General features: G+C 63.0%; 836 protein-coding genes, 7 tRNA genes, 2 other RNA genes, 18 pseudogenes and 1 riboswitch (1 of these 864 only partly in view). Of the genes and pseudogenes, 386 read left to right on the forward strand and 477 right to left on the reverse strand.

Annotation, left to right across the window (positions count from 1 at the left end; all coding sequences use genetic code 11):
* Positions 1-4 precede the first annotated feature (4 nt).
* From B5525_RS00005 to B5525_RS00030, 6 genes and pseudogenes are all read right to left on the reverse strand, one after another.
* Positions 5-392 (reverse strand): annotated as a pseudogene (locus B5525_RS00005) (efflux RND transporter permease subunit); the annotation flags it as partial.
* A 4-nt stretch (positions 393-396) separates the two neighbouring features.
* Entirely contained in the window at positions 397-1506 is a 1110-nt protein-coding gene (locus B5525_RS00010) for an efflux RND transporter periplasmic adaptor subunit (protein ID WP_079572718.1), read from the reverse strand.
* A 116-nt stretch (positions 1507-1622) separates the two neighbouring features.
* Complete coding sequence (fabI, locus tag B5525_RS00015; protein ID WP_079563808.1) at positions 1623-2420, reverse strand: enoyl-ACP reductase FabI; 798 nt, start codon at positions 2418-2420, stop codon at positions 1623-1625.
* Positions 2417-3631 carry an acetate/propionate family kinase gene (locus B5525_RS00020; protein ID WP_079563810.1) on the reverse strand — a complete coding sequence of 405 codons (1215 nt, stop codon included), beginning with the start codon at positions 3629-3631 and terminating at the stop codon, positions 2417-2419. The genes fabI and B5525_RS00020 overlap by 4 nt, the downstream gene beginning before the upstream one ends.
* 5 nt (positions 3632-3636) lie before the next feature.
* A complete protein-coding gene (locus B5525_RS00025; RefSeq protein WP_079563812.1) occupies positions 3637-4611 on the reverse strand; it encodes a phosphate acetyltransferase in 975 nt (324 codons plus the stop codon).
* A gap of 34 nt (positions 4612-4645) precedes the next feature.
* Complete coding sequence (locus B5525_RS00030) at positions 4646-6850, reverse strand: DUF3141 domain-containing protein (protein ID WP_079563814.1); 2205 nt, start codon at positions 6848-6850, stop codon at positions 4646-4648.
* A gap of 205 nt (positions 6851-7055) precedes the next feature.
* Between B5525_RS00030 and B5525_RS00035 the strand changes: the two genes are divergently transcribed.
* The 3 genes from B5525_RS00035 (at position 7056) to B5525_RS00045 (ending at position 8607) form a co-directional block, all read left to right on the forward strand.
* Complete coding sequence (locus B5525_RS00035; RefSeq protein WP_079563816.1) at positions 7056-7502, forward strand: hypothetical protein; 447 nt, start codon at positions 7056-7058, stop codon at positions 7500-7502.
* A gap of 87 nt (positions 7503-7589) precedes the next feature.
* The gene (gene ppk2, locus B5525_RS00040; protein WP_079563818.1) at positions 7590-8390 is read left to right on the forward strand and encodes a polyphosphate kinase 2; all 801 of its coding nucleotides are present in this window, start codon (positions 7590-7592) and stop codon (positions 8388-8390) included.
* A gap of 34 nt (positions 8391-8424) precedes the next feature.
* Positions 8425-8607: a hypothetical protein gene (locus B5525_RS00045; RefSeq protein ID WP_079563820.1), complete on the forward strand. Its 183-nt coding sequence runs from the start codon at positions 8425-8427 to the stop codon at positions 8605-8607.
* Positions 8608-9310: 703 nt separating this feature from the next.
* Here the strand turns inward: B5525_RS00045 and B5525_RS00055 are convergent.
* The 12 genes from B5525_RS00055 to B5525_RS00110 form a co-directional block, all read right to left on the reverse strand.
* Positions 9311-9592, reverse strand: coding sequence for a hypothetical protein (locus B5525_RS00055; protein WP_154072989.1), 282 nt, complete (start codon positions 9590-9592; stop codon positions 9311-9313).
* 551 nt (positions 9593-10143) lie between these two features.
* A complete protein-coding gene (locus B5525_RS43455; protein WP_154072990.1) occupies positions 10144-10341 on the reverse strand; it encodes a hypothetical protein in 198 nt (65 codons plus the stop codon).
* Positions 10342-10516: 175 nt separating this feature from the next.
* Positions 10517-10592: transfer RNA gene (locus B5525_RS00060), tRNA-Lys, on the reverse strand.
* 170 nt (positions 10593-10762) lie between these two features.
* Positions 10763-11341 (reverse strand): Spy/CpxP family protein refolding chaperone, encoded by a 579-nt coding sequence (locus B5525_RS00065; protein ID WP_079563823.1) that lies wholly within the window; start codon positions 11339-11341, stop codon positions 10763-10765.
* 166 nt (positions 11342-11507) lie between these two features.
* Entirely contained in the window at positions 11508-12791 is a 1284-nt protein-coding gene (locus B5525_RS00070; RefSeq protein WP_079563824.1) for a TRAP transporter large permease, read from the reverse strand.
* Positions 12791-13360: a TRAP transporter small permease gene (locus B5525_RS00075; protein WP_079563826.1), complete on the reverse strand. Its 570-nt coding sequence runs from the start codon at positions 13358-13360 to the stop codon at positions 12791-12793. Before B5525_RS00075 ends, B5525_RS00070 begins: the two co-directional genes overlap by 1 nt.
* A gap of 128 nt (positions 13361-13488) precedes the next feature.
* On the reverse strand, positions 13489-14490 hold the full coding sequence (locus B5525_RS00080; RefSeq protein WP_079563828.1) for a TRAP transporter substrate-binding protein: 1002 nt from the start codon (positions 14488-14490) through the stop codon (positions 13489-13491).
* A gap of 214 nt (positions 14491-14704) precedes the next feature.
* Positions 14705-16264, reverse strand: coding sequence for a 2-isopropylmalate synthase (locus B5525_RS00085; RefSeq protein WP_079563829.1), 1560 nt, complete (start codon positions 16262-16264; stop codon positions 14705-14707).
* Positions 16265-17373: 1109 nt separating this feature from the next.
* Positions 17374-18756: a sensor histidine kinase gene (locus B5525_RS00095; protein WP_079563833.1), complete on the reverse strand. Its 1383-nt coding sequence runs from the start codon at positions 18754-18756 to the stop codon at positions 17374-17376.
* 1 nt (position 18757) lies between these two features.
* Entirely contained in the window at positions 18758-19432 is a 675-nt protein-coding gene (locus B5525_RS00100; RefSeq protein ID WP_079563835.1) for a response regulator transcription factor, read from the reverse strand.
* Between the two features lie 735 nt (positions 19433-20167).
* Positions 20168-20713 carry a hypothetical protein gene (locus tag B5525_RS43460; protein WP_154072991.1) on the reverse strand — a complete coding sequence of 182 codons (546 nt, stop codon included), beginning with the start codon at positions 20711-20713 and terminating at the stop codon, positions 20168-20170.
* A gap of 121 nt (positions 20714-20834) precedes the next feature.
* On the reverse strand, positions 20835-21044 hold the full coding sequence (locus B5525_RS00110; RefSeq protein ID WP_079563839.1) for a hypothetical protein: 210 nt from the start codon (positions 21042-21044) through the stop codon (positions 20835-20837).
* Between the two features lie 596 nt (positions 21045-21640).
* Here B5525_RS00110 and B5525_RS00115 point away from each other — a divergent pair.
* The 3 genes from B5525_RS00115 (at position 21641) to B5525_RS00125 (ending at position 27642) form a co-directional block, all read left to right on the forward strand.
* The gene (locus B5525_RS00115; protein WP_244567779.1) at positions 21641-22699 is read left to right on the forward strand and encodes an efflux RND transporter periplasmic adaptor subunit; all 1059 of its coding nucleotides are present in this window, start codon (positions 21641-21643) and stop codon (positions 22697-22699) included.
* A gap of 39 nt (positions 22700-22738) precedes the next feature.
* Positions 22739-25993 carry an efflux RND transporter permease subunit gene (locus B5525_RS00120; protein WP_079563841.1) on the forward strand — a complete coding sequence of 1085 codons (3255 nt, stop codon included), beginning with the start codon at positions 22739-22741 and terminating at the stop codon, positions 25991-25993.
* Between the two features lie 83 nt (positions 25994-26076).
* Entirely contained in the window at positions 26077-27642 is a 1566-nt protein-coding gene (locus tag B5525_RS00125) for an efflux transporter outer membrane subunit (protein WP_079572724.1), read from the forward strand.
* 205 nt (positions 27643-27847) lie between these two features.
* Here the strand turns inward: B5525_RS00125 and B5525_RS00130 are convergent, their stop codons facing one another.
* The gene (locus B5525_RS00130) at positions 27848-28981 is read right to left on the reverse strand and encodes an alpha/beta hydrolase (protein ID WP_079563842.1); all 1134 of its coding nucleotides are present in this window, start codon (positions 28979-28981) and stop codon (positions 27848-27850) included.
* A 332-nt stretch (positions 28982-29313) separates the two neighbouring features.
* Between B5525_RS00130 and B5525_RS00135 the strand changes: the two genes are divergently transcribed.
* Positions 29314-29946, forward strand: coding sequence for a TetR family transcriptional regulator C-terminal domain-containing protein (locus tag B5525_RS00135; protein ID WP_079563844.1), 633 nt, complete (start codon positions 29314-29316; stop codon positions 29944-29946).
* A gap of 4 nt (positions 29947-29950) precedes the next feature.
* Here the strand turns inward: B5525_RS00135 and B5525_RS00140 are convergent, their stop codons facing one another.
* Positions 29951-31564, reverse strand: coding sequence for an AMP-binding protein (locus B5525_RS00140; RefSeq protein ID WP_079563846.1), 1614 nt, complete (start codon positions 31562-31564; stop codon positions 29951-29953).
* Positions 31565-31756: 192 nt separating this feature from the next.
* Here B5525_RS00140 and B5525_RS00145 point away from each other — a divergent pair, with 192 nt between their 5' ends.
* The 5 genes from B5525_RS00145 (at position 31757) to B5525_RS00160 (ending at position 36121) form a co-directional block, all read left to right on the forward strand.
* Positions 31757-32956, forward strand: coding sequence for an ABC transporter substrate-binding protein (locus B5525_RS00145; protein WP_244567780.1), 1200 nt, complete (start codon positions 31757-31759; stop codon positions 32954-32956).
* A gap of 13 nt (positions 32957-32969) precedes the next feature.
* Positions 32970-34115: an acyl-CoA dehydrogenase family protein gene (locus tag B5525_RS00150; protein ID WP_079563847.1), complete on the forward strand. Its 1146-nt coding sequence runs from the start codon at positions 32970-32972 to the stop codon at positions 34113-34115.
* 63 nt (positions 34116-34178) lie between these two features.
* Positions 34179-34352 carry an enoyl-CoA hydratase/isomerase family protein gene (locus B5525_RS45995; protein ID WP_244567781.1) on the forward strand — a complete coding sequence of 58 codons (174 nt, stop codon included), beginning with the start codon at positions 34179-34181 and terminating at the stop codon, positions 34350-34352.
* Positions 34343-34987, forward strand: coding sequence for an enoyl-CoA hydratase/isomerase family protein (locus B5525_RS00155; RefSeq protein ID WP_244567782.1), 645 nt, complete (start codon positions 34343-34345; stop codon positions 34985-34987). The genes B5525_RS45995 and B5525_RS00155 overlap by 10 nt, the downstream gene beginning before the upstream one ends.
* 33 nt (positions 34988-35020) lie before the next feature.
* Positions 35021-36121 carry an NAD(P)H-dependent flavin oxidoreductase gene (locus tag B5525_RS00160; protein WP_079563849.1) on the forward strand — a complete coding sequence of 367 codons (1101 nt, stop codon included), beginning with the start codon at positions 35021-35023 and terminating at the stop codon, positions 36119-36121.
* A gap of 67 nt (positions 36122-36188) precedes the next feature.
* Here the strand turns inward: B5525_RS00160 and B5525_RS00165 are convergent, their stop codons facing one another.
* The 4 genes from B5525_RS00165 to B5525_RS00185 all read right to left on the reverse strand — a co-directional run bounded on the left by B5525_RS00165 (position 36189) and on the right by B5525_RS00185 (position 40965).
* Positions 36189-37661: a GH1 family beta-glucosidase gene (locus tag B5525_RS00165; protein ID WP_079563851.1), complete on the reverse strand. Its 1473-nt coding sequence runs from the start codon at positions 37659-37661 to the stop codon at positions 36189-36191.
* Positions 37662-37718: 57 nt separating this feature from the next.
* Entirely contained in the window at positions 37719-38693 is a 975-nt protein-coding gene (locus tag B5525_RS00170) for a glycoside hydrolase family 16 protein (protein ID WP_425305249.1), read from the reverse strand.
* A gap of 213 nt (positions 38694-38906) precedes the next feature.
* On the reverse strand, positions 38907-39446 hold the full coding sequence (locus tag B5525_RS00180) for a nucleoside 2-deoxyribosyltransferase (protein ID WP_079563854.1): 540 nt from the start codon (positions 39444-39446) through the stop codon (positions 38907-38909).
* Between the two features lie 25 nt (positions 39447-39471).
* Positions 39472-40965 (reverse strand): serine hydrolase domain-containing protein, encoded by a 1494-nt coding sequence (locus B5525_RS00185; protein WP_244567783.1) that lies wholly within the window; start codon positions 40963-40965, stop codon positions 39472-39474.
* Between B5525_RS00185 and B5525_RS00195 the strand changes: the two genes are divergently transcribed.
* Positions 40880-42100 (forward strand): acyltransferase family protein, encoded by a 1221-nt coding sequence (locus B5525_RS00195; RefSeq protein WP_079563860.1) that lies wholly within the window; start codon positions 40880-40882, stop codon positions 42098-42100. The genes B5525_RS00185 and B5525_RS00195 overlap by 86 nt on opposite strands.
* A gap of 51 nt (positions 42101-42151) precedes the next feature.
* Here B5525_RS00195 and B5525_RS00200 read toward each other — a convergent pair whose 3' ends face one another.
* The 3 genes from B5525_RS00200 to B5525_RS00210 all read right to left on the reverse strand — a co-directional run bounded on the left by B5525_RS00200 (position 42152) and on the right by B5525_RS00210 (position 45001).
* Complete coding sequence (locus tag B5525_RS00200; RefSeq protein ID WP_079563861.1) at positions 42152-42811, reverse strand: HD domain-containing protein; 660 nt, start codon at positions 42809-42811, stop codon at positions 42152-42154.
* A gap of 221 nt (positions 42812-43032) precedes the next feature.
* Positions 43033-43911, reverse strand: coding sequence for a LysR family transcriptional regulator (locus B5525_RS00205; RefSeq protein ID WP_079563863.1), 879 nt, complete (start codon positions 43909-43911; stop codon positions 43033-43035).
* 7 nt (positions 43912-43918) lie between these two features.
* Positions 43919-45001: a YeiH family protein gene (locus B5525_RS00210; RefSeq protein ID WP_079572730.1), complete on the reverse strand. Its 1083-nt coding sequence runs from the start codon at positions 44999-45001 to the stop codon at positions 43919-43921.
* 254 nt (positions 45002-45255) lie between these two features.
* Between B5525_RS00210 and B5525_RS00215 the strand changes: the two genes are divergently transcribed.
* Positions 45256-45522, forward strand: a complete 267-nt coding sequence (locus B5525_RS00215; RefSeq protein WP_079563865.1) for a hypothetical protein — start codon at positions 45256-45258, stop codon at positions 45520-45522.
* Between the two features lie 144 nt (positions 45523-45666).
* Entirely contained in the window at positions 45667-45921 is a 255-nt protein-coding gene (locus tag B5525_RS00220) for a hypothetical protein (RefSeq protein ID WP_244567784.1), read from the forward strand.
* Positions 45922-45975: 54 nt separating this feature from the next.
* Here the strand turns inward: B5525_RS00220 and B5525_RS00225 are convergent, their stop codons facing one another.
* Positions 45976-46731: a transglutaminase-like cysteine peptidase gene (locus B5525_RS00225; RefSeq protein WP_079563867.1), complete on the reverse strand. Its 756-nt coding sequence runs from the start codon at positions 46729-46731 to the stop codon at positions 45976-45978.
* Between the two features lie 462 nt (positions 46732-47193).
* On the opposite strand from B5525_RS00225, the gene B5525_RS00230 reads away from it, so the two are divergent.
* Positions 47194-48675 (forward strand): cytochrome-c peroxidase, encoded by a 1482-nt coding sequence (locus B5525_RS00230; protein ID WP_154072992.1) that lies wholly within the window; start codon positions 47194-47196, stop codon positions 48673-48675.
* Positions 48676-48690: 15 nt separating this feature from the next.
* On the opposite strand, the gene B5525_RS00235 is transcribed toward B5525_RS00230, so the two are convergent.
* From B5525_RS00235 to B5525_RS00250, 4 genes are all read right to left on the reverse strand, one after another.
* Complete coding sequence (locus B5525_RS00235; RefSeq protein ID WP_079563869.1) at positions 48691-49617, reverse strand: hypothetical protein; 927 nt, start codon at positions 49615-49617, stop codon at positions 48691-48693.
* Between the two features lie 257 nt (positions 49618-49874).
* Entirely contained in the window at positions 49875-50837 is a 963-nt protein-coding gene (locus B5525_RS00240; RefSeq protein ID WP_079563871.1) for a polyphosphate kinase 2 family protein, read from the reverse strand.
* A 123-nt stretch (positions 50838-50960) separates the two neighbouring features.
* Positions 50961-51659 carry a hypothetical protein gene (locus tag B5525_RS00245; RefSeq protein WP_079563873.1) on the reverse strand — a complete coding sequence of 233 codons (699 nt, stop codon included), beginning with the start codon at positions 51657-51659 and terminating at the stop codon, positions 50961-50963.
* Between the two features lie 15 nt (positions 51660-51674).
* Positions 51675-52703, reverse strand: coding sequence for an ABC transporter substrate-binding protein (locus tag B5525_RS00250; protein WP_079563875.1), 1029 nt, complete (start codon positions 52701-52703; stop codon positions 51675-51677).
* Positions 52704-52930: 227 nt separating this feature from the next.
* Between B5525_RS00250 and B5525_RS00255 the strand changes: the two genes are divergently transcribed.
* A complete protein-coding gene (locus B5525_RS00255; RefSeq protein ID WP_079563876.1) occupies positions 52931-53383 on the forward strand; it encodes a cupin domain-containing protein in 453 nt (150 codons plus the stop codon).
* Between the two features lie 108 nt (positions 53384-53491).
* On the opposite strand, the gene B5525_RS00260 is transcribed toward B5525_RS00255, so the two are convergent.
* On the reverse strand, positions 53492-54280 hold the full coding sequence (locus tag B5525_RS00260; RefSeq protein WP_079563878.1) for an ABC transporter permease: 789 nt from the start codon (positions 54278-54280) through the stop codon (positions 53492-53494).
* Positions 54277-55128 carry an ABC transporter ATP-binding protein gene (locus B5525_RS00265; protein WP_079563880.1) on the reverse strand — a complete coding sequence of 284 codons (852 nt, stop codon included), beginning with the start codon at positions 55126-55128 and terminating at the stop codon, positions 54277-54279. The genes B5525_RS00260 and B5525_RS00265 overlap by 4 nt, the downstream gene beginning before the upstream one ends.
* 162 nt (positions 55129-55290) lie before the next feature.
* On the opposite strand from B5525_RS00265, the gene B5525_RS00270 reads away from it, so the two are divergent.
* From B5525_RS00270 to B5525_RS00285, 4 genes are read left to right on the forward strand one after another with little or no spacing between them, the layout of a single operon-like run.
* The gene (locus tag B5525_RS00270; protein WP_154072993.1) at positions 55291-55485 is read left to right on the forward strand and encodes a hypothetical protein; all 195 of its coding nucleotides are present in this window, start codon (positions 55291-55293) and stop codon (positions 55483-55485) included.
* A 50-nt stretch (positions 55486-55535) separates the two neighbouring features.
* The gene (locus B5525_RS00275) at positions 55536-56339 is read left to right on the forward strand and encodes an ATP-binding cassette domain-containing protein (RefSeq protein ID WP_079563884.1); all 804 of its coding nucleotides are present in this window, start codon (positions 55536-55538) and stop codon (positions 56337-56339) included.
* Positions 56336-57895 carry an ABC transporter permease/substrate-binding protein gene (locus B5525_RS00280; protein ID WP_079563885.1) on the forward strand — a complete coding sequence of 520 codons (1560 nt, stop codon included), beginning with the start codon at positions 56336-56338 and terminating at the stop codon, positions 57893-57895. The genes B5525_RS00275 and B5525_RS00280 overlap by 4 nt, the downstream gene beginning before the upstream one ends.
* A gap of 59 nt (positions 57896-57954) precedes the next feature.
* Positions 57955-59313 (forward strand): PQQ-dependent sugar dehydrogenase, encoded by a 1359-nt coding sequence (locus B5525_RS00285; protein ID WP_244567785.1) that lies wholly within the window; start codon positions 57955-57957, stop codon positions 59311-59313.
* Here B5525_RS00285 and B5525_RS00290 read toward each other — a convergent pair.
* The 5 genes from B5525_RS00290 to B5525_RS00310 form a co-directional block, all read right to left on the reverse strand.
* Entirely contained in the window at positions 59303-59656 is a 354-nt protein-coding gene (locus tag B5525_RS00290) for a hypothetical protein (protein WP_079563889.1), read from the reverse strand. The two genes, B5525_RS00285 and B5525_RS00290, sit on opposite strands and share 11 nt — an antisense overlap.
* A gap of 961 nt (positions 59657-60617) precedes the next feature.
* Entirely contained in the window at positions 60618-61229 is a 612-nt protein-coding gene (locus tag B5525_RS00295) for an OmpA family protein (RefSeq protein ID WP_079563891.1), read from the reverse strand.
* Positions 61229-61645 (reverse strand): hypothetical protein, encoded by a 417-nt coding sequence (locus B5525_RS00300; RefSeq protein WP_079563892.1) that lies wholly within the window; start codon positions 61643-61645, stop codon positions 61229-61231. Before B5525_RS00300 ends, B5525_RS00295 begins: the two co-directional genes overlap by 1 nt.
* A 178-nt stretch (positions 61646-61823) precedes the next feature.
* On the reverse strand, positions 61824-63533 hold the full coding sequence (locus tag B5525_RS00305; RefSeq protein ID WP_079563894.1) for a sulfatase-like hydrolase/transferase: 1710 nt from the start codon (positions 63531-63533) through the stop codon (positions 61824-61826).
* Positions 63534-63720: 187 nt separating this feature from the next.
* A complete protein-coding gene (locus B5525_RS00310; protein WP_079563896.1) occupies positions 63721-64419 on the reverse strand; it encodes a TetR/AcrR family transcriptional regulator in 699 nt (232 codons plus the stop codon).
* Positions 64420-64530: 111 nt separating this feature from the next.
* Here B5525_RS00310 and B5525_RS00315 point away from each other — a divergent pair, with 111 nt between their 5' ends.
* A complete protein-coding gene (locus tag B5525_RS00315) occupies positions 64531-65154 on the forward strand; it encodes a hypothetical protein (RefSeq protein WP_079563897.1) in 624 nt (207 codons plus the stop codon).
* A gap of 70 nt (positions 65155-65224) precedes the next feature.
* Here the strand turns inward: B5525_RS00315 and B5525_RS00320 are convergent, their stop codons facing one another.
* On the reverse strand, positions 65225-66076 hold the full coding sequence (locus B5525_RS00320) for an SDR family oxidoreductase (RefSeq protein ID WP_079563899.1): 852 nt from the start codon (positions 66074-66076) through the stop codon (positions 65225-65227).
* A gap of 331 nt (positions 66077-66407) precedes the next feature.
* Between B5525_RS00320 and B5525_RS00325 the strand changes: the two genes are divergently transcribed.
* From B5525_RS00325 to B5525_RS00335, 3 genes are all read left to right on the forward strand, one after another.
* Positions 66408-67139, forward strand: a complete 732-nt coding sequence (locus B5525_RS00325) for a sulfite exporter TauE/SafE family protein (RefSeq protein WP_079572736.1) — start codon at positions 66408-66410, stop codon at positions 67137-67139.
* Between the two features lie 136 nt (positions 67140-67275).
* Complete coding sequence (locus B5525_RS00330; RefSeq protein ID WP_079563901.1) at positions 67276-68955, forward strand: M4 family metallopeptidase; 1680 nt, start codon at positions 67276-67278, stop codon at positions 68953-68955.
* A 255-nt stretch (positions 68956-69210) separates the two neighbouring features.
* The gene (locus tag B5525_RS00335) at positions 69211-70302 is read left to right on the forward strand and encodes a DUF2336 domain-containing protein (RefSeq protein ID WP_079563903.1); all 1092 of its coding nucleotides are present in this window, start codon (positions 69211-69213) and stop codon (positions 70300-70302) included.
* Positions 70303-70366: 64 nt separating this feature from the next.
* Here B5525_RS00335 and B5525_RS00340 read toward each other — a convergent pair.
* Together B5525_RS00340 and B5525_RS47440 are read right to left on the reverse strand one after the other, a co-directional pair.
* Positions 70367-71614 (reverse strand): annotated as a pseudogene (locus B5525_RS00340) (sensor histidine kinase); the annotation flags it as partial.
* 135 nt (positions 71615-71749) lie between these two features.
* Positions 71750-72199, reverse strand: a pseudogene (locus tag B5525_RS47440) (CHASE3 domain-containing protein); the annotation flags it as partial.
* A 223-nt stretch (positions 72200-72422) separates the two neighbouring features.
* On the opposite strand from B5525_RS47440, the gene B5525_RS00345 reads away from it, so the two are divergent.
* Positions 72423-73799: an ABC transporter substrate-binding protein gene (locus B5525_RS00345; RefSeq protein WP_079563906.1), complete on the forward strand. Its 1377-nt coding sequence runs from the start codon at positions 72423-72425 to the stop codon at positions 73797-73799.
* Between the two features lie 169 nt (positions 73800-73968).
* On the opposite strand, the gene B5525_RS00350 is transcribed toward B5525_RS00345, so the two are convergent.
* The 9 genes from B5525_RS00350 to miaA all read right to left on the reverse strand — a co-directional run bounded on the left by B5525_RS00350 (position 73969) and on the right by miaA (position 86620).
* On the reverse strand, positions 73969-75081 hold the full coding sequence (locus B5525_RS00350; protein ID WP_079563908.1) for a DUF2336 domain-containing protein: 1113 nt from the start codon (positions 75079-75081) through the stop codon (positions 73969-73971).
* Positions 75081-78083, reverse strand: coding sequence for a bifunctional diguanylate cyclase/phosphodiesterase (locus tag B5525_RS00355; RefSeq protein WP_079563909.1), 3003 nt, complete (start codon positions 78081-78083; stop codon positions 75081-75083). The genes B5525_RS00350 and B5525_RS00355 overlap by 1 nt, the downstream gene beginning before the upstream one ends.
* Positions 78084-78767: 684 nt before the next feature.
* Positions 78768-79787 (reverse strand): ketol-acid reductoisomerase, encoded by a 1020-nt coding sequence (gene ilvC / locus B5525_RS00365; protein WP_079563912.1) that lies wholly within the window; start codon positions 79785-79787, stop codon positions 78768-78770.
* A 206-nt stretch (positions 79788-79993) separates the two neighbouring features.
* Entirely contained in the window at positions 79994-80869 is an 876-nt protein-coding gene (locus tag B5525_RS00370; RefSeq protein ID WP_079563914.1) for an EamA family transporter, read from the reverse strand.
* Positions 80870-80880: 11 nt separating this feature from the next.
* The gene (locus B5525_RS00375; protein WP_079563916.1) at positions 80881-81576 is read right to left on the reverse strand and encodes a class I SAM-dependent methyltransferase; all 696 of its coding nucleotides are present in this window, start codon (positions 81574-81576) and stop codon (positions 80881-80883) included.
* Positions 81577-81579: 3 nt separating this feature from the next.
* Complete coding sequence (gene ilvN / locus B5525_RS00380) at positions 81580-82140, reverse strand: acetolactate synthase small subunit (RefSeq protein WP_079563917.1); 561 nt, start codon at positions 82138-82140, stop codon at positions 81580-81582.
* Positions 82141-82299: 159 nt separating this feature from the next.
* A complete protein-coding gene (locus B5525_RS00385) occupies positions 82300-83283 on the reverse strand; it encodes a threonine dehydratase (protein ID WP_079563919.1) in 984 nt (327 codons plus the stop codon).
* A gap of 195 nt (positions 83284-83478) precedes the next feature.
* Positions 83479-85254, reverse strand: a complete 1776-nt coding sequence (locus B5525_RS00390; RefSeq protein ID WP_079563920.1) for an acetolactate synthase 3 large subunit — start codon at positions 85252-85254, stop codon at positions 83479-83481.
* A 430-nt stretch (positions 85255-85684) separates the two neighbouring features.
* Positions 85685-86620, reverse strand: coding sequence for a tRNA (adenosine(37)-N6)-dimethylallyltransferase MiaA (gene miaA, locus B5525_RS00395; RefSeq protein ID WP_425305250.1), 936 nt, complete (start codon positions 86618-86620; stop codon positions 85685-85687).
* A 4-nt stretch (positions 86621-86624) separates the two neighbouring features.
* On the opposite strand from miaA, the gene serB reads away from it, so the two are divergent.
* The 3 genes from serB (at position 86625) to B5525_RS00410 (ending at position 88339) form a co-directional block, all read left to right on the forward strand.
* Positions 86625-87515 (forward strand): phosphoserine phosphatase SerB, encoded by an 891-nt coding sequence (gene serB / locus B5525_RS00400; protein WP_079563923.1) that lies wholly within the window; start codon positions 86625-86627, stop codon positions 87513-87515.
* Between the two features lie 137 nt (positions 87516-87652).
* Positions 87653-87961 (forward strand): nucleotidyltransferase family protein, encoded by a 309-nt coding sequence (locus tag B5525_RS00405; protein ID WP_244567788.1) that lies wholly within the window; start codon positions 87653-87655, stop codon positions 87959-87961.
* A gap of 120 nt (positions 87962-88081) precedes the next feature.
* Positions 88082-88339, forward strand: coding sequence for a HepT-like ribonuclease domain-containing protein (locus B5525_RS00410; protein ID WP_244567789.1), 258 nt, complete (start codon positions 88082-88084; stop codon positions 88337-88339).
* A 92-nt stretch (positions 88340-88431) separates the two neighbouring features.
* On the opposite strand, the gene B5525_RS00415 is transcribed toward B5525_RS00410, so the two are convergent.
* The 9 genes from B5525_RS00415 to B5525_RS00455 all read right to left on the reverse strand — a co-directional run bounded on the left by B5525_RS00415 (position 88432) and on the right by B5525_RS00455 (position 95806).
* On the reverse strand, positions 88432-89964 hold the full coding sequence (locus tag B5525_RS00415) for a Do family serine endopeptidase (RefSeq protein ID WP_079563925.1): 1533 nt from the start codon (positions 89962-89964) through the stop codon (positions 88432-88434).
* Positions 89965-90160: 196 nt separating this feature from the next.
* Entirely contained in the window at positions 90161-90361 is a 201-nt protein-coding gene (locus B5525_RS00420) for a DUF2065 domain-containing protein (RefSeq protein ID WP_079563927.1), read from the reverse strand.
* 82 nt (positions 90362-90443) lie between these two features.
* The gene (gene hflC / locus B5525_RS00425) at positions 90444-91391 is read right to left on the reverse strand and encodes a protease modulator HflC (RefSeq protein WP_079563929.1); all 948 of its coding nucleotides are present in this window, start codon (positions 91389-91391) and stop codon (positions 90444-90446) included.
* On the reverse strand, positions 91388-92563 hold the full coding sequence (gene hflK, locus B5525_RS00430) for an FtsH protease activity modulator HflK (protein ID WP_079563930.1): 1176 nt from the start codon (positions 92561-92563) through the stop codon (positions 91388-91390). Before hflK ends, hflC begins: the two co-directional genes overlap by 4 nt.
* A 157-nt stretch (positions 92564-92720) precedes the next feature.
* Positions 92721-93233, reverse strand: coding sequence for a dihydrofolate reductase (locus B5525_RS00435; RefSeq protein WP_079563932.1), 513 nt, complete (start codon positions 93231-93233; stop codon positions 92721-92723).
* Complete coding sequence (locus B5525_RS00440; RefSeq protein WP_079563934.1) at positions 93233-93718, reverse strand: GNAT family N-acetyltransferase; 486 nt, start codon at positions 93716-93718, stop codon at positions 93233-93235. Before B5525_RS00440 ends, B5525_RS00435 begins: the two co-directional genes overlap by 1 nt.
* 8 nt (positions 93719-93726) lie before the next feature.
* On the reverse strand, positions 93727-94521 hold the full coding sequence (locus B5525_RS00445) for a thymidylate synthase (protein ID WP_079563935.1): 795 nt from the start codon (positions 94519-94521) through the stop codon (positions 93727-93729).
* A 149-nt stretch (positions 94522-94670) separates the two neighbouring features.
* Positions 94671-95207, reverse strand: a complete 537-nt coding sequence (locus B5525_RS00450) for a chromate transporter (RefSeq protein ID WP_079563937.1) — start codon at positions 95205-95207, stop codon at positions 94671-94673.
* A complete protein-coding gene (locus B5525_RS00455; RefSeq protein ID WP_079563939.1) occupies positions 95204-95806 on the reverse strand; it encodes a chromate transporter in 603 nt (200 codons plus the stop codon). The genes B5525_RS00450 and B5525_RS00455 overlap by 4 nt, the downstream gene beginning before the upstream one ends.
* Positions 95807-95883: 77 nt before the next feature.
* Between B5525_RS00455 and ssrA the strand changes: the two genes are divergently transcribed.
* The 5 genes from ssrA to B5525_RS00480 all read left to right on the forward strand — a co-directional run bounded on the left by ssrA (position 95884) and on the right by B5525_RS00480 (position 99211).
* Positions 95884-96239, forward strand: a transfer-messenger RNA (tmRNA) gene (gene ssrA, locus B5525_RS00460).
* A gap of 171 nt (positions 96240-96410) precedes the next feature.
* Complete coding sequence (locus tag B5525_RS00465) at positions 96411-96920, forward strand: SspB family protein (protein WP_079563940.1); 510 nt, start codon at positions 96411-96413, stop codon at positions 96918-96920.
* A gap of 124 nt (positions 96921-97044) precedes the next feature.
* Positions 97045-98463, forward strand: coding sequence for a class II fumarate hydratase (gene fumC, locus B5525_RS00470; protein WP_154072996.1), 1419 nt, complete (start codon positions 97045-97047; stop codon positions 98461-98463).
* Between the two features lie 311 nt (positions 98464-98774).
* The gene (locus tag B5525_RS00475; protein ID WP_079563943.1) at positions 98775-98963 is read left to right on the forward strand and encodes a DUF4169 family protein; all 189 of its coding nucleotides are present in this window, start codon (positions 98775-98777) and stop codon (positions 98961-98963) included.
* Positions 98960-99211, forward strand: a complete 252-nt coding sequence (locus B5525_RS00480; RefSeq protein ID WP_079563945.1) for a ribbon-helix-helix domain-containing protein — start codon at positions 98960-98962, stop codon at positions 99209-99211. The genes B5525_RS00475 and B5525_RS00480 overlap by 4 nt, the downstream gene beginning before the upstream one ends.
* A 94-nt stretch (positions 99212-99305) precedes the next feature.
* Here the strand turns inward: B5525_RS00480 and B5525_RS00485 are convergent, their stop codons facing one another.
* A complete protein-coding gene (locus tag B5525_RS00485) occupies positions 99306-99911 on the reverse strand; it encodes a tetratricopeptide repeat protein (RefSeq protein WP_079563947.1) in 606 nt (201 codons plus the stop codon).
* A 279-nt stretch (positions 99912-100190) separates the two neighbouring features.
* On the opposite strand from B5525_RS00485, the gene B5525_RS00490 reads away from it, so the two are divergent.
* The 3 genes from B5525_RS00490 to B5525_RS00500 all read left to right on the forward strand — a co-directional run bounded on the left by B5525_RS00490 (position 100191) and on the right by B5525_RS00500 (position 104084).
* Entirely contained in the window at positions 100191-100466 is a 276-nt protein-coding gene (locus B5525_RS00490) for a FeoA family protein (protein WP_079563949.1), read from the forward strand.
* 19 nt (positions 100467-100485) lie between these two features.
* Positions 100486-102357 (forward strand): ferrous iron transporter B, encoded by a 1872-nt coding sequence (gene feoB, locus B5525_RS00495; RefSeq protein ID WP_079563950.1) that lies wholly within the window; start codon positions 100486-100488, stop codon positions 102355-102357.
* Positions 102358-102509: 152 nt separating this feature from the next.
* Positions 102510-104084 carry an ABC-F family ATP-binding cassette domain-containing protein gene (locus tag B5525_RS00500; RefSeq protein ID WP_079563952.1) on the forward strand — a complete coding sequence of 525 codons (1575 nt, stop codon included), beginning with the start codon at positions 102510-102512 and terminating at the stop codon, positions 104082-104084.
* Positions 104085-104117: 33 nt separating this feature from the next.
* Here the strand turns inward: B5525_RS00500 and B5525_RS00505 are convergent, their stop codons facing one another.
* Entirely contained in the window at positions 104118-106760 is a 2643-nt protein-coding gene (locus B5525_RS00505; protein ID WP_079563954.1) for an aminotransferase class I/II-fold pyridoxal phosphate-dependent enzyme, read from the reverse strand.
* Between the two features lie 408 nt (positions 106761-107168).
* Between B5525_RS00505 and urtA the strand changes: the two genes are divergently transcribed.
* The 4 genes from urtA (at position 107169) to B5525_RS00525 (ending at position 112422) form a co-directional block, all read left to right on the forward strand.
* On the forward strand, positions 107169-108455 hold the full coding sequence (gene urtA, locus B5525_RS00510) for an urea ABC transporter substrate-binding protein (protein ID WP_079563956.1): 1287 nt from the start codon (positions 107169-107171) through the stop codon (positions 108453-108455).
* Positions 108456-108657: 202 nt separating this feature from the next.
* Complete coding sequence (locus tag B5525_RS00515; protein WP_244567790.1) at positions 108658-109386, forward strand: gluconate 2-dehydrogenase subunit 3 family protein; 729 nt, start codon at positions 108658-108660, stop codon at positions 109384-109386.
* A gap of 14 nt (positions 109387-109400) precedes the next feature.
* A complete protein-coding gene (locus B5525_RS00520; RefSeq protein WP_079563957.1) occupies positions 109401-111179 on the forward strand; it encodes a GMC family oxidoreductase in 1779 nt (592 codons plus the stop codon).
* Positions 111172-112422, forward strand: coding sequence for a c-type cytochrome (locus B5525_RS00525; RefSeq protein WP_079563959.1), 1251 nt, complete (start codon positions 111172-111174; stop codon positions 112420-112422). Before B5525_RS00520 ends, B5525_RS00525 begins: the two co-directional genes overlap by 8 nt.
* A gap of 30 nt (positions 112423-112452) precedes the next feature.
* Here B5525_RS00525 and B5525_RS00530 read toward each other — a convergent pair whose 3' ends face one another.
* The 3 genes from B5525_RS00530 to B5525_RS00540 all read right to left on the reverse strand — a co-directional run bounded on the left by B5525_RS00530 (position 112453) and on the right by B5525_RS00540 (position 120444).
* Positions 112453-115311, reverse strand: a complete 2859-nt coding sequence (locus B5525_RS00530) for a PAS domain S-box protein (RefSeq protein ID WP_172899793.1) — start codon at positions 115309-115311, stop codon at positions 112453-112455.
* Positions 115312-115387: 76 nt separating this feature from the next.
* Positions 115388-119059, reverse strand: coding sequence for an AsmA-like C-terminal region-containing protein (locus B5525_RS00535; RefSeq protein ID WP_079563961.1), 3672 nt, complete (start codon positions 119057-119059; stop codon positions 115388-115390).
* Between the two features lie 152 nt (positions 119060-119211).
* Positions 119212-120444, reverse strand: coding sequence for a cytochrome P450 (locus B5525_RS00540; protein ID WP_079563962.1), 1233 nt, complete (start codon positions 120442-120444; stop codon positions 119212-119214).
* Between the two features lie 75 nt (positions 120445-120519).
* On the opposite strand from B5525_RS00540, the gene B5525_RS00545 reads away from it, so the two are divergent.
* Positions 120520-121131: a TetR/AcrR family transcriptional regulator gene (locus tag B5525_RS00545; RefSeq protein WP_079563964.1), complete on the forward strand. Its 612-nt coding sequence runs from the start codon at positions 120520-120522 to the stop codon at positions 121129-121131.
* Between the two features lie 37 nt (positions 121132-121168).
* Here B5525_RS00545 and B5525_RS00550 read toward each other — a convergent pair whose 3' ends face one another.
* From B5525_RS00550 to B5525_RS00590, 9 genes are all read right to left on the reverse strand, one after another.
* Positions 121169-122413: an MFS transporter gene (locus tag B5525_RS00550; protein WP_244567986.1), complete on the reverse strand. Its 1245-nt coding sequence runs from the start codon at positions 122411-122413 to the stop codon at positions 121169-121171.
* Positions 122414-122532: 119 nt separating this feature from the next.
* The gene (locus tag B5525_RS00555) at positions 122533-123510 is read right to left on the reverse strand and encodes an NAD(P)-dependent oxidoreductase (RefSeq protein ID WP_079563967.1); all 978 of its coding nucleotides are present in this window, start codon (positions 123508-123510) and stop codon (positions 122533-122535) included.
* A gap of 19 nt (positions 123511-123529) precedes the next feature.
* A complete protein-coding gene (locus B5525_RS00560; RefSeq protein ID WP_079563969.1) occupies positions 123530-125383 on the reverse strand; it encodes a TRAP transporter large permease subunit in 1854 nt (617 codons plus the stop codon).
* Between the two features lie 11 nt (positions 125384-125394).
* Entirely contained in the window at positions 125395-126426 is a 1032-nt protein-coding gene (locus B5525_RS00565) for a TRAP transporter substrate-binding protein (RefSeq protein WP_079563971.1), read from the reverse strand.
* A 112-nt stretch (positions 126427-126538) separates the two neighbouring features.
* Positions 126539-127288 carry an ABC transporter ATP-binding protein gene (locus B5525_RS00570; RefSeq protein WP_154072997.1) on the reverse strand — a complete coding sequence of 250 codons (750 nt, stop codon included), beginning with the start codon at positions 127286-127288 and terminating at the stop codon, positions 126539-126541.
* Positions 127269-129068, reverse strand: coding sequence for an ABC transporter permease subunit (locus B5525_RS00575; RefSeq protein ID WP_079563972.1), 1800 nt, complete (start codon positions 129066-129068; stop codon positions 127269-127271). The genes B5525_RS00570 and B5525_RS00575 overlap by 20 nt, the downstream gene beginning before the upstream one ends.
* On the reverse strand, positions 129068-129925 hold the full coding sequence (locus tag B5525_RS00580; RefSeq protein WP_079563974.1) for a branched-chain amino acid ABC transporter permease: 858 nt from the start codon (positions 129923-129925) through the stop codon (positions 129068-129070). Before B5525_RS00580 ends, B5525_RS00575 begins: the two co-directional genes overlap by 1 nt.
* Before the next feature lie 21 nt (positions 129926-129946).
* Positions 129947-131143 (reverse strand): ABC transporter substrate-binding protein, encoded by a 1197-nt coding sequence (locus tag B5525_RS00585; RefSeq protein ID WP_244567791.1) that lies wholly within the window; start codon positions 131141-131143, stop codon positions 129947-129949.
* A 197-nt stretch (positions 131144-131340) separates the two neighbouring features.
* The gene (locus B5525_RS00590; protein ID WP_079563975.1) at positions 131341-131523 is read right to left on the reverse strand and encodes a hypothetical protein; all 183 of its coding nucleotides are present in this window, start codon (positions 131521-131523) and stop codon (positions 131341-131343) included.
* Between the two features lie 473 nt (positions 131524-131996).
* Here B5525_RS00590 and B5525_RS00595 point away from each other — a divergent pair, with 473 nt between their 5' ends.
* Complete coding sequence (locus B5525_RS00595) at positions 131997-133472, forward strand: cytochrome P450 (RefSeq protein ID WP_079563977.1); 1476 nt, start codon at positions 131997-131999, stop codon at positions 133470-133472.
* Here B5525_RS00595 and B5525_RS00600 read toward each other — a convergent pair.
* Complete coding sequence (locus tag B5525_RS00600; RefSeq protein ID WP_172899794.1) at positions 133467-134045, reverse strand: MSMEG_1061 family FMN-dependent PPOX-type flavoprotein; 579 nt, start codon at positions 134043-134045, stop codon at positions 133467-133469. The two genes, B5525_RS00595 and B5525_RS00600, sit on opposite strands and share 6 nt — an antisense overlap.
* Before the next feature lie 247 nt (positions 134046-134292).
* The gene (locus tag B5525_RS00605) at positions 134293-134976 is read right to left on the reverse strand and encodes an alpha/beta family hydrolase (protein ID WP_079563981.1); all 684 of its coding nucleotides are present in this window, start codon (positions 134974-134976) and stop codon (positions 134293-134295) included.
* 181 nt (positions 134977-135157) lie between these two features.
* Between B5525_RS00605 and B5525_RS00610 the strand changes: the two genes are divergently transcribed.
* The 5 genes from B5525_RS00610 (at position 135158) to B5525_RS00630 (ending at position 140736) form a co-directional block, all read left to right on the forward strand.
* Positions 135158-136030 carry an MBL fold metallo-hydrolase gene (locus tag B5525_RS00610; RefSeq protein WP_079563983.1) on the forward strand — a complete coding sequence of 291 codons (873 nt, stop codon included), beginning with the start codon at positions 135158-135160 and terminating at the stop codon, positions 136028-136030.
* 346 nt (positions 136031-136376) lie between these two features.
* Positions 136377-137336 (forward strand): ABC transporter substrate-binding protein, encoded by a 960-nt coding sequence (locus B5525_RS00615; protein ID WP_079563984.1) that lies wholly within the window; start codon positions 136377-136379, stop codon positions 137334-137336.
* 77 nt (positions 137337-137413) lie between these two features.
* On the forward strand, positions 137414-138190 hold the full coding sequence (locus B5525_RS00620) for an ABC transporter permease (RefSeq protein ID WP_244567988.1): 777 nt from the start codon (positions 137414-137416) through the stop codon (positions 138188-138190).
* The gene (locus B5525_RS00625) at positions 138183-138962 is read left to right on the forward strand and encodes an ABC transporter ATP-binding protein (protein ID WP_079563988.1); all 780 of its coding nucleotides are present in this window, start codon (positions 138183-138185) and stop codon (positions 138960-138962) included. Before B5525_RS00620 ends, B5525_RS00625 begins: the two co-directional genes overlap by 8 nt.
* A 151-nt stretch (positions 138963-139113) precedes the next feature.
* Complete coding sequence (locus B5525_RS00630) at positions 139114-140736, forward strand: ABC-F family ATP-binding cassette domain-containing protein (RefSeq protein ID WP_079563990.1); 1623 nt, start codon at positions 139114-139116, stop codon at positions 140734-140736.
* 241 nt (positions 140737-140977) lie between these two features.
* Here B5525_RS00630 and B5525_RS00635 read toward each other — a convergent pair whose 3' ends face one another.
* Positions 140978-141919, reverse strand: coding sequence for a metallophosphoesterase (locus tag B5525_RS00635; RefSeq protein WP_079563991.1), 942 nt, complete (start codon positions 141917-141919; stop codon positions 140978-140980).
* A 271-nt stretch (positions 141920-142190) separates the two neighbouring features.
* On the opposite strand from B5525_RS00635, the gene B5525_RS00640 reads away from it, so the two are divergent.
* Positions 142191-142385 (forward strand): hypothetical protein, encoded by a 195-nt coding sequence (locus B5525_RS00640; protein ID WP_079563993.1) that lies wholly within the window; start codon positions 142191-142193, stop codon positions 142383-142385.
* Positions 142386-142436: 51 nt separating this feature from the next.
* Here B5525_RS00640 and B5525_RS00645 read toward each other — a convergent pair whose 3' ends face one another.
* Together B5525_RS00645 and B5525_RS00650 are read right to left on the reverse strand one after the other, a co-directional pair.
* Positions 142437-142820 (reverse strand): hypothetical protein, encoded by a 384-nt coding sequence (locus B5525_RS00645; RefSeq protein ID WP_079563995.1) that lies wholly within the window; start codon positions 142818-142820, stop codon positions 142437-142439.
* A gap of 64 nt (positions 142821-142884) precedes the next feature.
* Positions 142885-144303 carry an FAD-binding oxidoreductase gene (locus B5525_RS00650; protein WP_079563996.1) on the reverse strand — a complete coding sequence of 473 codons (1419 nt, stop codon included), beginning with the start codon at positions 144301-144303 and terminating at the stop codon, positions 142885-142887.
* Between the two features lie 87 nt (positions 144304-144390).
* Between B5525_RS00650 and B5525_RS00655 the strand changes: the two genes are divergently transcribed.
* Positions 144391-144903 (forward strand): thioesterase family protein, encoded by a 513-nt coding sequence (locus B5525_RS00655; protein ID WP_079563998.1) that lies wholly within the window; start codon positions 144391-144393, stop codon positions 144901-144903.
* Between the two features lie 71 nt (positions 144904-144974).
* On the opposite strand, the gene B5525_RS46000 is transcribed toward B5525_RS00655, so the two are convergent.
* The 3 genes from B5525_RS46000 to B5525_RS00665 all read right to left on the reverse strand — a co-directional run bounded on the left by B5525_RS46000 (position 144975) and on the right by B5525_RS00665 (position 147843).
* Entirely contained in the window at positions 144975-145178 is a 204-nt protein-coding gene (locus B5525_RS46000; RefSeq protein WP_244567792.1) for a helix-turn-helix transcriptional regulator, read from the reverse strand.
* A gap of 42 nt (positions 145179-145220) precedes the next feature.
* Positions 145221-146105, reverse strand: coding sequence for a LuxR family transcriptional regulator (locus B5525_RS00660; protein ID WP_244567793.1), 885 nt, complete (start codon positions 146103-146105; stop codon positions 145221-145223).
* A gap of 202 nt (positions 146106-146307) precedes the next feature.
* Positions 146308-147843 (reverse strand): helix-turn-helix domain-containing protein, encoded by a 1536-nt coding sequence (locus B5525_RS00665; protein ID WP_079564000.1) that lies wholly within the window; start codon positions 147841-147843, stop codon positions 146308-146310.
* Between the two features lie 152 nt (positions 147844-147995).
* Here B5525_RS00665 and B5525_RS00670 point away from each other — a divergent pair, with 152 nt between their 5' ends.
* The gene (locus tag B5525_RS00670) at positions 147996-148838 is read left to right on the forward strand and encodes a class I SAM-dependent methyltransferase (protein WP_079564001.1); all 843 of its coding nucleotides are present in this window, start codon (positions 147996-147998) and stop codon (positions 148836-148838) included.
* Between the two features lie 115 nt (positions 148839-148953).
* Entirely contained in the window at positions 148954-149784 is an 831-nt protein-coding gene (locus tag B5525_RS00675) for an alpha/beta fold hydrolase (RefSeq protein WP_079564003.1), read from the forward strand.
* 113 nt (positions 149785-149897) lie between these two features.
* On the opposite strand, the gene B5525_RS00680 is transcribed toward B5525_RS00675, so the two are convergent.
* Positions 149898-150071 carry a DUF1328 domain-containing protein gene (locus B5525_RS00680; protein ID WP_079564004.1) on the reverse strand — a complete coding sequence of 58 codons (174 nt, stop codon included), beginning with the start codon at positions 150069-150071 and terminating at the stop codon, positions 149898-149900.
* Positions 150072-150369: 298 nt separating this feature from the next.
* Here B5525_RS00680 and B5525_RS00685 point away from each other — a divergent pair, with 298 nt between their 5' ends.
* From B5525_RS00685 to B5525_RS00710, 6 genes are all read left to right on the forward strand, one after another.
* Positions 150370-153033: an ATP-dependent helicase gene (locus B5525_RS00685; RefSeq protein WP_079564006.1), complete on the forward strand. Its 2664-nt coding sequence runs from the start codon at positions 150370-150372 to the stop codon at positions 153031-153033.
* A gap of 78 nt (positions 153034-153111) precedes the next feature.
* A complete protein-coding gene (locus B5525_RS00690; protein WP_154072999.1) occupies positions 153112-153804 on the forward strand; it encodes a hypothetical protein in 693 nt (230 codons plus the stop codon).
* A 181-nt stretch (positions 153805-153985) separates the two neighbouring features.
* On the forward strand, positions 153986-155107 hold the full coding sequence (locus B5525_RS00695; RefSeq protein ID WP_079564010.1) for a DUF2336 domain-containing protein: 1122 nt from the start codon (positions 153986-153988) through the stop codon (positions 155105-155107).
* 37 nt (positions 155108-155144) lie between these two features.
* On the forward strand, positions 155145-155366 hold the full coding sequence (locus B5525_RS00700; RefSeq protein ID WP_079564011.1) for a hypothetical protein: 222 nt from the start codon (positions 155145-155147) through the stop codon (positions 155364-155366).
* A gap of 203 nt (positions 155367-155569) precedes the next feature.
* Complete coding sequence (locus B5525_RS00705) at positions 155570-156493, forward strand: ABC transporter ATP-binding protein (protein WP_079564013.1); 924 nt, start codon at positions 155570-155572, stop codon at positions 156491-156493.
* Positions 156490-157251, forward strand: coding sequence for an ABC transporter permease (locus B5525_RS00710; protein WP_079564014.1), 762 nt, complete (start codon positions 156490-156492; stop codon positions 157249-157251). The genes B5525_RS00705 and B5525_RS00710 overlap by 4 nt, the downstream gene beginning before the upstream one ends.
* A 62-nt stretch (positions 157252-157313) precedes the next feature.
* Here B5525_RS00710 and B5525_RS00715 read toward each other — a convergent pair whose 3' ends face one another.
* Positions 157314-157652: a hypothetical protein gene (locus B5525_RS00715; RefSeq protein ID WP_079564016.1), complete on the reverse strand. Its 339-nt coding sequence runs from the start codon at positions 157650-157652 to the stop codon at positions 157314-157316.
* 304 nt (positions 157653-157956) lie between these two features.
* On the opposite strand from B5525_RS00715, the gene B5525_RS00720 reads away from it, so the two are divergent.
* On the forward strand, positions 157957-158766 hold the full coding sequence (locus B5525_RS00720) for a L,D-transpeptidase (RefSeq protein WP_079564018.1): 810 nt from the start codon (positions 157957-157959) through the stop codon (positions 158764-158766).
* Between the two features lie 33 nt (positions 158767-158799).
* Here B5525_RS00720 and B5525_RS00725 read toward each other — a convergent pair whose 3' ends face one another.
* The 3 genes from B5525_RS00725 to B5525_RS00735 are packed head-to-tail and all read right to left on the reverse strand — an operon-like array spanning position 158800 to position 163181.
* A complete protein-coding gene (locus B5525_RS00725) occupies positions 158800-159261 on the reverse strand; it encodes a hypothetical protein (protein ID WP_079564019.1) in 462 nt (153 codons plus the stop codon).
* Positions 159262-159272: 11 nt separating this feature from the next.
* On the reverse strand, positions 159273-160871 hold the full coding sequence (locus B5525_RS00730; RefSeq protein WP_079564021.1) for a GMC family oxidoreductase: 1599 nt from the start codon (positions 160869-160871) through the stop codon (positions 159273-159275).
* 24 nt (positions 160872-160895) lie between these two features.
* Complete coding sequence (locus tag B5525_RS00735) at positions 160896-163181, reverse strand: spermidine synthase (protein WP_079564022.1); 2286 nt, start codon at positions 163179-163181, stop codon at positions 160896-160898.
* 309 nt (positions 163182-163490) lie between these two features.
* Between B5525_RS00735 and B5525_RS00740 the strand changes: the two genes are divergently transcribed.
* Positions 163491-165092 carry a phytoene desaturase family protein gene (locus tag B5525_RS00740; RefSeq protein ID WP_079564024.1) on the forward strand — a complete coding sequence of 534 codons (1602 nt, stop codon included), beginning with the start codon at positions 163491-163493 and terminating at the stop codon, positions 165090-165092.
* Positions 165093-165209: 117 nt separating this feature from the next.
* Here B5525_RS00740 and B5525_RS00745 read toward each other — a convergent pair whose 3' ends face one another.
* Positions 165210-165557 carry a GrlR family regulatory protein gene (locus tag B5525_RS00745; RefSeq protein WP_079572748.1) on the reverse strand — a complete coding sequence of 116 codons (348 nt, stop codon included), beginning with the start codon at positions 165555-165557 and terminating at the stop codon, positions 165210-165212.
* 259 nt (positions 165558-165816) lie between these two features.
* Between B5525_RS00745 and B5525_RS00750 the strand changes: the two genes are divergently transcribed.
* Both B5525_RS00750 and B5525_RS00755 read left to right on the forward strand, forming a co-directional pair.
* On the forward strand, positions 165817-166053 hold the full coding sequence (locus B5525_RS00750) for a hypothetical protein (RefSeq protein ID WP_079564025.1): 237 nt from the start codon (positions 165817-165819) through the stop codon (positions 166051-166053).
* A 109-nt stretch (positions 166054-166162) separates the two neighbouring features.
* A complete protein-coding gene (locus B5525_RS00755; protein WP_079564027.1) occupies positions 166163-167059 on the forward strand; it encodes a 50S ribosomal protein L11 methyltransferase in 897 nt (298 codons plus the stop codon).
* 76 nt (positions 167060-167135) lie between these two features.
* Here B5525_RS00755 and B5525_RS00760 read toward each other — a convergent pair whose 3' ends face one another.
* Positions 167136-167330 carry a hypothetical protein gene (locus B5525_RS00760; RefSeq protein ID WP_079564029.1) on the reverse strand — a complete coding sequence of 65 codons (195 nt, stop codon included), beginning with the start codon at positions 167328-167330 and terminating at the stop codon, positions 167136-167138.
* 231 nt (positions 167331-167561) lie between these two features.
* Between B5525_RS00760 and B5525_RS00765 the strand changes: the two genes are divergently transcribed.
* Positions 167562-169391: an aminopeptidase P family protein gene (locus B5525_RS00765; RefSeq protein WP_079564031.1), complete on the forward strand. Its 1830-nt coding sequence runs from the start codon at positions 167562-167564 to the stop codon at positions 169389-169391.
* Between the two features lie 319 nt (positions 169392-169710).
* Positions 169711-170994: a multidrug effflux MFS transporter gene (locus B5525_RS00770; protein WP_079564033.1), complete on the forward strand. Its 1284-nt coding sequence runs from the start codon at positions 169711-169713 to the stop codon at positions 170992-170994.
* An 821-nt stretch (positions 170995-171815) separates the two neighbouring features.
* Here B5525_RS00770 and ligA read toward each other — a convergent pair.
* From ligA to rsmH, 20 genes and pseudogenes are all read right to left on the reverse strand, one after another.
* The gene (ligA, locus tag B5525_RS00775) at positions 171816-173966 is read right to left on the reverse strand and encodes an NAD-dependent DNA ligase LigA (protein WP_079564034.1); all 2151 of its coding nucleotides are present in this window, start codon (positions 173964-173966) and stop codon (positions 171816-171818) included.
* 84 nt (positions 173967-174050) lie between these two features.
* Positions 174051-175736 carry a DNA repair protein RecN gene (gene recN / locus B5525_RS00780; protein WP_079564036.1) on the reverse strand — a complete coding sequence of 562 codons (1686 nt, stop codon included), beginning with the start codon at positions 175734-175736 and terminating at the stop codon, positions 174051-174053.
* Between the two features lie 13 nt (positions 175737-175749).
* A complete protein-coding gene (locus tag B5525_RS00785) occupies positions 175750-176649 on the reverse strand; it encodes an outer membrane protein assembly factor BamD (protein WP_079564037.1) in 900 nt (299 codons plus the stop codon).
* 338 nt (positions 176650-176987) lie between these two features.
* Positions 176988-177947: a UDP-3-O-acyl-N-acetylglucosamine deacetylase gene (gene lpxC, locus B5525_RS00790; RefSeq protein ID WP_079564039.1), complete on the reverse strand. Its 960-nt coding sequence runs from the start codon at positions 177945-177947 to the stop codon at positions 176988-176990.
* A 363-nt stretch (positions 177948-178310) separates the two neighbouring features.
* Entirely contained in the window at positions 178311-180122 is a 1812-nt protein-coding gene (gene ftsZ / locus B5525_RS00795) for a cell division protein FtsZ (protein WP_079564041.1), read from the reverse strand.
* Between the two features lie 90 nt (positions 180123-180212).
* Positions 180213-181535, reverse strand: coding sequence for a cell division protein FtsA (ftsA, locus tag B5525_RS00800; RefSeq protein ID WP_079564043.1), 1323 nt, complete (start codon positions 181533-181535; stop codon positions 180213-180215).
* Entirely contained in the window at positions 181532-182539 is a 1008-nt protein-coding gene (locus B5525_RS00805) for a cell division protein FtsQ/DivIB (protein ID WP_079564045.1), read from the reverse strand. Before B5525_RS00805 ends, ftsA begins: the two co-directional genes overlap by 4 nt.
* Positions 182479-182821, reverse strand: a pseudogene (locus B5525_RS46005) (D-alanine--D-alanine ligase); the annotation flags it as partial. The pseudogene B5525_RS46005 and the gene B5525_RS00805, both read right to left, overlap by 61 nt.
* 46 nt (positions 182822-182867) lie before the next feature.
* Positions 182868-183857: a D-alanine--D-alanine ligase family protein gene (locus B5525_RS00815; RefSeq protein ID WP_079564047.1), complete on the reverse strand. Its 990-nt coding sequence runs from the start codon at positions 183855-183857 to the stop codon at positions 182868-182870.
* Positions 183857-184780, reverse strand: a complete 924-nt coding sequence (gene murB, locus B5525_RS00820) for a UDP-N-acetylmuramate dehydrogenase (protein WP_079564049.1) — start codon at positions 184778-184780, stop codon at positions 183857-183859. Before murB ends, B5525_RS00815 begins: the two co-directional genes overlap by 1 nt.
* 66 nt (positions 184781-184846) lie before the next feature.
* Complete coding sequence (gene murC / locus B5525_RS00825; RefSeq protein WP_079564050.1) at positions 184847-186250, reverse strand: UDP-N-acetylmuramate--L-alanine ligase; 1404 nt, start codon at positions 186248-186250, stop codon at positions 184847-184849.
* 163 nt (positions 186251-186413) lie between these two features.
* Positions 186414-187514 carry an undecaprenyldiphospho-muramoylpentapeptide beta-N-acetylglucosaminyltransferase gene (gene murG, locus B5525_RS00830; protein ID WP_079564052.1) on the reverse strand — a complete coding sequence of 367 codons (1101 nt, stop codon included), beginning with the start codon at positions 187512-187514 and terminating at the stop codon, positions 186414-186416.
* A 132-nt stretch (positions 187515-187646) separates the two neighbouring features.
* The gene (ftsW, locus tag B5525_RS00835) at positions 187647-188798 is read right to left on the reverse strand and encodes a putative lipid II flippase FtsW (RefSeq protein WP_079564053.1); all 1152 of its coding nucleotides are present in this window, start codon (positions 188796-188798) and stop codon (positions 187647-187649) included.
* 219 nt (positions 188799-189017) lie between these two features.
* A complete protein-coding gene (murD, locus tag B5525_RS00840; protein ID WP_079564055.1) occupies positions 189018-190418 on the reverse strand; it encodes a UDP-N-acetylmuramoyl-L-alanine--D-glutamate ligase in 1401 nt (466 codons plus the stop codon).
* Positions 190419-190587: 169 nt separating this feature from the next.
* Positions 190588-191694 carry a phospho-N-acetylmuramoyl-pentapeptide-transferase gene (gene mraY / locus B5525_RS00845; protein WP_079564057.1) on the reverse strand — a complete coding sequence of 369 codons (1107 nt, stop codon included), beginning with the start codon at positions 191692-191694 and terminating at the stop codon, positions 190588-190590.
* A complete protein-coding gene (locus tag B5525_RS00850) occupies positions 191695-193143 on the reverse strand; it encodes a UDP-N-acetylmuramoylalanyl-D-glutamyl-2,6-diaminopimelate--D-alanyl-D-alanine ligase (RefSeq protein WP_079564058.1) in 1449 nt (482 codons plus the stop codon).
* Complete coding sequence (locus tag B5525_RS00855; protein WP_079572750.1) at positions 193140-194600, reverse strand: UDP-N-acetylmuramoyl-L-alanyl-D-glutamate--2,6-diaminopimelate ligase; 1461 nt, start codon at positions 194598-194600, stop codon at positions 193140-193142. Before B5525_RS00855 ends, B5525_RS00850 begins: the two co-directional genes overlap by 4 nt.
* Positions 194601-194639: 39 nt before the next feature.
* Positions 194640-196388 carry a peptidoglycan D,D-transpeptidase FtsI family protein gene (locus B5525_RS00860; RefSeq protein ID WP_079564060.1) on the reverse strand — a complete coding sequence of 583 codons (1749 nt, stop codon included), beginning with the start codon at positions 196386-196388 and terminating at the stop codon, positions 194640-194642.
* A complete protein-coding gene (gene ftsL / locus B5525_RS00865; protein ID WP_079564061.1) occupies positions 196385-196777 on the reverse strand; it encodes a cell division protein FtsL in 393 nt (130 codons plus the stop codon). The genes B5525_RS00860 and ftsL overlap by 4 nt, the downstream gene beginning before the upstream one ends.
* A 3-nt stretch (positions 196778-196780) precedes the next feature.
* Positions 196781-197776 (reverse strand): 16S rRNA (cytosine(1402)-N(4))-methyltransferase RsmH, encoded by a 996-nt coding sequence (rsmH, locus tag B5525_RS00870; protein ID WP_172899795.1) that lies wholly within the window; start codon positions 197774-197776, stop codon positions 196781-196783.
* A 541-nt stretch (positions 197777-198317) separates the two neighbouring features.
* Between rsmH and B5525_RS00875 the strand changes: the two genes are divergently transcribed.
* A complete protein-coding gene (locus B5525_RS00875) occupies positions 198318-199097 on the forward strand; it encodes an N-acetylmuramoyl-L-alanine amidase (RefSeq protein ID WP_079572752.1) in 780 nt (259 codons plus the stop codon).
* 91 nt (positions 199098-199188) lie between these two features.
* Here the strand turns inward: B5525_RS00875 and B5525_RS00880 are convergent, their stop codons facing one another.
* Complete coding sequence (locus B5525_RS00880; RefSeq protein ID WP_079564064.1) at positions 199189-200427, reverse strand: RNA polymerase sigma factor; 1239 nt, start codon at positions 200425-200427, stop codon at positions 199189-199191.
* A gap of 110 nt (positions 200428-200537) precedes the next feature.
* Positions 200538-200888 carry a YciI family protein gene (locus B5525_RS00885; protein ID WP_079564066.1) on the reverse strand — a complete coding sequence of 117 codons (351 nt, stop codon included), beginning with the start codon at positions 200886-200888 and terminating at the stop codon, positions 200538-200540.
* A 149-nt stretch (positions 200889-201037) separates the two neighbouring features.
* Here B5525_RS00885 and rnpB point away from each other — a divergent pair.
* The 6 genes from rnpB to B5525_RS00915 all read left to right on the forward strand — a co-directional run bounded on the left by rnpB (position 201038) and on the right by B5525_RS00915 (position 206442).
* An RNA gene (gene rnpB, locus B5525_RS00890) (RNase P RNA component class A) lies at positions 201038-201471 on the forward strand.
* A gap of 236 nt (positions 201472-201707) precedes the next feature.
* Entirely contained in the window at positions 201708-203762 is a 2055-nt protein-coding gene (locus tag B5525_RS00895; RefSeq protein ID WP_079564068.1) for an adenylate/guanylate cyclase domain-containing protein, read from the forward strand.
* A 191-nt stretch (positions 203763-203953) separates the two neighbouring features.
* Positions 203954-204250 carry a DUF2282 domain-containing protein gene (locus B5525_RS00900; protein ID WP_079564069.1) on the forward strand — a complete coding sequence of 99 codons (297 nt, stop codon included), beginning with the start codon at positions 203954-203956 and terminating at the stop codon, positions 204248-204250.
* A gap of 70 nt (positions 204251-204320) precedes the next feature.
* A complete protein-coding gene (locus B5525_RS00905) occupies positions 204321-205178 on the forward strand; it encodes a DUF692 domain-containing protein (RefSeq protein ID WP_079564071.1) in 858 nt (285 codons plus the stop codon).
* A gap of 8 nt (positions 205179-205186) precedes the next feature.
* Complete coding sequence (locus B5525_RS00910; RefSeq protein ID WP_079564072.1) at positions 205187-205972, forward strand: DNA-binding domain-containing protein; 786 nt, start codon at positions 205187-205189, stop codon at positions 205970-205972.
* Positions 205969-206442, forward strand: a complete 474-nt coding sequence (locus B5525_RS00915) for a DoxX family protein (RefSeq protein WP_079564074.1) — start codon at positions 205969-205971, stop codon at positions 206440-206442. The genes B5525_RS00910 and B5525_RS00915 overlap by 4 nt, the downstream gene beginning before the upstream one ends.
* Positions 206443-206471: 29 nt before the next feature.
* Here B5525_RS00915 and B5525_RS00920 read toward each other — a convergent pair whose 3' ends face one another.
* Positions 206472-207188 (reverse strand): alpha/beta fold hydrolase, encoded by a 717-nt coding sequence (locus tag B5525_RS00920; RefSeq protein WP_079564076.1) that lies wholly within the window; start codon positions 207186-207188, stop codon positions 206472-206474.
* Positions 207189-207369: 181 nt separating this feature from the next.
* Here B5525_RS00920 and B5525_RS00925 point away from each other — a divergent pair, with 181 nt between their 5' ends.
* On the forward strand, positions 207370-208113 hold the full coding sequence (locus B5525_RS00925) for a sulfite exporter TauE/SafE family protein (protein ID WP_079572754.1): 744 nt from the start codon (positions 207370-207372) through the stop codon (positions 208111-208113).
* A gap of 87 nt (positions 208114-208200) precedes the next feature.
* Here the strand turns inward: B5525_RS00925 and B5525_RS47445 are convergent, their stop codons facing one another.
* The 9 genes and pseudogenes from B5525_RS47445 to B5525_RS00970 form a co-directional block, all read right to left on the reverse strand.
* Positions 208201-208893, reverse strand: a complete 693-nt coding sequence (locus tag B5525_RS47445) for a helix-turn-helix transcriptional regulator (RefSeq protein ID WP_338075258.1) — start codon at positions 208891-208893, stop codon at positions 208201-208203.
* A 20-nt stretch (positions 208894-208913) separates the two neighbouring features.
* The gene (locus B5525_RS47450; RefSeq protein ID WP_338075259.1) at positions 208914-209315 is read right to left on the reverse strand and encodes a hypothetical protein; all 402 of its coding nucleotides are present in this window, start codon (positions 209313-209315) and stop codon (positions 208914-208916) included.
* A 217-nt stretch (positions 209316-209532) separates the two neighbouring features.
* Entirely contained in the window at positions 209533-210396 is an 864-nt protein-coding gene (locus B5525_RS43465) for a hypothetical protein (RefSeq protein ID WP_154073000.1), read from the reverse strand.
* A gap of 320 nt (positions 210397-210716) precedes the next feature.
* The gene (locus B5525_RS00945) at positions 210717-211166 is read right to left on the reverse strand and encodes a CopG family transcriptional regulator (protein ID WP_079564080.1); all 450 of its coding nucleotides are present in this window, start codon (positions 211164-211166) and stop codon (positions 210717-210719) included.
* Between the two features lie 9 nt (positions 211167-211175).
* On the reverse strand, positions 211176-213152 hold the full coding sequence (locus tag B5525_RS00950) for a conjugal transfer protein TraG (RefSeq protein ID WP_079564082.1): 1977 nt from the start codon (positions 213150-213152) through the stop codon (positions 211176-211178).
* 89 nt (positions 213153-213241) lie between these two features.
* Entirely contained in the window at positions 213242-214969 is a 1728-nt protein-coding gene (locus B5525_RS00955; protein ID WP_079564083.1) for a relaxase/mobilization nuclease domain-containing protein, read from the reverse strand.
* A 213-nt stretch (positions 214970-215182) separates the two neighbouring features.
* Positions 215183-216208: pseudogene (locus B5525_RS00960) on the reverse strand (methylase); the annotation flags it as partial.
* A gap of 185 nt (positions 216209-216393) precedes the next feature.
* Positions 216394-218511, reverse strand: a complete 2118-nt coding sequence (locus B5525_RS45225; protein WP_079564085.1) for a ParB/RepB/Spo0J family partition protein — start codon at positions 218509-218511, stop codon at positions 216394-216396.
* Positions 218512-218633: 122 nt separating this feature from the next.
* Positions 218634-219596, reverse strand: coding sequence for an ArdC family protein (locus B5525_RS00970; RefSeq protein ID WP_079564087.1), 963 nt, complete (start codon positions 219594-219596; stop codon positions 218634-218636).
* A gap of 682 nt (positions 219597-220278) precedes the next feature.
* On the opposite strand from B5525_RS00970, the gene B5525_RS46010 reads away from it, so the two are divergent.
* The 4 genes from B5525_RS46010 to B5525_RS00990 all read left to right on the forward strand — a co-directional run bounded on the left by B5525_RS46010 (position 220279) and on the right by B5525_RS00990 (position 223501).
* Entirely contained in the window at positions 220279-220593 is a 315-nt protein-coding gene (locus B5525_RS46010; RefSeq protein ID WP_244567795.1) for a hypothetical protein, read from the forward strand.
* 92 nt (positions 220594-220685) lie between these two features.
* The gene (locus B5525_RS00980) at positions 220686-221138 is read left to right on the forward strand and encodes a mobile mystery protein A (protein WP_079564089.1); all 453 of its coding nucleotides are present in this window, start codon (positions 220686-220688) and stop codon (positions 221136-221138) included.
* Positions 221135-221719, forward strand: coding sequence for a mobile mystery protein B (locus B5525_RS00985; protein ID WP_079564091.1), 585 nt, complete (start codon positions 221135-221137; stop codon positions 221717-221719). The genes B5525_RS00980 and B5525_RS00985 overlap by 4 nt, the downstream gene beginning before the upstream one ends.
* A 750-nt stretch (positions 221720-222469) precedes the next feature.
* Complete coding sequence (locus B5525_RS00990) at positions 222470-223501, forward strand: tyrosine-type recombinase/integrase (RefSeq protein ID WP_172899797.1); 1032 nt, start codon at positions 222470-222472, stop codon at positions 223499-223501.
* A 26-nt stretch (positions 223502-223527) separates the two neighbouring features.
* On the opposite strand, the gene B5525_RS00995 is transcribed toward B5525_RS00990, so the two are convergent.
* Positions 223528-223851: a hypothetical protein gene (locus tag B5525_RS00995; RefSeq protein ID WP_079564094.1), complete on the reverse strand. Its 324-nt coding sequence runs from the start codon at positions 223849-223851 to the stop codon at positions 223528-223530.
* A 71-nt stretch (positions 223852-223922) separates the two neighbouring features.
* Positions 223923-223999: transfer RNA gene (locus B5525_RS01000), tRNA-Pro, on the reverse strand.
* A 59-nt stretch (positions 224000-224058) separates the two neighbouring features.
* Here B5525_RS01000 and B5525_RS01005 point away from each other — a divergent pair.
* From B5525_RS01005 to B5525_RS01025, 5 genes are read left to right on the forward strand one after another with little or no spacing between them, the layout of a single operon-like run.
* A complete protein-coding gene (locus tag B5525_RS01005; protein WP_079564096.1) occupies positions 224059-225060 on the forward strand; it encodes an L-threonylcarbamoyladenylate synthase in 1002 nt (333 codons plus the stop codon).
* A gap of 40 nt (positions 225061-225100) precedes the next feature.
* Complete coding sequence (locus tag B5525_RS01010; protein WP_079564097.1) at positions 225101-226528, forward strand: FAD-binding oxidoreductase; 1428 nt, start codon at positions 225101-225103, stop codon at positions 226526-226528.
* A gap of 2 nt (positions 226529-226530) precedes the next feature.
* Positions 226531-226986, forward strand: a complete 456-nt coding sequence (locus B5525_RS01015) for a GNAT family acetyltransferase (protein WP_154073002.1) — start codon at positions 226531-226533, stop codon at positions 226984-226986.
* 21 nt (positions 226987-227007) lie between these two features.
* Positions 227008-227589 (forward strand): NUDIX domain-containing protein, encoded by a 582-nt coding sequence (locus B5525_RS01020; RefSeq protein ID WP_079564099.1) that lies wholly within the window; start codon positions 227008-227010, stop codon positions 227587-227589.
* Positions 227590-227647: 58 nt separating this feature from the next.
* On the forward strand, positions 227648-228286 hold the full coding sequence (locus tag B5525_RS01025) for an aspartate/glutamate racemase family protein (RefSeq protein ID WP_079564101.1): 639 nt from the start codon (positions 227648-227650) through the stop codon (positions 228284-228286).
* A 19-nt stretch (positions 228287-228305) separates the two neighbouring features.
* On the opposite strand, the gene B5525_RS01030 is transcribed toward B5525_RS01025, so the two are convergent.
* Positions 228306-229070: an SOS response-associated peptidase gene (locus tag B5525_RS01030; RefSeq protein WP_079564102.1), complete on the reverse strand. Its 765-nt coding sequence runs from the start codon at positions 229068-229070 to the stop codon at positions 228306-228308.
* A gap of 63 nt (positions 229071-229133) precedes the next feature.
* Here B5525_RS01030 and B5525_RS01035 point away from each other — a divergent pair, with 63 nt between their 5' ends.
* From B5525_RS01035 to B5525_RS01050, 4 genes are all read left to right on the forward strand, one after another.
* Positions 229134-229646 (forward strand): hypothetical protein, encoded by a 513-nt coding sequence (locus tag B5525_RS01035; RefSeq protein ID WP_079564104.1) that lies wholly within the window; start codon positions 229134-229136, stop codon positions 229644-229646.
* A gap of 145 nt (positions 229647-229791) precedes the next feature.
* Positions 229792-230223 (forward strand): NUDIX hydrolase, encoded by a 432-nt coding sequence (locus B5525_RS01040; RefSeq protein ID WP_079564105.1) that lies wholly within the window; start codon positions 229792-229794, stop codon positions 230221-230223.
* Between the two features lie 68 nt (positions 230224-230291).
* Positions 230292-230669 carry a TIGR02301 family protein gene (locus B5525_RS01045; protein WP_079564107.1) on the forward strand — a complete coding sequence of 126 codons (378 nt, stop codon included), beginning with the start codon at positions 230292-230294 and terminating at the stop codon, positions 230667-230669.
* 174 nt (positions 230670-230843) lie between these two features.
* Positions 230844-231107, forward strand: coding sequence for a hypothetical protein (locus B5525_RS01050; RefSeq protein ID WP_079564108.1), 264 nt, complete (start codon positions 230844-230846; stop codon positions 231105-231107).
* Between the two features lie 180 nt (positions 231108-231287).
* Here the strand turns inward: B5525_RS01050 and B5525_RS01055 are convergent, their stop codons facing one another.
* Entirely contained in the window at positions 231288-232622 is a 1335-nt protein-coding gene (locus B5525_RS01055) for a dihydroorotase (RefSeq protein WP_079572758.1), read from the reverse strand.
* 122 nt (positions 232623-232744) lie between these two features.
* Here B5525_RS01055 and B5525_RS01060 point away from each other — a divergent pair, with 122 nt between their 5' ends.
* The 8 genes from B5525_RS01060 to B5525_RS01095 all read left to right on the forward strand — a co-directional run bounded on the left by B5525_RS01060 (position 232745) and on the right by B5525_RS01095 (position 241857).
* Complete coding sequence (locus B5525_RS01060) at positions 232745-233626, forward strand: YgfZ/GcvT domain-containing protein (protein WP_079564110.1); 882 nt, start codon at positions 232745-232747, stop codon at positions 233624-233626.
* Positions 233623-234249: a DNA-3-methyladenine glycosylase I gene (locus B5525_RS01065; protein ID WP_079564112.1), complete on the forward strand. Its 627-nt coding sequence runs from the start codon at positions 233623-233625 to the stop codon at positions 234247-234249. The genes B5525_RS01060 and B5525_RS01065 overlap by 4 nt, the downstream gene beginning before the upstream one ends.
* The gene (locus B5525_RS01070; protein ID WP_079564114.1) at positions 234246-234863 is read left to right on the forward strand and encodes a YfbR-like 5'-deoxynucleotidase; all 618 of its coding nucleotides are present in this window, start codon (positions 234246-234248) and stop codon (positions 234861-234863) included. Before B5525_RS01065 ends, B5525_RS01070 begins: the two co-directional genes overlap by 4 nt.
* A gap of 67 nt (positions 234864-234930) precedes the next feature.
* Positions 234931-235437: a tyrosine phosphatase family protein gene (locus tag B5525_RS01075; RefSeq protein WP_079564115.1), complete on the forward strand. Its 507-nt coding sequence runs from the start codon at positions 234931-234933 to the stop codon at positions 235435-235437.
* A gap of 19 nt (positions 235438-235456) precedes the next feature.
* Positions 235457-236434, forward strand: coding sequence for an NUDIX hydrolase (locus B5525_RS01080; protein WP_079564117.1), 978 nt, complete (start codon positions 235457-235459; stop codon positions 236432-236434).
* 55 nt (positions 236435-236489) lie between these two features.
* Entirely contained in the window at positions 236490-239204 is a 2715-nt protein-coding gene (locus B5525_RS01085) for a DUF2339 domain-containing protein (RefSeq protein ID WP_079564118.1), read from the forward strand.
* Positions 239205-239394: 190 nt separating this feature from the next.
* The gene (locus tag B5525_RS01090; protein ID WP_079564120.1) at positions 239395-239934 is read left to right on the forward strand and encodes a FecR family protein; all 540 of its coding nucleotides are present in this window, start codon (positions 239395-239397) and stop codon (positions 239932-239934) included.
* 42 nt (positions 239935-239976) lie between these two features.
* Positions 239977-241857 (forward strand): CHASE2 domain-containing protein, encoded by a 1881-nt coding sequence (locus B5525_RS01095; RefSeq protein WP_079564121.1) that lies wholly within the window; start codon positions 239977-239979, stop codon positions 241855-241857.
* Between the two features lie 9 nt (positions 241858-241866).
* Here B5525_RS01095 and B5525_RS01100 read toward each other — a convergent pair whose 3' ends face one another.
* From B5525_RS01100 to B5525_RS01125, 6 genes are all read right to left on the reverse strand, one after another.
* A complete protein-coding gene (locus B5525_RS01100) occupies positions 241867-243546 on the reverse strand; it encodes a methyl-accepting chemotaxis protein (protein ID WP_079564123.1) in 1680 nt (559 codons plus the stop codon).
* Positions 243547-243634: 88 nt separating this feature from the next.
* Positions 243635-245638 carry a HAMP domain-containing methyl-accepting chemotaxis protein gene (locus B5525_RS01105; RefSeq protein WP_079564124.1) on the reverse strand — a complete coding sequence of 668 codons (2004 nt, stop codon included), beginning with the start codon at positions 245636-245638 and terminating at the stop codon, positions 243635-243637.
* A 310-nt stretch (positions 245639-245948) separates the two neighbouring features.
* Positions 245949-246182, reverse strand: a complete 234-nt coding sequence (locus tag B5525_RS01110) for a DUF6894 family protein (RefSeq protein WP_079572760.1) — start codon at positions 246180-246182, stop codon at positions 245949-245951.
* Positions 246183-246358: 176 nt separating this feature from the next.
* Positions 246359-246958 (reverse strand): hypothetical protein, encoded by a 600-nt coding sequence (locus B5525_RS01115; RefSeq protein ID WP_079564126.1) that lies wholly within the window; start codon positions 246956-246958, stop codon positions 246359-246361.
* Between the two features lie 117 nt (positions 246959-247075).
* Positions 247076-248062: an MDR family oxidoreductase gene (locus tag B5525_RS01120; protein ID WP_079564128.1), complete on the reverse strand. Its 987-nt coding sequence runs from the start codon at positions 248060-248062 to the stop codon at positions 247076-247078.
* Between the two features lie 50 nt (positions 248063-248112).
* A complete protein-coding gene (locus B5525_RS01125; RefSeq protein ID WP_079564130.1) occupies positions 248113-249363 on the reverse strand; it encodes an MFS transporter in 1251 nt (416 codons plus the stop codon).
* 411 nt (positions 249364-249774) lie between these two features.
* Between B5525_RS01125 and nadA the strand changes: the two genes are divergently transcribed.
* From nadA to nadC, 3 genes are all read left to right on the forward strand, one after another.
* Positions 249775-250887: a quinolinate synthase NadA gene (gene nadA, locus B5525_RS01130; RefSeq protein WP_079564132.1), complete on the forward strand. Its 1113-nt coding sequence runs from the start codon at positions 249775-249777 to the stop codon at positions 250885-250887.
* A gap of 161 nt (positions 250888-251048) precedes the next feature.
* Positions 251049-252653 (forward strand): L-aspartate oxidase, encoded by a 1605-nt coding sequence (locus tag B5525_RS01135; protein ID WP_079564133.1) that lies wholly within the window; start codon positions 251049-251051, stop codon positions 252651-252653.
* Between the two features lie 16 nt (positions 252654-252669).
* Complete coding sequence (nadC, locus tag B5525_RS01140; protein ID WP_154073003.1) at positions 252670-253548, forward strand: carboxylating nicotinate-nucleotide diphosphorylase; 879 nt, start codon at positions 252670-252672, stop codon at positions 253546-253548.
* A gap of 138 nt (positions 253549-253686) precedes the next feature.
* Here nadC and B5525_RS01145 read toward each other — a convergent pair whose 3' ends face one another.
* The 4 genes from B5525_RS01145 to B5525_RS01160 form a co-directional block, all read right to left on the reverse strand.
* Positions 253687-255138 (reverse strand): cell wall hydrolase, encoded by a 1452-nt coding sequence (locus B5525_RS01145; RefSeq protein ID WP_079564137.1) that lies wholly within the window; start codon positions 255136-255138, stop codon positions 253687-253689.
* A 94-nt stretch (positions 255139-255232) separates the two neighbouring features.
* Positions 255233-255415: a hypothetical protein gene (locus B5525_RS01150; protein ID WP_079564139.1), complete on the reverse strand. Its 183-nt coding sequence runs from the start codon at positions 255413-255415 to the stop codon at positions 255233-255235.
* A 169-nt stretch (positions 255416-255584) separates the two neighbouring features.
* On the reverse strand, positions 255585-258458 hold the full coding sequence (gene ppdK, locus B5525_RS01155; RefSeq protein WP_079564140.1) for a pyruvate, phosphate dikinase: 2874 nt from the start codon (positions 258456-258458) through the stop codon (positions 255585-255587).
* Between the two features lie 90 nt (positions 258459-258548).
* On the reverse strand, positions 258549-258704 hold the full coding sequence (locus B5525_RS01160) for a DUF3096 domain-containing protein (RefSeq protein ID WP_079564142.1): 156 nt from the start codon (positions 258702-258704) through the stop codon (positions 258549-258551).
* A gap of 255 nt (positions 258705-258959) precedes the next feature.
* On the opposite strand from B5525_RS01160, the gene B5525_RS01165 reads away from it, so the two are divergent.
* Positions 258960-259340 carry a DUF1236 domain-containing protein gene (locus B5525_RS01165; protein ID WP_079564144.1) on the forward strand — a complete coding sequence of 127 codons (381 nt, stop codon included), beginning with the start codon at positions 258960-258962 and terminating at the stop codon, positions 259338-259340.
* Positions 259341-260182: 842 nt separating this feature from the next.
* Here B5525_RS01165 and B5525_RS43480 read toward each other — a convergent pair.
* The 9 genes from B5525_RS43480 to B5525_RS01215 all read right to left on the reverse strand — a co-directional run bounded on the left by B5525_RS43480 (position 260183) and on the right by B5525_RS01215 (position 269430).
* Complete coding sequence (locus B5525_RS43480; protein WP_154073005.1) at positions 260183-261010, reverse strand: hypothetical protein; 828 nt, start codon at positions 261008-261010, stop codon at positions 260183-260185.
* 198 nt (positions 261011-261208) lie between these two features.
* Positions 261209-262282 (reverse strand): hypothetical protein, encoded by a 1074-nt coding sequence (locus B5525_RS01180; RefSeq protein WP_079572762.1) that lies wholly within the window; start codon positions 262280-262282, stop codon positions 261209-261211.
* A gap of 368 nt (positions 262283-262650) precedes the next feature.
* Positions 262651-265062, reverse strand: coding sequence for a glycine--tRNA ligase subunit beta (glyS, locus tag B5525_RS01185; protein WP_079564150.1), 2412 nt, complete (start codon positions 265060-265062; stop codon positions 262651-262653).
* Entirely contained in the window at positions 265062-265511 is a 450-nt protein-coding gene (locus B5525_RS01190) for an endonuclease domain-containing protein (protein WP_079572764.1), read from the reverse strand. The genes glyS and B5525_RS01190 overlap by 1 nt, the downstream gene beginning before the upstream one ends.
* A gap of 98 nt (positions 265512-265609) precedes the next feature.
* Positions 265610-266557, reverse strand: coding sequence for a glycine--tRNA ligase subunit alpha (locus B5525_RS01195; RefSeq protein WP_079564152.1), 948 nt, complete (start codon positions 266555-266557; stop codon positions 265610-265612).
* A 418-nt stretch (positions 266558-266975) separates the two neighbouring features.
* Entirely contained in the window at positions 266976-267167 is a 192-nt protein-coding gene (locus tag B5525_RS01200; protein ID WP_079572766.1) for a hypothetical protein, read from the reverse strand.
* Positions 267168-267276: 109 nt separating this feature from the next.
* Positions 267277-268188, reverse strand: coding sequence for a S49 family peptidase (locus B5525_RS01205; protein WP_079564153.1), 912 nt, complete (start codon positions 268186-268188; stop codon positions 267277-267279).
* 257 nt (positions 268189-268445) lie between these two features.
* A complete protein-coding gene (locus B5525_RS01210; protein ID WP_079564155.1) occupies positions 268446-269210 on the reverse strand; it encodes a tRNA1(Val) (adenine(37)-N6)-methyltransferase in 765 nt (254 codons plus the stop codon).
* A complete protein-coding gene (locus tag B5525_RS01215; RefSeq protein WP_079564156.1) occupies positions 269203-269430 on the reverse strand; it encodes a DUF2007 domain-containing protein in 228 nt (75 codons plus the stop codon). Before B5525_RS01215 ends, B5525_RS01210 begins: the two co-directional genes overlap by 8 nt.
* 132 nt (positions 269431-269562) lie before the next feature.
* Here B5525_RS01215 and B5525_RS01220 point away from each other — a divergent pair, with 132 nt between their 5' ends.
* Complete coding sequence (locus tag B5525_RS01220) at positions 269563-270573, forward strand: polyprenyl synthetase family protein (RefSeq protein WP_079572768.1); 1011 nt, start codon at positions 269563-269565, stop codon at positions 270571-270573.
* 2 nt (positions 270574-270575) lie between these two features.
* Positions 270576-271214, forward strand: coding sequence for a LysE family translocator (locus B5525_RS01225; RefSeq protein ID WP_079564158.1), 639 nt, complete (start codon positions 270576-270578; stop codon positions 271212-271214).
* Here B5525_RS01225 and B5525_RS01230 read toward each other — a convergent pair.
* From B5525_RS01230 to B5525_RS01240, 3 genes are all read right to left on the reverse strand, one after another.
* On the reverse strand, positions 271211-272095 hold the full coding sequence (locus B5525_RS01230; protein WP_079564160.1) for a 4-(cytidine 5'-diphospho)-2-C-methyl-D-erythritol kinase: 885 nt from the start codon (positions 272093-272095) through the stop codon (positions 271211-271213). The genes B5525_RS01225 and B5525_RS01230 overlap by 4 nt on opposite strands.
* Before the next feature lie 32 nt (positions 272096-272127).
* The gene (locus B5525_RS01235; protein WP_079564161.1) at positions 272128-273909 is read right to left on the reverse strand and encodes a tetratricopeptide repeat protein; all 1782 of its coding nucleotides are present in this window, start codon (positions 273907-273909) and stop codon (positions 272128-272130) included.
* A 369-nt stretch (positions 273910-274278) separates the two neighbouring features.
* The gene (locus B5525_RS01240; protein ID WP_079564163.1) at positions 274279-275937 is read right to left on the reverse strand and encodes an electron transfer flavoprotein-ubiquinone oxidoreductase; all 1659 of its coding nucleotides are present in this window, start codon (positions 275935-275937) and stop codon (positions 274279-274281) included.
* Positions 275938-276090: 153 nt separating this feature from the next.
* Between B5525_RS01240 and B5525_RS01245 the strand changes: the two genes are divergently transcribed.
* Together B5525_RS01245 and B5525_RS01250 are read left to right on the forward strand one after the other, a co-directional pair.
* Positions 276091-276912, forward strand: coding sequence for a uracil-DNA glycosylase (locus B5525_RS01245; RefSeq protein WP_079564165.1), 822 nt, complete (start codon positions 276091-276093; stop codon positions 276910-276912).
* A gap of 172 nt (positions 276913-277084) precedes the next feature.
* A pseudogene (locus B5525_RS01250) lies at positions 277085-278411 on the forward strand (IS1182 family transposase).
* Between the two features lie 107 nt (positions 278412-278518).
* Here B5525_RS01250 and B5525_RS01255 read toward each other — a convergent pair.
* From B5525_RS01255 to B5525_RS01270, 4 genes are all read right to left on the reverse strand, one after another.
* Positions 278519-280027: a glycosyltransferase family 39 protein gene (locus tag B5525_RS01255; protein ID WP_079564166.1), complete on the reverse strand. Its 1509-nt coding sequence runs from the start codon at positions 280025-280027 to the stop codon at positions 278519-278521.
* A gap of 188 nt (positions 280028-280215) precedes the next feature.
* Entirely contained in the window at positions 280216-280998 is a 783-nt protein-coding gene (locus B5525_RS01260) for a ribonuclease HII (protein ID WP_079572770.1), read from the reverse strand.
* 144 nt (positions 280999-281142) lie between these two features.
* A complete protein-coding gene (locus B5525_RS01265; protein ID WP_079572772.1) occupies positions 281143-281598 on the reverse strand; it encodes a VOC family protein in 456 nt (151 codons plus the stop codon).
* A gap of 29 nt (positions 281599-281627) precedes the next feature.
* On the reverse strand, positions 281628-282791 hold the full coding sequence (locus tag B5525_RS01270) for a PA0069 family radical SAM protein (protein ID WP_079564168.1): 1164 nt from the start codon (positions 282789-282791) through the stop codon (positions 281628-281630).
* 255 nt (positions 282792-283046) lie between these two features.
* On the opposite strand from B5525_RS01270, the gene B5525_RS01275 reads away from it, so the two are divergent.
* The 4 genes from B5525_RS01275 to B5525_RS43485 all read left to right on the forward strand — a co-directional run bounded on the left by B5525_RS01275 (position 283047) and on the right by B5525_RS43485 (position 287533).
* The gene (locus B5525_RS01275) at positions 283047-285455 is read left to right on the forward strand and encodes a phosphoketolase family protein (protein ID WP_079564170.1); all 2409 of its coding nucleotides are present in this window, start codon (positions 283047-283049) and stop codon (positions 285453-285455) included.
* A gap of 357 nt (positions 285456-285812) precedes the next feature.
* Positions 285813-286385 carry a glycosyl transferase gene (locus B5525_RS01280; RefSeq protein ID WP_079564171.1) on the forward strand — a complete coding sequence of 191 codons (573 nt, stop codon included), beginning with the start codon at positions 285813-285815 and terminating at the stop codon, positions 286383-286385.
* Positions 286386-286463: 78 nt separating this feature from the next.
* Complete coding sequence (locus tag B5525_RS01285; RefSeq protein ID WP_079564173.1) at positions 286464-287390, forward strand: bifunctional helix-turn-helix transcriptional regulator/GNAT family N-acetyltransferase; 927 nt, start codon at positions 286464-286466, stop codon at positions 287388-287390.
* Positions 287387-287533: a hypothetical protein gene (locus tag B5525_RS43485; protein WP_154073007.1), complete on the forward strand. Its 147-nt coding sequence runs from the start codon at positions 287387-287389 to the stop codon at positions 287531-287533. Before B5525_RS01285 ends, B5525_RS43485 begins: the two co-directional genes overlap by 4 nt.
* A 93-nt stretch (positions 287534-287626) precedes the next feature.
* Here B5525_RS43485 and moaB read toward each other — a convergent pair whose 3' ends face one another.
* Together moaB and ypfJ are read right to left on the reverse strand one after the other, a co-directional pair.
* Positions 287627-288190 carry a molybdenum cofactor biosynthesis protein B gene (gene moaB / locus B5525_RS01290; RefSeq protein WP_079572774.1) on the reverse strand — a complete coding sequence of 188 codons (564 nt, stop codon included), beginning with the start codon at positions 288188-288190 and terminating at the stop codon, positions 287627-287629.
* 151 nt (positions 288191-288341) lie between these two features.
* Entirely contained in the window at positions 288342-289274 is a 933-nt protein-coding gene (gene ypfJ / locus B5525_RS01295) for a KPN_02809 family neutral zinc metallopeptidase (protein ID WP_079564174.1), read from the reverse strand.
* 228 nt (positions 289275-289502) lie between these two features.
* Here ypfJ and B5525_RS01300 point away from each other — a divergent pair, with 228 nt between their 5' ends.
* The 5 genes from B5525_RS01300 (at position 289503) to B5525_RS01310 (ending at position 293635) form a co-directional block, all read left to right on the forward strand.
* Entirely contained in the window at positions 289503-290636 is a 1134-nt protein-coding gene (locus tag B5525_RS01300) for a site-specific DNA-methyltransferase (RefSeq protein ID WP_079564176.1), read from the forward strand.
* Between the two features lie 618 nt (positions 290637-291254).
* Positions 291255-291500 carry a GCG_CRPN prefix-to-repeats domain-containing protein gene (locus tag B5525_RS47695; protein WP_425305283.1) on the forward strand — a complete coding sequence of 82 codons (246 nt, stop codon included), beginning with the start codon at positions 291255-291257 and terminating at the stop codon, positions 291498-291500.
* A 176-nt stretch (positions 291501-291676) separates the two neighbouring features.
* A complete protein-coding gene (locus B5525_RS45230; RefSeq protein ID WP_172899798.1) occupies positions 291677-291853 on the forward strand; it encodes a hypothetical protein in 177 nt (58 codons plus the stop codon).
* A 565-nt stretch (positions 291854-292418) separates the two neighbouring features.
* Positions 292419-292805: a hypothetical protein gene (locus B5525_RS01305; protein ID WP_244567990.1), complete on the forward strand. Its 387-nt coding sequence runs from the start codon at positions 292419-292421 to the stop codon at positions 292803-292805.
* A 143-nt stretch (positions 292806-292948) separates the two neighbouring features.
* Entirely contained in the window at positions 292949-293635 is a 687-nt protein-coding gene (locus tag B5525_RS01310) for a glutathione S-transferase family protein (RefSeq protein ID WP_079564179.1), read from the forward strand.
* Positions 293636-293830: 195 nt separating this feature from the next.
* On the opposite strand, the gene B5525_RS01315 is transcribed toward B5525_RS01310, so the two are convergent.
* A complete protein-coding gene (locus B5525_RS01315) occupies positions 293831-294253 on the reverse strand; it encodes a nuclear transport factor 2 family protein (protein WP_079564181.1) in 423 nt (140 codons plus the stop codon).
* 87 nt (positions 294254-294340) lie between these two features.
* Here B5525_RS01315 and B5525_RS01320 point away from each other — a divergent pair, with 87 nt between their 5' ends.
* Together B5525_RS01320 and hisC are read left to right on the forward strand one after the other, a co-directional pair.
* Entirely contained in the window at positions 294341-295264 is a 924-nt protein-coding gene (locus tag B5525_RS01320; RefSeq protein WP_079564183.1) for a LysR family transcriptional regulator, read from the forward strand.
* A 136-nt stretch (positions 295265-295400) separates the two neighbouring features.
* The gene (gene hisC / locus B5525_RS01325; protein ID WP_079564185.1) at positions 295401-296477 is read left to right on the forward strand and encodes a histidinol-phosphate transaminase; all 1077 of its coding nucleotides are present in this window, start codon (positions 295401-295403) and stop codon (positions 296475-296477) included.
* Positions 296478-296748: 271 nt separating this feature from the next.
* Here the strand turns inward: hisC and B5525_RS01330 are convergent, their stop codons facing one another.
* Entirely contained in the window at positions 296749-297342 is a 594-nt protein-coding gene (locus B5525_RS01330) for a VPLPA-CTERM sorting domain-containing protein (protein WP_079564186.1), read from the reverse strand.
* 532 nt (positions 297343-297874) lie between these two features.
* Between B5525_RS01330 and B5525_RS01340 the strand changes: the two genes are divergently transcribed.
* Positions 297875-298696: an archaeosortase/exosortase family protein gene (locus B5525_RS01340; protein ID WP_079564190.1), complete on the forward strand. Its 822-nt coding sequence runs from the start codon at positions 297875-297877 to the stop codon at positions 298694-298696.
* Between the two features lie 77 nt (positions 298697-298773).
* Here B5525_RS01340 and B5525_RS01345 read toward each other — a convergent pair whose 3' ends face one another.
* The 3 genes from B5525_RS01345 to mutY all read right to left on the reverse strand — a co-directional run bounded on the left by B5525_RS01345 (position 298774) and on the right by mutY (position 301358).
* Entirely contained in the window at positions 298774-299391 is a 618-nt protein-coding gene (locus B5525_RS01345) for a glutathione S-transferase family protein (RefSeq protein WP_079572776.1), read from the reverse strand.
* 263 nt (positions 299392-299654) lie between these two features.
* A complete protein-coding gene (locus tag B5525_RS01350; RefSeq protein WP_079564191.1) occupies positions 299655-300074 on the reverse strand; it encodes a PaaI family thioesterase in 420 nt (139 codons plus the stop codon).
* A 183-nt stretch (positions 300075-300257) separates the two neighbouring features.
* Positions 300258-301358 carry an A/G-specific adenine glycosylase gene (mutY, locus tag B5525_RS01355; RefSeq protein WP_079564193.1) on the reverse strand — a complete coding sequence of 367 codons (1101 nt, stop codon included), beginning with the start codon at positions 301356-301358 and terminating at the stop codon, positions 300258-300260.
* A gap of 79 nt (positions 301359-301437) precedes the next feature.
* On the opposite strand from mutY, the gene B5525_RS01360 reads away from it, so the two are divergent.
* From B5525_RS01360 to B5525_RS01385, 6 genes are all read left to right on the forward strand, one after another.
* A complete protein-coding gene (locus B5525_RS01360; RefSeq protein ID WP_079564195.1) occupies positions 301438-301722 on the forward strand; it encodes a type II toxin-antitoxin system RelE/ParE family toxin in 285 nt (94 codons plus the stop codon).
* Positions 301694-302014: a HigA family addiction module antitoxin gene (locus B5525_RS01365; protein WP_079564196.1), complete on the forward strand. Its 321-nt coding sequence runs from the start codon at positions 301694-301696 to the stop codon at positions 302012-302014. Before B5525_RS01360 ends, B5525_RS01365 begins: the two co-directional genes overlap by 29 nt.
* Positions 302015-302054: 40 nt before the next feature.
* The gene (locus tag B5525_RS01370; protein WP_079564198.1) at positions 302055-302534 is read left to right on the forward strand and encodes a DUF721 domain-containing protein; all 480 of its coding nucleotides are present in this window, start codon (positions 302055-302057) and stop codon (positions 302532-302534) included.
* Between the two features lie 121 nt (positions 302535-302655).
* The gene (locus B5525_RS01375) at positions 302656-303312 is read left to right on the forward strand and encodes a DsbA family protein (protein ID WP_079564200.1); all 657 of its coding nucleotides are present in this window, start codon (positions 302656-302658) and stop codon (positions 303310-303312) included.
* Positions 303313-303647: 335 nt separating this feature from the next.
* Positions 303648-307112 (forward strand): chromosome segregation protein SMC, encoded by a 3465-nt coding sequence (gene smc / locus B5525_RS01380; RefSeq protein WP_079564201.1) that lies wholly within the window; start codon positions 303648-303650, stop codon positions 307110-307112.
* A 176-nt stretch (positions 307113-307288) separates the two neighbouring features.
* Positions 307289-308266 (forward strand): small ribosomal subunit Rsm22 family protein, encoded by a 978-nt coding sequence (locus tag B5525_RS01385; RefSeq protein WP_079564203.1) that lies wholly within the window; start codon positions 307289-307291, stop codon positions 308264-308266.
* Positions 308267-308585: 319 nt separating this feature from the next.
* Here the strand turns inward: B5525_RS01385 and B5525_RS01390 are convergent, their stop codons facing one another.
* Together B5525_RS01390 and B5525_RS01395 are read right to left on the reverse strand one after the other, a co-directional pair.
* Positions 308586-308831 carry a hypothetical protein gene (locus B5525_RS01390; RefSeq protein WP_079564204.1) on the reverse strand — a complete coding sequence of 82 codons (246 nt, stop codon included), beginning with the start codon at positions 308829-308831 and terminating at the stop codon, positions 308586-308588.
* Positions 308832-308871: 40 nt separating this feature from the next.
* Positions 308872-309384 carry a hypothetical protein gene (locus B5525_RS01395; protein ID WP_197687895.1) on the reverse strand — a complete coding sequence of 171 codons (513 nt, stop codon included), beginning with the start codon at positions 309382-309384 and terminating at the stop codon, positions 308872-308874.
* 371 nt (positions 309385-309755) lie between these two features.
* Between B5525_RS01395 and B5525_RS01400 the strand changes: the two genes are divergently transcribed.
* From B5525_RS01400 to B5525_RS01415, 4 genes are all read left to right on the forward strand, one after another.
* The gene (locus tag B5525_RS01400; RefSeq protein ID WP_079564206.1) at positions 309756-310316 is read left to right on the forward strand and encodes a LemA family protein; all 561 of its coding nucleotides are present in this window, start codon (positions 309756-309758) and stop codon (positions 310314-310316) included.
* 162 nt (positions 310317-310478) lie between these two features.
* Positions 310479-311681: a M48 family metallopeptidase gene (locus B5525_RS01405; RefSeq protein ID WP_079564208.1), complete on the forward strand. Its 1203-nt coding sequence runs from the start codon at positions 310479-310481 to the stop codon at positions 311679-311681.
* 275 nt (positions 311682-311956) lie between these two features.
* On the forward strand, positions 311957-312709 hold the full coding sequence (locus tag B5525_RS01410) for a hypothetical protein (RefSeq protein WP_079564210.1): 753 nt from the start codon (positions 311957-311959) through the stop codon (positions 312707-312709).
* A 61-nt stretch (positions 312710-312770) separates the two neighbouring features.
* Positions 312771-313439 carry a hypothetical protein gene (locus B5525_RS01415; protein ID WP_079564211.1) on the forward strand — a complete coding sequence of 223 codons (669 nt, stop codon included), beginning with the start codon at positions 312771-312773 and terminating at the stop codon, positions 313437-313439.
* A 177-nt stretch (positions 313440-313616) separates the two neighbouring features.
* Here B5525_RS01415 and B5525_RS01420 read toward each other — a convergent pair whose 3' ends face one another.
* From B5525_RS01420 to petA, 5 genes are all read right to left on the reverse strand, one after another.
* Positions 313617-314156: an adenine phosphoribosyltransferase gene (locus tag B5525_RS01420; RefSeq protein ID WP_079564213.1), complete on the reverse strand. Its 540-nt coding sequence runs from the start codon at positions 314154-314156 to the stop codon at positions 313617-313619.
* A gap of 138 nt (positions 314157-314294) precedes the next feature.
* Positions 314295-316463 carry an anthranilate synthase component I gene (locus B5525_RS01425; protein ID WP_079564214.1) on the reverse strand — a complete coding sequence of 723 codons (2169 nt, stop codon included), beginning with the start codon at positions 316461-316463 and terminating at the stop codon, positions 314295-314297.
* A gap of 324 nt (positions 316464-316787) precedes the next feature.
* A complete protein-coding gene (locus B5525_RS01430) occupies positions 316788-317462 on the reverse strand; it encodes a dienelactone hydrolase family protein (protein ID WP_079564216.1) in 675 nt (224 codons plus the stop codon).
* 236 nt (positions 317463-317698) lie between these two features.
* On the reverse strand, positions 317699-319768 hold the full coding sequence (locus tag B5525_RS01435; RefSeq protein ID WP_079564217.1) for a cytochrome c1: 2070 nt from the start codon (positions 319766-319768) through the stop codon (positions 317699-317701).
* Positions 319769-319831: 63 nt separating this feature from the next.
* Positions 319832-320362 carry a ubiquinol-cytochrome c reductase iron-sulfur subunit gene (gene petA / locus B5525_RS01440; protein ID WP_079564219.1) on the reverse strand — a complete coding sequence of 177 codons (531 nt, stop codon included), beginning with the start codon at positions 320360-320362 and terminating at the stop codon, positions 319832-319834.
* 282 nt (positions 320363-320644) lie between these two features.
* Here petA and B5525_RS01445 point away from each other — a divergent pair, with 282 nt between their 5' ends.
* From B5525_RS01445 to B5525_RS01475, 7 genes are all read left to right on the forward strand, one after another.
* Positions 320645-321115, forward strand: coding sequence for a tRNA (cytidine(34)-2'-O)-methyltransferase (locus B5525_RS01445; protein WP_079564220.1), 471 nt, complete (start codon positions 320645-320647; stop codon positions 321113-321115).
* Positions 321112-321744 (forward strand): 7-carboxy-7-deazaguanine synthase, encoded by a 633-nt coding sequence (gene queE / locus B5525_RS01450; RefSeq protein WP_079564222.1) that lies wholly within the window; start codon positions 321112-321114, stop codon positions 321742-321744. The genes B5525_RS01445 and queE overlap by 4 nt, the downstream gene beginning before the upstream one ends.
* 16 nt (positions 321745-321760) lie before the next feature.
* The gene (locus tag B5525_RS01455) at positions 321761-322126 is read left to right on the forward strand and encodes a 6-pyruvoyl trahydropterin synthase family protein (protein WP_079564224.1); all 366 of its coding nucleotides are present in this window, start codon (positions 321761-321763) and stop codon (positions 322124-322126) included.
* 124 nt (positions 322127-322250) lie between these two features.
* Positions 322251-323138 (forward strand): oxygen-dependent coproporphyrinogen oxidase, encoded by an 888-nt coding sequence (gene hemF / locus B5525_RS01460; RefSeq protein WP_154073008.1) that lies wholly within the window; start codon positions 322251-322253, stop codon positions 323136-323138.
* Positions 323139-323143: 5 nt separating this feature from the next.
* A complete protein-coding gene (locus B5525_RS01465; protein ID WP_079564225.1) occupies positions 323144-323878 on the forward strand; it encodes an HAD family hydrolase in 735 nt (244 codons plus the stop codon).
* 125 nt (positions 323879-324003) lie between these two features.
* The gene (locus tag B5525_RS01470) at positions 324004-324222 is read left to right on the forward strand and encodes a YodC family protein (protein WP_079564227.1); all 219 of its coding nucleotides are present in this window, start codon (positions 324004-324006) and stop codon (positions 324220-324222) included.
* A 180-nt stretch (positions 324223-324402) separates the two neighbouring features.
* A complete protein-coding gene (locus tag B5525_RS01475) occupies positions 324403-325401 on the forward strand; it encodes a dienelactone hydrolase family protein (RefSeq protein ID WP_172899799.1) in 999 nt (332 codons plus the stop codon).
* Between the two features lie 48 nt (positions 325402-325449).
* Here B5525_RS01475 and B5525_RS01480 read toward each other — a convergent pair whose 3' ends face one another.
* Genes B5525_RS01480 through B5525_RS01500 form a run of 5 tightly spaced genes read right to left on the reverse strand, consistent with a single transcriptional unit; the run spans position 325450 to position 329012 of the window.
* A complete protein-coding gene (locus tag B5525_RS01480; RefSeq protein ID WP_079564230.1) occupies positions 325450-326220 on the reverse strand; it encodes a sulfite exporter TauE/SafE family protein in 771 nt (256 codons plus the stop codon).
* Positions 326217-327473: a CCA tRNA nucleotidyltransferase gene (locus tag B5525_RS01485; RefSeq protein ID WP_079564231.1), complete on the reverse strand. Its 1257-nt coding sequence runs from the start codon at positions 327471-327473 to the stop codon at positions 326217-326219. The genes B5525_RS01480 and B5525_RS01485 overlap by 4 nt, the downstream gene beginning before the upstream one ends.
* Positions 327470-327736 carry a DUF6111 family protein gene (locus B5525_RS01490; protein ID WP_079564233.1) on the reverse strand — a complete coding sequence of 89 codons (267 nt, stop codon included), beginning with the start codon at positions 327734-327736 and terminating at the stop codon, positions 327470-327472. Before B5525_RS01490 ends, B5525_RS01485 begins: the two co-directional genes overlap by 4 nt.
* Positions 327733-328392 (reverse strand): CoA pyrophosphatase, encoded by a 660-nt coding sequence (locus tag B5525_RS01495; protein ID WP_425305251.1) that lies wholly within the window; start codon positions 328390-328392, stop codon positions 327733-327735. The genes B5525_RS01490 and B5525_RS01495 overlap by 4 nt, the downstream gene beginning before the upstream one ends.
* Positions 328393-328400: 8 nt before the next feature.
* Positions 328401-329012: a DUF1285 domain-containing protein gene (locus B5525_RS01500; RefSeq protein ID WP_079564236.1), complete on the reverse strand. Its 612-nt coding sequence runs from the start codon at positions 329010-329012 to the stop codon at positions 328401-328403.
* Positions 329013-329280: 268 nt separating this feature from the next.
* On the opposite strand from B5525_RS01500, the gene B5525_RS01505 reads away from it, so the two are divergent.
* The 8 genes from B5525_RS01505 (at position 329281) to B5525_RS01540 (ending at position 341229) form a co-directional block, all read left to right on the forward strand.
* Positions 329281-330285, forward strand: a complete 1005-nt coding sequence (locus B5525_RS01505) for an AAA family ATPase (protein WP_079572780.1) — start codon at positions 329281-329283, stop codon at positions 330283-330285.
* Positions 330285-331232, forward strand: a complete 948-nt coding sequence (locus B5525_RS01510; protein WP_079564238.1) for a DUF58 domain-containing protein — start codon at positions 330285-330287, stop codon at positions 331230-331232. Before B5525_RS01505 ends, B5525_RS01510 begins: the two co-directional genes overlap by 1 nt.
* A complete protein-coding gene (locus tag B5525_RS01515) occupies positions 331232-334054 on the forward strand; it encodes a DUF4159 domain-containing protein (RefSeq protein ID WP_079572782.1) in 2823 nt (940 codons plus the stop codon). Before B5525_RS01510 ends, B5525_RS01515 begins: the two co-directional genes overlap by 1 nt.
* A 9-nt stretch (positions 334055-334063) precedes the next feature.
* Positions 334064-336130 carry a hypothetical protein gene (locus B5525_RS01520; RefSeq protein ID WP_079564239.1) on the forward strand — a complete coding sequence of 689 codons (2067 nt, stop codon included), beginning with the start codon at positions 334064-334066 and terminating at the stop codon, positions 336128-336130.
* A 153-nt stretch (positions 336131-336283) separates the two neighbouring features.
* Complete coding sequence (locus B5525_RS01525; protein WP_079564241.1) at positions 336284-336703, forward strand: DUF2946 domain-containing protein; 420 nt, start codon at positions 336284-336286, stop codon at positions 336701-336703.
* Positions 336704-337038: 335 nt separating this feature from the next.
* A complete protein-coding gene (locus B5525_RS01530; protein WP_244567796.1) occupies positions 337039-339327 on the forward strand; it encodes a TonB-dependent receptor in 2289 nt (762 codons plus the stop codon).
* Between the two features lie 115 nt (positions 339328-339442).
* The gene (locus B5525_RS01535; protein ID WP_079564244.1) at positions 339443-340090 is read left to right on the forward strand and encodes a DUF1007 family protein; all 648 of its coding nucleotides are present in this window, start codon (positions 339443-339445) and stop codon (positions 340088-340090) included.
* 11 nt (positions 340091-340101) lie between these two features.
* The gene (locus tag B5525_RS01540) at positions 340102-341229 is read left to right on the forward strand and encodes a nickel/cobalt transporter (protein ID WP_079564246.1); all 1128 of its coding nucleotides are present in this window, start codon (positions 340102-340104) and stop codon (positions 341227-341229) included.
* Positions 341230-341294: 65 nt separating this feature from the next.
* Here the strand turns inward: B5525_RS01540 and B5525_RS01545 are convergent, their stop codons facing one another.
* From B5525_RS01545 to B5525_RS01555, 3 genes are all read right to left on the reverse strand, one after another.
* A complete protein-coding gene (locus tag B5525_RS01545; protein WP_079572784.1) occupies positions 341295-341807 on the reverse strand; it encodes a GNAT family N-acetyltransferase in 513 nt (170 codons plus the stop codon).
* A gap of 98 nt (positions 341808-341905) precedes the next feature.
* A complete protein-coding gene (locus tag B5525_RS01550; protein ID WP_244567797.1) occupies positions 341906-342733 on the reverse strand; it encodes a hypothetical protein in 828 nt (275 codons plus the stop codon).
* 378 nt (positions 342734-343111) lie between these two features.
* Complete coding sequence (locus B5525_RS01555) at positions 343112-343597, reverse strand: NUDIX domain-containing protein (RefSeq protein ID WP_079564248.1); 486 nt, start codon at positions 343595-343597, stop codon at positions 343112-343114.
* A gap of 148 nt (positions 343598-343745) precedes the next feature.
* Between B5525_RS01555 and B5525_RS01560 the strand changes: the two genes are divergently transcribed.
* Positions 343746-344636, forward strand: a complete 891-nt coding sequence (locus tag B5525_RS01560; protein ID WP_079564249.1) for a metallophosphoesterase family protein — start codon at positions 343746-343748, stop codon at positions 344634-344636.
* Here B5525_RS01560 and B5525_RS01565 read toward each other — a convergent pair.
* The 3 genes from B5525_RS01565 to B5525_RS01575 all read right to left on the reverse strand — a co-directional run bounded on the left by B5525_RS01565 (position 344633) and on the right by B5525_RS01575 (position 347429).
* On the reverse strand, positions 344633-345190 hold the full coding sequence (locus B5525_RS01565; RefSeq protein WP_079564251.1) for a hypothetical protein: 558 nt from the start codon (positions 345188-345190) through the stop codon (positions 344633-344635). The genes B5525_RS01560 and B5525_RS01565 overlap by 4 nt on opposite strands.
* A 321-nt stretch (positions 345191-345511) precedes the next feature.
* Positions 345512-345718: a DUF4170 domain-containing protein gene (locus tag B5525_RS01570; RefSeq protein WP_079564252.1), complete on the reverse strand. Its 207-nt coding sequence runs from the start codon at positions 345716-345718 to the stop codon at positions 345512-345514.
* A gap of 73 nt (positions 345719-345791) precedes the next feature.
* The gene (locus B5525_RS01575) at positions 345792-347429 is read right to left on the reverse strand and encodes an isocitrate lyase (RefSeq protein WP_079564254.1); all 1638 of its coding nucleotides are present in this window, start codon (positions 347427-347429) and stop codon (positions 345792-345794) included.
* 273 nt (positions 347430-347702) lie between these two features.
* On the opposite strand from B5525_RS01575, the gene B5525_RS01580 reads away from it, so the two are divergent.
* Positions 347703-349148 carry a helix-turn-helix domain-containing protein gene (locus B5525_RS01580; protein WP_079572786.1) on the forward strand — a complete coding sequence of 482 codons (1446 nt, stop codon included), beginning with the start codon at positions 347703-347705 and terminating at the stop codon, positions 349146-349148.
* A gap of 804 nt (positions 349149-349952) precedes the next feature.
* A protein-coding gene (locus tag B5525_RS01585; protein ID WP_425305252.1) for an IS3 family transposase occupies positions 349953-351130 on the forward strand; the annotation gives its coding sequence in 2 pieces (ribosomal slippage) (positions 349953-350244 and positions 350244-351130; 1179 coding nt in all).
* A gap of 232 nt (positions 351131-351362) precedes the next feature.
* Here the strand turns inward: B5525_RS01585 and B5525_RS01590 are convergent.
* Positions 351363-352178, reverse strand: a complete 816-nt coding sequence (locus B5525_RS01590; protein ID WP_079564256.1) for a hypothetical protein — start codon at positions 352176-352178, stop codon at positions 351363-351365.
* A 318-nt stretch (positions 352179-352496) separates the two neighbouring features.
* Between B5525_RS01590 and B5525_RS47095 the strand changes: the two genes are divergently transcribed.
* From B5525_RS47095 to B5525_RS01610, 4 genes are all read left to right on the forward strand, one after another.
* Positions 352497-352823: a 2-dehydropantoate 2-reductase N-terminal domain-containing protein gene (locus B5525_RS47095; protein ID WP_276328833.1), complete on the forward strand. Its 327-nt coding sequence runs from the start codon at positions 352497-352499 to the stop codon at positions 352821-352823.
* Positions 352789-353421 (forward strand): ketopantoate reductase family protein, encoded by a 633-nt coding sequence (locus B5525_RS01600; RefSeq protein WP_276328834.1) that lies wholly within the window; start codon positions 352789-352791, stop codon positions 353419-353421. The genes B5525_RS47095 and B5525_RS01600 overlap by 35 nt, the downstream gene beginning before the upstream one ends.
* A 319-nt stretch (positions 353422-353740) precedes the next feature.
* Complete coding sequence (locus tag B5525_RS01605) at positions 353741-354496, forward strand: FRG domain-containing protein (RefSeq protein WP_172899800.1); 756 nt, start codon at positions 353741-353743, stop codon at positions 354494-354496.
* Between the two features lie 9 nt (positions 354497-354505).
* Positions 354506-355219, forward strand: coding sequence for a hypothetical protein (locus tag B5525_RS01610; protein WP_154073009.1), 714 nt, complete (start codon positions 354506-354508; stop codon positions 355217-355219).
* Between the two features lie 431 nt (positions 355220-355650).
* Here the strand turns inward: B5525_RS01610 and B5525_RS01615 are convergent, their stop codons facing one another.
* Together B5525_RS01615 and B5525_RS01620 are read right to left on the reverse strand one after the other, a co-directional pair.
* Complete coding sequence (locus tag B5525_RS01615; protein ID WP_154073010.1) at positions 355651-356604, reverse strand: hypothetical protein; 954 nt, start codon at positions 356602-356604, stop codon at positions 355651-355653.
* Entirely contained in the window at positions 356601-356921 is a 321-nt protein-coding gene (locus B5525_RS01620; protein WP_079564263.1) for a hypothetical protein, read from the reverse strand. The genes B5525_RS01615 and B5525_RS01620 overlap by 4 nt, the downstream gene beginning before the upstream one ends.
* Positions 356922-357932: 1011 nt before the next feature.
* Between B5525_RS01620 and B5525_RS01630 the strand changes: the two genes are divergently transcribed.
* The 3 genes from B5525_RS01630 (at position 357933) to B5525_RS01640 (ending at position 359753) form a co-directional block, all read left to right on the forward strand.
* Entirely contained in the window at positions 357933-358181 is a 249-nt protein-coding gene (locus tag B5525_RS01630) for a hypothetical protein (RefSeq protein ID WP_079564267.1), read from the forward strand.
* Positions 358182-358811: 630 nt separating this feature from the next.
* A complete protein-coding gene (locus tag B5525_RS01635) occupies positions 358812-359249 on the forward strand; it encodes a hypothetical protein (protein WP_079564268.1) in 438 nt (145 codons plus the stop codon).
* A gap of 204 nt (positions 359250-359453) precedes the next feature.
* On the forward strand, positions 359454-359753 hold the full coding sequence (locus tag B5525_RS01640) for a copper-binding protein (protein ID WP_079572788.1): 300 nt from the start codon (positions 359454-359456) through the stop codon (positions 359751-359753).
* A gap of 23 nt (positions 359754-359776) precedes the next feature.
* Here B5525_RS01640 and B5525_RS01645 read toward each other — a convergent pair whose 3' ends face one another.
* Genes B5525_RS01645 through B5525_RS01655 form a run of 3 tightly spaced genes read right to left on the reverse strand, consistent with a single transcriptional unit; the run spans position 359777 to position 360951 of the window.
* A complete protein-coding gene (locus B5525_RS01645; RefSeq protein WP_079564270.1) occupies positions 359777-360340 on the reverse strand; it encodes a DinB family protein in 564 nt (187 codons plus the stop codon).
* A 60-nt stretch (positions 360341-360400) separates the two neighbouring features.
* On the reverse strand, positions 360401-360670 hold the full coding sequence (locus B5525_RS01650) for a hypothetical protein (protein WP_079564272.1): 270 nt from the start codon (positions 360668-360670) through the stop codon (positions 360401-360403).
* A 38-nt stretch (positions 360671-360708) separates the two neighbouring features.
* The gene (locus B5525_RS01655) at positions 360709-360951 is read right to left on the reverse strand and encodes a hypothetical protein (RefSeq protein ID WP_079564273.1); all 243 of its coding nucleotides are present in this window, start codon (positions 360949-360951) and stop codon (positions 360709-360711) included.
* Between the two features lie 205 nt (positions 360952-361156).
* Here B5525_RS01655 and B5525_RS01660 point away from each other — a divergent pair, with 205 nt between their 5' ends.
* The 7 genes from B5525_RS01660 (at position 361157) to B5525_RS01690 (ending at position 366182) form a co-directional block, all read left to right on the forward strand.
* Positions 361157-361336, forward strand: a complete 180-nt coding sequence (locus B5525_RS01660; RefSeq protein WP_079564275.1) for a hypothetical protein — start codon at positions 361157-361159, stop codon at positions 361334-361336.
* Between the two features lie 157 nt (positions 361337-361493).
* Complete coding sequence (locus tag B5525_RS01665; RefSeq protein ID WP_079564277.1) at positions 361494-362699, forward strand: OpgC domain-containing protein; 1206 nt, start codon at positions 361494-361496, stop codon at positions 362697-362699.
* 123 nt (positions 362700-362822) lie between these two features.
* A complete protein-coding gene (locus B5525_RS01670; protein WP_079564279.1) occupies positions 362823-363158 on the forward strand; it encodes a hypothetical protein in 336 nt (111 codons plus the stop codon).
* 104 nt (positions 363159-363262) lie between these two features.
* Complete coding sequence (locus B5525_RS01675) at positions 363263-363499, forward strand: hypothetical protein (RefSeq protein WP_079564280.1); 237 nt, start codon at positions 363263-363265, stop codon at positions 363497-363499.
* 266 nt (positions 363500-363765) lie between these two features.
* Entirely contained in the window at positions 363766-364065 is a 300-nt protein-coding gene (locus tag B5525_RS01680; RefSeq protein ID WP_079564282.1) for a hypothetical protein, read from the forward strand.
* Between the two features lie 173 nt (positions 364066-364238).
* Complete coding sequence (locus tag B5525_RS01685) at positions 364239-365510, forward strand: lytic murein transglycosylase (RefSeq protein WP_154073774.1); 1272 nt, start codon at positions 364239-364241, stop codon at positions 365508-365510.
* Between the two features lie 171 nt (positions 365511-365681).
* The gene (locus B5525_RS01690; RefSeq protein WP_079564285.1) at positions 365682-366182 is read left to right on the forward strand and encodes a DUF1993 domain-containing protein; all 501 of its coding nucleotides are present in this window, start codon (positions 365682-365684) and stop codon (positions 366180-366182) included.
* A gap of 127 nt (positions 366183-366309) precedes the next feature.
* Here the strand turns inward: B5525_RS01690 and B5525_RS01695 are convergent, their stop codons facing one another.
* The 3 genes from B5525_RS01695 to B5525_RS01700 all read right to left on the reverse strand — a co-directional run bounded on the left by B5525_RS01695 (position 366310) and on the right by B5525_RS01700 (position 368879).
* Positions 366310-367071, reverse strand: a complete 762-nt coding sequence (locus B5525_RS01695; protein ID WP_079564286.1) for a DUF4239 domain-containing protein — start codon at positions 367069-367071, stop codon at positions 366310-366312.
* Between the two features lie 191 nt (positions 367072-367262).
* The gene (locus tag B5525_RS43490; protein WP_154073012.1) at positions 367263-367475 is read right to left on the reverse strand and encodes a hypothetical protein; all 213 of its coding nucleotides are present in this window, start codon (positions 367473-367475) and stop codon (positions 367263-367265) included.
* 78 nt (positions 367476-367553) lie between these two features.
* Positions 367554-368879, reverse strand: a complete 1326-nt coding sequence (locus B5525_RS01700; RefSeq protein WP_079564288.1) for a TAXI family TRAP transporter solute-binding subunit — start codon at positions 368877-368879, stop codon at positions 367554-367556.
* Between the two features lie 254 nt (positions 368880-369133).
* Here B5525_RS01700 and B5525_RS43495 point away from each other — a divergent pair.
* The 3 genes and pseudogenes from B5525_RS43495 to B5525_RS01715 form a co-directional block, all read left to right on the forward strand.
* Positions 369134-369265 (forward strand): annotated as a pseudogene (locus B5525_RS43495) (DUF1993 family protein); the annotation flags it as partial.
* A gap of 465 nt (positions 369266-369730) precedes the next feature.
* On the forward strand, positions 369731-370834 hold the full coding sequence (locus B5525_RS01710) for an alkene reductase (RefSeq protein ID WP_079564289.1): 1104 nt from the start codon (positions 369731-369733) through the stop codon (positions 370832-370834).
* Between the two features lie 232 nt (positions 370835-371066).
* Positions 371067-371894, forward strand: coding sequence for a tetratricopeptide repeat protein (locus B5525_RS01715; RefSeq protein ID WP_079564291.1), 828 nt, complete (start codon positions 371067-371069; stop codon positions 371892-371894).
* Between the two features lie 206 nt (positions 371895-372100).
* Here B5525_RS01715 and B5525_RS01720 read toward each other — a convergent pair whose 3' ends face one another.
* The 23 genes from B5525_RS01720 to B5525_RS01840 all read right to left on the reverse strand — a co-directional run bounded on the left by B5525_RS01720 (position 372101) and on the right by B5525_RS01840 (position 399176).
* Entirely contained in the window at positions 372101-372808 is a 708-nt protein-coding gene (locus tag B5525_RS01720; protein ID WP_079564293.1) for a hypothetical protein, read from the reverse strand.
* A gap of 372 nt (positions 372809-373180) precedes the next feature.
* On the reverse strand, positions 373181-374923 hold the full coding sequence (locus tag B5525_RS01725; protein ID WP_425305284.1) for an ABC transporter substrate-binding protein: 1743 nt from the start codon (positions 374921-374923) through the stop codon (positions 373181-373183).
* A 127-nt stretch (positions 374924-375050) separates the two neighbouring features.
* Positions 375051-375380, reverse strand: coding sequence for a DUF2160 domain-containing protein (locus B5525_RS01730; protein WP_079564296.1), 330 nt, complete (start codon positions 375378-375380; stop codon positions 375051-375053).
* Between the two features lie 202 nt (positions 375381-375582).
* Positions 375583-376389 (reverse strand): carbohydrate ABC transporter permease, encoded by an 807-nt coding sequence (locus B5525_RS01735; RefSeq protein ID WP_079564298.1) that lies wholly within the window; start codon positions 376387-376389, stop codon positions 375583-375585.
* On the reverse strand, positions 376389-377300 hold the full coding sequence (locus B5525_RS01740; protein WP_079564299.1) for a carbohydrate ABC transporter permease: 912 nt from the start codon (positions 377298-377300) through the stop codon (positions 376389-376391). The genes B5525_RS01735 and B5525_RS01740 overlap by 1 nt, the downstream gene beginning before the upstream one ends.
* Positions 377300-378382: an ABC transporter ATP-binding protein gene (locus tag B5525_RS01745; protein WP_079564301.1), complete on the reverse strand. Its 1083-nt coding sequence runs from the start codon at positions 378380-378382 to the stop codon at positions 377300-377302. Before B5525_RS01745 ends, B5525_RS01740 begins: the two co-directional genes overlap by 1 nt.
* Positions 378383-378394: 12 nt before the next feature.
* Complete coding sequence (locus B5525_RS01750; RefSeq protein WP_079564302.1) at positions 378395-379474, reverse strand: ABC transporter ATP-binding protein; 1080 nt, start codon at positions 379472-379474, stop codon at positions 378395-378397.
* Positions 379471-381051 (reverse strand): glycerol-3-phosphate dehydrogenase, encoded by a 1581-nt coding sequence (glpD, locus tag B5525_RS01755; protein WP_079564304.1) that lies wholly within the window; start codon positions 381049-381051, stop codon positions 379471-379473. The genes B5525_RS01750 and glpD overlap by 4 nt, the downstream gene beginning before the upstream one ends.
* A 252-nt stretch (positions 381052-381303) precedes the next feature.
* Positions 381304-382134 (reverse strand): DeoR/GlpR family DNA-binding transcription regulator, encoded by an 831-nt coding sequence (locus B5525_RS01760; RefSeq protein ID WP_079572792.1) that lies wholly within the window; start codon positions 382132-382134, stop codon positions 381304-381306.
* Positions 382135-382526: 392 nt separating this feature from the next.
* The gene (locus B5525_RS01765; protein WP_079564306.1) at positions 382527-382706 is read right to left on the reverse strand and encodes a hypothetical protein; all 180 of its coding nucleotides are present in this window, start codon (positions 382704-382706) and stop codon (positions 382527-382529) included.
* A gap of 798 nt (positions 382707-383504) precedes the next feature.
* A complete protein-coding gene (locus B5525_RS01775; protein ID WP_079564310.1) occupies positions 383505-383750 on the reverse strand; it encodes a hypothetical protein in 246 nt (81 codons plus the stop codon).
* Positions 383751-383948: 198 nt separating this feature from the next.
* Positions 383949-384155 carry a hypothetical protein gene (locus B5525_RS01780; protein WP_079572794.1) on the reverse strand — a complete coding sequence of 69 codons (207 nt, stop codon included), beginning with the start codon at positions 384153-384155 and terminating at the stop codon, positions 383949-383951.
* Between the two features lie 193 nt (positions 384156-384348).
* Positions 384349-384783, reverse strand: a complete 435-nt coding sequence (locus tag B5525_RS01785; RefSeq protein ID WP_079564311.1) for an acyl-CoA thioesterase — start codon at positions 384781-384783, stop codon at positions 384349-384351.
* 32 nt (positions 384784-384815) lie between these two features.
* The gene (locus B5525_RS01790; protein ID WP_079564313.1) at positions 384816-386912 is read right to left on the reverse strand and encodes a 3-hydroxyacyl-CoA dehydrogenase NAD-binding domain-containing protein; all 2097 of its coding nucleotides are present in this window, start codon (positions 386910-386912) and stop codon (positions 384816-384818) included.
* Positions 386913-386914: 2 nt separating this feature from the next.
* Positions 386915-388198, reverse strand: coding sequence for an acetyl-CoA C-acetyltransferase (locus B5525_RS01795; RefSeq protein WP_079564314.1), 1284 nt, complete (start codon positions 388196-388198; stop codon positions 386915-386917).
* Complete coding sequence (locus tag B5525_RS01800; protein ID WP_079564316.1) at positions 388198-390474, reverse strand: acyl-CoA dehydrogenase; 2277 nt, start codon at positions 390472-390474, stop codon at positions 388198-388200. Before B5525_RS01800 ends, B5525_RS01795 begins: the two co-directional genes overlap by 1 nt.
* Positions 390475-390966: 492 nt before the next feature.
* Positions 390967-391599 carry a flavin reductase family protein gene (locus B5525_RS01810; protein WP_244567799.1) on the reverse strand — a complete coding sequence of 211 codons (633 nt, stop codon included), beginning with the start codon at positions 391597-391599 and terminating at the stop codon, positions 390967-390969.
* A 176-nt stretch (positions 391600-391775) separates the two neighbouring features.
* Positions 391776-392390 (reverse strand): TetR/AcrR family transcriptional regulator, encoded by a 615-nt coding sequence (locus B5525_RS01815; RefSeq protein WP_079564321.1) that lies wholly within the window; start codon positions 392388-392390, stop codon positions 391776-391778.
* Positions 392391-392437: 47 nt separating this feature from the next.
* Positions 392438-395578, reverse strand: a complete 3141-nt coding sequence (locus tag B5525_RS01820; RefSeq protein WP_079564323.1) for an efflux RND transporter permease subunit — start codon at positions 395576-395578, stop codon at positions 392438-392440.
* Between the two features lie 25 nt (positions 395579-395603).
* On the reverse strand, positions 395604-396710 hold the full coding sequence (locus B5525_RS01825) for an efflux RND transporter periplasmic adaptor subunit (protein WP_079564325.1): 1107 nt from the start codon (positions 396708-396710) through the stop codon (positions 395604-395606).
* Between the two features lie 272 nt (positions 396711-396982).
* Complete coding sequence (locus B5525_RS01830) at positions 396983-397615, reverse strand: glutathione S-transferase family protein (RefSeq protein WP_079564326.1); 633 nt, start codon at positions 397613-397615, stop codon at positions 396983-396985.
* 23 nt (positions 397616-397638) lie between these two features.
* Positions 397639-398385, reverse strand: a complete 747-nt coding sequence (locus tag B5525_RS01835; RefSeq protein WP_079564328.1) for an SDR family oxidoreductase — start codon at positions 398383-398385, stop codon at positions 397639-397641.
* A 44-nt stretch (positions 398386-398429) separates the two neighbouring features.
* On the reverse strand, positions 398430-399176 hold the full coding sequence (locus tag B5525_RS01840) for an SDR family NAD(P)-dependent oxidoreductase (RefSeq protein WP_079564330.1): 747 nt from the start codon (positions 399174-399176) through the stop codon (positions 398430-398432).
* Between the two features lie 170 nt (positions 399177-399346).
* Between B5525_RS01840 and B5525_RS01845 the strand changes: the two genes are divergently transcribed.
* Positions 399347-400255: a LysR family transcriptional regulator gene (locus B5525_RS01845; protein ID WP_079564331.1), complete on the forward strand. Its 909-nt coding sequence runs from the start codon at positions 399347-399349 to the stop codon at positions 400253-400255.
* 18 nt (positions 400256-400273) lie between these two features.
* Here B5525_RS01845 and B5525_RS01850 read toward each other — a convergent pair whose 3' ends face one another.
* From B5525_RS01850 to B5525_RS01885, 8 genes are all read right to left on the reverse strand, one after another.
* Positions 400274-400423: a hypothetical protein gene (locus tag B5525_RS01850; RefSeq protein ID WP_154073014.1), complete on the reverse strand. Its 150-nt coding sequence runs from the start codon at positions 400421-400423 to the stop codon at positions 400274-400276.
* A gap of 65 nt (positions 400424-400488) precedes the next feature.
* On the reverse strand, positions 400489-401655 hold the full coding sequence (locus B5525_RS01855) for a winged helix-turn-helix domain-containing protein (protein ID WP_079564334.1): 1167 nt from the start codon (positions 401653-401655) through the stop codon (positions 400489-400491).
* A 34-nt stretch (positions 401656-401689) separates the two neighbouring features.
* Positions 401690-402772, reverse strand: coding sequence for a WD40/YVTN/BNR-like repeat-containing protein (locus B5525_RS01860; protein ID WP_154073015.1), 1083 nt, complete (start codon positions 402770-402772; stop codon positions 401690-401692).
* 112 nt (positions 402773-402884) lie between these two features.
* On the reverse strand, positions 402885-403121 hold the full coding sequence (locus B5525_RS01865; RefSeq protein ID WP_079564337.1) for a hypothetical protein: 237 nt from the start codon (positions 403119-403121) through the stop codon (positions 402885-402887).
* A 118-nt stretch (positions 403122-403239) separates the two neighbouring features.
* The gene (locus tag B5525_RS01870; RefSeq protein ID WP_154073775.1) at positions 403240-403470 is read right to left on the reverse strand and encodes a hypothetical protein; all 231 of its coding nucleotides are present in this window, start codon (positions 403468-403470) and stop codon (positions 403240-403242) included.
* A 207-nt stretch (positions 403471-403677) separates the two neighbouring features.
* Positions 403678-404046, reverse strand: a complete 369-nt coding sequence (locus B5525_RS01875) for a type II toxin-antitoxin system VapC family toxin (protein ID WP_244567800.1) — start codon at positions 404044-404046, stop codon at positions 403678-403680.
* Between the two features lie 20 nt (positions 404047-404066).
* Positions 404067-404297: a FitA-like ribbon-helix-helix domain-containing protein gene (locus B5525_RS01880; protein WP_079564342.1), complete on the reverse strand. Its 231-nt coding sequence runs from the start codon at positions 404295-404297 to the stop codon at positions 404067-404069.
* 146 nt (positions 404298-404443) lie between these two features.
* Complete coding sequence (locus B5525_RS01885) at positions 404444-405835, reverse strand: caspase family protein (protein WP_079572796.1); 1392 nt, start codon at positions 405833-405835, stop codon at positions 404444-404446.
* A gap of 289 nt (positions 405836-406124) precedes the next feature.
* On the opposite strand from B5525_RS01885, the gene B5525_RS01890 reads away from it, so the two are divergent.
* The gene (locus B5525_RS01890; RefSeq protein ID WP_079564344.1) at positions 406125-406769 is read left to right on the forward strand and encodes an OmpA family protein; all 645 of its coding nucleotides are present in this window, start codon (positions 406125-406127) and stop codon (positions 406767-406769) included.
* Positions 406770-406960: 191 nt separating this feature from the next.
* Positions 406961-407311 (forward strand): hypothetical protein, encoded by a 351-nt coding sequence (locus B5525_RS01895; protein ID WP_154073016.1) that lies wholly within the window; start codon positions 406961-406963, stop codon positions 407309-407311.
* Positions 407312-407347: 36 nt separating this feature from the next.
* On the opposite strand, the gene B5525_RS01900 is transcribed toward B5525_RS01895, so the two are convergent.
* The 8 genes from B5525_RS01900 to ggt all read right to left on the reverse strand — a co-directional run bounded on the left by B5525_RS01900 (position 407348) and on the right by ggt (position 414862).
* A complete protein-coding gene (locus B5525_RS01900) occupies positions 407348-408643 on the reverse strand; it encodes a phospholipid carrier-dependent glycosyltransferase (RefSeq protein WP_079564347.1) in 1296 nt (431 codons plus the stop codon).
* A gap of 149 nt (positions 408644-408792) precedes the next feature.
* Positions 408793-409281 carry a VOC family protein gene (locus tag B5525_RS01905; protein ID WP_079564348.1) on the reverse strand — a complete coding sequence of 163 codons (489 nt, stop codon included), beginning with the start codon at positions 409279-409281 and terminating at the stop codon, positions 408793-408795.
* A 167-nt stretch (positions 409282-409448) separates the two neighbouring features.
* Positions 409449-410477 carry an alpha/beta hydrolase gene (locus B5525_RS01910; protein ID WP_079564350.1) on the reverse strand — a complete coding sequence of 343 codons (1029 nt, stop codon included), beginning with the start codon at positions 410475-410477 and terminating at the stop codon, positions 409449-409451.
* 55 nt (positions 410478-410532) lie between these two features.
* Entirely contained in the window at positions 410533-411063 is a 531-nt protein-coding gene (locus B5525_RS01915) for a cupin domain-containing protein (protein ID WP_079564352.1), read from the reverse strand.
* Between the two features lie 318 nt (positions 411064-411381).
* Entirely contained in the window at positions 411382-411795 is a 414-nt protein-coding gene (locus B5525_RS01920) for an FKBP-type peptidyl-prolyl cis-trans isomerase (RefSeq protein ID WP_425305285.1), read from the reverse strand.
* A gap of 134 nt (positions 411796-411929) precedes the next feature.
* Positions 411930-412766 carry a transglutaminase-like domain-containing protein gene (locus tag B5525_RS01925; protein WP_079564354.1) on the reverse strand — a complete coding sequence of 279 codons (837 nt, stop codon included), beginning with the start codon at positions 412764-412766 and terminating at the stop codon, positions 411930-411932.
* Between the two features lie 178 nt (positions 412767-412944).
* Positions 412945-413154 carry a DUF6894 family protein gene (locus B5525_RS01930; RefSeq protein ID WP_079564356.1) on the reverse strand — a complete coding sequence of 70 codons (210 nt, stop codon included), beginning with the start codon at positions 413152-413154 and terminating at the stop codon, positions 412945-412947.
* A 121-nt stretch (positions 413155-413275) separates the two neighbouring features.
* On the reverse strand, positions 413276-414862 hold the full coding sequence (gene ggt, locus B5525_RS01935; protein ID WP_079564357.1) for a gamma-glutamyltransferase: 1587 nt from the start codon (positions 414860-414862) through the stop codon (positions 413276-413278).
* Positions 414863-415021: 159 nt separating this feature from the next.
* Here ggt and B5525_RS01940 point away from each other — a divergent pair, with 159 nt between their 5' ends.
* Positions 415022-415774 (forward strand): rhodanese-related sulfurtransferase, encoded by a 753-nt coding sequence (locus B5525_RS01940; protein WP_079564359.1) that lies wholly within the window; start codon positions 415022-415024, stop codon positions 415772-415774.
* On the forward strand, positions 415767-415982 hold the full coding sequence (locus B5525_RS01945; protein ID WP_079564360.1) for a SlyX family protein: 216 nt from the start codon (positions 415767-415769) through the stop codon (positions 415980-415982). Before B5525_RS01940 ends, B5525_RS01945 begins: the two co-directional genes overlap by 8 nt.
* A 26-nt stretch (positions 415983-416008) precedes the next feature.
* On the opposite strand, the gene B5525_RS01950 is transcribed toward B5525_RS01945, so the two are convergent.
* Positions 416009-416224 carry a hypothetical protein gene (locus B5525_RS01950; protein WP_079564362.1) on the reverse strand — a complete coding sequence of 72 codons (216 nt, stop codon included), beginning with the start codon at positions 416222-416224 and terminating at the stop codon, positions 416009-416011.
* Between the two features lie 556 nt (positions 416225-416780).
* Between B5525_RS01950 and hemE the strand changes: the two genes are divergently transcribed.
* Positions 416781-417752: a uroporphyrinogen decarboxylase gene (gene hemE, locus B5525_RS01955; RefSeq protein ID WP_425305286.1), complete on the forward strand. Its 972-nt coding sequence runs from the start codon at positions 416781-416783 to the stop codon at positions 417750-417752.
* A 145-nt stretch (positions 417753-417897) separates the two neighbouring features.
* Here hemE and hemC read toward each other — a convergent pair whose 3' ends face one another.
* Complete coding sequence (gene hemC / locus B5525_RS01960) at positions 417898-418881, reverse strand: hydroxymethylbilane synthase (protein WP_079564365.1); 984 nt, start codon at positions 418879-418881, stop codon at positions 417898-417900.
* A 251-nt stretch (positions 418882-419132) separates the two neighbouring features.
* Between hemC and B5525_RS01965 the strand changes: the two genes are divergently transcribed.
* Positions 419133-419378, forward strand: coding sequence for a hypothetical protein (locus tag B5525_RS01965; RefSeq protein ID WP_079564367.1), 246 nt, complete (start codon positions 419133-419135; stop codon positions 419376-419378).
* 16 nt (positions 419379-419394) lie between these two features.
* On the opposite strand, the gene B5525_RS01970 is transcribed toward B5525_RS01965, so the two are convergent.
* Positions 419395-421029: a GMC family oxidoreductase gene (locus B5525_RS01970; RefSeq protein WP_079564368.1), complete on the reverse strand. Its 1635-nt coding sequence runs from the start codon at positions 421027-421029 to the stop codon at positions 419395-419397.
* Between the two features lie 48 nt (positions 421030-421077).
* The gene (locus B5525_RS01975) at positions 421078-421584 is read right to left on the reverse strand and encodes a DUF1697 domain-containing protein (protein WP_079564370.1); all 507 of its coding nucleotides are present in this window, start codon (positions 421582-421584) and stop codon (positions 421078-421080) included.
* A gap of 630 nt (positions 421585-422214) precedes the next feature.
* Here B5525_RS01975 and B5525_RS01985 point away from each other — a divergent pair.
* From B5525_RS01985 to B5525_RS01995, 3 genes are all read left to right on the forward strand, one after another.
* A complete protein-coding gene (locus B5525_RS01985; protein ID WP_079564373.1) occupies positions 422215-422751 on the forward strand; it encodes a CAP domain-containing protein in 537 nt (178 codons plus the stop codon).
* 236 nt (positions 422752-422987) lie between these two features.
* Entirely contained in the window at positions 422988-425243 is a 2256-nt protein-coding gene (locus B5525_RS01990; protein WP_079564374.1) for an alpha/beta hydrolase domain-containing protein, read from the forward strand.
* 195 nt (positions 425244-425438) lie between these two features.
* On the forward strand, positions 425439-425963 hold the full coding sequence (locus tag B5525_RS01995; RefSeq protein WP_079564376.1) for a c-type cytochrome: 525 nt from the start codon (positions 425439-425441) through the stop codon (positions 425961-425963).
* Here B5525_RS01995 and B5525_RS02000 read toward each other — a convergent pair.
* Genes B5525_RS02000 through mdoH form a run of 3 tightly spaced genes read right to left on the reverse strand, consistent with a single transcriptional unit; the run spans position 425924 to position 429816 of the window.
* Complete coding sequence (locus tag B5525_RS02000) at positions 425924-427276, reverse strand: hypothetical protein (RefSeq protein ID WP_154073018.1); 1353 nt, start codon at positions 427274-427276, stop codon at positions 425924-425926. The two genes, B5525_RS01995 and B5525_RS02000, sit on opposite strands and share 40 nt — an antisense overlap.
* The gene (locus B5525_RS02005; protein WP_244567801.1) at positions 427260-427976 is read right to left on the reverse strand and encodes an FkbM family methyltransferase; all 717 of its coding nucleotides are present in this window, start codon (positions 427974-427976) and stop codon (positions 427260-427262) included. The genes B5525_RS02000 and B5525_RS02005 overlap by 17 nt, the downstream gene beginning before the upstream one ends.
* A 34-nt stretch (positions 427977-428010) precedes the next feature.
* Complete coding sequence (gene mdoH, locus B5525_RS02010; RefSeq protein WP_172899801.1) at positions 428011-429816, reverse strand: glucans biosynthesis glucosyltransferase MdoH; 1806 nt, start codon at positions 429814-429816, stop codon at positions 428011-428013.
* A 95-nt stretch (positions 429817-429911) separates the two neighbouring features.
* Here mdoH and B5525_RS02015 point away from each other — a divergent pair, with 95 nt between their 5' ends.
* The 4 genes from B5525_RS02015 to B5525_RS02030 are packed head-to-tail and all read left to right on the forward strand — an operon-like array spanning position 429912 to position 433162.
* Positions 429912-430901, forward strand: coding sequence for a zinc-dependent alcohol dehydrogenase (locus tag B5525_RS02015; protein WP_197687896.1), 990 nt, complete (start codon positions 429912-429914; stop codon positions 430899-430901).
* A gap of 10 nt (positions 430902-430911) precedes the next feature.
* Positions 430912-431313 (forward strand): 6-pyruvoyl trahydropterin synthase family protein, encoded by a 402-nt coding sequence (locus B5525_RS02020; RefSeq protein ID WP_079564380.1) that lies wholly within the window; start codon positions 430912-430914, stop codon positions 431311-431313.
* Positions 431307-432359 carry a glycosyltransferase family 4 protein gene (locus tag B5525_RS02025; RefSeq protein WP_244567802.1) on the forward strand — a complete coding sequence of 351 codons (1053 nt, stop codon included), beginning with the start codon at positions 431307-431309 and terminating at the stop codon, positions 432357-432359. The genes B5525_RS02020 and B5525_RS02025 overlap by 7 nt, the downstream gene beginning before the upstream one ends.
* Positions 432356-433162 (forward strand): class I SAM-dependent methyltransferase, encoded by an 807-nt coding sequence (locus B5525_RS02030; RefSeq protein ID WP_079564383.1) that lies wholly within the window; start codon positions 432356-432358, stop codon positions 433160-433162. Before B5525_RS02025 ends, B5525_RS02030 begins: the two co-directional genes overlap by 4 nt.
* On the opposite strand, the gene B5525_RS02035 is transcribed toward B5525_RS02030, so the two are convergent.
* The gene (locus B5525_RS02035; RefSeq protein ID WP_079572804.1) at positions 433123-433899 is read right to left on the reverse strand and encodes a RibD family protein; all 777 of its coding nucleotides are present in this window, start codon (positions 433897-433899) and stop codon (positions 433123-433125) included. The genes B5525_RS02030 and B5525_RS02035 overlap by 40 nt on opposite strands.
* Before the next feature lie 174 nt (positions 433900-434073).
* Here B5525_RS02035 and B5525_RS02040 point away from each other — a divergent pair, with 174 nt between their 5' ends.
* Together B5525_RS02040 and B5525_RS02045 are read left to right on the forward strand one after the other, a co-directional pair.
* The gene (locus B5525_RS02040; protein WP_172899802.1) at positions 434074-435204 is read left to right on the forward strand and encodes a GTP cyclohydrolase II; all 1131 of its coding nucleotides are present in this window, start codon (positions 434074-434076) and stop codon (positions 435202-435204) included.
* Positions 435205-435400: 196 nt separating this feature from the next.
* Positions 435401-436843: a hypothetical protein gene (locus tag B5525_RS02045; protein WP_079564386.1), complete on the forward strand. Its 1443-nt coding sequence runs from the start codon at positions 435401-435403 to the stop codon at positions 436841-436843.
* Between the two features lie 265 nt (positions 436844-437108).
* Here B5525_RS02045 and B5525_RS02050 read toward each other — a convergent pair whose 3' ends face one another.
* Both B5525_RS02050 and B5525_RS02055 read right to left on the reverse strand, forming a co-directional pair.
* Entirely contained in the window at positions 437109-438062 is a 954-nt protein-coding gene (locus B5525_RS02050) for a lactate/malate family dehydrogenase (RefSeq protein ID WP_079564388.1), read from the reverse strand.
* A gap of 87 nt (positions 438063-438149) precedes the next feature.
* Positions 438150-439085 carry a helix-turn-helix domain-containing protein gene (locus B5525_RS02055; RefSeq protein WP_244567803.1) on the reverse strand — a complete coding sequence of 312 codons (936 nt, stop codon included), beginning with the start codon at positions 439083-439085 and terminating at the stop codon, positions 438150-438152.
* An 885-nt stretch (positions 439086-439970) separates the two neighbouring features.
* Between B5525_RS02055 and B5525_RS02060 the strand changes: the two genes are divergently transcribed.
* Together B5525_RS02060 and B5525_RS02065 are read left to right on the forward strand one after the other, a co-directional pair.
* Positions 439971-440480: a Dps family protein gene (locus B5525_RS02060; RefSeq protein ID WP_079564389.1), complete on the forward strand. Its 510-nt coding sequence runs from the start codon at positions 439971-439973 to the stop codon at positions 440478-440480.
* Positions 440481-440535: 55 nt separating this feature from the next.
* On the forward strand, positions 440536-441591 hold the full coding sequence (locus tag B5525_RS02065; RefSeq protein ID WP_079564391.1) for a catalase family peroxidase: 1056 nt from the start codon (positions 440536-440538) through the stop codon (positions 441589-441591).
* A 105-nt stretch (positions 441592-441696) separates the two neighbouring features.
* Here the strand turns inward: B5525_RS02065 and B5525_RS02070 are convergent, their stop codons facing one another.
* Positions 441697-442263 (reverse strand): hypothetical protein, encoded by a 567-nt coding sequence (locus B5525_RS02070; protein WP_154073020.1) that lies wholly within the window; start codon positions 442261-442263, stop codon positions 441697-441699.
* 128 nt (positions 442264-442391) lie between these two features.
* Complete coding sequence (locus B5525_RS02075; protein ID WP_079564395.1) at positions 442392-444707, reverse strand: FdhF/YdeP family oxidoreductase; 2316 nt, start codon at positions 444705-444707, stop codon at positions 442392-442394.
* Positions 444708-444975: 268 nt separating this feature from the next.
* Here B5525_RS02075 and B5525_RS02080 point away from each other — a divergent pair, with 268 nt between their 5' ends.
* The gene (locus B5525_RS02080) at positions 444976-446223 is read left to right on the forward strand and encodes an oxalate decarboxylase family bicupin (protein WP_079564396.1); all 1248 of its coding nucleotides are present in this window, start codon (positions 444976-444978) and stop codon (positions 446221-446223) included.
* Positions 446224-446259: 36 nt separating this feature from the next.
* On the opposite strand, the gene B5525_RS02085 is transcribed toward B5525_RS02080, so the two are convergent.
* From B5525_RS02085 to fumC (B5525_RS02135), 11 genes are all read right to left on the reverse strand, one after another.
* A complete protein-coding gene (locus B5525_RS02085; RefSeq protein ID WP_079564397.1) occupies positions 446260-448260 on the reverse strand; it encodes an ATP-binding protein in 2001 nt (666 codons plus the stop codon).
* A gap of 405 nt (positions 448261-448665) precedes the next feature.
* Positions 448666-449055 carry a response regulator transcription factor gene (locus tag B5525_RS02090; RefSeq protein ID WP_079564398.1) on the reverse strand — a complete coding sequence of 130 codons (390 nt, stop codon included), beginning with the start codon at positions 449053-449055 and terminating at the stop codon, positions 448666-448668.
* A gap of 85 nt (positions 449056-449140) precedes the next feature.
* Complete coding sequence (locus B5525_RS02095; protein WP_079572811.1) at positions 449141-449800, reverse strand: response regulator transcription factor; 660 nt, start codon at positions 449798-449800, stop codon at positions 449141-449143.
* Positions 449801-450081: 281 nt separating this feature from the next.
* On the reverse strand, positions 450082-451422 hold the full coding sequence (locus tag B5525_RS02100) for a threonine/serine ThrE exporter family protein (protein WP_244567804.1): 1341 nt from the start codon (positions 451420-451422) through the stop codon (positions 450082-450084).
* 35 nt (positions 451423-451457) lie between these two features.
* On the reverse strand, positions 451458-452486 hold the full coding sequence (locus B5525_RS02105; RefSeq protein ID WP_172899803.1) for an FUSC family protein: 1029 nt from the start codon (positions 452484-452486) through the stop codon (positions 451458-451460).
* Positions 452487-452589: 103 nt separating this feature from the next.
* Entirely contained in the window at positions 452590-453576 is a 987-nt protein-coding gene (gene cydB, locus B5525_RS02110; protein ID WP_079564402.1) for a cytochrome d ubiquinol oxidase subunit II, read from the reverse strand.
* 2 nt (positions 453577-453578) lie between these two features.
* The gene (locus B5525_RS02115) at positions 453579-454991 is read right to left on the reverse strand and encodes a cytochrome ubiquinol oxidase subunit I (RefSeq protein ID WP_079564403.1); all 1413 of its coding nucleotides are present in this window, start codon (positions 454989-454991) and stop codon (positions 453579-453581) included.
* 19 nt (positions 454992-455010) lie between these two features.
* Positions 455011-456747, reverse strand: a complete 1737-nt coding sequence (gene poxB, locus B5525_RS02120) for a ubiquinone-dependent pyruvate dehydrogenase (RefSeq protein WP_079564405.1) — start codon at positions 456745-456747, stop codon at positions 455011-455013.
* Positions 456748-456758: 11 nt separating this feature from the next.
* Positions 456759-458318, reverse strand: coding sequence for a malate dehydrogenase (quinone) (mqo, locus tag B5525_RS02125; RefSeq protein ID WP_079564407.1), 1560 nt, complete (start codon positions 458316-458318; stop codon positions 456759-456761).
* Positions 458319-458372: 54 nt separating this feature from the next.
* Positions 458373-458777: a hypothetical protein gene (locus B5525_RS02130; RefSeq protein ID WP_079564408.1), complete on the reverse strand. Its 405-nt coding sequence runs from the start codon at positions 458775-458777 to the stop codon at positions 458373-458375.
* Between the two features lie 35 nt (positions 458778-458812).
* Positions 458813-460249, reverse strand: coding sequence for a class II fumarate hydratase (gene fumC, locus B5525_RS02135; RefSeq protein WP_079564410.1), 1437 nt, complete (start codon positions 460247-460249; stop codon positions 458813-458815).
* A 243-nt stretch (positions 460250-460492) separates the two neighbouring features.
* Here fumC (B5525_RS02135) and B5525_RS02140 point away from each other — a divergent pair, with 243 nt between their 5' ends.
* Positions 460493-461494, forward strand: a complete 1002-nt coding sequence (locus tag B5525_RS02140) for a sensor histidine kinase (RefSeq protein WP_079564412.1) — start codon at positions 460493-460495, stop codon at positions 461492-461494.
* A gap of 42 nt (positions 461495-461536) precedes the next feature.
* Here the strand turns inward: B5525_RS02140 and fdhD are convergent, their stop codons facing one another.
* The 4 genes from fdhD to B5525_RS02160 form a co-directional block, all read right to left on the reverse strand.
* Complete coding sequence (fdhD, locus tag B5525_RS02145) at positions 461537-462394, reverse strand: formate dehydrogenase accessory sulfurtransferase FdhD (protein ID WP_079564413.1); 858 nt, start codon at positions 462392-462394, stop codon at positions 461537-461539.
* Positions 462395-462403: 9 nt separating this feature from the next.
* Positions 462404-463003 (reverse strand): HdeD family acid-resistance protein, encoded by a 600-nt coding sequence (locus tag B5525_RS02150; RefSeq protein WP_079564415.1) that lies wholly within the window; start codon positions 463001-463003, stop codon positions 462404-462406.
* A gap of 189 nt (positions 463004-463192) precedes the next feature.
* On the reverse strand, positions 463193-463918 hold the full coding sequence (locus B5525_RS02155; RefSeq protein ID WP_244567805.1) for a response regulator transcription factor: 726 nt from the start codon (positions 463916-463918) through the stop codon (positions 463193-463195).
* The gene (locus B5525_RS02160) at positions 463815-469313 is read right to left on the reverse strand and encodes a trifunctional serine/threonine-protein kinase/ATP-binding protein/sensor histidine kinase (protein ID WP_079564418.1); all 5499 of its coding nucleotides are present in this window, start codon (positions 469311-469313) and stop codon (positions 463815-463817) included. The genes B5525_RS02155 and B5525_RS02160 overlap by 104 nt, the downstream gene beginning before the upstream one ends.
* A gap of 347 nt (positions 469314-469660) precedes the next feature.
* On the opposite strand from B5525_RS02160, the gene B5525_RS02165 reads away from it, so the two are divergent.
* The 3 genes from B5525_RS02165 to B5525_RS02175 are packed head-to-tail and all read left to right on the forward strand — an operon-like array spanning position 469661 to position 472762.
* Positions 469661-470983 carry an extracellular solute-binding protein gene (locus tag B5525_RS02165; RefSeq protein WP_079564420.1) on the forward strand — a complete coding sequence of 441 codons (1323 nt, stop codon included), beginning with the start codon at positions 469661-469663 and terminating at the stop codon, positions 470981-470983.
* A 10-nt stretch (positions 470984-470993) separates the two neighbouring features.
* On the forward strand, positions 470994-471929 hold the full coding sequence (locus tag B5525_RS47100; RefSeq protein WP_079564421.1) for a carbohydrate ABC transporter permease: 936 nt from the start codon (positions 470994-470996) through the stop codon (positions 471927-471929).
* Complete coding sequence (locus tag B5525_RS02175) at positions 471926-472762, forward strand: carbohydrate ABC transporter permease (RefSeq protein WP_079564423.1); 837 nt, start codon at positions 471926-471928, stop codon at positions 472760-472762. Before B5525_RS47100 ends, B5525_RS02175 begins: the two co-directional genes overlap by 4 nt.
* A 10-nt stretch (positions 472763-472772) precedes the next feature.
* Here B5525_RS02175 and B5525_RS47455 read toward each other — a convergent pair whose 3' ends face one another.
* From B5525_RS47455 to B5525_RS02195, 5 genes and pseudogenes are all read right to left on the reverse strand, one after another.
* A complete protein-coding gene (locus B5525_RS47455; RefSeq protein ID WP_338075298.1) occupies positions 472773-472859 on the reverse strand; it encodes a hypothetical protein in 87 nt (28 codons plus the stop codon).
* On the reverse strand, positions 472820-473284 hold the full coding sequence (locus B5525_RS02180) for a winged helix-turn-helix domain-containing protein (RefSeq protein ID WP_338075323.1): 465 nt from the start codon (positions 473282-473284) through the stop codon (positions 472820-472822). The genes B5525_RS47455 and B5525_RS02180 overlap by 40 nt, the downstream gene beginning before the upstream one ends.
* Positions 473285-473400: 116 nt before the next feature.
* The gene (locus B5525_RS02185; RefSeq protein WP_244567806.1) at positions 473401-473790 is read right to left on the reverse strand and encodes a response regulator transcription factor; all 390 of its coding nucleotides are present in this window, start codon (positions 473788-473790) and stop codon (positions 473401-473403) included.
* 326 nt (positions 473791-474116) lie between these two features.
* Positions 474117-475372, reverse strand: a pseudogene (locus B5525_RS02190) (extensin family protein).
* A gap of 447 nt (positions 475373-475819) precedes the next feature.
* Entirely contained in the window at positions 475820-476158 is a 339-nt protein-coding gene (locus B5525_RS02195; protein ID WP_079564425.1) for a hypothetical protein, read from the reverse strand.
* A 177-nt stretch (positions 476159-476335) separates the two neighbouring features.
* Between B5525_RS02195 and B5525_RS02200 the strand changes: the two genes are divergently transcribed.
* Positions 476336-477595: a FecR domain-containing protein gene (locus tag B5525_RS02200; RefSeq protein WP_244567807.1), complete on the forward strand. Its 1260-nt coding sequence runs from the start codon at positions 476336-476338 to the stop codon at positions 477593-477595.
* A gap of 56 nt (positions 477596-477651) precedes the next feature.
* Here the strand turns inward: B5525_RS02200 and B5525_RS02205 are convergent.
* The 5 genes and pseudogenes from B5525_RS02205 to asd all read right to left on the reverse strand — a co-directional run.
* Positions 477652-478587: pseudogene (locus B5525_RS02205) on the reverse strand (sensor histidine kinase); the annotation flags it as partial.
* Positions 478588-479014: 427 nt separating this feature from the next.
* Positions 479015-479707 (reverse strand): response regulator transcription factor, encoded by a 693-nt coding sequence (locus B5525_RS02210; RefSeq protein WP_079564426.1) that lies wholly within the window; start codon positions 479705-479707, stop codon positions 479015-479017.
* Positions 479708-479949: 242 nt separating this feature from the next.
* Positions 479950-480480 (reverse strand): hypothetical protein, encoded by a 531-nt coding sequence (locus tag B5525_RS45750; protein WP_079564428.1) that lies wholly within the window; start codon positions 480478-480480, stop codon positions 479950-479952.
* 251 nt (positions 480481-480731) lie between these two features.
* Complete coding sequence (locus B5525_RS02220) at positions 480732-481523, reverse strand: NUDIX hydrolase (RefSeq protein WP_079564430.1); 792 nt, start codon at positions 481521-481523, stop codon at positions 480732-480734.
* Between the two features lie 116 nt (positions 481524-481639).
* Positions 481640-482506 (reverse strand): archaetidylserine decarboxylase, encoded by an 867-nt coding sequence (gene asd, locus B5525_RS02225; protein WP_079564431.1) that lies wholly within the window; start codon positions 482504-482506, stop codon positions 481640-481642.
* A gap of 35 nt (positions 482507-482541) precedes the next feature.
* On the opposite strand from asd, the gene B5525_RS02230 reads away from it, so the two are divergent.
* On the forward strand, positions 482542-484203 hold the full coding sequence (locus tag B5525_RS02230; protein ID WP_079564433.1) for an aminotransferase class III-fold pyridoxal phosphate-dependent enzyme: 1662 nt from the start codon (positions 482542-482544) through the stop codon (positions 484201-484203).
* 208 nt (positions 484204-484411) lie between these two features.
* On the opposite strand, the gene B5525_RS02235 is transcribed toward B5525_RS02230, so the two are convergent.
* The 4 genes from B5525_RS02235 to B5525_RS02250 form a co-directional block, all read right to left on the reverse strand.
* Entirely contained in the window at positions 484412-485041 is a 630-nt protein-coding gene (locus B5525_RS02235; protein WP_079564434.1) for a hypothetical protein, read from the reverse strand.
* A 92-nt stretch (positions 485042-485133) separates the two neighbouring features.
* Positions 485134-485817, reverse strand: coding sequence for a class I SAM-dependent methyltransferase (locus B5525_RS02240; RefSeq protein WP_079564436.1), 684 nt, complete (start codon positions 485815-485817; stop codon positions 485134-485136).
* Between the two features lie 63 nt (positions 485818-485880).
* A complete protein-coding gene (locus B5525_RS02245) occupies positions 485881-486936 on the reverse strand; it encodes a glycosyltransferase family 4 protein (protein ID WP_079564438.1) in 1056 nt (351 codons plus the stop codon).
* Between the two features lie 168 nt (positions 486937-487104).
* Positions 487105-487371 (reverse strand): hypothetical protein, encoded by a 267-nt coding sequence (locus B5525_RS02250; RefSeq protein ID WP_154073022.1) that lies wholly within the window; start codon positions 487369-487371, stop codon positions 487105-487107.
* Between the two features lie 235 nt (positions 487372-487606).
* Between B5525_RS02250 and B5525_RS02255 the strand changes: the two genes are divergently transcribed.
* Positions 487607-488299, forward strand: coding sequence for a L,D-transpeptidase (locus B5525_RS02255; protein ID WP_079564441.1), 693 nt, complete (start codon positions 487607-487609; stop codon positions 488297-488299).
* Positions 488300-488485: 186 nt separating this feature from the next.
* Positions 488486-490054 (forward strand): DUF4403 family protein, encoded by a 1569-nt coding sequence (locus B5525_RS02260; RefSeq protein ID WP_079564442.1) that lies wholly within the window; start codon positions 488486-488488, stop codon positions 490052-490054.
* Positions 490055-490163: 109 nt separating this feature from the next.
* On the opposite strand, the pseudogene B5525_RS02265 reads toward B5525_RS02260, so the two are convergent.
* Positions 490164-490340: pseudogene (locus B5525_RS02265) on the reverse strand (IS5/IS1182 family transposase); the annotation flags it as partial.
* A 271-nt stretch (positions 490341-490611) separates the two neighbouring features.
* Positions 490612-491658 (reverse strand): alpha/beta hydrolase, encoded by a 1047-nt coding sequence (locus tag B5525_RS02270; protein ID WP_154073023.1) that lies wholly within the window; start codon positions 491656-491658, stop codon positions 490612-490614.
* Between the two features lie 518 nt (positions 491659-492176).
* Between B5525_RS02270 and B5525_RS02275 the strand changes: the two genes are divergently transcribed.
* Entirely contained in the window at positions 492177-492827 is a 651-nt protein-coding gene (locus B5525_RS02275; RefSeq protein WP_172899805.1) for a helix-turn-helix domain-containing protein, read from the forward strand.
* A gap of 106 nt (positions 492828-492933) precedes the next feature.
* Here B5525_RS02275 and B5525_RS02280 read toward each other — a convergent pair whose 3' ends face one another.
* Positions 492934-493848: an AraC family transcriptional regulator gene (locus tag B5525_RS02280; protein WP_079564445.1), complete on the reverse strand. Its 915-nt coding sequence runs from the start codon at positions 493846-493848 to the stop codon at positions 492934-492936.
* Positions 493849-494396: 548 nt separating this feature from the next.
* On the opposite strand from B5525_RS02280, the gene B5525_RS02285 reads away from it, so the two are divergent.
* Positions 494397-495608 (forward strand): ABC transporter substrate-binding protein, encoded by a 1212-nt coding sequence (locus B5525_RS02285; protein WP_079564447.1) that lies wholly within the window; start codon positions 494397-494399, stop codon positions 495606-495608.
* 261 nt (positions 495609-495869) lie between these two features.
* Here the strand turns inward: B5525_RS02285 and B5525_RS02290 are convergent, their stop codons facing one another.
* The 5 genes from B5525_RS02290 to B5525_RS43510 form a co-directional block, all read right to left on the reverse strand.
* The gene (locus tag B5525_RS02290) at positions 495870-496082 is read right to left on the reverse strand and encodes a dodecin family protein (RefSeq protein ID WP_079564449.1); all 213 of its coding nucleotides are present in this window, start codon (positions 496080-496082) and stop codon (positions 495870-495872) included.
* A 152-nt stretch (positions 496083-496234) separates the two neighbouring features.
* Positions 496235-496780, reverse strand: a complete 546-nt coding sequence (locus B5525_RS02295; protein WP_079564450.1) for a PRC-barrel domain-containing protein — start codon at positions 496778-496780, stop codon at positions 496235-496237.
* A gap of 178 nt (positions 496781-496958) precedes the next feature.
* Entirely contained in the window at positions 496959-497333 is a 375-nt protein-coding gene (locus B5525_RS02300; RefSeq protein ID WP_244567809.1) for a PRC-barrel domain-containing protein, read from the reverse strand.
* A gap of 73 nt (positions 497334-497406) precedes the next feature.
* Positions 497407-497604, reverse strand: a complete 198-nt coding sequence (locus B5525_RS02305; RefSeq protein ID WP_079564453.1) for a hypothetical protein — start codon at positions 497602-497604, stop codon at positions 497407-497409.
* Positions 497605-497741: 137 nt separating this feature from the next.
* Positions 497742-498284 carry a hypothetical protein gene (locus B5525_RS43510; RefSeq protein ID WP_154073024.1) on the reverse strand — a complete coding sequence of 181 codons (543 nt, stop codon included), beginning with the start codon at positions 498282-498284 and terminating at the stop codon, positions 497742-497744.
* A 23-nt stretch (positions 498285-498307) separates the two neighbouring features.
* Here B5525_RS43510 and B5525_RS02315 point away from each other — a divergent pair, with 23 nt between their 5' ends.
* The 6 genes from B5525_RS02315 to thiC all read left to right on the forward strand — a co-directional run bounded on the left by B5525_RS02315 (position 498308) and on the right by thiC (position 503952).
* On the forward strand, positions 498308-498859 hold the full coding sequence (locus B5525_RS02315; RefSeq protein ID WP_079572823.1) for a lytic transglycosylase domain-containing protein: 552 nt from the start codon (positions 498308-498310) through the stop codon (positions 498857-498859).
* Positions 498860-498885: 26 nt separating this feature from the next.
* Positions 498886-499022, forward strand: a riboswitch (TPP riboswitch).
* Positions 499010-500026, forward strand: coding sequence for an FAD-dependent oxidoreductase (locus B5525_RS02320; protein ID WP_079564455.1), 1017 nt, complete (start codon positions 499010-499012; stop codon positions 500024-500026). Its footprint overlaps the riboswitch before it by 13 nt.
* Complete coding sequence (gene thiS / locus B5525_RS02325) at positions 500017-500214, forward strand: sulfur carrier protein ThiS (RefSeq protein WP_079564456.1); 198 nt, start codon at positions 500017-500019, stop codon at positions 500212-500214. Before B5525_RS02320 ends, thiS begins: the two co-directional genes overlap by 10 nt.
* 308 nt (positions 500215-500522) lie before the next feature.
* Entirely contained in the window at positions 500523-501305 is a 783-nt protein-coding gene (locus tag B5525_RS02330) for a thiazole synthase (protein WP_079564457.1), read from the forward strand.
* Positions 501292-501909: a thiamine phosphate synthase gene (thiE, locus tag B5525_RS02335; RefSeq protein ID WP_079564459.1), complete on the forward strand. Its 618-nt coding sequence runs from the start codon at positions 501292-501294 to the stop codon at positions 501907-501909. The genes B5525_RS02330 and thiE overlap by 14 nt, the downstream gene beginning before the upstream one ends.
* Positions 501910-502053: 144 nt before the next feature.
* On the forward strand, positions 502054-503952 hold the full coding sequence (gene thiC, locus B5525_RS02340; RefSeq protein ID WP_079564461.1) for a phosphomethylpyrimidine synthase ThiC: 1899 nt from the start codon (positions 502054-502056) through the stop codon (positions 503950-503952).
* A 360-nt stretch (positions 503953-504312) separates the two neighbouring features.
* Here thiC and B5525_RS02345 read toward each other — a convergent pair whose 3' ends face one another.
* Positions 504313-504537, reverse strand: a complete 225-nt coding sequence (locus tag B5525_RS02345; protein WP_079564462.1) for a DUF6429 family protein — start codon at positions 504535-504537, stop codon at positions 504313-504315.
* Positions 504538-504779: 242 nt separating this feature from the next.
* On the opposite strand from B5525_RS02345, the gene B5525_RS02350 reads away from it, so the two are divergent.
* Positions 504780-505034: a hypothetical protein gene (locus tag B5525_RS02350; RefSeq protein WP_079564464.1), complete on the forward strand. Its 255-nt coding sequence runs from the start codon at positions 504780-504782 to the stop codon at positions 505032-505034.
* Positions 505035-505124: 90 nt separating this feature from the next.
* Here B5525_RS02350 and B5525_RS02355 read toward each other — a convergent pair whose 3' ends face one another.
* Positions 505125-505961, reverse strand: coding sequence for a zinc/iron-chelating domain-containing protein (locus tag B5525_RS02355; protein ID WP_079572825.1), 837 nt, complete (start codon positions 505959-505961; stop codon positions 505125-505127).
* A gap of 1117 nt (positions 505962-507078) precedes the next feature.
* Between B5525_RS02355 and B5525_RS02360 the strand changes: the two genes are divergently transcribed.
* A complete protein-coding gene (locus B5525_RS02360) occupies positions 507079-507336 on the forward strand; it encodes a hypothetical protein (RefSeq protein ID WP_079572827.1) in 258 nt (85 codons plus the stop codon).
* Between the two features lie 158 nt (positions 507337-507494).
* Here the strand turns inward: B5525_RS02360 and B5525_RS02365 are convergent, their stop codons facing one another.
* The gene (locus B5525_RS02365) at positions 507495-507935 is read right to left on the reverse strand and encodes a hypothetical protein (RefSeq protein ID WP_079564465.1); all 441 of its coding nucleotides are present in this window, start codon (positions 507933-507935) and stop codon (positions 507495-507497) included.
* Positions 507936-508130: 195 nt separating this feature from the next.
* Here B5525_RS02365 and B5525_RS02370 point away from each other — a divergent pair, with 195 nt between their 5' ends.
* From B5525_RS02370 to B5525_RS02380, 3 genes are all read left to right on the forward strand, one after another.
* Positions 508131-508829: a glutathione S-transferase family protein gene (locus tag B5525_RS02370; protein WP_079564467.1), complete on the forward strand. Its 699-nt coding sequence runs from the start codon at positions 508131-508133 to the stop codon at positions 508827-508829.
* 433 nt (positions 508830-509262) lie between these two features.
* Positions 509263-509901 carry a hypothetical protein gene (locus tag B5525_RS02375; RefSeq protein WP_079572829.1) on the forward strand — a complete coding sequence of 213 codons (639 nt, stop codon included), beginning with the start codon at positions 509263-509265 and terminating at the stop codon, positions 509899-509901.
* Positions 509902-509935: 34 nt separating this feature from the next.
* Positions 509936-510277, forward strand: coding sequence for an enhanced serine sensitivity protein SseB C-terminal domain-containing protein (locus B5525_RS02380; RefSeq protein WP_079564468.1), 342 nt, complete (start codon positions 509936-509938; stop codon positions 510275-510277).
* Between the two features lie 45 nt (positions 510278-510322).
* Here B5525_RS02380 and B5525_RS02385 read toward each other — a convergent pair whose 3' ends face one another.
* Positions 510323-510667, reverse strand: a complete 345-nt coding sequence (locus B5525_RS02385) for a hypothetical protein (protein WP_079564470.1) — start codon at positions 510665-510667, stop codon at positions 510323-510325.
* Between the two features lie 149 nt (positions 510668-510816).
* Entirely contained in the window at positions 510817-511341 is a 525-nt protein-coding gene (locus tag B5525_RS02390; RefSeq protein ID WP_244567810.1) for a hypothetical protein, read from the reverse strand.
* 51 nt (positions 511342-511392) lie between these two features.
* Between B5525_RS02390 and B5525_RS02395 the strand changes: the two genes are divergently transcribed.
* From B5525_RS02395 to B5525_RS02405, 3 genes and pseudogenes are all read left to right on the forward strand, one after another.
* On the forward strand, positions 511393-512160 hold the full coding sequence (locus B5525_RS02395; RefSeq protein WP_079564471.1) for an SDR family NAD(P)-dependent oxidoreductase: 768 nt from the start codon (positions 511393-511395) through the stop codon (positions 512158-512160).
* A 187-nt stretch (positions 512161-512347) separates the two neighbouring features.
* Positions 512348-512599, forward strand: coding sequence for a helix-turn-helix domain-containing protein (locus tag B5525_RS02400; RefSeq protein WP_079564473.1), 252 nt, complete (start codon positions 512348-512350; stop codon positions 512597-512599).
* 126 nt (positions 512600-512725) lie between these two features.
* A pseudogene (locus B5525_RS02405) lies at positions 512726-513889 on the forward strand (cytochrome P450); the annotation flags it as partial.
* Positions 513890-514276: 387 nt separating this feature from the next.
* Here the strand turns inward: B5525_RS02405 and B5525_RS47460 are convergent.
* Both B5525_RS47460 and B5525_RS02420 read right to left on the reverse strand, forming a co-directional pair.
* Positions 514277-514717, reverse strand: coding sequence for a hypothetical protein (locus B5525_RS47460; RefSeq protein ID WP_338075260.1), 441 nt, complete (start codon positions 514715-514717; stop codon positions 514277-514279).
* A gap of 77 nt (positions 514718-514794) precedes the next feature.
* Positions 514795-515061, reverse strand: a complete 267-nt coding sequence (locus B5525_RS02420) for a DUF2277 domain-containing protein (RefSeq protein WP_079564475.1) — start codon at positions 515059-515061, stop codon at positions 514795-514797.
* Between the two features lie 121 nt (positions 515062-515182).
* Here B5525_RS02420 and B5525_RS02425 point away from each other — a divergent pair, with 121 nt between their 5' ends.
* The 4 genes and pseudogenes from B5525_RS02425 (at position 515183) to B5525_RS02440 (ending at position 516924) form a co-directional block, all read left to right on the forward strand.
* Positions 515183-515428 (forward strand): DUF2188 domain-containing protein, encoded by a 246-nt coding sequence (locus B5525_RS02425; protein WP_079564476.1) that lies wholly within the window; start codon positions 515183-515185, stop codon positions 515426-515428.
* A 10-nt stretch (positions 515429-515438) separates the two neighbouring features.
* Positions 515439-515742, forward strand: a pseudogene (locus B5525_RS02430) (alpha/beta fold hydrolase); the annotation flags it as partial.
* A gap of 167 nt (positions 515743-515909) precedes the next feature.
* Complete coding sequence (locus B5525_RS02435) at positions 515910-516263, forward strand: hypothetical protein (RefSeq protein ID WP_079564478.1); 354 nt, start codon at positions 515910-515912, stop codon at positions 516261-516263.
* A 55-nt stretch (positions 516264-516318) separates the two neighbouring features.
* Positions 516319-516924, forward strand: a complete 606-nt coding sequence (locus tag B5525_RS02440) for a pyridoxamine 5'-phosphate oxidase family protein (protein WP_079564480.1) — start codon at positions 516319-516321, stop codon at positions 516922-516924.
* Positions 516925-517131: 207 nt separating this feature from the next.
* On the opposite strand, the gene bfr is transcribed toward B5525_RS02440, so the two are convergent.
* The 3 genes from bfr to B5525_RS02455 form a co-directional block, all read right to left on the reverse strand.
* Entirely contained in the window at positions 517132-517617 is a 486-nt protein-coding gene (bfr, locus tag B5525_RS02445; protein WP_079564482.1) for a bacterioferritin, read from the reverse strand.
* Between the two features lie 103 nt (positions 517618-517720).
* Positions 517721-517996: a (2Fe-2S)-binding protein gene (locus tag B5525_RS02450; RefSeq protein WP_079564484.1), complete on the reverse strand. Its 276-nt coding sequence runs from the start codon at positions 517994-517996 to the stop codon at positions 517721-517723.
* Between the two features lie 179 nt (positions 517997-518175).
* Positions 518176-518439: a hypothetical protein gene (locus B5525_RS02455; protein ID WP_079564486.1), complete on the reverse strand. Its 264-nt coding sequence runs from the start codon at positions 518437-518439 to the stop codon at positions 518176-518178.
* Positions 518440-518606: 167 nt separating this feature from the next.
* Here B5525_RS02455 and B5525_RS02460 point away from each other — a divergent pair, with 167 nt between their 5' ends.
* Together B5525_RS02460 and B5525_RS02465 are read left to right on the forward strand one after the other, a co-directional pair.
* Positions 518607-518924 carry a hypothetical protein gene (locus B5525_RS02460; RefSeq protein WP_079572835.1) on the forward strand — a complete coding sequence of 106 codons (318 nt, stop codon included), beginning with the start codon at positions 518607-518609 and terminating at the stop codon, positions 518922-518924.
* Between the two features lie 239 nt (positions 518925-519163).
* Positions 519164-519448, forward strand: coding sequence for a hypothetical protein (locus tag B5525_RS02465; RefSeq protein WP_079564487.1), 285 nt, complete (start codon positions 519164-519166; stop codon positions 519446-519448).
* 258 nt (positions 519449-519706) lie between these two features.
* Here the strand turns inward: B5525_RS02465 and B5525_RS02470 are convergent, their stop codons facing one another.
* From B5525_RS02470 to ettA, 3 genes are all read right to left on the reverse strand, one after another.
* On the reverse strand, positions 519707-520906 hold the full coding sequence (locus tag B5525_RS02470; RefSeq protein ID WP_244567811.1) for a lytic murein transglycosylase: 1200 nt from the start codon (positions 520904-520906) through the stop codon (positions 519707-519709).
* Between the two features lie 47 nt (positions 520907-520953).
* Positions 520954-521154, reverse strand: coding sequence for a hypothetical protein (locus B5525_RS02475; protein ID WP_079564488.1), 201 nt, complete (start codon positions 521152-521154; stop codon positions 520954-520956).
* 72 nt (positions 521155-521226) lie between these two features.
* Entirely contained in the window at positions 521227-522879 is a 1653-nt protein-coding gene (gene ettA / locus B5525_RS02480; protein ID WP_079564490.1) for an energy-dependent translational throttle protein EttA, read from the reverse strand.
* A gap of 251 nt (positions 522880-523130) precedes the next feature.
* On the opposite strand from ettA, the gene B5525_RS02485 reads away from it, so the two are divergent.
* Together B5525_RS02485 and B5525_RS02490 are read left to right on the forward strand one after the other, a co-directional pair.
* Complete coding sequence (locus B5525_RS02485; RefSeq protein ID WP_079564491.1) at positions 523131-523373, forward strand: hypothetical protein; 243 nt, start codon at positions 523131-523133, stop codon at positions 523371-523373.
* Positions 523374-523591: 218 nt separating this feature from the next.
* Positions 523592-524551 carry a D-2-hydroxyacid dehydrogenase family protein gene (locus tag B5525_RS02490; protein ID WP_079564493.1) on the forward strand — a complete coding sequence of 320 codons (960 nt, stop codon included), beginning with the start codon at positions 523592-523594 and terminating at the stop codon, positions 524549-524551.
* Positions 524552-524579: 28 nt separating this feature from the next.
* On the opposite strand, the gene B5525_RS02495 is transcribed toward B5525_RS02490, so the two are convergent.
* Positions 524580-525548 (reverse strand): NAD-dependent epimerase/dehydratase family protein, encoded by a 969-nt coding sequence (locus B5525_RS02495; protein WP_079572839.1) that lies wholly within the window; start codon positions 525546-525548, stop codon positions 524580-524582.
* A gap of 450 nt (positions 525549-525998) precedes the next feature.
* Complete coding sequence (locus B5525_RS02500) at positions 525999-527312, reverse strand: L,D-transpeptidase family protein (protein ID WP_154073025.1); 1314 nt, start codon at positions 527310-527312, stop codon at positions 525999-526001.
* A 358-nt stretch (positions 527313-527670) separates the two neighbouring features.
* Here B5525_RS02500 and B5525_RS02505 point away from each other — a divergent pair, with 358 nt between their 5' ends.
* Positions 527671-528552, forward strand: coding sequence for a hypothetical protein (locus B5525_RS02505; protein ID WP_079564496.1), 882 nt, complete (start codon positions 527671-527673; stop codon positions 528550-528552).
* 3 nt (positions 528553-528555) lie between these two features.
* Here the strand turns inward: B5525_RS02505 and sseA are convergent, their stop codons facing one another.
* The 3 genes from sseA to B5525_RS02520 all read right to left on the reverse strand — a co-directional run bounded on the left by sseA (position 528556) and on the right by B5525_RS02520 (position 531292).
* Entirely contained in the window at positions 528556-529419 is an 864-nt protein-coding gene (gene sseA / locus B5525_RS02510) for a 3-mercaptopyruvate sulfurtransferase (RefSeq protein ID WP_079564497.1), read from the reverse strand.
* Between the two features lie 128 nt (positions 529420-529547).
* Positions 529548-529961: a rhodanese-like domain-containing protein gene (locus B5525_RS02515; RefSeq protein WP_079564499.1), complete on the reverse strand. Its 414-nt coding sequence runs from the start codon at positions 529959-529961 to the stop codon at positions 529548-529550.
* A 155-nt stretch (positions 529962-530116) separates the two neighbouring features.
* Positions 530117-531292 carry a vWA domain-containing protein gene (locus B5525_RS02520; RefSeq protein WP_079564500.1) on the reverse strand — a complete coding sequence of 392 codons (1176 nt, stop codon included), beginning with the start codon at positions 531290-531292 and terminating at the stop codon, positions 530117-530119.
* 110 nt (positions 531293-531402) lie between these two features.
* On the opposite strand from B5525_RS02520, the gene B5525_RS02525 reads away from it, so the two are divergent.
* Together B5525_RS02525 and B5525_RS02530 are read left to right on the forward strand one after the other, a co-directional pair.
* Positions 531403-531648 carry a GlsB/YeaQ/YmgE family stress response membrane protein gene (locus B5525_RS02525; RefSeq protein WP_079564502.1) on the forward strand — a complete coding sequence of 82 codons (246 nt, stop codon included), beginning with the start codon at positions 531403-531405 and terminating at the stop codon, positions 531646-531648.
* Between the two features lie 119 nt (positions 531649-531767).
* Positions 531768-532610 carry an AAA family ATPase gene (locus B5525_RS02530; RefSeq protein ID WP_079564503.1) on the forward strand — a complete coding sequence of 281 codons (843 nt, stop codon included), beginning with the start codon at positions 531768-531770 and terminating at the stop codon, positions 532608-532610.
* Between the two features lie 866 nt (positions 532611-533476).
* On the opposite strand, the gene B5525_RS02535 is transcribed toward B5525_RS02530, so the two are convergent.
* The gene (locus B5525_RS02535; RefSeq protein ID WP_079564505.1) at positions 533477-533860 is read right to left on the reverse strand and encodes a DUF4345 domain-containing protein; all 384 of its coding nucleotides are present in this window, start codon (positions 533858-533860) and stop codon (positions 533477-533479) included.
* 326 nt (positions 533861-534186) lie between these two features.
* Positions 534187-535035, reverse strand: coding sequence for a metallophosphoesterase family protein (locus B5525_RS02540; RefSeq protein WP_079564507.1), 849 nt, complete (start codon positions 535033-535035; stop codon positions 534187-534189).
* A 431-nt stretch (positions 535036-535466) separates the two neighbouring features.
* Between B5525_RS02540 and B5525_RS02545 the strand changes: the two genes are divergently transcribed.
* From B5525_RS02545 to B5525_RS02560, 4 genes are all read left to right on the forward strand, one after another.
* Positions 535467-536249: a transcriptional initiation protein Tat gene (locus B5525_RS02545; protein WP_079564509.1), complete on the forward strand. Its 783-nt coding sequence runs from the start codon at positions 535467-535469 to the stop codon at positions 536247-536249.
* Between the two features lie 11 nt (positions 536250-536260).
* Complete coding sequence (locus B5525_RS02550) at positions 536261-537244, forward strand: molybdate ABC transporter substrate-binding protein (protein ID WP_079564511.1); 984 nt, start codon at positions 536261-536263, stop codon at positions 537242-537244.
* Positions 537245-537271: 27 nt separating this feature from the next.
* Positions 537272-538381, forward strand: coding sequence for a TQO small subunit DoxD (locus B5525_RS02555; protein WP_079564512.1), 1110 nt, complete (start codon positions 537272-537274; stop codon positions 538379-538381).
* Positions 538382-538617: 236 nt separating this feature from the next.
* Entirely contained in the window at positions 538618-539031 is a 414-nt protein-coding gene (locus tag B5525_RS02560; RefSeq protein WP_079564513.1) for a nuclear transport factor 2 family protein, read from the forward strand.
* Positions 539032-539969: 938 nt separating this feature from the next.
* Here the strand turns inward: B5525_RS02560 and B5525_RS02575 are convergent.
* Together B5525_RS02575 and B5525_RS02580 are read right to left on the reverse strand one after the other, a co-directional pair.
* Positions 539970-540545 (reverse strand): tetratricopeptide repeat protein, encoded by a 576-nt coding sequence (locus B5525_RS02575; protein WP_079564516.1) that lies wholly within the window; start codon positions 540543-540545, stop codon positions 539970-539972.
* A gap of 53 nt (positions 540546-540598) precedes the next feature.
* The gene (locus tag B5525_RS02580) at positions 540599-542200 is read right to left on the reverse strand and encodes a hypothetical protein (protein WP_079564517.1); all 1602 of its coding nucleotides are present in this window, start codon (positions 542198-542200) and stop codon (positions 540599-540601) included.
* Between the two features lie 1517 nt (positions 542201-543717).
* Here B5525_RS02580 and B5525_RS02585 point away from each other — a divergent pair.
* Entirely contained in the window at positions 543718-545199 is a 1482-nt protein-coding gene (locus B5525_RS02585; RefSeq protein WP_172899807.1) for a tannase/feruloyl esterase family alpha/beta hydrolase, read from the forward strand.
* A gap of 115 nt (positions 545200-545314) precedes the next feature.
* Here B5525_RS02585 and B5525_RS02590 read toward each other — a convergent pair whose 3' ends face one another.
* A complete protein-coding gene (locus tag B5525_RS02590) occupies positions 545315-546550 on the reverse strand; it encodes an MFS transporter (protein WP_244567812.1) in 1236 nt (411 codons plus the stop codon).
* A gap of 122 nt (positions 546551-546672) precedes the next feature.
* Here B5525_RS02590 and B5525_RS02595 point away from each other — a divergent pair, with 122 nt between their 5' ends.
* The gene (locus B5525_RS02595) at positions 546673-547386 is read left to right on the forward strand and encodes a TetR/AcrR family transcriptional regulator (protein WP_079564520.1); all 714 of its coding nucleotides are present in this window, start codon (positions 546673-546675) and stop codon (positions 547384-547386) included.
* A gap of 25 nt (positions 547387-547411) precedes the next feature.
* Here B5525_RS02595 and B5525_RS02600 read toward each other — a convergent pair whose 3' ends face one another.
* The 5 genes from B5525_RS02600 to B5525_RS02620 form a co-directional block, all read right to left on the reverse strand.
* The gene (locus B5525_RS02600; protein ID WP_079564521.1) at positions 547412-549034 is read right to left on the reverse strand and encodes a GMC family oxidoreductase; all 1623 of its coding nucleotides are present in this window, start codon (positions 549032-549034) and stop codon (positions 547412-547414) included.
* Between the two features lie 59 nt (positions 549035-549093).
* On the reverse strand, positions 549094-549690 hold the full coding sequence (locus B5525_RS02605; protein WP_079564522.1) for a GNAT family N-acetyltransferase: 597 nt from the start codon (positions 549688-549690) through the stop codon (positions 549094-549096).
* A gap of 132 nt (positions 549691-549822) precedes the next feature.
* Positions 549823-550752, reverse strand: a complete 930-nt coding sequence (locus B5525_RS02610; protein ID WP_079564523.1) for an SMP-30/gluconolactonase/LRE family protein — start codon at positions 550750-550752, stop codon at positions 549823-549825.
* 153 nt (positions 550753-550905) lie between these two features.
* On the reverse strand, positions 550906-551739 hold the full coding sequence (locus tag B5525_RS02615) for an AraC family transcriptional regulator (RefSeq protein ID WP_079564524.1): 834 nt from the start codon (positions 551737-551739) through the stop codon (positions 550906-550908).
* Between the two features lie 218 nt (positions 551740-551957).
* On the reverse strand, positions 551958-552338 hold the full coding sequence (locus tag B5525_RS02620; protein ID WP_079564525.1) for a hypothetical protein: 381 nt from the start codon (positions 552336-552338) through the stop codon (positions 551958-551960).
* Positions 552339-552530: 192 nt separating this feature from the next.
* Here B5525_RS02620 and B5525_RS02625 point away from each other — a divergent pair, with 192 nt between their 5' ends.
* The gene (locus B5525_RS02625; RefSeq protein ID WP_079564526.1) at positions 552531-552755 is read left to right on the forward strand and encodes a hypothetical protein; all 225 of its coding nucleotides are present in this window, start codon (positions 552531-552533) and stop codon (positions 552753-552755) included.
* 306 nt (positions 552756-553061) lie between these two features.
* Here B5525_RS02625 and B5525_RS02630 read toward each other — a convergent pair whose 3' ends face one another.
* The 3 genes from B5525_RS02630 to B5525_RS02640 all read right to left on the reverse strand — a co-directional run bounded on the left by B5525_RS02630 (position 553062) and on the right by B5525_RS02640 (position 555693).
* On the reverse strand, positions 553062-553445 hold the full coding sequence (locus B5525_RS02630; RefSeq protein WP_079564527.1) for a cupin domain-containing protein: 384 nt from the start codon (positions 553443-553445) through the stop codon (positions 553062-553064).
* On the reverse strand, positions 553438-554580 hold the full coding sequence (locus tag B5525_RS02635) for a hypothetical protein (RefSeq protein ID WP_079572841.1): 1143 nt from the start codon (positions 554578-554580) through the stop codon (positions 553438-553440). The genes B5525_RS02630 and B5525_RS02635 overlap by 8 nt, the downstream gene beginning before the upstream one ends.
* 459 nt (positions 554581-555039) lie before the next feature.
* Complete coding sequence (locus B5525_RS02640) at positions 555040-555693, reverse strand: glutathione S-transferase family protein (RefSeq protein WP_079564528.1); 654 nt, start codon at positions 555691-555693, stop codon at positions 555040-555042.
* A gap of 173 nt (positions 555694-555866) precedes the next feature.
* Here B5525_RS02640 and B5525_RS02645 point away from each other — a divergent pair, with 173 nt between their 5' ends.
* On the forward strand, positions 555867-557090 hold the full coding sequence (locus B5525_RS02645) for a polyhydroxyalkanoate depolymerase (protein WP_154073027.1): 1224 nt from the start codon (positions 555867-555869) through the stop codon (positions 557088-557090).
* A 165-nt stretch (positions 557091-557255) separates the two neighbouring features.
* Here B5525_RS02645 and B5525_RS02650 read toward each other — a convergent pair whose 3' ends face one another.
* Positions 557256-558056, reverse strand: coding sequence for a transporter substrate-binding domain-containing protein (locus B5525_RS02650; protein ID WP_079564529.1), 801 nt, complete (start codon positions 558054-558056; stop codon positions 557256-557258).
* A 345-nt stretch (positions 558057-558401) separates the two neighbouring features.
* Here B5525_RS02650 and B5525_RS02655 point away from each other — a divergent pair, with 345 nt between their 5' ends.
* The 4 genes from B5525_RS02655 (at position 558402) to B5525_RS02670 (ending at position 563523) form a co-directional block, all read left to right on the forward strand.
* Positions 558402-559949 (forward strand): ABC transporter substrate-binding protein, encoded by a 1548-nt coding sequence (locus tag B5525_RS02655; RefSeq protein WP_079564530.1) that lies wholly within the window; start codon positions 558402-558404, stop codon positions 559947-559949.
* 141 nt (positions 559950-560090) lie between these two features.
* A complete protein-coding gene (locus B5525_RS02660) occupies positions 560091-561062 on the forward strand; it encodes an ABC transporter permease (protein WP_079564531.1) in 972 nt (323 codons plus the stop codon).
* Positions 561059-561898: an ABC transporter permease gene (locus B5525_RS02665; RefSeq protein WP_079564532.1), complete on the forward strand. Its 840-nt coding sequence runs from the start codon at positions 561059-561061 to the stop codon at positions 561896-561898. The genes B5525_RS02660 and B5525_RS02665 overlap by 4 nt, the downstream gene beginning before the upstream one ends.
* A gap of 2 nt (positions 561899-561900) precedes the next feature.
* The gene (locus tag B5525_RS02670; RefSeq protein WP_079564533.1) at positions 561901-563523 is read left to right on the forward strand and encodes an ABC transporter ATP-binding protein; all 1623 of its coding nucleotides are present in this window, start codon (positions 561901-561903) and stop codon (positions 563521-563523) included.
* A 3-nt stretch (positions 563524-563526) separates the two neighbouring features.
* Here the strand turns inward: B5525_RS02670 and B5525_RS02675 are convergent, their stop codons facing one another.
* The 5 genes and pseudogenes from B5525_RS02675 to B5525_RS02685 form a co-directional block, all read right to left on the reverse strand.
* Positions 563527-565500: a potassium transporter Kup gene (locus B5525_RS02675; protein WP_079564534.1), complete on the reverse strand. Its 1974-nt coding sequence runs from the start codon at positions 565498-565500 to the stop codon at positions 563527-563529.
* Between the two features lie 115 nt (positions 565501-565615).
* Positions 565616-566050, reverse strand: a complete 435-nt coding sequence (locus B5525_RS46020; RefSeq protein WP_244567813.1) for a helix-turn-helix transcriptional regulator — start codon at positions 566048-566050, stop codon at positions 565616-565618.
* Positions 566051-566073: 23 nt separating this feature from the next.
* Positions 566074-566211: pseudogene (locus B5525_RS47465) on the reverse strand (AraC family transcriptional regulator); the annotation flags it as partial.
* Between the two features lie 26 nt (positions 566212-566237).
* A complete protein-coding gene (locus tag B5525_RS46025; RefSeq protein ID WP_338075261.1) occupies positions 566238-566606 on the reverse strand; it encodes a hypothetical protein in 369 nt (122 codons plus the stop codon).
* Between the two features lie 260 nt (positions 566607-566866).
* Entirely contained in the window at positions 566867-568045 is a 1179-nt protein-coding gene (locus B5525_RS02685) for an MFS transporter (RefSeq protein WP_079564535.1), read from the reverse strand.
* A gap of 111 nt (positions 568046-568156) precedes the next feature.
* On the opposite strand from B5525_RS02685, the gene B5525_RS02690 reads away from it, so the two are divergent.
* From B5525_RS02690 to B5525_RS02705, 3 genes are all read left to right on the forward strand, one after another.
* A complete protein-coding gene (locus tag B5525_RS02690; protein ID WP_079572845.1) occupies positions 568157-568957 on the forward strand; it encodes an AraC family transcriptional regulator in 801 nt (266 codons plus the stop codon).
* 124 nt (positions 568958-569081) lie between these two features.
* On the forward strand, positions 569082-570437 hold the full coding sequence (locus B5525_RS02695; RefSeq protein WP_079564536.1) for a malonyl-CoA decarboxylase: 1356 nt from the start codon (positions 569082-569084) through the stop codon (positions 570435-570437).
* A 952-nt stretch (positions 570438-571389) separates the two neighbouring features.
* The gene (locus tag B5525_RS02705; protein ID WP_079564538.1) at positions 571390-571938 is read left to right on the forward strand and encodes a hypothetical protein; all 549 of its coding nucleotides are present in this window, start codon (positions 571390-571392) and stop codon (positions 571936-571938) included.
* 288 nt (positions 571939-572226) lie between these two features.
* On the opposite strand, the gene B5525_RS43515 is transcribed toward B5525_RS02705, so the two are convergent.
* The 6 genes from B5525_RS43515 to B5525_RS02730 all read right to left on the reverse strand — a co-directional run bounded on the left by B5525_RS43515 (position 572227) and on the right by B5525_RS02730 (position 576613).
* Positions 572227-572454 (reverse strand): hypothetical protein, encoded by a 228-nt coding sequence (locus tag B5525_RS43515; protein WP_154073030.1) that lies wholly within the window; start codon positions 572452-572454, stop codon positions 572227-572229.
* Positions 572455-572709: 255 nt separating this feature from the next.
* Entirely contained in the window at positions 572710-573879 is a 1170-nt protein-coding gene (locus tag B5525_RS02710) for a mandelate racemase/muconate lactonizing enzyme family protein (protein WP_079564539.1), read from the reverse strand.
* A gap of 155 nt (positions 573880-574034) precedes the next feature.
* Entirely contained in the window at positions 574035-574304 is a 270-nt protein-coding gene (locus B5525_RS02715; protein WP_244567814.1) for a DUF3297 family protein, read from the reverse strand.
* Positions 574301-574777, reverse strand: a complete 477-nt coding sequence (locus B5525_RS02720; protein WP_079564541.1) for a glutathione peroxidase — start codon at positions 574775-574777, stop codon at positions 574301-574303. Before B5525_RS02720 ends, B5525_RS02715 begins: the two co-directional genes overlap by 4 nt.
* A 24-nt stretch (positions 574778-574801) precedes the next feature.
* Entirely contained in the window at positions 574802-576199 is a 1398-nt protein-coding gene (locus tag B5525_RS02725; RefSeq protein ID WP_079564542.1) for an amidase family protein, read from the reverse strand.
* Positions 576200-576355: 156 nt separating this feature from the next.
* On the reverse strand, positions 576356-576613 hold the full coding sequence (locus B5525_RS02730) for a DUF6894 family protein (protein ID WP_079564543.1): 258 nt from the start codon (positions 576611-576613) through the stop codon (positions 576356-576358).
* A 299-nt stretch (positions 576614-576912) separates the two neighbouring features.
* Between B5525_RS02730 and pqqA the strand changes: the two genes are divergently transcribed.
* From pqqA to B5525_RS02780, 10 genes are all read left to right on the forward strand, one after another.
* The gene (gene pqqA, locus B5525_RS02735) at positions 576913-576993 is read left to right on the forward strand and encodes a pyrroloquinoline quinone precursor peptide PqqA (protein WP_009031067.1); all 81 of its coding nucleotides are present in this window, start codon (positions 576913-576915) and stop codon (positions 576991-576993) included.
* 155 nt (positions 576994-577148) lie between these two features.
* Positions 577149-578078: a pyrroloquinoline quinone biosynthesis protein PqqB gene (pqqB, locus tag B5525_RS02740; RefSeq protein WP_079564544.1), complete on the forward strand. Its 930-nt coding sequence runs from the start codon at positions 577149-577151 to the stop codon at positions 578076-578078.
* Between the two features lie 47 nt (positions 578079-578125).
* Positions 578126-578881 carry a pyrroloquinoline-quinone synthase PqqC gene (gene pqqC / locus B5525_RS02745; RefSeq protein ID WP_079572847.1) on the forward strand — a complete coding sequence of 252 codons (756 nt, stop codon included), beginning with the start codon at positions 578126-578128 and terminating at the stop codon, positions 578879-578881.
* A 30-nt stretch (positions 578882-578911) separates the two neighbouring features.
* On the forward strand, positions 578912-579220 hold the full coding sequence (gene pqqD, locus B5525_RS02750; protein WP_079564545.1) for a pyrroloquinoline quinone biosynthesis peptide chaperone PqqD: 309 nt from the start codon (positions 578912-578914) through the stop codon (positions 579218-579220).
* The gene (gene pqqE / locus B5525_RS02755) at positions 579217-580440 is read left to right on the forward strand and encodes a pyrroloquinoline quinone biosynthesis protein PqqE (RefSeq protein ID WP_079564546.1); all 1224 of its coding nucleotides are present in this window, start codon (positions 579217-579219) and stop codon (positions 580438-580440) included. Before pqqD ends, pqqE begins: the two co-directional genes overlap by 4 nt.
* Entirely contained in the window at positions 580430-581419 is a 990-nt protein-coding gene (gene pip / locus B5525_RS02760) for a prolyl aminopeptidase (protein ID WP_079564547.1), read from the forward strand. Before pqqE ends, pip begins: the two co-directional genes overlap by 11 nt.
* 13 nt (positions 581420-581432) lie before the next feature.
* On the forward strand, positions 581433-582095 hold the full coding sequence (locus B5525_RS02765; RefSeq protein ID WP_079564548.1) for a DUF4286 family protein: 663 nt from the start codon (positions 581433-581435) through the stop codon (positions 582093-582095).
* Positions 582096-582349: 254 nt separating this feature from the next.
* Positions 582350-584149: an FAD-dependent oxidoreductase gene (locus tag B5525_RS02770; protein WP_079572849.1), complete on the forward strand. Its 1800-nt coding sequence runs from the start codon at positions 582350-582352 to the stop codon at positions 584147-584149.
* On the forward strand, positions 584119-585966 hold the full coding sequence (locus tag B5525_RS02775) for a 2-oxoacid:acceptor oxidoreductase subunit alpha (RefSeq protein ID WP_079564549.1): 1848 nt from the start codon (positions 584119-584121) through the stop codon (positions 585964-585966). Before B5525_RS02770 ends, B5525_RS02775 begins: the two co-directional genes overlap by 31 nt.
* Entirely contained in the window at positions 585963-587018 is a 1056-nt protein-coding gene (locus B5525_RS02780) for a 2-oxoacid:ferredoxin oxidoreductase subunit beta (protein WP_079564550.1), read from the forward strand. Before B5525_RS02775 ends, B5525_RS02780 begins: the two co-directional genes overlap by 4 nt.
* Before the next feature lie 68 nt (positions 587019-587086).
* Here the strand turns inward: B5525_RS02780 and B5525_RS02785 are convergent, their stop codons facing one another.
* Positions 587087-588100 carry a carbon-nitrogen hydrolase family protein gene (locus B5525_RS02785; protein WP_079572851.1) on the reverse strand — a complete coding sequence of 338 codons (1014 nt, stop codon included), beginning with the start codon at positions 588098-588100 and terminating at the stop codon, positions 587087-587089.
* 295 nt (positions 588101-588395) lie between these two features.
* Here B5525_RS02785 and B5525_RS02790 point away from each other — a divergent pair, with 295 nt between their 5' ends.
* The 7 genes from B5525_RS02790 to B5525_RS02820 all read left to right on the forward strand — a co-directional run bounded on the left by B5525_RS02790 (position 588396) and on the right by B5525_RS02820 (position 597202).
* Positions 588396-589352, forward strand: coding sequence for a helix-turn-helix domain-containing protein (locus B5525_RS02790; RefSeq protein WP_079564551.1), 957 nt, complete (start codon positions 588396-588398; stop codon positions 589350-589352).
* Between the two features lie 226 nt (positions 589353-589578).
* A complete protein-coding gene (locus tag B5525_RS02795) occupies positions 589579-592425 on the forward strand; it encodes a bifunctional transaldolase/phosoglucose isomerase (protein WP_079572853.1) in 2847 nt (948 codons plus the stop codon).
* 90 nt (positions 592426-592515) lie between these two features.
* Positions 592516-593553: a phosphogluconate dehydrogenase (NAD(+)-dependent, decarboxylating) gene (gnd, locus tag B5525_RS02800; protein ID WP_079564552.1), complete on the forward strand. Its 1038-nt coding sequence runs from the start codon at positions 592516-592518 to the stop codon at positions 593551-593553.
* Positions 593550-595079, forward strand: a complete 1530-nt coding sequence (gene zwf / locus B5525_RS02805) for a glucose-6-phosphate dehydrogenase (RefSeq protein WP_244567815.1) — start codon at positions 593550-593552, stop codon at positions 595077-595079. Before gnd ends, zwf begins: the two co-directional genes overlap by 4 nt.
* Before the next feature lie 5 nt (positions 595080-595084).
* Positions 595085-595831: a 6-phosphogluconolactonase gene (pgl, locus tag B5525_RS02810; protein ID WP_079564553.1), complete on the forward strand. Its 747-nt coding sequence runs from the start codon at positions 595085-595087 to the stop codon at positions 595829-595831.
* Positions 595832-595862: 31 nt separating this feature from the next.
* Positions 595863-596381: a gluconokinase gene (locus tag B5525_RS02815; protein ID WP_079572857.1), complete on the forward strand. Its 519-nt coding sequence runs from the start codon at positions 595863-595865 to the stop codon at positions 596379-596381.
* The gene (locus B5525_RS02820; RefSeq protein WP_079564554.1) at positions 596378-597202 is read left to right on the forward strand and encodes a Cof-type HAD-IIB family hydrolase; all 825 of its coding nucleotides are present in this window, start codon (positions 596378-596380) and stop codon (positions 597200-597202) included. Before B5525_RS02815 ends, B5525_RS02820 begins: the two co-directional genes overlap by 4 nt.
* A gap of 160 nt (positions 597203-597362) precedes the next feature.
* On the opposite strand, the gene B5525_RS02825 is transcribed toward B5525_RS02820, so the two are convergent.
* From B5525_RS02825 to malQ, 3 genes are all read right to left on the reverse strand, one after another.
* Complete coding sequence (locus B5525_RS02825; protein WP_079564555.1) at positions 597363-598364, reverse strand: L,D-transpeptidase family protein; 1002 nt, start codon at positions 598362-598364, stop codon at positions 597363-597365.
* A 106-nt stretch (positions 598365-598470) separates the two neighbouring features.
* Positions 598471-600273: a glycoside hydrolase family 15 protein gene (locus B5525_RS02830; protein WP_079564556.1), complete on the reverse strand. Its 1803-nt coding sequence runs from the start codon at positions 600271-600273 to the stop codon at positions 598471-598473.
* Positions 600274-600303: 30 nt separating this feature from the next.
* The gene (malQ, locus tag B5525_RS02835) at positions 600304-602256 is read right to left on the reverse strand and encodes a 4-alpha-glucanotransferase (protein WP_079564557.1); all 1953 of its coding nucleotides are present in this window, start codon (positions 602254-602256) and stop codon (positions 600304-600306) included.
* A gap of 200 nt (positions 602257-602456) precedes the next feature.
* On the opposite strand from malQ, the gene B5525_RS02840 reads away from it, so the two are divergent.
* The 6 genes from B5525_RS02840 to treY are packed head-to-tail and all read left to right on the forward strand — an operon-like array spanning position 602457 to position 616511.
* Positions 602457-604412 (forward strand): alpha-1,4-glucan--maltose-1-phosphate maltosyltransferase, encoded by a 1956-nt coding sequence (locus tag B5525_RS02840; protein ID WP_079564558.1) that lies wholly within the window; start codon positions 602457-602459, stop codon positions 604410-604412.
* Between the two features lie 9 nt (positions 604413-604421).
* Positions 604422-607724: a maltose alpha-D-glucosyltransferase gene (treS, locus tag B5525_RS02845; RefSeq protein WP_079564559.1), complete on the forward strand. Its 3303-nt coding sequence runs from the start codon at positions 604422-604424 to the stop codon at positions 607722-607724.
* Complete coding sequence (gene glgB, locus B5525_RS02850) at positions 607721-609868, forward strand: 1,4-alpha-glucan branching protein GlgB (protein WP_079564560.1); 2148 nt, start codon at positions 607721-607723, stop codon at positions 609866-609868. Before treS ends, glgB begins: the two co-directional genes overlap by 4 nt.
* Positions 609869-609871: 3 nt before the next feature.
* A complete protein-coding gene (glgX, locus tag B5525_RS02855) occupies positions 609872-611947 on the forward strand; it encodes a glycogen debranching protein GlgX (protein ID WP_079564561.1) in 2076 nt (691 codons plus the stop codon).
* Positions 611944-613707 (forward strand): malto-oligosyltrehalose trehalohydrolase, encoded by a 1764-nt coding sequence (treZ, locus tag B5525_RS02860; RefSeq protein WP_079564562.1) that lies wholly within the window; start codon positions 611944-611946, stop codon positions 613705-613707. Before glgX ends, treZ begins: the two co-directional genes overlap by 4 nt.
* Positions 613707-616511 (forward strand): malto-oligosyltrehalose synthase, encoded by a 2805-nt coding sequence (gene treY / locus B5525_RS02865; RefSeq protein ID WP_079572859.1) that lies wholly within the window; start codon positions 613707-613709, stop codon positions 616509-616511. The genes treZ and treY overlap by 1 nt, the downstream gene beginning before the upstream one ends.
* Before the next feature lie 290 nt (positions 616512-616801).
* Here treY and B5525_RS02870 read toward each other — a convergent pair whose 3' ends face one another.
* On the reverse strand, positions 616802-617113 hold the full coding sequence (locus B5525_RS02870; RefSeq protein ID WP_079572861.1) for a polyhydroxyalkanoic acid system family protein: 312 nt from the start codon (positions 617111-617113) through the stop codon (positions 616802-616804).
* Positions 617114-617276: 163 nt separating this feature from the next.
* On the opposite strand from B5525_RS02870, the gene B5525_RS02875 reads away from it, so the two are divergent.
* The gene (locus tag B5525_RS02875) at positions 617277-617441 is read left to right on the forward strand and encodes a DUF3309 family protein (protein ID WP_079564563.1); all 165 of its coding nucleotides are present in this window, start codon (positions 617277-617279) and stop codon (positions 617439-617441) included.
* Positions 617442-617751: 310 nt separating this feature from the next.
* Here B5525_RS02875 and B5525_RS02880 read toward each other — a convergent pair whose 3' ends face one another.
* Together B5525_RS02880 and ligD are read right to left on the reverse strand one after the other, a co-directional pair.
* Positions 617752-618942: an acetate/propionate family kinase gene (locus B5525_RS02880; RefSeq protein ID WP_079564564.1), complete on the reverse strand. Its 1191-nt coding sequence runs from the start codon at positions 618940-618942 to the stop codon at positions 617752-617754.
* A 67-nt stretch (positions 618943-619009) separates the two neighbouring features.
* Positions 619010-621658 carry a DNA ligase D gene (gene ligD, locus B5525_RS02885; protein WP_079564565.1) on the reverse strand — a complete coding sequence of 883 codons (2649 nt, stop codon included), beginning with the start codon at positions 621656-621658 and terminating at the stop codon, positions 619010-619012.
* Positions 621659-621779: 121 nt separating this feature from the next.
* On the opposite strand from ligD, the pseudogene B5525_RS43525 reads away from it, so the two are divergent.
* Positions 621780-621917 (forward strand): annotated as a pseudogene (locus B5525_RS43525) (Ku protein); the annotation flags it as partial.
* A 76-nt stretch (positions 621918-621993) separates the two neighbouring features.
* On the opposite strand, the pseudogene B5525_RS02895 reads toward B5525_RS43525, so the two are convergent.
* From B5525_RS02895 to B5525_RS02930, 8 genes and pseudogenes are all read right to left on the reverse strand, one after another.
* Positions 621994-622194, reverse strand: a pseudogene (locus tag B5525_RS02895) (DUF6496 domain-containing protein); the annotation flags it as partial.
* A gap of 72 nt (positions 622195-622266) precedes the next feature.
* Positions 622267-622707 carry a PTS sugar transporter subunit IIA gene (locus tag B5525_RS02900; protein WP_079564568.1) on the reverse strand — a complete coding sequence of 147 codons (441 nt, stop codon included), beginning with the start codon at positions 622705-622707 and terminating at the stop codon, positions 622267-622269.
* Between the two features lie 69 nt (positions 622708-622776).
* Entirely contained in the window at positions 622777-623466 is a 690-nt protein-coding gene (locus B5525_RS02905) for a response regulator (protein WP_079564569.1), read from the reverse strand.
* Positions 623463-626186, reverse strand: a complete 2724-nt coding sequence (locus B5525_RS02910; RefSeq protein WP_079564570.1) for a sensor histidine kinase — start codon at positions 626184-626186, stop codon at positions 623463-623465. Before B5525_RS02910 ends, B5525_RS02905 begins: the two co-directional genes overlap by 4 nt.
* Positions 626187-626228: 42 nt before the next feature.
* Positions 626229-626834 (reverse strand): K(+)-transporting ATPase subunit C, encoded by a 606-nt coding sequence (locus B5525_RS02915; protein WP_079564571.1) that lies wholly within the window; start codon positions 626832-626834, stop codon positions 626229-626231.
* Positions 626835-626941: 107 nt separating this feature from the next.
* The gene (gene kdpB, locus B5525_RS02920; protein WP_079564572.1) at positions 626942-629047 is read right to left on the reverse strand and encodes a potassium-transporting ATPase subunit KdpB; all 2106 of its coding nucleotides are present in this window, start codon (positions 629045-629047) and stop codon (positions 626942-626944) included.
* 25 nt (positions 629048-629072) lie between these two features.
* The gene (gene kdpA, locus B5525_RS02925) at positions 629073-630776 is read right to left on the reverse strand and encodes a potassium-transporting ATPase subunit KdpA (protein ID WP_079564573.1); all 1704 of its coding nucleotides are present in this window, start codon (positions 630774-630776) and stop codon (positions 629073-629075) included.
* A gap of 48 nt (positions 630777-630824) precedes the next feature.
* Positions 630825-630914 (reverse strand): K(+)-transporting ATPase subunit F, encoded by a 90-nt coding sequence (locus B5525_RS02930; protein WP_016846764.1) that lies wholly within the window; start codon positions 630912-630914, stop codon positions 630825-630827.
* A gap of 468 nt (positions 630915-631382) precedes the next feature.
* Between B5525_RS02930 and B5525_RS02940 the strand changes: the two genes are divergently transcribed.
* The 6 genes from B5525_RS02940 to B5525_RS02965 all read left to right on the forward strand — a co-directional run bounded on the left by B5525_RS02940 (position 631383) and on the right by B5525_RS02965 (position 634488).
* A complete protein-coding gene (locus B5525_RS02940; protein ID WP_079572863.1) occupies positions 631383-631850 on the forward strand; it encodes a hypothetical protein in 468 nt (155 codons plus the stop codon).
* A 33-nt stretch (positions 631851-631883) separates the two neighbouring features.
* Positions 631884-632168, forward strand: coding sequence for a hypothetical protein (locus B5525_RS02945; RefSeq protein ID WP_079564575.1), 285 nt, complete (start codon positions 631884-631886; stop codon positions 632166-632168).
* Between the two features lie 209 nt (positions 632169-632377).
* Positions 632378-632638, forward strand: a complete 261-nt coding sequence (locus B5525_RS02950; RefSeq protein WP_079564576.1) for a hypothetical protein — start codon at positions 632378-632380, stop codon at positions 632636-632638.
* Between the two features lie 32 nt (positions 632639-632670).
* Positions 632671-633108 carry a hypothetical protein gene (locus tag B5525_RS02955; RefSeq protein ID WP_079564577.1) on the forward strand — a complete coding sequence of 146 codons (438 nt, stop codon included), beginning with the start codon at positions 632671-632673 and terminating at the stop codon, positions 633106-633108.
* Between the two features lie 6 nt (positions 633109-633114).
* On the forward strand, positions 633115-634092 hold the full coding sequence (gene dapA / locus B5525_RS02960) for a 4-hydroxy-tetrahydrodipicolinate synthase (RefSeq protein WP_079564578.1): 978 nt from the start codon (positions 633115-633117) through the stop codon (positions 634090-634092).
* Positions 634093-634146: 54 nt separating this feature from the next.
* Entirely contained in the window at positions 634147-634488 is a 342-nt protein-coding gene (locus B5525_RS02965; RefSeq protein ID WP_079564579.1) for a hypothetical protein, read from the forward strand.
* Positions 634489-634529: 41 nt separating this feature from the next.
* Here B5525_RS02965 and B5525_RS43530 read toward each other — a convergent pair whose 3' ends face one another.
* Positions 634530-634718, reverse strand: coding sequence for a hypothetical protein (locus tag B5525_RS43530; RefSeq protein WP_154073033.1), 189 nt, complete (start codon positions 634716-634718; stop codon positions 634530-634532).
* A gap of 65 nt (positions 634719-634783) precedes the next feature.
* Entirely contained in the window at positions 634784-635092 is a 309-nt protein-coding gene (locus B5525_RS02970) for a hypothetical protein (protein ID WP_079564580.1), read from the reverse strand.
* A 247-nt stretch (positions 635093-635339) separates the two neighbouring features.
* Here B5525_RS02970 and B5525_RS02975 point away from each other — a divergent pair, with 247 nt between their 5' ends.
* The 4 genes from B5525_RS02975 (at position 635340) to B5525_RS02985 (ending at position 637248) form a co-directional block, all read left to right on the forward strand.
* Positions 635340-635534 (forward strand): hypothetical protein, encoded by a 195-nt coding sequence (locus tag B5525_RS02975; protein ID WP_079564581.1) that lies wholly within the window; start codon positions 635340-635342, stop codon positions 635532-635534.
* Positions 635531-635977, forward strand: coding sequence for a hypothetical protein (locus B5525_RS02980; protein ID WP_079564582.1), 447 nt, complete (start codon positions 635531-635533; stop codon positions 635975-635977). The genes B5525_RS02975 and B5525_RS02980 overlap by 4 nt, the downstream gene beginning before the upstream one ends.
* A 62-nt stretch (positions 635978-636039) precedes the next feature.
* The gene (locus B5525_RS43535; RefSeq protein WP_154073034.1) at positions 636040-636183 is read left to right on the forward strand and encodes a hypothetical protein; all 144 of its coding nucleotides are present in this window, start codon (positions 636040-636042) and stop codon (positions 636181-636183) included.
* 270 nt (positions 636184-636453) lie between these two features.
* The gene (locus B5525_RS02985) at positions 636454-637248 is read left to right on the forward strand and encodes a Crp/Fnr family transcriptional regulator (protein ID WP_244567816.1); all 795 of its coding nucleotides are present in this window, start codon (positions 636454-636456) and stop codon (positions 637246-637248) included.
* A gap of 33 nt (positions 637249-637281) precedes the next feature.
* On the opposite strand, the gene fdhF is transcribed toward B5525_RS02985, so the two are convergent.
* From fdhF to mobB, 10 genes and pseudogenes are all read right to left on the reverse strand, one after another.
* Positions 637282-640047 carry a formate dehydrogenase subunit alpha gene (gene fdhF, locus B5525_RS02990; RefSeq protein WP_079564583.1) on the reverse strand — a complete coding sequence of 922 codons (2766 nt, stop codon included), beginning with the start codon at positions 640045-640047 and terminating at the stop codon, positions 637282-637284.
* A complete protein-coding gene (locus tag B5525_RS02995) occupies positions 640044-641753 on the reverse strand; it encodes an NADH-ubiquinone oxidoreductase-F iron-sulfur binding region domain-containing protein (RefSeq protein ID WP_079564584.1) in 1710 nt (569 codons plus the stop codon). The genes fdhF and B5525_RS02995 overlap by 4 nt, the downstream gene beginning before the upstream one ends.
* Positions 641754-641907: 154 nt before the next feature.
* Positions 641908-642183 carry a hypothetical protein gene (locus B5525_RS03000; protein WP_079564585.1) on the reverse strand — a complete coding sequence of 92 codons (276 nt, stop codon included), beginning with the start codon at positions 642181-642183 and terminating at the stop codon, positions 641908-641910.
* Between the two features lie 89 nt (positions 642184-642272).
* Positions 642273-643928: an OFA family MFS transporter gene (locus B5525_RS03005; RefSeq protein ID WP_079564586.1), complete on the reverse strand. Its 1656-nt coding sequence runs from the start codon at positions 643926-643928 to the stop codon at positions 642273-642275.
* A 387-nt stretch (positions 643929-644315) separates the two neighbouring features.
* A complete protein-coding gene (locus tag B5525_RS03010) occupies positions 644316-644567 on the reverse strand; it encodes a sulfurtransferase TusA family protein (protein WP_079572865.1) in 252 nt (83 codons plus the stop codon).
* An 81-nt stretch (positions 644568-644648) separates the two neighbouring features.
* Positions 644649-645065, reverse strand: coding sequence for a universal stress protein (locus B5525_RS03015; protein ID WP_079564587.1), 417 nt, complete (start codon positions 645063-645065; stop codon positions 644649-644651).
* A 34-nt stretch (positions 645066-645099) separates the two neighbouring features.
* Positions 645100-645303, reverse strand: a pseudogene (locus B5525_RS03020) (cation:proton antiporter); the annotation flags it as partial.
* The gene (locus tag B5525_RS03025) at positions 645297-645743 is read right to left on the reverse strand and encodes a hypothetical protein (RefSeq protein ID WP_154073035.1); all 447 of its coding nucleotides are present in this window, start codon (positions 645741-645743) and stop codon (positions 645297-645299) included. The pseudogene B5525_RS03020 and the gene B5525_RS03025, both read right to left, overlap by 7 nt.
* 805 nt (positions 645744-646548) lie before the next feature.
* On the reverse strand, positions 646549-647805 hold the full coding sequence (gene glp / locus B5525_RS03035) for a gephyrin-like molybdotransferase Glp (protein WP_079564590.1): 1257 nt from the start codon (positions 647803-647805) through the stop codon (positions 646549-646551).
* Positions 647806-647812: 7 nt separating this feature from the next.
* Positions 647813-648340: a molybdopterin-guanine dinucleotide biosynthesis protein B gene (gene mobB / locus B5525_RS03040; RefSeq protein ID WP_079564591.1), complete on the reverse strand. Its 528-nt coding sequence runs from the start codon at positions 648338-648340 to the stop codon at positions 647813-647815.
* Positions 648341-648447: 107 nt separating this feature from the next.
* Here mobB and B5525_RS03045 point away from each other — a divergent pair, with 107 nt between their 5' ends.
* Both B5525_RS03045 and mobA read left to right on the forward strand, forming a co-directional pair.
* On the forward strand, positions 648448-649338 hold the full coding sequence (locus B5525_RS03045) for a formate dehydrogenase accessory sulfurtransferase FdhD (protein ID WP_079564592.1): 891 nt from the start codon (positions 648448-648450) through the stop codon (positions 649336-649338).
* 91 nt (positions 649339-649429) lie between these two features.
* On the forward strand, positions 649430-649999 hold the full coding sequence (gene mobA, locus B5525_RS03050; RefSeq protein ID WP_244567993.1) for a molybdenum cofactor guanylyltransferase MobA: 570 nt from the start codon (positions 649430-649432) through the stop codon (positions 649997-649999).
* A gap of 3 nt (positions 650000-650002) precedes the next feature.
* Here the strand turns inward: mobA and B5525_RS03055 are convergent, their stop codons facing one another.
* From B5525_RS03055 to B5525_RS03075, 5 genes are all read right to left on the reverse strand, one after another.
* Positions 650003-651952 (reverse strand): molybdopterin biosynthesis protein, encoded by a 1950-nt coding sequence (locus tag B5525_RS03055; protein WP_079564594.1) that lies wholly within the window; start codon positions 651950-651952, stop codon positions 650003-650005.
* A gap of 14 nt (positions 651953-651966) precedes the next feature.
* Positions 651967-653088: a molybdopterin-binding protein gene (locus tag B5525_RS03060; protein WP_079564595.1), complete on the reverse strand. Its 1122-nt coding sequence runs from the start codon at positions 653086-653088 to the stop codon at positions 651967-651969.
* A 219-nt stretch (positions 653089-653307) separates the two neighbouring features.
* Positions 653308-654141, reverse strand: a complete 834-nt coding sequence (locus B5525_RS03065) for an extracellular solute-binding protein (RefSeq protein WP_079572867.1) — start codon at positions 654139-654141, stop codon at positions 653308-653310.
* A gap of 19 nt (positions 654142-654160) precedes the next feature.
* On the reverse strand, positions 654161-654883 hold the full coding sequence (locus B5525_RS03070) for an ABC transporter ATP-binding protein (RefSeq protein ID WP_079564596.1): 723 nt from the start codon (positions 654881-654883) through the stop codon (positions 654161-654163).
* 2 nt (positions 654884-654885) lie between these two features.
* Positions 654886-655578, reverse strand: a complete 693-nt coding sequence (locus B5525_RS03075; protein ID WP_079564597.1) for an ABC transporter permease — start codon at positions 655576-655578, stop codon at positions 654886-654888.
* 86 nt (positions 655579-655664) lie between these two features.
* Here B5525_RS03075 and B5525_RS03080 point away from each other — a divergent pair, with 86 nt between their 5' ends.
* Both B5525_RS03080 and B5525_RS03085 read left to right on the forward strand, forming a co-directional pair.
* A complete protein-coding gene (locus B5525_RS03080) occupies positions 655665-656558 on the forward strand; it encodes a helix-turn-helix transcriptional regulator (protein ID WP_079564598.1) in 894 nt (297 codons plus the stop codon).
* Positions 656559-656753: 195 nt separating this feature from the next.
* Positions 656754-657944, forward strand: a complete 1191-nt coding sequence (locus tag B5525_RS03085; RefSeq protein ID WP_154073036.1) for an ABC transporter substrate-binding protein — start codon at positions 656754-656756, stop codon at positions 657942-657944.
* 82 nt (positions 657945-658026) lie between these two features.
* Here the strand turns inward: B5525_RS03085 and B5525_RS03090 are convergent, their stop codons facing one another.
* Positions 658027-658992 (reverse strand): TAXI family TRAP transporter solute-binding subunit, encoded by a 966-nt coding sequence (locus B5525_RS03090; protein WP_079564599.1) that lies wholly within the window; start codon positions 658990-658992, stop codon positions 658027-658029.
* Positions 658993-659141: 149 nt separating this feature from the next.
* On the opposite strand from B5525_RS03090, the gene B5525_RS03095 reads away from it, so the two are divergent.
* The 3 genes from B5525_RS03095 (at position 659142) to B5525_RS03105 (ending at position 661309) form a co-directional block, all read left to right on the forward strand.
* Entirely contained in the window at positions 659142-660119 is a 978-nt protein-coding gene (locus B5525_RS03095) for a Bug family tripartite tricarboxylate transporter substrate binding protein (RefSeq protein ID WP_079564600.1), read from the forward strand.
* Positions 660120-660170: 51 nt separating this feature from the next.
* Positions 660171-661151: a Bug family tripartite tricarboxylate transporter substrate binding protein gene (locus tag B5525_RS03100; RefSeq protein WP_079564601.1), complete on the forward strand. Its 981-nt coding sequence runs from the start codon at positions 660171-660173 to the stop codon at positions 661149-661151.
* Positions 661152-661233: 82 nt separating this feature from the next.
* A tRNA-Ile gene (locus B5525_RS03105) sits at positions 661234-661309 on the forward strand.
* 198 nt (positions 661310-661507) lie between these two features.
* Here the strand turns inward: B5525_RS03105 and B5525_RS46030 are convergent.
* Positions 661508-661667 (reverse strand): annotated as a pseudogene (locus B5525_RS46030) (Lrp/AsnC family transcriptional regulator); the annotation flags it as partial.
* A 215-nt stretch (positions 661668-661882) separates the two neighbouring features.
* On the opposite strand from B5525_RS46030, the gene B5525_RS03115 reads away from it, so the two are divergent.
* Both B5525_RS03115 and B5525_RS03120 read left to right on the forward strand, forming a co-directional pair.
* Positions 661883-662338, forward strand: coding sequence for a nuclear transport factor 2 family protein (locus B5525_RS03115; protein ID WP_079564602.1), 456 nt, complete (start codon positions 661883-661885; stop codon positions 662336-662338).
* A 247-nt stretch (positions 662339-662585) separates the two neighbouring features.
* Positions 662586-663920 carry an MFS transporter gene (locus B5525_RS03120; RefSeq protein WP_079564603.1) on the forward strand — a complete coding sequence of 445 codons (1335 nt, stop codon included), beginning with the start codon at positions 662586-662588 and terminating at the stop codon, positions 663918-663920.
* 589 nt (positions 663921-664509) lie between these two features.
* On the opposite strand, the gene B5525_RS03125 is transcribed toward B5525_RS03120, so the two are convergent.
* On the reverse strand, positions 664510-664911 hold the full coding sequence (locus B5525_RS03125; RefSeq protein ID WP_079564604.1) for a winged helix-turn-helix transcriptional regulator: 402 nt from the start codon (positions 664909-664911) through the stop codon (positions 664510-664512).
* A 114-nt stretch (positions 664912-665025) separates the two neighbouring features.
* Here B5525_RS03125 and B5525_RS03130 point away from each other — a divergent pair, with 114 nt between their 5' ends.
* A complete protein-coding gene (locus B5525_RS03130; protein ID WP_244567817.1) occupies positions 665026-665319 on the forward strand; it encodes a nuclear transport factor 2 family protein in 294 nt (97 codons plus the stop codon).
* On the forward strand, positions 665316-666098 hold the full coding sequence (locus B5525_RS03135) for an SDR family oxidoreductase (protein ID WP_079564607.1): 783 nt from the start codon (positions 665316-665318) through the stop codon (positions 666096-666098). Before B5525_RS03130 ends, B5525_RS03135 begins: the two co-directional genes overlap by 4 nt.
* Positions 666099-666352: 254 nt before the next feature.
* Here B5525_RS03135 and B5525_RS03140 read toward each other — a convergent pair whose 3' ends face one another.
* Positions 666353-667393, reverse strand: a complete 1041-nt coding sequence (locus B5525_RS03140; protein WP_079564609.1) for an NAD-dependent epimerase/dehydratase family protein — start codon at positions 667391-667393, stop codon at positions 666353-666355.
* Positions 667394-667534: 141 nt separating this feature from the next.
* Here B5525_RS03140 and B5525_RS03145 point away from each other — a divergent pair, with 141 nt between their 5' ends.
* Positions 667535-668386 (forward strand): LysR family transcriptional regulator, encoded by an 852-nt coding sequence (locus B5525_RS03145; protein WP_425305253.1) that lies wholly within the window; start codon positions 667535-667537, stop codon positions 668384-668386.
* Between the two features lie 153 nt (positions 668387-668539).
* Here B5525_RS03145 and B5525_RS03150 read toward each other — a convergent pair whose 3' ends face one another.
* Together B5525_RS03150 and B5525_RS03155 are read right to left on the reverse strand one after the other, a co-directional pair.
* A complete protein-coding gene (locus B5525_RS03150; RefSeq protein WP_079564611.1) occupies positions 668540-668863 on the reverse strand; it encodes a GrlR family regulatory protein in 324 nt (107 codons plus the stop codon).
* Positions 668864-669067: 204 nt separating this feature from the next.
* Positions 669068-670093 (reverse strand): histone deacetylase family protein, encoded by a 1026-nt coding sequence (locus B5525_RS03155; protein WP_079572871.1) that lies wholly within the window; start codon positions 670091-670093, stop codon positions 669068-669070.
* Between the two features lie 270 nt (positions 670094-670363).
* Between B5525_RS03155 and B5525_RS03160 the strand changes: the two genes are divergently transcribed.
* From B5525_RS03160 to B5525_RS03180, 5 genes are all read left to right on the forward strand, one after another.
* Positions 670364-670795 (forward strand): hypothetical protein, encoded by a 432-nt coding sequence (locus B5525_RS03160; protein WP_079564612.1) that lies wholly within the window; start codon positions 670364-670366, stop codon positions 670793-670795.
* A gap of 31 nt (positions 670796-670826) precedes the next feature.
* Positions 670827-671507 (forward strand): winged helix-turn-helix transcriptional regulator, encoded by a 681-nt coding sequence (locus tag B5525_RS03165; protein ID WP_079564613.1) that lies wholly within the window; start codon positions 670827-670829, stop codon positions 671505-671507.
* 67 nt (positions 671508-671574) lie between these two features.
* The gene (locus tag B5525_RS03170) at positions 671575-671865 is read left to right on the forward strand and encodes a hypothetical protein (RefSeq protein ID WP_154073037.1); all 291 of its coding nucleotides are present in this window, start codon (positions 671575-671577) and stop codon (positions 671863-671865) included.
* A gap of 141 nt (positions 671866-672006) precedes the next feature.
* Positions 672007-673599 carry a gamma-glutamyltransferase family protein gene (locus B5525_RS03175; protein ID WP_079572873.1) on the forward strand — a complete coding sequence of 531 codons (1593 nt, stop codon included), beginning with the start codon at positions 672007-672009 and terminating at the stop codon, positions 673597-673599.
* 97 nt (positions 673600-673696) lie between these two features.
* Entirely contained in the window at positions 673697-674104 is a 408-nt protein-coding gene (locus B5525_RS03180) for a DUF4864 domain-containing protein (RefSeq protein ID WP_079564616.1), read from the forward strand.
* 6 nt (positions 674105-674110) lie between these two features.
* Here B5525_RS03180 and B5525_RS03185 read toward each other — a convergent pair whose 3' ends face one another.
* The gene (locus tag B5525_RS03185) at positions 674111-675343 is read right to left on the reverse strand and encodes an MFS transporter (RefSeq protein WP_244567818.1); all 1233 of its coding nucleotides are present in this window, start codon (positions 675341-675343) and stop codon (positions 674111-674113) included.
* Between the two features lie 283 nt (positions 675344-675626).
* Here B5525_RS03185 and flhA point away from each other — a divergent pair, with 283 nt between their 5' ends.
* On the forward strand, positions 675627-677861 hold the full coding sequence (gene flhA, locus B5525_RS03190; RefSeq protein WP_154073038.1) for a flagellar biosynthesis protein FlhA: 2235 nt from the start codon (positions 675627-675629) through the stop codon (positions 677859-677861).
* Between the two features lie 19 nt (positions 677862-677880).
* On the opposite strand, the gene B5525_RS03195 is transcribed toward flhA, so the two are convergent.
* Entirely contained in the window at positions 677881-678276 is a 396-nt protein-coding gene (locus B5525_RS03195) for a nuclear transport factor 2 family protein (RefSeq protein ID WP_079564620.1), read from the reverse strand.
* A gap of 130 nt (positions 678277-678406) precedes the next feature.
* Here B5525_RS03195 and B5525_RS03200 point away from each other — a divergent pair, with 130 nt between their 5' ends.
* The 3 genes from B5525_RS03200 (at position 678407) to B5525_RS03210 (ending at position 679818) form a co-directional block, all read left to right on the forward strand.
* Complete coding sequence (locus B5525_RS03200) at positions 678407-678907, forward strand: Lrp/AsnC family transcriptional regulator (RefSeq protein ID WP_079564621.1); 501 nt, start codon at positions 678407-678409, stop codon at positions 678905-678907.
* Positions 678908-678947: 40 nt separating this feature from the next.
* On the forward strand, positions 678948-679265 hold the full coding sequence (locus tag B5525_RS03205) for a hypothetical protein (protein WP_154073039.1): 318 nt from the start codon (positions 678948-678950) through the stop codon (positions 679263-679265).
* A gap of 355 nt (positions 679266-679620) precedes the next feature.
* Positions 679621-679818: a hypothetical protein gene (locus B5525_RS03210; RefSeq protein WP_079564623.1), complete on the forward strand. Its 198-nt coding sequence runs from the start codon at positions 679621-679623 to the stop codon at positions 679816-679818.
* 298 nt (positions 679819-680116) lie between these two features.
* Here the strand turns inward: B5525_RS03210 and B5525_RS03215 are convergent, their stop codons facing one another.
* The 4 genes from B5525_RS03215 to fliI form a co-directional block, all read right to left on the reverse strand.
* Positions 680117-681016, reverse strand: coding sequence for an anti-sigma factor (locus tag B5525_RS03215; protein WP_079572875.1), 900 nt, complete (start codon positions 681014-681016; stop codon positions 680117-680119).
* Positions 681017-681089: 73 nt separating this feature from the next.
* On the reverse strand, positions 681090-681635 hold the full coding sequence (locus tag B5525_RS03220; RefSeq protein ID WP_079564624.1) for a sigma-70 family RNA polymerase sigma factor: 546 nt from the start codon (positions 681633-681635) through the stop codon (positions 681090-681092).
* 217 nt (positions 681636-681852) lie between these two features.
* Positions 681853-682275 carry a flagellar export protein FliJ gene (gene fliJ / locus B5525_RS03225; RefSeq protein WP_079564626.1) on the reverse strand — a complete coding sequence of 141 codons (423 nt, stop codon included), beginning with the start codon at positions 682273-682275 and terminating at the stop codon, positions 681853-681855.
* 109 nt (positions 682276-682384) lie between these two features.
* Positions 682385-683710 carry a flagellar protein export ATPase FliI gene (gene fliI, locus B5525_RS03230; RefSeq protein WP_079564627.1) on the reverse strand — a complete coding sequence of 442 codons (1326 nt, stop codon included), beginning with the start codon at positions 683708-683710 and terminating at the stop codon, positions 682385-682387.
* A 367-nt stretch (positions 683711-684077) separates the two neighbouring features.
* Here fliI and ctrA point away from each other — a divergent pair, with 367 nt between their 5' ends.
* On the forward strand, positions 684078-684779 hold the full coding sequence (gene ctrA / locus B5525_RS03235; RefSeq protein ID WP_029587227.1) for a response regulator transcription factor CtrA: 702 nt from the start codon (positions 684078-684080) through the stop codon (positions 684777-684779).
* A gap of 107 nt (positions 684780-684886) precedes the next feature.
* On the opposite strand, the gene B5525_RS03240 is transcribed toward ctrA, so the two are convergent.
* Complete coding sequence (locus tag B5525_RS03240; RefSeq protein WP_079564628.1) at positions 684887-687055, reverse strand: phospholipase D-like domain-containing protein; 2169 nt, start codon at positions 687053-687055, stop codon at positions 684887-684889.
* A gap of 138 nt (positions 687056-687193) precedes the next feature.
* Between B5525_RS03240 and B5525_RS03245 the strand changes: the two genes are divergently transcribed.
* Both B5525_RS03245 and B5525_RS03250 read left to right on the forward strand, forming a co-directional pair.
* Positions 687194-687598: a DUF350 domain-containing protein gene (locus B5525_RS03245; RefSeq protein WP_079564629.1), complete on the forward strand. Its 405-nt coding sequence runs from the start codon at positions 687194-687196 to the stop codon at positions 687596-687598.
* The gene (locus B5525_RS03250; protein WP_425305254.1) at positions 687598-687990 is read left to right on the forward strand and encodes a hypothetical protein; all 393 of its coding nucleotides are present in this window, start codon (positions 687598-687600) and stop codon (positions 687988-687990) included. The genes B5525_RS03245 and B5525_RS03250 overlap by 1 nt, the downstream gene beginning before the upstream one ends.
* A 27-nt stretch (positions 687991-688017) precedes the next feature.
* Here B5525_RS03250 and B5525_RS03255 read toward each other — a convergent pair whose 3' ends face one another.
* Positions 688018-688218 (reverse strand): hypothetical protein, encoded by a 201-nt coding sequence (locus B5525_RS03255; protein ID WP_079564631.1) that lies wholly within the window; start codon positions 688216-688218, stop codon positions 688018-688020.
* A gap of 229 nt (positions 688219-688447) precedes the next feature.
* On the opposite strand from B5525_RS03255, the gene B5525_RS03260 reads away from it, so the two are divergent.
* From B5525_RS03260 to B5525_RS03270, 3 genes are all read left to right on the forward strand, one after another.
* Positions 688448-689665, forward strand: a complete 1218-nt coding sequence (locus tag B5525_RS03260) for a virginiamycin B lyase family protein (protein WP_154073040.1) — start codon at positions 688448-688450, stop codon at positions 689663-689665.
* A gap of 131 nt (positions 689666-689796) precedes the next feature.
* Positions 689797-690042 (forward strand): hypothetical protein, encoded by a 246-nt coding sequence (locus B5525_RS03265; RefSeq protein ID WP_079564633.1) that lies wholly within the window; start codon positions 689797-689799, stop codon positions 690040-690042.
* A gap of 9 nt (positions 690043-690051) precedes the next feature.
* Positions 690052-691209, forward strand: a complete 1158-nt coding sequence (locus tag B5525_RS03270; protein ID WP_079564635.1) for a glutathionylspermidine synthase family protein — start codon at positions 690052-690054, stop codon at positions 691207-691209.
* A gap of 33 nt (positions 691210-691242) precedes the next feature.
* Here the strand turns inward: B5525_RS03270 and B5525_RS03275 are convergent, their stop codons facing one another.
* From B5525_RS03275 to B5525_RS43540, 7 genes are all read right to left on the reverse strand, one after another.
* The gene (locus B5525_RS03275) at positions 691243-692115 is read right to left on the reverse strand and encodes a CheR family methyltransferase (RefSeq protein ID WP_079564636.1); all 873 of its coding nucleotides are present in this window, start codon (positions 692113-692115) and stop codon (positions 691243-691245) included.
* Positions 692112-693269: a protein-glutamate methylesterase/protein-glutamine glutaminase gene (locus B5525_RS03280; protein WP_079564637.1), complete on the reverse strand. Its 1158-nt coding sequence runs from the start codon at positions 693267-693269 to the stop codon at positions 692112-692114. Before B5525_RS03280 ends, B5525_RS03275 begins: the two co-directional genes overlap by 4 nt.
* An 81-nt stretch (positions 693270-693350) precedes the next feature.
* The gene (locus B5525_RS03285) at positions 693351-693716 is read right to left on the reverse strand and encodes a response regulator (protein ID WP_079564640.1); all 366 of its coding nucleotides are present in this window, start codon (positions 693714-693716) and stop codon (positions 693351-693353) included.
* Between the two features lie 74 nt (positions 693717-693790).
* Complete coding sequence (locus tag B5525_RS03290) at positions 693791-694261, reverse strand: chemotaxis protein CheW (protein ID WP_079564641.1); 471 nt, start codon at positions 694259-694261, stop codon at positions 693791-693793.
* Positions 694262-694335: 74 nt separating this feature from the next.
* A complete protein-coding gene (locus tag B5525_RS03295) occupies positions 694336-697143 on the reverse strand; it encodes a hybrid sensor histidine kinase/response regulator (protein WP_079564642.1) in 2808 nt (935 codons plus the stop codon).
* A gap of 179 nt (positions 697144-697322) precedes the next feature.
* On the reverse strand, positions 697323-697970 hold the full coding sequence (gene chpT / locus B5525_RS03300) for a histidine phosphotransferase ChpT (RefSeq protein ID WP_079564644.1): 648 nt from the start codon (positions 697968-697970) through the stop codon (positions 697323-697325).
* Positions 697963-698112, reverse strand: a complete 150-nt coding sequence (locus B5525_RS43540) for a hypothetical protein (protein WP_154073041.1) — start codon at positions 698110-698112, stop codon at positions 697963-697965. Before B5525_RS43540 ends, chpT begins: the two co-directional genes overlap by 8 nt.
* On the opposite strand from B5525_RS43540, the gene cysQ reads away from it, so the two are divergent.
* A complete protein-coding gene (gene cysQ, locus B5525_RS03305) occupies positions 698111-698938 on the forward strand; it encodes a 3'(2'),5'-bisphosphate nucleotidase CysQ (protein WP_079564645.1) in 828 nt (275 codons plus the stop codon). The two genes, B5525_RS43540 and cysQ, sit on opposite strands and share 2 nt — an antisense overlap.
* A 113-nt stretch (positions 698939-699051) precedes the next feature.
* Here cysQ and B5525_RS03310 read toward each other — a convergent pair whose 3' ends face one another.
* From B5525_RS03310 to B5525_RS03320, 3 genes are all read right to left on the reverse strand, one after another.
* Entirely contained in the window at positions 699052-699570 is a 519-nt protein-coding gene (locus B5525_RS03310; protein ID WP_079564647.1) for an RES family NAD+ phosphorylase, read from the reverse strand.
* Complete coding sequence (locus tag B5525_RS03315; RefSeq protein WP_244567819.1) at positions 699567-699917, reverse strand: MbcA/ParS/Xre antitoxin family protein; 351 nt, start codon at positions 699915-699917, stop codon at positions 699567-699569. The genes B5525_RS03310 and B5525_RS03315 overlap by 4 nt, the downstream gene beginning before the upstream one ends.
* A gap of 779 nt (positions 699918-700696) precedes the next feature.
* Positions 700697-701236, reverse strand: coding sequence for a YHS domain-containing (seleno)protein (locus tag B5525_RS03320; protein WP_079564649.1), 540 nt, complete (start codon positions 701234-701236; stop codon positions 700697-700699).
* A gap of 109 nt (positions 701237-701345) precedes the next feature.
* Here B5525_RS03320 and B5525_RS03325 point away from each other — a divergent pair, with 109 nt between their 5' ends.
* The 5 genes from B5525_RS03325 to B5525_RS03345 all read left to right on the forward strand — a co-directional run bounded on the left by B5525_RS03325 (position 701346) and on the right by B5525_RS03345 (position 705689).
* Positions 701346-702050 (forward strand): DUF1134 domain-containing protein, encoded by a 705-nt coding sequence (locus B5525_RS03325; RefSeq protein ID WP_079564650.1) that lies wholly within the window; start codon positions 701346-701348, stop codon positions 702048-702050.
* Positions 702051-702187: 137 nt separating this feature from the next.
* Positions 702188-703483, forward strand: coding sequence for a hypothetical protein (locus B5525_RS03330; RefSeq protein WP_079564651.1), 1296 nt, complete (start codon positions 702188-702190; stop codon positions 703481-703483).
* Positions 703484-703624: 141 nt separating this feature from the next.
* Positions 703625-703699, forward strand: a tRNA-Val gene (locus B5525_RS03335).
* Between the two features lie 76 nt (positions 703700-703775).
* Entirely contained in the window at positions 703776-704006 is a 231-nt protein-coding gene (locus B5525_RS03340; protein ID WP_079564652.1) for a hypothetical protein, read from the forward strand.
* A 150-nt stretch (positions 704007-704156) separates the two neighbouring features.
* Positions 704157-705689 carry a peroxidase family protein gene (locus B5525_RS03345; RefSeq protein ID WP_079564654.1) on the forward strand — a complete coding sequence of 511 codons (1533 nt, stop codon included), beginning with the start codon at positions 704157-704159 and terminating at the stop codon, positions 705687-705689.
* 162 nt (positions 705690-705851) lie between these two features.
* Here the strand turns inward: B5525_RS03345 and B5525_RS47105 are convergent, their stop codons facing one another.
* On the reverse strand, positions 705852-705980 hold the full coding sequence (locus B5525_RS47105; protein WP_276328835.1) for a hypothetical protein: 129 nt from the start codon (positions 705978-705980) through the stop codon (positions 705852-705854).
* A 113-nt stretch (positions 705981-706093) separates the two neighbouring features.
* Positions 706094-706279 carry a hypothetical protein gene (locus tag B5525_RS03355; RefSeq protein ID WP_079564656.1) on the reverse strand — a complete coding sequence of 62 codons (186 nt, stop codon included), beginning with the start codon at positions 706277-706279 and terminating at the stop codon, positions 706094-706096.
* A 272-nt stretch (positions 706280-706551) separates the two neighbouring features.
* Here B5525_RS03355 and B5525_RS03360 point away from each other — a divergent pair, with 272 nt between their 5' ends.
* Positions 706552-708612 carry an alkaline phosphatase family protein gene (locus B5525_RS03360; protein WP_079564658.1) on the forward strand — a complete coding sequence of 687 codons (2061 nt, stop codon included), beginning with the start codon at positions 706552-706554 and terminating at the stop codon, positions 708610-708612.
* Between the two features lie 97 nt (positions 708613-708709).
* Positions 708710-710272, forward strand: a complete 1563-nt coding sequence (locus B5525_RS03365; RefSeq protein WP_172899808.1) for a tetratricopeptide repeat-containing sulfotransferase family protein — start codon at positions 708710-708712, stop codon at positions 710270-710272.
* Between the two features lie 28 nt (positions 710273-710300).
* Here B5525_RS03365 and B5525_RS03370 read toward each other — a convergent pair whose 3' ends face one another.
* Together B5525_RS03370 and B5525_RS03375 are read right to left on the reverse strand one after the other, a co-directional pair.
* Positions 710301-710813: a hypothetical protein gene (locus B5525_RS03370; protein ID WP_079564661.1), complete on the reverse strand. Its 513-nt coding sequence runs from the start codon at positions 710811-710813 to the stop codon at positions 710301-710303.
* A gap of 227 nt (positions 710814-711040) precedes the next feature.
* Entirely contained in the window at positions 711041-712585 is a 1545-nt protein-coding gene (locus tag B5525_RS03375) for an acetolactate synthase large subunit (protein WP_079572879.1), read from the reverse strand.
* Positions 712586-712811: 226 nt separating this feature from the next.
* Here B5525_RS03375 and B5525_RS03380 point away from each other — a divergent pair, with 226 nt between their 5' ends.
* The 3 genes from B5525_RS03380 to B5525_RS03390 all read left to right on the forward strand — a co-directional run bounded on the left by B5525_RS03380 (position 712812) and on the right by B5525_RS03390 (position 715883).
* Positions 712812-713387 (forward strand): L,D-transpeptidase, encoded by a 576-nt coding sequence (locus tag B5525_RS03380; protein WP_079572881.1) that lies wholly within the window; start codon positions 712812-712814, stop codon positions 713385-713387.
* A gap of 163 nt (positions 713388-713550) precedes the next feature.
* Positions 713551-714354: a DUF2927 domain-containing protein gene (locus B5525_RS03385; RefSeq protein ID WP_079564662.1), complete on the forward strand. Its 804-nt coding sequence runs from the start codon at positions 713551-713553 to the stop codon at positions 714352-714354.
* A 236-nt stretch (positions 714355-714590) separates the two neighbouring features.
* A complete protein-coding gene (locus B5525_RS03390) occupies positions 714591-715883 on the forward strand; it encodes an IS4 family transposase (RefSeq protein WP_079564663.1) in 1293 nt (430 codons plus the stop codon).
* 1153 nt (positions 715884-717036) lie between these two features.
* Here the strand turns inward: B5525_RS03390 and B5525_RS03395 are convergent.
* Positions 717037-718002 (reverse strand): SH3 domain-containing protein, encoded by a 966-nt coding sequence (locus B5525_RS03395; protein ID WP_079564664.1) that lies wholly within the window; start codon positions 718000-718002, stop codon positions 717037-717039.
* Between the two features lie 331 nt (positions 718003-718333).
* On the opposite strand from B5525_RS03395, the gene B5525_RS43545 reads away from it, so the two are divergent.
* Both B5525_RS43545 and B5525_RS43550 read left to right on the forward strand, forming a co-directional pair.
* A complete protein-coding gene (locus tag B5525_RS43545; protein ID WP_154073043.1) occupies positions 718334-718504 on the forward strand; it encodes a hypothetical protein in 171 nt (56 codons plus the stop codon).
* 88 nt (positions 718505-718592) lie between these two features.
* On the forward strand, positions 718593-719048 hold the full coding sequence (locus B5525_RS43550; protein ID WP_154073044.1) for a hypothetical protein: 456 nt from the start codon (positions 718593-718595) through the stop codon (positions 719046-719048).
* Between the two features lie 289 nt (positions 719049-719337).
* Here the strand turns inward: B5525_RS43550 and B5525_RS03405 are convergent, their stop codons facing one another.
* The gene (locus B5525_RS03405) at positions 719338-720663 is read right to left on the reverse strand and encodes an MFS transporter (protein WP_197687897.1); all 1326 of its coding nucleotides are present in this window, start codon (positions 720661-720663) and stop codon (positions 719338-719340) included.
* Between the two features lie 362 nt (positions 720664-721025).
* On the opposite strand from B5525_RS03405, the gene B5525_RS03410 reads away from it, so the two are divergent.
* From B5525_RS03410 to B5525_RS03420, 3 genes are all read left to right on the forward strand, one after another.
* The gene (locus B5525_RS03410) at positions 721026-721457 is read left to right on the forward strand and encodes a DUF1772 domain-containing protein (RefSeq protein WP_079572883.1); all 432 of its coding nucleotides are present in this window, start codon (positions 721026-721028) and stop codon (positions 721455-721457) included.
* Between the two features lie 377 nt (positions 721458-721834).
* A complete protein-coding gene (locus B5525_RS03415) occupies positions 721835-722392 on the forward strand; it encodes a carboxymuconolactone decarboxylase family protein (protein ID WP_079564668.1) in 558 nt (185 codons plus the stop codon).
* Positions 722393-722568: 176 nt separating this feature from the next.
* Positions 722569-723393, forward strand: a complete 825-nt coding sequence (locus B5525_RS03420) for a helix-turn-helix domain-containing protein (protein WP_079564670.1) — start codon at positions 722569-722571, stop codon at positions 723391-723393.
* Positions 723394-723918: 525 nt separating this feature from the next.
* Here B5525_RS03420 and B5525_RS03425 read toward each other — a convergent pair.
* The 4 genes from B5525_RS03425 to B5525_RS03440 form a co-directional block, all read right to left on the reverse strand.
* Positions 723919-725022 carry an SAM-dependent methyltransferase gene (locus tag B5525_RS03425; protein ID WP_079564671.1) on the reverse strand — a complete coding sequence of 368 codons (1104 nt, stop codon included), beginning with the start codon at positions 725020-725022 and terminating at the stop codon, positions 723919-723921.
* A gap of 298 nt (positions 725023-725320) precedes the next feature.
* Positions 725321-726406: a M48 family metallopeptidase gene (locus B5525_RS03430; protein WP_079564672.1), complete on the reverse strand. Its 1086-nt coding sequence runs from the start codon at positions 726404-726406 to the stop codon at positions 725321-725323.
* Between the two features lie 31 nt (positions 726407-726437).
* Positions 726438-727655 carry a DUF898 family protein gene (locus tag B5525_RS03435; protein ID WP_079564673.1) on the reverse strand — a complete coding sequence of 406 codons (1218 nt, stop codon included), beginning with the start codon at positions 727653-727655 and terminating at the stop codon, positions 726438-726440.
* Between the two features lie 80 nt (positions 727656-727735).
* The gene (locus B5525_RS03440; RefSeq protein WP_079564675.1) at positions 727736-728908 is read right to left on the reverse strand and encodes an isovaleryl-CoA dehydrogenase; all 1173 of its coding nucleotides are present in this window, start codon (positions 728906-728908) and stop codon (positions 727736-727738) included.
* A gap of 224 nt (positions 728909-729132) precedes the next feature.
* On the opposite strand from B5525_RS03440, the gene B5525_RS03445 reads away from it, so the two are divergent.
* The 4 genes from B5525_RS03445 (at position 729133) to B5525_RS03460 (ending at position 733069) form a co-directional block, all read left to right on the forward strand.
* Positions 729133-730404, forward strand: a complete 1272-nt coding sequence (locus B5525_RS03445; RefSeq protein ID WP_079564676.1) for a cytochrome P450 — start codon at positions 729133-729135, stop codon at positions 730402-730404.
* 38 nt (positions 730405-730442) lie between these two features.
* Complete coding sequence (locus B5525_RS03450; RefSeq protein WP_079564677.1) at positions 730443-731717, forward strand: cytochrome P450; 1275 nt, start codon at positions 730443-730445, stop codon at positions 731715-731717.
* 207 nt (positions 731718-731924) lie between these two features.
* Positions 731925-732479 carry a thiamine pyrophosphate-binding protein gene (locus B5525_RS03455; protein ID WP_079564679.1) on the forward strand — a complete coding sequence of 185 codons (555 nt, stop codon included), beginning with the start codon at positions 731925-731927 and terminating at the stop codon, positions 732477-732479.
* Positions 732479-733069, forward strand: a complete 591-nt coding sequence (locus tag B5525_RS03460) for a thiamine pyrophosphate-dependent enzyme (protein WP_244567821.1) — start codon at positions 732479-732481, stop codon at positions 733067-733069. Before B5525_RS03455 ends, B5525_RS03460 begins: the two co-directional genes overlap by 1 nt.
* Before the next feature lie 12 nt (positions 733070-733081).
* On the opposite strand, the gene B5525_RS03465 is transcribed toward B5525_RS03460, so the two are convergent.
* Positions 733082-734005 (reverse strand): LysR family transcriptional regulator, encoded by a 924-nt coding sequence (locus B5525_RS03465; RefSeq protein ID WP_079564681.1) that lies wholly within the window; start codon positions 734003-734005, stop codon positions 733082-733084.
* 119 nt (positions 734006-734124) lie between these two features.
* On the opposite strand from B5525_RS03465, the gene B5525_RS03470 reads away from it, so the two are divergent.
* The 4 genes from B5525_RS03470 to mdlC all read left to right on the forward strand — a co-directional run bounded on the left by B5525_RS03470 (position 734125) and on the right by mdlC (position 739036).
* Positions 734125-735294: an acyl-CoA dehydrogenase family protein gene (locus B5525_RS03470; protein WP_079564682.1), complete on the forward strand. Its 1170-nt coding sequence runs from the start codon at positions 734125-734127 to the stop codon at positions 735292-735294.
* A 9-nt stretch (positions 735295-735303) separates the two neighbouring features.
* On the forward strand, positions 735304-736434 hold the full coding sequence (locus B5525_RS03475; protein ID WP_079564683.1) for a CaiB/BaiF CoA transferase family protein: 1131 nt from the start codon (positions 735304-735306) through the stop codon (positions 736432-736434).
* Positions 736431-737285, forward strand: a complete 855-nt coding sequence (locus B5525_RS03480; protein ID WP_079564685.1) for an FAS1-like dehydratase domain-containing protein — start codon at positions 736431-736433, stop codon at positions 737283-737285. The genes B5525_RS03475 and B5525_RS03480 overlap by 4 nt, the downstream gene beginning before the upstream one ends.
* A gap of 125 nt (positions 737286-737410) precedes the next feature.
* Positions 737411-739036 carry a benzoylformate decarboxylase gene (gene mdlC, locus B5525_RS03485; protein WP_079564686.1) on the forward strand — a complete coding sequence of 542 codons (1626 nt, stop codon included), beginning with the start codon at positions 737411-737413 and terminating at the stop codon, positions 739034-739036.
* Between the two features lie 7 nt (positions 739037-739043).
* Here the strand turns inward: mdlC and B5525_RS03490 are convergent, their stop codons facing one another.
* Positions 739044-739841, reverse strand: a complete 798-nt coding sequence (locus B5525_RS03490) for an SDR family NAD(P)-dependent oxidoreductase (RefSeq protein ID WP_079564687.1) — start codon at positions 739839-739841, stop codon at positions 739044-739046.
* A gap of 69 nt (positions 739842-739910) precedes the next feature.
* Here B5525_RS03490 and B5525_RS03495 point away from each other — a divergent pair, with 69 nt between their 5' ends.
* Positions 739911-740381 (forward strand): MarR family winged helix-turn-helix transcriptional regulator, encoded by a 471-nt coding sequence (locus B5525_RS03495; protein WP_079564689.1) that lies wholly within the window; start codon positions 739911-739913, stop codon positions 740379-740381.
* Between the two features lie 156 nt (positions 740382-740537).
* Here B5525_RS03495 and B5525_RS03500 read toward each other — a convergent pair whose 3' ends face one another.
* Positions 740538-741332 carry an SDR family oxidoreductase gene (locus B5525_RS03500; protein ID WP_079564690.1) on the reverse strand — a complete coding sequence of 265 codons (795 nt, stop codon included), beginning with the start codon at positions 741330-741332 and terminating at the stop codon, positions 740538-740540.
* 26 nt (positions 741333-741358) lie between these two features.
* Positions 741359-742054: a PAQR family membrane homeostasis protein TrhA gene (trhA, locus tag B5525_RS03505; RefSeq protein ID WP_079572885.1), complete on the reverse strand. Its 696-nt coding sequence runs from the start codon at positions 742052-742054 to the stop codon at positions 741359-741361.
* A 181-nt stretch (positions 742055-742235) separates the two neighbouring features.
* Between trhA and B5525_RS03510 the strand changes: the two genes are divergently transcribed.
* Together B5525_RS03510 and B5525_RS03515 are read left to right on the forward strand one after the other, a co-directional pair.
* Positions 742236-743705 carry a YcjX family protein gene (locus B5525_RS03510; RefSeq protein ID WP_079564691.1) on the forward strand — a complete coding sequence of 490 codons (1470 nt, stop codon included), beginning with the start codon at positions 742236-742238 and terminating at the stop codon, positions 743703-743705.
* Complete coding sequence (locus B5525_RS03515; RefSeq protein ID WP_079564692.1) at positions 743702-744727, forward strand: YcjF family protein; 1026 nt, start codon at positions 743702-743704, stop codon at positions 744725-744727. The genes B5525_RS03510 and B5525_RS03515 overlap by 4 nt, the downstream gene beginning before the upstream one ends.
* A gap of 93 nt (positions 744728-744820) precedes the next feature.
* Here B5525_RS03515 and B5525_RS03520 read toward each other — a convergent pair whose 3' ends face one another.
* Together B5525_RS03520 and B5525_RS03525 are read right to left on the reverse strand one after the other, a co-directional pair.
* Positions 744821-745114: a hypothetical protein gene (locus B5525_RS03520; RefSeq protein ID WP_079564693.1), complete on the reverse strand. Its 294-nt coding sequence runs from the start codon at positions 745112-745114 to the stop codon at positions 744821-744823.
* A gap of 105 nt (positions 745115-745219) precedes the next feature.
* The gene (locus B5525_RS03525; RefSeq protein WP_079572887.1) at positions 745220-746788 is read right to left on the reverse strand and encodes a glycosyltransferase family 39 protein; all 1569 of its coding nucleotides are present in this window, start codon (positions 746786-746788) and stop codon (positions 745220-745222) included.
* A 355-nt stretch (positions 746789-747143) separates the two neighbouring features.
* Here B5525_RS03525 and B5525_RS03530 point away from each other — a divergent pair, with 355 nt between their 5' ends.
* The 4 genes from B5525_RS03530 (at position 747144) to B5525_RS03545 (ending at position 751302) form a co-directional block, all read left to right on the forward strand.
* Positions 747144-748892 carry an adenylate/guanylate cyclase domain-containing protein gene (locus B5525_RS03530; RefSeq protein WP_079572889.1) on the forward strand — a complete coding sequence of 583 codons (1749 nt, stop codon included), beginning with the start codon at positions 747144-747146 and terminating at the stop codon, positions 748890-748892.
* 140 nt (positions 748893-749032) lie between these two features.
* On the forward strand, positions 749033-749290 hold the full coding sequence (locus B5525_RS03535) for a hypothetical protein (protein WP_079564695.1): 258 nt from the start codon (positions 749033-749035) through the stop codon (positions 749288-749290).
* Positions 749291-749663: 373 nt separating this feature from the next.
* Positions 749664-750824 (forward strand): OpgC domain-containing protein, encoded by a 1161-nt coding sequence (locus B5525_RS03540; RefSeq protein ID WP_079564696.1) that lies wholly within the window; start codon positions 749664-749666, stop codon positions 750822-750824.
* Between the two features lie 277 nt (positions 750825-751101).
* On the forward strand, positions 751102-751302 hold the full coding sequence (locus B5525_RS03545; RefSeq protein WP_079564698.1) for a cold-shock protein: 201 nt from the start codon (positions 751102-751104) through the stop codon (positions 751300-751302).
* A 107-nt stretch (positions 751303-751409) separates the two neighbouring features.
* On the opposite strand, the gene B5525_RS03550 is transcribed toward B5525_RS03545, so the two are convergent.
* Complete coding sequence (locus B5525_RS03550; RefSeq protein ID WP_244567822.1) at positions 751410-752081, reverse strand: hypothetical protein; 672 nt, start codon at positions 752079-752081, stop codon at positions 751410-751412.
* 106 nt (positions 752082-752187) lie between these two features.
* On the opposite strand from B5525_RS03550, the gene putA reads away from it, so the two are divergent.
* Positions 752188-755271, forward strand: coding sequence for a bifunctional proline dehydrogenase/L-glutamate gamma-semialdehyde dehydrogenase PutA (gene putA, locus B5525_RS03555; protein ID WP_079564699.1), 3084 nt, complete (start codon positions 752188-752190; stop codon positions 755269-755271).
* 512 nt (positions 755272-755783) lie between these two features.
* Positions 755784-756989, forward strand: coding sequence for a CaiB/BaiF CoA transferase family protein (locus B5525_RS03560; protein ID WP_079572893.1), 1206 nt, complete (start codon positions 755784-755786; stop codon positions 756987-756989).
* A 3-nt stretch (positions 756990-756992) separates the two neighbouring features.
* Here B5525_RS03560 and B5525_RS45240 read toward each other — a convergent pair whose 3' ends face one another.
* The 5 genes from B5525_RS45240 to B5525_RS03580 form a co-directional block, all read right to left on the reverse strand.
* The gene (locus B5525_RS45240; RefSeq protein ID WP_172899809.1) at positions 756993-757157 is read right to left on the reverse strand and encodes a hypothetical protein; all 165 of its coding nucleotides are present in this window, start codon (positions 757155-757157) and stop codon (positions 756993-756995) included.
* Between the two features lie 45 nt (positions 757158-757202).
* Complete coding sequence (locus tag B5525_RS03565) at positions 757203-758606, reverse strand: MFS transporter (protein WP_079564700.1); 1404 nt, start codon at positions 758604-758606, stop codon at positions 757203-757205.
* Positions 758607-758736: 130 nt separating this feature from the next.
* Positions 758737-759975 carry a flavin-dependent oxidoreductase gene (locus tag B5525_RS03570; protein WP_079564701.1) on the reverse strand — a complete coding sequence of 413 codons (1239 nt, stop codon included), beginning with the start codon at positions 759973-759975 and terminating at the stop codon, positions 758737-758739.
* Between the two features lie 123 nt (positions 759976-760098).
* The gene (locus tag B5525_RS03575; protein WP_172899810.1) at positions 760099-761655 is read right to left on the reverse strand and encodes a hypothetical protein; all 1557 of its coding nucleotides are present in this window, start codon (positions 761653-761655) and stop codon (positions 760099-760101) included.
* A 208-nt stretch (positions 761656-761863) separates the two neighbouring features.
* Positions 761864-762847: a hypothetical protein gene (locus B5525_RS03580; RefSeq protein WP_154073045.1), complete on the reverse strand. Its 984-nt coding sequence runs from the start codon at positions 762845-762847 to the stop codon at positions 761864-761866.
* 241 nt (positions 762848-763088) lie between these two features.
* Here B5525_RS03580 and B5525_RS03585 point away from each other — a divergent pair, with 241 nt between their 5' ends.
* Positions 763089-763460: a Crp/Fnr family transcriptional regulator gene (locus B5525_RS03585; RefSeq protein WP_079564706.1), complete on the forward strand. Its 372-nt coding sequence runs from the start codon at positions 763089-763091 to the stop codon at positions 763458-763460.
* The gene (locus B5525_RS03590) at positions 763457-764269 is read left to right on the forward strand and encodes an MBL fold metallo-hydrolase (protein WP_079564707.1); all 813 of its coding nucleotides are present in this window, start codon (positions 763457-763459) and stop codon (positions 764267-764269) included. Before B5525_RS03585 ends, B5525_RS03590 begins: the two co-directional genes overlap by 4 nt.
* A gap of 190 nt (positions 764270-764459) precedes the next feature.
* Here B5525_RS03590 and B5525_RS03595 read toward each other — a convergent pair whose 3' ends face one another.
* The 6 genes from B5525_RS03595 to B5525_RS03620 all read right to left on the reverse strand — a co-directional run bounded on the left by B5525_RS03595 (position 764460) and on the right by B5525_RS03620 (position 771424).
* Positions 764460-764957, reverse strand: a complete 498-nt coding sequence (locus tag B5525_RS03595) for a TPM domain-containing protein (RefSeq protein ID WP_079564708.1) — start codon at positions 764955-764957, stop codon at positions 764460-764462.
* Positions 764958-764972: 15 nt separating this feature from the next.
* The gene (locus tag B5525_RS03600; protein ID WP_079564710.1) at positions 764973-765881 is read right to left on the reverse strand and encodes a TPM domain-containing protein; all 909 of its coding nucleotides are present in this window, start codon (positions 765879-765881) and stop codon (positions 764973-764975) included.
* A 94-nt stretch (positions 765882-765975) separates the two neighbouring features.
* Positions 765976-766590 carry a LemA family protein gene (locus tag B5525_RS03605; protein WP_079564711.1) on the reverse strand — a complete coding sequence of 205 codons (615 nt, stop codon included), beginning with the start codon at positions 766588-766590 and terminating at the stop codon, positions 765976-765978.
* A 303-nt stretch (positions 766591-766893) separates the two neighbouring features.
* A complete protein-coding gene (locus B5525_RS03610; protein WP_079564713.1) occupies positions 766894-769221 on the reverse strand; it encodes a xanthine dehydrogenase family protein molybdopterin-binding subunit in 2328 nt (775 codons plus the stop codon).
* Between the two features lie 156 nt (positions 769222-769377).
* A complete protein-coding gene (locus tag B5525_RS03615; RefSeq protein WP_079564714.1) occupies positions 769378-770325 on the reverse strand; it encodes a cytochrome c in 948 nt (315 codons plus the stop codon).
* Between the two features lie 223 nt (positions 770326-770548).
* The gene (locus B5525_RS03620; RefSeq protein ID WP_079564715.1) at positions 770549-771424 is read right to left on the reverse strand and encodes a dihydrodipicolinate synthase family protein; all 876 of its coding nucleotides are present in this window, start codon (positions 771422-771424) and stop codon (positions 770549-770551) included.
* Between the two features lie 437 nt (positions 771425-771861).
* Between B5525_RS03620 and B5525_RS03625 the strand changes: the two genes are divergently transcribed.
* Together B5525_RS03625 and B5525_RS03630 are read left to right on the forward strand one after the other, a co-directional pair.
* Positions 771862-772806: a DnaJ domain-containing protein gene (locus tag B5525_RS03625; protein ID WP_079564717.1), complete on the forward strand. Its 945-nt coding sequence runs from the start codon at positions 771862-771864 to the stop codon at positions 772804-772806.
* Positions 772807-773267: 461 nt separating this feature from the next.
* Positions 773268-774818 (forward strand): ATP-binding protein, encoded by a 1551-nt coding sequence (locus B5525_RS03630; protein ID WP_154073046.1) that lies wholly within the window; start codon positions 773268-773270, stop codon positions 774816-774818.
* 84 nt (positions 774819-774902) lie between these two features.
* Here B5525_RS03630 and dhaK read toward each other — a convergent pair whose 3' ends face one another.
* The 19 genes from dhaK to B5525_RS03725 all read right to left on the reverse strand — a co-directional run bounded on the left by dhaK (position 774903) and on the right by B5525_RS03725 (position 792113).
* Entirely contained in the window at positions 774903-775892 is a 990-nt protein-coding gene (dhaK, locus tag B5525_RS03635) for a dihydroxyacetone kinase subunit DhaK (RefSeq protein WP_079564718.1), read from the reverse strand.
* 145 nt (positions 775893-776037) lie between these two features.
* The gene (locus tag B5525_RS03640; protein ID WP_079564719.1) at positions 776038-776466 is read right to left on the reverse strand and encodes a hypothetical protein; all 429 of its coding nucleotides are present in this window, start codon (positions 776464-776466) and stop codon (positions 776038-776040) included.
* Positions 776466-778064 (reverse strand): phosphoenolpyruvate--protein phosphotransferase, encoded by a 1599-nt coding sequence (gene ptsP, locus B5525_RS03645; RefSeq protein WP_079572895.1) that lies wholly within the window; start codon positions 778062-778064, stop codon positions 776466-776468. The genes B5525_RS03640 and ptsP overlap by 1 nt, the downstream gene beginning before the upstream one ends.
* A 4-nt stretch (positions 778065-778068) precedes the next feature.
* Complete coding sequence (locus B5525_RS03650) at positions 778069-778383, reverse strand: HPr family phosphocarrier protein (protein ID WP_079564721.1); 315 nt, start codon at positions 778381-778383, stop codon at positions 778069-778071.
* The gene (dhaM, locus tag B5525_RS03655) at positions 778376-778777 is read right to left on the reverse strand and encodes a dihydroxyacetone kinase phosphoryl donor subunit DhaM (RefSeq protein WP_079564722.1); all 402 of its coding nucleotides are present in this window, start codon (positions 778775-778777) and stop codon (positions 778376-778378) included. The genes B5525_RS03650 and dhaM overlap by 8 nt, the downstream gene beginning before the upstream one ends.
* Positions 778774-779388 carry a dihydroxyacetone kinase subunit DhaL gene (gene dhaL, locus B5525_RS03660; RefSeq protein ID WP_079564723.1) on the reverse strand — a complete coding sequence of 205 codons (615 nt, stop codon included), beginning with the start codon at positions 779386-779388 and terminating at the stop codon, positions 778774-778776. Before dhaL ends, dhaM begins: the two co-directional genes overlap by 4 nt.
* Complete coding sequence (locus B5525_RS03665; RefSeq protein WP_079564725.1) at positions 779385-780392, reverse strand: ABC transporter ATP-binding protein; 1008 nt, start codon at positions 780390-780392, stop codon at positions 779385-779387. The genes dhaL and B5525_RS03665 overlap by 4 nt, the downstream gene beginning before the upstream one ends.
* Positions 780385-781482: an ABC transporter ATP-binding protein gene (locus B5525_RS03670; protein ID WP_079564726.1), complete on the reverse strand. Its 1098-nt coding sequence runs from the start codon at positions 781480-781482 to the stop codon at positions 780385-780387. Before B5525_RS03670 ends, B5525_RS03665 begins: the two co-directional genes overlap by 8 nt.
* Before the next feature lie 6 nt (positions 781483-781488).
* On the reverse strand, positions 781489-781701 hold the full coding sequence (locus B5525_RS03675) for a hypothetical protein (protein ID WP_079564727.1): 213 nt from the start codon (positions 781699-781701) through the stop codon (positions 781489-781491).
* Entirely contained in the window at positions 781698-782651 is a 954-nt protein-coding gene (locus B5525_RS03680) for a carbohydrate ABC transporter permease (protein ID WP_079564729.1), read from the reverse strand. The genes B5525_RS03675 and B5525_RS03680 overlap by 4 nt, the downstream gene beginning before the upstream one ends.
* Positions 782648-783607 carry a carbohydrate ABC transporter permease gene (locus B5525_RS03685; protein WP_079564730.1) on the reverse strand — a complete coding sequence of 320 codons (960 nt, stop codon included), beginning with the start codon at positions 783605-783607 and terminating at the stop codon, positions 782648-782650. The genes B5525_RS03680 and B5525_RS03685 overlap by 4 nt, the downstream gene beginning before the upstream one ends.
* A 108-nt stretch (positions 783608-783715) precedes the next feature.
* Positions 783716-785056: an ABC transporter substrate-binding protein gene (locus B5525_RS03690; RefSeq protein WP_079564731.1), complete on the reverse strand. Its 1341-nt coding sequence runs from the start codon at positions 785054-785056 to the stop codon at positions 783716-783718.
* A gap of 253 nt (positions 785057-785309) precedes the next feature.
* Complete coding sequence (locus B5525_RS03695; protein WP_079564732.1) at positions 785310-786611, reverse strand: amidohydrolase family protein; 1302 nt, start codon at positions 786609-786611, stop codon at positions 785310-785312.
* A gap of 70 nt (positions 786612-786681) precedes the next feature.
* Positions 786682-787113, reverse strand: coding sequence for a hypothetical protein (locus B5525_RS03700; protein WP_079564733.1), 432 nt, complete (start codon positions 787111-787113; stop codon positions 786682-786684).
* Between the two features lie 61 nt (positions 787114-787174).
* Positions 787175-787909, reverse strand: coding sequence for an aspartate/glutamate racemase family protein (locus B5525_RS03705; RefSeq protein WP_079564735.1), 735 nt, complete (start codon positions 787907-787909; stop codon positions 787175-787177).
* Positions 787910-787920: 11 nt separating this feature from the next.
* Positions 787921-788799, reverse strand: a complete 879-nt coding sequence (locus B5525_RS03710) for an ABC transporter permease (protein ID WP_079564736.1) — start codon at positions 788797-788799, stop codon at positions 787921-787923.
* 1 nt (position 788800) lies between these two features.
* A complete protein-coding gene (locus tag B5525_RS03715) occupies positions 788801-789682 on the reverse strand; it encodes an ABC transporter permease (protein ID WP_079572897.1) in 882 nt (293 codons plus the stop codon).
* Between the two features lie 85 nt (positions 789683-789767).
* Positions 789768-791060, reverse strand: coding sequence for an ABC transporter substrate-binding protein (locus tag B5525_RS03720; protein ID WP_079564738.1), 1293 nt, complete (start codon positions 791058-791060; stop codon positions 789768-789770).
* Positions 791061-791078: 18 nt separating this feature from the next.
* Positions 791079-792113, reverse strand: coding sequence for an ABC transporter ATP-binding protein (locus B5525_RS03725; RefSeq protein ID WP_079572899.1), 1035 nt, complete (start codon positions 792111-792113; stop codon positions 791079-791081).
* Between the two features lie 398 nt (positions 792114-792511).
* Between B5525_RS03725 and B5525_RS03730 the strand changes: the two genes are divergently transcribed.
* Positions 792512-793642 carry a ring-opening amidohydrolase gene (locus B5525_RS03730; RefSeq protein WP_079564739.1) on the forward strand — a complete coding sequence of 377 codons (1131 nt, stop codon included), beginning with the start codon at positions 792512-792514 and terminating at the stop codon, positions 793640-793642.
* 29 nt (positions 793643-793671) lie between these two features.
* On the opposite strand, the gene B5525_RS03735 is transcribed toward B5525_RS03730, so the two are convergent.
* The 9 genes from B5525_RS03735 to B5525_RS03775 all read right to left on the reverse strand — a co-directional run bounded on the left by B5525_RS03735 (position 793672) and on the right by B5525_RS03775 (position 803145).
* The gene (locus B5525_RS03735; RefSeq protein ID WP_079564740.1) at positions 793672-794631 is read right to left on the reverse strand and encodes a carbohydrate kinase family protein; all 960 of its coding nucleotides are present in this window, start codon (positions 794629-794631) and stop codon (positions 793672-793674) included.
* Positions 794632-794663: 32 nt separating this feature from the next.
* Entirely contained in the window at positions 794664-796301 is a 1638-nt protein-coding gene (locus tag B5525_RS03740; RefSeq protein ID WP_079564741.1) for an FGGY-family carbohydrate kinase, read from the reverse strand.
* Positions 796302-796343: 42 nt separating this feature from the next.
* Entirely contained in the window at positions 796344-797117 is a 774-nt protein-coding gene (locus tag B5525_RS03745) for an SDR family NAD(P)-dependent oxidoreductase (RefSeq protein ID WP_079564743.1), read from the reverse strand.
* A 37-nt stretch (positions 797118-797154) separates the two neighbouring features.
* Positions 797155-798159: an ABC transporter ATP-binding protein gene (locus B5525_RS03750; RefSeq protein ID WP_079564744.1), complete on the reverse strand. Its 1005-nt coding sequence runs from the start codon at positions 798157-798159 to the stop codon at positions 797155-797157.
* Between the two features lie 22 nt (positions 798160-798181).
* Entirely contained in the window at positions 798182-799012 is an 831-nt protein-coding gene (locus B5525_RS03755) for a carbohydrate ABC transporter permease (RefSeq protein ID WP_079564746.1), read from the reverse strand.
* Between the two features lie 3 nt (positions 799013-799015).
* Positions 799016-799888, reverse strand: coding sequence for a carbohydrate ABC transporter permease (locus B5525_RS03760; protein WP_079572901.1), 873 nt, complete (start codon positions 799886-799888; stop codon positions 799016-799018).
* 132 nt (positions 799889-800020) lie between these two features.
* Entirely contained in the window at positions 800021-801334 is a 1314-nt protein-coding gene (locus B5525_RS03765) for an ABC transporter substrate-binding protein (RefSeq protein WP_079564747.1), read from the reverse strand.
* 194 nt (positions 801335-801528) lie between these two features.
* Positions 801529-802482: a sugar-binding transcriptional regulator gene (locus B5525_RS03770; protein WP_079564748.1), complete on the reverse strand. Its 954-nt coding sequence runs from the start codon at positions 802480-802482 to the stop codon at positions 801529-801531.
* Positions 802483-802488: 6 nt separating this feature from the next.
* Positions 802489-803145 (reverse strand): HAD family hydrolase, encoded by a 657-nt coding sequence (locus tag B5525_RS03775; RefSeq protein ID WP_079564750.1) that lies wholly within the window; start codon positions 803143-803145, stop codon positions 802489-802491.
* 723 nt (positions 803146-803868) lie between these two features.
* On the opposite strand from B5525_RS03775, the gene B5525_RS03780 reads away from it, so the two are divergent.
* The 5 genes from B5525_RS03780 (at position 803869) to B5525_RS03795 (ending at position 807735) form a co-directional block, all read left to right on the forward strand.
* Entirely contained in the window at positions 803869-805956 is a 2088-nt protein-coding gene (locus B5525_RS03780) for an FUSC family protein (protein ID WP_079564751.1), read from the forward strand.
* Positions 805953-806150, forward strand: a complete 198-nt coding sequence (locus B5525_RS03785) for a DUF1656 domain-containing protein (protein ID WP_079564752.1) — start codon at positions 805953-805955, stop codon at positions 806148-806150. Before B5525_RS03780 ends, B5525_RS03785 begins: the two co-directional genes overlap by 4 nt.
* A gap of 16 nt (positions 806151-806166) precedes the next feature.
* A complete protein-coding gene (locus B5525_RS03790; RefSeq protein ID WP_079564754.1) occupies positions 806167-807066 on the forward strand; it encodes an efflux RND transporter periplasmic adaptor subunit in 900 nt (299 codons plus the stop codon).
* A 51-nt stretch (positions 807067-807117) separates the two neighbouring features.
* Positions 807118-807249 carry a hypothetical protein gene (locus B5525_RS47110; RefSeq protein WP_276328836.1) on the forward strand — a complete coding sequence of 44 codons (132 nt, stop codon included), beginning with the start codon at positions 807118-807120 and terminating at the stop codon, positions 807247-807249.
* Positions 807250-807333: 84 nt separating this feature from the next.
* Complete coding sequence (locus B5525_RS03795; protein ID WP_079572903.1) at positions 807334-807735, forward strand: hypothetical protein; 402 nt, start codon at positions 807334-807336, stop codon at positions 807733-807735.
* A gap of 168 nt (positions 807736-807903) precedes the next feature.
* On the opposite strand, the gene B5525_RS03800 is transcribed toward B5525_RS03795, so the two are convergent.
* Entirely contained in the window at positions 807904-808560 is a 657-nt protein-coding gene (locus B5525_RS03800; protein ID WP_079572905.1) for a glutathione S-transferase, read from the reverse strand.
* 121 nt (positions 808561-808681) lie between these two features.
* On the opposite strand from B5525_RS03800, the gene B5525_RS03805 reads away from it, so the two are divergent.
* Entirely contained in the window at positions 808682-809245 is a 564-nt protein-coding gene (locus tag B5525_RS03805; protein ID WP_079564755.1) for a TetR/AcrR family transcriptional regulator, read from the forward strand.
* Between the two features lie 260 nt (positions 809246-809505).
* Here B5525_RS03805 and B5525_RS03810 read toward each other — a convergent pair whose 3' ends face one another.
* The 7 genes from B5525_RS03810 to B5525_RS03835 form a co-directional block, all read right to left on the reverse strand.
* Entirely contained in the window at positions 809506-810465 is a 960-nt protein-coding gene (locus tag B5525_RS03810) for a LysR family transcriptional regulator (RefSeq protein WP_079564756.1), read from the reverse strand.
* A gap of 415 nt (positions 810466-810880) precedes the next feature.
* Positions 810881-811132: a hypothetical protein gene (locus B5525_RS45755; RefSeq protein WP_197687898.1), complete on the reverse strand. Its 252-nt coding sequence runs from the start codon at positions 811130-811132 to the stop codon at positions 810881-810883.
* Complete coding sequence (locus B5525_RS03815) at positions 811129-811734, reverse strand: pirin family protein (RefSeq protein ID WP_197687899.1); 606 nt, start codon at positions 811732-811734, stop codon at positions 811129-811131. Before B5525_RS03815 ends, B5525_RS45755 begins: the two co-directional genes overlap by 4 nt.
* A gap of 41 nt (positions 811735-811775) precedes the next feature.
* Entirely contained in the window at positions 811776-812174 is a 399-nt protein-coding gene (locus B5525_RS03820; RefSeq protein WP_079564758.1) for a DoxX family protein, read from the reverse strand.
* Positions 812175-812653: 479 nt separating this feature from the next.
* A complete protein-coding gene (locus B5525_RS03825) occupies positions 812654-813727 on the reverse strand; it encodes an alkene reductase (RefSeq protein ID WP_079564759.1) in 1074 nt (357 codons plus the stop codon).
* Positions 813728-814490: 763 nt separating this feature from the next.
* Positions 814491-817226 carry a UPF0182 family protein gene (locus B5525_RS03830; RefSeq protein WP_079564761.1) on the reverse strand — a complete coding sequence of 912 codons (2736 nt, stop codon included), beginning with the start codon at positions 817224-817226 and terminating at the stop codon, positions 814491-814493.
* Between the two features lie 316 nt (positions 817227-817542).
* Positions 817543-817836 carry an antibiotic biosynthesis monooxygenase gene (locus B5525_RS03835; protein ID WP_079572907.1) on the reverse strand — a complete coding sequence of 98 codons (294 nt, stop codon included), beginning with the start codon at positions 817834-817836 and terminating at the stop codon, positions 817543-817545.
* 639 nt (positions 817837-818475) lie between these two features.
* On the opposite strand from B5525_RS03835, the gene B5525_RS03840 reads away from it, so the two are divergent.
* The 7 genes from B5525_RS03840 (at position 818476) to B5525_RS43555 (ending at position 823126) form a co-directional block, all read left to right on the forward strand.
* The gene (locus tag B5525_RS03840; RefSeq protein ID WP_079564762.1) at positions 818476-818946 is read left to right on the forward strand and encodes an aminoacyl-tRNA deacylase; all 471 of its coding nucleotides are present in this window, start codon (positions 818476-818478) and stop codon (positions 818944-818946) included.
* Positions 818947-819178: 232 nt separating this feature from the next.
* Positions 819179-819598 (forward strand): CBS domain-containing protein, encoded by a 420-nt coding sequence (locus B5525_RS03845; protein WP_079564763.1) that lies wholly within the window; start codon positions 819179-819181, stop codon positions 819596-819598.
* Positions 819599-820207: 609 nt separating this feature from the next.
* Complete coding sequence (locus tag B5525_RS03850; protein WP_244567824.1) at positions 820208-820816, forward strand: hypothetical protein; 609 nt, start codon at positions 820208-820210, stop codon at positions 820814-820816.
* The gene (locus B5525_RS03855; RefSeq protein WP_079564764.1) at positions 820813-821079 is read left to right on the forward strand and encodes an HGGxSTG domain-containing protein; all 267 of its coding nucleotides are present in this window, start codon (positions 820813-820815) and stop codon (positions 821077-821079) included. The genes B5525_RS03850 and B5525_RS03855 overlap by 4 nt, the downstream gene beginning before the upstream one ends.
* 186 nt (positions 821080-821265) lie before the next feature.
* Positions 821266-822057: a TIGR04255 family protein gene (locus B5525_RS03860; RefSeq protein ID WP_172899811.1), complete on the forward strand. Its 792-nt coding sequence runs from the start codon at positions 821266-821268 to the stop codon at positions 822055-822057.
* Between the two features lie 3 nt (positions 822058-822060).
* Positions 822061-822657, forward strand: coding sequence for a helix-turn-helix domain-containing protein (locus B5525_RS03865; protein ID WP_154073049.1), 597 nt, complete (start codon positions 822061-822063; stop codon positions 822655-822657).
* 7 nt (positions 822658-822664) lie between these two features.
* Positions 822665-823126, forward strand: a complete 462-nt coding sequence (locus B5525_RS43555) for a hypothetical protein (RefSeq protein ID WP_154073050.1) — start codon at positions 822665-822667, stop codon at positions 823124-823126.
* Here the strand turns inward: B5525_RS43555 and B5525_RS03875 are convergent.
* The 3 genes from B5525_RS03875 to B5525_RS03885 form a co-directional block, all read right to left on the reverse strand.
* The gene (locus B5525_RS03875; protein ID WP_154073051.1) at positions 823055-823987 is read right to left on the reverse strand and encodes a hypothetical protein; all 933 of its coding nucleotides are present in this window, start codon (positions 823985-823987) and stop codon (positions 823055-823057) included. The two genes, B5525_RS43555 and B5525_RS03875, sit on opposite strands and share 72 nt — an antisense overlap.
* 289 nt (positions 823988-824276) lie before the next feature.
* Positions 824277-824351 (reverse strand) — tRNA-Glu (locus B5525_RS03880).
* A gap of 111 nt (positions 824352-824462) precedes the next feature.
* Entirely contained in the window at positions 824463-824801 is a 339-nt protein-coding gene (locus tag B5525_RS03885) for a hypothetical protein (RefSeq protein ID WP_079564770.1), read from the reverse strand.
* A gap of 16 nt (positions 824802-824817) precedes the next feature.
* On the opposite strand from B5525_RS03885, the gene B5525_RS03890 reads away from it, so the two are divergent.
* Both B5525_RS03890 and rpoH read left to right on the forward strand, forming a co-directional pair.
* Positions 824818-825840: an RluA family pseudouridine synthase gene (locus B5525_RS03890; protein WP_154073052.1), complete on the forward strand. Its 1023-nt coding sequence runs from the start codon at positions 824818-824820 to the stop codon at positions 825838-825840.
* A 215-nt stretch (positions 825841-826055) separates the two neighbouring features.
* On the forward strand, positions 826056-826955 hold the full coding sequence (rpoH, locus tag B5525_RS03895) for an RNA polymerase sigma factor RpoH (protein WP_079564771.1): 900 nt from the start codon (positions 826056-826058) through the stop codon (positions 826953-826955).
* A 103-nt stretch (positions 826956-827058) separates the two neighbouring features.
* Here rpoH and B5525_RS03900 read toward each other — a convergent pair whose 3' ends face one another.
* Positions 827059-827562, reverse strand: coding sequence for a hypothetical protein (locus B5525_RS03900; RefSeq protein ID WP_244567825.1), 504 nt, complete (start codon positions 827560-827562; stop codon positions 827059-827061).
* 119 nt (positions 827563-827681) lie between these two features.
* Between B5525_RS03900 and B5525_RS03905 the strand changes: the two genes are divergently transcribed.
* Complete coding sequence (locus tag B5525_RS03905) at positions 827682-828044, forward strand: hypothetical protein (RefSeq protein ID WP_079564773.1); 363 nt, start codon at positions 827682-827684, stop codon at positions 828042-828044.
* Between the two features lie 52 nt (positions 828045-828096).
* Here B5525_RS03905 and B5525_RS03910 read toward each other — a convergent pair whose 3' ends face one another.
* The 3 genes from B5525_RS03910 to B5525_RS03920 form a co-directional block, all read right to left on the reverse strand.
* A complete protein-coding gene (locus tag B5525_RS03910; protein ID WP_079564774.1) occupies positions 828097-828720 on the reverse strand; it encodes a peptidoglycan recognition protein family protein in 624 nt (207 codons plus the stop codon).
* Between the two features lie 18 nt (positions 828721-828738).
* Positions 828739-829953, reverse strand: a complete 1215-nt coding sequence (locus B5525_RS03915) for a GGDEF domain-containing protein (protein ID WP_079564775.1) — start codon at positions 829951-829953, stop codon at positions 828739-828741.
* 656 nt (positions 829954-830609) lie between these two features.
* Positions 830610-831221 (reverse strand): LysE family translocator, encoded by a 612-nt coding sequence (locus B5525_RS03920; protein WP_079564777.1) that lies wholly within the window; start codon positions 831219-831221, stop codon positions 830610-830612.
* Between the two features lie 164 nt (positions 831222-831385).
* Between B5525_RS03920 and B5525_RS03925 the strand changes: the two are divergent.
* A pseudogene (locus tag B5525_RS03925) lies at positions 831386-832227 on the forward strand (SDR family NAD(P)-dependent oxidoreductase).
* A gap of 1079 nt (positions 832228-833306) precedes the next feature.
* On the opposite strand, the gene B5525_RS03930 reads toward B5525_RS03925, so the two are convergent.
* Positions 833307-834113, reverse strand: coding sequence for a lytic murein transglycosylase (locus tag B5525_RS03930; RefSeq protein WP_079564778.1), 807 nt, complete (start codon positions 834111-834113; stop codon positions 833307-833309).
* A 287-nt stretch (positions 834114-834400) separates the two neighbouring features.
* Between B5525_RS03930 and B5525_RS03935 the strand changes: the two genes are divergently transcribed.
* A complete protein-coding gene (locus B5525_RS03935) occupies positions 834401-835978 on the forward strand; it encodes a hypothetical protein (RefSeq protein ID WP_154073053.1) in 1578 nt (525 codons plus the stop codon).
* On the forward strand, positions 835971-836318 hold the full coding sequence (locus B5525_RS03940) for a hypothetical protein (RefSeq protein WP_079564781.1): 348 nt from the start codon (positions 835971-835973) through the stop codon (positions 836316-836318). The genes B5525_RS03935 and B5525_RS03940 overlap by 8 nt, the downstream gene beginning before the upstream one ends.
* A gap of 96 nt (positions 836319-836414) precedes the next feature.
* On the opposite strand, the gene B5525_RS03945 is transcribed toward B5525_RS03940, so the two are convergent.
* From B5525_RS03945 to B5525_RS03975, 7 genes are all read right to left on the reverse strand, one after another.
* Positions 836415-837215, reverse strand: a complete 801-nt coding sequence (locus B5525_RS03945) for a lytic murein transglycosylase (RefSeq protein ID WP_079564782.1) — start codon at positions 837213-837215, stop codon at positions 836415-836417.
* A gap of 25 nt (positions 837216-837240) precedes the next feature.
* Positions 837241-839343, reverse strand: a complete 2103-nt coding sequence (locus tag B5525_RS03950; protein ID WP_079564784.1) for a P-loop NTPase fold protein — start codon at positions 839341-839343, stop codon at positions 837241-837243.
* Between the two features lie 9 nt (positions 839344-839352).
* Positions 839353-841488 (reverse strand): RNA polymerase sigma factor RpoD, encoded by a 2136-nt coding sequence (gene rpoD, locus B5525_RS03955; protein ID WP_079564785.1) that lies wholly within the window; start codon positions 841486-841488, stop codon positions 839353-839355.
* A gap of 244 nt (positions 841489-841732) precedes the next feature.
* The gene (gene dnaG / locus B5525_RS03960) at positions 841733-843730 is read right to left on the reverse strand and encodes a DNA primase (protein ID WP_079564786.1); all 1998 of its coding nucleotides are present in this window, start codon (positions 843728-843730) and stop codon (positions 841733-841735) included.
* 268 nt (positions 843731-843998) lie between these two features.
* Positions 843999-844397, reverse strand: coding sequence for a gamma-glutamylcyclotransferase family protein (locus B5525_RS03965; protein ID WP_079572915.1), 399 nt, complete (start codon positions 844395-844397; stop codon positions 843999-844001).
* 145 nt (positions 844398-844542) lie between these two features.
* Positions 844543-845355, reverse strand: coding sequence for a transglutaminase-like domain-containing protein (locus B5525_RS03970; protein ID WP_079564788.1), 813 nt, complete (start codon positions 845353-845355; stop codon positions 844543-844545).
* A gap of 2 nt (positions 845356-845357) precedes the next feature.
* Entirely contained in the window at positions 845358-846248 is an 891-nt protein-coding gene (locus tag B5525_RS03975; RefSeq protein WP_079564789.1) for a transglutaminase family protein, read from the reverse strand.
* A 107-nt stretch (positions 846249-846355) separates the two neighbouring features.
* On the opposite strand from B5525_RS03975, the gene B5525_RS03980 reads away from it, so the two are divergent.
* Complete coding sequence (locus B5525_RS03980; RefSeq protein WP_079564791.1) at positions 846356-847159, forward strand: N-formylglutamate amidohydrolase; 804 nt, start codon at positions 846356-846358, stop codon at positions 847157-847159.
* 15 nt (positions 847160-847174) lie between these two features.
* Here B5525_RS03980 and B5525_RS03985 read toward each other — a convergent pair whose 3' ends face one another.
* From B5525_RS03985 to B5525_RS03995, 3 genes are all read right to left on the reverse strand, one after another.
* On the reverse strand, positions 847175-847792 hold the full coding sequence (locus B5525_RS03985) for a LysE family translocator (protein WP_079564792.1): 618 nt from the start codon (positions 847790-847792) through the stop codon (positions 847175-847177).
* A gap of 238 nt (positions 847793-848030) precedes the next feature.
* Positions 848031-848582 (reverse strand): hypothetical protein, encoded by a 552-nt coding sequence (locus B5525_RS03990; protein WP_079564793.1) that lies wholly within the window; start codon positions 848580-848582, stop codon positions 848031-848033.
* 12 nt (positions 848583-848594) lie between these two features.
* Positions 848595-850040, reverse strand: a complete 1446-nt coding sequence (locus B5525_RS03995) for an LVIVD repeat-containing protein (protein WP_079564795.1) — start codon at positions 850038-850040, stop codon at positions 848595-848597.
* A 124-nt stretch (positions 850041-850164) separates the two neighbouring features.
* Here B5525_RS03995 and B5525_RS04000 point away from each other — a divergent pair, with 124 nt between their 5' ends.
* Genes B5525_RS04000 through B5525_RS04015 form a run of 4 tightly spaced genes read left to right on the forward strand, consistent with a single transcriptional unit; the run spans position 850165 to position 851908 of the window.
* Positions 850165-850479: an ArsR/SmtB family transcription factor gene (locus tag B5525_RS04000; protein WP_079564796.1), complete on the forward strand. Its 315-nt coding sequence runs from the start codon at positions 850165-850167 to the stop codon at positions 850477-850479.
* Positions 850472-850939 (forward strand): SRPBCC family protein, encoded by a 468-nt coding sequence (locus B5525_RS04005; RefSeq protein ID WP_079564798.1) that lies wholly within the window; start codon positions 850472-850474, stop codon positions 850937-850939. The genes B5525_RS04000 and B5525_RS04005 overlap by 8 nt, the downstream gene beginning before the upstream one ends.
* Positions 850932-851399 carry an SRPBCC family protein gene (locus B5525_RS04010; RefSeq protein ID WP_079564799.1) on the forward strand — a complete coding sequence of 156 codons (468 nt, stop codon included), beginning with the start codon at positions 850932-850934 and terminating at the stop codon, positions 851397-851399. Before B5525_RS04005 ends, B5525_RS04010 begins: the two co-directional genes overlap by 8 nt.
* Complete coding sequence (locus B5525_RS04015) at positions 851396-851908, forward strand: SRPBCC family protein (RefSeq protein ID WP_079564801.1); 513 nt, start codon at positions 851396-851398, stop codon at positions 851906-851908. The genes B5525_RS04010 and B5525_RS04015 overlap by 4 nt, the downstream gene beginning before the upstream one ends.
* A 50-nt stretch (positions 851909-851958) precedes the next feature.
* On the opposite strand, the gene B5525_RS04020 is transcribed toward B5525_RS04015, so the two are convergent.
* Genes B5525_RS04020 through B5525_RS04030 form a run of 3 tightly spaced genes read right to left on the reverse strand, consistent with a single transcriptional unit; the run spans position 851959 to position 855629 of the window.
* Complete coding sequence (locus B5525_RS04020) at positions 851959-853569, reverse strand: acyl-CoA synthetase (protein ID WP_079564802.1); 1611 nt, start codon at positions 853567-853569, stop codon at positions 851959-851961.
* Positions 853570-853626: 57 nt separating this feature from the next.
* Positions 853627-855150: an FAD-dependent oxidoreductase gene (locus B5525_RS04025; protein ID WP_079564803.1), complete on the reverse strand. Its 1524-nt coding sequence runs from the start codon at positions 855148-855150 to the stop codon at positions 853627-853629.
* Between the two features lie 23 nt (positions 855151-855173).
* Positions 855174-855629, reverse strand: a complete 456-nt coding sequence (locus B5525_RS04030; RefSeq protein WP_079564805.1) for a GatB/YqeY domain-containing protein — start codon at positions 855627-855629, stop codon at positions 855174-855176.
* A 263-nt stretch (positions 855630-855892) separates the two neighbouring features.
* On the opposite strand from B5525_RS04030, the gene carA reads away from it, so the two are divergent.
* The 3 genes from carA (at position 855893) to B5525_RS04045 (ending at position 858373) form a co-directional block, all read left to right on the forward strand.
* Positions 855893-857083, forward strand: coding sequence for a glutamine-hydrolyzing carbamoyl-phosphate synthase small subunit (gene carA / locus B5525_RS04035; RefSeq protein WP_079564806.1), 1191 nt, complete (start codon positions 855893-855895; stop codon positions 857081-857083).
* Between the two features lie 201 nt (positions 857084-857284).
* Positions 857285-857791, forward strand: a complete 507-nt coding sequence (locus B5525_RS04040; RefSeq protein ID WP_079564808.1) for a PaaI family thioesterase — start codon at positions 857285-857287, stop codon at positions 857789-857791.
* Positions 857792-857842: 51 nt separating this feature from the next.
* Positions 857843-858373: a hypothetical protein gene (locus B5525_RS04045; protein WP_079564809.1), complete on the forward strand. Its 531-nt coding sequence runs from the start codon at positions 857843-857845 to the stop codon at positions 858371-858373.
* Between the two features lie 42 nt (positions 858374-858415).
* Here the strand turns inward: B5525_RS04045 and B5525_RS04050 are convergent, their stop codons facing one another.
* Positions 858416-861562 carry an efflux RND transporter permease subunit gene (locus tag B5525_RS04050; RefSeq protein WP_079564811.1) on the reverse strand — a complete coding sequence of 1049 codons (3147 nt, stop codon included), beginning with the start codon at positions 861560-861562 and terminating at the stop codon, positions 858416-858418.
* 490 nt (positions 861563-862052) lie between these two features.
* On the reverse strand, positions 862053-862592 hold the full coding sequence (locus B5525_RS04060) for a Dps family protein (protein ID WP_079564814.1): 540 nt from the start codon (positions 862590-862592) through the stop codon (positions 862053-862055).
* Positions 862593-862715: 123 nt separating this feature from the next.
* On the opposite strand from B5525_RS04060, the gene B5525_RS04065 reads away from it, so the two are divergent.
* From B5525_RS04065 to B5525_RS04085, 6 genes are all read left to right on the forward strand, one after another.
* Positions 862716-863429 (forward strand): class I SAM-dependent methyltransferase, encoded by a 714-nt coding sequence (locus tag B5525_RS04065; protein ID WP_079564816.1) that lies wholly within the window; start codon positions 862716-862718, stop codon positions 863427-863429.
* Between the two features lie 54 nt (positions 863430-863483).
* Positions 863484-863560 (forward strand) — tRNA-Ala (locus B5525_RS43560).
* A 335-nt stretch (positions 863561-863895) separates the two neighbouring features.
* The gene (gene carB / locus B5525_RS04070; RefSeq protein WP_079564818.1) at positions 863896-867228 is read left to right on the forward strand and encodes a carbamoyl-phosphate synthase large subunit; all 3333 of its coding nucleotides are present in this window, start codon (positions 863896-863898) and stop codon (positions 867226-867228) included.
* Between the two features lie 169 nt (positions 867229-867397).
* Positions 867398-867874 carry a transcription elongation factor GreA gene (gene greA / locus B5525_RS04075; RefSeq protein ID WP_079564819.1) on the forward strand — a complete coding sequence of 159 codons (477 nt, stop codon included), beginning with the start codon at positions 867398-867400 and terminating at the stop codon, positions 867872-867874.
* A gap of 223 nt (positions 867875-868097) precedes the next feature.
* Positions 868098-868493, forward strand: a complete 396-nt coding sequence (locus tag B5525_RS04080; protein WP_079564821.1) for a DoxX family protein — start codon at positions 868098-868100, stop codon at positions 868491-868493.
* Positions 868494-868504: 11 nt separating this feature from the next.
* On the forward strand, positions 868505-868906 hold the full coding sequence (locus B5525_RS04085) for a DoxX family protein (protein ID WP_079564823.1): 402 nt from the start codon (positions 868505-868507) through the stop codon (positions 868904-868906).
* 147 nt (positions 868907-869053) lie between these two features.
* Here the strand turns inward: B5525_RS04085 and B5525_RS04090 are convergent, their stop codons facing one another.
* On the reverse strand, positions 869054-869533 hold the full coding sequence (locus tag B5525_RS04090) for an Lrp/AsnC family transcriptional regulator (RefSeq protein WP_079564825.1): 480 nt from the start codon (positions 869531-869533) through the stop codon (positions 869054-869056).
* Between the two features lie 270 nt (positions 869534-869803).
* Between B5525_RS04090 and trxB the strand changes: the two genes are divergently transcribed.
* The 3 genes from trxB (at position 869804) to dapA (B5525_RS04105) (ending at position 873155) form a co-directional block, all read left to right on the forward strand.
* Positions 869804-870769 (forward strand): thioredoxin-disulfide reductase, encoded by a 966-nt coding sequence (gene trxB / locus B5525_RS04095; protein WP_079564827.1) that lies wholly within the window; start codon positions 869804-869806, stop codon positions 870767-870769.
* Positions 870770-870771: 2 nt separating this feature from the next.
* The gene (locus tag B5525_RS04100; RefSeq protein ID WP_079564828.1) at positions 870772-871695 is read left to right on the forward strand and encodes a LysR family transcriptional regulator; all 924 of its coding nucleotides are present in this window, start codon (positions 870772-870774) and stop codon (positions 871693-871695) included.
* Positions 871696-872195: 500 nt separating this feature from the next.
* Complete coding sequence (gene dapA / locus B5525_RS04105; RefSeq protein ID WP_079564830.1) at positions 872196-873155, forward strand: 4-hydroxy-tetrahydrodipicolinate synthase; 960 nt, start codon at positions 872196-872198, stop codon at positions 873153-873155.
* 70 nt (positions 873156-873225) lie between these two features.
* On the opposite strand, the gene B5525_RS04110 is transcribed toward dapA (B5525_RS04105), so the two are convergent.
* Positions 873226-875631 (reverse strand): heavy metal translocating P-type ATPase, encoded by a 2406-nt coding sequence (locus tag B5525_RS04110; protein WP_079564831.1) that lies wholly within the window; start codon positions 875629-875631, stop codon positions 873226-873228.
* A gap of 53 nt (positions 875632-875684) precedes the next feature.
* Between B5525_RS04110 and B5525_RS04115 the strand changes: the two genes are divergently transcribed.
* The 3 genes from B5525_RS04115 to B5525_RS45250 all read left to right on the forward strand — a co-directional run bounded on the left by B5525_RS04115 (position 875685) and on the right by B5525_RS45250 (position 876558).
* Complete coding sequence (locus B5525_RS04115; protein ID WP_079572917.1) at positions 875685-875960, forward strand: metal-sensitive transcriptional regulator; 276 nt, start codon at positions 875685-875687, stop codon at positions 875958-875960.
* A gap of 172 nt (positions 875961-876132) precedes the next feature.
* Entirely contained in the window at positions 876133-876285 is a 153-nt protein-coding gene (locus B5525_RS45245; protein ID WP_172899812.1) for a hypothetical protein, read from the forward strand.
* Positions 876286-876420: 135 nt separating this feature from the next.
* Positions 876421-876558, forward strand: coding sequence for a hypothetical protein (locus B5525_RS45250; protein WP_172899813.1), 138 nt, complete (start codon positions 876421-876423; stop codon positions 876556-876558).
* Positions 876559-876727: 169 nt separating this feature from the next.
* Here B5525_RS45250 and B5525_RS04125 read toward each other — a convergent pair whose 3' ends face one another.
* Positions 876728-877408, reverse strand: a complete 681-nt coding sequence (locus tag B5525_RS04125) for a ParA family protein (protein WP_079564834.1) — start codon at positions 877406-877408, stop codon at positions 876728-876730.
* A gap of 642 nt (positions 877409-878050) precedes the next feature.
* On the reverse strand, positions 878051-878386 hold the full coding sequence (locus tag B5525_RS04130; protein WP_154073054.1) for a hypothetical protein: 336 nt from the start codon (positions 878384-878386) through the stop codon (positions 878051-878053).
* A gap of 509 nt (positions 878387-878895) precedes the next feature.
* Between B5525_RS04130 and B5525_RS04135 the strand changes: the two genes are divergently transcribed.
* Positions 878896-880263, forward strand: a complete 1368-nt coding sequence (locus B5525_RS04135) for a site-specific integrase (protein ID WP_079564836.1) — start codon at positions 878896-878898, stop codon at positions 880261-880263.
* Between the two features lie 175 nt (positions 880264-880438).
* Positions 880439-880861, forward strand: a complete 423-nt coding sequence (locus B5525_RS04140) for a hypothetical protein (RefSeq protein WP_154073055.1) — start codon at positions 880439-880441, stop codon at positions 880859-880861.
* Here B5525_RS04140 and B5525_RS04145 read toward each other — a convergent pair.
* The 6 genes from B5525_RS04145 to B5525_RS04170 are packed head-to-tail and all read right to left on the reverse strand — an operon-like array spanning position 880855 to position 891137.
* A complete protein-coding gene (locus B5525_RS04145) occupies positions 880855-882675 on the reverse strand; it encodes a S1C family serine protease (protein WP_079564840.1) in 1821 nt (606 codons plus the stop codon). The genes B5525_RS04140 and B5525_RS04145 overlap by 7 nt on opposite strands.
* A 22-nt stretch (positions 882676-882697) precedes the next feature.
* Positions 882698-883867 carry an abortive infection family protein gene (locus B5525_RS04150; protein ID WP_079564841.1) on the reverse strand — a complete coding sequence of 390 codons (1170 nt, stop codon included), beginning with the start codon at positions 883865-883867 and terminating at the stop codon, positions 882698-882700.
* A 43-nt stretch (positions 883868-883910) separates the two neighbouring features.
* Positions 883911-885761: an AIPR family protein gene (locus B5525_RS04155; RefSeq protein ID WP_079564843.1), complete on the reverse strand. Its 1851-nt coding sequence runs from the start codon at positions 885759-885761 to the stop codon at positions 883911-883913.
* Complete coding sequence (locus B5525_RS04160; RefSeq protein WP_079564844.1) at positions 885758-886771, reverse strand: PD-(D/E)XK motif protein; 1014 nt, start codon at positions 886769-886771, stop codon at positions 885758-885760. The genes B5525_RS04155 and B5525_RS04160 overlap by 4 nt, the downstream gene beginning before the upstream one ends.
* Positions 886768-889530: a Z1 domain-containing protein gene (locus B5525_RS04165; RefSeq protein WP_079564845.1), complete on the reverse strand. Its 2763-nt coding sequence runs from the start codon at positions 889528-889530 to the stop codon at positions 886768-886770. The genes B5525_RS04160 and B5525_RS04165 overlap by 4 nt, the downstream gene beginning before the upstream one ends.
* Positions 889527-891137: an ATP-binding protein gene (locus tag B5525_RS04170; RefSeq protein WP_244567826.1), complete on the reverse strand. Its 1611-nt coding sequence runs from the start codon at positions 891135-891137 to the stop codon at positions 889527-889529. The genes B5525_RS04165 and B5525_RS04170 overlap by 4 nt, the downstream gene beginning before the upstream one ends.
* Between B5525_RS04170 and B5525_RS04175 the strand changes: the two genes are divergently transcribed.
* Positions 891136-891594: a very short patch repair endonuclease gene (locus tag B5525_RS04175; RefSeq protein ID WP_338075262.1), complete on the forward strand. Its 459-nt coding sequence runs from the start codon at positions 891136-891138 to the stop codon at positions 891592-891594. The two genes, B5525_RS04170 and B5525_RS04175, sit on opposite strands and share 2 nt — an antisense overlap.
* On the opposite strand, the gene B5525_RS04180 is transcribed toward B5525_RS04175, so the two are convergent.
* Positions 891536-892732 carry a restriction endonuclease gene (locus tag B5525_RS04180; protein WP_154073057.1) on the reverse strand — a complete coding sequence of 399 codons (1197 nt, stop codon included), beginning with the start codon at positions 892730-892732 and terminating at the stop codon, positions 891536-891538. The genes B5525_RS04175 and B5525_RS04180 overlap by 59 nt on opposite strands.
* A 100-nt stretch (positions 892733-892832) precedes the next feature.
* Between B5525_RS04180 and B5525_RS04185 the strand changes: the two genes are divergently transcribed.
* From B5525_RS04185 to B5525_RS04235, 11 genes are all read left to right on the forward strand, one after another.
* Positions 892833-894305, forward strand: a complete 1473-nt coding sequence (locus tag B5525_RS04185; protein ID WP_079564848.1) for a DNA cytosine methyltransferase — start codon at positions 892833-892835, stop codon at positions 894303-894305.
* Positions 894306-894738: 433 nt separating this feature from the next.
* Entirely contained in the window at positions 894739-896574 is a 1836-nt protein-coding gene (locus tag B5525_RS04190; RefSeq protein WP_079572923.1) for a HipA domain-containing protein, read from the forward strand.
* Between the two features lie 107 nt (positions 896575-896681).
* On the forward strand, positions 896682-897326 hold the full coding sequence (locus tag B5525_RS04195; RefSeq protein ID WP_079564849.1) for a hypothetical protein: 645 nt from the start codon (positions 896682-896684) through the stop codon (positions 897324-897326).
* A gap of 377 nt (positions 897327-897703) precedes the next feature.
* Positions 897704-897925 (forward strand): helix-turn-helix transcriptional regulator, encoded by a 222-nt coding sequence (locus tag B5525_RS04200; RefSeq protein ID WP_079564851.1) that lies wholly within the window; start codon positions 897704-897706, stop codon positions 897923-897925.
* Positions 897918-898277: a hypothetical protein gene (locus tag B5525_RS04205; RefSeq protein ID WP_154073058.1), complete on the forward strand. Its 360-nt coding sequence runs from the start codon at positions 897918-897920 to the stop codon at positions 898275-898277. Before B5525_RS04200 ends, B5525_RS04205 begins: the two co-directional genes overlap by 8 nt.
* A complete protein-coding gene (locus B5525_RS04210) occupies positions 898274-898570 on the forward strand; it encodes a hypothetical protein (protein ID WP_079564854.1) in 297 nt (98 codons plus the stop codon). Before B5525_RS04205 ends, B5525_RS04210 begins: the two co-directional genes overlap by 4 nt.
* On the forward strand, positions 898567-898878 hold the full coding sequence (locus tag B5525_RS04215) for a hypothetical protein (RefSeq protein ID WP_079564856.1): 312 nt from the start codon (positions 898567-898569) through the stop codon (positions 898876-898878). The genes B5525_RS04210 and B5525_RS04215 overlap by 4 nt, the downstream gene beginning before the upstream one ends.
* Positions 898871-901021, forward strand: coding sequence for a hypothetical protein (locus B5525_RS45760; RefSeq protein WP_197687900.1), 2151 nt, complete (start codon positions 898871-898873; stop codon positions 901019-901021). The genes B5525_RS04215 and B5525_RS45760 overlap by 8 nt, the downstream gene beginning before the upstream one ends.
* Before the next feature lie 112 nt (positions 901022-901133).
* Positions 901134-901574, forward strand: a complete 441-nt coding sequence (locus B5525_RS43565; RefSeq protein ID WP_079565021.1) for a helix-turn-helix domain-containing protein — start codon at positions 901134-901136, stop codon at positions 901572-901574.
* Entirely contained in the window at positions 901571-902191 is a 621-nt protein-coding gene (locus B5525_RS45255) for an IS630 family transposase (RefSeq protein ID WP_244567997.1), read from the forward strand. Before B5525_RS43565 ends, B5525_RS45255 begins: the two co-directional genes overlap by 4 nt.
* Positions 902192-902274: 83 nt before the next feature.
* A complete protein-coding gene (locus B5525_RS04235; RefSeq protein ID WP_079564859.1) occupies positions 902275-902778 on the forward strand; it encodes a hypothetical protein in 504 nt (167 codons plus the stop codon).
* Positions 902779-903681: 903 nt separating this feature from the next.
* Here the strand turns inward: B5525_RS04235 and B5525_RS04240 are convergent.
* From B5525_RS04240 to B5525_RS04250, 3 genes are all read right to left on the reverse strand, one after another.
* Positions 903682-903758, reverse strand: a tRNA-His gene (locus B5525_RS04240).
* A 174-nt stretch (positions 903759-903932) separates the two neighbouring features.
* Positions 903933-904364 (reverse strand): phasin, encoded by a 432-nt coding sequence (locus B5525_RS04245; protein ID WP_079564860.1) that lies wholly within the window; start codon positions 904362-904364, stop codon positions 903933-903935.
* Between the two features lie 273 nt (positions 904365-904637).
* A complete protein-coding gene (locus B5525_RS04250) occupies positions 904638-905015 on the reverse strand; it encodes a phasin (RefSeq protein ID WP_079564862.1) in 378 nt (125 codons plus the stop codon).
* A gap of 385 nt (positions 905016-905400) precedes the next feature.
* Between B5525_RS04250 and B5525_RS04255 the strand changes: the two genes are divergently transcribed.
* Positions 905401-909045 carry a sensor histidine kinase gene (locus tag B5525_RS04255; RefSeq protein ID WP_079564864.1) on the forward strand — a complete coding sequence of 1215 codons (3645 nt, stop codon included), beginning with the start codon at positions 905401-905403 and terminating at the stop codon, positions 909043-909045.
* 290 nt (positions 909046-909335) lie between these two features.
* On the forward strand, positions 909336-910166 hold the full coding sequence (locus B5525_RS04260; protein ID WP_079564865.1) for a metallophosphoesterase family protein: 831 nt from the start codon (positions 909336-909338) through the stop codon (positions 910164-910166).
* On the opposite strand, the gene B5525_RS04265 is transcribed toward B5525_RS04260, so the two are convergent.
* Both B5525_RS04265 and B5525_RS04270 read right to left on the reverse strand, forming a co-directional pair.
* Positions 910105-910590, reverse strand: a complete 486-nt coding sequence (locus B5525_RS04265; RefSeq protein ID WP_079564867.1) for a Crp/Fnr family transcriptional regulator — start codon at positions 910588-910590, stop codon at positions 910105-910107. The two genes, B5525_RS04260 and B5525_RS04265, sit on opposite strands and share 62 nt — an antisense overlap.
* A gap of 192 nt (positions 910591-910782) precedes the next feature.
* Positions 910783-911586, reverse strand: coding sequence for an alpha/beta fold hydrolase (locus tag B5525_RS04270; protein ID WP_079564868.1), 804 nt, complete (start codon positions 911584-911586; stop codon positions 910783-910785).
* A gap of 179 nt (positions 911587-911765) precedes the next feature.
* Here B5525_RS04270 and B5525_RS04275 point away from each other — a divergent pair, with 179 nt between their 5' ends.
* From B5525_RS04275 to B5525_RS04285, 3 genes are all read left to right on the forward strand, one after another.
* Complete coding sequence (locus tag B5525_RS04275; RefSeq protein ID WP_079564870.1) at positions 911766-912407, forward strand: GntR family transcriptional regulator; 642 nt, start codon at positions 911766-911768, stop codon at positions 912405-912407.
* A gap of 33 nt (positions 912408-912440) precedes the next feature.
* Complete coding sequence (locus B5525_RS04280; protein WP_079564871.1) at positions 912441-913970, forward strand: aldehyde dehydrogenase; 1530 nt, start codon at positions 912441-912443, stop codon at positions 913968-913970.
* Between the two features lie 84 nt (positions 913971-914054).
* Positions 914055-915401 carry an MFS transporter gene (locus B5525_RS04285; RefSeq protein ID WP_079564873.1) on the forward strand — a complete coding sequence of 449 codons (1347 nt, stop codon included), beginning with the start codon at positions 914055-914057 and terminating at the stop codon, positions 915399-915401.
* A gap of 247 nt (positions 915402-915648) precedes the next feature.
* Here B5525_RS04285 and B5525_RS04290 read toward each other — a convergent pair whose 3' ends face one another.
* On the reverse strand, positions 915649-916299 hold the full coding sequence (locus B5525_RS04290) for a 3-oxoacid CoA-transferase subunit B (protein WP_079564875.1): 651 nt from the start codon (positions 916297-916299) through the stop codon (positions 915649-915651).
* The gene (locus B5525_RS04295) at positions 916299-917027 is read right to left on the reverse strand and encodes a CoA transferase subunit A (protein WP_079564876.1); all 729 of its coding nucleotides are present in this window, start codon (positions 917025-917027) and stop codon (positions 916299-916301) included. Before B5525_RS04295 ends, B5525_RS04290 begins: the two co-directional genes overlap by 1 nt.
* A 402-nt stretch (positions 917028-917429) precedes the next feature.
* Between B5525_RS04295 and B5525_RS04300 the strand changes: the two genes are divergently transcribed.
* Positions 917430-918441, forward strand: partial view of an AsmA family protein gene (locus B5525_RS04300; RefSeq protein WP_079572927.1) — the 5' portion only. It continues 941 nt past the right edge of the window; the window shows 1012 of its 1953 coding nt (coding positions 1-1012); its start codon is at positions 917430-917432; its stop codon lies off the right edge, out of view.

The following is a 918441-nucleotide window of genomic DNA, read 5'->3' on the forward strand; positions in this document are numbered from 1 at the left end:
TTGACGTTAATCCCCTGACGCTGGACCTCCGGCGGCAACAGCGACAGCGCGGTCTGCACCCGGTTATTGACGTTGACCGTGTTGATGTCCGGATCGGTGCCAAGCTCGAACGACGCGGTAAGCGTGTAGCTGCCGTCGTCACCGCTCGTGCTCTTCATGTAGATCATCTTGTCGACGCCGACGACCTGTGCCTCGATCGGCTGGGCGACGGTGGCGTCCACCACGGCGGAATTGGCGCCGGGATACATCGTCGTGACCGAGACCTGCGGCGGCACGATGTCGGGATACTGGGCCACCGGCATCGCGAGATAGGCCAGGGCGCCCGCGATCGTGGTGACGACGGCAATTACGATCGCCAGACGCGGACGGTCGACGAAAATTGCGGAGAACATCGAATCAGCTCCTGTCAGGCGCTGGCGGCAACGGTGTTGCCCGGACCGCCACGTCCCGGCGCAACCCCTGAATGCCGTCGACAATCACCTGTTCGCCGCCAGTCAGGCCCTGTTCCACAACGACACCGGTCCCGCTCGGACCGGCGGTCTTGACCCTGCGGACCGCCGCCTTTCCGTCGCTCACGATGAAGACGTAAATCCCCTCCTGATCAGAAATCAGTGCTGCCTGCGGAATCACGATCTTCTGCTCCGCAGTTCCGCTTTCCAGCACCACGCTGACTAGTTGGCCATCGATCAGCCCGGCCTCGGGATTCGGAAAACTGGCGCGCGCCAGAACCGTGTCGGTGGCGCGATCGACGGAGACGTCGACGAAGTTAATCTTGCCGGGTTGCTTGTACGCGCTGCCATCGGCAAACCTTAGAGCCACCTTTATTCCAGTGATGTCGACACTCTTGCCAGTAGCCTGGGCGCGCAGGAATTCGCGCTGGCTCACCGGAAACGTCACGTACATCGGGTCCTGGCTGACGATGACAGTGAGAGTTCCGCTCTGCGGGCCTACCACATTGCCTTTCGTTATATTCGTCTTGCCGATCTTGCCGGTGATCGGTGAAGTGATACTGGCATAGCCGAGGTTGATCTTGGCCGTCTGAAGATTGGCTTCGTCGACCAGTATTGCGCCCTGCGCCGACTGATCGGACGCGAGCGCCTGGTCGCGGGCAACCGCAGTACCGGAGTTCTTCGCCAACAGATCCTCCGCACGCTGCAACTGCACTTCAGTCAGTACCTTGGCGGCCTTGCTCTTTGTCAATTCACCCTCGGCCTGTTCGACGGCCGCCTGAAAGAGCCCTTTCTCGATGCCGTAGAGCGGCGCTCCTTCCTTGACGAACTCGCCCTCCTTGAACGCGATATCTTCGAGATACCCGGTGATGCGCGCTTTCACCTCGACCCGCTGAATCGCTTCAACGCGTCCGACGAAGTCCAGTGTCTTGGTAACCGGCTTGCGTTCGGCTATAATCACTCCAACGGGAATAGCCGCCGGCGTCTCGGCCGATTGAGCGTTCGCGGGAGATGAAATCCCCCACAACGCCAACAACATGCAGGCTATCAAGCGCATCACATCCTCCCATTTGCCGGTCATGCGCTGCTAACGGCCTCGCAGCCGGTTAGCATGACGATGCATTTTCGATCCAAGCTACATCGAAAAGCGCAGCCGTCAATCGGCGGCCCTGTTCAATCAATGATGTGGTAGCCACCATCGATGTAAATCGTGTCGCCCGTCATCAGCTTCGCGCCGTCGAGCGCGAGGAAAGCAACCGCCTTCCCGACGTCGTCGATGCTCACCAGGCTTCGTGCGGGCGCCTTGGACTGCGCTTTGGCCATCAGTTCGTCAAACTCGGGAATTCCCGAGGCTGCGCGCGTCGCCAGCGGGCCGGGCGAAATCGCGTGAACCCGAATGCCCTTGGGGCCGACCTCGGCGGCGACATATCGAACGGCGCATTCCAGTGCCGCCTTGGCAACGCCCATGATGTTGTAGTTTTCGACTACCATCTGGCTGCCGTAATAAGTCATCGTGAACATCGTGCCGCCGTTCTTCATCAACGGCTCCGCCAGATGCGCCATGCGGAGGAACGACCAGCATGAGACATCCATGGTCGCCAGGAAGCCGTCACGTTGGACATCGATCACTCGTCCGTGGAGAGCCTCCTTGGGCGAGAACGCGATCGAGTGAACAAGAAAATCCAGTTGCCCCCAGTCCTTTTCAATTCGCTCGAACACGGCCTCGGTCTGTCCGGCAATCCCGACGTCCATGGGCATGAAGATAGACGATTCGAGCGCGCTCGCGAGCGGCTGCACGTGCTTCTTCGCCTTTTCATTCAAGTAGGTGACGGCCAGGTCGGCGCCCAGCGCGCGGAACGCCTTGGCACAGCCCCAGGCGATCGATTGCTCGTTGGCGATGCCGACGATCAGACCCTTGCGGCCTTTGAGGGCTACCTTGGTCTCGGGATAAACGGGTATTGCTGAGCTCATGACACCCTCTCGTATTTTACGGACTTATCTGACTGATGCGACAGCACCGACCATGTGTGCCGGGCAATCATCAGCTCTTCGTCGGTTGGGATGACGTAAAGCGGCAGCTGGCTCTCACGCCCCGAAATCAGCAGCTTGTTTTCGGAATTCGCGGCCGCATCCAGGGAAACGCCGAGCCAAGCGAGCTTGCCCGCGATAGCCGCTCGGATCTGGGGCGAGTTTTCACCAATACCGGCTGTGAAGACGAAGCCGTCAATACCCTGCAGCGCGGCGGCCAGCATTCCCGCATTCAAACCCACGCGGTGCACGAAATAGTCGACTGCAAAGACCGCGCGCGGATCGCTGTTGCCTTGAAGTTCGCGCATATCGTTGCTTATGCCGGAGAGCCCCTTCAGGCCGCATTCGCGATAAAGGAAATTCTGCACTTCGCCCGGCGACATGCCTTTTTCCGAAAGCAGATAAAGCACGACGCCAGGGTCGAGTTGGCCCGGCCGTGTACCCATTGGCAGTCCGTCGAGTGCCGTAAATCCCAGCGTGCTTTCGATGCTGCGCCCCTGGTCGAGCGCGCACATCGAGGCACCGCTCCCGAGATGCGCGACGATCACTCGCTTGCCAGCGATTTCGGGAGCTACTTGCGGAAGAGCGCTCGCGATATATTCGTAAGAAAGCCCGTGGAATCCATAACGTCGCACACCTTCAGCATGCAACGCCAAGGGAATCGCGAAATGATCCGCCAGTGGGCCGTGGCCGCGATGAAACGCCGTATCGAAACAGGCGATCTGCGGCAAGTTCGGGAAGCGAGCGAGGATCGACCGGATCGGCGCAAGATTATAAGGCTGGTGGAGCGGCGCCAGCGAAATGTAGCGTTCCAGGCGCGCCAGCACGTCCTGATCAACAAGGACCGCCCTGTCGTAGTCCGGGCCTCCATGCACCACACGATGTCCGATCGCGATCGGATCGACTTTGAGTTCCTCGCGTAACCATCCGCCCGCTGTCGCCAGCGCGGTCGCCACATCATGCACGGTTTCGCTCTCGTAGGTACGGTCGACCAGCGCGGCGCCATCGACCGCAGTGACGCGCAGTCGCGGGCGGCTTCCGACTCCGTCCATCAGGCCCTTGATCTGGCGCATCAGGCCGCCGTCGGCACTGATCCCGAAAACCTGGAATTTTACACTCGACGAGCCCGCATTGGCGACGAGGATCGTGTCCATGACATTCACGCGGCCGCGACGGCTGAGGCACGACGGCGGGCGTCGGCATAAAGGACCGAAATCGCGCATGAGGCCATGCGGCCCCGGAGCGAATCCGCGCGCGAAGTGAGAATGATGGGAACGCGGGCGCCGAGAACGATGCCGGCCGAGTCGGCTTTTGCCATGAAGGTGAGATTCTTGGCGAGCATATTGCCGGCCTCGAGGTCCGGCACGACCAGGATCTGCGCCTGGCCGGCAACGGCCGATTTGATGCCCTTGATCCTGGCGGCTTCCTTGTCGATGGCGTTGTCAAACGCCAGCGGGCCGTCAAGCAAGGCGCCCGTGATCTGGCCACGATCCGCCATCTTGCAGAGCGCGGCGGCCTCGATGGTCGAGGGAATCTTCGAAGTGACCGTCTCCACGGCCGACAGGATCGCGACCCGCGGTTCGCCAAGGCCGATCCCCGCATAGAGATCGATCGCGTTCTGCACGATGTCGCGCTTGCAATCCAGGTCCGGGAAAATATTGATCGCCGCGTCCGTAATCCACAATGTCTGAGCGTAACCGGGCACATCGATGGCGAAGACGTGGCTGATCCGCCGGTCGGTCCGCAGACCAGTCGCCTTTGCGGTGACGCTGCGCATCAGTTCGTCGGTATGAAGGCTGCCCTTCATCAACAACTCGCCCTTGGCCTCGTGAATCAGCTCGACGGCTCTCGCCGCGGACGCCTCGCTATGAGCCGCATCGACAATCTCGAAGCGCGAGATGTCGAAATTGAACTGCGCTGCTACCCCCTTGATCTTGGCCGCCGGACCTACCAGGACCGGCTTGATGATGCCGGCGGCGGCGGCTTCGCAGACACCGCGCAACGAGGACTCGTCGCAAGGGTGCACGACGATGGTCACGGCCGACGGCACCTGCTTGGCAGCTGCAATCAGGCGTTCGTACTTCACATGGACTTGGGCCTGGCCTTCGCCAGCGTCGATCGGAACTACGCTCATGGCTCGACTCCCAATAGATTCGTTCGTGACCCGGTTACGAGGCCTTGGCTCGCTCCATTCTCGGAAACCCGGCATCATCGGCTTCGAAGAGTGCCGTCACGGTTTTCAGCCGTTCCGCGGCTTCGCCTGAGATTTCACCGGCAGCGCTCAGGACATTGCGAATGGCGGCAAGGCCCTTGCGTCGTTCGGCAACGTCTGCCGGCAGCAGTTTCGGGATCGCCGCCAGCGTGGCTTCCGGATCCAGCAGCAGGAGGAAGAATTGCTCGCGCGCCATCGCCTTGAACTGCGCCAGCGTCAGTCGCGCTCCTTCTTCGGTCAGGCGAATTCGGCGCAATGCCGCAACGCCGCGTTCATCGACGAAACCTCGCGCCATGCCGACATAGACCAAGCCGCGAATGGTGCACTCCTGAAGGCCGCCTTTGGCGATCTGCGATTTCAGTTCTGCGATGCGTTTGGCCCGTAGCTCGGCATGCAGCGGCGATTTTCCGGGCCTTCGAGGCCTGGCAACCGCCGGATCAATGCCGACAGCCGCCTGCAGCACGGGCGATCCGTACACGGCGAGGAAAATCTTCTCGGACAGCTTTTCCTGGCTTTCCCGCCAGCCGTCCAGCGCCTTGACGATCTCGCCGGAAACCTTTTCCTGAGCGGCAACCAAGGGATTATCGCCGGATACGGGCCTTCGTTGCTCGCGGACCTTTTTGGCAGCGTTTGCCAGCCCGGGCATGAACGGATTGGCGTCGGTGAACATTTCGTACGACATCCGAACCGGATGCCAGCGCTTCAGCCACTCCGCCACCTGCGGCGTGACCATGGCCTTGACGATCGGCTGCAGGAAGGCGCGGTAGAGCGACAGATTGATCTCCGAGACCCGCGCGGCGGTCGCGAACCTGCGCTCATCCTCCGGCGTGTTGCCGCCCATGGCGCGGATATCATCCAGCGTCCGCTGCTCGCAGCGCATGACCCACTCTCCCGATGCGAGATCGGGATTGGTGGTCTCGCCGGATTTACGCTCGAATGTCGCTTCGTAAAGCCCAGGAGGCAGCATATCGATCAGGTCGATATTGCTGGAGAACTCATTGTGCTCCTTCTTGGCCACACCGCCCGAAACGAAGATTCCGAGATGGCCGACCGTCTCATGGACGGTATAGACGATGGTCTGGCCGAACGACCTGATCTCATCGACATCGTCATAAAGATCGAGAATCCAGTCCAGCGCCTGCTGTGGCGGGGTGATGTTGTCGCCCTTCGAGCAGAACACCACGATCGGTGAACGAATGGTACGAAGGTCGACGGCAGTGCCGTCCGACATTTCGATGCGACCGGCTGCCAGCTTGTTGCCGACGAACAGCTCATCCACGATGAACTGGATTTCCTCGGCATTAAGATTGACGTGCCCGCCCCACCAGCGTTCGAACTCAAGGTATCGGGGCGCTTCGGTGTCGACCTTGGAATAGACGTTATACTGTTTGCTCCACAGCGTGTTAGCCGGATTCTGGTTCTCAAAATTCTGCACCAGCCAGCCGCCATCGAACTTGCCACCGCCCATGTCGCTGGTAAGCGCCGTCAGCCAGCTGCCGCCGAGCAGGCCGCCGGAATAGCGCATCGGATTTTGTCCGTGCACGCCCGCCCAATACGACAGCGGCGCGCCGGCAACGATGATCGGACCGAACAGCTCAGGCCTGATCGCAGCGAGAAGCATCACGGCCCAGCCGGCCTGGCAGTTGCCGATAACGCACGGCTTTCCGTCCGCCTGGGGATGTAAAGCAATCACCTTCTCAAGGAATGTCGCCTCGGCGCGGGCGATATCTTCAATGGTCTGCCCCGGCATCGGATCGGGCATGAAGCCGACGAAGTAGCAAGCATGCCCTGCTTTCATGGCAACGCCGATTTCGCTGTCCGCCTTGAAGCCCCCGATGCCCGGGCCGTGACCCGCGCGCGGATCCACCACCACGAATGGCCGACGGGTGGGATCGATTTCGACGCCTTCCGGTGGAATGATTCGCACTAGCAGGTAGTTGACCGGTCGCTCCAGCGTCCGGCCGTCCATCACCAGTTCGACTTTATAATCGAGGACGTTGGGGACTTTCTCGGCGAGATGGTCGCGATACTGGTTGCTGCGCTGGCGCATCACATCGCAGAGCAAGACGCCGCGCTGCGTCGCATCTACCATGTATTCGAAAGCGGGACCGAAAAGACCGAAGAGCGTGTTGCCCGATACCTGCTGATTGTCCGTCGACATTTTTCAGCTCCATCTTTTTCTGGCATACTAACTCTGCTCCTATTATTCACTCTCGCAAGACATTTGGTTGATCCACCTCAACAGAAACGCTCCACAAGTGAGTATTTTTTAAGCTGGGGAATTGGTACCCTCGACTGGTACATCGGTATGTCAAGAAGCGACAGAGAGGCTGACGTAGATACGACATCCTTCAGGAGATTCAATCATGTTGAACATCGATGAACTGCTGCCCACCGCAAAGGACATTCGGAAACAGTCCGCGCTCAAGGAAGCCGAGAAGGCTGACGAACACATGCGACTGATGGCCGCGGCCGAAGCCGAAAAGCAGGCTTTGATCGAAGAGCTCACCAAGCCCTCCGGCCTTACGGAAGACGAGAAGGTCAAACGCGCTTCGACCGTGATCCAGCGCGCCGTGAAAAATGGGCTTCACGAGGTCCAGGTCTACAGATTCCCCAATGTTCTCTGTACGGACCGCGGCCGAGCGATCAACCAGATGGAACCCGGCTGGGAAAACACGCTCACCGGAATGCCCAAGGAGATCTTTCACCTGTGGAAGGACTATCTGCAGCCGCGTGGTTACAAGATTGCGTATCAGATCATCGACTTCCCAGGCGGGGTACCGGGCGATATCGGCATCACGCTGAGCTGGTGACGAGGCCCGCTCGCCCCGCCTTTCGCGTGATCGGGCTGGATGACGTCTATTCTTTAGCTAATCGGGCGACCGAGCAGGGCAACGGCGATGGCAACAGACGAGCCGGATTCAAGGATGAAGCGCAAACCCTATGAAAAGGAGCTGCGCAAACTGCAGGTCGAGCTTTGCCATCTCCAACGATGGGTGACCACCAAGGGGCTACGGGCCGTCATAGTGTTCGAAGGACGCGATGCCGCCGGCAAGGGCGGAACAATCAGAGCTCTCACCGAGAAAGTGAGCCCGCGCGTCTTTCGGGTTGTTGCACTGCCCGCTCCTTCCGATCGGGAAAAGAGCCAAATGTTCTTCCAGCGATACATGCAACATTTTCCCGCCGCGGGAGAAATCGTCATCTTCGACCGCAGCTGGTACAACCGCGCCGGCGTCGAATACGTCATGGGCTTCTGCACCAGGCAGGAACACGAGCGTTTCCTTGCGCTTTGCCCGGAAGTTGAAAAATACATCGTGGACGCCGGTATCATCCTGATCAAACTCTGGCTGGAAGCCGGCATGGAGGAGCAGGAGAAGCGTTTCGCGGCCCGGATCGACGATCCGCTGCGCCAATGGAAATTGAGTCCGATGGATCTCGAATCCTATCGGCGCTGGTACGACTATTCAAAAGCGCGCGATATGATGCTCAAGGCAACCAATTCGAAGCATGCGCCGTGGTACGTCGTTCGCTCCGAGGACAAAAAGCGCGCGCGGCTGAACTGCATCTCGCACCTGCTGAAGACGATCCCCTTCAAGCGCCTGCCGCCGGAACAGGTTAAATTGCCGGAGAGATCCGACAAGAACCGGTACAACGATCTGGCGACTTTGCGGCGAATGAAATTCGTGCCTGAGCGGTACTAGGAAATCGATTGTTCAACGCGCAGAGGAGCTTTTAATGTCTGAAATCAACAAACTCTCGGTCGGAAAGCTGCTCGATAAGCTGCGCAGCGACGATGCGTCCAACAGCTCGAGGATTGAGCAGCTCGACGAAAAGATCAAGACGACCGACGAAGAGATACAGCGTTTGAGGGCAGCAAGAGCCCGCCTCAAGCGTGGCCAGCCGGCGAAGCGCGATTGATACATCTATAGAACTTTCATCGACTGAGTTGCGGGATCCGTCGATCTCCCTGGCACTGCGGCGCGCGGGCGGCGGTCCCAGGTCGTGCTGCCAGATCGAAACTTGCCCGCGATGACCATCAGGGCATCTCGTATGTTCAGTTCATCGGAGGCGACACTTCGCGGGATGAAGCCAGAAACAGCGCAGGCGTTAGGGATGCGACAGCAGGCTTGACCCTATCGATTGACCGCATCGGCTATGATTGCGCGATGTGATCACAGCAACGCTTCAAATTGATTCAGGTCAACGCACATTGGAAGGACTGCGCTTAGCAAGGAATTGATCAACCTGAGAAAGGAGATCAATCATGTCACATCGAAGCATTATCTCGATCGCAGCGTCCGCCATCATCGGTATTGCCTGCGTCGCGACTGTCTCCACTGACGCTTTTGCGTTCCGCGGAGGGCGGGCGGTTGTTGGCGTTGGCCGCGCTGGTGTTCATCACGCCGGCGTCTATCGCGCACCGGTGCGCCGCGCAGCGCGGGTGGGGGTCGCCGTGGGCGTTGGTGCAGCTGCCGCCGGTGCTTACGGAGCTTACGCACCACGATGCGGCTACCAACCCTACCCGCCCTGCTACTAGTGCCTAACGGCTCTCACGCGCGGCACCAATAGCCGCGCGCAGGGGCTGGATGAATTTATTGGTCCGCGAACGAGTTGATCCGACCTACCGAAGGCCAAGCAGCGAGCGACGATAGCCGCCGTTGCGGGCTTCCTCCCGACACACGAAGCTGCCCGTACTGTCCTGCGCGTAATGATTCTTCTGGCGTTTGGAGTAATAGATCCCTTTGCGGAAATCGAGCCAGACCACCGTGTCATCGGGGCAATGACGTTGCGCCTGGGCTTCATAGCGGAACGGGGTCAACGGTATGGCGACCGCCTTGGTCGAACCGGCCATGACGGCAAACGCCATTAGCGGGACGACCGCACACATCAGAGAAAGCCGCATAGATAATACCCTCCCTGCCCTCGCACCTAGCCAACGCTCACGTTCAAGCTTCACTGCTTCGGCTGCTTCCGCAAGGTCCCTTGAGCAATTTTTGTATCTTCGTGACAGCCGCCCCATTGCTGGCTCCGACGAACCCCTCCACTGGACGGAAAATAGATGACTGATGAGGGTGAGGCGACTTGCTCCGCCGCCAGGACTGCCATTCAACCGGGTGAATCTGCAGCGGCACTGCCAAATCCACATTGATCCACTCGTCCCCTCGATGTGTCGCCATGGGAATGCACACTCATTGCGCCGTATTTGGTGACGCGGAGTTCAGGATCCTGGTTGTAGGGCGCCGTCGAAGCAGGATGCCAATCGGATAAATGCTGGCGCTCCGATGCAACGTGCGGGGCGCGATCGGTGTCGTGGATGGCCCGAGCAACATTCGAGAGAAGACGCTCTCCGAAATCATCGATCCCAATCTTGCTCAAGACTATCCCATTTTTTGCCGGATGCGCCTGAGATAATCGATCGGGATAAGAACGCGACCTCGTATCAAAGCTTCCTGATCATATGGCGACCTGCCGGGACGTTGAATAAAACGCCCCGCCAATTTCACAAACTAAAAACGGGTTTTTCTGCGTTTCCCTTTCGATTGGGTGGACGCTTCGTTCATGCCACGTCACCGCTAGCGGCAGGATTTCGACCCCACGGCCTTTGCCGACGGTGGCGGTTAAGCTCGCCATGGATGCATAGCCGATTTTCAAGATGCCGCCATCTCTTCGCCGCACGGCCGAAGGGGTTGCCAGCTTTTCGGCGTCTTTTCCGTCCCGAGCGGGCCCGTGGAAAGCGGATAGAGAAGCCACCCGCCCGGGCGGTGCCAAATCAGTGCCTCGCCCAAAAGAGGCTATCTAGAAATTTGTGCTAAGTGCTTGAAAAGCTTGGTGGGCGCACCAGGGCTCGAACCTGGGACCCGATGATTAAGAGTCATCTGCTCTACCAACTGAGCTATGCGCCCGGAACCTGGCCCCGGAAAGCCTTCGCAAGAGGGCGTCGTTTAGCAAAGCGATTCGGCGATGTCCAGCAAACCATTGGGGTTTTCCCGGCCCTGTCGAGGGGGCGAAACGCGAAAAACCGCCGGATCCCGGCGGCTTTTCCTCGGATATTCGGGGATTGGCGGCCGCGCGGCTACAGCCGGCCGGAATCCCGATCGCCGTCGCGGTCCATATGATCCCGGTCGCCGCCGCGGTCCCGATCGCCGCCCATCATGCCATGCTCGAAGCCGCGATGGCGCCAGCCGCCGCCGAACCGGCCTTCCATATGGGTCAGGATGGCAAGTCGGCGCTTCTGGCCGTCGTCGAGCGTCTTGTAGAGCGGGTCGGCCGCATCGGCGATCTTCTTCAGCGCGGTCGCCGTGGTCGCCATGTTGTCGGCGCGTTCGCGCAGGCGCGCGACCGGATCGTCGGGCTTCTGCTGATCCTCATCCGGCTTTGCGTTCATCCGCGCATTGGCGCGATCGATTCGCATCTTGGCGAAATCCCGCACCGCGGTCTCCACCGGCGGCCACAGCTTCTCCTGGTCCGCGTTGAGTTTCAGGCCGGCGTGGACGGCGGCGATCCGCGCGTCGGTAAAGGCCGCCCGATCCTCGGGGCTCATTCGCATGTGCTGTATGTGCTCGTAAAACCACGGACGATGCGTCTGGGCATAGACCGCGGTCGAACCGGCGATGGCGAGCGCCGCGATGCCGGCAATGGCAAACTTCTTCATGTGAACCTCCTTTGAAGGTTACCTCAGAATGGGCGCGCGCGCCCACGCAATCAACTTACAGTTTGGACAGACATTAAAAAACTCTTACAAAGATGTGATCTCTTGTTTATCTGCATTTGCGCGTATTCCGATCGCAAAACCGGTGTCCACTTTTGCGGAATACGCGCTAGATCATTCCCAACAGCCGCGGCAGCCACAGCGAAATCTCGGGGATGTAGGTGATCAGCCCGAGGAACGCCAGCATCGCACACAGCCATGGCAACACTGCGACAGTGATTTCGCTGATGCCCATCTTCGCGATGCTGCTGGCGATATAGAGATTCAGGCCCACCGGCGGATGGCAAAGCCCAACCTCGGTGTTGACGATCATCAGCACACCAAGATGAACCGGATTGACGCCGAGCTTGGTCGCGAGCGGATAGAGGATCGGCGCCATGATCAGGAGGATCGACGAGGGGTCCATCACATTGCCCGCCAGCAGCAGGATCACGTTCACCACCAGCAGGAACATCCAGATCGAGAAATTCTTGTCGATGATCCAGGCCGCCATTTCCTGCGGGATCTGCTCATGCGTCATCAGGAACGAAAACAGCACCGCATTGGTGATGATGTAGAGCAGCATCGAACTCATGCTGGCAGCCTGCAGCAGCACCTTCGGCACGTCGGTGAGCCGCAGTTCCTTGTAGACGAACACGGTAATGAAGAAGGCGTAGACGGCGGCGACCGCGGCGGCTTCCGTCGGCGTGAAGATGCCGCCATAGATGCCGCCGAGCACGATACCGATCAGCAACAGCCCCCAGAGACTTTCGCGGAACGCGGTCCATTGCTGGCCGAGCGTCGCCCTCTGCATGCGCGGATAGCCGTTTCGCCAGGCCACGAACCAGGTCACCGCCGCCAGCATCAGCGCCAGGATGACGCCGGGCACGATGCCGGCCATGAACAGCGCGCCGATCGAGGTGTTGGTGGAAACCCCGTACAGCACCAGGATGATCGAGGGTGGCACCAGGATGCCGAGCGCGCCGGATGTCGAGATCACGCCGACCCCGAAGCGGCGCGGATAGCCGTGTTCGACCATCGCGGGCATCATGATCGAGCCGATCGCCACAACGGTCGCGACACTCGATCCCGAGATCGCCGCGAACATCGCGCAGGCGGCGACGCCGGCCAGGCCGAGGCCACCCGGCAAATGCCCGACCAGCGACGTCGTGAACGCGATCATCCGTCGCGCGACGCCGCCGCGGGTCAGGAAGGTACCCGCCAGAATGAAGAACGGGATCGCCATAATGCCGAAATTGTCGAGACCGGAAAACAATTTCAGTCCGACACTTTCGATCGGCACTTCCGTCATCGTGAACAGGAAGGTCAGCACGGTGAGGCCGAGCGAAATCGAAATCGGCATGCCCGTCAGCATCAGGGCAAACAGCAGCCCGAAAATAATGGCGGCGCTCATCACGCCTCTCCCAGCGCGATCGGCGCCTTTTCACTGACTTCGATGCCCTCGACATGAGTGGCATCATGATGCGGCAGCTCGCCGGTCCTGTAGTAGGTCCAGGCCACCTGCAGAAAGCGGAAACACATCAGATAGGAGCCGAGCGGGATGCAGGCGTAGACCAGCCAGCTCGGCAATTCGAGGTCGGGCGAGACCTGGTCGGTGCTCATCAATTCGATGACGAATTTGCCGCCCATGGTGCCGACGGTGGCCGTGAACAGGGCACCACCCATCAGGCCGAACAGAATGGTCCCCTTCCGCCAGCGGTCGTTGAGCCGGTTGATCAGGACGTCGACGCCGACATGGATGCCGGTTCGCACGCCGTAGGCGGCACCGAACTTCGCCATCCAGATGAACATGTAGATGCACAGCTCCTGCGCCCAGGAGATGTGGATCTGGATCAGGAATGGATAGAGGAACGATATGCCGGTGCCGAACCGGTGCACGACCGAAACGAAGATCAGCAACGTCGCGGCGCCCATCAACGCGCTGATCAGGATTTCCTCGAGGCGATCAAGGATTCGAAGCATCGCACCCCCCGTGCATCCGGTCCGACACCGGGCACATCGTTCTTATTGCGTGAAGGCGGCGCCGGTCGGTCCCCTGAACCCGGCGCCGCGCAATTATAAGCGAGTCCCCTCGAGGGCGCGCTCCTATGTCAGTGGCTGGCCGCCCCGATTTCCTTCAGGAACTCGTCGATCAGCGGCTGACCGACGCGGCTGGCGACGTCCTTGTAGACCGGCTCCATCGCCTTGCGCATCGCAGCGTCCTGCTCCGGCGTCAGCGCGATGATTTCGGTCTTGCCGGACTTCTTGATGGCCTCGAGCGCGTCGTCGTTTTCCTTCGCCGACTGGCCGTTGCCGAAAGCGGTCGCTTCCTTCATCGCCTTGGTCAGTTCGTCGCGAATGTCGGCGGGCAGGCCGTCCCAGAACTTCTTGTTCACGACCACGACGTAGCCGATATAGCCGTGATTGGTGACGGTGGCGTATTTCTGCACCTCATGCATTTTCTGGGTGTAGATGTTCGACCAGGTGTTCTCCTGGCCGTCGACCACGCCGGTCTGCAGCGCCTGGTACACTTCGCCGAACGCCATCACCTGCGGGATCGAACCCAGCGCGCGGAACTGGGCTTCGAGCACCTTCGACGACTGGATGCGGAACTTGACGCCCTTGTAGTCCGCCGGAGTGATCAGCTTCTTGTTGGCGGTCATCTCCTTGAAGCCGTTGTCCCAGTAGGCGAGACCCGTCATGCCCTTTGAATCCAGCAGCTTGAGCAGCCGCGCGCCCAGCGGGCCGTCGGTCACCTTACGCAAGGTGGCGAGATCGGGCAGGATATAGGGCAGATCGAACACCTCGAACTCCTTGACCCCGATCGGGCCGAACTTGGAGTTCGACGGCGCCAGCATCTGCACCGCGCCGAGCTGCAGGGCTTCGAGCTCTTCCTTGTCCTTGTACAGCGTCGAGTTCGGATAGACCTCGACCTTGACCTTCCCGTTGGTATATTTCTCGGCCAGTTCCTTGAACTTGTCGGCCGCCTTGCCCTTCGGCGTGTCGGAGGCCACGACGTGGCTGAACTTGATGATGATCGGCGACTGCGCCGAGGCCGGACCGACCAGCGCCAAAACCGCGACCGATGCAGCGGCCAATATCAACTTACGCATGTTACCTCCGCGTGATTTTTGGGGAACGCGCGCTCCAGCGCCGCTCCCGACCTTGTATGCCAGCGGAACCAATACAGAGAAGCCGGCCGGAACGCCATTGCGCTTTTAGGAGGGTTTTTTGCATTCTTCATAACGGTTAAAAACCCTGCTGCAGTGCAAAACGCGGCGCCGAGGGCGCCGCGTTTTCACATCAAATCTGCATTTTTTGCGGTAATCAGCTCGCCGCCGCCGCCGGCACGTCGCGCTGGCGCTTCATGACAATCTTGTTGAGCGCGCCGAGATAGGCCTTGGCCGAGGCCACCAGCGTGTCCGGATCGGAGGCCCGCGCGGTCATCGAGCGGCCCTCATGGGCGAGCCGCACCGACACCTCGGCCTGCGCGTCGGTGCCTTCCGTGACGGCGTGGACCTGGTAGAGCTCGAGCTTGGCCTCGTGCGGCACCAAAGCCTTGATGCAGTTGAACACCGCATCCACCGGGCCGTTGCCTTCGGCTTCCTCGATTTTGGTCTGGCCGTCGACGTTGAGCTTCATGGTGGCGCGCTGCGGACCGTGGGTGCCCGCGATCACCGTCAGCGAGGCCAGCTTGATGCGGTCATGCGCGTTGGCGATTTCCTGATCGACCAGCGCCTCGATGTCCTCGTCATAGATGTCCTTCTTGCGGTCGGCGAGCGCCTTCATCCGCACGAAAGCGTCTTCCAGCTGGTTGGCGCCGAGCTTGTAGCCCATCTCCTCCAGCTTGTGCACGAAGGCGTGGCGTCCGGAATGCTTGCCGAGCACCAGCGACGACTGCTTCAGCCCGACCATTTCCGGGCGCATGATCTCGTAGGTCGAGGCGTCCTTCAGCACGCCGTCCTGATGGATACCGCTTTCATGCGCAAACGCATTGCGGCCGACGATCGCCTTGTTGTACTGCACCGGGAACGAGGTTGCCGCCGACACCAGCTTCGAGGCCCGCGTCAATTGCGTGGTGTCGATCTTGTTCCACCAGGGAAAGCGGTCGTTGCGGACGTTGATCGCCATCACGACTTCCTCGAGCGCCGCATTGCCTGCCCGCTCGCCGATGCCGTTGACGGTGCATTCGATCTGCCGCGCGCCGCCGGCGATACCCGCCAGCGAATTCGCCACCGCCATGCCGAGATCGTTGTGGCAATGCACGGAGAATACCGCCTTGTCGGAATTCGGCACCCGCTCGATCAGCGTGCGCATGAAGGCGGTGTATTCCTCGGGCACGGTATAGCCAACCGTGTCGGGGATGTTCACGGTGGTGGCGCCGGCCCTGATCACGGCCTCGACGATGCGGCAGAGAAAATCCATCTCGCTGCGGGTGCCGTCTTCAGCCGACCATTCGACATCGTCGATCTGGTTGCGGGCGCGGGTGACGTTGGCGATCGAGGTTTCCATCACCTGCTCGGGCGTCATGTTGAGTTTGACGCGCATGTGCAGCGGCGACGTGGCTATCACCGTGTGGACGCGGCCGCGTTTGGCGAATTTCACGGCTTCGGCGCAGCGGTCGATGTCCTTGGGATGCGCGCGCGAGAGGCCCGCGATCACCGCGTTCTTGGAGCGCCGCGCGATCTCGCTGACCGCCTGGAAGTCGCCTTCCGAGGTGATGGGGAAACCGGCCTCGATGACGTCGACGCCCATGTCGTCGAGCATTTCGGCGACCTCGAGCTTCTCCTCGAAGCTCATGGTGGCGCCGGGACATTGTTCGCCGTCGCGCAAGGTGGTGTCGAAAATGATAACGCGGTCCTTGTCGGACTTTTTGACGGTGGCCATTGAAAAAATTCCTTGTAGCTGGTGCGCTGCTTTGGAGCGCTGAAGGGATCTGGTGATCTCGCGCAACCCCTGAGTGCCCAGGCGCAAACGCCCAGACGGCCCTCAGGGGCAGATAAGAAGCAGAAGCCCGCCAAGAAGCAGGGTGGGCAGGGACGCAGCCGGAATCGCTTCGGGACCAGCCGTGACGGCCGATTTCCCGTGAACTCCATACTTTTCGCTGCGAATCAGCATTGCCAGACCCTTTGGAAGTCCGATCCTCGGCCAAAACCATTGACGGTTGGTTAGCCTGCGAAGCGCTTCCAAGCCTCTTCTAGACGAGAAACGCGACAAGCCGCAACGCCAAAAAAAGGGTCAGGCGGAGGATGGTCAGGAATATTGACCTAATTTGAGCCATCCCTGGTGATAATGAGACCCATCAATCGTCATCGTAAGCGCCAGCTAAGCAGTCCATCGAGCAGCAAGAAAGAATGGATTGCTTCATCGGTAGCGCTCCCTTGCGCGAACGCTTCGCGTTTGTCGCAGGCAATGACGTTGGTCATATACGCCCCTTGATCCAGACAAACGTCCGCGATCTCGCGACGCGATGCGCCCGGGTTTTGCATGAACCTTGACCCTCGAAAACAAGGGCGCAGGGAATGCCGGGCGCCCGATGCGCCCGATAGCCGCGTGTGCAATGAGTGTGGTAAAACGCACACGCGTTAGTCAGGTCACACCGGCATCACCCGGCATTCCCCACGCAATGGTTTTACGGCTTATAACGCGCTCTCCCCGGTGACCGGGCTTTCTTGCCACCGTCATGCCTGAGAAGCTTGTTTCCCAGGAACTTGATGCCAGCGTCGGGGCATCAGGACCACACGCCTTCGCCGTTCGCAAGCCGCATCGCCCGTCAAGCGCGCACCCAGCGTCCACCGCATCCCGCTCCGCGTTTCGTGACGTTGCGCAACGCCCCTCAAAGGAGCGGGACGGCCAGAGTTATAAAGCTGATTTGGGTCTTCGGAAAATCAGAATATTTTTGCAAAAGGGGCTGGACAGAGGGGTCGATGAATTGCGCACGTGATTTGCCCGTCGGGTCGATTACGCCTCCCCTTTTACCGCTTGCGCGGACTGGTTCATTCACCCGAAGCTTTCCCGGTTGCGTCACCGGCAGCAAGGAAGCGGATCGAAAACTGAGCGCCACGCGTAAGCCGGTTTTCCACCGTGATCGTCGCAGAATGCAACTCGACGATACGCTGAACGATGGACAGGCCGAGACCCGTGCTGCCGGCCTTGTTGCGGTCGCGTCGCCAGAAGCGTTGAAAAATGAGCTTGCGTTCATCCTCGGCCACGCCCGGTCCCTGGTCGAAAATGCTCACCGTGCCGTTCTCCTCAACCACAAATTCCACGGTCGTTCCCGGAGCCGTGTGGTTGATTGCGTTGTCCGCGAGGTTCCGGATCGCTCGGCCCAGCATCTCCGGATTGCCCTTGACCCAGACCGGATCGACCTCACCCAGCAAGGCGATATCCTTGCCCTGCGCCAGCGCCAGAGGCGCCACAAACTCTGCGATTTCGGCGGTCACCGCGCGGAGGTCGGCTTTCTCGGCGGGATCGACGACGAAGGCATCCAGTTCCGCGATGTCGAGCAACTGGCTGATGATGTTGGCCATTCCTTCCACGTCCTGGCGCAAGGCCCGGCCCACTTGCTCGTCTTCAAGAATATCGAGGCGCGTTCGCAGGATACTCAAGGGAGTGCGCAGTTCGTGCGCGGCATCCGCCGTGAAGTCGCGCTGAATCCGGAAACCCTCTTCAAGCCGGTCCAGCGCGTGGTTGACGGCAGAGACAAGCGGGCGTACCTCGCGCGGAATCTCTTCGGTCGGCAAACGAAGACCGGTGCGTGTCGGTCCGATCTGGCTGGCAATTTCCGAGGCCTGCCGCAGCGGGCGCAGGGCCCGTCGGAAAATCGCGATGTCTGCGGCCAGCAGCACCAGAAGAATTGGCAGCGTGATCCATCCGACGTTCCTGTAGAAATCGGCGACGATATCGTCGATCAACACATCGCGGTTGGCCAGATCCTCTCCGGCCTGGATCCAGACGGTTTTGTCGCCAACGGTTTTCCTGATACTGGCGCCGGATACCGTGGCGTCGCCGCGCCGGTTCTGCAGGAACTCGACATCGCCGGTCTCAGCGTCCGAGGGAAACAGGGCGACGTGATCGGTGAGCGAAGAAAACAGAACGCGCCCCCGATCGTCGATCACGGCGTAGGAATAGCGCCCGTAGGGCTGCGAATAGAGCCCGAGCAGGTCGAGGGGAAGGTTCAGTTCGAGATTGCCATCAGGCCGCGCGGTCAGATGTTCTGCGACGGCTACGGCCTGCTCCTGCATCGCCTTGTTGTGGATGTTGTCCGTCGCATAGCTTAACAACCACGACAGCGCGAGCGACATGAAAATGGAGGTGATGACGACGGCAACGACGTGCAGGATCACGATCCGTGAAATGATCGACTTGAACCTGAGCACGCTACTTTTCCTCTGCGATGAGGTACCCAACGCCACGAATGGTATGAACCTGGACCTTCGCTCCCCGCTCCGATAGTTGCTTGCGCAGACGATGAACGTACACCTCGATCGCGTTCGACGCGACCTCTCCGTCATGCCCGAAGATGTGATCCTCGACTTGCTTCTTGGAAACCACGCGTCCCTTGCTGCGCATCAATAGTTCGAGCACCGCGGTCTCGCGGGCAGACAACACCTGGGGCTGGTCGTCGATGGACGCCTGCCGGTTTCGCGTATCGAATTCGAGATTGGCGATGCGGAGCGAACTGCCGAGCAGATGGCCGGGGCGCCGCAATTGAGCTTCCAGCCGCGCGATCAGTTCCTCCAGCGCGAATGGCTTCACCAGGTAATCATCGGCGCCGCTGCGCAGGCCGTGGACGCGGTCATTGAGCCCGCCGCGGGCGGTAATGACGATGACGGGAATTGGATTTTCCCGATGCCGTATCTCGCGCAACAACGTCAGGCCATCACCGTCCGGCAATCCCAGGTCGAGGATGAGGGCAGCGTAGAAGGTCGTTCGAAGAACCATGCTCGCTTCTTCAAAGGAAGACAGCACGTCGGCTTCGTAGCCCGCCGCTTGCAGGCCTTGGGTCAATAGCTTCGCAAGCTGCTCGTTGTCCTCGACGACCAATAGTCGCATATTTCGCCACCTAACAGTCTGGTCGCAGTTAGCCATGAGACGATTCAAGGCACTACGCAAGCATCGGTTAGGCGGTCGAAAATGACCTGTAAGGTTGGCGTAAGCAAGTGTGTTGGGAGAACGACAAAGAGCGGCGGCTGACGCGAATCCCCCAAGTCGAAAGGCTCGGGGCAAAAATCTACCGTGACGAGAAGCGCTCCGTCATCCCTTCGGGAGTCGTGCTGCTCTGGCTTCTAAGCTGCCGTAAATCGTCACAATATCGTCTATCTGTATCGACCTATTGTCTGCTCGAACAATTGCAGTGGCACGATCCTCATCGGGCAAGGATTCCATAACAAATCGCACAGCGCTTTCGACGCTCTCGAACTTTCGATCCCGGCCTCGAGATATTGTGGCATGGATCTCGGGCTCGAACATTTCAATTGAATACCAAAATACGGTTGCTGTCTCCGTCATGGGTCTGCTCTGAGGCACCGCGTTGCGCATCGCGGACGCTGTCCCACGGTCAAGCGTCGTGGTCGCCATTCATCGCCCGCAAAAAATATTTCAAGCGATTTAAGACCGGTTCCTTACGCGAACCTTACGAAGCGATCCTTCTATGCGTTCCAAGTTCCCTTATTGCGCATTTCATGGATAAGGCGTCGGGATTAGCGCGGTTCTGATGTGATTTGATCCAGGGCTCGATCAGCTCGGCGATACATGGGGCGTCATCGACCTCAACTCCGAGATATCGGCTCACTCAGTAGGCGCAAAGTTATCCCTAGGGTTGTGGACCGATATTGGAGGCATCGGCTCGCGTCCGCTTTGCCACCACTGGCCGTAGATCAAACAAATCGCATATTCGGTTAACTGACGGTCCAATCGCGGCCAGTCATGAGACGATTCAGGGCGCCGCGCGAGTGTCGGATGGTCCGCCGGGGTGCTCTGTAGGGTTGGTGTAAGCGAGCCAGCTTTGTCACCGAAGAAGGCCGGTGCTGATCTGCGGGCACGACTCGGGAAAAAATATATAAATAGTAGATAGGCGCTACCAAACGACGACGGCGCATAGCAGCGCCAGCGGCAGAATAGCGAGACCGAGATAGAACCAGGTACGGAATGCCTCTGGTCCTTGGGGAGAATGAATACGTGCACCGCGAGCCACAGACATACGGAAAGACCGAGGGCCATTCGAATGAGATCGCCGGGCGTCTCATAGGCCGACCAGAAGCTTTCGTTCTGCGGACTGGCGACACGCGCGGTCACCACAATCAGGATGCCTATAAACAGCGCGCGAAGAAACATGCCCGCCATCCGAACGCGGCGCGATGGCGGGGCCTTCTCTTGAGAAGATCTTTTTGCGTTCAACATGCGTTAGGGCTGCATTTGTCCTGTGTTTCGCCGGCTCAAGGCTATTTTGCCCCCGCTACTTTGATGCCTTGTCGATGACATGCGCAGTAACGGACACCATGGCTGCGATTGCAGCAACGTCGGCCCGTACCGATTGCATCTGCAGATCGGAGCCAAACGCCTCGAGAGTATCGGGAAAGCTCAGGTCGAAGGCAACGCGCAGAGCCAGCCCGCTCGCAGTGAATCCTGCAAAAACCGCAATCCACGAGGCCGCCTTCTTGCTCATGACATGCCCTGCCGCGCGTCGTTTCGCATGCACTCGATCGCGCATAACAGATGAGGCTTACGTCAGCCTTACATCGCGAAAGCCTTAGCTGCCGTCATCGGAAGCGCTGCATCGAAGCGAAAAAAATAAATGCGGCGCGCTTTTCGGTGGATCGCGATCAATTCAACATGCAGCTGCAAAGAACTTGATCATTTCCGGCAAATAACTTGATCACCCTGCATTTGAGCGCAGCATCGGATGTAGAGATCGACGGCATGCCCAATGTCGTTGGCTGTCATCGCGGGCCCGGCCGTCAGGACGCTTTGTAAGGTCTGCGTAAGTGAGGTGGTCTAGATCGGCGGAGAATGCCGAAGACAAATGCGGCCGCGCATCCGTCACCGTCGATGGATGTCCGCAGCCAACGCACCGGGAAGCTCGACGTGAGAATGGCAGGCGACTTTTCAAGGCAGTCCTTATGGAAGGTCACGCTTGCCGTGCTGTCGGTCATTTGCGCCGCGGCGTTTGCCGGAGACCGGTATTTTGCGGGTTCGGAGAGTGTCAAGGCGGCGACCAGGGACCGTACAATCACGTCTCAGGTTGGGCCGGACGGAGAACCTGTGCCACCATTTGTCGATCTGACGGAGAAACAAATCGGCGCCCTGAAGATTGCGCCGGCGGAGCAGCGTAGCTTCGAGACCTTGAAGACCGCCGTCGGCACGATCGACTTTAACGAAAACATGCTGGTGCAGGTGTTTTCGCAATATCCCGGCAAGATATTGCGGGCATGCTTCAATATGGGCGACGAGGTCAGACAGGGCGACATCCTGTTCACGATCGATAGCCCCGATCTGTTGCAGGCGGAATCGGCGCTTTTGGCTAGCGCCGGCGTTCTCGAACTCCAGACGCGCACACTGGCGCGCGCAACACAGCTCCTGAGAGCGGGAGGCAGCGCGCAGAAGGACGTCGACCAGGCCACCTCCGACCATCAGACCGCCGAAGGCAACTTCAAGGCGGCACAGAGCGCGGTGCGTATATTCGGCAAAACGGACACTGAAATCGAGCAAATCGTCGCGCAGCGAAAGGTCGACGCGACGCTGCTGGTGCCGTCGCCGATTTCGGGCAGGATCATCGCGCGTAACGCGGCTCCGGGATTTCTGACACAGCCTGGCAATGCGCCTGCGCCCTACTCGGTCGCTGATCTCTCCACGATGTGGATGATCGCCAACGTCATCGAGGCCGATGCGCCGGCCTACAGGCTCGGCCAGGAGGTCGAGGTCAAGGTGCCGGCCTATCCGGATACAATTTTCCACGGCCACGTCACGACGGTCGGATCGATGATCGATCCCAATAGTCATCGACAGCTGGTCCGCTCGGAGATCGCCGATCCGCAGCACCTGCTGAGGTCGGGCATGTTTGCAAGTTTCGTGATCCGGATGGGCGATCCGGCCCGTTCGCTCGCGGTGCCGGTCGAGGGTGTCGTCAGGGAAGGCGATGGCACGATGACGGTGTGGGTGACCGCCGACCGCCGCCGATTTGTCAAGCGAACCGTAAGGGTCGGCATTCAGCAGCAGAACGGCTGGAGTCAGATCCTGGAGGGTCTGGAACCCGGCGAATTGGTCGTCACCGATGGCGCGGTCTTTCTCAGCAACAAGCTTCTGCTGGGAGCCGACGGTTAAACCCCGTCGCGTACGAATTCGACGATCGCCGGGGGCCTCTTGATAAAGTCCGTACTCGAGTTCGGTCTGACGCGCAGCGCGATCATCGTGCTTGGCCTGGTCGTGTTTTGCGCGGCGGGGCTGATCGCGTTCTCGAAACTGAATATCGAGGCCTACCCGAACCCGGCGCCGGTCATTCTCGAAATCACCGCACAGGCGGCGGGCCTCTCCGCCGAGGAGATGGAGAAGTATTACACGATCCCGATGGAAGTCGGGCTCTATCCGACGCCGGGCGTGGTCAACATCCGCTCGACATCGTTTTATGGCCTGTCGTTCGTCAGGGTCACCTTCCGCTACGGCGTGGATTACTACTTCGCGCTTACCCAAGCGTCGATCAGTCTGCAGCAGAATGTCACTCTGCCGGGCAATCTGGTGCCGACGATCCAGCAATCGAGCCTGGTCGGAGAAATCTACCGTTACCAGCTCGTCGGCCCGCCGCATTTCGGTCTGACCAACCTGCGGACCTTGCAGGATTACGTCGTGACGCGCCGCCTTCTGACCATTCCCGGCGTGGTCCAGATCAACAGCTGGGGCGGTACCACCAAGCAGTTCAGCGTGGATGCGGATACCCAGAAGCTTGAGGCCTACAATATCACCGTCTCGCAGCTCATCACGGCGCTCGCCAATTCGAATATCAATGTCGGCGGCCGCGAGATCACGCTCGGCCAGCAATCGGTCAATATCCGCGGCATCGGACTGGTCGACAGCGGCGGCGCGGACGACGTCACCAGAGGGTACAGGGTCGAGGACATCGAGAACGTGGTCCTGACCCAATCGGGCGGGCTGCCGATTCAGATCAAGAACGTTGCCAAAGTTTCCGTCGGCTATGTTCCCCGGCTCGGCATCGCTGGCAGGGACATGGAAGACGATGTCGCCACCGCCATTGTGGTGATGGGACGGACCCAGCACACCAACGACATCATCTCGCTGGTCCAGGCCGAGGTCGCAAGGCTGAATACGGACGGCAGCCTCCCCCCCGGCGTCAAGGTCGTGCCCTACTACGATCGCAGCTCGCTGGTCGGCGTGACCACGCATACCGTGCTGCACAATCTGGTCTTCGGTTGCCTGCTGGTCTTCCTGATCCAGTGGATTTTCCTCGGCGATCTCAGAAGCGCCATCATCGTCGGCGCCAACATTCCGTTCGCGCTTTTCTTTGCCATCATCATCCTGGTGCTGCGGGGCGAAGACGCCAACCTGCTGTCGCTGGGCGCCGTCGATTTCGGCATCATCGTCGACTCCGCCGTCATCATGATGGAAAACATTTACCGGAATTTCCAGTCGACGCCCGAACATCGCCAATCGCTGCTCAGCCGCCTTGCGGAGGGATATTGGGGTCCCGATCCGACCTCGACGACGAACCACGATCCGCTGGGCCAGCGATGGAGCGAGCGCCTGCGCCTGATCTTCATCAGCGCGCTCCAGGTCGACAAGGCCGTGTTCTTCACGGCCGCCATCACCGTAACGGCGTTCGTGCCGCTGTTTACGATGCAGGGCGTCGAGGGCCAGATCTTCGGGCCGATGGCGCGAACCTATGGCTATGCGCTGGCCGGAGCCTTGCTGGCGACGTTCACCGTGACGCCGGTTCTTGCCGCGCTGGTGCTTCCCCGGGAAATCGAGGAGACCGAGACGCGCATCGTTCGGGCGTTGCGCGCGACCTATACCCCGGTGCTTCGCTGGGCGCTTTCCCGCACCAAGGTCGCGGTTCTCCTGGGTGTCGCATTCCTGGCCTTGAGCGTGGGCGCGGCGTCACGGCTTGGCAGCGAATTCCTCCCGGCGCTGGAAGAGGGCAACTTCTGGATCAGGGCATCGATGCCGCCGACGATCTCGCTCGACGCCGGCACCGCCGCGACAGCCAAAATGCGCCAGATCCTGTTGCGGCACCCCGAGGTCATCACCGTGGTGTCCCAGCACGGCCGCCCCGACAATGGCAGCGACGCCTCGCCGTTCTCCAATGTCGAGTTGTTCGCGCCGCTGAAACCGTTCGACGAATGGCCGGCCAACCTCACCAAGGACAAGCTCACCGAAGACCTGCAAAGGGAATTCGGCGAGGAGCTGCCGGGCATCGGGTTCAATTTCTCGCAATACATCCAGGACAATGTCGAAGAGGCATTGTCGGGCGTCAAGGGCGCCAACTCGGTCAAGATTGTCGGCCCGAACCTGGGGACACTGGAGTCGCTTGCAACCCAGGTGATGGCCGAGATGGCCAAGGTCCAGGGTGTGGCAGACCTCGGCATCTTCCGATTGCTCGGCCAACCGAATCTCAACATCAGGATCGACCGCGAAAAGGCGGCCCGATATGGCCTCAACACCGGTGACGTCAATACCGTGGTGCAGGCGGCCCTCGGCGGAACGATCGCGACCACCGTGCTCGAAGGTGATCGGCAGTTCAGCCTGGCGGTCCGGCTCGATCCAAAATTCCGCGACAGCATCGACGCGGTCCGTACCGTGAAAGTCGCCTATCAAACGCCTTCGGGCATCAATGCCTATATTCCCCTGAGCGAACTTGCCGACATCTCGCTGGATACGGGGGCTTCCTTTATCTACCGCGAACGCAGCCAGCGCTATATTCCGGTCAAATTCAGCGTCCGCGGCCGCGACCTCGGCAGCACCGTCGCCGAGGCGCAGCAGCGCGTGGCGAAGGCAGTGAAGCTGCCGAACGGGTACCGGATTATCTGGGCCGGCGAGTTCGAAGATTTGCAGAATGCCAAGGAGCGGCTGCTGATCGTGGTTCCGATCACGCTGCTGCTGATCCTGGTGCTGCTCTATGGCCTCTTCAACTCGCTGCGCGACAGCCTGTTGGCGGTCGCGGGCATTCCGTTTGCGATCGGCGGCGGCCTGATCGCGCTTTACCTCGCCGGACTTGATTTCAGCGTCTCGGCGGCGATCGGCTTCATCTCGCTGTTCGGCGTTGCCGTGATGGACGGGATTCTCAATATTACCTATTTCCGCGAGCTGCGCGCCACCGGCATGGACATCGGCGAGGCGGTGTTTCGCGGTGCCGAGCAGCGCATGCGCCCGATGCTGATGACGGCCCTGTCGGCCGGGGTCGGATTGTTTCCGGCCGCCATCTCTCACGGCATCGGCAGCCAGGTGCAACGCCCGCTGGCGACCGTGGTCGTCGGCGGCATGTTCATCGGACCGCTGCTGTTGCTGGTCGTCGCGCCGGCGCTACGAAAAATCTTCCTCAGCCGGGAACGCCAGCCTGCACCGGCGGCGGAGCCTCCCCTGGCCGCAGAACACGAGCGGGAAGCATGACGACGCTCGCGATGTTGGCCGTTGATCGCACCAAGCCTCGCCGGCAGATCGCGCATCCGGGGTCGCAAGGCCATTGGGGAGCGATGGGATTCCGCCGCGCCCGCCGCATGTCAGCATGGGCGATGCTGTTGGGCGTGGTCGCCGTGTCGATCTCGGGTTGCGCCGTCGGCCCGAACTTCACCCCGCCGGCGGCGCCCGACGTCACCGGCTACGTCCCGGGCAGGCTGAGCTCGCCGAACCCGGGACCGGGCGCACCCAAAGTTGCCGGACAGCACTTTGTCACCGGCGCCGACGTTTCGGCGCGCTGGTGGTCGGCGTTCCGATCCCAGCCGCTCGACGACCTCGTCAGGCAATCGGTCGACCATAACCCGAACCTGCAGGCGGCCGAGGCGGCGATCAGGGTCGCTCAATACAACGCCCAGGCCCAGCGCGGATTGTTCTTCCCCCAAGTCACCGGCAATTCGACATCCTCAAATCTGCTGCTTTCCAATGCCGGCAGCGTGTTCGGCGCCGATCTCGGTTCGGTCCCGCAGACCCGGTATTCGCTGGTGACCAATCAGCTGACTGTGTCATTCGTACCGGATATCTGGGGCGGCAATTTTCGCGCGGTGGAGAGTCTCGATGCGGTAGCGGAACAGCAACTGTTCCAGCTGGAGGCTGCCTACCTGGCACTGACGAGCAATGTCGCGACGGCCGCCATCCAGGAGGCATCGCTCCGCGGCCAGATCGCGGCCACCCAGCGCATCATCGGCATCGAACGCAACCTTCTCGATATATTAAAACGCCAGTTCAAGTTCGGCCAGGCGGCGCAAGCCGACGTGCTGGCGCAGGACGCCGCTCTTGCGGCGGCTGAGCAACTGCTTCCGCCGCTCGAGAAACAGCTCGCACAGCAGCGCAATCTGCTGACGGCGCTGGCCGGCCAATTATCCGCCGACGAGATCCTGCAGAAGTTCGACCTCGCCCATTTCAACTTGCCGGCGAACCTGCCCGTCAGCCTGCCCAGCAAGCTTGTCGAGCAGCGCCCTGATGTGAGGGCAGCGGAAGCCAACATGCACGCGGCAGGCGCCCAGGTTGGCGTTGCAATCGCTGCCCGGCTGCCGAATTTCGTGCTCTCGGCCAATGGGGGATCGAGCGGCTATAATTTCGCCCAGAGTTTTGCGCCAGGAACCGGGTTTTATACGCTGGCGGCGAGTGCAACCGCGCCGATCTTCGACGGCTTTACACTCTACAACAAGCAGAAGGCGGCCGAGGCCGCTCTCGGTCAGGCCGAAGCCCAGTATCGCGCCGTCGTCATCACCGGATTCCAGAACGTCGCCGACGCCTTGCGTGCCCTGCAATCGGACGCCCGCGCCGTGAAGGCAGCCCGACGCGCGGAGGATACCGCCAAGGCGAGCCTCGATATCGTTGAGAAGCAGTTGAATGCCGGTCAGGTCAATCAACTCGCGGTCCTCAATGCGCAGCAGACCTACCTGACCGCGGCGGTGATTCGCGTGCAAACGGAGGCCAATCGTCTTTCCGACACCGCCGCGCTGTTCATGGCGCTCGGCGGGGGTTGGCCGGCGGCCTGCACAACACCGGTCTGGCGGGAATGCGCGATGGGCGAAACCTCCGCCGAGCAGCCGGCGGATCGAGTTCAAACCGCAAGGTAATCGGGCCTTTGGCCAAGTGATCGACATAGCTCTTCGCGGCCCGGGACAGTCGCGCGGTCGTGCTTTTTCGATGTCACGAACTTGAATGGCGCCTAGCGCAATCGCGCTCATTTTGCTTCAGATCGTCAGCGTTCTTTCCCAACTGATCGAGCGGCGGCGCGGCGACGTGCTTTACTACGTTTCAGAGGATCGATGACGCATCGAGTTACCTGACCAGTCCGCTTACATTTTCGAGTCGAGCGCCCAGATCAGCCCCTCGGTCGGTCATTATCTGACCCGCGCTAAGGCGCTGCCGGATCATACCCATGACGGACGTCACATCGTCAAACGCCCGGTCATGAGCATCATCGCCGGCGGTTGCGAGGTGAGTCAGGTCGAAGACAAGTATCTTGTCGCGCTCGAGTTCGCTTCGATACGGCTCCTGCGTGGGATCGATACTACCAAGGCGGGGGACATCGTCCGCCAAGGTTCTGGACAACCCGAGCGCTGAATCGTCCTGTGACACAAAAAGAGCAATTCGGGGCCGTGCCGCTCCCATCCTTTGAATCTGGGCACGAAACACATCGACGTCCACGTCCGGGGCGACGAGCATGGCATTCCTGAGCTTATCGGCCTTGATCGATGCCGCGGTTTGTCCGCCGCGCATGGATCTTCCGCGTAACGCTTCAAGCGCAACCCAATTGCCCATCGAATGCGCCAGCAGGGTGACTTCGGTGATGGCCGGATAACTTGTCAACATCCCCAGCAAACTTTCGAGCGCATCGCGTGAGTAGTTCGCGCTTTCCCGATCGTAATTATAGCTGCGCAATCGCACCTCGCCGCGTGACGGCCATGTAAACAGCACGGGAATAACGGGAACCTTCGAGTCGTGAACGATCTGCGCAAATCGATAGACAGCATCGTCGAAGCGATTGTTGAAGCCATGGACGAACACCAGCACCTTGGTTCGTCCCGTCTGCTTGGCCATGGCAGCGATCGATGCGGCAAATGCTTGCTTGTCGATATACTCCGCCGAGACGGTCACGAAGTTTGTTCGCGGATCGCCCGGAAGGGTTGCGGGCCATTGGACCTCGCCGATCTTCCGGGCCGCGTCAGGTGGAATCGAAACCGTGATCGCCGCGTAGGATACTTCAGCGGCCCGCTCGCCACTGAACATCTCGCCGGGATCGGTTGTCGAACGCTGCCGGGTGGTCGCGACAAGAATTGGAACGCGAGAAGTCCCTTCGGCGGCTGCCGTCACCGGAACGAGAGCGCCCTGTGATAGGCGGCCGGCGCATGAGCCACAGGCCAGCGCCAAAGCGACCACCAGCGCATGCAAAGAACGTCCGTAGATACTCACAACAAGCCCTCGCGGGACAATCGACACAATAAATGACCGCCGCGATGGTCACCGCCAAGCCGACGCAAGCCGACCCACCAGGCCAGCCGAGCATTTTCCCCGGCAGTGGAAGATTCCCGGTCGCTCGGTTGGCGGTCTCATTTCGCCGCTTTGTTAGATAGTCCCCTGCCTTACTATAGGCCCCAACCCCTAGGGAGTCAGCGGCAAAAGCGCGCTCCGCAACGTCGCGCTCGAAATTCCCATCTCGCGGCAAATTAAATGGACATTCAACAAAAACATGATTAGGCATCGTTCGCCGGATTGCGCCACACCATTCGCAAGGAGGAGACGGCGTGCAAAAGGATGCGAAGCGGCGACGGGGGCGGCCGCTGGGATCCTCTGACCAGGAGGGCAAGCGACAGGAGTTCGTCGCGGCGGTCCGGAGATCGATTGCGGAGAACGGTTACAAGGACGTGACCGTGGCAACGATCTGCGCGGCAGGGGGCTTCTCGCGCGGCCTGATCGGTCATTATTTCCCGGGCAAGGATGCGTTGCTGCTGCATGCCGTGCGCGAGCTGGCGCAGGAATTCGAAAGCGCGACGCGGGCGGCTGTTGAAGGAGCCGGTCAGGATCCCTTTGACCGTCTGCATGCCGTCGTCGCCGCGAGTTTCCGGGAGCCGGTGTTCACGGAGGAAAGGGTTCTGGTCTGGGTTGCGCTCGCCAGCACGGCGCACTGGTCGCCGGAACTCGCCGAGGTCTATCGGAAGCTCTATCGGCCCTACCATCGCGGCCTGGCCCGCCTGATCAAGAAGGCGGGCGACGAGCGCGGCGTAAAGATCAATTCCGAGCGCCTCGCCGTCACGCTGACTCAACTCGTCGAAGGGTTGTGGTCCGGCTGGGCCGCCGATCCAAAAACCGTATCCGTCCGCGAGGCCGAAGCAGCATGTCACGATCTGCTGAATGCGTTTCTTGACGCACGGCCATGATCAGTCACTTGCGCCTCTTCATCGCGCGCAAGTCGATGGCTCCCGGCAAGAGTGTCGGGTCTTGCCCGGGCGCAAAGATCTGGGCTTTGCTGACCTTTTGCGTGGCCGTGAGCGGCATGGAATCGAGAAACAATATCCAGCCCGGCGCCTTGTAATAAGCGAGTTGTTCGTTGCAATAGTCGAAGACGCTTCTGGCCGACCTCGCATCCGCGGGGCAGTCGGGTGACGGCACGATGCAGGCGAGGATTTCCTCGCCGGTCTTTTCATCCGGAACCGGCAGGATGGCGATCTGTCCGACCGCGGGATGCGCACAAAGCACGGTCTCCACCTCCGTGGCGGCAATGTTTTCACCGGCGCGACGGATCATGTTCTTCTTGCGGTCGACGAAGTAGAGCATGCCGCTCTCGTCCTGGCGGACCACGTCGCCACTGTGCCACCAGCCGCCGCGCCAGCCGGCTTCGGTCGCGGCGTCGTCACCGAGATAGCCGGCAAAGAAGCCGCGACGGGGATCTTCCCCGGCTAGCCGGACAACCAGTTCGCCTTCGGTGTTACGGCTGGCTTCGCGGCCATCTTCGTCGAAAACCTTTGCCTCCAGCGGCATCATTGGACGACCGATGCCGCGGGCGCCGACGGGACGCGGCTTACGGTCGTTCGCCGTCCAGCGTCCCACCTCCGTCATGCCCCAGACTTCGACGTGCGGAAATCCAAATCGGGATTCGAATCTCGCATGAACGGCAGGCTCCATTCCGGCGCCGAAGCCGAACCTGACGCCATGGCCGCGCTCTTCCGGTGCTTCCTCCAGCGCGAGCAGCGCCTGCGGTACCACGCCGATATAGTGAACGATCGTCGCGCGGCTTGCGGTCACCTCGCTCCACCAGCGTTTCGCCGAGAAATGTTCAGGCCGGATCAGGCACCCCTGCGTCAACAGCATGGGCATGAACGCGACGACCCCTGCATGAACATGAAATACGGGCAACGGGTTGAAGAGGCGATCGCGTCCAGGCTCGACGGAGAAAATCCCGCCGCCCTTTGCGAGCGTGAGAATCCATTCGCCGGCGGAAAGCCAGTAATCGTTGGTCACCAGGCAGCCCTTGGGGCGGCCGGTCGTGCCGGAGGTGTAGAAAACCGCCGCCTCGGTGGCGCGGCCGAGCGGCCCCGCGATAGCCCTTTGGGATGCCGGCGGCAGGTTCTCCAAGACCTCGTCGACGTCGATAATTTCCGGCGCCTGCTCCAACTCGGCCGCAACAGCCTGAAGGCGCGCGACGTAATGGCTCAGCGCCACCACGAGAACAGCCCCGCAATGGCTCAGCTGGTACTTGAGTTCCGCATGCCGATGGTCCGGATTTACCGGCACGACGCTCACCCCGACCGCGTTGAGCGCAAGCAGGTGCACGAAATATTCGGGCCTGTTTTCAAGCAGCAAGGCCACGCGATGTCCAAGCCCGTATCCGGCCCGCTCATACCGCGCGGCGAGGTCCGCAACACGTCGCAGGACCTCTGCATAGGTCCACTCGAGACCGTCAGGCGCATAGGAACTACCTTTGGGGACACAGATAAGGGCGTTATCCGGCGCGACGGCCGCGCTCTCCTGCAGCGCCCCGAAAATGGTCTCGGCCATTGGCAGCTTTCTCCCTGGCGCTTCTTCATCTGCTGGAGCAGACCGCGCGGCGCGTCATCCTGCAACGCTGTTTGCCACAACCTAGTCCCCCAAAATTCCGGCCGCAACTATTTTTGTTGAACGTTCGACAAATTATGCCATAGTGCTGCACGCTCGGAAAGAAGCGAGACGAGAACAGACAGGGAGGTTGGCGTGTTGAAGTCGATAGCTGCGGCGGGTGCGGCCCTGCTCTTTCTTCCATTGGTCGCGCAGGCGGCTTCGGATACGCCTGTCAAAATCGGTGTCCTGGGGGATCAAAGCGGAGCCTATTCCGCGGCCGGTGGAAAAGGCAGCGTTGAAGCTGCCCGGCTCGCCGCGGAAGACGCTGGCCTCGTGCTCGGCAAGCCCGTCGAAATCGTCTCCGCCGACTTCCTGCTGAAGGTCGATGTCGGCGTGGCCATCGCCCGGAAATGGTACGACGAGGACGATGTCGATACGATCATCGACGTCCCCTTCTCGGGTCTTGCGCTGGCGATCGCGGACATGACCCGCACCAAAAAGAAACTGGCGCTGTTCAATGCCGCATCGAGTTCGGAACTCACCGGGGCCAAATGTTCGCCCTATGTCGCGCAATGGACCTATGACAGCTATTCGCTGGGGCGCGGACCGACCAGCGGACTGATCAGCCGCGGCGATAATTCATGGTTCTTTCTGACCAACGATACCGTGTTCGGCACGAGCCTCGAGAAGGAGGCCTCTGCCGCTGTCCAGGCCGCGGGTGGAACGGTCGTCGGTTCGGTTCGCACGCCGACGGCGTCGTCGGACTTCTCTTCGTACCTGCTGCAGGCGCAAGCTTCACAAGCCAAGGTCATCGGCCTTGTCGAAGCCGGCTCCGACCTCGGCACCGTCATCAAGCAGGGCGAGGAATTCGGCATTCAGGCAAGGGGCCAGCGTTTCGCCGCGCTGATGGCGACGATCGATGCAATTGACGGAATAGGCCTCAAGGCCGCGCAAGGGATTACCGTCGCCGAGGCCTTCTACTGGGACCAGAATGACGAAACCCGCGCGTTCGCGAAACGGTTCTTCGAGCGCATGCAACGCATGCCGACGCAGGTCCAGGCCAGCGCCTACAGCGTCGTCAATCACTATCTGAAAGCGATCAAGGCGGCCGGAACCAAGGACCCGGACGTCGTGATGGCCAAGATGCGTGAATTGCCGATCAACGACTTCATGTCCCACGACGCGAAGCTTCGCGCCGACGGCCGGGTCCTCAGGGATCAGTACCTTTTCGAAATCAAGTCGCCGGCGGAGTCCAAGGGACGCTGGGACTATTACAAGCAGATCGGCGTCATCCCTGCCGGAAAGGCAACCCGTCCGCTGGATGAAGGCGGCTGCCCCCTGGTCGGCAAATAGCAGGATACCGCCCATGCCCGCGAACATCGATCAGGGCGAACTCGACCTGTTTCGCGCGACCGTGCACCGCTTTCTGTCCGAAGAAGTGGCCCCCAACGCCGACGCGTGGCGGGCAAGGGGCTACATCGATCGCGATCTGTGGCGCAAGGCAGGCTCCCTTGGGCTGCTGTGCGCCAGCGTGCCGGAGGAGTACGGCGGCGGCGGCGGCTCCTTCTGGCACGAGGCCGTCATCATCGAGGAACTGGCGCGCATCGCGTTCCCCGATTTCAGCATCCCGCTGCAGAACGTGATCCTGGCGCCGTACTTCGTCCAGTACGCCACCGAGGAGCAAAAGCGCCGATGGTTGCCGCGGATGGTCCGCGGCGACCTCGTGGCCGCGCTCGCCATGAGCGAGCCCGGCGCCGGATCGGACGTGCGGGCCATTCGAACGCATGCGCGCCGCGACGGGGATGAGTACGTCGTCAACGGACAGAAGACGTTCATCACGCATGGTCACACCGCCGACCTGATCTGCCTTGCGGTCAAGACCGACACAAGCGACGACAACGGCGTTCGCGGCTTCAGCCTGCTCGTGATCGAAACCGAGACAACGCCGGGGTTTCGACGCGGCCGCCGATTGGACAAGGTCGGCCTCAAGGCGCAGGACACGGCGGAGCTCTTCTTCGACGACGCGCGCGTGCCGGCAGGCAATTTGCTCGGAGGCGTGGAGGGCCGCGGATTCTATCAGTTGATGGAACAACTCGCGAAGGAACGCATCAACATCGCCATGCAGGCACTTGCCCTGACCGAGGCAGCCCTCACCGAGACGATCGCCTACGTGAAGCAGCGCATGATCTTCGGCAAGCGCCTGATGGATTTCCAGAATACGCGAATGGTTCTGGCGGAGGCGAAGACGGCAGCCTCCGTCACGCGCACCTTTGTCGAAAGCTGCATCGAGAAGCTGGTCACCGGGACGCTCGATCCGGAAACCGCCGCGATGGCGAAATGGTGGGCGACCGACAAGCAGTGCGAGATCATCGACGATTGCGTTCAGCTGCATGGCGGCTACGGCTACATGCTCGAATATCCGGTTGCGCGGATGTGGACGGACGGACGCATCCAGAAGATCTGGGGCGGCTCCAACGAACTCATGAAGGATCTCATCGCCCGCGCGCTCTGAAGGCGGCGGGGCGCGCTCCCTCGCCTCCACTATCCAGATGTTCTCTCACCCGTGGAAACCAAGATGTCCCGTTACGCCAGGTACGAATGCATGAAGATCGAGGTGGCCGACAAGGTCGCAACGGTGACGCTCAACAGGCCGGAAGCGCGCAATGCCATCAATCAGAAATTGATAAGGGAATTGCGTTCGATCTGGGACGATTTGCCGACGATCATGCGGTCAGCGCCGTGGTACTGACCGGGGCCGGCGATTTCTTCAGCGTCGGCGGCGATGTGAAGGCGATGTCCGAGCGACCCGGCGGCGACGTTCTGGAGGAAGGCGAGGTGCATGATCCCATGATCAGCCGCCGCGGCGTCAGCCGGCAGCTCGAACTGGACAAGCCCATCATCGCCGCGATCAATGGCGATGCGATCGGTCTCGCGGCGACGCACGCGCTGCTGTGCGACATCACCGTGATGGCCGAAGACGCACGCATCGGCGACACGCATGTTTCACGCGTCGGCCTGGTGGCCGGCGACGGCGGCACCGTGATCTGGCCGCTGCTTGTCGGCGTCAACAAGGCCAAGGAATTCCTGATCCGCGGCACGCTGCTCAACGGCAGGGAAGCCGAACGAATCGGTCTCGTGAATCACCTGGCGCCGCGATCGGAAGTGCTGGCCAAGGCACGCTCTATCGCACTCGAACTCGCGAACGGCCCGACCTGGGCGATCCGCTGGACCAAGCTGTCGATCAACCAGGTCATCAAGGAGCGCGTCAATCTGCTTCTGGAGGCGAGCATGGCGCTCGAACAGGTGACTTTCGATACCGCCGACCACAAGGAAGCGACGACGTCGTTAAAGGAAAAGCGAAAACCGAAGTTTGGACAGGGCTAGTTCCATATCGCATCTCGAAGCCTGAGAGGTCCCATGCGAAACCGCTTGACGGAAATGTTCGGCATCGACGTCCCGATCTTTGCCTTTACGCATAAACCCGAAGTCGCGATCGAAGTGACCAATGCCGGCGGCATGGGCGCCCTGGCGGCGAGCTATTACCAGCCGGATGAACTCGAACGCATCCTCACCGATATGGACGAAAAGACCCGCGGCCGGCCGTACTGCATCGATGTGCTGTTTGCCAACAAGGTCGGCGACGTCGTGCCGATGTCGGAGCGCCTCAAGGCACTGCCGAAGGGCCATCTCGACTTCGTCGAGAAGATTCTCGATGACGCCGGAATCCCCCCGTTGCCGCCCGAGGTCGAGGCGGAATTGCTGCGCGACAAGCCGCCGGGCCGCGGTCACACCGAAGAAGGCATTCTCGAGGTCCTCGAGGTGGTGGTGAAGCACAAGCAGGCCAGATTTGTCCTGAGTGCGATGGGCGCCCCGCCCGCGCATGTGGTGGAGACGCTGCACAGCCGCGGCATCAAGGTCGGCGCCATGGCGGGCAGCGCCGAGCATGCGCTCAAGCACGTCCAGGCGGGTGTTGACCTGGTGGTGGCGCAGGGCAGCGAGGCCGGCGGCCACACCGGCACCATCTCCTCGATGGTGTTGTGGCCGGAGGTCGTCGACGCCGTCGCCCCCATTCCGGTGCTGGCTGCCGGCGGCGTCGGCAGCGGCCGGCACATTGCGGCGGCCTTCGCGCTCGGTGCGGAGGGTGTGTGGTGCGGAACGATCTGGCTCGGAGCCGTCGAAAGCGAATTGTCTCCCGACATGCGCAAGAAGTTCATCGCCGCCCGATCGCAGGATGCGATCCAGCGCAAATATGACACCGGCAAGCCGCTTCGGGTGCTGCGCAGCAAGTGGACCGACGCGTGGGACGCTCCCGGAGCGCCCGAGCCGCTCCCCCTTCCCGCTCAAAAGCTCCTTGTCATCCCCGCGCTGAAGCGGCTCGAGCTGGCCAATGCGGTGGACTACATGGGCTACATGTCCGGACAGATCGTCGGGCGGATCAAGAAGGAGCAGACCATCCGCGAGATCGTGGAAGACATGAAAGCGGAGTTCCAGCAGGCGATGGACAGGCTCGGACGGTAGCTAGCCAACGCGGACTGCCGCACGAGAACGCGGCCCGATGCGCAAAGGGGAAATGAACGGCGTCGCTTTAAATCCCGATCGCGTTGCGGGCGATGACGTCCCTGTAGAACGATACGCTCAGCTTGGGCACGCGGCCCTGGGTGTCGAAATCCACCCGGTACAGCCCGAAGCGCTTTTCGAATCCGAAAATCCATTCGAAATTGTCCATCAGGCTCCACAGGAAATAGCCGCGAACCGGCACGCCCTCGGCGGTGGCGCGCTGCAGCTGCGTCAGATAGTTGCGCAGGAAACTGATGCGATCGAGGTCGTAGACCTTGCCGTCGGCGGCCAGCTCGTCAGACGAAGACGTGCCGTTCTCGCTGATGTAGATCGTATCGATCTTCCAGACCTTTGCCGCCAGTCGCGGCACCCAGTAGATGGTTTCGGGGCCGATCCTGAGCCACTCGGAATTCATATGTGGAAACGAGGCCGGAAAGGGCAGCACGTCAAAACCCGGCGCGCGGTCGGATGCGACCACGTAGAACTGCGGCGCGTAGATGTTGAGGCCGACGAAGTCGTTCGGCGAGGAGATGATCTTCAGCTCTTCCGCGGTGAATTTGGGGGCGTCCGCGCCGGCATAGGCGAGGAAGGCGTCGGTATATTTTCCCTCCAGGATCACGCCCAGGAAGCCGGCGTTCAACTCGCGGGTCGCGATCTCGGCGGCGCGGATATTTTCGGGCGTGTCGATCGCGGGCACGCAGGCCGCGATGTTCTCGGCCATCCCGACCCTGGTGCCCGCGCGCGCCTTGGCGCGGATCGCCTGCACGGCCAGACCGTGCGCCAGCGCCACGTGGTGGCGGACCTGGTTCACCTCGGCCTGCGGCAATTTGAGGCCGGGGGCGTCGATGTTCCAGCCATAGCCGAAATTCACGAACCTTCCGGGTTCATTGACCGTGAAGAAATTCCTGACGCGATCGCTCAGGCGCTCCGCCACGTAGCCGGCGTAATCCCCGAATGCCTTCGACGTCGCGCTCGACTGCCATCCGCCGACGCGATCCTGCAGCGCCTGGGGCAAATCCCAGTGATACAGCGTCGCATAGGGCTCGATGCCATTGGCCAGCAGTTCATCCACGAGGCGGTTGTAGAAGTCGAGGCCCTTGGGGTTCGGCGCGCCCGCGCCTTGCGGAAACACCCGTGGCCACGCGATTGAAAACCGATATGCCTTGACGCCGAGATCCCGGATCAGGCGGACGTCTTCCTTGTAGCGGTGGTAGTGATCGTTGGCGCGGTCGCCGTTGCTATGATCCGCGATCCGGCCCGGCGTATGGGCAAAGGTGTCCCAGATCGAGCGGCCGCGGCCGTCTTCGTCGACGGCGCCCTCGATCTGATACGCCGATGTGGCCGTGCCCCAGACGAATCCGTCGGGGAAACCGGCGCCGGCGTTTTGGTCCAGCGCCGGCTTGGGCTGGCCGCCGGCCGGTTTGGCGGGCGTCGACGCGAGGCCGAGGGCGGAGAAGCCAGCGAGCTTGGCAAAGCGCCGGCGCGAGAACCTACCGAACATCGATTACTCCCGGCTTTCGTTGCTCGGCATCACCCGGTTGCTAAGGCACAATGACTATCATGGATCGATTTGATAGGCGGAAATCCTGTCGATCTGGAATTCGACCACCTGCGGAGATTCGGCATCGACGAACCCGACGCCTTGAAAATATTTCGCGCCCATCGCGAGATTCACGATCATGTACATCGGATCGTCGAAGCCGACCGGCACCTTGATATCCGATACCGGCCTGCGGTCGATGTAATAGACGAGGCGGTCGTTGGTCCAGAGCACGCCGTAATCGTGGAAATCGTTCGATGCGTCCGGCACCAGGAAGTCGAAGCCGCAGGACTGCACCGATCCGGCAGGCCGGATCCGCCAATGCGTCGTCATCACCATGTCGCCGACCTTCTGCCCGCGTCCTTCCAGCACGTCGATTTCGGGAGGCCAGCCGCCATCGTCCGCGAGCAGCCAGAACGCGGGCCACACGCCGGTGCCGACCGGTATCTTCGAGCGGATCTCGAAATATCCGAACTTCTGCGTGAACTGGCCCTGGGTGGTGAGAATGCCCGAGATATATTCATTGTTGAAAAGCACGGGCTTGAGCGCGGTGGGGGTCCGGGTGGCGATGATCGACAGGATTCCGCCTCGAACCTTGAAAGGATCGAGCCCGAGCGGCGTATTGGCCCGTCCACCGTAGCGCGGATCCACGTAGATCTGCTGCTCGCCGTTCCAGCTGTCCTTTCGCTTGAAGTCGGAGCCGTCTCCTCCCCAATAGCGTGCGTCCGGCCAGGCCGCGCCGCCGGCGTAGTGCGGCACCCACCTTCCCGTCGCCAGCGGATGCGCGTCGAAATCGTCGTGAAAGGTCCGGTGCAGGGACACGGCCGCAAGGGGACTCGGATCCATGGGATCAAAGCGGCGGCAGAGTTCGTCCGGCGGCGTATTCCTGACCGGCAACCAAAGCCGGTTCGGCGCCGTCGTGAGATCGGTTTGCGCGAATGCCGGCGCCAGCATGGCGAAAAGGCCGATGGCTGCAAGGACTCCCGGCTTCAATTTATCGACCCGGTGCGCATCGGGGCGGCGCGGCGGCCATTGATAGGCCGGCGACAGCGCCGAAAGACAGGGAGTTAGCCATCGGGCCTTTTCCTATGCGGTCGCCCCAGTCCATGCCTGCCGGAGCCTCAAGCGCAGTTGCGGGTATCGGAATCCAGATCATGCGGATGTAGGGAGCCAGGTCCCGGCGTTCCAGCCCGGAAGCAATCATGGTCAGTTGGCAAAATATCGTGCCGCCGCCTCGACGCAGGTCTCGAATACGTCGAGCGCATCGAGGCCGCGCGTCTTGTCGTCGGTTGGAAGAAAGACCGGATATCCGCCGCTCTGGACCGCTCCGACGATCATGAGATTGTCCGGCAAATGGAAACCCTCGATGCCGAATTCCGCATGCTCCGCGCCGAACTGTCGGCGCATGCGGGATTCGAAATTTTCGCTGCTGTTCGAATAACCGAAGATCGGCTTGCCTCTTCCGAGGAACCAGCCGACCTCGATCAGCGTGCCCGAATCGGCGGATGCGCCCGCGAACGGCGTGAGGTTGGCGATGATGATGTCGCTTTGCTCCATCATCGCGACGTCCTTTTCGTAAATCGTCCGCCAGGCCTCCTGTTCGGTGGCGACCGTTTCGGCATCTTCGTTGAGCGGCGGCAAACCGTGCAAACCCCATCGCCGGCAGATCTCCACCTTCGTTGCGGCATGCGCGACCGCATTGGGAAGAAACACGTCCGGGCCTGCCAGGTAGGCTATCGTTGTCATGGACCCTCCATTCATGGGCGCCGAATTATTCCCGCACCGCGGCGATGATGACCCCGAGCATGTCGAGTGCCGCCGTGCCCTGGCGCGGATCGGTGTAGAGTCCCGATGTCGAGGTGACCACGAGATCCAGGGTGGGCACGATGAAGATGCGCTGTCCGCCGAGGCCCATTGCCGAGATCCACGGCACCTCCTGCCCGCCCGACAAGGTGCGGCCGAGCCACCAGAACCTGCCATAAAAGAACAGGCCGCCGAAATAGCCGAGGGCTTGAAAGCGCGGTACGACCGATTGCTCTATCCAGTCGGCGGGCACGATACTAGCGCCCTGCCACACTCCCTTGTTCAGCACGAGCTGACCGATCTTCGTTGCATCGCGCGGGCGAAGGCGCAGCCCTGCCGCCGCCGATACCTTGCCGTTCCGATAGGTCTGCCACTCGAAATCGGTAATTCCAAGCGGCGCGAACAGCGCGTCGCGCGCGAAGGCGTCGAGAGATTGCCCGGATTGTCGGGCGAGGATCGTCCCGAGCAAATCCACCCCGCCGCCATTGTAATTCCACCGCGTGCCGGGGGTCGTAACGATGGGCTTCGAGAAAACATAGCGTATCGGATCGGCCTCCGAGCCGAGATAGGGTTCATCGTTTTTCGGATCGGTCCAGGCCCGGTTCTCGTCCCACGATATGCCCGACGACATCGTGAGCAGGTCACCCAGCCTGACTCCGGCCCATCCTTCCCCGGCGGTTGAAGCCATCTCCGGAAAGAATGGAAGCGCCGGGGCATCCACGCCATCGATCAGCCTGCGGTCAATCGCAATTCCCGTCAGCAAGGAAACGATGCTCTTGGAGACCGAGCGCATGTCGTGTTTCATCGTCGCGTCAAATTCGTAGCGCTTGTCGTCATACCCCCAGGGCTCGTCGTAGCCGGCGAAATACCGCTCAAACACCAGCCGGCCGTGGCGCGCGACGACAACGCTGTGCACGTCGTCCGCCTCCCGCAGCCTGTCGGCCAGCCCGCACAATCGCGAACGATCGAATCCCAGCGCCTCGGGCGTGTCGATCGGCCAACCGTCATCGAGGGCAAGGGGAACGCCGCACGAAGGTGACATTTGCGCCTTGGCCTCCGGGGTTGTCAGGGCGGCGACACCAAGTATCGGGATAACCAGAAGGCCCACGGCAAGCGTGCATGCGGTACGGTTCATGAACCACTTCCCAATCAACGACAGAACTTTTCGCGCCGAAAGCTTCCGGCGGCAAGGGCGCTCGGCAAAGAAACCCGCATCGCATGCATGCGGCAGAGCGCCGACACGATCCGGTTCGGGTGAAAGACCGGCTTGTGGCCGACGTGCGGGCAAAAAAAGAACTTGATTTCCGGGCAGCAGCCCCCGAACGTCCGGGCAAGCGCGGGTAGCAATTTGCGCCTCATGGGCATCTGGGGGTGTGATGGCGGAATTTGGCGGCGGCCCTGTCGCACCGGAACGGTTGCATGCTCTCGACGCGGTCAGAGGGTTCGCCTTGCTGCTCGGCATCGTCCTGCACGCGACCCTGTCGTTCGTTCCGACGACCACCCGGTTCTGGATCATCCAGGACAGTCATCCCAGTACGACGCTCGCGGTGCTGTTCTTTGTCATCCACGTGTTTCGGATGACGACCTTCTTCCTGATCGCCGGCTTCTTCGCCCATATGAGTTTTCATCGCCGCGGCGCATGGGGCTTCAGCAGGGACCGTTTGCAGCGCATCGCGGTGCCGTTGCTGGTCGGCTGGCCCATCTTGTTCGCTGCGATGAGTTTTGTCGTGTTCTGGGCCGCCAGCTTCGCCCATGGCGGTGTTCCGCCGGGGCCACGAAACTGGCCGCCGGTGCTGCCGCGATTTCCCCTTACCCATCTCTGGTTTCTCTACGTGCTGCTGGAATTCTACACCGCCGTGCTGCTGCTGCGCCTCGTCACGGTCCGGCTCGACGAGAGCGGCCGCCATCGGGCCGGCGTCGACCGCCTCATCGCCCTGGTGATGCGCAGTCCGCTGGCTCCCGCGATCCTGGCGATACCGATCGGGATCGCATTCGGCGCCGATCCCAAATGGCTGATGTGGTACGGCGTGCGAACACCGGACCAATCCCTGGTCACCAACCTGCAGGCCGTGGTCGGCTTCGGTACGGCCTTCGGCGTCGGCTGGCTGCTGCATCGCCAGATTGATCTGATCCGGATTCTGGAGCGACGCTGGCTATCCAACGTCGTTGCCGCGACCATCTTGATCGCCGCCAGCCTGGCGCTTGCCGGCCTGCCGCCAAAGCCGATCGGCGATATCGTCACCAGGCTCGCGGGCTGCGCCTGCTATGCGCTGGCGATCTGGACCACGACCTTTGCCGTGATCGGTCTGGCGCTTCGCTTCCTGTCCGGCTTCAGCACTACGCGCCGCTATCTGGCCGACTCGTCCTACTGGCTCTATCTGATCCATTTGCCGATCGTGATGGCGCTGCAGGTCGCGGTCTCCCCGCTCGACTGGCCCTGGCCGCTGAAATTCGCGACGATTCTGCTGATCGCCCTTCCGGTCATGCTGGTCAGCTACCAAGTACTGGTACGCTACAGCGTCATCGGCGCGGTGCTGAACGGCCGCCGCACACGAATGCTTCCACAAGCCACCGAGTTAATTCGAAGCCAATCGTGACTTTCACGATTGCTGCGCCAGGCCTCGATCGATACCGCCGGGCTAGCCGGTTCACCCGCCCCAGGCGGATTCCCGGATCACGCTGCAGAAGTTGCCGCGGATAAAGTGAGGGTCCTTGTCGGCGAGCACGTCGGCCTTGACGTTGCCGAAAGTCGTCTCCGGCTTGTGCTTGATGCCGTCGTAGAAGGCCTGGATGATGTCTTCCTTGAAATGCGGGGTGCGCGGATGTTCATGCACCACCGCATCGCGCTCGGCGTCGCTGTATTCGGCATAGCTTAGCCCGAGCACATCCATTTCGACGCCCGCCGTAAGCAGGGCCACGACCGGGTGCATGTGCGAGGGGATGCCGGGCGTCGTGTGCAAGGCGATCGCGGTCCAGACCGTTTCGATATCCTGTTGCCCGATGCCGCGGCTGCGCAGGAAGTCACGGGCGGCATTCGCGCCATCGACTTCAAAGCGCTCTCCGGCGCTGCTGTGCCGAGGGGTCAGGCCCATGTCGTGGAACATCGCGCCCGCATAAAGCAGTTCAGGATCGTATCTCAGTCCGCGACGCTTGCCGGCCAGGGCGCCCCAGTAGTAGACGCGGCTCGAATGGTGAAACAGCAGCGACGTTTCGGTGTCGCGCACCAGCTCCGTTATTTCGCGCGCGAACTTGCTGTCGGGAGTTCTGATTCCCGCAAGATCGACATTGGTTTTGACATCGGTATTCATGCACGTCTCCTGCCGAATGCGTCAAGTCGTGGGTAGGTTCGCAGGCCATTGGCATCGACGCCATTAAATTTTGTGTTAGAGCATGATCCGGAAAAGTGGGTACCGGTTTTCCGAAAATATCATGCTCAAACAAAGCGATGAGATCATGATCCGATTCAATCTAATCGGATCATGATCTGGGGCGCGCTTCCATCGCGGAACCAGGCGGACCGGAAATTCGCCTACAGCCGGAACGCGGCAATCAGGGCTTTTTCCGCCCGGCTGGCGTAGCGTTCCTTGTGTCTCAGCATAAAGAACGGCCGCTTCGGCAGATCGATGTCGACGCGATGCAGCGTTCCCGCCGCCAGCGACTGCGACACCACCAGGTCCGAAATCACCGTGGCGCAGTCGCCGCATTCCACGGCGACGCGCAGCGCTTCGTTCGACGGCAATTCGAGCCGGATATCGAGGTCCGACAATCTGACGCCGAACTTCCTGAGCGCGGCCTCGAACATCGACCTGGTGCCGGAGCCGGGCTCGCGCAGCATCCAGCCCGTCCCGGTCAGCAGCTTCGGCGTGATGCGGGTTTTTCCGCTCCAGGGATGGTTCGGTCCGACCACGACGGCCAGCGTGTCGCCTTCCATTCTCCGAACCGAAAGCGATGGATCGTCCACCTCGCCCTCGACGAAGCCGAGGTCGGCGGCGCCCCGATGGACGAGCTCGGCGACCTCTTCGGTATTTCCCGTCGTGACGTGCAAATCGATGCCGGGATAGGCCTTCCGGAAGGTCTCGATGCGCTGCGGCAACCAGTAATTCGCAACGGTCTGGCTCGCGGCCAGGCTCAACGAGCCGCGCTTAAGGCCGGCCAGATCGTCCAGCACCTGCGCCGCGGCCTTGGCGCGGGCCACGACGGCGCGGGCCTCACCGAGAAAATCCCGCCCCGTCTGGGTCAGCACGATGCCGCGGCCGACGCGGTCGAACAGCTTGATCCCGTAACGGGCTTCGAGCGCCGCGATCGCGGAGCTCGTTGCCGATTGCGTCAGGTTCAGTTCGCCTGCGGCCCGCGTGACATGTTGCTGTTCGGCAACCGCAATGAAGATGCGAAGCTGTTCCAGGGTCATGGCAAACTCATCCCGTCAGTTTGATCAGCGTAAGGCTGAAGGCCGCAATGAACAAGAAGGCGAAGGCGCCGAGCAAAGCCGGCCGAAGGCCGCGCGATGCCAGTTTGCCGATGTCGGTTTCCAGTCCCATCGCGGCCAACGCGACCGACAGCAGAAAGGTCGTCGCAGCGACGATCCATGCCCTGGCGTCGGGCGGAATCGCAACCAGGCTGTTGATCCCGACCATGGCGACAAATCCGAGCACGAACCACGGCAGCGGCGGAAGCGCCGACGGCTTGCCTGCTTCCGGTGTTCGGCGTTTCGTGCCGCGCGCCGCCATGAAGCCGATCGCAATGACCATTGGCGCAAGCAGCATCACGCGCGATAATTTCGCGATCGTTCCAAACTCGCCGGCTTTTTGTCCATCCTGGAATGCCACGGCGACAACCTGCGCGATCTCGTGGATCGATGCGCCGGCCCAGAGCCCGAAGCTCTGGGGGTCGAGATGCACGAGACCGCGGAGAAGCGGATAGCTGAACATCGCCACCGAGCCGAAGACGGTGACGCAGGCGACCGAATAGGCGACGTCTTCGTCGTCGGCATTGGTGACGGTATTGGTGGCAATCACCGCCGACGCGCCGCAGATCGAGGTCCCGGCCGCGATCAGCTGCGCGAGTTTCGGCGCGACGCCGAGCCATTTCCCGGTCCAGATGGTGAAGGCGAAAGTGGCAAGCACCGACGCAGCGATGATCCCGAGGCCCCGGCCGCCGATCTCGATGACCTGGCTTGCCGTCAATTGAAGGCCGAGCAGGATGATGGCGAGACGAAGCAGCCGCCGCAGACCGAAGGTCACGCCCCGCTTGGCCCACGCCGCCGTGCCGACGATGTTGTGGTAGGCGATCCCGATCACCATCGACAGGATCAGCGGGCTGAACGTCGTCATCCCTGGCAGCATTCGAATTGCGAATGACGTTCCCGCCACCAGCGAGGTGAGCAAAAGGCCCGGCAGAATGCTGTGCACGCCGCGGGCCGGCCATCGCTGAGCGGCGGCTGGCGCGCGGGCGGCGTGGTTTAACGGTTCGGCTGCGTTGCTGGCTGAGATCAGGGTCACGAGCTGGCTCCATCTGGCTTCCAACCCACTATCGCGGTGCTCGCTACATCAATCCAACAGATAATAAGCGTCAAATCAATCGATTTTATAGATTTGACGTTCCGGCCTTCGCAGTGGCCGCTCGACGCCATCAATCATCGAAGGCATCGATCATAACGAACGAAATTATCCGTTGGAACGATCGGCGGGCGACGCCCACCTTGAACGGAAGAAACGATCAACCCCGATCGCAAAAGCCGAACAGGAGTTCCGCCATGACCCATACTGCTTCCAGAACCAACGCAATCCATTTCAAAACGATAGCCGGAGCATGTGCGGTCGCCGCCGTGCTGTTGGCCGGTTCGCCGGCGTTCGCGACACAGCTGGCGCGCCATGACGCCCACTGCGCCGCCTGCAGGCAGGACGCGGAGCCCCGCGATCACCGGCCATTCGGCACCAGCCCGTCGCATGAGATCGATGCGCCGCGTTTGAACCGGCACGCCACGCACCATGATTGGCCGGCCAACATGATCCTGGGATAACCCCGGCGGATCGATACAGCGCGCGACCGGAATGCCCCGGACGATCGCCGGTCCACCTCGGATTTCATTCGCTTTTTAGCGAATACAGATACCGGGATTTAAAGCCGCAGAGAGCAGAATCCTCGCTTTCAGTCAGGGGCATTCATGATCGACGAAAAAGTGAAAATCAAATGCACGAAATGCTCGCAGGTCTTCCGGGAACGGGCGCAAAGGATCCGCAACGGATTCCAGACCAATTGCCAGCACTGCAATCGGCTGATTACGTTTGATGTCAGTTCGGAAGATCGAAATATCCGCCGCGCCCTCATGAGCGCCAAGGAGATACGAGCGACGCTGGAAGCGCGGCCCAAGGCCGAAAGCGTGCCGCAAGCCTCGGCCGGCGATCGCAGCCAGTTCTAGATTGCCGCTGCCTTTCGTTTTCTTTGGCCTTGCACGAACGGCTGCCAGGATCGCCTAATGCAGGATCTGGCCGATAGCCCGCTCATTTCCGCGCGCGGCGCCCCCCGAGGCAGATGACGCGCCCGAGTAACGTTCGACACCATCGCGATCGATCAGAAATATCGGGCGGTAATAATCCCGCACCTGCTGGTCCCCGGCCATGGCCATATGCAGATTGTCCAGCATGAGCCAATTGCCATCGAGCCGCGCTGCGACAACGGCGTGGTCCTCGTCCCGGACGTCGTCCCGCAGGATGACGATCCGAAGGTCATCGGCGGAAACCCCTGCTTCCTGGAGCGCGACGAATTTTGCGATCGCGTAATCTTCGCAGTCGCCGGCGCCCCTGGCGAAGGTGGCGAGCGGCGGGCTCCAGACATCCTCGGCACCATAGAGCGCCAAATCGCTCATCGGCTTGACGGTGAGATTGATCGCGCGGTTGATCTCGCCCAGTCGGGCGCGACCCTGCAGGTTTCGCGCGCCGTCGACAATCGCCAGAAATCGAAGCGCTGTCCGCGATCGACAGGACGCACGGTCCTGGTCGCAAAGCCTTAGCACTCGCCGGTCATCGTCAACTTCGTGTTCAACGTCGAGCCACTTCTCCAGCAGCGTGCCCGTGGTCACCCTCGAGGTCGAAAGCCCGAATGGTTGATCGGCCCGGTCGACCGATGAAACCGGCGTTCCGGCCATCAGTTCCGTCGGCGGAAAGATCAGAGACAATCCCCACGCAAACAATACAGCATGCCAGGCGCTGCGAGCTACAACTCTCCACATGCGGTTCCCTGAGCATCTTTCGCCTCGACCAAGTCTTGCGATGACAAGTCTTGCAGTCACAAGCTTGCAGTCACAAGTTTTGCGGTCACCGGCAAGGAACGAAACGACTTCCGGCCGCCATGCGTTCACAACAAGCGTTGATGCCGAACGACACGGAATGGTGAAACGGCCCGAACAATCCACCGCTTGCGCTTCAGTCGACTCTGAAGGCAAGCGCGTCAACGGGGGCCGAATTTCCAGTTAATGACAAATCCAGTTCATCCAACTATTCCTGAGCGAAAATCGGGTTCGCCTGATCAACACCCCGTGTTCGATTCATGATCGCAGCCAACCTGGACGCGCGATCAAGGTCGTCAGCATATCCCAACAGGATAAATCGATGTCGGCGTGCGATTTGATAAGACAAACCCGCGGCAACTGCCGATTTTCGTAGCGGTTCAGCGTTGGCTCGGAGTATCCGGAGTGAAGACACACCGCGCGTTCTTGACGGTCGCGGCGGCCATGTTGACCTCCACGCTCATTGCGCTGGGGCCGAAGGCGGAGGAGGCGCCAAGCTCAAGGCTCTCGCCTCAGGCGTTGCAGGAAATTGCGCAGGTCGAGGCTGAAATCGACCGCATCGAAGCGCAGGCGATCGAACGACTCGCAGCGCCGCCGGACAACCAGGTCCAGCAAATCGAGTTGCTCGGCAAGTTGATGCTGTACGACAAGGAGTTGTCAGTCCATCGCAACGAGGCCTGTGCCTTCTGCCACACGCCCGAGACGGGCTTTACCGGTCCGGTGTCGGAACTGAACCGCACGACCGGCTCCTATCCCGGGTCGGTGCGCACGCGATTCAGCGATCGCAAGCCGCAAACGCACGCCTACGCACCGCTGTCGCCGGTGTTGCATTACAATTCCGGGCAAGGTGATCTTGTCGGCGGCAATTTCTGGGACATGCGGGCGACCGGACGCCGGCTTGGCAACCCGGCCGCCGAACAGGCGCAGGGTCCGCCGACCAACCCGGTGGAAATGGGCCTGCCCGATATCGCCTGCGCGGTCTATCGCGCCTCGCAGCGGCCTTACCGCGCCATGTTCGAAGGCATATGGGGACCGCAGAGCTTCGCGATTGGCTGGCCGGGCGACGTGGAGAACGTCTGCAACCGGCCCGGGCCCCCGAAAGCCGGCGATCCGTCGCCGGTTCATCTGAGTCCGCTCGATCGCGGCCGGGCCGGCACCACCTTCGATCAGATGGCACAGTCAATCGCCGGCTATGAGGCTTCCGCCGAGGTGACGTCGTTCAGCTCGAAGTTCGACGCGGTGCGCGCGAAGAAGGCGCAGTTCACGGCGCAGGAGCAACAGGGATACGACCTGTTCCGCGGCAAGGCGCGATGCAACGAATGCCACCGCGATGGCGGACCCGGCGAGGACCCGCTGTTCACCGATTTCACGGCCAGCAACATCGGAACTCCTGCCAATCCGAGGCTGCCCTACTATGCGGAAAATCAGCCCGACGCTTTGGGCTATGCGGCAAACCCGGACGGGCCGTCATTCGTCGATGGCGGTGTCGGCGGATTTCTCAACCAGAAACACCTGCTGAGCGAGCCCTCCGCGGTGGATGCGCGATGGCTCGGACTGGCGCCGGACAACCAGGCGCGATTTCAGGTGCCTACCTTGCGCAACGTCGACAAGCGGCCGTATCCGGCTTTCGTCAAGGCCTATGGGCATAATGGGTATTTCACGAGCCTCAAGCAGATCGTGCATTTCTACAACACCCGCGATGTGCTGCCGCGATGTCAGCCGCATGACTCGGGCGAAGGCACGACATGCTGGCCCGCGCCGGAGTCGACGCAAAACATGAACAGCAGCAAGGTCGGGCACCTTGGCCTGTCGGAGGCGGAGGAGGATGCGATCGTGAGCTTCATGCAGACGCTGACGGACGGTTTTATGCCGCTTGATCGGCCGTAGGCCGCAACACTCCCTCTAGCGCACGGGCATCGGCGGCCGCGGCACCGCTGCCAACTCCGGATCGCCCAGCGTCTGGGTCGTGGCTTGCGGTAACGGCTCAACCTGTCGCGGCGCGTAAGGTGGCGCCGCTGGCGGCGGCAACGCCGGGTAGGCTGCGGCTTGTGGTGGCGGAGGAAGCGGCGGCATCGGCCTGCGCACCCGTGTGGCGGCCGGCCGTGGCGGAAGCGCTGCCAGCCTCGGCCGCAGGTTCGGCTCGGAAGGTTTGGCTTCAGAAGCTTTGGCTTCGGAAGCTTTGGCAAGCTCGCGGGACATCTGCTGCTGGCCGGCCTTGAGATCCTCGATGCTGGCTTTGAGCTGCTCGATCTGCTGTCCCGCGCTTGCAAGATCGCGCGCCATCGAACGAATCTGCTCCGCCGGGTCGGCCGATGGGGCAGCCGCGGTCGGTGCTGTGGCTTCAGGCGTGGCCGGAGCCGGAGGGGCCGGCTGCGCAGGTGTCGGGTCCGCCGTGGCAGCCTCGACGGCAGGTGGAGTCGGCTGCTCCGCCAGCGCCGGCTTTTCCAGCGACAAAATCAAAGCAAGGACGCGCTGCGGCACCCACGGCGCGATCGTCGATTTGGCCTCTTCGCCGTAAGCCTGCCAGGCGAAGGCGGCGGCCCAGGCGCCAACCGCCAACAGTAACGCCGCCTTGAAGGCGCGGGCCGCTCGCCCGCGGCCCCCGCCATCGCTGACGGCAGAAGGACGAAATGTCGTATCGACCGGTGGAACCGTGGCGCCCGCATGAACGTCGGATCCCGGACGGATCTGTGAATTGGACGGCTGACGCATCGTGCGCGCCAGCCTGGAAAGCTCTTCCTCAGTGGGCACGACCAGGGCCACATCGGGCGCGACCACCAGCACGTCGTGCGGATCGTCGTTTAGTTTCTGATTCTGCGTGGATTGCATTGGCGCTCCGTACTCACTGCAACGTCGCCGCAGCGCGGCGGCCGGGCGGATTTACGCTCGATCAATGACTTCCCCTCCCAACCCTTCACCCGGATTTGACCAAAGCAAGGCGGCACGGTGGAGAGGTTGAGGCCGCTTGCGGCGGTAGCGCTTCGGGAACCCACGCCGCAACAAAGTTCCAGCCCTCGGCCCTAGCCAAGGTCAAATTCCCTTGGGCCCCTCGGTCCAATCCGCTCGGTTGGCGGTGCTGCGACCAGTTACTGCGAAGACTTCTTTGCCTTGGCCTTCTTTTTTGCCTTGGCCTTCTTTCGCCCCTTGCCCTCATTCTCCAGCGCCTCGCGCACCTGCTTGAATTCCTTCAGCGACGCCTTGTCGGCGTGCGGAAAATGCAGATCGAGGTTTTCGAGCGCACTGACGATGGCGGAACCTATCACCACCCGGGCGAACCATTTGTGATCGGCCGGCACGACGTACCACGGCGCCAGCGTCGTCGACGTATGCCGGACGATGTCCTGGTACACGGCCATGTATCTCGGCCACAGCGCGCGCTCGCTGATATCGTTCATCGAGAACTTCCAGTTCTTCGAGGGCTGATCCAGCCGGTCGAGAAAGCGCTGGCGCTGCTCCTGCCCGGAGACGTTGAGGAAGAATTTCAGGATCACCGTACCGTTGCGCAAGAGGTAGCGCTCGATCGCGCAAATGTCCTCGAACCGGTCGCGCCAGATGTTCTTGGTGACCAGTTTGGGCGGGATCTTCTCTTCGGCGAGTAATTCCGGATGCACGCGCGTTACCAGGCATTCCTCGTAATAGGAACGGTTGAAGATGCCGATGCGGCCGCGCCCCGGCAGCGCGATCATGGCGCGCCACATGAAATCGTGGTCCAGTTCGTGCGAGGTCGGCTGCTTGAACGAATGGACCTCGCAGCCCTGCGGATTGACGCCCTCGAAGATGCTCTTGATGGCGCTGTCCTTGCCCGACGCGTCCATGCCTTGCAGGATCACCAGCAGTGACCAGCGATCCTGCGGGTAAAGCTTTTCCTGGAAATCGTTCAGCCGCTGCCGGTTGGCTTCGAGAATTTTTTCGGCCTTGTCCTTGTCGAGGCCGCCCTTCTCGTCGGTCTTGTGCGACCGCAGATGGAACTTGCCGGCTCCGTCGAAGCGGAACGGCGCGACAAGGGGCTTCAGCTCGGCGGCCAGCGACGGCGAAGGCTTCTTGCTCATGACGACGGAGGGCTCCGGTTCCAATACTCAAACGGTATATGGCGTTAACGCTCGGTGCCAGACGGAGTTCGTTATTGCAAGCGGGCGTGGCCCGGATGGAGCCAACGGGGCTACAGGCTGCCGCTATGTTGCGAATTGGTTCTCGAAAAACGCGGTCACGAAACGCGGCATTGCCGCGGTAAGATCACGCGTCGCGCGCACCAGATGGATCGCGGAAAGTTCGGGCCGGTCCTGCCGGGCCAGATTGGCCTCGATCCGGGCGCGTAGCGCTTCGCCGGCAAGATCGATATCCAATATCCGGATCATCGCGAGCGCGCTGCCCGAGACCACGCAGTCCCAATGCGCATGGGGGCGATAGTCCGCCGGCGTAAGACCGGTTTCCTCCTCGATCTCGCGGGCGATGCTGCCGGCGATATCGACCGCGTCGCCCCTGATGTCGTCGGGATCGGGCGTGCCGCCCGGAAAATAGATGCGCCCGGCATTGGCGGTGTGCTGGCCCATTTCGCCGAGCACGAACGCGCCGTCGGAGCAGCGCAGCGCACCCATCCCGAAACCGTTGAAAACGCCGGCGTCGGGAAAGCCCCAGTCGCGCCACGCCAGGAAGCTCGCGAAATCGGTTTCGAAATAGCTGGCGCGCAAGCGCCCGGCGGTGAAGACGGGATCGCGCCCCAGCAGCACGCGGCCGTTCCAGATCGGCCTTTCCTGCTGCTTTATGGCGAAATGCGCCGATATCTCGGCGCGCCGCTCGTCCGCGAACGGCCACGGCCGCGGCACAAATCCCAGATCGAGCGCCGTGACGCGATGAATGACCGACTGCGTCATGCCGCCCGATCGGATTTACTTGGCATTCATCCCCGTCGTCTTCTTGGCCTGCTCGACGAATTTGTTGGTGAAGGTCTTGCTGACGTCGACATTGGCTTTTGCGACCTCGGGCGAACTCTCGCTGAACACCGCGAGCACGGCATCGGCGCCCTTCGGATCCATCTTGCCGGTTTCCGAATACATCGGGATCGTGTTCTTGAGGGCGGCGAGATAGAGCTCCTTGTTCTTGCCGACCATCTCCGGCGGCATCTTCGCCATGATGTCCTCGGGCGAATGCGCGTGAATCCAGGCGAGCGTGTTCAGCATCGCGTCGGTCAGCGCCTGCACCTCCTTGTCGTGGGAAGCGACCCATGCCGCCGTCGAGTAGAGCGCGCCGCCCGGATATTCGCCACCGAACACGCCGAGCGTATCCTTCTGCGTGCGGGTATCGGAGAGGATTTGCAGGTCCGGATGGCTGCCCTGCAGCACGGTGACCGAGGGATCGAGCATCACTGCGGCGTCGATCTGGCCCTGCTCCATCGCCGCGACCGCGGTCGCGCCGAGACCGACGCCGATCACGGAGGTGCCGGCCGGATCGAGGCCGTTTTTCTTCAGCAGATATTTGAGGAAGAAATCAGTCGATGAACCCGGCGCGCTGACGCCGACTTTCTTGCCGGCGAGGTCCTTGATCGATTTGATCTCGCCATTGTGCGAGGGCGCAACGACCAGGACGAGGCCGGGGTAGCGGTCGTAAACCACGAACGCGACCAGCTCCTGCTTCTTGGCGGCAAGATTGACGCAGTGGTCGAAATAGCCGGAAACCACGTCGGCGCTGCCGCCGAGCACGGCCTTGAGCGCGTCCGAGCCGCCCTTGAGATCGACCAGCTCGACGGCGAGGCCCGCATGGTCGAATTCGCCGAGCTGTTGTGCGAGCACAGTCGGCAGATAGCACAGGCAGGCGCCGCCCCCGACCGCCACGGTGATCTTGGTTTGCGCTGCGGCAAACCCCGATGTCAGCGTCAAAGCCAGCAGCGCGCCGGCCAGTCGGCCCACTAGTTTCCGCATGATTTCCTCCGTTGGCTGGCGCCAACATAATGCAGCGCACACGGAATGAGAAGGCGACTTTGGTCGCCGGGGCGCCTGCTCTGAACATCGGGCCGGCTTTTATTCCACCGCTACCGCATGATTTTTTCGGCCGAACGCGCGGGGCTGAATTGTTCGCGCGCTGGCCAAGTACCGATTCGCGACATAGCATCCCGCACGCAAAAAAATGCCAACTGGGAGGACCTTCCATGAATCGCATCGCCACGACTCTGACCATTGCTGCCGCATTCGCCGCCGGCTGTGCCGTGACCCATCTGATGCAGCCCGCCCGCGCCGCCAGCGAAAATATCACGGCGCAGATCATCCACACCCAGGACGTTTCCGGCGATGCGCTCGGCCCGGCAAACGCCGGCGGAATGCATTCCAAGATGTATGTTTCCGCCGACGGCGCCACCGTCTCGATCCAGGACGGCAATGTCGGCAAGCACATGCATCCCAACGCCAACGAGATCCAGTACATCCTCGAAGGCACCGGAACGATCTGGCTCGGCGACAAGGAAGTGCAGGTCAAGCCCGGCGACCTCATCGTCATCCCCCACGGGACCGCGCATGGCGGCACCAAGCCGGATGGACGCCCGCTGAAAGCCATCGCCATCAAGACGCCGCCGCAGACGCCGGATGATGTCAAGATGCTGGACTGAGGGCGACCCTTCACACTGTCATTCCGGGGCGCATCGAAAGATGCGAACCCGGAATCTCGAGATTCCGGGTTCGCGCTTCGCGCGCCCCGGAATGACGAACCATAACCCCTACCCCCGCCCCTCCATCGCGTCCGGCCGCCACACCAGAAGACGGCGCTCGACCGCGGTTACCGCGAGATCGATCAGGATGACGAAGGCGGACAGCACGAACATGCCGGCGAACACGCCGGCGACGTCGAACACGCCCTCGGCCTGCTGGATCAGATAGCCGAGCCCGGCCGCGGATCCCAGATACTCGCCGACCACGGCGCCGACCACGGCAAAACCGACCGAGGTATGCAGCGAGGAGAACATCCACGACAGCGCCGAGGGCCAATAGACGTGACGCATCAGCTGCCGCTCGCTCATGCCGAGCATGCGGCCATTGGCGAGCACGGTGGCGCTGACTTCCTTGACGCCCTGGTAGACGTTGAAGAACACGATGAAGAACACCAGCGTGACGCCGAGCGCGACCTTCGACCAGATGCCCAGGCCCAGCCACAGCGCGAAGATCGGCGCCAGCACGACGCGGGGCAGCGCGTTGGCCATTTTCACATAGGGGTCGAACACCGCGGCGACCCGCGGCTGGCGCGCGAACCAGAAGCCGACCAGCACGCCGCTGAGCGAGCCGATCGCGAAAGCAAGAATCGACTCCCAAAGCGTGATCGCGAGGTGTTTCCAGATCACACCGGTCCGGAACCAGTCGAAAATCTGGCTGCCGACGTCGAGCGGATTGGAAAAGAAGAACGGCGGCAGCAGCAAACGCCCGAACACCGGCACGGTGGCGAACAGCTGCCACAGTACCAGCGCGACGATGGCGACGAGCAATTGCAGCGCCAGCAGTACGGCCCGGCTCATTGCGCCGCCCCCGCCGAGGCTTGCGCCGATTCTTGCGCCGATTGCGCGTAGCCCTTCATCACCTCGTCCTTCAGCACGCTCCAGATTTCCCGGTGCAGCGCATGAAACTCATCGCTGAGCCGGATTTCCGAAATGTCACGCGGACGGGGAAGCTTCACCCGCCAGTCGCCGATGATGCGCGCGGCCGGCCCTGCCGACATGATCACGACACGGTCGGCGAGCCCGATCGCCTCTTCGAGATCGTGGGTGACGAACAGCACCGCCTTGCGGTCGGCGTTCCACAGTTCCAGCAGCAGATTGCCCATGATCTGTCGGGTCTGGGCATCGAGCGGCCCGAACGGCTCGTCCATCAGCAATATCTTGGGATCGCGGATCAACACCTGCGCCAGGCCTACGCGCTTGCGCTGGCCGCCCGACAGCATGTGCGGATAGCGGTTGCCGAACGCTCCGAGGCCGACCGCGGCGAGCCAGCCCTGCGCCCGCTGCAGTGCCATCGCGCGCGGCGCGCCCCGGATTTCCAGGCCGATGGCCACATTGTCGATCGCGGTTTTCCAGGGAAACAGCGCGTCGGCCTGAAACAAATAGCCGGCGTCCCGGTTGAGGCCGACCAGCGGCTGGTCGAAGATCCGCACCGTGCCCGAAGCGGGCTTCAGCAGGCCGGCGGCGACGTTGAGAAGCGTCGATTTCCCGCAGCCGGTCGGCCCGACAATCGCGACGAACTCGCCATGCGCGATGCGCAAACCGGCCTTTTCGACCGCGGTATAGACGCGGTTATCGGCGAGGCGGAACGCCACGGTGGCCTCGTCAAGCGCGACCGCCGTTGGTTTTGCGGTGACATCCGCCTGCACGCGTTTCCCCGATATCAGTTGTTGCGGCGGTGGGATTACCGCGCTGTTCCGGACAATTCAACCGGTTGCGGCCATAGGCAAACGCCGCGTTGGCTTGTAGTCTCCTAAATCGAATTTGGGCCTTTAACCGGAAGCGGACGAGTAAGTAAGATGCCGAGGCCGATGAAAGTCAAAATTTTCATGGATGCGAGCGCAAGCGCGATCGAGGGGCAGATCAACGCTTGGCTGGACAATTTAGGTTCGGCAAGCATCATAAAAATGGAAACAGTCGTTACCGCGGTCGCCGAGAAGCCCAATGATGGGGCCCATCCCCGCATCGTCGTGACCGTATGGTATGAGCCGCCAACGTCAAATTAGGACTTACCCGTCGGCTTGGTTGCGCGCCGGCAGTGTGATAATCGCAGGAAATGACCGCCGCCCCGCCTCGAATCGCCTTCGCGCATGTCGGCAAGCGTTTTGACGGCGGCCGCGGCGCCAAGCCTGTTCTGGCGGTGGATGACGTCTCGCTCGATGTCGCTGAGGGCGAATTCCTCGCCATTGTCGGCGGCTCCGGTTCCGGCAAGACCACGCTGCTGCGGCTGGCGAACCGGCTGATCGACGCCGATTCCGGGAGCATCATGGTCGAAGGCGAGGACGTGCGTGCGGTCGATCCGGTCTCGCTACGCCGCCGCATCGGCTACGTGTTCCAGAGTGGCGGACTGTTTCCGCATATCAGCGTCGCCGGCAATATCGGGATCACGCCAAAACTGTTGGGCAAGCCGGCGGCGGAGATTTCCGAACGAGTAGACGAACTGCTCGACCTGGTGCGGCTCGACCGCGGAGAATATCGCGACCGCTTTCCGCATGAACTGTCGGGCGGCCAGCGCCAGCGCGTCGGCGTCGCCCGGGCGCTGGCGGCACGGCCGAGGATCGTGCTGATGGACGAGCCGTTCGGCGCGCTCGATCCCCTCACCCGCGACGCGCTCGGCGACGATTATCGCGCCCTGCACGAAAAACTCGGCCTGACCACGGTCATGATCACCCACGACATGACCGAGGCTATCCTGCTCGCCGACCGCATCGCCGTGATGCGCGCAGGAAGGCTGCTGGCGCAGGGCACGCCGGCGGAGCTTGCCGAAAGCGGCGACGCTTACGTCGGCGAACTCCTGCGCACGCCGCGGCGGCAGGGCGAGCGGCTGAACAAACTGCTGCCGCGGGGTGGCGCGGCATGAGCCTTTTCTCCGATCCGCGCTGGGGCGAAGCACTGGCACATCTGCCGGATTATCTCGGCAATCATGTCCGCGTGAGCGTCACCGCACTGGCGCTGGGGCTTCTGGTCAGCTTGCCGCTCGCGATCGCCGCGCGCAACGCGCCGGTGATGCGCGGCGCGCTGCTCGGGCTGGCCTCTGTCGTGCAGACGGTGCCGGGCCTGGCGCTGCTGGCGCTGTTCTATCCGCTGCTACTGGCGCTCGCGTCACTGTCCCTGGCCTGGTTCGGAGTTGGTTTTTCCGCGTTCGGATTTTTGCCGGCGGTGCTGGCGCTGGCGCTCTATTCAATGCTGCCGGTGCTGCGCAACACCATCACCGGCCTTGCGGGCGTCGATCCCGCCCTGCTCGAGGCCGCCCAGGGCGTCGGCATGACGCCGCGCCAGTCGCTGTTCACGGTGGAACTGCCGCTGGCGCTGCCGGTGATCATGGCGGGCATCCGCACCGCGGCGGTCTGGGTGATCGGCACCGCGACGCTTTCCACTCCAATTGGCCAGACCAGCCTCGGCAATTACATCTTCGCCGGATTGCAGACCCAGAACTGGGTGTTCGTGCTGTTCGGCTGCCTTGCGGCGGCGGCGCTGGCGATTGCGGTCGATCAATTGCTGGCCCTGATCGACATCGGCATCCGCAACCGCAGCCGGGCGCGCACCATACTCGGCGGCATCGGCATGGCTGCGCTGGTCGCAGTGACGCTGATGCCGGCGCCGGCGCGATCGCCGTCGAGCTATATCGTCGGCGCCAAGACCTTTGCCGAGCAATATGTACTGTCGGCGCTGGTCGCGCAGCGGCTGCAGGCCGCGGGGCTTTCGGCCACGACGCGTGAGGGCCTCGGCTCCAACGTCATCTTCGACGCGCTGCTGACCAACGACATCGACGTCTATATCGATTATTCCGGCACGCTGTGGGCCAACCAGTTTCACCACACTGAGATCAAGCCGCGCGAGGAACTGCTCGCCGAGTTGAAAGCGATCCTGGCGCAGCAGATGGTGACGCTGCTTGGCGAACTCGGTTTTGAAAATGCCTACGCGCTGGTGATGCCGCGCCATCGCGCCGAGATGCTTGGCATCCACTCGATTGCTGACCTCGCCTCGCACGCGTCATCGCTGTCGATGGCGGCTGATTACGAGTTCTTCTCGCGGCCGGAATGGGCCGGACTGCAACAGGCCTATGGCCTGAAGTTTCGCGCGCAGCGGCAGATGCAGCCGGACTTCATGTATGCCGCCGTCGCCTCCGGCGAGGTCGACGTGATCGCGGGCTATACCTCGGACGGGCTGATCGCGAAATACGATCTGGTGGTGCTGGACGATCCCAGGCACGCGATCCCGCCCTATGACGCGATCGTGCTGCTGGCGCCGAAACGCGCCGGCGATCAGGCGTTGCGCAGCGCGCTGGCGCCGCTGCTCGGCAGGATCGATATCGCCGATATGCGCGAGGCGAACCTGCGCGCCGCCGGCGGCGACGGCGCGTCATCCCCCTCGGCGGTAGCGCGCTGGCTGTGGGAAAAGATAGGGAAGCGGTAAGGATTCTCGCTGAGAGTCACGTTTTTTAGGATCGGCGTCAAACGACAGAAGACATGGTTATGAAGAGTATCGGCAAACAAACACGGTCACCCGTTGTTTCCCTTTCGTTGACGGCGATAATCCTTGTCGTCGGCGCGGGTCCTGCACCCGGCCAATCGGGACCGCTGGTAGGGGCCGCCGCATTTGGCGACTGGCGTTCTGACGCGCCGGGCTTGCGCCGGACCATAAGACCTGACGATCTGCCAAAACCCGGGGCGACGCCTTCGGTCGCGGCCTTTCCTCACGTGGTGCCGCGCCCCTCGACTGCCATCCCCCACGCGCCGCCCGGCTTCAAGGTCGAGTTGTTCGCCGGGGGACTGAGCGGACCGCGCGAGATGCGTGTTGCGCCCAATGGCGACATTTTCATCGCGGAAACCCACGCGGGCAGAATCCGTGTGCTGCGCGCGGCCGATGGAGATTCCAAACCTTCCGTCAACGAGATTTTCGCAAGTGGACTTAACCAGCCTTTTGGAATTGCCTTTTTCCCCAGTGGAGAGAAGCCTCAATGGATTTACGTCGCCAATATCGACAGCGTCGTTCGCTTCCCTTACGCGGGGAGCGAGACCAAGGCATCGGGAAAGCCTGACATCATCGTCGCCGGGCTGCCGAGCGGCGGAGCCCACACGACGAGAAACCTGGTCTTCACGACCGACAACAAGCGAATGCTGGTATCGGTCGGTTCCAGAAGCAACGACGCGGAGGGCCTCGCAAGTCTGATAGGAGAATTGCAGTCGTGGACCGGCAAATATCCGCTGGGCGCAAGTTTGGGAACCGAGATGGATCGCGCAGCAGTGTTGGCGTTCGATCCCGATGGAAAACGCCTTGGCGTGTTTGCCACCGGCATCCGAAACTGCGTGGGCCTCGCAATTCATCCTGTTAGCGGTGACGTGTATTGTTCGACCAACGAGCGCGACGGATTGGGCGATAATCTGGTGCCGGACTACATTACCCGGGTGCGCGAAGGTGCATTCTATGGATGGCCCTGGTTTTACATCGGCGACCATGAAGATCCGCGACACGTTGGACAGCGCGCCGACTTAAAGGGCAAGATCACCACTCCCGATGTTCTGATCCAGGCCCATTCTGCCTCGCTGGGCCTGACGTTTTACGACGGCAAAATGTTTCCGCCCGAATTTTCGGGCAATGGATTCGCAGCAGAACATGGATCGTGGAACCGGTCCAAACGAACGGGCTATAAAGTCATCCGAATTCCTCTGAAAGATGGATCTCCTACCGGCGAATACGAGGATTTTCTCACCGGCTTCGTCATCAATGATTCCGACGTGTGGGGAAGACCCGTTGGAGTGACGGTCGCGCATGACGGCGCGCTCCTTGTGTCGGAAGACGCTAACGGCACGATCTGGCGGATTACACACTGAAAACAACCGCGCTTGGCGCGAGTTTCGCCACTTCGGTGATCGGAATTGAACCCATGCCCCCTATTCTGGGCCGCGCTCCCCAAACCTGTTCTTTGCCATCGAATTCCACCATGCGCAGGATGTATTCGACGGTGAAATTGCGCAGTGTTGTTTTGGTTCGGCGTGGCGGAGCAAACAGGGCGACGAGCCGACTGCACTCCCACAGTTCAACTTCGTGTTCATTGTCGAGTTGTTTGGCCGCCTTCATGGCGGCGGCATCGTCTGGGTGGTCGTCCAAAAACTCGACGACCTTCATGAAGCGATGGCCGTCTTTACCCAAGATATAGGCTCGATAGTCGGACATCGTTGCTGCTTCTCCCGTCCGGACGCACCCCTGGATAACTAGATAAGATGTGACCTCGCCAGCCTCGGCTTAATATGCGCTAAATCAGCAGCTTAGCGCAACAATGCTGCAGTCGGTGCGGCAAGCGGCCCCGGTAATACGCGCGGGAGGCGATGCACCGCGCTTGGCTTATGGGCGGCCTCGGCCTTTTTGAGATCTGTGAGCTGGTTCACATAAGCATCGTACAGGCGGTGCTATTGAAGGTCACCGGACCGGTTGACGAGGTCGTGTGGTGGGACGGGAGCATCGAACCCCTTCGCTACATTCCGCGCCTAATAACCGACTAGGCCGGGGGAAGCCTCATGAACAGCCACACGAGAATCATGCCCGTTGACATGCCTGCGGCCGACACTGCCACACCAGGGCGCCGGCTCTTCACCGTCTGTTTTTTGGCCATAACCGCTGTAGCTACGCTCGGCTGGTGGGCCGCACTCAGTTGGGTTGCTATCGCGCTTGTGGGTTGGTCGTTCCTTTGATCAGTTCAGGCATTCGACGAGCCGGCTGGCCTCCAGTGCCGCGCAGGCAATCATGAGCCAGAGCGCAAAGTTTATTTGTAGTGCGAACCCCATCTCAAAACTCCCCCCTCTTGGATTTTCTACGGTTCGTTGACGCGCAGGCGCCAGGAAAGTTCGAGCGAAGATCGAGGCCAATTTAAGGTTGTGCGATGCGTCATCGGCCGTTACACACAGATAACCGGCCACAGCGACATCGCGGCTCCGAGGCATGGAAGCGATCGGTCCGAATAACCTGACTAAGCACCTGCCGTGACCGCGATCAATTCCGGATATCTACGGTAGGTTGTGTCTCTCAAAACAGACCAGCCATGCATCTGGCTTGGGCTGAAACGAGCGGACCACAACCTGGCCAGCCCGGACCATGAGAAGCGCAGGGTGCGCAAACCGGTTTCTTTCCGGATCGTGCGCTAAGGCGCTTTTCCGACGGCAATGAGCTGGACCTGCGCATTGACCGGCGCCGACGGATGCAGGCTGTCCAGCATTTGCTCCTCGCCGAGCCCGATGGCCTGCAGGCGTTTCGGCGAAACCTTGAATGTGCTGATCATGATGTCGCGGATCACGTCGGCCCGCCGCTGGCTCAGCGTCAGATTATAGTCGCGTTTGCCGGTCGAAACGGTGTGGCCCACGATCAGGAATTTGGATCCCAGCAGCGAGGGATGATAGAGCGTGTCGGCGATGCGGCCCAGCATCCGGTAGGACTCGGGCCGCACGACGGCAGCGTCTTCGTCGAATTGAATGTCGGCGGCGACCTGCGGCAGTTTCAGCAAATCCGGCGCGATCACCGCCCGCTTGAGCGGCGCGGCGTCCAGCTTCGCCCGCGCCTTGATCCGCTCGGCCGCCTGTTGGCGGAGCGCGGCGAGATCCAGATCCGGCACGGTTTCCGGGCCGGCCAGCTTGTTGACCCATTCGTCCGCGGAACCAGCCGCGGGGGTCTGAGCCGCGGCCGGGATCGCCGCGCCGCCGATCAGCGCGGCCACGAGCAGCGCGATGCCATGCCGGCGTTTCCTGCCCGGACGCATCAGCGATACCCCGCTTCGGTGAGGGCCTTGTTGCAGTTGATGGTCATGCCGCGCGGTCCCGCCAACAGGCAATCCAGGGTCCCGGCGCGATCGCCCTTGACGCTGCCGCAGTATTTGTTCGCGTCGCGCTCGCACAGTTTGGCGACGGCCGCGCGGGCCGCGACGCGCTTCTGGATCGCATCGAAGGCCCGGCCGTAATCGCTCTTGCACTGGGCCGACATGACATCCTGATTGCGCGACAGGCAGTCCTTCAGGCGCACCGCATCGAGGTTGACGCCGCGGCAATTGTCATCGATGTCCTTGGCGCAACTGGCCCCCAGCAGCGCCGAGGCGTCCTCGAATTTCATCGTCTGCGCCGAGGCGGACGACCAGGCTGCAATCAGAAGCAGAGGAAATAGCGCGCGGACGGGGCTCATGGTTCATCTCATATGGATTAGGCGCCCGCGGTCAAGCCATGGCGGCGAAAACGGCGGCATAGTCCAGCGGCTGTCCCGAACAATCTGTTGCGATGCAGCGTCTTAAGGTCGCGGGTTCGGCAAAACTCAGGCGAAGGCAGTGGCCAGGAACGCGGCGAGGATGCTGCCGGGTTGCAGCCTACAATCCGTGGATCTGGCCGGCGTCGATCAGGAGCCGGTTGAAGCGGCGGGCTTCGGCGCCGTTCTTGCAGGCATAGAACACGCCCCTGCAGCGGAGCATGATGTTCTTCTGCTCCTCGAACGACGGATCGAGCGGAATGCCGGCGGCTTCCTGGATCACCAGCGGCAGATAGGCCCCGTCGATCGTGTCCATGACGGCGGGACTTTCGACCGGTTCGAAATTGATGGCGTCGATCGCGTAATAGGTCGCGTAATAGCGCGGGTCGTAGTCCTCCAGCTTCTTGCCGACACCGGCTTCATCGAGGCCGGGATCGAGAATGTGCGGCGAGAATTCCGGCTGATGATCGCCGTAGCGTACGATCAGGAACGGCTGCCCGGGAAACTTCTTCTTCAGGCCGGCGAGGAAGGCGCGGTAATCCTCGGCACTCATCGACTGCCGGCGCAGATATTCGTCGACCACCGCCTCGTTGCCGGGAGCGCGCCAGGACGGCGTCAGGTCGGGACGAAACCGCGTCTCCCAGGGGAAGTGGTTGGCGGCGAGATAGACGAACATGAACAGCGGCGTCGCCGGGGGCGCCTCGGCCATCAGGCCCAGGGCTTTGTCATAAAAGAAGCTGTCGGGCTCGACATCCCCAGCGCCGAGGTCGTGCGCGTCATGGAAGTGCTGGATGCCGGTGGTGGTCTGGAAACCGCGCGCGCTCATGAACGCGCCGAACGCCGGATATACCGAGATCGTGTCGTAGCCGCAGCGCCGCAGCGCCAGCGGCAGTCCGCGCTCGACGCGGCCCGATGCAATGCGGGTGACGAAATAGGCGAACCGGCCGAACGAACGCGACGACAGTCCGGCGAGCACATTGTATTCGGTAAACCAGGATGGCCCGCCATTGCTCTCCGCCAGGAACTTGCGCTCCTTGCCGTCGAACGACTTGAAATGGCTGCCATAGCCTTTGGGCACCTTGATGCCATCGGCCTGCCGGATGTCGAAGCTGGATTCATCATGGACCATGATGATGTTGGGCCGCACGCCCCTGGGATGGCAGGAATCCAAGAGCGGCACCTTGAGCCGTTCGGTCGTGGCCGGGTCCGATTCCATGAAGCCGGAATGGATGAAATCCGACACCGCGGTGACGCCGGAGCGGGCGAATTTCGACAGATAGCCGTCGTCGTAATAGCCGCGCCAGGCTTCGTCGGGCCACTCGACGGAATAGCCGACCAGCGCAGCAAGGCAGGCGAGCTTGCAGGCGACCGCCGGCAGCCGCCGGATCCGGAACGGGTCGAGCCACCACAGCGCATACATCAGCGGCAGGGTGACGAGGCCGGCACCGATCACCGACCAGCGCAGATTGGGGAAAATCGTAAACAGGAACGCCGCGGTATCGCGGTCGATCACCATCAGGTCGACGAAATTCGCGGTCATCTGCACGATGTCGTGCTTGAGCCGCGACAACAGCACCAGCACCACGACCAGCGTCAGCGACAGCGCGCCCGACAACGCCGGACGCCGCAACAACGCGATCCAGAAGAAGTTCAGGATGCCCCAGGACAACAGAAAGCCGGTGCGCGAGCCGAAATCGGTTTCGGTCTGCAGCATGACGAAGAGCGCCGCCAGCTGCGGCGCCGCCACCGCCGAGAGCCGCCAGAAGCCGATCGAGGCGAGGCTGCCGGTTGCGACGTTGGCGGATGGACCTGGATTTGGCGCGGGCGCCATCGCGACGCAGACTTGAACCCGGCGATGCCCTGGTGCCTTGGCTGGCAAAAACCAGGAGGCGGACGGCGCAGCCGGAGCCTGCGCCGTGTCACAAAACCGTAGTTCAAGTGTCATGATGGCGCAACAGAAGCCGTCATCAGACCTTTCGCCTAGGCGCGTATTCTGCCCGCGAGCTGAACAACGCGTTTCAAACCGGCCCGGGACGCCGGGCGATGCCCTCGATGAAGAGATCGAGGATCGCCTCGGCGCTGCGTTCGACATCCGCTTCGACCACGCCCCAGCGCGGCAGATGGCCGTCGATGTTCATGCGGGCAAAGCCGTAAACCAGGGCGCGGCCGGCAAGCTGGACCTGCTTGAGGTCGGCCACCCGTAATTGCCCCGCTGCGAAGGCCTCCGCCAACAGGCGTCCTGTCAGGCCGATCAGCCCGGCATTGTCGCGCGACAGCGCAGCCGCGCGGTCGTGATTGAAGTACCGGCCGCTCGAGATGATCTCGAAATGAGCCGGATTGCGCATCGCCCAGCGTAAATAAGCGAGCCCCAGCTTGCGAAACCGCGCCAGCGGATCGCCCGGTGGGGCTTCTGCGAGGGCCGCGTCGATCTCGGACCGGAAACGCCGCTGCGCCTCCTCGGCCACCGCCGTCATCAGGGCGTCGCGGCTTTCGAAATGCCGAAACGGCGCCCCCGGCGACACGCCGGCGCGGCGGGCGGCCTCGCGCACGCTCACCCCCTCGGGGCCAGCCTCCTTGACCAGCTCAAGCGCCGCGTCGATCAGGCCGCGCCGGAGGTCGCCATGGTGATAGGGCTTTGGCCGCGCCGATGCGCGGCCGGCGGGCCGGCGCTCGAGATCGGGTTTTGGGGCGGGCTTGGACTTGGCGGACGAAGGCATAGGCCTTCGTTAGCATCACCCGATCGTGAATGTAAGCACCGATTACACCATTGACCAGAACCTCTGCCCCCGATGTAACTGATGATTACATCAATCATCGGGGAGCCCGTCATGCCGCAGCACCGTCAAAACTGGTTCGAAGGCTGGCGGCTGTTAGCCGTGCTGACGCTGGTGCTCGCCGGTCTCAGCGTCTGGATCGCGGGGATGCGGCAATTCGAGGTCGAGGGCGTGCGCATGGTGATCCGCGTCACCGCGCGCAGCTCGCTGATGCTGTTCTGCCTCGCCTTCGGCGCCGGCGCGCTGGCGCGGCTGTGGCCCAACGCCTGGACCCGATGGCAGCGCCGCAACCGGCGTTATCTCGGCGTCAGCTTCGCGGCGTCGCATGGCATTCACGCCATCGCCATTGCCTGCTTCGCGGCGATGGATCCCCTGGACTTCATGGCCGCCACCTCGACCGCCTCCTATGTGTTCGGCGGCATCGGCTATGCCTTCATCATCGCCATGACCGCGACCTCGTTCGATCACACCGCGCTGGCGATCGGCCAGCGCGCCTGGCGTATCCTGCATCTCGTGGGCGGCTATTACCTCTGGTTCCAGTTCATGGTGTCCTTCGGCAAGCGGATCCCCGGCATGCCGCTTTACGGGCTGTTTTTGATTCCGCTGCTGACGGTGATGGCGCTGCGGCTGATCGCCATGGCGTCGGCACGAACGCCGCGGACGGCCCGCGCGGGCTAGCCACGCTGCTACGGATGGTCGATGCCTTCGAACTCGCGGGCGCGACATTCGACCATCTCATGGCGCATGCTCATGCCGGCGGCATCAAGCCGAGTCGCTTGGCGATGATCCTGTCGACCATCCGCTTCGGCAGCAGGCCCGTGACCAGGTGCCGCATCGGATCCGGCGTGAGCTGATAGCGCACCTTGGGGCTGGCTGAAGTCAGGGCGTCGGAGATCGCTTCCGCGATCTTCTCCGGCGGCAGACCGATCTCACTCAGGTGCCGCGTGAATTTGCGGACCTGCGCCAGCGCCGGATAGTATGGCGAATTCTGGTAGGCGGAAATATCGGCCTCCTCGGCCTTGCTCCAGATCGGCGTCTTCACCGCGCCCGGTGCCACGATGATGACGTCGATGCCGAACACCATCATCTCCCGGCGCAGGCTTTCCGACAGCCCCTCGATCGCATGCTTGGAGGCGGAATAGGCCGCCGACAGTGGATTGCCGTTTTTCCCGGCCACCGAGCTGATCATCACGATCCGCCCCTTCGGCCCTTTCAGCGACGAATCGGACCCGAGCAGCGGACCGAATGCCTGCGTGGCAATGATCGGCCCGATCACGTTGACGTCCATCTGACGGCGGAATTCGTCGACCGCAAGCTCGAGCACTGGGCCTGCAACCGCGATGCCGGCATTGTTGACGAGGCCGGTCAACGTTTCGCCATTGAGCGCGGCGCGGACCTCGCGGGCGGCCGCCAGCACCGCGGCCTCATCGGTGACATCGAACAACAGCGGGGTGAAATTGGCGCCGAATTCACCCCTGAGGCGATCGGCGTCGGCCGCCTTGCGTACGCTGCCGAAGACTCGAAACCCGCGACCCAGCAGCAGTTTTGCGCTGGCCCAGCCGATGCCGGTGGACGCCCCGGTAATGACAACAGATTGCATAGCTCAACTCCCAACCACCGTTTGCAGATTGTTCCGCACGCACATCCCCTGATCAATACCGTTTTCGTGAAGTGTTGGGCAGCTCGAATATTGTCTTGCGATTGGCGTGACTTGCCACCACCACCACGACCGAAGCAGGCCAGTGAAACACGCTTCCGTCGTCCGTTCGAAGGACGACAGCTGCACAGCCAGCCTCTACTCCACGAAAATCAAACGCAGCGTCCGCCAATCGCGGCGAGCAGCGAACAATCGTTTCATTTTGCACCTTCGCGATCCCGTTTCCCCCTTTGTCGACCGCGAGGATGCCCTCGTCTTTCACAGGAACCAGATCATGACCGATTTTGCATCGCATTTCCTGCTCAGCGCGGCTGTTTTCGCCGGCGCATTCGTTTCGGGCCTGGCGGGCTTTGCGTTTTCAGCGGTCGCCGGCGCAATCCTGCTGCATGTATTCCAGCCGTTGGAGGCGGTGCCGTTGATGATGGCCTGCAGTGTCGGCGTGCAGGCCGTCAATCTGTGGGCGTTGCGCAAGAGCATCGAGTGGAGAGAAAGTCTGGCTCTGATCATCGGTGGTTTGGTCGGAATACCGATCGCGGTCTATCTCCTGCACAATGCCGATACCCGCACTTTCCGAATCGGTTTCGGGCTGCTGGTAGCGCTTTATGCCGGCTACACCCTCTTCCGTCCGGCCTTGACCTACTTCCGGCAGATGGAGAGCCGCGGCCGGAATATTCTCGTCGGATTTGGCGGCGGCCTGATCGGCGGATTGACCGCCATGCCGGGCGCGCTTCCAACCGTCTGGTGCGACATGCATGGCATGTCGAAAAGCCGGCAGCGCGGCCTCGTTCAGCCGTTCATCGCGGCCATGCAGATCTTCGCACTCTCCCTGATCCTTTCGCGGCACGATCTGTCATTGAAGGTTCTGTTTGATTTCGCGATCAGCCTGCCAGCCCTTGTCGCCGGCACGGCGCTGGGTATTTGGATGTTCCGCAGCGTCAACGAGATGACCTTCCGGCGCATCATCCTCATCATGTTGCTGCTCTCGGGCCTATCGCTCGTGATTTGATTTCCCGCCCCCTGCCGTCGCGCGGGCATTTGTGCGGCGCGGCGCAAGATTGAAATGTGCCCCGTCGGCTCACCCTTTGCGATTCCCGACCGATTGACCTAACCTTCGCTGGTTGAGGACTCGAGGGACTGCAATCATGGCAAAGCAGATGAAGAAGGCCGCGACCAGCAGGGTCCCGGCGCCGGGGACGACAGCGCGTGGCTTTCAGGTCATGGCGATTCACGTCACGGAAAAACGCGGCCGCCGCGCCTTCGAAGCGCTCAGGGCGGATCGCCCGGCTTCCAACACCTTCGCGCTGGCGGAAAGTCTGCCGAAGAATCTCGACCCGGAAAGCGCCGCAAAGCGCATCCTCGCCCACGCCTTTGCAAGCGACGCAATGCCCACGCTGGTCGACGACGAAGCGAGCAGTTTCAGGAGCCTGGGCGTCGAGACCGTGCCGCTGACCGGAACCACAATCGTCAAGTTCCGCCAGCAGATCAGGGGCATTCCGGTTTTCGCTTCCCTGGTCAGCGTCGAACTCGACGACGACAATGAGCTGGTTTCGCTCAATTCCAGCCTGGCGAAGCCGGACCTTGCGTCCTACGTCGCAAGCATCTCGCCGCTCGATGCGCTGAAGCGAATTGCCGACCTGGCCGGCTATGGACGGCAACTTCCCGACGGCGTTCCGACGCTCAATCTGTTTCTCGACCATGGCGGCAAATGGCGTCTCGCCTATATCGTCGAGGATGTCCGCAGCCGTACCAAGGGCAAGGCGTCGCCAGCCCAGCACCAGATCCCGCTGGTGCATGATTACGTGATCGACGCGCGAAGCGGCGCCCTGGTGGCGGAACTGCCGCGCACCCCGGCTCTGCGACACGGCACCGCCAGCGCCCCCGACGACCTCGGCAACATGCAGACCTTCAATATCGAAATGAAGGACGGCAAGCGGGTGATGCGCGATGCCAGGCTGAACATCGAAACCTACGATCTCCGCTACCGCGATCCGCTTGACGGCACGCTGCCCGGCAAGCTCGTCAAGCATCCCTGGTCGCCGGCCGCGGTCAGCGCCCATACCCATGCCGCTGTCGTCACGACCTATCTGCGCAAGGTGCTCAAACGCAACAACATCGATAATATGGGCGGGCGCGTGGTCTCGACGGTCAAGTGCGTCGTCGAGCAGTTCGAGCGGCCGCCCGGCAGCAAGGTCTGGCTGAACGCGCTCTGGGACGGCAAGCAGATGCTGTACGGCCAGGATCTGTTCAACGGCAGATTGCGCTCGATGGCGTCATCGCTCTCCGTGGTCGCGCATGAGCTGTTCCACGGCGTCACCGGGGGCACGGCACGGCTGATCTATCTCGGCGAGAGCGGCGCGCTCAACGAATCCTATTCGGATATTTTCGGCACCCTGATCGCCAACAGCAAGCAGCCGGATATCGGGAAATGGCACTGGCAGGTCGGCTGCGGCATGGCCGTTCGCGACATGCAGAATCCGACCCAGGACAACCAGCCGAAACTGATGAAGGATTTTGTCCAACTTCCGCTGACCCTCAACCACGATCTGGGCGGCGTGCACCTAAACAGCGGCATTCACAACTATGCCGCCTTCAACATCATGACGGCGAATGACGGCCGCAAATTCATCTTCACGCCGAAAGAACTCGCGGCGATGTTCTACATCGCACTGACCCAGCAGCTCTCGCGCCAATCGACCTTCGCCGACAGCCGGCGCGCCGTGGTGCTGGCAACGCGGTCGCTGTTTCGCAACCTGCCGCAGACGCAGATCGATATCCGCGTCGCCGCGGTGAAAGCGGGCTTTGCCGCGGCCGGCATCAGATAGGCGCAACCCCTCCGCCCGCTAAGTACGGGTTCCGTCTCCTGCGCGGCGGTCCACGCTCCCGTCGGCGATGCCGCGGCTGTTTCCCAGCCGGCTGCGCATTCATTGAGCATCTGAATCTGTATTTTTACGGGGTGCATCTTAACCAGAGCGTAGGATTGCAGCGGCATTCTCCTGGTTTGGACTGCCGGCCATTTCAAGACGTTCCAGAACCGGGCGTCACGCCGGAAAGTATCAAAAAAACAATCGGGGCGTGTCTTGCGGAAGCTCGAACATTCCATCATCGCCGAACTCGAGGACGCCGTTAAAAGCGGCTCGTCCGAGCGGCGCGTCGACACCCTTCGCCAGGTGACGAATCTTTTCCTCAATGACGGAGACCGGCTCAGCGAGGACCAGATCAAGGTCTTCGACGACGTGCTGTGTGTCCTGATCAGCCGCGTCGAGAGCCGCGCCCGGGCCGAACTCAGCCACCGCCTGGCGCCGATCGACTACGCGCCGTTCGAGGTGATCCAGCATCTGGCGCGGGACAATGAAATAGAAGTCGCCGGTGCCGTGCTGGCCAACTCCAGCCGGCTGCGGACCAGCGACCTCGTCGAGATCGCCACCACCAGGGGGCAGGATCACCTGCTTGCCATTTCGGGCCGCACCAACCTGCCGGAAGCCGTCACCGACGTCATCGTCGACCGCGGTGAGCGCAAGGTCATTCGCAAGCTTGCCAACAATGCCAGCGCGCACTTCTCCGAGACCGGCTATTCCACCATCGTCGCGCGCGCGGAAGCCGACGACGAACTCGTCGAGATCCTCGGTCTGCGGATCGACCTTCCGATCAAATTCCTGCGCGACCTCTTGCGGCGCGCCACCGACGCCGTGCGCGCCCGGCTGGCGGCCATCGCGCCGCCCGAACTCCAGCAGGAGATCTCGCGGATCCTGAAGACCATCGCCAGCGCGGCGGGAGACGCCGGCTCTCCGCAGCGGAACTTCAGCCGCGCCGAAGCGCTGGCAAAGCTGTTGAAACAGCACAACGAGCTCGACGACGCAGCCATCATCAAGTTTGCCGGCGCCGGGAAAATAGAGGAAGTCGCCGCCTCGCTCGCCGTTCTCAACAACGCCGCGACCGACATGATGATGCGGCTTCTGGAAGGACCGCGATCCGACCTGATCCTGATCCCCTGCAAATCCGCCGGGTTGAACTGGCTGGCGGTGGAAACCATCCTCTCTCACCGTCCGCTGCAGCAGCCGATATCGGAGCAGACGCTGAAGCTCGCCTGGAAGGATTACGGCAAGCTGTCCACGGAAACCGCCCAGCGCACGCTGCGCTTCTGGCAGGTCCATAACAAGATCGAGAAGTAGGCTCGCCCGTCGCGACGGCGCGGGCGGTCGAACCGGTAATCCCGAGCGAGCGCGCCCCGCAACCTCATGCCGCCGGCATTGGGCCGGCATGCTCGGCGGGAAGGGTCTCGTCCCGTTGCAGAGGCAGGGTGAACTGAAAGACGGCGCCACGCGGCTCATTCGCGGACGCGTACAGCTGTCCCTCATGCGCCTCGATGATCGAACGGCAGATCGCCAGTCCCATCCCCATGCCACCGGACTTGGTCGTATAGAACGCGTTGAAGAGGTGCTCAAGGCTCGCCGGATCCAGTCCCGGACCCGAATCCCGCATCGCGACGAGTATGCCGTGCTCGGCTTGCGCGGTGCTGATCAGCAACGCGCGGGGTATCTCGGCGACGCCGCTCATAGCCTCGATAGCGTTGATGATCAGGTTCAGGATCACTTGTTGTAGTTGGACCCGATCGCCATAAATGAGCGGCAGGCCGTCCGCGAAATCGGTCTGCACCGAGACGCCGGCCTTTACCGCTTCGCCCCGAGTTAGGGTAATCACCTCGCGGATCGCCTCGTTGATGTCCAGAAAGCTCCGCCGCGCCGGGACCTTCTGGATCAGTGCCCGGATCCCGGCGACGACATTTCCGGCTCGCGTCGCGTCCGCGACGATGAGGCGAAGGGCCTCGCGAACCTTGTCGAGATTGGACGGTTGCGCACCCAGCCAGTTCAAGGCGGCCTCGGCGTTGAGAACCGCCGCGGCGATCGGCTGGTTGACTTCATGAGCGATCGAGGCTGTCAGCTGCCCCATCGCGTTGAGGCGATTGGCGTGCGCGAGCCCCGCCAGGGTCTCGCGGTAGCGCCGCTCGCTTTCGCGGGCCTCGGCTTCCGCCCGCTTGCGCTCCGTCAAATCGAGCACGAAGGAAACGCCCTGGTTGCCGCTTGCTTCGAACAACGCCCCGCCGCTCAGCACCGGCAAACGGCTGCCGTCCTTCCGGAAATATTCCTTCTCGAATGGTTGGACTGTGCCAATCGTCTTCAGCTCCGCAACGGTGCGCTCGTCGCGGTCGCGCCATTCGGCCGGCGTCAGGTCCCTCCGATCCAGGCGACCCGAGGCAAGATCGTCGCGGTCGTATAGCGTCATGCGGAGAAACGCGTCATTTGCCTCGAGAATGCGACCTTCGATATCCCAGATGATGATACCGATGATGTTGGCGTCGACCAGGCGCCGGATCTTCTTATCGCGCGCTTCGAGATCGCCGTGCAGCTGAACGTTCTCCGCGGTCGTTTTGCGCCGCCGCCTCGCTTCGAGCCGTGCAAGCGCCAACGCGCCGACGGCGAAAACGGTGACAATGACGACGGCCGAAGCAATGAGCCACGTCTTGCGTTGTTCGAGCGCGTCGGCGCCCGTCTCCCAACCCGCAAGCAGGAAGCGCTCGTGATCGACCATCTGGTCGATCTGCGATCGGATCTCGCCCATGGTGCCGATCCTCGCCAGCGCCGGATCGGCCCCGGATGTGTGCGCCGTCTTGACGACGTCGTCGATCTCGCGGAGCTTTGCTGAAACGGTCAGCGCCAGGTGTGCGGCACGAAGGCTCTGCAACGGATCGTCCGCCACGAGATTCTGGAGCGCGTCGCCTTCCCGTCGCAGGCTTTCGTCAGAAACGCCGTAGTGCTTGAGATAGGTTGCATCGAGGGTCAGCAGATATCCGCGCCTTTCGACCTCCAGGTCGGCGATGTTCGCACGCAGCCGATCGAGCGTGTCCAGCACGTGGCGGCTGTGCTCGACCGCGTGGCTTGCCGCCTGCTGTTGGTGCCAATACCGCATGCCGAGGAACCCGCTCGCCGCGAGCAGCATCAAAGGCACCGCGACCCCCAGGATCAGCGGGCCAAACAACCCCGAGGTCCGCAGTGACGCGGGGAGCGGCATTGGTCATCAGTCCTCAGAAGCTGGCGCGACCGGCACGTCTTCTGGTGCGGACGCGAGGGAACTGATAGAATACTAGAACACGTGGATAAGTCCGCATAGGTGAGACCGGATCCCTGACGTTGTCAGGCGGACGGGTTGCGCCAGCCCCGGGATCCTTACAGTTGTCGCGCGAGGGCATCCGGTCTGCCGGGTTGTGATCGACCGCCAAAAAGGGAGCACGCACATGGCACCGGGGGGAAAGCCACTGAACGGTCGACTGCCGGTTAGCCGGCGCACTCTCGTGAAGGGATTTGCCGCGGCCGGAGCAGCCCTGTCGGGCACGGCGATGCCCTTGCGATGGAGTTTCGCGGAGGATACCGCCGCGATGTATGCCAGCGCCGCGGTCGACTGGAAACAATTCGCGGGCCAGTCGATCACGCTCGCGGGCGCGATCCATCCCTGGTCGAACGCGATCGCCCAGCTCCTGCCGCAGTTCACCAAGCTCACCGGTATCGACGTCGTCACCGACTTCCAGCTGGAAACCGCGTTCCTGGGGGCGCTGCCGATCAAGCTCGCCGGAGGCAGCAGGACGCCCGACGTATTCATGTTCCTGACCTATGGCCAGGGCATCTCGGCGGGATGGCTCGAGCCGCTGAACGCCTATTATTCCAACCGGTCGCTGACCGATCCCGACTGGTATAACGAGGGCGACCTCCTCAAGACCGCCCGAGCCTTTCCGGTGTGGTCGGACGGCGAACGCTACGCCTTCCCGATTACCTCCGAGGCGGTGACCATGTTCATCAACAGCGGTGCGCTGGCAGCCAAGCACCTGCCGGTGCCTCAGACTTTCGACGAGTTGCTTGCCACCGCCAAGGCGGTGAAGACCAACGAGATGTCGGGGGTGGCCATGCGGGCCCAGGCCAGCGGCAACTCGTCCCCGGCGGCCATGAGCTTCGTGTTCTCTTATGGCGGAGCCATGGTCAAGGACAACAAGGCCGCTTTCGCGAGCCCCGAGGCGATCGAAGCCGTCGCGATGTACGGACAGCTACTCAGCGAGGCCGGGCCGGTGGGCGTCGGCAACTATGAATGGTACGACGTGTTGAACGATTTCGTTCAGGGCAGGACGGCAATTGCGATCGACGCCAGCGTCCTTGCCACGGACATTTCCAATCCGGCACGGAGCCGCGTCGCGAAGCAGGCTGTCTTTGCCCCCTTCCCCCATGCCGACGGTCGCGCACCCGTTCCCTTCATGTCGCACTGGCAGGCCTGCATCAATGCTAAATCCCGAAACAAGCGCGCAGCTTTCCTGCTCCTGCTGTGGGCGACAAGCAAGGCGACCTCGCTGCAGACCGCGGCAGCGGGACTAGCGACGACACGGCTGTCGGCCTGGTCGAGCGAGGGTTTCAAGAAGACGTTCGGCGAACAAGCCGCAATGGCGGCGCTGACCAACTTGCAAAATGCCGATGTCGACCGCGCCAAGGCGATCCTGTTCCACCCGCAATCGAGGCCTATCCAGGACGCCTTCATGATTGGCGTCAATGAAGTGGTCTCCGGAGCGAAAACGGCGAAGGCTGCAATGACTGCCGCCGCCGAGAAGGCCAATGCGGCGATCCGCGGATAGGGGAGCCATCCAAGCGCTGGAAAAATGGCTGGGAAGCATCCTGAGCCCGGTTTTCAGTTCGATCGAAACGGAAAGGCCCTAGTGCATGATCCGGAAAAGTGGGAACCGGTTTTCCGAAAAGATCATGCTCAAACAAAAAGATAGAGCGGGATGACGATTCGAAGAAAAGTCATCCTGCTCTATAGTGCAGCGGGCTTGGGCTTGCCTGCTCGCGCTGCCGGTACAACTGAAGCGCGGTCCGGGCGGTTTTCGGCTGCAGGCGGAAGAAACCGGCAAGAGATTGGTTGAGCCGGTCGCTCGCCACGCCGCCGCGACCGGCCTGCAGCGCGAGCAACGCCTTCGCGGTGTCCCATGACAGCTCGATGGCCTTGGCCAAGACGATCAGCTGTTCCGGTTCGCTCTGAACCAGCACGCGCTCGACCAGCCCGATCGGAAGATCGCACATCAACGAGAGCGCGACGGCGGTTTTGTCGAAATCCCGTTCGTGCGCATACATTAGCAACCGCGCTTCGTCGAGTTGTCCGAGCGAATGCAGCGTCCGCACCATCGCCAGCGCCTGCGCATGCCGGCTCGAGCCGGCGCGCGCCGTGGTCTGGATCGCGTCGGATGCTTCCGCCACCGCGGCTCGCACCAGCGCGGCCTGTTGCCGATCGGCCACCTCGAGCCTTGTTTTGACGATTTCGGACGCTTGGACGAACAATCTGACCAGATCCTGGCGCGGGATGTCGGGGCGCGCCCAGACGCACAGCGCAAGATCGCCATTGTCCTGCGCCCGCTTGACCAGGATCGACATGCCGGATGTCGAGAACCTGGCGCCGGGGTTGGCGGCGGCGCCGGCGACGACCTGATGGTTGCCCCGCTTGACCAGAATATCCGTCACGGCCTCGGCCAGACGGCTTCGGCCGGAAATCGCCCGCAGGTGGCCCTGGCTCTTGGTCCGCGCATTTTCCGCCAGGGCGGCGTCTTCGAGCCGCCCCGAGAACGCCAGCACCGGCGCGGCCACTTCGATCGCGTCGTCGAATGCCAGCATGCGGATGACATCCGCGGGCGCGTCGGAGACCAACGCGAGCCGGCTGCCGAATTCCGCGCGGGCGGCACGCCCGATAGTTCCGACGAGCCGGCTCATGACGTCGCCGAACAGTTCGATCTGGTCGTCGGTGAACCTGCCGGAACCATCGATGAAGAGATCGGTGACGCGGCGCAGGACGTCGGCGCGCCCCGATGGATCCCTGTTCTCCATCACGTCCTGGAGTTCGCCGATCAGATGTCCCTGCGCGCCCATCAGGCGACGTTCCTTGCCGATACAATCACGGCATCGAGGTCAAGTTCGGAATGCGGAACCGGCCGGCCGAACAGATAACCTTGCGCGTAATCGACGCCGGCGGCGAGCAATGCCTCGTACTGTGTGCTGCTCTCGATTCCCTTGGCCGCCGTCGCGATATCGAGGCCGCGCGTCAAGGCGAGCACCGAAGCCACCAGCGCCGCGCAATCGCGCCGGCTGGCAAAACCCTGCGCCACCGACTTGTCGATCTTGATCTTGTCGAACGGAAAGCTCGTCAGATAGCTCGCCGAGGAGTATCCCGCCCCGCAATTGTCGAGCACGATCGAGACGCCGAGATTCTTCAGCTGCCTGACGGTGGCCAGGTGTTCGGTCTGATCCTTCTGCAGCAGTGAGGTGTCGGCGATTTCCAGTTCGAGCCGCAGCGGCGACAACCCGGAATCCACCAGCGCCCCCAGCACGAGATCGAACAGGTTGCCGCCGCCGAATTGAACGGCAGAGACGTTGACGGCGATCCGGATATGCGGCGGCCAAGCGGCGGCATCCAGACACGCCTGCCGCAGGATCCATTCCCCGAGCGGCAGCATCAGTCCCGTCGATTCCGCGAGCGGGAGAAACCGGTCGGGCGCCAGAAGCCCTCGCGATGGATGGTGCCAGCGAACGAACGCCTCGACGCCGAAGATGCGGCCCGCCCTGGTGTCGACCATCGGCTGATAGTGCAGTTCGAATTCGTTGCGCGCGAGCGCGTCGCGCAGTTCGCCTTCCATCGACCGCTGGATGTCCGCAGCCTCGGTCAATGCGGGCTGGAATACCCGGAAGGCGTTTCGCCCGCCCGATTTCGCCGCGTACAGCGCCAGATCGGCCTTGTGCAGCAGCGCCTCGGCGTCGGTCCCATGCTCCGGCGCGAAAGCAATTCCAATGCTGGTGCCGACGGTGACCTGCTGGCCGCCGAGATCGAACGGCCGCTCGATCCGGCCGATGATCCTGAGCGCGAGCGCGACGGCGCCCTCGACCTGACTCTTTTCGTTTTCCTGGATGATGGCGAATTCGTCGCCACCGAGCCGGGCCAGTACATCGATATCGCGAATCGACGTCCGCAGACGCTGCGCCACTTCGACCAGCAACTGGTCGCCAGCCGCATGTCCCAGCGTATCGTTGACGGACTTGAACTTGTCGAGGTCGAGCATCAGCACGGTGAAGCTGGTGCCATGGCGCTGCAGCCGCTTCACAGCGTCCTCGAGCTTTTCGGAGAACAGCGCGCGGTTGGCAAGGCCCGTGAGCAGATCGTGCTGCGCCATGAACGCGATCCGCTTTTCGTTGCGCGCCCGATCCGTGATGTCCTCGTGCGTGGTGAGCCATCCCCCGTTCGGCATCGCATGGCGGGCGATCGCGACCACCCGTCCATCGGCGAGCTCCTGCACTTCCTGCGCCGCCTTGACGTTTTGCGTCAGATAGGTGTCCGGCGCCACGCCGAAATTGGTGCCCTGCTCGCGACGGTATTCCAGGATCTGACGCAACGACGTCCCGGGCTTGGTCTGATCGCGGCTGAGCTGATAGATTTCGCCGTAGCGCGCATTCGATACCACGACCTTCTGCTCCGCATCGAACATGCAGAGTCCCTGCGACATGTTGTTGAGCGCGGCGTCGAAGCGCAGGTTCGTCGCCTCGAGTTCGGCGGCTTTCTCGGCCAGCATTTGCTCGGCGCGCCGCTGCACCGTGATGTCTTCGTGGGTCGCGACCCAGCCGCCATCCGGCGTCGCCGTGCGCTGAATATCGATCACGCGGCCGTCGGCCCGCTCGCAATTCACTCTTGGTTGTGCCGCTATCAATTCGAGGCCTTGATCGATGGTAATATCTCCGGCTTCGCCCCGATCGGCGTAGTGCTGAAGAATCCGGCGCAACGGCGTCCCCGGCACCACCAGCTCGTACGGCAGGCCATGCATCGTCTGGAACCGGCTGTTCGAAATCACCCGCCGCTTGTCGGCATCGAACAGGCAAAGTCCCTGCGACATGTTGTTGATGGCGACATCGAAGCGCGCATTGGTTCGCGCCAGCGCGTTGGTCCGCCGCACCAGCAGAAACGAGCCTGACAACATGATCGCGAGAAAAACAGCGACGAACAGGCCGGACGTGTAGAGGTTTTGCCACCATGGCGCCAGCACCTCGCTGCGTGCGTAGGTTACGGCCACCGCCAGCGGCAATCCAGGGACGGCTTTGTAGCCGACGATGCGGGCCACGCCGTCGACGACGCTGGTTGCCTCGTACGCACCCGTCTCGGACACCGGGAGATATCTCGCAAGCAACGGAGCGTCCGCAAGAGACTTGCCGACGGCCTCCTTGTCCTCGGGCTGGCGTGCAAGTAACCGGCCCTCCCGGTGCATCAGGAATATCGTGCCGCTTTTGCCGAGATCGATGGAGCGATAGAGCTTGGTGAAATAGGATTGGTCGAGCAGTGCGGTGACGACACCGGCGAAACTGCCGTCGGCGTTGCTCAATCGCCGCGACGCCGCGGTGAACCATTTGCCGTCCGCCACCGATCGAGAGGGAGGCGCGATAAACAGCCGATCGTCGGCGCTGTCGCGCTGGGCGATAAAATGCGGCATATCCGATACGTCGAAACGCGGTGGCGCCTGATCGTAGGAGTGAGCGACCACTTGCCCCGATGCGTCGGCCCATCCCATGGCGATAATGACGGATGAGGTCTTTTGCAGCTGTCGCAGCGCGGCATTGGCCGCCGCGGAATCGAATCTTCCCTCAAGGCTGGCCCTGCGAATCGCCTCCGCCCGGCCCAGCGCCCGATCGACATCGTCGAATATCAGCACTGTGTGTTCGGCAAGGATATTGGCAAAGCTCAGCGCATCGGATTTCGCCGCCGCGATCCTGTCGGCGTAGCGGGCTTCCGCGGCGACAAAAAACAGAACGCCGGTTGCAACCGTAAGCAGGACGCCGAGCGCCGTCAGCGACGAGCCCGGCGAGTGGGCCAGCCTTCGATAAATTTCCCGCATCGCGAATCCGCGCCACCAGTCAGGCGCCCACCGTCGCTCCCCATCGTTAATATTTCGTTCATAATATTGGTGGCGCCATTGATTGCGCCGCCCGGTGGACCTGCCCCCCTATTCTTTACTCGCGCCGGCCACTGTGCGTCGTAATCGCGCGAATGGACCAATTGACCGCGGCCCGAATCCAGACCATGCGCGACCACATGCGGCTCGAATGCAAGAGCGACTGGGACGGGGTAATCGCCACTTTCGTCCACCCGTGCTACAACCGCCGCGCGGTGATGACCGCGCCGAGGCCGGACTTCAGCGGGGCGAGGTCTTCCGCCTTCCACCGTCTGGAGCGGGAGAGTGATCGGCTTCCGTCCTGCCGGACCACGCGCTCAATGGCGTCGCGCAACAATATGCATGAACCGTCAATTCTTCTCGCTGCAGCGCTTGCTACCCGCATGCAGGGGGCGAGGATGAGGATTAAGTAACCGCGCCTTGAGTCTGAAGCTGCAGGATTTTTGGGCTCGAACAAGTCACATGAGGCGCTTCATACCAAGAATGTGATTGAAGCGTCAGTTCTTGGGCCCGGATAAGAAAGGCGAGAACGCGTTTCGCGCCCTCGCCCCTGAATATGCCCATCAACGCTTAATTTTTCGTTCCGGCGAAAGGCGCGCTTCCGCGCACCCCAACCGGAGATCAAGCCTAGTTCTTGGTCTTGTCGACCAGCGCACCCTTCTTGATCCACGGCATCATGTCGCGGAGTTTGGCGCCGACCTCCTCGATCGGGTGCTGGGCGAGCTTGGCACGGGTCGCCTTGAACGAGGTCTGGTTGACCTTGTTCTCCAGCATCCAGTCGCGGGCGAACCGGCCGGACTGGATGTCATCGAGCACACGCTTCATTTCCTTTTTGGTCTCGGCGTTGACGATGCGCGGGCCGGAAACGTATTCGCCGTATTCGGCGGTGTTGGAGATCGAGTAGTTCATGTTGGCGATGCCGCCTTCATAGATCAGGTCGACGATCAGCTTCACCTCGTGCAGGCATTCGAAATAGGCCATCTCCGGCGCGTAGCCGGCTTCCACCAGCGTCTCGAAGCCACCCTTGATCAACTCGACCAGGCCGCCGCACAACACCACCTGCTCGCCGAACAGGTCGGTCTCGCATTCCTCCTTGAACGAGGTCTCGATGATGCCGGCGCGGCCGCCGCCGATCGCCGAGGCGTAGGAGAGGCCGAGGTCGTGGGCATTGCCCGAAACGTCCTTGGCGATCGCGATCAAGCAGGGCACGCCGCCGCCGCGCTGGTATTCCGAGCGCACCGTGTGGCCGGGGCCCTTGGGCGCGATCATCAGCACGTCGAGATCGGCGCGGGGGTCGAGCAGGTTGAAGTGCACGTTGAGGCCGTGGGCGAACACCAAAGCGGCGCCCTTCTTCATGTTGTCGCGAAGGTGCTCGCGGTAGATATCGCCCTGCAATTCGTCGGGGGTCAGCATCATCACGAGGTCGGCCCATTTCGCGGCTTCGGCGACTTCCATCACCTTGAAGCCGGCGGCCTCGGCCTTCTTGGCGGAACCCGATCCCTTGCGCAGCGCGATGGCGACGTCCTTGACGCCGGAATCCTTCAGGTTCAGCGCGTGGGCGTGGCCCTGGCTGCCATAGCCGACGATGACCACCTTCTTGCCCTTGATCAGGTTCAGGTCGGCGTCGCGATCGTAATAAACACGCATGGTCGTTTCCTCATCGGTGGCCAGAATTGGCTGGTTAATCAGGCATTTGAGCTGGGGGGACCGCCGGTCGCCCGCGAATTTCCGGCGTTGTCTAGAGCTTTTTCCCGCCAGGGGAAACCCTCATCTCGCATGGCGCGGTGCGGCATCATCATGCGTCCACGACGACCGGATAGGGTGAGGCCAAAAGCGACGGCGACATCAGCCCCTCACGCGATCTCGGGCAGGACCTGCGGCCGCTTCGACAGCAGCATGACCGCGATCCCACATACCACGATGAGCATTCCGGCCAGCCGCAACGGCCCGAACCGCTCGCCGAACACCAGCGTCGAGGCGGCGGCGCCGACAAACGGAACCAGAAGCGCGAACGGCACCACCTGTGCGGCGGTGTAATCCCGCAGCAGCCGCCCCCATAGCCAATAGGCGATGCTGGTGGAAATCGCGCCCAGCGCCAGCATGCAGGCAAGGCCGGTCAGCGACATATGGATCAGCGAGTCCAGGGTCGGCCGCGGCCCGTCGGCGACCAGCGCCAGCGCCAGCAACGGCAGCGGCGGCACCAGGCAGAGCCAGGCGAACAGATCGAACATCGGCACGTCGCGCGCCCGCCGCAGCAGGAGATTGCCGATCGCAAAGCTGACCGGCGAGATCATCAGGACCGCAAAGGCACCGGCGCTGAAGTCGTAACCGACGGTGCCGCAGATCATCAGAAGGCCGGTTGCGGCGATGCCGATGCCGAGGGTCTGCACCGGCGTCGGCATTTCGCCAAATGCGATCACCGCGAAGGCGATGGTGAACAGCGCCTGGCTCTGCACGATCACGCTGGTGAGGCCGACGGGAACGCCGTGAGCAAGACCGTAGGCTTGTGCCAAAAACTGTCCGAGAAACAGCGTGCCGCTGATCGCGATCAGAAGCGGCCAGGAGACGTCGGGCTTGCGCACGAACAGGCACGGAACCGCGGCGATGGCAAAGCGCAGCGCCGTCATCAGCGCCGGCGAAAATTCGTCGAGCGCCAGCCGGCTCGCCACAAAGGCGAGCCCCCAGATCACCGCCACCATGACGGCCACGCCGACGTCGGAAGGCTTCATCGACGACGTCCCTAGCCCTGTCCGCCGGTTTTCGGTTTCTGCAGAAGGTACGTGCCGTGCAGCGGCGCGTGATAATCGACCGAGACCAGCGTGAAGCCGGCGTCGGTCAGCATCCGCTCGATCACCCAGCCGAAGGTCGAATATTCGTCGCGCATATGGGTCATCACGCTGCCGCGGTTGAAATCGTGGTTCTTGATGCTGAAATCGGCCCATTGTTCGACATCGCGCTCCACGCCGTCGGGCGTAGAGACAAACACGATGTCGCGCAGATAGAAATTCGCGCCGGGCTTCAGCGCGTCATGGATCCGCGACAGCGCCACCGCCTTCCAGAAGTCCGGCAGATGATGCAGCGTGAATTCGCTGACGATCAGGTCATAGGAATTCGGCTTGTAGGCGAAGCTCAGGAGGCCCGCAGGCTGGGTGCGGATCGCCACCTTTCGATCCCTGGCCTGGATGTCAGCCAGCGCCAGCATCGCCGGCGAAATATCGATGGCGTCGACCTCGGCGCCCAACAGCGCCGCCTCGCAGGCGAGCACACCGTTGCCGCAGCCGATATCGGCCAGCCGCCAGCCCGGCTGCACGCCGAGCATGGTCAGCGCCGCGCGGGCGCGGAGGTCGCTGTCGTCATGGCGGTCGTAGATCGAGGCCACCGCGGAATCGAGACCGAGCCGCCGCCGTTCGTTGTAATACCAGTCGCGCGCCAGCATGATTCACATCCCCTCGGCCCCACGCCCGATGGCGGCGACGCCGGTGCGCGACACCTCGATCAGGCCGAGCGGGCGCATCAGGTCGATGAACTGGTTGATCTTGGCGGAGTTGCCGGTGATCTCGAACACGAAGCTCTCGATGGTGGCGTCGATCACCCGGGCGCGGAACGCCTCGGCGAGCCGCAGCGACTCGACCCGGTGCTCGCCGGTGCCGCGCAGTTTCACCATCGCGAGCTCCCGTTCGATCGAGCGGCCGGTCAAGGTCATGTCGACCACGCGGTAGACCGGGACCATGCGGTCGAGCTGGTGCTTGATCTGCTCGATCACCATCGGCGTACCCGTGGTGACGATGGTGATGCGGGAGACGTGCTTCTGGTTCTCGGTCTCGGAGACGGTCAGGCTCTCGATGTTGTAGCCGCGCCCCGAAAACAGCCCGATCACGCGGGCGAGCACGCCCGGCTCGTTCTGCACGAGCACCGAAAGCGTATGCGACTCGGTCGGCTGATGGCGCTCTTCCATGAAATAGGCGGATGCAGGCTGGTTCGCGGATGTGGGCTGGTTCATTGTCGTCGTCCCCTTTGTCGTTCTTTCATCGTCATGCCCGCGCTGGCGGGCATCCAGCAGTCGCAGGTGCCTGTGATGAGTACACCGGCCACGGCGTACTGGATCGTCCGGTCAAGCCGGACGATGATGACAATACGTGTGACGCAGCGATTGCCATTCTCATACCGCCACGCTTTGGGGCACGGCGATGTCCGACCCGACCCATCTGTGAAACAGCTCGAGATCGATATTGCCGCCGCTCAGGATCAGGCCGACCCGCTTGCCCCGGAGCTTTGGCTTTTCCTGCATGGCGGCGGCAAGCGCCGCGGCGCCCGCGCCCTCGCTGAGATTATGCGTATCGGTCCAGTAGGCGCGGATGGCGGCGGCCACTTCATCGTCGCTGACCTGCACGATGCGCGAGGCGCCCTTGCGGATGATGGCAAGGGCGTCCGGGTCGGGGACGCGCGTGGCCATGCCGTCGGCGAGCGTGTTGCTGCTGTTCGTGCTCACGACCATGCCGGCCGCAAACGACAGCGCATAGGATGGTGCTTCCGTCGACTGCACGCCGACGATTTCGGTGGCGAGCCCGAGCAGGTCCCGCGCCAGGATGCAGCCGCAGATCCCCGATCCCTGTCCGATCGGAACATAGAGGACGTCGATATCCCCGAACTTGCGCAGCAGTTCGAGCGCGTAGGTGGCAACCCCCATCACCAGATCGGGATGGAACGACGGCACGAATTCGAGCCCGTCGCGCCGGGCGTGGCGCTCGGCCTCCTCGCGGGCGGCCTGGAAATCCTCGCCGTGCTCGACCAGATCGGCGCCGAACGCGCGCATCGCGCGGTTCTTCTCGGCCGAATTGCCATGCGGCACATAGATCGTCACCGCCACACCGTAGCGGCTCGCCGCAAAAGCCAGGCTCTGGCCGTGATTGCCGCGGGTCGCCGAGATAAGCCCCGCGGTGTCGGACCGTTCGCGCTTGAGGCGATCGACATAGACAAGCCCGCCGCGCACCTTGAAGGCGCCGATCGGCGTGTGGTTCTCGTGCTTGACGATGGCGGTCGCGCCGAGCCGTTCCGACAACAGCGGCCACGCGTAGGCCGGCGTCGGCGGCATCGCCGCGCCGACGATGGCGTGAGCCTGTTCCAATTGCCGGAGATCAAACATCGGCGCGCCTCCTCCAACGCGATGAGATCCCTCTCCCCGCTTGCAGCGCGCTCGTCATCCCCGCGAAAGCGGGGATCCAGTATTCCAGAGATGCCAGAGCACGATCGAGACGCCGCGGCGTACTGGATCGTCCGGTCAAGCCGGACGATGACAGCCGATTTTGCGGCCGGCAGCTTGCGATCACCTCGGTCATCGTCACACCAGCGCCTTGCCGCCGGCGAAGGCCGTGGCGGTGGCTTCGTCGGTGGCTTCCGCCGGCAGCAGCATTTCATTGTGGGCCTTGCCGGACGGAATCATCGGGAAGCAGTTTTCCAGCGCCGCCACCCGGCAATCGAACAGCACCGGACGTTTGACGTTGATCATCTCCTTGATCGCGCCGTCGAGATCGCCGGGCTTGACAGCCCGGATGCCGACGCAGCCGAACGCATCCGCGAGCTTGACGAAATCCGGCAGCGCTTCCGAATAGGAATGCGACAGCCGGTTGCCGTGCAGCAGCTGCTGCCACTGCCGCACCATGCCCATATACTGGTTGTTCAGGATAAAGATCTTGATCGGCAGTTCAAATTGAACGGCGGTCGACATCTCCTGCATCGTCATCTGCACCGAGGCGTCGCCGGCAATGTCGATCACGAGGCTGTCGCGATGGGCAACCTGCACGCCCAGCGCCGCCGGCAGGCCGTAGCCCATGGTGCCGAGCCCTCCCGAGGTCATCCAGCGGTGCGGCTCCTCGAAGCCGAAGAACTGCGCCGCCCACATCTGGTGCTGGCCGACTTCGGTGGTGATGTAGACGTCGCGGCCGCGCGTCGCCGCGAACAGCCGCTCGATCGCGAATTGCGGCAGGATGATATCGTTGTTCTTCTTGTAGGACAGCGAATTGCGCGCGCGCCATTTCGCGATTTCGTGCCACCATGGCTTGATGTCGGGCTTCTTCGTCTCGGCCTTGAACACCTGCAGCAGGTCGCCCAGCACGTTGCCGGCGTCGCCGATGATCGGCACGTCGACGCGGATATTCTTGTTGATCGAAGAGGGATCGATGTCGATGTGGATCTTCTTGGAACCCGGCGAAAACGCATCGACGCGGCCGGTGATGCGGTCGTCGAAGCGCGCGCCGACGCACAGCATGACGTCGCAGCCATGCATCGCCATGTTGGCTTCGTAGGTGCCGTGCATGCCGAGCATGCCCAACCAGTTCTTGCCGGACGCCGGATAGGCGCCCAGCCCCATCAGGGTGGAAGTGATCGGAAAGCCGGTGGCTTCGACCAGTTCGCGCAGCAGCCGCGAGGCTTCGGGTCCGGAATTGATGACGCCGCCACCGCTATAGATCACCGGCCGCTGGGCGGAGGCGAGCAGCGCCACCGCTTTGCGGATCTGCGCGGCGTCGCCCTTGACGCGCGGCGCGTAGGACACGTGCACGTCGGCCTTGCGCGGCGGATGATAGGTGCCGACCGCGAACTGCACGTCCTTGGGCACGTCGACCAGGACCGGGCCGGGACGGCCGGTACTGGCGACATAGAACGCCTCGTGCAGCACCTTGGCCAGATCATTGACGTCGCGCACCAGCCAATTGTGCTTGGTGGAGGGCCGGGTGATGCCGACGGTGTCGCATTCCTGGAACGCGTCGTTGCCGATCAGATGCGTCGGCACCTGCCCGGTGATGCACACCAGCGGGATCGAATCCATCAGCGCATCGGTCAGTGGCGTCACCATGTTGGTGGCGCCGGGGCCCGAGGTCACCAGCACCACGCCCGGCTTGCCGGTGGAGCGCGCATAGCCCTCGGCGGCGTGGCCGGCGCCCTGCTCGTGCCGGACCAGGATGTGCTCGACCTCGCTCTGCTGGAAAATCTCGTCATAGATCGGAAGCACCGCACCGCCGGGATAGCCGAAGAGGTGCTTGACGCCATGATCGATCAGGGCGCGGACGATCATCGCTGCGCCGGTTATCTGGTTGGGATCGTGGCTTTTCTCACTCATGGCTGGCTCCGGATGCGCTGTTCTCACGCGGCTTTTTGGTTTGGAGGTAGAGGTTTCGTAGCTGGGAAAATAAAAAGGGGCCCAAGAGGCCCCATGCACACCGCCCGAATGTGGATGGCCTCAGCCATCCCCGGCGGTGCGCCTGGGTACGACGACGATAAGCAGTTTGGTAATTTTATTACGCATATGGCCGCTCAGACTTCCCAAAGGTTGCGCGAACATAGCGGCGAACCCCAAAAAGTCAAGGGAACGCGTTGCTGGGCGCGACTTGAGGAGGTTAGCCCGGTTCCGGGCGTTCGGCGAGAGCGAATTTGCTGGTTTCAGCCATGCGCGCGGACGCCCCGCGGTCATTCCGGGACACGCGACTGTGCGCGGACCTCAGATGTGCCATTGCACGTCGGGGAATCTTGAGATCCCGGGTTCGCTCGTTTCACGAACGCCCCGGAAGGACGGTCTGAGGCGAGCCCTCCGCCGCCTCCGGCCTCACCCATTCGAATTCCGGCAGCTGGTGCCGGAACCAGGTGAACTGGCGCTTGGCGTAGTGGCGGGTATCGGCGCGGCCGATGATGGCCGCCTCCTCCAGCGTGATCTCGCCGTTCAGATGCCGGATCAGCGCCGGCACGCCATGAGCTTTCATCGCCGGGAGCAAGGGATCGAGGCGCCGCGCCGCCAGGGCCGCGACTTCCTCCAGCGCGCCGGCTTTGAGCATCGCGTCGAACCGCGCATCGATCCGCGCGTAAAGCGCGTCGCGATCGGGCTCGAGAAACAGCGCGCGGAACGTGCCCGGCGGCAACAGCGGCGGCAGGCCGTCGCGATGCCAGTCGGTCAGCGAGCGCCCGGTGGCCTCGACCACCTCCAGCGCGCGGGCGATGCGGGTGCGGTCGCGCGGTTTCAGGCGCTCGGCCGAAACCGGGTCGCGCTGCCCAAGCTGCGCATGCAGCGCCTCGACGCCGTCGCGCTCCAGCCGCGCGCGCACGGCTTCGCGGATCGCCGGCGGGATCGGCGGCACGGCCGACAGCCCGCGCGTCAGCGCCTTGAAATAGAGGCCGGAGCCGCCGACGAAAATCGGCAAGGCTCTTTGCGCGCACGCTTCCGCCAGCATGCGGGCGGCATCGCTCACCCAGCTGCCGGCGGAAAAATTCACCGCCGCGTCGACATGGCCGTAGAGCCGGTGCGGGACCTGCGCCTCCTCTTCCGGCGTCGGGCGCGCCGTGATGATGCGGAGATCGCGGTAGACCTGCATGGAATCGGTATTGATGACGACGCCGCCGTTCTTTTGCGCAAGGGCAAGCGCCAGCGCCGACTTGCCGCTGGCGGTCGGCCCTGCGATAAGCACCGCCTTGCTGCTGTCATCAGGTGAATTCACTCGGATGTCTCTCGTCGCCACGCTGATCTGCAATCCCGCCAACCCCGCGCTCGATAGCACGGTGGTAGACGGCGCGCGCGCCATTTTGCCCTCGGCAGGCCCGGCGCGGTGGCTGTTCGACGAAGTGGCGGTCGATATCCCCTTCGTCGCCGAGGGCGACGTTCACGCCATCGAAGCACGCCTGCGCCAAGCGCGCGGCGACCTGCCGATCGATATTGTCGTGCAGCCCGAGGCGGCGCGGCGCAAGAAGCTTTTTCTCGCCGACATGGATTCCACCATGATCGGCCAGGAATGTATCGACGAACTCGCCGACTTCGCCGGATTGAAGGCGCATGTTTCGGCCATCACCGAGCGCGCGATGCGCGGCGAGATCGCGTTCGAGCCGGCGCTGCGCGAGCGCGTCGCGCTGCTCAAGGATTTGCCGGTCGGCGTGGTCGATGAGGTGCTGGAGAAGCGCATCACGCTGACACCGGGCGGCCGCGAGCTGGTCGCGACCATGCGCGCCAATGGAGCCTGGACCTGCCTGATCTCGGGCGGTTTTACCTTGTTCACCAACACGGTCGCCGCCAGGATCGGCTTTCAGGAGAACCGCGCCAACGAACTCGTGGTGAGCGACGGCAAGTTCACCGGCGAGGTCAGGGAACCGATCCTGGGCCGCGCCGCAAAACTCGCGACCCTGATCGAACTCGCCGAATCCTTCGATCTCGACGAGATCGATACGCTGGTTGTCGGTGACGGCGCCAACGATCTCGGCATGATCCAGCAAGCGGGCTTAGGGGTCGCCTATCACGCCAAGCCCGCGGTATCGGCAGCAGCCGCCGCGCGGATCGATTACGGCGACCTCACGGCGCTGTTGTATGCGCAGGGGTATCGAAGGGACGAGTTTGAGGATTAAGTCGATTAGAGGCCTCGCCGACCTTGCTTTTGCCGGATGCCGGCCTGGGGGTTGAGGCGCGGCGAGGAGCGCCGACGCCCAGCGCGGCAGGGACGTCACCGTCAGCGCGGATCTCCCGCTGACCGGGATTTCGTGATATGTTCTGCCTCATGAACAGCAGCGAAGCCCTCGAAACCTTGCGTCGATCCGAACCCGATCTGCGCGCGCGCGGCGTGCGGCGGGCGGCTGTATTCGGCTCGGTGGCGCGCGGCGACAGCCGTCCTGACAGCGATATCGACATCATGGTCGAAATCGATCCGGAGGCGCATCTCACCGTATTCGACTACGCCGGCCTCAAGGAATACATCGCGGGCCTGTTTGACGGCCCCGTGGACGTCGTGAACCGCGACAGCCTCAAATCCTATGTCCGCCCCGCCGCCACGGCCGACGCGATCTATGCCTTCTAAGCCGGCCGATACCGCGCTTCGCGATATCCTTCATCACATCGAACTCGCCACCAGTTTCTCGGCCGGATTTGACCGCACTACCTTCGGCCACGACCTCAAGACCGTGTATGCCGTGACGCGATGCTGGAAATCATTTCCGAATCTTCGCGCGGCCTGCCGGATGATGTGAAGGCTCGGCATCCAACAATCGGCTGGAAGCAAATGGCAGGGGCTGGAAACATATATCGCCACGACTATGAAGATGTCGCAGCTGAGTTTGTCTGGGAAACGGTGATGCGAGCCTTGCCGCCTTTGCAAGCCGCGATCGAGGTTGAACTCATTCGCGATGCATGTGGCATCAACGCAGTGGACAGGCTTGACCGCCATGCCCGGACTTGATCCGGGCATCTATCAATCTTCATAAGAGTCACGCGAAGCCGATGGATTGCCGGGTCAAGCCCGGCAATAACAAATGAACGTGGCGTACGCGGCTACTGCACGCTCAGCGCCACGAAGCGCAGTTCGCCGTCCGCGTTCGAGACCAGCAGCAGCACCGATTTCTTGCCGTCCTTCTTCAGCTGGTCGACGCGCTTCTTGACGTCGGCGGCGTTGCTCACGGCTTCCTGCGCCACCTCGACGATTACCTCGCCGGCGCTCAGGCGCTTGTCGGCGGCGTCGGAGGCGCTGTCGACATTGGTGATGATCACGCCCTTGACGCTGTCCTTGATCTTGTAGCGGCCACGCAGGTCCTTTGAGAGGGTTGCGAGATCGAGGCCGAGCGCCTTCTGCGTCACCGGCTTTTCCGGGGCGGGCTCATCCTTCTTGACCGCGGCCGGCACCGCCTTGTCGGTATCCTCGAGGCGACCGAGCGTGACCTTCCGGGTTTCTTCCGCGCCCTTGCGGATGATGACGACGTCGACTTCCTTGCCGACGGCGGTGTCGGCTACCACGCGCGACAGGTCCTTCGGCTCCTTGATTTCCTTGCCGTCGAACTTGATGACGACGTCGCCGGGCTCGATCCCCGCGGGCTTGGCCGGGCCCTTGTCCTCGACGCCGGCGATCAGGGCGCCGCGCGCGGGCTTGATGCTGAGGCTCTCGGCGATCTCGTCGGTCACGGTCTGGATGCGGACGCCGAGCCAGCCGCGGCGCAGCTCGCCGAACTGCCGGAGCTGATCGACCACGCCGGCCACCGTCTTCGAGGGCACCGCGAAGCCGATGCCGATCGAGCCGCCGGAGGGCGAGATGATCAGGGTGTTGACGCCGATCACTTCGCCGTCGAGGTTGAACAGCGGGCCGCCAGAGTTGCCGCGGTTGATGGCGGCGTCGGTCTGGATGTAATTGTCGTAGGGGCCCGAGGAAATATCGCGGTTGCGCGCCGAGACGATGCCGGCGGTCACCGTGCCGCCGAGGCTGAACGGGTTGCCGATCGCGATCACCCATTCGCCAAGGCGCAGCTTGTCGGAATCGCCGAACTTCACCGCGATCAAAGGCTTGGTCGGCGTGAATTTCAGCACCGCGAGATCGGTCTTCTTGTCGACGCCGACGAGTTCGGCCTTGAACTTGCTGCCGTCGTTCATGATGATGCTGATCTCGTCGGCATCCGCGATGACGTGATTGTTGGTCACGACGATGCCGGAGGTATCGACGATGAAGCCGGAGCCGAGCGAGTTTGTCTTGCGCGGCTGCAGGTCGCCGCCCTTCTGGCCGCCCGGACCGCCCGGACCGCCACGGCGGTTCTTGAAGAAATCGTCAAAGAATTCCTCGAACGGCGAACCCGGCGGCAGTTGCGGCATCGCGCCCCTGCCCTCAGCCCCACCACCCTTGGCTTCGACGGTCTGCGAGGTCGAGATGTTGACCACCGCATCGATCACCTTCTCGGCCACGTCGGCGATGCCGTCGGGCCCGCGCGCCAGCGCCGGCGCGGGCATCAGGACGCTGGTGGCGCCAAGGCTTGCGACACCAAGGCAGATCGCGGCCAGCACGGGACGCAGGCGATGGCTCAGGGCTGGAATCGCACCGGTCATATCAGCTCTCTCTCCTCGCAAATCGGGGCGGAATTTGACGTCCACAGTGCGCCCGAACAGGGTTTCGGCGCAAGCATTTGAGCCGGACATTCGCTACCCATAGGCACCATTGAATACGGCAAAAAGCGGGACGCCGCCACTCACGAGGGCGTTGATCCCGCTGGATTTTTTGCCAGAGGCCGAAATCGGCGGTCAGCTAGCGCCGGACCACCCAGATCAGGATCAGGCCGACGACCGCCGATCCGATGCCGACGGCGCGCAAGATGTTGTCCGGCGTCGCCAGCGCGCTCTTCATCGCCCGGCGCATCCAGGCGGGGCTTGCCGCGAACATCAGACCTTCAAGCACGAACAGAATGCCCACACCGATGAGGAAGTCGGCGAACGCTATGGACCTCATCGGACTGGAACCTCCCGCTTTTAAGTTGTTTTTGCTTTTAGTGGGGGGCGTGGCTTCCGCCATGCCCCCTTTTGGTCCGGCATTACGGCTTGGCTGCAGCCGGTTGGTCGGGCGCAGCCGCCGGCGCCGATGGTGGCGCGGCAGCGGGCATGCCCGCACTTTTCTTGCCGGAGCCACCGAAATATTTGAAGAAATCGGAATCCGGCCGCAGCAGGAAACGGGTATCGCTGCTCTTTAGCCCGTTTTCATAGGCCGTCATCGAGCGGTAGAAGGCGAAGAAATCCGGGTCCTTGCCGTAGGCTTCGGCGAACAGCCGGTTGCGCTCGCCATCGCCCTCGCCGCGCACCTGTTCGGCGGTCGAATTGGCTTCGGCAACGATGACGGTGGCCTCGCGGTCGGCGTTGGAGCGGATCTCCTGCGCCTTCTGCCCGCCTTGGGCGCGGAACTCGGCGGCTTCGCGCTGCCGCTCGGTCTGCATGCGCTGGTAGACCGCCTGGCTGTTCTGTTCCGGCAGGTCGGCCCGCCTGATCCGCACATCGACCACCTGGATGCCGTAGCCGCCAGCTTCATGGTCGAGCTGGTCGCGGATCCGCGCCATCAGGGCTTCGCGCTCGTCGCGCACCACCTGGATGAAGGTGACTTCGCCGAGCACCCGGCGCAGCGATGCGTTCAACAGCGTCGTGAGCTGGATGTTGGCGGCCTGGATCGAGCCGACGCTCTGGTAGAACCGCAGCGCATCCTTGATGCGGTAGCGGGCGAAGGCGTCGACCACCAGCCGCTTCTGGTCCGAGGCGATCACTTCCTGCGACGGATTTTCCAGATCGAGGATCCGCTTGTCGATCGGGATCACGGTGTCGATGAACGGCGCCTTGAAGTTCAGGCCCGGCTCCGTGACGACGCGGACGGGATCGCCGAGCCGCACCACCAGCGCCTGCTCGGTCATGTCCACGGTGAACACCGAACTGTAGCCGACGATCACAACGACCAGCAGCGCAAACAACGCAACAATACCTGCGACGGGGGACCTCATCGTGTGCTCCCCTGCAGCGTAACGCCACCCGGCTGTTGCGGCTGGCTTGTCGTGCCCGTCGTCGCCGCCGGACGCCGCGGCGTCAGTTCGTTCAGCGGCAGATACGGCACGACGCCGCCCTGCGAGGAGGCCCCGCCGCCGTCATAGATCAGCTTCTCGGAGCCGCCGAGGATGCGCTCCATCGTCTCCAGATAGATGCGTTCCCGGGTCACGTCAGGCGCCTTTTTGTATTCGTCGTAGACCTTGAGGAAGCGCGAGCTCTGGCCCTTGGCCTCGGCGACCGCCTGCTGCTTGTAGCCTTCGGCGATCTGGATGATCTGCGCCGCGCGGCCCTTGGCGTCGGGCACGACGCGGTTGGCATAGGTCTGCGCCTCGTTCTGCAGACGCTCGAGGTCGGCGCGCGCCGCCTGCACGTCGCGGAAGGAATCGATCACCTGCGCCGGCGGATCAACCTTCTGCATCTGCACCTGCTGCACCAGGATGCCCGAACCGTAGCTGTCGAGCGTCTTCTGCATCAATTCCTGGACTTTGGCCTCGGTGGTGGTGCGCGCGCCGGTCAGGATCGGCTGGATGTTAGATTTGCCGACCGCCTCGCGCATCGCGCTTTCGGCGACCGCCTTCACGGTGCCTTCGGGATTCTGGATGTTGAACAGATATTCAGCCGCACCTTTCGGCTTGATGCGCCACAGCACGGTGAAATCCACATCGACGATGTTCTCGTCGCCGGTCAGCATCAGGCTTTCTTCCGGCACGTCGCGCATGGTCCTGCCGCGGCGGGCGGGATCGTCGATCAGCGTCATGCCGATCGAGATGGTGGAGACGCGCAGCGCCTTCGGCAGCAGCACGGTCTCGATCGGGTACGGCAAGTGATAGTTCAGGCCGGGCTGCGCGTCGCGCACATACTTGCCGAAGCGCAGCACGATGCCGAGTTCTTCGGATTGCACGCGATAGAAGCCGGACAAGCCCCAGATCGCGACCGCGACCAGCAGCACCAGCGCGATGCCGATACCGCTGAAATACCCGCCGGGCAGCAATTGCTGCAGCCGGTCCTGGGCGCGGCGCAGAAGGTCTTCCAGATCGGGCGGCCTCGGCCCGACCGGTTGCGGGCCGGAGCCCCATGGTCCCTTCGGACCCGAGCCCCACGGACCTCCGCCTTGATTCTTCCACGGCATCGACTGGTCTCCTTCGCGGGGCCCATGGGCGGATGCCCAGCCTCGCAACACAAGGACGCCTTATAGGGGACCGCCCGGGCCCTTACAACGCAAGCTTATGGCTCGAAGCAGCTATGCCTGAGCCGCAAATTGTCAATGTAAACATTGCCCGACGGGGTTAATGCGACTTTCGTCGGCGGTACGTCACATAGGAGAAGTCGGCGCTGTCGTCTTTACCGGCGGGATGCCGCTCGCGGGCGACTTCCTCCCAGATAGAAGCATCGATTGCGGCAAAACGAGTGTCGCCCTCGGGCCGGGCGTGCACTTCGGTGATCTCCAGACGGTCGGCGCAATTCATCCATTGCGCGTAGATTTCGGCGCCTCCGATCACGGCAATTTCAGTGGCGAAACGTCGCAGCGCGTCGCCTCGCGCGAGCGCGCGGGCATCCGCGAACGAATTCGTGACCACCGCGCCTTTGGCGCGAAAGCCGGCGTCGCGCGTAACGACGATATTGGTACGGCCGGGAAGCGGCCGGCCGATCGATACGAAGGTTTTGCGCCCCATCACCACCGGCCGCGCGATCGTCATCGCCTTCAAGCGCTTCAGGTCGGATTTCAGCCGCCACGGAAGGGCGCCGTGCGCGCCGATCACGCCGTTGTCGGCGACCGCGACGATGAGGACGATTTCCATCAACGCGCTCCCTTCGCCAGCGCCGTCAGCGCTGGACCGCCGATCCGGCAAATCGTCCACTCTTCCATCAGGACCGCGCCGAGCGATTTGTAGAATTCGATCGACGACGTGTTCCAGTCCAGCACCGACCACTGCAACCGCGACCAGCCGTTCTCGACGCACTGCCTGGCCAGATGCGCCAGCAGCGCCTTGCCGATGCCATTGCCGCGCTGCTCGGTGCGGACGAACAGGTCTTCCAGATAGATTCCGGAGCGGCCGCTGAAGGTCGAAAAATTGACGAACCAGACCGCGAAGCCGACGGGCTCGCCGTCCCACTCCGCGATCTCGCAAAACAGCCGCGGATGGCTGCCGAACAGCGCGGCGTCGATATCGGCTTCGGTGGCTTCGACCTCGTGGAGCAGCTTTTCGTATTCGGCGAGTTCGCGCACCAAAGAAAGGACAAGTCCCGCCTCATCGGGACGGGCGCGGCGGATCGTGAGGGCCATTCAATCGCTCACACCGCGACCGCCGCCTTGATATGCGGGTGCGGGTCGTAACCTTCAAGCACGAAGTCTTCGTAGCGGAACGCGAAGATGTCCTTCACATCCGGGTTGATCTTCATCGTCGGCAACGGCCGCGTCGGGCGCGTCAGTTGCAGCCGGGCCTGCTCGATATGGTTGGAATAGAGATGCACGTCGCCGAAGGAGTGCACGAAGTCCCCCGGCTTCAGCCCGGTCACCTGCGCCACCATCATCGTCAACAGCGCATAGGACGCAATGTTGAAGGGAACGCCAAGAAAGACGTCGGCCGAACGCTGGTAGAGCTGGCACGAAAGCCTGCCGCCGGCGACGTAGAACTGAAACAGGCAATGGCAGGGTGGCAGCGCCATCTTGTCGACGTCGGCCGGATTCCACGCGCTGACGATAAGGCGCCGCGAGTCCGGATTGCGCCGGATCATATCGATGACGTCCGAGATCTGGTCGATGTGACGGCCGTCCGGCGCCGGCCAGGATCGCCATTGCGATCCATAGACCGGGCCGAGATCGCCATTGGCGTCGGCCCATTCGTCCCAGATCGAAACGCCGTTATCCCTGAGATATTTGATGTTGGTATCGCCCTTGAGGAACCACATCAGCTCATGCACGATCGCCTTCAGCGGCAGCTTCTTGGTGGTCAGCATCGGAAATCCGGCGGCCAGATTGAAGCGCATCTGGTGGCCGAAGATCGACAGCGTGCCGGTGCCGGTGCGGTCACCCTTTTCCGCGCCGTCTGACAGAATTCGTTCGAGCAGGTCGTGATACTGATTCATGGCGTTGCGTTATGAGCCCCTAGCGAAGGCGAATTCCGGAAGGCAGTTCTAGCGGCCGGACCGGTTCTCCGACAGGAGCGATTCGGCGGAACCGGTCCATTATACCCCGAAAAATGAGCATCCGGTCCCCAAACGGCAAGGTACCCTTCTCATCCAGTGAAGCCGGCAAATCCCAGGACGCCGCCGGCCAGCAGCAGCCAGAGCGGATTGAGCCGGGTGGCAAAGGCCAGCACCGCGACCGCGGCCGTGACCAAGCCGGCCGTCCAGGTCCGGTCGGAGGTCAGCGCCAGGACAAGGCCGCTGGCGCCCATCAGCCCGATCGAAAGCGGCACCAGCGCCGCCTGGATAATGGCAGGCCAGCGCGCATGGCTCGACCGGGTCAGCAGGCGGCTCACCCAATAGGCCAGAACGGCGGTCGGGACGCACATCGACAGCGTCGCGGCGAGCGCGCCGGCGACGCCTGCGACGGCATAGCCGATCAGGGTCACGATCAGCACGTTCGGCCCCGGCGAGAGCTGCGAGATCGCGTAGACGTCGGCGAATTGCTTGTCGGTCAGCCAGTGCTGAACGTCGACCGCGATCCGGTGCATCTCGGGGATTGCCGCATTGGCGCCGCCGACCGCGAACAGCGACATCAGCCCGAAGGTCGAGATCAGCGTCCAGATCGGGCTCTGGTTGAAGTTCATGCCTTGACCCGCCGGCGCATGGCAATGGTGATGGCGATGCTGAGCGGGATCGCCACCAGCAACACCGCGGGCAGCGGCAGCCGCAGCACGCCGATCGCGGTGAACACGGCAGCCATGACCGCGACGCCGACGATGTCGCGCTTCCTGATCAGCGGCATCATCATCCGAAACACCACCGATATCAGCAGGCCGACCGCCGCGCAGGACACGCCGCCCAGGATGCGCCGAAGCGCGTCGATTTCGCCGTAACGCCCATAGAGCCCGGCCAGGATCGTGACGATGACCACGGGAGGACCGACCAGCCCGGCAAAGGCCGCGATGCTGCCGGGAAAGCCGCGAAAGCGCGATCCGAACACCACGCTGAGGTTGACGATATTCGGACCCGGAAGGAAGTGGCAGAGCGCAAAGGTTTCGTTGAACTCCTCGGCCGTCATCCACCGGTGCTGCTCGACGATGCCGCGCCGCGCGAAGGCCAGCACGCCGCCGAAGCCAGACAGCGACATCTTGGCGAACGCTGCGAACAGCGCGAGCAGGCCGGGCGGGGCTGATATGGCAAGTTCCGGCGCCGCCATGGCGGCCGGCGGCGAATCCGGGGGCATGGCGCAAGATGTAGAACGGGCGCCGCGGCAAGGCCAACCCAATTCGGCGTGTTCCACGGCCCAATACCCCCAAACCGGCTCTGTTTTTCTCGACTTTTGGCCCCTATATTGAGCGGGCCGGCTCGCCGGCTATGGAAATAAATTGCCGTCGCAATAAACCATTCGGACCCGGGGGCAGTACCCGGCGCCTCCACCAAAGCCCCTCGCAAAAGGCGGGTTTCGGCGGGGGCGAACCAGGATCGACGAGGGCGTAAAGGGCGTGTTTTTTCCCGGTATGGTTCCGCCGTTATCGGGCTATGCAATAGTTGCAAACGACAACTATGCTCCGGTTGCTCAGGCCGCGTAAGCGGTTTGAAAAACCAAGTCTGAAGTCCTAGTGGGTTAAGCTCCGCTGGGCGGGGTCCGGAGGCACCTGGCAACAGAAGCCTCCACTTCTCATTTGCCTGATGGATTTGCCTCCGGCCGGGTCGTTTGCCGGAATTTCGGCCACCGGAAGCCTGCTGACCTCAGGCCTCCGCCGGGGTAGCATGGGGAAACGGGCGAGTCGGACCACCGGCATCGCCGCCGGCTTTGACCAGCGATATCGAACACGACAGGACCGATAATGGCGACCGATCATATCCGATACGACGTGCTGGCGCGCGACGCGCTGCGCGGGGTGCTGCGGCGGGTACTGGCCGACGCCGCCGAACACGGCCTGCCCGGAGACCACCATTTCTTCATCACTTTTGTCTCCACCGCCGAGGGCGTGAAGCTGTCGCCGCGGCTGCTCGCGCAATATCCGGAAGAGATGACGGTGATCCTGCAGCACCAGTTCTGGGACCTGGTGGTGACCGATGAGCGGTTCGAAGTCGGCCTGTCGTTCGGCGGCATCCCGGAGCGGGTGGTGGTCCCGTTCAACGCCATCAAGAGTTTCTTCGATCCGTCGGTGCAGTTCGGCCTGCAGTTCGAGCCCGCCGACGCCGTCCCCGAAACGCCGGCGACGAACCTTCCGGCGGTCCCTACCCCCGCTGCCCTGCCCGTTGCCGCGCCCGCCGCGGAAAATCAGGACGAGCCCACCAAGCCCGGCGAGGGGGCCGAAGTCGTAAGACTGGACCGCTTCCGCAAAAAATAAAACGCGCGCAGGAAAAGCCGCGCAATCGTGTAGGATGAATGAACCGCCCGAGGCCGGCGTGAGCCGGTTCGTGCGGGATCGACTCGTGCAGCGGACGTCATCTCTCGTCCAACGGACCTTATCTATGGATCGATCGACCCCAACCTTGCGATCCGGTTCCACGCGCACCGAGAGCGACAGCTTCGGTCCGATCGAGGTTCCCGCCGATCGTTACTGGGGCGCGCAGACCGAGCGGTCGCGGCAGAATTTCCGCATCGGCCAAGACCGGATGCCGATGCCGATCGTTCGTGCGCTCGGCATCGTCAAGCTGGCGGCGGCACAGACCAATCTCGAACTCGGCCTCATCGACCAGCGCCGCGCCCGCGCCATCATCCGCGCCGGGCGCGAGGTGATCGACGGCAAGCTCGACGATCATTTCCCGCTCGTGGTCTGGCAGACCGGCTCCGGCACCCAGACCAACATGAACCTCAACGAGGTGATCGCCAATCGCGCCAACGAAATGCTCGGCGGCACGCTCGGCGCCAAAGCCCCGGTTCATCCCAACGATCACGTCAACATGAGTCAGTCGTCGAACGACTCATTCCCGACCGCCATGCACATCGCCGCGGCGATCGGGATCACCGCGGATCTGGTTCCGGCGCTGAACGGACTCCATCACGCACTGCACAAAAAGGAGAAGGCGTTCGCCCATATCGTCAAGATCGGCCGCACCCACACCCAGGACGCGACGCCGCTGACGCTCGGCCAGGAATTTTCCGGTTACGCCGCGCAGGTCGAGAGTGGCATCAAACGACTAAAGCTGGCGGTAAATGATCTGTACCCGCTGGCGCAAGGCGGCACCGCCGTCGGGACCGGGCTCAATTCGAAACCGAAATTCGCTCGCCTGTTCGCAAGATACGCGGCCAGGATCACAGAGCTGCCCTTCACGAGCGCCGCCAACAAATTCGAGGCGCTGGCCTCCAACGACGCTTACGTGTTCGCGCATGGCGCCATCAATTCGGTCGCGACCGGACTGTTCAAGATCGCCAACGATATCCGCCTGCTCGGCTCGGGCCCGCGTTCGGGCCTCGGCGAACTGATCCTGCCGGAGAACGAGCCGGGCTCCTCGATCATGCCGGGCAAGGTCAATCCGACGCAGTGCGAAGCGATGACCATGGTGTGCTGCCAGGTGTTCGGGAACCACACGGCGATGACGGTTGGCGGCAGTCAGGGACATTTCGAACTCAATGTTTATAAGCCTTTATTGGCACATTGCATGATACATTCCATCCAACTGCTGGCCGACGCCGCACGCTCCTTCACGGTGCACTGCATCGAAGGGATCCGTGCTGACGAAAAACGCATCCGGGATTTGATGGAGCGTTCGCTGATGCTGGTGACTGCCTTGGCGCCGAAGATCGGCTACGACAACGCTGCGAAGGTCGCCAAGTCGGCGCACGCTCGTGGAACCACGCTGAAGGAAGAAGCGGTGCGGTTGGGCTTCGTTTCAGAGACGGAATTCGACCGGCTGGTGCAGCCGGTCAAGATGATACACCCGGGCTGATCGCGGGCACGGTGGACCCCGTGAGATTACGGTCCTGGAAAATAGTTATGGACGATAACACCTAAAGAATGAGACCGACTATCTATCGTCTTATCTATCGTCGTCGTGGCGGGTCATCTATCGTCGTGATGGCGGGTGTGTTGAAGCACGAATTATTTCGTTGCCGCAGAGCGGAAGATATTTTTTGAGGTTATGGGGGTCGACGGGAATTTTCGGATGACGATCGAGCAGGCGAACGCAAAGCGCGCACGCTCACGCCTTCGTGAAAATTTCTCATGCCCCAAATTGGTTATTAAATGAGGGAGGCTGGCATGGGGGATTTAGTCAACCTGAAGCGATTTAGGAAACGCGCTGAGAAAGAGCAGTCGGCGAAACAGGCCGACGCCAACCGGAAGCGGTTCGGCCGGACCAAGTCCGAACGCATTCTGGAAGAACGGCGCGGCAAACGCGCCAACGACGTGCTCGATCAGCACCGGATCGATGGCGAGGATGCATCATGAAATCGCCGGTCGTGAAACGTTCGATCGTCGTCGCCGGTCACAAGACCAGCGTCAGCCTCGAAGAGGCGTTCTGGAACGGCATGAAGGAGATATCCGGACTGCGCGATATGACACTCTCGGAGCTGGTGGGAGAAATCGACAGCAATCGCCAGCAGGGCAATCTGTCGTCCGCGATCCGGCTCTTCGTGCTGGATTATTTCCGCGCCCGCGCCTTGGCCGCGTCGCCGGATCCGAAGGCGCAGAGCTAATTGCGGTGCCGCGGGCCGGGAAGCCGCGCGGCGTTGGAACTTCCCGCACGGCCGTCAAGGCGGCCGCACTTGCGGCCGCCCCACGCAAGGAAATTCAGTAGACGAGACCGGTGCCGGGCGGCTTTTCCAGTGCCTCCGCCAACGAGCGATACTCGGCGCAGTCGGTTCCGCAAATCGCGGCGATCCGGGTCAGATGGTATAATGCCTGGTCGCGGTTGCCCTGTTCGATCTGCCACAGACCGTAGTAATTCCAGGTCAGCACGTGGTTCGGATCCGATTTCAGCGCGCGCTCGTACCAGACTTGCGAGAGCTTGTAGTCGCCGAGTTTGCGATAGGAATAGCCGATCAGATTGGCGACATTGGGGTGGTCGTCATGGCCGAGCGCCTTCAGCTGCTCGATCGCGTCCGCATAATCGTTGCGATCGTAGATCGTCGCATAGGCCGCGCGGTAGCCTTTGGCAAAAGCGGGATCCTCGAACAGGGACTGCTTGTCGGGCTTCTTCTTGACCCTGTGGGTGGTACGGGTGGCGTTGCTATTCGGCGGCGGTGTCGTGGTGTAAGCCGAACCATAGGGATCTCCGCCGCCGCCGCCACCGCCCCCTCCGCCGCCTCCGGCGGCCAGCGCTGGAACGATCGGGGCCGAGGTCAGCCCAGCCAGAAACACGGCCAGTGTCGCAAGCCGGATCACAGAGTGGGTCATGCACGCCTCCTGCTTCCCTGTTTTGACGATTCCTCCAGCCACTGCCGTAAACACCGCATCGACGGCGACATTCCCGCCCCGCTTCCGTTGCCGAAAAATAATTGCGCTGGGTACCCGCCTCGCCGGAGCGCTTAAGAATGTTGAGACGAGTTGGGCCGAGTGTGTTCCACAGCCCACATTGGCCGGAAGGTGCGCGCGCTTGTTTATAATCGCTCTAAGGTGCCGGAGCATTTTGATCGCGAGACTTGACCGGCCGGTCCGCGATTGGAAATACACATCATGACCAAACGTAACGGCACTCGCCCGCATCAGCCACTGGGGTTAGCCAGGCGGGGCTATTCAGGCGTCATCCAGCACCTCGCCGCCGGCGACGCCGGCTCGGCGTTGTCCGCCAACGAACTCGAAAGCCGGCTGATCGAATTGGGCTTCGTCGAAGGCGCGCGGGTCGAGGTGCTGCATGAGGGCATTGTCGGCCGCGATCCGATCGCCGTCCGCGTCGAGAACGTCACGATCGCGGTGCGCCGGCGCGAGGCCATGGCCATCATTGTCGCCTGAGGCGAACGGACCCTAAACTATGGAAGCTCCGTTGCTGCATCTGGCTCTGGTCGGCACGCCGAACAGCGGCAAGACCTCGCTGTTCAATGCGCTCACCGGCAGCCGCCAGAAAGTCGCGAACTATCCCGGCGTTACCGTGGAGCGGAAGGAAGGCGGGTTCGTCACGCCCTCCGGTCGGCAGGTGTCGCTGGTCGATCTTCCCGGCACCTACTCGCTGCGCGGCCGCAGCCCCGACGAGGAGATCACCCGCGACATGGTGCTCGGCCGCACCCCCGGCGAGGCGGTGCCCGACCTCGTGCTGTGCGTCGCGGATTCGACCAATCTGCGGCTGACGATCCGCCTCTTGCTCGAGCTCAAGAACACCGGCCGGCCGCTGATGCTGGTGCTCAACATGTTCGATATCGCGACCCGCCGCGGCGTCACCGTGGACGTGCCGCGGCTGTCGGAGGCGCTCGGCGTGCCCGTGGTCACCTCGATCGCGGTGCGCAAGGGCGGCACCGCCGAATTGCTGCGCCGGACCGACGAGATCGCGGCGCAGGCGCAGCCGCACGTGAAAGAAAATCTCTGGGAGCCGCTGACGGTCGCGCAACTGCGCGCCACCCAACGCGAGGCCGACCGCATCATCGCGTCGACCGTGAGCCTGCCGTCGCGGCCGGATTCCTGGACCGCGCGGATCGATGCCGTGGTGCTGCATCCGGTTGCGGGACTCGCGATCCTGGCGCTCATTTTGTTCGTGATGTTTCAGGCGGTGTTCGCCTGGGCGCAGCCCTTGATGGAGTTGCTGTCGGCGGCCTTCAGCGCGCTCGGGCAACTGGTGCACGACACCTTGCCGGCCGGGCTGTTGCAGAGCTTCCTCGAGAACGGCGTGATATCCGGCGTCGGCAGCGTCATCGTGTTCCTGCCGCAGATCATTATCATCTTCCTGTTCATCCTGCTCCTGGAAGATTTCGGGTACATGGCACGCGCGGCGTTCCTGATGGACCGCATCATGGGCGGCGCCGGCCTGCACGGCCGCGCCTTCATTCCGCTGCTGTCGAGCTTCGCCTGTGCCATCCCCGGCATCATGGCAACGCGGGTGATCGACAACCGCCGCGACCGGCTGACCACCATCCTGATCGCGCCGCTGATGACCTGCTCGGCGCGGATCCCGGTCTACACCCTGATCATCTCCGCCTTCATCCCGGACACCCAGGTCTGGGGCTGGGCCAATCTGCGCGGGCTGGTGATGTTCGGCCTCTACGCGGCCGGCATCCTCAGCGCATTGGCCGTCTCGTTCCTGATCAAATTCTTCATGCTGCGCGACTACGCGCCGGCGCCGTTCATGCTGGAACTGCCGGACTACAAGATGCCGCGGCTGAAGAGCATTGCGATCGGAATCTATACGCGGGCCAAGATGTTCCTGCAGCGGGCCGGCACCACGATCTTCTCGATGATGGTGCTGATCTGGTTTCTGGCGTCGTTTCCGACGCCCCCCGCGGGCGCTGCGGGCCCCGCCATCAATTACAGCCTGGCCGCGATGATCGGCAAGGCGCTGGAGCCGCTGCTGGCACCGCTCGGCTTCAACTGGCAGATCGCGGTGGCGCTGATTCCGGGCATGGCCGCACGCGAGGTCGCGGTCGCAGCACTCGGCACCGTCTACGCGATCGAGGGCGGCAAGGAGGCCGCCGACCAGATCGGCCAGGTGCTAGCGACCAAATGGAGTCTCGCGACCGCGCTGTCGCTGCTCGCCTGGTACATCTTCGCCCCGCAATGCGCTTCCACGCTGGCGGTGATCCGCCGAGAGACCGGAAGCTGGAAATGGATGGCGGTCACCTTCGCCTACATGTTCGCGCTGGCCTATGCGGCGAGCTTTGCCACCTACAGCATCGCCCTCGCGCTCGGGGCGGGCTGATCGATCGCCCGGGTCCGGCTGGCCACACTCTTGCGCGGCAGCCGCCAAGTTTCTAAGGATATTCGCTCGGGCCGAAAAACCCCTCATGGAGGCTGAAATGGACATCGCAACGCAGATCGCGCCGCGCTCTTTGTCCATTTCGGAAGCTCTCCATGACCGCGTTTATCACGCTGGACTCCCTCTGCCTCACGACGCCTGACGGCCGGCCTCTGTTTGACGGATTGACGCTCGCCATCGGGTGCGAGCGGACCGGTCTTGTCGGCCGCAACGGCTGCGGCAAATCCACGCTGCTGCGTGCGATTGCCGGCGGGGTCGAACCCGCCGCCGGATCGATTCAGCGCTCGGGCTCGATCGGCACCCTTGCCCAACTGGCGGACGACCGCCTGACGGTGGCGCAGGCGCTGGGCGTTGACAGCGCTCTCGTCCGCCTGCGGCGCCTCGAACGCGGCGAAGGCTCGCTGCAAGATGCCGGCGACGCCGACTGGACCCTGGAAACCCGGCTGGCGTCAGCGCTGATCGAAACCGGCCTGCCCGCTCTGCCGCTGGATCGCCTTCTCGCCTCGCTGAGCGGCGGCGAGCGAACGCGCGTCGCGCTGGCGCGGCTGTTGATCGAGGCGCCGAACGTATTGCTGCTGGACGAGCCCACCAACAATCTCGATGCCGATGGCCGCGCGGCGGTCGCCGAATTGCTCGCACGCTGGCGCGGCGGCGTGGTCGTCGCGAGCCACGACCGTGCGCTGCTGGCGCATGTCGACCGCATCCTCGAGCTTGCCGCGATCGGCGTCACCATCTTCGGCGGTGCGTGGCCGGAATTTGCACATGCGCGCGAGGCCGCGCGGGCCCGTGCCGGGGCCGACCTCACCCGCGCCGCCGACGCGCTCCGCAACGCCGAGCGCGCGGTTCAGCAGGCAAGAGAGAGAAAGGCCCGGCGCGACAAGGCCGGCCGCGCCTGGCGCGCCAAGAGCGTCGAGGACAAGATGTTCATGGACCGCGAAAAGCAGCGCGCCGAGAACAGCGCCGCGCGCGAGGGCCATATTGCCGAGCGGCTGATCGGCGAGCGCGCCGATGCCCTCGAACAGGCCCGCGCCCGGGTCGAGATTCTGACGCCGCTCTCGATCGACCTGCCGAAAGCCGGCCTGGCCCGCGGCCGCGAACTGCTGGCGCTCAGCGACGTGGTGATGGCGTATGGCGCCCGCCGCCTGTTCGGCCCGCTGTCGTTCGAGGTGCGCGGCCCCGAACGCATCGCCATCCACGGCGCCAACGGCTCCGGCAAGACCACGCTGCTCGGCCTGATCACCGGACAGCTTCGGCCAACCGCAGGAAACATCAGCCGCCTGACCGGTCGCGTCGCCATGCTCGACCAGCATGTCGGCCTGCTCGATGCGTCCGTCAGCGTCCTCGACAATCTGCGCCGGCTCAATCCGGATTTGTCCGATAATGAGGCGCGCGCCGCGCTGGCTCGCTTCGCGTTCCGCAACCAGGCGGCGCTGCAGATCGCTGGCACGCTGAGCGGCGGCGAGCGGCTGCGCGCGGGGCTCGCTTGCGTGTTCGCAAGGCCGGAGCCGCCGCTCCTGCTGCTGCTGGACGAGCCGACCAACCACCTTGATTTGTCATCGATCGAAGTGCTGGAAGCCGCGCTGTCAGGCTTCGACGGCGCACTGATCGCGGTGAGCCACGATGAGACCTTCCTGAGGGCGATCGGCGTCGAACGGGAGATCAGGCTGTGACAGGGTTCACCGCACAGCCGCGTCCGGCGCGTCTCAAATGGCGGGATGGGAGCGTGGCGCCTCGACGTAGGGACGGAACGTCGATTTGTCGGTTCCGCAATCGGGGCATCGCCAATGCGCCGGTATGGCAGCGAACGGTGTCCCGGGCGCGACCAGCTGATCGGGGATTCCGGCGAATGGTTCGTAGATGTAATAGCACCCGCCGCACATGAACATCTGGCGGTCCGGCTGCCGCGGAGCGGCGGGGGCCCGCGCCACGCTCCTGGTCGCGGCGTCGGCCGGTGTGAGGACGGAATCGCCGACGCTGACGCGGCCGCCTTCCCTTGCGATCAAATAGATTCCAAGTTCCTTGTGGCCGAAGGCCGCGCGCAGCGAGCCGGGAATGTCGAGGTCGCGGCGGCCGGTTTCGGGGTCGACATTGGTGGCGCCGCAGCGGCCGTTGCGACGGTCGACCCGAAACAGCGCGTCCCCAATCCTGATGTCGCTGCCGACCCAGTCGAATTCCTCCCATGGATTTGCCTCGTCGATGTAGAGGTTGGCGCGGAAACGCAGCGGATCGATCTTGATGCCCCATTGCGCCTCGAGGCTGCGCACCGTCGCCAGATTGATCAGCGAAATGACATTGTCCGGCTTGTCCATGAAATGGCCGTCCCTCGAGCGGACCAGCGTCGGCGCGCTGCGCAGCGCGGGGACGAGCTGCCAGACGATCTCCTCCACCTTGGCGCGCGCGGCTTCGTCGTCGAGGTCGGCCACGATGAGCTGGCGATTGCCTTGCGTGATCGTCAGCTTCCGCGTCTCGACGTCCAGCGTGGTCCTGACCCGCGCCAATGCCTCCTCCAGCATCAGCATCACGAATAGCCCCTTCTTGCCCCATCGCGGCTGACTGACATCGAAGGGGGCCCCGGGCCGCACCAGCGCGAAGATGCGATCGTGCGGGAAAGGCATTTTGGCCTCCAGCTCGACGCTCGGTAGCGGCTGCGCGCTCAATCCCTTGATCGGATAGCGATAGATATTCCTCAAAATCGGCATCGGCGCGCCACCCTGTCGTACGACGATCATGCTTGAAAATGCACGATGGGACGGCGATCTGCGTAGAGCCGGTCGTTGCCGAAGTCGTGGAGCCAGATCGCGCCTGGCGGAAACCGGCACTGCAGGCGGCGCGAACTGATCCGAGAACAGCGCGGCCATGTCGGTCGCGGGATCATCGATCGCGTCGTCGATCGCGTCCGACAGCCGCGCGATGCCCTTTTCGATCTGCTTGGGCGACAACGCGGCATAGCCGAGAATCAGGGCGCGGCCGGTCAGGGCGGTGCGTTGCTGGAAATGGACCCGCGCCGAGGCCAGCGAATAGACACCGACCCGCGCGCGCTGGGCGAGGGCTTCCACCGTCACGGCATCCGGAATTCCCGGCGGCAGGTGCCAGAGCACGTGCAGGCCCCCCGCGTCGCCGTCAACCCGGACGTCGCCGAAATTGCGGTGCAGCGCGGCCACGAGGCAATCGCGGCTATCCCTGTAATGCGAACGGACGCGAAGCAGGTGAGATGCATAGCTGCCGCTGTGCATGAAGTCGGCCAGCGTCGCCTGCTCCAGCCAGGGATTGCCGTTGTTGAGCAGCGATTTCTCAGCACAGACGGCTTCGGCGATATGCTCGGGCACCACCATGTAACCGAGCCGCAATCCGGCGCCGAGCGATTTGGAGAAGGTCCCGATGTAGATCGTACAGTCGGGCGCCAGCGCCGCCAGCGGCGGAAGATGCGATCCTTGGTAGCGGATATCGCAGTCGTAATCGTCCTCGATGATATAGCAGCCATAGCGCCGCGCCCACGCGATCACCTCGGTGCGCCGCTCCGCCGACAACGTCGCGCCGGACGGATATTGATGCGTGGGCGTGGTATAGAGCAGCGATGCCGTGCGCCGCGGCAAATCGTCCGGGATCAATCCGTCGCGATCGACGGCGACGCTGGCAACTTCAGCACCGGCAGCTTCGAACGCCAGCGCCGCACCCTGATAGCAGGGATCCTCGACGACGCCGAGTGCGCCGCGTGCGAGGTACAGCCGCGCCGCTAGCGCAAGGCCCTCCTGGATTCCCGAAACGATGACGATGCGGCTTGGATCGGCGACGATGCCGCGCGCCGCGGCCAGATGATTGGCAATCGCCGTGCGCAGCGCCGGGAGCCCCGCCGGCTCGCCATACTGGGTGAGGCCGGCGCCGCCGCCGTGAGACAGATTGTTCTGCAGCAGGCGGCGCCAGGTCTTCAGCGGAAACATATCCGCGCTCGGGCGTCCCGGAAAGAAATCGTAAAGCAGGCGATTGCCGGTGGACTGGGGCGCGCGGAGCGCGCGGGCGTGACGCAACGGCATCGGCATCCGCGTGCGCGGCGGCGACTCGCGAAATTCGGAGGCTGGATGAAGGTGTGCGGCATCGCGCGGCACCTGTTCGGCGACATAGATCCCGGACGCCGGCCGCGACTCGACGATCCCCTCCATCAGCAAGAGATCGTAGGCGCGCACGACCGTGTTTCGCGATATCGCCAGTTGCTCGGACAGCCGCCGCGACGACGGCAGGCGCGTCCCGGGTCCGATGCGGGCGCAGCGGATGGCTTCACGGATCTGGTCGACCATCTGCGTCGTGAGCGACTCCGGCCGCGATCGATCCAGGAGAACGGAAATCTGCATGTGGGCCGCGCCGGTTCAAGACTTCCCTGATCCAGCGCCGGAGCAAGGGCTGGGCCAGTTGTGGGTCCAGCACATCAATTTTGTCGGGATTCCCGCCAAAGTCAGCTGATTTTTCGCGGTTTTCGAACTGGCTCCCTCGCTTTGCCAGCAACTGGACCCATCGCGGATCGCCGGCGTCCGCGACTGCCCAGGGCCGATGCAGGTTCTGCCCGAAACCTTTCCTTGCCGTCTATCTCCTGAGCAACTTGGGAAATTGGCGCCCATCGCCAAGCCAGCCGATGGAGCCATCGCATTTTTCACCGGCGGCTCTCATGGCCGCCGGCTGCTCCATGCGAGCGTTGGATCACTGACGAACTTAGCGGGAGCAGCAATGCGAAGCTCCCGGTCATCGAACCACAAGGAGAACCCATGAGCACCGCACTGTCCCGCTGGCTGTCCGCCGCGGCTGCCATCCTCGTCATCTTCGGATTAGGCGCAACCAGCGCACACGCCGAAGACACCATCAAGATCGGCGTGCTTCACTCGCTGTCCGGCACCATGGCGATCAGCGAGACCATCCTGAAAGACCTGATCCTGATGGAGGTCGCCGACGTCAACGCCAAGGGCGGACTGCTCGGCAAGAAGATCGAGCCCGTGGTCGTCGACCCCGCGTCGAACTGGCCGCTGTTCGCCGAAAAGGCCCGCGAGCTTCTCACCAAGGACAAGGTGGCCGCCGTATTCGGCTGCTGGACGTCGGTGTCCCGCAAGTCGGTGCTGCCGGTGTTCGAGGAGCTGAACGGCCTGTTGTTCTATCCGCTCGAATATGAAGGAGAAGAGGCCTCGTACAACATCTTCTACGGCAGTTCGGTACCCGACAACAAGGCGGTTCCGGCGGTCGAATACCTCATGAGCAAGGACGGCGGCGAAGCGAAACGCTTCGTGCTCGAAGGCACCGACTATGTCTATCCCCGCACCAGCAACAAGATCATCCGCGCCTTCCTCAAGACCAAGGGGGTCGCGGACGAGGATATCCGGGAGAATTACACGCCGTTCGGCTTCTCCGACTGGCAGACGGAAGTGGCGGCGATCAAGAAGTTCGGCTCTTCCGGCAAGAAGACGGCGGTGATCTCGACCATCAACGGCGACGCCAACGTGCCGTTCTACAAGGAGCTCGGCAATCAGGGCGTGAAAGCCACCGACATCCCGGTGATCGCATTCTCGGTCGGCGAGGAAGAACTCGCGGGCATCGATACCAAGCCGCTGGTCGGCCATCTCGCGGCTTGGAGCTACTTCCAGTCCGTCAACACGCCGGAGAACAAGGCGTTCATCGCCAAATGGCGCGCCTACACCAAGAATCCCAAGCGCGTCACCAACGATCCGATGGAGTCGGCCTACATCCTGTTCCACATGTGGGTGCAGGCGGTGCAGCAGGCCGGCACCACGGATGTCGAGGCGGTTCGCCAGGCGATGATCGGCCAGAAGGTCAAGTCGCCATCGGGCTTCGAGGTCGTGATGGGCAGCAATCACCACATGGCGAAGCCGGTGATGATCGGTGAGGTCCAGGCCGACGGCCAGTTCAGCATCGTCTACAAGAGTAAGGCGTTGCCGCCCAGGGCGTGGAGCCCCTATGTCGAGGCCAACAAGGGCAAGGTCGCCGATTGGTCATGGCCCTGGGTCTGCGGCGGCTGCACCTCGCCGCGGTTCGCAGCGAACTGATCTCCCTCGCTGCTTGCCGATGGTAGGAATCCGGTTACGACGACACTGTCGGCGTAACCGGATTTACTTTTTGTTTTCATCACCTTGTTTGCAAATTTCCATAATCGCACGCTTTCTTAATTGGCACGGCCTTGTCCGGCGCGGGTCTGGAACCCGAGCGCCACATGCGCATTTTCTGGTCGGCTGGCAGGAATGACCGATCATGACCATGAGGCGGCGCGAATTTTTGGCCGGGACGGCGATCCTGGTGCTCAGCACCATCAAGAGCCGGGCCACCATCATTTCCGGCGGCCTGCCCTGGGCGCCGGATGCCGGCAGTCCCCCTATCCCGGTTCGGCCGGGCCCCTGGCATTATTTCACCTCCGAAGAGGGCCGTGCCATCGAGGCACTGGCCGACCGCATCATTCCGCCGGATCCACAAACGCCGGGCGGCAAGGATTCAGGCTGCGCCGTCTTCGTCGACCGACAGCTCGCCGGGCCCTATGGCCGCTCCGAGGGCCATTACAACCAGCCGCCCTTCATGCCCGGCACCAAACAGCAGGGCTCGCAATCCCAGAAGGGGCCGGCAGCGATCTATCGCGAAGCGCTGGCCGCGCTCGATCGCTACTGCCAGTCGACCTATGAGGGCAAACGCTTTGCCGATCTGTCCGATGAACAAAAGGACGAACTTCTCAAGAACCTCGAGGATGAGAAGGCAAAACTCGAAGGCGTCGACGGTAAGTCCTTCTTCGCGCTGCTGATCAAGGACGTGCAGACCGGCTTCTTCGCGGACCCGATCTACGGCGGCAACGTCGACATGGTGGCGTGGAAAATGATCGGCTACCCCGGCGCGCGCTACAATTATCTGGACTGGGTCGATCGCCACAATGAACGCTTTCCGCTGCCGCCCGTGAGCCTCATGGGCCGCGCCGACTGGTCTCCGAAGAACTGAAGGGGCGAACGGCGATGCCGAAGAAATTGCCGAAGAAGGACGTCGTCATCATCGGGCTGGGCTGGACCGGATCGATCCTCGCCAACGAGCTGACCGACGAAGGCCTCGACGTGATTGCGATCGAGCGCGGCCCCTGGCGTGACGCGCCGACCGAATTTCCGCCCAATTTTGTCCAGGACGAGTTGCGCTATCGCATACGTCACGAACTGTTCCTGCGGCCCGAGCAGAACACCTTCACCTTCCGCAACAAGATGAACCAGACCGCGCTGCCGATCCGCGACTGGGGCTCATTCATGCCGCCCAACGGCGTCGGCGGCGGCGGCGTGCACTGGAACGCGGAAACCTTTCGATTTCTGCCGTCGGATTTCGTCGCGAGGACGCATCTGACCGAACGTTACGGCGCGGCCTTCCTGCCCGAGGACATGACGATCCAGGATTTTGGCGTGACCTATGACGACCTCGAGCCGCATTACGATGCGTTCGAATATCTCTGCGGCACCTCGGGCACGGCGGGCAATTTGCGCGGCCAGATCCAGGAGGGCGGCAATCCCTTCGAGGGATCGCGTTCGCGGCCCTACCCGACGCCCGCGCAGAAGCAGCCCTTCAGCCACACGCTGTTCGCCAAGGCCGCGCGCGAACTCGGCTACAAGCCGTTTCCGCAGCCCTCGGGCAATTTGTCCCAGGCCTATACCAATCCGCTGGGCTTGCGGATGGGCCCGTGCACCTATTGCGGGTTCTGCGAATGGTTCGGTTGCGGCAATTATTCCAAGGCGAGCCCGCAGACCACCATCCTGCCGCTGCTGGTCCGCAAATCGAACTTCACCGCGCGCGACAATTCGGAAGTGCTGCACATCAACCTCGACGGCTCGGGCAAGCATGCCACCGGCGTTACCTTCGTCGATACCGGCGGCGTTGAATGGGAGCAGCCCGCCGACCTCGTGATCCTGTCGGCCTACACACTTTTCAATGTGCAAATGCTGCTAAACTCGAAGATCGGAACTCCCTACGATCCCATTGCCAATAAAGGCGTAATCGGCCGCAACTTCACCCACCAGACGATCTCCACCGTCAATGGCTTCTTCGACAACAAGAAATTCAACTTCAATCCGTTCATTGCCTCGGGCTCGATCGGCATGTGCATCGACGAATTCAACGGCGACAATTTCGATCACGGCCCGCACGGCTTCGTCGGCGGCGGCTATATGGGACAGGTGCAGACCAACGGCCGGCCGATCCAGTCGGCGTCGGTGCCGCCGGGTACGCCGAAATGGGGCGCTGCCTGGAAAAGCGCGGCGCGCGACAATTATCTCTCGACCGTCAGGCCGGGCACCGGCGTGCACGGCAGCTTCTACAGCTATCGCGATGTCTATCTCGATCTCGATCCCACCTACAAGGATCGCTTCGGCCGTCCGCTGATGCGGATGACGATCGATTTCCACGACAACGAGTTGAAGCAGAATGCCTTCCTGACCGACAAATTCGCCGAGATCATCCGCGCGATGGGCGCCCATACGCTCGACAAGCAGTACCGCAAGGGTCCGTATGACGCGACCGACTACCAGACCACCCATCTCAACGGCGGCGCAATCATGGGCACCGATCCCGCAACCAGCGCGATCAACCGCTATCTGCAGAGCTGGGACGTGTCGAATTTGTTCGTGACGGGGGCCAGCGCCTTCCCGCAAAACGCCGGCTATAACCCCACCGGCACGGTGGCCGCGCTGGCGTTCTGGGCGGCGGCGGCAATCCGCGGCCAGTATCTGAAAAATCCGGGGCCGCTGGTCCATGCGTAACGCAGCAAAACTTTCGATCGCGATCGGCGCGGCCGCGGCATGGCTCGGCGGCATCGGCTTGAGCGGCGCCGACCCGGACAGCCAGGCATTCGACCAGATCGAGAAGGGCCGCTACCTCGCGACCGTTGCGGACTGCTTTGCCTGCCACACCGTGCCGGAGGTCGGCAAACCCTTTGCCGGGGCGCGTCCGATCGAGACACCGTTCGGCGTGATCACCTCGTCGAACATCACGCCCGACGACGACACCGGCATCGGCGCCTGGACCGACGAGCAGTTCGACAACGCCGTGCGCAAGGGTGTGCGGCCGGATGGCAGCCGGCTCTATCCCGCGATGCCGTTTCCGGACTACACCAAGATGTCGCGCGACGACGTGCTGGCGATCCGCGCCTACCTGAAGACGGTCGAGCCGGTGCATCAACCGGTCAAAGCCAACACGCTGCCGTTTCCGTTCAATATTCGCACCGCGATGCGGGTCTGGGATGGGCTGTATTTCACCGAAGGCGAATTCCAGCCCGACAGCCGCCAATCCGCGGCCTGGAATCGTGGCGCCTATCTGGTGCAGGGCCCCGGCCATTGCACGGCGTGTCATACGCCGAAGACCGTCCTCGGCGGCGACAAGACCACCGACAATCTGCGCGGCTTCAATCTTCAAGGCTGGTTTGCGCCCGATATCACCGGTGATAACAACCAGGGCCTCGGCCAATGGAGCGAGGCGGATATCACGGAATATCTCAAGACCGGGCATAACCGGTTCACCGCCGCGATCGGGCCGATGACGGAGGAGATCGTCAACGCCACCTCGCAATATAGCGACAGCGATCTGGCCGCGATCGCGACCTACCTGAAATCCCAGCCGCAACGGCAGGACAACCCGGCGCCGGTGCCGGCGAACTCGCCGGTGATGATCGCGGGCCAGGCGATCTACAGGGATCAATGCTCCGCCTGTCACGGCATCGACGGTCGCGGCGTGGCGATGCTGTTTCCGTCGCTGGCGCAATCGGCACTGGTCCGTGCCGGCGATTCCACCAGCGCCATTCACCTCGTGCTGCGCGGCGGCCGCAGCGTGGCGACCAAACAAGAGCCGACCGCACCGGGGATGCCGTCATTCGCCTGGCAGCTGAATGACGATCAGGTAGCGGCGGTACTGACCTACATTCGAAATGCCTGGCAAACGGCGGGGCCGGTGGTTTCTCCCGAGGCGGTCGGCAAGGAGCGCAACCAATTGCGCACCCGCTCCGACTAGGCTTCGCGAGCGGTTCGGCGCAATACGACACTACGAATTGGTCGACGACCGTTCCAAAATCGCCCTGCGTAGCGTCCGCGACAAAACTTCGACCGAATAGGGCTTCTGAATCAGTTCGAAGCCCTGATGGGCGTGTTCGGCCAGCACGCTGCTGTAGCCGCTGGTCAACACCACCGGAAGATGGGGATGGCGCTCGCGGATGATCGCAGCCAGTTCCACGCCGTTCATGCCGGGCATGATGACATCGGAAAACACCAGGTCGAAAGCCGATTGATCCGCGGCGATCAGCGCCAGCGCCTGCTTGGCATTGTCGGCCCGACGGGTCGCATAGCCGAGATCCTGCAGCAATTCGGTCGAAAACCGTCCGACATCCTCGTTGTCTTCCACCACGAGGATGCGGTGGCCGCGACCGCCGATGGCTGCTTCGAGAGCGCCCGCATTGATGTCCGCGTAAATCGCGGGCGCCGCCGCCTGCGGCAAATAGATAGTGAATGTCGAGCCTTCCCCCACGCGGCTTCCGACGACGATTTCGCCGCCGGACTGCTTGGCAAATCCGAGCGCCTGGCTGAGGCCGAGGCCCGTACCTTTGCCGACCTCTTTGGTCGTGTAGAACGGCTCGAAGATGGAGGTGAGTTTGTCATACGGGATGCCGGTGCCGGTATCCGTGATCGAGATGGCGATGAATTTTCCGTCGCGTTTCTCGCTGGTGCCCGAAGCCGGGATCGCATTTGCCTTTTCGATGCTGATCGAAATGAGCCCCTCGCCGTCCATGGCATCGCGGCTGTTGACGGCAAGGTTGATCAGGGTGGTCTCGAATTGCGCGATATCGGCCATCGCAAAGCAGTCGGGGTCGCGAACCTCGATACCGATCTGGATTCTGTTTCCGACCAGCGGGCGGATCAGCTGCGCTATCGCTTCGACCTGCAGGCCGACATCGAATACCTGCGGCGCCAGCGGCTGCCTGCGCGCGAACGCCAGAAGCTGTCCGGTCAGTTTGGAAGCCCGGTCCACCGTGTCGGAAATCGCATCGATGTAGCGGCGGCGGCGCTCGTCGGGCAGTTCGCGCCGGCGGAGGAAGTCGGTGGCGGAGCGGATGATCGTCAGCAGATTGTTGAAATCATGTGCGACGCCGCCGGTGAGCTGGCCGACCGCCTCCATCTTCTGCGATTGACGTAGCGCCTCCTCGGCCTGCCGCCGCTCGGTGATGTCGACCGCTTCCGGCAACACGGCGGTAACGCCGCCATACTGATCGAACACCGGGCGCATCGCAAAATCGAAATAGCGGTCGCCGATCGGCAAATGCAGCAGCATCTCGGTCCGCATGCTTTCGCCGCACTTGACCGCCGCAAAGGCATTGGCGACGGCCTCACGGACCGCAGGGGTGGCGGAAAACCAGGGCGTATCCCAGAACGGCTTGCCAACGACGTCGGCCGCACCCGCCATGATTCCGGTTAGCGCCGTCTTGTTGGCGTAGATGACGTTGCCCTTAAGGTCCAGAAGTCCCTGGTACTGGTTGCTGGTTTCGAACATCGCGCGCAGTTGCGCCTCGTTGGATTCAAGCTGCGCGGTCCGTTCCCCGATGCGCTGTTCGAGCGTCTCGTTGAGACGGCGCAGTTCGCCTTCGGCCTCCTTGGCCGCGGTAATGTCGTGAGCCACGCCGATGAAGCCGATATGGTTGCCGGCGGGATCCCAGCGCGGCTGCGATTCCGATCGCATCCACCGCCACGCGCCGTCGGCCCGGCGATATCGCGCTTCCAGCACAAACGGCTTGAGCGAGGCCTCACCCGCGAGACTTTCCTTCACGATCCGCGCCTGATCGTCGGGATGGAGAATCCCGCGCCAGTCGAAGACAATGGCTTCCTGATAGGCAAGGCCAAGGAAATCCAGATAGGCCTGATTGGCGAAGCTGCGCGTGCGATCCAGCTTGCTGACCCACATCGGCACCGGCGCGCTGTTGGCGATTAACCTGAAACGCTCTTCGCTCTCCCTGAGCAGTTCCTTCGCCAGCGTGCGTTCGGTGATGTCGATATGGGCGCCGACCAGCCGCAACGGCTTGCCCGTTTCATCCCGTTCGATCTGCGCCTCGCATGCGATCCACCGGACCTGTCCATCGCTGGGCCTGACGATCCTGTATTCCGACGAATAGCGCAGTTCCGGACCATTGATGGTCGCGATAAAATGCTGAAAGGCCCGCTCGCGGTCCTCGGGATGAAGGCGCTTGATCCAGTCCTCGTGCGTATCGATCGCGTCCGGGGTCAAGCCGTGTATTTCGAGATATTCAGGCGAGCGGGGTCCGCTGTCGAAGCCATTGCGAAGATCGACCGTGACCCCTCCGACGCGGGCGATTTTCTGGACGCGGGCCAGATCGTTCTCGCGATCCCTGAGCAATCCTTCGGTGACGACCCGCTGCGTGGTTTCGACCACGATGGCGATCACGCCCGCCGGCTGGCCCGCCTCGTTCAGAACGGGCGAATAGTCCAGGTTCATCCGGACCTGTTCGGGGCGTCCATGCCGGTAGAGCGTGAGCACCTGATCCTTGTAGGCCAGCGTTCCGCCACCCAGCCCCACCTTCATGACGTTATCGTTGAAATCGGCAACTTCCGGCCATCCCTCGCGCACTTTCGATCCCAACAAATGCGGGTGGCGGCCACCGGCAAAACCCGAATAGGCATCGTTATAGATCATGATGCCGTCTTCGCCCCACAACAGCACGATGGGGACCGGCGAACGCAGCAGGGTCTCGGTGACGGTTTTCAGGCTCTGCGGCCACGTGGCAAGCGGCCCGAGGCCGGCTTTCGCCCAGTCGAATCGTCGGATCAGCGCGGCGAGCTCGCCGGCGGCGGTCGGAAACGCTCTACCAGATCCTGTGGACACTCCTTCGTCAGGCACCTTTTCCCCCTCGGAATGCCCCCAACATCAACTGCGTTGAATGCGCCGGCGCGCCTTTGGTTCCAGCGCGGCTTGGCTAGAACGCTGGCCGCTGCGGATTGGCGGCCGGCGGCGTCAGCACCAGCGGCGGCTTCGGCCTCGGCGGCCGTGCGAGGGGCGGCGGCCCGGGCGGTGGGCGGACCTCGATCGGCGGCGGCAGGGGTGCCAGCTGCTGGCTGACGATGGGCGCGCCGGGATTCGCACTGGAACTTGGCGGCGCCACCGCAGCGGGCGGACGCGGTGCGTTGGCTCTCGGCTTGGGCAGAGGCCGGCGTGGCAGGTCGGAAGTTGGTTGATCCGAGGGCTCCGCGTCCGGGGCTGCGCCGGAAGACGACGGAATCGACGCCGGCACGGTGAGCGATGGCGGCGGTTCGCCGCGCTCGATCGAATCCAGCCTTCTCGTCTCGCGGTCGATCGCGCGCACCGCCAGCCAGGACGACAACGACGCCACGTCGACGGTGCGATTGAGCGCATCGGGCGAACCGGCCGCAAACAACTGGATTTCGGGAGGGCTCGTGGCCAGACCGGTTGCTGTCGACGTCAGCGTGACGCGAATGTCGGCCTGATCGGCGGGAATGTCGTAGCCGCCCGAGACGATGGCGCGTGCGGCGTCGGACTCGAGCGTGGTGGCGCCGACGCGCAGCCGGCCGTCGCCGATGCTGAATGGAATTTGCGCCGACTTCACCGTCAACGCGCCGGCCGAAAGCACGAGATCGACAATCTGCCGCAGCTTGGCATCGTCGGTCGCCTGGCCAATGTCGCTGGCGCGGATCGCGACGTCGAAGGCGCGCGGATCGAGCCCCGCGATGCGGGCGGATTCCAATGTCACGGTGCCGCTGCCGGACAGCGCGCCCGTCATCGCCGAGGCGCTGCGGCCCTGGCTCGTCAGCGTCAGCTGCATCGACATCCGCCCCGCGGGCATCGCGAGATTACGATAGCGCAACGCGGCGCCATCGACGCCCGTAAGCTGGACGCGGGCATTCAGCGCGATCCCGTTCGGACTCGGCCTGGTGTCGATGGTCGCGGCCGTTTCCCCGCCGCCGATCCCGCCCTTGATGCCGTCGAAGGTCTGCGACTGGCCGTCGCTCCTGATCGTTCCACTGACGGGGCGCAACTCGCCGCCGCCCGGCAGCGCGCCGCGCAACGCCTGAAAGGCGATTCGACCGCGCCATCCCCTCGACAGTCCGGCTCCGAGCGGTTCCGCGGCGTCGTGCCCCGCCGCTCCGATGGCGAGCGCGAAGGCCGGCGCGAGATCGATCGTGTCGAGACCGACTTCGCCGTCGACATTCCTTTCGCCATCGAGCGCGACCGCGACGCGCCCGCGCAGCCGCGAGCCCGATATCGTGCTGTCGAGATCGTCGAAAGTCAGTCTGTTGCCGGCCAGCGACACGCGCGAGGACAGGTTGATGTTCTGCGCAAGCCGGTCCGCCGGCTTGAGGTCGAGCAGTGGCGCGAGGCTGGCGCCGCGAATGTTCAAATTGACGCTGGCCTTGGGCTCCTGCGTCCACGGCTCGGCTGTACCCTGCGCTTCCGCATCCAGCCCGGTTCCCGACAATTTTGCTTTCAACCGCAACGGCGCGCGCCAGACGCCCGCCACCGATCCCTCGAATCGCGCCGGGCCGTCACCGGCCGCGATCACGCGATCGAGCCCGAACAACGCCAGCAGGATGCGGCCCTGATCCGACGACAGTTTCGATTCAAGGCTGAATTCGCTGCGCCGGAGCGCATCGAGATCGACCCCAAGCAGCGCCGCCGCATCTGGCGTTGTTGTGAGCACGACCTGTCCCTTGAGCTGCGGCGCGTCGATACCGAGCTCGGCCCTGGCAATCGGACCATCGGCGCGTGCCTTATTCTTGTTGAGATCGAGCACGAGTTTCGTGCGCACGGGGCCCGGAGCTAGTCCCAACGCACTGAGCCGCGCGGCGAGCGACGGTGCAAACGGCGTAATCAGCCCGGTGAGCTGGCCCATCGATGCCGCGGTTGAATCAAGCGCCAGCCTTCCGATCAAGCTGACGCGATCGAAATTGCCACCACCCTCCAGCGTGACGCCATCGGGCTGGCCGATCTTCAACCGGTCGAGCAGGAAAAACTTCGGACCGTAGCCTAATTTCGCCGCGAACGGCCGCAACTCCTGACCGGCCGAAATGGCGCGGCCGATGTCGAGCGACACTTGCGCTTCCTCGGGCCATTCGCCCGGCGGGCCCGCCAGCGAGCGCGCGAAGGCGGCTGCGGCATCGAGATCGAGACGTTCTCCCTTCAGCTCGGCATCGAAGCGGGAACCGCCGCCGGCCGGCAGATTGGACAGCGCCACGCGGCCTTCGACGGCGCCGCCGTCGATCTCCGCCTTCATGGCTTCGATGGTGAATCCGCCCGCGGCCAGGCTGACATTGCCGCGCAGACGCAGCGGCTTCTGGTTGCGATAGCTGACTTCGCTGCGGCCCTGCAGCCACGTCATCAGCGTATCCGGATCGGATGATTCGACGCTGAGCGCGCCTTTGAAATCGGACGGACCGGCTGGGGCATTGGCGCCGGTCAGGGACAGAAGCGTCGCACCGGGCGCGCGAAGATCCAGCCGCTCGATGGCCCAGGATCCGGTGTCGCTGCCGAGGCCGGCGGTCAAATTCTGCACCGGGCGGCCGCCGAGCATGATCTGCTCGGCGCTGAATTCGATCTTTGTCGGGATCGGCGGTTGCGGGATGCCGGCCATCAGCGCCCGCAAGGCGGGCACCACGCGCAGCGGCTCGTAGTCCTTGGTATCCCTCGCGGCAAACCTGCCGGCATCGAGCTGCCGCGCCGAGAGCGCGGCGTGCAGCAGCGGCGAGGCGCCGAAGCTGATATCGCCGAGACCCGAAAATCTCAGCGCGCGCTCTTCGGCGCCGTAGCTGACGTCGAGCTGGTCGAGCTTTGCCGAGGCCGGATCGGCCTTGACCTTGGCCGATATTTTCCAGGGCGTGATCGGCACGTCGTTCTTGGCCTTGAGGCCGGGGGGAACCGCCAGCACCAGCGCGCCATCGAAGCGCGGGGCGCGGGTCTCGAATGACAGCACGCCATCGAGGTCGACGGCGAGCGCGCGGGCCCCGGGATCGATGTTGAGATGGACGCGGGTCGCGCTACCATCGCTGCTCGGACCGGATGAGACCCGAAACGGGTAGCGCAGCCCCGACAGCGTGAAATTGCCGTCGCCCCGCACCGCGCCCGCCAGCGAGCGCACGTCGCCGGAGAAGGCGATATCGTTCAGTTCCAGGGTGCCGCGGCTGGCCGCATCATGCAGGGCGATGCGGCCGGTCAGGTTCAGGCGGCCGATCGAGAGCGATCCCAGATTGAATTTCCCGGTCGACGCCGGCAGTTCGACCCGACCCTGCCGATCAAGGCCGAGATCGACCGACATGCCGTTGATGGTCAGGACGTCCGCGCGCCATTCGCCGCGCATCAGCGAGCCCAGGCTGAAATCGACGTCGAGCTTGTCGGCGCGGATCTTGCCGAGATCGTTGGCGGATCCCACCACCACCGATCGCAGCCGCAACGACGGCGTCGGCAACAGCCGCGCGTCCAGTTCGCCGGCGACGCGCACCGGCGCGCCGATTACCCGCGTCGCCTCGGCCTCGAATTGCGGCCGGAACTGATTCCAGTCGATGAAGTACGGCCCGATCAGCGCGGCCATCAGCGCGAGGATAAAAGCAATCGCCAATCCGAGCAGCGTCGTCTGCACGGTGTCTCCCTCTGAGCGCGCTCCGGCGGGGCGGCGTGACCCAGCCCATCTGCCGGCGCCTCGCGCCCGTCGCCGCCCGAAATCACCCCCGGAACACCGCTATATATAGAGGCAACTGTGGCGAAGTCACAGCGTCTCGCGCGCAGACCTCCTTACCAGCTTGCGGGCAGGTTTTTCAGGCCGCGCAGCACGAAGGTCGGCCGCCATTCCGGATTTTCGGCGTTGTCGAGCCGCAAGCCCGGCAGGCGGCGCAGCAGAGTCGAAATCGCGACCTCGGCCTCGATCCGGGCCAGTTGGGCGCCGAGACAGAGGTGGATGCCGCCGCCAAAGGACTGCGGGCGGATTTTGGGACGCGTGATGTCGAGCCGGTCCGGCCGGTCGGGATAAACCGCCGGATCCCGGTTGGCCGAACCCAATAGGCACAGCACGCTTTCGCCCTTCGGGATTTTCCGGCCGCCGAGTTCTTCGATGTCCTCCAGCGCCACTCGGCCGGTCAATTGCACCGAGGAATCGTAGCGCAGGAACTCCTCGATGGCGTTGCTGATGAGTTGAGGATTGGCCTTGAGCAGTGCGAGTTGGTCGGGATTGCGGTGGAGCGCCAGCAGCCCGTTTCCGATCAGATTGACCGTGGTCTCGTGGCCGGCGCCGAACAACAGGATGATATTGGCGGTCAGTTCCTCATTGGAAAGCTTGCTGCCGTCTTCCTCGGCCTGCACCAGTTGCGTCGTCAGATCGTCGCCGGGGTCCTTGCGGCGCAGCTCGAACAGCTGCTGGAAGTACATCTGCGCCATCAGGTTGCCGGCATTGGCCTGCTCGATTTCGGCTTTCGAGAGCGGCACCGGATCGAGCAGGCGCCCGCCGTCGCGCGAGCTGGCATAAAACACCTCACGATGCTCCTCGGGAATTCCGAGCATGTCGCAGATGATGGTGACCGGCAGCCGGAATGCGAAATCCTCGATCAGGTCCATATGCCCCTGCGGCCCGATGCGATCCAGCGTCTGATCGACGATCTCTTGAATGCGTGGACGCATGTCCTCGACCCGGCGCGCGGTGAACGCTTTCACCACCAGCCCGCGCAGGCGGGTATGGTCGGGCGGGTCCTGCTGCAGCATCCAGTGGCTCATGCTGCGGAACACCGGCTCCTTCATGATATCGGGTCCGTAGCGCCGCTTGGTCCGCTCGACGAAATCCTTGCCGAAGCGCTTGTCGCGCATCACCAGACTGACCTCGGCATGGCGGCTGGCGACGTACGCCCCGTACGCCGTGAGGTGCATCGGGTCGGTGGTGCGCAGCCGCTCGTAATGCGGGTAGGGATCGCGAATGAAGTCGGGCGACAGCGGGTTGAACAGCGGCTCGGGCGCGGTGGTCTGAAGCTGTTCGTTCATGGTGACCTCAATCAGGTGACAGTCCAATATCGATACACTCTTGTATTGAGTTGCATTTTGCCGTAAAATTGCGGGATGTCAAGAGTTCGGACCAGACCGACCCGGGACGATACCCGTGAAAAGCTGTTCGAGGCGGCGGCGCGAATGTTCGAGGAACAGGGCATCGGTGGCGCCAGCATCGAGGCCATCGCGGCCGCGGCCGGCTTTACGCGCGGGGCGTTTTATTCGAACTTTACCGGCAAGGACGAGTTGATCATCGCCATGCTCGAGGATCACGTCGAGCAAACCGTTCAACGCAATCTCGATCTTCTCGCCCGGCACAAGAACATTGCGGACTTCATCGAAGCTCTGCGAACGATGGACCGCAGCCTGCAGGATCCGCTCGGCCGCTCTCCGCTGTTGCATATGGAAATGATCCTGTTCGTGGCGCGCGCCGAAAAGCGCAGACCGGAATTGGCCAAGCGCCTGCGCGCGAGGCGGCAACTGATCACCGATATCGTCGAGACGGCGTTGAAGAACGCGGGCAGGAGCGGTTCGCTGAACCCGGCATGGACGGGCGCGATACTGCTCGCGCTGGAGGACGGTTTCCGTCTGCACCGCCTGATCGATCCGGAGACCACGCCGGCCGACAGCTTCCTGCGAGCGATCGGCGATCTGCAGCGAGCTGTCCGAACCACGCCGGCCTGACGAACGTCACGACGGCGACGCGGTGTTCGCTCCATTCTCAAGCGGTGTGGGCGCCGGCCCGGGCCTTGTGCAATTGTCCCGCGACCGCCCTCACCTTGCGGGGCGACGCCATCCAGATCGCGAAGGCGGACAATGCGCTGACGGCGAAGCCGATGGCGAAGGCGAAGCCGTAACTGCCAGTAAGGTCGTGCAGCGCGCCGGTGACCCAGGGACCGGCGGCGCCACCAGCAAGTGCTGCGAGCATCACGGTGCCGAAGATGCTGCCGAAATGCCTGCCCTGAAATATTTCCAGCACCACCGCCCCCATGATGGAGGTCAGGCCATAACCGAGCGCGCCCTGCGCCAGTACCATGAGGTAGACCAGCGTCAGGACTGGAAAGGATTTCAGCGCGATCAAGGCCGCAAAGCAGATCGCAAAGCCAGAGCACCCGGCGGTCCAGATCCATTCCCGCCCAACCCGGTCGGAGAGATGGCCGAGCCAGATCTGGCCGGGAATGCCGAGCAGGCTGACGGCGCCCAGGGACCACACCGCGACGTTCGGGCTGAAGCCGATGTCGAGCAGATATTTGGTCTGGTGAACCTGCACCGCGTACCAGATGTACAGGCCGCCGAAATAACCGAGCGATATCCACCAGAACCGCGCGGTGCGCACCGCGCGGCCCAGGGTCCAGTCGATGCCGGCCCAGTCGTGATCGACGACATAGGATACCGGCTTGATCGCGGCCGAGGGGGCTGCGTCGCCGTCCGGCCGAAGCCCGATATCCTCGGGGCGCTTGTGCAGCAACAGATTGATCGGCGCCAGCACCACCAGGATCAGGATTCCCATTGCCGTGCAGGCGGTGCGCCATCCCGTCTGCTCGATCATGTGCTGCACCCATGGCAACAGCGTCATCGAGCCGATGCCGACGCCGGCGAACGCCAGACCGATCGCCAGCCCGCGCCTGCGGTTGAACCAGTGGGGCAGAAACAGCGATTGGCCGGAATAGCCGAGGCAGATGCTGCCCGCGCCGACCATGACGCCGATGGTCACATAGAGATGCCAGGGCTGCGTCGTCAGCGGCGCCAGCAGCATGCCGCCCGCCATCAAGGCGACGCCGAGCTCCATCATGGCGCGCGGGCCGGCGCGGTCCATCAGGCGGCCGATCAGCGGGCTGACCGCGGCGGACACCACAAAGCCGAACGAGAAGGCGCCCGCGGTGACCCCGCGCTCCCAGCCGAACTCATCGATGATCGGCGGAAAGAACAGCGAAAAGGCGGTGCGGGCGTTGACCCCGATCGCCATGGTAACGAAAGTCACGCCGACGATGATCCAGCCGTAAAAGAAGGGAAGCCGGGCCGGCGCAACGTCCTTTGCGATTGCCTTTTCCGGACCTGCATGACGCACGTCATCTTCATCAGCGCTCATGAACGGCGTGCCCAATGATCGGCATTGACGGCTCCGTGAGGAACCCTGCCATTGATGATCGCTTCAACCTGGCGAACCGTTTCGGATGACTGGCTTTCGATCGCCGGCTGGGTCAACCCGCCGATATGCGGGGTCGCGATGACATTCTCGAGGTTTGCCAACTCCGGCGTTGGCATCTGATCCCGGGCGCGGCCGACATCCATCGCCGCCCCCGCGATGCGGTTCTCGCGCAACGCGACGCTCAACGCAGCCTCATCGATGAGATTGCCGCGAGACAAATTGATGAAGAACGCGTCGGGTCGCATCCGCGCCAGCGCGGCCGGCCCGATCAGCTTTTCGGTCTGTTCATTCGCGACCGCGAGGCAGACCACGTAATCCGCCTTCCCGAGCAACTCCTCGAGCGAAACATGCTCGCCATCCGCGCGATCGACCGTCAGGAAGGGATCGGCGATCAAGACCGTCATGCCCAGTGATTTCAGAACAGGCGCGAGATAGCGACCGATGCAGCCGTAGCCGATAATGCCAACGGTGCTGCCGGACAGTTGACGGCCCATCGCGACCTCCGGCATCCGTCCGGAATGGTAGTCCGCCGTCGCCCGCGAAATTCCGCGCGACAGATCGACCAGAAAGCCGAGCGCGAGTTCCGCGACGGAAGCCACGAAGCCGGGCCCTGCCCTCGTGACCAGCACGCCGGCCGCGCTTGCGGCCTTGACATCGATGTTGCGGATATCGACCGCGCAGCGAACGAAAGCGCGCAGCTTTGGCAGCCGCGGAAAGATCTCGCCTGGCCCCTCCGTCAACCGGTCGGCCACGATGATGTCGACATCGCGCGCGGCTTCGATCAGCGCAGCGGCGTCAAGCGCGTCGTCGGCTTCGTTCAAGACCACATGCGCGGCCACCTGCAGGCCCTTCAGGCTACGCTCGCCGTAATACTGGCGACGAAACTGGGGCGTATGGGTCAGCAACACTTTCAACCGAGTTCTCCCAAGGGAGTCAGTACCCGAAGGCGCGCGGCAACGCGGTACTGATGGCGGGAACAAAGGCGATCACCAGCAGACACAGTAACAGAAGTCCGAGATAACCGATGATGGGCTTGACCGTCTGTTCGATCGGCACGTTGCCGATCAGGCAGGCCCCGTAGAGGCCTAACCCGAGCGGCGGAGCGAACAGGCCGATTCCCATCGCAATCACCAGCACGACGCCGAAATGCAGGGGGTCGACGCCGAGCCTGACCGCAACTGGCAACAAGAGCGGCCCGAAGATAATGAGCGCCGCGGCGCCCTCAAGCACCGAACCCATCACGATCAGCACGGCGATCGACAGCAGCATGAACATCCAAGTGCCGTGCGTGCCAGACAGCGAGAGCATCGTCTCGCCGACCGCATGCGGCACCTGCTGCAGCGTGAGGATGAAGGCGACCGACTGCGCGGCTGCGACGATGAACAACACCAATCCGGAACGCGTTGCCGCCTGCACGAAGCTGTGCGCCGCCGTCCTCGGACTGAGCTCGCGGAAAACGAGGCTGCCGATGACGATCGCATAGAGCACCGCGAACGCCGAGATCTCGGTGGCGGTGGCGAACCCGCTCTTGAAGCCCGCGAAGATCATGAAGATCAATCCGAACGACGCGATCGCTCCGCTCCACAGACCCGACATCGGAGGCCGCGGTTCGGCCTCGACACGCGACACCCGGCTCTTTCCGAAGATCACCGACACCGCGATCAGGGCCAATGCCATCAGCCCTGCCGGCAGCAGGCCCGCGACGAACAGGCCGCCGATCGACAGGTTGGCGACGAATCCCAGGATGATCAGATTGATGCAGGGCGGAATGGTTTCCGCCATGACCGCGGAGGCCGCGAGCAACGCCACCGCGCTGCCCGGATTCTGCCGTGACCGGCGCGCCGCCGGGATCAGCACCGAGCCGACCGCCGCGACATCGGCCATCTTGGAACCGGAGATGCCCGAAAACAGCACCATCGACGTCACCATCACGACGTTGAGGCCACCGCGCATGTGCCCCACGGCGCGCTGCAGCAGCTCGATGAGGCGAACCGACATGCCGTTCGCTTCCATCAGATAGCCGACCAGAATGAAGAACGGGATCGCAAGCAGCACGAAATTGTCGATGCCGCGCGCCATCTGCTGCGCGAAGATGACGCCGGGCAGCGTGCCCTCGACCCAGATGAAGGTCAGCGCCGCCAGCGCCAGCGCAAAGCCGATCGGCAATCCGCCGAACAGGGTGACGAAGAAGCCCGCCAGCATCAGCGTGCCCGACGACGGTACCGAGGCTGGAGCCAGACCGTCCCACGCCAGATAAGCGCCGACGACGAGGCCCGTCGCAACCGCGCCGGCGAGTGTGTCGCGGAAGGAACGCCTCAGAAGAAGATGGCCCGCAAAGACCGTCATGAACAGCGCGCCGACACCCATCGGATAGAACGTCAGTTCCAGCGGCAATCCGGAGCCCGAGGTTTGCCCGGTCGTCAGCCAGCCGAGCTTGATGGCGTTGAACGCCACATAGCCCGCGATGATGGATGTCAGCAGCGCACCGACGGCATCGACCGTGCGCCGGATGCCAGCCGGCAGCATGTCGACGAAAAATGCCACGCCGAGATTCTCGCTACGCGCCAGCGCGCTGGCGGCGCCGAAGAAGCTCGATCCGACCATGAGGCCGCGGGCCACGTCGTCGGCCCACTCGACCGGGGCGTTGAACAGGAAGCGCAGCAGCACCGAACCGCAGACGACCAGGAGGTCAGCCGCGAGCAGGATCGCCGCCGTTGCGTCGCTCAACAGCAGCAGGGCGGCTATGATCCGGTCGCCGCCGCGTTGTGTAGGCGCGGCGCCTAGCATGGACGGTCCCCTCACGCCTGAGTCGCGCGGATCATGTCCACCACCGGCTTCGCTTCGGGGCGAGCCTTTATGAAATTGTCGGTTTGCACGGCGACGCGTTTGCGGAAGGCTTCCTTGTCGCATTCCACGATCGTAACGCCCTTGTCCGCGAGGTTCTTGAGGGCCTCCTTCTCCATTTCCAGGCCGTGCGCACGGGTATCGGCTGCCGCCTTCTGCGCGGCATCGAGGAAGCCCTCACGCTGTTTGAGATCCATGCGATTGAATGTCGCATCGCTGAAATATGTCGCCAGCGGCGAGAAATTATGCTGCGTCAGCGCATAATGCTTGGCGCTCTCGAAGAATTTGGCGGCGAGGATGGTGGGAGGATCGTGTTCGAGCCCGTCGAGCACGCCCGCCTGCAAGGCGGTATAGATTTCACCGAACGCCAGCGGGGTCGCGGCGGCGCCCATCAGACGCAGACACTCGGTGATGACGGGATTGGGTAGCGTCCTGATCTTGAGGCCGGCGAGATCTTCGGGACCCTTGACCGGCTTCTTCGCCAGCACGCTGCGCGAACCGAAATTATAGGCCCACGAGATGACCCGGATATTCGCTCCCTTGAGCAGCGCGTCCTCGATCGGCTTGGCGGCGCCGGCATCAAAGGCCTTGGTCTGTTGCGGAAAACTCGAAAACAGATAGCCGAGGTCGAAGGTACCGACGAGCGGGACCAGATTGGCCGAGATCGACGAGCCCGACACCATCAGGTCGATCACTCCCAGCTTGACCGAATTGATGACGTCGATTTCCTGGCCGAGCTGGTTGTCCGGAAAGAACGTGACTTCGACCTGCTCCCCGAGCCCGTTGGCCTTCAGATTCTTCACCAGGTTGTCGTAATAGACCCGCCCGTTGGCAAATTTCGCGTCGTTGGGAAGCGAAGACGACAATTTCAATTTGGTCGTGGCAGCCTCGGCACGGCCGATGATGGCGGGCGCCAGGGCGAGCCAGGCGGCGGTGGCCTTCGTCGAGTTCAGGAACGCGCGACGGCTGACGCGGACGGTCTTCATGGTATTTCCTCCCGGGCGTGATTTTTCTTGCGCCGTATTTGCGGCTGCTGCACTTGCCCTTGTCGATAAATGTTGAACCAATCGGAAGTCGCGTGCAAGGGGCGGAATATCTTCACCCGACAGCCGTCAGGTGGCTTTCGTGGCCGAAATAGGCGCGTTCCAACCGCTGCGGCAAGTTTGCTTCGCCGGTGGACGCTTCGAGCACGATATGCCCCTGCACCAGCGCGTAGACGCGGTCGGCGGCAGCCAGCGCCTTTTCCAGGAGCTGCTCGACCAGCAGCACGGCCGTGCCCTGACCGCGCAGCGTGGCGATGACGTTGAGCACGCGATCGACCAGCACCGGCGACAGGCCGGCCGACGGTTCATCGAGCATCAACAGTCGTGGGCGCCGCACCAGTCCCTGCGCGACCGTCAGCATTTGCTGCTGCCCGCCGGAAAGAGCGCCGCCGCGCTCGTGACGCTTCTCGGCGATCTCCGGAAAGAACGACAGGGCTTGGTCGACCCGCGCCGCGCGCTCGCCGCGCGGCAGGTCGTAGGCCGCCAGCAAAAGATTGTCGGTGACGGAAATCTGCGTGAACACGCGATGCCCCTCGATGACGTGCACGAGGCCGGCGCGCGCCGCCTCGCGTGGCGTGGCGTTGGTCATGTCGCGGCCGTCGAAGCGCACATGTCCGGCGTTGACCGGCAGCAATCCCGACAGCGCGCGCAGCATAGTGGTCTTGCCGGCGCCGTTTGGGCCCAACAGCGCCACGACCTCGCCGGCCGCCATCGCAAAATCGATGCCATGCAGCACGCGGATCTTGCCGTAGCCGGACTCCAGCGCGTCGACCGAGAGCAGAGGTTCAGCCGCCGAGGTAAGCACTGACCACCTCCTTGTGGACGCGAATTTCGGCGGGCGTTCCGGCGGCCAGCGTTCGGCCAAGATTGAGCACCGTGACGTGATCGCAAATCTCGAAAATCAGGTCGGCGTGGTGCTCCACCAGCAACACGCCGGTGCCGCGCCGGGCGATCGCCCTGATCAGCGCGGCCAGGCGCTCGATTTCGTCATTGGAGAGCCCGGCGGCAGGCTCGTCGAGCAGCAGGAAATCCGGCTCCAGCATCAGCGCCCGCGCGATTTCGATGAACCGCAATTCGCTGTGCTGCAGGCGATCGGCCCGGACACCAGCCAGCATCTCGAGTCCAACGACGCCAAGCAGCGTGTGGGCTTTGGCCGCGAGCATCCGTTCGTCCCGCCGGTTCCGCGGCAACGCCAGCAGCGCTTCGACGAAGGTCGCCTGTCCATCGATGGTGCCGCCGATCATGACATTCTGCAGCACGGAGGCCTCGCCGATCACGCGCGGGGTCTGGAAAGTGCGGGCAATACCGCTGTTGGCGCGCAGCAGCGGCATGCCCGGCGGCAGCACGTCTTCGCCCAGCTTCATCGTTCCGGCCTTGGCTGCGTAGTAACCCGAGATCACGTTCAAGGTCGTGGTCTTGCCGCTGCCATTGGGGCCGATCAAGCCGTGAGTCTGGCCGGGCTTGACGTCGAGATCGAGGCCGTCGATGGCGCGCACATTGCCGAAACTGAGCGCAACGCCGCGCAGGCAGAGCGACTTGTCGCTCGCGATCTTGCCAAAGACATCGCCGAGCGCCGCGGGGCGCGGCATGATGGCGCGATTGGCGGCGAGCGGACGGCGGTTGCGAAAATCCAGCAGCGCGGCGATGCCGCCTGGCATCGCCAGCACGATCACCAGCAGCAGCACGGCGTAAAGGAACGTCGACCACGCCGCCAGCGGGGCTGCGATCTCCGGCAGGATGGTCAGGATGATGGTGCCGAGCATCGGGCCCAGGATCGAGCCGCGTCCGCCGATCAGGATCGCGATGAAGAACAGGACCGAGAGATCGAAGGTAAAGGCATCCGGCGTGATATAGGTCTGCAGGCTCGCGAACAATCCGCCGGCGATGGCCGCCAGCGCGCCAGCGAACAGGAAGATCGCGATCAGCATGCGCGGTTTGGAAATGCCGGTGGCTTCCGCCGCCACCTCGGCATCGCGGACCGCGATCAGGGCACGGCCGAAGCGGCTGTGAGCCACATTCGCGCTCATCCAGGTCGTGAGGCCCGCAAAAGCGATGCAGAGATAGTAATAGCCCCATGCGGTGTTGAACGGCGGGGGAAACTCCGGGCCGGCAATACCGATGCCGCCGCCGGTGACGCTCTGCCAGGCCAGCGCGATCTGCGTCACGATGGTGGCGAAGCCGAGTGTCGACATCGCGAAATAGAACGTGCGCAACCGCAACGCCGGCAAGCCGACGATGACGCCAAACAACGCGCCGACGCAGCCCGCGATCGGCAATGCCGCGAATACCGGCATCGGTGGCGCCACATTGCCGGCCACCAGCACGCTGGTGGTATAGGCGCCGAGCGTCAACAGTGCGACATAGCCGATGGCCAGATGCCCTGCGAAGCCGACGACGAGGTTGAGGCCGGAGACCAAGACCCAATAGATGGCCGCCCGTGTACCGATCAGCGCCCAGTAGTCGTTGCTGACGAACGGCAGGATCATCGCCACCGCCAGAATGCCCAGAAACGGCGCGAGCTGCGGCAGCAATGCGCGAAAGGCACTGGTCTCGCCGGGCGCGGTGGCCGCGGTCAATGCGGTCATCACACCCTCCGTGCCGTGGCCGAGCCGAAGATGCCTTGTGGCGCCGCCAGCAGAACGACGATGAACAGCGTGAAGACGGCCACCGAGGAAAAGATGCCGCCGACCAGGAAATTCGCAGCCTGCTGGAACAGGCCGAGCGCGAGGCCTCCGATGATGGCGCCGCGGTTGTTGCCGAGACCGCCCAGCGCCACCGGCACGAAGCCGTAGAAATTCAACAGCGCACCATTGGCGAAGAACGCCAGCAGCAACTCGCCGCCGGAAAATCCGGCGATACCGCCGATCACTCCGGCCAGCGCGTAGCTGGCGACGCGCAGATTGCGCTCGGGCAGACCGAGCGCGCGCGCCGCAAAATTATCCTCCGCGATCGCCAGGAACGCGCGCCCCACGAGCGTGCGGCGATAGAGATATTCGAGACCGCCGATGGTCAGCCCACAGGCGACGACCGGCAGCCAGAATTTCTCGTCCAATACGCCGCTGCCCCACCCGATCAGCCGCGGAAACGGCTGCGGCTCGGTGCCCCATTTGATCGCGGCCACCTGCTGGATCATCAGCGCCAGCGCCAGCGTGGAGAGGACGTAGAGATGCTGATCGAGACTCTTGAGTACTGGCCGCACGGCAACGAATTCGGTGATGATGCCGACAACCGCGCATCCGAGCAGCGTCAGCAGAAATCCGGCGATCAGCGGCATGCCCATTTTCAACGTGAACATCGACCCGAACACGCCGCCGAGCATCGCGAGCTGTCCGGCGGTGAAACTCATCACCCGCGAGGTCGAGAACATGGTGTTGTAGGTGACGCCCACGAGCGCGTAAATCGCGCCCGCCGCCAGACCGGATGCGAGGATAGAGCCGAGCATCTCGCGCGCGCTCCGTGACCGCTAGGTGTATCCGGGCGCCAGCGCGAAGGTTCCATTCTTGGCCGTAGAGGCCTCCGACATCACGATCTCGTCGGTCGGATAGCCGTTGTGCTGGGTCGGCGTGAAGGTGTAATCACCGAAATAACCGGGATATTTCGACAGCGTATTCCAGTATTTGACGATGCCTTCGCTTTCGGTGGATCCGCTTTCCGCGACCGCCTTGGCGATCAATTCAACCGCATCGATGCCGCCTGCGATCCACCACATCAGCGTATCGTTCATCGCGATATTGGCTTTGGCGAGCCGGTCGACCAGATCCTGCGTCTTGGCGGGCAGCTTGCCGGCGGCATCATAGCTCACGCTTTTGTAGCCGATGGCGTAGACCTTCTTCCAGTTGTCGGGCTTCTCGACCAGGCCGGCGATTTCGCCCGAGGCAAGCGAGGGATGACCGGCAAAGGAAACATCCCAGTTCATGGCGGCGCGGGTATTGAACATCCGCGCTTCCATGCCCGTGGTGACGCTCCAGACCACGATGACTTCGGCACCGGCATTCCTGGCGCGCAGCATGTCGGGCGTCATATCGGGCTGCGTTGCATCGATTTTGGCCTGATAGACCACGTCGGCGCCATCCTTCTTGAACGCCGCCACCGATGCGCCGACGGCGGTCACGCCATACCCCGTGGTGTCGCCAATCACGGCGATCTTCTTCACCTTCAGGACATTGAGGCAGTAGTTGCGGACGGCGTCGTCCCACTGGCTGTTTGAAGGGGCCATGCGGAACGCATTGGGAAACTTGGTGGTGTCGATCAGGCTTTCGACGACGCACGGATGGATGTCCGGCATCTTGGCGCGCGCCATGATCGGCGTGGTCGCCAGCGCCTCGCCCGAATTGACCGGGCCCCAGATCGCGTGGACCTTGGCCTGGCTGATCAGTTCCTGCGTGGCGTTTACGGCCTTGGTGGGATCGCCCTGGGTATCGCGGGTGGTGATTTCGATCTTGCGACCCTTGACGCCGCCCGCCGAATTGATCGCGTCCGCCGCGAAAAGCACGCCGCGATTGAACCCGATGGTTGGCGCCGAGCTCGGGCCGGTCATCGCGGCAAGCCAGCCGATCTTGATCGGTTCCGACTGGGCAATGGCAGGCTTCGGAAAAGAGAATGTTGCGGCGCCCACGGCGCCAGCGCCAGCCAACAAGACGTCACGACGCGAAATGGCCATGGATTCCTCCCAATATTTACTTTTCCGGCCCCGTCGTTGCCGCGGGCGCTCGTCGCAGCCGAACTTTGGTCGGCCGGTCAAATTTGATCCTGATGCGGACGCCTTGTCCAGAGATTCTGCGCGCACCCGCTATATTGCAGCAACAGGCTCGATCGGCGCGAAATGCCGCGTCGGGAGTTGAATCGACGCCTGGTCCGTCAGGCGTCCGGCGGCTTCGGCCGATTCCCGATCGAGGCGCGGACTCTCGTCAGCACCTTGTCACAATAGGCATCGCGCTCGCGGTTGAAAAGCTGCTGGTGGGCGCGGAATGCCGCCACCCTGCCCTGGATTTCCTCGCGAAGTTCGGACCGGGGCGCCGGCGACGGCCGCGGCGCAGGCACGACCTCTCGTACGATCTCATCTCGATGGGCCGCGTGGCGTTTTCGATCTGGTCCACCGGCGCGAACTCGATCCTGGTTTCGGTCCGAGCCTCAGGCTTCTTGCCGGTTATCGATTGAACGAATGTCATGGTTTGCGCGATTAAAAGATCGCGCTCCCTGGTCCAACTCATCGCACACCTCCGCCCGCGGTCATTCCAGCAAAATGCGCTACCCCGATCAAGCGGCGCTTGGGCCGGGCACATCGGGGGCTGCGCCGGCACGAATTTTTAAGGATTGAAAAAATATCTCGTGAACTTTTTGCGCCTTGTCCATGCCTAACAGAGGCACTGACGTTTGTCAGTACCCTCGCGCGGGGTCAGGGGCGATTTTGGTCGGATACCGTACAGGAACCCGCGCGATACCAAAGGCGTTTGATCGTTGTTTTCGGATGGATTTGGTCTTTAACTAATTGTGCGACAGGCGGGAACGTCCGTATGCTTCGGGCATCAGAACACAGCGACCGGCCAACCCCGGGAAGCGCGTACTGTCCGCCGGCGCCGAAGCCGCAAGCCCGTCCGCTCAAGCCGCTGGCCCTGATCCGCACCCTGAAACGCAATCCGCTCGAATGCTGGGCGGTGGCGCATTTCGAACAGCCCATCGTTTCCGGCGGATTGCCGATCGGCCATGTGCTGCTGGTCCACGAGCCCGGCGCTATCCGTCGCGTTCTCCTGGACAACGCCGCCAACTACCGCAAGGACCGCCTGCAGCGCCGGGTGCTCTCGGCGGGACTGAATGACGGCCTGTTGAGCGCCGAGGGTGAGCAATGGCGCGTGCAACGGCGGGTGCTCGCACCGATGTTTGCGCGCAGGCGGGTGATGGATTTTGCGCCGGCGATGACGGCTGCCGCCGAGACCCTGATCGACAGGTGGTCCTCTCTTGACGAGCGCGCCACCATCGACGTGGCGGCCGAAATGGCCAGGGTGACGCTCGACGTCGTCGAACGCACCATCTTCTCCGACGGCTTTGGGTCCGACGCCGAAGATATCCGCATGGCGATGGCGACCTATTTCAACACGATCGGGAAAATCAGCCCGCTCGACATCCTCGGCGTGCCCGACTTCGTTCCGCGGCTCGGCCGGCTCCGGGTGCGCTCGACGCTCAAATTCTTCGAGGCCGAAGTCGACCGCGTCATCGCCGCCCGCCGCCGGATTCTGGCGGAGCAGCCGGACCGGGCGCCCAATGACCTCCTGACCCATCTTTTGGAAGCGCTCGATACCAGCGGCGGAGACGGTCTCACCGAAGCGGAGGTGCGCTCGAACATCCTGACCTTCATCGCCGCCGGTCACGAAACCACCGCCAACACCCTGAGCTGGGCGGTGTTCCTGCTTTCGCAATCGCGGGAGTGGTGCGAGCGGGTCGAGACCGAGGTGGACCGCGAGCTGACCGAACCGGCGAGCGCCGGCATTGCCGATCACCTGGTCCAGACCCGCGCGGTGATCGAGGAAACCATCCGTCTGTATCCGCCGATATCGGCGATCAGCCGCGTTGCACTCGGCGACGACGCGTTGAATGGCGAGGCGGTCCGGCCGGGATCGCTGATCGTGATCTCGCCCTATGTGCTGCACCGGCATCGCCTGTTGTGGGATCACCCCGACGCGTTCGATCCCGGCCGCTTCCTCGGCAGCGTCGCTTCAGCAGTCGACCGCTTTGCCTATCTTCCGTTCGGGGCCGGGCCGCGCAAATGCATCGGGTCCACCTTCGCACTGCAGGAGGCGACACTGGTGCTTGCCGCCATCGTCAAGCATTTTAATCTCCAGCTTAGACCGGGTCACGCGGTGTGGCCGAGCCTGCGCGTCACCCTGCGGCCGGCCAGCGGGCTGCCGATGCTCATCCGCAAACGGTCCCGGCATCAGCGGTCATCGAACCCTGATCAGCAGGAACGGGCTTGCCGCGGGCTGGCGAATTCATAGAGCAGGCCCGTCGTCAGGCCATTCGCCGGCCTGCTCGCGATGAACTTCATGATCCCAGAGCTTCGAGCGGGTGATGCACTTGCCGCAATGGAAGAAGGCTTTTTCGACGACGACGATCAAGGCGAGTTCGGGAATGCGGCCGCCTTCGATCATGGCGCTCCGGATGTCGTGGTCCCGCACGATCATGGCGCGGCCGGCGACGCGCAGCGTTTCGCGGCTGCCGGGCACGAAGAAGATCAGGCCGACACCCGGGTTCTGCAGCAGATTATGGAACGTATCCACCCGCCCGTTGCCGCGGCGGTCCGGAATGGCAAGCGTCGAAGTGTCGAGGCACCTGACGAATCCGGCGTGGTCTCCCTTGGGCGACAGATCAACCATGCCGAGCGGATCGCTCGAGCCGACCACGACGAAGGGAGATGCTGCGATGAATTGCCGACAACGGCGATCGAGCCTTGTCAGAATCTTCGCGGTGAACCACTTGTTGGCAGGCCCCACGATTTGCCTCAGATCCTGCTCGGTCCGGATCACCTCCTTGAAGCGTTGATCGGCCGCCGCCGGTGTTTTTGCGTCCACGTGCCTGCCTCTGTCGATGGCGGTATCATACGCCGGGCTGATTTGACTACGGCGCTGTTGCGCCGTGGCGGGGAGTACGCCGGCAAGTTGTCTTTCTTTCGATGCCAGGAGGAACGCCGCATCACGTTCAGTCGATGCCGGCGTGTCACGTGATCACGATAGCTTTGAATCGGCGGCGAACGGTGATCAATTTCGACCAGTGCCGCCTAACCTTTTGCGCGGGTGCGGCGTGGCGCGGATGCGCCCTTCAACCCCCCGTCGCGCCGATCCAGGCCGACAATTTATCGACAATTTCACTCATGACCTCGCGGTCGTTCCGCCCAGAGCGCGCCAGCACGTGGAAGGTATGATCAGCCTCGGCGACCTGATGCAGCGATGCCTGCGCCCCGAGCCGCTTCACGACCGGCTCGAGCAGCGCCAGTTCGGCGAGCTTGTCGCGGGTGCCCTGGATGAAGAGCATGGGAACATGCACATCGCCGAGGTGCCTGGCGCGCGTGTCGGAGGGCTTGCCTGCGGGGTGCAACGGGAAGCCGAGAAAAGCAAGTCCGCGGACGCCGGCCAGCGGCGCGATGGCCTGCGCCTGCGACGTCATGCGGCCGCCGAACGATTTACCGCCGGCAAACAGCGCAAGCCCCGGGCAGCTTCGCGCGGCCTCGACCACAGCGGCCCGCACCGCGGCATGCGCGAGCGGCGGCGCATCCGGCCGCTTGCTGCCTTTTTCCATATAGGGAAACTGGTAGCGCAACGTCGCGATGGCGCGATCGCAAAGGCCGGCCGCGACCCGCTCCATGAATTCGTGGGCCATGCCCGCGCCCGCGCCATGGGCAAAGACATAACATGCCCGCGCGCCTGGCGGCCGCAGCAGCAGCGCGGAGACCGCGTCGGAGCCATCGACGTTCAGTTTGAGTTCTTGCGGGGTCACGGCCGTCATTTCGCTATCACCGGTTTAAAAATATACACGAACGATGCTCGTCCTTGCAAAAATCCTCCCGGCCGGCAATTGCGGCCGTCTGCGGAAGCATGGCCGATCGGACCGGCCCTTGCCCTCGCTTGAACAGCGGCAAAGCGCCCGCTACGCTTCGCCGCAACAATCAAAAAGGGGGGAGCCAGGGATGCGGCAGATCAGGATCGGCGACATCACCATCGACGCGGTGATCGAACGCGAAGGCCCGTGGCGGCGTCCGCAGGATTTCTTCCCGGCTTATGACGAGGCTGTCTTCAGACATCACCTGCCCTCGATGGAACCCGAGGTATTCGACGCCTCACGGGGGATGATCGTGATCACCTACCAGACCTTCGTGGTGCGAACGCCGCGCTACACTATCCTGGTCGACACCTGCACCGGCGAGGACAAGGGTCATCCGCCTCCGTTCGACTTTCCCGGCAAGGAGCGCTGGCGCAATGAACTGTTCGCGCTCGGCATCAGTTACGATGAGATCGACTACGTGTTCTGCACGCATCTCCACATCGACCATACCGGCTGGAACACGACGCTGCGGGATGGCCGCTGGGTGCCGACATTCCCGAACGCGAAATACGTCTTTCACAAAAAGGAATATGAGGCGTGGGAAGAGCAGAACGCCAAGGGAGCCAATCCGCCCGGGACGGTTTTTCGGGACAATTGCCTGCCGATCGTGGAAGCAGGGCAGGCGCTGCTGGTCGACGACGATTACGCACTGGACGACACCATCACGCTGACGCCGACGCCGGGGCATTCGCCCTGCCATTGCTGCGTCAACATCTTCTCCCGCGGCCAGCGCGCGGTGGTAACCGGCGATCTCATGCATCACGTGATCCAGTGCCGCGAGCCCGACTGGTCGGCCAAGCCGGACTGGGACGCGAGACAATCGGCGGTCTCGCGCCGGAGGTTTTTCGCCTCCTTTGCCGAGACCGATACGCTGATTCTGCCGATCCATTTTCCGTCCCCGACGGTCGGGCTGATCACGTCCGATGGCGACAGGTTCAACTACCGGTTCAAGCGCTGACGATCTGAACCATTCAGGTTCGTCTGCCCGGCCCCTACGCGGAAATGCCGGGCGCGTCCGCGTCTGCTTCCGCGCGTGGCTGTGACACAAAACCGTGATGGCCCACACACGCCAACCGGCGGCCGAAGCCGCGTAAAACCGGCTGTTTCTTGATCAGTTGACGCCTCCACGCGCCCATTTTTAAAGCAAGGCCCGCGGGAAAATGCGCTTGTGGCGCGCCGTGCCCGAACGCGTCAGGCCAGGACACCTCTACACGCGTCAAGGCGGCTCCGAACCCTCGCGCCTTCCAAACTCCGTCAATCGGCATGTTTGTTGCATTTTTGCCGGTAGCAGAGGGGTTGAGTCGATGACATCCGGGATCCGCCGTCGTGAATTTCTGCTTACAATCGGAGCCGGGCTAATCGCGGCCCCCGCGATCGTACGTGCCGAAGCCCAGCCCATCGTCATTCGTGCCGGCGCGCTGAAACTGATCCATTCCATCGCGCCGTATTTCTATGATCAGTTCGTGCCGGAAGGCTACAAGATCGAAGTGCTGCCGTTCGAAACGCCGACCGAATGCAAGAACGCCGTGGTGACCAAATCGGTCGATTTCGGCGCGTTCGGTATCGCGGCAGCCCTGCTCGGCGCCGCCGCGGGAGAGCCGGTCGTGGTGATTGCATCGACCTGCAATCGCGGCATGGCTATCATCGCGAAGGCCGGCGAAGGCATCACCTCGATCAAGGATCTCAAAGGCAAGCGCGTCGCCGTGTTTCCGGGAACCACCCAGGAAGTGTTTTTCCTGGAGCGGCTGCGCATGGAGGGCATGACGATCAAGGACGTCGAACCGGTTCGCGTCTCCTTCAGCGAAATGCATATCGCGTTGTCGCGCGGCGATATCGACGCCTATGTCGGTGCCGAACCCGGCCCCGGCGTCTCGCTGTCCAGCGGCGTCGGCACGCTGGTTGAATATCCGTATTCGACCGCGATGGGCTCGCTCAACATGGTGTTCGGCACCCATCGCGACGTGATTACTGAGAAGCCGGACCTCGTCCGGGTGATGCTGGGCATCCACCAGCGCGCGACCGATTTCGCCTCGACCCACAAGGACGCCATGGTCGCGATGGCATCCGGCAAGCTCGGGCAGAAAAAGGAAGCGATCGAGGCTTCGGTCCCCAATGTCGAACTGACCTGGCGGCTTGGACCGAAGGAAATCGAGCAATCGAAAATCTACGCCGATCACATGCTGGCGCTGAAACAGATCAAGCGGCTGCCCGATTTTGCAACCTTCATCGACACCAGTTTCGTCGATGCGGTGAAACCGACTTGATCGTGTCGACGCTCGCGTCCGACACCAAGGACGAGGTTTCCTCCGCGCGCGAGACCTCACGGGCGAGCGCATGGTGGCTGCACCTGCGGCCTTTGCTGCTCGCCGTCACGTTTCCCGCGGTCCTTTTGGCGATCTGGCATTTTTCGACGGTGGGCCGGCCGGCGAGCCTGATCCCGCCGCCTTACGACGTCTGGCTGGAGTTGAAGGATTTGGCGGTCGGCGGCGTCAATGACGATGCCTACAGCCAGACCCTGCACATCCATCTGTTCGCTTCCGTGAGCCGGGTCTATGGCGGCTTCGCGCTGGCCCTGATCGTGGCGTTGCCGTTGGGAATGCTGATCGGGCGTATGCCGCTGATCCGCCAGCTGATCGACCCGACCATCCAGATCCTCCGCCCCGTCCCGGTTACGGCCTGGCTGCCGCTGGCGATGATCATTTTCGGACTTGGGCCACGCTCCGCTTTCTTTCTGGTATTTCTCGGCGCGTTCTATCCCATCCTGGTAAACACCATCTTCGGCGTGCGCTCGGTCGAACCGCGACTGTTCGAGGCGGCCGCCATGCTCGGCTGCGTCGGCCCGGCTCAGTTTTTCCGCGTCGTGCTGCCCGCCGCCCTGCCATCGATCTTCACCGGCATGCGGCTCGGACTGGGGTTTGCGTGGGTCGTCATCGTCGTCGGAGAGATGACCGGTGTACAGACGGGGCTGGGCGCTATCATCATGGAAGCGCGGCAGCTCTCGCGCACCGAAATCGTGATTTCCGGGATGATCGTGATCGGCACCGTCGGCTTCCTGTCCGACCAGCTGGTGATGTTGATCGGGCGCCGGCTTTTGGCCTGGAGTCCATCCCATGGCTGAGGCCACGATCCCGATCCTGGAGATGAAGAACGTCGGCAAGACCTATTCGCAGAACGGCAGGGCGATCGAGGCATTGCGCGGCGCCAATCTGCGGGTCAAGAAAGGCGAATTCATCTGCCTGATCGGCGCATCCGGTTGCGGCAAATCCACTCTTCTGCGCATGGCCGCCGGCTTCGAGGCCCCGACGCAGGGCGACACTCTGATGTGGGGCGTCCCGATATCGGGACCGGGCCCGAGCCGCGGCATGGTGTTTCAGGATTACGGACTGTTTTCCTGGCTCAACGTCCGCGACAATATCGGTTTCGGTCCGAAATCGCGCGGGTGTACCAAGGCCGAGATCCGTGAAACCGTCAATCATTTCGTCGATCTCGTTGGGCTGCAAAACTTTGCCGACGTCTACCCGCACCAGCTTTCCGGCGGCATGAAGCAGCGTGTCGCCATCGCGCGCGTGCTCGCCAACGACGCCGAAATCGTGCTGATGGATGAGCCGTTCGGCGCGCTCGATGCGATGACCCGCGAACGGCTGCAGGACGAACTGGTCGAGATCTGGTCGCGAACAGGCCTCACGGTCCTGTTCGTCACCCACGCCATCGAGGAAGCCATTTTCCTCGCCGACCGGGTCGTGGTGATGTCGCCCGGACCCGGCCGAATCGACCGCGAATACACCATCGACCTGCCGAGGCCGCGCGACATCGCAAGCTCCGAATTCAACGAATGGCGGCGCCTGCTGTCATCGCAGCTTCATAGTCATCATGGACGCAAGGCGGGCTGATCTTTGCCCGCAATGCCTGCAACCTTGCCCATCCCCTGATCCCGGTAAAAGCCTAGCCTTGACGCAGATCTGCCGGTCCCGGAACACCCTTTCGCAGGCGCAGCATATGGCTTAAGAGCGGCGCAAACGCTCCCTCAGAACCCGTGTGGATATGATTCGTCTCGACAACGTCAGCAAGCAAATCGGTCACCAGATTCTCTTTATCGAGGCCTCCGCAGCGCTCCAGAAAGGCGAGAAGGTCGGACTCGTCGGTCCCAACGGGGCCGGCAAGACCACGCTGTTCCGGATGATCACCGGCCAGGAACTTCCCGACGAGGGCCAGGTGGCGGTCGATCGCGGCGTCACGACAGGCTATTTCAGCCAGGACGTCGGCGAGATGTCCGGCCGCAGCGCCGTATCCGAGGTGATGGACGGCGCCGGTCCGGTCAGCGCCGTGGCCGGCGAGCTGAAGGAACTGGAAGCCGCGATGGCGGATCCGGCGCGCGCGGACGACATGGACGACATCATCTCGCGCTATGGCGAGGTGCAGGCGCGCTTCGAGGAGCTGGACGGTTATGCGCTGGAAGGCCGGGCGCGCGAAGTGCTCGCCGGCCTCTCCTTCAGCCAGGAGATGATGGACGGCGACGTCGGCGCGCTGTCGGGCGGCTGGAAGATGCGCGTCGCGCTGGCGCGTATTCTGCTGATGCGTCCCGACGCCATGCTGCTGGACGAGCCGAGCAACCATCTCGATCTCGAGAGCCTGATCTGGCTCGAGCAGTTTCTCAGGGGCTATGACGGCGCGCTGCTGATGACCTCGCACGACCGCGAGTTCATGAACCGCATCATCGACAAGGTGGTCGAGATCGACGGCGGCCAGCTGACGACCTATTCGGGCAATTACGAATTCTATGAAGCGCAGCGCGCGCTGATCGAAAAGCAGCAGCAGGCCCAGTTCGAGCGTCAGCAGGCGATGCTCGCCAAGGAAATCAAATTCATCGAGCGCTTCAAGGCGCGCGCGTCGCACGCTGCCCAAGTGCAGAGCCGGGTGAAGAAGCTGGAGAAGATCGAGCGCGTCGAGCCGCCGAAGCGCCGCCAGACCGTGTCGTTCGATTTCCCGCCGGCGCCGCGCTCGGGCGAGGACGTGGTGAGCCTGAAGAAGGTGCAGAAGGCCTACGGCAACCGGAGCATCTATGACGGGCTCGACTTCATGGTGCGGCGGAAGGAACGCTGGTGCGTCATGGGTATCAACGGCGCGGGAAAATCCACGCTGTTGAAGCTGGTGGCGGGCTCGACACCGCCGGACGACGGCACGGTGGCGGTCGGCGGCAGCGTCAAGATGGGTTACTTCGCGCAACACGCCATGGATCTGCTCGACGGCGAGCGCACGGTGTTCCAGTCGCTGGAGGACTCCTTCCCGCAGGCCGGACAGGGTTCGCTGCGCGCGCTGGCCGGCTGCTTCGGGTTTTCCGGCGACGACGTCGAGAAGAAATGCCGGGTGCTGTCGGGCGGCGAGAAGGCGCGGCTGGTGATGGCGAAGATGCTCTACGACCCGCCGAACTTCCTGGTACTGGACGAGCCGACCAACCATCTGGACATGGCGACCAAGGAGATGCTGATCGGAGCGCTATCGCAGTATGAAGGCACGATGCTGTTCGTCTCGCACGACCGGCATTTCCTGGCCGCCCTGTCCAACCGGGTACTGGAGCTGACGCCCGAAGGTATTCACCAATTCGGCGGCGGCTATACCGAATATGTGGCCCGCACCGGCCACGAGGCACCGGGCCTGCGCAGCTAGAGGAGGCCGGCGAAGGAGACCGCAATAGGCCGCGCCAATGCATGTTCTGACAATCCTGCAATTGATGGTGCTGCCTCGACCAGATTCCCGAATCCCTGCTGCCGATTCTGACCTGCCGCGCCGCGCTGTCGTTGACGGGGGTCGACATCGTGCTGGGGTTCGGGGTCCTTTTTTGCCGGCGAACTCGTGCTGTCCCGCCTGCTGTGCCGCGCCCACCTGCGCGATCAACCGTATTAATCCGCTATCCGCCGCGGCGCAGGCAATGCAGGGTGATTTCCGGTGGACAGTTGAGGCGCACCGCAACCACGCTCGACCCCGCCCCCACCGACGTGTAGCCGGTCATATTGTTGTACCGCCATGCCCCCGCCCCCATCCGTCTCGGCAGCGCCGACTCCAGCGTGATCGGAATCGATCCGGGCAGGCAGATCTGGCCGCCGTGGGTATGTCCGCTCAGCATCAGGTTGAAATGCGCGTGCGCCGCCTGGCGGTAGATCTCGGGCGTGTGCGACAGCAGGATGGAGAACGCGCCGTCCGGGATCCGCATCGCGGCTTTCTCGATGTTGTCCATCCGGTAGAAATGCGCATCGTCGACGCCGGCCAGAAAGATGCACTGGTCGTCGCGCGCGATCAATTCGCATTCGTTGAGCAGCATCCGTATGTCCATGGCTTCCAGTGCCGGCACCATTCGAATGGTATCGTGGTTGCCCAGCACGCCATAGATCGGCCCCTTGAGATGGCTTCGGACCCGCGCGACGCCGTCCAAAGCGGCCTCGAACGACCCAAAGGTCTTGCCACGATAATCGCCGGTCAGGACACAGAGGTCGTAACTCAGTTCGCCGACGAGCTCGCAGACCCGCTGCATCGCGGCCTCGCTCATGTCGACGTGCAGATCGCTGAGGTGCAGGATGGTGAAGCCATCGAAACGCGCCGGCAGATCCTTGAAGGCGACGTCGTTGGATCTGACGACAACGCGGCCGGCATTGCGGCGCGCGCGCCAGTAGAGACCGGTCAGCTTCAGCGCAGTTCGAATGAGCGACTGGCCGGGATACCAGTTTTCCAGATGGAAGAAGGTGAGGCCCTGGCCGAAGATCTGGGCTTCGTGGTCGGTCTCGATGCCCAGGCGCTGCCTCGCATGCAACCGTCCGAGGCGCTGCTCCAGGGCGGCCAGAATATCCTCGTCCATTGAACAAATCCCCCGGAACTTCGTTTGCTGTTGTACGCGGTATCCGGCGCGTCGGGAACTGCACCCGGTGCCGCATCGGACACGAGGCGACTGGCTCGGGCAGGAGTTACCCGAAGGTGACCGGGATGTCCCAAATTGGCGACCCGGTTGACATACATCAATGACATTTGCTCCGCACGGCCGTCGCTTGGAACCATTCAGCAATCATTGCTGTTGGATGCAAGAAACGAAAAACGGAGTGAAGACGAACGGAGCACCAGGAGGGATTGTCATGTCGGCGCCCAAGATTGCGACCCTGCTCGCGATAGCAGGCGCGTTTGGCGTGATCATATCGGTCATGCTGGGCACTCTCACGGGAGCGGACTATCTGCTCGACGCAGCCTTTGTCTGCCTCGTGCTCGCAGGTGTCATCATCATGCTGCATGTACTGATCGGGCTTTGGGCCGACTTTACCCGATCGGCGTAGAGCGGCCGAAACGGCCGGACGCACTTCTGCCGAAGCGGCCGTGCTCGTGGATCATTCCCGTAGCACTGGATGCTCGTTGAGCACGTCTTCCCGGATCGACCCGGCACCGATCGCGCGAAACAAAATCCGCGCCCTCTTCAAATCGTTGCCCGTCACACAGAGGTTTACGATCTGGCGCACCGCGGAATCGCGCAGCAGGTCGTCGGAAATCTTGATGGCGATTTCCATCGCGACCTTGGCGGCGCGTTCATAGCGTTCGGTTTCGGATTTTTTCTTGTTGTCGGAGCGGTCGGCGGCGCCGGCTATCTTGGCGGCGCTGTCGGCGGCGGACCGGCAGATTTCACGTATCCGGTGCGCCGCTTCGATATCGCCGATCGGCCATCGGATTTCCTCGTCCCAGATCTCCTTGCGCTCACCCCTACCGAACCACCACATCGCCCATGCCCTGAATATAGCCTGGCCGCCGCTGGCGGGTCGCAATATGTCGCCGCGACAGACCCTAGACCGCCGGCAATATCTTTCCAGGATTGAAGATGTTCTGCGGATCGAGCGCCTGCTTGACCGCGCGCATCGCATCGATCGCCTCGGAGCCGAGTTCGGCCTTGAGATATTTCTGCTTGCCCTGCCCGATGCCGTGCTCGCCGGTGCAGGTGCCGCCCATCGCCTGGGCGCGCTCGACCAGGCGATGCATGAAATCCTCGCCGCGCGCCATCTCGTCGCGGTCCTCGACATCGCATAGCAGCGAGCAGTGGAAATTGCCGTCGCCGACATGGCCGACGATCGGCGACTGCAGCTTCAGCCGCTTCAGATCGGCCTCGGTCTCGGTGACGCAGTCGGCCAGCCGGGAAATCGGCACGCAGACGTCGGTCGCCACCACGCCGGCGCCGGGGCGCAGCGCCTTGACTGCCCAATAGGCGTCGTGCCGCGCCTGCCACAATTTGGTGCGGTCCTCGGGCCGGGTGGTCCAGGTGAATTCGCCGCCGCCGCACTCCTTGGCAATCTCGTGGAAATTCTTCGATTGCTCCGCGACCTCGTTGTCGCTGCCGTGAAATTCGAGCAGCAAGAGCGGAGTCTCGGGCAATGACAGCTTCGAATAGGAATTGCAGGCCTGCACCTGCTCGGCGTTGAGCAGTTCGATCCGCGCCACGGGAATGCCGGTCTGGATCGCCATGATCGTCGCCTGGCAGGCGCCACGCACGGTTTCGAACGAGCAAGCCGCGGCCGCGATGGTTTCGGGAATGCCGCGCAGCTTGATCGTCAGTTCGCAGATGATCCCGAGCGTGCCTTCGGCGCCGACGAAAAGATGGGTCAGGTCGTAGCCGGCCGAGGATTTTTTCGCCCGCGTGCCGGTGGTAATGATCTCGCCGTCGCCGCGCACGACCTTGAGCGCCAGCACGTTGTCGCGCATGGTGCCGTAGCGCACCGCATTGGTGCCGGAGGCCCGGGTCGAGGCCATGCCGCCCAGCGAGGCGTCGGCGCCCGGATCGATCGGGAAAAACACGCCCTGGTCGCGCAGATGCTCGTTGAGCGCCTTGCGGGTGACGCCGGGCTGGATCACGCAGTCGAGGTCGTCGGGGTGGACTTCCAGCACCCTGTCCATGTCGCGCAGGTCGATACAGACGCCGCCGGCCGGTGCGTTGACCTGCCCCTCCAGCGAGGTGCCGGTGCCGAACGCGATCACGGGGACGCCGTGCTTGGCGCAAATCCGCACCACGTCCTGGATATCGGCGGTTTCCTGCGCCATCACCACGGCGTCGGGCGGCTGCGGCGCCAGCCAGGTCGTGGTATGGGCGTGCTGGTCGCGGACCGCCTGCGAGGTGATCAACCGGTTGCCGAACCGGGCGGCGAGCGCTTCCAGCGTGCTCACCAGCGCCTGCGGCTCCGGACGCTTCAAATTGCTGGTAATGGTTATGCCCAAGCTAAATCCTCCCGGCGTGCGGCCGACCCTTGCAAAGGATGGTGCGGGCGGTCAAGAGACCATGGGTGGAACCAAAGGGGATCGACGATGACCAATGCTGCCGCAGGCGACGAGGTGCTGCTCCGGCCCGCGCCATTCCTGTCGTCGGTGATGCAGATCGAGCCACAATGGATCGACTACAACGGCCACCTCAACATGGCCTATTATAATGTGATGTTCGACCGCGCCATCGACGAATTATGGCTCAGGCTCGGGATCGGACCCGGCTACATGAAGGAGCGGCAGGGATCGACCTTCACCGCCGAATGCCATGTGCGCTACCTGCGGGAGATCCATTTGGGCGATCCCGTGCAGGTTTCGATCCTGCTGGTCGGCGCCGACGAGAAACGGCTGCATACGTTCGAGCAATTGCGCCACGCCAGCGAGGGCTGGCTGTCCGCCACCTCCGAAAACATGAGCGTCCACATCGATATGGCCGCGCGCAGGACCGCGCCGTTTCCGCCCGACATTCGCGCCCGGATCGAGGCCGTTGCGAACGCCCACGCAGGCGTTGCGCGCCCCGAGGGCATCGGCCGCAAGATCGCGATGCCCTCGAAATAGCGACGGGGTGCCGGACCATCACAGCCGCGCGGGCCCTTTTTCCCTCGATGAGGGATGCCGTGAGGATACCGTCACCCCGCCAGCGGCGTCGAAAACCCGGCGACAAGCTTGACCAGATCGGCCTGACGGCAGGCACCCGTCTTGTCAAACAGCCGGTTGAGGTGGGTCTTGATCGTGGTCGCAGCGACACCAAGCGCCGCCGCCACCTCCGGCACTCCGCCGATATCGACGATTGCCAACAGCACGCGCAGTTCGGCCGGGGTCAGCTTGTACATCCTGCCAATAACCTCGGGAGACGCGAAGGCCTCCAGTGTCGTCTAGCGGACGAACAAGGCGGCAACCGCATTATAGGCAAGTCCGGTGTGCCGGCGCGCGCCCGAGGTCAGCGGCAACACGTGAGCGAGCCAGCGTTCGCCGTCATGCGCGGTCAGCGGCAACGCGATGCCCTTGACGCCGACGACGGTATCTCCCCCCTCCGCGGCAGCGAGTATTTCGCGAAAGGCCGCGTTGGTCGCCGCATCGCCGGCGACAAGCCTCCCATGGACCGTGTGCAGGAAGTCGGCGGCGCCGAGAATGGCATTACCCGCCGCGTTGGCATGGACGACGTGGCCGATGCCGTCGACAAGGATCAAGCCGGCATTCAGGCCGTCGAGAATATCGGAAAAGCATGCCGCCTCGGCCTGCCCGAGATGGATGGTCTTGCCGATGAGCCAGGCGCGCCGGACATGCGGGATGATGAGCGTCAGGCGCCGGCGCATTTCGTCGTCGACCATGCCGCTCGCCGCATCGCGCGCAACGCTGAGAAACGTGCAACTGGTCGTCGATTTTTCGATCACCACGTTGGCGACGTCGACCCAGCCATGCGGCCGCGCCCACTCCCGGTAAAAGCGACCCCGGCGAAACTCGTCGTAAGGCACGAGATCCGCGACGCTCACCACCTGCGCGACGCCGAAGGAACGCGAGCCCGCCATCGGATCGAGTTTCGGATAGCTTTCCGAATAGGCCCGCAGGCCTTCGGGATCGGCCCCGATATAGCAATAGAGATTTTCGGAACGGCTCAGCGAGCGCTTCGAAAGCAGCCCGCCCGAATGGCCGCCGGTGAAGCTCGCGATCTTCTCGAGCACGTCGGCTCGCTGCGCGGGGTCGAGGGCGGCGTCGTAGATATCGCCAATCAGCACCGCCAACCGCTCGTTATCGTTCATGGCTAATCGCCTCAAAAGCAATGATACGGAAAGGAAAATGATGCGGAAGGAAAATGGCAGCCCGGTTTCGCCGCACAGCCATAACGACTCGATGGCATTTCCAAGGCACCCGGCCGCCCGACCAGATCATCGTGGCGCGAAGTGGCCAGTTCGCCGAAACGACGCCGTTTCGCGTGCTTCACCACAGCTGCGGAAATATTCCCTAAGCCGGAAGCCCGACGTCATGCAGGGCGTCGAAAACGAGATTGCTGTAGGTTTCCGGCAGCGGCGGCAGGCCTCGCCGCACTTCCGACAGCGTGAGCTGCGGGTATTGCTCCCGCAGCGCGGCCAAGCTCCGGCGGGCTTCCGGCTTTGCTCCGGCGAGCACGTAGGCCGGGCACAGGGTTCGATGCACCCAGATCGCCGACGGATGCTCGATCAGCGCGCGCTCCTGCCAGCTTGCCGCCTCGGCATAATGGCCGGCCTTGAAATGCGCGCAGCCGATTCCGACCAGGCTGTTGAAGGCCAGCGAATCGTGCGGCGCGAGGTCGAGCGCGATCTTGAACCGTTCGATCCCGGAGTCGGGATCGCCGTGATAGACGTCGAGCCATCCGCTGCGGCTCCAGGCCCAGGCCGAGCCACCGTCGACAGCCAGCGCCTTGCGTATCACCAGCTGCGCAGTGTCGAGCTCGTCGAGTAATGTCAGGGCGTTGCCGAGCACGGCGAGCACGCTGGCGTCGCCGGAAAGCGCGCGCGCCTTATGCGCCAGCTCGATGCTGCGAGCCCGCTCGGCTTGCGGGTCGGCGGTGAAGTGATAGACCACACGCTGAACATGAGCCCAGGCCGCCAGCGCCGTCGCCAGCGCGTGGGTAGGATCCTGGTCCATGGCGCGCTCGAGCAAATCGAGAGCCCGCGCATTTCCCTCGGCATCGAGCGAAAGCACCCCCGGCATCGCCCGCAGGGCAAGGTCATGAGCGCTGAGATCGTTGCCGGGCTTGCGCAACGCGTGCTCGATTTCGGCTGAGCGCAGGCAGGGCTGAAGTGCCGCTGCAATCCGCGTGGCGAGGAGTTCCTCGCCGGCATCGTCGTCACGCAGCACGCCGTCGGCACGATGGGCCCAGAGCTGGCGACCGGTCTCGTTGTCGATCAGCCGGAAGATCAGGCGCATCTGCGCGCCCTCGCCCCGGATCGCACCGGCCAGACGGTAGCGCGCCGAACCCGGTTGGCTGGCGACGGAAACCCCGGCGCGGGCGAGCGCGGTGGCCAGATCATCGGCGATAGCACCGGCGACCCCGATATGTTCCGCAGCCGCCTCGATCGCGCCAAAGGCGACCGTCGGCCGGTCGCGCGGCGGCACGAAAACCGGAGGCATTGAGGCGAGAGCGGCCGCGAACAGCTCCTGCCGCTTCAACGTTTGCGACGGTGTCTCGCCGTAGCGGCCGCGATACTCGACGGAAAACCGGCCGGGGTGGGGAAATCCGCAACGCATCGCGACGTCCACGACCTTGGTGCCGGCGGACCCCTGCAGCAGCTCGCGCCGCGCCTGGTCGAAGTTGATATCGCGAAGCACGGTGCGCGGCGCCTTGCCGACAAAGGACAGAAATTGCCGCTGCAGCGTCCGGCCGGAAACGCCGGCCACGGCGGCAAGTTCCCTCAGGTTCCAGCCGTGCCCGGCATTGGCATGCATCGCCTCGAGGGTACGCCGAACGCTGCGCGGCAGCGGCGATGACGTCGATCCTGGTTTTTGGCTCGCGATCATTTCAAAAACTCCGAAACCCCCGTTGATGTGTCTCGCCTTGCGCGAAAAAGTTCATCATCCGGATAGTTGTGGCGCGAACTGGATAAGCGTCTGCCGCCCTAAGGGCTAAGCCAGTGGTCGTGCAACCCGACAACCGTAAGGGAACCATCATCATGACCGCCTCCTCCGCCGCCATCAGTCAAAAGCCCGTGCAGCCCGATCTCGGAGCGCTAAAGCTGCGTCAGCACGGCGCCTGGTCCTCCGGCGACTACGCCATTGTCGGCACCACCCTGCAGATCGTCGGCGAACAGCTTTGCGAAGCCCTCGACCTTCGCTCGGGACAAAAGGTACTCGACGTCGCCGCGGGCAACGGCAACGCTACCCTCGCCGCGGCGCGGCGCTGGTGCGACGTCGTCTCCACCGATTATGTGCCGAGCCTGCTGGAGCGCGGCCGGCTCCGCGCCGGCGCCGAAGGCCTGCCGATCGAATTCAAGGAGGCCGACGCGGAAGCATTGGATTTCGCCGACGCCAGTTTCGACGTGGTGGTCTCGACCTTCGGCGTCATGTTTACGCCCGACCAGGACAAAGCGGCGGCCGAGCTGACACGGGTTTGCAAGCCCGGCGGCAAGATCGGGCTCGCCAACTGGACGCCGGAAGGCTTCATCGGCCAGCTCTTCAAGACGCTCGGCAAGTACCTGCCGCCGCCGCCGGGTGCGAAATCGCCGGCGCTGTGGGGCACCGAGGCGCGTCTCAAGGAGATGTTCGGAGCTTCGGCTGCCTCCATCAGGGCCGAGCGGCGCGATTTCAACTTTCGCTATCGTTCGCCGGAGCATTTCCTCGACATCTTCAAAAGCTATTACGGCCCGATGCTCAAGGCTTTCGCGGCGCTCGACGCCGCCAGTCAGCAAGGGTTGCGAAGCGATCTGCTGGCGCTGGTCGGCAAGCTCAACCGCGCCGATGACGGCACCATGGTCGTTCCCAGCGAATATCTCGAAGTGGTGATCACAAAGCGCTGATCTCGCGGCCAACGGGTTCAGTTGGCGCGGCGCCAAGCCATCGATCCTCCATTCGGAGGACGCGGCTTGACGCCGCTCTCGCTAGCCTTGTCCGATCGCAGGGAGCATCGACATCATGATCGAAGATTTGCGCGGGCGCGTGGATTACGACGAGACCGGAGCCGGTTCGACGGTCGTGCTGGTGCCGGGATCGTGCAGCACCGGCGCGGCCTGGCGGCCGATGCTCGCGCATTGGCCGTGTGGCTTCCGCTGCGTGACGACCAGCCTGCTGGGCTATGGTGGCACCGCCGAGCGGCGCACCGCGGGAGATACCGATATTTCCCACGAGGCCGAGGCCATCGAAACGGTGATTCGACGCGCGGCCTGCCCCGTCCACCTGGTCGGCCATTCCTTTGGCGGGTTGACTGCACTCGTGGTCGCGCTGCGACGGCGCGTGCCGCTGCTGAGCCTGACCATTGCGGAAGCGCCCGCGGCCGAGATCTTGCGGCCGATGGGCGAATACCGGCACTATCTCGCCTTCCGGAATATGACCGACAGCTATTTCCAGGCGCATTATGGCGGCGACAAGACCGCGATCGAACAAATGATCGATTTCTATGGCGGCGCGGGCACCTTCGCCGGCTGGCCGCAACGCGTGCGCGATTACGCTGTTGAGACCACGCCGGTCAACCTGCTCGATTGGGCAAGCGGCTACGATTTCGAATTGAAGCCCGCGTTGATTGCGAGCGTCAAAACACCCACGCTCGTTCTATGGGGCGAAGCCAGTCACCCGGCCGTCAAACGCGCCAACGAGCTTCTGGCCCATTGCATCCCGAATGCCGCCATCGCCGAAATCGCCGGAGCGGCCCATTTCATGATTGCGACCCACGCCCGCGAGATCTCCGTCTTGATCGCGCAACACGTGGCGCGCAGCGAACATCCTTCAGCGGCCGAGCTTTGCCAGTGACGCCGCAACCGGTCTCGCGCGACAAAAAGACGGACCCGAGCGACAAACCGGCGGCCCTTTGATTTTTGCGGCCGCCGGGCTCTTAGGTTGCCGGAGACAACCGAGGCTTCCGGCTAGACGCGGGTGCGGCCCCGCGCCAGGCCGACCACGGCCGAGACCAGAAACAGCACGACCGCGATAAAGAAGATGATCTTGGCGATCTCGATCGAGGCACCGGCGACCCCGCCGAAGCCCAGCACGCCCGCGATCAGCGCGATAATCAAAAACGTAACGACCCAGCTCAGCATGACACGCCCTCTTGTCCTCTCGGTTTGAACTCAGCGCGGCGGACGGCGCCGCGCATCGGCTGCTGGAATAATCGGGCTTCGGAACGAATGTTCCCGGGGGTTCCGGCCCTGGAAACCGGGAAAATTTCGTCGCGCAAGGGGAACAAAATCCGGGGTCAAGGCGGCAATCCGGCCCGCAGCCAAGGCGGGATAAAACCTGTCAAAAGCCTCGGCAAAGCCCTATATGCGGTTCAATCCTGCTATGAAGGCTCCCCTTCACGGCCCCACGGTGTCATCGTGGGCGGAAGACGATTCGCATATGACCGAGCCGAACAAGCTGATCCATCACGAGGTCCCCGACCACCAGCCCGCCGCTGGGGGCATCGCCGCGCGTGCGCGGGCGGCGGCGAGCCCGCAATATCTCTCGGGCCTCAATCCCGAGCAGCGCGAGGCGGTCGAGACACTGGACGGGCCCGTCCTGGTGCTGGCCGGCGCCGGCACCGGCAAGACCCGGGTGCTGACCTGCCGCATTGCCCATATCCTCAGCACGGGCCGCGCGCGGCCGGGCGAAATCCTCTCGGTCACCTTCACCAACAAGGCGGCGCGCGAGATGAAGCTGCGGCTCGGCCAGATGCTCGGCCAGGCGGTCGAAGGCATGCCGTGGCTCGGCACGTTCCATTCCATCGGCGGCCGCATCCTGCGCTTTCATGCCGAGCTGGTGCAGCTGAAGTCCAATTTCACCGTGCTCGATGTCGACGACCAGATCCGGCTGTTGAAGCAGCTGCTGCAGGCCGAGAACATCGACGACAAGCGCTGGCCGGCACGGATGCTGGCCGGGCTGATCGACGGCTGGAAGAACCGCGGCTTGACGCCGTCGCAGGTGCCGCCCGGCGAAGCCGCCGTATTCGGCAACGGCAAGGGCGGCAAGCTCTATGCGGCCTATCAGGAGCGGCTGAAGATCCTCAACGCCGCCGATTTCGGCGATCTCCTGCTGGAGAACATCCGGCTGTTCCGCGAGCATCCCGACGTGCTCCGGCAATACCAGAACCGTTTCAAGTTCATCCTGGTCGACGAATATCAGGACACCAACGTCGCACAGTATCTCTGGCTGCGGCTGCTGGCGCAGGCGCCGTCAAAGCCCGGCGTGCCGCTTTCCGCCGTCATTCCGGGGCGTCCCGTCATTCCGGGGCGGGCCGAAGGCCCGAACCACGATGTGCAATCACACATCGGGGAATCTCCTGATGGTGAGCAGCCACTTCGAGATTCCGGGTTCGCACCTGCCGGTGCGCCCCGGAATGACGGCGAGGATGGCGTCGCGCAATCGGCAGCCATACCGCCCTCCAAGAACATCTGCTGCGTCGGCGACGACGACCAGTCGATCTATGGCTGGCGCGGCGCCGAGGTCGACAACATCCTGCGCTTCGACCACGACTTCCCCGGCGCCAAGGTGGTCCGGCTCGAGCGCAATTACCGCTCCACCGGGCACATTCTCGCCGCCGCCTCGCATCTGATCGCGCATAACGAAGGCCGGCTCGGCAAGACGCTGCGCACCGAGGACGTCGACGGCGAGAAGGTCACCGTCACCGGCTCCTGGGACTCCGAAGAGGAAGCCCGCGGCATCGGCGAGGAGATCGAGGAGCTGCAGCGCGCCGGCCACAGGCTCAACGATATCGCCATTCTGGTGCGGGCCTCGTTCCAGATGCGCGAGTTCGAAGACCGCTTTGTCACGCTCGGCCTGCCCTATCGCGTGATCGGCGGTCCGAGGTTCTACGAGCGCGCTGAAATCCGCGACGCGCTGGCCTATCTGCGCGTGATCAATTCGCCGGCCGATGACCTCGCCTTCGAGCGTATCGTCAACGTGCCGAAGCGCGGCCTCGGCGACGCCACCGTGCAGATGCTGCACGATCACGCCCGCAAGCGCCGCATTCCGCTGTTCGAGGCCGCCCGCGCCGTGGTCGAGACCGATGAGCTGAAACCGAAAGCGCGCGGCTCCTTGCGCGACCTCATCGCCAGCTTCGATCGCTGGCGCGTGCAGCGCGAGGTGACATCGCATACGGAAATGGCCGAGATCGTTCTCGACCAGAGCGGATATACCGAGATGTGGCAGAAGGACCGTTCCGCCGATGCCGCCGGCCGGCTCGATAACCTCAAGGAGCTGGTGCGCTCGATGGAGGAATTCGAGAACCTGCAAGGCTTCCTCGAGCACATCTCGCTGGTGATGGACCGCGACGGCGGCGCGGATGACGACGCGGTGTCGGTGATGACCCTGCATTCGGCCAAGGGCCTCGAGTTCGACAATGTGTTCCTGCCGGGCTGGGAGGAAGGCCTGTTTCCGAGCCAGCGTACGCTGGACGAACAGGGCCGCGCCGGACTCGAAGAAGAGCGCCGTCTCGCCCATGTCGGTCTCACGCGCGCGCGCCGCCGCGCCAAGATCTATTTCGCCACCAACCGGCGGATCCACGGCACCTGGTCGACCACGATCCCGTCGCGCTTTCTCGACGAACTGCCGGCGTACAATGTCGAAATCACGGAGTCCAAGGGCGGCTCCGGCTGGGGCGGCTCCGGCGGCTACGGCCCCTCGCGCTTCGATAACGTGGAGTCCTTCGGCTCGAGCTACACGACGCCGGGCTGGCAGCGCGCCCAGGCCAACCGGGCCCGCGGCCAGGGCGGCCGCCAAGGAAACGGCCAAGGCCAGGCCGGCGGCGGCTTTAACGAGAACCAGTCGCCATTTTCGGGTTCGCGCGGCGATACCGCTTCAAGGGGCGGCGACTTCTCCCGCGGCAAGCGCGCCCCCCTGACGATCGAAGGCGAGCTGATCGCCAAATCCACCGGCACTACTTCGGAATTCAGTCTGGACGATCGGGTGTTTCACCAGAAATTCGGCTACGGCCAAGTGGTGAAAATCGACGGCAACAAGCTCACCATCGCCTTCGAGAAGGCCGGCGAGAAGAAGGTGGTCGATAGTTTCGTAGAGCGGGTGTAAGGTCGGCATGAGCCCGTTATTGGGACAGCCGACTTGTTCGAGTGGTTGATTTCAAAGAAGCAATTTTCAAGGAAGCCCGTGGCGACAGCGCCGCTGCGAGGTTTCATCACGCCTGATCTCCTGCTGGAATATCTCACCAAGCGCATTCCAAAATATCTCGACGATACCGATCAGGGCAAACTGATTTATCCGGCCTGCAAGCGCACGCTGTCGGACGGAGGCGGCGACGTGGCCGCGGTCTGGGATGACACAAGGCTGGAGGCGATGCGGTACGTGGTGGCGGTGCCCGGGCGCGAATTCGGGCTGCTCTGCGAAGCTGCCCGCCAGCTTGAAATGATCGACGCCTATCTTTTTCACCGCCCCCACGCGGATACCGTGATCGACTTCACGGGGACCGCGACCGCCGATTTCTCCACCGCCATCGTGGCCGGGCTCAACTGGCTGACCCATTGTGCGCAGCTGGCCGGCGTCGATCCGACCCGGCAATCCGGCACCATCCGCCATTTCAGGAAGCTCGTCACACTGGCACAGCAATGGTGGCTGACGGAAGGCGCCGGCGACCGCTGCGCGCAACTGCTGTCGGGCGAGGAGCAACCGCCCCTGATGCTCTATCTGGTCTGGTCCGAATACACGCGGCTCGCAAAGACGGTCGCCGAGGCCGCCATTTTTGGCGCATCCGTCAACCGTTCGACGAAATTGGTGGTCCTGCCCGCTGACCTGATCCCCCGTTTCGAGGCCGCCAGGGATCCGGGCGATCTCTCCGGTATTTGACCGGATATATCCAGCGCCCGAAGCCCGAAATACCGCACCAGCTAACCAACTCCGTCGCATTTGAACGAATCCTTAGAGGCAATACTTATTCCGCTTCTTTACCGAAAAATCGCCTGTCGGCGGGTAATTTGGAACCTGGATAACGCTTGTGCGTGTGTGCTGCGATTTAAGGTCTACCGAAATGAGTGATGTCAGTTCGTTTCTCCGGGATCTCGATGAGGCGGTCTCGCGAGGTACGCCGGAGAGCCGCAAGCGAGCGCTGTGGCATACCACCGATCTGATGATCGCCGGCCGTTACAGTGACGACGAGATCTGGACCTTTGGCGAAGTGATCGGGCGGCTCGCGGACGAGATCGAGGTCGCGAGCCGGGTGCAGCTTGCCAAGCGGCTCGCCCGCTTCGACCAGGCTCCGGTCAATATCATCCACAAGCTCGCCTTCGACGACGAGATCGAGGTCGCCGGTCCCGTGCTGCGGGAGTCGCAACGGCTCGAGCCCTACGCCCTGGTCGCCAACGTCTGCACCAAGGGCCAGACCCACATGCTGGCGATTTCGGAGCGTAAATCGATCGAGGAGAGCGTCACCGATGTGCTGGTGACGCGCGGCAATCAGGAGGTCGTCAACTCCGTCGTCCGCAACAACGGCGCGCGCCTCTCCGACTTCGGCTTCCTGCACATGATCACGCGGGCCGAAGGCGATTCCATCCTGGCCGAGCAGCTCGGCCTGCGTAGCGATATCCCCAGGCACGTCTTCCAGCAGCTCATCGCCAAGGCGTCGGACGACGTGCGCAAGCGGCTGGAACGCGAACGCCCCAATATGCTTGAGCAGATTCAGTCCTCGGTGACCGATGTCGCGGGCGAGCTGCAGTCAAAGTTCGGTCCGGTGTCGCGAAGCTACTACGTCGCAAAACGGGTGGTGACGACGCAACATCGGCAGGGCAATCTGAACGAAGACAGCATATCGATCTACGCCCGCTCCCATAAGATCGAAGAGGTCACGATCGGACTGTCCCTGCTGTGCTCCTTGCCGGGCGACGTGATCGAGCGCGCGCTGCTGGACAGGAACAGAGAAACGCTGCTGCTGCTGGCCAAGTCGCTGGAATTTTCGTGGGCGACGACCATGGCGTTGCTCTTTCTCGGCGCCAAGGATCACCGCATCACCGCGCAGGAGTTGCGGGACCTGGAACGCGATTATGGCCGGGTCAACATCGAGACATCCCGCAGCGTTCTGAAACTCTATCAGTCGCGCAAGCATCCCGGAACCTCCGATGCCGACACCAAGCGCCGGCCGGCGCTGGCCATGTAGTGAGACGACCGATGAAACAGATGGGAAAATATCGGCCATGAATGCAATTTCGCTCGGCATACGCAACCGCCCTGGCATCGGCTCCGACGAGCAGAAGCCGGAAAACCCGCTGAATGCGGCCTGGATCGTGCTCGAAGCTGCCAACGATCTCGGCGACCATGACACCGTCGAAATCTGCCGGCGCGTGATCGACGCCAGTCTGAACGGAGCGTCCGCCTCCCCCTTCGATATGCACGTCATCACCGAATATTTCAGGTGATTTGATATTTCAGATGATTTCCGCCGGCCCCGCTGAGGGGCGCTGCCGTTCCTTGACCCGGCTATACGGCCGGGGCGCGCCAGCGCTTGCGCGCCGCCTTCGGCGTCCCTATCTCTGGATGCCCGCCCTCAAGAGGGCCGAAGCGCCACGTCATCTCTTTATCCTCCTTTCCCACATTCCTGATTCAGACTTTCAAGCCTGGCATGACTCCCATCATATCCATTGCAAACCTGTCCAAGACCTATAGCACCGGCTTCAGGGCGCTGAACAACATCAATCTCGAGATCCGGCGCGGCGAGATCTTCGCGCTGCTCGGGCCGAACGGCGCCGGCAAGACCACGCTGATCAGCATCATCTGCGGAATCGCCAATCTCAGCGGTGGCAAGGTCACCGTCGACGGCCATGACATCAACGCCGATTATCGCGCCGCGCGCTCGTTGATCGGGCTGGTGCCGCAGGAACTGCACACCGACGCCTTCGAATCGGTATGGGCGACGGTCAGCTTCAGCCGCGGCCTGTTCGGCAAGCCGAAGAACCCCGCCCATATCGAGAAGGTGCTGAAGGATCTGTCGCTGTGGGACAAGAAGGACGCCAAGATCGTCACCCTTTCCGGCGGTATGAAGCGCCGGGTCATGATTGCGAAGGCGCTTTCCCATGAGCCGCAGGTGTTGTTCCTCGACGAGCCGACCGCGGGCGTCGATGTAGAGCTGCGCAAGGGCATGTGGGAAGTGGTGCGGCGGCTTCAGGCCTCCGGCGTCACCATCATCCTCACGACTCATTACATCGAAGAGGCCGAGGAGATGGCCGACCGCATCGGCGTCATCAACAAAGGCGAGATCATCCTGGTCGAGGACAAGGCCGGCCTGATGCAGAAGCTCGGCAAGAAGCACCTGAAGCTGCATCTGCAGAGCAAGATCGAGGCGATCCCGACCGAGCTGGCGCCCTATGAGCTCGAGCTTTCGGAGGGCGGCTGCGAACTCACCTACCATTACGACACCAAGGGCGAACGCACCGGCATTACCAGCCTGCTCAGCGATCTCCGAGGCGCCGGCATCCGCTTCTCCGACCTCGATACCACGCAGAGTTCGCTGGAAGACATCTTCGTCAGCCTGGTGAGGGCGCCATGAATTTCCGGGCGGTCCGCGCGATCTATCTGTTCGAAATGGCGCGCACCTGGCGCACGCTGTTGCAAAGCATCGTTTCGCCTGTCGTGTCGACCTCGCTGTATTTCGTGGTGTTCGGTGCCGCGATCGGCTCGCGCATCACCTCGGTCGAAGGCGTCAGCTACGGCACCTTCATCGTGCCGGGACTGGTGATGCTGTCGGTACTGACCCAGAGCATCGCCAACGCCTCGTTCGGCATCTACTTTCCGAAATTCGTCGGCACCATCTACGAATTGCTGTCGGCGCCGATCTCCTATTTCGAGATCGTGCTCGGCTATGTCGGCGCGGCCGCGACCAAATCGATCATCCTCGGCCTGATCATCCTCTTGACCGCCGGACTGTTCGTTCCGCTGCACATCCATCATCCCGTGTGGATGCTGGCGTTTCTGGTGCTGACCGCGGTGACCTTCAGCCTGTTCGGCTTCATCATCGGCATCTGGGCCGACGGTTTCGAAAAGCTGCAGATGATCCCGATGCTGGTGGTCACGCCGCTGACCTTCCTCGGCGGCAGCTTTTATTCGGTCAACATGCTGCCGTCGGGCTGGCGCACCATCACTTTGCTCAACCCGGTGGTCTATCTGATCTCGGGTTTCCGCTGGAGCTTCTATGAGATCGCCGATGTCAGTGTCGGCCTTAGCATCAGCATGACGCTTTCGTTCCTCGCCCTGTGCATGATCGTGGTGTGGTGGATCTTCAAGACCGGGTACCGGCTGAAGAACTGACGCGCGAAAGCGCGTTATTCCGCGCGCAAGCGCTTGCGCACGGAATGACGGCTGGCGAGAATTTACCGATAGCAGCGGAAATGGCCGTAGCGATTGTAATAGCCGCGGCAGCGGTAGCCATGACGATAATAGCGGTGATTGGGAATGCCGAGCACACCGTTGACGGCACCGACCGCGCCGCCGACGCCGGCACCGACCGCACCGCCGACCACCGCACCCACCGGACCCGCCGCGCGGCCGCCCTCGCGCGCACCTTCCTGCGCGCCGCCGACGATGCCTTGCGCGTGCCCGAGATGGGGGATCGCGAGCAGCGCCAGCGCGACCGCCGCTGCAGCAAAATAAAACCTCAGCCACGAGCCGGCCGGCAACACTGCTGTCTTGACCCTGGTCTTCGTATTCATCGGATTCCTCAATGCTCGGCCGCGATCGCGCCGTCGGGCGGGACTATGTAACGCCGGTGTGACGAAAAGGTTGCTGCGCCATGGTCAACTCGAGACCTCGGCCCAGCCCATCACGAAAAGTTAGTGACGGCACGAAAAGTTAGTGCCGGCCTGCTCCCTGAAATCGCGCTGCCGCCTTGTTTGCGCCCCACCCCACATTAACGATGGCCCCTCAGACCGCTGGAACAAAAGCCGAATTTCTGGCATATAGAAGCTGGGACGGTGAGGGTGGCGCTACAGTCAAAGGCCGGAGGCCAGAGTTAACATGCGTTCCTACCTCGTTGCCCTCGCGGGCCTCATGTTGTTTGCGGCCAGCGGCTCCGCCCAGGCCAAAATCGCCATCACCGTCGACAAGAACAATCAGATGATGACCGTCGCGGTCGACGGCGTCGAGCGCTACCACTGGCCGGTCTCGACCGGCAACCCGTCGCACGAGACGCCGAACGGATCCTTCCGCACTTTCCGGATGGAGCCGGACCATTTCTCCAAGGAATTCGACGATGCGCCGATGCCGCATTCGATCTTCTTCACCAGGGAAGGTCACGCGATTCACGGCACGGGGTCCGAGGGCCAGCTTGGCTCTCCAGTTTCCCATGGCTGCGTGCGGCTGTCGCGCGCCAACGCCTCGACGCTGTATGCGCTGGTGGAACAGGATGGCGTGCTCAACACCACCGTGACGCTCACCGGTTCGTCGCAGATCGCGCTGGCGCGCAATCCGCGGCTCCGCGGCAACACCGCAGTCGCCCGCCGCGACTCCGCCGACCCCTACGCACAGCAATATAATGCGGCCGGCGATCCCGTCGTGCTGACACCGCAGCAGCCGGCGCAGGCCCAGTATCCGCAAGAGCGGCCCGATGACGGCTACATCTATCCGGCCGATGGCAGCCAGGATGTGGCGCGCTATCCGGCGCCGCGCTCCAGCCGGCGACTCTACGACGCGCAGGCCTATCCGCCGCCGCAGCCGCAATCCCAATATTACGACAACCGCGGCTACGCTCCGCAGTATGGCGCCCCGCAGGTCTATGCGCCGCGGCCGAATTACCAGCCGCGCGGGCTATTCACCTATCAGGATTGACGCGCGCAAACGCGCGTCAATCCATCCCTGAAATTAACGAGATTTCGCCTGGTCGGCCAGCCTGTACATCGGCGGCCGTTGGCGGACGGGATCGAGCAACGACCAGTCGCCCTGCTCTACGACGTGGCCTTTGGGGAAAGGCGGGCGCGGCTCCAGGCCGAGCGAGTGCATCACCCGGTCGTCCCGGTAGTAGCAGAGCAGCACCACGCGGACGAGCGCGGCGAGCGGCGCACCGCCGGCCTCGCGAAACGTCGAGGCAACTTCGGAGCGGCGGGCCGGGTCGAGGTGAACGAAGGCGCCGCCGGCCAGCCGGACGAGATGCGCCAGCGCCCGGCAGATATCGTCATGGTCGCGTTCGAGGCTCTTCAGTATGTCGCCGAAGATGCGCTCGTCGTCGGCACCCGGCACACCATAGGTCGTGCTCGGCGGGATGATCGTGCCGGCCAGCGCGCGGAAGTCGCGGACCTGTTCGGCGGTAAGGTCGGGAGTCGGCATCGCGATGGCCCTCAGTCGAACAGATTGGCGAGGCGCTGCTTGATGCTGTCGGCGATGTAGAGCGCCAGCGCCTGGATGGTCGAGGTCGGATTGACGCCGCCCGACGTCACCCAGATGCTGCCGTCGACGATGAACAGGTTTTTCACGTCATGGCAGCGGCCCCATTCGTTCACCACCGAGCGTTCGGGATCGGTGCCCATCCGCGCAGTGCCGAGCAGGTGCCAGCCGCCGTTCAGGATCGGGCTCTCGACGCAGATATTGCCGGCGCCGGCGGCGGTCAGGATTTCCTTCGCCCGTGCGATGCCGTGGTTCATCATCTTGTGGCTGTTGGCGCTGATGGTGTAGTCGAGTTTGGGCGCGGGGATGCCGCTGGAGTCCTTCAGCACCGGATCGAGCGTCACCCGGTTGTGCTCCTCGGGCAGGTCCTCGCAGATCGCCGACAGCCCGATGCGGCGGTTTACCAGCTTCCGGTAGGCCGTGTGATGGTCTTCGCCCCAGGGCAGCCGTCCCGCATTGGCGCTGACGATCGCTTCCAGGATCGCGCCGACACCGCGGCCGAACTGAAAGGTATAGCCACGCACGAAATCGCGGCTGGGGTCGGTCTCGTAGAATTCCTGGCTCCACAGGCACAGCGGCGGGCCGTGATTGCCGTCGAGCGGCTCGTCGACATAGCCGTAAGTCAGCGCATAGGGATGAAACATCAGGTTCTTGCCGACCAGTCCCGAGGAATTGGCGATGCCGTCGGGGAATTTCGCCGACACAGAATTGAGCATCAGGCGGGGCGTGCCGACGCCGTTGCAGGCGAGGATCACGACTTCGGCGGGCTGAAAGTGCTCCTTGCCCTCGGCGTCGTAATAGATCACGCCGGAGGCCATGCCGTGTTCGTCGACGGTGACCTCGCGGACCCGGCAACGGGTGCGGAGTTCGACGCCGGCGCGGATCGCCACCGGCCAATAGGTGATGTCGGTGGAGGCCTTGGCGCCTTGCGCGCAGCCCGGCGTGCAATGGCCGAGATTGATGCAGCGCGCGCGGCCCTCATAATCGGTGGTGGCGATGGTGGTGTCGGACGGCCACCAGTGCCAGCCGAGCTGGTTCATCGCCTTGCCGAAACGATCGCCGGATTTGCCGAGCGGCAATGGCGGCATCGGCGGCTGCTTCGGCGGATAGGCAGGGTCGCCGGCAAGGCCGGAGACGCCCATCATGCGATCGTTCTCGGCGAAGTACGGCTCCAGCGTCGCGTAGTCGATCGGCCAGTCGTCGGCGACGCCGTCGAGCGTGCGCACCTTGAAGTCGGAAGGGTGCAGGCGCGGGAAATGCGCCGTGTACATGATGGTGCTGCCGCCGACGCCGTTGAAGTTCACCACCTTGATCGGCGAATTGGCGTCGTTGATCGGATAATCGGTCGGCCGGGCGCGGCGGTTGGGATTGATGGCGAAATCGCTGAACAGCCGCGCCTCCCAGTCGCGGCCGTTGCTCGGATAATCCGTCGGCTTCACCCAGTCGCCCTGCTCCAGGCAGAGAATCCGCATCCTGGTGTCGGCGAGGCTCCACGCCACCGCGGCGCCCGACGCGCCCGATCCGATAATCAGGACGTCGACTTTATCGTGCATCGAACTCCCCCCAATATCCAAGCGTTATTGCTCCCCGTCGCGCAGCCGGCGGTAGACCGCGCCGAGCACGTTGGAATAATCGTCGGTCCAGACCCGTTGGTTCTCGTCGGCCTCCGTCAGCGCCCACTCGTCCGAGGACGCCAGCTTGCCGACATCGGCTTCCTCGCGCGCGCAGACCACCACCGAGGTCGCGAAAATGTATTCGTTGTCGCGGTTGGAATCCTCGCTGTAGACCCAGCTCTTGAGATCGTTGGCCTCGGCGATGCCGACGATGACGCTGGCCAGTTCCAGATGCCGGTTGGAGACGTGCATCACCACCGCGCCCTGCGGCGAAAGCTTTGCCTTGTAGATCGCCATTGCCTCCTCGGTGGCGAGGTGGATCGGGATCGCGTCCGACGAATAGGCATCGACGATGATCAGGTCATAGACGCCGTCAGGCTCTTTCGTAAAAGTCAGCCGCGCGTCGCCGATCACCGGCTTCAAATCCGGTTCGCAATCCCTGATATAGGTAAAATATTTCGGGTCGCGCGCGGTGTCGACCATGGTCTGGTCGATTTCGAAGAACTTCCAGGTTTCGCCGGGCTGCGAGGCACAAGCCAGCGTTCCCGACCCGAGTCCAATCACCGCGACGCGCAGCGGCGCGCCTTTGCGCTCGCGCACCGCCGTGATCGCCTGCCCGATGCCGCCGTCCTTTTGGTAATAGGTGATCGGCTCGGGCCGGCCGGTGACCGGCGTGCCGTCGTCGTTCTGGAATTTTTGCGCGCCGTGAATGGTCGTGCCGTGCATCAGTACGTGATACTGGCCGTGCGCCGTCACCACGATCTTGTGGACGCCGAAAAAGCTGCGCACCGTTTCCACCCGCCCGTCGTCGGCCGGATAGGCCCGGATCAAGACCAGCGCCACCGCGACCGTGGCAAAGATCTTCCAGCGGTCGGCGTTCAGCCCGAGCGCCAGCAGCGCCGAGAGCAGGCCGACCCCGCCAATCATCCAGACCCTGTTGTCGTCGAGCCAATGCATGATCCTGCCGTCGGACCAGGACGGCGCGATCAGCGCCACCGCCAGCACCGCGAGAAACGGCCAGTACCAGGCACTCCAGCGCGAGAACCGCTCCGCGCCGCCGGGCGGCCGGCACAGTGCCGCCAAAGCCAGCAGGATCGGGTATTCGGCGACCCATGAAAACGCGAATGGCGCGATCAGCCCTGCGAACAAGCCGCCGACCATGCCGCCGAACGACAGCGCGACATAGAAGCCGGTGAGATATTTCGCCGCCGGGCGGGTGCGCGCCAGTTCGCCATGGCAGGCCATCGCAATGACGAAGAAACACAGCTGGTGGCCGCCGAGCGTCAGCAGCAGGTTCTGTTCGCCGCCAACCGCGAGCAGCACGATCACGCCCGTGATCGCCAGCGGCTGGGCCATCAGCATCCATTTGTGCGGCAGCAGCGGGCGCGACTGGAACACCAGCACCCAGGTCAGGAGATAGATCGACAGCGGCAGCACCCACAACAGCGGCGCCGCCGCGACGTCGGTGGAGATATGCGCGGTGACCGCGATCAGGAGTCCCGACGGCACCGCGGCGAGAAAGACCCAGCGCGCGCGCAGCGTCCACGGCGGCGCCGGCGCGTCGGTATCTTCGGCAGCGATATCGGCGATCACCATGACCGGCGAGCGCAGCAGCAGCACGCCGCAGGCGGCGATCAGGACGATCAGGAGGCCGTAGCCGCCGGTCCAGATCAGGTTCTGCGTGCGCAAGGTGTACATCGGCTCCAGCAGCACCGGATAGGACAGCAAAGCCAGGAAGCTGCCGATATTCGAGGAGGCATAGAGGAAATAGGGATCGGGACCGCTGGGATGGCCTGACCGAAAGAACCAGGCCTGCAGCAGCGGATTGTTGGCCGCCAACGCAAAGAACGGCAGCCCGATCGAGACCGCGAACAGGCCGAGCAGCCAGAACGCGTAGCCCGACGTCGGCGGCTCACCCCAGCCGCTCGCGATCGACAGCGGCAGCGACAGCAGCGCGACCACAAGCAGCGCCAGATGGATGACGACAGGCAGCAGGCGATTGCGCAGCAGCGTCAGATAATGCGCATAGGCATAGCCCGCGAGCAGCAGCGACTGAAAGAACACCATCGCCACCGACCACACCGCCGGCGAGCCGCCGAGCCGCGGCAGCACCATCTTGGTGAACAGCGGCTGCACCGAAAACAGCAGCAGCGCGCTGACGAAGATCGCAGCCGTGTAGACGATCAGCACCAGCCGGTTTCGGCTCGCGGAAGGTCGGTCCGTGACGACGGACGGATCAGGGGAATTCATGAAAACTCCGGCATCAACCCGGCAGGCGCCGGGATTCCGGCGAGGCGCGCGCCGGCGCGGGCAATGGAGCATATGGCAGCGCGGCGGGCAATGCGCTCCGCGGAACCGGGATCGTCACTTGGCGCTGGGCTGATGCAATCATCTTCGCTAAGGAAGACTCCGGAAACATTGAAACATCATTCCGGGACCGGCCGAAGGCAGGAACCAGGATTCCCGACGTGTTTTGCGATCTTCACTTTCGAGATTCCGGGTGCATCGCTGCGCGATGCCTCGGAATGACTGACATCATCAAACCTTCTTGAAGCGGACATGACAGAGACGGACGTTGTCATCATCGGCGCCGGGCATAACGGCCTCACCTGCGCCGCTTACCTCGCCATGGCGAGCCTGCGGGTGAAGGTGGTCGAGCGCCGCAAGGTGGTCGGCGGTGCGGCGGTGACCGAGGAATTCCATCCCGGCTTTCGCAATTCGGTCGCTGCCTATACCGTCAGCCTGCTCAACCCGCGGATCATTGCTGATCTAAGGCTGCACGACCATGGCCTGAAAATCGTCGAGCGCCGCGCCCAGAATTTTCTCCCCGCCCCCGATGGCGGCTATCTGCTGACCGGCGAAGGGCGCACCAGACAATCCATCGCAAAACTCAGCGAGCGGGATGCGGACAGGATCGATGCGTTCAACCGCGAGTTGGAAGAGATCGCCGACGTGCTGCGCGCCTTTGTGCTGCGCGCGCCGCCGAACCTGGTCGAGGGTTTTGGCATCGGAGCGATCCGCGAAGCCCTCAACGCCGTCGGCACCGCCGGCATTCTTCGACAACTTTCCCTCGAACAGCAACGCTCGCTGCTCGACCTGTTCACGCGCTCCGCCGGCGAAATACTCGACGACGTCTTCGAGAGCGACCTGGTCAAGGCCCTGTTCGGATTCGATGCCATCGTCGGCAATTATGCTAGCCCTTACGCCGCAGGGTCCGCCTATGTGATGCTGCACCATGCGTTCGGCGAGGTGAACGGCAAGAAGGGCGTCTGGGGACATGCCATCGGCGGCATGGGCGCGATCACACAGGCGATGGCGCGCGCGGCGGGCGGACACGGTGTCGAGATCGAACTCGACGCCGGCGTGCGCGAGGTGATCGTCGAGCGCGGCCGCGCCGCCGGAATCGTTCTGGACAATGGCGAGACCGTTCGGGCGAAATACGTCGTCTCCGGCGTCAATCCGAAACTATTGTACACGCGGCTGGTGCCGGCGGACGCGCTGCCGGGCGAATTCCTCGCGCGCATCAGGAACTGGCGCAACGGCTCCGGCACCTTCCGGATGAACGTGGCGTTGAGCGCCCTGCCCTCCTTCACGGCGCTGCCCGGCGCGGGCGATCATCTCTCCGCCGGCATCATCATCGCTCCCACTCTCGGTTATATGGATCGCGCCTGGCAGGACGCCCGCGCGCATGGCTGGAGCCGTGCGCCGGTTATCGAAGTTCTGATCCCCTCGACGCTCGACGACACGCTCTGTCCTCCAGGCCAGCATGTCGCGAGCCTGTTCTGCCAGCACGTTGCGCCGCAATTGCCCGATGGCAAATCCTGGGACGACCATCGCGAGGAGGTCGCCGATCTCATGATCGCGACCGTGGACCAATACGCGCCGGGTTTTTCGGCCAGCGTGATCGGCCGGCAGATCCTGTCGCCGCTTGATCTGGAGCGGCAGTTCGGCCTGCTCGGCGGCGACATCTTCCATGGCGCGCTGACGCTGAACCAGTTGTTCTCGGCGCGGCCGATGCTCGGTCACGCCGATTATCGCGGTCCGCTGAAGGGCCTCTACCATTGCGGCAGCGGCGCGCATCCCGGCGGCGGCGTCACCGGCGCGCCCGGCCACAACGCCGCGCGGGTGATCCTGCGGGACCATCGCGCACTGTTCAAGTGAGTGGCGAGCGCGGGCGCCCGTCAGCGGAAGTCGCGGCAATGACGGGAAAAATTGGCTGACAGGGCTGTGGAAAAACTGTGGAAAACCTGTTGATGACGGCGTGGAAAATCCGCCGCGTCAGCCGTCCGCGAGCTTCTTCAAGGTCGCCCGAAAACTCAGGCTGCGGGTTCCCACCAGCGTCGTGCCAAACACCTCGGCCTGATCGTCGCCAAAGGTTCCCGAAAACCCGCTGGTGACCTCCTGCCCGCCGAACAGCGGGCGAACGAAGGGGTCGGCAAAGGGCGTGTGCTGGTTGGTCGAGAGCTGCCCTTTCCAGGTGCCGTCCCCGAGCGTGTAGGTCCCGACCGACCAGAAATAGGGGCCACCGCCGAGGAAAACGCCGTCCCGGAGGATGAGAATCCCGCTGTCGCGGCCCCTCACCCCGTCGAGCATATGGATGTGGACCGAATAGAGCCCGTTCTTCATTGGTGACGCCGCCGCCTCGGACCAGAACGATACAACCTGCATACGCGAACGTCGAGCAACGCGGGGGCGTGCGACGTCAGCGCCGGGGCTGTGGATAGCCCCTGTATATTTCCCTGGACAAGGCTGTGAACAACCCTTGCTTGCTGCAGTGTCAAACGCGCGGATGGCGTCCGGGTTCGAGATGCGCGGTGCCCCACCTATCGCCCCCGGCCCCTGCCGCCGCTATAATGCCGGGCAGCAGGCACGCAAAGGAGCGGACATGGCTGCGATCCAGGATGAATTCTACCGAAGCTTTCGGGGCCCCGGCGCGGCCGACGAAGATTGGTGGTCTCTGGTCTTCGATCCCGAAACCAGGCGGTTGCTGGTGCGTCACGAATGGCAGGCTTCCGGGCATGCCGGCTTCGACGATCTGGACGTCAGCGAATTCCTGGAACAGACCGGCGGCGCGCAAACGGCGCTGATCGACCGCCTGTTTCGGGTCCCCGCCGACGCCTGAGCGCGAAAAATCCTGCCGAATGGATTGGCGCCGCCACGACCCCGTGCCGGGTCATTGATGTCGCAAGGGATAAGGTTTATCGGGCTGCTTTGCATTGCCCGGACCCTCGATGACCTCCGCTCTCACCCCGTCTACCCACCGCGCGAGTTTTGCGATCGGTAACGAACACGTCGCCAAGCGCGTGGTCGATCTCCTGAACGAGAGTTTTTTCGAGGGCCAGGCCGCGATCGCCGCGTTCGAGGGGCCCGGCGGGCGCTGGAACATCACCGTGCATTTTGCCGAGGCGCCCGACCAGACCTCGGTCCGCGAGCTGGTCGGCCTCGCCGCCGCTGGCGAAATCGCCGGGGACATCGCCTTCGACATCGTCGAGGCCAGGGACTGGGTCAAGGCGACGCTGGAAGAACTGGTCCCGGTGCGGGCCGGGCGCTTCATCGTGCACGGCCAGCATGACCGCGCCAAAGTGCCGCCCAACAAACTCGGCATCGAGATCGAGGCGGCGCTGGCGTTCGGCACCGGCCACCACGGTACCACGCGCGGCTGCCTGTTGCTGCTCGATCAGGTGCTGAAGGCGTATCGCCCCCGGCGCGTGCTCGATCTCGGCACCGGCACCGGCGTGTTGGCGATATCGGCGGCGAAGGCGCTGCAGATCAAAGTGCTGGCGAGCGACATCGATCCGCTTTCGGTGAAGGTGGCGCGCGACAATGCCCGACTCAACGGCACGGGCGATCTGGTGCAGACCGTCCACGCCACCGGCTTCTCCGCACCGGAGTTCGCGCGACGTGGACCCTTCGATCTGGTGCTGGCGAACATCCTCGCCAATCCGCTGCGGCAAATGGCAACGCCGATGGCGCGGCATCTGGCGTCATCGGCGCTGGTCATTCTGTCGGGCTTGCTGCCGCATCAGGCGCAAAGCGTGATCGCCGCTTACCGCGCGCGCGGGCTAAATCTGGAACGGCGCATTCAGATCGAAGGCTGGAGCAGCCTCTTGCTGCGCAAGACGGGATGAAAATATGGAACTTTCGGGCGAAAGCCCGGCCCGGACTGGATCCGGGCTGGTTACCGGTTTGCGTGAGGAAAACGCGTCAACGAGATCTATTCTTTCGGCCTTTGCCGGCCACGGGCGATGACGCCTTTTCCTCGCGCAACGTCCGCTTCACGCGCGCCTCGACGAACCGGTTCAGGATTTGAACGATAACACCGCGCTGTTTCTTGGCGATCGAAGCAATCGGGCCGCGGCGAACCGGCGGCGAGATCTTCTCAAACGAAAATGCAGGCATCGTGTGTCCCCTCGTCGTTGAGTTGAAACACCCCTGGGTTTTCCCCCTGATATCGTTGGATCGACTGCCTGTGACAGCAATTCATTCCAGCCCGTCTAACGCAGGTGCAATAATCCAAGCATATCTCTGGCAAGATTGAAAGGATTTGTGACGCATTGCGGAATTTTCCACTCAATCCTAGGATTTCTGCCTAGGGTATTTGCGAGGATATTTGCCCAGGATATTTGCCTGATGTTCGAAGCCCTGTTCCAGACGTTCGAAGAACCCGAAAGCGGCGTTGCGCTGGCGGCGCGGCTGTCCGCCTTCCGCGAAGAACTGGCGCGGCGGAACCTGACCGGTTTCGTGATACCCCGCGCCGATCAGCAACAGAACGAATATGTCCCGCCCTCGGAAGAGCGGCTGGCCTGGCTTACCGGCTTCACCGGCTCGGCCGGACAGGCGATCGTGCTGGCCCAAGAGGCCGCGGTGTTCGTCGACGGCCGATATACGCTGCAGGCGGCAAAACAGGTCGACCGCAAGGCCTGGAGCATCGAGCCGCTGGTCGATCCGCCGCCGGAAAACTGGCTGGCCAGCCACCTCAAGGCCGGCGACCGGCTTGGATTTGATCCCTGGCTGCATACCTCGGCGGCGGCCGAACGGCTGGCGGCGGCCTGTGCCAGGGCCGGCGCGGAATTGGTCGCCGTCGACAGCAACCCCTTGGATTCGGTATGGACCGAGCGTCCCCAGCCTCCGCTCGGGCCGGTCGCGGTTCACGGCACGCAATTTTCGGGCGAGGCGGAAACCGAAAAGCTCAAGCGGATACAACTGGAGATCGCGAAACTCGGCGCCGAGGCGCTGGTGTTGTCGGATTCGCACGCGGTGGCGTGGACGTTCAATATCCGCGGCGCCGACGTCTCGCATACGCCGCTGCCTTTGTCCTATGCCCTGGTGCCGAAGGACGGCCGACCCACGGTGTTCATCGACCACCGCAAGCTCTCGAACAGCGCCCGCGACCATCTCGAGCGGTCGGCCGATGTCAGGGAACCGGACGCACTGGCGCCCAGCCTTACCGAACTCGCGCAGCACGGCGCCACGATCGCGCTCGACAGTGCGACCGCCGCCGACGCGCTGAGCCGGCTGATATCGGTCGCCGGCGGCAAGCCCCTGCGCGGCAGCGATCCCGTCAGCCTGCTCAAGGCGGTGAAGAACGTCACCGAGATCGAAGGCACAAGGAATGCGCACCGGCGCGACGCGATCGCGCTGGCGCGGTTCCTGGCCTGGATCGACCGCGAAGCGCCGACCGGCTCGCTGACCGAGATCGACACCGTCGAAGCGCTGGAAACCTTCCGCCGCGAGACCGGCGCGCTGAAGGATGTGTCGTTCCCGACCATCGCCGGCACCGGCCCCAACGGCGCCATCGTGCATTACCGCGTCACCCGCAAGAGCAACCGACGGATCGTGCCGGGCGATCTCCTGCTGATCGATTCCGGCGCGCAATACGAGGACGGCACCACCGACGTCACCCGCACCATCGCGATCGGCACACCGACGCTGGAAATGCAGGACCGCTTCACCCGCGTGCTGCGCGGCCACATCGCGATCGCGCGCGCGGTGTTTCCCGACGGCACCACCGGCGCGCAGATCGACTCGCTGGCGCGGCAATATCTTTGGCAGGCCGGCATCGATTTCGAACACGGCACCGGCCACGGCGTCGGCAGCTATCTCTCGGTGCATGAGGGCCCGGCGCGCATCTCGAAACTCGGCACCACGCCGTTGAAGCGCGGCATGATCCTGTCCAACGAACCCGGCTACTACAAGACCGATGCGTTCGGAATCCGGATCGAGAACCTGGAGCTGGTGATCGGAACCGACATCGCGGGCGCGGAGAAGCCGGTCAACGCCTTCGAGACCCTGACACTGGCGCCGATCGACCGCCGCTTGATCGACCTGAACATGCTGAGCGGGGATGAACTGAGCTGGCTCAACGACTATCACGAACGCGTCCGCCACGCGGTCCGCCCGCATGTCGACGAGGCCACCAAGGTGTGGCTCGACGCCGCGACGGAGCCGTTGTCGCTGTAGGAGCGCTTGCAGCTGTGCGACCAGCGCGCAGCTGTCATGCTCCGCGATTAGCAAACGGCTGTCATACCCGCGAAGGCGGGTATCCAGTACGCCGCGCCCTCTCGGTTTAAAACTCCGCTCGGCGGAATGCTGGATCATCCGCCTTCGCGGATGATGACAGCGGTATGAGCAGCTGCGACCATCCCTCTCTTGCCCTCTCTTGCCCTCTCTTGCTCCGAGGAACCGCCTCCCGGAAACGGAATAGCCGCATTCCGAAACGTCGGTATTCCCGGGGAGCGATACCGCTACAGTCCGGTTCACCAGCTGGAATCGGACCTCGATGCACGGAGTGATGGGCAAGCCGCCCGGCGCGGCAACGGACAATAACGGCGTCGCGGCGTCCCGGATCATGCTGCTGTTGCTGGTTGCGATGACCGGGGTGGCGCCGATTTCGCTCTATATGCTGGTGCCGGCGCTGCCGTTGCTGGCTTCCACGTTCGGCCGCGACATCTCCGTCGCGCAGATGACGGTGTCGCTGTACATGGTCGGCATCGCCTGCTCGCAGATCATCATGGGGCCGCTGTCGGATCGTTTCGGACGCCGCCCGGTGCTGCTCGCAGGCCTCGGCCTGATGGTGCTGGCGAGTGCGGCCTGCATCTTCGCCGAGACCCTGCCGCAACTGATCGCCGCGCGCTTCCTGCAGGCGCTGGGCGGCGCCACCGGCATGGTGGTGAGCCGCGCCATCATTCGCGATCTCTACAGCCGCGAGCGCATCGGTTCGATGATCTCGCTGGTCATCGCGGTGATGATGATCGCGCAGATGCTGAGCCCGCTGACCGGCGGCCTGCTCGAAACCGCGTTCGGCTGGCGCTCGATCTTCTATGTCATTACCGCCGCGTCGCTGATCATCGCCGTGGCGATCGCGCTGACGCTGCCGGAAACGCGCCGCGTCCGCGCCGGGGGCGGCAATTTCCGCGGCGATGTCGGCTATCTCGTCACCAGCCGCCCCTTCATCGGCTACATGCTGTGCCAGGTGCTGGCCTCGCAGATCATCTTCACCTTCGCCGGCGGCGGGCCCTATATCGTGGTGACGCAGATGGGCCGGTCCAGCGCCGAATATGGCGCCTGGTTCGCCGCCACCGGGTTCGCCTATCTGATCGGCAATTTGTTCTGCGTGCGCTTCGCGCCCCGGCATTCCCTGGAGAAACTGATCTGGTTCGGGCTGGCGCTGCAATTGACGGGCGCCTTCCTGAACCTGGTCTGGGGCGTCGCCGGGCTCAATATGATGCCGTCCTGGCTGTTCGGCACCCAGATGCTGGTGATGTTCGCCAACGCCTTCGTGATGTCGAACTCGGCGGCCGGCGCCATCAGCGTTCGCCCCGAAGCCGCCGGCACCGCTTCCGGCGCGATGGGGTTCCTGCAGATGGGCATCGGCTCGCTGTTCTCGCAATTCGGCGCCTGGCTCGGCGGCCATTTTGCAAGCCCGATGCCGCTCAACGCCGCCATCGTCATCCTGTCGATCGCCTGTGCCTCGACCATGATTTTCCTCGTTCCTCGTCGCGACGTCGTGGTGAGCGAGGAACTGATCGAGCAGGCGGAGGAGGAAGAGTCGGGGATGATGTAGCGGCACGCAACACCCTCGATCTCTTTGCCCATGCAAACTTTCGCCAGGACGGCAACTCGCCGGATGCACTCTCTGACGATTCATTCTCGCACTCTTGCATTTCGAACAGCGCATTCTCGCAAGACACGGTTTCGCACCCTCGCCGCAGGGTTTGCGCGAGGTTTTGCCATTTCGTTCGGCCCTCCTCATTTAGAGGGCGCAGGGAATGCCGGGCGTCCGATGCGCCCGATAGCCGCGTGTGCAGGGATAGTGGGTAGTGCGCACACGCGTTAGTCAGGTCACACCGGCAAAACACCCGGCATTCCCCGCGCAATGGTTTACGGCTTACTTCGTGCTCTTCCCGGCGATCGGGCTTTTTTGTCACCGTCACCAGCGAAAACTTGTTTTCGCCGACTTGACACCAGCGTCGAGGCGTCAGAACCACACGACTTCGCCGTCCGCCTCAGGTGCTCTCGTCTTCAGCACCGTCAGCGTCCACCGCATCCCGCTCCAACGTCCGTGACGATCGCGAAACGCCCCTCTGTGTGGGACGGGACGACGGCAATATGAACTGATTTGGCATTTCTGAAAATCAGAATATTTTTTCAAAAGGGGCTGGACAGAGGGGTCGGAAAACAGCCCAGGTGATTTGCCCGTCGGGTGGCGGGAGTTGTTTATGTCGCCTCACAATGATGGTTCATCGCCCCGTTCGACCGGGCGACTCAAGTACGCAACGGCTTCTCGGTCGAATTACGACCGTCTCTGGAATACTGGATCATCCGCATTCGCGGATGATGACACGGGAGTGTGGGCGAGGCATCATGCGTTCTGCGCCCGCCCCCTCACCCCTCGATCATCTTCAGCCACTCGTCCTCGGTGAGCACCTCGACGCCGTGCTTCTTGGCTTCGGCGAGCTTCGAGCCGGCGCCGGGGCCGGCGACCACGTAATCGGTCTTCTTCGACACCGAACCCGCCGCCTTGGCGCCCAGCCGTTCGGCCATCGCCTTGGCTTCGTCGCGCGTCATCTTTTCCAGTGAGCCTGTGAAGACAACGGTCTTGCCGGCGATCTTCGAATTGCTCTTCGGCTTTTCGGCATCGAGAATGGTGACTTCCTTTGTCAGCCGCTCGACGATGCCGCGGTTATGGCTCTCGCCGAAATAGGCCTTGATGCTGGCAATCACGGTGTCGCCGATCTGGTCGAGCGCGTCCATCTCGGCGATCGCCTCCTCGTCGTCCCTGGCCACCTTGAGGCAGGCGTCGTGGAAGGCCTGCCAGGACCCGTAGCCGCGCGCCAGCGCCAGCGCTGTGGTCTCGCCGACATGGCGCATGCCGAGCCCAAAGATAAAACGCTCCAGCGCAATGCGCCGCCGCTCCTCGATAGCCCCGAACAGATTGCGCACCGAGGTCTGGCCGTAGCCCTCGATGTCCTCCAGCTTGAGTTTTGCGTTGCGCTTTTCCAGCGTAAAGATATCGGCGGGTTCCTTCACCCAGCCTTGCTCGAAGAAGTATGCGATCTGCTTCTCGCCGAGGCCCTCGATATCGAAGGCACGGCGCGAGGCGAACAGTTTGAGGTGCTCGATCTTCTGGTAGGGACAGGCGAACTCGCCGGTGCAGCGGGCGCGCGCGCCCTCCTCGCCGGTCGCGGTCTCCTCGCGCACCACGTTTGTATGCAGCGGGCACGGGCACTTCTTCGGAAAATGATAGGGTTTTGCGTTGTCCGGGCGCTTGTCGATCACGACATCGACCACCTGCGGGATGACGTCGCCGGCGCGCTGGATCACGACGGTGTCGCCGATCCGGATATCGCGGCCCTCGCGCAATTGCTCGCCGTCGCCGCCGATGCCCTTGATGTAGTCCTCGTTGTGCAGCGTGACGTTCTGCACGATCACGCCGCCGACGCCGATCGGCTCGAGCTTGCCGACGGGCGTGAACGAGCCGGTGCGGCCGACCTGGATTTCGATATCGCGCAGCACGGTCATGGCGCGCTCGGCAGGGAATTTATGCGCGATCGCCCAGCGCGGGGTGCGTGATACGAAGCCCAGACGCTCCTGCCAGTCAAGGCGGTCGACCTTGTAGACGACGCCGTCGATATCGTAATCGAGCCGGGCGCGCTGTTCCTCGATCTTGCGATGGAACGCGATCAGCTGCTCGACCGAGTGGCATATCTTCGTCAGCGGGTTGGTCTTGAAGCCGCAGCGCTCGAACCAGCCGATCATGCCGGACTGGGTGTCCTCCGGCATCGCGCTCATCTGCCCCCAGGCATAGGCGAAGAACCCGAGCGGGCGCGACGCGGTGATCGAGGGGTCCTTCTGGCGCAGCGAGCCCGCCGCTGAATTGCGCGGATTGGCGAAGATGGTGTCGCCAGCCGCCTTCTGGCGCTCGTTGAGCGCGAGAAAGGCCTTCTTGGTCATGTAGACCTCGCCGCGCACCTCGCAGATGTCGGGCACGTTGCGGCCCTTCAGTTTTTTCGGCACATCTTCGAGCGTGCGGATGTTGGAGGTGACGTCCTCGCCCTCGGCGCCGTCGCCGCGGGTGGCAGCGGTGACGAGTTCGCCTTCCTCGTAGCGCAGCGACATCGAGAGGCCGTCGATCTTCGGCTCGGCGCTGAAGTCGATGCTGTCGTCTTCGCCGAGCTTGAGGAAGCGGCGGATGCGGCCGACGAAATCGAGCACGTCGTCCTCGGCAAACGCGTTGTCGAGCGACAGCATCGGCACCGCGTGGCGGACCTTCTTGAATTTGCCCGACGGCGCCGCGCCGATCTTCTGCGACGGCGAGTCACTGGAGACGAATTCCGGAAACCTCGCCTCGATCGCGTTGAAGCGCCTGCGCAGCCCGTCATATTCGGCGTCCGAAATCTTCGGCGCATCTTCCTGGTAATAGGCCCTGTCATGGCGCTCGATCTCGAGCGTCAGCCGTTTGTGCTCGACCTTGGCCTGGGCCTTGGTGAGGTCGGCGACATCGGGAGGGGATTTCGGTTGTGCTGTCTTGGCCATGGCGCTTGAATACGACGAAGTGCGCCGCGAGAAAAGCCGGCATCAGCGGCGTTCCCCGGGTGCTGCACGCAGGCGGTACGACGCCTAACTCGCCGCCTTCAGCAACCGTTCCGCCGCGGCTCTCGCCTCGGCGGTGATTTCGGCGCCGGCCAGCATGCGGGCGATCTCCTCGCGGCGGTGATCGGCGGCGAGCGCGTTGACGCGGGTGGCGACGCGCTTGCCCTTGTCGAGCGCATCCTTCGAAATCAACAGATGCTGGTTGGCGCGTGCCGCGACCTGCGGCGCGTGCGTTACCGCCATCACCTGCACCTGGCCCGCGAGCCGCGCCAGCCGCGCACCGATCGCGTCCGCCACCGCGCCGCCGACGCCGGTATCGATTTCGTCGAACACCAGAGTGGGCGCCGAGCCGCGATCGGACAGCACCACCTTGAGCGCCAGCAAAAACCGCGACAGCTCGCCGCCGGAAGCGACCTTCATCAGCGGTCCCGCCTTGGTGCCGGGATTGGTCTGCACCCAGAACTCGACGCGATCGAAACCCTGCGGACCCGGCGACTTCGGATCGGAATCGATCTGCGTCATGAACCTGGCGCGTTCGAGCTTCAGCGGCGCCAGTTCGGCGTTGACGGCCTTGTTGAGTTTCTCCGCCGATTTTGTGCGCGCCGCAGAGAGCTTGGTGGCAGCGGCGCTATAGCGGCCGTCCGCTTCCGCCGCGGCCGCCTCCAGCTTCTTCAGGCGGTCGGCGCCGGCATCGATCAGCGCGACGTCGGCGGCGTATTTCTTGGCAAGCTCCGCAAGACCATCGACCGGCGTGGAATATTTGCGCGAGGCGGCGCGCAGCGCGAACAGCCGCTCCTCGATGCGCTCGAGCTCGGCAGGGTCGAAATCCGCCGCGATCAGCGCCGCGTGGAGGTGCTGGTCGGCCTCCTCGAGCGCGTTGATCGCCGCGTCGATCGCCTTCACCGCGGGTTCGACCAGCGCCGGCAGATTTCCGGCGCGGCGTTCCAGCCGGCGCACCGCCGCCGACAGCGCGGACACCGGCGAATGCGGGCCGCCGACCGCGTCCTGCGCCTCGCGCAGGTCGGCGGCGATCTTCTCGCCCTGCATCATCGTGGTGCGGCGTTCGGCGAGCGCGGTCTCCTCGCCGTCTTTGGGTGCAAGTCTTTTCAGTTCGTCGGAGGAATGGCGCAGATAGTCCGCCTCGCGCGCGGCGCGCTCCATGTCGGCGCGATGCGCCTCCAGCACGCCGTTGGCGGCGCGCCTGGCCTCCCACAGCTCTTCCAGTGCCGTGACGTCCTTCTCGAGCCCGGCAAAGGCGTCGAGCAGGCGGCGGTGGGTGGATGCATCGACCAGCGCCCGCTCGTCATGCTGGCCGTGAATCTCGACCAGCGCGGAGCCGACCGCTTTGAGGGTCTGCACGCTGATCGCCTGATCGTTGATGAAGGCGCGGGTGCGGCCGTCGGCCAGCTGGACGCGGCGCAGGATTATCTCGCACGAATCCTCGGAACTCGTGTCGTCGAGCCCGTTGTCGCTGAGGATCTTCGAGGCCGGATGCCCCTTCGGCACGTCGAACACCGCGGTGACCTGGCCCTGCTCCGCGCCGTGCCGCACGAGCCCGGCATCGCCGCGGCCGCCGAGCGCCAGCGCGAAGGCATCGAGGAGAATGGATTTGCCCGCGCCGGTTTCGCCGGTCAGCACCGCGAGCCCACGGGAAAACTCGATATCGAGCCGTTCGATCAGGACGATGTCACGGATCGAAAGACGCGCCAGCATGGAAGGTAAGACCCTAACCGAGACCCAGTTTCTTGAAGGCTTTGGAGATGTAGGAGCTCGTGTTCTCGCTCGGCTCGACTCCGCCCGACTTTACAAGATTATAGGCGTCTTTGTACCAGGGGCTATCAGGAAAATTGTGCCCGAGCACGGCGGCGGCGGTCTGCGCCTCGCCGACGATGCCGATCGCCATATAGGCCTCGGTGAGCCGGGCCAGCGCTTCCTCAACATGCCGCGTGGTCTGATAGCGCGTGACCACGGTCTTGAACCGGTTGATGGCGGCGGTGTAGTCGCGCTTTTCCATGTAGTAACGGCCGACGTCCATCTCCTTGCCGGCGAGTTGGTCGCGCGCGCCCTCGAGCTTGGCCTTGGCGCTGACGGCATATTCCGAGGTCGGATATTTGCGGATCACCTCTTCCAGCGCGGCGATCGCCTTCTCAGTGCGGGCCTGGTCGCGCGAAACATCCGGGATCTGGTCGTAATGCGAGGCCGCGATCAGATATTGCGCGTAGGCCGCATCCGGGCTTCCCGGATGCAGGGTGACGTAACGGGTCGCAGCACCAATGCAGCTGTCATAGTCGCCGGCGTTGTAGAAGGCATAGGCCGACATCAGAAGCGATTTGCGCGCCCAGTCGGAATAGGGATGCTGGCGGTCCACTTCCTCGAATTTCTTCGACGCCGCCTTTGGATCGCTTTTCTGGTTCATCAGGAACAAGCCCTCATTGTAGAGCTTGTCCGCCGGCTCCTCGACGAAGGTATCGTCCTTCGCCATGAACTTGTCCCACAGCGCGCCGGTGCCGCAGCCGCTCAAGGAGGTCGCGAGCGCGATCAGACCCGCGGCCAGGCGCAGCTGCCGGCCGAATCGGGCGCCAGCCGATATCCTGCGCAGTTCGAGCGTCATACGCCGTGCCGACATGAATTTTAGACCTGATGCCTGTGCTACAGTGCCCGCGCGCGCCCCCTGAGCCTGCTCATGGACGCCATGATTGCCGTGCCCGTGGCGCCTGCCATGCAACCGGGGCCATTTAACCGAAAAAAGTTTATTAACCAACCGGATACGCAGGCATTTCGCCCGGATTAAGGCGGCTTGGGGCGATCGCCGCCGAACATGGTTACTTCCGTGAATTGAGCAGGATACGGTGCGCGGCGGCGCTCGGGATGCGTCCCGGCACGAGTTCAGGGCAAGTCGGGACCTTCCGAAGCGGCAGGCCCCCGCGAAGAAGGACAAAAGTCAGGAGATGTCCCAGAGGACACTCAGGAAACGTCGGGGCCGTAGGCCGGGGCGATCATGCCGCCGACCATGCCACTGCCGGCTTCGGCATAGACGCGCGAGCGACGGGCGGTTTCGGCTTCGATCACCCGCCAGGCGCTGCGGTCGGCCAAAAGGGCCGTGAGCACGGCGTGATTGAGCTTGTGACCGCCGCGCACCGAGCGATAGGCACCGAGCAGCGGCAGGCCGGCCAGCGCGAGATCGCCGATCACATCCAGCACCTTGTGGCGGACGCATTCGTCGTTGTAGCGCAGGCCTTCGGCGTTGAGCAGGCGGGTTTCGTCGAACACCACCGTATTCTCGAACGAGGAGCCGAGCGCAAAACCGGCGCTCCAGAGCCGCGCGACATCGTTCATGCAGCCGAAGGTGCGGGCGCGGCAGATCTCGCGGCGGAACCGTTCCGGGGTGAGATCGAGCGAATAGTTCTGGCGGCCGATCACGGGATTGGTGAAGTCGATTTCGATCTCGGCGCGGAAACCGGCCGCATAAGGCCGTAACTCGCCAAAGGAGTCGCCCATGACGACCTGTACCGGCTTCAAGATCTGGAGGAAGCGGCGCGACCCGAACTGGGTCAGTATGCCGGCCTGGTCGATTGCCGCGACGAAGGCAGCCGCGCTACCGTCCATGATCGGAACTTCAGGGCCGTCGATTTCGATCGTGGCGTTATCGACGCCCATCCCGCGCAATGCAGCAAGCACGTGTTCGGCGGTGGAAACCAGCGGACCTTCGCGGTCGCCCAACACGGTCGCGAATTCAGTGGCGATCACCGATTCCGCTGTCGCCTGAACTTCGCGGTCGCGACCTTCCAGGCCACTGCGGACAAAAATAAAACCTGCATCGACGGGAGCAGGTCCGACGGTCAGATTGACGGGAAGACCGGAATGTACCCCGACGCCCGTCACGGTAGCTTGCGACCGAAGCGTTGTCTGCCGGCTAAATTTCATGCGAAAGCTGCCCACTACCGACTTACCAAGAGATCAAAACCACGATCAGAACGCGAGCGGTTCCAAGTGATTCGTCTCTAAGTTTCCCCAAGTCACGCGCAGACAATACCACTGCCCTAAAGAGCACCAACTCACGCTTTTTTACCGATTGTTACCCTATCTCTGCCGTATTCGCGCCAAAGCTTGACCAAATTACGGAACGTTTGGGGACGATTTCGGCCGCGCCATCTCAGCACGAAATGCAAAATTAATCATTTATAATCAGTTGCTTGGCACGCAGGCTCGGCGAGCCGCGCGCCACAAAAATTAAGGTCCCGGCTGGCTGGAGCCGGGACCTTTGGTGTCATCCGAATTGTAACAATCTCAGCTGGACTGCCGGCGCAGGAAGGCGGGGATATCCAAATGATCGTCGCCCTGTGGCGGGGCGGCAACAGGTGCGGGGCGGCCATGGGCGTCCAGGCCCTGCGGCGCTGGCCGGCGAGCGTATTCGGATACCGGATCGTTGGAAGCGATCTGCTGGGCGACCGGGCGTTGCGGCTTGCGCTCCGGCATCGGCGGCATCGGCGTCATGGCCGGACCCGAGGCACGGGCCACGATTGGCGGCTCGGTCTCCTCGTCGCGGCGGCCGAGGCCGACATTGGCGAGGCGCTGCAACAGCGACATCCGGGTCTTCTGCGGGTGCTCTTCCTCCGAATCACCGTGGGCCTGCCGGATTTCGTTCTGGGCGGGCATCGGCAGATCCTCGAATTTCGGCATCCGTGGCGCCCGCGCCGGCGGGCGTTCCGCCGCCTGCGGGATGAAGGTTTCGGGCGTGGCCGCCTCCTGGACCTCGACGCGGGTGACGTCGTGGTCGGGGAACAGGGTCGGCTTCTGCGCGGCGATCGGGCGAACGGTAACATCGCCATAGGAAGCCGAATGCAGCGGCCCGGACGCCGCCGGCTGTTGCCGGGTCTCGGGAGCAACCGCCGCCGCAATGGCTGCGAGCGCAGCGCGTTCGTGGCTGTTCGAGGTGCGCTGCGGCGGCGCCGCAACGGGAGCCGCCTGCACCGGGGCCTGCGCGTCCATCTTCTGGGCCGCACGCTCGGCAAGGCGGGCATTGTCGGCGCGCAGGCGGGCGGTCAGTTCGGCCAGGCGGTTTTCCGGCGAGGCGGCGGGAGCCACCGCTGCGGCCGGGAGCGTCGCACCCGGCGTCGCGTTGTTGCGGATCAGCGCCTGTTCGATGCCGGTGGCAACGACCGAGACGCGGATGATGCCGTCGAGGCTCTCGTCGAAGGTAGCGCCGACGATGATATTGGCGTCCTGATCGACTTCCTCGCGAATGCGGGTGGCGGCTTCGTCGACTTCGAACAGCGTCAGGTCCTTGCCGCCGGTGATCGAAATCAGAAGGCCGCGTGCGCCCTTCATCGAACTGTCGTCGATCAGCGGATTGGCGATCGCGGCCTCGGCCGCGGTCAAAGCGCGCTTGTCGCCGGAGGCTTCGCCGGTGCCCATCATCGCCTTGCCCATCTCGCGCATCACGGCGCGGACGTCGGCAAAGTCGAGATTGATCAGGCCTTCCTTGACCATCAGGTCGGTGATGCAGGCAACGCCCGAATAGAGCACCTGGTCGGCCATCGCGAAGGCGTCGGCAAAGGTGGTCTTTTCGTTGGCGACCCGGAACAGGTTCTGGTTCGGGATGATCAGCAGCGTATCGACCACCTTGTGCAGCTCGGCGATGCCGGCTTCCGCGGTGCGCATGCGGCGTTGGCCCTCGAAGTGGAACGGCTTCGTCACCACGCCGACGGTGAGGATCCCCATGTCGCGGGCGGTCTTGGCGATCACTGGCGCCGCCCCGGTGCCGGTGCCGCCGCCCATGCCGGCGGTGACGAACACCATGTTGGCACCGGAGAGATGGTCGCGGATCTCATCGAAGACTTCCTGGGCCGCCGCCGCGCCGACGTCGGGCTGCGAGCCGGCGCCGAGGCCCTGGGTGACCTGGGTTCCCATCTGGATGATGCGCTGCGCCTTCGACATGGTGAGCGCCTGCGCGTCGGTATTGGCGACGACGAAATCGACCCCCTGCAAACCGGCGGTGATCATGTTGTTGACGGCGTTGCCGCCGGCTCCACCAACGCCAAACACGGTGATACGCGGCTTGAGTTCGCTAATGTCGGGGGGAGTGAGATTGAGTGCCATGGTTGCCTCTCGATTACGACGCGCGCGTTGATTCGCCCCGGCCGGCGGCCGCGGGGGTTGGTGAAAGTCGAAGGATGCGGAACAGATTCATCAGAAGCCCTCGCGAAGCCATCGTCCGACCTTTCCGAAATAGCCGTCAGTCCCTGTCCTGAGCTGCCGCGTATGCCGCGGTTCGACATGTTCGAGATGAGCGTATTGCGGATAGACGAGCAGGCCCGAGGGGACCGCGAACGACGCGCTCTTGGCCTCGCTGGGCAGGCGGCCAAAGCCGAGCGGGCGGCCGATCCGGACCGGCCGGCCGAGAATCCGGGTTGCGAGTTCGGGAAAGCCGGTGAGCTGCGAGGCGCCGCCGCTCAAGACTACTCGCGCCTTTGGCTCTGCGGCGAAGGGGGAATCCGCCAGGCGGTCCCTGACCATTTCAAATATCTCCTCGGCGCGGTGCCGAACGATGTTCGCGATCGTGGCGCGCGACACGATCTGCGGAACATCCTGCTCGCTGTCGCCGGCGGTCGGCACCGACATCAACTCGCGCGTGTCCGACCCGCCGGTCAGCACGGTGCCATATAACGTCTTGATTCGCTCGGCATCCGCAATGCATGCGCTTAAACCGCGAGCAAGATCCATCGTTATGTGTTGCCCGCCGACCGCAAATCCGGAGGCATGCACGAAGCGCCCGCCGGAATAGGTCGCGATCGTGGTGGTTCCGGCCCCCATCTCGACCACGGCGGCGCCCAGATCGGCCTCGTCGTCGGTCAGGACCGACAGGCCTGCGACATAAGGACTCGCCGCCATGGCCTCGACATTGAGATGGCAGCGCTCGACCACCAGCATCAGGTTCTTGGCGACGGTGGCGTCCGAGGTCACCACGTTCATGTCGACGCCGAACTGCCGGGCCACCATGCCGCGGGGGTCGCGGACGCCCTTGACGCCGTCCAGCGCATAGCCGACCGGCAGCGCGTGCAGCACGGTGCGGCCCGGTCCGGTGGCGTGGCGCATGCCGGCGGAGGTAATGCGGGAGACGTCGGCGTCGGTCACCGCGCCGCCCTTGATGTCGGCCGCGGCCTCGACCAGCTGGCCCTGCAGCCTGCCGCCCGAGACCGACAGCAGAACCGACTCGACGCGAACCTTGGCCATGCGTTCGGCCAGTGCCACCGCCTGGCGCACCGATTGTTCGCATTCGGCGAGATCGACCACCGCGCCAGCCTTCATGCCGCGCGACTGGATCTGGCTGTATCCGATCAGCTCGACGGCATGGGTCCGTCCGCGCAGCGCCTCGCTCGGCGGGCAGGGCTTGAGCCGCGCGATCATGCAGGCGATCTTGCTGGTGCCGATATCGAGGCATGCCACCAGCGCGGTGCGCTTCTGCGGCATCGGGCGCGTCTTCGGCGTCTGGCTGCGATCAAGGCCGGTCATGCGTCACCGGCTTTCTTTTTCGGCTGCTGCTTCTTGAACAGATCCTCACGGGCTTTGGCCGCGTCATCGGACAGTTGCACCGTCAGGCGGTCCGGCAGCCGCATGTCGACGGCGACGATATCGCGCGAGAACAGCCGCTCGTCCTTGTCGAGCCTGCTCAGGCTCGTCAGCGCGTTGCCGACGTCGTTTTCCGGCAGCCTGATATCGAGACCGTCCTTGAGCCGCAGGTTCCAGCGCCGCTCGCCGACGAAAATCGCAGCCTTGGTCACCGAGCGCACCTGCGGATAACGCGCCAGCAGCGCCAGGAATTCCTTGGCGTGGGTCTCGGCGCCCTTGCCGACCACCAGCGGCAGCGAGAGGAAGTGGCGCGACAGATAGGGTTCCAGCACCGCGCCGTCATCGGCGATCACCGAAAGCCTTCCGTCCTGCTGCCAGAGCGCGAAGGCCGAGCGCTCGACAATGTCGATCTGGAGCTGGCCGGGATAAAGCTTCAGCACGGTGGCGTCGGCGATCCAGGGATTGGCCTTCAGCTTGTCGCGCACGGCGGCGGCATCAAGGAACAACAGCGAGGAGCGGCCGTTGACGCCGCCGGTCGCGAGCACCTCGTCCTGGGACAATTGCTTGCGGCCGTTGATGGCTACCGTGGTGATGCGAAATCCGGCCGAATTGGCGAGCGCGTTGCGGGTGTCGCTCAGCGCCGAGCTCAGCTCCTCGACATGGCCGCCCTTGACGATGCCGAAGGCGGCGCTGGCCAGCAGCAGCAGTACGGTGGCGGCCACGCCGGCGCGGTTCGGCAGGTACTGCTCGACAGTCGCGATCAGCCGGTGCGGCGGCTCGCGCTCGATCATTGGCTTGGTGGCGGGCTTGGCGACGGGCTTGGCAGCGGCGCGATGGCGGCCGAGATACTCGCGCAACAATATGACCGCGCCGATGGCGGCGGCCTTCAGATCAGTTTGGGGCCTCGGCGATCTCCGCGATCGAGCGAGGCGTCCTGCACCATCCATTGCACGAGCTCGTCAAAGTTAGGCCCGCAAACGCTTGCGAGTTCTGGCACAAGTGACGTCTCGGTCATGCCGGGCTTCCGGGTTTGGGCCAGACGGCAGATGCCACCTGTTCCCTCGATGCGGAAATCCGCAACAGCTCACGCCCCGGCAGCCAAGCGCCACATGCGCCGCCAGCGTTAACCTTCGGACTTCCTGGTAAACAAAGTGTAAATCAGGGGGAGGCACGGCGCGATTTGATCCGCCTTCTGAGTAGTTTGCCGGTAATTCGTAAAGTTTTACCAATCGACGAGGCCGGTGACCCCGGTTTTGCCCGGATAGGGTCAAAATACTACTTATGCATGCGTTTGTTAGCTAATGCGATCTGGTGGTGCAGGAAGTCCGCGAATTCTATTCCCTGCGCCTTGAGCGCCTTCGGATAAAGCGAGGCCTTGGTGAGACCCGGCAAAGTGTTGGTTTCGAGATAGATCGGCCCCTTGTCCGAAACGACAAAATCGGTGCGGGAATAGCCTCCGCACGACAGCGCTTTGTGCGCGCGCAGGGCAAGATCCATGATTCGCGCGTTGACGTCGGCGGCGAACCGGGCGGGACAGATTTCCTGCGTCGCCTTGGCGATATATTTGGCCTCGTAGTCGAACGCGCCCTCGGCGGGGATGATCTCCACCGGGGGAAGCGCGATCAGCGAGCCATCGAGTCGTTCCAGAACGCCGCAGGTCGCCTCCTGCCCTGCGATGAACGGTTCGATGACATATTCTTCGGTCTTGGCGGCGCGGCGCACAGCGACGAGATCCTGCTTTGCGTTGACGAAGATCAGCCCGTAGCTGGAGCCGTCGCGCACCGGCTTTGCGATCAGCCTACCGTACTCGGCAAATGCCGTGTCCAAATCTTCCAGCGCAACCCCGGCGGGCGCCATGATTCCGGCGATCGCGGCAAAGCGCTTGGCGGCGACCTTGTCGAAGGCGAGATGCGATGAGGCCGAGCCGGAGCCGGTGAAGGGAATCCCGCGCAGCTCGCACATCGCCTGCAGCTCGCCATTCTCCGCCGTGCCGCCGTGCAGCCCAAGCACCAGCACGCGGTCCTCGCCCCTTGCTCTGTCGAGCGCCTGTTCGATCTTGCCGAGGCTGGGCGTGCCGGATCTGAACGGATGCTCGAACGGCCGCGAATGCTTCAGCAGCGCCTCCGAGGAAGCTTCATGCACGGTGTCGTCGACATCCCAGAACCACAGATCGGCCTCGGGCAACGCCGCATGCAGCGCCTGGGCCGAGGCCACCGAGACCAGCCGCTCCTTGTTGGTGCCGCCGAAAAGAATGGTGATCCGCATCAGTTTGACTCGATCCCGATCCGCTTGATTTCCCAGTGTAACTCGATTCCAGAATTCTCTTTAACCCGCGAGCGCACAGTTTCGCCCAGCGTTTCAATATCATGCCCGGTCGCGTTACCAATATTGATCAGGAAATTGCAGTGCATTTCCGACACCTGCGCGCCGCCGACGCGCAAACCCCGGCAGCCCGCGGCATCGATCAGCTTCCAGGCGCTCTGGCCGGGCGGATTCTGGAAGGTCGAACCGCCGGTCTTTTCGCGGATCGGCTGCGCGGTCTCGCGGTGGATCTGCACCTCGTTCATCCGCGCGCGGATCTTGTCCAGCACGGCCGTCGTCCCGCGAAAACGCGCGGCGGTGAAGATGATCGAGGGATCGACGCCGCTGTTGCGGTAGACGAATTTCATCTCCGCATTGGTGAAGCTCTGCTCCTTGCCGTCGCGGCTGATGCCTGACGCCTCGATCAGAACATCCTTGGTCTCGGCGCCGTTGGCGCCGGCGTTCATGCGCAGCGCGCCACCGATGGTGCCGGGGATGCCGAAGAAGAATTCCAGCCCGCTGATATTGGCCGCCGCCGCCGTTTCGGCCACGCGCTTGTCGAGTGCGGCGGCGCCGGCGCTGACGATGTCGCCTTGGGCGCTGGTCTCGCCGAAGCCGCGCGGGCTCAGTCTGATCACCACGCCGGGAAGGCCGCCGTCGCGCACGATCACATTGGAGCCGACGCCGACCACATAGACCGGCCATTCGCCCGGCAGACGCTCGAGGAAATAGGCGAGGTCATCTGCATCCGATGGTGTGAACAGCACCTGGGCCGGACCGCCGACCCGGAACCAGGTCAGCTCGGCGAGCGACTGGTTCGCCAGCAGCCGTCCGCGCAGTTGCGGCATCGCGGCTTTGAGATCGGGCGTGATGTCGGCAAAGTTCATGCAAACTCTCAATTCGTCATAGCCGGGCTTGTCTCAGCCATGACGACCCCAAATGAATTTCAACCCTCATCCCAGCGCCTTCAATTCGCCCGGCAGCGCGTAGGCCCATTGCGTGATGTTGCCGGCGCCGAGGCAGACGACGAGATCGCCGCGGCTGGCGATGCCATGAACCACGCCGGCGAGGTCGGCCGAGTTCTGCAGCGGAATGACTTCGCGGTGGCCGTGCGCGCGCAGGCCCAGCACGAAATGATCGCGGTCGATGCCGGGGATCGGGGCTTCGCCGGCCGGATAGACCTCGGCGACGACGACGGTGTCGGCGTCGTTGAAGCAGGTACAAAATTCCTCGAACAGCGATTGCAGGCGCGTGAAGCGATGCGGCTGCACCACGGCGATGATCTTGCCGTTGGTGGATTCCCGCGCCGCCCTCAAGACCGCCGCGATCTCGACGGGGTGATGGCCGTAATCGTCGATGACGGTGACGCCGTTCCACTCGCCTGTCCGGGTGAAGCGCCGCTTGACGCCGCCGAAGCCGGCGATCGCCTTGCGGATGGTGTCGTCGGCCAGCCCCAGTTCACGGGCCACCGCGATCGCGGCGGTGGCGTTGAGCGCGTTGTGCCGGCCCGGCATCGGCAGCTGCAGGTCGGCGATCTCATGCGCCGCATCGGTCTTGCGGTCGCGGAACGCGACCTTGAATTTCGATCCGCCGCCCATTGGGGTGAGATCGACCAGCCGCGCATCGGCCTGCGGATTTTCGCCATAGGTGATGATGCGGCGATCCTCGATCTTGCCGACCAGCGTCTGCACCACCGGATGGTCGATGCACATCACGGCGAAACCGTAGAATGGCACGTTCTCGACGAAATTGCGGAACGCCTCCTGCACGGCCTCGAAGGTCTCGAAATGGTCGAGATGCTCGGGATCGACATTGGTGACGATGGCGACATCGGCCGGCAGTTTTAAGAATGTGCCGTCGCTCTCGTCGGCTTCGACCACCATCCAGTCGCCGGCGCCCAGCCGGGCATTGGTCCCGTAGGCGTTGATGATGCCGCCATTGATCACGGTCGGATCGAGATCGCCGGCGTCGAGCAGCGCTGCGACCATCGAGGTCGTGGTGGTCTTGCCGTGGGTGCCGGCGATCGCGACGCAGCTTTTCAGCCGCATCAGCTCGGCCAGCATTTCGGCGCGGCGCACCACGGGAATGCGCTGGGCGCGCGCCGCCATCAGTTCGGGATTGTCGCGCTTGATCGCGGTCGACACCACGAGCACATCGGCCCCGGCAACGTTCTCGGCCTTGTGGCCGACATTGATCTTGACGCCCTTGTCGCGCAGCCGGACGACATTGGCGCTCTCGGAGGCGTCGGAGCCCTGCACGGTGTAGCCGAGATTGCACAAGACCTCGGCGATGCCGCTCATACCGATGCCGCCGATCCCGACGAAGTGGATGGGTCCGATCTCGCGCGGCAGTCTCATGGTTGCATCCGTTTGTTCTCGTTATGCCCGGCGTAAGCGTTAAAGCGCGTCTTTGCGCCTGGCGTCCCGGGCATCCACGAATCTCCATCACTTCATGCAAGACGCGGATGGCCGGGACAAGCCCGGCCATGACGCAAAATTATCCGAATTCGGGTCGTTTGGCCTAGATTCCGGCCACTTTCATCACCAGATCGGCCATCCGCTGGGCCGCATCCAGCCGGCCGACGGTGCGGGCGCTGGCGGCCAACGCGGCGAGCCGGGCCGGCTCGGCGGCGAGTGCGGAGATTTCGGCCGCCAGCCGGTCGGGAGTGAAATCGGCCTGCGGGATCCGAACCGCGCCGCCCACCTGCGCCAGCACGCCGGCATTGGCGAATTGGTCCTGGTCGATCGAGCCGGGCAGCGGAACCAGGATCGACGGCCGCCCGATTGCGGCGAGTTCGGCTACCGTGCCGGCGCCCGACCGCGAGACGATGAGATGGTTCGATGCCAGCCGCGCCGGAAGATCGGTGAAAAACGGCGCCAGTTCGGCGTTGATCTTGAGCCGGTCATAGACCGCGCCGACCCGCGCCATGTCTTCTTCGCGCACCTGTTGGGTCAGGACCAGCCGGTTCCACAGCGCAGGCTCCAGCCGCTCGATCGCGCCGGGCACGATATCGGCCATCACGCGCGCGCCCTGGCTGCCGCCGACCACCAGCAACCGCAACGGCCCGGTCGGTTCGGGCGCGGCATATTTCACCGCGGCTGCCGCCAGGATGGCGGGACGCATCGGCGTGCCAACGGTCGTCGTCTTGCCCGAAAGCTGCGGATCGCGGTCGAGCACGCCGGGCAGCGAGGTCGCGATCGCGCTGACATGGCGAGAGAGAAAACGGTTGGCGCGGCCGAGCACGGCATTGGCGTCGTGAATGATGCCGGGCACGCCGAACAGCTCTGCCGCCAGCAGCGGCGGCAGCGTCGGATAACCGCCGAAGCCGACCACGGCTGATGGCTTCAGCCGCCGCATCAGATTGAGCGAGACGGCAGTGCCGGCGGCGAGCATCAGTCCGGTGCGGGCCAGCGACCACGGCGTGCGGCTGCGCACGGTCTCGCTCGGCACCACGTCGATGGTGTCCTTGGAGAACAATCCGCTGTAGCGCAGCGCGCGGGAGTCAGTAGCGAGCCGCACACGCAGGCCGCGCCGGATCAGCTCGACGCCGAGCGCCTCGGCCGGAAACAGATGGCCGCCGGTGCCGCCCGCAGCCAGCAGGATAAGGGGGGAAGTGGTCATGACTTCAATTAGCCGACGCCGCGACGCGAGTCATCAGAGCGTTTTCAAGCGAAGTGGATACCGGTTCGCGTCAAGAAACGCGTCAGAATAAGAAGATCGGACCTAGGTTCTGATTCAATCAGAACCTGGGTCCTAGGCGTAACTTTGGACCGCGTTGGCGTCGCTGATCGATTCCATCTCGGTGCGCGGCCGCTGCCGGGTCAGCGCCAGCATCATGCCGATGCCGTAGGCCAGCGAAACCATCGACGAGCCGCCATAGGAGATGAACGGCAGCGTCATGCCTTTGGCGGGGATCAGCTGCAGATTGACCGACATGTTGATCGCTGCCTGGACGCCGAACAGGATCGCAAGGCCTGAGGCCGCGAAGCGGGCGAACATGTCCTCGGTTGCATAGGCGCGCGACAGCGCGCGGATCACGATGAAGGCGAACAGCGCCAGCAGCGCCAGGCAAAGGATGATGCCGAACTCCTCCGCCGCCACCGCGAACACGAAATCGGTGTGGCTGTCCGGCAGGTTGCGCTTGGCGATGCCTTCGCCGGGGCCGAGCCCGAACCAGCCGCCATTGTAGAAGGCTTCCATCGCGGTATCGACCTGGAAGGTGTCGCCCGACGCCGGATTCATGAAGCGCTTGATGCGGCCCGCCACGTGGGGGACCAGAAGATAGGCCGCGAACAGCCCGGCGCTCGCGGCACCCCCGAGCCCCAGCACCCAGATCATCCGCATGCCCGCGATGAAGAACAGCGCGCCCCACACCATCAGGATCAGCATGGTCTGGCCGAAATCGGGTTCCATCACCAATAGCGACACCAGCATCAAGAGCAGCACTATCGCCATCGAGGTCGCCGGCATTTCCGGCTTCCGTGTCGATTCCGCAAACAGCCACGCCGCCAGCACCACGAAGGCCGGCTTGGCGGATTCGGATGCCTGGATATTGACGCCGATCAGCGTGATCCAGCGCCGCGAACCCTTGACCTCCGGCCCGATCAGCAGCGTCGCCACGATCAGCACGATCGAGACCGCGAACACGATCAGCGCGGTGCGGCGGATCTGCCGCGGCGACAGGAACGACACCCCGATCATCACGATAAAGGACGGCAGCAGGAACAGGATGTGGCGGTTGAAGAAATGGAAGGGATCGAGCCCGATCCGCGTCGCTACCGGCGGACTCGCCGCCAGCGACAAAATTATGCCGCCCAGAATCAGCACGATGATCGCCCCAAGCTGCAGGCGGTCCACCGTCCACCACCACTCGCTCAGGGGATTGCGTTCTTCACGGGAGATCATGGGTTTTCCCAAAGGCAGACGGGTTTGCCCATTGGTCGCTGATGGTGGTTTCCGAAAGGTTAACGAATTCGTTATGTTTCGAGGATCATGCGGCACCGAACCAAAAAAAATCGTCATACCCGCGAAAGCGAGTATCCAGTACGCCGCGGCCCGGGCGATTGAACCGCAGCAGCAGTGGAATACTGGGTCACCCGCCTGCGCGGGTGACGACGGCTCAGCTCACACCACCGGCTGCACGCCCGGCAGCGCGGTGACGAGGTCGCGGAAGGCGGCGCCGCGGATTTCGAAATTGCGGTACTGGTCGAACGAGGCGCAGGCCGGCGACAGCAGCACCACCGGATCGGGCAAGCCGGAGGCTTCGGCGTCGCGCGCGGCATTGGCGACTGCGACATCGAGGGTTTCGCTGATCTCATGCGGCACGCTGTCCCCCAGCGTGCCCGAAAATTCCTGCGACGCCTCCCCGATCAGATAGGCCTTGCGGATGCGCGGAAAATATTCGGTCAGGCTGGTGATGCCGCCGAGTTTTGGTTTGCCGCCCGCGATCCAGAAAATATCGGCGAAGGACGACAGCGCATGCGCCGCCGCGTCCGCATTGGTGCCCTTGGAATCGTTGACGAACAGCACGTGGCCGCGGCGGCCGACCTGTTCCATGCGGTGGGCGAGACCGGGAAAGCTGCGCAGGCCGTTCTGCAGGATTTCGGGGTTGACGCCGAGCGCAAGCGCGCAGGCCGCCGCACACGCCGCATTCTGCGCGTTGTGCAGACCGCGAAGCGAGCCGATGCCGCCGATCCGCGCAATCTCGCTGCGGGCGCCGCCGGAGGCGCGCCAGATGATCTCGTGCTCGACATAGAGGCCGTCGGGCAGCGGATTCTTCACCGAAATCCGGACCACGCGCCGACCGGCCTGCTCGATGCGATCGGCGATACTGCGACTGAAGCCGTCGTCGACGCCGACGATCGCGGTGCCCTGTGTCTGCACGCCCGCGATCAGGCGCTCCTTCACCGCGGCGTAATGCTCCAGCGTGCCGTGGCGATCGATGTGGTCCTCGCTGATATTGAGCAGGATGCCGACGCCAGGGTCGAGCGAAGGTGCCAGGTCGATCTGGTAGGACGACATCTCGATGACGTGGACGCGCCCCATGCGCGGTGGTTCCAGCGACAGGATCGCGGTGCCGATATTGCCGCCCATCTGGGCATCGTAGCCGGCAAAGCGCATCAGATGCGCGATCAGCGCCGTGGTGGTCGATTTGCCATTGGTGCCGGTGATGGCGACGAACGGCGCATCCGGGGCATGACGCCGTCGTTCCCTGCAGAACAGTTCGATGTCGCCGATCACCTCGACGCCGGCCTCTCGGGCCGCCAGCACGGTCCAGTGCGGCGCCGGATGGGTGAGCGGCGCGCCGGGTGTCAGCACCAGCGCCGCGAAATTCGCCCATGACACGTTGCGCAAATCCGCCGTGACGAAGCCGGCCTGGGCTGCTTGGGCGAGGTTGCCAACATTGTCGTCGCCGGCGATGACCTGCGCGCCGCCTGCTTTCAGGGCGTGGCAGCTCGCGAGCCCCGAGCCGCCGAGGCCGAACACCGCAACCGTCTTGCCCGCGAAGGAGGTAACGGGGATCATGACTTGACATCGGTCATTCCGGAAACCGCGTAGCGGTTATCCGGAATCTCGAGATTCCCCGATGTGCAATTGCACATCGTGGTTCGTGCGGAGCCTGTCATCGGGCGGCGCAGAGCGCCGACCCGTTGGCACGCCCCGGAATGACTGAAGAGAGACCGATGCAAGGCGATCACCGCAGTTTCAGCGTGGAGAGGCCGGCGAGCGCCAGCATCACCGAGATGATCCAGAACCGGATCACGATCTGCGGTTCGGTCCAGCCCTTCTGCTCGAAATGATGATGCAGCGGCGCCATCCGGAACACGCGCTTGCCGGTGAGCTTGAAGGAAACGACCTGCACGATCACCGAGACCGCTTCCAGCACGAACAATCCGCCGATCACCGCCAGCACGATCTCGTGTTTGACCGCGACCGCGATCGAACCGATCATGCCGCCGAGCGCCAGCGAGCCGGTGTCGCCCATGAAGATCGACGCCGGCGGCGCGTTGAACCACAGGAAGCCGAGTCCCGCGCCGAGCACCGCACCGCACAGCACCGCGAGTTCGCCGGTGCCGGCGACGTAGTTGATCTGCAGATAGTCGGAGAACACCGCGTTGCCGGCGAGATAAGCGATCAGGCCGAAACTCGCCGCCGCGATCATGACCGGCACGATGGCGAGACCGTCGAGACCGTCGGTGAGATTGACCGCGTTGCCGGCGCCGACGATGATGAACGCGCCGAACATCACGAAGAACCAGCCGAGATTGAGCACCACTTCCTTGAAGAACGGGATCACGAGCGCGCTGGAGAGTTGCTCCCGTCCCAGCCGAACCAGCGCGTAGCACGCCGCCAGAGCGATCACCGCTTCGATCGCGAGCCGGAATTTTCCGGAAAATCCGCCGTGGGACTGCTGGGTCACTTTCAGGTAATCGTCGTAGAAGCCGACGAAGCCGAAGCCGAGCGTCACCGCGAGCACAATCCAGACGTAGGGGTTGAGCGGATTAGCCCACAACAAGGTCGAGACCACCAGTCCGGACAGGATCATCAGCCCGCCCATGGTCGGCGTGCCCTTCTTGGTGAGCAGATGCGATTGCGGGCCGTCGGTGCGGATCGGCTGGCCCTTGCCCTGGCGCAGCCGTAAGTGATCGATGATCCAGGGACCGAACAGAAACACGAACAAGGCGCCGGTCACCATCGCGCCGCCGGTGCGAAAGGTGATGTAGCGGAACACGTTCAGGAACGTCCGGAACACGCCCATGCCGGGAACCGTGTTGGAAAGATCAATCAGCCAGTAAAACATTCATCCGCCCTGTACCGCGGCTTCATCGAGCGCGGTCGTTCCGGGAAAGCGCTTTTCGAGCGCATTCACAATCGTTTTCATTTTCGAGCCAAGCGATCCCTTGATCATGATCGCGTCGCCGGCGCGAAGCGCTGCAACCAGCTGTGCTTCGAGGCCGGCCGAGCTGTCGGCATAGCCGCCCCGTTTACCCGCGGAAAGCGCGTCCCACAAGTTGCGCATCAATGGCCCGCAACAATAAACCAGATCGATCCGGTTGGCCTTGACGGCCTCATTGAGGCCACGATGCAGCGCAGGCCCAGTGGGGCCGAGTTCGAGCATGTCGCCGAGCACCGCGATGCGCCGACCCTGAGGGCCGATCACGGCCTGGCCCAGCACGTTCAGCGCCGCCGCCATCGAGGCCGGATTGGCGTTGTAGCTCTCATCGATCAGTGTCGCCTCGCCGTGCGCGAGTTCGAGCACGCGCCGCACGCCACGGCCCTCCGGCGGCTGAAGCTGCGACAGCGCCAGCGCCGCGAGCGCGAGGTCCGCGCCCGCGAGCGAGCTCGCCGCCAGCACCGCCAGCGAGTTCATCGCCATGTGCCGGCCGGGCATGCCGAGTCTGTAGGTGACGTCATGGCCGAGAATATTGGCATGCACCGCCGAACAGGCGGCCTGCAGCGCCACGTCGAGCAGCCGCGCGTCGGATTTTTCGCCCGTGCCGAACGAGACGATGCGGGAAATGCCGAGCTCCCTCGCGCGCGCCTGCAGCCGGGCGAACTGTGAATTGTCGCGGTTCAGCACCACCGCCCCGCCGGGCTCGACGCCTTCGAAAATTTCCGCTTTCGCGTCGGCTATCGCCTCGACGCCGGAAAAGAATTCCAGATGCACCGGTTCCACCGTGGTGACGATGGCGATCTGCGGCCGCACCATCGCAACCAGCGGCCGGACTTCGCCGGCGTGATTCATGCCGATCTCGAAGATCGCAAAGCGCGCATTGGCCGGGCAGCGCGCCAGCGACAGCGGCACGCCCCAGTGATTATTGAACGATGCCGCCGAAGCGTGGGTCTCGCCTTGCGCCGAGAGCACGCAGCGCAGCGCCTCCTTGGTCGAGGTCTTGCCGACCGATCCGGTGACCGCGATCACTTGCGCGGTCAGGCGCGCGCGCGCGGCAACGGCAAGATCGCGCAGACCGGCGAGGACCTCGTCGACCACCAGCAGCGGCGCGTCATCAGGAAATTTATGACGCTGGGCGGCCTCGACCACCGCAACTGCTGCGCCCGCCCTCAAGGCGGGCGCGACAAAATTGTGTCCGTCATGGACGTCGCCCTTGATGGCGAAGTAAGCCTCGCCCGGTGCGATGCTGCGGCTGTCGATGGAAAGGCCCGTGACGGCTTCGGGCAGCGCGCCGCTGGTCGCGGCGCGCATCGCCCGCGCCATCGCCGCTGAAGTCCACAGCGGGGCCGCGCTCATGCGACCCTCGGGGCAAGCGCTGCGGCAACCGCGTCGTGATCGCTGAACGGCAGCGTGCGGTCGCCAACGATCTGTCCGGTCTCGTGGCCCTTGCCGGCGATCAAGAGCGCATCGCCCGGCTGCAGCGCGGCTATCGCCGTCCTGATCGCCTCGGCGCGGTCGCCGATCTCCCGGGCACCCTTCGCGGCGCCAAGAATCGCGGCGCGAATGGTTTCCGGATTTTCGCTGCGCGGATTGTCGTCGGTGACGATGACGCTGTCGGCATTTTCCGACGCGATCGCGCCCATCAGCGGACGCTTGCCGGCATCGCGGTCGCCGCCGGCGCCGAACACCACGACGAGCTTGCGGCTGGCGTAAGGCCTAAGCGCCTGCAGCGCCTTGGCGAGCGCATCCGGCTTGTGCGCATAATCGACGAAGATCGGCGCGCCGTTGCGCTCGGCGACCCGCTCCAGCCGGCCCCTTGCGCCTTCGAGCAGTTCGAGCTCGGCGAACACGGCCTTGGGTTCGCTGCCGGTGCCGATCGCAAGGCCTGCCGAGACCAGCGCGTTCTCGATCTGGAATTGGCCGACCAGCGGCAGCCGGACGGAATATCTTTTGCCGCGATGTTCAAGCGTGAGTTTCTGCGCAAAGCCGTCGACGTCGGCCCCGGCCAGCCGGATGCCCTCGCCTGCGCCATCGCCGTTGCGGCCGACGGCGAGGATGCGCAATTTCTTTGCACGCGCGGCCTCGATCACGGTTGCCGAGCAATCATGATCGGCCGAGATCACCGCCGCACCATTTGCCACGACCAGATCGCGGAACAGCCGCAGCTTGGCGGCCAGGTAATGCGCGATGTCGGGATGATAATCCATGTGATCGCGCGACAGGTTGGTAAAGCCGCCGGCGGCAATGCGCACGCCGTCGAGCCGGTACTGATCGAGCCCATGCGAGGAGGCCTCGAGCGCGAGATGCGTCACACCTTCGCACGCGATCTCGTCGAGCTGCCGGTGCAGCGCGATCGGATCCGGCGTCGTCAGCGAGCCGTAGATGGTGCGCTTCGGCGACACCAGCCCGATGGTGCCGATGCTGGCGGATTCATCATCGAGCCGCTGCCAGATCTGCCGTGTGAAGGCCGCGACCGAAGTCTTGCCGCTGGTGCCGGTGACGGCCGCAATCGTTCCGGGCTGCCTTGGATAAAATTTCGCCGCTGCCAGCGCCAGCGCCCGGCGCGGATTGGGCGTGGCGACGAACGGCACGCGCAATGCGCCTTGCGGCGGATGCTCGCCCGCCACCGCCACCGCGCCGGAGGCAATCGCGGCATCGATGAAGCGCACACCATCGGTTTTGGCGCCGGCGAGCGCGAAGAACACCTCGCCCGGCTTGACCGCGCGGCTATCCACGGCAAGACCCGTGACCTCGGCGGCGTCCGCCCGCGGGTCGATGGTGGCGTCATCGCTGAACAGGTCGCGAAGTCTCATCATCTTCCAGTCCGTCCGGCGCGCGTCCGATGCTACGCCTTACTGGGTTGCCCTCGATGCCGCAAGAATAAGGCGGTCGGACGGCGGCAGATCGAAACGCGGCTCGATGCCCAGAAGCGGCGCGATTCGGGCGATCACATTGCCCCCGGTCGGCACCGCGTTCCAGCCGGAAGTGATGAAACCATAGGTTTCCTTCAGCGACTGGGGCTCGTCCAGCATGACCAGCAGCTGGTATTTGGGATTGTCAGCCGGCAGGATCGCGGTGAAGGCGGTGAGCACACGCTTCTTGGCGTAGCGGCCGTTGATGACCTTTTCGGCGGTACCGGTCTTGCCGCCGATATAATAACCCTTCACATCGGCCTTTCTGGCGGTGCCGATTTCGGCATTCAGCCGCATCAGGTATCGCATCTTCTCGGAGGTCTCCGGCTTGATCACCCGCTTGGCGATGGCCATGGCTTCCTGCTCGGTGCGCTTGAGGAAGGTCGGCGGAATCAGATAGCCGCCGTTCACCAGCGCGTCGATGCCCATTACTGCCTGCAGCGGCGCCACGGCGATACCGTGCCCGAATGCGATCGTCACCGTGTTCAGTTCGCTCCAGTGCCGCGGCAGAATCGGCGAGGCGCTCTCGGGCAGTTCGGTGCGCAGCCGCTCGGTCTGCCCCATCTTGCGCAGGAACGCCTTGTGCGCCTCGACCCCCTGCGACAGCGCGATGCGCGCCGCGCCGACGTTGGACGAGAAGTAGAAAACCTCTTTCATGTTGAGAAAGCGGCCTTTCGGCTCGTCGTCGTGAATCGCAAACTTGCCGTAGTGCAACGGACCCCGCGCATCCCACAGCGAGTTGAGATCGTATTTTCCGGAATCCAGCGCCATCGCCAGGGTGAAGGCCTTGAAGGTCGATCCCAGTTCGTAGACGCCGGTGGTCAGGCGGTTGATGCGATCGGGATCATGCGCCTCTTTCGGGCTGTTGGGATCGAAGTCGGGCACCGACACCATCGCCACGATCTCGCCGGTCCTGACGTTGGAGACGAGGCCGGAAGCCGCCTTGGCGTGGAATTTTTCCTTGGCCTTGAGCAGTTCGTCGCGCAGCGCATGCTCGACGCGCAGGTCGACCGACAACTCCACCGGCCGCTGTAGTCGGTCGGTGGCAAAACCGGCGCGGTGCAGGTCGGCGAGGCCGTTGGTGTCGAGCCATTTCTCCATCCCGGCGATGCCCTGGTTGTCGATATTGACCAGGCCGATCAGATGCGCGACTTCGTTGCCGGTGGGATAGACGCGCTTGTTCTCGCGCAGGAAGCCGATGCCGGGAATGCCGAGCCGGTGAATTTCCAGCTGCTGCTGCGGCGTGATTTCGCGCTTCAGCCAGACGAAGCCCTTCTTGCCGGACAGCCGGTCGCGCACTTCGCCGGTGTCGAGATCGGGCAAGGTCGCGGTGAGAAGCTCGATCGCCTCGTCCTTGTCGATGATGCGGCGCGGCTCGGCGAACAGGCTCGGCGCCTTGACGTCGGTGGCGAGGATTTCGCCGTTGCGGTCGACGATATCCGGCCGCGCGGTCGCGATCGCGTCCTGCGCCGCGGTGCGGCGCGCGCCATGGCTGTCGCCGATGGTGGCGAACATGATCAGCCGTCCGCCGATGATGGCGTAGATCACCGCGAAGGCGACGATCGCAAAGCCGACGCGGACGCGGGCTTTCACCGAGCGGTCGACATTGCGCCCATACAGCAGGCTGCGGATCAGCCGCTGCCGCCAAGGTTCCGCCGGCCTGACCTTTGCGGGCACCGAATCGCTCATTGACGATCCTCCGCCGCCGGCACCAAACCCGTCACCGAGGAAGCGTCCGCGGCGGCATCGATGGTCTGGATCATCGCGCCGATCGGATCGGGGTCACCGGGCCTGACGAGGGTCGGCGGCCGCTCGGGCAGGTTCTTCAGGGAATCATATTGGTTGGCGTTGAGCGGCTTCAGCGGCAGATGACGTTCGGCGAGACCCTGCAGCCGCAGCGGCGCGTCGAGCCTGGCCCATTCCGAGCGCAGCACCGCGATGGCGTCGCGCTGCTCGCGGATTTCGGCATGGAGTCGCAGCACCCGCTCGGTGCGCGCGGTTGAATCCATCTTGATCCGGTAGACGTAAGCGGCGGCGAACACCAAAGCGGCGATGACGAGGACATGGATGATCCGCATCGGTCAGCCTCCCCTCATCACGTCGTCGAGGGTGGGCCATGCCGGCAGGGAAGCGGCTTCATGCGCGCGCGCATCGGTGCGCTCGGCGGCGCGCAGCTTTGCCGAGCGCGCGCGCGGATTGGCCGAAATCTCCGCGTCATCGGCGACGATGGGACGCTTGGTCAGGATGACAAAACTCGGCGCGGCGTGGGCGAGTTCGGGCAGATGCCGCGATCCGCCGCCGGCCTTGCCGCGTTCGACCAGAAAATTCTTGACGATGCGGTCTTCCAGCGAGTGAAAGGACACCACGACCAGCCGGCCGCCGGGCTTCAGCACCCGCTCCGCCGCGGCCAGCGCCAGATGCAGTTCGTCGAGTTCCTGGTTGACGAAGATCCGCAAGCCCTGGAACGTCCGCGTCGCCGGATGAATCTCGCCGGGTTTCGAGCGCACCACTCTCGAAACGATATCCGCCAGCGCGCGGGTGGTCGTGACCGGCGCTTCCTTGCGCGCGGCGACGATGGCGCGGGCCACGGCACGGGAATGACGCTCTTCGCCGAAAATATAGATGATGTTGGCGAGATCGGCCTCGGAGGCTTTCGCGATCACGTCCGCCGCGGTCGGGCCGTCATGACCCATCCGCATGTCGAGCGGCCCGCCCAGGCGAAACGAGAAGCCGCGCTCGGCCTGGTCGAGTTGCATCGAGGACACCCCGACATCCATCACGGCGCCGTCGACCGCGTTGACGCCCTGCCCGGCGCAGACCTCCGCCAGATTTGAGAACCGGTCCTCGACCAGCGTGAGTCGGCCATCTGACTTATCAACAAGATCGAAGCCGCCCGCGATCGCCGACCGGTCGCGGTCGATGCCGATGACCCGGGTTCCCGCGATGTCGAGGATCGCCCGGCTGTAACCGCCGGCCCCGAAAGTGGCGTCGAGGTAGATGCCACCGGCGTGCGGATTGAGCATCTCGACCGCCTGGCGGCCGAGGACGGGAATATGGCGCGAGTCAGCCGGAGTCATGCGCCGGCTCCGGGCGCGGTCCGGGTAAAATTGCGGGAACTGGACGCGAACGGGTCCATTGCGCCTCAAATCTATTGGCTCAGCCCGGTTCTTCGCCCCGAAAAACCGCGCAGGCGCGCGATTGCCGATGCCGTGCGGTCCAGATCGCAAACCCTGATTTCCCGATGGAATGTTAAGGGCTGCCATGGGATTTCGAGCGTCAAATGGGGCCTCGGCCGTCCACCGAACCGGTTCGGCTCTTCACCACTTAGTAACGGCAGTTAGCGTTAAGAAAGCGTTGAGGGGATTGCTAGAATTAACTAGCTCCGGGGATCGTGACCGGGCTTCAAAATGGTGAGGCTTCCCGCACACACCTGGCTAAAATACGATGCGGTAGCTGGCTCGTGCGTTGCGCTCGCTGCATCGTAAAGGAATAGTAAAGGATCACTACACCATTGCCGTTCTCCTGCCCGGTTTGAGCTGTCCTATGTCGCTTGGTTCGTTCGCATCCGATGATTCGAAGCGTCAACGCGCCCTCCCGATTCCACCGGCCAGTGCGAGCATGAAGACATTCACCCCGGATTCGTCGATTGCCTCCGACGTGATCCCGTCGGCGAACTATGGCGACCGCGCCAAGGGCCGCCTGCCCGACATGATCGTGCTGCACTACACCGGCATGCCGGACGTGGAAGGCGCGATCGCGCGGCTGTGCACGGCGGGAACCGACGTTTCCGCCCATTACATCGTGCTGGAGGATGGACGCATCGTGCAGTGCGTCCCGGAAGCCAAGCGCGCCTGGCACGCCGGCGTGGCCTCCTGGGCCGGCGAGGAAGACATCAATTCGTGCTCGATCGGCATCGAGATCGTCAATCGCGGCCATGACTGGGGCTATCCGGACTTTCCGCTGCGCCAGACCGCCGCCGTGATCGCGCTGTGCCGTGGCATCATGCTCCGCCGCAAGATTCCATCGCATCGGGTGCTCGGGCATTCCGACGTCGCCCCGGCGCGCAAGAAGGACCCCGGCGAGAAATTTCCCTGGCACTCGCTGGCCAATTCCGGGGTCGGCCACTGGGTACAGCCGGCGCCGATCGTGCGCGGCGAGCCCCTCAAGCTCGGCATCATCAGCGACGACGTCCGCGACCTGCAGCAGGCGCTGGCGAGATACGGCTACGCCATCCCGATCAACGGCAAATACGACGCCGCCACCATGGAAGTGGTCACCGCCTTCCAGCGCCATTTCCGCCCCGCCCGCGTCGACGGCATCACCGATCATTCGACGCTGACCACCTTGCAGGCCCTGCTCGCGAGCCTTCCGAACGAGACGATGGCGGCGGCGAAGTAATCGGATCTTGTAGGATGGGTAGAGCGAAGCGAAACCCATCGACGGCTGCCGTCAACATCAAGATGATGGGTATCGCTTCGCTCCACCCATCCTACCGCTCCAGCTCCTTCAATCGCCGCGCGTAAAGCCGGCGCAGCGGCTCGAGTTGTGTCGCGGCCGAGGCCGCGAGATAGGCCTCGCGCGCATCATCGCGGCGCCCGAGCCGGCGCAACAGATCGGCGCGGACCGCGGGCATCAATTCGTAGCCTCTAAGTCGGCCGCGGGCCTCCAGCGTATCGATCAGGTCGAGCGCGCGCGCCGGCCCGTCGACCATCGAAATCGCCGCGGCGTGATTGAGCTCGATCACCGGCGACGGGCTGATTCGCAACAGCACCTCATAGAGGCCGGCGATCTGCGGCCAGTCGGTGTCCCCGTAATTCGGCGCCCGCGCGTGAAGAGCGGCGATCGCGGCCTGTACCGCGTAAGCCTCGGGCCGGCCCGGCATCCGCAGCGCCTCTTCCACCAGCCGCAATCCTTCGGCGATCTGGCAACGGTCCCACAGCGCGCGATCCTGCTCCTCCAGCAGCACGATATCGCCGCCCGCGGTCTGGCGGCCGGCGCGGCGCGCATCGTGCAGCAGCATCAAGGCCAGCAATCCCCTGATTTCGCCCCGCCGCGGCATCAGCGCGTCGAGCAGCCGACATAACCTGATCGCTTCGCGCGCCAGATCCGGCCGCATCAGATCCTCGCCGGAGGTTGCGACATAGCCTTCGGTGAAGACGAGATAGATCACCGCGAGCACGCCGCGCAGCCGCGGTTCGAGCGCATCGCGTTCGGGCACTTCATAGGGAATGCCGGCGAGCCGGATTTTCTGCTTGGCACGGACCAGACGCTGCGCCATGGCGTCTTCACCGAGCAGGAAGGCGCGCGCGACCTGGGCGGTGGTCAGCCCGCATACCGTGCGCAGCGTGAGTGCGACCCGAACTTCAGCGGCGAAGGACGGGTGGCAGCAAATGAAGATCAGCCGCAGCATGTCATCGTCGAGCGCGGCGTCATTGGCCTCGTCGGGGACCGGCGCGTGAAGCAGCATCTCATGGGTCAGCTCGCTTTGCTTGCCGCGAAAGGCGATTTGCCGGCGAACCCTGTCGATCGCCTTGTTGCGCCCGACATTGACCAGCCACGCTCGCGGATTGGACGGCGGATCTGCCTCGGGCCAGCGCTGCAGCGCCACGGCGAAGGCATCCTGCATCGCGTCCTCGGCGAGATCGAAATCGCCGACGAGGCGGATCAGCGTGGCCAGCACCCGTCCCGCCTCGTCGCGGAATATTTTTTCGATCTCGAGAGGGGTCATGGGGGGCCTCTGCTCACTCATCGTCGTTCCGGGATGGTCCGGAGGACCAGACCCGGAATCTCGAGATTCCGGGTTCGGCGCTCGCGCGCCGCCCCGGAATGACGACACCATCAATTATAAACCCAGATCGGCCTGACCTCGATCGAGCCGAACCTCGCGCCCGGAATCCGCGCGGCGATGGCCAGCGCGGCATCCAGATCCTTGGCCTCGACCAGATAATAGCCACCGAGCTGTTCGCGGGTTTCCGCGAACGGGCCGTCGGTGGTGAGCGTCTTGCCGTCGCGCACCCGCACGGTGGTCGCGGTCGTGGTCGGCTGCAGGCGGTCGCCGGCCTTGAAATTGCCGCTCTGGATGATGCTCTGCGTGAAGGCACCGTATTCCTCCAGCATCTTCTTGCCCGTCGCGGCGTCGATTTTGCCGTACTCGGCCTCGTTTTGATAGATCATCAGCAGATACTGCATCTTCGTTACTCCCTTTGATCGGCGTCATCGCCGGCATCCAGTCGAACCGCCCGACCGCAAAACGACATCTTCAGGATAATTTATTTTGGGCGGCCGCGTGGGCCGTTATCTCCTTGACGGGGCTGCCGGGAGCCCCCATCACAAGGGCGTCAGTCGGCCGGACGGCCGCTCCGGCAAGCGCCGAAAGGTGGCTGGAGAGGAAAGTCCGGGCTCCATCGACATACGGTGCCGGATAACATCCGGCGGGGGCGACCCCAGGGACAGTGCCACAGAGAACGAACCGCCCGCCTTCGCCCCTTACGGGGCTTCGGAGGGTAAGGGTGAAAAGGTGCGGTAAGAGCGCACCGCGGGTCCGGCAACGGAACCGGCATGGCAAACCACACCGGGAGCAAGACCGAATAGGGACGGCAAGGCGGAATGTTCGCTGCATGGCGATAACGCCGCGGGGCGATGTCAGGCTCGCCGTCCGGGTAGGTTGCTCGAGGCAATGTGCAAACATTGTCCCAGAGGAATGGCCGTCACGTATCGCCTGCCGCAAGCAGGCGGTGCCCTACAAAACCCGGCTTACAGGCTGGCTGATGCTTTCGACCAAAAGCGTTTTCGAAGAAAACGCGTCTTGAAGAGAATGAGGGGTTCGGCGCAACACGCCGGACCCCTCGCCATGTCCGGCGGATATGCACCATCGACTTCCGCTTTTGCTTTCCTGGGGAACGAAATTAGCCCGACCAGGCTGCGCGGCTGGCCTGACCATAGCCGGAGAGCATTTGCTTTGCATCGGCTGCGCATTATCAGTAGAGGCAGCAGGAGGCCTCCCCCATCATGCGAATCGGGATTCGCCTGACTATCACCAGTCTCGTCCTCGCTTCGATTCTGGTGAGCGCGATCGGCGTTCATATCCTGTGGTGGCGGACGGCCGAAGCGAACAGCCATGCGCTGGCGGACACGATCAATCGACAGATCGTCGCTACGGTCGAAAAGGAGCTCACCACCATTACCAGCGAAGCGCGCGCGGCGCATACTGCGATCAGGACGCTATTTGTACAGCATGTCCTAGATACCCGCGAAGCGGACAAGCGCGAGTTCGTTTTTTTATCGCAGTTGCAGTCGCAGCAGGACATCTCGTGGGTCGCCTTCGGCTGGCCGGACGGAAATTTCTTCGCCGCGCACAAGCTCGGCGATCTCGGACTGGAAATGATGGAAATCGCGCCCGTCAACGGCGCGATCAAGCGGCGTGTTGACCAGTATGGCGTGGTGGTCGGGGACATCGAATTCGAAAAACGCCGTTTCGAAGATACCAATTACGTCGTCACCGATCAGGAATGGTACCGGAGCGGAATGCAAGCAGACGAACCGCACTGGTTCAACGTGACGCATCATCCGGTGGGGTTGCGTCCCTCGATCGCTTATGCCGGGCCGGTCGACGTCTATGAGAAGCGTCAAGGCGTCCTCGCCATCATCATCGAATATACGCGCTTCGCCCAGTTTCTCTCCAACCTCTCGGTCGGAAAGTCCGGCGCGGCGTTCATTCTGGGACGCGACGGAAGCGTCATCGCCGCACCGGATCCGGGTGCCGACGAAGTCAAAATGCAGCGGTCGGACCAGGCGCTGTTGCCCGTCGCACAGGGCGCGATGAAACAGGCCGGCAGCTCCTACGACGTCGACAAGAAGGGAGCGAGCCAAATCAGGCTGGTCGCCGCCGGAAATGCCTATTCGGTGAGTTTGACGCCGCTGACATTTCCAGGATGGACGCTCGCAACGGTGATTCCGGAAGCGGAGTTTCTCGGTCCGATCGAGAGGACGATACGACAACTCCTGATCGGGCTGGCGATCCTGATCCTCGCCGCCGGCGTTGTTTCGGCGTGGATTGCCCGGCACGTCATCGCCACGCCGCTGATCCTGGTTGTCGATGAGCTCAAGCACGTGGCTCGCTTCGATCTGGAGCAGGTGCGCAGGCACACCTCTCGGGTGATCGAAATCGAAAATCTGTCGAATGCCATCGCCGACATGGCGGGCGGACTTGCCGCATTTCGAAAATATATACCGTCGGATCTGGTGAAGGCGCTGGTAAGCGAGGGCATTGAACCCAGCCCCGGCGGCTCGATTCGTAACCTGACGGTCCTGTTCGCGGATATTGCCGGCTTCACCGGGCTGTCCGAGCGGCTGGGCGATCAGATCATTCCGCTGCTTTCAAGCTATCTCGACACCATGTCGCGCGAGGTCAACAGTCACGGCGGCACGATCGACAAGTTTATCGGCGACGCGGTGATGGCGTTCTGGGGCGCGCCTGCGGCCAATGCCGACCACGCGCTCGACGCCTGCCGGGCTGCGCTCGCCTGCCAGCGCGCCCTGCGGTCGTCGGGATTGACCGATGATGGCGGCCGGCCGCTGACAGTACGCGTCGGCGTTAATTCCGGCGACATGCTGGTCGGAAATATCGGGTCGGAACTTAGGCTCAACTACACCGTGATCGGCGACGCGGTGAATATCGCGAGCCGGCTTGAAGGCGCCAACAAGGAATATGGCACCGAGATCATCATTGGCGAACAAACGCGACGCCTCGCCGGCGACCGTATTCATGTCCGTGAACTCGACCGGCTGATGGTCTATGGGCGGGCGGGTGGAATTGCCATCTATGAACTACTCGGCGTCGCCGAAGACGGCGCCACGCTCCCACACTGGGCGGTGCTCTATGATGGCGGCCTTGCGGCTTATCGCAGCCGCGATTTTTCAGATGCCGCGAGTTTCTTTCAACAGGTTCTGGATGCCAGGACATCGGACCAGCCCGCGCGCATGATGCTCGAACGATGCCGTCATTATCTTGTTTCGCCACCGGGGGACGATTGGGAAGCGACCAACGCGATGAAGGCAAAGTAGGTCGACGAAAACGATCCACGATCACAGTTTAGTGATAAGCTGTCTGGTAATTCGAATGACGGTCTGCACGTAACACGCATAGCCGGTCTGCCGCGCAGCCTGCCGTCGCCGGATTATCCGGCAAGCCGATGGCGAGCTGTTGTTACGCCATCGGACCCTACGTCTGACACGCCCGGGAAAGGATCATTCCAATGAACTCCAGAAACATCTTCGCCAACGCCACGATCGCGGGCTCCCTCGCCGCGGCCCTCGCCATGATCGCTGCGCCGGCATCTGCCGCGCCGAAACCGCCGCAACCCACCATGGACAAATGCTACGGTATCGCGCTGAAGGGCGATAACGACTGCGCAGCGGGCGCCGGGACAACCTGCGCCGGCACCGCGAGCGCCGACTACCAGGGTAATGCCTGGAAGTATGTGGCGAAGGGGACCTGCGACACCATCAAGACACCCAAGGGCATGGGTTCGCTGGAGCCGATCAAGTCCTGAGCCGGATTGAGGCGCGCGTTCCCCCCGCGCCTCACATTCCACGGGCAACACGCAAGGCCGGAACCTGCCTATGCTCAGAGCCTCTCATCTGCCTGCGCGGACCGGGGTCGGCTTCAAACCCGCGCACTTTTACGACATTCTCGCAGCCCCACAGCCGCTCGGGTTCTTCGAGGTGCACGCGGAGAACTACATGGGCGCCGGCGGACCACCGCACGCGCAACTTGGCGCGCTGCGGGAGCGCTATGCGTTATCGGTGCATGGCGTCGGGCTGTCGATCGGCTCGACGCGGCCGCTCGACAGGGACCATCTCGCGCGGCTCAAGACGCTGTGCGACCGCTATGCTCCGGAAAGTTTCTCGGAGCATCTTGCCTGGTCGTCCCACGACGGCATCTACCTGAACGACCTCCTTCCGTTGCCTTATACACGTCGAACGCTGGCGCGGGTTGCCGAACATGTCGACGAGGTGCAGTCGGCGCTGGGACGCCAAATGCTCCTTGAAAATCCGTCGACCTATGTTCGCTTTTCCGAAAGCAATATCCCGGAGGTGGACTTTATCGCCGAACTGTCGAAGCGAACCGGATGCGGGTTGCTGCTCGACGTCAACAACGTCTTCGTGTCGGCAAGAAATCACGCTACCGAGCCACTGGCATATCTCGACTCGTTCCCCCTGGAGCGGGTGAAGGAAATCCATCTTGGCGGGCATGACGTGGACGTCGACGATGCCGGCGTCCCGCTGCTGATCGACAGCCACGGATCGCCAATCGTGGAAGACGTATGGATGCTCTATGCGCACGTCGTCGCCCGCGCTGGCGCGCTTCCAACCTTGATCGAGTGGGACAACGATGTTCCCGATTGGCCGGGGTTGCTGGCTGAAGCAGTCAGGGCGCAGGGTGTTCTTTCCGATCAAGCCTGCGCGTCGGCAGCATGAGAGGGGCCATGCTCGCACCATTCGAAACATCGTTCGCAGACGCACTGCTGGACGCCAACGCGCCGGTTCCGCACAACATCGCCGCCGATGATGCGGCAGCTCCGAGGCGGCGGTTCGCGGTTTATCGCAACAACGTGGTGACGGGCTTGAGGAAAGCGCTTGCCAGCCGCTTTCCGGTTGTCGAGAAACTCGTAGGCAAAGAGTACTTCGCCGCGATGGCGCTGGCCTTCGTGAGGGAAAAGCCGCCGCACTCGCCTCTGCTGGCAACCTATGGCGATCATTTTCCGTCTTTCATCGCTGCGTTCGAACCAGCGCGCGAACTTCCCTATCTTGCCGACGTAGCGCGGCTCGAGGCCGCGCGAACATACGCCTATCACGCGGCCGACGCTGCATCCATCGGCGCGGACCGCTTTGCGAAGCTCGATAGCACCGCAATTGGCGATATCCGCATCGATGTGCATCCCTCGACCGGGGTAGTTCGCTCGCCATACCCGATCGTGACGGTCTGGGCGATGAACGGCGGCGAGCAGGAGCTTGCACCCATCGGGAACTGGTGCAGCGAGGATGCGCTGGTCTGCCGCCCGCATCTGGAAGTGCAGGTCCGCGCGCTACCACCAGGCGGCGCGGCATTCCTGCTGGCGCTTGGCGCAGGCCAGCCGCTTGGCGCTGCAGCCGAAGCGGCGCTCGCGGACGATCCGGATTTCGACCTCACCGGCAACCTCGCCGGGCTCATCAGCTCGGGCCTCGTGCGGGAGATCGTTCTTCCGGAGCGGAAAGAGTCCAGGCCATCATGACCAACGTATTGCCGGTCGCAGCGCGCCCCGAACCGGCCGTGGTACGTATCGTTCACGCGGGGATCGCTGCGCTGGATTGCATCCCCTATTGGTTCGTGGCGCTGGCGGCTCGCATTTTTCCGGCCGCGGTATTCTGGCAGTCCGGTCAGACTAAGGTGGTGGGCTGGCACCTCAAGCCCAGCGCCGTCTCGCTGTTCGCGAATGAGTATCAACTTCCCCTGATCGATCCCACGATCGCCGCTTACGTATCGGCCTTTTCCGAGCATTGTTTCCCGATCCTGCTGGTGATCGGGCTCGCATCGCGCTTTTCCGCATTGGCGCTGCTGTCCATGACGGCTGTGATCGAGATTTTCGTCTACCCGAGCGCCTGGCCGACCCATGGCGTGTGGGCGACGTGCTTCCTCTTGGTGATCGCGCGCGGGCCCGGCTGGCTATCGCTCGATCATCTGATCGCGCAGAAATACCGGTAACGGGTCCGCTCCGGCATCACGTTGAACCTCTAGCCCCGCTCTGCAACGACCTTCTCCAGCAACGCCATCAGCGCTTCCGGCGCGGTGACGTGCGGCGAATGACTGGCGTCGATCTCAAAGTAGCGCCAGTTCGAATCGCTCCGGGCGCGCGCGGCGAATGGCCCGAAGGCATCGACGGGTGACACCCGCGTGGCGTAGATGTAGCTGCGCGGCAGTGTCAGCTCGCCGCCGTGAAGCTTCAGCGGGCGTTCGAAACATTTGAGGGGCATGTCGACGCGGCGCGGCGCGAGCCACTCGACATCGGCCGGCGGCGTATCCGGCGGCGTCGGGTTCGGCGGCACCCGCCAGCCATCGCCGGATTTGGCAAGCTGCAGCATGCGCTGCCGTTCGAACGCGTTCAGGAAATCCAGCAGGCACTGCCCTTCCTCCGGCACGAACGCGTCGAGATAGATCAGTTGATTGACCTGATCCCGCGCGCGGTCGGCGACGCCGGTCGCGACCATGCCGCCATAGCTGTGGCCGATCAGCACGATGTCGCGCAGGTCCTCATATTTGATGACGTTGAGGATGTCCTGGATATGGGTTTCGAGATCGATCGAGGGGTTCGCCAGATGCGCGCGCTCGCCCAATCCCGTGTAACTCGGCGTCACCAGGCGATGCCCGGCAGCCGTCATCAGCGGATGCATCTTCTTCCACGCCCACCCTGCCGACCACGCGCCGTGGCAGACCAGAAAGGTTGCTCCCATGATGTTTTCCCTTTTGGACCGTGCACCACATGCAATTGGCGATACTACCGGCCCGTTGGGTGATGTAAACGTTGCGCGCCAACTCTGAAGCAGTCATTCCGGGGCGATGCGAAGCATCGAACCAGGAATCTCGGGATTCCGGGTTCGCTCGTTGCACTCGCGCCCCGGAATGACTGCGGAAATGACTGCGACAGCCTATGTGCTTTTGCTTACCGGCGCGCTCGCCGGCGGCTTCGTGTCGGGCCTTGCCGGCTTCGGAACCGCGCTGATGGCGCTGGGGATCTGGCTCTACGCGCTGACGCCCGCGGTCGCGGTGCCGCTGGTGCTGATCTCTTCGATCGTGGCGCAGACTTCGACGCTGCCCTCGATCTGGCGGACGATCGACTTCCGCCTGGCGTGGCCGTTCCTGATCGGCGGGCTCTTCGGCGTGCCGCTGGGCACGCTGATGATCGCGCATGCCGATCCCCGGGTCTTCAAGGTGAGCATCGGCGTGCTGCTGCTGGTGTTTCCGGTGGCGCTGTATTTCAACCGCACCCCGCTGGTGCCGCGTTTGGGCGGCAGGGCGGCCGACGGCATGGTCGGATTTGCCGGCGGGATTCTCGGCGGGCTCGCCGGTCTGTCCGGCCCGCTGCCGATCCTATGGGCCAATCTGCGCGGCTGGGGCAAGGAGGAACGGCGCGGCATTTTCCAGACCTTCAACTGGACCATCCTCACCGCATCGCTGTGCCTGCAGGCGGGCACCGGCTTCGTCGGCATCGAAGTGCTTTGGCTCGCCGCTCTCGCCTTTCCGGCCACGCTGTTCGGCGCCTGGATTGGCGCGCGAACCTATCACGCGTTGAGCGATCAGAATTTCAGCGATGTCGTGCTTGGGCTGCTATTTCTGTCCGGCGTCGGCCTGGTCTGGAGCAGCCTGGGCGTGCACTGAACTCGCAATCCGGTTTTCGCGCGCCCGATTGGATCCTTCGGCTTGAACGTCGGCATCGCGACGAGCGGCACCGCCGATGCGGCTGGCTCAGTGCACCGGTGGGTTCGAAAACCCGGCAGCGATCTTGACGAGATCCGCCTGCCGGCTGGAGCCGGTCTTGGCAAAAACGCGGTGCAGATGGGTCTTCACGGTCGATTCTGCGATACCGAGAGCCGTCGCCGTCTCCGGCACGCCCCCTATCTCGACGACGGCCGACATCACGCGCAACTCGGCCGGCGTCAGGTCGAAGCTGCGCGCGATGATTTCGCTACCCGCAATTTGCATCGCGGCCTTTCGAACGAACAAGGCGGCGACCGACTTGTAGGCCGTGGCGGTCGCGCTGCGGGCCGCCGCGGTGAGCGGCAACAAATGCGCGACATAACGCTCGCCATCGACCCCGATCATCGGCAGGGCGATGCACGCGGCGTCGGTCGCAATCTTGCCATGGCCGGCGAACGCCTTGCGGAAGGTCTGGTTGACCTGCGCATCGCGGGCGACAAGCTGCCCGTTGACCGAGCGCAGAACATCGCCCGCGCCGACGATGTCGTGGCCGGCACTATTGGCATGAACGATCCGGCAGGAAGCATCGATCAGGAATATCGCGGCGCTGAGGCCGTTCAGAATGTCCGCGAAGGTCGCGGCCTGGGACACCGTGGCATCGATCGACTTGTTGACGAGCAGGGCCCGGCGCGCATGCGGCGCCACCGCCGCGATGAGGCGACGCATGTCCGCATCGGCCATGCGAGCACCCGGGAGGAACGTCAGGAGATCGGCGCAATCCGGACCCGATTTGTGCAGCACGACGTTCGCGACGTCGATACAGCGCGCTGCGGGCGCAGCCATTCCTGATAGAACGGGCCGCGACGATATTCGTCGTACTCCAGCAGATCAGGAATGCCCACGACTTGCCCGGAGGGCGGCAGGGTCGTGAGCGGATCGAACCTGGAATAGGATTCGGAATAAAGCCTGATGTAATGCGGATCGACACCGCAGTAATAATGCGTCTCGCCGAACTGGCTCTTCGCATCCTTCGAAATCAGGTCACAGGCCTGGCTGCCGACGAAATCGTTGATCCCGACCACGACGTCATTCCATCGCGCAGGTTCGAGCGCCGCGTCGTAGATCTCCTCGATGAGATCGGGAAGCCTGCTGGTTCGGGCCATGGAACTTGATCTCTGCTATGGGACAAGTCGCGCCGGAAACGATGCGGCCAGCATCCTCCGATCGGAGGATGCCGGCAACGCTATGCCCGCATAGGTGGGTCATCGGGAACCGGCCGAGGTTCAGCGCTTGCGGCGGATATTTCTGCCGGATCCACCGATCCACTTCCCCCTTCGGAGAAATCGCCTCGGCGCCAAAGCCAAGAATTCCGGCGCCGCTTCACGGCGTGAGCGGCACCGGCGAGATCGAGGCATTGATCGTTCGAAACAGAAAAGAGAGATAGTAGCCCGCGGCAAACGGAAGGAAAACAGAGAGGATGAGCCGCCATTTTGACAGCGGCTTCTCGCGAGCAGCCTCCAACTTCGCTGTTAATGGTTCTGGATCGGAATTTGGCGTAACTCGAAGGTTAAGCTCTCCATCCGAAGCAGCTTTGGTCCCATCGGCAGTAGGCTTAGTATGTTGGGCAAAGCTTGGATTGCTGCGTCCCGTCATGGCCGATACAGGCGGCCTCTGCTCGAGGTCAACGCGTTCAGGGACGTCACCCGGATCCTCGGGGGCGAGCTCGAGATTCGGACCCCCGCCTGTTGCCGGTTCGAATTCTTCGCGCTCAGTGGAGCTCAGACGGTCGATGGTCTCCTGTATAAGCGGCCGGCCCTCACGAAGGCGGCGATCCACCTGCTCGGCCAGGACCTTGAAGCGCTCGTCGCCGAGAACAATCGCCTCGCGTTGGCGCGATTCCGGGAGCGGTGGGACAACGGTCAGATGATAACGCGCGTGCAGCGCGACGGTCTCGGCGATTATGCGCATGTCGCGCTCGAGGCGATCGAACCTGGAGTGCATATCGTCTAGCCGCTCGCGCAGGAGAGCTTCGACCGACGGGACGGGGTTCATAAAATGCTCAAGAGCAGCTTCAACGAACATGCTCTTGCCGACGCCCGGTCGGTCCGTTGCGACGTCAAGCCGCCCGCAAACACCTTCACTCAACCGAACCGTCACTTTGCGACGCGCCGAGGCTTTGCGCTTGCGCGAGGGTCTAACGTCAACGCGATCGGCTTGCGCATCCAGTTCGGCGAGCTGTTGCATTTCCTGACATTCCCCCAAGCCGCCATGATCGAGACCGCCGCTTTGCGGTACGACTGATGAGGCGAACAATCTGACGGGAGTTACAGAAAGGTCAGGCCAAGCTTTGCTTCAACAGAGAACAAGCGCCGACAGTGCTCTGTCGTAGAAAAAGAAAGAGGGTGCGGAATCCAGCCGCCAGCTCAGTATCGGCGAAGCGAGGGTCTGTTTGGCGGATGGCCAACTCGACGATCACCACAACTCGAACGGGAGAACCAGATATCTCACAGTAGATGAACGGTCGCCTTCACGAATGAGGCCTTCGGGGCATCCGGATCTCATCCTCACCGAGCGCCGGCCTGACCTTTGTCTTGCTCCGCATTACCAGCCTCAGGCAATTCGACGCTAACTTCTTTGAGAACTGTCGATCCGCTGGACAGGCGCCGGCCAAGCGCTTCGACGAATCGATCATAGCGCTCGGCGCCCTTCGCCCGCGCTGTAGGGCCCGATTGCTCTGGGAGCGCCGGCGTCGACGTCAGCCAGAAACGAATGAATAGCGCTATCGTCTCGAGCGTAACCCCGTCATTGCGTTCAAGCCGCTCGAGCACCCGCACGATGCGATCGAGCCGCTTGGCGATCGCAGCCTCCCGCCGATCGGAATCGTCAGGAGAAAGAAATGACCCAATCGCGGCCTCGGCAACCAGCGACTTGGGCTTGCCCTGACGCTGAGCATGGGCCTCCAGGCTGGCGAATATCTCTGGATCAAGGTAGATGCTGAGCTGGACCTTTTTCATCTCGCCCGCTCATAGGCCCATCTTGTCGTGGGGGTCGAGGCTGACAGCGCGCGCGAGCCCCTGCATCGATCGGTTCAAGCTTGCCGCTTGCACGGCATCGGCATCGCCCTCGTCTGGCGCGGTATCAAATTCGTTGTCGGCTAGTGGTGCGTTGAGAACGACCTCCTCATTTTGCGGCAATTCCGGCTCTCGACGAATGCCGCCATTCTGATCGCGTCTCTTGTTTGTGAGCGCAGCAAGCAGTTTGACAGAAGGACGGATGGGCGCATGCCCGGACCATTCGTCTGGTTGCATGACCAGGTCGATGGGTACAGCACGCGACGGCTTTAATGTCCGGCGCTGGAACTGCGGGTCTTCGTAGTATCGGACTTTACGGGCGCGTACCGGATGAACGCCCGAGATCATCACGATCGCCTCGTTTGGGGAGAGTTGCATCACTTCCCCGGGGGTCAACAGTGGACGCGATGTCTCCTGGCGGCTGACCATGAGATGACCAAGCCATGGTGAGAGGCGATGTCCAGCATAGTTCTTCATGGCGCGCATCTCGGTCGCTGTGCCGAGTGCATCCGACACCCGCTTGGCGGTGCGCTCGTCATTCGTCGAGAAAGCGATGCGGATATGGCAATTGTCGAGGATCGCGTGGTTCGGCCCATAGGCACGTTCGAGCTGGTTCAAGCTTTGCGTGATCAGGAAACTGCGGATGCCGTAGCCTGCCATGAACGCAAGCTGGCTCTCGAAGAAGTCGAGGCGGCCAAGCGCCGCGAACTCATCGAGCATCAGCAGGAGCCTTTGCCGCCGCCGGTCGGTATCCAGGCTCTCGGTCAGCCGCCGTCCAATCTGATTGAGAACGAGGCGCATCAGGGGCTTTGTGCGAGCGATGTCGGATGGCGGGACCACCAAGTACAGAGAAATAGGTTGAGCTCCATCGACCAAGTCACGGATGCGCCAATCGCTCCGGCCCGTGACCTTGGCAACCACGGGGTCCCGATAAAGCCCAAGGAAGCTCATGGTCGTCGACAACACGCCCGAACGCTCATTTTCGCTCTTGTTGAGCAGTTCGCGTGCCGACGAGGCCACCACTGGATGAGGGCGCTCTCCGAGGTGCGGTGTCGCGAGCATCGCGTTCAGCGTCGCTTCGATCGGTCGCGAGGGGTCCGAGAGAAAGTTCGCAACGCCGGCGAGCGTTTTGTCGGCATCTGCGTAAAGGACATGCTGGATGGCGCCGACCAGGAGCGAATGATTTGTCTTTTCCCAATGATTGCGTCGCTCGAGCGCCCCTTCCGGATCAACGAGAATGTCGGCGATATTTTGCGCGTCACGTACCTCGCAGTCGCCTTTGCGGATCTCAAGCAGCGGATTATAGGCCGCGCTCGCGGGATTGGTCGGATCGAATAGGAGCACGGACCCAAACCGCGCACGCCAGCCGGAGGTCAACTGGAAATTTTCGCCCTTGATGTCGTGGACGATCGTGGAATGCGGCCATGTCAGGAGGGTTGGGATGACCAGACCGACGCCCTTCCCGGACCGCGTCGGCGCAAAACATAGGACATGTTCCGGACCATCGTGCCGGAGATAGTTGCCACCAAGACGACCGAGCACGACCCCGTCCGGCCCAAGAAGTCCCGCGCGCCGAACCTCCCTTATGTCGGCCCAGCGCGCCGAGCCATACGTCGTGACGTGTTGGGCTTCTTTCGCGCGCCAGACCGAGAGGATGATGGCAACACCCATGGCTGCGATCCCACCACTTGCGGCGATACCTCCGCCCTGGATAAAAATCTCCTGTGCGTAGGCGTCGAACTTGAACCACCAGATGAAGAAGGCGAGCGGCTGATAGACCGGCCAGTGCCCGATCACGAACCAGGCAGGCCCGAGCTGCGGCTGGAAAGCTAGGCGCCAGGCGGTCCATTCGGTCGCCGCCCAGAGAAACGCGACCACGACCAACGACACGAAGAGCAACTGGCCCCAGAGGATTTTGGTTGCAGACATGCGCAAAGCTGATGCGCGTCCGAAGCAACATTCAACGACAATCCGCTCGCCGTCGTGATGATGCGCACCGTGGCGTAGATATCGGCTGGTTAGAGCGAGAGGTCGCGCTTGCGTCCAAAATTCCATTCAACGCCACCGGGACCGGCAATGCCGTTCACTTGCCTGCCAAGCTCGCGTTCCAGAGAAGGTATCCAGGGCACAAGCTGGAACCCCAAGCCGTTGTCGATCATCGCGAAGCGGCCAGAGGCAAGCGACAGTCTCCGGCGATAAACGCCTGAGACGTGGTCCCCTGTTTCAGCAGGCAGATGCGCCTGCCCGGTTTCCGAGGCGAGACGGCGTCCGACTGCATCGAGCTCCCGGTCACGCAGCGTAGCGATCAGGTTACGCCCAATTGTGACCTTATCTCCGTCACGTCGGGCAAGTCCCAGCTCTGCCAAGGCATCGATCCGCCGGTCGAGGGCGGAGCGAACCTCAGCGCCGAAACCGGCGCGCGAAAGCCCGACAGGTTCTCGCGCGACCAATCGCCAGTCGAGCCAGGTCGCTCCTTCGGCCGTCACCTGCTGGTCGAGGTTGAGATCCGAGCGGACCGCTAGCGCGATCCGCTGACGACCCCTCGCATCCTCAAACCGGCGCAATTCCACAATGCCGCCAATCGGACCGTCGCCGGCCATGTCGATATCGGGAAGCTTGAGGTGGTGCACGCGCCCATCGATCCCGTCAACGACGGCAAATGCCGTGCCCTGCAGCTCATCATCCAGGCCGCGGGTTATGAGACGCCCGATGATTGGTTCGCCATGGGCTTCGCCCTCAAGCGCCCAGGATGATGGCGCGCGAGATGCGCCGTCTTTTGCGAGCGCCTTATGCAGCCGCTTGATGATGTCGCCGCGCTCCCCAAGCGCACGCAAGCGCTGCTCGGTGTCCGGGGCCAGAACCCAGCGCGCGGGACCGGCGGACTCGGCGAGGCCCAGCCGTTCAAGCGTCCGCATCCGTCCAATCCGAATCTCGCGCAATGGGTCACCCGCAGCATCGCGTTCAGGACGAAGATCGATCACCCCTTCCGCCCTTCCCGCTTCCCGGGTCAGCGCCCGATCGAGTCGTGTCCAGCGTTCTGCCGTGACGTCCGCATCAAGCCCGCGTCGAACCTCGATCTCGGATCGCTGACCAAGCTCCTGCGTGACGAGTTCACCGGCGCGGGCGCGCAGCCCGGATCCGATATAGTCGCGGCTGATCACGAGGTCGGTCCCGTCGTCAGTGCGGCCGCGTACAAGGATATGAATATGAGGATGGTCGGTGTTCCAGTGGTCGACGGCGACCCAATCGAGCCGCGTCCCGAGATCACGCGAGGCCTGGTCCATCAGCTCCCGAGTAAAGCCGCGCAAACTCGAAAGCTCACCGGCATCGTCCGGCGAGACGATGAACCGGAAATGATGCCGATCCCCTTCGCTGCGCTCGGCAAAAGCCCGGCCGTCCGCATCGTCTCCGGCGGCATCGAACAGTTTCCCGGGCGATCCATCGCGGGTAACGCCATCGCGCTTAAGATACCCGATATGGGCTCGCAACGCGCCGGGCGAACGCATCTGGCGGACGACGCGCGCCTTGACCATGGCGCCACGGCCGCGCGCTTGCAGCATTCGCGAGGCGGCAAGGCTCGCTGCGCGCCCTCGTCCAAATCTGCTGCTACGACTACTAGAGCCACGTGAGAGACCGCCGGCCTTCTGCGCAGCCTGCAGCGCCTGCGCCAGGAACGGCTTTGTTCGCGGCCCGCGCGTCGAGCGAATTCTGCCTGGGCGGACGCGGAAATCGTCGTTCCCGCTCATCGATCCCTCCGCAGGGTGTCGATAGTTGAGCGCCGATAACCCGTTGTCGAATGGTCCAGGTTGCGAGAGACCTTCGCAATGTGTGGAACAAGTCTAAATTTGGCGCTGTTCCTCACGCAACCGACCGTCCGCACCTTGCGGTTTTGTAGGGCTCAGTCCCAAGCTGCCCCGTCCGGTTCGCCGGACGGGGCTTTCGCTGTAAGCTTTTGTCGCGGTGGCGACGATTGGGCGACGTGGCGGAACGTCCTTGAAGACCCAGCCGAGCAAGGTCGGCAGGTCCGACGCAATGCCGGGCGATGCCGGGAAGGGGGCGCTGTCGTCAGCCGGCACGCGATCGATCACGGTGAGGCGGGTGTCGATGGTGGTGCCGTGCTTGGCATAGACAGCGCCGTCGATCACCGCCGAGAATACGACACGGCCCTGTTCCTGCAGCCGCCTGAAGGCGCCGGTCCACGTGGGATTGTCGGGCGCGACGTTCGCTCCTGTGATGGTGACGAGCCGTCCACCTTCGGGAAGACGCGCCAGCGCGGAGGCAACGTGTCGGAGCGCGGCATCTGCCACCTGGCGATCGACATGAATCGCGGACGAGAACGGTGGGTTCATCAGCACGACACTCGGCACGATGCCGGCATCGAGGTGGTCGTTGATGTGCGCGGCGTCAAACCGGGTCGTGGAGACGGCGGGAAAAAGGTCGCTAAGGATGCCGGCACGGCTCTCGGCAAATTCGTTGAGAACGAGCGAGGCGCCGGCGAGTTCAGCAAGGATGGCAAGAAGGCCGGTGCCAGCCGACGGTTCCAAGACGACGTCGGCAGGTGTGATCGCGGCCGCCACGCTGGCGACAAACGCCAGCCCGATGGGAGTGGAGAACTGCTGGAGGGATTCGCTTTCCTCGGACCGCCGTGTCTGTGTCGGAACGAGGCTCGCAATCCTCAGCAACATCGGCAGCATGGCGGCCGGCGACGCCGCCTTGGCGCGCATGGCAGCGCCATACCGTCGCAGGAACAGGACGGTCGCCGCCTCGCAGGCGTCATAGGCCGTCTTCCAGTTCCATGCGCCGGTGGCATCAGAGGCGCCGAAGGCGGCCTCCATGGCGCTGCGCAGAACAGCGGAATCGATGCGACGGCCGCGTTCGAGATCGCTCAAAAGCTGTCGCGCAGCCTTGATGATGGCGGAGGCGACAACCGCGGTGGCACGGATCGGCAGCGGCATAGCGGCGCCGCCCGCAAGAGATTCGGTCATGGCAAGATTTCTCGGGAGAACTGGGATGGGTCGAACCGCCCGGCGCTCTCCTGACCGCCGCGGCTCAAAACCCTTCCCGGCCGGCCTCTCCCTCTAAGCCGTCCAACAAAAATGGGGAGCGGCGCTGCACGCCGGCCCCCAGCCACCGTCAGCGCGGGACCGCGGAGTTGTCCCGCGATATACTCTCATTCGGCGGCGGCGAGTTGTGGCCGATCATCGTCGGCCCCGCCATCACGGTTCTCATCCTCGGAGAGGAATTCTGGCAGCGCTGCTACTTCACTCTCCTGCTCGGCCGGCACTGAAGCGACGTCGACGAGACGTAGCGGCTCCGGCAGCCAGCCGGAGCCGTCGAGAAGACGCTCGGCCTCTTTGGCCATGTCCGCCTTCTTCAGATGGTCGATCAGCTGAGCCGAGGACTCGCCTTTCGCTTCGAGAACTGCCTCGAGGATGCGGGGTTTTGTGACACGGTCGAGATAGTTGTCGACCGTTGGTCTCCATCCCACTTGGGCCATGTCGAGCCCGACCGCCCGCGCCAGGACATCCGCGTGGTCAAGCCGGGTGCGAACGCCGTGGGCGGAGACACGGCCTTGATTATAGCGGTTAGCCGGCTCGTAAAGTGCGTTCACCGCAAATGATGCGCAGTGAGCGAACAGGGAGGCTTGTGCGCCGCCATCGAGAGCTGTGAGCGCATCCCACAGATCGTTCTCGCTCTTCGGCAGCCGCGTTTTCCAGGACTCGTGCCGCGCCTCAACGGCCTTCGCAGACTCGCTCTCCCTCAGCCCGGGAGCTTGAGTGGGAAACGTCGGTGTCCGAAGCCCGATCTCAAGACAGCTCCCGGACGATGCGAACCGGTAAAAGGCCGTCAGCACAAAGTTGTGCAGCACCGCCTGGAATGTAATCGCCGGATTTTCTGCCAAAGCATCCCGCAACGCAAGTGTGCGATGTGCCGTCAGCTCGATGATGAGTCGATCCGGCAAAGGCTTTGTGACGTCCTCGTCGTCCTCTTCAGCCTCAGTCGGGCTAACCGCGACCGAAATGACCGTGCCAGGCATCGAGGCCGTAACCTCTTGGCCTCCCGTCGATGACGTATCGGCGCCCTGCCCGATTTCTGGAGCGGGTGCAGGCGCCTCGTCCTCCGGTCGGATATAACCCCGATCTACCGAGAGCCGGCCCTCGGAATCGATGCTGACGAAGACGCCGGCACGGAAGACGTCGGCGGGATCGTAGACCACGGATCGGTCTTCGAAGGCCAGCAGCGCCGCTTCAATCTCGCCGAGACGCTGGTCGACGGCGTCTGGCAACTCGTCCGCATCCTGATATTCGGCTTCGAGCCTGTCATGCTCGGCGTTGAGTGCATCGATGGTCGTCTGCTCCTCGATCGTGAGATCGACAGGCCTCCCCTCCAATTCTCGCAAGCCACTGGTGTGACCAAATGGGAAATCGACCGCCACCGAAATCCACTTCCAGCCTTCTGCTGCAATTGTCTCGGCCTCAGCCTTCAGCTTCTCGGTGACGAGACGCTCGAGTAGTGCGACGTCCTGCAGCCAGCCGCCATCGTCATGCTCGAACAGGTCGCGCAAAACGGAGCCTCCGGCCTGCTCGTATGCGTCGATCCCGACATACTGCGCACGCCGATCGGAGCCACGTACCGTGTTCTCGGTGAGCATGCGGCGGATCTGGTATGGCTCGCCATAGCCGGAGCGGCTGGCGTTCTCCCATACTTGCTCCTGGCGGGCGTGATCGGCCGTGACCGAGAACGCCATAAGCTGCTCCAGGGTCATGCCATCTTCGGCATAGATCTCATGCAGCTTCGGCGACACCGACGCTAGCCGCAGCCGCTGCTTCACAATTGCAGGCGTCACGAAGTGACGGGCCGCAATATCCTCCTCACTCATTTCGAGATCGCGGAGCGTCTGGAAGGCGCGGAACTGATCGAGCGGATGCAGCCCGACCCGCTCGTCATTCTCGGCTAGCGAATCATCCTCCGCGATGCCGCCCTCGCGTACGACGCAGGGGACGGGTTGCGTCTTCGCCATGCGCTTCTGCTTCACCAGGAGCTCGAGAGCACGATAACGTCTGCCGCCCGCCGGCACCTCGAACATGCCGGTCTCATTGCCATCTGCATCGACGACAGCCCGGACGCTCAGGCTCTGCAGCAGGGTACGCTGCGCGATGCTTTCGGCTAGCTGCTCGATCGAGACACCAGCTTTCACACGGCGAACGTTCGACTGGCTGAGCACGAGCTTGTTGAAGGGAATGTCCCGGGAAGGCGACAGGGTGATCTTTTGTACGGCTTTCGTCATTTTTTCGTCTCCACAACGGGCAGCCGTGAGACTCTCTCTCGGCTTCCAACCCGTCGCGAACCCCGTCCCCTCCTCTCACTCTCGCGCGGCCGCGGGAGATTAAGCATCACGCCGCTTAAGCATCACGCGGCCTCGCGACCGCCGACAATCAAATTCGGCGAAGCGGGCACAATGGATTCGGGAACGAAGCCGAGCAAATAGTCCGCGGCCTTGCTCGCCTGCGAGGCAGCGCGCACGATGGCGCGATTGTCTTCGCGCAGGACTTCAAGCCAGGAGCCGATGTAATCGGCATGGCGGACGGTCGGCACGATTCCAAGCGAGGCGCAGCTGAACGCGGCACTTAACTCAGCCACAAGTTCTTCAAAGGCGTATTTCTTGGAGCCATAGGTTCCGCCCTGGTCACGATTGAGACGCGAGCGATGCCCGGTCGCATGACCTAGTTCGTGCAGCGCCGTGCGGTGCCAGTTGATCGGCTCAAAATAGGCCTGCGGAGGCGGGACCTGCACATAGTCTTCGGCTGGTGCATAGAATGCGCGACTTCCACCGATGCAAAACGGGATTCCGCTGGCTTTGATCAGGGCTTCGACCGTGGGTTCGATTAACCCCGGCGGCGGTGGCGGCGCAGCGGTGGCGATCACCTCGGGAAGTTCATCGCACTGGTCAGTGTTGAAGACCGTGAAACGTTTCAGGAATGGAACGGCCTGCGCTTCTTCGCCGGTCTCGGCGGCGCGTTGCTTTTCGTCATTCGGCACGAAACGATCCGCGTAGACGACGGGCGTGCCGCGCTCTCCCTTACGAACATGGCCGCCCAGTGAGAGCGCCTGACGGAAGGTGAGCCAACTTTGACCGGAAAATCCGCGTTCGATCACCGCTCCCCAGAGGATGAGGATGTTGACGCCACTGTATTGCCGGTTGGTCAACGCGTTTTTCGGCATCGCCAGCGGCGCTTTTGCCGCAGCCGTACCCCAGGGCTGGACCCAGGGCACCCGGCCAGCCTCAAGTTCGGCGATGATTTTGTCGGTGATTTCGTCATAGAGGGTCGCCCGGTCCTGGCCGGCGCGCGCGCGAGCAGTAGGGTTTGACATCGCGGGTCTCCGCGACGGGCGCCGCGAGCCTCTCTCGCAGCTTGTAACCCGTCACGGCAAAACCCGGCCGGCACTCTTACTCTCAGCTTCTTCCGATGTGCCTAGCGCCGCAGGTCCCGATCAGGCGTGCGCCAGGGGCGCATCGCCTTGGTGAAATGGCACCCGCAGGAGCGTGAGCATAGCGACGCCGAAGGCGGCACGCGGGACCGAGTGCAGCGACGAGACCGGTTAAGAGGGCACCCGGGACAGGGGCAGTGATAGCAACGCCGGCATGTTCAATGACGGCGGAACCCTGTCCCGAGTGCCCCCGGCGAGGAGCTCCGTTGTTCTAGCGCGAGGGATCGAACCCGCATGGCCGAGACGCCGACGCGGCTCGGTTCACGAGAGCCCGGTGCGGCACTTGCCGCACGCGCACGGCTAGGCAGTGTAAGCCTTAAGCGAACACGATGCTGACGTCCTGCGATTTCCAAGGCTCCACCTCTCCAAGATGACGCCAAGGCGCTGCGAAATCGTCGCGCGGCACCCCAAGGATATCCCGCGCCAGCCGGCTGGGCATTCTTCACAGTGTTCTCAGGACAAAGGGGAAAAGGATTGAGTTGTCCTGTTTGCGAATCCCAGCCTTGTGCTAGCAGCCGGAACAAACGAGGGGATACAGAGATTCCTCGTATGAGGAGCTATCTCAATGCTGATGACGAGTGAACGAAGGCCGGCGATACGGACGCTGCGCGGATGGGCGATCCACGTGCTCCAGGAAGCGGGCGCAATTCGCGAGTGCGGGGAACGCGGTTGGATGCAGGACCGCGCCGATTCGCATGCGCGGGAGCGAGCCTTCGATATCGCCCGTCGAGACCCGCCAGCAGGCGTCTCCACTGATGAAGCCGCGGCCGATGCCGTCCGGGCCCAAGGGGCGGTTCGGGACAGCCTATCTAGAACATTGCAAGAACGGACGCAACGAATAAGGAGCGCTGTCAACACTTTCCGCTCGCACCAGCGCTAGCAAAATCAATAAGATATATATTATTTTCATCTACAGTAACTATAAGATATATCTTATTTATCTTGCGACGAAAATAGGCTATACCTTATCCCATGAAGGACGCCATTCGCCATCTCGACAAGCGATTTTCAGGCTTGCGCAAGTTCACGACGCTCCAGCGCCCGCCGAGGGGTTGGCTTCGTGCGATCCGTGATGCCCTCGGCATGACTACAGCCCAATATGGGAAGCGGCTGGGCGTATCGCAGCCGCGCATCGTGGAACTTGAAAAATCCGAACAGAACGGCAGTGTGACTCTCAACACCCTGCAACGCGCGGCCGAGGCCCTCGGCTGTCGGCTGGTCTACGTGCTCGTGCCCGAACGGCCCCTGGCGGAGGTTGTCAACGAGCGAGCGGAGCTGATCGCCGAAAGACAGTCGAAGGCCATCGAGCACACGATGCGGCTGGAGGACCAGGCCGTACGAGACAAGAAGGCCGCACGCGCGCTCCGCGAGCAAGCGATCGAGGATTTGCTGAAGCGCCCCGCGCGCCTCTGGGATGAAGAATGACTGATCTGCACGCCGCCGACGATCATGCAACACCCCTGACGCCGGCGGAAAAGGAAGATCTCATCCCGACCCATATCACGCTGCGCACCGAACTGAACGAGCTCGAGCAGCAGAATATCGCGACTGGAGACCGGTGGGCGTTCGGCCGGCGCCACGTGGTGACCCGCGAGAGCTTCCACAAGAGCTTACATCGTCGCATGTTCGAACGCGTCTGGCGATGGGCAGGAAAGTATCGCACGACCGAACGCAATCTAGGGGTCACCCCCCACTTGATCGAGGTTTCGCTTCGCCAAGTGCTCGATGACGCTCGGTACTGGATCGAGCATAAATCCTATCCGCCTGACGAACTCGCTGTCCGCTTCCACCACCGGCTCGTGTCGGTACATCCCTTTCCAAACGGAAACGGCCGCTGGTCCCGTGTGGCGGCCGACGTTCTGATTACGCAGCTTGGCGGCGAGCGCTTCACGTGGGGTGGCGCCGATCTTCGAACTGCGGGCTCGGCTCGCGATGCCTACATTGCCGCACTCAAGGCCGCCGACAATCACGATCTTGAATCGCTCATAAAGTTCGCGCGATCGTGACCACTGTGAAGAGATTCGCTCAATCACCTTGTGATCGTCGAACCTGAAACGGCGTTATCTCGGACAACAACGTGTCGCGTAGCCGTTTAACCGGAGCGAGCCATGGTGGCCGGTATCAAGATTGGGGTTCGGCTGTCCGAAGCCTACTCCACACTAGCCGATTGTCGTACCCAGCAGAGGTTCCCCTTCCGAAAAGGAAGTCTGGTCGTGATGCTGCAAAGAGGGCCGGGTCAAGCCGAGAAGTTCCTGCCTCGCCAACGTCAATTGGTAATGTATGCCCAGGCGTCACGTCGACAAACTCAGCCGCGCGAAAGCTCGTCCCGATCCGGCGCAGTGGGGCGAGGATGAAGTGATGACGCTCATCGAGGCTGTTGAAGTTTTTTTCCCCGACGGTCCGCTGACGTTGTCGTCGCTGAGGACGGCTGTGGCTGCCGGGACTCTTGAAATCGCCAAAGTTGCGGGCAAAAATCTGACAACGCCTCGAGCAATCCGCAAATTGGTAACGCCATCATGCCTGGCCGCAAAGCCAAGCCGCCACGACTCTGGTTCCGAGAGGACGAAGGATGCTGGGTCATCCTCGATCGGGCGGGCGGAAAGCGACGGCAGATCCGCACAGGCTGCGGCCGCGACGATATTGACGGCGCAGCGAAAGCGCTCGAAAAGTACATCGGGTCACTGCACACAACCACTATCGGGGCGACCGACCCTCGTTCCCTCGCCGTGGCCGACGTCCTCACTTTCTATGAGGAATTGAAGCGGCCGAAATCCAACGATCCTCGCGCGCTGGCGCAACATGACCTGCTGCTCATCCGGCTCCTGGACCTCAATGCGTTTTTCGGCAGCTCGATGGTGGCTGACATCAAGGCGCAGCTCTGCCGCGACTTTGTTGACTGGTCCACCGGCACGCCGAACGAAAACAATAAGAGAAAAGGCATCCCGGCTCGCGCAAGTACCGTGTCCGACCAGACGGCGCGCCGTCGGCTCGAAGATTTGCGTGCCGCCATCAACGCCTATCATGCCGAATATGTCCTGTCGGTCGTACCGAAGATTACGCTGCCGACGAAAAGCGAGGGGCGGCACCGTTGGCTGACTCGTAACGAGGCCGCACGACTGCTTGGCGCGGCACTCGGCTATGTTTGGGACGGGGCCCCTGAACGACGCACCTGGAAGCGGCGCGAGGACGGCACGCTGTTGCGGCGCGAACGCTGGATCATCAGACGGCGACAACCGACGGCGCGCTTCATCCTGATCGGCCTCTACAGCGCCAGGCGCGAGGAAACTATCCGCCGGACGCAATGGGTGGCGACGACCACGCATCCGTGGATGAACCTGGGCGGAATGGTCTATCTCGGCCGCGGCGCCGCGGAGGCGCGCACCAAAAAGCGGCGGCCGCCGGCGAAGATCGCCATGCGGCTGCGGCCGCACCTCCTGCGTTGGCGCGGACTGGACGTGAAGCGCTCGGCTGAACTGCGCAAGACTGGCCTGATGGCGGACGGCGAGCAAATTCGCTTTATCGTCCACCGCACGCATGACGGCCAGCCGCTGGCCGGCAAGATACGCTCGGCGTGGGAAGGCATCCTGGAGGATGCAGGGCTTGACGAGGATGTCGTCCGCCACACCCTGCGTCACACGGCGGCGACCTGGCTAATGCAGCAGGGTACCGACCTGTGGGAGGCCGCGGGCTGGCTCGGCATGACGGTCGAACAACTTGAGGAAAACTACGGCCACCACCACCCCGACTTCCAGAACGAAGCCGCGCAGGCATTTGGCGGCCGGCGCTAATCTGGCGGTGCCTTCGCGGAGTAGCGTCAACCTAAAAGCGTTGATCCCTTGTGCTGAGAGATGGCGAATTCGAGGATGTCCTCGTCGACGCCCTTACACCCCTCGCACCAAAACTTGATCGACAGGCCATCCCGCCTGCTGCTCGGATTGCCGCTCCCGTCCGAGGGAACCGCGTCGATTTTTGCCGAGCCGCCCTCTACCACCGAGCGAATGACCAACTCGGCATCCTCGCCCCGGTCATAGGAGGTTACCCCCTGATGATGAAGAGACTCGCCGCCACAACGCGGACACAGCAAAATCGTCTCGCCGCGATCGGTCGTCAGAATGCGCTTTTCGACGATCAAGGCCACGCGGACTACCCTATTTCGTTGCGTATTTCGTTGCGCGCGAAAAACATCGAAAGTATAAGTATTTGAAATAATGGTCGGAGTGGCAGGATTCGAACCTGCGACCCCTGCGTCCCGAACGCAGTGCTCTACCGGGCTGAGCCACACTCCGACAAGAACGCGGCTTATAGCCTTGGGTTTCGCCCACCGCAAGCAGCCGTATTGAAGGACATGACGCCTGTGAATGTGGGCCTGAAAACGCAGATCTTGCCTGCCGGCGAGGCCGCCGTGGCTGCGGCCGCGCGCATTCTGAGGGCGGGCGGGCTGGTCGCGTTCCCGACCGAGACCGTCTATGGCCTCGGCGCCGACGCCACCAATCCGGCAGCGATCGCCCGGCTCTATCAAGCCAAGGGCCGGCCGGCGTTCAATCCGCTGATCGCCCATGTCGGGGATATCGAGGCCGCCCAGGCGATTGCCCGCTTCGACGCCAGCGCGGCCGCGCTTGCCGCGGCGTTCTGGCCGGGGCCGCTGACGCTGGTGCTGCCGAAAACAAGCGATTGCCCGGTCGCCGATCTCGCCACCGCGGGGCTCGAGACGATCGCGATCCGCATTCCCGCGCACGCGATCGCGCGCGACATCCTGCGCGCGTTCGGCGGGCCGGTGGTGGCGCCTTCGGCCAACCTGTCCGGCCATGTCTCGCCAACCACGGCGGCGCATGTGCAAGCCGATCTTGCAGGGCGGATCGACCTGATCGTCGACGGCGGGCCGGTCGAGGTCGGCGTCGAATCCACCATCGTCGGCTGCTTCGAGCAGCCCATGCTGCTGCGCCCCGGTGGGCTGCCGCGCGCGGACATCGAGCGCTTGCTCGGCCGCGCGCTGGCGCAGCTGCCCGAGGATGCCAAGGGCGACACCAGCCAGCCGCTGGCGCCGGGCATGCTCGCATCGCATTACGCGCCACACACCAGGGTGCGGCTCGATGCCAGGCGAGTTGAGGCCGGAGAGGCGCTGCTGGCGTTTGGCCCGGATGCGTTGCCGGGAGTTGACGCAGGCACGGCGGTGATGAATTTGTCCTTGCGCGGCGATCTCGATGAGGCCGCCGCCAACCTTTTCGGCTATCTTCGCGCCCTCGATGCCAAAGGCGCGCGCACCATCGCCGTCATGGCGGTGCCGCATCACGGGCTCGGCGAGGCCATCAACGACCGGCTGCGCCGCGCCGCGGTGGAGCGGGAATGAGGAAGCGCGAAAGAAGAGCAAGAGAAGACAAGAGAACAAGATGAATATCGTCCAGCCCGCCGCCCCGCCACTCTCGCCCGATTTGATCGTGCGGTTCCGCGCCATCGTCGGCGACAAATATGCGGTGACGGATGCAGCCGATATCGCGCCTTATCTCACCGAGGAGCGCAATTTGTTCCACGGCCGCTCGGCGCTGGTGCTGCGTCCGGGCTCAACCGCGGAAGTTTCCGCGATCTGCAAGCTCGCCAGCCAGCACCGCATCGCGCTGGTGCCGCAGGGCGGCAATACGGGCCTGGTCGGCGGCCAGACCCCGCATAATGGCGAAGTGGTCATCTCGACGCGGCGGATGGACAAGATTCGCGACATCGACACGGCTTCCAACACCATGACCTGCGAGGCCGGGGTGGTCCTGCAGATCGCCCAGCAGCGCGCGGCCGACGTCGACCGGCTGTTTCCGCTGTCGCTCGGGGCGGAGGGCAGCTGCACCATCGGCGGCAACCTCTCCACCAATGCCGGCGGCACTACCGCGCTGGCCTATGGGGTCGCGCGCGAGATGGCGATCGGGCTGGAAGTGGTGCTGGCTGACGGCCGCATTCTCAACGCGCTGTCGAAGCTGAAGAAGGACAATACCGGCTACGATCTGCGCAACCTCTTCATCGGCGCCGAAGGCACGCTCGGCATCATTACCGCTGCGACGCTAAAGTTGTTTCCGAAGCCGCGCGCGGTGGAAACCGCCTATGTCGGCCTCCAATCGCCCGCCGCGGCGCTAAAACTGCTCGCGATCTCGCAGACCGAGGCGGCGGGCACGCTGACCAGTTTTGAATTGCTGTCCGACATCGCCGTGGATTTCAGCGTGCATCACGGCATCGACATCCGCGATCCCCTTGCGGCCAAGCATCCCTGGTACGTACTGATGGAATTGTCGTCGCCGCGCGACGACGCCCGCTCCACGCTGGAGGCGATCCTGGCGCAGGGAATGGAGAAGGAAATCGTCGACGACGCCGTGATCGCGGCGAATTTGAGCCAGCGCTCGGCATTCTGGAAGCTGCGCGACGAGATGTCGGCGGCGCAGAAGCCGGAAGGCGGCTCGATCAAGCACGACATTTCCGTGCCCGTGGTAGCCGTGCCCGATTTCATCGAGCAGGCCAACGCCGCGGTGGTGAAACTCATCCCGGGCGCGCGGGCGGTGCCGTTCGGCCATCTCGGCGACGGCAATATCCATTACAATGTCAGCCAGCCGGTCGGCGGCGACACCGCCGATTTCATGAGCCGCTGGCACGAGGTCAATGCAGTAGTGTTCGAGATCGTGCTGAAAATGGGCGGATCGATCTCCGCCGAGCACGGCATCGGCGTGCTCAAGCGCGACGAACTGCCCGGGGTCAAGGACAAGGTCGCGATCGAGCTGATGCGCGGCATCAAGGCGATGCTCGATCCGCTCGGCATCATGAACCCGGGAAAGGTACTGTAAGCGTGACTTTGACAGCCTCTACTCCGGCGCTCGCCATCGCACCGATCGAAGACAATGACATCCCCGACGTCATCGCGCTCTGGCAGCGCTGCGGGTCGACGCGGCCCTGGAACGATCCCGCCGCCGATATTGCGCTGGCGCGCAAGGAAACCAACTCGACGGTGCTGTTGGGCCGGAACGACGGCGTTCTCGTCGCTTCAGTGCTGGTCGGCCATGACGGCCATCGCGGCTGGGTCTACTACGTGACTGCCGACCCCGAACATCGCTTCAAGGGCTACGGTCGCGCCATCATGAGCGCCGCGGAAGACTGGCTGCGCGCGTGCGGCATCATGAAACTCCAACTCATGGTTCGCAACGACAACACAAAAGTCCACGCCTTCTACCAGTCGATCGGCTACTACAATCAACAAACCGTGACCTTCGCCAAATGGCTCGACGGGCGCGAGCCGACGCCGTAACGGATATCCGCAGGGGACTTCATGACCATTTCCGACCGCATTCGCGTCAAGGACCTCCGCCTGCTCTCCGACAACCATTACATCTTGAAGGCGGCCACCTTCGAATGGCGTCGCGCCAATGGCGAGTGGCAGACCCAGCACCGCGAGAGCTACGACCGCGGCAATGCCGCCACGCTGTTGCCGTACAATCTGGCGCAGCGCACGGTGGTGCTGGTGCGACAGTTTCGCTATCCCGCCTATGTCAACGGTTATGACGATCTGCTGATCGAGGCTGCGGCTGGCTTGCTCGACAATGAAACTCCGGAAGTTCGGATTCGCGCCGAAGTGGAGGAGGAAACCGGCTACCGGCTCGGCGAAATCAGGAAAATATTCGAAGCCTTCATGAGCCCGGGCTCGGTCACCGAAAAACTTCATTTCTTTGTCGGCGAATACGAACCGAAGATGAAGATCGGCAATGGCGGCGGCCTTGCCGACGAGGGCGAGGATATCGAGGTGCTGGAACTGCCGATCGATCAGGCGCTCGCCATGATCGGCGACGGCCGTATCGTCGACGCCAAGACCATCATGCTGTTGCAATACGCCGCGCTGAACATCTTTCGCTGACGCGAGGGTGCGGCTTGAAACATTGACACCCAGCCAGCCCAAAGCGAGATCGCCCAGGATGCGCATCACTCTCATCCACGCCTTGAAACACTCAATTGTTCCGATCGAGGCCTCGTTCGCCCGGCTTTGGCCGGACGCGACCTTGATGAACCTGGTCGACGACAGCCTGTCGGCCGATCTTGCGCGTGACGGCCACCTCACCTCCGGGATGACCGACCGGTTCCTGGCGCTCGGACGTTACGCGGCCTCGACCGGCGCCGACGCCATCCTCTTCACCTGCTCGGCTTTCGGGCCCTGCATCGAGGCGGTGGCGCGCGAGCACGCGCCGATGCCGGTGCTCAAGCCCAGCGAAGCCATGGTCGAGCAGGCCGCCGCGCGCGGCGACAGGATCGGCCTGCTCTCGACGTTTCCACCGACGCTGGTGTCGATGCCGGCGGAATTTCCCCGCGCCGTCACGGTCGTGCCGAAACTGGCCGAAGGCGCGCTTGCCGCCCTCGATCGCGGCGACCGCGCCGAACATGACCGGCTGGTCGCGGCAGCCTCCCGCGATTTGCGCGACTGCGACCTGATCGCGCTCGCGCAATACAGCATGGCGCCAGCGGCCTCGCTGGTTGCGGAGGCCTCCGGCCGGCCAGTGCTGACCACGCCGGACAGCGCCGTGCTAAAACTGAAAGGTTTGCTCGTTGCTCGATCATGAACGACAAACGGGAGAAATCTCAGAACAGCGATCCCTGCCCGTCATCGGGCGCCACCGGCGCAGGTTTGCGCGGGCCCGACTTTTTCGCGAGCCTCGGCTCCTCGGCCTCGCGCTCCTCCGCCGTGATCGGCAGGGTCAGTTGGGCGTCGTCATTGGAGACGCGGTTGACCCGTGTGGAGACCTCATACCAGGCGAATTCGCCCTCGCGCGGCGCCGCCAGCAGCAGCATCACGGTCTCCGCGGTATCGTCGCTGCAATCGAGCCAGCGCTCGAAATCATCCGCGGCGATCGTCACCGGCACCCGGTGATGCAACACGGCGAGATCGGCGCTTGCCGGCGCCGTGACGATCGCCACGGTGTCGAGTTCCTCGCCGTTCGGGCCCATCCAGGTTTCCGTCAGGCCCGCCAGGCCGATCGGGGTTCCGTCGCGGCGCTGAATGAAGTAAGGCCGCTTGCGTGCCCCCTCGGCCCGCCATTCATAATAGCCGTCCGCCGGAATCAGGCAGCGCCGCCGCCGGATCGCGTTCTTGAACGCCGGTTTTTCCCTGATCGTTTCCGCCCGGGCATTAATCAACAACGTAAAATTACGGGGATCCTTGACCCAGGCCGGCAGCAGGCCCCAGCGCATCAGCCGGAAATGCCGGATGCCGTTCTCGATGATCACCACCGGTATCGGTTGGGTCGGCGCAATATTGTGCCTGGGCGGGAAATTGGGCTGCTCGATATAGCCGAAAATCTGCCGCAAAGCCGCCGGTGGCGAAGTGATTACAAAGCGTCCGCACATTCTGTGGCCCAGATAGGTATCTGTTCAGTACCTTTTAACCCCACACCGTCAAGACTGGGACCGATGACATCCACGGCTGCCAACCCCGCCCGATCTGCTGCCCAGCCCCCTCGCCAGAAGGCTCCCATCAACGAGGCGCGGGCCGCGCAGCTGCGCGCCGCCAACATCAATCCCCGCACCGGGCTTGCCACCGACTACCTGAATCATTTCAATGAAGCGGTCATGCTGCTCGAGATGGTTCCTGACATGCCGGAATGCGCGGATGATTTCCTGGACTGGCGCCCGCTGTCCTATGGCGAGCATTTCCACGCCTCCAATTTCAAGGCGCGCGATTTGGCGATCGAGGCCTATGAATCGGCCGATACCGTCATCCGCACCGAATTCGACAATATCACCAGCGCAATGACTTCGATTCTCACCGCTGTCTCGACGGCGATGCGCGAAGCCAAGCAGGACAAGACCCGGGCCCGCCTCGCCGAGCAGGCCATCGTCTGGGTCAAGCCGCTGGTGATGCTGGCCGGCGGCGTCATCAACGGCGGCTCCGAGGCCGATGTCGACTACATCATGACCCACTAACTCCTGATCCTAATCGTCAGCATCAGATCATGATCTCATGTCCTTGTTTGAACGCGATTTCCGAGCACACGCTACGCGTGTGTGGAAGCGAAAACCGGCTTCCACGTCGTGCTAACGCGCCCCTCCAGGTCCGGGCCATGGTCTGATGCCGGCGGCGTCTCCCCTCCAGCCCTCCCACCCGCAGCTCGCCGTCAGCGCGGCGATCTTCCGCGACGACAGGATCCTGCTGGTGCGCCGCGCGCGCTCGCCGGCCAAGGGGTTTTATTCGCTGCCGGGCGGACGGGTCGAATTCGGCGAAACGCTGCACGCCGCGCTGCATCGCGAGGTCGACGAGGAAACCGCGCTCAAAATCGATATCGTGGGCCTCGCCGGCTGGCGCGAGGTGGTGCCGGGAACCGCAGGCGGCGGGCACTATCTGATCATGTCGTTCGCGGCGCGCTGGCGCGCCGGCGAACCGGTCCTGAACGACGAGCTCGACGATTTCAGGTGGCTTGCGCCGGACGCAATTGGCGATCTCAAGGTCACCGGCGGCCTGCAGGAGGTCATCCGGGCGGCCCGGGACCTGCTCCGGGCCTGATAGGGGCACCTCTTCAAAGCCAGCATGCCTTGCTTCCAGCCCATTGAGAAGGCATATCGTTCCGGCTCATGTTCAAGCAATTTCTAGCCGCCCTCATCCTTGTTTCGGCATGCCTTTCCGGACCCGTACGGGCCCAGGACGCGGCCGCGCCGTTCGATAACGACCTGCAGCGGCTGGCCGAAATCCTCGGCACCCTGCATTACCTGCGTGGTATCTGCGGCAGCAATGAAGGCAGCAAGTGGCGCAACCAGATGCAGGCGCTGATCGACGCCGAGACGCCCTCCGGCGACCGCCGCGCCCGCATGATCGCCGGCTTCAACCGCGGCTATAACGGCTTCCAGCAGACCTACCGGACCTGCACGCCGGCTGCGTCGGTCGCAATCCGCCGCTACATCGAGGAAGGCTCGAAGATCTCGCGCGACCTCACCGCCCGCTACGCCAATTGAAGCGGTTCGCGCGCGCGGATGCGCTTCAGGTAGAGCTTCAGTTCCGGAACCTACCGCATTGTTTACGGCCGTTAACCTTTCCTAAAGAACTGGTCTAGGCGGCCCGTTGGCTCATGCTAAACAGTTAGGCATTCGAGCGTTCCGCCCGGGATCGCCTACAGACTGTCGAGTTTCATGAGCCATCCAGCGTCCTTCACCGCCCGCGACCCCCTGCCCGATCACGAACAGAAGCAGGCGGCGCTCAGTTATCTTAACGAGGCCTGGGCGGAAGCGCGGCACGATGGCGTCGACGGCGACTGCCTCGCACAGGCCAGCCTGTTCGCGGCGTTCGCCGAGCTGGTTGCCACTTATGGCGAGGACGCGGTGGCGAAGTTCGTCGAAGGTCTCCCGTCGCGCGTGCGCAACGGCGAGTTTTCGACCCGGCTGGCGAAGCAGTAACTCAGATCGTCGTCACCCGGCAAAAGCGCGGAGCGTATTCGCGCTAGGTGACCGGGCGATCCAGTATTCCAGAGGCGTCAGCGATAGAAGCGAGAAGCCGCGGCGTACTGGATCACCCGCTTTCGCGGGTGACGACGACTTGCAATTGGCGCGGCGTTTCGCCCTGAGCGCGCGAAAAAATCACGCCTTCAGCGTCTCCAGAAACCGCACCGGCTCGCCGCCCGAGGGCGTCACCAGCTCGCCCTGCCACATCACCCGGCGGCCGCGGACGAACGTGCCGACCGGCCAGCCGGTGACGCGCACGCCGTGATAGGGCGTCCAGCCCGCGCGCGAGGCCACCCACTCGTCGGTGATGGTTTCACTGCGCTTGAGATCGACCACGGTCAAATCGGCATCGTAGCCTGCCGCAATGCGTCCCTTGCAGGCGATGTTGAACAGCCGCGCCGGGCCTGCGCTGGTCAGATCGACGAAGCGCGCCAACGACAAGCGCCCGGCGTTGACGTGATCGAGCATCAACGGCACCAGCGTCTGCACCCCGGTCATGCCCGACGGCGAGGCCGGATAGGTTTTGTCCTTCTCCTCCAGCGTATGCGGCGCGTGATCGGAGCCGAGCACGTCGACGATGCCCTGCTCGATGCCGTACCAGATGCCCTCGCGGTGGTCGGCCGAGCGCACCGGCGGATTCATCTGCGCGCGGGTGCCGAGCCGCTCGTAGCATTCGGGCGCGGCCAGCGTGAGGTGGTGCGGCGTCGCTTCGCAGCTGGCGACATCCTTGTGGTCGCGCAGGAACGCGATCTCCTGCTTGGTCGAGATATGCAGGACATGGATGCGTTTTCCGGTTTCATGGGCGAGCTTGACCAGGCGTTGCGTCGCCATCAGCGCCGCGGTCTCGTCGCGCCACACCGGATGCGAGCGTGGATCACCCTCGACGCGCAAATGCTTGCGGTCGTTGAGGCGGTACTCGTCCTCGGCATGAAAGGCGGCGCGGCGCCTGATCACCTGAAAAATCCGCCGCAGGCTTTCGTCGTCCTCGACCAGGAGCGCCCCGGTGGACGAGCCGATGAACACCTTGACGCCGGCGCAGCCGGGCGCGCGTTCGAGCTCCGGCAAGTCGGCGACATTGTCGCGGGTGCCGCCGATGAAGAACGCAAAGTCGCAATGCATGCGGTGACGGCCGGCCTTCAGCTTGGTGGTGAAAGCCTGTTCGGTGACGGTCAGGGGATCGGTGTTCGGCATTTCGAACACCGCGGTGACGCCGCCCATCACCGCACTGCGCGAACCGGTCTCAAGGTCTTCCTTGTGGGTCAGGCCCGGCTCGCGGAAATGCACCTGCGTATCCATCACCCCCGGCAGGATATGCAGGCCCTTGCAATCGATCACCTCCGCGGCGGACGCCTGTCCGAGCGGGCCGATCGCGGCGATCCGCCCGTTGGCGATGGCGACGTCGCGCACGCCCTCACCGTCCTGATTGACCACGGTGCCGGACTTTAGAATCACGTCGTAGCTTTGGCTCATCATTCCTCGTGTTCGGTTGCCTTCTCGTGCCGAGAAGGCCCAGGAGGGCCCGTGCGCCGGGTCTTGTCGTTTATGCCCTGGCGGCTTACGTTCCGGGGCAACGTGTCGCAAGAGATTTTTGCATGAAAGCAGCCTTTCTCCCCGACCGGGGCGTGGTCAAGGTCAGCGGCGAAGGCGCGCGCGACTTCCTCAACGGCCTCCTCACCACGGATATGAAGCTGCTTCGGCCCGGACTCGGCCGTTTCGGAGCGCTGCTGACCCCGCAGGGCAAGATCATTGCCGATTTTCTGATCACCGAAACGCCCGCCGGCCATGGTGGCGGCTTCCTGATCGATTGTCCGCGCGCGCTGGCGCAGGGGCTCGCCGACAAGCTCAGTATCTACAAATTGCGCGCCAAGGTCGCGATCGAGAATCTCACCGACAGTCTCGGCGTGCTGGCAGCCTGGGATGGAGATTTGGCCGTGATGCCCGATCTGGCATTCGCCGATCCCCGCAGTGCCGAGCTCGGCTGGCGGATCCTGGTTCCCGAGGGGCTCAAGCAAAAAGTCGCCGACCTGATCGGCGCGGAACTCACCGACAGCACGTCCTACGAGGCGCATCGGATCGCCGCCGGCGTGCCGCGCGGCGGCCTTGACTTCATCTATGGCGACGCCTTTCCGCACGAAACCAACATGGACCGTCTCCACGGCGTCGATTTCGACAAGGGCTGTTACGTCGGCCAGGAGGTGGTGTCGCGGATGCAGCATCGCGGCACTGCGCGGACGCGGACGGTTCGCGTCGTTCTGGAGGACTTTTCGCCGGAACCGGGCACAACGATTCTTGCCGGCGACAAGGCGGTCGGCACCATGGGAGCCACCGCGGGCAAAATCGGTCTCGCGCTGATCAGGATAGATCGCGTCGCCGACGCGCTTGCGGCCGGATTGCCGCTCACGGCGGGCGGCCTTGCCATTCGCCTTGTCGAGCCGGACGACCTCTTGACCGCGCCGAAAAAGACCGTTGCATGAGCCGCTCGGCGCGCCTGCATTCCGACGGCCTGACGCGGTGCCCGTGGCCGGGCGAAGATCCGTTCTACATGGCCTATCACGACACCGAATGGGGCGTGCCGGAATATGACGACCGCGCGCTGTACGAGAAACTCATTCTCGACGGTTTCCAGGCCGGGCTGTCCTGGATCACGATCCTGCGCAAGCGCGAGAATTTCCGCAAAGCCTTCGACGACTTCCGCCCCGAGAAGATCGCCCGCTACGACGCCAAAAAAACCCACGCGCTGATGAACGATGCCGGCATCGTCCGCAACCGCGCCAAGATCGAAGGTACGGTTGCAAGCGCAAAATCCTATCTGAAGATCATGGAAGACGGTCCGGGCTTTTCGAAATTCCTCTGGGACTTCGTCGACGGCAAGCCGAAGGTCAACAATTTCAAGACCACTGCCAGCGTGCCGGCATCGACGCCGCTTTCGATCAAGATTTCCAAGGAACTGGCTTCGCGCGGATTCAAATTCGTCGGTCCGACCATCGTCTATGCCTTCATGCAGGCCACCGGCATGGTCAACGACCACCTGGTCACCTGCTTCTGCCACGACACCTGCGGCGGCCAGCATCGCGGCCCGCGCCTCAAAGTCAAATGACGGCCAAAAAACCGTCCTTGCCGGAAATCTCCAGCCGCGTCTGGCAGCGGATGCTGTCGGGCCGGCGGCTCGATCTTTTGGATCCGTCACCGCTCGACATCGAAATCGCCGACATCGCCCATGGCCTGGCGCGGGTCGCGCGCTGGAACGGCCAGACCAGCGGCGCGCATATCTTCTCGGTGGCGCAGCACACACTATTGGTCGAAGCGGTGATGCGCGAGCAGTCGCCGCGCATCGATGCCAGAGTGCGGCTGGCGGCGCTGCTGCATGACGCGCCGGAATATGTTATCGGCGACATGATCTCGCCGTTCAAGGCGGTGCTCGGCGGCGACTACAAGGTGGTGGAGAAGCGGCTGCTGGCTGCGATCCACATCCGCTTCGGGTTGCCGCCGGTGCTGGCCGACGAAATCACCCAGCAGATCAAGGCCGCCGACCGCGGCGCCGCCTATCTCGAGGCGACCGAGCTTGCGGGCTTTGCCGAAGCCGAGGCCAAACGCCTGTTTGGGCGCGACCCCGGCCTGCCGGTCCCGGTGCGGCAGGATTATCTGACGCCCTGGACCGCGGCCAGGGCCGAGAAGCGGTTTTTGGCACGGTTCAAGACGGTGTGCTCATAAGTGCAGGTCTCCGAACGACCTTTCACGCCTCCGCGCGCGGGCCTATAATCGACGCAAAAGGAACGCCATGATCCACGTCTGCTCACTTGCCGCCCTGCCCCACACCGTCAAAACCACCGGGGCCAGCCACGTGCTGACGGTGATGGCCAATGTCGATCAGGTGCAGCGGCCGGAATCGGTACTGCCCGCCAACCACCTGAAAGTGCAGATGGACGACATCACCGAACAGATCGACGGCTTTGTCGCGCCCTCGGATTTGCATATCGAGCAGGTGCTGAATTTCGTGCGCGGCTGGGACCGCAGCGCGCCGCTCGTCGTGCACTGCTATGCCGGCATCAGCCGATCGACCGCGAGCGCCTTTGCCGCCGCCTGCCTGCTCAATCCGCACCGCGATGAAATCTCGATCGCCCGGCAAATTCGCGCGGCCTCCGCGATCGCCTCGCCGAACCGGCTGATCGTGGGCCTGGCCGACAAGGCGCTGGGGCGGGAAGGACGGATGCTGCGTGCGCTCGATGAAATGGGTCCGGGCACAATGATGGTCGAGAGCCACCCGTTCCGCATCGATCTCGACTGATGCCCGCACACAGCGCCAGATGAGCGAAAAGCTTCTGACGCCGATCGAGATCGGCCTCACCGCGGCGATCGTCGCGATCGAGGGCAACGAGCCGGTGATCCTCACCGCATCCGCCGGCGGCGGCGGCAAGCTCGCCGGACTTCCGTTCGGGCCCTTCGACGCGGTACGGCACCGCACCTTCGAGATCGGTTTGCGCGCCTGGGTGGAAGAACAGGCGGGGTTGCGGCTGGGCTATGTCGAACAGCTCTACACCTTCGGCGATCGTGGCCGCCACACCCAGCCCGGCGATACCGACGTCCACGTCGCCTCGATCGGCTATCTCGCGCTGACCCGCCCCGCCGACAACACCGCACGCGCGCCGGGCGCGACCTTCGAGCCCTGGTATCGCTTCTTCCCGTGGGAAGACTGGCGGGAGGCGCGGCCCGAAATGATCGAGCGCGACATCCTCGCCGAACTCACGCGCTGGGCCGACGAAAGCGAGCGGCCGGAGACCGCCCGCGCGCTCGGCCGCAAGGATCGCGTCAGGCTTTATTTCGGCACCGAGGGTGCGCACTGGGACGAAGAGCGCGTGCTCGACCGCTACGAGCTGCTCTATGAAGCCGGGTTGATCGAAGAGGCGCAGCGGGACGGCCGCCCTGCGGCATTGGCGCGCAAGTCGATCCCGCGCCTCGGCGTATCCATGCGCTTCGACCACCGGCGGATTCTGGCCACGGCAATGGGGCGACTGCGCGCCAAATTGAAATACCGGCCCGTGGTCTTTGAACTTTTGCCGGGCGAGTTCACACTCACTGAGTTGCAGCGCACCGTGGAGGCGATCTCGGGGCGGCATCTGCACAAGCAGAATTTCCGCCGGTTGGTGGAAGCCGGCGCCCTGGTCGAACCGACCGGCGTGATGTCGACACAGACCGGCGGACGTCCCGCCGCGCTGTTCCGCTTCCGCCGCGAGGTGTTGCAGGAGCGGCCCGCGCCGGGCCTGCGCGTTCGCGGTAGGCGCTGAGGATTTTTCGAAAGCGGTTAAGCCCTCAACGCCGGGCCGATCGCCTGGAGGCTTGATGTTCGACTCGCCGTACGATTTTTTTGCGCTGCTGATAGCGATCGCCGCGTTCATTTTCGCGCGCAAGGCGATCAATCAGGCAGCCATGTTGTGCGCGCGGCTGGATGCGATGGAAGCAGCGTGGGAAGCAAGGCTGGCAAGGCCGCCGCTGACGCCGCTCCAGGAGCCTGAACAGACGCTGGCCGCCCCGTCGCCCGGCATTGCGGCCGAGCCGCCGGCAACGATTGACACAACCGAATCCGCCCCGCCGGTCGCAGATGACAAAACCGCCGCGCCGGACGTCGCTGCCGGCGGGCCACCCGCGATGCCGCCGCCGCTGCCGCCAGCCGAACCCGGCTTCGAAGAACGCATCGGCACCCGCTGGGTGGTCTGGATCGGCGGCCTGACGCTGGCGCTCGGCGGCTTCTTTATGGTCCGCTATTCGATCGAGGCCGGCCTGCTCGGGCCCGGCGCGCGAACCCTGCTCGGCGGTGCGTTTGCGCTGGCGCTGCTGGCCGCCGGCGAATGGACGCGCCGCCAGGAGAGCATTTCGACCATCGAAACGCTGCCGATCGCCAATATCCCGGCGATCCTCACCGCCGCCGGCACCGCAGTCGCCTTCGCAACCGTCTTTGCCGCCTATGCGCTGTACGGATTTCTCGCGCCCGCCACCGCCTTCGTCCTGCTCGGACTGGTGGCGCTCGGCACGCTTGCCGCGGCGCTGCTGCACGGCCCGGCGCTTGCCGGTCTCGGCGTCGCTGCAGCCTTTGTCACGCCGATCCTGGTATCGTCGGAGCAGCCGGACTTCTGGGCGCTGTATATCTACCTCGCCATCGTCACCGCAGCCGCCTTCGCGCTGGCGCGGATCAGGCTGTGGCGCTGGCTCGCGATCACCACCATCGCAGCCTCTCTGCTGTGGACCTTCCCCTGCCTGGAATGCGGGCCGTCAATGGTCGCTCCGCACGGCTTTCACGCCATGTCGGGATTCGTGCTCGCTGCGCTGCTCGTGGTGTGCGGCTTCCTGTTCGGCCCGCCGGCCGACGCGGGGCGGATCGAGCCGATTTCGTCCGGTTCGCTCGCGGCTTACCTGTTGGGCGCGACGTTGATCGTGTTGGCGAGCTTGCATGCCGATACCGCGATCATCGTCTTCGCGGTCCTGGTGGCGGGCACGTTGATCGTCGCATGGCGCGCGCCTTCCGCCACCGGCGCGGTCGCAGCCGCTGCCGCGTTCGTCTTTGTCGTGTTCGCCGAATGGGCGGTCCGCGGCAATCCGGACATGCTGGTGTTGCCGGGCGGCCCGCTGCGCGGCATCGGCCCGGTCGCGACCGATGCCTCCGTCACGCTGCATCTGGTCACCGCGGCGGTCTTCGCAACTATCTTCGGCGCCGCCGGATTTCTGGCGCAGGGCCGCTTCGCCAGCGCCATCATCCCGGTGGTGTGGTCGGCTTCCGCCGTGTTCACGCCCTTGGCGCTGCTGATCGCGCTCTATGCCCGCATCGCCCATCTCGATCGCTCGATCCCGTTTGCGATTCTGGCCGTGCTTCTCGCGGCCGCCTATGGCGCGGCGTCCGAGATTCTCATCCGGCGCGACAACCGCCCGGGCCTGCCAATTTCGATCGCACTGTTCGCCACGGGTACGCTCGGCGCCCTGGCGCTGGCGCTGACCTTTGCGCTGGAAAAGGGCTGGCTCACTATTGCGCTTTCGCTGATGTCGATGGGCACGGCGTGGATTTCGATGCAGCGCCCGATCCCGTTCCTGCGCTCGCTCGCCGCCATTCTCGCCGGGATCGTGGTGCTGCGCATCGGCTACGAGCCGCGCATCGTCGGCGACACGGTCGGGGCCACCCTGGTGTTCAACTGGCTGCTCTGGGGCTACGGCATTCCGGCGCTGTCGTTCTGGGTCGGCGGTTTCTTCCTGCGCCGCCGGGGCGACGATGCGCCGCTGCGCGCGGTCGAAGCGGCCGCGGTGCTGTTCACCGTGCTGCTGGCGTTCATGGAAATCCGCCACGCGGTCAACGGCGGCGATGTCTACAGCGTCAATTCCTCGCTGGTCGAGTTTGGGCTTGAAGTTTGCGTCGCGCTGGCGATGGCGATCGGCCTGGAGCGGTTGCGTATCCGCAGCGCCAGCATCGTTCACAACATCAGCGCAATCCTGCTGACTGCCTTTGCGGGCCTCGCCAGCGTCTTCGGGCTGTTGCTCCTGGAAAATCCCCTGCTGTGGCCGATCAATGTCGGCGGCGTCTTCGTCAACCGCCTTGTGCTGGCTTATGCGATGCCGGCCGTGCTGATGCTGCTGTTGTCCTATGCGGTGGCGGGACGGCGGCCCGCGGCTTATGCCAATGCCATCGCGGCCGGCGCGCTGGTGATGGCGCTGAGCTATGTGACGCTCGAAATCCGCAGGCTCTATCACGGTCCGCTGCTCACCTCCGCGCTCACCAGCGGCGCCGAGCAATACACCTATTCGATCGCCTGGCTCGCCTTCGGCGTAGCACTGCTCGGAATCGGCATATCAGTCAATTCGCGGCGCGCGCGGCTTGCTTCCGCCGTGGTGATCGCGCTCACCATCGTGAAGGCGTTCCTGATCGACATGTCGACACTGACAGGCGTCTACCGCGCATTGTCGTTCATGTGCCTGGGCCTGGTGCTGGTGGCGATCGGCTGGCTGTACCAGCGCATCCTGTTTCGAAAGCAGACGCCGCCGCAAGCCGCGCCCGTGGCCCCGTCGGGAGCATAGGCACACTCCCGGTATTGCCGCGGGCCGGTCTGCGCAACGTTTCTCCAACGTGAATAAAGTTGTAAAACCGTGTTCTTGGGCCTGCATCGGCACAGACATTTTCTGAACACAGTTAGAAATTCAAAACGATGTTGCCGCGACCATATTTCGACTAAAGCATATTGTGATGCGTATAGAGGGAGACACAATTATGAGAGCGCTCGCTCGGATGATGTGCGCGGCTGTTATCTGTGGAAGTCTTGTCTGTGGAGCTCTTGGCGCTGGCGTGGCATCGGCGCAACCAACCGCGATGGGGTGCACTTCAGGGCAACTGCCGAATGCGGCGCAGATTTTGCGTTGCCGCGGCGGCGTGACCATCGTCGCCGAAAGCGGCGCGATATACACCCTGCAGAGCCGCAACAGGAATGGCGAAGTCGATGCCGTCGATCTGAAGGGCAAGGCCTTGCTCGTCGATGCTCCAAAGCATCAAGGCAGAAATCGGTTTGAGGTGACGACACCGCAGGCCATCGCCGCCGTACGCGGCACGAAATGGGCGGTAGACGCCCAGGACACCAGGACGTCGGTTCTGGTTCTCAGAGGCCAGGTCGCGGTGCGAAGGCCCGCCGGCAACGGTCAGGTCGTTTTGGGACCCGGCCAGGGTGTCGACGTCGACCCGGGGGCTGGTCCCCTGATCGTGAAGCGCTGGCCGCAACCGCGCGTCGATGCATTGCTTGCGCGGCTCGGACAGTAACTTGCAGTATTCCTGGGCAATGATTTTGGACAATGATCGTCGGTGACCGGCAGAACCTTCCAGACACTGACTGCGCTGGTGTTGGCGGCGCTTTGGGCGCTGGCGCTGGGAATCGGGCACTGGCGCGGCGACACTCAGTTTCTTGATCGTGCCGAAGGCGCGCTGACCGATCTGCGCCTGCTCGCACGCGGCGAGAGAGCCGCGCCGGATTCGGTCACCATCGTGGCCATCGACGATGACACCGCGGCGAAGAGAGGCGGCTACCCGTTGCCGCGCGCCGATCTCGCCGCCATCGTCGAACAGATCGCGCGCTTCGAACCCCGCGTCATCGCGGTCGACGTGCTGCTGATCGATCGCGGCAGCGACCAGGGCGACGCAGCTTTGGCACGGGCCTTCGACAGGCGCCCGACGGTGATCGCCTCGGCAGCGGTCTTCCCCGAAGCGACCCAGTTGATGGAGGCGGGCGAGAACGAACTCCTCGCGCGCTTGCCGCTGGCTGAGAAGTTCCTGCTTCCGCGCCAGGCCTTCGCCGATCATGCCGCCGTCGGCGTGGTCAACTTGACCACGGACAAGGCCGGCACGCCCAGGGCCGCTCCGATGCTGTTTCGAACCGCCGAACAGGTTGAATTGTCGTTTCCGCTGCGCGTCGCCGCGTTGGCTGATGGCGCCGAGCCGACGCTGGAGGCGGACAGCCTCACCCTGGCGGGACGACGCATCGCCATGGACATCGGCCATGCTTTGCCACTGTCGTTCTATGGCCGCCGTGGCACGGTCCGGACCATCAGCGCGGCTTCGGTATTGAACGGCAACATTGATCAGGAGGCGGTCCGGGATCGGATCGTCGTGATCGGGGCTACCGTCACCGGCGGCGGCGACGTATTCCCGACGCCATTCGACCCGGTGATGCCGGGGGTGGAGGTCATCGCCACGGCCATCGCCCATTTGACGACCGGCGACGGGATCCTGCGTGACCGCTCGACACGCGCCATCGACGCGGTTCTTGCCATCGTGTTGACGCTGCTGCTGACGGGCTTGCTGGCGTGGCGGCGCAGCGCCGTCGGTCTGCTCTCGATCGGGGCCGTGCTCGTGATCTGGATGATCGCCAACTACGTCGCATTTTCACACAATGTCTGGCTGAGTGCCGCGTTGCCGGTCGCGGCGGCCGCTCCGCCGGCAATCCTGTTCGGCGCAATCCAGCTTTGGCTGAACCGCCGGCAGGCGCAGTATTTCGCTGGGAAGAACGAGTTGCTGCAGCAATTCCAGGCACCCGCGCTTCGCAAATGGCTGACGGTGAATCCGCAATTCCTGCTGGTGCCGGTCCATCAGGATGCCGCGATCGTGTTCGTCGACCTGTCCGGCTTTACCTCACTCAGCGAAACCCATGGCATGGACGCGATGCTGGAGGTGCTGAAGGATTTCCACACCCTCGTCGACCGCGAAGTGGTGGCCCATGGCGGGGTCATCACCAATTTTCTGGGCGATGGCGCCATGATCCTGTTCGGCCTGCCGGAGAGCACCGAGGACGACGCCCGCAACGCGGCGCTTTGCTGCGTCGAACTCTGCAAATGCATCGAACGATGGATCGAAACGCTGCCGCCATCGATCGCGTCGCAAATCGGCTTCAAGGTGGGTGCCCATTTCGGACCGATCATCGCATCCCGGCTCGGCGGCGGCAGCTATCAACACATCACCGCGACCGGTGACAGCGTCAACGTGGCCAGCCGCCTGATGGAAGTCGCCGCGAAGCACGGCACGGAGCTGGCGGTGAGCGACGATCTGCTTCGCAAGGCGGGCCCACAATGCGCATTGTTCGAGTTTGGAATCCTCACAGGACCCAGGGAAACGCAAATCCGTGGGCGCTCGGGCGCACTGTCGGTCTGGCTTTGGCGGACCGATTCAGGCGGCACGATGAAAGCGGGTTGATGCGGCCTATCAGGCCGCCCTCACCGTATTGAGGAACCTGTCCACTTCGAGCTTGAGGCGGTTGCTTTCGCGCGACAGCGACTGCGCCGAGGACAGCACCTGCGAGGAGGCCGAGCCGGTCTCGCCGGCGCCGCGCTGCACATCGACGATGTGGGACGAGACCTGCTGGGTGCCGTGCGCGGCCTGCTGCACGTTGCGGGAAATCTCCTGCGTCGCCGCGCCCTGCTCTTCCACCGCAGCCGCAATGGTCGAGGAGATCTCCGACAGTCTTTCGATGGTGCCGCTGATCTCCTTGATCGCGCCGACCGACTCCTGGGTCGCGGCCTGGATCCCCGAGATCTGCTGGCCGATCTCGCCGGTCGCCTTGGCGGTCTGTTCGGCCAAGGCTTTGACTTCCGAGGCGACGACCGCAAAGCCCCGGCCGGCCTCACCGGCTCGCGCGGCCTCGATCGTCGCATTCAACGCCAGCAGATTGGTCTGCCCCGCGATCGTATTGATCAGTTCGACGACGTCGCCGATTCGCGCAGCGGCCTTCGACAATTCGCTGACGCGGTCGTTGGTCTTGCGCGCCTGATCCACCGCCTCGCCTGCCATCCGCGCCGATTCCTGCACCTGGCGGCCGATCTCGTCGACGGAGGACGCCATCTCCTCGGTGGCGGAGGCCACCGACTGCACGTTGGTGGAAGCTTCCTCGGAGGCAGCCGCAACCATGGTGGTGAGTTCCTGCGCCCGCGCCGCGGTCGAAGTCAGCGTGCCTGCAGAGGCCTCCAGTTCGGTCGAGGCCGACGACAGCGAGCCAACCACCTCGCCAATCAGCGATTCGAACTCACGCGTGATGCTGTCCACACGCTGGCCCCGCTGGATCTTGGCGTCTGCATCGAGCGCCACCGCCTCGTCGGAGGTCTTCTTGGCGATCAGCGCATCCTTGAAGACCTGCAGGGCGTTCGCCATGATCCCGATTTCGGTTTTCTCGCCCTGATGCGGGACTTGGGCGGCCAGATCGCCCGCGCCCAGCGCCTGCATCGGGGCAACGATCGACTTGATTCCGGCGGACACGTCGCGAACCAGCAAGATCGCAGCGCCAATTCCGACGATCATTGCCAGTACGAGCGAAGCCAGTACCATCTTGATGGCGGCATCGAAACTTTCCGCTGCCCGCGTGCCGGCCGCATCCGCGCCCTTGCTGTTCAGCAAAACATCCTTCTGCAGCGTCTCGTCGGCCTTGACGCCGGCGAGCGACGCCTTGGCATGGAGCGCCCTGGCCTCGTTGTCCTCGTTCTTGCGGGACAGCACCAGAACCTGCTTAGCGCCGTCGATATATTCGGCCCAGGAGGCGCTAAACTCGTCGTAGAGGGCGCGCTCCTCCGCCGTGGTGATCATCGGTTCGTAGGCCTTGCGGACCTTGTTCAGGATGTCGGTCCACTTTGCCAGAAGCTCTTCCTGCGCCTGCTTTCCCGCCTCGTTGGTGGCCAGCAGATGGGAGCGGACGATCGCTCTGTAGGTAATGGTCGCGGCCCGCACTTCGCCAAGCGTCTGAACGCTCGGCAGCCAGTTGCTGACGATGTCGACGGTGGAGGAGTTGATGACATACATCTGCCTGATGTTCAGCGCTCCCATCGCCGACATGGCAACGAGCATCAGAGCAACGACAGCCGTGATCTTGGCGCGAATGGAGAGCCTTGCAAGCATGACAGAGAAGTCCCCGGTTTTCGAGATTATTGGCCTCGTGTGAGGCGATCGATTGCAGATAAGACGGGCAAGCCGACGCCGACGGGCATCACGCCGCCCTCACCGTATTGAGAAACCTGTCCACTTCGAGCTTGAGGCGGTTGCTTTCGCGCGACAGCGACTGCGCCGAGGACAGCACCTGCGAGGAGGCCGAGCCGGTCTCGCCGGCGCCGCGCTGCACATCGACGATGTGAGACGAGACCTGCTGGGTGCCGTGCGCGGCCTGCTGCACGTTGCGGGAAATTTCCTGCGTCGCCGCGCCCTGCTCTTCCACCGCAGCCGCAATGGTCGAGGAGATCTCCGACAGTCTTTCGATGGTGCCGCTAATCTCCTTGATCGCGCCGACCGACTCCTGGGTCGCGGCCTGGATGCCCGAGATCTGCTGGCCGATCTCGCCGGTCGCCTTGGCGGTCTGTTCGGCCAAGGCTTTGACTTCCGAGGCGACGACCGCAAAGCCCCGGCCGGCCTCACCGGCTCGCGCGGCCTCGATCGTCGCATTCAACGCCAGCAGATTGGTCTGCCCCGCGATCGTATTGATCAGTTCGACGACGTCGCCGATTCGCGCAGCGGCCTTCGACAATTCGCTGACGCGGTCGTTGGTCTTGCGCGCCTGATCGACCGCCTCGCCTGCCATCCGCGCCGATTCCTGCACCTGGCGGCCGATCTCGTTGACGGACGACGCCATCTCCTCGGTCGCCGAGGCCACCGACTGCACGTTGGTGGAAGCTTCCTCGGAGGCAGCCGCAACCATGGTGGTGAGTTCCTGCGCCCGCGCCGCGGTCGAAGTCAGCGTGCCTGCGGAGGCTTCCAGTTCGGTCGAGGCCGACGACACGGTCTCGACGATCTCGCCGACCGCGGATTCGAAGCTGTCGGCGAGCTTGATCATGTCGGCCTTGCGCTGCTTGGCGGCGATCTGGTCCTGCGTGGCCTTGGCTTCGGCTTCCTCGCGGGCCCTCTCTGCGGCCTTGACCTTGAAGGTCTCGACCGCCTGCGCCATGTCGCCGACCTCGTCCTTGCGGTCGAGACCCGGGAGCACAACGCCGAAATTGCCGCCGGCGAGTTCCTTCATGCCGGAGGTCAGGCCAGACAGCGGCTTGATGATTCCGCGCGCGATCAGGAACGCAATCAACAGGCCGAGCAGTACGGCGGCGCCGGCCACGATTTCCTGCATGGTCTCGGTGCTGTTGATGCGTTCTTGGGTTTCGGCGGTGGTTTTCTTGAAGGCGTTTCCGATCGATTCGATGATGCCGTCGAGTTTTCCGATCGCGCTGAGGGTCAAGGGCGAGACGTCCTTGTAGTAAAGACTGTCGCTGAGCAGCAGGCTGGATCCGGTTTGCTCGAATGCCTCGCCATATTTGACGAGGCTCGCCTTGATGTCCCTGATGGGCGTCGCAAGATTCGGCGGTAGTTCCGCGCTCTCGAGCGCCTCGACATGCTCCAGCGCCTTTCCGAGCTTGGTCTTGAAGGTCGCGATGCCGTTGGGATCGCGGGTCGTCAGCATCCGCCAGTTGGCGACCTCGAGCAGCAGCACCTTGGTTTCGAGCGGCGCCGCTTCCTGCGAGAATTCGGTTTTCTCCGCGACCTCGACGAATTTCTGCACGTCGGCCGCGAGCTTGTCGCCGTCGGAAGACAGCCTGGCGCGCCCCGCGACCATTTGTTTGATGGCATCGCCGAGGGCGTTACGTTTGGCCTTCAAATCCTCGATGTCCTTGGCGATTCGCCGGTAGGCGGCGCGGCGCTCTTCTGCGACTGTTGTCTTTATGACCGCTTCGACCATGTCTGCCGATTTGTTCAGCAGCGTCCCGGCTTCCGTATAGGACTCCTCGTCCTGATCGAAGGCGTAGCGCAGGATAGCGCGGCGGACGGCCTCAAGTTCCGTGGCGATTTCGCCGGCCCGGATGGTGTTGTTGGACTGCAGCGTCATGGTGACGACTTGCGCGCGAATTTCTCCCAACTGCCACACCGCGAAACCCGCCAGCCCCGCGCAGAACAGCACGAGTGCACCGAATCCGGCATAGAGCCGGCCGCTAATTCGGAGACTAAGAAGCGACATGAACCAGTCCTTGCACGTGCGATGTGTTGAAGGCGTCGAAACTCGGCCCCGAGTTGGATGTGCGTTTTGCGCACACACACTGCCCCGCAAGCGCTTTCGACTGATAGCGTTGCGGTTGCACGTTACCGTTAACTGACACCGCGTAAAAATACGGTGAATGAACGGAAAATTCGCCGGCGGCGGGACGCCTCGCGTCTGCCCAATGAAGCGGCACGTCTCTCGACGGCGAACCGCGTGAGCGGCCCACCCGTCGGATTGCCGCCAAGGATTGCAGCGACGAACGCCAGATCCGCTGGCGCAATCGAATTGTTCAGCCCAGCGCTTCGGAGACGAGGCGGATTCTGAACACGGGCTGCCTGGACTCGTCCAGGAGCTCCATATGCCATTCGGCATTTGGCTTCAGGCTGCGCGAAATTCCGCCAAGCAGGTCGGCGCAGACCTTGGTCATCTCGGACCATGCTGCCTCGCGGCTTTCGAATTCCGATCCGTGCTCGGAAGCCCCGGAATAGCGACCATGGCTAATTCGGAAAAAATACAGCGACATTTTTGGACCCATGTTTTTGGGCCGCCCCCACAGCCTGTCGATTTTCGGCAAATTGGAACGGAAATCGCTACCAACACATAAAAGTGCCGGACCGTACGACTACGGCGTCGCGACGCGCCACTCGCCGCTGTCAGCGATTGAACTTATGTGTGGGGGATGCGACGCGACGCGCCCGGTCAATCGGTAGAACGGCGCAGTTCCGGAGCGCTTTCTGCTTTCGGAGACTCGGGCTTCGCCTCAGACTTGACCGGTTCGATCCGGGTAGCCTCGACATGCGGGGTCTCGACCCGGACCGTCACTTCGGCACGCGACACGCCCACCGAGCCGGTTCGCTCCTGCGCATGCAGCGAACGCGGGTGGACCACGGCGCGCGCCATCAGCATTTGCGCCGCGCCCTGGTGCTGGAAATCGCAATAGGCGAAGCCCATGCCCGAAACCGATCCGCGGAAGCTGCGGTCGTCCTTCTTCTCGAGATTGAAGCACGGCTCGAACGGAATGCCCTTGATCGAGGCGCAGACAGCCTGGCCGCGAATCTGCAACGTGTTGCCGGGCAGCCGCATGCGACGAATAGGACCGGAGCCGGCGAATTGCACCGCGCCGGCCGCGCCCATATCATCGAGGATCCGGCCTGCGCCGCGGGTACCGTCGAAACAGGTAAATGCGAAAACCTTGCCGCTGACGAACCTGCGGGCCTCATCGGCATTCATCATTCCGGCCATGGCCGGCGCAATTACCGCACTGGCCGTGACGGCCCCCAACACGAAACGCGCAAGCATGCTGTAACTCCGACTGTACTAGAGCGCGGGCAACGCCTGATAGTAGTCTTTACCCGCTGCTTACCATACCAACCGTGGCAACATTGGAGCAGCTTGGTTGGTAAAGTCTGAACGCCGTTATAGAATTTTTACCACGATTCGACCGCGCACCTGCCCGGCAAGGATCCTGGCGCCGGCGTCGATAACTCCGTCTAGACCAATTTCATGAGTGATTTCAGCAAGTTTCGTCCGGTCCAGGTCGCTGGCGAGACGGCTCCAGGCGGTTTTTCGCTGCTCGATCGGGCACATCACGGAATCGATGCCGAGAAGGCACACCCCGCGTAAAATAAACGGGGCCACCGAGGTCGGCAGGTCCATACCGGCGGCCAGGCCGCAGGCGGCGATGGCGCCGCCATATTTCGTCATCGAGAGCAGGTTGGCCAGCGTGGTCGAGCCGACACTGTCGATGCCGCCGGCCCAGCGTTCCCTGGCCAGCGGCTTGGCCGGTCCCGACAGTTCATTGCGGTCGATCACCTCGGCAGCACCAAGCGCCTTCAGATAGGGCGCCTCCGACATCCGGCCGGTGGAGGCGATCACGGAATACCCGAGCTTCGAGAGCACCGCGATCGCAACCGAGCCGACGCCGCCGGCAGCACCGGTGACGACAACGGGACCGTGCTTCGGGGTGAGGCCCTGCTTCTCCAGCGCCAGTACCGAGAGCATCGCGGTGTAGCCGGCGGTGCCGATCGCCATCGCGTCGCGCGGCGACATGCCCTCCGGCAGCCGCACCAGCCAGTCGCCCTTGACGCGCGCCTTCTCGGCGTAGGCGCCGAGATGGGTTTCGCCCATGCCCCAGCCGTCGCAGATCACCATGTCGCCGGGCTTCCATTGCGGATGCGACGACTGCTCCACGGTGCCCGCGAGATCGATGCCCGCGATCATCGGAAAGCGACGTACGACCGGCGCCTTGCCGGTCACGGCAAGCCCGTCCTTGTAGTTCACCGTCGACCATTCGACCCGCACCGTGACGTCGCCCTCCATCAACTCCGCTTCATCGAACTGAGTGAGCGTGGCGACCGTGCCTTTGTCCGCCTTGTCGATCCTGATGGCCTTGAACGTTCCCACCGCAAACTCTCCTGAAATTTCTGATTTGAATTTGCCGGACTTTGAACGGTCTAGGCCGGTTGCGCAACCGGGCGCGCCACCGGCGCCTCGACGATCGGCAGGTTGATCAGCGCCGACAGCACGCCGAACAGCACCGACAGCCACCAGATCGGCGTGTACGATCCGAACTTCTCGAACACCATCCCACCGAGCAGCACACCGAGGAAGCCGCCGACCTGATGGCTGACGAAGGCAAAACCGTACAGCGTCGCAAACCAGCGGGTGCCGAACATGATGGCCACCAGCGCCGAGGTCGGCGGCACCGTCGACAGCCAGGTCAGGCCGGTGATGGCGCCGAACATGATCGCGGAGAAGGTAGTTATCGGGAACGAGACGAAGGCGAGGATCGACAGCGCGCGTGTGAAATAGATCACCGACAGGATGTAACGCTTCGGCAGCCGGTTCTGCAGCCAGCCGACGCTGAGCGAGCCGATGATATTGAACAGCCCGATCGCGGCGATCACCCAGCCGCCGGTTTGCGCCGGGATACCGCGGTCGACCAGATAGGCCGGCAAATGCACGGTGATGAAGGCGAGCTGAAAGCCGCAGGTGAAGAAACCGAGTATCAGCAGCACATAAGACCTGTGGCCGAACGCTTCCGCCAGCGCGGTCTTGAACGACTGCTGGGCCACAGCAGTCACGTGGCCCGAAGTCGCGGGCGGCGTAGCCAGCGCGAGCGACAGCGGCACGATCAACAGCATCAGGCCAGCGAAAACCATCAACGCCGTCTGCCAGCCAAAATTGCCGATCATCGCCACGCCGAAGGGCGCGAACAGGAACTGCCCGAACGATCCGGCAGCGGTGCCGGCGCCAAGCGCCAGGCCCCGCCGCTCGAGCGGCAACAGCTTGCTGAATGCGGACAGCACCAGATTGAACGAGCAGCCGGACAGGCCAAAGCCGATCAGGACGCCGGCGCCGATATTGAGCGACAAAGGCGTCGCGGCGTAGCGCATCATCACAAGGCCGCCGGCGTAGAGCACCGCGCCGACGCACATCACGCGCAACACGCCGAACCGGTCGGCGATCGCGCCGGCGACGGGCTGGCCCAGCCCCCACAATAAATTCTGCACGGCAATCGCAAGGCCGAAGACATCACGACCCCACGAAAATTCCCGGCTCATCGGCTGGACAAAAAAGCCAACGCTCGATCGGGGTCCGAAGCTCAGCAGGGCGATCGCGCAGCCGCAGACGATGATCACCAGCGCCGTGCGCCAGCTCCTCGCCGCGGCAGACAAACGGAGATCGCCCTCGGTGGTGGCCATGCAGATTCCCTTTGCGTTTGGACGGATCCCGGACGAGGGTCGACGGCTGCGCGAAGTGCGAAGCCCGCCGGCAAATCGGCGCTGCGGGGAAGTTAATGCATTCGCATGGAAACCCCAACCGCGATATTGGCCCCGGCTCAATCCGCATTGCAGCGTTGCAAACCTGCGCAGGTAGTGCCGCCGATTTGATCGCCCCTGAGTCTGGCAAACCCCGGGGCTGCATGCTACATCTGATTTGCTCGTTGTGAGTATAAGTAAAGTGGGTGTGATCCGCCAAACTCGCTGCAAAGCCGCGGGTTGGTTGGGATCCAGACCACGCAGCTAAAGGAAACCGCCGGCCATCAGGCCGGATTACTCAAACGCTTAATATGCTCATATTGAGTATATTAAGCGCGCCAAGGGAGGCCTGCCATGCCGATCGCTGCAATCTACGGTCCTGAAGATTTCGGCCAGCCCGCTCCAGGGCATTCCGCCGCTGTGCCGCGCAGCCGCGTCAGCCCAGCCCAGCGCGCCGGTGCGCTGCCGATGCCGTCGCTGGAATGGACGCCCGAGGTCGAGCGCTCGACCGCGCATCTCTATGAGCGGGTCAAGAACGTGATCTCGCCGATCGAGTGGCCGCTGATGGCGCCCACCATCAAGGCCATCAATGAGCTGAAGAAAACCCGCGACGCGGTCATCCTGGCGCATAATTACCAGACCCCGGAGATCTTCCATTGCGTCGCCGATATCAGGGGCGACTCGCTGCAGCTCGCGATCGAAGCGACCAGGGTGAAGTCCGACATCATTGTGCAATGCGGCGTGCACTTCATGGCGGAGACCTCGAAGATCCTGAATCCGCACAAGACGGTGCTGATCCCTGATTCCCGCGCCGGCTGCTCGCTGGCCTCGAGCATCACCGGCGCCGATGTGCGGCTGTTGCGCGAACGTTTTCCGGGCGTGCCCGTGGTGGCCTATGTCAACACCTCGGCCGAGGTGAAGGCGGAGGTCGACATCTGCTGCACCTCGTCCAACGCCGTGCAGGTGGTCGAGAGCCTCAACGCGCCGACGGTGATCTTCCTGCCGGATCAGTACCTGGCGAGATATGTCGCGTCGAAAACCGACGTGAAGATCATCGCCTGGAAGGGCGCCTGCGAGGTGCACGAACGTTTTACGGGCGACGAGCTGCGCGCGTATCGCGAGGCCGATCCGACGGTGCAGATCATCGCGCATCCGGAATGCCCGCCCGACGTGTTGGCGGAGGCCGATTTCACCGGCTCGACCGCGCACATGATCGACTGGGTCCGCAACAGGCGTCCGAAGCGCCTAGTGATGATCACCGAGTGCTCGATGGCCGACAATGTGCGGGCCGAACTGCCCGACATCGAGATGGTGCAGCCGTGCAATCTGTGCCCGCACATGAAGCGCATCACGCTGCCGAAGATTTTGGACAGCCTGCTCACGCTCCGTGAGGAAGTCAGTATCGATCCCCTGATCGCCGAGAAAGCGCGGCGTTCGGTGGAGCGCATGATCAACCTGAAGAATTGAGGGACTGTCGTCCCCGCCAGGCGCGGCGTGAGCCGAGACCATATTCCGCGGCCTTCGTTTTGGGAAAGATCGAATAAACAGCAGCGCATCTGTGACTATGGGTCCCCGCTCCCGTGCGCAATCGCGCACTAGGCGGGGACGACGAAGAGCGAGGATCCGATATGAATAACCAACCTCACGACCTCACCCGCAAAACCGATCACGTCGTCATCGTCGGCGGCGGCCTCGCCGGATTGTTCTGCGCGTTGAAACTCGCGCCGCGCCTGGTCACCGTCATTTCCGCAGCACCTCTGGGCCAGGGCGCCTCGACAGCGTGGGCACAAGGCGGCATCGCCGCCGCGGTCGCCGAGGGCGACAGCGCGGAGGCGCACGCAGCCGACACGGTCGCAGCCGGCGCGGGCCTGGTTGACGAGACGATCGCACTTGGAATCGCCCGCGAAGCCGGCGCCCGTATCCACGACCTCCTGCGCTACGGCGTGCCCTTCGATCGCGACCTCGAAGGCAGGCTCGCGGTCGGACGCGAAGCCGCGCATTCCGCGCGGCGCATCGTCCATGTGCGCGGCGACATGGCGGGCCAGGCGATCATATCGGCGCTGGCGGACGCGGTACGCGGCACGCCCTCGATCCGCGTGATCGAAGGCTACGCCGCCGAAGCGCTGTTGACCGAGGACAACGCGGTCACCGGGCTGCAACTGCGGAAGGTCGGCGACGCCGGCGCAAGACCCGTAATCATCGCATCGCGCACGGTGGTGCTGGCAACCGGCGGCATCGGGCACCTCTATGCCGTGACCACCAATCCGGCCGAGGCCAGTGGATCGGGGCTTGCGATCGCCGCGCGTGCCGGCGCGGTCATCGCCGATCCGGAATTCGTGCAGTTTCATCCGACCGCGATCATGGCCGGCCGCGATCCGGCGCCGCTGGCCACCGAAGCCTTGCGCGGCGAAGGCGCGACGCTGATCAACGACAAGGGCGAACGCTTCATGCTGGCACGGCATGAGTTCGCTGAACTGGCGCCGCGCGATGTCGTGGCGCGCGGCGTGTTCGCCGAAATCGCCGCCGGCCGCAGCGCATTCCTCGACGCGCGCGCAGCGCTGGGCCCGCGCTTTGCCAAAAAATTTCCGACCGTTTATGCGAGCTGCATCGCCGCCGGCATCGATCCGGCCAGACAGCCGATCCCGGTGGCGCCCGCCGCGCATTATCACATGGGCGGCATCGCGGTCGATGCGCATGGCCGCAGCTCGCTCAGGGGATTGTGGGCTGGCGGCGAAGTGTCGTCGACCGGCGCGCATGGCGCCAACCGGCTGGCGTCGAACTCGCTGCTCGAAGCCGTGGTCTATGCCGCGCGCATCGCCGAAGACATCGACGGCAGCAGCATTGCCTCGCTTGGCCGCTTGGCGACGCCGATAGAGCTGCGAAATTGCGCGTTCTCTGCGGCGTCGGAAGCCGGGCTGCGCGCGATGATGACCTCGCATGTCGGCGTGATCCGCGATGGCGAACGTCTCGCCGAAGCCGTGCGGACGTTTGCGGCCATCGAACGGGATGCCGACAATGTCGCGCTGCGCAACATGGCCACGACCGCGCTGCTGGTCGCGGCCTCGGCTTGGGCGCGGCGCGAAAGCCGTGGCGCGCAATACCGCATCGATTATCCGGCCGAGCGGCCGCAGCTCAAGCATCGCACCCGGACCACGCTAACAGCGGCACGCGAGATCGCGGCCTCGCTTTCCGCCCGCGCCGAGCTTCGCGCACCGCAACCGATGACCGCCTGAAATGGAGACTCCCATCGTGACCACACCCGCCTCGCTGTTGCACCCGGATGCGTTTCTGTCGCCGCTCGCCATCGACGAGGCCGTGCAGCGCGCGCTCGAGGAGGATCTGGGCCGCGCCGGAGACATTACGTCGATGGCCACCATTCCCGAGACGGCCCCTGCCCGCGCCGTCCTGGTAGCGCGGCAGGCCGGCGTCATCGCCGGATTGCCGCTGGGGGTCGCGACGTTTCAAAAGCTGTCGCCGCATCTTCATATAGAGGCGCATTACCGCGACGGCGCGACCGTCGCCGCCGGGGTGCAGGTGCTGACGATTTCGGGCCCCGCGCGCGCCGTGCTGGGCGGCGAGCGCACCGCGCTGAATTTCATCGGCCGGCTGTCCGGCGTCGCCACCCTCACGTCGGATTATGTGCGTCACACCGCCGGCACCGGGATGCGCATCTGCTGCACCCGCAAAACCACCCCGGGCCTGCGCGCGCTCGAAAAATACGCGGTGCGCTGCGGCGGCGGCTTCAATCACCGTTTCGGACTAGACGATGCCATTCTGATCAAGGACAACCATATCGCGGTTGCCGGCGGCATCCGCCCGGTACTGGAACGCGCCCGCGCCCATATCGGCCATCTGGTCAAGGTCGAGATCGAGGTCGACACTTTGAAGCAGCTGCGCGAAGTGCTCGACAGCGGCCTCGCCGACGTGGTGCTGCTCGACAATATGGATATCGCCGAATTGACCGAAGCGGTGAAGCTGACGAGAGGGCGCGTGGTGCTGGAGGCTTCCGGCGGCGTCACCCAGGATTCGATCGCCGGGATCGCCGCCACCGGCGTCGATTATGCCTCGGCCGGCGCGCTGACGCATTCGGCGCCAAATTTCGACGTCGCGCTGGACATCGATGCGTGACCTGCTCTTGGATGCGGATCCACAATGGTCGTCATACCCCGCGCGTGCGGGGTATCCAGTACGCCGCGGCTTCACGGCTTCATCACTGACGTCTCTGGAATACTGGATCACCCGCAGGCGGGTGATGACGGCGGTGAGCTACCTTCGCACCGTCGTCTCGGATATTTCCGCCGAGCTCTTCGCCTCTTCCGCGAGCTCTGCGGAAATTGCCGCGGTCTGCTTCGGTGTTCCCCAGCTCGGCGCATCGCTGCCGTCGCCCCAGGCGCGCGGGCGGTAGAAGGTGTGCACGCCGAACTTGTACATCTTCTTCATTTCGCTGACCCAGGACGGGTGCACCCAATAGGCGTGGTAGTGGGTCGATTTCGCCACTTCCGGCAACCAGAGCTGGCCGTCGAGCATCGCCTTGGCGATCTTTTTGGCGCGGTCCCACATGTCGGGTTCGCGCACGACGTCGGCGACGTTGTCGCAGGCGAAGGTGAACTGGCAGGCGTAGTGCCTGTGCTTGTTCTGGTAGACCACGCCGCACACCGTGTTCGGATAGAAGCCGGAGAAGGTGCGGTTCATCACCACCTGGGCCACCGCGATCTGACCGCGCACGGCTTCGCCGCGGGCCTCGAAATAGACGGCTTCGGCGAGGCACTTCTCGGACTTGGCGCGTGATTTCTCGTCCAGCAGGCCGAGACGTTCGGCCGGCGTCTTGGCCTGCTGATTGTCGGAATTGACCTCGCCCTTGGGGGCGACGCTCTCGCCGCTCTCGCCGAGCTTGGCGGCTTCGTCCGCGACGGGCGGCAGCGACGTCATCACCTTCATGTCGGGATCGGGCAGTCTCGTCACGATCGACGGTTCCTCGCCGGGCCGCCAGCGCTCGATGTTTTCTGCCGGAGCGCCGAGCGAGGCGCTTCCGAAGAACAGGCTTGCGGTTTTCACCGAAAAACCGTCGCGCGAGGGTGCCGCTTCCAGCGCAAGCGGCGAGGCATCGGGTGCGGCCTTCAGATCGTCGAGCGGCTGGGACTCCAGCGACATCGAAACATCGTATTGCGCGAGCGGCGGCGCGCTCAGCGCTTCCTGGAGTTCGGGATCGAGCGGCGCCTTTGCGACAGGCGGCGCGGCGTCGGCGGTTTTCGCGCCTCTGACCGAAGCGTTCGAGGTCGCGGGATTCTCCAGCGAGGGTGCGGCATCGGCCGGCGCCGGCGCCTGCAGCGGAGCGATGACCAGGCGATCGCCCTTCAGCGTGCGATCGACCTTGGGGAAATCCGCAGCCTGATAGCGCGGCGGCGTCACCACGATCGGGTTGCGCGTCACTGAGCCGGTGATGTCGATGCCCTGGTTGTTGAGGCTGGCCAGCACAAAGCTCGCCGGATGCGGAATCGAGGTTCCGATCGGACGGCCGAAAGAGTAGGTGGCGAGCTGGATATTGCTGGCGGCGGAGAACACCCGCGTCTGCCAGCGTTCTGCGACGCCCGGCTGGCGAGCCAGCAGCGAGGCTATGTCCTGATATCCAATCTCGTTCGGCAGCAATGCGAAGACGCAGAGGCCGATTCCGAAGGACGCGAACCGCGCGCCCTTCGGCCGGTTACGCAACACTGACATCGATACGCTCACGCAACGCTTACACTGATCGAACTTCAGTACATCCGTGCAATTCGATCTTTTTTGTTGGTATCGAATTTAGGTTGCCGGGGAGTTAACCGGCGTTGCCCGCGCGATACAGGCAAGCGATTGCTGCGATGGGCGCGACCACATCGAAAATGTTGGTAAACAGCGGCTCGATCGAATTGGTAAATATCCGGTCAACGAAAATGGTGAAGGAATTTCTCCGCGCCATGCGGATTCGTTGGTCCGGGTTCCATTTGCCAATGGCCGTCATTGCGAGCCAACGGGTCGCGCGACTGCGCGCCCGATGACAGGCTCCGCGAAGCAATCCATCGCGCGGCAAAAAGAAAGCTGGATTGCTTCGTCGCTGCGCTCCTCGCAATGACGGCTAGTCAGTCATGTCCCGACATGACGCCGTTCCAAATCGCTGCGCTGCGAAGACCTCACGCCTGGCTGGCGACGGTCTTGCCGAGTGCGGCCTGCGCCGCAGCGAGCCGCGCGATCGGCACGCGGTAGGGCGAACAGGAGACGTAATCCAGTCCGATCTCGTGGCAGAACGCGACGGAAGCGGGATCGCCGCCATGCTCGCCGCAGATCCCGACCTTGAGACTGGGACGGGTCTTGCGCCCGCGCGCCACGCCGATCTTCACCAGCTCGCCGACGCCGTCGCGATCGACCGAGATGAACGGGTCGATCTCCAGGATGCCCTTGGCGATGTAGGTGCCGAGGAAGCTCGCCGCGTCGTCGCGGCTGATGCCGTAGGTGGTCTGGGTCAGGTCGTTGGTACCGAACGAGAAGAACTCCGCGGTCTTGGCGATATCGCCGGCTAGCAGGCAGGCGCGCGGCAGCTCGATCATGGTGCCGACCTGGTAGACGAGCTTCTTGCCCGTCTCCTTCATCACCGACTGCGCGGTGGCGTCGATCCGCGCCTTGACCAGATCGAATTCCATCTTGGTCGCGATCAGCGGCACCATGACCTCGAGGCCGACGGCCTTGCCGGTGCGCTTCTCCGCTTCGACCGCGGCCTCGAAGATCGCGCGCGCCTGCATTTCGGCGATCTCCGGATAGGAGATAGCCAGCCGACAGCCGCGGAAGCCGAGCATCGGATTGAATTCGGCGAGATCGCGGGCGCGATCGGCGAGCTTGCGCGGATCGGTGTTCATCGCCCGCGCCACTTCCTCGATCTCGGCCTGGGTGTGCGGCAGGAACTCGTGCAGCGGCGGATCGAGCAGCCGGATCGTCACCGGCAGGCCCTTCATGATTTCGAACAGTTCGACGAAGTCGGCGCGCTGCATCGGCAACAGCTTCGCCAATGCGGCGCGACGGGTCTGCTCGTCCTCGGCGAGGATCATCTCGCGCACGGTGCGGATCCGCGTCTCCTCGAAGAACATGTGCTCGGTGCGGCACAGCCCGATGCCCTCGGCGCCGAACTTGATGGCGGTGCGGGCGTCGTCCGGCGTGTCGGCATTGACGCGAACGCCGAGCTTGCGGACGGAATCGGCCCAGCCCATCAGGGTGCCGAACTCGCCCGACAAGGCCGGCTCGATCATCGGCATCCGCCCGGCCAGCACCTGACCCAGCGATCCGTCGATGGTGATGACGTCGCCGGTCTTGAAGGTGCGCGCGCCGATGCTCATGGTGCCGCGGCCGTAATCGACGCGGATGGTGCCGCAGCCGGAGACGCAGGGCTTGCCCATGCCGCGGGCGACCACCGCGGCGTGCGAGGTCATGCCGCCGCGCGTGGTCAGGATGCCTTCGGCCGCGTGCATGCCGTGGATGTCTTCCGGGCTGGTCTCGATCCGCACCAGGATCACCTTGCGTCCGTCGGCCTGCAGTTTTGCAGCCTCGTCGGAAGAGAATACGATTTCGCCCGAGGCGGCGCCGGGCGAGGCCGGTAGGCCGGTGGCGATCACGTCGCGCTTGGCCGAAGGATCGATGGTCGGGTGCAGCAGCTGATCGAGCGAAGCCGGATCGATCCGCGTCACCGCGTCCTTCTTGGAAATCAGCCCTTCATTGGCGAGCTCGACGGCGATGCGCAGCGCGGCCTTCGCGGTGCGCTTGCCGCCGCGGGTCTGCAGCATCCACAGCTTGCCCTGCTCGACCGTGAACTCCATGTCCTGCATGTCGCGGTAATGCTTCTCGAGCAGGGTGTAGATCCGCGTCAGTTCCTTGAACGCCTCGGGCATCGCGGTTTCCATCGACGCCTTGTCGGAGCCGGATTCCGTCCGCGCATATTCGGTGATGTCCTGCGGCGTGCGAATGCCCGCCACCACGTCCTCGCCCTGCGCGTTGATCAGGAATTCGCCGTACAGCTTGCTCTCGCCGGTCGAGGGATTGCGTGTGAACGCAACGCCGGTCGCCGACGTCTCGCCCATGTTGCCGAACACCATCGCCTGCACGTTGACCGCGGTGCCCCAGGATTCCGGAATGTCGTGCAGCCGCCGGTAGGTCACCGCGCGTGCGTTCATCCAGGATGAGAACACAGCACCGATCGCGCCCCACAACTGGTCGTGCGGATCCTGCGGGAAATCCTTGCCGGTTTCGCGTGCCACCGCGTCCTTGTAGCGGCCGACCAGTTCGATCCAGTCGTCGCCGGTGAGGTCGGTGTCAAGCGTATAGCCCTGGCTGTCCTTGAAGGTGTCGAGGATATCCTCGAAGTGCGAATGTTCGAAGCCGAGCACCACGTCGGAATACATGGTGATGAAGCGGCGGTAGCTGTCATAGGCGAAGCGGCGGTCGCCGGACATTTCCGCCAGTGCTTCGACGGTCGCATCGTTGAGCCCGAGATTGAGCACGGTATCCATCATGCCCGGCATCGAGGCGCGGCCGCCGGAGCGCACCGACACCAGCAGCGGATTTTTGGAGTCGCCGAACGCCTTGCCGGTGATCTTGCCGACGTGATCGAGCGCCTTTTCCACCTGCGCCTTCAATGCCCCAGGATAGGTCTTTTCGTGCGCGTAGAAGTAAGTGCAGACCGAGGTCGGAATGGTGAAGCCGGGAGGCACCGGCAGGCCGAGATTGGCCATCTCGGCGAGATTGGCGCCCTTGCCGCCGAGCAGATCGCGCATCTCCGCTTTGCCCTCGGCCTTGCCGTCACCAAATGTGAACACCCATTTGCCGGCTTTGGGCGCGCCTGCCGCGGGCTTGGCTGCGACAACTTTCCCGGCTGGCTTGCTCGCGGGCTTTGGCGCCGGCTTGGGCGGGCTCTTCTTGAGCGCCGTGCGGGCCGAGGCCGTCGGCGCGGGCTTGGCCCGGACCGCCACGGAGGGCTTTGATTTCACTGCGGTTTTCTTGGTCTTCGTGACGGCTTTGGCCATGACTGCAAATAATCCGCGAGAAGAGGGAAAGTTGCGCGCCTTACACCACTTTGAGGGGTTCCGCGCAAGGCGCGCGGCCGGTTTTAACCGCTACATATGCAGCCATCGGAGCAGCCCGAGGCCGACCAGCCCGACGAAGATCAGGTAGATCGCGACCACGAAATTGAGAAACCGCGGCATGATCAGAATGAGAATGCCTGCGATCAGCGCCACGATGGCCGGAATGTGGGTAGCCGTAATGGTCATAGAACTCTCCGGAACGAGGTTTGCGGGAGGAAATTGGTGGGAAAGCCGAATCGAGGCCGGCATTTTATCCGTCGGCGCGGTTCCCCGATAGGAGACGCGCCCGCCTTTGTCCGGTTCCGGCGCTCACAGAAAATGCCGAAAAATGCCGCGTGTGAGGCCACGCTTTCCGGGGAACGATGCCGCGCGCGATGAATTGGCAGGGCATTGCGTGTCGGGCCAAGGGCCGGCGCGCAGTCAACGTGAAGGAGTTTCAGCATGCGGTACAAATTACTTGCCATCGCGGCGATTGCCGGCGCCACGGCTGCGGCCGGCGGCTTGGCCGCACCGATCGCGGCGCAGGCGCAAGGCGTGGTCACGACCGGCGTCGCGCGCGGCCCGGTGATCGTCACTGACGACGCCGATGGCATCGCCGTCGACCAGCGGCCGGCGTTCCGCGAATACATCGTGCGCGAGCGCGTGCCGAACTACACCATTCCCGATCGCGTGGTCGTCGGCGGCGTGCTGCCGGAGACCGGCGTCACCTATTACGACGTGCCGCAATCGTTCGGCGTCACGCCCTATCGCTACACCGTGGTGAACGGCCGGACCGTGCTGGTCGAACCGCGCTCGCGTCGCATCGTTCAGGTGGTTGAGTAAGTCGCCTGAACGATCTGTCCGAAAAGCCCGCAGCGGCGCTTTTCCGGACATCAGGCCCCGTCCGGTCCCCCCGCCGGGCGGGGCTTTTTTGGTGTTTGCCTTCGAACCCGTGCATGCGAATTTCACAAGAGTATCATCTACAGACACAGCTTCGCGATCTCGCGGCGCCATTTGCCCGAGCTTTGCTACCAAATTTCCTTGCCCTCCCATCCGAGGGCGCAGGGAATGCCGGGCGCCCGATGCGCCCGATAGCCGCGTGTGCAATGGTAGAGAGCAAAGAGCACACGCGTTAGTCAGGACACACCGGCATCACCCGGCATTCCCCGCGCAATGGTTTTAACGGCTTCCTTCGCGCTCTTCCCGGTGACCGGGCTTTCTTGCCACCGTCGCCCCTGAGAAATTTGCACCTCAGGAACTTGACGCCAGCATCGGGGCGTCAGAACCACACGACTTCTCCGTCCGCCAGCCGCATCGCCCGTCAAGCGCGCACCCAGCGTCCACCGCATCCCGCTCCGCGTTTCGTGACGTTGCGCAACGCCCCTCTGAGGAGCGGGACGACAAGCGTTATAAGGGTGATTTGGGTCTTCGGAAAATCAGAATATTTTTGCAAAGAGGGCTGGACAGAGGGTCCGTAAATTGCGCAGGTGATTTGCCCGTCGGGTCGGATCCGCATGAACAAACGCTCGTCATGGCCGAGCCTGACCTAGGCCATGTACCCATAAACTAGAGGCGTGACGCAACGATGCCGTATCCGCTTTGCCTCGTCAGGGCCGAAGTCACGCGGCGGCGCAATCTGTGGCGAAGGGCCAGAACCAGAAATCTGCACACACAAAACCTTCTACTCAGCTTTCCAAGATGTCAGCGCCACGGTCGTAAATCTTTGGATCGACGTGCCCGGCACCATGGGCGATTTCGAGTCTCCAGCCCAACCTCACGCCGAGGTTTTTAGCTAACTCCGTACAGTGTTCGAAATGCCAGAGACCGCGCGCAAGGCGATGAGGCCCCTGAGCCATAGCGTAGTCCATCCGGGGCAGATCGAAGGCGTCAGGGTCTCGGTCGGCGTCGCCAAGTAATATGACAAGGGAGCGCCCTAGGTACCTGCGCAGATGACTTGCGTTGAGATCAATTCCTCCCATACCGATTGGATACTCCGCAGTGAAGTTCGGCAGCATGTAGACTCCGCAGTTGGCGGCAACGGCCAGATCAACGGAAGCGGCCTCGGTGAGCGCAAGATAGCGCAGGACATATTGGGCACCTGCGGAGTTGCCAAATAGGCCGAAAGTGTCCCGGCTGGACCCGATTGCATGTCGAACATAATGAAACAACCGGTCGATGACCCCAAAATTCCACTGATCGCGCGGCAAAACCGTGTTGTCTGGCGGCGGCAGTCGCACTCCGCCAAAATTGTACGCATGGATGCCAGGGAATTGATCCGAATCGAACTCCGGTACCAACACGATTTGCCCATTGCGTTCAGCCTGCGGTGCGAGAAGATCGCGAAACTCTGCAGCAGCGCGATCAAGACCATGCATCGCCAGGATGATGCGTGCATCCCGACTGCTCGATCGGGGGCAAAAAGAGAAGACTCGCATCGTTCGTCGCGAAGGGACGGCACCATCATCGCGAAATACGAATGAGCCAGCGCCTTCATCCAGAGTCAATATGCTCAACCGCGTGCCTCCGCCTTCGTCCAGCTTGCGTCGATCCGGCTATGGCTACGCGTTAACGAGTCCGGCCCTAGCTTGACCCGGCCAGCCGCGTCTCCCTCACAGCAGGCGAAGAAAGACGTGGATGCCCGGCAGTCGCAGGCAAGTTTACGCAGGCTGCCATGGCAGGGCATGATGGATTCTCGCGCACTATCTGGAGCGCTACGCACCCTTGAGCATCGACATGATCCGGCTGGCGGACTGGTAGTTTGCCACCGCGTTGTCGCGAAACGATGGCGTCCAGTTGACCGCCTGACGTTCTTCCGCGCTCATCGACGAATAGGTATTGAGGATGCCGAGGCTGAGCTGGGTTGGATCACCGCTGCTCTGGCTCTGCTTCAACGCGGCAAGAATGCTGGCGCGGTTGCGCGAATCCAGCGCCTGCTTGGCGGCGTAGCTCTCCCGCGCCGAGAACAGATTGTCCTGATTGAGCGATATCGCCGCCAGCGATCGATTGTCGACCGCGCTGAGGTCGGCCTGCTGGCTGGACTTTCCCGCGGCCGCGGCGGCCTTCTCCTGGGCGTCGAGGGCGGCGCGCATATTCTTGGCGACCGTCGAGATATCAGGGGTAGTGGTGCTCGGGGCACTGGCGCTCTGCGCGAGATAGGCCGCGACCGGATCGTTGGCAATGCCGCTCGGCGCGGTGGTGGGGTTCTGCTGAGTGGCCTGAACGCCCTTGGCGACCGCGGCACGCTGTGCCGACCATGTGGCGGTTGCCTTCTCCTCCGGACTCGCGCCATCGAGAAAATCGAGCGCCGCCTTGTAGAGCGAGGAGACGTCGCCCGTCAGCTTCGACGTCGCCGCGGCCGGCGCCAGCGCGGCGCTGAAGCGATTGGCAAGCTCGGCACCGGCGACGTTCTGTTCATCGGGCGTGAACTTGCCGGCATTGTTGGTGACGATCGCAAACAGCGAGCGTCGATCGAACGAAGAAAGATCGATCGTCGCCGTGCCGTCGTCGCCAATCGGTCCCTTGACCTTGGCGGCGGCGTAGAGACCGTCGAGCGCGCTGCGCGCGTCGGCGGTCACGTCGGCAAAACTCTTCGCGGTGGAGGCGTTGGCAAGCTGCGCCTTGGCGGCGTCCGACAGCGTCAGATTGGTTGCCGCATTGCTGTCGGGCGACGTGCCGGAATCGGCAGAGCCGAGGTAACTGGCCAGCGTCGGCGGGGGCGCCGCCGCGCGGGCATAGGCCGAGCCGATCATGGCGTAGGCATTGAGGCCGGTGTTGACCGAGGTCATGTGCGTCCCTGCGAGCTTTTGGGTGACGGTTAAGGAACCGTTACCAAAGCCGACCATTTCAAAGCATGGTTAACGAGGTGTGAAGATTTCCGGATGTTGCTGGATATTTCTGGAGGGGCGTCAGATTAAACCGCAATGACCTCACGGCCTCCCATCGCGGGACGCAGTTCTTGTGCGCCAGTGTGCGGCAAGCGCTACCGACAAATGCTCGTCATGGCCGGGCCTGTCCCGGCGATCACAGACGTGTTCGTCATTGCGAGGAGCGCAGCGACGAAACAATCCATCTTGCTTCACGATGGATTGCTTCGTGGAGCCTGTCATCGGGCGCGCATTCGCGCGACCCGTTGGCTCGCAATGACGGCCGTTAGTCAATCCTGGATCTTGGAAAAATCCGCCACCGCGCGCGTCGCGGCGCGAATTTCGTTCAGGAGCTTCAGACGATTTTCCCGCACCTTCGGGTCGTCGTCGTTGACTTTCACCTTGTCGAAGAACGCATCCACCGCAGGACGCAGTTTTGCCATCGCGCTCATCGCGGCGGCAAAATCTTCCTTGGCGACGGCGGCACTTGCTTCAGCCCTCACCTGATCGATGGCCTTGGCGAGCGTCTTCTCCTCGGGAAGGCTGTAGAGCGCGGCATCGGGCGCGCCATCATAGTCCTTGCCGTCCTTCTTCTCCTCGATGCGCAGGATGTTCGCGGCGCGCTTGGTGCCGGCGAGCAGATTCTTGCCGTCGTCGGTATCGAGGAATTTGCCGAGCGCCTCGACGCGGCGAACCACCATCAGGAGGTCGTCCTGACCTCCTAGCGCGAACACGGCATCGACGAGATCGTGCCGCGCGCCCTGTTCGCGGAGCTGGACTTTTAGGCGGTCGGCGAAGAAGGAAATGAGATCGCCAATCATCGATTCCACCAATGAAGGTGGCATGCCTGCACTGATCGATTTGCTTGGCCTATCGATTGTAATTTCTGGGATCGCAAAAAAGAGAGGGCGATCGGAAAGATCGGATTCAGCCGCCGCAGCGACGGTGCTCTGTCCGCTTGTCACTGCTCCACCATCGGATTTGGCCCACTCTTCAAGGGCGGCTACATAACGCGGGTCGTTACGAATCCGCGGCCCCAAATAATGCTTAATATGAGCAGTGAGAAGAGTGTGCAGCCCAAGTCTCAGCGAATTTTCGAGGATAATTCGAATGACGCCGAGCGCTGCACGGCGCAGGGCATAAGGATCTTTGGAACCCGTTGGCTTCTCGCCAATCCCCCAGAAGCCGACAAGCACATCAACCTTGTCGGCAATCGCGACGCAGATGGAAACGGGCGAGGCGGGAACGCGATCGCCGGGGCCTTGCGGCTTGTAGTGTTCTTCGATTGCGTCTGCGACTGCCGCGTCCTCACCTTGCGCGAGGGCGTAGTATTTGCCTATCCGGCCCTGCAGTTCAGGAAACTCACCGACCATTTCGGTAACAAGGTCAGCCTTGGCCAATTCGGCCGCGCGTCTCACGTCACGGACTAAGTCGCCGAGAAATTTATCACTTGCGTCGACCTCTCGAGGGCCTCGCGCCGCTGTTTCGCTGGATCTGAAATTGACCAGTTGAGTGAGGTCATGCGCAAGCTGTTCGATTCGCCGAACGCGCTCACCCTGCGTGCCAAGTTTCTCGTGAAATAGAATATTTTCCAGTTTCGGCAGCCGGTCTTCGAGTTTAGTCTTGAGATCGGTCTCATAAAAAAACTTCGCATCGCTCAACCGCGCGCGGATCACGCGCTCGTTGCCGGCGACGATCGCCTTGCCACCGTCGGAGGCCTCGATGTTGGCGGTGAGGATGAACTTGTTGGTGAGGACTTCCCCCCTCCCCCCGCTTGCGGCGGGGAGGGGTCGGGCACTATCGTGGGGGGAGGGAGACGCCTGCCTCACCACAAAGCACTTCTGGTTATTGCGGATGGTGGCGCGGATCACTTCGCCCGGAATCGACAGAAACTCCGGGTCGAACGATCCCATCAGCGCGACCGGCCATTCGACCAGGCCCGCGACTTCGTCGAGCAGTCCCTGATCCTCGACCAGCTCGAAGCCCTGCGCGAACGCGAGCTGCCTGGCGTCGGTGACGATACTGTCCTTGCGGCGCTCGGGATCGAGCACGACCTTGGCATCGAGCAGCTTTGCCTCGTAATCCTCGAAGCGGCGCACCTTGATCGGCGCCGGCGCCATGAAGCGGTGGCCGAACGTGGTCTGGCCGGCCTCGATGCCGTCGACGGCGAATTTCACGACATCGGGTTCTTCGGTTTCGAGCCCAAAGGTGGCGACGATGGCATGCAGCGGCCGCACCCATTGCAGCGCGCTTGGCCGCGCCGAGCGTTCACCCCAGCGCATCGATTTCGGCCACGGGAAGGTGCGGATGATCACCGGCAGCATGTCGGCGAGCACGTCGAGCGTGGCGCGGCCGGGTTTTTCGATCAGCGCGACGTAGAAGTCGCCCTTCTTCGGATCGCGCTGGATCGTCGCCTCGTCGATCGAGGCCAGGCCGGTGGCTTTCAGAAAGCCCGCGATCGCCGCATCCGGCCCGCCGACGCGCGGTCCCTTGCGCTCTTCCCTCAGATCGGATTGCCGCGCCGGCACGCCGTGCACCGTCAGCGTCAGCCGCCGCGGCGTCGCGAACGCCTTGGCGCCTTCATAGACCAGACCCTCGGCGACGAGCTTGTCGGTGACCATGCGGCGCAGATCGTCCGCCGCCTTCGCCTGCATGCGCGCGGGAATTTCTTCGGAGAACAGTTCAAAGAGAAGATCGGGCATCAGCACCGCCTTTTGCGAAGACGTCGCGGCGCTCGCTGGCGCGACTCCCCTCCCCCCGCTTGCGGCGGGGAGGGGTCGGGGGTGGGGGGTCTATCGGCGTTCGCCACTGCATCGATGCTTGCGAGAACGCCGGACATGTTTTCGCCGAGCTCGTTGTTCCAGAACCGCAACGCGCGGTAGCCATTGGCCTCGAGATATCGAGTGCGTGCCTCGTCGGAGCTACTGAGCGAATGCTGACCGCCATCGAGTTCGATGACAAGCTTCAGCTGATGGCTGGCGAAGTCCGCAAAGTACGGACCGATGGTCGCCTGGCGCCGAAAGTGATGTGGCTTGAATGGAGGTTGTCGCAAATGTTGCCAAAGCTTCTTTTCAGCTTCGGTCGCGTCGCGACGCAAAGCTCGAGCGCGTGGCACGCGGGGGTCGGCCGGACGCTGTGGTGTCTGTGTCATCCACCCCCCACCCCCGACCCCTCCCCGCCACTCGCTGCGCTCGCGGGGGGAGGGGAGCAGATACGTGCTCGCTGAGATGTTCAATTCCAAAATCGCAATCACGACGGAACGCCCGTAACCGGCCCGCCCGCCTCGGTGTGCACCCAGGCTTCGCCGCAGGCCTTCGCCAGTTCGCGCACGCGCATGATGTAGCTCTGCCGCTCCGTCACCGAGATCACGCCGCGGGCGTCGAGCAGATTGAAGACGTGGCTTGCCTTGATGCACTGGTCATAGGCCGGCAGCGCCATCAGATGCGCCTCGCGCTTGCCGTCTTTCCAGCCCGCGTCCAGATATTTTCGGCAGGCTTCTTCGGCCATCGAAAACTGCTTGAACAGCATGTCGGCGTCGGAGTGTTCAAAGTTGTGCCGCGAATATTCCTGCTCGGCCTGCAGGAACACGTCGCCGTAGGAGACCTTGTCGGCGCCGTCGCGGCCGTTGAAATTGAGGTCGTAGACGCGGTCGACGCCCTGCACATACATCGCGAGCCGCTCGAGCCCGTAGGTGAGCTCGCCCGCCACGGGAGCGCATTCGACGCCGGCAACCTGCTGGAAGTAGGTGAACTGCGAGACTTCCATGCCGTCGCACCAGCATTCCCAGCCCAGGCCCCAGGCGCCCAGTGTCGGGCTTTCCCAGTCGTCCTCGACGAAGCGGATGTCGTGCAGATGCGAATCGATGCCGATCGCGGCGAGCGACTTCAGGTAAAGCTCCTGCAGGTCCGGCGGCGACGGCTTGATGATCACCTGGAACTGGTAATAGTGCTGCAGCCGGTTGGGATTTTCGCCATAGCGGCCATCCTTCGGCCGGCGCGACGGCTGCACATAGGCCGCCTTCCAGGGTTTCGGCCCGAGCGCGCGCAAGGTGGTGGCCGGATGAAACGTGCCGGCGCCCATTTCCATGTCGTAGGGCTGCAGGATCACGCAGCCCTGATCCGCCCAGAACCGCTGCAGGGCCAGAATAAACCCCTGGAACGAGCGTTCCGGGCGCATGTGCGGAGGCAGGGAATCCATCGTCAAATCAGTCTTTGCTGAGGGGAAAGCGCGCGGGACCGTATCGGCGGGGGGACCGGGAATCAAGGCAATGGGGGGCGGGATTTGCCGCCAAACTGCCGCCGGTCGCAACAATTGCCGGGATTGGGGATAGGCGCCGCTGACCAGCCCCGCGCGACGGCGGCCCGCGCCAGGCGGCTCGTTAGCAATTGAGGCCTATCAAGGCGGAACTTCGAGAGGCCGGGATACTCCACTCTTCGTACTTGGCCCCTCGAAGATCGGCTCTCAGGTTCGTGATCTCTCTCGATTGCTTTGTGAGGCACGAAAGCCGGGGCGTCCGATAAGACGAACCAGCTCCAAGCTTGCACGCCGGTTCTCAGGGGTGATGCCCCACCCCGAGGCCGGCGCAGATATTTTCAGCCTGAATTCGCAGACCCGATCAGCCCGGCCGGTAGGCGCCGGTGGTGGGATCCCGCCGCAGCGTCGGAATATCACCCGATCGTGCAGCTTCGGCGACCCGCGCACGGCGCGCCTCTTCCAGTTCTCTGTTTACCCGCACGGCGGTGCGGTAGGCCCAGCGGACCACGGCCAGCCCACCCAGGGCGCCCGCAAATGCGATCAGCGGCGGCATCGGTCGATCCTTGTCGTTCATACGTCACGCCCCACGCCTGCATTGTCGCGCAAGCTGGCCCCGCCTGCAATCGCCCTGCCCGAGACTAAATGGCGCGCTAAATTCGCTGTTAGAATCCGAATTTGGCCCAAATTGCCCGGCTTTCCAGCGCCGAGATCAATTCGTCCGGCAGGCCCGCGATACCTTCCAGCGAAGCGAGCGTGCCCGCGCCGGCGGATCTGCGGCCGAGCAGGCCGGACAGCAAGCCGCCCGAAGGCGCGATCAGTGGCGTCAGCACCTTCTCGCCAAAGCGGGCGCGCAGCGTCGCGCGCAGATCGCCGATCTGATCCGCCAGGCCCAGCGACACCGCGGTTTCTCCCGCCCAATATTCGCCGGTGAAGAGGACATCGTCGGCGCCCTTGAGGCGAGAGCCCCGGCTCTGTTTGACCAGCGCGATGAAGATCGCATGGATCTCGCGTTGAAGCGCCTTGAGGCGCGCGACATCGTCGGGGTTTTCGGGAAGGAACGGATCGAGCATCGCCTTGTGCGCGCCCGCCGTATAGAGCCTGCGTTCGACGCCGATCTTCCCGATCAGCTCCTGGAATCCGAAGGAGCCGCCGACCACGCCGATCGAGCCCAGGATCGACGACGGATCGCAGAAGATTTCATCGCCGGCGCAGGCGATCATGTAGCCGCCAGAGGCCGCGACATCTTCCACGAAAACCAGCACGGGCAATTGCTTTTCCGCCGCAAGCTGCCTGATCCGCAGATAGATCTGGCGCGACTGTACCGGCGAACCGCCGGGGGAATTGATCACCAGCGCCACGGCCTTGGCATGCCTGATGGCAAACGCGCGCTCCAGCGTCCTGGCGACGCCCGCCAGCGACATGCCCGGCCGCAGCGGCGTTACCGCTCCGATCAGGCCGGACAGCCGGACCACGGGCACGACCGTGGTCCCCGGCCGCAGGCGAGCCGGAAGGAAGCCCATCAGCCAGTCGAGCAGGCCAGCCCCTCCTCCGCGGTCGCCACTTTGTTCTGTCATGCGCTCACCTCAAATTTAACCATTTCTTATTCTCATACTGACATTCCATGTGTGCCGGTTAACCGGAATGGAACGCCATTTGCATCGCAGCCGTTGTGCTGCAATGGCGCAGCGGAGAAAGTCATGAAAATCTATCTGCTGGTGATGCTGATCGGTACCCTCTTGGCCGCAATTCACTTCACTTCCGCGCCAAAACAGGACTCCAACAGCCTTCCGCAATAGCCGGTTCCATTGACGGCCTGAGCGATCGGCCGGTTTCAAGGCTTAGCCAGCGGCAATATCCCCTTCCCGGCCAGGATCTCCTGAACCCATTTATTGGGCACAGTTGCCCTCTCATTAAGCATCAACGCAGGGTAGATTTCCGTCGGCGCCCGGCCGCTCTTGATGGCGCGAATCAGCACGCGATTGGCTGGTATCGCCGGGTCACCATGGACCGGCAGAATCTTGAAACTTCCGAAGCCGCGATCGAGTGACGCCAGCACCTCGGCAATGCCGTCGGCGCGCCAGATCAATGTTAGCACGCCGCCGGATTTCAGGATCCGCCGGCTCGCATGAACCCAGCTCGTTAGCGTCGTCGGCCTCGCCACATGCGCCGATACGCGTGCCTTGTCCGGCGAGGCGGGGTGCCGCGCCGGATCATTGAACGGCGGATTCATCAGCACGACATCGGCGCTGTCGGGAGCAAGACCCGCATCCGCAAAGGCGCTCGCCTCCGATGTCACGTCCAGCACGATCACATCGGCGGCAATGGCGTTGGCAGCCGCATTGACTCGCGCGAGCTCTGCGAGACCAACGTCGATCTCGACCAGAGCGAGCCTGATTTCAGAGACCCGTTTGGCGAGCGCGAGACCGGCGGCGCCGACGCCGGCACCGAATTCGACGACGCGGTCGCCGGGACGCACCGCCGTCGCCGCCGCCAGCAGCATCGCATCATGGCCGGCGCGGTGGCCCGATTTCGGTTGCCGCAGACGCAATTGGCCGCCGAGAAATGCATCCTCGGTGAAGCCTGCGGAATCAGTCATCGGCCCGCAATTCGTGGGCTAGGCCCGCATCGCTCAGAAGCTGGCGCGCCTGCCGGTTGTCGTCCTCATGGACCAGGATCCGGCGCGGCAGCACGCCGAGCGAGCCTTCGATGATGCTCATGTTCTGATCCAGCACCAGATGATGGATATTGGCGCCGTCGAGCAGCGCTCCGACCGCCGAAACCAGCACGATATCGTTGGTTCGAACCAATTCCCGCAATTGTGGCACTCCTGTTTCGCACGATCTTGCGGCCGCATGCGGCTTTTCGACCGCACCGTGCCCTTGCCGCGTTCCCCGGCACTTTCTATTGTAGTGCAGGATAGTGCTATTTGGGCAAAAGTGGAGACCAGCGTGGCGGTTATTGTACCCTTCGAGAGCCCGGCAAGCGCTTCGATCGACGAACTGGTCGCGCTTGTCGCTCCCGATATGGCGCGCGTCAACGCCACGATCCTGTCGCGGACCGGCTCGGAAGTCACCATGATCCCCGAGGTCGCCAACCACCTGATCTCCTCAGGGGGAAAGCGGCTGCGCCCGATGCTGACGCTGGCGATGGCCGGTCTCTCCGGTTACAGCGGCGACGGCCATATCAAGCTCGCCGCCTCGGTCGAATTCATGCATACCGCCACGCTTCTGCATGACGACGTGGTCGACGAAAGCGAATTGCGGCGCGGCAAGCTGTCGGCGCGCATGCTGTGGGGCAACGAGGCCAGCGTTCTCGTCGGCGACTTCCTGCTCGGCCAGGCCTTCCGGATGATGGTCGAGGTCGGCTCGCTGCGCGCGCTCGACATTTTATCATCGGCCGCGGCGACGATCGCGGAAGGCGAAGTGATGCAACTCGCCGCGGCCAAGAACACCGCGACCACCGAGGACGAATATCTCGCGGTGATCCGCGGCAAGACCGCCGAGCTGTTTGCCGCGGCCTGCGAGGTCGGCCCCGTGATCGCCAACCGTCCGAAGGCCGAACAGACCGCGTGCCGCTCGGTCGGCATGAATCTCGGCATCGCGTTCCAGCTCGTCGACGACGTGCTGGACTACGGCGGCAAGGCCGCAAAGCTCGGCAAGAACATCGGCGACGATTTCCGCGAGGGCAAGATCACGCTGCCGGTGGTGCTGGCGTTCCGCCGCGGCAACGACAGCGAGCGCGCGTTCTGGGTCAAGGCGCTGGAACGCGGCGAGATCGGCGACGCCGATCTCGATCACGCCATCGGCCTGATGACCAAGCACCGCGCGCTGGAAGACACCATCAACCGCGCCCAGCATTACGGCGCGATGGCGGTCGACGCGCTGGCGCTGTTTCCGGCCTCTGCGATGAAAACCGCGCTCGAGCAGGTGGTGGCGTTCTGCCTGGCGAGGTCGTATTAGCGGTGGGTGACGCGCAACTTTCGCTGTTCCTGCTGGCCGCGCTGGTCATTGCCGTCATCCCCGGTCCCGGCATTTTCTACGTGGCGTCACGTACGCTCTCGGGCGGCAGACAGGCCGGTATTGCATCGACGTTCGGGACGGCGCTGGGCGGGCTTGTGCACGTTGTCGCAGGCAGCCTCGGTGTCTCCGCGATCATCCTGGCAAGCGCGCAGCTATTTACGGCGCTCAAGCTGATCGGCGCCCTTTATCTGGTCTGGCTCGGCATCAAGACCTTTCGCGAAGCAGGCAATCGGTCGCCTGAACCGATCGGCCCGACCGGAGCGGCGCACGCATTTCGGGAAGGCGTGCTGGTCGAGGCGCTGAATCCCAAGACCGCGGCTTTCTTTCTGGCGTTCATTCCGCAATTCCTGAACCCGGCGGCCGGCTACCCCGCGCTCCAGTTCATCGCCTTCGGCCTGACCTCGGTGGCGCTGAACACCTGCGCCGACATCGTCGTGGTGATGTTGGCCGCGAGGGCCCGCGCAACTCTGGTGAGCAGACCACGCTTCATTCAGCGCTTGAGACAGGGCTCGGGGCTTTTCATCGCCGGGCTCGGAATTTCGCTCGCGCTCGCGCGGCGGCCGGTCACCGCCTGGAGCTAGCTCAGCGTTCCCGCGTGCACCCACCAGCCGGGGTGATCGAGCTGGATCTGCTGCGCCGCGCGCTGCGCCTCGGCGGTATTCTCATAGACCGCAAAGCAGGTCGCGCCTGAGCCCGACATCCGCGCCAGCCACGCCCCATTGGTCGCATTGAGCGCGGCGATGACCCCGCCGATCACGGGCTGAATGCGCGTGGCCGGGGCTTCGAGATCGTTGGTGCCGGCGGCGAGCGCCTCGACCCAGTCTTCAAGCGATGCACCGGTTTCCGGCCAGCTGGCCGCATCGATCACGTCGGCAAAGCCGACCAGCAGTTCGCCGCTGCGCAGGCCGAGCGCCTGGAACACGTCCCTGGTCGCGACGGGAATGCGCGGATTGACCATCACGCAAGGCATGATCGGCAGAGCGAGCGGCAGCAGCGTTTCGCCGACGCCGGTCATGACGCAGGCGCGCGATTCCAGGCAAACCGGCACGTCGGCGCCCGTCAGCCGCGCGACCTCGATCAGGCGGGAATCGTCGATGGCGAGATTGTTCGCCCGCGCCAGCAGTCGCAGCGCCGCGGCGGCATCGGCCGAACCGCCGCCAATTCCGGCCGCGACCGGCAGCACCTTGTCGAGTGTGAAACTGCCGACCTTCAGGTTGGCCACCCGCTCGCGGAGCAGCTGCGCGGCCTTGAACACGAGGTTATCGGCGGTTTCGCCGCAGGCCTGCGCCAGCGGCCCCGTGGTCACGAGATGCAGTTCGGATCCAACCGTCAGGCTCAGGCGGTCGGCGCAGTCGGCGAACGCCACCATGCTTTCGAGGTCGTGATAGCCGTCGACCCGCCGTCCAACCACCCGCAGGGTCAGGTTGACTTTGGCACGCGCATGCTCGATCAGCGCCCCCATTGGCGATCAGTCCCTCGATCAGGCCTTCAAGATCAGCCGCCCTTGCCGTCTTCTTTTTTCTTGTCCGCGGAGGTCACCGAGGAAGTGTCGTCGGGGAGGCCGTTCTCGATCTTGGCCTCGATCTTGGGCAGGTCTTCCGGCTCGGGCTTGAGGTCGCGGGCATGGGCCCACTGGAATTTCGCCTCCAGCGTGCGGCCGACGCGCCAATAGGCGTCGCCGAGATGGTCGTTGATGGTCGGGTCCTCGGGCTTGAGATCGATCGCGCGCTCGAGATTCTTCACCGCGTCGTCGTAATTGCCGATGCGGTAATAGGCCCAGCCCAGCGAGTCCACGATGTAGCCGTCATCCGGGCGCTGCTCGACGGCGCGCTTGATCATCTTCATGCCGTCGTCGAGATTGATGCCCTGATCGATCCACGAATAGCCGAGATAGTTCAGCACGTGCGGCTGCTCGGGCTGCAGCTCGAGCGCCTTGCGCATGTCGGCTTCGGCCTTGTTCCACGCCTTGGAGCGCTCCTCGCAGATGCCGCGATAGTAATAATAGACCCAGTTGTTCTTGTCGTTGGGATCGGGCATCGCCGCGATGCCCTGCGAATAGGTCTCGGCGCAATCGGCGAACTTCTTGCGGCCGCGCTCGATGTTGCCGAGCGCCATGATGGCCTCGATATCCTTCTTATCCTCCGCCGTGACGCCCTTGAGGATCTTGATCGCCTCGTCGCTGCGGTCGGCGGCGTCGAGATCGGTCGCGAGCTGGATCTGCGCATTGCGCTTGAGCACCGAACTCGCCGGCATGCGCTCATAGACCTTGATCGCCATCTGCGGCTTCTTCACCGACTCGTAGAGATCGGCCAGCGACAACAGCGCCAGCGGATGGTTGGGCGCGAGGTACAGCGAAAGCTGCAGATAGACCAGCGCGAGATCCTCGCCGCCGCGGCGGGTCAGCGTCGCGCCGATGCCGTACAGCGCTTCGGCAGCGCCGGTCTGCGGCGAATCGACCAGCGGCTGCAGCTTCTTCCCGGCCCTGGTTTCGCGCAGATCTTCCTGCACCAGCGGATGCCGCGGCAGCTTCTTTTCGAAAGCCTCATAGACCGCCGTCGCCGCGGCATTGTCCTTGTTGCGCGTCAGCCAGCGCGCATAGTCGTCGGCCACCCGCAGCATGCCGTCGTCGAGCTTGTAGGCCCGCTCGAGCCGCACGCCGGCGTCCTTGTCCTTGCCCGCGAGTTCGAGAATCATGCCGGAATGCAGGTCCTTGAAGATCGGATACCATTCCGGACCGGTCAGCTTGTCGATATTGGCGACCGCCGTCTTGGCGTCGCCGGCGCCGTAGCTGGCCCAGCCCGACAGCAGCGTCGCGACCAGATCCGTGATCGGCCCGCGGATCGACTGATTGATGTTCGATTGCGCGGAGGCGTATTTCTTCTGCTTCAGGTCGCGCACGCCGACCACCAGGCGAGCAACGCGATTGGTCTTGTCGATGGTCAGGATCCGTTCGGCGAGCTTGACGGCCTCGTCGATGTCGCCGTCCGCCAGCGACGAGATGAAGGCGCGGTCCAAGAGCTCGTTGTTCTTCGGATCGATGCGAAGCGCCGAGCGGTAGAACGCCGCCGCGGCCGCCGAGTCGCGCTCCACACTGGCATGCCGGGCCGCCAGATAGCTGCCGGACATCGTCAGCGATTTCATGTCATGGGAATTGGGAAACTGCGCCGAGTTGTCCGAGGGATGATCGGGCGTCTGGGCCGACAGCGAGCCCGGCACGGCGAGCGCGGTGAAGGCGACAGCGGCAATGGCCCAGCGATTGAAACGAATGGAAATCATCACGGTTCGCCTTAGCTCCAGGGATTTGCGGAAGATGCATTTACGCCAAGATGGATACGGCAAGATCTTGCGATCATTCTCGAATGCGAACCCAACTGGCGGCATCAAGCCCGCTGACAATGCCGTGTTTGGCGTTCCACCGCAAGGATACGGGACGGCGAATTGATCGGCAGGACCACCCCGCCAGTCGCCCTCCGCCTGAAAACGCTTCCAGTGTGGCCGTATCGTGGCCGTCCTTTCCGCCGGGCCGGCGGCTTGAGCCCGTTCCGATTAAATCGGAACGGGCTCAAGTTATTTGTTTTGACGCGTTTTCTTGACGCGAACCGGTGTCCACTTCGCTGGAAAACGCTCTGTCTCACACAATCGTGGTCACATCGCCTCGTAGTTCGGTCCGCCGCCACCCTCCGGCGGAACCCAGGTGATGTTACCGTTGGGGTCCTTCACGTCGCAGGTTTTGCAGTGAACGCAGTTCTGGGCGTTGATCTGGAAGCGCGGGCCGGAAGCCTCCTCGACCCATTCATAGACGCCGGCCGGGCAATAGCGGTTGGACGGGCCGGCAAAGACATCGTGCTCCGAGGTCCTCTGCAAATTGAGGTCGGCGACCCTGAGGTGGACCGGCTGGTCCTCCTCGTGATTGGTGTTGGACAGGAATACCGACGACAGCCGGTCGAAGGTGAGCTTGCCGTCCGGCTTCGGCGAGGCGATCGGCGCATGCGTTTTGGCCGGATCGAGCGTCTTGCGGTCGGGCTTGGCATGGGACTGGGTGCCGAACAGCGAGAAGCCGAGCGTGTTGCACCACATGTCGATACCGCCGAGCATCACGCCGATCACGGTGCCGAACTTCGACCACAGCGGTTTGACGTTGCGGACCGGATAGAGATCCTTGCCGACCTCTGAATCGCGCCAGCCGTTCTCATATTCGACCAGTTCGTCGTTGGCGCGGCCGGCGCCGAGCGCGGCATTGACGTGCTCGGCGGCGAGCATGCCGCTGCCGATGGCGTTGTGCACGCCCTTGATGCGCGGCACGTTGACAAACCCGGCCGCGCAGCCGATCAGCGCGCCGCCGGCGAAGGTCAGCCGCGGCACCGACTGATAGCCGCCCTCGGTGATGGCCCGCGCGCCATAGGCCAGCCGCTTGCCGCCTTCGAACAGCGTGCGGATCGCGGGATGGGTCTTGAAGCGCTGGAATTCGTCAAACGGCGACAGATAGGGGTCATTGTAGTTGAGATGCACGACGAAACCGACCGCCACCATGTTGTCGTCATAGTGGTAGAGGAACGAGCCGCCGCCGGTTGAATTGTTAAGCGGCCAACCGAACGAATGCTGGATCAGCCCCTTCTGGTGTTTCGCGGGATCGATCTGCCAGACTTCCTTGAGACCGATGCCGAATTTCGGCGGTTCGCTCTTCGCATCGAGGGAAAATTTTGCGATCAGCTGCTTGGTCAGGCTGCCCCGCGCGCCTTCGGCGAACAGCGTGTATTTGCCGAGCAATTCCATGCCGCGGGTGAACGAGTCCTTGTGTGTGCCATCCTTGGCGATGCCCATGTCGCCGGTGGCGATGCCGCGCACCGCGCCGTTGTCGTCGTAAAGCACTTCGACGGCCGCGAAGCCCGGGTAGATCTCGACCCCGAGCGCCTCGGCCTTGCGCGAAAGCCAGCGGCAGACATTACCGAGCGAGCCGATATAGCAATGATGATTGTTCATCAGCGGCGGCATTGCGATGCCCGGCAGCGGGATCGCGGTTCCCTCGGTCATCCAGTAGAATTTGTCGGTCTTGACCTGGGTCTTCAGCGGGCAGTCAGCGTCCTCGCGCCAGTCCGGGACGAGCTTGTCAAGCGACACCGGATCAATCACCGCGCCGGACAGGATGTGCGCGCCGACTTCGGAACCCTTCTCAACGACGACAATGCTGAGATCGGCGTTGAGCTGCTTCAGCCGGATCGCGGCGGCAAGGCCGGACGGCCCGGCGCCGACGATGACAACATCGAATTCCATGGATTCGCGCGGCGGCAGTTCTTCAGTGCTCATGATCTGGTCCCGGCCAGGGTGGAAAAGGTTCTGTTCTGCAGGTGGTTTGTTTCCACTTTTTTCGCCTGAGAACAACCATGGAAATGCAAGGCTCGGGCGTTTCGTTGCGACCCGATCCACTCTAGAATGGTGCGATGCCACAGACACTCCGCCATGACGCCTGAGCGCGCGCCCACCGTTTCGCAATTGCTGGCCTTTTACCTGGAGGCCGGGGTTGACTGCGCGCTGGCGGATGCGCCGGTCAACCGGCTGGCCGATCCCGACCTCACACCCGTCGCAAGCGAGGCCGCGCCGCCCAGACCGGTCAGGACTGCTGCCCCGCCTCCCGCCGCGCGCGCCGAACCGGCGCAAGCACCGGAAGCCGCGATCCTGTCGGCGCGCGAAGCGGCGCGGACCGCGCCGACGCTGGAGGCGCTTCGCGCGCTGCTGGAGGATTTCGACGGCTGCGCGCTAAGATCGACCGCCACGCGGCTGGTGTTTTCCGACGGCAACCCGCAGGCGCGCATCATGTTCGTCGGCGAGGCGCCGGGGCGGGAGGAGGACCTCGAGGGTCTGCCCTTCGTCGGCCGCTCCGGAAAATTGCTGGACCGCATGATCGCGGCGATCGGGCTCGACCGCGGCAGCGCCTACATCGCCAATGTCATTCCGTGGCGGCCGCCCGGCAACCGTACGCCGACGCCGCAGGAAACCCAGATCTGCCTGCCGTTCATCCAGCGCCAGATCGAACTGGTGAATCCGGACGTGCTGGTCACGCTCGGCAATCCCTCCACGCAGACCCTGCTGTCGACCCGCGAGGGCATCATGAAAACCCGCGGACGCTGGCTCGACTACGACACCGGCACCCGCGTGATCCGCGCGCTCGCCACCTTCCACCCGGCCTATCTGTTGCGCTCGCCATCCTACAAGCGGCTGGCGTGGCAGGATCTGCGCGCGATCGCCAAGGCGCTCGCGCCGGGAGCTTCATCCTCATCCTGAGGATCAAGCGTTAGCGTGCGTCTCGAAGGATGGGCGGCATCGGGGCTTCTTGGTTCGAGACGGCGCTTACGCGCCTCCTCAGAGGATGTGATTTTTTGCTGCTTGGCAAGCGAGTGTGGCGGATGTCGCATGCATGTGATTCCCTGCGATCGTCGAATCGGGTGAGGCGCTGATGGGCGGTGACGAACTTTTTGGGGAACTGCCAGAGCAGAGGGGGCCGCAGGTAGGCGGGGCGCCGTCGGGAGCGCCGCGGCTGCGTGAGCCCAAACGAGACCAGATCGAGCTGCGTGCAGTGGATATCGAGAGCCTGATTGGGGAAGATCACCCGGTACGAGTGATCTGGTCGTATGTCGAAGGCCTCGACCTGAGCGAGCTTGAGAATCGGATCAAGGCACGGGGCGACAGGCCCGGTCATCCGGCGACCTCGCCGCGGCTTCTGCTGGCGCTGTGGCTCTATGCCACCAGCGAGGGGGTTGGCAGTGCGCGTGCCCTGGAGGGGCTTTGCAACAGCCATGATGTTTATCGCTGGCTGTGTGGCGGCGTGTCGGTGAACTATCACACGCTGGCGGACTTCCGGGTCGGTTGCGCTGATCTGCTCGACCGGCTGCTGGCCGAGCATTTGGCGGCGCTGATCAAGACTGGCCTGGTGGACCTCGACGGGTTGGCACAGGACGGGGTGCGGATACGGGCGAGTGCGGGGGCGTCCTCGTTCCGGCGCGCGGCGACGCTTGACCGGCATCTTTCGGCTGCGCAGGCGGTCGTGGATCAGCTCAAGCGTGAGGTCGATACGCGCTCGGATGCCAGCAACCAGCGGATCAAAGCCGCCAGGGAGCGGGCCGCGCGCGAACGCCTCGAACGGGTCAAGGCGGCCCAGAAAGCGCTCGACGAGATCAAGCGGCAGCGTGACGAACGCGAACAAAAGCGCGGCAACGGCAAGAAGCCGAAGGAGCCGCGCGCCTCGACCACCGACACACAGGCGCGGGTGATGAAGATGGCCGATGGCGGCTTCCGCCCGGCCTATAATGTGCAGGTGGCAAGCGTCGCCGGTGAGCAGATCGTAGTCGCGGTCGACGTCAGTAATAGCGGTTCCGATCGGAGCCTGATGCGGCCGATGCTGGAGCGGCTACGCACGCGGCTGGGACGCTTCCCGGCATGGCATCTTGCCGATGGCGGCTTTTGCAGCGGCGAGGATATCGAGTGGGCGCATGGCAAAGGGATCGAGATCTATTGTCCACCGGTCCAGTCCAAGCATGGCACCGACCCCTATTTGCCGCGGCGCGGCGATGGCCCAGGCGTTGGCTTGGCGGGCACGGATGGGGAGTGAAGCGGGCAAGGCGCAGTACAAGCCCCGCTCGATCTGCGAATGCATCCATGCGCGCTGGCGCAATTGGGATCTGCGGCAATTGACCGTACGTGGCTTCCAAAAGGTCCGAGCCGTGGTCCTCTGCTACGCCCTCACCAACAACATCTTGCAGGGCCATCGCCTCGCCGCCGCATAGGCAGGAGGTGGTCAACCGCAACCCCAGCATGCAGTCTGCCAAACAACGCAATAACTCAAAGAAACTGGCACCTACCGAAAAACTTCACAAGCTCTCACCATGAGGAGCTAAGGCGTTTTCGGCCGCACGATGGCCCAGCCGATCCGCAGCAGCGGTTGCCGCCCGGTGACGAGCCATTCGAACGCCCGCGGCACTTCGGGCACCAGGCCCGGAAACCGCTGCGCAATATCGGGCGGCGGGGTGCCGACGGTATCGGCCGCGCGCCAGACCACGACGCCGCCGGTTTCGTAGAATTTTTTCAGCGAGATCCACGGCGTCCGTTGCGGCGCGGCGTCAAGAAAGAGATGGGGACGCGCCGGGTCGAGCGAGATCAGCGCCGCCAGTTGCGCGTCGCCGGTGACCGCCTGCAGCGGGCGGTTGGTGCGCCGCTCAAAGCTGTCGCCGAAGAAATTCGCGATCGCGCGGGCCGGCAACGACGTCGTCACCTCGCGGCCGCCGGTCCAGGGCAAAAAGATGGTGGTCGCGAGCACCGCCAGCGCGGGCGCAACGATCGCCGTCGCCCAGACCGAGCGCAACAGCCGGTGGCGCCGGAGCTGGACGAGATCGCCGGTCGCGACAATCACGGCCAGTCCCGACATCAATAACGCGACGCCCGCGCCGCCCGCGACCCGGTCGAGATCGAACAGGCCGGAAATCAGGCTCCCGAACAACGCGGGGCCGATGGCCAGGCAATAGACGAAATCGCGCGCCAGCGAAGCGACCTGGGGACGATAGATGATCGGCGCGTCTTCCGGATTGCGGGCGAACCAGCCGGAATTGAGTACCACCAGCAGCACGATGCCGGCTAGCGCCGCCAGCAAGCCCCCGAGCAACGCGGCCCAATGCATTCCTCGCGCGCCCAGATCCGCGGTCCCTGGCAAAGGCGGCAAGACCAGCGCGTCGGCGCGGATCAGCCAGATGAGATAGGGGAGCGCCAGCACAAGAATCACGAGAAGCGCGAACAGCGGATCGAACGACATCAGCATGCGCCGTCCTCGCTCCGTCGCAAGTGCAAATCCTGCAACCAACAACAACAGGAACGGCGCCGCAGAGGTGGTCAGCAGCAACAGCCCGGCTTCGATCGACCATGCGAACCACGCGTTGCGCCGGTTCTGACCGATCAGTTGCCAGGTGTGCAGCAGCAACATCGCCCATAACGGCCGCGCCAGCACCTCGGGACCGAACTCGAGGCCGGGCGAACTGAAGGCCGTCACCGTCATGGTCAGGAGCACCGCGAGCACCGCTTGTTGTCTGCCGACGATGGCGCGCGAGAGCAGGTAAAACGCCCAGAACATCGCGATCGAGCAAAGCTGCGACAGCAAATAGACGCCGATCATGTGGCCGCCGGCGGCGCGAAACGCGATGTCGGCCAGCCAGAACGCCAGCGGCGGGCCGAGGGCGGTGCCGACCTGGTATTCCCGGCCATAGGCCAGCACGGTGGCGAGGTTGCCGGGAGGGCTGCGATATAACAGCAACGCCACGAGGAGCCACAGCGCCGCCTGGCAGAGCACCACCAGCCAGACCACCAGCCGCGGACGGGCGCGGATCAGTTCGATAATCAGGGAGGTGAAACGCATGAACCGTCCGAAATACCCAACCCCAGCGCTGCAACCCCGGCGCTATTCGATCCCCTGGATGTGATAGAGCCCGTCAGCCGCCGAGGCAACCATGACGTTTTCGAGCAAGTGGATTCCGGTTCGCGTGACGAAAATGCGTGAAAGCCAAAACCTTGCCCGGTTCTGATTCGATCAGAACAAGCGCTTCATCAAATCGCCGCGGAAATTTCCCCGCCCGCCTCTGCTTCGGCAAACAGGTCGGGTTCGCGCTTGATGGTCCACGGCTGATGCTTTTCCCGTGCCGCGATGACGGGCGCGTACAGACTGCGATGATGTGCTGACGGTCCGAGCCGATCGAGCGCTTCCAGATGCTCGGGCACGCTGTAGCCCTTGTGGGACTCAAAACCGTAGCCAGGGCAATCCTGCGCCAGGGCGCACATCAGCCGGTCGCGCGTCACCTTGGCGATGATCGAGGCCGCGGCGATCGAGACCACCAGCCCGTCACCGCCGATCACGGCCTCGCAGTCGCAGGCGATGTCGAGCTTGTCGCGGCCGTCGACGAAGACGTGTCTCGGCATTTCCGGCAGTGCGTGCACGGCGCGCGCCAATGCCCACAGCGAGGCGCGCAGGATATTGTCGCGATCGATTCGTGCCGGCGGGCCGAAAGCCACCGCGAAGGAGGCGGTCGCGCAGATTTCCTCGAACAATTCCTCGCGCCGCTCCGGCGTCAGCCGCTTGGAATCGTCGATACCCCTAGGGATTCGCTTGGGGTCCAGCACCACGGCGGCCGCCACCACCGGACCCGCCAGCGGGCCACGGCCGGCCTCGTCGCAGCCGGCCACCGGCCAGATGCCGCGCTTGATCAGCGCGCGCTCGCGGCGAAAACCCGGCGGCGCCACGGCGATCACGCCCTTTGCCAGCCTGGCCGGACCGTCCTTGGATTTTTCCTTCGAATTTTCCTTGGACTTCGCTTTGGATTTTTCCCGAATCATGGCCGGGATCGTGCGCAAGGAGAGCCTGCGGCGCAACCGGGAACTCGGCGCAATTACCGCTATTCAAGGTCGTTATCGCCGGCCATAGCGTTTTCGAGCGAAGTGGATACCGGTTCGCGTGAAGAAAACGCGTCAAAAGGATGTCTAGTCCGGCAGATGAATCCGACGGTCCTCTCCGACCTCGATTCCTGGCGCGACCACGACCTCCCAGGGGTGATTGTCGGGATCGGCAAAATAGCCGGAATAACCGCCGTAATCCGTCTTGTGCGCGGGTTTCAGCAGCGACGCTCCCTTGGAGACCGCGAAATCCAGCACCGTGTCGACCTCTTCCGGGGAGCGGCAGTTCCACGCCAATGTCATCCCGCGAAACGCCTGCGGCCGCGGACGTTCCGGCAGCGTGACATCCTGCGCAAGCTGATTCCACGGAAAAAGTCCGATGGCGGTGCCGCCGGTTTCGAAAAACGCGACGGTCTCGCCGGTGGCCTGGAATTTCCGGACAAAGCCGAGCGCCTCGTAAAAGGCGATGCTGGAACGCATGTTGCTGACACCGAGCGTGATCATGGTCAGCCGCGCGACGGGTGCTGCCGGTTTGTCGCTTATGGAACTCATGCCGGATGTTCTCCGCCGCTCTAAAACAGGCTGAGTTGCTGGCCGCTGCGCTTGGGCCGCGCGAAATGATCCGTGGTCAATTTCGACCGCCGCTTGTTGAGACCGAGTTTTTCGCAGGCGATCTCGAACCGGCGGCCGATCATCCAGGCCATCGGCCCGGTGCCCTTCATCCGCGTTCCCCATTGCGAGTCGTAGTCGCGGCCGCCGCGCATGTCGCGGATCAGCGTGAAGATGTGGCGGTAGCGGTCGGGATAGTTCGCCATCAGCCATTCGCGAAACAGGTCGCGCACTTCCAGCGGCAGCCGCAGCAGCACATAGCTCGCTTCCTTGACGCCGGCATGCGAAGCCGCATCGAGGATGCGCTCGATCTCGCTATCGTTCAGGGCGGGGATGACGGGCGCGACCATCACCGTGGTCGGAATGCCCGCTTCCGACAATTGCCGCAGCGCTTCCAGCCGTTTCGCCGGCGTCGAGGCCCGCGGCTCCATGGTGCGTGCCAGCTTGGCATCGAGCGTCGTCACCGAAATCGCCACCTTGGCGAGATTGCGCTTGGCCATCCGCGCCAGGACATCGATGTCGCGGGTCACCAGTGCCGATTTGGTCACGATGCCGACCGGATGCGAGGCGCGCTCCAGCACCTCGAGAATGCCGCGCATGATCTTCCGCTCGCGCTCGATCGGCTGATAGGGATCGGTGTTGGTGCCGATCGCGATCATGCGCGGTTCGTAGTCCTGCGCCGCTAATTCCTTTTCCAGCAATTGCGGCGCGTCAGGTTTTGCAAACAATTTCGATTCGAAGTCCAGTCCCGGCGACAACCCGAGATAGGCGTGAGTCGGCCTGGCAAAACAGTAGACGCAGCCGTGCTCGCAGCCCCGGTAGGGATTGATCGAGCGGTCGAAGCCGATATCGGGCGAATCGTTGCGGGTGATGACTTTTCGCGCGGTGTCGAGCGCGACGGTGGTCTTGAACGGCGGCAGTTCATCGAGGCTCTGCCAGCCGTCGTCGAAGGCGACCCGCGCCTCGGCCTCAAAACGGCCGCTGGCGTTGGACTGCGCACCGCGGCCACGCCGCCGTTCGCGCTCGATCGCGACTGCAAGTTCCGGAAAAGGGGGTGGTGCACCCGCCGGTTCGGAGGGCGCCGTGACCGGCGGGTGCTTGAGGGCATGAGAGGATGCTCGGCTCATGGCGAGAACATAGCACGCCGATAGAACAAAGCAAGAACATAACTGCAGTCGCCTGGGGATGAGCGAATCCGTCTCATTGCGCCGGATCAACATCGGGCATGGCGGAAGGTGGTGGGATCGTGAGTGCGCCGGCGCCGGCTGACGCCGTCGCTACACATTCCCTCTCTATATTTTGCCTCTCTTTACCTTGTTCGCACCACGAAGGATCGATCGGCTGGCAAGTGTGTTGCTTTAAGCCATCGTTGAGACGTTGCCATGCAGACACCAGGCGCCAACGACACGTCTTCAACAGCCCGTGATCTGGACCTGCTGGACCGCTACTGGCGCGCCGCCAACTACCTCTCGGTCGGCCAAATCTATCTGCTCGCCAACCCCCTGCTTCGCGAACCCTTGCTGCCGGAGCACATCAAGCCGCGGCTATTGGGACATTGGGGCACCACACCGGGACTCAATTTCGTCTACGCCCATCTCAACCGGGTCATTCGCGCATCCGACCTCAACGTCCTCTATGTCTGCGGGCCCGGTCACGGCGGCCCGGGCATGGTCGCCAACACCTATCTCGAAGGCAGCTACAGCGAGATCTATCCGGACATCGGCCGCGACGCCGAGGGCTTGCGCAAATTGTTCCGCCAGTTCTCGTTTCCCGGCGGCATTCCGAGCCACGCGGCGCCGGAAACACCGGGATCGATCCACGAGGGCGGCGAACTCGGCTACGCGCTGCTGCACGCCTATGGCGCGGCACTCGACAATCCCGATCTCATCGTCGCCTGCGTGGTCGGCGACGGCGAAGCCGAGACCGGGCCGCTCGCCGCGTCCTGGCATTCCAACAATTTCCTCAATGCCGCGCATGACGGCGCGGTGCTGCCCATCCTTCATCTCAACGGCTACAAGATCGCCAATCCCACCGTGCTCGGCCGGATGAGCAACGAAGAGATTCGCCATCTCTTCATGGGCTACGGCCATGAGCCGTTATTCGTGGAAGGCAGCGACCCCGCAACGATGCATCGGCTGATGGCCGACACGCTGGAGCGGGCACTGGAAAGCATCCGCAAAATTCAGACGGCCGCGCGCGACGGGCGCACGACAAGCGGGCGTCCGCAATGGCCCATGATCGTGCTGCGCAGTCCCAAGGGCTGGACCGGACCGAAAGAGGTTGACGGCCTGAAGGTCGAGGGCTTTTGGCGCGCGCATCAGGTGCCGATCGCCAATCCGCGTGGAAATCCCGAGCATCTGAAACTGCTCGAGCAATGGATGCGCAGCTATCAGCCGGACAAGCTGTTCGACGAATCCGGCCGGCTGCTCCCTGAATTGCAGGCGCTTGCTCCCGAAGGCGAGCGTCGCATGGGCGCCAATCCGCACGCCAATGGCGGGCTCTTGAAGCGCGAGCTCAAGCTGCCGGACTTTCATGGCTATGCCGTCGACGTCCCCTGCCCCGGCGGCGCCGAGGCCGAAGCCACGCGCGTGCTCGGACAATTCCTGCGCGACGTCGTGCGCGACAACGCCGAGGCGCGGAATTTCCGGATCGTGGGGCCCGACGAGACCGCCTCGAACCGCCTCGATGCGGTGTTCGAGGTGACGGAGCGGGTCTGGATGGAGGGCATCGAGCCGTACGACGTTCATCTGGCGAGGGACGGCCGGGTGATGGAGGTGTTGAGCGAGCACCTCTGCCAGGGCTGGCTGGAAGGCTATCTGCTCACCGGACGGCACGGCTTCTTCTCCTGCTACGAGGCCTTCATCCACATCGTCGATTCCATGTTCAACCAGCACGCCAAATGGCTGAAGGTTTCACGCGCGCTGCCGTGGCGACGGCCGATCGCCTCGCTCAATTATCTCCTGACCTCGCATGTCTGGCGTCAGGACCACAACGGCTTCAGCCATCAGGACCCCGGCTTCGTCGATCTCGTCACCAACAAGAAGGCCGACATCGTCCGGGTGTATTTTCCGCCCGATGCCAACACGCTGCTCTGGATCGCCGACCATTGTCTGCGGACCTATGACCGCATCAACGTGATCGTCGCCGGCAAGCAGCCCGCGCCGCAATGGCTGACCATGCGGGAGGCCGCGACGCATTGCGATGCCGGCATCGGAATCTGGCCATGGGCCGGCACCGAGGCGGCGGGCTCCGAACCCGATGTGGTGATGGCCTGCGCCGGCGACGTCCCGACACTGGAGACGCTGGCCGCGGTCGACTTGCTGCGGAAGGCCCTGCCCGACCTGAAAATCCGGGTCGTCAATGTGGTCGACCTGATGACGCTGCAGCCGAAAGACCAGCATCCGCACGGCGTCAGCGATCGCGATTTCGACGGCATGTTCACGCGCGACAAGCCGGTGATCTTCGCCTATCACGGCTATCCCTATCTGATCCATCGCCTGACCTATAACCGCACCAACCACGCCGGGATGCACGTTCGCGGCTTTGCCGAGGAAGGCACGACGACGACGCCGTTCGACATGGTGGTGTTGAACGAGCTCGACCGCTTTCATCTGGCGATCGAAGTCATCGATCGCGTGCCGGGCCTCAACATCGCCGCGGCCCACATCAAGCAGCAGTTCCGCGATGCCCTGATCGAGCACACGCGCTACGTCCGCGAGCATGGCGAAGACATGCCGCAAATCCGCGACTGGGTTTGGCCATACGGCAATAACGTGGACGCCCGTGACTGATGTCAGCGGTACCGCGGACATGATGGCCACAAGCCGAAACCCGCACGTCGTCAGGCCCGGCAGGGATTGGCCGGCGCCTAGAGTGGGATGACTTTTCTTCGAATAGTCATCCCACTCTAGCTTTCTGTTTGAGCGTGATCTCCGAGCAAACGCTTCGCGTTTGTCGAGGGAAAACCGGTTCCCACTTTTCCGGATCATGCTCTAGCCGCCCCTACCCCGATCCGCTGTGGGATAGCCCCGGCCCCCCGTTCCGTCCGCTCCGCTGCCGCAAAAAGCTGCAGCGAGCGGGCTGCTTTGATTGTGACAAGGTGGTAACTGTGCGACGTTTTTACCGTCTGGGAGAACGAAGCTTCATTCATGCTGAGCGTGATTATCCCCACCGAAGGCGTCGAACAGTCTGCCGTCGCCACCCTCGCCGCCCTGGTGCCGGGAGCCGCAGCCGGCGTGATCAAGGAAGTTCTTCTGGTTGACCGGGCCGGTACCGGGGTGATCGAGCGGGTCGCCGACGTCGCGGGCTGCCGCTTCCTGCCTTGCCAGGGCACGCGGGCGGCGGCGCTGGCGGCTGGCGCGCGCCAGGCCCGTTCGCCCTGGCTGATGTTCCTGCATGCCGGCGCGGTGCTGGACTCGAGCTGGATCGAGGAGACCACGCAATTCATCCAGCGCGTCTCGGACAGCGGACGCCCGCGCGCCGGCATCTTCCGCTACGCCCGCTCGCCCTATGACGACCCAAGCCTGCGCGACGGTTTCAAATTCATCGCCCGCATGATCACCGGGCCGTCGGCGGACCAGGGGCTTTTGATCGCGCGCGACCATTACGAGCGGCTCGGCGGCCACGCGCCGGACGCCCGCCGCTCCGAGGCCCGACTGCTGCGGCAGCTAGGCCGCTCCTCACGGACGCTGTTGCGGAGCCGGATCATCATGGTGGCATGAGGCGCGCCGAGATTCTTGCCCCAAGATACTTGCCAAAGTCAAATAATTGTTTGACAATGGCAACTATCGAGGTGAGCCATGTCGCAACCGGATTCGAATGCCCAGATATCGGCGGTACGCGCCTTCAACCGCTTCTACACCCGCAAGCTCGGCGTGCTCGACCAGCAACTCCTGAAAAGTCCGTTCTCGCTGAGCGAGGCACGGGTGCTGTACGAGTTGGCGCAGCGGGACAATGTGGCGGCGAAAGAGGTCGGGATCGAGCTCGGCCTCGATCCGGGCTACCTCAGCCGCATCGTCCAGAAATTCGACGAGGATGGGCTGATCACCCGCAAGGCGTTGCCTTCCGACCGGCGCCAATTCCAGCTCGGCCTGACCGCCAAGGGCCGCCAGGCTTTTGCAAGACTCGAGCGCAGCTCGCAGGACGACGTCGCCGCCATGCTCACCGCCCTGCCGCCCGGTGGCGTGGCGCGTCTGACCGCGGCGATGGGCGCGATCGAGCGTCTGCTCGGCGCGCCGCACACGCCGCGACCTGCGATCCTGCGCGATCCCCGGCCGGGCGACATGGGATGGGTGGTGCAAAGCCATGGCGAATTGTACGCGCGCGAATACGGTTTTGACTCGTCGTTCGAAGCGCTGGTGGCGGAGATATTGGCAAAATTCCTCGCCTCGTTCGACGCCTCGCGCGAACGCTGCTGGATCGCCGACATCGACGGCGCCCAAGTCGGCTCGGTATTCCTGGTCAGGCAAACCGACGACGTCGCCAAGCTGCGATTGCTGCTGGTCGATCCGGCCGGACGCGGACAGGGATTGGGACGGCGGCTGGTCGGCGAATGCATTTCGTTTGCCAGGGCTTGCGGCTACCGCAAGATCACGCTGTGGACCCAGAGCATTCTGCTGGCCGCGCGGAAAATCTATCAGGAAGCGGGCTTTGTACGGGTCGCCAGCGAGCCGCACCGCGGTTTCGGCCAGAGCCTGATCGGCGAGACCTGGGAGCTCGAGCTGTGACGCCGACGCGTCGCGCTTCGTCGCGGCGCGTCACGCCGGAACTCATGGCCTTCTACAAAAAGCGCGCGCATCGGCTGCGCGAACAAGCCTGGCGCGACATGTGGACGGGATTGTGGGCCGCGCTGAAGAGGATCATCGCCTAGAGCCCCGTTTCGATTCTATCGAAACGGGGCTCTAGATTCTTATTTGACGCGTCTTCTTAACGCGAATTGGTCTCCACTTCGCTTGAAAACGCTCTAGGCCGTCGCGCCCTGCGCTTTCGGGCGGCGCAGATGTTCGTCCAGCCGCGGCATGATCTCGACGAAATTGCACGGCCGGGTGCGGTAGTCGAGCTGGGCCATGAGAATGCCATCCCAGGCGTCGCGGCAGGCGCCGGGCGATCCCGGCAGGCAGAAGATGAAGGTGGCGCCGGCTGTCCCGGCGGTGGCCCGGCTCTGGATCGTCGAGGTACCGATCTTGGCATGGCTCAGCATGTGGAACGCGATCGAAAAACCATCCATCCGCTTCTCGAACAACGGCTCGACCGCCTCCGGCGTCACATCGCGGCCGGTAAAGCCGGTGCCGCCGGTGGTGATGATGACATCGACGCCCGGCTCCGCAATCCATTTCCTGACGATACCGCGGATCGCCTCGACGTCGTCGGTTGTGATCTCGCGCGCCGCGAGGTGATGACCGGCGGCGGTAAGCCGCTCCGCCAGCGTGTTTCCGGATTTGTCATCCGCCAGCGTGCGCGTATCCGAAATCGTCAGCACCGCGATGTTGAGCGGAACGAATTTTTTCGATTCGTCGATGGAAGACATCATGCGTCTCTCCTCGTCATGCCCGGCCTTGTGCCAGGCATCCACGCCTTAAGTTTTTCTCAGCAAGCAAAGACGTGGATGGCCGGGACATCTAGCGCGAAGACGCGCTTCGCGCTTCTGCCCGGCCATGACGATCAATGCATCGCGATCCTCACAAATTGCCCGCGCCGAACGTGTTGCAGGCCTGCACCGTGCCCTGCTGATAGCCGGTCATGAACCATTGCTTGCGCTGCGCGGCGGAGCCGTGGGTGAAGGAATCCGGCACCACCCGCCCGGTCGCCTGCCGCTGCAGCGTATCGTCGCCGATCGCGGACGCCGTCGTCAGCGCCGCGTCGATATCGCCGGCCTCGAGGAAGCCCGGTCGCTTCTTCGACTCGCGATTGACCCAGACGCCGGACAGGCAATCCGCCTGCAGCTCGACCTTGACCTGCAGCGCGTTGCTCTCCGCCTTGCTGCCGGCCTGCTGCTGCAGCCGCGTCACGCGCGGCAGGATGCCGAGCAGGTTCTGGATGTGATGCCCGGCCTCGTGGGCGATGATATAGGCCGCGGTGAATTTGCAGGCATTGCCGGAGCAGCCGTGGAACCTGGTCTCGACCTCGCGGAAAAATCCGGTGTCGAGAAATATCCGGCGCTCCGGCGGACAGTAGAACGGCCCCATCGCCGACTGCGCCATGCCGCAGCGCCCGCCATTGGTGGCGTTGCGGAACAGCACGATTTTCGGGCCCGTGTAGGATTGCCCCGAGGCCTGGAAGATCTCGCTCCAGCGATCGTCGATCTCACCGAGGATGCCGGCGATCATGCTGCCCATCTCGTCGGTCGGCGCGCCGGTCTTGACGGTTCCCGACCTGCGATCGGTCTGATAGCTCGGCGCCTGGCTGCCGCCGCCCAGAATTTCCGCGCCGCCAATCAGGATGCGCGGGTCGATGCCGAACGCATAGCCGATCAGGCCGAGCACGATGATGGTGCCAATGCCGAGTCCGCCGCCGCCCATGGGAAGACCGAGGCCGCCGCCACCCATTCCGCCGCCGCTGTCATCGCGACGGTCCTCGATATCGTCGCTGCGACGGAAGTCATCGTAACGCATGGCGTATTTTCCTCATTTCCAATTCGGCGGCAACGCATCACCGATATCCAACGCGACAGTCACGTAAAAATTCCATCGCGTTAATCAATAACCCGCCCGGCAAAAATTGCCTAGCAAGAAAGAATTACCGGGTTAAGTCGATTTTTACTTTGCCTCGTCAATGTACGGCCAGTCGGTTGTTTAGTCCCGCGTCGCCGACAGCGTCGCCTGAGTCAGAGTATTTGAGTCATGGTTGTGTCGCGTCGCGGGGCGTCTGCAAGGGCGCCCCGCACTAAATTCGAGTCCCAGGAGAATATCCGTATCGTCATAGGCGATTGCGTCGCCGAGATGTCGAAACTGCCGGCCGGTTCGGTCGACCTGGTATTCGCGGACCCACCCTACAATCTGCAGCTCAAGGGCGATCTCAAGCGCCCCGACGAATCCCATGTCGACGCCGTCAACGACGACTGGGACAAGTTTTCATCCTTCGCCGCCTATGACGATTTCACCCGCGCCTGGCTCTTGGCGTGCCGCCGCATCATGAAACCGTCGGCGACGCTGTGGGTGATCGGCTCCTACCACAACATTTTCCGCGTCGGCGCGATCATGCAGGACCTCGGCTTCTGGGTTCTCAACGACATCGTCTGGCGCAAGACCAATCCGATGCCGAATTTCCGCGGCCGCCGTTTTACCAACGCCCACGAGACCATGATCTGGGCCGCGCGCGACGAAAAGGCGAAAGGCTATACCTTCAACTACGAAGCGCTGAAGGCCGCCAACGAGGACGTCCAGGCGCGCTCCGACTGGCTGATCCCTTTGTGTACCGGTGAGGAACGGCTCAAGGGCGAGGATGGCAAGAAGGTCCACCCGACGCAAAAACCAGAAGGCCTGCTGGCGCGCGTGCTGCTGTCGTCGTCGAAACCCGGCGACCTCGTGATCGATCCGTTCAACGGCACCGGCACCACGGGTGCCGTGGCAAAACGTCTCGGCCGCCGCTACATCGGCTTCGAGCGCGACAAGACCTATGCTGTGGCAGCCGAAGCGCGCATCGCCGCGATCGAACCGCTGCCGGAAGCCACCCTGGCGCCGTTCATGACCGCGCGCGACGCGCCGCGCGTCGCCTTCTCCGAACTGATCGAGCGCGGCATGATTTCGCCCGGCACCAGGCTGGTCGATTCCAAGAAGCGCCACGGCGCTTTGGTGCGCGCCGACGGCGCCATCATGCTCGGCGACAAGGTCGGCTCGATCCACCGCATCGGCGCGGTGGCACAAGGCGCCGGCGCCTGCAACGGCTGGACCTTCTGGCACATCGAGACCAACAAGGGCCTCAAGCTGATCGACGAATTGCGCGCCGAGATCCGCTCGGGGATGGCGGCGGGCTGAATTTCAAAGAAATCGGGTGGGCAAAGGCGCTCTTGCGCCGTGCCCACCGTCTAACCTGGCACTCGTCATACCTCGCTAATCGGTGGGCACGCTTCGCTTTGACCACCCTACGGACTGAATGACAGCGCCGCCCCACAAACAACCGTCATACCCCGCGAAGGCGGGGTATCCAGTACGCCGCGGCCTTTCCGCTCAATCACTGACGTCTCTGGAATACTCGATCATCCGCTTTCGCGGATGATGACATCAGGGGTGTGCAACGGCTTCACAATTCAAACAGCCGGAACGTAACTGCGTTGAAACCGTCATTGCGAGCGAAGCGAAGCAATCCATCGGGCCACAAAAAGAAAGCTGGATTGCTTCGCTTCGCTCGCAATGACGACAAAACGCAACTTCGCGATCTCGCCGCATGTTTGCGCGTCGGGCAGGCAAAGCGACCCTGTACGCGGCAGCCCGTAGGCACATAAAGACAAACGATGATATCACTATCACCTTCTCGAGACAGCGCGTCAGAACGCGGTTTGCCGGAAGTGCTCCGCGGCGGAGGACCTGATGCGTATCGCTTCGCCAGCAAACGATATAAATAGCTCAATTGACGGCCATCGGAGGAAATTCAATATGCCAAAGATAGCTGCGATCCTGGCTTGCAGCCTCGTCGCCTCAGTCTTTTCGTTCAGTGCCCAAGCACGGAGCTTTTGCGGACAAGGCTTTCACCGTGACCCTTATGGCGCGTGCGTACGCAACGGTGAGCCGACCCGCTTGGTCGTGACCCCCAATGAAGGACCGGTCTGGCCGAGGGTGTGGTGCCCAAAATACGGTTACTACTACAATGACCGCCACGGCCGGTGCGTACCCGCTCGGTAAGGGTGTCGAGCGGGCGGGAACAGTCCGCGCTGGCACTGATGTTCGGCCGATGTGACTTTCAGCACCACATTACTTCCCGGCTCGCCAAGGCAAATTCCGACACTGCACGGAAAGCTGGGAGATGGTGCGGTTGTTTTGCCAGCAGCGGCGGTGGCATCTTGCTGCGCTGATGCATCTTGCTGCGCTTATGCATCCTAACCCGTGCCGCCAAGGTCCCGACCGGCCCCGACGGGCTGCACGAGATCAAGCATGACGGAAACCGCCTGATCGTGCAGCGCGAGGGCTCACATGCCACCGCCTCCGCCACCCCCGCCGCCACCAGCTTGTCTGGACGCGTCGATATCTCTGTCTAAACCACGAGGTTCAGGCGCGTAACCGAAAGCTCCCCGATAGCCCTTCTTCGAGCCCCTGGCTTGCGTCTCGCGCAGCGGAGCGTAGCCGAAGACGCCCGGGTGATGTTTCCGAGAGACCTTATGCTGCAGAGCCGGTGTTTTGCCTGGTACTCCCTGCGCAAGCACAGCCGGTGCGGCGGCGACGAGAGCGGCGGCAGAAAGTGCGATGATCGTTGTCTTCACTTTTCAGTCCTCCCTCCTTGGAATAAAAAGCCCGCGCAGCGCGCTGAAACTAGACCCGTTCCGTGACCGGGCCACATCACGCTACGGTGAAGGCGTAACAGGCGTGATATGACCCGCCAGCCCTGCAGACGGTTGGGTCTGGAGCACAGGCGAGCCACTGCCGGTCGCTACTTCATCGATCGAAGTGCGCCCCAGAATTGATTTGCGTTTCGCTCAAACGAACTGGCGCTCTTGCGCAAATCCCAGAGGGCGAAGGCGGTTGCATCTGCCAGTAGCCTGTAGGGCGGATCGAGCTAAACGAGCTGACATCTGCCGCCAATACCGCGCTTTCGGCTTGTTCCTTGTGAAGGCAGGGACTAGAATCCGCTGCCAGCCGAGACTTGCTGTCCGGATTGATCGCCCAATGCGAAAACGATCTGAGAGATTGCTGTTACTGCCGCTATTGCCGATCTTTGTTCTCGGCATGTTTCCGATTTTGCTATTTTGTTTCATGGGTTTTGCCGGCCTCGGCATCCTTGGCATTCTCCTGATTTGCGTTGGCCTGGGCGACGGGCTGCACGCCAACAGTGATTTCAATCGACAGGTCATCGTCCACGGTTATGCGCGCCGATCGGAGCGAGCCGTCGATGCATCGAATCTGCGCTGGACCGTTCGTTTCGCGACCGTCATGAACGTCACTGGCGTGGGACTGATCGCCGCGGGACTTTGCGGCCTTTTCTACTTCGGTTGATCGACGCTGAGGGCCTGCGCTCCCCTCACGAACTCGTCGGTTGCGCATCCGCGCAAAATTTGAGCATGGACAGATGTCCATGGCATAGTGGCCACGTCCCGCTTTTTTCTCGGTAACAATTTTTAGGCAAAAGGGAGATCTGAATGCTCAAATTCTACTTCAATGGCGCCCCGAACCCAAACAAGGTCGCGCTGTTTCTCGAGGAGTCCGGCCTGCCCTTCGAGCCGGTGCCGGTCGACACCCGCAAGGGCGACCAGTTCAAGCCGGAATTCCTCAAAGTGAATCCGAACGGCAAGGTGCCGGCGATCGACGATGACGGCGTGTTCGTGTTCGACTCCAACGCGATCCTGCTTTACCTGGCGGAAAAGACCGGCAAGTTCCTGCCGCCCGCCACGCCGAAGAACCGCGCGCAGATGCTGTCATGGCTGATGTTCGTCGCCAGCGGCATCGGGCCGTATTCGGGCCAGGCCGTGCATTTCAAGCACTTCGCGCCAAAGGACCTGGAGTATGCGCACGACCGCTACCAGTTCGAGGCGCATCGCCATTACGGCATCCTCAACGATCATCTCGCGGGCAGCAAATACATGGTCGGCGACACCTATACTATTGTCGACATGGCGTTCTGGGGCTGGGCGCGGATGGTGCCGTTCGTGCTCGGCGACGATGCGCTAACAAAGTATCCGAACGTGAAGCGCCTGCTCGACGAGGTCTCGGCGCGGCCGGCGGCGGCGCGGGCGATCGCACTGAAGGACAAGTTCACCTTCAAGACCGAGATGGACGACGAGGCGCGCAACATCATGTTCCGCCATCTCAAAACCAAGGCGGCGTGATTCCAGCCACAGTCGTCATTCCGGGATAGTACCTTCTCCCCTCCCCCCGCGCGCAGCGCGTGGCGGGGAGGGGTCGGGGGTGGGGGGCGTCTCCGCAGACTCGCAAGCAGCGGAGCGCGTGGAAAAGACCCCCAACCCCTCCCCGCCGCTTCGCGGAGGGAGGGGAGAAGGACGCCGGAATGATGGTAAAGAGTCTCAACCCGCGGCAAGCTTCCGCGCTTCCGGAAACGGCCCCAGCACGCGCTCGACCAGTGCGGAGTCGCAATACTCCTTGATCCTGCCGTTCTCGATCCGCCACACCATGCAATATTGATTGTCGTAGCGCAGGCCCGCTTTGGTGACGTTGTCACCTCTCGCCTCGACGACGACATAGTCGCCTTCCGCGATGAAGTTGAAAGCCACGGTCCGCGGCCGCACCGCAAAGAACGAGCGGAAATGGCCCATCAGGCCGTTCTGGATCGCGTCGCGTCCCCTGAATTCGTGCGACCATGAATACTGGCCGGTGACGATCCAGCTCGCATCATCGGCGAGATTGTCGGCGAAGGTGGTGCCGCTGCGATCAGCGGAATCCGCATAAATCTGTTGCACGAGTTTTTTGTTGGCTGCTGCTGCGCTCATGGCACATCTCCGTTCGAGTGATCAACAAATATCGCCGCGCGGCCATCATTCTTCCAATCGATAGTCTATATGATATATATTCATCTTATGAATTTGGCCGCGCTCGACCTCAATCTGCTGGTGGCGCTCGACGCGCTGCTGCGGGAAGCCAATGTCAGCCGGGCCGCGATGCGGATCGGGCTGTCGCAGCCGGCGGCGAGCCATGCGCTGCAGCGGCTGCGCGAGGTGCTCGGCGACCCGCTGCTGGTTCGCACCGGCGCGCGGATGGAGTTGACGCCGCGGGCTCAGGTGCTGCGCGGACCGCTGGCGCAGGCGCTCGATCAGGTCCGTGGGTTGTTCATTCCCGACGATTTCGATGCCTTGAGCAGCGAGCGGCAGTTTCGCCTGATGATGCCCGATCTCGCGGTGGAGCTTCTGGTGCCGCCGCTGATGGCAAAGATCGCGCGTTTGGCTCCGAACGTGCGGCTAGACGTCGTGCCATGGCGGGGCCCTGCAATCTTCACCGCCGAGTTCGCCCGCACCATCGACCTCGTGATCTCGATCGGCGACGCCTTCAAGGGATTTCATCGCCAGCTTCTCTACACCGACCGCGACGCGCTCGCGGCGCGCCGCGGCCATCCCGCCGGCACAAAACTCGCCCGGCGCGAAGTCTTTCTCAAAGCGCGGCACGTCGCCGTCATCATCCGCGGCCAGAACGAGGATCTGATCGACGGCTGGCTGCGCGCCAAGGGGATCGAGCGGCGCATCGCGCTGGTGGTGCCCGGCTATATCGAAGCGCTACACATCGTTGCGCGCACCGACCTCGTCGCCTTCGTTCCCCGCCGGCTGATCGCGGCATTGGCAAAGCCGTTGTCGCTTGCCGCAATCGCGCCGCCGCTCGACCCCGGCATCGACGAACAGTTCATGTTCCACCCGACGCGGGCCCAGTTCGACCCCGGCTCGATCTGGCTGCGCAACCTGATGCTGCAAACCGGGCGGGAGCTGGACCGGCCGAAGCGCAAGGCCGCTTAGAGCACGGCACCGCCGAACCGCAAAAAAGTCTGTCACGTCTGTCTTTGGATGTTTCTGCAGGGCTTCGCCGGCGGTAAAGAAATCGTCGAACCTGAACCAGGCGCCCGCCGCGGCGCTGCTGCGATGAGGACAGGAAATGAGCCATTTCTGGAGCAGCTTGACGCACGAGCTGCGGCCCTATGTACCGGGTGAACAGCCCCACATGGCCGAGCTGGTCAAGCTCAACACCAATGAAAGTCCGCTTGGTCCTTCCCCGCGCGCGCTGGAGGCGATCCGCGGCGAGGCTACCGAGACGCTGCGTCTCTATCCGGACCCACAGGCCACGGCGCTGCGGGCTGCCTTGGCCACCTATCACCACGTGGGGTCCGAACAGGTGTTCGTCGGCAACGGCTCGGACGAGGTATTGGCGCACACCTTCGCCGCCCTGCTGAAGCACGATGCGCCGTTGCTGTTCCCTGATATCACCTACAGTTTCTACCCGGTCTATTGCCGCCTGTTCGGCATCGCCTACGAGGCCGTGCCGCTCGATCACGCCATGCAGATCCGCGTCACCGACTACCGCCGGCCGGCCGGCGCGCTGATCCTGCCCAATCCGAATGCGCCGACGGGGGTTGCGCTGTCACGGGCCGAGATCGCGACCCTGCTGGAGCAGCATCCCGACGCTCCCGTGGTGATCGACGAGGCCTATGTCGATTTTGGCGCCGAGACCGCTATACCGCTGGTCGCCTCCCACGCGAATCTTCTGGTCGTGCAGACCATGTCGAAGTCCCGGGCCCTGGCCGGACTGCGGGTCGGCTATGCGATCGGCGACGCCGACCTGATCGAGGCTCTCACCCGGGTGAAGGACAGCTTCAACTCCTACCCGCTTGGCCGGCCCGCCCAGGCCGGCGCCATCGCCGCGCTGGAGGATGAAGCCTGGTTCCAGCAGAGCCGGGCCCGTGTGATCGAAGGCCGGGAGCGGCTGAACCGCGGACTGGTCCGGCTCGGCTTCGACGTGCTGCCGTCCTCCGCCAACTTCGTCTTCGCGCGTCATCCGGCGCATGGGGGCGCGGCGCTGGCCGCAGCATTGCGCCAACGCGCGGTGGTCGTCCGCCATTTTCCCGCGCCGCGCATTTCCGACTATCTGCGGATAACCGTGGGCACCGACGGGCAAATCGACCGGCTGTTGTCGGCCCTTTCGGACATCCTGCGCGGCAAGCCTGCACCTGCTTGATCGCTCTATCGTCGGCATGTCTGGTTGGGTTATTCGGGCCCGGGTCGAGCCGGCGGAAGGCCGGACCCCATAGCCGCCGGTGTCAGACGCCTGCTCAAAGATCGGACATGATTGGTACGGCCTGACCGATGTCCGCTGTGCCCCGATAGCGACCAAAATCATCATCACTGCGAAATGACGCGATGTGCCAACATGCGAAATCAGCCAAAGGCAACCTTCAAAAACGAAAAGCCGCCTTTCGGCGGCTTCTCACACCAAGACTACAAACCGATCAGGCGGCGGCCAGAACGCTGCCATTTTGTCTGCGTCGATACCCCATAAAGCCGAGGACACCGAGGCCGAGAAGCATCATTCCCCCTGTCGCAGGCAAGGGGGTGGCAGCAGCAGTGATGGACAAAGTTCCATCGGCGACGCAGTTGGAGCAGATGCCATCGAAACCTAAACTGCCAACGAGATATCCCGCGCCGTTGATAACGGCCGAAAACCAGGCATCCGAAGTCCCCACACCCAAGCTTTGTCCGGTAGGTGCAAAAATGTTGGCGTAGAAGCTGGTGTTGCCGGTGCCCTGAAACAAAATGCCAGCGCTATTATCGATTGGAAACACATTGTCGGAACTCAATCCGGCGGTGTCGGCAGTCGCCTGAAACAGCGTGGCCGGCTGGTTCGATACGGGGCTTATCGAAAAGATGCCGCTCCCGAAAACAAGCGAATTATTGGCGTCATTGGTCGTGAACGTCCCAGACGCGCTAACGCCCTGGTCGTTGGCGCCGCCCGTGAAGGTGAAATCGTAGGTAGCAGCCTTTGCGGGAGCTCCGGACGCGATTATTGCCGCGATGGCCGCCACAGCGCCGATTTTACGTAACATTTGATGAACCTCGATTTAATTACCAGTATTTTATATTACGGGCTCGATTTGATTCGAATCCTGTTCTAATTTTTCCAAATAAATAGCCGTCTGTCAATCACCCTTTTGTCGCACTTTATTCACACTTTTTGACGCGCTTTCCTGCCATTTCGCAGGGGTTTGGTGCGGAAGGATGGAACTTTGGCCATTTTAGAATTAATTAAAGGCAAATCCCGAATATCAGGATTGACCTGCAAATTAATCGGTTGTAGTTTCATCTTCAATCAATGGAGGTTGTTTTGCAGTCATTTATCCGAACACTGTCCCTGAGCATCATCGCGAGCACCACCTCCTTCTCTGCCATGGCCGTTCCGGTTGCGGCACCCGGCCCCGAAATTGGAGACGGAATGGTGGGTGCGATCGTCGCCCTCGTAGCTTTGGCGGCGGTGGTGCTGTTTCCGCGCCTGAAGCGTTCGCAATAACCGGAAGAATGTTGAGACCGCTCACCGGGCGCCACCCGGTGGGTTTTCAATGCTGATTGTCCAGGTGCGTCATGCGGGCGACGAAGCTGCTCCTTGCATCGGGAACGATTATTTTCGCGATTTTCTTCCTAAGTACTTTTTTCGGTCTTGCCGACAGGGTTGATATTGGCGGCCCTGCCGCGCTGCAGACATTCGAGTTATTTGGCGCCGTTGCGTCATTATACCTCCTTTCCAGGAGTCGGACCGGTAGCGTGTCGGCGCTTGACTGGATTGCCTGCGCTTCCGCCATATTGATCGCAAGCTTCGGTTTCGCGGGCTTTTCAATTACCTTGTTCGCTCTGTATTTGGTCTTCAGAGCCGACGACGACCTCGACGTCAAAGCCGCTGGCACAGTGGCCGCGGCCGTAGCAGTCCAGGCGCTTTGGGCGCCAATGATCTTTTCAAAACTTTCGTTCATCTTTTTGGAAGTCGACGCCGGGGTCGTCGGATGGTTGATCAGCCTGATAATCCCCGGCGCATCCTGGAGCGGGACAGTCGTCACCACGCCGAGCGGACACGACGTCGTAATAACGGCAGCATGCGCGTCGTTTCATAATCTCTCGCTTGCGTCACTGTGCTGGGTAACGCTGACGATGCTGCACAGACCGTACTGGGTGAAAACCGATATCTACACCGGCCTGGTCGCGGTGCTTATTCAATTTGGATTCAATATCTGGCGCCTGACATTCGTTTGTTTCAGTGCGCCCATGTACGAATTCTGGCACGAAGGCCTTGGCAAACACATCTTTTCCGCCGTGGCCACAGCGTGTGCGGTTATTTTCGTTCAAGTCTCCCTCGTTCTGCGAGACCGGCGGAATCAGCAAAAGGCAGCGTTGGCCGCAATTTCTGGATAAGGCCGTCACGCGGCGATGCAGACGATCGATGCTTCGAATTTGGCGCGCGCCAATGAGCAAGCGGTGTGGATTTGCGCTCAGCTCTGTTCTTCCACCACCTTGCGCACGGCCGGCCGTTCGGACATGCGCTTGCGGTGATCCGCCACCTTCGGCAGGGTCGAGATGTCGACGCTGTCGCCTTCCAGCCAGCCCGAAAGCGTAAACAGATAGGGATCGCAGACCGTGTAGGTGTCGCCCATCACCCACGGCCCCTTCAGCATGTTGCGCTCGATCAGCGCGAAACAGGCGCCCATCGTTTCCGGCACCTTGCGCTTCATGTCGGCGAACGAATTCTCCTCCGCCGCCCAGCGATAGCCGCGCCCCTTGTGGGCGTGCGCCACATGCACCGTGGAGCACAAATAGCTGTTGAAGGCCTGCACTTGCGCGAAAGCGAAAGCGTCGTCGAGCGGCGCCAGTTTCGCTAACGGAAAACTCTGCGCGATGAAGGCCAGCATCGCCGGCGTCTCGGTCAAAACGCCGCGGTCCGTCACCAGCGAGGGCACGCGGCCCTTCGGATTGATGGCGAGATATTCCGGGCTGTTCTGCTGGTTGGACTTGAAATCCAGCCGCTCGGCGCTGAAGGAGGCGCCAGCCTCCTGCAAGGCGATATGGGACGCCAGCGCACAGCTGCCGGGAGCGTAATAGAGTTTCAGCATGTCGACCCTCATGGGAAAGCCGGAGCTTAACGGCAGCCCCGTCCGCCGTCCATCCCGGCCGGCGATCGGCCTGCCGGCGCCGGGAAAACCTTGCGGCGCGTGTGAAATGACAGTCGTCATCACCCAAAAGCGGATGATCCAGTACTCCGAGGCTTCTCGATTCAATTCGAGGCCGCGGCGTACTGGATGCCCGACGGAGCCTGTCATCGGGCGGCCATTCGGCCGACCCGTTGGCGGGCATGACGACTGAGGTACAAGCGCAACTACCGGATCGCCTTCGCCGTCTCGACCAGTCGCGCACTGGTTGTCGCCGTCGCGAGCACGGTGCCGTCCTCGGCCGTCAGCCGGCCCTCGACGAACGCCACGGTCTTGCCGAGTTGCGTCACCGTCGCCTCGCCGACGATCCGGCCGACCTTCGCAGGCGCCAGGAAATTCACGGTCATGGTGATGGTCGCGGTGTATAGCCGTCCCTCGGTCATGACGAACACGGCTGGACCCATGGTGTCGTCGAGCATGGCGCCGAGAATGCCACCCTGGATGAAGCCGGCCGGATTGCAGAACTCTCGTCTGCCGTCGAAACCGATCCTTATCCAGCCCTGCTCCGGCCGCGCATCGAGCAAATGCCAGCCGAGCAATTTCGACGACGGCGGGGCTTCGAGACGATCGAGGGCGGTGGCGAGCATGGCGGTTCTCCGTTCCGCTCAAGCCCTAGCGCAGCCCTGCTGCCAGCATGATGTCAGCAGGCGGCAGCTCGGATCGAAGATTCTAGAGCTGATCGGTTCTGATTGAATTAGAACCGGGCTCTAGGTTTTTGTTTTGACGCGTTTTCTTCACGCGAACCGGTATCCACTTCGCTCGAAAACGCTCTAAAGACCCAGCCCGTGCGCGATCACCTTGCGCATGAGATTCGGCAGCGCCTCGTCCTGCAAGGTCGCGATCGGCACGAAGCGCATACCCTCCGGTGCGCGGGAACGGGCGGAGACGCTCGAGGTGTAGACGACGAGCTCCAGCGGAAAATGCGTGAACACGTGGGTGACCACGCCCGCCTTGCGGTGCCAGCGGGAGATGCCCTTCAGCTCGGGCGCCGCTTCTAGCGCGGCCTTGTCGTCCTGCGCGGCAAGCCAAAGCGAGGTCGGCACTTCGGTCATGCCGCCGAGCAAGCCTTTTTCGGGGCGGGTACGAACCAAGAGCTGGTCGCCGCGGGTGATGACGAAGGCCGCGCCCCGGCGCAGCGCGCCAGCCTTCTTCGGCGCCTTGCGCGGAAAAATCTCCTGGTCGCCGCGCCCCCGCGCAACACAGTCGTCGTTCAGCGGGCACAGCGCGCAGGCCGGTTTTTTCGGGGTGCAGATCGAGGAGCCCAGATCCATCAGCGCCTGCGCGCTGTCGCCGGCGCGAGAAGCGCCTAACAGGGTTGCCGCCAATTGCTGGATCAGCGGCTTCGCCTGCGGCAGCGGCTCCTCCATGGCGAACAGCCGCGACACCACCCGCTCGATATTGCCGTCGACCGGCATGGTGCGGCGGTCGAAGGCGATCGCCGCGATCGCGGCCGCCGTATAGGGCCCGATCCCCGGCAGCGAGCGCAAGCCTGCTTCGGTGTCCGGAAACACCCCGGCATGGTCGCGCAGCACGGCCACCGCGCAGGCGTGCAGGTTGCGCGCGCGGGAATAATAGCCGAGCCCGGCCCACATCCTCAGCACGTCGTCGAGCGAGGCGCGGCCGAGCGTCCCGACGTCCGGCCAGCGCGCGACGAATTTTTGGAAATACGGCCCCACCGTCTTGACGCCGGTCTGCTGCAGCATGATTTCCGACAGCCAGACCCGGTACGGATCGGCGCGCTCGCCCGGCAGCGGCCGCCACGGCAACGCCCGGCGATGCCGGTCGTACCATTCGAGCAGCAGCGCGGGGCGGCAGGACTCGTCCGCTGTGACGGGCTGCTTCTTTCTCACGATTGCCGAGGATGGGACCACATCTCATTTTATGACCAGATTCGAGGCAAGGCCAGCGGCACGGGATTGCAGACTATGACGCGACGCGTTATGGTTTGGCATGATTCAGGGCTTTGCCGATTCCGAAGCAGAATTGATCTGGTCCGGACGCAGGAGCCGAAAATTACCGCCGGACATCCAGAATATCGCTCTAAGAAAACTGCGCCTGCTGAATCAGGCGCGCGTGCTGGGCGATCTTCGCTTGCCGCCCGGCAATCGGCTTGAGGCGCTGAAGGCAGATCGGCAAGGGCAATATTCGATCCGGATCAACGACCAGTGGCGCATATGCTTTGTTTGGGATGAAGGAGGACCGACCCATGTCGAAATCGTCGACTACCACGGCTAAAGGCGGGCTGCTTCCCAATCCCCACCCCGGCGAAATCCTTCTTGAAGAGTTTCTCAAGCCGATGGAACTCAGCCAGAACGCGCTGGCACGTGCGGTTCATGTAGCTCCGCGCCGCATCAACGAGATCGTGCTGGGCAAGCGAAATATCACCGCCGACACCGACCTGCGGCTCGCCCGCTATTTCGGCCTGTCGGAAGGGTTCTTCCTCGGGCTTCAGATGGACTACGATTTGATGCAACGGCGTCGGGAAATCGACCGCGATCTCAAGACCATCCGCCCGCGCGCGGCATGATCGGGACTGCCGCCGCAGAATGGCGGTGCTATAAGAACCTATGGCAAAGCCCGGCTACATCAGTGCAAAACCGCTTTCCGTCCTGCTCAGCGACGTGTTTTCCGACGCCTATGCCAAGCAGGGATTCGCCGCGCGGGAGTTGGTGACGCGCTGGGCTGATATCGCCGGCCCCGAAGTCGCGGCCCATTCGGAGCCCTTGAAAATCCAGTGGCCGCGGCCGGTGGAGGGGCAGCCGCAGGAACCGGCGACGCTCGTCTTGCGGGTGGAGGGTCCGATGGCGCTGGAAATCCAGCACGCCTCCGACGTCATCCTGCAGCGGGTCAACCGCTTCTTCGGCTGGAGTGCGGTGGGAAAGCTGGCGCTGCGGCAGGCGCCGCTGTCTCGCCGCAACCGGCCGGCTCCCTCCCGCGCGCCGGACCCGAAGGCGGTCGCCAAGGTCGCCGAAACCCTGTCCTCGGTCGAGGACGACGACCTGCGGGCGGCGCTGGCGCGGCTGGGCGCCCTCATCAAGCGAAATTGAGCCGGCCAAAACCGGCTGGAATTGCGGCATGCCATTGCCACACTTGTCGTTTCAAGCTAGCGAACACAACCTCTTCATTTGGGCTCTTTAGGCGTGAACGCGCCAATTTGGGAGTTTAGCTTTGATCATCACGCGCCGCGCCTTCACCGCCGCCCTGTCGCTGACCGGGCTTAGCCTGCTTGCCGGGCTTTCGCCGCTCCGGCTTATCTCGAGCGCGATGGCCCAGAGCGCATCCGATGTGGCAAAACCGGTGTCGCTGCCGGATATGGCGCTCGGGCCCGCCAACGCTTCGGTGACGATCACCGAATTCGCCTCGATGACCTGCCCGCATTGCGCGGCCTTCAACGAAACCGTGTTTCCGAAGATCAAGTCCGAATATATCGACACCGGCAAGATCCGTTATATCTTCCGGGAATTCCCGCTCGACATCAAGGCAGCTGCCGGCTCGATGCTGTCGCGCTGCATCGCCAAGGACGACGCCGCGAAATATTTCGCGGTCACCGACATGCTGTTCCGGCAGCAGAACGACTGGGTGATGAAGGACACCGCCGCATCGCTGAGCCGGATCGGCAAGCAGGCCGGTCTCAGCCAGCAGCAGGTCGACGATTGCCTGAAAGACCAGTCGCTGCTCGACAAGATCGCCGCCGACCAGAAATACGCCTCCGAGGTGCTGAAGGTGGATTCAACCCCGACCTTCTTCATCAATGGCGAGAAGATCAAGGGCGAGACCTCGTTCGACGAGTTCGACAAGAAGATCAAGTCGCTGCTGAAAAGCTGAGCGATTTCATCCGCACGGGCCGTTTTCGCGCGAATCTGGCGAGACGCCGTTCGAGGAATTCGACAAACGGATCAAATTGCGGCCGAAAGGCTGAGGCTTGGCGCGAGCACCGGCCGGGGCTTACCTGCCCCGGATAAGCCCCGCAAAAGCCTTGAGAAAAAGCTTAAGAAAAGCCTTGGGAAAAGCCCCCCGCGGCGGTTGCCCTGAGCCGCCGGCCTCGCCATTGTCGGCCCATGAGAGCCGCGGAACGCGACTCGCCCACAACACCGACATTGCCTTCTATGGTATTGTCACGGCAGGAAGATTCGCGCCCTGCCAAAAGAGAATCGTGATTCATGAAACTCACGCGCCTTCGCCTCCACGGTTTCAAGTCGTTCGTTGAACCCACTGATTTCATGATCGAACCCGGCCTCACCGGCGTGGTCGGCCCGAACGGCTGCGGCAAGTCCAATCTGGTCGAGGCGCTGCGCTGGGCGATGGGCGAGACCTCGCACAAATCGCTGCGCGCCGCCGACATGGACGCGGTGATCTTCGCCGGCTCTGGCAACCGTCCGGCGCGTAACCACGCCGAAGTCGTGATGACGATCGATAACGCCGATCGCACCGCGCCAGCCGCCGTCAACGACCGCGAGATCCTGGAAATCTCGCGTCGGATCGAGCGCGAGGCAGGCTCGGTCTATCGCATCAATGGCCGCGACGTGCGCGCCCGCGACGTGCAGATCCTGTTCGCGGATGCCGCCACCGGCGCCCGTTCGCCGGCTCTGGTTCACCAGGGCAAGATTGGCGAGATCATCCAGGCGAAACCCGAACAACGCCGCCGCGTGCTGGAAGACGCCGCCGGCGTCGCCGGGCTTCACGCCCGCCGCCATGAGGCCGAATTGCGCCTCAAGGCCGCCGAAACTAATTTGACCCGCGTCGAGGACGTGATCGGGCAATTGGCCGGACAGATGGAAGGCCTGAAGAAACAGGCCCGGCAGGCGATCCGCTACCGCGAAGTCGCGGCCAAGGTGCGCAAGGCCGAGGCGCTGCTGTTTCATCTGCGCTGGCTCGATGCCCATGCGGGCGTGGCGGAAACCACCACGGCTCACGACCTCAGCGTCCGCGAGATGGCCGAACGCACCCGCGAACAGGCCGAGGCGGCCCGTATTCAGGCCATCCGTGCTTCCGAACTGCCGGCGCTGCGCGAGGGCGAAGCCCGCGCCGCGGCCGGGCTGCAGCGGCTCACCAGCGCCCGCGAGATGCTCGATCGCGAGGAAGAGCGCGCCAAGGAGCGCGTCGCCGAGCTCGACCGCCGGCTGACGCAGTTTTCCGCCGATATCGGGCGCGAGCAGCAGCAGGCCTCCGACGCCGAGGTGGCGCTGCAGCGGCTCGATGCCGAAGACACCGAATTGAAGGACGAGATCAAGACCCGCGTCGAGAAGCGCAGCGGCGTCGATGAACGCGTCTCCGAAGCGGAGGCGACATTGGCCGCCGCCGAGCGCCTGTTCTCCGAACTGACCACCGCACTCGCCGACCTGACCGCCAAGCGCAACCAGCTCGAGGGCAACGTCCGTACCCATCGCGACCGGCTGGCGCGGCTCGACCAGGAATTCGCCAATGTCGAGCGCGACGAGCAGAAGCTCGCCGAGGAGACCAGCGGTCTCGGCGACCTCGAAGCCCTTGCGGCCGCGATGGAGACGGCGCAGCAGAGTCTTGCGGAATCCGAAAGCGCATCGCAGGAAAACGAAGCCGCTCACGTCGCCGCGCGCGCGAAGCTGGAAGCCGCCCGCTCGCCGCTGGCCGAGGCCGACAAGCGCGTGCAGCGGCTGGAGACCGAAGCGCGCACGATTTCAAAACTCGTCAACGGCGAGACCAAGAATCTGTGGCCGCCGATCATCGACGGCGTCACCGTCGCCAAGGGTTTTGAGAAGGCGCTCGGTGCTGCGCTGGGCGACGATCTCGATGCCCCGGTCGACCCCTCCGCGCCGATGCGCTGGACCAATGCCGGCGTCAGCGAGGGCGACCCCGCGCTGCCGGAAGGCGTGGACGCGCTGGCGTCCCATGTCGATGCCCCGATCGAGCTGGCGCGCCGGCTGGCGCAGATCGGCGTTGTTGCGCGCGACCGCGGCGCGGAGCTGGTGTCGCAGCTCAAGACCGGCCAGCGGCTGGTGTCGCTCGAAGGCGACGTCTGGCGCTGGGACGGATTCGTCGCGGCCGCCCATGCGCCGACCGGCGCGGCGCGGCGGCTCGCCGAGCGCGCGCGCCTCGTCGACATCGAGAACGAACTGGAGCAGGCCCGCATCGACGCCGGCACCAAGCGGCAGGCCCTGGAGACCGCCGAGGCCGCGCTAAAGGCCGCGTCCTCGGCCGAGACCTCGGCGCGCGATGCCTGGCGCGCCGCCCAGCGCGAGGCCGACTCCGCCCGCGAACGCCATGCCGCGACCGAACGCGAGATCAACCGTCACGCGGCACGGAAGTCGGCGCTCACCGAGGCGCACAGCCGAATTGCCGCCGACCGCCTCGAGGTGCAAGGCGCCCATGAGAGCGCCAATGCGGCGCTGGACGAACTGCCGCCGAGCCTCGAGACCGAAACCAGGCTCGCCGACGTGCGCACCGAGATCGACGGCCACCGAAGGCTCGCCGCACAGGTGCGCGCGGAAGCGCAGGCGCTGGCGCGCGAGGCGGAACTCGCCGATCGCCGCCTGCAGGCGATCACCGGCGAACGCAACGAATGGCAGAACCGCAAGCAAAGCGCGGCCTCGCAGATCGAAACCATCGTTGCCCGCGTCACCGAGGTCACGGCCGAGCGCGCCGAACTCGACAATGCCCCGGCCATTTTCGCGGAAAAGCGCCGCGCGCTGATCAGCGAGATAGAATCGGCCGAAACTGCCCGCCGCATCGCCGCCGACGCGTTGGCCGCCGCCGAAAGTTTGATGGCGGAAACCGACCGCGCCGCCAAGATTTCCTTGGAAGCGCTGTCGGCCGCGCGCGAGGCCACCGCGCGCGCCGAGGAACGCATGGAAGGCGCCCGGCGCCGCATCGCCGACGTCGAGCGCGAAATCCACGACATGCTGGAAGTCGAACCGCAGGCCGTGGCGGGCCTGGCCGAAATCGAGCCGGGCGCGGAACTGCCGCCGCTTGCGGAGATCGAGGAAAACCTGGAAAAACTCCGCCGCGACCGCGAGCGGCTGGGCGCCGTCAACCTGCGCGCCGAGGAAGAGCTGCGCGAGGTCGAGGCCCAGCACACCGCGCTCACCACCGAGCGCGACGATCTGGTGGAAGCCATCAAGCGGCTGCGCCAGGGCATCCAGAGCCTCAATCGCGAGGCGCGCGAGCGGCTGTTGACTTCGTTCGAAACCGTCAACGCGCATTTCAAGCGGCTGTTCGTGGAATTGTTCGGCGGCGGCGAGGCTGGGCTGCATCTGATCGAAAGCGACGATCCGCTCGAGGCCGGCCTCGAAATCATTGCAAAACCGCCCGGCAAGAAGCCGCAGACCTTGTCGCTGCTGTCCGGCGGCGAGCAGGCGCTGACCGCACTGGCGCTGATCTTCGCGGTGTTCCTCACCAACCCCTCGCCGATCTGCGTGCTGGACGAAGTCGACGCGCCGCTCGACGACCACAATGTCGAGCGGTTCTGCAACCTGCTGCACGAGATGACCTCGACCACCGATACACGCTTCATCATCATCACGCACAACCCGATCACGATGGCGCGGATGAACCGGCTGTTCGGCGTCACCATGGCCGAGCGCGGCGTCTCGCAACTGGTTTCGGTCGCGCTCGAGGAAGCCGTGAAAATCCTTGATCAGGACGTGGCGTGAGGTTACGCGGTCGTCGCCGCAAGGATTGACGTCATCATCCGCCAACGGGTCGGCGCAGCGGCGCCGCCCGATGACAGGCTCCAGCGGAATGATCCAGTACGCCGCGCCCTTCGTGTGACTCTCCGCCTTCACGGAATACTGGATGCACGGCCGGAGCAGGGCATGACGACAGACAGATGACCGCTCCCGATCTTCCCGCCGAACTCAAGGTCGCGCTCGACGCCCGGCTGCAGGGCTTTTCGCGCAACGAGGCCGCGGATGCCGCCGCGTCGATCTCCCGGACCTATCGCGACGGCGGCGGTTCGACCGCCATCCGCTCCGAGACCGACGCATTGGCCTATGCGCTGGCGCGGATGCCGGCGACCTATGCCGCGGTGACCGCAAGCCTGAACGCACTCCGCGAAATCAATCCCGGTTTCGCGCCGCAAAACCTGCTCGACGTCGGCGCCGGGCCGGGAACGGCGACCTGGGCCGCGGCGGAAACGTTTTCGTCGCTGCAAGGTTTTGCGCTGCTCGACGCCAACAGCGCCTTGCGCGCGCTGGCGCTCGATCTCGCCGGGAACAGCACACGGCTGCGCGAACTCGACTACCGCCGCGGCGAAGCCCGCGCCACGCTCGCCGCCGCCGATCCGGCCGACCTCGTGATCGCGAGCTACATGATCGGCGAGGTTGGCGAGCCCGAGCGCAGCGCGCTGATCGAGCTGATGTGGGCGAAGACCCGCGACACGCTGCTGATCGTCGAACCCGGCACGCCCGCGGGCTATGCCCGGATCATCGCGGCGAGGCAGCAGCTGATCGCAGCCGGCGCGCATGTCGCGGCCCCCTGCCCGCACGACGGCCAATGTCCGCTTTCTACGCCCGACTGGTGCCACTTCACCCAGCGGCTGCCGCGCTCGCGCGCCCACAAGCAGATCAAGGACGCCGAGCTTCCGTTCGAGGACGAGAAATTCAGCTATGTGGCGCTGACCCGTGCCCCGGTCGCTTCACGTCCCACCCGCGTACTGGCGCAGCCAATTGTCGGCAAGGTCGAGGTGACGGCCAAACTCTGCACGCCTGACGGCCTCGTCATGGCAAAAGTACCCCGCCGCGCCAAGGCGGATTACGCCCGCGCCCGGCGCTGGCGGTGGGGCGACGCCGTGATGGCGGAAGACTAGGCCGTCACAAATCGGGCCTGCTGGTACGGCTTTCGCGATGTCCGCCATGCCTCGACGGCGACCTATCGGCCCATGAATTGATATGGATCAACGCCAACGGCATTCGCTGGTTGGGAGCATGCCGGCTAAAGAACTTTGCGACCAGCGGCACCGCGTTTTCACGCAGCCAAGGTCAAAAGTGCCGGCTTGACCCTCTGCCAGCCGCTTTCCGAACAACGGACATCGTCAGGCCAGTCCGATTGGTTCGTTTTTGCATGAAGGGATATAGCGAGGAAATCGCAGCCAAGCTCAGAGCGTAAGAGGCTGCTCATGCCGTTTCTCACGAGGGTTTCCTGAACAGATATACCTCGCGCTGATTGCCTCTGTCGCGTTTACGCTCGATCTTGCCTTCGCGCACCAAGCGGTTAAGTCGGGCGCGGGTCCGGCTCTCCTCGGCGCGGATTAGCCGGGAAGTCTGCGTCACGGTCAGCCACGTGTCGGCCGGCATTTTCTCCATGATGGTAGCCTCGACGCGGCGAGCGTTAACGCCCTGCGGTGCATTGATGGCACGCTCTGACATTTTCATCGAGCCGTTTTTTTCAAGGGCGAATAGGCAGGACCGGCAATTAGGATGCGCTGTCGGACGGCGGCGCGGATTTCACCTTTTTTGGCTTCTGCGCCGTTGTCGGACCCGCAATCTTTTCGATCATTTCGTTGCAGATCTTTCGAACCTCCGCCGTCACCAGCGAACAGTCCTCAATCTCAAGGAAAATGCGCTTGGCTTCCGTTCGGTAGCGCGCCGCGGTTTCCTTCATCTCATCAATCACGGCAAGCGCATCGCGGGTCATATTCTCGCATTGTTTGACGCGCTCGATGAGTTCAAGCCCCATGGTCTCGATTTCTTTCGCAGCAGATTCGTATTCGCGGACCACCGCTTCTGCTGACAGCTTGCCTATCTCCGTGGCCCCCTCCCGGTGCTCGACATAGTCCGGCATCGAAAGGGCCGGCGCACGCACGGCAGGCGGTGCGATATCCGTCGGCTGCGCTTCGCGAACCGGCGGCCGGTTTCGGAATTCTTCTTCGATCTCGCGCTCAAGATTGATCGTGCTAAAAAGGGGGTGTTTGGTTGATTGCGCCATGGCGAATAGTCCTTGCGTTCAATGTGACGTATTGTCGATGAAATCCTTAGAAACGCGCTTTACTACTGGTTATTCGCGCATACTTCGGAGGCAAGGGGATTCGTTGGTTAAGCTTGTTAGTTAAGCTTTATGTCCGCCTGCGGGTTAATTCTGGAACCACAAAAGCTCAGGTGTTCGCGACCGCACTAACCAGCGGAGCTTCAAAAAGCATGGCAAGCATGACCCACTAGCCGAGGTACACCCACCTACCCCATTGAACTTCCTGACCTCCCCTGGCGACCAACCCGGACCGTCCCCATAGCGGGGCCGCAGACGCGCGCTTATCTTTCCTCTAGGCTGCGCCGCCTCGTCTCATCAGGAGTTAAGTGGTCATGTCAACGGGCTGGATCATTCTCGGCATCCTCGTCATTCTCGTTCTCTTCGCGCTCGGCGCCTACAACCGGCTGGTCGCGCTCAGCCAGCGGGTCGGCCAGGCCTTCGCCGACATCGACGTGCAGCTCAAGCAGCGCCACGACCTTATTCCGAACCTGGTCGAGACCGTGAAGGGCTATGCCGCGCACGAGCGCGGCACGCTCGACGAGGTGGTCAAGGCCCGCAACTCCGCGATATCGGCGCAGGGGCCGGCGCAGGTGTCGGCGGCCGAGAACCAGTTGAGCGGCGCGCTCGGCCGGCTGATCGCGCTGTCGGAGGCCTATCCGGACCTCAAGGCCAACGCCAACTTCCAGCAGCTGGCGAGCGAATTGTCCGACCTCGAGAACAAGATCGCCGCCAGCCGCCGCTTCTTCAACAACGCGGTCCAGGAATACAACACCGGCATCCAGCAGATGCCGGCCGCCCTGTTCGCCGGCATATTCGGCTTCACCCACAAGGATTTCTTCGACCTCGGTGCCTCCAGGACCGAAGTCGAGGCGGCGCCGCAGGTGAAGTTCTGAGCCGATGATTTTGTCCTGCCGTCATTCCGGGGCGATGCGAAGCATCGAACCCGGATGTGCAATTGCATATCCGGGAATCTCGCCCGAGCCACAAATCTCTGGATTCCGGGTTCGCGCTGTTAGCGCGCCCCGGAATGACTGCCTCTAGTGGAATAGCCCATCATGGCCGCGTACGGTCTCTACACGCACATCGCATCGAACAAGTTTCGTTCGATGGTGCTGCTCGCCGGCCTGTTCATGCTGTTCTATGTCGTCGTCTATGCCGGTGCGCTGATCGCGGAGGTCGTGCTCGATAGCGACCAGACGGTCAACTATTACCTGATGGCGGCGGCGCGCGACCTGGTCACGGCCTTTCCTTACGCCACGGGCGCCGCCGCGCTGTGGATCGTGATCGCCTATTTCTTCCATCAATCGATCATCGACGCCGTTACCGGCGGCGAGGACGTGACGAGACAGCAGCAGCCGCGGCTGTACAATCTGCTGGAAAACCTGTGCATCTCGCGCGGCATCCCGATGCCGAAGCTCAAGGTCATGGAGAGCGACGCGCTCAATGCGTTTGCGACCGGGCTCAACCAGCGGCAATATGCCGTCACCGTCACCACGGGACTGTTGCGGGCACTGAACGACCAGGAGATCGAGGCGGTGCTCGGCCACGAACTCACCCACATCCGCAACGGCGACGTGCAGATGATGGTGGTCGCGGTGATCATCGCCGGCGTGGTCGGCTTCTTCGGCGAGTTGTTCTTTCGGAGTTTTACCAATTTTGGCTATTACGGCGGCGGCTCGTGGTCGTCTTCATCGTCGTCGTCTTCCTCGTCCTCCTCATCCGATGGCAACCGCAAGAGTTCCGGCGGCGGCGCCGTCGTTGTGATCATCCTCGCGGTCGCGCTGATCGCGCTGGCCTGGCTGTTGTCCCAGCTCGTGAAACTGGCGTTGTCGCGCTCGCGCGAGCTCTTGGCCGACGCCGGATCGGTCGAACTGACCAAGAACCCGGACGCCATGATCTCGGCGCTGCGCAAGATCGAGAACCGCGGCGAACTTCCCGGCGCCACCTCGGCGGTGATGGAATTATGCGTCGACAACCCGCGCGAGGGCTTTTCCGACCTGTTCGCTACCCATCCTTCCGTGGAATCCCGGGTTCAGGCGCTGGTGAAATACGCCGGCGGTCACGATCCCGGACCGCTGGCGCTGCCGTCGGACGTGCCGGATGCGCCAGACGATCAGGACCAGCCGGCGGACGGCAGAACCGCGCCGCCCCTGCCATCCGGCCCGTGGAGCGACGCCGGCGCATCGCAGGACGCCTCCCACGCGCCTTCACATGGTCCTTGGGGCGATCCTCCCCCCGGTCCGTCGGTCCGCCGCTAGGGCTCCGGGAACGTTGGCCGGCTTCGACTATCTCTCCGGCTTAAGAAAATCCGCGGAATAGTCCGCGACGCCTGCCGAATGATTTGAATTCTCCCTTGTTTCTGCCATGTTCGCCCCCAAAGCAGGGACAGAGTCGCACCGATCGGGAACTATCGCGATCGGCCGGGGGATTGAAGCAGCGCGTGATCCACAGCAATGGCCGGTTTTCTCGCAAACAAACGGCCTAGTTTGTTCTAGGATCATGCGTCTGACAAATGGGCGGGTAAGGGAAGTTCATGGCGAAGCCAGTTGTGATTGTGGTGGGTGCTGACAAGGGCGGGGTCGGCAAAACCACCGTCTCGCGTACCCTGCTTGACTATTTCAGCGCCAATAATGTGCCCACCCGCGCCTTCGATACCGAATCCCCGCGCGGCACGCTGATGCGTTTTCACCCCGACATCACCGAGATCGTCGACATGACGACGACGGTGGACCAGATGAAGATCTTCGATACGCTCAGCGCCGGCCCCTCCGTCACCGTGATCGACGTCCGCGCCGGCCTGTTGTCGCCGGCGCTCGCCTCCTTGCGCGACATCGGCTTTCTCGACGCTGCCAAGTCCGGCCAGATCACCTTTGCCGTGTTCCATATCCTGGGCCCCTCGATCGCCTCGCTGGACGAGATCGCCGAGACCGCGAATTTCATGGTCGGCGCGAAATATTTCCTGGTGAAGAATTTCATCAACAACACCAGCTTCTTCGAATGGGACCAGGCGACCTACAATTCCTATTTCCACCGCATCAAGGACGCCACCGAGCTCACCATCCCCAAGCTCAACGAGATGGCCTATGAGCAGGTCGAGGTTGCCTCGGTGCCGTTCCTGAAATTCGTCGCCAACAAGGGCGCCCACGACGAGGCCGCGAACTATTCTTTCGTGCTGCGCGGCTATGTGCGCCACTGGCTGGCCAATGTCTGGAGCGAATTCGACCGCATCAAGCTGACCGACCTGGTCGGCTCCGGCAAACCGCTGGCGCGCAGCGGCGAAAAATAATTTCGCCGGTCCGGCGCTAATTGGCTGGATCGGGCGCCGATTTCGCCTGATATAGCGTGGGATGCAAACCACGCCCGTCTACATCGTCTGTTCACCCCGCCCGCTGGTCGGCAAGACGCTGATCGCGCGGCAGCTGAGCGAGTTTCTAAAGCTCAAGAACGGCGACGTGGCGGCTTTCGACATCAACCTGAAAGAGCCGTCGCTGCTCGAATACCTGCCGGACCTGACCGAGACCGCCGAGGTCGAGGATACCTACGGCAAGATGACGCTGATGGACCGCATCATCGTCAATGACGGGATCGCCAAGGTGATCGATCTCGGCTTTCACGCCTTCGACGAGTTCTTCAAGATGTCCGACGAAATCGGGTTCATGAAGGAGGCGGCGCGGCGCGGCGTCACGCCCGTCATCCTGTTCGTTGCCGATACCGACCGGGTCTCGGCGCGCGGCTATGCCACGCTGGCCGAGCAGATCCCCAGGAACGCGCTGATCGTCGTCGACAACGAATTCGTGGTGCGCGGCGAACTGCCCGAAGCCATGACGCAGGGCCGCATCCTGCGCATCGCCGCTCTGCCGACTTTCCTCAAAACCTATGTCGACCGGCTGACCTTCACGTTCACCGGCTATTTGCGCAGCGAGCGGGATTCATCGACCGAGCTGCATCAATGGATCCGCCGCAATTATCTCAGCTTCCGCGAACTGGAGCTGAGGCTGATCCTGCAGCAGTCATGAGACGATAAACTATTTATCGTCGTCCCGGCCAAAGTGAAGCGCGAACCGGGACCCGTACGCCGCGGCTTCTCGTTAGGCACAGGTCGCAGCCACCTTCATTCAACACCAGAGGCCGGTGGTCATGGGTCCCTGCTTTCGCAAGGACGACGCGCGCATGGGTTCTCGCCTTGAAGAAAACTAATGCCCCTCGAACGACATCAGCGTTCGCACCGGCACGTCCATCGCCCGCAATTTCGCCGCGCCGCCGAGATCCGGCAGGTCGATGATGAAGCAGGCTGCCACCACATTGGCGCCGATCTGGCGCATCAGCTTGACGGCGCCCTCGGCGGTGCCGCCGGTCGCGATCAAATCGTCGACCAGGATCACGCGCTCGCCGGGATGGATGGCGTCGGCGTGCATCTCCATCTCGTCGAGGCCGTATTCCAGCGAATAGGCGATCCGCACCGTGGTGTGCGGCAGCTTGCCCCGTTTGCGGATCGGCACGAAGCCAGCGGAGACCTGATGCGCCACTGCGCCGCCCAGAATAAAACCGCGTGCCTCGATGCCCGCGACCTTGTCGATCTTGTTGCCCGCCCAGGGCTGCACCAGTTCGTCGACCGCGCGGCGGAACGCGCGCGCGTCGCCGAGCAGCGTGGTGATGTCGCGAAACAGGATACCGGGCTTCGGATAGTCCGGAATGGTGCGGACGGCAGCCTTCAAATCATATTCAAACGTCATCGATGTCTCTTTTCTGTCTTTTCGTCATTGCGAGCCAACGTGTCGGCGCGAAGCGCCGCCCGATGATAAACTCTGCGAAGCAAGCGGCAGGCAAGGATGGATTGCTTCGTCGCACGTGCTCCTCGCAATGACGTCGCTTCAATAGTTGACCGGCACACCCAGCCGGAACGCGTTTTCCACGATGCGCAGGCCGACTTCGCCGCCGAGCGACATCAGCGATTCCGGATGAAACTGCACGCCGCCGACCGGCAGGGTCTTGTGTTCGATCGCCATCGCGAGGCCGTCCTCGGTGCTCGCGGTCACGCTGAGCACCTCGGGCATGCTGTCGCACTCGACATAGAGCGAATGATAACGGCCGATCACGATCTCATCGGGCAGGTTCTGCATCAGCCGCCCGCCCCTGACCTCGACCTGGGAGGGGCGGCCATGCGCGGGCTGGCTGAGCTGGCCGAGCTGACCGCCGAAATATTCCCCGATCGCCTGCACGCCGAGACAGACGCCGAAGATCGGCAGCTTCTTCGCAAGCGCCGCATCGATGGTCCTGGAAATCGCAAAATCCTCCGGCCGGCCCGGGCCCGGCGACAGCACCAGCAGATCCCACGGCTTCTGCTTGAGCATGTCGAGCGCATGAACGTGCCGGACCACGGTGACGCTGGCGCCGACCTGCCGGAAATAATCCGCCAGCATGTGCACGAAACTGTCGTCGTGATCGATCAGCAGCACCTGCTTGCCGGAGCCGGTGGCATCCGGCGCGAACGCCGACAGCGGCTTTGGCGGATCGCCGCGCAGCGCCTGAAACAGGGCCGCCGCCTTGACTTGGCATTCCCTGTCTTCGGCGGCGGGATCGGAATCGAACAAACAGGTGGCGCCGACCCGCACCTCGGCAAGGCCGTCCTTCATCCTTATGGTGCGGATGGTCAGCCCGGTATTGATGCTGCCGTCGAAATTCACCGCACCAATCGCGCCGGCATACCAGCGCCGCGACGAGCGCTCGTGGTCCTCGACGAACTGCATCGCCCATAATTTCGGCGCGCCGGTCACCGTGACCGCCCATGCATGGGTGAGGAACGCGTCGAGCGAGTCGAAGCCCGGCCGCAGCATGCCCTCGACGTGATCGACGGTGTGAAACAGCTTTGAGTAGGTCTCGATCTGGCGCCGCGCCAGCACCTTGATCGTGCCGGGCACGCAGACCCGCGCCTTGTCGTTGCGGTCGACGTCGGTGCACATGTTGAGTTCGAATTCGTCTTTTTCGGAATTCAGGAGCTGCCGGATCTGCTCGGCGTCGCCGATCGCATCGACGCCGCGCGCGATGGTGCCGGAGATCGGACAGGTCTCGACCCGCCTGCCGTCGGAGCGCACGAACATCTCGGGCGATGCCGAGACCAGGAACTCGCCCTCGCCGAGATTCATCAGCGCGCCATAGGGCGACGGGTTGATCCGGCACAACCGCTGGAACACTTCGGCCGGCGAGCGCTCGCAAGGCTCGGCGAATAACTGCCCCGGCACCGCCTCGAACAGATCGCCGCGCGCAAAGGCGGCGCGCGCGGTCTCCACCGTCGCCTGATATTCGCCGGGCGCGTGATCGGCAAATCCCTGCCGCCGCGTCTTGGCGTAGACGCTTTCTGCGGTGTCGCGCGGCAGACCTTCGGACGACTTTCCCTTCCAGGAGAACTCGTAGCTCAGCACCACGCCGCGGCCGGTGGCGCGGTCATAGGCCAGAAGGCGATCCGGCACGTAGAGCACGATGTCGCGCTGGTCGCTCTCGCGCGGGCGCTTCTGCACGAGGTCCTCGATCTGGAACACCAGATCGTAGGCGAAGGCGCCGAACAGGCCGAGCATCGGATCGTCATTGGCGCCGAACGCGGCCACGAGATCGCGTACCAGCGACATCACGCTGGCGCGACGGGTGCGCTGGTCCTCATCCACCGGTGCCGCGCCGCGCAGGATATGACCTTTGAGCCGGGACGCATTTTTCTCCGTGATGACGACGCAGGGTTCGCTGATGATTTCGGCGAGGAAGGCGATCAGCACCTCGCCGCGCGCGTTCAGCGCTTCGAGCTCGAAATCGGCCCCCCTGGTGACCAGCCGCAGCGGCGGATCGGAAAAGCCGAGATCGAAGCTCTCGTAGCGGCCCGGTACCGTGGTGCCCGACGACAGCACCACGCCCGGCCGGCGATCAAGCAGGTCGATCAGGTCATCGAGCCGGTTGGCGCCGCCGGAAAACTGCTCCACCGACCGCGTCACCGCGAGCCCGCCGCGGGTGCGATATTCGGACCGGGCCGGCAGGGAAAAGGCTGTCCTGTTCATGTGATCCTCTTACGAAACTTGCCGAGGGAACGCCACACAGGACAAACGAAAAGGCCGTCGCGCTGCGATGACGGCCTCGAACGATCGGGAAAGATGAAATCGCACCGGCCACCTCTTCAGGAGGTGCGCCACCACAGACGGGGGTTGCGGACGACGGTGTTCATGGCCTGCAAAACACCATGGCCGGGCTGCGACGTCAAGGGTACGCCGGTGCCGCCGGGACGGTCAGCCCTCTCCCCCGCTTGCCGGGTGATGCCGGGAACGTTCCCGTGGTGGGATGGGGTGAGCAAGAGCCGAACGCTAACACTCGTCGTCCCGGCGAACTCACCCCAGATGCTTCCTGAAAAACTCCGTCGCCCTGCCCCAGGCGAGTTCGGCGGACTGCCGATCGTGCACCGACAGCCGCTGCTCGTTGCCGAAGCCGTGTTCGGCGTCATAGCGGAACAGCTCGAGCGACTTGCCGGCGGCCTTCATCGCCTTTTCGAAGCCGTCAACCAATTGCGGCGTGCACCAGTCGTCCTTGTTGGCGAAATGCGCCTGCAGCGGAACCTTGACGTCGGCGGGCTTGGCCGCCTGTTCCGGCGGGATGCCATAAAACACCACGCCCGCGGTCAGTTCAGGAATCTTGGTGGCGCCGATGATGGTGACCGCCCCGCCGAGGCAGAAGCCGGTCAGACCGACCTTGGCGCCGTTGCGGCCGAGATATTGCGCGGCGCCGCGCACCGTCTGCGTGGTGGCGTCCATGAAATCCAGCGAGTTCATCTCTTTGCCGGCCGCATCGGTGTCGTGATACGGGACTACCTTGCCCTTGTAGAGATCGGGCGCCAGCGCGTCGAAACCGGCCAGCGCGAAGCGGTCGCACATGCCCTTGATCTGGTCCTGAAGTCCCCACCATTCCTGGATCACGACCACGCCCGGCGCGTTGCCGCGCGCGGCGTTGGCGAGATAGCCGCCGGCGTCCTTGCCGTCCGGGCGCTTGAACGAGATGCTGGTACCCATGGGTTCCTCCGGTAATCTTTTTGCGGGCCGATCGGCCGCTATTTTGGCTGCTGTGCGGCCACAACGCAAATCACAGTCCGTCATTCCGGGGCGATGCGAAAGCATCGAACCTCAGGTGCGCAATTGCGCATCTGAGGTCTGGTGCTGGCGCACCATCCCGGAATGACATCAACCACAGCCCAACAAAAAAGCCCCCGCAGGGGCTTTTTCAAATTCATGTCGTCACAGCCGCATCATCAGTGCGCGTCGGCCCAGACCTTCTTCTTGGTGAAGTAAAGCAGGCCCGTGAGCAGGATCAGGAAAACGAACACCTGCATGCCGATCCGCTTGCGCGCCTCCATGTGCGGCTCGGCGGCCCACATCAGGAAGGTGGTGACGTCCTTGGAGTATTGCGCCACCGTCGCCGGCGAGCCGTCGTCGAAGGTAACCTGGCCGTCGCTGAGCGGCTTCGGCATCTTGATGGAATGGCCGGGGAAATATTTGTTGTAGTAGGAGCCGTCGGGGATGGTCACGCCGGCCGGCGGTTTTTCCTCAAACCCCTGCAGGATGGCGTCGACGTAGTTCGGGCCCTGCTCCTGGAACTGGGTGAAGAAGTCGAAGATGAACCAGGGGAAGCCACGTTCATAGGAACGCGCCTTGGTGATCAGCGACAGATCGGGCGGCAATGCCCCGCCATTGGCCACGCGCGCGGCCTGGTCGTTGGGGAACGGCGACGGGAAGTAGTCGGCCGGCCGGCCCGGCCGCTCGAACATTTCGCCCTGATCGTTGGGGCCGTCCTTGATCTTGTATTCGGACGCGAACGCCGCCACCTGCGCCGTCGTATAGCCGGGACCGCCGGGATCGGCGAGGTTGCGGAACGCGATATAGGACAGCGAGTGACAGGCCGAGCAGACTTCCTTGTAGACCTTCAGGCCCCGCTGCATCGACCCGACATCGAACTTGCCGAACGGACCGGCGAACGACCATTTCTGCGATGGCGGGACTTCCTGCTCCTCGGCGCGGGCGTTTTGCACGCTTCCGGCGAGTAGCCCGCCGGCAACCACGAGCGCGATCACCGTGGAAACCATCGGCGCGGTCTTGCTGCCGGTCTTGGCCAGCACGTCGTCGGCGATCGAATTCGGCACCGGCCGCGGCGTCTCGATCCGGCTGAGCAGCGGCAGCAGGATTAGGAAATAGGCGAAGTAGCAGAAGGTCAGGATGCGGCCGGCGATCACGTAGATGCCTTCCGGCGGCTGCGCGCCGAGATAGCCGAGCAGCACGCAGACGATAACGAAGACCCAGAAGAACTGCTTCGCCAGCGGACGATACTTCGACGACCTGGTCTTGGCGGTATCGAGCCAGGGCAGGAACGCCAGCACGAGGATCGCCGAGAACATCGCGATCACGCCCGCGAGCTTGTTCGGGATCGAGCGCAAGATCGCGTAGAACGGCAGGTAGTACCACTCCGGAACGATGTGCTGCGGCGTCACGCCGGGATTGGCGGGAATGTAGTTGTCGGCGTCGCCGAGATAGTTCGGCATGTAGAAGATGAACCAGGCAAAGAAGATCAGGAAGCAGCAGGTGCCGAACAAATCCTTGATGGTCGCATAGGGCGTGAACGGCAAGGTGTCCTTTTCGGTCTTCGCTTCCACGCCGGCCGGATTGTTCTGCCCCGCGACATGCAGCGCCCAGATGTGCAGCACCACCACGCCGGCGATCACGAACGGCAGCAGATAATGCAGCGAGAAGAAGCGGTTCAGCGTCGGATTGCCGACCGAATAGCCGCCCCACAACAGCGTCACGATGCTCTCGCCGAAATAGGGCACGGCGGAGAACAGATTGGTGATGACGGTGGCGCCCCAGAAGCTCATCTGGCCCCACGGCAGCACGTAGCCCATGAAGCCGGTGGCCATCATCAAGAGGTAGATGATGACGCCGAGGATCCAGAGGATTTCGCGCGGCTCCTTGTACGAACCGTAATAGAGCCCGCGGAACATGTGGATGTAGACCGCGAAGAAGAACATCGATGCGCCGGCCGCGTGCGTGTTGCGCAACAGCCAGCCGTAATTGACGTCGCGCACGATGCCTTCGACCGACTTGAAGGCCATGGTGGCCTCCGGCGTGTAGTGCATCGCCAGGATAACGCCGGTCAGGATCTGCACGCCGAGCATCAGCGAGAGGATGGCGCCGAAGGTCCACCAGTAGTTCAGGTTGCGCGGCGTCGGATAGGCCACGAACGAGGAATGGACGAGACCCATAATCGGCAGGCGCCGCTCAATCCACTTCAAGGCAGGATTGGTCGGCTGGTAGTCGGATGGTCCGCTCATGATGCGATCCTGAGGAAATAAGACGACGCGACGGGCTCAAAGTCTCGGAAGCAGCTCCGAGACTCAGCCGATCTGGATTTTGCCATCGGAAACGAACTGATAGGGCGGCACCGCCAGATTGAGGGGTGCGGGTCCCTGGCGAATGCGACCGGAGGAGTCGTATTGCGAACCGTGACAGGGGCAGAAGAAGCCGTCGTAATTGCCCTCGTGGGCGATCGGGATGCAGCCGAGATGGGTACAGATGCCAATCACGACCAGCCACTGGTCATGGCCTTCCTTGACCCGAGCCTGGTCGGATTGCGGATCGGGCAGGCTCGAGACGGGCACGCTGCGGGCCTCGTCGATCTGCTTCTTGGTGCGGTGGCTGATGTAGATCGGCTTGCCCCGCCAGAACACCTTGATGTCCTGCCCTTCGGCAATCGGCGTCAGATCGACCTCGATCGGCGCACCCGCCGCAATCGTCGAGGCATCCGGATTCATTTGGGAAACCAGCGGCCAGACCGTGGCCGCGGCGCCGACGGCGGCAGCCGCTCCCGTTGCAACAAAGAGGAAATCACGGCGTGTTGGATGATCCGCCGAAGACGCTGTCGTCACGATTCCAAACCCTTTCCCAAGCTGCAGCCGGTGGAACCGCCCCAGGCACGCATCAACGACACCCAAGGGAGGCTGCCGGCGCCCGCGACCCCCGCGGCGGCAGAAAGACCATTTTTCGCCGGCAGTCCGCCAGTGAGAAGCAGTCCAGAATCGTTCTATTGGCACCCTTGCCGGAAGAGCGCAAGCCCGCTATCGGCTGGCCAGCGTGCAATGCACTCATTCCGCGCAGAGCCGCTGTTTATTCAGACATTTCATGGGGAGACCGGAAGGGCCGCCACGACAATGCAGATTGCGCTTTTCCAGCCCGATATTCCCCAGAACGCCGGGACGATTCTGCGTCTCTGCGCCTGCCTCGACGTGGCCGCCCACATTATCGAGCCCGCCGGCTTTCCGGTGTCTGACCGCCATTTCCGCCGGGCCGGCATGGACTATCTCGACCAGGTGACCATCATGCGCCACGATTCCTGGCCAAAATTCGAGCAATGGCGCAAGGACGGGGGATACCGGCTGGTCCTGTTCACGACCAAGGGCGACTGTTCCTATCTTGATTATCGCTACAGCGCGTCCGACATCCTCCTATTCGGACGCGAATCCGCAGGCGTTCCCGACGAGGTCGCTGGCGTCGCCGACGCCCGGCTGGTAATCCCGATCAAGCCCGGCCTGCGCTCGCTGAATATCGCCGTCGCATCGGCGATGGCGTTGGGCGAGGCGCTGCGGCAAACCGGTTCCGCACCCAAGGAGGCGGCGCGGTGAGCTACGCGGTCAAGGAAATATTTCTCACCTTGCAGGGCGAAGGCGCGCATGCCGGCCGCGCGGCGGTGTTTTGCCGGTTCTCGGGCTGCAACCTCTGGAGCGGCCGCGAGCAGGACCGCGCCGGCGCGACCTGCAAATTCTGCGACACGGATTTTGTTGGAACCGACGGCACGCTCGGCGGGCGCTATGCGACGTCGGACGATCTGGCCGACGCCGTCGCCAGCCAATGGGCGGGAGAGCGCCGCTACCGCTACGTGGTTCTGACCGGCGGCGAGCCACTGCTGCAGGTCGACGCCGAGCTGATCGATGCGCTGCGCGCGCGCGGCTTTGCGATCGGCCTCGAAACCAACGGCACGATCGAACTGCCCGACGGCGTCGACTGGGTCTGCGTCAGTCCCAAAGCCGGCGCGGAATTGCGGGTACGGCGGGGCGACGAGCTCAAACTGGTCTATCCACAGGCCGGCGCCATGCCGCCGGCCTTCGCCGATCTCGCCTTCGAGCGCTTCTCGCTGCAGCCGATGGATGGGCCGGACGTCGCCGCCAACACCGAGCGCGCCGTCAATTATTGCATGCGCCATCCGCAATGGCGGCTCAGCGTGCAGACGCACAAGACCCTTGGTATCAGATAAAGGTTGGATTTTTGGAATGTGGGAACTGACGAAATCGTTCCGGTTCGAGGCGGCCCATGCGTTGCCGGGAACGACATTGGGCGCGGCAAGCGAGGAGATCCACGGCCACTCGTTTCGCGCCGAGGTTACCGTGCGCGGCACGCCCGATCCCGCGACGGGGATGGTGCTCGATCTCGGCCTGCTCCAGCGCAACATCGCGGAGGTGCAAAAGATGCTGGACCACAAGCTGCTCAACAAGATCGAGGCGCTCGGGGCCCCGACCCTGGAGAACCTGTCGCGCTTCGTCTGGGAACGGGTCCAGCACGCGGGGCGGATCACGCGGGTCAGCATCCACCGCGACAGCTGCGACGAAAGCTGCACCTATTACGGCCCGCAGGGCTAAGTTGGTACCTGTCGTCATGGCGAGGAGCGTTAGCGACGAAGCAATCCATAGCTGCAACAACGAATGGATCGCTTCGTCGCTTGGGCTCCTCGCCATGACGGAGAATAAACGCTAGGAATTCCCGATGGACATGTCCGTGATCGAGGGCCACAAGGCGCGCGCGCGAAACTGGTTCGAGCGCCTGCGCGACGACATCTGCGCGGCCCTCGAGAGGCTCGAGGACGAGGCGCCGGCATCGCTCTGTCCGGGCGACGCCGGCCGCTTCGTGCGCACGCGCTGGGACCGCACCGACCATACCGGCGCGCCCGGCGGCGGCGGGGTGATGAGCGTGATGCGCGGACGGCTGTTCGAGAAGGTCGGCGTGCACTGCTCGACCGTGTACGGCGAATTCGCCCCGGAATTCCGCGCGCAAATTCCCGGTGCGGCCGAGGATCCGCGCTTCTGGGCCTCGGGCATCTCGCTGATCGCGCATCTGCGCAATCCGAACATCCCGGCGGTGCATATGAACACCCGCTTCGTCGTCACCACCAAGGCCTGGTTCGGCGGCGGCGCCGACCTGACGCCGGTACTCGACCGGCGGCGGACCCAGGACGATCCCGACACGGTCGCCTTCCACGCCGCGATGCAGTCCGCCTGCGACGCGCACCCCGCGGTCGCGAGCTACCCGAAATACAAGAAATGGTGCGACGAATATTTCTATCTGCCGCACCGCAAAGAGCCGCGCGGCATCGGCGGCATCTTCTACGACTGGCACGACTCTGGTGACTGGGACGCCGACCTCGCCTTCACCCAGGACGTCGGCCGTGCCTTTCTCAAGGTCTATCCCGAACTGGTCCTACGCAATTTCGAGGCGCCATGGACGGCGGATGACCGCGAAGAACAATTGATCCGGCGCGGGCGCTATGTCGAATTCAATCTGCTCTACGACCGCGGCACCATTTTTGGCTTAAAGACCGGCGGGAATGTCGAATCGATCCTGTCCTCGATGCCCCCGGAAGTGAAGTGGCCGTAAAGACAATGACGCAACTGCCCCGCGCGATGCTGATCGACATGGACGACACCATCCTGTCGGCCTATGGCCGGCCCAATATCGCCTGGAACAAGGTCGCGGCTGAGTTTGCCGCCGAGTTTGGCTCGATCCCCTCGAAACAGGTCGCCGCGGCGGTCGTGGAATATGCGCGAGGGTTCTGGGCCACGGCAGACGCCGAGTGGCGGCTCAAGCTCGAGGAGGCCCGGCACGTGGTGGTTCGGGGCGGATTTGCCGCCCTTGCCAAACAGGGCCATAAGCCGCTGTCATCGGACCTTGCGGTCCGGCTCGCCGATCGCTTTCACGCCTATCGCGAAGAGGAAATGTTCGTGTTCCCGGGCGCCCATGATGCGATCGATTCCTTGAGGGCGCTTGGGGTGAAACTGGCGCTGGTGACCAATGGCGCCGCCGGCCCGCAACGCGCCAAGGTCGAGCGCTTCGCGCTGACGCATCGCTTCGATCATATCCAGATCGAAGGCGAGCATGGCTTCGGCAAACCGGAACAGCGCGCGTATTTGCACGCCATGCAGGCGCTCGGCGTCAACGCGCCCGAGACCTGGATGGTCGGCGACAATCTGGAGTGGGAGGTCGAGGCGCCGCAGCGCCTCGGCATCTACGCCATCTGGATCGACGTGCACGGCGAAGGCCTGCCGGCGGATTCCAGCATCAAGCCCGATCGCATCATCCGCTCGCTGACAGAATTGCTGCCTCTCGAGCGCGGATAGCGGCCGTCCCCGGAGCTTGCTCCGTCCGCCGAAAATGATCGGCCGTGATCGGCCTGTCATCACAGACTGGTAGCTGTAGAGACTGGTGGCTGTGCGTAGCGTCAATCAACGCGGAGAGAAAAATCATGGACTTGAAACCAGGCGACGTCGTCATCCTGAAATCCGGCGGTCATCCAATGACGGTGGGGGAAGTCAACGGCGATACCATCCTGTGCGTCTGGATGGGCGGCGAAGGCGACCTGTTCCGCGAGACGCTTCCGGTTGCCGTGCTGGAACTGGCGGAGATCGAAGTTTCGGATGAAGAAGAGGAGGAAGAAGGCGAAGAGGAGGAAGACGAAGAGTGAGGACGAAAGCGTCCCTAAGAGCCGCAAGAAGGGCAACGCTGCCTGAGGATGGTCGCAGCCCCTCCCAACTGCTTGGCATGCGACGAACTTCGTCCCCTTCGGCCGGCCTCGCCTTTCCCCATGGTTGCGCCGCAGACGACGCAGGAAAGTCTGACCGATTGGCAAAGCAAGGGATTTCCCATGTACCAGATGTTATGCGTCCTGCTGGCGACGATCGCCTATGGAACAGCGACGGGGCACTGCCAAGATTCTCAGGCCGGCATAACCACGGTCACCTTTCAATCTTCCACCTACAACGACATGCGCCAGCTTTTGACGCATGAGGCTCCGACCGGAACGGTAACGGTCAAGGCCAATCTCGGCTTTCCCGAACAGGCGAGGGATCGCTATCCCGCCGTGATCGTCGTTCACGGTCTCGGCGGCTATCGTGACTCCCACGAAGGCTATGTCGCGGCCGAATTGCGGAAAGTTGGCTTCGCCACATTGACCTATGACAGTTTCGCCGCGCGTGGTACCACGGGCGCGGCCTTGCAGGGTTCATCAGGCTATCTGATGCCTGGCATTGCCGACGCCTACGCCGCGCTGCGGCTGCTTTCGGGCGAGCCCCGGATTGACGCCGACCGCATTGCCATCATCGGCTTCTCCTACGGCGGTGAAGTGGCGCATCTTACAGCATTCGAGCCGCTGCGATCGGCGCTCAATCCCGGATCTGGACGGTTTGCCGCGCACGTCGCGTTCTATCCCGGCGGGAATTTTGGCGTGTTCGCCGACGCGAGCGCCTATACCGGCGCTCCGGTGTTGATGCTGCTTGCCGGGAAAGACGAAAATTTGCCGGTAACGAAGATCGAGAATTATCTGGCCTACGCGCGCGCCGCGGGGGCTCCGGCCCCGATCGAAACCGTGATCTACCCAGGCGCCTACCACGCATGGACAGCTCCCGACCTCCCGAGCGCGCGCTTCTACCCGGACCTTGTCAGCACGAAAAAATGTCCGCTGATCCTGCTCGGGCGGAAGGGGCCGGCCTTGCTCATCGACAGCGAAGCGAAGCCGTTCGACCCGGCTGCCTTCGCTGCCTGCGCCGCCGCAGCGCCCGGCTATTCGATGGGATTTGATGCGGCGGTTCGCGCCCAGTCGATCACTGACACGGTGCGGTTTCTTCAACGAAGCCTGCGACCGTAGGATCGATGGATCAATGTCCTTCTTTCGTGGCCCCCGCGAATGGAATTTCTACCCGAAGAAGGATCGCAGCGCCGACGAAATCATCACCAGGCCGCCCGCGATCACGGCGACATCGAGGATCGCGGTGTGAAAATGCACCGGCATGCGCTCGACAAAGGCCCGCGCCAGAAACGCACCCGGAAGCGCGATGGCGCCGATCAATAGCGCAAAGGCCAGCACCTGCGCGGTGACGACTCCGGCCAGCCCAAACACCGAAATCTTGATGATACTGGTCGCGACCGAGATCACGGCGTCGGTAGCGATCACGGCGGCACCCTCCAGCCCCGCCGCCATCAACAGCGACAGCAGGATGACGCCCGAGCCTGACGTGCCGCCGACCAGGGCGCCGTACCCCACCGCGCCGACACCGAGCCCGGTATCGGCGATCCGGACGTTGCGGCGGCGGGCCAGGCGTCGCAGCGGCACGCTCGCGATCAGCATGGTGCCGATCACCAGCGCCGCGCCGGCATTGCTGAGCCTGGTATAGCCGTATGCGCCGAGCGCGGTCGTCAGTGCGGCAGCCAGGATCACGATCAGCGCGCGGCGGCGGTCGGCGTGGCGCAAATACGCGGCGGCGCGGCTGAGATTGGTGAAGATCGAGGAGATCGCGATGATCGGCACCACCGGTTCGGCGCCGACCAGCGGCACCAGCACCAGCGGCATCAACGCGCCGGTGCCATAGCCGGCCAGCCCCCCGACGATGGACGCAAACAGCGCGACGCCGGCAACCAGCAGAAGCTGCAGCAGCGAGACGTCGGCGAAACCGGAGACGATATTCACAGCCGGTTATCGCGGGTGAAGCGGGTGACGGTCTGGTCGGCGATGGCGTCGAGCGCGGCTTGATCCAGCGGGAAATTCGCCGCGAGCCAGGCGTCTTCGGCCAGCGCCAGCACCTGTCCGAGCGCCGGGCCTTCGGCGATTCCGCGCGCAAGGAAGTCGGCCGCCCGAAGCGGAAATTTCGGCGCGCTCCAGCGCTCCGGCAGGCGCGCAAGCTCTCGCCACGGCGTGTGCCTGGAATTCTCCCCTGCCCGCGCCCAGGCCAGCATCAGCCGGTCGCGGTAGCGATCCGCGCCGAGCCGGTAGAGGCGCCGCCGCGCGGTCGCCTCGTCCATGCCGGCGAGCCGCCACCAGCGATGCCCCATGGAATCCAGCGCCTTGGTTTCCGCGTTGGACAGCCGCAGCCTGGTCGCGATCCGCCTTGCATCCTCGGTGACGGCAACCGCGAGCGCGCCGAGCCTTCGCACCGGATCCGGCTTCAATCCCAGCGCGCGCTCCGCCGCGACCATGGCCGCAAACGGCCCGGTATAGGCGACGCCGCCGAAAATCGGCAGCAGCAGGCCGCCGTCCGACATGGCCGTGATCGCGCCGGCAGCCCCGTCGGCGATCACCAGCTTCACCGTTTCCATCCGCACCCGTTCGGCGGAAAGGCTGGTAAGGCCCGCGCGCCCGCGGATGCAGGCGAGATAGCCGGCGCGATCGGGTTCACCGGCGCCGAAGGCGGCGTGAATGCGGAAGAACCGCAAGATGCGCAGGTAGTCCTCGGAGATACGCTGGTCGGGATCGCCGATGAAGCGCACGCGTTTGGCGGCAATATCGGCTAGTCCCCCGACGTGGTCATGAACGACACCCGAGGCGTCGACCGACAGGCCGTTGATGGTGAAGTCGCGCCGCTGCGCATCGACGATCCAGTCGCGGCCGAACGCGACCTTGGCCTTGCGGCCGAAGGTCTCGGTATCCTCACGCAGCGTGGTGATCTCGAACGGGTGCGAATCGACGACGAGCGTCACGGTGCCGTGGTCGATGCCGGTCGGCACGCTCTTGATGCCGGCCGCCTTGGCGCGGCGGATCACTTCCGTCGGCAGCGCGGTGGTCGCGATATCGATGTCGCCGATCGGGACGTGCAGCAGCGCATTGCGCACCGCGCCGCCGATCACGCGGGCTTCCTCGCCGTGGCCGTTCAACAGCGTGAGCACGCGGGCGGCCGGACCGGATCTGAGCCAGGGCGCGTCGTCTAGCCCCCGCGCATCGGTCATTTTTCAGCTCCGGGAACGAATTTGCCGTTCTCGTCGATATGCGCGGGAATGTAGGTCGAATGCGGCGATGCGCCGGAAAATTGCGCCAGCAGCACGAGACTGACGATCACCAGCAGCAGCGAACCCAGCACCAGCTTGGCGATGATGTGCAGCGGCCACGAGCCCGGCAGCAACAGGCCGGAACGGGTCGCGAGCAGAAACAGCACATACACCGCGAACGGGATCAGGAAGATCAGGATCTCGGTGACGGCCGGACGGATCATGTCAGGCAAATCCGTTCGTACAGCACGCGGAGAATTCCGGCGGTCGCGCCCCAGATATAACGTTCGGCGAACGGCATGGCGTAATAGGAGCGCTCCATGCCGCGAAATTCCTTACTGTGGACCTGGTGGTTGGCCGGGTCCATCAGGAATGCGAGCGGCACCTCGAACGCATCCTCGACCTCGGCCTTGTTGATCTGCAGCGTAAAGCCCGGCCGCACCCGCGCCACCGTCGGCAGGATGCGAAATCCGAAACCGGTTCCGTAGAGATCGAGATAGCCGATCGGATCGACGAAGTCGCGGGATAGCCCGATCTCTTCCTCGGCCTCGCGCAGCGCGGCGTCGAGCGGCGTGGCGTCGGTCGCATCGATCTTGCCGCCCGGAAAGGAAATCTGGCCGGCGTGATCGTTGAGGTGGGCGGCGCGCTGCGTCAACAGCACGGTCGGCTGCGGGTGGTCCACTACCGGGATCAATACCGCGGCCGGCCGAACCGGCTGTTCGCGGGCGACGATCTCCAGCATGCGATCGGTGCCGTGATCGCCGCTCCTGGGGATGATATTGGGGTCGACCAGGCCGGGGGGCACCTCGAAACCGAGGCGCGCACGGCTCCGTTCGAAGAACTCCCTTGAGCTGACGGCAGCCGGACCCGTCTTCAGCATCGGCTCGTTCAAAGCGCGCCCCTCACCACGTCCGCATCCGCCATCGCGAAAAATTCGCCGCCGGATGCCACGCCGAACATCGGATGACCATCGACCACCCGCTCCTCGCCCATGTCAACCAGATCGTAGTAGAGTGCGCGGGTGACTTTGGCCCAAAGGTCGGCACGGACGTGAAGATAGGGCGTCAGGCCGCCGTCGGCGGCCGCCTCGAAGCGCAGCCGGTGGGCGGAATCGCAAGCCACCCAGTCGTCGACATTGGTGCGGAAACGCAATAGCCGTCCCCTTCCGTCGCTCTCCCTGACCATCTCGACCGCGAGAAACGGCGCGTCGTCGACGCGGATGCCGACCTTCTCCACCGGTGTCACGAGAAAGTGCTTGCCGTCCTCGCGCTTGAGGATGGTCGAGAACAGGCGGACCAGCGCCAGTCGCCCGATTGGCGTCCCCATGTAGAACCACGTACCATCACCGGCGATTCGCATGTCGAGATCGCCGCAGAACGGCGGATTCCATAAATGCACGGGCGGCAGGCCTTTTCCCGCTGAGTCGGTGGTCGCAGCGTCTTTTGCAGCAGCCGTCAGCCCTTCAAGACCTTGATTGGTGCTCTGCCCTTGCTTCGCCATTGTTTGACCTGAGTCTGATCGCTTGGATTTGGCACGATTGGTGCAAGCGTGACGACGTGCGCCCTCAACGGGTTCCGCCCGTAAAAGCCCGGATCAGGTCGCCATATCGTGATGCCGTTCATACCCCGAAAACCCGATATTGTGGGGATAGTTTAATTCAACAAATACATGGCCTTCGCATAAGTTTAGCATGGGGTTCATGGCATGACGATGCAAGCGGCGGTCGCGCCAAGGCATCGTTTGCAAGCATCGTTTGAAGGAGAAGCAGATGGCTGGCGCAGACAGTGTCGAGAAACTCGAGGACGTCATCGTCCGTTCGGCCGAGCAGGTCGCCGAACAAATCCGCGCCGCGAAAGATGCGATCTCCACCGTTATTTTCGGCCAGGACCGGGTGATCGAAAATACCCTGGTGACGATCCTGTCCGGCGGTCATGCGCTCTTGATCGGCGTGCCCGGCCTTGCCAAGACCAAGCTGGTCGAAACGCTCGGCACCACACTCGGGCTGGACGCCAAGCGCATCCAGTTCACGCCCGACCTGATGCCTTCGGATATTCTGGGCGCCGAGGTGCTGGACGAGAGCAACACCGGCAAGCGGTCGTTTCGCTTCATCGCGGGTCCAGTGTTCGCGCAACTCCTGATGGCCGACGAAATCAACCGCGCCAGCCCGCGCACCCAGTCGGCGCTGCTGCAGGCCATGCAGGAACAGCACATCACGGTTGCAGGCGCGCGCCACGATCTGCCCAAGCCGTTCCATGTGCTGGCGACGCAAAATCCGCTGGAACAGGAAGGCACCTACCCGCTGCCGGAAGCGCAGCTCGACCGCTTCCTGATGGAGATCGACGTCGATTATCCCGATCGCGACGCCGAGCGGCGCATCCTGTTCGAAACCACCGGCGCCGAAGAGACGCTGGCCAAGGTGTCGATGAACGCCGAGATCCTGATCACCGCGCAACGGCTGGTGCGGCGGCTGCCGGTCGGCGATTCCGTGGTCGAGGCGATCCTGTCGCTGGTGCGCTCGGCGCGTCCGGGTCCCGAGGGCGGCGAGGCCGGCAAGCTGATCGCCTGGGGACCGGGTCCGCGCGCCAGCCAGTCCCTGATGCTCGCGGTCCGCGCCCGCGCATTGCTCGACGGCCGGCTCGCGCCGTCGATCGACGACGTGCTCGATCTCGCCGAGCCCGTGCTCAAGCACCGCATGGCGCTGACATTCTCGGCGCGCGCCGAAGGCCGCACCATTCCCGACGTGATCAAACAATTGAAGACGCGGATTGGTTGATGGCCGCAGAGACCACGCACGCAGCAGATGGGGAGATTCTGGCGATCCGACGTGCCGATGGCGAAAGCCGAACGCTCGCCGCGACGCTGCCGCGCCTGGTGCTTGAAGCCCGCCGCATTGCCGCCAATGTCATTCACGGCCTGCACGGACGGCGCCGCGCCGGCGCCGGCGAAAGTTTCTGGCAATACCGCCGCTTCGTGTCCGGCGAGCCGTCGCAGAATGTCGACTGGCGCCGCTCGGCGCGCGACGACCATCTCTATGTCCGAGAACAGGAATGGGAAGCCGCCCACACCGTGTGGCTGTGGCCGGACCGCTCGCCCTCGATGGCGTTCGCGTCCAGACAGGCGCGCGACAGCAAGCTGGAACGCGCGCTGATCGTGACCTTTGCGCTCGCCGAGCTGCTGGTCGCCGGCGGCGAACGCGTGGGCATCCCGGGCCTGATGAATCCGACCGCGAGCCGCGCCGTGATCGACAAGATGGCGCAGGCGATGCTGCACGACGATGCGGCGCGCCTCAGCCTGCCGCCGTCCTTCGTGCCGTCGGCGCTGGCCGAAATCGTGGTGCTGTCGGACTTCTGGTCGCCGATGCCGGAGATCAGAGCCATGCTGACCGGCCTGTCGGCCTCCGGCGCGCACGGCACGCTGGTGCAGGTTGTGGACCCCGCCGAGGAAAGCTTTCCCTATTCGGGCCGGATCGAATTCGTCGAGCCGGAAGGCGGCGGCGAGATCACCGCGGGCCGCGCTGAAAAATGGGTCGGCGATTACGTCGCCCGCGTCGCGGCCCATCGCGATGAAATCCGCCACGACACCAACAAGCTCGATTGGCTGTTCTCGACCCATACCACCAGCCGCTCGGCGGCCGAGCTCTTATTGTTCCTGCATTCTGGCATGATGGTGAACAAGGGCAGCGTGCGCACCGCAACCGTCAAAGCGGGGCGAACCGCATGATCGCAGGCCTGCCGCTGTCATTTGCCGAACCGTTCCTTTTGCTGGGCCTGCTGAGCCTGCCGATGCTGTGGTGGCTGTTGCGGGTGATGCCGCCGCGGCCGCGCCGCGTCGAGTTCCCGCCGACGCGGTTGTTGTTCGACATCGCGCCGAAGGAGGAAACCCCATCCCGGACGCCGTGGTGGCTGACCGCCTTGCGGCTGCTGGCGGCGGCGCTGGTGATCCTGGCCGCCGCGGGCCCGATCTGGAATCCGCGCAATGGAGCTGCCGCCGGCAGCCGGGCACCGCTTGTGATCCTGCTCGATGACGGCTGGAGTGCTGCCTCGAGCTGGGACGCCAGGATCAAGGCCGCCGACGAACTGATCGCGGACGCCGACAACGACCGCCGCGGCGTGGCGCTGGTGCCATTGTCCGAGCCCGCCCGCGACATCACGATCATGCCCGGCGGCACCGCGCGGGTGGCGCTGCGCCAGCTTGCGCCCAAACCCTATTCGATCGAACGGGTTGAAACTCTCCCGGCCATCGAACGTTTCCTGAAAGCAACCGGCGATTGCGAAATCGCCTGGCTGTCGGATGGTGTAGATACCGGGCGCGGGCCGGAGTTTCTCGAAGGCTTGAGCAAGACCATCGGGGATCGCGCGTTGACGATTTATGAAGGCGGCACGCCAGCGCCGCTGGCTTTGGCCGCCGCCGAGAACGCCGCTGCGAAGATGACCGTGAAGGTGCTGCGCACCCGCGGCGGCGTCGAGGCGGGCCTGGTGCGCGCGCTCGACCAGAAGGGCTCGCCGATCGGCGAGACGCGCTTCACCTTTGCGCCGCAGGATCGCGAGACCGAGGCCGCGTTCGATCTTCCGGTCGAGCTGCGCAATGACATCGCGCGGCTTGAAATCGGCGGCGAACGATCCGCCGGCGCGGTGCAGCTGTTGGACAAGCGCTGGCGCCGGCGCGCCATCGGCGTGGTCAGCGGGTCGTCCAGCGATACCGCGCAGCCGCTATTGGCATCGACGTTCTACCTGACCCGCGCGCTGGGGCCGTTCGCCGATGTCCGGCTCGGCGACAAGGGGGCGCCGCAACAGGTGATCACGCAATTCCTCGACCAGAAGCTGCCGATGATCATCCTAGCCGACGTCGGAACGCTGTCGCCCGAAATCCGCGAGCGCCTTGCGGCGTGGATCGAGCAAGGCGGCGTGCTGGTGCGCTTCGCGGGACCTCGCCTAGCGCAGGCCGATGACGATTTGGTACCGGTCAAACTGCGCCGCGGCGGCCGCAGCCTCGGCGGCAGCCTGACCTGGGAAAAGCCGCAGCATCTCGCCGCCTTCACCGCCGACGAACCGTTCGCAGGTCTCGCGGTGCCGAAGGACGTCACCGTCAACCGGCAGGTGCTCGCCGAACCGGATGCGATCCTGGCGACGAAGAGCTGGGCCTCGCTGGAGGACGGCACTCCGCTGGTGACCGGCGAGCATCGCGGCAAGGGCGTCGTGACCCTATTCCATGTCAGCGCCGACATGCGCTGGTCCGACCTGCCGATGTCCGGCACCTTCGTCGAGATGCTGCGGCGGATCGTCGACATGTCCGGCTATACGTCCAATCCGGGCGCGGGCGTCGCCGGCGAGACCGCCGCCGATACAGTGGCGCCGCTGCACATCCTCGACGGCTTCGGCGCGTTCGGGCCGCCGCCCTCGACCGCCAAGCCACTGTCCGCCGACTACCGCGACCGCGCGACGGTCGAGCACCCGCCGGGCTTCTACGGCCCGGCCGAAGGTCCGCTCGCGGTGAATACGCTGGCGGCCGCCGACCGCATCGCGCCGCTCGACACATCGTCCTTGCGCGCGCGCCACGCCAGCTACACCAACGCCGAACCGCGCGACCTGCGCGGCATGCTGCTGTCGGCGGCGCTGGCGTTGTTCCTGATCGACGCCGTCATCGTCGCCATGCTCGGCGCCGGGATCGCGGCGCTGCTGCGGCGGCGCGCGGCGCCGGCCGCATTGGCGGTTGCGATCATGGGCGCGGCGATGCTGGCCGCGACATTGATCGTTCCCGGGCCGGCGCGCGCCGACTCCAGCGACGATTTCGCCATCAAGGCGACTTCGCAAACCCGGCTCGCTTATGTCGTCACCGGCAATGCCGACGTCGATTCCATCGTCAAGGCCGGCATGGCCGGGCTGACCCTGTTCCTCGCGCAGCGCACGGCGCTGGAAGCCGGCGACCCCGTCGGCATCGATCCCGCGCATGACGAGCTGGCGTTCTTCCCGCTGATCTACTGGCCCATCGTGCCGGGCGCGGCGAAGCCGCCGCAGGACGCCATCAACCGGATCGACGCCTACATGAAGCAGGGCGGCACCGTCTTGTTCGACACCCGCGACGCCGTCGAGGCGCCGCCGGGAGAGAATGGCGCTGCGCAGACGCCGGGCATGCTTGCGCTGCGCAATATCCTCGCCTCGCTCGACGTGCCCGAACTCGAGCCGGTACCGCGCGAACATGTGCTGACCAAGACATTCTATCTGCTGCGCGACTTCCCCGGCCGCTTCAACACCGGCCAGACCTGGGTCGAGGCGTTGCCGCGCGGCGACGACGACGAGGATGCCTCGCGCCCGGCGCGCGGCGGCGACGGCGTGTCGCCGATCATCATCACTTCCAACGATCTGGCCGGCGCCTGGGCGATCCGTCCCGACGGCCAGCCGATGCTGCCGCTGACGCCGGGCGAACCGCGGCAACGTGAATTCGCCTTCCGATCCGGCGTCAACATCGTGATGTACACGCTGACCGGAAACTACAAGGCAGACCAGGTGCACGCGCCCGCGCTGATCGAACGGCTCGGGCAGTAAGGCCGCCATATGCAATACGGTATCGCGTTTACCCCGCTCGTTCCCACGCTGGTGCTTTGGCTGGCGCTCGCGGCCATTGCCGTGATCGCCGCCCTGCTGCTGATCGGGCGGCCGCGCGGTGCTGCGATCCGCGTCGCCGCACTGGCGCTGATCCTGCTGGCGCTGGCCAATCCGTCGTTCACCCGCGAGGACCGGGAACCGCTGTCGTCGGTGGCGGCCGTGGTGATCGACAAGAGCCCCAGCCAGAATTTCGGCAACCGCACCGAGGAAACCGAACAGGCCAAGGTTGCGCTGGTCGACAGCCTCAAGAAGATCAAAGGCCTTGAAGTGCGGGTGGTCGAGGCGGGACAGGCCGACGGCGAAACCGACGGCACCAAACTGTTCGGCGCGCTGTCGTCGGCGCTGTCGGACGTTCCGATCGATCGCGTCGCCGGCGCTTTCCTGATCACCGACGGGCGGGTGCACGACATTCCGCCGAACACCACCGCGCTCGGATTCCAGGCCCCAGTGCATGCGCTGATCACCGGGCGCAAGGACGAACGCGACCGCCGCATCGCGATATCGGCAGCCCCCCGTTTCGGCATCGTCGGACAGCCGCAGACCATCACCTACCGGCTCGACGACCAGGGCGTCACCGGCGATCGCGCCAAGGTGGTGGTGCGCCGCGACGGCGAAGTGATCAACGAACGCACCGTGCTGAGTGGCCAGACCGTCAGCGTCGACGTCGACATCAAGCATGCCGGGCCGAACATCGTCGAGATCGAGGCGTCGCCGCTCGAAAACGAGCTGACGCCGGTCAACAACCGCGCGGTGGTCGCGATCGACGGCGTGCGCGATAAATTGCGGGTGCTTTTGGTCTCTGGTGAACCGCATTCCGGCGAACGCACCTGGCGCAACCTGCTGAAATCCGACGCCAGCGTCGATCTCGTGCATTTCACGATTCTGCGTCCGCCGGAAAAGCAGGACGGTACGCCGATCAACGAATTGTCGCTGATCGCGTTTCCGACCCGCGAATTGTTTCAGCAGAAGATCAACGAATTCCAGCTGATCATCTTCGACCGCTACGCCCGCCAGGGCGTGCTGCCGATCGCCTATTTCGACAATATCGCGCGCTACGTTCGCGCCGGCGGCGCGGTGCTGGTCTCGGCGGGTCCCGACTACGCCTCGACCACCAGCATCTGGCGCACGCCGCTGGATTCGGTGCTGCCGGCGGAGCCGGTCGGCGTCACCGAGAAACCCTATTACGCGCATCTGAGCGACGCCGGAAAGCGCCATCCGGTAACGCGCGGCCTCGAAGGCTCCGCCTCCGAGCCGCCGCACTGGAGCCGCTTCTTCCGCACCGTCGATACCCGCAACGCAACCACAGCGCCGCTGATGACCGGCGCCGACGGCAAACCGTTATTGTTGCTGTCGCGTTATGGCGAAGGCCGTGTCGCCTTGCTGTTGTCGGACCATATCTGGCTATGGGCACGCGGCTATGAAGGCGGCGGCCCGCATCTCGATTTGTTGCGGCGGATGTCGCACTGGCTGATGAAGCAGCCGGATCTCGACGAGGAAGCGCTGCGCCTGCAGGTCCAGGGCCACGATCTGGTGGTGCTGCGCCAGACCATGGCCGACAGCGTCGCGCCGGTGACGGTCACCTCGCCCACCGGAGCCACGCGCCAGATGACGCTGAGCGAAAGCGAGCCGGGAACGTGGCGCTCGACGCTCCCCGCCAACGAACTCGGCCTGTGGCAGGCAACCGACGGTACGCTGAAAGCGCTGATCAATGTCGGGCCGACCAACCCGAAGGAGTTTTCGGAAGTCACTTCCACGACCGACATGCTCAAGCCGCTGGCGCAAGCCACCGGCGGCGACGCCCGGCGCGTCGTCGATGGCTCCAGCATCGATCTTCCGCGCATCGTACCGGTGCGCGCATCCAGCAGCGTGTTCCGCGGCGACGGCTGGATGGGCGTGCGGATGCGCGATGCCAGCGTCGTCAAGGGCGTCGGCGTGCTGCCTCTGTTCGCCGGGCTGATCGGTCTATTGCTGCTGCTCGGCGGTTTTGCGGCCACCTGGCTGCGCGAGGGACGCTGAGCGAACATCTCATCGCGCCTCGCGTTGCATGAATCACACGGAGCCTGCGATTTTTCACGACTACGGTTGACACCCGCCGATCCCTGCGATGTTATATTGTAACGTTGGATCGGCCGAGACGTCTCGGGCTTTCGACGCGGGGTGCCTGCAGGCATGAAGTGGTTCCGATCGAAGATCAAATATGGCTCGCGGCTCGCGCTGTTTGCGCTTGCTGTGCAGTTCGTATTTTCGTTCGGACATTTCCATGGCGTCACCGCGCAGGCCGCAGCCGCGGTCATATCCGTCGCTGCCCAGACCGGCGCTTATGACACTGACGGCCTGCCCGCCGCCGACGCCGTTGATCGGTCCGCCCGGCCGCAGCCGGCGTCCAATCACGACCCGGACCAGCAGCCGAGCGATACCTGCGCGATCTGCGCCGTCATGGCGATGGCGAACAATCTGCTGTTCGCGACGCCGCCGCTGTTGCTGCTGCCGCAGGCGGTCGAATTTCTGTACCAGACCACCGACGCGGAATTTGTCCATCTGAATTCGGTCCGCGTCGCCTTTCAGCCTCGCGCGCCCCCTGTCTCCTGACGTCGTTCGATGAACGCCTGACGATCGCTTCGCCGTGCGCGAGTGATCGACGGGCTCCTTGGAATCGGCCCGTTATATGACGACGGCAGGCACCATCCGAATTCGTCCACTACGACGAATTCGACTGTGGCTTTATCAGGATCGGGACAATGGCGCTCCTTACAAGAAGTACACTCCTCCTCTCCAGTTCAGCGTCACTGCTGCTTGGGCTGGGCAGCCCGGCGCTATCGCAGACGCCCGCTGCTCCGGGAGATAGCAATACTAGGCTTCCCAACATCGTGGTCGAAGCGCCAAAGCAAGTAGCCGGCACACCGAAGCAGAGGCCGAAGCCGCATGTGGCTAGCCGGCGCGCAGCGTCCCGGCCAACAGCGCAGCCGACACCGACACCCGTTTCGCCAGCCGAACAGCTTGCCGCAAAGAGCAGCGTCTTCGATCAGGCGCGCAACAATCTCTATACAACCATCGGCACGACCTCCGACACGATCAGCCACCAGACCATCCAGGATCTCCCCCAAGGCGACAATCAATCAGTCGAGAAAGTGCTGCTGCAGGCTCCCGGCGTCTCGCAGGATTCCGCCGCCAGCGGCTCGCTGCATGTCCGCAACGACCACGCCAACGTCCAGTTCCGCATCAACGGGGTAATGCTGCCCGACGGGCTCAGCGGCTTCGGCAGCATTTTCGACACCAGCTTTGTCGGCACCATGGCCCTGGTCGTCGGCGCCCTGCCTGCCGAATTCGGGCAGCGCACGGTCGGTCTCGTCGACATCACGACTCGCACCGATCTTTTCAACAACAGCGGTACCGTCAGCACGTATGGCGGCAGTCATGGAACCATTACGCCAAGCATCGAGTATGGCGGCACCTTCGGCGGCAACTGTGCCGCGACGCCCGCGACTACGCCGGGCTACGTCAAGGCGCCGGCGGCTGCCGCGGATTGCTTCCCCGGCGTCCAGTACTACTTCACCGGCCGCTATCTGCAGAACACAGTGGGGATCGAAAATCCGACGCCTGCGTACAATGCGATCCACGATTTCTCCCAGCAGGAGCGGGGCTTTGCCTACATGTCCGCGTTCATCGACCCGACCACCCGGGTCAGCCTGATCGCCGGCACCTCGAACAACAACTTTCAGATTCCCAATGTTCCCGGTGCGCCGATTGGACAAAACGGCTTTGTCACCAATGCATTCGGCGTCACCAGTTTCGATTCAGCGCTCCTCAACGAAAACCAATGGGAGCTCACTCACTTCGGCGTATTGTCGGTGCAGAAATCCGTGGATGGCTTCGACGGGCAGTTGTCCTATTTCACGCGCTACAACAATTTGCACTTCTTGCCGGACCCGGTCGGCGATCTGTTGCTGAACGGCATCGCCTCGACCGTGACCCGCACCTCCTACACGAACGGCATTCAGGGCGACGGCTCGTATCAGGTCAATTCGGCCAACACGATCCGCGCCGGCTTCTCGGTCAGCGGCGAGCAGGTATTCGTCGGCAATACGTCGCTGGTCGAGCCCTGCATGATCTGCGACGGCACCGACAATGGGCAGCCGTTCCCGATCACTGACAATGTCTCGAAACTGGGCGTGCTGATGGGGGTCTATGCGCAGGACGAGTGGAAGCTCACCAATCAGTTCACGATCAATGCCGGCTTGCGCTTCGATCAGATGGAGCAGTTTGTCAGTGCCAACCAGCTCAGCCCGCGGTTCAGCGCCACCTACAAGCCCTTCGAGAATACCACGTTCCATGCCGGCTATGCGCGCTACTTCACGCCGCCGGTGCTGGTAGAGGCGGCTCCTGCCAACATCGCCTTGTTCAACAATACGACCGGAGCGGCGTCGGCCGGCGCGACCAACGACCCGGTCCTGCCTGAGCGCTCCAATTATTACGATGTGGGCGTCGATCAAAAGATCCCGCTCGGATGCACCTCTTCGTCGCCGAAGGACTGCTCCAGCCTCGAACTCGGCGTCGATGCCTATTACAAGACCGCAAAGGACCTGATCGACAACGGCCAATTCGGACAGGCCCTGGTGCTAAGTGCTTTCAACTACGAAAAAGGCTGGAACGAAGGCATCGAATTCCATGCCAAATTCAATAGTCCCTACCTCCAGGCCTACGGCAACGTCGCCGTGGCGCAGCAGCGGGCGATCAACCCTGTTTCGAACCAGTTTCTGTTCGACAACACCGTGCCGCTCGACGATCTCGGCGGCTTGACCCGGCTTCAGTATGCCCAGACGCACTTCATCTATACGGATCACAACCAGTTCGTTACCGCCTCGGCGGGTGCCGTTTACCAGTTCTGCGGCCGGCCCGCGACGGTCAGCGAAACGTTCGGCAGTGGCGGGCTATGGTGGTGCGGCACAAAACTCAGCGCCGACATGATCTATGGCAGCGGCCTGCGCAATGGGGACGCCAACATCGGCACTGTGCCGGCCTATACGCAGGTAAATGCCGGCATCAAGCGCGAATTCTTTCTGCCCAACGATCCCATGCCGATGACGGTTCGTTTCGACGTCGTCAACGTGTTTGACAAGATCTACGAGATCAGGGAGGCAGGCGGCATCGGCGTGTTCGCGTCACAGTTCGGCCCGCGCCGCGGCTTCTTCCTCGGCGTCTCGAAGAAGATATGAATACCGAGCGTATCTCTCGCGACCGGGCCGGCCAATTGGCCGAAGTACGAACGTGGCACTTTTTCGAGCGAGATATCTGTGATGATGGATCGCGTCCGAACGCCAAGTTTCCTCCGTGACCCGGTCAGTACGATTTCTGGCGGATGTGTTAGCCGCCGTTGTGGGGCTGGCTATTTGCCTAAGCCCGGCCATTGCCCATCCGCACGTATGGGTCACGGCCGCGAGCGAACTGATCTATGGACCTAACGGCTCGGTGACGGCGATCCGGCACGCCTGGACATTCGATGACATGTTCTCGACCTATGCGCTGCAGGGCATCGTTACCAAAAAGAAGGGAGTCTACACGCGGGAAGAACTGGCGCCGCTGGCGCAGACCAACGTGGACTCCCTGAAGGAATACGGCTTCTTCACGTACGCCAAGGTCGACGGCAAGAAACAACCTTTTTTGCCCCCGACCGATTACTTTCTCGAATACAAGGATGCTGCTCTGGTGCTCCACTTCACCCTCCCGTTCAAGACTCCGATCCAGACCAGGGAGCTTGTCGTGGAGATATTCGACCCGAGCTATTTCGTGGACTTTGCGCTGCAGAAGCAAAACCCGATTCGCCTTGTCGGGGCGCCGGCTGCTTGCACGATGGCGATCGAACTTCCGAACGATGGATCTGCCGGTGCCCAGAAATTGGGTGAGGCCAATTTTCTGAACGGAAACAACAGTAATTACGGCGCAATGTTCGCGAACAAGATTACCATTGATTGTCCTTGAGGATCACGCGCATGAAATCAAGCCGACGGACCGCGTTGAATTGTCTTGCGATCATGGCGATCGCGATCGTCGCCGATGGCGTTCTGCACAGCGCGCTGGCGCAAAATCCGTTCGGCGGTCCCCCTGCGGCGCCCGACGCGCAGGTCGGCGGGATCGTCGGCTGGCTGCTGACGAAACAATCGGAATTCTATCGCGAAATGTCCTCGACCATTCGCGCCGCCAAAGCGGACGGCAGCGCGGTGTGGACCCTGCTCGCGATTTCGTTTGCCTACGGCATCTTCCACGCGGCCGGCCCTGGCCACGGCAAGGCCGTCATCTCGTCCTACCTGGTTGCCAATGAGGAGACGGCGCGGCGGGGCATCGTGCTGTCGTTCGTGTCGGCATTGATGCAATCGCTGATCGCGGTGTTGATCGTCGGGATCGGTGCCTGGCTGCTCAATGTCACCGCGAAAACCATGTGCGGCGCCGAGCGTGTCATCGAGATCGCCAGCTACACGCTGATCGCGGCATTCGGCGTCCGGCTGGTCTGGAGCAAGGGCGGCGGCTTCATCCGGGCGCTGCGCTCAACTTACAGCGGATCCGGACCACTGCTTGCGCCGGCGCTGGCGCACGCGGCAGCGCTTCACCATGGTCATGGACATCACTCGCACGATCATGGTGATCACGGACATCACCATCACGACCATGCCCCGGCACGGGCCATAGGGCATGCGCATGCGGAGCATGACGACCCCGGCCACGTCCACGACGAACATTGCGGACATTCCCATGGTCCGGAGCCCGCGCAGCTTTCCGGTCCTGGCGGCTGGCGGCGGGGTTTCGGCGCGGTTTTAACCGTCGGCATCCGGCCATGTTCCGGCGCCATTCTCGTCCTGGTGTTCGCGCTGGCGCAGGGACTGTTCTGGGCCGGCGTCGCTGCGACCTTCGTGATGGGGCTTGGCACCGCGATCACGGTCGCAACCATTGCCGTGATTGCGGTCTCCGCCAAGGGACTGGCACAGCGGATGACCGCCGGCCGCGACGGCGCCGGCGCATTGGTCATGCGCGGCATCGAGTTCGGAGCCGCCGGGCTGGTGCTGCTGTTTGGTGTGGGATTGCTGCTGGGCTACATCGCCGCCGAGCGAGTGACCTGCTTCTAGAGCGTTTTCAAGCGAAGTGGAAACCGGTTCGCGTCAAGAAAACGCGTCAAATCAATAGGCACGCGCTATCGCGCCAGGCTCCAGTCCGGGCGGATCGCGCCGGACACGCCGGTAAACGCCCCGTCGACCAGTTCCGCCACCAGCAGGCGGCTGTAGTCCACCGGCCCCGGCATGATCGCCCGTCCCTTCGGGACAGACTTGAAACCGACCCGGCTGTAATAGGCTTCGTCACCGACCAGCAGCACCAGGCGATGGCCCTTTGCCTTGGCGTCTTTCAGCGCCCGATCGAGCAGCACGCGGCCGACGCCGCGATCGCGGAACGGCGGCTCGACCGTCAGCGGCCCCAGCAGCAACGCCTTGGTGTCGCCGACGCAGATCGGCCATTGACGGACCGAGCCGACCAGCAGCGTGCCGATCCAGGCGGTGAACGACAGATCGAGCAAATGATCGACGTGCTCGCGCAGCCGGTAGGCGCTCAGCACGAAGCGGCCGGGCCCGAAGGTGCGTTCGTGCAGCCGTTCGATTGCCTGCGCGTCGTTGGCGGTTTCGGCCAGTATCGTCAGAGAGAGGTCGCTCATGGGCGCGGGATAGCATCTGGCAGAGGCGCGGTCCATCGTCCCGGCGCCGCCTGAACCGACCAGTTTCGATTCTTGTTGATGGCGGGATATTCCGGCAATCAGGCCATTGCCGATTGCCGGGAGGTCGACTTGTCCGCCGCCGCCGGCCTACGGAGGTCAAGCGTTGCAAATAACAGGGTCCAGAGCGAGAGCATGTCGATCGGGACGATGTAGTAGGGCGTGAAGATCGGATAGGTCATGAAGAAAATCACGTTCACTGCGAGATTGGCAGCCACCAGGAGGGCAACCTGCCTCGCGCTCCCCCGACCAACACGCCATAGCCACGCGGTCCATGCTGCGGCAACCGCGAGAAGTGTAAACTGCACGTCCACGAAATATTGCCAAATGACACCCGCATCGAACCCGGGCGGTATGGCGCCGTCGGGACCGTAGGTCGTGGCAAAGGGACTGCCCGCATTGATCGCATTGGCCATCAGCGTCGGAGCCACGCCGATGAGGAATGCGACCCCAAACGAGAGACCCTGCAGGAAGCTCTCTCTGTTTCGCGTCAGCAGGAACGTGCCGGCGAGGTAGACGAAATACCCCGCCGACAGGAACAGGTTCGGCAGCCGGAAATTGACGCAGAGGCCGATCAGCAAGCCAAGCAGCATGGTCAGAACGAACCGATGCCGCGGCGCATCTGTAAAGAGCTTGGCGGTCAACAAGCCTGCGAGTGCACAAACCATCATGGTCGGAGCCACAGAATAGCTCGCCTTGGCCGGGTTGATCATCAGATATATCGCCACGATGCCGAACACCGAGGTCACCGCCAGGGCGGCCGGCTCGCGTGCCCGATAAAGCCCAAGCAGCGCAAAGCCGAAGATCGTGACATTCGCCAGCAGGTAAAGCGGTATGACCTGAAATCCCCTGGGGAACAGCGCCAGCACAAACCCGGTCCCGGCGGATATTGAATGGCGTATTTATTCATCTTCGCCTTCCACGGGTGGCAGGGAGTTTTTGTTGCATCATTCCAATCCGGAAAGTGGATCTCCTTCAGCTTGTCGACGAGATAATGGTCGTCGTCGCGCGCGACATCGGTATTGAGCCCGTCCAGACCGAATTTCTGGAACAAATGCGCCTGCCGCAAATAGCAGATGTCGTCATAGACCCCGCGGCTTTCGTTCCAGCGCGATATGGTCCAGACATTGCTGGCCAGTATCAGGACGAAAACGAAACCAGAGGCAGCCTTCAAATATGGCATCACTCTATCCGGACACGTGGTGCTGACACCGGCTTGTCGCCAAATCCGAAGCGGCCCGCAAGGCCTAACGCCAGGTCGCGATCGGCGCGCGGCCTTCGAGCACCTCAGAGATCCGCAGCCGGGTACCCTGGGTTGTCTCGGCCGGCAACGCGGCAACCTCGAAGAAGCCCGTGGCTGCAATCTCGCGGTTCGGCTCGGGCGGCCGGTCCTGCCGGAACTGCCGGATCAGATAGACCGCGACGTGGTCGCGGCGGGAAACGTGGCGGTTGAGGAAGATTCCATGCAGCGCCGGCTCCCCGAGCAGCTCGATTCGGCCCTCTTCCGCAAGCTCGCGGGTGAGCGCATCGCGGAAGGTTTCGCCGACCTCGACGCCGCCGCCCGGCAAATGCCAGCCCGCGACATAGCTGTGCCTGACGAGAAACACGCGGTTCTGACTGTCCAGCACCACGCCGCGGACCCCGAGCGTCATGCCGCGGGCGAAACGCCAATAGAGATGAAAAAACCACCGCAGCACCGGTTCAAAACGCCTTCGCAGGCCCTGCGGGTTCATTGCCACCGTACCATCAGATATTCGTCCACCGTGTTTGATCCTTGCAACGTCCCGGCCCGCTTGTCATTACATTCAGGGAACGCACAGGATATCACGAGATGATCGCGCCGCGGCCTAGTCTCGCAGCTCCCCCGATCGGGCGGATGTGATGGCGGCATTCACGCTAGCCCATCTGTCGGACCCGCATCTGCCGCCGCTGCCGGAGGCGCGGCTGCGCGATCTCCTTGGCAAGCGCGCGCTCGGCTATCTCAACTGGACGCGCAACCGGCACAGGTACCAGCGGCGTGAGGTGCTGGATGCGCTGGTATCGGACATGCAGACGCAGGCGCCCGATCACATCGCCATCACCGGCGATCTCGTCAACCTCGCGCTCGAAGCCGAATTCGCGCCGTCGCGGGCGTGGCTGGAGAGCGTCGGCGGGCCCGAGAGGGTCACGGTAATCCCCGGCAATCACGATGCCTATGTTCGCGTGACAAAACATCGCTTTGCCGAGGCCTGGGGCAGCTATCTCGACGGCGACGCCGCGCCAGGCAGCGGCGTCACATTTCCGTCGCTGCGCCGGCGCGGCCCGCTGGCGCTGATCAGCGTCTCGTCGGCGGTGCCGACGCCGCCGCTGATGGCGACGGGATGGCTCGGACGCGCTCAACGGCAGGAGCTCGCGCGGATGCTGGCGGGGCTTGCCGGCGAAGACGCGTTTCGGGTGCTGCTGATCCATCATCCCCTGCGTTCGGATTCGCGCGTCAAGCGGTTGACCGATTCGGCCGAGCTGCTGGCGCTGTTGAAGCAGCATGGCGTGGACCTGGTGCTGCACGGGCACGATCATTTGCATTCGACGATCCGGGTCGAGGGACCGAACGGCACCATCCCGGTGGTCGGCGTGCCGTCGGCGTCGGCGGTCGCGCATGGGCGATATCCCGCCGCCGCCTACAACCTGTTCTCGATCGAGCGCGACGGCGCGGCGTGGCGGGTCGGGCTGACCGTGCGCGGGACCGACGATGCGCTGCGCATCCGGCAATTGCGGCAGACGCGGCTGATCTAGATATTCCGCAAGGTTTCGAACAATGCCAGCGCGAACAGCGCCAGCCCGCCGGCGATGAAGCCGAGTACGAAGATCCAGAACCCGCCGCGGCGCGGTTTCGGGGTCACGGCCGGCGCCGGCGCGGGCGTTGCGACCAGGGCGTGCTCGCGCTCGATCATGCGGCGCGCCACGTAATCGGTGACGGCCTCGACGATCTTGATGACCTCGTGCGATTCGGCGATCACGGTGCGGCCAAAGCGGGTGTCCTGCACGAAGCGGTAGATGCGCTTGTCGCGTCCCATCATCACGTGGGCTACGACGTCGATCCACAGCCGCGGCGTATCGCCCTGGCTGATGCCGCGATCGAACAGGTCGATCTCGGCCGGGATTTGCGCGAACAGCGGATCGAGCGCCTCGTTGAGAATCTCCAGCCGCGCCACTTCGGCATCGCGCAGGTCGACCACGACGCCGGTGCGGTCGGCGGCCTCGATCCGCGCCTGCCGGAGCGCGTCGCGTAGCCGGATGGGACGGCTCTCGCTGGCAGCATTGCTTCCGATGTTTGCCGCGTCTGACATACGCCTGACCGCCTTGTCCTGATGGGTCTTGAGCCGGCCTTAACCTATCAGCAACCACAACTTCCGCAAAGGCCGTTTATTCCCAATGGCTTACCGATTCACCTCGCCCCGCTTGCGGGGAGAGGTCGACGCGAAGCGTCGGGTGAGGGGGAGCCTCCGCGAGTCGAGCCGTTGAGAGAGCCCCTCACCCCAACCCTCTCCCCGCAAGAACGGGGAGAGGGAGAAGAGAAGTAAGACGCAGTCGGCCCCATCCGGAGAACCGGATGGGGCCGCTTTTTTTGGACGTTTCCCCGAATGTTTTCATGCCGGCCTTTTGGCCGATCAGGCTGCGCGCGAGGGCTCTTCCACGATGGAGAAGCGGACGCCGGCCTTGTGGCGGTTCTCTTCGGAGACGACGCGCCAGGCATCCTCGGCTTCCTTGCGGGTCTTGAACGGACCCTGCACCTGAGCCGAGCCTTCCACGAGCTTGTGGAAGTTCATCGAGCCGAACTCGCCGCCAATCACCCAGAAATTGCTGCCTTTGGTCATCGTAGTCTCCTGTTGTCCGAGTAGCGTGATCAGCTTGGAATCCGACCAGACTCCAGACTGATCAATTCCTGCGTCAGCCGAACTGGTTCATCGTGTTGTGAGCGCCGCCCGCCTTCAGAGCGGCTTCACCGGCGAAATATTCCTTGTGAACGTCGCCGATATCGGAGCCGGCCATGTTCTGATGCTTGACGCAGGCGATACCCTGACGGATCTCCTGGCGCTGAACATTCTTCACATAGCCCAGCATGCCCTGCTCGCCGAAATACTCCCTCGCGAGATTATCAGTCGACAGAGCTGCCGTGTGATAGGTCGGCAACGTGATCAGATGGTGGAAGATGCCGGCACGCTTTGCTGAATCGGCCTGGAAGGTGCGGATGCGCTCGTCGGCTTCAATGGCCAGCGGCGTATCGTCGTATTCCGGCTTCATCAGGTCGGCTCGATTGTACTTGCTGACATCCTTGCCGGCTTCCTTCATCGCGTCGTACACCTGCCAACGGAAGTTGAGCGTCCAGTTGAACGATGGCGAGTTGTTGTAGGCCAGCTTCGCGTTCGGAATCACCTCGCGAATGCGGTCAACCATCCTGGCGATCTGCTCGATATTCGGCTTCTCGGTCTCGATCCACAGCAGGTCGGCACCGTTCTGCAGCGAGGTGATGCAGTCGAGCACGCAGCGATCTTCGCCAGTGCCGGCACGGAACTGATAGAGGTTGCTGGCAAGCCGCTTCGGACGCATCATCTTGCCATTGCGGTTGATGATGACATCGCCATTCCTGGCGTTGGCGGCTGTCACTTCCTCGCAATCCAGGAAGCTGTTGTACTGATCGCCGAGGTCGCCGGGCTTGTGGCTCACAGCGATCTGCTGCGTGAGGCCGGCACCGAGCGAGTCGGTGCGGGTCACGACGATGCCGTCCTCGACACCTAGTTCGAGGAAAGCATGACGGCAGGCCCGGATCTTCGCCAGGAACACCTCGTGCGGCACGGTCACCTTGCCGTCCTGGTGGCCGCACTGCTTTTCGTCGGAGACCTGATTCTCGATCTGCAGGGCACACGCACCTGCCTCGATCATCTTCTTGGCGAGCAGGTAGGTTGCCTCGGCGTTACCAAAACCAGCGTCGATGTCGGCGATGACGGGCACGACATGGGTCTGGAAGTTGTCGATCTTTTCGATCAGCGCCTTTTCCTTCGCCTTGTCGCCTTCCTTGCGGGCCGCGTCGAGCGCGCGGAAGACATCGTTGAGCTCACGGGAATCCGCCTGACGCAGGAAGGTGTAGAGCTCTTCGATCAGGGCCGGCACCGAGGTCTTCTCGTGCATCGACTGATCAGGAAGCGGTCCGAACTCGGAGCGAAGTGCTGCGATCATCCAGCCGGAGAGATACAGATAGCGGCGATCGGTCGTACCGAAATGCTTCTTGACTGAAATCAGCTTCTGCTGCGCGATGAAGCCATGCCAGCAACCGAGCGACTGGGTGTACTTGGTGGGATCGCCATCATAGGCCGCCATGTCGTTGCGCATCAGCGCCGCGGTGTACCGGGCGACGTCCAGGCCGGTCTTGAAGCGGTTCTGCAGACGCATGCGCGCCACGGCTTCGGCGGTGACGCCGTCCCAGGTCGGCTTCGTCTTGAGGAGCGCCTCGGCAGCTCCAATTTCGCTCAGATAGGCAGCCGGTCCCTGGATAGCCGGGTCACTGATCCCGCGTGGCTGGTAGTTCATGTGTTGATCCTTCGCTCTTATCTCTCGACATTCGTGACAGTGCATTGCGAAACGTGATGGGAGCTAAACGCTAAATCTCCCAATTCGGCTAGGCATCTTGTTTTCTAATGATGATGTCATGTAACATATAAACTTGTCATAGAAGTCATATTGTAATAATTGTCACAACTGACTAGTCATTCCGGGGCGTGCGAAGCACGAACCCGGAATCTCGAGGTTCCGGATCGCCGCTCCGCGGCGTCCGGAACGACCACAATGATCAGCGAGGCTGCCATGGCCACCGATTCCGGAAAGAAGCTGTTCGTGGGGCCCCGATTCCGGCGGATCCGCCAGCAACTGGGCCTGTCGCAGACCCAGATCGCCGAGGGGCTCGGCATTTCGCCCTCCTATATCAACCTGATCGAGCGCAACCAGCGGCCGGTGACGGCGCAGATCCTGCTGCGGCTGGCGGAAACCTATGACCTCGATTTGCGCGACCTCGCCACCGCCGACGAGGACCGCTTCTTCGCCGAACTCAACGAGATTTTCTCCGATCCCCTGTTCCGGCAGATCGACCTGCCGAAACAGGAACTGCGCGACCTCGCCGAGCTCTGCCCCGGCGTGACGCACTCGCTGCAGAGATTGTACGCCGCCTATACCGAGGCCCGCCGCGGCGAGACCATGGCGGCCGCGCAATTCGCCGACCGCGAGGAAGGCGCGCGCTTCGAGGCCAACCCGATCGAGCGCGTGCGCGATCTGATCGAGGCCAACCGCAATTATTTCCCCGAGCTCGAACAGGCCGCCGAAAGCCTGCGCGACGAATTGAACGCGCCGGCCGAAGGGCTGTATGCCGCGCTCGCCACGCGGCTGCGCGAAAAACATTCCATCGTCACCCGCATCATGCCGGTCGATGTAATGCGCGAGACGCTGCGCCGCTTCGATCGCCATCGCCGGCAACTTTTAATCTCGGAACTGGTGGACGGCCCCGGCCGGGCGTTCCAGCTCGCCTTCCAGATTGGCCTGGCCGAATGCGGCAGCAGCTTCGAGACCATCATCAACCGCGCCGGCCCGCTCGACGACACCCCGAGGCGGCTCTACCGGATTACGCTCGCCAATTATTTCGCCGCCGCCGCGATGATGTCCTACCAGCAGTTCCACACGGCGGCGGAAAGCCTGAGCTACGATGTCCATGTGCTGGCGCAACGTTTCAATGCCGGCTTCGAGCAGGTCTGCCACCGCCTCACCACGCTGCAGCGGCCGAACGCGCGCGGCGTGCCGTTCTTCCTGCTGCGCGTCGACAATGCCGGCAATGTTTCAAAACGGTTTTCCTCCGGCACGTTTCCGTTTTCGAAATTCGGCGGCACCTGTCCGCTGTGGAACGTGCATTCGACCTTCGACACGCCGGACCGGCTGCTCAAGCAGGTGATCGAACTGCCCGACGGCGTCAGGTTTTTTTCCATCGCGCAGATGGTGCGCCGCCCGGTGGCGCCGCACCCGCAGCCGCAGCCGCGGTTTGCCATCGGGCTCGGTTGCGAAATCCGCCATGCCTCGCGCCTGATCTATGCGTCCGGAATGGATCTGGAGAAAGCCGAGGGCACCCCGATCGGCGTCAACTGCCGGCTCTGCGAACGCGAGAACTGCAGCCAGCGCGCCGAACCGCCGATCACGCGCACGCTGATCCTGGACGAGAACACAAGAAGGGTGAGCTCGTTTTCGTTTTCCAATGCAAGGGAGTTGTGAGCGCGGCGGCGGTCGCAGAGTAGGCGGTTGTGAGGATGCATCATCATCAATGGTCGTCGTACCCCGCGCATGCGGGGTATCCAGTACGCCGCGGCCTCTCGATTCCATCATCGGCGTCTCTGGAATACTGCATCGCCCGCCGGAGCCTGTCGTCCGGCCGGCCAAGGGCCAGACCGGATAGCGGGCGATGACAGCTGAAAGTGTGGCGCGCTCTTCCCGCGGCCTCCAGACGTGCGTTTAACTCTCGCGGCGCGGTGCGCCCGAGGTTTGCATTTGTCTCTCGCCCCAAAGAGGGCGTGGGGAATGCCGGGTGCCAGCGCACCCGCAGCCGCGCGTGTAGTGTAGTAAGCACGCGCGTTAGTCACCACGGTCGCGCCGAGACACCCGGCATTCCCGCACGCAATGGTTTTAACGGCTTCCTTCGTACTCTCCCCGGTGATCGGGCTTTTTTGTCACCGTCACTTCACGGATAACTCCGCAAAGCTTGACGCCGGCGTCGAGGCGTCAGGACCACACGACTTCTCCGTCCGCAAGAAAAGCGCTTTCGTCAGAAGCGCTCCTCGCGTCCACCGCATCCCGTCCCAACGTTCGTGACGATGGCCAACGCCCCTCTCTGAAGGACAGGACGGCGGGAGTTATAAAGGTGATTTGGGTGTTCTGAAAATCAGAATATTTTTGCAAAAGGGGCTGGACAGAGGCTGTCGAAAAACACGAAGTGATTTGCCCGTCGGGCCGCGTCTCTCTCTGAACCTCCTCCGAATTGATGGACACCTGTAGTAGGCTCGTGGAGCTAGGAGGTGTCGGATGGAAGCACGTCAACGCCGGTCGTTTACGGACGACTACAAGCGGCAAGCGGTCGATCTGGTGGCGTCGAGCGGCCGCTCGATCGGATCGGTGGCCAAGGAGCTTGGCCTGCGCGATTCCGTACTCCGGCGCTGGGTGGAGCAGCGTGGGGCCGGGCTGGAGCCGACGGCGGCGGCGCGGCGCCCCACAACGCAGGCGACGCTGCCGTCGGCGGACCACGCGGCGGAGATCGCTCGTTTGCAGCGAGAGAACGAGCGGCTGCGCATGGAGCGCGACATTTTAAAAAAGTCGATCGCGATCTTTGCTGGGACGCGGACATGAGATTCCGCTTCATCGAAGATCGCCGCGCTGACTACCCGGTGACGATCCTGTGCGAGGTACTCGGAGTCTCGCCGGCCGGTTATTATGCCTGGCGCGCGCGCCCGGAGAGCCGGCGATCCATAGCCAATCGTGCGCTCATCGACGACATCGAACGGGTCCACCGCGAGGCGTGCGGACGCTATGGCAGCCCGCGCATCCATGCCGAGCTGAGGGCCCAGGGCCGCGGGGCGAGCCGCGGTCGCATCGAGCGACTGATGCGCCGTCACGGGATCAGGGCCATCATGGCGCGGCCACGGCGGGTGGGCACCACCGACGGCCGTCACGACTTCCCGATCGCCCCGAACCTGCTCGAGCGGAACTTCAGCGCCGCCGCGCTGAACCAGATCTGGCTCGCCGACATCACTTATGTCGAGACTGTTCAGGGCTGGCTCTATCTGGCCACCGTCATGGACCTGTACAGCCGCAAGATCGTCGGCTGGGCGATGGCGGATCATTTGCGCGCCGACCTGCCATTGGCGGCTTTGCGGATGGCAATCTCAGCGCAGCGGCCTAGTGCCGGCCTGATCCACCATTCCGATCGGGGCGTTCAATATGCCTCGGCGGAGTATCGCAAAATGGTGCAGTCCGCCGGCTTCAAGGCTTCGATGAGCCGTAAAGGCGACTGCTATGACAACGCCCCGATGGAGAGCTTCTTTCACACCCTCAAGACCGAGCTCGTCCATCACCGGCAGTATGCAACACGGGAGCAAGCCAGACGTGATATCTTCGCTTACATTGAAGGCTTCTACAATCGAACGCGGCGTCACTCGGCCATCGGATATATCAGCCCGATCGAGATGGAGCTAAAAGCAGCTTAACCTTGTCCATTTTTTCGGGGGAAGATCACTCACCGCTCTTCGCGGCGTCGAGACGAGCGAAGCTCGCTCTGAGAGGGTTGGGGTGAGGGGCTGCCTCCACAAGCTCGACTCGCTGAGAGTCCCCCTCACCCGCCCGGCTTCGCTGCGCTTCGCCGGGCGACCTCTCCCCGCATCCGCCTTCGCCCGAAGGCGGGCTTCGGCGGACAAGAGCGGGGCGAGGTCCAGATCCGCGTCACTTGCCGGTGACGAACTGCAGCCAGGCGGCCTGCTGCGCCTTGTCGAGAGTCTTTCTTTCTTCGGCGAGTTCGCCGACGCGCTTGGCGGCGACGGCGGTTGCATGGTTCGCGATGTTGTAGCGGTCCACGGTGCGCTGAAACTGGAACACGAACTGGCCGTCGACGACCTTGTAGGCGCCGGCCTCCCCGGCTATGACGGCGACCAGGCTTTCGTAGGCGCGATAAAACTCGGCGCGCGCCGCCATCATGTTCGAGAACAAGGCGCTCCTCTCCGCATGCCGCTTGTCGACGATATCCAGAAGCCTGGTCAGCGTCTCTTCCCCCGCGTGCAGGGAGAGCGCGTATTTCTCGATCGCGTCGCGTTCGGTCTTGAGCAGCGCCGTGTAGCGCGGCATGAAGGCTGATGCATTGGCTTCCGCCGTTTTCAAATCGCGGCGAAGCGTCTCGAGATCGGGTCTGTTCAACGCGGCGAGATTGATGCCGGCTGGAATCGGCGGCTGCTCGACTTCACCGGATAATTTGTCGGCCGCCGCATTGGTGTCAGTCGCTGCCCTGCCGGCCATCGCCACCAGCTGCAGGAATTTGTCGGAGGGATGCTGCCGCAGCGCCGCGTCGATTTGGGCGGGCTCGGTGATGCCCTGCAAGGCGACCTGGCTTTCGCGGGCGGCGTTGCGTTCCAAAAGCCGGCCGAGATCGGCGAGGTACCAGGCCCCGAAGGAAAGCGCGACAAAGACCACGAACAAGCACAGGAAGGCTATTCGAACGCGCCATCGTGCTTTCGGATCCGAAGGCACTGGCATCAGCACCAGCATTGCGATACGCCCCTAAGCGGAATGGGCCGGGAGCGAGTATAGATTGGTTCGCTCGGGCGGGAACGGGAAAAATTTGTCGGGAAACGGGTCGCGCGAACGCGCGCCCGATGACAGGCTCCGCGAAGCAATCCATAGTGCGGCGAACCGTGAAAATGGTTGCTTCGTCGCTTCGCTCCCTTGCGCAAACGCTTCGCGTTTGTCGCAGGCAATGACGGCGGGAATCACCCTTTCCTCGGCTTTGACGCTGGAACACCGGGACCAAAATTGCCATGCTGGCTCACGGTCCAGCCCAAAGGCGTTCATCCAGGGAGAAACTTCATGCGTATCGCGGTTATCGGCGCCGGCGGGGTCGGGGGTGGATTTGGCGCGGCGCTGGCGAAGGCGGGCGCCGATGTCACCTTCGTCGCGCGCGGCGCGCATCTCGCCGCCATGAAGGGCGTCGGCCTGAAGGTCACCGGCCCGCTCGGCGACACCCATCTGGTGCCGACGCAGGCGACCGACGATCCCGCAACGATCGGCAAGGTCGATATCGTGCTGTTCTGCGTCAAGCTGTGGGATGTCGAAAGCGCGGGCGAAGCGATCAAGCCGCTGATCGGCCCCCGGCACCGCGGTGATCCCGCTGCAGAACGGCATCGATGCCCATGAGCGGCTGATCCCGATCCTCGGGAAAAGTGCTGTCATGTGCGGCGTGGCGCAGATCTCGGCCTCGATCACGGCACCGGGCGTGATCACGCAGGTCGGTACCTTCATGCGCATGATCTTCGGCGAGCTCGACGGCAAGCGCAGCCAGCGCGCCGAGGATTTTCTGGCGCTGTGCCACAGGGGCGGCTTCCAGGCCACGTTAAGCGAAGCGATCATCACCGAGCTCTGGATGAAGTTCATCCTGCTCGCCACCAATGCCGGCATGACAGCGCTGGCGCGCCAGCCGATGGGCGCGTTGCGCGACGATCCCGATATCCGCCCCTACTTCGTTTCGGCCTGCCAGGAAACCACCAATGTCGGCCGTGCCAAAGGCATCGCGCTGCCGGCCGATGCACTCGAGAAAGTTCTCGAACTGGTCGGGCACATGCCGCCCGACATGAAGGCCTCGATGGCGCTCGACCTCGACCGCGGCAACCGGCTGGAGCTGCCCTGGCTGAGCGGCAAGGTCGCCGAACTCGGCCGCCAGCTCGGCGTGCCGACGCCGACGCACAGCATGATCTACGCGATGCTGAAGCCGTATGCGATGGGGAGGAAGGGGTGAGCGGGGGTGAATATACGGATAGAAGAAGCGAACGTTAGATCAATTTGTAACAGGCAGGCTCGCCCTTGAGTAGTGACGTTCTGGAATCACCGCGATTCCGTTTTGCATAGCTTGGGTCGTCGTCCTTACACCTCTAAGATAGGTCCCGCGCATCGCGAGCGTGAGTGATCTGAGGAGCACCCCATGAGGGCATCATTGCAGGAATTTATCCCGCAGACGCTAACAGGACGTGACAATGCGTAAAGGCGCTCATCCTACTGACAGGCCTCAGCGGACCTCAGTCGTGCGCGTGTCTGATTGGGAGGAGTTCGAGAGAGTAGTGAAAACACTTGAAGACCTAACCAGAAAAGTTTGGGATGAAGTGTGGTTTCGGGGGCAGGCAAACGCGGAATGGCCACTTCACACAACGCTTGAGCGTCGGTCGCCGAATATCCGCTCTGTGAGCAAATATCTGAACTTGATCGGCGAGATTAAGCCGGCCATCGAAATTTTTACCGGCGCGGTATTCAGCATGCCGAAGCCGAACGAAATCGTGGAGATGTGCTATGAGTATGACCGCTTCGAATTTCAATTGAGAAGCTGCGCTGTCTATTTGGCGCACTTACGCCATTGCGGCTTCCCTTCTCCGATGTTGGACTGGTCGCACTCCCCGTACGTAGCAGCGTACTTTGCTTTCGCACACGCCAAGCACGACGGCGACGTCGCCATTTACGCGTATCGGGAGCGGCCGGTAAATTTCAAGATCGGCGACAGCGACTTGCCTCAGATCATAACGTTCGGTCCCAACGTAAGGACGCATAAACGGCATTTCAGGCAGCAATCGCGGTACACCGCATGCGCAAGGTACGTAGACGGCGCGTGGTTATTCGAGTCGCACGAAAGCGTATTCGGGCTAAGCAACAACTTGGACCAGGATCGCCTTTGGAAGGTAATCATTCCTGCGAAAGAACGAATGAAGGTGTTGAGCGACTTGGATAAATTCAATCTCAACGACTTCACGCTGTTCGATAGCGAAGAGTCGTTGCTCGAAATGCTGGCCATGCGCGTGATCGATATGCGAGAGGGACGACCATAAGTAGCAACCATGCGCTCCGTAAAACGCCCGTTAAATTGGCTTTTGCTCTGCATTGCTCTGGCTAGCGTTGCCGCAATCTTGTTGGGCCAAGAGAACCCATTCGTAAGAGAATCGGTTTGTATGCGCGTGCCGTGCCCGGCATTGGCGCACTCGCACGCATGGGAAAAGATTGCGTACGATCTAGGCATCGGAAGCATCGTCAGCCTCTTCTTTTATTGGCTGGTCGTGCGGCTCCCAGAAAATGCAAAGCGCCGACGCATTAGAAAAAGCTTCGCGGAGCATTTCCGAGAGTTTAAAGAAGACGCAATCGCGACCATGTTGATGGTGACCGATGACACTTTCGAGTGGGGCTTTCACCGGGAGTTGGTCAATCAAAAGAAATTTCGAGACTACTTCAAACAGGAGGTTGCGCCGGGCGAAGACCGGTGGGACTCCTTCCACAACAAGATGACGGATTATTATCTCGACGAACTCCTCACCCATTTAGAGATATTGCGTGGCGAAATTCTGTTTGCGATGTCAGCTCTCGAAATCGACGATAAGAGGGTTCTCGAGTTTTTGAAGCGGCTTTCGGCAACGATCATAAGAATGCGGAAGACGACGGGTGACTATGACTCAATGAAAAGCTTCGGAAATTTCATGTGGGAAGTGTTCGCCGGTTGGAGCATGGTGACCGGCTATCAAAAGCGGGATTTTTTCGAGGATATGATCCAGGCGATCTAGGCAGATTGTGCGATGTAATTAATTTAATTGAGAGGGACAGTCGGGGAGGTTGAGTGGTGAAATCTGGGGAGACGAAGAGCATCGGCCTTGTTGTCATTACAGGGTTGATCGTGTCATTTGTCCGGCAGGGGATTCAGCATCACTGGCACGGCTTCGCCTCATGGGAGAGTTTCTTCACTTCGCGGTTCATTCATACTGTCGCGGTGAGTGTCTTTAGCGCGTAGGATGGGTGGAGCGAAGCGATACCCATCAATTTCGTTTCGATCTGATGGGTTTCGCGAAGGGCTCAACCCATCCTACGCGCTATGCGTTCACGCAGTTAGTCTGCCGTCCGATGACGGCCGTATCCTGAGAGGGTTAAGCGGACTTCCCGAGAGCCTTTGACAACTCCCGCATTTGCCCCAAGCGATAATCGCAATGCTTGACTAGAATCACCAACTGAAAGGTCGGAAATAGTCCAGGTCGACTGTGCCTAACTTCAACGTGGTCCCGTCGGTAAGTCGGAGCGTGGCGTCGAACTTAAACGAAGCAGATCGGTTGGACCGAAATCGAACCGCGAACCGATCGGGCGAGTTCGGGGCCACAAACTGGCTTATTGGCAACGTCTCCGTATAGTTCGTTTTACCCGCTTCGAGAAAGAGATTGTAGGAGGCGGTTGAGTCAAAAACACCGGCAACCTGGCCACCATCAAGTTTTGTCAAAGCCGCGAATGGTCTACGCTTTGGCAGACCGTGGGTCGTGTATTCCAAATATCCGAGCACGCATCCGAATTGGTCATGCGCAGTCGGCGGCTTCGACAAATCAAGTCTGAAACTTTTTGGTATGTCTCCACTCGTCAGCTCTACCGTCCAACCTTCGTGCCCGCTTACGAGAGTGTGCTTTTGCGGAATAGCAGTTTTTGTCGGTTTTGGAATTGGGCTGTCACCATCACAAGCCTCTGGAGGCAGAACGGAGTAGGAAGCCTTAATAGCATCTAACTCTGCCCACCCAATATTTCCAAACTGTAACCTGCGATATCCGTAGTCTTGGATGTACGGGATATCCACGTCAACTAATTTGCTTTCACTGACATGAAAGTCGACAGATGTAGCGAATTTTGACATCGCGGTTGTGTTGTTGAGCTTAATATCAAACTCGACGGTATATCCCTCTTCCATATAGACAACATTCATTTGCTTCATCGTCTGACCGCTATCAATGGCCTGAAGATAAGGAATCACGTACGAAACCTTCAGCACCTCACCAAGCTGTTCGCTGCTGTACTTGGCTTGATAGAATTCAATTAGCTTGGCCATGTAGGTGGCCAAATCTGACTTTTGAGCGAAGGCGAATTTTGCCGCTAGGATTAAAGCCAGACAAGCAATGGAGGCCATTGCTCGTTTCATTTTTGATTCCCGAGCGTGATCACTCCACTAAGCGCGCCGCTTGGAGGAGTTACCACCAAGGAAGCCGGATTGTAAAAGAATACAATTGCGAAGACTGCAAAAGCTCCGCCAGCCTTAACAACCTTCGGGATTTCAACGGTGATAAATCCCGTCAATAGCGTTGCGACAGATGCTGTTGCTAGCGCGAGGATGATCCGCATTACGAGGTACTGCATAGCTGTCGGGTTCGGAAACACGAAAACCAAAATCAATATTACGGTGACAAAAAGAACTCCAAATCCAAAAATCGCGAAAACTTTGACCAAGCTATCTGACATTGTCGTTCTCTCAAATGGCAACCTGAAGAGACTAATCGCGATAGCCGCAACGTTCAAGGTGTGAATCGGTTCTCGCTGGTCGATGTCAGGTCGTACGTCGCTCGGCGTGTGCCTCTAAGGCCAGCGCTACCGTCGCCAGCAGAAAGTCATCCGACACACGATAGTCCAACACCATAGTTTGAGGTACGGCGTGGGCTTGAAACAGGGTGTGCCCAAGTTCAACCAATGCAGCTCGTATGGCGGATTAGCGAAGCGTAATCCGCCATTCAGCGGGTGAACAAGAGGTGGGTTACGCTTCGCTAACCCACCCTACGCGCTTGACTCACCCCGGATCCGACTCCGAACCCGCCGCCTGCCCCCGGACATGTACCCATTTTTCGAACGCGACGCTAATCCGGTTCTGATACCGCCAGACCAGCCGGCATCGCGCGATCGTTCGAAATTTGTCGAACGTTACGTAAAAATCGATGGGTAGAGGCCCCAGGCCATCGCAATGGATTCGGGCGCTGGTTTGCGTCACGTCATAAGCCGTACATGTGTGCAGTTCCCGCCCCCCGCGGAAGAACAGCAGCCCGTCCATCGATCGTTTGATCATTGGAGTTTGATCCCCAGTACATTGCCGCGCTGGCTTTGGCACTTCGAGGAACTACATCGCCGATCCCGTGGCGGCGAAGATATCGCGGCGGATGCCGGTGACAATCGCGAACCCGATTTACGATTAACATGGCGGGCCTGTCGCCGAACCGCGGCGCTTTCGGCCGCTCCCGGTATTGCAACGCAATGGACTGGCATCGGTTTTCGCCCTTGCTCAAAACCGGTGGCTGGGATCAAATTCGATGGCTGGAGCATGATCACCGAGCAAACGCTCCGCGTTTGTCGAGGGAAAAGCGGGAACCCCGACAAGCGCGAAGCGTTTGTGCGGGGATCATGCTCAAACAACGAGATGAAATCATGGCCCGGTTCAACCCGATCGGATGATGATTTCAGCGTCCATTCAAAAAGGAGAGAACCATGCTCAGGAAAATCATGCTGGCAGCGCTGGTCGTGACATTCGCCGGCGGCGCCGCCTTCGCGCAGGAGACCTGCGACACCAAGGCGGTCGGCAAGGACGGCAAGCCGCTCGCCGGCGCGGCAAAAACCTCGTTCATGAAGAAATGCATGGCCGACACCTGCGCCACCAAGGCGGTAAGCGCGGACGGCAAGCCGCTTTCGGGCGCCGCGAAGACCAGCTTCATGAAGAAGTGCGAGATGGGGACGTAAGCGGCACCCGGAATGATGAATTTTAGTTAGATCATTCATTCGCGGATTCCGCTCGCCTCTCCCAGAGGTGAGCGGAACGCGCACGGACGGGTTCAATCAGAATTCATCAAGCGCCAGCCACCGCGAAACGTAATCCATCTCCTTGTCGCTGAGCGGCGGATTAGGCTTTGCTAATCCGCGCCACGGACTTTCGGCACCGCGTCCGGCTTCACCGTCACCCACGAACAGCTCGTAGCTCGTAGGGCGGATTAGCGATAGCGTAATCCGCCATTCAGGCATGAAAAGGAGGTGGGTTACGCTTCGCTAACCCACCCTACGCACTTCGGCGCCTCACCCGATTTTCGGCGGACGCCGACAGCGGCGGGCCAACAATGGCGAATATGGCAAATCGTTTCATAATAATCCCCCCAGATCCCTTGGTCGGATTGGACGCCGATTTTGTTCAAGGAAATCGGTGGTTTGCCGGGTTTTGTCGGGATCGAAGGGCGGATCGGGCTGCCCCTCGCGCGCGCCGCGCGGGCTGTTATTGTTACGCCTTAACCAATTGTTAATTATGCATTTGCGGGCCCGAAAGGCCGGGCCTAGCGTTGCTAGCAGTGGGGCTCAGTAACCAACACATTGGTGCGTGCCATGACGAGTAAAATGTATGGGGCGCTGGTCGCGTCTCTCAGTGCAGTAGCGCTCATGCTGGCCGCGAACGAGACGTTCGCCAGGTCGGGAGGAACGCAGCGTGGAGCGTTCGCTTCGCCGCATGGGAATTTCCATTCGCCGGCAAGCCGTTCATTCCGCCATCACAGGCGAAACGACGGCGCGATCTTCTGGCCGGGTGTGGACGGATACGATTACGGGCCAACGGGTGATGAACCCCTGGTAAATGCCGTGCCGCCATCCGGCGATACGCAGCGTTACACCTACACCTATGACGTTCCCTGGGATTGGGCGCATCGCTTTCCGCCGATGGTCGCGCGTTCCGACCGGCCCTATGTGCCGAGCTGCCCCGAGGAGAGCGTCACGGTTCCCGGGCGCGACGGCAAAGACCGAACCGTCAACATCATGCGGTGCTATTAGCGCCTTTTCCGTTTCGATTGCGTCGAACCGGGGCTGCGAATTCCTGATTTGAGGCGTTTGCTTGTCGCGAACCGGCCGCCACGCCGCCTCAAATGCGGGGCAGTCTTTGGCTTGCAAACGCTCTGGCGGGCACCCGCGATGGTGGGCGGGAACAAATCAGGTTGGCGCGGTTTGACCCGGACGCGCCATCTCTCGGAGGCTTCCATGAAAATCGCGAAGATCGTGTTGGCGAGTTGCGCGGCGCTCACGCTGATTGGTTCGGCGGGTTGGGCCCAGCAGGCGACGACGGGAACCGGAACGATCACGGTCATCGACCGGCTCAGCGGGACGATCACCATTCGACCGGCCCAGAACGGCACGGTCGGCGCCAATGCCGCTGGTGCCGCCACCGAGTTCAAGGTCAAGGGCGTCTCGCTCGACGATGTCCACGCCGGCGAGATGGTCAAATATTCCGCCACCGAGACCGACGGCACCAAGACCATCACCAAGCTCGAGAAACAATAGGCCGGCAAAGCGCGCGGGGCGCGTCACTTCCCCCACACGGTTGCCTCGGTCCAGCCAAGCTCGTCGAACTCGCTTCCTCGCAGCGGCGCTTCTTCGGCCGCAAAGAACTCGTCGAGTTGCGGCGGCTTGACTGAGGTCGCGGAGAGCATGGCGTGGGCCTGGCCGCGATGGTGGATCTGGTGCTGGAACAGATGCATCAGCAGGCGGTCGCGCCGTTCGGTCTGCACCCGCGTCTCGCGATGGACCCGCACGATGCCGTCGAGCAGTTCGGGCGTCAGCGCATCGCAGAGCGCGATCAGGCGCCGGTCGATAGCGGCCTGCGCGGGCTTGAGTTCGGCCAGCGATGGGCAGGGGATTTCGTTAGCCCAGGATTTCGGCCCGAGCGATCCGCCCTCCAGCGCGTCGACGTAGAACAGGTCGACGAAATAGATGTGGTTCAACGTCCTCTGCAGGCTGGGGAAGAAGCCGGTCCGCGCGGCTTCGAATTCCTGCTGGCTCAGCTCGGCGCAAGCCGTGAGCAGGCGGTGGTTCGCCCAGGCGTTATTGTGGGCGAAGGCGCGAAACGTCTGAACAAGACCGGCTTGCATGTCCGTTCCGTCTCATGGTTGGGCGGCTCGCCTCGTTTCGCAAGGCCTTTTCGCAAGGCCTTATCGCACCAGCGACTTCCACCGTTCCGCAGCATTGATCGCCGGCGCCCACAGCGCATCCGCGGGCTGGCCGCGATGCAGCGCCTTGCCGATCTCGCAAATCGCCATGAAGGCGCTGGAGCGCGCCTCCTCGACTTCCAGCGGCGCTTCGGCGTGGGCCTGAACGAGGCCGACGAGGCCGTTCAGGATCGGCAACGCGACGGCTGCCGGCTCGTGTTCGGCGGCCTTCAGGGCTTCGACGATGGCGACCGCTTTCTCGGAATCGGTCATATGCCTAGTTTCATGGATATCGTTTCATGGGAGCCGTTTCAATATCTGTCCAGGCCGGGATAAACGCCGCCGGTGGTGCGGAAAATTCCGGTTCGCAGGCAGGCGCGCTTTTCATTCTTGCAACTGGAGAAACACTGGGTCGCGGCGTCTCCGGTGCGGTGGAAACAGGCGTTGTTGCAGCTATCCTCGTGCTCGGAGCAGGAGTCGGCCATCGCCTCCGAGGCGAGCGCCATCCAAACGGCGCCGCCAGCAACCAAAGCCAACGCAAAACCCTTGCGCATATGCACCTCCCCGCCCGCCTTTGGCGATCATCCACGGGCCTTTGCCCCGCCGCAAGGCAAAATCGGGCCAGACTAGCCGCACGCCACATCCTGCCGCGCCAAAACACCGGCGTCGACTTCTTTCCCGCAAACTTCCGCCGTGATCGGCGGACTACATCGCAGCCACCAGCGCCCGAGAATTTGTATCTCGTATTCGGGGGACGACATGAGAAGACCTGCCAGCATTCGCTTGCCCAAGAACGTGTTGTTTCAGGACGACGCGGCGAGGCCGGATCTCGAGGCCCTTCAGACCGCGAAGGACCGGCAGGACGAGTCCCACCAGAAACTGGACGAGTTCATCGCGGCCGCGCTCGCCGAGCTCGGCGGCGGGGATCAGCCCGCCTAGAAGCTCCCCGCACCGCCCCTCCCCCGGCCGGTCCGATAGCGACCCCACCGGTCGATTTCCGCCATTACGCCGGCATTGACTGGCGACCCTCCTTGCGATGTGCTTGCGCCCGAGAAAAACGCGTCGGCGGGGGCTGGCGCGAATTCAGGGGGAGACCATGGTCGCCAACCAGAACGCGGGTTCGCTCTCGCGCGCCATCGAACGGGACCTCAGGCTCGATCTGTTCCGCGGGATCGGGCTGTGCATGATCTTCCTCGATCACATCCCGCATGACGTCGTGGCCTGGCTGACGCTGCGCAACTACGGCTTCAGCGACGCCGCCGAGTTCTTCGTGTTCATTTCGGGCTATCTCGCTGGCTATATCTACGGCCCGATCGTGGGCTCGGGCAATTTTCTCGCGGCCACCAAGCGGCTGGTGATGCGGGCCTGGCAGATGTACGTCGCCCACATCCTGCTGTTCCTGGTGTTCACGGCGCAGATCGCGCGCACGGCCAGGCGATTCGACAACCCGATGTACAAGGACGAACTCAACGTCGCCAATTTTCTCCAGCATCCCGACGTGCTGATCGGACAGGCGCTGACGCTGCGCTACAAGCCGGTCAACCTCGATGTGCTGCCGCTCTATATCGCGCTGGTGCTGGCCTCGCCGCTGATCCTGTGGTGCCTGATGCGCCGTCCGAACCTGACGCTCGCCGCCTCGGTGGTGCTGTATATCGCGGCGCGCTGGTTCGACCTCAATCTCGCCTCGTATCCGCCCGGCACGACCTGGTACTTCAATCCGTTCGCGTGGCAAATGATGTTCGTGTTCGCGGCATGGTGCGGCGTCGGCGGCTTCGCCAAGATCGAGTGGGTGATCAGGTCGCGCCTGGCGCTGATACTGGCGCTGGCGTGGATCGCGTTTGCGTTCGTGATCGTGATGACCTGGCACATTCCGATTTTGGATGCGTCGATCCCGAAATGGATGATCAAGGCGATCTATCCGATCGACAAGACCGATCTCGACATGCTGCGCTTCACGCACTTCCTGGCGCTGGCGGTCGTCGTCGTGCGATATTTGCCGCGCAACTGGGCGGCGCTCCATTCGAGATGGCTGCGTCCGCTGATCCTGTGCGGCCAGCATTCGCTGCCGATCTTCTGCCTCAGCGTCTTCCTGTCGTTCGGGGCGCACTGGATCCTGATGCAATATACGCGCGGCGTCTGGGAGCAGCTCGCCGTCAGCGCCGGCGGCATCCTGATCATGATCGCGGTCGCATGGGGTCTCGACCGGGCCGCGAAGGTCCCGGTTCTGTTCGTCGAGACCGCGGAGGCCGACGGCACCGGCGTGGCGATGGAGCCCGCGAAAGCCGAACCGGCGGTGGCTTGAACGAGGCCGCGAGCCGGACGGCCGGCATCAACAACGCATTCGCCGCCGCGCATTGCAAAGCCCGTGCGGCGATTGCATACTTGATCGCATCGAATATGTGACTTGACTTTAAGGACCTAAGAAATGGCGGAAGCCGATCTGGACGTCGTTATTCGGCAGCTTGCCAAACAACAGCACAAGGGCCTGATGGCCGCCGCGAAAAGCCGGCGCGATCGCTTTGCCGGCCTCGCCGCCAAGGCCAGGGACAAGCAGGCGAAGGATCGCTACAAGCAGATCGCCAGAAATACCATGGAGCAGGCGAGCTTTGCCGCCAAGCGGCTGCAGATTTCCGCCGACAACGCCGCCGACAGCTATGCCAGGTCGATGCGAAACGCCGCGGCCGACCTCGCCGCCAGGCAGGCGAGCGAGAAGGCGGCCGAAAAGCCGGTCAAGAAGGCTGCCAAGAAGAAAAACTCCTGATCGCCTGGCCGACCTGATCGCCTGGCCGAGAGGTCCGCGGCTAACAGGGAACGTTGGGCCGGCTTGCGCATTTGCTCCCTTGCGAAACGAGGGAGTGCGGATCCGTGAAGCGGACCTTCTTGACCGTTCTCGCCTTCATCGGCGTGCTCGCCTTCCTGGTGCTCTTCATCGCGGACCGGGAGATGCAGTCCGGCATCGATAGGCTTTCACGCTACCGGTTCTCGCCGCGCCCCGCGCTCGATGCGGGCGAAGGCCTGCAACTCGTGAGCAGGCCCACTCGGTCTGGCCTGCCGCCGAAGGCGGGCGATGCAGCTCTCGAACAACAGGCTTCGGAACAATAATAAAGGGCCGCCGGGAGTATGTTCCGACGGCCCACCGGGCTCAAAATTGATTGGGAATGGCAACGGCGCTCCAGCCCCGGTCTAGGAGGAAACTAACCGGTAGATGCCGCAATTGTGGAGTCGAAAATGCTGTTCCGCAGTGCGGAACAAGACAGTTGTTGCAGCAACGCCACGAAATGCGTCACAAATCGGTCAGGGAAGCTTCCTCTTATCGCACGTGACGGGCGGATCAAGCTTCAGCTTTCGCGAAACGGTCGGGAGGCCTCATGCGCATCACCTTAGCCCTCGCGTCCCTGCTCGTGCTTGTTGCCACCGCGAGCAGCCAGGCGGAGGACAACAGGGCCTGCATCCTGAAGGCCACCGAAGCGCTGCCCCGCATCGCCGGCCTCGCCGTCACGAAGACCCGGACCCGTCCCGTTCCAGCGGAAATCATGGCGACGTGGCGGGGCCAGACGCGGCCGATCATGGTGGATGTCGATATCGTCGCGGCGGGCGCGGCGGAGACTTATTCCTACATCTGCGTGCTGACCAACAAGACCGCGTTCGTGCGCCGGGTGATGAGCTAGCGGACCCGCCGGCGCGCCTCGGCAGGATTCTTGGCAGGACATGACGCCGGGCGTCGAATGATGCTAGGACAGCCCCGTCTCTGGCGAATTGGCCCATCCCCGGTAACCCCATGCGAAGATTTTCGACGACACGATTGATTCTCGGTGCGGCCCTTCTGGCGCTGCTGGCCCTGATGCTGGTGTGGGGCCCTCGACCGGCACCCGCGCAGCCCATGCCGGCGCCGGCCCGGCCCATCGCCGCCCCCTCGCCCCGCGCCGCGGCCTGCCACAACGGCCTGTCGTTCGACCGCTTCCTCGGCGAGCTCAAACAACAGGCGGCCGCCGCCGGCGTGTCGCAACGCACGCTGGCCGAGGCCTCGCCCTACCTCGTCTACGACCAGGGCATCGTCAACCGCGACCGCGGCCAGCGCGTGTTCGGCCAGGTGTTCACCGAATTCGCCGGCCGTATGGCCGCGACCTACCGGATGCAGCAGGGCCAGGCCAAGATCAAAGCGTACGCGGCAGCGTTCGCGCGCGCCGAGAAGGAGTATGGCGTGCCGCCGGCGGTGATCGCCGCGTTCTGGGGGCTCGAAAGCGATTTCGGTGCCAACATGGGCAATCTGCCGACACTGCGCTCGCTGGTGTCGCTGGCCTATGACTGCCGCCGCTCCGAGCGGTTCGCGGGCGAGACCATCGCCGCGCTCAAAATCATCGACCGCGGCGACCTCACGCCGGACGAGATGGTCGGCTCCTGGGCGGGCGAACTCGGCCAGACGCAATTCCTGCCGACGCATTATTTCACCTACGCCGTCGATTACGACGGCGACGGCCGCCGCGATCTCCTGCGCAGCCCGGCCGACGTGATCGGCTCGACCGCGAACTACATCGCGACCGGATTGAAATGGCGGCGCGGCGAACCCTGGCTGCAGGAAGTGCGCGTGCCCAACGCTCCTAGTTTTCCCTGGGACCAGGCCGATCTCACCATTCAATTGCCGCGGTCGAAATGGGCGCAGCTCGGCGTCACCTTCGCCGACGGCAAGGCGCTGCCGAACGATGAGTTGCCGGCCTCGCTGCTGTTGCCGATGGGCCGCATGGGGCCGGCGTTTCTCGCTTACGCGAATTTCGCCGCCTACACCGAATGGAACAATTCGCTGATCTATTCGACCACCGCAGGCTATCTCGCCACCCGCATCGCGGGTGCTGCGCCGATGCATCGTCCCGCAGCTCCCGTCGCGCAGCTGCCGTTCAACGAGCTGCGCGAGCTGCAGCAATTGTTGGTGCGCGCGGGTTTCAATGTCGGCAAGGTCGATGGTGTGATGGGCCAGCAGAGCCGCAGCGCGGTCAAGGCGATGCAGATCAAATACGGCCTGCCGGCGGATTCCTGGCCCACCGCCGAATTGCTGGCACGCATGCGCGGTCTCCGCGCGCCGGTCCCAGTGGCGGCGGGAGCCGCGGCGGTGCGGTAGATTTTATCCTCCGTCATTGCCTGCGACAAACGCGAAGCGTTTGCGCAAGGGAGCGAAGCGACGAAGCAATCCAGCTTTCTTTCTTGCTGTTCTATGGATTGCTTCGCTTCGGTCGCAATGACGGGTAATGCAGAGCCTGAAACGAAATCTTCCACAAAGAAAGAACCTCCCATGTCCTTCTACGACGCGACCGTGCCGGCCTTCCTGCAAATCCTCGGCAGCCTCACCGGGCTTCTCACCAAGGCCGAGGCGCACTGCAAGGCCAAGAACATCCAGCCCGAGATATTGCTCTCCGCGCGGCTCTATCCGGACATGCTGCCGCTCAGCCGCCAGATCCAGCTCGCCTGCGATTTCGCGGGAAAAAGCTGCGCGCGGCTGACGCACAGCGAAGTGCCGGTCACTGCCGACACCGAAAAGACCTTCGATGAGCTGAAGCAGCGGCTCGCCAAGACCATCGATTATCTCAAGACGTTCAAGCCGGCGCAGTTCGAGGGCGCGGATGCGCGCGACGTGACCTTTCCGGTGGGACCGACCAACATGACGCTGAAGGGCCAGCAATTCGCCAGCGCCGTTGCCTTCCCGAATTTCTACTTCCACGCCGCCATCGCCCACGGCCTCCTGCGCCACAACGGCGTGGAAGTCGGCAAACGGGATTTCCTCGGGCTGAGCTAGGCCGTAAATTCGGACATCTCGGCACAACGCGGGTTTTGATCAAGTCGAAGAACCGCTCCAGGAGGTCGCGACGATCGCAATAGCAGTCGGGGCTTGCTCTGGCCGGCAACCCCGATCATGCAATTGCTCAGGAACCGAGAGGCGCAAGCGCGTTGCGCAGTGGCGCACTGGAGATTTGCATCAGCCCCGCAAACGGCTGACCCAGCTCCAGGATCAGATAAATCGCCCCTGCCGCCGACAGCGCAAAGATGAGCAGAGAGCCGATAACGATTGCGTTGGGTCGGGCAAACAGGCTGAAGCTTGCAAAGATGATGGTGAGCCAGAAAATCAGCACCACCAGGAAGGGCATGGGGATTGAACTATCTGTCTGCGCGAACAGCAGCAGGCGCGTTTGCGCAATGTCGGTACTGACCTGTATCGCTCGGGCTTGCAGGGAGCGTTGGGAATCGTTCTGTGGCGAAAGTTCCTGAAGTTTCGCATAGAATGCTTCACTTGCGTCGCTCGCCTGGAACGGGGCCGCCTTGGCAGCATCGGAACTGTTCTCACGCCACATTCGATCGGCCAAAATAGCGGTGCCACGCCGCAACAGTTTGCGAGTAGCGCCCGTCTCTGGTCCGTACTGCCCCAGGAGATTGTCGAGCAGGACAATATTGGCTGTCATCTGCTTGATTTCAGTGCTCTGCGTGTCGTACGAACTCTTCGCGGATGCGATCAGCAGGCCGAGGACAAGCGCGGCTATCGTCCCGATGAGGCCCGTGCCCAGCCTGACCACATCCTTCGCATCCGTGCTCAGATGATGCTCTGCCAAGGTGTTGCGGAGGAACATACCGAGCAAGACGCCGCCTGAGATGCATATAAACGTGATGCAAGATAACGCGATTGCGCTCATGATTCGTCACTCTTGGGAGGCCACGGGGACTTCACATCGCACTACCTTATTGAAGAGACGGTTTCCCACCCGACGTTCTCCAGTCAGCCGCTATCGCAAAACCGCTGTATACGTTCGACGGAGTGCGGCCGCAGACGCTCTGCCGCGCATTATTGGCGCGGCATGTTTTGAGCTGATGCGTCACGGGATTGTCAGTACACCCGGCGCCGAACAGCCACCCCCCGCGGCGCCCGAACAACACCGACAGCAGGACGGACAACAGGCCGTGCGACGACAGCGGCCCCGCCGGCGGCGACGCAGCCTGCACGAACCACGCCGCGTGCGCAGACGACCGCGCTTGCCTCCATGGTGCTCAAGGCGAGGAAGCTTCCGGCCAACAACACAGGAATCATCAGATGTTTCATGACAGCTCTCCTTGGGTGGTAAAGCGAACATTCCGTCAATCGCGCTTCTGCGTCGTTTGGCGCTCAATGCTGTGTTGCTCAGGCCGCGGAAGCAACGACCGGTTTTTTTGCAAGCGCCGCTCGTCGATCGTGAATCAGGTTCTCCAACCGGTGTGCTGCCACGTTCAATGTAACGGCATCCACCGCGTTCTCGTCGCCGCGGGCAGATTTGGCACGTTCGGCTTTGAGAATGTTATCGATCTCCTCTTCGATCGCCGACAGCTCGGCGTCTGTGCCGACGTTCCGGATCCGGCGCGCCAAGGCATAGAGACTATCCAAAGGGCCTTCCGGAATGGCGGGCCCGCCGATGCCCAGAAACTTCCACGCCGCGGCAAGCATGGTGGCAACGCCACCCAGCACCATCGGCGTCAGATAGATCCAGTTGCCGTATTCATCCATAAAACTCTGCGTGGTGCTGTTGTAAACGGCTGCCGCTCCAGGGTGCAGCGGAAGGTAGGCATCCTGGTCGGTACTGGGCGCGGTGATCTGCGCGAAAATCGGCTGCTCGCGCAGAAGATCCCTGCGCACCCTCATGATCGCCTGCGTGAGGCGGGTCACCAGATCAGTGCCGAGCTTCTTCTGCGCAACCAGGTATAGTGAGGTCCGCAAGGTGGTCAGGTCATCCTCCGGAACCGGCGGCGATCCCCGCAGCGTGCCCTTCGGGACGTCGAAACTTTCAAAGGCACGTTCGGTCTCCGCAATTGCTCCGGCGGACCCGATGGGGATCAGTACCGGCGCCTTTTTGTGGTCCAGCTGAAAAAATCCGCGAACGAGCGATAGATACTTTTCGGCCAGCGGGATCGCGACAAGCAGGGCACTGACCTGTTTTGACTGAATGGCTTGCCGGACATCCGTCAAAGCAAGGTTCTTGAATACAACCTTTGCGTTCGCCAGATCATATTCCGTGGTCAACACATTGACAATTTTGGCGTTCGCTGCTCCGCCGACCACGCCGATCGCATGTCCCTTCAGGCCGTCGATGCTGTCGATGGAGGATCCGGGCGGCGCAATGATCAGCACGACCACATGGCTGACGACAACAACGGCTTGCGCCTGCGACAAGTCGCCGACATCGCCGCGAACCACGGCGAGATCGACTTTACCGGCAGAAAACGCATTAGCGGCCTCAAGAGCCGTCCCGCTGTCGATAACCTTAAGCCTTACAGAAGCGTTCGTCGAAACGAGCTCGCTTGCTATCGCCGACATTGCCTTGGCAGCCTCACCGTCAATGGAGCCGACCGCCACGGTCAGCGTTGCCGGGCGTGTGTAGTACCGATAGGCAAGGAGACCGGCGCCTGCGGCAAAAACGGCCACACCTATAAGCAGGACAAAGCGAAGCCAGAGCGGCAAATTCTGTGAAGCCATGTCCGTCACTCCAAACGCTCGGGGCCGATACCAGATTCGGTCAATGACTCCGAAAGATGGCCGGTGCGTGAGGCCGAGCTTCGTTGGCCGCCTCCGCCGTTCACACGTTACGCTGCCCTCTTGACCTCAGGCTGTCTATGCAATTTCGGCCAATTCGCTCAGATGACGAATACACAGGCCAGCATTGGGATGGAATGGTCACAGTAGGAACGGCCGTTTCCAGCCGCCCCCTTTCCGGTGGGACCGACCAACAGACGCTGAAGGGCCAGCAATTCGCCAGCGCGTTTGCCTTTCCCAACTTCTACTTCCACGCCGCCACCGCCCACGGCATCCAGCGTCACAACGGCGTGGAAGTGGGAAAACGGGATTTTCTCGGGGTGAGCTGAGATCGCCGACCCTCATGGTGAGGAGGCGCGTTAGCGCCGTCTCGAACCATGAGGCCACGGGCCTCACCTCATCCTTCGAGACGCGGCCAACGGGTCCGCGCAAAGCGCGGCCCGATGATAAACTCCGTCGCCGCTCCCCAGGATGAGGAGAGAGACCGAAAGATTTCGAGGAACAGCCGCCGACGGACGCCAACAGTGCCGTTCAGTCGCCAGAACACCGGTCGGAAGGACGCCGATGCTGCAGCGTTCCTGATTTCGAATAAATCTTGCCGCGTCAATACGCGAACACCGCTTATCGACGCTGGTCCCCTGGCCGGGATCGTGCGGGGCTAGACTGCGCTTTTCGAATGGCTGGCGACTTGCCGGGGCCGTTTGCAGTGCACACTTGTTTTATGACTTGTCGTTGCCCCTTCGCTCTGACCTGTCCCGCCTCCTCTGCCGTCCCCAACCCCGAGAGCCAAAAAAATGAGCACGTCGTCCAAACTCTTCGAGCCCTACAAACTTGGCCCGATCACGCTTTCCAACCGAATTGTGATGGCGCCGCTGACGCGCAACCGCGCGGTCGCAGGCCTGGTGCCGAACCCGCTGGCGGTTGACTACTACGGGCAGCGCGCGTCCGCGGGACTTCTGGTCACCGAAGCGAGCCAGATCTCGCAGCAAGGCCAGGGCTATCAGGACACGCCCGGCATCTACTCCAGGGAACAGGTCGCCGGCTGGCGCAAGGTGACGAACCGCGTGCACGAGCGCGGCGGCCGCATCTTCATCCAGCTCTGGCATGTCGGCCGCATCTCCCACACTTCGCTGCAGGCGAAGGGCGGTGCACCGGTGGCGCCATCGGCGATCCCCGCCAAGGGCAAGACCTTCGTCAATGGCACCTTTGCCGATGTATCGGCGCCGCGCGCGCTGACGCTGGAGGAAATTCCGGGGATCATCGAGGGCTTTAGGCGCGGCGCCGCGAACGCGCTGGAAGCGGGTTTCGACGGCGTCGAAATCCATGGCGCCAACGGCTATCTGCTCGACCAGTTCGCCAAGGACGGCGCCAACAAGCGCACCGATGCCTATGGCGGATCGATCGAGAACCGCGCCAAGCTGATGCTGGAAGTCTCCAAGGCGGTGGCCGCCGAAGCCGGCGCCGAGCGCACCGGCATCCGCATCTCGCCGGTGACGCCGGCCAACGACATCTCCGATTCCAATCCGCAGCCGCTGTTCGACTACATCGTCGATCATCTCAGCGCGCTGAAGCTCGTTTATCTCCACGTCATCGAGGGCGCCACCGGCGGCCCGCGCGACATCGCCCTTTTCGACTACGCTTCCTTGCGCAAGCGTTTTGCGGGCGCCTACATGGCCAACAACGGCTATGACCTCGAACTCGCCAACAAGGTGCTGGCGGCCGGTGAAGCCGACCTGATCGCGTTCGGAAAACTGTTCATTTCGAATCCCGATTTGGTCGAACGCCTCAAGCACGGCGCACCGCTGAACGCGCCCGACAAGGCGACGTTCTATGGCGGCGGCGCCAAGGGATATACGGATTATCCGACGCTGAGCGCGGCGCTGGATCCGGCGGAGTAAGGATTCATCCTTAGCCGTCGTTGCAAAGGCCGGGATTGCTCCCGGCCTTTTTTCTTTCGTCATGCCCCGCGGAGGCGGGGCATCCAGTATTCGCCAGCGCCAGAGATAGATGCGAGAAGCCGCGGCGTACTGGATCGTCCGCCGGAGCCTGTCATCGGGCGCGCATTCGCGCGACCCGTTGGCGGACGATGACGCAGGTTGCGGGCCTCCCCGGTTGTTCTAAGGTGCCGGCATGAGCCAGCACACCGCCGAAGAAACCGTTCGCCGCGCTACTGCCGCCTTCAATGCCGGCCAGCGCGACGAGGCGCGCAAGGTCTGCGAACAGGGATTGAGCCGCGCGCCCGGCGATCCCATGCTCAGCCATCTCCTGGCCGCCGTGCTGTTTTCGCAAGGCGAGATCGGTGCCGCGCGCGGCCATGTCGAGACCAGTCTCGCCAACCGACCCGGCAATGCCGCAGCCCATCTGCTCGCCGCGCGGATCGCCCGCGCCACCGGCGATTTTAACGGCGCGCTCGATCATCTCGATCGCGCGATCGCGCTGGCGCCGCAGCGGGAGGCGTTTGTCGAAAAGGCCCGCACGCTGGATCAGGCAAGTCTTCACCAGTCAAGCTTGCGGCCACAGGCGCGCGAGGCATGGCAAGCGATTCTGAAAGTGGTGCCGCGGAATGCCGAGGCCGCGGCGCGATTGGGACGGCTGGCGTGGGAGGATGGCGACCACACCCTCGCGGCATCGCTGCTCGAACGCGCGGTCGCGGGTGATGCTCCCGCGTCGGCATGGTTCGATCTCGGACTGGTCCAGCAGGATTTGCACGACTACAACAGAGCCGCCGCGGCCTACCGCACGGCGCTGGAGAAGAAGCCCGACCATGCCGAGGCTGCGCTCAATCTCGGCACCGTGCTGCAGGAAAAAAGCGATCTCGACGGAGCGATGGCCGCCTATGCGGCGGCCTATCGGCTTCGCCCAGCGATGTTCGGCAGCATCGCGATGGCGCTGACCTCGGCGCCGCACGGCCGGTTGTGGCTGGACGAGGCCGCGCTGCGACGCTCGCTCGGCGGTTAGTCCGGATAATTTGGGCTAAGGCGCAGCGGCGGTTGGCCATGGCTCCCGCTCTTCGCTCTTCGCGGGGTCGAGACGAGCGAAGCTCGCTCTGAGAGGGTTGGGGTGAGGGGCTCTCTCGGCGAACTCGACTCGCGGAGAGTCCCCCTCACCCGCCGCGCAAGAGCGCGGCGACCTCTCCCCGCAAGCGGGGCGAGGTGAACGCACTGTCACGCTCGTCCCCTTCGCGCGCGAAAGCGCTTGCGGTAGACGCCGGGGGTGGCCAGCACTTCGGAAACGGTCTTCGCATAGGCCGCCTGATGCGGCTCATCGAAACTCTCAAACACCAGTTCGGGCGCGGTGCGCGGCACCGCGAAACACTGCGCCACCGGCGTGCCTTTCGGCAGCACGCCGGAAAAATCGGGCTTCGTCCACAGCGCCGGAAAATTGATGCCGCCGTCGTGGAAACGATCGGCGTCTACCAGTCCGGAAATCAGACGAAACGGCAGTTCGTCGCGATTGATCGGATGGGTGGCGAACAGCGACCAGCCGGGCTCGAGCTCGATGGTCCAGAAACTGTTGAACTTGATCGCGGCCTGACCTTCACGCGCGAACGGTGCTTCCGCGAACTGGGCCGGGACATGGAAGCTCAGGGGCGCGCGCGGATGCCCCGGGGTCGCCGGCTCCGGAATGCCCCACTCCCATGAAAACGCGCCGCGCTCGACGATGACGTCGCAGGGCAACGGGATCAAGACGCCATAGGCCATGGCGTCGACAAAGGGCGGGCATTGCTTGACGGTACGGATCTCGCGCCCGTGGAGGTCCGAATGCGCTTTCGCGGGCATCGCCCGCAGCCAGTCCGGCAAGCCCCCGCGCGCCGGCACCGGTCGCGGCAGATGCTCCGACAAGGCCGGATCGCAGCGAAAGATCATGCGCATGGCGAGGCTCCCTGACTCGTCAGGCCCGCGAAAGCGGGCATCCGGTAATCGCCGCCGCCAGCGATGGAATCGAGAAGCCGCGGCGTCCTGGATCGTCCGCCTTCGTGGACGATGACTGCAGTATAATAACTGTCATTGCGAGCGAAGCGAAGCAATCCAGCTTATGGCCTGATCAAAGGAAGCTGGATTGCTTCGTCGCTTTCGCTCCTCGCAATGACGACGGAAAAAAGGCCGGGATCGCTCCCGGCCTTCTTTTTCTCTTTCGTCATGCCCCGCGAGGGCGGGGCATCCGATAACCCGCGCCGTCCGCGACCAAATCGAGAAGGCGCGGCGTACTGGATCGTCCGGTCAAGCCGGACGATGACAGCGGCCTCAGTTCGCCGAGGCGCGCTTCGGGGGCGAGGCCGGCCACGACTTGATCAGGGTATCGTAGTCGATGGTTTCGCCCTTCGGCTTCTCGTTGGCCAGCTTGCGCTGGGGCGCGATGTTGCCGTCCTTGGCGGACTTCGCGAACCAGTACTCGGCGGTTTCCTTCTTGTTGAGCTTCGGTCCGCAGGCGCCCTGGACGCCGGATTTCTCCAGACGTTCCATCACCGAATCCTGGGCGGAGGCGAGCGAGTCCATCGCGGCCTGCGGCGTCTTCGCACCGGACGACGCATCGCCGATGTTCTGCCACCACAATTGCGCGAGCTTCGGATAATCCGGCACGTTGTTGCCGGTCGGGGTCCACTGCACGCGCGCCGGCGAGCGGTAGAACTCGATCAGCCCGCCGAGCTTCGGCGCGCGCTCGGTGAACGACTTGTCCCAGATGTCGGACTCACGCGTGAACGTCAGACCGACATGGCTCTTCTTCAGGGTCACCGTCTTGGAGTTGATGAACTGCAGATAGAGCCAGGCCGCCTTGCGGCGGTCGAGCGGGGTCGACTTCAGAAGCGTGGCCGAACCCACGTCCTGGTAGCCGAGCTTCATGCCTTCCTTCCAGTAGGAGCCGTGCGGCGACGGAGCCATGCGCCACTTCGGCGTACCGTCCGCATTCATCACGGGCAGGCCGGGCTTCACCATGTCGGCGGTGAAGGCGGTGTACCAGAAGATCTGCTGGGCGATATTGCCTTGCGCCGGCACCGGACCGGATTCCGAGAAGGTCATGCCTTGCGCCTGCGGCGGGGCATATTTCTTCATCCAGTCGAGGTACTTGACGATCGAATAGACCGCCGCCGGCCCGTTGACGTCGCCGCCACGTTCGACGCTCGAGCCGACGGGGCGGCAGCCTTCCATGCGGATGCCCCATTCGTCGACCGGGAGTCCGTTCGGAAGACCCTTGTCGCCGTTGCCGGCCATCGACAACCACGCGTCGGTGAAGCGCCAGCCCAGCGAGGGATCCTTCTTGCCGTAGTCCATGTGGCCATAGACACGGGTGCCGTTGATTTCCTTGATGTCGTTGGTGAAGAAGTCGGCGATGTCCTCATAGGCCGACCAGTTCACGGGAACACCGAGGTCGTAGCCGTACTTGGCCTTGAACTTGGCCTTGTAGTCGGGATTGGAGAACCAGTCGTAGCGGAACCAATAGAGGTTCGCGAACTGCTGGTCGGGCAACTGGTAGAGATGCCCGTTCGGCGCCGTGGTGAAGGACTTGCCGATGAAGTCGTTGACGTCGAGCTGGGGATCGGTGACGTCCTTGCCCTCGCCGGCCATCCACTCGGTCAGGTCAACCGCCTGGCCGTAGCGGAAGTGGGTGCCGATGAAGTCGGAATCGTTGATCCAGCCGTCATAGACGTTCTTGCCGGACTGCATCTGGGTCTGGATCTTTTCGACGACGTCACCTTCCTGGATGATGTCGTGCTTGACCTTGATGCCGGTGATTTCCTCGAAGGCCTTTGTGAGCGTCTTCGATTCATACTCGTGCACCGTCAGGGTTTCGGAGACCGCGTTGATCTCCATGCCCTTGAAGGGGGCAGCGGCCTTGATGAACCACTGCATTTCCTTCATCTGGTCGTCCTTCGACAGGGTCGAAGGCTGGAATTCGCTATCGATCCACTTCTTGGCTGCGGCTTCGTCGGCAAACGCAGGTGCGGTGACCGCAGCCGAAGCTGCCATCAGCGCGACAGCGCTTGTCATCATCAGAACGCGGGTCCTGATCACAGGCCCCTTGCTTTTCTCTAAGCGTCGCATGTTGGTTCCTCCGTTGCAGCGACAAACTAACCAGGCCCGGGTTAAACCCCGGATCTGCTCTTTTTCACCTGCGTCAGACGGTGCGGAAAATCGCAACGGCCGAAACAAGCGAAATCACGGTGCCGAGCCACAGGCTCGACAATTCAATACCCGCTTCCCCGACCGGAAGCGTCAAAATCGTGTCGGTGCCGACCAGACCAATCCACACCAGGTGAATGACGGCGGCCATGATCAGCGAGATGAACAGCCGGTCGCCGCGCGTGGTCGGAATGCGCAGGACCCCGACGCGCTCGGCTTCCGGATAGGCAATCGCAAGCCAGGTCATGACCGCGAGCGTGCAGGCCAGCAGCACGAAGAAGATCGCGGTCGGCAGCGTCCAGGCCATCCATGCGATGTTTTCCATGACTTACCTCCAACCACACAACGCAGCAGTGCGCCCCCTCTCCCCGCGTGCGGGGAGAGGGCTGGGGTGAGGGGGGCTCTCCGCAGAGACGGACTCGCGGAGAGCTCCCCTCACCCGCATTGCGCTGGCGCGCAATCCGACCTCTCCCCGCAAGCGGGGCGAGGTGAAGGCTCGCGATGGTTTCGATGATGTCATCATCTGATCACACCCTGCCGAGCGCGAAACCGCGCGCGATGTAATTGCGGACGAACCAGATCACCAGCGCGCCCGGAATGATGGTCAAGACGCCGGCGGCGGCCAGCAGGCCCCAGTCCATGCCAGCGGCCGAAACGGTGCGGGTCATGACGGCGGCGATCGGCTTGGCGTTGACCGAAGTCAGCGTCCGCGCCAGCAGCAGCTCGACCCAGGAGAACATGAAGCAGAAGAACGCCGCGACGCCGATGCCGCTGGCGATCAAGGGCACCAGGATCTTGATGAAGAAGCGCGGGAACGAATAGCCGTCGAGGAACGCCGTCTCGTCGATCTCGCGTGGCACGCCGGACACAAACCCTTCCAGGATCCATACCGCCAGCGGCACGTTGAAGATGCAGTGCGCCAGCGCCACGGCCCACGGCGTATCGAACAAATTGATCGCCGAATAGAGATTGAAGAACGGCAGCGCGTAGACCGCCGCCGGCGCCATCCGGTTCGACAGCAGCCAGAAGAACAGATGCTTGTCGCCGAGGAAGCGGTAGCGCGAGAACGCATAGGCGGCCGGCAAGGCCACCGAAATCGAAATCACCGTGTTGATGACGACATATTTCAGCGAGTTGATGTAGCCGGAATACCAGCTCTCGTCGGTGAAGATCCGCATGTAATTGGCTGTTGTCGGCAGGTGCGGCCACAGCGTCATGGTCGACACGATCTCCTCGTTGGTCTTGAAGCTCATATTGACCAGCCAGTAGATCGGCAGCAGCAGGAAGATCAGAAATAGCCCGAGAATGAAGCGGCGGCCGGGAATCGAATGCATCACGCGACTCCCTTTTTCTTGACGACGACCCGGCGCTCGACGCCGGCGTTGGTCATGACGGTGTAGAACACCCAGCACACGATGATGATGATGAGGTTGTAGACCAGCGACAAGGCCGCGGCCTTGCCGAGGTCGAATTGCCCGAGCGCGATCTTGACGAGCTCGATGGAAATGAACGTGGTCGAGTTGCCCGGCCCGCCGCCGGTGACCACGAACGGTTCGGTGTAGATCATAAAGCTGTCCATGAAGCGCAGCAGCACGGCGATCAGGAGCACGCGATGCATCTTCGGCAGCTGGATCGCGGTGAACACCGCCCAGCGCGAGGCGCCGTCGATCTGGGCTGCCTGATAATAGGCGTCGGGTATCGACTTCAGGCCGGCGTAGCACAACAGCGCAACCAGGCTGGTCCAGTGCCAGACATCCATCACGATGACGGTGGCCCAGGCGTCGAACTCGTTGGATACGTAATTGTAGTTGAAGCCGATATTGTTCAGGACATAGCCGAGCAGGCCGATGTCGGGCCGTCCGAAGATCTGCCAGATGGTGCCGACCACGTTCCACGGAATAAGCAGCGGCAGCGCCAGGATCACGAGGCAGGCCGCGACGCTCCAGCCCTCGCGCGGCATCGACAGCGCGACCACGATGCCGAGCGGGACTTCGATCGCGAGAATCACCGCGGAGAAGAACAGATTGCGCCACAGCGACGCAAAAAACCGTCCACCGAGATCGGTCGAGGGATCGAGCAATTCCTTGAACCAGCCGACGCCGTTCCAGAAGAACTGGTTGTTGCCGAAGGTGTCCTGCATCGAATAGTTCACCACCGTCATCAGCGGCAGCACGGCCGAGAACGCCACTACCAGGAACACCGGCAGCACCAGGAACCAGGCTTTCTGGTTGACCGTCTTGTCCATCAATTCCCCTCGACCAGAAGGCTGTCGGCGTAGACGTGAACGTGCGACGGATCGAACACGAGGCCGGCGGCTTTGTCGGGAACCGAAAATCCCGCCGGCACTCTCGCAGCGAATTTAACGTCGCCGACGCGCACGCGTGCGAAACGGATGCGCCCCAAATCGTCGATCCGCTCGATATTGGCCGCCAGCAGCCCGGAGCCCGGCGGCGCGACGTTGACGAATTCGGGACGCACCCCGATCTCGATTTTGGCGCTCGCCGGCAGGCCGTCATAATTGCGGTTCAGCATGATGGTGTGGCCGTCGATCCGCGCCTCGCGGCCGCGGACTTCGGCGGGCACGATGTTCATGCCGGGCGAGCCGATGAAATAGCCGACAAAGGTGTGGGCGGGCTTGTCGAACAGTTCGGCCGGCGTCCCGCTCTGCACCACCCTTCCGTCATGCATCACCACGACCGTATCGGCGAAGGTCAGCGCCTCAGTCTGGTCGTGGGTGACATAGATCATGGTGAGGTCGAGCGCGCGGTGCAGCGCCTTGAGCTTCGAGCGCAGCTGCCATTTCAACTCGGGATCGATCACCGTCAGCGGCTCGTCGAACAAGACGGCGGCGACATCGGAGCGCACCAGCCCGCGGCCGAGCGAGATCTTCTGCTTGGCGTCGGCGGTCAGCCGCTGCGCCTTGCGGGAAAGATACGGCGTGAGGTCGAGCAGGCCTGCGATCTCCGCGACCCGCGCGTCGATCTCGGTCTTGGGCACGCCGCGATTTTTCAAGGGGAACGCCAGATTCTGCCCCACCGTCATGGTGTCGTAGATCACCGGGAACTGGAACACCTGCGCGATATTGCGCCGCTGGGTTGACAGCGGGGTGATGTCGGTGCCGTCGAACAGGATTTTTCCGCGCGACGGCGTCACGATGCCCGAGATCAGGTTGAGCAGCGTGGTCTTGCCGCAGCCCGACGGACCGAGCAGCGCATAGGCGCCGCCCTGCCGCCAGGTCATCGTCACCGGCTTCAGCGCAAAGGATTCCGGGGCAGCGTCATTGCCGCCGTAGGAGTGTGCGAGATCGACGAGGTCAATGCGGGCCATGCTGCATGCCCCTCACATCGCGCCCGGCGAGGCGACCAGACGGCCGGCCGCGTCGAACACGAACACATTGTCCGGATCGAGTGCTGCATCGAGCACGTGGCCGGGCGGAAACTCGTGCACGCCGTGCAGCACCGCGACCCAGTTGGAGGCGTCACGGCTGAGATGCACGAAGCTTTCGGAACCGGTGATTTCCGTCACCGTCACCGTGGCGTGGAAGGCGTGGCGGCCGGCCGCGCCATGGGCGACCTCCAGCTGGTGGGCGCGGAAGCCGACCCGGTAGGAACCGTCGCCGAGGCCGGCATAAAGTCCCGACGCGGGCGCCTGCACGCCGCCGGCATATTGCACCGAGCCGTTCTTCTTCTGGATCCCGACGATGTTGAGCGGCGGATCGGAAAACACCTGGGCGACCCGCAGCGTGTCGGGATGGCGGTAGACCTTCGAGGTGTCGCCGGCCTGCAGCACCTCGCCTTCCCACATGCAGACGGTGCGGCCGCCAAGCAGCAGCGCCTCGGACGGCTCGGTGGTGGCGTAGACGAAGATCGCGCCGGAGGCCTCGAAGATGCGCGGCAGCTCGGTGCGCAACTCCTCGCGCAGCTTGTAGTCGAGATTGGCGAGCGGCTCGTCGAGCAGCACCAGATCTGCGCCCTTCACCAGCGCGCGCGCAATCGCGGTGCGCTGCTGCTGGCCGCCGGACAATTGCAGCGGCGTACGCTTGAGATACGGCTCCAGTCTCAAGAGACTTGCGGCTTCCTGGACGCGCTTGTCGATCTCGGCGCGCGGCTTGCCCTGCACCCGCAAGGGCGAGGCGATGTTCTCATAGACCGTCAGCGAGGGGTAATTGATGAACTGCTGGTAGACCATCGCCACCGAGCGCTTCCGCACGTCGAAGCCGGTGACGTCCTTGCCGTCGACCAGCACGCGGCCGGAAGTCGGCTTGTCGAGGCCGGCGAGCAGCCGCATGATCGAGGTCTTGCCCGACAGTGTCGGGCCGAGCAGCACACTCAGCGTGCCGCGCTCGAGCGTCAGCGAGACATCGCGAATGGCGGGAATGCCATCGATCGACCGCGTCACATGTTCCAGCGTAACGCTCACGTCCGCGCTCCTGCTTCGCGCAAGGGATTGGCCAGGGAGGCACGATGGGCTGATATCCAGTCGTCGAGGGCCGCGATCTCGGCAGGCGACATCCGCAATCCAAGCTTGGATCGCCGCCATACGATATCCTCGGCGGTCAACGCCCACTCCGACGCCATCAGGTACCTGACTTCGCGCTCCGTCAAGGTGGCGCCGAAGGATTGGCCGAGATCGGCCGGAGATTTTGCCGTGCCGAGCCATTTCGCGGCGCGGGTGCCATAGGCGTGCGCCAGCCGGTTGGCATGGGCGGCGTTGAGGAACGGATAATGGCGCACCAGTTCCGCCGTCAGCGCCGGGATCGCCGAGACGTCGATGTCGCCGCCGGGCAGCGCCGCCTTCGCGGTCCAGCCTTGGCGCGCCTTGAAGTCCTCGCGGGGCGTGAAGTCCTCGCGGGGCGTGGCGCTGCGCAAATAAGGCGAGAGCCGTTCCAGCGCCTCTTCGGCGAGGCGGCGGTAGGTGGTGATCTTGCCGCCATAGATCGACAGCAGCGGCGCGCCGCCGGGCGTGTCGAGCTCGAACACGTAATCGCGGGTGGCGGCCTTGGCTTCGCTGGCGCCGTCGTCATAGAGCGGACGCACGCCGGAATAGGTCCAGACCACGTCCTCGGGTTTGACCGGCTTTGCCAGATATTCGCTGACGGAATCGCAGAGGTATTTGATCTCCTCGTCCGAAGCCTTCACCTTCGAGGGGTCGCCCTCGTAGTCGCGGTCGGTGGTGCCGATGAGCGTAAAGTCGTCCTGATAGGGGATCGCAAACACGATCCGGCCGTCGGAGTTCTGGAACATGTAGGCGCGGTCATGGGCGTAGAGCTTGCGCACCACGATGTGCGAGCCCTGCACCAGCCGCACTTTTGCCCGCGCGTTGACCCCGGCGCCCGACGCCAGCACCTGTTCGACCCAGGGACCGCCGGCATTGACCAGCGCGCGCGCCTGGATGGTCGAACGCTCGCGGCTCAGCATATTTTCGACCGTGACGCGCCAGATGCCGTCGGCCTGGCGAATTTCCACCGCGCGCGAGCGGGTGCGGATGTCGGCGCCGCGGTCGGCCGCGTCCCGCGCGGTGAGGATGACGAGCCGGGCGTCATCGACGAAACAGTCGGAATATTCGAAACCGCGGGTGAAGCGGTTGGGGACCAGCGGCTTTCCGACCTCGTCGCTTGTGAGATCGACCGAGCGGGTCGGCGGCAGCAGCTTGCGGCCGCCGATATGGTCGTAGAGGAAGAGGCCGAGCCGCAGCAGCCAGGCCGGGCGCAGGCCGGCATGGTGCGGCAGCACGAATCGCAGGGGCCGGATGATGTGGGGCGCGATCTGCCAGAGGATTTCGCGCTCGATCAGCGCCTCGCGCACCAAACGAAATTCGTAATATTCGAGATAACGCAGCCCGCCATGCACGAGCTTGGTCGACCAGGACGACGTCCCGCTCGCCAAGTCGTTCATTTCACACAGAAAAACGGAGTTCCCGCGGCCGGCCGCGTCGCGCGCGATACCGCAGCCGTTAACGCCGCCTCCAATGATTGCGAGGTCGAAAATTCGATCCAAAGACGCTTCCCCGGCGTTCGCCTATTCACTTTGGCGATTTGGCTTTCGATTTGGAATAAATCACAACCAAATGCGAAAGCAAGTGAAAAGGGGGAACTGGGGGTTCGATGCTGTCATCGTCCGCCAACGGGTCGGCCGAATGGCCGCCCGATGACAGGCTCAGGCGGACGATCCAGCACTTCGCGGCTTCTCGATTCCATCGCTAGCGGCGGTGATTACTGGATGCCCGTCTTCGCGGGCACGACGAGGACTCTACCGCAGCCGCGTGACCGTCGACGGCAGCTCGGGTCCGGCTTCATCGATGTCCGCTGACGCCTTCGGCATCGCCTCGATCACCTCGATGCCGCGGGTGTGGCAGATATTGGCGAGGCCGGCCGGAAGGGCGGCGTCCGTGACAAAGGTCTGGATCTGGCTGATATGGGCGATGCGGACCGGGGCGCTGCGGCGCAGTTTCGTGCTGTCGGCGACCAGCATCACCTTGCGCGCGTTGGCGATGATGGCCTGCGCCGCCTGCACCTCGCGGTAGTCGAAATCCAGCAGCGCCCCTTCCTCATCGATCGCGGAGGCACCGATGATGGCGTAATCGACCTTGAACTGGCCGATCAGGCTGATGGCGGTCGAGCCGATCACCGCACCGTCGGCCCGGCGCACCGCGCCGCCGGCCACGATCACCTCGATGCGCGGGTGCCGGTACAGCAGCATCGCGACATTGAGGTTGTTGGTGATGACGAGCAGGTCCTCATGCGATGTCAGAGCGCTGGCGACCTCTTCCGTCGTGGTGCCGATGTTGATGAACAGCGAGCAGCCGTTCGGGATCAGCTCCGCCGCGGCCGTCCCGATCGCCTTTTTCTCCTCGGCGGCGACGAAGCGGCGCGCCTCATAGGCGAGGTTCTCGACGCCGGAGGCGATGATGGCGCCGCCATGGATGCGGGTGAGAGAGCGGTGATCGCAGAGGTCGTTGAGATCCTTGCGGATGGTCTGCGCCGAGACCTCGAAACGCTTGGCGAGATCGTCCACCATCACCCGGCCGAAGGCGCGGGCGATGTTGAGGATTTCGGATTGGCGATGGGTCAGTCCGGTCACGGCGGCACCTCGGGCAAGGACGCGTCTATGGTGCGGCGGTTCGGCCATCCGGTCAACGTGCCAGAATCGGCCGCCATGGCGGTGCGGCGTCGAAAGGTGAATCCTGGTTAAATCTGCGCGCTCATCGCGGCGCCGCCGGTGCAGGGAAAGGCCGAGCGGCAGGCCTACGGCCTCTCCCGCCCGCTTGCGTGCCCAGCGCAGCCAAATGTCGTTCGCCCGGTCAAAGGTCAGGACCGGAGGGTCGCCGATCTCGGGATTCCCCGATGCGCAATTGCGCGTCTGAGGTCTGGTGCTGGAGCACCACCCCGGAATGACAGAATCCCGATTACATCGTCTTGCGCATCCACTCCTTGAGCTAAGGCGGACAACTCGCTCCTCGCAAGTGAAGCCGTCTACGCCGCCAGCAGCCTGTCGAAATCAGCCGGCTCCAGGGTCTTTCCCTCACTATCGGTGACGACGACCTGCCATCCTTCGCTTGCCCAGACACGTGCCTTGGCAATCGCGATCAGCACGCTCATCCGTTCGCAGCTAACTTTCTCGTTCTCTCTTATCGCGACGATCTGATAGGCCAACTTGCATACTCCCCGATACGAAACGCTTCCCCGGCAGTTAGGCCTGCCGTTTTGACTGCAATTCGCCGGCAAAGTGACGATTTGGCGGCGTACCCCGGCAAAAGCACGGCGCCGGTCGCGCGTCGCGCTTCATTTATCAGGAACCGGGCGAAATTTTCGGTTAACTGCAAATATCAACACAATTCACAGCGTAGTGGCCGTTCGGTTGCAGACACATCGATCAGCTCTGCGTTAGGTTCCAGTGTGACATGAGATTCTCGACATCGGGTCGTCCCGGATCTCATGCAGTGCAATGGGAATGACATGACACACCCTTCGCTTCTCAATCCCTTCAACGCGCACCAGCACCAGGAGCCCGCGAAAAGCTTCAGCCGCCGGGCGGCGCCGGCCCCGCGCGCCACACCCGTCTGCTCCAGCTGTCAATCGGACGACATCATCGGCCACGCCACCGTGCAGTGGAGCAACGAATCCCAGGAATGGGAATTGGCCAGTACCTTCGCCCAACCGGCACACTGCAATCACTGCAATGGCCGGTGCGAGATCAAGTGGCTCCCGACCAATTAAAGCCGCAGAGTCGATTGCTGGATCCCGGCGACCAGCTATTATTTACATGAAAACAACTCGCAATCGAGGCGATAGCTGCTCGCTCTCGCTCGAGCAAAAGGACTTGCTCTAAGCTGGAGACATTCTAAATTCAAAATTTGTCGGACGATGTCCGCGAGCCGGCAGACGCGCAAAAAAGACTTTGTCTACGGACCCTGACAGCACGCGGACGGGAGGCTCTTTTCGCTTCGGCCTTTACGTTCGCTCTGACGCGGCACCAGTCGCGGCACGCCATGACGAGAAGGCGCATTGCGCCACCAGCTTGAATTCGCCACTGGCGAGACGAATCGCCGCGCGCTCGGCTTCCCGTGCATTGCGAAACAGCTGGCCCTCCAGCCGATTGAACCGATGGGTGGCGGCAAAGAACCGATAGCCGTCCGGATCGCGCACGACGATTCCCGCCGGCTGCGAAGAGACTTCGATGATGTAGGTATCCGACATTTTTTCGAGCGTCCTTGTTCCTCAGTCCGCGCCGATAACGGGGAATGCGGATAAAGGTTCCCGCACGGATGCCGGCCTGTCAGGCCCTCAACATGCGCTCCCGAAATAATCAGAAATAATAAGGCGCCAGGGTTCAACAGCCGCCGCGACGGACGATACCGATTCGCGTGAAGCAGACGCGTCGAAAGAAATCAAACTTTAGAATTCGAAACTGTCATTGCCTGTTCGCGCCAGGACGTGCAGGTCCGCCAACGTGCCGCGGACCGCCTTGCATCGGCCGCATTCGATCTCGGTGTCTTCGGGCGCATTCACGAGGTCCGTGATCTTGATCGACAGGCTGCCGCACTCGCAGCACACCACCTTGAAGCCCGACTGATCTGCGGTGTTTCGCTGCGCGATGTTCATAGTGCCGACGCCCCGTTTGGCTTTCGACAATAAAGGTCAGGCTCTAAAATTCGGACCGCAGCGTCTATCGGAATTGAATGGTCGCGTTAAGGGATCTTAAACCGATCGGGCGACCTGCGTGCGAACGCGGATGGCTGGGACGGAAGCGACGTCGTCCCCCGGACGGCTATGCCCTGCCAAGACGACACGACTTTCAGGTGATGATCAGCGGCTCCTGGCGCTGAACCGCCTGCGGGTGGCCCTGGTCGTCGATCGAGACGTAGGTAAAATTGCCGTCGGTCACCAGGATCGCGCACAATTCCTTGCGGCGAAGCACCCAGGCTTCTAGATGCACGGTGACCGAGGTTCTGCCGACCTTGACCAGATTGGCGTGCACGGAAACGAGATCGCCGACATAGACGGGCTTGCGGAAATTCATGGCTTCGATCGCCACCGTGACGGTGCGTGATTTTGCAATCTTGGACGCGAAGATTCCGCCGCCGATATCCATCTGGCTGAGCAGCCAGCCGCCGAAGATATCGCCGTTCGCATTGGTATCGGCGGGCATCGCCAGCGTGCGGATGCAAAGATCGCCCTGCGGCTCCTCCCCGGTATTGAGCGGAGCGCGAACGGCTTGGGTATCGGTCATATCTGTGGTCCCGGCTGTCGAATCAAAAACGGCTATTTGAAACTATCCCAGCCGGCATCCGGCGTGAACCGGCCGCCGAATTTCACAGCGAGCGCGCGCAGCGCCTCAACCACATTCTCCGCTCCCCGTGTGCGTGCGTAATTCAGGGGGCCACCGCGGAACGGCGCGTAGCCGGTGCCGAAGATCATGGCGCCGTCGACGGTGTCGGCATTGTCGACAATGCCTTCGCGCAAACAGGCGACGCAGACGTTCGACATCGGCAGGATCAGCCGGTCGATCATTTCCGGCGTCGGCCGCACCGCGGAAGGCGAAGCAGCCGCCTTGTCGGCCTTGCCCTCCTTCCAGACATAAAACCCCTTGCCCGTTTTGCGCCCGAGTTCGCCCCTTGCCACCTTCTCGCGCAGCCAGGCCGGCGTCGGCGGGAGAGAGTCGCCGAATTTCGAACGCAGCATGTCGCCGACGTCGAGGCAGATATCGAGGCCGACCTGGTCGGCGAGTTCGATCGGCCCCATCGGCATGCCGAATTGTTCCGCGGCCGCATCGATCTCAAGCTTGTCGATCTTCTCGTCCAGCATCACCATCGCCTCCAGCATATAGGGCGTCAGCGCGCGGTTGACGAGGAAGCCCGGCGAACTCCTGACCGGGAGCGGCAGCCGGTCGATGGCGCCGACAAAGGCCAGCGCTTGCTTCAGCAGGTCGGGATCGCTGCCGTCATGGCTGACGACCTCGACCAGTTGCAGCCGCGACACCGGATTGAAGAAATGCAGCCCGAGCAGCCGCTCCGGCTTTTGCAAGCTGGTGCGCAGATCCTGCAGCGGAATGCTAGAGGTGTTGGTGGCCAGGATCGCGCCCGGCTTCATCTTCGGCTCCAGCGAGCCATAGACCTTTTGCTTCAGCTCGAGCTTTTCCGGGACGGCCTCGATGATGAGATCGGCGTTGCGGACGCCCTCGCCGTCCATATCGGGCACCAGGCGATCCAGCGCGTCGCGCACATCGGTGCGCTTGCGCATGATCTTGCCGAACAAATCCGAAGCCCGCTTCATTGCCCCCGCAATCGGCTCTAGCTTCATGTCGGCCAGCGTCACCCGCATGCCCTGGTTGGCGCACCAGGCCGCGATGTCGCCGCCCATCGCGCCGGCGCCGATGACATGGACATGCCCGACCTTGTTGCCGCTGCCGGCGAGTTTCTTCATCTGCTCGCGCAGGAAAAACACCCGGATCAGGTTCTGCGCCGTCCGCGTGACCATCAGATCGGCGAAGGAGGTCTTTTCGGCAGCCAGCATCGCCGCCTTGTCGCCGCCGTGCTTTTCCCAGAGATCGATCAGGGCAAAAGGTGCGGGATAGTGCTCGTGGGGCGCTGCCTTTTCCGCTTCACGACGCATCCGCGAGGCGAGGAAGCCGCGCACCGGCGTAAAGTTCAGGACCGCGTTGACAAGACCCGGCCGGCTGCGTTTCAAATGGCCGAACAGCGCGTCCTTCACGGCATTGCGGACATGGCGCTCCTGCGCCACGCCGTCGACCAGCCCGAGCGACTTGGCCCGCCGCGCGTCGATGGTCTTGCCGGTCAGCATCAAGGTCATCGCCTGCAGCGGATTGACCAGGCGCGTGAAACGCGCGGTGCCGCCCAGGCCCGGATGCAGGCCGAGCATCACTTCCGGAAAACCAAAGCGGGCGCCATCGACGGCAATCCGCGACTGGCAGGCTAGTGCTACTTCGAGGCCGCCGCCGAGGCAGAAGCCGTGGATCACGGCGACGCTCGGCACCTTTAGACCCTCGAGGCGGTCGATCACCGCGCGAGCGCGGCCGATCGCGGTCTCGACGGCGCGGGGATCGGTCGCGCCGCGGAATTCATTGATGTCGGCGCCGGCGACGAAGCCGGATTTCTTGGCGGAGCGGATGACAAGGCCCGCGGGGCGCTGGCTTTCCAGCGCCGCAAGCACCTGGTCGAGTTCCTCGATGACGTCGGCCGACAGCGTGTTGGCGCTGGCGTTGGCGCGGTCGAACAATAGCCACGCGATGCCGTCGGCGTCGCGCGTCAGCTTGAAATTCCGGTACGGGCCGCCTTCCTCGGGCGTCGGCCCGAGCTCCAGCACGCGGTCGCCGAGAACGTTCATGATGCGTGAGTCCATGGTCACACCGTCTCGATCAGCATCGCGCCGCCCTGCCCGCCGCCGATGCATTCGGTGGCGATGCCGCGCTTGGTACCCAGCCGCTTCATGGCGTTGACCAGATGCAGCACGATGCGGTTACCGCTGCACCCGACGGGATGGCCGAGGCTGATGGCGCCGCCGTCGACATTGAGCTTCGCCGGATCGATCGGCCCGGCAGCCCCGTCGAGGCCCAAAATCTCGCGGCAGAATTTGTCGTCGTTCCAGGCGGCGAGGCATCCCAGCACTTGCGTCGCAAACGCCTCGTTCAATTCCCAGGTCTCGATGTCGCCGACCGACAATTGGTTGCGCTTTAAAAGCTCGGTGGCCGACAGCACCGGACCGAGGCCCATGATGGAGGGATCGAGCGCCGACCACTGGCTGTCGACGATCACGGCTTTCGGCACCAGGCCGTGCTTCTTGACCGCTTCTTCCGACGCCAGGATGGTCCAGCAGGCGCCGTCGGTGATCTGCGAGGAATTGCCGGCGGTGACCTGGCCCCAGGGCCGCTCGAACACCGGCTTCAGCCGTGCCAGCGTCTCCGGCGTCGAGTCCGGCCGCACGCCGTCGTCGTGATCGTAGAAATTGCCGTCGCGGTCGAAGGCGGTTTCGACCTCGCCCTTGAGGAAACCTTGGGCCTGCGCATGGGCGAGCCGCTTGTGGCTTTCGGCCGCATAGGCATCCGACTGTGCACGCGTGATGCCGAAGAGATGACCGACCACCTCGGCGGTCTGGCCCATATTGAGTTCGGTGATGGGATCGGTCAGCCCGCGCTCCAGCCCGATGATGGGCTTGAAGTAGGCCGGCCGCGCCTTCGCCAGTGCAGCCAGCCTGGCGAGGATGCCCTTGGCGCCGGCGAGCCCCGCAAACCAGCGCACACCGGCTTGCGGCCACACCAGGGGCGCGTAGCTCAGGGCCTCGGCGCCGCCGGCCAGGATCAGGTCGGAGACGCCCTCCCGGATGTAGCGGTAGCCGGTGTCGATCGACTGCATGCCGGAGCCGCAATTGATCTGCACGGTGAACGCGACCATTGCTTCGCCCATGCCGAGCCTTAAGGCGGCGACCCGCGCGGGGTTCATCTCGTCGGCGATGACGTTGACGCAGCCGAGGATGACCTGATCGAAGGCGGTGGGCGCGAAAGATTGCCGTGCCAGCAGTGGCCGGCCGCATTGCACGGCAAGATCGACCGGGGTGAACGGGCCCGGACCGGAGCGCGCTTTGAGGAACGGCGTCCGACTGCCGTCGATAATAAAAACCGGTCGCGCCATCAGCTTGCCGCCCTTTGCTCACCGAGCTCCTGAAAGAACTGATGCACATCGGCCGGCTTCGTGTAAATCGGCGACAGTGCTTCCGGCGCGAAGTCGTCAACCTCGATCACTTTCGCAACCGCTTCACGCGCGGCCGCAAGCTGGTCGGCCTCTGCTTGGGTGATGACGCCCTTCTTAACGGCTTCCTTCAAGTCGTGGATGCGGGCGGCGCGCAATCGCTTGGCGATATCCTCGGCGGCGGTGACCAGAAGAAACGCCTTTTCCAGCCGCGCCACGCCGCCATCGTCGTCGACATGCGACAGATCCGGCGTCAGCCGGTCGCGCGCGGCCGACGGCTCCAGCACCAGCTGGGCGCATTGATGGATCACGCGATCGGAAGGCCCGAGGACGCGGGCGCCCAATGGCTGCACCACGAATTTGAGCACAGAAGCGACGAAGCGGTTAGGCAGGTTGGCCAGGATTTCAGCAAAACGGTTCTCGATGGTCTTGAAGCCGCTCGCCATGCACCATTCCAGCGCGGCGAAATCCGCCGGCTGGCGCCCTTCGTCCTCCCAGCGTTTCAGCGCGCCGGACAGCAGATAGAGTTCAGACAAGATATCGCCGAAGCGAGCCGACAACATCTCTTTGCGTTTCAGGGCGCCGCCAAGCGTCAGCAGCGCCATGTCGGCGCACAGCGCAAAGGCCGAAGAGTAGCGCGAGAGCTGTCGGTAGAATCCAGTCGCATCTCCTGCATCGGGCGCCGACGCAAAGGCGCCTCCGGTCCAATTGCGGCCCCAGGCGCGGAACAGCGTGGTGATGCTGTGGCCGATATGTTTCCAGAACACCTTGTCGAATGCGTCCAATCCCTTGGCGCGGTCTTCCTCACCCAATGCGTTCATCTCATCCAAAAGAAAAGGATGCGCGCGGATCGCACCCTGCCCGAATACGATCAGGTTGCGGGTCAGGATATTGGCGCCCTCGACGGTGATGCCGACCGGCACCGAGCGATACAGACTGCCCATGTAGTTCTGCGGACCGTCGATCACAGCCTTGCCGCCATGGACGTCCATGGCGTCGTCGATCGCGATCCGCATCCGCTCGGTCGCCTGCAGCTTCATGATACCGGAAATGACAGCGGGATGGTGGCCCTGGTTGAGCGCCGCACAGGTCAGCCGCCGCGCCGCGTCGAGCAGATAGGCGGTCGCCGCGATCCGGGCCAGCGGCTCCTCGATGCCCTCGAACTTGCCAATCGGCACGTTGAACTGCTCGCGGATCCGGGCGTAGGCGCCGGTGGTGCGCGCGGCAAAGGCCGCACCCGCGGCCGACAGCGACGGCAGCGAGATGCCGCGGCCGGCGGCCAGCGCCGTCATCAGCATCTTCCAGCCCTGGCCGAGGCGCGCCTCACCGCCGATGATGTAATCCATGGGGATGAAGACATCGCGGCCCCAATTCGGGCCGTTCTGGAACACCTGCATCGACGGCAGATGCCTGCGGCCGATCTCGACGCCCGCAAGATGCGTCGGGATGAGCGCCACGGTGATGCCGAGCTCATCTTGTGAACCCACGAGATGATCGGGGTCGTAGGCCTTGAAAGCCAAGCCCAAAAGCGTCGCCACGGGCCCGAGCGTGATGTAGCGCTTGTACCAGTTCAGCCGCAGCCCGAGCATTTCGCGGCCTTCGAAGGTGCCCTTGCAGATGATGCCGCTGTCGATCATCGAGGCGGCGTCGGAGCCTGCTTCCGGGCTGGTCAGGCCAAAACAGGGAATCTCGCGGCCATCGGCGAGCCGCGGCAGCCATTGCTGCTGCTGCTCCCTGGTTCCGAAGCGCATCAGGAGTTCGCCGGGGCCGAGCGAGTTCGGCACCATCACGGTGACGGCGGCGGTCACCGAACGCGTCGAAATCTTGCGCACCACTTCCGAATGCGCATAGGGCGAGAAGCCGAGTCCGCCAAATTCCTTCGGTATGATCATGCCGAAGAATTTCTTGGCCTTGATGAAGGACCACACCTCCGGCGGCAGGTTGCGCCATTCCCAATTGATCTTCCAGTCGTCGAGCATGCCGCAGAGCTCGTCGACCGGACCAGCGAGGAAGGCCTGCTCCTCCGGCGTCAGCGTCGCGGGCGCCGTGGCGAGGAGCTTCGACCAGTCCGGATTGCCCGTAAAGAGATCGGCGTCCCACCAGACGTCGCCGGCCTCCAGCGCCTCGCGCTCGGTGTCCGACATCGCCGGCAGCACGCCATGCGCCCAGGAGAAGATCGGCCTGGTGATGATATCGCGGCGAAAGGAGAAGGAGCTCATGGCGATGTCCTCATGGTCGGGAGTGCGGCGCGCTCGGGCAGCCCGCTTATGCCAAAAGACAGCTCAATCTAGCGGAAAGCGTGGGAATTCGGTGAACACTTCGCACTGCCAATAAAGCGAAATTGATCCAATGCGCGGGCAAGCGTTAACGACAGAATGCCGTTTCAGTTCCGAAAACGCGGCCCCTTACCGGCAGGGGAATCGCATATGGAATTTTTCGATTCTTTTCCCGTCCAAAGAGGCCGAATTGGATTCGAAAATTTCCTAGCGAAGGCCCCTGCGATTCTAAAGTTGCGCAGACTGGGCTTTGGAAAGTCATATGCGATAGCCCTGCCCTTACCGGGGAGAGGTCGGATCGCCCTTGCGATCCGGGCGAGGGGGACTCTCCACGAGTCCAGCTTGCCGAGAGAGCCCCTCACCCCAACCCTCTAAGAGCGAGCTTCGCTCGTCTCGACCCCGCCAAGAGCGGGGCGAGGGAGAAGAGCAGCGCGCTCAATCCGGCCGCACCATCTCGAACATCGCCTCGGGGCGAATTTCAAAGTAGTCGCCGCGTCTGCCGGCGCGCACGATGGGACGGGCCAGCGCGGTCTGGTAGACGCCGTCCTTGATCATGGCCTTGTCGATGTGGACGGCGACGACCTCGCCGAGGGTGAGCCAGGCCTGCGCCTTCTTGCCGTCGGCGCCCTGCAGCTGGATGATCTGGGTCAGCTTGCATTCGAACGAAACCGGGCTTTCGCCGACCCGGGGCACGTTGACGAGTTTGCCCGGCACCGCGGTCAATCCAGCGATCTTGAACTCGCTGACCTCGTGGTCGACGTGTGCGGCGGTCGCGTTCATCTGCTTCGCCAGATCCATGGTCGCGAGATTCCAGACGAATTCGCCGGTCTCCTGGATATTGGCGACGCTGTCCTTCCAGGAGGTCGAGGAAAAGCCGATGATCGGCGGCGTATAGCAAAAGCCGTTGAAGAAACTGTAGGGTGCCAGATTGATATTGCCCCTGGCATCGCGCGACGAAATCCAGCCGATCGGCCTTGGGGCAATGACGGCGTTGAACGGATCGTGCTTGAGGCCGTGGCCGTTCTTCGGCTCGTAGAAATGCAGGTCTTTCGGGGTCGATGCGTCCACGTCGTATTCCTTGTTGCTGTGCAGGTCATTGCGAGGGGCAATCGTAGCCCGGATGGAGCGAAGCGCAATCCGGGACTGTCGCGCAATCGCTCGAGTTATCCCGGATACACGGAGCCTGTCATCGGGCGGCGCTTCGCGCCGACCCGTTGGCTCCATCCGAGCTACGCAGCATCGGATTATTTCCCGGCCGTCTTGCTCCGCGCGGTCAGTCCGGCGAGGACAAAATCGACCATCTGGTCCAGCGACGGGCCTGGCTTGCTGGCGGCTTGCGCGATCATCTGCGGATGGAAAAACCGCATCATCGCGGTGCAGGTGCACATCGCCGCCAGCGGCACATCCGGGGCGTCGAACTCGCCGGAGGCCGCGCCCTCGGCGATGACCTGGGCGATGGTCTCGGTCAGCCGCTGCATGTGGGCGACGCAGACCTCCCAGCTCTCCTCCATCGCGATCTCGACCATCTCATGCAGCTTGGAATCGCCGATATAGCGTTCGCAGTTCATGCGATGGATGGTGGTGATGAGTTCGCGCAGGCGGGCGGCCGCGGGTCCCGGCTTGGCCGCGATCGCCTGGGCGGCGTCCTCGACCCCGCCCATCAGGGTGCGCGCGACACCCTCGTGGATCGCCTTTTTCGAATCGAAAAAGCGATAGACGTTCGCCGGGCTCATCCGCAGCACCTTGGCGATGTCGGCGACGGTGGTCTTCTGATAGCCGATTTCGCGAAACAGGCGTTCCGCCACCACGAGAATCCGCTCCCTCGTGTCGTGTTCGATATGTTCGGAAACCAGCGTCATGTCGGTACTCAGTTCCGTGCGCACGATTGAGTGCGCACAATCTTCAATTATTCCGCTGCCTCGGCAAGCGGAATTGCGGGTTCGGCCCCGGCCTGATGTTGCGGCGCAAGAGCAATGTGTTCGCTCTTGCCGCTTTCTTCAAGACTGTTGCGGAACCAGAGGGCGTAGAGGCCCGGCAGGTACAGCAGGGTCAGGAAGGTTGCAACAAACAAGCCGCCCATGATGGTGATCGCCATCGGGCCCCAGAACGCCGAGCGCGACAGCGGGATCATCGCCAGGATCGCGGCCAGCGCGGTGAGCACCACCGGACGAGCGCGCCGGACGGTGGCTTCCACGATGGCCTCCTTGCGGCTGAGGCCGTGGGAGACGTCGGTTTCGATCTGGTCGACCAAGATCACCGCGTTGCGCATGATCATGCCGGCCAGCGCGATCAGCCCGAGCAGCGCCACGAAGCCGAACGGCTGGTGAGCGACGTTCAGGCCCAGCGACGCCCCGACGATGCCGAGCGGCGCCGTCAGGAATACCAGCAGCAGGCGCGAAAAACTCTGCAGCTGGATCATCAGCAGCGTCAGCATGACGACGACCATCAGCGGAAACAGCACGAAGATCGAGGCGTTGCCCTTGGCGGATTCCTCGAACGCGCCGCCCGCTTCGATCCGGTAGGCCGGCTCGAGGCTGTCGCGGATTTCCTGCAAGCGCGGCCAGATCTGGTTGGTCACGTCGGGCGCCTGCACGCCGTCGACGACGTCGCCGCGCACGGTGATCGCCATGTCGCGGTTGCGCCGCCACATGATCGGCTCCTCGTGGTCATACTCGATCTTGGCGATCTGCAAGAGCGGCACCGCAACGCCGTTGCGCGAGGTGATGGTGAGGTCGCCGACATGGGCGAGATCGAGCCGTTCGGACGGCACCGCGCGCGCGACCACGCCGACCTTCTCGATGCCGTCGCGAATCGTGGTCACCGGCGCGCCCGAGATCAGCATGCTCAGCGCCTGCGAGACGTCCTGCGGGGTGAGGCCGAGCGCGCGGGCACGGTCCTGGTCGACGACGAGCTTGAGATATGGCGACTGCTCGTTCCAGTCGAGTTGCGGATCCTTGACCTTGTCGTTCTGCCGGACCACGTCGCGCACCTTGTAGGCGATGTCGCGGACCACGGCGGGATCGGGGCCGATCACGCGGAACTGGACGGGAAAGCCAACCGGCGGGCCGAAATTGAAGCGGTCTACCCGCACGCGGGCTTCGGTCAGCGCGCCGTCGTCGACGGCCTTCTCGATCCGCGCCTTGATCCGCTCGCGCGCCTCGACGTCCCTGGCGACCACGACGATCTCGGCGAAAGCCTCGTTCGGCAGCTGCGGGCTGAGGCCCAGCCAGAAGCGCGGCGAGCCCTGCCCGACATAGGCCGTGTAGGTCGCGATGTCCTCGTCGCCCTTCAGCAGCTCTTCCGCCTTCTTCACCGACTTTTCGGTGACCCCGAACGCGGTGCCCTCGGGCAGGCGCAGCTGCACGAACAGCTCCGGCCGTTCCGACAGCGGGAAGAACTGCTGCTGGACGTGACCGAAACCCACGATCGAGAGCGCGAACACGCCCACCGTCGCCAGCACCACCTTGACGCGGTGCTCGACGCACCAGGCGATCATGCTGCGGAGAATCCGGTAGACGCGGGTTTCATACACCGCGTGCGGATCGTGATTGTGGTGGACGGTGATGTTCGGCAGCAGCTTGACGCCGATATAGGGCGTGAAGATCACCGCGACGAACCAGGACGCCACCAGCGCGATCGCCACGATCCAGAAGATGCCGCCGGCATATTCGCCGACCGCGGAATTGGCAAAACCGATCGGCAGGAAGCCCGCAGCGGTCACCAGCGTTCCCGTCAGCATGGGGAACGCGGTGGATTCCCAGGCAAAGGACGCAGCGCGGACGCGGTCCCAGCCCTGCTCCATCTTCACCACCATCATCTCGACCGCGATGATGGCGTCGTCGACCAATAGCCCGAGCGCGATGATCAGCGCGCCCAGCGTGATACGATGCAGATCGATCGACATCGCATTCATGATGATGAACACGATCGCCAGCACCAGCGGCACCGACAGCGCCACCACGATCCCGGTGCGCCAGCCCAAGGCGACGAAGGAGACGAACAGCACGATCGCCAGGGCTTCGACGAAGGAATGCACGAACTCGCTGACGGCGCGCTCGACCACGGCAGGCTGATCGGCGATCAGTTCGACATTGATGCCCTGCGGCACCGCCTTCATGAAGTCGGCGGTAGCACCGGCGACGTCCTTGCCGAGTTCCAGGATGTTGGCGCCCTTGGCGGTAACCACGCCAATGCCGAGCGCGGGCTTGCCTTCCTGACGCACCACAAAACTCGGCGGGTCGGCATAGCCGTGGGTGACGGTGGCGATATCGCCCAGGCGGAACACCCGGCCGTTGCTCTCGACCGGAGTTTCGGCGACGGCCTTGACGCCGTCGAGCGCGCCGGTGACGCGCAGCGGCACGCGCTGCGAGGAGGTCTCGACCGTGCCGGCGGGCACGACGTTGTTCTGCTTGGCGAGCGAATCGAACAGCGCCTGCGGGGTGATCCCGAGCGTCGCCAGCTTGGCGTGGGAGAATTCGACGTAGATCTTCTCGTCCTGGGTGCCGTAGAGATCGACCTTAGTCACGCCAGGCACTTTCAACAACCGCTGGCGCATGCCTTCGGCCGCCTTTTTCAGCTGCGCGTAGTCAGCGCCGTCGCTGGTCATCATATAGAGAATGGAATCGACGTCGGAGAATTCGTCGTTGACGACGGGACCGAGCAGATTGGCCGGCAATTGCGGTTGCACGTCGGCGAGCTTCTTGCGCAACAGATAGAACAGGTACGGCACGTCCTTCGGCGGCGTCGAATCCTTGAAGGTGACCTGCATCGCCGTGAACGCCGGCTTCGAATAGGTCTGCACCTTTTCGAAATAGGGAAGTTCCTGCAATTTCTTCTCGATGGGGTCGGCGACCTGCGTCTGCATTTCGGCCGCGGTAGCACCCGGCCAGATCGCCGAGACGTTCACCACCTTGACGGTGAAGAACGGATCTTCGGCGCGGCCGAGCCGCTCATAGGAGAAGAAGCCGGCGGCGCCGAGGGCTATGACGAGAAACAGGATCAGTGCGGGATGGCTGACCGCCCATGCCGAAAGATTGAAATGCTTCATCGCGCCCTCCTCGAATTAACCGGGATTAAAACGACAGTGACGAGACGACCCGGACCTTCTGGGCCGGATCGAGCTTCTGCACGCCGAGCGCCACCACCTTGGCGCTCTCGTCGACGCCGCCGGATATGACGACGTCGTTACTCTCATAGGATTTGACGGTGACGGCTTTAAGCGAGATCTCGCCCTTGTCGTCGACGACATAGAACGAGGGATCGCGGCCTTCGCTGAACAGCGCCGACAGCGGCAGTCGCGCCACCCGCATGGTCGCGGGGTCGGCCAGGGTCAGCGTCGCGGTCATGCCGAGCGAGACGCTGTCGCCGGCATCGGGCAGAGAAAATTTCGCCAGATAGGTGCGGGTCGCAGGATCCGCATTGGGTGCGATTTCGCGCAGTTTTGCCGCGTATTTCTTGTTGGGCTCGGACCACAAGGACACGCTGGCGACGCCCTCCTTGGCGCGATTCAGCAAGGTCTCGGGGATGGCGACGACGGCTTCCTTTTCCGCAAAGCGTGCGACGCGAATGGCGGTCTGCCCCGCCGACACGACCTGGCCGGGGTCGATCAAGGTCGCGGTGACGACACCGCGGCTGTCGGCGGTGATTGTTGCGTAAGACAGCGAGTTGTTGGTGAGTTCGACCGAGCGCTGGGCGCGGTTGAGCCGCGCGCGCGCTTCGTCGGCGGTGGCCCTGGCCTGATCCATCTGCGCGTCGGTGGCCCAACCCTTGGCGCGCAATTCCCTGGCGCGGGTTTCGGCGGCGGACGCCTGCGCCTGCACGCCGGTGGCGGCGCGCAATTCGGCCTCGGCCTGCTCGGCCTGCAGCTTCAGATCGACCTCGTCGAGGGTGGCGAGCGGCTGGCCGACATCGACGGTCTGCCCGACTTCGACCAGGCGCTTTGCGACCTTGCCGGGGACCCGGAAGCCCATGTCGGTCTCGATCCGGGGCTTGATGGTGCCGACGAAACTGCGCTCCGGCGATTCGGCCTCGTAATGCACCGTGGCGACCAAAACCGGGCGCGACGGGGTGGCCTTTTCGGCGACCTTGTCGTTGCAGCCGGCCAGCGACACCGCCAGCAGCGCCAGCGACGCACCCACTAATAGCCTGGAATAGCTCGACAAAATGGAACGGACGATCATGACGGCTTCCCTCGGTGAACGTGTGAGGAAGTGTCGATTGTTTAATGACGAATGTCAATATTCGTCAGTGATCATGATTTCGTGAAACGCTTGGCTGGTTGAGGAGTCGCGAATTTGCCGGGGTAGCGCGCCATGCCTGATCGCTTCGTCCGCCTACCGATGGAGGAAAAGCCGTGCAGCCCCGCCGGTCGCCAGGCCACCATTCGTCCATCAACAAAGGGCGGCGGTTTGCGCCGCCGCCCTTCTGCCCTGTCTGGCCGGATGCCTCGCCCTTATGCCGCCATGCTGGGGCGCGCCGAGACGTCATCGTACCAGCGCCTCAACGCTGTCAGTTCCTCGGGCATTGCAAGCCCAACTGCCCTGGTCGCGAAATCGACTGTGACGATGGCGGTGATATCGGCGACCGAGAATTCATCGCCGGCGATGAAGGAGACCTCGGCGAGCCGGGCATTGAAGTCGGCGTAGAAATTCCCGACGCGCGCCTTGCTGCGTTCGACCAGCGCCGGAATCTGCTCGTAATCATGCGGTCCGGCGATCGCCCGGCCCTTGAGACCGGGAACGGCGTTGCGGACCGCCTCCATCGCCGAGGCAAATCCCTCCTGCTCGACCCGCCGCTCCCACATCGTGACCAGCGCCTTGGCCTTTGCAGTGCTCCCAAGCAGCGGCGGCGCGGGATGGATTTCCTCGAGATAGCGCAGGATGGCCGGCACCTCGCCGATCGCGGTGCCGTCGTCCAGCAGCAGGGTAGGAACCACGCGGCGCGGATTGATCTCGGCATAAGGCTCGGAAAACTGTTCCTTCGCCGCGAGATCGACCGGCACGATCGGCATCGAAATCCCCTTCTCGGCCAGGTAGATTCGCACCCGGCGGGAGTTCGGCGACGAGTTTGCCTGATAGAGTTTCATTGTAAGTCTCCCCTCACCCGCATTCAGATCTTGGAGCCGCCGCCGGCCTGAAGGGTGTCGCCGGTCACCCAGCGCGCCGCGTCGGATGCCAGAAACGCAATGACATCGGCGATATCGTCGGGGTGGCCGATGCGCTGCAGCGCCTGGATCGAGAGCGTGTAGTCGCGGCCCTCATCGGATCGCACGAAGCTCGACATGTCGGTATCGATCACGCCCGGCGCGACCGCGTTGACGCGAATGCCGCGCGGCCCCAACAGCGCGGCGAAATGTTTCACCAGCGTATCGATCGCACCCTTGGTGGCGGCATAGGCCGGCAACAGGCCCACCGACGCGCGCGCCGCCAGCGACGACAGCAGCACGATGCTGGATCCTTCGCCCAGCAGCGGCAGCAATTGCTGCACCAGGAAGAACGGCGCGCGGACGTTGACGGCGAACATGCGGTCGAACTCCGCCACCGTCTGGTCCTCGATGCTGGCTGGTGTCGCGACGCCGGCATTGGCGACGAGGATATCGAGCCGCTCGCCGACGAGTTTTTTGACTTCCGCGGCCAGCTTGTGGGCGCCGTCGGGAGCGCCGAGATCGGCGCCGACCGCATCGGCTTTGCCGCCGGCGGCACGGATTTCGGCAACCAGAGATTCGGCTTCCTTGGCGGCGCTGCCGTAGTGAACGATGACGCGGGCGCCGGCCGCGGCGAGCGCTCGGGCGGCGGCGCGGCCGATGCCGCGCGAGGCGCCGGTAACCAAAGCGGTTCTGCTGATGAGGTCACTCATGGTGGTTCTCCGTAGGGTTTGTTCGAGTTGTCCGATTGGGCTGATTACGCGGCGGTCTTGCCGCCATTGACGTTGATGATCTGGCCGGTGATGAACGAGGCCTTGGCCGAGCTTGCGAACACGATCGCATCCGCAATCTCTTCGGGCTTGCCGGTGCGTTTCAGCGGCACGCCGGCCACGAGCCCGGCCTTCCGTTCCGAACTGCCGGTGAAGCGATCCAGCATCGCGGTCTCGATCGGGCCGGGCGCCACCGCGTTGACGCGCACGCCGAACGCGGCCGCTTCGAGCGCCGCCGACTTTGTCAGTCCTTCGACCGCGTGTTTGCTGGCGGTGTAGAGCGAGGCGCCGGGCGCGCCGCGCTGGCCCATGGTCGACGACAGATTGACGATGCTGCCGCTTCCCTGCGCCTGCATCACCCGCAGTTCGTGCTTCATGCTCAGGAGCACGCCGAGCACGTTGGTATCGAAGGTCGAAGCATAGCTTTCCGCGGTCTGCTCGGTGACCGGGCCGGGCTTGCCTTCGGTGCCGGCATTGTTGACGGCGACATCGAGGCGGCCGAACCGGGCGACGGTCTCGTCGATGAGATGGCGGACGTCGTCCTCGTGGCGGACGTCGGCACGAATGAACTCGGCTTCCGCGCCACGCGCGCGAAGCTCCGCGGCCAGCGCTGCGCCGGCGTCATCGCGGCGGCCGGAAACGACGACCTTGGCGCCTTCCGCTGCGAAGGCGAGCGCGGTGGCGCGGCCGATGCCAGTCAGGGCGCCTGTGATCAGAACGACGGGCTGGCTCATCTGAGTTCTCCTTCAATTCGGCGTGATATGCCTGCTAGGTCTTTTGGCGGACTTGGGCCCAACTCGGCTGCTAGCGCCTTATTGCCCGCCGTTGCCGGTGATGTAGATCGCGCTGGCGTCCGGGAGAAAGACTTTGTAGGGTCAAAGCCATACTTTTGAGGAATAGCTTGATGGAGCTTCGACATCTCCGCTACTTCGTCGCCGTGGCCGAGGAAGGCAGCCTGACAGTGGCCGCGCAAAAGCGGCTGCACACGGCGCAGCCGTCGCTGAGCCGGCAGATCCACGATCTAGAGCTCGAGGTCGGCGTTGCCCTGTTGAACCGCGGACCGCGCGGGGTCGAGCTAACGCCATCGGGAAGGGTGTTTCTCGACCACGCCCGCACGGCGCTGCTGCAGGTCGAGGCGGCAGGCGAGGCAGCGCGCCGCGCCGCGCAGCCGGCGCGAACGTCATTCGCGATCGGCTTTCTGACCGGCTACGAGATGGATTGGCTTCCGGCGGTGATGGACATCCTGCGGTCCGCACTGCCCTCGACCGAGATCGTCATCCACAGCCAGGATTCGCCGGATCTAGCCGCCGGTCTCATGCGCGGGAAAATTGATTTGGCCTTTCTGCGCCCGGAAAAATCGGCGCCGGGGCTGATCTTCAAGCCATTACGAAGGGATCCGCTGATCGTGCTGATGCCGCGAGACCACGCGTTAGCGGCGCGCGGCTCGATTCGGCCGCAGGATATCGCCGAGGAAAAATTCATCGGCGTCTCCGCGACGCGCGCACCGACGCTCAAGGCCGCGATCGACGACTACGCCAAACGTGCCCGCATCCGTCTGAAGCCCGAGCATCAGGCCGAAAATATCGCGATGGCGATTTCGATGGTGGCATCGACGCGCGGCATCGCCCTGATTCCGCTCTACGTGCAAAAACTGCTGCCGAACACGGTCACAAGCCGCCCGATCCAGGGAGCTTCGCCGACCGTCGAGCTCGTCATCGGCTATAACGAGGCGAACAATTCGCCGCTGCTGAAATTCCTGCTGTCCAAAGTGGACGAGCTGAAGTTCCGGGTGATGAAGAACGACGGGCGCTGAACAGGCGCCGCAAGCGCGTCAGCCTTCCATTAAATCGGGAACGCGCCGCTTCGGCCGCGGCGGCTTTTCCGCCTCCATCGCATGCTTCGCAGCCGCTTCCGCAATCCCGACGATTTCCTTCATCCGGGCTGCTACCCTCTCCAGGATCGATTTGTCGGTGGTGCTCATGTCGCCTCCGAACTCCGGTTCGGGAATCAACCCATCCGAAGCCGGCTTGTTCCGGCGTGCGCGCCTCATTCTCCGAGCTGAAACCGCTCGAAACGGTGGAGTTCCTCCTCGATCCGGCGTTTCAGCTCCTTGCGGGCGCCTTTCTTGGCGCCCACGCCGACCCAGCTCCATTTCTGCACCAGCAATTTACGGTCCTTGCGGTCGGTCTTCAGATCGAGGGCCGCGACGATGCTATCGCCGACCAGCACCGGCAGCGCGAAATAGCCGAACACCCGCTTCTCCCGGGGCACATAGGCCTCGAAGCGATGTTCGTAATCGAAGAACAGATGCGTGCGCTTGCGCTGGATGATGAGGGGGTCGAATGGCGACAGGATGTGGACCAGTTCGGAAATCGCGTCGGTGCCGGCCTCCAGCGTCGCAGGCTGCGCCCAATGCTCCTGCTTGCCCGCGCCCTCGAGCGCGACCGGCACCAGTTCGCCGCGGCGGACTCTTGCCTCGATCAGGCGGCGGACCGGGGCTTTGCTCGGTGCGTCCAGATGGCAGATCGAATCGAGACTGACGACGCCCTGCGCGCGCAAGGCGCGGTCGAGCAGATAGGCGGTCGTCTCACGCGCGGACGCCCCCTTCGGCGGCTTGTTCCAGCCAAAGTGCCGCGTCGTCAGCTCATAGGTCTTGAGCATGCCGTTGCGCTCGGAGATCGTCAGCTGGCCCTGGTAGAATGCCAGCTGCAGCGCCCGCTTCGACGGCTTGCGGCTCGCCCACAGATGCTCCTTGTCGACTAGCACGTCGTCGTCGATGTCGCGGATGGTCAGCGCGCCGCCCTGCCGGATCAGCCGCATCACCTTGCGCAGATCAGCGGGCTTGACCGAAGCGAGCCATTTATGACCCTCGCGCCTGTGGCGCTTCATGGCGGGAATGAAGAAGCGGAGGTCTTTTGTGGGGACGTAGGACAGCGCATGGGTCCAGTATTCGAACACGGTTTTGTCGACGCTCTGGGCCTGGCGCAGGTCGGCGCGGCGATAGCCGGGAATCCGGCTCCAGAGGATATGGTGGTGGCTGCGCTCGACGACGTTGATGGTGTCGATCTGCACGTAACCGAGATGTTCGACGGCCGCCCCCGTCGCGGCCGGCCCGTCGCCGAACGGTGCCCGCGTGTCGAGCCGCTGGGCGTGCAGCCAGATCTGGCGGGCCTGGGTTTTGGTAAGGGGGTGGGATTTATCGGAGCGGGACATCGCGCGCCAATCTAGCGGGATTCGCTGAGGTTCGTCAGCGTCCCTTGGCCGGAAGATCGAGCTTGTAGATGTCCTTGCCGATGGCAAACGCAGTGATGCCGCCGTTGGCGCGGGGCACGAACCTGATCTTGTTGACGGAAAGCCCCATGTCTTCTTTCGCCCAGGTCTTGCCGCCATCGCTTGTCGCGTAGCCGCCGGTCGAGCCGCCGACAAAGCCCCGCTCCTCGTCGAGGAAGGCGATGCCGTACGGGATCCAGTCCGAATCATGGCTGACGGTCAGCCGCCGCCAATGTTCGCCGCCATCCTCGGTCTTCACCACATAGCCGCGGGCTTCGGCCTGTGGCGCCTGATAGCTGATGATGGTGGCATAGCCGACCCGGGCACTCGGAAACGCCAGCTTCCAGTTGTTGTCGCCGGCACGGTCGCTGTCGAACACTGCGCGCCAGGATTTTCCGCCGTCGGCGGTCTTGAGGATCCGCGCATGGGCCTTGTCTTCCTCAGCCTCGCTGGCCCCGGCGATGAAGCCGGTATCGGCATCGACAAAATGAATATCGAGAATCATGCCGGTGACGCCGCTCATGTCGCGGGCACGAAAGCTGCGGCCCTCATCGAAGGATTCCAGCATGCCGGCCGGGCCGCCGACCCGTCCGCCGGCGCGCACCGCCAATACCTTGCCGTCGACCTTGAGCACATCGATCGCACAGACGCCGGTAATTTGGCGGCCGGCGACCGGCTTGATCGCGGCCCAGTGCACCCCGCCGTCATGGGAGACGTAGAGCGGCTGCCGGTCGGTTACACCAGGAAAATAGCCGGGACCGATATTGCCGAGGAAGCCGGTCTGGGCGTCGGCGAATTCCAGCGCCCGCACATAGGTGCCCTGCTTGGTCCAGATCCCGGTCCAGGCCTCGCCGCCGTCGTCGGTGCGATAGATACGGCCGGTGCCGTTGCCGTACCAGCCGGTCAGGGCGTCGGCGAAGGCGATCGCGTCCTGCTTGTTGTTCAGCGTGTAGGGTGCGGTCGGCAGTTTTGTCCAGTGCTCGTCGGCGCGGGCCGGGATCGCAACAGCCAGCGTGAGGCCCGTCGCCAGAACCGCCTGCCGCAGGCGGCGCGTCATCATGGAAATTTCGAACTTCAAGTGATCCCCGACCTGGTCAGCCTTAGGTAATATCGGCAATGGCTTACCAGAAAAAGCCGCACCGCCGGAGACGGCGGCGCGGCGGCTTGAGATATTACTTCATCATGCTCATCTTCTGAGCCTTCATGTAATGCATGCAGGCACTGCGCATCCTGCTGTTGCTCATGTGCATGTTGGCCATGGCCATTTCCTTGTTGGCGGCCGTTTGACCCGTGCTCATCATGGCGGCGGATTTTCCCATATTTTCGCCCGTGCAGGCCATCATCGCCGCGGAAGCGGGCGTCAGGGACAGCGCGGAAAACATCGCGGCCGTGATCAAAACCTTATTCATGGGAACCTCGCTCAGAATAAAACCAGCCGGTTGCTGGCTAACGAGGCACGGTTCGGCTCCCCCGGACGTTTCGGCAGCGGAAATGTTTTGCGTGCTGCGATGCAGGAGGGAACTAAGCCTACCGCTTCGGCGGCTGCCCGATGCTCCCTGTCGCGGTCTCGGGCTCGCACGAAGCTTTGCCGCGATCGGCGGCCTGGCACTTGTAGACGCTGCCGGTGAGACGGTCGATCAGCCATACATTGTCGTCGTTCGGCGTGTCCATTCCGATGAACCGGGTGCCGACGGCCGTAATCAGCGTGGACAGCAGGATCGCCGCCGCGATCATGCCAGAGCCGACCAATATCGGTATCGAGCTTCCTGAGCGATCCGGCATGACCGGGCGATACTCGCCATATCTTTTCGGTGACTGAAACAAGGTCCTGCTTCGCTGACTTTTGTTTTTCTGCGCGAGCGGCCGTCCTAATGACGCATCTGGCCGAATTGTTGTTCGCACCCCGGCGCTGGCGCGACGGCTTTGCGACGGGGAGCGTTTTCGAACCGGGCCTATGCCTTGGTTTTACACCAACTCAATGCGCGCATGATGGCCGGGCGAAGCGGCGAGACGCTTGTCGCGGGTGAGTAGCGGAGCGTCGAGCACTTCGGCGAGGGCGACATAGATGGCGTCATAGGCCGTAAAATTGTTCCGCAAATCCCACACGCGCGGCAAAAGAAAATTGTGCGGGTATCGGCGTAACGGAAGGTCCGCGAGGTCGTCGAGGGCCAGACGGCCCCGGTCGGCATCGATTTCACCGTTTGCGGCATACCGGCGAACCACTTGCGCAACTTCGACATCGAGCAAATGGGGGGCGTGCAATGTCTGTGACGGCTCGAACAGCCGCTTTTCTACCGCTCCCGCGGCCGGCGTGCGAAGAAGCGCCTCCAGCAAGGCCGAAGCATCGACGACAATCATTGGCGATCGCGTTCGGCCCGGACCGCCTGTGCCGGCGGCACCGAAGGCGTCACGCCCGGCCGCCGCTCCAGACGGGCGCGCAACTCATCAAGCGTCGGTCGCTCGGCCACCTGACGAATCTCGCTGAGCAGGTAGTCAGATAGCGACATGCCCGCCAGCGCCGCGCGCGACTTGAGCCTGCGGTGCAGCGCGTCCGGCACATTGCGAATTTGAATCATCGCGGTCATGTGGATAACATTAACACATGTGCATCACATGTCAACTGTTTGGAGACGTGTAGTAAACTTCGCGCCGGACCGAAGCCTACTGAACAGAACGAAAGGGGCGGCCCGCGGGGGCCGCCTCCTGCGAATTGGGCGTGCGGAATGGAACTCTACCTCCGGAACAGTCCACCCATCATGCCGCCGAAGAACGCGCCGGGTCCGCCGCCGCGATAGTGGCGGCCGCCTCCGCCGCCGTGACGGCCGGCGTGATGCGACGGCTGGTCGTCGCCGTCATCTGCGGAAGCGACCCTGGTCGCGGTGACCTCGGACTGCAAAGCCTTCAGCTGCAGCGTGTTCAGGTAACCGGTCCTGGGATAGCCGCGCGCGGCCTGCCAGCGGGTGATCACGACGCGGGTGGAGTCGTCGAACTTGCCGCTCGCCCTGGTGTCGAAGCCGAGCGCGGTGAGCCGGCGCTGCACGTCGCGGCGCTGGCCCTTGTCGAGGCCGAGCCCGTCTTCGGCGGTCTGGTCGGCTTCCTGGGTGAAGGTCGCGGGGTCGATACCGGTGGTCAGGTTGCGGGTCGTGGTCGAGGGACCATCCTGCAGCGGGGCAATGCGGGCCAGCGCCAGCGACTTGAACTGGCCGTTCGGATAATTGGTCAGATAGGCGTTGAGCTCTTCCGGCTTGTTGGAGTCCTTGATTGAGCGCCAGAACTCCAGCTCGACTTCGGAAGTCGGGCCGGAAGCAACGGCCGGCGTATTCGGCGCTGCGGCATTTGCATCCGCCGCACCCGCAACCGGATTGAGATACACCGACCCGATCAGGTCGGTGTGGCCCCACGGCAATTGGTTCCTGTTGGTCTCTTCATTGACCTGGGCGCGAACCTTGGTCATCGCCTGCTGGATTTCGACGCCGGGCGCGGCAATGTTGGCCAGCAGCGCGCGGGTGAACGGGCTGTTGGTGCCGGCTTCGCCGTCGAGCGCAGTCTGGCCGGGGCCGGTGGCGAACGCGATCAGCATGCCTTCGCCGGATTTCATATCGGCAAGGCCGGAGGACACCGACAGGCTGCGGGTGGCCTTGGCCGAACGGATTTTGGCCGCGAACGGGTTGTCGCGGCAGGCGTCGAGGAACACCAGCTTGACCTTGGCATCGGCCATGGTCTGCTCCAGCGTGAGATCGACATTGATGGCGGCGCCGAGCTTGACGTCCATCTCGGATTTGAGGTCGGCGTCGATCGGCAACAGGTAATTGGCGCCGTTCACGGCGATGCCGTGGCCGGCATAGAAGAACAGCGCGACATCGGCGCCTTCGGCCCGCTTGCCGAAGTCCAGGAGCTTCTCGGTCATCTTGTCGCGGGTAAGGTTAGTGCCCTCCACCACGTCGAAGCCGACATTGCGCAACAGCGCGGCCATCGACCTGGCGTCGACCGCCGGGTTCGGGAGCGGCGCCACGTTCTTGTAGGCGCCATTGCCGACCACGAAGGCGACGCGCTTGTCGGCAAGCGCGGCGTTGCCGCTGACGAGCAGTGCTGCGACTGAAAGTGCTGCGATCCAGAAGCGCATGTTCATTCTCCCCTGATCCGATCATCCAACTGGCCGGCCCGGATGGGCCGATCCGTTGTGCCCAATGTGATCCGGTTCGGGCAGGCGCACTGTGACCTGGGTCACTTTGGGCGCGAGAGCGATCGAACCCGCCGGCGGCGGGCAGCGACGGGGGGCTCCTGCAGCGCAACGGGCAACTGATGAAACGAGGTCAAATCCGCCATGTGACCCAAATCACATTCACCGCGCCGAACGGATCGTATCGTCTGCGCATCCAACGCCATCAGGCGTGAGCCACGAGGATACGACAATGACCCGCACTCACAGACTTACCGCAACTGCGGCAATTGCGCTGACTGCCGCGCTGTCGATGACGGCGAGCCTTGCGATCGCCGGCGATAACAACGTCTCTGCGAACCAGATCGTCAATGCGCTGCAGCCGAAGCCGCTGACCCGCAGCCTTTCCGGCGCGCCGCAGATCGATCCGGCCGTCAAGGCCAAGGAAATGAGCTTTGTTGCAACGCTGCAGAACCGCAAGACCCGGTCGCTCTCCACCGGCGAGCGCGAGGAAATCGCGGAGATCGCGTCGACCAAGCCGAAGATCGATCTCGATATCCAGTTCGACTACAACTCCGCCGAAATCAGCAAGGCCTCGCTGCCTTCGGTGCAGGAGCTCGGCAAAGCGCTGTCGAACGCAAGTCTCAGGGGTTCGACCTTCGTCCTCGCCGGTCATACCGACGCGGTCGGCGGCGAAGCCTTCAACCAGGATCTTTCCGAGCGCCGCGCCGATACCATCAAGCGCTACCTCACCGACAAGTACGGCATCAACAACGGCACCGATCTGGTCACCGTCGGCTATGGCAAGAGCAAGCCGAAGGATCCGAACGCGCCGATGGACCCGGTCAACCGCCGCGTCGAAGTCGTCAACATGGACACCAAGACGGCGTCGAAGTAATGGCTGCCGGGATTCCCCGGCTGCCGGTCCTGGCAATATGATCGTTATTTCCGGTGCGCAGCGAAAGCATCGAACTACGATGTGCCGCGCATATCGGAGAATCGCGAGACTTCCCGGTGAGCCGTTGCGCTTCGGAGGTCTGGTCCTTCGGACCATCCCGGAATGACGGATCGAGTTTCAGGATGATTTTCATGAAAACGCATTTCGCCGGCTTCGCCTTCGCTGCTCTGCTTGTGATCAGCACCGCTCTCCCAGGCTACGCAGAAGACGCGGCGCCAGCACCATCAGCGCCGGCTGCCGCCCAAACCGAGGCACCGCCGCCGAGCGTGCCGCGTCCTTCGATCGTGCCTAAAACCGCAGAGCCGGCGTCAGCGCCCGTCGCGGCCGAGCCCGCGCCGCGCCTTCGCCGTTACGTCCATCGCCACCGGCGTGGCTACGGCACCTATCGCACCGTGTATTGGGAGCCGTTTCCGGTCTACTGGCCGCACCTTTATCGCAACCGGATCCACTGGAGCCGGATTCCCTGGATTTTTCATTTCTGACGGGCTGCTGCTTTCCGCCCGCAGTCCCTTTCGTGCTTATATCCAGCTCTGAAACAGCATCAGCCGACCGAAGGTCGCCATCGACGTTCCGACAAAGGCGGCCGAGACCGGCAGCATCGCGGCAAAGCCGGCGAATGCGAACGCGACAAAGCCCCATAACAGCCAGCGCGGGCTGTTGCCGCGCCGCAATGCATAGACCACCGCGAGCGAAGCCATCGTCGCGGCCGGCAGATAGTAATAGATGAATCCCAGCGTCCGCGGCAGCATCGCCCAGGCGAGCCAGGTCCCGAAATAAAACGCCAGGATCAGGAATGCATCGCGCCGGCGCGTCACGATCCAGTCGCGCAGGCAGACGCCAAGCGCAGCCAGCGCCGGCCACAGCACGAGCGGATTGCCGAGGAACACCACCGCCGCGATCCGGTCGTCGCCGATCTTGTCAAAGAGATACCAGACCGGCCGAATCAGCAGCGGCCAGCTCGGCCACGAACTCATATAGGTGTGGCCGGCGATCGCGGTCGTGGTGTTGTCGCCGAAGATCCGGCGCTGTGCTTCCCAGATATCGGGAACCGACAATCCATAGAGCGGCACGAAGCTCGCGAGATAGACGACCGCCGGCACGAGCACGAAGCAGGCGGCGAAATGATAGGATTTGAAATCCGGCCACAGGTCCGGCCGGTACCAGTCGAGTGCGTGACCGTCAGCGAACCGCGTGCGCCAGCTTTGCATCAGGCGGATCACGGCGACGATGACGATCGAGACGGCGAGCGCGAATACGCCGCTCCATTTGCACGCGGCCGAGAGGCCAAAGTTCAAGCCTGCGAGCGCGAACATGAGATGCGGGCGCACCTGCCGGAAACCCTGCATGAACGCCGCAATCGCGAACAGGCTGAAGGCCAGGGCGAAAATATCCAGCATCGCAATCCGCGACTGCACGAACAGCATCTGGTTGAAAAAAGCGAGCAAGGCGGCTGCGATGGCCGGCCCTTGCGCCGCGAACAGCGCGAGGCCGCAGAGATACATCGCCACGATCGAAAGCGCGCCGAACAACACCGCTGGATAGCGCCAGCCCAGCGGCTCATCCCCGAGGGCGCGGATCGACAGCGCGATCAGCTGTTTTGCCAGTGGCGGATGCATCGGGTTGAGCATCGGCTGCGGCATCACCGGCTCGAGCATCTGGCGCGCGGCCGGCACGTAGTGCACTTCGTCGAAATAGAATTTTTCCGGCGTGGTGACGCCGATCAGAAGCGCGAAATGCGCGGCGACAAATACGATTATGGCGATTGTGGCATTGCGTGCCGCCGAAATGCTGGAAACAGACGGCGATTCGCGCACGAACTTTCACTGCTGGATGGGCGTTGCAATCAATCGAGTATGGGCGGGTAAAACCCTTATGTCCATGCCTCGAACGCGCAGCCAGTCGGCAACACCATCCATGGCGGCGACGGACTGCGCATCAATTATTAACGCATTCCAGCGAGACGCTACGCCGCCGATTTGCCCTCATAGGCCCGCTTGAGGCCCGCGACATCGAGCTTCACCATCTGCAGCATGGCGGCCATCGCCCGCTGCGCGCCGGCAGGATCAGGGCCGCCGAGATATTGCACAAGCGCGGTCGGCGCAATCTGCCAGGACAGGCCGTAACGATCGCGGAGCCAGCCGCAGCGCGAGGCGTGGCCGCCACCGGCCAGTAGCGCGTCCCACAGCCGGTCCACTTCGGCCTGATCGACACAATCGATCTTGAAGGAGACCGCAGGGGTGTATTCGAACCGCGTACCGCCGTTGAGCGCCATGAAGCGCTGCCCGGCCAGCGTGAATTCCACAACCAGGACCGAACCGGCCTTACCGCCGGGGCTGTCGATACTGTTCCTCTGTACCTTTTCGATCCGCGAATCCGGCAGCAACGAAACATAGAAATTCGCGGCCTGTTCGGCCTCGCCGTCGAACCACAGGCAGGGGGAGATTTTGGACATGGTTGGGTTCCCTATTGATGAGCTCGGGCGAAGGACGAACGGGGCGGCACCGATCCGACAACCGATGCAGATTTTTGTTCGTCATTCCGGGGCGACGCATGAGCGTCGAACCCGGAATCTCGAGATTCCGGGTTCGCGTCTTCGACGCGCCCCGGAATGACGAAGGCTCACATCGCTATCGGGGCGGGCATACTCAGGAACGCGCGCGTCACGTGCCAGAACAATTGCCGGTTGGTCGCCAGCGTGACCGAATGCGCGGTGCCCGGCAGGATCACGAACTGCCGGTCGCCGTTCGGCAAGAGATTGAAGAATTCCTCGAGATCGGCGACGGTGGCGATCCCGTCATATTCGCCGCGCACCAGCAGCACCGGCGACAGCACCTTCTCGGGCTTCACCACCGGCAAATTGGCCGTCATGTCCAGATAAGTGCCGGTCGGCACCTGGTCGCCGAACTGCATCTCCGCATCCGCCAGCGCCTCCACCGCAGCCACCTCACTGGTGCCCGGCTTGTCGCGGGTGGCAATCGAGCGGATCATGTCGCGGTCGCGCTTGCGCATGTTGTGCGAGCGATAATAAGCGAGCTGCTCGGCGCGTTTTGTCAGGGTCGGCGATCCCTCGCCCTTGTAGGTGAAGGCGGCGAACACCAGCCGATCGGCACGGTCGGGCTGCGCCATCGCATAGGCGCCGGCGCGCAGCGCGCCGGAGGACTCGCCGAGGAAATGGAATTTCTGCCGGCCGGTTTCGCGGGTGACGATTTCGGCCGCCGCCTTCAGGTCCTCGACTCCGCTGGCGATGTCGGCATTGCCGCTGGTGCGCCCCGACTTGCCGTAGTTCTCGTGATCCATGGTCCAGCAGTCGAAGCCGTAACGGGCGAACTCGTTCATGACCGAATATTCGCCGTGGCCGGGTACGGCGAGATCGAACACCCGCGAGGAAACCGAGGAGCCGTGCACGAAGAAGATCACCGGCCGCGACGGTTCGCCGGGTTTCGGTGCCCCGAGCCGCTTGCGATACATCCACAGCGGCACGTCGCCCTTGCTGGCCCAGTATTCGCTGCTCCAGATGTCGGCGCCGTCCACGGTAACGGCAGCGGCGGCGTGCGCGGGCAACGCGTTGGAGAGGCCTGCCGCGACAACACCGAGCCCCGCGCTCTTGATGACCGCGCGCCGCGGCAGCGGATGATCGAGACGTTTCATGGTTTCCTCCGAACCGCTTGCGAGGTGCAGAACGTTGCTGCATTCCTCCCGACGACTACTTCGTCTCCGCCGGATCGCGGTGCACGGGATCGATCCACAGCACGGTCTCCGGCCTTTCCACCGGCTCGATGTCGAGATTGATCGCAACCGCCTGGCCGTCGCTGCGCACCAGCACGCATTCCAGCACCTCGTCGCGGCTGGCGTTGATCTCCTGGTGCGGCACGTACGGCGGAACGAAGATGAAATCGCCGGGCCCCGCTTCCGCGGTGAATTGCAGATGCTCGCCCCAGCGCATCCGCGCCTTGCCCTTCACGACATAGATGATGCTTTCGAGGTGGCCGTGATGATGCGCGCCGGTCTTGGCGTCGGGCTTGATGGTCACGGTACCGGCCCACAATTTCTGCGCGCCGGCGCGAGCAAAATTGATCGCGGCCTTGCGGTCCATGCCGGGCGTCGAGGGCACGTTGGGATCGAGCTGGTTGCCGGGAATAACGCGGACGCCATCATGCTTCCAGCGCTCGGCGTCGCCGTGGTCATGACCGGCGTGGGAATGGCCGGCATCGGGGTGATCGTGAGAGCCCGTCATCGTGTCTCGCTTTCGCACAAATGGTTCCGCGAACGGTACCGAAAACCGCGCGCGCAATCCATAGTCAAGAGAACTTCTCGCGCGGCCGTGACTTGCCCTGAAATGCAAAGACCGGCCCTTCGGGCCGGTCTTTTTGTTTGTTTATGAACATCGCCGCACTTGCATCCGCCGTCATGGTCGGGCTCGTCCCGGCCATCCACGTCTCTTTCTCTGATCAAAAGCAAAGAAGTGGACGCCCGGCACCGCAGACGAGTTTATGCAGTCTGCGAAGAAACAGACTGCTATGGCCAGGCATGACGAAATCTGATGGTCAGCGACCTACTTCACCGCCAGCAGTTCGACGTCGAAGATCAGCGTCGCATTCGGCGGGATCGCGCCGCCGGCGCCGCGGGCGCCGTAGCCGAGCGCGGGCGGAATGATCAGAGTGCGCTTGCCGCCGACCTTCATGGTGGCGACGCCCTCGTCCCAGCCCGCGATCACGCGGTGCTGCCCGATCGGGAATTCGAACGGCTCGTTGCGGTCGACCGACGAATCGAACTTCTTGCCCTTCTTGCCGTCCTCGTAAAGCCAGCCGGTGTAATGCATGACGCAGGTCTGGCCGGGTTTTGGCGAGGCGCCGGTGCCGACGGTGGTATCGATAATCTGCAAGCCTGAAGCTGTGGTCATGGTTTTTCCTGCGGTCTGAGCCGCTGCTATGGTCGGTACACAGGCCAATGGCGCGGCCACGACCATCATCGCAATCGCGGCCAGCATTGGGATTCTTGCATGCTTGAAACGTCGCATCTTTGAGCACCTTCCGTTGACGGATCGGAAGCGTGTCTAGCGCAATGAGAGCGGCGATGAAAGCCCGTCGCCGGAATGAGGCGTCACGCCGCCCTGGAGACCTGATCCGCTTCCGAAACCACTTCCCCGGTGATGACGGAAAACTTCACGAGCTGCGCCGGACCGAAATTGGTCGAGATCGCGACGTCAGCCGCATCGCGGCCGCGCGCCATGACGATGCGGCCGATCCGTGGATGGTTGTGGCGTGCATCGAAAGTGAACCAGCGTCCGTCGAGATAGACCTCGAACCAGGCGCTGAAATCCATCGGCGCGGGATCGACAGGCACGCCGATATCGCCGAGATAGCCGGTGCAGTAACGCGCTGGAATATTCATGCAGCGGCACAGCGTGACGGCGAGATGCGCGAAGTCGCGGCACACGCCGATACGCTCCTCGTGGCCCTCGGACGCGGTACGATCGCTGCGCGCGTGATGGTAGCCGAAGCAGATCCGGTCATGGGCATAATCGCAGATCGCCTGTACCCGCTGCCAGCCCGGCGCAATGCCCGCGAACAACGACCAGGCCAGGCTGGACAATTTCTCGGTGTCGCAATAACGGCTTGCCAGCAGATAGATCAGCGCGTCGTCGGGAAGTTCGCCGACATCGAGTTGTCTCGCATCGGGCGCGACCTCATCGGGCAGGCCGCTGTCCCCGATCAGAAAATCATTGCGGATCTCGACCAGGCCGGGCGGCGCGACGATTCGAGTGCAGGTATTGCCGAACATGTCGACATAGTCTCGCGCGGCAAGCTCCGGCGAGAATTCGATCCGGTGCTCGCTCAGGAGATCGCCCAGCCGCGCCGGCTCAATGCTGAGCATCAGGACCATCGGGGTTTCCTGGAAGCACTGGAAGGCGATGTCGTAACCGGCACGGATTTGCACGTGGTATCTCCATGAGAAACTAAATTGCGGCGAAATAAGCCGGAAATGCAGCGTTCGTTCCCGCTAAAAGCCTGATCCTGATGCGGAAATTTCAGGCAATACAGGGCCGCTTCACTTGGTCGTCAGCGAACCCGATTGGTTCAAGCGCTTGCGTCGCGCGCGATGCCGTGACGATCCCTCAGGCCCTCACCGGCGCATGGTAGATTTCCGAACCGGCCTCATCGACCACCACTACCGCGCGAGGCTCGCTGTCACCAGCGAGGTCGATGGCGATCTGTCGGGCGATCAGGTCGGCGGTTCTCCTGGCGTCATGCTCGCTGTCGCAATCCAGTCCGACCGGATCTTCGAGCCGGACTCGGTCGGCAATATCAAAATGAAAAATCGGCATTTTTCTCATCCTCCGAAAGGTCAATGCCCGGAGGGGAAGTGCGTTCCGGAATGAACGCGTTGTTAGAGATGGAAATCGCCGATTGCGCGGCGGTTCCATCGGGCCGCGTGCGCAACCGGGCTCAATAGCCCAGCGCGCAGCCGTCCTTGCGTGGATCGGAGCCGCCGGTGAGCGTGCCCTTGTCCCAGTCGATCCAGATCGCCTGGCCGCCGCCGAGCGGGCCGACCACGTTGGTGGTCTGGTGCCCAAGCTTCTTCAGCCCCTCGACGATCGCGGCGGGCACGCCGTCCTCGAGCTGATAGACGCCCTCGTAATGCAGGCCGCGCGGCATATCGATGGCCTCCTGCACGTCGCAACCATAGTCGAGCATGTTGGTCAGCACATGCACCTGCCCGACCGGCTGATACTGCCCGCCCATCACCCCGAATGGCATTTGCGCGCGACCATTTTTGGTGACGAGGCTCGGAATGATCGTGTGCAAGGGCCGCTTGCCCGGTGCGATGCAATTGGGATGGCCGGGCTGAATACGGAACCCGCCCCCGCGGTTTTGCAGGAGCACCCCGGTCTTGTCGGAGACGATCGCGGAACCGAAGGAATGCGCGATCGAATTGATGAACGAACAGACGTTGCGGTCCTTGTCGACCACGGTGATGTAGATCGTCGAGGGATTCATCGGCGGCGCCACGTTCGGCAGATCGCGCAAGCCGTCCATCCTGATCTTGCCGGCATGTTCCTCGGCGAATTCGGGGGTCAGGATCCTCGCCACGTCGACATTGACGTAAGCGGGATCGCCGATGTGCTGCTCGCGCATCATGTAGGCGGCCCGCGCCGCCTCGGCCTCGAGATGGAACCGCTCGACGCTGAGCGCCGGGAACCTGGTCAGGTCGAAGCGCGACAGGATATTGAGCATCACCAGCATGGTGATGCCCGGGCCGTTCGGCGGGCACTGCCAGACGTCGTGGCCCTTATAGATGGTGCCGATCGGGGAAGTGGTCTCGGTGGTATGGCCTTCGAAATCGTCCAGCGTGTGCAGTCCGCCGATCCCGCGCAGGGTCTCGACCATGTCCTCGGCGATGGCGCCCTTGTAGAATGCGTCGCGGCCATCCCTAGCGATGGCGCGCAGCGTCTTGCCGAGCTCGGGTTGCCGGATCACGTCGCCGGCGACCGCGGGCTTGCCGTGCGGCAGCAGATAGCGCTCGGTGTTGGTGCCCGTCTTCAGTTTTTCGAACTGGTTCTTCCAGTCGAAGGCGATGCGGGGGGCAACGACGTAGCCCTCTTCCGCGGCCTTGATCGCCGGCTGCAACAGGGTGTCGAACCCGAGCTTGCCGTGATCGCGCAGGATGGTCGCCCAGGCGTCGACCGCGCCGGGAATGGAGACCGCGTGTGCCGAGGTCAGGGGGATCGAGTGCATGTTGCGCTCGAGATACCATCCCGCTGTCGCGGCCTTCGGCGCGCGGCCCGAGCCGTTATAGGCAACGATCTTGCCCTCGCCCCTCGGCTGCAGCAGCGCGAAGCAGTCGCCGCCGATCCCGGTGGACTGGGGCTCGATCACGGCCAAGAGCGCGCTGCCCGCCACCGCGGCGTCGGCGGCGGTGCCGCCGGCCCGCATCACCTCGATCGCCGTCAGCGCTGCAAGAGGATGGGACGTCGCCACCATCGCGTTCTGGGCGTGGACCGTCGACCGGCCGGCGAGATGGAAATTCCTCATGCCAAATAGCTCACTTTTCCGTTTTAGCTTTATCGTTCGGGCTCGGATTTACATGGCATATTCATCCGGCCATGAGCAATGGTCCGGACTGCATAACACCCCATTAACGGCTTCGTTTTGCGGGTTTCCCGATCCGGCCCCTCCTGATAAACCGACGCGATGACGTACCGGGTCGCCGCATTCTATCAATTCGCCCCGCTGCCCGATTTTCGGGAGCTGCGCGAGCCGTTGCGTGCGCTTTGCGCCGGCCTGAAGTTGAAGGGCAGCGTGCTGCTGGCGCATGAGGGGATCAACGGCACCCTGGCAGGCGAGGCCGGCGCCATCGGCGAGTTGGCCGGCGAATTGCGCGACGGCGCCCTGTTCGGCGGCCGGCTCGACAATCTCGAACTGAAGTTTTCTCAGGCCCAGGCGATGCCGTTTCAGCGCCTGAAAATCCGCCTGAAAAAGGAGATCGTCACCCTCGGCACAACCGAGGCCGACCCGACCCGGCAGGTCGGCATCTATGTCGATCCCGTCGACTGGAACGAGCTGATCGCAGCTCCCGATACGCTTCTGATCGATACCCGCAACGCCTTCGAGGTCGCGCTGGGGACATTCGCCGGTGCCGTCGATCCCGGCATCAGGAGCTTCGGCCAATTCAAGGAATTCGCCGCACGCCATCTCGATCCCGCAAAGCACCGGCGGATCGCCATGTTCTGCACCGGCGGCATCCGCTGCGAAAAGGCATCGAGCTATCTGCTGTCGCGCGGCTTCACCGAGGTCTACCACCTCAAGGGCGGCATCCTGAAATATCTGGAAGGCGTGCCGGAGGCCGACAGCCGCTGGCGCGGCGAATGTTTTGTGTTCGACGAGCGCGTCTCGCTCGGCCAGGGTCTGCGGGAGCGGCAAGAGGAACAGCAATCCGATGAGTGACGATAAGACGCTCAGCGACCGCATCGATGCGCTCGAGTCCAAGCTGATGTTTCAGGACGAAGCCATCGAGACGCTGAACAAGACCATCACCGAGCAATGGCTAAAGATCGACGCGCTGACGCGCCAGGTATTGTCTTTGAGTGACCGCCTGCAGGAGGCCGAGGCGAACACGCCGGGCGCCGCGAACGAACCGCCGCCGCATTACTGAAGATTGAAGATGGCCCGTTCGCCGGATTATCGAAACACCGAGCGGACCTTGTCCCGCAGTGTGACGTTGTCCCGATCGACCCTTGAGGGCGAGGGTTGCGCCGCGCTGACCGGATCGGACGCCGGAAAGCTGTCGATCAGTCCGGCCTCCAGCCTGGCATGGATATCGTGGTCCGCCGCGGCAGCCTCGCGCGGATCGGCGGCATGCTTGTCGTGCGGCGCAGGATTGAATTTCTCAGCCATGTTGGGCCTCCTCTATCGGGGATAACGCGGCCGCAATCCGGACGTTCCGCGCGACACGCGCGCAAAATGCACGGAAACGGGCACAAGCAAGTCGTCCCCGGGGATTTATGTGTCGTATGACCGCTATTGCACAGACAATCGCCGCGACTTCGGCTCGACTGGGGCCAGCGATGAGATTGCATCCTCATCGCCGAGGTAAACTCGCCGGGCGCTCCGAAGACAAATTCCGACCCCAGCCCGTTTGGAATCTCCGATTTGGAGCGACCGCTGGACCTATACGCCAGGCTGGAGGACTGTGCGTTCGAGGTCCCATTGCTCTGACATCCCCCAAAAAGCACGTTTTGCGCGCGATAAGCATCCAGACGCCCGTGGCCGTGCCCTCGCCGGTCGGCAGCGGATCGTTGGCTTGGCCAAGTCCGCATCGACAGTGTATCAGGAGGCCGTATCCTGCTCCTCGATCACTCCCTGCGGAAGTAAGCGCTTGACCCAAATTCAACCCAGAAAACCGTTCCTCGAAGTGCTTTCCGGCAATCGCCAGCCGGTACCGCCGATCTGGATGATGCGGCAGGCCGGCCGCTATCTGCCGGAATACCGCGAAGTGCGCGCCAAGGCGGGCGGCTTTCTCGACCTTTGCTTCACGCCGGAATTCGCCGCCGAAGTCACGCTGCAGCCGATCCGCCGTTTCAATTTCGACGCCGCGATCATTTTCTCCGACATCCTGGTCATTCCCTACGCGCTCGGCCGTTCGGTGCGCTTCGAGGTCGGCGAAGGCCCCCGGCTCGATCCACTCGACACGCCGGAAAAGGTCGAAACGCTGGCGGCCAAGGCCGACTTCGGCATGCTGGAGCCGGTGTATGAGGCGCTCCGCCGCGTGCGCCGCGAACTCGATCCGAAGATTGCGCTGATCGGCTTCTGCGGCGCGCCCTGGACGGTCGCGACCTATATGGTGGCAGGCCACGGCACGCCGGATCAGGCGCCGGCGCGGATGATGGCCTATTCGCAACCCGCCGCATTTGCGAAAATCATCGACGCGCTGGTCGAGAATTCGGTTCAATACCTGCTCGGGCAACTCGCAGCCGGCGCCGACGTGCTGCAGATCTTCGACACCTGGGCCGGCGTGCTGCCGCCGCGCGAATTTGCGCGCTGGTCGGTCGAGCCGACCAGGCGCATCGTCGCAGGCGTCCGCGCCAAAGTGCCTGACGCAAAGATCGTCGGCTTTCCCCGAGGCGCCGGCGCGCTGCTGCCGGGATATGTGGAGGCGACCGGCGTCGATGCCGTCAGCATCGACTGGGCCGCCGAGCCGTCGCTGATCCGCGAGTGCGTGCAAACCAAAGTCGCGGTGCAGGGCAATCTCGATCCGCTGGTGCTGATCGCGGGAGGCGCTGCGCTCGATGCCGCGGTCGATGACGTGCTGGCGAATTACGCAAAAGGCCGGCTGATCTTCAACCTCGGCCACGGCATCCAGCCGGAAACCCCGATCGCGCATGTCGAGCAGATGCTGACGCGGGTGCGCGCGTTTAAGGAATGAACATCAAGCTAAGAATGTCGTACCCGCGAACCCAAGGTATCCAGTAATCGCCAGCGACGGCGATAGAACCGAAAGGCCGCGGCGTACTGGATCATCCGCCTTCGCGGATGATGACGAGGGTATTTGCTGGGGCACCCTCGAGCCATCACACCGGCCGGCTACGGTCGATGATCCCGGCTGCCCCCCCGGCCAGGAGTTCGAGCCCGACGGCGCGGCCGAGCTCGCGCGGGCGGTCGGCGGGTCCGGAGCGCGAGACCTCGATGAACAGGCCGCCGGCTTCGTCGAGCACCGAGGCGGTCAGCGACATCTGCGTACCGTCGATCGAGGAAAATCCAGCGATCGGCGAATTGCAATGGCCGTTGAGCACCCACAGCACCTCGCGTTCGGCGTCGGCGCTTTGATGCGCGGCGGCATCGTCGATGGCCGACAGGATGCGGCGCGTCTGCCAATCCTGCGCGGCGCATTCGACAGCAACAATGCCCTGGCCAACCGCCGGCAACATTTCCGCAAGCGAAAATTCGTAGGCGATGCGGTTCGCGAAGCCGACGCGCTGCAGCCCCGAGCGCGCCATGATCAGCGCGTCCGCGGGGCCGACCGCACCGCCGCCGGGCAGCCGCTGCATCTCGCAATTATCGAGCTTGCGGACGCGGGAGTCGGCGGCGCCGCGATAATGAATCACCTCGACCTCCGGAAACAGCCGCCGCGCATAGGCCGCGCGCCGTACCGCATTGGTGCCGATCTTGAAGCCCTTGCCGTGCGATCGCCTGAGATCGTCGATCGAAACGCCGGCGCGCAGCACCAGAACGTCGCCGGGCGGATCGCGCGACAATGTCGCGCCGATCACCAGCCCCGGGGTGTCTTCATTGCCCGGCATGTCCTTGAGCGAGTGCATCGCGGCCTGCAACTCGCCGGACACGACCGCCTGGCGGATTTCGGCGACGAACGCGCCGCCCTTGCCGCCGTGCTGCAAGAGCTTGCTGGTCTGATCGGAATCGCCCGTGGTCTCGAACTTGACAATCTCGACCTCGAGGCCGGGAACGGCCGCGGTCAGCCGCCTTGCGATTTCTTCGGTCTGGACCAGCGCCATCACGCTCTTGCGCGTGCCGATCTTGATGCGAATTGCCGCCATTCACTTTCCCTTCGCCACGCACGACCGCGGCACTTTTCCGACCGGTACATAAGGCCAGCCGATGCCCGAATGCAAATGAATGGCGGCCTCCCGCACCGCCGCCTCCCTGCACAACCGCCTCAGCGGCCTCTTCTAAATCCGAATTTAAGTTTCTCAAATCCAATTTAATGGCGGACGAGATACCCGGCCCTTACGCTGTAACTGACGAGAACATCCTGGCACTGGATGCCCCCAAAACAATGAGCCGAACGATGAAGATAAAATGCTTTCTGGCGGCACTGCCGCTCACGTTATCGCTCGCAATGTCAGCCGCGGCCGAGGCGCACACGAGGCCGATCAGCGCTCCGCCCCAGGCCTATGGAATCGTCGGCCGCGAGGTTGCCGCGCCGTCCTGGAGCGCCGCCTGTATGACGGACCACGGCCCCAGCGACTGCGGCGAGCCGATGTGGATCTATGGCAGCCCCGGCGCGATCGCAAGATACCGCAGCGCGTTCTGATCCTGGTTGAATTCGGCTAGGCATCCTGCAGGATCATATCGGCGGCCTTCTCCGCGATCATGATGATGACGGCGTTGGTATTGCCAGACACCAGATCCGGCATGATCGAGCCGTCGACGACGCGCAGGCCCTCCAGCCCACGTACCCGCAAGCGCTGGTCGACGACCGCCAGCGGATCGCTGCCCATCCGGCAGGTCGAGGTCGGATGATAGATCGTGCTGCCGCGCTGACGGCAATAGTTCAGGAGTTCTTCGTCGCTCGAGACCTTGGCGCCGGGGTCAACCTCGTCGACCACGTAGGGCTTGAGCGCCGGCGCGCGCAGGATTTTGCGCAAGATCTTCAGGCCTTCGACATTGGTGGTACGGTCGACTTCGGTTGCGAGATAGTTGATCCGTATTTCCGGCGGCGCCGCGGGATCGGCGCTCCTGATGCGCAGCGAGCCCCGGCTCTCGGGCCGTAGCTGGCAAACGGACGCGGTGAAGCCGGAGAACGAATGCAGCTTCTCGCCCATCTTGTCGGTCGAGAACGGCAGGAAGTGGATCTGGACGTCGGGCGTCGAAAGCCGCGGATTGGTCTTGAAGAACGCGCCCGACGTGCCGGCCGCGATCGACAGCGGCCCGGTGCGGAAGGCCGCATAGCGCAGGCCGGCCATTACCTTGCGGGCCGGCGAGTTGACGATGTCGTTGAGCGTGATGCGCTGCGTGCAACGCATCACCACGCGGACCTGCAAATGATCCTGCAGGTCGTTGCCGACGCCTGCTGCGTCGAGCACGACATCGATGCCGTGACCGCGCAGCAGCTCCGCCGGACCGACGCCGGAGAGTTGCAGCAATTGCGGCGAGTTGTAGGCGCCGCTGCAAACCAGGATTTCCTTGCGCGCCCGCGCGGTCCGCAACGCGCCTTCCTTCCGATATTCGACCGCGACCCCACGGCGCCCTTCGAACAGGATGCGCTGCGCCAGCGCCGCGGTTTCAATATGCAGGTTGGTCCGGCTCTTGGCGGGGCGAAGATAGGCCACCGCGGTACTGGCCCTTCTGCCGTGCCGCGTCGTGGTCTGGAAATATCCGGCGCCTTCCTGTGTCGCGCCGTTAAAATCCGCATTTTTGGGAATGCCGGTCTCGGCGGCCGCTTCGATGAAGGCCGCGGAGAGCGGGTCGGCGTGGCTCAACTCCGATACCGGCAGCGGGCCGCCGACGCCGTGGAATTGGTCGGCGCCGCGCGCCTGATCTTCGGCCTTCTTGAAATAGGGCAGCACGTCGTCGTAGCCCCAACCATGATTGCCGCGCTGGCGCCAGCGATCGTAATCCTCATGCTGGCCGCGGACGTAAAGCAAGCCGTTGATCGAACTCGATCCCCCCAGCACCTTGCCGCGCGGCTGAAACACCGTTCGTCCGTCCAGCCCCGGCTCGGGTTCGGTCTGGTACATCCAGTTGACGGTCTTTTCCTTGAACAGCCGGCCATAGCCGAGCGGCACGTGGATCCAGACATTGGTGTCCTTCGGGCCGGCTTCGAGCAGCAGCACCGAATGCCTGCCGTCGGCGCTCAGGCGGTTGGCCAGCACGCATCCGGCCGAGCCTGCGCCCACAATGATGTAGTCGAATTCCGGGGTCTCGGCGGAGCCGTGAGCCGCGGATGGAGCTTTGTTGTTCATTCTATGGCTGGCCCACGCTACCTGCGAAAACACAGTAGGCGATTGAGCTTATCCAGCCAAACCTGTCAACTTGGCGATGGTGGTCATGTTGCGGGCGGTGCCATCCGCCGCGGCCGGGATTTTGAGCTTCGATTTGCCGATTCCGTCGCGGTAATGGACGTAGATCTCCCGCTTGCCGAGCCGGACTTCTTCGCCGGCTCGCCCGGTGATTTGCGATAGAGCCGCCGCGGGCGGCGCTTTGTTCAAGAAGATCGCCACCGTGAGATTCGGGGCGGCCTTCGGAAACGGGTTCGCCTTGAGGACCGCGGCGAGCTCAGCGGCGGTACGGACCAGAACCCCGATGGGCTTGCCGGCGTAGTCCTTCAGGCTGGCCTCAAGCGCCGCCCTGATCCCGCCTTCGGGTTTTCCGCTCTTGAAGATCACATTGCCGCTGGCGATGAAGGTCCTGACCTCGGCAAAGCCTGCAGCCTCGCACATGGCCTTCAAGTCGTTCATCGGAAGCTTGCCGGTGCCGCCGACATTCACGGCCCGCAGCAACGCAACGAAGGTTTTCAATCCACGTCTCGCTGTCACCCGCGCCTTGCAAGTACGCATCTACTGCTGGGTCGCCGAGGCCGATTGGTCGGCTGGTTTTCCGAAAACCCGGCGACAGCCTTCGCTCAGACTCGCACGCTGCTTGCGCATACAAGCGGTAATACGTTCCACACTCGGAATTTCCGACGCACAAAGCCGAAAAACGTCGCCGGTGCAGAGACGGCGCTGATCGTCTTGGGTAAACGCGCGGCCCGTTGCTGGCAGCATTGTCAAACAAATAGCCAGACCCGTTGCGATCCCCAGATGACGAACTGTGAACAGATCAACTGGCATATAGTGTCCCCTGGATTGACCGACGTTGCGGTCGCCACCAGACGGTTGGCCGTCTTGGAATCATCCACCATGGTATCGATACCAAGGCCGATGCTTCAAGATTCTCAACCACAAGTGCACCGAAATTTTGCAACGGCGCCGGCAACGCAATTGCCGTCCCCTGATTTGGAACCGGCGTCCTTTGTCTCGGCGGTCCCGCGGGGCATTAGAGGGTCAGGCGTTGGGGTTTCCTGGCGATTCCAGCGCCTGCGCTCATTGCGATAGCCGGAGAAAGAATGTTATTCGAGGCGAGCTTGTTGGTCGCGAACACGGTCGTCCATGAAATCACACTTCGCCATTTTGCTTTCCTTGGCTTTGCTTTTCGGCGGTCTGGCTGCCGCGGAGGCCTCACCTGCAGAGATGATTTCCGGCTTTCGCCTGAAGCACGGCGAAGGACGCGTCGCCATCGACGCTACTCTGAATCGGATTGCGCTGGAACAGGCCAAGGCCATGGCCGCAAGAGATAAGCTCGACCACGATGTGCTTGGATCCTTCGGTTCGCGGATCGCACCATCGAAAGCGGGGCGGGCCGCGGAAAACATTGCGTATGGCTATGACAGTTTCGAAAAGACGCTCGATCAATGGATCACCTCATCGGAACATCGAAGAAATCTCCTGCTCTCCAAGGCCTCTCGTGTCGGTGTCGCCAGCGCAACAAGCGCTACTTCTCATCGCACCTATTGGGCCATGGAGATCGCGGGCGACTACGAACCGCCACGGCGGCTGGTCGCCGCCGGCACGAAGACGCCGCCGGCAGCCAAACGGAAGGCGTCTGTTCAATCCTGCCGGGTCAGACTCCTCGGCCTCTGTTTTTGATCGAGATCATCGAGCACAACGCACGAAGTTGAACTCTCTCCAGACTTCAACGAATGCGCTAGCAGCCACGTACGCATTTCTGGCATGTGGCATACAAAGTGCGTTGCAGCATCTTCCCGTCGTCTGTTAGCGTTTCGCTGCTTCAGCGCCTTTCTGAGGCGCTGTTGGCTCAACCGTTCACGACATGGCCAATCTGGCGATGCGTAAAGAACGGACACAACAGGGGAGGCTAAATCATGGTTCGCATTGCGAGCGCGCTATCCTTGCGCGTGCCTGAATCCCACAAACGCAAACTCTCTTACTCTGGAATAGCAAGTCTTCTGGCGACCAGCATCCTGGTCGCAGCGCCCGTTGCAGCAGACGCGCGCACCACGCAGATTCAAATCCAGTCCAGAGGCACTGCCTTCGGCGGCCATTCGTTCGCCGGCGTCGGCCAATACGAATTCATCACGGGGGTAGCGACGGGCGAGGTCAGCCCGACGAATCCGCAAAACGCTCTCATTACCGACATCCAGCTCGCACCGAGAAACACGCGCGGCAATGTCGTCTATCAGCACAATTTTTACATTTTGCAGCCTTTGGACCCCAGCAAGGGCAACCACAAGATGATGTACGAGCCGCCGAACCGCGGCGGCAAGACATATCAAACACTCAACAACACGCCGGATGGCACCAACGACCCGGCCGCACTCACCGATGCGACCGAGCTTGACGACTCGTTCCTGTGGACCCGCGGCTATATCACGGTGTGGTCGGGCTGGGAAAACAACCTCGGACCGCTGTCCCCTCCCTATCCGGCGACCGGTCCCGTGGCGACGGCTTCCTTCCCGATTGCGCACGGTGCGAACAACGCGACTCTCACCGGCCCCGGATATGAGTACATCGTAACCGGCGGCGCCACGTTCACGCTGGCTTATCCCGCCGCTTCAGGAAACCAGGGCGCGCCGGACGCCGTCTTGACCCATCGCGTCCATCTCGACGATCCTGCCGTCGTCGTCCCGACCAGCGGCTGGGCCTATACCGACGCCACCAACACAGCGATCAAATTGACTAGCGGGAATTTCGTCAACAATGACATTTACGAGTTCTCCTATATTGCCAAGCACCCAACGGTAAACGGATTGGGTCTTGCGGCGATCCGCGACTTCAATTCGTTCCTGCGTTCCGCGTCACATGACGATCTCGGCGCGCCCAACCCGATCAAGGGTCACATCGACCGCATCTATACGGAGACCTCCTCGCAGCCGGCCCGGACCCTCAACGACTTCGTCCATCTCGGATTCAATGAGGATGAGAACCACAGGAAGGTTTTCGACGGAATGATGCAATGGATCGGAGCCGGCGATGGTCTCAACATGAACTACCGCTGGTCTCAGACCAAGCGCACCAACCGCAACCGTCAGGAACTCCTCTATCTCGAGGGCCTTTATCCGTTTGCGAACGTACCGACCTACGATCCAATCTCCCGTACCAGCGACTGGCGCTACAAGAAGTGCGAGCAGACCCACACCTGTCCGCTGGCGATGGAATTCTATTCGGCCAATGAGTACTGGGTGAAGGCCGGTTCGCTGATGAGTACCGACCCGACGGGAAAAGTCGACCTGCCGGATCATGAACTCACACGACTGTATTTGCTGTCGAGCAAGCAGCATGGCGGCGCCGGCAACCCCACGACGAAGGGCGTCTGCCAGCAGTTCCTCAATCCGCTCGACTCCGCGCCCGTCCAGCGGGCGCTGTGGACCGATCTGGACGAGTGGTCGACGCGCGGCAGCGAACCGCCGCATTCGCAAGTGCCGAAACTCCGGGACGGCACACTTGTGCCGCCATTACCCCGCGACAGCGTGGGCTTCCCGGAGATTCCCGGCGTCACCTACACAGGCCTGAAAACAACCCGGTATCGGTTCAACCTGGGTCCGAACTTCTATCAGACCTTTGTGCCAACGATAAATCCACCGGTCATCACGCCGCCTTACGAGGATAATCCGGCTAACGGTCCGATCTATCCGAGCTACGTGCCGAAGACCGACAAGGATGGCAACGATATCGCCGGCATTCGGTTGCCGGAGCTGACTGTGCCGCTGGCGACCTACACGGGCTGGGGATTGCGGTCCGGTGTCTGGGCGAACGACGGATGCGAGGCCTCCGGCCAATACATCCCGTTCGCCGCGACGACGGCGGCCCGTACGGCGGCAAACGACCCGCGCCTGTCGGTTCAGGAGCGTTACCCCTCCTTTGGGTTCTACAAGACGCAGGTCGTATTGGCGGTCGACAAGCTGGTGAGGGACCGCTTCCTGATCTGCGACGACACCCAGGAAATCGTGAACCGGCTGCTGCAGGCCGGTCTTGCCGCGGGCGTACCCGCACCAGGCGCAAACGAGAGCACGTCTGCTCCCGATCCGGTTCCCGCGTGCCAGGGACGGATGCCGCCTCGCTATCACTATCATCATGTCTACGAGCGTGATGGGGATGGAAACGATCATGGCTCGCACTAGACCATAAATTTCCGTCTCAATAAGCGCGGGTGGCGAATGGGTTTCGCCACCCGAATTGCAGTTGGGGGCCTCAACCCTTTCCCGGATGCGCGGTCACGATATCGTAAGGCACACAACCCGTTGGCCGCTGTTTTATTTCCTATCCGGTGTATATTTCCCACGCTTGGCTGACAGACGAACGCGTTGGAGGCTCACATGCGGTTCCTTGCGGTGATCGGCGCACTGGCAATCCTGGTCGGCATCGGTGCGACGCTGTTCTTTTTCGGAGGTTTTTACAGTGTCGCGGGCACCGCCGAAGACCCGGCCATTGTCACCTGGGCACTGACCCGAGTGCGCACCGCCTCGATCAACCGCAATGCCAGCGACCAGCCGCCGGCCTCCATCAATATCAGTGATGCCGCCACCGTACAGGCCGGCGCCAAGGCGTTCGCCGCGCGTGGCTGCGCCAATTGCCATGGCGCGCCGGGCGTCAACTGGGCCAAATTCTCCGAAGGCCTGCATCCCGATCCGCCGGACTTGAAGGACGTCGTCGGTGAACTCTCCCCGGCGCAAATGTTCTGGGTGGTGAAGAACGGCATCAACATGACGGGCATGCCGAGCTTCGCACAGGCCGGCGTCAAGGACGATGAGATCTGGTCGATCGTCGCGTTCCTGAAGAAGCTGCCGGTCTCGGAAGCCGACTACAAGGCCTGGACGGTGCAACCGGCCGCGTCGCATTGAGGTGCCGCGGCGACCACGCCACCGGCGATGCCGGCGAGAACCGCCCAATAGGCGTAACGGAAGTCGGACGCGACGCCGACGGCGAGAAAGCTCAGCACGTAGACGGCAGCTGATCCGCATGTACCCAGGGCAAAGGCGCCTTGCGGCGTCGTCCGCCGCCGCCAGGCGAAGCCGCACACGACTATACAAACCAATAGCCACGCGCCGGCCCGGAATAGCGGCGTCGCCTTGAGCCTGTCGTGCAAGGAGACCAGCGCGACGAAGGCCGGACGGTCCGCAAACACATTTTGCGTCGGGCGCTCGACGTCGGCAACCCACATGGTGAGGTTGTCGTTGCCAAGGAAATTCCACATGAACGCGGCGCGATGCCGCAGATACGCCACCGGATGGCGCATGATCGCACGCCCCCAGGCTTCGGTGATGGCCGGCGTTCCGAACAGCTTTTCCTCCCGCTCGATCTTGCGCATCACAAAATCGCAGGGCTCGAGCCGCCAATAGATGTCCCATTCGGTCGGCTGGTAGCAGGTGTTCAAGAGCTGCGTGGTCTCCTGCTCGCTCCAGCTGACCGGAAACTGGTTCTGTTTGGCGAAGTGGCTGATGCCGCCGAGATCGAACATCATGATGGGCTGCAGCGGATGTTGCCGCGTCGCGCCCAGCGCGCCGTAATAGACCACCTGCACCAGCGCAAATAATCCCGCTATGGCCGGAACGAACAGAATTGCGGTACGCCTCAGGGTCATTTGCATCGGCCAGGCAATGTAAGCGGCCAGCACGGGCGCGGCGATCAGCGCGTTTGGACGCAGCAACACGCCGAAGGCGCAAAGTGCAAGCGCCAGTGTCTGTGCCGGCAAGCGAAACCGCGGGCCGCGCCCAGCGGCGACGAAGGCGATCGCGGCCGCCAGCAGCCAGGTGGTCGCGAACAGCACGTCGCGCCAGATCACCCCGACAAAGACGAAGGCTGGCGGCAGCAGCGCCAGCAGCGGCAGCAGCATGGCGAGCCGGGTGGAGCGGCATGCCAGCGCCAATGCCAGCAGTCCAAAGCCGAGCCAATAGGTGGTCGCGATCAGCAAGAACATGCTGGCCGCGCCGGGCGCGACCGGGTCGATCATGCCCCACAGCACGGTCATCACAGGGGATTGCCAATCGCCGAGCACGCCCTTGGCGATATCCTCGTAAACGAATTTGGCGTCGTAGGTCATGATGCCGGGATAGAAGATCGACAGCGTCAGGGCATAGCCCGCGGCGATCACCGCGCAGACGGCCAGGTACAGACGTCGCCGCATCGGCTGCCGGCGGTCAGGTGAGAACGGCATAGATGTCCCCGGAGTTGGCCGCGTGCGGAAGCCCGCTCAGCCAGCTGGCCATCTCTTCGCCGCCGACCCAGTCGGCGCGCACCAACGTCTGGCTCTCGCCGAGCGCAGCATTAAACCGCGCATAACCCAGCGCGATGCAGCGTTCGATGCAGGCGAGCGCGACATCGCGCTGGATGGTCGTGAACTCGAATGACAGCGCCTTGACCGCGCGCGTCAGTCCGGCCAGCGCGTCCGCCTCGAACCCTTCGACGTCGATCTTGATGAAAGAGGGTCTGCCATGCTTGCCGATCAGCGCATCCAGCGTCGTCACCGGCACCTCCACCGACCTGGTCCAGCGCTGGGTTTGCCAGCCCGGCGCATCGCGCGCGGCGCCGATGAAAGCAGGCGACGCCGTCGAAACCGTGGGGTTATCGGCATTGATCATCATGCAGGTCGAGCCCGCCACGCGGCCAACCGCCGCCGCCTCGATCGCGACATCGGCCCTGCGCCCGTACAACAGCTTGAGCATCCAGAGCATGGCGGGCTGCGGCTCGACCGCGACAACGCGCGCGCCGAGCCGACGGAACGAGGCCACGCGGTCGCCGACATGGGCGCCGATATCGAACACCAGATCGCCACGCCGCACGAAGCCGCCATAGAGCCGGTCCATCGCCGCGGCGCGCGACCTGTCGCCATAGTAGATGCGAAGCGACCGTAGCAAACCGGACGCGGTCCTGAGGCCTTCGAACATCGCCTCAGACCGCGCTTGGCTGGCGCGACGGCGCCGCCGCCTCGATCGCGGGCAGCGCCAGGACCATCAGCGCCGCCGGCCTCTCGGTCTCCTCGGGCAGCCGGCCGATGCCGATCCTCGCGGCAAAATTGCCGAGCCAGGGCCACGCGCTCATCACGGCAAACGGGATCGCCAAGGCTGGCCCGCCGGCGAGAAACAACGCATAGGGAATCGCCGCCGGTTGCGTCGTCGCCAGCAGGCCGAGCGCCAAGCATCCGAGCAGGGTGTGCGGCCATAGATTATGCAGCGCCAGCGTGAACGGCACCGCGTGATCGTCACGGGTCTGTCCGATCCAGCCGATTTCCCGGCCGAACAACAGGCCCGCAAGGAAGATCGTATGGCCGAACCACAGGATCGGACATAGCAGGATCGAGTACAGGGTTTCGATGACGAAGTTGACGCTGAACAGTCCGGCGCCGCCAAACCCGCGGCGAAGTTTTGGATGCAGCAGGATGTCGATGGCGCTCGCGATCTTCGGCGCGAACCACATCACGAGAACGCAGACGAACAGCGCCATGCCGGCGTCGGCGCGCATGAAGCTTGCGGGCGTATCGGAGTATGCGACCGCAAGCGTGCCGAGAACGAGCAGCCCGATCCAGGCCGGAGAGCCGATGAACATCAGGATCGCCAACACCAGTTGATAGCGGCTCACCGGCTTGAGGCCGGGAAGCCCGAGAAACTGCCAATACTGCATGTTGCCCTGGCACCAGCGCAGATCACGGCGGATGAATTCCAGCAGGGTCGGCGGATTTTCCTCCCAGCCCAGATCCTCCTGCGGCAAAACGCGCACATCGTAGCCGGCCGCGCGCATCAGCGCCGCTTCGATCTGGTCGTGGCTGAGGATATGGCAGTCTTCCACGCCGTCCCTGGACAGAACCGGCAGCGCGCAATGCGCGATGAACGGCTTCAGCCGCAGCACCGCGTTATGGCCCCAATAGGGCCCGCAATCGCCCTGCCACCAGGCGCTGCCGACGGTGTAGGACCGCATCCCAAGCCGCATGCCGAACTGAAAGACACGCGCGAATGCGCTGGTCGATGGCAGCCCGACGATCAGCCCTTGCAGAATACCGAGCCTGGGATCGGCCTGCATGATGCGAACCAGGCGGAGAACGGCATCCGCGGTCATGAAGCTGTCGGCGTCGAGCGTCACCGCGAATTCATGCTGGCCGCCCCAGCGCTCGCAGAACTCACGGATGTTGCCTGCCTTGTAGGCCGTGTTGACCGTACGGCGCCGATAGATAATCGCGACCCGGCCGCGCCAGCGCGCGGCGAGCGCCGCGAAGCAGGCCTCCTCGCTGGCAGCGATCCGGGCATCGCTGGTATCGCTGAGAGCATAAAGAACAAAGCGCTCGCCGCAGGCGGCCGTGTCGAGGCCCGCGAGCATCGGCTCGAGATTGCGGATCATCCGCTCCGGCAACTCGTTACGGATGCATAACAGTATCGCGGTCGAGACCGTCACCGGCTCGTCGCCGCGGATGCGCGCCGCCGTCGGCATGATCGCAGCGATCGGATCGGCGGCAAACCGCATGATCAGAAACCCGATCACGGCGTTCCAGAATCCCGCCACCATCCAGGGCAGCGTCACCGCGAACAGCGCCAGCAGCGCGATGTCGATCGTGTCAAAGCCACCCGGCGTCAGCGCCAGCGCGGCAAGCGCCAGCGATCCGGCCATGGTGAAGGCGAACAGGACGACAAACAGCACCCGCCGGCGGAAAATATCGGGTCCGGCGGCGTCGGCCTCGATGGCTTGAGATGGGGAACGTTCTAACACAAAGGGTACGGCTTCCACTCGCGCGGGCAGACAATGCTTGCTCGATGATATAACACGACAACCGTCCAGGAATTCCAAGCCAGGGATAAAAGAAATTGGCGATCAGCCGGACCAATGAGGTTGCCCAGGCGCTCTGGTATAGCGCGTGCGGGCAAGCCGAGATCCGCCAGGAAACGCTCGCGCCGCCTGGCGCCGACGAAGTGCGCGTGCGGGCGCTCCACGGCGCGCTCAGCCGCGGCACCGAAGCGCTGGTGTTCGCCGGGCGGGTGCCAGAGAGCGAATTCGAGCGTATGCGCGCGCCCTTCATGGCCGGCCATTTTCCGTTTCCGGTGAAATATGGCTATGCCACCGTCGGCCGGATCGAAGGTGGCACGGAGGGCTTGCGCGGACGCACGGTCTTCACGCTGCACCCGCACCAGGACCTGTTCAACATACCCGCGAGCGCCGCCATCCTGCTGCCGGAGAGCCTGCCGCCGCAACGCGCGGTGCTGGCCGCCAACATGGAGACCGCGCTCAATGCGGTCTGGGATGCGGCGCCGGGTCCGGCCGACCGCATCGCCATCGTCGGCGCCGGCGTGGTCGGATCTCTGGTTGCGTATCTGTGCGGACGGCTTCCCGGCGCGGAGGTGACGCTTGTCGACGTCAACCCCGCACGCGCGGAATTGGCACGGGCCCTCGGGGTTAGCTTTGCGGGACCGGAAACGGCCAAGGGCGACTGCGACCTCGTCGTGCACGCCAGCGGCAACGGGAGCGGACTCGGCACGGCGCTGGCGCTCGCCGGTGAGGAGGCAATCGTGCTCGAAATGAGCTGGTACGGCGACGCGCCGGTGACAGCACCCCTCGGTGGCGCCTTCCACAGCCGCCGGTTGCGACTGGTGTCGAGCCAGGTCGGGCGAATCGCGCCGTCGCACCGGCCGCGCTGGACGCACGCCCGGCGGCTTGCCGCTGCGCTCGCGTTGCTCGCCGATGCCCGGCTTGACGCGCTGCTGGCGCCGGCGATTGCGTTTGTTGATCTGCCGCGGCGGCTGCCCGATATTCTCGACGCTGGAAGCGGCATACTCTGCCAGCCCATTACTTATTCCTGAAGGAGGTCCCTTGTTCGCCGTTGAAGTTCGCGACCACATCATGATCGCCCATTCGTTCCGCGGCGCCGTGTTCGGCCCGGCGCAGGCGCTGCACGGCGCCACCTTCGTCGTCGACGCGGCCTTCATCGCCGAGACGCTCGACAGTAACGGCATCGTCATCGACATCGGCCGGGCGCATGACGCGCTGAAGGCCGTACTGGCGGCGCTGAACTATCGCAACCTCGACGACGTGCCCCAATTCAAGGGCAGCAACACCACCACCGAATTTCTCACCAAGCATATTTACGATGCGCTCGCCAGGGACGCCCGCGCCGGCGAGCTCGGCCGCATCGGACGCGAACTGAAGGCGATCCGCGTCACCATCTCGGAGTCGCATGTCGCGCGCGCCTGGTACGAGGCGGATTTGTGGTAGGGCGTTTTGCGTTCGCCGTTCCCGGTGATCTGGCAACTCCGACCGGGGGGTACGGCTACGACCGGCGCATGATGGCCGAACTCGGCGATCTCGGCTGGCAGATTGATCACCTCGACCTCGGCGAAGGCTTTCCATGGCCCGACGAAGCGACGCGCGCGGAAGCGCAGACGCAACTATCCGCCGTGCCCGCCGGCCGCCCGATCGTCATCGATGGCCTGGCGCTCGGCGTATTGCCGGAAGCCGCCTTGCGGCTCGCCGCCCGCAATCCGCTGCTGGCGCTGGTGCATCATCCGCTGGCGCTGGAATGGGGATTGTCGGCGGCACAGGCCGACGCGTTGCGTCGAAGTGAACGAGCCGCGCTTGCCGCCGTCAAGAGCGTTGTCGTCACCAGCGCTGCCACGGCAAGCCTGGTCGTCTCCGACTACGGTGTGCCGGCCGAGCGCATCTTGGTTGCGAGGCCGGGCAGCGATCCGGTGCCTTTGGCGCAAGGCAGCCATGGCGACATCGTCCGGCTGCTGTCGGTCGGCGCGGTGGTGCCTCGCAAGGGCTTTGACGTGCTGATCGCGGCTTTGGCGACGCTCATCGATCTGCCGTGGCGGCTAGCAATTGCCGGTGACCGCACCCGCGACCGTAATGCGACCGCGCGGCTTGATACCGACATTGCGTGCTACGCGCTCGGAGATCGGATTGCAGCGCTTGGTGCGGTATCGCCGGAGCGCCTCGCGGCGCTCTACACGGAAGCCGATCTATTTGTCCTCGCCTCCCGTTTCGAAGGCTATGGCATGGCCTATGCCGAGGCGATCGCACACGGCCTGCCCGTCATCGGCAGTACTGCAGGTGCGATCCCGGACACCGTCCCGCCGGACGCCGGCCTGCTGGTCGCGCCAGGTGATATCGAGGCATTGGCACAGGCGCTGCGCCGCGTCATCGGCGATGCCGCCCTGCGACGGCGGCTGGCCGAAGCCGCGCGCGCCGCAGCACCGCAGCTTCCGACCTGGCGGCAGTCCGCGAAAATCTTTGCCGGCGCTCTGGAGCGGCTCGCATGAGCAGCTTCTCCGCCGACTGGCTGACGCTGCGCGAGCCCTACGATTTGCGCGCGCGTAATCCAGCCGTACTCGACGATGTCGCGGCCTCGCTCGAGCGGCTTTCCTCGGTGCGGATTGTCGATCTCGCCTCCGGCACCGGCTCGACCGTGCGCGCGCTGAGCCCGCTTCTGCCGGCGCGGCAGAACTGGAAGCTGATCGATAATGATCTCGGCCTGCTGGCGCGCGCCGTGGCTATGCCGCTCGCTAAGCATGCGACCATCACTGCCGTCCCGCTCGACCTCAACCGCGATCTCGAGGCCGCACTCGACGGGCCGCTCGATCTGGTGGCGACCTCGGCCCTGCTCGATCTCGTCTCCGAAAGCTGGCTGGACCGGCTCGCGGTCGAGATCGCCACGCGCGCGATCCCGCTTTACGCGGCGCTGAGCTATGACGGGCGGATCGCGTTCACACCATCGGATCCGCGCGACGCCGACATCGTCGCCGCGGTGAACGCGCATCAGCGCACCGACAAGGGCTTTGGGCCGGCGCTCGGGCCATCGGCCGCCACTTTCGCCATCGCGCGGTTCGAAGCACTCGGCTATTCCGTGGCACACGCCACGTCCGACTGGGCGATGGGACCGCATGACCTCGACATCCAGGCCGAACTGCTGGCCGGCTGGGCCAGCGCCGCGCGCGACACCGGCGCGCTGTCGCCTGCCGATACGATAGCCTGGCTCAAGCGCCGCCACGCCGCGATTGCCGAGGGCGGCTCACTCGTTGTCGGTCATGTCGATTTCTTCGCGACACCAAGCGGCACGCGCTGAGCCGACAGGTCACAGTCGAACAGCACATCGTCGCCGATCTGATGCACACGAAAGGGCATCCGCTGCGCCTGATCGGCGCGCTCGACCGGCGGCACGATCAGACCCGGGCCCCCTGCTCCGAGGACGATCGGCGCGACCATCACGTGCAGGCGGTCGAGACAGCCTGCGGCGAGAAAGCGCGACACCGTGTTGGCGCCGCCTTCGATCAGCACACGGCGCATGCCGCAGCCGGCGAGCGCGGCGAGAATCGCCGATGGGGCGATTTGCCCATCGACCACAGGCAGAGCGACAATTTCCACGCCGGACGGCGGCGCGCAGCAGGTGCCCTGCGCCGTGATCAGCAGGCGGCGGACACCGTTGTCGGCAAACATCCGGGCGGAGCCGCCAAGCCGGCCCTTCGGATCGACGACGACGCGCGCCGGCTGAGGCCCGGCGACGCGCCGCACCGTCAATTGCGGATCATCCGCAATGGCGGTGCCGACGCCGACAACGACGGCGTCCATCAGCGCCCGCAGCCGGTGCAGATGCACCAGTCCCCCCGGTCCGTTGATATATTTCGAATGTCCGGATTCCGTCGCGATCCGGCCGTCGAGCGACTGGCCGATCTGGCCGACGATCACGAGGTCATCCACTGTGCCCTTGCGCAGCGGACCGAACACATCCGCCCAGGCCCGCGGCAAAGGCTGGCGCCCTTCGCGGAATAGATCGCTGAAGTCTTCCCAGCGATCGGAAGACACGGATTTGCCCGATGGGAAATTGCTGGTGTGCACGCAAAAATCAAGAACACTGTGGGGTTGCGATAACAATGCGACTATCTGCCATCATCCCACAAAAATCGTCTATTTGCGACTGGAATGATGCGGGGTGAACGGTGTTCCACGGTCACGACCCAGGAACAGAAAGTATGGGCAATGATTGAGATACCGACCGGCGCGCGCTCGGCCTTATTCGGTGGAAAAGGGCACACCAGCGTCAGCCGCGGCCTCGCCGAATTCCACGCGCGGCGGCCCGTTCTCGTTACCGCAACGGGCGAGGCGATGCTCGCATTGCCGGTGGAGGGCCTCGACCGGCAGCGGCTTTCCGAATTCGCCGCGCTCTGCGCACCGATCATACCACGTCTCATTATCACGGAATGGCGTGCGCTGGCGCTCGGGCTGAAGGCGTCAACGCCGATGGCATTGGCGCTGTCGGCGGGCGACGACGCACACCGCATTCTCGCGCTCGTTGCCGACGCGAGCGCCGATCGCGTGCCGGCGGCAAGGCCGGCGAGCCGGGCGGCCATTGCTGCCGTTCAGCTCATCAAGATATCGCACGGTTTGCCGGCCGTGCTCGCGGCGGATGTCGCCGGCCACGCCGCCGCGTGCGACGAGAACATCATCCGGGTTGAGGCGGATACCGTGGCCCGCTTCGCCGATGACGCCATTGGTTCGCTCATCGTGGCGAGCGAGGCCTCGGTGCCGCTCACCTCGGGCACCTCGACCCGCTTTGTCGTATTCCGCGACGCCATCGGCGGCAGCCCGGTCGCCATCATCGTCGGGAAGCCTGACTTCAGGGCCGCCGTTCCGGTGCGGCTGCATTCCGCCTGCCTGACCGGCGACGTGTTCGGTTCGCGGCGCTGCGACTGCGGCGATCAGCTTCGACTCGCGCTGGTGCGGCTCGAGGAACTCGGGGGTGGTGTCATTCTCTATCTGGCGCAGGAAGGCCGCGGGCTTGGGCTCGCCAACAAGATGCGGACATACCGGTTGCAGGACCACGGCCTCGACACCATCGACGCCAACACAACGCTCGGCTTCGACGACGACGAGCGCGATTACGGCATCGCCGCACGGATGCTGGAGATGCTGAACTGTACGCGGATCGTGTTGCTCACCAACAATCCGGCCAAGCTCGACGGCCTCGCCGGCGCCGGCATCGACATCGCCGGCCGGATGCCGCTGGAAGCGCCGATCAATGCCGACAACCGCCGCTATATGATCGCCAAGGCGGAGCGTTCCGGCCACCGCTTCGATCCCCTGGCGGCCTTGCTGGCCAACCCGTCCTAGGCGACAAGGGGCTCTGCGTGGAATCATGAGGGCGTACACCGCGGCCTCATGGTTCGAGACGCGCGGCGTTGCCGCGCTCCTCACCATGAGGATCTAAGACCTCATCCTGAGGAGGCGCGAAGCGCCGTCTCGAAGGATGAAGCCACCGAACTGGATAATGCTCCAGCCCCACGCGGTTTGAGGAGATTTCGGCAGCATGTCGTGGCCCACTGTCCGTTCCGGCGCCGACATGTTGCGCGCTCTCGTGATCGGAACGGGCCTCGTCTGGTCGGTCGCGTTCGTCGCCGTCGGGCTGGGCTATGGGCTGGAGCTCTACGCCGACGGGGCGATGTTTTCCTACGCCGTCGCGGCGCAGGACGTCTGGGCGTTCCACTGGCACAATATCTCCGGCCGCATGTCGGTGTTTTTCCTCACTTTGCTGCCGGCGGAAGCCTATGTCGGACTGACTGGCAACCCCCGCGCCGGCATCGTCGTCTACGGGCTATTGTTCTATTTCGCGCCGCTCGCGGGACTGATCGGCACGTTCGCGGCCGACCGCTCGCGCGGCCGCATCATCTTCGCCTACGCCTGTTGCTCGACCGCCTTGCTCTGCCCGCTGATCTTCGGCTTCCCGACCGAGATGTGGCTGGCGCACGCCGTGTTCTGGCCGGCGCTCGCCATCAGCCATTACGCGAAGCGGACTACCATCGGAACGGCGCTCGCTTTCGTCATGATGCTGACGCTCGCGTTCACCCATGAGGGCGCGCTGGTGCTGGCAATCACCATCGTCGCGACGCTGGCCCTGCGTGGCTTGCGCGACGCCACCTTTCTGCGCGCGGCGGCAATCCTGATCGTGGTCCTGGCGATGGCAGTCGCCACGAAAATCCTGCTTCGGCCCGACGAATACTATGCCGGCGTGTTCCTGCGGGCTGCCCTGCACTTCTTCGATTTCACCATCTTTCAGGTCGCCATCGTCGTGCTGCTGTTCGCGGTACTCGCCGGATACGGAATTCTCTTCCTGGTGCTCCCGCGATTGGCGGTGGACCGAGCCTGTCTTTATGCCGCCGTCCTCGTGGCGATCGTGCTGGCGACATACTGGCTACGGTTCGATCACGCCATCCATGCGAGCAGCCGCTATTACCTGAGAACGGTGCTGGTGATCGTCACGCCGGCGTTCGGCGCGGTCGCCGCGCTGAGCGCCATGTCCGGAGATGGCCGGCTTGCCTTCCCCTCGTCAAGCCTGACGCGGGCAATGACCACGCTGCGAGACCGGGCGGCGCTCCCGCTTGCGGCCATATTCATGCTCCTGACGCTGGTGCATGTGGTCGAGACCGGAAAATTCGTCGCGGCATGGCGGGACTACCGGGCCGCAGTCACGGCGCTCGCAATCGGCAACGAATCCGATCCGGTACTCGGCGATTCCCGCTTCGTCTCGTCAGACCGGATTGCCACCGATTTGAACCGGCTATCCTGGTTTTCGACCACGCCATATCTGTCGGTGGCGCTTGCGAACTTCGCCCCGAACCGGCTCGTGATCGACCCCGCCGGGAATTATTTCTGGCTGTCCTGCGCCACGGCAACGGCCAATGCGAAAGCCGCCCGTGCCACGCCGGAGGCCGGCCGCGATCTCATCCGCATCTATTCGTGCCTGCATCGCTAGGACGCGCATTCAACTCCAACTTGATTGGGACGGCTTGGTCGACGCCCGCTATGGCCCGCTGGCGCTCGGCGGAAGATTGATGACGCCCCTTGCGCCGTCGATCATCGCGGGCATCCTTGCGGCCGCCGTCGTCCTCGCTCTCGTCATGGACCAGGTAAAGGTATGGCTCTTCGTCCGCTTCAAGATGGCGTGGGGCAGGAATCAACTTGTCTTCAGCATCAGTTCCGCGATCGACAGGTCCGGTCGTGCCGGCCGCAAGAAAATTTCAGGATGGTTGCAGCTCGGATCTTCTTATCTGGCCGAGCGCCGCCTTGAGCGTATCGACGCTGCGCAACAAGCCCCGTCGCTCGTCCATGGACAATTCCGGATCCAATGTCCGAACCACCCCTTCCCGGCCGACGATGCTTGGCAGCGAAAGCGTTACCCCGTATTCGGGGCTGTAACAGCCGATCGGAATCGCGACACGCTCATCGCGCAATATGATTTCCGCAATGCGCGCCGAGACCATACCGATGCCATGCTGGCTGGCGCCAATGCCCTCGATGATGGAGATGTTGGCGTATCGGACCTCGTCCTCGACGTCGCTGCGAAATTTGTCAAAATCGTTGTCGCGCTGCTGTGAAAGCAGCGCCTGGATCGGCACGCCGGCGATATGGGCCGAAGACCATATGAACACCTCGGACGTACCGTGTTCTCCCAATACCTGCGCGCTGACCGAGCTTGCACTGACGCCGAACCGGCGCGCCAGATGAAATCGAAAGCGCAGACTGTCGAGAAATGTCCCGGTGCTCAGCACCCGGCCATGACCCATCAAGCGCGTTGCGTCGGCCAGTGGATCCGGCGGATCGGTAACGACCAGCACCATCGCCTCGGGCTCAACCGCATCGAGCCGCGAAATGACATCCCGGTAAACGCCGACATTGGTATCGAGCAGCCGCAGCCTGCCGGCCGGATCACCTCGATTTGTCGCTCCGCCGGTTTTTTCATTGACGCCCGCGGTGACCATCACCAACGCGGCGCCCTTGAGATCGGCGTAGTCGCCCGCGCGAATCACGACCGATGGCGACAGCGTCGCGCCATATTGGACGTCGGTTACCAGCCCGCGCGCCTTCTCCGAGGTTCGATCAATGACGATGATCTCACTTGCACAGCCGCGCATGACAAGGGCTGTCAGACACGCAGAGCCCACCGCGCCGGCGCCAATGATGGCCACCTTCATGCTTATCTCCTCAAGTGGCCGATGCGCGCCGGCCGCTCAGTGCTCGCAAGCTGCGTCGGCGCCCGTACGCAGGTTTCCCATCGGCCGCTACTTGGCGCGCCGAGCGCTGACGCAGTTGGCGTTACGCCATTGATACGGCGTGTCTCCCACGAATCGCTTGAACACCGTGGTGAAATGGGCCTGCGTCTGGAAGCCGACGGTCAGCGCAATTTCGACCAGCGTCATGGTGGACTGGCGCAGCAATTCCTCGGCACGCTGGATTCGCCGCCTCAGAAGGTACTCGTGCGGACGAAAACCCGTCGCCGCCCGGAATTGGGAAGCGAAGTGCATTCGGCTCAATCCGGCGACCGCCGCCAGATCGAGAAGCGTGATTCGGCCCGAGAGATGGTTGTCGACATATTCGACGACGCGCTTGAGACGCCACTTCTGCAACGCCCGCAGCGGCCGCTCGGCATAGCCTTGGCCGGCCTCGGCGGTCTGCTCTTCGGCCCGCTGCGTCTCCGATTGCAGGCCGAGCATCCGGGTAACGATGGCAAGGCGCAGGGCATCGGCACAAATGCCTGTATGACGGTCGTCCGCGAGCTCGGTGGCCGCAAGCGCGTCGGACAGTCGCCTGATGACGGGATCCTCGGGATTCCCGGCGGCAGGGACGCTCCGCGCGGCATCGAAACTGTCGCTGGCATCCGCAACCCGCAGACAAACGCCATCTTCCTCCTGCGGTGCGGATTCCGCGCGCAGGCACCTGGCGTTCAGCGATGCATTGCCTTCGGCGGAGCCGCCTTCACCGGCCCCTCGCGCGGCAATTGCCAGTACAACGTCGAGGTGCTGAAAGGCGAGCGTCATCCTGTCTTCGACGAACGGATGGCTGCGAGACGCAGATCCCGATTCGCCGATGTCATCCAGATAGGCCGTAACAGAAGCGGGACCGGCCGCATTCGGCCGGGATATCGCCCTCTCATAGACCGTCGCGCGATCCGGCGAAGTACCGTTGTTGTCTCGTGGAATTAGCAACTGCTGCGGCATGGTCCAAGCTCCTTGTCGTTGTACGTCGCTGTACTGACCGGAAGCCGGATGCCTTCAGAAGCAAAGGTGCGAACGAAGCCGGAGATCCGAGGCCCGTCTGGGCCGCTCATTTCCGCAATCGTGATCGCATCTCTTCTCGTCGACCCATTCCGGCTTGTGCGTATGCAGAATACCGAACGCAGCCGGATGCTCCATTCTACGGGCGTTTTGAATAAGTATATCGTTGGCTAGGCACATCATACCTTGGTATCTGCCAGTCGATTCATCCCCATTTGACGTGCGTTCTTGGAATACCAGCGATCTCTCCGCACACTAGCGTTGCTTACGCGACGTATGCACATGCTAGCATCGCGGCCATCGACGGGAGTCAGTTTCTCGGGAGCGCCCGGATTACTTCTGGTCGTCAGCTTCACCGGTTACGCGTCTCTGTTAGCCGGCGCCGGCGGACGTGGTGTGCCCCCCCGCCAGCGCTCAGATCATGGCGCCTGGCGTGCCGCAGCCTCACGGCATAGGCGGAACTTCACCTTTCACCCTGGGGTGAGGCTCGACCGTCCCGCCGGTCGGAGTTCCGCTGGGATCCACTGAAGTCGCGACCCCAGGCCTCAGTCCAGCCGCGCCCTCTACACGACACCGGTGGTCTACCTCTATCTCGACGCCCTTGGCGCATGGCTCGCCCGAACCCACCAGAATCCCGCGAGGAAAGCTGTCGCGCCCGCCGCAGAGTGAGGCGCGAGCCTGCGACAGCTCCGCACCGGGCGCTCACGGGAACGTGTCCGCAGGACACGCTCATGCAAATGCGAAAGACACTCCGCTGGCCGGAAGCCAACCTGCAAGGCTACGGCTACCGGCCTCCCCCGGTTGAAGCCACTTTTCAGGAGCGTAACCATGACCGATACCGCCGAAGCCCGAAAATCCGCCGCCCTGAAAACACCGTCGGATGTCGGCAAGAACGCGACGCGGGACATTCCCGCGGCCCTGCGCGCCCTGCTCGCGGACGCCTTCGCGCTCTACCTCAAGACCAAGAACTTTCACTGGCATATGTCGGGACCGCATTTCCGCGATTACCATCTGCTGCTCGACGAGCAGGGCGAGCAGATCTTCGCGATGACGGACGATATCGCCGAGCGCGCGCGCAAGATCGGCGGGACGAGCTTGCGTTCGATCGGCCACATCAACCGCCTGCAGCGCCTCCTCGATAACGATGCCGAGTTTGTCACGGCCGAAGACATGCTCGCGGAACTACGTGACGACAACAAGCAATTCACCAAATACCTTCGTGAAACCCACGCACTTTGCGACGAATATGAGGATGTCGCGACCGCGAGCCTGATCGAGAACTGGATCGACGAATCCGAGCGCCGCACCTGGTTTCTGTTCGAAGCCACGCGCCGGTGAGGCGCACCCGCGCCATTCAAATCGACGCCATGCGTCCGGCATCCGGGAGCGCTCGATGTCCGATGAAAACAAGGGCCGAGCCGTCCTCGGCATGGTCGCGGGAGATGCGGTGCAGGCAGTCGCCCCGTCCTCGTTGATTTGGCCGGCTGCCGGGCCCGCGCCGAACGGCGAGGCTGCCGAAGGCGCGCGCGAAGTGACCGCTGAGCAGGTCGTGAATGCGCTGGAAGGCGTCTACGGTGTCAATCGAGGCAAGCGGCGAAACCATACCAAGGGGTTCGGCGCGCTCGGCAGTTTTGTCGGCGCGCCCGAGGCCGCGGCATATTCGCGCTCGGCGCTTTTTTCCGGGCATGAGATCGAGGTCGTCGCGCGATTTTCCGTGGCGGGCGGCGACCCCGAGGCATCCGACAGCGAAAGGAGCGCGAGAGGGTTGGGTCTGGAATTCCGGTTGCCGGGCGGCGGGCTGCACCACATCACGATGCTTCACACCCCGATGTTCTTTGCGACGATTCCCAAGACGTTCCTCGACAAATTCCTCGCGCTAAAGCCGGCTCCTGCGACCGGCAAACCCGACCCTGAAAAGATCAAGGCCTTCCTCGACGCCCACCCCGACAACACCTCGCAGTTTCATTTCCTCGAGACCAACAACCCACCGGCAAATTACGCCAACTGCGCGTTCTACGGCATTCACACGTTCAAGTTCGTCAACAAAGACGGCAAGGTCACCATGGTCCGGTGGCGCTTTGCACCCCATGACGGCGAAAGGCCGTTGTCCGACACAGATCTGAAGTCAGCGCCTCGTGACTTCCTTGAACAGGCATTTTTGGCGCGTATCCAGCAGGGCCCGGTGCGCTGGGACATGCTCGTGACCATCGGTCAACCCGGCGACCCAGAGGATGACCCGACGGTTCTATGGCCGAGCGATCGAAAGGAAGTGAAAGCCGGAACTTTGACGCTTTTTTCGGCAATGCCGGATGAAAAGGCCGAAAGCTACGAGATCAGCTTCGATCCGTTGATGATGGCCGACGGGATCGAGCCGACCAACGATCCGGTTCTGCTGTTCCGGTCGCCGGCTTATAGCGTCTCGTACGCCAGGCGATCACGCGATCTGTGATTGGTGAGCCCGCGCGCAATTTTATGCCAGGCAAAAAAAGGCGGCGGACCGTAGGTCCGCCGCCAGTCTTGGCACCCGCAGGGAGGGGGGAGGGACCCGGGTGCCTCAGGGGGTCTGAAAAATCGTATGTGTCGCCAGCCTGGCTGTCGCCGACGGCTGTTCTCGCCTGGCGTTCGGGATGATCGCGTCAGCGAACAGCGGGTGCGGCACGAACAGGAGCGCGACCAGCAGCCGGGTTGCAGAAAGCTCGTTGCCGGCCGTCGGCAGCGCCAGCAATGCGCACTGCCATATCCGCCCGTCCACCACCCAGCTCGCCTGCTCCGCTTCCGGAACCTGAGCCGAAGTGGCCCTGACGCATACGCGCCGCAATTGACCACGGCTCGGCTGCGGAAACGCCGACAGCCGATGGCCGCGATGGTCACCACCACAAACCGTGCTGAGCGCCGCGCCCCATTTCGGAAACACGAAGTCAGCGCCCTGATCGATCACGACGGCTTCGGCGATATTAGCCTCGAAGGCTCCAAATGCAGCCAGATCCCCGCTGTCCGTCGAGCTGGCGGAACCGCACACAAACCGCTCGAACCATTTTGACCCGATCCACATCGAAGCCTCCAGCAGCTCGGACCTTTCGAGCCTTTGCGGGGCGGCCTGACGCTGACTGATCGGACTCATTTCACGGCTCCGTGCGGTTCCATGCGACTGTCTTTCCTGGATCATTCAACAACCATGCGATCAAATTGTATTTCGAATAGGCCCGCCTGCTTTTTCAAAGGAACGGCTCCATGGAGCGGGCGATCACATCATCCTTCGCCGTCGAGATCGCCTTCACCGGGCGAGCCGGAGCGCACGATGCGGATAGGTACGCCTTTGGCGGAAGGCGTGAAGCTCAAGGGATCGTGTGCATAAAGCGGAATCAGCGGATTGGTCTCGGGATAGTAGGCAGCGCAACATCCGTCCGGAAACGAGTAGCCGACCACGCTAAAGTTGCGCACCGCCCTCTCGACTCCGTCGGTCGACAGCGTGACCAGATCGACACGGTCGCCGGCCGCCAGTCCGCGCCGCTTCATTTCCCGCTCATTGAGAAACACCACATCGCGCTGGCCGTAGACGCCGCGATAGCGATCTGACATCGAATAGAGCGTGCTGTTGTATTGGTCGTGGCTGCGCACCGTGGTTAGCCACAGTGCCTCCGGATCATTCTGCTGGGGATCCTCGCCGAGACCGTCGAAGATCAGGAAATTCGCCTTTCCCGACGGTGTCGCCCAGATGCGCTCGCGGGCCGTCGAAGTAAGATGGAATCCGCCGGGAACCCGGATGCGCGCATTGTAGCCCTGGAAGATCGGGAACACATCCTCGATCGCATCGCGGATGCGGTCGTAGTCGGCAACCAGATTGTCCCAGTCGACGACGGAGCGGGCACCGAGCGTCGCACGCGCCACGCCGGCGACGATGGCAGGCTCGCTCAGAAGGTGCGCTGAGGCGGGCGTGTTGCGGCCGGCGGAGGCATGCACCATCGACATTGAATCTTCGACCGTGATCGACTGCGGACCGGTCGCCTGGATGTCGATCTCGGTGCGTCCGAGACACGGCAGGATCACGGCGTCCCGCCCGTGAACGAGGTGACTGCGGTTGAGCTTCGTCGAAACGTGAACCGTCAGGTCGAGACTTCGCAACGCCGCCTGCGTCGTTTGCCAATCCGGTATCGCAGCCGCAAAATTGCCGCCCATGGCGAAGAATACCTTCACCTCGCCGCGGATCATCGCTTCAAGCGCGGTGACGACGTTGTGGCCGTCCGCCGCCGGAGGCTTGAAGCCGAAGCGGTGCTCCAGCCTCCCGAGAAACTCCTCGCCAGGCACTTCGGTAATTCCGACCGTGCGATCGCCCTGCACGTTCGAGTGACCGCGAACCGGACAGAGGCCGGCCCCCTCGCGTCCGATATGGCCGCGCAGCAAAGCAAGATTGGCGAGCTGCTGCACATTGCACGCACCACGCCGATGCTGCGTGATGCCCATGCCGTAGACGATGATCGCGCGCTCCGCCTTCATGTAGACGCGCGCGGCGTGTTCGATTTCCGCGCGGGGTAGTCCGGATTGGCGCTCGATCGCATCCCACTGGGTCGCCCGCAGATCGTCGGCCAGGGCCTCGATCCCGGTCGTATGGCCCCGGATGAAATCCCAGTCCAGGATCTCCGGCTGTTCGCTGGCGCGCGCGGTGTCATCGGCTTCCACCATGACTTTCATCAGCCCCTTCAGCACGGCGATGTCGCCGCCCACGCGCACCTGGTAAAGCCTGGAACTGATCTGCGTCGAGGTCAGCGTCGCCATCTCGATCGGGCTCTGGGGCGCCTGGAACCGTTCAAGAGCCCGCTCGCGGAACGGATTGAAGGAGATGATGGCCGCACCCCGGCGCGAGGCGTTGCGCAGGCTGGTCATCATGCGCGGGCTGTTGGTGCCCGGGTTCTGCCCGAGAATGAAGATACAGTCGGTCTTGTCGAAATCCTCCAACAGGACGGTTCCCTTGCCGACGCCAAGCGACTGCGGCAGGCCGACACTCGTCGCCTCGTGGCACATGTTCGAACAGTCGGGAAAATTATTGGTGCCGTATTCGCGCACAAAGAGCTGGTAGAGAAACGCAGCCTCGTTCGAGGTGCGGCCGGAGGTGTAGAACTCGGCCATGTTCGGATCGGGAAGCGCGTTCAGGTGGCGGCCGACGATCGCAAAGGCCTCGTCCCAGCTGACCGGAAGATAGCGGTCCGACGCAGCATCATAGGCCATCGGGTGGGTGAGACGGCCCACCATCTCGAGTTCGTAGTCGCTCCAGCCGGAAAGCTCGGTGACGCTGTGTGCCGCGAAGAATTCCGGTGTGCAGCGCTTGGCGGTCGCTTCCCACGCGACGGCCTTGCCGCCGTTTTCGCAGAACTCGAACGATGATGTGTGTTTCGGATCCGGCCAGGCGCAGCCGGGGCAGTCGAACCCTTGGGGTTGATTCATGCGGCTCAGGGTCGCCGCGCCCTTTATCGCAACACCCTGTTCGACAAGATGTTCGCTCAAAGCCTTGAGTGCCCCCCATCCGCCGGCCGGTTGATGATAGGGACGAATGGCTTTTCTGTCGGACATCGAAAAACACCTTTGAAAGAGAACGATCGCCGCTCGAGTAGGGAATGCTACCGGCGAAGAGTCTTTCAGGAATGATCCGCATCTTTCCGGATTGCACACCAAGCCGTCCGCTCACCTGCTGCGGCGTGCGGTAGTGCATTCCTGAAAAAGCGTCGTCGTTTGCGGAAGCTAACAGACGAGCGGCTGCCTAGATTGTCGTAATCACGGCGCTGTCGGAGAATCGCGTTTTGGCGACGCCGAACAATTCCATCTATGGGAGTGATAGCCTATGTTCTCGAGACGAGACGTGCTGGCGGGTTCAGCCGCGGCAGCGGCAATGACGGCATCTGCGGCGCGAGGCGCCACCTTCGGCAACCCCGACGAGCCGCCGCAGGGCGCGGTCAATGCCAAGGGTCCGGGAAATCTGGCCGACCCCGGGCCGCAAAATCCCGCGATCGGCAATCAGTTTCCCTCCGCGCAGTTTCCACCGGCAACGGATGTCGGCGGCTTGCCGATGGACTGGGCGTCGTTCAACAACGCGCCCAAGCGCGTTCAGAACGGGGGCTGGGCACGTCAGGTCACGGTGGAAGATTTCGCGATTTCGAAGGAGATATCCGGCGTCGACATGCGCCTGACCGCCGGCGGCATCCGCGAGCTGCACTGGCATCAGGCCGCCGAGTGGGCGATCATGACGTATGGCAATTGCCGCGTGACGGTGCTCGATGCGCAAGGCCGGCCCTATGCTGCCGACGTGAGCGCGGGCGATCTCTGGTATTTTCCCGCCGGTGCGCCGCATTCGCTGCAAGGGCTCGGCCCGGACGGCTGCGAATTCGTCATTTGCTTCGACGACGGCCACGCCAACGAATTCAACACATTGCTGGTATCGGACTGGTTCGCGCATACGCCACCCGAGGTGCTGGCCAAGAATTTCGGCGTGCCCGCGGAGACATTCGCCAAGATTCCGCTGCACAATCTCTGGATCTTCCAGGGCACCGTGCCCGGCGACCTGGCCGCGGATCGGGCCGCCATCAGCAGGAACGCGGCCGCCCCGCCCCATCCGTTTGTTTTTCCGCTGGGATCTTCGCAACCAGTGAGGCAATCCAGCGCCGGGGACATACGCGTCGCCGACAGCAGCAACTTCAACGTCTCCACGACGGTGGCCGCAGCGCTGGTAACGGTTAAACCCGGCGGCGTGCGCGAGATGCATTGGCATCCCAATGCCGATGAATGGCAATATTACCTCAAGGGCAAGGCGCGCATGACGGTTTTCGACACCGGCCCGAACGCGTTGACAATGGACTTCAACGCCGGCGACATCGGCTATGTCAGGCGCAATCTCGGACATTACGTCGAGAATGTCGGCGATACCGACCTGCAGTTTATCGGCGTGTTCCGCGCGCCGCGCTACGAAGAGGTGTCGCTGTCCAACTGGCTGACGCATACGCCGCCGGCACTGGTGGCCCAGCATCTCAACATCGACGTAGCCACCATCGCGAAGTGGCCCGACAATGGCCCAGGCATCATGCCGAAATCGTGAAAGCATTGGGGTACGGACGAAGCGGATGGGTGCGCGTTAGGTATCTTCGTCGCATTGCGGCAACGTGAACTGAAAGGTTGCTCCCTGGCCGGCGTTGCCGGATGCAGACAGTCGCCCGCCATGGGCTTCGATGATCGACCGGCAGATCGATAGCCCCAGACCCAGGCCATTCGACTTGGTCGTGAAGAACGCATCAAACATCCGGTCCGCATTCTCGGCGGAGGAAATGCCGACGCCACGGTCCTCGACCGTGACCAAGACCTGGCTCACGTTGTCCCGCTGCGACCGAATCGTCAGCTCGTGCGGCCGGTCTGACACCGATTGCATCGCTTCGACACCGTTCATCACCAGATTGATGATGACCTGCTGCAACTGGACCCGATCGGCGCAGACCATCAATGCCGCCGGCGCAAGCTCCATCCGCAGCGACACCCGGCTATCGGACAGCTGCCGCTGCACCAGGGCTCGGACCTCGTTTACAACTTCATTGATGTCGAGCCTTGTCTTCTCGCCGCCTTTTTTGGCCGCCAGCGCCCGGACGCGCCCGATCACATCGGCGGCGCGACTGCCGTCGTTGATGATCCATTCCACAGAGCGGCGCGCCGCATCCATGTTGGGGCTATCGCTGCTGAGCCAGCGCAGGCAGGCCTCGGCATTGGCCATGATCGCGGCGAGCGGCTGATTCACCTCATGGGCGATCGAGGCCGCCAACTCGCCGAGCGTGGTCACACGGGTGGCATGCGCCAGGTTGGCCTGCGCCTCTTGCAGGGCGGCCTCCGCCTGCTCTGCGCGAACCGTGGCCGATATGTCGCTCGCGACGCCCCGGTAGCCGAGGAAAACGCCGGCCGAATTGAAAACGGGCCTGCCGCTGGCGGCAAGGTAGACCGGCGAGCCATTCGCCTTCATCGACCTGAACCTGAAGTCGCGAAAGGCGGCATGCGCGTTCAGGATGTCGCGGTGAAGCCGCCACTTCTCCGGTTCTTCCTCAACGTCGCAGGCCGCCTCCCATATCGTCATACCGATACTACCGGAGACGGCGGTGGATTTCCGGGACACACTAACGAGACGATGGTCCGGGCCGGTTTCCCAGAACCAGTCCGAGGCCGTCTCGGCAAAATCGCGGAAGCGCTGCTCGCTCTGCCGCAACTCTTCCTCGGCCTTTTTGGTCGCGGTGACATCCATCACCGCTCCGACAAACCGGACGTTGCCGGATTCGTCTCGCGAGGCGTGAGCCAGGGCACGAATATACTTCACCGCGCCATCCGGCATCAGCAATCTGAATTCATGATCGAAATCCCTGCCGTCGCTGGAGGCAAGATCGATCGTCTGTTGCGCGAGAGTCCTGTCTTCGGGATGAACGCGTTGAATGGCAGACGCGAGATCAGGTTTTGTCGTTCGATCGTACTGGAAGATCCGAAAGGTTTCCTCCGACCACAAGAGCTCGCCGGTGGCGAGGTTCCAGCCGAAACTGCCGGTCTGGCTCAGGCGTTGGGCTTCGGCCAAATACATTTCGCTATGCAGCAGCCTGGCCTCGATCCGCCTTTGGTCTTCGAGCGCCGCCAGCAAATCGTTGCGAGAGCGCCGCAGAGACCTTGTCGCGGTTCTTTGTGACGCACTTAGCCAATTCACGAACAGGGCCACGGCCAGGAACAGCGCCAAGCGTGGCAGCTGCTTTGAATCGACAGTGAACGCATCGATTGGGGGAACCAGATAATAATCGAAAGCCAGCAAGCCGAGCACCGTCGCTAACAATCCCGGGCCAAAACCGCCGAACCAGGCGACGACCATGATCGCGCAAAGGAAGAGGGATACGAACGGTTCAATGTGCAGGAACGTCACCGCGGCTTTCGAGGCGGCCAGTGCGACGGCCATCGCCAAAACCGCAATCGCATAGCGCGAGATCGTGGACGACCAGGGCGCAACGCCTGCGATCGGTTGTCCGGAGAACAATACGGGCCGTGACCAGGTCGCCGCTTCTGGCGGTCCGACAAGCAGGTCCGACGCGCCCGCATCGTTTTCATTCTGGCCCCGGAGCATACCGAAAGCTACCTCCCACGGCACGTTCAAATATTGCGCTCTTAAATTGCCCTGATTGCGAGTGTGACACCAGCATTCGAAGACATCCCTGCTCCAACCGTTCGGACTACCGACAACGGGTCACCGAAGCGGGCACTCATCCTCCCTGCACGTCTTCGTTGTCTTGTGACATTGAAAAATCTCGGTTTTTTGATTGGCGCATTTCACAAAAAATTCAGATGGCGGCTTCATCCCCGTCCATGACGACGATGTCCGCTGACTTAGGGGTCCGCCCCGTCTTTTCCAACTAAATACGCATTTAGTTTCGGGGCAAACGGGCTGGAAGGGCGTGGCGGAGGGTATCGAGGCTTGCAGACGATGGTCCGGGAGGCCCGCAAAGTTTGCTGCCGCGAGGTGGTCGGAAACCTAAGGGTCGGCGGTTCCATCGCCCGGCCGCAGGGCCTGTTCCAGGCACGCAATGAGATGCCCTCTGTCGAAAGGCTTGGTCAGAAATCCCAGCGCTCCGGCGCTGAATGCCCGCGCGCGGATGCGTTCGTCGGGGAAGGCCGTTATGAAGATGAACGGCACGCGCTGATCCCGGCTGCGCAGATGTACCAGAAGTTCGACGCCGCTCATGGCCGGCATATTGACGTCCGCAACCACGCAGGCGGTGGCGTCCATATGATCCGACCGCAGGAACTCTTCTGCCGACTCGAAGGTATGCACGACGTAGCCGAGCGACTGCAGCAGATTGCCGATCGCGGCGCGAATGGAAGCATCGTCGTCGATGATTGATATCAACGGAAGCAATTTCATCCCCACTGGGACAACGGAGAATTTGCGGTGCGGGAAACTGCGCCGCGGGACGGGCTTGTGAAATTATACTTAGGTTTCTACGCGCTCACGGATTCGCCCGGTCGATTCCGATCGCCTCGGCCATCCTGACCAAATCAGCCAGCGACCTCGCGCCCATCTTCTTCATGACGCGCCCACGATGGACCTTCACGGTAATCTCGGCGACCCCAATCTCGGCTGCTATCTGCTTGTTCATAAGCCCGGCGGCGACCATCGCCAGCACTTCGCGCTCGCGTTGGGTCAGGGTTTCGAAATGGGTTTGCAGGCTCGAGATAGTCTTCCCTTGTTCGCGTCTTCTGCGGTCCCGCTCGATCGCCGTCGCCACGGAATCGAGCAAATCCTGGTCGCGAAACGGCTTGGTCAGGAAGTCGATCGCCCCGCCCTTCATCGCCCTGACCGTCATCGGGATATCGCCGTGGCCCGTCACAAAGATAATCGGAATATGGATGTTGGCCTTGGCCAGTTCGTTCTGAAGGTCCAGGCCGCTTAGCCCCGGCAATCTGATGTCCAGCACGAGGCAGCTGGCAATATCCGGAAGCTTACTCTGGAGCAGTTCGGCGGCGGACCCGAACACCTGTACGTTCAAGCCCACCGAGTGAAAGAGATTGGCGAGCGCCCGGCGCACGCCGTCGTCGTCGTCGACAACGAAGACAATCGACTCCGGTGCTCCTACGAGGTCACGAGGTGACGTGGCGTGTGCGGTCAGCTGCCAACTCCGATGCAACGGTTAAATGAACTGAAACATTCTAGCAGCCGTTTGGCCGGAGGCCTTTGGAATCTTGTTCCAAATTCCCCGGTCATCGCTCCCATGCAAGATTAGGATACCTTAGGAAGATCCGCAACTCGATGCCGGTGGCGACGCCTACCGGTTTTGACGGATTCGTGACCCAGGTGCCGCAGCCCGCCCGGTTCCCCCGGCTATCCCGAATGCCCGGCCGATCCGGTGAACGCCACGAGGTCCAATAATCCGGCACGATCGGCGGCGCGCTACCGCCGGCCGCCAGAGCCGGACTTGGCAAGATCGGGATACAAGAACTCGATGCACATTTTCGGAACGATCAGGCCGAAGGCCATAGCCAGCATGACCAGGATCGCCGTCGTTCCATCGGCGATCGTCGTGCGCAGCACGTCAAACGACGCCTTGTTGCCGAGCGAGAGCAGATCGACCAGCCCGCCAGCCATCCGGAACAGGAATCCCCCCGGGATCAGCGAGACGACGGATGCGAAGGCAAACGCCGCGAAAGGCAGCCGCATTCGATCGGCAAGCGGCGTTACGATAATTCCGACCACGAGACAGGCAGCGAGCGCCCCGGTCGCGGCACCCACGCCTGCAAACGATATCATGGCCCAGCGTGACGCGTGCGCGAACATTCCGATCGCGATCGGAATCGGCAGCATCCGCCACGGCATCGCAAAGAACGTTCCGTAGGCCGCGACCGCGACACCCGCCGCGATCACGTCATAGCCGAACGGCACCGGCTGCGACGGCGCCGAGACCGGCAGGCCCACGCCGCCGAGCCACAGGCCGCTCAAAAGGCCTGTGCAGATCATGAGGATGATCAAGCCTGCATAAGCGAGTCGCGAAGCGCCCAACCCGATCCGCGCCCGCGCCAGATCGATCGTGCCATTCAGGAGATGGGGACCGGGCACCAGGATCATGCAGGGACAGACCGCAACGAGACGCAGGCTGGAGCTGAACTGCAACCGGGCGGCGACCGCGCCGATGGTGCCGGCGAGCAGCGCCGCGCAGAGGGGCTGAACAAACGGATTGTGGCCCATTCCCGACAACCACCGACGAAGGCAAGCCCCAGCGCCAGCGCTGACCGCGATCAGCGCCAGGCTCAACAGGTGAGCCGCCCCGAAAATGACGCCGAGTGCCGCCGCGCCGGCCGCCGCCAGCAGCGCAAAGCGCGTCAGCGAGACCGGCGGAAATCGCGCAATCGTATCGAGCGCCGAACGCGCGGTTTCCGCGTCCAGGCGGCCGTCGCAGACCTCATCGATCACGTCGGTCGCGGCGGCTACTTTGCGCATATCCACCCCCAAAGGCGCGCAGCCGACGATTTCGTAGCGCGGGACGCTGGCATCGTCGATGCGGATGGTCAGTTCGCCCCAGTGCGGGAAGACGGTCGCGCGAAATCCCATGGCGTCGGCAAGCCGGCCGCTGGCGGTTACGATTTTCTCAGTGGATTGACCGTTTTCGAGCAGCAGCTTGGCGACGTGCGGTAGCAGGGCCAGCTGTTCCGCCGACGCCACCTGCGCCTGCCGCCCAACGACCACCGAGCCCTGGTCCGGACCACCGCCGTTGTTGGACATCTCTGCGTTGGCCACCGCCGGTTCTCCCATCTGTCAGCCGCCCATCGGCGTCACGCGGCGATCAGGCGCCGCGATCGACGCCGTTCGGAATGGTCGGCGATGCAGCGTTCGAGGTCGTTGAAATTCCGGCGCAACTGCTCGAGCGCGAAGGCGAGCGTAAAAATGCGTTCGACCACATCGACCGGCAAGTCACGTACAGGATTCTGGTGCCGCAGAATGCCCATTTCCGCGGCGTATTCGTCGAAGGCTGCATCGAGGATCGGATCGGACGCCATGCGTTGGCGCCCCACAAGTGCAACGCTGCTGGCGCGCAAATAATCCACCGCGGCATCGCAGATGCGGGTGAGCAGCGGCCCGAGTTGAAGCTGTAATTCTGCCGGCAATTGCACAGAGGCGGCCCGCCCTATCATGACGAAGTCGTGCCGCAATCTCAGCAGCGTCCGCACCAGCGGTGCAAGATCGCGCTCGGCGGTCAAATAAGTCATCCTCTCGTGCGTTCCTTCTGCCGCAATGGCGTCCAGCCCGGCATAGGCCCCGCCTATTTTTTCCTGAATGCGGAGAATGGCCGCCCGATCCAGGCTTCGAGAAAGCCCCTTGAACAGATGGGGCAGTAGGTGTGCCATGAGAGCAAGCATGCGACCGCCCGCGTCGATGGCCAAGTCGTAGGCCCGGGCCGGCAGCACTGCGAACGACACGACGAGACCAACGACGCATCCGACGCCAACCTCAACCACCCGTTCGAATGCGGACGCGATCGGCCCCAGATGGGTAACCGTCGGAGCCAGGACGACGAGGACCGCCGTGAACGGCCCGGCGCTGAAGCGAGGATTTTCCGCGGCGACCAGAGCGACGGGCACAAGGGTAACCGCGAGAACCACACCGAGCCCGATTTCGCCGTCGTGAGGGATCAGCGCGCCGACCACGCCGGCGAACAGCGCGCCGCCCAGCGTCCCCGCCAGATAATCGGCGGTAGCCTTGAGCGATCTGCCGACGCTCATCTGCGTCAGGACGACGGCCGTCAATACCGCCCATAGCGCAAAGCGGAGGTGAAACAGTTGGGAGACCACCAGGGTCAGCACGGCGGATGCGCTGACCCTCAAGCACAGCCTTAGCTCCGTGCGATGGCTCCAGGGCCAGCCCCGAAGCCATCGCCCGAGTGTTGCGACGGAATTCATGCCCGCATCAATAATGGCCGGAGATGGATCCGACCTTGCCGCCGAAAACGCGGTAGCCGATCGCCATGTAAAGCAGCATGAGCGGGAAGACGAAGAGCCCCTCGCCCCAGAACATGAACGCAAGGGTGGAGTGCGGCGCCGCCGCATCGTCGATGGTGATGACGAACGGGATCATGTAAGGCCAGAACGAGAACGCCAGCGTCCCGAACGCCGACACGAAGATGGTCGCAACCATGTAGAACGGCCAATAATCGTTGTGGTGCAGGATGCTGGCCGCGAGCACGATCGCCGCAACCGCGCCGATCGCCGGGAACACAAACAGATACGGCCTGTCGATCCATCGATGCAGGATCGGAAGGTGTATGGCAAGTGCATGGATGAAGACGAGCGCCAGGAACGCCAGCACACCGATCGCAAGCACGGGAATCTGGCGGCGGGCCACGTCACGGACCTCGCCCTCGCATTTCCTGACCAGCCAGCAGGCGCCAAGCAGGGAATAGCCGAGGCAAAGTCCGACGCCGCACAGCACCGAAAACGCCGTGAACCATCCGAACATGCCGCCGGAATATTGACCATTGGTGAATTGCAGCCCCTCCACCAGGGCGCCGACCGTTACCCCCTGCATGAACGTCGCAACCAGCGACCCGCTGGCGAAACTCAGATCCCAGATCCAGCGCAGCCGCTGGGTCTTGTTGCGAAACTCGAACGCCACACCGCGCAGGATCAGCCCCAGCAGCATGACGATCAGCGGAAAATAGAAGGCGGATAGCAGCGTCGCGTAGACGACCGAAAACGCGCCATACAGAATTACACCGCTGACCACCAGCCAGGTTTCGTTGCCGTCCCACACCGGCGCGACCGCGCTCAGCATTTGGTTTCGGTTCGCCGCGTTTTTCGTCAGGCCGAACAGGATGCCGACGCCGAGATCGAAGCCATCAAGCAGCAAGTAGATCAGAATACTGATGGCAAGAAGCGAGACCCAGAACGTGACCATATCTATTCTCCCGCGCCGACGTAGCTTTTCGCGACGAGCGGCTCCTTCTCGGCGAGCGACATCGGCCGATTGGGTAGTGCGTCGTCTGGAAGCTTGATTGCGGGTCTGGCGGGACCGCTACGCAGCAGCCAGTAGATGTAAAACGAGCCGAACGAGAAGATGAAGAGATAGATCGCGCCGAAGAGGATGAGCGTCGTCAACGCGGCAGGCGCCGTCAGGAACGGCGTCACGGCGTCGGCCGTCCGCAATAGGCCATAGACCGCCCAGGGCTGGCGACCGATCTCGGCCGTGTACCAGCCGGTGAGGATGGCGACGAAGGGCAGAGGAAAGCCGAGAAAGATCATCCAAAGCAGCAGGCGGTTTCGTTCGATGCGACGTTCGACACTCAGGTAGGATCCGAACCAGGCCAAGGCCAGCATGACCATTCCGCAACCGACCATGATGCGGAAGGTTAGGAACGGGATCAGTACCGGCGGGCGATCCTGTGGCGGGAAGTCGGTCAATCCGATTTCCTTCGACGTCAGGCTCATGCTCCCGATGATGCTGCCGAGAATCGGAATCTTGATCTCGTACCTGTTTGATTCCGTCGTCGGATCGGGGATCGCGATCAGCACCTCCGAGGCCGGCTGCTCGTCATGCCACCTGCCCTCGATCGCAGCGAACTTGGCTGGCTGATGCTCGTGGACGTAATCGCCTACGAAATGTCCAAACAATAGTTGGGCCGGAACCAGCACGGCCGCGAGGAACAGTCCCATACGAAGCATGACCCGCGCCTCGGCGTGATAAACATTTCGCAGCAGGTACCAGGCGCCGGTCGCCGCAACGCAGAAGGCACCGGTCAGGTAGGCGCCCAGCACCATGTGCGAAAAGCGCACCCACACCACCGAATTGAGAACGATTTTGGTCCAGTCATTGGGGACGAAGTCGCCATTCTGCACGACATAGCCGACCGGCACCTGCATCCAGGTGTTATTGGTCATGATCCAGAACGCCGAAAGCGTTGTTCCCAGCGACACCATCGCGGTCGAGAACAGATAGAACCACGGCGGTACACGGGGCCGGCCGAAAATCAGGATGCCGAAGAAGCCGGCTTCCAGCGTGAAGGCTGTGAATGTTTCGTAAGACAATAGCGGCCCCTGGATCGGTCCGGACATCTTCGACAGCACGCTCCAGTTCGTGCCGAACTGGAAGGCCATCACGACGCCCGACACCACGCCAAGGCCGAACGCGATGCCGAATATCTTGAGCCAGAACTCGAAGAGGACACGGTACACCGGGCGGTCGGTTTTGAGATGCATCGCCTCGAGGACAGTGAGCCAGGCGGCAATCCCGATGGTGAAGGCCGGGAAGATGATATGGAACGAGATGGTGAAACCGAATTGTATCCGTGACAAAAGAAGAGCGGTGGCATCCATTGCAAAGTTCCCTCTCCGCTCAGGCCCAAAGGTTTGACCGGGCGAGATCGACGAGATCGTCGCCGCGGCCGCTGAAGACAGCTTTCACCATGTAAAGCGTGAATCCCTTGGCCATTTCAGTGGTGATGGCGGGTGGAATGGGGAGCACGGTCCGGCTTACCACCGCATCGACCAGCACCGGTCCGTCATGGGCGAGCGCGGCGGCGATGCCCTCGTCGACGTCCGCAGGGTCCTCGAGCCTGATCCCGCGCACGCCCGCCGCTTCGGCCATAGCGGCAAAGTTAGGATTCTTGAAGCTGGTGCCGTAGTCGAGAAAGCCGGAGGATTTCTGCTCGATCTCGATGAAACCGAGCGAGCTGTTGTTGAACACCACGACCTTCACCGGCAGTCCGAGTTGCGCGAGACTCAGAAAATCGCCCATCAACATGGTGAAGCCGCCGTCTCCCGACAGCGAGATCACCTGCCGGCCCGGAAACGCGGTCTGCGCGCCAATCGCATGCGGCATGGCATTGGCCATCGAGCCATGCCAGAATGATCCGATCAGCCGCCGCTTGCCGTTCATGGCCAGGTAGCGCGCGGCCCAGACCGTTGGGAGACCAACATCGCAGGTGAAGACGGCGTCCTGCGACGCCTGATCGCTGATCGCCTTGGCAACCTGCTGCGGGTGGATCGGCTTGCGGCCGGGTTTGCTGACGGCAAGTCCGTCGAGCTCCTTGCGCGCCTTCCGGTAATGTTCCGTCGCCCGGGCGAGATGGGTGCCGTCGCGCTCCCTGTTGATGAGCGGCAGGACACTTTCCAGCGTCGCGCGAACGTCGCCCACCACGCCAAGATCGACCGGCGTGCGGCGGCCGATCTGACCGGGCCGCACATCCACCTGAGCGATGCGCACCCCCGCGCCACGCGGATAGAACTGGCGATACGGAAAATCCGTGCCGAGCATCAGGAGAATGTCGCAATCGAGCATGGCATAATAGCCGGACGAGAAACCGATCAGGCCGGTCATGCCGACATCGAACGGGTTATCCCACTCGACATGCTCCTTGCCCCGGAACGCATGCACGATCGGCGCCTTCAGGCGATCGGCCAGCGCGAGCAGCTGATCGTGCGCGCCCTGGCATCCCGAGCCGCACAACAAGGTCACGCGGCCGTCGCTGTTGAGGAGCGCCGCAAGCCGTTCGACTTCGGTGTGTGCCGGCAGCGCGACGGCCGGGCTGGGCAGCAGGCCGGCTGCCTTCGGCGGCGGCGCGTCCGAGGCGGGCTGAAGCGCGACATCCCCGGGAATGACCACGACCGAGACGCCGCGATTGCCGACCGCCTGCCGGATCGCGATCTCCAGAACGCGCGGCATCTGGTTCGCTCCCGAAATCAGCTCGCAATAATCGCTGCACTCCTTGAACAGCGCTTCCGGATGGGTTTCCTGGAAATATCCGGCGCCAAGTTCCGCCGACGGAATCTGCGCTGCGATGGCCAGCACGGGCACGCGAGAACGCTGGCAATCGAACAGACCGTTAATAAGATGGAGGTTTCCCGGACCGCAACTGCCGGCGCAGACGGCGAGTTCTCCCGTCAGATGCGCCTCGGCACCGGCCGCGAAGGCCGCGACCTCCTCGTGGCGCACATGAATCCACTCGATCTTGCCCTGGCGGCGAATCGAGTCGGTCAGGCCGTTCAGGCTGTCGCCGACGATACCGTAGATCCGCTTGACGCCGGCGGCGGCAAGGGTTTCCGCAAACTGATCGGCAACTGTTTTGGCCATCACGATTCTCGCTATGCCCGGGCTTTGGATTTTGATTTTGCTCGTGTCGCGGACGGACCGCCGGCGATGGCGGATGCGTCGATGTTCTCGATTTTCAGAGCCTGCGCGGTCTCCGCGCGGACGCGCTGGAGTAATTCCGCGTCCTCGATCAGCGAAACCCCGTAAGATGGGATGATCTCCCGCAGCTTCGGCAGCCACGCGCTTTCGGTGAGCTCGCCACCGAAACATTTCTCCAGCACGCTAATCGCGATGAAGGCGGCCGTGGACGCGCCCGGCGACGCTCCCAGGAGCGCGACCAGCGAGTGATCCGCCGCGCCGACGAGTTCAGTTCCAAACTCCAGCAAGCCGCCACGTTTGACGTCCGGCTTGATAGTCTGAACGCGTTGGTCCGCGACTTGCAGCTTCCAGTCTTCAGGCTTGGCGTTGGGGAAATACTCGTCCAACGCAGCCAGCCGGTGACTCTCGGACTGAAGGACTTGTCCAATCAGATATTCCGTGAGGTCGAAATTGTCGCGGGCCACCGACAGCAGCGGCTTTATGTTGGCCGGCCTCAGAGATTCGAATAGATCCAGCAGCGAGCCTTGCTTCAAGAATTTAGTTGAGAAGCCAGCGTAGGGACCGAACAGCAGCGAATGCTGGCCGCCGATGACCCGGGTGTCGAGATGGGGCACCGACATTGGGGGCGAGCCCACCGCCGCCTTGCCATAGACCTTGGCATGATGGCGCTTGTTGATCGCGGGATCGTCGCAGCGCAGCCAAATACCGCTGACGGGAAAGCCAGCATAGCCGTGCCCCTCGGGAATGTCGGATTTCTGCAGCAGGGGCAGCGCGCCGCCGCCTGCGCCGATGAACACGAATTTGGTCTTTACCGATCGTTTTGCGCCGCTTTCGAGGTCGTGTACCTCGACACGCCAGCGACCTCCCTCCTCGCGGGCGAGGCCGGTGACGCGGTTTCGGTAATGCACTTGACCGCCCGGCTGTCCGACGAGATGACCGACCAGATGATGGGTGAGCGACCCATAATCCACATCAGTGCCGGTGACGATCCGGGTCGCCGCAACGGGCTCATTGTTGGTTCGTCCCTCCATCACGAGCGGTGCCCATTCCTCGATCTTCTTCCCGTCCTCGGTGTATTCCATGCCGTAATAGCATTGGTGCGCGCTCATCGCCTTGAACCTCTTTCTGAGGAACGAGACATTACCGCCGTGAACGAAACTCATGTGCGGCACGGGATGGATGAAGGAACGCGGATCGGCGATTGCGCCTTTGCGCACAAGATAGGACCAGAACTGCCGCGACAGATCGAACTCGACGTTGACCTTTAGAGCCTCGGAGATATCGATGCTGCCATCGGGCCGCTCAGGCGTGTAATTCATCTCGCAGTTCGCGGCGTGACCGGTGCCGGCGTTGTTCCAGGCTTGCGAGCTTTCGAGACCGCAATCCTCAAGGGTTTCAAACATCACAATGGTGAGCGAGGGTTCGAGCTCCTTCAGGAAGACCCCTAGCGTGGAACTCATGATGCCCGCGCCAATAAGGACAACGTCGGGCTCGCTCGTCAATTTGTCCTGCATCGGATTTCTCCCTGTCAGATCGGATAATCGGTTCGCTTTGTTTCCGGCCCTCGATCAGGCCGTAATCCGCTGCGACTTTTGAGCGCGGAACGGCACCCGGGCTCCGGGCTGGAGAACCACATACGCGCGACGCCAGGATGAATCGTCGGTCAGCTTCCAGCTGTGTCCCGAGCCGACGGTGTCCTCGGCGAACAGGATGTCGCCGGGGCGGAGAAGAAAATGCTCGCCCTCGCGGGTCTGGAAATCGAGTGTGCCGCTTAGTGTAATGACGAACTGCCGGGCCGGCGCGGTGTGCCACGCAAACGCGCCGCCCGAGGCCGTTTCCTGAAAAGAGATGGTGGCCACGTCAAGTGTGCCGCTCATCAAATCGCCGCGCTGACCCGGCTCCAGGTCGATGACGCCCTCCTCAAAATGAGAACCCTGGTCGTCGCCGGTCCATAAATGTACGCATCTGATCATCTGCTTGCTCCTGTGGTGTTGTGCCGCCCGCCGTCCTAACGCGCCGACGTGCCGGCGCTGGCGAGATCCGCCTCCTTTGCGACGTAGGGCCTGACCATCTTTGCGGGATCGACGATGCGGTCGAATTCCTGCTCGGTGACGAAGCCGAGCTTCAGCGCGGCTGCCTTGAGCGTGAGATCGTTGTCCATGGCGTAGTGGGCAATCCTGGACGCCCTGTCGTAGCCGATCACCGGCGCCAGCGCTGTCACCAGCATCAGCGAGCGGTCGACATATTCCTTGATCTTCTTCTCGTTCGGCCTGGTCCCCTCGACGAGAAACTTGCGGAAATTGGTGCAGCCGTCGGTGAGGATCGTGATCGAATGCGCGATGTTGTAGATCATCAGCGGCTTGTAGACGTTCATTTCGAGATAGCCGCCGGCGCCGCCGAAGCCGACGGCAACGTCGTTGGCCATCACCTGCACGGCGATCATCGTCAACGCCTCGGCCTGGGTCGGATTGACCTTGCCCGGCATGATCGACGAGCCCGGCTCGTTCTCCGGAATCATCAGTTCGGCGAAGCCGGCGCGCGGCCCGCACGACATCAGGCGGATATCATTGCCGATTTTGTAGAGCGAGACCGCGAGCGTGCGCAATGTGCCGGAGAGCTGAACCAGCGCGTCATGGGCGCCCTGCACGGTAAACTTGTTCGGCGCGCTGACGAATGGCTGCTGCGTCAGCCTGGCTATTTCGGCCGCAACCGCCTCGGCAAATCCCGGCGCCGCATTGATCCCGGTGCCGACGGCCGTGCCGCCAAGGGCCAACCGATAAACTCCCGTAAGCGCATGGCCGATCCGGTCCAGATCGTCCGCCAGCATGCCGGCGTAACCCGACCATTCCTGGCCCAGGGTGATGGGTGTCGCGTCCTGCATATGGGTTCGGCCGATCTTGACGACGTCGTCCCACTGGCTCGCCTTGGCGGCGATAGCATCGTGCAAGGCCTTTACCGACGGAATGAGACGTCCCGTCACGTTCAGCACGGCCGCGATGTACATCGCCGAAGGAAAGCTGTCGTTCGACGATTGCGACATGTTGACGTGATCATTGGGATGGACCGGCCTCTTGCTGCCGAGCGGCGTTCCGGCAAGCTGGCAGCACCGGTTGGAGATCACTTCGTTCACATTCATGTTGAACTGCGTGCCGCTGCCGGTCATCCAGACGTGCAGCGGAAACATGTCATGATGCTGGCCGCCGAGTATCTCGTCGCAAACATGAACGATCAGTCTATGGGCCTGACCATCGAGCCGGTGGCCGGCGAAATTCGCATTGGCAGCCGCTTTCTTCAGGACCGCGTAGGAAAGAATCATCTCGCGCGGAATCAGATCCTTGCCGATACTGAAATGCTCGAGGGAACGCTGGGTCTGCGCCCCCCAGAGCTTGTCGGCAGGGACGTCCACTTCGCCGAGGCTGTCCATCTCCTTGCGAATGTCGTTCATTTGGCCTCTCCACACTCGAAGATCCGCCGACTGCATCCGGCAAACCGGATAAGCGACTGTAACCGATGGAGGCGATCCGGGCTTTCTGGAAAGAACGTCCGTTGTAAATTCGCATGGGCGCGGCTGCCTGCTTCGCGGACGAGCATCTCCCAGTGCCTTCACGAAACCATGCGATCATTTTGAGAAGAAGATTCTCCGGCCTTCCCTACGATCCGCAACGCTATCACCGCCAACGGTGGGTCGTTGGTCATCACCGAGGAACCGCACATGCACGGCATATTTGCAGACGAGCATCAGACTTCCCGGCAGGCCAGGTCCGGTTCGATAGTGCGTGCTGAAGCGTTGGGAAAACCGCGCCTGCGCGACGCGAGGAAGCCGCGTGTTACGGCCGAGATCATTCATGCATTCGACCGGCAGGCACCGCAGCGCGACCCCGGCAAATCGCCTAGCGCGGACAGGCCTGCCCCGGTAGCGCCAGCGATCCGTCGCCACGACGACGGGCATTTCTTCGTATATAACGGAACAACCTACGATATCGGCAGCATGATCAACTCAAGCCCCGACGCGGAATCCCAGTTCTTTCGCAACGGAACTGTTCACGACCTCAGAAATCTTCTGCAAATTCTTTCGAGCGGCGTAAGCGTTGCGGAGAGCCGCGTTGAGCAGGGCCGCGCCGACGAAGTTCCGGAAATTCTCGGGAAAATCGGCAGATCTGTGGAGAAAGCGAGCGCACTGCTGCGCCAGATGGTCCGAATCCCCCTCTCGCCCGTGGCGGCGGAATCCGCCGTCGACATCGGCAAGATGCTGGCGACCCTGGACGCGTCGCTGCGCTGGGCGCTCGGTCCATCCAACGAACTGACGATCGCGGTTGCCCCGGACCTGCCGCCGGTTTGCTGCGTTGAGGGTGAGCTGGAAAACGTTGTCCTGAATCTGGTCATCAATGCGCGAGACGCGATGCCGGACGGGGGACGGGCGGTCATCGAAGTCACCCGCGGCGCCAGGTCTGGCACCGGCGGTGGGGTGGTTCTCCGCGTCCACGACACAGGGATTGGAATGGATCCCGGCGTCGCGGCAAACGCCTTCGAGCCTTATTTTACCACGAAGGGCTCGGCCGGCGGAACAGGATTGGGACTGGCGATGGTCGCAGCCTTTGCTCGATCGCTCGGAGGTTCGGCCCGGATCGAGCAGGCCTCGACCAAGGGCACCACCCTCGCGCTTCATCTCCCCACCTTGCGGCAAATCTGAACCTGGACCACGAACCGCCCAGCGTAGGCGACGCGGTCCGCTTTAACCGGCTGGAAAAAGTTCGAACTCGTCAGATGTCTTCGGTCGCGCTTTCCCGGGAAAGACGATCCGGCCGGGATGCGTGAAAACCTCGTATCCGTCGTCGCGGGCGATGCCGACCAACGTGATCCCCGCCGCATCGGCGATCTCGATCGCCAGCGTCGTTGGCGCTGAGACCGCGATCAGCAACGGCACGCCGATCATCGCGGTTTTCTGCACCATTTCGACCGAAACGCGACTGGTCAGAAGAACCGCTCCGTCCGAAAGAGATCCGCCTTCGCGCATCATCGCGCCGGCGAGCTTATCGAGCGCGTTGTGGCGGCCGACATCCTCCCGGACCACGCCGATACCGGCCGAAGCCCGCCAGAACGCCGCCGCATGCACAGCGCGGGTGGCTTGGTTGAGATGCTGCAACGGCGCGAGCGCCCGCATGGCATCGAGCAGGTCGCAAGCGTGAAAAATCGTTTCGCTCGCAACTTGCGGCGCAGTGCGAGCAGCCTGTTCGAGGCTTTCGATGCCGCAAAGCCCGCAGCCAACCGGGCCGACCGTCGCGCGCCGCCGGGCGGCCAGAGATGCGGTCCGATCTCCCTCGAGCCACATCCGGACTTCAACGCCGAGATCGCCAGCGATCAGCTCGATGCTCGCGATTTCGCCCGCCTGCTCGACGATACCCTCGGTGATGCTGAAGCCGATGCCGAAGTCCTCGAGATCGGATGGCGTCGCCATCATGACCGCATAGGTCGATCCGCCATAGCTCAGTGCGACGGCCTTTTCCTCCGCAACCAGCCGGGACGCCGGCCCGGCACGGCCGTCGCGCCATGCGAGTTTCGGTCGTTCTCTGAAGGCCGCGCTCGCGATCATCGCGGCAACTCAGGCCGGGACATGCCTGTCCCTGTGCCGATCGGCGCGCGCCTTGAGGGCTATGCCAAAGGCGACAAACCCCCAACCTTGAAAGATCAGATCGACCACGAGCATGGCACCAAGAAGCCAAAGGCTGATGACCGGCCATGCCGCGATCAGGATGACGCCGACGCAGAACGTCAAGACACCCGCGGCTACGATCCATCGCCAGCCTGCCGCGGGCCGGGAATGAAATCCAGCCCACGCGCGCAGGACACCGGCGACCAGCAGGAGGACACCTGCCAGAAGCGACAGCGTGAGCGAGCCTAGAATAGGATCGTATAGAATGACCGTGCCGGCGGCCCCGTAAACAATCCCGCCGATTAACCAGTACAGGAAGCCCCGGACGCCGCGCGCCGAAAACGCATGCACGATCTGAAAAATCCCTCCCACCAGCATCGCCGCCCCGATGAACAGCACCGACGCCAGGTTGGCCGCGAGCAGGTTCGTGGAAGCGATACCGCCAAGAATGAGCTCGCCGATACCAAGCGCAATAAACCAGCCCCATTTTCGATCGATGGCGCGGATAGTGCTGCCCAATGAAGGTTTGATCTCCACTGCGTCTGCCATTGCTCAGCCTCGGGTCGGGATACCGCGTTACTCCGAAAAGACCAGCTTCCTGCCCGGAAACGGGTCATCGAGTAGAGATATTTGCAGGCGTTCAGGTCATCGTCTTTTCAAATGGATCGTCGGCGTTCCGGTTTTGCACGACCCGCGGGTCGGAATCACACAGGCGGCGCTCGATCGTCGGCCGGAGGTCTACGCTTTCGACGGGGTCAGCTTCAGCCTGTCCACCATCCTGACCAGCTCGGTCAGCGACTGCGTCTTCATCTTTCGCATCACGTGTCCGCGGTGCGCCTTCACCGTCGCGAGGCTTATTCCGATATCTCCGGCGATCTGCTTGTTGAGGCGGCCGGCCAGCACCAGTTCAAGCACCTCGCGTTCGCGCTGCGTCAGCGTGTCGAAGTTGGAGCGAATTTCGGCGACGGCGCGCTCATTATCGCGGTGGGCGCTATCCTTCTTGATCGCCACATGGATGGCGTCCAGCAACTCCTGATCACGAACGGGTTTGGTCAGGAACTCGACGGCCCCGGCCTTCATCGCCCGAACCGACATCGGGACATCCGCATGTCCGCTGATGAAAACAACGGGCAGATGCACATTCGCCTCGATAAGGCTATCGTGAAACTCCAGTCCGCTCCGTCCCGGCAACCTGACGTCGAGGACGAGGCATCCCGGGCCGTCAGGGCGTGGATGGTCGAGAAATTCCTGAACCGAGGCAAACAGCTCGACGCGCAGGCCCACGGACCGCAGCAGGCCCTCGAGAGCTTCGCGGATATCCCGATCGTCATCGATGATGATGACGGTCGGTTGAGCATCGTTACGAGACGTTTTCAAGCGAGTCCCTTGTGGCTGCCGCGGGCAATGCGCATTGGAAAACAGTCCCATGGGGAAGACGCGGCGACGCCCAGAGACGGCCGCCATGGGCTTCCACAATCGAACGTGAGATCGACAAGCCCATACCCAGCCCCTCGCGCTTGGTCGTGAAAAGCGGATCGAAGATCCGATCGGCGCTCGCTGGATCGAGCCCCGTACCGCAATCCTCCACCGCCACCAGAACGCGACCTTCCTCGTCGAGCCGGGTGTTGACCCGCAACACCCGTCGCTGCAGGCCACCCATTGCCTCGATGCCGTTCAGGATAAGGTTCATGATCACCTGCTGCAACTGGACCCGATCCCCCATGATCGTTTCGAGGCCGTGGCGCAAATTTGTCTCGACCGAAACGTCGTGCCGGCTCAGTTCTGCCCGCATCAGTTCCAGAATATTCTCAATCACGCCGTTGATGTCGATTTCCGCCATCTCGGGCGGGGATTTGCGGGCCAGCGCCCGAATGCTCCTGATGACTTCCGCGCCGCGGTGACCGTTTCTGACGATGCGCTCCGCGGCATTTCGCGCCTCGCCGAGGTCGGGCGGGTCCTTTCCGAGCCAGCGCAAGCAGGTCTCCGCATTGGTCACGATCGCCATCAGCGGCTGATTCACCTCATGCGCGATCGAGGCCACCAGCTCGCCCATAGTCGTCAGCCGCGCGACATGCACGAGATCGGCCTGGGCGTCGCGCAATGCATCTTCGTTCCGCCGTTGCTCGCTGACGTCGATGGTGGTCCCGATATATTCGCGGATCTCGCCAGATTCTCTCATGATCGGCCGGCCCGCACCGTGGACATATTTGAGCAGCCCGTCCGGGAGTACGATCCGGAAGTCGCACGCAAACCCCGCGCGGTCGCGAATTGCGATATCGAGAACTTGCTGAACAAACGCGCGGTCTTCCGGGTGAAGTCTCTCCAGAAACAGCTGGAAGTCAGGCGGATTGTCCTTCGCCGGATCGTGGCCGAAGATTCGGGAATGCTCCTCCGACCAGAACAGCTTTCCGGTCGCTAGAACCCAGCTCCAGCTGCCGGTATGGCTTATCTTCTGTCCCTCGCTCAGGAACGCCTCGCTGCGTACCAGATCGGCATAAAGGTAGGCGTTCTCAAGCGAGATCGCCGCCTGCGATGACAGGAATTCCAGCACCGCGATCCGCTGCGGCGTAAACGCATTCGGTGTCAGATTGTTTTCGAGATAGAGGGCGCCGACCAGCTCGGCTTGCTTGATGACAGGCAAGCAAAGAACGGATTTGGGGCGGCGTAACCGCACATAGTGGTCGTCCACAAACAGGTTGCTCGCCGTGGCATCGTCCATGATCAGACTGGCCCGCGTCCGGACGACATAGTCGAGCGCGGATTCCGGAAGGTCCTGGCGCGAGACGATTTTCTCCTGAAGCGCGACCTCCACTCTGCCACGATCGGTGACGGCCTCCGCCGCTATCTGAGGCTCGTTGTTGCGAAAGAGGATGAGAATGCCGCGCTCGGCTCCTGCATGCTCGATGGCTATTCGCATCAAGGTCTCGATCAGGGCGCTCAGCACGATCTCGCCAGACAGCGCCTGGGACGCCTTGAACATCGTGCCTATGTCCAGCTGCTCGACCGACGCATCAAAGGTCGTACTCGGAGCCAGCGGCGTTGCGGGACCGCGAAGGTATGGGTGGCTTCGGTCGAGCTGACGAACCTTGCCGTCGGCGCCCCAGCGGACATAACAGTCCCGTGCATCCCGCAGATAGACGTCGCAGATCTTCTTCAATCCACGCGCCATGTAAAACCGGGCGGCAAGCTCGTTAGCAATCCCCTCGTTCTGGACGAAGCCGTGCAGGCGCGCCGAGCGAATGGCGTCCTCGTACAGCTGTTCGGCATCCAGCTCGCGGCCGTTCAGACGCGCTATCTCGGCTTCCAGAAGCGCTGCGCGGTTCGCAAAATTCTCCGGGCAGTTTTCCGCCCAGGCCGTAATCTTTTCGTGATGCGCGGAAAGCGCCTCCAGGTGCTGCCGCCGCTGGTCGGAGGTCGCGGAGTCGCAGGCCGCCGCCCGCGTGAGCGCGCCATAGAAATGATACTCGGCGAGCTCGAAATCAGTGGCCAGCGCCCAAAGCAAGGGCGTGGCTTTCGATGCCGCCGCCATGGCAGACGAATAGTCGCCTGCGAAGAAAAGCGCCTGCAGCTTGCGTATCCAGTAGCAGCCCATGGGTTTGGCAAGCCGGGGGTCGCTCTCCAGATGCTGTTCGAACACCCTTTCCTCAAATGCCGTGTCGTCGAAAGAGGCGGACTCCGGAGCGGGCCGGCGAAGGCTCCGGACCAGCGCAAGCTGCCCGACGATCACATCGACGACGAGGCCGAACTTCGCCTTCCGCGCAAATTCGAGCGCATTCTCGACCTCTCGCTCGACTTCGCCGAGCGGTTCGCCAACGGCGAGGAAGTTCGTGACCAGGTCGACGCTGCTATAGGCCGCATAAGAGAGTTCGCCCGCCTGCTGTGCCGCATCGAATGCGCGCCGCACATAGGCGCGGCAGCTCGGAAGTGGCTGCATCCAGGGAGCAACGTGATTGCTGAAAGTCTGGTAGACGCGGGCCCGGAGACCGTCGTGCTTCTCCGTCAACGCCAGGCCTAGCTGGCTGAAGCGGTAGCCCGACCGGTAATCGCCAAACAGCCGGCCCAGCACTGTGCCCAAACACACATAGGCATAGGCCGACACATCGCCATTGCCGTATTCCAGACTGAGCGTCGCCATCCGGATCGAAATGATCGCGCCCAGGCCCTCGCTACTGAAGTTGGCCGGAGGCACCAGCGTCGAAAGGACGCTCATCACGGCGCATTGGTTCAGATCAGTCATTGGCGGCAGATCGACAAGCGCCTCGATCTCCCGAGTCCCAAGCCGCTGCAACAATCTCTCATAGTCGCGGCGAACATCCTCCATTGTCGCGGGCGACGGCAGCTGGATGCCAACCCGCCGGAGATATCCCAGGCCGACCTCGACCGCCCGGTCGCTCTGGTCCAGATTGGTATACAGGGTCACGCGCAGGCATGTGACGGAGGCCTCTTCGACCCGGTTCTCCACCCGGCCGGAAAGCTGCACGAGCCGTTTCTCCGAGGACGCCAAATCTCCGGTCAGGTACTCGCATTCAGCTCTAAACAGCTCGAGCGCAAACGCGAGCTGATAAGTCCGCTCCCACTTGTCGTCCTCCAGTAACGCGCTGCCAGCGGCCAGATAGGCCAGGGCCGACGCGTAGGCGGTAGTCGCCCTGGCGCGTTTGCCTGCCAGGAGATTGAGCTCAGCGACATGCTCGCGCTCCTCCCGGGACGCGATCAGCGCGACCCCGCGATCGAATTGATTGACGATCTCGAAGATGTTCTCCTCGAACTCCTCCGGCGCCTTCAATGATGACGAAAGTGCTCTTCCGATCCGCAGGTGCGACGCAGCCCGCTCGTCTTCGGGGGTCACGACGTAAGCGGCCTCCTGGACGCGATCATGGAGAAATGTGTAGCCGCTGTTTTGGCGCAGCACGAGACCCGCCCGAACGGCTTCCCAAAGTGCTGCGTGGATCTGCTCCTCGGATCCTCCATACACCCGGGTCAGGGTAGCGATCGTGCAGTTGTTGCCCAGGCACGCGAGTTGCTGCAGGGCCGCCTGCGCCGCCTTGGGCAGCCGCCGCAGCTTCTCGATCATGAGGTCTACCACGTTGTCGGTGAAACCCTTGGCCCGGATTCGTTCCATGTCCCACCGCCAGGCGAGCGCGCGCGGATCGAACGCGATCAGCCCTTCCTCCGCCAGCGCGGCAAGAAACTGGATCGTGAAGAAGGGATTGCCGGCGGTCTTCTGATGCACCAGTTCGGCCAGCGGTTCGGCAAGCGCCTGACTGCATCGGAGCGCTTCTGCGATAAGCCGGCAGACATCGCCGCGTCCCAGCGGCGCCAGCACAATCTGCGTCGTTCGCGCGCCGGCCTTGCCGACCGAAGCCAACATGCGCATCAGGGGATGGGCGAAGCTGACTTCGTTGTCCCGGTAGGCGCCAATCAGCAGAAGGTGCTTCACCTCGGGATGCGTGACAAGATGCTCGAGCAGATCAAGGCTGGCTGCATCGAGCCATTGCAGGTCATCGAGAAACAGCGCGAGCGGATGCTCCGGCCGGGCGAAAACGGCGAGGAAACGCCGGAATACCATCTGGAAACGATTCTGCCGGTCTTGCGGCGAAAGCTCCGGAACCGCCGGCTGCTCTCCGATGATGAGAGGGAGCTCCGGAATCAGGTTGACCATGATTTGTCCGTTCGGACCGAGCGCCTCCAGCAGCGTCCGTCGCCATTGGCTGACTTCCGCCTCGCTCCTGGCAAGGATTTGCCGGACCAGCGACTGGAAAGCCTGCGCCAGCGTCGCATAGGGGATGTCGCGCTTGTATTGGTCGAACTTGCCGCCGGCAAAGAGACCGCGCGCCGGCGTCAGCGATTTGTGAAGCTCGCTCACTACCGACGACTTGCCGACGCCGGAATAGCCGGAGACCAGCACCAACTCGGTGGTGCCCCTGGCCACCACCTGATCGAACGCCGCGACCAGCGCTGCGATCTCGGCCTCGCGCCCATATAGTTTTTCGGGGATCAGCAGCAGGTCCGAACCGTCATGCGCGCCCAACGAAAACGTGTCGATGGAGCGGCGCGCCTCCCATGCCTTCAGGCAGCGCTGCAAATCGGCCTCGAGACCGGCGGCCGTCTGGTAGCGGTCCTCGGCATTCTTGGCCAGAAGCTTCATGACGATGGAAGAGAGCTGGGCCGGAGCCGTGGCCGATCGATCGCAAGGCGGGATCGCACGACGCGCGATGTGGCAATGGATCCATTCCATGGGATCGGAGGCCGCGAACGGCAAGACCCCGGTGAGCATTTCATACAGGGTGATGCCTAGCGAATAGAGATCGCTGCGGGCGTCGATTGAGCGGTTCATGCGGCCGGTCTGCTCGGGCGCGATGTAGGCAAGTGTCCCGACGATGCCTTCGGGCGGCGCGGGCGCCTGGCGCTCGCGCGGCAGCCGCGACGCAATGCCGAATCCGGTAAGCCGCACATCGTCGGTGGCGTCGACGAGCACATTCGCCGGCTTGATGTCCTTGTGAATGAGACCATGCCGATGGACGTGGCCGACGACGGCCGCGAGGTTGATGGCGATGCGCAGGAATTGAATCAACTCCAGCCGTTGATTGAGAAGGCGGTCGAGCGGCTCGCCGCCATTGTCCTTCAGCACAAGGGTAGCGGATCCCTTGTCGCGGACCAGCGCCAGAGGCAGCGCCGCCCAGCTGGAATCGAGCTCGTCCGCCAACGCGTATTCGTGCTCGAGCCGCTTGATAAGCGTCGGCCGACCCGCGACAAGCGCCAACACTGGCACGGGATTGTTGGGCTGCCGGGCGCGATGCAGCGCAAACTCCCCATCGTCTCGCAGCGTCTCTAGCTTGTAACCGGTGAGGTCCATTTTCATGGTCCCTACCCAGATATCCCAGCATGCGTCCGTTGTCATCCGTCGGCCAGTATCGGCAGACCAATCCGACGAAGGAAATGTGCTGGCGGAATGGGATCCAGCCCACACGCGATCTCAATAGCGCAGGCGCTCTTTAGACAAATGTGACACTCGCAAGAAGTGTGACACTCGCAAAAAGCTCCAGCAGCGCGATAAGTTAGAACCGTTCGAAGTACGGACCGAACCAGCCTTCTTGCTGGCATATAAGCAAAACAGCATACTTCCTGAATTGCAATAGATCGAGGCCCCCCTCCGCGTTTGCTTCATCGGCGATCCGCGGGAGAACGCGGACATCGGGACGAACCGAAATGAAGTTGAAGCCAGGATCGCGACTGTTTGCAATTCTCTTGAGCGGCTTGCTACAGTCGCCCGATGTTGCGCACGCGGGGGATCTGGTTGCGCCCGATCGGATAGGCCGCCTCGATGCACCCAAGAGTTTTTCCTTTCGCGTGCTCACGGTACACTCGAACAACAACGCACAACCGAAATTCGCGGCGCGGATGGCGGCGCTGTACGAGAAATATGCCCACACTCATCCTGACTGGCGCGTCAACATTCAGTTGATGTCTCTTCAGATCCCACAGGAGCACGCGCGGCTGCTGGAACAGGCGAGGAGTGGGACAGCACCGGACTGTTCTGCGGTGGATTCTTTCGAAGTTCCCCTGTTCATCCGCGCCGGCGTTCTCCAGCCGATCGATCAATATTTCACCAAGGAAGAAATTGACGATCTTTTTCCCTTTATCCGGCCGATCGTCTCCGATGCCGAAGGCCACATCTACGCCTGGTGGTGGACGACTGATCTGCGCTTGCTCTACCGCAATATGGCGCTTGTCCCCGACCCGCCCCGCACCTGGCAAGAAACCAAGCAGGCGGCTATGGCGGCCAAGCGAGCGGCGGGCCCCGGCCTCGAAGGATTCCTGTTCAACGGCGGTCGCAACGAAACCACGACGGTCGACTTCCTGCCGCAATTCTGGGCGCAAGGCGGCAAGCTCGTCGACGAAAGGGGAACTCCCGTCTTCGGACAGGAGCCGAACAAAACCTATCTGCTGAACGCGATCGCGTTTTATCGTGACTTGATCCAGTCGGGCGCATCGCCGGCCCGCGTCGCGAGCATCAGCAATTATGACGACCTCACCGCAGCTTCTATCTCCGGCAGCGCGGCCATGATGGTCAATGGCGATTGGGCGATGAGCCAGATGCGGGCGGCGATGAAGCCTGAGACTTTCGCAAAATGGGCGGTCTCGATGCTGCCGGGACCGACCGCCGATCAGCGCTCCACTGCGAGCGGCGGCTGGACTTTCGCGTCCTTTTCGAAGGATCCCGTGAAGGTGAAGGCATGCATGGACCTCGTCCGTGAGGTCTATATGGGTCCGGCCACCGAAGTGCTGGAGCGCCTGCCGACACGCCAAAGCGAGTTCAATTCGCTGCCGATGTTTCGCACCGATTTCTATCTGCAGATCAAGCAATATCTGAAGCTGGGCCAGGCGCGGCCCGGCCTTCCGATCTACACCGAAATCTCGAACCGACTGCAAATCGCCATCAGCGAAGCGCTCGCGGGGACCCGGACACCGGAGGCCGCGGTCGACGAAGCGGTGGATCAAGTCGCGAAAGCCGCCGCACGTTACCAATGAGAGCGCCGGCATGACGTCGGCAGTCAAGCAAGGCCCGAGACACCAACGATCCGGCGGCGGGCGCAGAGGCTGGCGGTTCGACCTCGACCGACATCCCGTCTGGTGGTTGTTTCCGCTCGCGCTCCTGTTAACCGCCTTCTATCTCTATCCGGTCCTCGAAGTCGTTCGAACAAGTTTCACGGACGCGACGCTTCTGAATTCGGCCTATTCTTACACGCTCGCCAGCTACCGATCCGTTCTTGCGGATTCCGCTCTGCCCCAGATCTGGCTGGCGACTGTTATTTTTGTCGCCGGCAGCGTTATCGGCCAGACAACGCTCGGGCTTTTGATCGCCTTGACCCTTGAGGCAGGATTTCGACGCCGTTTGCCCGGGGTCAGGACAGTTCAGGTCGTCGTGCTGGCGACCTGGATCATTCCCGGCGTTGCTTCGGCAATCATCTGGCAGCTGCTCCTGAGCGAGGCTAATTTCGGCTTCTTCAATGCGATGTTGGGACTGTTTTCGTTGTCGCCGGTGCCGTGGTTGTCGGATGCCAAGGTTGCGATCTGGTCTGCGACTTTGGCGAACATCTGGCGCGGCACCGCGCTCAGCATGATCTTGCTTTACGCGGGCCTGAAAACCATTTCCCCAGGTCTGTACGAAGCCGCCGCGGTCGATGGCGCCACCGCTCTTCAAGCTTTCCGCTATATTACGCTGCCAAGATTGAGACCCGCGCTCCTGATCAACGCCGTTATTGTCAGCGTCTTCTCCCTTAACACATTCGAACTCGTCATGCCTTTGACAGGTGGTGGCCCCGGGCGTTCAACGGAGGTTCTCGCATTGGCCGCCTACAATGCGGTCTTTCACGATTTCAATCTGGCGCAGGGCAGCGTCCTTGCGGTTCTGATGCTGCTCCTCAATCTTGCCTTCACGGCCGTCTACTGGCTGACATCGAGGGGGCTGCGTTGAATTCCCGCGCCCGCAATGAAGCAATCCCGATCTATCTCGCGCTTGCCTTGATTCTGTTGTTCTTTGCGCTCCCCCTGTTTTGGCTGTTGTCGTTGTCCATTCGCACGCCGGCCGAAATCCTGATTGCGGAGGTGCGCATCGTTCCGCATTCGCCCACGCTGCAAAATTTTGTGGAAGTGTTGGGAAATCAGCAGTTCCTCGGCTATCTCTGGAACGGCGTCACGCTTTCGGTCGTCGGCGCCGCATGCGCTTGCGTCGCCGCCGCCCCCGCGTCCTACGCGTTTTCCCGCCTCAAATTCCCCGGCAAGACCCAACTGCTGTTCGCGGTGCTCGGGTTCCAGATGATTTCGCCGCTGGTGATCATGTTGCCACTCTACCGCTATATGCATGCGCTGGGCCTCACCGAGTCCCATCTCGGCGCGGCCCTCGTCTATGCCGCGGTCGCTGCGCCGATCGCTACCTGGACTCTTAAAGGGAGTTTCGACGCCATTCCGGAAGAGCTCGAAGAGGCGGCGATGATCGACGGCTGCACCCGCTCGCAGGCATTCCTGCGCATCACATTGCCTATCGGCCTGCCGGGGCTGGCGTCGACCTTCATTCTGACGACGATGCTGGGGTGGTCCCAGTTCATCGTCCCGTTCATCCTGCTCAGTCAACCCGATATGTTGCCGATCTCCGTCGGCATCTTCAACTTCCTGGGCGCCTACACGGGTTCGGCGACGCAACTCGTCGCGGCCGCGAGTGTCTTGTCCCTGCTTCCGGCCGTTGTCATCTTTCTCTTCTTTCAGAAATTCGTCGTAGGTGCCCTGACCGCAGGTGCCTTGAAGGAATGACGTTCGAAATTCAGGTCGGCGCCCGCAAGATGAAGCCGGCACCGCGGACACTATAGATCATCGGGATTTCGTTCGGAGCGTCGACCTTGTGACGCAGTCGGCCCATATGGACGTCGACCAGATTCGTGGTCGGAAAAAACTTGTAATATAATTCCAGACCTCCGCCAGCAGCGTAGCCCGCGTCAGCAACAGGTTGCTCCGGCGCATCATGTATTCCAGCAATCGGAATTCCCGGGGCAACAATTCAAGCGGTCGCTCGCCGCGCCTGGCGCTTCTCTTGATGAGGTCGATTTCCAGGGTCCCTGCCCGCAGCAGGGACTCGCGCGACTCCATCAGCGCTTGCAGTGTCGCCTCTAATCGAGCGACGCGTTCCACGATCGCCGCCCGGTCGACCGAATCCAGCCGGCCGAACAGGGCGGGGTGGATCTTTTCGGCGACTTCGCTCTGCTGCCGGCCGCCGTGCCACGCCCCATCGCCGGTTGCCCGCTGTCTCGACGGCGCGCGTGACGGCGCGGTCGGCACGACACGTCTGTTCGTGAGTTCGTTGTCGGCGTTGCGGGTTTTCCTGTGCATCTTGCGACTTGTCCTTCTCTTGATCTTTCACGCCGTCGATAATTTCTCCGAAGCGAGCAACGAGATCACGAGGATCCCCCCTCGCGCCGCTGCTCCAGCGCGAGCTGAATGCAGTTAAGCAAATCGTCCTTGGTGATGGGTTTTTCGAGAAAGCAGATCGCCCCGGCCCCTAGCGCCTGCGCACGGCGGTGCGGGTCCGAAAATGCCGTGATGAAGATCGTCGGAACCCGCTGACCGGATGCGGTCAGCCGCTGCTGAAGCTGGATTCCCGACATTCCGGGCAGTTTTACGTCGGCGATCAGGCACGACGTCTGATTTAGGCGGCCGGATTGCATAAAATCCTCGGCGGACGAAAACGCCTGGACGGCGAAGCCAAACGCCTTGAGGAACCCCTCGATGGCGTCACGAACGGATTTGTCATCGTCGATGCATGCGATAAACGGATCTTGCGACACGGCAGTTTCCCCGAACCGACACCAGAGATATCGCCAGCTCCCCTGATCGCTCAATTGTCCCGGCGTAGCGGCTACTTGGCTGAAGGTTGGGGAACGACCTAGACTATGGTCTAAGTGGAAACGGCTTAGACAGCCGGATGGGATCGCCGCGACTAGCCGTTCCGGGGGCCGACCGTGTGTGTTGATGATCGCGCTGCACGGCGGTCATCGAGCAGGCGGGAATTTGCCGCGATCTTCCGAAATTCGCCGGCATCGCGCCGAAGGGTCGGCCGGCGATCCTCCTGCGGCGAGACCCGACCCACCGCCCGCCATGGGTCTGCCCCTTATTACTCGTCCTCGAACTCGTCTTCCTCGTCGACCTTGGCCTTGCGATGCGCCGCGACTTTCCGTCCCCCAGCGATCCCGTCACGTTGGGTTCGCGCGAGGCGTAGGGATTGCGGCCCGCGGCGCGCGCGGCGACCTCTTCGCCGGACATCGCAGCCGGCTGGCAGATCAGGCGCCGCGAGGCGCGGCGCATCAAATCGACGTGGATGTGATCGAAGTGATAGACGTTCGAACCCGGCGCCAGCACGGTGGTGAACTGCTGGCAGGCGGTCGCCTGCACGTCGCGCAAAAAGCCCTGCTCTTCCGGCAGCCCCTTCCAGCCGTCCCTCACCGAAATGTGCCGGCCGTCGGCGAGCGTAAAGCCGGCGATATCCAGCGCGTTGCCGAAGGCGTGCTCGGAAATATGGGCGTAGGAATTGCCGTTCATGCCCCGGCAGGAATAGGCGGAGATCTGCTTGATCTCGACCACGCGCGCGCCGAACCAGCGCATGGCTGCAGGCTGCACGGAATCGGCGAGCCAGCGGTCAAGCACCGAGACGATCGGACAAGCCAGGGTCGCCGCCGGTCTTACGGCGACAGCGCCAAAGGCGGCGACGGAATTACCTTGCGGCGGTCCGAGTCGCGGCAACGGCGCCGCCTGCGGATAGCCCGTGCCGACATCGGGACGCGGCGAATAAGGCGCTGTCGCGCGGTCGCGTGACGGGTAGGCGGGCGCCGCCATATAAGGTCCCGGATATTGTCCGTTGGTTGCTGGCGGCGAGTTTGCCCCCGGCGCGCCTTCGGGCGGCAGCTCGATGTCATCCTCCTCGGGCGCGACACCCGGCGGTGCCAATGAAATCGGCTCGCTCGGCGAGGAACCATAGGCCGGCTGGCGCAGCGCGCTGTTGGTGTATGGCGATGGCGTCGGATAAGGCGCCGCCGTTGGCTGCGGCGGCGGTTGCGAGACCGGCCAGTGTGGCTGGTTGCCGATATTGGCGGGCGGTCGCAAACTTTCGTCGGCGAAACCGAAACTTCCGCTGCTTTCGCCGAGTGCTGCGACCTTGAGCGGAAACTCTGCGCCGCAGACGCCGGGGCCCGAAATCGGGTCGATCCGGACCAGTTCCGGGGTCTCCTTGACGGCGCCGGATTTCAGGCACGCGATTTCGGCCTCGGCCCGCCATGGTTCGCGCTCCGCGGACTGAAAAAATCCGCGGCCGCAGCCAGCCAACGAGACAAGGACGAAGGAGCCGACGAGATACAAACGAACTCCGCGCGTCATCCCTGCAGGTTCGACGAATTTATTTAAGGACTCTTCAACGCCATGTTTTCATTATTCTTTAACCACGTTGCGCAGCGCAGCGAGGTGGCGGAGGGACAGCGACGCTGACTTTTCAGTCGGGAACGGATCCTTATCTCAATTGTTACAACGGGCAGCGGACGTAAACCACGGAGCTTCCCAAATGACCTTCACGGGTCCTTTCGTCAGCAAACTGAGCGTTATAGCCGCGTACGTCGCATTCGCCTTTGTCGGCGCCATCGTGTTCGGCGTGTTCTAGCGTTCAGGTTGCCCAGATTTCACAACGCCCGCGGTTCTGGATTTTTCCAGCCGGCGGGCGTTTTCATTTTGATACCGGGATAAGCTCGAAGCGCGTTTTCGCGCTAGCCGGATGTTCTGTGCGTGGATGGCCGGGACCCGCCTCGGCCATGACGGAAGGCGCATCAAGTTTCAAAAATTCGAACAGCTCGATCCGGTGACCCCGCCGATAGTAAAATCCTTGCACATCAGACCGGGATTGTCGGGATCTGGATACATGCCGTCACGCGAGCGGTCGCGGACCGTGTGATTGTGGCGCCAGCCGCGAGCGAGCATGCAGCGCTTGTAGGCCGCAGGCGTCGGCTTGCCGTTCTGCGGGGCGCCCAATGTCTGCGAGCAATAATTGGTGTCGGCCCGCAGTATCTCGTCGCCGCGCGGCTGTTTTGTGATGTTGTCATAGACAACGCTATCGGCATGCGCGCTCAGCGCGCCGCCGAGCAGCAACAGCGTGACCAGGGCCAAACGTTTCATCTTCGATCTCCATCTTTGCGACAGTCGCCTTGGTCATCGGTCGCGCCAGAGCGATGCACCGGTTCAGAGGCGATCGATTACAAATTGGAAATGGGCCCTTCATGCAGGATGGCCATTCAGCCGCCGTTCAGCCGGCTGGGTTATCAATCGCGACTGAAATCGGGGGCATTTTCGATCGTGACGAGGCAGCAGTTTTCGTTCGCGGCATTGTTGATGTGCTGGCTGGTGGCCGGCACGCATCCCGCCAATGCGATGCCATCGCCTTTCGAGACCGATGGTCCTGCGGCTGCATCGGACCCAGCTCCCCGCCTGACCAGGCTGGCGCAGACCCAACCGGCGGCGCAAACGCCTTCCGCGCCGGCGCCGAGCGCGGCGCCACCGCCTGCTACTGCACCCTCGCCCGCGCCCGCCGCCGACGAGCCGATCGGCAATGTCGCGACGCTCACCGGCAGCGCGACCGTCACCCGCAACAGCGCCGCGACGCCGCTGCATCTTCAGGACGACATCTTCCAGGGCGACATCCTGCAGACACAGGCCAATTGCACGCTCGGCGTCACCTTCACCGACGCAACCACCTTCAATCTCACCGCCAACGCCACGATCACGGTCGACAGTTTTGTCTATGAAGACGGCGGCAAAAAAAACGGCGCGCTGTTCGATGTCGCCAAGGGCACCGTGGCGTTCGTCGCCGCTGCCGTCGCGCATACCGGCGACATGCGAATCTCGACGCCGTCGGCGACGCTCGGCATTCGCGGCACCACCGGCCTGATCGAGGTTCCGCAGGGAGCGTCGGCGGCGAACCCCAGCACTGTCGCCATAAAACTTTATCCCGACGCGGATGGCCGGGTCGGACGGATCGAGGTCAACGGCCGCGACGGCTCGCGGCTTGGCTCCCTCACCCAGGGATCGAGCGGTTTTACCATCCGGCCCGGCGCCATGGGCCGCTTTGCGGCGGTGCCGCTCGTGATCACCCCGCAGCAGGCGCTACGCGATCAGGGCATCGTGCGTCAGGTCCACGCCGCGCAGAGCGTCGGCCGCCAGATCGTCACGCAACGGCGCATCCAGCGCCAGCAAAATCCGAACCAGAATCCGGCGCGCGCCAATCCGCTGCGCCAGCCCGGCCCGCAGCGGCAGAACAGCCTGCCGCAACGGCCTGGCCAGCCGCAGCGACCCGGCGCGCCGCAACAACCCGGTTCGCCGCAGCGACTGGGCGCACCGCAACAACCCGGTTCGCCGCGCGAACCCGGTTCGTTACACGAACCTGCATTGCCGAACCGCGCCGGCGAGCCGCAACTGCAGCCGCGCCCGGGCGTGCAACCGGGGCTCAACGCGCCCGGCGTGCAGCGGCCTGAACTACAGAACCGGCCCGCACTACTGCCACGGCGGCCGGCGCCGCCCCTCGCGCCAAAAGGAAAGCCGCGCAGGGAAAAGCGGTAGGAACGGGTGCAACGAAATTCTGCCGCTCGCGCCTGCGCGCGATACGACATTCGCGATTAACCGGTCGGCGCCGAAAACCACAGTCTGAATGTGAGACCCGGCGAGTTGTCGAGCATTTCGATCCGCGCGCCATGAAGGCGGGCAACGGCCGCGACCAGGCTGAGCCCGAGGCCGTTTCCTGGCGTGTAACGACTGTGTTCGAGCCGGTAAAAGCGCTTGAAAACGTGCTCGTATTGGTCGGGGGGAATTCCGCGCCCGTCGTCGGCAATCGAGATCATCGGCTGGCCGTCGATGTTTTCATTCGCGACGACGACTTGCCCTCCGGCGCGACCATGCTTGATCGCATTGTCGACGAGATTGGCGATGGCATCGAAAATCAGATCACGATCGCCGGTCACCAGCACCTCACGATCGCCGACAACAGTGAGACGGGTACCGTCCTGTTCGGCCGCGGCATCGTACAACTCGACGACCTCACCGGCGATTTCAGCCAGATTCACGCTGCGGAACGCTTCCTTTCGCGCCTGGGTCTCGATTTGCGCAATCCGCATAATGGACAACAATATCCGCAACACGGCGTCGAGATCGGCGATGGTGTCGCCGATCAACAATTGATCATTCTCGCCAATGCGCGGACCATGAAAGGCCTTCTCCAGGCGTCCGCGCATTCGCGTCAACGGTGTCCGCAGGTCGTGCGCAACGCTGTCGCTGACCTGCTTGACCTCCCCCATCAAGGTCTCGATGCGGTCGAGCATCAGATTGAGATTCTCCGCGACGCGATCCCATTCGTCATTGGTGCCGCGGAGCGGGATGCGCTTGTCGAGACCGCTGAGCATGATGGCCTGGCTGGTCGCATTGATCGATTCAATCCGCCCCACTGTCCGGCGTGTCACCAGGATGCTCGCGACCCCGGCAAGCACAAATATCAACGCAACGGCCGAGACCACGGCTGTCTTGATCTGATCGGTAAAGCTGTCGAGGTCGCTGATATCCTTGCCCACCAGCAGCCGATCGCCGCTGGGAAATGTTTCGATCATCGCTCGCAGCAGCGGCCGGCGTGGCGCATCAGACGACTCCGGCGCGCGAAACTCCGTCCAGCCTCTGGCTACGGTGACCGTCGATGGCCATGCCCCGAGGTTGCCGCCGAGTACGGCCAGTGACGGCTCGACGAGGAGATACACATTGTCCGCAAAACTTTTGTCAGCGATGCGCTGCTGTATCAGCGCGATCAGCCCGTCGCGCCGATTTCGCTCGTAGGCGGCAAGCAGGCTCGAATATTCGGTCATGATCGCATGATCCGACCGGCTTCGCACATAGGAGGAAGTGGACAGGTAGACATAGCCGAAAATCACCGAGACGATCACGCCGAAGGTCCCGATCGCGATCAGCGCCAGCTTGAAAGTCGATGACGTTAAGGTCTTAGCCAGGAGCACGGAGACGGTACCCGATGCCGCGAACCGTATGGATCAACGGATAGGCTTGCTGGCCGTCGACTTTGCGGCGCACACGCCCGACATAGACGTCAATGATATTCGTCGAGGGATCGAAATGAAGGTCCCAGACGTGCTGCAGCAACATGGCCCGGGATATGACGCGGCCTTCGTTGCGCACTAAATACTCCAGAAGCTGGAATTCCCGCGGCAAGAGACCGATGTCCTTGCCGCGCCGGCTGGCGGTCCGCGACATCATGTCGATTGCGAGATCGCCGACACGCAGGATGGTTTCCTTGGCGACGGTGTCGCTGCGTCGGCCAAGCGCCTCGACGCGCGCCAACAATTCGACGAATGAAAACGGCTTGACCAGATAGTCATCACCGCCGGCGCGCAAGCCGCGCACGCGGTCGTCGACTTCCCCGAGCGCACTGATGATCAGGAAGGGCGCGGCGATGCCGTCGTCGCGCAATTGACGCATGACCGTGATGCCGTCGATGTCCGGAAGCATGCGGTCGATCGTGATCACGGCATAGTCGCTGGCAACGCCGCGGCTTAGTGCCTCGTTGCCGCTGGCGGCCAGATCGACCTTGTAACCGCTGCTCGTGAGCGATTCCACGAGCTGACCGGCGGTTTCCGGGTCATCCTCGACGACCAGAATACGGCGGTGACCTCCCGTCATGGTCTTCCGTCTCCGAACGACTGGCCAAAAGCCTATTTACTTTAGCAAAACCGGAAGTCGCGAAGCGTAAGGAGGCTTGCAAATAAGCGTGATGGCCGCCAGCCGAGCCAGTTTCGGCCTGCTCGATTGACGACCATCCCGATGTCTGGGCCCTTGCCGACGAACCGCGCCGTGGCAGCGGGACTGGCAGAACCGCCAAGGTTCGGTTCTCGCTGCGGCAATTCGCCAGATATTCAGCAGCGCTAGTAGCCGTAGTCGCCGCAGACGTCGACCCACTGCGGTCCATAGGGCGTCCACACTCTGCGCCAGCAGCTATCGTAGGAGGCGTAGAGGAAGGGGCCGCCGACGAAAGCAAAGCGATGGAAGCGGTGATGGAAGAAGCGGCCGTGGCCTCGGAACCCGAAACTTGAAAATCGGGGCGAGAATCCAGCATGCGCAAAGCGAGCACCCGCGAAATGGCCACCGCTAAAATGCGCGCCGCCATTCATGGCACCGAAATGCGCGCCGCCGCCCCAGCCGCCAGCGTGCATGCCGCCGCCCCAGCCGCCGGCGTGCATCCCTCCTCCCATACCCATGCCTCCCATGCCGCCATGGCCTCCTCCCATACCCATTCCTCCATGACCGCCCCCCATGCCGCCGCCTCCCATGCCGCCGCCCCCATGACCTCCGCCACCACCACCACCGCCGCCGCCGCGCGCGAGCGCCGGTGACGCCAGGGCAAGCGCAGCACTGAGCGCACCTGCGACGAGGCACCTAAGGATCTTGCTGTTCATCCCAATTCCTCCGTGGTTGAATTGAAGCGACCAATGTCGTCGCGAGAAGAAGACGATCAGGAGACCCAAACGATCCAATGGTTTCAAATGACAAATGCGACAGTTTCTGACACGCAAGTTAGTTTTCACCGGCGCGCGCAAGGCGCTGCGTCGTTCGAGAACGTCCACCGAGCCCAAGCCTGCCCCGCGCGTGGATGGCGGGGTTCAGGCTGGTTCGGCGATCTCGGCTCAGAACGTTTTCCGGAGCGGGCTCAGGCCGCACGCCGCAACCATTGCCGCACTTTCTGCACCAGGTTGATGCGCCGGACTTCAGTCGTTGCGGCGATTGCGTGGTCGCCGGATTGAGTCTCCTCGACTGGCGACACTATGGTCGCGGCGGAGATTTCGATTTCTTCCGCGGATGGCGCCACAACCTCGGGCGCCATTGTAGCGGCGGAGGTCTCCACCTCGACACCATCGCTGTCGACCAACGGGCGCTGATCCTGCCCGCTCGCCAAAGGCCTCAAATCGGGTTGCGGCGGAGTCGATACCGGTGCCGGCAAGGCAGCCGGAGGCGCAACCACCTGCCGGCGCTGGCGCTTTTCGGCGGCCGGTTGCTTTTTTGCCCTGGCCGGCCGCGAAACCCGGGAGAGCGCGGCCGCTGCAAGCGCGAGCGGTCCGACATGTTCAAGAAACGCCCGCTCGTAACTGCGCGAGAGCCGCTCGACCGCGGCGTCGAGCGGCAGCCAGTCGACAGCCCTCACGTCGTCCATCAGCTCGTAGGCCTGCTCGCCGCTGGTCTCCATGCGCCAATAATGAACGATCTTGGAGCGCCCGCCGGACTCATAGACCAGCGTTCCCAGGAATTCATGCACGCAGACGTCATGCCCGGTCTCTTCCAGCACCTCGCGCTCGGCGGCGTCGCGTGCCGTCTCGCCGTCGTCCAGCCTGCCCTTGGGAAGAACCCATTCGTTGCGCTTGCGCAGGCGAACCACCGCGATCAGCGGCGGCTCCGCCTGCCGCAGCACAATGCCTCCCGCCGCCAGAACAGGCGCTCGTGCCATTTCGCATCCTCGATGCATTTTCGAATCGGGTTTCGATCGCTCAATATCTAGTGAACCGCGCGCGAAAAATCGAGATTGACGAACATGCTTTCCGCGACTTTCGGCTGTCCTGAACTTCAGGCGGGCTTTCGCAGCAGCGGCTCGCCGGCGCGGATCCGCGCCGAGCCTGCGACGTTGTCGCAGAACTCGAAATTCTCCGGCGCCAGCACGATGATGGTCGAACCATGCTCGAACCAGCCGAGTTCGTCACCCTTGCGGACGCCGACGTCGCACGGGAAGCTGACCGGCCCGACGGTATCGGCGTTGAGCAGGCGATCGATGAAATGCAGGCGGATGCTGGCGACGAGGATCGCCGCCACCGGCACCAGCGTCAGCGCCTCGCCGGTGGCGAGGTGGGCCCGGATCACCGCGCGCTCGTTCTTGCAAAACAGCTTTTCGATCCGCTTCAGCGCGATCGGATTGACGTTCCAGGTGTCGCCGCTGATGAAATCGACCTGCTCGATCCGCAGGTCGCCCGGTGCATGGAAGCGGTGATACATGCTCGAGGTCAGCCGCAAGGTGATGAAGCGCCCGTTGCGGTGCGCCTCTACCAGCGCGGGATCGCCGAGCAGGTCGAGCAGCGAATAGGGCGCGCCCTTGACCTGAAACAGCTCGGTATCGGCGATTCTGCCGAACGCGCCGATGATGGCGTCGCACGGGCTGACCACGACTGTCGGGTCGGGGTCGGACGGACGCAGCCCCGGCTTGAGCTCCCGCGTGAAGCAGTCGTGCAGGCTCCTGAAATGGGTCTTGCGCGCCTCGGACAAATCGAGATCCGAGAACAACCGCCAGCAGGCGATCGAGAGGTCGCGGACCAGCGGCTGCTCGATCTTGCTGAACCAGCCCATGAACCGGGTCAGCGCCGCCCGCGGCACGCGGTTGGTCAGGAGGAAGTTAATGTCTTCCTGCTGGGTCAGGATCGAGATCAGGCTTCGCACTGTCATGAATCTGTCAGCTCCGCTGGGTAGCGCTTGGTGCCATGGATTCGCCCCTTCCGATTCTGTCCTTCGCGGGTGCCGCCATTGCCGGCACCGCCGCCGCCGTTCCCAAATTGCGGGCGCGGCTGCAACTGTCGCGCGCCAAACACCGCTCGCTGACCGGCCACGCCAAGATGTCGCGCCTGGTGGCGCGGCTGATCCCGTTCTACGAGTTCGACCTCAACGACTTCTTCAATTCCGACGGCGCGCCGGCGGAGGTGGCCACGCGGCGCCAGGACGGCTTCTTCCGGCTCGCCGGCCTCTACCGCGAGCGGTTCGCCAAGGGCCGGGCGCTGACGCTCGAGGCCTCGGAAAAGATCTCCGACCTGCAATTCACCGAATCCTACCGGGTGCCGTTCCAGTATTCGAGGCTGGTGCGGGAGCATCTCGGCACCAGCGCCTTCGTGCAGTCGTCGGCAGGGGTCACGGTGACCGACCTCGACGGCAATGTCGCCTACGACCTGACCGGTTCCTACGGCGTCAACATCTTCGGCAACGATTTCTACAAGGAATGCATCGCGCGCGCGGAAGGCCGCGCGCATGCGCTCGGCCCGGTGCTCGGCCCCTACCATCCCGTCATCGTCGACAACGTCAAGCGGCTGTGCGCGATTTCGGGGCTCGACGAGGTCTCGTTCCACATGTCCGGCACCGAAGCGGTCATGCAGGCGGTGCGGCTGGCGCGCTATCACACCGGCCGCTCGCATCTGGTGCGCTTTGCCGGCGCCTATCACGGCTGGTGGGGCGACGTGCAGCCCGGCGTCGGCAACCCGATCGCGCCGCACGAGACCTATACGCTCGCCGAGATGTCGGAACGCACGCTGCGGGTCCTGCAGACAAGGCGCGATATCGCCTGCGTGCTGGTCAATCCGCTGCAGGCGCTGCACCCCAACGGCAATGCGCCATCCGATTCGGCGCTGGTCGACTCCGCGCGAAGCGGCGGCTTCGACCGCGAAGCCTACAGCGAGTGGCTGAAGGCGCTGCGCCAGGTCTGCACGATGCGGAACATCGCCCTGATCTTCGACGAGGTGTTCGTCGGCTTCCGGCTCGCCGCCGGCGGCGCCCAGGAATATTTCGGCGTGCGCGCCGACATGGTGACCTATGGCAAGAGCCTCGCCGGCGGCTTGCCGGTCGGCGTGGTCTGCGGGCGCAAGGAACTGATGCGCCGCTTCCGCGACAACCGCCCGGTCGATGTCTGCTTCGCGCGCGGCACCTTCAACTCGCATCCTTACGTGATGGCAGCCATGGACGAGTTCCTCACCCGGCTCGACAGCGCCGCGATTCGCTCCGCCTATGAGGGAATAGACGAGCGCTGGAACGGACGGGCACGGCAATTGAACGCGATGCTGGCCGAACACGATCTGCCGGTCCGCGTCTCCAACCTGTCCTCGATCTGGATGGTCCACTACACCGAGCCTTCCCGCTACAACTGGATGTTTCAGTATTACCTGCGCTCCGAAGAGCTCGGGCTGAGCTGGGTCGGCACCGGCCGGCTGATCTTCAGCCTGAACTATACGGACGCGGATTTTGCCGAAGTGGCAAAGCGCTTCGTCGCGGCGGGGAAGAAGATGAAAGAGGACGGCTGGTGGTGGCGCGACGCTGCCCTCACCAACAAGAAAATCCGCCGCCAGATCCTGAAAGAGATGTTCACGCGACGCGCCCGCTGACACGGGGCTTCTCACTGTCATGCCCGACCGTAGCGGTCCGAAGGTCGGCGTCGCTTTCGCTCGCCTGTGCCCGGGCATCCACGTCTTAACCGCGGCAAAGCAAGTAAAACGTCGATGGCCGGGACATCTGCGCGAAGACGCGCTTCGCGCTTTAGCCCGGCCATGACGAGTCTCAATATATCGACTTGTGACATCGCCTACTCGAAACTCAGGCGTGCTTCTCTTCCATGCCATGCTCGATCAGGTCGAGGCCGGGATCGATCAGTTCGCCCTTGAGCAGATAGATCGGCGCCTTGTAGTAAAGCTTGAGATCGCTGAAGGGGTCGGTGAGGATCTTGGTCATCCACACGAGGCCGGTCTCGACGTCGCGGATGAAGAACAAATGGATGGTGCGGAACAACAGCCCGCCGATCCCGACCGCGAGCCAGACCTTGGCGACCTGGCGCATGAAATCCGCGGGCGAGCTCCAGGGCACGAACAGGCCGAACAGGGTCGGGTCGAGATACAGCACCAGCGGCGACAGCGCCCAGATCGTCATCAGCACGACCTTGCGCTGCAGATTGTAGCCGACCTTGATTTCCTCTTTGTGCTCGTGGGTGGCCTGGTTGAGATGATCGTAACCCTTCGGCTCGAAGAAGAAATGACCGGCCTGCCTCGTGGTCATCGAGACCAGCCAGCCGATCAGCGCGGCCTTGACCGGATCGACGAACATGAAGGCATAGCCGACCAGGAAACTGAACGCGCTGACGAAGTGCAAACTCTGGTTGATACGGCTGTGATGATAGTAGCGATGGTCATCCCACCGTTGCGTTCGCAATGCCGTCATGAATCGCTTCATCGATCTCTCCTGTAATGCCTGCGTCATCTGCGTACAGGGATTCGATGTAAGATATGTGACGACATCATAATGACATGCCGGGTTAACAGTTATTAAGCCGCGGCGGCGACCTCGGTCTTGCGGAAGCGGACCAGCGAGAAGTGGCCGAGCGGCGGCACCAGGCGGCGCTCGACCAGTTCCATGTCGTGCGCGCCCGCCAGCCACTGCGCATAGCGCGACCAGGCGAATTCGGCGGTCCGGAAACCGAGCCGGCGCACCACCGGTTGCAGCCCCTGCTCGATGTAGCGGCGCATCCCGACATCCGCGCTGACCCGGGTCAGGATGATCAGTTCACCGCCCACGCGCAGCACGCGCGCGAACTCGTCCAGCGCCGCTTCCGGATTCGGCACCGCGGTGACGACATATTGCGCCATCACGACGTCGAAGGACTCGTCGGGAAATTCCAGCTTCTCCGCGTCCATCACCGCAAGGCCCTCGACATGCTTCAGGCGGAGCTCGGCGACCCGCCGCTTCGCCTTGCGCAGCATCGCCTCCGATATGTCGGTGCCGAAGATACGCAGATGCGGCGCGTATTGCGGCAACGAAATGCCGGTGCCGACGCCAACCTCGAGCACGCGGCCCCCAATCCTGTTGGTGGCCTGGATGGCGGCCTTGCGGCCCTTGCTGAACACTCCGCCGAACACGAGGTCATAGACCGGGGCCCAGCGGTCATAGGCCTGCTCGACCATGGCGCGGTCGAAGTCCCTGGTACCGTCAAGCTTGATGATTTCTGCCATGATGATTTCTCACTCGCTGTTGTGTGGATCCGGTTAGCCTTGACTCAATCAGTGCCGATTCAATCAACCTTGCACCGCGCTTCGGTTCGCCACGCGGCGCGCCGGCCGCAGCGAACGGCTCGGCTGCAACGCGCTGAGATTGCCGATGAATTGCCGCGCGCTGTTTTCCCAGGAACGCTCCAGCGCGAAATTCCGGCAGGTTTCGCGGGACATGCCGAGCGCGCGGATGCAGGCGCTGCGCAGATCGGTATCCAATGCCCCGACCGGATGGTCCGCGATGACGTCGAGCGGGCCCATCACCGGAAAGGCCGCGACCGGCGTGCCGCAGGCCAGCGCTTCGAGCTGCACGACGCCGAAGGTGTCGGTGAGGCTCGGGAACACAAAGACGTCGGCCGCGGCAAAATGCGCGCTCAACTCCCTGCCCTTCTTTTCCCCGAGAAACCTGACCTTGGGATAACGGCGCTCCAGCAGCGCGCGCTGCGGTCCCTCGCCGATCACCACCTTGGTTCCCGGCAGACTCAGCGCCAGGAACGCCTCGAGGTTCTTTTCGATGGCGACGCGCCCGACGGTCATGAAGATCGGCCGCGGCAAATCCAGCTCCACCGGCTCGTCGGGCCGGAACAGATCAGTATCGACCCCCCGCGTCCAGAAGCCGATCTTCCGAAAGCCGCGCGCGGCAAGTTCCTGCTTGAGCGAGGCGGTCGCGACCATGGTCATGGCGGCGGCCGAGTGAAAATGCCGCAGCACCGCGTAGCTGAACCACTCCGGGATGATGGAGCGCACCGCGATATATTCCGGAAAGCGGGTGGTATAGGAGGTGGTGAACGCCAGCTTGTGGCGTAGGCAATAGGCCCGCACCGCCCATCCGACCGGGCCTTCGGTGGCGATATGAATGGCGTCGGGCGCGGCCGCCTCGACCCGCCGGGCGATCTCGCGCCGGTTCGGCCAGGCCATCCGCAAGCTCGGATAGGTCGGCACAGCCATAGACGGAAACCCGTCCGGGGTCAGGAAGTCGATCTCGGCGCCGAGCTCCGCGGCGCTGTTGGCCAATGAGGTTAACGTACGCACCACGCCATTCACCTGCGGATGCCAAGCGTCGGTCGCGATCAATATCCGCATGAATGGGACGCCCTGAGAGCTATTGATTCTCAATGGCAGACGTTCGGCTATGGATATTTCATGCGTGTGACGTCATCGCCGTGAAATGATCTTTTCGGCAATTTTGAAAGTTTTGTGTCGGGCCGCGGGACCCCGAAACCCTCGAACCGGCCTTGTGGCGAGCCGGCGTCAGGCCTCAGTGACCGGGGCAAACGCGTCGCGGTTGGTGCGCCAGGCACGATTATATTCGAGGATGCGCGCAGTCTCGGCGGCGACGTCCGGACCGAGCATTATCGCCAGCAGATGCAAGGTGGTGTCGATACGCAGCGAAACGCCGCCGCCGGTCACCACCGTGCCGGTATCCACCAGCAGCGCTTGGCGCACGTCGATCCGCGGATAGGTCGCACGCATGACTTCGAGCGGCGACACCTCTGGCGGCGTCACTTCACCAGTCACCCTCTCTTGTCCGATTCCGGCAGGATATCTCATCTTCGCAGCCGTCGCAGCAGTTCCTGAATTTCAGGCGGCGCTGCCTCGACGACACGGTGACGAAACAATTCCTTACCGGGATGAAACCATTTTGCGGCTTCCGCGCAAATGTTCTGAAACGGCCGCCCTGTACTGGTCCTCCCAACGAAGCGCCGAAACGGCGCCAGGGCGCACAAACAGAAGCAAGAAACAGGGGACGGCCATGTTCAATCTGGGCGCGTTGAAGCGCAATTCCCGCCGAGCCACCGCCTTCGGGGCGCTTGCGTTCGGCCTTATCACCTTTGCGGGCGCTGCCACCGCCGCGCCGCTGCCGCTGTTTCCTTTCATCCTGACGCCGCCCGCCGCGCCCTCGGCGCCGCCGCCGGTGCAGGCCGCCCCGTCCGAAGACGAAGACACCGTGGCTGAGCTGCCGGCTCGGCTGAAGCGGCAGGTCGTCACCTACGCCACGCGCGAGGCACCCGGCACCGTCATCATCGATACCCCCCACACTTATCTCTATTATGTGCTCGGCGGCGGTCAGGCGATCCGCTACGGCATCGGCGTCGGCCGCGACGGCTTCACCTGGTCGGGCGTGCAGTCGGTGACCAAGAAGGCCGAGTGGCCGGGTTGGACCCCGCCCCCGGAGATGATCGCGCGCCAGCCTTATCTGCCGCGCTACATGGCCGGCGGCCCCGGCAACCCGCTCGGCGCACGCGCGATGTATCTCGGCGGCACCGTGTATCGCATTCACGGCACCAACGCGCCGGGCACCATCGGCACGCACGTCTCTTCGGGCTGCATCCGCCTCACCAACGCGGACGTCACCGATCTCTATTCACGGGTCAATGTCGGCACCAAGGTCATCGTGCTGCCGATGGACCGCCGCGCCGACAATATCGACGGCAAGCGCGGCTGACGAGACCAACTTCTCCTCAAGGAAAGCGGCGCGGCTTTCCGCGCCATTTTCTGTTTCCAGCCGGAAACGAATCGCTTCGACGCAAGTGTTAAGTTCCGGTAATGCTTCAATTAACCGCGAGCGGCCACTCTGGCGCCGCACAAACCCGCCCTATAGACTCCTCCTTGAATCAAGCCCGGGGGGACGATGCGGCTGGCGGTGAGCCTCAAGACAATGCTGATCGGGATCGCGGTGCTCGCGGTCTCGTTCCTTATCAGCCTGAAGGCGATGGACTGGATCGCCCCGCGCGGCGGGGGCCCCGCGCCGGTGCTCGTCGAACTGCCGCCGCTGTCGCCGGTATCGAAGCGGTCGTTCGTGCTGGCGCCGGTCGCCATCGCGCTGACCGCGATCCGCGACGCCGCCGATCGCGCCGCGCCGCGCAACTTCGCCGGCAAGGCCGACAATCCGGTATCGCAGATCCTGCAGAACGCCGACATCGGCTGGACCGCGGCGCGCGGTCCGATCACGGCCGCTGGCGGCCAGGACGTGCTGTCGCTGGCGACGCCGCTGACCGGAAAACTCAACGTCACGGGCTCGCTGTCGTCGAAGGCGACCGGCGCGGTCGGCGACGCGCTGGCCGGCGTGCTGGGAGGCAATGTCGCCAAGCAGATCGGCAGCGTGAACATCAAGTCACTCAACGCCAGCGCCGAGATCAAGGGCAACGTCACCTTCACCTCGCGGCCGAAGCTCGCCGCCGCCTGGCATCTGGAGCCGAATTTGGCCGGCCAGGTCACGCTCGGCGACAGCAGCCTGGTGGTGGCCGGCGCCCGCGTCAACGTGCCGGCGCAAGTGAAACCCATCATCGACAAGAACGTCGCCGACCAGATCAGCGCGGTGGAGACGCGCCTGCGCAACGACCGCAGTTTCGAACAGGGCGCGCGGGTGCAATGGGCCAAGGCCTGCCGCTCGATTCCGCTGCAGGGCGCCAGCGCCGGCTCGACCTTGCCGCCACTCTGGCTGGAGATGAAGCCGACCCGCGCCATCGCGGCACAGCCCCGCGTCGATGCCACGGCGGTCACGATGACGCTTGGCATCGAGGCAGAGACCCGCATCACCCCGGCGCAGACCAAGCCCGACTGCCCGTTCCCGGCCAAGATCGACATCATTCCGCCGACGCCGGGCGGGGTCAGCATCGCCGTGCCGATCGACGTTCCCTTCACCGAGATCAACAAGATCGTGGAGGCGCAGTTCGCCGGCCGCACGTTTCCCGAGGACGGCTCCGGCCCGGTCGCCGTTACCGTGAAACGCGCATCGGTCAACGCCTCGGGCGACCGGTTGCTGATCTCGCTGCTGGTGAACGCCAAAGAGAAAAAGAGCTTCTTCGGCTTCGGCGGCGAGGCCAATGTGCATATCTGGGGCCGGCCGATGCTCGATCAGGCGCAGCAGACCCTGCGGCTCGGCAACATCGAGATGGCCGTCGAATCGGAGGCCGCATTCGGCCTGCTCGGCGCCGCGGCGCGCGCAGTGATGCCGCATCTGCAGAAGGCGCTGGCGGAGAAGGCGACGATCGACTTGAAACCGTTCGCCACCAATGCGCAAAAGAAACTCGCCGCCGTGATCTCCGACTTCCAGGAGAACGAGGACGGCGTGCGGGTGAGCGCCGACATTACCAGCCTGCGGCTGGCCGACATCGCCTTCGATTCCAAAACGCTGCGCGTGATCGCGGAAGCGCAGGGCGCGATCAATGTTTCGGTGACCCAGCTGCCGGGGCTGTGAGCAGCCTGCGCCTCGTCCGCTTTCTTGCTTCTCCCTCTCCCCGCGCTTCCTTTCTCCTTCCCCTTTCCCCGCAAGCGGCGCGAGGTAAGAACACGCCGCTCGTTTTCCAGGGAGTGGACTCATTAGCGCGTAGCCAAATTCGGATTGATGCGAGTTTAACGAACGCCAGATAGTTGCCTGAAAGTTTGTCATATCGGGTCGCGACACGCCGACATTGCTTGATCAAGAACCGTTCGATCAGGTTGCGTGCGCGATAGAGATAAGGGCTGAAGAAGATCGGGTCTTTCGGCGACTTCAGTGGCTCGACTGAGGTCATCCGAATCGTCGATCGCTTCGCGTTTCAAGGTTTCACCAAAAATTTGAACTGGTGCAACTTTCGACTTTTGCAACAGTATCGGCGGAACAGCGGACATGGCCGGACTTGCCGCCGGGTCGCCGTTGTTTCATGACTTGCCTGTCCGCGCCGACAAGTTGCAATATGTACGGGTCCATTCGCTAAACCACTCCTGCGAAGGACGCAGCGGCAAAATGCGCCGCCGCGTCATAGTCGCATTATTTTAGTGTGTTGCCTGCTCGAGGTGCTGGCGCAGCCCGGCATTGATTTGATCGATAGCTGCTTCAGTTGAGGGCACGTCACGTAGCGCGTTCAACAGAACGAAATCATGAATCGTTCCGTTGTAGCGAACCGCGTCGACCGTGACGCCCGCGTCTTTCATCTTTCGGGCATATGCCTCGCCCTCGTCGCGCAGCGGACAGTTCTCCGCGGTAATGACGAGTGCCGGCGGCAGACCCCTTAGTTCATTTGCGCTGGCGCGAAGCGGTGACACGTAGGGATTGTCACGAGTCTTCGCGTCGGGAGCGTACAGGTCCCAGCCGTATTTCATGAACGCGCGTGTCAGGAAGCGTCCGGTCCCGTACTCGTGATAGGATGGGGTATCAACGCTGGCGTCGGTGGCGGGAATGAGAAGTACCTGGTAGCTGATCTTGGGTCCGTTGCGGTCCTTGGCCATCAGAGCGAGCGCTGCGGTCATGTTGCCGCCGACCGAATTTCCGGCAATTGCGATACGGGTGCCGTCTGCACCAAGCTCCTCGGCGTGCCCTGCAACCCACTTCAAGGCCGCATAGCTTTCCTCGAGCTGGGTCGGAAATCTTGCTTGCGGCAAGGGCGTGTACTCGACGAACACACCGATCTGTCCCGAACCGACGACGAGATCGCGCAGCAGGCGCTGATGGTTCTGGAAATTGCCGACGATCCAGACGCCGCCATGGATGAAGAACAAAACGCCCGGATTGCTGCTCACTTGCACGGGTTTCATGACGTACAGCTTTACCGTGCGGCCATCCTGGCTAATTGTCCGTTCGGTCGTCGTGACGCCAGACATGTCGACGGTCGTTTGGGACTGGAGTTCGGAGAGAATCTCTTGAGGCTTTGGCTGAGGCAGCTCCCAGAAGGGGCTGCTGTCCTTGTTGATCTTGGCGAGAAACGACCTGATCTGGGGATCAATCCGAGGGTCGTTGGCGGCGTCGGCGACCGCGGCGATAGCTGCGTGTGTCATGATGCTGGCTCCAAGAGTGAATGCGGCGATGCTTTGAATGAGTTTCATGCGAATTGGTCCCTATTTGCCCTGTCGCAAGCGGACACTTGCGGCTGCTCGCGACTACACGCCTTGGGTCGTTGCGTGCGAAGGTCTCGTTTTAGGCGTGCCAGCTATTGCCGCTCCTAAAAAAGTTCCATAGTTTGCAAATCGTAAGAATTTCGCTGCCCCGTCGGCTGGCTTGGCCTCTCGACTTGGCATCGAAACGGGATGGTCGGAGCGGTCAGATGGAGCGTCGGCGGTCTGGTCCCGGTGCGGACAGGCTCACCTCATCAACAAGCTCACTCGTTGAGAACATCGTTCAACCGGAGTTGGACTGGCGATCTCCGCCGCCAACCCTGACGCTGATCAGTGGTCAACCCCTGAGGATCGCCATATCGAGATGGCGACTACAGAGCCAGGGGCGAGTCGAGGTTGCGTCGGACACGGACGATGATTGCCACGTCCTCTCAATCGCCCTTCGCAGAACGAGAAAAGAGCTTTTCATCGGTGGAAAATCCGTTTGGCTGGGCGGCGTCCGGGATGAGATGTTGCTGACCGGACCGAAGCGAGGGGCTTGGAGGGCAACTGTTGAGGGAGGCTGCGATTTCCTGCGGGTTTTCCTACCGCAGACGCTGATCGCGGAATGTTATACTGAAGCCTTCGGCGGCGGCCCCTCGGATGCTATTTCGATGTTCGGAGTTCTTCCCGTCACGGATTCGCGCCTCTACCAATTGGGCCAGACCTTTAAAGCGCTCAATGGGTACGACCCGGTTGCGGGTCCTTGTTTTGCCGATTCGCTTGGTCTGGCCCTTGGATTGCGCCTGGTCGAACTCGCCTATGGCGGCACAGAGGAAGGTTCAGGAAATTGTAAACTTGCGCGTCCAAAAATAGCCAGGGTGGTAAGCTATATTGAGGACAATATCGCGAAAGCGCTTTGCCTATCGGAGCTGAGCGAAATGGCGGGTCTGAGCAGAGTGCAATTCGTGAGGCAATTTAAGGAGGCGACCGGTCAGCCGCCTCATGCGTATATACTGCAGCGACGAATTGAACGTGCCAAGGAACTCCTGAAAAATTCCGACTCAACAATTATCGGTGTCGCCCTGGATCTGGGATTCTACAATCAGGGCCACTTTACCAAGGTTTTCAGCAAGTTTGTGGGCATGACGCCTGGCCGTTGGCGAAACTCTCAATCTTAGCCATCTTCCTGATAGGGTGACCCGCCAGTGCGATTGGCCGGCTGTGCGCGTGTCTGCCGCAACATCAAACATCCGAGCACCGGAAGTCGAAGTTTTCGGCTCGAGGCTACCAGCAAATATTACTTCGCCACCGTGATGGAGGCTCGCCAACTATCTTTTTAAATGCGCTGGCGAAATGCGCTTTGTTCTTAAAGCCAACTATTGAAGCGACATCGGCCACGGAAAGGGTCTGATCGCTCAGGAGGGTCTGCGCCCGCTTGATCTTTCGTTGCAGGAGATAGGCGTGGGGAGTTTGACCCGTCGCGGCGCGGAATTGAGCCGCGAAATGCATGCGGCTAAGTCCCGCAAGTTCACTTAGCTCAGAGAGATAGATTGGGTGAAACAGGTTTTCTTCTATGAAGTCCCGAACACGGCGGAGCTTCCATATTGGCAAAGGGCTAACCCTTGGTTTGATACGAGGTGTCCGGAATGAGTAAAGGCGCAGAAGGTGGCTTGTTAAAGCGAGCCCCACACTGTCAACAAAACACGGGCCTAGAAACCCGCCGTTTCGATCGACACCAGCCAGCACCTGCGTCAGACTATCCAGAATTCGATCTTCGACAAAATGCGCCTCGAAGAGAGCCAGGGTCGAAGCGGGCCGTTTTCCAAAAATCGCTTCGAAACATTCGTCGAGTATGTCCTGCGAGAAATACACCCTGAAGAAGTCGAACGACTCGTGGGAGATCGATTGGCGCCGTGCTGAAGTCGGGCCTTGCAACAGAACTCGTCCTGTCTTCACGATGCCGTTGGTGACGGCACGATGGCCGATCGAGAATCGAACGTCCGCTTGCTTAAGTGAATACGTGATGAAATGAGCGTCGGAGGTTTCGTCGGCGCTCATCTCGAATGGAGCACCGGTCACTTCGCGACCCCACCGCGCCAACCCAACACGTGCAACGCGATCGCCCGGCTTGATGGGCTTTGGAGGTGGGGTTTGCCACTTGGTTTCTCGGCTGACCAGCTGCCTCGCTACCGCTTGCATTGTACTCCGTTCCTCAAATCTCTGAGGCAAGCGAGGGCCGGGATCCAGGTGCGACCAATCGTCCTAAGCCTTGGATCTCGTATCCGAAATATTCGCAGCCGGCAATGGCCCACCGCCAAGCGGGTCGGGCTTTCTTGATAAGCTCCTCTCCCATGCTCTCATCGAGCCAGAATCCAAGATGAGGTCGGCATCTAGGCCCGCCCGAGCTGCCGCGGCTACTGCCGATCAAACAGCCAAGCAAGTTCGAACTCGTCATCAACCTCAAGACCGCGCAAGTGCTTAGCTTGAGCATCAGCCGGGATTTTTCTACGCGATCGAATAGACGTTGCCTCCTTCTGGCACATCGCGTCATTTCATTGCGATGCGGAATTTGGCCCGCTATCAGGGCGCAGCGGACTCCGGCCAGCCTTCCGCCCGGCAGATTTATGGGTTCACGGCCTAGTCACCCCCATATTCCCTCGTCGCCTTTGGCTTTGCAGTTTGCTGCAACCCGGATAGAACAGGCCGCTCAACAGAAGCCCTCAACAAGAAGCCTGGGAGAAGAAACCATGAAGTCCACTGCAGCCGCGCTCGCGGCGGGTCTCGCGCTTGCCGTGACCGGCACCGCGGCGAACGCGCAGATTTCCGACGACGTCGTCAAGATCGGCGTGCTCACCGACATGTCCAGTCTGTATGCCGACGCGACGGGCAAGGGATCGCTGGCCGCCGTCCAGATGGCGGTTGCCGACTACGGCGCCAAGGTCAAGGGCAAGCCGGTCGAGGTGATCGCCGCCGACCATCAGAACAAGCCCGACATCGGCGTCAGCATCGCGCGCAACTGGTACGACAACGAGAAAGTCGACGCGATCTTCGACGTGCCAACCTCCTCGGTCGCGCTGCCGGTCTCGGCGCTGACGCGCGAGAAGAACAGGATCAACATCAACTCCGGCGGCGGCAGCTCCGATATCACCGGCGCCGCCTGCTCGCCGAACACGGTGCACTGGACCTACGACACCTACGCGCTTTCCAACGTCGCCGGCAAAGCCATGGTCAAGCGCGGCGAGGACACCTGGTTCTTCGTCACCGCCGACTACGCCTTCGGCATGGCGCTGGAACGCGACGCGGCCAACGTCGTCAAGGAGAGCGGCGGCAAGGTGCTGGGCGACGTCCGCCACCCCCTGAACTCTTCCGACTTCTCCTCCTTCCTGCTGCAGGCGCAGGCCTCCAAGGCCAAGGTCGTGGCGCTCGCCAATGCCGGCGGCGACACCACCAATGCGCTGAAGCAGGCCTCGGAATTCGGCATCACCCAGGGTGGCCAGAAGATGATCGCGCTGCTGCAGGAGATCACCGACACCCACGCGCTCGGCGCCAAGGCGACCCAGGGCCTGATCGTGACCGACGCCTTCTACTGGGACATGAACGACGAGACCCGCGCCTTCTCCAAGCGCTTCATGGAAAAGGTCGGGCACATGCCGACCATGATCCAGGCCGGCCTGTATTCGGCGACGATGCACTACCTGAAGGCGATCGAGGCGATCGGAACCGACGAAGCGCCGAAGGTGATGGAACAGATGCGCGCGACGCCGGTCAACGACTTCTTCGCCAGGAACGGCAAGATCCGCATCGACGGCCGCATGGTGCATGACATGTATCTGTTCGAGGTGAAGAAGCCGGAAGAATCCAAGGGCGAATGGGATCTCTACAAGCTGATCGCCACCGTCCCCGGCGACGAGGCCTTCCGTCCGCTCGACAAGGGCGGCTGCCCGCTGGTGAAGGGCTGAGGACTCTTCTCCCTCGCCCCGTAAGCGTCGCTCTTGCGGGGAGAGACGAGCGAAGCTCGCTCTGAGAGAGTTGGGGTGAGGGGCTGCCTCAACCCATTCGGACGCGCGGAGAGTCCCCCTCACCCGCCCGACTTCGCTGCGCTTCGCCGGGGACCTCTCCGCAAGCGCGGCGAGGTAAGAAGCCGCCGACATCGTTCAATGCAAAAGCGCGTCCGGCATAACCGGGCGCGCTTTTTTCGTGAGGCCCGTTCCGGCGCTTCGTCAATCCTCGAATTTGAACGAGACCTTCAGCTTGGCGCGATAGGCTTCGATCTTGCCCTTGGCATCGAGCTGCAAATCGAGCTCGGCGACTTCGGCGACGCGAAGATCCCGGAGGGATTTGCCCGCCCTTTCGACCGCCGCAGCGGCCGCCTTTTCCCATGAATCCTTGCTGGTACCGATCAGCTCAATGACCTTGTAGACACTCTCAGTCATATCGTCCTCCGTTCGGTATGCGGCAGGACGCAGGTGCTCCCGCCGCCGACAAGCCTAACATCGCGATATCCGCCGTAAAAGCCACAAGTCATCCAAAGCAGAGCGCGCCCGGCAAAACCGGACGCGCTTTTTTTGAGGACCTGCACGCTATCTTACGTCGAATATTTGAACTCAGGCATCGCCTTCAGCTCGTCCTTGGTGGCGTTGAACACGGCATGATCCGGATACCAAGGATTGGGCTTCGATGCCGTCGCCGAACTCGGCCCCACGTTGGTGGTTGCGGAACCCGTGGTGGTCGACGGCGGCGGCCGGGTACCCGGCGCATTCGGCTGGTTCGATGCACCGGTGTAGGCGATGGGCTCATTGACGAATTTGATCTTCTCGAAGGGAACGGCGACCAGGTGCGAGCCGACGCCGAGGAAGCCACCGACGCCGATGACGACCGCCTTGATGCTACCGTTCTTGTCGGTCAGGAGATCGTTGATCGAGCCGATGCTCTCATTGTTGTCGTTGTAGACGCTGAGGCCGACGACCTTCGACGCGCGCCAGTCACCCTGATACGATTCATTGGTCGTCGAGCTCGACGTCGCAGCCGGCGCCATGCGGTCGGTGGTTGTGGTGGTCGGCGATTGCGCAACTGCAACGGTCGCAAGCAACGCGGACCCGGCCAGACCGGCCGTTATATATCTTCCTAACATGCGGTTTCTCCCTGATCTGAATTGATAAGGAGAAAACCCGCCACTGCGCCGGCCGTTCCAACTGCCGCACATATTTTCAGCAGTTATGGCGTGCACGATCAGCGCGTTTGACGCAACGCCGCCGCGTGCGCGCGTCCACTTCCGCTATTTTTCACGTTGCCCGATTTGCAAGGCGCGATCAGAACCCGCCCCAATAGGGCGGGATGCCGTAGTAACGATGCAGTTCGGCTTCCTGCGAGCGATCGCCCCAGTCGAAATCCTTGTCGGCGCGGAACGACGGCGCGCGCCGCAATTCCTCCTCCTCGATGTCGAGTTCGTAGGCTTCGAATTTCGGATTGTATTTCAGGCGCGCCCAGGGCAGCGGCAGCAAATTGGTTCCCATGCCGAGGAACCCGCCGAAACTGAGAATGGCATAGGACACCTGGCCAGTGATCTTGTCGATCATCAGCCGTTCGATATGGCCGAGCCGTTCCCCGCTTGGCTTTCGCACGGCGGTGCCTTCGACGCGATCGCTGGCAATCAGCGGATGTGGTCTTTCGAGGACATCAGTCATCATCACCCTCCTTGGGCCGATGAAGCCGAACCAACGTGCCGCCGTCGCAGGAGTTCCCTTCAGAAAACAGGCTTCAGGCCGCGAGCGGCTCCGACGACTCCAACACGTCGAAGAACGCCACCGCCTCGAAACGGTAGTCGCAAGCCCGGCAGCGCCAGAGATAGGAGATGCGTTTCGGGCCCTGCTCGATCCATTCCGGGGCAGCGATCGGCTTGCCGCATTGAGCACAGGGATTTCCTCGGGGCAGATACCCAACATCGATTCTTGCCATGGCGCGTTCTCCCTATTTTTTTGGTTGGGGGCGAATGGGACAGGATTGCTGCCGGATACCTCCCCTCCGCCGCGCACTCGTTCTGCGAGCGCATTTTGGCTTTTGAGCGGCGAAGGGCCGTCGTTGCGGGAAACGCGTCATAGCGAGCGCCAGCGAAGCAATCCATCTTTGCAAAGCAAGCGTGGATTGCTTCGTCGCTTACGCTCCCTTGCGCAAGCGCTTCGCGTTTGTCGCAGGTAATGACGGCGGAGAGAACTACTTCGCGCTCTTTGCCAGCCGTCGATGTGGTCGAGCAGTTTGGTCGCGGCACTTTGCGTGCGCATCAGCGTGGCTTCGATCCTGTATTGCTCCAGCAGGCGGAACAAATTGTCCGGCTCCACCAGGCCGGAGGCCGCGTTGTGGTCGACGAAGAACTTCTCGCCATGGCGTTCGGTGCGGCCGTCGAACAGCCTGCGCATCGGGCTGGTCTGCTCGGCCGCATGGTTAACGAACAGGGTCATCGGCGTTTCAACGATTTGGCAAGGAATCGAACTGGCGCGATCGAGCCGCGCCGGGGCACAATTCCTGGAAAGCCGGGGCCGCAAATGAGGCCGAAAGCGCGGGAAAGCCGGATTTTGGCCATATCCTCGCCCGGCGAATGCAACAATCGGGTGGCCAAAGCATTCAATGGCCGGTTCCAACCGGCGTCGCAAAGGCATACCCGATGAAGCGTCCCTTATTCCTTGCATGTCTGGCGGCCCTCGCCGCGCTGCAATTCCCGCACGCCGCTTCGGCCCAGCGCGCCGACTACGAGGCACTGGTCGCAAGCCACGCCAGCGCCAATGGCCTGCCGGCAGAGCTGGTGCATCGGGTGATCGTGCGCGAGAGCCGCTATCAGCCGAGACTGGTCGGCCGCGGCGGCACCATCGGCCTGATGCAGATCAAGCTCGCGACCGCGCGCGGCCTCGGCTATGGCGGCGACGCCGAAGGGCTGCGCGACCCCAACACCAATCTCACCTATGGCGTGAAATATCTCGCCGGCGCCTATCGCGCCGCCAATGGCGACCACGCGCGCGCGATGCACTATTACGCCGCCGGCTATTACCTGGCCGCAAAACGCCAACGGCTCGAACGCGTATCGTACGAGGGGTTCGAGAATTCCGGAAATCCGATGCCGGGGCTGGCCGGCGCAAGTCCCGCGGACGCCCGCGCAGAGGCTTCCGCTGCGCACCATCGCCATCACAGATCCAGGGCGGTTCCCGGCGAGATACGTTGACACCCCTGCGCATCGGCCTACATTAGCCGTGTTCCGAGGGGAGCTCCGACGAGGAGCTGAGATACCGCAAGCTTGAGACCTCGCATTGAGGCCTAAAGACCGCGGTGACCCTTTGAACCTGATCCGGGTCATGCCGGCGAAGGGACAGGGATGTACCAGAGTTCAAAAGCCCCGAAGGGGGATTCGCACGTATCCATCATCGGCGCAGGCATTGCCGGCGCCTGGCAGGCGCTGCTGTTCGCGCAGGCCGGCTACCCCGTTACGCTGCACGAGCGCAGCGACGAGGCGATGATGCTTTCCACCAGCCACTGGGCCGGCGGCATGCTGGCGCCGTATTGCGAGAGCGAGGTCGCCGAGCCGGTCATCAGCCGGCTTGGCTTGCACGCGCTCGATTTGTGGCGCCGCGAACTGCCGGATACCCCGTTCAACGGCTCGCTGGTGGTGGCGCATAGCCGCGACCGCAACGATTTCGAACGCTTTGCGCGGCGCACGTCAGACTACCAGCGCCTGGATGCCGAAGGCCTGGCTGAACTCGAGCCCTCGCTCGAAGACCGTTTCCGCGAGGGCCTGTTCTTCGCCGCCGAAGGTCATGTCGAGCCACGACGGGTACTGCCGAAGCTGCACGAACGCATCATCGCCGCCGGCGGCACCATCAAGTTCAACAGCGACGTGTGCTCCGAGGATCTCGACGGCATCGTGATCGACTGCCGCGGCCTTGCCGCGCGCGACATCCAGCCCGAGCTGCGCGGCGTCAAGGGCGAGATGATCCTGATCGAAACCTCTGAGGTCAAGCTGGCGCGTCCGGTGCGGCTGATCCATCCGCGCTGGCCGCTTTACGTGATCCCGCGCGAGGACAATCTGTTCATGCTCGGCGCCACCTCGATCGAGGCCGAGGATTGGGGCGTCAGCGTCCGCTCGGCGCTGGAGCTGCTGGGCGCGGCCTATGCGGTGCATCCCGCCTTCGCCGAGGCGCGTATCGTCGAATTCGGCTCGGGCTTGCGGCCGGCGTTTCCCGACAATCTGCCGCGCATACGCATCGAGAAGAACAACATCGCGGTGAACGGCCTCTATCGCCACGGCTTCCTGATCGCGCCGGCGCTGGCGGAACTGACGCTCGGCTATGTCGAGCGCGGCCGGATCGACAACGAGGTGATGCAATGCGTGTGACCGTCAACGGCGAGCCGCGCGAGATCTCGTCGGCCAGCGTCGACGCGCTGCTGGCCGAGCTCGACTATGAGGGCAGCCATTTCGCGATCGCCGTGAATTACGACGTGCTGCCGAAGAGCCGCTGGGCCGAGACGCAACTGAAGACCGGCGACGAGATCGAAATCATCACGCCGCGGCAGGGAGGGTGAGATGAGCGTTCGCGCAAACTCTCTCCCCACGTCGTCCCGGCGAAAGCCGGGACCCATAACCGCCGGCCGTCGTGGTTGCGAAAGGTCTCTGCCCAAGTGCCCAACCGAAAGGGCACGGCGTATGGGTCCCGGCTTTCGCCGGGACGACGGGTTGAGGCGTGGTCGCTCGGATCACACTCCACTGTCATCGCCCGGCTTGACCGGGCGACCCAGTACGCCGCGGCGTCTCGACTCTATCGCACGGCCTCTGGAATACTGGATCCCCGCTTTCGCGGGGACGACAACCGTGTGTGCGGAAACATAACGCCATGCCAAAATTCTACGATCGCGAATTTTCCTCCCGCCTCTTGATCGGCAGCGCGCTGTATCCGTCGCCGGCGATCATGCAGAACGCGATTCGAGCGTCCGGCGCCGATATCGTCACGGTGTCGCTGCGGCGCGAAGCCGCCGGCGGCAAGACCGGGGACGCGTTCTGGTCGCTGATCCGCGAGCTCGACGTCACGGTGCTGCCGAACACCGCCGGCTGCCGCACCGTGCGCGAGGCGGTGACGACGGCAAAACTGGCGCGCGAATTGTTCGCCACCTCCTGGATCAAGCTCGAGGTGATCGCCGACAACGACACGCTGCAGCCCGATGCGGTCGGCCTGGTCGAGGCCGCCGCGATCCTGATCAAGGACGGTTTTGAGGTATTTCCCTATTGCACCGAAGATCTCAGTGTCGCGATGCGGCTGGTCGATGCCGGCTGCAAGGTGGTGATGCCGTGGGCGGCGCCGATCGGCAGCGCCAGGGGCATCACCAACCGCGACGCGCTGAAGCTTTTGCGCGATCGCCTGCCCGACATTACGCTGGTGGTCGACGCCGGATTGGGCGCGCCGAGCCATGCCGCCGACGCCATGGAGCTTGGCTATGACGCCGTGCTGCTCAACACCGCCATTGCAAAAGCCGCCGATCCCGTCGCGATGGCCAAGGCGTTTCGCATGGGCGTCGAGGCCGGCCGCACGGCTTTCGAAGCGGGCCTGATGGACGCCCGCGATTTCGCCTCCCCTTCAACCCCTGTCGTCGGGACACCGTTCTGGCATGCCGTATCCTGATCGATTCTATCCCGTGGTCGACAGCGTCGCCTGGGTCGCGCGGCTGGCGCTGCTCGGCGTCGGCACGATCCAGTTGCGCGCCAAGGGCCTCAACGATGCCGACGCGCTGCAGACCGTTACCGACGCGCTGGAGATGACAAGAGGCACGGCGGCAAAGCTCGTGGTCAACGACTATTGGCGCGCCGCGATCGTTGCGCGCGCAAAACATCTGCATCTCGGCCAAGAAGATTTAGCTGACCTTGCCGACGCCGACCTCAAGGCGATCCGCGCCGCAGGTCTGACGCTTGGGCTTTCCACCCATGACGACGCAGAGCTGGAGACCGCGCTACAGGCAAAACCCGACTACATCGCGCTGGGGCCGATCTTTCCGACCACGCTGAAATCGATGCGGTTCGCGCCGCAGGGCATTCCGAAAATCACCGAGTGGAAGAAGCGCATCGGCACCATCCCGCTGGTCGCGATCGGCGGCATCAAGCTCGAACATGCGCCGGAGATTTACGCCGCCGGCGCCGATTCCATCGCGGTGGTCAGCGACATCACCCAACATCCCGAGCCCGACGCCCGCGTGCGCGCCTGGCTCGGCCTGCACGCGGAGACCGCGTGATGATGAGAGAGACGATCCACCAGCGTCATTCCGGGGCGATGCGAAGCATCGAACCCGGAATCTCGCGCCGCAATGTCGAGATTCCGGATCGGTCCGCGTTCCGCGGCCCGTCCGGAATGACAACAAGATAAAGGAGGATAGCCCATGAACATCCGTTCCAATCCCGACACCACGCTTCCCGCCGTCACCACCGGCCCGCTGCCGTCGTCGCGCAAGATTTTTGTGACGCCCGACGAAGCGCCGGGTGTGCGGGTGCCGCTGCGCGAGATCATCCTCAGCGGAGGAGCCGGCGAGCCTAACCTTCCCGTCTACGACACTTCCGGCCCCTATACCGACCCGGCCGTCACCATCGACGTCAATGCCGGGCTCGGACGCGCGCGCATCGAATGGGTAAAGGAGCGCGGCGGGGTCGAGGAATATCAGGGCCGCGAGATCAAGCCGGAGGACAACGGCAATGTCGGTGCCTCGCACGCCGCAAAGTCGTTCAACGCCCATCACAAGCCGCTGCGCGGGCTCGACGGCCACATGATCACCCAGCTCGAATTCGCCCGCGCCGGGATCATCACCAAGGAGATGATCTATGTCGCGACCCGCGAGAATCTCGGCCGCAAGGTACAGCTCGAGCGCGCCGAAGCTGCGTTAGCCGACGGCGAAAGCTTTGGCGCCGCGGTGCCGGCCTTCGTCACGCCGGAGTTCGTCCGCTCCGAGATCGCGCGCGGCCGCGCCATCATTCCCTGCAACATCAACCATGGCGAACTCGAGCCGATGATCATCGGCCGCAATTTTCTCACCAAGATCAACGCCAATATCGGCAACTCTGCCGTCACCTCCTCGGTCGAGGAGGAAGTCGACAAGATGGTGTGGGCGATCCGCTGGGGTGCCGACACCGTGATGGACCTCTCGACCGGCCGCAACATCCACACCACGCGCGAATGGATTTTGCGCAACGCGCCGATCCCGATCGGCACCGTCCCCATTTATCAGGCACTGGAGAAGTGCGACGGCGATCCGGTAAAGCTCACCTGGGAGCTCTACAAGGACACGCTGATCGAGCAGTGCGAACAGGGCGTCGATTATTTCACCATCCACGCAGGCGTGCGGCTGCCCTACATCCACCTCACCGCCAACCGCGTCACCGGCATCGTGTCGCGCGGCGGCTCGATCATGGCGAAGTGGTGCCTGGCGCATCACAAGGAGAGTTTCCTCTATACGCATTTTGAGGAAATCTGCGACCTCATGCGCAAATACGACGTGTCGTTCTCGCTCGGTGACGGCTTGCGACCGGGCTCGATCGCGGACGCCAACGACCGCGCGCAATTCGCCGAACTGGAAACGCTCGGCGAGCTGACGCAGATCGCCTGGAAGAAGGGCTGCCAGGTCATGATCGAAGGCCCCGGCCACGTGCCGCTGCACAAGATCAAGATCAACATGGACAAGCAGCTGAAAGAATGCGGCGAGGCGCCGTTCTACACGCTGGGGCCGCTGACCACCGACATCGCACCGGGCTACGACCACATCACCTCAGGCATTGGCGCGGCCATGATCGGCTGGTTCGGCTGCGCCATGCTCTGTTACGTGACGCCGAAGGAGCATTTGGGGCTACCCAACCGCGACGACGTCAAGGTCGGCGTCATCACCTACAAGATCGCCGCCCACGCCGCCGATCTCGGCAAGGGCCATCCGGCCGCGCAACTGCGCGACGATGCATTGAGCCGCGCCCGCTTCGACTTCCGCTGGGAGGACCAGTTCAACCTCGGCCTCGATCCCGAAACCGCCCGCCTCTACCACGACGAGACCCTGCCCAAGGAAGCCCACAAGGTCGCGCATTTCTGCTCGATGTGCGGCCCGAAATTCTGCTCGATGAAGATCACCCAGGACGTGCGGGATTATGCCGCGACGCTGAACGATCCGGCGGCGGTGGGGATGTCGATGAACGGCACCATCGAGGACGGCATGGCGCAGATGTCGGAAAAATTCAAAGCGATGGGCGGGCAGGTGTATCTGGATGCGGAGAAGGTGAAGGAGAGTAACCGGGTGTTGTGAACGCCTTCTCTTTGTCGTGCCCGGGCTTGACCCGGGCATCCATCGGAAAGCGAAGGGCCGGGCGAAAGCCCGGCTTTTTGCACTTCTGAGGGTTGCTATTCTACTACCGCGCAATCTAAACTCGAGGGTACGGAAGCGGGCGGAAAATTCTTAGAGCGCGTTCATTTGGAGCTTAAGTTTAGCCTTGGAAATTTATCAACGGCCACGTCGGAGGTTTCTTCTCAACTCACACGGATTTGCACTTACCAACGAATTGCGCGGCTGGACCCAACTGCGTCAGCTCGTAGGGCGGGTTAGCGAAGCGTAACCCGCCGCTCCGCGACCGAAACAAAGTGGCGGATTACGCTCCGCTAATCCGCCCTACTTCCTGAACATCGTCTCGAACAATTCCTTCGCCCGTTCCAGCCCCTCTGGCGTGAAGACCACCGATTTCACTTTGCCGACGGGATCGTCGATCATGCCCTTGTCGTGCAGACGGCCGAGCACGCCCCAGTCAAAGCCTTTCCAGGCCCTGTCGCCGTCATGCAGGGTCAGATAGAGCAGCGCCAGCGCTGCGTCGTCGATCTTGTCGGTATTGAGGGCCATCGCGAACCTCTTGCCGCCAGCCGGTCTACGCTATCCTATTCAGGATCGCGCCGGGTGCAACCGGTTCGAACGAGACCGAGAATGGCGGGTTTCGCTTTCCGCCTTCGCTCTTCGAGCTTCGGCGGACAAGACGCTCAACCCGTCCTGCGAACTATGGTGAACAGCTCTATCACCGCGCCTTCATATGAGCCGGGCGTCATCAGCATCTCGACAAATCACCCCTCCGCCATTATTCTTCTGTCATGAACATCATCCGCCGGACACTGGATATCGACGCTGACACCGATGCGCGTCTGCGCGCGATGGCTGACGAGCGCGGTCAGGATGTCGCGGCGGTGCTCGCGGAAGCGGTGGCGCTGCTCGATTCCGTGGTCGATATCGCCGGACCCGATATCGGCGAGGACCGCCGGCGGCTCGACGCTTTCAAGCGAACCCGCGCCGCCGTGCCGCTGGATGAAGTGAAGAGCTGGGTGGCAAGCTGGGGTTCAGGTCGGTAGGGTGGGTTAGCGGAGCGTAACCCACCAACTTTTGTTGCCACATCAACGGTGGGTTACGGCTTACGCCTAATCCACCCTACGAACCGCGAGCTACGCTGACTCGGCATCCGACTCAGCATGCGGATGATTCGACAATCGCAGAAGCGCCGGCCGATAGGGCGGGTAAGGGTCGTCGTCATCCGGGATGGCGCAATAGCCGAATTCTTGCTGGATACGCTGAATCTCGGTGATGCGACCATATAAACGGTGCAAATGCTCGGGCGACCTGGCCTTCCAGTAGCGGAACGTTTCGGCGGCGACAGGCAGGAATGCGGTGCCGAACAGCGTGGGCTCGGGGACAATGGTTCGCCCGAGCAGGAGGAACTTGTCAGGACCGGAGACGATGAGGGTGGCATAGCTGCGGTTTCCGTTCATCCGGATGCCGTTGAGCGACCACTCGCACAACTTGCTGAAATACGGCTCCTGCCGCCACCGGTCGGGATAACCGGGATCGACCTGCACGTTGACGGCGTCCTGGCTGAAATGCACCACCATGCGCGCCCGCTCGGGAAACCACTCGTCGGCGAGATGACCTTGCAGCCAGGCGCAGTTGAACGACCGGCACATCTGCGGACGATCGTCGTAGATGGTGCATCCCTTGTCCACGTCGCAATGCTTGCACCACTCATTCACGGATTTCCCGACTTCCGTCACTTCGAGCAGCGTGCAGCAGCGGGAGCACGATCCACATTGCCGGACCTGTGGCGTCGCCAGCATGCCAGGTGCCGTGAAACCCCGGCTATCGCGAAGGAGCAGCTTCTGCTTCTCCAGCGCGTGTAATGCACGTTCGACTTTGAGGCGGGACAACCCGGTTGCGTCGACAATACCCCTGATCGTCGTCGCGCCGCTCTCGACGGCGCGAGCGACGTTCGACATCGCTTGATCCATTTTTTTCTTCTTCTTGTTCTTGTTGTTCTTGGCAGTGTTTGAACGCACTATCCCCAGCTTCGAGAAGCAATCAACGTCGCGTCGAGCCGCCCCCCTCTGCCGCGATTGCATGTTCACCTTCGCGTGATCCGCGCGCTGCAGGTTGCTTCGCCGCGCGCGCAAGGGCGATGTGGACGTGACGCCTGCGACACAACAACCCGACGGGCAAATCACCGAAACGCTGTCCAGCCCCGCCGCAAAAAATATTCCGCTTAACGCGTCGGGCAAATCAGTGCTTTAGCTCCGCGCGTCTCATCCGAATGAGGGGCGGGTCGCGATCGTCACGAACGTTGCGGTGAGATGCGGTGGACGCAAAGCGCGCGCGAGACGAGCGCGCGCGATGCGGACGGCGAAGTCGCGTGGTCCTGACGCCCCGACGCTGGCGTCAAGTTTCGCAGGTGCAGATCTGCGGAGCGACGGTGGCAAGAAAGCCCGGTCACCGGGGAGAGCGCGAAGTAAGCCGTAAACCATCGCGCAGGGAAAGCCGGATGTTTCCGGTTGAACCTGTGGTCCTACCCCCGTGCTTTTTTTGCACGGGACCCACGGGTGCAATCGGCACCCGGCTTTCCCTGCGCCCTCTCTTCACGAGGTGGGCGAAAACAGACACAAAGCTCGGACGCATCGCGCCGCGAGAACGCGGAGGCATGTCCGCAGGCTGTTTGACAATTGAATCGGAAGTTCACGCCGTTGAATCGGAGGGTCTCACCCCCGTCATGGCCTGCGACAAACGCGAAGCGTTTGCGCAAGGGGAGCGACAGCGACGAAGCAATCCATTACTTCAGCGAGCGGAAAAATGGATTGCTTCGCGGAGCCTGTCATCGGGCGCGCATACGCGCGACCCGTTGGCTCGCAATGACGCCGATGGTGATGCGGGAAGTGTGACATCGGCGACACGATGCCGGCCCTATATTCGCTCATGCGGGTGACATGCGCGTGAAAGGTCGCGGCGTCGACTTGCAACCATCGCGCTTTTGCCGCACCACTTGCAGGCTGGTCCATTGCAACGATGGGCACCGCCTCGGCAGAGGACACGCCGGGCGGCGTGGGTAACGTTTTGCAACAGGAGAGGAGATTCGTCATGCGTAGCGCTACCGCCCTCTGTGCCGCCGCCGGCATCGCTGCCTCATGCCTCGCGGTCGCCGCTCCCGCACAGGCCGATTATTATGTGATTCGCTGGGACAACACCGGCATCTGCCAGATCTGGAACGAGGACCTGAGATACAAGCCATTGCAATGGCCCTCGGACTACAAGGTCGTCGGCAAGCCGGTTCCGACCCTCTCTGCCGCGATGGCCGTGCAGGCGACAATGCGGCAGCAGCGCCACTGCACGCTCTAGAAATCGTAAGGCGGGTTAGCCGCACTTGTCCGCCGTAGCTCGAAGAGCGAAGGCGGAAGGCGTAACCCACCGCTTTCGTGCAAGAATGGTGGGTTACGCGGAGTTTATCATCGGGTGCGCATGCGCGCGACCGGTGGCTAACCGAGCCTGCGCAGTCGCTACTTCAACGTGATCGCCAGCCCGCTGAGATCGACGTTCGCCATCAGCCCGACCTGCCGGCCGGACAGTTCCAGCACCGCGCCCTTCTGGTTGCTCAATACGATCGCGCGGGCGCCGCCGCCGACGGCGAGCCCCGCGCCGGCAGCACCATAGACGCCGGCGACGTCGGAGGGACGGTAGATGTTGCTGACGCGGCCGCGCAGCACCGTCTTCGATCCGCCGAACACGAGGCCATAGTCGAGCCCGCCGGCGGACAGCGGGTAGCTTCGTCCGTGGAAGGTCAGCGACCCGCCGCCGCCGGAGCCGCCGATGATCCATCCCGCCTTGTAGATCGTCAGCGCGACAAAGCCTTCGTCGGCATGGGCGGCCGAGGACAGCACGGCACCGGCGAAAGCGGACAGGGCGATGAGCGCAGCACGAATGGCGGATGACATCTTCATTGGTAAAGTTCCCCAGGCGGTTTTGTGAGCAGGCGTCGCGACGCAGAGCGATTCGCGCTGCCGCGAGTGTAGCCGATGGACGGGATCGGCAAAGCGTATTCCGCTTCTCCGCCCGGCTTCGCGATGCGACCCCACCATCGTCTATGCGGACCTCCGGGGTTGAGGTAGCCTTATCCTAATCTCGGGGGTCTCCACATGCTCACGCTCTACTCCTACCCGACGTTGTTCGGCGTCGCCGACAACAACGGCTACGGCCTGAAGGTATTTGCGTTCCTGCGGCTTGCGGGAGTTCCGTTCCGGCACGAACATATTTTCGACGCCTCGAAGGCGCCGCGCGGCCAGCTTCCCTATATCGTCGATGGCGACGACACGGTCGGCGACAGCGATACCATCCTGCATTTTGTCACGCGAAGATACGCGGTGACGATCGACGCCGCGCTTACACCTGCGCAGCGAACCACGAACCTGCTGGTCGCGCGCATGCTCGACGATCTCTATTGGGTGATGTCGTATTCGCGCTGGCAGGACGAGCGCTTCTGGCCGGCGTTCCAGGCTGCGCTCAAGCGCGAGCATCCGAACCTGTCCGAGGACGGCCTCGCCAAGGCCAAGGCGTTCAACCATCAGCGCTACTACTACCAGGGCATCGGCCGCTTCGATCCCGATGCCGCCATGGCGCGCGGGCTTGCCGATCTCGGCGCCCTCGCCGCGCTGATCCCCGCGCAGGGCTATGTCCATGGCGGGAAGCCGACCAGCATCGATGCCGCCATCTACGGCTTCGTCGCCAACATCTATTTCTACGATATCGATACGCCGCTGAAGCAATTCGTCGTCGCCCACAAGAATATCGTCCGGCATTGCGGTGCGATTCATGAAGCGGTCAGCGGGGCGGTATGATGCGGTGGCCCCGCCCGATTTGAACCTCATCAGGGTTCCCGGTACTAACCCATGGCCGGATACTTCCACCGGGCGTCACACCCCGCAGACCGCGCGGAGACGACGTGACATTTTTCCTGCAGGAGCCATCATTTCATGCATCGAATTTTCCAAAAGTCCGTGGGCGCGAAGGTGCCGACTCTGGTCGAGGCGCTCGCCGTCAAGGAGCATCTCCTGCGCAAGCGCGTCTGCGCGTTCTGAACACCGATCGATCGGCGGATCGGGTGGGCACGTGCGCGGTTGCGCCGTGCCCACCGTTTTTTCATCGCGAGGAAAACGCGTCGCGCAAAATTCCGCTGCAATGCCGGGTTACCGCTTTCCGCCTTCGCTTTTCGCTACGGCGGACAAACCGCCCGACTCACCCTGCGCTTTGCTCAACCGACAGGCCGTTCGCATGCGCTCAGCTTTGCCAACACTCGTCGCGATCGGCCTGCTCTGCGATTCGGCCGCGCCGTCATACGCGGAAGTCCCGCAGGCGTCGCTTACGGTGATCTCGCCGGTGTTCGGGCAATTGGTGCGGTTTTCGATGCCGGCGAACTTCATCGCCGTGTCGCAGAGTACCAAGGAGGCGTTCTATATCCGCGAGGCCGTGCTGAAGGGCGAGACGGCCACGCAATGGTCGCAGATGATCACGATCACCGGCGCCAGGGGACAGGCAAGTGCGGCGAATTTCTCGCCGCAGGGACTAGCCGGCGTGATCGCGGGCGGCTTCAAGCGGGCCTGTCCCGACAGTTTTGTCGCCAAGGGACTCGGCGCGACAAGATTCGGCGATCGCGACGCCTATGCGGCGGTGGCAGGCTGCGGCAAGGTCGGCGCCGATGGGCACAGCGAAACCGTGCTGATCATCGCGGTGCAGGGAAGTTCCGATGCCTATACGATCCAGTGGGCCGAGCGCGCGGCGACGGCGTCATCGAATCCCGACATCGATGAGGCAAAATGGCAGGGGAGGCTGCGCGAGCTGATGCCGATCCGGCTTTGCGCGATCGTGCCGGGCGAGGCCGCGCCCTATCCGAGCTGCCTGCAGCAGAAGTGACCCGTAGGGTGGCGCGCAGGACAGGGAGATTTCGATGATCGACGAATTTTCCACGCCCGACATCGCGTTCGTCGGCGAACAGGACGGTCCGGCCGAGCGGCGCCTGAAGGAGGCGCTCGCGGTCGTGCTCGATCTCGACCCAAGCGTGAGCCGGGCCTATCTCGCGCGCGTGCTCTACGACGGGACAATCTCCGGTGTGATGCTGGCGCTATTGACCGACGGCGAACAAGACAGCGAGAAACTGGTGGCGCAGGCCGGCCGGACCTTTGCGGCGCTGTTCAACGCCAAGGCCAGTCTGGAAGTCATTTTTCTCGACGGAAAGAAAGATGTTGAAATCAGGAAAGTGTGCGCGCCGTTTTTTGAGCGGGAGGGATGAGATGGCCGGGACAAGCGCGGCCATGAAAGAAAAGGCCAACACGCCCTACGGCACGTTGAACTGTTTCCTGTTCGAGGCGCCGATCACCTCGATGCCCTTGGTGCCGAGCAGATGCGTGATATCGAGCGCGACGTGATAGGGCGCCGTCTGCGGCAGCCCGATGCCCTGCTGGCAGGCGACCACCTCGATGCCGCAATATTCCGGCCGCGCGATATTGATCAGCGGATGCAGTTCGACCTTCATCGTCAGCCAGGGCTTGGTTCCTGCCACGATCAGGAAAAACGTCTTCGAGACGAAACCCGGCACCACGTCCGCCTTGTCGAAATCGATCAGGCGGCAGGTCGAGGAATGCGGCAAAGCCTCGAACGCCTTCAAATACATTTCTTCCATGACAAACTCTTTTTGCGAAACCCGAAACCGTGACGACTGATGAAGTGTTATCTTAATGCAATCTAAAATTGTTAACAAGCGCTGGGGAGTTGTGCCTTCAGGCGCGCGTTGGCGCGAACCGTCGGCGGAACCACGCCTTGCAAAATAATCTACCTCTTCTTCATCAACGCATCGCGCGCCGCGGAGAGTTCCAGGAATTCGCGCGCGCTGCCGCCGGCATCCGGATGCACGCGCTTGGCGACATGCTTCCACGCCCGGTGGATCTCGGGAACGGACAGGCGACGATCGAGCGGCAATCCGAGCATCTGCCGATAGCGCTCCTCCGCCGTCAGCGACTTCATGCTGCTCTGGCGCCTGCCGAACTGCGGAGTGGTCAGCGTGTGCAGGGCTTCGCGAACAATGCCGAGGCGGCGGCGCGCGGCGTCCTGGATGCTGCGATCGGCAGTTCCAGCCGCGGCGCTGCGCAGAATCGGCAGCGCCTGCGTCGCCGCTTGGCGAAGCATCGGCTGTTCGCTGAATCGCGCGATATCGTCCGCAAGGCAGGCGGCCTCTTGGTAGTCGGGCGCGGCCGCCGACCAGATCCGCTCGATGCCGAGTTTCCATTCCGCGATTCGCCTGTCCATGGCCACGCCATACAACCCACCGGTAAAGCTTTTCGTTTCCGCGTCGGCCATTTTGAATTAGTTTGTATCGAACGATTAAAAACAAAAGCAGAGGAAATCCCGATGGCCCTTCTCCAGAACCATATCGCTGTTGTCACCGGCGCCGGCTCCGGCATTGGGCAAGCGATCGCATCGGGCTATGCGCGCGAGGGCGCGAAAGTGGTGCTGCTCGACGTCAACGCGCAGGCCGCGGCCGAGGCGGCGCGGGAGATCAGCCAAAGTGGCGGCAAGGCGGAGAGCTTTGCGCTCGATGTCACCAGCCGCGAAGACTGCGTCGCGGTGGCAAAGCAGGTCGCCGACAAGGTCGGCCACGTCTCGATCCTGGTCAACAACGCCGGCATCGCCCGCCGCAACGGCATGCTGGGTGCGCTCGAGACCGTGATCGAGGATTGGGAAGACATCATCGCCATCAACCTCACCGGCGTCTTCAATGTCACGCATGCATTTCTCGGCGCCTTGCGCGCCGCCAAGGGGCGCATCGTCAATATCGGTTCGATCCAGTCCTTCGTGCATGTGCGCACGCCGAGTTCGCCCGCCTACACCGCCTCCAAGCACGGCGTGCTCGGCTTCACCAAGGCGCTGGCCGCGGAACTCGGCAAGGACGGCGTGCGCGTCAATGCGATCGGGCCGGGGTTCATCGAAACGCCGCTGAACGAGAAGGTGCGCGCCAGCGATCCTTCGCTCGTCAAGATCTTCCTCGACCATACCCCGCTCGGCCGCGCCGGAAAGCCCGAGGACATCGTGGGGCCCGCGCTGTTCCTGGCGTCCGATCTATCCGGCTACGTCACGGGATCGATCGTGATGGCCGATGGCGGCTACCGGACGATCTGAACCGATGGTTCCACAGTCATATTGCGAGGAGTGTCAGCGACGAAGCCAGCCGGCCGGCCTCGCCCGCGCAGTTCCGCCCTCGTGTTAGGGATTTATTAACCGACTCCCCCCACGGTCCCCATGCTGGGGGTAGTTGGTTCTCGATGTTTCCGCTCCGGGATGGGCGGGCGTTGATCGGGAGGTGTCCATGACCCATGAGTCCGCTGTACCAGCGCCGGAAATGCCGGCTCTTTTGCTGGCCCCAAGTGAAATCGTGCCCCTGCTGATCGGATCGACAATCGGCGAGGTCGAACGGGAGCTGGTGCTGCATACCCTTCGCCGCTGCGACGGCAACCGGACCCGCGCCGCGCGCGTGCTCGGATTATCCGTGCGCACCATGCGCAACAAGATCCGTCAATATTCGGCCGACGGGATCGACGTGCCCGCGCATCACGACTAAGGCGTTTTCAAGCGGGACCGGTTCGCGTCGAACCGAGAATCCGGAGCGCGCCGCGATCGGGGATTTGACAGTCCGGCAGCGCTTGGCCACCCTGTGCGTCAACCGCCGCACCGGACGCCCCACGCCATGTCCAACGCCCCGCATTTCGACATCGACGTCGCGTCGTTCTGGGCCGATCCCTATCCGGATCTGGCGCGAATGCGGCGCGAGGCGCCAATCGCGTTCGTGCCGCAGCTCGGTTCGACCGTCTTCACCCGGCGCGACGACATCTTCCGCCAAGAGAAACGCATCGACGTGTTCTCCTCGCATCAGCCGGCCGGACTGATGAACATCCTGATGGGCCACAACATGATGCGCAAGGACGGCGAGGCGCACATGGCCGAGCGCGCCGCGATGTTCCCCGCGGTGTCGCCGCGCGCGGTGCGCGACACCTGGAGCCGGCAGTTCAATGCCCATGCCGACCGCATCCTCGACGAACTCGCCCCTGCCGGCCATGCCGACCTCTGCAAGGCGTTCGCGTTGCCGCTGTCGGCCGAATGCCTGAAGGACATCACCGGGCTGACCAACATGCACTTTGCCGACATGGACGCCTGGTCGCAGGCCATGATCGACGGCATCGCCAATTACATCGGCAACAAGGAGGTCGAGGCGCGCTGCCACGCCGCCACGTCGGGGATTGATGCGGCGATCGACGACATGATCCCGGTGGTGACGAAACATCCCAACCATTCCATCCTCAGCGTGCTGCTCGCCGCCGGCATGAACATCGACAGCGTGCGCGCCAACGTCAAGCTGGCGATCTCGGGCGGACAGAACGAGCCGCGCGACGCCATCTCCGGCACGATCTGGGCGCTGCTGACGCATCCCGACCAGCTGGCATTGCTGCGCGATGGCAGCGCAAAATGGATCGACGTGTTCGAGGAATATGCGCGCTGGATCGCGCCGATCGGGATGTCGCCGCGGCGGGTGGCGAAACCCTGGTCGTATGGCGGCGTCGATTTCGAGCCGGAGGATCGCGTGTTCTTCATGTTCGGCTCGGCCAACCGCGACGAGGCCTGTTTCGAGAACCCCGATTGCTTCGACATCACCCGCAACACCCAGAAGAGCATCGCCTTCGGCGCCGGCCCGCATTATTGCGCCGGCGCCTTTGCCTCGCGCGCGATGGTCGCCGACGTGGCGCTGCCCGGTATTTTTGCAGCATTGAAGGGCCTGCGGCTCGACGCGCGCGAGCAGGTTAAGATCGGCGGCTGGGCGTTTCGCGGGCTATTGAATCTGCCGGTGGTGTGGGATGGGGGTAAGCCGTTGGTCAAAGTGCGCCGCGCCGCAGCCGGCCTCTCGCCCACGTCCCAAGCAACAGGACCAGCGCGAGAAGCGCAACGATGGCCGTCATCAATTCCATGCTTCGCAACAGGAACGCGAGCTGAACCGCCCACCCCGGCTGCGGTTCCTCGGCGAATGCAATCGGCACGATATCGGGGACGAACAACCGCTCCGCGCCGAGCGCTATACCGAAAACGACGAGCCACAGCCAGAACACTTTCCATCCCGCATTCATCGGTCGCCCCTGTGCCACGCTGGCCGCTGACTTGCTTGATGGCACGAAATCGCCGGCCACGATTGATGTTGATCAATGCCACCTGAAGCTTCGGCGCAATTGATGCCGTCATCGAACGTCTGCTAAGGAAGAGTCTGCAGTTGATCGGGAGTGCGCGCGTGGCGGACGAGATTCGGCAAGGACGGCAGGGGCCGCAAGGCGCACGCGGCGAGCCGGGTCGTTCGGGTCCGCAAGGCCATCCCGGACGGCCCGGACCGGAAGGTCCGCGCGGCAAGCCGGGTCCGCAAGGCAAGGCCGGGGCGCAAGGCCCGCGCGGCGAGCCTGGCGCGCAAGGCAAGCCCGGCCCGCAAGGCCCGGCCGGCCCGCGCGGCGAACCCGGTGCGCGCGGGCCGCTGCCGTCGATCGAGCAGGTGATGCCGTGGCTGCATCTCGTGTTCGATGCCTACGAGGATTACAAGCGATTGCGCGAGCGCGAAGCCGCCGAGCGTGAAGCCGTCGAACGCGCCGTGCTGGAGGCGGGCGAGCACGGCGAAGGGTCCGAAGACGACGACGATGACGAGCACACAAGGACAAGAAAAAGAAACGACACAAGGACAAGAAGAAGTAGTCAAGTGCACTTCGTCCTGTTCCGGCCTTCCTCTCACCCGAACCGCAGCTTCGATCGCTCCCTGGCCTTTTCGGCCTCGATTTCCCGGTCTCGCGCCGGCGCTTGCGTATGCAGCGATGTGAGGAGGCGCCGGGCGGCGGCGGCGACCTCGGCGACCGCGCGATCGAACGCCTCGGCGTTGGCCTGCGACGGCCTGTTGAAGCCCGACAGCTTGCGCACGAACTGCAGCGCCGAGGCCTGTATTTCATCCTCGGTCGCGGGCGGCTCGAAATTGAACAGCGTCTTGATGTTCCGGCACATTGGTTGTCTCCTTAATCCCGCCCGGGCCTGCTCCTAAATACCTGCATCAAATCCCATTTTGGCATAGAATGGCCGTGACGTTCACCCCCGCCGCTCCGGCAAATCCAGCGAGTTCCTAAGCATGTCCCACGTCACCTACAAGATCGTTCAGCACGATGGCGGCTGGGCCTATACCTCCAATGGCGTGTTCTCCGAGCCGTTTGCGACCCACGCCGCGGCCCTTGCCGCCGCCAGGCGCGCCGCCGCCGAGCAGCGCGTGCCCGGGCGGACCGAGGCGATCGAATACGAGACGCCCGATGGCAAATGGCATACCGAGACCGCCGCCGGCATCGACCGCCCCGAGACCGACGTCGAGGACGCGCCGTAATATTCCCGCTGCGCGGCGGATCACCGCCGATGCCAATGACTTCATCTAGCAATGGGAAGCCTCGCACGATTCAATCCTTCTCCCGGGCTCGAGAAGATCGAGGCGACGGTGCTCGCGATCAATGCCGACGACGACGAACGCAATCTGCCGGAGACCGGCGTCACCGACGCCGCGTTGAAGCGCATTAGAAATGCAAAACTCTATCTGATCCCGGCTTCGACCGAGACCCGCGGTCATCTCACCACCGGCAACGCCAGGTTCTACCGGCAGCATTGCAGGAATTGCTGGCGACCGCGCCGCAGCGAACGATGTGACCAGCTGATTTCGCACTGCATCAATCTCGCAGGCGCGAGATGTCAGCATATTTTTTGAGCATGCATCCGCGGCTTGGCTCAGGCTTAATCGCGTTCGATTGCTCAGGAGATTCGTGGCGCGCAAAAGCGGCCCGCCACGATGCGGATGCAACGCTGTGGAGGATCGCATGCGAAGGTTCGCGCAGATCGCGCTGCTGGCGTGCCTGCCCATGCTCGCGGGCGCGGCTTTCGCCTTCGACAACGGGCAATACGAAAACGTCCCTGCTGACATCCGCGCCTGGTTCAAGGGCGTGATGGCGCCGAACGGCGTGCCCTGCTGCGACATTGCCGACGGTCACCGCACCGAATATGATTTCCGGGAGGGCGCCTATTGGGTGCCGATCGAGGGCCAGTGGATGCAGGTTCCGGCGCACGCCATCATTCGCGACCGCGGCAACCCGGTCGGCGAAGCCGTGGTGTGGTACGTGCATCACCGCGGCAGCATCATCATCAGCTGTTTTGTTCCCGCCGACGCGGTGTGAGTGCATTAACGAGCCCTTGCTGATATTATCGCCGAAACCTGACCGGAGAGACCCCTTGACCGAACTCGCCGCATGCGATCTCGAGAAGATCTATCAGAAGCCCACGCCGCGCGTGCTTGCAAAGGCGCGTCCGGAGATCGACGCGCATGCCAGGAAATTCATCGCGATGTCGCCGTTCTGCGTGCTCGCCACCTCGGGCTCCGACGGCAGCGTCGACGCCTCGCCGCGCGGCGGCAATCCCGGTTTTGTCCATGTCGCTGGGCCGAACCGGCTATTGATGCCCGATCGCTCCGGCAACAACCGGATCGACAGTTTTCGCAATATCGTTGAGGGGTCGGGCTTCGTGCAGCTGATCTTCTTCGTGCCCGGCATCGACGAGACGCTGCGCGTGGGCGGCACCGGCACGCTGTCGGCGGAACCGGAACTGCTGGCTTCGATGGAGGAGTTCGGCAAGCCGCCCCGCGCGGTGCTGAGCATCAGCGTGCGGGAGGCCTATTTCCATTGCGGCAAGGCGCTGATGCGCTCGAAACTGTGGTCGGCGGACACGCGCGTCGAACGCGGCGTGATGCCGAGCATCAGCGAAGTCATTCACGACCAGACCGGCCTGGGCGAGCCGGAGAACCAGGCCGTGGTCGAGGCGCGCTACAGGACGCAGCTCTGAGCCGCTTGCATGACGCTGATACAAGGTCGGTTGTCATCATCCGCCACCACCGGGTCTCGCCTTCGACGAGCCCGATGACAGGCTCCGGCGGATGATCGCGTACGCCGCGACCTCTCGGCTCAATCGCTGACGCTGGTGGAATACGCCTCGCCGGCGATGAGGGCTGTGGGTGTCGGTCGCGACGCGGGCTCACCGCGAGCGCGCGTCCTAATGCTCGCTCTCGAGCCCGCCGACGTGCTTCTGGGTATAAAGCTCAAGTCCGATCCGCCCGATCAGATCGAGCTGGGTTTCGAGGAAGTCGATGTGATGCTCCTCGTCCTTCATCAGGCGTTCGAACAGGTCGCGCGAGACGTAGTCCTTGACGCCGTGGCAGTAGGTCGCCGCTTCCTGGTAAAGCGTTCGCGCCGCGACCTCGGTGGCCAGATCGCATTCGATGATTTCCTTGACGTTCTGGCCGATCCGCAAGGGGTCGAGCACCTGCATGTTGGGAAAGCCGTCAAGGAACAGGATGCGGTCGGTGAACTTGTCGGCGTGCTCCATCTCCTCGATGGATTCCTTGCGCCAGGTCTTGGCCATCTCCAGCAGGCCCCAGTTGTTCAGTATCCGGTAATGCAGCCAATACTGGTTGATGGCGGTGAGCTCGCTGCGCAGGCCCTTGTTGAGATAATCGATGACCTTGGGATCGCCCTGCATGATGCTCTCTCGCTGTCGTGACGTGATGGCGAAAGCTAGGTCACATTTCCGGCAAGAGCAACCCTCTGCCGGCGGCGACGCGGAGGCGCATAAGATTGATCACTCAGGATGCAGCGAGCGAGAACTCGGCGTACACGTCGTCGTGCGCATGAGAATGCGCCTCGCCCCTGCTGTGCCGACATCCGGGCTGGCAGGTTTTCGCGCAGTCACCCAGCGCCGTTTCAACGATGCTCTTTACGGTGCTGGCACAGCGACCGCATTCAACACTGCAACCGAGGCAGCCGTAGACCTGCCTCGCATTGCGTGGAAGATCCTGCGCCGAATTCACGGCACTGCGGACATCGTGGTCGCTAAGGACATTGCAGGAACAAACAATCATGAGAACGGAATTACCTTCGCTGATGCTCAACCATCAGATATTTAAGACCGAGGCGCGAAGCAAAAGGAAAAACCCCACTTTCAAGCAATTCCAAACTGCCCGCGAGAACACTTTGGATCGAGTCTAAAAAGGCTGTTGCGGTAGATCAAAATCCCGATGTTTTACGGGGTCCGCGAGCATCAATCGCCGCCGCCGCCTCCTCCCCCGCTATCGGCGCCGCCGAAATCGCTCGGGTTGCCCGAACTATCCGTCGTCGAGTGATCGCCGCCAAACCAGCTGACGACAGCCCAGCCCTCGCCGCCCGAAGTGCTGGCGCCGTCGATCGAGGTGTCGCCGACCGAGCGGCGATTACGCTTGCCCCTGTCGGCGCGCGTCATCAGCGCGTAGCAGATCATCGAAGTGCCAGCGACCGCGACTCCAAACGCCACCATCGCACCGGTCATCGTTTTCCCCTTCTGCCCAAACCCCCATACACCGTACATTGTGCGCCGCAACATGATACCTGCGAGCGGCTATTCGTCGCCAAATGTGGCGGCGCCGTTCATTGATCATTCAAGGGAAATATGGAAGTTTCGTCGCAACGGATGTGCTCGATGAGAAAGGTGAAGTCATGAGGAAGACTTTGATGGCGCTGGCTGCGATGGCCACGCTGGCGGTTTCAGCGGTGGCGTCCCCCGCCAACGCCCAACGCGGTTTCGGCGCTGGTTTGGCTGCTGGCGTGATCGGCGGCGCCATCGTCGGCGGCGCGCTGGCCGGCCCCGGCTACGGCTATTATTACGGCCCCGGCTACTACCCTGGCCCCCGTTACGGCTATTACGCTCCGGGCTATGAAGCCGGCGACTATTATTATGGCGGCTGCGTCTGGCAGCGGCAGCGGTTCTGGGACGGCTATGGCTGGCGGATTCGCCGCGTACGGGTCTGCGGCTGATCGGCGTTCATCTTCGTTAAAACAGCGCCGGTTCCCGGCAAACCGGCCGTTTTCCCGGGCTATCGAAAAAAGTGGCCTGAAAAAGCCTTCTTTTTCAGTCCAGTAGCCAACAGGGACGTTACGTCGCCTTGGGTAGACGGTTGGCCGCTTGCTAGCTAGACGACCAGCTTCCGAACACGGCATTTTGAGTTACCTTAACCCCGGCGCCTGAAGGCGCCACCTGCAGGAGAGCCCACGACATGAAGAAGACAGTTACCGCTCTGCTGGCCGCCGCAACGGTTGCCGGCTCCCTAGTGTCGGTTATACCAGCCGCCAGGGCCGGGGATGGCCAGATCGCCGCGGGCGTTGCCGGCGGTTTGATCGGTGGTGCGCTGCTTGGCGGGGCGATCGCGGCAAGCCGCCCGGCCCCGGTATATGTTGCACCCGCCCCGGTCTATGTCGAAGAGGCCCCCTGCCGCTTGGTCCGCGAGCGCTTCTGGGATGGTTACGGCTGGCGCTTCCGCCGCGTCCAGGTCTGCGATTGATCTGATCGGCGCCGAATTTACAGCGCCTTGATTTCGAAACCCGGCCAATGCTTCGGCCGGGTTTTTCTTGCGAAATGCATTGTGTATCGGTCGCTTGGTCGAAGCCTGGTCTCAATGTTGACGCGAAGGCAGTGCGCTCCGTCTCTCATAGGGAGAGGGTTGGGGGTGGGGGCGTACGGTCTATCGTTAGTGCGCCCCCTCACCCGCTTCGCGTCGATCTCTCCCAATGGGAGAGGTGGAAGAACGACGATTCGGTGTCTACCGCGCCGCACCAAGCGAGCGCAGCGCCGCTTCGCTCGGCCAGCAGTCCACCTTGAGACCGGCCTTTTTCTGGTAGGCGCCGAGCGCCGCGCGCGTCTGCATCCCGGCCTTGCCGTCGACCTTGTCGGCATAGAGACCGATGCGCGTGAGGCCGCGCTGCATGGCTTCGACGTCGGCGGTGCGCAACTGCGTTGAAGCCGACCACGGCGTCGCGAATGGAAGCGGGCTTGTCATGCGGTCGGAGAGGTGGCCGACGAACAGCACGTAGAGGTCCGAAAAATTGTACTCCTTGATCACGAAGTAGTTCTTCGTGGTCAGGAAGGCCGGACCATAGATGCCCTCGGGCTGCAGCAGTGAGGCCGGCTCGGCTTTCTCGGCGCCGCCGAGCTGTTGTCCGCGCACGGGGACAAAACCCCCGCGCAGCCATTCGCCGATCGGCTTCGTCACCTCCGGCACGCCGATGCTGCAATCGACGTTGGCCGGCGCGCGCACCTCATAGGCCCAGCGCACGCCCTTCTGCCAGCCCTTGTTGACGAGCTGCTGCGCAGCGGAGGCGAGCGCGTCCGGCACCGAATGCCAAATGTCCCTGCGGCCATCTCCGTCGAAATCAACGCCGTGCTGATAAAATTCCGATGGCAGGAATTGCGTGAGCCCGGTGGCGCCGGCCCACGACGCGCGCAGATCCTTGCGCGTCACCTCGCCGTCGCTGATCATCTTCAGCGCCAGGATGAACTCGTTGCGATACTGGTCCTTGCGCCGGCCGACATAGGCCTGCGTCGCCAGCACCCGCAAGCCGTCGTAAGGCAGCGTATAGCGGCCGTAATCGGTCTCGCGGCCCCAGATCGCGAGCACGATGGTGGCGGGCACGCCGAAGCGGGCTTCGATCGCTGTCAGCGAAGGACGGTATTTTTGGAGCAGCCGCTGGCCCTCCTCCGCCAGCCGCGCGATGCTCGCCTCCTTGAGGTAATCGGCCGGCACCTGCACGAACTCGGCCTGCGACGGCGCGCCAGCGGCGGGACGTCCGGGCAGGATCAAATCGGGCAATTTGTAATCCGGCTCGAGGCCGCGCGTCTCGGCATCGAAGGTCGCGCGCGACACGCCGGCGGCCTGCGCTTCCGGCCACAGCGAGGCGATGAATTGGGTGAAGCCTGAGTCGGCGGCAAGGGCGGGGCGCGGCGACAGCAGAAATGATAGCAAGAGGCCGAGCGCCAACGATCGGCCAATATCCAACCGACCCAACCCCGTCACGCGTCGGTCAGATCGAGACGACGTTCGATGCGCTCGATGCGGACGTCCATCCGATCAAGCCGGTTGGACATATTGGCGTGCTGGTTCTCAAGATTGCCGACGCGCTGTTTCATTTCGCGGATATCGTCGCGAACGTCATCGATCGCGCCGCGGATGTGGCGCGAATGCTCAAGAACGATGCTTTCCATTTCAGCCATGGTCCAAAATTATCACAATACCAGACCGTTGTGAACCATGATCCCGGGAGCGCTGTTCGCCTCCCGGCCCAATCACCGCGTCAGCTTCTTGTACTTCACCCGATGCGGGATGACTGAATCCTGGCCCAGCCTTCGCATCTTGTCCTTCTCGTAATCCTGGAAATTGCCTTCGAACCATTCGACGTGGCTGTCGCCTTCGAAGGCCAGCATGTGGGTGGCGATGCGGTCGAGGAACCAGCGGTCGTGGCTGATGATCACGGCGCAGCCGGCGAAATCCTCCAGCGCCTCTTCGAGTGCGCGCAAGGTATCGACGTCGAGATCGTTGGTCGGTTCGTCGAGCAGCAGCACGTTGGCGCCGGATTTCAGCATCTTGGCCAGATGTACGCGGTTGCGCTCGCCGCCCGAGAGCGCGCCGACCTTCTTCTGCTGGTCGGCGCCCTTGAAGTTGAACGACGAGCAATAGCCGCGCGAATTGACCTCGCGCTTGCCGAGAAGAATGAGTTCGTTGCCGCCGGAAATCTCTTCCCACACGCTCTTCTTGCCGTCGAGCGAGTCGCGCGACTGGTCGACATAGCCGAGATGGACACTCTCGCCGATCGTGATGATGCCCTTGTCCGGCTTCTCCTGCGCGGTGATCATGCGGAACAGCGTGGTCTTGCCGGCGCCGTTCGCACCGATCACGCCGACGATGCCGCCCGGCGGCAGCTTGAAGGTGAGATTGTCGATCAGGAGCCGGTCACCATATCCCTTGGTCAGCCCCTCGAAATCGATCACGTTCTGACCGAGCCGCTCGGCCACGGGAATGGTGATCTGCGCGGTCTGGGTCTGCTTCTCGCTGGCCAGCTTCAACAGATCCTCGTAGCGCTGGTAGCGCGCCTTGGATTTGGCCTGGCGTGCCTTCGGCGAGGCCGCGATCCACTCCTGCTCGCGCGCCAGCGTTTTCTGGTGCGCGGCGTCCTCGCGGCCTTCCTGTTCGAGCCGCTTCTGCTTCTGCACCAGCCAGGACGAGTAATTGCCCTCGTAGGGAATACCCTTGGCGCGGTCGAGTTCGAGGATCCAGCTCGTGACATTGTCGAGGAAGTAACGGTCATGGGTGACGATCAGGATCGCCCCGGGATAGTTGCGCAAGTGTCCTTCCAGCCATGACACCGACTCGGCGTCGAGATGGTTGGTCGGCTCGTCCAGCAGCAGCAGCTCGGGCTGGTCGAGCAGCAGCTTGCACAAGGCGACGCGGCGGCGCTCGCCGCCGGAGAGTTTTGTCACATCCGCATCGTCGGGCGGGCAGCGCAACGCGTCCATCGCCTGGTCGACCTTGCTGTCGAGATCCCAGAGGCCGGCGGACTCGATCTCGTCCTGCAGCCTGGTCATCTCGTCGGCGGTTTCCTCGGAATAGTTCATCGCCAATTCATTGTAGCGATCGAGGATCGCCTTCTGCTTGGCCACCCCCAGCATGACGTTCTCGCGCACCGACTTGGCGGCATCGAGCTGCGGCTCCTGCTCGAGGTAGCCGACCCGCGCACCCTCGGCGACCCAGGCCTCGCCGGCATATTCCTTGTCGAGCCCGGCCATGATCTTGAGCAGCGTCGACTTGCCGGAGCCGTTGACGCCGAGCACGCCGATCTTGGCGTCCGGGTAAAACGACAGATGGACGTTATCGAGCACCTTGCGGTTGGGCGGGTAGGTCTTGGACAGACCCTGCATGAAATAGACGAACTGGCGCGCCATCGAGGTCCCTGAAATCGAGAGGATTTATGGAAATTTGCTGCCGCTGATGTAGCGGCGCGGACCCCAAAGGGCAACCGCGCGCCCCTGTTTTCCATCCGTTCACCACGGATCATTACGGGATCGATACCATGCTGACGCCGGATCCGGACAATTGAAACCTTCTTTTAACAAATCAGCCCAAAACTGGCTTTCGACGCCTCAAAAGGCGTTCCCCGCGACAGAAGTCGCCGGCGAAAACAGCGGGCCGCGTCATGGCAACCATCACGTCAGACTCCCTTTCCTCCGCTACCCAGCGGGGAAAACGCGAACCCGCAATCCGGGGCTTTTGGCGCCAGTTCTTCCTCAGGGCATTCGACCCCTATCGCCCGGAACTGCACTATATGCGCGGTCCGGGCCCGGCCTGGCGCGCCAAGCACAAGGCACTGTCGCCCGCGGTCCAGTCGATGGTCGTCGAAATCCGGGCCGCCAAGGCGGTCGGGTCGCCGCGCACCTAACGCCTTTCCGTTTCGATAGAATTGGAACGGGCTTCTGGATTCTTCACCTGGACGGGTCTTCTTGACGCGAACCGGTCTCCGCTTCGCTTGAAAACGCTCCCACGCCAAAATCCATTTTTGAGCGGCAGGCGCTTGCGCGCGCGGGTTTTGCGCGCGACGATGGCCGCACTCCTGACGGCACATTCCGCGCCGTCATCCTCGCTGAGACGGACCTTCCCATGACGCGGCTGCGCTGTGCGATTCTCGATGACTACATGGACCTGACGTTGCGGATGGCGGACTGGTCGAAGATCAGCGATCGCGTCGATGTCAAGGTATTCACCGAACCGTTTGCCTCGCCTGAAGCCGCAGCTGCGGCGCTTGCGGATTTCGAGATTGTCTGTGCGATGCGCGAGCGCACGCCGTTTCCGCGCGCGCTGTTCGCGGCCTTGCCCAAGCTGAAGCTCCTGATCACCTCGGGCATGCGCAACGCCTCGTTCGATCTGGAGGCCGCCAAGGACCATCACGTGGTGGTCTGCGGAACCCAATGGGGCCGCGACCCCACCGCGGCCCTGACCATGGGCCTGATCCTGGAGCTGACCCGCAACATTGGCCGCGAGAGCGCGCGCATGCATGCCGGCGAGTTCTGGCAGAAATTCATCGGCATCGAGATCGAAGGCAGGACGCTGGGCGTGGTCGGGCTCGGCAAGCTGGGCGCCAAGGTTTCGGGGCTTGCGAAAGCCTTCGGCATGAACGTGATCGCCTGGAGCCCGAACCTGACGCCGGAGCGGTGCAAGGAAGTCGGCGTCGGTTACGCGACCAAGGAGGAACTGTTCGCGGCCGCCGACATCATCACCATTCACATGGTGCTGAGCCAGCGCTCGCGCGGCCTGGTCGGAACCGCCGATTTCGCGCGCATGAAGCCGACCAGCTACCTCGTCAATACCGCGCGCGGACCGATCGTCGACGAAACCGCGCTGTTGGAAACCCTGAAAGCACGCAAGATCGCCGGCGCCGCGATCGACGTGTTCTCGGTCGAGCCGCTGCCGCTCGATCATCCCTTCCGCAAGCTCGACAACCTCGTGCTGACGCCGCATCTCGGCTACGTCACCGAGGAGAGTTTTGGAGCGCATTACGGCCAGATGGTCGATGGCATCGACGCCTGGTTCATGGGCGAGCCGCTGCGGCGGCTGGCTTGAGCCGCGAGCGGCGCGCCTGACCTGCCGATCACGCGGCCGCCCTGTGCGCCATGGTTTGCCGTGCGATCACCGCGAAGCCTTCGCGCCATGACGGATGAACCGGCTCCCAATCGAGCTCACGTTTGGCCTTGACGTTCGAGCCGGCCCGCACCTGCGTCATCATGGAAACCATGTGTTCACCCGCCACCAGGCGGGCGATCCAGGCCGGCAGATGAAACGGCGGCTTTGCGCCTAACATCTGCGCCAGCGCGGGCAGCCACTCGCTGACCTCGGCGGGTTCGTCGTCCACGATATTGTAGATGTTGCCGGGCTTGCCGCGTTCGACCGCCCTGACGGTAGCGGCAGCGGCGTCGTCGACATGCACGAACGACCACCAGCCGCCGCCGTCGCCGATCAGCGGCACGCGGCGGTGACGGATCTGCTCGATCATGGCATGATCCAGCGTCCCGGTGTCCGGCCCGTAAAACGTGCCGTAGCGCAGCACGATGCCTTCGGGCTGCGACGAGGTGGTGACGTCGTGCTCGAGATGCCGGATCGCCTCCAGGCTCGGGCGGAGCTCTTCCGGCGGATCGGGATCGAGTTCATCGGCTTCGGTTTTGACGGCAACGCCGCTGCGGACATAGGGCCAACCGCAGTAGCTCTGGGCGATGAAGCGCTGGACGCCGGACTCGCGCGCGGCCGCCAGCAGGTAATCGGTGCCCAGCGTCCGCAGCCGGTTGCTGGCGGCGAAGGCGCGATTGAAATGCCTGAGGTCGGTTGCGCCGGTCAGATCGGTCATTTCGTGAATGATGACGTCCGGCTTTGCGGCGGCGACCGCCGCGCGGATCGCCGCCGCGTCGAGGCCGTCGGCGACGACGGGCTCCGCGCCCATCCGTCGGATGAAATCGGCCTTGGAAGCCGTGCGGGTCAACCCTACGACGGAATGGCCTGCCGTGATCAGGGCCGGAACGAGCGGACGGCCGACGGCGCCGGTAGCGCCTGCAACAAAGATTCGCATGGCTGAGTTCCTCTCAATCGTTGCATTGGACGCGATCGCCAAGCCTGCGGGCAATATCAAACGCTGCCGTGCTCGATACGCGACGATCTGCTGGCGAAACGTCAGATGATCGGAACGTCTTCGACGACCGAAGAACACAAGTTCCGCGCCACGGTCGAAGTATTCTTCGCCTTCGTGGAAGAGCAGTCCGACTGAGTCAGAATCCTCCTGATCGCGCCGCAAGGAAATCCCGTCACAGTCAAATTGTCGCGATGCGTCCAGCAGGGCGCGACAGGCGCAATTTCACGGTTCCTGAAATCCTATCTGCCGGATGGCGCAACCAGGCAGCCCGCGGCCGCCGGCGAGTTCCTCAAGCAGGACTGCACGCGCTTGCAATTGCAGAACACAACAAAAAAGGCGCGCTCGGCGCGCGCCTTTTTCCATGATGTCTGTTTGGCTCGATCGAAGCGGCTAGCGCACCGTCACCGGCGCGGGCAGCGGCGGCACCACGGTCGGCTGCGTGCCGCCAACCGGGCCGGCGTTCGGTCCGGGGATCGGCGCGGCTGAGGCGGTGGTGGTCGAAGCCGGCGGGGCGCCGCCGGGCAGCACGACCACGCGGGTGCCGACCTTGACGCGATCGAACAGGTCCGAGACGTCCTCGTTCAGCATCCCGATGCAGCCCGACGAAACGAATTTGCCGATGGTCGAGGGCTGGTTGGTGCCATGGATGCGATAGACCGTATTGCCGAGATACATCGCACGCGCGCCCAGGGGATTGCCGGGGCCGCCGGCCATGAAGCGCGGCAGATAGGGCTGACGATCGATCATCTCCGGCGGCGGATGCCAATCCGGCCACTCGGCCTTGCGGGTGATCTTCTGCACGCCGGTCCAGGTAAAGCCGTCGCGGCCGACGCGGACTCCGTAGCGAATCGCGCGTCCGCCACCCAGCACGTAGTAGAGATAGGTGTTCGGGGTATCGACGATCAGCGTTCCCGCGGGTTCCTTGGTGGCGAAAGTGACTTCCTGCCGGCGCAGCTTCGGCGCGAGTTCGGCCGGACCGGCCTCCGGTTGCTCGTCCGGTGGCAGCGCGGACAGCACCATTGGCTTGCCGTCGGCGCCGATCGGCGCCGGCTGCACCGAGCCTGTGACGCTGTTGGGAGCCGGCGCCGCGATGACCTCGGGCGGACGCAGGCCGCGGTCGTCATTGGGATTTCCGGCTCCAGGAGCGCGGTCCGAATAGATCACCGCCGGCGGACCATTGGGCCGACCGTAACGGGGGTCATCGGGCGACATGACCGGGCCGGTCGGCACCGCGCGGTCGGAATAGACCGGCGGCGCGCCGGCCGGACGGCCGTAACGCGGATCGTCCGGCGACATCACCGGGCCGGTCGGCACCGCGCGGTCGGAATAAACCGGCGGAGCGCCAGTCGGACGACCGTAACGCGGATCGTCGGGCGACATCACCGGGCCGGCCGGCGCGCCACGATCGGTGTAGATCGGCCGGGCGTTTTCGGGATGGGCGTAACGCGGATCATCCGGCGACAGGATCGGGCCGGGCGGCGGCAGCGCGTTCGGCGCCTCGTCATCTTCCAGCGAATCAAAATCCGGCGCACCGGGGCCACGGCGATAATCGGCCGGATAGCCGCCAGGAGGATAAGGCTGCGGCGCCGTCGTATAGACCGGACCCGGCGGGGAGACCGGATACCCTTGCGCCAGCGCGAGCGAGGTTCCCGCCGCACCCGCCATCAGGGCAGCACAAATCGTCAGAATGCGTTTGCTCATCATCGCTGTTGTATAGTCCCCAAGCAGACACCGTACGGTTAATGGGCAGATGGCCGAAGATAGCGGCGCATTCAAGACAAATCCGCTAACTCGCGCCCGTTTCGGCATTTTGTGATCCGCAGCAGCACCGTTGCAGCTAAGCCTCACCGGGTGAGGAAACGACTGTCGGGCCTTCCCGAGGGCTTTATTCCGCCGAATTGTACCAACCGCCACGGCAACCTTGCGGTATCCTTGAACCAGCCTGATTCGCTGCGCGCTGGGTGCCCGATGCGTCGCGAACACGGCCAATTCAGTGGTCACCGCGTTCCCAGATGCTCATAGGCCTTCGCAAATCTCAAGCGAAGGCGGAATTTGCCTGTCCATGCTGCCCGGCTTCCGTTTTTTGTTCGCGGCGACGTTGTTTACGATGTCGATACTGGTCTTCGGGCTTGGCGCAACGGCGCTACTGCGGGCGGCCCATGAGCAGTTCGCCAGCAACCCCTCCTGGCACGCCGCCCCGGAGGCCACGTTCGCGCAACAAGCCGAAGCCCCAAGGGACGCCTCGAGAGACGCCTCAAGAGAAGCGTCTAGGCCTGTGCTCGCGATGCTGCGATTCGAGCCGCCGGCCACGGAGCAAAAGGCATCGGACGGTACACGGGCAATCGATCCTTCCGCGATTCCGCCACCAGTAGAGCCTGACGGCAACGCCGCGCTGGCGCAGGACTCGGCAGCGCCGCCAGCCGCTGCAAAGCCCGACATGCCGGCCGCGGAAAATCCGGCACCAGACCAGGTTGCGGCAGTGCCAAGCGATACGCCCATGGCTGACGCCACGAAGGCGGCATCCCTCAGCGATGCCAAGGTCGCGTCCACCGAGCAGGCCGCAACCGAACCGGTCTCGCAGCCGGCGAACGACGCCATCCCAACTGCAGGCGTAACCGATGCGGCGGCGTCTTCGCAAGCCGCCGCGCCTGGAGCCGACGTCGCCTCGGTGAAAGTCGCCGCGCTCGACAATCCGTCCGCCACCATCGAGCCGAAACCGCCGGCCAAACCCATCGGCGCCATGCCGGACCAAGCCAAGCCCGACCAAAGCGCGATCAAGAAGCGTCTGCGGGCGCGGCGGGCGGCGCAGCGGCGCCGAATGGCGGCGCGCGCGGCGCGGGAGGCATTGCTCCTGGCGCAACGGCAGCAGTCGGTTAACCCTTTCATTCAATCCTTCCCTCAGCCGCAGCCGGCGCCGATAGGCGCAGCGGCGCGCACCCGCTGAGTTTCAGGCCGGACCAGTCGCCACCGGCGGACCGTCGGGCAGGCCCCATTCGGCCCACGAGCCATCGTACAGCGCGGTGCCGCGCACGCCGAGCCGATACAGCGCGAGCGTCAGCACCAGCGCGGAAACGCCGGAGCCGCAGCTCGTCACGATTGGTTTTGCCAAGTCGACGCCGGCGCCGGTGAAGGCCTTGCGCAGTTCCTCGAGCGGCTTCATGGCGCCGGTCGCGGCGTCGAACAATTCGGCATAGGGCACGTTGCGGCTGCCCGGAATGTGGCCGGAGCGGCGGCCCGGCCACGGCTCGGCGACCGTGCCCTCGAACCGCGCCCGCGGCCGCGCATCGACCAGTTGCTCACGCCGGCTGTCGAGATTGCCGAGCAATTGCTGCTGGCTGCGTACGAAGCTGGAATCGAGGGTGGCCTGGAATTTTCCGGGCTTTGTCGGGGTGACCTTTCCGGAATGGGTCGGGCGCCCCTCGCGCAGCCATTTCTTCAGGCCGCCGTCGAGCACCTTCACCTTGGGATGGCCGAACGACAGGAACATCCACCACGCCCGGGGGGCTGCGACCCAGCCGCCGGAATCATAGGCCACCACGGTATCGTCACTGGAAATCCCGAGTGCTGCGACGTCGCGCGCGAACTGCTCGGCACTCGGATACATATGCGGTCTCGGGTCATCGGGGTCGGCGATGGTGTTGACGTTGAAGAACACCGCGCCCGGAATGTGTCCGGACAGATAATCATCCGATGGCAGCGGCAGCACGCCGGGCATCTTGTAGGACGCATCGATGATTTTCACCTTGGGATCGTCGAGACGGGCGGCAAGCCAGTCGGTGGTAACAAGCGGATCGTCGGTGGATGATGTCATTGGATGCAAAATCCTTGTTGTCATTCCGGGGCGCGCCGAAAGGTGCGAACCCGGAATCCAGAAGTCGTTATCTCGATCTCGAGATTCCGGGTTCGCGCTGCGCGCGCCCCGGAATGACGAAGGAAACGTCAGTCCTTCTTCTTCGGCTCCCACTTCTCCACCGGGCCGCCGGCGTCGCGCCAGGCGGCAAAGCCGCCAGCCATATGCGCGACCGGCTTCAGCCCCATGTCCTGCGCGGTCTTCGCCGCCAGCGCCGAGCGCATGCCGCCGGCGCAATGAAAGATGAATTTCTTATCCTCCTGGAAGATCGGCTTGGCATAGGGGCTCGCCGGATCGATCCAGAATTCCAGCATGCCGCGGGTGCAGGAGAACGCGCCCGGTATTTTGCCGTCGCGCTCGATCTCGCGGGGATCGCGGATGTCGACGATCACGACGTCGTCGTTATGCGCGATCCTGATGGCGTCGGTGGCGCTGACGGTTTCGATCTCGGCATTGGCCTCGTCGATCAGCGACTTGATACCGCGGTGAATGGTCTGGGGCATTGCTTGCACCTCCGTTATTTACTCCCGTCATTCCGGGGCGATGCGAAGCATCGAACTATGGTGCGCAATTGCGCACCTGAGAATCTCGATCGAATTCCATCATCTCCAGATTCCGGATCGGTCCTTCGGACCGTCCGGAATGACGACAGGACGTTCTACCGTACCAGTTCCTTCATCGCGCCTTCGAGACCTTCGATGGTGATCGGGAACATGCGCTCCGAAAACAGCCGGCGGATCAGGGTGGTAGATTCCGAATAGTCCCAGTGCCGCTGCGCCACCGGGTTGAGCCAGACCGCGTGCTGATAGGTGCGAATGATACGATCGAGCCAGACCGAGCCCGCCTCTTCATTGACATGCTCGACCGAGCCGCCGGGCACCATGATCTCGTAAGGCGACATCGAGGCATCGCCGACGAACACCACCTTGTAGTCGTGCGGATATTTATGCAGCACGTCCCAGGTCGGCGTGCGATCGGTGAAGCGCCGCTTGTTCTGCTTCCACACGCCCTCGTAGAGGCAGTTGTGGAAGTAGAAATATTCCATGTGCTTGAATTCGCTCTTCGCCGCCGAGAACAGCTCCTCGACCTGCTCGATATGGGAATCCATCGAGCCGCCGATGTCGAAGAATACCAGAACCTTGACCGCGTTGCGCCGTTCGGGGCGCATATGCACGTCGAGATAGCCATGGTTGGCGGTCTCCTTGATCGTGGTGTCGAGGTCGAGTTCGTCCGGCGCCCCGGTGCGGGCGAACTTGCGCAACCGCCGCAGCGCGATCTTGATGTTGCGGATGCCGAGCTCGACATTGCCGTCGAGATCCCTGAACTCGCGCTTGTCCCACACCTTCACCGCGCGGTTGTTGCGGTTCTTCTCCTGGCCGATCCGCACCCCTTCGGGGTTGTAGCCGTGGGCGCCGAACGGCGAGGTGCCGGCGGTGCCGATCCACTTGTTGCCACCCTGGTGGCGACCCTGCTGCTCCTTCAGGCGCTGGCGCAGGGTCTCCATGAGCTTGTCCCAGCCCATCGCCTCGATCTGCTTCTTCTCCTCCTCGGTGAGGTATTTCTCCGCGAGCTTCTTCAGCCATTCGGCCGGAATGTCCGCCTTCTCCATGGCGTCGAGCAGGCTTTCCAGCCCCTTGAACACGGTACCGAACACGCGGTCGAACTTGTCGAGATTACGCTCGTCCTTTACCAGGGTCGCGCGCGACAGATAGTAGAAATTCTCCACCGTCTGCTCGGCGAGGTCGGCGTCGAGCGCCTCCATCAGCGTCAGATATTCGCGCAAGGTGACCGGGACCTGGGCGTCGCGCAGCGATGTGAAGAATTGCAGGAACATGGATCACAGATTGCCCGCCGCACCGTGGACGTCAAGGGCAGAGGGGCCTAGACCTGCCCGGTTTTTCAACTAGAATTGAGGTTACAGGGCTTTTCAGCGGGGCATTTTCGATGGGTATCTTGGCGGCACTCGTGATCGGCGCGATCGCCGGCTGGCTCGCCGGCGTGATCGTGCGCGGCGCCGGTTTCGGGCTGATCGGCAACATCGTGGTCGGCATCATCGGCGCGCTGGTCGCGGGCTGGCTGTTGCCGCAGCTGCATGTCGAACTCGCCTCCGGCACGCTCGGCTCGATCCTCGACGCCACGATCGGCGCGGTCGTCGTGCTCGTGATCCTCTCGCTGATCAAACGCGTTTGACAAATTCCTTTGATCCCCGCATCCAGCGCACAGGCGGCGGTTTCCCGTTCAGGCAACGGCGCGGAGTCTTTGCTCAAGAAAGATCCGCGCTCAAGAACAAGCAACAAGGCAACGACTAGATGAAATTTACCGGCACCAAGAACTACGTCGCCACCGACGACCTCAAGGTCGCCGTCAACGCCTCGATCGTGCTCGAGCGCCCGCTGCTGATCAAGGGTGAGCCCGGCACCGGCAAGACCGTGCTGGCCGAGGAAGTCGCCAAGGCGCTCGGCGCGCCGCTGTTGACCTGGCATATCAAGTCCACCACCAAGGCCCAGCAGGGCCTTTACGAATACGACGCGGTGTCGCGCCTGCGCGACAGCCAGCTCGGCGACTCCCGGGTTTCCGATATTTCGAATTACATCAAGCGCGGCAAATTGTGGGAGGCCTTCACCCACGAGAAGCGCCCGGTGCTCCTGATCGACGAAATCGACAAGGCCGACATCGAGTTTCCCAACGACCTGTTGCTCGAACTCGATCGCATGGAGTTCTTCGTCTACGAGACCGGCGAGAACATCAAGGCGAGCCTGCGCCCGATCGTGATGATCACCTCGAACAACGAGAAAGAATTGCCGGACGCCTTCCTGCGCCGCTGCTTCTTCCACTACATCAAGTTTCCCGACGCCGACACCATGAACAAGATCGTCGACGTGCATTTCCCCGGCATCAAGAAGCGCCTGGTGGAAGAAGCGCTGCGGATCTTCTTCGAGGTGCGCGACGTGCCGGGCCTGAAGAAGAAGCCGTCGACCTCGGAATTGCTGGATTGGCTGAAACTCCTGCTCAACGAAGACATCACGCCGGAGATGCTCAGGGAGCGCGACCCGCGCAAGCTGATCCCGCCGCTGCATGGCGCGCTGTTGAAGAACGAACAGGACGTGCATTTGTTCGAGCGGCTGGCGTTTCTGAGCCGAAGAGAAGTGTGAGCGGGATTTCGTTTTCAAACGGCCTGCCATCGCAGAAGAACGCCTCGCCTCTCCTCTTCTCCCCTCCCACCCGCGAAGCGGCGGGGTCGAGACGAGCGAAGCTCGCTCTTAGGGGTCGGGGGCGGGGGGTGCCTCGGCAAACTCTTTGCCAGAGAAGTAAACTGATAGACCCCCCACCCCCTACCTCGAGAGCGAGCTTTGCTCGCCTCGGACCCCGCCACGCGCAAGGGCGCGTGGTGGGAGGGGAGATCACCGCGCACGGCTTCGCGATCTCGCCGCGCGTTTCGCGCGAGGTTTTACCGGTTCGTTCCGCCCTCCCGCATCAGAGGGCGCAGGGAATGCCGGGCGCCCGATGCGCCCGATAGCCGCGTGTGCAAGGATAGTGGTAGAACGCACACGCGTTAGTCAGGTCACACCGGAATCACCCGGCATTCCCCGCGCAATGGTTTTACGGCTTATAACGCGCTCTCCCCGGTGACCGGGCTTTCTTGCCACCGTCGCCCCTGAGAAATTTGCACCTCAGGAACTTGACGCCAGCGTCGGGGCGTCAGGACCACACGCCTTCGCCGTCCGCCAGCCGCATCGCCCGTCAAGCGCGCACCCAGCGTCCACCGCATCCCGCTCCGCGTTTCGTGACGTTGCGCAACGCCCCTCTGAGGAGCGGGACGGCGAGGGTTATAAAGGTGATTTGCCATTTCTGAAAATCCGAATATTTTCCCGAAAGGGGCTAGACAGCAAATTCGATAAACGGACTGATTTGCCCGTCGGGTCACATTCGCCAACCACTTCCGCTCTATGCCGAGAAGCGGACATCTTCGGTGCCGGTTGGCAGTTCCGAAAAGTGCCCAGAAGCGGACTCACGAAAGTCATCTCGGTAAACGGGCCTGCCACCAGATGAAGAAGGGCGCACCAATGATTTCCAAAACTGTGAACCCAATGAATGGTAGCGGCGGCAGAGCGAGAAAGAGCATCGACGCCAGGCGGCCTATTCCACCCAGAAAAATCATGCCCCACAACACACGAAATAAAAGTGTTTGCTTTTCTATATTTGGAATGAGCAGGTAAAGTGAAAATCCCAGGCCCAACCATACGCCGCCAAAGAAGCGAAGATTGCTATCGAGCACCGCGTTTGCGGGAATTCCAACCGAAGCGTAGAGCGGATCGCTGAGGCCAAACATGCCAATGATCCCGGTAAGAACAGGGATGGCACCTAATAGCGCCATTGCGATCTGTAGCCCACGCTTGTTCATGTCGCTGCTGCCGGCTTTATCAGGCGCGAATAGCTTTCCGCTGTATCTGGCCAACATTGTGACGCGGGGTGCCGACGCGTAGGGGTGTTTCGCCACATCGCTTCACGCAAAAACGACCATGGACCTTCGTAGCGCCACTACAGGGCCTTGCAGCGGCAAGAATGTCCAAGAATCAACTTTCGCGAGATGTTCGGAGCAGCTCGATTTTCGACTTTTGCAACAATATCTGCCAAAACCAGAAGTCAGCATATTACTTCTCGGAGAACCGGCTCCATCGGTTTCGACAGAGCGATGTCTTTTTGCCCGGGAGCGGGTGCGAGCCTACGTCAGCCGGCGTGGGGTGGAGGAGAAGGCGGCATATCGCGCAGGAACTGATAGCGGCCGTGCCCCTTGATTGCGGCCAGGTCGTGCGAGACCAGCTCACGTGGCCGTTCGATTGTGACCTCGACATTGTTTTGAGAGAAGTCGAGTACCGTGACGCCGCAACGGCCATCGCCGCCACGCGCCTGCGCGGCGGCAAAGGCGACGGCAGGTACCCATAGATGCCGCTGGCCGCCGAACGTGCGGTCGCGATGTTGATGCAGGTGACCGCTGACGATCAGACGCACGTCGGACCGATCGAGCCTGTCGAGCAGTCGTGCCCGCGCCGACGGCACCATGCATGAGGGACTCAAGACATCGTCGATTGGACCTTCGAGGAAGACCGGCTTGTGCAGGAACAGCGCGGTGGGCCGCCCGGCGGCGCTCAACTGCTCGTCGAGCCACTGATCCTGTGATTGTTCCCGCGCGAGGCCGGAGCCGAAGAGCTGCGCGTTGACACCGACCAGGCGCCAATCTCCGGCGTCCAGGACCCAGCGATCGGTGGCAAAAGAGCCGTCCCATCGTGCGAGCCGGTCTGCATTGATGATCTGGTCAGGGTCCTGGCCGGGTGGCTCGTCGCCGACGTCGTGGTTGCCAGGCAGGGCCATGACACGCGCGCGCAGGTTCCCCAGCGCGGTGGCTGCGAAGGCGATCTCGGCGTCACTGTCAGGTCCGTTGATCGCCAGGTCGCCATTGACGATCACCGCATCAGCCTTGGCGCCGTCGGCAAACTCGCGCGCCACGCACCAGTTCTCCCAGAAGAAACCGTGTGTCGGCGAAAGGTGGATGTCCGATAGAACGACGATGCGGGCCATGCCGGCTCCCTAACCCTGTGCGGGCAGGCTAGAACACCGAGACAACAGTGATGTGAACGCTTTCGCCGGTGAGGTCGGCCTCGGGTCAAAAGCGCCGTTTTGGCAATCGGTCGACGGCTTCCGTTCTAACCCTATGACCGACAAGCTCCGAGTGCGCGGGGATGCCTCGAGAGCGCCAATACGAGCACACGCCTTCACCAGCGATGGACCCGGCCGCCTCCGCATCGGCTCCGGCGATTGTTAGACCGAGTACCGGCGCGCGCAAATCGCGAGAATCGAAATCCCGCATCGTTTCATCACAAGAACCGATCAGATCGATCCAAAAATTGCGTTGGAACCACTTCCGCAAGTCCTTACCTCACAGGTTGAAGACGGGCTCGCTGGAGAAACGCTCCATTTGTCCGCCGCACACGCAGCTTGAGGAGGCACGAATGACGATCGATAACTCACGGCGCAGCGCTCTTGTCGGCTTTGGAGCGCTGGCGGTCGGCGCCGCGGCACTTGCCGCTGGTCCCTCGCGCGCCGCTACGACCGAGCGCATCATCCCGCCCGGCGCCCGGGAGCTCTCCGATTTGATGGACCGGTTGCGCCGCGCGCCTCGCCGACGCGATTTCAAGACCACGCCGATGATTCTCCAGCATCCTGATTTCTGGGATGACGAAGCGCTCAAGGAGATCATCGCCTATCGCGGCACGCGGAAGCAGGTGTGGAACAACACCGCTCTCGCGAGTCCCTGGCTCAACCTGATGCGCAACTCGATCAATGCGCAGATCTTTTCCTTCGGACACACGGATTTTCTTGCCGTCTCCGCCACACACGGCACGGCTCACCTCGCATTGTTCGACCAGGCGACGTGGGACAAGTACGAACTCGCGGCGCTTGCCGAGGCCAAGTTCAAGACCAACACGCTGGCGGTACCCAAGCCGGCCCCAACTGCTTTCGCGCAAAGCGAGGATCCCGAAAGCGTGTTCGGGCCGGACGGCGACACCATCCCCGCGCTGCAGGACCGCGGCGTCGTCTTCATGGCTTGCCACAACGCGATCTGGGAGGTGACCGCCAAGCTCATCGCCTCCGGCAACAATCCGGATCACGCCTCGCACGAGGCGGTGGCGGCCGAACTGACCAACCATCTCATCGACGGCGTGGTGCTGACCCCCGGAATCGTCGCAACGATTCCGGAACTGCAGCAAGCCGGCTTTCACTACGCGGCGTGAGGGAGGCTCACATGCGCAAGACAGCCTTTTGCACCGCGGTGCTGGCCGCCGCCATCGTTCTGCCGCTCGCCGCACACGCCGCGGAACCGGTCCGGCACGATCCGATCTTTCCACCCTGGCAGCACGGAGAGAACAACGACACGACACAGCGCGGCCTCTCATTTACAGTTCCTGAGGTAGACGACCTTGCCGATTTCCATGGCAACGTGTCTGACCCGAAGCTCGTGCTCTATGTCGGTGGCAATTACTTCTTCGCCATGGCACCGCTGGTTGCGGCCTTCGAGCAACAGCATCCCGAATTCAAGGGAAGGATCTACTGGGAAACCCTTCCGCCCGGCCTGCTCGAGAAGCAGATCGAGGCCGGCGGTACCGTCACCTCGGGCAACATGACCTGGACGGCGAAGCCGGATGCCTATTTGGCAGGCCTCAAGAAGGTTCAGGGCCTGATCGATCAGGGCGTGCTGACCGGTGCGGCCGTCCCTTACGTCACCAATTCCCTGACGATCATGGTGCCGGCGGGCAATCCGGGCCATGTCAAAGGTCTCTCCGACCTGGCGCGGCCCGGCCTTCATGTGGCGATGCCGAATCCCGAGTTCGAAGGTATCGCCCGGCAGATCGAGGCCTCGCTGAAGGAAGCCGGCGGTGACGCGCTAGACACGACCGTTTACAGGACGAAGGTTGCCCACGGCAGCACGGTTCTGACCCGGATCCATCATCGACAAACGCCTCTCTTCCTGATGCAGGGACGCGCACAGGCCGGCGTAACCTGGCAATCAGAGGCGATCTTCCAGGAGCAGATCGGTAATCCGATCACCCATGTCGACATCCCGTCCGCGCAGAACTCAATCGCGATCTATGCCGGCGCGGAGGTGAAGGGTGCGGCGCATGCGGAGGCGGCTCGGCTCTGGTTGTCGTTCGTCCGTTCGCCCACCGCCCTTTCGATCTTCGAACGCTACGGATTCAAGCCCTACACGCGCGCCGCGTCGGCCGATTGATCGCGCGCCACTTCAGGAGATGCACTCATGTCTACTCTTTCTTTTACATCCGCACCCGGTGTGGCGCGATCGACCGACAATGCCCATCGTTTGACCGAAGGCCAGCGCATGTGGCGAACGGCGGCACTTGCCTTGCTTTCGGTCCGCGTCATCCAGGGCTTCATCTACTGGGGCGGCGGCTCCCGGCGCTTCATCTACGCGCCCTCGAAGCTGAACCCGGACGCGCCCACCTGGATGGCGAACAAGTTTCAGACCGCAATGCCCGGTGCGCTGTTCGGCACCGACCACGTTATCAGTTTCATGCTGCACCACTTCTGGCTGCTCTATGCCGGCGTGATCCTGTTCAGTGCCGCCGAACTGATCGTCGGCGCGATGCTGATGGCGGGAGCCCTGACCCGCGTCGCCGCTCTGGTATCGATAGGTTTTTCCGTGCTGCTGATGGCGATGTTCGGCTGGCAGGGCGCGACCTGCATCGATGAATGGACAATGGCCGCCTGCAATCTCGCTATGGGCGCAACGCTGCTGCTTGGCGGCAGCGGCGCTTGCTCGATCGACAACGTCTTGATTCGTCGCAATCCCACGCTGGCAGAAAAACCCTGGTTCCGCTGGATGGCCGGAAGCCTGCCGTTGCCGCTCAAGGATATCGCCTTCCGCAACCTGACGTTCGCGGTGCTCGGCTTCGTATTGGTGTTCGATATCGGGACCTACAGCTACTATCGTGGCTCGGTAGTGACGCCGTTCCATGGCGGACCGGTCAGCCCGACGAAGCATCATCTCACGCTCAGCGACGCCAGATTGCTGCCGGATGGCTCGGTTCGCTTTCACGTCTATCTCGATGCCGGTACGCCCGAAGCGCCGGTGCATGTCGTCGCAGCCGATCTGCGCGACGCCAACAACCAGCCACTCGCGCATTACGACGCCGCCGCGCTCTCCGCGTTGCCAAAGACCGCCTTCATGAACGATTACGCCTACAACAAATTCGCGCCCGGTCCTTTCGGGGTCCGAGCGCCGATGGGAGCTGCCGCCACCGTGACACTGCCCCCGCCTGCCTCCGGTGCCACTCCCCAGGCGAGATTCATTCGGCTCACGGATGTGGACGGCCGGACCTTCGCGACAACGCTGGACGGCAAACCTTAGGCCAAAGGCCGGGCTGGATACCGGACAGCGGCATCCGCCCGGTCGCCGATCGGCCATTGGGTGCGGGCGTTGGCGGTGGGCAAAGTATCCGCATATCGCTGATGAGCACCGGGCCGTCGAAGCGCGGCAAGTCATCGCCCATACACCAAAAAACTGAAACGATGACTTTCAATTATTTCTGTTTCGCTGGTTGAGCCAGCAACCATATCATCGCGCCACAGACAAGGAGTGCTCCGATGAACCAACATGCCAGCAAGGATAGCGTCGCGCCATCGGTGGGCGTAGATGTGAGTGGTATCGAGACGCTGCTCAACCGCAATCTTCCGGAAGTATTCGGTGAAGGTGATCCGGCTCGCCGAAGGAGCGCAATTCAGGAACTTTATACCGAGGACTGTGTGCTGTACGCGCCGCCCGGCACCTTCGTCGGTCACGACGCACTGGACAAGTTCGCCGGCGATCTCCGAGCGACGCATCCACACTATGTTTATACGCCTCATGGCTCGCCGCAGGTTCTGCACAATTCGGGACGCCTGGCATGGGGCTCGGGGCCGAAAGGCGAAACGCCCGCGTACACCGGTGTGGATTTCATTATCGCACACGGCGGCAAGATCGCGGCTCTTTATGTTTACCTCGACTCGCCGCCCACATAATGCGCGAGCAGAACCTTGCATGGGTCTGCTGGTCAATCGCGTCGTTTTGACCGGCTACCAACCACTTTCGCGGTAGGGACGCGAGTTACCTCCCCCTCCCGCACAGATCCGTACGAGCCCAATTCGGGCATACGGCTGCCGCCTCGGCTGTGTAACGGCGCGTCGTGATTCTCACGAGATTCCGTATGCGCTTCAGCGCCTGTGACACGATTCCCCGGTACTGTGCCCGGCCCGTGCTTTGCTGACTCACATTCCCCTCGGCCCCCGCCCTTGGCTCCACCAACTCCGCAGCCGGTTGCCCGGCCTTGTTCGTCGGCTTCACAGCTACTATGGCGGGGTCAGACTTCTCACGATCGTACATCATCGGCTACGGCTCCTCGCCTTCCCGACACGGACCAGTGCTAAACGCATGTGGCGCTGGCCGACCATGAGATCTCCCGGTTCCCGAGCAAAGAGCGTCCGCACATGCCAGTGTCTAAGACCACGCCGGGTCGTCTTGGGCGCTCGCACCATCGCGCCCATCCGTGTTGCCTTCCGTCACCGGAACGACGTCGGCGCGCAGGATGAGGGGTACTATCGCGGCTCAATGGCTGGCCTATGCGCTCCCCTGTCAACGCTTCGCCGATGCCCTCGCGGCTATCTGCGCATGACTCGGGGCCGATGCGGTTCGCTACTCCTTCATCGTGATGGACTTGCACCATCTACTCCTTGCCGGTCTCCCGGCGCACTCCGAAATACCCCGATCAACGGACATTGTGAGACCGGCACGGTTCGTCCGGTTCGTGGTCAAACTCGGACGTCGAGCTGCGCAATCCGGAAGACCGCTTTACCCCCCGTCAACGGACATGCAGCGACTGCTTGGGCAGGTCCGTTAATGAGATCGACCGGCGGCTTCCCCCAGCGGAACACCAGGTGGATTTGGTTTGTAGTGAAAGAGCTCAGCGCGTGGCCAGCCTTCTGTACGCCGCAATGGCTCGCTTGAGGTCGTCGTATTCCTCGCAGGGAATGAGGCAGAGATTTTCCAGCGCCGCCAGCAGTTGCTGCGCTTTGGCCGGCTCCCCAAGCACCAGATAAGCTTCACCGAGATGCTCATGCGCGCTGCGGTGGCGGGGATTTAACATCAACGCCTGCTGATAATGGCTCATGGCCGGACCCATCTGATGCAGCCGCCGATAGGCATAGCCAATGTAGTTCTGAATATCGGCACTAGTTGGGTCGCGCAGCGCGGCGAACTCGAATGCTGCGACTGCAGCGTTCCAATTCTCTGCGCCTAGCGCCTTCTTGCCGGCCTTGAAATCGGGGTCGAGTTGCGCCCAGTCGGCATTCGATACGACCGCCGCCATGGTGGTGCAGATCGGCCATGCTTCGGCCGCGATGGCCGTCTCGCCCCGACGGTCGAGTCCGCCGAACTGCGGTGTAATCCCGTTCCGCCAGCCGGGCGAGGTTATGGTGTAGACGGCCACGCTGGCCACCAGCGCGCCGAGCATTGTAGCCAATGCGATCGCGCGGATCATCGTTGTCTTCTCGAATTGACGGCTGCCGGGCGCTCAGTCCGACAACCGAGGAGTTATTTTCGTACACCACCTATCGTATCATCTCGGCGCGAGTATGCCTTGGCCTCACGGATTTCCTGCCGCTCCGTATCAGCGTTCTTGGCCAAGTCCACCAGCTTGCCGAAGTACTCGGATGCCTTCTGGCGGTCACCCGCGCTGTCGGCAGCGCGGGCGGCTCCCCAGAACGCGCGGAAGCGGTTGGGCGTCTGCTTGAGCGCGGTCTCGAACTCGTTCAGCGCTGCTGCTGGCTGCCCTGTCTCAAGAAGCAATTCCGCCAGTAGTTCGCGGAACGGATAGAGCCGATTCTCCATTGCCACGTGCTTGAGGCTACCGTCTTCGCTGTCAGCTGCTGCTCGCATGAACCGCAGTGCCTGATCGCCCGCACCTTCCTTCAGTGCGACCCAAGCCGAAACGGCAAGCATTTGCTCCTCGGTACGATCGGCCCAGTAGGACTGGTCGGCGCGCTGCAGTGTCGTGCGCAACGCCTTCATCGCTTCGATCTCTTCTTTAGCCCCTGCGAGATCGCCAGTGCGCGCCATGCCGAGACCGCGCGTGAAGCGGATCAACGAATCCGCCATGGGATATTGGGTGGGGGTCATCGGCAACGCCGCAGCGCCGGCCCAGTCCGCCCGTTCCAGGACGTAACGCGCCGGCATTGCGGCCTTCGCGGTGAAATTGACGAAATTGATCGGACGATCGCCGCGGTCGGCCGTGGCGAGCGATTTCTTGATCATGGCATCGGCTTTGGCGTCCTGCGCGAGCTGCAGATGGGCGTAGACCGTAAAATCCGACGCGTGATAGTAGTCGGGCTGGACCTCAAGCGCCGTCGCGTTCGAGGCGATGGATTCTTCCCAAAGTCCGACCATGGAGTAGATGTGCGAAGGCATGTGCCGCGCATGTGGTACGGCCGGCGCAATGCTGGCATAGCGTCGCGCCGACGCAATTCCCTTCTCGGCAAGCGGCGCAAAGTCGTAGGCGTGAATCAGGTAGTGCGTTACACCCGGATGCTGTGGGTTCTGCTCGAAAAGCTTCTCCAGAAGCGTCGCCGATTTGATCTGGTTGGCGTAGGTGAGGTCATTTTTCGGCGCCGAGGCCTGAAGCGTCAGCGCATAAAAGACCTGTATCTCGTAGTCGTTAGGATAACTTTGCGCCATCCGCTCCATCGCGGCATTGTAGGCCGCCAGTCGGGCATCCACGGCGACTTTGTCATAGTCACGGAAATACGCGCTGAGTGCCTCGATCCAGTCGCGCTCGCGCTGCGTCTTCGCCCCGGTCACCCGCGCTTTTTCGAGTGCGTCCCAAGCCGCCTGCGCGTCGGTCCGCGTCGGCGTTGTTGCCAGGGTGTTGCCGAGGAAGTCCATCGCCACACCCCAATGTGCCATCGCGCAGGTGGGATCCTGCTGTAGAATCCCTTCGAACGTCCGGCGAGCCTTTAGGAACCAGTACGAATGCAGCATGGCGACGCCGCGATCGAATTCGGCCTGCACATTGGGATCGCAAGAGGTAGGGAAGACCACCTTGCCGAGCTTTTCGTCTTGCTGGGCGATTGCGCCGCTTGTGAGCGCCGCGGCGATCAGGCCAGCCGCAAATGAGATTCGCCACGATTGCGTGTTCATCGTAAGTCTCCTCTCTGGCTGGCGCGAGCGATGGTCTGTGAGCTTGCTCCATTGGTCGCGTAGGGCTCCGTCTATTCCTCTGGCTCCAGATTTTGACTGTTGCCCGGGTGTCCTGCCAAGGGCTTACGATCCGGACAAACGCATCGGTCCAAGGCGCGCCATTCGCCTGATGTTCGCCTCGCGACGCAGGAGCACAACGCTCTCAGCCACCAAAAACATCAGGGGCGGGCGATGATCGATTCACTGTGCGCTTTCGCACAGTGAATCACTAGTCAAATTAAAACACTGCGGGAGATCAAAAGGGTCAGGCGACCTTGCCCATTTCAGGTAGTGGCCTTCCCCGGAACATGCCGATTTTGTTCGTCGGTCTAGCCAGTGCCTTCAGACCTAGTCCAGGACGGCGCTTCCTATGCCGTAGGGAGTGCGGTAAGAGTCCACGGAAGTCAGCATTGGGTCAGAAGCGCCGTTTTGGCCGTGCACCAATCACTTCCGATCTCCCCCGAGAAACAGACATTTGCCCAGCTGGTCGGCAGGTCTCAAACGTCCCGATATTGTTGCAAAAGTCGAAAATCGAACAGCCCTAAAAATCTCGCGAAAGTCGATCTCTGCTGCTGCGTCGCTTTTCAATGCCACTACGGAGCCCCGTGATCGATTTTGGATGACGCAACGTCGCCGCGCGTAAAACGCATCAGCGGCTCTAAGAATTTTCCTTCGCCACCCCAAAAAGACTTTTGCAACGATATCGGCCAAAGCCGGAAGTCGCTTCCGCCTGACGTTACCTGCTGGTGACATTAGAAACTTCTTTGAAGATGGGGCGGACCACCATTCAGAAACTCGTTTTCGGCGGCGAGCGCTCCGCGGGCGCTCACGGCAGATTGCATTTTACGCGTGAGTCCATCTCAGCTCTTGACGTCGGGCTCGTTTCATGGTCGCATGAACTATAATGCAGAATAAATAGCTGGGGGAGGCTCCTGCGGTCGAAAACCGCGTGCTTTCGAAGGCGGCCGGCTGCGCGAAATCTTCGGACCTTCCCGCAGGCATGCATTTTATTTCCAATCACCTGAATTCACAACGCGTTGCGCCGCCGTGGTGACGACGTTCTCAGCAACAGTGTTGACCAAGGCCGAGGGGATACGCCGCTCTTTGTCGATCCGTTCTGTCGCGCTGTACGGCAGTTATGGCCACGGATCTCTCGTGCGACCACGCTGATTGGTTAGACGCAGCAATGAGTGAAGAAGAGTCAAAAAGGGAGGAAGATCATGGTGAGTGGATTGAGAGTGTTGTCGTGCTCAGCGGTTCTGCTGGGCGCAGTCGTCGCTGTACCAAGCGTTTCAGCCGCAGCGAACTGCGAGAGTTTAGCAAGCTTGGAGATTCCAGATGTTACCTCGATAACAGCCAGGTCTTTCCCTGGAGGTACGTTCCAGCCGCCTGACCCGGTGGGCTTTGTCCCGACGGCTGCGCGCGCCCATGCATCTCCGCCAATACCCAATCTGCCGGCGTTTTGCGAAGTCTCGGTCGTGGTCGAGCCGGCCATCAATATCGAGATTTGGCTTCCGCTTCCCAGTGCATGGACCAATCGGTTCCAGGGGGTTGGCGGCGGCGGCTACGCCGGCACGATTACCTGGACGTCGCTAGCCAGTGCGATCGCGGCAGGATACGTGACGGCTACCACCGATACCGGCCACTCTGCTTTCGCGCCCAACAATGGCCTGGGTGGTGGCGGATTTGGGTTGAAGCAGCCCGCCGATACACTGAATGCCGGCCTCATCCAGGACTTTGCCGAGCGCTCCGAATTGGAGCTCGCTCGAAAAGGCAAAGCGATCACGCGAGCCTTCTATGGAACGGGTCCGCGCTTTAGCTACTGGACCGGATGCTCGACCGGAGGGCGACAGGGCTGGATTATGGCCCAACGCCACCCCGAGGAATATGACGGATACCTCACCGGCTCACCGGCCTTCAACTGGGATCGTTTCATCCCGGCGGAATTATGGGGGCAGGTGGTCATGAACAATGAAGTGGGCGCGCCCATCTCAGCTGCGAAATTGAACGCGGTCACCAACGCGGCGGTCGCTGCCTGTACCGGGAAATCCGGTGATGGCACCCGCGCCAGCGACGCCTTTCTCGCCGATCCGCGGCTATGCACGTACGACCCTGCCCAAATGAGCTGTTCGGCTCAGCCGGCAAATCCAAATTGTTTGACCTCGAAAGAAGTCGGTGCGGTCAGTAAAATCTGGGATGGCCCGCGCGACCCGCATGGCCGCCGGCTGTGGTTCGGACTCGATCGTGGCGCGAGTCTGGCCGGGCTCGACGGATCGTTCCCATTCCCCATCAGCACGGATCATTTTGCCTACTGGTTGCACCAGAATCCGAGCTTTGACTGGCACACCATCACGGAAGCGTCCTTCGTTACGGACTTCCTCAATTCCGAATTCAAGTTCGAGAATGTGATCGGAACAGACAGTACCGATCTGGATAGTTTCATCGAGCACAAAGCCAAGGATATCACCTATCACGGCACTGCGGATCAGCTGATCTTCTCACGTGGTACGACCAACTACTTTGAACGCTTGCGAAAAAGGTACGGAGCGCAAAACGTGGACAAGTTCGCCCGATTGTTCATGGCGCCCGGAATGGGACACTGCCTTGGGGGCGCTGGCGCCAACGCCTTCGGCAATGTTTTCGGACCACCGGTGTCGTCAGATCCGCAGCACGACATCCTCAAAGCGCTTGTCGATTGGGTAGAGGCCGGGATTCCGCCGGATCGAATCACCGCAACCAAGTTCATAAACGACAATCCCGCCAGCGGCGTCGCATTCACGCGCCCGCTATGCGTATTCCCGAAACTCGCGGCGTACAAAGGCTCCGGCGATCCCACCGACGCTGGAAACTGGACTTGCGCGAACGGGATCGTGAATGACACGACCAGGGATGCTGACGCGGTACTTCCTGACCGTGGCAATCGCGAAACCAATGATCGCGAGGGCGACGATCACGACTAGTTCTCTGACATGCGACGGGCGCGGGGCATTGCTTGCGAGCGGCCCCGCGCCCTTCACGTTTTCGCGGCTGGCGCTCCTCAGCCGCCGCGAGGTGTGAGGCAGCGGCGCGAGCGCGTCAGCGCGCCATCCAGAGCGAAGCCATCATGGACATGAGGGCAAGCAAGATGATGGCGGCGCCGTAAAGGTAGGCGGCGGCGGAAAGTCCGATCAGCGGGACCGACAGGCCCGCCGCGACCGCCGGCAGGCTGAAGGCCAGATAGGACTGCACGTAGAACGCGGAAAGCAGCCCGGCCCGCTGGTGCGGCTCCGCCGTCGGCAGCAACGCGCGCAATGTTCCAGAGAAGGTCGACCCAAATCCCGCGCCGGCGATCACGGTCCCGGCCAGCAATGCCGCCACCTGCTGCGCGTGGATTCCGAACATCGACACTGCCACCCCCAGCGACAAGGTGCTCGTGCCGGTCACGATCAGGCGCCGGGCCGGCCAGTGCCTGAATGTCGCCACCGCGATCGCCGCCGTCAGCATCAGCGCCGACACCACGACGCCACCGACCCAGGGCGAAGCAACCCCCATCGCCGTCGCCACCACGGTCGGCATCAGCGACAGGTAAAGCCCGCCGAGCGCCCAGGACGCGATGTTGGCCGGTGTGAGCCTGACGAGGACTGACCTCGATTGACTGGGCACGCTGACATGCGGCCGCAGCGACGCCAGCGCGCCGGCCTTGCGCGAAATACTCTCGGGCATCACCCAGAGCAGCGCGATCATCAGTACCGTAAGCCCGAGCAGGACCTGGTAGACCATGTGCAGCGGGTCCGGCGCGAACGCGATCAGTGCCGCCGCCCCCAGCGAACCCGCCGTCATACCCAGAAACGCAGTGACGCTGTTGAGCAGCGGGCCACGCGCGCGGTCGGTATCGAGGATGGCAGCGCCGAGCGCTGTCGTGCCGGTGCCGACGCAAAGTCCCTGGGTTGCCCGCGCCAGGATCAATTGTCCGACATCCCGCGCCTCGGCAAAAAAGATCATCGCCGCGGCGTTGAGGAGCAGCGCCGCGAAGATCACCGGCCGGCGTCCCACATAGTCGGATAATCCGCCGACCGTCAGCAAGGCGACGAGCAGGCTCGCGACATAGACCGCAAAGACGACCGTGATCCAGAACGGCGTGAGGTGCATGGACTGCTGATAGAGCCGATACAGCGGCGTCGCGGCGCTGCTGCTGGCGGCGACCAGAAGCGCGCCTGCGAAGCTGAACAGCGTCATGGCAGCCGGGGGCAGCAAGCGGGTCGAGGTTTGCGACGGGACGGGGAGCGCTGCGGCGCGAACTTCGCAGGGCGGACTGGCCGGACAGGCTTGCATGGGGGCTCCTAAAGCTAATATATAGCCTTAGTCATATAGGCGACCTGGACCTTAACGCAACTTATTTGCTTTAAGGGAGACCGCCGTTTCGGCATGGCAAGGTTGCAGGAGCTAAGGAAAACGTGGCGGTCAAGGAACGCATCCGCGTCGGGGGGCGCAGCGCCCGGATCCAGAGCGCGGTGCATGAGGCGGTGAAACGCCTCGGCGCCGTGACCGATCGCGAGCAACTGACGGTGCCCCAGATCGCGGCCGAGGCCGGCGTGACACCGTCGACGATCTACCGGCGCTGGGGCGATCTTGGCTCGCTGCTGGCGGACGTCGCTGTCGCGCGGCTAAGGCCGATCGCGGAGCCCGAGGATACCGGCGCAACGGCGTCGGATCTGCGCGCCTTCATCGAACAATTCATGGAAGAGATGTCCTCGCCGGTCGGCCGCGCGCTGATCCGGGATGTGTTTTCCGCGCCGGGGGAGACCTACCCGGTGCAATGCGCGGGTTTCACCCCTGAACATCTGACGACGATCGCTTCGCGCGCGATAGCGCGCGGCGAGACGCCGTTCGATATCGATGAGGTCCTCGATCACGTCGTGGCACCGATCATCTATCACATTCTCTATGGCGATCGGGAGCCAACGCTGGACTACTGCCATGCGCTGCTGGACCGCCTTCAATCGCTGCCGGCGACAGCGGTGCGGTCCGCGCCAAGCGATCCCGCCGTTGCCCGGCGCGCTGCAAAGAAACCGGCTGAACGCGCGTCGGTTCGAGCGCCTCGCGTTGCGCCGCCGAAGCGAGGTGCGGGTCGCAAATCGACGGGCTCGAAGTCGCCGGGCCGCCGTTAGGCTCAAGCCTTCCTGCGGCGCGCGTTCAGCTCGCCGGCGCACTCTTGCCGCGGATAAGATCCGACGCCTTGTCGGCGATCATCATGGTCGAGGCGTTGAGGTTAGCCGAGATCATCCGCGGCATGATCGAGGCGTCGATTACACGCAGGCCCTGCAGGCCATGCACGCGCAGCTGGTCGTCGACCACGGCCCAGCTAGCGTCGGCCGGGCCCATGCGGCAGGTGCAACCGGGATGGAAGGTGGTGGTGCCGCGCTGGGTGGCGGCGCCAAGGAATTCGTCGTCGCTCTCCACACCGGGCCCGGGAAAGTCTTCATAGGCGTAATAGGGCGCCAGCGGCGAGGACTTGAGCAGCCGCCGCGCCAGCTTCATGCCGGCGACGATGACGCGGCGGTCGAGCTCGGCGGTGAGATAATTGGTCTGGATGATCGGCGGCGCAAAAGGATCGGCCGAACGGAGACGGACGTAGCCGCGGCTCTCGGGGCGCTGCTGCCAGGACGCAACCGTCATGCCGGGCTCGTCCTCGAGCTGGCCCTGCACGCCCTCCTTGTAGCTCGCGGGCGTAAAGGTCAGCTGCAGGTCGGAGCTCTCCATGGTCTCGCCGGAGTGCCAGAAGCAATAGACCATGGTCGGCGACAGCGACAGCAGACCGCGCCGCGTCGTCGCCCATTTCAGCGCTTCCCAGGCCAGGCTGAGGCCCTGGCGGCGCTCGTTGATGGTCCTGATGTTCTTGACGCGCGCGACCGTGCGCGGCGCGTAATGGTCCTGCAATCCCTCGCCGACGCCCGGCAGTGCGTGCCGTACCTCGATGCCGTGCGAGGCCAGCAGATCGGGGGACCCTATGCCGGACAATTGCAGCAGTTGCGGCGAGTTGTAGGTGCCGCCGGCCAGGATCACCTCCTTGTTGGCTCGCACCTCGAACGGCGTGCCGCCCTTGCCGCCCTTGACGTAGCGCACGCCGACCGCGCGCTTGCCTTCGAAGATGATGTCGGTGGCGTGTGCGTGGGTGCGCACATGGACGTTCGGCCGTTTCCGCGCAGGATGCAGGAACGCGGTCGCGGCACTGACGCGCAGGCCGTTCTTTATGGTGCGCTGGGCGTAGGATACGCCCTCCTGGATCGCGCCGTTGTAATCGGGGTTTTTCGGGATGCCGAGGCTCATCGCACCCGCCATGAACGCCTCGCACAAAGGATCCTGCCAGTCCATGGTGGTGACGGTGAGATTGCCGTCGCGTCCGCGATAGGCGTCCTCGCCCTCCCCGACGCGGCGCTCCAGCCGCCTGAAATAGGGCAGCACATCCGGATAGCCCCAGCCGCGATTGCCGAGCTGCGCCCAGGTGTCGAAATCCTGGCGCTGGCCGCGGTTGTAGATGTGGCCGTTGATCGAGGACGAGCCGCCGAGCGTCTTGCCGCGCGGCGCGTAGATGCTGCGGCCGCCAGTCCAGGGCCCCGGTTCCTGCTGGTAGGCCCAGTTGATGCTCTTCATGTGAAAGGTTTTGATGAAGCCCGCCGGCAGATGGATGTAGGGATGCCAATCCTTAGGCCCCGCTTCCAGCACGCAGATGCTGTTGCCGGGGTCTTCGCTGAGCCGGTTGGTCAGCACCGAGCCGGCGGAGCCCGCGCCCACGATCACGTAATCGAATGCGTCCATCGTTTTCCGTCCCCGGCGTCTTTATTTTTTTGACGCGTTTTCTTCACGCGAACCGGTACTTACGCACGCGGCTTCTCGTTCAGCTGATAGTTCAGATGTGCCTTCACCGTCGGCCATTCGCTGGCGATGATGCTGTAGACCACGGTGTCGCGCAGCGTCCCGTTGGGCGCGATCTGGTGGCTGCGCAGGATGCCGTCCTGCTTGGCGCCCAGCCGCTCGATGCCGCGGCGGCTCTGATTGTTGAAAAAGTGGGTGCGGAATTCGACCGCGATACAGTCGAGTTTTTCGAACGCATGGCCGAGCAGCAGCAATTTGCACTGGGTATTGAGCCCGCTGCGCTGCACGCGTTTGGCGTACCAGGTCGAGCCGATCTCGACCCGCCGGTTCGGCGTATCGACATTCATGTAGGTCGACATGCCCGCGATCCTGCCGTCGGCATCGAACACCGTGAACGGCAGCATCGCGCCTGCCGCCTGCAGCCCCAACCGGCGGTCGATCTCCTTGCCCATGCCTTCAGGCGTGGGGACGGAGGTATACCAGAGCTTCCACAGCTCGCCGTCCTTCACCGCCTCCGTCAGCCCGTCGACATGATCGTGCGACAGCGGTTTGAGTTGCGCATGGGGACCGCTCAGCGTTACCGGTTCAAGCCAGGGCATTTTGTCTTCCTTCCGTCATCATGCCGATGAACTCCACGTCCGTCATTGCGAGCGAAGCGAAGCAATCCATAAAGGCGCAAACTCGAAGAATGGATTGCTTCGTCGCTTCGCTTCTCGCAATGACGACAGTCGTCACTTGTTCAAAAAATTCAGCGGCAGGCCGGGCCGCGCCCAGTCCATCGCGATCAGTTCGCCCTTGCCGGACAGCGTGATGTAGGCGGTCTTCAGTTCCGGTCCGCCGAAGGCGATGTTGGTGGTGACGCGGTCGCCGGTCGGCACCTGCTCCACCAGCGTGCCGTCGGGCGCGATCACGGAAATGCAGCCCGAGATCAGGGTCGCCACGCAGACGTTGCCATCAGCCTCCACCGCCAGCGAATCGAACATCTGGTAACCGCCGAGCCCCACGATCGGCTTGCCGCGCTCGCCGCGATAGATCACGTCGCGCGGCCTGACTTCACCGGGCGCCGACAGGTCGAACGCCCACAGCCGCGCCGTCGGCGTCTCCGCCACATAGACCGTGTTCTCGTCCGGCGACAGCCCGATGCCGTTGGCCGGCAGCATGCCGAAGCTGCCTTCGACGGTCTCCTTCATGCCGGGCTTGATGTAGTAGAACGCGCCGACATCCATGTCGCGGGGGCGGCGCTTGCCGAGATCGGTGAACCATAGCCCGCCGTGCCTGTCGAACACCAGGTCGTTCGGTCCCTTCAGCGGATGCTCGCCACACTTGTCGGCCACGGTTTCGATCCCGCCGGTCGAAAGGTCGACGCGCTGGATCGAGCCGCCGATATATTCATGGGGCGCCGGCGCGCCCGGCATCATGGTGCCGCGCGAGGCGACCCAGCCGAAGCCGCCATTGTTGCAGACATACATCTTGCCGTCGGGCCCGAGTGCTGCGCCATTGGGGCCGCCGGGAATCTGCGCCACCACTTCCTTGCGCCCGTCGGGCCACACCCGGGTCAGCCGCTGGCCGCGAATTTCGACCAGCACCACCGAGCCGTCCGGCATCACCACCGGCCCTTCCGGAAATTCGAGGTCGGTGGCGAGTACGCGGACATTGGGCATCGGATCCTCCCGGCTTTTTCTTAAAGGCGAGGCGGATTTCAGGCTCATTCCGCACGCGCAACGATTTCGTTGCGCCGTGTTATGGCAAAGTCGATATCGCTTGCCAAGCAATCACGGGGCTTCTGACGGCGCAGGGCAGCCCCGCGCGGGGGATTACTCCCTGACCGGCACCCAGATCTCGAGCCCGCCATTGCCCGTGAGCGGATCGAAATTCTCGTCGTAGCGCTCGAAGCTCGGCGCATCCGCGGCCTTCAGGCCAGAGGCCGGCAGCCAGTGATTCCAGATCGTGTTGACGGTGCGGCGAATGGTCGAGATGTGGTCGGCATGGGTGAAAACCGCATACCGCTGTTCGGGAATCCTCACCTTGGCAAATTCGCGCGGCAGGTCGGAAAAATCACGCACTTCGACGCCGGCGATGTAGTCGAAATTGCCGGCGTCGTCGCCGTTGCAGCAGACGCCGTAAGCCACCTTCCCGATCCGTCCGGGAATGTCGTCCATCGCCTGATGAAAGCGCCGCCACTGGCCGGGAATGCCGGCGCCGCTCTCGTGATTGTAGCGCTCGCCGAGACCGGCGACCAGCAAAGGCGTGCTGGTTTCAAAACGCGGCGGCTGGAGATTATCGGTAAGGGTTGAATCCATCTGGATCGGCTCCTGAAGTTTGAGGTGGTCGAGGTGCGCCGAGGCGCGGACCACTTCGGGCGTGAGCCCAAAATGGTCGCGGAACGCGCGGGTGAATGCTTCGTGAGAGCCATAGTCCGCATCCAGCGCCAGCGTGAGGATATCGGGCGCGCCAGCGGCCAGCGCCCGGGCCGCCTCGCTGAGGCGGCGGGCGCGTACATAGCGCATCACCGACAGCCCGGTTGCGGCGGCAAACGCCCGGACCATGTGAAAGCGCGAGACGCCGGCGACGCCTGCGATCTCGTCCAGCGTCAGCGCACCGGCAAGATGGCTTTCGATGAACCAGAGCGCCTTCTGGGCAGGATTCATGGACGACGAGCCCTCGTTCGAAGCCCTGCAATCATGATCGCCTCGCGCGCACCGCGCTTGACAGTCCTTGCTCTCGTTCGCATCTTGGCGAACCGTTTCGCGTCGTCGCGGAACCGTTCGCATGTTGGCGAGCCGCTCGCATATCTGCAAAAACGTCTCGGCTTTCGAAATGAAACCGCCAGATGCCTTGGCGGCCAGCGACGTTCACTCACGTCGATTTATTTTGTACCATCTTTGGCTGCCGCCGGCGCATCCTTCGCCACGGCCGGCGGTTCGGCTTTTTTCTTCTGCTCCTCGGCCGCCTTCTTCTGCGAAGCCTGCAGATCGTCGACGGTCTTCTGCAAGGAGGCGACGGTAGCCTTCAGCGCCTCGATCTGCGCCTTGGCCGCGTCGAGCTTCTGCTGATGCTCGCCGGCGAGTTTCGTTACCGTCTTCTGCAGGAAATCGACGTTGCTCTGCAGGCAGCTGGTGCGCCGCTCCATGGTCTTTTCGACGGTGCAGATCTCGATGCCGGGAACGTCCTGCGCGCCTACGCGACCGCCGGCAAGCCAGCACGGCGCTACAACCATCGACGCGACGAGAGCGATCCGGCCGATCATCAAAATCCCCGTTCATGGTAATGCGCGCACGGTCAATTTGTTGCGAGCCAGCGGTGAGACGTCCAAGATATCACACCGAAACCTCATTCGCGCGTTGAGCTTTTGCGGTGGGAACCCCAGTTATGGGTGTAAGACGGGGCGCAAGGGGTGGAGCGCAAGAAGGTGCTTGCGCGTCTTACGGAGATTAGCGGCATGGCAACGCGCGAACGACGATTGGCTGAATTCAATGGCGAGGGGCAACCGCCGCCGGATCAGCCGGTCCAGGTGTTATGCGAGGACCATAGCGGCACCTACCAATTGCCGTTTGCTTGCCGCTTTGTCGATGGCGAATGGCGCAACAACGAATCCGGCGGCACCGTCGAGGCGACCGTTGTCGGCTGGCGCCTGCGGCGCGACGCTGATCTCAAGAGGCCTTGATTCAAGAGACCACCTTGATTGAAGAGGTCTGGGATTGAAGTGGTCTGGCCGCCAGGACAGGCCGGAACCGGCGCCGGTTGTGCCAAAATGCAACGGGAACCGGCGAAATTTTAAGGTTCGGAACGCGGCCGGAACGAACCGCGTCCGAATCAGCGGCCGGGCTCCGTACTCGCCTGTTCACGGCTAGATATCGGCACTACCCCGATACGCCGCGCTACATCCAGAACCACCGCGATCGGCCGCAGCCAGCAGCCAACCACAAAGGTTAATTCCTCCGGGGAGGACATTGGTTACTTCCAGGGCGCGTTACTTCCAGGGCGTCACTGGCGGCACGTTGTCGGTGGCCGGCGGCATGTCGACGGTCTTGAAGTCCGCCGGGCTGACGATTTCGAGGTACTCCATGTCGGGGGAGTAATCGAACAGGTAGTGCACGATGCCCGGCCGCTGATGCACGACGTCGCCGGCCTGCACCAGGGTCGGCTTGTCTTCGTACATGAAGCGGGCCCAGCCCTTGGTCATGATCACGATCTGGAAGTCGCATTCATGCTTGTGCCAGCCGGTGCCGTCTTCCGGCGGCATGTCGGGATTGGCCTTGACGAGATGGCAGATCACCTGGCCGCCGGTGGCGCCCGCGATGCCGAGATCGCGATACAAGAAGAAGTCGCGCAGCCCCCTCCCTTGCTCACTCATACAGATACCCGACCGGCTTTCCTTCGGTACGCAGCGGGCGAATGTCTTTCCGCATAATGATCTGACCGGCAAGGCCGTCAATTTCGTCGCGCTGCGTCGGCGTCCAACTGCGCAGGTTCTCCATGCCTTTGAGCAAGCCCAGCCGCAGGACCTGGGTATTTTCGCCTACCCCGATGAGATTGATCGCGTTCTTGCCCGCCGTAACCGTATCGCCGGTCGCAAGTTCAAAATTCTCACCCGCGCTATTCTCGAATTCGGCCGTGCCGCGAATGACGCGATAGATCACAACCTCGCCTTTCTCGAGAAAGCCGGTATCCGCCGCTGCCGATGTGCTCTTCGGCAACAGCGACTGGCCACTGGGGTCGGTTGCGATGATGTGTCCGGTTGTCAGACGACCGCTCGGAATCTCGATTCCCATATCGCGCACATAGACAGGCCCGGCAGCCTTGATGGGTGCACCGGCCGCCAGCGGCTTGTAGAGCGCTTGCAGCTCCAGCGGATCCTGCAGCCAAAAGCCGGCATCCGATGGGCGATCGTGCAGCGGGTGGCTCCAGGCCACTCGCGGCGTTTCCGCCTCGTCGATCTGATCCGGACCGACCACCGTCGGGTTGGGGAAGGTCGTCGGATCGGTAATGAAGGCTTCGAGAAACTTGCCGGAATAGCCCATGGCAATCGGATCCGGCGCCACCGACTGCGGCGTTTTCAAATTCTCTTCGGTTGATAACCCCGACCAGGTGTAGAACAGCTGGCGATGAACGATCGCGCTCTGCAGCATCACCGCGCCAGGGCCGACAGAATAGAACCTTCCATCGTAATCGAAGGTGAACATGCCCGACGTCACCAGCACGAGCTGGTAACCGCCCGGTGGAAGGTGAAGATGGAAATCGGTGGGGCCGGTATCGGCGCGGTAAATCGGCAGATTTGTCGAAACCTCGTGGAGCAGGAAGGTCTCGTTGTTGGCATGAAAGCCTTCGTTGACGCGGTTGTAGAGCGCCTGCGGGCGATAAGTCGCCTCGTATGAAGCATCCCGATCGCGATCGATCGCCACGAAATTCTTGTTATTCAGGCGGAGGGGATCCCCGTTCGGGCGAGTAAGGCCAGGCCATTTGAGATCGACCGCGGCATGCATATTCATGACACCCTCCATCCGAGTACTTCAAACGGGATCCCGAGATCGCGATGCCGGAAAGAAGTCGCGCAGACCCCCTCCCGTGAATTCGGTATCGTCCGGTTTGACCTGTGAAATTTGTCGGCGACAGCGTCCTCATTCATGTGGGCCTCCGCTGGTCTTGATCCTGCTGTTGGCACAATGCCCGACCAATAATTTGGCAGCGCTTGGTCGCCTTGCTGTGAGCTTGGGTGTGCCATGCGAAAATCAAGCCAGCCGCGCTGCAGTGCGGCGAACCAGCCAGCCGCGACTTTAAAAGGCGCCGAAGCTGCTGGCGGCAGAACCGAATTTGGGGTGGGCGAGAAGCGGCGCATCGCCGATGGCTAAGCGGTTCAGGCGCGTGCGGCCGTCCCAGATGGCACCAAGTTAAGCAAACGGTGCCCGCGGCTTGGGCCCTGCAAACAGGCAGCGGGCCGCGCGCGCTGCCTAATATTCGACCTCAAGCTCCTCGATGTCGGCCGGCTCGGCCTTCGCCGCCTCGATCCATTCCTGCATCTCCGGCAGCGCCATGATCATGGCGGCGTAGGTCTTCAGAAGGGGCTCCAGCTTGACGTCGTAGGTCATGAAGCGGGTCACGACCGGCGCATACATGGCGTCGGCCATCGAGCGTTCGCCGAACAGGAACGGCCCGCCCGATTTGGCGAGACACTCGCGCCAGATCGTGCACACCCGGTCGATATCGGCCTGCGCACGCGACCAGATCTTGAAGCCCGGGAAATGTCCCTTGAGGTTGACCGGCAGCGAGGCGCGAAGCGTCGTGAAGCCCGAATGGATTTCCCCGCAGATGGAGCGGCAATGCGCCCGCAATATGCGGTCCGCAGGCAACAAGCCGGCGTCCGGCATGACCTCGTTGAGATATTCTGCGATCGCCAGCGTGTCCCAGACGGTAGCACCCTCGTGCCGCAGGCACGGCACCAGGATCGATGACGACAACAGCAGGATTTCCGCCCGCGCCGAGGCGTCGTCCGGCGCGGTGATGACCTCGTCGAACGGAAGCCCCGAGAATTTGGTCAACAGCCAGCCGCGCAGCGACCAGGAGGAATAGTTCTTGCTGCTGATGGTCAGTGTCGCTTTCGCCATATGGGCTCTTCCCTTTAACGCCAAACGCCCGTCCGGGCCCTCGTAGAGTGCCTATTGTTTATGCTTCAACGCATTTTCACCAGCTTTAACAGCAAGCGACGTGCCAGTTTACGAGGCGTTTGACTCCGCTTTGGCTTCGATATTGCATAGCAACGGGCAGGGGCGGAATCCGGATGATGTCGATGTTATATCAAGCCTATCAGAACCACATGGACCTGACGGCACCGTGGCGGAATGGGGCTTCGCATGCGCTGAAATACCTCAACCTGGTCCCGCAAGGCGTCTCCGACAGACTGGTCGGCCGGCTCGCTGCCGCGCTGGAGCTGATCTCGCGCACCTCGCTCACCTATACGCGGCCGCCTTACGGCATCGACAAGATTCTGGTCGGCAACCAGGAACTGGGGGTGACCGAAGAGGTCGTCTATTCGACGCCATTCGGTTCGCTGCTGCATTTCAAGAAGGAGAATTCGCCGGAGCAGCCGCGGATGCTGCTGGTGGCGCCGATGTCCGGTCATTTCGCCACGCTGTTGCGCGGCACCGTGAAGACGCTGCTGCAGGACCACGACGTCTACATCACCGACTGGCATAACCCGCGCGAGATTCCGCTCGGCGCCGGCCGGTTCGGTCTGGAGGATTACACCGATCATCTGATCGCCTTCCTGAACCAGCTCGGCCCGCGCGCGCACATGGTGGCGATCTGCCAGCCGTCGGTGTCGGCGCTCGCGGCAGCCGCCGTCATGTCGGAGAACGATCATCCGGCCCGGCCGGCGACGCTGACCCTGATGGCGGGCCCGATCGACACCCGAATCCAGCCGACCAAGGTCAACGAATTCGCCAAGAGCAAGCCGATCAAATGGTTCGAGGAGAACCTGATCAATTACGTGCCGTTTCAATGCAAGGGCGCGTTCAGGCAGGTCTATCCCGGCTTCGTGCAGCTCACCGCCTTCGTCTCGATGAATCTGGAGCGCCACATCAAGTCGCATATCGATCTCGCCGATCATCTCGCCAAGGGCGAGACCGAGAAGGCGGAGATCATCAAGACCTTCTACGACGAATATTTCGCGGTGATGGACCTGCCGGCGGATTTTTACATCGAGACCGTGCGCGACGTATTCCAGGAGCATCTGTTGCCGCAGGGCAAGCTGATGCATCGCGGCCGCCCGGTGAACCCCGCCGCGATCAAGCGCATGGGCCTGATGACGGTCGAAGGCGAAAAGGACGACATCTGCTCGATCGGCCAGACACTGGCCGCGCAGGACCTCTGCACCGGCGTACGCGCCTATCGCAAGGTGCACCACATGCAGGCGGGCGTCGGTCATTACGGCGTGTTCTCGGGCCGCCGCTGGAACAACGAGATCTATCCGCTGCTGCGCGACTTCGTGCACGTCAATTCGTGAGCCCTGTCATTCCGGGGCGCGCGCAAAGCGCGCGAACCCGGAATCTCGAAGAAGCAAGCGCACATCATTTCGAGATTCCGGATCGGTCCGCTTCGCGAACCGTCCGGAATGACGCAGAAGCGCGCATGTAATACGAGCGGATCGCCGTTACCGAAACGACCCGCGTCACTTCACCCGGATCGGCGCGTCCTTCAATCCGTTGTCGTCGTAGACTTTGCGCAGCGTGCCGTTCGCAGTGGCCTCCGTCATGAACTTGGTCACGAACGCCAGCGCCAGCGGACGATTGAGCGGCACCGCCACCGCGGTAATGGCCTGCCTGAAGGTTTGGTCCAGCACCCGCGTTCCCGGAATCTTCGTCGCCATGGCGTTGAGCTGGTCGCGCGACAGCGCAAAGGCGTCGATCTCGCCGTTCTTGAGCAACGCGAAAATCTGGTCATAGGTCTGATAGCCGGTGACCCTGGCGTTCTTCAGATGCGCGATCGCGCCGCGCATGGTGGTGGTATTATTGACGGCGGCTACCTTGACGCCGGGCTGATCCAGGGTCGCGAAATTCGTCGCCAATGAGCCAGCCTTGACGATGTAGGTCTCGTCGGACACGTTGTAAACGGGCCCGAACGACATCCGCGCCTCGCGCTCCCTGTCCTTCGGCAGGAAGCTGACGTCCCAGGCTCCCGTCGCCACGGCGTCGGCGATCTGCCCGGAATTCTGGTACGCGACATACTCCACGGGCACGCCGAGTTGCGCCGCCATTTCCCTGCCGAGATCGACCGGCACGCCAGCATAACCGCCGGCCTCATTCCTGGTCGACCAGAACGCGCCGCCGGCTGGGCTGATCGCGATCGCCACGCGCAGCTTTCCGGTCGGCGCGATTTCGTCTTTCAGGGCATCGGCGCTCGCTGGAGCCGGCATCAAGGCCGAGGCAACCAGAACGAGACCGGCGAGGCGCGATAAATGTTGATTGAACATCGGATACTCCCTCTCCCTGGCTCGTTATTTCGATCGAGCCTTTGCCGGCCATTTTGATCGATTATGACAGGCGTCGAAACTCAAATTCCTGTTGGCGCCGGTCTTGCTGCCGGTACGCGCGGCTCGCATATGTGGGCTGCGCATTGTGACTGTCCAAAATTAATTGTCCAAATTTTAGTCGACGTTTGTCGACAGTTTCATCTTGTGGCGAGGATTGGCCTCATGTGAGCTTCGCCCCGACATGGATTTCGATTGCCCAAAGCCCGCACCCCCGTGCCTCGCCATGGCTTGCCGCGCCAGCGTTCGCGGATCGAAACATCGGATCAAGCCATCAGAAGGTAAGCCATGCTGAAGAAAATCGTCCTCGGCCTCGTTTTGATCTGCGCCACCGGCGCCGCGCTCGCGCAGGAGCCGAAATTGGGAGGCGTCATCAACGCCGTGATCCAGCCCGAGCCGCCCAGCCTGATGCTCGCCATGATCCAGAACGGGCCGACCCAGATGGTGTCCGGCAACATCTTCGAAGGTCTGCTGCGCTACAGTCCGAAACTCGAACCCCTGCCCGGCCTCGCCGAGAGCTGGACCGTCAGCGACGATGCCAAGGTCTATACGTTCAAGCTCAAGCCCGGTGTGACCTGGCACGACGGCAAGCCGTTCACCTCAGCCGACGTGCTGTTCTCGATCGAGATGCTGAAAGAGACTCATGCGCGCGCGCGCAACAATTTGCTGCAGGTCGAAAAAGTCGAAGCGCCCGACGATCTGACGGTCGTCTTCACGCTCAAGCAGCCGTTCGGCCCGTTCCTCGGCATTTTCGAGGTTGGTTCGATGCCGATGGTTCCGAAACACCTCTATGCCGGCACCGACTTCAAGACCAATCCCTACAACAATGCCCCGATCGGAACCGGCCCGTTCATGTTCAAGGAATGGCAGAAGGGCTCGTTCATCCATCTCGTCAAGAACCCGAACTACCACGAAAAGGGCAAGCCCTATATCGACGAAATCTACTGGCAGATCATTCCGGACGCCGCGGCCCGCTCGGTGGCGTTCGAAACCGGCAAGGTCGACGTCCTGCCCGGCGGCTCGGTGGAGAATTTCGACGTTCCGCGGCTGACCAAGCTCAAGGACACCTGCGTCACCGGCGCCGGCTGGGAGTTCTTCAGTCCGCTGGCGTGGCTGTGGCTCAACAACCGCTCCGGGCCGACCGCCAACAAGAAGGTGCGCCAGGCGATCATGTACGCCATCGATCGCAACTTCGCCAAGGACGTGATCTGGAATGGGCTCGGCAAGGTGGCCACCGGCCCATCAGCCTCCTCGATCAAGTTCTATACCGACGACGTGCCGAAATACGATTACGACCCGGCCAAGGCCAAGGCGCTGCTGAAGGAAGCCGGCTACAATGGCGAAAAAATCCGCCTGCTGCCGCTTGCCTATGGCGAGACCTGGCAGCGCTGGGGCGAAGCCGTGAAGCAGAACCTGCAGGACGTCGGCATGAACATCGAGACCATCGCCACCGATGTGCCCGGGGGCAACCAGAAGATCGGCGACTGGGATTACGATATCGCCTTCACCTATCTCTACCAGTACGGCGATCCCGCGCTCGGCGTCGGGCGCAACTACGTCTCGAGCGCGATCGCCAAGGGCCAGATCTTCAACAATGTCGAGGGCTACTCCAACCCCGAGATCGATAAACTGTTCGCCGACGGCGCGGTCGCCACGCCGGATTCCAAGCGCCAGGAGATCTACGAGAAGGCGCAGAAGATCCTGGTGGAAGACGTGCCGGTGGCGTGGATGCTCGAACTGCAGTTTCCGACCATTACCCGTTGCAAGATCAAGAATCTGATCACCACAGGCATCGGCGTCAATGACGGCTTCCGGGACGCCTGGATCGACAAGTGAGCGCGTGCGACATTGCGGCGGCGATGCTATGCCTGGCACCGGTTCCCCTTCACCTCTCCCCGCCGGGGAGAGGTAGCACAGCGAACGTCGCAACATGACCGCCCGTATCGACGCACGCTTCGCGGTATTGAAAGCTGTTTGATGCTGTCATTTGTTGCCCAGCGGACGGTCAAGGGCGCGATCGTCCTGCTTGCGATCATCGTCCTCAATTTCTTTCTGATCCGGCTTGCGCCCGGCGATCCGGCCGTCGTCATGGCCGGCGAGGCCGGCGCCAGCGACAAGGTTTTCGTCGCCCAGCTGCGTGAAAAATTCGGTCTCGACAAGCCGCTTCCGGAGCAATTGTTTCTGTACGTCAAGGGCATCCTCTCGCTCGATCTCGGCTTTTCGTTTCGCCAGCAGGCGCCGGTCTCCAGGCTGATCATGGATCGATTGCCGGCGACGTTGCTGCTGACGATGTCGGCGTTCGCGATCTCGCTGGTGTTCGGCATTTTCTTCGGTGTGCTGGCGGCGCGCTGGGCGGGAACCTGGGCGGATACCGCGATCACGGTGGCGGCACTGCTCTTCTATGCCACGCCGATCTTCTGGATCGCGCTGATGGCGATCCTGCTGTTCTCGGTGGAAATGGATTGGCTGCCGAGCTTCGGCTACGAAACGGTCGGCGCCAATTATACCGGCCTTGCGCATGCGCTCGACGTCGGCGCGCATCTGATCATGCCGGCCATGACGATCGGCCTGTTTTTCATGGCGACCTACACGCGGATGACACGGGCCTCGATGCTGGAAGTCAAGCGGCTCGATTTCGTCAAGACCGCCCGCGCCAAGGGGCTCAGCGACGGCGTGATCCAGCGCCGCCACGTGCTGCGCAACGCGCTCTTGCCGGTGGTGACCATGGCCGGCCTGCATTCCGGCACCCTGATCGGCGGCGCGGTGCTGACCGAAACGGTATTCGCCTGGCCCGGGATCGGCCGCCTGATGTACGAGGCGCTGCTTCAGCGCGATTACAATCTGCTGCTCGGGGTGTTCGTGGTGTGCTCGGCGATGGTGCTGATCCTCAATCTCGTTACTGATCTGGTCTACCGCATGGTCGATCCGCGCATCGAATTTTCCGCATGAAGCCGTTCGCCAGACAGATGCTCCGCAATCCCAGCGGGCTGGTCGGCCTGATCATCCTTACGATCGCGGTCGCGGTTGCCGTGCTCGGGCCGCTGATCTTTCCGAATTCACCGTGGCGCATGGTGCAACGGCCGTTTCTGCCGCCGTTCGCGCTATCGAGCGTGCCGCTCGGTACCGATGCGCTGGGGCGCGACGTCTTTGCCGGCATCATCTTCGGCGCGCGGGTCTCGCTGCTGGTCGGCCTCGTCTCCACCCTGGCCGCACTTGCGGTCGGAATCCCGCTTGGCGCCATCGCCGGTTATTTCGGCGGCCGCACCGACGACGCGCTGATGCGTTTCACCGAGTTCTTCCAGACCATTCCGAGCTTCGCGCTGGCCATCGTGCTGGTGGCGATCCTGCAGCCCTCGATCTATTCGATCGTCGCCTCCATCGCCATCGTCAGCTGGCCGCCGGTGGCGCGGCTGGTGCGCGGCGAGGTTCTCTCCCTGCGCAGCCGCGAATACGTGCAGGCCGCCATCGTGACCGGTCAAACCGACGGCTGGATCATCTGGCGCGAAATCCTGCCCAACGCGCTTTCGCCGGTCATCGTGCTGGCCTCGCTGATGGTTGCGACCGCGATCCTGCTGGAGTCCTCGCTGTCGTTCCTCGGTCTCGGCGACCCCAATCTGATCTCGTGGGGCTATATGGTCGGCGCGGGGCGCACCGTGATCCGGCAGGCGTGGTGGATCACGGTGTTTCCTGGTCTCGCCATCCTGCTTTCCGTGCTTGGCCTCAATCTCGTCGGCGAAGGCCTCAACGACGCGCTCAATCCGCGGCTTGCAAGGGATGGGCGCTGAGCATGCCGGCCGATCCCGCAGTCAGGATCAGGGACCTCAAGATTGCGCTGCCGCAAGGCGGCGAGCGCGCGCACGCCGTCGACGGCGTTTCGTTCGATCTTCTGGCGGGTGAAATCGTTTGCGTGGTCGGCGAATCCGGCTCGGGCAAATCGATGTGCGCGCATGCGCTGATGGGACTGCTGCCGGCCAGCGTCACGACCGAGACCGGCGAGATCATCTTCGAAGGCAACAATCTGCTTTCGCTCGACGAAAACGGCTGGCGGGATTTGCGCGGACGCCGGATCGCCATGGTGTTCCAGGAGCCAATGACGGCGCTCAATCCGTTGATGCGGATCGGCGAGCAGATGATGGAGATGTTCGAGGCCCATGGCCTGGGGTCGCTGGGCGAACGCAGGAAGAAGGCCCTGGAGCTCGCGCGCGAAGTCGGCCTGCCGGACCCAGCCGGAATCGTGCGCGCGTATCCGCACCAATTGTCCGGCGGCCAGCGCCAGCGCGCGATGATTGCGATGGCGCTGGCGCTGGAACCCGCGGTGCTGGTCGCGGACGAACCAACCACGGCGCTCGACGTCACCACCCAGGCGCAAATCCTCAAGCTGATCCGCGACCTGCAGCGCCGCCGCAACATGGCGGTGATGTTCATTACCCACGATTTCGGCGTGGTCGCCGACATTGCCGACCGCGTCGTGGTATTGCGGCACGGACAGGTGGTCGAGCAAGGCACCGCGCAGGAGGTGCTGACCACCCCCCGGCAGGCCTATACCAAAGCCCTGCTCGCCGCCGTGCCGTCGATGACGCCGCCGCCGCGCGCGCCGCTGGGTGATCGCCGCAAGGCGGTCGACGTGATCGGGCTCGACAAGACCTATGTCACGTCGGGCGGCTGGTTTCGGCCGGATCGTACGGTGCGCGCCGCGAACGAAGTCAATTTCTCGATTCTCAAGGGCGAGACGCTCGGACTGGTCGGCGAATCCGGATCCGGCAAATCGTCGGTGGCGCGGCTGGTGATGCGGTTGATCGAGGCCGACCGCGGCACGGTGCGGATCGGCGACATCGACCTGACCGAGCTGGAAGGCAAGTCGCTGCGCGATCAGCGCCGCCGCATCCAGATGATCTTTCAGGATCCGTTTGCCTCGCTCAATCCGCGCCGCAAGGTCGGACAAATCATCAGCGACGGCCCGATCGCGCATGGCGCCGACCCGAAGCTGGCGCGTCAGCGCGCCCGCGATCTCCTTGGACTGGTTGGTCTCGACGGTGGCGCCATCGAGCGCTACCCGCACGAATTCTCGGGCGGGCAACGGCAGCGCATCGGTATCGCCCGCGCGCTCGCGCTCGATCCGGAAATCCTGGTCGCCGACGAAGCCGTATCCGCGCTCGACGTCTCGGTGCAGGCCCAGGTCCTCGATCTGCTGGAAGACCTCAAAGCCCGGCTCGGGCTTTCGATGCTGTTCATTACCCACGATCTGCGGGTGGCGGCGCAGATCTGCGACCGCATCGCGGTGATGCAGCGCGGCTCGATCGTCGAGCTGCAGGCGACGGCGGCGTTGTTCGCAGCGCCCGAACATCCCTACACGAGGGAATTGCTCGCGGCCGTGCCCGGCCGGCCGAAGCAGCTTGCCGTGCCGGCTTAAGGATCAGATCTCCACCCGAAATCCCACCTCGATGACGGCGTCGTGGGGGATCTTGAAGAAATCGGGCGCCCGGCTCGCGATCCGGTTGAGGAACGAGAAGATCGCAAAGGAGACCGGGTCCATCGCCGATCCCGCCTCGCGGCGAACGATCGTCTCATGCGCGATATAATAGTTCCGGTGTTCGAGATCGGCGTCAAAGCCGAGCCTGTTGCAGTTGAGCAGGCTGAGCGGAATGTCCGGGGTTTGCATGAATCCCAGCCTGACCTGGATCTGGTAGAAGCCGTGACCGAGCCTTTGAAGCGAATGGCGTTCGTGAAACGGAACGCGCGGCCGGCGGTCGGACACGAACGTCAGCAGCACCACGGTCTGGTGCAACACCCTGTTGTGCCCGATATGGCGCAGCAGCATCGGCGAGGCGCCGTGCTCGACCTTGGTGAGCCATACCCCCAATCCCGGAGCCCGGCCGATCACCGCCTTGTCGGCATAATCGAGAAATTGCTTCAGCGGCATCGACATCTGGTGGAGACGATCCCGGACTTCCGACGAACCTTTGCGCCAGGACAGCATCAGGGTCGCGATCACAGCGCCGACGATGAGCGGAAACCAGCCGCCTTCGACGATCTTGATGGAGTTTGATACCAGGAAGGTGGCGTCGATCGCGCCGAAGACGGCGATGACCGGGATGGCGGCGCCGGGCGGCCATTGCCACCGCGACACCGCCACTCGGTAGAGCAGGATGGTGGTGATCAGCATGGTGCCCGACACCGCAATGCCGTAGGCGGCCGCGAGATTTTCCGACGATCGAAACAGCGCCACCGTCAACAATGTCCCGGTCATCAACAGCCAGTTGGCGGCAGGGACATAGATCTGGCCCGCCTCATCGACCGAAGTCGGAATGATCCGCGCCCGCGGCGACAGTCCCATCTGCATCGCCTGCCGGGTCAGCGAGAAGACGCCGGAGACCAGCGCCTGGGAGGCGATGATGGTGGCGAAGGTCGCCAGCACCAGCATCGGGACCAGCGCCCAGCCAGGTGCCAGTTTGTAGAATGGATTATCGCTGGCGGCGGGATCAGCAAGGATCAACGCGCCCTGTCCGAAATAATTCAGCAATAGCGCCGGCAGCACCAGCCCGAACCACGCCCGGCGGATCGCGGTGGCCCCGACATGGCCCATATCGGCGTACAGCGCTTCGCCTCCGGTCAGCGCCAGGAATACCGCGCCGATCACGACAAACGACACCTTGGGATCGGCGATCAGGAAATGCCCGGCCTCGACCGGATTGACCGCCTTCAGGATCGCGGGCGCCATCCAGATATTGATCGCGCCGAGACCGCCGATGACGACAAACCAGATCACCATGACCGGGCCGAACAGCTTGCCGATGCTCCCCGTCCCGTGTCGTTGGATCATGAACAGTCCGACCAGCACCGCGATCGTCGCCGGCAGGATGAATTTCTCGAATCCCGGCGTGACGAGCTTCAGGCCCTCCATGGCTGAAAGCACCGAGATCGCCGGCGTGATGACGCCGTCGCCGTACAGCAGGGAGGCGCCGATCACCCCAAGCAGAACGAGAACGGGCAGCCTTGCCCCCTTGGCAACCTGATCGGCCGCAACGAGCGAGAGCAGCGCCAGAATGCCGCCTTCGCCGTCATTGTCGGCGCGCAGGATGAACACCACGTATTTCAGCGATACCATCATCACCAGCGCCCAAAGAATGAGCGAGACGACGCCGACAACGTCGGCGGCGACGGGAGGTGAATGACTGAGGCCGGTCAGCGCGACCTGGAAGGCGTAAAGCGGACTGGTCCCGATATCGCCGAATACGACGCCGAGGGCGGCAAGCGCCAAAGACCAGGGACTACCCGCATGATGAAGGTATTTGGCTTGATCGAGGGCGGCCTCGGATGACCGCAAGCCAAGGCCCGTCACGGCGCGATCGACCAGGCCGCCGACCGGGGCACTCGATGGCAAATCCATATGAACCTCGCGACAGGGCCGCGCCGTCCGCGCTCGCGAGTTGGATATTCAAGATTTAGGCCAGCTCTTCTTAGGCCCCGTCGCGAATCTGCCCACGTCAGAGGCCGCGGCGCGCCTATTGGCGCGTTCGCAAAATGGTCTCGGACGGGAGCTCGCCGAAGGCCTCGCGATAGTCTTTCGCGAAACGGCTCGGACTCGCAAAATTGCTCTTGAAGGCCGCCGCCGTCACGCTGACCGAGGGATCGCCGGATGTCAGGATTTCCCTCGCGCGCCTGAGACGGATCGCCTTGGCGAAGGCCATCGGGGAATAACCGCGGCTGCGCTCGAAAGCCCTGAAAATGGCGCGTGCGCTGACCCCCGCCTCGGCCGCCAGCCGATCAATGGTGATCGGTTGCTGCCAGTTGGCTTCGACGAACTCCTCGATGCGCCGCACCACCCAGGGCGCAGCCGTGCTTTCCTGGTTTTGCAGCAGATGGCTGAAACCGTTACGGCCGGCATAGAGCCGGCATAGAGAAAGGCGATCTGGATGGCATGCTCGAGCTCCCGGCAAACGGCCGCGGGCAATTGGGAAGCCGTCGAGTCCAGCTGCTGCGCAAGAAAGCGGATCAGGTGGGAGAGGGTTTGCGCATGAGGCTCGCCGGCCGGGATCGCAGGCTGGAACGTCATTTCCCCCTTCGGCTTGACGCCCAGAAGCGCCGTCAGTCTTTGCACCAGCGCCTGCTCGCTCAAGCGAAGCGTCAGTCGCTCTGCCCGGCCTCGCAAACCCTCCGCGAGCGGCAGCCCGCCGGCGTAATCGCAAACTGCTGATCGCTGATGTCGGTCGTCCTGCCTTCAACCGAGGTGGTTGCGTGGCCCCTGTGCGCGATCTGCAGCCGGATGAAATCGGCCGCAAGATTGTCGATTGCAAGGTCAGCAGTGGTCGCACCGAAAGCGAGGCCCGTCTCCTGCAGCTTGACGAGATTGACGCGGGCCTCGAAGCCGTCGAGGCTCCTCAAGTCGATGCCGGCAGCGCCGAACAATGTCGAACCGAAATGGCGCAGTTCCTCGGGATTGGAAGTACGAAACACCGGAAAACGGTACAAGGGATCGATTACGGCATTGAGCATGGTTGTTCGACTGTCAGTTTCCAGGAACGACTCGGTGTCAGCAATCAGGCGCAATGATAAGCTTTTTCGGCCAATGTCGTCGCGGCTAACAGATCGCTACCTTGATGTGAATCAAGCCATCACCAACAGCCCTACCCAGAATGAGTTATTGTTGGAAACGTCGCAGCACTCGGCCAGGCTGGCTGCGATTCGAGACCGTATTCCTACGGGGCTTTCGGAACGGTTGGTTTCGAATTGCGCCGACCTTCCTTAGCGTCGTATCAACTCACGCCCGCCGCCGGCACCTTGATCTCGGCCGGCAGGATGATCGCCGCGGCGATCACCAATAGACATAGCCCTGAGAAGGCGTGCAGCATGGTGACGAAGCCGCCCTGCTGGTACAGCCACGCCACCAGGCCGACCGAGGCGCCCGCGGCGGTAAAGCCGATGAAATAGCGCACCGCGTAGGCGCGCGAACGCCATTTCTCGCTGGTGTATTTGCCGACCATGGCGTCGTTGACCGTCACCTGGCCGAACGCACCCATCACGATGCCGATCGCGGCGACGATCAGCGGCAGGTTCGACAGCGTGGCCGCCAGGTACAAGAACGGCGCCAGCACGAACGACAACGGCAGCGAGACGGCCTTCAGCGAATAGCGGTCGATCAGCTTTCCGATGGTGTATTGCGTCATGGCGCCGAACACATAGACGCAGGCCGCGATCACCCCGAGCAATGCGGGACTGCTGGTGAGCCCGGCCAGCCGTTCGGCGAACAGTTTGGGCAACGCCACCGTCACCGCGTTGAAGGTGGTGGAGATCGCGAGCACCACGATCAAGAGCGCCACGATGACCCGCCACATGTCTTCCTTTGCCACACGCGCCTGCGCCGCCGCCTGCTTGTGGCCGGAGCGATCCTCGTGGACCACCATCAACGCAAACGCCACGCCGATCAGGATGGTGACGATACCGGGAATGATGAAGGCAAAACGCCAGCCGAGATACTGGCCGACCACGCCGGTGACCAGCGCCGACGACGCCACGCCGAGATTGCCCCAGACGCCGTTCAGCCCCATCTCGCGGCCGAGCCGGTCGGCATAGGACACGATCATCGCGGTACCGACGGGATGATAGATCGACGCGAACAAGCCGATCGACAGCAGCGCCGCGCCAAGCTGCAGCCGCGTCTGCACCAGGCCGACCGCGATCATCGAGGCCCCGATGCCGAGAAAGAAGATCACCATCATATGGCGGCGGCTCCAGCGGTCGCCGAGCCAGCCGGTCAGCAGCGAGCCGGCGCCGAAAGCGACGAACCCCGGGGTGGCGTAAGGCAGCAATTCCGAATAGGCCATGCCGAGCGCCGGCCCCATCACGATGACGGCGGCTGCGAAGATCAGCATCGCATAATGGTCGATGAAATGGGCGGCGTTGACGAGACCGATCACCCGTGCCGGGCTGTTCATGTTCGAAATCCTTGACGATATCCTTGGCGGATTCCTTGGCGGATTCCTTGGTTCGAATCTTCTAAATCCTTGCAATAGGTTATACGGTCTTGTCCTGACGGGATGTGGCCAATGAGTATCGCCGAAACGCCAATCGCTGCCATCCGGGCGGAGCACACCGCGACCGGCGACGGCGTTCATCTGGTGGCGCGCAACTACCGCAAGGGCGTCCGGCTCGACACCCACATGCACCGCGAGGCGCAGCTGGTCTATGCTGCGAGGGGAACGATGCAGGTCACGACCCCGAAGGGACGTTGGCTGGTGCCGCCGGATCGCGCGGTGTGGGTGCCGGCGCGGCTGGAACACGCCATCGACGTGCTCGCCGACATCGAGATGCGCACGCTGTATTTCGATCTGGCCTGGCTCGCGCGCGAGCAACGCAGCGAGAGCCTTCAGTCCGAATTCGTCGTCCGGGTGTCGCGGCTGTTGCAGGAGACGATTCTGGCGCTGTTCGACGGCCGCAATAACTCCGCGCGCACCGAGCTTCTGGTGAGACTGGCTGTGCTCGAGCTGCACCACGCCGAGGATTCGGCGACCTTCGTTCCGCTGCCGCAGGAGCCGCGCTGCCGCCGCGCCGCCGACATCGTGCTCGGCGATCCGACCGGCGCGCATGAGATCGAGACGCTGGCGCGCGCGGTCGGAACCTCGGCGCGGACGCTGTCGCGGCTGTTCTCCTCGGAGACGCAGCTCAGCTTCAAGAGCTGGTGCCAGCGTGCGCGGATCGCGTGCGCGATCGAAAGACTGTCGATGGACGGCAATATCTCGGTCAAGCAGCTCGCTTCCGACCTCGGCTATGCCAGCGTTCCCGCCTTCTCGCATGCGTTCCGGCAGGTCACCGGCAAGACCCCGACGGAATTCTGGGAAATGAAATGAGGGCCATGACGGATGCGCCTGGAAGCATTGGCCTTTTTTTGCGCTTTTTGCCTGCTTGATTGTGATCGGCTTTATCCTAAATTCAATGTAATATTCCGCCGGAAGAGGATTCGACCCGCCCCACATGAGCAGCAACGCCTTTTTCTCGGACCTCCTTTCCTCGATTTCCGAGCGCGGGCGGACATTGCTTCGCCGCGTCGGCTCCTCCGAAGAAAAACCGGACGGAGCCGGACTGATTGCCTTGTGCGGGGCGCTGCTGTCGGGCCGGGGCGAAGCTTCCGGCACCGCGATGGCGCGCGAGGTGCTCGACCGCTATCACCACCTCGACGATGCCGAACGGCTGGCCTTCTTCGAAGCCCTGACCCGCGATTTCGGCCCGGACCGGGAAAAGCTCGCCGAAGCGATCGAGAACTGGCGCGCGCAGCCCAGCGATGAAGACGCCAGTGACCTGCATTTCGCGTCCGAGCCGCGGCGGCAGGAACTGATCCGCCGGCTGAACCGCGCGCCGGGCGGCACCAGCGAGCTGGTGGCGATACGCGCCGATCTGCTTCGTCTCATGAACGGCCACAGGGACCTCGCCGCGCTCGACCGCGACGTCGTCCACCTGCTGTCGTCGTGGTTCAACAGGGGGTTTCTCGTGCTGCGCAGGATAGACTGGTCGACCCCGGCAAATATCCTGGAACAGATCATCCGCTACGAAGCGGTGCATGAAATCCACGACTGGAACGACCTGCGGCGCCGCATCGATCCCGTCGACCGGCGCTGTTACGCGTTCTTCCATCCCGCTTTGGTCGACGAGCCGCTGATCTTCGTCGAGGTGGCGCTGACGGAGCAGATCCCCGGCGCGATCGCGCCCCTGCTCGCCCCCGACCGCCGGCTGGTGCCGATCGAGCGCGCCCGCACCGCGGTGTTTTACTCGATCTCCAACACCCAGCGCGGCCTCGGGGGAATTTCCTTCGGCAGCTTCCTGATCAAGCAGGTGGTCGAGGAATTGCGGCGTGAATTGCCGAAGCTGGACAATTTCGTGACGCTGTCGCCGGTACCGGGCTTCATGCAATGGCTGAAGCAGGCGAGCGACGTTCCGGTCTCCGACGAGGACCGGGCGCTGCTGGAAAATCTGGACAAGCCCGACTGGTTCAAGAACGCCGAGCTGGAGGCGCAACTGCGCCCGGTGCTGGAGCCGCTGGCGGCATATTATTTCCTCAAGGCGCGCACCGCGAAGGGCCGGCTGATCGACTCGGTGGCGCGGTTCCACCTCGGCAACGGCGCGCGGCTGGAGCGGATCAACTGGCTCGGCGACATATCGCCAAAGGGCCTGCGCGAGTCCGCCGGCATCATGGTCAACTATCTCTACCGCCTCGAGGACATCGAGAAGAACCACGAAGCCTACGCCAACCAGGGCGAGGTGATCGCCTCCAGCGCCGTGAAAAAACTGCTAAAGTCCGAAGGCCGGCGGCTGCTGGATATGCGGCTGTCGTAGGTACTTCGACGTCGCCACCGTCCCAATATAGCGGTTTCCTCATCAAGGCCTCCCTCGATTCGGAAGCCTTGAATCACAACTCAGGCCGCGATGGTATCCTTATTGAGTACGGACCCCAGGCCAATGACGGTCTTTAGTCCAGCAGTCCAGCGGGGACGCCATCTACCAAGCTTCCCCAAATTGGATGGCCGGTTATCAGCGACCACAACTTAAGCTGAAGGCGGGATGTAATCGACTTGGCGAGTTGACTGGGGTCCCTAGGGTGATTCCCATGGCCGGAATTCCCCCGCCATCAATTTTTGCGCCTTGGTTTCGGTTGCGCTGAGGGAAGTGGCGAAAACCTTAACCTCCAGCTCCAAGGGATATAGGCCTCTGATCCTCGCTTCGGCTTCCTCACGCGTGGGGCAGCCGACGACATAGGTCTCGCGCCGCGGCGCCCCTCCGCTACCGTGGATATGGACCAGCACCGTAAAGGCTTCATCCACATATTCAGGCATCACACGAATATGCGCCCCGACGGGCGCATTTTCCAGCCCGGAAGCCAGCCATAGTTAAACGGGCCTACCGAAAAGGGAGCGGTTTTGACCGGTTGCGCCTCGGTCAGCTTTCCGGATTTCTGTTTTGACGGGGAATTATTAAAAAAGAGAGCCCGCCATTTGCGACGGGCCCAAGGCTAGGGAGGAGTTTGCAAAGTAAATCGATTCGCGGTTGAGTAGTGTGATGTAATTCACACATCTTGAAGGAAACCGACTGTCAGACCGCTATTGGAGCCGCCCTGTGGTTTGGTGTGACAGCCCGAACAATCGGCCAACTTCTGACTGACTTGCGACCGCCTCCAAGCGCCGTTTGGCTTCGTCACTTCGATCTTATCCACAGGGGCCCGCAACGCCTTAAGCTTGAATAGCACTCCGCCGCGCACTAGCCTTCGCGCTCCAGAAGGAGCCAACAACCGATGGCGAAAGACCACTTCCTACCGAACGATCGTCTTCCTCCTTTTCCTTGCGATGACGCCGACCAGCCTGAGCAGTCGGGGATCGGGAACATTGTTTCGTCGAGAACCCTTAAGACGGTTGTTCTGGTTTTCGCGGCTTTAGCGATCGTTTTCGCAATTGTATCGGTAGGTAGTGGTGGGTCGATGCCCGCCCTACAATCAACCGCCAGCGCGCAGGCTTTGTCGCCGACCGCAAGGGAAGCGCCGGCGGGCGACGAGATGCTTGCCGCTTTCAAGGCTGCCTTTGAGAGTAAGACGGAAGTCGATCAGCCAACAGCCGAAGCCACGTTAAATCAATTCCAAGCTTGGGCGGCTAAGGAAGGTGCGCAGGCACGGGTCCAGCCGCCCCAGCTCGCACAAGATCCCCGAGCACAGGTTGTGCAACAAAAAGCCCGAGCGCAGCCCTTGCCAAAGCCTCGACCAGCCCAAGCCTCGCAAACCGCCCCCGCACAAGACCTGTCATCGGAAAATGCGCAGTGGCCCGTGCGAATCTTCGGTTGGGGCAATTAACCCCGTGGCATGGGCGCGCTGAGGCTTTTAGAGCAAGCCCGTATAGCAAGCCCGTATAGGAAGGCTCGCTTAGCCAAGGTTTTATCGTCGTTGCCGGTCAGTTGTTAATCGCGGCATGTCTCAAACGTGCCAATGGCGGCCAATCGCAAATCAGATGTTATGGATGTCTTCGTTTCACCCTGAGGCGGACATCGGTCATCCGCGGAGCCATGTCAGCTTTGACATCAGATCGAAATGAAAAGAGACCGCCAACCAAGGCGGCCTCTCGCATCGAAGTCCCTGTTTTATTTAGCCGACGTTACGGCGGCGGCGGCGCGCCAACCAATAAGCGCCATAACCTATGCCGGCCGCGAGACCGGGTAGACCGGCGCCGAGGAGCGGTGCAGGAGCCCCCTTCAGATGACCGGGCGCGTTATCGCAATTGCCTCCGCCATTGCAGGCTTCTGCGGGCGGCGAAACAAGCATCAGAGCGGCGGTTAAAGCGATGGCAGGCAAAATACCCAGGGCAACTTTCATATTTCAATTCTCCGAAGTCTATTAACCAATCAAACTAGATGCCCCATTAATTACTATTAGCCAATTTACCGCGCGTCAACTTCTTTTCCCTCGCAATAACAATGCAACCCGGTTTCCAATTTCGATTTACCGGTTCGCTGTTTCGATTTAATTGTGGCATGGGCGCTATTTTTTTCGTCGGGGTTCAGGTTATTTGTCAGAATGCCTATGGCTCGCGTCGACACGTGCGCGCGGCCGCTGACGCAGTCACCCAGCTCACGCCGCCAGTGCCTTCATCTCCGCGTAGAGATCCGACTTCCCCTCAAAACCGATGCCGGGAAGATCGGGCATGGTGATGTGGCCGTTCTCGACACGGACGCCGTCCGGGAAGCCGCCATAGGGCTGGAACAGATCGGGATAGCTCTCGTTGCCGCCAAGCCCGAGGCCGGCGGCGATGTTCAGCGACATCTGATGGCCGCCATGCGGGATGCAGCGGCTCGGCGACCAGCCGAGGACTTTAAGCACTTCCAGCGTGCGCTGGTATTCGCACAGCCCGTAGGACAGCGCGCAATCGAATTGCAGCCAGTCTCTGTCGGGTCGCATGCCGCCATAGCGCAAGAGGTTGCGCGCATCCTGGTGGCTGAACAGGTTTTCGCCGGTCGCCATCGGTCCCGGATAGAACTCGGCGAGCGCCGCCTGCAACTGGAAATCGAGGGGATCGCCAACCTCCTCGTACCAGAACAGCGGATACTCCCGCAGCATTTTTGCGTAGGCGATTCCCGTCTCCAGATCGAACCGGCCGTTGGCGTCGACGGCGAGCTGCGCCTCCTGGCCGATCTCTTCCAGCACGGCCTCGATGCGCATCCGGTCTTCTTCGATCGGCGCGCCGCCGATCTTCATCTTGACGACGTTGTAGCCGCGATCGAGATAGCCGCGCATCTCGCCGCGCAGCATCGACAGGCCCTTGCCGGGGTAATAATAGCCGCCGGCGGCGTAGACGAAGACGCGCGGATTGGCCTTGAGCCCGTGCCGCTCGGCAAGCAGGCGAAACAGGGGCTTGCGCGCGATCTTCGCCACCGCGTCCCACACCGCCATGTCGATGGTGCCGACCGCGACCGATCGCTCGCCATGGCCGCCCGGCTTCTCGTTCGACATCAGCGTCGCCCAGATCTTGTCGGGATCGAGATTGTCGCCGGTCTCATCGAGCAGCGTCTTCGGATCGGCCTCCTTCAGCCGCGGCGCGAAACGCTCGCGGATCAGTCCGCCCTGTCCGTAACGTCCGTTGGAGTTGAAGCCGTAGCCGACCACCGGCTTGCCGTCGCGCACGACGTCGGTGACCACGGCGACCAGGCTCGTCGTCATCTTGCTAAAATCGATATAGGCGTTGCGGATCGGCGAGGAGATCGGCTTTGTCACTTCGCGGACGTCGACGATGCGGACGGACATGGTTTTGGCTTTCGGAGGTTGGTCGACAACTTAGACGGTCATTGCGAGCCACCGGGTCGCGCGAATGCGCGCCCGATGATAAACTCAGCGAAGCAATCCATCTTGCGTTACAGAAAGCTGGATTGCTTCGTCGCTGAGCTCCTCGCAATGACGCGCTACGCCACGCCCTTGTCGCGGAAATACGGTTCTACCGGACCGTGAACCTTGATGGTCAAGGGGTTGCCGTAGCGGTCCTTGGCATTCCCGGCGGTGACGCGCACCCAGCCCTCGCTGACGCAATATTCCTCGACATTGGTCTTCTCCACGCCCTTGAAGCGAATGCCGACGTCGCGCGCCAGCACCGCTTCGTTGTAGTAAGGGCTCTTCGGATCGGTCGAGAGACGATCAGGCAGTTGATCGCCGATGGCGTCGTTGTTCTCGTTCACAGCAGGGCCTCGATTTCTTTTCTCAGGGATTCCGGGGTGGTGGTCGGCGCATGCCTCGCTACCACCTGACCCGAACGATCGATCAGGAATTTGGTGAAATTCCATTTGATCGACGAGCCCAATAACCCGGATTTCTCGCGCTTCAAATAGCGAAACAGCGGATGCGCCTTATCGCCGTTGACCTCGATCTTGGCAAACATCGGAAAGGTGACGGCATAATTGCTGTCGCAGAATTGCTCGATCGCCTTGGCGTCGCCGGGTTCCTGTTTACCGAACTGGTTGCAGGGAAATCCCAGTACCGAAAAGCCGCGCGGGCCAAGTTCCTTTTGCAGCGCCTCGAGCCCCCGGTACTGCGGCGTGAACCCGCAGGCGCTCGCCGTGTTGACGATTAGCAAGACCTGCCCCTCGAACCGCTTCAGCGGCATGTCCTCGCCGGCAAGCGACATCGCCGTAAAATCGTAAATGCCGGACATCGTGCTGCTTTCAAGCCTTCGGTTCTAGCTGACAGGATCGATCGGCGACGGCGGCGTTCCCCCGGCTTCGATCGCCTCGCCCGCCAGCAAACAGAGATCCTCGCGGTAACGGCCGGAGACCACCTGGACGCCGACGGGAACCTTCCCCACCAATCCCGTGGAGACCGTTAGCCCAGGCAGCCCCATGAAGGGAATGGCGATCTGCGTGAGCTGCGCCCGCCAGACCCGCGCGAACGAGGCCTCGTCGCGCATATCGAGGCCATCCGGGAACGGCAACTCGCCCGACACCGGCATCAACAGCACCGCATAGGTCTCGAAGAACTGCAGCCATTCGCGCGTCAGGGTCGCCCGCCGCGTCAGCGCCCTTGAGTAGGCGTCTGCGTCGAATGGAAAAACCTTTGCCCGGTTGCCGCGCAGGCAGGCGAGCGCGCCGGGATCACCTTCGCGTTCGGCCGCGGCAAGTTGCGCCTCGTAACCGTCGCCGAGCCAGAGTTTTGTCTGGAGGTCCGCAGCCTCCCGCAGCGGCGGTGACGCGACCTCCTCGACCGTCCATCCCGCGCGCTGCAGACGCTTGCCGGAATCGGCGACCGCGGCTTTGACTTCCGCCGACGTCTCGAGCCCGTCCGGCTGAAGGCAGAGCGCGGCGCGCTTCGGCATGGCCGGCCCTTCCAGCGGCGCCGGCACCCACCAGGGATCGCGCGCGTCCTTGCCCGACATCGCCGCAAGCGCGATCCTGATATCGCCGATGCTGCGCGCCAGCGGCCCGGAGACCGCCGAGATCTGCGGCCCGATGGTACGTTCGGGCAGCGCCGCATTGAAGGCCGCGATGCGTCCCACCGTCGGCCGCAGGCCGTGCACACCGCAGACATAGGCGGGATAGCGGATCGATCCAGCGATGTCGGTGCCATGCGCGATATGCCCGATGCCGGCGGCGACCGCGGCCCCTGCCCCGCCAGACGAGCCGCCCGGGGTGATGCTCGCGTCGCGCGGATTTTTGGTGTCGCCATGGACCAGATTGGTGGTGAACCAGCGGTATGAAAATGCCGGGCAGTTGGTGCGCCCGAGGATCACCGCGCCCGCCTTGCGCAGATTGTCGATCACGGGACTGTTGCTCTGGGCAATGATGTCGCGCTGCAGCTTGAGGCCGTTGGTGGTGGCGAAGCCGGCCTGATCGATATTGACTTTCACCGTCACCGGCACCCCCACCAGCGGCCCCAACGCTTCGTTGCGCGCGATCGCCGCGTCGATCGCCTCGGCCTGAGCCAGCACTTCGCGAGGCCGATGTTCGATCACCGCGTTGATTTTGGGATTGACCGCGTCGAGCCGCGCCAAGCCTGCGGATGCGGCCTCTTTCGCCGACACCTTTTTCGACCGGATCAGGCCGGCGAGCTCAGCGGCCGACAGACGCCAGATATCCTGCATTGCTCACTCCATTTGCACGCCCGCTTGTAGCGTTACGTGGCAATGCTTGTCGACCGTCAACCCCGTCATTCCCCGATGTGCAATTGCACATCTGAGGGCGCGTCGTGAGACGCGAACCCGGAATGACCGCGGGTGGACGATCGCCGCAGCCCGGCGTCAGTGTCTCGTGGCGGGAATGTCGGAGAAATCCAGGATCGCCTCGGTAAAGGGAAACTCGAGTACGATCTCGCCGGTGTCGTCGGTCACTTCGAGCACCGCATTCAACAGGCCGCCGCCGGTGCCTTCGCTCTTCAGCAACTCCCGGATCATGGCGCGGCCCACTTCCCATGCCCGATCGGGATCGCGCAGTTCCTCGCCTTCGGGATCGGAGATCAATTCTTCCCCGATACGGGTGTTGAAGAAATAGCGCGGCATGGGTCGAATCCACTCTGGGTTAGGGGCTCCCGTTCGGGAGCCGGCGGCTGCTCACAAGTTCTTTATCTGGAATTCGCCCGATGAGGTCGACCGGTATCGCGATCAGGTTGTTGCGGAAGATTATGAACCCGTTGATCCGGCTTTGGTTTGACAGCCCGCCGCACATTCCCGTGAATTCTTTTGCGTCGCAATATGGAAACCTAAGGTTTTGCGGCAAAGATTTCACTGGCGAACTTTTCATTCCCGATTAGTTTATCTCCCGAGGGCGGAATGCGTCCGGTCTAGCATGGAGAGCCAAAATGGCCTGGAAGACCCCGAAGATCGTCGAAGTGCCGGTCGGCATGGAAATCAACATGTATGCGTGCGCCGCCCGCAAGTAAGCGGCAGCGACCTCGCGTTCTAACTCAAGCGGACCTCCAGGCGTGACCCGTTCCCGACCGAGGAACGTCATTCACGCCTGTGTCCGCTTTCAGGGTTTTTCGAGTATCGAAGCTTTGGAATTGCTAGAAGCTTTGGAATTTCCAGGAGACGGATCATGCTTCGCGTCGTCGTCCTGGGCGCCGCGGCAGGTGGTGGCGTTCCACAATGGAACTGCGGATGTGCGGCGTGCCGGATGGCGCGGGGCGAACACCCGGAGCTTCAGAGCACGCAAGCTTCGATCGCGGTCAGCGCCGATGGCGAGCACTGGTTCCTGGTCAACGCCTCTCCTGACCTGCGCCAGCAACTGACCGCAACGCCGCAGCTTCACCCAAAAGCCGGAAAACTTCGGCACAGTCCGGTTGCGGGCGTGATCCTGACCAACGGCGAGATCGACGCAGTCGCGGGCCTGTTGTCGATGCGCGAGGGCTGGCCGTTCACGATCTACGCGCATGAGAAGGTGCTTGCGATCCTGAAGGCGAACAGCATCTTCAACGTGCTGAGCGAGAAGAATGTGCAGCGCCAGGCGATCGGGATCGAGAGGGCTTTCGAGCCGGCCCTCCCGGATGGCGTACCGTCCGGCATCGAGATCGTGCCGTTCGAGGTTCCCGGGAAGAGCGCCTGGTATCTGGAGGGCAAGGCTCACCCCGGCGGCAATAGCGGCGCAGGCGACACGCTCGGGCTTCGGATCAAGGACAAGGCGACGGGCAGGTATTTCTACTTTCTGGCCGCCTGCGCCACGGTCACCGACGATCTCAAGGCCCGGCTTGCCGGCGCGCCCCTCGTCTTCTTCGACGGCACGGTGTGGCGCGACGACGAGATGATATCGGCCGGCCTCGGCAGCAAGACCGGACAAAGCATGGGGCATATCGCGATGTCCGGCGACGACGGCGCAATCGGAAGCCTGGCCGGCCTCGATATCGGCCGGAAGGTATTTCTGCATATCAACAATTCGAATCCGGCGCTGCTGCACGATTCCGCGGAGCGCAGGATGGCCGAGCGCGCGGGATGGCAAATCCCCGCCGATGGAACGGAGATCACGCTGTGAACGCAATAACCCAGCACGCCGCCCAGAACGCGGCAAAGCCCGACGGAATGACGGCGTTTTCGCGCGGCAAGAGCGCGCCCCTGCATAGCGCCGAAGAACTGGAAGCCGCCCTCCGCCACATCGGCGCGGTGCGCTACCACAATCTGCATCCGTTTCACCGGCTCTTGCACGGCGGCAAGCTGAACAAGGGCCAGGTGCAGGCCTGGGCGCTGAACCGCTATTATTACCAGAGCACCATCCCGATCAAGGACGCGGTGGTGATCTCGCGCTTCCGCGACCGCGCCACGAGGCTGGAATGGCGGCACCGCATCGAAGACCATGACGGCGATGTCGGCACCGAAGGCGGCATCGAGCGCTGGCTGAAGCTGACCGAAGGTCTCGGCCTCGACACCGCTTACGTGGAATCGACCGAAGGCATCCTCCCCGCGACACGCTTTGCGGTGGAGGCCTATGTGCACTTCGTCCGCGACAGGAGCCCGCTGGAAGCCATCGCCTCCTCGCTGACGGAGCTTTTCGCGCCGAACCTGCATGAAGAGCGCATCTCGGGAATGCTGGCGCATTATAATTTCGTCAATCCCGACATCATGAGCTATTTCAGCCGGCGCCTGACCCAGGCGCCGCGCGATGCCGGTTTCGCGCTCGCCTACGTCAAGACCCATGCCAAGACGCCTGCCGAACGCGAGGCGGTCTGCAACGCGCTCTTGTTCAAGACCAATGTGCTATGGGTTCAGCTCGACGCGCTGTATCATGCCTATGTCGAGGGCCACATTCCGCCGGGCGCGTTCGTGCCCCAGCAGAATTAGAGCAAAATTAGAGCAAACCAGAGGGAACCCATGGCGGGCCGCAACATCAGTGTCAGCGAGGCGAGCCGGCCGGTGCTGCCGCGCCATGCCAGGCTGAAATTCGATGAGACCCGGCAGGTCTGGGTGATCCTGGCGCCGGAGCGCGTGCTGGCACCTGACGAGATCGCGGTGGAAGTGCTGCAACTCTGCAACGGCGTTCGCAGCGTCGCGCAGATGATCGATCAGCTCGCCGCAAAATACGCCGCCGAGCGCGGCGCAATCGCGACCGACGTCATCGCCATGCTGCAGGACCTTGCCGACAAGGGATTTTTGACCGAAGCCCGCGAGAAGACGTCATGAGCCCGACGCTGACAGATGCCCACGTCATCGATAGCCATACCGCGGCCAGCGATCCCACCGACGGCCTGACGGTGCTGGAAAATCGCGGCTCGAAGGCCGAAACGTTTGGGATTCCGCTCGCGGTGCTGGCCGAACTGACGCATCGCTGCCCGCTGCAATGCCCCTATTGCTCCAACCCGGTCGAACTCGACCGCAGCGGATCTGAGCTGTCGACCGAGGAATGGAAAAAGGTGCTTTCGGAGCTCGCCGAAATCGGCGTGCTGCAGATCCATTTCTCCGGCGGCGAGCCGACCGCGCGCAAGGACCTGGTCGAACTGGTGCAGCACGCCAGCGATGTCGGGCTGTATTCCAATCTGATCACGTCGGCGGTGCTGGTGACGAAGGAAAAGATCGCCGCTCTGGCGGATGCCGGATTATGTCACGTGCAGATCAGCTTTCAGGGCAACGAGCCCGTGGTCGCCGACCGCGTTGCGGGCTTCAAGGGCGCGCACGCCAAGAAGATCGAAGTCGCAAAATGGACGCGCGAACTCGAGCTGCCGCTGACGGTGAACGCGGTGATGCATCGCCAGAACCTGTTCCAGCTGCCCGACATCATCCAGATGGCGGTCGATCTCGACGCCGACCGGCTGGAAGTCGCCAATGTGCAATATTACGGCTGGGCGCTGAAGAACCGCGCGGCGCTGATGCCGACGCTCGCCCAGATCGAGGACACCACCCGCATCGTCGAGGACGCACAGGCGCGGCTGAAAGGTACGCTCGCCATCGACTATGTGGTGCCGGATTATTACGCACTGCGGCCGAAGAAATGCATGGGCGGCTGGGGCCGGCAGTTCTTCAACATTTCGCCCGCGGGCAAGATCCTGCCCTGCCACGCCGCCGAAAGCATCACCGGGCTCGAGTTTGAATCGGTGCGATCAAATCATTCGATCGCCTGGATCTGGCAGAACTCAGAAGCCTTCAACCGCTATCGCGGCACGGGGTGGATGCCGGAGCCGTGCAAGAGCTGCGAGTTCAGGGAAGTCGATTTCGGCGGCTGCCGCTGCCAGGCTTTTGCGCTGACCGGCGATGCCGGCAACACCGACCCGGCCTGCACGCTGTCGCCGATGCATGAACAGATCTTCAAGCTGGCGGTACAGGAAGCTGCCGGCGACCACAACCGTTTCCTCTATCGCAATTTTGCCGGCGGTACGCTGGAGACGGGCGACGGCCATGGCGCCTGACGCCGACGCGGGTAAATCGACCGGCCAACGCTCCGATCCGTTCGCGCCGCTGACCTCGCAATTGCTGCCGGTCGGCGACGGCCACGAAATCTACCTCGAAAGCGTCGGCCGAGCCGACGGTATCCCTGCGGTCTATCTACACGGCGGTCCCGGCAGCGGCTGCCAGCCCGATCACCGGCGATTGTTCGATCCCGAACGGTTCCACGCCATCCTGTTCGATCAGCGCGGCGCCGGCCGCAGCCGCCCCAAGGGCCGCCGCGAAGACAATACGCTGCCGCACCTGATCGCCGACATGGAGAAGATCCGCGAGCAATTCGGCTTCAAGCGCTGGATGGTGGTTGGGGGCTCCTGGGGCGCGACGCTGGCGCTGGCCTATGCGCAGGCGCATCCCGCGCGCGTCAGCGGCATCGTGTTGCGCGCAACCTTTCTCGGCACACGCGAGGAGCTCGAAGGTGCGTTCCTCGATGCACTGCCGCGCTTCTATCCCGATCTCGGCGAGGATTTTCTCGGTGTATTGCCAGGGGAAGAACGCGCGCAGCCGCTTGATGCCTATTACCGCCGCATTCTCGATTCCGATCCGCAAGTGCATGGCCCGGCCGCGCGCGCCTGGCACGACACCGAACGAATTCTTTCCGAGCATGCACCGGGACGGGTTCGGCTCGATCTGGCGTCGCTGAATTCGTCACGCGCCCTGCCCGCGACGCCTTTCATGGAAGCGCATTATTTTTACAACGGCTGCTTCATGAAGCCGGGGCAGCTTCTCGCCGAAGCCGGCAGGCTCGCCGGCATTCCCGGCCTCATCGTGCAGGGCCGCTACGATCTATTGTGCCCGCCGGCGACCTCGCACGCGCTTGCAACGGCGTGGCCCGATGCAGAGGTTCGCCTGGTCGAGGGTGCCGGCCACTCGCTGTATGATCCCAGCGTCAGGGATGCCGTGATGCGGGCGATCGCGGACCTCGCTTCTGAAATCACCCCATAAGGACTGTCGAAACATGCCGCTTGCCGGAAAGGGAATGCTGTTGACCTCGATGGATATCGATCCGGACGACGAGGGCGATTTCAACCGGTGGTACGACCGCGAACATCTGATCGAGCGCGTCGCGATCGACGGCTTCCTGGAAGCAAGGCGCTACATCGCCCATCGGGGCAGCCCGAAATATCTCTGTCTGTATTCGACCGAAACCTTCGAGGTGCTCGACAGCCCGGCCTATCGCAAGGCCCTGACGACCCCCACCGAATGGTCGAAGACGAATCTGGCGCGCTTCAAAAACATGATCCGCACCATCGCGCGCATCACCGTCAGCCACGGACAGGGCCGAGGTGCCGTGCTCGGCATCATCCGCCTTCGCCCCGCCGCCGGAAGTCACGACAGATTGCGCGCATCGCTCCGCGACCAGCTCGATCCCGAACAACGCGACGGCATCATCTCGATGCATCTGATCGAGAGCGATCCCGCACTGTCGAAACCACTCACCAATGATCCGCCGGTTTCCGATCCGGGCGCCGGCGACTGGTTCGTGCTGATCGATGCCACGAATGTGAACGCGGTCTCCGAGGCGATGGCCGCGCTCGCTTTCGAAGGTGGAATAAAGGTATCGTCGGGCAGTTACAATCTGATGTGGGATCTCGCACGATCAGACATTCGGTTGTCTTAAATCAATGCAACAAGCCCGCATGAGGGCATATGCTGCACCGCCACATGAAGCGGAGCCGCATTAAAGCCGGGGGGCCAGACCAATAGCGAATGGCGGTTAAGCAAAAATGGCTTTTCAGTGCCGCGCCGATCATATTGAATGGCCCGATTCATTAAGCCAATGATATGTTTGGCAAACCACAAGAACGCCGCGATGAGCGTTCACAGCACAAGATAAAGGCCGCGCGGTTTCTCGTCGTCGCGGATAAGGTAGGAATGAAACCGACTGATATCGCTGCACCCGATTACTTCCACAAAGTCGTCGATTGCCAGTGGGCCTGTCCCGCGCATACGCCCGTTCCTGAGTACATCCGCTTGATCGCCGAGGGCCGCTACAGCGACGCCTACATGATCAATTGGAAATCGAACGTGTTCCCGGGAATTCTCGGACGCACCTGCGATCGTCCCTGCGAGCCGGCGTGCCGTCGCGGCCGCGTCGAGGAGACGCCGGTCGCGATCTGCCGGCTGAAGCGTGTCGCCGCCGACTTCAAGGACGACGTCAAGGGCCGCATGCCGCGCCCGTCGGCGAAGAACGGCAAGCGCATCGCCATCATCGGCGGCGGCCCCGCCTCGCTCACGGTGGCGCGCGACCTCGCCCCGCTCGGCTATCACTGCACCGTGTTCGATTCCGACCCCAAGGCCGGCGGCATGATGCGGACGCAGATTCCGAAATTCCGCTTGCCGGATTCGGTGATCGACGAGGAAACCGATTACATCCTCAACCTCGGCATCGAGTTCAAGGGCGGCCAACGCATCGACAGCCTGAAGAAGCTACTCGGAGAGAACTACGACGCGGTCTTCGTCGGCTCCGGCGCGCCGCGCGGCCGCGAGCTCGAGATTCCCGGCCGCAAGGAAGCCGCGGGCAATATTCACATCGGCATCGACTGGCTCGCCTCGGTCTCGTTCGAACACATCAGCAAGATCGGCAAGCGCGTGATCGTGCTCGGCGGCGGCAACACCGCGATGGACTGCTGCCGCACCGCGCGCCGGCTCGGCGGCGAGGACGTCAAGGTGATCGTGCGTTCCGGCTTCGAGGAGATGAAGGCCTCTCCCTGGGAGAAGGAGGACGCGCTCCACGAGGACATCCCGATCCTCAATTTCATGGTGCCGGTGGCATTCGTCCACAATAATGGCAAGCTCGCCGGCGTCACCTTCCAGAAGGTGAAGGCCGAATACGATGCCAAGGGCCGTCGCAATCTGGTGCCGACCGGCGACCCCGACCAGACCATTCCCTGCGACGACGTGCTGGTGGCGGTCGGCCAGGAAAACGCCTTCCCGTGGATCGAGCGCGACTGCGGCGTCGAATTCGACAAGTGGAATATGCCCAGGGTCGACGCCAAGACCATGGGCTCGACCAACCCGAAAGTGTTCTTCGGCGGCGACGCCGCGTTCGGGCCGAAGAACATCATCTGGGCGGTGGCGCATGGCCACGACGCCGCACTGTCGATCCACAAGCTCTGCTCCGGCGAGGACATCACCGAGCGTCCGCTGCCCGAGGTGCATGTCTCGTCGCAGAAGATGGGCATCCACGAATGGAGCTACGACAACGACATCTCCGCCGACAAGCGCTACAAGGTGCCGCATCGCGACAAGGTGGTAGCGCTGAAGGACATCCGCGCCGAGGTCGAACTCGGCTATGACGTCAAGCTCGCGCTCGGCGAGGCGCATCGCTGCCTGAATTGCGACGTGCAGACCGTGTTCTCCGCGCCGCTCTGCATCGAGTGCGACGCCTGCGTCGATATCTGCCCGATGGACTGCATCACCTTCACGCCAAACGGCGACGAAGCTGATTTGCGGGCACGGCTGAAAGCGCCCTCGCCGCATCTCGACCAGGACCTCTATGTCGCCGACGGGCTGAAGACCGGGCGGGTGATGGTCAAGGATGAAGACGTCTGCTTGCACTGCGGCCTGTGCGCCGAACGCTGTCCCACTGGGGCCTGGGACATGCAGAAATACCTCATCGATATGACCCACGCAGGTACATCATGCCCGTCCAAAAGCCGATCAGCAGCGTAAACGATTTCGTCGTCCGGTTCGCCAACGTCAACGGTTCGGGCTCGGCGAGCGCCAACGAGCTGTTCGCGCGTTCCATCCTGCGCCACGGCGTACCGGTTTCGCCGCGCAACATCTTCCCCTCCAACATCCAGGGCCTGCCGACCTGGTACGAGGTGCGGGTAACCGAGGAAGGCCATCTCGGCGCCCGCGGCGGGGTCGACATGATGGTGGCGATGAACCCGCAGACCTGGGACAAGGACGTCGCCTCGATCGAGCTCGGCGGCTATCTGTTCTACGATTCGACCAAACCGATGCCGTCGTCGAAATTTCGCAACGACATCACCGTGATCGGCGTGCCGCTGACCGCGATCACCAATTCGACCTACACCGATCCGCGCCAGCGCCAGCTGTTCAAGAACATCATCTATCTCGGCGCCGTGTGCGCGCTGATTGATCTGGACCCGAAACTGGTCGAGCAGCTGATCGGCGAACAGTACAAGGGTAAGGAAAAGCTCCTGTCGTCGAACGTCCACGCGCTGCATCTCGGCCGCGACTGGGCGCTGCAGAACCTCAAATGCCCGATCGGCCTGCGGGTCAAGAAGGCCGACAAGGTCGGCGACCGCATCTTCATCGAGGGCAACAGCGCAGCGGCGCTCGGTGCCGTCTATGGCGGCGCCACCGTCTGCGCCTGGTACCCGATCACGCCGTCATCGTCGCTGGCCGACGCCTTCGGCGCCCATTGCAAGAAGCTGCGGCACGATCCCGAGACCGGCAAGGCCAAATACGCCATCGTGCAGGGCGAGGACGAACTGGCCTCGATCGGCATCGTGATCGGCGCGTCCTGGAACGGCGCGCGCGCCTTCACCGCGACCTCCGGCCCCGGCATCTCGCTGATGCAGGAGTTCATCGGCCTGTCCTACTTCGCCGAAATTCCGGCTGTGATCATGAACGTGCAGCGCGCCGGTCCCTCGACCGGCATGCCGACGCGCACCCAGCAATGCGACATTTTCATCTGCGCCTATGCCTCGCATGGCGATACCAAGCACGTGCTGCTGTTTCCGGAGGATCCGGCCGAGGCGTTCGAATTCGCCGCCACCGCCTTCGATCTCGCCGAACGGCTGCAGACCACGATCTTCCTGATGCTCGATCTCGATATCGGCATGAATCATCGCCTGTGCCGCCCACTGCGCTGGGACGATGCCCGCCAGTATGACCGGGGCAAGGTGATGACGGCGGAGATGCTGGAGGAAGGCCGCGATTTCGGCCGCTATCTCGACATCGACGGCGACGGCATCGCCTACCGCACCTATCCCGGCACCCACCCGACCAAGGGCTCCTACTTCACCCGCGGCACCTCGCGCGACCGCTACGCGCGCTATTCCGAGGAAGGCTCGGTCTATGCCGACAACATGCAGCGGCTGGTGCGCAAGTTCGAGACCGCCCAGGATATGGTGCCGCGGCCGCTGCAGGCCAACGCCGCCAAGCCGACCAAATACGGCGTGATCTATTTCGGCTCGACTTCGCCGGCGATGGACGAGGCGATCGGACTGCTGGAAGCGCGCGGCCACCAGCTCGACCGCCTGCGCATCCGCGCCTTCCCGTTCCATTCCAGCGTGGCGAGTTTTATTGCCGACCACGATTTTGTTTACGTCGTCGAGCAGAACCGCGATGCCCAGCTTCGCTCGCTGATCGTCAACGAGAACGGCATCGATCCCGTTCGCCTCGTGCCGATCCTGCACTATGACGGCACGCCGATCACCGCGCGCTTCATCGCCAATTCCATCGCCGACCACCAGGACCAGCTCCAGGTCACCCCGCTCCGCAAGGTAAAGTCATGACCTATATCGCCAAGCCGAAATTCCAGCATCCGGGGCTTCCGAAGAACGACCTCGGCTATACCCATCGGGATTACGAGGGCAAGGTTTCGACGCTGTGCGCCGGCTGCGGCCATGACTCGATCACGGCCTCGATCATCGAGGCCTGTTTCGAGCTTTCGATCGAGCCGCACCGCGTCGCCAAGATTTCCGGCATCGGCTGCTCCTCGAAGACGCCGGATTATTTCCTCGGCAATTCGCACGGCTTCAATTCGGTGCATGGCCGCATGCCGTCGGTGCTGACCGGCGCCAACCTCGCCAACCGCGACCTGATCTATCTCGGCGTTTCCGGCGACGGCGACTCGGCCTCGATCGGCTTCGGCCAGTTCGCGCATTCGATCCGGCGCGGCGTCAACATGACCTATATCGTCGAAAACAACGGCGTTTACGGCCTCACCAAGGGGCAGTTCTCGGCCACCGCCGATCGCGGCTCGAAGTCCAAGAAGGGCGTGACCAATACCGACAACGCCATTGACCTCGTGGCGATCGCGCTGCAGCTCGGCGCCACCTTCGTGGCGCGCAGCTTCTCCGGCGACAAGTCGCAACTGGTGCCGCTGATCTCCGCCGCCATCGAGCATCGCGGCTCGGCCTTCATCGACGTGATCAGCCCCTGCATCGCCTTCAACAACCATGCGGGCTCGACCAAGAGTTTTGATTATGTCCGCGAACACAATGACGCGGTGAACCGTCTCGACGTGCTCACCGGCCGCGAACCGATCACGGTCGACTATGCGCCGGGCACCGTACAGGTGGTCGAGCAGCACGACGGCTCGCGGCTGGCGCTGCGCAAGATCGACGCCGATTACGATCCGAGCGATCGCGTCGCGGCGATGACCTTCCTGCAGAAGCACGCCGCCAAGGGCCAGATCGTCACCGGCCTGCTCTACATCGATCCCGATGCGGATGATTTGCACACCCATCTCGACACGGTCGAGAAGCCGCTCAACACGCTCGACGCCAAGGCGCTGTGCCCCGGCTCCGCGACGCTGGACAAGATCAACGCCGGCCTGCGCTAGAGCGGTTCAAAGAGCGCACGAGGTTCGTCGCTCGACGGATCTCGTTGGCTCGGCCATGCACGCCGGCATTATTTGGCAGCTGCGACCTCGACGACTGCCTCGGTGTCGATCGGCAGTGAGAAATGCTCCACCCGTCTGGACGGCTTGTTGTTGAACAGGAGCCGCGTGACATCGGGCCTTGAATAGTGCCCGGCGGGATCGGCCGCGTTCTTGGCGACGCCAATCATGCCAAGATCGATGTCAGCGCAGAGCAGGCCCTCCTGATCCTGGGGAAGTTTCTCGGCAAGCGATGAGCCGTCGGGACCGTAAATGACGGCGTGGCCGCCGCCGGCATGAAGGAGCTGGTTCTTGTCGGGCGTGTCGCAGATTTCATCGATCATCGCCTGCGACACGGTTGCGCAAGGGCCCAGGACAAAACAGGAGCCCTCGACCGCATACACCTTGCTGGCGGCATTGTTGACTTCCGCGCCCAGCGCGTGTGCAAACGGGTCGTACAGCGAGAAACTCGGCCAGGCCGCGACATGCACCTGCTCGTCCTGAGCATACATGGCGTATTTCGACAGCGGCTGGAGATGCTCCCAGCAGCAAAGTGCGCCCAGCCGGCCGATATCGGGACGCGCATGAACCGCGAGATCGCTGCCGTCGCCATCCCCGAACACCGTTCGCTCGGCATGGGTCGGACGCAGCTTGCGGCGCTTGGCAATGGTCTCGCCGTCGGGTCCGATCAGCCATTGAGCGAGGTAAAGGCTGCCACCGCTCCGCTCAGACAGGCCGAGAACGGCGGTAATGCCGGCGCTGCGAACCGCATCGCGCAACTTCTCGGCCTGCGCACTGTCGTAGGAAAGCGAATTGTCGAAATAGCGTTGGACGAAGCCGCGCCCGATCGCCCAGGCCGGCGCTCCCATCCAGATGTACCACGGGTATCCCGGGATAAACGCTTCGGGGAAGGCGATTAACTTCGCGCCAGCGTTCGCCGCTTCTTTGATCAGGCCGATGGTTTTGTCGACCGTTGCGTCGAGATCGAGCCACACCGGCGCGGCCTGGACCACCGCCACCTTGTACTTGGGATGTTGAACACCCATGGATTTTGCCCTCCGCTGCATCAGCCAAGCCAGAGCGGTCATCCGCCCGTTGCAATCGTTCAATCTACCGGTGCCGGAAAAGCCTGCTTGATCGAGGCGGAAGAAAGACTTGACCGACAAGGAAGCAAAAGGGCTCGGAACCTTGGGACGCATCTTGTCTGGGGAACGCGTGCGCCCTAAGCTTCCTCTTGTATTTTGCCCGGTGGGCGGCGGACCCACTGGCGCAAATCAGCCGGCTTTTGCTTGCGCGCCGCGACAAGAATGACATCGTTCTGATCGGCAGGAGGATTCTTCCGTGACCGTTCGATACGACACCGCTTCGGAACCGGCGCGTCGCCGCCTCGCGGTGTGGCAGGATATCGTTTGCGATGTCTTCGTTGGGCTTGATTGCAAATCGGACCTCGAGGATTTTCGCGGCTCGGTAGCGCAAACAAATTTCGGCGGATTGTCACTGACACGAGTCGAATCCTCGAGACAGAGAGTTTTCCGAACACCATCGCGAATTGCGCGAGCGAAAGAGGACTACGTGCTGTTCGCCTTTGGGGCCACCGGCGTCGGAGGCGTCATCCAGGATGGTCGCGAAGCGCTGATCAGGCCTGGCGAGTTCGCACTTTACGACACCACGCGGCCTTATGAACTTTCCTTCGATACGGACTTCTCCCAGACCATTCTCCAGGTTCCCCGCAAACTCGCGCTGGAACGCCTGGGACGGGTGGACGATCTGACGGCAGTGACATTCTCCTCCGACCGTCCGCTCCACCGCCTCGCCTCGGATTTCATTGCCGGCCTGTCGCAGATTATCGAAGTAGTCGAAACGCCCGCGGCCGAACGGCTGTCCGGCCAGGCACTCGACCTGGTCGCCATCGCGCTTGGCCAGACGGTGGAGGCGCACCGGTCGTCGACCTACAGGTCAGCCCTGCTCTATCGGCTGAAAGCCTATATTCGTGGCCGTTTGCCGGATCCACGGCTGTGCCTGACCGAAACCGCGGCGGCCATGGGCATTTCGCCGCGATACGTCAATGCCTTGCTCGAATCGGAGAACGAATCGTTCGGCAGGTACGTGTTGGCGCACCGGCTTGAGGCATGCCGAAATCATCTTGCCGATCCCGCGCTCGCCCACCGGCATATCACCGAGATCGCCTTTGCATGGGGATTCAACGATCCGTCGCACTTCAGCAGATCGTTCAAGGACAGGTTCGGCATTTCGCCGCGCGACTATCGCGCCAGCAGTCGCAAGGATACCTTCATCTGACGCCATAAGGGCGGCGCTTCGTCGTTCGTTTGAGAAATTCCTGCCGGGAATCAACACCGAATGGCCGATTCCCGATGGATCGATATGTTGTGAATGGCGTTACCCCCGGGGGACGCGCATATTTCCGTCGTCGGCACCCTCTATAAGGGCTGGTTGACAACGTTCGGCTTCCCGCCGGAAGGTGCGGGAACCCGAAGGGGACCAGCCCGAACAGAACAAGGCCATCATGAATCCCGTCAAAGCGCTCGAAAACCACGGCCAGGCGATCTGGCTGGATTTCCTGGCCCGCGGCTTTATCGCCAAGGGTGATCTGCAAAAATTGATCGATACCGACGGCGTCAAGGGCGTCACCTCGAATCCGTCGATTTTCGAGAAAGCGATCGGCAGTTCCGACGAATATGACGGCGCGATCGGCAGCGCCCTGAAAAAGGGCGACCGCACCGTGGCCGAGCTGTTCGAGCACGTCGCGGTCGAAGACATCCAGCACGCAGCCGACGTGTTGCGCCCGGTCTATGACCACCTCAGGGGTGACGACGGTTTTGTCAGTCTGGAAGTCTCGCCCTATCTGGCGATGGACACCAAAGGCACCATCGCCGAGGCCGAGCGGCTGTGGAAGGAGGTTCACCGCAAGAACCTGATGGTGAAGGTGCCGGCGACGCCGGAAGGCCTGCCCGCGATCGAGCATTTGATCGGCGAAGGCATCAGCATCAACATCACGCTGCTGTTCTCGCAAGATGTCTATATCGCAGTGGCCAAGGCCTATCTCGCCGGCCTGGAAAAATACGTCAAGGGCGGCGGGGATCCGTCCCATGTCGCCAGCGTTGCCAGCTTCTTCGTCAGCCGCATCGACAGCGCGGTCGACAAGCAGCTCGACGAAAAGATCGCGCGCGCCAACGACCCCAGCGAGAAGGAGCGCCTCGCCGCGCTGAAGGGCAAGATCGCGATCGCGAATGCAAAGCTCGCCTATCAGGAATACAAAAAGCTGTTTTCCGGGCCGCGCTGGGAGAAGCTTGCGGCCAAGGGCGCAAAACCGCAGCGGCTGCTGTGGGCTTCGACCGGCACCAAGAACAAGGACTATAGCGATGTGCTCTATGTCGAGGAGCTGATCGGTCCCAATACGGTCAACACCGTGCCGCCAGCAACGCTTGACGCCTTCCGCGACCATGGCACGCCGCGCGATAGCCTCGAGGAGGATATCGAGGACGCCAAACACATCCTCGCCGAGCTCGAAAAGTCCGGCATCTCGCTCGATGCGATCACCGAGGAACTGGTCAGAGACGGCGTCAAGCTATTCGCCGACGCCGCCGACAAGCTCTACGGCGCGGTCGCGCACAAGCGCGCCACCGTGCTCGGCGCCGGCCTCGACCGGCAGGCGCTCGCGCTCGGCGGCGAGATCGACAAGGCGGTCAGGACGGCGACCGAGGAGTGGCGCGCCTCGGCGACCATTCGCCGGCTCTGGCAGCACGACAAGTCAGTCTGGACCGGCACCGACGAGAACAAATGGCTAGGCTGGCTGAACAGCCCTGCGGCAGCCGACATCGCCGACTACGAGGATTACGCGCATCGGGTGAAGGGACAAAACTTCAGCGACGCGGTGGTGCTGGGCATGGGCGGATCGAGCCTCGGACCCGAAGTGCTGGCCGAGACCTATGCCAGGCAGCCGGGCTTTCCGAAACTGCATGTGCTCGACTCCACCGATCCGGCGCAGGTCCGCAGCCTTCAAGCCAAGATCAATCTCGCCAACACCGTCTTCATCGTCTCCAGCAAATCCGGCGGCACCACCGAGCCGAACGTGATGAAGGATTATTTCTTCGCCCGCGTCTCCGAGACGATCGGCGCGGAGAAGGCCGGACATCGCTTCATCGCGGTGACCGATCCCGGCTCCTCGCTGGAGAAGGTCGCGACCAAGCAGGGCTTTGCCCGGATTTTCCACGGCGATCCCACCATCGGCGGACGCTATTCCGTGCTGTCGCCGTTCGGGCTGGTGCCGGCCGCGACCGCCGGCATCGATGTGCGCACCTTGATCAGGCACACGCTTTCGATGGTCCGTTCCTGCGGACCGGACGTGCCGCCGCATGAAAATCCCGGCGTGCAGCTTGGGCTCGCCATCGGGCTCGCCGGCCTCGACGGCCGTGACAAGGTGACCATCCTGTCGTCGAAGAAGATCGCCGATTTCGGCGCCTGGGCCGAACAGCTGATTGCGGAATCCACCGGCAAGGAAGGCAAGGGCCTGATTCCGATCGACGGCGAGCCGCTGGCCGATCCCTCGGTCTATGGCCACGACCGGTTCTTCATCGATATCCGGACCGAAGGCGAGGACGACGCCGCGCATGACGACAGACTGGCCGCGCTGGAAAAAGCCGGTCATCCCGTGGTGCGCATCGTGATGAAATCGGTCGATCATATCGGCCAGGAATTTTTCCGGTTCGAGATGGCGACCGCGGTCGCCGGCGCGGTGCTCGGCATCAACCCATTCAATCAGCCCGATGTCGAGGCCGCCAAGATCAAGACCCGCGAATTGACCGCCGCGTTCGAGAAATCCGGCAAGCTGCCGGCGGAAGAGCCGGTGATGTCCTCAGACGAGGCCGATCTCTATACCGACGCGAAAAATGCCGCCGCCCTGTGGCAGGCCGGCGCCAATGGCGATCTCGGCTCGTGGATCAAGGCGCATCTTTCCCGCTGCGGGACCGACGACTATCTGGCCCTGCTCGCCTATATCGAACGCGATGGCGCGCATATCGACGCGCTCCAGCACATGCGGCTTGCGGTGCGTGACAAGCGCCATGTCGCCACCTGCGCCGAATTCGGCCCGCGCTTCCTGCATTCCACCGGACAAGCCTACAAGGGCGGCCCCGACAGCGGCGTGTTCCTGCAGATCACCGCCGACGAGACAAAAGATCTCGCCGTGCCCGGCCAGAAGGCCAGTTTCGGCGTGATCAAGGCGGCGCAGGCGCGCGGCGATTTCGACGTGCTGACCGAGCGCGGCCGGCGCGCGCTGCGCGTGCATCTGAAGGGCGATCTCGAAGCGGGCTTGAAGATGCTCGATACGGCCATCATGGAAGCGTTGAACTAGAGCATGATCCCGACCCGAAGGGCCGCGTTAGCGCAAAGTGGGAACCGGTTTTCGGATAAGGTCATGCTCACATAAAAGGACGTCACAAAAATGCAGCTCGGCATGATCGGCTTGGGACGGATGGGCGGCAACATCGTCCGCCGGCTGATGAAGCACGGACACACGACCATCGTTTACGACAAGGACGCCAAGGCGGTGGCGGCGATCGCGGCCGACGGCGCGGTCGGCACCGGCGCGCTCGAAGATTTCGTCAAGAAATTGACAAAACCGCGCACCGCCTGGGTGATGCTCCCGGCCGGCAAGATCACCGAAGCGACCATTGATGCGCTGGCCAAGCTGATGGAGCCCGGCGACGTCATCATCGACGGCGGCAACACGTTCTGGCAGGACGACGTCCGCCGCGGCAAGGCGCTGAAGGAGCGCGGCATCCACTACATCGACGTCGGCACCTCGGGCGGCGTCTGGGGTATCGACCGCGGCTATTGCATGATGATCGGCGGCGACAAGGCCGTGGTCGACCGGCTCGATCCGATTTTCGCCGCGCTGGCGCCGGGGATCGGCGATATCCCGCGCACCGCCGGGCGCGATGGACGCGATCCCCGCATCGAGCAGGGTTACATCCACGCCGGCCCGATCGGCGCCGGGCACTTCGTCAAGATGGTTCACAACGGCATCGAATACGGCCTGATGCAGGCCTATGCCGAAGGTTTTGACATTTTGAAGAACGCCGGTATCGCGGCGCTACCCGCCGAGCATCGCTTCGATTTGGATATTGCCGATATCGCCGAGGTGTGGCGGCGCGGCAGCGTGATCCCGTCGTGGCTGCTCGATCTGACGGCGTCCGCACTCGCCAGGAACGACACGCTGGATAATTATTCAGGGTTCGTCGAGGATTCCGGCGAGGGCCGCTGGACCGTCAATGCCGCGATCGACGAGGCGGTGCCGGCCGAGGTCCTGACCGCGGCTCTGTTCGCCCGCTTCCGTTCGCGCAAGGAACATACCTTCGCCGAAAAAATTCTCTCGGCAATGCGCGATGGCTTCGGCGGCCACAAGGAGCCGCAGCAGCATCCCGACCCGGCGCGGCAAAACGCGCCCGAAATCGTCAAACCAAAGGCCGGCCGCTCGTGACAGACGCTCTCCCCCAGACCCACCTGACAAACCAGAAGAAGCCCGATCCCTGCTCCTTCGTGATCTTCGGCGCTACCGGCGACCTGACGCACCGCCTGGTGATGCCGTCGCTCTACAATCTCGAAGCTACCGGGTTATTGCCCGACAAGTTCTGCGTGGTCGGCGTCGCCCGCAAGGGCACGTCGAACGACGATCTGCGCGACAGCCTGATGAAAGGGCTGCGGCAGTACGCCACCCGCCCGGTGGACGACAAGGTCGCCAGGCGACTGCTGGAATGCGTCACCAGCATCGAGGCCGATCCGGCGGATCCGACCTCGTTCGACGCGATGCGGGAGCGGCTGGAAAAACTGGAAACCAATCGCTCAACCGGCGGCAACCGGCTGTTCTATCTGGCGACGCCACCGACCGCGTTCGCCCCGATCAGCCGCCAGCTCGGCCGCACCGGCATGCTGAAAGAGGCCAACGGCGCGTGGCGGCGGCTGGTGGTCGAAAAACCGTTCGGGACTGATCTGGCCTCGGCCAAGGCCTTGAACGACGAATTGCTGCAAATCGTCACCGAGCACCAGATCTACCGGATCGATCACTATCTCGGCAAGGAGACGGTGCAGAACATCCTGGTGCTGCGCTTCGCCAACGGCATGTTCGAGCCGATCTGGAATCGCAATCATATCGACCACGTACAGATCACCGTCGACGAGAAGCTCGGCGTCGGCCACCGCGGCAGCTTCTACGACGCCACCGGCGCCCTGCGCGACATGGTGCCGAACCATCTGTTCCAACTGCTGTCGCTGGTCGCGATGGAGCCGCCGATCCGCTTCGACGCGCATTCGGTACGTTCGGAAAAGGCTGACGTGCTGGCGGCAATCCAGACCCAGAGCGAGACGGAGGCGCTACGTAACTCCGTGCGCGGCCAGTATCTGGGCGGCAGGATCGGCGACACCGAGATCGAGGATTACACCAGAACCGAGGATGTCGGGCCTGACAGCACCACCGAGACCTACGCGGCGCTGAAGCTGACCATCGACAATTGGCGCTGGGCCGGCGTGCCCTTCTACCTGCGTACCGGCAAGGCGCTGGGCATCAAGCGCACCGAAGTGGCGATCAAGTTCAAGCAGGCGCCCTTCGCGATGTTCAACTGCACCTCGGTCGACGCGCTGGCCGAGAATTACATGATGATCGGCGTCGAGCCGACCGAGGGCATCGCGCTGCAGTTCAACACCAAGATTCCGGGACCGACGATCACCCTCAGCGGCGTCGAGATGAAGTTCCGCTACAAGGATTACTTCAAGGCCGAACCCGCTACCGGCTATGAAACGCTGATCTATGACTGCATGATCGGTGACAACATCCTGTTCCAGCGCGCCGACAGCGTGGAAGCCGGCTGGAAAGCGGTGCAGCCGTTCCTTGACGCCTGGAAAAAGGCCGGCGCCAAAGGCCTCGAGAAATACAAGGCCGGCAGCGAAGGTCCCACTGGCGCCGAAGAACTGCTCAAGCGCGACGGCCGTACCTGGCGCAAGCTGAGTTAAATCGGATGGTTGCGAGCGGTCATCGTCAGGTCATCGCGGTTCCCGATTCGGCTGCGCTTGCGAAAGCCGCCGCGGAGCGCCTGCTGGCCAGGATCGCCGGCCATAGCGAGCGAGCGGCGATTTGCCTGACCGGGGGCTCAAGCCCGAAACAACTCTACCAGTTGCTCGCGACCGACCCCTGGCGGACCCAAATCCCCTGGGATCGCGTGCACTGGTTCATCGGCGACGAACGCTTTGTCAGATCGGACGATCCGCTCAACAACATGAGCATGGCGCGGCGGGCGTTTCTGGACGCTTGCGCGCCCGCGGCCAACATTCATCCGATCCCCACCGACACCGTCAATCCGGATGAGGCCGCGCGCCGCTACGAACGCATCCTGCAGTCGTTTTACGGCGCCGATCGCCTCGATCCCAACAGGCCCCTGTTCGATATCGTGCTGATGGGCGTGGGGCCCGACGGCCATACCGCCTCGCTTTTCCCGCTCTACCCGTCCATCGCCGAGACCGAGCGCTGGGTGGTCGGCGTCCCAAAGGCGCATGTCGAACCCTTCGTGCCCCGGGTGACGCTCACCCTGCCGGCGCTTGGCTCCTGCCGGGAAATGCTGTTCGAGGTGGCCGGCTCCGAAAAGCGTGCGATCTTGACGCGAGTGCTCGCAGGCGAGACCCTGCCCGCGAATCAGGCGCGCTCCACGCGCGAGACCATCTGGCTCGTGGACCAGGCCGCGCTTCCGGAGAATTTTAGTGGAGGGTAAAACGGACAAGATCCCCTGCGCGCTGATCGTGATGGGCGTGTCCGGCTCCGGCAAAAGCACGATCGGGGAACGATTAGCCGAACGCCTGGCCTGGAGCTACGAGGACGGCGACAAGTTTCATCCCGCCAGCAACGTCGCCAAGATGAGCGCCGGCCAGCCGCTCACCGACAACGACCGTTGGCCCTGGCTGATGGCGATTGCCGACGAAATCGACCGGATATGCCTGGCGGGCCGGCACGCCGTGATCGCCTGCTCGGCGCTGAAGCGGGCCTATCGCGACGTGCTGGTGCATGGACGACGCGACGTCCGCATCATCTTCCTCGATGGCACGCAGGAATTGATCGCGAACCGCCTTGCGCAGCGCAAAGGCCATTTCATGCCGCCGGGACTGCTGGAAAGCCAGTTCGAGACGCTGGAGCCGCCCGATGCGAGCGAAAATCCCGCGACCGTCTCGATCGACGCTTCCGTCGACGCTGTTGTCGACGACATCATCCGCCAGCTCAAGCTTGGTGCCCTCGACAGCGGCGTGGCCCGCAGGAACCGCGCATGACCCGCATCGCCCTCGTTGTCTCCGATGTCGACGGTACGCTGGTGACAAAGGACAAAACCCTGACCGATCGTGCTCAGGACGCGGTGCGCCGGCTGCACCAGGCCGGCATCGGCTTCACCATCACCTCGAGCCGCCCGACCATCGGCATGCGCTTCCTGATCGAGCCGCTGGCGATCACGCTTCCGGTCGGCGCCTTCAACGGAAGCTCGATCGTTGCGCCCGATCTGACGCCGATCGAGGAACATCTGATCCCGCCTTCGACGGTCGAACGCAGCATCGAAGTGCTCAACGAATTCGGTGTCGATATCTGGCTGTTCACCAACGAGAAGTGGCTCACCCGCAACGGCGACGGCGAATACGTCCCGCATGAAAAGCGCGCGATTCGCGCTGATCCGACCGTGGTTGCGGATTTTTCGCCCTATCTCGCGTCAGCGTGCAAGATCGTCGGCTCCAGCGCCGATCCGGCGCTGCTGCAACGCTGTGAGCTGGCGATGCAGCAAGCCCTCGACGCGCGGGCGACCGCCGTGCGGTCGCAAAGCTATTACCTCGACGTCACCCCGCCGGGCCACGACAAGGGCACCTTCGTGGAGGCGATGGCGAAGCGTCTGGGTATCCCGACCGATCGGGTCGCCACCATCGGCGACATGCAGAACGATCTCGCGATGTTTAGGAAGAGCGGCCTGTCCTTCGCGATGGGCAACGCGACGGATGACGTCAAGCAGCAGGCGACGCATGTCACAGCCTCGAACGAGGACGAGGGGTTTGCGGCGGCGATGGAGATGATTTTGAAGGAGAATGAAGGGAGTGGAGCCGACCGTTGATGGCTCGTATTAGGGCGCAATCATCCCACAGAAAGTCGTCATGCCCGGGCTTGTCCCGGGCATCCACGTTGCGGCGACAAAGACGTGGGTGGCCGGGAAAAGCCCGGCCATGACGAATATTCCCACCTACCATTACGAGGGCCGCACTGCCAGCGTCTGCTCAGCTCTTTTGACCGGCTTGCGCCTGATCAATGAACACCACCGGCGTGCCCTTTTTAACGTTGGTGCCGAGCGCGGTCGCGTCCCAATTTGTCAGCCGGACGCAACCATGGGACTCGGCTTTGCTGACCTTGGACGGATTGGGTGTGCCATGGATGCCAATTCCCTCCGCGCCCAGCCCGATCCAGTATAATCCCACCGGATTATTAGGCCCGGGCTTGATCGTGAACGGCTTTTTGGATTTTACGCCCTTGAACTGGTAGTCCGGATTGTAGCGGTAGTTCGGGTTGGCATCGACGGAAATGACCTTGAAGCTGCCGCTCGGGCTGGGCTTGTCCTCGCTGCCGACGGTCGCCGGAAAGAAGGCGAGCAACGCATCGGATGAATCGAACGCCTTGACGGTCTGGCGCGACTTGTCGACTTCGATCCGCGCGATGGGCAATTTTCTGGCAGGTTTGTTGAGCACGTTGGCGACGAGGATGGTCTGGCCGGCGCGGTCAAATTTCTTGCCGAGGTTCAAGGCGGCCAACAGCCCCTCACTCATGTGAAACTTCTCGGCGATGGCCTCGCGCGGGCTTGTGTAACTAAGCGCCTCGAGGCCCTTCATCGCCTCCATCTTTGCCGGAAGTCTTTTCAAAAAGGGACCCCTCACGTCATTTTCCGAAATCGTGTATTCGGCAATGACGGGGTCATTGCTGGTCCCGGTGAGCGCTGCCCAGATCTCGGGCGTAAGCGGCTTGTCGGATGCCAGCCCTCTGGCTTCGGCAAAGGCTTTCAGGGCCTTTTGCGCGTTTTCGCCCAGCTTGCCGTCGATCTCTCCGGGTGAGAAAACAGCCCGGTCCAGAAGTACCTCGGCCTTTACGATCGCCGCATCGACCTTGTCTTTGCCGGAAGGCTTTGCGGAATATTGCGCGTCGTTGATCTTCGCCGCGTCGATTCCAGCCGCCATCGCTGGAAAGGCTAGCCATGCCAAAAAGATCGTGGAGAACAATCGGCAGATCATCCGCTGACCTCCGATAAAATCTCCCACAACAACAAATTTCGGGCTGGCAAGTTCCTCGCGCGCCAAAGAGAGACGAGGACGATTTCGGTTCGGCCTGGTTGACTTCTTATTTCGACCTTTGCATCGCCGGCTTCTCCGCCGACTTTCTCGCGTCACTCAGGTTGTGCGCGGTGTTGATCAGGGCGATGTGCGTCAGCGCCTGCGGGAAATTTCCAGTTTGACGCGCCAATCCGGAATCATATTCCTCCGCCAATAGCCCGAGATCGTTGGCCACACTCACCACGCGGTCGAACAGCGCCTGCGCCTTGTCGAGCTCGCCGGCCAGCACATAGGCGTCGGCGAGCCAGAGGCTGCAGGCGAGGAACGCACCTTCGATCGGCTGTACCTCGTCGCTGATCTCGCGTGGATCGTGACGCAGCACGAATCCGTCGCGCATCATGTGCTGTTCGATCGCCGCAATGGTGCCAAGCACCCGCGGGTCCGAGGCCGGCAGAAAGCCGACCGCGGGCAGCATGAGGATGCTGGCATCGAGCAGTTGCGAGCCATAGGATTCCACGAACGTGTTCTGCCTGGCGTCAAAACCCTTCTCGCAGACATCGCGGCAGATTTCGTCCCGCAGGACCCGCCAGCGCTCGACCGGCGCATCAAAACCGAATTGTTCGACGCTCTTGATGGCGCGGTCGAATGCGACCCATGTCATCACTTTCGACGAAACATAATGCTTGCCGTCGCCGCGGCGCTCCCAGATGCCGTGATCCGGGTGATTCCAGACTTCCGCCAGGTGCTGCACCACCGCACGTTCGAGATCCCAGGTGCCGTCATCGAGTTTCAGCTTGGCCACGCGCGACTGGTGAAAGGCGTCCATCAGTTCGCCGTAGACATCGAGCTGAAGCTGGGCGTGCGCGGCGTTACCGATCCGGACCGGCTGCGCGCCCTCATAGCCGGGCAGCCAGCCCGCCTCCCATTCCAAAAGCCTCCGCTCGCCCATGATGCCATACATGATCTGCATATTGGCGGGCGAACCCGCAGCGGCGCGCAGCAGCCAATTGTGCCAGGCGGACGCTTCCTCGGTATAGCCGGAGTTCATCAGCGCCAGCAGCGTGAAGGTGGCGTCGCGCAGCCAGCAGAAGCGGTAGTCCCAGTTGCGCTTCCCCCCGAGTTTTTCCGGCAGCGACGTCGTGGGCGCCGCGACGATGCCGCCGGTCGGCCCATAGGTCAGCGCCTTCAGCGTGATCAGCGAACGCATCACGAGGTCGCGGTGCTCGCCTGCATAGGTGCAATGGCTGCACCACTCGGTCCAGAAATCCTCGGTTGCCTGCAGCGCGTCGGCGGGATTGATGGGCTTTGGCACCGGCAGATGCGAGGGGCCGTAAGTGAGCACGAACGGGATGGTTTCACCTTCGCCGACCCAAAAATCAGCCACCGTGGTCAAATCTTCGCCACGGGTCTCGACCGGCGTGCGCAGCACGGTCATGTCCTGCCCACAGATCGCCAGCAGCGCGCCGTCCTCGGTGCGCTTGACCCAGGGGATGTCGATGCCGAATCCGAAACGGATCACGAGCTGCATCATGATCCTGACCCGCCCGCTGACGCCGCGCACCAGCCGGACCACGTCGGAAGCACTGCCGCGTGGCGGCATGAAATCGATCAGCGCGACGGCGCCATTGGCGGTCTCAAACCGCGTCTCCAGGATCAGCGTATCGTCCCAGTAGCGGCGGGAGGTTTTTGTCACCTCTTCCGCCGGCGCCATCAGCCATCGGCCGTTCCGGTGGGTGCCGAGCAGCCCGGCAAAACAGGCGTCGGAATCGAACGCCGGCCAGCACAGCCAGTCGATCGAGCCGTCGCGGCCGACCAAAGCCGCGGTCTCGCAATCGCCGATTAATCCATAGTCTTCGATTCGGCTGGACAAGGTATTGTCACCCGCTGATGTGATGGTGCGTCAGACCGCGGCGTGCATCCGCGCCGCGGTGGCTCGCTCGAGCGCGGCAACGTCGATTGCCGCCGCGATCTCGTCGAGCGCCAGCGGCAACCGCCGCCGCCAGTTCGGATGTTCATTGACGGTGCCGGGAATATTGGGCTGGTCGATCACGCCGAGCAGATCCTCCAGCGAGATCGCCAGCAGGCGGGATTTGGTCCGCGCCAGGAAGCCTGCCACCGCATAGAGATCATGGCCGTCGATGGCGTGGTGACGCAGCGCGTCGCTCAGCATCGTCAGCGCATGCCAGCGCGCCTCGTCGCTTTCGCCGGGATCGATCCCGAGCGAGCGCTTCAGCTTGAGGTCGCTGAACGAGCGCCAGCCGGCATAGGTCGACAGATCATGGGTGTTGAAGGTGACCAGCGCATTGGGCTTGTAATGGTCGATGCCGCGAAACCGGCCATGGTTGTCGCGCTCGAACATCATCACCTGATACGACCAGATGCCCCAGTCGGCCATCTCTTCGCGAAAGCCTTCCGGTACGGTGCCGAGGTCCTCGCCGATCACCACGCAGCGATGCGCCACGCTTTCCTGCGCGGTCGCCGCCAACAGCGCCTCGAACGGCATCCGCACATAGGCGCCGCTGTCGGGCGCAAAACCCTGCGGCACCAGATAGAGCCGCTTCAGGCCGAGCACGTGATCGAGCCGGATCGCACCGGCGTGCCGCATCGAGGCCTGCAGCATCTCCCGGTACGGTTCGAACGACTTGATCTCGAGACCCGCGGCATTGAAGCCGGCGAGCCCCCAGTCCTGGCCGGCGGTGTTGAGCGCATCCGGCGGCGCGCCGACGGCGAGACGGCGGGAGATCGCAGTCTGCTCGTTCCAGGCATCGAAACCGTTGGACTGCACGCCGACCGCGACATCGAGATAGAGGCCGACCTTCATGCCCTGCGATTTCGCCAGCGCCTGGCACGCCGCGAGCTGCCGGTCGGCAATCCACTGCACGAACTCGACGAATTCGATCTCATCTCTGTCGGCGCCCTGACGCAGCCGGGCGCAGCTGGCCTCATCGGGTTGCCGCCACTCCTCCGGCCATTCCCACCAGGGTCTGTTGAATTTGCGCCGGAGCACCTCGAAACAGGCGAAGCGCGACAACAGCGGCGCGCGCTCGGCGCGAAACCTCTCGAAATCCTGCCGGCGCTCACCTTCAGGGTTAACCTTAAAGGAATCGAAAGCGAAGCGCAGCGCGCGCCATTTCTGCTCGGCGACCGCCGCATAGTCGACGGTATCGCTCGCTCGCAGCCGGGCAAGCATGTCCTTGCGCTCGAACGCACGCTGAAACCCCGGCAGCTTTTCGACGTCGATATAAAGTGCGTTCAAGAACAGCCGGCTATTCGGCGAATAGGGGCTGCAATCGGCGGGGCGGTCGTCGAACAGCGCGTGCAGCGGATTGAGGCCGACGCCGTCCGCGCCCAAATGTCGCGCGAGTTCGATCAGCCCTTCGAGGTCGGTAAAGTCGCCGATTCCCCAATTGCGCGCCGATTTGATGCCGTAGAGCTGGACGGCCAGCAGCCAGCAGCGGTCGAAATCGCCGCTGAAGGCTTTTGCCGGCGCGACGATCAGCGGGGCTTCTTCGGTGAAGGAGGAGGCATCGGTCAGCTGCAGCCGGTAATTGCCTTCCGGCAGATCCGGCGGCCAGGCGACGACGGGCTCGTGGGCTTCCCCTTGCGCGATAACCTTAAGATCCGCCTCGATTTTCCAGCGCAGCGGTAATTTGGCAGCCTGTTTGAATTCGCTCCGCGCCGGACGGCCGGACCGGATCACCACCGCCTCGTCCAGAAAGCGGGTCGGCGTTCGAACCGGCAGGGCATCGATAATGATTTTCAGCGCAGTCTCGCTCGTCACGCGGTGGTTACCGAGAGCGTCGATAAAATCGGGCTGAATTCCGAGGTCTTTGGCTTTGGTGAAAAGGTCCATTCGGCACGCGGTTTGCACGCAACAGCGCGAGCCGTCGCGAAATTCTCTAGATGCAGGAATAGGATAGCCGTGTTTAACTGCAAAGTCGCCACGGCGTTCCCCGGGAACCAATGCCCGGCCAGCGGCTTTCTATATAGGTTCGGAGCGTCTCCTTTCCCGCAATCGAAACGGGACGTCGTTTCCATGTCAATGGCATCACCGTGAACAAAACAACTCAAACTGTCGAGAGCGCCGCGACCGGCGGCGCTTTCCATATCGAGGATATTTATCCGCTGATCGACGGCGGCCGCTTTCCGGTGAAGCGGATCGTCGGTGAGCGGGTCGAGGTCTGGGCTGATATCTATCGCGACGGACACGATGTGGTTGCCGCGGCGCTGGCCTGGCGCCGCGAGAGCGATCGTGAATGGCGCCGCGAGCCGATGACTGCTCAAGACAACGACCGCTGGATCGGGTCGTTCGTGCCGGATGCGCCGGGCCGCTACGTCTATGCGATCGAGGCCTGGACCGACGAGTTCGCGACCTGGCGGCACGGCTTCGAGCTGAAGCAGAAGGCCGGCGCCGACCTGACGCTGGATGCGCTCGAGGGTGCGGGCATGCTGACCAAGGCGCAGTCCGGCGGCCACGCCGCGGCCGCCATCATCCTGCGGCAATGCGAGGATTTCCTGCAGAGCGGCGAGGTTGCGCCGCTTTTGACCGAAGAATTAAAGGACGCCATGGCAGCGAGCCAGTTGCGGCCCGATCTGACGCGATCGCCGCTTTATCCGTTTGTCGCGGACCGGCCGCGGGCACGTAATGGCGCCTGGTACGAGATGGTGCCGCGCAGCCAGGGGAAGATTCCCGGCCAGCACGGCACCTTCGGGGACAGCATCGACCGCCTGCCCGATATCGCCGCGATGGGTTTCGACGTGATCTATCTGACGCCGATCCATCCGATCGGCCACACCAACCGCAAGGGCCGCAACAATGCGGTGACCGCGGCCGAGGGCGATCCCGGCAGTCCCTACGCCATCGGCTCGGCCGAAGGCGGCCATGACGCCGTGCATCCGGAACTCGGCACGCTGCAGGACTTCCGCGACTTCGTCGCGGCCTGCAAACAGCACGACATGGAGGTCGCGCTCGACTTCGCCGTGCAATGCTCGCCCGACCATCCCTGGCTCAAGGAGCATCCGCAATGGTTCAGGCGACGGCCGGATGGCTCGATGCGCTACGCGGAAAATCCGCCCAAGAAATATGAGGACATCGTCAACCCGGATTTTTCCTCCCCTGATGCCGGCGCGCTGTGGGATGCGCTGCGCGACGTCGTGCGTTTCTGGATCGACCAGGGCGTGAGGATTTTCCGCGTCGACAATCCCCACACCAAGCCGTTCCGGTTCTGGGAATGGCTGATCCACGACATCCAGCTTCTGCACCCCGACGTGATCTTCCTCGCCGAAGCCTTCACCCGCCCCAAACTGATGAAGGGGCTCGCCAAGCTCGGCTTCACCCAGTCCTACACCTACTTCACCTGGCGCACCCAGAAATGGGAGCTCGAGCAATATCTGATCGAGCTGACGTCCTATCCGGAGCGCGACTACTATCGCCCGAATTTCTTCGTCAATACGCCCGACATCCTGCCCTATCATCTGCAGGGCGGCGAGAGCTGGATGTTCAAATCGCGGGTCGCGCTGGCCGCGACGCTGTCCTCGAGCTACGGCATCTACAACGGCTTCGAACTCCTGGAACACGAACCGATTCCGGGCCGCGAGGAATATCTCGATTCCGAAAAATACGAGATCAAGGTGCGGGACTGGGACAGGCCGGACAATATCAAACCCTATATTCGCGATCTCAACCGCGCCCGCCGCGAGAACACGGCGCTGCTGCAGACCAGCCAATTGCGCTTCATCCCCGTCGACGACGGCAATGTGATCGCCTTCGTCAAGGAATCGATCAACCAGACCAACAGCGTCGTGGTCGCGATCGCGCTGTCGGGCGACGTGCATGAATTCTGGCTTGCGCTCGGCGATATCCAGGTCGGCATGGCCGGCGACCGGCGCCACGTCGGCGCCGTCGAGAATATCATGACCGGCGAACGTCATCCCCTGGACTGGGGCGGCATTCGGCTGCGGATCGATCCGGCGCGCGACCCCGCGCTGCTGTTTCGCTGCCTCGCGTAGGGGGCCGCCATGAACGTCTTGTCATCCATCGACGAAACCGAGCTGCCCGTCACCTCGCTCGACAACGACGAGCTCTGGTACAAGGATGCCATCATCTATCAGCTGCACGTCAAAGCCTTTGCCGACAGCAACAATGACGGCATCGGCGACTTCGCCGGGCTGACCGAGAAGCTCGGCTATCTGCAGGAGCTCGGCGTTACCGCGCTGTGGCTGTTGCCGTTCTATCCCTCGCCCGGCCGCGACGACGGCTACGACATCGCCGACTACGGCGCGATCAATCCCGATTTCGGCACCATGAAGGATTTCAAGCGCTTCATCGTCGAGGCCAAGCGGCGCGGCCTGCGGGTCATCACCGAACTCGTCGTCAATCACACCTCCGACCAGCACGACTGGTTCAAGCGCGCCCGCCGCAGCGATTCCAAATCGAGCGCGCGCAACTGGTACGTCTGGAGCGATACCGACCAGAAATATCTGGGCACCCGGATCATCTTCACCGACACCGAGAAGTCGAACTGGACCTGGGATCCGGAAGCCGGCCAGTTCTACTGGCACCGCTTCTTCTCGCACCAGCCGGACCTCAACTTCGACAATCCGCGCGTGGTCGGCGCGATCACGAAAGTCATGAAGCGCTGGCTCGATACCGGTGTCGACGGCTTCCGTCTCGACGCCATCCCCTATCTGTGTGAACGCGACGGCACCAACAACGAGAACCTGCCCGAGACCCATACCATCATCAGGAAGCTGCGCGCCGAGCTCGATGCCTACGCCAAGGGCAAGGTGCTGCTGGCGGAAGCCAATCAATGGCCGGAGGACGTGCAGGAATATTTCGGCAAGGGCGATGAATGCCAGATGGCCTATCATTTCCCGCTGATGCCGCGGATCTACATGGCGATCGCCCAGGAAGACCGCTTCCCGATCACCGATATCCTGCGCCAGACCCCGGATATCCCGGCCAATTGCCAGTGGGCGTTGTTCCTGCGCAACCACGACGAACTGACGCTGGAAATGGTCACCGACGTCGAACGCGATTATCTGTGGTCGACCTACGCCAACGATCCCCGCGCCCGCATCAATGTCGGCATTCGCCGGCGGCTCGCGCCCTTGATGGACAACGACCGGCGCAAGATCGAGCTGATGAATTCGCTGCTGCTGTCGTTTCCGGGCACGCCGATCATCTATTACGGCGACGAAATCGGCATGGGCGACAACATCTATCTCGGCGACCGCAACGGCGTGCGCACTCCGATGCAATGGACGCCGGACCGCAATGGCGGCTTCTCCCGCGCCGACCCGGCGCGGCTGTACGCGCCGACCATCATGGATCCGGTCTACGGCTACGAGGCGGTCAATGTCGAGGCGCAGTCGCGCAGCCTGTCGTCGCTGTTGAGCGCCACCAAGCGGCTGATTGCGGTGCGCAAATCGACCTTGGCGTTCGGCCGCGGCACCATGACGTTCATCCGCCCGGTCAATCGCTCGGTGCTGGCCTATGTCAGGCAATATCAGGACGAAGTGATCCTCTGCGTCGCCAATCTGTCGCGGTCGGCGCAGGCCACTGAACTCGATCTTTCCGCCTGGAAAGACCGGATCCCGCTGGAAATGCTCGGCCGCACGCTTTTCCCGGCGATCGGCGAATTGCCCTACATGATCACACTGGCGCCGTACGGCTTCTACTGGTTCCAGCTCAAGGAGCGCGACAAGTCCGAGCACATCGCTCCCTCGGTGGTTCCGGAATTCGAGACGCTGGTGGTGCCGTTGGGTGCGACCTGGGTATCGCTCGCCCGCACCCGCAGCGTGTTCGAGAGGGACGTGTTGCCCGGATTCCTGGCGCGAACCCGCTGGTATCCGGAGCGTTCGCCGAAGGCGATTCAACCGGTTCTGACCTCAGCCATTCCATTCTGCGATATCGGCGACAACCGGCCCTGGCTTGCCTTCTTCGAGGCGACCCAGCGCGGCGTGACCCAGCGTTACGTCTTGCCGATGCAGATCGAATGGGTGCGCTTCGACCGCGAGCGCTACAACCCGCGCGCCTTTGCCGCCGTGCGCCAGGGCGCGCGGGAAGGCACGCTGCTGGACGTCGCGACCGACCATATCTTCATCGCGCTGCTGCTGCGCAATCTGCGGGAAAACCTCACCGTCGAGGAAAACGACCTGCGCCTCGAATTCCGGCCGACCAGCCGGCTCTCCGACAACCCGATCAAACCGCCCGAACACGTCCGCGCGGTCGAGACCGAGCAGTCCAATTCGACCGCGCTGGTAGACAGCCAGTATGTCGTCAAGGTCTATCGCAAGCTCGAGGCCGGCATCAATCCGGAGATCGAGATGGGCCGCTTCCTGACCGAGGTGGCAGGCTTTGCCAATACGCCGGCGCTGCTCGGCAGCGTCGAGCTGGTCGAGGGCAACCAGAAAAGCGCCATCGCCATCGTTCATGCCTTTGTCGAGAACCAGGGCGACGGCTGGACCGTGGCCTCCGCCTATCTCGATCGTTTCGTCGACGAACAGCGTCTGCTTGCCTCGAGCGAACATGCAGTCGCGAGCGAGGAGCAGACGCCCTACCTGCGCTACATGTCGCAGACCGGAAGGCGCGTCGCGGAGATGCATCTCGCCCTGGCCGGCAGCGATGAATTTGCCGATTTTGCGCCCGAGCCGACGAACGGCGAGGACGTGCAGCGCTGGATCGAAGATGTGATCGTTCGCGCCGAGCGCGTCTTCGAGGCGCTCAAGCAGCGGCGCGACGCCATCAAGGAGGCCGATCGCCCGCTGGTCGATCGGCTGCTGACGCAGCGCGACACCCTGCGCGACCGCCTGAACGCCCTGCTTCCGCCCGGCATCGACGGCCTGAAGATCCGCCACCATGGCGACTTCCATCTCGGACAGTTGCTGATCGTCAAGGACGATATCTTCATCATCGATTTCGAGGGCGAGCCACGCCGGCCGCACGACGAGCGGCGCCGCAAGGCACCCGCGGCGCGCGATGTCGCCGGCCTGATCCGTTCGATCGATTATTCCGCCACGGCCGCACTGGAGCGCGCGCTGAAGGTCGCGCCCGACGAACAGGGCAAGCTTGGCGCGGCGCTCGGCGAATGGCGCGATCGTGCCACGATGGCGTTCCTCGCCGCCTATGGCGACACCATGACCAATGCACGGCTGTGGCCGGCCGATCCGATCGCCGCGGAGAAGCTGCTGAACTTCTTCCTGCTTGAAAAGGCCTTTTACGAGATCGAATACGAGCTGGCCTACCGGCCGGATTGGCTGCGCGTGCCGCTGACCGGCGCGATCCGAATCCTGTCTGCAAATACCAACGAGGCTGCATGACCAAACTGTCCGCCGAAGCCTATGCGATCGTAGAAGGCCGCCACTCCGATCCTTTTCACTATCTCGGCCTTCATACCGAAGGCGACAGGACCGTGGTACGCGCGTTCCTTCCCGAAGCGTCCAGGGTCGAGGCGATCGGCGAGCACGGCGAATCGGCCGAGCTTGCGCGCATTCACGATGCCGGCCTGTTCGCAGGCGCTATGCCGAACGGCTCCAAGCGCTACCAGTTGCGCGCCCGCTTCGGCGACACTGTGGTCGAACTCGACGACCCCTACCGCTTTCCGCCCATCCTGACGGACTTCGATCTCTATCTGCTCGGCGAAGGCACCCACCAGCGGCTCTACGACAGGCTTGGCGCGCACCCGATGACGCTCGAAGGCGTCGATGGCGTCGCCTTCGTGGTGTTCGCGCCGAATGCGCGGCGGGTCAGCGTGGTCGGCGATTTCAACTACTGGAATCCGCGCCGGCACCCGATGCGGGTGCGTGGCGTCGGCTATTGGGAGCTGTTCGTGCCCCATGCCACCGCGGGGGATCACTACAAGTTCGATATCATCGGTCCGCAGGGCCAGCATCTGCCGCTGAAGTCCGATCCGATGGCATTCGCCGCCGAAATGCGCCCGAGCACGGCTTCCATCGTATTCGACGAGACGAAGCTGCCGCATCCGCAGGCGGCGCCCGAGCGCATCAATGCGCTGGGTTCACCGATGTCGATCTACGAGGTGCATCTGGGTTCGTGGCGGCGCAAGGGCAGCAACCAGTGGCTGACCTACCGCGATCTCGCCGAGCAGCTGCCGCGTTACGCCCGGGATCTCGGCTTCACCCACATCGAATTCCTTCCGATCAATGAGCATCCTTTCGACGGCTCATGGGGCTATCAGCCGACCGGCCTGTACGCGCCGACCAGCCGGTTCGGCACGCCTTCGGACTTTTCGGCTCTGGTCGACGCCTGCCACCGCGAGGGCCTCGGCGTACTGCTGGACTGGGTGCCCGGGCATTTCCCCGACGACCCCCACGGCCTCGGTAATTTCGATGGCACCGCGCTGTACGAGCACGCCAACCCGCTGCAGGGTCGCCATCTCGATTGGGGCACGCTGATCTACAATTACGGCCGCACCGAAGTGGTGAATTTCCTGGTGTCGAACGCGCTGTTCTGGCTGGAGCGCTACGCCATCGACGGCCTGCGCGTCGATGCGGTCGCCTCCATGCTCTATCTCGACTACAGCCGCCCCGCCGGTGGCTGGATCCCGAACAAATATGGCGGCCGCGAAAATCTCGAAGCCATCGACTTCCTGCGTCGCTTCAACACCGAAGTATATGCTCGCTTTCCGCAGGCCACCACGGCAGCGGAAGAATCCACCGCCTGGCCGCAAGTGTCGCGCCCGGTCGAATATGGCGGCCTCGGCTTCGGCTACAAGTGGAATATGGGCTGGATGCACGACACGCTGAACTACATCAGCAAGGATCCGATCTACCGCAAATTCCAGCACGGCGACATCCTGTTCGGCCTGCACTACGCGTTCTCGGAGAATTTCATCCTGCCGCTGTCGCACGACGAGGTCGTCCACGGCAAGCGTTCGATCCTGGGACGGATGCCGGGTGACGACTGGCAGCGTTTTGCGAATTTGCGCGCCTATTACAGCTTCATGTTCGGCCATCCCGGCAAGAAGCTGATGTTCATGGGCTGCGAATTCGCGCAAGAGCGCGAATGGAGCCATGATCGCTCGCTGGACTGGCACCTGCTCGACCAGAGCAAGCACGCCGGTGTCCAATCCCTGATCCGCGACCTCAACCGGCTCTATCGCGCGCTGCCGGCGCTGCATGAACTCGATTGCGATCCAGCGGGCTTCGAATGGGTCGTCACCGACGACGCCAATGGCAATGTATTCGCCTGGATCCGCAAGGGAAACGAGGCGCGCGCGCGATGCCTCGTGGTCGTGAATTTTTCGCCAAATGTATATTATAATTATCGCGTCCGCGTGCCATTCGCCGGAAAGTGGCACGAGGTTCTCAATTCGGACTCCTCGCATTACGGCGGCAGCAATGTCGGGAACGTCGGCGAGGTCCATACGCTGGAGGGCCTGGTGCCCGCACTCAATCTCACCATACCGCCGCTGGCCGCGATTTTCCTCGTGCCGGAAAGCTGACGCATGCGACTGTCTGCCGGAACCTTTTCGCGCCTCGGTGCAAGCTGGGACGGGCGGGGGACCAATTTTGCGCTGTTCTCCGCCAACGCCCACAAGGTCGAGCTTTGCCTGTTCGACGGCCAGGGCCGCCGCGAGCTCGAACGCATCGAATTGCCGGAGCGTAACGAGGATATCTGGCACGGCTATCTAAACGACGTTTCGCCGGGCCAGCTCTATGGCTATCGGGTACACGGGCCCTATGAGCCCGAGCACGGCCACCGCTTCAATCCCAACAAGCTGCTGCTCGACCCCTATGCAAGGCGGCTCGCGGGCCGGCTGGTATGGAGCGACGCGCATTTCGCCTATCGCACCGGCAGCGCGCGCGAGGATCTCTCCTTCGACCGGCGCGACAATGCCCGCGGCATGCCGAAAGCCGTGGTGGTCGACGAAACCTTCAACTGGGGCCGCCGCGAAATGCGCCCCAACATTCCCTGGGAAGACACCGTAATCTACGAGGCCCATGTCAAGGGCCTGACGCAGAAACGCGAGGACGTACCGCCGAACCTGCGCGGCACTTTCGGCGGCCTGTCCTCGCCGGCGATGATCGATCATCTGAAGCGGCTCGGCGTCACCACGGTCGAGCTGCTGCCGATTCAGGGATTCGTCGACGACCGGGTGCTGGTCGAAAAGAAGCTGGTGAACTACTGGGGTTACAACACGCTGTCTTTCTTCGCACCGGAGCCGCGCTATGCGCAGGACAACCCGCTCGATGCCTTTCGCACCACGGTGGCGCGGCTGCACGACGCCGGGATCGAGGTGATGCTCGACGTGGTCTATAATCATACCGCCGAGGGCAACCATATGGGCCCGACGCTGTCGTTCCGCGGCATCGACAACGCCTCCTATTATTGGCTGAAGCCGGAAAACCCGCGCTATTACGACGATTTCACCGGCTGCGGCAGCTCCGTCAATCTTACCCATCCGCGGGTGCTGCAGATGGTCATGGATTCGCTGCGCTACTGGGTCGAAGTCTGTCACGTCGACGGCTTCCGTTTCGACCTCGCCACCACGCTGGCGCGCGGGCCGAACGGGTTCGATCGCAATTCCGCCTTTCTCATCGCGATCCGGCAGGACCCGGTGCTGGCCTCCGCCAAGCTGGTCGCCGAGCCCTGGGATCTCGGGCTTGGCGGTTATCAGGTCGGCGCGTTTCCGTCGCAATGGTCGGAGTGGAATGACCGCTATCGCAGCGCGATGCGGCGCTACTGGGGCGGCGAAGGCAGCCTGATTGGCGAAGTCTCCAGCCGCATGACCGGCTCATCGGACGTCTACAATCACAACGGCCGCAAGCCGCGCGCCGGCATCAATCATATCACTGTGCATGACGGCTTCACGTTGCAGGATCTGTTCAGCTACAACGAGAAGCACAACGAGGCCAACGGCGAAGACAATCGCGACGGCTCCAACGACAACCTCAGCAATAATTGCGGCCATGAAGGCCCGACCGACGATCCGGCCGTCACGGCGCTGCGGCGCCAGTTGCGGAAGAATCAGCTCGCCTGTCTGCTGCTGGCGCAGGGCCTGCCGCTGTTACTCGCCGGCGACGAGGTCGCCAACACCCAGAACGGCAACAACAACGCCTATTGCCAGGACAACGAAATCGGCTGGGTCGGGTGGGAAAATCTCGGCCGCAACGGCGACGACCTCACCGATTTCATCGGCCATATGAGCGGGGTGCGCCGGCACTTCCCGCAAATCCGCTCGCACCGCTGGCTCGACGGAAGGCGCGCGGACGGCTCCTATGGAGTGCTGTGGCTGACACCGGCCGCCGAAGAGATGAAGGAAGAAGACTGGAAATTCCCGGAAGGCCGCTTTCTCGCCTATGTGCTTGGCCCGACCGAACGGAGCGCGGGGCCGATCTTCATCGTGCTGAACGCGGCTCCCGAAGAGATCGCGTTCAGTCTGCCGAAAATGCCGGAATACCGGACCTGGCAGCAACTATTGAACACCGCCGACGTTAAGCAGGAGACCAGGGATTTCCCATCGGGAGGCGAGGTAAAGGCGCCTCCGCGTTCGGTCCTGGCGTTTGCGGGTTCGGCATGAATGAGCGGAAATTTGGCACACGACTGACGGCGGACGGCGCGTCATTCCGGCTTTGGGCGCCGGCGGCGAAGCGCGTCGATCTGCTGTTGGAAAAATCCCACGCCATGAGGCGCGCTGAAGACGGCTGGTTTTCGGCTGACGTCCCCGGCGTCAAGGTCGGCGCGCGCTACAAATTCCGGATCGACGACGACATCGACGTCCCCGATCCGGCGTCCGGCTTTCAGCCCGATGACGTGTCCGGCCCAAGCGAGGTGATCGATCACACGAGCTTTCGCTGGCGCGCTTCCGACTGGCGCGGGCGGCCGTGGCCGGAAACCGTGCTGATCGAAACCCATGTCGGCACCTTCACGCCGGAAGGCAGCTACCGCGCCATGATCGGCAAGCTCGACCATCTGGTGGCCAGCGGCATCACCGCGCTGGAATTGATGCCGCTTGCCGATTTTTCGGGTGCGCGGAACTGGGGCTATGACGGTGTCTTGTGGTACGCACCCGACAGCGCCTATGGCCGCCCCGACGATCTCAAGGCGCTGATCGACGAGGCGCATTTGCGCGGCCTCATGGTGTTTCTCGACGTGGTCTATAACCACTTCGGCCCGGAAGGAAACTACCTCGGCCGCTATGCGCCCAGCTTCTTCACGGACGCGCAAACCCCCTGGGGCAGCGCGATTGACTACCGGGTGCCGGAGGTCCGTGCTTTCGCCATTGAGAACGCGCTGTACTGGCTGCGCGACTATCGTTTCGACGGGCTGCGGCTCGATGCCGTCAATACCATCGTCGAACAAGGCGAAATCCCGATCCTGCACGATCTCAGCGGTGCCGTCGGCGAACTCTCCGCGCAGACCGGCCGGTATATCCATCTGGTGCTCGAAAACGGCGACAACCGCGCGAGCCTGCTCGATCCCGCGCAGGAGCCGCCGCGCGGCAAATACCGCGCACAATGGAACGACGACTATCACCACGTCTGGCATGTCATGCTGACCGGCGAGTCCCAGGGCTACTACGGCGACTACCAGCGTTCGCCGCGCACTGGCCTTGCGCGTTCGCTCAGCTCTGGCTTCGTCTATCAGGGCGAAGCCGCAGCCTTCTGGGGCGGCAAGCTGCGCGGCGAACCCAGCGGCAAGCTTGCTCCGACTGCCTTTGTCAATTTCCTGCAGAACCATGATCAGACCGGCAACCGGCCATTCGGCGACCGGCTCGAAAGCCTCGCCGATCCGAAAGCGCTCGAGGCGGCCCTGGCCGTCACTCTGCTGGCGCCGATGACGCCGATGCTGTTCATGGGCGAGGAGTGGGGCACAAAAGTCCCCTTCCCGTTCTTCTGCGATTTTCATGGCGGCCTGGCCGACGCGGTCCGCAAAGGCAGGCGCAGGGAATACGCCTGGGCCTATGCCAAATACGGCGACGAGGTCCCGGACCCGCTCGATCCCTCGACGTTTCGATCCGCGGTGCTGGATTGGGATTCCCGCAACAAGGCGGAAGGCAAGGAGCGGCTGGCACTGGTGCGCAAACTGCTTACGATCCGCCGGCGCGAGATCGTCCCCCGTCTTGCCGGCGCAGCCTTCGGCGAAGCGCAGGCCGGGGACAGCGGCTTACTGACAGCGCACTGGCGCATGGGCGATGGTACAACGCTGCAGCTTACGGCAAACCTGTCGGATGCTGAAATTGCTTCTCCCGTGGATAAGCCGGGCACCCAAATCTGGGGCGGCGGCACCGGCAGAACCATGCCGCCGTGGTCGGTGCGCTGGCATCTTGGAGCGCGCTGATGCTTCCGGCCATTCCGATCGCCACCTATCGCCTGCAACTGACGGCCGACTTCGATTTCGATGCCGCTGCTGAAGTCGCGCCCTATCTGAAGGCGCTCGGCATCAGCCATGTCTATGCATCGCCGTTCATGAAGGCGCGCAAGGGATCGACCCACGGCTATGACATCGTCGACCATACAAAATTCAATCCGGAGCTTGGCGGCGAGGACGGCTTCGAGCGGCTGAGCCAGGCGTTGAAGGCCCACGACCTCGGCCTGATTCTCGATTTCGTACCCAATCACGTCGGCGTGCATTTCGCCGACAACCCGTGGTGGCTCGACGTGCTGGAATGGGGACCCGCCTCGCCGCATGCCGCCTCGTTCGACATCGACTGGGACGTCTTGCCGTACCGCGCGCGGCCCGGCGTGCTGCTGCCGATCATCGGCTCGTCCTATGGCGAGGCGCTGGAAAAGGGCGAGATCGAGCTGCGCTACGATCCAGGCGAAGGCAGTTTTTCGGCCTGGTATTTCGAGCATCGCCTGCCGATCGCGCCGGAACGCTATAACGAAATCCTGCGCAACATCGTCAAGGAGGCTGATGCGGACGACCGTGAAGCGGGGAAACGCATCGTCGACCTCTCGTCGCGCTACAAGGGCCTGCACCATCCCAACCCCAAGGAAGCGCCCGCCTTCAAGACAGCACTGAAGGGCATCGACGGCAGCGCCGGGATCATCGCGCGCGGGCTCGACGCCTATCGAGCGGGGCCTGATCGGCCCTCGCAGACGCTTGCGTTGCATCATTTGCTGGAGCGTCAGCACTACCGGCTCGGACATTGGCGGCTTGCATCCAGCGACATCAACTATCGGCGGTTTTTCGACATCAATACGCTGGCGGGACTGCGCGTCGAGGATGCCGGCACCTTCGAGGCGATCCATCGGCTGGTCAAGAAGCTGATCGCGGAAGGCAAACTGCAGGGCCTGCGGCTCGATCATATCGACGGCCTGCGCGATCCCGCGCAGTATTTCCAGCGCCTCCACCGCCTGGTCCGCGACGCGCGGGGCGCGGACGCCAGCCCGTTCTATACGGTGATCGAGAAAATCCTCGGCGAGCACGAAAAGCTGCACGCGTTCTCCGGCGTCCACGGCACCACCGGCTACGAATGGCTCAATACGATTACGCAGGTTTTGGTCGACGGCAATGGCCTCGCGCCGCTCGGCGAAGTGTGGCGGCAGATCAGCAACCAGTCCCCGCGATTGGCGCCTGTCCTGAAAGAGGCAAAACGCCGGGTGCTCGAAACCTTGCTGACCAGCGAGTTCACCGTGCTGTCGCGCCTGCTCGCGCGCATCGCCGGCGGCCACTACTCCACCCGCGACTTTTCCGCCGACGGTTTGCGCCAGGCGCTCGAACTCTACATCCTGCATTTTCCGGTGTATCGCACCTATCTCGCGCCGGGAGGTCCGACCGAACACGACCGCGCGCTGATCTCGGATACGATCGAGAAAGCTCGCGCCGACTGGTTCGCCGCGGACGAGGGCATCTTCGACTTCCTGCGCGATGCGCTGACCATGGACCTGATCAAGCCGGACGGGCCCGCGCACAGCGCGCCCCGCGTGCGTCGCTTTGCCCTGAAGGTGCAGCAGTTCACCGGTCCCGTCATGGCGAAGTCGCTGGAGGACACGGCGTTCTATCGGTACCATCGCCTGCTCGCCCTCAACGAGGTCGGCGGCGATCCCGCGGCAACGGCGCTACCGGTCGCTGCTTTCCACGACGCCATGAAGCTGCGCGCCAAGGAATGGCCGCACGGCATGACCGCGACGTCGACGCATGACGCCAAACGCGGCGAGGATGCGCGGGCCCGATTGATCGCGCTCACCGAGATTCCCGGCGAATGGACCAGCGCCGTGGCGCGTTGGAAGGTGCTGAATGCGCCGCACCTCGTCATTGCCGGCGACATGCGCGCCCCGTCCGCGACATCGGAATACATGCTGTATCAGGCGCTGATCGGCGCATGGCCTTCGGACGGGCACAACGCGTCGTTTGCGGAGCGGATGCAGACCTATGCATTAAAGGCGGCGCGGGAGGGCAAGCAGGAAACCAGCTGGCTCAATCCCAACGCAGCCTATGAAGCAGGCTTGCGGAAATTCATCGAACGGATTCTGGATCGGGCGGTCTCGGCCGAGTTCCTCGCTTCGCTGGAGACGCTGGCGCAGCGCCTCGCGCTGCTGGGTGCGCTCAACTCGCTCAGTCAGATCACGTTGAAGGCGACAATGCCGGGCGTGCCCGATTTCTATCAGGGAACGGAATTCTGGGATCTGTCGCTGGTCGATCCCGACAACCGGCGGCCGGTGGATTTTACAGAACGCGCGCGCATGCTGGCATCGATGGCAACGCCCGATTGGGACCGTCTCGCGGAGAGCTGGCCAAATGGCCATGTGAAGCTGGGGTGGACAAAGCATCTGCTGACGTTGCGTACCGAACTTGCGGATGTATTTGCCAACGGCGACTACGAACCGCTGCAGGTGAGCGGATCGCACTGCGACCGTGTCATCGCGTTTGCCCGGCGGCGGGGCCGCGACGCCGTCATCGTGGCGGTGGCAAAATCGTTCGCCGCGTTCTCACAAGGCGGCCGGGCCTGGCCTCGCGCGGAGAGTTATGACGCCGCCGTCCATGTCGGCGGCTATGCCGTGGAAGGTTTTGCGGATGCGGACGCGAGCGAGCTGCGGCTCTCCGATATCTTCCACCATCTGCCGGCGGCGGTGCTGAAGGCAAGGGCCGTAAGCGCCTCGAAGCCGGCGCGAAAGCGCACACACGCCGCGAGCGCCTAGAGCCTTTTCCGTTTCGATTGAATCGAAACGGGGCTCTAGATTCTTGAGTTGACGCGTTTTCTTAGCGCGAACCGGTATCCACTTCGCTTGAAAACGCTCTGACGCGCGAAAGCCGCCCGGGATCGACGGCCGGACGGCTTGGCGGATGTCGTGCCGACTCACGAAGTTCGGTTCCCGTCCCCGCGCAAGTCTCGATCATCGGGAAAACTCGTTACCGGCAAGTTACCCCGACGAGTGTTCGATATCTTTTACAACTTTTGCTGCTGCGCAACAAAAGCGCTGCTGCGCAATCAGCTGCGCTTGGTCAGCAAGAGATTGCCGCGATGCCGGATCGCGGCCTGCGCCACTTCCGCAAAGCGCTGCAACAACCACGGCAGCGTGACTTCGAGGCGAACATGATCGTCGGCGACGTCGATATGACCCGACGCCGCCTGCCCCATCGCGCGGACGCGGAAGATCATGCGATTATCCTCCCATCTCTCCTCGTCCACTTTGAGCACGGGAATACTGGACGCGGCCCGCGTCAGTCCCACTTTAAGGCGGCGCATCGCCTCTTCGCGGCCGAGCTGATGCGGAATCGAAACGACGAGCGGTGCGGACATGGTCGGATCCTGTTCCAGCCTGATGGCATGTAGTTCCGCATCTGCGGAAAAAAAGAGCGCGGCGTCACATTCCGATACGCGGGAACTTTCGAAGTTCCGATCAGTTTTTCCGGCTGAAAGGCAGAGCAACAGGTGCCGACTGCCGGGCTGGAGGAGATATTAAATGTCTATCGGAACGATTATCCTGATCATACTCGTGATCGCCCTGCTTGGCGGCTTCAGCGGCATCGGAGGCGGACCGTTCTATGGCACCGGATATTACGGCGGCGGCGGCCTCGGCCTTGTCGTCGTCATTCTATTGATCCTGCTGTTGCTGGGAAGGCTCTAGGAGCATGATGAGTTTTGGTTGGATCAATTTATTCGCGCGCTCTGCCCACCTCTCCCATCGGGAGAGGTCGGCGCGTAGCGCCGGGTGAGGGGTTACGGTCCCTCGTTAGAGCTGTGCCCCCTCACCCGATTTGCACCGGACGACGCTACGCGCCGCCGAGGCAAATCGACCTCTCCCCGATGGGGAGAGGTGAGCGGAACGCGGACGGATCGATTCGTTCAAAATTCATCCCGCGCTAGAAGAGAGGGGTGGAAAATCGCGGGGCTCGGAAGGCCGAGCCTCGCGCGTGCCGCAAAATGTTCTAAGGCCGTCACACCGCGCCCCCTGTCAGGCTCCAGGTGTGCCGGGCAATCATCAGGTCTTCGTCGGTCGGGATCACCCAGGCGGATGTGCTGCTGTCGGCCGTCGTGATCCGCGGACCGCCGGCGGCGTTTCTTGCTTCGTCGAGTTGCAGTCCGAGCCAGGACGCATCCTTGCATACCCTGCGACGGATTTCGCCGGCGTGCTCGCCGATCCCGGCGGTGAACACGAGCGCATCGAAACCGCCGAGGGCGGCGACCAGCGAGCCGAGCTCCCGGCCGATGCGATAGACGAACAGGCTTACGGCCTCGGCGGCATTGGGGTCATCGCTTGCGAGCAGCGCCTTCATGTCGTCGCTGACGCCGGACACGCCGAGCAGACCGGACGATTGATAGAGCAGCCGGTTGATCGCGTCCGCGCTCATGCCTTTCTGCTGCATCAAATAGAGCACCACCCCAGGATCGAGATCGCCACAGCGTCGGCTCATCGGTAACCCGTCGAGCGTGGTAAATCCCATCGTGGTTGCGACGCTTCTGCCCTCCTTGATCGCGCACATGCTGGCGCCGTTGCCGAGATGGGCCACTACCACGCGTCCACGGGCATCCGCCTCGCCCAGCATTTCGGGCAAAACGCCGGTGATATATTCATAGGAAAGGCCGTGGAAACCGTAGCGCCTGATCCCCTCGTCGGTCAGCTCCCGCGGCAGCGCATATCGGGTGGCGAGCTCCGGCTGCGAGCGGTGGAAGGACGTATCGAAACAGGCGACCTGCGGCAGCGCGGGGTGAAGTTTCGCCAGCGCCGCGATGGCGTTGAGAGGATGCGGCTGATGCAGCGGCGCCAGCGGAACGAGGCGGGTCAATTCCGCGATGACATCCGCATCGATGCGCACGGGACCGGCGTAGCGCGTTCCGCCATGCACGACGCGGTGCCCGGCCGCAGCCAGCTCGCGGTCGGGAAAGCGCGCTTCGAGCCAGCCCAAGAGCGCCGCGACGACGTCCTCATGCGTCGTGGTTTCCGGCAATTGCTCGTCGATCAGCCGGTTAGCGGCGCCGTCCTTCGCGGTGAAATGGACCTGGTGGCCCAATCCTTCATAAGCGCCTTCGCAAACCAGGTCGTGCCTTGCCGGCTGCCGGTCCGCGGGAAACAGCGCGAACTTGATGCTGGAGGAGCCCGCGTTCAGGACCAGGACCGTATCGCTCAAGGCAGTATTTCCTTGGTGTAGCGCGCCATCGGCAGCGCGATCGCGCAGGAACTGAGCCTTGCTATCGTCACTTTCGATCGCCGAGTTTCTTGATCGCCGCCTTGATCGGCGACGCCGCATCGTCATAGCCGTCCCACGCCTTGGTCCTGGCGAGCAGCTCCGGCACGGTGCGAACCGTATAGGGCTTGGGATCGAGATCGCCGCGCACCTGCGCCCAGGTCAGCGGCATCGAGACGGTCGCGCCTTCGCGCGCCCGCGGCGACAGCACCGCGACCGCAGTCGCCATGCGGTCGTTGCGGAGATAATCGAGGAAGATCTTTCCCTTGCGCAGCTTTTTGGACATGTTGAGCAGATAACGCTCGGGATCCTCATCGGCCATCCACTGGCACACACCCTGCGCGAAGGCTTTTGCCTCTTTCCATGTGACCTTGTCTTTTGCGCCGTGCAGCAGCGGAACGACCACATGCAGCCCCTTGCCGCCGGTGGTCTTGCAGAAACTCTCCATGCCGATTTCGGCGAGATGCTGCCGCATATCCTTGGCGGCCTCGACGACATCGGCGAATTCGACCTCCGGCGCGGGATCGAGATCGAACACCAGCCGGCCGGGAATGTCGGGCGCGTCGGGCGCGCAATTCCAGGGATGCAGTTCGAGCCCGCCGATCTGGGCGACGGCCGCGAGCCCCTCGACGCGATCGATCTGCAGATAAGGCTTGCGGTCGCCGGACACTCTTACCAGTTCCAGCAGGTTCGAGGTGCCGGGCATCGCATGGCGCTGAAAGAATTTTTCGCCGCCGATGCCGTCGGGCGCGCGCACCACCGAACACGGGCGTCCCTTGATGTGTCCGATCATCCAATCGCCGACCGCCTCGAAATAGCGGGCGAGATCGAGCTTGGTCACGCCCTCGCCGTCGCCGGCATCGGGCCACAGCTCCTTGTCTGGCTTCGAGATGACGACGCCCATCACCTCGGCGGATCGGTTCGGCGCGGCCTTCGCGGCCACCCGACCCGATTTGGCGGTGGCCGTCTTTGGAGCGGCCTTTTTGGCAGCGGGTTTGGCGATCGTGGTCATGGACGGCTCCTCCGCAACGGTCTCATCGGCCGGCTTGTCCTGGCGCAGCCCCTTGAACGCAGCCTGCCTGATATTGCCGCCATCGGTGAAGCCCGCGAATTCGATTTCGGCAACTAGTTCAGGCCGCAGCCAGTGCACGTCGCGGGTCTTGCGCGGCGCGTCCTTGCCGCCGAACGGACTTTGGTCGGAGCTTGCGGCCTTCAGCGCCGGCATGATCCGTTTCACCGTGTCCTGGCCGAAGCCGGTGCCGACCATGCCGACAAAGGCCAGATGATCGCCGCGATAGACGCCGGCCATCAGCGAGCGGAATTTGCCGCCCGTGGTCTTCCAGCCGCCGAGCACCACCTCCTGCCCGGCGCGGCATTTGGCCTTGGTCCAGCTCTCCGAGCGGCCGGAACGATAGGGCGCGCCAAGTTTCTTGGAGACAATGCCCTCCAGCGACAGCTTGCACGCCGAGTCCAGGATGGCATCGCCGCCGCTTTCGAAATGCTCGACATAGCGAATCGATTTTGCCTTTGACTTGGGGCGCGCCTCCAGCAGTTTTTTCAGGCGCACCTTTCGCTCGCCAAGCGGCAGGCGGCGTAAATCTTCGTTATCGGCGAACAACAGATCGAACGCGTAGAAAATCAGCTCGTCGGTCTTGCCGTCGGAAATCGCGGCCTGCAGCGTCGAGAAATCCGGCGCGCCATCGTGATCGAGCGCGACGATCTCACCGTCGATCAGCACATCCGGAAGCGCGCTCCCCTCTTTCGCAATCGCACGAAACTTCTCCGTCCAGTCCAGTCCTTTGCGCGTCTTGAGCGTGGCCTCGCCATCCTCGACGCGCAGCTGCACGCGATAGCCGTCGAATTTGATCTCGTGGCACCAGCCTTCCCCGCTCGGCGGCCGTTCAACCGATGTGCAGAGTTCGGGTGCGACGAAATCAGGGATCGCGTCGACGGCTTTTCCCTTCAACTCCTTTGCCGGCGGAACATAGGAGATGACGTCGTCGCCGCGGTTCGAATGCCAGACCGCGTCGGCGCGCGCGCGCGTGGTCTTGGCCGTCATGAACGGCTTTGGCGCCTTGCCCTTGCCGCTTGCGATCTGATCCATGCTGCGTCCCGAGGCGACGGATTGGTCCTCCTCCAGGATCTTGTTGGCCTTGCCTTCCCTGGCGTATTCGTCGCGGTGCTTGATCAAGAGCCAGTTGGTGCGCTTGCCTCCTGTGCGGTCGTGGCGCATCCGCACCAGGACCCAGCTGCCATGCAGCTTGTCGCCGTGCAGGGTGAATTTCAGGTCGCCCTTCTTGAAACCTTTCTCGGGATCGTCGGATTCCCAATAGCCGCGGTCCCAGAGCAAAACAGTGCCGCCGCCATATTCGCGCTCGGGAATGGTGCCTTCGAAATCGCCGTAATCCAGCGGGTGATCCTCGACCTCGACCGCCAGGCGCTTGTCGTGCGGATCGAGCGAGGGCCCTTTTGTAACGGCCCAGGACTTGAAGACGCCGTTGAACTCCAGCCTCAAATCGTAGTGCAGCCGGGTCGCGTCGTGCTTCTGGATCACGAACCGGCGCCGCTTCGAGGGCTTGACCGGAATGTCGCCGCTGGGCTCGGCGGTCTTCTCGAAATCCCTTTTTTTCCGGTAGGTCGAGAGTTTTTTCAAGGCCACGATCAAACCCGTACAGATGAGTATCGGCACCTCGCACGGCGAGAGGCGCCCGGAACCGAAACCTGTAACAGCCGTTGAAGTTCCGGAATTCCCTGCCGCAAAGCCAATTTTGGAGATTGTAATGGCCGCCCGCCCCTATTGGAAAGGGTCCTTGAAGCTTTCCCTCGTGTCCTGCCCCGTCCTGCTCTATCCAGCTTCGACCAATGTTGAAAAAACCCGCTTCCACATGATCAACAAGGAAGCCGATGGATTGCTTCGCGGAGCCTGTCATCGGGCGGCGCTTTGCGCCGACCCGTTGGCTCGCAATGACGATTTTAAATAACGCCTGCCCGCTACCTTTTGGCTTTACGCTTCTTCGACGTCTTCTTAGGTACCTTCGCTCCCATGGCCCTCGCCTCGGACAGGCCGATAGCGATGGCCTGCTTGCGGCTCTTGACCTTGCGGCCGGAGCGGCCGCTCTTCAGCGTGCCGGCCTTGCGCTTCTTCATCGCGCGGCCGACCTTGGCGGCGGCCTTCTTGGAATCCTTTCGTGCCATGACATTTCTCCCGATTGCGGGAAAATAATCTTCGCCGACGTTGATGGTTCCCCGTCGGATTCCGCTCGCCTGTCAGGCGATTGCCGAATAGAGCTCCGACATGGTCTTCGCGCCCCGCAACCGGGCGAGCGTCTCCGGCGCTCTCAATGCGCGGGCGACCAAAGCAAGCGCGGCGAGCGCTTCATGCTCCACCGCCGCGGGCAACAGCAGAACAAAGACGATGTCGACCGCCTGTCCGTCGATGGCGTCGAATTCGATCGGCGATTTGAGCCTCGCGAGCAACCCGTGGGGCCGCTGCAATTCCGGCAGCCGGGCATGCGGAATGGCGACGCCCTTGCCGATCCCGGTCGATCCCAATTCTTCCCGCTTGAGCAGATAGGAGGCGACCTGATCGGCAGGCAGGCCGAGACCGGCCGCCGCCTTGGCCGCGAATTCCTGCAGCAGCAGCGGCTTTCCGGAAGTCCGCACGTCGATCATGACGTCGGCCGGCGACAGCAGATCGGATATTTTCATGGTCGCTCCACGAGCACGCATCGCCATAAGCATCGATCGGACCTGGGATGGCAAGATGGATTTGACGAACTAGTCCGGCGCACGCAGCCGATAACCGATGCCGGTCTCCGTCAGCACGAATTGCGGACGCTCCGGGTCGGTTTCGATCTTCTGCCGGAGTTGCCGCACATAGACCCTCAGATACTGCGCATCCGTCAGTTCGTCCCACAATTCCTTCAACAGGAAGCGGTGGGTCAGCACCTTGCCGGCGTGCTGCACCAGCACGCGCAGCAATTCGTATTCCTTGGGCGACAGCTTGACCTCCTTGTCGCCGACCTTGACGATGCGCCGCACCAGGTCGACGGTGAGATCGCCGGTCCGGAACACCGGACGCTCGCCATGGACCTGCAATTGATGCCGCAGCGCCGCGCGCATGCGGGCGAGCAACTCGTCCATTCCGAACGGCTTGGTCAGATAGTCGTCGGCGCCGAGATCGAGCGCCTGGACCTTGCCGGCCTCGTCGCCGCGGCTCGACAGCACCACGATCGGCACGCTGTCGTTGCGGCCGCGGATCATGCGCAGCAATTCGTGGCCCTGGATATCTGGCAGGCCGAGATCGAGAATGATCATCGCGGGGTTCTGCGCCAGCAGTTCCAGCGCCAGCTTGCCGTTGGAGGCTTCGAGGATCTCGTAGCCCTGCGTACTCAAGCCCATCCGCAGCAATTTACGGATCGGCGGCTCGTCGTCGATGACAAGGACTTTTATCGGTGTGGCGGTCATGCGGCGGTATCCAGCGCGTTCGAGGCCGCCGGGATTGGGAGGCGGATGGTCAGCACCGCGCCGCTGCGATCGCCGCGGTTGGCGGCCAAGATCGTGCCACGCATCGCCTCGACGAAGCCGCGGGAAATCGCCAGCCCGAGGCCGGTGCCGGGGCGGACATGGTCGCCCTTTTGGGCGCGATAGAACTTGTCGAAGATACTGTCCAGCTCCCCCGGCGGGATGCCCTCGCCCTCGTCGATGACCTGGAGAACCACCTTGTCCCGCTCGCGCTGGGTTCGGATCGATATCGTAGTGTCGGCGGGGGCGTATTTCGCCGCGTTGTCGAGCAGATTGAAAAGCACTTGCTCGAACAGCACCGCATCAAGCTCCAGCATCGGCAGATCGGCGGCGAGCTCAAGCGAGACGGTGTGTTGTACCAGGATCTTGCTGGCACGCCGCAGCGCGCTGCCGATAATCTCGCCGATATCGTGGGGCGCAGTGTTCGGCACGATGGCGCCGGATTCAAGCTTGGTCATGTCCAGCAGATTGGCGATGAAGCGATTGAGCCGTTCGGATTCGTCGATCACGGTAGCCAGGAGATCGCGCTTCTGGGTGTCGCTGAGGCCGCTTTCGAGATCCCGCATCGTCGAGGCAGCACCGAGCACCGACGCCAGCGGCGTCTTGAGATCGTGCGAGATCGAGGTCAACAGGGCCGAGCGCAGGCGCTCAGATTCCACGGTGCGCTTGACGCGGTCCATGTCCTCGACCAGCAGCACGCGCTCGATCGCGAGCGCGCCCTGGTCGACCAGCGCGTCGAGCAGCCGGCGCTGGTCCGGGGTCAGCAGCGGACCGGTCCTGTCGTCGTCGATGCCGATGACGCCGATCGGCCCGCGCCCGGTGCGCATCGGCAGGAACAGCCGCTTGGCCCCGGGCAGCGTATCCGAGCCGCGCCCGGCCGGCCGGTCGTTGCTCCATGCCCAGTTGGCGGCCGCCAGATCGGCCTTGTCGATTTCATCCTCGGGCGGGTAGCCGGCCTTGACGGTGAGCACGCCTTGCTCGGGCAACAACAGCACCACCCGCACTTTCAGCATCAGCGCGGTCTGGTAAGCGGTCGCCCACAATACATCGTCGAGCGTCGCGGTGCCCGCGAGCTTGCGGCTGAAGGCGTAAAGCGATTCGGTGGTGCGCACCCTGCCGATCGCGGTAACAGCCTGGGTTCGCACGCGCGCCGCGACATTGGAAACCAGGATGGCGATCAGCATGAAGAAGAAGAACGCCGCGATGTTGGTCGGATCGGTGATGGTGAAGGTATAGACCGGCGGCAGGAAGAAGAAATTGTAGCACAACGAAGCCGCGACGCTGGCCAGCACCGACGGCCACAGCCCGTAGCGGACCGCCACGCTCACCACCGCCGTGATGAACACCAGATCGACGTTTTCGACACCGAAATACGGCTTGATCAGTTCGGCGGCACCAAGGCCAACGGCCACGATCAAGAGCGCAAACAGATACGGCTTGGAGTCGAACGGTTCGGGGCGCGCCGCCGTCTGCACCGCGGTCTTGGCGGTGGGCCCGGCAGGCAGTTCGTCGCCGGGAATCACATGCACGCTGATGTTGCCGGCGCGCCGCACCAGGTCATGCACCACCGAGCCACGCATCAGTTCGAACCACCAAGAACGTGTCGACTTGCCGATGACGATCTGGGTGTCGTTATTGGCCTGGGCGAAATTGATGACGTCATCGGCAATGCGCCGTCCGACTCCGGGAATGGTGAGCGCCTCGCCTCCCAGCGCCTCCGCGAGCCGCAGCGTATCGGCCAGCCGGTCACGCTGCTCGTCGGTCAATTGCAGGCTGCGCCGCGTCTCGATGCTGATCGCCGTCCAGGGCGCATGCAGCCGGTCCGCAAGCCGCTTGGTGTAGCGCACGAGCCCCGCCGACCGGGGATCTTCGCTGACGCAGACCAGCACGCGCTCGCCCGCCGCCCAGGGCCCGGCGATGGCGTTGGCCTGCATGTGGGTCAGCAGCTGTTCGTCGACCCGGTCGGCAGTGCGGCGCAACGCCAGCTCGCGCAATGCGGTCAGATTGCCCGGCGAGAAATAATGCTCCAGCGCCCGCTCGGCCTGCTTGGGGACGTAGACCTTGCCTTCCTTGAGCCGCTGGATCAGGTCGTCGGGCGTCAGGTCGATCAGTTCGATGGCGTCCGCGCGGTCGAACACCGAATCCGGCACGGTCTCGCGCACCCGGACATGCGTGATCTGCGCGACCACATCGTTGAGACTCTCGATATGCTGGATGTTGACCGCGGTGTAGACGTCGATGCCGCGCGAAAGCAGCTCCTCGACATCGAGATAGCGCTTGGGATGGCGGCTGCCTGGAGCGTTGGTGTGGGCGAGCTCATCGACCAGTGCGATCTGCGGATGGCGCGCGATCAGCCCGTCGAGGTCCATCTCCTCGAGAATCTGGTCCTTGTATTCCAGCCGCTTGCGCGGCACGACTTCAAGCCCGTGCAGCAGCACCTCGGTTTCCGCCCGGCCGTGGGTTTCGACCACGCCGACCACGACATCGGCGCCGGCCTTCAGTTTGGCGTGCGCGCTTTGCAGCATCTCATAGGTCTTGCCGACGCCGGGGGCGGCACCGACGAAGATCTTGAGCCGGCCCAGGCGGCTGTCCTCGCGCCGGGCTGCTTCCAGCAGAGCTTCCGGCGAGGGTCGTTGTTCGGGATCGCGGCGCTGCTGGACCATATGGCGAATATAGTCCTCAGGGCCGGCGCGGCCTAGCCTCGGTCACTTGGAAGCCGCAGCGTCCAGCGCCAGGTTCAGCGCCAACACGTTGACCCGGGGTTCGCCGAGCAATCCGGCAAGGCGGCCCTGGGTGTTTTCGTTAACCAAGGCGCGGACGCGATCCTCCGGCATATTGCGCGCTTTGGCAACGCGCGGCACCTGGAACAGCGCCGCATCCGGCGAGATATCGGGATCGAGGCCGCTCGCCGAAGTGGTGACGAGATCGATCGGAACGTCCGCCTTGGGATTCTCGGCCTTCAGCTTCTCGACGTCTTCCTTGACCCGGTCGTCCAGCGCCTTGCTGGTCGGGCCGAGGTTGGAGCCGCCCGAATTGGCCGCATTGTAGGGTGCGGGAACGGTCTTGGTGGAATCGGCCGGGTCCGGCGCCGTGGTCGCAGAGGGCCGGCCATGGAAGTATTTGTCGTCCTTGAATTCCTGCCCGATCAGGGCAGAGCCGACCACCTTGCCGTCCCGCTCGATCAGGCTGCCCTGCGCCTGCTTCGGGAAGATCACGCCGGCGATCGCGGTCATCGCGAGCGGATAGGCAAGCCCGGTGATCGCGGTCAACAGCACCAGGATCAGGATGGCGGGGCGAATTTCTTTCAACATGACAGGTCTCCGGTTTTTCCGTCCTTGCGAGCGAAGCGAAGCAATCCATGGCAGCAAGGAAAATGTGGATTGCTTCGTCGCTTCGCTCCTCGCAATGACGATTAAGGTTAGGCCAGGTGCAAGGCGGTGACGACGAGGTCGATCGCCTTGATGCCGATAAAGGGAATGATGATGCCGCCGACGCCGTAGATCATCAGGTTACGCTGCAGCAACGCGCCGGCACCGATGGCGCGATAGGCCACGCCCTTCAGGGCCAGCGGAATCAGCGCGATGATGATCAGCGCGTTGAAGATGATCGCCGACAGGATGGCGCTCTGCGGGCTCGCCAGATGCATGACGTTGAGCACGGCGAGCTGCGGGTAGAACGCCAGGAACATCGCCGGAATGATGGCGAAATACTTGGCGACGTCGTTGGCGATCGAGAACGTGGTCAGCGCGCCGCGGGTCATCAGCAGCTGCTTGCCGATTTCCACCACCTCGATCAGCTTGGTGGGGTTGGAGTCGAGATCGACCATGTTGCCGGCTTCGCGCGCGGCCTGCGTGCCCGTGTTCATGGCGACACCGACGTCGGCCTGCGCGAGCGCCGGCGCGTCGTTGGTGCCGTCGCCGCACATCGCCACCAGCTTGCCCTTGGCCTGCTCGTCGCGGATCAGCTTTAGTTTGTCCTCGGGCGTAGCCTGCGCCAGAAAATCATCCACGCCGGCTTCGGCGGCGATCGCCGCGGCCGTCATCGGATTATCGCCAGTGATCATCACGGTGCGGATGCCCATGCGGCGCAGTTCGGCGAAGCGCTCGCGGATGCCGCCCTTGACGATATCCTTGAGCTGCACGACGCCGAGCAGACGGCCGTCCCTGGCGACCGCCAGCGGTGTGCCGCCGGCCTTGGCGATTTCGTCCGAGATGGCCTGGATCTCGCGGGCGACTTCCGACATCGCCGGGGATTGCAGCCGAACCGTATTGCCCGACGCCACGGCGTGGGTGCCGCCGCCGACGTAGTTGAGGATCGCATCGACCGCGCCCTTGCGGACCGACGACGAACCGGCGTCGACGCCGCTCATGCGGGTTTGCGCGGTGAAGGGAATGAAGGTTGCCGCCAGCTCCGCCATGTCGCGGGCGCGGAGGCCGTATTTTTCCTTGGCCAGCACGACGATCGAGCGCCCTTCCGGGGTCTCGTCGGCAAGCGAGGCCAGCTGCGCCGAATCCGCCAGTTCCTGCTCGGTGACGCCGCGCACGGGCCGAAACGCGGTGGCCTGCCGGTTGCCGAGCGTGATGGTGCCGGTCTTGTCGAGCAACAGCGTATCGACGTCGCCGGCGGCCTCGACCGCGCGGCCGGACATCGCCAGTACGTTGAAACGCACCAGCCGGTCCATGCCGGCGATGCCGATCGCCGACAACAGCGCGCCGATCGTGGTCGGGATCAACGTGACGAACAGCGCCACCAGGATCACCACCGAAATCGAACCGCCGGCATAGGTCGCATAGCTCGGGATCGTCACGGTCGCGAACACGAAGATGATGGTGAGGCCGGCGAGCAGGATGTTGAGCGCGATCTCGTTCGGCGTCTTCTGCCGCTCGGCGCCCTCGACCAGCTTGATCATGCGGTCGATGAAGGTCGAGCCCTGCGCCGCGGTGATACGGACGCGGATCCAGTCGGACAAAACTTGCGTGCCGCCGGTGACCGCCGAGCGGTCGCCGCCGGATTCGCGGATCACGGGCGCGGATTCACCTGTTATCGCGGCTTCGTTCACGGAAGCCACGCCCTCGATCACTTCGCCATCGGAAGGGATGTTGTCGCCGGCTTCGACCAGCACGATATCGCCGACCTTGAGGCTGGTGCCGGGGACCAGACGATAGGTCTTGTCGGAACCGGAGAGCAGCTTGGCCTGGCTCTCGGTGCGGGTCTTGCGCAGCGACTCGGCCTGCGCCTTACCGCGACCTTCGGCGACGGCTTCGGCGAAATTCGCAAACAGCACCGTGAACCACAGCCACAGGATGATCTGGAAGGTGAAGCCGAGATTGGCGCCACCCGTCACCAGGTCGCGGATAAAGATCACCGTGGTCAAAGCGGCCACGACCTCGACCACGAACATCACGGGGCTCTTGATCATCAGCCGCGGATCGAGCTTTGCCACCGCCGAGCCGACCGCGGGCAGCACGATCTTCGGATCGAGCATCGCCGAAACGGTTCGCTTGTTCATTTTGACGACTTCCATGGACGTAACTCCGAAATGAGTTCGATCAGAACAGGGTATTGGAGAGCGACGCGAGGTGCTCGACGATCGGCCCAAGCGCCAGCGCCGGGAAGAAGGTGAGACCGCCGATGATCAGGATCACGCCGACCACGAGGCCCACGAACAGGCCGCCCGTCGTCGGCAAGGTACCGGCGGACGGCGGGATCGACTTCTTGCCGGCCAGCGAGCCGGCCATGGCCATTGCCGGCACGATCATGAAGAAGCGGCCGACGAACATCGCGCTGGCGAGCGTCAGGTTGTAGAAGAAAGTGTTGCCGGTGAGGCCCGCGAAGGCCGAGCCGTTGTTGCCGGTCGACGAGGTGTAGGCATAGAGCACCTCGGTGAAGCCGTGCGGGCCGGCGTTGGCCATCGAGGCGACGGCCGGCGGAAACACCACGGCGACCGCGGTCCAGCCCAGATACATCAGCGGCAGCACCAGGATCGCGAGCATCGCCATCTTGACCTCGCGCGCCTCGATCTTCTTGCCGACATATTCCGGCGTGCGGCCGACCATCAGGCCGGCGACGAAGATCGAGATGACGACGAAAATCAGCATGCCGTAGAGGCCGGCGCCGACGCCGCCGACGATGATCTCGCCGAGCTGCATGTTGATCAGCGGGATCATGCCGCCGAGCGCGGTGAAGCTGTCATGCATGGCGTTGACGGCGCCGCAGGAGGCGGCGGTGGTGATGACGGCGAACAGCGAGGAGGCGACGATGCCGAAGCGGACTTCCTTGCCTTCCATGTTACCGCCGGAAAGCCCGAGCGCATGCATCGCGGTGGTGCCGCCCGCTTCCGCCCAATAGGCGACGGCGACGCCCGCAATGAACAGCACGCCCATCACGCCAAGGATCGCCCAGCCCTGCTTCTGGTTGCCGACCATGCGGCCGAACACATTGGTGAGCGCGGCGCCGATCGCGAAGATCGAGATCATTTGCACGAAGTTAGACAGCGCGGTCGGGTTCTCGAACGGGTGCGCGGCGTTGGCGTTGAAGAAGCCGCCGCCATTGGTGCCGAGCATTTTTATCGCAATCTGCGAGGCCACCGGGCCGACGGCGATGGTCTGCTTGGCACCCTCCAGCGTGGTGGCGTCAACGTAGGCGCCGAGCGTCTGCGGAATGCCCTGCCAGACCAGGAACAGCGTATAGACGACGCAGATCGGCAGCAGCACATAGAGCGTGCAGCGGGTCACGTCGACCCAGAAATTGCCGATAGTGCGCATCGAGGAGCGGGAAAAGCCGCGGATCAGGGCCACCGCGAGTGCGATGCCGGTCGCCGCCGACAGGAAGTTCTGGTGCGTCAAGCCCACCATCTGCACCAAATAGGACAGCGTGCTCTCGCCGCCGTAGTTCTGCCAGTTGGTGTTGGTGATGAAGCTGATTGCGGTGTTGAAGGACAGGTCTTCGGCGACCGCCGATTGCTCCGCCGGATTGAACGGCAGCAAGGCCTGCAGCCGCATAAGGCCATAGATGATGAGGAAGCCGCCGACATGGAACAGCAGCATGGCGACCGTATAGGTCAGCCAATGCTGCTCGCGTCTCTCGTCGACACCGCCGACCCAGTATAGCCCTGCCTCGACCGGCCGCAGGACCGGCGACAGGAAGGTGCGCTCGCCGTTGAAGACGCGCGTCATGTAGAAGCCAAGCGGCTTGGCCAGCGCGACGATGATGGCGCAGAACAGAATGATTTGAATCCAGCCAATGGCGGTCATGGTGGTGTGCCTTTAGGAGTTACGCAGGGTTCGGTTGCGCGGGCGCGGTCAGAACCGCTCGGGCCGCAGCAGGGCGTAGGTCAAATAAAACAGCAGGCCCAACGAGACGAGACCGGCGAGCGAATAATCGAAGATCATGGTATCTCTCCCTAAAGCCGTTCGCAGGCGTAGGCGTAGCCTATGCCCAATACGAAGAGCCCAAAGCCGAGGGCCAGCATGACGACGTCCCACATGACAAAGCTCCTTGTCGCGCTTGTTCGATGCGCAGCCTGTGCGCGTTCTGGGGAAGGCGGCTTGCGATGGATCAATCGGAGGATCGAACGCGCGATCCTGGCCTTACCCGTATCAGTGGGGGTGAAGTGCCACCCGGCGCATAGGTTTTCGAGGCGGACGGGCAACAAATCTTATAGGAATTTCATAAATGCCCGCCGGCGTTAGGTTCGCCGGACGGCGTGGCGCGGCGTCCGGACCGCCCGGCGGGGTGCCTTGACGTCTTTATGATATCTTTATTTCTCGGGCCCTCGCCCCACCTCGTTTTCAAATGGCGCTTTGGCCATCTTGCAAGAGCGGCCGCTGCAAGCCGCCGCATCCCATGCGAGATCGACCATGCGCCTCGTCAGAGAACATCGTGATCCCCTCGTGCTCAGCGACCGGCTGCGCGACGCGCATGCCGTGACGCCCGGGCTGATGTCGGAAATTGTCGCGGCGGCGTGCCGGCATTTTCCGTCGATGGGACAGAGCGAAAAAACCGCGAGAATCGAACGGCTGATCGCCTCCGAAGCCTGGACCGATGCCGCGCTGGCGCTGATCGATCTGGAACTGCCGCTGTGGCAACTTCGCCGCATCGCCTATGACGAGGGCGAATGGTATTGCGCTCTGTCGCGCGAGCGCGAGCTTCCCGACTGGCTCGACCGGTCGATCGAGGTTCGCCACGCCGATCTGGCGCTGGCGATGCTGGGCGCGTTCGTCGAGGCCCAGCGCATCGCCGCACCTTCGAGCCGCCCGAGCGTTCCCGCCGTATCGCGCGACGCCAACCCGCTCCGCGAGCCAGTCTGCTGCGACAATTTCGGCTGACCCGCGAACCATCCGACGCCGGAGTTTTGTGTTGTGGCCCAGCTTCCGAATCTATCGCGCGAACTGCGACCGGCCCAGGTGCTCATCCGCTTCTTCGTGCGAATGAGCATCCTGCTCGCCTTTGCCGCCTTCGCCAGCATCGGCTTCGCCCGGGGCCTTGGCGCGCTCTTGTGGATGTCGATCGTCCTGTGCGCCGTCGTCGGCACCATGAGGCGCGAGCCACCATTCGGCGCCGCGCTCAACCACTGGGATGAAACGGTGGCCTATGCGGCCGTGTTCGCCCTGGTCAGCAGCTTCACTCATTCCGTCCCGGCCTGAGACAGTTTCGCCCGATCTTATACGGCGCTTATGAGATCGCTGCCCTGGCGCCCTCGAATTCATATCCGCAGCCGAAGATATTGGGCGCATGAGTAAGGGCGCCCCCCACCGCGCAAAACCATCCGAACATTCGCACACGAAGACACAGCGACGGATGAATCCGCGGCGCCGGAAAACACGCGCTACTCGCCAATAGAAGGATGACTAACGTGAAGCTCGTCGAACCTCCCTCGTGTAGCTCGCCATCTGCAATCGTCTTCATCGGCAAGAACAGCCGGGGCAACTGGGTCGCCCAGGAACAAAGCGGTCTCTATGGCGGCCTGTTCGTCAACCGCGCCCAGGCCATCAAATATGCGCTGTTCGAGAACGGCCATCGCCCCGAAACCATCGTCGAACTGTCGCGCGAGATCGAACTCGACATGGGCGACAAACTCGCCTCCCCCGCCGCCGGCAACCGGCGCGTCGCGTGATACATCGAGCGTCCGTCATTCAGGAGGGCCAGATGGGTCATTCCGCCTCCAACCGGGAACAGGTCATCGATACCATGATCGGCCTCACCCGCCTTTCCAGCCTGCATCGCGCCATCGTCGCCGGCCATGACAGCATGGAACTCTATCTGGCGCTGCGGCGGCGCGGGTTCGTACGCGTGGCCACCACCGCGACCTGCCGCATCCCCAAGCAGCAACACGCCGTCGGCCTGATCACGGGGCAAAACTCGCTTGCCGCCATTGAAGCAGCCCTGGCGCAGATCTCGCAATTCCTCAGCCGAAGCGCGGCAATCGCCGTCCTGATCGATTCCCGCGAAAGCGGAGTCTGCCTGAAGGTCCGCACCCGGCTGGAACAGATGGGCTTCCGGATCGAAGCCGGCGTGCGGTGCCAGCAGGGCCTCGTGCTCTCGGCCTACCGGCAGGGCTTCACCCAGATGGAAATCGCAGCGTGAACGCCGATGACCCACCCCGCACATCCCGCCCTTTGGCTTTCGGGCTATATCCCCGACCTGCCCACGCCTTTCGATGAAGCGGACAATCTCGATCTGGCGGCATTCGCACGGCTTTGCGAGCGCCAGATCGAAGCCGGCGTCTCGACGATCGTCGTCGGCGAAACCGCCGGCGAAGCCTCCACGCTGACGCCGGCCGAGCACGAGGCCATCGTGCGCGCCGCCGTCGAGATCGCGCGCGGCCGTGTCCGCATCATTGTCGGCGCCGGATCGAATTCAACCAGCCAGGCCATCGAGCTGACGCGGCGCGCCGAGGCCGCCGGCGCCGATGCGGTGCTCTCGGTAGTGCCCTATTACAACAACCCGATGCAAGCCGGCATCTACGCGCATTTCCGGGCGATCGCGGTCTCGACCTCGCTGCCCATCATCCTGCACGACGTTCCCTCCCGGACCATCCGCGAACTCTCCGACGACACGTTGGCGCGGCTGGCCAAATCCGCGCAGTTCATCGGATTGCGGGATGCGAGCGGCGATATCACCCGCCCCTTGCGCCTGAGGCCAAATCTGCCGCCGGGGTTTCGGCTGCTCTCCGGCGAGGACGTAACCGCGCTCGCCTTCATCGCCAATGGCGGGGACGGCTGCATTTCGATGGTATCGAATGTCGCGCCGGATCTGTGCCAGGCGATCCTCTCCAACTGCCGGCAGGGCCGATTGCAGTCGGCGCGATATTTGCAGAGCCGGCTGGAACCGCTGACGGCTGCGCTCGCCAGGGAAAGCCCCGCCGCGCTGAAATACGCGCTGTGCCTGCTCGGCTTCATGTCGCCCGCCACCCGGCTGCCGATCGTCGAACTGGCCGATGCGGATAAGGCCGAGGTCGCAAGCGCGATCGCCGCGATCGGCGACGAGGATATCGCCTGTCCGGTCGAGAACTGGCACGGCCGCCTTCTCACAGAAGCTGCCGCTTCGTCGTATAGGCGTTTTGAATGAGTTCAAGCGTTCCCGGAAACGAATGGCGCGCCAGGACCCCTGCGCGCCTGGCAATTGGCGATACTGCGCTTCGCCGTGACACTGGATAATGCCGACAGATTGGCCATCATGGCTATTGCGAGCGAGATCGACAGGCTTGGTCCCGAGCGCGACGGCAAGCCGGATTTTGGCTTTTTTCGCCGCACCAGTGCGGAGGTTTGCGCCGCCATTCTGCAGCCGAATGAACTTACGGCCACGTTGTTGCACCAATACCTTGCGCGAATTGACGATGGTCGCCTCAAGCGCGCCTTCGCAGGAGCCCTTGAAGCCGACCAAACGAAGACATCTCCGGTCACCGAGCCTTTCAGGCGCGATAGCCGATTGTGGAGAGGGCTTTCCTTGCCGGGTAACCCGTAACTCCAGCGGAACCGAAGCACGTCTGGAATCGCAGCGCGAATTCAGGTGCCGCTGGCGGGCGTGCGATCAAGAAGGTGCTTTTCACGCCATTTCGGTCCGGGGCCGCGCATGTAGTACCGGTGAGGCTGGTAGGCCCTGCGCGGCCCGTCCCAGGACGGACCGAGAAACGTCAGCACGGAGCTGACGATTTTGCGCAAGCTGGAAACCAGGAGGGATGCGGTTCGCGACATATGACGCCTCACGCTGACAGGAAGTGAAACCGAAAGGGCGGGCCGGCCGGCCTGTTCTTTCAGGGTTAGCGCTCGGCGGGGTGGGACTTGCCGGTCACCCAGCTCTCGCTCGATCGGTCGAAGCGGATCCCGCGAAGCTCGAGTTCGCGCTCCATGCGGCGCAGTTTCGAATTGGCGATCGCCTCGATCATAGTCCTGAAATAGCCGGTGACGTGCCGCAAGGCGTTGCGCGCGTGGACGCGCGCGCGCTTTCCCGGCGTCCGGCCGAACCGGTAGCCGTCTGCCGATCGGCTCCGGGCCATCAGATAGTCCCGGTAATCGTCGCCGTAGAGCAGATCCCGGAATTTGTCGTCGTTGGTCGGATAGTGAGACATCTTCGAACTCCACCGTCGGCCCGGATTAGGGGCATTGGGTCACGAAGATGCGGATGGCCGCGTAGGAAATCGAGGCGGCCCGCCGCTCTGTCTCATAGGCGCGGCATAAATGCTCCAAGTGGCGGCAGCGGCGCGACTTTCACTCACCGGCTTTTATATCTCTCCTATGAGAAGCAATGCCGCGCCGTCTCGCATTCCTATGGCCTCGTCGGCACATCATGGCCGTTAGAATCGTCAGGAGGCCGCCATGGCCGCGATCACCTTCAATGCCGCTCATCGGAAAGAGCAAGCCCGCAAACAGCTCGACGCCGCGCTCGCCGCTTACCGCGAGATGCTGGATCGCTTTGTCTCCAACCAGATGCGACAGGCCGCAGCCGAGGCCGAGCTGGCTCGCCCGCGCAAAGCCGCCGACGCGACATCGCCATCGAAAGCCCCGTCATGACCGCCGTGCAGCTGAAATGCCCAGATATGTCGCCACGGCAGGCGTCCGGACGTTCGACCGCCGCGGTCGCACGAGAAGGCGCAACCGTCACCGCGCCGTTTCGGCCGCTCGATCCCGACATCGTCAGCGAGGCGATCCCGGCATTCTTCATCGGCCGCAACAAGGAGGGCTTTTGGGTCGCCCGCGACGTCAATGGGCGGATCGGCGGTATCTTCCTGCGCGAGAGCTCCGCCCTGTCCTTTGCAAGAAAGCATAGCGGGGCCGCTGGCTGCGCAACCGTCTATCTGTCCGAGCGATTCGAACTCGATCTGGAAAACCAGGGCAATCCCCTGGTCGTGAAGCTTGCATCGCTGATCGCCTTTGCGAGGCATCCGCGTGCGCAACTCACCGCCCTCATCGGCAAGATGACGGGAGCGATCAGGCGATCGACGAAGGATTGCTGAATGACGATGCTGACGCACACGCGCGGCCCGTTCGAACGCGCTGCCCATTCATCGGCACGCCCATGTCCGGGCGGCGCGAAGGGCATCTGGCGGCGAACAAGCGCTTTCTTGCCGGCGTCCTGATAATCCTGGCGGCGGGGACCGCTGTCGCCGCCATCATGGCGCTGAAGATCGCGATCTATCTGCCGCGCTTTATCCATCATTGACGCAAGGCGGCTGTTACGCGCGTCTCCACCGGGCCTGGGGGCGGCACCGCCGCCCAGGCTTTGCGTGCATTTTTTATGTCGACTATCAAGCGCGGGCGGCTTCCCAACGGAATTCCGATGGTGACGCGCCCCGGTTGATACCTTTATACTTCGGGGCGACGCGGTGATTTAACGGTTGCGAAGGCTCGCTTTGCCTGCCAAGGAGGCAAGCTGCGCTTGCGTCGCGCGGAGATACTTGGGGGATACGATGAAGCCTGGCGGTGCAGACCTGTGACGACGCTGGATCGGATTCTCGACACGGCGGCGGATAATCTCAGAGTCGCAAAGATTCTGGTCCAAATGGGCCTCGACCCCAACAACATCACATACGACGCGTTGTTTAATCGCCTTCTGGAGATTTTGCTCGCCAATATCACGCTCGCCAACATGTTTGCCCTGGTCGGCGCCGTCTTCTTTGTCGCCACCTTGCTGACACAGACCATGGTGCCGCTGCGCGTCGCGAACATGATCGGTTGCGCATTCTTCGCCGTCTTCGGCGCGCTCACGGGAGCCATCACGACCTTCCTGTTGTATCTGCTGATGGTTCCCATCAATGCGTATCGCCTCCGTCAAATGCTCGTCCTCATCAAGAAGGCGCGCAGCGCAACGCAGGGCGATACGTCGCTGGAATGGCTCAAGCCGTTCATGACCGAGCGCAAATATCGCAAGGGCGATGTTCTGTTCAAAAAGGACGATGCCGCCCACGAGATGCTGCTGACCGTCACCGGAAAATTCCTGGTGAAGGAAATTAGCGTCGAACTTCCACCGGGCCAACTGATGGGCGAATTTGGTTTTCTGACGCCCGATAACCGACGAACCGCGACGATCGAATGCATCGAGGATGGTCATGTGCTGACTATCGCTTACGAAAAGCTGCTCGAAATCTACTTTCAGAACCCGCAATTCGGCTATTACTTCCTGATCCTGACCAGCCAGCGTCTGCTGGAAAATATTGCGCGGCTCGAAGGGATTGTCGCGCAAAACAAGGCCTTGCAGCAGGCCGCGGCTGCGAGCGGCTCGAACTGAGCCTCGGCATACAAGCGCCGGGTACGCGCGAAGCTATTCCGCCGCAGTCCGCATTTCGGCCTTTTCGGCCCTGACCGCGCAGAACTTGAATTCCGGAATCTTGCCGAACGGATCGAGCGCCGGATTGGTCAACAGGTTGGCGGCGGCTTCCGCGTAGCAGAACGGCATGAACACCATGTTCTCCGGCACGTCGCGATCGGAGCGCACCTTGACCTCGACGGCGCCGCGCCGGGTTTCCAGCCGGATCAAATCGCCGGGCCAGACCTTGAGGCGTCGCATGTCCTTGGGCGACATGAACGCCACCGCCTCCGGCTCGATCTGGTCGAGCACGCTGGAGCGCCGCGTCATCGAACCGGTGTGCCAGTGTTCGAGCACGCGGCCGGTGGAGAGCACCATCGGGTATTCGTCGTCGGGCACTTCATCCGGCGGCAGCACGCGCGCCGGCACGATCTTGCCGCGGCCGCTCTCGGTCGGAAACCCCGTGGTGAAGATGATCTCGTTGCCGGGTTTGTCGGGATCGTCGACCGGATAGGTCACCGCGCCCTCGCGCACCAGCCGCTCCCAGGTGATGTTCTTCAAGGACGGCATCACCTCGGTCATCTCGGTGAAGACGTCGGCCGGCCCGCCGTAATTCCAGGGCAGCCCCATCCGCCTGGCGATCTCCTGGATGATCCAGAGATCCTGCTTTGCGTCGCCGGGCGGTTTTATCACTTCGCGCGCCAGCTGCACGCGGCGATCGGTATTCGTGAACGTGCCGGACTTTTCCGCGAACGCCGAGGCCGGCAGGATCACGTCGGCATGGAACGCGGTTTCGGTGACGAACAGGTCCTGCACCACGAGATGCTCGAGTTTCGCCAGCGCCTCGCGGGCGTGCTGCAGATCGGGGTCCGACATCGCGGGATTTTCGCCCTCGATATACATGCCCGTGATGTCGCCGGCATGGATCGCGTTCATGATCTCGACCACGGTCAGGCCGCGCACGGGATCGAGGTCCTGGTGCCAGAGCTTTTCGAAGGGTTCGCGCAGATCGGTGCGCCCGACCGGCTGGTAGTCCGGCAGGAACATCGGAATTAGCCCCGCGTCGGACGCGCCCTGCACGTTGTTCTGGCCGCGCAGCGGATGCAGGCCCGTGCCGGGGCGGCCGACCTGGCCGGTGATGAGCGCGAGCGCGATCAGGCAGCGCGCATTGTCGGTGCCGTGAACATGCTGGCTGATGCCCATGCCCCAGAAGATGATCGAGGATTTGGCGCGCGCATACATCCGCGCCACTTCGCGGATGGTTTCCGCCGGGATGCCGCAGATCGGCTCCATCTTCTCCGGGGTGAAATCCCCGGTGCGCGCCTTGAGATCCTCAAAACCCTCGGTATAGCCGGCGATATATTGCTCGTCGGTGAGGCCCTCGCTGATGATGGTGTTGATCATCGCGTTCAGCATCGCGACGTCGCTGCCGGCCTTGAACGCCAGATGCGTGTAGGCATGGCGCGACAGCGCCTGCCGGCGCGGATCCATCACGATCAGCTTGGCGCCCTTCTTGGCCGCGTTCTTGATGAAGGTCGCGGCGACCGGGTGGTTCACGGTCGGATTGGCGCCGATCACGATGATGACTTCGGCGTCCAGGGCGGCTGAGAACGGCGCCGACACCGCGCCGGAATTGAGGCCTTCCATCAATGCTGCGACTGAGGAGGCATGGCACAGCCGGGTGCAGTGATCGACATTGTTGGAGCCGAAGCCGGTGCGCACCAGCTTCTGGAACAGGTAGGCCTCCTCGTTCGAGCCTTTGGCGGAGCCGAAGCCGGCCAGCGCTTTTACGCCCTTGGTGTCGCGGATTTTCACAAGCCCCTTGGCCGCGATATCGAGCGCCTCTTCCCAAGACGCCTCGCGGAAATGCGTGAACGGATTGGCGGGATCGACCTGGTCGTTGGCGTCCTTCTTCACGTTCGGCAGCCGCACCAGCGGTTTAGTCAGGCGATTGGGGTGATGGATGTAGTCGAAGCCGAAGCGGCCCTTGACGCAGAGCCGGTTGTGATTGGCCGGGCCGTCGCGGCCCTCCGCGTAGATGACTTTCTCGTCCTTGACCTGATAAGTGACCTGGCATCCGACGCCGCAATACGGACACAGCGAGTCGACCTTCCGGTCGGCATACGTGACGCGGGTCTGGTTCTCGTCCAGCATCACCGCCGGCATCAGCGCGCCGGTCGGGCAGGCCTGCACGCATTCGCCACAGGCCACGCAGGTCGATTCCCCCATCGGATCGTCGAAATCGAACACGATCTTGGATTCGTGGCTGCGATAGGCCATGCCGATCACGTCGTTGACCTGAACCTCACGGCAGGCGCGCACGCACAGGCCGCACTGGATGCAGGAATCGAGATTGACCCGCATCGCCGGATGGCTGGCGTCGCCATCCCAGCGCTCGGCGGCCGGGAAACGGCTTTCGGTTACCTCGACCTTTTCGGCCCAGTGCCAGAATTTCGAATCCGGATCGTGCGAGGTCTCGCGCGCCGGCTGATCGGCGACCAGAAGCTCCATCACCATCTTTTGCGCCGCCACCGCGCGCGGGCTCGCGGATTTCACCTTCATGCCGACGTTCGGCGTGCGCTTGCAGGAGGCCGCCAGCACGCGCTCGCCTTCGATCTCGACCATGCAGGCGCGGCAATTGCCGTCGGGCCGGTAATCGGGTTCGGGCAAATAGCACAGATGCGGGATTTCCTGGCCCTGGCGCTTTGCGACTTGCCAGATGGTCTCGCCGTTGACGGCTTCGACCTGCTTGCCGTCGAGTTCGAACTGGATCTTGGTCATTCCGCGGCCTCTTTCGGCAGGAACTCATCCGGGAAATATTTAATCACTGACGTCAGCGGATTTGAGGCCGCCTGGCCGAGGCCGCAGATCGAGGCGTCGCGCATCGCCTGGCTCAATTCCTCGAGCAATTCGCGGTTCCAGACCGGCTTCTGCATCAACAGCGCCGCCTTCTGGGTGCCGACCCGGCAGGGCGTGCATTGGCCGCAGCTCTCGTCCTCGAAGAAACGCATCAGGTTCAATGCGGCGCCCTTCACGCTGTCCTGCTCGGACAGGATGATGACAGCGGCGGAGCCGATGAAGCAGCCATATTTCTCCAGCGTGCCGAAATCGAGCGGGATGTTGTCCATCGATGCCGGCAGGATGCCGCCGGAGGCGCCGCCCGGAAGATAGGCATGGAAGGTGTGGCCTTCAGCCATGCCGCCGCAGAATTCGTCGATCAATTCGCGCACGGTGATACCGGCCGGCGCCAGCTTCACGCCGGGATTCTTCACCCGCCCCGACACCGAATAGCTGCGCAAGCCGTGGCGCTCGTTGCGGCCGTGGCTGTTCCACCAGCCCGCGCCCTTTTCGACGATGTCGCGCACCCACCACAGCGTCTCGATATTGTTGATCAGCGTCGGCAGTCCGAACAACCCGACCTGGAACGGATAGGGCGGCTTGTGCCGCGGCAGTCCGCGCTTGCCCTCGATGCTTTCCAGAAGCGAGGATTCCTCGCCGCAGATATAGGCGCCGGCGCCGCGCCGCATATGCAGCACCGGACCGCCCGGCGGCAGTTTTGCAATTTCACGGTCCAGGATCTCGCGCGAGGCCGGATATTCGTCGCGAATGTAGATGTAGACATCGGACGCCTCCACCACATGCGCGCCAATCAGCGTGCCCTCGAGAAAGCGATGCGGATCGGTTTCGAGATAATAGCGATCCTTGAAGGTGCCGGGCTCGCCTTCGTCACCATTGATCGCCATCAGTCGCGGCCCGGGCTCCCCCAACACCGCGCGCCACTTCCGTCCCGTCGGAAATCCGGCGCCGCCGAGCCCGCGCAGGGACGCGTCGTCGAGCGCTTTCAGCAGATCTTCCTTCTTCAATTCGCCGGAGCGCAGGCGCTTCAAGAGCGTGTAGCCGCCGCCTTTCACATAGGCGTCGTAATCAACATAGTTGGGCAAATGCGCGTGGGTATCGCCGCCCTTCGCCGCGGCCAGCACGCCTGGGACGCTGGCGTGGTCGACGAAGTGATGGCCGACCTCGGCCGCGGGCGCGGTGTCGCAGCGGCCGACGCAGGGCGCGCGCACCACGCGAATGCCGGGGCCGGCACTGTCCTGCAATTCAGTCAACAACTTTTCCGCGCCGAGCATCGCGCAGGTCAGGGAATCGCAGACCCGAATGGTCAGCGGCGGGATATTGGCCTCGCCTTCCTTCACCACGTCGAAATGCGCGTAGAAGGTCGCGGTCTCGAATACTTCCGCAAACGACAGCTTCATCTCGTCGGCGAGGGCGGCGAGATGGGCGGCGGAGATCTGGTGATATTTGTCCTGGATCAGATGCAGATGCTCGATCAGGAGGTCGCGCCGCCGTGGCCGGTCGCCGAGCAGGAACTCGATCTCGTGGGCCGCGGTGGGATCGATCTGGCGTCCCTTGGGAGTCGATTTGGCCCGCTTGCGTCCCTCGCCGGGATGTTCGAACGCGCGGACCTGTTGCACATCATGACTCATTGGGACGTCTCGTTGCTGGCCTTATCCCGGTGACTCTAATCATTGGTATGCCACATGCCAAGGGAGAAAGCTGCTGCAGGAATAATGATTTAAGGGGCACGCAGCCCTCGCTGTCATGCCCCTCGAGCGGCTGCGATATATCGGTCGCAGGGCTTCAGGTCTTGCCCATGCAGTCTTCGATGTAGAACCAGCGGTCGTCGCCCGCGAGCCCCTTCGACTTCACCTCTTTGCGGCAAGCCTTCAGCTTGGGCTTGTTCGCGCTCCATTTGACCTTCATGTCCTTCAGCTTCTCCATCGTCAGCTTCATTTTCGAAGGTTTCGCGGCGGCCGGCGCCGGCGTGGCCGCCGGAGCCGTGGTCTGGGCCGAAGCCGTATGCAGGCTGCCCGCGACAAGCAGCATGGCGGCGAGACAAACACTGGTGCGAAGCATGGGAATCCCCTCAAGACTCATTTGATTAATCGAAAAGGCGTCGGACCGCGGGACGACGGTGGCCGTCCCGCGGGATAATGCGCAGCGGATCAGAAGATCTTGATCGCGCTTTCCAGGGTCTTCCAAACGCCCCAGGCCAGGGGAACGCCGACAAAGGCCCAGAACAGCGCCGCCTTGACGTCGAGCCCGCCCTTGCCAATGCCGAACGAGCCGTGCTGGACCGCCGCCTCGCGCTTGGCACCCGCCGCCTGCAGCCTGGCGACCTCGTCGGCGCTCATGTGCCATTTGTGATCGACCGGCTTGATCAGGAAGTTGCAGATCAGACCGGCGATCAGCATGGCGCACAGGATGTACATCGTGGTGTTGTAGAGCTGGTCGCGCGGCACCCCGGCCTGGAGCTGGAACTCGCGGATGTAGTTCACCACCACAGGACCGATGATGCCGGCGGTCGACCACGCCGTCAGCAACCTTCCGTGAATGGCACCCACGAACTGGGTTCCGAACATGTCGGCCAGATACGCCGGCACGGTGGCGAAACCGCCGCCATACATCGACAGGATGATGCAGAAGGCGCCGACGAACAGCAGCTTCGAGCCCATGGTGGCGAAGGTCGGCGCCAGCGCGTAGAGCGCGATGCCGATCAGGAAGAAGCAGTAATAAGTCGCCTTGCGGCCGATATGATCCGACAGCGACGCCCAGAAGAAACGGCCGCCGATGTTGAACAGCGACAGCAATCCGGCAAAGCCGGCCGCGATACCGGCGATCGCGACCTTCTGGTCAGCCGACAACTGGCCGAAGGTCAGGTTCGGCAATCCGATCAGCTTGCCGGCAAAGATCTCCTGCAGCATCGGCGAGGCCATGCCGATCACGCCGATACCCGCCGACACGTTCAAGCACAGCACCCACCAGATCAGCCAGAACTGCGGCGTCTTGTGCGCGTTGTCGAGATGAACGTGATGCTCCGAAATCATCGACTTTTTCTCGCTCGGCGGCGTCCAGCCGTCGGGCTGCCAGCCGGCCGGAGACACGCGATAGGCGAAGGCGCCGATCGTCATGAACACGAAATAGATCACGCCCATGGTAGCGAAGGTCTGCCAGACGCCGACATCGGTCGACGTCTTGAAGTAGTTGATCAGCAAGTTCGCCAATGGCGCGCCGATCATGGCGCCGCCACCGAAGCCCATGATGGCCATGCCGGTCGCCATGCCGCGACGATCCGGAAACCATTTGACGAGTGTCGACACCGGCGAGATGTAGCCCAGTCCGAGACCAACGCCGCCAATCACGCCGGACCCGAGCCACAGCAGCCAAAGCTGATGGATGTAAATTCCGAGGGCGCCGAGCAGCAGGCCGCCGCCCCAGCAGCACGCGGCGACGACGCCGGCCTTGCGCGGCCCGACGCGCTCGAGCCAACCGCCCCAGATCGCGGCGGAAACGCCGAGCAGCACGAAGAACAGGGTGTACATCCAGCCAAGGCTCGCCACCTTCCAGTCGCAGCTGGTGGTGAACAGCTCCTGCACCAGCGACATGTCCGGGCACGCTTTGCTAGCGGTGATCCCGATCGCGCGCGACAGCGGCAACCAGAACACGGAAAAGCCGTAGGCCATGCCGATGCACAGATGAATGCAAAGTGCCGCCGGGGGCACCAGCCAACGGTTGAAGCCGGCTTTCGCAACCGTATGCTCGCGATCGAGAATCCCCTCGCCGCCACGAGACATCGTGCCGGCGCTATCAAGTGTAGCCATTCAATCCTCCCCTACAGCTGCCCCGCGCAGGGCACGTCTGTCGCGTCCATGATCCACTATCTTAAGTTCCATTACCCCGTGCAAGCTTCTGCCTTGCTGCTCCGCACCATTCCGAAATGCGCCGGTCCCCCAGCGCGCATTCGAAGTTTCCAACACCGTGAGAGACCGGATATGCCGCTCGCCGCTACCCGACCCGGGTTCAACCCAGGATTGCGTGTCATATTACCGGAAAGCACCGCTCTCTCAGGCCCACAGAGAGGCGAGATTGGGCAGAAGCTCCATTCTGTGTCGATATGGCAAATGGTAGCGTGGCTCAGCCTGTCCCCCCAGCCCAGTGCAGCAAGCCAAGGGATCATGTCCAGATTTTGTTCCCGCAACCACGGAAAACTAACCATTTGCCTTTTCAATCAGATCATCTGCTTTTCTTATTAAAAAAACGATCTGCGACTCGCCCCGCTCGATGGCCTCGACCCTGTCGCCGGTTTCCCGAAGCAGATTGGGGATGTCGATCACCGACAGCGGATCGGTGCAGCGAACTTCCAGAAGGTCGCCCGGTTTCAATGCCTTCAGTGCCTTGCGCGTCTTCAGGGCCGGCAGCGGACATTTGAGACCGGTGAGGTCGAGTTTTGTCGTGGTCATATGCACCATAGATGGCGGAGTGGACCGGCATCGTCAACGGAGATGGCCTGGGACCGACCGCACGGCCTGTTCGGATGACGGTTACTTGACAACCAATACCGGACAAGCGGCCAGTTGGACAATGCGATCGGCGCGGCTGCCTATCATGCGCTCATACAATGCGGAATGTCCGGTCGCACCGATAACCAGCAGATCGGCGCCAATCTCGTCAACCAGGTCCACAATCATGCGAACCGGATGGCCGCTCACGAGGTGGACCTGTAGTTTTATGTCGCTTTGCTCGGCACGAAGGCGCGCGCGCTCGACCACTGGACGGAAACGGCGCGCGGCTATTCCCTTGGCTTCTCGCACCTCCTCGATGTACTCCGGCATTTGCGGGATCTCCTCGACGCAAACCAGATGAAGCGCCGCGGCGTTTTGTCTGGCCATTGCAATCGCCAGTTCGAGTGCTTTGACGGCCGGTTCCGACGAAACATGCGGCGAGGACTGTCTTTCCATATTTGGTTCTGTTGAAGCCAAATTCGAGCATTACGGCGTAAACGACCGCCACCGAGGTTGTCGACATGGCAACGCCCGCGAGCCAACTCGGCATCGGCTCCCAGCCCAGCACGAAATAGGCGGCAGCGGCGCATCCCAGAAATGGAAAGAAGAAGCTCGCGAGACCGACCGCTGCGGCCTCCTTCCATTTCAGCTTGAAAACGGCGGGGTCGAGTTCGGCGCCACCCGGTGTCAGCAAGAAGCGGTCAATCCGGGCAGCTTTTTGGATACGAGCTTTCGCAGATCACGCAGCAAATCGTCGCCCAGCTCCGAAAGGCCGTTGATTTCCTTTTGCGCCTCGATTGCGTGTTGTTTGCGCGACTCCGTTGCTTCCTGCTTGGTCGAGGCAAGCGCGTGCAGGTGCCCGGTCAGGCTTCCGGCACATGTGAAGAAATAACTAATCTGTCGCTGAAGCGAAGCGTCGAACAAATCCAATCGATCCGCATTTGATTCGTAAATCGAGAACCTGGGCAAGGCAAACGTGCCGAGTTCGTCAAGATTTTCCTCGGCCCCTGTCGCCATATCTTCAAGCTTCCGAACCTCTTCAAAGCGCTCCATACCATCTATCAAGGCTGCGATCTCTCCGATCAGAGCTAACGCAAGGCCTCGTCTCGAACGCGCACGTCCAAAGAGAAGCATGGTTTCCTCCCGCTTGGGTTCTTTGGTGACCTGAGCGCGCGCGGGAGCGAGCTCAGTGTAACTTAACAGCAGTCTACGCCATCGGCATAGCGGCAGTTGGCGGCGTCGCGTTCGCCGGACGCAAGACTGCGTAAACCATCCTTACATATCAACCACAATGGAGGCTGGGACGAATGTCTGATCCGGGGTCGACGACCCGACGGGCAAATCACCTGGGCGATTTATCGACCCCTCTGTCCAGCCCCTTTTGAAAAAATATTCTGATTTTCAGAAATAGCAAATCAGTCCATATAGTCGCCGTCCCGTTCCTCGGAGGGGCGTTGCGCAACGTCACGAAACGCGGAGCGGGATGCGGTGGCCGCTGGAAGCGCTAAAGACGAGAGCGCTTTCTCGCGGACGGCGAAGTCGTATGGTCCTGACGCCTCGACGCTGGCGTCAAGTTCTTGAGAAGCAAGCTTCTCAGGGATGACGGTGACAAAAAAGCCCGATCGCCGGGGAGAGTACGACATAAGCCGTAAAACCATTGCGCGGGGAATGCCGGGTGTTTCCCGGTGTGACCTGACTAACGCGTGTGCTCTTTGCTTTCTACCATCGCACACGCGGCTATCGGGCGCATCGGGCGCCCGGCATTCCCTGCGCCCTCTCTGATGAGGAGGGCGAATATTTTTTCAAAAACTCGGGTGCTTCGCGCCGCGAGATAGCGGTCCTGTGCGTGTCATTTTATCCGCTGTTTAGGCTTCGTCGCGTTCGTGATTTTGAGCCGGCTTGCGGCCTTGCGATCGAGAAGGCGACCTCCATGCACAATTCACATCAGGCTGGCATAACCGAGGAATCCGACCGTCTGGCCCGGTTCGACTTGCGCAATATCCTCGCCGAGCTCAACCAGCCCGTCGGTGTCGACCAGCGACGACAACAGGCCGGCGCCCTCGCGCGGAAATTTTGTCGCCTCGAGCACACCGTCTGTCGCGCGGCGCAGGCTGGCCCGGACATATTCGCGGCGGGCGATCTTCTTCTTGTAGGCAAAGGCCGCGCGCACCGGCATCGGAACGATCGGCTGTTGCAGGGCTCCCGCCAGCGCCAGCACGGTCGGCCGCACCACATGGACGAAGGTGACAAAACTCGCGACCGGATTTCCGGGCAGCCCGATGAACGGCGTGCCGCCGATGATTCCCATCGCCACCGGACGGCCGGGTTTGATGGCCATGCGCCACAGCACCAGCCGCCCCGCGCCTTCAACGGCGGCCTTGACGTGGTCCTCCTCGCCGGTCGACACGCCGCCGGTGGTCAGGAGCAGATCGTGGCTGTCCGCCACCTGCTTCAGGCCCCGCGCCAGCGACGCGCGATCGTCGCTGATAATGCCGAGATCGCTGATCTCGCAGCCGAGCCGGCCCAACATCGCCATCAACATGAAGCGGTTGGAATCGAACAATTGCGCAGGTCCGCGCTGAGCGCCCGGCGACACCAGTTCGTTGCCGGTCGAAAACACCGCGACCCGGATCCGCCGCGTCACATCGATTTCGGTCAGGCCGAACGCCGCCGCCAGCGCGACATCCTGCGGCCGCAGCCGCCGGCCTCGCGCGAGCGCGGCAGTCCCCATCGGAATGTCCTCGCCGGCGGGACGGACATTGGCACCGGGTTTCAGGCCCGCCGGGAGCACCACCCAGCCCTCGCTGTCGAGCCGCACGTCCTCCTGCATGAACACGGTGTCGGCGCCCTCGGGCATCGGCGCGCCGGTGAAAATCCGCACCGCATGGCCGGGCTGGATCGCCTCGCTTGCCGACGCGCCGGCCTGAATTCGCCCGGCCACGGCAAAGGCCGCCTCCGCCCCCTTCGGCAGATCGAGACTGCGCACCGCATAACCATCGACGGCGGAATTGGTAAACGGCGGCAGCGGCAGCGGGGCCGCAATGTCGCGCGCGAGAATCCGCCCGTCGGCCGCGTTCAGCGCCACCGTCTCGAGCTCCTCAACCCGCGTGACCCGCGCGGCGATGAGCCCGACGGCCTCATCGACCGACATCATTGGGCCGCCGAAGGCAAAGCAATCGTCGGACAATTGCGCCATGATTGTCTCAGCTTTCGCCGGCGCCGCGCGCCAGCAGTTCTTCGAGCGACATCGCCGATCCCAGCATCATGGCGGCGACGGCCGCGATGTCATCGAGATGGGCAACCGGAAGCGCGGTTTCAACCGCGGCATCGGTGGCGATGCCCGCGATCGCGGGATCGCCCGGGAACAGCAGCGGCTTGCCATTGGCAGCGCGATGCACCTCGATCTTGCGATGCGGCTCGGCCTTGAAGCCTTCGACGATGACCAGATCGACCGGCGACATTTTCTTCAGCAATTCCGGCAGACGCGGCTCGGCGGCCCCGCGCAATTCATGCATCAGGGCCCAGCGGTTGGCGGAGGACACCAGCACCTCGGTGGCGCCGGACTGGCGATGCACCCAGGAATCCTTGCCCGGCACGTCGACGTCGAAATGGTGGTGGGCGTGCTTGACGACGGAAAGGCGCAATCCGTTGCCAAGCAACAGCGGGATGACCCGCGACAACAGCGTGGTCTTGCCGGCACCGCTCCACCCGGCGAGGCCTATCACTTTCATCTTGATCTCCAGGCCACTTATTCTCACACCACCGCGGAACCGGGCTAGGTTTTGCCTCTGCGTGCTTTATATCGGCTAACAGATAATGTCATGCTAGCTTGCGAGCGATGATGAAGATCGACAAAACCCCCGTTCCCCTGATTGTCCCGGACCCGCACGACCCCCGGCTGACCGAACGCGTCGCCGGGACCGATCAGACCGGCGCCACTGTCGAGATCAACGTGCCGGTGGAACGGCCGCTGACGCTTTACCTGAACGCGCAGGAGATCGTCACCATGATGACGATCGGCGATTATCCGGAATATCTGGCGCTCGGCTATCTGCTCAATCAGAACATGCTGAAATACAACGACGTCGTCACCGAGGTCGAATATGACGACGACCTGCAGGTGGTGGTAGTGCGCACCGAGCATCACACCAATTTCGAACAAAAACTGAAGAAGCGCACGCAGACCTCGGGCTGCGCGCAGGGCACCGCGTTCGGCGATCTGATGGAGGCGATCGAAAGCGTCGCACTGCCGAACGCCGAGCTGCGCACCTCCTGGCTCTACCAGATGACGCACACCATCAACACCATGCCCTCGCTTTATCTCGAGGCCGGCGCGATCCATGGCTGCGTACTGTGCAAGCAGGGCACGCCGCTCTGCTACACCGAAGACGTCGGCCGCCATAACGCCGTCGACAAGATCGCGGGCTGGATGTTCCGCCATGACGTCGATCCCGCCGACAAGATCCTCTACACCACCGGACGGCTGACCTCGGAGATGGTGATCAAGACGGTGCGGATGGGAATTCCGATCCTGATTTCGCGCTCGGGTTTTACCGCATGGGGCGTTGACCTCGCGCGGCAGGTCGGACTGACCCTGGTCGGGCGCGCGCGGGGAAAACGCTTCATCGCACTGTCGGGCGAGGCACGCATCGTCTACGACCAGGACCTCGCCTATGTCGAGGAAGAATCCGCCCGTCACAAGCGCAAGGGCAACGACCGTGACGAATAGTTTTCCGCCGACATCAAGCGACGCGCCGGCGACGTCAAGGGACGCGCCGGCAACGCCTGGCGTTTTACTGGCCGGCGGGCTGGCGCGGCGGATGGGCGGTGGCGACAAGCCGATGCGCACGATCGGCGGCCGCACCATCCTCGAACGCGTGATCGCGCGGCTGAGGCCGCAATGCGATGGGCTGATTCTCAATGCCAACGGCGATCCGGCGCGCTTTGCCGGTTTTGGTCTGCCCGTGATCCCCGATTCAGTTGAGGATTTTCCGGGACCGCTCGCCGGCATTTTGGCAGGCCTCGACTGGACCGCAGCCAACCGGCCGGAGGTCGCGTGGGTCTTGAGCGCGGCGGCCGATTGTCCGTTCCTGCCGCGCGATCTGGTCGCGCGGCTGCACGAGGCGCGCGCCGGGGAGAATGCGCAGCTCGCGGTGGCGGCGTCCGACGGCCAGTCGCATCCGGTGATCGGATTGTGGAGCGTGGCGCTACGCGAGGAACTCCGCCACGCGCTGGTCGTGGAAGATATCCGCAAGATCGACCGCTGGACCGCGCGCTACCGGCTCGCCACCATGACCTGGCCGACCACGCCGCTCGACCCGTTCTTCAACGCCAATACGATGGACGACATCGCGGAGGCCGAACGGCTGGCGGCGCTGGATGGAGGGTGAACGCTACGCCTTGCGAAACCCCGCCCGCTCCAGTGCCGTGCGGCTTTCTTCCGACGCCAGCGCCCGCAGGAATGCCTGCACCGCGGGGCGATTCTTCCGCGCCGTCACCAGCGCAAAATCGTAGTGCTCTTCCGCGAGCGGAATGAAGCCGAGGCCTGCTTCATGCGCGACCGGCGCGATGGTCATGCCCCAGTCGGCGCGATGCTGCGCGATCGCGGCGGCGACCGCGTTGTGCGACTTCGGCTGATTCCAGTAGCCGTCCGGCCGCGCCTCGCTGACGAGCCGGTCGATCAGGATGCGCGTGCCCGCGCCCTGGTTGCGGTTGACCATGATGCAAGATGGGTCGGCGAGCGCGGCGCGCACCGCTCCCTGCGCGTCCAATCCCGCAAACCGCGCATCGCCCCTGCGAAACACGATGCCCTGCATCCGCCGCCACCCCGGCACCAGTTCAAGGCCCTCACCAAGAAAGGGAACGTTGTAGGTCCCGGTCCTTTCATCGAACAGATGAATCGGCGCGAAATCGCATTCGCCGCGTTTGGCGGCGGCGAGGCCGCCGAGACTGCCCACCGCGATCGACCGCACCATGATTCCCGCATGCGCAAGCCCCGCCGTCACCAGATCGAGCCCAGTGCAGTGGCTGCCGACGATGACGAGATCGGGCACGCGCACATGCGGCGTGAACAGCGTCACCTCGGCCTCGGTGCCGGCCGGCATCTGGTCGGCCAACGCGTCGATCTTCAAAAAACCGTCGGCCTGCGCGAACGAGGTGATCGCGCCGCTTCCCTTGCCGGAGGGATAGGCGATCAGGCCGTCGGTGCCGTCGACCAGCGACACCATCACGAATTCGGTGCGGCCGAGTTCGGAGCCGATCCGCACCGGGACTTTTGCCATGACCTTGGCGTCCGAACGCGGCGGCAGGCCCGCCATCCGCCGCAGCACCGGCACGATCATGTCGTGGAAGGTGAACATCGCGGAAGTCGGAAACCCCGGCAGGATCACCACCGGCTTGCCGTCGCAGACCGCGAGACACAGCGGCTTGCCCGGTTTCAGCGCCACGCCATGGGCGACGATGCCGGGCTTGCCGAGTCGGGCGATGATGCGGTGGGACAGGTCGCCCGCGCCTTTCGAGGTGCCGCCCGACAGAACCAGCATGTCGCAGGTCTCAAGCGCGTTGCGCATCGCGGCTTCGAGTTTTTGCTCATCGTCGGCAACGGCACCGAGAAAGTTCGCCTCGCCGCCATTCTCGTTCACCGCCGCCGCGACGATGGCGCCGTTGGTGTCGTAGATCTCGGCAGGGGCCAGCGGCCGGCCCGGCTGCACCAGTTCGTCGCCGGTGGAGATCACGGCGACGCGCGGCCGGCGCGCGACCACGACTTCCGCGATCCCGCAAGCCGCGCACATGCCGATCTCGCGCGAGCCGATCACGGTGCCGCTGCGCAACAGCGCCTCGCCGCGCGCGATGTCGGAGCCGGCATAGGACACGAATTGGCCAGGCGAGGCGGCGCGGCGGATCTCGATCGCGCGGGCGCCCACGGGCTGGGTATGTTCGACCATGACGACGGCGTCGGCGCCGCGCGGCAGCGGACCACCGGTCGCGATGGACGTCGCCGTTCCCGACAGCACCGGGCGCGTCGGCGCGGTACCGCAGGCGATGACTTCTTCGTTCAGCTTGACGCGGACCGGCCTGGCTTCGCCGGCCGAGACGAGATCGGCGGAGCGCACCGCGAACCCGTCGACATTGGAGCGGTCGAACGGCGGCACGTCGATCGGCGCCACGATATCCTGCGCCAGCGTGCCGCCGAGCGCATCCGCAAGCTTCCGCCGCTCGCCTGGAACCGGCCGCGGAAACAGCGCAGCCTCGAACCGCGCCAGCGCGTCTTCGCGCGACAGGATGGTCAGGAACTGGTCCTGATCCATCGGATCGCGGTCTTTCGGCAACGGCGCATTGGTCATGGCGGGAACCTATATCAGTCCCGCAGCATATAGGCATCGACCGGCGTGCCCGCAGCAAAGCCCTCGGCCCCGCCGGGCACCACCAGCCATGCATCGGCGCGGGCGATCGCATCGAGCGAGAGATCGCCGACCGCCAGCGGCAGCCAGCGGCCTTCGATCTCTTCCACCAGCGCGAGTTCGGCGATGCCCACGGTTGAGGCAATTTTGCGGGCCAGCGGCAGGGTCACGGCCCGTCGCGGCCCACGCCAGGACAAGGCGTCCAGCACCGGCAGCGCGAGCGTCCACCACCCCGCGAGCGCCTGATCCGGCGCGCCCGGCAGCGCGATCACGGGAATGGTTCCAATCCGGCCGACCGCCGCTGTCCGGCCGGGCTGCACGGCGATGCCGTGCACGATGACCTCGCCCCGCCTGCCCAGGGCCGCGATAACCGCATCGCTGCCGCCGACGCCAGTGCCGCCCGTGGTAATCAGCAGATCGCATGCGCCCGCATCGGCGGCGGCAGCGACCGATGTCGCATCGCGCGCCGCGGCTTCGATGCAGACCACATCGGCCCCGGCAGCCCGCGCGCTTTCCGCGATCAGCTGCGCCGTTACCGCTTCGCCCGAGGCAGCCGGAATATTGACGACGCGCAGCCGCGGACGGCGCACGTTCAGTTCGGCAAGACCTGCCGCGCGCGCGATCAAGAGATCGAGCGGGCGAATCCGCCGCCCGGGGGCGATGAGAACGCCTGCTCCGGTGATTTCGCTGCCGGCGCGGCGAACGCCTTGCCCCGGGATCGCCTCCGCCAGCGCCTGAACGATCGGGCCTGTTTGATCCAGGAGGTCGGCATCGATCACGCAGTCGCACCCCGCCGGCATGGCCTCGCCGGCTTCGACCCAGACCGGTGGCGTGGGAAGCGGCAGCGGCGAGTAGGACGAGGCGCCCACGAGATCGCGGGCCCGCAATGCCCAGCCATCGCTGACGGCGGTATCACGCAGCGGATGAGCTTGCAGCGGCGGCATATCCGCCGCGACGCAGCCCAGGGCTTCGGCCAGCGGAAGTGCCACCGGTGCGACCGGTTCAAGCCCATGCCGCAATGCCGCGAGCGCCGCGTCGAGCGGGGTGAGGGAAACCGGCAATCGCTGGGTCGGGATCATCCGGAAATGGTGGACCACGTGTCGTCGCTTTGGCAACTCTGTCCTGCAAATGCCATGTCGTCCCCGCGGACAGCGGGACACCGGCGCAAGCGCAATTGCGCTCGTAGCCCGGTACGCGCCAGGCGCATATCGCGGACCGGGGAGATGGTTTCATGACACTTACGAAATTGCAGAAATAGCAACGAGCCGCACTAAGCGAATCGAACAAGGCGCGGATGCTCAAGCGCCCTTCTTGTCCGCGTCCGGAAAGAACAGCTGCTGGCCGTCGATCCTGTAGCCCGCGATCACCTTTTGGCCTTCCGGCGAGATCAGCCAATCGACAAAGGCCTGGCCCAGCTCCTTCTTTACGCTGGGATATTTTTCGGGGTTCACCAGCATGACGCCATATTGATTGAACAGCCGCTTGTCGCCCTCGACGACGATTTCGAGATCGCCGCGGTTCTTGAAGGAAATCCAGGTGCCGCGGTCGGACAGCGTGTAGCCGTTCATCGCGGCCGCGGTGTTGAGCGCCGCACCCATGCCCTGCCCGATCTCGCGGTACCACGGCCCCTTGCTGGCTGATATATCGATGCCGGCCTGCTTCCAGAGCGCGAGTTCGGCCGAATGGGTGCCGGACCTGTCGCCGCGCGAGACGAACGGCGCGGCCTTGGCCTCAATGGTCTTCAGCGCGGTCTCGATATCGCTGCCCTTGACGCCGGCGGGATCGGACTTCGGCCCGATCAGCACGAAGTCGTTGTACATCACGTCGAAACGCTTCACGCCAAAACCTTCGGCGAGGAATTTTTCTTCCTGCGCCCTGGCGTGGACGAACACCACGTCGGCATCGCCGCGCCGCGCGGTGTCGAGCGCTTGTCCGGTGCCTTGCGCGATCACCTTCACCTCGATGCCGGTCTTGGCCTTGAAGATCGGCAAGAGATAGCCGAACAGCCCGGAATCCTGCGTCGACGTGGTCGAGGCCACCACGATCGAGCGGTCCTCCGCGCTGGCAGGCGCTCGGTAGACGAGGGCCCCAACCAGAACTGCAAGTACGAGCGATAGAACGCGGGATGCCATGACTTCCTCCTTTCGCAACTCAAATCACGAGGTCGCCGCGCAGGAAGGCGGCTGCCTCTGGTGTCGTCGGATGATCGAGAAAATCTGCCGTGCAGGCCCGTTCGCACAGCGCACCACGGACGAGGAAGATGACGTCGCCCGCGAGCCTGCGCACCTGACCGAGATCGTGCGAGGCCATCACGATCTTGATGCCGGATTGCACCGCGCTCAGCACGATCTCTTCGACGCCGCGCGTCGCGGCGGGATCGAGATTGGCGGTCGGCTCGTCGAGCAGTAGGATTTCCGGATCGCGCGCCAGAGCGCGCGCGAGCGCCAGCCGCTGCTGCTCGCCACCCGAAAGCCGCCGCGCCGGCCGTTGCGCCAGGCCGGAAAGCCCGACCCGATCAAGCAACGCGGCGACGCGGTCGGCGCGCTCGTGGCGCGGGCAGCCTGCCTGCGCCAGCGCATAGTCGACGTTGGCGGCGGCAGTTCTTCGCAGCATCACCGGGCGCTGAAACAGGATCGCGCGGCGCGTCATGGCGCGGTCGGCGCGGCCGCCCCAGGTGACGCGGCCCGCCGACGGCGCATCGAGCCCCATGCAGAGCCGCAGCAGGCTGGTCTTGCCCGCGCCGTTCGGTCCGACGATCAGCGTCGGCGCTCCCGGGACGATCGTCAGATTCAAGCAGTCGAGGATCACGGTTGCGCCCGCCTGCAGCGAGACGTCCTCGAGAACCAGGGGAAGATCGCTAGCCGGCGCCCGCATCGTCACCCCGCCTGCCGTTCGGACCAGAGGCGCGTGCCCCAGGCGGCCGCATTGATCGCAAGAACGATCGCGACGAGGACGAGCCCCAGCCCCATCGCCAGCGGCAGGTTGCCCTTGGAGGTCTCCAGCGCCACCGCCGTGGTCATGGTACGGGTAAAGCCGTCGATATTGCCGCCGACGATCATGACCGCCCCGACTTCGGCGGCGGCGCGGCCGAACCCCGCCAGCAGCGCCGTGACCAGGCTGAAACGCGCGTCCCACAACAAGGTGATCATCCGGCGGGCCGGGCCGACATCCATGGCGGTCAGTTCGTCGCGATACTCGGCCCAGAGGTCCTCGACGGTCTGGCGTGTCGGCGCCGCGATGATCGGCACGATCAGGATGGTCTGGGCGATCACCATCGCCGAGGGCGTGAACAGAATACCGAATGCTCCGAGCGGGCCGGAACGCGACAGCAACAGGTAAACCGCAAGCCCGACCACGACCGGCGGCAGCCCCATCAGCGCATTAAGCAGCACCACCAGCACGGAGCGCCCGGGAAAACGGGTGAGCCCGAGCAGCGCGCCGAGCGGCATCCCGACCAAGGCGGCCAGAACGACCGCGGTCAGGCTGACCGCGAGCGACAGCTGCACGATCGCGAACAATGCGGGGTCGCCATTTGCGATTAGCTGCCAGGCGCTGAATTGGTCGGACATCGCGTTCTCCCACTGTCCTGTTCGGCAAGAATTCCACAACTGTCAATTGATTTGAACAGGCGCATAAATATGCATACAAGTGCAGGATGGAATTTTTGACCACCGCCGAGGCTGCCGACTATCTCCGGCTGGGGGAGCGCAAGCTCTACGAATTGGTCACCGCGGGCGCGATTCCTTGCAGCAAAGTGACGGGAAAGTGGCTGTTTCCCCGCCACGAGCTGGACCTCTGGGTGCGCTCGGGGCTGGCCCGGCCCGCCGGCATGCTGGCTGCGGACCCGCCGCCCATCGTCGGCGGCAGCCAGGACGACCTCCTGGAATGGGCGTTACGCGAATCCGGCTCCGGCCTTGCCTCGCTCGCCGAGGGCACTGCACGCGGCGTCGCGCGGCTCGAGCGGGGCGAGGTGATCGCTGCGGCCGTGCATTTCCACAGCCCCGCGATGTCGGAGGGTTCCACCGACGACGCCAATGTCGCCGCGGTGCGCACGGTGCCGGGGCTGCATGATGCGGTGTTGGTCGGCGTGGTCCGCCGCGAACAGGGACTTCTGGTCGCCCCCGGCAATCCGAAACAGCTCAACAGCCTGGCCGATGTGCTGGCCTCCCGGGTGAAAATGGCGGTCAGGCAACCCGGCGCGGGGGCGCAGATGTTGCTCGAGACGCTGCTGGCGCGCGCCGGTGCCGGCCCCAAGGATTTGCGCCGGCTCGAGCCGCCGTGCCTGACCGGTCCCGATCTCGCCGCGGCGGTCCGCGCCGGCAAGGCCGACTGCGGCGTCGCGACCCGCGCCGCAGCAAAAGCGGCGGGGCTCGATTTCGTCCCGCTGCTGTTCGAGAATTTCGATCTGCTGACCCGGCAGCGCAGTTATTTCCGGCCCTCGATGCAAGCGCTGGTCGGTTTCCTGCGCGACACCCGGCTAAAGCAGCGGGCCATTGAGCTCGGCGGTTACGACACCGCGCCCGCCGGCCTCATCCGTTTCGCCGCTTGATCGCATGTCTTTTGTTTGAGCATGATCTTTTCGAAAAACCGGCTGCCACTTTTTCGGATCATGCGCTGCGTTGACGCAGACTGCGAATTAATTGCCAGCCATCGGCCGGCGGCTTAAGCTCCCGGTCAAACAATCAGGGCCAATGCGCCTGACCATAACGGGAGGATATTCGTGATTTCAGCCAGAAGACTGTCCATGCTTGCCGCATTCGCTGCCGCGATCCTGCCGGCGCCGGCAGCGCTGGCGCAGGTCTCCGACGATGTGGTCAAGATCGGCGTTCTCACCGACATGAACGGTCCGGCGTCGACGCCGACCGGTCAGGGCTCGGTGACCGCGGCGCAAATGGCGGTGGACGATTTCGGCGGCACCGTGCTGGGGAAGCCGATCAGCGTGATCGTCGGGGATCACCAGCTCAAGCCGGATATCGGCGCGGGCATCGCGCGCCGCTGGTACGACATCGAGCAGGTCGACCTGATCGTGGACGTGCCGGTGTCGGCGGTGGGGCTGGCGGTCCAGAACATCGCCAATGAAAAGAAGAAGATGTTCATCGCCCACTCGACGGGCGCCGCGGATTTCCACGGCAAACTCTGCTCGCCCTATGCGATCCAGTGGGTGTTCGACACCCACGCGCTCGCGGCCGGCACCGCGCAGGAAGTAGTGAAACGCGGCGGCGACAGCTGGTTCTTCATCACCGACGATTATGCGTTCGGGCACTCGCTGGAAAAAGACGCTTCCGAAGTGATCCTCAAGAACGGCGGCAAGGTGATCGGCTCGGTCCGGCCGCCTTTCGCCACGCCCGACCTGTCCTCGTTCATCCTCCAGGCCCAGGCCTCGAAGGCAAAGATCATCGGCATCGCCGGCGGCCCGCCCAACAACGGCAACGAGATCAAGACCGCCGGCGAATTCGGCGTGCTGAAGGGCGGTCAGCAGATGGCCGCCCTGCTCGCCTTGATCACCGACATCCATTCGCTCGGCCTGCCCGCAGCGCAGGGGCTGTTGCTGACGACCTCGTTCTACTGGGACATGGACGACAAGACCCGCGAATGGTCGAAGCGCTATTTCGCCAAGATGAACCGGATGCCGACGATGTGGCAGGCCGGCGTCTATTCGTCGGTCATGCACTATCTGCAGGCGATCAAGGACACCGGCACCGACGAGCCGCTCAAGGTGGCGGCAAAGATGCGCGAGAAGCCGATCGAGGATTTCTTCGCGCGCAACGGCAGGCTGCGCGACGACAATCTGATGGTGCACGATTTGATGCTGGCGCAGGTCAAGAGCCCGGAAGAATCGAAATATCCGTGGGACTATTACAAGATCCTCGCGAAGATTTCCGGCGAGGATGCGTTTGGGCCGCCGAACCCGGCGTGCCCGCTGGTGAAGAAGTGAAGTAGGCGAGTAGCGAGTGGCGAATAGCGAATGGCAAGTAGTTTCTTATTCGCTATTCGCTATTCGCTATTCGCCATTCGCCCTACTTCACCACCCCGATCTCGCGGAAATATTTCAGCACGCCCGGATGGATCAGTCCGATATCGGGCGCCGCGGCCACCGTGTTCGCGGCCGTGGTCTCGCAGGCCTGCGCCAGTTTCTGGCAGAAGGCGCCTTCGACGCCGTGCAGCGTGCGCGCCAAATGATAGGCGACGTCGTCAGGCAAATTCTCGCGCACGAGAACAAAACTCCATGAGCCCACCGAAGGGATCGGCGCCGTCTGGTTCGGATAGCTGCCGGCCGGCACCGTCAGCGGCTTGAGATAGCTGTGTCTGGCCCTGATCCGCGCGATCTCGTCCGCGTCCGGCGCGATGAAGCGCGCCCCGCCAGGGCTATCGGCCACCGCCTTGAATCCGGGCCAGCCGATGCCGGCGCCCCAGAGGGCGGCGACCCGGCCGTCCAGCACCATCGCAGGACCGTCGCCGGCGCGATCGAGATAGACGGCCTGAAAATCCTCGTCCTGCTTCAGGCCGAGACCGTCGAGCATGTAGCGCGACAGGATCGGCAGACCGGAACCCCGCGCGCCGAATGCGATCGGTTTGCCCTTGAGATCGCTGATGGTCCTGTAGGAGCTGTCCGCGCGCACCACGAACATGCCGGGGCTGGAATAGATCGCGGTCAGGATCTTGATCCGGGTCGCTGGCCGGCCGATACCCATGAAGGCTTCATAGGCGGGTTCGCCGGCGACCAGGCCGATATCGAGTTCGCCCTTTTCCAGCAGCGGAATGTTCTCGTTGCTCCCCTTGGTGTTGCGGGGGGCAATGGAAAGCGCGGGATCGGCCGCGTTCATGACCTCCGCGAAGGCGTTGCCGTAGAGCGGGAAGCCGCCGCCCGGCGTCGCGGTTCCCAGGCTGATCACGATCTTTGGAATGGCCTTGCCTCCCTCTTGCGCCACCGCGCTGCCCGCGAGCAGGAGAACGCCGGCACACACGATACAAACAAGGTTCATTTTTCGGCCCCGGACGCTGATGGCGGATCATCGCGCAGTTGCGGTTGTAGGCAAAGTCCGGATTTTGTGAAAGCATGAATGCAACGGGCGTGAAAAGCCCGATCTGTCGAAGCTTTGTTCGACAGCAACGAGAAGACGTTGGGGAGGCTATGATCGCATTTTCGCGCGCAGGTCTATTCGGCCTGGCTTGTTTCGCAAGCCTGGCCCTGGGCATCACGCCATCCTCCGCCGCCAACTATCCGGACCGCCCGGTGCGCTGGCTCATCGGCTTTCCTCCGGGCGGCCCGGTTGACACCGTGGCGCGCATCATGAGCCAGGCGCTCTCCGAGCATTTCGGTCAGCAGTTCGTGGTGGAGAACCGCGCCGGCTCCGGCGGCAACATCGCGACCGAGGCCGGGATCAACTCGACGCCGGACGGCTACACGCTGATGTTCAGCGGCGCCAACAACGCAATCTCGGCCTCGCTCTACAAGAAACTGCCGTTCGATTTCATGCGCGACACCGTGCCGGTCGCGCTCTTCACGCAGGTGCCCAATCTCCTGGTGGTGTCGAATGCCATGCCGGTCAAGACCGTTCAGGAGCTGATCGACTACTCCAAGGCCAATCCCGGCAAGCTATCCTATGCCTCGTCGGGCAACGGCACCACACTGCACATGTCGGCGGAACTGTTCAAGGCGATGACCAAGTGCGACATGCTGCATGTGCCCTATCGCGGATCGGCGGCCGCCTTTCCCGACGTCATCTCCAACAAGGTGCAGCTGATCTTCGACAATTTGCCGACCGCGATGGCGCAGACGCGCAGTGGCAATTTGCGCGCGCTCGGCGTCACCTCGCCGCAGCGCTGGCCCGGCGTGCCCGACGTTCCCACGATCGCCGAGACCGTGCCGGGATTTGAGGCGTCGGTGTTCTACGGCATGTCCGCGCCCAAGGGCACGCCGCCGGAAATCGTCGAGATCCTCAACAAGGCGGTGAACGAGGTACTGAAGGATCCGAAGCTGATCGCGCGGTTTGCGACCATCGGCGGCGTCCCGAAACCGATGACGCCTGCCGGATACGGCAAGCTGATCGCGGATGAGACCGAAAAATGGCGCAAGGTGGTGGAGTTCGCCGGCGTTTCGGTGGAGTAGAACGTTGTCGATCAATACAACTACGCAACGAACAGAAAAAACGGAAACCCTATGATCGCATTTTTACGCGTCGCCTTTTTCAGCCTGGCCGGTCTTTCAAGTCTCGCAGCCGGTATGGCGCCGTCATCGGCCGCCGACACCTATCCGAACCGCCCGGTGCGCTGGCTGATCGGGTTTGCCGCCGGCGGCCCGGTCGACATCATAGCGCGCATCATGAGCCAGTATCTGTCGGAGCATATGGGCCAGCAATTCGTGGTGGAGAACCGCGCCGGCTCCGGCGGCAACATCGCCGCCGCCGCCGCGATCAATTCGCCGCCCGACGGCTATACGCTGTTGTTCGTCGCGCCCAACAACGCGATCTCGACCTCGCTCTACAAGCATTTGTCCTACGATTTCATCCGCGACACGGTGCCGGTGGCGAGCATCATGCAACTGACCAACATGCTGGTGGTCTCGAACGCCATGCCGGTGAAGACCGTTCAGGAGCTGATCGACTACTGCAGGCAAAATCCCGGTAAGATTTCTTATGCCTCGTCGGGCAACGGGACTTCGGTGCACATGTCGGCGGAGCTGTTCAAGGCGATGACCAAATGCGACATGGTGCATGTGCCCTATCGCGGATCGGCGATCGCGTTTCCCGACATCATCTCCAACAAGGTGCAGCTGATCTTCGACAACCTGCCGTCGGCGCTGGAACAGGCGCGCTCCGGCACCGTGCGCGCGCTCGGCGTCACCTCGCCGCAGCGCTGGCCCGGCGTGCCCGACGTTCCCGCCATCGCCGAGATCGTGCCGGGATTCGAATCGGTCGGCTTCTACGGCATCTCCGCGCCCAAGGGCACGCCGCCGGAAATCGTCGACACCCTGAACAAGGCGGTCGGCGAGGCGCTCAGGGATCCCAAGCTGGTCGAGCGGCTCGCCGCCGTCGGCGGCATCCCCAAGCCAATGACCCCGGCTGAATTCGGCAAATTGATTGCGGACGAGACCGAGAAATGGCGCAAGGTGGTGGAATTCGCCGGGGTTTCGGTGGATTGAACACGGCATTGCCGGAACGCGGCCATCCCTGTAAAGGATGCCGGCACCGTTGCCGGCCGCCTCAAAGGGGCCGCTCGCGGCGGGGCCTGTAGCTCAATGGTTAGAGCCGGCCGCTCATAACGGTCTGGTTGCAGGTTCGAGTCCTGCCGGGCCCACCAGTGAAATCAGCGGGTTATATCAGCTACTGTTTCGGCGCATCGGGATCACCGGACCTGAAATGCCCAATTTTGACGCACGTTTCCAGATTCAACGGCGGGCAAACTATTGCAGCGCTTTCGATCTGACCACGGCCTGACCTTCCCAATCGTAGATTCGGCGGCCTCATCGCGTGAAGAGGCCTGGGCTGGACGTTGGTGCTCGCCGGTAAGGCCGGCGTGGTAGCCCTGGATCACCTTTTCCTCCTCGAGGCGGGTGCGCCGGCGCGAGCACTGCGACGCGGAGAGGCCGGCGGCCCCGGCGACCGTCGTCTTGCAGGACGGCGAGCCTCTTCAGGCCGAAACTGTCAAGTTGGATCATGCGTTTTTGCCAGCTTTGACGCATGAAATGCGCGTTACCCTGTCAATTGAGCGCAACTTTGCATGAACATTGCAGGCACCATGCATCATCATGGGACCGGGTGACGTTGTCTTCACACCGGGACTCAAGCCAGGCGACAAAATCACTGGCGCTTGATGTTCAAGCGATGGACGAGTGAAGAGCGACAACCGTGCGTGTAGCAGAAGGACCGGAAAATGACTCGCGTGATCGCTATAGTAACTCTCGCTCTCGTCTTAACAAGCGGTGGCTCACTGGCCAGGGCACAAGAATCGGCCGCGGAAGCGCAGAACAAGCAGATCGTTTTGGAGTTTTACGAAAAAGCACTCAATGGTAAAAATCCCGAGGCGGCGATCTCATATTTCGGTTCGCATTACACTCAGCACAATCCGGGGGTTGCCGATGGAGTCGAAGGCTTCCGTAAGTTCATCGACTTTCTCCGACAAAAATATCCTCAGGCGCATTCAGAACCAAAGCACGTATTTGCTGATGGAGATTACGTGATCATCCATTCGCAGGCGATTCAAGAGCCGGGGACCCGAGGAGCGGCCATCGTCGATATATTTAGACTGGAAAATCGGAAAATCGTGGAGCATTGGGACGTCATTCAGCCCGTTCCTGAAACAGTTTCAAACAGTAATGGAATGTTTTGAAGCACGGCGCGGCAATGGATGGCTTGCACGCTCCGAGCTGAATTGCCTTTATGAGCATTTGTTTCCGGATGTCGGCGCGCCATTCCTGGATCGGTGTTGATAACATTTTCTGTCGCGCTTCGCGGAGTTTGAGCGCGACGACCTGCACGCGACGCGTGACGCTGCGTCGCGCCTTTGCTTGAAACGAAAAAAACCATCGGGGGGAACGATGTCCATACTTGAAACGAAAAAACCATCGGAGGGAACGATGTCCATTGGGACCGCTGCCATCGCACGCAGCCCGGACATGACGAGCGAGCAACGAAAGGTTCTCATCGCCACGCTCGTGGGCACGACGATCGAATGGTACGATTTCTTCGTTTACGCCCAGGCCGCCGGCCTCGTCTTCGGCAGCTTGTTCTTTGCGCCGATGAATCAGAATAATCCGCTGCTGGCGCAGATCGTGTCGTTTGCGACGCTCGGCCTGTCGTTCCTGTTCCGGCCGCTCGGCGCCATCGTGTGCGGCCATTTCGGCGATAAATTCGGCCGCAGGAATGTGCTGGTCGGCACGCTGGTGCTGATGGGCGTGGCCACCGCGCTGGTCGGCCTGTTGCCGACTTATGGACAGATCGGTGCGTTGGCGCCGGCGCTTCTGATCCTGCTGCGTATCCTTCAGGGATTTTCCGCTGGTGGCGAATGGGGCGGCGCGGCGCTGATGTCGGTCGAATCCGCGCCCGTCAACCGGCGAAGCTTCTTCGGCGCGTTTCCGCAGATCGGAACGCCGCTCGGCATGATTCTCGCGACCGGCGTCTTATGGCTCTTGACGGCCGCGCTCGGCAAGCAGGCGATGATGGATTTCGGATGGCGCATTCCGTTCCTGCTCTCGATCGTTCTGATCGTCGTCGGCGTCGTAATCCGCCGCACGGTCGAGGAGTCGCCGATATTCCGGGCGATGCATCGCCGCCACAAGGAATCCTCGGCGCCGCTTGCGGAGCTGTTTCGCGGGAATGCCAGGGACATCATCCGCACCGCGCTGATCTTCATGGGCAACAACGCCGCCGGCTACATCCTGATCGCGTTCATGATCAGCTATGGCGCCAACACGCTGAAGCTGCCCTCGGACCAGCTTCTGCTCGCAAGCACGTTTGCCGCCGTAAGCTGGTTCGTCTTTACGCTGATCGGCGGCGTGCTCGGCGACAGGATCGGCCGTGTGCGCTGCTTCCAGATCGGCTACGCGCTCCTCGCGCTATGGGCGGTGCCGATGTGGTTCCTGATCGACAGCAAGGATGTGCTGCAGTTCTTCGTCGCCGCCGTCGGTCTCACGATCCCGCTTGGCCTCTCTTATGGCCCGCAGGCGGCGCTCTATGCCGAAATGTTTCCGGCAAAGGTGCGCTACTCCGGCGTCTCGATTGGTTATGCGCTCGGCGCTATCCTTGGCGGCGCATTTGCGCCGATGATCGCGCAATGGATCATCGCGAGCACCGGCCAGTCCTGGCGCATCGGCGTCTATATCGCGGTGTTGTCGCTGATCTCGCTGATTGTGGTCTCGACGATAAAGGACCCGCAGGGGGTAGACCTCAACGTGCGCGACACGGGTTCGTGACGCGAAGAATTGGTGTCCGCTCAGACTTCGGTCGACGGAGCAAGGCGATGAGATCGGCGGCGGTCTCGATGACTGAATGTTTGTCGAGGCTGTGGGTGTGAGACCTGCCGCGGGAATGACCCTTGCCTCCCCTTCGTCGGAAGGAGTGGGGCAATCGCTCGTGGAGCTTTGGGGTCGAGGCAAGGCGCGAGTTCGTTGCGCTCGCCCAATCGTCTGATGCGAACATGCGACCGCTCTGCCGACAATTTTAGCGTGAGTACAAATACAGTCGAGCGGATATGTCCCACTGTTACTGCCCCGAGGATCGGGGCGCCGCACGTCCGCCCTGTGATCCAGTGCCGCATCGGGCGTTGACGTAGCAGCCGAGCCCCGCGCACCAGCTTCGCACCAGAAACGGCCTGAACGAAACGCAACAAGCGCGATGGAATTCAAACGAAAATGCAGGAAAATCAACGAAGCTGCTCGATATCCCGTCGCTCATAACGGTCTGGTTGCAGGTTCGAGTCCTGCCGGGCCCACCATCACTGGAATGCACATCACAAATTTCCTTGTGTCCGAACCCGACGCGGCGGCCGATAAGACAGGGCTTCTACTCATTGCTCGTAGCGCCGGCCCTTTCGGCCATTTCCTCGCGCAGAGCTGCCCATTTCAGCAAAGCGTCGAGCGCCGGGCATAGAGCCTGACCCCACTCGGTCAATCCATATTCGACTTTCGGCGGCACCTGATGATGGACGATCCGCCGAACCATGCTGTCGTTTTCCATCTGGCGAAGCTGCTGGATCAGCATCTTCTGGGAAATCGCCGGAATAGCCCGCTCCAGCTCCGAGAAGCGAAGGACCTTTCCGCCGAAGAGGTGGAAAAGGATGAGGAGCTTCCATCGCCCTTCGAGCACTTTGAACGCCTGCTCCACATCCAGCGCAGCGGTGACGGGCGTGTATTCCTTTCCCTTACTCTTGGGTGAGTACCTTACTTTTTTGTGCGTTCTTGCCATTCGGTAAGTGTATCGCCATCATTAATTACAGGCAACCCCGACAATGGGAAACGGAGCCGATAACAGAAAGGAATCGCCATGCCATTACCGCTGCCCAAACCAATCGAAGTCTTCATGTCATCCGAAAACACGCACGACACTGACGCGCTTGCAGAGTGCTTCGCGTCGGACGCCACGGTGCAGGACGAAGGCCAGACGGTGAAGGGCCTGAAAGCCATCAAGGCGTGGCGGTTAGAGACCGCAAAGAAATACCAGCACACGCTTGAGCCAGTCGCCGCATCCGCACGCGACGGCAAGACCGTCGTCAGCACGAAGCTCACCGGGAACTTTCCCGGCAGCCCGGTCGCGCTCGACTTCGTGTTCACGCTGGAAGGCGGCAAGATCGCTGCGCTGGAGATAAAGTCATGAGCGGCTATCTCGGACTTGAGGGCAAGCGCGCGCTCGTGACGGGCGGCACCAAAGGCGTCGGTCAGGCCGTGGTCGCGGCGCTGCGCGAGGCCGGCGCGACGGCTCTGACCACGGCCCGTTCGCAGCCTGAGAGGCCTTCCAACGCCGAGCACTTCGTCGTCGCCGATGTATCGACGGTGGAAGGATGCGCCGCCGTCGCGGATGCGGTTCGCGACCGTCTCGGCGGAATCGACATCGTCGTTCATGTCGTCGGCGGATCCGCCGCGCCGGCGGGCGGCTTCGCCGTGCTCGACGATACGGAATGGCACAAGGCGCTAGACCAGAACCTCTTCGGCGCTGTGCGCCTCGATCGCGCGCTCCTGCCGGCGATGATCGAGCAAGGCTCCGGCGTTGTCATACATGTCACTTCGATTCAGGATCGGATGCCTCTGCCCGAAGCCACCATTGCCTACGCCGCAGCGAAAGCGGCACTTTCGAACTACAGCAAGGCACTGTCCAAGGAGGTGAGCCCCAAGGGCGTACGCGTCGTCCGCGTCTCACCCGGCTGGGTCGAAACCGAGGCAGCGGTTCGGTTGGCGACGCGACTGGCAGAACAGGCCGGTACGGATTATGAGGGTGGGAAGCAGATAATCATGAACGGACTCGGCGGAATACCACTCGGTCGTCCAGCCAAACCCGAAGAAGTCGCCGATCTCATCGCGTTTGTGGCATCGCCGCGCGCCGCCTCCATCACGGGGACAGAGTATGTCATCGACGGCGGGACCGTGCCGACCGCGTGAGGTTCTCCCCAACGGTAGCGCTTTCGGGCTTCTGAATTAAGCGGGAGAGCTTCGAAAACGCCATGGGAACAATGATTTGCCAGTGCCCAGTTTGATCCTGATTGGTCCACCACGCTTCGCCCTTGCGGGCTACGCGTGGCGCAGCCGCGCGGAAACCGAAAGGGCGACGCGTGTCCGGCGTCGCTGCCGTGCCGCGAAAGAAGACGGACTGGAGTCGCCTGAAGCGAGCGATGGCCGCCCGACGAAAGACAGCGTCATCGCGGGCTCCCGTTCGCTTCGCCCCGGTGGCCGGCGCCGTATTCGGCGGAGAGGTCATTGCTGCCGGCTACATCCTCCCCCTTGAGGCAGCCCAGTCCAACGAGCGTGTCGCGCACTGCGACCTTGAGCGGCGTCCTCGGCAGCGCATCTCCGAGGAAGGCTTCGAGCCTGCTGCCGTCGAGCGATATCGACTCGCTCCAGAGGTAGCGCATCTCGGACATCTCCCGGAACAGCCGGACGAACGGCTGCAGGGCGACGATCGCGAACCAGGGCAGCGGCCACACGCGCGGATTCCGATTGCCGGCGGCCTTTGCGATAGCCGCGGGCATTTCGCCGGAAGCCAGTTGATGGCCGGCAAAATTGAAAGCCTCGAAATCGCCGAGCGCTTCCTCGCGGTCCATCAATAGCGCGATGGTTTCACCGACGTCCGGAAGATAGGCCCAGGCGTGGCTGCGGCCGCTGCGGGCAGGATTGACAATCCATTTGACGGCTGAGCCGGGCCGGACCATCACGGCCGCGAAGAAGCTGTTGCCGGTCGTCTTCGGTCCGAAGTAATCGCCCGCCCGCACGATCAGCGCCGCCACGCCGTCCTGCGCGGCAGCCTTGAGCTTCTTCTCCATCTCGACCCGGATCGCACCCTTGCGGGTTGACGGATGCTGCGGAGAATCCTCATGCAGCATCGGGAAGGCATCCGCGCCGAAATTGTAGATCGTGCCGGGCAGCACGATGCGGGCGCCGACCGCCTTGGCGGCGGCGATCGTGTTGTCGATCATCGGCAGCACTTGCGTGGCCCAGTTGCGGTAGCCCGGCGGGTTGGCGGCGTGAACGATCAGCGACGCGCCCTGCGCGGCGCGAAGGACGTCAGCCGCGTGCATGGCGTCGCCGGCAATCCATTCGATTGTCCCGTTGTCGGACTGGGGCCGACGGGTCAGGCCGCGCACGGTCCATCCATGCTGTGCGAGCGACGCTGCGGTTGCGCCTCCTATGCCGCCGGCGGCGCCGATAACGAGCGCGATCTTGCTGGTCGATTGGGACATCTGGTTTCTCCGTTTGCTGTCTGCTGGTGCCAACCATGTCCTTCCGGAAGTCATACGAAAATTGCATATTATTCTGGAATTGATATACATATTTGTATGATCGAACCTGACTGGAGCCATTACCGCGCTTTTCTCGCCGTCTTGCGCGACGGGACGCTTTCCGGGGCGGCCCGCAATCTGGGCCTCACCCAGCCGACGCTGGGCCGGCAGATCGCCGAGCTCGAGCGCCAGTTGGGGACGGCACTGTTCATCCGGTCGCAGCGGGGCCTGATGCCGACCGACGCCGCACGGGACATCGCCCCGCATGCGCAGGCGATGGCAGCCGCCGCCGGCTCGATGATGCGGGCCGCTTCCGGAGGAACAAGCGACGCCGCAGGCGTCGTGCGCATCACTGCCAGCGAGACCATCGGCGCCGAAGTCCTGCCGCCACTGCTTGCGGAATTCCGCCGGGCCAATCCCGGCGTAACGATCGAACTGGTGCTGTCCAACCGCGTGGAAGACCTGCTTCGCGGCGAGGCCGATATCGCCGTTCGCATGGTGCGTCCGACGCAGCAGGCGCTGGTGGCGCGACAGATCGGCGAGGTTCGCCTCGGACTATACGCGCACCGAGCCTATCTGAAGCATTCGCCGGCGCCGAAGTCGCTGGCGGCGCTGGCGAGCGACCATGCCTTGATCGGCTTCGACCAGGCGACGCCGTTTCTGCGGGAAATGCTGAGCCGCCTGCCCATCACGCTCAACGATTTCGCGCTGAGGACCGACAGCGACCTGGCGCACCTGGCCGCGGTGCGCGCCGGATTCGGGATCGGATTTGTCCAGCATGGCATCGCCCGCCGCGACCGAAATCTCGTCGCAATCCTGCCGAACGAGATCAGCTTGCCCATGGACATGTGGCTGGTGCTCCACGAGGACCTGCGCGCAAGCCGGCGTCTGCGCCTGATGATGGAGCATCTGGCCACGGGCCTCGGGGAATACGTCGCAGCGACCAACCACTGATCGGCGCGCCACAGGCGGTACATCCGATTCCGCTCGCGCGTGCACAGGGCAGCGGAACCGGTGAAAAACCGGAAAGCAGGCCATCTGCTTCGCCCTTGCAGGTTACGATGGCTGCCAGCGGAAAATCGCGTGACCTGCCGAAGCTGGACTAACTCAGTCCGCGATGGGAATCAGGATCGCTTCAAATGCCATGCTTGGTGCTTGCCGTGTTGCTCCACGACACGACGCCACCGTGGGTGTGGATTTCCCCGTGACCGAAAGATCGACGTTGTCGATTCCGAATACCGATAATTGCCCCGGCGTATGTCGCCTGGTTGTGATCTCGGCGGTGAAAGCATCCCCGTCCTGAGCGTATGACCCTGTGTAGGCGAGAACCGTGTCGCTGCCGTTGATCGCCCCATCCTTGAGCATGACGACGCCGGTTCCCTCGCCCAAGGGGGTTCTGAACCACACGGAGTATTTGCCGTTTGCGAGCATCGATCAGCTCCTCACCGCGAAGACCTACCCGCCCAATGTGTAAACACAGATACCTGCTTTTCAGAAATTGACCGGAATAGTTACGAGGCGGTTAACTCATCGAGGGGATCACCGGCGCCGCCGTGCCGGGATATTTGCGTGACGGATTGAACACCGACACACCGATTTGACCGGATGATCGCGCTGGCACGATCATCTTCGCTGTCATCGCGCCTGTTCGAATCCCGCCAGTGTTGCCGTGAGATTCGCGCCGAGAATGTCCGACAAATATCCGCCCTCCTGCACCAACACCGTCGGCAGTCCCAGGCGCGCGATCGCCTGGCCGATGCGGCGGAATCCGTCCGTGGTCACCGCCAGGCCCGCCAACGGATCATGCTCCGACGCATCGAGCCCAAGCGCGACCACCAGCGCGCCCGGCGCGAAAGCCTCGATCATCCCTTTCGCTGCGCCGAACGCCTGCAGGTAGCCATCATCGCCGGTGCCGATCGGCAAGGGGATATTGAGATTGGCGCCGAGGCCTGCGCCTGCGCCGCGCTCATGGGCATAGCCCCAAACGAAGGGATAGAACGAGGCCGGATCGGCATGGATCGAAACCGTCAGGACATCGCCCCGCTCGTAGAAAATACCCTGCGTGCCGTTGCCGTGGTGCACGTCGACATCGAGGATCGCCACCCGCTCATGCCTGAGCCGCAGATGCGCCGCCGCGACCGCGCTGTTGTTGAGGAAGCAAAACCCACCTGCCAAGTCACGATAGGCGTGGTGGCCCGGAGGACGACAGAGCGCGTAGGCCGCGTCTTCGCCGTCCAGGACCAGTTGCGCCGCGGTCGCTGCCACGTCCGTCGCGGCACAGGCCGCGGCCCAGGTGCCGGGCCCGATCGGACAGGCCGTGTCGACGGTATGCCAGCCGAGACGGCCCACGATGTGCGCAGGGTAAGTCCCGGCGTTGCGGACCGGGTGCATGTTGGCGATCATTTCCGCGCCCGCATCGCCGAGCGCCGACCAGGCGTCCCACGCCTCCGCAAGAAAGCCGAGATATTCGGCGCTGTGCACTCTGGCACGCGGCCCCTGTCCGAACACGGTCGGTTCAATCAGTTGATGCTTGCCCGCTTTCAGTCCCGCCAGCAGCCGGTCCGCGCGCTCCGGCTGCTCGGTGGTGCGCCTCACAACGCCGCGAACCAGGAAGAATTGCGGATCGTGGCTGCGATGCAGTTCGGTATGGACAGCTTTCACGCAACGGCTCCCGACGACTTGAAAAAACGAGTTGTTCTTGCAGCGAAGATAGCCCAATCGGGTCGTTCTCAAAGCGATAATCGAATTGCCCCAAACCCACTTCTCGGCTGGATCAACCAAATATTCCGCGCGTCGGCGGTTGAATTTTGCTCGGCCGTTCGAAACGCGAATTGACTCCATTATTTGTAGTATGTACTATAATAAATGTAGTAAGAACTCATCGTACGAGGCTTGCGCCGCGGCGCGAGCCGTCGAAGGGAGCCGACACCGATGACGATTGCATCCGAAAGGTACCCGGCAGGTGCCCGCGGCTTTTGGCTGGGCATGGCCGCCTATCTCGTCCCCACGTTTCCGATCGCGTTTGTCTGGCATCTCGTTCTGTTCGAGCAGAACTATCAGGCGTTGCATATCTACCGCGCCGACCCGATCATCCCGCTCGGGCTGGCTTCCATGCTGATCCAGGCGACGGTCTTTTCGTGGGTGTTTCCCCGCGTGTTTGCCTTGCATCGCGGAACGATCCTGAGAAACGGCCTGCTCTACGGGCTTGGTGCCGGCCTGTTGTCATGGTCGTTTACAACGCTGGCGGTGGCGGCCAAGCATCCGATGGCCTCGATTCCGGATTTTGTTGTGCTCGAAACCGCGTTTACGGCCGTGCAGTTCCTGATCGTGGGGCCCTTGATCGCACTTGCGCACAGAAGTTGACGCGAATGACTGACGAAACGAATTTTGCGGGATGAGCAACCTTCATTACCCGCAGTTTTGCGCGCTTGCGCGCGCCGCTGAATTGATCGGCGAACGCTGGACGCTGCTGATCATCAGGGAGCTGCTGCTGGGAGCGAAGCGGTTCGGCGACCTTCTGGACCATCTTGACGGCGTGAGCCCGACGCTGCTGACCGCGCGTCTCAACGCTTTGGTCGACAGCAACCTGGTTCGCCGGGTCACATTGCCAAGACAGGCGAATGCACAGCTTTATGAACTGACCGACATCGGCCGGGAGATCGAGCCCGCGATCCGGGAATTGATCCGCTGGGGCGGCCGCTTCCTGTTTCCTCCGGTTCCCGGAGATACGTTCGAGCCGGATTGGGTCATGCTTGGCCTCGATGCCATCGCCAGGCGCACCCCCGTTCCCGACATCGCGATCGGTCTGGTGGTGAGGCATGACAGGAAATCCGCGGCCTTTACGATTGCAGGCGGCCAGAATGGCACGACAATCCGCAAGGGCGGCACCGATTGCAAGGGGTCGCTGCAAGCGCCGTTCGACGCGGTGCTTCAGATCATCGGGATGAGCATCTCGCTCGAGGCCGCGGTGGCGTCAAAACGCGCCAGGGTCAGCGGATCGGCCGCGCTGGTTCGCAAGCTGCCGCAACTATTCGACCTGGCTGAACGCCGGCGTGGGGCGACGACGGCGATGTAGCCGGGAAGCGCGTCGTGACCATCAAGTGAACCGCGGGTCATGCTTCAGCCCGCAACAGGAGGGAGCCGTGAAAAAATTTGTTTTGCTGCATTGCGGATTCGAGAAGCCGACGCCTGAAATCATGACGGCCTGGGGCAAGTGGTTCGAGTCCATGAAAGACAACATCCTCGACATGGGTGGACACTTCAGCGGCGGCCGCGAAATCTCCAAAGCTGGGATCAGGGATTTGCCGCTGGGACAGGAATCGATCACCGGCTTTACGGTTGTGAGCGCCGATAGCCTCGAGGATGCCGAACGGATGGCACGCAGCAATCCATACATATCGAGCATCAGGGTCTATGAAATGATGTCGAAATAGGTCCGCAGAAGCAACGGGTCCGGCTGTCTGTATCGCCGGCGATGTGCCATTGTTTTGCCCCGGCGCCAACCCGGCCGGTCGGATGCGCGAGCTCCGCCCGCCGTGTTGGACTCCGGACTGGATAACGACAAAGGCAACACCATGAGCGACCTCTTCAGCAACGCCCAGCACTTGCGCAAACCCGCCTCGGTCTCCAAAGGCGGCATCGTCGCCGCGCAATCGCGCAAGGCCGCCGAGATCGGCGCTGGCGTGCTGGCGGCGGGCGGTGACTGCATCGACGCGGTGGTCGCAACGACGTTCGCGCTGGGAGTGCTGGAGCCCTGGATGAGCGGCCTCGGCGGCGGCGGGGCGATGGTGCTCTATCGCGCCCGCGAGGACCGTTATGAGGTGATCGACTACGGCATGCGCGCGCCCGGCGGCATTCGCTCCGAGGACTATCCGCTCACCGGCGCAGGCACGGCTTCCGACCTCTTCCCCTGGGCGCGGGTGAAGGACGACCGCAATCTCCACGGCCCGGGCTCGATCGCCGTGCCCGGCGTAGTGGCCGGCATGGAAGAAGCGCATCGCCGCCACGCCAGGCTGCCGTGGCGGGAACTGCTCGCGCCCAGCGTCGATCTCGCGGGCAACGGCCTCGCGGTGGATTGGTGGACTACGCTGATGATTGCAAGCTCGGCCGCGGATTTGCGGCGTTATCCCGCCAGCGCCGCCGCCTATCTCGTCGACGGCCTGCCGCCGAACGCGCCATGGGGGATCAAGGCCAGCGTGCGGCTTCCGCAGGACCGGCTCAAGGCGACGCTGTCCTATCTCGCGGCGGAAGGCGCCCGCGATTTCTACCAGGGCGATCTGGCGCGCAGCATCGCCGCCGACGTGCAGGCGGGCGGCGGCGCGCTGTCGGTCGAAGACCTTGCGTCCTTCCGCGCCCATGGGCGCGTGCCGCTGGCGATCCCTTATCGCGGCGGCAAGGTCTATGCGACGCCCGAACTCACCTGCGGGCCGACGCTGGCGCATGCCTTGCGCCTCCTGCAGCAGCGCCTGCAGCCCGGTCGCAGCGGACCGGACGCCGCGGCCTACGCGGAATATGCGCTGGCGCTGCAATCGGCCTACCGCGAACGCTTGCAGGACATGGGCGATGCCGACGGCCGGCGCGCGCTCGGCGCCGAGCATCTGGCGCCCAGCTGCACCACGCATTTCTCGGTGGTCGATCGCGAGGGCAACATGGCGGCCGTCACGCAAACCCTGCTGTCAACCTTCGGTTCGAAATTCGTGGCTCCGCAGAGCGGCATCACCATGAACAACGGCATCATGTGGTTCGATCCGATGCCCGGCGGCCCCAATTCACTCAGCCCCGGCAAACGCTGCCTGACCAATTACACGCCCGTGCTGGCCCTGGCGGCCGATGGCCGCAGACTCGCCGTCGGCGCCTCGGGCGGACGGCGCATCCTGCCGGCGGTGGCGCAGCTGTTGTCCTTCGTGATGGATTACGGCATGGACCTGGACACCGCGATGCACCAGCCGCGTATCGACGCCAGCGAGGGCGCGGTCGTGATCGGCGACGTTCGCCTGCCGGCGCCGACGCGGGACGCATTGCGGGCGCGCTTCGACTACGAAGAAGCGCGCGTGCAGACCTTTCCGATGAAGTTCGCCTGCCCAAGCGTGGTGCTGCGCGAGGGCGACACCAACAGCGGCGCCAATGAGATCGCCCAGCCCTGGGGCGACGCAGTGGCGGAGGGATAAGTGAGCGGCCCGGGCTCCTGTTAAGCTGATGTGAGTATGCCCTGCTGAAACCGTCGCGCCGGCTAAATCGTAACAGCAGTTTCGAGGGAGCCTCTTGATGCGTGCCATAGCCCTGATTGCGGTCATTCTTCTCGGCCTCGCCTCCCCTGCCCGCGCCGGCGACGGCGCGGCCGCCGCCCAAAGCGTCATCCGCTCGCAGGCCGAAGCGTTTGGCCGCGACGACGCGGCAACAGCCTATTCCTACGCGGCGCCCGCGATCCACGACATGTACCCGCGGGCCGACATCTTCATGGAGATGGTCCAGCGCAGCTTTGCCCCGGTCTATCGCCACAGGAGTTTCGAGTTCGGCGAAGTGCGGGTGGAGGGCAACTGGATCGCGCAACGCGTTCACATCGTCGACGCCAACGGCGAGGCGTGGGAGGCGCTGTATACGCTGGAGGCCCAGCCCGACGGCACTTTCAAGATCACCGGCTGTTCGCTGCTGAAAGCCGGCCAATCCGTGTAAGGCGCCTCACGCCAGCGCCAGCCGGCTCTGCGCCCGCAGCAGGAGCCCGACCATGATGGTGATGTTGAGCGCGTTCCAGGCGAGCCCGTTGATGAACGCAGCACCATAGGAGCCCGTCGCGTCGAAGATCACGCCGGACACCCAGCCGCCGAAGGACATGCCGACCACGGACGCCAGGATCACGATGCCGACGCGGGTCGCGGCTTCGCGCGCGGGCATCGATTCGCGCACGATGATGGCGTAGCTCGGCACGATGCCGCCCTGGAACAGGCCGAACATCGCCGAGATGATGTAGAGCGAGGAGAGGCTGTCGAAGAACAGATAGAACAACAGCGCAAATCCCTGCGCCACCGAGCCGATCAGAAGTGTGCGGATGCCGCCGATCTTGTCGGCGAGATAGCCCGAACCGATGCGGCTGACGATGCCGAACGCCATCATCAGGGACAGCATCTCGGCGCCGTGCACCGGGCCGTAGCCGAGGTCGCCGCAATAGGCGACGATGTGGACCTGCGGCATCGCCATCGCCACGCAGCAGGCGACGCTGGCGATGCACAACAGCGAGGTCAGCGTGTTGGTCGACAGCGCAAGATCGACCCGCGGCGGCGGCGCGTTGTCGTGATTGCGCAGCTTGGCACCGCCGATCCGGGCGCGCAGCACCAGCAGCAGCAGCGTCATCGTCACGGCGCAGAAAATGCCGGTGGCGATATGGGTGGTACGCCAGCCTACGGACTGAATCCCGAAGGTGATCAGCGGCGGCCAGATCGTGCCGGCGATATAATTGCCGCTGGCGACGATGGTGACGGCGAGCCCGCGATAGCGCTCGAACCAGTGCGAGACCTCGGCCATCAGCGGTGCGAAGGTCGCCGAGGTGCCGAGCCCGATCAGGGCATACACCGCATTGAACTGCCACAGCGTCGTCGAAAGACCGGCGAGCACGTAAGCCACGCCGAGGATGCTGATGCTGAGCGCGATCGCCGCGACGATGCCGAAGCGGTCGGTGATTCGCCCCGTCGCGACGCCGCCGAGGCCGAAACCGAGCATGGTGAGGGTAAAGGCCAGCGACACCGCGCCGCGCGTCGCGGCGAATTCCGCCTGCACCACCGGAATGGAGACCACGACCGACCACAAGCCGACGCTGCCGATCGATCCAATCGCCAGCGCCAGCACCAGCCGCACCCAGGCCAGACGGGAGTCCGGGGAGAAATCGGCCGAATCTCGGTGATCGGAGGGGGCGTGCACGGGAGGCAACTTCGACGCGTCATGCCGCAAGGTCAAGCAACATTGCCGCGATATTAGGCATGCGGAATGCGCTGCAGCAATGGCTGAAATCGTCATTCCGGGGCAGCCCGCAGGGCTGAACCCGGAACCTCGATCCAATTACTGCGAGATTCCGGGTTCGCCGCGGTTGCGGCGCCCCGGAAGGACGAACGCTCGCCCCGTTAACCCTTTGCTAACCATAAACCGGGCAAAAATTGCCGAGTGAAGTCGAGTGTCGTCAGCCGCGTAGAACGGGGGAGTACCCGTGGACGCCAGTGCGGTGCCTCACTTTCGAAACGGCGGCCCTTCGGCCGCCGCGCAGACGTTTGGCGCCCGCAACCGGCATACGCGGGGGGAAGCAGCAACGATGGTGGATGTCACGGCAGGTCTGGGCGGAAGGGCGCCGGGGACCGGATTTCCCAGCCTCAGTGAGATAGGCACCATCCTCAAGCGCGGCGATCTCGCGCTGGCGTTCGGCATCCTCACCATCCTGGTGGTGCTGATCCTTCCCCTGCCCTCGATTGTTCTCGACCTCTTCCTCGCGATCTCGATCACGCTGTCGATCCTGATCCTGATGACCTCGCTGTTCATCCAGGCGCCGCTGGAATTCTCGGCGTTCCCGACCATCCTTTTGATCTCGACCATGCTGCGGCTGTCGCTCAACCTGGCCTCGACCCGGCTGATCCTGTCGAAGGGCCATGAGGGCACCGCCGCCGCCGGCCACGTCATCGAGGCCTTCGGCAATTTCGTGATGGGCGGCAATTTCGTGATCGGAATTATCGTGTTCGCGATCCTGGTGATCGTGAACTTCGTCGTCATCACCAAGGGTTCGGGCCGCATCGCCGAAGTCGCGGCGCGCTTCCACCTCGACGCCATGCCGGGCAAGCAGATGGCGATCGATGCCGATCTCTCCGCGGGCCTGATCGACGAGAAGGTCGCCAAGGAGCGGCGCAAGGCGCTGGAAGACGAAAGCGGCTTCTTCGGCGCGATGGACGGCGCCTCGAAATTCGTCCGCGGCGACGCGGTAGCCGGGCTTCTGGTGGTCTTCATCAACATCATCGGCGGCATCATCATCGGCGTCGCCCAGCAGGGCCTCACCTTCGCCGATGCCGCCCACAGCTACACCCTGCTGACCGTCGGCGACGGCCTGGTCACGCAGATCCCGGCTCTGATTGTCTCCACCGCGGCGGGCCTGCTGGTTTCGAAAGCCGGCGTCAGCGGCGCCGCCGACAAGGCGCTGATGAAGCAGCTCTCCGGCTATCCGCAGGCGCTCGGCATGTCGGCCGGCGTAATGCTGGTGCTGGCGACGCTGCCGGGCATTCCGATGCTTCCCTTCCTCGCGCTTGGCGGCGGCGCGGCGGTGCTGGCGTGGAATGCGCACAAGCGCAAGCGCGCCACCGTGGCGGCCGATGCGGCCGCAGCGGCGGCTCCGGCGGCTGCGGCCGCGGCGGCGAGCGCCGCGGACGAGCCGATCTCGACCGCCCTGAAGATCGACGATCTCAAGATCGAGCTCGGCTATGCGCTGTTGCCGCTGGTCAACGGTCCCGACGGCACCGACCGGCTCACCGAGCAGATCAAGGCACTGCGCCGCTCGCTCGCGATCGAGATGGGCTTCGTCATGCCGGCGGTGCGCATCCTCGACAACGTGCAGCTCGAGGCCAACACCTACATCATCAAGATCAAGGAAGTGGACGCCGGCACCGGCAAGATCTGGCCGAACCAGTTCATGGTCATGGACCCCGCCGGCAACCAGGTCAGCGTTCCTGGCATTCACACCATCGAGCCGACCTTCGGGCTGCCCGCGACCTGGGTCGACGCCGCGTTGAAGGAGGAAGCCTCGCTGAAGGGCTACACCGTGGTCGATGCCGCCACCGTGCTCTCCACCCATCTCACCGAGCTGCTCAAGAACAACATGTCGGACCTGTTGTCCTATGGCGAGGTGCAGAAGCTCCTGAAGGACCTGCCGAAGGAACAGGGCGAACTGATCAAGGACATCGTGCCGAGCATGGTCACGATCTCCGGCATCCAGCGCGTACTGCAACTGTTGCTCGCCGAGCGCATCTCGATCCGCGATCTCTCGACCATTCTCGAAGGCATCGCCGACGCGCTGGCGTTCTCGCGCAACCCCGCGGCCATGGTCGAGCATGTTCGCGCCCGGCTGGCGCGGCAGATCTGCGCGCAGAACACGTCCCACAACGGCTATCTGCCGCTGATCGCATTGTCGGCAAAATGGGAGCAGGCGTTCGCGGAATCGCTGGTCGGTCAGGGCGACGACCGCTCGCTGGCGATGCAGCCTTCAAAACTGTCCGAATTCATGACGGTGGTGCGCGACCGCTTCGAGCAGGCCGCGCGCGAAGGCGAAGCGCCGGTGCTGGTGACGTCGGCGGCGATCCGCCCGTTCGTGCGTTCGCTGGTGGAGCGCTTCCGGTCGCAAACCACGGTGCTCTCGCAGGCGGAAATCCACCCGAGGGCGCGGCTGAAGACGGTCGGCAGCGTGTAGAGAAAATCACCGCGGCCGTTCAGGCCGCAGGCGCATCGTATCTGCGCTCGATATGGAAGGACTTGGCCGTAATCAGCCATAGACCATCGATGCAGTGGTACGAGAGGTAGTCGAGGTACTGCAGCGTATCGATCCTGACCCGGACCTTGACCAGCGCCTGAGCGGTCGATGCAAAATCGACCAGCAGCATTTCCTGGTGGCGCGGGGCGCACTTCGCTTTCGGCGACGGTCCCGACGCCAGTGCATTCCTGTAATCCTGCGCCGGCAACAGACGCAGATGGCCGTCGCGCAGCCCATGCAATTGAGCGCTCGGCGCGAACACCCGGTCGAAGCGCGAAACGTCGTTGTCATACATCAGGTCGAAATAGCCTTCGACGGCGGCGACGAGGGATTGGATGGTCGAAAGATCGGGCATGGATCGGTCACTCCCTGGAGGGCAAGGCGCCAGAATGGCAGCGAAGGTCGGGGCATGTCCTTGCGAAGTGTGCTAGGATGGCGCTCCTCGAGCAACGATCTGCCGTTCCAAACCGTAAAAATAAGCCGCTATGCCAAAATCCGAGATTGACGCGATCGACTGCCATATCATCACCGAACTGCAATCCGATGCCCGCCTGAGCAATGTCGAACTCGCGGACAAGGTCGGCCTGTCGCCATCGCCCTGCCTGCGCCGCGTCAAGCGCCTGGAGCAGGAAGGCTATATCCTCGGCTATCGCGCGGCTCTGCAGCGGGACCGCGTTGGCCTGGGGTTTTCGGTCTTTATCGGCGTCAAGCTCAACGGCCACGCCAACGATGGCGCCCTCGCGTTCGAGCAAGCCGTCGTCGAGATGCCGGAAGTCGTGGCGTGCCACCTCGTCTCGGGCGAGGCGGACTATTTCCTTGAAGTCGTCGTGCCCGATCTCGCCGGCTACCAGCGCTTTCTGGTGGGCAAGCTGCTCAATCTGCCGATCGTGCGCGAGGTGCGCAGCAACATCGCGATCCAGACGCTGAAGGCCGGCGCGCCGCTGCCGCTCGAACACCTCAATGCTGCGATGCGCGCAGCCGAATGACCTAGAGCTCGACGACCGGCCGGATCCGATCTTCGCATTGATGTCGCGCAATTCATGCGCGGACGGTCTGGTGCTGGCGACGCTCGAAGGAAAGCCGTTTCTGGTCGCCAACGGCGTGCAGACCGTGTCCTACGAATATCTCAACCTTGCGCAGGAAATCCCGGCGCTGAAGGCCGCCGGCGTTACCCGTTACCGGCTGTCGCCGCACAGCTGCGATATGGTGCAGGTGGCGAACACCTTTCGCGGTATCCTCGATGGTGCATTGAGCGTTGCCGAGACGTTAGGCCGCCTCGAAACGCTGCCGCTCGAGGCGCCGTTTTCGAACGGCTTCCATCACGGCCAGCCTGGCCATGGCTGAACCGTTTTGGCGGATGCGCCGGCTCACTGAAGGCAAATCACTGCCGTTTAAGCAGGTGCTTTTCCGCCACAGGCAACTAATTTGTTAACGATGGAAGGATCGTCGCCGTTTTGCGCCGCAAGATAGAAGGGATCCGTAAAAACTTATAAACCACTGTAATAATTTAAAAATTTGTCTCACCGAAGATACATCCGCGGTTGCTTGGTCGCGGATATTCAACTCTGTTCACTGCCTTGTGATCGTATCTTAGGAAACGAAGGGCGAATCCCTACGTTTCTTGACAAGAGATGTTGAACCTGCCGGCGCGCAAAGCCGACGAATCAGCGCAAAGGCAGGAAGGCGGCAGGAGACTTCCATGAACCATTCGATTTACAGCGCGGATCGCTCGACACATCTGAAGATTGTGGTCGTGGCGCTCGTCGCTGGTATCGCGGTCGCGGGCTTCGGCATCTCGGCTCGTACCGGTTCGGACGAGTACACCCAGACGGCGCGCGTCATCAAGGCCGGCAAGCCGATGGCGATCACCAGCTCGAACACGATGGTGGTGCGCTAAGCAAAAGGAATTTACGGAATTCACGCGGCTCTTTACCAGCCCCCCAAAGTCGCCTCGTGGATAATAGAAGACCCCAACTACCCCCAAGTTGACTACCGAAAACGCCCGCTCCCCACGGGCGTTTTCTTTTTGTGGGGTTTGCTTCTCGCTCGTCACAGCAACGGAAGTGCGCTCTCTCTCCCTTTCCTTTGGGAGAGGGTGAGGGGTTACCGTTCATCGACAGGGTCTGCCCCCTTACCCGAATTGCTGCGCAAATCGACCTCTCTCGCTGTGGGTGTGGGCGAGGTGAAGGAAGGCCTCAGCGGCCCTTGGTCGCCGCGGGCGCCGGCGGCGGGACGGTCTCGACCAGCTTGCCGGTATAGACCGGCGCGGAGTGCGGATTGCCATCGGGCGATCCGCCGGCCTGTTCGATCGTCACCGCATAAGTCGCGTTGTTGACGAGATCGGTGTCGTAGGCCGACAGCACCGGACGCGCGGTGAAATCGGCATTGCCGATCACGCCAAGCGAGCGCGGCTTGGGCAGCTTGTCCGAGATCAGCCAGAGCTCGAAGCTCTTGCCGGGCTCGGGCTCAGCGCCGACCTTTCGGATCGTGAAGTTCTTGGTGGCCGCGTCGACCGTCATAATGAAGGCTGGCGCGCCGCCCTCCTTTTGTAGCACCGCGACATATTGGGCCGACGCCGGCGCTGGCGCCGGCGTCGGCGGCGCCTTGACCTCGACCACCTGCGTGCGCGGTTTGGGGCGAATGGCGTCGGGCAGCAGATCCGGCTGGTAGGCACCGACCGCGAGCAGCGCCACCAGAGCGGCCGCGATCGCCGTGGTGAAGCTTGCGATATTGCGCCAGCGCCGGGCCTGCCTGGACAGGCGAATGACGTTGGAAGTGTCGACGCCGGCCGTAAGCGCAGCGAATTCGGACCCGACCGGCGGCGCCGGCGGCGGCGGAGCCTCGGGAAGCACCAGCGGCGCCTGCGGCTCGGAAACGCCGATCGCAACCTTGATCCGGTCCCAGACCTCGGGCCGCGGCTCGACGGAGCCGACCATCTGATTCAACACGCCAAGCCGGAACTCCCACGACTCGACCATCGCCGTGAAGTCCTTGTCGACGGACATCATGGCCTCGACTTGCGCCCGCTCATCGGCGTCGAGCGTGCCGAGGGCGTATTCCGCGGCGAGCGCGATATGGTCTTCACTGTAGGCCATCATCTCAAAGTCCAAGATCTTCTAAAGTCCAAGATCTTCTAAAGTCCAAGATCTTCTAAAGTCCAAGATCTTCTCAAAGTCCAAGACACTCCCGGATGTCCATCATGCTACGGCGCAGCCAGGTCTTCACCGTATTCACCGGCGTCTCGAACTTTGCCGCCAGCTGCTCGCGGCTCCAGCCGTTGTAATAAGCCAACAGCACGAGCTTTTGCCGGTCCGGCTCCAGACGGCCGACGCATTCGAGCAATCGCTTCAATTCCTCGGTCATCTCCCGTCGCGCCAGCGGATCCGGGCTCTCGGCGGCCACTTCCATGGCGGTCGGCTCCTCTTCGATCGAGATTTCGCCGCGTTTGCGCACGACGTCGATGGCCCGGTTTCGGGCGATGGACGCCATCCACGTGATCGGCGACGACAGGCCGGGCTTGAATTGTCCGGCGCTGCTCCAGATCTTGACGTAGGCCTCCTGAATGACCTCCTCCGCGAGATCCTGTCGCCGCAAGATACGGAGCACCACGCCGAAAAGTTTCGCGCGCGTCGCGGCATAGAGGCGCTCGAAAGCCGCCTCATCCCCCTTCGCGACCGCGGCGATCAGCCAGACCAACTCAGCTGGCGTCAGCATTCACTCCCCCAAAATCGCGATCCCCTATCGCTTATGCACTTGGGCCAACGGCGCTCCCAACGTCTGGTATCATATCCTGCGCCAGACCGGGCGACCAAGTCACGGAGACCGTCCTGTGGACATTCGACCCCAGGGCCAAGCGACCAAGCAAAAACCCGGACCTCGCGGCCCGGGTTTCGATCATGCGTTGGCAGACAGTCTAAGAGAATGCAAAGCCTCAGGCGATCGCGCCGCCAAGGCGCGCGCGCAACAGGCCGATGCTGTCGAGATCGGCCTGTTCCCGGGCGCTTTCCTCGGCGCGCCCGCGCGCCTGGTCGCGCTCGTCCAGCAGTTCGACTTTCTTGAGCTCCTCGAACGCCTCGCTCAACAGGCTCTTGGCGTCTTCCAGCTGGATCCGCAACTCGTCGGCGGAGCGGGTCAGGTTTTCGCGCCGCTGGATCGCGGCCTTGGCATAGGTCGGATAGGCGAAATGCGTGGGATCGTTGATTCCCGCGCGTTCCTGCTCGGACTGGATTTCGCGCTCCAGGTCGACCGACATACGCTGGAAATCGGCAATCATGCCTTCAATCTGGGCGACCCTTCGGCGCTTTTCGTCGACCTGAAATTTCTTCAGGCGGATTAGCGTTTCACGTGACTTCATCGACTCGTACTCCCCAGAAGTCCCGATGCTAACGCGGGACAGAACCGGCATCCCCCAGGGGCCCCGCCGGCATCACTCGTTGTCTGGCGGGGATGATGGCCTGACAAAGTTAGCGTTCCGTTTCCAAATCCCTCAGGATTTGTTCAAGTTGGCGGTAACCCTCGCTCAGGCTGGACACCTCGTCCTTGGCCTGGCGCAGGAAGCTCTCCAGCGGCCCGTTGAGCCGGATCGCCTCGTCGACCTCGGCGCTGGAACCGGCGCGATAGGCCCCGAGCCGGATCAATTCCTCCATATCTGCATAGGTCGCCATGACCTGACGGGCCCGCGTGATGACGGGCAGAAAGGCCGGATCCGCCGATTTCGGCATGGTGCGGGACACCGATTTGAGGACGTTGATGGCCGGATAGCGCCCGCGCTCGGCGATCGAGCGCTGCATCACGATATGGCCGTCCAGGATGCCGCGCACCGCGTCCGCGATCGGCTCGTTGTGGTCGTCGCCGTCCACCAGCACCGTAAAAATGCCGGTGATGGTGCCGGCGCCGGTGCCAGGACCCGCACGCTCCAGCAGCTTCGGCAATTCGGTGAACACGGTCGGCGTATAGCCCTTGGCGGTCGGCGGCTCGCCCGCCGACAGGCCAATCTCGCGCTGCGCCATCGCAAAACGCGTGACCGAATCCATCAGGCAGAGCACGTCCTTGTCCTCGTCGCGGAAATATTCCGCGATCGCGAGCGTGAGGTAGGCCGCCTGCCGCCGCATCAAGGCCGGCTCGTCCGAGGTCGCCACCACCACCACCGACCGCGCCAGACCTTCGTCGCCGAGGTCGTCCTGCAGGAATTCCTGCACCTCGCGGCCGCGTTCGCCGACCAGGCCGATCACCGTGATGTCGGCGTCGACATTGCGCGCCAGCATCGACAGCAGTACCGACTTGCCGACGCCGGAGCCCGCGAAAATACCGAGTCGCTGGCCGCGGCAGCAGGTCAGGAAGGTATTGAGCGCGCGCACGCCGAGATCGAGCGGCGCGCCGACCCGCTTGCGCGAATGCGCCGGCGGCGGCGAATTGCGGTACGGCATCGGGGACGGCCCCTGCGGCAGCGGCCCCTTGCCGTCGATCGGCTCGCCCATGGCGTTGATGACGCGGCCGAGCCAGGCGGCCGAAGGCCGCACCTGGCTCGCGGAAAGCGCGATCACCGCGCGGCAGCCGCGCCGCACGCCTTCAAGGCCCGCGAACGGCATCACCACGGCGTTGCTGCCGGAAAAGCCGATCACCTCGGAGGGGATGAAGCGGTCGCCGCCGGTCTCGATCACGATACGGGCGCCGACCGACATCGCGTGGATGGGGCCGGCGATCTCAACCATCAGGCCGCGAACGCCCACCACCCGGCCATAGATGTTGACGCTGTCGATATCGCTGATCTGCTCGGCGAGCGCCTTCATTGCGAAAACCTTAAGTTTCGATGGTTTACGGTCTGGAACTTAACCTCGTGTTTACCCGCATCGTTAATCATTACGTCACACTGTCTTGGGTGACTGGAAGCGCTCGGCCTCAGAAAGAAGGACGAGTCACGGGAGTCGGTTAGGCCCGCCTCCTAACGTGGAACTTGAAGGGGTACGGGTACCAAAAACTGCTTCGAAGCAAAGTCTTAGAGCGATTCGCTAAAAATTGCACTGAGAGAGCTTGCGCAAAGGAATCAGATTTTGTTAACCATATGTCGTCAGGATCCGAATCAGTTGTTCAAAGGCGTTTTGAGTGCCGCAAGTGCGGCCGACCTGACGCCCGGAGCGGCGACTAAAGGGGACTGGCATGCGCGTATTGCTGATAGAAGATGACAGCGCCGTCGCGCAGTCGATCGAGTTGATGCTGAAATCCGAGAGTTTCAACGTCTATACGACGGATCTCGGCGAGGAAGGCGTGGACCTCGGAAAGCTCTACGATTACGACATCATACTGCTGGATCTTAATCTGCCCGACATGTCCGGATACGACGTGCTCAAGCAGCTTCGGGTCTCCAAGATCAAGACCCCCATTCTGATCCTGTCCGGCCTCGCCGGCATCGAGGACAAGGTCAAGGGTCTCGGCGTCGGCGCCGACGACTACATGACCAAGCCCTTCCACAAGGACGAACTGGTCGCCCGCATCCATGCGATCGTCCGCCGTTCCAAGGGCCACGCCCAGTCGGTGATCCAGACCGGCGATCTCGTGGTCAATCTCGACACCAAGACGGTCGAGGTCGGCGGCCAGCGCGTCCATCTGACGGGCAAGGAATACCAGATGCTGGAGCTGCTCTCGCTCCGCAAGGGAACTACCCTCACCAAGGAAATGTTCCTCAACCATCTCTATGGTGGCATGGACGAGCCGGAGCTGAAGATCATCGACGTCTTCATCTGCAAGCTGCGCAAGAAGCTCGCCAACGCTTCCGAGGGCCGCAACTTCATCGAGACCGTGTGGGGCCGCGGCTACGTGCTGCGCGAGCCGCACGAGGCCGAAGAGCGCATCCCCGCCTGATCACTGGGTCCTGCCGGGAGCCCGCCGGGCTCTCTCCTCCCAGACTGGACCCCGCCACAAATGGCGGGGTTTTTGTTTTTGTGCGTCGCGGCGGCTACGCGCTGATTCTAGCGTTTTTTGGCAGCGCGCTTCCTGGCGGATTTCTTGGCCGATTTCCTGGCCGATTTCTTCGCGGACTTCCCGGCCGTTTTCCTCTTGGCTGCTTTCTTCGTCGGCTTCTTGGCCGGCCGCTTGCCGGCTTTCTTTTTCTTTGCCGTCTTGACGGTTTTTTTGGCCGCCTGGACGCTGGACGACCTCTTTGTCGCTGACTTCTTCTTCGCGGCCGCCTTCTTCCTCGGCTTTTTTGCCGGTTTCTCGGTGGCCGGGCCCGCGGCGGGCTGCGCCGGGGCTGCGGGCTTCTGGCCTGGCGACGCGACGCCCGAAGAGGCGGTGTCGCCGCCGCCCGCCGCCGCCAGCCAGAACCGCAACTCCGGCGCCTTCTCGTCTGGACCTGCGATGTAACGCTCCTGCCATTTGTCGTCGGCTTCCAGTGGCTTGCCGAAGATATCGGGATGCTCCTTGAGCAGGAAGCGCCAGGCATAATGGTCGTAGAGATCGAGCACATGGCAGGCATAAGCTTCCGCCAGCCCGCGGTGACCGCGGATGATCACCATGTTCTCGTCATTGTTGTGCGAGGCGCGGAAGCCGAGATTGTGCGAGCCGGTGACCACCGTGCAGTTGTCGCTGAAGGGGTCGATCACCACGATCTTGTTGTGAATGATGGCAAAGCCGTACTTTGCCAGCTCCGCTTCCCACAAGCCAAACGCATCGTCCTTGGTGACGGCTCCCGCCGGCACCGCACGCGAATCGGGCTTGGCCGACGCCAATTTGGCGCCCTTTTTCTTGGGCTTTCCCGGTTCGCCGACCACCGTGACCTTGGCATCGGACCCGGCCGCCTGATCCGCACCATCGCCCTGCTCGGTCGCGCCGCCCTGATGCAGGGCTTCCGAGAAATTGAGCGCCCGCTGCGGGCTGGTCAACGCGCCGCGAACGAACAAATCGGGATTTTTCGCCAGCGCCCGGCCGGCCGCGTCGAGGATCGAATTGTTGCCGGGATCGAAGGCAAGGAACAGCACCGCCTGCTTGGCGCCGTTGATCAGGTCGAACACCCTGTTCATGTCGTTCGGCGTTTCCTTGGGCGGACTGACCAGCTTGTGCTGCGTGTTCGGCGAAAACATCACCTCGACGGTGACGCCGTTGCCGAGGCTGATCGGCTTGGCGATCGAGCCGTCGTTGTTCTCATGGGTGAAATCGCGCAGCGCCGGCGACTGCAATTTCTTCTCGTCTCCCCCGGCGGCGTCGATATCCGCCTTCAACGCGTTCCAGTAGTCCATATAGCGCTGGGCGATTTCGGCAGATTCGATCACCAGTGCGTTGTTGGTTTGCGTGCACAGCCCGGTGGAGGTCCAGTTGGTCGACCCCGACAGCACAGCTGTGGGCGCGCCCTTATCGCTCAAGACCAGGAATTTGTTGTGCGGAATATCGCCCTTGCCGAGAATGCGGTCGATCACGTTCACGCCCGCCGCCTTCAGCGCGGCCCGGTTGGCCGAATCGCCATCCTCGATCGCCTTCTTCGTCTTTGGATCGACGGATTGCTCGTTGCCAAGGATCACGTCGCGGCTTTTCGGATTCGCCTGCAGACGCTTTTCGAGCCCGTTGGGATCGTTGAGCTCATAGAGCGCGCCATGAATAATGCCGCCGCCCTTGTCGGCACGATCGAGCAGCGAGGTCACGCCTTCGGATAGCTGACCCGTCAGCCGGATCCGTATCGGGTCGGCGGGATCGAGAATGTGAGGCGCCAGCGCGTTGATGCTGGGCTTGTCGTTCAGCGCGTGGCTCAGCGCCTGGGTCGCGGTGATACCGCGGTTGAAATAAACGTTGAACGGCGGGCGCTGCGGCGTCAGCGTGACCTTGTTGCTGAGCAGAGGGTCGACACCTGCGAGCGGGGTCAACGCGGCGCCCGGGCTTCCGCCCATCGGCACGATGCGGTATTGGTAGGTCCCGCCGCGTTTTGCAAACAGATCCTTCCACCAGAATTTCTGGACAGGCGCCTGTTCGGTCGTCAGATTGGCGGCGTTCTGGTTTGCGAATCGCGCCAGCGCCGGCAGAACCGTTTCCTTGCCGTTGGCGTCGATATCAATTTGATGAATGGCGAAGCCGAGACAGCCATCGAGGTGGCGATCGAAGGTCCAGGCGACGACGGCAATATCATTGTTGGAGAATGCGACTGCGGGCATCGAAACGCTCCTCTTCTGCCAGCAAGGCCAATTTTGCCAGCAAGGCCAAGATAACGGCACGTTGTCGATAGATAATTATACACGCTAAATGAGAATAGCGAAACCATATATGAGCTACTTCACACGGCGCGAAGCAACATGATCCTTCAGTCACTGGCCGGATTGCCGGCATTCCTGGTTTATTTCTGCACGGCGATCATTGCCGTCGTCGCCTACCTCTTCGTCTATACCCGTGTCACGCCGCACAATGAATTCCAGCTGATCCGCGACAACGATCCGGCAGCCGCGATTGCCTTGGGCCTCAGCCTGCTCGGCTTTACGCTTCCGGTGGTTAGCGCCATCGCCCATTCCGCCAATATCGTGGATTGCCTGGTCTGGAGCGTAATCGCGCTGATCGTCCAGATCGTGGTTTATTTCATCGTCAAGATCCCGATTCCGAACCTGTCGGCACGGATCGCGGCGGGCGAACTCGCCTCCGCCATCTGGCTCGGGCTTGCTTCGCTTGCCGCAGGCGCGCTCAACGCCGCCTCGATGATCTATTGATGATGGCAAACCAGCCCACCACGGAATTCGGCAAGCGCAGACCGGTCGTGATCCCAACGGTTCAACCGGTGAAGCGATCCAACCATGTGGCGCTGCTTCTGATGGGCACCTTCGCGGTCGGCGGGGCCGCCTACGCGCTGATGCCGGGCGAGAATTGCGGACAGCGGCCCGGACTGGCGTCGGACGCGAACGCGCAATGCCCGCCGCGCGGATCTTCATCCGGCAGCGGCGGCGGTTCGTTATCGTCGCGGAGCAGTTTCTTCGGCAGCGACGACTCATCCGGCCGGCAATCCTCCGCCGCCTCGTCCGATTCCGCTTCAGCCAAGGTGACCCGCGGCGGATTCGGCGGCTTTGCGCATGCTTTCGCGGCGCATTTTTCCGGTGGCGGCTGACCGGGCGGCCCTAACGCGGATGCGCGGCTACGCCGCCGGGTCGCTGGTCTTGATGGTCTCGCAGGCAAGCGCTGCGGCGCTCCAGGCGGGAATTGACTGAGGCCGCTCGGCGGCTTGCTTACTCGCATCGGCCGCCGGCCCTTCGGCTCCGCCGAAGTTTGATTCGAAAACCAGGCTTTCAGCAACGACGGCGTCGACTGTACTTCGCTTTTCCATGATGCCCTCCATATTTGGTCATTGCCATCCTGATACGATTCCTGACCCGCGCCATGATCCTGATCAAAGAGGCCGATAGAGTTCGCAGCGAGCCCCCGGTAATCTCGCGGGCCAGTGGTTTGCGCCCCGGGTGCCGCCGGCCCGATTATTGCGGCTTGACGCAGGCTGCCTTGGCGATGACGCTCTCCTTCCATAAAATTGCGCCACGGCGATCGTAGAGTGAAAATTCCGGGAGGTGATCATGTCCCGTCGATCATGCGCGATTTTGACCGCAGCCTTGCTTTGCGCAGCGTATCCGGCGCTCGGCCAGCAACTGCCGGATGGCCCCGGCAAGGAATTGGCGCAAGCCAATTGCAATATCTGTCATGCGCTGCTGAGCCGCGTTGGCGCGGGCTATACGCCAGAGGGCTGGAACACCGTGCTGCAGATGATGATCAACCAGGGCGCTCCCCTGCCGGCGGATCAAATCGAGCCGCTCAAGGTCTATCTGATCAGGAGTTTTCCGGAAAAGGGCAAGCCCGCCGGGGCGGTGATCCCTGGGCCCGCGAAAATCTCGTTCAGGGAATGGCAGGCGCCGACGCCGGGCTCGCGGCCGCATGACCCGCTGGCGGCGAGCGACGGCTCGCTGTGGTACACGGGCCAATTGGCCAACGTGCTCGGCCGGGTCGATCCGAACAGCGGCGAAATCAGGGAGTTTCACCTCAAGACCGCGCATTCCGGACCGCACGGCCTGAAGGAAGATTCCGACGGCAACATCTGGTACACCGGCAACACCGGCTCGCTGATCGGCAAGCTCGACCCGAAGACCGGCGCGGTCACCGAATATCCAACGCCGGAAACCGGCGATCCGCATACGCTGATCTTCGACGATGCCGGCATCCTGTGGTTCACGATGCAGAACGCCAACCGCATCGGCCGTCTCGACCCCAAGACCGGCGAGATCAAGCTTTTGACGCCGCCGACGGCCAATGCGCGCCCCTACGGCATGGCGCTGAATTCCAAGGGCATCGTATTCTTCGTCGAGTTCGGCACCAACCAGGTCGGCAGCGTCGATCCGAAGACGCTGGAATTCCACGAATACAAGCTGCCGGATCCGGCGTCGCGGCCGCGGCGCATCGCGATCACCAGCGACGACATCGTCTGGTACTCGGATTATTCCCGCGGCTATCTCGGCCGGCTCGATTCCACGACCGGCAAGGTGACGGAGTGGCCATCCCCGAGCGGGCCGAAGTCCGAGCCCTATGGCATTTCGGCGATCTCCGATGTCATCTGGTACAGCGAGTCCGGCTCGACGCCGAACACGGTGGTGCGCTTCGATCCCAGGACCGAAAAATTCCAAAGCTGGGCGATCCCCGGCGGCGGCAACATCGTTCGCAACACGTCGGTCACGCGCGACGGCAATTTTCTGCTGGCCAACAGTCTCGTCAACGGCGTCACGCTGGTGACGATCGAGAAGTGAGCCGACAGCGCGCAGATGCGTGCCCTCGCCGCACGATCCCGTGAAGGGATTGGCTTTTGCTTGCTTCAACGGCTGAGCGTGATGGAAACTATCAGCCACCCAGGATAATCATCATACTCGAGGGGCCGCCCATGAAACGTTCGCGCCGTGTTATCCTGACCATGATGGGTACGGCGGCCGCCGGCGCGGTGTCGATGGGATTCGTGCGGCGCGATTGCGGTCCCGGGCAGATCTCCGAACTGCAGCGCGAGCCGGACGGACGCTTGCGGGAATATTGCCGCGTGAGCTATGGCGGCTTCGGCGGCGCGCCGCACCGGCTGCACGCGCATTTCCATGGCGGCCACGCGCATGGCGGTTACGCCCATGGCGGCGGCTAGCACCACGCCATGCAGCGCCTCGCCTGTCCCGAGCGCGACGACTGGCGCCTGACCGCCGAGCAAACCGGGTTCGAGTTTCACACCATCGACGGCGAGCGCTACTGGGACGAGCGCGCCTGTTACGCGTTCACGCTGGACGAGATCGAAAATCAGATCGAAGCGCCGACCGCTGAAATCGACGCGATGTGCCTCGAACTCGTCGGCTGCGCGGTCGATGACGACGAATATCTGAGCCGGCTGAAGATCCCGGAAACCTTCTGGCCGCTGATCTCGGAAAGCTGGCACCGCGACGAGGCCAGCCTCTACGGCCGGCTCGACCTCCGCTTCGACGGATCCGGGCCGGCAAAACTGCTGGAATACAACGCGGATACGCCGACTTCGATCTTCGAGGCGGCGGTGTTCCAGTGGACATGGCTGGAGCAGGCGATCGATCGGCACATCGTTCCCGGCCATGCCGACCAGTTCAATTCGATCCATGAACGTCTGATCGAAGCGTGGAATAGGCTCGGCGCGGGCCGCCATCTTCATCTCACGGGAACCACCGACAACCCCGAGGACGCCGGCACGCTGACCTATCTCGAGGATACCGCACGTCAGGCCGGCCTCGCCACCACGCTGATCGACATCGAGGACATCGGCTTGCGCGACGACGGCTGCTTCGTCGATCTCGACGATCGGCCGATGGGGCTCGTGTTCAAGCTGTACCCCTGGGAATGGATGTTCCACGACGAATTCGGCGCCCGCCTCGCCAGGGCGCCGACGCGCTGGATCGAGCCGCCGTGGAAAGCCCTGCTCTCCAACAAGGGCATTCTTCCCCTTTTGTGGGAGATGTTTCCGGATCACCCCAACCTGCTGCCGGCCTTCTTCGACGACGACCCGAACGCAGCACACCTCGGGACGAGCTTCGTGCGCAAGCCGCTTTTTTCGCGCGAGGGCGCCAACGTCACGCTGGTCAGCGACGGCACGACGGTGATGGAACAGCAAGGCCCCTATGGCGCCGAAGGTTTCGTGCGCCAGGCGCTCGCACCGCTGCCGAACTTTTCCGGGCAACATCCGGTGATCGGAAGCTGGCTGATCGACCACGTGCCGTGCGGGCTATCGATCCGTGAGGACGAGAATCCGATCACCGGCAATACGTCGCGGTTCCTGCCGCACGCGATTCTCTGAAGTGGTTTCGAGCGCCACAGCAAGCGACGGCGATCAGCGCGCGCCGACCAGCTTCAGCACCTGCGGCATGGTCGCCGAGACACCGGCGCGCGCGGCCCGTTCGGTGTTCACCCGGTAAAGCCCGCGGCGTTCGGGATAGGGCTTGAAAGCGTCGGAGATTCCCACCACGGTTTCGGCCGCACCGAGCGCCAGCACGCCGTCGGGCTCGAGCATCCGCGACACGCGTTCGAAGATGCCGACCTTGGTGTCCTGGTCGAAATAGATCAGGACGTTGCGGCAGAAGATCACGTCGAACGTGCCAAGGTGGGAAAAATCCTGCAGCAGATTGAGTTGCCGGTGCTGCACCATGGCGCGGATATCGGCATTGAGCTGCCACAGCTCCCCGGTTTGGGTGAAATGCTTGACCAGCATCTGGATCGGCAGGCCGCGCTGCACCTCGAACTGGCTGTAGAGTCCCGCCTTCGACTTCTCGAGCACCTCCTGCGACAGATCGGTCGCGACGATTTCGACCCGCCAGCCCGAAAGCCCGGCGAATTCCTTGACGCACATCGCGATCGAATAGGGCTCCTGCCCGGTGGAGGACGCCGCGCACCAGATCCGCAGAGAACGCCGGCTGGCGCGGGCCTGCACCAGCGCCGGCAGGATCGCTTGGCGCAGATGATCGAACGGAATCTTGTCGCGGAAAAAGAAGGTCTCGTTGGTGGTCATCGCCTCGACCACTTCCGATGTGAGCGCCGCGGCACCGGTTCTGATTTTCGCCACGAGCTCGGCGATGCCGGGCAGTCCCGCCCGTCGCGCCAGCGGGATCAACCGGCTTTCGACCAGGTATTGCTTGTCGGCGGACAGGTCGAGGCCGGAGCGTTCCTTCAGAAGCTTGCGCAGAAAGTCGTAATCCAATGGCGTCACGAGCGATCTCCCGCGAACACCCGCACCAGCTTCGGAGCGATCTGATTGAGCGGCAGAACGGCGGCGCAAATTCCCGCATTCGCGGCAGCACCGGGCATGCCCCAGACAACGCTCGAGGCTTCGTCCTGGGCGATCACGCTGCCGCCGGCCGCGACGATCTCCTTGCCGCCCCGCATCCCGTCCGAGCCCATGCCGGTCAGCACCAGCGCGAGAACGCCGCCCTGCCAGACATCGATCGCCGAGGTGAACAACGGATCGACCGCGGGCTTGCAGAAATTGACCGCCGGGCCGTCATCGAGGGCGATCGCGGCGTCGGCGCCGTGGCGTACGACGCGCATATGGCGGCCACCCGGAGCGAGATAGATCCGGCCGGCCTTGACGATCTCGCCATCGACCGCTTCGTGCGCCGGCCGATGGCTCGATCGCGCCAAATGCTCGGCTAGAATGGTGGTGAAGGTCGGCGGCATATGTTGCGTAATCAGCACCGGAAAGCGGTCGATCACGGGGCCCAGTTCGGTCACCAGCGCCATCAGCGCCTGTGGACCGCCGGTCGATGAACCGATCAGGAGCACCCGCGGCGCGTGGATGCTGAAGGCGCGGCGCATCAGCGGCGGCTGCGCAACCGGCGACGGCATGGGCCGCGTCAACGGCTCTCTCGCCCGGTCCAGCGCCGGCGACGATGTCGCCGGGGGCCTGCGGCGGACCTTGGCGCCGAGCGAGCGGATTTTCTGGATCAGGTCGTGGTGAAAGGTGTCGGCGGCCGACGCTTCGCGGGTGCTTTCGGGCTTCGGGATGTAGTCCGAAGCGCCGAGCGAGAGCGCCCTGAAACTGATCTCCGCGTTGCGGCGGGTCAGGGTCGACGCCATGATGATGATCAGGTTGCGCTTCTTCGCCAGCAGCAGCGGCAGCGCAGAAATGCCGTCGAGGTCCGGCATTTCGATATCGAGTACGGCGACATCGGGATTGACGCGCTCGATCTGGTTGACGGCGTCAAGGCCGGTGCGCAGCGAGGCCGCGACCACCATGTCCGGTTCGGATCCGATCCAACGGGAGATCAATCCCCGGATAACGACGGAATCGTCGACCACCATCACCCGCAACGGCTCTTGCCGTGTCGAAGTCGGGGCTGGGGAACTTGTCAAAGCAACACTCATTACTCACCAGATACGGCTGAACGCGGCACCATTGCAGCGGTAACGCCGATGGCTTTCAGCCGCCGGATCGAAACAGGCAGATCAGATCAATCCGACTTCCTGGAACTTCGCGGTGACGATGTCCTTGTCGAATGGCTTCATGATGTATTCGTTGGCGCCGGCGTGCAGCGCGCGCGCGATGTGCGCGACGTCGTTCTCGGTGGTGCAGAACACCACCTTGGGCTGGTCGCCGCCGGGCATGCGACGCAGATTGCCGAGGAATTCATAGCCATCCATGATCGGCATGTTCCAGTCGAGCAGAATGGCGTCGGGCAGTCCGCGCTTGCAGACTTCCAGCGCCTTCTCGCCGTCCTCGGCTTCGATGATCTGGAAGTCGAGACCTTCCAGGATGCGCCTTGCGACCTTTCGGATGACGCTCGAGTCATCAACTACAAGACATGTTCTCATTTCAGCCTCTGCTTCTTCCGATCCCTGAAAGGGACGTTTCCATTTGCCACCGGTTGGCGTGCCTGCCGGCGGTCTTATGCCGCCATCAAATCAGGCACGATTTCGAGGACGCGATCGACATCGAGGACGACCATGAGCTGACCGTCGAGGCGATGCACGCCGCCGGCGAGCTTGGCCATGCGGGGATCGAGATTGACGGGATTTTCCTCGCGGCCCGCGTCGGGAAGCCTGAGGACCTCGCCGATCTGGTCGATCAGCAGGCCGTAGGACTCGCCGCGCAGGTCGACGCCGACCGCCATCGGCGGCTTGCCGTCGTCGGCCCTGGGCAGCCCTAGCCGGGCGCGCATGTCCACCACGGTGACGATGCGGCCGCGCAGATTGAGCACACCGGCGATCTCGCCGGGCGACAGCGGCACCCGCGTCAGCCGTTCCGGCATGAACACGTCCTGGACGCGGGAGATCGGCAGCCCGAACAGCTGGCCTCCGATCATCGCGGTGACGTATTCGGCGACGGCGCCTTCGGTCAAGTCGGTCTTGCTGGTCATGCTTCAGATCCTTATGCCCGGGCTGAGCTTGCTTATGCCCGGGCTGAGCTTGCTCATGGCTGGCTGAACTTGTTTCATGCCGCGCGGTTGAGTTCGGCGGTCTGTTCCTTCAGCGCCGCGATCAGGCCGGGACGGTCGAACTTGGCAACGTAATCGTGGAAGCCGGCCTGCCGGCCGCGCTCGATCGCCGCCGGCGACACCAGCGAGGACAGCGCGATGATCGGCATCGCACTTAAGTGCTGGTCGGCCCGGATAATTTCGGCGAACTCGAACCCGTTCATGTCGGGCATCTCGATGTCGGTCAGCACCACGTCGAAGACCTGGCCCGAGCGCAGCGCCGTCAGGCCCTCCTGCGCGTTCGGCGCCACCCGCACCTTGTAGCCGGCGGCTTTGAGCACCGGCGCCAGCATGTTGCGGAAGAACGCGCTGTCGTCGACCAAAAGCACCGATTGCGCGGACGCCGACGGCGCCATCTCCTTGCGCGTGAACCAGTCGGGGAACGCCATCGGCAGGAAGTGGCCGACGTCGATCACTTCGGTGGCCTGGCCCTTGATCACGGCGGAGCCGAGAATGCCGGCCAGCTGCTCGCCCGCGACCTCGATGTTGAGCTTCTCCTCGACGATGTCGACGATCTCGTCGACCACCAGCCCCATCGAGCGGCGGTCGTCGGCGAACACCAGGATCGGCTGCGAGCCTGTGGTCTGGACATTGACGCCGTTCATCTGCACCAGCGGCATCAGCTGGTCGCGATACTGCACCATGTAGCGGCCGTTGGAGAGCTCGATCTTGTCGGCGGCGATCTCCTCCAGACGCGTGACGAGGCCGAGCGGCACCGCCTTGGGCTGGGCGCTGCCGGCGCGGAACACCAAAAGCGAGGTCAGTTGATCGGCGGCGCTGGCGCGGGAAGCCGCGTTCTCGTCGGCGATTTCATGGCTGGCAGCACCCGAGGCGCCCAATGCCTTGGCGATGCCGTTGGGATCGATGATCATGATCACGGCGCCATCGCCCAGGATGGTGTTGCCGGAGAACATGTCGATGTGGCGCAGCTTGGTCGACATCGGCTTGACCACGATTTCCTCGGTGTGGAACACGCCGTCGACCACGATGCCGAAGGTCTGGCTGCCGACTTGGGTCACGACGATGAAGCCGTTCTCCGGATCGGAAGAGGAGCCGTCGTCGATCTTGAGCAGTTTCTTCAGGTGCATCAGCGGCAACAGCTTGTTGCGCAGCCGCAACACCGCGGTGTCCTTGATGCGCTCGATGCGGTGCTCGGAATTGGCCCGCGCCCGCACCAGTTCGACCACCGCCAGCTGCGGAATGGCAAAGCGGTCGCCGGCGGCTTCCACGATCAGCGCCGAGACGATGGCAAGCGTCAGCGGGATCTTGATGGTGACGCTGGAACCCTCGCCGGCCACCGACTTGATGTCGATGGTGCCGCCGATCTGGTCGATATTGGTGCGCACCACGTCCATGCCGACGCCGCGGCCGGACACCGAGGTGACCGCGGCCGCGGTCGAGAAGCCGGGCGCGAAGATGAACTTGTGGATCTGCGCTTCGGTCATCTTCTCGAGTTCAGCCTCGCTGACGAGACCGCTCGAGACCGCCTTGGCCTTGATCCGCTCGGTGTTGAGGCCGCGGCCGTTGTCGGCGATGCAGATGATGATGTGGCCGCCTTCATGATAGGCGGACAGCCGAATGGTGCCCTGCTCGGGCTTGCCGGCGGCCGCGCGCTCGGCCGGGGTCTCCAGGCCGTGGTCGGCGGAGTTGCGCACCATGTGGGTGAGCGGATCCTTGATCAGGTCGAGCACCTGGCGGTCGAGCTCGGTGTCGGCGCCGTGCATCTCCAGTTCGATCTGCTTGCCGAGTTCGCCGGAGAGGTCGCGCACGATGCGCGGCAGCTTCTGCCAGGCGTTGCCGATCGGCTGCATCCGCGTCTTCATGACGCCTTCCTGCAGTTCGGCGGTGACGTTGGAGAGCCGCTGCAGCGGCACCTTGAACTCGGTGTCCTCGTTGCGCCGCGAGATCTCCAGCAGCTGATTGCGGGTCAGCACCAGTTCCGACACCATGGTCATCAAATGTTCCAGCGTATCCACGTTGACGCGGATCGACTGGTTGGCGACCTTGTCGGCCTCGTGCACTTCGTCGGCGGCGGCCACCTTGCTGGCCGCGGGTTTTACGGCGGCGGCCGGCTTTGCCTCTTTCGCCACCGGCTTGGCTTGCCTGGCGGGCGCGGCCCGCGGCGCGGGCGCGGCGACAGCTGGCGCGACCGGCGCCGTGGGCGGCGATGCAACCTCGATCGCGGTTTCGCGGAACGCGCGCTCCAGTTCATCCAGCGACACTTCGCCGGGACGCAGCGGCCGCTCCAGCATCTGCGGTATCAAGGAGCCCGCCGCAACCGCAGGCTCAGCGGGAGCCGCAGGCGCTGCTTCGGCCGACGAGGCTGACGCCGGCGCGACCGGCGAAGCCGCGGACGCGATCGGCGGAGCCGACGCTGACATCGCTTCCATCCCACGCTCCACCATCGCCTGTAATTCGTCGATCAGATCCTGATCGGAGCCGTCGGGCTCCGCCTCGGTCGCCTCGAGCTGGCCCAGGATGTCCTTGATGCGGTCGATCGTGGTCAGGATCAGCGTCACCGCCTGGCCCGTCACCGGCATTCCGTCGCGGAATTTGCCCATCAGGGTCTCGGCGGCATGCGCCAGCGCTTCCAGCCGCGGCAGTCCGAGGAAGCCGCAGGTGCCCTTGATGGTGTGGACCAGGCGAAAAATGTTATCGAGTATCTTGGCGTTGTTCGGTTCCTGCTCGAACCGCACCAGCTGATTGTCGACGGTATCCAGGCTCTCGCTGGTTTCCGTCAGAAACTCCCGCAACAGATCATCCATGAAACAGGCCTTCAGACGCACCGGCGCGCGATTTCGACACGCCTTTCAGAACGAGGCCAGCTTCTCCGCAAAGCGTTTAATATTGGTTGAGCAAATGAAAAAGAACGGGCTCAACAAAGAGATAAGGCGCCCTGAGGAATCCTCGGGCGCCCTATAAACCGTTGGTTAACCATGTTTACTCAGGAAGCGGTAATAACCACCGCCTCGCCCTCGGGCGCAAGCACCACATTCAGCCCGCAGGCCTGGGCCAGCAGCCGCGTATAATAAGGCTGCACTGCATGGGCATCGACCGCATGCGTCGAACCCGCGCTCAGAAGATCGGCGATATTCTGCGGCATGCGCGCGTTGAGCCCGGAGGCTGCGACGCGAAAGCCGATTTGCTCACCCTCGCCGATCGGATCGACGGTCAGCACGCCACCGCGCGGTATCGTCTGCTGCGCGATCACCATCATGTTCAGCAGCAGCTTGACCCGGTTCTTCGGCAACAGCACGCGCGGCAAGTTCCACGCGATCGAGGTCTTGTTGTCTTCGAGGTGACCGCGCGCCATGTTCTGCGCGTCGCCGAGATCGATCTGCGCGCCCGCTGATCCCGCGGCGCCAAACGCCAGCCGGCAGAACTGCAACCGCGCCGACGCCGTCTTGGCGCTCTTGCGGATCAAATCCAGCGCGAATTCGCGGTCTTCGGGCTTGGGGTTGTCGTCGAGGACCTCGAGCCCATTGACGATGGCGCCGACCGGACTGATGAGATCATGACAAACCCGCGAACATAACAGCGCCGCCAGCTCGAGGGCGTCGGGGGCGGGACCGGGAGACGGGGTGTCAGACATGAGGTGTTCCTGTAAATCCGCCGGCAACGCCGACCAAGGCGAATCGCGCCTGATCGCCAGTTTGATACACTGCGGATGCGCTTGCTGCCAACACAAGGCGGTAGCCGAAAAGAAAGACGAACAGCAAATGAAATTCGCCCATGAATAAGGCAAGTTCCCCCACATCCGTGATCGAGAGCGGGGCTGCCGCCGCGCTGCTGGAACCCTTGACCGACCTCGTGATCCGGGCCGGAGCCGCGATTCTGGCCGTCAACCGGGCGGTGATGCGGATCGAGGGCAAGCTCGACGGATCGCCGGTGACCGAAGCCGACCTCGCCGCCGACCGGATCATCGCCGAAGGCCTGGCGCGGCTGGCGCCGCAGGTTCCGGCCGTGTCGGAAGAACGCGTCGGCCTGGCGAAGCCGGCTTACGATGGCAGCTTCTTCCTGATCGATCCGCTCGACGGAACCAAGGAATTTTTGGCCGGCCGCGACGAATATACCGTCAACGTCGCGCTGGTGACCGATGGAATACCCGTATTGGGCGTCATCGGTGCACCGGCGCTCGGGCTGGTCTGGCGCGGCATCGTCGGCCGGGGCGCGGAACGGCTGACGCGCGGCGAAAAGTCCGCGCCTGAGCCGATCCATACCCGCAGGCTCCCGGCGCGCGGAAAACCCTGGATCGCCGCGGTCAGCCGCTCGCATGCCGACTGCCGCACCGAAGCCTTCATCGCGGAAAGGCCCGGCGCGATCCGCAAAACCCTGGGATCATCGGTCAAGTTCGGCCGGGTGGCGGAGGGGCAAGCCGATATCTATCCGCGCCTCGCGCCGACATCCGAATGGGATATCGCGGCCGGCCACGCCATCCTCACCGCCGCCGGCGGCAAGATTACGGATGCGCACGGGGCCGCCTTGCAATTCGGCAAAGGCGGCAACGGCTTCATCGTGCCGGAATTCATCGCCTGGGGCGATCCGGCGGCGGTAGAGTGAAACTGTAGGATGGGTGGAGCGCAGCGATACCCATCACGTGAGGACGTCTAGCAAGTTGATGGGTTTCGCAAGTGCTCAACCCATCCTACGCGCTGCAGCCAAAAGCCTGCGCATCAGGACCAGGACAACTGATCCTTGGGGAGCCGTCCACTTGGATCGTGCACTTCGACCTTGTGCGGCAAATCAGATCCCCATCGCCACAGAATTAGATTTGCCATGTCGGACCGGGCACCTGTCGCAAATGATGGCGACAGGATTCCAGCCGCTCCCTTCGCGATCAGCGATTTTGCTATCTCCCAGGATGCTGGGAGCTTGCCGGTTGCCAGATCATACGCCCATGGACAAGCCATGGACGCAAGGTCGATCGCCTCTCGCGCCCGCCCGGAGTCCGTGCGCAGATCGACGATGTCATCAACGTCAACATTGTAACTGCAGATCGTCAGGGGATCAAAACGGTGGCCAAAACCATGCCCCATCTCTACGAGCATGCCTTCAACTGTCAAAGCGAGGTATAGTGCAGGAGTGCCGATGGGATTAAAGCGCCCGCCTTTGGCGGCCGCTCCTGCTCCTGATATCGGTGACCAAGCCCACTTGGGATCGTGCGCTCGATAGCACGTCCCCTCCCACCTCAAGCGAAGCCGCCCGTCGCCACGTGATCGAGATAATCACGAACGGCGGACGCTTTGCCGTCTTTCACAAGAGACTCGGCTGTCCGGCCACCAAAAGCTGCGATTGGCTCCGCTCGATACCAGGCCATGGCCTGCTTTTCGCCCCCGGCCCAGTCAGCAATCCGGCCAATAATTTCCAACATCTCCGTGGCGCGCGTCTGTGTTTTAGGTGCCTCCAGGCGAGCGGCGCGATAGATGGTTTCCGGCTTTAGGCCAATGGTCTCCGCAAGTTGTACCTTGGACATGCCAAAGCGCTTCGCTACACGCCCCACGGAAATGTGGCCCTTGGAATCCAGGAAGGTCACCACCAAGTTGCCGCCCCTCGGCTTTGTCTGTGTTGGCGCAGCCGAACCGGCAGCGGCGGACCTTCCTTTGGTTTTGAGGGAGTCGATCTGGGCGGATCCGGTAGAACGCGGCCTCTTGGTAGTCGACATTATTGCCACTCCATTTGCCCTATTTATATGGCACTTTTTATGGCATTTCGCAATACCTGATACCTGAATGCGGCCCCATCCGGCCCACAGGTGATCGGCCTCCCGCGCGGGCAGCGGATTTGCGCGCAAAATCTAATTTCTCCAACCGGATCAGGCTGTTTCTACCTGTCCAGTCTTGTTTGAAAAAATATTCTGGTTTTCCGAAACCGCAAATCACCTTATATCCGCAACCGTCCACCCCACTCGAGGGGCGTATCGCGATCGTCACGGACGCGGGGTTGGATGCGATGGACGCGAGCGGCGCTAAAGACGAGAGCGTTTTGCTTGCGGACGGAGAAGTCGTGTGGTCCTGACGCCTCGACGCCGGCGTCAAGTCGGCAGCTAACGCTGCCGGCGACGGTGACAAGAAAGCCCGATCGCCGGGGAGAGTACGAAGGAAACCGTTAAAACCATTGCGTGCGGGGATGCCGGGTGATTTCCGGTGCAACCGCTGTGAATACTCGTGTGCATCTTGCACTACCACTTCGCACACGAGGCTGCGGGTGCACTGGGCACCCGGCATTCCCCACGCCCTCTTTCGGGGCGGAACTTTTTCTCACAACCCGGGCGCCATCCGCGTCGCGGGAATGCGAAGGTGTATCTTGCCCCCCTTGCCGCTACTGCGCCAGATCCTGCTCCAGCTGCGGCCACCGAGCGTTCGCTTCGCGCAGGACGCGCGCGGCGTCGGCCGCGAAGCTGTCGCGGTTCTCCTCGCGGCTGAACAGATAGAGCCGCTGTCCCGCTATCTGAAAGAACCGCGGGTTGCCGGCTACCGTGACGCCGCGGGCCAGATCGACCGGGTCGTAGCCGCCGAACTGGGGACCGTAAATCTCGGGATGGGCGACAAAGGAGGCGCGGTTGCCTTCATTGCGGAAGCGCCAGACCGCGCCTGCCTGCGAGGCCTCGAAATCCTGCAAACCAATCTCGGGCCGGGCATCAACAAAATAGGCAACGGGATCGTAGCCCTCGATGGCCAACCCGGTGAAGCGGTTCACCACCACCCGCTCGGTGGTGGCGGCCCGGGCCGCCGAACCGGAAAAGCCCGCCGCGGCAAGGCTTACCAGGACCAGGCCGGCCAGCAGGTCGATCAAGGCTATTCCGGGGCGAAAGCCTTTTCGGGGCCGAGAGCCGTTTCTTTCCTGCCGTTGTGCCGTCATAGTTGATGCCGATAAGATCCGAGTCGGGGACACTGGGCGGAAGCCTAGGGCCGTGCCTGTTGGCATCACGTTAAGGCTGCGGCCGATTTCGATACGCAGGGGTGGTTTTATGATTTTCGCAACACGCCTTGCCGCGGTGGCGCTCGCCGCGCTGATGGGCTGGGCCGTGCCGGCTTCCGCGCAACAGGCGGCGCCGTATCAGCAGCCGCAGGTGGCGCCGTATCAGCAGCCGCAGGCACCGCCGTATCAGCAGCCACAGCAGGCTCCGGCATATCAGGAGTCACAGCAGGCACCGCCACAGGAAGCGCCGCCGGCGCGCCAGCCCAGCCCCAATACCTATGGACCGGACGAACTGGTCGGTGCGGGACACCGGTTCTTCGGCAACGTCTCGCGCGGCCTCGCTTCGGTGATCGAGCGCGCGGTCAGCCAATGGGGCCTGCCGAACGGCTATGTCCTGGGCGAGGAAGGCTCCGGCGCGTTCGTGGCCGGACTGCGATACGGCGAAGGTACGCTCTACACCAAGAATGCCGGCGATCTGCGGGTGTACTGGCAGGGACCGTCGGTCGGCTTCGACTGGGGCGGCGATGGCGCGCGCACCATGACGCTGGTCTATAATCTCCCCGCCACCAATGCGATCTACCAGCGCTTCGCCGGCATCGACGGCTCCGCTTATATTGTCGGCGGTTTCGGGATGACCGCATTGACGGCGAACAACATCGTGCTGGTGCCGATCCGCTCTGGAATCGGACTGCGGCTTGGCGCCAATATCGGCTACCTCAAATTCACGCCGCGCGCGACCTGGAACCCGTTCTGACATCCCTGGCGGCGACGTTTCCGAAACACCGGATTTTCCGGTGAGGGATTCACGTTAACGCGCCATGAGGCTGGCGTTTACCCGGTGCCCCATGGCATTGTGACCAAGCATCTTCTTTTCATGGGGAGTTACCGCTGATGGTCGAACCGATCATGTATCTGGCGATCGGTTTCCTGCTCTCGATGCTGGTCGGGCTGATGATCGTGCCGCTGGTGCACAACCGCGCGGTGCGGCTGACGACGCGGCGGCTGGAGGCGGCGACGCCTTTGTCGATGGCCGAAATCCAGGCCGACAAGGATCAGCTGCGCGCCGAATTTGCGATGTCGGCACGCCGGCTCGAGATGAGCGTCGACCAGCTCAAGAACAAGACCACCAGCCAGCTCGCCGAACTCGGCAAGAAGACCGATGCGATCAATCGCATGAAGATCGAGCTCGGCGAAAAGAACGCCACCATCTTTTCGCTGGAAGCCCGCGAGAAGGCGGTCAAGGAGCAGCTGCGCGCCACAGAAGAGGAATTCGCCACCAAGACGGAATCGCTGCGCGACGCGGAAAAGGCGCTGAAGGACAAGCAGGGCGACCTCACCAAGATCAACGTCGAACTGTCCGACCGTTCCATGATGGCGGAGAGCCGTCAGGTCGAGCTGATGGCCGTGCGCGCCCAAATCGAAAATCTCAAGAACCGCGTCGGCGACGCCGAAAAGGAGTTCGCCACCACGCAGGCGCGGCTCGAGCAGGAACGGCACGAATCCGAAAAGGCAACGAGCGAGCTCGCCGAGGCGCGCAGCCGCGTCGAAAATCTGAGCCAGCGCGTCACCGATCTGGATCGCCAGCTGATCGTGCAGGTCAAGGAAGCCGAGTTGCTCGGCAACCGCGTCAATGACCTCGAGCAGCGGCTTGCCACCCAGGGCAAACTGCTCGCCGAGCGCGACTTCGAAAACAACCAGTTGCGCCAAGCCAACCAGACCGCCGAACGCATTGCCAAGGAATTGCGCGTTGAAATCGCCGCGCTGAACAGCGGCAAAGCGCCGGCGGTCGAACGCCTGCAGAAGGAGAAGGCGGCGGTCGAGGAGCAGCTTCGGGTCGCGCGCGACGAGCGCGCCAAGCTGCAGCGCGACATCAACGCGATCCAGCAGCAGGCCGAGAGCTCCTGGGCGACCGAGCGCATGGAAAACGCGCTGCTGCGCGAGCGCATCAACGACATCGCCGCCGAAGTCGCAAAACTCGCGATCCAGCTGGAAGGGCCGAATTCGCCGATCGAAACCATGCTGGCGGCGGCCGACCCGGCAGTCCCGGCCAAGGCGGCGAAGCCCGTCAACGGCGCCGTGGCCAATGGCGCGGCCCCGAGCACGGTTCCCGAGGGCGGCGGGACACTGGCCGAACGCATCCGGGCGCTGCAGTCCCATGCCTCCCGTGCCCGCCAGCAAGGGGCGTGAAGCCATCAACCCGGTCGATCGAATCGTAGCCGTTTAGCTTGACACCCCCGCCCCGCACTTCGTAAATCGCGCTACGAACGACGCGTGTCGCCCGATCGGACGCCGATCTACAAGGCCCTTGATCGTGCTCGCCAAAATCCCGGACGCATAGCTCAGCGGGAGAGCGTTCCCTTCACACGGGAGAGGTCCAAGGTTCGATCCCTTGTGCGTCCACCATTGTTGATCTCTAGTCTTTCCAGTTTATAGCCAAGCCTATACAGCCAAGTCGTTTTCCGATTGCCGGATCAGGTCGATGACCTCCCAGAAGCTGATCATTCTGATCACCAGCCTCACCGGAGGCGCGATTGGGCTGTTCGCTCCGGTCGGCGTGGTCAAGTGGTTGCTGCAATCCGAGCCGGAGGACGCCGGAATTCTGACGGTGTTTTTCTTGCCCGTCTGGTGCCTGCTGGTGGTGCTGGGGCTCCTGATCGGACGCTGGCTTGGCTTGTTCGCCACCGGCGGCGGGCGGGTCCCGCAAAGATAGCCAAGGCCGAGCAACCCTCGGCTGGTGAGACAATTAGACGCAACCTTGGCGCACTTTAGTCCGGCGCGCTGTAAGCCACCTCACAATGCACTCCGGCGCGCGCTGCTACCAATCTAGCCGCCAGCGCAACACAACAATCCGGAGAAACTCATGGCTAGTCGTCATAGTGCGATCCCGCGGGGATTGAACGCCACACGCTCTTCACTTGCACAAGGCCGGTTCGGCCGCATGTTTCGAAACGTCCCACCCGCCAGATTCGGGGCAACGGAGGCAGACAATATTGCCAACCTCTCCGCGCTGGCCGACGCAATGACAGCGTCTTTGGATGGACCCAAGGATGACCCGGATGCCGAAGAGAGCGGCATCCCGGCGCTCTACACGTATTTCGGTCAATTCATCGATCACGACATCACCTTCGACCCCGTAAGCGTGCTGACCAAGGCCCAGGATCCCGACGGACTGGTCGATTTTCGGACGCCGGCGCTCGATCTCGACAATGTCTATGGACGCGGTCCATCCGACCAGCCCTATATGTACGACGGCAACCTGAAATTCCTGCTGGGCGAACCCCTGAAAGGCGCCGGCGTGCCCGACGCCAATGACCTGCCGAGGTTCGCCGGCCGCGCGCTGATCGGCGATCCCCGCAACGACGAGAACAGCATCGTATCGCAGTTGCAGGGGCTGTTTCTCCGGTTTCACAACCGCATGGTCGACGACAACGCCGGCCTCGACTTCGAAGCGCTGCAACAGCGCGTTCGCTTTCACTACCAATACGTCGTGCTGAACGACTTCCTGCCCCGCATCGTCAGCAGCGCGGTGCTGTCGGATCTCAGGACTGGCGGCCGTTACGATCGGAGCAAGCTCAATTACTTTCACTGGAAGACCTGGCCGTTCATGCCGGTCGAATTCTCGGTCGCCTGCTACCGGCTCGGCCACTCCATGATCCGCCCCGGCTATCGGTTGAACGATGACGACGCCATGCTGTTGTCGATCTTCCCGGACAAGGACTTCAAGAACGCGCTCACCGGCTTCCAGACCATGGCGCCCGGCCGCGCGATCGATTGGGGCCGTTTCATCGATCTCGATGTTCGGGCCTATGGCAAGGAAGGCGACGACGCGCTGCCCGCTAATAAGAAACGACTGCAGTTCGCCTACCGCATCGACACATCGCTCGTGAATCCGCTCAGCATGCTTCCGCCCGCGGTGGCGTCCAACCCGCCTTCGCTGGTGCTGCGAAATCTCGAACGCGGTTGGCGCCTGGGACTGCCGTCCGGACAGGCGGTGGCCAGGGCGATGCACATGACCCCGCTCAAGGACGAAGAGATCCTGATCGGCAAGGCGGTCGACAAGCCGGACCCCGGCGAGGATCCGGTCGCGATCAACAAAATCGCCAACGGCGCATTCGCCCGGAATTGCCCGCTTTGGACCTATGTGCTGGCGGAAGCCGCGCACCACAAGACGGCGGTCACCATTCCCGTGACCGGCGCACCCGGGCCGATCTCCACTCCCCAACTCGGACCCGTCGGCGGACGCATCGTCGCCGAAGTGATCCTGGGCCTGCTCTTCGGAGATAACTTCTCGATGCTGTCGCTTGATCCCGGTTGGGCTCCCGTAACCGGACCGGACTTCGGGCTCAAGGATCTGGTCGCCTATGCACTGGGCCAAGGAACGGCCTTGCACTGAGGTGACATCGGACCACCGCCAATGAACGTCGCGGGCCCAACTGGTTTGCTGCCGGGCCCGCGGCGGTCCCAAATTAAATGCCGGCGGCTTTCAGGTCGCTCCAGGACTTTCTGGGGTCAAGTCGTTCGCCCCCCGGAATCGGCGCGCTGGCGCTGGCCGGGATCAAATCCCGAGCACCCAGACCGCAACAATGGCCCCTAGTACGGCCAGGCCGGAGATCGTCCAGCCGGTCGCGTAACCCGCGCCATCCGTTTCGGGCCTGTCCACCATCGTATCGTGCCAGTTAGTCATGACAGCCTCCTGGAGATTGCCTCTGCCGATTAGGTCTTCGCCGGCAGCCTGAGGTTCAAACGAATCAATCGCGGCATCGGTCGCTGGTTCCGTTGTGCGGTGCGTCAATGACTTCATTTGGCGGTTGGCGGCGAACCCGCGGTTCGCACCAGCCTGTCGGCCTTGACCAGGACGTAGGTATTGTCCGGCTGCTCCTTGGCAAAATAGCTGATCGCCACGAACGCCGCGCAGAACAACAGGCCCACCAGCATGATCTTGCGGTGCGTGCGCTTATCGGCGTTGTGGAACGAGCTGGACATCGTTCACCACATACATCGCCGCGTGGAGCCCGCAATCGACCTTTGGTTTTAACCTTGCCGGGTCAGGTTACTGGGACGGGCGAATTTGAAAAAAACTGAAGCCATCGCGCCGGCCCGCCCGAAATGGCTCGGCGATATCCGCGCCTTCATCATCCTGTAACCAAACTGACATGCCCTCGAAGCATACCTGACACGTGCTGCACTTAGCTTCGGTTTCGTTCGCTGCTCGCCGAACGACTTCATGCATTTGAAATTTTGAAATAGGGGGCGTCATGCTCAAGCAACAGACGAAACGTCTACGCGATCGCACGGTCATCACCGCGGCGATCTTGTCACTGATGGGATCGAATACTTACGCGGTCGAAAACGGCCCAATGGGCGGCCCTCATAACAACGACCGCAGCACCACGAGCCCTATCAAGCATGTAATTGTCATCATAGGCGAAAATCGCACCTTCGACCATGTGTTCGCGACCTACGAGCCGCGCCCCGGCGAGCGTGTCGACAATCTTCTTTCCAAGGGAATTATCAACAAGGACGGATCGCCCGGCCCGAACTACGCCAAGGCGGCGCAGTTCTCGGCGCTGGACAACAATCTCTATTCGAACAGCCCCGGTCAGAAGACGCCCTATAACAATTCGACCAACAGGCTGCAGGCGCCGGGCACCTCCTACGCACCCCAAACCTGCTATACCACGGTCGAAGCGGCGGCCCTCAACGGTCCGGGATGCCTTTCCACGCTCTCGGAAGCCGCCCGCGGCGACTACGGCCTGCGCCCGCAGGATCTGCCGCTGCTGACGACGGGTGCGACCGGCATCGCGGGCAATTCGCCCGACACCCGGATCCTGAATTCCAGCAACCTGCCGAACGGTCCCTATCCGCTGGTGCAGCCGGTGCCCGGCGAGAAGACCAACAGCCTTTATGCCACCTACGGCGGCAGCCCTGTGCATCGCTTCTATCAGATGTGGCAGCAACTCGACTGCGACGCCACCAAGGTCTCGCGGCACAATCCGAGCGGATGTCAGGCCGACCTCTTCCCCTGGGTCGAGATGACCGTCTCCTCCGGCAGCAATGGCAGCCCGCCCAACCCGGCGAAGCCGCTGAAGGAAGGCGATATCGCGATGGGCTTCTACAACGTCGCCAGGGGCGACGCGCCCTACCTGACGCAGCTGGCCCGCGACTACACACTCAACGATAACTACCACCAGGCGGCGATGGGTGGCACCTACGCCAACCACATGATGATCGGCTATGCCGACGAGTTGTATTACGCCGACGGCAAGGGCGATCCCGCCACCCCGAACCATGTGCTGGTTCCCGGTTCGAACCCGCCGGTCTATGTGGACGAGGTCGAGAATCCGAATCCCGCGCCGGGCACCAACAACTGGTACGCCAATGACGGATACGGCGGCGGCAGCTACACCAACTGCTCCGACTATACCCAGCCGGGCGTCGCCTCGATCGTCAACTATCTGACGGCCATCCACGTGCCGCCGAACTGCGCGCCGCACGCGTATTACCTGCTCAACAACTATGTCCCCGCTTACATCGGCAGCGGCGCCACCGATCCGATCAACAACGGCCCGTTCACCCTGCCGCCCGTCATCAAGCAGCGGCACATCGGCGATCAGCTCAGCCAGGCCAACGTGTCGTGGGCCTATTTCGGCGAACGCTGGAACGACTTCAAGACCGCCCCCGGCGAGGGCACCAATTTTGGATCGCTCGATCCGATCGCCTATCTCTATTGCAACATCTGCAATCCGTTCCTCTATTCCGCTTCCGTCATGACCAACGCCTCGGCGCGCGACACGCACCTGAAGGATACGCTCGATCTCTATGATGCGATCGCCAAGGGCGACCTGCCGGCGGTGTCGTTCGTCAAACCGAGCACCTTCAACGACGGCCATCCCTCCTCGTCCCGGCTCGACCTGTTCGAATCCTTCAGCCGTCGGATCATCGATCAGGTGAAGTCGAACGAAGAGCTGTGGGAATCCACCGCGATCCTGGTCACCGTGGACGAAGGCGGCGGCTACTACGACTCCGGTTACGTGCAGCCGGTCGACTATTTCGGCGACGGAACCCGTATTCCGATGATCGTCGTATCGAAATATTCGCAAGGCGGCCACGTGTCGCATGAATATTCCGATCATGCCTCGATCCCGAAATTCATCGAACGGAACTGGTCGCTTCCCAAGCTTTCGAGTCACGGCCGCGACAATCTGCCGAACCCGCAGACGTCGGACGAGAATCCCTATGTTCCGCAGAACCGCCCGGCGATCGGCGACCTCTGGGGCAATTTCTCATTCGCAGATCACGATCACGATCACAACTGACGATCCGGCGCCGCCGGATTGTTGGCGCCGTGATTTTACTGACGTCGAGAAGGCCGGACACCCGTCCGGCCTTCTCATCTTGTCAAGGAGTGACCACTTGCCCAGCGTCCAGCCGCGAATTGGTTCGGCTTCCATCAACGAAGCGCAACGCGCCTTCGCCAACGGCGATGTGGCGACGGCGGAACGGATGTGCTCGGAGCTCGTGGCGCGCGCCGCGGATAATGGAGCCGCCTGGGCGCTGCTGACGGAAACTGCCCTGCAGCGGGGCCGCCCCGACGCCGCCATCGTCTGCGCCGATCGCGCGGTCGCCTTGATGCCGAAGGATCCGATCCCGCTGATCCTGCGCGCCAAATGCCTGTTCGTATCCGGCGAGGCGCGGCGCTCCTTCGAGGCCGCCGAAGCCGCAGCGAAACTCGTCGGCCACGTCCCCGAAGCGCTCGACGCCTGCGGCGCGATCTTCGGCCTGCTGGGCCTGCACAAGCAAGCGAAGGAAATGTTCCGGCGTGCGGTCGCTGCCCGTACCGGCGTGCCGCAATATCTGTTCAACCTCGCGGCGACCGAGCGGATGACCGGGGCGCTGGAGCAGGCCGAAGCGCATTGCGACGCCGCCATCGCGCTCGACCGTCACTACGGTCTTGCGCACTATTTGCGCTCGGACCTCCGCATCCAGACCGCCGATCGCAATCACGTCGAGGAAATGGAAACGCTGATCCACGGCGGCAGGCTGGCGCGGCCCAGCGAAGTCATGCTGCGCTTTGCGCTCGGCAAGGAATATGAGGACCTGGATTTGCATGGGCGGGCGTTCGATCACGTCGAAGCCGGCTGCGATCTGCAGCACCGTTCGGTTGCGCACGATGATGCGGCCGGGATCGCCGAGATCGACCGGATCATCCAGACCCACACGAGAAGCTGGATTGCGGCGGCCCCGCCGGGCCATTCCGCCGCCGCGCCGGTGTTCGTCGCCGGGCTGCCGCGCACCGGCACGACACTGGTCGAGCGGATCATCGCCAGCCACCCCGCGATGGAATCGGTGGGAGAAACCGGCGCGTTCGCGGCCGAGATGCGCCGTAGCATGAGCAATAGCTCGGCCAAAGCCAAGCCGGCGGAGATCGGCCGACGCTATGTCGACGCGGCGACCGCATTCCGCGAATTGCAACACGTCCGTTTCGTCGACAAGACGCTGCAGAACTACCTCTATTGCGGCCTCATTCACGCGGCGCTGCCGGCGGCCAGGATCATATTGGTGCAGCGACACCCGCTGGACGCATGCTGGGCGATCTACAAGGCGCACTTTCAAGGCAAGTTTTCGTTCTCGTACCATCAGATCGAGTTGGCGGAATATTACCTGGCCTATCGCCGCCTGACGCGGCATTGGCGGACGACGCTGCCGCCGGAGGTGTTGCTGGAAATCAATTACGAGGACATCGTCAGCGATCAATCGGCGGCAAGCCGGCGTCTCATCGGCTTTCTCGGACTGCCATGGGACGACGAGGTCCTGCGGTTTCACGAAAGCGCGGCGCCGTCGGCGACCGCGAGCGCCGTCCAGGTGCGGCGTCCGATCTATTCGTCCTCGGTCGGCAAATGGCGCCATCATGCGGAACGGCTGGCGCCGCTGCGCGCGCGGCTGGCGCGCGAAATCCCGGAAGCGGAATTGGCGTGAAGCCGAATTGGCGCGCGAGTTTGGCCAATCATCCTACCCCCAACCCCACCTCCTTCAGGCGGCCCGCCAGCCACGCCGACAGCGGCCCGTCGATCACACCACCGACGTAAATGTCCGAGACGACGCTCTTCCTGCCCAGCACGAGATAGACCCCGACCCAGTAGGCGAACCACAGATGCGGATCCGTCATCGCCCGCAGCTTGTGCCGATCATGCTCCGGCGGTTGGTGATTGGACGCCTTGCGCACCTCGATCGCGAGCAGATTGTTGGGGATCTCGCGCTGGTGCACGACGATGTCGGGATAGATCGATTTCGCCAGATGGTCATCGGTCGAGACGATCGTGCCATGCGGCAGCCGCAAGATCCGTTCGCCCAGCCGGTCGTAGTCGCAATCGACCTGCCATCCCGGAAACTGCGGCTCCAGATGCACCGCCAGCCGATGCGTCAGCGCGCGCTCGCCGAGGTCATGCTCCAGGAGCCAGGTCTCGTGCGCGTAAAATTCCTGCAGTGCCGTGACGACCTTGTTGAGCTCGGCTTGCATGTTGGCCCCGACAACATTGCGTCATTGCGAGGAGCCCAGGGTTCGCGCAGGCTCCGCGACGAAGCAATCCACTTACGAAGCAATCCACTTAGTGTGTCCATTCTATGGATTGCTTCGCGGAGTCTTATCATCGGGCGCGCATTCGCGCGACCCGTTGGCTCGCAATGACGATCATGTTCTCAGCGGCACTTCCGGGCAGAAGAGAAAACTGCGGCCGCGAATCCTTCTCACATCCGCACCTCGATCAGCCGCGGTCCCTTCTCGGGCATGGCTTCCGAAAGTGCCGCGACCAGTTCGTCCGCCGTCGTGACCGCGCGGCCGGGCACGCCCATGCCCTTGGCCAGCGCGACGAAGTCGAGCGTCGGACGGTCGATCTTCAGCATGTCCTGCGCGCGCTGGCCGGGCTCGCCGGCGCCGACGCCGTCGAATTCGCCGCGCAAAATTTGATAAATGCGGTTGGCGAACACGAGGGTGGTGACGTTGAGGCCTTCGCGCGCCTGGGTCCACAGCGATTGCAGCGTGTACATCGCGCTGCCGTCGCCGACCATGCAGATCACCTTGCGATCCGGGCAGGCCACCGCCGCGCCAGTCGCCACGGGAGTGGAAAACCCGATCGAGCCGCCCATGTTCTGCAGCCAGTCATGCGGGGCGGCCGCCGCGGTCGGCGGAAAGAAGCCGCGCCCGGTGGTGATGGATTCATCGACCACGATGGCGTTTTCCGGGATCGCCATCGCGATCGCCTGTGCGATCGAGGCATAGGTGAGCGCGCCCGTGGGTTTTGCCAGTTCGACCAAAGCCTGCGGCCTGGCGTCGGCGGGCTTGGCGCCGAGCGCGGAGGCCAGCGCCTCCAGGGCTGCGACCGAATTCTCGCCGCCAGAGGTCATGCGGTGGACCTCGCAGCCCTCCGGCTTCAACAGGCTCGGCTTGTTCGGATAGGCGAAGAACGCCACGGGATCGTTGGCCTCGACCAGCACGATATGCTTGAAATCCTTTAGGATCGGCAGCGCCTGCTCGATCACATAGGGAATCCGGTCGATCGAGAAACGCCCCCTGCCGCGCGCCATGCGCGGATTGTAGGTCTGGCCCATCACCTTGCAGCCGGTCTTGCCTGAGATCTGCGCCGCCAGCGCCAGCCCCTGTTCGGTCAGAGCGCCACCGGTCAACAGGAGCAACGTCTGGGCGCCGCCGCGCAGCACTTTCGCCGCGTTGTCCACGGCCTGCGACGAATAGCTGGCGCGCTGCGATTCCGCCGGCACCTGGGCGATGCCGTCGGCCTCGTTCCAGGCGGTATCGGCGGGCAAAATCAGGGTGGCGATCTGCGGCGGCGAACTCCTGGCGGCGGCGATGGCGGCAGCGCCGTCCTTGGCCACCGACTTGGCGTCCGGCGAGGTCCGCACCCAGGCCGACATCGGCCGCGCCAGGCCTTCGATGTCGGAAGTCAGCGGCGCGTTGTAGCCGATGTGATAGACCGCATGCTGGCCGACGATGTTGACGATGCCGGAATTCGCCTTCTTGGCGTTGTGCAGGTTGGCGAGGCCATTGGCGAGGCCGGGGCCGAGATGCAGCAGCGTCGAGGCCGGCGTGCCCTTCATGCGGAAATAGCCATCGGCGGCACCGGTCACCACGCCCTCGAACAGGCCGAGCACGCAGCGCATGCCCTCGACCCGGTCCAGCGCTGCGACGAAATGCATCTCGGAGGTGCCGGGATTGGCAAAGCAGACATCAACGCCACCCGCCACCAGGGTCCGCACCAGACTTTCCGCACCGTTCATCATTCCACTCCCGTTCCGAGGCTTCCTTGAATGTCCGAAAAGATCAATCATTCCTTGCGGCTTTCGTCAAAGGCTTCCCGGACATTGCTGGTATCGCCGCCGCCGCGTTGGGCACTTTTTTAACCGCGGCATTTGAAAATCCTCCGCTCACGGGGTCGTTGCTTGCGGAATCGCCGAGGCTATGGCCTGCTTTCCCGATCCATTGATTGATTTGCGGGGGATCAAGATGATCCGGGCTTTTGCTTTGCTGGTTGCGGCGGTGACACTTTTGGCGGGCGCCGGCCAGGCCCGGGCCGAGAGCCAGGACTCGCGCGATATCATGGGTTTCGGGCCCAGTTTCTTCGGCTCCGGCGCCAGCCCGATCCCGCGCACGACCGTGAATTTCTCCAGCGAATATGCCCCCGGCACCATCATCGTGAACACCGCCGAACGGCGGCTGTACCTCGTGCTGCCCAACGGCCAGGCGCTGCGCTATGGCATCGGCGTCGGCCGCGACGGCTTCCGCTGGGGCGGGGTCCATCGCATCTCCGCCAAGAAGGAATGGCCGAGCTGGACGCCGCCCTCGCAGATGCTGGCGCGCCGCCCCGATCTGCCGCGCCACATGGCGGGCGGCATCGACAATCCGCTCGGCGCCCGCGCGATATATCTGGGCTCGACGCTCTATCGCATCCATGGTTCCAACGAGCCGGAAACGATCGGCCAGGCGGTTTCCTCCGGCTGCTTCCGCATGACCAATGACGACGTCAAGGATCTCTACGATCGCGTCTCCGTCGGCACCACTGTGGTCGTGAAGAACAACTAGGGCTGCGCCGAAGCCATCCCCATCGTCGTCCCTGCGAAAGCAGGAACCCACACGCCGCAGCCGTTGTTTGAGAGACGCGGCCTGACGGCTTTCGCATAACAACTGAAGCCTGTGGTTATGGGTCTCTGCTTTCGCAGGGACGACGATGTTGGTATTGTTTGCAATGAGCCGCCCCTCACAGTTCCCGATCTTCGCGAGCGCTTTGCTGGCCATCGCGTTCGACAGCGCCGTCTGGCAACCGGCCGCGTCGGCCGAAATCCCTGCCATCGCCTCGCGCCAGCACGCCGAGAAGAAGAGCTTCACCGACAGCGAGATCGCGGAAGGGTTTTTCAAGACCGCGTTCGGCGCCGAATATCATCTCGCCGGCCGGGTCGACCGCATCCGCAAATACGACACGCCGGTACGGGTGTTCGCCGACGGCAACCGCTCCGATCGCAAGGCGCAGCTCGCCAAGGTCGTCGCCGACATCGGACAAAAGGTCCAGCATCTCGACATCGCCATGGCCGACAACGGCGACAGCGCCAATGTCGTGGTCAAGCTGGTGCGCGACCGCGATCTCTTTCGCACCATCACCAGCTTCTACGGCAGCGAACGCGCCAGAGAGATCAGGACCTCGCTCGACCCGCAGTGCCTGTCCGGCTTCCGCAAGAACGACAACTACCAGATCGAGCATTCCGACGTCATCCTCACCGTCGACAATGGCGATTTCATTTTCCTGGATTGCGCCTATGAGGAACTGCTGCAGTCGCTCGGCCCGATCAACGATACCTCCTCGGTGCCCTGGACCATGTTCAACGACAATGTGTCGATGGGATTTTTCGACGTCTACGACCAGTATATCCTGAACGTGCTGTACGACCCCCGCATCAAGGCCGGGATGACGGTCGCCGAAGTCAATGCAGTGCTGCCCGAGGTACTCGCCGATGTGCGGGCGTGGGTGAGGAAGACGAACAATCTGGGGGAGTAGTAGCGTACGAACTCTCTCAACGTCGTCCCGGCCTTCGCCCTAGGGCATGCACACATCTGGTGCGGCGATTTGACTCAGGTGGGGCATGGGGGATTCCAGAATCGGGAATCCATGTGATTTTTATGGTGGCACTTCGGCTTTGGCGGAGGTGTCGGCATGGGTGTGCAGATTGACTGGTCGTTGGGTCGGTTCGGGGATCGTCGTCTCGATAAAGGGGGGCGGCGTTCGTCGAATGCATGGTCGCGGGCAAGGATATCTGCCTGCGGCGGCTGGCGAAGGGTGTCCGGGCCCGGGAAGTACGGTTCAACCGATTTCTCGGCAATGCAAAGGTGACGACCGAACGGGTAATCGAAAGCTGGAGCGAGGGCACGGTAGCCGCAGTGGAAGGCCGCCATGTGCTGGCAATCCAAGACACCAGCGAAATCAATTTTGCCACGACTGCAGAACGCCGGCGCGGGCTCGGAGAGATCGGCCACGGCAATGGCCGCGGGGTATTGCTGCACCCGATGTTGGCAGCCGACGCCGAGAACGGCAGCTGTCTTGGCCTTTTGAGCGGTCAGGTGTGGACCCGCAAGGGGCGCCGCACCGTCTCACACGACCTGCGCGGCCTCTCGGACAAAGAATCGCAGCGCTGGATCGCTACGGCACTGGCAGCCAAACCGCTGCTGGCCAAGGCTGCCATGGTGACCGTACTTGGCGACCGCGAGAGCGACATCTTCGCTCTCTATGCCAGCGCAGCGAAACAGCAGTTCCATGTGATTGCTCGCAGCATGCACGATCGCAAGCTGGCGGATGCTTCCGGCCTGTATGCGGCCAGCGAGGCCATGGCCATCATCGAACAGCGTGCCATCGTGCTGCCTGCGCGGGCGCAGCGGGCTGAACGGGTCGCGCTGCTCGACCTGCGCTTCGGCGCGGTGGAACTGGCCAGACCGCAAACCAAGTTCCTGCGCCATTTGCCGAAAAGCCTGTCGCTGACCCTGGTCGATGTGCGGGAGGCCGCCCCTCCCGTCGGGATCGAGCCATTGCACTGGCGACTGCTCACGACGCATCCGGTGGCGACTGCAGAAGAGGCTTGGCGCATCGTCAAATGGTACAAACGGCGCTGGCTGATCGAGCAATTCTTCCGCATTCTCAAGACGCAAGGCTTCAGACTCGAAGACAGCCAGGTCGCAACCGCCGAACGACTTCTTAAGCTGGTTGCTATCGCAGCCAAGGCGGCGGTCATCGCTCTCCAACTCGTGCAGGCCCGGGATGGCCGTGACCATCAGCCCGTTCGGATTGCTTTCGATGCCGCTGAAGTCGCAACGCTCGCCGCCTTCAATCGCAATCTCGAAGCCCAGAGCAAACGGCTCAGAAATCCGCATCCGCCCGACAGCCTCGCCTGGGCTGCCTGGATCATCGGTCGGCTTGGCGGCTGGGATGGCTACCCATCGTCCAAACCACCCGGTCCAATCACCATGAAGCACGGCCTCGAATACTTCCACGCCGCCACCGCAGGATGGAGCCTCAGAGATGTGTGCATGCCCTAGGGCGAACGCCGGGACCCATAATCCCCGACGTCTGTTGTTGCAAAAGGCGTCTCACAGCAGTGCCAGACCGAGGGGGGCCGCGGCGCCGCGATGAGCGCAATTGCGCTCATCGCTGCGGTCCCGGCATTCGCCGGGACGACGAACTAAAGATTCAGATTTCAAACAGCCATTGAGACCGTCATTGCGAGCGAAGCGAAGCAATCCAGCTTTCTTGCTTGCTGCTCGATGGATTGCTTCGCTTCGCTCGCAATGACGTCCAGATATGCCTTCGCGATCTCGCCGCGTGTTTTGCGCGAGTCTTGCTATGCTCGTTCCGCCCTCTCCAATCAGAGGGCGCAGGGAATGCCGGGCGTCCGATGCGCCCGATAGCCGCGTGTGCAATGATAGTGGTAGAACGCACACGCGTTAGTCAGGTCACACCGGCAAACACCCGGCATTCCCCGCGCAATGGTTTACGGCTTATATCGAGCTCTCCCCGGCGATCGGGCTTTTTTGTCACCGTCGCCCCTGAAAAGCTTGCTTCTCAAGAGCTTAACGCCAGCGTCGAGGCGTCAGGACCACACGATTTTGCCGTCCGCCTCACGCGCCGTTCGTCAAGAGCGCATCAGCGTCCACCGCATCCCGCCCCGCGTCCGTGACGATCGCGAGCCGCCCCTCTGTGGGACGGGACGACGCAGATATAGAACTGATTTGCGACTTCTGAAAACCAGAATATCTTTCACCAAGGGGCTGGACAGGAAATCAGTGATTTGCCCGTCGGGTCGTTTCGCAGGGCGGCTTTCGGCGATTGAATCACATCCAAGCCGATGCCTTCAATCAGCAAACCAGACAACTGACATTTCCGAGATGACCCCCGAACCGGACATGGCGCGGACATGCCGGAATCGACGCGAATGACCCAATGCCGACTTCAAGAGCTTTGTGTTGTCGGCAATGAGGAGGACGTCAGATCGCGCAGTCATGGTGGTTACTTGTGCTCACTATAAAGTCCGCCGATATTGTGCGAGCTTCCAGGAGATCGCTCGTTTCCAAGCCCTGGCTAAACCAACCCCGAAGTGGCACGACAAGCATGTCCTCGGCACGACGCGTAGCCCGTCAAGCCGCCAGCAGCTCGTCGAGCAAAAAAAGCCCGGCTCAAGGCCGGGCTTTTCGTTCATTGGCGCTTGTCCTGACCGTGGCCTCCGCCACCGCCCGGTCCACCGCCACCGCGCGGTGCGGCGTTGATGTGCGGTGCGCCGCCGCCCTGCGGCATCGCGGGCGCTGCTGCGCGCGGGGCGGCCGGGGCCGGCATCTGCGCGCGTGCGTTCATCGGCGGGCCACCGCCGCCGCGCGCCGCATTGGGCTGCGTCATGTGGGGCGTGGCGCGCTCGATCCGCGGCGGAGCCGCACGCGGTTCGTCATGACCGCGGGCCATGATCGGCGGCGTCTGCGTGCGGGCGCGGGCCATCGGCTGCTCGCGCACGGCCGCTCTTGCGTTCTCGCGCGTCTGCGCGGCCGCGCGCTCGTGCCCTTCGCGCGCGCTACGCGTAGCAATGTCTTTCTCCCGCGTCACGCGTTCCGTCGCACCGGCGCGCGTCCGTTCCTCGACACGGGCACGCGACCTCTCCTCGACACCGACACGCGCCTTTGCCTCGGGGAGCGCAGTGTCGCGCGCTGCCGCCGCGCGGCCGATCCGGGCCGCCGAGCGGTCGATCGTCAACCGCGTCGCGAAACGCTCATGCGATTGCCAGTAGCCGCTCCAGTAGGCGCGGCGGTGATACCAGGGACGTCCCGCATAGTAGCTCGACCAGTACGAGGTCAGCACGAACGGCACGACGGGAACGTCGATCTCGTCGACATAGTCGGGCAGATAGACGTAGCGATTGCTGTAGAGATATTCGAGATATTGCGACGACACCCAGCCACGATCATCCGACGAGCTCACATCGCACCAGGCGGCGCCTCTGAGACACCCATGGATGTTGACACGGGCGCCGCCGGGAATGCGGTCGACCGTTGGAAAGCCTTCACCGGGCCCTGCCCTCAGGTTGACCGTGGTGGTGACGATGCCCGGCGCCGCCAGTGCGGCGGTCGGCATCAGCAGCACGGCTGCTGCGATAAACAATCCTCTCAGTTTCATGGCAAGTTCCTCCTCATGAGTTGGAACGCCGTAGCGAGACGGGCGTTCCCTTAGGAATGGTCGCGTTAGCCGAAAGATGCAGGCGTCTCGCAGGCGCGAGACGCGCCGCTCTTGTTTGTCATTCCGGGATGCGCCAACGGCTCGTCGCGTAGCGCCGCCCCATGACAGGCTCCGCACGCAGGCCCGCAATCCTTCGGGCCGGTACGCTGATCGAGGCTGCAGATCAGGCTGAGCGCAACGACGCTCGGGCCCCGAAGGCGATTTTCCCTCTCCTGTTTGCTTTTGCGGAGACCTGCAAACCGGCCTAAAATGAGTTTTTAGGCTGGTCAAAATGACCACTCTAGGCATCGCACTGATTGTCGCCGGCCTGACCGTTGTCTGCGGCAGCCTGATCTTGCTTTTGTTCACAAGACGCGAGCCCTCTCAGGAGTCCTTCGAAGAAGACCTAGATCGCATCGAGCATCACCTTGATGAAGCGCGCAGAGAACGTGGCGAGCTTTAGAGCAAGCCCCCCGAAGGCACTGAAAATTGGGCGGGCATCGGTTTATCGAGCGGTACTATCTGCGCCGTGAGGCAGTGGGAGCGAAATCGTGTTTGGCTGGTTTAAATCCGAGAGGCGGGAGCGGCGGAGGAAAATTAAGCTTGATCGCAAACACCTTGAAGCAAGGTCGCGGCGCTTTCTGAAACGCTACCTAAACGCAGATGAAACGCGAAAGCCTCAATTCTATCGGGCTGTCGAAGAGGCGTCTAAGCAATGTCAGCCAGTGAAATCAGGTTTACCGCCCCCCGAATTAGAAGATGCCCAAATCGCCGAAGCCACTTCCGGTGCAGCGATGAAAATGGTCTTAGGGCGTGAAGAGCGGGGTGCGCTGAAGAAAGATGAACGCATTTCCGACTTCGTCACCGACGCTTACGCTACCGTAGGCATTGCATACCATCGCGCAGCAGGTGTCTACACGATGGACAAAGAGATGCAGGAATTAGGAACTGCTGCTGTTCACCTTCTCACCATGGCGACCTCATACATGAGGGCGCAAAACGACTGACGGGCGAGTTCGGTTCCGAGGCCGTTCAGCGGAATCGTTGTTGATCTCCCCTTAATGTATCGCCAAACCGTCTTTGCGGGGTACAAGTTAGGATACCGCGACTTCCGCTGTTGGCACGAACCGGACCAACCTGACCGGTCTGACGACGTCCGTTGATCGGGGTAGACCGGAAGTGGCTGGCAGAGGATCGAAACGGCGCGATTGACCCATCTCGGACATGCCCGACAAAAATAAAGAGGGCCGGGACGAGCCCTAGGCCCTCTTCAACAATCGACGTTGCACCTTTGCGTCAGTCGTCATACTCCATCGAGATGTCCTGTCCAGTGTAGTCAGGCATGAACGACGCCGCCACAAGGCTTACGACCGCGCAAGCGGCGATGTAGACGGAAATCGCGTAGCCGGATTGATAGGTCGCGAACAGGGCCGTCGCAATAATGGGCGCCGGACCGCCAGCGATGACGGACGCGAGTTGATACCCCAGCGAGGCGCCGCTGTAGCGGAGCCGCGGCGTAAAGGCCTCTGCGATCAAAGCCGCCTGTGGTCCATATTGCATGTCATGCGGGATCAGCGACAGCACGATCGCAATGAACACCACCGATGGAATTGCGGTGTCCACCATTCCAAAATACAGGAAGCCGAACAGGCCCACCGTCGCCGCACCGATCAGATACATCTTCCGACGCCCGATGCGGTCGGAGATGTGGCCCGACAGCGGGATGGTGACGAACGAGACGCAAGAAGCAACCAGCACTGCGCTCAGGATCAGATTGCGCGACATGTGCAAGGTGCCGACCGCGTAGGCGAAGATGAATGCAGTAAAGATATAGAACGGCGCCTGCTCGGACACCCGTAGCAATGCCGACAGAATGATCTCCTTCGGATGCTTCTTGAAGACCTCGATGATGGGGGCCTTCTCGATCTTCTTGTTGTCCAGGAGCCCTTGGAACACCGGCGTCTCAAGGATGCCAAGGCGAATCCATAGTCCGACGCCAACGAGAATGATCGAGAGCGCGAAAGGAATTCGCCAGCCCCAAGTGTAGAACTGGTCACCTGACCATTGGCTGAATGCGAGGACGGCCAGGTTTGACAGAAACAGGCCACACGGCACGCCGAATTGCGGCCAGGAGGCCACCAGACCGCGGTGACCATGGGTGCGCGCCCACTCCATGGCGAGCAGCACCGATCCGCCCCACTCGCCGCCAACGCCGATACCCTGAATCATCCGCAACACCGTGAGGATGACCGCACCCCAGATGCCGATTGACGCGTAAGTAGGCACGAATGCGACGAGGAAGGTCGCGATACCCATGAACAGAAGCGTCGCGATCAGGGTCGCCTTGCGGCCGATGCGATCGCCGTAGTGGCCAAATATTGCGGCACCGATCGGACGGCCGACGAAGCCGATGAAATAGGTGCCAAAGGCGGCGAGCGTCGCCGTTAGCGGCTCTTCGTTGGGGAAGTAGAGCTTGCCGAAAACAAGCCCGGCGGCAGTGCCATAGAGGAAAAAATCGTACCACTCGATGGCGGTGCCGATGGTGGATGCGATGACCGCCTTGCGCAATTGCGCGCTATGATCGGATGCGGACAGCGTCTCGCGTGTGATTGCCATAGCCATTGCATTGTCCCCTTGGTTGGTTGTCTCCTTGGCTCTGCGCGAACCGGTTCTCAACGGTTAATTTAGAGTGGATGCTACAATCAGCTCACGGCAACTGAAAGGCGTCTCTCCGAAGGCACTCATATTGCTGCACCGCAGGAGAATTGTGCGAAGGTCTTGTTGTGGCACCAACCGGACCACCAGCGATGTCCGCAGTTCCGGTCGCTATCGGGTAAACCGGACATCGCACGGAATGTCATTTCGGCCGCGATTGACCCGAAGCGGGCATTGGGCGAGCGGCTACACCGTCTTGGTATTGATCTCGAACGCCTATAATATTCGTTTGCACCTGAGTGATGTTTCCGAGAACGGGAGACGTGGTCATGCTTGCAGGGCAACTCGCGCTGATCGTCGCCGCGCTTTTCGCCGGAGCGGCAGTCTATGTCAGTGTCGCCGAACAGCCCGCACGTTTGAGCCTCGACGATCGCGCGCTCCTCACCCAATGGAAGCTAGCCTACAAACGCGGGACCGCTATGCAGGCTCCGCTGGCCATCATCGGTTTCCTGTTGGGTCTAGCGGCATGGTGGCAGACCGGCCACTGGGCGTGGCTGCTTGGCGCCGCGATCCTTATTGCCAACTGGCCTTACACGCTCCTTGGCATCATGCCGACGAACAAAATACTCATGGCAACCGAACCAGCGAGCGCTGGGCCGGACAGCCGCGCCTTGATCGAGAAATGGGCCGTGCTGCATGCCGGTCGCACGGTGCTCGGTTTCGCCGCCATGCTGACCTTTCTCCGGGCATCGATGAACTGAGCTGACCCCCTCTTCCGAGACCGCCTCCCAGGTTGCTGCTGTCTGTTGTTGGGGGAAGAACGGACCTGGCTCTTTCCGAGATTGCCCCCGAACCGGACATGGCGCGGACACGCCGAAATCGACGCGAATGACCCATCTCGGAAGTCGTGCGTCAGAGGCAGCATCGCAAGTTTCCCGGAACGCCGGGTTTGGCGAGAGCGTGCGCCGCTGACCGCTCGTCATGGCGGTGAACCAAGGGCTGGCCCTCTCGAAAGATATTACATCCCATGTAATTGAGTTCATCGCCCGCACGGTTCATTTTCTTGTTCAACAGGAGAGAAGACATTCTCGATCCACGAGCTTGTTCGGTCTCTCAACGTTGATGAAAGGTCAAAAAAATGGAACGCTTTCCCATCTATACGATCGAATCGGCGCCCGAGCAGTCAAAGCCTGCGCTACAAAGTCTGAAGGCTGCATTTGGCATGGTTCCGAACATCGCTGGTGCGATGGCAACGTCCCCCGTCCTGATCAATAGCCTGGTGGGTCTCTTCCAGCGGGTTCACGGCGGTAGTTTCACGGAAGCGCAGATTCAAACCCTTCTTCTCACCAACGCTGTAACAAATGCCTGCTCCTGGGCGGTCGCGTTCCATACGGCGCTCGCGCTTAAGGAAGGACTTGATTCGGCAGACGTGAGCGCTATTCGCGAGGGTCGCGCGCCTAAAGACCGCCGGTATGCGGCGCTCTCGGCCCTGGCGAGGAGCTTGATTGAGAAGCGCGGACGACTCGACGATCGGGATATTGACCAATTCACCGACGCCGGATTCGGGAAAGATCTCGTGCTTGAAGTCATCGCGGTCGTTGCCGCCTCCACCATAACGAACTACACGGGCAGCGTCACAAAGCCGGCGTTAGACGCTCCGTTCCAGGCCTATACTTGGAATAATTACTTGGAATAATTGATGTACCGTTCCATGAACGAACTCACCACCCGCTGCAGGCACGCGCACCTGCGGTGGGCGATAGCCGCCGTTGCCCGGGTCATGCCTGGGACGTGCTGGACCAATCCGTCTTTGCACATCGCCGGAAGCGGGCACGGCCAATCGTTCGATGGTTTCATAGCAAGGTGGATTTGATGAAATCGCCGAATCTCCGAAAGACGACCAGCGAACTTGGCGTATTATTGCGTCATTGGCGCGATGTACGCGGGAAGAGCCAGCTCGATTTGTCACTCGACACCGGCGTGTCCCAAAAGCAAATCAGCTTCGTCGAGAGTGGACGGAGCGCTCCGAGCCGCTCGACGCTGACGGCGATTGCTCAGGCTCTCGATATTCCGTTGCGAGATCGGAATACCCTGCTACTGGCGTCCGGCTATGCTCCAATTTTCTCCGATAGTCCCTGGGACTCTATTGAAATGAAAAGCGTAACGGACGCTCTGAAGCGCATCCTGCGGCAGCACGAACCGTTTCCTGCATTGGTGATGGACCGATACTGGAACGTGCTCATGACCAATGAATGCACGCCTCGCTTCTTCAATTGTTTCATCGACATGGCTTTTCGCAAAGGGCCGCGAAACATGCTGCATCTGATGTTTGATCCCAACGGAATGCGTCCCTTCATCGCCAATTGGGAGGACGTTGCGAAGAGCTTGTTCGAACGTGTTTATCGGGAATCGATCGGTCGCGTCGTGGACGAGAAGACCAAAGAACTGCTCGCGGCATTGCTCGCTTATCCCGATGTGAATAGCGAGTGGAAGAACCCTGTGGCTTTCAGCTTCATGCCTGTGATCCCCTTGAGCTTTATCAAGGACGATCAATTGCTGAACTACTTCTCAATGGTAACGACTGTGGGTACCCCGCAGACGGTCGCGGCCCAGGAACTGCGTATCGAATGCATGTTCCCGGCGGACGAGACGACCGAGACCCGTCACAATGAATTAATGAGGGCTGCTCTGGCATAGAGTTGCACGAGCCTGCGGTGTGGCGCGAGTTACCGAAGGTGGCACGCTCGCCCATCATTGCCCTTTGATTTGATTCCGGTGATGTCGCAGTTTGGCAGATAATGTCGAAAAAGTCTTTTTAGGGTGGCAACTGAAATTTTCTAGAGCCGCTGATGCGTTTCGCGCGTGGCGATATGAGGGACCACATCGTTTCACGCAAAAGCGGCCATGGACCTTCGTAGCGCCACTACAGGGCCTTGCAGCGGCACGAATGTCCAAGAATCAACTTTCGCGAGATTTTCGGAGCAGCTCGATTTTCGACTTTTGCAACAATATCTGCCAACAACGGACAACCACGCTGCGGCTCGCTATTTCGTCGCTGTCTATCTATAGAATTGAATAATTACGAGAGGATGCAGAGAAAGGCTCTGCATTGCGTTCTCCGACTTTAACGCGACGGCGAATATTGAGGGCGGATTCGTTCTCAGTATTTCGACTATTTGACCCAGGCGGAAGTGGTTCCTGAGCACGACCCCGGCAGAGCATCTACCGAGCGGCCTTCTCCGGACCTCGCGCGGTGCCGTGGCGTTTCCGGTGTAGCTCTTCAAACAGGCGGATAATCTCACGCGAGCGATCTGATAGGATAATAACTATGTTGCGTTCGTCCTGCCGGGAACAAGATGCTGCCTCAGGCTTGGTAGCCAGCACCGTGTTGTACGGGTTGCCGAAAACAAATACCTTCGAAGTGCGCCAAATGATCCGTTCCAATTCCACGAATGTGCGCATCTTTAGCCGATACTTCCACAACACCAAGTGTTGAATGAAGTTCCACGTGAGGCCCCAGGCCCAGAATGGCAGTCGCCGATAACGGATCGGGTCGAAGCCGAGTCGGCGCATCTTGTAGACGAGAAGATTAGCGCCAACAAAATTGTAGCGCCAGTTGTCGAAGAAGACGGTGACGCTCAGGTAATCCTCTTTACGCCGACAATGATCCAACGACCCCGGTGAACGGATTAACAGGCTTCCTCCCGGCTTGAGCATCCGCCAGCAGCGCTCCAGCCAAGCGTCCAAGTTTTTGGTGTAGCCGATCGATTCTAGCGCATAGATGGCGTCAAAACTTCCACTCGGCAGATCGAGGCTGTCGAAGTCGGTGACGATCACCTGTCCACGCCCACCCAGTTCTGTAAATTTCCGGCGGCACATGTCCGCTTGCACGGATGAATTGGTCACGCACACAATTTTGATATCTCGCCGGCTGGCGAGGTAGTAGGCCGCCGCGCCAGATCCGCACCCGAGATCCAACAGCCGCATCCCGTCCTTCGGCGCCAGAAGAACGTATTCGGCATCGTAGGGACGCGAAAATGCGACGCGGGGGAAAACGCACGTGCTGTAGTTCGCTTGCTCGTCGCGATACGTGCCGAACACGTCATCATATGTACGCTTCTCGTCGTCGTGCTTGAGAAAGTCGCTCGGCTGCGGTGTCCACTCGATCAGTTGACGCTGCTCAAATTGATTCAACTCGTGGCCGATCTTGCTCGCGTCCTTGGGTTGAGTCACCAGGAGAAAAAGGGCGTAATGAAAAACGTTGTACGCTACGAACAACGCGATGACGATCGCCACGACCAACTGAAACGCCAGAACAATGTCCAAGGTTGCTCCTGTGACGGCTGAAACGCTCTGAAAGCGATGGATTCTCACGTCGATCAGTTAGCACCGTGCGTTATTATGCGATTTTATGCTCTTCTTGGGGAGCCCGGTAGAGGTAGCTCATTCCTCATTTTGACCCTCGGCCAGCCACTTCCGGTCTTCCCCGATCGGCGGACATTATTGAGCTCAATCGGCATGTCTTCAAATGTGTCATTTTTCGGACCTCACGCGACGTCTGCGTCTGTAATGCGCGCGCCAAAGCGGACGTCCGCCGACCATTCTGAATTCATGGGTTCACGGCTTAACCGCAGATCGCCTTCAGCGACGCCCATTCGTCGGCGGTCAGCAGCGGCGGCCCGGTCAGGGGCCGCTCCTCGCTCTTCATGCGCGCCAGGCGATCTTCCGTCAGCGGGTGGCTCGACAGGATGGTCAGGCCCTTGTCCTCTTCCTTGCCGGTGACGCGCAGCATCAACTCGCCCATCGCCTTCGGCGACCGGCCGAGCCGGTGCATCGTGTCGATCGAAAAGCTGTCGGCGTTCTGCTCCGCCTCGCGCGAATAGGACGACGTCACCAGCGAGCGCGAGGCGAAGATCAGGGCGCCCGATCCCGTGATGTCGCCGAACAGCAGGCCGATCAGAAACGAGGTGCCGCCATTGTAGATCAGGTTGCGCGTGCTGTCGCGATGCCGGAGGTGGCCGAACTCGTGCGCGAGCACGCCGGCGATCTCGTCGGGATTTTCCGCCCGCGCCAGCAGGCCCTTGAACACATAGACCGTGCCGCCGGGCAGCGCGAAAGCGTTGGGAACGGGCGTCGACAGCACGGCGGTTCGGACCGAGATGTCGAGCCCGGCCTCGTCCCTGACGCGATCGACCAGCTTCTCCAGCGCGGCCTGTCCCGCCGCAGTGCTGCAAACCCTGCCGCCGAACATCGCCTTGATCTGCCGGTCCGCGACCTCGCCGAGCCGCTGCTCGAACGCCTGCGGCACCAAAGGCGTCAGCCGATCGGCCACCAGCGGCACACCGAACAGCACCACGGCGACGATCGAAACCGCCGCGGCCACCGACCAGCCGACGATCGCGGCGACGCCATGCCGTCCCGGGACATTGTCATCCAGCCGATCGCAGCGGGCCACGAGCTCGGCCGCCATTGCCGCATCGCGGATTTCCAACCGCGCCAGTGCGGGCGCGGTCAGGCAGGTGACACGAAGCGTGCCGGGCGGGCTGTCGGCGCGGCGGATCTCCGCATAATTCCATGCGGTCACTTCCGCCGGCGACTCCCGGAGTTCGAGCCGATCGTTGAAGGCCAGCGACACCAGACGGCGCCGACTGGATTTGCCGTCGAAATAGATCGCGGCGCCGCCAGCTGCGGGCGCCGACGTATTTTCCATCCCGTTATCCATCGCTGCACGGGTTCATGCGCTAGAACCCGACTACGTCGAGCCCGTCGGCGAGGCCCTCGCCGACGGCGCTTGCCAGCTCGCCCCTGGCGGCGACGTCTGCCGCGGCATCCATGCCGTAGACCGTCGTCGCGCCGACCAATCTCACCCAGAGATCGCCCAACAAATAGACCCGCATTACGACGTTCAATGCCAGGATGAAGCCGAGATAGCCGATCCCCGCCAGGACCAGAATCGGAACGCCCCCCTGCAAATTGCCGGGGGTGAAAATCTTCGCGATCGGCGTGCCGGTAAGGCTCGCCACCGCGGTCGCGGAAAGAAAGAGATAGCCCATGAAAACGGCGGCCACCAGCAGGAACCAGCCGATTACTTTCCAGTAAAGGCCGAACAGCGCTCCGCGCGGCAAGGCCGATTCGAGCCGGACCTCGCCAAACCGGATGCCCGAGATCCACCAGCGCCATTCGACGGCTTTGAAGATGCCGTAGAGGAACGGCGCGCCAATCGGGATGAACAATCCCGCCGCGCCGGAAATAATTTTGGCGAGAGGCAAGAGTCCGGGAGACGATTTGGCCAGTGGGATGGCGAGTATCGGTACGAGAACCGTAACGACCGCCACCAGCCATATCCACAAGCCGCGCTTGAAGAGTTCGGAGCCGCGGCCTTCGAAACGGCCCTGCAGATCGCCGTAATGGGAATGCGCCATCTTGTAGCGCTCGAGCGCCGCCTCCCGCCATGGCAGGATCAGCCCGAGGGTGAGCGGCAACAGCAGCGTCCACAGCGCCGCCCGCGCCGCATAGGCCCACCCCGAACCCGTCATCCAGAACCGCACGCCGCGCCACGCCGTGCGGGTCAGGCGATAGCGGCGCGCCCGGTAGATCGCGAACTGTCCGAAGATATAAAAGAAGGCGACCAGGGGAAAACTGGCGAAAGCCTTGAAGCGTTCGGCTTCGAGGCCGACCAGAAAATAGGCCAGATAGACCGGCGCGACGATCGCGAGCGCGAACAGGAATCCGATCAGCAATTCCTTGCCGCGTCCGGTATATTCGAAGGCGTCGCCATCGACGCTGGTGTGCGACCACAGATGACGCCTGATGTCGGTGGCGAGCCAAAAACGATAAAATCCGACGGTGACGAGTTCGAGCAGCGCTCCCCGCGTCGCCAGCCGGCGGAATTCACCGCGCTCGCCGGAAAATGCAACCAAACCCGGCAGTGCCGGCGGCGTGACGAGCATCTGATTCATCGATCAATTCCATAAAAAATAGCGAAATCACATTCCGAACCAACATTAGTCGCCCAAGGGGTAACTTCGTTCGAACAAGTTTACGCGGATTTCTCGAACAGCTCCCGACCGATCAGCATGCGGCGGATTTCGCTGGTGCCGGCGCCAATCTCGTAGAGCTTGGCGTCGCGCAGCAGCCGCCCGGTCGGATAGTCGTTGATATAGCCGTTGCCGCCGAGCAACTGGATGGCGTCGAGCGCGCACTGGGTCGCCTTCTCGGCGGCGTAGAGGATGGCGCCGGCGGCGTCCTCGCGCGTGGTCTCGCCGCGGTCGCAGGCCTTTGCCACCGCGTAAACATAGGCGCGCGACGCGTTCATCGTGGTGTACATGTCGGCGATCTTGCCCTGCACCAGCTGGAAGGTGCCGATCGGCTGGCCGAACTGCTTGCGCTCATGCACGTAGGGCAGCACCACATCCATGCACGCCTGCATGATGCCGAGCGGGCCCGCGGCCAGCACCGCGCGCTCGTAGTCGAGGCCCGACATCAGGACGTTGACGCCGCCGCCGACCTGGCTGAGCACGTTCTCTTCCGGCACCTCGCAATTCTCGAACACCAGCTCGCAGGTATCCGAGCCGCGCATGCCGAGCTTGTCGAGCTTTTGCGCGGTGGAAAATCCCTTCATGCCCTTTTCGATGATGAAGGCGGTGATGCCGCGCGAGCCCGCCGCGGCGTCGGTCTTGGCATAGACCACCAGCGTATCGGCGGCCGGACCGTTGGTGATCCACATCTTGCTGCCGTTGATGACGAAGCGATCGCCTTTCTTCTCGGCGCGGGTCGCCATCGAGACCACGTCGGAGCCGGCGTTCGGCTCCGACATCGCCAGCGATCCGACATGTTCGCCGGAAATCAGTTTCGGCAGGTATTTGCGCTTCTGCGCCTCGCTGCCGTTGCGGCGGATCTGGTTGACGCAGAGATTGGAATGCGCGCCGTAGGAAAGGCCGACCGACGCCGACGCCCGCGAAATTTCCTCAACCGCGATGCAGTGCTCGAGATAACCGAGCCCCGAGCCGCCATACTCCTCCTCCACGGTAATGCCGTGCAGGCCCAGCGCGCCGATCTTCGGCCAGAGATCCCTGGGGAATTGATTGCTTCTGTCGATCTCGGCGGCGCGCGGCGCGATCTCATTGCTGGAGAAGGCCTGCACGGTTTCCCTGATGGCGTCGGCGGTCTCGCCGAGATCGAAATTGAACATCCGTTGCGCGTTGGGGATCATGGTCGGGCGGCCTCCGGGCAAATAGCGCTGCGTTTCTCGGCTACAGCCTTAATCTCTGGAAATAGGCTTGTCACGGCCCGACGGCGCCGAGAACGGGGCTTCGGATGTATACCAGCGGCCGCGACAAAACTCGCCCTTGCTCTGGCACGCGCGAAGGGCTGTAATTCGCTCGAACGACCACCCTCCGGACCCTGCCACGGAGGGGGCAATCAGGGAGCTGCCCGATGCACGGGACGATCGATTCCGCCGAAACCATCAACCTGAACGCCGCGCGGGACAAGGCCCAATCCATGCCGCTTGCGCAATTCAATCCCGGCGATCCCGAATTGTTTCGTTCCGATACCTTCTGGCCATATTTCGACCGGCTCCGGAAGGACGATCCGGTCCATTACTGCAAGGACAGCATGTTCGGGCCGTATTGGTCGGTGACCAAATACAACGACATCATGGACATCGAGACCAATCATGCGGTGTTTTCGTCGGCGGCCTATCTCGGCGGCATCACCATCCGCGACATCGCGCCCGAACTGCGCCGCGAAAGCTTCATCGCCATGGATCAGCCGCGCCACGGCGCCCAGCGCAAGACCGTGGCGCCGATGTTCACACCGACGCATCTCGACCAGCTCGCGATCAGCATCCGCAAGCGCTCGGCCGAATGCCTCGACAATCTGCCGGTGAACGAGGTGTTCGACTGGGTCGACCGGGTCTCGATCGAACTGACCACGCAGATGCTCGCCGTGCTGTTCGACTTTCCCTGGGAGGACCGCCGCAAGCTGACGCGCTGGTCCGACGTCGCGACAACGATTCCCGGGCCCGACGGACTGGTCGCGACCGAAGAAGCGCGGCAGGCCGAGCTCATGGAATGCGCGGGCTATTTCGCGAAGCTCTGGAAGGAGCGCATCGATCAGCCGCCCAAAAGCGACCTGTTGTCGATGATGGCGCACAGCGAAGCCACGCGCGACATGGACCCGAAAAACTTCCTCGGCAATCTGATCCTGCTGATCGTCGGCGGCAACGATACCACCCGCAACACGCTGTCGGGCAGCGTCTATGCGCTGAACAAGCATCCGGACCAATACAAGAAGCTGCGCGAAAACCCCGCATTGATCGACACCTTCGTTCCGGAAGTGATCCGCTGGCAGACACCGCTGGCGCACATGCGCCGGACCGCGCTCGAGGACATCGAGTTCCGCGGCAAGCAGATCAAGAAGGGTGACAAGGTCGTGATGTGGTACGTCTCGGGCAACCGTGACGAGGAGGTGATCGACCGTCCCTACGAGTTCATCATTGACCGGGCGCGGCCACGCACCCACATCTCGTTCGGGTTCGGCATTCACCGCTGCGTGGGCCTGAGGCTCGCTGAGCTGCAGCTGAAGATCATTTGGGAAGAGATCCTCAAGCGCTTCGACAATATTGAGGTGGTCGACGAGCCCAGGCGGGTGTATTCGAGTTTTGTCAAAGGCTACGAGACCCTCCCGGTGCGGATCGCCGGCTGAGCGCGCCGTCGCAGACAGCCATTTTTGAACGAGGAACGATGAACATCCAGACTTCAGTCCGGGCCGACAAGGCCGAGCTTCTGCGCCTGGCGCGCGAAGAGGCCTATTCCACCCCGCTGAAGGATTTTCATCCCGGCGCGCCGCGGCTGTTCCAGAACGATACGCTGTGGCCGTGGTTCGAGCGGCTGCGCAGCGAAGAGCCGGTGCACTTCTGCACCAACTCGCCGATCGAACCTTATTGGTCGGTCACCAAATACAACGACATCATGCATGTCGACACCAATCACGGCATCTTCTCTTCCGACGTCTCGCTCGGCGGCATCTCGATCCGCGACGTGCCACCCGGCTACGACTGGCCGAGCTTCATCGCGATGGACCAGCCGCGGCATGCCGAGCAGCGCAAGACCGTCTCTCCGATGTTCACGCCGACGCATCTGGACGAACTCGCGATCCTGATCCGCGCCCGCACGGCCAAGGTGCTCGACGGCCTGCCGCGCAACGAGACCTTCGATTTCGTCGACCGGGTGTCGATCGAACTGACCACCCAGATGCTGGCCACCCTGTTCGACTTTCCCTTCGAGGAGCGCCGCAAGCTGACGCGCTGGTCCGATGTCTCCACTGCGCTGCCGAAGGGCGGCATCGTCGAATCGGCGGAACAGCGCCGGACCGAGATGGACGAATGCGCGGCCTTTTTTTCCAAAATGTGGAACGAGCGCGTCAACGCCGAGCCGAGAAACGACCTGATCTCGATGATGGCGCATAGCGAGGCCACGCGGCACATGGATCCCGACAATCTGATGGGCAACATCATCCTGCTCATCGTCGGCGGCAACGACACCACCCGCAACACCATGTCGGGCTCGGTGCTGGCGCTGAACGAATACCCGGATCAGTACGAAAAGCTGCGCGCCAATCCGGCGCTGATCGACTCCATGGTGCCGGAGGTCATTCGCTGGCAGACCCCGCTCGCCCATATGCGCCGCACCGCCCTGGTCGATACCGAAATCGGCGGCAAGACGATCAGGAAGGGCGACCGCGTGGTAATGTGGTACGTCTCCGGCAACCGCGACGAAGAAGGCATCGAGAACCCCGACGAATTCATCATCGACCGCGCCCGGCCGCGGACCCATCTTTCGTTCGGCTTCGGCATCCACCGCTGCGTCGGCATGCGGCTCGCCGAACTGCAATTGAAGATCGTGTGGCAGGAAATGCTGAAGCGCTTCGACCGCATCGAGGTGGTAGGCCAACCGAAGCGGGTCTATTCCAGCTTCGTGCGCGGCATCGAGTCGTTACCGGTACGTATTCCGGCATAGTGGTGGGCACGCTTGCGCTTTGCCCACCCTATGTGTCGAGATCGCAGGGTGGGGAAAGGCGGTCTTTGCGTCGTGCCCACCGCTCAAGCACCCCTATACAATCGCGGCATGACAGCATGAACCAGATGAGAAGGGAGCGCCGCGGCTTTCTGTTCTAAGGCTTGGCCATGGTCACGCGCTGAGACGTGACCCAGAACCGGGGCCGCTATGGACGATGTTGCTGTCAGGGATGATGTCAAGGCAGGTCAGGACTGGCCGTTCCAGATCTACACAACGCTGAAGGCGTCTGGCGTATCGCAGATTTCCTATGTCCCCGATGCCGGCCACTCGGAGCTGATCAAGCTCTCGCACGGCGATAGCGCCATCCAGACGACAGTCCTGACAACGGAGGAGGAAGGGGTCGCGCTGAGCGCAGGCGCCTGGCTCGGCGGGGACCGCGCGGTGCTCCTGATGCAATCGAGCGGTGTCGGCAATTGCGTGAACATGTTCTCGCTCGCAGCGAGCTGCCGCCTTCCGTTCCTCACGCTTGTGACGATGCGCGGCGAATGGGCGGAATTCAACCCGTGGCAAATCCCGATGGGAAAAGCGACGCCGCAAGCCCTGGAAATCATGGGCGTGACCGTACTCAGGCTCGACCGGCCCGAAGATGCGGAAGAGGTTATTTCAGCAGCCGCTTCGCTGGCGTTCGAAAGCGACCAGCAAGTCGCGGTCCTCATTTCGCAGCGTATGCTCGGCCGCAAGAAATGGACGGAGACACTGTGATGGCGCAGAATTTCACGCTCAACCGCCGTGAAGCGGTCACGGCACTGCTGGTCGATCGCGGAGATTTGCTCGTCGTGACCGGCCTCGGATCGTCCTCCTACGACGTGTTCGATGCCGGTGAGCACGCCGGAAATTTCTATTTGTGGGGCGCGATGGGTGGCGCGGCGATGGTCGGCCTCGGCGTCGCACTTGCCCAGCCGAGGCGGCCGGTCGCCGTCATCACCGGCGATGGCGAGCAGCTGATGGGTATCGGCAGTCTGCTGACCATCGCAGCGAAGAAGCCGGGAAATCTGACGATCGTTATTCTCGACAACGGTCATTTTGGCGAGACAGGGATGCAGGTCAGCCATTCCGGCCTTGGGGCACAGCTCGATGTGATTGCCACTGGGGCAGGCTTGCGCTCGGTCACCGAAATAACCGACATCAAAGGCGTCACTGACTTTCGCAGCAAGTTGCAAAGCATCGAGGACGGGCCGCGGCTTGCGCGAATCCGTATCGCCACGGGCCACCTCGAACGCGCATTGCCGCCTCGCGATGGAGCATTTCTGAAAAATCGGTTCCGGGAAAACCTCGGTCTGCCCGTTACATAACGTGACGACGATTCACGTTAGATTGATATCCCAGAGGCCTTCCGCACGGCACGCGCCGATTTCGTCGCGGAGAAGGTTGGTGACGAGCGTGATAGCTGTCGAGCCCGGATGGTCGATAGGGGAAGCAATGGTGAGTTCGCGGATCGGGGCCGGGTTGGAAATCGCGGCAGTTTCAAGTCGGCCGTCGGCAACTTCGTTCCGTACCGACGACGGCGGCAACAACGCGTATCCCAGCCCTTCCTCGACGAGGCTGGTGAGAACCCGGAAGGAATCGGCTTCGACCTGGACATCGAGCTTCAATTTCTTCTTCGCCGCCGATTGCTCGATAAGCGCCCGGAGCCCGTGCGAATGACTTGGCAAAACCAGCCTCTGTCGCAGGAGCCAGCCAATCTCCACCTGCTTTTTCCGCGCCAGTCCGCAGCCGCGCGGTCCCACAGCCACGATTCTGTCACGGCCGAGGCTTTGAACGGTCAGATGCAGGTCGACCGATGGCCCGTAGATGACTGCAATGTCCATCTGCCCGCGGTGCAACCATTCGATGAGATGCCCGCTGTAGCTTTCCACGATGCAGAGCGATATGCCGGGGAAGCTTTCGACGGTCCGTCGCGCGAGCCGTGCAGAAATCACAGAACTCACTGTGGGAACGAGCCCCAGGACCACGCGTCCGGACGGTGGTCCTCCCGAGGATTGGATATCGTCGCGAATCTGATCGATTTGCCTGACGATGCCCGCCGTCCTCGCGAGAAGAAGGCGGCCAGCCTCGGTCAGGACCATGCCGCGGCCATTCCGGGTAAAGAGCTCGGCCCGCAGTTCATGCTCAAGAAGTTTGATCTGACGACTGAGCGCCGGCTGTGCTACCCGCAATGTGTCGGAGGCTTTGCTGAGGCTGCCGAGTTCCGCAACGCAACTGAACGTCCTGAGCTGACGGAAATCCATACTTGCCAATCTTGGAATGCCGGTTAATACGCTATAACAATTGAGCATAGGAACTTTACGTCGGTTTCACAACAGCGAGTCCATCCGCAATCAACGCAACGCGACCGCCAGCAAATCAAATGACCGCACAAGAACAACAAGAAGACTATTCCGACATCCGCGACGCCGTCGCCAAGCTGTGCGCGCAATTCCCGGGCGAATACTGGCGCAAGCTCGACCGCGAGATGGCCTACCCCAAGGCCTTCGTCGATGCCTTGACCGAAGCCGGCTATCTCTCGGTACTGATCCCCGAGGAGTATGGCGGCGCGGGCCTGAAGCTATCCGCCGCGGCCGCGATCCTGGAAGAGATCCAGCGCGCCGGCTGCAATGGCGGCGGCTGCCACGCCCAGATGTACACCATGGGCACGCTGCTGCGGCACGGCAGCGACGAGCAGAAGGCAAAATGGCTGCCGAAGGTCGCCACCGGCGAGTTGCGGCTACAGGCATTCGGTGTCACCGAGCCGAGCAGCGGCACCGACACCTCCTCGCTGAAGACGTTTGCGAAGAAAGACGACAATGGCGACTATATCGTCAACGGCCAGAAGATCTGGACCAGCCGGGCCGAATATTCCGACCTGATGATCCTGTTGGCGCGCACCACGCCGAAGGAGCAATCGAAAAAGCGCACCGACGGCCTGTCGGTGTTCATCGTCGACATGAAGGCTGCGAAGGGCCACGGGCTCTCGATCAGCCCGATCCGCACCATGATGAATCACGCCACCACGGAAGTGTTCTTCACCGACATGGAGGTGCCGGCGGAAAACCTGATCGGCGAGGAAGGCAAGGGGTTCCGCTACATCCTCTCCGGCATGAACGCCGAACGCATCCTGATCGCTTCCGAATGCGTCGGCGACGCCAAATGGTTCATCGCCAAGGCCTCCGCCTATGCCAAGGAGCGCGTCGTGTTCGGCCGCCCGATCGGCCAGAATCAAGGCATCCAGTTTCCCATTGCCAAGGCCTATGCGGCGATGCGCGCAGCCGAGCTGATGGTGAGAGAAGCCACCCGCAAATACGAGGCGGGGCTCGATTGCGGCGCCGAGGCTAACATGGCTAAAATGCTGGCGGCCGATGCGTCCTGGGAGGCCGCCAACGCCTGCGTGCAGACCCATGGCGGTTTCGGCTTTGCCGAGGAATACGACGTCGAACGCAAATTCCGCGAAACCCGACTCTATCAAGTGGCGCCGATTTCGACCAATCTGATTTTATCGTACCTCGCCGAGCACGTGCTGGGCATGCCCCGCTCCTACTGAGAACACAAGATGCTGCCGCTTGAAGGACTGACCGTCATCGCCGTCGAACAGGCGGTCGCCGCGCCGTTCTGCAGTTCGCGGCTGGCCGACGCCGGCGCCCATGTCATCAAGATCGAGCGCCCCGAGGGCGACTTTGCCCGCGGCTATGATGCGGCCGCAAACGGCCAGAGCAGCTATTTCGTCTGGCTCAACCGCGGCAAGGATTCCGCGGTCATCGACCTCGCGACCAAGGAGGGCCGTGCCAACCTCGAAGAGCTGATCGCCGGCGCCGACGTGCTGCTGCAAAACCTGAAACCCGGCTCGATGGACAAGCTCGGCTTTGCGCTGGAGCGCCTGCGCCGGGATTATCCAAAGCTGATCTGCTGCACCATTTCCGGCTATGGCGACGACGGCCCCTATGCGCATCGCAAGGCCTACGATCTCCTGATCCAGGCCGAGAGCGGGCTGGCCTCGATCACCGGCGGGCCTGAGGGTCCTTCCCGCGTCGGCGTGTCGATCGTCGACGTCGCCACCGGTGCTACCGCGCATGCCGCGATCCTCGAAGCGCTGATCGCGCGCTCACGCAGCGGCCAGGGCGCGGACATCCGGATTTCGATGTTCGACGTGATGGCCGACTGGCTCACGGTGCCGCTACTCAATGCGGAAGGCGGCAATCCGCCGCAGCGGCTCGGCCTCGCGCATCCCTCGATCGCGCCCTACGGCGTGTTCCGCTCCAGGGACGGCAAGGACATCCTGATTTCGATCCAGAGCGAACGCGAATGGAAGAAGCTGTGCGCGGATGTCTTGGGGCAGCCGGACCTGCCCGGCGATCCCAGGTTTGCCAACATGGTGGAGCGCGTCCGCAACCGCGCCCTCACCGACAAGGCCGTCGGCGACAGCTTTGCCACCATGGCCCGCGACGAGCTGCTCAAGCGCCTGTCCGACGCCGACATCGCCTTTGCCGAGGTCAACACCATGGCCGACCTCGCGCATCACCCGCATCTGCGGCGGATCGAGGTCGATACGCCAAAGGGGCCGGTGAGCTATCCCGCGCCGGCGGCCATCGTCGTCGGTGCGCCACGTCACTACGGCGCGGTGCCCGGCATCGGCGAGCGCCACGCAAACGCAAAACCTCCTCCTGTTCGGACAACATCGTCATGACCGACCAACCCGATCTCGACCATTTGCGCCAATGGATCGGCCGCAGCAGCCAGGCCTCCGACATCGTCACCGCGCAACTGGTAAAAGGCCTGCGCGCCACGTTGTTCAGGGAGATCGGCGATCCCAGGCCGGGCGATGCCGCGCCGTGGACCGTGCATTGGTGCCTGGCGCGGCCGGTTTATCCGATGTCGGAGCTTAGCCCCGACGGCCATCCGACCCGCGGCGGCTTCCTGCCGCCGGTACCACTGCCGCGCCGGATGTGGGCCGGCGGAGAACTGGAATTCTTCGACGCCTTGCGCGTCGGCGACGAGGTGACGCGGACCTCGCGCATCGCCGACGTCACCATGAAGACCGGCAGCACCGGTGTGTTGTGTTTTGTTTCGGTCGACCATCTGGTCACGACATCGCGCGGTACTGCGCTGCGCGAGCGGCAGGATATCGTTTATCGCGATATCTCGACCGCGCCGGCCACAGCAGCAGCCAAACCGGCAGCCGCGCCGCCCGCGGCAAAGCACCGCGAAACCCACATGGCCGATCCCGTGCTGCTGTTTCGCTATTCGGCGCTGACCTTCAACGGCCACCGCATCCATTACGACCGCGACTACGTCACCAAGGTCGAAGGCTATCCCGGCCTGATCTTCCACGGCCCGCTGCAGGCGGCCTTTATCGTCGAGCTCGCCGCAAAACTCCATGGCGGTGCGGCGCCGAAGAAACTTGGCTATCGCGGGCTGCAGCCGCTGTTCGAAGGCAGCGAGTTCAGCGTCAACGCCAACGACACCGATGCCGGCATGGAATTGTGGACCGCGAATTCGGAAGGCCAGCCCACCATGAAGGGCACCGCGACGTGGTGACACCGTCATTGCGAGCGAAGCGAAGCAATCCATCCATCCGCGCGGGAAGTGTGGATTGCTTCGTCGCTTCGCTCCTCGCAATGACGGCTGATGCAATTCGAACTATTCACTAAGGGCGCACCGCATTGTCCCGCAAACCCAGCAAAACCACCGGCGCATCCGTCAGTGTCAAACAGGCCACGCTCGATTTGCTGCGCGCATTCGGCATCAAGAAAGTGTTCGGCAATCCCGGCTCGACCGAATTGCCGTTCCTGAGCGACTGGCCCGACGACATCGATTATGTGCTGGGCCTGCAGGAAGCCTCCGTGATCGGCATGGCCGACGGCTACGCCCAGGCCACGCGCAACGCCGGGTTCGTCAATCTGCATTCCGCCGCCGGCGTCGGCAATGCGCTCGGCAATATCTATACGGCGCACCGCAACCAGACCCCGCTGGTCATTACCGCGGGCCAGCAGGCGCGCAGCATCCTGCCGCTGCAGGCGTTTCTCTATGCCGAGCGCGCTTCGGAATTTCCCAGGCCCTACGTCAAATTCTCGGTCGAGCCCGCACGCGCCGAGGACGTGCCGGCGGCGATCGCGCGCGCCTATTACGTGGCGATGCAGCCGCCCTGCGGGCCGACCTTCGTTTCGGTGCCGATCGACGACTGGACCCATCCGACGCAACCGGTCGAGGCGCGGCAGGTCAGCCGCGAGCTCGGTCCCGACAGAAGTGCGATGCAGGCGCTCGCCACAGCGCTCGCGGCCAGCAAGCACCCGGCGCTGGTGGTCGGCCCCGGCGTCGATCGCGCAGAGGCCGTCGAACTGATGGTGCGGGTTGCGGAGAAGACAAAAGCGTCGGTCTGGGTCAGCCCGTTTTCGGCGCGCTGCAGTTTCCCGGAGCGGCATCCGCAGTTCGCGGGCTTCCTGCATGCCTCGCCGGCGCAGTTGTCGGACGCGCTTCGCGCGCATGATCTGGTGGTCGTCGTCGGCGCGCCGGTCTTCACCTTCCATGTCGAGGGCGTTGCTGCGATCTTCGACGGCGCGACCACGATTTTCCAAATCACCGACGATTCCACCGCCGCCGCGGTCACCCCGGTCGGCACCAGCATCATCGCCACCATCAAGCCGGCGCTAACGCTGCTGTTGGAATTGCTGCCTGAGACCAAACGCGCGGTGCCGGCGGGCCGCATCTTGCCTCCCGCCCCGTCCGCGGGCGATCCGATTCCGGTCGAATATCTGCTGCACGCGCTGTGGACCGCGATGCCTGAGGATGCCGTGCTGGTCGAGGAAGCCCCCTCGCACCGCCCGGCGATGCAGAAATTCATGCCGATGCGCGGCCAGGACAGTTTCTACACCATGGCGAGCGGCGGGCTCGGCTACAGCCTCCCCGCCGCGGCCGGCATGGCGCTCGGCCGTCCCGGCGTCAGGACCGTCTGCCTGATCGGCGACGGCTCGGCGATGTATTCGATCCAGGCGCTTTGGACGGCGGCGCAACGAAAACTGCCGCTGACGGTGGTGGTGATCAACAATGCAGGCTACGGCGCGATGCGCTCATTCAGCCAAGTGATGCAGGTGCGCAATGTGCCCGGCCTCGACCTGCCCGGCATCGATTTTGTGAAGCTCGCCGAAGGCATGGGGTGCGACGCCGTGCGGGTGGCAAAAGCATCGGAACTGGCGCCGGCGCTGAAGCGCGGGTTTGCGCATCAAGGCGCCAGCCTGATCGAGGTGATGGTGGACTCCGCGGTGCCGCTGCTCTACGCGCAGAAGAGCTGAGCGCCGCTCACGAAGCCAAAAAACCGCCGTCCGCGGCAAGGACATGACCGACCACATAGGACGCCGCGTCTGAGAGCAGCCAGACCACGGCTTCGGCGACTTCGTCAGTTTTTCCCATCCGTCGCAGCGGCAGGCCCGCCGCGACGGCGGACATGTCGCCCACGCCGGAGCGCAGCATCATGTCGGTGACGACACGGCCCGGTGCGATGGCGTTGATCCTCACGCCGCGCGGCGCGGCCTCCATCGCCGCCGACCGCGTCAGCGAGATCGCCGCCGCCTTGGAGGCGGAGTAGAGCGACAGGCCGGCGTTCGGATTCCGGATGCCGCTGACCGACGCATTGACGACAATCCTGCCCTCGCCGCGCGAAAACATCACCGGCAGTTGATGGCGAAGGCAGAGGAAGATGGAACGCACATTGGCGTCGAATACCTCGTCATAAACGGCGCTGCCCTGTTGTTCGAGGGGCGCGCGCCGTTCCTGGAAGCCGGCATTGTTAAACGCGGCGTCGAGCCCGCCGTAACGCTCGACCGCGGCGCGGACGAGACGCTCGACGTCATCCTCCCGGGTAACGTCGGCCTTGATCGCGAGCGCCTCCGCCCCCAAGGTTCGGCACTCGGCCGCCGTGGATTCGATCTCCGCCTCGCGCCTGCCCGCGATGACGACCGCCGCCGCGCCCTCGTCGGCCATCTTGATTGCGGCAGCCCGGCCGATGCCGCTGCCGCCGCCGGTCACCAGACAGACTTTTCGCTTCATCCGGCTCGCTATCGCGTGCAGAGGCGCATCGGCCGCAATCGGCTCGCTCATCCCACCCAACTCCCGAAACTTGCACCGGCAGATAGTTGTATGATACAACTTTCTCATCGGAGTCAAGAAATGCCTGCCGCGGAACTGGCCCTCATCGACGACATTCGTGCCGCGTCCCGGCAGATGGTTCGCGAACTCGGCTTCATGGAGGCGACGGTGGCCGCGACGGATTACCCGCCGTCAGCGGTCCATACCATCCTGGAAATTGGCGCCCGCGGGCCGATGACCTCGGTTCAATTGGCTGACATCCTGCATCTGGAGAAGTCGAGCGTCAGCCGCATGGTGCGCAAGCTGGTCGAGTGCGGCGAACTGAAGGAGGCGTCCGACGCGGACGATGCGCGGATCAAGCCTTTATCGCTGACGCCGAAGGGGCGGCGTACGCTGGCCGCCCTTCACGATTTCGGCCGTCGGCAGGTGGCCGGCGCGCTCGCGGGGCTGACCGAGAAAGAACGGCAGATCGTGCGCGATGGACTTGGCATTTACGCGAAAGCGTTGAAGGCAGGCCGCGATGCGGAGACCGAATTGGCGAAAGTAAGCTAAGTCGTCATTCCGGGGCGATGCCAACGGGTCCGCGCAAAGCGCGGCCCGATGACAGGCTCCGCATCGAGCTGCGATGTGCAATTGCACATCGGAGAATCTCGAGATTCCGGATATGGTGCTAACGCACCATTCCGGAATGACGGAGGAAGAACTCCGTCACTTCCCGAAATCTTCGCGCATCCTGGCCTGGATCTTCGCCATGCCGGCGATCCAGCGGTCGTAATTTTCGGTTTTCTTGCGCATGTAGTTCAGCACCTGCGGATGCGGCAGGATGACGAAGGTTTCCTGCTCGATGCCTTTGAGCGCGTCCTGTGCCACCTGCTCCGGCGTCAGATCGCCATCGCCGGATTGCGGACCTTTCGGGATCGAGCGCAGCATGTTGGTATCGACGCCCTGCGGGCACAGGATCGACACCTTGATGCCATCGGCCTTGTGCGAGATCGCCAGATTCTCCGCAAATCCCACCGCGGCGTGCTTGGTGGTGGAATAGGCCGGGCTGCCGACCTGCGACAGCAGTCCGGCGGCGGAAATGGTGTTGAGGAAGTAGCCGCCGCCGCGCACCTTCATGCGCGGGATCAGGTGCCGCGCGGCGTAGACGTGGGCCATCACATGGATCGCCCAGCTCCTCATGAACGGCTCGTCGGAGTGACCGCCGGCATTCTCCGACAAGGGGTCAAAACCGCCGCCGATGCCGGCATTGGAGCAGAACAGCGCGATCGGGCCGAACTGCCGTTCGGTCTCCTCGATGACGTGGAGGATGTCCTTTTCCTGCGCGACATCGCATTTGAACGCCGCGCCGTCGACCGCGGCCGCAACGGCCCTGGCGCCATGGATATCGAGATCGGCGACGATCACCTTGGCCGCGCCGGCGCGATGAAACGCCTCGCACAGTGCCCTGCCGATGCCATTGGCGCCGCCGGTGACAACCACGACTTTGCCCGCCACCTGCATCGCACCCTCGGCTTTTTGAATGTCGTTTAGTTCAGGACGAGATCGAGCACGGCGGTGTAATGGCAGGCTGCGCCCAGCAGCACGAAGGAATGCCAGATCGCGTTCTGGAAACGCAACCGCTGCCAGGCGTGAAAGATCACGCCGAAACTGTAGAGCAGCCCGCCCGCGGCGATGAACCACAGCGTCAGTGTCGGCAGCGACGCCACACCGGGGTCGTAGACCATGAAGCCGCTCCAGCCCATCGCCAGATAGAGGCCGACCGCGAGCCGGTCGAAGCGGCCCGGGAACACCAGCTTGATCACGATGCCGACAATCGCCACGCACCATACGCCGATCAGAAGCGCGATCGCGAAGATACTGTCCTTCATCTGGGCGATGAAGGGCGTATAGGTCGCCGCGATCAGCATGTAGATCGCCGAATGATCGAAGCGGCGCAGCACCCATTTGGCGCGCGACACCGGCCACAGATTATAGGTTGCCGACAGCACCAGCATGGCGAGCAGGCCGGCGGCATAAACCGAGACCACGGCGACTTCGAGGCCAGTGGCATAGATCGCGGTGAGCACGATCAGCACCGTCGCCGCGACCACGCCGCCGAACACGCCGATGCCGTGCACGACGCCGTCGGCGATCAGTTCGGCCCGATCGTAATTCCAGCGCATGGCGCCGGCCGCCGCATGGACGGAGGTCGAGGCGAGTTGCTTCAGTTGGAAAATGGTCATGAAGGTCCGACAGGCTGCTTGGCGAGAGCGATAGATCATAGCTCTTTGGGGGTCAACGAACCCTGAAACCCTACAGCTCAAATAGCGTCCTTAGTGTGAAACTTGATTTTGGACCGCCAATCGCCACCTTTCCGATAGGTTTCCAGTCATTGCCCCGCAAAATCGAGTTATTTCCGCCCGCATGGCCCCCCGTTTTTCCGAAATCGTCGAGGAAGCACGCCTGTCGGCGCGGGCCTTGCTGGACTACGGCGACGGTTTCTTCAATCCGACGGTGCGACTCGGCGTCACCGGGCTTTCACGGGCCGGCAAGACGGTCTTCATTACCGCGCTGATCCACGGCCTCACCCGTGGCGGCCGGTTTCCCGTTTTCGAACCTTTTGCCAGCGGGCGGATCGCGCAAGCGCGGCTGGCGCCGCAGCCCGACGACGCGGTGCCGCGCTTTGCATACGAGAACCACGTCCGCACCCTGATCGAGGAGCGGCGCTGGCCGAGCTCCACGGTCGACATCAGCGAGTTGCGACTGGTTATGGACTACCAGCGGCAAAATGGCGCGGACCGCACGCTGACGCTCGATATCGTCGACTATCCCGGCGAATGGCTGCTCGACCTGCCGCTGCTCAACAAGAGCTACGAACAATGGTCGCGCGAAAGCCTCGGCCTGTCGCGGGAGCGACCCCGCGCGCTGCTCGCGGCGCAATGGCACGCGCATCTTGCGACGCTGAGCGCGGAGGCACAGGAAGACGAGCAGGCCGCGCTGACGCAAGCGCGGCTGTTCACCGATTATCTGCGCGCCTGCCGCGACGAACGCTTTGCCATGAGCCTGCTGCCGCCCGGCCGCTTCCTGATGCCGGGCAATCTTGCGGGCTCGCCGGCGCTGACCTTTGCGCCGCTGGATTTGCCGAACGACGGCACCGCACCGGAAGGCTCGCTGTGGGCGATGATGGTCCGCCGTTACGAGGCCTATAAGGACGTGGTGGTGCGACCGTTCTTTCGCGATCATTTTGCCCGGCTGGACCGCCAGGTGGTTCTGGTCGACGCGCTCTCCGCGTTCAACTCGGGACCGGAAGCGCTGCACGATCTCGAGGGGGCGCTGGCCGGAATCCTCGATTGCTTCAGGATCGGCCGCAGCACCTTCTTGAGCAGCCTGTTCCGGCCACGGATCGACCGCATCCTGTTTGCCGCGACCAAGGCCGACCACCTGCACCATTCCAGCCACGATCGGCTGGAAGCAGTGTTGCGGCGGACCGTGGCCGGCGCCGTGGCACGCGCGGAGGATACCGGTGCCCTGATCGATGTGGTGGCGCTGGCCGCGGTGCGCGCCACGCGCGAGGCCACCGTCACGCGCGGGCGCGACAAGCTGCCCTCGATCCTGGGAACCCCCACCCCCGGCGAGACCGCGGGCGGCGAGGCCTTCGACGGCACTAGCGAGGTCGCGACCTTTCCGGGCGACCTGCCCGCCGACCCCGAACGGCTCTTTGCCGGCGAAGATGCGTTTCGCGGACTCTCCAGCGCGAGCGCCGAGAAGAGCGACTTCCGCTTTCTGCGTTTCCGGCCGCCGCAGCTGGAAGATGTGAACGGAGAAAGCCCGACCCTGCCTCATATCCGCCTCGACCGCGCCCTCCAGTTCCTGATCGGAGACAGACTGCAATGAGCGAGCGCCCCCGCAAGCCCCAGACCTTCAAGCTCGGCGATCCCGGCGTGATCGTGATGGATGCGGATGAAACCGGCCGCCCCTCGCGCGGCACGGTCCGCATCACGCCGGAAAGCGACCCCGCGCTGCTGCCGGTCCCGGTCGAAGCGCCGCTGCTCCCGGCGCGGCGCGGCTTTCCCTGGGGAACGGTGTTCTGGAGCGCGGTCGGCGGACTGGTCCTGCTCGGTCTCGGTCTCAGCGTTACCCATTTGATCGAAGACCTGTTCGCGCGCAGCGAGGGGCTCGGCTTTCTCGGTCTCGGCTTTGCGTCCGCCGCCGCGCTGGCCTTGGCCATTGTGGTCGCGCGCGAAGCGCTCGGGCTGGCGCGGCTTGCGACCATCGAAAAACTGCATCTGCGCGCCGCGGAGGTGCTCGTCAGCGACGACCGCGCCGAAAGCCGCGGCATCGTGCAGGACCTGATCAAACTTGCGCACCAGAACCCGCATCTGGCGCGGGCCCGGGCCGCGCTGCAGGGCCATGCCGGCGACATCATCGACGGCGCCGATATGATCCGGCTGGCCGAGCGCGAGTTGATGACGCCGCTGGACCAGGAGGCGCGCCGGCTGGTGTCGTCGGCCGCGCAACGGGTTTCGATCGTCACCGCGGTCAGTCCCCGCGCGCTGGTCGACGTGCTCTTTGTCTTCGTGGCCTCGCTGCGTCTGATCCGGCAACTGGCGCTGCTCTATGGCGGGCGACCCGGCGCGCTCGGCATGTTCAGGCTGCTGCGTCATGTCGTCGCCCACGTCGCCATCACCGGCGGCATGGCGGCCAGCGACAGCCTGATCCAGCAGGTGCTCGGCCATGGCATCGCGGCAAAGCTGTCGCAGCGGCTCGGCGAAGGCGTGCTCAACGGGCTTTTGACCGCGCGGCTCGGACTTGCCGCCATCGACGTCACCCGCCCGCTGCCATTCACCGCCCTGCCGCGGCCGGTGCTCGCCGACCTCGCCAAGGACCTGCTGCGCAAGCGCGACGGCGAGGACTAGCCTTTTCCGCGCGATACCGGGGCCGAACGAAATGGCCGCCCGAAGGCGGCTGGATTTCATCTTGCCGAAGCTGCGGGCGCGGAAAGGCTCCGGTCAATCGCAAACCTGGACCCGGCGAAAACGCCAGTCATAGCCGTCCCAGTAGCGTTCGCGGACGAACCGGCAAGCGGGCTCTTCGACATAGACCGGCGCCGGCGCATAATAGGCCGGAGGCGGGGGCGGCGGAGCAGGCCGTGACGCCAGGGCGCCGCCGAGCAGCGCGCCGCCGATCAATCCGCCCACCACGCCGGCGGCGATTTCGCCATTCTCCGCCCTTGCAGGCTGCGGCAACACAAGCGGGCTTGCAGCCAACATCACAGCCAGGATGGCTGGCGCGATCTTGCTCATGATTCATCTCCAGGTCGCGGCTCCGAATCGTGCGGGGGCCGCCGTGCCAAACCATCATACATTACGCGATTAACGCATTCTTAAGCCTGCGGGCAAGTCGGAAAATTATTCGGAAACGCGAGGCGAGCCCTCGAACGAGAGCGACATGACGTCGCTGTTCGCCAGGGCCGCAACGCGCCATGGCAGGTGGACCTCGCCCGCCAGCACGCGCCAGCGATACAGCGGCGAGTCCGGTGGCGGCGAAAGTTCGGGTGTCCAGCCGGTCAGCTTCTCCAAGGCGTAGCTGTCCATCACGATGCCGCGCCAGTTGCGGTCGACGCGCTCCAGCGGCTCCCTGTGCGCCGGAATGTCCTCCCAGAGCGGGCTCCTGTCGTCGGGTACGCGGCCGACATAGAGCCCGGCATGGCCCCTGATCAGATTCATGCCGGGGTCGCCAAAGCCCATGAAGCGGCCGCGCTCGTTGATCTGGATCACCGGCACGCGGCCGTTGAAGAACCAGCGCAGCATGGCATAGGTCCGGTAGTCGGTGGTGGCGATCCAGGTCGCGCCGGTCTTCTGCAACTCGGCCTGCGCCCGGTCCGCGACCTGCTCGTAGCCCGCCTCGCCGCCGATCGGGTCGACCTTGCCGAGGAAATTCCAGGGGGTGACGACATAATAGAGAAAGACCGCCACCACGAAGATGATGCCGGAAACGATAGCCGCCCTGGCCCAGGGGATCGCCGATCTCACCAGCCATGCCGGATAGCCTTGCCGCGGCAGCAGCGCGATGTTGATGGCGGCTGCGGCAAATCCGGCCGGCCACATGAACATCGGCCAGGTATCGCCGACCCGCAATGTCAGCGATTTCCAGAGGAAATAAAGGAAGGGAAGGAGCACGGCGGTCGACAGCAGGATGGCGACCGCATCGTCCCGGCGATAACCGCGCCACGCCATCATGCTCGCGCCCGACAGCACCACCGGCATCAGGATGATACCGACCAGCCCGAATTGCAGGCCGATGAAATCGCCGACGGTGCGCAGCGACAATTCATGCGCTGCGAAGGCGCGCACGAACTGGAACCGGAACGACGCCCAGTCATGCCCGGCATTCCAGATCAGGACCGGCGAAAACACGGCCACCGCAATCAGCGCCGCCGCCCAGGGATATGGGCTGGACAGCCAGCGCCGGCGCCATGAAGGCACCAGCATGAAGGCCGCGACCGCCGGCAGCCACAGCATCGCGGTAAATTTGGACAGCAGTGAAAGTCCGGCAAAAACGCCGGCGGCGAGCCACCAGCGGCCATCGCCGCTCTCGGCAAGCCGCACCAGCGCCCACAGCATCGCGACCGCGAACGGGATCAGCGCCACGTCGGGCGAGACCTTGGCCATCAGCAGCCCGTAATAGAGCGCGGCTTCCGGCATCAGCACGACAAGCGCGATGGCGCGGAAATCATGCGTCACGCGGCGGACGATATCGGCGAGCAGGAGTTGCGTTGCCAGCATCGCCAGGATGCCGGCGAAACGTACGCCCAGATTGGTGTCGCCGAAAATAGCCGTGCCGAAGCGGATGAACCACGCAATCATGGGAGGGTGGTCGAGGAAGGAAAGCACGCTCTCCTTCGACCAGGTCCAGTAATAGGCCTCATCGGTGCGCAGGTCGATGACGCTGGCGTAGACGATCCGCAGCACCGTCATCGCAGCGATCAGCGCCGCCACGGCAAGCAACTGCCGAAGAGCGGAACTGTGCGGTTTTGCGATGCTATCGGCGGCGGCGATGGTCACGCCGCCTTTTCCCCGACTCCGAAAGAGGTGTCAACGGAGACAGATCGTGCACGCTCGATCGTCGTCCCGGCGAAGGCCTGGCGAAGGCCGGGACCGAGAACCACCGGCATTCGTGGTCTCTACCACGATGCCAAGGCCGCAAGTTCACGGCAAATGGGTCCCGGCCTTCGCCGGAACGACTCGGAGGTAGACGCCCCGACGGTGGTACCGGCGGGAATTAAACTCTACTATCCCCGATCACTTCCCCATGGTCGCTCAACCCAATCGCATGGCTCGATTTTCCCAGGAACGGCTGACAAAACTCATCCGCGGCATCGGTGTCCGGCAGATTCGTCTCGCCTGCGGGCTGGTATTGTTCGCCTATCTGGTCAGCCATTTCCTCAACCACGCGCTCGGCAACATCTCCATGGATGCCCTGGCCGACGGCGTCTATTACCACACCGTGTTATGGCAATTTCTGCCCGTCGCGATCACGTTTTACACCGCTGCGCTGCTGCACGCCGGTCTCGGCATCTGGGCACTGTACCAGCGCCGGCAATTCCGCTGGAGGGCGATCGAGCCGCTGCAGCTCGTGCTGGGCCTGAGCATTCCCGCACTGATCATCGCCCACATCGCCGGCGTGCGGCTCGGCCAAACGCTGTTCGGGCATGAAAAGTTCTATCCGCAGGTGCTCTATGCCCAATGGGTGGCGTGGCCCTACCGGATCCTGCAGATGTACGCGGTGCTGCTGATCGCCTGGATCCACGGCTGCATCGGGCTGTATTTCTGGCTGCGGATGCGAAATTTCTATCAACGCGCGGCGCCGTTCCTGCTCGCGGCCGCGGTCCTGATTCCGACGCTGGCGATGCTCGGCATCTATCAGGGCGGCCGGAGCGTCATCGCCGACAGCGAGAGCGCCGAATGGCGAGCGGAAAATCTGGGTCCGCAGCAGGTCGGCACTGCCGCCGAGCAGAAGGTGCTCGACAGCATCGTGGATGATTTCCTGATCGGCTATCTGGGGCTGCTCGGATTGGTGCTCGCGGCACGCGGCGTCCGCGCGATCGCCGAACGCCGCGGCGGCATGATCAACCTGTCCTATGGCAATGGCCGCACGGTTCGGGTGCCCAGGGGCCTCAGCGTGCTCGAGGCGAGCCTGCGCCACAACGTTCCGCACGCCAGCGTCTGCGGCGGCCGCGCCCGCTGCTCGACCTGCCGGATTCGCGTGATCGGCGACTGCAGCACGCTGCCGAAGCCCTCGCCGCGCGAAGCCTTCGTGCTCGACCGCGTCGGCGCGTCCGACCCATCGATCCGCCTCGCCTGCCAGCTGCGCCCCGAGGCCGACCTCTCCTTCTTCCAGCTGTTCATGCCGCACGCGATGTCGGCCAACGCGCACGCCTCGCATCCGCATCGCATCGGCCAGGAGCGCTATCTGGTCAGCATGTTCGTTGACATGCGCGGTTCGACCAAGCTTGCCGAAAAGCAGCTTCCCTTCGACACCGTGTTCATCGTCAATCGCTTCCTCGGCGCGGTATCGCAGGCCGTGATCGAATGCGGCGGCCAGCCCAACCAGTTCGTCGGCGACGGACAATTGGCGCTGTTCGGGCTTACGGCCAGCCCGCAAGTAGCCTGCCGCCAGGCGCTGCGGGCCGCGGCGATGATATCCGTCAATGTCGACGAGTTGAATCAATTCCTGAGCCATGATTTGCGCGAACCGCTCCGCTTCGGCATCGGCATTCACGGCGGCGAAGTGATCATCGGCGACATCGGCTACCGCGACCATATGGTGTTCACCGCGCTCGGCGATGCCGTCAATGTCGCGGCACGACTGCAGGACATGACCAAGAGCATCGGCTGCGAAGCCATTGCCTCGGAAGAAGTTCGCATCACCGCAGGCCTCGCCGACGACGCGCTGCCGCAGCAGGAAGTCACGATACGCGGACGCAGCGAGCCGATGATTGTCCATGTGATCGGCGATGCGAAGACGCTGTCCGCGCTGGTTAACGATGTGCAAATCGCCGCTTCCGCCGTCGCTGTGTGATCCAGCGCACACCTGAACGATCGTTCAGAAAATTGCCCGCGAAATCAACGAACCCGGCTCCGAAAGAGTGCGACTGATGGGCGGTGGGCAAGACTGAACCGATCACCCCGCGCCACGGCGCACATCGAAGGAGAACGACTATGTTACGCAAACTCACGCTTGGACTTGTTGCCGCAGCTTCTCTCGGCGCGATGGCGCTGGCTCCCACCGCCGCTTCCGCGCATCCGTGGGGCGGTGGCTGGGGTGGCGGATGGGGCGGCGGCTTCCATCATCACCACTTCGGCCACGGCTTCGGCATCGGCTATATCGGCGGTGGCGACGACGGCTGCTATGTGGTGCGGCGCGTGCCCACCCCGTTCGGCTATCGCCTGCGCACCATCAACGTCTGCGAATATTGATCCCAGACTGCGCTTCGCTTGCTTCCAAAAGCCCCGGTCGCGTGTTCGCGGCCGGGGTTTTGTTTTCGCGGCCCGGTTCGGCGATCGCCAGGTGCCTGCCAGGCACACCGTAGGAATACGCCCATAAGAATGCGCCCATGTGACCGGGGATGCCCGATGATGATATGGTCCAAGAGCTGATTCGGTGAGCGCTGCGATGGGCCAGCCGGTCCGCCGCGCCGCCTGCAGCCGGTAGCACAGATTTGATATCTGGCCCCGCACCCGTCAATCGCCAATCACGCAAACTCCATTGGGATCGCGAGCCTGTCTGCCCTACGATTCTGCGGAGTCGTCAATCGCGCCTCTGAAGTATACGAGAACGAAAACAATTTTCATGGATATCAGGGCTATTGTCGCAGCGCATGGGCGCGATACCAGGATCGACCTGTTTCGCGGAATCGCGAACTGGTTCATCTTTCTGGACCACATTCCGGACAATGTCGTGAACTGGATCACGGTCAGGAATTACGGGTTCAGCGGGGCCGCCGACCTGTTCATCTTCATTTCGGGTTATGCGGCAGCGATCGTCTACGCCAAAATGACGGTAGAACGCGGCTTCATTGTCGGTGCAAGCCGGATCTTCAAGCGGGTGTGGCAGCTCTACGCCGCCTACGTGGTATTGTTCGTGATCTACCTCGTGACGATCACGGATGTCGCGACACGCTATGCCACTCCGGAACTGATCTACGAATTCAATATTGCCGGCGTGGTCGACCATCCGGTGCGAATGTTAATCTACGGGCTGCTGCTGGAAGCAAGGCCGCTCAATCTGGACATTCTGCAGCTCTACATCGTGCTGATGGCGTTTTTCCCACCGGTGCTCTGGCTGATGTTGCGCAAGCCGGATCTCGCGCTGGCGGGGTCGGCCGCGCTCTATTTCGCCGCCCGTGCGTTCGACTGGAACCTGCGGTCGCTTCCCGACGGCAGCTGGTATTTCAACCCGTATTGCTGGCAGCTGCTGTTCGTGCTCGGCGCCTGGTTCGCGTTCGGCGGATTGGAAAAATGCCGTTCGCTTCTGAAGTCGTCGATGCTGTTCTATCTCGCGATCGCCTATCTTCTGTTTGCTCTCGTCATGACGATGGCAGGACGTTTTCCGGAACTCGGAGACCTGATGCCGGCAAACCTGTTCTTTGCCTTCAATCCGAACGACAGGGTCAATCTTGCACCGTATCGCGTTCTGCACCTCCTCGCCGCCATCTTCGTCGTGACACGCTTCATGCCGAAGGACTGGCCCGGACTGGAGTGGCGCATCTTCAGACCGCTGATCGTATGCGGCCAGCAATCGCTGACGGTATTTTGCCTCGGAGTCTTTCTCTCCTTTGCCGGTCATTTCGCGCTGCTGCTGAGCTGGGGTTCCCTGCTGGCCCAGATCCTCGTCAGCGTCAGCGGCGTCGCCATCATGACGCTTGCCGCCTACTACATCTCATGGTCCAAGCGGCAGGACGATCCATCGGAAGTCCGCCGCCGCATGGCATCCATCGACGCCCATTTCTGAGGTCCAGGGGGTGCGAAACGCGCGTCCGGACCGGGCGCGCGCCTCCATTCAATAAAATTGAACCAATCGGCATTTTTCGATGATTTGACGCGCTAAATGACGGAAAAACCGGTAAAAGCTGCAAATGCGCCGCGATAATGAACGTTTTCCGCCGAAATCCTCCTGTGGTTTAAGCTATCAAGCGTGCCACATACCGCGTATCCTGCGCCGCGTCGGACATGCCGGTTTGCGGGGACTGGCCGTCCGTTTTTATTTTTGATCCCGCGGAGACGACGTAATGGCTAAAGGTACTGTGAAGTGGTTCAACCCGACCAAGGGCTTCGGTTTCATCCAGCCCAACACGGGTGGCAAGGACGTTTTCGTTCATATTTCGGCGGTCGAGAAAGCCGGCCTTTCGACCCTCAACGAGGGACAGACGGTGGAGTACGAAGAGGTTGCCAATCGCGGCAAGACCTCGGCCGAAAACCTCAAGGTTTGACGGCCTAGCGCGCTAGCCGGCGACAGCGCCCTCTCGGAAGAATCCGGGAGTGGAGCTTTCCAAAAAGACCTAATCGGCAAACTGTAATTGGCGAAAGCGGTCACCGCTCAGTCTTCGGTGACCCATTTTTCGACCGTCATGACATCGGGCGGCTGCGCATAGCCGCGTGGCCACAAATCGACGACCCATTCGACCTTGGTCGCGCGGTCGACCAGCACCGCGGTGTTGTGTGGCGTCTGCAGCACCAGCGCGTTGCCGCGGTAACGCGGGTCGCCCACCACGTGGAATTTCAGCAGACCCCATTCCTGCAGCACCAATAGCAGGCTCAGGGTGTTGCGGGTGGTGTCCCAGCAATCGAAATTGTGCTTGTCGTCGAAAGCGCGGAAATCCGCCTTGGCGACGCGCTTGTCGGTCCCGAGGATCGGCCCCATGCGGCGATCGAACCAGATCACCGCTTTCTGCGCCGCCGCGCGCTCGGCCGCGGCGGAAGCGTGGCCTGCAGTCATGATCCGTGTCAGCGCGGCGCGGTCGCCAGCCGTAAAATCAAGCATTTCGCGGCGCCGGCAGACAAAACTGTAGCAGACCGTCATGCGCTGCGCGGTGGGCGGGTAAATCGAGACGGCGTTGTAGATCGCCGCCTGCTGCGTGCTCAGTTCGACCGAATGCGCCGGTGCCGAACCCGCGGTCAGGAGGGTTCCGATCAGGAATGTGGCAAAACCAGAAAACGACGGCGTTCTACCTGTTCGAAAAGCTGCCGCCCGCCAGTCCCTCCGCCCCATTCCCCACCATGCCTTGATTGAAAAAAGTCGCGCGGAAGCTATCGCAGCGGTTTCGCGATGCCAAGGCCGGCGGCATGATGGTGCACGGGAACTTGAAGTGCATGCCATGACATCCGATGCCTCTCCCCTTCCGCCGTTCGAGGCGGCCTACGCGCCGGACGATGGTCTATTGGCGGCGCGGTTGCTCGAATCGAGCGGCTTGAGCCGGGAACAGGACGCGCGGATCGATCGCAGGGCGAGCCGGCTGATCGCCGCCATCAGAGCCAATGACGACCGGCTCGGCGGCGTCGAGGACATGCTTCGCGAGTTCGCGCTCTCCACCAAGGAGGGCCTGGCGCTGATGGTGCTCGCGGAGGCGCTGCTGCGGGTGCCGGACGCCCGCACCGCCGACCAATTCATCGAGGACAGGCTGGGCCAGGGCGATTTTGTCCATCACGAGACCAGGTCCAGCGCCTTCCTCGTCAACGCGTCGGCATGGGCGCTCGGCATGTCGGCGCGGGTGATCCAGCCCGGCGAGACCCCGCAGGGCACGATCGGGCGCTTGACCAAACGGCTCGGTGCGCCGGCGGTACGCGCAGCTACAAGGCAGGCGATGCGGTTGATGGGCAGCCATTTTGTTCTCGGCGAGACCATCGAAGCCGCGCTGGCAAGGGCGGACACGCCGCGCCCAACGCGGTATTCCTTCGACATGCTCGGCGAAGGCGCGCGCACCGCCGCCGACGCGGCGCGCTATTTCAATTCCTACGCGAGCGCGATCGAGGCCATCGGCCGCAGCGCCGGCGACCGGCCGCTGCCGGACCGGCCTGGCATCTCCGTAAAACTCTCCGCGCTGCATCCGCGTTTCGAAGCCCTGAGCCGCGCGCGGGTCCTGGCGGAACTGGTGCCGCTTCTGATCAATCTGGCGCAGCGCGCCAAGGCGTTCGAGCTGAACTTCACCGTTGACGCCGAGGAAGCGGACCGGCTGGAATTGTCGCTGGAAGTGATCGCGGCCGCGTTCAGCGACGCCTCGCTGCAAGGCTGGGACGGCTTTGGGCTGGCGATCCAGGCCTATCAGAAGCGCGCCGAAGCCGTGATCGACCACGTCCAAGAACTCGCGCGGACGCTGAACCGGCGGATGATGGTCCGCCTGGTCAAGGGCGCCTATTGGGACACCGAGATCAAGCGGGCGCAGGAGCGCGGCCTCGACGACTATCCCGTCTTCACCCGCAAGGCGATGACCGACCTCAACTACGTGGCCTGCGCGCAGAAACTGCTGACGCTGCGGCCGCGGCTGTTCCCGCAATTCGCCACCCACAACGCGCTGACGGTGGCAACCCTCGAGGAACTGGCCGGCGACACCAGCGGATTCGAATTCCAGCGCCTGCACGGCATGGGCGAAGCGCTGTACGCGCAATTGAGCGCGGATCGCCCTGGCCTCGCCACTCGGACCTATGCGCCGGTCGGAAGCCACCGCGATCTCCTGGCCTATCTGGTGCGACGGCTGCTGGAGAACGGCGCCAATTCCTCCTTCGTGGCGCTCGCCGCCGACGATGCCGTGCCGGCCTCGACGCTGCTGCGCCGCCCGGCCGAGACCATCGGCACCGCCTCCGATGCGCGGCACAAGAAGATTCCTCTGCCGCGCGATCTCTATCAGCCGCAGCGGCGGAATTCGCGCGGCATCGAATTCGGCGAGCGCGCGGCATTGACCGGACTGCTCGCCGCGATCGCGGCAGAAGCCACGCCTGTTGCGGCGGCGCCGCTGATCGACGGCCAAACACAGACCGGAACCGCGCGGCCGATCGTCAGTCCGATCGATCCCGCGACGTCGGTGGGAAGCGTCGTCGATCCGACGCCGGAGCAGGCTGGCGCAGCCGTGGCCGCCGCGCGCGCGGGATTTTTCTGCTGGAGCCGGACGCCCGCCGCCGGGCGCGCGGACGTGCTAGAGCGAGCCGCGGATCTGCTGGAGCAGCGGCGCGCGCATTTCATCGCGCTGTTGCAGCGCGAGGGCGGCAAGACCCTCGACGATGCGCTTTCCGAACTGCGCGAAGCCGTCGATTTCTGCCGCTACTATGCCGCGGAAGGCCGCAAATTGCTTTGCGGCGAGACGATGCCGGGGCCGACCGGCGAGAGCAATTTGCTCGAGCTGCGCGGCCGCGGCGTGTTCGTTGCGATCTCGCCGTGGAATTTTCCGCTGGCGATCTTTTTAGGCCAGGTGACGGCGGCGCTGATGGCGGGCAATGCGGTGGTGGCAAAACCCGCCGAGCAGACGCCGCTGATTGCAATGGAAGCGGTTCGCCTGCTGCATGAGGCGGGCATACCGGCTTCCGCGTTGCATCTCCTCCCCGGCGACGGCGCCATCGGCGCGGCTCTGACCGCGCATCCGGAAATCGCCGGCGTGGTCTTCACCGGCTCGACCGAGGTCGCGCGCGCGATCAACCGGGCGCTCGCCGCCAAGGACGGCCCGATTGTGCCGCTGATCGCCGAAACCGGCGGCATCAATGCGATGATCGTGGATGCGACCGCGCTGCCGGAGCAGGTCGCCGACGACGTCGTGACGTCGGCGTTCCGCTCCGCCGGCCAGCGCTGCTCGGCGCTGCGGCTGATGTTCGTTCAGGATGACGTCGCGAACCGCATGATCGAAATGATATCGGGCGCGGCGCGCGAATTGGGGATGGGCGACCCGCGCGACATCGCTACCCAGATCGGCCCGGTGATCGACGGCGAGGCGAAACAGCGCCTGGAGGCCCATATCGCGCGCATGAAGAAAGAAGCCCGCGTGCATTTCGCTGGCGTCGCGCCGTCGGGCAATTACGTCGCGCCGCATATCTTCGAACTGGCGGACGCCGGCCAGTTGACCGAGGAAGTGTTCGGACCGGTCCTGCATGTGGTGCGCTATCCGGCCGACCGGCTCGACCGCGTGCTGCAATCGATCGAGCGCACCGGCTACGGGCTGACGCTCGGCATTCACTCCCGCATCGACGATACGATCGAGGCGGTGATCGGGAAGCTTCCGGTCGGCAACATCTATGTCAATCGCAACATGATCGGCGCCGTGGTGGGCGTGCAGCCGTTCGGCGGACAGAGATTGTCGGGCACCGGCCCCAAGGCCGGCGGGCCGCATTATCTGGCGCGTTTCGTCACCGAACAGACCGTAACGATCAACACCTCAGCCGCCGGCGGCAACGCCGCGCTGATGTCGGATATGGAATGACTTTCTTGATCCCTCCCCCTTGCGGGCCACTCGCGGGGAGAGGTCGAAATTCGCTCAGCGAATTTCGGATGAGGGGGACTGGCCGTGCATTCAGTGCCCGCGGAGGGTCCCCCCTCCAGCAGCGAAGGCCGATTTCTCCCCTCCCCCTGCGCGCGCAGCGCGTGGCGGGGTCCGAGGCGAGCGAAGCTCGCTCTCGAGGTCGGGGGTGGGGGTGCTTCAGCGTGCTCAACATCAGCGTGGGTACCCGCGGAGCCACCCCTCACCCCCGACCCCTCCCCACCGCTGCGCGGAGGGAGGGGAGAAGAACGCACTGGAGCTGCGGAGAGAAAGCTGCATCGAAACAGACGGCTCCATCATATGCGATAGCCCTGCCCGCAAGGGGCAGGGAGACGAGGAGTCGGTTGCATCACCCCGCCAACATCGGTCAAATGCAAACCGAATCCACCGGTCAGCGCCAAACCGGTTCCACATCGCGGAATCACACCGACAAAAATCACGGGAGCGACGCCACCATGGAAAAGGGCATCTTCGAAGGCCTCAAGGTTCTGGACTGCGCGAGTTTCATCGCAGCGCCTGCGGCCGCGACCGTGCTGTCGGATTTCGGCGCCGACGTGATCAAGATCGAGCCGCCCGGCCACGGCGATCCCTATCGCAACCTGCCGAACCTGCCGGGATACCCGGCAAGCCAGCACAATTTCGCGTGGATGCTGGAGTCACGCAACAAGAAAAGCCTGGCGCTCGACCTTTCCAAACCGGAAGGCAAGGAGGTGCTGTATCGCCTCGCCGCCGAGGCCGACGTCTTCATCACCAATTTTCCGCCCGGCGTGCGCAAGCGGCTGGGGATCACCTACGAGGAACTCAAGCCGCTCAACGAGCGGCTGGTGTACGCCTCGTTCACCGGTTACGGCGAAAAGGGCGAGGAGGCCGACAAGCCCGGCTTCGACAGCAACGCCTATTGGGCGCGCTCGGGCCTGATGGACCTGGTGCGCGCGGACGAGAACACCACGCCGGCGCGCTCGATCGCCGGCATGGGCGACCACCCTTGCGCGATGGCGTTTTACGGCGCGATCGTCACCGCGCTCTACAAACGCGAGCGCAGCGGCAAGGGCTCGCATGTCAGCTCGAACCTGATGGCCAACGGCGTCTGGGCCGCCTCGGTGCTGGCGCAGGCTAAATTATGCGGCGCGAAATTTTCCGAGCGGCGCACGCGCGAGCACGCGCTGAACGCGGTGACCAACCACTACCGGTGCAAGGACGGCCGCTGGCTGATCCTGTCGCTGCTCAACGAGGACCGGCAGTGGCCGACGCTGGCGCGCTGTCTGGAGCGCGAGGATCTTGTCACCGATCCCCGCTTTGTCACCCGGCCCGATCGCCATGCGCGTTCGCTGGAACTGATAAAAATCTTCGACGAGATCTTTGCTACCAAAGATCTCGCCGAATGGCGCAAGATCCTCGACGGTAACGGGCTGGTGTTCGGCGTGGTCGGCATCCTCGACGATATTCCCCACGACAAACAGATGATCGAGAACGAGGTGCTGGTGCCGTTCGAGAACGACACCATGCTGACCATCAACAGCCCGATCTGGGTCGACGGCAGCCAGAAGGTCAAGCCGCGGCGGGCGCCCGGCATCGGCGAGCACAGCGACGAGATTCTTCGCGCGGCCGGCTATGACGAGGCGGCGATCCGGCAGTTGCGGGCGACGGGCGCGGTGGCCTGATCCCTATCTGTTGTGCAGCAACACCCAGCCGACCGCGGCGAGGCCGATGATGACGGCGACCGCGATCGCCCATCCGCTGACGCGGATGTCGCCGATGGTTTGCCGCTCGGCTTCGTTCTGTGCGATCTCGCGATTGCGCGCCTTGTCGTCTTTTCCTGTGTCGTTCACCGCCCGCCCTCCCGTGGTGAAGGTCCGACTTTTAAAATTTGTAACCTAGCCGCCTCCCGTCATCGACGGACGTAGCGATGCCTGATAGGAGGCCGCCGCATCGGCAGCCTCGTTGCCGCTTCCGCTCAGCCTCGCGAGCCGGCTCAGCGAGAATGCCGCCAGCGCCGCGCACATGGCGGCGGCCGCGGCCGCCGCGAACACCGACGCCGTGCTCCATTTCATGGTCAGCAGCACGCCGCCGACCAGCGGGCCGACGATCGACCCCACGCGCCCGATCCCGAGCGCCCAGCCGACGCTCGTCGCCCTTACCGAAGTCGGATAGAACGTCGCGGCCAGTGCGTTGGCGGCGATCTGGCCGCCGACGATGCAGAATCCGGCGGCGAAGATTGCCATGGTAACCAAGACAATCGAATGACCGAGCTGGCCGATCGCACCGACCGCGAACACCGCGATGCAATACACCAGCGCCAGCGCGCGGAACGAGAAGCGGTCGATGATGCTGCCGAGCGCGAGCGCGCCGACCACGCCGCCGACCTGCAGCATCGATCCGATCACCGCCGACGCCGACACCGACGCGCCGAGGTCGTTGAGAACCGTCGGCAACCAGTTCGACAGGAAATAGAGATCGAGCAGACTCATGAAAAACACCACCCAGAGCAGCAGCGTCACCGGGGCTCGTCCATCCCGGAACAGATGCAGCACCGGAATCCCCGGCAGTTCCGGTTCATGGACGACGAACCGCGTTGCCGGCGCAAATACCGCCTTCGGGTTGATCCACCGGAGCAATCCCGCGACCTCGTCGTCGGCGCGGCCGGTGAGCGCGAGGAAACGCACGGATTCCGGCAGCCGCAACGCCAGGACCGGAACCAGGAGCAGCGGCGCGATGCCGCCGATGACAAACACCGAACGCCAGCCGAGATGCGGAATCAGCGCCGCCGCGAGCAGCCCGCCAAGCGCCGCGCCGACCGAAAAGCCGCAGAACATGATCATCACCATGGTCGCGCGGCGCCGGCGCGGATTGAATTCGGAGGTCATGGCAATCGCATTCGGCATCGCGCCGCCGAGGCCGAGCCCGGTGAGAAACCGTATCGCGAGCAGCGAGTTGACGTCTTGCACGAAGGCCGTCAGCAGCGCGCATGTCCCGAACGCCAGCGTCGAGAGGATAATGATCCGCTTGCGACCGATGCGGTCGGCCAGCGGCCCGAACAGCAGTGCGCCGATCATCAGCCCGAACAGGCCGGCCGAGAATACCGGACCCAGCGCGCCCTTGGTCAGGCCCCATTCCCTGGCCAGGGCGGGTGCGACATAGCCGATGGCCTGGGCGTCGAAGCCGTCGAGGAACAGCACCGCCGCGCAGGTCAGGAGCAGCTTGAGCTGAAATCCGCCGACCGGCTGCTGGTCGATGAAGTCAGCGACGTCGATTGCGCCGCCAGCTTGAGAATCCGCCATGCTCGTCCTTCCCCTCTTCTTATTATCGTCATTGCGAGGAGCGAAGCGACGAAGCAATCCACGCTTCTCTTTTTGCCGCGAGATGGATTGCTTCGCTTCGCTCGCAATGATGGCCTCACGAATTCCACTTCTACCGCATGCGCAATGCGTCCCTCGAATAGCCGGCGATCTGCTTGTAACCCTCGGACAAGGCAGCCAGTTCCTCGCGGCTGATGACATCGTCGATTTTGCCGAAGGGCTTGTCGCCGGTGCGGACAAACACCTCGCGCAGGATCGCGTCGGGCGGATTGGTGCGGTTGGTCAGCACGATGCGCGTGGTGGCCTCCAGCCGCTGGCTTTCATAGGCGGCGAGCGCGGCAACGGGATTGCCGTGTTCGAGCAGTGCCGAGACCAGTGCCCGCGCATCCAGGATCGCCTGGCCCGCGCCGTTGGAGCCGCGCGGCACCATCGGGTGGGCGGCATCGCCCAAAAGCGTCACCCGCCCGAAACTCCAGCGTGGCAGCGGGTCCTGATCGACCATCGGAAATTCCAGCACATGATCGGCGGCGCGGATGAACGTGGGGACGTCGAGCCAGTCGAAATGCCAGTCGGCGAACGCGCCGATGAAATCGCCGATCGCGCCGGGCCGGTTCCAGTCGCGCCGGCGATAGGCCGGCGTCTCGATCTCCGCCACCCAGTTGACGAGCTGTAGCCCGTCGGCGCCGGCGGGGCGGATCGGATAGATCACCATCTTGCCGTGCGCCAGCCATCCCGTCCGCACCATGCTGGCGCCGGACAGTATCGGCTGCCACCGCGTGACGCCGCGCCACATGTTGACGCCGGAATAGCGCGGCTCGCCTTCCCTGGGAAAGAACTGCTTGCGGATCGCCGAGTTGATGCCGTCGCAAGCGATGGCGGCGCGACCACGGACGGTGCTGCGTTTCGCACCGCCCGGACCGTCCGAGAAAGCAACAACGACACCGGTCTCATCCTGTTCGACACCGATGCAATGGCAATTGCTGGTCAGCCGGTCGCGGCCGGCCCGCGCAACAAAGGCATCGAGCAGCACCATCTGCAGATCGCCGCGATGGATTGAAAACTGCGGATGCTCGTAGCCGGCCGCGAGCCCAAGCGGCTCCTGATAGATCAACTGGCCGAAGCGATTGAAAAAGGTCGCATCAGCGGTCGCGATCGCGACCCTGGCCAGATCGGCTTCCAGTCCGAGCGCGGCCAGTTCCGTGGTGGCATGGGGCAGCAGATTGATGCCGACACCGACCGCTTTGATCTCCGCCGTCGATTCGAATATCCGGCACGGAATTCCGCGGCCATGCAGCAACAGCCCGAGCGTCAATCCGCCAATGCCGGCGCCGACGATGATGACGTCGTCCATGTCCCCTCCCGGCATCGTGTCACTTGAGCGACTGAGCGGATGAAACACGATTGGCGAGAGCCCTGTCAATCTGATGTTGCATGCGGAAGCCGCCGCGTCCGGGACGCGAGGCTTGTCCACCGGCTATTTGATGAAGCACATCCCCATCCGCGACGCAGCCCCGGCCGGTTGGCAAATCAACCCCTCGGCACAGGTCCAGGACTTGAAACTCCTGTCGTTGTCCGCGGCGTTGGCGTGCTGGACATAGCAATGCGCACCCCAGCCATCGTCGTATTCGGTCCCGGCGAGTTCCGAACTGCCGCGCGTTTGCGGCCGGCTGGAGAAGCCGCGCGAATAGTCCGGCTGTTTGCCGTCGCGCAACGTGGTCAGAATATTGCGGCGGCGGATCTGGTCGCCGAAGAAGTGCGGCGACGCCGGCACCACGATCGAATTGTCGGGTTTTGCCGCCATCCAGTCGACGCCCGGAAAATGAAAGCCGCCGATGCCGCGGGTCTGGTGGCAGCCCGCGCAGCTGATGTCGTTGAGCCTTCGCTCGAAGCCTTCGACCGAGCGGACGTTGTGCAGCGTGATGCCGCGCTCCGCCACCTTCTTCAAGGCCGCAACGACATCCTTCTCCTTGAACAGGGGCTCGCTTCCGGCAACATCGCCCTGCAAGAGGCCAAAAGCCGGCTGCAGGTCCGAGGCCGAAAAGCCGACCGGGGTCGGAGCAATCGCAACGGTGGCGAGAAATTTTTCCGGGATCACGATCGTGCCGCGATCGAGTTCGGCAAAATGCGAGGGATCGAGCAGCCACGCCTTGAACTCGCCGCCGAGCCTGGCATCGGCCATCACGCGCTCGCGATCGATCTGGTTTTCCATTGGCGCCTCGGTGAACGTCTTCGACCGCGCGTCGTAGTCGAACACCTTCATCAGATAGTCGGTGCGAAAATCCCGTAAGTGAGATTTCGGCGCGTGCGCGATCTGAAGGTTGGTCTCGATATGCGTGATATCCGCAGGTCCGATCAGATCCAGCGGCCCATCCTTCGCCGTCAGTTTCTCCGCCAGCGCCGCTCCGGTCAGCGGCAACTCGCCTGCGGCGAGCCAGCGACGGGCGATGTCGGCGCAGGCAAGCGGCTTCCCGCTTGCGTCGATCGCAGCATCGCCCTTGGCCTTCAGCACCACGTTCAGCGTCATCGGCAGCCGCGGCGAGACCGCGCCCTCGCCCGCCGTCTCCTGGATATCGGTCCGGGTCAGGCGGTAGATCAGCCGGATTTCACCGCAATCGGCCTCATGCACATAGGCGCGGTCCATCCGGTTGACGATGCCCGCGAGCACGAAGCGCGTAGTGGGAGAAAAGAGCAGCGCGCGATCGAACAGCTGGAAGTCAAAGGAATCGCCGACGCCGATGGTTTCGTTGGCAAGACCGGCTTTATGCCGCGCGATGTATTTGTCGAACTCGGCGTCGAGCGCCTTGCGGACCGGCTCCATCGACGGCAGGGCGAACAACTGGCTGTTGCTGAGCGGTTCATCGGCCGACCGCCCCGGCAGCATCACCCGGCCCAGGCCGAACCGGCCGCGGTCGAGGTCGCGCAAGGCCAGGGGATCGATGATCGCGGTGCCGCGCTCCAGCGCCGCGCTCTGCGCATGGCGCGCAGGCAGAAAGCTGGCGAGCAAGACGTAAAATGTGACCAGAAATCGCATGCGGCCCATATCCCGATAAACACCGCACCGGAGACCTCATTCCAGGTCTCATGCCGGCAGTGTTTCCATGTCAGGGAAGTTAGAGCGTTTTCAAGCGAAGTGGTGACCGGTTCGCGTCAAGAAAACGCGTCAAATCAAGAATCCGGAACCCCGTTTCGATTCCATCGAAACGGGGCGCCAGCATCATGTCGCAGTGAAGCGATGGATGTCAGCGCGCGACGATCAGGCCCTTGCTGGTCACGACCACCCAGCGGCCGTCCTGGCGGCGGATGGCGTCGACCCGGCCGAGGCCCGGGATGGGATCGCCGGCATACACCTCATACATGCCTCGCCGGCCTTCGATCAGCGCGCCGCCATTGCCGACGTCGCGCAGCACCCAGCCTTCCACGGTCGGCAGCCTTCCCACTTCGGGCTTGGGCGCAGCGGCCGGCGCCACAGGCGTGACCGAGCCCGTGACTTCCTTGGCCGCGGCGGGCGCGGCAGCGACGGGCACGGCGGCGGCCGGCGGCGCGGCGCGCAGCTTGTCGACGGTCTCGCTGAGTTTGGCCAGTTTGGCGGCGGGTTCGGCTTGCGCCCTCTCGACCTTGTCGAGGCGGTCGCTGGTCTTGGTGTACTGGCTGGCTGCGAGCCTGGAGGCGTGTTCGACGCCGGCCTTCAGCGTCAGGATATCGGAGTCGATCCGCGCGATGGAAGCTTCCAGCGCGTGGCTGTCGGTGCCGGCGACATCATCGCCGAATAAATGCGAAAGACCGGCGGTCGCCATCGCCCCGCCGAGCCCGCCCGCCACCACCGCCAGCGCCAGCATGGCCGCTACCGCGAGCCGGCGCTTGCCGAATATGCCCTGGTCCGGCTCGGGTGCCATCTCGGGCCCAGCGCCATCATCGTCCCAGTTGCGCTCGCCAGCCGACATGATCAGGACCTTGCCGGCGAAGCGCGGCGGCTCTGCTTTCGGAGCGTCAGCCTGGGGAATTTCCACCTCGGGAACTTCCACCTTGGGAGTGTCAACCCGGGGTGCCTCGGCCTTGGCCGTTTCAGATTCGGAGGCATCCGCCATCGCGGCGTCCTGGCCGGGCACCATATCTGGAGCAGCTACCACCGGCTGGACCGAGGGCTCTGACGAATCGGGAACCGCCGGCGCGGAGCTGAGGGAACCGTATTCACCGCTGATCTGCTCGGCGCTTTGTTCGCTCACGGTCAAATCTCCAGTAAAAGATTGACCATTTGGTAACTTTCATTGCTTTCCAAATCCTTACCTGGCGCCCCCGCTTACCGAAATATTAGGAGTCGTCGGGGGCAGTGCTGCCCCGCCGGTCCGCAGCGGCCCGTCCGTTCATGTTGCTTTGCGGTATCGCGCTCCGCGCGCGCCTTGCGCGTTGCGCCGCCGAATTTCCCGACTAACATGGCGGGGATAACCAGCCAGAAGGCGGGACGCCGTGGCGATCGAGAAATGCATCAACGAATTTGATGTCGACGACGTCATATTCGAGGAAGGCTCCACCGGGCGCGAACTGTTCGTGGTGCTGGACGGCCAGGTCGAGATCGCCAAGGTCAACGGCGCCAGCAAGACCGTGATCGTCACCCTCGGCAAGGGCGAGTTCTTCGGCGAGATGGCCGTGATCGACGGCTCGTCGCGCTCGGCCACCGCGATCGCGGCGGCGCCGGGCACGCGCGTGATGCGGATCAATCATGCCCGCTTCGTCTATCTGGTCAGCCAGCAGCCGGCGTTTGCGCTGATGATCATGGACGCGCTCAGCAAGCGGCTGCGCGCTTCCAACGCCGTCACCTTCAGGGCGTCAACCCCATGAGCGACCGCAAGCCGAGCCCGTTTCCGATCCTTTTGAACAACGACGTCTGCTCGCTGATCCAGGCCGCCGAGGATGTCTACCAGATCCGTTTCAAGAACCGCGCCGCCAACGCCTATCTGGTGCGCGGCAAGTCGCGCACCATCATGATCGATGTCGGGCTGTCCTCGAATTATCCGGCCTTGCTGGAGTGCCTGCATCATCTTGGTTGTCCGCCGGAAAAAATCGACATGGTGGTGCTCAGCCACGAGCATCTCGACCACATCGGCGCGGCCTATCATTTCCACGGTCGCACCATCATCGCCGCGCACCGGCTCGCCGCCAACAAGATCATGCTGCGCGACGATTTCTCGATGCTGCGCAAGATGTTCAACGAGCCGGATGTGGCGATCAATATCGATATCTGGCTGGAAGAGGGCAATTTGCTCGACCTCGGCAATTTCCGACTCAACGTGATGTATACGCCGGGCCACACCTCGGCCTGCATCAGCCTGTTCGACCAGGATCAGGGACTGCTGTTCGCCGCCGACACCCTGATGCCCGGCGGCGTGATGGGCGGGGTGTTCGGATCCGGCAGCATCAGTGACTACATCCAGTCGCTGGAACGGCTGAAGGGGCTGAACTCCAAGATCCTGTTGTCGGGACATGGAAGGCTGTCCGACACGCCGCAGGACGATGTCCGTATCGCGATCCAGCGCTCGCACGGACTGTTGTCCGACACCGCGCAATTGTTCGACCCGCTCGATGCGCGCTCGAATTTCGAGCCGATCATGCAGTCGGTGCGCGATCTCAACAAGCTCGACGACGCCTGATTTTCTTGACGTGTTTTCCTCACGTCGGCGAAGGCGTAGCTCCATCATCGTCATTGCGAGGAGCGTAGCGACGAAGCAATCCATGGATTCCGCCGTGGTGACGCATGGATTGCTTCGCGGAGCCTGTCATCGGGCGGCGCTTTGCGCCGACCCGTTGGCTCGCAATGACGTGGAGGGGGTGGGATGATCGCTACATCACCACCGGCGCGTCCGGCAGTTCGTTCTTACCGCCGCCGTGCTTGGGGAAATGCGCCGCCAGCTGCCGCGACACCGCCTCGATGCCCCTGACGACGCCGCCGGCAAAATTCCCCGCCTTGAAATCGCTCTCCATCGCCTTGCAGATCTTTTCCCAGCCCTCGCGGCCTACCTTGGCGTCGATGCCGCGGTCGGCGATGATCTCGACGTCACGGTCGGCAAGCAAAAGATAGATCAGCACGCCATTGTTGTGGGCGGTGTCCCAGATGCGCAGCTGCGAGAAAAGGTCGAGCGCGCGTTCGCGCGCCGGCTGGTCGCGGAACAGCGGTTTGCCGTCCAACGCACCTTCGACCACGAAACGAACCTGGCCCGAATGGGTGGCCTCGCCTGCCTTGATCGCCTGTTCGATCGTCGCCAGCGCTTCCGGCGGGAAAACACGTCGCACCCGCCAATTGTGCTCGAGAAGATGCTTGCCGATGCGTTTGATGCCCATTGCCAGCTCCGGATTCTACCAGCTGCCCGACGCGCCGCCGCCGCCAAAACTGCCGCCGCCGCCGCTGAACCCACCGCTGTCGCTCGAACTGCTGCTGCCGCCGGAATAGGATCCGCCCGAAGACCCGCCAGACCACCCGCCGTACGAACCGCCTCTTCCGCGCGGCGTTGGAGCGGTGAGCGTGTCGCTGAACATCGCGAACACCGACACCACCAGGGCGGCAAGCGCCGAGAGGATCAGCGATCCGAAAATGAACCACACCAAGAACCCGATCAGACCGCCGGTCGCCACCGAACCGAACAGCCGGCCGAACAGATGGCGGAAGGCTCCCCCGAGCAGCAGAATGAAGATGATGGTGAACGGGTTCAATGGATTGAGGAACTGAAACAGGGCGGAATCGGAATCCGCATGCCACGGCGCGGTCGGCGCCGGCGCCGGCAGCGGCTCGCCGTCGATGACGCCGATCATCCGCGCGACGCCTGCGGAAACGCCGCCGGCAAAGTCACCGCTCCTGAATTTCGGCGTGATGATTTCGTCGATGATGCGCCTGGCGGTGACGTCGTTGAGCGCGCCTTCGAGGCCGTAGCCGACCTCGATGCGGAGCTTGTGATCGTTCTTGGCGACCACCAATAGCGCGCCGTCGTCGATCTTCTTGCGTCCGATCTTCCAAGCCTCGGCCACCCGGATCGAATATTGCTCGATGGCTTCGGGCTCCGTGGTCGGCACGATCAACACCGCGACCTGGCTGCCCTTCCTGAGCTCCAGCGCCCTCAGCGTCTGGGTCAAAGAATTGATGTCGGCGCTCGACAACGTTCCGGTCTGGTCGACCACGCGCCCCGTGAGCGGCGGCACCGCGACGTCGGCGAAGGCCGCGAAGGCCCAGCACAGCATTAGCGCAAGCAGGGAGGCTCTTGCAGCGTTCATCGCAGTAGCCGATCCAGTGCTCCGATTCCGAAGTTCGCAAACATTCGCGGTGACCTCTCCTACGAACTCCGGAATCAGAGCACGGGTTGTCGAACTATTTTGCGGGGGACGGCGCCGGCGTCGGGTTGAAATCCACCTTCGGCGCGGTGGAAATCTCCTTTTCGTTGTCGACCGTGAAGTTGGCCTTTTCCTTGTAGCCGAACGCCATCGCAGTGAAGTTGTTCGGGAAGGTGCGGATGCCGACATTATAGTCCTGCACCGCCTTGATATAGCGATTGCGCGCCACCGTGATGCGGTTCTCGGTGCCTTCGAGCTGCGCCATCAAGTCGTGAAACAGCGCGTCCGATTTGAGCTGCGGATAATTCTCGGTCACCACCAGGAGCTTGGACAGCGCGCTGGTCAGTTCGCCCTGCGCGGCCTGGAATTTGGCAAACGCGCCGGGATCGTTGACGAGTTCCGGCGTCGCCTGGATGCTGCCGACCTTGGCCCGCGCATTGGTCACGCCCAAGAGCACGTCCTTTTCCTGCTGCGCGAAGCCTTTCACCGAATTGACCAGATTGGGCACCAGGTCGGCGCGGCGCTGATACTGGTTCAGCACCTCGGACCAGGCCGACTTGACCTGCTCGTCATTGGTCTGGATCGCGTTATAGCCGCAATTGGTCAGGCTCAGCGTCGCCAGCGCCGCCAGCACGGTCCAAAATCTGCGCATCGAAATCTCCCAGTTCGAAATTTGCCGCAAGCTATCAGAACGATCCCGTAGCCTGTAACTCTTTCTTCGTCATTCCGGGATGGGCCGCCAGGCCCAGACCCGGAATCTCGAGATTCTCCGACGTGCAATTGCACATCGGAGTTCGATGCTTCGCATCGCCCCGGAATGACGGCTGAGTGTCATGCACCGCGCCGCGTTCCACGACAATCTTGCGGCGGATGGCTCTTGCCTATCATTCGATGAGGCGGTGGAGGATTCCGGATTCGGCGATTCGCGCCGCTCCGGAAAGATCGCGGCGTGTAATTACACCCCCGCCGCCTTGGCATCCCGGATCGCCTGCCACACCTTCATCGGCGTTAGCGGGGTCGGCATGTTGGTGATGCCGAGTTCGGCCAGCGCGTCGATCACGCCGTTGGCGATGCAGGGCGTGCCGCCGATGGTGCCGGATTCGCCGCAGCCTTTTGCTCCGAGCGGATTGGTGCGGCACGGCGCCGATTCGTCGAGCGTGACCGTGATCGGCGGAATGTCGTCGGCGCGCGGCACGCAGTAATCCTGATAGCTCGCGGTCAAGAGCTGCCCCTCGGCGTCGTAGGCCACGCCTTCGTACAGCGCCTGCCCGATGCCTTGCGCGACGCCGCCGTGAATTTGCCCTGCCACCAGCATCGGATTGACGGCGACGCCGACGTCGTCGACCGTGGTGTAGCGCACGATCCGGGTGACGCCGGTTTCGGGGTCGATCTCGACCTCGCAGATATGGGTGCCGTTCGGCCAGCTCGGCCCGTCGACTTCGCCGGTGCTGTCGACCGACAGCCGCGAGCCTGCTTCCTTCTTCGCGATCTCGAACAGGCCGATCCGCTTGTCGGTGCCCACCACCGTGAGCATGCCATCCCGGTATTCGATGTCCTCGACGGAAGCCTCCAGCACATTCGAGGCCTTCTCGCGCGCCTTCGTGATCAGGTCGTTGGCGGAGACTGCCAGAGCGGTGCCGCCGACGAACAGCGAGCGCGAACCGACGCTGCCGAAGCCGGTGGCTAAATCCGTATCGCCCTGCACGATGTCGATCCTGTCCATGGGAATGCCGAGCGATTCCGATGCCATCTGGGTGTAGGTGGTCTGCAGCCCCTGCCCCATCGCCATGGTGCCGGAATGCAGGATGATGCGCCCCTCCGCGGTGGCATGCAGGCTGACCGTTTCGGTATGCGCGCGGCCGCCGGTCCATTCGATATAACTGGTCAGGCCACGGCCGTAGAGCAGGCCCTTCTTCTTTGCGGCCTTCTTGCGCGCGGCAAAGCCGTTCCAGTCGGCGAGATCCGAAGCGCGCTCCAGCATGTGCGCGAACGCGCCGGAATCATAGACCTGGCCGACGGGATTGGTGTAGGGCAGCTGTGCCGGCTTGATGTAATTGACCTTGCGGATGGTGCGTGGATCCATCCCGATCTGCCGCGCGGCGGCGTCCATCAACCGCTCGACGATGAACACGCCTTCGGGGCGGCCCGCGCCACGATAGGCGCCGACCGGGGCAGTGTTGGTCATGACAGATTTGACCTCGTAATGAACCAACGGCAAATCGTAGACGCCCGACTGCACGAACGGGCCGAGCACCAGCGGGATGATGTTGCCCGCGCCGGTCGAATAGGCGCCGGTGCCGCCGACCGAGCGCACCCGATAGGCCAGCACGCGGCCCTTCGCATCGAGTGCGAATTCGCCGGTCGAGGTGAGATCGCGGCCATGGGTGCCGCCGACGAATTCGTCGGTGCGGTCACCGCGCCAGCGCACCTTGCGGTTCAGCTTGGTCGCGGCGTAGGCGACGATGCCGTCTTCCGGATAGAGGTTGGTCTTCTGGCCAAAACCGCCGCCGATATCGCCGACCAGCACGCGCACGCTTTCCTTCGGCCGCTTCAGCACGGCCTCCGCCAGCACGTCGCGGGTCGAGCCCGGCGTCTGCGATTGCACATGCAGGATCAGCCGCCCGGTCTTCTTCTCAATCTCGGCGATGGTCGAGCGCGGCTCCATCGCGGAGGGCACCAGCCGCTGGCTGACCAGATCGAGCGATACTTTATGCGCGGCGCTGGCAAACGCCGCTTCGACCTTGGCCGCGTCGCCATAGCTCATGGCAGCGACGACATTGTCGGGCGCGGCCGGCCACACCACAGGCGCACCCGGCTTGATCGCCGCAAGCGGATCGACCACCGAGGGCAGCACTTCGTAGTCGACCGCGATCGCTTCGGCGGCGGTCTGCGCCGCGACCCGTGATGTCGCCACCACCGCTGCGACCGGCTCACCGGCAAAGCGGACGATCTCATGGGCGAGCAGCCGGCGCGGCGGCACCGTCATCGGCTTGCCGTCGGGACGCATGAACACCGACAGCGTCGGAATGGTGCCGATATTGTCGGCGATCAGGTCGGCGCCGGTGTAGACGGCTTCGACGCCGGGCATATCCCTGGCGGCCTTGGCATCGATCGAGACGATCTTGGCATGGGCGTGAGGCGAGCGCAGCACATGCAGCCACAGCGCGCCCTCTTCAGGCTTGTCGTCGATAAACTGCCCCTTCCCGGTGAGAAGTCTCTGGTCTTCAAGTCGCTTGACAGGCTGGCCCGCACCAAAACGCATATTGCCGGGAAGAATATTCATCAGTTTGTCCTTCGAGTCTCTTGTTCGAACGGACGGGTTTTAGCGGATAGAAGGCGTGCAGGCCAACCGGCGTTTACGGGTAAAACGCCCAAGAAATCGTCATGGCTAACACCAGCCGGCGGGCCAAGTCCGCGATGGGACTCAGGACTTCAGCGATCAGCTGCGCAAATGGGCGAGATACTCGTAGATTGCTGTCAATTCGTCATCGTCCATTCTTCCAATCGGCCGCCACGGCATCTGCTTGCCGAGTTCATGTCCCGTGGGATCAATCCCGGTGCGCAGGGTCGAAATGAACTCGGCCGGCTTCCAATCCTTGACCATGTCCAGCCCGGGACCGACGGGAGCCAGCTGCCCCTGGATTCCACCTGTCAAATTGGCACCGTGGCATTCCCGACAGTCCTGGTACGACAGGATGTATTCGCCGTATCGCGCGGTAGCGCTCTTTGGCGGAGCCATGATGGCGCCGCTCAATACGGGTTTTCCCCGGGGCAACATGCCGGCGCCCAACATGATTAGGCCGAGCGGATTCAGTTGATCCGGCGGATCCGGCGTGATCTCCCCCGCCGCAGGTTGACTGCGGATGTAGGCGATCACAGCCTCGATATCGTCATCGCTCAGCCTGCCCGCATTCGTATACGACATGATGATCAGCCAATGACCGTCGGCAGCTATTCCGTTTCGAATCGCCCGGAAAATCTCACCATCCGACCAGTGCCTGAGCTCGCCGGCCGGCGTCAGGTTCGCAGATACGAAGGAGCCGACGCGAATCGGAAGATCCTTGCCAATATCCACGCCGCCCGTGAGTGTCCCCGTGCGTGAATGGCAGGCGCCGCAGAAGCTGTCGGAGATGGCGTGACCGCGTTCGATCTGGCCGGGTGTTGCCGCGACCTTGATGTTCGGAGCCGCGGCACTGCGGCTGTCCAGCCGGACCAGCCCATTGATCATGAAGGCGCTCGCCACCAAAACAGCGACCGTCAACAGACCTGCCAAACCGGCGCCGCTCCACTTGAGAACCGCATTCTTGATGCGCAGAGCGTGCACGCCGCACCAGGCGAACAACGCGGCCATTGCAATCAACGCCGCTGGGCTGAGCAGGTTAAGCACTGGATTTCCCCGAAATAAATTGTTGCCGCTATACGCGAGTCCGGTGAAACGACCGTTCGCAGACGAAAAAGCCGGCGATCCCGCGATGAACAGCCTGCTGCAGCCGCGTTACGCCGCGATTTCGAGGTTGGGAAACGAGGTTACAGTCGTAATACGCCGAGGAAATAACTTCGGCTTGCTGGCCTTCGAGTGAGAGCGGAAGGCGCGAGCGTCCGGTGGCGTGCTAGCCCAGATCCCGCAGCAACGCCTCGACCGCCTTGCGCTCGTCGGGCGTCAGTGCCGGCTGGGGTGCGATGGGATCGCCGACGTCGTAGCCCTGGATCGCGAGCCCGGCCTTGATGCAGGCGGCGAGGTTGTAGCGCGCGAACGCCTCGTTCATCCGCCACAGCCGCCTCTGCAGGACAAGCGCGTCGTCCCAGCACGATGCCCGGCAGAGATTGTAGAGCTCGACGCTCTGCCGCGGAATCAAACATGCCGGGCCCGCCATCCAGCCGACGCCGCCGATCAGCATGACGGCGGCCGGGATATGCGCCGACGCCGAGAACACTTTGATGCCGTCGCCGCAACGATTCATGATCGACAATAGCCGCCCGGTATTGGTGGAGGCGTCCTTGATGTAACCGATGCGCGGATGCGTTGCGAGCCGCGCGATGACGTCGAGCGTCAGGTCCGAGCGCTGGAAATTCGGATTGGTGTAGATCACCACGGGGATATCGACCGCATCGGCGATCGCGCGGAAGTAGGCTTCGACCTGCGCGTCCCCAAGCGGAAAATAGGCTTCCAGAATGGCGAGGATGCCGTCGGCGCCGAGCTTCTGATAGGCCTTTGCCTGAGCGACGGCATCGAGCGTCGAAGTCGAGGCGACGCCGGCCACGACAGGCACGCGGCCCCTGGCCGCTTCGATCGTGGTCCGCACCACCTCGGCGCGTTGCGCAATGTCGAGATAGGCGAACTCGCCCGTCGACCCCAGCGGCGTCAGCCCCTGCACGCCCGACTTGATGAGATCGTCACAGAGGCGCGCCAGCACGTCGCTGCGGATGCGGCCCGACGCATCGACCGGGGAGACCAGATAGGGAAAGACGCCGTGGAAATCAGCCATGATGAGTTGCGGATATAGCGTTCATTCGATCGCCAGCCCATCCAAATATGACCAGTGCAAATGGATTTTTCGGATGGGATCAATTCATCATCAGCTCTGATTGCAGGGTCTTCCAGCGTTGCCGGCGTTTCGATCGTCGCGCGAAAATGCAAGAGATGGCAAGAAACAGGCCGGTGCGACGGGCCGCCTGGCCCCGCGCGGGCCTCGATTGTGCCTTGCTTGCGCCGCAACCGAGTCCCGATTTGGGGCACGGGGCCGGCCGGCCACAGGATCTATGGCCATGCCGGGGGGTTAAGCCCATGAGACAAGTCATTTTTCTGCCGTACTGACTCAACATTATCCACAGGCAGTGATGTTGAGTTTATACGCGTGCTCCCGAGTAAATTCGCGGCGGGAATTTCGGTCGGAGACGAGGAAATCCAGCGGCGAGAGCGGCCATGAATACGCTTTACGATTTGCTCGGGGCCCTGCCACACGATGACGCCGAAGGTCTGCGGAGCGCGTTCCGCAAAGCCGTCAAAGGCACCCACCCCGACCTGCGGCCTGACGATCCCGATGCGGCGCTGAAATTTCGGGAGATCGTCCGCGCTAACGAAATCCTGGGCGATCCCGAGCAGCGCATGGCTTACGACCATCTGCTCGCGCTCGCGCACCAGGAGCAGGTATCGATATCCAAGCAGGCCGTGTTTGTCAGGGTTCACAGATTTGCCTCCGGCGTGATGGCATTCGCCGGCATCTCGATCGCGACGGCCGGGGGATATCTATTGTTCATGCACATGTCTGCGGCATCCGTCGCTCCGCTGGACGACGCCGATGTTATAACCTACGCCTCGCACGCAATCGCCGCCGTCAGCCCGGCCGTGCTGTCGGACAGGGCCGACAACAACGCATCGTCCGCAAGGCAAGAGAACCCGGTCATTCCCGCCGAGGCGGCCGCGCCACCCGCCGCCATGCCCAGGATCAGGGCGGAGAGCGTTCCGCCAGGCAATATCGGTCCGGCTCTCGACCCCGCTGCGGCCGAGGCCAGATCGTTGCGGGCACGGAGCATGTCCGCCCTTCACCATGGCGACCTCAACGGCGCGATCGCCGACCTCGATCAGGCGCTTCAGCTCGATCCGAGCTTCCTGCCGGCCTACATCGACCGCGGCACCATCCTCTATCGCGTGCGGAAGGTTGGCCGCGCCTTTGCCGATATCGCGGGCGCGAAACGGATCGAGGAGGCAGACCGCGCCAAATCCAGTTCCACGGGCGCAATCGGCAAGAAACCGCACGTTGATCCCGCCACCAAGACTGCATCGGTGACCCCGCCGTCGCTGCGACGAGACGCATCGCAGAACCCGTTGCGAGAGCAAAAGGCGTATCCGCCGATTTGGGAGCGCTGACGCGCAGGTCCCGCCAGGCCGGATGACGGGGTACCTCGGACCGTTCGCGGCATTACAAGGACGGCCTGCACGGTCGTCGCGATTCCCCCTGATCTGTTTGCTCCTGCTCGACCCGGCGCCGCCCAAGGACGTCTACGACGGGCGGTCCCCGCTTTCGTATCTTTCCCCGGGTTTGAGGTAGTGACATTGTTCTTCTTTTGTTCTAGGCTTCATGATTGAAAGTAAACTGCCGAAAATGACGGCTGATCTGGGGGACAGAGCACCATGGGGAAGGTTCGCACCAAGGCCGGTCTTATCCGGATCACGCTTCACAACGACAAAAACACGCCGGAGGAATTCGTCGTTGACCTTCTGTGTCTGGATTTAAGGCGGCCGTTTGCCGACGCCTTAAGGCGATCGATGCGGCCGCCAAACACAGGAAAGCCATTTGCGGGACCTATCCACGCAATATCGGCACCAAGATGTTTGAAGCCGCTCAAAAACGCATTGCGGCTTCGGGCCACCGGCTTCTCCTCACCAGCGATGAAATTGCGGACGAGAGTGAAACACCAGACAGGCAATGCAAGCTCTGTAGCGGATTTTCCAACGAGAACCTGTTCACGCTAAGAGGCGTAAGGACTCTGATTTGCATTGACTGCACAAGCGACATCACGAACGGATTTCCCGAAATCATCCGCAACAAGCAATTCGACCATGCCTGCGACGCGTTGAACTGGCACTTCACCGGCATCCCGCGCGATCAACTGGTCGCGACCACGCGGCAATTCCCGGGTCATATGCGCGCCGATGTTCAGGTTGCCGTCGACAGGCTATTCTCAGCGTCACCGCTCCGTCTTTTCGGCATCTACGAACAGCATCGCTACGAGACGTTGACCTTTGCAGGATTAACCAGGGAAGGCAGGGATGCCTCCGCCATCGCGCCCGCGCAGTATCACGATGTCGATGTCGGCGAGGACGCGCTGGTGAAATGCCTCAACAATGGTCTTTGGCTGTGCCAGGACAAAGATCTGCGCTACGCCGTCGTCCTCTCCTCGCATCGGGAGTACGGCTACGAAGCCCGGACGCGCATCGAAATTGCAGTGCCGGTCGGCGCGGCGGGCGCGCAATTCGTGCAACGCTGTTTCGCCGAGCTGGAGGGCGCGGTCAACGCGGCGCGCTCCTATCGCGGCAAGGTTTTGTCGCTCGATAGCGACAACGAGTATCGGGGCCGATCTAGGGGGATCATGGTCCACAAGCTGCCGCCGGTCCAGCGCGAGGACGTGATCCTGCCTGCGGCAACGATCAAGTTGCTCGACCGCAACGTCCTGAACTTTGTCGGGAGCCGCGCGCAGTTGCGCCGGCTCGGACAATCGACCCGCAAGGGCATCCTGCTCTACGGGCCGCCCGGAACCGGCAAGACCCACACCATCCGCTATCTCGCGAGCAACCTGCCCGATCACACCACCCTGATCATTACCGCCGCCCAGATATCGATGCTTGCCCAGTACATGAGTCTTGCCCGCCTGCTGCAGCCGGCGATGGTCGTGATCGAGGATGTCGATCTCATCGCGCGAGATCGCGACGACATGGGACCGTGCGAGGAATCGATGCTCAACGGCCTTCTCAACGAGATGGATGGACTGAAGCAGGACGCGGATATCCTGTTCGTCCTCACCACCAACCGCCCGGAGCAGCTCGAGGGCGCCTTGGCGAGCCGTCCCGGTCGTATCGACCAGGCGATCGAGGTGCCGCTTCCGGACAGCGTCGGCCGCACGAAACTCGTCCAGCTCTACGGCAGAGGTCTGCCGCTCGGCGATGCCGTCGTGGAGGAGGCCGCGCAGCGGACGAAGGGCGTCAGCGCCGCGTTCATCAAGGAGATGATGCGACGCATCGCCCAGGCAAGCATCGCGCGAGACGGTGGCACGACGGTCGAACCCGGTGATATCGGCGAGGCGCTCGACGACATGCTGTTCGCCGGCGGCAAGCTCAACGTCAAGCTGCTCGGCGGGGCAAAGGAAATGGCCGTCGGATGATGATCCTATCACCGACCAGCCGCGACGAAACTGTAACGCTTTCGTTCCCGAACAGCTGACGCCATGAGAAGCCGCCACAAGGAATCAGACGCCCCAGCGCAGCGCCGCGGTGTGTACCGGGGCATCCCATAATGTCTTCGCCTGGCTGTCGAGCACGGAGACGGTGACGGAGACGCCGGCCATATCGAGGGAGGTGACATAGGACCCGGTCAGGAAACGCGTCGCGGCGATTCCAGCACCGTCCAGGATCCGCCTGGCGCTGTTGACCATCAGATAGAGTTCGATCAGGGGCGTCGCGCCGAAGCCGTTGACGAGCAGCAACACCTCGCTTCCCTTGGTCGGCGCCAGATCCTTCAGGATCGCGTCGAGCAGTTCGGCGGCGATCGCATCGGCGGAAGCCAGCGGCACCCGGCGCCGGCCGGGCTCGCCATGAATACCGACGCCCATTTCCATTTCATTGTCGGCAAGCGTGAAATTCGGTCGACCGGCCGCCGGCACGGTGCACGGCAATAGCGCCACACCCATCGAGCGGGTGCGTTGGTTGACCTCGTCGCCGAGCGTCTTGAGGGCGGCAAGCGGCAGTCCGGTCTCGGCCGCGGCGCCGACCATCTTTTCCACGATCAGCGTCCCCGCGACCCCGCGACGGCCGGTGGTCCAGGTCGATTTCTCGACCGCCACGTCGTCATTCGTCACCACGCTGGCAATCTCCCGCCCGGCCATCTCGGCGGCCATGGTGAAATTCATCACATCGCCTTCGTAGTTCTTGACGATGAAGAGCGCGCCCGCGCCGGTGTCGACGGCTTCCGCGGCCTCGATCATCTGGTCCGGCGTCGGCGAGGTGAAGACCTGGCCGGGACACGCGGCATCGAGCATGCCGAGGCCGACATAGCCCGCATGCAGCGGCTCATGTCCGGAGCCGCCGCCCGAAATCAGCGCGACCTTGCCCGGCTTCAAGGTGCGGCGGCGCACGAATTTGCGTTCGGCACCAAGCAGCAGGATATCGGCGTGCGCGGCCGCAAGGCCATCCAGACTTTCCTCGAGCACCGTATCGGTGCCGTTGATCAGCTTCTTCATAACGTCCTCCCGCTTGTTATTATCTTGCAGTCCCGATCAAGCCGTCAGAGGGGGATGACTTTTCTTCGAATCGTCATCCCCTCTTTGTTTTTTGTTTGAGCATGATCTTTTCCGAAAACCGGTGTCCACTTTTCGGGATCATGCTCTAGCCCACGCTCTCGGCGTAGCGCGCGAGCCGCGCGGCAAAATCGACGATGAGCTGTTCGAGCGCCCGGTTCTTCTTGTCGTCGCCGAGGTCGGGCACGGTCACCGCCAGGGTGCGCGTGCGCGCATCGCGGTGCGGAGCGCGCAGACGTCCGGGATGCGCGCGTCCATAGGCTTCGAGGAAAGCCGCGCGCTCGGCGCCGGACAGATGGCAGACTTCGAAGATGATCGCGACGTGCTTTGCCGGGATCGGCACCAGATAGGCCGGATTGGTGATCTGGGTGACGAAGGAGCGGTTCTTGCCCAGCGCCGCGGCGAGCTTCAGCCGCGTTCCGGACGGCCGGTTGTCGAGCACCCGCCGCAGGATGAGCTTGTATTCCGCGACATTGCTGTCGCCATGTCCGCTCGTGCCCTCGCCTGCATCGTCCATCACGAACCCACCCTTGCGATGGCAGCCTTGAGCCGGGCGACCGCAATCGGCGACACCGACAGCGTCGTCAGGCCGGTGGCGAGCAGCGCCGTCGTCAGGCGCGTATCGGCCCCGGCGTCGCCGCAGAGCGACACCTCGACGCCGCGCTTGCGTCCGGCCTCGACGGTGCTGGCGATCAGCGCCAGCACCGCCGGATTGCCGGTATCGTTGAGGTCGGCGACGGCGCCGATGTCGCGCGCCGCGGCCATGGTGTACTGGGTCAGGTCGTTCGAGCCGATGGAATAGAACGCCGCATCAAAATCCTCGGCGCGGAGCGCGGCCGCCGGGACCTCGACCATGATGCCGAGCGGCGGGCGGGCGCAGGCGACGCCTTTTGCCTTCAGGCCACCGAACTCTTCATCGAGCATGGCGGCGGCCCGATCGAGTTCCGATGGCACGGCAATCATCGGCAGCATCACCTTGAGCGCCCCGTGCACGGCCGCGCGGCACAGCGCCCGTAATTGCACGCGAAACACTTCCGGCCGCGCCAGCGAGAGGCGGATGCCGCGAAGGCCGAGAAACGGATTGCGCTCGTCGTCGACGGTCAGACCTTTGATCGGCTTGTCGCCGCCGGCATCGAGGGTACGGATCGTCACCGGCCGTGCCTCGGCCCAGTCGAGGATGCGCCGATAGACTGCATATTGGGTATCCTCGTCCGGAAGGCCCCGCGACGCCTCGAACAGAAACTCGGTGCGCACCAGGCCGATGCCGTCGCAGATTTTGGGATCGAGGCCTGCGAGGTCTTCCGGCGCGGCGATGTTGAGCAGGACGGCGATCGGCCGACCGTCCGCCGTGTGGGCAGGCTCGGTGCGGCCGGCATCGGCCGCGGTGCGCGCGGCGTTGGCGGCCGCCACGCGGTGCTCGAACAGGCGCAGCGTTTCCGGCTCGGGGTCGAAGATCACAGTACCCGCGTCGCCGTCGACCAGCGCCAATGAAGGCGGATGTCCGTTCCACGATAACGGGCCAAGCCCGACCACCATGGGCGCCCCGCGCGTACGCGCCAGCATCGCGACATGCGAGGAAGGCGAGCCGGCGGCCAGCGCGATGGCGCCGCCGCGCGTCCAGTCGGCGGCAAGAAAAGTGGTCGGCGAGATATCGTCGCCGGCGACGATCGAACTGCCGGTAATCTTCGCGGGTGTATCCCCGCCGCTCAGGCGCGCCAGCACGCGGTCGCGGATATCGGCCAGATCGGCGGCGCGGGCGCGGAAATATTCATCTTCCGCGGCACGATAGCCCGAGATCTCGGCGTCGAGCGCCGAACGCCAGGCGTGGTCGGCGGCAACACCGACCGAGATGGCGTCGTAGGCTCCCTCGGCCAGCGCATCGTCTTCCAGCATCGCGACCTGGAATTCCAGAATGTCCGCCACCTCACCCTGCATCGTCGACATCAGTTCGGCGATCTCGGCTGTCGCGGCTTCGATCGCCGCCTGCAGCGCGGCAGCTTCCTGCGCGGGATCGCCGATCGCCGTCCGTTTCGCAATCGCGGCCGTCAGCACCGTGACCGGGCCGATAGCAAGGCCCGGGGACGCAGCACGGCCGGTGAGATGAATTTCGGTCACCGCCTTATGCCTCGCCAAAACCGTCATGCACCAACGCCAGCAGGGCGGCGAGCGCCGCCTCGCCGTCCGGGCCGGTGACGCGGAAATGCAGCGTCGCGCCCTGCGGCGCTTTCACGCGCATGACCTTGACCGGGCTCTTGGCGTCGGTCCAGGGTCCGTCCGCCGCCAGCGCAAACTCGATCTTCGCCGCAAAACCCTTCGCGCATTGCGTGAGCTTGACCGAGGGCCGCGCGTGCAGACCGACCGGATTGACGAGAACCGCCGAGGCCGTCAGCGGCGCGAAAGTTTCAGCCGCGCGGCCGGCGTTGACATCATGCATAGAATTCCTCCGCGCTACGCTTGACGGCAGCGAGCGGCGAGCCGCCTGACGATTCGGTCGCAGCGATCACGGCGCCCTCGACCACCGGCGCGTTGCACACCACGACGCGCGCGCGCCGGTCTTCGGCCAGCATCTCCACTGCCATTTCTGAATTGGTCTCCGCCCCGCCAAGATCGACCAGGATCGCCACGCCGGCCGGCGACCAGGCTGTCTCGATCGCCTCGAGGATTCCAGCAACATTCGTGCCGAGCCCTCCATCGAGGTCGCCGCCCGTCCAGGCAAGCGGCACGGCGTTGCCGACCATCTGACGCACCATGTCGGCCGCGCCCTCCGCGATCTTGGGGGAATGGGAAACGATGACGATTCCGACATTGCCGGAATTTGAATTGTTCATGTATTTGCCTCGAATTCCAGTATCGCAACTGCCGCGGCGATCAGCAGAGACGCCGAGCGCGAGCCCGGGTCCATGTGACCGATCGAACGTTCGCCGAGAAAGGATGCGCGGCCGCGGATCGCGAGCATCGGCGTGGTGCGATCGGCGGCAAGCGCTGCCTCCGCCGCGATCGCCCTGGCATCGCCGCCATCGGCCAATACCGCTTGTACCGGCACCAACACATCAAGCAAAGTCTTCTGCCCCGCATCCGAGCGTCCGCGCGCCTTGACGGCGTTGATCGCCTTGTCCGTGGCCGCGACGAGATCGGCGCGCGAAGGCTGCTCCGGAAGCGCCTTGCCCAGTTCCATGAAAAACGTGCCGACCAGCGGACCGGAGGCGCCGCCGACCTTCATCACCAGCGTCATTCCGATCGCCTTCAGCATTTCCGGCAGCGACTTGTCCGCAAGGCCGGGCAGCGTCGCCAGCACCGCCTCGAAGCCGCGCTTCATGTTCAGCCCGTGATCGCCGTCGCCGATCGCCTGGTCGAGGCTGGTCAGCTCATCCGCGTGCTCGATCATCGCCGCCGCCAGCGCCCGCACCAGGTTTTCTTTTGCTGCCCGATGGAGTGTCATGCCGCGACCCTTCCGCCGGCCGCATCGAAGAACAGCGGCCTGTTGAGGCGGAGCGACACGACGTCGCCTGCGCCGAGGTTCGCCTCGGGATCGGACAACGTCACGACCGGCTGGCCGCCGAGGTCGAGGTGGAGATGGCTCTGGTCGCCAAGATGCTCGATCCGCGTCACGGTGGCCGACACGTCGCCGCCGCCGCGCGCGATCGTCAGGTGCTCGGTGCGCGCACCGATGGTCTTGGCCGCAGGCGGCACGCCGGCAAACAGGGCCGCCGGCAGCAGGTTGATCGCGGGCTGGCCGAGCCGCGCGGCGACGTAAGCGTTGACCGGGTTCTCGTAGATTTCGCGCGGCGTGCCGATCTGCATCAGCCGCCCGGCCTCAATCACGCCAATCCGCGACGCCATGGTCATGGCTTCGGTCTGGTCGTGGGTGACGTAGAGGATGGTGGCGCCGAGATCGGTCTGGATGCGCTTGAGTTCGAGCCGCATCTCGCCCCGCAGCTTGGCGTCCAGCGAGGACAGCGGCTCGTCCATCAGGTAGATCGCGGGCGAGCGTACCAGCGCCCGGCCGATCGCGACGCGCTGCATCTGCCCGCCCGATAACTGCGTCGCCTTGTTGTCCAGCTTGGTTTCGATGTGGAGCAGCCGCGCCACCTCCTGCACCTTGGCGCGGATCTCGCCCTCCGGCACCCGGCGGATCGGCGCGCGCAGCGCAAAGGCCATGTTCTCGAACACGCTAAGATGCGGATAGAGCGAATATTGCTGGAAAACGAAGGCGACGTCGCGATCGGCCGGCGCATCGCCGGTCACGTCGCGGCCGCCGATCCGGATCGAACCGCGATCCGGCATCTCCAGTCCGGCGATCAGGCGCAATGTCGTGGTCTTGCCGGCGCCGGTCGGCCCGAGCAGCGCGACGAATTCGCCGTCCGCTACGGTCAGGGACAGGTCGCTGACCGCCTGCGTCTTGCCGAAGGCCTTGGAGACCGCCCTGATCTCGACTTCAGCCATGCGCCCCTCTTTCATATAACGCGGTGCGGATCGCCCGGCCTGTCTCCTTGTCGAAGATCGACAGCGTATCGGGGCGGAAGTCGAGCCCGACATTCTCGCCGATCCCAAAGCAAATGCTGGCGGGCGCGCGGGCCTTGAGCGCGCCGTAGCGTGTCGTCACGGTCACGATCTGCGTCGTGCCGAGATATTCCGAGCCATAGACCTCGCCCCGCACCATGCCCTGATCGGTGAAACGCACATGCTCGGGCCGAACCCCGAGCACGAGATCGCTTTCCGAAAGCGCCTCGCGCGCGGTCGGAATGGCGACATCGCGCTCGCCGAGCCGGATCGCCCGCGCGCCGGCCTGCAGGCCGTCGCGAAACGGCAGGAAGTTCATCGGCGGCGAACCGATGAAGTCCGCGACGAACAGCGAAGCGGGACGGTCGTAGATGTCGCGCGGACTCGCGACCTGCTCGACGACGCCGTGGTTCATCACGGCGATCATGTCGGCCATCGCCATCGCCTCGAGCTGGTCATGCGTCACATAAACCGTGGTGGCGCCGAGCCGGTCATGCAGCGCGCGCAGTTCGTGGATCATCGCCTCGCGCATCTCGGTATCGAGCGCCCCGAGCGGCTCGTCCATCAGGAAGCATTTCGGCTTGCGCACGATCGCCCGGCCAAGCGCGACGCGCTGCCGGTCGCCGCCGGCAAGTCCCGACACCGACCGGTCGAGCAGATGGGAGATGCGCAGGATCCTCGCGACCTCCTCGACCCGCCGCTCGCGCTCCGCCGCACCGACGCCCTCGCATTTCAAGGGAAAGCCGATGTTGCGGCGGACGTTCAAATGCGGGTAGAGCGCAAACAGCTGGAACACGAAGGCGATATCGCGCGCCGAGGCGCGATTCATCGTCACATCCTCGCCGTCGAGCCGAATGGTGCCGGCGGTCGGCAATTCCAAGCCTGCGATCATGCGCAGCGTCGTGGTCTTGCCGCAACCGGAAGGACCGAGCAGGCAAAGGAACTGGCCGTCTTCTACCGTGAAGCTGGCGGTCTTGACGGCATGAAAACTCCCGAAGGATTTATTGAGCGCTTCGACCCTGATCTGTGCCATGGCGCGCTACTCCCTGACCTTTGAGACGATGGTGAACATCACCGTGCCGAACAGCGTGGTCGCAAACGACAGGGAATACAGCGTCAGGAAAAACGGCTGCATCAGCATGACGACGCCCGCGGCGATGATCGTCGTCGCGATCGCCTCCAGCGGACCGCGGCGCAGAATCCTGTCCGTGAAACCAGAACGCGGCATCGACGAGTTCGCATCCAGACTCATTTGCGGACCGCTCCAAAGGTGATGCCGCGCAACAGATGCTTGCGCAACAGCACCGTGAACACCACGATGGGCACCAGGAAGAACGTCGTGCCGGCGGCCACCGCGGGCCAGTCCTGCCCGCCCTCGCCGATGATGATCGGAATGAAGGGCGGCGCAGTCTGCGCGTTGCCGGAGGTCAGAAGCACGGCGAAGGCATATTCATTCCAGGCGAAGATCAGGCAGAAGATCGCGGTGGCCGCGATCCCGGTCGTCGCCTGCGGCAACACCACCTTCACGAAGGCCTGAAAGCGCGTATAGCCGTCGATCATCGCCGCTTCCTCGTATTCGCGCGGGATCTCGTCGATGAAACCCTTGAGCAGCCATACCGCGAGCGAAACGTTGACCGAGGTGTAGAGCAGGATCATCCCAAGCCTGGTGTCCGACAATCCGAGGGTGCGGTACATCAGGTAGATCGGGATCGCGACCGCGATCGGCGGCATCATCCGGGTCGACAGGATGAAGAACAGCAAATCGTCCTTCAGCGGCACGCGGAACCGCGAGAAGCCATAGGCCGACAGCGTGCCGAGGGCGACGGCGAGCACCGTCGAGCCGAAGGCGATGATCAGGGAATTGACGAAGCGCGGCACGTAATTCGACGGCCCGGCGACCACCATGTTGCGGTCGCGCGCGATACCGTCGCAGAGCCCCTGCGGCGGCCCCAACGTCTTGATGAATTCCGGTGTCTGGCGCGAGCGCGTCGTGAAGAGATTGCAGTAGCCTTCGAGCGACGGCGTGAACAGGATTTTTGGCGGATAGGAGATCGCATCGTCCGGCGACTTGAACGAAGTCAGCACGATCCAGACCAGTGGAATCATGGTGATGACGGCATAGAGCACCACAAGCGAGCCGGCGAAGCGGCGCGTACCGGCCGAGGGTTCGACGACGGAATGGGCTGCGTTGGAAAGGCTCATCGGTTTTTCACCCGGTTCAGCGCCTTCACATAGATGTTGGCAAGGCCGAACACCGTCACGAACAGAATGATCGCGAAGGCCGAGGAATAGCCGGTCCGCCAACTCTCGAACGCCGCGCGCTTGAGCGTGATCGAGGCGACTTCGGTGGTCGATCCCGGCCCGCCGCCGGTGAGCAGGTTGACCATGTCGAACATCTTGAAGTTCTCGATGCCGCGGAACAGTACCGCGAGCATGATGAACGGCAGCGCCATCGGCAGCGTGATCGACCAGAACTGCCGCCATTTCGACGCGCGGTCGACCTCCGCCGCTTCATAGATGTAGTCCGGTATCGAACGCAGTCCGGCCAGGCAGATCAGCATCACGTAGGGCGTCCACATCCAGGCATCGACGATGACGATGGCCCAGGGACTGAGCGTCACGTCGCCCAGCATCTGGAACGACGAGGCGTCGCGGCCCGTGAGGAAGGCGACCACGTAGTTGAACAATCCGATCTGCGGCTGGTAGAGAAACGTCCAGAAATTGCCGACCACGGCCGGTGACAGCATCATCGGCAGCAGGATGATCGTGGTCCAGATGCCATGGCCGCGAAATTTCTTGTCGATCAGGAAGGCGAGCCCGAACCCAAGCACGGTCTCGATGACCACGGTCCAGATCACGAAATGCGCGGTCACCTGCATCGCCGCCCAGACGTCCGGATCGGTCAGGATCGACCGGTACCAGTCGGTGCCGAGCCAGATCATCGGCGCGTTGGCGCGGTTGGCCCGGTAGTTGGTGAAGGACAGATAGATCGTCCAGACCAGCGGGAAGATATTGATCGCTAGAAGCAGCACGATGGTCGGCGTGATGAACAGCCACGCCAGCGCCTTGTCCGACAGGCCGCGGATACGGCGCACCACGCCCGGCCGGACCAGCACGGCCTGATGGATGATCTGCGATGAGGCACTCAAATCGTTCATGGCTTCGGTCGATCCTGGCGCCGAGACTGTCAGCGATGCGACAGGTATCGGAATTTGGGAAGAGCACCTGGAGCGCACTTACGCGCGCTCCAGGCGATTGGCTTGCGACTACTTGCCTTCTTCCTTGAAGATGGCTTTCCAGTCTTTCACCAGGCCGTCGAGCGCTTCCTGTGAGGTGCCCTTGTCGGCCACCACATAGTCATGGACGCGCTTCTGCTCGGCCTGCAGCAGCTGGGCATAGGAGGGCTCGGCCCAGAAGTCGACGACCATTCCCATCGACTGCAGGAACTCCTTCGCAAACGGCGCGCTGCTCGGGAAGCTCGAATCGTTCAGCACGGACTTGGCGCAGGAATAGCCGCCCAGCGCCCACCACTTCTTCTGCACATCGCCGCCGGAGAACCACTTGATGTATTGCAGCGCTTCGCTCTGGTTCTTGGAATAGGAAACCACCGAGATTCCCTGGCCGCCGAGCTGGGTCGCCTGTGCCGCGGGGCCGGCCGGATTGACGAAGAAGCCGATCTTGTCGCCGCCGACATTCGGGTCCTTGAAGAGGCCCGGGAAGAAGGCGAAGAAGTTCATCTGCAGCGCGACCTGGCCGGACTTGAAGGCGTCGAGGCCTTCCGACATGTAGGAGTTGGACGCGCCGGGAGGCGTGCAGCACTTGTAGAGGTCCTTGTAGGCCTCCAGCCCCTTGACGGCGGCGGGCGAGTTGACGAACCCCTCCATCGCATAGGGCTTGTTGGGATCCTGGTATTTGAAGCCATAGTCGTAGAGATAGTTCGAAACGCCCATGGTGATGCCTTCCGAGCCGCGCTCGGTATAGATCGAGGCGCCATAGACCTTCTTGCCGTCGATGTCGCGGCCCTGGAAGAACGCCGCGATGTCGTGGAGTTCATCGAGGGTTTTCGGCACCGCGAGATCGCGGCCGTATTTGGCCTTGAAGTCCTTCTGCACGTCCGGCCGCGCAAACCAGTCCTTGCGATAGGTCCAGCCCACCGCATCGCCCATCGCGGGCAGCGCCCAATAGTTCGGCGAGTTCTTCGGCCACTCGGAATAGCCGACCACGGTCGCCGGCATGTAGTCGTCCATGCTGATTCCTTCCTTCTTGAAGAAATCGTTGAGCTTGACGTACTGGCCGTTCTCCGCGGCGCCGCCGATCCATTGCGAGTCGCCGATGATGAGATCGCACAACGAGCCGTGCGAATTAAGTTCGTTCAGGAAACGATCGGCATAATTGGTCCACGGCACGAATTCGAATTTCATGCCGATGCCGGTCTTGGTGGTGAAGTCCTTCGACAGTTCAACCAGCGCGTTGGCGGGGTCCCACGCGGCCCAGCACAGCGTGATGGTCTTGCCCTGCGCCTGCGCGGGCGTGGTCGCCGCTCCGACGCCGAGCGCGGAGGCAAGAGCCCCGCCAGCAACAAGAAGCGCCTTCATTGTCTGTTTCATTACGCGTTCTCCCTCCCAGTGGCGCCGGCCATCGAGATGGCACGGCTTTCCTACCCGCTCGAATGCTTCGAGCAGAGCGACACAGTCCTTGACGGGCTGAATGACTAAACGGACGTTCCCTCGCGCCTACCCGGATTCTAGGACCCGGCGAGGCTCGATTTGTTTAGTGGATCACGATTTACTAAACATTGCAAGCGGGACGTTGCCACCCCGAGCAATAGGCTGGCACGGGACCACGCCGCGGACACAGCGATCAGATTCCGGCGTCCCGGTGCCGGCTGGCCGGATCGACGCTGCCCGAAAGGTCTGCTGATGTTGGCCAATTAATCACGGCGGGGGCGCGCGAAAAACTGATGCGGCCGCGCTTCATCGCCAGCAGTGGCTGGGCCAGCTCCGCCACCGCCGCGCTTGAATTGCGGCAATCGAGCACGACGATGTCGGCGGGATTGCCGACGGCAATGCCGTAGTCGCGCAGATTCATCAGGCGGGCAGACAGCGTCGTCACCATCGCAAGGCACGCCGTCAGCTCGTCGGGTTGTCCCGCCTGCGCGACATTGGCGTAGAGGTTCGCCATCCGGATCAGCGAACAATCGCCGTACGGTGTGAACGGATTGAGGACGTTGTTGGTGGACAGTGAACAGGTCACCCCGTAGTCGAGCAGACGATGCACCGGCGCTACACCGCGCGGCACCGAATGCGCAGCGCCGCGCCCCATCAGGTACAGGTCCGTTGCCGGCAGAACCGTTACCGCGACGCCGGCGCCGGCGAGGCGCCGCCCGACGGATTGCAGCGCGCCGGCGTCGAGCGCCGACAGCTTGCTGACATGGCCGATCGCGACCCGGCCGCCCCAGCCATATTGATCGGTCCGCCGGCAGACTTCATCGAGATGCATCCAGGACGGATCGAGATCGAAATCGAGGTGAAAATCGATGTCGAGGTCATAACGCCCGGCGAGTTCGAAAATGCGGGCGATCTGGCCGTGCGGATCGTTGTCGACATAGGGGGCGCCGCCGATCGATCCCGCGCCATTTTCGCAGGCTTCCACCAGCAAGGCGTCGCAGCCGGGATCGTTGAGCAACCCTTCCTGCGGAAACACGCAGAGCTCCAGATCCACCGCCCAGGCGAAATCCCGTTGCAGACGGCGCAAGGCATGAAAGCCCTTCATCCCGATCCGCGGATCGACCTCGACATGGGTGCGCATGCGCGTCGTGCCCTGGACGATGGCTTTCTCCAACGTACGGCTGGCCCGGGCATAAATGTCCTGTTCGGTGAAGTTGCGCTTTGCCGCCGCGGCCGCGGCGATCGCCTCCTGCAGGGTGCCCGTCACGCAGTTGCAGCGATCCGAGATGCACGACTTGTCGAGATGGATGTGGGTCTCGACAAAGCCCGGAATCATCAGACGTCCATCGAGCGCGATATCGCGCGAACTGTCCCGCGCGGACATCGCAGAGCTGGAAGCGATTGCGGCGATCCGCCCGTCCCTCACGCCGACGTCCACCGGATCCGGACTCCCACCCGCGATGCGTCCGTTGCGCAAGACATAATCGAATAACATGAGAGCCTTCGCGCCGTTGAAGCGACCCGGGAGAGGTGGCTTGATTTAAGGGTTCTCAGCCTTGCGCGACCTACGCCACGATCGCGTTGCGCGTGAGAATACGCTCGGCGCTGTCGTTCCAGACATCCATCTGCACGATCAGGCCGTCGCGAATGACGAAGCGATCGACATAGCGGTTGCCCTCGAACGGCGTGCCGTCCGGCCATTCGCCATAGAGGGTGCCGGTATTGTAAACCACGGTTTCGCCGATGCCGGGCGAAACGTCGGTCCGTTCCATTTTCTTCTTTACCCATTTGTACCGCATGGCGTTGAAGCCGGTGGCTTCCCGCGGGTGGCGGAAGTGACGGCCGCCGGTGAAGGTGATGGCAACATCTGCGCTCATGAAGCCCGCAGCCTTCTCGGGATCCGGGATCATCGAGGCGACGAGAAACCGTTCGACCAGCTCCGCGGCTTGTGCGGTCTCGTCGCTCGGTACGGCAGCAATGGTCTGAGGGGCGGGCATGATGACCTCCTGTGGTGGGACCGGCTGGGCGACAAAGTCCGATGACACGCTATCGCGGTCTCTAGCGTGGTTCGAAGGTTGCAAACATTCCCCGATAGGCTTTCGGCCGCGGAGGCGCATAGGCTCCGATTTTCGATGTCTTGAGACCCAGCGCGCCGAACGCTTCCGCGAGCTTGACCGCGCTCGCGACCCCGTCGATGACGGGAAGCCCATGCCTTTCCGACAGCCGCGCCGCGAGGTCGGCCATGCCGGCGCAACCGAGAACGATCACTTCGGCCCGCTCCTCTCGCTTGGCAAGTTCGATTTCGGCACCGATCCGGGCGGCCGCCTCCGAGGCGGGATCATCGAGTGAAAGAACCGGCAATTCGCAGGCCCGCACCCGGCCGCAGCGGCCGGCCAGGCCGTATTTCAACAGGTTGTTTTCGATGGCGGCAATGGAACGCGACAGCGTCGTCACGACCGAGAAGCGATGACCCAGCATCGAGGCCAGATGAAACGCCGCCTCGCCGATGCCGATGACCGGCGCTGACGCGACGCTGCGCGCCGCTTCGAGGCCGGTGTCGTCGAAACAGGCAATGATGTGCGCGGAAACCCCGAGCGCCTCGCCCTTGGCGATTTCGGCCAGCAGGCCCGGCACCGAAAACGCCTCGTCATAATAGCCTTCGATCGAGACCGGCCCGTCGGCGGGATTGACGACGATGAGCTCCGTGCCCGAGGCGGCCACGGCGCGCGCGGCTGCGCCGATCTTCTCGGTCATGGCCGCCGTGGTATTTGGATTGACGACGAGAATGCGCATCGGCCCCGGCCTTAGACCATTCCCTTGCCCGCATCAGACCCATGGCGCCGCTGGCGGGCCTGAAGCACGAGAATGACGATCAACGCCAGCGAAATGACGAGAAAGGATACCGCGCTCGTCAGCGTTCCCAGCGCATATATATCGGGCTTTGTAACCGTTGTCGTCAGCCCCTGCAATTCAAGCGGCAGGGTGTTCACCGAACCGATGGCCTGGCTGGAACGCGCCAGTTCGTCCCACGACAGCGTAAAACCGAACAGACCAATTCCGACGACAGACGGCAGGATGATCGGCAGCACGACATAACGGAATGTCTGCCACGGCGTTGCGCCAAGATCGCGCGCCGCCTCCTCCAGCCGGCTGTCGAACCGGTTAAAGATCGCAAACATGATCAAGAGGCCAAAGGGCAGTGTCCAGGTCAGATGGGCTCCGAGACCCGAGGTGAACAGGCCCATCGCCGTCGTCCACCCCTCGCTGCCGTGCTTGATCATGAAGTCGTCGAGCAGCCGGAATTCCAGCGCGATACCGAGCGAGGTGATGATCGAGGGCATGATCAGGCTGGCGATCGCTACGTAAAACAGGAATGTCGCGCCCCGGAACGATTTGCGAAAGGCCATTCCGGCCGAAACCGAAAGCACGACCGTCAGCACCATGACGACGAGGCCGAGCTTGAGCGACCGCTTGAAGGCCGCCCCGATGTCGACGATGCCGGTGCCGGAAAACACCTTGCCGAACCAGGTCAGCGAGACGCCGTTCATCGGGAAGGTCAGGCCGCCATCGGGCCCCTGGAACGACAGAATGTAGATCGCGAACATCGGTCCATACAGGAACAGCACATAGGCGATGAAAAATATCGCGAGAAAATAGAACGAACGTGGCCGCTTCTCGCCCATGTCACAGTTCCTTGCGGATATCGACGATCCGGGTCAGCGCCGAAATGATCAGGATGGTGATGCCGAGCAGGATGACCGCGTTGGCTGCCGCCGCGGGGAATTGCAGCGCGTTGAGGCGCGCTTCGATGATTTTGCCGGCGGACGCGATCTGCTGGCCGCCCATCACGCCGATGGTCACGAAATCACCCATCACGATCGTGATCACGAAGATCGAGCCGATGACGATGCCGGGCTTTGCGAGCGGGATGATCACGTTCACCAATGTCTGCCATCCCGTCGCCCCGGCGTCATAGGCGGCCTCGATCAGCTTCTTGTCGATCCGGATCATCGAATTGAAGATCGGCACCACCATGAAGAAGGTGAAGAGATGAACCAGTGCCAGCACGACGGAAAATTCGGAGAACAGCAGCCATTCCAGCGGCTGGTTGATCAGTCCTACGCCCTGAAGACCCTGGTTGACCAGACCGTTGCGGCCAAGAAGCGGGATCCAGGCAATCATGCGGATCACGTTCGATGTCCAGAACGGGATGGTGCAAAGCAACGTCAGCACAATCTGCCAGGTCTTGGACCGAACGTGGAACGCCAGAAAATACGCAACCGTGAAGCCGATCAGCAGGGTCAGGCTCCACGTCAACAGGCACAATTTCACTGTCTTCAGATAGGTTCGCAGGATCGTGCACAGACCGGGCAGATCGGCGATGCATCCCTCGAACGTGTCGGTGTAGCCGCGCAGGCTGAACGCGGGGATCATTTCATATTCGTTGTAGTCCCACGCGCTGACGATGGTCACAAAAACCAGCGGCAGCAGAAAGAACAGCGCGAAGATCAGCATCATCGGCGCGGCTTGAAGCCATGCAGCCAGGGATTTGCGGTCTTGAACCATGAAAGGGGCGATCTCGGTCACACCGGAGAAAGGCTTGCCGCGCGTTTCGGCGCGGCAAGCCTTGGGATGGAGTCTTGGAATGGCGTCAAGCGGCGATGAATTCATTCCACTTGCGGACCATGTAGTCATTCTCGTCCATGACGGCGTTCCAGCACGCAACGGCGCCCATGCGGTCGTCATAGGAGCCACCGTCACGCCTGGCCCCGGCCTTCTCCAGGATGGTGCCGTCCGGCGCCTTGATGTCGCCGACAGCCGCCTTGCCTTCCATCCAGTAACCCCATTCATCGGCCGTCATGTTGGCCTTGGCGGTGGAGAGCACGGCGGAATAGTAACCCTGGCGATTGAGATAGGCGCCGGCCCAGCCCGAGAGATACCAGTTCACGAATTCATAGGCCCAATCGAGTTTCGGTCCCGACACGGCCTTCGATACGCAGAAGCCAGACGCCCAAGAGCGATAGCCCTCCTTGAGCGGCTGGAAGGTGCATGCGATTCCCATCGAGCGTACCTTGGTGACGGCGGGAGACCACATCGACTGAATGACGGTTTCGCCCGATGCCATCAGGTTGACGGACTCGTTGAAGTCCTTCCAGAAGGCGCGGAACTGGCCGGCCTTCTTGGCTTCCGTCAGAAGCTTCATGGTCATATCGATTTCGGGCTTGGTCATATTGCCCTTGTCGGCGTATTTGTGCTGGCCGGTGGCTTCGACGACCATCGCCGCGTCCATGATGCCGATCGAGGGAATGTTGAGGATCGAGGCCTTGCCCTTGAATTCGGGGTTCAAAAGTTCGGCCCACGATTCGATCGGCCGCTTGATCAGGTCCGGCCGGATGCCAAGCGTATCGGCGTTATAGACGGTCGGGATCAGGGTCACGAATTCGGTGGGCGTGGCCGAGAACTTCTTGGAGTCCGCTCCCTCGAGATAAAGCACCTTCCACGGTGCGGTGCCCTGATCGCCGATCTTCTTGCCGTTCGGCAACTGGCCCTTGGTGAACACCGGGGTGATGTTGTCGAATTCCTTGATCTTCTTGGCATCGAGCGCAAAAATATTGCCCGACGGCACCAACTTCTTCAGCGAGAAATATTCGGTATCGAGCACGTCGAACGAATTCGGCTGGGTGATGACACGCTTGGTCACATCGTCGGTCGTTGCCGTGATGTATTCGATCTTGATGCCGGTATCCGCGAGGCATTTCTTCGAGATTTCGTCGCCTTCGTTAACCGCCGTTCCGAGATAGCGCAATACTTTCGGCTCGGCCGAATAGACGTAGGGAAATCCGGTAATCACACCTGAGCCTGCGGCAAGGCCAGCCGCTCCGGCGGCGCCCTTGAGCAGATTGCGTCGGCTGATGCTCTTGTTGGTTTTCAAGCGATCGGTCATGGTCCCTCTCCAGGAATTTCAGGCCACCATTTCAGGCGGCCTGACGGTTGCAGAACTGCTGCTATTCAATAGGCTTGCGATGGCGGGATCCCAGGTGGCGAGAACGCGATCGCCGACAGCGTAGTTGGCTTTGTCGAACTGGCTTTCCGTCAATTGAGCGGAGATGTCGGCTCCGCCGTCGGCGGCAATCGCGACGCGGACATACGTGCCCTGGTATTCGACTTCGCTGACGGTGCCGGCGATGGAGGGGCCGTCGACGGCCGCGCCGGCACGTTTCAGGAGAAGACAATCGTTGCGAACGGCGAAGGTCTGGTCACTGACGGCAATGACATTGTGGCCGCCGATGAATCTTGCCGTGAATTCAGTCCGGGGATGGTTGAATATCTCGCGCGGAGATCCCTGCTGTTCGATCCGTCCCGCGTTCATCAGAACCACGATATTGGCGAGCGCCATCGCCTCATCCTGACCATGCGTGACGTGGACGAAGGTAATGCCAAGCTCGCGCTGAAGCTTTTTCAGTTCCGTTCGCATGCGCAGCCGCAAAAACGGATCGAGCGCGGACAGCGGCTCGTCCAGCAACAGGATCTGGGGAGAGGTGATCAACGCCCGAGCGAGCGCCACGCGCTGCTGCTGGCCGCCGGAGAGCTGGCCGGGGAGTCGCGCCGCATAGGCCTGCATATCGACGAGTTCGAGCAGTCGCTTCGCCTCGGCATGGCGCTCCGCCTTGGCAACGCCTCTCATTTTCAGGGCGAAGGCGACGTTGTCGATGACGGAAAGATGCGGAAATAGCGCATAGGACTGGAACATCATTGCCGTATTGCGTTCGGCCGGCGGCAGGTCGGTCACATTTTTCGGACCGACGATGATATCTCCCGACGTCGCCGATTCATGGCCGGCAATCATTCGCAACGTTGAGGTCTTGCCGCAGCCGGACGGTCCGAGCAGACAACAATAGGAGCCCGCCGGAATCTTGAGATTGATCCCATCGACGGCGGTGACATGGCCGTACATCTTCGTCAGTTGCACCAGTTCCAGCGCCGCCGTGGTCGTCATCCGCATCAATCCGCTTCGGTTTAGAGATAACCTCGGGCGACCTTGGCACCCCAGAACGCTCCAAATAGATGCAATAGATGTGCCAAAAAAAGGTGCAAATCCCGGTTGCCGCGCGTTCCTTAAGTCCAGATCCTGCGCAACCCAGGGCCGATTGCATAGCTCTCGTGATTTTCGCCTTAAAGCGGCCTGGCCACGATCGCGTTCGCGGACCCACAGGGTCCGGAAACGGCGCGCTGTTATGGCTTGCCATATCTTTTCGGCGGCCCGAAGATATTGGTCGCACCTGTTGGTGGTCCGGTCAGCGTGATTCTTTTGCGACCCTTGGGCCGGGGGTCGCGATGCGCTACGCCGCCGGATGGACGGAGTAACGCCTGGCTTGCTGTTTGCGAGGGAATAGTATGCGAGCAACGTCAGTGGGAGTTGTTCGCATTGCTACCAAGAGCCCAAGTGACGTCTCGGGTCTGCTGAGCCTTATCGAGTCGGGCAAAATCGACCCGGGGTCGATCCTCGCGATCCTCGGCAAAACCGAGGGAAATGGCGGCGTGAACGACTTCACGAGGGAGTTCGCTGTTTCCGCGTTATGCACCGCTCTGGCGCCTTATGTGGATCTGCCTCCGCGACGCGTGGAAGAGCGGATCGCGTTCGTGATGTCAGGCGGTACGGAGGGTGTGCTTAGTCCGCATATCACCGTCTTCACGCGTACTCCCCTCGTTGATCAATCCGATGGCATTTCCGGGAAACGCCTGAGCATTGGGATGGCGTACACGCGAGATTTCCTGCCCGAGGAACTCGGGCGCGGCGCGCAGATCGAGGAAACGGCAAAGGCGGTCGTAGCCGCCATGGCGGATGCTGCCATCGTCGATCCACAAGATGTACATTTCGTGCAGATCAAGTGTCCGCTCCTGACCAGCGACCGCATCGAAGCAGCGTCTGCTCGCGGGAACAAGACGGTCACAAACAGCGCATACGGCTCGATGGCATATTCGCGCGGCGCCTCGGCGCTTGGGGTCGCGGTGGCTCTTGGCGAGATCGACGGCGCGGTGGGCGGTGAGCACGTTCTTCGAAACTTCGAGCTGTTTTCGTCGGTGGCATCCACCTCGGCCGGCATCGAACTGATGCATAATGTCGTGATCGTCCTGGGCAATTCGAGGTCTTCAGCGAGCCCGTTTGAAATAGGACACGCCGTCATGCGCGACGCCATCGATTCCGCAGCGGTGATCGAAGCGTTGAAGAGCGTGGGACTTCGTCCTGGAGACGTCTCCGAGCCGACCGCAAGCCGCGAACTGGTCAACATCTTCGCCAAGGCGGAAGCATCGCCCAACGGCAGCGTGCGCGGATTTCGGCACACCATGCTCGAGGATACCGACATCAGCGCTACCCGACACGCTCGCGCCGCCGTCGGGGGATTGATCGGCGGCCTGTCGGGGAGCGGTGCCATCTATGTTTCGGGCGGAGCCGAACATCAGGGTCCGCCTGGCGGCGGGCCCGTAGCAGCAATCGCACGGATATCAATAGAGAGTTCCGGCTGAGGGCTGAGCGTCTTCTGCGTCTACAATCGTCAGACGCTATTTGGCAAAAGACGCGACAATTCCATGCTGACGTCGGTGGCGCGCGGTGGATCGGCGCCGGGGCGCCCGCATGTGAAGGCCGCGCAGATCGAAGCAAACGAAAGCGCGCGGCCAAGCTCGTCCGGGTTCATCTTGATCAGCGCTTCCGCGCTGATGCGCCCCAGGGCACGCAGAGCGAACAGCAAAGCGGCCTGGAAGCTGTCGCCCGCACCGATGGTGTCCACGAGGTCGATCGTCGGCGCCCGGACCTCCACCATGCCGGCCTTGCCGTGCCAGGCCTGGGCGCCATCGATTCCGCGCGTGATGACGACGAGGCTTGCGCCCGCCTCGATCAACGACTTGGCCCTCCCCGCATAATCGTTGCCGCCATACAGAAATTCAAAATCGACATCGGACATCCGCACGATATCCGCGGCGGCCGCAAACGCATCCATTTGATCGACATAGCGGGCCTTGCGCCTGACCAGAGCAGGCCTGCAATTCGGGTCAAAGGAGATCGTGACGGATGCGCCCGCGTCATTGATCATGGCAAGCGCCTGAGCAGCCCCCTCGTCGTTGACGAGGGTCGTCGATCCCAGATGAATGGCTTCGACGTCCTCGAAGGCAATGGATCCGCGCCGATAGACCCAGTTTCGCGACGCCGTCGCCTCATCGTAGAAGGCATATTGCGGCTCACCCGCAACGCTGCGCACGAACGCAAGCGTGGTCTGGTGTTCGCTGCGAACGGCATAGCGAAGGTCAACCTGCGAGGCCAGCGCATGGTCGGCAATCATGCGGCCGAACAGATCGGTCGAAATCCCGCCTACGAACCCTGCCGCCGCGCCAAGACGCGCGATGCCGACGGCGACGTTGAGACAGGAACCGCCGGCAACCGGCACGGCCGCATCGCGCCCGTCCACGGATTTGACGGGCAGGAAATCAACCAGGGCATCTCCGCAACTCAGCAGCATTGCTCTCGTTCTTCAAATCAGCGCGCCGGCGATCAATGCGTTCCCCGCATCGCATCGCGGCTCTCGCGATCCAGTTTTCGCATCAGCCCGTGGACCCGTCGCTTGGTCCGGTGGAAGTCGGCCATCCCCGGCGCGGTCGGTTCGCTCAGACAGCCGATCGCCGACATCGAGGCCATCGCCTCTCCAATCGATCCGTAACAACTGCCGGCGACGGCACCGAGCATGGCGGCGCCCAATAGGACCGGTTCCTGCGTTTCCGGAACCGCAACGGTCAAGCCGGTCGTATCCGCCATGATCTGCCGGACCAGCGCACTTCGCCCCGCGCCGCCGCTGATCACCATCAGGTCACTGTCGACGCCGTGGGTCCGAAAGGCGTCAACGACATCGGCAAGGCCGTAGGCGAGACCGCACAGCCCGGCGACGAACAGCCGTTCCATCGAACCGATGTCGCTGTCGAGATCCATCCCGGCGACGATCGCCCGCGAATCCGGATCGGCGAAGGGCGAACGGTTGCCGAGAAATTCCGGCAGAACGTGGATATCGCGGGCAAACAGCGCCGCCTCGCCCGGGTTTTTCGCGCGCGCGACGATGCGCCGTTCGAGAAATTCCAGAATCTCGATGCCGGCCGCCTGCGCGGCCGCGAGAGCCTCGTGATACGCCGGGTGGGATCTGATGAGATGATCGACGGCCGCGCCGGCCGCGGACTGCCCGCCTTCGTTGAGCCAGAATCCGGGAACCATCCCCGAATAATAGGGTCCCCAGACTCCCGGGACGAAGCGCGGCTCCGACGTTGTCGCCATGATGCAGGCCGAGGTCCCCATGATGTAGGCGAGCCGACGGCACACATCGACAGCCTCGCCCGATCTCACGCGACCCCCGATGGTGCCGACGCCTCCGGCATGGGCGTCGATCAGCGACGCGCCGACCGGAGTACCCTCAAGCAGCCCAAGATCGCGCGCGGCGGAGCCGGTCAGGCCGCTGCCGAGCGGCATGCCGGGCGCGACGATCTCACTGCCGATTTTCGCGTAATTATCTGAGGCGAGATCGCCGAGGCCGATCCGATCGAAATAGCTTTGGCTCCAGCGATGTTCGTGGGCGAGAAAATTCCACTTGCAGGCCAGCGTGCAGATCGAACGCAATGTCGATCCGGTGGCGCGAAACGAAAGATAGTCGGCGAGATCGAAGAAATGGCCGGCCGCGCCGTAGGTCGACGGCAAATGCCGCTTCAGCCACAGCAGCTTTGGAATCTCCATTTCCGGCGAGACCGAACCGCCGACATAGCGCAGGACGTCGTCCTTGGTTTCGTTGACCTGGCGCGCTTCGGCCAGCGCGCGATGATCCATCCAGACAATGACATTGCGGCGTTGGTCGCCCGACGCACTGACCGTCAGCGGATCACCGGCGGCGTCGAGCACGACGAGCGAGCAGGTCGCGTCGAAGCCCAGGCCCTTGACGGCGGACGGCGGCAGGGCCGCTTCCGCCATCGCGGCGCGGACCGAGGCGGCGCACGCCGCCCAAATATCGGACGACGACTGTTCGACGACGCTGCCCGCCTCATGCCAGACGGTGATCGGATGCCGGGCGGTTGCCAGCAGGGTTCCCTTTTCGTCGAACACGCCGGCGCGCGCGCTCGACGTTCCGACGTCGACACCGATGAAGGCCTGCCTCATGCCAGTCCTATTTGAGATCCGCGCTAGCCTAACCCGTCAAGCCTACCAGCACGTGTAGCCGCCGTCGACGAGGACGATGCTCCCGGTCATCAGGCTCGCCGCATCGGAGGCGAGAAACAGGACGACGGAGGCGACCTCGTCCACTTCCCCCATCCGGGCCATCGGCGTACCGCCGATCCAGGCATCATACATCTTCGGGCTGTTCTTGACGAAGGCATTGAGCGGCGTGGCGATGTAGGTCGGCGCCACCGCATTGACGCGGACGCCGCGGGCGCCCCATTCGGCGGCGAGCGATTTGGTGAGATGGTGCACCGCGGCCTTCGACGCGTTGTAATAGCTCTGCTCCTGCGGCTTGTTGACGATGAAGCCAGACATCGACCCGATGTTCACGATGGCACCCGATTTCGCATCCAGCATGTGCCGGCCGAAGGCGCGGCAGCACCAGAAGGTGCCGTTGAGATTGACGTCGATGACGTTGAGCCAGTGCTCGTCGGTGACCTTTTCCGCGGGGGTTTCGCTGCGTGCGATTCCCGCATTGTTGACGAGAATATCGATCTTTCCATATTTCGCCGCGAGTTGGTCTGCCACTTCGGCGACGCGCTTCGAATCCGTCACGTCCATGACGGCGATCTCCGCGTCGAAGCCCTTTGCCGTGAGACCGGCGCGGGCGGCCTCGCCTGCCTTTGGATCGAAATCGGCGATGATGACCTTCGCTCCCGCTTCCCCGAGCGCTTCCGCGCAGGCAAGGCCGATGCCCTGCCCGGCTCCCGTGACGACGGCGATCCGGCCACCCAGTCTAAATTTCTCCAGATACATCTTCTCTTGATCCTTGTTTGGTGTCGTTGGACGCCGCTTACGTCTTGATGGTCAAGCCGTCCTTGTCGAAGCGGTGCAGGCGCGCCGGATCCGGCGACAGCCAGACGCGATCGCCCGCCTTCAGACCGAACTCTCCGATGCAGCGCGCGGTGAGCATTCCCAGTTTTCCGCCGTCGACATAGAGGAAAGTATCGCTGCCGAGATGCTCGGCCACCGACACGGTGCCCGGCCAGCCCTCGCCCTCCTTGCCGATCCTCAGGTGTTCGGGCCTGACGCCGATGGTGGCGGCGCCGCGTTCGCCGGCGGCGTCTCCGGCCATGAAGTTCATCTTGGGCGATCCGATGAAGCCGGCGACGAAGATGTTCGCGGGATGTTCGTAGAGCTCGATCGGCGAGCCATACTGTTCGATGTTGCCGGCATTGAGCACCACGATCTTGTCGGCCATGGTCATGGCCTCGACTTGGTCGTGCGTGACGTAGATCGCGGTGGTCGCGAGCTGCTTCTGCAGTTTCGTCACCTCGAGGCGCATCTGCACGCGGAGTGCGGCGTCGAGATTCGACAACGGCTCGTCGAACAGAAATGCCTTGGGCTCGCGCACGATGGCCCGACCGATCGCGACGCGCTGGCGCTGTCCGCCCGAAAGTTCGCGCGGCTTCCGGTCAAGATAGGCCGTCAGGTTCAGCGTGTCCGCCGCCGCGGCTACCTTGCGGTCGATCTCTGCGCGCGGCAGCCCCGCCATCTTCAGGCCGAACGCGATGTTGCCGCGGACGCTCATATGCGGGTAAAGCGCGTAGGATTGGAACACCATCGACAGCCCGCGTTTGGCCGGCGGAACGTCGACCACGTTGTGGCCGTCGATGAGGATCTGCCCGCCGGTGACATCCTCAAGTCCCGCGATCAGGCGCAGCAGCGTCGTCTTGCCGCAACCGGACGGCCCGACGAAAACCACGAAGGAGCCGTCCTCGATATCCAGGTTTGCACCCTTGATGATGTTGACCGGCCCGAACGACTTGCGGACCCCCTGGAGCGTGATCTGGCCCATGATATCTAGCCCTTTCGCTGATCTACTTGACGGCGCCGAACGTCAGCCCGCGGACGAGCTGCCGCTGGGTGAACCAACCGAGGATGATGATCGGAGCAATGGCGAGCGTCGACGCCGCCGACAGTTTCGCCCAGAACAGGCCCTCCGGACTTGAATAGGAGGCGATGAAAACCGTGAGCGGCGCGGCGTCGAGCGTCGAAAGGTTCAGGGTCCAGAATGCCTCGTTCCATGCCAGAATGAAGTTGAGAAGCAGCGTCGAGGCGAGGCCCGGAACGGCCATCGGCGCCAGCACGTAGACGAGTTCGCGTCCGATGGTCGCGCCATCCATCCGCGCCGCTTCGAGGATGTCTTTCGGGATTTCCTTGAAATAGGTGAAGAGCATCCAGATCACGATCGGCAAATTGCCGAGACAGAGGATCAAAATGAGACCTGCTCTTGTATCGAGCAGCCCGAAATCCCGATAGATCAGATAGATCGGAACCAGAACGCCGACCGGCGGCATCATCTTGGTTGAGAGCATCCAGAGCAGGACGTCCTTGGTCCGCTTGGTCGGCGCAAACGCCATCGACCAGGCCGCCGGCACCGCGATGAGCATGGCAATCAGCGTCGAGCCGCCCGCAATCATGATCGAATTGAGCGCGTGATGAACGTAGTCGCTGCGGCTCTGCACAGTTGCGTAATTTTCCGTCGTCCAGTGAAAAAACAGAAATTTGGGTGGCATGGCGAAGGCATCGAGCTCCGTCTTGAAACTCGTCAAAACCATCCACAGGATCGGCAGGAAAATCAAAAATCCGAAAAACCACGCGGCACCTGTGGACACCATCAAGCGTCTTGACGTCACCTTGCGAGCCATCGCCTACGCCTCCAGGTTCCGCCCGATGATCCGCACCAGGAAAAAGGCCACGATATTGGCGATCACGACCGCCACCAATCCGCCGGCGGACGCGTTGCCGACGTCGAACTGGATCAGCGCCTGCGAGTAGATCAGGAACGCGATATTGGTGGTCTGCAGTCCCGGGCCGCCGCCCGTCGTCACGAAGATCTCGGCGAACACGGTCAACAGGAAAATCGTTTCGATCAAGATCACCACCGTGATCGGCCGCGCCAGATGCGGCAGCGTGAGGTAGATGAATTTTGAAGCGGCGCCGGCGCCGTCCATTTCGGCCGCTTCCTTCTGCTCCTCGTCCTGGGATTGCAGTGCGGTCAGCAGGATGAGAGTCGCAAACGGCAGCCATTGCCAGGCGACGATCAGGATCACGGCGAGCAAGGGTGCATCGTTGAACCAGTCGATCGGGGTTGCGCCCACGAGCGTCGCGATCCAGGCAAACAATCCCGAAACCGGATGCATCAAGAGGTTCTTCCAGACCAGCGCGCTGACGGTCGGCATCACGAAAAACGGCGCTATCACCATCAACCGGACGATGTTGCGCCCGACCACCGGCTGGTCGAGCAGCAACGCCAGCGGCGTGCCCAGCAGAATCGTGATGGCGAGGACCGAGCCGACTAGCACCAGGGTATTCTGCAGCGAGGTCAGAAAGGCCGGGTCGGTCAGGAAATATCGAAAATTCTCCAGCCCGACGAAGCTCTCCGTGCCGGGATCCAGCAGGCTGTAGTGCAACGTCGAAAAATAGATGGTCATCGCCAGCGGGACGATCATCCAGATAAACAGCAATGCGACGGCCGGAAACAGCAAGGCCCGTCCGAGAACCTGGGTTTGTTTGGTAGCCATCGCCGCCTGAGTGCCCATCGCCGCCTCGTGCTATCGGGGAAACTCGATCAGCGCTGCCGTCCGGCCGGTATCAGGCTTGGACGGCAGCCAGTTTGCGGTTCGAGGAGATCGCCGCGAACGACCGGCCGCGATCTACTTGATGTAGCCGGCGCGCTTCATCTCGCGTTCGGTGGAGGATTGCGCCGCCGCGAGCGCCGCGTCGACGGTCGATGCGCCGGACAGCGCCGCCGAGAACTGCTGGCCGACGGTGGTACCGATGCCCTGGAATTCCGGTATCGCCGCGTATTGCACGCCAACGTAAGGCACCGGCTGAACCGTCGGATGGTTCGGATCAGCGGCGTCGATCGAAGCAAGCGTCGGCTTCGCGAACGGCGCAACCTTCAAATATTCGGGATTCTGATAAAGTGACGTCCTGGTGCCGGGGGGCACGTTGGCCCAGCCTTCCTTCGAAGCCACGAGCTTGGTGTAATCCTTGTTAGTTGCCCAGGCGATGAACTTCTGTGCCGCCTCAACTTTCTTCGAACCTGCCGGAATGGCCAGATTCCACGCCCACAGCCAATTGGCGTTCTTGCCCAAGCCGGCATTCGGCGCCAGCGCGAAGCCGACCCTGTCGGCCACGTTGGAGGCCTTCGGATCGGTGACAAAGGACGCCGCCACCGTGGCGTCGATCCACATCGCGCACTTGCCGGAATTGAACAGCGCGAGATTCTCGTTGAACCCGTTCGAGCTTGCACCGGGAGGGCCCGCGACCTTCATCAGGTCGACATAGGTCGTCAGGGTCTTCTTCCATTCGGGCTTGTCGAACTGCGGCTGCCATTTCTCGTCGAACCAGCGCGCGCCGAACGAATTGGACATCGCGGTCAGGAACGCCATGTTCTCGCCCCAGCCCGCCTTGCCTCGCAGGCAGATGCCGTAGACGCCGTCGGTCTTGTCGGTGAGTTTCTTCGCCGCATCGATCACGAAGTCCCAGGTCGGCTTTTCCGGCATCGTCAATCCGGCCTTCTGGAACAGGTCGGTACGGTACATCACCATCGAACTCTCGCCATAGAACGGCGCGGCATAGAGCTTGCCCGACACCGAGGCCGCATCGCGGATCTTGGGAAGCAGATCGGCGACGTCGTAATCGGATCCGAGATTGTCGAGCGGAACGAGCCAGTTCTTCTTGGCCCAGATCGGGACCTCGTAGGTGCCGATGGTGAGCACATCGAACTGACCGCCCTTGGTCGCGATGTCGGTGGTGACGCGCTGGCGCAGGACGTTCTCTTCGAGCGTCACCCATTTCACGGTGATATCGGGGTTCTTGGCGGTGAACTCGCTCGTCAGCCCCTGCATCCGGATCATGTCGCTATTGTTCACGGTGGCGATCGTCAGCGTCGTCTGGGCAATCGAGGGGGCGGAAGCCAACAGGGTAGCCGCGCCCAGCAGGGCGCCAAGGACGTGTTTCACGGTAACCTCCCTATTTTGACGTTGAGCATATGCCCACGCCTTGCAATTATGTTCACTCCGCGAAATGACCTTGTCAAGGCCGAGATGGGCTGATGGCACCCGGGGGTTGTGAAAAAACCGGTGGACCGAAAACGCCTGCGGCCGGCCGGTTGTTCCCCGCGATCGGCGGCGGCCTGCAGGCGCGTCCGATTCCGCTACTGCTTCAGAATGGCGCTGGCCGTCGCCTCGTCAGTAATCAACCCGTTGATCAGACGGCCCTTCAGCGCCGCCCTGATCGCCGCAACCTTGCCAGGACCGACGGCCGCCCCGATGGTCAGGGCCTCGGCAGGGACTTGCGGCGGAATACTGGTCAGCCGGGCATTGGTACCGCCCTTGATGATGCGGCCCTCTCCATCGAACGCCCAGCCGGTCAACTCGCCAACGGCGCCCAGCCGCATGATTTCGAGCAGTTCCTCGCGCGAGACGAAGCCGTCCACAAACACTTGTGCGCTCTGATCCATCTGGCCAATCCCGACCAGCCGCAAATCGGCCTTGGCTGCGACCGCTCTCACCCGGGCGATGGGATCAATCCGCAGCATCTGGTCGCGCTCGCCCGCCGACGACATCAGAAACGGCAGCGGCATCGGATAGTGGCGCGCCTTGGTCCGGTCGGCGAGACGGCCAACGGTATCGAAGAAGCTCGCCGAACCATCAGCCGAGATGTTTCCGACCAGCGACACGATCTGGTGGTTGGGGCAGTCGATCTGCGAAACCCGCTCGACCGCCGCGCGCACGGCTCGCCCGGTGCCCAACGCCACGATGGTGGGCTTCTCGGTGCGCAACATCGATTCCAGGATGTTGGCGGCGCGCTCGGCGATCCCCGCTGCCGAAAGCGGCGCTGCCGGATCGGTCGGAACCACTTCGCAGTAGGCGAGATGAAAAAAGTCCTTCAACCGCGCGGCTAACTCCATACAAGCGGCAATCGGATGTTCCAGCCGGAAAGTAATCAGCCGCTCCGCGAGACACAGCGAGACAAGACGCTGAGCCGAGGCGCGGGAAACCTGGAGCATCCTGGCGATTTCGTCCTGGGTGTGACCGGCAATGAAGTAAAGCCAGCCGGCACGTGCGGCTTCGTCCAGACGCGATTTCTCGTTATCGGATGCCGCCATCGCGCTCTACCGATCCGTTCGCCAAAAATCCGCCATCCGCCCGAAGACACGGTCTGCCCCGGCCTGATAGAGCATGACCTCGCCGTCGCGCGATCGATAGTGACTGCCCCCGACAAATCCCCAAACCATCATGCCCGCCGCCTTCCCCGCCGTCACACCGCTTCGGCTGTCCTCGATCACGAGGGTACGACGCGGATCCGCCCGCATTCGTTCGGCCGCATAAAGGAAAAGGTCGGGTGCCGGCTTGCCGCGTTTCACCATTTGCGAGGTAAAGAGCTGTTCGCCGAAATACGGCGTGAGGCCGGTGAGGGAAAGCGAGAGAGATACCCGATCGACGTCGCTGGACGAGGCGACGCAGTGCGGGATCTGCAAGCCCGCGAGCACCGAACTCACGCCTTCAATCGAGCCCAGCGAGGAGACAAACGCGGTACGAACCTCCGTCTTCAGCTCCGTTGCGAATCGATCCGGAATAGAGCGCCCCAGGGCTTCGTAGTGCTCGAGCACCGCCGTCACGCTTCGTCCAAGGAACAGATCGAGCGCCTGGTCCACGTCAAGGTCGATGCCGTACCCCGCCAGGACGCCGGAGAGGCATCGGCAACTCAGCACCTCGCTATCGACCAGCACGCCGTCGCAGTCGAAAATGATCAGATCGGGTTCGATCATGCACCCTAAGAGAGCATATACTCGATCTCTGAGCAATAACCCGAATTTGGCACGCCCGAATGTGCGAAAAAGCCTGGCATGGGGTTTGTCTCAGGGCCGGCTTGTTGATGACAAAGGAAGCCGATCGCTCATGGCACAACCACGGGTCTGATGTTCGATCGCCAACAGGTCTGGCGCGAAATCTTTCGGGGAAGCGACGAAGTCGATCGATGGCACGTCGAAGACCAAACGAGCCAAAGTCGATCCCGCGCATCATCCGGCGCAACTCGCGTTGGGCTTGCCGATTACGACAGTGGCTCGACTATGGCTTCACCTGGATCTGAGTTCGTACGTGCGATAGCCAAATGGCCCGGCGCCATAGCGACCAGACGCCTTCCCACCGAATCTTTGAGTGGGGAAAACGGCAGAAAATGATAACAAGAGGGCTCAGTACCGATGGCTCGCCATTCAGACCAAAACTGCGAACTCTTATATGCTTGGCTGCATTGCATCACCGACGTTCAACGTATTATCTGGCCATCAATCGTGATTCCAAAGCGTCGATCCTGGGCTCGATAGCCGCCGACGTGATAACCGATCGCTTTCTTCGATGCTGATATCCCGGCTGCGGCTCTTTGCACCGACCATGACGGATACGCCGATCCTGCCTTAACGTGCGAGTTCCGACGTGCGAAAGCGTCGAACTGGTGCTATGCCGCTGGGCATGCGTTCGAGCCATTCGACATGCTACAGATCATTGAACAATTCAGCTGGCGTGATGGTTTATTTTCGGTAAAGACGTTCCTCGCCGCGATGCTGGCGCTCTACATCGCGTTCCGCCTCGATCTGTCGCAGCCGAGCTGGTCCGTCACCACGGTTTACATCGTATCGCAGCCATTCGCGGGTATGGTGCTGGCGAAATCATTGTATCGCGCGATCGGCACGTTGGTCGGCGCGGCGATGTCGCTGTTTTTGGTTGCGCTATTCTCTAACGTGCCGGAGCTGTTCTGTCTGGCGCTTGCGGCCTGGATTGGGCTTGGCACCTTCGTTTCGATCTATTTGCGCGACGCCCCGCAATCCTATGTCGGGATACTGTCCGGATATTCCGCGGCAATCATCGGTCTGCCGGCGGCGCTCGCGCCGGATACAGCGTTTGACTTTGCGGTGGCGCGATGTCTCGAGATCATGCTCGGGATCGCCTGCGGGGCGCTGATGCATCATGTCGTGTTTCCGCAACGGGCCGGCGATGCCTTGCGCAAGGCGCTTGAGGCCGCGCTGCCGAGCATGGCGCGCTGGGCGGGCGACGCGCTGCGGGGCGAAGGCAGCGAGGCGAAAGGTCTCGCCGATCGCAGCCAAATCATTTCCGCGGTGATCGCGCTCGATTCGCTGCGGGTCTTCGCATCGATCGATACGCCGGCGCTCCGGGCTGTCGACGCTGTGATCCGGCAGTTCGAAGGAAAGCTTCTATCCCTGCTCGCGCTCCTGATGTCGGTCTATGATCGCTTCACCTTGCTGCAGCGCCGCGGATCGACGGCGGCGGATGCGTTGCGGCCGTTGCTCGAGCGAGCCGCCGCCCACATCACCAAGTTTGCAGGGGCAACGACGCCGGCCGAGGCGCTGGAGGAGAGCGAGGAAGAGCGCATGCTCAGGGCGGAGGTCGACGCCCGGTTGCCCACACCGCAGGCTTTGCGGACCGCTCCCGAAGCCTTTCCCGTGCGCGCCATCCTGCTGCGTCTCGGCGACGTGCTGACGATGTGGCGGGAGGCGGTCTGGATCCGCACGCACATTTCAACCGGTCTGCATCCGCCCGAAAGCGCCCCCGCTTCCACCTTTCACCCTTACCGGGATATGACGCTCGCCGTGGTCGGCGCGCTGGTCTCCACGGTGACGGTGGTCGTTGCAAGCGCCTTCTGGATTCTCTCGGCATGGCCGAACGGTCCTACCGCCGTCACCTTCGCCGGCATCATGTGTGCCATCATGGGGGCGCGCGACAATCCCGCCGCCGCATCGGCGGTGTTTCTGAAGATGAGCATGGTCGGCACCGCCGTCGCCGGATTTTATCTTTTCGCCGTGCTGCCGCCACTATCGACCTTTCCGGCGCTGGTTATCGCACTGGCGCCGTTTTATCTTGCCTGCGGCCTGTTGCTGACGTCCCCCGCCGCCGTTCCGTTCGCGATGCCGCTGATCTTCGTCGGGGGCGGACTGATCGGTCTCTCCAACGCCATGACGTATGACTTTGCGGCGTTCATCAACGCTGCCATCGGCTACGTGGTCGGCATCGGGTTCGGCGCCGCGGCGCTCGGCCTGTTGCGGCCGCTCGGCACGGATTGGGCGGTGCAGCGGTTGACTCGCGGGATTTTCCGCGATCTGGCGCATATCGCCGGTTCGGTAACAACAGAGCTGCGTTCCGCGTTCGAGAGCCGGATGTTCGATCGCATAAATGCCCTGTTCATGCGGCTCGATCCTATGGTCGCGGACCAGCGCGCCGTGCTGCAGGGATGCCTCGCTGGCCTTCGTATTGGCCTCAACATCCTGGTGCTGCGCACATCGCAGCCGGCATTGCCCTCGAAGGCAGCATCGTCGGTGCGGGATGCGCTTGCGGCGCTCGCGGACCACTTCGGCGGAATGCTGCATCGGCCTTATTCCAACATGCCGCTTTCCGTGCTCGAGACGGCTCGCCACCGGATTCTTGCGCACGATGAAAACGCGACTCTGACCCGCGCCGCGGAGGCATTGTACAACATCGAGGCCACGCTTCGGCAGCACAATGATTTCTACGGACCGGCAGTGCCCGGAACGCCTGCATCGTCGACCAATCTGGTGACTCCATGATCAAGGAAATCAATCTCTACGGGGTGTTCCTGCCACCGTTGCTTGGTTATCTTTTGGGGACGGCGCTGCTCTGGTATCTCGTCCGTTATCTGCTTGGCCGACTCGGCGTCTACCGCTTCGTTTGGCATCCGCCCTTATTCAACACCGCGCTCTACGTCATCCTGCTCAGCACGTTCGTCACCGCCACGCTCTGATCGTCGGGGAAGACCGATGCGGAACATGACCTCGATCATTCGCGTTCTTGTTACCGTGATTGCGGTTGTAATCGCAACGGTGGCCGGCTGGTATCTGTGGCGAACCTATCAGGAAAGCCCATGGACCCGCGACGGACGGGTGCGCGCCAATGTGGTAACGGTCGCGCCGGATGTCGCTGGGGCGGTGATCGAGCTGAAGGTGAAGGACAATCAGGAGGTAAAGATCGGCGACGTGCTGTTCATCATCGATCCGGCGCGCTACCAGCTCGCATTGCAGCAGGCTGAAGCGGCCCTTGCGGGAGCAAAGAGCGTCTCCGACCAGCGGCAGGACGAACTCGAACGGCGCGAGAAGCTGACTTCGGTGGCAATTTCCGAGGAAGCGCTGACGCAGGCGCGCAGCGCGGCGCTTTCGGCGCGTGCGGCCTATGATGAGGCGGTGGCGGCGGTCGCTGTTGCCAAGCTCAATTTGGCGCGGACCGAAGTGCGTGCGCCGGTCAACGGCCACGTTACCAATCTTTTGGTGGATCGCGGCGACTATGCCACGGCTGGCCGCGCCATGCTCGCGATCGTCGACAGCGATTCGTTCTACATCGCGGGCTATTTCGAAGAAACCAAGCTACGCAACATCAACATCGGAGACCCGGTCTCGGTCCGGCTCATGGGGTACGATGCGCCGATTCAAGGGCACGTGCACAGCGTGGCGCGCGCCATCACCGACCGCGAGAACGCGATCGGTGACGACCTGATCGCCAACGTCAATCCAACCTTCAACTGGGTGCGGCTGGCGCAGCGCATTCCCGTGCGCATCGCCATCGACAAGGTGCCCGATGGCATCACGCTGAGCGCAGGCATGACTGCTACAATCGTCGTGACGGAGGCGGACGGGGGGAGCCGGGTAAAATCGCCGACGCAATAAGATTGCGGTTAGGCCGTCAGGAAGATCGAATGATCTGCCGGATAACAGGCCATGGCGGGCAAAATGATCAGGAACCTGGCCATGGCCAACACCAGGCTCGACCCGCATCATTTCGACGATGTCGTCGATCAACGCGAGGTCCGGGGCGGAGGCTTCTCGCCGGGGTTGCAGCTTGAGGAATGAGGTTTCGGTACGGGCCGTTTCCTTTGGAACTACCTTGGGTTGCCCTGCTTAGAGAGTCCGGGGCGAAAGGTGATGGAGGACTCCATGTTTAGGAAAATTGTTATCGCACTGGTCGCCGCTGCGGTAATCGCGCTCGTGCCTACCGGAGCTTTTGCGCGTGGCGGCTTTGGTGGATTTGGCGGCGGTGGTTTCCACGCTGCCGGTTTTGGCGGCGGCGGCTGGCGCGGTGGCGGCTGGCGCGGCGGCGGCTGGGGCGGCGGTTGGCGTGGAGCTGGCTGGCGCGGCGGCGGCTGGGGATGGCGTGGGCCGGCCTTCGGGGCTTTGGGCGTCGGCTTGGGTTTGGGAGTTGCGGGGGCTTATGCTGCAAGCGTGGGTCCGGGCTGGGGCTGGGGGCCTGGATGGGACGGGGACGACCCGTGTGTGCGCTGGCGACAAGTCTGGACCGGTTGGGGTTGGCGCATGGTGCCAGTGAACGTTTGCTGGTGAGACGCTCGCTCCTGCACGAAAAGTCGCCGCCGGGTTGAGACCAGGACTGAGGGCGCACCGTGTGTATTTGCTCGCCGTCATGTGGGGTCCGTTCTGAACCTTCAGTGGCGTACCGATGCTGTGCTTTCTTTCGAGTCCGAGGAACCGCTCAGCGCACAGACACCGTTTTCAAACAGACGCCTCGGTCGGTTCTGACATCGTCACCCGGTTCTTTACGCTGGGACGCTCCTGCATTCTTGCGTACCAACCTTGAAGAGCCTCGCACTGCGCAGGCACCGGTAGCTCCACGAGCCCTGCAAAGATCAAACCGCCGATGACCGTGATGTCGGCCATCGAGAAGACCTCACCGGCGACGAACGACTGTCTTTTTAGAATGGCATCGAAATAGTGCATACCCCTTAGGGCTTTGTCGCGCTGACGGAACCCCCACTCAGCGTTCTGATAAATCTCGACGTCGGGTCCAAGCCCCGGTGTGGCATGGTGGAAATAAACACTAATGGCGTCGAGCAGCTCCAACTCGGCGCGCTTGCTCATCATGTGGATCACGCCCTTTTCGCGCGGTGTCCTGCCGGTGAGTGCGGGAGCGCAATCAAGCGCGTCAAGATATTCGGTAATGGCCGTGCATTCGCCAATGAAGGTCCCGTCATCGAGTTCGAGCACCGGCAGCGTGCCTGAGTAGTTCTTGGCGAGGAACTCGGGCTTCTTGTGCTCGCCTTTCCAAAGATCGACCGACACAAACTGGACGCGCGACTGCAGGTTCTTCTCGGCCAAAGCTATACGGACGCGAGCCGGATAAGGGCCGGTGGGCCAATCGTAAATCTTCATCGTCATCATCTCCTTTTTCTACCTGCCACTTGGTAGATAATGTATAGGGCTTCAAATTTGTCCGGTCAACGCCTATCTGTCACTTGGTAGGTTATTGGCTACGAAGCGGTGAGGCAGTGACATGAGTTCAAGCTCTCGCGAGGCCATTCTGGCGGCCGCCAGAAGGACCGCACAAGCGCATGGCTACAGCGGCTTGAATTTCCGCGATCTCGCGGATGAAGTGGGCATCAAGGCCGCGAGCATCCACTATCACTTCCCGAGCAAGGCTGATCTCGGCGCGGCAGTAGCGAGGCGCTATTGGGAGGACACAGCGGCCCACCTCGAGTCTATGTTGGCCGGAACCTCGGATCCGGTCCGCTGCCTGCACCAGTATCCCGATATTTTTCGCAAGTCGCTCGAGAGCGATAATCGTATGTGCCTCTGCAGCTTCATGGCTGCCGAACATGATGACCTGCCGGAAGCCGTGAAGAAGGAGGTCCAGACCTTTTCCGATGTGAACATCGCGTGGCTGAGCAGGGTTCTGTCCGCTGCAGCCCTGGTCAGTTCCGAGGAGAGCGAACGGCGGGCTCGTGCCATCTTCGCTGCCGTCGCCGGCGCTCAGCTCATTGCGAGGAGCCGCTCGGATATCTCACTCTATGACGCGTTAATCGATAGCTATCGCGTGGCTGGTCTCCTGCCCGCGTAGACGGTCCGCGCAGGACGAAGTTCTGGCGCGCCACGCAGAACATGCCGCCAAGGCGCTCGGCCTCACGATACCGGAATCGTTCCTGCTGCGCGCCGACTAGGCGATCGAATAAAGCAGGCAATTGCTGCGTAGCATGAGTCTGTCCATGGCATTTTCGGACATTGCTGCTTTAGCCAATGTCCGCTTCGCGCCAGAAAGCGGTCGCTCCATATCGCTCATCAAGAGGCATCGGACGGGGATCATTCAACACCGGCGTCCGGTTAAGTTTTCTCAGACCGTCTCGCCTTCTTGCTGTTGACTGGCGGTTTCGGCACTTTGCCCGTTTCCACCGGAATTTGCTTCAGGCGATCGACAAACCATCGGCCGGCGGGCCCAGGCGGTGACTTGGTCTGCCAGACCGCCGACATCGTTAGAATCAAGCCATCGGGAGGCACGTCCTCGATCGGCAGCACGGAAAGGCGACCCTCTTCCAGATCCTTGCGCACGGCATGCAATGGCATTCCGCCCCAACCGAGACCCTTGAGCAAAAAATGATGCTTGGCGAAGAGGTCGGCAAGCCGCCAGGTCGCAGCCGACATGACGCCGAATTCGCGTCCCGAGGATAGCTCCGACCTGTCGGTGAGAACGATCTGGGTATGTTTTGCAAGAACCTCCTTGGGAAGCTTGCCCCGGTAGGAAGTCAGTGCATGATCACGGGCCGCAACCATGAGAAACGCGATGCCGGGCAACCGCTCATAGGTCAGTGTATCCGGAATCACCGGGAGTGACCCGACGACGCCGATGCTGCAACGGCCGTCAAGCACGGGCTTAATGGCTCCTCCGAGCGCCTCGACATAGATGCGCAGCGCCACTCCCGGGTATTTCTGCCGAAACTCCTTGGCCACCTGCGTGATCGCATCGATCGGATAGAAGACGTCAATCACCACGGACAATTCCGGCTCCAGGCCGGCCGACATGCCCTTCGCTCGCGCCTTCAGCAAGTCGACCCCGGCGATAATGCTGCGGGCATCGCCCAGAATGGCCGATCCCGCCGCGGTGAGTTTGGGGTAGCGACCGGAGCGGTCGAACAACTGCACGCCGATCTGTTCCTCAAGATTGCTGATTGTCTCACTCACAACAGACTGCGAGCGCAACAACTTGCGGGAGGCGGCAGAAAAGCTTCCTTCATCGACCGCGGCGATGAAGGTACGCAATTGATCGAGAGAGACGGCGTCGAGCATGGGACCTACCTATCGACCAAACCGATGCTAAAGCGCAGGATGCTACTGCCCAATTGGCGGCGATATCAACCATCGAGGTCGCGCCATCCGACTCGTAAGCACCTTCTAACGGCCTCCGGCTGGTCACAGCGCCCATTGATCCTCTTGGTCGCTCCAATCGCTTTTGTTCAAGCGCCGGGCGATCTCCTCGCTCATCGCGGGATCGGTGGCGACCGCGATCATGACGCCTTCTTGTGTGACGATCTCGCGGCCTCTTGCCTCGACCGGGAAGTGTTCCGATCGCAGCGGCAAGTGTCGATCGGACCTGTCCCGGCACTCCCGGGCCCCGGCCACACGTCGCAAAAGCTGAACTCCATCTGATCCAAACACTGTTTCCTCCACCGTGAGTGTTCAACTAGCCCGATCTCTCTCGTCCTCAGCGTCTGGCGGCTGCCAAGACGCCCTGACTGTGCAGCCGGCGGCCGATATCGGCGATGTTGCTTTCCCCAATTCGCAAGGCGTCCGCGTTGGTATGCACGGAGTAGTGCCCGGTCACCAAATCGTAGGGGTGCTTGACCGCAGAGCCGAGGATGAAGCCGGCATCGGAGAGCGCCTCGAACGCGATTGCCTGATCGCCTTCCTCGAACACGGCGACCTCGCCCGCCGATACTCGCTCCGGCGTCGTCACGATCCCTTGGTACGATGCGATCCAACCGACGTCGTGCCCCTTGCTCGGATGAAAGGTCCAGCGCTCTCCGGCCTTGAGATGCCACGGGGCGACTCGACGATGCTTTTCACACCGTCGTATTCGCCTGCGATCACCCGCGCGGGACCGGCAAAATGGAAGTCGGAAGCGTCAAGATACTGGCTTTGGGGTTCGGCAAGTTCGAGCTCGGGCGGCATGGCAACCCAGAGCTGGAAGCCCCTGATCCGCTCCTTGCCGAACATTCCGCCGGTATGCCAAACGCCGCTGCTGGCGCGCATCCACTCGACACCGTCGGTCTCGATGACGCCTTCGCGCTCCGTGGTCTCCTTGTAGAAAGCCTGCCCGGCCAGAATGAGGGTCAGAGTCGCAATTCCCGAATGGGGATGAAAGCCGAATGTTGGTGCCGTCGCCGGATCGGCGTCGAAATAGTCGAGAAAGACGAACGGCTTGATCCGTTCGCCAATATCGCCCGGACTGACCAGTCGGGTCACGCGCCCATGCGAGTGTCCACGCGTGCGCAGAGCAATCTGCCGGGAAGTCTTTTCGGCGCGTAGCGGACGCGTGAACACTGCATCGGTCTTCATTTTCGTTCTCCTGAGGTTTGGCTATCGCTAAGCTTCAAAGCTCAGCCCTTGATCCGGTGAAGCAAGGCAACGAGTTCATCGCGCCGCAGGTAGACGACCACCGCGTTGAGGACTCCCAGGACGATCGCCGGGACCGGGCTGGTGTGCAGGACGAACACATGGGTCGCCACGGCACAGACCATGGTGAAACCGAGCCACAGGGCACCGATCGAAGCGAGGCCAGGAACGAGCAGCGCGACGGCGCCGGCCACTTCCACGATGCCGGTCGCGATGCGGAACCACTGGCCGAGTCCGATCTGCGCGAACAAGTCGACCATGAAAGGAACGCCGGCCATTTTGGCGAAGCCGGCGGCAAGGAAAGCCGCCGCGAGGATGCCCTGCAGCGTCCAGGCGCCGATGCGACGCCTGGCACGGACTGATTGGATAGAAGTTGCACTCATATTGGTCTCCGTCGGGGTGAGATTGAAAGTGAGGACACCCTAGGATGCCGGCCGCCATGGCAAAAGCCGATTTATTCAGATAATATCCATCGGCTCGGCCGATATATAGCCGGTGCCGCAAAACCCGCAGTGATGGATGTTTTCCGCGCGGCTATGATCGAGAGATCCGCCGGTGGCGCGATGCTGCAACGTGCTCACGCCTGATCGGACGTGATGCGCCTCAGGTCGTCGCGATGGTTTGTCGAACCTTGAGCGTTGCTTCCGATAGAAGGGGGACTGGCCGGGCTATTCGCGGAAGGCGCTGTTTTACGTCGGCGTATTTGTGGGGCGAAAAGCGGCAACCGATCTCGCTCGTCCACGCACGATCGACCCCAGTGAGGGGGTCGATCCGTTCGGCCGTGTTACGCCGGCATAGGCCCGGAAATAGCCGCCATGATTTGCCCGCTGGACCGGGGCGATGATGGAGATGGCGGCGCGCCTCACGCGGCCGTGGCCACCTCAAGCGCGGGATAGTCGGTATAGCCCTGCGCGGCGCCGCCAAAGAAGCTGGCGCGATCCGCTTCATTCATCGGCGCACCGGTCTTCAAGCGTGCGACGAAATCCGGGTTGGCGAGGACCATCTGGCCGTAGGCTTCCAGATCGGCCAACCCCGAAGCCACGTCAGCCCCGATCTGGTCGCGCGGACGACCGGGCCGGTTCAGGATCAGCGATTGCTTCCACAGCGCGCGTATGTCGCCCAGCAGCTGCTCGTCGCCGCTATGCGCGATGTGCAGGTAAGCAAGACCCAGCTTGTCGAGTTCGGCGACCAGGTAGCGGTAGAGGGCCGGGCCTTCCGCGCCTTCGTCGATCCCCCACATGGCTGTGCCGGGGGATAGGCGGATGGCCGTCCTGTCCGCGCCGATTTCCTCGGCAATCGCCGTGGCGACTTCGATGGCAAAACGGGCGCGGTTCGCGCTGGAGCCGCCATATTCATCAGTGCGCGTGTTGGCGCTTGGAGCAAAGAACTGTTGGACGAGATAGGCATTCGCGCCGTGAATCTCGACACCATCGGCGCCAGCCTCAATGGCGCGGCGCGCCGCACGGCGGAAGTCGGCGACGGTCCGGCGCACTTCCTCTGTCGTCAGTGCGCGCGGCGCGGGAATGTCCTTCATCCCTGTTGCCGTGAACATCTGACTCCCGGGCGCGATCGCGGAAGGTGCTACGGCTTGACGATGATGCGGCGTGTTGTCGGGGTGCGACATACGTCCCGCGTGCATGATCTGGATGAAGATGTGGCCGCCCTTGCCATGCACGGCTGCGGTCACCTTCTTCCATCCTGCGATATGCGCGGGCATGTAGATGCCCGGCGTCGTGAGATAGCCCTGTCCATCATCCGAAGGTTGAGTGCCTTCGGTGACGATCAGGCCGACGCTGGCGCGTTGGGAATAATATTCGGCGGCCTGTTCTCCCGGCGTGCCGTCGAACTTCGCGCGGCTGCGGGTCATCGGAGCCATCGCCAAACGGTTTGGCAGAGTATAGCGTCCGACACGGACGGGCGTAATTGATTGCTTCATCGTGTTCTCCTCGATTGGATTGCATGAGGAGAAGCTAAGGACTGCAGCGTAGCCGGATAAGCCAGCTTATTCAGATACAATCCATCGGCATAACGGGTACAACACCGGTCGATTCATCCTGCCATCCCGAGGAAATGGCGCTGGCCTAGCTCCGCGCGACCTTGATCGAATGACTTGTCGGCAGGAGGCGCGGACTCTTCCGCTATTGGCACTTTTCCGTTTGGTCGAATGTCCGCTTTGCGCCACCAGCACCATTCCATAACCGTTCATTCCGCGAATCGAGCCCTGAGCGAGATCGCCACCGATAATTTTGCGGCGCCGCTTGGTCGGCAAGCGCACCGGGCTCGACGCCGCCCAGTTTGGCCTTCTTGCGATTTTGTTTGATCTCTCGATGCACACAACGTGCGCAGTGGCCTCCTAACTGCTTGAGAGTTTTAAACTCCCGTTCCAATCCATCATTGGCTGTACCGGCGAGGCTCACGCAATCCTGTGCGAATTGGCAAGCCAACATGGCGCGAAATGCCGAGCGGCCTGTGCGATCAATCGGTTATCAAGCGGGGTGGCACTCCCCAAGCGGAGTCGCATCGAACAATGTCGTAGAATATCGTGGATTTTGGCGCGCCACTCACAAAATTGCGAACTCTTTTGTTATTGAAATCGCGATGTAATTTCGAACGAACCTCAATCGTGGCGCCGCGTCCGCGTTCGTAATTCCACTTCTCCGCGTCGGAAGCAGCGCTAGACCGCAGATTCGGGGCACTAGCTAATGGCCGGTAGAGTGTCGGTTCATTTCCTCCAAAAGCTCGCGCATTGCATCGAACTGTGTGCCGAAGCCCTTCCAATCTCCAGACTTCAATCGCTCCACTGCTTGATTGTAGCGATCAAGCGCCTCCCGTGCCTGACTTGCCGCTGGGCTTGTGGCGGGGATCTCCTCCGTCGTGCTTGACACTGCCGGCGCAGCGCCGGGTTCCGTGAACAGCGCTGACAGGGCCTCCGCGAGCGTCTCCTTCATCACCACATGTTCACCATAGGCTGCTATCACGCGTTTCAGCTCCGGCAGGTGTCCGTGCTCCGCTCGCAAATAGAGTGGCGATACATAAAGGATCGAGTTCTCGATCGGGATCACAAGCAAGTTCGCGCCGCGTATTACCCGCGAGCCCATTTGATTCCATAGCGTGAGTTGTTGCGATATCTCTGTATTCTGATTGATCCGCGCCTCGATCTGGAACGGCCCGTAGACGAGTTTCTCCTTGGGGAACTCGTAGACGATCAGTTTGCCGAAGTCGGGCGCGTCGCAGCGCGCGGCGAGCCAAGCGATCATGTTGTCGCGGCGGCTCGGTACCATGGGAAGCATGAGGAAGAACTCGGCCTGCGGCTCGCCGGGCAGCCGCATGATGATGTAATAAGGGGTCATCATTGAGGTGCCGTCGCCGCCCGGCTGGCGCGGGAACTGCCAGAGATCCTCGCGATTATAGAAAACGTCGGCGGCCTCCATGTGGTAGGTTTGATAGAGCCGCGCCTGAATCAGGAACAGATCCTCCGGATAGCGAATGTGCCTCTGCAAGTCGGCAGGCATGGCTGTGAACGGTTTGAACAAGCTTGGAAAGATGCGCTGGTAGGTCGCCGCAATCGGATCGGCGGGATCGATCAAGTAGAAGTCGACGGTTCCGTTATAGGCATCGACGATAACCTTTACCGAATTGCGAATGTAGTTGAGATTGATATCTTGCGCGGGCTGCGCAGAGGGGAAATAGGAACTCGTCGTATAGGCGTCCTGCATCCAGAACATTCGCCCATCGCTGATCACCAGATAGGGGTCATGATCGAGCCTGAGGAACGGGGCGATCGTGCGCACTCGTTCCTGGATATTGCGGCGGATCATGATCCGGCTGTCGGTTGTGATGTAGTTTGAGAGGAGCAGGTTCGCGTCGTTGAAGTAGTAAGCGAACAGCGTCCTCCACACCATCGCTCCGATCGGAACGCCGCCGGCGCCGTCATAGACCGCATAGACGTTGTCTTTCCCCTTCGGATAATCGAACTCCGGTGCGCTCCCCTTGACGATGACGTAGTCGTCGCTCTCTTCACCGAAGTAAATCCGCGGCTCGCGGATCTTGGGACCCCCGTCTGCAACAGGAGGAATATCCCGCAAATAAAACAGCGGCAGTCCTTCAGCGCTCTTGCGGGTGACCGGGCTCATCACCGCGCCATTGCCATGAGTAAACAGCAGGTGGCGGTTGACCCAAGTCTGGGCGTTCGGCGGCAGCAAGGAGGATCGCATTTCGCGAGCCGAGAGCATCACGCTTTGGTAGGAACCATCGAGCCAGTAGCGATCAACGTCAAAATCATGGAATTTGTAGTAGGTGCGGATCTCCTGAAGCTGCGCGTAGGTATCCGACAAGGGCAGCCAATCCCACAGCCTGATATTTTCGATTGTCGCCTTGTTGGCGTCCAGCGTCTTGAACGTAAGCTTCTGTTCGGCACCAAACGGCTTGGCTGCGATCTGATCGAGATTGTAGGCCAGCCTGGTGAGCGCAATATTGCGTTCGATGTAGGGCTTCTCCAGTTGCAACTCGGTTGGCTTGACGAAGAAGTGCCGGAACAGCACAGGTACCGCGCCGGTCAGCACGAAGGAGCCGATGCCAACGAGGATGAACGCGGCGGCAGGAAGCCGATACGTGCGTACCCGGAGGTTTGCCCACGCGGCGAACGCCGCGATGATCGAAAGCCCAATCAATAGCCACAGGCCCGGCAACGCGACATGTATATCGCTGTAGCTTGCGCCGACGACCACGCCGTTGTCGCCGTAGAGCAGCAGATAGCGGTCAAGACCATAGGACCACGCCTTCACCGCGAAGAGAAGACCGGCCAGCGCTGAGCCGTGGGCAATCACGGTGGGCGACATTGATCGACCGTGAGCGTCGTATTCGATGTCGCCCTGCACCCAGTAGATCGTTCCGGCGAAGAGCGCACTCAGAACGAGGTTGAGCAGCATCCAGTTCTTGATGATGATATAGGCAGGCAGTACGAAGAGATAAAAACCGATGTCCTTGTTGTAGAGCGGATCGTCTGCGCCATAGTGCACGTGATAGAGAAACTGCAGGAGGGCGCCCCAGTTGCCGACTTCTGCCGCGGCGACCAGCAGAGCGAGCAAACCTGCACCGCCTGCGATCGCCCGGGACCACAGCAGTCGCTCGCGCATGAACGCGAACAGATCTGACGGCGGCACACTGCCCGTGGGTGTCCACGCGGAGGCGGCGACAGCTTGTGTCGGCTGCCGCCGGGCAAGGCGCACAGCGAACAATCCGTTCAGCCAAAGGATGACGGCGGTCGCCGTCCAAACGGCGAAAAAGACGACGGCTTTGGCGCCGATCGCCGTCAAGAAAACCTGCAGATAACCGACCGAGGAAAACCACAGCCAATCGACCAGGAAGTCGCTCGCGAGCCCGAGCAGCATCAGGCAAATCCCGACGACGACGGCCGCGATGATCAACCCGACCATGGCGCTTCGCCTTGGTGCCTTCCGTCCGGGTCCAGTAATCCCGATCGTCATGGTTGGATGATAGCGGAATTGAGGGACGCTTTCCGCTTGATTTGTGGTCGGGATTGCGCGTCAGGCGGGAGGCGCGGAAGTTCCGTCGCCGGGACGACGGAGCGAGCGAGGCTGTTCCGAACCTTTGGAGCCAGGGCCGGAGACACCGATGGCTTCTTGGCCAAGTTAGCTTGATCCGGACAAGAGAAGCCGAGCAAGAGCGCGGCTCTTCCCCTCATGACGCCACGGCTGGTACATGCGCGCGCCGAAACGCCGGCGCGCATTTCTATGCCAGCGTATGCACGATCACCGGTCCCGCGACCGCCGTGGCTGGCCCGATCAGCAGAGGCGCGAGATTCTGCTCGATCCACGCCAGCCCGCGTCTGTTCGACTCCTCCGCACCCGCATGGTTGTTGAAGATGCTGATCGCCGTCACCGTGTCGTCGGGCGCATAGACCACGTAATAGGCCATGAAGCCTTCGACATCACTGATGATCGGAATGGCACCCTCCTTGATCCTGCGTACCAGCTCTTCGGCCATGCCAGACTTTGCTTTGCCCTGACGAATGGCGGCATACATGGGCTCCTCCTTCACCGGCGGGCCGCCCGCAGTCGCGACTGCCGCGACCATGCATGACGCCAAGAATAGCCGGGGCGCGCGGGCAGCGGGATTTCCCGCGTACTAAGCGTACGCCATCCCCCGCAACGACACCATGGAAAGCCGCACGCTCGTCGGTCCCAGCAGGTCCAGCTTGTGATCGGGCACGGTCAGGTACCGCGGCATCCAAGTTGATGCCTTGGCCATGACGGAAGCCCACCGGCGTTGATGGCATCCGTGTCCGGGTTCACAGTTTTATTCTGAATGGTGGCAATTTGGCGCGCCACTCAGAATAAAACTGAGAACTCTTATATAATTGAAATTGCTATATAACTTCGACGAGATCTCCCACCTCATGTAATCCTCGCATGTGCCCAAACGGAGAGCGGCCCGAGCCCGTTCGGGAGAAGAAGCCTATTGCGGTGCTCGCGTACTCTCTACCGCCGACGGCGCGAGTATCCCGACTATCTCGCCATGGAGTTGGTCAACGACGACGAATTGCAGCTTGCGGGTGGAAGACCTATGTTGGGTCTATCATCAGGCAGCCGCCCATCGTACGGCGAGGGTCTGCAGGGAATGCCTCACGGTGGATGGTTTGCATTTTGCACCGGAGGTAATGTCATGTTCATTGCTCCCACGCTCCAGAAATACCTAGCCGCTGAAAACATCCAATACGAGGTGATCCCGCACGAACTCAGCATGACGTCCACTCGCACGGCTGAGGAATGCCATATCTCGGGCGATCGTCTCGCCAAGGGCATCGTGTTGCGGCGCGACGGCAAATACATGCTGGCCATCTTGCCCGCATCGCATCACCTCCGCCTGTCGGAACTGAGGACAAAACTCGGCGATAATGTCCACATGGCCGATAAAACCGAGATCAATCGACTGTTCAGCGACTGTGCACACGGTGCAGTTCCTGCCGTCGGCAAATGCTACGGGCTGGATATCATCGTCGACGATAGCATCGAGGCACAGCCGGAGATCTATATGGAAGCCGGCGATCACGAGACGCTGCTTCATATGGGTCACGCGCAGTTTGCGCGCCTGATGGCGAACGCATTGCACGGGCGCTTTAGCGCGCACGACTGAGGATTTGCGCACCGCCCATTGCCTTTGCGGTCTTGGGCGGGAACCCCGGCCGAGAAGTCGCTGTCAATTGTTCAGGAGGGTGGCGGCGACAGCGCCGGGGTTTGTCTGGTCGGATCGCCCGGGAATGAAGCTTTCTGCTGTGATTTCGCACCCGATCGGTTGTACAGTTCAGAAAATGGGGGGCGCTGCTGCATTGCATCAATGCAGCTGAAACCAGGAACGGAGGCGCGCCATGAAAGTCAAAGACGTGATGCACAAGGGTGTCGACTGGGTCAGCCCCAACACCCCTATCGCCGAACTCGCCAAATTGATGCGGGCGCATGACATCGGCTGCATTCCGATTGGCGAGGACGACAAACTGATCGGGATGGTGACCGACCGCGACATCGTCTGCAAAGGGCTCGCGAGCCACAACTTCGATGCCGGCCGCGCGACGGCGCGCGATGTGATGACTGAAGGCATCCATTGCTGCCGGGAGGACGATGACCTCGCAAAGGCGATGCATCATATGGAGAAGCTGCAGGTCCGCAGGCTGCCGGTGATCAACAAGAGCAAGCGGATGGTCGGCATCATCAGTCTGGGTGACGTCGGCCGTTCCGCGTCAGGTGATTTGCTGAACGAGACCGTCAGGAGTGTTTCGGCGCATCACTGAAATGCGGCCGGCGCTCCTCTTGCGATAGCCTCCAAGCCGCACGATCTTGGCGGCGACGAATTTTCGTGCGCCGTCTTCGACGAAGAAATGCCGCCCGCCCGGCGGCGGATAAGCCGTTCAAGCCTGCGGGGAATGGCAGACCTCACCATTGCTGGCGCCGGAATCTGGCGCTCTACTGCGGATATTCATATGCAGGTCCTACCAATGCGTATCGCACCGTGCCTTTGCCGGCATAACTGCGGGTGACGTTGGAGAACTCCGCCTTCGAAGGTGCGCGCTGCCAAAATATCGAAAACAACCCCATGCAAAGGTGCAGGCGGCCGGCATGGAGGCGTCGAAAGCAGGTTGACACGTCGGGCAAATCACGGGCATTTCTTCACCATCCCGCAATCCTGTAAAACGCCCGTCGCTCCGCAGCCATGCGGCGCGCCGGTTGCGATTGCGGCTCGACGTCCTCGCCCACCATTGCAACTGGAACGCCCAACCGCGGCGATCGCCGGCGCGTGACCCAATCGCGCGCCTGCCGCGCCCGTGGCCGAAGGGAATCTCGACATGAACACCGCTCCCGACCTCACCGTTATGCCGACCACGATCACCGCAACCGACCCGATGAACGCCGCCGCCGCCCCGAAAATAAAGCTTCTGTCGCATGGATTCTCCATCGACCATCCGGACCCCAAGATCGGCGACCAGCTCATGGCTGATGCATTGGGGGTCGCCGACCGCGAAGCGATGCATGGCATGATCAGACAGTTGGTAAAGGCCAGCGTGAGCGGCGAGAGTCCCGACGAGGTCAACCTCTCCTTCATGATGTCGATGGTGAAGAGCATTCGCCCCCGGGATTCCGTCGAGGCCATGCTGGTCGCGCAGATGGTTTCCGTTCATGTCATGGCGATGCGATGTGCCCATCAGCTTGCGCAAGCGGACGATCTCGCTCGGCACGACAGTGCTGCGCGCGCGCTGGGCAGGCTTGCCCGCACCTTTCCCGCCCAGATCGAGGCGCTCAACCGCTACCGGAGCCAGGGCGAACCTGCCATTAAGGTGCAGAACGTGTCGGTGGGCGACGGCGGCAAGGCCATTGTCGGCAACGTCACGCAGCATGCGCGTGTGATCGTATCGGACAAGAATCCGGGGTCCGCGGCGCAAGATGCGCCGAAGGCCGCGCGCGCCAGGCCAAGGCGCGATTCCGCCGCGGCCAGGCGGGAAGCCCAGGCATGAGCGATCACGTCAGAAATACCGGCCCGATGCTGGCGAGCCCACGTTGCGGCGCCAGGACCCGTTCCGGCGGCACGTGCCGCTCGCCGGCGGTGCACGGCAGGAAGCGCTGCCGCATGCATGGCGGTGCTCCGGGATCCGGCGCGCCAAAGGCAAACCGGAGCGCGCGCAAGCACGGCCTGTTCACCAAGGATGCGATCGCCGAGCGACGGCGGATTCAGGCGCTGTTGGGGGAAGCAAGGAGGCTGCTGGAGGAGATGAAGTGAGTGACTTTCGCAATGAGCGCGCAACGCCGCCACAAAATCGGAATGGATCAACGGGCCGATAAGAGGAGCTCACCAATACCTGCCCCTCCCACCAAAAGGACCACGTTTATGGAACATTTTAACCTTTTTTCCACTTGTAAAGCCGAATGTAAAGTGTCAAGTAAAGCGTCAAGCGAAGGGGCTCCGATGAGCAAGAAAATGAGCCGCGCGCCGGTCTATCTTGGCATGGCGCAAGTCCGATTTAACCGGCTTCTAGCTTTGGATAACTACGCGCCCGCCATACAGGAAGCGTTGCGGAAGTTGGGATATCCCGACTTCAGGAAGGTGATGGCCCAAACCTTCAGCCTGAATTTGGCGGGATCGATCGAGGGCGGACAAGCCGTGCCCGCGACCGCCGTTGCTCAGTACGTATTTTCCAACATGGAAAAAACGCTTGGGTTCATCCTGCTTCAGGATTCTCTGACCTATATGGCAACCGAATACGATGTATTCGAAACTTTCTCGCAGCGGCTTCTCGAAGGGCTGCGGATTATCGACTCGACCGTCGGCGGCCTGAGCTATACGGACCGAGTGGGTGTTCGTTACCTCGACGCGGTTTTCCCTGACACGGGAGACGAGCTTTCCCACTACCTGAATCCCTCCGTGTTCGGATTGGTTGAAAAGATCAGCGGTGAGCTTACGCATTCCTTTTTCGAAACCCGAAGCCAGCTAAAAAATGCGACCATTGTATCCAGGGTTATTGTCCAACCCGGTCCCGTTGGTATACCTCCTGACCTACAACCACTCCTGCTTGAGTTGCCCGAGCGCTTTAAAAATCTAAATGGTCTGCATGCGATCCTAGATAATGACTGTTTTACCGAATCGCGAATGAAATATGACAGCGCAAAACTAAAATCAGAGCTATTTATGCTGCATGATGAAATTGAGAAAATTTTTAAGCTCACAGTTACGTCTCACGCTTTGGAAAAATGGAAGTGATTCATGACAGCCCTCCCTAGCACACCGACTGCGCGTTGGTTTTCAGGTGCTGTTTTTGCTGCCGCCACTATTGCCTTGCAGGTCGGAACTGGCGGCCTAGCAACAGGCGAGTATTATCGAGCCAAAGGCGACAAGGGATATGCCTTTGCACGCTATGATACTCCCGAAAAACAAAACGTTACCGAGCGCACGCCAACTGAGGATATTGCGCGTGTCCGCGAAGTTCTCAAATTGACCGTCACCGAGCTTGCAACTGTTGTCGGAGTTTCGCGACAGGCTGTATACGACTGGCTATCGGGGAAACCAGTTGCTGCCGATAATGCCGATAAGCTCTCGAGCTTGGGCCGCGCTGCGGACGTGGTAGCGACAGAAGTGTTAAATCCAGTGTTTGCGCTTCGCAGAAAGTTAGCTGGCGGCAGGACGTTTATTGAATTTGTGAAGGACGGGGGAGACGCAGAGCACGCAGCGCTTACGCTTGTGTCGATGCTTCGACGGGAGAGTGAACAAAGGGACCGACTGCAAGCGCGGCTTGCGGCGCGAAAAGACCGAAAGATAGGATCTCCCGTAATGGGTGTGCCGATGCACAATGAGGAAAGTTAGCTGAGGCATGGCCATTTGGGATAGCAGCACCAAATGGCGTCAAGGCCATCTATTGCCCAAACAGGCGCTGAGCGAATTGGGTCTCTTGACGGGCGACAACTCGGAATCCACAATCGCCATTGTCATATCGCATGATTGCGATTTGTCTCAAGCGCCGGATACCGAACCAATGATTGAGATTATTGTCGGTCGCAAGGTCGGCAAGGTGGATGGCAATTACACTTTTGCAAAGAATACTCGTCGGCTTCATCTGGAATGTTCATCGGGCTCAACGATTATCTTGATAGATATTTCCGCTACCGCGAAGATGGCGATTCCAAAAAATTCTTTACTTCAGCATGACCCCGACTCGCATGTGCGTCTGTTTTACGAAGAACTAGTCATACTCCAACGGTGGTTAGTTGCACGGTACCAGCGGTCCGCGTTCGCAGATGGCGTTGGACGCAGTGGACAAGAGCTGACCGAGTGATTTAATCGAGTCCTCGATCTGGGATCGCTGCTCATTGAGAGACGAAAGGAGCGTCACCAGCGATGACCCTGCTTCAGTGAATGCCAGCGAGTGTTCAGTTAGAGATTGGAACGCGGTGGCCGCGACATCCATGTTCCGCGCGCTTTTGGATTCCTGTTCAATAAGCTCAGTGAGTTGCATCCGGTATGCGCTTTGCCATTCTAGCAATTTGCCGACGGCAGCGTTGAGTTGCTTGAAATTTTCGCCGAATTGGTCGCTGATCTTGCTGTTGAAATCTCTGATGACTTCCCGAAGGGCCTCTATAAGAGCTTTGGAGTTATTCTCAGTCGCTCGTTCCACAAATTCAGTTAGTGAACGACGCAGAGCATCCAGTCGATCATTGTTGTCCTGCCGTTGGAGCTTAATTTCGGATATGAGTGACCGACCATCGTTGTCCGCAACGGCCTCTCGGAGCGCTGCGATCTGATCAACGAGATCGTCCACAGTTGCGCCCTCAGATTTTCTGTGCGAGCCGTCCGATACTCCGAATAGCAGAAGTCTTAGCTTCAAGGATAACGCTATGAAAACGCCGGCCACGGAGGCGAAGAAAGCCGTCTTCAGACCGGCCAGTAGCCCTGGAATGCTGGTTTCGATGTCGCTTACATCGAACCCATACAGTCCTTCGGCGATGCCAACAAAGGTGAAGAAGATCCCGGCGGTCGTGAACAGCGTAGGTCCATCGTGCGCGGTCTTCTCGTTGTAGGCAAAAAAATGAACGATCGAGCCAGCAACGCATAGAAAAATGACGGCATACTGCGTCAGAAGCGGGAGTTTCTGAAATTCAGCGAAAAAAGAGATTAGCCATAGCTGCGCGGTTTCCACTGGCTGCCTTCCCCATATCCGGTAAAAGTGCAAACCTTACCCCTGCAACCGGCGCTACACGAGTTCAATTCAAGGTCGAGGCGATATTTGGTGCGGAATAGCGTGGAGAAGATTGGCTGTTATCCGGGTTAATCCCCTAGAATTCATCGGCACTCCGACGCGTTTCGAACGCGAGACCTTTGCCGTCGGATGGCGCCTCGGCTCCCTGCTAAGCCAAATTACAGTTGGAGAAAAATTGAAGAAGCAACAAGCGGCGGCGACAAATTGATATTCAAGCTATTGAAATCGCTGGCGCTCCCTAGGGGAATTGAACCCCTGTTTCAGCCTTGAGAGGGCCGCGTCCTAACCGCTAGACGAAGGGAGCGTTGGCTTCAGCCAATAGCCTTGAAATCGGCTTGCTGCAAGACAGCCGAGACCTATTTAGTGGGTCTGATCCCGCGCCAAACCGCGCTTTGCGGGGTTTGCGGATGAGAGTTCAGGGTTCGCTGACGAATTTCAGCCGGCCGGCCGGTTTCAGGGTCCGCGCATCGAAGGTCAGGATTTCGGTCGTCCCGCCTACATCCAGCGTCACCACCAGGCGATCGCCGGCTACATCGGTGGAAACGATGCGGGCGCCTTTCGGCAGGCTCGCCGTGACATCGGTGGCGGCGGCCGTCACACTTCCCTCTGACCGGAAAAGACGATAGCCGACGGCGATCAAAACAGCCGTTACGGCCAAGGCCGTGGTAAGGCTCGCGATCAGCATCATCCGCCGCACCCGCGCAAACAGCGCGGCCTGCTCGGGGGTCTGTTCGGGTGCAACAGTCTCGGTCATGCAGAACTCTTTTAGGATGGGCTCTTCTTTGGAACTGGCTTCGAACAACGGTCAAAGCCTGCAAGTTACCGTCGGCGGCGACGAGGGCTCGACCCGCCTTGACCGCGTGCTGGCGGCGCGGCTTCCGGGACTGTCGCGCTCGCGGCTGAAAGCGCTGATCCTCGCCGGCCACATCGCCGCCCGAGGCGCCCCCCTCCGCGACCCCGCTTATCATGTCGCCAAAGGCGATACGATCACAATCGACGTACCGGAAGCCATTGCCGCCGATCCCGGGGCTGAGGATATCGCGCTCGATATCGTCTACGAGGACGACGACATCATCGTCATCGACAAGCCCAAAGGGCTGGTGGTGCATCCGGCCGCCGGCCACGAGACGGGAACCCTGGTCAACGCGCTGATCGCCCATTGCGGGGCCAGCCTTTCCGGGATCGGCGGTGTCAAGCGTCCTGGGATCGTGCACCGGCTCGACAAGGACACCACCGGACTGATGGTGGTGGCGAAGAACGACCGGGCCCACCAATCGCTGAGCGCGCAATTTGCCGACCATGGCCGCACCGGAGAAATGCGGCGCGGCTATATGGCTTTCGTCTGGGGCGTGCCGAACCGGCAGCGCGGCACGGTGGACGCGCCGATCGACCGGCATCCCCATGCGAGGGAAAAAATGGCGGTCCGCGACGGCGGACGCGAGGCGGTCACCCATTGGGAGGTCCAGGAAACCTTCAATGGGCGCGACGGCAAACCGGTCGCCGCATTGCTCGCCTGTCAGCTCGAGACCGGGCGCACCCACCAGATCCGGGTCCATCTCGCCCATATCGGCCACCCCCTGATGGGCGACGCCGTCTACGGCCCGCACTTCAAGACCAAGGCAAGCCATCTCGGCCCCCAGAGCCGGGCGGCCTTGGCCGCCCTCGACCGCCAAGCGCTGCACGCATATCTCCTGACCCTGGAACACCCCCAAACCGGGGTGATTTTGGAGTGGATTTCGGATTTGCCCGATGACCTCGGCCACCTCAAAGATTCCCTGCGAGCGGCGCTATGACGCAGGGCGGTCCGAAAATCTTTGATATGACAACAGGTTATAGCTGCCCCACGGAGACGTGACCCCCGCGATCCTTCCAAATGCCCCCCGGAATGGTGTATGTTGCACGTGCGTTGAATATCCAACGCGGAACATCGCAGCGCGACTGGCTTTAACAAAGCGGCCGCCTGCCTGGCCCGCCGCTATCGGGGGCCTGAACCACTGGAGGGCGCTAAATGGCCCGTACAGCTACCCTGCCGATTCTCAATGGAGAATCCGGCCTATCCCGTTACCTCGCCGAGATCCGCAAATTTCCGATGCTGGAACCCCAGCAGGAATACATGCTCGCCAAGCGCTGGCGCGAGCATGACGATCGCGACGCGGCGCACCACCTTGTCACCAGCCATCTCCGGCTCGTGGCCAAGATCGCCATGGGCTATCGCGGCTACGGCTTGCCGATTTCCGAGGTCGTCTCGGAAGGCAATGTCGGCCTGATGCAGGCGGTGAAGCGATTCGAACCCGAGAAGGGGTTCCGGCTCGCCACCTACGCCATGTGGTGGATCAAGGCCTCAATACAAGAGTATATCTTGCGTTCCTGGTCGCTCGTGAAGATGGGTACGACCGCGAACCAGAAGAAGCTGTTCTTCAACCTGCGCAAGGCGAAGAGCAAGATCTCCGCGCTGGACGAGGGCGATCTCCACCCCGACCAGGTGAAGCTGATTGCCAAGCGCCTCGGCGTCACGGATCAGGACGTGATCGACATGAACCGCCGGCTCGGCGGCGATGCTTCGCTCAACGCGCCGATCCGCGACGACGGCGAAGCCGGCGAATGGCAGGACTGGCTGGTCGATAACTCGCCCAACCAGGAAGCCATCATGGCCGAGCACGAGGAGTTCGATCATCGCCGGCAGGCGCTGAACGGCGCTATCGGCGTGCTCAACCCGCGGGAGCGGCGCATCTTCGAGGCGCGGCGTCTGGCGGAGGAGCCGATGACGCTGGAAGACCTCGCCGCCGAATTCGGCGTGTCGCGCGAACGCGTGCGACAGATCGAAGTCCGCGCCTTCGAGAAGGTGCAGTCGGCCGTGAAGGGCACCATCGCCAAGCAGGAAGCGGCGGCACTCGAAGCCGCGCACTGATCGAGGCGGATTGAACGAGACGAAAAGCCGGCGGCAACGCCGGCTTTTTTGTTGGGTCGAATTGTCGGATCGTCACGGGCGCTTATGACGAGCCAACAGCCCCTCAATAATAATCCCGCAAATATTCCGCGAGGCTGTCGGGCTGGTTGAGATTGTCCCAGTCGTAGAGATCGCCATACAGCAACGCGCTCGCCTGGGTCTTGTAGTCCGGCGACACGTCGTCGGCCTGCGGCAATCCCCGGCCAAGAATGTCGCGATAATCCCTGTAGTTCGCCGCGGTACCGATGAAGATGCAAACGCAATGGGCCGGCTCGGCATAGAGATAGCGGAGGTCGCCGCCGTTCTTGTGAATGACAAAGCGGTGCGCCGGCAGGGCACGCAGCGCCTTTTGCCCGGCAGCATCGTTGGCGATCTTCACGCGGAAGCCGGCCGAGGAGAGAAGAAAGCTGTTCTTCTCAAGGAACGGTTTGCTGGGCGCCTCCAGCGCGACCAGGAGCGAGGTGCACAGCAACAGCACGATGGCTGGAAATACAAAGGCCGTGAGGCCGCCGGCGCGAAACCGCCGCCAACGGCCTACGGCAACCGGCCAGATCAATGATGCCGACATTGGAAATACCCCCTCGCCGCCGCGGAGGCTACAATGGCAAAGGTCCTGCGCCAAGAGGGGCTGAACCGGCGGGCAGTTTCGGCCGACCAAGACAGGCGAAATGTCGGCTCGAGGAAGCCATGTCGATCACGCTGCAATCAACCGTCGGCGGCTTCTCCGCCGAGTTCATGCGCCGGCTGCCGGCCCTTGAGCAGGCCATGATCGCGCATGGGCTGGAGCCCTCGCAGTTCGTGATTTCCAAAGACCGCGCCTCGGCCGCGGTGCCGCTGATCGGGCCGTTCTTCTACGATTACACGGTGTTCGTCGGCGACGACAAATTTACGGTGACCGAACCGAACGACAGCGTGTTCCTGGAATACTTTTTTCGCCGCTGCATCGAGCAGGATGACCTTGCGCCGGACGAACTTTCCCCAGACGATCTGCGCCAACGCCGTCCCGGCTTGATCAGCCGCATCTTCCGCTGGATGGCGCAGCCGATCTGACGCTTGTGAGATTCCGGGTTCGCGCCGACGCGCGCCCGGAATGACGAACTCCCTACTCCCCTTGTTGCCTCGCCAACGTTGCCAGCGCGCAGCCTTCGCAATAGCGGGCGTCCTTGAAATCGATCCAGTCATGGGCATAGACCCGCTCGAGCGGAATGCCGTAACGCGCGCGCAGCACTTTCACCAGGATCCGCCAGGCCGCGATCTGCGCTTCGGTGGCGGGGCGCGTCACGTCGGGATAATTGCCGGCGAATTCCACGCCGATCGAATTGGAGCCGATCACCTGGTGATAGGTCGGGCCGTTGTCGATATATTTGTTGTCATTGCGATTGGCGCCGTCGCCATGGGTCGGCACCAGATTTTCCGCCACCGCCCAGTACACCGTGCCGTCGGTTTCCACCCAGACGGTGACGCCGCGCCGCGTCGGGTTCTTCGACTGCTCTTGCGCGCCGCCACGCGCCGAGCCGGCGGGGCCCTCGGTCTGATGCACGATGATGTTGCGCCAGGGATGAGCCCTTGTCACGTCACCCCATGGGGCGAGCCAGACCATCTTCAGCCCGGGAATCCCGGGCGTACCCGTGCCGCGCGCGATGGCCCCAAGATCAGGTGTTTGCGCGGAGGCCGAAGCAGCGATCACGACGGCGAACAGCGCCATTGTCAGCAGGCGGAGATGCATGTTGAGTTGATAGCACGCTCAGGCGAGCTTCCGCAGCTCCGGCTGCTGCGCGGGCGCGAGCGGAGGTGATGGCGACGGGTCGTAGACGGCTTGGCGGTTCTTGCCGTCTTTCTTGGCGGCATAGAGCGCGTGGTCGGCGGCGGCCATCAGCCGGTCCGGGTACGGGCCCATCTCACGGCTCCATTGCGCGACCCCGATCGACAGCGAAATCGGAATTTCATCGCCGACACAGGCCGCGGCATCGGCGCGGCACACATCCAGGATGCGGCGTGCGATCATCGCGCCTTCGCGCAGCGTGGACGCCGGCAGCACGATGCAGAATTCGTCGCCACCGGTGCGCGCCAGCATATCGCCGGGCCTCAGCCGCGTCTGCGCCATCAGGGTGAAATGCTGCAGGCAGGCGTCGCCCGCGGCGTGGCCATGGGTGTCGTTGATCAGCTTGAAGCCGTCAAGATCGATCACCAGCAGCGCAAACGGCTTGCCGCTGCGTTCCGAGCGCGCGCATTCCTCGGTCAGCCGCTGCAGCAAATGCCGCCGGTTGCCGACGCCGGTGAGATCGTCGAGCAGCGCCAGATCGGCGACTTCGCTGCGCAGCCGGTCGACCGCCATCAGCAGGAAGCCGAAATTCAACGACAATGACAGGAACATCAACACCAGCACCAGCACCGACTGAACCGGATTGGCGTGGATATAGGAGTAGTCACCGCCGATGCCCAGCAGGCCGCCGGCGGCACGAAGCGCGTACAACGCGACAATGAGAATGGAGACGATGCCGGCGAGCCAGGCGCCGTGATTGATATCGCCGTCGCGCCGTGTCAGCAACAGCTTCAGCGTCAGCACCAGCGGCGCCGCCTGGCCCACCGAATAGACGAATATCCGCATCGGCACGCTGTCGTAGCCGACGATGAAAAAGACAAGCGTGGCGAAAGTCAGTCCGGTGATCAGCGCAGCGTCGCGCCAGGCGACTGGCTGACCGTAAAATCGCCTGATGCCCATCGCGGCAAGACATGCAGCGAAAATCATGGTGGTGCCACCGGCCAGCAGCGTCAGCATCGAAGGAATCTCGAAGCGCAGCATCGCCAGTGCGGCGCCAAGCGCGGCGGCAAACGCCGAGGCGGTCCAGAAACGCGCGGCTTCCAGCCCGGGGTAACTGCGCGCGACATAGGCCCAGATCAGGCCCAGCGCGAGAAAATTGATGACGAACACCGTCCAAAGCGTCGGAACGCTCAGCATCTATGAATGCAGGAGCCAAACGGCCCTGCCTCCCCTGTTATCGAACGACCCGCCCATGACCATCCCTGATTCAGCAGTAAAATGCAGCCGTGGCGCTTAACGGACTCTCACCGCGGAATCGGCAATCCATACCGTGGTTTTGAAATCATGAAGAAGCGCCTTCGTTGTTCCGGATCGACGCAATGGGCGCCTTCGCATTGGCGCATCGTTAACCCTGGAGCGGAGCGTCAGACGCGCTGATGTTCACCTCCGGCGTCATCGCCGGTGGCGACAAGACGATGGCGAGCGAAGATTTTCGCAAAATCGCACTCAAAAACGCATAACAGCTGTGGATAACGCGATGACACCGGCGTGACAGTACGGGGCAGCGGCCTGCGAATCTGCTGGGATTGCATTTGAGGATGTTGCGAGGCTGGCCCTCCGCCGAGCATGCCTCGTGTCGCGTTTCCATCCATTAAACCCTGAGAGGATACTATGGCTAAGAAAGCGAAGAAGGCGAAAAAGGCGAAGAAGGCGAAGAAAGCCAAGAAGAAGTAACGTTCAAGCCCGGGTGGGGCCCAAGCTCCGCCCGGGCACCCAGCCAAGGCGAAGCGATATTTGGAGACGGCGGGCCCTGCGCCCGCCTTTTTGATTCTTGAACCATGCGTGGTCGCGCCTCATCTCTCGGCAAACGCCAGCCGGATACCGAGCGCGGCAAAGCCGCCGGCGAAGCCGCGGCGCAGCCAGCTCATGACCCTCGGCCGCGTGACGATGCGGTCGCGGACGCTGCCTGCAAACAGGCCGTAGACCACGAAGACCACGAACGTCATCGCCATGAACGTGCCGCTCAGCTCCAGCATCAGAAGCAGCGGGCGAGGCTCGTCCGTGGCGATGAATTGCGGCAGGAACGCCAGGAAGAAGATCGACAGCTTTGGATTGAGGATGTTGATCAGGAAACCGGTGACGACCACCCGCTTGAGCGAGCGCGCCTCGAGGCGCGCATCGACCGCGAGCGCTCCCTGCTCGCGCAGCACCTGGAAGGCCATGTAGAGGAGATAGACCACCCCGCACCATTTCAGGGTCGCGAACGCCAGTGCGCTGGTGTGCATCACCGCGGCCAGCCCGAGCATGGCAGCGCACATCGACGGGACAATCCCGAGCGTACAGCCGAACGCCGCGGCAATGCCGGCCCGCGACCCCTTGGTCAGCGCGGCCGCCAGGGTGTAGAGCACGCCGGTGCCGGGCGAGGCGACCACGATGAAGGCGGTCAGGAGGAACGCGAGCGACATCGACGGTCTCCGATCAGTTGGAATCCAAAAGGAATTTTGGAAATTCTAGCACGCGCGGGAAGCCATGGCGCGCCCGGCGGGAAGTCATGGCGCGCCCGGTTGCCAAAGCCTTGCAGCCGTATAAGGGTTGCCGCGCAAGATCTTCCCGACATGGAGCTGGCCTGATGACTGCGATCCGTGGAGCCGCCGCCGCCGTGACGGGTGCTGCCAGTGCATCGGCCGGGCGCTCGCGCTCGAACTCGCCGCGCGCGGCTGCGATCTGGCGCTGGCCGATCGCGACGAGGCCGGGCTGCAGGCGGTCGCCGCCGAGATCGGAAAAGCCGGCGCGACGAAGGTCAGCGTGCACCGCGTCGACGTCTCCGAGCCCGGCCAGATCGAGGCCTTCGCGCAAAACGCTGTCGCCGCCCATGGCGGCCTCAACATCCTCATCAACAATGCCGGCGTCGCCCTGCTCGGCCAGTTCACCGAGATCGACCAGGCGCAGATGGAATGGCTGATGAACATCAATTTCTGGGGCGTGGTGCGTTCCACCCGCGCCTTCATGCCGCATCTTTCGCAGCGACCCGAGGCCCATATCGTCAATCTCTCCTCGATCTTCGGCATCATCGCGCCGCCCGGGCAATCGGCCTATGCGGCGGCGAAATTCGCGGTGCGCGGCTTTTCGGAAAGCCTGCGGCATGAGCTGGCGACGGCGAAAAGCCCCGTAAAACTGTCCGTCGTGCATCCCGGCGGCGTCGCCACCAACATCGCCCGCAACTCCCGCACCGGGGTAGGCATGACAGACAATGCCCGCCGCGCGCAATCGATCGAGCGGTTCGACGCGGTGGCAAAAACCACGCCCAAGGCGGCCGCGCTGCGCATCATCGAAGGCATCGAAAAAAACCAGCCGCGCATCCTGATCTGCAACGACGCCCGTTTCATGGACCTCCTGCAGCGGTTTCGGCCCGCCACCTATTGGTCTGTGCTGCAGCGGCGGATCGAGAAGGCGATGAACGCGGGGAAGTGAGGGATTTGAATTCGTCGTTGCGACTCCGCGAAGTATTCTGCTGAATTGGACCATCGATGCATTGGCAACGGCGGTGAGCTCCCCTCCCCCCGCGAAGCGGCGGGGAGGGGTCGGGGGTGGGGGGTGCCTCGGCGGACTCGCTGCCAGAGGAGCAAACCGATAGACCCCCCACCCCCGACCTCGAGAGCGAGCTTTGCTCGCCTCGGACCCCGCCACGCGCGAGGGCGCGTGGAGGGAGGGGAGGGATTGCGCTCGGACTTCTCTCCGTCATTGCGAGCGAAGCGAAGCAATCCAGCTTTCTTTCTTGTTGCACGATGGATTGCTTCGTCGCTTCGCTCCTCGCAATGACGGCAACACACACCTTCGCGATCTCGCCGCGCCTTGCGCGCGAGGTTTGGCCGGTTCGTTCGGCCCTCTGCAAACAGAGGGCGCAGGGAATGCCGGGCGTCCGATGCGCCCGATAGCCGCGTGTGCGGAAGTAGTGGTAGTGAGCACACGCGTTGTCAGGTCACACCGGGAAACACCCGGCATTCCCCGCGCAATGGTTTACGGCTTATGTCGTACTCTCCCCGGCGATCGGGCTTTTTTGTCACCATCGCCGGCGGGAATTTCTTCCCGCCGACTTGACGCCAGCGTCGAGGCGTCAGGACCACACGATTTTGCCGTCCGCCTCACGCGCCGTTCGTCAAAGGCGCTTCCAGCGTCCACCGCATCCCGACCCGCATTCGTGACGATCGCGAAACGCCCCTCAGATTGGGACGGGACGGCAGCGCTTATAAGGTGATTTGCACTTTCGGAAAACCAGAATATTTTTCGCGGAAGGGCTGGACAGGCCATTCAGTGATTTGCCCGTCGGGTGGATTAAATACCTAACCCGACGCGTGACCGGTGAGGACGATTTGCGAACGTCGGGCGATCGTACACGTCGCTCGTCCTGCAAACGGTCGTCATGCCCCGCGAAGGCGGGGCATCCAGTAATCGCCGCGGCTAGCGATGAAATCGAGAGGCTGCGGCGTACTGGATCACCCGCTTTCGCGGGTGATGACAACCGTGGGTGCGGCGGAATGACGGCGCCTAACTCACCGCCCGACCAGCTGGTCGGCGAAATAGGCGATGGTCTTGCGGTAGATCGTGGCGTGATTCCATTCGCGCATGGCTTCGAAATTCGCGCTGCCCTCCTCGTAAGAACCGCCCATCTTGAAGCCGTTGGTGTGCAGCAGGTTGGCGGTGGAGGCGAGCACGTCCGGCACCGAGTGGCGCAGATCGACGCGGCCGTCGCCGTCGAAATCGACGCCGTACTTGATGTAGGACGACGGCAAAAACTGCGTCTGCCCGATTTCGCCGGCATAGGCGCCGATCAGGTCGCGCAAGGGAAGATCGCCGCGCTGCACGATCTTCAACGCCGCCAGCAATTCGCCCTGGAACAGCTCGGTGCGGCGGCAATCATGCGCCAGCGTGGCGAGCGTGCGGATGACCGGCAGCCTGCCCATGTCGCCCTTGCCGAAATCGGTCTCCAGCCCCCAGATCGCGACCAGTATCTGCCGGGGCACGCCGAACTGCGCCTCGATCCGCGAGAATAGCGCGGCATGCCGCTGCAGCATCGCCCGCCCGCCATTGATGCGCCCTGCGCCGACGCGGGTCGAGACATACTGCTCGAACGACTTGTTGAAAGTGTAGCGCTGGCGGCGGTCGAAATTCAGCACGGAGGCGTCCTCCGTGACACCAACGAATGCCTGTCCGGTCACGCCTTGCGAAATGCCGGCGGCCGCCGCCTCCGCCGAGATGCTCGCGACAAAACTGTTGAAGTCGCCGCCGCATTTGGCGGCAAGTGCGGGAGTAGCGAGGGTGACAACGCAGACGAGGATAGCGAGGCGGAGGCGATGCATAAGGAGATATTCCTACAAAACGATGATCTCCATGCCTCTTAGCACCTCCCATCGCTTCTTTCGAGAGCCGGTCACGGTGACCCGCGATCCACGCTATAGCTCCGGCCGATATGAAGAAAGAAACGGAGAGTAGCGGACTGCCGGACGGCCGGTGCGAGAGTTCGATGAGAGCTCAACGGAAATTCCAGCTTCCGGATTGGGGAGTTCAGCCACACAGCCTCCAGATAACAGCCGTTGCAATATACAACCTTTGAGTTAATCTCCTTGCGAAACGGCGGGAGTTTCCGATGGGCCCTACCATGCAGATGCCACCTCAGCGCAGGCCTGCCACCACGTCGCAGCGGGCGACAGTTCGTGCTCCGGCAGAACGAGATCCAAGCCCAAGCTCGGAAGAATTAGCGCGAGCGGCAGCGCAGGAGGAGGCAGACAGGCTTGAAACCCAAAAGCGGGAATCTGCAAGACTGGAACGCGAAAGAGCCGAACAAGAGGCTGCAGCGCGAGAACTTCAAAGAATCGAAGCGGAGCGTCTTGCCAGAGAACACCGGGAACGGGTGCAGGCTCACTATTCTTACGTGCAAGATAAGTGGGATTTGTTTCAGCAGCTCCGGCACGATGCGCCGCCTGTGTTGTTGGCACTAGAGAAAAAATACGAGCTGGAGGCGTTTCACAAGTTTCTCGCGGCTGAGACGCCCCGAATTCTGGATCGCAGTGCGATCGACCGCTTCGAAGCGGAGATAAATTCGCAGGCCAAAGAGGCAGAGGCAGCTTTTCTGGCCATCAAGCAGTCGCTCGAATCCACCTCGCTTTTCAACAATCTCCGTAAGCTGCTTGGAAACGCCAAGCTGCTTGAGCTCCTGCGCAAATGTAAGGTCTCCGTTTCCGCGCCGGAACTCGGATCGCCTGGACGCGAAGCTGTGGCATCGGCCCGCAAATTCCTGCGGCGTGCATGGAGCGGCCGCTTGGATCTGCAGGCCCAGGGATTATTTTCCGTCCACCGTTGCGCGGGCAAGACAATCATGCATCTGGGATCGAGTGCATTCGGCAGCATTTTTATCACGTTGCCGCAATCTCTTGAGCCAGAGGCTATGGCAGAAGCCTTTTTGTCGGAGATAAAAAAGGCTTCATCCAAGTTTATCCCTCAGAACGGAACGCTTGCGGTCGTCGATGGAGATCATCAAAGCATAAATTATCAACGCATCTTCCAAAGCAATATCGTAGTGCGGTCGGTAAAAGATGATTGCGAGGGGCTGGCGAAGAATCTGCACGAGATGCTTGGGCGAGAGCCTCCCAATGCGGACAATACGGCCTTGCATTTTGGCGTACCGGCGAGTCAGGGCGAGTTGAACAGCGTATTCAAGGCGGGCGGAGCAGATTGGGACTTGTGGAGCGACGTTGCTCCGCTCTGGGCCAACCGCGCGGGGCGCCACGGGTTTGATAGGACAAGCAGTGCGTCGTCGCAGCAGATACTGGATTCTCTTTCGACGTCGAAGAATGTAATCATCGTGGTCGCCCATGGAGACCAGCGCAAGATTTATCTGCCGGCGCCGCCTCCCGAGGGATCCGAGCTATCTGCCGAGCAGATCATTGCGCGAAAGGCGGAAATCAGCGCGAACAAACCAGTCGTCTACCTTTTCTGTTGTGAAACGGCCGAAATTTCGGACCTGGGCAGCTTTTCACAAGTGCTGCTGGAGTGCGGCGCCGCCGCTGTCATCGCGCCACAAACAAAAATCGATGCCGAGCGAAGCGTTGATTTTTTTGAAAGCATCGTAGACCGCAAAACGAAGTCCGGCGACAATTCCCTGACGAACTTGAAAGAGGCGAAGCGCTCGTCCAAATATAGTGAGATGGAGATTTGGCTTGGCTGATTTTTCCGAAACGCTCTCGAGATATTTTTCGCTGTATGGGCCCGCACCTGCTTTTGGCGGCAGCACTGGGAGCGAAAATAAGCGCCAGGTTCAGCTCTTTGGCGGCGTGGCTCTTGGTGCCGTTTGCAAGGTCATCTATGATGCCTTCACGAGTGCCGGAAACCTCGGGTGGAAGGTGTTCGCGGTCGCGCTTATTGCGAGTCTGGTCGTCTTCCCCCAGTTGTACTATTCAGGCGGACTGAACAGAAAGAAACTCACATTCGCGCACTGGGCCCTCGCCTTCCAAAATGGGTTCTTTTGGAGTGTGGCACTTTCTGAATTGACGAAAAAATTGGGATAGTCGCGAGGATACGGCTGCTCGCGCGACCGGCTTAAGCGCAACGTCGGCCGCGGTCTGAACAAATTCCCGGCGAGACCACCGCCCGGCCGCCGCCCCTCACTCGCCGCCGTCGATCTGGCGGCCCATCAGCGCGATGGCCTTCTGATAGACCCCGGCCGCATTCCAGGCCTCGATGGCGGCGAAGTTGGGCTCACCGGGCTGGTATCCCGCGCCTGCGCGCCAGCCGTGCGCCCTCAGGAAATTCGCCGTCGAGCTTAGCGCGTTGGCAGCATTGTCGAGATTGCCGGTGCCGTAGGCCAGGATGTTCTTGGGCAGGAACTGGGTCTGCCCGACTTCGCCGTGCATGGAGCCGCGCTGGCTAGGCGACATCGTACCGCGATCGATCAATTGCAGCGCCGCGTAAAGCTGCTCCGTAAAATATTCCGGCCGCCGGCAGTCATAGGCAAGCGTTGCGATCGACGAGAGCATGTTCTGATTGCCGCGCTGGCTACCGAAGCCGGTCTCCATCCCCCAGATCGCGATCAGCGGACCGGGCGGCACGCCATAGCGCTGCTGGATCGATGCGAACAGACCTGCCTGGGATTGCTTCATGGAGCGTCCGCGCGCGACGATGGTCGCCGCACCCCGCTTGGCGAGAAACGCATCGAGCGAGAGACCAAAACTTCGCTGGCCGCGATCGGCATTGATGGTCGCCTGGGCGTAGTTCGTCGCCATCAGCGCCGAGACGGCCGATGCGCCAATGCCTTTTGCTCGCGCTTCGCTTGCGAACTCGCTCTTCCATGCCTCGAAGCCGGCGGCCGAACTGCCGCAATGGGCAGCGCGGGCACAGGCGGTGAGGCAGACGAGGATGGCCAGCGCGACGAAGGCAGACGAAGTAAATTCTTTGCGCTTGGTCATGAGAAACTCCCTGGATAAGCGAACTCTAAAGCGGATTAAGCCACGCTGGAACTACTAAACGCCCTGCATTAAGCCCTATCTTCGTTAACTGCTTTCGTCTCTGAAGCAATTCTTCTTGCCACATCTTCCCTACGGGCCTCGCTGTGGCGGCCTCCCATACTCTGCATATTGCATCAGATAGACTCGATGAATCGATACTCGTTAGGGTGCTAAAAACCTCAAGCGATTCTGCCGCATTCCTCTGAATGACCGGATCGTCGCTGGCTTGGGCTAGAACTGCAGACCACAGCTCTCCAGTGTCTCCGGACCAAAGCGGCCCGTCTGGCTGAGTGAGAATTTTCGTATAAAGACTTTGATTCTTGAGCCGCAGAAAAGCAAATACCGACTTACGCCGGAATCGATCCACTAAATCGTTTGCAATTCGCTTTGCGAGACGGCGTGTGATTTCATCCACCAGCACTTGGCTGTCTCGCTTACCTGGCTTCTGTATGTGTGCATCGATCTGTTCTATCTCTCTCTGATTTGCCGCAGATATCAACTTATCGAAGATCGATACCTCACGATGAACATTCTGTTCACCGTCGCGTTCAGAGTCCTTGAATGAGGTTACAACGTCATACAAACTACAAAAAAGCGCTCTTCGAGATGGAGCCGGTAGTTGTGACGCGATGGCGACCACCCTTTCGAAAGCAGCAATGCTGGCAAGCAATTTTGCCTCAGCCACCTCGCGATCATCCTCGGTAAAAGCCTCTATCTTTGCGACAACCGTGTTCCGATAAAGCGAACCCATTGTAGTAGCTAGACGGTCAAGTCCCGAAACAAAGCTCATACTGTCGCTTGAAAGCAAATCGCTTAACTCAGATGCATCAAACGTCGGCTTTTTTTTAATCTGATCTAGGACCTGGATTAGCTCTTTCTGGGTCATCGCGGGTGGACGATCAAGCAGCGCAACAGTTTCATAAGACCATTGATGACTCATGCGAGAAAACTGATCCGAACCAAATTTACAAATTTCTGATAGCCGATCTTTTTTCGCTAATGATTTGACTTCCGCTTGCTCAAAAATACTGGCTAGCGTTTCCGCTCGTTTCTTCTTCTCATCGTCCGCACCGATGAAAGAAAACGTAAATCCATCTTCACCAGACAGAAGATGGTCCAGAAATCTGCTCGCAAAACGCTCATCTTCTTGCCGGAGAATCGCCGAATACAACAGCAACCGCCAATTAACCTCGTTCGACCCATGTCGGGCTATCGACTCGCGAAGCAAGCCTATATGACGCGCCAAGCTCTTTAGGCGTCGTGGCGTTCCAGGCAAAATGTCAACGAGTCTAAAGATTGCGTCTGTCGGAAAAAAATCAGCCGCCTCTGCCATACACTTTCGGAAATAGAAAAGTTGCTGCTCCTCTGACAAGGGCGGCAAGCGAAATTGAAAATCCAGAATTTTCTCCAAAAAGCCCTCTCCAGAGCCTTCTGTCGAAATATGCTTTTGCAAAGCAGCTATGACTGGGGCTTCGTCGAACGGGAGTAAAAAGGAAAATCCAGGGAGATCCAAGACATCACGAACGATCAGCAACACCCTTGGCAGAGCTGACGCATCCAATCGATCAATGTCATCTATAACGATAATGATGCGCCGTTTTTGCTCTACGAGCGCGGACCGAATCTTGGCGAGATCACCCTCGCCAAACTGAAGAGACTCAGATGCGCTAGAAATAACGCCGCCTGCCCCGTAATAATTCGGTACTAAACCAGATAAATTTTTACCTTTGCTGGCTGCCCAGTTTCTTGCTTCTCGCAATGTTTTAGAAAAGAGCGTATTTTCAATTTCTACACCGGCATCCTTGAGTGCATCGTAGATAGCGACGCTCAAGGCGTGAAAAAGGGTATCTTTATTTTCCGCTGCTATCTTGAAATTTACCGCTACATGACCTTCTTCAGCGGCCCACTTACGAATCCAGTCCGCGACTGTCGTCTTTCCAAGGCCCCAAGACCCGAACAAACCTACCCGAACTGACCAGTTCGCTTCGGCGGGCTTCAAACACTCATAAATTTGCCTTGCAAGAGGCTCGCGCGCCAGTTCGTCTTTGGCGCCAGACGCATCGTGACCGTTACCAGCCGCCGGCGCCATCGTGAGCCGCTAATTGTCCAGGAACGACCGCAGTTTGCGGCTTCGGCTCGGATGCTTCAGCTTCCTTAGCGCCTTCGCCTCGATCTGCCGGATACGTTCGCGCGTCACGCTGAACTGCTGGCCGACTTCTTCCAGGGTGTGGTCGGTGTTCATGCCGATGCCGAAGCGCATGCGCAAGACGCGTTCCTCGCGCGGCGTGAGTGAAGCCAGAACCCGCGTCGTGGTCTCGCGCAAATTGGACTGGATCGCGGCGTCGATGGGCAGGATCGCGTTCTTGTCCTCGATGAAATCGCCGAGATGGGAGTCTTCCTCGTCGCCCACCGGAGTCTCGAGCGAGAGCGGCTCCTTGGCGATTTTCAGAACTTTCCGAACCTTCTCCAGCGGCATGCCGAGCTTCTCGGCGAGCTCTTCCGGCGTCGGTTCGCGGCCGATCTCGTTGAGCATCTGGCGCGAGGTGCGCACGATCTTGTTGATGGTCTCGATCATGTGCACGGGAATGCGGATGGTGCGCGCCTGGTCGGCGATCGAGCGGGTGATCGCCTGCCGGATCCACCACGTCGCATAGGTCGAGAACTTGTAGCCGCGGCGGTACTCGAACTTGTCGACCGCCTTCATGAGACCAATATTGCCTTCCTGGATCAGATCGAGGAACTGCAGGCCGCGGTTGGTGTATTTCTTGGCGATCGAGATCACGAGCCGAAGGTTGGCCTCGACCATTTCCTTCTTGGCCTGGCGCGCCTCGCGCTCGCCCTTCTGCACGCCGTGCACGATCTTGCGGAATTCGCCGATCTCGAGCCCGGTCAAGGCCGCCAGCGACTGGATCTCGTGGCGCAGCTCCTTGATGCGGTCCTTCTCGTGATGGACGAAATTCTTCCAGCCTTTTGCGGAGAGTTTCGAGACGCGGTTCAGCCAGCGCGGATCGAGCTCGGAGCCTTGGTAATTGCGCAGGAAATCCTCGCGCGCGACGCCGTGGCTGTCGCCGAGACGCAGCAGGCGGCCCTCGAACGAGACGAGCTTCTTGTTGATGTCGTAGAGCTGCTCGACCAGTGAATCGATACGGGCCTGGTTGAGCCGCAGCGACTTCACCTCGACGATGATTTCGTCCTTCAGCTTCTTGTATTTGCGCTCCTGCGCCGGCGACAGCGTCTCGTTCTGCAGCTGGTTGGAGATGTCCTGCTCCTGCAGGCGGCGCAGCTTCTTGTAGTTGTCGGCGATCTTGTCGAAGGTCTCCACCACCTTCGGCTTCAGCTCGGCCTCGATGGCCGCGAGCGACATCTGGTTTTCGAACTCGTCGTCGTCCATGTCGCCGTCGGCGGCGGTTTCCGACGTGCTTTCACCCTCGCCATCCGCGCCGGGGGCAGCGGCGGGCGCCGCGCGGAACGGTGTCGGCGCGGGCGGTGCGGCCGGAGGCGCGACAGCGGCGGGCATCGCGGCACCCTCGCCATTGACTTCCGCCGATGGCTGGCCGTCGGCGCCGACGGGGGCTGATAGCAGCGGGTTCATGTTGTTCTTGGCGTCGGGGCCGGCATAGGTGGCCTCGAGATCGATGATGTCGCGAAGGAAGATCTTTCCCTCGTTGAGCTCGTCGCGCCAGATGATGATGGCCTGGAAGGTCAGCGGGCTTTCGCACAGCCCTGCGATCATCGCCTCGCGGCCGGCCTCGATGCGCTTGGCGATCGCAATTTCGCCCTCGCGCGACAGCAATTCGACGGTACCCATCTCGCGCAGATACATGCGGACGGGATCGTCGGTGCGCTCGCCGGGCTCGGATTTCTTGACTTCGGTAACGGCCTTCTGGGTGACCTCGACCAGCTCGTTGTCGGTTTCGTCCTCGGCGTCTTCCTTGGTCTCTTCCTCGGAGTCGGCGTCCTCGGCCTCGGAGACATTGATGCCCATGTCTGAGAGCATCGACATGATGTCCTCGATCTGCTCCGGCGAGGTGGTGTCGGACGGCAGCACTTCATTGAGCTGATCGAAGGTCACGAAGCCACGCTTCTTGGCCTGCTTGATCATCTTCTTGACGGCGGCATCGGACAGGTCGAGCAACGGCGAAGGAGCTTCGGCTGAATCCTTCTCAGGAGCGTCCGCTGCCTTGTCGTCTTTTTCCTTGTCCTTCACCTGCAGCGTCTTTGCCTTGCTGGCCATTCATTGCTCCCGAAACGCGCTTCATCCGAGGATGCATCGAAGCATCCACATGAAACCCTGAACTCAGTTGTGACGCCGGAAAGGGCGGCGCAAACGTCTCGCCACCCTTAACTCTCTCTCGCGGATATTTAGTCCTATAGCCGTAAGGCTCTTAAGCTTCGCTTAACCCTGTTTTTGCCGCCAAACCTTGGATTTGGCGAGTCTTTTCGCGGTTCCGGCGACCGCCGTCCGCATGATTTTCAAGTCAGACGGTCTTCTGGAACCGGCCGGAGGACTCCCCGAATCCCTCGATCAGGGCCTCGGTGCCGTCGACTTCCTCAAGCCGTGCCTTGACGTCGCGCAGCCACGCCATGTTGGCCTCGCTGGACACCTCGCCCAAAGCTGCTTCCGCGTCCTTCAATTCCCTAAGTAATGAGTGCCATTGGTGATGCAAGGAGACGAGCTGGTGCCAGGTGGCCAGAACGTCCTCCCGCGCCGCATGGGCCTTGGCGCCCCACACCGCCCCGGTCGTGATCGCGCCCTCAACCCTTTGAAGAAACTGCGAAAATCCGCTCCTCTCGAGATCGGCCCGCATTTTCTCGGCCTGCTCCTCGGGCTCCGGTGAATGGTGGTGGTCATTGGCGAAGGCGGCGATGATGCCGGCGCGCAGCTTGTGGGCCTCGGGGTGGGCCAATTCCAGCGCCGCCACCTCCTCCAGATGGTCGTGCAGCAGCCAGGGGTGATTGATCAGGGTCTGCAGGATCAGCGCCTCGCGACGGGACAGCGCGCTGCGCTGGCCGCGCATGATCGGGCTCAACGCGAGCTGGGCGCTCGCCGCCTGGTAGGGCCCCCGGGCCAGGCCCGGCGGGCTGCCTGGCTGCGGGCGGCCGAATCGGCCCGGCCCGCCGGGCGCGCGCGGGGTGAAGCGGCGGGGTGATTCGCCGCCCCCGCCCCCGCGAAAATTGCCGCGGCCGTAGCCGCCGCGCGCGGTGTCCGGCGCGAAGGTCCGCTGCAGCCGCTGGGCGAGATCCTCCCGATAATAGCGCCGTATCACCTCGTCGCGGATGCCGTTGGTGAGTTCGCCGATCCGCGCCTCCAGTGCCGCGCGCCGCTCGGGCGTGGTGAAACTGCCGCCTTCGATCTCGCGCGACCAGATCATGTCGGCAAGCCCGCGCGCCGCGCCGATGACTTCCTCGATCGCGACGCGGCCGCCGGCGCGGGCGAGATCGTCGGGATCCTGGCCTTCGGGCAAAAGCGCAAACCGAAGACTTTTTCCCGGCTTGAGCTGCGGCAGCGCCAGATCGGCGGCGCGGTAGGCGGCCTTCTGCCCGGCTCTGTCGCCGTCGAAACACAGCACCGGCTCGTCGGCCATCTTCCACAACAGCGCGAGCTGGTTTTCGGTCAGCGCGGTGCCGAGCGGAGCGACGCTGGCCGCAAAACCCGCGCCGACCATGGCGATGACGTCGACATAGCCTTCGACCACCACCAGCGTTGCGCCATCATGGGCGGCCTGCCGCGCGGTGGCGAGGTTGTAGAGATTGTCGCCCTTGTGAAACAGCGGCGTTTCCGGCGAGTTCAGATATTTCGCCGCGACATCCTTTTCCAGCGCGCGGCCGCCGAAGGCGATCACGCGGCCACGGAAATCGGTGATCGGAAACATCACGCGATCACGAAAACGATCGTAGGGCACCGGAATGTCGTCGCCGGAAACCAGCAGGCCCGCTTCCACCATGTCCTCGACCGGAATGCCAAGGCTGCCGAGATGCTCCTTCAGCGCAAAGCGTTCGCCGGGCGCGTAGCCGAGGCGGAACTGCACCTGCACGGCAGGCGAGATCGCGCGGTCGCCGAGATAGCCGCGCGCCTTGGCGCCGTGGCGCGAGGCCAAAGTGTCGGCGAAGAATTTCGCGGCGAGTTCCATGACGTCGTAAAGCGTCTTGCGGCGCTGCTCGTGGCGCGCCGCATCGGGCGTCACCGCCGGCAGCGGCACGCCCGCCATGGCGGCGAGGCGTTCGACCGCTTCAGGAAATGACACGCCCTCGGTCTGAACCACGAAGTCGAAAATGTTGCCATTCTTGCCGGAAGAGAAATCGAACCAGGCCTGCTTCTGGTCGTTGACAAAGAATGAGGGCGTCTTCTCCTGCTGGAACGGCGACAGGCCTTTCCACTCCCGCCCAGACTTCTTCAATTTGACGCGCCGGCCCACGACTTCCGATACCGGAAGCCGGTCGCGCAGTTCCTCGAGGAATTGGGGCGTAAAGCGCATGCGATTCGGTGCCTTGCCAACCGAGCATGGATATAGGCTGGCGCGGGCGAAAAGCGAAGATTGATCGCTTTCACCCGCTATTCACAGGGGCATTCTTCGCCTCGCCCCGCTTGCGGGGAGAGGCCGGATTTCGAGCGTAGCGAGAAATACGGGTGAGGGGCTGCCTCCGCATACTCCGCTCGCTGCGACTCCCCCTCACCCGAATTGCTTCGCAATTCGACCTCTCCCCGCAAGCGGGGCGAGGTAAATGGAAGCTGGCGCGAGAAGCCTACTTCTCCCAAAACCGTCCCGAGGCGATGCGGGGCAGGCCGTCGACCGGCCAGTTATAGACATAGGTCCAGGCCTCGCTGAGCGCGCCGTCGTCCCCGGTCACGGCGAGCATCTGCCTCAGATATTCGGTCGGCTCGGCAAAGCCTTCGCCGCAGGCCTCGTACATGTCGAACTCGTGCAGGAGTTCGGCCGGCTGGCGCAGCCGGAACAGTTCGCCGAACACGACATCATTCGCGTCGTCCGACAGCACCAGGCCGGGATAGTGCTTCAGCAGATAAAGCCGGCCGCGGCAGCGGGCGAGCCCGAGAAAATCGGCGCTACGCGACAATAGCTGCGCCATCGGATGATCGAAGCCGCGCATCAGCGTGCCGTAGACGAAAAGGAGGTCGGAGGTCATGGGATTTTCTATAACCGTCATTGCGAGCGAAGCGAAGCAATCCATTCTTTCTTTGTTCGGCTATGGATTGCTTCGTCGCTTACGCTCCCTTGCGCAAACGCTTCGCGTTTGTCGCAGGCAATGACGCTGAGAGAACGGCGAGAAACTAAACCGCCACCACCTCATCGCTGATCACGACGAACTTCTTCAGCTCCATCCGCCCGAAACTCGTGGTCAGCGCCACGTCGGCGGCGTCGCGGCCGGTGCCCATCAGGATGCGGCCGATCCGCGGATGATTGTGCCGGGCATCGAAGGTGTACCACTGACCGGACAGATAGGCCTCGAACCAGCCGGAGAAATCCATCGGCTCGGGTTCGGGCGGAATGCCGATATCGCCCATGTAGCCGGTGCAGTAGCGCGCCGGGATATTCATGCAGCGGCAGAAGGTCAGCGCGAGGTGAGCGAAATCGCGGCAGACACCGGTGCCCTGTTCGTAGACGTCGTGCGCCGATTTCATGAAATGGGCGTGCTGATAGCCGAAGGCGACATGGTTGTGCACGAAGTCGCAGATCGCGGCGACCCGTGCCCATCCCGGTTTGGTGGCGCCGAACAGCGACCAGGCGATGTCGGTGAGCTTGTCGGTTTCGCAATAGCGGCTCGCCATCAGATACAGCAGGAGATCGTCCGGCAACTGATCGATCGGCACCTGCTCCGCGTCCGGATTGACCGCGTCGGGCAATCCGGAATCGCGCACCAGCGCGTGGCCGCGCAAGGTCACGCCGCCGGCCGGGGCCACCAGGCGACCGCAGATATTGCCAAAGCTGTCGCGGTAGAATCCGATCGGCACGTTGGGCTCGGCCGTGATGGTCTCGGCGCCGATGATGTCGGAACGGCGCGAGGGATGGATCGAGAGCATGATCACCATCGGCGTCGGCTGCACGGCGGCGTAGGTGATGTCGAACCCCACCTTGATTTCCATGATCAGACCGTCGCCTCCTCGCCCGCGGAAAAGACGTTGATGGCGACCTCCATGCCGACAAAGGCGTCGGCCGAACCGAGGTACGTGCCGTGCAGCGGGATCGCCTGGCGCGGATCGCGCGCCACCGCGACGCGCACGAGGTCGCGGGTGCCGACGATGCCGTTGGTGGGATCGAACTCGATCCAGCCGGCGCTCGGCAGGTACACCTGCACCCATGCATGGGTGTTGCCGCCGCCGATATAGCCGTGGGCGCGATCGCCGGGGATCGCGATGTAGCCGGAGACGAAGCGCGCGGCGATGCCGAGCCGGCGCAGCGCCTCGATCATGAACAGCGCGTAGTCGCGGCAGGTACCGGACTTCAGTTGCAGCGTGTCGAGTGGATGCTGGGTGCCTTGTTCGTGGCGCTTGCGATACGTAAACGCCTCGCGGATGCCGTGGGTCATTTCGCTGAGGATCTTGAAGGTGGGCGTCGGGCCTTCCTCGTCGAGGAAATTGCGCGCCCACGCCGACAGTTCGCCTTGCGGGTCGCCATATTGCGGCGTGATGAATTGTTGGAGGTCGGGAAACTCCTCGTCGTCGTAGACGAACGGATAGAAATAGGCCGCCTCGTCCGCGGTCAGGGCGTACTCCTCGGCCGGATTGTGCTCGACGGTCGCGGTATTGACAAACGACAGGATGTCGGCGCGCTCGTCGAAGGTCGCGATCGCGACGCTGTTGCCGAACACGTCGTGGATCCAGCGCAGCGACATCGGCTGCGGCGTGATCTCGAGACGGTTCGACAGCACGCGCAGATCATGGCCGTCGCGCGGGCGCAGCATGATGCGGTGTTCGCCGAACGCCACCGGATAGGCGTAGCGATATTCGGTCTTGTGATGAATCGTCAGCAGCGGCATCGTCGACACAATAATTATGATTTTGGGCGATCTAATCTATACTGATCCCTGCTTATTTCTAAATCGGTATGCTGCTTCACTAGGCAAAAGCGCAAGGAAAAGCGGATTTGGCAGGCTCGAGCGACACATCATTACTCCTGGATGGCCACGATGTTCCGCCAGTGCTCGAGGAGAATACGGCAGGGCGCTCGCCATTCCTGCTGACGAGCGACCATTACGGGCGGATCATCCCACGTGCGCTCGGCGATCTCGGGCTGCCGGCCAGCGAATTCGAGCGGCATATCGCCTGGGATGTCGGCATCGCCGGCGTCGCCAACGCGCTGTCGAGGCATCTCGACGCGCATTTGATCGCGCAGCGCTACTCGCGACTGGTGATCGACTGCAATCGCCCGCCGCAAGCGCCGAGCTCGATCCCGCGCATCAGCGAGGCGACCGCGATCCCCGGCAATGAAAGGCTGACCGCTGGCGCGGCCGAGGCGCGACGGGCGGCGATCTTCGAGCCCTATCATCACCGCATCGACGAGGTGATCGGCCGCCGGCTGCGCGACAACATTCCGACCATACTGGTGGCGCTGCACAGCTTTACCCCGGTCTATGCCGGCGTCGCGCGCCCCTGGCACATCGGCACGCTGTATCACCGCGACACCAGGCTGCCGCCGCTATTGTTAAAATATCTGGGCGCCGAGGGCGATCTGGTGGTCGGCGACAACGAGCCCTACGCGGTCAGCGACGACACCGACTACACCATTCCCGTGCACGGCGAGAAGCGCAGCCTGATGAACAGCGGCATCGAGATCCGCCAGGATTTGATCGCGGGTGCTGCCGGGCAGCAGCAATGGGCCGACCGGCTGGCGCGGGTTTTTGGCATGATCGAAGTAACGCTGCGTGTGCAGGGACTGCTGCCCGGCTAACGCGCTTGCGCGATCTTATCGTGCACGCGTCAGCGCCAGCCAGATGCCGCCGCCGATCATGAAGCCGCCGGAGACCCGCGACAACAGCCGGGTGCGACGCGCCGAGAAGAAGTGCCGCGCGCGGCCGGCCAAGAGTGCGTAGATCGAATCGGTGATCGCGCCGGTCACCATGAAAGTGGCGCCGAGCAGCGCGACTTGCGAGACGTGATCCCGGCTCATGTCCATGAACTGCGGAATAAACGCACCGAAGAACACAAGTACCTTCGGATTACTCAGCAGCACCAGAAATCCCTGCAGGAAAAATCCGCCGCGCGGCGGGGGCGGCGGTTCGTCGGCGTTGACGCCAAGGACGGGGGAGCGGATCAGCTTGATGCCGAGCCAGACCAGATAGGCCGCACCTGCGAAGCGCACCCAGTCGAACCAGTAGCCCATCGTCGCCATCAGCGAGGTCAGCCCGACCGCGACGATGCCGATCACGATCGCGAGCCCCGCCTGAACGCCGAGGATATTGGTCAGCGCCGCGCGGGTGCCGTGCCGCAGCCCGTTGGCGATCACCAGCGTCACCACCGGACCCGGCAGCAGCGCCAGCGCGATGCAGGCGGCGAGGAAGGCGAGATAGACGTTGAGGGACATGGGGGACTCGCGCGGAGGAGAGATGATCGCTGCATTATGCATAACGAGCGCCCCGGCGAAAGCCGCGTCCCGCTCTTCTCCTTCTCCCCGCCTGCGGGGAGAAGGTCGGGATGAGGGGCTCCCTCGGCAAGCGCGACTCGCGGAGAGCCCCCCTCACCCGCCCGGCTTCGCTGCGCTTCGCCGGCCGACCTCCCCCCGCACGCGGAGCGAGGTGAAGAGCACCCGCCGCTTTTCGTAACTAACCACCACCCATCGCGGCCATCGTCCAGCGCATCACGCCGCTTGACGCCAGAAACGCCAGCGCGGCGCGCTCGACGCTGCTCGCGCTATCCTTGCCTTGCGCCACCGCGACCAGGAGATCGCAGCGGTGCGACAGCGCGATGCCGATGGCGGCGTGGTGCGAGCCGTCCGGCATGTCGAGATCGTAGGCCCGCGCGCGGCCGGACATGCCGGCGACGCGAACCGCCCCGCCCGGCGCGCGCGGCACGAAGTTCGGGCTGATCATGTCGAGATCGGCGACGCGGTCGACCTCATCGTCGTCGGCGACGCCGCTGTCGCAATTGCAGAAGCCGATCTTCGGCCGCACATAGAGTTCGACGCCCTCGCCGCACGCGGCCGACTGGCAGCGGAACGCACGTCCCGCGGGCCAGGCGTCGCGCGGGAACGGCCACGCGATCTCCCGCCAGTCAGCGTTGCCGACGGCTTGCGGGCGCAGCTTCTGATACGCCGCAAAGCCCGACAGCGCGCCGAACGCCAGCGCGGCAATCAGGATGGCAATCAGGCGGCGCATGGCGCGAGTCCTTTAAAGCAACCCGGCCGCTTTGCGCGCGTCGCCGGTCAATTCCAGGATATGCAGGCCGGTATTGGCGCGATCGACAATGTAGATATAGCCGCGATCGTCGGTTTCGACATTGTTGGTCTGGATCGCAACCCTGCAGCGCTCCTGGCCCTCGGTGGGAACGCAGCGCTTGTCGGTCGAAGCCGTGATCGAGGGGATAAAATGGCCGACTTCTTTGGGATGATAGGGGTCGCGAATGTCGAGCGCGCGAACGCCCGCATTGAAGAAGGCGATGAACGCCATCTTCTTGTAGTAGACGGGCGCCATGCTCTCGTTGGAGGAATGCGAGCCGAACCGCCCGCCCCGCTCGCAGAACGAGCCGCTGGCCTCCGGCACCGTGTAGCTCGAGATCATCATCGGACGGCTCTCGACCGTGACGTCGGCGAACCACACCATCTGCCGCGGTTCGCCGCATTCGTTGAGGATCGCCTCATCGACGATCATCACGATGTCGCGGGTCTTGCCGTCCTTGTCCTTGGCAAACTCGGCGATCGGCATTTTCAGCATCGGAAAGGTGGTATGGGCGCCGTTGAAGGCCGACATCATCAGCCGCGAAACTTCCGGATAACGCAGATTGTCCGGCGTCGGCTCCTTCGGGCCGTTGAGGAGCTTGTCGCGATCGACGATCTGCAGCATGCCGCCCTTGTCGGTGCCGTAACCGAAATAGACACGGTTGCCCTCGGGGCCGGTCGAGATCGGCCCGTGCAGTTCGGTCGGCACCGCGCCGGTTGAGCCCGGCTCCTGGCCCGGCAGGCCGAAGTCGCGGATCTTGACGGGATGCGCGGGATCGCTGAGGTCGTAGACCTGCGTCATGCGGCGGGTGCGCCAGTCCGGCGCGCCCGACACCAAAAAGGCAATGCCGGTGTCGCATTCCCACCAGCTCTTGTGGGTGTCCTTGAGGTCGCCGAGCCGCGTGATCAGCACGGGATTTGAGGGATCGGCGACGTTCCAGATCTCATGCGCCTCGCCGCCGAAGGTGCGGAGCATATAGACCGCATTTGGGTCGCCCTTGGGCAGCGTCTTGCCGTCACAGACGCGCACCATCTGCCCGCCGCCGCCCTCATATTTTCCTTCCTGTCCGGGAATGTGACGCAGGTATTTCGGGTGCGCGGGATCGGTGACGTCGACGATCGAGGTGCCGTTGGGCTCGGCGTTGCCGGTCAGCGGATTGGCCGGATCGGGGACCGCGTCGGTGCCGCCGTGGTGGCCGATATAGGCGATCCAGCGGTCACCCTGGTGATGGATGGTCGGCTGATAGGCGCTGCGCGCCTGCAGGTCGTTGGATCCGACCAGTTTCATGTTGGAGGCTTCCGGTGGCGCCCCCATGACTTGCTGCTGGGCGGAAGCGGCGCTGCCGCACGCGGCGAAAGCTGCGCAAAGAATTGTGGCGAGTTTGACGTAACCGCTCATGCTTTTTCCACCCAGGCTGTTGAAGCGCTTTTCTTTGGCCCCGCGGGCGACGCTAGCACGACGAATTGAAGGCGCCAAAACACCCTCTTGACATGCAACCTTTTGGTTGCCTATCATATCCGCCATGGATGACGTCTTCAAAGCGCTGGCCGATGCTTCGCGACGGTCGCTGCTGGACAGGCTTCACGCCAAAAACGGCCAGACCCTGAACGAACTCTGCGACGGCCTCGCCATGACGCGGCAGGCGGTCACCAAACACCTTGTGATCCTCGAAGGGGCCAACCTCGTCGCCACGCTCAGGCACGGCCGCGAGAAGCTGCACTACCTCAACCCGGTGCCGATCCATCAGATCGGCGAGCGGTGGATCAGGAAATTCGAGCGCGGGAAACTGACCGCGCTCAGCGAGTTGAAGAAGCAACTGGAGAAGCGCGATGAGTAAACCGGAATTCGTCTACACCACCTATATCGAGACCTCGGCCGAAAAACTCTGGCAGGCCCTGACCGACGGCGACTTCACCGAACGCTACTGGTTCGGCCACAGAGTCGCCTCGGACTGGAAGGCAGGATCGTCCTACAAGTTCGTCAAACCAGGTGCGCCGGGCCTCGAAGGCAAGGTGCTGGTTTCCGAGCCACCGCGGCTGCTCTCCTATTCCTGGGATTGCTGTTCGCCGGACGCCCAGCGCGAACGCACCTCCCGCGTCACCTTCGCTCTGGAGCCACATGGCAAGATCGTCAAGCTGACGGTGACGCATGACGAACTCGACGAAGGCGGCGTAACCCTGCGCAACATTTCCGGCGGCTGGCCGATGGTGATCGCCAACCTCAAGAGCCTGCTCGAGACCGGACATGCGCTCGATATCGATCCGCCCTCCGTGACAAAGGAAGCGGCCTGTGCCTAAGCCCGAATTCGTCTACGTCACCTATATCGAGACCACGCCGGAGAAATTGTGGCAGGCGTTGACCTCAAGCGAATTCTCGAAGCGCTACTGGTTCAACACCGAGCTGCAATCCGACTTCAAGGTGGGCTCGCCGTTCGCGCTGGTCACGAACGGCACCACCACCGACGACGGCAAAATCCTCGAAGCCGATCCGCCGCGGCGGCTCTCCTACACCTTCCGCCACGTCCTCAACGACGACATGCGGAACGAGCGGCCGACCAAGGTCGTCTTCAACATCGAGCCGCACGGCAAACTTGTGAAGCTCACGCTGACCCATGAAGGCTTTGCCGAAGGCAGTACGCTTCTGGACGGCATCTCCAAGGGGTGGCCGGCCATCCTGTCGAGCCTCAAGAGCCTGCTGGAAACCGGAACGGCGCTGGCGATCCCGATCGCCGCGCTCGACATCGAGGGCATGGCATGAACATCGACGATTTCAAACCGATGACGGTCTACACCATCTACATCGCGTCGACACCGGAGCGGGTGTGGGAAGCGCTGACCTCGGCCGAATTCACCCGGAAATATTTTTTCGGCAATGCAGTCGAGGTCGAGCTGAAAGTCGGCGGCGCGTATATCGTGCGCACGCCGGACGGCGCGCTGCATATCTCCGGCGAGGTGATCGAATGCGCTCCCCCGCGCAGGCTCACCGTGACCTTCAACGTCAACTGGCCGGGGCTGATCGAAAAGCTCGGGCCGACCCTCGTCAGCTACGAGATCGAACCGGCCGGCGATGCCGTCCGGCTCACCATGACCGAGTCACACGACCGGCCGCTCAGCGACGATATCCTCTCCGGCGGCCGCCAGGGCTGGCCCGCGATCCTGTCGAGCCTGAAGAGCCTGCTGGAAACGGGAGCGCCGCTGGCCGTCAAGATGGGCCCGCCGCAGAGGATGCTGGCGGCACTGAAGCAAATGGGCATCGCGACGCCGTAGCTTCAAGGCGGGGTGCTTATCCCTCCCCACGAGGGGGAGGGATAAGAAGGCTACCCCAGCGTCCGCAGCTCGCGCCGCAGCACCTTTCCGGTCGCGGTCATCGGCAGGGTGTCGGTGAACTGCACGAAGCGCGGATATTCGTGGGCGGCGAGCTGGACTTTCACAAAGTCCTGGATCTCGCGCGCGAGCTCGTCGCTCGGCGCAAAGCCCGGGCGCAGCACGATCCATGCCTTGATGGATTCGGTGCGGATCGGATCGGGAATGCCGACCACCGCCGACAGCGCCACCGCCGGATGTTTTAGCAGCGTGTGCTCGATCTCCGAGGGCCCGACGCGGTAGCCGGCGGTCGTGATGACGTCGTCCTCGCGGCTGACATACCAGAAATAGCCGTCCGCATCCTGCACGCCGAGATCGCCGGTCAAAAGAAACTCGCCGGCATATTTTTTCGCGGTCGCTTCCGGATTTTTCCAGTACTCGATCATGGTGCAGGGATTGGGCTGGCGCACGCCGATGATGCCGCGCTCGCCTTGCGGCAATTCCTCGCCGCGCGGGTTGACGATGCGGACGTCGAAGCCCGGCGTCGGCTTGCCCATCGAACCCGGGCGGATCGGAAACAGTTTTGCGTTGCAGCCGATCACGAGATTGCATTCGGTCTGGCCATATACCTCATGGGCATCGATGCCGAAGGTGGCGCGCACCCAGTCCAGCAGTTCGGCACCGAGCGACTCGCCGCCGGTCAGCATGCTGCGCAGCTTGACGCCGGGGTGCCTGACGTTCGCCTGCCGCATCAGCTTCAGCGCGGTCGGCGGCAGGAACACGTTGCGCACCGCGTGATCGGCCATCAGTTGCATCGCCGCCTGCGGCTCGAATTTTTTCGCGCGGTGCCCGACCACGGGCACACCATGATACCAGGCCGGAAACAGCGCATCGAACAGGCCGCCGATCCAGGCCCAGTCGGCCGGCGTCCACATCACGTCATCTGGTTTGGGCATGAAGTCATGCACCATCTCGACATTGGGCAGATGGCCGAGCAACACGCGATGGGCGTGCAGCGCGCCTTTCGGATTTCCCGTGGTGCCCGAGGTGTAGATGATGATGGCGGGATCGTCGGCCGAGGTATCGACATCAGCGAAGTCTTCGGAAGCGGCCTTGACGGAGGACCAGAACGATTTGGCGCCGGCCGGGGCGGTCTCGCTGATCACATAGACATTCGCCAGCTCCGGCAGCCGGTCGCGGATTTTTGAAAGCTTTTCCCAGCCGCCTTCGTCGGTCACCACGGCCCTGGCGCCGGAATTGGCGAGCCGAAATTCCAGCGCATCCTCGCCGAACAGCGTGAACAGCGGCACCGACACCAGGCCGGAGCGAAATGCCGCCAGATGCGCGACCGGCAGCTCCAGCGACTGCGACAGAAACGCCGCGACGCGGTCGCCGCGAACGAGCCCATCGGCCTTCAGTACATTGGCGAAGCGGCGCGACATCGCGCGCAACTGGTCGAACGAGGTGCGCATGGTACGGCCGTCCTCGTCGACATAGATCAGCGCCAGCCGGCCGGAGCCGTCGGCATGGCGGTCGCAGCAGGCGGTCGCGATGTTGAAGCGCGCGGGCACCTCCCAGCGGAAGTCGCGGATGAGGGTGGCGTAGTCGGCGGTTTCAGTGAGCATGCGCGCCAGATTAGACTTTTGCCGTTGCGGCGCAAATCCCTGCAATCGCGGACAGGGTCAGCCCTTCGCCTTCTCCATCGCCAGTTCCGCCTCGAGGCTGGCGAGGTCGCGATAGATCGAGGCCACGGCAAGCACGCGACCGCCGCTCTTGTATCGCAGCAGGCAGTCCCTGGCGGCGACGTCGCCTTCAACGGCAATTTCGTCCCACTTCTCGGCGTGGCCGACATAGTTGATCGGTACGTCGTAATGCTGGCTCCAGAAGAACGGCACGGCATCGAAAACTTCGCGCCGTCCCAGCATGTTGCGCGCCGCGGTCTGGCCCTGGCGTTCGGCCACCACCCAGTGTTCGACGCGGATGTTTTCGCCGGAATGGGAATCAGGCCAGCGCGCGATATCGCCGGCCGCATAGATGCCGGGGACGCTGGTTTCGAGATACGCGCTCACCGCGACGCCGTGATCGATCGCAAGCCCGGCCTTCTCGGCCAGAGCGAGCCGCGGCCGCACGCCGACGCCGACAACCACGACATCGGCCTCGATTACAGCGCCGCTTTTCAACGTCGCGCGCTTGCCGTCGATCAAGGTGACGGTATCGCCGAGATGAAAGATGACGCCGTGTTCCTCGTGCAATGCGCGGACGAAATCGCCCATCGCGGTTCCGAGCACGCGTTCCATCGGCCGCTGCTCGAGGCCTACGACGTGGACTTCGATATCCCGCGCGCGCAATGCCGCCGCGGCTTCGAGCCCGATAAAACTCGCGCCGATCACGACGGCGCGGCGCGCGCCATTCGCTGACGCAATGATCGCGCGGCAATCGGCGAGCGAGCGCAGCACGTGGACATGGGGCAGGTCGGCGCCCGGGATCGGCAGGCGCACCGGCTCGGCGCCGGTCGCCAGCAGCAGGCGGTCATAGGCGACGGCTGCGCCGCCGGCGAGCACCACGGCTTTGGCCTTGCTATCGATCGAGACGACCTCGGCATTGAGCCGCAGGTCGATGGCCGTATCCGCGTAAAAATCCTCGGGGCGCAGCGGCAGCCAGTCTTCCGGCGCGCTGCCGGCGAGATAGTCTTTCGACAGATTCGGCCGGTCCACCGGCGCCGCCGCCTCGCTGCTCAGCATCACGATGCCGCCGGAGTAGCCCTGCCGCCGCAACATCTCGGCCGCCGCAAACCCCGCCGCGCCGCCGCCGACGATCACGATTCGGCCGGGCGCATCGACAACGCCCCTCACGCGCGGCTTCGGCTGCTCGATCTTTTGCCGGACGAAAATGCGAGCGCCTTCGTGCTCGACCTTCCAGACAGCAATCGGATTCAACGCCGGCGCCCGGATGGCTTCCCCGGTGCGCAGATCGAAACAGGCGTGGTGCCAAGGACAGCGGACGGTCTCGCCGTCTACCAGGCCTTCGGCGAGCGGACCGTGATAATGGCTGCAATGGGCATCGACGGCGAAGATCTCCGGACCAGAGCGCGCCAGCAGGATTTCTTCGTCGCCGACATGGCCGAGCAGGGTCGCGCCGGTGAATTCAGTGAGCGCGATACCCAGGGACAGATCGGGACCTGCGGGTGGGGCTTGTTGATCCGCCATGTCGTCCTCCGCCGGTTAGAAAATTATCCCGTCAAAGCCGCCTTCACCAGCCCGCTGGCTTTGGCAAAATCCATCTGCCCCGCGTATTTCGTCTTGAGCACGCCGATCACCTTGCCCATGTCCTTCATACCGGCAGCACCGGTCTCGGCGATCGCGGAGGAGATCGCGGCCTTGACGTCATCCTCGGACATCTGTTTCGGCAGGTACGCGGAAATGATCGCGATTTCCTCGCGCTCCTGCGCGGCCAACTCGGCACGGCCGCCCTTGTCGTAGAGCTCCACCGACTCCTGGCGCTGTTTTATCATTTTCTGGAAGACGCCCAGAAGATCCGCATCCGTCAGCGGCGGCTTGCCTTCGCCGCGCGCGGCGATGTCGGCGTTCTTGATGGTCGAATTGACCATGCGCAGCGTGGACAGCTTGCGCTCGTCCTTGGCCCGCATCGCGTCCTTGACCGCATTGTTGATGTCGTCGCGCAGCATCGTGGTGTCCTCTCGCGTGCCCGAAAAGGCCGCATCGTCACAAGCCCCTGATCTAGGCCGTTCGCGGCCATCAGACAACTCGGTTCCACCGCCATTCTTGCTTCCCTGGCGCAGCAGGACGGGTCGCGGCGCGGCTTGCCCGGCAAACCGGCCTGCGGCGGCGCTCCGCTGCATAAGGCTCGCCGGAAATATGCGCATTTTGCATGTGAATCCGCGACTTACGGCTTTGACGCGCTAGCCCGCGAAGACTATGTAATGCGCTCATGACCCAATCAGAGAACGCCTCAGCCTGGCCGGACCATAAACCGACCGCGCTCCTCGTGCTTGCCGACGGCACCGTGCTGGAAGGCTTCGGCCTCGGCGCGGAAGGCCAGGCCGTCGGCGAGGTCTGCTTCAACACCGCGATGACCGGCTATGAGGAGATCCTCACCGATCCCTCCTATGCCGGACAGCTGATCACCTTCACCTTCCCGCATATCGGCAATGTCGGCACCAACGACGAGGATATCGAGACGGTGAACATGGCGGCGACGCCGGGCGCGCGCGGCGTGATCCTGCGCTCCGCGATCACCGATCCCTCCAGCTACCGCGCCACGCGCCATCTCGATTCCTGGCTGAAGGCACGCGGCATCATCGGCCTATCCGGCATCGACACCCGCGCGCTGACCGCGCTGATCCGCTCCAAGGGCATGCCCAACGCCGTGATCGCCCACGCCAAGGACGGCCAGTTCGACCTGCACGGCCTCAAGGAAGAAGCGCGCGAGTGGGCCGGCCTCGAAGGCATGGACCTGGTGCCGATGGTGACCTCCGGCCAGCGTTTTACCTGGGACGAAACGCCGTGGGCGTGGGGCGAAGGCTTTGGCCGGCAAACGCAGCCTGAATTCAACGTCGTCGCCATCGACTACGGCATCAAGCGCAACATCCTGCGGCTGCTCGCCGGCGAAGGCTGCAAGGTCACGGTGGTGCCGGCGACCACATCGGCCGAGGACATCCTGGCGATGAAGCCAGACGGCGTGTTTTTATCGAACGGCCCCGGCGACCCCGCGGCGACCGGCGAATATGCGGTGCCGGTGATCCAGAAGGTCATCGATTCCGGCACCCCGACCTTCGGCATCTGCCTCGGTCATCAGATGCTCGGCATCGCCGTCGGCGCCAAAACGAAAAAGATGCACCAGGGCCACCACGGCGCCAATCATCCGGTCAAGGACGAGACCACCGGCAAGGTGGAGATCACCTCGATGAACCACGGTTTTGCGGTCGACCAGGCGACGCTGCCGAAGGGCGCCACCCAGACCCATATCTCGCTGTTCGACGGCTCCAATTGCGGCATCCAGCTCGAGGGCCGGCCGGTGTTCTCGGTGCAGTACCACCCGGAAGCCTCGCCCGGCCCGCGCGACTCGCATTATCTGTTCAAGCGGTTCGCGGATCTGATGCGCGACAAGAAGCGCGCGTAGGACGTTCTCTCGTCTGCGTCATCGCCGGGCAAAAGTGCGAAACGCGTCTTGGTAATATTTGACCCGGCAATCCTTCTTTTTTGAAGAATGATGGATGCCCGGATCAAGTCCGGGCATGACGAGGTATGGCAAAGCTGCTGGCTTCATCGGAAATCCTTTAGTATGATATCCATCATCATACCTGTCGCAGGAACCAGCCCCATGGACGACCAGGCCGCGCCCAAGATCGAATACGGCGTGACGCCGACCGAGGTGATGGCGTCGATGGCGGGGCTGGACTTCGTCCGCTCCATCTTCGACGGCCGGCTGCCGTCGCCGCCGATCATGCAGACCGTCGAACCCTTCGACTCCACCGCCGAGCCGGGCGTGGTGGTGTTCCACAGCATTCCTGCCTTCCGGCACTACAACCCGATCGGCTCGGTGCACGGCGGCTATGCCGCGACCTTGCTGGATTCGGCGATGGGGCTCGCGGTCCACAGCATGCTGCCGCCGGGCACCGGCTACACCACACTGGAATTCAAGATCAGTTTTGTCAGGGGCATGACCAAGGATACCGGGGTGGTGCGCAGCGAGGGCCGCATTCTCAATGTCGGCCGCCGCGCCGCCACCGCCGAAGCGCGCATCACCGACAGCAAAGGCCGCCTGCTGGCGCATGCCACCACGACCTGCCTGGTTTTCGAGATACCGACGGGAGCGGCGGGAACGTGAGCCGCCGACGCCGGTTGTTTTAGCGGCTCATCTTCAGTCGCGGAGCATCCCATGCCGGTCGTCAGCGCGGACCTGAAACCCCTCACCTTCGTCTTCGAAGACGACGGGATCGTCCCCAACAACCCGATGCCGTTCCTGGTCTACAAGGGCGCCATCGACATCGCCAACGCCCATCCTGAAAAGATCATCGAGGGCCTGTTCGGCGCCAATGGCTGGGACGACATGTGGCGCAACGGCGTCTACGACTATCTGCACTACCACGCCACTGTGCACGAAGTGCTCGGCATCGCGCGCGGCCACGCCCGGGTCCGCTTCGGCGGCGACGCAGGCAAGGAATTCGAGATTTCCGCCGGCGATGTCGCGATTTTGCCCGCCGGCACCGGGCATCAGTGCCTGTCGGCGAGCGAGGATTTTTCCGTGGTCGGCGCCTACCCACCCGGCGCCAGGATGCACGTCACGCGGCCGACGCCGGAAAATTATCGCAAGGCGCTGAAGACCATTCCGGAAGTGAGGCCGCCGAAGACCGACCCGGTGATGGGAGAGGATGGGCCGCTGGTCCAGTTGTGGAAACGGCCGGATTAGCTGCCGGCCCGGCTTCGCCAAGGCATCCGGCCTGCGTTGCAGCTATTCCGCCGCGATTTTTTGCGCGCCCTCTTCTGCGTCATGCCCGGAATCGCCGGGTTTCCCGGCTTGCATCCAGCGCGACAGGGCGTTGGAAAGATTGTCGAGATAGAGGTAGACCACCGGCGTGGTGAATAGCGTCAGCGCCTGGCTCACGAGCAGGCCCCCGACCATCGCGTAACCGAGCGGCTGGCGGATTTCCGATCCGGTGCCGCTCCCCAGCATCAGCGGCACGCCGCCGAGCAAGGCCGCCATCGTCGTCATCATGATCGGACGAAACCGCAGCAAGGCGGCCTTCCGGATCGATTGCTGCGGCGACAGATGTTCGTCGCGTTCGGCCGAGATTGCGAAATCGACCATCATGATACCGTTCTTCTTGACGATGCCTATCAGGAGGATGACTCCGATCAGGGCGATCAGGCTGAAATCGAATCCAAACATCATCAGGATCGCGAGCGCGCCGACGCCGGCGGACGGCAAAGTCGAGAGAATGGTCAGCGGGTGAATATAGCTCTCATAGAGAACGCCGAGTATCAGGTACACCACCACGAGCGCCGCCAGGATCAACAACGGCACGGTGCCGAGCGATTGCTGGAACGCTTGCGCCGTGCCCTGAAAGCTCGAGGCGAGCGTCGCGGGTGCGCCTAGATCGTACACCGTCCTCTGGACCGCATCGGTGGCCTGGCCGAGGGCGACATTCTCGGCGAGATTGAAACTGATGGTAATCGCTGGAAACTGGCCCTGATGGGCGATCGCGAGCGGGCGTACCGGCACCGTCGTCCATTTGCAAAACACCGACAACGGCACCTCGCCGCCCGTCAGCGGCGACTTGATGTAGAGCTTGTCCAGCGTGTCGAGCTTGCCCTGCAGTTCGGGCAGGATTTCCAGGACCACGTGGTAACTGTTGAGTTGGGTGAAATACTGGGCGACCTGGCGCTGGCCGAACGCGTCGTACAGCGTGTCGTCGATCAATTGCGGCTGGATACCGTAACGCGAGGCGGTATCGCGGTTGATCGTCAGCGTCAACGTGGTGCCCTGGGTCTGCTGGTCGGTGGCGACGTCGCGCAGTTCTGGCAGCTTCTGCATCGCGGCCAGGATTTTCGGCGCCCACTCGTTCAACTCGTCGAGATTAGCGTCCTGCAGCGTGAATTCGAACTGCGTGCGCGTGGCGCGGCCGCCGAGGCGAACGTCCTGGGAAGCCTGCATGTAGAGCCGGGCGCCTTCGACCTTTTCAAGCTGCGGCCGCAGCCGCGTGATGATCTGCTGGGCATTGGCGTGCCGCTCTTGGTTCGGCTTCAAGGTCACGTACATGCGGCCGGAGTTGAGCGCGGTACCGCCGCCGCCGATGAACATCGCGATGCTGTCGACGGCGGGATCGGCCTGCACGATGGCGCTCAGTTCCTCCTGATGGCGCTTCATGTCGGCAAAGGAGATGTCCTGCGCCGCCTCCGAGGTCCCGGTAAGAAAGCCATTGTCCTGCTGCGGAAAGAAGCCCTTGGGAATGATGACGAACAGATAGACCGACAATCCCACCGTGGCGAAGAAGATCAGGAGCGTGGTCCGCTTCCAGAGCAGCGCCAGGTCGAGGCCGCGCTCATAACCATGAAGCATGCTTTCGAAGCTGCGCTCGCTCCACTGATAGAATCGGCCGTGCTTCGCTTCGTCCTTTGCGCGCAAAAAGCGCGATGCCATCATCGGCGTCAACGTCAGCGATACCACCAGCGAAGCGAAAATCGCCATCGCCAGCGACACCGCGAACTCGCGGAATAGCCGTCCGATGATGCCGCCCATCAGCAGCAGCGGGATCAGCACTGCCACCAGCGAAACGCTGATCGATACGATGGTGAACCCGATTTCCTTGGCGCCCTTGAAAGCCGCGGCCAGCGGCTTTTCACCTTCCTCGACATAGCGCGTGATGTTCTCCAGCATCACGATGGCGTCGTCGACCACGAAGCCGACCGCGATGGTCAGGGCCATCAGCGACAAATTGTCGAGAGTGTAGCCGAACGCCCACATCAGCGCGCAGGCACCGAGCAACGCCAGCGGCACCGTCACCGCCGGAATCACTGTGGCCCAGAAGCTGCGCAGGAACGCGAAAATCACCATGACAACGAGCAGGATGGTGATCAGCAGGGTAATCTGCACGTCTTCGACGGCGGCGCGGATGGTCAGGGTGCGATCGCTGATAATCTTGATGTTGATCGCCGGCGGGATGGCGGCGATCAGCCGCGGCAGCTGCGCCTTGATGCGGTCGACGGTCTCGATGACGTTGGCACCGGGTTGCTTGAAGATGACGAGAAATACGCCGCGCTTGCCGTCGGCCCAGGCGGCTTGCTTCATGTCCTCGGGTCCGGCAATGGCCTGGCCGATGTCGCGAATCCGCAACGGTCCGCCGTTGCGGTAGGCGATGATGACGTCGTTCCAGTCCTTGGCATCCAGCAGCTGGTCGTTGGCGTAGATCGTATAGGCGCGCCTTTCGCCGTCGATGTTGCCCTTGGGGCTGTCGACCGTGGTGATCGCGATCTGGTTGCGGACGTCTTCGAGCGACAGGCCTTTGACCACGAGTTTGGCCGGGTCGACCTGGACCCGAATCGCCGGCTTTTGCTGGCCGCCGATGAAGACCTGCGCGACGCCGGAGATCTGGCTGATCTGCTGGCCGAGCTGGGCGTCGACCGCATCGCTCACCCTGATCAGCGGCAGGGTATCCGAGGTCGCCGACAGCAGCAGGACCGGCGCGTCGGCTGGATTGACCTTGCGATAGGTCGGCGGCGATGGAAGGTTCTTCGGCAATTGCCCGCTGGCGGCGTTGATGGCCGCCTGGATATCGTTGGCCGCGCCATCGATGCTTCGGTTGAGATCGAACTGGATTGTTACCGAGGTGGAACCCAGCGAGCTCGTGGAGGTCATTTGCGCAATACCGGGGATTTGCGCGAGCTGGCGCTCCAGCGGTTGCGCCACCGAGGACGCCATCGTTTCGGGGCTGCCGCCCGGCAACGACGCCGAGACCTGGATGGTTGGAAAATCGACCTGTGGCAGGGGGGCGACAGGAAGCAGCGGATAGGCGACCACGCCGACGAACAGGATGCCCACCATCAGCAACGATGTCGCGATCGGATACCTGATGAACGGCGAGGAGACGCTTTCGTTCATGTTTGCAACCCGATGAAGGGCGGGTGCATCTTCTCCCGAACATCGGGAATCGTCCCCGGAATGTGAGCCCGGGCACGAATGTGCGGTTCCCTCGCCTGCGGTCAGGAGGTTCGAGGATTGAGAATCCGGGACCGCCTGTTGACGGGCAGCATAGTCGCTCCCGGGGCGGTTGTGGGAACCGAAGCGTGACGGACCTATTCGACCTTCGTCCTATCGCGGATTCCGTCCGACGCCCGCTTCAAGGATTGCTGCGATTCCCCTTGAGAGCCACCGCACCGCTTCCGGAACTGGCCAATCCACATCGCGGAGGCCGGATCGTAGCGGCGGACGTTGGTGATGGTGGCATTCGATTTTTTGAGCAGCAGTTTCGGCCTTGCTGGCAGGCGATAGTCGCTCCACTCGTCCAAACTCAAACGCCGGCGGATATGGGCCCGGCTCCCGCTTCGCCTGGCCGGGACGACAAGGGCAGAATACCACAATCCGCAGGCCCCTATGCCGCGTTGCTGCCTTCCTGGCGGCTGGCCTCGAACAGGAACCAGGTGCGGCGCTCGGTTTCGTCGATAAACGTTTCGAGCAGGCCCGCGGTGCCGGAATCCTCGTTGTCGTCGCAGAGCTTGTGGGCTTTGCGCATCGCCGCGGCCATATGCTTGTTGTCTTCCATCAATTCGCGCAGCATCTCGCGCGGCGGCACGTAGTTCTCGTCATTGTCCTGGATGGTCTGCAATTTCGCGATCTGCCCGATCGAACGCACCGTGATGCCGCCGAGCTTGCGCACGCGTTCGGCCAGTTGATCGGTGGTGGCGAAGATCGCGTCCGATTGCTGGTCGAGCATCAGGTGATAGTCGTGGAAATGCCGGCCGCTGACGTGCCAGTGGAAATTCTTGGTCTTCAGATAAAGCGCGAACGCATCGGCCACAAGCGTGTTGAGCGCGGTCGAGATCTTGCCCACGGCGGCTTGCGGAATATCGGTCGGCGTATCGAGATCGGGGGAGACTTTGTCGGACTTGTTGTCAGACCTGGTTTTGCTCACGATGCACCCTCCTGTTAGTAAATCAGACGATTGACGGCATGGACACCGTCCGCCGGACCATCTAACGCATCACCTTCCCGCCGGTTCCGCTGCCGGAACCGGTTTACCGGACGCTCGCGACACATGGACGATTGGATCGATTATTACGATTCCACGCATACAATTTATGCGAGCAAGCTGCATCGCGACCTGCATTTCCAGCTGATCGCGAAAGACATTATCGGCTACATCGCCTCGCCCGACGCGGTGGTGCTGGATTATGCCTGCGGCGAAGCGCTGTCGGCGGCCAAGGTGGCGGAGGCCTGTGGCCAGCTGATCTTGGCGGAGCCGGCACCGGGCGTGCGCGGCCGGCTGATCGCCCGCTTCGCCCCCAATACCAAAATCCGGGTGCGCTCGCTCGATGACGTCAGGAAGATGGCGGAGAAGTCCGTCGATCTCGTGGTGATGAATTCGGTCGCGCAATACATGACCGCGGCCGAACTCGATGCGGCGTTCGCGATCATCAAGCGGCTGCTAAGGCCCGGCGGCCGGCTGGTGGTGGGCGATATCCTGCGCCCCGAGGTCGGCATGCCCAGGGACGTGATCGCGCTGTTGCAGTTCGCGGCGAGGCACGGCTTCCTGCGGGACGCCCTGATCGGGCTGGTCGCCACCGCGCTGTCGGATTACCGGCAGTTGCGCACCAAGGTCGGGCTGCAGCGCTACAGCGAGGCCGAGATCGTCGCAAAACTGGCGGCAGCGGGTTTCACCGCCTCCCGCGCCCACTCCAATATCGGGCATAATCCATGGCGGATGACCTTCGTGGCGCGGCACGCTTTGCGCCTGCCGCCGGCCGGTTAGGGTTAATGAGCGGCAGGCGTGGCTCACCGCGGCGTGATCGGCAATGATCGGATCGGCCCGGTGGCGGAATGCGTCGACGCGAGAGCAGTGCATCGCTCTTTATCCTGGTTCAAATCCAGGCCGGGCCTCCACGCTTTGCCCTGACGGGCTCCGCGTGGCGCAGCCACGCCGGACCGGGCGGGGCAAAGCGTGTCCGGCGTAGCTTGAGCCCAGCGAAAGCGTAGACGGACTGGGGCCGCGCCGCCGCTCGCGTCAGAGCCAAGGCGGGCATGCCGCGCCGTAGCTCGTTAGAGCGAAGGCGGGAGCCTAAAATGCCGGTTGATTGGGGCTTTAATACCCTTTCGCGGCTGCGGAATCTGGTCTAAAGACCACCCGCGCGCGAGGTTGATCCCAAGCGCCGGGTTTGAGGGACGCGCGGCAGGCGCGCCCTTTTTTTGTGCCCAATTTCCAGTTCCCGCGAGACTTGATGCCCAAAAGAACCGACATCTCCACCATCCTGATCATCGGCGCCGGTCCCATCGTGATCGGCCAGGCCTGCGAATTCGATTATTCCGGTACGCAAGCGGTCAAAACCCTGAAGGAAGAGGGCTACCGCATCGTCCTCGTCAATTCCAATCCGGCCACCATCATGACGGATCCGGAGCTGGCGGATGCCACCTATATCGAGCCGATTACACCCGAGATCGTCGCCAAGATCATCGAGAAGGAACGTTACGTCATCCCGGGCGGTTTTGCGCTGCTGCCGACCATGGGCGGGCAGACCGCGCTGAACTGCGCGTTGTCCTTGCGCAAACAGGGCACGCTGGCAAAATTCGACATCGAGATGATCGGCGCCACAGCCGACGCCATCGACAAGGCGGAGGATCGCGGCCGCTTCCGCGAAGCCATGACCAGAATCGGGCTGGAGACGCCGCGCTCGATCCAGACCAAGAACCTGCCCGACGCGCTGCGCGCACTCGACGACATCGGGCTGCCGGCGATCATCCGCCCCTCCTTCACCATGGGCGGCACCGGCGGCGGTATCGCCTACACCAAGGCCGAGTTCATCGAGATCGTCGAGCGCGGCATCGACGCCTCCCCCACCGACGAAGTCCTGATCGAGGAAAGCGTGCTGGGGTGGAAAGAGTTCGAGATGGAGGTGGTGCGCGACAGACACGATAACTGCATCATCATCTGCTCGATCGAGAATCTCGATCCGATGGGCGTGCATACCGGCGACTCCATCACGGTGGCACCGGCGCTGACCCTGACCGACAAGGAATACCAGATCATGCGCGACGCCTCGCTGGCGGTGCTGCGCGAGATCGGGGTGGAGACCGGCGGCTCCAACGTTCAATTCGGCGTCAACCCGGCCGACGGCCGCATGGTCGTGATCGAGATGAACCCGCGGGTGTCGCGGTCCTCCGCGCTCGCCTCCAAGGCCACCGGTTTTCCGATCGCAAAGGTCGCCGCCAAGCTCGCGGTCGGCTACACGCTGGACGAGATCGCCAACGACATCACGGGAGGTGCGACGCCGGCCTCGTTCGAGCCGACCATCGACTACGTGGTGACGAAGATCCCGCGCTTTGCATTTGAAAAGTTTCCCGGCGCCTCCACCACGCTGACCACCTCGATGAAGTCGGTCGGCGAAGTGATGGCGATCGGCCGCACCTTCCAGGAAAGCCTGCAAAAGGCGCTGCGCGGTCTGGAGACCGGTCTCACCGGCCTCGACGAGATCGAGATCGAAGGGCTCGGCCGCCACGACGACAAGAACGCGATCCGCGCGGCGCTGGGCACGCCGACGCCGAACCGGCTCTTGCAGGTGGCGCAGGCGATGCGGCTCGGCTGGAGCGACGAGGAAATCTTCACCTCCTGCAAGATCGACCCGTGGTTCCTCGGCGAGATGCGCGGCATCGTCGACATGGAGAGCAAGATCAAGAAAAGCGGCCTGCCGGAAAACGCGTTCGGCCTGCGCACCCTCAAAGCCATGGGCTTTTCCGACGCGCGGCTGGCGGTGCTGGCGGAGGCCACCGAGGCCGATATCACCGCCCGGCGCCACGCGCTCGGCGTTCGCCCGGTGTTCAAGCGCATCGACACCTGCGCGGCCGAGTTCGCTTCGCCCACCGCCTACATGTATTCGACCTATGAATCGCCGTTCGCAGGCCAACTCGCCGACGAGAGTGCGCCGTCGAATGCGAAGAAGGTCATCATTCTCGGCGGCGGACCGAACCGGATCGGCCAGGGCATCGAGTTCGACTATTGCTGCTGCCATGCCTGCTTCGCGCTGCACGACGCGGGCTATGAAACCATTATGATCAACTGCAATCCGGAAACGGTGTCGACCGACTACGACACCGCCGACCGATTGTATTTCGAGCCGCTGACCGCCGAGGACGTGCTCGAAATCATCGCGACCGAGCGGCAGAACGGCACCCTGCACGGCGTGATCGTGCAGTTCGGCGGCCAGACGCCGCTCAAACTCGCGCGCGCGCTGGAAGCGGCCAATGTGCCGATCCTCGGCACCTCGCCCGACGCCATCGATCTCGCCGAAGACCGCGACCGCTTCAAGCGCGTGCTCGACAAATTGCGGCTGAAGCAGCCGAAGAACGGCATCGCCTATTCGGTCGAGCAGGCGCGCCTGGTCGCCGCCGATCTGGGGCTGCCGCTGGTGGTGCGCCCGTCCTACGTGCTCGGCGGCCGCGCGATGCAGATCATCCGCGAGGAGAATCAGCTCGGCGATTACCTGCTCGGCACCCTGCCGGAGCTGGTGCCCGGCGATGTCAAGGCGCGCTATCCGAACGACAAGACCGGCCAGATCAATACCGTGCTCGGCACCAATCCGCTGCTGTTCGACCGCTATCTGTCCGACGCCATCGAAATCGACGTCGACTGCCTGTGTGACGGCAAGGATACCTTCATTGTCGGCATCATGGAGCATATCGAGGAAGCCGGCATTCACTCCGGCGACTCGGCCTGCTCGCTGCCGCCGCATTCGCTCGATGCTGTGATGATCGCCGAGCTGGAACGGCAGACCCGCGAACTGGCGCTCGGGCTCGACGTGGTCGGGCTGATGAACGTTCAATACGCCATCAAGGACGGCGATATCTACGTCCTGGAAGTCAATCCGCGCGCGTCGCGCACGGTGCCGTTCGTGGCCAAGGTGATCGGCATGCCGGTGGCGAAGATCGCAGCGAGAATCATGGCCGGCGAGAAGCTTGCGGACTTCAACTTGAAGAAGCCCAAGCTCGGCCATGTCGGGGTCAAGGAATCGGTATTCCCGTTCGCCCGCTTCCCCGGCGTCGATACCGTGCTCGGTCCGGAGATGCGCTCGACCGGCGAGGTCATGGGCATCGACCGCTCATTCGAAGTGGCGTTCGCCAAGAGCCAGCTCGGCGGCGGCACCCGCGTGCCGCGCAAGGGCACCGTGTTTGTTTCCGTTCGTGACATCGACAAGGTCAGGATCACCGAAGCGGTGCGGCTATTGTCCGCGGTCGGCTTCAAGGTGATGGCGACCTCGGGGACCCAACGTTTCCTGACCGATGCCGGGGTGCCGACCGAAAAAGTGAACAAGGTGCTGGAGGGACGGCCGCATATCGTCGACGCCATCATGAACGGCGACATTCAGCTGGTTTTCAATACCACCGAAGGGCCGCAGGCGCTGGCCGACAGCCGCTCATTGCGACGAGCTGCCCTCTTGCATAAAGTGCCATATTACACCACTCTTTCGGGAGCCGTGGCGGCAGCCCAGGGCATCCGCGCCTATCTGGGCGGAGACCTTGAGGTCCGCACGCTCCAGAGCTATTTTTCTTCCGAATCCTGATCTTTAACGGGCCTAGCGTGCCCGTTAACGGATTGGCAATAAGCTGGCTTGGCTGGAACTCACCGGCCATGCGGATGTTCTGTTTCGGCGCCATGTAGCCCCGAAATTGCAATCTGAAAAACGTCTCGCGCGCGCCCTCGAGCGGTTCGCGCGATCGAAGGACAAGAGAATGATGGAAAAGGTTCCGATGACCGCCGGCGGCTATGCCGCCCTTGAGGTCGAATTGAAGCAGCGCCAGTCCGTGGACCGTCCGCGCATCATCGAGCATATCGCGGAAGCGCGCTCGCATGGCGACCTTTCGGAGAACGCGGAATATCACGCCGCAAAGGAGGAGCAGTCCCACAATGAAGGCCGGATCGCCGAGCTGGAGGACAAGCTGGCGCGTGCCGACATCATCGACATCTCAAAGCTGTCCGGCGACACCATCATGTTCGGCGCGACCGTGACGCTGATCGACGAGGACACCGACAAGAAGGCGGTGTGGCAGATCGTCGGCGAGCCCGAAGCCGATGCCAAGAAGGGCCGCATCTCCATCACCTCGCCGCTCGCGCGGGCGCTGATCGGCAAGAAGAAGGGCGCCTCCGTCGAGGTCATGGCGCCCGGCGGTCCCAAGGCCTACGAGATCACCAAGGTCGAGTGGCGCTGAACGGCCGGACCAATTCCGCAACAGCGGCTTGAAATGAAAGGCCGGGACAAGCTCCCGGCCCTTTCATTTCGGCCAGGTCAAGGCGGAGCGCTAACACTGTGCGAGCGGGCTTATTCCATTGCTGCTTTGCAAAACGCCGCCGATTTTATTTTGGCGACACGCTTTCGCCCGGCATCGCGCCACGTTACGAATTGACCGTGGTCTAACATCGGGGGACACGAGTATGACTGAAGCATTCGCGGCATGGAGGCCGCGCGTTTTGAGCGTGTTGCGCTTCATTGCGGGCCTGCTGATCATCCAGCATGGCCTCGGAAAGATATTCCACTTTCCCGCGCTTCCGGCCTACGCCAATGTGCAGCCGATGTCGCTGCTGGGCGCCGCCGGCTTCATCGAACTGATCGGCGGGGCGCTTTTGATCCTCGGCCTGTTCACCCGGCTGGCGGCCTTCATCCTGTCCGGCGAGATGGCGTTCGCCTATTTCATCGCGCACGCGCCCAAGGATTTTCACCCCCTGATCAATGGCGGGACGCTGGCGATCCTCTATTGCTTCACCTGTCTCTATCTGGCGACCGCCGGCGCGGGACCGTGGAGCGTTGACGCTGCGATGAAACGGGACTGAGGGGGACGATCATGGACAAGTTCAACAAAACGCTGGCGGCGGCGGAGCCGATCATTCTCAGCGTCTTCCGCATCATCCTCGGCCTGCTGTTGTTCCAGTACGGGGTCGCGAAGATCTTCAAATTTCCGGCCCTGCCCTATTTCGCCAATCCCCCGCCGCTGATCTACGCCGCGGGCGCGATCGAACTGGTGCTCGGAGGGTTGTTGATCCTAGGACTGCTGACGCGCCCGGTGGCGTTCATCCTGTCCGGCGAGATGGCGTTCGCCTATTTCATCGGGCATTTCCCGAAGGACTTCTACCCGCTGATCAATGGCGGCAGCGGCGCGATCCTGTTTTGCTTCGCCTGCCTCTATCTGGTCTTCGCCGGCGGCGGACCGCTGAGCCTCGACGCGATCATGGGCAAGAAGCGCTGAGGAGCCTCTTTCGTCATTGCGAGCCAACGGGTCGCGCGAACGCGCGCCCGATGACAGGCTCCGCGAAGCAATCCATTGGGCCGCAAGCGAAGTGTGGATTGCTTTGTCGCTTCGCTCCTCGCAATGACGGCGGAGAGATAAGTCCCGTTACCCCGGCACTTTCAGATCGAGCGGGACCGCCGCCTCGTATTTGGAATTGTGCAGCACCAGCGATGTCCTGACATTGCGGACATGGGGGGCTGCCGTCAGATGGGTGACGAACGCCTGAAACGTCGCCATGTCGGGCGCCACGCATTTCAGGATGAAGTCGACCTCGCCCGACAGCATCCAGCATTCCCGCACCAGGGGCTCGGCGCGCACGAATTCCTCGAACGCGCGCAGGTCGGAGTCGGCCTGGCTCGACAGATGTACGGAGGCGAACACCGTGACGTCGAAACCGAGCCGGCGCGGATCCAGGAGCCCGCGATAGCCCTGGATGTAGCCCTCTTCCTCCAGCGTCCGGACCCGGCGCAGGCAGGGCGGCGGCGAAATCCCGACCCGTTTGGCCAGTTCCACATTGGTGATTCGGCCATCGGCCTGGATTTCGCTGAGGATTTTAAGGTCGATTTCGTCAAGATTCTTCGACACGCGGGTACCGGTTCTGGGGCTGGCAAAAGCTGGGTGACAATGGTTGGCAACACTCTTAGCCCAGCTGCGGCTCCTTGCGCAATTTTATTGCGCGTGCGGTGCGCCAATTCTCGCCCTTAGGGGGAAAATTCGCTGATATGGATTGCAATTCTTGCATAGCTTGCCAGATATCTTAGACTTGGATTTGACACTTTCAGCGCCGGGGCAATGCCTTCCGGGCGCTTTCCTCCAAGCACCGACTAAATCTCCCGTAAGAGTGGGACTTCGCCTATGCCTGCCCCTATCCACGCCAAGGTCGTCATCATCGGTTCCGGTCCGGCCGGGAACACCGCTGCGATCTATGCCGCGCGCGCGATGCTCGAGCCGGTACTGATCCAGGGCATCCAGCCCGGGGGCCAGCTCACCATCACCACCGACGTGGAGAATTATCCGGGCTTTGCCGACGTCATCCAGGGGCCCTGGCTGATGGAGCAGATGGAGAAACAAGCGGCCCATGTCGGCACCAAAATCGTCACCGATCTCGTCATGAAGCTCGAACTCGGCCGGCGGCCGTTCCGCCTGACTTGCGACTCCGGCGACATCTATCTCGCTGAAACCGTCATCCTCGCCACCGGCGCGCAGGCGCGCTGGCTCGGCATGCCCTCGGAAGAGAAGTTCAAGGGTTTTGGCGTCTCGGCCTGCGCCACCTGCGACGGGTTCTTCTATCGCGGCAAGGAAGTCATCGTGGTCGGCGGCGGCAACAGCGCGGTCGAGGAAGCGCTGTTCCTGACCAATTTTGCTTCGACCGTGACCATCGTACATCGCCGCGACCATTTTCGCGCCGAGCGCATCCTGCAGGACCGGCTGTTCAAGCACCCCAAGATCAAGGTGGTGTGGGAAAGCGCGATCGACGAAATCTGCGGCACCGAGAATCCCGGCAAGGTCACCCATGTCCGGCTGAAGAACGTCAAGACCGGCGCGTTGACCGACGTGCCGGCCGACGGCGTCTTCATCGCGATCGGGCATGCCCCGGCCACCGACCTCGTGGCCGGCCAGATCAAGCTGAAACCGTCCGGCTATGTCGAAGTGGCGCCGAATTCGACCGCGACCTCGGTACCCGGCGTGTTCGCCGCCGGCGACGTCGCCGATGAAACCTACCGGCAGGCCGTGACGGCCGCAGGCCTTGGCTGTATGGCCGCGCTGGAGGCCGAGCGTTTTCTCGCCCTTAGGGCGAGCGAACGCGCGGCGGCGGAATAATCATGGCACGAACCCGGGACGGATTTACCGACATGGATTGGGACAAGCTGAAGGTGTTTCACGCAGCGGCAGAAGCGGGCAGCTTCACCCATGCCGGCGAACAGCTCGGCCTGTCGCAATCGGCCGTTTCACGCCAGGTCAGCGCGCTGGAACAGGAGCTTTCGGTGTCGCTGTTCCACCGCCACGCCCGCGGCCTGATCCTCACCGAGCAGGGCGACCTGTTGTTCCGCACCGCGCATGACGTGTTCATGCAGCTACAGGCGGCGCGCGCCAAGCTGACCGACAGCCGCGAGCGGCCGAGCGGCGACCTCAAGATCACGACACCGCCGGCGCTCGGCATCAACTGGCTGATTCCGCGTCTGCACGAATTCACCGCGCTCTATCCGGAAATCCGCATTTCGATGATCGTCACGGACGAGGAGTTGGATCTGTCGATGCGGGAAGCCGACGTCGCGATCCGCACCCGCAAGCCGACGCAGCCCGACCTGATCCAGCGCAAGCTGTTTTCGATTGGCTTCCATGCCTATTGCTCGCCGGAATACATCAAGCGCTTCGGCACCCCGCGCACGCTCGACGACCTCGATTCGCATCGCATCATCATGTTGAGCGACTCGCAGGTTCCCGCACATCTGGCGAACCGCAGCTGGCTGATCGATGCCGGGCGCAACGGCTCCGGCCCGCGCGAGGCCTATTTCAGGGTCAACAACATCCTTGGGCTGGTACGCGCCTGCCAGCAGGGGCTCGGGATTGCGGCGCTGCCGGACTATCTGGTCGAGGAAAATAACCGCCTGGTGCAGCTGTTCGGGGAATCCGACTCGATCCAGCTCGATACCTATTTCGTCTATCCCGAAGAATTGAAGACGGTGGCGCGGGTGCAGGTCTTCCGCGACTTCGTGGTGAGCAAGGCGCAGCGCTGGCCGTCGTAATGTTATGTTCGCTCAACGCCCCCGATCTCCGCATGACTGACATGCTCGCAGCCTAGTTGCTGCAGGGCGCCGGCGGGGACCATACTGTTTTACGCTGAACATTCGGGTTGCGCATTTGTCCCCCTCCTCCAGCGGCGCGAGCGTTCAGTAATCCCTCTTGGAAGGTGATTGTGTCGGCCTCACGTGGCCAATACCTTAAGCCGGGCTCATGCGAGCCCGGCTTTTTTTTGGCTGCACCCCGCCACCGTCGCGCGCCATGCGGCCAGATGCATACGACTGCACCGGTTCCGCAAGTTGACAGCCTCGCGGCGGCCGATCATCATTCCCAGATGATCGCGATTCTTTGCATGGCAGCGTTGTCGAAAAAAGCTCCCGTTCCGGGGGCTTCAGGTCGACGCGCGCGATAGAGATTTCGCCATCACCGATCCGAAAAAACCCCGCCGTCTGGACGGGTTTTTTTCGTGTCCCGTCTCCGGCCGACCCCAAAAGGAGATGGACCCATGAACGACCCACAGACTTCCGGCCTTCGGACTTCCGGTCTGCAAGCATCCGATCTTCAAGCTTCCTTGCATGGCCTCTGGCTGCCGCTGATCACCCCGTTCCGCAACGGTGCGCTCGACGAGGCGTCGCTGCGGCGGCTGGTCCGGCATTATGCTGCGCTGCCGATCAACGGGCTGGTGCTGGCCGCCACCACCGGCGAGGGCCTGACGCTGACGCCCGAGGAAACCGGACAGCTGGTCTTCGCGGTGCGGGACGAAGCCGGCAAGGTGAGCAATCTTCCTGTCCTGCTCGGCCTGTCCGGCAGCAACACCGGCGCGCTTCTCGACACGCTGGACCAAACCGCCTCATGGCCGATCGACGGCTATTTGATCTCCTGCCCGTATTATTCGCGGCCGTCGCAGCGGGGCTTGGAGCTTCATTTCCGCGCGCTCGCCGATCGCGCCGCGCACCCGGTGGCGCTCTACAACATTCCCTACCGCACCGGCGTCAATCTCGGCAACGAGGCGATGCTGCGCCTGGCCGATCACCCCAATATCATCGGCCTCAAGGACTGCTGCGCGGACCGCGACCAGTCACTCGAGCTGTTGCGCCGGCGCGGCCAGAACTTCGCCCTGCTGACCGGCGAGGACGCCCAATATTTTGACGCGCTCAGCGACGGCGCCGATGGCGGCATCGTGGCGACTGCCCATGTCGAGACCGGAATTTTCGCAGAAATTTACAAGCTGCAGTCAGGCGGCGACCACGACGCGGCGCTGGCGCCCTGGCGGTCGGTTGCGGATCTCACGAAGCTGTTGTTCTCCGAGCCGAGCCCGGCGCCGATCAAGCACTGGCTGTGGCGGACGGGCTTGATCGACAGCGCGGAGGTGCGGCTGCCGATGACGGAAGTGAGCGCGGAGCTTGCTGCGCGGATTGATCGGGAGATCGAGCGGCGGAAGAAGGCGTCAACGCGCGCCGCATAGCAAAAGGGTCGCAGCTCTTCTTCATCCCTCCCCTTCGCACAAGGTGGAGGGATGAGAAAGGCCGCGTGGCTTAATCCAGCCTCGTCCTCGCCAGCCGCAGCGCGTTGCCGATCACGCTGACCGAGGACAGCGCCATCGCGGCGGCGCCGATCATCGGCGACAGCAGGATGCCGAACACCGGATAGAGCACACCAGCGGCGATCGGGACGCCGGCGGCATTGTACAGAAACGCGAAGGTCAGGTTCTGGCGGATGTTGCGCATGGTCGCGACCGACAGCCGCCGCGCCCGCACCAGGCCCATGAGGTCGCCGGTCAAAAGCGTGATCCCGGCGCTTTCGATCGCAACATCGGTGCCGCCGCCCATGGCGACGCCGATATCGGCCGCCGCCAGCGCCGGCGCGTCATTGACGCCGTCGCCGACCATGGCGACGTTGCGACCTTGCTGGCGCAGCCGCTGTACCACCTCGCTCTTGCGCTCCGGCAGCACGCCGGCCTCGATCTCGTCGATGCCGAGCTTTGACGCCACCGCGCGCGCGGTGGTGAGGTTGTCGCCGGTCAGCATCACCACGCGCAGGCCGTCCGCGCGCAGCTTCTGCAACGCGGCCTGAGCCGAGGCCTTGACCGGATCGGCGATCGCGATGATGCCGGCGGCGCGGCCGTCGACCGCGACATAGATCGCGGTGGCGCCATCCTGGCGCGCGGCTTCCGCCGCGGCGTCCAGTTCTTTGGTCGCGACCTTCAACTCACTCATCAGCATCGCATTACCGAGCGCGACCCTGCGGCCGTCGACGGTCCCGGTCGCGCCCTTGCCGGAGGGCGAGGCGAAATCGCTGGCCTCGCCGGGCTTGACGCCGCACTCTTTGGCGGCGTTCAGGATTGCCTGCGCCAGCGGATGCTCGCTGCCGCGCTCGACACTGGCCGACAGCCGCAGCAATTCGTTTTCCTCGATGCCGCCGGCGGTCACGATCGACACCACCTTGGGCTTGCCCTCGGTGAGCGTGCCGGTCTTGTCGAGCACGACGGTGTCGATGCGCTCGAACCGCTCCAGCGCCTCGGCGTCGCGGATCAGGATGCCGGAATGGGCGCCGCGGCCGACGCCGACCATGATCGACATCGGGGTGGCGAGCCCGAGCGCGCAGGGACAGGCAATGATCAGCACCGTGACGGCCGCGACCAGGCCGAAGGTGAAGCGCGGCTCTGGACCGAAGGTCATCCAGGCCGCGAACGCGACCACCGCCGCCGCGATCACCGCCGGCACGAACCAGCCAGCGACCCGATCGGCGAGGCGCTGGATCGGGGCGCGCGAGCGCTGCGCCCGGGCCACCATGTCGACGATCCGCGCCAGCATGGTGTCGCGGCCGACTTTTTCGGCCGACAGCACCAGGCCGCCGCTCTGGTTGACGGTGCCGCCGATGACATGCGCGCCCTCGACCTTCGACACCGGCATCGACTCGCCGGTCACCATGGATTCATCGACCGCGGAGCGTCCTTCGGTGACGACGCCGTCGACGGGAATCTTCTCGCCCGGACGCACCCGCAGGCGATCGCCGACCACGATGGCGTCGATCGCGACGTCCTCGTCGCCGGAAGCGGTGATGCGGCGCGCGGTCTTCGGCGCGAGCCCCAGCAGCGCCTTGATCGCTCCCGAGGTGCGCTCGCGCGCCCGCAATTCCAGCACCTGCCCGAGCAGCACCAGCACGGTGATGACGGCGGCGGCCTCGAAATACACCGCGACCATGCCGTGCATGTCGCGGAACGCGGGCGGAAACAGCTGCGGCGCCAGCGTACCGACGACGCTGTAGAGCCACGCCACGCCGGTGCCCATCGCGATCAGCGTGAACATGTTGAGATTGCGCGTCACCAGCGAGCGCCAGCCGCGCACGAAGAACGGCGCGCCCGCCCACAGCACCACGGGCGTCGCAAGCACCAGCGAAATCCAGTTCGACCACATCGGCGGCACCAGATGCCCAAAACCGAGATGGCTGCCCATCTCGATGACAAACACCGGCAGCGTCAGGACAACCGCGATCCAGAACCGCCTCACCATATCGATCAGTTCGGGATCCGGCGCCTGGTCGAGCGAGACCTGCTCGGGCTCCAGCGCCATGCCGCAGATCGGACACGAGCCGGGGCCGACCTGGCGCACCTCCGGATGCATTGGACAGGTGTAGATGGTGCCGGCTGGAGCCTCGGGCTCAGGCTGTCTGGCCTCTTTCGGCCTGAGGTATTTTTCCGGCTCGGCCTCGAAGCGCTCGCGACAGCGCCCGCTGCAGAAGAAATGGTCCTGCCCCTTGTAGGCAAAACGGTGTTTCGCCGGCTCGCGGTTGACGCTCATGCCGCAGACCGGATCGATCGCGGCTACCGCGGCTTGATGGCCGCGGCCATGGCTGCCGCCGCAGCAGGCGTGGGCCGGCGTGCCGTGCGCGTGATGGTGGCCGGCGTCCGCCGTCCCGTGTGCGTGCTCCGTCTCTGCCATCAACGCGCTCCTGGCCTCTTGAAAACGATACCCTAGGGGGGTATATGGACCGCATGCGCAACGAGATCAAGACGTCCTGCCTGAAAAGACTGAAACGAATTGAAGGCCAGATCCGCGGGCTCGCCGGAATGGTCGAGGATGACCGCTATTGCATCGACGTGGTGACGCAGATCGCGGCGGCGAAGGCCGCACTGCGCCGCGTCGAGGAGGAAATCCTGCGCGACCACGTCGCCCATTGCGTCGAGCACGCGATCAATTCCGGCGACAAGGCCGACCAGCGTCGCAAGATCGCCGAGCTGATGGACGTGGTCAGCCGCGCCGAGCGGTAGACCGCGACGTCGACAGCGGCCTCAGCGTGTCCCGGACGCGGGACACGTGGCTGGCCGTTTGCTTGGTTAATGCGCGGTGATGACGGTGCTTCAGATCCGAATGACCCGGCAGCGCCAACTTTAAAAGTTGCGGCGTATCGAATTCCTCCAACAACAACCGACGGGGGAAACAATGACCACTCGAACCATTCGCGATGCCGCCAATCTGGCTTCGGTACGCGCCGAGGCCGTGCAGGATCTGCTGCTGGTATCGTCATTCGGCCTGTGGGCGATGCTTCTGGGCGTGGCGCCGGTGGTGGCCTTGCGCCTGATGACGGGAAGCTGACGGGCGGCCCGCAAGCTGCCGCACTGGTTAATCCGCGGTAGCACCTGTGGTCAAATGCGAGCGAAATCGCGATCGGCTTTTTTAAAACTTCGCGCCTATCAAGATGCCCACAAGAACAATAAGCGCGGGGGCATCGTGAGTACTCGGAATAATCCATTCCCTGAACAACAGGCTGGCTTTACCACCGGAGACATTCTCTGGGCGCTGGGCATCTGGACCGTGATCCTGGGCCTGTCGCCGGTGATCGTGTTCTACATGCTGATGGTCGCCTAGTTTCGGGCGGCCGTCGGCACCCCGACATTTTCGAGCTGCAAACAGACCTCGAGCTGCAAACAACGTCATCCCCACGTAACGCCCCAGCCGTTACGTGGGGATGACGATTCACAACAGAAAAACGCGCCAAGCCTGCGCGTTCTTTGTTGGTCCGGTGCCTGCGGCCGGGTTAAGCCGCCTGCTTGTGCATGGCCCCGCTCGCCGAGGCCGATCCGCGGATCGCCTTCACCGAGCGTTCGATCGCGGCCCACAGCCGGCCGATCTCGGCCGCCGCACGCCCTTCCGCGTAATATTCGCGCGCGCCTTCGCCATGGCTGAGCGCCATCAACAGGTCGGCACGGTTGGTGATCTGGCCGCCCCAAACCGGCGCCCGGAATTTCGCCAGCGATTCACGCGCGATGGCAACGATCGGGCTCTCGGCATCGTCGCGGCGCGCGGGCGCACCGTTGAGCACGACGGCATAGGGCTTGCGCGCGGCGCGGCAGGTCAGAATGGTTTCCTGCACGGCGTTGACGTCGAACACCCCCGGTCGGGCCGGAATGATCACCATGGTGGCGTTCTTGATGGAATCCTCGACGACGGCCGACAGGTTCGGCGGCGTGTCGATGAAAACCCATTCAAAGCCCTCACGCTTCGCGGCTGCGACGATCCCGCTGACGGAATTGACCGCGGTCTTGATCGGCGGTTCGTTGGTGCCACGCAGCTTGTGCCACAGGGTCAGCGAGCCCTGCGGATCGGCATCGACAAGCAGCGTTGGCTTCGTTGATTTGTTGACATGCGCAGCAAGATGAGCAGCCAGGGTACTTTTGCCCGAGCCGCCTTTACGCGAAGCGAAAACAATGACGTTCATACCTTGGCCTCCAGATTGACCCCAGAAGCTGAAAATGAATCAGCGCGCTGATTCGTGAAAGAAAAATTTACAACCAATTGTGAGGCGCCCCCTGATTAATCCCAGGGGTTGGCTTTTGAGTCACACCGTGCGGCGCAGCAGGGGAGCGAGTCGTCACGCGATCTCTAAGGGGCCCCCGGCGTCAAACCCGTCGCATTCAACCTGCCCGAGCATCGGCGCAACCGGCTTTTGGAGCAAACCACGGCGTGTATCGAACAAAACGAGTCCGCTTCGCAGCGGATTGTACCTGCGAGGAGGCAGCGCCTGAAGGCGCCCTTTTGGACCGGCAAGCCCTGCTGCTCACTCTCCGAGGAGGGCGACTTCGCCGCATCCCGAAAGACGTGACCTTCATGACTCGTGACCGCGCTAGCGCGGGATGACTTTTGATTGAATCGATCCGTCCGCGTTCCCTTCACCTCTCCCCGTCGGGGAGAGGTGAGCAGAGCCCGCGAACTAACCAAGACTCATCATGCGCTGGCGCGTCTCCCGCACCATGAGAGGCACCTTTCGCGCGGTCCTCGATTCACATTGTTCGAGATTCGAGCAGAGCGTCAGAACGCCGCAGCCGCCTCGGCACGCCGGCCGTGAAGTCCAGCGTCGCGGTCACTCCTCGTCAGACCTGGACTTCCTGGTTTTTTTGACCGGCTTTTTGGAATCTTCCGGCCTGATGCTCATCGGCCTGCCGGCATTGACCGGGGTCGCTGCGGCCTCGGAGTCCCTGAAGAAGACACGGCAGGGAGGGCTGAGCTGCGACTTGTTCTGGATCATGCAGACCGTGATGCGGTCGACGTCGGGAACGAACGCGCCGCAAATGCGCATCGCGTCGCCGCTGCAGGCTTGCTCCTGCTCGGGCGTATAAGCCTGGCTTGCCGCGGGCCAGATCGACACCGCCACCGCCAACATCAAGCCGAGCTGGAAGTTTCTGGACCGGACAGCCATCGCGAATCCCCCCCAAAGCATTGCTGACGAGAATTGTGAGTGAAGGTCGGCGGATTAGCAAGAAGGGCGGAAATTTCGCCTCGACGTGTGTCGTGGAAAGCACGGCATTTCGCTTCGATAATAGCTTTCGCGCGAAATGGCTTCGAGGAGTGGTACAGTTGGGTGGGCTCGAACCACCGACCTCCTGTTCCACAGTTAGTTTTTCTGGATTTTCATTGCTTTCTTTGAAATACTGCGGATTACGAAAAACTCTTGATTCGCATGAGCTTATTGCTTCACGATGCTCTCTGAAATTCTACCTCTTTCACGCCAATCTGCTTGCTATTTGCTTGCTAGAATTTCGCCTGTGAAGCTAACTGCCCTGGGGACGGAGCCAAACAGCTCACATCGGCGCGAAAAGCCGTCCGAACCGTCCGGCACCGCCCAAACTCAAGTAATACAGGTACTTTCTGCATCTATCGCGAACCGTCCGCGGATGTCCATCAGCCGTCCGCCAAAATGGAGCAGCTATGCGCAAGGCAACCGACCGCGCTTTAACAAAACGCTTAGTTGATGGCCTCGTGCTTCAAGCAAAAGCCTACCCGCAATTCGATGCGAACCTCGCTGGCTTCGGCGTGCGCGTGCACCCCACGGGTCGTAAGACCTATTTCGTGCAATATCGTAATAAGCACGCCCGCTCGCGTTGGTTTCTCTTGGGAGTTCACGGCACGATCACCGTCGAGCAGGCCAGAAGCGACGCGAAGGCCGTGTTGCAGGCGGTCGCGCAAGGTCACGATCCGGCGGATGCAAGAACGGCATTCCGTAGGGCTCCGGATATGAACGAGCTTCTGAATCGGTACGTCGCGGACCACGTTCGCAAGCGCAACAAGCCTTCCGTCCGTGCGGAACTGGAGCGCGTGGTCGAGCGGTATATCCGCCCCACGCTTGGCCTGCTCAAGGTGGCTGCAATCACTCGGGGGGATATCGAGAAGCTCCACCGGTCGATGGCAGCAACTCCAAGGCAGGCGAACATCGTCCGCGCAATGTGCTCTAAGGTGTTCAATCTCGCCGAAGAGTGGGAATATCGCCCCGAGGGAACGAACCCTTGCCGGAAGATCGCACGCTATCCCGAACGTCACCGGGAACGGTTTCTTTCGGCGGGCGAGTTGGAGAGACTTGGCGCCGTCCTTCGCCGAGCTGAAGGCGAGGGATTGCCCTGGACAATCAAGGCTGAGGGAAAGGCTACGGCCAAGCACTTGCCCGGTGAGCAGCATCGGCGGACGATCTACCCCAGAGTCGTTACCGCGACTGTGGAATTACTGCTATTTACGGGGTGCCGCTTATCAGAGGTGCTCGGCATGCGCTGGGAGCACGTCGACCTCGCGGCCGGGTCTATTCTCTTGCCAAACACCAAGGCTGGCCGGCAGCAAACGGTAGCGATCAACGCACCGGCGAGGCGAGTGCTGCTTGCCCTTCGTCCCGCTTGCATTCAGGCGAGCCCTTGGGTGCTGCCTAACCGTTCAAGAGTAGTGGCGGCCGGTCAGGAAGCGAACGAAACGCTAGGCCTTGAAAGGCCGCAACGATCGTCAGACGGACCACTTAAGAAAGATGCTATGGAAGCGGCCTGGCAGAAGATCCGGGCTGTCGCCGGCTTGGATGACGTTCATCTTCATGACCTGCGGCATACCGTCGGCACGTATGCTGGCCAGTCAGGTGCCAATGCCTTTTTGGTGCGTGACCTCCTGCGGCACAGCGATTTGTCGATGACGCACCGTTACGTCAATCAGTCGGAAGATCCGGTGCGAACTCTTAGCGACCTAGTCGGCCAGCGAATCGCCGCAAGCCTTGAGGGAGGCAAGACCGCGGACGTGGTGCCCATCCGAAAGCTCACGACATAAAGTGATGATAGTGCCGGCGCGACTTGGGCCGCCAGCAGTCGCCCGAGACGCGGAAGTACTCTCTACCCCAGAAATTTAAGTTGTGTTTACAATGCGACTCGCTCGCCCACAAGGTGCCCTTGGGCGTCATTGATGCGAGGCGAAATATTAGACCCAACGGGGCACGGAGGGCGCAATGGGAAATCTAGCAAATTTTAGGTATTTGATCGCGACCGTAATTCTAGTCGGACATCTTGGTTCGAGCACATTGCTCATAAGTTTCTGGTTGGCAGGCGGCTACACCTTCGATGAGATGATCAATGTGTTCGCTGTCATTGCTCCAATGTTTGCAGTTTACCTTTCTTTGATGATCAATTTCGCTTTCAATGACCCTTTGAAAAACGAACCGCCCCTAAACCCGCTCGCAAAGCTATTCGCATCAGTTTTTCCAATTGCATTCTCGCTGATGATGATGCTTGCCATCACCCTCAAGGCGTTCAATGCCGGGCTGCAATCGATCGATCATCTGATAAAATTTCTAGGCATAATCGAAACTGTCATGGGCACCTATGTCGCAACGGTCGTCAAAAACCTATTTCCGCCGCCGCTGGCTCAATGACTACTAGCTTCAGCACGCGCGAGCGCATTTACGATCTTCTGTAAAGTTGCCCTGGCTTCTGCAGGAAAATCAACTTCTGTATTGCCCTTAAATGCCTCATCGGGAGGGGGCCCATTGCCGACTCCGGATGCATAGCTAGGCTCTATGATTGCATGCACTTCTGTCTGAGACGGGACGATGTCTAAATAGATAACTTCCCAGTAGCTACGGGCCTTGATGATTATATTTTTGCTTCCATGAATTTTGACTTGAATTAGGCTCCCGTTTTGAACAAGAAAATCGATCTTCGGCAGCTCTCCGATAACACTTCTCAGCGCGGCCTCGATAGCTGCAGGTGTCAAATTTGTAGAAAGGGGACCTGACAATACACCCGTAACACCGTTCTCTGGCTGCACGACTGGAGCGCGAGCATACCCTGAGTTCTCGCACCTTCCGGACATCACCAATCCATCACGAACTCCCACCTCGCAGTGTCCTTCTCTAAAATTCATCACGACATCCGCTGCCGAATACCCATATAGCCGATGAATAATACGCTCCAACTTCGCAACTACTACCTGGCTCGTCATCGGCGTATCAATGTTATTCGCTCGAGTATTACGTACACCGATAGTCAGCTTAAGCCTCGGATGCGTAGCGTCCTCTGCATCTTGCGCTAAATCGAGGTTTTCGACGTTTCTACATATCTCCTCATCAGAAAACCCACCTCCAGGCTTGGGCCGTTGAGTTGCGTTCGGGTCCCCCTCCCGTCTTCGCGCCGCAACCCAATACTCATAGTTTCTCTCTGCTGCCCTGAGCACAAGCTCAAAGCGCGGCTTCGCAACGCCCCGCAAATCATCGCCCCCTCCCGAGATGCCATAGCCGCGTCGAACAAATTGGCATGCGTCTTTCAGGATCTCGGGTCGACGCGCTCCCCATAGCCTGTCGAGAAAGGCGGCCCGAAAATTCTTGATGTCGACATACCTGTATAGGCCCGAGCCAATGATCTCTCTTATCAGGGCTGCATCCCGCCTAAGAATCATGGGAGGCAATCGCGCATCGAACTCCAAATTGTGCCCGAACTCTGACAAGTATCGGATCACTTTAGTGATTGCATAGCGACAGTTGGCCTGGGTTCGGGTTCGAAGCCGATAGACTCCAGCAGGAAGAAGTACCTCCACCATCGTAAGTTGATCGGCCGTGAGACGAGTGAGATTTGGTTCCCCCGGATAGAAGAGACCGTCGGTCAAAACAACACCGCGGCTCACCAAATCATACTTAACCACGTCGCAATTGTCGCTCACTGGCAGCGCTATCACCCTCAAGATTGCAGTTCCGGCTAATCTCGTCGTCGTCTCAGAACGCCCTCGAACTGAGATGTCTCCTCGCGCGAACGATTTTGGCTTTGGCCACTTCGTTTGAGCTTCCAGTGTAACCGGAAATATGCGCGTTGCATTATCTCGGACAACGCTTACTTCCGCTACTTCCCCGGGCTTTCGGAGAGACAGTGCCTCGCGCAGATCCGAAAATTTTGTGATTGCTCTGTCATCCAACCTTACGATCCGATCTCCCGACTCAATTCCTGCATTGTCGGCCGGCCCATTTTCTCTGACCTCTCTGACTTCAGCTCCAGTTATGCTGCCCTTATTCGCGCTTTGACTGTACTCAGGGTCGGGGTCGTAGAAACTTAAACCCAGTGCCGCCCTATCAGGCCCCGCTGCCCCTTCGTCGACTTGAAACACAGCAAGAAGAATGGCGAGTATCAGGGACGTTGAAATTCTTCTCGCGAGCGCGATCGGTATAGCCGCCCTGAAACCAATCTCAGACACCAGCATGGTCACGCTCCCCTCTTTCCGCTTACCCCTTCGACGCTGGCGAGGTTGATCGACCGCCTGCGTCGGTCTGCCGCGCCTCCCACGTAGCTACGAGAAATGTCGCCATTGCGCCGGCAAGATTCACCGCGAGTTCCGCATGTCGGGCTTGTGGACGCGCCCGTTTTGGGCCGGGGCTGTGTGCATCGCTCAATTTGTTGCGCAGAGCGCCCAGCGACTCGACGACGGACTGGCAGCTTCCGAGAATTTGCTTGAAGACCTGCTCGGTGTGGCCATCAGGCGCGAGCTTCAAAACCTTCGCAAGTTTGCGGTAAAGCACCGGCAGATCGTCAGTCTCCTGCCAAGTCTCGCCCGCCTGATCCAGAATCCATTTGCTGACATCCTCTAACAACGTGCGGGCAAGTGTGATGGCTCCTGCCGGCTCCGAAGCGCGCCGCTCCAATGCCATGGTCCAGCGCGCGTGCACCTGGGTTGGGTCGAATGCTGCTAGCGTCGCCGAAATGCTTTCGTCCGCCGGAGATCCGGTCGAGGCTGATCGAACGGTGTAGAACGGACTCCCCGAGATTCGACCCGCCGGAGCCAAGGTGTAGCCATCGTGACGCAACAAGTCATTAATCTGCTCGGCCAGCTTGACCTGCTCTGGCCCCGAGCGAGTCTCCGGCGCGGTGACCGCCGCGAGCAACTTGAATAACTGCGCGCGAGAGCACGTCAGCACACCAAGTGCCTCCAACACGTCGCGGTTTGAGAGGTCATCGTTCCGAACAGTGTGCCGATGGAGATAGTCTTCAAGCGTCGCCTCGCTGCTCGGGTGTGGCGCGCGCAACGACGCGATGGGCCAAAGACCTCGAATGAGCTCCATGTCCTCGATCTCGCGCGCGAGCGGCAGCCGATCGAATAGGGCGATAAGGCGTCGCCGCGTGAGCGTTGTCACCGGCGGCCCTTTAAGCTCGTCGATCTTGGCCAACTGCTCCCCTAGTTGAAAATGGCTCTCCTCGGATGTGAGCTGGCGGGCACTCGCTAACACCTGATCCGCTGAAACAACTGCGAGCCGCTTCTGGGCATATTTGTACTTGCTTGCGAAAGCTTCCTGTTCCTCGCCATCGCCCAGATTGAGACGCCGGCATAAGCCTGGAACGTCATAGGCTTTCGTGTCGGCAATCGCCGACGCGAGCAGATGACATAGCTCTTTGAGCATGGCAGGCGGGCAGGAAGTGGACATCGTAACCGGTGCGGCTAGCCTAGCGGATGATCGCTGCTTCGTCGTTCTGGACCTTGGAGCGTCTCGATCCACGGCCAGCGGAGGCTGCCGTTCTGGAAAGTTCGGCTGGAAGCTCAATTGGCAAGTCGAACGCCAATTCCCGGAGCGCATCGCGACACTCGATCTTCTTTGCCCACTCGCTCACCATGCGGTTACCTGCCGTCTTTCGAAGCGCCTTGTCGATCTTCCCCACCCAGCTCTCAAGAAGCTTATTCAGCTCAGGTGATATCGCCTGACGCGTCCAGATCACTTCAAAATCAATGCGTCCGCCGCACGCCCACGAAAGGCACGCAACGGTGTACGCAACAATGTTCGCCTGAAAGGCGGCAAACTTCTTTGCTCGTACGATAGATAGAGTGGCTCGGAAGAGGATCGCCTTCGCAACGAATGCCTTAAACCAGGTTGTATCCGGCTCAAACCCATCCGGATGCTCGTCCTTGAGGGCCTGCATGAAGAATTGAAAGTTCTTCTGATTACCAAAGCTCACCTGGTGCGCCTGGCCCTCCCAGGCATTCAGGTATTTCGCAAGATCGGTCTTCGAGAACCTGCGCTCCTTTGGAGTTTCCTGTGCAAACCGTCGCTTCTGACGCGCGGCGAATGACGCTTTCAACTCTGCTGCGCCATAGCTTCCGCGAGCGCGCTCATAGAACCAGCGGCCCTTGCCATCGGGCAACCAGGTGTTGTTGGCGAGCTTTTCAACGGTGACGTGGAACGGATCATTTGCGGAGAAGTCTGCGGGCTGAACCGTATTCTGGCTGTTGGCTGATTTCGAGACCGCGGCGACCATCTCGTCAAGGTCCGCTCCGCCGACGCAGATGATCTTCGCCGGCACAGAGATCCCTTCGAGCTTGGCCCCGTCATGTCGCTTGGCGCGATGCAGGCTGGCGGTGGTCTGACCGCCATTGACGATCTGCAGGCCTCGTACCGACTTGATCCGGAACTGGCCAATCCCGGTATCCTCCACGTCCATCGCGTCAACGGTTGCGACAATGCCGTTGTTGTATGCGAGGAAGCGATGAGGGAGATCGCGAATCGTAGATCGAAGCCCTGCATTGACGCTTTTGCGACCGCGCAGCCCAAGAAACGCTCGCACGTTCAGTTCGAGCAATCGAGTGCCGTACTTCTCGTAGATGTCCGCGAGCAGCACGCCCGGTATAGAGGCCAAATAGGCGTCATAGTCGGCAGTTTCCGATGAAGCCTTGAGACAAGGGAGCGGGCCGCCGGGTTCGGCGCTGAAATCCACCACAATGTCGTCTCGGCGCAGTCCCTGTCCGAGGATTCGCTGGAGCCGTTCGATGCCGAATAGATCGACAATGACGCGCGTCCCGTCAAAAGCCTTCTTGAGATCGATCGATCTGAGGCCTGTGAGTCCATCGGATAGAAGGACGACCCGGAGAACACCGATCTGTTCGCGCGCTTCATATATATGCCGCGCCAACTCGCTCGCGTCGGTATTGGACGGTTCGATCTTCGTGTGAAGTCCCTTGCAGCTGCATTCGTAGAATTTCATCGCCTGCTGAAGGGCGCTCAGGATTTCGTCGCGATCCAAGGCCCGCGGCGGGACCTCTCCCGTGTGGATCGTCGTCACGAGTATGAGACGTTCCTCATCCTCGGGAATGGAGTAGCCGGTTATCTTGTACTTCGCTCGGGCAAAGTTGCCCTCCTGCCACAGGAGCGTGGGGTTCTCGATCGCACCTTCGTCACCCAGGCGATCCAGAACGATGCGGGTGAACTCTTCCTCGCTATAGATACTGCCATCGCCGGATTGGATCGCTTCGTCGACCTCGCCCGCAAGTTCGCGGGCGAAGGCATTCATTGCTTCGTCACTCATGAGGCCCCGCCCATCATTCCAAGAGATCGAGTCAGACCATCCGCCCCGATCAGGAAGCCGCCAAGTAGTCTTTCGTCCAGAGAGTACGACGCATCCACAATTTCCCGCGGGACCGAGAGGCCGGTCAACCGCGGAAAGTCCTCCCGCACCAGAAAGCCGTACAGGTCCTGAAGGACGAACGCGAATCCCGGAGAAGCCCCCGGTTCGCCCTCAAGCAGTCCCGCCCGCAGGAGCCGATCATCGAACGCCCGCCTTACGCCGGGCGCCGATCGATCGATGGCCTCGCGAATGTCGCGCACGGCTGCAAGCACCGTACGTCCGTCGGGCACCTCCTGGAATCGGGGCCGCGCAATGACAAGAGATGAAAGTCCCCTCCTATCAAGCTGATCCAGGCGCGATATGCGCAATAGGTTTCCCCCGCCGGCAACCGCTTTGACCTCGATCCCGATCCCCGATCTGCTGAAGTCATGAATACCATCCAGGGGACCGAACCAGGCCTCCACAGCCCCTTCATGGCCGATCGCACCCGCGAGAAGCTCCAGCACGGTGAGTTCCCCAAGCAGTCCGATCTGCTCCTCTCTTGAAAGACCCCGCCGGCCGGAGCGCAGGAAGGCCTGCCAGGCCTCCAGCCGCGACACGCCGATAGTGAGGGCCTGAGCCGGAGTTGCGGCTTGCCGGATCACATCCACAAGATCGGCGGCCAATACTTCAAAGACATCGCGCAGCGGCTCGCGCTCCAGCGCTACGGCGACGCGGACGAGTCCCGATTCCGCGTCTCGTCGGTCGCTGAGACTTACGCCCTCCGCTGCTATTCTCAACAGCGTGGTCGACGCCGCGCCGAGGGGCGCTTCAATCAGGAGCGCAATGCGGCCGTCCGGCTCTCGTATGCCCGCGAGAAAGCGCACCGATGCAGGCACCGAGAGCGCAACCGCTCTCCATTCGCGATCACTTGGGCCCGCGCGTGCAGCTTCAGCCCATTTCGATACGAGTTCGTCTCGAAGAGCTGTCATACCGGTTCGAGCCGCTGTTCGACGGTGTTGAAGCGATATCGGATCGATCGGCCGCTCCGAGAATCGGGAAAGCTCACAACGACTCCGAAGATCGGCACGTCGACGTCGCGCAGTTCTGCCTTCTCGGGCGAGAGCGGGTATAGCAGGAGCAGAGCTCTCTTTGGGTTCTCGCCACGGACCCTCCGTATTTCAGGCCCATCGGGCGTGGTTGCTTCGTCCTTGCCAGCTTCCACGCGCTTTCTGTTTGTCGCGGAAAGCGCACGATCAAACTCCGATTTATCAAGGTCGATCGCCTCATCCCGCGGCGAGAGTATGGTTTTCACGACGTACCGGCCGGATGCCTCACCACGAGGCAAGGGATTGCGTTCGATCGTCTTGAAGGTCCATTCACTTACCGAACGGGGCTCGCCGCTCCCGCCGAGAACCGCGATCGTCCAGTCGGTCAGCTCCCCGGCACCCAACTGCTCGCGGATATATGCGCTCATGCGAACGGCATTCACGTCGCGCGCCTCGTCCGGAAAAAGAAGCGAGCCGAGCAGGGTCGCTACTTCAGCACCGGCTACACCTCTCCACAGGCGGCGCTCCTCAAGGGATTTGAAACCCGCTTTGTTCGCAGGCTCGGCAGGCGGTCCGATCCGATCCAGAAAGCTTGTGATGGTCGCGGCGTTTTGCTGGTTTCTCGACTGATCGTTGAAGAGGACCGTCTGTATCTTTGCCTCGCCCTGAAATGAGACCTGGAACTCCCGCGAGTGACGCATCTTGTTCGGAGCTGTCACGAGCAGGATGTCATGCGACTGAATCCGGAGACCATATTGCTCGGGCGTTGCCCCGATCATGGCCATGTGATCCAGGCGCTCACGCAGCTCTTCTGCCGCGGTCGCCACGTGCCGGAACCACAGCTGCAGATCAGGCGTCATGTACAGCCGGCACAGATCGACGTAGCCAGGCCGGTACCCGAACCAACGGCCCATCTGCATGAGACTGTCGTACATTCTTGACGGTCGAAGAAAGTAGCTGACCGTCAGTCCTTCCAACGTCAGTCCGCGCGAGAGCTTGTCGCCGCCGATCGCGATGACGTTCAGGCCTTGCGCGGCATTGCCGTCATAGTCGAGCGCATCGCGAATTTCACTGTTGACGACCTGGGGCTTGATCTTGTCGGCGGCGGTGGAAAGTTCGCCGTCGACCGCGGACCAGTCGGTTACGGGAAGCGTCGCTCCGATTTCCGTCGCTCTGATCGTCGCAGATGTCGGCACGAAATCCTGCTCCCAGAGTTCGCGCAGTCGATCGAGGATCGGGTCCTTCTTCTTCGATCGATACTTGAGCCTGCGCTTGAGATCGGCGACCCAATCATCGACCTGCCTAAAGACCGACTGATGGACGTCCTTGTAGCGAGAGACGTGGACAAGCATCGAGTTGTGCACGTTGCGCTGACCACGTGCCGAGCGGGCGGCGCATGCGAGCACGAAGCTCAGTATGGCGTCTTCAAGCGACGGAGGAATGCGGTCCTCTCCCTCGTACCGAGGTGCGAACCCATTTTTGTGATCGATAGCGATCCACGCCTCACCGTCCTGATCGACATCTCGCGTGACATCGAGCGGCTCCTGCGCTGTGTCAGCACCTACGCCGTTGATCCCGAACAGCAGGCCCGGTCCGACGTAGTTTGACGGCGACGGAAGGTTCATGATGAAACTTCGTGGAAATACATCGTCGCCGTACTCTTCCGTTGCCGCAGCATCGTGAATGAGTATGTTCGCGAACGGGGTCGCGGTATACGCGACGTATGCGGAGCGAGAGAACGACGAGAGTAGGCGTCGTATCTGCCCGTTGATGCGCTTCGGCTCGTAGTCGGGATCGGGCCCGTCCTCGTCAAATCTCTGCTCGCCCGTGTCGACCGAAGCCTGATCAGCCTCGTCGTCGATAACGAGAAGCGGGCGCGCCTCCGTATCGCCCCGGGGGGCCAGGACCTCATTGACCCAGTTGTTCAAGTTTTCGAGGATGCGAGCGTTCTTCTTGATGACCAGAAGCACCGGCCTCTGCTGCACGCCGATCCCAAGATTGTCCGCGAACGCACGATTGAAATCCCCGTTCGCAGCCTGGGTGGTGAGGTGCTCGGCATGGATGCTGCGATCGAGCTCGCCGACACCGATCCGCGTGAAGCCGGCGCCGCCGCTTGCAGGAGTGGTGTTGTAGCCAAGAAAGTCGCGATCCATGCGACGCTGAGTCTGTTGCCTCAGCGCGTTATGCATGCCAGCGAGTATGATTATCAGCTTGTACCCGGCATCCGCTGCCTTGGCCGCGAGTCCCGCATAGTTGGCGGTTTTTCCGAACTGGACATGCCCGACGACCAGCCCGCGACGATCCCAGGGGCCTTCGCGGTTCGGGTCTTCCATCTGCTCCATGATCAGATCAGTCGAAAGGTCGATCGCGTCGATCGCCGCCGGTGGCCAACCTTGATCCTGGAGCAGGAAATCGCCGTAGCGCTTGAAGAATCTGCGACCTTCCTTTCGATTTCCGAAATACCAGGGAACGTGGCCTCGCTCATCAACGAGTCTCGTGGGTCGACCAACCTTGACGATGAGCCTCGTTTCCAGCTCCTGCACGATCGCCGCGAGTTGCTCAGCCGACATCTCCCGCGCAAGGAGTTTCGCACAGTCGCCGACCGCCTTCTCAATCTCCTCTCTGCCGACCGCAGCATCGGGATTGCGCTGTCGAAGCATCATGAGGGCCATCGATCCGATCGCATCCTCAGTTGAACTCATCGTTTCGCCCCCTGCAGCTTCCGCATCAGTTTTTCTTCGATATTCTCGACCTTGTCGAATGGATCCATCGTGGCGAGCCGCGCCGCGGCTTCGTGGGGAGTGAGTCCCGCTCGTTCCATCATTCTCGCCATGGAGAGCGCGGTCGTCACGAGTTCCGAGCTGTTGACCTCGTCGTCAGGTACGCCATGCTCGGTTACGTCGAGCCATACGCGATCTACGGGCACGGTTCTCTCAATAAGGTCGAGTAGCCCCTCGAAGAGATCGAAACCCGTCTTGTCCATACGCCTCTTGAGCAGTTCGATTAGTTCGTGGTCCCGCCGGACAGTGTACCGGCGCTTCGCGCCCTCAGGATTTACCTGCCATATTCGGGATACGCCGGTCGCCTTCTGCCGACTGCCGTATTGTCCGCGGTGGACGAAAACCTCCCGCGCCTTGCGGCGAACGTCATCGGCTATTCTCTGGAGTGCCTTGCGGATCGCGTCCGGTGGACGAGCTATCGCCTTCCGAACGTCGATGCGCCAGTCGTGGTCCGCCGTATTGGGAATATCGATGCGTATGCGGGCCAACCGGCTCGTTTCGTCGCGGGTCCACGCCCGGCTCCCGCCAAGTCCGAGCCAGCCTCCCGCGGAGAGCAAGCGCTTATGCCGGTACACGTAGAAGCCCTGCTGGGCCGTCCATCCGTCGGGGCCGCCAGCCTTCTCGAACTCGCTCTCATTGCGGAACCGGTCCCGGTGCGGCAAGACGAAACCGCGAACGCAGACCCTGCCGCCAGGCCCCTGTACTTGCTGTTCCGGATTTCGGATGATCGATTCGTCGTTTTCGAGGAATGGGTCCCACGCTTTCACCCGGCTTTTATTGAGCGTGATCTTGATCGCCCGGGCGTCGCCCGCGAGAAAGCGATGGAACACCATGCCAAGGTGGGCATCGACGCGCTGGAGGTCGGCGAGAAACGACTCGTAGCTCGGCCGATCGCTCGTTCGGCCAAAGTCGACCTTGCGCCATACAACGAGCGTGCCTGACTTCTTCGATTTCAGTTGATCGCGGATTTCGCCAGAAAGGCCGGCATCGCCGTCGATCAGATCCCATCCGCCGCCGTTCTTGCGAAGCTGGTCGAGGTCCCAAGTGAACGACGCGAGGCCCGAGGAGGTTTTCGAGACCACGGCCAGCTCCCGGCACTGGGACAGCGATGCGGTCTTGAGACCGAGTCCGAACCTGCCGAGGTCCTCAGCCGTCCGCTCGGCTTCCGGTCCGATGCCGCCGAAGCGCATGGCTTCGACGAGGCGATCGGCATCCATGCCGGCTCCGTCGTCAAGGATCCATCCGACCGGGTCTCCATCGTTCCACTCCCATTGGATATCGATACTCTTCGCGCCGGCCGCTATGCTGTTGTCGAGAATGTCGGCGATCGCTGTCTCAAGCGAATAGCCGACCCCCCGAAGGGAGCCGACCAGGGCGGCAGCGGATGGGGGTACAGCGCGCGTCGGCACAGGAATGTCTATGAGAGCCCCACGGGAACAGAGAACCGGCAACTTACCAGCGGTTGAGCGCGCTGGCGAGCCGAGTGAGCGGTTCGACATCATGAGCCGCGAGATGCGGAGCGCCCTCATGGGCCGCATCCGAGGCCGCGACACGGGACCGGAAATGACGGTTCGCCAGCTTCTGCACGCGATGGGCTACCGATTTCGGCTACATGCCCGGGACCTTCCGGGCAAGCCGGACATCGTCTTTCGCAGCAGGCGCGTCGCCCTCTTTGTCCACGGCTGCTTCTGGCACCGGCACGACTGCGGGTTGGCGTACACCCCGAAGACCCGAGCGGAGTTCTGGCAGCGCAAGTTCGATGGCAACGTTGCGCGCGACCGAAGAACGAAACGTGAACTAGAGGTTGCGGGTTGGCGAGTGGTCACCGTCTGGGAGTGCCAGCTGGGCGATCTTGCTTCCCTTGCGGGACGGCTCGCGAAGGAGCTTGGACCACAAGGGAAGCAAGGTCGCCGAGCTGGTCCGATATCTAAGGCGCGACGATCGGCGCAGAAAACTCGCGATCAAGCCAAGCCCTCACGGCGGTAGCGTCCGCGTGCCCGTGTCGCCTGAGGAGGCCGGCAATGTCGCGCGCCGAGATCACGATGATCGGATGCTGATCCTCCTTGATCTCGCGATACGCCTGCAGATCGACGTAACTCGTCGTGACGAGTATTCCGAACTGCCGGTGGCGCAGCCGAGAGATAAGGCGCGACATTTCCCGCACGCCGACGCTGTTGTCGAGCGCGTAGCACTTTGCCTCCAGGGCGAAATCAACAAGGATGGATGCGATCCCGTGACCAAGGCGCAGCTTGCCGATCGCGTCTCGACCGCCATCCCGGGACGGGCGCGTCAGGTCGAGCTCTGCGATGTCAGGCAGCATGAGCCTGGCGAGCGCGGCAGCGCATTTCTCAAAATCGTGCGGGCGCTCTCCAAAGAACTGGTGGACCTCGCGAATGATGGCGAGGTCTTCTGCGCCGGAGGGGAGTTGCTCGGTCTTGGTCCTGTATTCGATGGAGCGGGTGGATTTGAGCGGTTGATACCGACCCCGCTCCACCCAGTCGGTCCACGCCTGCGGCGCGCGTTGCGTGTGGGGCGTCCCAGCAATTACTTCTTCGATCCAGGTCCTCTCCACAAGGGGCGCATTGAGGATGGTGAAGCGTGCGCGGTAATTCTGAAAACGCATGCCGTCCGCAGTCCGCCAGATCGCGACCAGATCCTCCGCGACCTGTTGCTCCGAAGTGCCCGGCACCGCGAGCCCGAGGAACATCACGTCCCGCCACTCCCCGGTGTTGCCGAACACGAAGATCGGCGGAACGCCGCGCCGGCCGGTCTCGCCTTCGTGCGCGGCGGCAAAGATGCGACGAAGGAGCTCGTTGCCGTTGCGGGGCGTCGCATGTAGGGCGCGGCCGGGCTGCTTGTTGTCCCCGTAGTACGTGAACGCGCCGGTTTCCCGATCAAGCTCATCAGGCCAGTTGGCGTCGCTCATCGAGGAAGTCAGGACGACCATTTCAAGGGCGGCGAGAGAACCGCGGTACCGGAACCCGCCCTGGTTGGAAACCCGAAGGAGACGAGTGAACGGGTCATCGCCAGCGTTGCCGGAGCGACCGCCCTCGTACACCGCGTCGACGTGCAGATCGGCCCCTCCAAGCGCGTCGAACGAGATCGACCTCCCCGCGTCCCCCACTGCACTCTCCCCGGTTATTTCTGCTCAGGCGGCCTGGCAATGCCCGTCGAACCTGGTAAGTTGCGGCGGCGCACCACTCCTACCACGGACTTTTTCGTCGATGAAATCACTCGACGGCGTCGCCGCCAAATTGGCTCGTCTGAGCAATCCACAGGCGCGCCCCCGGGTCCTCGATCTGTTCGCGGGCTGTGGCGGCCTGAGTCTCGGCTTCCACGCGGCTGGCTGCGACATTGCCGCGTCGCTCGAAATCGACAAACTGGCTGCCCGCTCGCACGCGATCAATTTCTTCAAGGATGCGCCAAAAGAGGTCCTTGATCTCCATGCAATGCCGCGCGACGTAGCCTCGCTTGAACCCGAAGAGCTCGTCGAGGAATTCGGACTGGGTGCGACCTCGCAGGCGATCGATATCATCATAGGCGGACCGCCCTGCCAGGCGTATGCCCGGGTCGGCCGAGCAAAGCTACGCGAGATAGCTGATCACCCACGTGCGTTCAAAGTTGATCCGAGGGGTAATCTGTATCTGCGGTACCTCCACTATGTCGATCGCCTGAAACCGCTCGCGATCCTCTTCGAGAACGTGCCTGACGTTCTCAATTATGGCGGTCACAACGTCGTTGAGGAGATCGTGGAGGCGCTCAATGATATGGGATATGATGCCGCGTATTCCCTGATCAACTCCGCGCATCACGGCGTGCCCCAGATGCGAGATCGCGTCTACATGATCGCCTATCGCAAGGAGCTGGGAGTGGTCGTTCAATTTCCTCGGGCAACGAACCACTGCGATCTCCCGCGAGGATACGCGGGAACCCGTGCCGTCTCCTTGAAGCTGATCAACTCGTCAGAGGGATACGCGTTCATTAAACCCGATACCGGCCACAAAGGGCTTCCGCATGCGGTGACTGCCCGCGAAGCTATCGGCGACCTGCCGCCGGTCACGAGCCACCTCGAAGGCATGCTAAAGCGTGGGGCGAGGCGCTTTACCGAGGCGGCATATTACCGCAGAACGGCCTGGGACAACCTATCCTCCTACACCCAGCTCATGCGATCGTGGCCCGGCTTCAAGGCCGGCGATGCTGTCTATGATCACGTGCTGCGCTATCTGCCGCGCGATTCCAGGATATTCAAGGCGATGGCGCCCGGCGATGAATATCCGCAGGCCCACCGCTTGGCAGAAAAGCTATTCAAGGCTGCCGCAAGCCGTCGCAAGCTGTCACCCAAAACCGCGGAGTGGCGATCCCTTCGCGATTCGATGGTGCCGCCGTATGATCCGAGCAAGTTTCCGAACCGATGGTGGAAATTGCGGGCGAATGGTCCCGTTCGGACACTCACGGCGCATATCGGCAAGGATACCTATACCCACATTCATTACGACAGCGACCAGGCGCGGGTGATCACGGTTCGCGAGGCCGCGCGACTTCAATCGTTTCCGGACGGCTTCGTTTTTGCGGGCACGATGAACCCCGCGTTTCGGCAGATAGGAAATGCTGTTCCACCAGTCATGGCGCGCGAACTCGCCTTTGAGATCATTTCAAGTCTGCGAGACGCGCTCATTCCCGCTGTGGCGGCCGAATAGGCATAAGATAAGCCCTCGCATGACGCGAGGACGATGGACTAAAGGGTTGTCCGAGCATCAGCTCTGGCGGGGCGTCTCATGACAACGCCATGCGTCAGGCCTTCTGAAGCTGATGGTCGACGCGATGCATGCTCGGTCTGCGGTTCAGCGCGACCACCCTGCGCCCCGCGGCGTAAGTGCAGTGGCCTTTCTAGCGGCCTAAATTCGAGCCGGCATCAGAGTAGCGCGGGAGGTCGATTTCCGCGTCAACGCAAAGATAGTTAACACCATCCCTCACGGTGCTTAGCAACGTTGAGTAGGCGGTTTTGTAAAACACCCTCTTTTGGGGCATTTTCTTGACTTTCTCGTATTTCAAATGCGGGAAAGTTATAGGTTGCCTAGCCCGATTCCAGGTTGTACAACCTTTGCGTATCTGAAATACGTGAAAGTTACAATGTCACTCTACCTAGTTGGCGAGAACATCGACAAAGCCCGCGCCCACTACCGCGCAGAAACGGATCAGCTCACTCAACTCGTCCGAGGTATCTACGTTGATCCGGACGATGACGCCGACGCAACAGTCCTACGGTATGCCGTCCGCATCGCTAAATATCTTTATCCCCGCGCCTATCTATCCGGTGCAAGTGCGGTTCTACTCGGGCCCACGCGCGATGGGCGCCTCTTCTTGAGCGCTCGGCGTATCCAGCGCACTCGTATCCGCGCCCTAGAAATCATCCAAAACCAGGCTCCCCCGCATCCCTCCATCGCTTCCGCCATCGTCGCCGACGGGATCAGCGAGTTCAGAGTAGATGTATCCTCGATCCGCCAGCGCTTTCTTGAAGCTTTTCGGTTGCGCAGCGAGCATGCCGCGTCGATCGACGATGCCATGCGTGACGTCATTGCTGCCCGGCTCATTGAGGAATATGGAACTGCCGAAGAGGCTGCAAAAGCGATTTGGGCACTCGCCCGCGAAAACGACTGGCTCCGCGAGGGCGAAGGAGCCGAACGCTACCTCTTACGGAGATCGATTGTGACGGCACGTAATGAAGCTGCACTTGATCTTATCGTGGCATGGCACCGCGAACCGCTTGGGCATCTTCGCCATGACGGATTCGAATGGCGCTGGACGCCCCTCGAAAAGAAAATGCCGCCACTCATTCGACAGACCACACCGGGCAAGCTTCCGCCGTTCATTGTCTCGCTCCTTCCCGAAGGATGGTTGGAATCAGTCCTAAAAGATCGGGATGAACGGGCCGCCCTGCGTTCTGGCAAGCGCTACATGTCCAACATCACGATCGTCGATAACGAGGCGGAGCTCAAGACGCTTCCCGAAGACGTTCTGATTACTCGCCTTTCGCGATATTCAAAGGACGGCATATTCACCGGCACCTATGGCGGCCCTGGACGCGGAAGTCTCAACGAAAGCTTTGAGCGCAATCTTGCGCGGATGTTTGAAAACAAAGAGACACCACGACTTTCCGGCATTCAGATCAAAGCACCTCTCTACCTCGATCAGCACGGCAAGCTCTTACCAGCGACCGACAAGCCATTTACGCACATTCTCAAACCTGCGGGAACGAGCGGCTATGAAGCATTACCAATCGTCGAATGGCTGGCGCTTGCACTGGGCCGTGCTTGCGGGTTCGAGGTTCCTGAGGTTGCGTTAATCAACATGCCGGACAACTTGCCGCCAGCGCTCATCGTAGAGCGCTTTGATATTCGCTCAGGCGGCAATGACACTCGCATGTTGGCGCTTGAAGATTTTTGTTCCGTGCTGGGCGTGCCGACGGAGGCAAAATACGATGGCACCATTGATCGGATGGCTCGCCAAGCACGCCCGCTCTCGACGGAACCGGATGAGGACGTCGCCACAATCATCAGGCGATCTCTGTTCGCTTGGTTGATTGCTGATGGCGACATGCATCTCAAAAATATCGCCTTGCTTAAGATCGCAGAGCCTGGTGAAGACAAATTCAAGTCGGTACGCATGGCTCCAATGTACGACGCGGTGACTACGCGCGTGTTCCCAAATCTCGCTCACGATCGGATGGCTCTTAAATTGAACGGCAAGGATGACAAGCTAAGGCGCGTTGACTTCAAGACTGTTGCTACCCGAACGGGGCTTAAGGCTGGAACAGCAGATGAAGCTATTGACGCTTTGGTTGCAGATATGCGCAAGGCGGTCGACGCAGTTAAGCTACCGGTCCTTACTCACTACGGCCCCGACGGGAGGGCCGTCGCCGATCAGGCGCTCGATATCGCGCGCAAACGCGTGGAAAGCTTCAGCTAGGGGAAGGTCTCGCCCGTCGGCGTAACCGGCGACACGGCCGTCGGTCATCTGGCATAACGAAAATGACGCTCCTATGATTATTGGTCAAAGTCGAAGGGAATTTTGGCGTGGTTGACTATCGCACACTAGCGCGAGCGCGCGAACTCGCTGCCGAGGCGCGATGGCAAGCGAAGATCAACGGGGCCATCGATGCGATCGCAAAAGTTACTAAAGCGGCCGCGTTGGTACGAAAGGCAGAAGCGGAATTTGCACAAGCGGCGGGAGCTGATGCCACCTCTTCGGAATCGTGGCTATTGGAGGAGCGCGACCAATCCATCGACCCCCAGGGCCGTGACGATGTGATTTCGGCGTTGCGCGACGGTGGTTATTCGGAACATGAAATCGAAGCCGTGTTGATTGCGCTCCCACAAGACGTCAACGCCGGCAATAAGTCCACCGAGATGGCAGCATTGGTAGCCGAAATCAGGGCTGTCGTCTCCGGCGAAGCGATCGCCGCAACGGTGGCCGATCAGAGTGACAGTGCCAAATCAGAAGCTAAACCTAGCTTGCAGGACAAGATTCCTCCGCAGAGCGTTCGCATTTTGCGGGATATGCCGCCTTGCGGCGCGACTTGGACCATGAAGCATAAGACGATTGCTGATCGCCTTTCCCGTTACTGGGACGCGGCGGGCGAACCCTACAGCGGCACCCACGACTCACTGATACGTGCCGTCAAGGAAGCGAAGCGGTACCGAGGCGATATGGAGCAGTGACCAATTCCCAGGCTCTGCTCTCGTACCTGAACGGATGATTTCGCCGGGATGGCCGCGCCGCCTCTAGAGATTCCCTTGCCCGATGACAGGCGAAGCACAGGACCATGGTGCCTTTGCGATCCGCGCTGAGATCGCGCGTTCAGTCGATTCTCTCCGAATGCTTTCCTGACCTCGGATCGAGGCCTACGCGCCCGCAAGTGAACCACTGCGAAGCGATCCCGGGATGCTCCCGATTCATCCCGATTGGTCCCGAGATTTTCTATCCAAAATTCGGCAAGTGTGTCGTCGTAATCGGTGAGGCGCCGAGCATCTTTAAGCGCTCCACCGTTACAGCAACGCCCGGGTGGGACGCCCGGCGATAACGCATGGAGCAGTGAATGACTACCGACGATCATCTTATTGACGAAAACGAGGCCGCGCAGATGCGTAGCCAGAGCGTGCGAACGCTGCAAATGGAGCGGCTACGCGGATCCGGGTGCCCCTATGTGAAATTGGGGCGCTCGGTTCGATATCGGCGCGGCGACGTTCTCGCCTACATCGATGCGCGGATCGTGACGTCCACCACCGAGGCTGACGCGAGGAGGGGGGCACGTGGTTAAGCACCTCCACAAACGCTCTGATAGCGAAACCAAACAGACCGGGCGGGATGCTCGGCGATCGGTGCTGCCAATTCGGCCGGCAATCCGCATGGTCCGACGGCACTATTTCGATGCCAACAACGGCAGCCTGATCAGCGATGGTGTGGTCGAAGTCTGTCGCGATGTGCGGCTCGGCGAGGGGTTCGTCTGCAAGCGTGACAAGCGTTTGTATCCGATCAAGCGCGGTTGCGGACGCGACTGCGCCTGCCTGCAATGCGATGCGGAGCCCCGGCGCGACAGCCGGCCGCCCAAAGCGACCGTCCAAACATGCCCCTGTGTCAAGTGCCAGCTTCGGCGGGAGCGGCGGCAATGACAGCGGCGTTCCGTGAAGACCTGATTCCGGCCTACCGAGTCAAGCGCGATGACGGCGGGCTGTCGCTGAAGTTTCGCTGTCCGCACTGTCGCACCGTGCACACTCATGGCGAACCGCCTGACGAGCCGGCGGTGGTTACGGGTCGCGTGGCCCATTGCCACGATCCGCGATCGCCGTGGCGAGGGAGCGGCTATCGGCTGATGATTGTCGGCGCCGTTGGCTCGTCCAGGCAGCTGCCTTCGATCACCGCAGCCGACATTGTGGCTCTGAATGAGGCGATGGCCGGCCGATGACGACGCACAAGCCAATTGCCTTCGCGCGCATCGCGTCGGCGGCGCGCGCTCAAGCCGAGTCAATCGTTTCGCGCTGGCTGCCGAACGGCCGCCGCGAAGGTGTCGAATGGATCGCGCTCAATCCGATGCGCGGCGACGCGCGGCCGGGAAGCTTCAAGATCAATCTCCGCACCGGCTCGTGGGCCGACTTCGCGACCGGCGATCGTGGAGGCGATCTCGTCTCCCTCGCCGCCTACTTGTTTAGGCTGAAACAAGCCGAGGCGGCGTTGCGCGTGGCGAGTATGCTCGGGTTGAATCCCTATGAGTGATCCATTTGCACCACTCGGCGGGAAACCCGCCTCCACGCTAGCGAATGATCCCGCTGGACGCGGGATCGTTGTTCCTGTCCCCAGTTCCGCGCCTTCGGCACCGTCGCACCCGCTCGGGAAACCGTCGGCCACATGGCGGTACGCCGACGCCAGCGGCGCCCTGCTTGGCTACGTGCATCGTTTTGATCAAGACGGCGACAAACAATTCCGTCCGCAAACTCTATGGGCGGATCACGCGCGTAGCACTCTTGAGTGGCGTTTCGAGTCGTGGCCGTCGCCGCGTCCGCTTTATGGCCTCGATCGTCTCGCAGCCAAGTCGGGGGCTCCTGTCGTCGTCACCGAAGGGGAGAAAGCATGCGACGCAGCTGCCCGCTTATTGCCGGCGGGCTTTGTTGCGGTCACAAGCCCGAACGGCTCAAGGAGCGCGAAAAAGGCCGACTGGGCGCCGCTCGCTGGCCGTCATGTGATCATCTGGCCCGATGCCGATGCGGCCGGCCTTGAATACGCCGAGTCGGTAGCATCTATCCTCGCGCCGATTGCGGCGTCTGTCCGCATTGTGTCGCCGCCCGAGTCCTGCACCGAGGGCTGGGACGCAGCGAATGCCGAGGCCGAGGGATGGACGACGGCTCGCGTCGCCGCGCTGATCGACAATGCGCGCGTTGGCCACGCCAGCAAACCCGAGCAAACGGCCGAAGCCGGCGAGCGAAAGCGCCGCGAAAGCCGCAGCGACGCGCTGATGGCCGCTCTCGAAGGCCTCGCTCTTTGGCACGATGCTGATCATGTGGCTTACGCCACGATCGAGATTGCCGGCCATGCCGAGAACTGGGCGCTCAAATCGCAGGCTTTCAGGAGGTGGTTAGCAAACCTGTCCCGTTTAAAAACGGGACAAGTCATCAGTAGCTCGACGTTGGAAGATGTGATCCGAACGTTGGAAGCGATCGCAATCAATGAATGTCCTCGCCACACCGCTTGCTTGCGCGTCGGTCGGCATGGCGCAAATTGCTATCTTGATCTTTGTGATGACACCTGGCGCGCCGTTGAGATCACGGCGCATGGATGGAAAGTGGTGGAGCGCCCCCCGGTTAAGTTCATTCGAACACCGGCCATGCGGGCGTTGCCCGAACCGGAGCCCGGCGAAGGTATCGAGATTTTTCGAGACCTGGTGAACGTCAAGGATGATGACAGCTTTAAGCTTGTCGTCGCGTTCATGGTCGCCGCCCTACGTGACCGTGGCCCTTATCCCGTGCTCGTGGTGAACGGCGAGCAGGGCACCGGCAAGTCTGTGTTTTCGCGGATGGTGCGCGGCTTGATCGATCCCAGCGCGGCGCCGATCCGCGCTGCTCCTAAGGATGATCGCGACCTGATCGTGTCGGCCATGAACTCGAAGGTGCTTGCCTTCGACAATCTTTCCTCGGTGCCGAACTGGCTATCGGACGCACTTTGCCGAATCGCCACCGGCGGCGGCTTCGCCACCCGCATGTTGCATACCGACCGCGATGAGGTGATCTGTGAAGTGCAGTCTCCGGTGATCCTTAACGGGATTCCATCGCTCACTGATCGCGCTGACCTAGCCGATCGGGCATTGAACGTTCACCTTCGGGTCATCCCTGAGTCCAAGCGCCGCCCGGAAGACGCGTTGTGGGAGGACTATCACAAGCGCCAACCCTTGATTCTCGGTGCATTGCTCGACGCCATCAGCGCCGGGCTGCGCAACGTTGCCAGCGTCAAATTGGATCGCCTTCCGCGCATGGCCGACTTCATGAAGTGGGTTACTGCGGCAGAGAGCGGTCTTGGGTGGGAATCGGGAGAGTTTGTGGCCGCCTACACACGCAACCGCGTTGAGGTTGCGGACGGCGCGTTTGAAGCCGATGCGGTGGCAGTTGCAATCCGAGACTTTATGCGTGCGGGTACCGAGCAGGTTTGGACTGGCACGGCAACCGAGTTGCTGGGTCGGCTCGCCAACCACGCCACTGATACGATTCGTAAGTCGCGCGCCTGGCCGGCCACGGCTTCGGGGCTCGGCAACCGCCTCGATCGCGCGGCGCCGTTGCTGCGCGCCAAAGGTTTCACGATCGACCGACGCAAATCTGACGCGCGGCTGATCTCGATTATCGCGCCCAACGACGATGTGGCGCCAATTTAGGAGTCACTGATGTCTCAAATCGCTTTTGACAACGAACTAAGCAGGTTTCATCTTACTGGCCAACGGATGCCGGGCGTGATTCCGTCTTCGCACTGATTCGCGGAGGCGAGACATGGCAGGTAAATCTCCAGTCGTGGCGAGTGAAGAGCAGCAGGCGGCATTGCGGACCCTTGCAGTTTCGCGCGATCGCGGGGAGGCGGATCGGGCGAGAGCCGTATTGCTGACGTTATCGGGTTGGACCAGCCCACGCATTGCGGAAGCGTTCGGCGTTCGCGAGGATACGGTGCGTCTGTGGCGCAGCGATTTTGCGCGCGGCGGGGTCGAGGCACTCAAGACGAGCCCTGCACCGGGACCGGCCCCTGTCAAAGCGGAAGCTGCGCTGAGAGTTGCGAGGCCATTGCTGGAAGCGCCGGTTGCCGACCGGCACAACTGGACGCTGGCGCGCCTCATTGGCGAGATCGAGGCCCGCGAGGGCGTCACCATCTCCAAATCGCGTCTGTCCAAGGTGCTACGCAAAAAAAGTTCCGCTGGCGCCGACCGCGACACACCCTGAAGGGCCGCCAGGACGCCGATGCCGTCGACCGCGTGGGCCTCAGGCTGGCACTGCGAAAGGCGCAGGCAGAGGCCGGTGATATCGTGCTTCTCTTCGCCGATGAGAGCGAGGCGTTGACGCATCCTTATCTGGCCAGAGCCTGGGCCAAGTGTGGCGCCGATCTGCGGGTGCAGGCGCCAGGACAGGCCAAGAAGGTTGCGATGATGGGAGCGCTCGATCACACCGCGCGCAAGCTCATTGTGCACACAAGCCGAACCAAGCGTAGCACCGATTTCATTGCGCTCTTGGAAACGCTCGACGGTCTGTATGGCCCGAGGCCGGGTCTGCCGACGAAACCCGTCGTCGTCGTGCTCGACAACGGGCCGATCCACGTGAGCAAGGCGACAACCGCTGCCCTCACGGCCCGTGCCCACTGGCTCACCGTCGAATGGCTGCCCAAGTACGCGCCCGAACTCAACGACATCGAAGTTGTCTGGCACGATCTCAAAGCCCATCATCTGGCCCACCAGACCTTCACCGATGCCGAAGCTCTCGATCGAGCAATCCACGCCGCCGTAACCTCCTTGAACTCCGAGCGAAACCTCGATCCGTTGGCCAAACAAAGAATCTCTGCTTAGATTCGGGGCTCTGGCTCTCCATTGCGGAACTGGCGCGACTCAAGAAGCTGTCGCGACAAAGCGTCCACGAGCGTGTTCGCCGAATGATCAAGGCCGGTGCCCTCACGATTCGCGGCGATAGGCGGTCGCTTCGCGTCAATTTGGCCCAATTCGATCGCGCTGTCGGCGAGGTTGGCGACGCTATCAAGGAGGGCGCCGCTGAAACGCGGGCCGAAGACAGCCGTACGGTCACCTCACCCGCATTGCGCGATCACCAAGCTCGCGCGGCGCAATACACCGCCGATCTCAAGTTTTTGGAGCTTGAGGAAAAGCTCCGGCGCCTTGTGCCGGTGGCGGAAGTCCAAGAGGCCAGCATCAAGGTCGGCGAGACAGTCGTTCGCGTAATCGAACGCTTGCCGACCTTCGCGGAGGCGATTTCGAGCGCTGCCACTAAGGATGGCGCGCAAGGCGCGCGTGTCGTATTGAGAGACATCGCGCGCCAGCTTCGTACTGAAATCGCTGAGGCGATGGGTGCGATCGGAGCCGAGGCCGAACCTTGGAAGGTCGATCCGATAAGCGGCCACTACATTCCACCATCAGCGCAATAGCCAACGCCGGGAGCGACGGCGCGCAAAAGCATTTTTATAGCCGCCCTGCTTCGCAGCGGCGGCCATCCATGCGTTAAAATCTGACGTCGAGGGATATTTTGCGCAGCACGTTCGAGCTGCCGTCATGTGTGGGTGTTCCGCAGATCATGACGCGGCGGCATAGTCAGTCGCAGTTAGTCGCCGAACAACCTGCAAGGCGCCCGCCTCGTCCCCGCCCCCCTTCTCAATCATTGCAGCACGTTGCCCGTTGATGCCGGACGGCCTTACGGCGCAGCGCGCCGCCCTCGCCGCATATTTGCGGAAGTTCTAATGTCGCTGGCGAAGCTGTGCGCTCTAGCTATCTCTCCTTTTGATGTGGTGGAGACGGCGGCCTCCTCGACGCCGACGCGCGAAGGCACGGGTCCTTCCTGGGGGGTGGGCCTCTACGGCTCAAGGCGGCACCGAGAACGCGCTAGGCGCTCAGTTGTTGAGCTACCCTGACGACCCTGACGTATCGCACTGAGCACGCCTCGTGTCGTCGGGATAAGCGCCATCACCCTGACGAGCCCCAAATTTTTCCAGACGGCTTGGACGGCGCCGGGCGACAATCCGCACGTATGAGAAACCCGCATGGCTATCGCGTTTCGGACGACTTGGGCGCCTTGGACGGCCGCATTCCTATTTCAAAGAAAAAGATTTCAAGTACAGATCTGAGCAATCTGACATCATGCTAATCTCGCATGGCTTGCTCAGTTCGCCATCCCCGGCCAGCGTGCGGCAAAGGTGTGAGCGAGGGAGCGGGGCACAAACCTTATCCGTCTGAAATTCGGCCCGACTGCTTGCTATGTGCTTGCGCAAAATTGTGATCGATTGTCGAGGGCAAGAGTGCCAATCGTCAAAGTCTTGAGATTAAAAGGAAAATGGTGGTACAGTTGGGTGGGCTCGAACCACCGACCTCCTGTTCCACAGACAGGCGCTCTAACCAACTGAGCTACAACTGCATCCGTTTCCGGCCCCGAAAAAGGGGTGGCCGAACGGGGCGGAAACTAGGTGCAACGGCCCGCTTTGGCAAGGCCGCCGGCGGCCTTCTATCGCGCCATCCGCGCCCCCGAAAAGACGGCAAAAAAACAGGAGGCCCGGGGTTCGCCCGGGCCTCCTGCGAAGAGAATGATTGATCAGGCGGCCGGCTTGAACAGTTTCGACGCGTTGGTCTTGATCGGCTCGACCGTCTCGGCGGCGACCTTCTGGCTCAATTCGGCGAGCTCCTTGGCCTGGGCGGTGATGGCCTCGAACTGCTTCTTGGCGTGGGAGGTCCACAGCTCGACCGCCTCGGAAGGCGATTTGATGGCGAGCAATTCCTGCGCGAAGTCCAGCGACGCGGTGGTGTTGGCCTTCATCATTTCCATCAGCTTGGCGGAATATTCGCTGGCGCCCTTGCTGGCGCAAGTGAACACCGCCTCGATGGTGCCATTGTTGCTCTCGGCGACGTCCTTGAACTTGGCGTAGCTGTCGCGCGCTTGCGAAACGCCCTTCTCGGCGAAGGCGCGCATCTGCTCGGGAACCTCGAACGGGATGACGGAGGAGGAGAAAGGATCGGAACTTGCCATGGCATGAATCCTTCGAAAAACGGGGTGAAACAAATGTGACCCCTTGCCTTCTCGGTAATTAAATACCAAGAACGTCGACCGGATCACGCTGCGGGAATGTCCTACGCGGGAATGTCCTACGTCGGACACCGGACGGTTGTAGCCATACATCGTGTCAATTTTGTGCAACGCAATACAATGAGGCACAATTTAAGATGGCACGGCCACCCGGAAGGGCCGCAGCGACCTCTTCCGGATTTTCGACGGCGAGACGCGCCTGGGCGGTCTGGCGCCTCAAACCTTGGGCTTGGCGGCCTCCATCGCCGCCTTGCTGACGATCTGGCCCATTTCGCTGGCCTGCTCGGCCAGCGAGCGCATCTGCGTCTGCACATATTCGCTGTGCAGCTTCATGATTTCGGTCAGATCCTTGGCGTGCAGCAGCGACTGCGCATAGTCTAGCGAGGCCTGCACGTTCTTTTCGGCATAGGATATCGCCTTGGCGCCGATGTCCTTGGCGCCGGCGCGAACCGTCTCCCCCCGCTCCTCGATCGTCCCCGCGGTCGACTGCGCGCTGGCGAGGAATTTCTCGAAGGCCTTGCGGGCCTGATCGAAGCTCGCCTCCGCCATCGATCGCATGTCCTTCGGAATCTCGAAACGCCCTTCTTCGCTCATGGTCCCACTCCCTGTTGCTGTTGCACATCGAAGGGGCCACCCACGGCCCCTGCTCCCGTCCGCCCAAAGCCAGATCATCCCAACGCCAGATCACCGGCACATGACTTCGCCGGTACACTTCGCCGGTGCGACGTGGCACCAGCTGGTTCCTCATCGTGAACCCTTCGTCGGCGTTTGCAATCACCCAACGCCGCAGGCACCAATCTGGTTCAGACGAATTGAATTAAGGTTATCCTGGCTTGGAGACTGGCCCAGGGCGGGCAGGCCGTGGACCTGACCTCACCCGCGGGCGATACTGACGTTCCATTTGGGCTGCCATCGTTCGGCGGCCGATTCTTTAAGTCATCAAGGGCAAGCGCCTCGCCAGTCGGATCATGTCGTTGCGATGAACAATTCGGAATTCCAGTTGCGAGGCATCGGCGATCCGCGACTGGCGGTGCATGCGACAAGCGCCCTCCCCGCCTGGCTCTGGTCAGTCGACGGCACGCGGGTCCTGTGGGCCAATCCGGTCGGCGCCAAAGTGTTCGGCGCGGCCAATGCCACCGCACTCGCCAAAAAACTGTTCGGTCCGGCCGACGCCCACCGGCGCCAGGTGGCGCAACTCGCAGGCCGACTGCCGCTGAACTGCGCGATGCGGCTGGAGCGGCTGCGCGGCTTCGGCGCGTCGCTCGGCAGGCTCGTCACCTGCGGCTGTGCCCGGCTTGAATTCGCCGATGGCGGCCACGGCGTCCTGGTCGCCGCCGCCGAACCAAACGGGCGCGCGATGCCGCTGGCGGAGCGGTTGCGGCGGCTGGTCGATGGCATCGATTCCCCGGTCGCAGCCTTTGCGCGCGACGGCCTGTTCATCGGCGCCAGCGACGCAGGCCGTCCGCTGCTCGGCTTTCGCAATCTCTCCGAGGCCGGCCTCGACGAAGCGCGCAGCAACGCGCTCAGGCACGGCCGCGTCGAAACGCCCATCGGCATCGGCCACATGGTACTATGGCGCGTCGGCTCCGGCGCGGATGTCGGCCTGGTCGCGCTGCTCGCGCCGGGCGCGACGGCGGCCGCGCATCACAGACATGTCGCACCGGCAATGCCGCAGACAGCTCTCGCCGAGCCCGCGGCGGAGCCTGTCGCACCAGTGGTGGAGCAGCCCATGCCCGATGACGAACAGCCCGCGACATCGGGCGAAGCCCCGGCCGTATTTGCGCTGGTTGATGAGTTCGCCGATGAGCTGCCGGCCGAGACGGTCGAAGCCGCAGCAGCCGAGCCCGCGAGCGAACTGGTAGCGCCAGCGGCGGAGCTGCCGATCCCGGACTACGAGCAGCCCGCCAATTCCGGCGAAGCGCCAGCCGAATTTGTGCTGGTCGACGAGTTCGTCGATGAGCCGTCCATGGAGACGGTCGAAACCGCAGCCGACGAGCCCGCGACCGAGCCGTTCGCACCGCCGGCGGAGCAGCCGATGCCCGGCTACGAACAGCCGGCCGATTCCGGCGAGGCACCGGCCGAGTTCGCACTGATCGAGGGAGCCTCCGCACAGCCTGCCGAGCCCGAACAGCCCGCCGACGAACCCGCCGCCGAGAACGAACCGCCCGAGAACGAATCCTGTTCCCGCGAGCCATCTCCCTATGTCGAAGCCGTGGCCGACGAGCCGACGCCGCCGCATACCCGGGCGCCGTCATGGCTCGACGAGCCCGCGCCCGAGAGCCGCCGTCACCCGCTGCGCTTCCTGTGGCAGATGGATGCCGAAGGCCGTTTCTCGCTTGGCTCGGACGAATTCACCGGCCTGATCGGCCCGCGCACGGCCGCCGGCTTCGGCCGGTTGTGGCGCGAAATCGCGGAATCCTTCGCGCTCGATCCCGAAGGCCGCCTCCTCAAGGCGGTCGCCACCCGCGATACCTGGAGCGGCATCACCCTGAACTGGCCGGCCGACGGCGGCGGACGCTTGCCGGTCGAATTGTCGGGGCTGCCGGTCTACGACGGATCGCAGAAGTTTGCCGGCTATCGGGGATTCGGGGTTTGCCGCGATCTCGACGGCCTGACGCGGCTGGCCGCGCTGCGCCGCTTCGAGTTGCTCAGCGCCCGGACGCCGCCACAAACGGATCCGGCGGACATCGTTCAGGCCGAACTAACGAAAGATTCCGCCGCGAATTTGCCTTCGGTTCCCGATACCCAGAATGCCGGCCGTGCGGAGTTGCCTGCCCCTGACGCCGACCAGACTTCACCGCAAAACGATTTGGACACACACCTGGAAACGCCCGTCGAAATACCCAAGAACGTGCTGCCGTTCCGGCCCTTAGGTGAACCGAAACCGGGCGAAGCGAAATCGCCGGGCCTGACGCCGGTGGAAAACAGCGCCTTCAACGAACTCGCCCGGCAATTGTCGGCGCGGCTCGAGAGCGAACACGGCGCGGCCAGTGCCGCGACGGCAACTTCCGCGGAGCCCGCCGCGGCCGCGATCGAGCTGCCACTGGCGACGCAGCCCGTCAGCGAACAGGCCGGCTGGCTGGTGCAACCCGAGCCGCCGCCGCGCGGCGAAGCCCGGCGCGACCGCGCGCTGCTCGACCTGTTGCCGGTCGGCGTCCTGATCTATCGGCTCGACCGGCTGGTCTATGCCAATTCAGCGTTTCTGACCCGGATGGGATATGTGAACCTTCATGCGCTGGAGGATGCCGGCGGGCTCGACGCGCTCTATGTCGAGCCCGGCGTCTCCAACGCCAGCAGCACCTCCGACACCGGCACGCCGGTGACGATTTCGGCGCCTGACGCCTCGACCGGACATATCCCGTCCTCGGCGATCGACGCGCGGCTCTACACCATCAGCTGGGACGACGACCAGGCGCTGGCCCTGATTTTCTCGGGCACCGGAATGGAAAGCGCCGATGTCGCCGCCGCGATCTCGGAGGCACCTCCCGCGCCGGAGCCCTCGCCGGTCGGCCACGCCAATGCCGAGGAACTTGGCGCCATCCTCGATACCACGGCCGACGGCATCGTGATGTTCGATGCCGAGGGTAATCTCAATTCGTGCAACCGCAGCGCCGAAGCGCTGTTCGGCTATGACGGCGATGAATTCGTGCGGCGCAATCTGGTCGAGCTGTTCGCGCCGGAAAGCCAGCGCGTGGTGATGGATTATCTGGAAAGCATCAAGGGCGCCGGCGTCGCCAGCCTGCTTGAGCACGGCCGCGACGTGCTCGGCCGCGCCAGCCGCGGCGGGATCATTCGACTGGCGATGACGATCGGACGCACCCGCCACGACGGTCCGAATTTCTTCGCGGTGTTTCGCGATCTGTCGGAGACCAGGAAGAGCGAAAGCGAACTGCAGCAGGCGCGTCGGCTGGCCGACCGCGCCGCCAACGCCAAGGCCGACCTGCTGGCGCGGATCAGCCACGAGGTCCGCACGCCGCTCAACGCCATCATCGGCTTTGCCGAAGTGATGATCGGCGAACGCTTCGGCGCGCTCGGCAACGAGCGCTACGTCGAATACATGAAGGACATCCGCGCCTCCGGCGAACGCGTGATCGCCATCATCAACGACCTCACCGATCTCTCCAGGATCGAGACCGGCAAGCTCGATCTCACCTTCGCCAACCAGAACCTCAACGACCTCGTCGAGCAATGCGTCGCGGTGATGCAGCCGCAGGCCAACCGCGAACGCATCATCATCCGCACCTCGCTGGCGCATGCACTGCCGGCGGTTCTTGCCGACGCCAGCGCGCTGCGCCAGATCACGCTCAACCTGATCGGCAATTCGATCCATCTCGCCAATGCCGGCGGCCAGGTCATCGTCTCCACCGCGCTGTCGGATTTCGGCGACGTGGTCCTGAGGGTGCGCGATACCGGCCAGGGCCTCAACGACAACGAGGTCGCCGCCGCGATGGAGCCGTTCCGGACCCAGGCGCCCGCGGATCAGGCCGCCGAAAGCTCCGGCGTCAGCCTGTCGCTGACCAAAGCGCTGGTCGAGGCCAACCGCGCGCAATTCCACCTCAAGACCGGCGCGCGTTCCGGCACGCTGGTCGAAGTGGTGTTTTCGCAGGCGATGGCGAAGACCTGAGCGTCGTCCGGTTCGGCGCGGCTTCATCCTTCGAGACGCGGCCAATCGGCCGCTCCTCCAGCGATAAGGGCGAAGCCGTTACGCAGGGATGAGGTCTGAGATCCCTCATGGCGAGGAGCGCGGCAACGCCGCGCGTTTCGAACCATCAGGCGATAGGCCAAGCCGAACGGCGGTGCGGGAATCTGTCGCGCCCGATCGGCGCGGCACGGCACAATCTTTGCTCGGTATTTGCGGATTGAATGCAAGCGGCCGCCCGCCGCCTACTCCTTGAGCATCCGGATTGATCTGACATGCGCTGCCTGGTCGTCGCGGATCTGCATTATTCGCTGCCGCAATTCGACTGGCTGCTCAGCGCCGCGCCGCAATTCGACCTCGTCATCTTCGCGGGCGACGCGCTCGACATCGGGTCGATGGTCGATTTCCGCGCCCAGATCGTGGTGGTGAAGAGGTATCTTTCGCTGCTGTCGGCGATCACACCGGTGATTCTCTGCTCCGGAAATCACGACCTCGACGAGCGCAATCCCGAGGGCGAAAAGGTCTCGCGATGGATCGGCGAGATGCGCGAACTCGGCATCGCCTGCGACGGCGACAGCCTGACCATCGGCGACACCCTCTTCACCGTCTGTCCGTGGTGGGATGGACCCAAGGTCAAGCAGCGGCTCGAGGAGCAACTGCGCGCGGCTGCGGCGGTGCGGCTGAAACGCTGGATCTGGGTGCACCATGCGCCGCCCGCCAACTCGCCGACGAGCTGGGGCGGCAAACGATTTTTCGGCGACGTCGAACTGGTGCAGTGGATCAAGACCTATCAGCCCTCGATGGTGATCTCGGGTCATGTGCACCAGTCGCCATTCATTGCCGACGGCTCCTGGTTCGATCGGCTCGGCGACAGCTGGGTGTTCAACACCGGCCGCCTGCCCGGTCGCCCGCCGGACTATATCGTGCTCGATCTCGATGATGGCACCGCGTTCTGGCTGGCGGTTGGCGAAGAAGGACAATGCATCGACCTCAAGGCGCCGTTGCAGCGACCGGCAACCGTGATCGCCGATCCGCCGGAATGGCTTACATCCTTGGATCGGATTGTCGATCCGATCCTGGCGAGACCTGCGTCGGCGACAGGTTGATCATGCTCTGCAGGATGTCGCCGACCATCGCGAGGTGGTTGCCGTGGCCGGCATATTGCCGCTTGAGATCGGCGAGATAGGTGTTCGCGACATTGAGCCGTTGCGCCAGCATCCGCGCGATCAACAGCGCCACCTCCGGCGTCTCACGCAGCACGGACGCCGCGTCGCTGAACTCGTAGATGATGGAATCGGACGCCGCGCGCACCGTCGCGGTATGCGGCTGATCCAAAAGAACCGACATCTCTCCGAGCACGGCGCCAGGCTCAGTGATGCAGGCGACGACGGTATCGCCCTTGAGGACTTCGAGCCGTCCCTCGATCAGAATGTAGAGGTGGCCGGTGGTGTCGCCCTCGTGGATGATCAGCGCGCCCGCGGACACGTCCCGCGCCGTCCCTCCGGTGCAATAGTTCAGAATCGCGCGCATCCGCCAGCACTCCAAATCCCGGGCAAGACTAGCATCGGAATGGCCAGCGTCGAACGGATAAAAGGGCCGGCTTGCCCAAATTGTCAGCGTCAACCAAACCACGCTTTAGCCGCGACAAAGCAAGAATGCCCGGGACAAGCCCAGGCATGAGGCCAAAATCCCGTCTCCTAAACCAGACGGCTGAGGCTGCCTTCAACTCGCCGCCGAAAGCTCGGGCAGGAAGTCGCCGATCGCATCCAGAAACATTTCCGGCGCCTGCAGCTGCGGGACATGGGCGCAGCCGGCAATGATCTTCAGCCGCGCGTTCGGCAGCAGAGCGGCCAGTTCGCGCGACATCGGCGGCGGCGTCGCCTCGTCATGTTCGCCGACCAGCACCAGCACGGGCACGCTGACCTTGCTGAGGTCGGGGCGCAGGTCGAGCCCCGCCAGCGCCGCGCAGGCCGCCTGGATCACCTCGGAATCGCTGCGCAAGAACGCCTCGCGGCGATCGCGCATCAGATCGGGATGCTGAGCCTGGAATTCCGGCGCGAACAGCCGGCGCATCGCGACATCGGTAATCGCCGATAATCCCCTGGCTTTCGACGCCGCCGCCATGTTGCGGAAGGCATCGCGGCCTTCTTCCGAAAACGCCGCGCCACAGTCGGCGAGAACGAGCCGGGTCGCGATGCCGGGATGGCGAATGGCCATCTGCAGCGCGACGAAGCCGCCATAGCCATTGCCGAGCACGATGGTCTCGCGGCCCCCTGCGGCGTCCTGCACTGCCTCCGCCATGCGGTCGGCGACATCGGCAAGCCCGCCGTCGATGGCCTTCGACGCGCCGAAGCCCGGCAACTCCGGAACGATCACCGGGAATGACCGCGACAGTTTTGGAACGATGGCATCGAAACTCGCGCGATCCGACAGCAGCGAGTGAAACAGGAAAAGCGCCGGGCTTTTGCCTGGTTCTTGACCCCACTGCGCTGCGTTGACCGTTCCACCAGCGAGAAGTCGATCCATGCCTGTCTCTCGGTATGCGGGTTGGCGAGGGCTTCCAGCGGGTTGCGAAACGCCCGCTTCGCCGACGGACGTCGGTGGGCGCCCTCCTTGATAAATCAAAATTCAGGCTTTTCAAGCCTTTGTCACTTGACGTGATATTTCACGACTGCGACATTGGAGCCACGTCTAAGGGAAATACGATGCTTTTGCGCGATAATGTCTATGAAAGCCTGCGGGCTGATATTCTGACCTGCCGTCTGGCGCCCGGCGATGATATGCGGGAGCAGGAGCTTGCCGAGCGCTATGCCGTCAGCCGGCAACCGGTGCGCGAGGCTTTGCTGCGACTGGAGCGGGAGCATCTGGTCACCGTGCAGCCGCGCCAGGGTTATCGCGTCAATCCGATCTCGCTATCGGATGCCCGCGACTTGCTGCGGTTCCGCTTCGCGCTGGAACCGGCCTGCGTCGCCGAAGCGATCGAGAATGCGCCCGACGATGTCTTGAAGGCGCTCGACGAATTCAGGCGCTTCGCCGGCGATCATGAGGACTTCATCGCCTATAACCGCGCTTTCCATTCCGCGCTGGCGCATGCCTCCGGCAACCGCCGCATGGCGGCTTCGCTGTGCGACCTGATCGGACAGGCCGACCGGCTGGTGCGTGTCAGCGTCGCCAACGTGAAAGGACATGATCCGACGCGGCTGGTCGAAGAACACGTCGCCCTGATCGAGGCGATGCAGCGGCGCGAGGCGCGCGCGGCCTCCCGCATCATCAAGGCCCATATCGGCCAAACCGAAAAACGCGTGTTGCCTGCGCTCAAGCGCAACGCCGTGATCGTCGAAGCATGACCCGCTTCCGATCATGATCGAAAGGAGAGACCCATGAATATTTCCGCAACGCCAAAAGCAATCGACGTCGAAATCCACGGCAATTTCGTCGACGGCCGCGAGATCGAGGCCGGCGGCGGCGACATGCTCGACGTCCGCAATCCCGCCACCGGCGACGTGATCGCGCGGATTCCGAATTCGACCGCCGACGACATCGACCGCGCGATGAAGAGCGCGCGCTCGGCCTTCGATGGCAAGGCCTGGGGCGGCATGGACATCCGCGCCCGCGCGCGGCTGGTCAATCGGCTGGCGGATGCGTTCGAGGCCAATCTGGAATCGCTCTACAGATTGGAGACGCTCAACAACGGCCGGCCGCTCAACGAGACCCGCGCGCAGCTGTCGCGGCTGCCGGACTTCTTCCGGTATTTTGCCGGGCTCGCGTTGTCGCGCCGCGATTCCGTGATCCCCGTCGAAGGTTCCTACCTGAACTACACTTTGCGCACGCCGATCGGCATCGTCGCTAACTGCACACCGTTCAATCACCCGCTGATGATCATGTGCAAATCGCTGGCCGCGGTGCTCGCGAGCGGCTGCGTCACCGTCGTAAAACCATCGGAATATACGCCGCTGACGACGCTGCGGCTGGCGCAGATCTTCACCGAGGCGGGACTGCCGCCGGGCGTATTCAATGTCGTGCTCGGCCTCGGCGCCAGCGCGGGGCGGATGCTCGCCGAACACCCCGATATCAACAAGCTGGTGCTGACCGGCGGCACCGAGGCCGGCCGTATCGCGGGCGCCGCCGCCGCAAAAGTGTTCGCGCACCAGACCATGGAGCTCGGCGGCAAGACGCCGGTGATGGTGTTCGACGATTTCGATGTCGACCAGGCCGTCAACTATGCGGCGTTCGGCGCCTTCATCGGCGCGGGACAGACTTGCGTCTGCGCCTCGCGGCACATCGTGCAGGCTTCGATCTATGACGAGTTCGTCGAGAAGCTGAAGGCGAAGACGCAAAGCATCCGCATCGGCGATCCCTTCGATCCCTCAACCCAGCTCGGCCCCGTGATCTCGGCGCGGCAGCGCGACCGCGTGCTGTCCTATTGCCAGTTCGGTCGCGACGACGGCGCGCGGCTGGTGACCGGCGGCGCCGCCGCCAAAGTCGCCGGCCATGAGAACGGCTATTTCGTGCAGCCGACGGTGTTCGCGGACGTGAAGTCCGACATGCGCATCTTCCAGGAAGAAGTGTTCGGCCCCTTCACCTCGGTGACGCCGTTCAAGGACGAGGCCGACGCGCTGCGGCTCGCCAATGACTCGCCGTTCGGGCTCGCGGCAGCGATCCGCACCCGCGACGTCGGTCGCGCGCATCGCGTTGCATCAAGCGTCAAGGCCGGCATCGTCTGGATCAACGACCATCACCGGCTTGACCCGGCCTCGCCCTGGGGCGGCGTCGAGGATTCCGGGGTGGGGCGCGAATTCGGCACTGAAAGTTTCAACGACCATTTCAATACCAAGAGCGTGATGGTCGCCACCCACGATCAGCCGTTCGACTGGTACCGCGACACGGCGACCCAGCGACGCCTGAACTAGCCAAAACGAGACGCGGCTGCCTCAGATTCAAACAAGACCGGCAGCCGCGGCAAGAAACAGAAACTCAAAAGGGGGGAACCTTATATGTCTATCGCAGTAAACGCCGGTGCGCGTCTCGACCGGCTGCCGATCTCGTCGTTTCACTACCGGATCTTCTGGCTGGTCGGGGCCGGTATGTTTTTCGACGGCTACGATCTCTATGTCGCCGGCGGCGTGCTGGCGTCCGCGGTCCAGAGCAAATTCTCGACCATTCCGCAAAACCTGCAGTTCATTTCGCTGACCTTTGTCGGCATGACATTGGGCGCGCTGATCACCGGCTTTGTCGGCGACAAACTGGGGCGGCGCTTCACCTACCAGATCAATCTTTTGATCTTTGGGCTGGCGTCGCTGGCGGCGGCCTTCGCGCAGGACATCAATCAGCTGATCGCCTGCCGCTTCGTCCAGGGGCTCGGCCTCGGCGCCGAAATCGTCGTCGGCTATTCGACGCTGACGGAATTCGTTCCGCCGAAGACGCGCGGGCGCTGGCTGTCGATGATGGTATTCATCGTGGTGGCCGGCTTCCCGGTGACGGCGCTGCTCGGCTATCTCATCATCCCGGCGTTCGGATGGCGGCCGATGTTCGTCCTTGCCGGCGTCGGCTCGCTGATCGTCTGGTATCTGCGCAAGAATCTTCCGGAATCGCCGCGCTGGCTCGAATCGCAGGGCCGCGACCAGGAAGCCGAAGTCCTGATGCAGGCGATCGAAAAGGAATCCGCCGGCGGCAAGCCGCTGCCACCGGTGGCAGTGCCGGCGCCCGTGCCGCTTGTCAGTGCGTCCGACATGCTGAAGCCGCCGCTCCTCCAACGCATGATCGTCGGCTCCTGGGTGCTGATCACGATCAATACATTGATCTTCGGCTTCGTGCTGTTCCTGCCGCAATTCTTCCTGCGCCAGGGGCTGACCATCACCAATTCGCTGGCCTATACGCTGGTGCTGTCGATCGCCTCGCTGTTCGGCTGCGCGCTCGGCGCCTATGTGTCCGACGCGTTCGGGCGACGCTGGAGCATCATCGGCGCCTCGATCGTCACCATCGTCGCCGGCTACATCTATGCCCGCTTCGACGCGGCGTCGGATCCGGCGATCGTGCTCTCTGTCGGATTCGTGCTGATCGTCGCGATCTATGTGCAGACCGCGATCCTGTTCGGCGTCTATACGCCGGAACTGTTCCCGACCGAGATCCGGCTGCGCGCCAACGGCATCTGCAACACGCTCGGCCGCGGCGCCACCGTGGTCTCACCGTTCATCGTCGGCGCCCTGATGGCCTCCTACAAGTTGCCGGGCGTGCTCTGGCTGATGATCGGCCTGGTGCTGGTCCAGATCGTGGTGGTATGGGCCTGGGGCGTCGAGCCGCGCAACCGCGGGCTGGAGGAGGTTGCCGTCGCCAAAGCGTGATGGCGCCGCGCTAGTCCTGATGGGCGGAGCTTGGTGGGCAAACGCGCATCTGCGCCGTGCCCACCGCAATCATACCGGCTTTATGGTGGTGGGCACGCTTCGCTTTGCCCATCCTACGACGCTACTTCCTCCGTCATTGCGAGGAGCGAAGCGACGGAGCAATCCAGCTTTCCGTAGCGCTGCGCTATGGATTGCTTCGCTTCGCTCGCAATGACGAATTCAGACGGCTCGGTTCGCGTCTAAAGGCTCACGCGTTCTTCAGCGCGACCCGGAATTCGGCTTCGGTCTTCGACTTCACCTCGTCGAGCGTGACGCCGTCGGCGAGTTCGATCAGCGCCATGCCGTCCTTGCCGTGCTTGTCGATGGTGAAGACCGCGAGATCCGTCACCACCATGTCGACCACCCGCTCGCCGGTCAGCGGCAGGTTGCACTGCTTCAAGAGCTTGGCGCCGTCCTTGGCGGAATGTTCCATCACCACCACGACGCGCTTGACGCCGGCGACGAGGTCCATCGCGCCGCCCATGCCCTTGACCATCTTGCCGGGGATCATCCAGTTGGCGAGGTCGCCGTTCTGCGCCACCTGCATCGCGCCGAGGATCGAGAGATCGATATGCCCGCCGCGCACCATGCCGAAGGAATCGGCTGACGAAAAATAGCTGGTCGACGCCAGCTCGGTGACGGTCTGCTTGCCAGCGTTGATCAGGTCCGCGTCTTCCTCGCCCTCATAGGGGAACGGCCCCATGCCGAGCATGCCGTTCTCGCTTTGCAGCACCACGTCGACGCCGTCGGGGATGAAGTTGGAGACCAGCGTCGGGATGCCGATGCCGAGATTGACGTAATAGCCGTCGCGCAATTCCTTGGCGGCGCGCGCCGCCATTTGGTCGCGGGTCCAGGCCATCAGATTTCCTCCCCGGCGGCGGCGGCCGCCTCGCGTTTGCGCGTGGTGCGCTGCTCGATGCGTTTGTTGCCGGTTCCGACCTGGACGATGCGCTTGACGAAAATACCGGGCGTATGGATGTGGTCGGGATCGATCTCGCCGGCAGGCAAGAGGTGCTCGACCTCGGCCACGGTGACTTTGGCGGCCGTCGCCATCATCGGATTGAAATTGCGCGCGGTCTTGCGGTAGACGAGGTTGCCCGCAGTATCGCCCTTCCAGGCGTGGACGATGGCGAGGTCGCCGAACAGGCCGCGCTCCATCAGATATTTCTCGCCGTCGAATTCCTTCACTTCCTTGCCCTCGGCGATCAGGGTGCCGACGCCGGTCTTGGTGTAGAACGCCGGGATCCCGGCGCCGCCGGCCCGGATGCGCTCGGCCAAAGTGCCCTGCGGGGCGAATTCGAGTTCCAGTTCGCCGGCGAGGAATTGCTGGGCGAACAGCTTGTTCTCGCCGACATAGGACGAGATCATCTTGCGGATCTGCCGCGTCTCCAGCAGCCGGCTCAGCCCGATGCCGTCGACGCCGGCATTGTTGGAGACCACGGTGAGGTTCTTGACCCCGGAATCGCGGATCGCATCCGACAGGGCCTCGGCGATGCCGCAGAGACCAAAACCGCCGGACATGATCATCATGCCGTCTTTTAAGAGCCCTTCGAGTGCCGATTTGGCGTCCGGATAGACCTTGTTCATGAAAATGCGACCTGGATGGAGGATGAGGCGCTGACGGCCTGCATGAATAGGCGATTATTAGGCGAAATGTTTGCAATGCGTCAATGACGGGACGCCAAGGGGGCGCCAAGGCAGGAGCAGTACATCGCTCCGGCGCCCCCTCAGCCGATTTGCCGCGCAAATCGACCTCTCCCCGCCGGGGAAAGATGCGCCAGGTTGCGAACAGGTCATCCGGTTGGGGACCACCTCGCCATGACACCGGCGTAGGCGGTTCGGAACACCGGGACGGCGCCGAAACCGGCCTTGAAAGCGTCAAGAAAACCCATCAAGTTGCCGCAGTTGGCTTGGGGCAGAGCACCCTGCCCGTCCCTTTTTTTCAAAATCGACCCGACGCCCCAACCTGATCAGGATATGTCATTGACCATGGCCCAAGGAATAAAGCGCCTGGGGGCGCCGATTGCGGCGTTGTTCGGCGTGGCGCTGATCGGCCTGGTCGCGACCTCCTGGTTCATCAACCGGGACGCGCTGCGCGCCTCGGTCGAGGCGCAGATCCGCGCCGTGACCGGCCTTGATCTCGTCATCAACGGCACTATCGACGTCTCGGTGTTTCCCGCCAGCTACGTCTCCTTTCATGACGTCGGCTTGAGGGGAAGTGCTGCCGCCGATCCCGCGCTCTCGGTTGACGTCCTGACCGCCAATCTGCGGCTGCTGCCGCTGCTGCTGCAGCGGTTCGAGATCGCCGACGTCATGATGCTGCGCCCGCATATCCGCGTGGTCCGCACCCCCGACGGCGAGAGCAACTGGACGCCCTTCATCGACACCATCGCCCGCACCATGAAGCCCGGCGCCGACAACCCGGTGTCGTTCTCGGAAATCCGGATCCAGGACGGCGTGCTCAGCTATACCGATGCCGGCAATCATGTGTCCGAAAAACTCGGCGATATCGACCTGTCGCTGGCCTGGCCGTCGATCTCGCGCTCGTTCGCCGCGACCGGGCAATTCGACTGGCGCGGCGAGCGCGTCGACGGCGCGATCTCGGCCAGCGACTTCCTCGCGGCCTTGTCGGGCGACCGCTCCGGCCTGAAGGCGCGGCTGTCCAGCGCGCCCCTGAAGGTGGCATTCGACGGCACCGTCGCCGACCGCACCAGCATGATGATGGAAGGCATCCTCACCATCGACAGCCCATCGCTGCGCGGCGCGCTGCAATGGATCGGCGGCGCGCCGCCCGGCACCAACGGCTTCGGCCGCTTCGCGTTGAAGGCGCGCGCCAACATGGTGGGGCCATCGCTGGCGCTCACCAATGTCAATGTCGAGCTCGACGGCAATGTCGCCGAAGGCGTCATGACCTATGCCAATAACGGCCGCCAGACCCTGCAGGCGACGCTCGCCGCCGGCAATCTCGACTTCACGCCTTACATCTCCACCTTCCGCCTGC

Origin of the sequence: Bradyrhizobium erythrophlei, from assembly GCF_900129505.1 — a bacterium.
Lineage (GTDB): Bacteria > Pseudomonadota > Alphaproteobacteria > Rhizobiales > Xanthobacteraceae > Bradyrhizobium > Bradyrhizobium erythrophlei_D.

Bases quoted from the DNA above. Each gene is read 5' to 3' on its own strand.
- B5525_RS01205 (WP_079564153.1), bottom strand. From the start codon at position 268,188: ATGACAGAACAAAGTGGCGACCGCGGAGGAGGGGCTGGCCTGCTCGAC.
- B5525_RS01400 (WP_079564206.1), top strand. From the start codon at position 309,756: ATGTCAACGGGCTGGATCATTCTCGGCATCCTCGTCATTCTCGTTCTC.
- B5525_RS00695 (WP_079564010.1), top strand. From the start codon at position 153,986: ATGAGTGATGTCAGTTCGTTTCTCCGGGATCTCGATGAGGCGGTCTCG.
- B5525_RS03760 (WP_079572901.1), bottom strand. From the start codon at position 799,888: ATGGCTACCAAACAAACCCAGGTTCTCGGACGGGCCTTGCTGTTTCCG.
- B5525_RS02500 (WP_154073025.1), bottom strand. From the start codon at position 527,312: ATGATGAGCAAACGCATTCTGACGATTTGTGCTGCCCTGATGGCGGGT.
- B5525_RS01080 (WP_079564117.1), top strand. From the start codon at position 235,457: ATGAGCGAAAAGCTTCTGACGCCGATCGAGATCGGCCTCACCGCGGCG.
- B5525_RS00390 (WP_079563920.1), bottom strand. From the start codon at position 85,254: ATGAGTGAGAAAAGCCACGATCCCAACCAGATAACCGGCGCAGCGATG.
- B5525_RS04040 (WP_079564808.1), top strand. From the start codon at position 857,285: ATGGACGACCAGGCCGCGCCCAAGATCGAATACGGCGTGACGCCGACC.
- B5525_RS01045 (WP_079564107.1), top strand. From the start codon at position 230,292: ATGTTCAAGCAATTTCTAGCCGCCCTCATCCTTGTTTCGGCATGCCTT.
- B5525_RS00420 (WP_079563927.1), bottom strand. From the start codon at position 90,361: ATGAGGTCCATAGCGTTCGCCGACTTCCTCATCGGTGTGGGCATTCTG.
- B5525_RS01720 (WP_079564293.1), bottom strand. From the start codon at position 372,808: ATGCGCATGATCTTTCGCTGCGATCCGGCCTTGTCGGAGCATCTGCCG.
- B5525_RS00955 (WP_079564083.1), bottom strand. From the start codon at position 214,969: ATGAGCGGGAACGACGATTTCCGCGTCCGCCCAGGCAGAATTCGCTCG.
- B5525_RS01360 (WP_079564195.1), top strand. From the start codon at position 301,438: ATGATTCAGGGCTTTGCCGATTCCGAAGCAGAATTGATCTGGTCCGGA.
- ftsA (WP_079564043.1), bottom strand. From the start codon at position 181,535: ATGACCGGCCTTGATCGCAGCCAGACGCCGAAGACGCGCCCGATGCCG.
- B5525_RS00615 (WP_079563984.1), top strand. From the start codon at position 136,377: ATGACATCCGGGATCCGCCGTCGTGAATTTCTGCTTACAATCGGAGCC.
- B5525_RS02370 (WP_079564467.1), top strand. From the start codon at position 508,131: ATGCTCACGCTCTACTCCTACCCGACGTTGTTCGGCGTCGCCGACAAC.
- B5525_RS01525 (WP_079564241.1), top strand. From the start codon at position 336,284: ATGAAGTGGTTCCGATCGAAGATCAAATATGGCTCGCGGCTCGCGCTG.
- B5525_RS02305 (WP_079564453.1), bottom strand. From the start codon at position 497,604: ATGGCAAGAATCGATGTTGGGTATCTGCCCCGAGGAAATCCCTGTGCT.
- B5525_RS02905 (WP_079564569.1), bottom strand. From the start codon at position 623,466: ATGACCGCCACACCGATAAAAGTCCTTGTCATCGACGACGAGCCGCCG.
- B5525_RS01495 (WP_425305251.1), bottom strand. From the start codon at position 328,392: ATGCTGAAGACGGGTCCGGCTGCCGTCAGCTCAAGGGAGTTCTTCGAA.
- ftsW (WP_079564053.1), bottom strand. From the start codon at position 188,798: ATGATCTCCCGTGAAGAACGCAATCCCCTGAGCGAGTGGTGGTGGACG.
- B5525_RS01145 (WP_079564137.1), bottom strand. From the start codon at position 255,138: ATGTCAGTGTTGCGTAACCGGCCGAAGGGCGCGCGGTTCGCGTCCTTC.
- B5525_RS03175 (WP_079572873.1), top strand. From the start codon at position 672,007: ATGAGCGACCTCTTCAGCAACGCCCAGCACTTGCGCAAACCCGCCTCG.
- B5525_RS03320 (WP_079564649.1), bottom strand. From the start codon at position 701,236: ATGACGGCACAACGGCAGGAAAGAAACGGCTCTCGGCCCCGAAAAGGC.
- B5525_RS03935 (WP_154073053.1), top strand. From the start codon at position 834,401: ATGGGCCCTACCATGCAGATGCCACCTCAGCGCAGGCCTGCCACCACG.
- B5525_RS00350 (WP_079563908.1), bottom strand. From the start codon at position 75,081: ATGGGCGCGCAGGGACATCTGATCGGCGAACTCCAGGACGTGATGGAG.
- B5525_RS02075 (WP_079564395.1), bottom strand. From the start codon at position 444,707: ATGTCCGACAGAAAAGCCATTCGTCCCTATCATCAACCGGCCGGCGGA.
- B5525_RS03605 (WP_079564711.1), bottom strand. From the start codon at position 766,590: ATGCGCAGATTTTGGACCGTGCTGGCGGCGCTGGCGACGCTGAGCCTG.
- ftsZ (WP_079564041.1), bottom strand. From the start codon at position 180,122: ATGGCACTCAATCTCACTCCCCCCGACATTAGCGAACTCAAGCCGCGT.
- B5525_RS03930 (WP_079564778.1), bottom strand. From the start codon at position 834,113: ATGCATCGCCTCCGCCTCGCTATCCTCGTCTGCGTTGTCACCCTCGCT.
- B5525_RS04295 (WP_079564876.1), bottom strand. From the start codon at position 917,027: ATGAACAAGGTCTATCCGGACGCCAAATCGGCACTCGAAGGGCTCTTA.
- B5525_RS02635 (WP_079572841.1), bottom strand. From the start codon at position 554,580: ATGAATATGCATGCCGCGGTCGATCTCAAATGGCCTGGCCTTACTCGC.
- B5525_RS00440 (WP_079563934.1), bottom strand. From the start codon at position 93,718: ATGGCCCTCACGATCCGCCGCGCCCGTCCCGATGAGGCGGGACTTGTC.
- B5525_RS01570 (WP_079564252.1), bottom strand. From the start codon at position 345,718: ATGACCAAAGGCAGCAATTTCTGGGTGATTGGCGGCGAGTTCGGCTCG.
- B5525_RS01100 (WP_079564123.1), bottom strand. From the start codon at position 243,546: ATGCTTGCAAGGCTCTCCATTCGCGCCAAGATCACGGCTGTCGTTGCT.
- B5525_RS03965 (WP_079572915.1), bottom strand. From the start codon at position 844,397: ATGACCTCCGACCTCCTTTTCGTCTACGGCACGCTGATGCGCGGCTTC.
- B5525_RS03575 (WP_172899810.1), bottom strand. From the start codon at position 761,655: ATGCGATTTCTGGTCACATTTTACGTCTTGCTCGCCAGCTTTCTGCCT.
- ilvC (WP_079563912.1), bottom strand. From the start codon at position 79,787: ATGCGTGTTTATTACGATCGCGACGCCGACCTGAACCTGATCAAGGGC.
- B5525_RS01965 (WP_079564367.1), top strand. From the start codon at position 419,133: ATGAAGATAAAATGCTTTCTGGCGGCACTGCCGCTCACGTTATCGCTC.
- B5525_RS01235 (WP_079564161.1), bottom strand. From the start codon at position 273,909: ATGATTTCCATTCGTTTCAATCGCTGGGCCATTGCCGCTGTCGCCTTC.
- B5525_RS00080 (WP_079563828.1), bottom strand. From the start codon at position 14,490: ATGCGTAAGTTGATATTGGCCGCTGCATCGGTCGCGGTTTTGGCGCTG.
- B5525_RS03915 (WP_079564775.1), bottom strand. From the start codon at position 829,953: ATGCTGAGCGTTCCGACGCTTTGGACGGTGTTCGTCATCAATTTTCTC.
- fdhF (WP_079564583.1), bottom strand. From the start codon at position 640,047: ATGACCAAGATCCAGTTCGAACTCGACGGCAAGCAGGTCGAAGCCGTC.
- B5525_RS03470 (WP_079564682.1), top strand. From the start codon at position 734,125: ATGACCGCACAAGAACAACAAGAAGACTATTCCGACATCCGCGACGCC.
- B5525_RS43530 (WP_154073033.1), bottom strand. From the start codon at position 634,718: ATGTCGCGAACCGCATCCCTCCTGGTTTCCAGCTTGCGCAAAATCGTC.
- pqqA (WP_009031067.1), top strand. From the start codon at position 576,913: ATGGCCTGGAAGACCCCGAAGATCGTCGAAGTGCCGGTCGGCATGGAA.
- B5525_RS00705 (WP_079564013.1), top strand. From the start codon at position 155,570: ATGACTCCCATCATATCCATTGCAAACCTGTCCAAGACCTATAGCACC.
- B5525_RS03255 (WP_079564631.1), bottom strand. From the start codon at position 688,218: ATGGAGGGCATCATGGAAAAGCGAAGTACAGTCGACGCCGTCGTTGCT.
- B5525_RS02230 (WP_079564433.1), top strand. From the start codon at position 482,542: ATGGATTCGCCCCTTCCGATTCTGTCCTTCGCGGGTGCCGCCATTGCC.
- B5525_RS03150 (WP_079564611.1), bottom strand. From the start codon at position 668,863: ATGCTCGCAAACGGCAAATACTCCGTGTGGTTCAGAACCCCCTTGGGC.
- carB (WP_079564818.1), top strand. From the start codon at position 863,896: ATGCCCAAAAGAACCGACATCTCCACCATCCTGATCATCGGCGCCGGT.
- B5525_RS02725 (WP_079564542.1), bottom strand. From the start codon at position 576,199: ATGCAGGATATCTGGCGTCTGTCGGCCGCTGAGCTCGCCGGCCTGATC.
- mobB (WP_079564591.1), bottom strand. From the start codon at position 648,340: ATGAAAGTGATAGGCCTCGCCGGGTGGAGCGGTGCCGGCAAGACCACG.
- B5525_RS03840 (WP_079564762.1), top strand. From the start codon at position 818,476: ATGTTCATTGCTCCCACGCTCCAGAAATACCTAGCCGCTGAAAACATC.
- B5525_RS01320 (WP_079564183.1), top strand. From the start codon at position 294,341: ATGAATTTGGCCGCGCTCGACCTCAATCTGCTGGTGGCGCTCGACGCG.
- B5525_RS02675 (WP_079564534.1), bottom strand. From the start codon at position 565,500: ATGGATTTGCCATCGAGTGCCCCGGTCGGCGGCCTGGTCGATCGCGCC.
- B5525_RS01490 (WP_079564233.1), bottom strand. From the start codon at position 327,736: ATGATCCGTCCGGCCGTCACCGAGATCCTGATCTTCCTGATCCCGTTC.
- B5525_RS00605 (WP_079563981.1), bottom strand. From the start codon at position 134,976: ATGACGGCCGTGACCCCGCAAGAACTCAAACTGAACGTCGATGGCTCC.
- B5525_RS01990 (WP_079564374.1), top strand. From the start codon at position 422,988: ATGGTTCGCATTGCGAGCGCGCTATCCTTGCGCGTGCCTGAATCCCAC.
- B5525_RS03250 (WP_425305254.1), top strand. From the start codon at position 687,598: ATGATGGCAAACCAGCCCACCACGGAATTCGGCAAGCGCAGACCGGTC.
- B5525_RS02720 (WP_079564541.1), bottom strand. From the start codon at position 574,777: ATGTCCGGCATTTACGATTTTACGGCGATGTCGCTTGCCGGCGAGGAC.
- B5525_RS02820 (WP_079564554.1), top strand. From the start codon at position 596,378: ATGACCCGCATCGCCCTCGTTGTCTCCGATGTCGACGGTACGCTGGTG.
- B5525_RS01725 (WP_425305284.1), bottom strand. From the start codon at position 374,923: ATGACAAGCGCTGTCGCGCTGATGGCAGCTTCGGCTGCGGTCACCGCA.
- B5525_RS01475 (WP_172899799.1), top strand. From the start codon at position 324,403: ATGTACCAGATGTTATGCGTCCTGCTGGCGACGATCGCCTATGGAACA.
- B5525_RS04175 (WP_338075262.1), top strand. From the start codon at position 891,136: ATGGGCCGCATCCGAGGCCGCGACACGGGACCGGAAATGACGGTTCGC.
- B5525_RS00260 (WP_079563878.1), bottom strand. From the start codon at position 54,280: ATGAGCCGGGCCGTACTGCTGGCGCTGCAATTGCTCGTCGCCATCGTC.
- B5525_RS43545 (WP_154073043.1), top strand. From the start codon at position 718,334: ATGACCACTCTAGGCATCGCACTGATTGTCGCCGGCCTGACCGTTGTC.
- B5525_RS46010 (WP_244567795.1), top strand. From the start codon at position 220,279: ATGCTGATGACGAGTGAACGAAGGCCGGCGATACGGACGCTGCGCGGA.
- B5525_RS03380 (WP_079572881.1), top strand. From the start codon at position 712,812: ATGATCCGGGCTTTTGCTTTGCTGGTTGCGGCGGTGACACTTTTGGCG.
- B5525_RS03180 (WP_079564616.1), top strand. From the start codon at position 673,697: ATGCGTGCCATAGCCCTGATTGCGGTCATTCTTCTCGGCCTCGCCTCC.
- B5525_RS04000 (WP_079564796.1), top strand. From the start codon at position 850,165: ATGGATGACGTCTTCAAAGCGCTGGCCGATGCTTCGCGACGGTCGCTG.
- B5525_RS00885 (WP_079564066.1), bottom strand. From the start codon at position 200,888: ATGCAGTATCTGCTGATGATCTATCAAAACGAGGCCGAGTACGGCAAA.
- B5525_RS00355 (WP_079563909.1), bottom strand. From the start codon at position 78,083: ATGCGGGAAATTTATCGAAGGCTGGCCCACTCGCCGGGCTCGTCGCTG.
- B5525_RS04165 (WP_079564845.1), bottom strand. From the start codon at position 889,530: ATGAGTTCAACTGAGGATGCGATCGGATCGATGGCCCTCATGATGCTT.
- hemF (WP_154073008.1), top strand. From the start codon at position 322,251: ATGGACATGTCCGTGATCGAGGGCCACAAGGCGCGCGCGCGAAACTGG.
- B5525_RS03540 (WP_079564696.1), top strand. From the start codon at position 749,664: ATGGATATCAGGGCTATTGTCGCAGCGCATGGGCGCGATACCAGGATC.
- B5525_RS02930 (WP_016846764.1), bottom strand. From the start codon at position 630,914: ATGATCTTCGATTATTCGCTCGCCGGTCTCGTCTCGTTGGGCCTGCTG.
- B5525_RS03595 (WP_079564708.1), bottom strand. From the start codon at position 764,957: ATGGGCATCAAACGCATCGGCAAGCATCTTCTCGAGCACAATTGGCGG.
- B5525_RS00465 (WP_079563940.1), top strand. From the start codon at position 96,411: ATGGCGACCGATCATATCCGATACGACGTGCTGGCGCGCGACGCGCTG.
- B5525_RS00025 (WP_079563812.1), bottom strand. From the start codon at position 4,611: ATGAGCGTAGTTCCGATCGACGCTGGCGAAGGCCAGGCCCAAGTCCAT.
- B5525_RS43540 (WP_154073041.1), bottom strand. From the start codon at position 698,112: ATGGGCGAATTTCATTTGCTGTTCGTCTTTCTTTTCGGCTACCGCCTT.
- B5525_RS02365 (WP_079564465.1), bottom strand. From the start codon at position 507,935: ATGAAGATGTCATCCGCCATTCGTGCTGCGCTCATCGCCCTGTCCGCT.
- moaB (WP_079572774.1), bottom strand. From the start codon at position 288,190: ATGTCTTCCATCGACGAATCGAAAAAATTCGTTCCGCTCAACATCGCG.
- B5525_RS01910 (WP_079564350.1), bottom strand. From the start codon at position 410,477: ATGAAACGTCTCGATCATCCGCTGCCGCGGCGCGCGGTCATCAAGAGC.
- thiE (WP_079564459.1), top strand. From the start codon at position 501,292: ATGCCGTATCCTGATCGATTCTATCCCGTGGTCGACAGCGTCGCCTGG.
- B5525_RS00750 (WP_079564025.1), top strand. From the start codon at position 165,817: ATGGCTGCGATCCAGGATGAATTCTACCGAAGCTTTCGGGGCCCCGGC.
- B5525_RS00245 (WP_079563873.1), bottom strand. From the start codon at position 51,659: ATGACGCAGTCGGTCATTCATCGCGTCACGGCGCTCGATCTGGGATTT.
- B5525_RS02040 (WP_172899802.1), top strand. From the start codon at position 434,074: ATGATTGAGATACCGACCGGCGCGCGCTCGGCCTTATTCGGTGGAAAA.
- B5525_RS02815 (WP_079572857.1), top strand. From the start codon at position 595,863: ATGGGCGTGTCCGGCTCCGGCAAAAGCACGATCGGGGAACGATTAGCC.
- B5525_RS03535 (WP_079564695.1), top strand. From the start codon at position 749,033: ATGTTACGCAAACTCACGCTTGGACTTGTTGCCGCAGCTTCTCTCGGC.
- B5525_RS04155 (WP_079564843.1), bottom strand. From the start codon at position 885,761: ATGAGTGACGAAGCAATGAATGCCTTCGCCCGCGAACTTGCGGGCGAG.
- B5525_RS01330 (WP_079564186.1), bottom strand. From the start codon at position 297,342: ATGTTACGTAAAATCGGCGCTGTGGCGGCCATCGCGGCAATAATCGCG.
- B5525_RS02560 (WP_079564513.1), top strand. From the start codon at position 538,618: ATGAACCAACATGCCAGCAAGGATAGCGTCGCGCCATCGGTGGGCGTA.
- B5525_RS00450 (WP_079563937.1), bottom strand. From the start codon at position 95,207: ATGAACTTCAACCAGAGCCCGATCTGGACGCTGATCTCGACCTTCGGG.
- murD (WP_079564055.1), bottom strand. From the start codon at position 190,418: ATGATCCCCGTTACCTCCTTCGCGGGCAAGACGGTTGCGGTGTTCGGC.
- B5525_RS01090 (WP_079564120.1), top strand. From the start codon at position 239,395: ATGAGAGCGCTCGCTCGGATGATGTGCGCGGCTGTTATCTGTGGAAGT.
- B5525_RS01230 (WP_079564160.1), bottom strand. From the start codon at position 272,095: ATGGGGGCGCTGATCGAGCATGCGCGTGCCAAAGTCAACCTGACCCTG.
- B5525_RS01835 (WP_079564328.1), bottom strand. From the start codon at position 398,385: ATGAGTGACCTCATCAGCAGAACCGCTTTGGTTACCGGCGCCTCGCGC.
- B5525_RS00900 (WP_079564069.1), top strand. From the start codon at position 203,954: ATGAACTCCAGAAACATCTTCGCCAACGCCACGATCGCGGGCTCCCTC.
- B5525_RS03055 (WP_079564594.1), bottom strand. From the start codon at position 651,952: ATGACCAATGCGCCGTTGCCGAAAGACCGCGATCCGATGGATCAGGAC.
- B5525_RS45225 (WP_079564085.1), bottom strand. From the start codon at position 218,511: ATGACGAAAGCCGTACAAAAGATCACCCTGTCGCCTTCCCGGGACATT.
- greA (WP_079564819.1), top strand. From the start codon at position 867,398: ATGATGGAAAAGGTTCCGATGACCGCCGGCGGCTATGCCGCCCTTGAG.
- B5525_RS00635 (WP_079563991.1), bottom strand. From the start codon at position 141,919: ATGGACGAGGATATTCTGGCCGCCCTGGAGCAGCGCCTCGGACGGTTG.
- B5525_RS00515 (WP_244567790.1), top strand. From the start codon at position 108,658: ATGACCATGAGGCGGCGCGAATTTTTGGCCGGGACGGCGATCCTGGTG.
- B5525_RS03475 (WP_079564683.1), top strand. From the start codon at position 735,304: ATGCTGCCGCTTGAAGGACTGACCGTCATCGCCGTCGAACAGGCGGTC.
- B5525_RS03590 (WP_079564707.1), top strand. From the start codon at position 763,457: ATGAGCGACCGCAAGCCGAGCCCGTTTCCGATCCTTTTGAACAACGAC.
- B5525_RS01735 (WP_079564298.1), bottom strand. From the start codon at position 376,389: ATGCATTCGATTCCCGGCCGCCGCTTCATTCTCGGGCTATTTCTGATC.
- B5525_RS01640 (WP_079572788.1), top strand. From the start codon at position 359,454: ATGAAAATCGCGAAGATCGTGTTGGCGAGTTGCGCGGCGCTCACGCTG.
- B5525_RS00610 (WP_079563983.1), top strand. From the start codon at position 135,158: ATGCGGCAGATCAGGATCGGCGACATCACCATCGACGCGGTGATCGAA.
- B5525_RS00295 (WP_079563891.1), bottom strand. From the start codon at position 61,229: ATGCGTCCGGGCAGGAAACGCCGGCATGGCATCGCGCTGCTCGTGGCC.
- B5525_RS03390 (WP_079564663.1), top strand. From the start codon at position 714,591: ATGGTCGCGGGCAAGGATATCTGCCTGCGGCGGCTGGCGAAGGGTGTC.
- B5525_RS47445 (WP_338075258.1), bottom strand. From the start codon at position 208,893: ATGGCCGATGCGGACATGCGTCGCCTCATCGCGGCGGTGGCGCCGCAT.
- treY (WP_079572859.1), top strand. From the start codon at position 613,707: ATGCTTCCGGCCATTCCGATCGCCACCTATCGCCTGCAACTGACGGCC.
- B5525_RS00485 (WP_079563947.1), bottom strand. From the start codon at position 99,911: ATGACCCACTCTGTGATCCGGCTTGCGACACTGGCCGTGTTTCTGGCT.
- B5525_RS00250 (WP_079563875.1), bottom strand. From the start codon at position 52,703: ATGCGGAAACTAGTGGGCCGACTGGCCGGCGCGCTGCTGGCTTTGACG.
- B5525_RS02495 (WP_079572839.1), bottom strand. From the start codon at position 525,548: ATGCGAATCTTTGTTGCAGGCGCTACCGGCGCCGTCGGCCGTCCGCTC.
- B5525_RS01985 (WP_079564373.1), top strand. From the start codon at position 422,215: ATGAAATCACACTTCGCCATTTTGCTTTCCTTGGCTTTGCTTTTCGGC.
- B5525_RS01245 (WP_079564165.1), top strand. From the start codon at position 276,091: ATGACGCCTGAGCGCGCGCCCACCGTTTCGCAATTGCTGGCCTTTTAC.
- B5525_RS04290 (WP_079564875.1), bottom strand. From the start codon at position 916,299: ATGGCCTGGACCCGCGACCAAATGGCGGCGCGCGCCGCCAAGGAATTG.
- B5525_RS03070 (WP_079564596.1), bottom strand. From the start codon at position 654,883: ATGCGGGCGCCGGCTAGCGATCTTCCCCTGGTTCTCGAGGACGTCTCG.
- B5525_RS02910 (WP_079564570.1), bottom strand. From the start codon at position 626,186: ATGGTCCAGCAGCGCCGCGATCCCGAACAACGACCCTCGCCGGAAGCT.
- B5525_RS01370 (WP_079564198.1), top strand. From the start codon at position 302,055: ATGGCAAAGCCCGGCTACATCAGTGCAAAACCGCTTTCCGTCCTGCTC.
- B5525_RS01715 (WP_079564291.1), top strand. From the start codon at position 371,067: ATGAGCCAGCACACCGCCGAAGAAACCGTTCGCCGCGCTACTGCCGCC.
- B5525_RS02395 (WP_079564471.1), top strand. From the start codon at position 511,393: ATGGCCCTTCTCCAGAACCATATCGCTGTTGTCACCGGCGCCGGCTCC.
- B5525_RS00945 (WP_079564080.1), bottom strand. From the start codon at position 211,166: ATGAAAAAGGTCCAGCTCAGCATCTACCTTGATCCAGAGATATTCGCC.
- B5525_RS00655 (WP_079563998.1), top strand. From the start codon at position 144,391: ATGACCAATGCTGCCGCAGGCGACGAGGTGCTGCTCCGGCCCGCGCCA.
- B5525_RS02780 (WP_079564550.1), top strand. From the start codon at position 585,963: ATGACCTATATCGCCAAGCCGAAATTCCAGCATCCGGGGCTTCCGAAG.
- B5525_RS02525 (WP_079564502.1), top strand. From the start codon at position 531,403: ATGGGTATCTTGGCGGCACTCGTGATCGGCGCGATCGCCGGCTGGCTC.
- B5525_RS04215 (WP_079564856.1), top strand. From the start codon at position 898,567: ATGACGACGCACAAGCCAATTGCCTTCGCGCGCATCGCGTCGGCGGCG.
- B5525_RS01665 (WP_079564277.1), top strand. From the start codon at position 361,494: ATGGTCGCCAACCAGAACGCGGGTTCGCTCTCGCGCGCCATCGAACGG.
- B5525_RS01435 (WP_079564217.1), bottom strand. From the start codon at position 319,768: ATGAGCGGACCATCCGACTACCAGCCGACCAATCCTGCCTTGAAGTGG.
- B5525_RS04150 (WP_079564841.1), bottom strand. From the start codon at position 883,867: ATGCTCAAAGAGCTATGTCATCTGCTCGCGTCGGCGATTGCCGACACG.
- B5525_RS03525 (WP_079572887.1), bottom strand. From the start codon at position 746,788: ATGACGGTGCTGCGGATCGTCTACGCCAGCGTCATCGACCTGCGCACC.
- B5525_RS03780 (WP_079564751.1), top strand. From the start codon at position 803,869: ATGCTACAGATCATTGAACAATTCAGCTGGCGTGATGGTTTATTTTCG.
- B5525_RS01255 (WP_079564166.1), bottom strand. From the start codon at position 280,027: ATGCGTTTCACCTCCCTGATTATCGAACTGATCCGCGCCCGTCCGCGG.
- B5525_RS03530 (WP_079572889.1), top strand. From the start codon at position 747,144: ATGGCTCGATTTTCCCAGGAACGGCTGACAAAACTCATCCGCGGCATC.
- kdpA (WP_079564573.1), bottom strand. From the start codon at position 630,776: ATGACCGCCATTGGCTGGATTCAAATCATTCTGTTCTGCGCCATCATC.
- B5525_RS00195 (WP_079563860.1), top strand. From the start codon at position 40,880: ATGGCGGAATTTGGCGGCGGCCCTGTCGCACCGGAACGGTTGCATGCT.
- B5525_RS00075 (WP_079563826.1), bottom strand. From the start codon at position 13,360: ATGCTTCGAATCCTTGATCGCCTCGAGGAAATCCTGATCAGCGCGTTG.
- B5525_RS03405 (WP_197687897.1), bottom strand. From the start codon at position 720,663: ATGGCTATGGCAATCACACGCGAGACGCTGTCCGCATCCGATCATAGC.
- B5525_RS01115 (WP_079564126.1), bottom strand. From the start codon at position 246,958: ATGCTTGCGCGTTTCGTGTTGGGGGCCGTCACGGCCAGTGCGGTAATT.
- B5525_RS01615 (WP_154073010.1), bottom strand. From the start codon at position 356,604: ATGAAACGAGCAATGGCCTCCATTGCTTGTCTGGCTTTAATCCTAGCG.
- B5525_RS04065 (WP_079564816.1), top strand. From the start codon at position 862,716: ATGGACGATTGGATCGATTATTACGATTCCACGCATACAATTTATGCG.
- B5525_RS02490 (WP_079564493.1), top strand. From the start codon at position 523,592: ATGACGCGGCTGCGCTGTGCGATTCTCGATGACTACATGGACCTGACG.
- B5525_RS02535 (WP_079564505.1), bottom strand. From the start codon at position 533,860: ATGAACAAGCGTGGGCTACAGATCGCAATGGCGCTATTAGGTGCCATC.
- B5525_RS02290 (WP_079564449.1), bottom strand. From the start codon at position 496,082: ATGACTGAGAGTGTCTACAAGGTCATTGAGCTGATCGGTACCAGCAAG.
- B5525_RS02260 (WP_079564442.1), top strand. From the start codon at position 488,486: ATGCGGCTGGCGGTGAGCCTCAAGACAATGCTGATCGGGATCGCGGTG.
- B5525_RS00200 (WP_079563861.1), bottom strand. From the start codon at position 42,811: ATGAATACCGATGTCAAAACCAATGTCGATCTTGCGGGAATCAGAACT.
- B5525_RS03865 (WP_154073049.1), top strand. From the start codon at position 822,061: ATGACAGCCCTCCCTAGCACACCGACTGCGCGTTGGTTTTCAGGTGCT.
- B5525_RS00110 (WP_079563839.1), bottom strand. From the start codon at position 21,044: ATGAGCAAGAAGGCGGCCTCGTGGATTGCGGTTTTTGCAGGATTCACT.
- B5525_RS03100 (WP_079564601.1), top strand. From the start codon at position 660,171: ATGATCGCATTTTTACGCGTCGCCTTTTTCAGCCTGGCCGGTCTTTCA.
- B5525_RS00725 (WP_079564019.1), bottom strand. From the start codon at position 159,261: ATGCCGACTCCCGACCTTACCGCCGAACAGGTCCGCGACTTCCGCGCG.
- B5525_RS01025 (WP_079564101.1), top strand. From the start codon at position 227,648: ATGCGCATCACTCTCATCCACGCCTTGAAACACTCAATTGTTCCGATC.
- B5525_RS02555 (WP_079564512.1), top strand. From the start codon at position 537,272: ATGTCTACTCTTTCTTTTACATCCGCACCCGGTGTGGCGCGATCGACC.
- pip (WP_079564547.1), top strand. From the start codon at position 580,430: ATGGCGCCTGACGCCGACGCGGGTAAATCGACCGGCCAACGCTCCGAT.
- fabI (WP_079563808.1), bottom strand. From the start codon at position 2,420: ATGAGCTCAGCAATACCCGTTTATCCCGAGACCAAGGTAGCCCTCAAA.
- B5525_RS02695 (WP_079564536.1), top strand. From the start codon at position 569,082: ATGAGCAGCAACGCCTTTTTCTCGGACCTCCTTTCCTCGATTTCCGAG.
- B5525_RS02150 (WP_079564415.1), bottom strand. From the start codon at position 463,003: ATGGCAGACGCAGTGGAGATCAAACCTTCATTGGGCAGCACTATCCGC.
- B5525_RS00595 (WP_079563977.1), top strand. From the start codon at position 131,997: ATGCTTCGGGCATCAGAACACAGCGACCGGCCAACCCCGGGAAGCGCG.
- ypfJ (WP_079564174.1), bottom strand. From the start codon at position 289,274: ATGCGTTACGATGACTTCCGTCGCAGCGACGATATCGAGGACCGTCGC.
- rpoH (WP_079564771.1), top strand. From the start codon at position 826,056: ATGGCCCGTACAGCTACCCTGCCGATTCTCAATGGAGAATCCGGCCTA.
- B5525_RS00720 (WP_079564018.1), top strand. From the start codon at position 157,957: ATGCGTTCCTACCTCGTTGCCCTCGCGGGCCTCATGTTGTTTGCGGCC.
- B5525_RS01920 (WP_425305285.1), bottom strand. From the start codon at position 411,795: ATGGTCGTGGCCGCGCCATTGGCCTGTGTACCGACCATAGCAGCGGCT.
- B5525_RS03520 (WP_079564693.1), bottom strand. From the start codon at position 745,114: ATGAGCAAGATCGCGCCAGCCATCCTGGCTGTGATGTTGGCTGCAAGC.
- B5525_RS02665 (WP_079564532.1), top strand. From the start codon at position 561,059: ATGAAGCCGTTCGCCAGACAGATGCTCCGCAATCCCAGCGGGCTGGTC.
- urtA (WP_079563956.1), top strand. From the start codon at position 107,169: ATGAGCACCGCACTGTCCCGCTGGCTGTCCGCCGCGGCTGCCATCCTC.
- cysQ (WP_079564645.1), top strand. From the start codon at position 698,111: ATGAATAAGGCAAGTTCCCCCACATCCGTGATCGAGAGCGGGGCTGCC.
- B5525_RS01390 (WP_079564204.1), bottom strand. From the start codon at position 308,831: ATGAAAATGTCAGAGCGTGCCATCAATGCACCGCAGGGCGTTAACGCT.
- B5525_RS02435 (WP_079564478.1), top strand. From the start codon at position 515,910: ATGCGAAGGTTCGCGCAGATCGCGCTGCTGGCGTGCCTGCCCATGCTC.
- ettA (WP_079564490.1), bottom strand. From the start codon at position 522,879: ATGGCGCGCCAGTTCGTCTATTTCATGCAGGGTCTGTCCAAGACCTAC.
- B5525_RS03480 (WP_079564685.1), top strand. From the start codon at position 736,431: ATGACCGACCAACCCGATCTCGACCATTTGCGCCAATGGATCGGCCGC.
- kdpB (WP_079564572.1), bottom strand. From the start codon at position 629,047: ATGGAAGTCGTCAAAATGAACAAGCGAACCGTTTCGGCGATGCTCGAT.
- B5525_RS00385 (WP_079563919.1), bottom strand. From the start codon at position 83,283: ATGTTTGATCTCCGGCAATTGGAACAGGCTCACGCCATCGTCGGCGCG.
- B5525_RS00545 (WP_079563964.1), top strand. From the start codon at position 120,520: ATGTCAAGAGTTCGGACCAGACCGACCCGGGACGATACCCGTGAAAAG.
- B5525_RS00280 (WP_079563885.1), top strand. From the start codon at position 56,336: ATGAGCCTTTTCTCCGATCCGCGCTGGGGCGAAGCACTGGCACATCTG.
- B5525_RS03395 (WP_079564664.1), bottom strand. From the start codon at position 718,002: ATGAAACTGAGAGGATTGTTTATCGCAGCAGCCGTGCTGCTGATGCCG.
- B5525_RS04140 (WP_154073055.1), top strand. From the start codon at position 880,439: ATGGGAAATCTAGCAAATTTTAGGTATTTGATCGCGACCGTAATTCTA.
- B5525_RS02630 (WP_079564527.1), bottom strand. From the start codon at position 553,445: ATGAGTGAGCAAGGGAGGGGGCTGCGCGACTTCTTCTTGTATCGCGAT.
- B5525_RS00185 (WP_244567783.1), bottom strand. From the start codon at position 40,965: ATGCCGAGCAGCAAGGCGAACCCTCTGACCGCGTCGAGAGCATGCAAC.
- B5525_RS01165 (WP_079564144.1), top strand. From the start codon at position 258,960: ATGCGGTACAAATTACTTGCCATCGCGGCGATTGCCGGCGCCACGGCT.
- B5525_RS03295 (WP_079564642.1), bottom strand. From the start codon at position 697,143: ATGGATGATCTGTTGCGGGAGTTTCTGACGGAAACCAGCGAGAGCCTG.
- chpT (WP_079564644.1), bottom strand. From the start codon at position 697,970: ATGTCTGACACCCCGTCTCCCGGTCCCGCCCCCGACGCCCTCGAGCTG.
- B5525_RS03060 (WP_079564595.1), bottom strand. From the start codon at position 653,088: ATGATCCCGACCCAGCGATTGCCGGTTTCCCTCACCCCGCTCGACGCG.
- B5525_RS01775 (WP_079564310.1), bottom strand. From the start codon at position 383,750: ATGTCGGATACCTACATCATCGAAGTCTCTTCGCAGCCGGCGGGAATC.
- B5525_RS01855 (WP_079564334.1), bottom strand. From the start codon at position 401,655: ATGTCCCGCTCCGATAAATCCCACCCCCTTACCAAAACCCAGGCCCGC.
- B5525_RS00455 (WP_079563939.1), bottom strand. From the start codon at position 95,806: ATGCCCCCGGATTCGCCGCCGGCCGCCATGGCGGCGCCGGAACTTGCC.
- B5525_RS01430 (WP_079564216.1), bottom strand. From the start codon at position 317,462: ATGGGTACCAGCATCTCGTTCAAGCGCCCGGACGGCAAGGACGCCGGC.
- B5525_RS00875 (WP_079572752.1), top strand. From the start codon at position 198,318: ATGAAGACATTCACCCCGGATTCGTCGATTGCCTCCGACGTGATCCCG.
- B5525_RS03805 (WP_079564755.1), top strand. From the start codon at position 808,682: ATGAGTTCAAGCTCTCGCGAGGCCATTCTGGCGGCCGCCAGAAGGACC.
- B5525_RS03775 (WP_079564750.1), bottom strand. From the start codon at position 803,145: ATGATCGAACCCGATCTGATCATTTTCGACTGCGACGGCGTGCTGGTC.
- B5525_RS03450 (WP_079564677.1), top strand. From the start codon at position 730,443: ATGAACATCCAGACTTCAGTCCGGGCCGACAAGGCCGAGCTTCTGCGC.
- B5525_RS01520 (WP_079564239.1), top strand. From the start codon at position 334,064: ATGCAATACGGTATCGCGTTTACCCCGCTCGTTCCCACGCTGGTGCTT.
- dapA (WP_079564830.1), top strand. From the start codon at position 872,196: ATGAACGACCCACAGACTTCCGGCCTTCGGACTTCCGGTCTGCAAGCA.
- B5525_RS01940 (WP_079564359.1), top strand. From the start codon at position 415,022: ATGACGTACCGGGTCGCCGCATTCTATCAATTCGCCCCGCTGCCCGAT.
- B5525_RS04085 (WP_079564823.1), top strand. From the start codon at position 868,505: ATGGACAAGTTCAACAAAACGCTGGCGGCGGCGGAGCCGATCATTCTC.
- B5525_RS04115 (WP_079572917.1), top strand. From the start codon at position 875,685: ATGCGCAACGAGATCAAGACGTCCTGCCTGAAAAGACTGAAACGAATT.
- B5525_RS01405 (WP_079564208.1), top strand. From the start codon at position 310,479: ATGGCCGCGTACGGTCTCTACACGCACATCGCATCGAACAAGTTTCGT.
- feoB (WP_079563950.1), top strand. From the start codon at position 100,486: ATGGAAGCTCCGTTGCTGCATCTGGCTCTGGTCGGCACGCCGAACAGC.
- rpoD (WP_079564785.1), bottom strand. From the start codon at position 841,488: ATGGCCAGCAAGGCAAAGACGCTGCAGGTGAAGGACAAGGAAAAAGAC.
- B5525_RS47105 (WP_276328835.1), bottom strand. From the start codon at position 705,980: ATGACTAACTGGCACGATACGATGGTGGACAGGCCCGAAACGGATGGC.
- B5525_RS01300 (WP_079564176.1), top strand. From the start codon at position 289,503: ATGGTTGTGTCGCGTCGCGGGGCGTCTGCAAGGGCGCCCCGCACTAAA.
- B5525_RS03600 (WP_079564710.1), bottom strand. From the start codon at position 765,881: ATGAACGCTGCAAGAGCCTCCCTGCTTGCGCTAATGCTGTGCTGGGCC.
- B5525_RS02275 (WP_172899805.1), top strand. From the start codon at position 492,177: ATGTTGCTGACCGGACCGAAGCGAGGGGCTTGGAGGGCAACTGTTGAG.
- B5525_RS03015 (WP_079564587.1), bottom strand. From the start codon at position 645,065: ATGGAAAGACAGTCCTCGCCGCATGTTTCGTCGGAACCGGCCGTCAAA.
- B5525_RS03345 (WP_079564654.1), top strand. From the start codon at position 704,157: ATGGCTAGTCGTCATAGTGCGATCCCGCGGGGATTGAACGCCACACGC.
- B5525_RS04045 (WP_079564809.1), top strand. From the start codon at position 857,843: ATGCCGGTCGTCAGCGCGGACCTGAAACCCCTCACCTTCGTCTTCGAA.
- B5525_RS03720 (WP_079564738.1), bottom strand. From the start codon at position 791,060: ATGACCGATCGCTTGAAAACCAACAAGAGCATCAGCCGACGCAATCTG.
- dnaG (WP_079564786.1), bottom strand. From the start codon at position 843,730: ATGCGCTTTACGCCCCAATTCCTCGAGGAACTGCGCGACCGGCTTCCG.
- B5525_RS02530 (WP_079564503.1), top strand. From the start codon at position 531,768: ATGAAATTTACCGGCACCAAGAACTACGTCGCCACCGACGACCTCAAG.
- B5525_RS02285 (WP_079564447.1), top strand. From the start codon at position 494,397: ATGAAGTCCACTGCAGCCGCGCTCGCGGCGGGTCTCGCGCTTGCCGTG.
- B5525_RS00285 (WP_244567785.1), top strand. From the start codon at position 57,955: ATGAAGAGTATCGGCAAACAAACACGGTCACCCGTTGTTTCCCTTTCG.
- B5525_RS00715 (WP_079564016.1), bottom strand. From the start codon at position 157,652: ATGAATACGAAGACCAGGGTCAAGACAGCAGTGTTGCCGGCCGGCTCG.
- B5525_RS02195 (WP_079564425.1), bottom strand. From the start codon at position 476,158: ATGAAACGTTTGGCCCTGGTCACGCTGTTGCTGCTCGGCGGCGCGCTG.
- B5525_RS01505 (WP_079572780.1), top strand. From the start codon at position 329,281: ATGGCTGGCGCAGACAGTGTCGAGAAACTCGAGGACGTCATCGTCCGT.
- B5525_RS01420 (WP_079564213.1), bottom strand. From the start codon at position 314,156: ATGACGTTTGAATATGATTTGAAGGCTGCCGTCCGCACCATTCCGGAC.
- B5525_RS00405 (WP_244567788.1), top strand. From the start codon at position 87,653: ATGTTCTGCCTCATGAACAGCAGCGAAGCCCTCGAAACCTTGCGTCGA.
- B5525_RS01180 (WP_079572762.1), bottom strand. From the start codon at position 262,282: ATGACCTCGGTCAACACCGGCCTCAATGCCTACGCCATGATCGGCTCG.
- B5525_RS02775 (WP_079564549.1), top strand. From the start codon at position 584,119: ATGCCCGTCCAAAAGCCGATCAGCAGCGTAAACGATTTCGTCGTCCGG.
- B5525_RS02165 (WP_079564420.1), top strand. From the start codon at position 469,661: ATGAAGTTGAAGCCAGGATCGCGACTGTTTGCAATTCTCTTGAGCGGC.
- B5525_RS00550 (WP_244567986.1), bottom strand. From the start codon at position 122,413: ATGGCGATCGGGGTCAACGCCCGCACCGCCTTTTCGCTGTTCTTTCCG.
- B5525_RS03360 (WP_079564658.1), top strand. From the start codon at position 706,552: ATGCTCAAGCAACAGACGAAACGTCTACGCGATCGCACGGTCATCACC.
- B5525_RS02000 (WP_154073018.1), bottom strand. From the start codon at position 427,276: ATGCCGTTCTCACCTGACCGCCGGCAGCCGATGCGGCGACGTCTGTAC.
- B5525_RS04200 (WP_079564851.1), top strand. From the start codon at position 897,704: ATGACTACCGACGATCATCTTATTGACGAAAACGAGGCCGCGCAGATG.
- B5525_RS01395 (WP_197687895.1), bottom strand. From the start codon at position 309,384: ATGGCGCAATCAACCAAACACCCCCTTTTTAGCACGATCAATCTTGAG.
- B5525_RS03095 (WP_079564600.1), top strand. From the start codon at position 659,142: ATGATCGCATTTTCGCGCGCAGGTCTATTCGGCCTGGCTTGTTTCGCA.
- B5525_RS47110 (WP_276328836.1), top strand. From the start codon at position 807,118: ATGGCGGGCAAAATGATCAGGAACCTGGCCATGGCCAACACCAGGCTC.
- mobA (WP_244567993.1), top strand. From the start codon at position 649,430: ATGGGCGGTGGCGACAAGCCGATGCGCACGATCGGCGGCCGCACCATC.
- B5525_RS00585 (WP_244567791.1), bottom strand. From the start codon at position 131,143: ATGGCCATTTCGCGTCGTGACGTCTTGTTGGCTGGCGCTGGCGCCGTG.
- B5525_RS47695 (WP_425305283.1), top strand. From the start codon at position 291,255: ATGCCAAAGATAGCTGCGATCCTGGCTTGCAGCCTCGTCGCCTCAGTC.
- B5525_RS03115 (WP_079564602.1), top strand. From the start codon at position 661,883: ATGACTCGCGTGATCGCTATAGTAACTCTCGCTCTCGTCTTAACAAGC.
- B5525_RS01560 (WP_079564249.1), top strand. From the start codon at position 343,746: ATGGCGGCATTCACGCTAGCCCATCTGTCGGACCCGCATCTGCCGCCG.
- B5525_RS02520 (WP_079564500.1), bottom strand. From the start codon at position 531,292: ATGTTCCTGCAATTCTTCACATCGCTGCGCGACGCCCAGGTCCCGGTC.
- B5525_RS01275 (WP_079564170.1), top strand. From the start codon at position 283,047: ATGCAGACACCAGGCGCCAACGACACGTCTTCAACAGCCCGTGATCTG.
- B5525_RS01210 (WP_079564155.1), bottom strand. From the start codon at position 269,210: ATGACTGATTCCGCAGGCTTCACCGAGGATGCATTTCTCGGCGGCCAA.
- B5525_RS03165 (WP_079564613.1), top strand. From the start codon at position 670,827: ATGAGCAACCTTCATTACCCGCAGTTTTGCGCGCTTGCGCGCGCCGCT.
- B5525_RS01825 (WP_079564325.1), bottom strand. From the start codon at position 396,710: ATGATCGTCCGTTCCATTTTGTCGAGCTATTCCAGGCTATTAGTGGGT.
- B5525_RS02460 (WP_079572835.1), top strand. From the start codon at position 518,607: ATGAGGAAGACTTTGATGGCGCTGGCTGCGATGGCCACGCTGGCGGTT.
- B5525_RS00020 (WP_079563810.1), bottom strand. From the start codon at position 3,631: ATGGACACGATCCTCGTCGCCAATGCGGGCTCGTCGAGTGTAAAATTC.
- B5525_RS02245 (WP_079564438.1), bottom strand. From the start codon at position 486,936: ATGCGGATATTGATCGCGACCGACGCTTGGCATCCGCAGGTGAATGGC.
- B5525_RS03920 (WP_079564777.1), bottom strand. From the start codon at position 831,221: ATGTCGCTCGCGTTCCTCCTGACCGCCTTCATCGTGGTCGCCTCGCCC.
- treZ (WP_079564562.1), top strand. From the start codon at position 611,944: ATGAATGAGCGGAAATTTGGCACACGACTGACGGCGGACGGCGCGTCA.
- fumC (WP_154072996.1), top strand. From the start codon at position 97,045: ATGGATCGATCGACCCCAACCTTGCGATCCGGTTCCACGCGCACCGAG.
- B5525_RS02050 (WP_079564388.1), bottom strand. From the start codon at position 438,062: ATGAAGGTGGCCATCATTGGCGCCGGCGCGGTGGGCTCTGCGTGTCTG.
- B5525_RS01485 (WP_079564231.1), bottom strand. From the start codon at position 327,473: ATGACCGATGCGCGGGGGCTAGACGACGCGCCCTGGCTCAGATCCGGT.
- B5525_RS00850 (WP_079564058.1), bottom strand. From the start codon at position 193,143: ATGAGCGCGGCCCCGCTGTGGACTTCAGCGGCGATGGCGCGGGCGATG.
- B5525_RS02590 (WP_244567812.1), bottom strand. From the start codon at position 546,550: ATGCAAGCCTGTCCGGCCAGTCCGCCCTGCGAAGTTCGCGCCGCAGCG.
- B5525_RS02505 (WP_079564496.1), top strand. From the start codon at position 527,671: ATGCTGCCCGGCTTCCGTTTTTTGTTCGCGGCGACGTTGTTTACGATG.
- B5525_RS00855 (WP_079572750.1), bottom strand. From the start codon at position 194,600: ATGAGACTTCGCGACCTGTTCAGCGATGACGCCACCATCGACCCGCGG.
- B5525_RS43465 (WP_154073000.1), bottom strand. From the start codon at position 210,396: ATGCAACAGCTCGCCGAACTGGATGCGCAAGCCGATCGCGTTGACGTT.
- B5525_RS04030 (WP_079564805.1), bottom strand. From the start codon at position 855,629: ATGCTGCGCGACGACATCAACAATGCGGTCAAGGACGCGATGCGGGCC.
- B5525_RS01630 (WP_079564267.1), top strand. From the start codon at position 357,933: ATGCTCAGGAAAATCATGCTGGCAGCGCTGGTCGTGACATTCGCCGGC.
- B5525_RS04270 (WP_079564868.1), bottom strand. From the start codon at position 911,586: ATGGATCGACTTCTCGCTGGTGGAACGGTCAACGCAGCGCAGTGGGGT.
- B5525_RS00325 (WP_079572736.1), top strand. From the start codon at position 66,408: ATGACCGATTTTGCATCGCATTTCCTGCTCAGCGCGGCTGTTTTCGCC.
- B5525_RS00565 (WP_079563971.1), bottom strand. From the start codon at position 126,426: ATGAAGACCGTCCGCGTCAGCCGTCGCGCGTTCCTGAACTCGACGAAG.
- B5525_RS01590 (WP_079564256.1), bottom strand. From the start codon at position 352,178: ATGCTGGTGCTGATGCCAGTGCCTTCGGATCCGAAAGCACGATGGCGC.
- B5525_RS00730 (WP_079564021.1), bottom strand. From the start codon at position 160,871: ATGCACGATAAAGTCGACGTCCTGATTATCGGATCGGGCGCGTCGGGC.
- B5525_RS00770 (WP_079564033.1), top strand. From the start codon at position 169,711: ATGCACGGAGTGATGGGCAAGCCGCCCGGCGCGGCAACGGACAATAAC.
- B5525_RS00100 (WP_079563835.1), bottom strand. From the start codon at position 19,432: ATGCGACTATTGGTCGTCGAGGACAACGAGCAGCTTGCGAAGCTATTG.
- B5525_RS01445 (WP_079564220.1), top strand. From the start codon at position 320,645: ATGCAGATTGCGCTTTTCCAGCCCGATATTCCCCAGAACGCCGGGACG.
- smc (WP_079564201.1), top strand. From the start codon at position 303,648: ATGAAACTCACGCGCCTTCGCCTCCACGGTTTCAAGTCGTTCGTTGAA.
- B5525_RS00925 (WP_079572754.1), top strand. From the start codon at position 207,370: ATGACTGCGACAGCCTATGTGCTTTTGCTTACCGGCGCGCTCGCCGGC.
- B5525_RS00490 (WP_079563949.1), top strand. From the start codon at position 100,191: ATGACCAAACGTAACGGCACTCGCCCGCATCAGCCACTGGGGTTAGCC.
- B5525_RS03325 (WP_079564650.1), top strand. From the start codon at position 701,346: ATGATTTTCGCAACACGCCTTGCCGCGGTGGCGCTCGCCGCGCTGATG.
- B5525_RS04285 (WP_079564873.1), top strand. From the start codon at position 914,055: ATGTCTATCGCAGTAAACGCCGGTGCGCGTCTCGACCGGCTGCCGATC.
- B5525_RS03515 (WP_079564692.1), top strand. From the start codon at position 743,702: ATGAGCGAGCGCCCCCGCAAGCCCCAGACCTTCAAGCTCGGCGATCCC.
- B5525_RS03785 (WP_079564752.1), top strand. From the start codon at position 805,953: ATGATCAAGGAAATCAATCTCTACGGGGTGTTCCTGCCACCGTTGCTT.
- B5525_RS01340 (WP_079564190.1), top strand. From the start codon at position 297,875: ATGCGGGCGACGAAGCTGCTCCTTGCATCGGGAACGATTATTTTCGCG.
- B5525_RS03280 (WP_079564637.1), bottom strand. From the start codon at position 693,269: ATGAGTGTTGCTTTGACAAGTTCCCCAGCCCCGACTTCGACACGGCAA.
- B5525_RS01160 (WP_079564142.1), bottom strand. From the start codon at position 258,704: ATGACCATTACGGCTACCCACATTCCGGCCATCGTGGCGCTGATCGCA.
- B5525_RS00675 (WP_079564003.1), top strand. From the start codon at position 148,954: ATGATCGAAGATTTGCGCGGGCGCGTGGATTACGACGAGACCGGAGCC.
- pqqC (WP_079572847.1), top strand. From the start codon at position 578,126: ATGACGGCGTTTTCGCGCGGCAAGAGCGCGCCCCTGCATAGCGCCGAA.
- B5525_RS00920 (WP_079564076.1), bottom strand. From the start codon at position 207,188: ATGGGAGCAACCTTTCTGGTCTGCCACGGCGCGTGGTCGGCAGGGTGG.
- B5525_RS02640 (WP_079564528.1), bottom strand. From the start codon at position 555,693: ATGGCGAAAGCGACACTGACCATCAGCAGCAAGAACTATTCCTCCTGG.
- B5525_RS03125 (WP_079564604.1), bottom strand. From the start codon at position 664,911: ATGGCAAGAACGCACAAAAAAGTAAGGTACTCACCCAAGAGTAAGGGA.
- B5525_RS01890 (WP_079564344.1), top strand. From the start codon at position 406,125: ATGACCCGCACTCACAGACTTACCGCAACTGCGGCAATTGCGCTGACT.
- B5525_RS00160 (WP_079563849.1), top strand. From the start codon at position 35,021: ATGCGAAACCGCTTGACGGAAATGTTCGGCATCGACGTCCCGATCTTT.
- B5525_RS02220 (WP_079564430.1), bottom strand. From the start codon at position 481,523: ATGGCACGAGCGCCTGTTCTGGCGGCGGGAGGCATTGTGCTGCGGCAG.
- B5525_RS00030 (WP_079563814.1), bottom strand. From the start codon at position 6,850: ATGTCGACGGACAATCAGCAGGTATCGGGCAACACGCTCTTCGGTCTT.
- B5525_RS43490 (WP_154073012.1), bottom strand. From the start codon at position 367,475: ATGAAACATCTGATGATTCCTGTGTTGTTGGCCGGAAGCTTCCTCGCC.
- B5525_RS03080 (WP_079564598.1), top strand. From the start codon at position 655,665: ATGGAATTTTTGACCACCGCCGAGGCTGCCGACTATCTCCGGCTGGGG.
- B5525_RS03430 (WP_079564672.1), bottom strand. From the start codon at position 726,406: ATGGAAAATACGTCGGCGCCCGCAGCTGGCGGCGCCGCGATCTATTTC.
- B5525_RS43535 (WP_154073034.1), top strand. From the start codon at position 636,040: ATGTCCGGGCGGCGCGAAGGGCATCTGGCGGCGAACAAGCGCTTTCTT.
- B5525_RS00055 (WP_154072989.1), bottom strand. From the start codon at position 9,592: ATGCGGCTTTCTCTGATGTGTGCGGTCGTCCCGCTAATGGCGTTTGCC.
- B5525_RS04050 (WP_079564811.1), bottom strand. From the start codon at position 861,562: ATGAACGAAAGCGTCTCCTCGCCGTTCATCAGGTATCCGATCGCGACA.
- B5525_RS02645 (WP_154073027.1), top strand. From the start codon at position 555,867: ATGATGTCGATGTTATATCAAGCCTATCAGAACCACATGGACCTGACG.
- hisC (WP_079564185.1), top strand. From the start codon at position 295,401: ATGAGCCATTTCTGGAGCAGCTTGACGCACGAGCTGCGGCCCTATGTA.
- fumC (WP_079564410.1), bottom strand. From the start codon at position 460,249: ATGAACGACATTCGCAAGGAGATGGACAGCCTCGGCGAAGTGGACGTC.
- B5525_RS00435 (WP_079563932.1), bottom strand. From the start codon at position 93,233: ATGGAAATCGTCCTCATCGTCGCGGTCGCCGACAACGGCGTGATCGGC.
- B5525_RS03285 (WP_079564640.1), bottom strand. From the start codon at position 693,716: ATGAGAACATGTCTTGTAGTTGATGACTCGAGCGTCATCCGAAAGGTC.
- B5525_RS03740 (WP_079564741.1), bottom strand. From the start codon at position 796,301: ATGAGGCAGGCCTTCATCGGTGTCGACGTCGGAACGTCGAGCGCGCGC.
- ppk2 (WP_079563818.1), top strand. From the start codon at position 7,590: ATGGCAACAGACGAGCCGGATTCAAGGATGAAGCGCAAACCCTATGAA.
- B5525_RS02420 (WP_079564475.1), bottom strand. From the start codon at position 515,061: ATGTGCCGGAACATCAAGACGCTGTTCAATTTCGAGCCGCCCGCGACC.
- B5525_RS03945 (WP_079564782.1), bottom strand. From the start codon at position 837,215: ATGACCAAGCGCAAAGAATTTACTTCGTCTGCCTTCGTCGCGCTGGCC.
- B5525_RS03370 (WP_079564661.1), bottom strand. From the start codon at position 710,813: ATGCAAGCCGAGCTCAACAAGGTCGTCACGGCACTGCAGGAATTTTAC.
- B5525_RS00735 (WP_079564022.1), bottom strand. From the start codon at position 163,181: ATGAATTCCCCTGATCCGTCCGTCGTCACGGACCGACCTTCCGCGAGC.
- B5525_RS00540 (WP_079563962.1), bottom strand. From the start codon at position 120,444: ATGAACGAACAGCTTCAGACCACCGCGCCCGAGCCGCTGTTCAACCCG.
- B5525_RS01510 (WP_079564238.1), top strand. From the start codon at position 330,285: ATGGCCGCAGAGACCACGCACGCAGCAGATGGGGAGATTCTGGCGATC.
- B5525_RS00500 (WP_079563952.1), top strand. From the start codon at position 102,510: ATGACCGCGTTTATCACGCTGGACTCCCTCTGCCTCACGACGCCTGAC.
- ilvN (WP_079563917.1), bottom strand. From the start codon at position 82,140: ATGAACCAGCCCACATCCGCGAACCAGCCTGCATCCGCCTATTTCATG.
- B5525_RS03850 (WP_244567824.1), top strand. From the start codon at position 820,208: ATGAACGCCGCCGCCGCCCCGAAAATAAAGCTTCTGTCGCATGGATTC.
- B5525_RS46000 (WP_244567792.1), bottom strand. From the start codon at position 145,178: ATGTACAAGCTGACCCCGGCCGAACTGCGCGTGCTGTTGGCAATCGTC.
- B5525_RS03200 (WP_079564621.1), top strand. From the start codon at position 678,407: ATGCCAAAATCCGAGATTGACGCGATCGACTGCCATATCATCACCGAA.
- B5525_RS03410 (WP_079572883.1), top strand. From the start codon at position 721,026: ATGCTTGCAGGGCAACTCGCGCTGATCGTCGCCGCGCTTTTCGCCGGA.
- B5525_RS02115 (WP_079564403.1), bottom strand. From the start codon at position 454,991: ATGGATGCCACCGCTCTTCTTTTGTCACGGATACAATTCGGTTTCACC.
- gnd (WP_079564552.1), top strand. From the start codon at position 592,516: ATGCAGCTCGGCATGATCGGCTTGGGACGGATGGGCGGCAACATCGTC.
- B5525_RS00640 (WP_079563993.1), top strand. From the start codon at position 142,191: ATGTCGGCGCCCAAGATTGCGACCCTGCTCGCGATAGCAGGCGCGTTT.
- B5525_RS45995 (WP_244567781.1), top strand. From the start codon at position 34,179: ATGTCCCGTTACGCCAGGTACGAATGCATGAAGATCGAGGTGGCCGAC.
- dhaM (WP_079564722.1), bottom strand. From the start codon at position 778,777: ATGAACAATTCAAATTCCGGCAATGTCGGAATCGTCATCGTTTCCCAT.
- B5525_RS01610 (WP_154073009.1), top strand. From the start codon at position 354,506: ATGCGCTCCGTAAAACGCCCGTTAAATTGGCTTTTGCTCTGCATTGCT.
- B5525_RS00560 (WP_079563969.1), bottom strand. From the start codon at position 125,383: ATGCTAGGCGCCGCGCCTACACAACGCGGCGGCGACCGGATCATAGCC.
- B5525_RS02300 (WP_244567809.1), bottom strand. From the start codon at position 497,333: ATGACTGATGTCCTCGAAAGACCACATCCGCTGATTGCCAGCGATCGC.
- B5525_RS03085 (WP_154073036.1), top strand. From the start codon at position 656,754: ATGCTTGCCGCATTCGCTGCCGCGATCCTGCCGGCGCCGGCAGCGCTG.
- B5525_RS03120 (WP_079564603.1), top strand. From the start codon at position 662,586: ATGTCCATTGGGACCGCTGCCATCGCACGCAGCCCGGACATGACGAGC.
- dapA (WP_079564578.1), top strand. From the start codon at position 633,115: ATGACCCACCCCGCACATCCCGCCCTTTGGCTTTCGGGCTATATCCCC.
- B5525_RS01065 (WP_079564112.1), top strand. From the start codon at position 233,623: ATGAGCCGCTCGGCGCGCCTGCATTCCGACGGCCTGACGCGGTGCCCG.
- B5525_RS01075 (WP_079564115.1), top strand. From the start codon at position 234,931: ATGATCCACGTCTGCTCACTTGCCGCCCTGCCCCACACCGTCAAAACC.
- B5525_RS01620 (WP_079564263.1), bottom strand. From the start codon at position 356,921: ATGTCAGATAGCTTGGTCAAAGTTTTCGCGATTTTTGGATTTGGAGTT.
- B5525_RS01345 (WP_079572776.1), bottom strand. From the start codon at position 299,391: ATGCTGAAACTCTATTACGCTCCCGGCAGCTGTGCGCTGGCGTCCCAT.
- B5525_RS02900 (WP_079564568.1), bottom strand. From the start codon at position 622,707: ATGAAAATATCCGATCTGCTGTCGCCGGCCGACGTCATGATCGACGTG.
- B5525_RS02375 (WP_079572829.1), top strand. From the start codon at position 509,263: ATGCGCTCAGCTTTGCCAACACTCGTCGCGATCGGCCTGCTCTGCGAT.
- carA (WP_079564806.1), top strand. From the start codon at position 855,893: ATGACCCAATCAGAGAACGCCTCAGCCTGGCCGGACCATAAACCGACC.
- B5525_RS02610 (WP_079564523.1), bottom strand. From the start codon at position 550,752: ATGCCCAATGTCCGCGTACTCGCCACCGACCTCGAATTTCCGGAAGGG.
- B5525_RS00740 (WP_079564024.1), top strand. From the start codon at position 163,491: ATGACAGAGACGGACGTTGTCATCATCGGCGCCGGGCATAACGGCCTC.
- B5525_RS00905 (WP_079564071.1), top strand. From the start codon at position 204,321: ATGCTCAGAGCCTCTCATCTGCCTGCGCGGACCGGGGTCGGCTTCAAA.
- glgX (WP_079564561.1), top strand. From the start codon at position 609,872: ATGCGACTGTCTGCCGGAACCTTTTCGCGCCTCGGTGCAAGCTGGGAC.
- B5525_RS03770 (WP_079564748.1), bottom strand. From the start codon at position 802,482: ATGGCGGCATCCGATAACGAGAAATCGCGTCTGGACGAAGCCGCACGT.
- B5525_RS43555 (WP_154073050.1), top strand. From the start codon at position 822,665: ATGGCCATTTGGGATAGCAGCACCAAATGGCGTCAAGGCCATCTATTG.
- B5525_RS01105 (WP_079564124.1), bottom strand. From the start codon at position 245,638: ATGTCGCTTCTTAGTCTCCGAATTAGCGGCCGGCTCTATGCCGGATTC.
- B5525_RS01455 (WP_079564224.1), top strand. From the start codon at position 321,761: ATGTGGGAACTGACGAAATCGTTCCGGTTCGAGGCGGCCCATGCGTTG.
- B5525_RS03845 (WP_079564763.1), top strand. From the start codon at position 819,179: ATGAAAGTCAAAGACGTGATGCACAAGGGTGTCGACTGGGTCAGCCCC.
- ligA (WP_079564034.1), bottom strand. From the start codon at position 173,966: ATGGCCAAGACAGCACAACCGAAATCCCCTCCCGATGTCGCCGACCTC.
- B5525_RS00580 (WP_079563974.1), bottom strand. From the start codon at position 129,925: ATGCTCGGCTCTATCCTCGCATCCGGTCTGGCGGCGGGCGCGATTTAC.
- B5525_RS00410 (WP_244567789.1), top strand. From the start codon at position 88,082: ATGCTGGAAATCATTTCCGAATCTTCGCGCGGCCTGCCGGATGATGTG.
- murG (WP_079564052.1), bottom strand. From the start codon at position 187,514: ATGACCACTTCCCCCCTTATCCTGCTGGCTGCGGGCGGCACCGGCGGC.
- B5525_RS04190 (WP_079572923.1), top strand. From the start codon at position 894,739: ATGTCACTCTACCTAGTTGGCGAGAACATCGACAAAGCCCGCGCCCAC.
- B5525_RS02070 (WP_154073020.1), bottom strand. From the start codon at position 442,263: ATGAGTCCGATCAGTCAGCGTCAGGCCGCCCCGCAAAGGCTCGAAAGG.
- B5525_RS00125 (WP_079572724.1), top strand. From the start codon at position 26,077: ATGGGATTCCGCCGCGCCCGCCGCATGTCAGCATGGGCGATGCTGTTG.
- B5525_RS03640 (WP_079564719.1), bottom strand. From the start codon at position 776,466: ATGGACGATGCAGGCGAGGGCACGAGCGGACATGGCGACAGCAATGTC.
- B5525_RS00785 (WP_079564037.1), bottom strand. From the start codon at position 176,649: ATGTCGGCACGGCGTATGACGCTCGAACTGCGCAGGATATCGGCTGGC.
- B5525_RS02625 (WP_079564526.1), top strand. From the start codon at position 552,531: ATGGCAACGCGCGAACGACGATTGGCTGAATTCAATGGCGAGGGGCAA.
- B5525_RS01820 (WP_079564323.1), bottom strand. From the start codon at position 395,578: ATGAAGCATTTCAATCTTTCGGCATGGGCGGTCAGCCATCCCGCACTG.
- B5525_RS02550 (WP_079564511.1), top strand. From the start codon at position 536,261: ATGCGCAAGACAGCCTTTTGCACCGCGGTGCTGGCCGCCGCCATCGTT.
- B5525_RS04080 (WP_079564821.1), top strand. From the start codon at position 868,098: ATGACTGAAGCATTCGCGGCATGGAGGCCGCGCGTTTTGAGCGTGTTG.
- B5525_RS01545 (WP_079572784.1), bottom strand. From the start codon at position 341,807: ATGAGCGACCTCTCTCTGACGATACTGGCCGAAACCGCCAACGACGCG.
- B5525_RS03790 (WP_079564754.1), top strand. From the start codon at position 806,167: ATGCGGAACATGACCTCGATCATTCGCGTTCTTGTTACCGTGATTGCG.
- B5525_RS04110 (WP_079564831.1), bottom strand. From the start codon at position 875,631: ATGGCAGAGACGGAGCACGCACACGGGACGGCGGACGCCGGCCACCAT.
- B5525_RS01845 (WP_079564331.1), top strand. From the start codon at position 399,347: ATGGAGCTTCGACATCTCCGCTACTTCGTCGCCGTGGCCGAGGAAGGC.
- B5525_RS47450 (WP_338075259.1), bottom strand. From the start codon at position 209,315: ATGGCCCGAACCAGCAGGCTTCCCGATCTCATCGAGGAGATCTACGAC.
- B5525_RS02160 (WP_079564418.1), bottom strand. From the start codon at position 469,313: ATGAAAATGGACCTCACCGGTTACAAGCTAGAGACGCTGCGAGACGAT.
- B5525_RS01085 (WP_079564118.1), top strand. From the start codon at position 236,490: ATGTTCGACTCGCCGTACGATTTTTTTGCGCTGCTGATAGCGATCGCC.
- B5525_RS01280 (WP_079564171.1), top strand. From the start codon at position 285,813: ATGCTGAGCGTGATTATCCCCACCGAAGGCGTCGAACAGTCTGCCGTC.
- fdhD (WP_079564413.1), bottom strand. From the start codon at position 462,394: ATGATCGCGAGCGCGGCCTTCAGAGAACGACCGAAACTCGCATGGCGC.
- B5525_RS02385 (WP_079564470.1), bottom strand. From the start codon at position 510,667: ATGGAAGAAATGTATTTGAAGGCGTTCGAGGCTTTGCCGCATTCCTCG.
- B5525_RS01195 (WP_079564152.1), bottom strand. From the start codon at position 266,557: ATGGATTCCCTGCCTCCGCACATGCGCCCGGAACGCTCGTTCCAGGGG.
- B5525_RS01465 (WP_079564225.1), top strand. From the start codon at position 323,144: ATGACGCAACTGCCCCGCGCGATGCTGATCGACATGGACGACACCATC.
- B5525_RS03220 (WP_079564624.1), bottom strand. From the start codon at position 681,635: ATGCTGACGCCAGCTGAGTTGGTCTGGCTGATCGCCGCGGTCGCGAAG.
- B5525_RS03820 (WP_079564758.1), bottom strand. From the start codon at position 812,174: ATGAGTGCAACTTCTATCCAATCAGTCCGTGCCAGGCGTCGCATCGGC.
- B5525_RS00520 (WP_079563957.1), top strand. From the start codon at position 109,401: ATGCCGAAGAAATTGCCGAAGAAGGACGTCGTCATCATCGGGCTGGGC.
- B5525_RS03545 (WP_079564698.1), top strand. From the start codon at position 751,102: ATGGCTAAAGGTACTGTGAAGTGGTTCAACCCGACCAAGGGCTTCGGT.
- B5525_RS03745 (WP_079564743.1), bottom strand. From the start codon at position 797,117: ATGTATCTGGAGAAATTTAGACTGGGTGGCCGGATCGCCGTCGTCACG.
- B5525_RS03465 (WP_079564681.1), bottom strand. From the start codon at position 734,005: ATGGATTTCCGTCAGCTCAGGACGTTCAGTTGCGTTGCGGAACTCGGC.
- B5525_RS00815 (WP_079564047.1), bottom strand. From the start codon at position 183,857: ATGCGGATCACCATTCTTTTCGGCGGCACCAACAAGGAGCGGCTGGTC.
- hflC (WP_079563929.1), bottom strand. From the start codon at position 91,391: ATGAGGTCCCCCGTCGCAGGTATTGTTGCGTTGTTTGCGCTGCTGGTC.
- B5525_RS00140 (WP_079563846.1), bottom strand. From the start codon at position 31,564: ATGGCCGAGACCATTTTCGGGGCGCTGCAGGAGAGCGCGGCCGTCGCG.
- B5525_RS00445 (WP_079563935.1), bottom strand. From the start codon at position 94,521: ATGAATCAGTATCACGACCTGCTCGAACGAATTCTGTCAGACGGCGCG.
- B5525_RS02475 (WP_079564488.1), bottom strand. From the start codon at position 521,154: ATGGCTGAAATGGAAAGCATCGTTCTTGAGCATTCGCGCCACATCCGC.
- B5525_RS02970 (WP_079564580.1), bottom strand. From the start codon at position 635,092: ATGTCTCACTATCCGACCAACGACGACAAATTCCGGGATCTGCTCTAC.
- B5525_RS03290 (WP_079564641.1), bottom strand. From the start codon at position 694,261: ATGACCAGCAAGACCGACTTGACCGAAGGCGCCGTCGCCGAATACGTC.
- B5525_RS02030 (WP_079564383.1), top strand. From the start codon at position 432,356: ATGAGCAGCTTCTCCGCCGACTGGCTGACGCTGCGCGAGCCCTACGAT.
- B5525_RS02380 (WP_079564468.1), top strand. From the start codon at position 509,936: ATGATCGACGAATTTTCCACGCCCGACATCGCGTTCGTCGGCGAACAG.
- B5525_RS00645 (WP_079563995.1), bottom strand. From the start codon at position 142,820: ATGTGGTGGTTCGGTAGGGGTGAGCGCAAGGAGATCTGGGACGAGGAA.
- B5525_RS00065 (WP_079563823.1), bottom strand. From the start codon at position 11,341: ATGAAGAAGTTTGCCATTGCCGGCATCGCGGCGCTCGCCATCGCCGGT.
- B5525_RS00070 (WP_079563824.1), bottom strand. From the start codon at position 12,791: ATGAGCGCCGCCATTATTTTCGGGCTGCTGTTTGCCCTGATGCTGACG.
- B5525_RS03695 (WP_079564732.1), bottom strand. From the start codon at position 786,611: ATGTTATTCGATTATGTCTTGCGCAACGGACGCATCGCGGGTGGGAGT.
- B5525_RS03460 (WP_244567821.1), top strand. From the start codon at position 732,479: ATGGCGCAGAATTTCACGCTCAACCGCCGTGAAGCGGTCACGGCACTG.
- B5525_RS03855 (WP_079564764.1), top strand. From the start codon at position 820,813: ATGAGCGATCACGTCAGAAATACCGGCCCGATGCTGGCGAGCCCACGT.
- B5525_RS01315 (WP_079564181.1), bottom strand. From the start codon at position 294,253: ATGAGCGCAGCAGCAGCCAACAAAAAACTCGTGCAACAGATTTATGCG.
- B5525_RS01730 (WP_079564296.1), bottom strand. From the start codon at position 375,380: ATGGAAAACATCGCATGGATGGCCTGGACGCTGCCGACCGCGATCTTC.
- B5525_RS03340 (WP_079564652.1), top strand. From the start codon at position 703,776: ATGACCTCCCAGAAGCTGATCATTCTGATCACCAGCCTCACCGGAGGC.
- B5525_RS00475 (WP_079563943.1), top strand. From the start codon at position 98,775: ATGGGGGATTTAGTCAACCTGAAGCGATTTAGGAAACGCGCTGAGAAA.
- B5525_RS01830 (WP_079564326.1), bottom strand. From the start codon at position 397,615: ATGAAACTCTATCAGGCAAACTCGTCGCCGAACTCCCGCCGGGTGCGA.
- B5525_RS01680 (WP_079564282.1), top strand. From the start codon at position 363,766: ATGCGCATCACCTTAGCCCTCGCGTCCCTGCTCGTGCTTGTTGCCACC.
- B5525_RS00085 (WP_079563829.1), bottom strand. From the start codon at position 16,264: ATGGCCACCGTCAAAAAGTCCGACAAGGACCGCGTTATCATTTTCGAC.
- B5525_RS00045 (WP_079563820.1), top strand. From the start codon at position 8,425: ATGTCTGAAATCAACAAACTCTCGGTCGGAAAGCTGCTCGATAAGCTG.
- B5525_RS00375 (WP_079563916.1), bottom strand. From the start codon at position 81,576: ATGCTGGCGCGCGACTGGTATTACAACGAACGGCGGCGGCTCGGTCTC.
- B5525_RS02940 (WP_079572863.1), top strand. From the start codon at position 631,383: ATGCGCCTCGTCAGAGAACATCGTGATCCCCTCGTGCTCAGCGACCGG.
- murC (WP_079564050.1), bottom strand. From the start codon at position 186,250: ATGAGACTGCCGCGCGAGATCGGACCCATCCACTTCGTCGGGATCGGC.
- B5525_RS04255 (WP_079564864.1), top strand. From the start codon at position 905,401: ATGAACAATTCGGAATTCCAGTTGCGAGGCATCGGCGATCCGCGACTG.
- B5525_RS03210 (WP_079564623.1), top strand. From the start codon at position 679,621: ATGAACCATTCGATTTACAGCGCGGATCGCTCGACACATCTGAAGATT.
- B5525_RS03990 (WP_079564793.1), bottom strand. From the start codon at position 848,582: ATGCGCCGCCTGATTGCCATCCTGATTGCCGCGCTGGCGTTCGGCGCG.
- B5525_RS02045 (WP_079564386.1), top strand. From the start codon at position 435,401: ATGTCGTGGCCCACTGTCCGTTCCGGCGCCGACATGTTGCGCGCTCTC.
- B5525_RS04145 (WP_079564840.1), bottom strand. From the start codon at position 882,675: ATGCTGGTGTCTGAGATTGGTTTCAGGGCGGCTATACCGATCGCGCTC.
- B5525_RS03270 (WP_079564635.1), top strand. From the start codon at position 690,052: ATGCAGCGCCTCGCCTGTCCCGAGCGCGACGACTGGCGCCTGACCGCC.
- B5525_RS03435 (WP_079564673.1), bottom strand. From the start codon at position 727,655: ATGAATCAGATGCTCGTCACGCCGCCGGCACTGCCGGGTTTGGTTGCA.
- B5525_RS01135 (WP_079564133.1), top strand. From the start codon at position 251,049: ATGAATAACCAACCTCACGACCTCACCCGCAAAACCGATCACGTCGTC.
- B5525_RS04020 (WP_079564802.1), bottom strand. From the start codon at position 853,569: ATGCTCACTGAAACCGCCGACTACGCCACCCTCATCCGCGACTTCCGC.
- B5525_RS02515 (WP_079564499.1), bottom strand. From the start codon at position 529,961: ATGCCCCAGACCATTCACCGCGGTATCAAGTCGCTGATCGACGAGGCC.
- B5525_RS01685 (WP_154073774.1), top strand. From the start codon at position 364,239: ATGCTGGTGTGGGGCCCTCGACCGGCACCCGCGCAGCCCATGCCGGCG.
- B5525_RS00950 (WP_079564082.1), bottom strand. From the start codon at position 213,152: ATGTCTGCAACCAAAATCCTCTGGGGCCAGTTGCTCTTCGTGTCGTTG.
- B5525_RS00680 (WP_079564004.1), bottom strand. From the start codon at position 150,071: ATGCTGAGCTGGGTCGTTACGTTTTTGATTATCGCGCTGATCGCGGGC.
- B5525_RS43460 (WP_154072991.1), bottom strand. From the start codon at position 20,713: ATGTTTCTTCGCGCGCTGTTTATAGGCATCCTGATTGTGGTGACCGCG.
- B5525_RS03910 (WP_079564774.1), bottom strand. From the start codon at position 828,720: ATGCATCTCCGCCTGCTGACAATGGCGCTGTTCGCCGTCGTGATCGCT.
- B5525_RS00165 (WP_079563851.1), bottom strand. From the start codon at position 37,661: ATGTTCGGTAGGTTCTCGCGCCGGCGCTTTGCCAAGCTCGCTGGCTTC.
- B5525_RS03715 (WP_079572897.1), bottom strand. From the start codon at position 789,682: ATGGTTCAAGACCGCAAATCCCTGGCTGCATGGCTTCAAGCCGCGCCG.
- B5525_RS01150 (WP_079564139.1), bottom strand. From the start codon at position 255,415: ATGACGGCCATTGGCAAATGGAACCCGGACCAACGAATCCGCATGGCG.
- B5525_RS03610 (WP_079564713.1), bottom strand. From the start codon at position 769,221: ATGAATATTCTTCCCGGCAATATGCGTTTTGGTGCGGGCCAGCCTGTC.
- B5525_RS03735 (WP_079564740.1), bottom strand. From the start codon at position 794,631: ATGCTGCTGAGTTGCGGAGATGCCCTGGTTGATTTCCTGCCCGTCAAA.
- B5525_RS03730 (WP_079564739.1), top strand. From the start codon at position 792,512: ATGCGAGCAACGTCAGTGGGAGTTGTTCGCATTGCTACCAAGAGCCCA.
- B5525_RS02295 (WP_079564450.1), bottom strand. From the start codon at position 496,780: ATGTTAGGAAGATATATAACGGCCGGTCTGGCCGGGTCCGCGTTGCTT.
- B5525_RS00035 (WP_079563816.1), top strand. From the start codon at position 7,056: ATGTTGAACATCGATGAACTGCTGCCCACCGCAAAGGACATTCGGAAA.
- B5525_RS00805 (WP_079564045.1), bottom strand. From the start codon at position 182,539: ATGGATGGTGCAGGACGCCTCGCTCGATCGCGGAGATCGCCGAGGCCC.
- B5525_RS01310 (WP_079564179.1), top strand. From the start codon at position 292,949: ATGCTCAAATTCTACTTCAATGGCGCCCCGAACCCAAACAAGGTCGCG.
- B5525_RS04100 (WP_079564828.1), top strand. From the start codon at position 870,772: ATGGCACGAACCCGGGACGGATTTACCGACATGGATTGGGACAAGCTG.
- B5525_RS01915 (WP_079564352.1), bottom strand. From the start codon at position 411,063: ATGACGGGCTCTCACGATCACCCCGATGCCGGCCATTCCCACGCCGGT.
- B5525_RS01385 (WP_079564203.1), top strand. From the start codon at position 307,289: ATGACCGCTCCCGATCTTCCCGCCGAACTCAAGGTCGCGCTCGACGCC.
- B5525_RS02345 (WP_079564462.1), bottom strand. From the start codon at position 504,537: ATGGCCCTCAATACCGACAAGATCGACGACGCAGCGCTGGCGCTGCTC.
- B5525_RS03680 (WP_079564729.1), bottom strand. From the start codon at position 782,651: ATGAGCCTTTCCAACGCAGCCCATTCCGTCGTCGAACCCTCGGCCGGT.
- B5525_RS02870 (WP_079572861.1), bottom strand. From the start codon at position 617,113: ATGTCCGCACCGCTCGTCGTTTCGATTCCGCATCAGCTCGGCCGCGAA.
- B5525_RS00505 (WP_079563954.1), bottom strand. From the start codon at position 106,760: ATGCAGATTTCCGTTCTCCTGGATCGATCGCGGCCGGAGTCGCTCACG.
- B5525_RS03810 (WP_079564756.1), bottom strand. From the start codon at position 810,465: ATGCTCGACGCCGTCTCTCTCGATCAATTGCGTACCTTCATCGCCGCG.
- B5525_RS02705 (WP_079564538.1), top strand. From the start codon at position 571,390: ATGGCGAAAGACCACTTCCTACCGAACGATCGTCTTCCTCCTTTTCCT.
- B5525_RS00255 (WP_079563876.1), top strand. From the start codon at position 52,931: ATGAATCGCATCGCCACGACTCTGACCATTGCTGCCGCATTCGCCGCC.
- B5525_RS01710 (WP_079564289.1), top strand. From the start codon at position 369,731: ATGAGCACGTCGTCCAAACTCTTCGAGCCCTACAAACTTGGCCCGATC.
- B5525_RS02685 (WP_079564535.1), bottom strand. From the start codon at position 568,045: ATGAACAGCCCGGCACGGGTGATCGGTCTCGTCAACGCCGCCCATTTC.
- B5525_RS03445 (WP_079564676.1), top strand. From the start codon at position 729,133: ATGCACGGGACGATCGATTCCGCCGAAACCATCAACCTGAACGCCGCG.
- B5525_RS01110 (WP_079572760.1), bottom strand. From the start codon at position 246,182: ATGTCGCTGTATTTTTTCCGAATTAGCCATGGTCGCTATTCCGGGGCT.
- B5525_RS01070 (WP_079564114.1), top strand. From the start codon at position 234,246: ATGACGGCCAAAAAACCGTCCTTGCCGGAAATCTCCAGCCGCGTCTGG.
- B5525_RS02600 (WP_079564521.1), bottom strand. From the start codon at position 549,034: ATGGACGCATTCGATTACGTGATCGTGGGCGCGGGCTCCGCCGGCTCG.
- hemE (WP_425305286.1), top strand. From the start codon at position 416,781: ATGATGCGGCAGGCCGGCCGCTATCTGCCGGAATACCGCGAAGTGCGC.
- B5525_RS46025 (WP_338075261.1), bottom strand. From the start codon at position 566,606: ATGCTCAATGCCGTAATCGATCCCTTGTACCGTTTTCCGGTGTTTCGT.
- B5525_RS02240 (WP_079564436.1), bottom strand. From the start codon at position 485,817: ATGGCAGAAATCATCAAGCTTGACGGTACCAGGGACTTCGACCGCGCC.
- B5525_RS04130 (WP_154073054.1), bottom strand. From the start codon at position 878,386: ATGGCTGTCCGGTCCAGAAACTTCCAGCTCGGCTTGATGTTGGCGGTG.
- B5525_RS03005 (WP_079564586.1), bottom strand. From the start codon at position 643,928: ATGGCTACACTTGATAGCGCCGGCACGATGTCTCGTGGCGGCGAGGGG.
- B5525_RS00215 (WP_079563865.1), top strand. From the start codon at position 45,256: ATGACCCATACTGCTTCCAGAACCAACGCAATCCATTTCAAAACGATA.
- dhaL (WP_079564723.1), bottom strand. From the start codon at position 779,388: ATGACACTCCATCGGGCAGCAAAAGAAAACCTGGTGCGGGCGCTGGCG.
- nadA (WP_079564132.1), top strand. From the start codon at position 249,775: ATGCCGATCGCTGCAATCTACGGTCCTGAAGATTTCGGCCAGCCCGCT.
- B5525_RS02915 (WP_079564571.1), bottom strand. From the start codon at position 626,834: ATGTTGAAAGAAATTCGCCCCGCCATCCTGATCCTGGTGCTGTTGACC.
- B5525_RS04025 (WP_079564803.1), bottom strand. From the start codon at position 855,150: ATGGCGGATCAACAAGCCCCACCCGCAGGTCCCGATCTGTCCCTGGGT.
- B5525_RS00345 (WP_079563906.1), top strand. From the start codon at position 72,423: ATGGCACCGGGGGGAAAGCCACTGAACGGTCGACTGCCGGTTAGCCGG.
- B5525_RS02210 (WP_079564426.1), bottom strand. From the start codon at position 479,707: ATGACGGGAGGTCACCGCCGTATTCTGGTCGTCGAGGATGACCCGGAA.
- B5525_RS03025 (WP_154073035.1), bottom strand. From the start codon at position 645,743: ATGCTTCTCTTTGGACGTGCGCGTTCGAGACGAGGCCTTGCGTTAGCT.
- B5525_RS01660 (WP_079564275.1), top strand. From the start codon at position 361,157: ATGAGAAGACCTGCCAGCATTCGCTTGCCCAAGAACGTGTTGTTTCAG.
- B5525_RS02085 (WP_079564397.1), bottom strand. From the start codon at position 448,260: ATGCTCCGGGGCCAGAATGAAAACGATGCGGGCGCGTCGGACCTGCTT.
- B5525_RS00010 (WP_079572718.1), bottom strand. From the start codon at position 1,506: ATGCGCTTGATAGCCTGCATGTTGTTGGCGTTGTGGGGGATTTCATCT.
- glgB (WP_079564560.1), top strand. From the start codon at position 607,721: ATGACCAAACTGTCCGCCGAAGCCTATGCGATCGTAGAAGGCCGCCAC.
- B5525_RS03900 (WP_244567825.1), bottom strand. From the start codon at position 827,562: ATGTCGGCATCATTGATCTGGCCGGTTGCCGTAGGCCGTTGGCGGCGG.
- B5525_RS01815 (WP_079564321.1), bottom strand. From the start codon at position 392,390: ATGACGCTGGTTTCCGAACATATCGAACACGACACGAGGGAGCGGATT.
- B5525_RS02770 (WP_079572849.1), top strand. From the start codon at position 582,350: ATGAAACCGACTGATATCGCTGCACCCGATTACTTCCACAAAGTCGTC.
- B5525_RS00315 (WP_079563897.1), top strand. From the start codon at position 64,531: ATGCCGCAGCACCGTCAAAACTGGTTCGAAGGCTGGCGGCTGTTAGCC.
- B5525_RS03330 (WP_079564651.1), top strand. From the start codon at position 702,188: ATGGTCGAACCGATCATGTATCTGGCGATCGGTTTCCTGCTCTCGATG.
- B5525_RS01020 (WP_079564099.1), top strand. From the start codon at position 227,008: ATGACCATTTCCGACCGCATTCGCGTCAAGGACCTCCGCCTGCTCTCC.
- B5525_RS02825 (WP_079564555.1), bottom strand. From the start codon at position 598,364: ATGATCTGCCGATTGTTCTCCACGATCTTTTTGGCATGGCTAGCCTTT.
- B5525_RS01895 (WP_154073016.1), top strand. From the start codon at position 406,961: ATGAAAACGCATTTCGCCGGCTTCGCCTTCGCTGCTCTGCTTGTGATC.
- B5525_RS00880 (WP_079564064.1), bottom strand. From the start codon at position 200,427: ATGACCCCTCTCGAGATCGAAAAAATATTCCGCGACGAGGCGGGACGG.
- B5525_RS01005 (WP_079564096.1), top strand. From the start codon at position 224,059: ATGACGCCTGTGAATGTGGGCCTGAAAACGCAGATCTTGCCTGCCGGC.
- B5525_RS02090 (WP_079564398.1), bottom strand. From the start codon at position 449,055: ATGAAATTGCTTCCGTTGATATCAATCATCGACGACGATGCTTCCATT.
- B5525_RS01790 (WP_079564313.1), bottom strand. From the start codon at position 386,912: ATGGACTCACGCATCATGAACGTTCTCGGCGACCGCGTGCTGGAGCTC.
- B5525_RS00150 (WP_079563847.1), top strand. From the start codon at position 32,970: ATGCCCGCGAACATCGATCAGGGCGAACTCGACCTGTTTCGCGCGACC.
- B5525_RS01565 (WP_079564251.1), bottom strand. From the start codon at position 345,190: ATGTCAGACGCGGCAAACATCGGAAGCAATGCTGCCAGCGAGAGCCGT.
- B5525_RS04135 (WP_079564836.1), top strand. From the start codon at position 878,896: ATGCGCAAGGCAACCGACCGCGCTTTAACAAAACGCTTAGTTGATGGC.
- B5525_RS01050 (WP_079564108.1), top strand. From the start codon at position 230,844: ATGAGCCATCCAGCGTCCTTCACCGCCCGCGACCCCCTGCCCGATCAC.
- B5525_RS03825 (WP_079564759.1), bottom strand. From the start codon at position 813,727: ATGAAGCAATCAATTACGCCCGTCCGTGTCGGACGCTATACTCTGCCA.
- serB (WP_079563923.1), top strand. From the start codon at position 86,625: ATGTCTCTCGTCGCCACGCTGATCTGCAATCCCGCCAACCCCGCGCTC.
- B5525_RS02995 (WP_079564584.1), bottom strand. From the start codon at position 641,753: ATGAGTCATGATGTGCAACAGGTCCGCGCGTTCGAACATCCCGGCGAG.
- B5525_RS03970 (WP_079564788.1), bottom strand. From the start codon at position 845,355: ATGGAAATCAAGGTGGGGTTCGACATCACCTACGCCGCCGTGCAGCCG.
- B5525_RS03800 (WP_079572905.1), bottom strand. From the start codon at position 808,560: ATGAAGATTTACGATTGGCCCACCGGCCCTTATCCGGCTCGCGTCCGT.
- B5525_RS01040 (WP_079564105.1), top strand. From the start codon at position 229,792: ATGCCGGCGGCGTCTCCCCTCCAGCCCTCCCACCCGCAGCTCGCCGTC.
- B5525_RS01010 (WP_079564097.1), top strand. From the start codon at position 225,101: ATGAATATCGTCCAGCCCGCCGCCCCGCCACTCTCGCCCGATTTGATC.
- B5525_RS01950 (WP_079564362.1), bottom strand. From the start codon at position 416,224: ATGGCTGAGAAATTCAATCCTGCGCCGCACGACAAGCATGCCGCCGAT.
- B5525_RS03130 (WP_244567817.1), top strand. From the start codon at position 665,026: ATGTCATCCGAAAACACGCACGACACTGACGCGCTTGCAGAGTGCTTC.
- B5525_RS00985 (WP_079564091.1), top strand. From the start codon at position 221,135: ATGACTGATCTGCACGCCGCCGACGATCATGCAACACCCCTGACGCCG.
- B5525_RS00575 (WP_079563972.1), bottom strand. From the start codon at position 129,068: ATGACCGCATTGACCGCGGCCACCGCGCCCGGCGAGACCAGTGCCTTT.
- B5525_RS01260 (WP_079572770.1), bottom strand. From the start codon at position 280,998: ATGATTCGGGAAAAATCCAAAGCGAAGTCCAAGGAAAATTCGAAGGAA.
- B5525_RS01700 (WP_079564288.1), bottom strand. From the start codon at position 368,879: ATGGCTTCACAGAATTTGCCGCTCTGGCTTCGCTTTGTCCTGCTTATA.
- B5525_RS03830 (WP_079564761.1), bottom strand. From the start codon at position 817,226: ATGGTCGGGTTGATCATCGCGGCCGTCGTCGTCGGGATTTGCCTGATG.
- B5525_RS03420 (WP_079564670.1), top strand. From the start codon at position 722,569: ATGAAATCGCCGAATCTCCGAAAGACGACCAGCGAACTTGGCGTATTA.
- B5525_RS01795 (WP_079564314.1), bottom strand. From the start codon at position 388,198: ATGGCGCGACCGGTTTTTATTATCGACGGCAGTCGGACGCCGTTCCTC.
- treS (WP_079564559.1), top strand. From the start codon at position 604,422: ATGAACGTCTTGTCATCCATCGACGAAACCGAGCTGCCCGTCACCTCG.
- B5525_RS02795 (WP_079572853.1), top strand. From the start codon at position 589,579: ATGAATCCCGTCAAAGCGCTCGAAAACCACGGCCAGGCGATCTGGCTG.
- B5525_RS00180 (WP_079563854.1), bottom strand. From the start codon at position 39,446: ATGACAACGATAGCCTACCTGGCAGGCCCGGACGTGTTTCTTCCCAAT.
- B5525_RS02650 (WP_079564529.1), bottom strand. From the start codon at position 558,056: ATGTTCAATCAACATTTATCGCGCCTCGCCGGTCTCGTTCTGGTTGCC.
- B5525_RS01470 (WP_079564227.1), top strand. From the start codon at position 324,004: ATGGACTTGAAACCAGGCGACGTCGTCATCCTGAAATCCGGCGGTCAT.
- B5525_RS02130 (WP_079564408.1), bottom strand. From the start codon at position 458,777: ATGATCAGATGCGTACATTTATGGACCGGCGACGACCAGGGTTCTCAT.
- B5525_RS03090 (WP_079564599.1), bottom strand. From the start codon at position 658,992: ATGAACCTTGTTTGTATCGTGTGTGCCGGCGTTCTCCTGCTCGCGGGC.
- B5525_RS00205 (WP_079563863.1), bottom strand. From the start codon at position 43,911: ATGACCCTGGAACAGCTTCGCATCTTCATTGCGGTTGCCGAACAGCAA.
- B5525_RS02615 (WP_079564524.1), bottom strand. From the start codon at position 551,739: ATGAATCCTGCCCAGAAGGCGCTCTGGTTCATCGAAAGCCATCTTGCC.
- B5525_RS03500 (WP_079564690.1), bottom strand. From the start codon at position 741,332: ATGCAGGTGGCGGGCAAAGTCGTGGTTGTCACCGGCGGCGCCAATGGC.
- B5525_RS00710 (WP_079564014.1), top strand. From the start codon at position 156,490: ATGAATTTCCGGGCGGTCCGCGCGATCTATCTGTTCGAAATGGCGCGC.
- B5525_RS03625 (WP_079564717.1), top strand. From the start codon at position 771,862: ATGAATACGCTTTACGATTTGCTCGGGGCCCTGCCACACGATGACGCC.
- B5525_RS03045 (WP_079564592.1), top strand. From the start codon at position 648,448: ATGATGAAGATCGACAAAACCCCCGTTCCCCTGATTGTCCCGGACCCG.
- B5525_RS02580 (WP_079564517.1), bottom strand. From the start codon at position 542,200: ATGAACACGCAATCGTGGCGAATCTCATTTGCGGCTGGCCTGATCGCC.
- B5525_RS03630 (WP_154073046.1), top strand. From the start codon at position 773,268: ATGTTTGAAGCCGCTCAAAAACGCATTGCGGCTTCGGGCCACCGGCTT.
- B5525_RS02660 (WP_079564531.1), top strand. From the start codon at position 560,091: ATGCTGTCATTTGTTGCCCAGCGGACGGTCAAGGGCGCGATCGTCCTG.
- B5525_RS01885 (WP_079572796.1), bottom strand. From the start codon at position 405,835: ATGCGCTTCTGGATCGCAGCACTTTCAGTCGCAGCACTGCTCGTCAGC.
- B5525_RS01060 (WP_079564110.1), top strand. From the start codon at position 232,745: ATGAAAGCAGCCTTTCTCCCCGACCGGGGCGTGGTCAAGGTCAGCGGC.
- B5525_RS03705 (WP_079564735.1), bottom strand. From the start codon at position 787,909: ATGCGCATTCTCGTCGTCAATCCAAATACCACGGCGGCCATGACCGAG.
- B5525_RS03560 (WP_079572893.1), top strand. From the start codon at position 755,784: ATGGAAAAGGGCATCTTCGAAGGCCTCAAGGTTCTGGACTGCGCGAGT.
- B5525_RS00310 (WP_079563896.1), bottom strand. From the start codon at position 64,419: ATGCCTTCGTCCGCCAAGTCCAAGCCCGCCCCAAAACCCGATCTCGAG.
- B5525_RS03565 (WP_079564700.1), bottom strand. From the start codon at position 758,606: ATGGCGGATTCTCAAGCTGGCGGCGCAATCGACGTCGCTGACTTCATC.
- B5525_RS01650 (WP_079564272.1), bottom strand. From the start codon at position 360,670: ATGACCGATTCCGAGAAAGCGGTCGCCATCGTCGAAGCCCTGAAGGCC.
- B5525_RS03495 (WP_079564689.1), top strand. From the start codon at position 739,911: ATGCCTGCCGCGGAACTGGCCCTCATCGACGACATTCGTGCCGCGTCC.
- poxB (WP_079564405.1), bottom strand. From the start codon at position 456,747: ATGGCCAAAACAGTTGCCGATCAGTTTGCGGAAACCCTTGCCGCCGCC.
- B5525_RS03620 (WP_079564715.1), bottom strand. From the start codon at position 771,424: ATGGCTGATTTCCACGGCGTCTTTCCCTATCTGGTCTCCCCGGTCGAT.
- B5525_RS00660 (WP_244567793.1), bottom strand. From the start codon at position 146,105: ATGAACGATAACGAGCGGTTGGCGGTGCTGATTGGCGATATCTACGAC.
- B5525_RS02315 (WP_079572823.1), top strand. From the start codon at position 498,308: ATGAAGCGTCCCTTATTCCTTGCATGTCTGGCGGCCCTCGCCGCGCTG.
- B5525_RS02400 (WP_079564473.1), top strand. From the start codon at position 512,348: ATGACCCATGAGTCCGCTGTACCAGCGCCGGAAATGCCGGCTCTTTTG.
- B5525_RS01125 (WP_079564130.1), bottom strand. From the start codon at position 249,363: ATGGCCACCACCGAGGGCGATCTCCGTTTGTCTGCCGCGGCGAGGAGC.
- lpxC (WP_079564039.1), bottom strand. From the start codon at position 177,947: ATGAAATTTAGCCGGCAGACAACGCTTCGGTCGCAAGCTACCGTGACG.
- B5525_RS04235 (WP_079564859.1), top strand. From the start codon at position 902,275: ATGATCAAGGCCGGTGCCCTCACGATTCGCGGCGATAGGCGGTCGCTT.
- B5525_RS02450 (WP_079564484.1), bottom strand. From the start codon at position 517,996: ATGATTGTTTGTTCCTGCAATGTCCTTAGCGACCACGATGTCCGCAGT.
- B5525_RS02670 (WP_079564533.1), top strand. From the start codon at position 561,901: ATGCCGGCCGATCCCGCAGTCAGGATCAGGGACCTCAAGATTGCGCTG.
- B5525_RS04265 (WP_079564867.1), bottom strand. From the start codon at position 910,590: ATGCGCGCGATTCTGAACTATTGCACCGGAGGGACGGCGCGGGACGTG.
- B5525_RS04015 (WP_079564801.1), top strand. From the start codon at position 851,396: ATGAACATCGACGATTTCAAACCGATGACGGTCTACACCATCTACATC.
- B5525_RS01580 (WP_079572786.1), top strand. From the start codon at position 347,703: ATGGCCACCGATTCCGGAAAGAAGCTGTTCGTGGGGCCCCGATTCCGG.
- B5525_RS03240 (WP_079564628.1), bottom strand. From the start codon at position 687,055: ATGCCCGCAGTCGCATTCTCCAACAATGATATTGCCGTCGTCGCCTGG.
- B5525_RS01945 (WP_079564360.1), top strand. From the start codon at position 415,767: ATGAGTGACGATAAGACGCTCAGCGACCGCATCGATGCGCTCGAGTCC.
- B5525_RS02270 (WP_154073023.1), bottom strand. From the start codon at position 491,658: ATGAAACTCATTCAAAGCATCGCCGCATTCACTCTTGGAGCCAGCATC.
- B5525_RS04245 (WP_079564860.1), bottom strand. From the start codon at position 904,364: ATGGCAAGTTCCGATCCTTTCTCCTCCTCCGTCATCCCGTTCGAGGTT.
- B5525_RS02065 (WP_079564391.1), top strand. From the start codon at position 440,536: ATGTCCGATGAAAACAAGGGCCGAGCCGTCCTCGGCATGGTCGCGGGA.
- B5525_RS03375 (WP_079572879.1), bottom strand. From the start codon at position 712,585: ATGAACGGTGCGGAAAGTCTGGTGCGGACCCTGGTGGCGGGTGGCGTT.
- B5525_RS01785 (WP_079564311.1), bottom strand. From the start codon at position 384,783: ATGACCGATACCCAAGCCGTTCGCGCTCCGCTCAATACCGGGGAGGAG.
- B5525_RS03265 (WP_079564633.1), top strand. From the start codon at position 689,797: ATGAAACGTTCGCGCCGTGTTATCCTGACCATGATGGGTACGGCGGCC.
- B5525_RS00370 (WP_079563914.1), bottom strand. From the start codon at position 80,869: ATGAAGCCTTCCGACGTCGGCGTGGCCGTCATGGTGGCGGTGATCTGG.
- B5525_RS02425 (WP_079564476.1), top strand. From the start codon at position 515,183: ATGTCCCACGTCACCTACAAGATCGTTCAGCACGATGGCGGCTGGGCC.
- B5525_RS04280 (WP_079564871.1), top strand. From the start codon at position 912,441: ATGAATATTTCCGCAACGCCAAAAGCAATCGACGTCGAAATCCACGGC.
- B5525_RS02975 (WP_079564581.1), top strand. From the start codon at position 635,340: ATGGCCGCGATCACCTTCAATGCCGCTCATCGGAAAGAGCAAGCCCGC.
- B5525_RS02540 (WP_079564507.1), bottom strand. From the start codon at position 535,035: ATGGCCCGCATCGTCGTTCTATCGGACATCCACCTTTCGCCGACACAC.
- B5525_RS01190 (WP_079572764.1), bottom strand. From the start codon at position 265,511: ATGACACAGACACCACAGCGTCCGGCCGACCCCCGCGTGCCACGCGCT.
- thiS (WP_079564456.1), top strand. From the start codon at position 500,017: ATGCGTGTGACCGTCAACGGCGAGCCGCGCGAGATCTCGTCGGCCAGC.
- B5525_RS03245 (WP_079564629.1), top strand. From the start codon at position 687,194: ATGATCCTTCAGTCACTGGCCGGATTGCCGGCATTCCTGGTTTATTTC.
- B5525_RS01670 (WP_079564279.1), top strand. From the start codon at position 362,823: ATGGCGGAAGCCGATCTGGACGTCGTTATTCGGCAGCTTGCCAAACAA.
- B5525_RS01695 (WP_079564286.1), bottom strand. From the start codon at position 367,071: ATGAGCGCAATCGCGTTATCTTGCATCACGTTTATATGCATCTCAGGC.
- glp (WP_079564590.1), bottom strand. From the start codon at position 647,805: ATGGCGCAATTGTCCGACGATTGCTTTGCCTTCGGCGGCCCAATGATG.
- B5525_RS03665 (WP_079564725.1), bottom strand. From the start codon at position 780,392: ATGGCTGAAGTCGAGATCAGGGCGGTCTCCAAGGCCTTCGGCAAGACG.
- B5525_RS03835 (WP_079572907.1), bottom strand. From the start codon at position 817,836: ATGTATGCCGCCATTCGTCAGGGCAAAGCAAAGTCTGGCATGGCCGAA.
- B5525_RS01635 (WP_079564268.1), top strand. From the start codon at position 358,812: ATGACGAGTAAAATGTATGGGGCGCTGGTCGCGTCTCTCAGTGCAGTA.
- B5525_RS03725 (WP_079572899.1), bottom strand. From the start codon at position 792,113: ATGACGACCACGGCGGCGCTGGAACTGGTGCAACTGACGAAGATGTAC.
- ctrA (WP_029587227.1), top strand. From the start codon at position 684,078: ATGCGCGTATTGCTGATAGAAGATGACAGCGCCGTCGCGCAGTCGATC.
- B5525_RS03490 (WP_079564687.1), bottom strand. From the start codon at position 739,841: ATGAGCGAGCCGATTGCGGCCGATGCGCCTCTGCACGCGATAGCGAGC.
- B5525_RS03905 (WP_079564773.1), top strand. From the start codon at position 827,682: ATGTCGATCACGCTGCAATCAACCGTCGGCGGCTTCTCCGCCGAGTTC.
- B5525_RS00765 (WP_079564031.1), top strand. From the start codon at position 167,562: ATGTTCGAAGCCCTGTTCCAGACGTTCGAAGAACCCGAAAGCGGCGTT.
- B5525_RS45245 (WP_172899812.1), top strand. From the start codon at position 876,133: ATGACCACTCGAACCATTCGCGATGCCGCCAATCTGGCTTCGGTACGC.
- murB (WP_079564049.1), bottom strand. From the start codon at position 184,780: ATGAACTTTGCCGACATCACGCCCGATCTCAAAGCCGCGATGCCGCAA.
- B5525_RS00630 (WP_079563990.1), top strand. From the start codon at position 139,114: ATGATTCGTCTCGACAACGTCAGCAAGCAAATCGGTCACCAGATTCTC.
- B5525_RS00290 (WP_079563889.1), bottom strand. From the start codon at position 59,656: ATGTCCGACTATCGAGCCTATATCTTGGGTAAAGACGGCCATCGCTTC.
- B5525_RS03415 (WP_079564668.1), top strand. From the start codon at position 721,835: ATGGAACGCTTTCCCATCTATACGATCGAATCGGCGCCCGAGCAGTCA.
- B5525_RS03550 (WP_244567822.1), bottom strand. From the start codon at position 752,081: ATGGGGCGGAGGGACTGGCGGGCGGCAGCTTTTCGAACAGGTAGAACG.
- B5525_RS04210 (WP_079564854.1), top strand. From the start codon at position 898,274: ATGACAGCGGCGTTCCGTGAAGACCTGATTCCGGCCTACCGAGTCAAG.
- B5525_RS01030 (WP_079564102.1), bottom strand. From the start codon at position 229,070: ATGTGCGGACGCTTTGTAATCACTTCGCCACCGGCGGCTTTGCGGCAG.
- B5525_RS00330 (WP_079563901.1), top strand. From the start codon at position 67,276: ATGGCAAAGCAGATGAAGAAGGCCGCGACCAGCAGGGTCCCGGCGCCG.
- pqqE (WP_079564546.1), top strand. From the start codon at position 579,217: ATGAGCCCGACGCTGACAGATGCCCACGTCATCGATAGCCATACCGCG.
- B5525_RS02465 (WP_079564487.1), top strand. From the start codon at position 519,164: ATGAAGAAGACAGTTACCGCTCTGCTGGCCGCCGCAACGGTTGCCGGC.
- B5525_RS00225 (WP_079563867.1), bottom strand. From the start codon at position 46,731: ATGTGGAGAGTTGTAGCTCGCAGCGCCTGGCATGCTGTATTGTTTGCG.
- B5525_RS01540 (WP_079564246.1), top strand. From the start codon at position 340,102: ATGAAATCAAGCCGACGGACCGCGTTGAATTGTCTTGCGATCATGGCG.
- B5525_RS03065 (WP_079572867.1), bottom strand. From the start codon at position 654,141: ATGGCATCCCGCGTTCTATCGCTCGTACTTGCAGTTCTGGTTGGGGCC.
- B5525_RS02690 (WP_079572845.1), top strand. From the start codon at position 568,157: ATGAGTATCGCCGAAACGCCAATCGCTGCCATCCGGGCGGAGCACACC.
- B5525_RS03135 (WP_079564607.1), top strand. From the start codon at position 665,316: ATGAGCGGCTATCTCGGACTTGAGGGCAAGCGCGCGCTCGTGACGGGC.
- B5525_RS02255 (WP_079564441.1), top strand. From the start codon at position 487,607: ATGTTCAATCTGGGCGCGTTGAAGCGCAATTCCCGCCGAGCCACCGCC.
- B5525_RS03000 (WP_079564585.1), bottom strand. From the start codon at position 642,183: ATGCTTCGCACCAGTGTTTGTCTCGCCGCCATGCTGCTTGTCGCGGGC.
- B5525_RS03795 (WP_079572903.1), top strand. From the start codon at position 807,334: ATGTTTAGGAAAATTGTTATCGCACTGGTCGCCGCTGCGGTAATCGCG.
- B5525_RS03885 (WP_079564770.1), bottom strand. From the start codon at position 824,801: ATGACCGAGACTGTTGCACCCGAACAGACCCCCGAGCAGGCCGCGCTG.
- B5525_RS02355 (WP_079572825.1), bottom strand. From the start codon at position 505,961: ATGGATCAAGCGATGTCGAACGTCGCTCGCGCCGTCGAGAGCGGCGCG.
- B5525_RS01655 (WP_079564273.1), bottom strand. From the start codon at position 360,951: ATGCGCAAGGGTTTTGCGTTGGCTTTGGTTGCTGGCGGCGCCGTTTGG.
- B5525_RS00525 (WP_079563959.1), top strand. From the start codon at position 111,172: ATGCGTAACGCAGCAAAACTTTCGATCGCGATCGGCGCGGCCGCGGCA.
- recN (WP_079564036.1), bottom strand. From the start codon at position 175,736: ATGCTGGCGCGTCTTTCGATCCGTGACATCGTCCTGATCGAACGGCTC.
- B5525_RS01425 (WP_079564214.1), bottom strand. From the start codon at position 316,463: ATGAACAGGACAGCCTTTTCCCTGCCGGCCCGGTCCGAATATCGCACC.
- B5525_RS03890 (WP_154073052.1), top strand. From the start codon at position 824,818: ATGGGCTCTTCTTTGGAACTGGCTTCGAACAACGGTCAAAGCCTGCAA.
- B5525_RS01840 (WP_079564330.1), bottom strand. From the start codon at position 399,176: ATGAGCCAGCCCGTCGTTCTGATCACAGGCGCCCTGACTGGCATCGGC.
- B5525_RS02980 (WP_079564582.1), top strand. From the start codon at position 635,531: ATGACCGCCGTGCAGCTGAAATGCCCAGATATGTCGCCACGGCAGGCG.
- B5525_RS04185 (WP_079564848.1), top strand. From the start codon at position 892,833: ATGAAATCACTCGACGGCGTCGCCGCCAAATTGGCTCGTCTGAGCAAT.
- B5525_RS03570 (WP_079564701.1), bottom strand. From the start codon at position 759,975: ATGGACGACGTCATCATCGTCGGCGCCGGCATTGGCGGATTGACGCTC.
- B5525_RS00480 (WP_079563945.1), top strand. From the start codon at position 98,960: ATGAAATCGCCGGTCGTGAAACGTTCGATCGTCGTCGCCGGTCACAAG.
- B5525_RS00415 (WP_079563925.1), bottom strand. From the start codon at position 89,964: ATGACCGGTGCGATTCCAGCCCTGAGCCATCGCCTGCGTCCCGTGCTG.
- B5525_RS03750 (WP_079564744.1), bottom strand. From the start codon at position 798,159: ATGGGCCAGATCACGCTCCAGGGGGTCCGCAAGTCGTTCGGGCCGGTC.
- B5525_RS00625 (WP_079563988.1), top strand. From the start codon at position 138,183: ATGGCTGAGGCCACGATCCCGATCCTGGAGATGAAGAACGTCGGCAAG.
- B5525_RS43515 (WP_154073030.1), bottom strand. From the start codon at position 572,454: ATGAAAGTTGCCCTGGGTATTTTGCCTGCCATCGCTTTAACCGCCGCT.
- dhaK (WP_079564718.1), bottom strand. From the start codon at position 775,892: ATGAAGAAGCTGATCAACGGCACCGATACGGTGCTCGAGGAAAGTCTG.
- B5525_RS03075 (WP_079564597.1), bottom strand. From the start codon at position 655,578: ATGTCCGACCAATTCAGCGCCTGGCAGCTAATCGCAAATGGCGACCCC.
- B5525_RS03440 (WP_079564675.1), bottom strand. From the start codon at position 728,908: ATGATCCCCAACGCGCAACGGATGTTCAATTTCGATCTCGGCGAGACC.
- pqqB (WP_079564544.1), top strand. From the start codon at position 577,149: ATGCTTCGCGTCGTCGTCCTGGGCGCCGCGGCAGGTGGTGGCGTTCCA.
- B5525_RS01500 (WP_079564236.1), bottom strand. From the start codon at position 329,012: ATGGCGAAGCAAGGGCAGAGCACCAATCAAGGTCTTGAAGGGCTGACG.
- B5525_RS00860 (WP_079564060.1), bottom strand. From the start codon at position 196,388: ATGAGCGATTCGGTGCCCGCAAAGGTCAGGCCGGCGGAACCTTGGCGG.
- pgl (WP_079564553.1), top strand. From the start codon at position 595,085: ATGGTTGCGAGCGGTCATCGTCAGGTCATCGCGGTTCCCGATTCGGCT.
- B5525_RS01200 (WP_079572766.1), bottom strand. From the start codon at position 267,167: ATGCCGCCGCTGATCGCATTTGCGGGCGCCCTGGGTGGGCTGGCCGTG.
- sseA (WP_079564497.1), bottom strand. From the start codon at position 529,419: ATGACATCATCCACCGACGATCCGCTTGTTACCACCGACTGGCTTGCC.
- B5525_RS02320 (WP_079564455.1), top strand. From the start codon at position 499,010: ATGTACCAGAGTTCAAAAGCCCCGAAGGGGGATTCGCACGTATCCATC.
- asd (WP_079564431.1), bottom strand. From the start codon at position 482,506: ATGACAGTGCGAAGCCTGATCTCGATCCTGACCCAGCAGGAAGACATT.
- B5525_RS00240 (WP_079563871.1), bottom strand. From the start codon at position 50,837: ATGAGCAAGAAGCCTTCGCCGTCGCTGGCCGCCGAGCTGAAGCCCCTT.
- B5525_RS01410 (WP_079564210.1), top strand. From the start codon at position 311,957: ATGGCGAAGCCAGTTGTGATTGTGGTGGGTGCTGACAAGGGCGGGGTC.
- B5525_RS01930 (WP_079564356.1), bottom strand. From the start codon at position 413,154: ATGCCGATTTTTCATTTTGATATTGCCGACCGAGTCCGGCTCGAAGAT.
- malQ (WP_079564557.1), bottom strand. From the start codon at position 602,256: ATGGACCTTTTCACCAAAGCCAAAGACCTCGGAATTCAGCCCGATTTT.
- B5525_RS01880 (WP_079564342.1), bottom strand. From the start codon at position 404,297: ATGACCGCGATGATTCAAATTCGCAATGTGCCGGACGCGCTGCACCGC.
- B5525_RS01745 (WP_079564301.1), bottom strand. From the start codon at position 378,382: ATGGCCCGCATTGACCTCGTCGATCTCGCACACTCCTACGGCGGCAAT.
- B5525_RS02605 (WP_079564522.1), bottom strand. From the start codon at position 549,690: ATGCCCTGGCTTGAACCGGTAACGCTGAGCGGTCCCCATGCGCAACTC.
- B5525_RS00700 (WP_079564011.1), top strand. From the start codon at position 155,145: ATGAATGCAATTTCGCTCGGCATACGCAACCGCCCTGGCATCGGCTCC.
- B5525_RS02485 (WP_079564491.1), top strand. From the start codon at position 523,131: ATGGCAACCATCACGTCAGACTCCCTTTCCTCCGCTACCCAGCGGGGA.
- B5525_RS04170 (WP_244567826.1), bottom strand. From the start codon at position 891,137: ATGAGGGCGCTCCGCATCTCGCGGCTCATGATGTCGAACCGCTCACTC.
- B5525_RS02330 (WP_079564457.1), top strand. From the start codon at position 500,523: ATGCCAAAATTCTACGATCGCGAATTTTCCTCCCGCCTCTTGATCGGC.
- B5525_RS02280 (WP_079564445.1), bottom strand. From the start codon at position 493,848: ATGCAAGCGGTAGCGAGGCAGCTGGTCAGCCGAGAAACCAAGTGGCAA.
- hemC (WP_079564365.1), bottom strand. From the start codon at position 418,881: ATGGCGGCAATTCGCATCAAGATCGGCACGCGCAAGAGCGTGATGGCG.
- B5525_RS45760 (WP_197687900.1), top strand. From the start codon at position 898,871: ATGAGTGATCCATTTGCACCACTCGGCGGGAAACCCGCCTCCACGCTA.
- B5525_RS00670 (WP_079564001.1), top strand. From the start codon at position 147,996: ATGACCGCCTCCTCCGCCGCCATCAGTCAAAAGCCCGTGCAGCCCGAT.
- B5525_RS03690 (WP_079564731.1), bottom strand. From the start codon at position 785,056: ATGAAACAGACAATGAAGGCGCTTCTTGTTGCTGGCGGGGCTCTTGCC.
- B5525_RS02390 (WP_244567810.1), bottom strand. From the start codon at position 511,341: ATGGCCGACGCGGAAACGAAAAGCTTTACCGGTGGGTTGTATGGCGTG.
- B5525_RS01270 (WP_079564168.1), bottom strand. From the start codon at position 282,791: ATGAGCCGAGCATCCTCTCATGCCCTCAAGCACCCGCCGGTCACGGCG.
- B5525_RS03985 (WP_079564792.1), bottom strand. From the start codon at position 847,792: ATGTCCCTCAACGTCTATCTCGCCTTCCTCGCCGCCTGCATCGCGCTG.
- bfr (WP_079564482.1), bottom strand. From the start codon at position 517,617: ATGCAGGGCGATCCCAAGGTCATCGATTATCTCAACAAGGGCCTGCGC.
- B5525_RS03975 (WP_079564789.1), bottom strand. From the start codon at position 846,248: ATGCCGCTGCTGACGATTCATCACAAGACCGAATATCGCTACGCCTAT.
- B5525_RS04125 (WP_079564834.1), bottom strand. From the start codon at position 877,408: ATGAACGTCATTGTTTTCGCTTCGCGTAAAGGCGGCTCGGGCAAAAGT.
- B5525_RS02155 (WP_244567805.1), bottom strand. From the start codon at position 463,918: ATGGCGGCCGTCTCTGGGCGTCGCCGCGTCTTCCCCATGGGACTGTTT.
- B5525_RS03675 (WP_079564727.1), bottom strand. From the start codon at position 781,701: ATGAGTCTGGATGCGAACTCGTCGATGCCGCGTTCTGGTTTCACGGAC.
- thiC (WP_079564461.1), top strand. From the start codon at position 502,054: ATGAACATCCGTTCCAATCCCGACACCACGCTTCCCGCCGTCACCACC.
- B5525_RS03260 (WP_154073040.1), top strand. From the start codon at position 688,448: ATGTCCCGTCGATCATGCGCGATTTTGACCGCAGCCTTGCTTTGCGCA.
- B5525_RS03860 (WP_172899811.1), top strand. From the start codon at position 821,266: ATGAGCAAGAAAATGAGCCGCGCGCCGGTCTATCTTGGCATGGCGCAA.
- B5525_RS03950 (WP_079564784.1), bottom strand. From the start codon at position 839,343: ATGGCGCCGGCGGCTGGTAACGGTCACGATGCGTCTGGCGCCAAAGAC.
- B5525_RS04005 (WP_079564798.1), top strand. From the start codon at position 850,472: ATGAGTAAACCGGAATTCGTCTACACCACCTATATCGAGACCTCGGCC.
- B5525_RS00275 (WP_079563884.1), top strand. From the start codon at position 55,536: ATGACCGCCGCCCCGCCTCGAATCGCCTTCGCGCATGTCGGCAAGCGT.
- B5525_RS02575 (WP_079564516.1), bottom strand. From the start codon at position 540,545: ATGATCCGCGCGATCGCATTGGCTACAATGCTCGGCGCGCTGGTGGCC.
- B5525_RS02060 (WP_079564389.1), top strand. From the start codon at position 439,971: ATGACCGATACCGCCGAAGCCCGAAAATCCGCCGCCCTGAAAACACCG.
- B5525_RS01740 (WP_079564299.1), bottom strand. From the start codon at position 377,300: ATGGACAAGACGGTCAACCAGAAAGCCTGGTTCCTGGTGCTGCCGGTG.
- B5525_RS00910 (WP_079564072.1), top strand. From the start codon at position 205,187: ATGCTCGCACCATTCGAAACATCGTTCGCAGACGCACTGCTGGACGCC.
- B5525_RS03710 (WP_079564736.1), bottom strand. From the start codon at position 788,799: ATGGGCGAGAAGCGGCCACGTTCGTTCTATTTTCTCGCGATATTTTTC.
- B5525_RS00980 (WP_079564089.1), top strand. From the start codon at position 220,686: ATGAAGGACGCCATTCGCCATCTCGACAAGCGATTTTCAGGCTTGCGC.
- B5525_RS00235 (WP_079563869.1), bottom strand. From the start codon at position 49,617: ATGCAATCCACGCAGAATCAGAAACTAAACGACGATCCGCACGACGTG.
- B5525_RS00685 (WP_079564006.1), top strand. From the start codon at position 150,370: ATGACCGAGCCGAACAAGCTGATCCATCACGAGGTCCCCGACCACCAG.
- B5525_RS43565 (WP_079565021.1), top strand. From the start codon at position 901,134: ATGGCAGGTAAATCTCCAGTCGTGGCGAGTGAAGAGCAGCAGGCGGCA.
- B5525_RS02360 (WP_079572827.1), top strand. From the start codon at position 507,079: ATGCGTAGCGCTACCGCCCTCTGTGCCGCCGCCGGCATCGCTGCCTCA.
- B5525_RS00915 (WP_079564074.1), top strand. From the start codon at position 205,969: ATGACCAACGTATTGCCGGTCGCAGCGCGCCCCGAACCGGCCGTGGTA.
- B5525_RS01350 (WP_079564191.1), bottom strand. From the start codon at position 300,074: ATGCTCGCCACCGCCCTCGATCGTCTCGAAGCCCCGCCGTCGTCGAAA.
- glyS (WP_079564150.1), bottom strand. From the start codon at position 265,062: ATGCCCGATCTTCTCTTTGAACTGTTCTCCGAAGAAATTCCCGCGCGC.
- B5525_RS02235 (WP_079564434.1), bottom strand. From the start codon at position 485,041: ATGAAGCGATTCATGACGGCATTGCGAACGCAACGGTGGGATGACCAT.
- B5525_RS02455 (WP_079564486.1), bottom strand. From the start codon at position 518,439: ATGACCGGTGCGATGGTGGCGTTTGGAGTCGCGGTCGCTGGCACTTCG.
- B5525_RS02875 (WP_079564563.1), top strand. From the start codon at position 617,277: ATGTCTATCGGAACGATTATCCTGATCATACTCGTGATCGCCCTGCTT.
- B5525_RS03650 (WP_079564721.1), bottom strand. From the start codon at position 778,383: ATGCATGATGTCAACGCCGGCCGCGCGGCTGAAACTTTCGCGCCGCTG.
- mraY (WP_079564057.1), bottom strand. From the start codon at position 191,694: ATGTTTTACTGGCTGATTGATCTTTCCAACACGGTTCCCGGCATGGGC.
- B5525_RS01035 (WP_079564104.1), top strand. From the start codon at position 229,134: ATGACATCCACGGCTGCCAACCCCGCCCGATCTGCTGCCCAGCCCCCT.
- B5525_RS47095 (WP_276328833.1), top strand. From the start codon at position 352,497: ATGCGTATCGCGGTTATCGGCGCCGGCGGGGTCGGGGGTGGATTTGGC.
- B5525_RS03755 (WP_079564746.1), bottom strand. From the start codon at position 799,012: ATGGCTCGCAAGGTGACGTCAAGACGCTTGATGGTGTCCACAGGTGCC.
- B5525_RS03355 (WP_079564656.1), bottom strand. From the start codon at position 706,279: ATGTCCAGCTCGTTCCACAACGCCGATAAGCGCACGCACCGCAAGATC.
- B5525_RS02655 (WP_079564530.1), top strand. From the start codon at position 558,402: ATGCTGAAGAAAATCGTCCTCGGCCTCGTTTTGATCTGCGCCACCGGC.
- B5525_RS02785 (WP_079572851.1), bottom strand. From the start codon at position 588,100: ATGGGTGTTCAACATCCCAAGTACAAGGTGGCGGTGGTCCAGGCCGCG.
- B5525_RS01865 (WP_079564337.1), bottom strand. From the start codon at position 403,121: ATGAATAAGGTTTTGATCACGGCCGCGATGTTTTCCGCGCTGTCCCTG.
- B5525_RS03140 (WP_079564609.1), bottom strand. From the start codon at position 667,393: ATGTCCCAATCGACCAGCAAGATCGCGCTCGTTATCGGCGCCGCCGGC.
- B5525_RS01365 (WP_079564196.1), top strand. From the start codon at position 301,694: ATGTCGAAATCGTCGACTACCACGGCTAAAGGCGGGCTGCTTCCCAAT.
- B5525_RS01285 (WP_079564173.1), top strand. From the start codon at position 286,464: ATGTCGCAACCGGATTCGAATGCCCAGATATCGGCGGTACGCGCCTTC.
- B5525_RS03455 (WP_079564679.1), top strand. From the start codon at position 731,925: ATGGACGATGTTGCTGTCAGGGATGATGTCAAGGCAGGTCAGGACTGG.
- B5525_RS00220 (WP_244567784.1), top strand. From the start codon at position 45,667: ATGATCGACGAAAAAGTGAAAATCAAATGCACGAAATGCTCGCAGGTC.
- B5525_RS00970 (WP_079564087.1), bottom strand. From the start codon at position 219,596: ATGTCAAACCCTACTGCTCGCGCGCGCGCCGGCCAGGACCGGGCGACC.
- B5525_RS01860 (WP_154073015.1), bottom strand. From the start codon at position 402,772: ATGATGACGCGCCGCCTGCGGCAGGCGGTTCTGGCGACGGGCCTCACG.
- B5525_RS03700 (WP_079564733.1), bottom strand. From the start codon at position 787,113: ATGCCCGCCCCTCAGACCATTGCTGCCGTACCGAGCGACGAGACCGCA.
- B5525_RS03215 (WP_079572875.1), bottom strand. From the start codon at position 681,016: ATGGCCTACAGTGAAGACCATATCGCGCTCGCCGCGGAATACGCCCTC.
- B5525_RS03205 (WP_154073039.1), top strand. From the start codon at position 678,948: ATGTCGCGCAATTCATGCGCGGACGGTCTGGTGCTGGCGACGCTCGAA.
- B5525_RS03670 (WP_079564726.1), bottom strand. From the start codon at position 781,482: ATGGCACAGATCAGGGTCGAAGCGCTCAATAAATCCTTCGGGAGTTTT.
- B5525_RS02545 (WP_079564509.1), top strand. From the start codon at position 535,467: ATGACGATCGATAACTCACGGCGCAGCGCTCTTGTCGGCTTTGGAGCG.
- B5525_RS02620 (WP_079564525.1), bottom strand. From the start codon at position 552,338: ATGATCGGCCGGATCGCTCTCGTCGCGTCGATGGTTGTAGCGCCGTGC.
- B5525_RS00300 (WP_079563892.1), bottom strand. From the start codon at position 61,645: ATGAGCCCCGTCCGCGCGCTATTTCCTCTGCTTCTGATTGCAGCCTGG.
- ftsL (WP_079564061.1), bottom strand. From the start codon at position 196,777: ATGCGGATCATCCATGTCCTCGTCATCGCCGCTTTGGTGTTCGCCGCC.
- B5525_RS04275 (WP_079564870.1), top strand. From the start codon at position 911,766: ATGCTTTTGCGCGATAATGTCTATGAAAGCCTGCGGGCTGATATTCTG.
- B5525_RS01850 (WP_154073014.1), bottom strand. From the start codon at position 400,423: ATGAGCACCACCGACAAATCGATCCTGGAGAGGGTAGCAGCCCGGATG.
- B5525_RS01995 (WP_079564376.1), top strand. From the start codon at position 425,439: ATGCGGTTCCTTGCGGTGATCGGCGCACTGGCAATCCTGGTCGGCATC.
- B5525_RS01575 (WP_079564254.1), bottom strand. From the start codon at position 347,429: ATGAACTACCAGCCACGCGGGATCAGTGACCCGGCTATCCAGGGACCG.
- pqqD (WP_079564545.1), top strand. From the start codon at position 578,912: ATGGCGGGCCGCAACATCAGTGTCAGCGAGGCGAGCCGGCCGGTGCTG.
- B5525_RS01780 (WP_079572794.1), bottom strand. From the start codon at position 384,155: ATGAACATCGCGCAGCGAAACACCGCAGATCAGTCGGGCTTCAAGGTG.
- B5525_RS02765 (WP_079564548.1), top strand. From the start codon at position 581,433: ATGCCGCTTGCCGGAAAGGGAATGCTGTTGACCTCGATGGATATCGAT.
- fliI (WP_079564627.1), bottom strand. From the start codon at position 683,710: ATGAAGGCGCTCGCCGAGCAGATCAGCGATATCGACAGCGTCAACATC.
- B5525_RS47100 (WP_079564421.1), top strand. From the start codon at position 470,994: ATGACGTCGGCAGTCAAGCAAGGCCCGAGACACCAACGATCCGGCGGC.
- B5525_RS01690 (WP_079564285.1), top strand. From the start codon at position 365,682: ATGTCCTTCTACGACGCGACCGTGCCGGCCTTCCTGCAAATCCTCGGC.
- B5525_RS01645 (WP_079564270.1), bottom strand. From the start codon at position 360,340: ATGCAAGCCGGTCTTGTTCAGACGTTTCGCGCCTTCGCCCACAATAAC.
- fliJ (WP_079564626.1), bottom strand. From the start codon at position 682,275: ATGAAGTCACGTGAAACGCTAATCCGCCTGAAGAAATTTCAGGTCGAC.
- B5525_RS03995 (WP_079564795.1), bottom strand. From the start codon at position 850,040: ATGAGCGGTTACGTCAAACTCGCCACAATTCTTTGCGCAGCTTTCGCC.
- B5525_RS03160 (WP_079564612.1), top strand. From the start codon at position 670,364: ATGACGATTGCATCCGAAAGGTACCCGGCAGGTGCCCGCGGCTTTTGG.
- ggt (WP_079564357.1), bottom strand. From the start codon at position 414,862: ATGAGGAATTTCCATCTCGCCGGCCGGTCGACGGTCCACGCCCAGAAC.
- B5525_RS00305 (WP_079563894.1), bottom strand. From the start codon at position 63,533: ATGGCGCCCGCGCCAAATCCAGGTCCATCCGCCAACGTCGCAACCGGC.
- B5525_RS45750 (WP_079564428.1), bottom strand. From the start codon at position 480,480: ATGAACAGCAAGATCCTTAGGTGCCTCGTCGCAGGTGCGCTCAGTGCT.
- B5525_RS00745 (WP_079572748.1), bottom strand. From the start codon at position 165,557: ATGAAGAACGGGCTCTATTCGGTCCACATCCATATGCTCGACGGGGTG.
- B5525_RS04260 (WP_079564865.1), top strand. From the start codon at position 909,336: ATGCGCTGCCTGGTCGTCGCGGATCTGCATTATTCGCTGCCGCAATTC.
- hflK (WP_079563930.1), bottom strand. From the start codon at position 92,563: ATGCCGTGGAAGAATCAAGGCGGAGGTCCGTGGGGCTCGGGTCCGAAG.
- B5525_RS01905 (WP_079564348.1), bottom strand. From the start codon at position 409,281: ATGTCCAAAATCTCCCCCTGCCTGTGGTTCGACGGCGAGGCCGAACAG.
- B5525_RS01240 (WP_079564163.1), bottom strand. From the start codon at position 275,937: ATGAGCACTGAAGAACTGCCGCCGCGCGAATCCATGGAATTCGATGTT.
- B5525_RS00895 (WP_079564068.1), top strand. From the start codon at position 201,708: ATGCGAATCGGGATTCGCCTGACTATCACCAGTCTCGTCCTCGCTTCG.
- B5525_RS02055 (WP_244567803.1), bottom strand. From the start codon at position 439,085: ATGCCGCAGCAGTTGCTAATTCCACGAGACAACAACGGTACTTCGCCG.
- rsmH (WP_172899795.1), bottom strand. From the start codon at position 197,776: ATGACTCCGGCTGACTCGCGCCATATTCCCGTCCTCGGCCGCCAGGCG.
- B5525_RS01555 (WP_079564248.1), bottom strand. From the start codon at position 343,597: ATGAACCCGCAGGGCCTGCGAAGGCGTTTTGAACCGGTGCTGCGGTGG.
- B5525_RS03685 (WP_079564730.1), bottom strand. From the start codon at position 783,607: ATGAACGATTTGAGTGCCTCATCGCAGATCATCCATCAGGCCGTGCTG.
- B5525_RS03010 (WP_079572865.1), bottom strand. From the start codon at position 644,567: ATGACCACGACAAAACTCGACCTCACCGGTCTCAAATGTCCGCTGCCG.
- trhA (WP_079572885.1), bottom strand. From the start codon at position 742,054: ATGACCATTTTCCAACTGAAGCAACTCGCCTCGACCTCCGTCCATGCG.
- B5525_RS00760 (WP_079564029.1), bottom strand. From the start codon at position 167,330: ATGCCTGCATTTTCGTTTGAGAAGATCTCGCCGCCGGTTCGCCGCGGC.
- B5525_RS02350 (WP_079564464.1), top strand. From the start codon at position 504,780: ATGAACATCATCCGCCGGACACTGGATATCGACGCTGACACCGATGCG.
- mqo (WP_079564407.1), bottom strand. From the start codon at position 458,318: ATGCAGGACAAATTGACGAGCGAGCCCGACGTTGTCCTTATTGGCGCG.
- B5525_RS01055 (WP_079572758.1), bottom strand. From the start codon at position 232,622: ATGAGCCAAAGCTACGACGTGATTCTAAAGTCCGGCACCGTGGTCAAT.
- trxB (WP_079564827.1), top strand. From the start codon at position 869,804: ATGCCTGCCCCTATCCACGCCAAGGTCGTCATCATCGGTTCCGGTCCG.
- B5525_RS03195 (WP_079564620.1), bottom strand. From the start codon at position 678,276: ATGCCCGATCTTTCGACCATCCAATCCCTCGTCGCCGCCGTCGAAGGC.
- B5525_RS01970 (WP_079564368.1), bottom strand. From the start codon at position 421,029: ATGAACAACAAAGCTCCATCCGCGGCTCACGGCTCCGCCGAGACCCCG.
- B5525_RS01800 (WP_079564316.1), bottom strand. From the start codon at position 390,474: ATGAGCTCCTTCTCCTTTCGCCGCGATATCATCACCAGGCCGATCTTC.
- cydB (WP_079564402.1), bottom strand. From the start codon at position 453,576: ATGGTCACGTTCTGGGTCTCGCTTCTTGCCATCAGTATTCTGATCTAC.
- B5525_RS00270 (WP_154072993.1), top strand. From the start codon at position 55,291: ATGAAAGTCAAAATTTTCATGGATGCGAGCGCAAGCGCGATCGAGGGG.
- B5525_RS00320 (WP_079563899.1), bottom strand. From the start codon at position 66,076: ATGCAATCTGTTGTCATTACCGGGGCGTCCACCGGCATCGGCTGGGCC.
- B5525_RS02710 (WP_079564539.1), bottom strand. From the start codon at position 573,879: ATGTCCGTCCGCATCGTCGACGTCCGCGAAGTGACAAAGCCGATCTCC.
- B5525_RS02730 (WP_079564543.1), bottom strand. From the start codon at position 576,613: ATGCCGCGCTATTTCTTCAACACCCGTATCGGGGAAGAATTGATCTCC.
- B5525_RS00755 (WP_079564027.1), top strand. From the start codon at position 166,163: ATGACCTCCGCTCTCACCCCGTCTACCCACCGCGCGAGTTTTGCGATC.
- B5525_RS02080 (WP_079564396.1), top strand. From the start codon at position 444,976: ATGTTCTCGAGACGAGACGTGCTGGCGGGTTCAGCCGCGGCAGCGGCA.
- B5525_RS01415 (WP_079564211.1), top strand. From the start codon at position 312,771: ATGCAAACCACGCCCGTCTACATCGTCTGTTCACCCCGCCCGCTGGTC.
- B5525_RS04250 (WP_079564862.1), bottom strand. From the start codon at position 905,015: ATGAGCGAAGAAGGGCGTTTCGAGATTCCGAAGGACATGCGATCGATG.
- B5525_RS02955 (WP_079564577.1), top strand. From the start codon at position 632,671: ATGGGTCATTCCGCCTCCAACCGGGAACAGGTCATCGATACCATGATC.
- B5525_RS03815 (WP_197687899.1), bottom strand. From the start codon at position 811,734: ATGAAGACCGATGCAGTGTTCACGCGTCCGCTACGCGCCGAAAAGACT.
- B5525_RS00665 (WP_079564000.1), bottom strand. From the start codon at position 147,843: ATGATCGCGAGCCAAAAACCAGGATCGACGTCATCGCCGCTGCCGCGC.
- B5525_RS04160 (WP_079564844.1), bottom strand. From the start codon at position 886,771: ATGACAGCTCTTCGAGACGAACTCGTATCGAAATGGGCTGAAGCTGCA.
- B5525_RS03510 (WP_079564691.1), top strand. From the start codon at position 742,236: ATGGCCCCCCGTTTTTCCGAAATCGTCGAGGAAGCACGCCTGTCGGCG.
- B5525_RS03385 (WP_079564662.1), top strand. From the start codon at position 713,551: ATGAGCCGCCCCTCACAGTTCCCGATCTTCGCGAGCGCTTTGCTGGCC.
- putA (WP_079564699.1), top strand. From the start codon at position 752,188: ATGACATCCGATGCCTCTCCCCTTCCGCCGTTCGAGGCGGCCTACGCG.
- ppdK (WP_079564140.1), bottom strand. From the start codon at position 258,458: ATGGCCAAAGCCGTCACGAAGACCAAGAAAACCGCAGTGAAATCAAAG.